We start from the raw sequence: 915,499 nt of genomic DNA, 5'->3' as shown, positions 1-915,499 counted from the left end.
AGAACCCGGCCGAGCCGCGCGCGAGTGGCGGGAACCCCGGCGCGCCCGCGCCCATCGGGACCGATGGCGGACGCATCACGTTGTTGCAGCAGGCGTCCACCGCCGACTTCCCGCGGTTCCCGGAACCGGTGTTGCCACTCGCGAGCGACACGGCCGGCATCTACGGGAACATCACCGGTCGATGGTTGCAGAACGTCACGCTGACGCCCCGGTTCCAGGAATCGGCCCAGCTGGCCTCCGAGATGTGGCTCGAGCGATTCGGAACCCGGGTCGACGGTGTGCTCAGCATCGATCCGGTCGCCCTCGGCTACCTGCTCGACGCGACCGGCCCGATCCCGCTCGCGACCGGCGACGAGCTGACCTCGGCGAACGCGGCCGCCCTATTGCTCAACGAGGTGTACATCCGGTACCCGGCCGGTCCCGATCAGGACGCGTTCTTCGCTGCGGCGTCGGGTGCGGTCTTCGACCGGATCGCCTCCGGGAACTTCGACCCGACCGCGTTCATCGGTGCGCTTGCGAAAGCCGGTTCGGAACGACGGGTGTTGATCTGGAATGCGGCCGAGACGGAACAGGCCCTGCTGGACGGGACGACGCTGACAGACCTGCTGCCGACCGCGGCCCAGGCGCCCAACGCGTTCGGCGTGTACATCAACGACGCCACCGGCAGCAAGATGGGCTACTACCTCGACGTGCAGGCGGCTGTCGGGACGGCGCAGTGCGGCCCCGACGGAAGACTCCTCGGCCTGCGATTGACCCTGACGAACACTGCACCTGCTGACGCGGCGACGACGCTCAACGACTACATCACCGGCCAAGGCCAGTACGGCGTACCCAAGGGCAGCTTCCGGTTCCGGGTGATCGTCTATGCGCCCCCCGGGTCCATGCCGGGCGGCGTCGAGCGCGATGGGGCAGTGCTCCCATCGCAGCCGGCGAGCGACGGTGAGTTCCCGATCACGCAGTTCGCGATCGAACTCGCGCCTGGCGAGAGCACGACCGTCGACCTCGGTGTGACGGCGTATGACGCATCGGGAACCCCGGAAGTCGTGGCCACGCCGAAAGTTCATCTCTCTGAAACACAACAGGCGTCCATTAACTGTGAATTTGCTCTACAGTAAGGACTGTTGTCGCTCTTGACCCGTTTTCGGGGGGTGTCGGGGAGGCACGATCTACTTCCGCCGCACGACGACAGCGTCAAGGCGGTCGGCTACAGCACTGTCATCGCACCAGCACACCTGCAACGCCTTCAAGGGGACACTCATGATCAAGAAAATCACCGCGATCTTCGCGCTGGTCCTCGCGGGCCTGTTCATCGCGCCTGTCGCAGCCAACGCCTTCTACGCTCCCGACGGATCCGTCACGGTCAGTGGCACGATCACGCCGGGCGGCACCAGCACGGTCGCCTTCACCGCCGGATCCTTCCAGCCCGGCGAGACGGTCTCGTTCACGCTGACCGGTGAGAACGCCTCGGGCGCCACCCTCGCGGCGGTCGACTCGAAGTCGCTCCAGAAGACGGCTTCCGGAACGGGCGCCGTCAACCTCAACGTGACGCTCCCCAGCAACGCGTCCGGCACGTACACGGTCACGGCCACCGGCCTGACCTCGCTCGTCACCGTGAACGCGACCCTCACCGTCACCGCTGCCGGCTCCGGCTCGGGCGGCAACGACAACGACCTCGCTGACACCGGCTTCGGCGCTCCGGCGTTCGTCGTCTGGGGTGCAGCCGGCGCAGTCGCGCTCGGCGCAGCGCTCATCGCGGTCCTCGTGATGGTTCGTCGCCAGCGCGCTTCGCTCGCGGCCTAGCCACACCGCGGCTCACGCCGCACACGAAACGGCGGCCGGTGCTTCTGCACCGGCCGCCGTTTCGTCGTTCCCGGACCCTACGCGTCGTCGCTCGGGTGGTCGGGGTCCTCCTCCTGGTTGAAGTTCGAGGCGTCGGGGTCGTGACCGACCGCGAGGCCGTCCTCGCTGTTGGGGATGGTCTGGTTCTCGCCCAGGCCGCCCGGCTTCGGCGTTCCCTCGCTGCTGTTCTGGTCGGTGTCGTTCGTGTCGTTCGTCATGGGGACAGGTTAAGAGGTACGCGAGCGCGCGTGAGCAGGCTTGACAGGGTGCGCGGGCGGCGGTTCTTGGCCCTTCGACAGGCTCAGGGACCAAGGGGACCGACTATCTTGCGGAAAACGGATAGGCCGGGACATACCTCCCTTCCGGGGGACAGGGGTGCGGCAATACCCTTCGAGCAACCAGGGTCCGGTCGTCGGATCCTCCACGACCGAAACGAGCATCATGGCCACGACCGCTGGTACCAAGACCGCCCCCACGCCGATCGTCATCTCCTTCTGGCTGTGGGTCGTCTCCGCCGTCCTCTCCGTCATCTCCGGCGTCACCGCCGCGATGTCGGCCGGAACCGTCGCCGAGGCCGCAGCCGAACAGTCGGCCTCGGGAGGCGTGCTCTCCTCGAGCGTGCTCCTGATCTCGACCGCCGTCGGCGCGTTCATCGTCGGCGCACTCCACGTGCTGTTCGCCTTCTTCATGCTCCGGGGTCGCAACTGGGCTCGAATCGTCCTCACCGTGGTCGGCATCCTCTCCGTCCTCGGCTCGATCACCGGGCTGATCGCCCTCAACCCGCTCTCCTTCATCTTCGTCATCGTGACCGTCGTCGCGATCGTCCAGATGTACGTGCCGGCAGCACGCGAGTACTTCGCCGCGAACAAGCGATGAGCGACCACTCCGCTGCACCGGCGGAGACCGCCCGGCGCCCGGGCTCGCGCCAGGAACGGGCCGAAGCCCGCCGCGCCGAGGCGCGCCTGCCCTACGCCCCCTCGCCTGACACCCGGTGGGGTACCCCGACCGCGCTGGTGACCTTCGTCGCGATCATCGCGCTCCTCGTCGTCGTCGAACTCGCGCGAACCTTCGGCGTCCTGTCCGGCGAGGTCGGCACGATGATCATGTGGATCATCTTCGACGGCGGCATCCTCGTCGCCCTCGCGATCGTCTGCCGCACCTGGGGAAGCGGGTCCTGGGCGAAGGACTTCGGACTCCGCTTCCGCTGGTTCGACGTGTTCATCGGGCTCGGTTCCGCCGTCGGCATCCAGCTGATCGGCGGCATGATCGGCCAGTTCGTCATCGGCCTCACCGGCGAGACACCCAAGTCGAACATCGCCCCGCCGTCGCCAGAGCTCGTCTGGGTACTGGTGAACACCGTGTTCGTCACCGCGATCGTCGCGCCGTTCTGCGAGGAAGCGCTCTTCCGCGGGCTCCTGCTCCGCGGGTTCCGGAACACGATCCTCCGCGGACGGACGACGAACGGCGTGCGCCGAGGTGCGGCGACGCCCTCGACCGCCCGACGTCGCACCGCGGCCATCGTCTCGGTGGGAGCGAGCGCACTGATCTTCGCCATCGTCCACCTCTACGAGGGCTGGGGCAGCCCGGTCACCATGGTGACGCTCGGACTCACCATCCTCGTGCTCGGCACGGTGAACGGTGTCTACGCCGCGACGACCCGACGCCTCGGACCGGGCATCTGGACGCACGTGTGGTTCAACACCTTCACGGTGCTGCTGACGCTGGCACGCAGCGGCAGCTGAACCCGGGCGCCGGTCCCTGGGCGAAGCGGGGAGCCCGTGGGCCCTTCGACAGGCTCAGGGAGCCGCGGAGGCTCAGGGACCGGCGGAGGCTCAGGGACCGGCGGAGGCTCAGGGGCTGGCGGAGGCTCAGAGACCGGCGGGGACCGAGGGGTCAGGAGGCGGCGGGGCGGATGCGGCGCTCGTAGGCGGCGTCGGCCGCGAGGACCGCACGCACCCGGGCGAGGTCGAACTTCGGCTGACGATCGAAGTCGTAGACGCCGTTCTGCTCCTGGAACGTGTCGGTGAGCTGCGTGTAGCAGTAGCCGAACATGTTCTCGTCGTCGGTCAGCACCCGGACGAGCCCCGCGAAGCGCTCGTGGAACTCCTCGACCGACGCCACCCTCGCCCCATAGCCCCAGGAGTCACCGCCGGTGTCTGCGGCGGCGAGCTCCGCGTTCCACCAGATGCCGCCGAACTCCGACACGAAGAACGGCTGCCCCTCGTACGGCAAGGAGATCGTGCGTCCGTCCTCGAGGTTCGTGAACGGCTCTCCGTCCGCGATCCCGCGCTGCTCGACGGCGAACGCCGCCGGGTCCTGCTCGTACGAGTGCGCGTCCCACACGTCCGTCTCCCGCACCCGGTGCGCGTAGCCCGAGGCGTCGATCACCGGGCGACTCGGGTCGATCAGCTTCGTCGCGAGGAACATGCCGCGCGTGACGTCGTCGAGGACGGTCACGCGGTCGTGCAGGGTCTGGTGCGTCTCGTTCAACGGGCACCAGCCGATGATCGACGGATGGTTGACGTCACGCTCCAACGCCTCGACCCACTGCGTGATGAACGACGCCGTCGGACCCTGGTTGTGACCGACCGTGCCCGCGCCGGACACGCCCCAGTCGCCGAACTCGCCCCACACCAGGTATCCGAGACGGTCCGCGTGATAGAGGTACCGCTCCTCGAACACCTTCTGGTGGAGCCGCGCACCGTTGAATCCGGCGTCCAGGCCGAGCGTGATGTCGGCCACGAGCGCGTCGTCATCCGGGGCGGTCATGAGCGAGGACGGCCAGTACCCCTGGTCGAGCACGAGCCGCTGGAAGACATGCTCGCCGTTGATCAGCACCGCGGTGCCGTCGATCGCGACACTGCGCAGCCCGGCGTAGCTCGAGACGCGGTCGGTGACGTCGCCCGCACCATCGCGGATCTCGATGTCGAGGGTATAGAGGAACGGGTCGGCGGGACTCCAGAGCCGCTGGTGGTCCGCCGGGACCTCGAGCCGCACCGACGGCGACATCGTCGAGCCGAGCTGCGCGGTCTCGCTCGCGACGACGACACCGCCGGCGGACAGGGTCACCGTCGCAGCCGCACCGGCGGCGTTGCGACTGGGGACGAGCGTGCAGTCGAAGCGCGCGGCGACCGCATCGGGGACCACGGTGAACCGCCGCAGGTGCAGCTCGTCGACGGCCTCCACCCAGACCGTCTGCCAGATCCCCGTCGTGCGGGTGTAGTAGCAGTCGGTGTTGCCGTACCAGGTGGCCTGCTTCCCACCGGCCTTCGGCTCGTGGCGGGTGTCGCGGGCGCGCACCACGATCTCCAGCTCCTGGCCCGGCTCGACGGCACCGAGCGGCACCCGGATCGGCGTGAAGCCACCCCGGTGCCGCATCGCCTCGACCCCGTCGACCCACACGGTCGTGTCGTGGTCGACGGCACCGAAGTGCAGCACGCCGTGCTTCCCCTGCCAGCCGGCCGGCACCGTGAACCGCGTGCGGTACCAGACGGCCTCCATGAAGTCCGTGTGCTCGACGCCCGACGCGGCCGACTCCGGCGCGAACGGGACGAGGATGCGGTCGGTCAGTTCGCGGCCGAGGAGCCCGCGCTCGAGCCCGCTGTCGCCAGCATCGATCTCGAATTCCCACAGGCCGTTGAGGTTGACCCAGCCATCACGGACGAGCTGCGGCCGGGGGTACTCCGGGCGCGGCTGCGGCGTGGAGTCGGCGCGGCCGCTCGGCAGCGGGGAGGGGAAGAGGAGAGGGTGCGTCATGGGTGTCGTTCCGATGCGTCGTGATGGGTGGAGGTGTCGTCGGCCCTTCGACAGGCTCAGGGACCGGGGGTGGGGATCAGAGGCCGAGGGCGGTTAGGCCCTTCGACAGGCTCAGGGACCGGGGGTGGGGCTCAGGGACCGGGAGCGAGCTCAGGGATCGAGAGGGCGGAGCCTGTCGAAGGGCGGGGGAGTTGCTACCGTGCGTCGTCGACGGCCTTCGTCAGCTCGGCGACGAAGGCTTCAGCGGCCTCCTTGGGGGTGGTTTTGCCGAACTGGACGTCCTGGTTGTAGCGGCCGAGGATCTTCTCGCTGTCGCCGCCACCGACGGGCGTGATCGCCGGCGGGGTGCCGGACTCCTCGCGCGCGGCGTCGACCACGCCGGCCACGATGCGGTCCGTCGGCGTCAGGTCGGGGTCGATCGCCTTCTGGAAGTCCGGGTTCGCGGGCATGCCGCGCTCGGTGCCGAACAGCTTCGCGACCTCGGTGTCCGTCGTGAGGAAGTCCACCAGCAACGCCGCCTCAGCGGGGTGCTCGGACTTCGACGAGACCGACCAGTACATCGACGGCTTCAGGTACTGGAATCCCTCGGACGAGTCCTTCGCCGCCGGGAACGGCAGCAGGTCGAGCTGGTGGTCGGGTGCAGCGGCCTGGAAGGCGGTGAGCACCGACGACGGCTGGAAGGTCATCGCGACCTTGCCCGTGCTCATGTCCATGAGGTCGATCGCCACACCGTTGCCCTCGGCCAGCTGCGAGGCGCTCGGGGCCGCGCCGCTCTCGATCTGGTCGAGCGCGTACTGCCAGTAGCTCTCGACGACCTCGGGCTTCAGGATGACCTTGCCGTCCTTGTCGTAGATGTCGTTGCCGTGCTGCCGGGCCCACAGGGTGAGGGTCGGCATGTCGCCGCCGAAGGGGGACATCCCGTGGACGGCACCGCCCGAGGCCTCGGTCACCTGCAGGGCGACCTCGTTGAGCTCGTCCCAGGTCCACGTCGTCGCGTCGGGCAGCTGGATCCCGTACTGCTCGAAGATGGACCGGTTGACCATGAGACCGACGGTGCCGACACCGATCGGCACGCCGTAGAGCTCGTCCTTGACCTTGCCCTGGTCGAGCACCTCGGCGCTGAGATCGGAGGTGTCGAGGAACTCGTCGAGCGCACCGAGGTCGGCGAGGGCACCGCGCTGGGCGTACGAGGCGAGGTAGAGCTGGTCGAACTGCATGACGTCGGGGGCGTCTCCGCCGGCGACCGTGGTGGCGAGCTTGTCCCAGTAGCCACCCCACTCGGTGGACTGACCTTTCACGGTGATGTTCGGGTACTTCTCCTGGAAGAGGTCGATGGCCGCGCGGGTGCGCTCGTCGCGGGCCGTGGCACCCCACCAGTTGAAGGTGATGGTGACGTCCTCGTCGCTGAGCGCGGCGTCGCCGTTCCCGCCGCCGACGGCGCAGCCGCTGAGGGCGAGCGCCGAGATGGCGGTTGCGGCTGCGAAGCCGAGGAGACGGGACCGGGATCGTGGTTGGCGTTGCATGATGCTCCTTTGCATGGGGTGGATCGGTTGGCCCTTCGACAGGCTCAGGGACCGGGTTGTGGACTCAGGGACCGGGTTCTAGACCGAGGGACGTCGGTCCCTGAGCCTGTCGAAGGGTGGGAGGGGCTCAGCTCGCGGCGGTGATCGCCGTGCGGAGTTCCTCGATGTAGGCCTTCGCAGCCTCGGCCGTGGTCTTCCTGCCGAACTGGACGTCCTGGTTGTACCGGGCGAGCATGGACTCCGCGTCCTCGGCACCGACCGGCGTGATGCCGGGTGCGTCGCCCGACAGTGCGGTCGCGGACTCGATCGCATCGGCGACGATCTGATCGCCGGGCGTGAGGTCCGGCGCGACCGCCTCCTGGAAGGTGGGTGTGGCCGGCATGCCGCGCTCCGTGCCGAACAGCTTGGCGACCGCCGGCTCCGAGGTCAGGAAGTCGATGAGCAGCGCCGCCTCAGCAGGGTGCTCGGACTGCGACGAGACCGTCCAGTACATGGACGGGCGGACGTACATGTAGCCGTCCGTCGCGTCCGCATCCGCCGGGATGGGGACGAGGTCGAAGGCGCTGTCGGGCGCGGCGGCCTGGTAGGCGGTGACGAGGGCCGACGGTGCGAAGGTGAACGCGGTCTTCCCCGTCGCGATGTCGGACAGGTCGAGCGCGGAACCGGCCTGCTCAGCCAGTTGCGATGCCGTCGGTGCGGCACCGCTGTCGATCTGCGCGAGCGCGTAGTCCCAGTAGTCGGTGAGGACCGACTCCTCGAGGATGAGCTCGCCCTCGGTGTCGTAGACGTCGTTGCCGTGCTGCCTGGCCCACAGGGTGAGCGTCGGCATGTCCCCGCCGAAGGGGGTGATGCCGTGCACCGCGCCACCGGATGCCTCCGTCACGGCGAGTGCCGTCGCCGTGAGGTCGTCCCAGGTCCACGTCGTGGGATCGGGGAGATCGACGCCGTACTGCGCGAGGACGCTCGTGTTCACCAGGACGCCCGTCGACCCCACGCCGGCCGGGACGCCGTGCAGCTTGCCGTCGACCCTGCCCTGATCGAGGAGCGGCTCCGGGAACTCCGAGGTGTCGAGGACGTCGGCGTACTCGTCGACGTCGGCGAGCGCTCCGCGCTGCGCGTAGGAGGAGAGGTGCGTCTGGTCGAACTGCATCACGTCGGGTGCGTTGCCGCCGGCAGCGGTCGTGGCGAGCTTGTCCCAGTACCCACCCCACTCGGTGGATTGCGGCTTCACGGTGATGTTCGGGTACTGCTCCTCGAACAGGTCGATCGCCGCTCGGGTGCGCTCATCGCGCGCACTCGCTCCCCACCACGCGAACGAGATGGTGACGTCCTCGTCGCTGAGGGACGCGTCGCCGTTCCCGCCGCCCACGGCACAGCCGGTGAGGGCGAGTGCGGAGACGGCGGTGACGGCCGTGAAGCCGAGGAAGCGGGACCGGGGGCGGGGGTGGCGTCGCATGGTTCTCCTTCGGGAGGGATGGAACGGGATGAGGATGGCCCTTCGACAAGCTCAGGGACCGGGTTGTGGCTCAGGGGCCGGTTGGAGGCTCAGCGACCCAGCGGTCCCTGAGCCTGTCGAAGGGAGGGGACCGGCTTCGGGGGCTACTTGCCTCCGGTGGTCGCGATGCCCCGCAGGAGGAAGCGCTGACCGAACAGGAAGGCGAGGAACACCGGCAGCAGGGTGACGACGCTCATGGCGAAGAGGGCGCCGTAGTCCGATTGCGACTGGGTGTCGACGAACGAGCGGAGGGCGACCGACGACGTGTACTTGTCGGGGTCGGTCACGAAGATCAGCTGGCCGAAGAAGTCGTTCCACGTCCAGATGAAGGTGAAGATCGCCGTCGTCGCGAGAGCCGGGGTCATGAGCGGGAGCATGATCTGCACGAAGATCCGCAGGTGCCCGGCGCCGTCGATGCGCGCCGCTTCGTCGAGCTCCCGCGGGATGCCGCGGATGAACTGCACCATGAGGAAGATGAAGAACGCGTCCGTCGCGAGGAACTTCGGAACGATGAGCGGCAGGTAGGTGTTGATCCAGTCGAGCTGGGCGAAGATGACGTACTGCGGGATGATCAGCACGTGGATCGGCAACATCATCGTGAGCAGCATCGCCGCGAAGGCGAAGCGCTTGAACCGGAACCGCAGCCGGGCGAAGCCGTACGCGGCGAGCGAGCAGGTGAGCAGGTTGCCGATGATCGAGCCGACGACCACGATCGCCGAGTTCGCCAGGTAGCTGCCGAACGGCTGTGCCAGAGCGTTCCAGCCGTTCGTGTAGTTCGACGCCTCGAAGGTGTCGAGCACGAGGCCCGGGTTGTCGAAGATGTACCCGTTCGGGCGGAGTGAGGACACCACCATCCACAGCACGGGGTAGAGCATGAGCAGCCCGAGCAGGATCAGCAGTGCGTGCTTGCCGATACTCGAGATCCGCTGCCGACGCAGGAGCTTGGCGCGCTGAGCGTCGCCCCGCTCGCGACGGGCGGCCGCATCGGGCGAGAGGCCGTCCTCGGACGAGGGGCGGGTCTTGAGGTCAGTCATCGTAGAACACCCAATACTTCGAGGCCCAGAAGTTGATGGCCGTGGCGGCGGCGATGATGATGAGCAGGAGCCACGCGATCGCCGACGCGTACCCCATCTGGAAGCTGCCGAAGCCCTTCTGGTACAGGTAGAGCGTGATGAACAGCGTCGAGTCGGACGGCCCGCCCGATCCGTTCGACACCACGTAGGCCTGCGTGAACGACTGGAACGCGCCGATGATGCCGAGCACGAGGTTGAAGAAGATGATCGGGCTGAGCAGCGGCAGCGTGATCGACCGGAACTGCGTCCACCGGCCGGCACCGTCCGTCGACGCCGCCTCGTAGTACTGCCGCGGGATCTGGCGGAGCCCGGCGAGGAAGATCACCATCGGAGCACCGAACGTCCACACGTGCAGGATGATCAGCGTCGACAGCGCGGTGTCGGGTTCCGAGATCCAACCGGGGCCCTGGATACCGAAGACGGCGAGCAGGGCGTTGACGAGGCCGCTCGAACCGAAGACGAGGCGCCAGAGGACGGCGATCGCGACGCTGCCGCCGAGCAGCGACGGCAGGTACAGCACCGACCGGTAGAACGAGAGTCCGCGCAGGCCGCGATCCAGGAGGACCGCGATCGCCAGGGCGACCATGAGCTGCAACGGCACCGAGACCAGGACGTAGGTGATCGTCACCCCGAGGGACTGGTGCAGGCGGGGGTCCTCGACCATCCGCTGCGCATTCTCCAGCCCGGTGAAGTTCGGGTTCTGGAGGAGGTTGTAGTCGGTGAAAGACAAGTACAGCGAGACGAGGACCGGCCCGAGCGTGATGACGAGGAAGCCGATGATCCAGGGGCCGAGGAAGAGGAGCGCCGCGCGGTTGTCCCGGAACTCGGAGGCGTCGCGATGCTTGATCGCCCCCTTCGGCGTCCGCAGCGCGCGCAGCTCGTTGAGCGCGCTCATGTGGCGGCTCGGGTGATGGGTGGTGGGCTCTCGAACATGCTGCGCATCTCCTTCGACTCGCTGCGACCGTGCTGACAGGGAGACACGCTAACCGCTTGTGCTACGTAGCACAAGACGGATTTGGAAATCGGTTTCCGTTGGTATCCGGCGGTCGTGGAGTCGGTACGCTTGCGTCAGTACCGGCGCACGGTGGAGCGCGCGCGACCGACGGGGAGGCACGGATGGCAGTGACCGCACGGGATGTCGCGCAGGCGGCCGGCGTCTCCCAGCGCACGGTGTCGGACGTCGTGAACCTGCCGGGACGGGTCGGTGCCGAGACCCGCAAGCGCGTGCAGGCGGTCATCGACGAGCTCGGCTATCGGCCCAATCCGCACGCGAGAGGACTCCGGAACAACCGCAGCGGACTCATCGCCCTCGTCGTCCCCGAGCTCGACGTTCCGTACTTCTCCGACCTGGCCCGCTGCCTCATCCCCGAACTCACGAAGCGCTCGCTCACCCTCGTCGTCGACCAGACGAACGGCGACCCGGAACGCGAGCGCGCCGTGCTCACCGGGGGAGCGGTGTCCTCGACCTTCGACGGCGTGCTGCTCAACGCGCTCAACCTCACGGCCGCCGACGTCGAAGCAGCCGCCGCGACCCAGCCGATCGTCCTGCTCGGCGAGCGCGACTACGGCGCGAGCGCGGACCACGTCGCCATCGACGGGACCGAGGCGGCCTACATGGCGACCAGGCACCTGATCGAACGGGGATGCATGCGCATCGGCGCCATCGGTCGGCAGGCCCATTCCACGGGCACCGCGAAGCAGCGCGTGGACGGGTTCACGAGGGCGATGCGCGAGGCCGGACTCGACCCGAACCGGTATATGGCCGAAGGGGAATACGATCGCGCGAGTGGTGCAGCGGTCATGGGTGGAATGCTCGACGCCGGCGATCCTCCTGACGGCGTGTTCTGCTTCAACGACCTCATGGCGCTGGGCGCGATGCGTGCCGCGTGGGACCGCGGTGTCGACATCCCGCGCGACCTGGCCGTGGTCGGCTTCGACGACATCGAGGACGGCCGGTACGCGATGCGGTCACTGACGACGGTCGCGCCCGACAAGGAGGCCATCGCCCGCGAGGCCGTCGCGATGCTGGTCGAACGCGTGGCCGGGCACGTCGGGCCGGGGCGGCGGGTGCGCGCGGGCTTCGAACTCGTCGTGCGGGAGTCGTCGGGCGGCTGATGCGGCGGGCTCGCTACGGCACGACCGCGCAGGCGCCGTTCGTTCCGAGCGCATTCGAGGTGCCGCTCACGACCCGATACGGCGAGGACCAGCTCGTGGACGGCATGGTGAGTCGGGCTCCGATGTAGACGTTGGAGCCGAGGAGACCTCCGAGCAGTCCGAGGCTGAATGTCGAGGTGACCGTCGTGGTGCCACTCGTCGAGGTCGGTGTGATGACTGAGTTGGGGGTGAAGGATGCGTTCGCCGAGTAGGCGTAATTGATCGTGTACCCCGCCGGGATCGTGTAGATGACGGTGTAGGAGGAGAGCAATCCGACGGCGTTCGGATTGAAGGTGCAACTCGAGAACGTCGGCGTCGGCACGGTGGCCGCAGTGAAGCTGCCCGTCCCGAATTCGGGATCGGCCCATGCCGCGTCGACCGGCGCCGGTGCGGGGTGCGCGAGGAGGAGTCCCATCGCGACGGCGATGGCCGTCGCGGCGGTCCGGCGGTGCCACGGGAGGACACGGCCGCCGTCCTCACCCCGCTGTCGCATCATCGGCTCGCAGGATCGTCGTCCTCCTCGCGGAGCGCGAGTGCTGACGCAGCGCGCCGAACCACGCGCCGACGAGACCGATCAGGATCGCGCCCGCAGCCGCCCACACGGCGAACTCGATGCTCGCGCCGGTGCGGGGGAGGGTGGTGATCGGGCCGGGCGAGACCGAGACATCGTCGCCGATGCCCTCGGCGGTGACCGTGAGGGCGACCGAGGCGTTCGCCACCGCTGTACCGGACGGCATCCGGACGTCGAACCTCAGCCACCACGCCTCCGAGCTGCGCATCGAGAGCACTGCGCGCTCGACGCCGTCGACGGGCACCGCCATCTCGTCGAACAGGTGGGTGACGGTGCCGACGCAGCCGGCCGCGGTCCAGCGGACGGAGCAGGCGTCGACCACCATGACGAGCCCGAGCTCCGACGAGCCGGAGCCGACCATGGACACGTCGATGGAGCCCGGTGTGGCTTCGGGCTTGGTGCTGACACCCACCTCCCAGGGCGTCGACCGACCGGGGGTGAGGGACCGCATGGCCGACGGGTCGCCGATCGAGGTGAGGACGACCGCCTCACCGGCGATGACGTCGACCATCGGCTCGGCGTGCGCGGGAGCGGTGCCGCCGATCGCGAGGCCGGCTCCGAGGAGGAGGGCGACCGGTGAGCAGCGGAGCGCGGCGTGGCGGGCCGGTCGTGGTCGGTCGCCTTCGGTGCCGGCCGTGGAGGATCGATGTCGGGAAGCAGTACGACCGTTTCCGTCGGTCCCTCCCGAGCCACCTGGCGGGCGCTTGCGGTCGGAGCGCGGCCAGAACGCCCACATGACGAGGGCCGAACAGCTGAGCGTCAGTCCAGCCAGGACCCACGGGTTGGACAGCCACGCGACGAGGTACGCGAGCCCGGGCACCGAGGCGAGCACGATGCGGACCGTCGAGACGGTGTACGGCTCGGGGTCTTCCGACAGGTTCGCATCGCCCTGCATGGTGATCGTCCGCTGTGGTCCTGCGGTGTCGACACCGGCGGTCACCGAGGTGACGCGGTGGGTGACCGGCAGCTGACCAGCGCGATCCACCGTCACAACATCGCCGACCGTGATGTCGGACGCGGGGATCTCGCGGACGAGCGCGAGTGAGCCGGTGGGGATCGTCGGGCTCATGGAACCGGTCTTGAACATGATGAGGGTGATGTTGAAGCAGGTCGCGAGGATGACGAGCACGATGCAGACCACCCCGCCGACGGCGGCGAGGTTCAGCAGGGTGCTGCCGACGATCGACGCCACCGAGCGGCGGGGGTGCTGCCGCTCGGTGGCGTCGATCGCTTCCGTGGAGGGTCGGGTCACGGTGCTCCGATCAGGAACTGGAGGTGCTGGTGATCTGCCACGTCGCCGACGCCGTCCCGCCCTGGAAGCTGGAGGCGGTGCCGGCCTTCACCCGCACGTCGAAGCAGAAGCGCACGGTGGAGTTGCCCGCCGCGGTGAGCGCGCCGGTCGCGGTCGGTGGAGCCGTGCCCGTCGAGAGCGACGCGGTGTACGCGGGGACGGTCGCCGAGGTGAACGCGGCTGCGTTGCACGCCGTGCCCGCCGCCGTCGTGACGACACGGTACTCGAGCTGCGGCAGGAGGGTGCCCGTCGCCGCCGAGACTGCCGACAGCGCCGCCGTCCCGCCGATGTTCGTCGCAGCGGTCGTGCGGATGTCGATGTAGGCGAACTGGGAGAGCCCTGGCGACATGGCGGTGGCGTTGAACACCAGCGTGGCCGGGTTCGCCGCCTCGTGCGCCGCCCAGGTCGACGACGAGGTCTGCGACTCCACGGCGAACGTGCTCGCCGCGAAGGTAGCCGTCCCGAACTCGTCGTCACTCCAGGCCGCGAGGGTGAGCGAGGTCCCGACGCCCAGCACGAGCGCTGCCGCGAGGGCCGCCCTGGCCTTCGTGTAGCGCGACGTGCTCCGTCGTTCGTCGGTGCGGTGGTGTCTGCCTGCCGCCGGGGTGTGCCGTCCCATGATCGCCGTCCCGCCGCGGGTTACGGCAGCGGGGTGGTGGACTCGGCCGCGAACTCCCAGACGACGGTGCCGCTCGGCGACGACTGCGGGAGGCTCGCCGCCGGGGTGACCTCGAAGCAGAGGAACACCGGCGTGGTGACGGCACCGAGCGCGAAGATGTCCGCGGCCGTGCTCGACGTCGTGGCGGCATCCGTCACGAGCGGGTCGCCGGCGGCGAAGCTCGCGGCGTCGCAGCCGAAGGTGGTGGTCTCCACGACGGAGTAGCTGAGCGAGGAGGCGATGGCGGCTCCGCTCGTGGCGGTGATGTCGACCGTGCCGGCGTACGTCGACGCGGCGGTCAGCTGGACGGCGAAGCCGGCGTAGACGGGCTCCTCGGGTGCCAGGTTGTCGGCCTCCACCGCGAAGGTGAGCGGGGCGGCCGCAGCCTCGGTCGGGTGCTCCGTGAACGCGGTGCCGTCGGTGCTGCCCTCGATGCCGAAGCCACCACCGGCGAAGATCCCGGTCGCGAACTCGGAGTCGTTCCAGGCCGCGAGCGTGATGGCCGCACCGACGCCGAGCACCAGGCCGCCGGCGAGGATCGCCTTCGCCCGCTTGCTGCGCTGGCCGCGGACGGGCGCGTCGGTGCCGGTGGCCGCTGAGGCCTCGGTGCTGGTGTCGATGGTCATGGAAGCCCCCTGGAGTCCGCCGGTGACGGCTCGCGTCACCGCAGGTGTCGGGCGTGCGGAGACGGCCTCCGCGCGTCTCACGACACCCTCAGGACGATAGGCAGCAGGCTGACGGTTGTAACCAGTAGTGGGGTACTGGGATCGCCGGACGCTACCGAGAAAACTGCTGAACCGCGCTGCGTCGCCCGCTCAGGGGGGGTCAGGCCTGACGCTGAGAGGACTGCGCGACGAGGCGGCCGAGGTCGCGCCGTCTCCCCGCGCCCAGCTTCGTCCGCGCTTGGAGCACGTGCGACTCGACGGTGCGGACACTGAGGAAGAGCCGCGTCGCGATCTCCTGGTTGCTCAGTCCTTGCGCGATGAGCAGGGCGACCTCCAGCTCCCGCCGGGTGAGCGCGCTCAAGTCGGCCCCGGCGGTCTCCTGGCCGGTGTCCGTCTGCCCGCGGGAGAGGTAGGCCAGCGGAGCGTGTGTCGAGGGCGGCTCCACGGGGACGGTGCGCTCGACCGGCGCGGTCTCCTCGGTCGTCTCCGGCCGGTAGGTGGCGAACACGGGCGACGGAGACACGACCGAGGTCCATCGGGCCTCCGTATCCGCAGCGGCGCCTGGCGTGGGACCCACGAGTTCTGCGGCCCGCTCCGCGCAACGGCGGGCGTGCTGCAGTCGCCCCTGGGCCTCGTGGAGTCGTTCTGCGAGCAGATGGGCCCCGATCGCCCGATGCCGCGCTCCGACCTCCTCGAGCGAACAGGCGGCCTCCTCGGCGCGGCTCGCGTCGCCGGCGGCGCCGGCCTCGAGGAGCAGCATGAGCGACGCCTGCAGGGGCGTGAGCTCCTGCGATCGAGCGTCCACGACCCAGGACAGGGTCTCGGACAGGTCGGCGCCGGCCGCGGCGGCCAGGCTCGCGGAGTAGATCCGCTGGGTCAGCGGCTTCCGGATGTCCTGCGCGAGCCGACGCAGGTGATCCCGGGCGTCCATGACGCGACCGCCGGCCATCAGCAGACCGAAGTCGGCGATGTCCGCCAGGTAGGAGAGGACCGTGGAGGCGGCGATGAGGCGTTCGTCCTCGGCAGCTCGCCGTTCCGTCGCCTCCTCGAGCTCGCCGGTCTGAGCGAGAGCACCGACGAGGAGGAGCGCGGTCTGCGTGTGCACCTCGGGCGGAACGGTCGAGTCGAGGAGCCGTTCGACGACCCGGAGGTCGGCCACGGTTCGGTCCGGGCGGCCGTCGAAGAACGCCAACTGGGCTCCGAGGATCCCGACGATGCACTGGTCCGTCGTCGCCAGGCGCCCGGTCCCGCGCTCGGCACGAGCGACGAACTCGTCGATGTAGCGCGCGAAGCCGGCCCAGGAGAGTCCGGTGAGCAGGCGGATGGTGCCGGCCGACAGGACGTACATGGCGCTCGCGTCGCGCAGGGCGTGCGACAACGGCCGCGCTGCGCTGTAGGGCACCGACCGGTAGACGGCGTCACCCAGCTGGAGCAGCTCCCGCAGCTCGGACGGTGGCAGCCTGAGGCCGAGCCTGGTCACGAGCGCAGCGGCGGCATAGAGTCGCGAGGACTGCGCGGCGTCGACGTCGCGCAGGACCTTCCAGAAGACGGCATCGCCTTCGGTCGGCTCCTGCCGATCCTGGTCGCGCCAGGTCTCGACCATCAGGATGCGCTGGGACAGCAGGCGGCTGTGCTCCTCCTGCTCCGTCAGCTCCTGCGCGCAGGTGCGTTCGGACCAGCGATCGAGGGTCGCCCGCCAACTCACGACCTCCGCCTGCATGTCCTCGTCGGAATCGGCCGCGGGATCGACCTCGAGGACCCGCTGAGCCCCGTCACCGTCGCCCAGCATGGCGAGCGACCGTGACCACTGGAGCGCCGCTGCCACGGACGGGCGCCAGGTGTACGCGCGTTCGGCGAGCAGACGACCGTCCTCGGCGAGGCCGGAGACGTTCGCGACGTGCGCCGCCTCGAGGAAGGTGCGGGCCATCGTGAGGGACTCGAACCCCTCGTCCAGCTCGGTGTGCGGAGCCGTCAGCCAGTACCGGCCGAGGATGAAGGACTCGTTCGGCGTGAGACGGGCACCGCCACGCAGGTCCGAGATGAGCGTCCGCTGGACGCGGTCGTGGCGGTGCAGTCGTCCGCTGTGGCGCCACTCCGCGAGTGCCGACCACGCGTGCAGTTCGTCGGCGACGATGCGGTCCTGGCCTGAGCCGTCGTGCCGCGCGAGTCCGAGCCGGAGGAGCGCGTGCAACTGGTGCTCGCCGAGCAGGCGGATCGCGCGCGAGTAGGGGACCGGGCCGAGCTTCGCCAACATGACCAAGGCGTACCGGCCCTCGTCCTCGAGCCGGGAGAGCTGGGGTTCCGTGAGGTCGTGCACTCGCGGTGAGACCCCCGCGACCCCGAGCGAGAGGATGCTGCGCGGCAGGTAGAACTCCCCACCCGTCTCGAGCGCGTCCTTCGTGAGCTCATGCACGAGCCGTGGCGAGCCGTTGCTCAACCGCACGATGACGGCCTTGGCCATGTCGTCGAGGACCGCGTCGTCGGCGGCTTCGTCCACCATCGCCGAGGCTTCGAACCCGTCGAGCGCCGGGAGGTCGATCCGTGTGAGCGACCCGGTCCGCCAGACGGCGAGGAGCCGATCGGCGGACTCGTCGCCGCGCCCCTGCAGTCCGGCGAGCTCCTGCTCCAGCGTCACCAGGGCGACCTGCTCACGCGACCGCGAGAGTTCGATGATGTCGGCGAGGCTCGCCGGGTGGAGGTTCGCCCCGTCGTCGACGATGAAGACGGCACCGCTCGGTACCGTGCGCCAGTCGCTCAGCGTGTGCGAGGCGTCCCGTGACGCACCCGACACGTGGATGACCGGGCGTCCGTCCTCGTGCATCCGACGTCCGATCGCGTCCGCGGTGAAGGTCTTGCCGTAGCCGTGTGGTCCGACGAGGAGCGTGCTGGTCCGGTTCGCGATGAGCGCCGTCATCCGGGCGATCGCGGCCGCTCGACCGCTCGGTTGGGCGGGAGCGCGGGTGGCGGATTGGCGGAACTCGCCGGAGCGACGGGTGGGCGACGCGGCGGACCGCGCGCCGCCACTGAACCGATGCGCACCCGGGTTCATGGGATGACCTGCTCGGCCGACCTCGGATGTGGCTTTCGCTCCACTGCCGTCGCAACCGGTTCTTCCATATCGCAGCCCCCTCAAGCTCCGTCAGGACGACGGGATCCGCATCACTAGGGACGCTGCGAATACTCCGTCGGATGCCCCATTATCCGTAATCCCTGAGTGCTCCCGCAGCCCTAAGAGAGCGTTCTCAGTAGAAACTACGCACCCCAGTCGGGGGTAGACCCCCGGCCGGTGAGGGTTATCTCTCAACCGTCATCGATGACATGGCACGGATGGAATCGACTGCACCGGAGCCCCGCCACCGACGACGCGTCGGAGGCCCCCCGGGACCGATCGAAACCCGGCGTCCCGCGGCGCCGCCTCGCACTGCGGAGGCCAGTACCGGTTTTCCATCGGGCACTACGGAGGTTGGGGTCCCTCCTCTGGGGGACAGGGGAGCCCGCCCATAGATTGGCCGGGATCGACGCCAGTCGCGGGTTCGCCCGTGCACCGAAGAAAGGGTTCCACCGTGGGGGAACAGCAGCGAAGCATCCTCGGCCGAGGCCGTGCGTGGAAGGTCGCGGCCATGGCCGTGGTCGGCACGGTCATCGCCATGGGATCGACGACGGCGGCCACAGCGGCCCCGTCCGACGTGTCCGACGGCTTCGGCCGCTTCCTCGGTGGACAGGCGGCCGGGATCAACCTCGACGCCCTCGCCGCAGTCGCCGGCGCCCGTGCCGAGAACCCGAGCGGGGTGCACCCGGTCGCCGCGAACCCGCTGTCGGCCGAGGTGCTCAACACCCTCGGCGTCGACCTCGGTAGCTCGCTCCAACTGTTCGGTGCAAATGGCGTCATCGAGCTCGGTGCCGTCGCTCAGTACGGGTCCGCCGCCGACAACGGCGACGCGATCGCCGGCTCAGGCGCGGTCACCGACCAGGGTGGCGTCTCGATCGGTGGACCCGATGCTCCGCCGGCGGACGCCGAACTCGACCTGACCGGTCTGCTCGGCCGGGTCGGGACGCCCACCGGCGGGATTCTCAGCGACCTCTCGCTCAGCCTCGGCGCCCTCGCCTCCACGATCTCGCAGACGGGCGGCACCACGGCCGTTCCCGACTACCAGATCGCCGGTGCGACGCTCAACTTCCAGAGCCCCCTCGTGCAGAACGTCGGCACGCAGGTGACGGGCCTCCTCCCGCCGCTGCAGACCACGCTCAACGGGCTCACCTCGGCGCTCAACACCGCGCTGAACGCGAACCTCATCGGCGTCCTCCGCGTGAGCGCGACGGGGACGGTCACCCCGCCGAACCTGTCGACCGTGGTCAACACGATCCTCACCACCCAGGCGTCGCAGTCGGCGGCGACCGGCGTCTCCGTCAACCTGCTCACCGGCGCGGTGACCGTCGACCTCGCGACCCTGCTCGCGAACGACCCGACGCTGCCCGACCTCAACGACCTGCCGCCGAACACCTCGCTGCTGTCCGGCCCGATCGGTGCCGCCATCGCGGCCGCGATCACGTCTGCCGTCACCGCGCAGGTCACGGCCGTGTCCGCCGGTCTCCAGGCTGCCGTCGACGGCACGCGCATTCAGGTCACCGGTAACGTCACGACGAACGTCGTCGTCACGCAGGTCCCGGTCATCTCCCTGTCGCTCGACTCGACCCTCGGGGCGGTCCAGAACGGTACCGCCGCCTTCACCTCGGCGGGGCTCCTCCCGAACGTGCTGAACCCGATCCTCGCGACCCTCGGCTTGACGCTGGACGGCGTGGTCAACCTCGTCCTCGGACTCGTCAAGAACGTCGTCGCCACCGCGTTCACCAGCCTGAACACGCTCGGCACCGGCCTCAACAGCATCACCGGAGGCCTCGCCGCGAACGTCGTCGGACCGATCCTCAACATCGTCCGCCTCGTCGCCGATGTGACCGCCAACGTGCAACCGGCCACCGGCGACCTCGGGGCGGGATCATCGACGGTCCGCGCCGTGCAGATCTCCCTCGTCCCGGCGATCTCGCTCGCGACGGTCAACCTCGCGTCGTCGTCTGTGCGCGGCACGCTCGTCGTGTACGACACGGCGATCACCGCCACGCCCGCGACCGTCAACCCCGGCCAGGCCACCGTGATCGACGGCACCGGCTTCGCGGCGAACGAGCAGGTCACCATCACCGCGCCCGGACTCGACCCGGTCACCACGACGTCGGATGCCGCCGGTGTGATCAGCCAGAGCGTCGCGATCCCCGCCGGTTTCACCCCGGCGACCCTGACGTTCACCGCCACCGGTGCGACCTCCGCCACCCCGGCCACCACCGACCTCGTCGTCGCCCCGTTCGCGACCGCCATCATCGCCGACCCGGCGACGATCGCTCCGGGCGGCAGCACCACGATCACCGGCACCGGGTTCCTGCCCGGCGAGTCGGTGTCGATCACCGTCCCCGGCCTCACCGACCCGATCGTCACCACTGCGACGGGTACCGGCACGATCTCCACGAGCCTCACGCTCCCGGCGGACTTCCCGCTCGGCCCCGTGACGGTCACGGCGACCGGTGCCTCATCGGCCAGCCCCGCGACCGCGACGGTCACCGTCGAGGCGACGCAGTACGTCACCGCCATCACCGCCGACCCGGCCAGTGTCGTCGCCGGTGGGACCACGACGATCACCGGCACCGGCTTCGCCTCGGGCGAGACCGTCGCCGTCTCGATCCCCGGCGTCGACCCGGTCACCACGACGGCCACCGGAACCGGCACGATCTCGGTCGAGCTCGACGTCCCGGCGGACTACGCCGCAGGCCCGGTCGTCGTGACCGCGCTCGGCGAGACGTCCGACACCCCGGCCACGACCAACCTCACCGTGGTCTACGAGACGTCGATCGTCGCCGTCCCGGCCACGGTCGCGGGTGGCACGACCACGATCATCAACGGCGCCGGCTTCGCGCCCGGCGAGGACGTCGTCGTGACGTTCCCCGGCCTCGAGCCGATCACCGTCACCGCCACGGCACTCGGCGCGATCGGCGCCCCCGTCGCGGTCCCGCAGAACTTCGCGGTCGGCGACGTCACGGTCACCGCCCTCGGCGCCGTGTCCGCGACCGAAGCGACCACCGTCGTCACCGTCACCGCGACGGTCTACGACACCGCCATCACGCTCGACCCGACGTCGCTCATCCCTGGGAACACCACGACCGTGACCGGCACCGGCTTCCTGCCCGGTGAGACGGTCACCGTCGACTACCCGGGCGGCACCCCGGTGACCGTCGATGCGGACGGCGACGGCGGCTTCACCGTCGACCTGCCCGTCCCCGACGGCACGCCGGCCGGCACGCTCATCGTCACCGCGACCGGCGAAACCTCCGCAACCCCGGCGACCGCCGACCTCGAGGTGTTGCCGTACGACACGGCCATCACCGCCGACCCGGCCTCCCTCCTCCCCGGCAACTCGACCACCATCACCGGCACCGGCTTCGCCGCGAACGAGTCGGTCTCCGTCTCCTACCCGGACGGCACGCCCGTCGTCGTGACGGCTGACGGCGACGGCGGCTTCACGGCCGTCCTGCCGATCCCCTCCGGCACGCCCGCTGGCCAGCTCACGGTCACCGCCACCGGCGCGGTCTCCGTCACCCCGGCCGAGACGGTCATCACCGTCGAGGCGTACGACACCGCGATCGCGCTCGACCCACAGACGGTCGCACCTGGCGGCAGCACGGTCGTCACCGGTTCGGGCTTCGTCCCTCAGGAGACCGTCACGATCACCATCCCCGGCCTCGCCACGCCCGTGACGACCACGGCGAACGGCGATGGTGAGATCACGGTCAGTGTCACGCTCCCTGCGGACTTCCCGCTCGGCGACGTCACGGTCACCGCCACCGGCGCCGTCTCGGCCACCCCAGCCACGGCGACGCTCACCGTCGAGGCAACGACCTTCGTCACGGCCATCACGGTCGACCCGACGACCGTCGTCGCGGGGGAGAGCACGCTCGTCACCGGTACCGGCTTCGAGCCCGACGAGACCGTCACGGTCTCCATCCCCGGTGCGCCCGCGGTCACCACGCAGGCGTCGGCGACCGGAACCATCTCCGTGTCGCTCCCGGTTCCGGCGGACTACGCGGAGGGCACGGTCGTCGTGACCGCCCTCGGTGAGGTCTCCGAGACCCCGGCCACCACGAACCTCGCGGTCGACGTCGTCTACACCCCGACGATCACCGCCGACCCGGCCACGGTCCCTGGCGGCACCAGCACCGAGATCTCAGGCTCCGGCTTCGCGCCGAGCGAGAGCGTCACAGTCACCTTCCCGGGCCTCGAGCCGATCACCGTCACGTCGAACGCAGCGGGCGAGATCACGACCACCATCGACGTCCCGCAGGACTTCGCGGTCGGTCCGGTCACGGTCACGGCCCTCGGCGTCGTCTCCGCGACCGAGGCGACGACCACGGTCACGGTCGAGGTGACGGTCTACGACACGGCGATCACCGCGGATCCCGACACGCTCCTCCCCGGCGGCAGCACCACCGTCACCGGAACGGGCTTCCTGCCCGGCGAGTCCGTCTCCGTCTCCATCCCCGGCGGCACGCCCGTCTTGGTGGAGGCCGGCCCGGACGGTGACATCACCGCCATCCTGCCGATCCTGCCCGGCACCCCCGCCGGCCCCGTCGTCGTGACGGCCGTCGGAGCCGTGTCGAACACACCCGCCACTGCGACGATCACCGTCGAGGCGTTCGAGACGACGCTCACGGCCACGCCGTCCACGCTGAACCCCGGCGACTCGACGATCCTGTCCGGCACCGGCTACGTCGCGAACGAGTCGGTGACCATCTCTGCTCCCGGCTTCGACGACGTCGTGACCACGGCGAACGGTCTCGGCGAGATCAGCCAGGTGGTCGCCTTCCCCGCGGACTTCGTCCCCGCGACCGTGACGTTCACGGCCACGGGCGCCCTGTCGCTCACGCCGGCGCAGACCTCGGTCCTCGTCGAAGCGGTCGTGTACGACACGGCGATCACGGTGGACCCGACGACGGCCAACCCGGGTGGAACCACCACCGTGACGGGCACCGGCTTCGCGCCGAACGAGACCGTCACCATCACGATCCCGGGCGGCGACCCCGTCACGGTGACGACGAACGGCGACGGCGACTTCACGCAGCCCGTGACGATCCCGGTGGGAACACCCGCGGGTCCGCTGACGATCACCGCGACCGGTGACACGTCGAACACGCCCGCCGACGCCGACGTGACCGTGGTGCCCTACGAGACCGCGATCACCGCCGACCCCGACACGCTGCTCCCCGGCACCTCGACGACGATCACCGGTACCGGGTTCGCACCGAACGAGTCGGTCTCGGTCTCCATCCCCGGTGGCACACCGGTCGTCGTGACGGCGAACGGCGACGGCGGCTTCACCGCCGCCCTGCCGATCCCGTCGGGCACCACCGCAGGGGAGCTCATCGTCACGGCGACCGGTGCCCTCTCGGCGACGGACGCGACGACCACCGTCACGGTGCTCGCCTACGAGACGGCGATCGCCCTCGATCCCGCGACCATCGCGCCGGGTGGCAGCACGACCGTCACCGGTGCGGGCTTCGCCCCGAACGAGAGCGTGAGTGTCACGGTCCCGGGCATCGTCGACCCGTTCCCGACCACGGCGAACGCCGACGGCGAGATCTCCGTGAGCGTCACGCTCCCCGCGGACTTCCCGATCGGTGACGTCACGGTCACCGCCACCGGTACCGTCTCGGCGACCCCCGCCGCTGCGACGCTCACCGTCGAGGCCACGACCTACGTCACCGCCATCACCGCCGACCCGACCACCGTCGTCGCGGGTGCCAGCACCCTCGTCACCGGCACCGGCTTCGCACCGACCGAGAGCGTCACGGTCTCGATCCCCGGCGCCGACCCGGTGACCACCACGGCGACGGCGACCGGCACCATCTCCGTGTCGCTGCCCGTGCCGGCCGACTACGCCGAGGGAACGGTCGTCGTGACCGCGCTCGGTGCGACGTCCGACACCCCTGCGACGACGAACCTCACGGTCGACGTGGTCTACACGCCGACGATCACTGCCGACCCGGCGACGGTCCCCGGCGGCACCTCGACGGAGATCTCGGGTAGCGGCTTCGCTCCGACCGAGAGCGTCACGGTCACCTTCCCCGGCCTCGCGCCGGTGACGGTCACCTCGAACGCCGACGGTGAGATCACCACGACGTTCGCCGTCCCGCAGGGCTTCGCGACCGGTCCGGTCACGGTCACCGCACTCGGCGTCGTCTCGGCGACCGAGGCGACCACCACCGTCACGGTCGAGGCCACGGTCTACGACACGGCGATCACCCTCACACCGGACACGGTGAACCCGGGCCAGACCACCACGGTCACCGGTACCGGCTTCCAGCCGAACGAGTCGGTCAGCGTCTCGATCCCCGGCGGCGACCCCGTCGTCGTGACGGCCGACGGCGACGGCGGCTTCACCGCGACCCTGCCGGTGCCGCCCGGAACGCCCGCCGGGCCGGTCACGGTGACCGCGGTCGGCGAGACCTCGGCGACGCCCGCCGAGGCGGAGCTCACGGTCGAGGCCTACGAGACGGCGATCACCGCCGACCCGAGCACGGTCGCGGCCGGCGGAGCGACGCTCGTCACGGGCACCGGTTTCGCGCCGAACGAGTCCGTCACGGTCACGGTGCCCGGTGGCGCCGCCGTCCCTGCGACCACGAACGGTGCCGGCGAGTTCTCGGTCGGGATCACGGTCCCGGCGAACGCGCCCGTCGGCCCGCTGGTCGTCACGGCGGAGGGAGCGGTGTCGCAGACGCCGGCCACCGCGACCGTCACTGTCACCGCCATCGTGTTCTCGCCCGTCATCACCGCCTCCCCGGACGCGCTGATCGCCGGCAACACGACGGTCATCACCGGATCGGGCTTCGCAGCCAACGAGACGGTCACGGTGTCGATCCCCGGCGCCCCAGTCGTCACGCAGGTGACGAACGTCGGCGGCGGCTTCACGGTGACCCTGCCGGTCCCCGACGGCTACGCGCTCGGCGACGTCACGGTGACGGCACTCGGTGCAGCATCGGACGAGCCGGCGACGACGATCATCGAGATCCTCGCGTACGACACGGCCATCACGGTCGACCCGTCCTCGGTGCTGCCGGGTGAGACGGTCACGGTCGACGGGACGGGCTTCGCCGGTGGCGAGACGGTCACGGTGTCCATCCCGGGCGCACCGTCCGTCACCGTGGTGACGAACCCTGACGGTTCCTTCACCGTGGACCTGCCGATCCCGGACGACTACACGCCCGGACCGGTCACGGTGACCGCCGAGGGCGATGTCTCCGAGACGCCGGCCGAGGCTGACGTCACCATCGAGGACGGAGCGGTCGACGTCGACACCGACGCAGCTGCGGTCGATGTGGATGCTGCTGCTGACGTGGACGCCGACGTGGACGTCGATGCCGCGGCTGATGTGGACGCTGATGTGGACGCTGCCGCCGACACCGACGCTGCAGCCGATGTGGATGCTGCGGCTGACACGGACGCTGCGACTGATGTGGACGCTGCCGCAGACGTGGACGCTGCGGCTGATGTGGACGCTGCGGCTGATGTGGATGCCGCAGCTGATGTGGATGCTGCCGCAGACGTGGACGCTGCGGCTGACACGGACGCTGCCGCAGACGTGGACGCTGCCGCCGACACCGACGCTGCGGCCGATGTGGATGCTGCTGCCGACACTGACGCTGCTGCCGACACCGATGCTGCCGCCGATGTGGATGCTGCGGCTGACGTGGACGCTGCTGCTGACACGGATGCTGCCGCCGACGTCGATGCTGCTGCTGATGTGGATGCTGCCGCGGACGCGGACGCGGACACCGATGCTGCGGCTGACGTGGATGCTGCTGCTGACGTCGATGCTGCTGCTGACGTCGATGCTGCTGCTGACACTGACGCTGCTGCCGACACGGATGCTGCTGCTGACGTCGATGCTGCGGCTGACACGGACGCTGCCGCCGACACGGACGCCGCTGCTGACACCGATGCCGCTGCTGATGTGGATGCTGCCGCCGATGTCGATGCTGCCGCTGATGTGGACGCCGCTGCCGACACCGATGCTGCCGCCGACACTGATGCTGCGGCCGATGTCGATGCTGCCGCTGATGTGGACGCCGCTGCCGACACCGATGCTGCCGCCGACACTGATGCTGCGGCCGATGTCGATGCTGCTGCGGACGTCGACGCTGTTGCTGACGTGGACGCTGCTGCCGACGTCGATGCTGCTGCCGACACGGATGCTGCGGCTGACACCGCCGCTGACGCTGACGGCACCGATGTCGACCTCAACGCTGACATCGACGCCGACACTGCGGCTGACGCCGACACTGCGGCTGACGCCGACACTGCGGCTGATGCCGACACCGCCGCTGACGCCGATGGCGACACCGACGCCGGCGACGAGCGTCAGGCGACAGTCAAGTACTCGACGATCGTCCGCGACACGGGTGTGATCCAGGAGGTCTACGCCACCGGCTTCGAGCCCGGCGAGACCATCTCGGCCACGGTCTTCTCGACCCCGTTCGCACTGACGCCCGTCATCGCTGACGCCTCCGGGAACGCCACGTTCACCTTCCCGATCGACTCGTCGCTCGAGCTGGGTGCCCACCGGGTGGAACTCTCCGGATCCGTGACCGGCGACCTGCCGCTCGATCGTGAGGCCACCGCCTTCACGGTCACCGCGGTGGCCGCCACCGCACCGGGGTCACGCCCCGGTCTGCCGAGCACCGGCTTCGACGGCCTGTGGCTCGGGGGGCTCGGCGCCATGATGCTCCTCCTTGGAGGCGCCTTCGTGGCCACGCGACGGGCGCGTATGGAGTGACCTCGCCGAGCAGGCCGTGCCGCATTCGGGTCGGCACGGCCTGCTCCTTCTCCCGCGGAGACACCGCCGAACCGGTGCCCCGCGGTTTCATCACCACCCAGCACCAAGGAGGAACCGTGACTCCGATCACACGCACACCCGTCGGGGGTCGTTCTGACACCCTTCGACAAGCTCAGGGACCGGACGGCGCCGAGGAACCGGACGGCGATCAGGCACCGGCGTCCGGTCGGCAGGACCGGGGAGCGGGATCGTCTCGGGACGAAACCGCCCCGCCGAAGCGGGCCGCGCGCATCGCCGCCGCGGTCTCGATCGCCCTCGTCGGCGTCTACGTCGCGGGCACCCTCGTCATCGTCTCACCGACCACACCCGTCCGTGGTGCTGTCGTCGCCGCAGCCGGCCCGTACTTCACGCAGAAGTGGAACGTCTTCGCGCCGAGCATCATGAAGACGAACATCACCTTCTCCGTCCAGGCCCAGTGGCGCGACGCCGACGGGACGCTCGTGAAGTCCGACTGGGTCAACGTCACGAAGCTCGAGCAGCAGGCCGTCCCCGGCCACGCCGAGCCGTCGCGCATCCAGAAGTCCTCGTGGAACGCGATGCTCGCCTACAACGCCCGCTACCTCGCCCTCGATGCCCAGCAGCGTGAGATCGTCCGCGACACCTTCATCCAGCGAGCCGACGGTGGCGGGTATCGCGCCCAGTCGGCCGAGTCGCTCATCGCCGACCTCGACGCCGTCAGCACGACGCCGGGCTCGGGGCAGGGCGACGTCGTCCGGTTCCTCCGCTACGACTACATGCTCAAGGAGTACGCGACCGCGTTCTCCACGGCGTACTTCGACCAGGACGTCGAGCGCGTCCGGTGGCGGATCGACCGCACCCGCCCGAACGACTTCGAGAACCGCTTCTCCGAGGAGCAGCAGTTCGACGACACCGCCGTCACCTTCGGCTGGCGGCACGTCGACGACGTCATCGACCCGGAGACCCTCGCCGTCTACCGCGACGTCGTCACCCGCTACGGAGGTGCACGATGAACGCCGTCCGCGCATCGTTCGACCGGTTCGCCGGCTGGGTCACGGGTGCCAAGCACGCCGGCTACAGCCTCTCCGCCCTGCGGATCCTCTACGGTGTCGCGATCGTCAGCTTCCTGTTCACGAGCCTCGCCGACCGCCACTACCTCTGGGGCGTCGCGTCGAAGTGGGTCGACCCGGAGGCGAACCGTCGCGCGTGGTTCCCGCTGTTCGAGCTCGTCTTCACGAAGGACAGCGCCTTCGTCTTCGACCTCGCCTACGGGGTGCTCATCGTGCTCGGGCTGCTCTTCCTCGTCGGCTGGCAGACCCGGTTCGTCACGCCAGTCCTGCTCGTGTTCTGGGTGGGGCTCGCGACCAACAGCACGGTGCTGACCAATGGCGGCGACACGATCATCCGCATCACGCTGCTGTTCCTGGTGTTCGCGGACCTGTCGCGTCACTGGTCGGTCGACGCGTGGCTCACCAAGCGGCGGGGGCGAGCGCTGCGGCCGATCCTGCGCGGTCGGTTCGCGATCCCGGCCTGGCTCGCGAACGCCGCCAACAACACCGCGGTCCTCCTCTGCGCGTACCAGATCATGCTCGTCTACGTGAACTCCGGCATCTACAAGCTGATGGGGCCCGAGTGGCGGGAGGGCACGGCGTTCTACTACTCGCTCGTCCTCGACGTGTTCCGGCCGTTCCCGGCGCTGAGCGACCTCGCCTGGCAGGTCGGTCCGTTCGTCTGGGTCGCCACGTTCCTGTCGGTCTGGGTGCAGCTGCTGTTCCCCGTGCTGATCCTGTGGCGGCCGACGCGGATCCTCGCGCTCGGCTTCACGATCCTGATGCACCTCGGCATCGGCCTCTTCCTCGGGCTGTGGCCGTTCTCGCTCGCGATGATCGCCCTCGACCTGCTCTTCGTCCGCGACCGCAGTTGGGTCGCCGTCGGTCGGTGGGCGTCGCACGCCGGGGGAGTGCTCCGCCAGCTGCTGCTGGAGCGCCAGAGGACCGAAAGACCCGTCACGACGTCGGCCGGTTCGCCGTCGTGACCACAGCCGTCTCGCGCGTTCGGGTGCGAGACGAACCGGCGGTCGGCGCCACGGTTGCGCCGACCGCCACCCGTTCCATCCCGGCCGGCGCGGGCGTCGCGGAACCCGTCATCCCATGTCCATCGCCCACGACCTAGGCTGGAGCGATGGTGGATGCGGTCGTCGTCGGCAGCGGGCCGAATGGTCTCGCCGCTGCAGTGACCCTCGCGCGCGCCGGCCTCGAGGTCGAGGTGCATGAGGCAGCCGACACCATCGGCGGCGGTCTGCGGACGCAGGAGCTGACCGAACCGGGCTTCCGTCACGACGTCTGCTCGGCGATCCACCCGATGGTCCTGACCTCACCGTTCTTCCGAGCGTGGAAGGCGACGGAGCGCGTCGACTACCTGATCCCGGAGGCCTCCTACGGGCACCCGCTCGATCGCGGCCGCGCCGGAATCGCCTACCGCGACCTCGACCGGACGGTGGGCACGCTCGGCGTCGACGGCATCGCGTGGCGGGAGCTGCTGCAGCCCGTCGTCGACCGCATGGAGGCCGTGACCGAGTTCACGCTGAACCCGCTGCTGCCCATCCCGAAGCGGCTGTTCGACGTCGTCCCGTTCGGCCTCCGGGTGCTCGAACAAGGATCCCCGGCCTGGCTGCGCCGCTTCGAGGGGACGGTCGCGCCCGGCATGCTCACGGGGGTCATGGCGCACACGATCACGAGGCTCCCCGGGCTCCCGGCGGCGGGCGCCGGACTCGTCCTCGCCGCGAACGCACACGCCGACGGCTGGCCGCTGCCCATCGGCGGAGCGCAGTCGCTCGCCGACGCCATGGTGGCCGACCTCGAGGCGCACGGCGGCCGCGTCGTCACCGGACACCGGGTCACCGCCGTCTCGGATCTGCCCCTGTCCGCAGCGGTCCTGTTCGACACCAGCCCGCGGGACATGGTCGCGGCGGTCGGGTCCCGGCTCCCCACCGACTACGTCCGTGCGCTCGATCGGTTCCGCTACGGCAACGCCGTCTTCAAGCTGGACCTCGCGGTCTCGGAGCCGATCCCCTGGACCAACCGGGCACTGCTCGACGCCCCCACCGTGCACCTCGGTGGGACAGCCGAGGAGATCGCCGCCTCCGAGAACGCGGTGGCCGCGGGTCGCCATCCGGATCGACCGTACGTGCTGCTGTCGCAGCCCTCGCTGTTCGACGCGAGTCGCGCGCCGGTGGGGAAGCACACGGTGTGGGCGTACTGCCACGTGCCGAAGGGCTCGCGGGTCGACATGTCCGAGGCGATCGTCGATCAGATCGAACGGTTCGCGCCGGGCTTCCGCGACACGATCATCGCTCAGGCGGGCCGCGACTCCGTCGTCGTCGAACGCGAGAACCCCAACGACATCGGTGGCGACATCTCCGGGGGCGAGCCGTCGCTGCGTCAGCTGCTGCGGCGCCCGGTGGTGCGTCGCGAACCGTGGCGGACGCCCGCGGCCGGGGTGTACCTCTGCTCGAGCTCGGCCGCGCCGGGGATGGGCGTGCACGGGATGGCGGGGTTCCTGGCGGCGGAGTCCGCCCTGCGGCATACCTTCCGCCTGCCGGTTCCGTCCCTCGCACCCTGACCCGCTGCCGACCCGCCCACCTGACCGGTCGCTGAGCGACCTCCCTGATCGGTCACTGAGCGACCGCCCTGATCGGTCACTGAGCCTGTCGAAGTGCGCCCTTCGACAAGCTCAGGGACCGGGAATGGTTGCGCCCTTCGACAAGCTCAGGGACCGGGGATGGTTGCGCCCTTCGACAAGCTCAGGGACCGGGGATGGTTGCGCCCTTCGACAAGCTCAGGGACCGGAAAAGACGTGGATCTGTGTTTCTCTGTGTTTGTGTGATACTTTCTTCGCACTGCAAGCCTGCAACACCGGAAACGAAGGTCAAGGACGACGCATGTACGCGACGGAGCGGCACGAGCACATCACCAGCCGGGTGAAGACGAGCGGACGGGTCTCCGTCGCCGACGTCTCCCGCGAGCTGGGCGTCACCGCTGAGACGATCCGCCGCGACCTCGACCAGCTCGAAACCTCCGGCGTCCTGCGCCGCGTCCACGGCGGCGCCGTCTCCGCAGCACGTGCCTCCGTCGCCGAGGCCAGCCTCGCCGATCGCCAGGGCCAGCGGAGCGACGCGAAGGCCACGATCGCCCGTGCGGCCCTCCGGCTCATCCCGGCCACGTTCAGCGGCTCGATCGTCATCGACGCCGGGACGACCACGGCCCACCTCGCCGACCTCCTCGTCACCTGGCGCCCGGCCACCGCCGGCCAGACGCTCACGGTCATCACCAACTCCGTGCCGATCGCCGCGACGCTCCACCACTGCGACCACGTCGAACTGCACCTCCTCGGCGGCCGCGTCCGTGGCATCACGAGCGCGGCGGTCGGCAGCACGACCGTCGACGAGCTCGGCCGCTTCCGCCCCGACATCGCCTTCGTCGGCGCCAACGGGGTCAGCGCCGACTTCGGCCTCAGCACGCCCGACGAACTCGAGGGTGCCGTGAAGTCGGCGATCGTCCGCGGTTCGCGACGGGCCGTCGTCCTCGCCGACGCCGCCAAGCTCGGCGAGGAGGCGCTCATCCGCTTCGCCGCCCTCGACGAGATCGACACCGTCATCACCGACGAGGTCGTTCCGACGACGCTCGGGGACGCCCTCGAGGCTGCGGGTGTCGAGGTGGTCGTAGCATGATCATCACCCTGACCGCCAACCCCTCGCTCGACCACACGGTGGAGCTCCCCGGTGTCGTCGAGCGCGGCGAAGTCCTCCGTGCCCTCGCCAGCCGGGAGCAGCCGGGCGGCAAGGGCGTCAACGTCTCGCGGGCGATCGCCGCCGCCGAGTTGGCGACCATCGCCGTCCTCCCCGGCGAATCGACCGACCCGATGATCGAGTCGCTCCGCGCGCAGGGCATCGACGTCCTCGCCGTCCCGACCGGGCAGCCCGTGCGCCGCAACATCACGCTGACCGAGCCAGACGGCACCACCACCAAGATCAACGAGCCGGGTCCGCTCCTCACCGAGGACGACGCTGCACGCCTCGTCGACGCGACCGCCCGTGCCGCCGCGAGTGCCGAATGGCTCGTCATCGCCGGTTCGCTGCCACCCGGGCTGCCGGCCGACTTCTACGCACGGATCGTCCGGGCCGCTCGCGCCCTCACCGACGGCACTCGCCCGCTCGTCGCCGTCGACAGCTCGGGGGAGCCGCTCGCCGCCCTCCTCGCCGCCTTCGCCGTCACCGGGGAACGCGTCGACCTCATCAAGCCGAACGGTGCCGAACTCGCCGAGCTCACCGGCACCGCGTCCGGCGACGAGATCGAGGCCGACCCGGCGCTCGCCGCAGCCGTCGCCGCGACGCTCGTCGGCACGACCGACGCCCCGGGCCCGGTCGCCGCCGTCCTCGTCACGCTCGGCTCCCGAGGAGCCGTCCTCGTGGAGGGTGACACCGCCTGGTCGGCCCCGGCCCCGAAGATCGTCGCGCGCAGCACCGTCGGTGCGGGGGACTCCTCCCTCGCCGGCTACCTGATCGCGCGAACCGCAGGTCACGCACCTGCAGCACGCCTCGCGCAGGCCGTCGCCCACGGAGCCGCAGCCGCGGCACTCCCGGGCAGCGACGTGCCGGCGCTCAGCGGGACGGACGCCGCCGCCATCGACGTCGCCCAGCTCCCGCAGCGGATCCCCTCCGCCCCCTGACCGCCCACCCTGGTCCCTGACCGCCCAACCCGGTCCCTGACCGCCCAACCCGGTCCCTGACCGCCCAACCCGGTCCCTGACCGCCCACCCCGGTCCCTAACCCCCCACCCCGGTCCCTGAGCTTGTCGAAGGGCCGCCCCGACCACCCGAAGCACCAGCATCCGTTTCGAAGGAGAACCCAGATGTCCACCCCACTCATCACCCCAGGGCTCGTCGCCCTCGACGCCGACCTCGGCACCGATCGCGCGGGTGTCATCCGCGCGCTCGCCGAGCTCGTCGTCCGCGCCGGCCGTGCCACCGACACCGAGGCCCTCTTCGCCGATGCCTGGGCGCGGGAGAGCAAGACCGACACCGGCATCCCCGGCGGCATCGCGATCCCGCACTGCCGTTCAGCCGCCGTCACCGAGCCGACGCTCGCGATGGCCCGCGTCTCGCCGCTCGTCGACTTCGGTTCCGACGACGGCCCGGCCGACCTCCTCTTCTTCATCGCGGCTCCGGACGGCGCCGACCAGGCGCACCTCGCCCTCCTGTCGAAGCTCGCCCGCTCGCTCATCAAGCCCGAGTTCGTGACCTCGCTGCGTGAGGCGCCCGACGCCGCCGCGGTGGTCGCCCTCGTCGATGGTGCACTCAGCGATGCACCCAAGCCGGCGTCGGCTCCCGCAGCCGAGCGTGCCGCGACGGCTCCCGTCGAGGCCGGCGACCAGGCCGCACGGCCCGTGCTCATCGCGGTCACCTCGTGTGCAACGGGCATCGCCCACACCTACATGGCAGCCGACTCGCTCGCCGCCACCGCCAAACGCCTCGGTGTCGAGCTGCACGTCGAGACGCAGGGCGCCTCCGGTGCGACCCCGCTGCCCGCCGACGTCGTCGCAAAGGCGCAGGCGGTCATCTTCGCCGTCGACGTGGACGTCCGCGACGTCACCCGCTTCGCCGGCAAGCCCGTCATCAAGGCTCCCGTGAAGCGCGGCATCGACGCGCCGGAACAGCTCATCAACGACGCGGTCGCCGCGATCTCGAACCCGAACGCCCCGCGGGTCGCCGCAGCGGCCGGTGACGCCTCCGCGTCGACGTCGGACAAGAAGGACGCCAACGTCGGTCAGTCGATCAAGCGCTGGCTGCTCACCGGCGTCAGCTACATGATCCCGTTCGTCGCGGGTGGCGGTCTGCTCATCGCCCTCGGCTTCCTCCTCGGTGGATACAACATCACCGAGAACGCCGGCAAGATCATCGTCGAGAACAGCCTCGTGAACCTCCCGGCGGGCGGCCTCGGCACCTACCTGGGTGCGGTCGCGTTCTCGATCGGTGCCGCGTCGATGGGCTTCCTCGTCCCGGCCCTCGCGGGCTTCATCGCCTTCGCGATCGCCGACCGACCGGGCATCGCGCCCGGGTTCGTCGCCGGCGCCGTCGCCCTCCTCATGAGCGCCGGCTTCCTCGGCGGACTCGTGGGTGGTCTGCTCGCCGGTGGCGTCGCCTACGGCCTCGGTCGACTCAACGTGCCGCGGTGGCTGCGTGGGCTGATGCCCGTCGTGATCATCCCGCTGATCGGCTCGATCGTCGCGTCCGGCCTCATGATCCTCGTCCTCGGCGGCCCGATCGCCGCGCTCATGAACGGCCTCAACTCGTGGCTGTCCGGTCTCACCGGCGTCTCCGCCATCCTGCTCGGGGTCATCCTCGGCACGATGATGGCGTTCGACCTCGGCGGTCCGGTCAACAAGGTCGCGTACTCGTTCGCCGTCGCCGGTCTCGGTGCGGGCACGCTCGCCAACCAGGCACCGTGGCAGATCATGGCCGCCGTGATGGCCGCCGGCATGGTGCCGCCGCTCGCGATGGCACTCGCCTCGACCGTCCTCAGCCGTCGTTCGTTCACCGCGGTCGAGCGGGAGAACGGTAAGGCAGCCTGGCTGCTCGGCGCCGCGTTCATCAGCGAGGGTGCGATCCCGTTCGCCGCGGCCGACCTGTTCCGCGTCATCCCGGCGTCGATCCTCGGTGGTGCCGCCACCGGTGCGCTCATCATGGCGACCGGCGTCACCTCGCAGGCACCGCACGGTGGCATCTTCGTGTTCTTCGCCATCGGCAACATCGGGATGTTCATCCTGTCGGTCGCCGTCGGCACGGTCATCACCGCCGTCGCCGTCATCCTGCTCAAGCGGTTCGCCCGTCGTCGTCCGGTGGACGGCGCCGACACGGCGGCCCCCGCGGTCACCACCGAGCCCGCTGCCGTCTGATCCGTACCCGTCCGATCCACAGCCTGACCTGATCCACTGGTCCGGCCGGCACCAACCGAACCGCAGAAGGAGCATCATCATGGCCGAACGCCAAGCCACCATCGCCAGCCGCGTCGGGCTGCACGCCCGACCCGCCAAGCTCTTCATCGAGACGGTCAAGCGCCAGCCGGTGCCCGTCACGATCGAGCTGGGCGACTCGGGCCCGCTCGACGCCTCGAGCATCCTCACGATCATGAGCCTCGGCGCCACCAACGGCGACGTCGTCACCCTCCGCGCTGAGGGCGAGGGCGCCGACGAGGCGCTCGCCGAGCTCGCCGGTCTCCTCGAGACGGACCTCGACGCCGAGTAGCCACCCTGCACCACGAAGCCCCGCCGCCCGAGTCATCTCGGACGGCGGGGCTTCGTCGTGGGCCCTTCGACAGGCTCAGGGAGCGGGTCTCTCCGCGGGAAGGGCTCCGGTCACTGAGCTTGTCGAAGTGTCTTCGGGGAACCGTTTCGTGTCGTGCGTGGTTGCTCGTGGGCCCTTCGACAGGCTCAGGGAGCGTGGAACCGTTCCGGTCACTGAGCTTGTCGAAGTGTCCTCGGGGAACCGTTTCGTGTCGTGCGTGGAACCGTTCCGGTCGCTGAGCTTGTCGAAGTGTCCTCGGGGACCGCTCGCCTGCGGACACGCGACGAACCCCGCCACCCGCGACGACGGGTGACGGGGTTCGTCAGGAGCGACCTACTCGGCGGAGCGGCGGCGACGCGCGAGCAGCACCGACGCGAAGCCGACGAGGCCGAGGAGCAGCGCGACGAGCCCGATGCTCGACACGTCCACACCCGTGCGCGACAGCGAGTCGGTTCCGGCAGCCGAACCGCCCGAGGGCGAGCTCGTGCCGTCACCACCGCCGACCGCGCCACCGCCGGAGCCCGTGCCGGGACCGGTCCCGGGGTTCGTCCCCGGGTCGGTGCCGGGATCGGTCCCCGGGTCCACCGCGGCGGCGAGCACCGTCACCGGCGTGGACGTCGTCTCCACCGGCGCGAAGCCATCGGCGGAGACCGTGACCCGCACCGCGAGCGCTGCACCAGCACTGCCGGTGGGCGGCGTGAACGTCGCCGTGTCGGCACCGTCCACGACCTCGTCGTCGAGCAGCCACGCGTAGACCACTGCCGCGTCCTCCGGGTCCACGACGACCGCCGCGGTCGTCGGCACGCCCTCGCGGGCCACGCTCGACAGCGTCGCGGTCGCGACCGCCGTCCGGGCGAAGGTGATGGTCGTCGACTGCGTGGTGACGCCGTCAGCCGCCGTCACCGTGATGACGACACCGTCGGTCGCGTCAGCCGCAGCACGGGCCGCAGCCGCGGGTGCTGCTTCGAGCGGCTCGATCGTCACCGTCGCGTCGCGGTCGGCCGGGATGGCGTCGACCACCGGGTCGGCGGACCCTGCCAGCGGCACCTCGTACTCGAGGACGCCTGCATCGAAGCCCTCGACCGGCGTGCCGTTCACCCGCAGCGCGGCGAGGCTCGCCTCGGTCGCGACCGACGGTGCGAGCGCGTAGATCTCGACCTCCGAGACGACCAGGTGGGTGTTCGCGTACGCCGTCATCACGATGCGCACCGCACTCGTCGTGACGCCACCGAGGTCGACGTCGACGACCGGAGCCGTCCCATCGGTCGGGACCGGCACGGCGACCGCCCCACCCGGAGCGTCGATCCACGCGCCGTCGGCGTCGCGGAACTGCACGGTCAGTGCACTCGGCCAGCTGTTGGTGCTCCCGTCCTTGTAGGCGTAGAAGGTGACGTGCTCGATCGTGTGCTCACCGCCGAGCTCGTAGCTCAGCGTGTCGCTCGCCGGCTTGTTCGACGAGCGCCAGTTCGACCAGCCCTTGTCGTTCCGCACACCGTTCTTCGTGTTGCTCGCGGGATAGCCGGACTCGGTGGACGTCGCGCTCGCGACGGTCGTGGCGTCCGGTGCGATGTTCCGCTCGCCGGGCGCCGTGACGATGATCGACAGGAGCGCGTCGATCGGTGCCGCGGCCGGATCGTTCGAGGCAGCCGCGCCGCGCACCTGCACCACACCGGTGTCGGCGAGGTCGGCGTCGTCGAGGGTGCTGAAGTCCCACGTGACGGGCGTGTCGAAGCGGTTGACGCTCGCCCCGATCTGCGCCGGGACCGTCGTCGGTGCCGCAGCGATGACGGCGCTCGCCGGGGACCCTGCGGCGACCGTCAGGGAGACCGGTTCGGTGGTCGTGAAGCCGCCGATGTCGACGGTGGCCTGTGCGGTGAACGCCGCACCCCACCCGTCGGTGCCGGAACCGTTCACGACGATCGTGCCCGGCGTGTTCCAGTCCACGGCCGAGGTGTCCCAGGTGACCGGCACCGGCGCGCCCTGGACCGCGCCGTACAGCGGCACCACGGTCGCGGGCAGCGCCGCCGGAACGCCGGCGACGGTCTGCACCGTGACCGGTTGCACACCCGTGAGGGCGGTGTCGACGAAGTTCCAGGTCTGGTTCGCGCCGTTGTTCGACTGGTAGACGCCGACGGCGGCGCCCGTCGTGGTGGACTGCCCGCCGACCTCGAGGGCCTGGCTGGTGCCGACGTTCACGAGGCTCCATTCGGAGCCGTTGGTCGTCGTCGGGATCCACTGCAGCGATGGGTCGGCCGCAGCCTGTTCACGCGTCGCAGCGACGAGCGAGGTGCCGGCGGAGTTCGCGGAGAGGAGTGCCCCGGACGAGCTGCGGACGGCGTAGCGGTCGGTGTTCGTGCCGCCGCCCGAGAGTCGCTCGGCGGTCCACACCTGTGCGGCACCGGTCGTGGCGTCGGAGGCACGCGGAGTGATCGTGCCGGCCGGGACGGTCCCGGTCGTGGCTGCGGCGGTGAACGCCTTCGCGCTCTGCTTGCCGACGAGCTGGTAGGCGTGTCCGTCCTGGAACGGCGCCGCGTCGGCTGCGACACCGGTCGCACCGTCGACGAGGAAGGTGGTGACCGACTTCGCCGGGACCGTGAGCGTCGCCTGCTTGGTCACCGGGTCGATCGACACGGCGTCGCCCTGCACGAGTGCGTTGGCGGTGACGTCGTCCGCGGGGGACTCCGTCGTCACGATCGGCGTGACCGTCGCGCCGGGAGCGATGTCCGCGAACTTCGACAGGTCGATGGTGATCGTCCGAGCCGAGGTCGACGGGTTGGCGTGCACGAGGGTCGCACCGGTGCCGTCGGCACGGAGCGCCGTGGTGGTCTGCGCGTCGGTGGACGGGATGAGGTGGTCACCGGGCTGCACGTAGTGGGTGAAGTTGCGGAGCGTGTTGTACTTCGCGTTCGTCTTCACAGAGCAGCTCGGGTCGGCGTCACCGTCGGCGATGCGTCGCTCGGAGTCGCCCTCGGCGTTGCAGTCGAAGTCGATGAGGACGCTGCCCCAGTTGAGCTTCTCGACCTTCTCCATGTTGTAGAGGTCCTCGACGGGCTGCCAGAGCACCCACGCGGTCGGCTCCAGGTTGCGGAGGTCGTCGATGAGGTGCGTCGCCATACCGATGCCGTTGTCGATGTTCGTGAGGTTGTGCTTGCCGCTGGAGTCCCAGTTGCCCTCGACCTCGCTCATCCACAGCGGCTTCCCGGCGGTCTTCGCGATGTCGCGCGCGACGACGCTGCCGCCCTGGCCGTAGCTGTGGACGTTGAGCTGCGTGACGAGGTCCTTGGCGGTCTGCGACCAGCCGTTCCAGTTCGTCGCGAAGATGCCGGGGTTCGTCTCGTCCATGGCCGCGATGACGGCTTCGGTCGAGGTGCCCTCGGCGGCGAGGCGCTCGGCGAGGGCCTTGATGACGGTGTCCTGCATGGCCGGGCCGATGTGCGCACCCTCCTGGCGTCCGCCCTTCGGCCAACCGGTGGCCTCGTCGATCTGGGTGCCCCAGTAGTTCGTGTTCGGCTCGTTGAAGGGGTCGATGGTGTCGAAGTCGATGCCCGTGTCGGCCTCGAGGTGGTCGACGACAGTGGTGAGGTACGCGACGAAGTCGTCGACGCTCTCCGGCTTCAGCTGCTCGTCGGCGGCGTTGAAGTTGCCTGACGCGTAACCGCTCTCGGTCATGAAGTACGGCGGGGAGTTGCTGAACGCCTCCCACTTGGTGATCTTGTCCTTGAGCGCCGTGAGCCACCAGCGCTGGGTCTCATCGGCGTCGAAGTCGTAGGAGGCCGGGTCGTCGGCGTCCCAGGCGGCGGCGTAGCGGTCGCGGTCGGCGTAGTCGGAGGTGATGGGGCCGTCGGCGTCGCTCGCGGCGAGGTCCGGGTTCCACCAGCCGTCGACCGCGCCGCCGGCCCGCAGGTAGGGCGGGACGTCGCTCGCGTTGCCGCCACCGATGTTGTAGCGCGCGATGTTGAGGTTGAGGCCGTCCTCGCCGAACACCTTGTCGAACAGGTCCTGGCGGACGTCAGCGGGGTAGTCGCCGGTCGCGTTGGCGAACCAGACGAGGCTCGTGCCCCAGCCCTCGAACGCCTCGTTCTGGTAGGCCGGGTTGGGGGTGATGGTGAGGGGCGTGCTCTCCGCGGCGGCCGCAGGTGCGGCGTCCACGGTGGCGAGTGCTGGTGCGATCGCGGCGATGCCGAGGGCGACGGCGACGGTCGCTCCGATCGTTCGTCGGCGGACTGGTGACGGCAGTGTCATCGGTGGTTCCTTCGTTGGAGGCCGTGGTGCAGGGGATGTTCACGTGAACATCCGACGGCGTCGAACCGCCGTGTTCACGTCAACATTTCCGACGAGTATGGGCGACCCCTCGCTCGGGTGTCAAGGCGGGCCCGGTCATTGCAGCCCCATTCCGGTCCGTTCCGGCTGAGGCCCCTGTGCCGGTCACTGGGGCCCCTGCGCAGGTCACTGGGCCCCTACGCCGGTCACTGGGGCCCCTGCGCAGGTCACTGGGGCCCCTACGCCGGTCACTGAGCCTGTCGAAGTGCGGGCGTGGGCATTTCGACAGGCTCAATGACCGGGGATTTGTTCGCCGAGCTGGTCGAGGTGTCGCCGTGGGCATTTCGACAGGCTCAATGATCGGATCAGGAGCCCGGCCAGCTCAGACCGCGGGCGGGGGAGCGGTGCTCGCGCGGACGACGAGGGACGTCGGCGTGAGGGGCTCAGTGGAGAGCTGCGGGCCCTCCTCGATCTCGCGGAGGAGCGTGGTGATCGCCCGGCGTCCGATCTCGTCGAAGTCCTGATGCACCGTCGTGAGCGGCGGCCAGAACGAGTCCGATTCCGGGGTGTCGTCGAAGCCGACGACGCTGATCGACTCCGGCACGGCACGGCCGCGCTCGTGCAGGGCGCGGAGGAGTCCGAGTGCCATCTGGTCGTTCGAGGCGAACACGGCCGTGATCTCCGGCCGCTCGGCGATCTCGAGGCCGATCTCGTACCCCGAGGTCGTCGACCAGTCGCCACGGAACGCGGGCGGCGGCGTGATCCCGGCCTCGCGCAGCGTGTTGGCCCAGCTCTGCTCGCGACGAGCCGCCGAGTACGAGGTGCGGGGGCCGGCGATGTGCCAGACGCCCTGGTGCCCGAGGTCGAGGAGGTGCTGAGTGGCGAGCGCCGCGCCCTGCGCCTGGTCGTTGTCGACGACCGGGTAGTCGGTGCGTGCCGCGGAGTCGATGACGACGACCGGGAGACCTGCGGGGAGTTCGACGTCGGCGCCGTCGACGATGTGCGACTCGATGACGATGATGAGGCCGTCGACGTCCTGCTCGCGGAGGCTGTCGAGTGCGACCGCGACGTCGCGTTGCGTCGGGTACTCGACGGGGACGACCGTCACTGAGTAGCCGGCCCGTGCGGCCTGGACCGTGATCGCGTCGAGGGTGCGCATGTTGCCGTAGGAGGAGAGCGTGAACATCGTGATCCCGATGCTGCGGGTTCGCCCGGATCGCAGGGCGCGAGCGGCCTTGTTCGGGCGGTAGCCGAGCTCGTTCATGGCCTCCAGCACGCGGTCGCGGGTGCCGTCGTCGACGTTGGTCAGCCCGTTCGCGACGCGGGAGACGGTCTGGGAGGAGACGCCGGCGTGCGCCGCGACGTCCGCCATCGACGGTGCTCGCCTGGCGCGGCCAGGCGCTCTCCGGGTGGTGTCCGTCATGGTCTCCCTATCGTCGCATCCATCCTTGCATGTTGACGTGAACATGCTATGGTACCGATCAGATGTTGACGTAAACATCCACCGCGATCCCACCCCCGCACGGCTCCACCGCACGACGGTTCCGCCCGAATCCCAGCAAGGAAGCTGCCCATGACCACCACGACCGCTCGCACCGGCCGGCCACCAGCGGTCCGTGTCCACCGACGCGACCGCCGGGATTGGAAGGGCTGGGCGTTCATCGCCCCCTTCATGATCGTCTTCGCGCTGATGATCATCGCGCCGCTCGTCTATGCGCTCTACCTCAGCTTCTTCCAGGAGAAGCTCATCGGCGGCAACGCCTTCGTCGGTTTCGAGAACTACGCCCAGGTGCTCCAGGACCCCAAGTTCTGGGAGCCGTTCGGTCGCGTCGCACTGTTCTTCGTCGTGCAGGTGCCGATCATGCTCGCCCTGTCGCTCACCGCCGCGCTCGCGCTCGACAGCGCCAGGCTCCACGGCGCCGCCTTCTTCCGCATCGCGCTCTTCCTGCCGTACGCCGTCCCGGGCGTCGTCGCGGCGCTCATCTGGGGTTTCATCTACGGCGACCAGTTCGGTCTCGCCGGCAGCTTCAACGACCTCGTCGGTGCCCAGATCCTCGAGCCGTTCAGCTCCCAGGCCGTCCTCGCCTCCATCGGCAACATCGTGACGTGGGAGTTCATGGGCTACAACATGCTCATCTTCTACGCCGCCCTCCGCGTCGTGCCCGGCGAGATCTACGAGGCTGCCGAGATCGACGGGGCCGGACAGTTCCGCACCGTCTTCAGCATCAAGATCCCCGCCCTCCGCGGAGCGCTCGTCATCGCGACGATCTTCTCCGTCATCGGCTCCTTCCAGCTCTTCAACGAGCCGAACCTGCTGAAAAACCTCGCGCCCAACGTGATCACGAGCAACTTCACCCCGAACATGTACGCCTACAACCTGTCCTTCGCCGGTCAGCAGTTCAACCTCGCGGCGACGGTCGCGATCATCATGGGCGTCATCACCGCCGTCATCGCCTACGTCGTGCAGGTGCGCGGCTCCCGACAGGAGAACAGCTGATGGCCACCGTCTCGAACCCGACCGTCCGCCCGCAGACCGTGTCGACCCGGACCGCCCGCAACCCGCGCGCCTTCGACCGGCCCACCCGGAAGCGCCACGACCCGCGCCGCAAGCGCTCGATCGTCCTCACGATCGTCATGGCCGTCTTCCTCATCTACTCGGTCGTCCCGATCCTGTGGCTCGTCATCAACGCGACGAAGTCCCAGCCCGACCTCTTCACCTCCTTCGGCCTCTGGTTCGGCGACGGCGGGTTCAACCTCTGGCAGAACATCGTCGACACGCTCACCTACCGCGACGGGCAGTTCGTCGGCTGGTTCGGCAACACACTGCTCTACGTGGTGGTCGGTGCCGGTGGGGCGACGCTCCTCGCGACGATCGGCGGCTACGGCCTCGCCAAGTTCCGGTTCCCGGGCAAGCGCGCCGTGTTCGCGATCATCCTCGGCTCCATCGCGGTGCCGGGCACAGCGCTCGCCGTCCCGACGTTCCTGATGTTCAGCCAGCTCGGCCTGACGAACACGCCGTGGGCGGTCATCCTGCCCTCGCTCGTCAGTCCCTTCGGCCTGTACCTCATCTGGACGTACGCGGTGGACGCGGTCCCGACCGAGCTGCTCGAGGCCGCCCGCATGGACGGCGCGGGGGAGTTCCGCACCTTCTTCACGATCTCGCTGCGACTCCTCGGCCCCGGCATCGTCACGGTGCTCCTCTTCGCGATCGTCGCGACCTGGAACAACTACTTCCTGCCGCTCATCATGCTGTCGGAGCCGACCTGGTATCCGCTCACCGTCGGCCTCAGCCAGTGGAGCGCCCAGGCCACCGGTGTCGCCGCGCAGCCGATCTTCAACCTCGTGATCACCGGATCGCTCCTGACCATCGTCCCGATCGTCATCGCGTTCCTCTTCCTGCAGCGCTTCTGGCAGTCCGGCCTGAGTGCCGGCAGCGTCAAGGGCTGATCCCCGCCGTTCCCAACCCGCACCACCCGCATCACCTCCTCCTCCCAACGCAGTGAAAGGAAACACCCATGAAGCGCATCTCACCGTCTCGCACGGTTCTGCGCCGCGCGGCCACGGCGGCCGTCGCGTCCGCGATGATCGGAGCCTCGCTCGTCGCCTGCTCGTCCGGCGGCGGCAGCACCGCCTCTGGCGACGCCAAGGACATCGAATCCGCCCTCGAAGCCGGTGGCGAGATCACCTACTGGTCCTGGACGCCCTCCGCCGAGGCGCAGGTCGCCGCGTTCGAGAAGGCCTACCCCAAGGTCAAGGTCAACCTCGTCAACGCCGGCACCAACACCACCGAGTACACGAAGCTGCAGAACGCGATCAAGGCCGGTAAGGGTGCCCCCGACGTCGCGCAGGTCGAGTACTACGCCATCCCGCAGTTCGCGCTCAGCGACTCCCTCGTCGACCTCAACGCCTACGGCTTCGGCGACCTGAAGGACGACTACAGCCCCGGCCCGTGGAGCTCCGTCAACATCGGCGACGGCCTCTACGCCCTCCCGCAGGACTCCGGCCCCATGGCCATGTTCTACAACAAGACGGTGTTCGACCAGTACGGCATCGCCGTGCCGACCACCTGGGACGAGTACATCGCGGCAGCCGCACAGCTGCACACGGCCGACCCGTCGAAGTACATCACCAACGACTCCGGTGACTCCGGCTTCGCGACCAGCATGATCTGGCAGGCCGGTGGACGTCCGTTCACCGCCGACGGCACCAAGGTGAGCGTCAACCTCGCCGATGAGGGCTCCAAGAAGTGGGCCGACACCTGGAACCAGCTCGTCGAGGGCGACCTGCTCTCCGAGGTCCCGGGGTGGAGCGACGACTGGTACAAGTCGCTCGGCAACGGCAGCATCGCGACGCTCATCACGGGCGCCTGGATGCCCGGCGTGCTCGAGTCGTCCGTCGCCGAGGCCTCCGGTCAGTGGCGCGTCGCACCGATCCCGACCTACGACGGCAAGCCCGCCAACGCCGAGAACGGTGGCGGTGGCCAGGTCGTGCTGAAGCAGAGCAAGAACCCGGCGCTCGCCGCGGGCTTCCTCAAGTGGCTGAACAACGACGAGGACAGCGTCAAGGTCTTCCTCGACAACGGCGGCTTCCCGGCGACGACCGCCGACCTCAACTCCGACGAGTTCCTCTCCGCAGCTCCCGAGTACTTCGGTGGCCAGAAGATCAACGAGGTCCTCGTGCAGGGTGCGAAGGACGTGTCGACCGGTTGGCAGTACCTGCCGTACCAGGTCTACGCGAACAGCATCTTCGCCGACACCGTCGGACAGTCCTACGCGAACAAGGCCGACCTGAACGACGGTCTCGCCGACTGGCAGAAGCAGCTCGTCGAGTACGGCAACACGCAGGGTTTCACGGTCACCGAGAAGTAGCCGAACGGCACCTGTAGCACCAGCACCATCGACCGCGGCCGGTCGGAGGGTCCTCCGGGATCCGCTCCGGCCGGCCGTGGTCGCTCCATCCGCACCCCTTCATCACGGAGCCCCAGCATGCCCACCTTCTCCATCGGCGACGACGACTTCCTGCTCGACGGTCAGCCGTTCCGGATCATCTCCGGAGCCCTCCACTACTTCCGGGTGCACCCCGAGCAGTGGGCGGACCGCATCGCGAAGGCGAAGCTCATGGGCCTCAACACCATCGAGACCTACGTCGCGTGGAACCAGCACAGCCCCGAGCGCGGCGTGTTCGACACCACGGGCGTGAACGACCTCGAACGCTTCCTCGGCCTCGTCGCCGACGCCGGCATGTACGCGATCGTGCGTCCCGGCCCCTACATCTGCGCCGAGTGGGACAACGGCGGCCTCCCCGGCTGGCTGCTGCACGACCCCGAGCTCGGCCTCCGTCGCAGCGAGCCGCGCTACCTGGCCGCCGTCCGCGAGTACTTCGAGGCGCTGTTGCCGATCGTCGCCCCGCTGCAGATCGACCGCGGCGGTCCCGTCATCCTCGTGCAGGTCGAGAACGAGTACGGCGCCTACGGCGACGACCACGACTACCTCCGCACACTGACCGACTGGACCCGCGAGCTCGGCATCACCGTGCCGCTGACGACCGTCGACCAGCCCACGGCCCAGATGCTCGAGGACGGCAGCATCCCCGAACTCCACAAGACCGGCTCCTTCGGCAGCCGCTCGCTCGAACGCCTCGCGACCCTGCGGGAACACCAGCCGACCGGGCCGCTCATGTGCTCCGAGTTCTGGGACGGCTGGTTCGACCACTGGGGCGAGCACCACCACACGACGCCCATCGCGGAGACGGCGGCGGACCTCGACGCCCTCCTCGCTGCCGGCGCGTCCGTGAACATCTACATGTTCCACGGCGGCACGAACTTCGGGTTCACCGGTGGCGCGAACGACAAGGGCCAGTACCGCTCGCACGTCACCTCCTACGACTACGACGCGCCCCTCGACGAGGCCGGCCACCCGACGGAGAAGTTCTTCGCCTTCCGCGACGTGATCGCGAAGTACGCCGAGGTGCCGACGGAGATCCCACCGGCGGCGACGGACGCCCCGGCGTTCACCGCGTCGTTCGAGCAGGAGGTCCCGTTCGCGGACGTGGCCGACGAGATCGCGCCGCTCCAGGCGTTCGACCGGATCCCGACGATGGACGAACTCGGAGCGTTCAGCGGTCTGGCGCGGTACCGGGCGTCGCTCGGTGGACGCGGCGGGGTGCTCCGGTTCACCGAGGTGCGCGACCGCGTGGTCGTCTCCGTCGACGGCGTGCCGGTCGGTGCACTCACCCGCGAGTTCAAGGAGCGCTCCATCGTCATCCCGGCGGGTGAGACGCTCGAACTCCTCCTCGAGAACCAGGGCCGTGTCAACTACGGCAAGCGCCTGGGGGAGCCGAAGGGGATCATCGGGCCCGTGTCGCTCGACGGCGTGGAACTCACGTCGTGGGGCATCGCCCCCGTGGCCCTCGACCGCCTCGACGCCGTCGTCGACGCCGCAGCCACGCGCACGTCCGGCGCCACGATCAGCGGTGCCGGGCCGGTCCTCCTCACCGCCACCGTCACGCTCGACGCGCCCACCGACCTGTTCCTCGACACCGCAGCCTGGGGCAAGGGGCTCGTCTGGGTGAACGGCTTCCTGCTCGGCCGCTACTGGTCGCGGGGGCCGCAGCACACGCTGTACGTCCCCGGCGGCCAGCTCCGTGCCGGGGAGAACCGCTTCACGGTGTTCGAGTTCCATGCGCTCACGACGCCGACGCTCTCCTTCCTCGCCCGCCCCTCGCTCGGCCCGACCGAGTTCTAGCCGCCCACGATCCGGTCGGCGTCGCCCGCACAGACGCGGCGCCGACCGCACCACCCGTTCCCTGACCTTGTCGAAGGGTCACAGGTCCGTTCCCCGCCCTTCGACAGGCTCAGGGACCGATCCAAACGCCAGCACCTCCACCCCTGTCCCTGACCTCGACCCCGGTCCCTGACCTCAACCCCGGTCCCTGAGCTTGTCGAAGGGCCGCAGCACCTGAGCACCACCTCCGCAGCACCCCACGATGACGTGAAAGGACGCCGCAGCATGCGACGAGCGACGAGACGACCCGACCGATCGACACCGGATGGAGGTGCCGCCGTCCTGCGGCGGGGTGGTCTCGCCGCAGGCCTCCTGACGGTCGCCATCGTCGGCACCACCACTCTGACGGCGGGGAGCGCGGCCGCTGCCGAGGCGCCCGCGGCGGCCCTGCTCAGCTGGGGCGACCCGGCGGCTCCCGCGGAGCTCGTCGGCACTCCGGTCACCGGTGTCGCCGCCGGTCTCGGCCACGCCGTGGCGCTCGGCGCGGACGGCACCGTGCTCGCGTGGGGCGCCGACGGCTTCGGCCAGTCGACCGTCCCGAGCTTCACCGGAACGATCACCCAGGTCGCGGCCGGCACGAACCACTCGCTCGCGCTCGCCGCCGACGGCACCGTCACCGCCTGGGGCCGCGATGCCGACGGCCAGGCCACGGTCCCGGCAGGCCTCGACCGGGTCCTGCGCATCGCCGCCGGCGGACCGAACTCGGCCGCCGTCCGCGCCGACGGCACGCTCGCGCTCTGGGGTGACGACGCATTCGGACAGAACGACCTCCCGACCGCGCTCGACGGTGCACGCGTGACCGACGTCGCGATCGGATCCGGCTTCACCGTCGCCCTCACCGACGACGGTGACGTCGTCCCCTGGGGCCGGAGCGACGCCGGGCAGCTCGAGCTCCCGACGGCGCTCGCGGACGAGGACGTCGTGCAGCTCGCCGCCGGCACCGACCACGCGCTCGCCCTCGCCGACGACGGCACCGTCCTCGCCTGGGGCGCGGACGGCTCCGGCCAGACCGAGGTGCCGGTGTCCCTCGACGGGGTCGACGTCGTCCGTGTCTTCGCGGGTCCGTACCTGTCCGGGGCGATCGCCGCCGACGGATCGGTCACGGTCTGGGGTGCCGACGACGCCCGTTCGGCGCTGCCCGACGGTCTGCTCGCGGCCGGTGTCGCGCTCGGCGAGGCGGGTGCCGTCGCCGCGGCCGGTGCAGTCCCCGTCGCCGGTGGCACGAACGGCGGCCCAGGCAACACCGTCGACTCCCTGCCCGGCGGCACCGATCCCGGAACCGGGCCGGGCGGCGAGCCCGGGGCGGACCCGGGGGCCGGTCAGCCGGGCTCGGGCACGAATGCAGGCGGTGCCGGTGGGCTCGCCGTGTCGGGTGTCTCGATCGCCGCCGCGGTGATCGTGGCTGCGGTACTCCTGCTCGCGGGTGCCCTGCTCATCCTCCGCCGTCGTCGGGTCGTGGCCTCGAGCGCCGCCGAAGGCGCCTCCTCCAGCGGCGGTGTCGGACGCAGTGGCGTCGCGGGCGCGGTCGTCCTCGCGCTCGGGCTCTCCGGCGCACTCGTCACGGCGGACGCACCACGCGCCGAGGCCGCACCGAGCTACCCGAGCCCGACGGTCGACGAACTCGTCGCCAACGACTTCGTCCTCTACTTCGCGAACGCCGGCAGCACGGTGACCGACGCGGTCTCCGCCGGCGACCACATCGGGCTGTACCAGTCACGCACCGACCAGTCCTACGGGGTCGACGCCGCCACCGGCGCGTCCTGGGGATTCGTCGCCGACGCGAACAGCAACCCGACGGCGAACAGCTCCTCCGGGACCGAGAAGACCGCCTCCCTCCGGTACGACGCGCCGCCCGCGGGCAGCTCGCTCCCGACGCGGTCGGTCGACTACGCCTTCGACCTCCCGGCCGGCGAGTACGAGGTCACCCTCGGGTTCAACCTGCCGAGCGGGTGGGCGGCACGACCGCTCGACCTCAAGGCCGAGGGCGAGACGCTCGCCCAGGTCACCGCGACGGCCGGTGCGCTCCTCGAGCAGCAGCTCACGGTGAGCGTCGACGACGGGACCCTCGACCTCGAGGTCCACAGCCCGGCGGGTCGGACCAACACCTACACCGACCCCGCGGTGAACTCCATCGTCGTCCGAGCACCGCACACGGCGTCCACCGAGGTGCTCGCAGCGAAGATCCGAGCCGTCACGCTCGACGAGGGGCAGCGCGCCGGCTACGTCGCCGACTCGCTCGCCGTCCTCGACGCGGCGATCGCCGACGCCCAGGCGCTCGTGGACGCCGGGTCGACCGACAGTGCTGCGCTCACCGCCGCCTACGACGCGCTCGGTGCCGCACGCACCGCACTCCGGCCGATCGTCACCTACGACTCGTTCCGCCCGGGCCAGGCCTGGGTGGACGACCAGGGCAACCCGATCCAGGCGCACGGCGGGCAGGTCGTGCCGTCGACGGACGCCGACGGCCAGCCGATCTACTACTGGTACGGCGAAGACCGGTGGAACGGCTACGCGAGCAGCCGCGGGGTGCACGTGTACTCCTCGCGCGACCTCTACAACTGGACCGACGAAGGTCTGGCGTTGCAGGCCCTGTCGACCGCCGACCAGCTCACGACCGATCCTGCCGCAGCCGAGCTGTACGCCGACTACACGGCCCGGCAACGCGCGGCGGTCGTCCGCGACCTCCTGACGGTCCCGAGCGACCCGGCCGTCCCCGCAGCGATCCTCGAGCGGCCGAAGGTCATGTACAACGCCGCAACCGAACAGTGGGTCATGTGGATCCACACCGACGGCCCGAGCGCGACGTCCGACGCGCAGTACGCGAAGGCGACCGCCGGCGTCGCGGTCTCCGACTCACCGACCGGCCCGTTCCGCTACGTGGACAGCTACCGCCTGAACGTCGCGCCGGAGGGCGAGCCCAACTACCAGCCCGACAGCCCCGGCATGGCCCGCGACATGAACCTCTTCACCGACGTCGACGGCACCGGCTACATCATCTACGCGAGCGAGGAGAACCTGACCCTCTTCATCTCCAAGCTGTCGTCGAACTTCATGTTCCTGTCGGCACCCGTCGACCGCGCCGTGAAGGGCGAGGACTTCACCCGCACCTACATCGGTGGGCAGCGCGAGGCCCCGGCGGTGTTCGTCTACGACGGCACGTACTACCTCATCACCTCGGGCGCGACCGGCTGGAACCCCAACCCGGCCAAGTACGCCACCGCCGACTCGATGCTGGGGGAGTGGACCGACCACGGTAACCCGGTGAGCGGCTCCGGTGCGTCGACGACCCACGGCAGCCAGAGCACGTCCGTGATCCCCATCGACGCGGCCGCCGGCAAGTTCATCTACATGGGTGACCGCTGGACGCCGTCCGACCTCCGCAACGCGCCGGCCGTCTGGCTCCCGCTCGAGTTCGGCGACGACGGATCCCTGTCCCTGAAGTGGTACGACGAGTGGACGCTCGCGGACCTCGAGGGGAAGGGCAAGGTCGCGGTCGACATCGACGTGCCGACGACCGTCCGACTCGGTGATGCGAGCACCCTGCCGAGCGAGGCGCAGGTCACGGAGGGCGGCACGACGACCACCCGGACGATCACCTGGGACACCGCTGCGCTCGCCGTCCCCGGTCCGGTCTCGCTCACCGGCGCGGTGGAGGGCGTGTCCCGCCCGGTGACCCGGCAGGTGACGGTCGTCCCGAAGGACCTCGTCTACCTCGTCGACGCCGGGGGATCGGCGTCGCCCGAGTACGACGCGATCCGCTCGGTGGCGGACGCCGACGGCACCCTGCTCAACTCGACGTCCGACCGGACGCTCGGGGCCGACGCGGCCACCGGCGCGAACTGGGGCGTCGTCGGCGCGGAGACGGGCACGACCGACGGGCCGTTCTCGGAGTCGCTCCGCTACGTCGCGAGTTCCGCGACCGACCGCACCTTGGAGTACGCGTTCGACTCCCTCGACGCGGGGAGCTACGACGTGTACGTCGGGCTGTACGACCCGTGGTCGCAGTGGGTGGACAACCGGCGCGCGGACATCGGGGCGAACGGTGCGACGCTGCTCAGCGCGCAACCGATCACCGGCACTCCGACGGTGGCGACGCTGTCGTCCGTGCAGCCGGACGCGGACGGCCGCCTGTCGATCACCCTCGATCCGGTCGGTTCGGGCGGCGGCACCGACGTGCAGCTCTCCTGGATCATGATCGTCCGACGCTGACTCCACGTCCCCTCGCGCGTGCCCGGGCGAGGGGACGAACGTCCGCCATCCGGCCACGGGGCGGTTCAGCGGGGCGGTTCCTCCCACTGGAAGGTGTGGATGATCGCGTCGACGAGCGTCACGAGCACCTCGACCGTCGACGGCGGGAGGCGTTCGTCGCCGACCCGGCCGAGCACCGTCGCGCTGACGATGAGCGCGAGCTCGCGTTCGCGTTCCGGCGAGACCGGGATGAAGTAGTCGACTCGGATGAGGTCGGCGGTCGTGCCGGCTTCGTCGGTCTGTTCCCGGCGCACCCGGAGGTGGCGGGTCACGGGCAGCTCGCCGATGAGGTCGGCGCGGCGTTCGGAGCGATCAGCGCCTCCCTCCGCCGACGCCCATCCGGTGGGGAGCCCGCCGGATGCGTACTCCGACCGTTCCTCGGCACCGGGCCGGGCGATCACGATGTTCGCCGGGATGATGGCGCCGGCACGAGGGGCGACCGGCAGCAGGATGTCGACGCCGCCGCTCGCGACGGTTCGACCGCGGAGCGAACGCAACTGTTGGCGGAGGGCGGGGCGGAGCTTGGCGAGGGCGGCCCGTCCGGCGGTGGGTCCGTCGTCCGGAACCAGTCTGGTGACGGCGGCCTCCACGCTCTCCGAAGCAGCCAGATAGCCCCAACCGGCCGGGAGGACGAACCGGTAGCGACGAGCAACGCTCACGAGACCACCCCGCGGTGACGAGCGGCCGAGCGCTCGGCGAGGTACGCGAACCCCTGGCCGACGATGATGCACCCGATGCCGATCCAGACCGCCGTGCTGAGGTCGTGCGGCCATGCGGCGTCGAGCGGGCGTGCGTCGGCGACCCGCAGGCAGATGAGGATCGCCGCCAGCTGCAGGCCACTGATCACGCTTGCGAACGCTTGCGCGGTGCGTCGGTGTCGAGCCCACCAGGACAACTCGATGGAGGCCACCAGGAACAGGACGGGCACGACCAGGTACCAGACCGGCGACGGCGTCCAGGGGACGGACCCCGCGCTGGAGAACGCGAGCGGCACGACGCAGCCGACGAGCCAGCCGACGATCGTCAGGCCGAGGAGGGCGAGGGCGAGCTGTGTCCGCCGCGGAACCGCTCGGACGCCCGCGCCGCTCGGATGGGAGGGTCGCGTCGAACTCACGAGTCGACGACCTGCTCGTCGACCTGCAACGCCCGTGCCAGCGCATCGAACTCGGGCCGCAGGCGCTCCATCAACCCGAGGTCGAAGTCGGCGTAGTACATCGACACCCAGCAGGTGGGGAGGGTCCAGCCGTACGAGCGCACTGCGGAGAGCGTCCGGTCGGCGTTCCGCTGGTGCATGATCGCCGTGATGCCCTCGCCGAGGTGGAGCGACACGAACGGTTCGACGACCGGTGGGCCCTCGAGACCCGGGGTGTCGAGCTGCATGAACTGCTCGAGACTCCGGTACGTCCCCACGCGGCTGTCGTGCACCTCGATGCGGGCGATGCGCGCCGGGCGGCTGAGGTCCGGGGCGTAGGCAACCGTCCAATGAGCGCCGACGCTGTCCCGGCTCCTCGACATCTCGATGAGGTCGTCGCGGAGCGCGGCTCGTTTCACGAAGGCGAACCCTGACCGGCGTGCGACACGCTTCGCCGCGGCGTCCGCCCAGCCCCGCGGGTCGGTGAACCCCTCGTAGGGCCAGGCGTGCGGAACCCAGATCCAGCGGTCGAGGTCGACGCCGTCGAGGCGAACGGTGATCACGGACGGGGTCGGCGCGGTCATCCCTGACCGTCCGTGCCCGTGCCCGTGCCAGTGCCGGTGTCCGGCACGGTCGGGTTCGCCGGGCCGTAGGTCTGACCGCCGGGGACGACCGGCGAGGAGCCCGGCAGGGTGAGCGGGTACGGGCTGACCGTCGGCGGCGGCTGTACACCGGTCCCATTGCCGCCACCACCGAACACGGTCGACGGCGTGCCGAAGTCGGGCACCAACGGGTCGAGGCGGTACTCGTCCGGCGGCACGTACTGCGAGTCGCCGGGGTGCCATCCCTCCTGGTGGGCGTTCGGCGCCTGGTCGTTCGGGGTGAGGTCGGGCAGCAGGGACGGCGTTCCCGCGGTGATGTTCTGACCTGCCTCCAGCCCGACCGAGGCGAAGATGTCCACCTGGTTGTCGAGGTAGAACTCGACGGCGGCCTTCTGCGTCTCGCCACCACGCCCGGCGGCGTCGATGAAGCGGTTGGTGGTCGGCGTCGTGCCGGAGATGCGGGGCGCGCCGGCGAGCGAGCCTGGCCCGGTCGTCGGCACGTCCATGTTGCGGAGGGCCTTCGCGATCGGGCCCTTGAGGAACTTCGAGAAGGGGAGGAGTCCGATCGCGTCCCACATCAACTGGTTCTCGAGGCCCTTCTCTCCCGCCAGCATCGCGCCGCCGGTCATCAGGCCCATGAGTCCGGCGATGCCGACACCCGCTGCACCGATCACGGCGACTCCCGCGACGACGAAGGCGGGGAGCCCGATACCCGCGGTCCCGATCGTCGCGAGGACGAGGCCGACGATCGCGACGACGGCGACGACTCCGACGATGACCATGCCGACCACCGAGAGGACGTCGTAGAGGCCCTTCCCCCAGTCGTCCCACCAGGTGTCGTTCATGCCGTCGCCGTCGACGGTCGTGGTGATCATCGAGGCGGCGGTGCGTCCGGCGTTCTCGGCGCGGATCTGGGCGTTCTCGAGGTCCACCTGGGCCTGCCCCTGCGCGATGCGGGCCTCTTCCAGTCGATACCAGGCGGTGTCGGAGGCGGCCCTCGTCTCCGCGGCGTCGGTGGCAGCCGGATCGTGGGCCGCCGTGTCCGCGGCCTCCCACTTCGGCAGGTAGTCGCTGTTCGCGCTCGCGTGCTCGGTCTCCGCGGCCTCCGCCGCGGCGATCGCGTCGCGCTCGGTCTGCTGGGCTGCCTCGAGCTCGTCGGCGTAGAACGTGAGCGCCTCGTGGACCGCGCGGTAGCGGGGCTCCGTGAGCGCGATGTTCTCCCCGAGGTACTGCGCGTTGTCGTGGTACTCGATGACCGCGATGCTCGTCTGTTCGCCCAGTTCCAGCGACTGCAGCTGCGAGGAGGCCTCGACGATGGTGTCGGCGATCCCGCCGTAGGTGGTCGCCCAGGTGCGGATGGAACCGGGGTCGCCGGGGATCGGGCTCATCCTTCGTCTCCGTCTCCGCCGGCGGCTGCGGCCTGGTCGGCCTCCCAGCCTTCGAAGTGGTCGGCGATCGCCGTGCCCATCCCGTTCAGGGTGGTGATCGCCTCCGAGAACTCCGAGCGCCTGGTGTCCCAGCCGCTCGAGAACTCCTGGAGGGTCCGGGCGAGGAGCTCGTGGGGGATCACGTCGGCGGCCGACGCGGTGTGCTTCTCCGCGGCGTCGAACTCGCTCTGGATGACGGTGAGGTTGGCTGTCGTGTCCCTGATGAGGGCCGTGTCGACCGTGAACTGTTCCATCTGGTCCTCTCTGGTGGCGCTGACCATTCTAGGAAGCGACGGGGACGGCCTCGATGGGGAGAACTCCCCACCGTGCGGGGCCGACCGGTCCTGCCGGGAAGCCGGCTCCGATGTCGGGGGCGACGGCTACCATTGGTGGGTGGTCACAGCTCTGTATCGCCGGTATCGGCCCGAGACGTTCGCCGACTTGATCGGTCAGGCGCAGGTGACCGATCCCCTCATGACGGCCCTGCGCACCAACCGCGTCAACCACGCGTACCTGTTCAGCGGTCCACGTGGTTGCGGCAAGACGACGTCCGCTCGCATCCTCGCCCGCTGCCTCAACTGCGCCGAGGGCCCGACCGACACCCCGTGCGGCGTCTGCGCGAGCTGCGTCGACCTCTCCCGCGACGGCTCCGGCTCGCTCGACGTCGTCGAGATCGACGCGGCCAGCCACAACGGTGTCGACGACGCCCGCGACCTCCGCGAGCGCGCGATCTTCGCGCCCGCGCGCGACCGCTACAAGATCTTCATCCTCGACGAGGCGCACATGGTCACCCCGCAGGGGTTCAACGCCCTGCTGAAGATCGTCGAGGAGCCGCCGGAGCACGTGAAGTTCATCTTCGCGACGACCGAGCCCGACAAGGTGATCGGCACGATCCGCTCCCGCACCCACCACTACCCCTTCCGGCTCATCCCGCCGGCGCAGATGCTCGACTACGTCCAGCAGCTGTGCGAGAGCGAGCACGTGGGTGTCGAGGCCGGCGTGCTGCCGCTCGTCGTCCGGGCCGGAGGCGGCTCCGCCCGCGACACGCTGTCCCTGCTCGACCAGCTGATGGCCGGCTCCGAGGGCGACTCCGTCGACTACGAGCGCGCGGTCGCCCTGCTCGGCTACACCCACACGGCCCTGCTCGACGAAGTCGTCGACGCCCTGGCCGCCCGCGACTCGGGTGCAGCCTTCAGCACCGTCGACCGCGTCATCCAGACCGGCCAAGACCCACGCCGCTTCGTCGACGACCTGCTCGAGCGACTCCGCGACCTCATCGTCGTGGCCGCCACGGGCGAGAACGCGGCGGCGGTCCTCCGCGGGCTCCCGCAGGACGAACTCGACAAGATGCTCGCCCAGGCGCGGGCGTTCGGCATCGCCGAGCTGTCCCGCACGGCCGACGTCGTGAACGAGGCGCTCACCCAGATGACGGGCGCCACGTCGCCCCGGCTCCACCTCGAGCTCATGATGGCGCGCATCCTCGTGCCCGCAGCCGACGACTCCGCTCGCGGTGCATTGGCCCGGGTGGAGCGGCTCGAGCGTCGCATCGGCGTCGAGGGTGCTGCCGTCGAGGGCGGCCAGGCCGCGGTCTCGGCGCAGCCCGCGGCCTCGACGCAGCCCGTGGTCGCCGACCGCGCTGCAGCCTCTGCCGGCGCTCCGGTCTCTGCCGGTGCTGTCCCCGCGAGCACTGCGGCGAGCTCCACCCCTGCTCCCGCCCCGGCCGCTGCCTCGACAGCATCCGCGGCCCCCGACCGTCGACCGGCGCAGGAACCTGACCACGCGCAGACCGCGGCACCGACCCCCGCCGCCCCTCGGGTCGGCCCGGTCACCCTGCAGCACATCCGCGACGCCTGGCCCGAGATCGTGGCGCGGGTAGAGAAGGCCGATCGCAAGGCCTGGATGATCGTCGTCAACACCCAGGTCGGCGGGTACTCGGACGACGACGTCCTCACGCTCGTCTTCGCGAACAACAGCGACCTCAACGACTTCAAGGCACGTCACGCCCCCGGCACCGGTGTCGCTGAGGTCTTGCGCACGGCGGTCCTCGACGTCCTCGGCGTGCGGGTGAAGTACCTCGCCAAGGTCGCCGGTGCCGACGAGCCGCCGGCACCGCGGGCAACTGCGCCCGCCACCGGCGCTCCCTCGTCGGAGTCGTCCTCCTGGTCGACCCCGAGCCTGCCGCAGACCGTCCCCGCCCCCGCAGCCGCTGCCCCGTCGTCGTCAGACAGCAGCGGCGGGTCGGGAGCCCGCCCGTCGTGGCCCACCGTCGCTCCCGCCGGCGGCGAGCCCGCCTCCGCTGCGCCGGCCGACGCCGAGTCGTCGCCCGCTGCGTCCTCGCCCGCTGCCCCGGCGGCTCCTGCGCCCGCGGCCCCCGAGCCCGTCGAGGAGCAGACCTCCGTCTCCGCCTCCTCGTGGGCGACGGTCGCGCCGCCGGCCGACGAGCCCGAGCCGTCTCCGGTCCCTGAGCGGTCTCCGGTCCCTGAGCCTGTCGAAGGGCCCACGTCGTCACCTGGTGCCGCCTCGGCGACGCCACCATCCTCGGTCCCTGAGCCGGTCGAAGGGCCCTCGTCATCGCCCGAGCCTGCTTCGGCGACTCGGCCGTCTCCGGTCCCTGAGCCTGTCGAAGGGCAGCCCGGGCGACCCACCGCATCCGGAGCCTCCGGGACGCCGGCCGGCTCACCCGCGCAGCGGCAGCCGTCGACCCCGCCGCGCCAGCAGGCACCCGCCAGAGGCCCATCGAACGGCGACGCGCTCGGCTCGCGCACCGTCACGTGGGACGTCGTCTCGATCCCGTCCGACGACGACGCACCGCCGCCGGACGACGAGCCGCCCTACCCCGACCCGTTCGAGTCGTCGGCACCTGCTCCATCCCCAGCGGCCGTCGCGCCATCCGCAGCTCCTGCCGGCTCCCCGCAGGCCGCACCGCCTGCGGCCCCGGTCGCCGAGCAGCGCCCGCAGCCCCCGGTCCGGATGCGCCAGGCGCCCCCGGTGCCGACGTCCCACCCCGCGGGCGACAACCGGTACGGCGAGAGCGTCGTCCGCGAGCTTCTCGGCGCCACATTCATCGAGGAGCAGCCGCACGAGCCGCGCTCCGGAGGGCGGTAGGCCATGTACGAGGGAATCGTCCAAGATCTGATCGACGAGTTCGGGCGGCTGCCCGGTATCGGTCCGAAGTCGGCGCAGCGCATCGCGTTCCACATCCTCCAGACGGAGTCGTTCGACGTGTCGAAGCTCGCCGAACTGCTCACCGTCGTCCGCGAGAAGGTCAAGTTCTGTGAGATCTGCGGCAACATCTCCGAGCAGAACCTCTGCAGCGTGTGCCGCGACCCGCGTCGCAACCCGGCCCTGATCTGCGTCGTCGAAGAACCGAAGGACGTCGTCGCCATCGAGCGCACGCGTGAGTTCCGCGGCTTCTACCACGTACTCGGTGGCGCCATCAGTCCGATCGACGGCGTCGGTCCCGACGACCTGAACATCCGTCGTCTCATGCAGCGCCTCGCCGACGGCACCGTCACCGAGGTCATCATCGCGACCGACCCGAACCTCGAGGGGGAGGCGACCGCCACCTACCTCAGCCGGCTCCTCCTCCCGATGGGCATCCGCATCACGCGCCTCGCCTCCGGCCTCCCCGTCGGCGGCGACCTCGAGTACGCCGACGAGGTCACCCTCGGTCGTGCCTTCGAGGGTCGCACCGTCGTCAGCGGCTGACACCCCGCCCCGTCGTCCGCCCCCCCGCCCCCTGGTTGCCATCGGTCCTTTCTCAGGAGTCGGCCGGTGTGTCGGGGCTGGTGGGTTGCGCCGCGCCGAGGGACTCCTGAGATAGGGCAGCTGTGCCGCCGTCAGGCTCGGGTCTGCTTGTCGGGCGAGGGGTCTGCTTCCGGTCGGTCCTTTCTCAGGAGTCGGCCGGTGTGTCGCGGCTGGTGGGTTGCGCCGTGCCGACGGACTCCTGAGTGAGGGCAGCTGTGCCGCCGTCAGGCTCGGGTCTGCTTGTCGGGCGAGGGGTCTGCTTCCGGTCGGTCCTTTCTCAGGAGTCGGCCGGTGTGTCGCGGCTGGTGGGTTCCGCCGTGCCGACGGACTCCTGAGTGAGGGCAGCTGTGCCGCCGTCAGGCTCGGGTCTGCTTGCCGGGCGAGGGGTCTGCTTCCGGTCGGTCCTTTCTCAGGAGTCGGCCGGTGTGTCGGGGCTGGTGGGTTGCGCCGCGCCGAGGGACTCCTGAGATAGGGCAGCCGGGCGCGCCTCAGGCGTCGGCGGAGGGCGCCGGCCACTCGGCGACCACCGGTCGAGCCGACAGCTGCCGGCCGATCGCGGAGAAGCCGAGCTTGCGGGCGACGGCGCGTGAGCCGGGGTTCGTGTCGGCGGCCCGCCACTGGGGGAGGAGTCCGGCCGCGAGGGCGTGCTCGACCGCGGTCGAGGCGAGCCGCGTCGCGAGACCGGTCCCGCGAGCCTCCGGGGCGGTCAACGCAGTCACATGCGCGACGCCCAACGGCCACGACCGGTAGCCGGCGACGGCGAGGACCCGTCCGTGCTCGCGCACCGAGAACAGCGGCGAGGTGATGCCGAAGATCCCGCTCTCCGAGGCTTCGTCGTCGCCCACCTTCGACAGCAGCGACTCGATGGCTGGGTCACTCGCCTTGCTCGCCACGACGTCGATCTCCTCGGCCGGTCGGAACCGCCCGGGCAGCAGGTAGTCGAGGGTCGCCGGCCCGAGCACCTCGGCGACCTGCACCCGCGAGCGGAGGAACTCGACCGTTCCGACGCTCCTCGGTGACTCGTCCTCGATGGCGAGCCGCCTGGCGGTGTCCTCGTCGGGCACGATCGCCAGGGCGCTGCCGTCGATCTCGACGACGCCGATCCATCCGGGCGGGCACGCCATCGAGCCGGCGTTCACGACGACGGCGACCCGGCCGGCGGAGAACCGCGCGGTCGGCGAGGCGAGCCCCTGCCAGAGGCGTCGCACCGTCGCGAGCACCCGCGCGTTTTCCTGCTGCATAGGCCAACCCTACCGAGGCCCACCCGTCTCCCCACCGCAGGAAATCGGCCCGACAGCAGGAGCGGACGGGCCGAAGCGTCCTGCTGCGGGGCGGATCTCCTGCCCCGGAGCGGGTGAGGGTGCCCTTCGTCACATGAACGGCGCGGAATGCCCGGATGGGTAGGATGATCGCTGGGCCGCTCGTGCCCGCACCGACTTCCCCAGGAGATCCGATGGCATTGATCGTGCAGAAGTTCGGCGGGTCCTCCGTCGCGGACGCCGAGAGCATCAAGCGCGTGGCGAAGCGCATCGTGGAGACCCGCAAGGCGGGCAACGAGGTCGTCGTCGCCGTCTCGGCGATGGGCGACACGACCGACGAACTGCTCGACCTCGCCCACGAGGTGACGCCCATCCCGGCGCCCCGCGAACTCGACATGCTGCTGTCCAGTGGCGAGCGCATCTCGATGGCGCTCCTCGCGATGGCGATCAGCAGCATGGGTTACGTCGCACGCTCCTTCACCGGCAGCCAGGCCGGCATGATCACCGACGCCCAGCACGGCGCCGCACGCATCGTCGACGTCACCCCCGTGCGTCTGCGCGAGGCCCTCGACGACGGCGCCATCGTCATCGTCGCCGGCTTCCAGGGCTTCAACCGCGACACCCGCGACATCACCACGCTCGGTCGCGGCGGCTCCGACACTACGGCCGTCGCGCTCGCCGCGGCCCTCGACGCCGACGTCTGCGAGATCTACACCGACGTCGACGGCATCTTCACCTCCGACCCCCGCGTCGTCCCGAAGGCCCGGAAGATCGACCGCATCTCCAGCGAGGAGATGCTGGAGCTCGCGGCCTCGGGCGCCAAGGTCCTCTACATCCGCGCCGTCGAGTACGCACGCCGCCACGGCGTGACGCTCCACGTCCGGTCGTCCTTCAACAACAACGAAGGCACGCTCGTCCTCAACGACGCGAGCCGCAACAACCCAGGAGCAGGTGAGGCACCCATGGAGCAGCCCATCGTCGCCGGAGTCGCGACCGACCTCAGCGAAGCCAAGATCACCGTCGTCGGTGTCCCCGACCTGCCGGGTAAGGCGGCGGAGATCTTCACGATCGTCGCGAAGTCTGGCGGCAACGTCGACATGATCGTCCAGAACGTGTCGACCGCCGTCTCCGGCGTCACCGACATCTCGTTCACCCTGCCGAAGCCCGAGGCGCAGCAGGTCCTCCGCGCGCTCGCGGCCGAGCAGGAGCGGGTGGGCTTCTCGGCCATCCAGCACGACGACCAGATCGGCAAGCTCGCCCTCGTCGGGGCCGGCATGCGCACGAACACCGGCGTCTCGGCGAAACTCTTCGAGGCGCTGAGCGCAGCGGGCATCAACATCGAGATGATCTCCACCAGCGAGATCCGCATCTCGGTCGTGACGCGGGCCGACACCCTCAACAAGGCCGCCAACGTGGTCCACTCCGCGTTCGGTCTCGACGGCGAGGACGAAGCCGTCGTCCACGGCGGCACCGGCCGCTGAGCAGGCTCGTCCACAGGCTCCGGAACCAAGCCGACCACGGACCGACGGGCGGGATCCCGCCGATCCTGATGCAAGATGGTTCACAACAACCCCCTGAAACCAGAGGAATCCCCATGAGCAACGGTGTACGTGTCGGTGTCGTCGGAGCGACCGGTCAGGTCGGCAAGGTCATGCGCCGCCTGCTGGAGGAACGCGAGTTCCCGATCAGCGAGATCCGCTTCTTCGCGACGGCTCGTTCGGCGGGCACGACGCTCCCGTTCCGTGGCCAGGACATCGTGGTCGAGGACGTCGAGACGGCCGACCCGAGCGGCATCGACATCGCCCTGTTCTCGGCCGGTGCCACCGGCTCCCGTACGCAGGCTCCGCGGTTCGCGGCTGCCGGTGCGCTCGTCATCGACAACTCGAGCGCCTGGCGGATGGACCCCGAGGTCCCGCTCGTCGTCAGCGAGGTGAACCCGCACGCCATCAAGGACGCGGTCAAGGACATCGTCGCGAACCCCAACTGCACGACCATGGCGGCCATGCCGGTCCTCAAGGTCCTCGACGCCGAGGCCGGGCTCACGCGCCTGATCGTCAACACCTACCAGGCCGTCTCCGGTTCCGGGCTCGCCGGTGCGGCTGAACTCGCCGGCCAGATCGAGGCCGCGGTCGCCCAGGGCGACCTCACCCGACTCGTCCACGACGGTTCGGCGATCGACTTCCCGGCCCCCGAGAAGTACGTCGCCCCGATCGCCTTCGACGTCATTCCGCTCGCCGGTTCGATCGTCGATGACGGCCTGGGCGAGACCGACGAGGAGAAGAAGCTCCGCAACGAGAGCCGGAAGATCCTCGAACTCCCCGAGCTGCTCGTGTCGGGCACCTGCGTGCGCGTGCCCGTCTTCACCGGCCACTCGCTGTCGATCAACGCCGAGTTCTCGCGCGACCTGTCGCCGGAACGTGCGATCGAGCTGCTCAGCGACGCCCCGGGTGTCCAGCTGTCGGACGTGCCGACGCCGCTCGAGGCCGCCGGTGCAGACCCGTCGTTCGTGGGGCGCATCCGTCCGGATCAGAGCGCGCCGGCAGGCAAGGGCCTCGCCCTGTTCATCTCGAACGACAACCTCCGCAAGGGTGCCGCCCTCAACGCGGTGCAGATCGCCGAGATCGTCGCCGCCGAGCTGCTCGCACAGCCCGCGACGGTCTGACCGGCCCTCCCTCCACCCGATCGGGGACGACGATATGGCCCGCCAGCGACCACGCCTGCGCCGACGCTGGTTGGCCGCGTTCATCGCGGCGGCCATCGCCGTCACCGCGGTGATCACCGTGAGCGGTCTGCGTGCCGACGTCCAGCAGACGACGGTCGCCCGCGCCGACACCTCCGGCTCCGAGGTCGCCGTCGGACCGCTCGTCGCGTTCTACGGCGACTCGTACACGAAGGGCTCGGCAGCGTCGTCGCCCGCCGCGCGCTGGTCTTCGCTCGTCGCGAAGGCTGAAGGCTGGACAGAGTACAACGCCGGCTACCCGGGTCTCGGCTTCGTCCGCAAGCGCGACAAGGTCGGTGATGTCACGGCCGACGTCATCGCCCAGCACCCCGAGGTCCTCATCGTCGCGCTCGGCATCAACGACAACTTCGAGTGGACCGGCAACGAGCAGGCGATCCAGGAAGCGATCCTGCCGGAGTTCCAGCGGCTGCGCGACGGGCTGCCCGGCACCCGCATCATCGTGGTGGAGCCCTGGTGGTACACCGCCGAGCGACCGGCGTCCGTCGAACAGATCATCGGATGGGTCCACGACGCCGCCGACACCATCGGGGCCGACTACATCTCCGGTGCGTCGCACTGGCTGGACGACGACCCGGCGACGTGGATCTCAGCCGACGGCCTCCACCCGAGCGACGCCGGGTACGCGCACCTCGCTCAGCGCATGCTCGAGGAGCTCGACGCCCTCACCCCCGCGCTCCCCGGACGCTGAGTCCGCGTCCCCGCAGGCGGCCCGAAGTGTCTCGACATCGAGCGATCTCACGGCACGCGATCAGCGACAGCACGCGGGTGGAGAGCTCGGGCCTCGCCGCGACTAGACTGCTCTGGTGACCGAAACCATCGACGTAGCCCTCATTGGTGGTGGCATCATGAGCGCCACGCTCGCCGCCCTCATCCACCAGGTGCAGCCTGACTGGAAGGTCGAGGTGTACGAGCGCCTGAGCGACGTCGCACTCGAGAGCTCCAACCCGTGGAACAACGCCGGGACGGGCCATGCCGCGCTGTGCGAGCTCAACTACATGCCGCAGGACGCCCACGGCCAGGTCGACCCAGCGAAGGCCATCGGCATCAACGAGCAGTTCCAGCTCAGCCGCCAGTTCTGGTCTCACCTCGTCGAGGAGGGCCTGCTCGGCGCACCCGACACCTTCATCAACCCGACCCCGCACATGACCTTCGTGCGCGGTGAGAAGGACGTCGAATACCTGCGGAAGCGCTACGAGGCGCTGAAGGATCAGCCGCTCTTCGCCGGCATCGAGTTCTCGGAGGACCCGGCCGTCATCGCCGAGTGGGCTCCGCTCCTCATCAACCGTCGTGCCGTCGGCGAACGCATCGCCGCCACCCGGATCACCGCGGGCACCGACGTCGACTTCGGTTCGCTCACGCACAAGCTCTTCGGTGCAGCACCGAACACGCACGTCCGCACCAACCACGAGGTCCGGTCGCTCAAGCGGCTGAAGGACGGCACATGGCGCATCCGTGGCCGCCAGACCCTCGGTCGTTCACCGATGGAGATCAACGCCCGCTTCGTCTTCGTCGGCGCCGGCGGATGGGCGCTCAAGCTGTTGCAGAAGTCCGGCATCCCCGAGATCAAGGGCTACGGCGTCTTCCCCATCGGCGGGCAGTTCCTCCGCACCGACAACCCCGCGGTGGTCTCGAAGCACCAGGCCAAGGTCTACAGCCAGGCCTCGGTCGGTGCCCCGCCGATGTCGGTCCCGCACCTCGACACCCGCGTCGTCGACGGTCAGGCGAGCCTCCTCTTCGGCCCGTACGCGACGTTCAGCCCGAAGTTCCTCAAGCGCGGATCGATGCTCGACCTCGTCACCCAGGTGCGCCCGCACAACCTCCTCCCGATGCTGGCGGTCGCGAAGGACAACCCGAGCCTCATCACGTACCTCATCGGGCAGCTCCTGCAGTCCCGGAAGCAGAAGATGGACAGCCTCCGCGAGTTCCTGCCGACGGCGAAGGACGAGGACTGGTACCTCATCGAGGCCGGGCAGCGCGCCCAGGTGATGAAGAAGGACAAGGCCAAGGGCGGCGTCCTGCAGTTCGGCACCGAGGTCATCACGGGTGCGGACGGCACGATCGCGGGACTGCTCGGCGCTTCTCCCGGCGCGTCGACGGCCGTACCGATCATGCTCGACGTCCTGCGCAAGTGCTTCCCCGACCGGATGACCGCGTGGGAGCCGAGGCTCCGCGAGATGATCCCGACCTACGGTTCGACGCTGAACGACGTCCCCGCGACGGCCGCGAAGGTCCTCGAGAGCACCGCCGAGGCCCTCGACATCTCGCTGTAGCCGCCCCACGGGCGCTCGCCCGGTCCGTCCTCGGATGCGACAGGTGAAGCTTGGGACCCTAAGCTTGCCTGGTGGCGAAACTGTACTTCCGATACGGGGCGATGAACTCCGGCAAGAGCACCGCCTTGCTCCAGGCGGCGTTCAACTACGAGGAGCGCGGCCACCGCGTCCTCCTCGCCAAGCCGTCCCTCGACACGAAGGGCGACGCCGCCATCGTCAGTCGCCTCGGTGTGACCCGCGACGCCGACTTCCTGCTCGGTCCTGACGACGACGCCGTCCGAGTGTTCGCGGAGCACCGTCGCCGCGTCGCGCAGGAGACCGGAGAGGACGTCAGCTGTCTGCTCGTCGACGAGGCCCAGTTCCTCCACGGGGAGCAGGTCGACGACCTCCTGCGCATCGCGTTGCTCGAGGGCATCCCGGTGCTCGCCTACGGCATCCGGACCGACTTCCAGACCGTCGCGTTCCCCGGGAGCCGGCGTCTCCTCGAAGTCGCCCACAGCCTCGAAGAACTCAAGACGATCTGCCGGTGCGGTCGGAAGGCGATCTTCAACGGCCGCCGGTTCGGCGACACCTTCGTGTTCGACGGCGACCAGGTCGCCATCGACGGCACCACCGTCACCTACGAATCGCTCTGCGGCGTCTGCTACCTGCAGGAGTCCGGCGGTCGACTGTCCAGCACACCCACCGTTCGTCCCATCAGCGAAGGATCACACGCATGAAGCTCTCCGTCATCGGCTGCGGCTACCTCGGGGCCGTGCACGCGGCCGCCATGGCGTCGATCGGGCACGAGGTCGTCGGTATCGACGTCGACCCGGCCAAGATCGAGGCGCTCGCCGCAGGACGCTCGCCGATCTTCGAGCCCGGTCTGCCGGAGCTGCTGCTGGCCGGCGTCGAGTCGGGCCGCCTGCGCTTCAGCACGGACATGGCCGACGCGGCCGGGGCGACCATGCACTTCGTCGCAGTCGGTACGCCGCAGAAGGCCGGCTCCAACGCGGCCGACCTGCGCTACGTGGACGCTGCGGTGACGGCCCTCCTGCCGTACCTGTCGGCTGGTGACGTCGTCGTCGGGAAGTCGACCGTCCCCGTCGGCACCGCTGCGCGCCTTGCGGAACTCGTCGCCCCCACCGGCGCCGTGCTCGCCTGGAACCCGGAGTTCCTGCGGGAAGGCTTCGCCGTGCAGGACACCATCGCGCCCGACCGACTCGTGTACGGGCTGCCGCCGGCTCCCGAGGACGCCGCCGTCGCGCGAGCCGCCTTCGACGAGGTCTACGCCCAGGCGCTCTCGACCGGCACGCCGCTCGTCGCCACCGGCTACTCGACCGCGGAGCTCGTGAAGGTCGCGGCGAACGCGTTCCTCGCCACGAAGATCTCCTTCATCAACGCGATGGCGGAGATCGCCGAGGTCACGGACGCCGACGTCACGGAGCTCGCCGACGCGATCGGCTACGACGCCCGGATCGGCCGCCGCTTCCTCAACGCCGGTGTCGGGTTCGGCGGCGGATGCCTGCCGAAGGACATCCGGGCCTTCACCGCTCGTGCCGAGGAGCTCGGTCGTGGCGAGTCGGTGGCGTTCCTCAAGGAGGTCGACGCGATCAACCTGCGTCGCCGTCAGCGCGTCATCGACCTCGTCGTCGAGGAGCTCGGCGGGAGCGCCTACCGGAAGCGGGTCGCGGTGCTCGGGCTCGCCTTCAAGCCCGACAGCGACGACGTCCGCGACTCGCCGGCCCTCGACGTCGCCGTCGGGCTCAACGGCCTGGGTGCGGAGGTGCTCGCCTTCGATCCGGAAGCGGTCCCCAACGCGCGTCGACTCCACCCGCAGCTGACGTTCGCAGACTCGGCCGAGCAGGCTGTGACGGACGCGGACATCGTCGTCGTCGTGACCGAGTGGAAGGCGTTCCGTGCCCTGGACCCCTCGGCCGTCGCCGAGTTGACCGCGGGCAAGACGATCGTGGACGGACGCAACTGCCTCGACGTGGACGCCTGGCGGGGCGCCGGGTGGCGTTACGTCGGTCTCGGTCGCCCGTGACCGGCGACGAGTAGCCGGACGACGAGCACGATCGTCGCGCCGAGCAGCCCTCCGGCTGCATTGGCGTAGACGTCGGCGATCGTCGCGACGCGCTCGGGGAGCAGGGTCTGTCCGAGTTCGATCGCGACCGAGAACAGGGTCGTCGTCAGCGGTGCGATCCACCAGAGCCGCAGGGGCAGCTCCAGGGCGAGCAGGGCGCCGAGTGGGATGAACAGCACGACGTTCGCGGCCGATTCGACGAAGCGGTAGTCGAACCAGTCCGGCGCGCCCGCGGCCTGTAATCGGTCGAGGATCGCGAGCAGTGTCGTGCGGCCGTCGGCGTCGACGGGCGTGGGCCAGAACGCGATGCCGAGCATGACGCACAGGCAGAGCAGCAGCAGGATCCCGATCACGATGCGCGGCGTGCGGGTCATCTGCGGTGCGGCTCCAGATCGGTCGACGAGCGTGCTGACGGCATCCCGCAATCGTAGGCCATGAGTGGCCGGGAGCCCGGTCGCCGCATGCGCCGTCCACCCCTGAAAGGGGGCGTGCACCGACCCTCGGAGGCCGTCATCCGGCGGTTAGGCTGTGCCTACCCGAACAAGGAGCACTCTTGGCTGACCCACGCCCGGCGACGGCCGGCATCCGCCTGCCCGGCCATCGGCGTTCTCGTCTGTGGTGGATCGCACTCGCCGTCCTCCTCGTCGTCCTCGCGCTCGGAGCCTGGGTCGGCGTCCGGGCGTCCCTGGCGAAGAACGCGCTCGAAGCCGCCCAGTCGGAGGCGAAGTCGCTCCAGTCGGCCGTACTCAAGGGTGACGCGAGCGGCACCGAGGCAACGCAGCGTGCCCTCACGGAGCACACCGGCGAGGCGGTGTCGCTGACGAGTGATCCCATCTGGCGGGCGGCCGAGGCGGTCCCGTTCCTCGGCGTGAACTTCTCCGCGGTGCGACAGGCTGCCGCTGCGACCGATGACGTCGCGGTCGATGTCGTGCCGAAGGTCGTCGAGATCGCGGATCACGTCAACCTGTCGTCCCTGCTCCCCGGGGACGGCTCGATCGCGACGGAGCCGCTCCGCGCCGTCGCGCCGACCGTGGCCGAGGCGGCTGTAGCGGCTGACGCCATCGCCGGGCGTGTGGACACGATCGGCACGGACGGTGCGCTGCCGGTGGTCGCCGACGCCGTCGAGAAGCTCACCCGGACGATCACCGGTGCGTCCACAATGCTCGACACGGCCGCGCGGGCCACGGCGCTCCTGCCGGACATGGCGGGCGGGGCCGGGCCTCGGAACATCATGGTGATGATCCAGAACAACGCGGAGTTGCGCTCGAGTGGCGGCATCGCCGGGGCGGTGGCCCTCATCCACGCGGAGAACGGCGTCATCTCCTTCGTCGGTACCCGGGGGAGCGACGACTTCTCCGGCTTCCCGGCCCCCGTGCTGCCGCTCACCCCGTTCGAGCAGAACGTCTACACCGACAACCTCGGCCGGTACATCCAGGACACCAACCTCACGGTCGACTTCAGTCGCACCGGGGAACTCGCCGCAGCCATGGGGACCCAGGTGTTCGGCGTGCCCATCGACACCGTGGTCGCCGTCGATCCCTACGTCCTCGCGCACCTGCTGGAGGCGACCGGGCCTGTGGCCCTCCCGGACGGCACCGAGCTCACCGCCGACAACGCGGCGAAGACGCTGTTGAGCGACGTCTACGCCCGGTTCCCGGACCGGCTCGTGCAGGACGCGTTCTTCGCCGCGGTCTCGGGTGCGGTGTTCGAGGGGATGATCTCCCGCTCGCCCGACCCCGCCGCGCTCGTCCAGGCCCTGTCCGAGTCCGGCGCGGAGAACCGTCTTCACGTCTGGAGTGCGGTCCCCGCCGAACAGGCGTTGATCGCCCAGACGAGCCTCGCCGGGATCCCGCCGACGACCGACGACGCGGCGGTCTACTCCGGGGTCTACCTCGAGGACCTGACCCGCGCGAAGATGGACTACTACCTGGAGACGAACGTCGACATCCGCGACGCCCGGTGCACGAAGCACGGCGCCGAATACGTCGTCGCCGTCACCCTGACGTCCACTGCGCCGGCGGATGCCGCGACCTCCCTGCCGGACTACGTGACCGCGGGCGGGCGTTTCGGCACCCCCGCGGGAGACATCGCGACGCGCGTCGTGATCCACGGTCCGCTGGGCGCAACCCTGCTCGGTGCGAGCGACGGCGAGGACCTGCCGGTCAAGGCCGTGACCGACCCGAACGGTCGTCTCTACGCCCAGACCGACGTGACCCTCACTCCGGGGGCGACAACGGAACTCGTCTTCACGGTGCTCGCTCCGAAGGCCTCCGACGTACCCCCAAACCTGGTCACAACCCCCGGAATCACGGGCAAAACGACCATTTCAGCCTTCCCTCGGTGCGGCTCCTGACATAGCATGACAACACCGCAGGAAGCCACGCACCCGAATTCGTGACCCTGGGGGACCTCGCGCGGACGCCCACCCGAAATCGGCGGACGCAGGGGGTATTCGACGTTCCTTGGGGATATCAACATGAAGCGCACCCTTGCCCTAGCATCGCTCTGCCTCCTGGCAGTCTTCGCGGCCCCGACCGCCGCGAGTGCAGCGACCGACTCGTCCACCTACGGCCCTGCCGGTTGTGCGACCCTCACACCGGTGTCGGTGACCCAGGGGGAGTCGACCGTCTTCCGCTGCGACGGCACCTTCGATCCCGGCACGCCGGTGACGGTCACCGTCGCCGGGCCCGGCTGCAGCATTCCCGCTGCGAAGCCCAACACCGCCGGCGCGACCGAGCAGAGCGCCGTGCCGACGTCCGGCACGTTCAACACCGACGCCGCCCGTGCGTTCGCGGTGACGATCGAGACCAGCAGGACCGCCTCCGGCACCTGCATGGTCACGGCGACCCAGGGCGCGACCACCGAGAGCGCCTCGTTCCAGGTCTCGGAGCGCGAGTTCGCCTCGACCGGCTTCGACGGTGGAGCCCTGCCGTGGATCGGCGGAGGCCTCCTCGTCGTGGGTGCCGGCGTCATCGGTGCGATGGCGATCCGTCGCCGCAAGACGGCCTGATCCGTCAGCCGGGATCCGTGGTCCGAGCGGTCGTCCGCTCGGACCACGGCCTGACCGGAGGGCATCTCACCCTCGTGGGCTTCGGCGTGGCACGGTCCTCGCCCGGCTTGGCGTCAGGCGGACAGGTCGTACCCCCAAAGGTGGTCACATCCGCGGAATTCCGCGGTTTTCCAGCCCTGGCGAGATGGCGGCTGCCCTAGCATGATGACGGCCATGGAGGCCACGAGTGATCAGCGCTCGGCTCCAGGCCCTGTCCGCATGTCGCATCACGCAGCGCATGCGCCATCCGCACACCAAGGGGCCCGCATATGAAACGAACTCTCTCCGCCGCCGCACTCGTCCTCCTCGCCGTCGTCGCGCTGCCCACCGCAGCCAACGCGCTCGAGGGCGACAGCTACGGTCCTGGCAGCTGCAACTCGATCACGCCGGCGAGCGTCGCGCGCGGCGCGGCGGTCTCCTACTCGTGCTCGGACTTCTGGGCGGCGAACCAGACGGTGTCGATCACCATCGAGTCCTCCGCAGCCGGTGTCTCCGCTCGCACGCTGTCGACCGTCGCGGGCGAGACCGGCGACATCCAGGTCTCCATCGACACGGCTGCTGACCCCGCAGGCACCTACACGCTGACCGCGACCCAGGGTGCCGTGACCGACTCGTCCGACTTCACCGTCCTGGACCCCGCGGACGCCGCTGTGGCCGCTGCATCGGCCTCCGACCCGTCTGCCGGGGGCAACGCCCTCGCCGACACCGGGTTCGCCGGAACCGCCCTCCCGTGGGTGGCCGGAGGGCTCCTCGCCGTCGGTGCTGCGGCGCTCGGTACCGTGGTCGTGCGTCGCCGCCAGCAGGCGTGAGATCACGGATCGGCCGGGCGGCGATGGCGGCGCCCGGCTGATCCGGTCCGGGATCCACCGATTCCAGGAAGTGGCGAACAGCCGCTGAAAAATCGGCTATCCTAGACAAGGCCTTCGGGCCATCGGGGTGTGGCGCAGTTTGGTAGCGCGCTTCGTTCGGGACGAAGAGGTCGTGGGTTCAAATCCCGCTACCCCGACAGTACAAGCCCGGTCAGATGAGAAATCGTCTGACCGGGCTTCTCTGTTCCCCGGGTTGGCGGTCCGCTGGGCTGGCGGGTTGCACATCCCGCTACCCCGACAGTACAAGCCCGGTCAGACAAGAGATCGTCTGACCGGGCTTCTCTGTTTCCCGGCGGGGAGTCCCGGTCCCTGAGCCTGTCGAGGGGCGGCACTTCGACAAGCTCAGTGACCGGCGGAGGGTGCTCAGTGACCGGCGGAGGGTGCTCAGTCACCGGCGGAGGGTGCGCGGGCCGGGGAGTCCCGGTCCCTGAGCCTGTCGAAGGGCAGTCGGGCCCGGTCAGACCACCGTGCGGCGGGGGAGGAGGGTCACGAGCGACGCTTCCGGCCGGCAGGCGAATCGCACTGGCGCGTAGATGGAGGTCCCGATCCCCGCCGACACGTTCAGATACGCCGAGCGCAGGGCATGCCGCCAGACGCTGAGCCCCTTCGCCTGCTGCCGGGGGATGTCGCAGTTCGTCACGAGTGCGCCGTAGCCCGGCACACAGACCTGGCCACCGTGGGTGTGCCCCGCGAAGATGAACTGCGCACCCTGCGTCACGAGGGCGTCGAGCCCCCGCCGATACGGAGCGTGCATCACGCCGACCGTCACCGTGTGGGCCAGCGACGGGTCGTCGGTCTCCAACGTCTCGGCGTCCAGTCGCTCGTCGATGAGCGCCGTCAGCGTGTCCAGCCGGTCGAAGTGCTTGTGCGGGTCGTCGACGCCGAACAGGTCGAGGCGGGTGCCCCGGATCGAGATCTCACCGACCGCGTTGTTGAGGTCCATCCAGCCGAGCTCGTCCATGAAGAACCGCTCGAGCGCAGCCGTGTCGAGCGTCGTCGGGGAGACGTGCTTCGAGGACGTCTGCACGAAGTACTTGAACGGGTTCTTCGCACTCGGCCCGTAGTAGTCGTTCGAGCCGTGCACGAACGCCCCCGGCACACCGGCGAACACGGAGAGCGCAGCTCGGATCCCGTCGATGCCCTGCTCGTGCCCCAGGTTGTCGCCCGTGTTGATCACGACGTCCGGCTGCAAATCGGCGAGTGACCGAAGCCAAGCCTGCTTGCGGCGCTGCCAGGGGGCCATGTGGAGATCGGACAGGTGCAGGACGGTGATCGGCTCGGCGTCGGGCGGGAGGACGGGAGCGGTCACCCTGCGGAGCGTGAAGGCGTTGCGCTCGACGATCGACGCGTATCCGAAGGTGAGGGCCCCGAGGCCCGCCACGACGGCTGCCGCCGTACCGAGTCTGCCGCCGGTGCTCATAGATGCCGCCATCGATCGTCTCCTCCTCGGTCGTCGAGTGGTGCCGACCGTCCCACGAGCGTACCGGTAGCCCCTCCGAAGACGCCCGGAGGGGAGCCAGGCGCAGACGACGGAGGGCCCGATCGAATACCGATCGGGCCCTCCGTGCTCGGGTCAGGACGCTAACAGCTGGTCTTCGAGACCGTCACCGTCACCTTGCCGTCCTTGCGCGCTGCGGTGCCGGCTGGTGGATCGACGCCGGTCACCTTCGGTGTCGTGGCAGCGGGATCGACCGCGCATTTCTGACCCACGTTCGTGAACCCGGCGCCCTGGATGGCCGCCTTCGCCGCGTCGAAGTTGCCCGCTCCGCTGACGTCGGGGATGACACCCAGGAGCCCGTTGCTCGTGTAGACCGTGACGATGGAGCCCTTCGGCACCGTGCCGGACGGGTTGGTGCTCGCCGCCTGGCCGGCCGGCAGGGCGGAGTCGCCCGCGCCGCCGTTCTCGAAACCGAAGCCGGCGTCCTCGAGCAGCTTCTGCGCCTCTTCGATGGTCTTCCCGGCCACGTCGGGCACCTGGACCGACTGGCCGTTGATGAGCGACGGGTCGGGGTCGCCGAATGCGTCGCCGCCGAACTTCGCGTTGGCGGTCGCCATGACCCGCGGCCAGATCTTGTGACGGATCGTCGCGGCCTGCCCGGCGTCGAAGTAGGTGCGCCGCAGGTTGACGTGGCCGGTCGCGTTGAAGACACCGACGACGGTCGCCGCCTTCGTGCTCGCGCCACTCATCCAGGTCGCCTCGTTGTTGTCGGTGGTACCCGTCTTGCCGATGAGCGGGATGCCGTCGCCGATGCGGGACGAGCTCGTCGTGCCGCCGTTGAACGTCGCCTGGAGTGCGACGTTCGCCGTAGCGGCGACATTGGCTTCGAGGCCCTGCCGGCAGTTCGCCGGCGGAACGGGGATCTCGGTGCCGTCGGGCTTCACGACCCGGTCGATCGCGATCGGGTCGCAGGTGATGCCGCCCGAAGCGAAGGTCGCGAAGGCCGTCGCCATGCTGAGCGGAGCGACCTCGTTGGTGCCGAGGACCGTCGCCGGGGACTGCAGCAGCGGACCGCCGTCGGCGCGATGGACACCCATCGACTCGGCCGTCTTACGGATGCCGCAGAGGTCGAGCTGCTTCGCCATCGCGATGAAGCCGGTGTTGATGGACTGCTTCGTCGACTGGAGCGCGGTGTACTGGCCACCGTTGCCGCCCTCGTCGTTGCCGGGGTTCCAGTCGGAGCCGGCGTAGACCGTGCCGCCGTCGGCGCACGAGTCCTTGAACGTGCCCCACGGGGACCGTTTCCGGCCGTCGACGCCCTCGTTCAGGCCGTGCCCCTCTTTGAGCCATTCGGCGAGCGTGAAGGTCTTGTACGTCGATCCGGGTTGGAGGCCCGTGGACCCGCCGTAATCGACGTCGGTGTTGTAGTTGACCGCGGAGTAGTTCGCACCGGTGGCCAGGACGTCTGGGTCGTTCGAGTAGTCCTTGTTCTGGGCCATCGCGAGGATGCGGCCCGTTCCGGGCTGCACGGTGACGGACACCGCGCCGATGTCGAGCTGGTCGCTCACCCGCGGGATGAGCTCGTCGATCGCCGCCTGTGCGGCACCCTGGACGTCGAGATCGAGCGTCGTGAACACGCTGTAGCCACCGCGGTTGAACGCGGCCCAGCGTTCGTCCTCCGTGGCGCCGAAGATCGGGTTGTTCTGGAACACCCGGGTGACGTAGTCGCAGAAGTAGCCGGCTCCCGGGCTGACGTTGACGGCCGTCTGGCAGCCCGTGCTCGCCGGGTTGATGGTCGGCGTGATCGGCTGGCGGTACGCCCAGAAGTACTGCTCCTCGGTGATCTTGCCCTCCTTGATCATCTGATCGAGGACGTAGTTCCGCCGTTCGAGCGTGAGGGCGTACCCGTTGGCCGCGCCGTTCGTCTCGCTGTCGGGCCGGTCGAGGCGCAGCGTCTCCGGGTTGTTCACGATCGCCATCAGCGCGGCGGCCTGCTCGAGGTTCAGGTTGGCGGCAGTCGTCGCGAAGTAGTAGTTGGCTGCGGCCTCGATGCCGTAGGTGCGACCGCCGAATCCGGCGATGTTGAGGTAGCCGCGCAGGATGTCCTGCTTGCCGTAGCGCTTCTCGAGGCCGATGGCCATGCGCATCTCCTTGAGCTTGCGCTCCGGGGTCGCCTTCGTCGCCTCTTTGTACGCGGCCTTCATCTTGGCCTCGTCGGTGATGGCCTCGGCCTTCTGCACGAGCACGTTCTTCACGTACTGCTGGGTGATCGACGAACCACCCTGCAGGTCGCGTCCCGTCGCGCTGATCGCGACGGCACGGATGGTACCGGTGAGGTCGACACCGCCGTGCTCGTAGAAGCGCGGGTCCTCAGCCGAGATCGCCGCGTCCTTGACGAACTGGTTGATCTGGTCCCAGCCGACCTCGATGCGGTTCTGCTGGTAGAAGGACGCGAGCAGCTGCGGGTTGCCTGCGCTGTCGGTCGCGTAGATGCTCGACTTCTGCGCCAATTCGTCGAGGGCCAGGTAGTCGGGCAGACCGTCGAACACGTTGATCGTGCTGTTGGTCGCGATCCCGGTGACGGCGAGTGCCGGCGTGACCGTGGCGGTGACGAGGACACCCGCTGCGACGCTCAGCCCGAGAAAGCCGAGGAAGCCGCCGAGCACACCGGTGGCCGTGCGATGTTGTTGAGGCATGGATCGATGCTAAGCGACAATCCTGAAAAAGGCCCGCTCAGCGACGCGTTGAAACCCGATCGTTGCCGCCGGGCGACCCGGGGCGGCTGCCGGTCTGCGTTCGACCGACAGCCGCGGACGATCATCCGGGTGCGCCGTTCCCGTTCCCGTTCCCGTTCCCGTTCCCGGCGCCGCCGCCGTTCCCGTTGCCGTTCCCCGGCGCCGCAGGCCCGCCGTCCTCGCCGGTCCCATCGGTGTCCCCGCCGTCACCCGGAGCCGGTGTCGGCGCCTCGCTCGGTGCCTGCGTGGGGTCGGCCGTCGGCGTCGGGGTCGGTGTCGAGTCCTCGCCGCTGCTGCCGGAACCGTCGCCCTGCAGCGTGGCGCGATCCGCCTCGGGGAAGTCACCGCCCGGGTACTTGGCGAGCGCGGCCGACATGACCGCCGGCCAGATGTAGTGCCGCATGGAGGCCACCTGGGTGCCACCGATGTAGGTGTCGCGGAGGTTGACGTGTCCGCTGACGTTGAAGGTGCCGACGACCGTCGCGACCGTCGTGCTCGCGCCGCTCATCCAGGTCGCCTCGGCGTCGTCGGTGGTCCCGGTCTTGCCGATCAGCTCACCGACGCCGTCGGTGCGGGCACCCGAGGCGGACGCGGTGCCGTTGGAGACGACGCCCTGGAGGACGTCGTCGGCCGCGGCCGCCACCTTCGCATCGACGGATTGACGGCAGTTCGCCGAGGGGACCTCGGCGGTGGAACCGTCGGGCTTCGTGATCGAGTCGATCGCGATCGGGTCGCACGTCTTGCCGCCGGCGGCGAGCGTCGCGAAGGCCGTCGCCATGCTCAGCGGAGCGACCTCGTTGGTGCCGAGCACGGTCGCGGGGGAGTTGTTCAGGGGCGCGCCGTCGGCACGGTGCACGCCCATCGACTCAGCGGTCTTGCTGATGTCGCAGAGGTCGAGCTCCTGCGCCATCGCGATGAACGCGGTGTTGATCGACTGCTGCGTGGCGCGTCTCACGGTGTAGGACCCCGATTCGCCCTCGTCGTTCCGCGGACTCCATCCGGCCTCCGCCTGCTCCGTCCCACCCGGGACGCAACTGTTGGTGAAGGTGCCCCAGTCGGATCTGCGGTTCGCGTTGATCGACTCGTTGACGCCCTTGCCCGACTTCAGCCAGTCCGTGAGCGTGAAGATCTTGTACGTCGAACCGGGCTGGAAACCGGCCGAGCCGCCGTACGCCTGATCGGTGTTGTAGTTGATGGCGCTGTAGTTGGAGCCCGTCGCGAGGACGTCGGGATCCTGCGAGTAGTCCTTGTTCTGGGCCATGGCGAGGATCCGCCCGCTCCCTGGCTGCACGCTCACCGAGACGGCACCGAGGTCGAGTTCAGTGGTCGTCTTCGGGACGTATTCGTCGATGGCCGCCTGCGAGGCGCTCTGGAGGTCGAGGTCGAGGGTCGTGAAGACGCTGTACCCGCCGCGCTTGAAGTTCGTCCACCGTTCGTCCTGTGTGGCGCCGAAGATCTCGTTGTTCTGCAGCACGTTCGTCACGTAATCACAGAAGTAGGCGGACGACCCGGCCGCGGAACAGCCGGTGACGGGAGGCACGATCGTCGGCGTGATCGGGATCGCCACGGCGGTGTCGTGCTGCTCCTTGGAGATCTTCTGCTCCTTGAGCATCTGGTCGAGGACGTAGTCCCGTCGCGTCTTCGTCAGGGCGTAGCCGTTGGCCGCGCCGTTGTCGGCGCTGTCGGGCTTGTCGATCCTGAGGTTCTCGGGGTTGTTGACGATCGCCAGCAGCGTCGCCGCCTGCTCCAGCGTGAGGTTCGCCGCCGTGGTGTTGAAGTAGTAGTTGGACGCCGCCTCGATCCCGTAGACGCGTCCGCCGAAGCCGGAGATGTTGAGGTACCCGCGGAGGATGTCCTCCTTGCCGTACGTCTTCTCGAGGCCGATCGCGAGTCGCATCTCCTTGAGCTTGCGCTCCGGGGTCGTCGCGGTCGCCTCCTCGTAGGCCGCGTCGCTCTCCTTCTTGTCTGGGATCGCCTCGGCCTTCTGTACCAGGACGTTCTTCACGTACTGCTGGGTGATCGACGAACCACCCTGCGTCGATCCACCGGCGGCGTTGTTGACGACCGCGCGGACGGTGCCCGCGAGGTCGATGCCACCGTGCTCGAAGAAGCGGGGGTCCTCGGCCGAGACCGCGGCGTCCTTCGCGAACTGGGAGATCTGGTCCCAGCTGTCCTCGATCCGGTTCTGGTCGTAGAAGGAGGCGAGGAGCACCGGGTTGCCGGCGGAGTCCTTGGCGTAGATGCTCGACTTCTGGGCGAGCGAGTCGAGCTGGAGGTAGTCGGGGAGGCCGTCGAAGACGGAGATGCCCGTGGAGGTGGCGAGACCGGTCATCGCGATGGCAGGGGTGACCGCGGCGGTGGCGAGCACACCGGCGGCGACGCTCAAGCCGACGAAGCCGAGGACGCTCTGCGCGACCGTCTTCGCGGGGGTACGTGGTTCAGGCATAGGATCGAAGGTAAGCGGGGAAACTGTGAGCGAGCTTCACTTGGGGCTCGCCATGAACATCCCCTGCGCCTCCGCCTCTCCGTGCGGAGCGCCCGATCGAGGAGAGACATGACCCGCTGGGAGTACCTCACCACGCCGTTGATGATCCACAACACGGCTGCCATCCTGAACAACTGGGGCGGGGAGGGTTGGGAGCTCGTCCAGGTCGTCACCGGTCCGGAGGGTGGGCTCGTCGCCTACCTCAAGCGCCCCATCGCCGACTGACCCGACGTCCCGGAGGAACCCCCATGTCCCAGATCGCCGACCGACTCGCCGAGCTCGGTATCACCCTGCCCACCGTCGTCCCGCCCGTCGCCGCCTACATCCCAGCGGTGGTCTCCGGCGAGCACGTCTTCACCTCGGGCCAGCTGCCCATGACCGACGGCAAGCTCCCCGCCACCGGCAAGGTGGGTGAGGGCGACGGGCTCGTCTCGCCTGCGGACGCCAAGACCTACGCCCGGACGTGCGCCCTCAACGCGCTCGCCGCGGTGGAGAGCCAGATCGGTTCGCTCGACCGCGTCACCCGCATCGTGAAGGTCGTCGGCTTCGTCGCCTCCGACCCGGCGTTCACCGGCCAGCCCGGCGTCATCAACGGTGCGTCAGAGGTCCTCGGCGAGATCTTCGGCGACCTCGGCGTGCACGCCCGCTCCGCCGTCGGCGTCGCCGTCCTGCCGCTCGACTCGCCCGTCGAGGTGGAGCTCATCGTCGAGTTCGCGTAGCGCGCGGCGTCACAACAGGAGATCCGCTCTGCAGCAGGAGAACGTAACCACGTTCATCCTGCTGCGGAGCGGATCTCCTGCGTTCACCACTCATGCCTGCCTTGCGCGATCGCGTCTGAGATCTCGCGCTCGACGAGTGTCCACTCGTGCATGACCTGCCGGTAACTGAACCGCAGGACGGTGTGGCCGGACAGCGCGAGACGGCGATCCTGCGCGAGATCGCGGCTCCGTTGTGACGCATCCTGATGAGGAGCGTGTCCATCGAACTGCAGGATGAGGCGTTCGCCGATGAGTCCGTCGACCCGGTGACCGTCGACCACGACCTGCTGGCTCATGTGGATGCCGATCCGCGCGAGACGGATGCGCGGTATCGACTCGATGCCCGAGTCGGAGAGGTGGCTGACGCGGTCGATCACTCTGCTGAACCGTCGGGAACGGATCGGTATGAGTCTGAGTCGGTCGAGGTCGGCGTCGCCGACGCGGACAGCCGATTCGAAGACCGCGAGCGCGCGTTCGAACGGTTGGCACTCGGCGATGTGGACGAGCGCATTCACCGGTGGCTGCACCAGTGTGCGGGTGGACACCGGCGCCGGTGTCGCGCTCCAATGGAGCCGCAGCCCTGCTTCAGTCGTCGCTGCAGACGTCGAAGGGACGGAGAGGTGGACGAACCCGTCAGCCAGGTTCCACCAGCCGCGACGACCGGCGATCGTCAGACACGTCAATCGTCCTCCGCGCGTCGCCGCGAAGAGGAGTTGAGGATCACACGCCTCGGTCACGAGCCAGTTACGTCTCACGACTCGGACCGAGCCTGATTGCTTTGCTTGTTCGATACCGTGCTTGGTCGCTCCGGCATCGAGCGCGTCGAGACGATGCACGATCCCGTCGCGCCGGTCGATCCACGGGGTGAGGTCCATCACCTCAGCTTCGCGGGCCGGGGGCGGCCACATGCCCCACTCAGGAGTGCTGGGGATGAGGTGCCCGCGAGTCTGCCCTGTGGAGCACAGGAGATCCGCCCCGCAGCAGGACCAACGTGACTACGTTCTCCTGCTGCGGAGCGGATCTCCTGCTGCGACGCTGCGAGGACTTACGTGCTCTTGACCATCTTGTCGGTGATGATCTGCATGACCGTGGTGTCGGCGAGCGTCGTGGTGTCGCCCACCTCGCGGCCCTCGGCCACGTCGCGCAGGAGACGACGCATGATCTTGCCCGAGCGCGTCTTCGGCAGTTCGTTCACGAGGTAGACCTCGCGTGGGCGGGCGATCGGACCGATCTGTTCGCCGACCCAGCTGCGGAGTGCCCCGGTGATGTCCGCGAGTCCGGATGCCTGCTCGAGGTGGGACTCCTTGATGATGACGAAGGCGACGACCGCCTGCCCGGTGGTCTCGTCGGCCGCACCGACCACGGCGGACTCGGCCACCATCTCGTTGGCGACGAGCGCCGACTCGATCTCAGCGGTCGAGAGTCGGTGCCCGGAGACGTTCATGACGTCGTCGACGCGGCCGAGCAGCCAGACGTCGCGGTCCGAGTCGAGTCGGGCGCCGTCGCCGGCGAAGTAGAACGGGCCGCCCTCGACGTCCCAGAACTTCTCCCAGTAGGTCTCCTTGAACCGCTCGGGGTCGCCCCAGATGCCGCGGAGCATCGACGGCCAGGGCTCGGTCACGACGAGGAGTCCGCCGCCGCCGGCACCGACCGCGTCACCGGCGTCGTCGACGACATCGATGGCGATGCCCGGGATCGGGACCTGCGCGCTACCGGGCTTGGTCGACGTCACACCGGGGAGGGCCGACACCATGATCGCCCCGGTCTCCGTCTGCCACCAGGTGTCGACGATCGGCGCCACCTTGTTGCCGATGATCTTGCGGTACCACATCCACGCCTCGGGGTTGATGGGCTCACCCACCGAGCCGAGCAGGCGGAGCGACGACAGGTCGAACTGCTTCGGGATCTTGCGACCGAGCTTCATGAAGGAGCGGATCGCCGTCGGAGCCGTGTAGAAGATGCTCACGCCGTACTTCTCGATGATCTCCCACCAGCGTCCCGGGTGTGGGGCGTCTGGCGTGCCCTCGTAGAGCACCTGCGTCGCGCCGTTCGCGAGGGGTCCGTAGGTGACGTAGCTGTGACCGGTGATCCAGCCGATGTCGGCCGTGCACCAGTACACGTCGGTCTCGGGGTGCAGGTCGAAGACGTTCTTGTGGGTGAACGCCGTCTGCGTCAGGTAGCCACCCGAGGTGTGCAGGATGCCCTTCGGCTTCCCGGTGGTGCCGGAGGTGTACAGGATGAAGAGCGGCTGCTCGGCGGGGAACGGCTGCGCGTCGTGCTCGGGTTCGGCGTCGGCGATGGCCTCGTGCCACCAGAGGTCGCGTCCGGTCGTCCAGTCGACCTCGTTCTCACCGCGACGGACGACGAGCACGTGGTCCACGGTCGCCTGCTCGGGCAGCTCGCCGCGGCTCGCGAGCGCCGCGTCGACGGCGGGCTTCAGCGCGGAGACCTTGCCCTTGCGGTAGCCGCCGTCGGCGGTGATGACGAGCTTGGCCTCCGCGTCGTCGATGCGGGAGCGCAGGCTGTCGGCGCTGAACCCGCCGAAGACGACCGAGTGGACCGCGCCGATGCGCGCGACGGCGAGCATCGAGACGATCGCCTCCGGGATCATCGGCAGGTAGATGGCGACCCGGTCGCCGGCTTCGACGCCGAGGCTGGTGAACAGGTTGGCCGCGCGCTTGACCTCGGCCGTGAGCTCGGCGTAGGTGATCGTGCGGGTGTCGCCGGGCTCGCCCTCCCAGTGGAGGGCGACACGGTCGCCGTTGCCGGCCTCGACGTGCCGGTCGAGGCAGTTGTAAGCGACGTTCAGCTCGCCGTCGTCGAACCAGGTCGCGAAGGGAGGGTTCGACCAGTCGAGGGTCTTCGTGAACGGCTTGCTCCACGTGAGCAGCTCGCGGGACTGCTCGGCCCAGAAGGCGAGCCGGTCACTCGACGCCCGCTCGTAGAGCTCGGCGCTGGCGATCGCCTGCGCGGCGAACTCCTCCGACGGTGGGAATCGTCGGTCTTCGTGCAGCAGGCTGTCGATCTGAGTGCTCATCGTGTGTGTCTCGCTCCCTTGCGAATCCGCGTTCCTGACTCGACCTGCCGAGGCGGGTCGAGTCCGTGCCATGCACGAGCGTAGCGCGTTCTCGGTTGCGGATTTGTCACTCATCCGAACAAATTCACGGGCCCAGTCTGTGAATGATCTGGGCATGGTAGGGAAACCACTCGATCTGGGGTCGTCTGAGTGCTTGTGTTCCCCGTCTACTGGCGTACACTTGGACCCGGCCGAATACACATTCGTGCATGCAGTGCCAGCGATTCCCCCCAATCCGGCACTGTAGAGGCGGCACCCATTCCCCCCAATGGGTGCCGCCTTCTTCTGTCTCCGGCGCCGGCTGCGGGGGGCCGCCGGGGAGTATTCGAATATTGCTTATAGTTCTGCCACTATCAGCTCTATGCTTCTGAGATGACCGATCTCCTCCTGGCCGTCGTCGTCGACATCGTCGGTTCCCGCCGTCTCGTCGATCGCACCAGTGCTCAGCGCGCGATCCAGGACGTCTTCCTCCAGGTGGAGGCCACCTGGCCCGCCGAGCAGCCGCTGCGTCCCACGGTCGGCGACGAGTTCCAGGTCGTGTACGCGGACGTCGCGACCGCACTGCGGGCCACCACCCTCGCGCGACTCCTGTTCCCCGCGGAGGTCGACTGCCGGTTCGGCCTCGGCTGGGGCGAGGTCACGGACATCGACGCCGGGCAGGACGCGCTCATCCAGGACGGTTCCGCCTGGTGGCGGGCCCGAGCCGCCATCGACGAGGCGCATCGGCGGGAGGACAAACGTCAGCCGTACCTGCGATCGTGGTTCGAGGGCGAATCGCCCCAGGACGGAGACGCCATCGTGAACGCACTCCTCACCCTGCGCGACCACACGATCGATCAGATGCGGAACCCTCGACAGCGACAGCTCGCCGCGGGTGCGCTCCTCGGCCGATCGCAGGAGTCGATGGCGGCCGATGTCGGCATCTCACAGTCCGCGGTGTCGCAGAACCTGCAACGATCGGGCGGTGCCGCGCTCGTCTCGGCCCTCGACCTGCTCGCCGGAGCACCGACTCGATGATCACGGCCGTCCTGCTGCTCATGATCGGGGTCGCCGACATCTGTCGTGGTCTGATCCGTGGCCCGCGCTGGTCCCCGGCCATCGGGCTGGTGGTGGTCTGGCTGTTCGCCGTGCTGGGCCTCGGGCTCGACTGGTGGTGGCCGACACTGGCCGGCCTCATCGCCCTCGGGTGGCTCGTGACCATGCCGTCCTCGGACACCTCGCGACCGCGCGGACTCTGGCCCGTGCTGCTGCTCGGTCTCCTCGTCGTCGCCTCCACGCTCGTGTTCGGGGCGGGCGGGACGGCCGACAGCGCCGCAGCGCAGGTCTACGCGGGCTTCGACCTCGGCGTGCTGCAGGAGGTGCCCCTGGCCCTCGCCGTCGCAGCCGGGTCGACCCTCGTCTTCCTCACCCGGAGCAGCAATCTCATCGTGCGGGCGTCGCTGCGCCGCGCGCGTGAGGACGATGAGCCGCAACCGGCCGCGGCACCCGCCTCCGCCTGGACGGTCAGGATCCGCGGTCGAGAGTTGGGGAGCGTCGAGCAGGGCGGCACGCCGCTGCGTCCGACGACGCAGCTGCTCGGTGGCCGACTCATCGGCCCGCTCGAACGGGTCTTCATCGTCGTCCTCGCGCTGAGTGGCACCGGCATGGTGATCGCCGCCCTCGTCGCGGCCAAGGGCATCGTGCGCTTCCCGGAGATCTCCGAGGATCGCGGTGTCGGTGGCAAGGCGGAGGAGTTCCTCGTCGGCAGCTTCACGAGCTGGGCGATCGCCGCTGGTGCGGTGCTCTACCTCTGGGTGATCGCGGCCGGGTGAGGCGCCACGGGGTCCCGCGTCGGTTCACGCGGGACCCCGTGCCTCATCGCTGCTCGAGGAACGCTGCGAGCTGCTCCTGATCGGGGTACGACGCCTGGGCGCCGGCCCCGGTCGCCGCGTAGCTGCCGACGGTCGAGGCGAATCGAGCCGCGTCGACGAGCTCGTCTCCGGCAGCGAGTCGCAGCGCGAGGGCGCCCATGAACGCGTCGCCGCAGCCGGTGGTGTCGACGGCGTCCACCGTCGGCGACGGAACCGACGTCGGGTCGGCCTCGCCGTCGATCACGACACTGCCTGCGGCCCCGGTCGTGACGACGGCTCGTCGGATGCCGTGGCTGCGCAGCGCCGTGGCGGTCGCCTCCCACCCGGCCTCCTCCGGGTCGACCCCTGCGAGGTCGGCCGCCTCGTGCTCGTTCACGAGGAGGACGCCGGTCGCCTGGAGGAGCTCCTCCGGCACCGGACCGTAGGGGGAGAGATTGAGGAGCACGAGCGCGCCGGCCGCAGCGCCCCGCCGGGCCGTCTCGAGCACGGTGTCGATCGGCACCTCGAGGCACAGGCAGACGACGCCGGCACCGTCGAGCGCCGTCCACGCCTCGCCGATCCGATCCGGCGTGAGGGTGCCGTTCGCCCCGGGCGACACGATGATCGTGTTCTCTCCGGCGTCGTCGACGGTGATGACCGCGGTGCCCGTCGCGACGTCGTCACGTCGGGCGATCCGGGTGACGTCGACCCCGGAGCTCGAGAGCGACTCGAGCAGGAGGGACCCGTGCGCGTCGTCGCCGACCGCGCCGACCATGGTGACGTCGCCGCCGAGTCTGCCCGCGGCGACGGCCTGGTTGGCGCCCTTGCCGCCGGGGATGACGGCGAGTTCGGATCCCGTGAGCGTCTCCCCGGGCTGCGGGAAGCGTGCCGTGCGGACGACGAGGTCCGCGTTCAAGGACCCGACGACGACGATGCGTGGACTCTGCATGGTGACCTTCCTAGGCTGCCGAGGCGGTCTCGGCCGGACGGACCTCGGCGCCCGCGGGCTTCGGGATGAGGAACGACACCAGCAGGGCGACAGCGGTGATGCCCGCGCCGACCAGCATGGCACTCGTGTACCCGGCCGTCGACGTCCCTCCGGCGGGTGCGACGGCGATCTGCACGGCGGGGAGGACGACGAAGCTGAGGCCTGCGCCCAGGTTGAAGGCGCCCGCGTTCAGTCCGGGCAGGAAGCCCGGGTTCTCCTTCGGCGACAGGACGATGCCCAGCCCGTTGAGCATGATGTTGCCGATGCCCGCGTAGGTCGCACCGATGAGGACGGTCGTCGCGATGAGGACGGGGAGCGAGTGCACGCCGACGAGCGCCATGATGACGATCGAGACGATGCTGCCGATGAGGCCGATGCGGAGCACATTCAGGTAGCCGAGCGTTGGCGCGAGACGACCGGCGAACGGGCCGACGAGCCAGCCGACGAGGGCGTACGGCGTCAGGAACGCGAGGGAGGCGAGGTCGGCCTCCATGCTGAAGCCCGCGTCGACGTTCTGGGCGATCGAGGTGACGAGGCCGTTGGCGACGGCGAAGACACCGGTCATCGTGAGCAGCGTCGTGAGCAGGAGCGCCCAGGTGCTCCGCTGGCGGAGGTACTTCGTGGCCACCAGTGGTTCGGCGACGCGGTTCTCGACGGTCCAGAAGATCGCGAACGCGACGAGGGCCACCACGATGAACCCGCCGACGAGCAACCAGTTCGCCGCCGCGAGCTTGCCGGCCTCGTTGAACGCGGTGAGCAGTGCCGCGATCGACACGACGAGCGGGAGCACGCCCCACCAGTCCATCCTCGTGCCCTTCGACGGCTGCGAGTTCGCGGCCCACAGGACGACGAACACGATCGCGACGGCTGCGACGACGGCCATGGTCCAGAAGACGGAACGGAAGCCGTGGTTCGTGACGAGCCAGCCGCCGGCGAGGGCGTCGATCCCGGCGATGCCGCCGTTGACCGCGGTGATGAGGCCCATCATCGCGCCGTACCGCTTCGGGTCGGTGACCTCGGCGCGCAGCATGAGCAGGGTGATCGGCACGACCGGCCCGGACACGCCCTGGATGATGCGGCCGACGAACAGCATCTCGACGTTCACGGCGAGTGCCGCGACGACGGTGCCGACGAGCATGATGACGAGCATGCCCGTCAGGACACGCTTCCGGCCGATGATGTCGCTGAGGCGGGGGAGGAAGACGGAGAACAGCGCCGCCGTGGTGAAGAACATGGTCTGCGACAGGCCGATGGTGGCGTCGTCGGTCTGCAGCTCACGCGCCATGCTGACGAGCGCGGGGCTCAGCATGCTGGCGTTCAACTGGAAGGCGACGCAGGCGGCGAGCAACGCCGTCATGAGGGCGCCGATGCGGACGGCGGGCTTCGTGGTGTTCAGGAGGTCGCTCACAGCTCGATCTCCCCGATGTTCTCGAGGGCGTCGGTGACGAGGCCCCAGAAGCGTGCGTGGTCGAGCTCGGTCGCGGCCCAGGTGCTGCAGTCGTCCGGAGCCGGGCTGCGGAAGTCGGCGACCGTCATGCCGAGGGTGAGCGTGCCCGTGAGTTCGATGTCGATCGGCACCTTGACGGTCCGCACGATCGTCGGGTCGATCACGTAGGCGACCGCGCACGGGTCGTGCACGGGCGGGCTGTCGAAGCCCTGCGCGTCCTTGTAGGTGGTGCCGAAGAACTCGAGCAGCTCCTCGACGAAGCGTGCCGGGCCGGTGCCGATCGCGGCGATCCGCTCGACGACCTCCGGGGTGGCGAGGGCCTGGTGTGTGAGGTCGAGGCCGACCATGACGACGGGCCAGCTCTCGTTGAAGACGATGTGCGCGGCCTCGGGGTCGATCTTGATGTTGAACTCGGCCACCGCCGACCAGTTGCCGACGTGGTAGCCGCCGCCCATGAGGACGACCTCCTTGACGCGCTCCACGATGCGCGGCTCCTTGCGGGCCGCGAGGGCGATGTTCGTCAGGCCGCCGGTCGGGACGAGGGTGATCTCGCCCGGCTCGTGCGACATGACGAGGTCGATGATGAGGTCGATGGCGTGGCGGTCGTCGAGGGCGATCGCGGGTTCGGGGAGGACGGGGCCGTCCATGCCCGATTCGCCGTGGATGTCCGGCGCGTTCTCGAGCGGACGTACGAGCGGACGGTCGGCACCGGCGGCGAACGGCACGTCGGTGATCCCTGCGATGCGGGCGACGGCGAGGGCGTTCCGGGTGACCTTCGGGAGCGTCTGGTTGCCGACGACGGTCGTGACGGCGAGCAGCTCGATCTCGGGGTTGCCGTGTGCCAGGAGGATCGCGATCGCGTCGTCGTGGCCGGGGTCGCAGTCGAGGATGATCTTGCGGGGCATGGTTCTCCACATCGTTGGGGTGCTGGGGAAGCGGGTGACACGGCACGTAAAGCGCTTCAGGTCCGCCGGGAGCAGCCTACGTCAAGCGCTTTAGGTTCGCCAAACCGGGTCGTTCGGCTCAGGGTTCCACGGCGCCGATACGATCGACGGGTGCCCCTCGAACCGAACGATCCCCAGCCACGCGCCGCCCGTCGGGTCACCGCGGCGATGGTGGCGGAGCGGGCCGGGACGTCGGTCGCGACCGTGTCGCTCGTCGCCAACGGCAAGGATGCGGGGCATGTGTCGGCGCAGAACGCCGAACGGGTGCGCCAGGCGATCGCCGAGCTCGGCTACGTCGCCGACCACGCCGCGCGGGCACTCGCGAGCGGCTCGAGCAACCTGGTCGTCTTCGTGACGCCGGATGCGTCGAACCCCTACTTCGGTGCGGTGATCCGCGGGCTCAGGGCAGGCCTCGGCGACGCGTACCAGCTGCTCGTTTCGGTGACCGGGGAGGGCGACGTGCCCACGGCGGCCGCGCTCGGCCGATTGGCGGCCCTCCGACCGGCCGGGGTCGTGGTCGACGCGCCGAGTGAGGCATTCCTGGAGGAGCTCCGGCTCGACACCGCGCTCGTGTTGCTCGACGCACCCCGCCTCCCGACGACCACGGCGGAGGCCGCGTCCGGTGCCGTCTCCGCCGACCGACGTGCCGTCTCCGTCGACTTCGACCTCCTCGGCGGTGTTCGCGCGCTCCTCGACCACCTCCACGTCCTGGGTCACCGTCAACTCGGGTACCTCGGTGGGCGGACGGCGACGGACACGTTCCTCCTGCGTCGACTGCTGCTCGAGCGTGAGGCCGCCGTGCGCGGGATGCGGGTGCATGCGGACGATCGCGCGGAGAGCATCATCGACCTCGAAGCGGCGGCCGCGGCGTTCGTCGACAGCTGGCCGCGGTGGCGCGACGCCGGGGTGACCGCGCTGGTCTGCGCAACCGACACGCACGCGTACGGGGTGCTGCAGTCGGCGCGGGCGATGGGCATGCCGGTGCCGGGGGAGCTCGCGGTGGTCGGGTTCGACGACCTGGCGTCGTCGGTGGTGAGCGACCCGCCGTTGACGAGTGTGCGGTTGCCCGGCGAGGCGCTCGGTCGCGCAGGCGCCGAGCAACTCCTCGCCCGGATCGAGGGCCGGACGGTGGCACCCGCCCCGGTGATCGGTGCGGACCTCGTCATCCGCGCTTCGACGATCGGCCGCTGAGACGGGTCGATGTCCGCGTGACGTCGCTCCACAACCGGGGTCCGATGCGTGAGGTTGCGGGATCCGCGCCCCGAGCCTCGCGGCTCGAGCCGGCGCTTCTACGCTCGCCACATGCCCGATCGCTTCGTCGTCTCCGTCCCGCCCGACGCCGCTCCGCCTGACCCACCGGAAGCGGCGGTCGACGCCGAACCCGCGCGTGCGGGCGAGTCGCGCGGGGTCACGGCGCTCGCCGACTTCGGGGCTCTTGCTCCCTACCTCGCCGATCCGGGGGTCACCGACCTCTTCGTCAACGGCTCGTCCGGCCTCTGGCTCGACCACGGTGCCGGGCTCGTCCGCGAGGCGGGGTGGCGCTCAGACGAGGCGACCATCCGTGCGCTCGCGGTCCGCCTGGTGGCGAGAGGCGGGCGGCATGTCGACGAGGCGACGCCGTGCGTCGACGTGCGTCTGCAGGACGGGGTGCGGGTCCACGTGGTGTTACCGCCGGTGTCGACGCGGGGGACGCTCCTGTCCATCCGGGTGCCGCGGGACGAAGCGCTGGGGTTCGAGGCGTTGCAGACCGCCGGGATGTTCCCTGCGGCGGTCGCCGAGCTGCTGCGCGACGCCGTCGCGGCCCGGACGAACATCCTCATCACCGGTGCGGGTGGCTCCGGGAAGACGACGCTGCTCGGCGCACTGCTCGGCCTCGCCTCGCCCGCCGAGCGGCTCGTCGTGATCGAGGACGTCGCGGAGCTGCGGATCCTCCATCCCCATGTCGTCGCGCTGCAGTCGCGCCAGGCCAACCTGGAGGGGGCCGGCGGCATCGACCTCGAGCGCCTGCTGCGCGAGGCCCTCCGCATGCGCCCCGACCGGCTCGTGCTCGGCGAGTGCCGGGGGCCCGAGGTGCGCGAGCTGCTGTCGGCGCTCAACACCGGGCACGACGGCGGTGCCGGCACCCTCCATGCGAACTCCGTGACCGACGTTCCCGCCCGATTGGAGGCGCTCGGTGCGCTCGCCGGCATGAGTCAGGAGGCCGTCGCCCGTCAGGCGACGAGTGCCATCGGACTCATCGTGCACCTGGCGCGACTTCCCGTCGGACGGCAGGTGGTCGCCGTCGGCCGTCTCCTGATCGACGAACACGACCGCCTCTCGGTCAAGGAGTTGCCGTGACCCGGCTACGGGTCCTGCGGCGGGTGCCCGCCGCGCTTCCCGGTGCGGCCCCACCCGACGACGACGGTCCCGCCCGCGTGGCGCGCACCACGCGTCGTCTGGCCGTGCTGCTGGGTGCCGGCGTCGCACCCGGCAGCGCCTGGAGGCATCTCGCCCTGGAAGCGGACGCCGATGCGCGGACCCGATCCGCGACGGTGTCCGACGGCCTCGCGACCGATGAACCGGACGATGAAACCGGCCCGACGAGCGATCATCGAGCCGACGCGGCGGTGCTGTCAGCGGTGGCCGACGCTGCAGTGCACGGGGGCGACCTGCCGGCGGCGATCGCCGCCATCGCTGATCAGGAGCCGGGTGCTGGCGCCCGGACGGCCTGGGCGGGCCTGGCCGCCGCTTGGCAGGTCGCTGCGATCAGCGGCGCACCACTCGGTGTCTGTCTGCGGGACCTCGCCGGGTCGCTGCGCGAGTTGGACCGCATCGGTCGGGATGTCGGCACGGCGCTCGCCGGGCCGTCCGCGACCGCGAGGCTGGTGCTCTGGTTGCCGCTCGTCGCCGTCCTCCTCGGGATGGCCCTCGGCTTCGACACGCTGCGGACGCTCTTCGCAACGCCTCCTGGGCTCTGCTGTCTCGCGGCCGGTGTGGCGTTCCTCATCCTCGGCGCGCGCTGGAGTTCGGCGCTCAGTGCACGGGCGGCCAGGCGCGACCCCGCACCGGGGTTGTCACTCGACCTCGTCGCGGTGGCGATGGCGGGTGGGGGAGCGGCGCCGGCGGCCCGGTCGATCGTCGAGGAAGCGTGCGAGCGGTTCGCCGTCCCCTACGACGGTGCCACGATCACGAGCGTCCTCGCCCTGTCGGCCAGGGCGGGCATCCCCGCCGGTGAGCTGCTGCGTAGCGAGGCGGAGCAGCAGCGTGATCAGGCGCGGTCCGATGGCGAGCGGGCTGCAGCGATCCTCGCGACCCGCCTCATGATCCCGCTCGGGGTCTGCATCCTGCCGGCCTTCCTTCTCGTCGGTGTGGCTCCGCTCCTCCTCAGCGTCATCACCTCGACGACGCTCGGGTTCTGACGATCCGGTCGACGCCGAACTGCCTGCTTCCGTCGCGGGACTGCTTCAGCCGCGGGAGCGTGGGAGTGCGCGCCAGCAGCGTGCTCCGATGAGCACGGCGACGGCGATGATCACGATCGGCACGAGGATCCACGCGACGTCGCCGGACCAGCCAACGCCGATGCCGTCCTCGTTGGCGAAGGCGAGTACGTCGACGAAGAAGAACCGTGCGTGCGCCTCATCGAGCGTCGACTGCTCGACCACCGCGAGCATCCCGAGGGTGAACAGGGCGAACGAGAACCAGTAGGCGAGGATGGCGACGCCGCCCCAGATGATCCCGATCGACCAGGTCGGTCGCAAGCGGGCCGGGTCGTCGGCGTAGCGGGTGGCCAGGGCGCGTGGTGAGCCGAGGTCGGCCAGGGCGATCGTCATCAGTCGCTGATCGACCGAGAGTTCGTCTCGGAGCGACCGGATGATCGAGCGGCGTTCCCGCCCCGTGACCACGGCCTCGAGGTGCCAGTCGAGGCGCTGCAGGTACGAGTCACGTCGCCAGCGGTCCGCGAGGCTCAGTCCGCGTGCAGCGCGCTCGGCGAGCAGGTCGTCCGCTGTGGGGCGCTTCTGATCGATCATGCTGATGCTCCTTCAGGGTCGATTCCTCGTTCGGCGATGTCGGTCATCGCCCTCCAACGGGCGATGGCGTCGAGCCTCGCCGCGTCTCCTCGTTCGGTGATCGCGTAGTACTTCCGTGCTGGGCCGCCCGAGGAGGCGACCCGATGTGCGGTCACCAGTCCGTCTCGTTCGAACCGGCTGAGGACCGGATACACGACGCCGGTCGCCAGGTCGGCCAGGCCGAGGGCTCGGAGTCGTTCGACGAGCTCGTACCCGTAGGTCTCGCCGCGGTGCACGGTGGACAGGATGAGCATCGGCAACACGCCCCGGAGGAGTTGCGAGTCGCGTGCCGCCAACTGTTCATCCATGACTATTACTCAAGCATGAATAGCCGCTGGGTGCAAGGCGAGTTCGCTCCACAACCGACCTGTCGACCCGGCCTGTCGCCGTCGTCGGCTCCGCCCGCGCGTCGCTGGACGTGTTCGCCGAACATGGAGGTGTTCGTGCCACGAGCGCAGCACTCCGGTGCGGGGAAGGAACATCATGATCACGATCGGTCGTCGAGTCGAGCAGCGTGTCACGCGCGAGGTGCGGCGCGTCCTGCAGGACGAACGGGGATCCGCCACGGCGGAGTACGCGGTGGCCACGATGGCGGCCGTCGGGTTCGCAGGACTCCTCGTCGCCATCCTCCGCGGAGACGAGGTGCGGGGCATCCTCACCGACCTCATCCGACGAGCCCTGACGGCGAACGGTTGAGTCGTGCGGCTGAAGGTTCCGACATGCCGTTCGGAGGACGGGGCCGTGACGGCGGAGTTCGCGGTCGTCGTCCCTGCCGTCGTCCTCGTGCTGGCGATGGGGCTCTCCGCGGTGCAGGTCGGCCTGACCCAGCTCCGCGCGACCGACGCGGCGGCGGACGCCGCCCGGAGCCTGGGGCGAGGCGACGACGCCGGGACCGCGGCGGGTCGGGTCGCGCGCGTCCTCCCAGGGGCGACCATGACGAGCGGCGTGGAGGGCGACCTCGTCTGCGTGCGCGTCGACGCGGTGGGCGGATCCGGCCTGGCCGGCGTCGTCCCGGTGTCGGCATCCTCGTGCGCCATGGGCGGCGGCCGATGAGCGTGAGGTGGCGCCTCCTGGTCCTCCACGCGAAGGACGGGATCCAGGAGGAGAGCGGGGCCGGGTCGGTTCTCGCGGCAGGCATCCTCGGCGCCCTGGTCGCCGTCCTCCTGGCGAGTCTGCCCGTCGTGACGCTGTTCGCCGCTCATCAGCGAGCGGCCAACGCGGCCGACGCAGCCGCGTTGGCGGCAGCCGACACCGCGTCCGGCCGTCTCCCAGGCTTCCCCTGCGAAACTGCTCGCATGGTCGCGGCGCGCAATGACGCGTCGCTCGGCACCTGCAGTGTGGAGGGCGTCACCGTCCTCGTCGACGCCACTGTCGACACGGCCTTCGGCGCCATCACGGTCGCTGCGAGAGCCGGACCTCCTCCGGAGGCGTCCGGCGCAGTCGTCGGGGTGCCCGTGACCGCCACCTATTAAGAGGTAGCGGTGCGATCGGTCAGCCCTGACCGGAGTCGGTCGTGAAGACCGCCTCCAGGAAGCGGTAGTCGACGGCGCTCGGGGCACCGGAGTGGTCGTACTCCTCGCCGGTCGTCCGGGCGTACCGGTAGACCTTGCCGGCGGTGCCGCTCGGCACGTCGACGGTGGGCGTCGGTGATCCGTGGTCGCTGAGTCGGGCGCTGATCGTCTTGCCCTCCAGTGGACCGTCGGTCAACTTCACGGTGTAACTCGTCTGGGTACTCATGGCAGACATTCTGCTCCGAACGCCGCAGAACGCAAGGGGATGGACACGCGCGTGGCCGCCCCACGATTGGACAAGCCTGCTGTGCACGTGTGTATGGTGTGCCTGATGGAAGGAGCCTCGTGGCAGGCAAGAAACTCGTGATCGTAGAGTCACCGACCAAGATGAAGTCGATCGCCGGATATCTCGGTGACGACTACGAGGTGCTGTCCTCGGTCGGTCACATCCGCGACCTCATCGAGCCGAAGAACCTTCCCGCCGAGCTCAAGAAGGGCTCGCTCGGCAAGTTCTCGGTCGACGTCGACAACGGCTTCGAGCCGTACTACGTCGTCTCCGACGCGAAGAAGAAGACCGTCGCGGACCTCAAGCGCGCGCTCAAGAACGCCGACGAACTCCTCCTCGCGACTGATGAGGACCGCGAAGGCGAGGCCATCGCGTGGCACCTCCTGCAGGTCCTGCAGCCCAAGGTCCCCGTCAGCCGCATGGTCTTCCACGAGATCACCAAGGACGCCATCCTCGCCGCGAAGGACAAGACGCGGCCCCTCGACACCGACCTCGTCGACGCCCAGGAGACCCGCCGAATCCTCGACCGCCTCTACGGGTACGAGATCTCGCCCGTGCTCTGGCGCAAGGTCGGCCCCGGACTGAGCGCCGGACGCGTGCAGTCCGCCGCCACCCGACTCGTCGTCGACCGGGAGCGCGAGCGCCTCGCCTTCCGCGCCGCCTCCTACTGGGACGTCATCGCCCGCTTCCTCCCCGAAGCCGACGCCACCGGAGCGCCCTTCACCGCGCGTCTCGTCCGGCTCGACGGCGACCGCGTCGCCACCGGCCGCGACTTCGACGACCTCGGACAGCTCAAGGGCAGTGCCGTCCCGCTCGACGAACAGCGGGCCACGGCGCTCGCCGCAGCACTCGAGCAGTCCAAGGCGACCGTCCTCTCCGTCGAGTCCAAGCCGTACTCCCGCCGGCCGGCGGCTCCCTTCACGACCTCCACGCTCCAGCAGGAGGCCGGTCGCAAGCTCCGCTTCTCCGCTCGCCAGACGATGAGTGTCGCGCAGTCGCTGTACGAGAACGGTTACATCACGTACATGCGTACCGACTCGCCGTCGCTGAGCAAGCAGGCGATCGACGCGGCGCGGAAGCAGGCTGCTGCCCTCTACGGTGCCGAGACGGTGCCCGACAAGGCTCGCCTCTACAGCGGCAAGAGCAAGAACGCGCAGGAGGCGCACGAGGCGATCCGTCCCTCGGGCGACACCTTCCGCACGCCGTCCTCGCTCGCCTCGACGCTCCGCGGCAACGACTTCAAGCTGTACGACCTGATCTGGAAGCGCACCGTCGCAAGCCAGATGGCCGACGCGAAGGGCTCCACGGCGACGATCACGCTCGAGTCGAAGACCGACGTGGGCCGCGCCGAGTTCACCGCTTCCGGTACCGTCATCACCTTCCGCGGCTTCCTCGCCGCCTACGAAGAGGGTCAGGACGAGGACCGCAACTCGCAGGACGACGCGTCCGAGGCGAAGTTGCCGCCCCTCACCGAAGGCCAGCAGCTCGGCATCGAGGACCCGGAGGCGAAGGGGCACGAGACCTCGCCGCCGCCGCGCTACACCGAGGCCAGCCTCGTGAAGCGGCTCGAGGAGCTCGGCATCGGGCGACCGTCCACGTTCGCATCGATCATCTCCACGATCATCGATCGCGGCTACGTGACGCAGCGCGGCCAGGCGCTCATCCCCAGCTGGGTGGCGTTCAGCGTCGTCCGTCTCCTGGAGGAGTACTTCGAGGAACTCGTCGAGTACGACTTCACCGCTGAGATGGAGAACGACCTCGACCGGATCGCCGGCGGCTCGGTCGACCGCGTCGACTGGCTCAAGGGCTTCTACTTCGGCGACGACTCGGGTCGCGGCCTGCGTCAGGTCATCGACAACCTCGGCGACATCGACGCCCGCCGCATCAACTCGATCGTCATCGACGACGGGGTCACGCTCCGCATCGGCAAGTACGGCCCGTACCTCGAGGTCACGCCCGACGGTCCGCCGCCGGCCGAGGGAGAGGAAGCACCGACGCCGCGTCGGGTCAACCTGCCCGAGGACCTCGCGCCCGACGAGCTGACGCCCGCGAAGGCGCACGAGCTCATCGACGCACCCGTCGTCGGCGATCGCGTCATCGGCGTGAACCCGACGACCGGCAAGGAGATCGTCGCGAAGGACGGACGCTTCGGCCCGTACATCACCGAGGTCGACCCGGAGCCCGAGGCGGAGCTCTCCGTCGACACGGCGACCGGCGAGGTGACCGAGCCTGCTGCGGGTGCCAAGAAGAAGGCCCCCGCCAAGAAGAAGGCGGCGGCCGAGAAGCCCCGCACCGCGTCGCTCTTCAAGTCGATGGACCTCGCGACCATCGACCTCGAGACCGCGCTCAAGCTCCTCGACCTGCCTCGCGTCGTCGGAGCCGACCCCGAGTCGGGCGAGGAGATCCTCGCGCAGAACGGTCGCTACGGTCCGTACCTGAAGAAGGGCACCGACACCCGGTCGCTCACCTCCGAGGACGACATCTTCGCGGTCGACCTCGCCGGTGCCGTCGAGCTGTTCGCACAGCCCAAGTACGGAGCCCGGAAGGCGTCGAGCGCCCTCAAGGAGTTCGAGGCCGACCCCGAGAGCGGGAAGCCGATCAAGATCAAGGACGGCCGCTTCGGCGCCTACGTGACCGACGGCGTGACCAACGCGACGATCCCGCGTGGCGAGGAGGTCGACGACGTCGACTTCGAGCGAGCGGTCCAGCTCCTCGCGGACAAGCGCGCGAAGGGCCCGGCGAAGCCGAAGGCCGGTCGCAAGGCTCCCGCGAAGAAGGCACCCGCGAAGAAGGCTCCGGCCAAGAAGACCGCCGCGGCGAAGACGGGGACCGCCAAGACGGCGGCCACGAAGTCCGCGACGGCCACGTCGACCGCCCGCTCGGAAGCGGCGAAGAAGGCTGCCGCGACCCGCGCTGCGAACAAGGCGGCTGCGGCGAAGGCCGACGCCGTCACGTGAGCGAGGGAGGACGCCCTCGGGGCCTGTTCATCACCCTCGAGGGCGGCGACGGTGTCGGGAAGTCGACGCAGGCTCGACTCCTGAGCGACTGGTTCGAGCAGCAGGGGCGGACGGTCGTCCGAACCCGTGAGCCGGGCGGCAGTGAGCTCGGTGTCGAGATCCGCGAGATCGTGTTGCATCACCGAGGCGACATCAGCCCGCGTGCCGAGGCCCTGCTCTACGCAGCGGACCGTGCTCACCACATCGCCACCGTGGTGCGCCCGGCCCTCGCGAGGGGCGAGGTCGTCCTGCAGGACCGGTACCTCGACTCGTCGGTCGCCTACCAGGGCAGCGGGCGCGTGCTCGACGCCGAGCAGATCCGCGGTATCTCGCTCTGGGCCGCCGAGGACCTCCTGCCCGACGTGACCGTGCTCCTCGACCTGGACGTCGCCGTCGCCCGTGGTCGTCTCGACAACGCCAACAAGCGGTTCGACCGGCTCGAGGCCGAGGCGCAGGACTTCCACACCCGGGTGCGGGAGTCGTTCCTCGCCCTCGCGGCAGCGGAGCCCGAGCGGTTCCTCGTCGTCGACGCGTCGCTCCCACCCGAGCAACTCGCCGCCGACATCCAGGCCCGCATCGCACCGCTCCTCTGAGCGCATGCCCTCCCGGTCCCTGAGCGCACCCCACTCCGGTTCCTGAGCCTGTCGAAGGGCACATCCTCCTGGTCCCTGAGCGCACACCGTTCCCGTCCCTGAGCGCACATCCTCCCGGTCCCTGAGCCTGTCGAAGGGCCCGCCGGCTCAGGTCGGTGCCGCCCGGTATCCTGGACGCATGGCTTCCTGGACCGACTTGACGGGTCAACGCGACGCGATCGAGCTCCTCCAGTCGGCGTCGGACCCGGTCACGCCCAAGGGCCTCACCCACGCCTGGCTCATCACCGGGCCGCCCGGTTCCGGCCGGTCGACCCTCGCCTACGCGTTCGCCGCCGCGCTGCTCAGTCGTGAGCCCGGGGGCGACGACGTCACCCGTCGTCAGGTGGAGGCGCGCACCCATCCCGACCTCTCCGCACTGAGTACCGATCGCGTCATCATCACGATCGACGAGGTCCGCGACCTCGTCCGCAACGCCTACCGCGCGCCGTCCGTCGGTCGCTTCCGCGTCATGGTCGTCGAGGACGCCGACCGCATGACCGAGCGCACCTCCAACCTGCTCTTGAAGTCGCTCGAGGAACCGCCGAGCAGCACGATCTGGGTCCTGTGCGCGCCGAGCGAGGCCGACCTGTTGCCCACCATCCGGTCGCGCGTCCGCTCGGTCCGCCTCGGCGTCCCCACCATCGACGACGTCGCCGAGCTGCTGGAACGGCGCGACGGTGTGGAGCCCGACCTCGCCGAGCGTGCCGCCCGTGAGGCGCAGAGCCACGTCGGCATGGCCCACCGCCTCGCGACCGACCCCGGCGCACGGCAGCGCCGTGAGTCCACGCTCCGTGCGGTGCTCGACATCCGGAGCGCCGGCCAGGCGGTCGTCACCGCGGGTCGCCTCCTCGAGCTGGCGGGCGATGACGCGAAGGCGTACACCTCGCTCCGCGACGAGGCCGAGCGGGAGAGCACCCTGCGCTCACTCGGCGTCGAGCCCGGTCAATCGGTCCCACCGGCCCTCCGCTCGCAGGTGCGGGCGATGGAGGAGGACCAGAAGCGGCGCGCCACCCGCAGCCTGCGCGACGGGCTCGACCGGATCATGGTCGACCTGCTCTCGCTGTACCGCGACATCGTGCTCCTGCAGCTGGGGCACGACGCCACGATCATCAACCGTGAATTGCGTCCGGAACTCGAGGAAGCCGCTCGCCGGACGACGCCTGCGGTTACGATCGAAACCTTGGAGGCGATCTCCGTCGCCCGCACACGAATCGAAGGGAACGTCGCCCCGGCGCTGGCCTTGGAGGCCATGCTCGTGTCGGCGGTCCGGTAGGGAGCCTCTGTGACTTCGCCCAGGCAGCAGCCGTCGGACTCGACGGGATCGACCGGTGCGCCCCGTCGCAGGGGTCCCGGTGCGCGCCGTACGGCGCGGGTCGCCCTGGTGGCCGGTCTCGCGGTCGCGGCACTCACCCTGAGTGGGTGCGTGACGGCCTTCCTGCCACCGAAGGCCGCCGAGCCGACGACGTCGTCCTCCTCGCCGGCGACGAGCGACGTCGCCGCCGAGCTGAAGCCCTTCTACGAGCAGAAGCTCGACTGGAAGACCAGCGGCTGTGCCGACGGCTTCGAGTGCGCCACGGCGAAGGCGCCCATCGATTGGGACAACCCCTCGGACGGCGAACTCTCCCTGGCGCTCGTGCGTCACCAGGCGACGAACGGCAAGCCGATCGGCTCGCTCTTCATGAACCCCGGCGGACCGGGTGGTTCCGGCTACAGCCTCGTCGCCGACAGCCTCGACTTCGCGGTCGACAAGGACCTCCAGGAGAACTTCGACGTCGTCGGCTTCGATCCCCGCGGTGTCGGCAAGTCGACGCCGGTGACCTGCCTGACCGACTCCGAGATGGACGCGTACCTGTACGACGTGACGCCGGGGAAGCGCGGCTCCGACGAGTGGATCGCCGCGAACGAGAAGGCTGCGAAGGACTTCGGCGACGCGTGTGCGGAGGAGACGGGCAAGATGCTCGAGTTCGTCGACACGCAGAGCGCTGCGAAGGACCTCGACATGCTGCGTGCGGCCGTCGGCGACAAGCAGCTCTACTACCTCGGGTACTCGTACGGCACCTTCCTCGGAGCGACCTACGCGGAGCTCTTCCCGAAGAACGTCGGGCGCCTCGTGCTCGACGGTGCGATCGACCCGTCGACGTCGAACTTCGAGGTCGTCAAGGAGCAGGCCAAGGGCTTCGAGAGTGCTCTGCGCGCCTACCTCGAGGACTGCATGACGGGCAAGGACTGCCCGTTCAAGGGCTCCGTCGACAGTGCGATGACCGAGATCAAGACGCTCCTCGACGAGGTCGACGCGAACCCGATCCCCGGCGACGACGGACGTGAGCTGGGCGGCAACACGCTGCTCACGGCGATCATCTACCCGCTGTACCAGGCCGATGCGTGGCCATACCTCAGCAAGATGTTCGCCGAGGTCATGCAGGGTGGGACCGACATCGCGTTCCAGTTCGCCGACGGCTACAACGGTCGCAACGAGTCCGGCAAGTACGCCGACAACCAGACCGAGGCCTTCAACGCGATCAACTGCCTCGACTACAGCTACGACGACGACAAGACGAAGATGGCCGACGAGGCGAAGCAGCTGGAGGAGGCGGCTCCCGTGATCGGTGAGTACATGGCCTACGGCGACACGTTCTGCGCCAACTGGCCGTACCAGACGCGGACCGAGCGTGGGGAGATCCACGCGAAGGGTGCTGCGCCGATCCTCGTCGTCGGGACGACGAACGACCCGGCCACGCCGTACGTCTGGGCGCAGAACCTCGCGGAGCAGCTCGACAAGGGTCAGCTGATCACCTACAAGGGTGAGGGTCACACCGGCTACAACAAGGGCAGCGACTGCGTGAACCAGGCGGTCGACCAGTACCTCATCGACGGCACGGTGCCGTCGAAGGACCCGATGTGCAGTTGACGGCGGGATCCTGATGACCATGACGGCGCCGGCTGAACTCGGGCTCCGCGAGCGGAAGCGGCTCGCGACGCGTCGGGCGATCCAGCACGCGGTGCTGACGCTCGCGAGTGAGCAGGGGCTCGAGAATGTGACGGTCGAGGAGGTGAGCCGTCGGGCGGAGGTCTCGCCGCGGACCTTCTTCAACTACTTCGGGACGAAGGAGGAGGCGCTGATCGGCGACATCCCGCTGATCCCGGACGGCGACGCCCTCCACGCCTTCCTCACTGCTGGCCCCGCCACCGACGTGCTCACCGATCTGGGGGAGCTCCTGGCCCGGACCGTCGGTGACGCCGACGAGGACGTCGAGATCCACCATCTCCGCAAGGACGTGCTGCGCGACCACCCGCACCTGCTGGGTGCGCGGATCGCGAGCATGCGAGGCTTCGAGGAGGGCCTGTACAAGGTCGTCGAGCGGCGGGTGCTGAACGACGACCCGACGCTCGCGGAGGACGCGGAGGCACTGTTCGACCGCTGCTGGATGGTGACGATGGTGGGCTTCGCCGGCCTGCGTCACGCCTGGCGCTGCTGGGCCGATGCGCCGACGCCAGGGTCCCTCGCCGAGCGGATCCGTCGTTCTTTCGCCGAGCTGTACACGACGGTCCAAAAGCTGCGCTAACATGGATACTCGTGCGCCGGGCGACCAGCGCACGCGCCGCCCTAGCTCAGTCGGCAGAGCATCTCACTCGTAATGAGAAGGTCAAGGGTTCGATTCCCTTGGGCGGCTCCATCAGCACCACCCGGCCGTTGCCCTGGAACACCCAGGTCAGCGGCTTTTTTCTTGCCTCGATCCATCCACGATCGCCTCGCAATTCTGGCGGGCAGGTGCGGTTTTGGGCCCGATTGACAGCAACGCTGACAGCAACGGCTGACAGCAACGCCCACGGACGCCGACGAACCGCGGCGCACGACAGTGGTCAGTCGAGGCTCGGGCCTCGGTCGGTGAGCGCGGAGTTCATCGCCGCAGAAGCGCTCTTCAGCGTCGCCGGCGCAACATGCGAGTAGATGTCGGAGGTGATCGCCATGTTCGAGTGTCCAAGGATCTCCATGACGACTCGCATCTGCACGCCCTGCGAGAGGAGCAGGGATGCGCAGGTGTGGCGCATGTCGTGAAAACGGATGCGGCGGACGCCCGCGGCCGCGATGTCCTTGTCGAAGGTTCGACGCAGGTTGCTGGGCTCGATCGGTGTGCCGATCTTCGTCGTGAAGACCAGCCCCGTGTCGTCCCACGCTGGTCCTGCGGCTCGGCGGTCGCCGTCTTGGATTGCGTGCCGCCGTCTCAGTGCATCGGCGGCACGTTCGGGCAGGGGGAGTGTTCGTCGGGAGCGCTTGGTCTTGGTGGGGCCGATGCTCATGCCCTGGCCGACGCCGGCGCGATGTGCCGTCTGACGAACCCGGAGCTCTGTTCGTTCGGCGTTGATGTCAATCCAGCGCAGGCCCAAGAGCTCGCCTCGCCTCAGACCGAGGGTGAGCGCCAGGGTATAGATCTCGGCGAACTGCGACTCACGACTGGACTCGAGGAAGGTCGAGGCGTCCTCGGCAGTCCAGGGCTCAACCTCTGAGTCATCGAGTTTCGGTGCTCGGACAAGCGAGGCGACGTTCCGAGCAATGTGTTGTTCTCTGGCTGCCTCGGCGAGGATGCTTCTCAGCACTGCGTGGGCGAGTCGCACGGTGTGCGCTGATACGCCGGTGCGGGCGATGGCGGTGTGCATCTCGCGCACGTGCGCTGGCGTGATCTGCTCGAGCTTCTTTGTCCCGAGCGCGGGCAGTATGTGCTTCCCAAGGATCCATTCGTAGTTGGCGCGTGTCGTCGGGCGGAGCGCGGTCGGAGCGACGTGCTGCATCCAATGCGCCGCGTACGTCTGCATCGTCCAGCCCGACACTGCCGTCGGCACACCGCTGTCTGTCTGCGTGATGAGGTCACGGACCTTGGCCGCGACCTCTGCCTTGGTGCGACCGTAGACCTGTCGGCGCTTCTGTGATCCGTCCGGCGCCAACACATAGGTGGCACCTGTCCATCTCCCATCGGTGCGCTTGTAGATCGACCCCTCGCCGTTTGCCCGCTGACTCACGCCTGGTCTTCACCTGCGAGGTGCTGGGCAAAGCGGTGCAGCGCTGCGACGGGGATGCGTCTGGCGCGTCCGATCTTGACGCTGGAAAGGTGACCCAACCTCATGAGGTCGTAGACGGTGGATCGTCCCACTCCGAGCGATTCCGCTGCTTCTTCGGCGGTGAGCAAGAGCTTGTCGATTGGCATCATGATCCGATCAGTCGTTGGGCTGCCGAGTGGATGCCCTTTGGCTGCTCTTGCTGGCTAGCGAACGAAGCGGCGGACTTCAGCGGATTGCGTCAGCTAGTGAGCGTTCAGACGCCACTTCCACTTCGAAGACGATTTCTCCGGGGAAGCTTCCTAAACCGAGTCGACTGCTCGACCGAATGCCGTTCCGGCCGGCCCTTCGCACGGCTGCGCGCCAGCGGTTCCGGCAGGTTGCCGGAACCTCATGCACCGACGGCATCGCCGGCAGCAGTTCCGATTCCTGGCCGGGCGGATCACAAAGCGGACTGGGCCCGCTGCCTCCGTCCGCGCCGATCCGAGCGCTGACTGCAGCGCGAGTGCCGCAAAGTCAGGACACTGACCCGCCGAGGTGCGTTCTCAGTCCGAACGGGTCAGTATGCCCTGGGAGCGCCGCGGCGGTCATCTCAGATGGTCACCGAGGCTCACATCGACCCCCTTTCGGCGATGCCGGTCCATGACCACATGCGATACCGAGGCATCCACCCTTGCTCGTGATCGGGGAGCCGATGGTCAGGACCCGAGAACGACCTTGACGAGCGCCACCGCGGCACCGACCATGGCGAGCAGGATCCCGGCAGCGAAGGTGCGGAACGACGGGCGCTCCTGCCGGATCCGAGCGACGACCGGGCCGATCAGCGCAAGCCGCACGATCAGGTAAGCCAGGGCGGTGACCTCCGCCACGAAGCCGGAGACGTTACTCACCCAGGCCAGGCCCAACACCGCCGCCGGGAAGAAGGCCGACGTCAGCACCGGGAGGGAGTCGCGCAGCTCAGCGCGGATGATCGCAGGCGTCAACCGCTCGTCGCTCCTGGCGCGTCGCCCGATCGATTCGGCGAACGTGTGCGCCAGGAAGGTGGTGAACGCCGTAGCGAGCACGTACCAGAAGCTGCCGCCGTTCTCGGCGTTCACCGCCGTGAGGGGTGCGATCGTGGCGAGGATCACGATGTTGCCGTAGACGTAGGCCGTGATCCGGCTGGAGGCGTCCTCCCGAGACAGCCTCGGCCCCGAGGGCACCTGAGGTTCGGTCATGCCATCCACCGGAACGGGGTGATCCCGGCGGTTCGTGATCGCAGGCTGCAGCGTCGCATGGAACTCCTCAGGATGGTCGGATGTGCTGCGCATGGGTGAGTCGTCTGGAGCGGAAGGGCCCGCGTTGTTCCAGGCCTAGTAGTACTCGCCTTGGCGATAGTCCCAGCTGGTGAAGGTGTCGGCCAGAAGCATCATGATGCGGTCGACGGCGAGTCCTTTGCGAATGAGCGTCGGGCAGGGAGCGATCGATCGCTGGCCGTTCTGTTCGGGTACAAGGGCGCCCGACGGGTCGACCATGGACACCATGACGCCTTGCTCATAGCGAGTGTCCACGCTCGTGTCTGGTTGGATCGAGGCGACGTAGTCGTCGGCTTCGATGATCACGTCGGCAGCTTCCGTGATGCGATCACCGATTCCTTCGACGAGCCCGCGGTTCCCTTGGCCAGACGGGTTCGCGGAGCTGGCGAATGCGATCTTGCCGTGGTCTTCGTAGAGTTGGCGGGCCACGTTCTCGGCGGGAACACCGAACTTGATGACGAAGCAGGACGTGCCGCGGGCGTCCATCATGAGCTGGTGGGACCCATCGGACGGAATGGCCTTCTTCCCGGCGTCGCTCCACGGGAGAATGCAGCCGAGCAGCACGTCCTCGTTCCAGCACCGCTCGTAGAGGGAGTCGATCTCCGGGGTGAGCTGGGCGAGTTCGCGAAGCATGTCGAGTGAGCTCACCAGGACGACGCCCGGCTTGTTCCGGTGGCGCTCCTTGGCGTCGAACTTGCGGTCGAGCCCTCGACGATCGCTCGTCATGATGATGTACCCGACTTTCGTTGGGACGACCGCGATACCGCCTGCTCCCGACAGAAGCTCGACCGCTTCGGTTGGGGTGCCGCCGGCCCAGTGGATTGGCGTGGTGCTCATGAGGCTCCGTTCGATATGCAATGAATCGTCGGATGGCCAGGAGCGGATGCTCCTGATCTCATACGGTTTGCTTAGACGATCGTCTGAGCTAGACGATCGTATGGCTGAGTCGATCCCAACAATCTGAGAGCGAGGGTGATGCCGGGGGATCTCCAGGTCCTTCATGGCACAGCCCCAGGTTCGCCGGGAGTGCTGTGACGGACAGGAGGCCCACGACACCCTGATGGACCCCGAGTGCTTCGAGGGTCCATCCATCTCGGCTGACGCATTCGGATGAACGAGAGACCCGGCCGGTGTCCCGAGCGCCGTTTCGTAGAGGTTCAAGAGACCCTGGCCCGTCGAGCGCGCGCAGGCTCCAGTCGACCCCGCGCACGGTCGTTCCGGGTGACTCGCTCCCAACCGTCGCGCAACGGGTTTCATTCAGCTGTCGACGAAGCCTCACATCACTGGGTCGGAGCGGTGACCAGCGGCGGTTGTCCAGACGTCCGATGGTTCAGGATCATCGAGTGGCAGGCCAACCTCGTTGGTGAGTGCCGTGGTCAGTAGCTGAGGTCGGGGAGGAGGAGTCCTCCGACGATCGCGATGAAGCCGAGGCCGATGAAGGCGAGCGAGACGAGCGTCGCGCCGATCACGCGGAGCAGCGTCGATATCCGACGGTGACGTTGGCCCTCGGTCGATCCGGCGCCGCGCGCCGCCCGGATCGCCCGCCAAGCGCTCGGAACACACCCGAGCACCGCGACGGCGGTCAGGATCTGCGCGATCCGGATGACGATCGCCGACGGCGCCGGTCCGTCAGAGATGAGCGCCTGCGCGACGACGGCCCAGAACGGTGCCGCGGCGATCAGAGCGAGGATCGATCCCCGCGTCCACCACGTGAGCGCCCGCCCGCGTCGATCGGAGGGTATGGGCTGATCGCGGCCCGCGCGATGCAGGGCTCCGAGCGGCCACGCTATCAGGGCGAGGACGAGGATGATCAGCGACAGGGCGGCGACGGTCGGGACCAGCGCGCGCTCGGTCGGCATGGGCTGCATCGTGAACGCCGGATCGAACCCGACTGCCGTGACGACGTCCCCGTCCGTCGCAGCGGCGACCCGGCGCTGACCGCCGATCTCCTGCCAGACCCACGGCTCGACCTCGGTGAAGCGGAGCGGCGTCCCGGCGCTGTCGGTGATCGCGGAGATCGTGACCACCCCGTCCTGCTCGGCGGTGACCTCCACACTTGACAGGATGTAGAACAGGCGCACGAACGTCGATTCGCCTCGTCGCGACAGTTGGTACGTGCCGGCCAGTGCGGCGCCGTGGTCCGCCGCCGTCTCGACGGCCCCGGGGGCCGTGCGATCCTCGGGGAAGTACCGATCGGCGAACCCGGTCGTGATCGCATCGCGGATCGCCGTCGTTGAGTCACCGTTGACACCGGTGCTGTTGAGGGAGATGAAGATCCCGGCGTCGTCGTCGGGGTAGATCTCGAGCTGAGCGTGGAAGGCGGTCAGGTCGCCGGCGTGGCTGAGGACGCGGTGTCCGTTGCGGTCCCGCTCGAAGAAACCGAGGGTCATCTGTGGACCGTTCGCCAGGTTCCCCAACTGTTCCTCGCCGAGCGCCGGGGCATGCATCTCGTCGAGCGTCTCAGGGGCGAGGAGGGTGCGCCCGTCGGCGGCGGGGTGACCGAGCTGTGCGTTCATGAAGTTCGCCAGGTCTCCGGCGGTTCCGGTGACGGCACCCGCTGGCGACGGACTGACCACTTCGAAGGGCACCTCCGGTGATCCGGCGAACCGGTACCCGGCCGACATGTCCTGCTGCCGTTCGGGTGAGAGTGGCTGTTCGTACGTTGCGCCGTCCATGTCGGCTGCCTCGAGGATGTGCTCGGTGGCGTACTCCTCGAACGGTCGTCCGGTGACGCGTTCGACCACGTAGGCGGCGAGCCCGTTGGAGTAGTTGGAGTAGGACGGCGTGGTGCCCGGCTCGAACAGCTGCACGGGTGGATCGACGGACACCGTGTCGCGGAGCGGCTTCGGCTGAGCGGGCGCGGAGGCGATGAGGCCGCCCAGCTGATCCTCGAAGCCGGCGGTGTGCGTCAGGAGGTGACGGAGGGTGACGGGGGTGTCGAACATCACCGGCAGGGTGAAGTCGAGGTACGACTGGACGGGTTCGTCCAGATCGACGGTACCCGCTTCGACCTGCTGCATGACCGCGGTCGCCGTGAGCAGCTTCGACACGGACCCGATCCGGAACAGCGTCCGGTCGACGTCGACCGCCGTGGGCTCGGCCGTCCCGGTGTCGGCCTTCGCCACGCCGTAGCCGCGCTCCGCCAGGATCTCGCCGCCGCTCACCACCGACACGACGGCGCCGGCGATCCCCTCACGTTCGAGAGCGGCGGGCAGCATCCCGTCGAGCCACGCGGCCGTATCCTGCGAGGTCAAAGCGGCCGTCTCGCCCTGAGGCGTCACCTCCGCGGGTTCTACCGCCAGTGCCGATCCGGCGGCCGGTGCGGCACCGCAGGCGATCACCCCCGCGACCGCGAGGGCGAGCATTCGCCATCCCCGGGATCGAGGAGCCGTCAGGGCAGGGCGGCCGGATCCGCGATGGGTGTCGTTCACAAAAGACAGTCGACCATCATTCAGTCCTCCGCGCCAAAACTACTGTTCTGGTCTGGCGCTGAGTTCGTGTGCGTTCAGCAGCGCGTGTGCGCCGAGAGCGACGATCGTACCGGTTCACCCAACGACTCCGATGAGCGGATCAGACATGTCGGCCGCTCAGGTCGAATCGGGTGAACCGTCACGGGACGCGGGGATCTCGAGAGCCGCCAGCTAATCTGCCGCCGCCTGCCGCGCGTCGAATCGGGCACGGTACCCGGACGGTGTGCTGCCGAAGGTCGCTGCGAAGTTCTGCCGGAAGGTGACCGGTGTGAATCCGCATGACGCGGCGATGCGATCGATGGGGAGATCGGTCATCTCGAGGAGCCGGCGGGCCTCGTCCAGGCGTCGCGCGCGGATCCAGGCGGCGGGCGTCGCGCCGGTCGCCATCCGAAAGAGTCGCGCGAATGATCGACGACTCATCCGAGCAGCCGCGGCGAGACGATCGACAGACAGATCGTCGTCGAGGTGGTCGAGAGCCCATGCGGACGCCCGGGCGATGGGGTCCTCGCCGGTGTCACTCGGGATCGGCCGCTCGATGTACTGGGCCTGCCCACCTTCGCGGTGCGGGGCGACGACCAGGCTGCGTGCGACGCGGTTGGCAGCCTCCGCGCCGAGTCTGGTTCGCACGATGTGGAGACAGGCATCGATACCCGAGGCCGTTCCGGCCGAGGTCAGGACATCGCCGTGATCCACGTAGAGCTTGTCGGCGTCGACTGAGATGTCGGGGTGGCGGGCTCGGAGGCTCTCCACGGCGTGCCAATGGGTAGCAGCGCTGCGACCGGTGAGGAGGCCCATATCGGAGACAGCGATGGCTCCGAGGCAGAGGCCCACGACCATCGCACCGCTTCGGTGTGCGCCGACAACGGAGTCGTGCAGGCTCGGCGGAACGGCTCGGGCATCGTCCGTCCAGGACGGAATGACGACGATGTCGGCGGCGTCGACAGCGCCCAGCCCCTGAGTCCCCTCGATCGTGTAGCCCTCAGCCGTGCGAATCGGGCCAAGGGAATCGCCGAACAGGACTGGCCGCCAGTCTCCGAGTCCCAGTCGTCGTACCTCGTCGAAGACCATCTGCGGCACCGAGAGGTGGAACAGCGAGATGCCGTCGAAAGCGTAGACAGCAATGTTCACGAGCGCTCCGATCTTGGCCTGATCTCATCAGTATTGCGTATCTGGGCCACTTGTCGATCATGCGCCGACAGCGAAGGCTAGGAAGGTCGCCAGAACGGCGACATCTGACCGTAAGGAATAAACCATGAGTACCGCACGACGCGCGCTGATCCTCGTTGACGTACAGCAGGAGTACTTCTCCGGTCCACTGGAGATCCAGTTCCCGCCTCACGCCGAGTCTCTCCCTCGGATCACCGCGGCGATCGACGCTGCCGTCGCGGCCGGCGTCCCAGTCGCGGTCGTCCAACACACGGCGGGCGAGGGTGCCCCGGTCTTCAACCCCGCCACCACCGGGTTCGACGTGCACCCCGAGATCGCGCGCCGCCAGCGGCCCGAATGGAAGTCGATCACCAAGCAGTACGGGTCTGTCTTCGCGGGAACGGATCTGCTCGACTGGCTCCAGGAGCACGATGTGAATACCGTCACACTCGTCGGCTACATGACGAACAACTGCATCCTTGCGTCGGCGGCCCAGTCCGAGACACTCGGCCTTGAGGCCGAAGTCCTCTCCGACGCGACCGGGGCCATCAACATCACCAACGACGCCGGATCTGCGGACGCTCGGACCGTGCACGGCACGCTCATGGCGTTGCTCAACTCGAACTTCGCGGCCGTCTCGACCACGGAAGTCTGGACCGAGGCCTTGGCAGCGGGTGAGAGTCTTCCGAAGGACAACCTCCCGAGTTCGGCGACGCGCGGCGCGAATAGCTGAGACTCTCTGGGGCGGCACCAAGCCGCCTCGAGTCAGATCGCCGAAGTCGCCTCCTCGGGCCCTAGCTCGTCGAAGGCGTCCCTGGCTTCCAGGTCCTCGTCGATCTGTCGCTCCGCCCAGAGTCTTGATGCGGTCAGCGGATGGCGCAGCGAGCCTCTTGAGGTCGTCGCCCGTGGAGCGGCCCACCCCGAGGGGTGCTGCAGCCTCTTCGGCAGTGAGCATGAGCTTCTCAACAGGCATGGGCGGTCCGGTCCAGAATCGACGGGGGCGCTGGCGACCAGCGTTGATCCTTGTCGCAAGCTGAGGTGTCCCTCACGCCGGACTCGAGGGCCAACCCGGATTCGCGGGTGTTTGTCGTTCCGACTCGGTCTCAGCCTTCGGCACGACCCGGCCACGATGACGAGCGACTGCGACTGCATTCCCGCAGCGCGCCGAGCAGTAGGCTCTCCGGCCGTTTCTGCTGGTGTCCACAAAAACCAGACCGCAGCCGTCACGGCCGCAGCGACCGAGGCGTTCGCCTCCCGCCTCGACCAGGAACATGGCGAGGCCGCCGGCGGTGACGGCTCTGACACGCGCGACGACATCCAGCTCGTCCGAGACGAAGTGCAGGTGCGGGCGCAACTCGTTGTGGGTGGTGACGTAGACACGGGAAACCGCCGCATCGAGAACATCATTGATTGCCGTGCACCGTGTGTCGGCCTCGCCGCTGTCGAACACTCGTCGCAGGCGACCGGTCCAGTCCCGAAGGGACATCGAACCTGATTCGGTAACCTCGCGACGACGTATCTCGTGCGTGGTGAGCACGTCGAGGAGGGCTGATCGCGACCAGTGTCGATGGGCCAAGTTCACGAGGTCCGCGGCGAGGAAGGCGCCGGTCATATTGTCATGGTTGAACTGCACTGACCCATTGCACCACAGTCGGTTCTCATGACTGGTGTGGCAACGGCGATCGTCCCGATACTCCTGCTCTTGGGAGGTGGGGCGGCCATCCGACGTTGGTTCGTCAGCGACCCGAGCTTCTGGCGCGGCCTCGAGTGGATGAGTTACCGGGTCTTCACCCCTGCCCTCTTCGTCACCTCTGTGGCGTCGACGGACCTCGGATCGGTCCCCCTCGGACCGCTTGCTGTGAGCGTCGCTGCGCCCATCCTCGTCGCAACAGGAGTGATCGTCGTTCTCCGGCGGCCGCTGCGCGCGGGCGGTCCACAGCTGACGTCACTCGTGCAAGGCTCGATCCGGATCAATACCTATATCGGGCTCGTCTTCGCCTCGTCGCTCCACGGGGCAGAGGGGACGGCGACCTTTGCTCTGGCCAGCGCGGTCGTCGTGCCCCTCGTCAACGTGATCTCCGTCAGTGCGCTGTCCAGGTTCGGTGACCGCCTAAGAGACAGCCGCAAACCGCCACTGTGGAAAGAGATGCTCGTGAACCCACTCATCCAGGGCGTCGCCCTCGGCCTCATCGTCAATCTCTCCGGGGTATCACTGCCTGGCCCGGTCTCCTCGACGATCATGCTTCTCGCAGCTCCGGCCCTCGTCTGCGGCACACTCATCTCCGGTGCGGCGCTTCGCTGGTCATTTTCCCGACGAGACATCCTCGATATCGGCATCACGGCCATCGTGAAGCTCATCGCGCTCCCGCTCGGCGCAGTCGCCATCGCCTTCACCTTCGGGATCACCGGACCGACCCTGACGAGCATCCTGCTCATCACGGCCGTCCCTACGGCGCCGTCGGCCTATGTACTCGCGTCCCGCATGGGCGGAGACGCGCGGCTGATGGCGTCCATCACCGGTGTCCAGACGGTCCTCGCTTGTGTGACCATCCCCCTGCTCCTCTCGCTCCTGAACGTCAGTTCGTGAGCGGCCGGGTAGTGGCGTGCCACAGAGTCATGCGCGGCACCGGCAACAGGTCGAGGAGGGCGATCTCCAGCCCTGCGTGAGCGCTGTCATTGATCCGGACAGCGTCGTCCACACCGACGTTCGCGGCCGCGGCTTCGTTCACGCTTCGTGCAGGGCTTGCGGACGCCGCGAAGACGTCATTCGAGTCCATCGCCACACCCGGAACCTACCTCCGGCACCGCGACTATCGCCTGTACGTGGAGCGGGTGAGCGGCACGGTCGGTTCGGCCGATGCGACGTTCGCCATCGACTGATCAGGGGCGTCGGAACGCGACGCGCTCTCGACCCGACACCGCTCGATCACGCAACTCCTTGGAAGGAACCAGCATGCTCCCACTTCACACTCCGGACGTTCTGCGACAGCGTCAGTACACCGGACATCTGCCGACCAGGCTGCGCCGAGGATCCCTCCTCGCGCTCGCCAGCAGCGTCGCGATACTTGCTGGCCTCGTGACAGCCGGAAGCCCGGTATCCCCGGCAGCAGCTGCGGACGCCGACGCGGCCTACGTCATGACCTACTTCCGGGAGAGCCTCGACGGCACCGGGAACTCCAACAACGTCCATCTGGCCGTAAGTCTCGATGGCAGGCAGTGGCAGGCACTCAACGACAACCGGCCGATCCTCGACCCGACGGCGGGTACGGGCGGAATACGCGACCCGTTCATCCATCGACTGCAGGACGGCACCTGGGTGCTCCTCGCGACAGATCTCGAGGTCGGTGTGCCCTTTGGCCAAGCGAATCCCAACCTGCATGTCTGGACATCGCCCGACCTCGTCACCTGGTCGGCCGATCGGCTGCTGAGCGTGAACTCGGCGAACCCCGGGTCATACACCTGGGCGCCGGCTGTCCATTGGGACCCCGTTCGTCAGCAATACGGGATCACCTACTCGGCCTCGCCGACAGGTGGGCCAGAAGGCGTCATCATGGTCTCCTACACCACCGATTTCCGGACGGCGTCACCGGCTGTCCGCTTCTTCGACAACGGAGGACGGGGCGGTGTGATCGACTCCGACGTCGTGACGGGTGTCGGGGGCCAGAACTACCTCTACTATCGAGGGCCGAACCCCGACGCAGGCCTCATGGGAGCGAGGTCGTCAACGCTCGAGCCGGGCAGTTTCCGTCAATATTCGGAGGCCCCGAACCTACCCGGATGTGCTGAGGCTCCGACACTGGTGCGATCGTTGACCGACCCTAGTTCCTGGACGTTGTGGGGTGACAACTATTGCCCCAACAGCACGTTCGTCAGCTGGCAGGGCGACATCACGACTGGAACGTGGAACGCCGTCAGCAGTGCCGACTTCACCGCACCGCTCGGGTCGAAGCACAACAGCATCAAGCCGATCGCCCGTGCCGACTATGATCGCTTGCTCGGACGCTTCGGCGGATCGCAAAGCGAGCGACTGAAGTCGTTCAACTACCCCGGCTCGTACGTCAGGCATGCGGGTCTCAAAGCCCGTATCGATGCGGTTCCGTTCGATCCTCAGGCTGACTCGCAGTGGCGGATCGTCGCTGGATTGTCGGACCCCTCGGCGGTCTCGTTGGAGTCCGTGAACTACCCGGGGCATTTCCTCCGTCACTCGGGATTCAAGCTGGTGCTGGCGTCGAACGACGGGACAGCCGGCTACCGCGCAGACGCAACCTTCACGAGAGTCCCGGGGCTTGCCGACGCCGGATGGGACTCCTTCAGGTCGGTGAACTACCCGGATCGCTACATCCGACACATCAACGGTCAACTGGAGCTCACGCGGATCTCGACGGTACTTGATCGAGCGGATGCCACGTTCGACGTCGTCTACTGATCGCCAGTTTCTCCGTCGGAGTAATCTCCGACCACTCAGCGCGGCCCGCTCGGGAGCTCGACGGGTCGCGCTGAGGAGTCTGGTGAGCTCTGAGGCGACTCTAGTATTGGGTCGCCACCTCAGTGGTCCCGCCTCCTGAGCCGCGCCAGACATCGGCGAAGTGATTCGGCGTATCCCGAGATCTCCTCGACGAACGTGGGGTCCGGCACGTCATCGTTCCTCGGAGGTGATCCCAATCCGATGAGGATGATGAGTCCAGAAAGGGCGATGAGCTGAGTGAGAACCAGGAGTATGGAGATGCGACTTCCCTCCCCGTCCGACTCGCGGTGGACGCCGAACAACTTCTACATATTGTAGAGGATGGCGAGGGCTGCGATCAGGACGCTCAACCGCCCGCAACCAAGAGCCGACGGCCAGCGGCACTCAGTCGCTTCGCCGGCAACTGGAGGAGCCGCTCGGATCTCACGGCCGTTCCGGCACTTCCGCTCAGCTCCGCAACGCGTGCGAGAGCAGCGGCCACCTGATCGCTCCCGCAGACGCGAGCCGCGCTGTCGTCTGCGATGAGTTCAATCAGCAGGTTGGTGGAACGCTTGAACTGTGTCGCGCCGCGGACGGTCGGGAGACAGGCTGAGTTGAGTAGAGCGAGGCGCTTGGCGAATGCATGCCGATGTCTGACATGAGCGCGCTCGTGTTCGATGACGGCCCGCAGCTCCCAAGGGGTGAGTGCATACTCCAGGCGCGACGAGACGATCACCTCCGGTCGACGTCCCGGTGTCGTGCACGCGACCGGCAGGGAGGAGTCGATGTACCTCACGGTGAGGTTGCCGACGTGTTCCACGCGCGCGAAGCCTGATCCAAGCAATTCCGAGAACGATGCCTCGGCCTCACGGTCAAGCTCGAAGAGCGGCTCTGCTCTCGCGAAGACCAGCGCGATCAATCCGCCGACAGTCCCTAGCGCCAGCCATGCAGCCAGGACGATAACCGTCGGCTCCAGGACATTGGTCCGACCGTCGGGTACAGCGGTGTGGACTCCGACAGCAAGAACGACCGCGACGACCATGCTGATGAGAGCTGCCGCTATGCCGCTGAGGAAAGCGCCATGCCAGAGCAAAAGTGCCGTCCGTGGAAATCGAAGTCGCCACATTCCCCGTGTGAGGACGAGCGGAGCCATGACGATCGTGAGAGCGGCATAGCCCAATAAGGCGAGAACGAGGAACATCGCTCAGGTCTGACGGCGTGAGCGGCGTGCTTTGGCGTCGAGCGCTGACCGGAGGAGCTCCACGTCGTCGTCATCGAGGTCTCCAGCGAAGTGCACCAGCGCAGCGGATCGATCGCCGACCCCGGTCAAGGCACTCAGCATGGCGTCTGCGGCGTACCCGGATTCACTGGTGCTGGCGGCGAAGCGGTTCCCTTTCGGCCCGTCCGCCTCTCGTAGGACACTCCCCTTCAACCGCAGCCGTTCGAGCACGGTCAGCAGCGTGGTGATCGCAGGCTGCTTCTCGGGGAAACGTTCCTGGATCTCGCGCACGCGCAGCGCCTCGTCACTCTCCCAGAGGATCCTGAGCACCGTGTTCTCCAGCTCGCCGCGCCCTCGTAGACGTTCTCCCGCCATGAGTCCTCCGTCGCTCGTTCGCTAAGTCATTCTATATTTCTCAAAGCGGCCCGTCCGGTATGGGACGGGCCACATCCGTCAGATCACACCAGCTCCGGCAGCGTTCTGCTGACCACGAGCGGACGGTGCGACCCCCCGCTCAGGCCTGGTCGGGGGAGTCGGCTGGTAGTTCCGCAGCCGCAGACTGTTCGAGATGACCAGGATCGACGAGACGCTCATTGCGGCCGCGGCGATCAGTGGGTTGAGCAGACCAGCTGCCGCGATGGGGATAGCCGCCAGGTTGTAGCCGAACGCCCAGATGAGGTTGCCCTTGATGGTGCTCAGTGTCTTCCGGGACAGCTGGACCGCATCGACGACGACACCGAGATCATCACGCACGAGGATAATGTCCGCCGACTTCATCGCCACGTCGGTGCCTTCAACCATGGCGAGGCCGAGATCTGCGGTCGCGAGCGCCGCTGCGTCGTTGATGCCATCACCCACCATCGCGACGACGTGTCCCTCCTCTTGGAGTCGACTGATCGTGGCCGCCTTCTCAGTCGGGAGGACCCCGGCGATCACCTCGTCGACACCGACGAGCGCGCCGACCCGCTCCGTCGCAGTCGTCGCGTCTCCACTGAGGAGGATGGTTCGGAGTCCGAGGTTCCGGAGTCGATCAATCGTCGGTCGAGCGGAGCGCTTGATCTCATCCGTCAGCACGAATCGTGCAGCAGTCGTGCCGTCGATGACGACGTACACGGCTGTGTGTTCCGGGTCACCGATCGGCAGGTCATCGAGGCTCGCTCCGTGTGCGCGTACGAGCTTCTCGCTCCCGACAAGGACCTCCTTGTCGTTGACCCTCCCTCGGGCACCCAGCCCTGCGAGCGTCTTATAGTCGGTGACGTCGAGATGATGGGCGCCGAGTCCATCGGCGTACTCCACCAGCGCTTTCGCGATCGCATGCTCCGATGCGGATTCGACGGACCGTGCCATGGCGAGAACCTCACGTTCCATGTGAGAGCCTGCGATCACGGCGTCGGCAACACGCATTTGGCCCGTCGTCACCGTTCCGGTCTTGTCGAAGACGACGGTGTCGATTCGCCCACTTGCTTCCAGTGCGTCCTGTCCCTTGATGAGGATTCCGATCTGGGCCCCTCGACCGACGCCGACCATGAGCGCGGTGGGGGTTGCGAGGCCGAGAGCGCACGGACAAGCGATGATGAGGACCGCAATGGCCGTGCCGAAGGCGTCTCGAGGTGCTGCTCCGAACGCAAGCCACGCGAATCCGACGACGAGTGACAGTGAGATGACCGCAGGAACGAAGACGGTGATGATCCGGTCGACGAGTTTCTGTACTCGGGCTTTTCGTTCCTGGGCCTGTTCAGCCAGCGACGCCATCTGTGCCAGCTGCGTGTTGGTTCCCACAGAGGTCGCTTCCACTGTCAGTCGGCCAGAGGTGTTGATCGTGCCGCCGACGACGGGGGATCCCTGGACGACCTCTATCGGAACCGGCTCGCCAGTCATCATGCTGGCATCGACGACACCGGAACCGGCGACGACGGTGCCGTCCGCGGCGATCGTCTCGCCGGCGAGGACGATGATCGTGTCGCCCTTGCGGAGCTCGATGGTCGGGATGACGTGTTCCACGCCAGATCTCAGCACTCTCGCTTCCGTGGCGGCCAAGTTGCCGAGTGCTGAGAGGACGTCGCCCGCCCGTCGGCGCGAACGCGTCTCGAAGTATCGACCCGCGAGTTGGAAAGTCGTCATGCCTGCCGCAACGTCCAAGTAGATCGAGTCCGCCCCGGCCGGGGTCATCCCGAATCCGAGCCAATAGCCTGGCTCGTCCGATCCGCCGATGAGGAGAGTCGTCACCGCCCATCCGAAGGAGGCGACGATGCCGAGCGATACTAAGGTGTCCATGCTCACGGTGCCATGGCGCAGATTTCTGATCGTGGCACGGTGGAACGGCAATGCGCACCAGAAGACGATGGGCAACGCCAGCAAGATGCAGACGAGTTCCCACAGGGGAAATCTCAGATCGGGGACGAGGGCCAGGATGATGGTCAGGTCGCAGAGGGGGATGGTGAGTATCGCGGAGAGTGTGAGGCGCCGTCTCAGGGAGGCGATCCGGTCCGCCGTGGCACGGCGGTTCCAGTCGTCATCGCCCTCAGTGCGGACCACCGCACCGTAGCCGGCCTTGGTGATGGCTTCGAGTGCACGTTCGGACTCCGCCGGCGTGAGCCCGGCGACCACGGCTCGTTCGGTCGCGTAGTTCACCGAGGCGGTCACGCCGTCCAACTTGTTGAGGCTTCGTTCGACTCGGCCGGCGCACGCGGCGCAGGTCATTCCGCTGACGTTCAGTTCGAGGTAGTCGTCGCTGAAGTTCACGATCCAGTGTCCTTTCGTTGAGCGGATGCCGTCGGCTGCTGGGGCTGGAGCCGACCTCGGTCGGCGAGGTGTTTCAGCATGTCGTTGTACGCGTCGAAGTCCTCGTCCACCCCGGAATCGAGGTGTCGATCCTTGCGTTTCGCTTCTCGGTCATCCTGACGCGCCCATTGCAGGCACAGTGCAATCACCACGATGAGCAACGGGATTTCTCCTGCAGCCCAGGCGATGCCCCCGCCGAGGTGCTGGTCGGCGAGCAAGTCGTCGTGCCAGGGCGCCCTCATGTAGGCGTAGAAGTTTCCGGCGATCAGTGTGGTGCTCGTCATCACGATCACTCCGAAGAACGCGTGGAACGGCATCGCTGCGAGGACGAACCCGAGTTTGCCGAGGTGCGGTAACGGCCGCGGCGGGCGATCCACGCCGATGATCAGCGAGTAGAAGAGGTACCCGGAGACCAGGAAGTGAATGTTCATGAGTTGATGCGACCAGTGGAAGCGCATCGCCTCCTCGAACAACGGCGACAGGTACAACGCGTAGTACGACCCGACGAATACGAGGAAAACGAGTATCGGATTGAACACCAATCGGGCGATCGGGCTGCCGATGATGTCGATCAACCATTCATGTGGTCCAGCCACGTCTCGTCGCTTGGCGGGGGGCGTAGCCCGAAGGAGGAGGGTGACCACGCCGCCCATCGCGAGGAGGACTGGGCCGAACATGTTCAGACCCATGTGCACCATCATGTGGATGCTGAACGACGGGCCGGAATAGGATCCGAATCCGGAGGACGTCGCGAAAACGATGACGGCCCAACCGAGGACCCAGGCCACGGTGCGGCCGACCGGCCATGCGTCCCCGCGGCGGCGGAGCCTGATGACGGCACCGAGGTACAGGATGACCGCCACAGCACCGACGACGGCGAACAAGATGTTGCCTCTCCATTCGCCGAAGAGGATGGCAAGCGTTGGGGCCTTTAGCATCTCGAAGCCGAACAGCACTTCCATGGCGCTGACGGGCATGAAGTACTGGGGCGGGGGGATCCTCGTCATCGCGACGGTGACGCCGATGTAGACGGCGGCCGTCAGGGCAAGCGGCCAGAGGTGCCGGAGGGCGACCGCCCTCGACGCGTCCGGAGAGGAAGCATCCAGAAGCCGAGCAATGAGTGCTGACGCGAGCGCTGCGACGAGCAGGAGGACGAGGAGCCGGACGGCGATCAGTCCTGCTGTCGGTGTGAGGGCGAATCTCAGCAACACGGTCTTGAAGAGGAGCAAACCGATCTCCACCGCGAACGCGACGGCCCAGGCGCCTCGGAGTAGGGCTCGGGCGCGCCGCAGCGTCCGTGGCGGGAGCCCAAAGCCTCTCGTCGTGACGAGGATGAGTACGATCGGCACACCGATTACGATCCCGGCTGCCGGCACGCCGAAGGTTGCGAGATCACTGCCGAAGTCATGGCCGGGCCCGACCAGGACCTGATGAACCAGGACTGGACTGATCAAGGCGAGGACCGCCACGGCCGCTAAGACGAGTGTGGTCGTCCAGGATCGCGTCCACCACGCGCCGCAGAAGATGATGAACGCCGCGACGGTGACGAGGATCCAGGCTTTCGGGAGATCCATCGCGCTCACGAGGTAGGGCAGGCCGCCGGGAGACAGCACGCGCTCGAGCGTCACCCCGTTCGCATCCGCTGCGTCGAAGACGACCAGCCCACCTCCGGCGAGCGTCCAGACGAGTGCGCTCACCCGAACGACGGAGAGCTCGGCAATGTTCTCGACAACGGTTCGTTCTCGCCCGCTTCGGACCTGCAGGAACGCCACGTACACGAGCGCACTCACGCAGAGGATGCCCGCCCACTCGGCGATCAGCCGAAGGACGCCGGTCCCAAGAGACACGGTTGGCCCCGGGTCGCCTCTGCTGAGGTCGACGTAACTCGAATCACCGACCGCCAGGATCACCCCGATCACGATGAGCGCCGACAGTGCCACCGCAGCGGTCAAAGGACGCCGAAGCGCCTGCACATGGCTCGGTCGCTCCCGCGCTGCGATGTCGTTCACGGAGGCGCCTCAGCTTGAGGCGAGGCCGTTGAAGGTGTAGCCGACGCCTTCGATGGCGTTCCGGATGGCGGCTTCGCTGAGCGGCGCGGTCGATGACACCTGCACGGATCCGGATTCGAGGTGGACGTCCACCGCGTGGACTGTGGAGATCTCGGAGAGCTCTTCGGTCACGGACGCGACGCAATGCTCGCACGTCATACCTGATACCGAGTAGGTGGTCGTGATGTCGGACATGAGGTACCTCTCTCAGTCGATGGAGGGCAGCTGCCCTCGTCTACTCTACAAGCAGTAGTACGCGCGTATGTCACCCCGCCTGTCCGATGCTCCGTTGCCACGGAGGGTCGCCGCATGTGCTCTACTATTTGTAGAGCACATGCGACAGCACGCTCTCGGTTTCCGCAGATCCTCATGGAACTCGGGGACTCCACGCGCCCGAAGGAGAAGGTATTGACCAGGTTGCACGACCGCCAGGACGCACGCGGCGCTGATGCGGGCCCTCCGGCGGGGCTGCCCCGCCGACGCAGCTGGTTTCCGTCCTTTCTCCTCCGCCTGCATTTCTACGCCGCCATCTTCGTGGGGCCGTTCATCCTCGTCGCTGCGGGCAGTGGGGCTCTGTATGCGTTGACGCCTCAGTTGGAGCAGATGGTCTACGCCCAGCAGCTGCATGCGCCGGTGCGTGGTCACACCGTGCCACTTGCCGAGCAGATTGCTGCCTCGGAGGCCTTTGTCGGTGGGTCAGAGACCATCGTCGCAGTGCGGCCGGCACCTCGCCCGGGTGATACCACCCGCGTGATGTACGCGGACGGCCGTCTCGGGGAGAGTGAGACGAGAGCGATCTTCGTCGATCCTTCGACCGCGGAGATCCGCGGGGACCTCACCGCCTATGGGACGAGTGGCGCTCTCCCGATCCGCACATGGATCGATCAGTTGCATCGCAATCTCCACCTGGGCGATGCGGGACGACTGTACAGCGAGCTCGCCGCATCCTGGCTTGGCATCATCGCCCTGGCAGGCCTCGGGCTGTGGATAGCGCGTATACGGAGGAGTCGCTCCAAAAGAGACTTCCTCCGCCCCAATCGTTCGGCGCGCGGATATCGCCGCATCTTCTCGTGGCATGCATCCACTGGAGTCTGGCTACTCATCGGCGCTCTGTTCCTCTCGGCCACGGGCATTTCGTGGTCGCAATGGGGCGGGGGAAACTTCAGCACGCTTCGTCAAGCGTCCGATTGGTCGACTCCGTCAGTACAGACGGACCTCTCCGGCGGTTCATCTCCAAGCGGAGAGCACGCTGGGCATGGCGGGGGCGGTGCGTCCGACGGCGGTACTCCGGCTCCTGCACCCTCTCCCGAGGATTTCGAGCGAGCACTGGCTGTCGCCCGAGGCGTCAACGTCAACACGGGGTTGGTGGAGATCAGGCCCCCCGCAGAGGCAGGCTCGGCGTGGGTGGTCCAGGAGATTCAACGCAGCTTTCCGACGGAAGTAGACGCGGTCGCCATCGACGGTGCGACGATGCAAGTGACGGACCGCACGGATTTCTCGGAATTCCCACTGGCGGCGAAGCTCACGCGCTGGGGCATCGACACCCACATGGGATCGATGTTCGGGCTCCCCAATCAACTGGCGTTGTTCGTGCTCGCGGCCGGGATCATGGCAATGATCATCTTCGGGTACCTGATGTGGTGGAAGCGCCGTCCAACGGGCGGCGGGCGCCTCGTCGGGAAGCCGCCGGCCTCACAGGTGCTTGCACGCGCACCCTGGTGGGGAGTGCTGGCGATCCTGGCCGGGGGGCTGGTGATCGGGCTGTTCCTTCCGCTGCTCGGTCTGAGTCTCGCCGCCTTCGTCGTCACGGACGTGCTGGTCGGGGAATTCCAACGACGTGCGACGCGAGCGTGATGGTTTCAGGAACACCTCGATCCCAAGCCGCCACCTCCCGCAGCATCTGCTCGACGTTCGCCGTATCCACGTTCTGAAGGGACACCGTGCCGTACCCAACCCCCGTGGCGATCATCATGACCGTCCTGTTCTTCGTCACCGGCGTCGGCTACCTCATCCGGGCCGCGCGAGATCGCGACCCAGTAGGGCGGCTCAGCGACATCTTCCACGTGGTCATGAGCTTCTCCATGCTCGCGATGCCATGGTCCTGGGGTATGGCCGTCTTTCCTCCGGTCATCCAGATCATCGTCTTCTCGTTGGCCACCCTGTTCTATCTGGTGCTGCTCTTCGGCACTCCCGCTCCGGCTCATCACACGGACCCGGATTCGCCCATCTCGAGTCATCATCACGCTGGCTGGCCCAGGGTCGGGTTCCATGCGTTCATGATGGGAGCGATGGTCGTCATGGGCGTCCTGATGAACGGCATGTCCCACGACGAGGGGCACATGGATCCGCCGCAGGGCCTCATGTGGACGGCCGAGAACGTCATCAGTGTGTCGTTCATGGTCGCCTTCGGTGTGTCGACGATCTGGTACCTCGCAAGTTTCATCCGCCTACGACGGGCTCCCTCTGTCGTTCGTCTGAACCTCTCCCTCATGGCGCTCATGGCGATCGGTATGTGCCTCGGCTTCTGGCCGGTGTGGTGAACCTGCCGACGTCGCTTGTCGACCAATGCGCGAGTGTCAGAGGAAGTCGGTGAGGCCGATGAGTGGTCCGTCGCTGAGGTACATCGTGCACGGTGCAACAGGGGCGCAAGGAGCACCCGTCGTGACCGCGCTCACCGCTGCCGGCTTCAACGCGATCGGGGCTGTCCGAGATGTCACTCGCATCGGAGGCCCGGCCATGGTCGTAGATCTGTCGTCCACCGAAGCTCTGATACGGGCCTATCGCGGTTCGGGTGGCGTCTTCATCCACCTCCCTGAGGGACGACCGGAGGACCATCGCGCGCAGATGATGGCGGTCAGCCGAGCCATTCGCGTCGCTCGACCCAGGCGCGTCGTCATGTCCACGAGCGGGCACGCAATTGGCCCCGGCTCCGGTTCGGCCATCGCCATCCTGCATCATGAGCTGCAGGCCATCGGTGTCCCGTTCGCCGTCGTCGAGCCGCAGATCTCGCTTGAGAACCTGCTGGCGCCGCAGATCTTCGACGCAGCGCTTCGCGAGGGGGTGCTCCGGCTCCCGATGCACCGTGACGTAAGGCTCCGCTGGAGCTCGCACCTCGATGTCGCGGACACCGTCACCCAGCTCTTCCACCAGCACGTCGGCGGGGGCGTATTGGTCGGTGCCTCTCCGGGGCTGTCTGGTCCCGACATCGCGGCTGGTTTCAGTCGCTACTTCGAACGTGAGATCGCCTACGAGGCCATCTCGCAGGACGCGTTCCTTGAGCTCAGTGCGTTCGCCGACGGGGGCGCGGTGTCCGGCCAGTCTGTCGTCGACCGCCTGCACCGTGCTCAGGTTCAGAGTCGGGCGACCGACGGTTCAGTGTCCGCTGTGAGCCTGTTGGGCCTGCGGCCTCGAGCGGTGCACGAATGGCTCGGGGACCTCGGCATCTGAGTGCCGGCGTGGACGTGTCTTCGAACCTGGCCGGGGTCATCGTCCCTGATGCGCACCACCTTGAGGGAGGAGGCCGACCCGTGTGTCTCCGTGACGAGCGGAAGGGCCGGCCTCCGATTGGACGTGACGCTCCTGAGGTGACGACATCGCATCCGAGCTAATTCTACAACACGTAGAACAAGCCCCCCGAGCTCCGTGGATCGGTGCTCTACATGATGTAGAGTAGCGTCGTGAATCATGCACTCGTGCTCGACCTTGGCGTTATACGGGTGTTCTCCACGCTCTGGGTCCTTCCGTCGATCAGTGGTTGGGCCATCCACGCACTCGTGTCTTGTGAAAGGCGATCTCGCTCATGAACTCTCCCCGTCAACGACGCACCGCGCTCGCGGTCGGATCGGCATTCCTCCTAGCGGCACTGGCTGGTTGCTCTGCGCAAGCTGCAGCACCCCAGGCTGCTCTTACCGACGGAACGAAATTGACCGGGGGAGCGACCAGCTATCCCTTCACGATCGACAACTGCGGATACGAGCAGACGTTCGAGAAAGCTCCTGAGCGGGTCGTGCTCCTCAACGGCGCTTCGGTCAGCGAAGTCGAGTCGATGGTCATGCTGGGGCTGAGCGATGCTGTGCTCGCCAACGCGCAGAACTACGGCATGTCGGACAGTCCCGAACTCGTCGAGCAGATCGACGCACTGCCGACAGCGAATCTCGACATGGGGAGTTTCGACATCCCGTCTGAACAGCTCCTGGCGCTCAAACCAGACCTGGTGATATCGACCTGGTCTGGAGGTTTCGACGCGGATGCCGGGCAGGCGACGCGGGAGGAACTCGCAGGTCTCGGTATCGAGTCCATTGTGAATCCTGCCAACTGTGCCATGGGGAAGGATGATGCGACTGACGCCGAACGAGAGACGTTCGCCTCTGCCACGATCGAGTCGTCCTTCGACTTCTTGAACCTTGTCGGCAACGTGTTCGACGTGCAGGCCGCGGCACAGGCACTCGTCGATGAACAACGTCAACAGATCGAAGCCGTCTCACTGGCCGTGGACGGAGCGGACCGACCGACCGGGCTCATCGTGTTCCCAGGGATGTCGATGATGAGTGCGAACGGACTTCCGGCGGTCATGGCCGGCGGTATTTTCGACGATGTGCTCGAGCGAGCCGGAGTCACGAGTTCCTTCGCCAACGCGGACACCGACCTGACCGAGAACATCACTGAAGAGCAGTTGGCGGCAGCCGATGTGCAGCTGCTCGTCGTCGGTGGATTCATGCCGGGGGAGGACCTCGACGCCGCGGCCGCAAAGATCTTTGCCGCGTACCCCCAGTGGGAGGCTTCACGGACCAACAACTACGTCAAGGTCTCAGACGGGGTGTACGTCGGCCCTACGAACGCGGCAGCCATCGACAAGATCGCCCGTGCCGCACATCCCGACGCGTTCTAGGACGGTGACGGCGGCCAGTGCCGCGCATCGTTCGGGGGGAAATGCGCCACTCGCATGGTGGTTGGCGGCGACGGTCTGCGTGACCGTGGTGGTGGCGCTGCTCGCGATCGGTTTCGGTAGCGTCAACATCTCCGCAGACCGGGTCATCGCCGTGTTGTGTGCGAACCTCACCGGTCGAGCGGCAGGGCTCGATCCGCTCGACCAGCAGATCGTCTGGGAGCTGCGAGTCCCCCGGGTTCTCATGGCCGCCGTCGTGGGCGCCAGCCTCGCACTGGCCGGTGCCGCACTCCAAGGGTTGCTCCGAAATCCGCTCGCAGATCCATACATCGTCGGTGTGTCGTCCGGGGCCTCGTTGGGGGCAGTGCTGGTCATGTCATTCGGCTCCGGCGCGCTGTTCGGACTCAGCACACCGGCGGCGGCCTTCATCGGTGCGCTGGTTCTCCTTCTCCTCGTCTTCGCGTTCGCTCAGCGGTCCGGTTCGTTCACGGACATCCGTTTGGTGCTGTCAGGAGTGGCGTTGGGATACGTCGCGATGGCCGGAACCAGCTTTGCGCAGTTGCAGGCCGAGCCTGGACAGGTTCGGGGCATCCTCTTCTGGATGATGGGCAGCGTAGCAGGGGCTCGTTGGGAAACGCTCGCCTTGCCCACTGTCGCTCTGCTCGGAGCTGGTGCTTGGCTGCTCATTCAAGCGCGCGGGTTGAATGCGCTTGCTCTCGGAGACGATGACGCCGTCGCCGTGGGAGTCGATCTCCGTCGATTCCGACTCGGACTGCTGCTTGTCGCTGCGCTCTTGACCGCCGTCACGGTGGCTGTCGCAGGCGGCGTCGGGTTCGTCGGGTTGATCGTCCCTCACGCGGTTCGAATGCTGGTCGGAGCGGACCATCGGCGGCTGCTGCCCGTCTCCGCGCTGTCCGGCGCAGTCTTCCTGGTCCTCGTCGATCTCGTCGCGCGGACCATTGGCAGCCCGAACGAGTATCCACTCACGATCTTCACGGCTTTGGTCGGCGGGCCCTTCTTCCTCTGGTTGATGCGTTCGCCGGAGGGGCGGTCATGAAGCTCTCCATCGATGAGCTCCAGGTCAGCGTGGGAGGACGGCCGTTCATCGAGCAGCTCTCGCTGGATATCGAGCCGGGCGCGTTCGTCGCGATCGTCGGACCGAATGGTTCAGGGAAATCGACGCTACTTCGCGCCCTGTATCGTGCGCTGAAGCCAGACACGGGGCAGATCATCATCGGCACAACAGACGTGTGGGAGGCGTCACCCCGGGAAGCTGCGAAGTTGCGGGCCGTGGTCACGCAACACCAGACGAACAACGACGGTCTCCGCGTGAGTGACATCGTCGCCACAGGACGTCATGTGCACCAGCCGTGGTTTCGTGGTGAGTCGGTCCGAGATCGCGATGTGATCGAGTCTGCTTTGCAGCGCTGCAGAGCCGCTCACCTCTCGGATCGCCGCTACAGCACGTTGTCGGGCGGTGAGCGCCAGCGGGTACTCCTGGCTCGTGCCCTTGCACAGGACGCGCCTGTCCTCCTACTGGATGAGCCGACGAACCACCTCGATGTCACTGCGCAGCACGAGCTGCTCGAGCTCCTGGCTGCGGTGGAGCTCACCCGCATCATCGTGTTGCATGACCTGGATCACGCCGTCTCCCACGCCGACCGCATCATCGTCATGAAGGACGGTCGTGTCCACGCCGATGGTCCGCCGGCTCAGACGCTGACCCCGTCGCTGACCAACGACGTTTTCCACGTCGATTCGCGCATCATCGACCACCCCATCACCGGGCGCCCCCATATCGTCACCGCGTCGCCATGACCTGCCCGGCCCGAATTCGTTCTTCCCGTCAGCCGACAGTCCGCTCACCAGTGATCTTCAGGGCAGGTCCCAGGTATCGGCCTGTGACGCTTTCCGGGTTGCGGCAGACCTCCTCAGGAGTGCCGGTCGCCACGACCCTGCCTCCCTCGACACCTCCACCCGGCCCCATGTCGATCACGTAGTCGGCGTTCGAGATCACGTCCAGGTCGTGTTCGATGACGATCACCGTCGCGCCGGTGGCCAGCAATCGATCCAGGACGCCGAGGAGGACCGAGATATCGCGAGGATGCAGGCCGACAGATGGTTCGTCGAAGATGAAGAGCGTGCCTCGATGTTTCCGACCGAGCTCGGTTGCAAGCTTCAGCCGCTGAGCCTCGCCCCCGGACAGTGCCGGTGTGTCCTCGCCCAGCGTGAGATAACCGAGGCCGAGAGAGCTGAGCGTCTGGAGCCGCTGAGCGATGCGAGGACGGTCGGCCAAGATGTCTCCAGCGTCCTCGACCGTGCTGGCGAGGAGCTCCGGCAGACTTCGGTCACCCCGACTGGTGGTGATCCTGACGGTGTCGGCGTCCGGCCCGTACCGGGTTCCGACACACGTCGGACAGGGGATCTCGACATCCGGAAGGAACTGGACGTCGAGTACGACCTGCCCCGTACCCTCGCATCGGGAACACCGGAGGGACCCGGTGTTGTACGAGAAGTCACCCGCGCCCAGTCCTCGAGCCCGTGCGACATCGGTGGCGGCGAAGAGTCGGCGTAACTCGTCGAGGATGCCACTGTAGGTCGCGACCGTCGACCGGACGTTGGTGCCGATCGGAGTCGCGTCGACCACCTCCGCGCTCGAGAGGCCTGCAGCACCCAAGCTCTGGACGTGCGCGGGTATCTTCGTGCCGTCCCGGCTTGCATTGATGGCTGCTGCCAGGCTGTCGAGCACCAACGTGGTCTTGCCCGAGCCGGACATGCCGGTGACCGCGATGAGTCGCCCCTTCGGAATCGCGACCTCGAGCGCATGGACCGTGTGGACGGGCGTCGTTGCGACCTGGATCGTGCCCATCGAGAACATCTCATCGGCTTTGGCGCGCTTCCGGCCGATGACGTCCTCATCCCCGACCAGGTAGCCCCCGATCAGTGAATTCGGATGTGCGCCGATCTGCGCGACGGTTCCCTGAGCGAGCACCGTCCCGCCGTTTCCGCCCGAACCGGGACCGATCTCGATCACCCAATCGGCTTCGCGGAGCACCTGCACGTCATGGTCGACGAGGAGGACCGAGTTCCCATCGTCCAGTAGGTCGCGCATCACCCCGACCAGACCGTCGATGTTCGCCGGGTGGAGCCCGATGGACGGCTCGTCCAGGACGTACAGGACTCCAGTCGTCTGGTTACGGACAGCTCGAGCGAGTTGCACCCGCTGGCGCTCGCCGGTGGAAAGGGTCGAGCTCGCCCGGTCGAGGGTGAGATACCCGAGACCAAGCTCGAGGAGACGCGTGCCCATCTCGGCGAATTGTTCGGCGATCAGCCTCGCCATCGGGCGAAGCTCGGACGAGACGAGGCTCGGGACCGTGGCCATCCAGTCCATGACGGCGCTGAGGTCCTTGCTGGTCGCGGCGGCCAGGTTGATTCCGTCGACCTCGCTACCGAGAGCGTCGTTCGACAGTCGGCTCCCGTGGCATGACCAGCACTCCTGCGCCGTGATGAACCGATTGACTCGTGCCAGCCCCGTTTCGCTCGTTGCCTTGTCCATTGCTTCGCGGACCGCGAGTCGGGCATTGCGGTAGGTGAAGTTCAGGTCGAAGAGCTTCCCGGATTTCGAGGGCACTCGGATCTCGCGCTTGACCGAGGCCCCATCGAGGACAATGCTCCGTTCCGCGTCGGTGAGGTCGCGGTACGGCACATCGATGCGTACTCCGAGTTCAGCAGCGACCTGCGGCATCACGGACAGACCGAACATCCCCCAGGGTGCGACGGCGCCTTCGCTGATCGATTTCGTCGGATCAGGCACAAGCGCCGCGTCGTCGATGTCGCGGACGAATCCCGTCCCGGTGCACACCGAGCACGCACCGTCTGAATTGAAGGCGAGGGACTCGGCACCGGGGGGATAGAACGTCGCTCCACAGATTGGGCATTGGAGATCCAGGTTCGCAGCGACATCGATCGTCGGGGCGAGACGGTGTCCATTGGGACAGAGGTGCGACCCAAGCCGCGAGAACGCGACTCTCAAAACGTTCAGCAGCTCTGTGGACGTGCCGAACGTCGATCGTACGCTGGGCACACCCGGCCGTTGACGCAGTGCAAGCGCAGCCGGCACGTAGGTGACCGAGTCGACCGTGGCACGGGCAGCGTGCGTCATGCGTCGGCGGGTGTAGGTGGAGAGTGCTTCCACGTATCGGCGTGATCCTTCCGCGTAGACCACGCCGAGCGCCAGGGAGGATTTTCCAGAGCCGGAAACCCCCGCGACTGCGACGAGCTGATTCAACGGGATGTCCACATCGACGTTCTTCAGATTGTGCACGCGGGCGCCGCGCACCAAGATCGCCGTTGGCCGAGTCTTTGACATAGTCGCCTCCTGGTTACGTGGATATGAAGTCTCGTTCGTCGTTCTCGGTCTCATGCCAGCTGATCGACCCATGCCCGGCCACCAGTGCACCCGGCTCGGGGCGAACGATCGCTCAGCCCGCTGCGGAGGCCATCTGAGGTCCGTCGCGGAGGTAGGTGCCGATGTGCGTCTCCAACACCGCACGCACATTCAGATCTGGTTCTCGCAGCGCCCGGAGCTGGAGCCCGTGGACCAGTGAGATCAGCGACTCGACCGCTGCGTCCATATCGGCCCCTGATCGAAGTTGGCCCTCGTCGTGGCATTGCTTGAAGCCCAGGCGCGAGCATTCGCGGAGGGCGTCGGTGTAGGCGTTCGACGCCTGCTGAGCGTTGTTCGCCGTCGACCCAGGTTCGCTGGTGCGCGTGAGGTAGAGATGCGCCAGGTGGGGGTCTCGCAGGCTGCAGTCCAAGAGATCCGACAGGCAGAGCAGCTTGGCTCTCCCCGAGACCCGATCGCATGCTGCACACTCGAGAATCTCGGCCATATGGCGGTCGAGGATGGCTTCCAGCAGATCGCCTACTCCGGCGAAATGATGGAGCACGCCGGCCTCGCTCAAACCTGCCTGGGCGGCCGTCTTTCGGAGGAGGCCGGTCGAACCTTCTCCAGCCCGACACACTGTCAGCCCCGCCGCAACGATGTCGCGTCGACGATGTTCCGTTTTCCGGTATGTTCCGCGCATCATGTCACCGGACCGATTCCGTGCGTATCACGAGGTCTCGGTTGTCGTGCTTCCGTGTACTGCAGGACAACGTCCATAGGTCCATTCACTCACTGTAGCCGTGCCCCGAACCTCCAGCGCTGCGGCGGAGACGGTCGTCCGCTCCGCCGCAGTGTCTCTGGGATCAGGCGCCGATGTCGCGCAGCCAGTGCTCGACGGAGCGTGGTGCGAGGCCGAGAAGCGCCTGAGCGCTGCGCGTCTCGTCGATGAGTTCGTCGTCGAGGGTGGCACGCCAGCGGTAGGAGTCGACGACGGGCGCGATGCCGTCCGCGCCGAAGATGGGGATGATCATCTCGCCGAACTCGTCTGGTGTCTGAGCGTGGAAGCGCACCTCGCGACCGAAGTGGTTGGAGAACGCCTTGGCGAGGTCGGGTCCGGAGAGTCCCGGGAGGGCGCCGACGGTGACAACGCCCGTCACGGAGGGGTCTTCGAAGAGGCGGAGGGCGACCTCGGCAATGTCGAGGTGCGAGCTCCACGAGACGAGGAAATCCTCCCGGATCGGGTACGGGAGGATCCCCTCCTCGCGGGTAGCGGTGATGACGGGCGGTAGGAGCAAATTCTCGAGATACAGGCGCGGGGCGATGACGGCAGTCGGAACGCCGCTTGCCTCTAGACGGCGCACGAGCACACCGTGCGCGCTGTCGTCCTCGTCGTTGTCGCCGCCGAGAGTATAGCCGCTGGTGGAGAAGACGACCCGACCGGGGCGTGCCCGATCGACCGCGGTGGCTATGGTGGTCGCCTGCTCGAGTTGCTGGGCGGGGGAACCGAGCGGGAGGTGGACGAACACGCCGTCCGCACCGGTGTAAGCGTCCACAAGGGAGTCGAGGTCGGCGGTGTCGACGGCGACCGCCGGCCCGGCGGTGTAGGCGGCGGTATTGCGGACGGCTGCGGTGACGTGGTGGCCGGAACGGGTGAGTGCGGCGGCGACGGGGGCACCCTGTGCGCCGGTCGCTCCGTGGATGAGGTAGGTCATGTGACTATTAGTGCATATGATGCACTGGTTACCTCAAGTTCACTAACGGAGACGGATCGAAACTCATGTCATTCTCTGCGGAAGCCTGGCCGGAATGCGGGATCGCGCGGTTCCTGACCCTGCTGGATGGCCCGTGGGCGACGCTCATCGTCCGTGAGCTGCTCGGTGGTCCACTTCGCTTCGGTGATCTGAAGGCGGCACTCCCAGGCATCAGCGCCCATACCCTGACGAATCGCCTGCGCCGCTTTGAGACGTACGGAATCGTCACTCGTACGGCGTACGGCGAGCTCCCGCCTCGCGTCGAGTACGAACTGACCGGGGTCGGCCACGGTCTGCAGTCGGTCCTCGACGCGATGAACGCCTGGGCGGACACTGTTCCGGCTGTCGACGCCGACGCTGATGATGTCGGTGCCGTGCCGCTTCCGGCTTCCTGTGTCGGCGATGGCCCCGGTGCCCGGAAGACGGACCGCGGCGTAGGGCAGTGAGCCGGGCCGGCCGGCCCTTGCATACTTGTCGAGTCAGTCCCTCGCCCTGGCAGCGTCGCCCATCCGCCGCAGCGCGAGCTCGAGAATGAGGGGATTGGTCGCGAAGTTCAGCCGGACGTGACCGTGGCCACCCGTGCCGAAGACGTGACCTGAGCTCAGGGCGACCCTTGCATGGTCGAGGAAGAATTGCGCCGGGCCCTCGAGCTCAGCAACGGTTGCGCGCTGGCCCAGGTGAGGCTCTTCCTCGAAGCCGAGCTTCGAGCAGTCGATCCACGCGAGATACGATCCCTCCGGTCGTCGCAACCTCGCTTGAGGCAGGTGGCGTGCAACGAGCTCCTCGAGCAGGTGTCGATTCTCGGAGAGTCCGGACAGCAGGCTGTCCAGCCACGTTCCTCCGTCCTGGAATGCTGCAGCATGGCCGATGACCGCGAGGTGGCTCACGCCGTGGCTGACTTCCTCTGGGAGCCGTGCAAGATCGGGGAGGCTCTCGTGTCCTGCGACGAGGAGAGCGGCTTTGAGTCCCGCGAGGTTCCAAGCTTTGGAGGCGGAGGCCAACGACATGCCGTTTTCGGAACCGGGAACGGACAGATACGGCACGAACTCGACTCCATCAAGCGCGAGCGGCGCATGTATCTCGTCGGAGATCACACGGATGCCATGGCGACGCGCGAGTGTTGCCACCATCCCCAGCTCCTCCCGCGAGTGGACGGTGCCCGTGGGGTTATGTGGATTGCACAGCAGGAAAGTGGGGGACGGGCACCGTCGCGCGGCTTCTGCGAAGGCGACCTCCAAGGCGGAAGGATCCAACCGGCCCTCACCCGACAGCGGAGCTTCGAGGATCAAGCGATTCTCGTGCTCCACGAACGCGTAGAACGGGGCGTACACGGGAGGCGTCACGACGACGACGTCCCCAGGTCCTGTCAGGAGACGCAGCGCCTCCACGATTCCCAGCATCACGTCCGGGACGATGGCCGTTTGCTCCAGCTCGAGTCCCACCCAGGACCAGCGATGCGCGGCGAACTGCTGGAACGCCGAGGCGTATCCGATGCCGGTCGCGTAGCCGGTGTCGCCACGCTCGAGGGCGGACCGAACCGCATCTTTCACCGGCGCCGCGAGAGGGACGTCCATCTCCGCCACCCAGAGTGGGAGAACGTCTGCGGGGTGCGTTCGCCACTTCATACTGGTTCGTGTGCGTAGCTCGTCCAACGCGAGCTGCCCCAACGGATTCGTAGCGAGTGACACGCGATCTCCCATCCAGTTTCGGCCGTTCTGCGATCAGCCGATGCGATGGAACTCACGGTAGTGGTCCTCGGCTTCATGTTGTCCTACGCAGCACGCTGGCCTCCCCTGCGATGCACACCCATCGGAGGGGAGGCCGCCGTCACGGAACTCTGCGAACGCCGGTCACCGTGCTGCGCGGGAGCCGTCCGGCGCGCGAATCGCCAGTCATCCGGTCGCCGTCGATGGTCACGTCGAACGCGAGCTCCAACCGCATGGGTGTGGTGATCGTCTGCGTCCACATCACGTGGTCCTCCTGCGCATCGGTGGCGACTCGCAGATCGCGAAGCGGGACGTCCTCGGTCCTGCTGGTGGCGAAGCCTGACAAGACGCCCTGTTCGTCCTGGAACGTCATCACGGCGTTCAGGGTGCCGATCGGTGTGCGAATGGCGAGGTCCCAGGTGCCGATGATCCGATGCATGACGGTGTCCTTCGATATGAGCCTGTCGGCTGGGTGGGCTGAACCAGCGGCGGGGCTGATTCAGAGCGGAAGGGCGTCGAGTCCTCTGGCTGACCACACGGTTCCGCGCCGCTCGTACTCGAACAGTTGCTCGACGGCGTGCGCGATCCGCGGGCCGAATTCGCGTTCCAGCAGATAGAGCCCTAGATCCAGACCGGATGTGACTCCACCGGCACTGACCAGGTCCCCGTCGTCGACGACCCGCGCTCGCACCACCGTGGTGCCGGTGGCCTCGAGGACGTCGTTCCCCAACGTATGGGTCACCGCGGTCCGCCCCGCCAGGAGGCCTGCCATGCCGAGCGCCAAACCGCCTCCGCAGATTGTGGCGACCAGGGTGTCCGGTGATGCGAACGCGCGGCCCATGAGCGCCCGCAAGCGGCTCGAACCAAGCTCAGCGAGGATGACCGGAATCGTCCTCACGAAATCGGGGTCGCCGACGGTGGGGCCGGCAGCGCCGGGCACGATCACGATGCCAGGAGCCTCCGGCTCCAACACATGGGTTGCGGTGAGCTCCAAATTCCGCGTTCCGCTCACGACCGGACCGATGCGGTCGAGTGCCACCAGCCTGACATCAAGGGTTCCTCCGAGAGCGTCCGAGCCGGCGCAGAGCACTTCGAAGGGGGCGATCACATCGAGTGGGTCGAATCCCTCGAAGAGGATGATCTGAGCGATCATGAGGTGCCTTTCGCGTTGAACTTGTCGCTGTCGCCTCGCGTCGCGGAGGACTTGGGCGTGTGTGGAGGGGACGCCGAAGTGCATCGTCGTCGCTCTTGCCGGACGTTGATCAAGGTGAATACTCCACCGAGCAGCGGGACGAGGGCCAAGAGCCGGGTGCGGAGTAGGAGTCCACGCCCGAGCAACGCCGTGACTGCGACGGTCAGGTACAACGCGCCGTGGACGGGTCCGAGTACCGAAGCGAGGCCAGGCACATGTACGGTGAGGAGGTTCCCGAAGAGGACCGCGATGCTGCCGAGCTCGAGGACGGACAGCGCTTCAAGAGTGCGCAGGATTCGTGGCGACGCGCTCACGACGACGCGCCGGGACGCACGATCATGAGGATGACAACCACTGCCCACAGCAGGTTGAACATCCCGGTCAAGGGTCGTAGCGATCGCAATCGTGATCCGTCGTCCGGTTGGGACAGCGCTTCTTGCTGCATCGGGGTGATCCGGAGTGCGAGCAGGGCCCCCGCGACGGCGGTCAGGACCATCGCGAGGAGGATCCAGATCTCCGTGAGCCTGCCCTGCACCGCGGCGAGGATCAGGCCGAGTACTGGGACGACGAGTGCGATTCGGCCGTAGGCCCGCGTGATTCGTGCCAGGAGTCTGGCGACGTCGATGCTTCGGTCCGAGGCGACCACGGTGGGACCGGTAGCGCGGTCTCGGCCGTGGAGGTGTTCATCGATGTCGCCTGCCGGTGCCGAACCGCTGATCGGAGCGAACCGGGGAAACAGACTGGCGGTCACCGCAACCGGGCCGATGAACAGAATGCCCGCGAGCACGTGCGCGGCGAGAAGGATGGATTCCATACCTTCAGCCTAGCTGAAGGCATCAGTCAGACTGAAGCTTTCCTCACTCACGCAGTCCAGGGGACTGCATCATCTGCAGCATGTGATCAGCGAGCGCCGCGCGCAGAGCAGGGTGACTCGTCTCGAAATCCGCGTCCAGGCGAGCGACTACCCCGGCCGCTTCGGCGAGGAGCCGGTGCCCCGCCGGTGTGATCTCGAGCTGTGCCGCTGAGCCGGCGCGGCCGGTGGAATCGGCGACGATGCCATCGGCTACGAAGCCACCGACGGCGACATGTGTGCTCTGGACGGTGATCCTCGATCGTCGCGCGAGATCGCTGAACGAGATGCCAGGGGTGCTACGGATGTGTCCGAGCAAGGCATACTTGCGCGTCGTGAGGCCCAGCGGCTTCAGTGCTGAGGTCAGAGAGTCCTCCCAGATTCTGGACAGGGCGAGGAGGGTGACCGTCGGGCTGAACGGCGGCATCTCAGGCATGGAGCACAGACTACCCGTGGAGTGGAGGCCGGGCGCTGAGGCCGGAGCCGAGGATCTTGTCCGTGCTGAAGTCGTCAGGGCCTCCGTGAAGTCGGGGGTCGATGTCGACCCCATAACTCCAGAATGTGGTGGCGCATCGCACGCTCTGCCTGATCGGCATCGCCAGCTCATCTTGGGGTGCCTCGAGCACTTCTCGAGTGCCGTTCAACATGAACCGAGCGGTGTCTCGTGCCCGGGTGCACAGGGTGCGGTTGATGCTCTCAGTCAGCGGCACGTTCGACGCCGCCCGCAACGCTCCGCGGCCGACCCCTGTGCCGAGGTGCCTGTACTGACGGTGTCGCAGGTCATCGTCGACCGCGAAGCTGCCCTCGAACATGCAGATATGCCGATGATGTCGCTAGCCGTCGGTGCGACGGGCCGCGGTTCCATGCGCGAGGTTGTCGAAGGTGTCGCGGGAGTCGAGAACCTCGGCGATGTGCTGTTCCGCCCATTGGCCGAGAGCGGTCAGCGGTTCGCGCAGTGTCTGGCCGAGTGGCGTCAGGGTGTACTCGACGCGGGGCGGCATCTCGTCGTATGCGGTGCGAGTCAGGATGCCGTCGCGTTCCAGATCCCGAAGAGTGCCCGAGAGGACCTTGCCGCTGATCCCGCCGACCGTCTCGCGGAGCGTCCCGAACCGGAGAGGACCGTCGCTCAGAGCGATGACGATCATCGCGGTCCACTTATTGGCGATCCGGGCGAGCGAGGTGCGCGACGGGCATGTCGGCAGCATCACGTTCCAGACGGGTGCGTCGACAGGCGCATCAGAGTTCATCGCGAATACTCCTTAGTTACGTTGAGGTAACAGGTTACCGCCTGAAACTATGGTGCTACCACTCACCCTCACGAAGGAGACACGCCATGATCGACCAGACCCCCGCAGCCGTCGCCGTCACCTACTTCGATGCCCTCGGCCGCGGTGACATTGCGGCGGTGATGGCGCAGTTCGACCCCGAGGTGGTGTGGCACCAGCCCGGAGCGAACCAGTTCTCGGGTGATCACCGCGGCGTCGACGGTGTCGGTGCACTCCTCGGCGGCATGATGGCCACGAGCGAAGGCACATTCCAGCTTGCTGTGACCGGACCTGCGATGGTCAACGGCGAGCTCGTCGCGGTCCCCGTCCGGTTCACTGGGACCCGTGGCGACGTCGTCATGGACATGCCCGGCGTGGACCTCCTGACCGTCCGTGGCGGGCGCATCGTCGAGGTGAGCCTGTTCTCCGCAGATGGCCCGGCGGAGGACACGTTCTGGGGGCCTGCTGAGAGCTGACGTTCGGAGGCGGGACGGGCGATTGCCCGCCTAGATCTCGCTCGTCACCACGAGTCGGAAGGTCGTCGAGGCGGTCGCATTCATGAGAATGCCCGAGAACGTGTACTGATGGTGCGCATGAACATTGGCCGCGTGTATGCGTCGACGACGTTCTTCGGCCCCGTGTAGCGGGCCCTGCGGCGCCTTCGGACAGGTCAGTCGAGCGAGATGTCCGGAGGCGCCGCTCTTCGAGTGGGGGCAGCGCCGGTGTATCGACGAACACCGGCCGGATCGCGGCGGGCCTCGTCGGTCAGACCGTCGGTGCTGTGAGCTCGACTACGAGCGGTGCGAGGAACTCGCGGGAGAGATCGGTGAGCTCAGCGCCGGCCCGCTCCGGGGTGCCGGTGTCGAAGGGCGGTTCCGGGGCGTATTCGGCTCCCAGGACGGCGAACTTCGCCAGCTCTTCGCCGGACAGGTAGGAGACGAGGCGGATGCCGAGGTCCATACCCGCGGTGACTCCGGCCGCGGTCAGCCGGTTGCCGTCCTCGACGACGCGTTCGTCGACCTCTATCGCGCCGTAGCCTCCGAGGAGGTGGCGGACGGACCAGTGCGAGGTGGCTCGGCGACCGTCGAGCAGCCCGGCGGCAGCGAGAGCGATGGAGCCGGAGCACACGCTGGTCACGTATTCCGCGTTTCGACCGATGCGCTCGAGGTTCGCCATGGCGCGGGTGTCGCGGAGGAGGATGCCGGTGTCGCCGCCCGGGACGAGGATGACGGCGGGTGCATCGGTCACCTGGTCGAGCGTGAGCGCAGGTGCGAGGGTCGGCCCGCTCCCACTCGGCACGGGTTCAAGGGTGGTTGCGGTGGTCACGAACTGCACCGTCGCACCGGTTCCCGCGAGGAAGTGGAACGGGCCCACGACGTCGAGGAGTTCGAAACCCGGGTGCAGGACGATGAGGATTGTCTTGTCCGTCGCAAAGCTGACTCCGGGTCGTGCGGCGAGCGTGTGATGGGCGGCGATGGAGCGGTCGACCGCCTGCTGCTTGGTGGGATCATCGCCGATCACCGTGAAAAGGGTGCTGGCGGAAGGGTCGTGCCCCACCGTGTGACCCGGGAGGGCGGTGGTCTCGAGGGGCTGGTCGTCGTCATGCATGCAGATACTCCTGTGCCTGGTTGTCGGTTGTCGGTGTCGTGTCTGTCGGACCGGTTCGATCAGCTGTCGGCGAAGACGAGCTGCATGCGCCCGGTGAGTGGGTTGACGAGGGTCTCGGCTCGGACGCCGAACACCCGGTCGAGTAGATGCGGGGTGAACACTGCAGCCGGGGTTCCGGAGGCGGCGACACGGCCGTGCTCGAGCATGACGATCTCATCGCAGTAGGAGGCGGCGAGATTCAGTTCGTGCAGTGTGACGAGCGTGGTGACCTGGAGGTCGCGCACCAGTGCGAGCAACTGCAACTGATGACGGATGTCGAGGTGGTTCGTGGGCTCGTCGAGCACGAGGATCTGCGGTTCCTGCGCCAGTGCACGGGCGAGCTGCACGCGCTGCCGTTCGCCGCCGGACAGCGTGCTGACATCACGGTCCGCGAACTCCGCGACGCCCGCGGTCACCATGGCTCGCTCCACGACCTGCCGGTCCTCAGCACTGTCGGTGGCGAGGAGTCGTCCGTGTGGCAGGCGTCCGGTCGCGACGCAGTCGGCCACGGTGAGTTCGAGGTCTGCTGGGCTGTCCTGGACGACTGCGGCGATCACCCGCGCTGCCTGGCGGGCCGGCATTGTCCAGACGTCGCGGTCGTCGGCCAGAACCTGTCCCTCGGACGGACGCAGCATCCGATAGACCGTCCGGAGGAGTGTCGACTTCCCGCTGCCGTTCGGCCCGACGAGCCCGACGACGTTCGAACGCGCCCGTAAGGCGACATCCTCGATGATCCGTCGGCCGGCGATGTCCACGCTGACGCCCTGGACTTCCAGTGACCTGCCTTCGGCCGCGTTCATCGCTGGTTCCGACCGGATCGCCGCAGCAGCCACAGGAAGAACGGTGCACCGACGACGGCGGTGAGCAGCCCGACAGGGACCTCGGTCGGCGCGAGGAGCAGTCGCGCTCCGATGTCCACGACGACCAGCAACAGTCCGCCGGCCAGTGCGGACGCGGGAAGCACCCAGCGATGGTCGGACCCGATCACCATGCGGACGGCATGCGGCACCACGAGGCCCACGAAACCGATCGACCCGCTCACCGCGACGACGACACCGACGAGCAGTGAGGTGATGATGAACAGCATCAGCCGCATCCGGCCGACGTCCACGCCGAGGCTGGCTGCTGTCTCGTCGCCGGTGAGGAAGGCGTTCAAGATCGGAGCGAGGAGGACGAGCAGGATCGTCGCGACGATCAGGACGAGAGTCGGGACGCCGAGGTCGCTCCAGGTGGCCGCGGCGAGGCTGCCTGCGAGCCAGGACAGGACTTGTCCGACGCCTTGGTTGGCCCCGCTGGATCGGAGGACGAGATAACTCGTGATCGAACTGAGGAGATACGACATCGCTACTCCGGCGAGCACCAGACGGTTCGGCGTCACCCGCCCACCCTGCTGCGCGAGAGCGAAGACGAGAACCGTGGTGATCAAGGCCCCGACGAAGGCCGCGAGGGGAGTCGACACGGCGGCGAACAGTCCGCTCGTGAGCGTCAACGCGGCGACCGCGGCCACGGAGGCGCCTGAGGAGACACCGAAGACGAACGGGTCCGCCAACGGATTGCGCACGACGGCCTGGAGCACGGCACCGGCGACTGCAAGCGCCGCACCGACGACGAACCCGAGCAATGCTCGGGGAAGGCGGAACTCCCACACGATCTGGTCGTCGAGCCCGGCGACCGGGCCACCGCCCCAGGGGAGCAGGCGCGCTCCGATCACTTCGACGACCCGCCCCGTTGCGATGCCCACGCTCCCCACGGCGACAGAGAGCACCACCGCGACGATGCAGGCGACGAGGAGGATGGCGATCACCGGTTGCGGGTGCCGCCGGGCTCGGGTGTGTGTCCGTGCTGGTGCGGGAGCTGCTGTCACGAGGAGGGAACCGGAAGATCCAGATCGGGGTGGAGGGCGTTGGCGATCTTCGTCAGACCCACCATGACCGAGATCGACGAGTCGGTCTCCTGCGTCGGCACCTCACTGATCCGACCGTTCTTCACCGCGGGGAGGTCGGGGAAGTTCTCCTCGAGGAACGCCTTCTGCGTCGCGAAGCCCTGGCCCGGGAACGTGCCGACGAGGATGACGTCGGCGTCCGAGGCGGCGAACTCCTCTTTACTGACGTAGACGGAGTCAGAGGAGAAGACGTTCTTGCCGCCGGCGGTGCTGATCAGGTCATCGTAGATACCGCCCGCCAGGACGATCACGGGGCCGGATCCGCCGTTGAAGTACGCGGTCTTCACCGTCGGCTTGCCCTGGACGGCCTTGACGACCTCCTCCTTCTCGGCATCGAGCCGAGCGATAACTTCATCGGCCTTCGCCGAGACGTTGAAGATCGTGCCGTAGTCGCGGAGCGTCTTGGACACGGAGTCGATGTTCCAGATCTTCGTGCTCTGTGAATCGGTCGCCCCACAGAGGTTGGCGCCGTAGACGGTCGCCCCGGCCTGCTCGAGCTGCTCGACCGACGCGTATCCCTGTGAGGCGTCGAACGCGAACCCTTCCAGCACCTGCCCGGTGACGAAGTCCGGCTTCTCGCTCAACAGAACCTCTTTCGACGGGAACCCCATCATGCTCCCGATGGTCTGCAACCCATCCGCCGCCTTCGCGACCGAGTCCGGGTAGGGGGCGTAGTCCGCCTGGACCGCGACGATCTTGTCCCGGAGTCCGAGTGCAAGGAGTGCTTCGGTATTGGACTGCCACAGGCTCACCACACGGTCCGGCGCAGAGTCGACGGTGATGGTCCGGCCGCAGTTCTCCAACGACACCGGATACCCGGTCGCGGCAGTGGCGCTTGTGGGCGCAGTCGAACCCGGTGCGCCGCTCCCGGCGCAAGCGGTGGCAACCAGGAGAAAGACCGAGGCCGCCCCTGTCGAGGAGATGATTCGTCGGGCAGGGGGTCGCATGGGGCTCCTTCACTAGCGCGGATACACGGTTCTACGTCTTGTAGAAGACTAGCTCGTTTCGCGAGAAGACAAGCCGCACGTTGGTCCGACGGGCTCCTGTGAGTGAGCTATTGCCCTGGACCAGGCGCTCGCCGATGGCAGGATTGATCACCGCGTGGCGGCTCATGCTGGTTCTCTTTCGATCGGAACGGGGGTCGGAGTGGTTAGCCGCGCCGAGCCTGAAACCATGGACCGCGTTTAGGCCTCGAAGTCGGCGATGATGTCCTTCACCGTCTCGATGTACGACGTGATGTCGTCGTCGGTCATCGCCAGCGACAGCGAGAACTCACCGCGAGCGACGGGGAAGAAGCCCCGATTCGCGAGTTCGAGCGAGAAGGTCTGTGTCTTCTCGGCGTCGACGTTGCGCCAGTGATCCCGTTGGGTCTCCACGGTCATTCCCGCCTCGAGGCAGTACGCGTAGGCGAGTGATGAGTAGCCGCTCCCAAAGATCGTGAACGGACTCCGCCGCGCCGCGGTCCACTCACCGACCTCGGACAGGATGCGCCCGGCCATCGTGTTGAGCCGGTCGTACGCCGCTTCGTCGAGTGCGGTCATACACGCGATGCCGGCGATCAGGGCGAGCCGGTGCCCGTGGTGGGTCCCGGAGATCGGCACACGGCCGTCGGCGAGCACGCCCATGACGTCTGCGCGGCCGCCGATCGCGCCAAGCGGTAGCCCGCCCCCGATGATCTTTCCCATCACGGTGATGTCCGCATCGATGCCGTATGTGTTTTGCATGCCGTGGAACGAGGCCCGCAGGGTCATCGTCTCGTCGATGACGAGCAGGATGCCGAGTTCAGCGGTGACCCGACGCAGCATCTGGACGAACCCCTTTCGCAGCACGACGTGGCCGCCCGCGCCGCTTTCGAGTTCGACGATCACACAGGCGAGGTCGTCGGCGTGCTCGCGGAGGATGCGTTCGGTACCTGCTTCGTCGTTCTGCGTGAGCATGACCACGTGCTCGACGACCGCGTCAGGGATGCCCTCACTGTCGGCGACCGGACGGGGGTTGCTGTCTGACCCGTATTCCTCGCCACCGTGCGGGTGGGCGGATACGCTGACCGGGTCGGTGAAGCCGTGGTAGCCGCCCTCGAACTTCGCGATCAGGGTTCTTCCCGTGAACGCGCGTGCAACGCGAATCGCACTCATCACGGACTCTGACGCCGAACACGAGAACTGCACCATGTCGATCGAGGCGACGCGGTCGATGAGAATCCGGGCCAGTGCCGCCTCCTCCGCGACCGGGTTGCCGAACGACGTGCCCGAAGGAATGGCCGCGATGAGCGCCTCGCTGATCGTCTGGTTGCCGTGACCGAGGATGTTGACCGTGAAGTTGTTGTTCAGGTCCAAGAGCCGGTGTCCGTCGACCGTGTCGATGTAAGCACCGTCGCCGCCCTCGACGAAGACGGCGTGGGGGCCGAAGTTGAAGGACGTGCGGCTGTAGCCGCCGGGGATCACCGCCCGCCCCTCCGTGGTGAGCTGGGCAGATGTGGCGAACTTCTCGCTGAAGCGACGAGTGGCGGATTCGAGCGTGAGCATTGTGGTCTCCTTGGTCGGTCTCGGTGACAGGTTCGTGGGTACGAAGGGTCAGGGGGTGGTGCGACGGCGGGCAGGGAAGGTGAGTCCGTGACCGAACGCGAAGAGCGGGTCAGCGGTGTCGAAGGGCACGTCGGAACGGGATGCCACGACCGCCTCCATGCTGGAAGGGATGTCGAAGGGAAGTCGTCCCCTGGGGGCGTCGAGGCCGGTGAGGACGTCGAGGAGCGCGGAGGAATCGGCGCCGAAGTTCGCGATGACGGCAGCTGCCGACTCGACGATCGGACCGAGCATCGCGGGCCGGTCGAGGAAGACGTCGACGATGGTGGGCACTTCGCCGGCAACCCGATCGATGTGATCGATCAGGTCCGCGGGGAATTCGAGGGATCCGGCATGGAAGTAGTTTTCGAACGATGTCGAGCGCTTTTCGAACGGGGCGTGGATGCGCAGGATGGCGACGTCTGCTGCGGAGGGTTCATCGACAACGGTCCCGTATTGGGACGCTACAGCCGCATTGATGCCTTCCACGTACAGCCGGAGTCCGGGTGCCAGGGGAAGGATCCCGTCGCCGGCCGACTCGCGGTTGGTGAGCAGTGTCAACGATGCGCGTTGTGCCCGGAGGCCTGCTTCCCGGAACTCGGGTGCTCCGACGATGTGGGCTGCGCGAGTCTCGTCCACGTAGGGGTTGTCGAATAGTCCGAGGGTGAACTTCTCGCGGAGCAACCGGCGGGCAGATTCGTCGAGTCGGGCCTCGCTGATCTCTCCGACTTCGACCAGCTCGACGAGCATGTCGGGAGTGGCTTCGCCGCCAAGCTGGTCGACGCCGGCATCGATGGCCCTCCGCATCCGTTCTCGTGGTGTCAGGTGTTCGACACCCCACGCCCGAGCAGGGAACGGCTCGCCGTCGACGACGGCATCGGTGAGCAGCCCCCAGTCGGTGCAGACGATGCCATCGAACCCGAGCTTCTCGCGTAGGAGTGTTGTGATGACCGATTTGTTGAAGCCGAAGCCGACTTCCTCGTACTCGGTTCCCACAGGCATGCCGTAGTAAGGCATCATCTGGGTGGTTCCCGCTGCGATTGCAGCGATGAACGGCTTGAGATGGTGGTCGAACATGCCCCCGGGGTAGACCTGCTCACGGCCGTAAGCGAAGTGGGGATCCTCACCGTCCTTCTGTGGCCCGCCGCCGGGGAAGTGCTTGGTCATCGTGGCAACGGAGGCGGGCCCAAGCTCCGCTCCCTGGAAGCCGCGGATGTATGCGGTCACGAGCCTGCTGGTCAGCTCGGCATCTTCACCGAACGTGTCCAGTTGCCGTGCCCACCTCGGTTCCGTCGCAAGGTCGACCTGCGGATGCAAGGCCACGCGGATACCGACGGCCGTGTACTCCTGGCGGGCGGTGTCTGCGAATTGCTCGACGAGGTCCTCGTCCTGCGTCGCGGCCAGACCGAGCGCCTCCGGCCAGACCGAGAACGATCCGGCGAGAAGGCCGGCCAGGGGGTTGTCGCTGTAGGAGTTCCGCGGATCGGTGGAGATGGTCACCGGGATTCCAAGCCGGGTTTCCGCTGCCAATCGTTGGATGTTGTTGTTCCAGGTCGCCATCGCCTCCGGGGTGCCGCCGGTGAGGAGGTTGAAGTGGTTCATGTGGCGGCCGACCACGTACTCGCTGTTGGAAGGGAGATCGAACTCCCTGTCGCCCGTCGAGAGCTCCCCGTCAGGACCCATCGTGATCATCGTGTGGAAGAACAGTCCAGCCTTCTCCTCGAGCGTCATCTGTGTCAGGAGGATCTCGACGCGCTCCGAGACGCTCCGGCCGGTGTCGAAGTAGCTCTTGTCGACTTCGGTCCCCTCTTGGCTGGTGGGTTCCTGCATCACTTGGTTCCTTTCACGCGGTAGACGACGAGTGCGCCAGCGAGTGCCGCTGCGGCACCCACCAGGTAGAACAGCGAGTACCCGCCGATCGCGGTGGAGGCGCCCAGTGCGATGACCGCCGGGGCAATGGCCGGCGCAATGGACTGCGGCAGTGCGTTGGCGATGTTGATCACGCCGAGATCCTTTGCCGTGTCCTCGACATCGGGCAGCACCTGGGTGGCCAACGCGAGGGAGACTGACAGGAACGAGCCGATGCCGAATCCGATCAGGCCCTGCCCGAGGATGACGATGCTCACATCGGGTGCGAAGGCGAGAACCACGAGCCCCCCGACCATGATGAGGCCGGCGGCGAGGACGAACGGTTTCCGGCGGTTCAACCGGTCCGACAGGTAGCCCGCGAGCGGACCAGAGATCGCCTGCGCTCCGACTGCGGCGAGGTTGGCGATGAGGATGACCGTGATCGCTTCGTTCTCGGTCTGGCCGAACTTGTCGGTCAGGTAGAGCGGTAGGAATGTCGCGACGCCGGCGTATCCGAACATCACGAGGAAGGTGGTAAGCCATGTCCAGCCGAAGTCTGGGTTCTTGCGTGGGTTGAACGCGAAGGAGCCGATGAATTCCTTGAAGCCGTACCGCTCGGCGGGACGAACCAGACGCACGCTGTCCTGCAGCAGTAGGGCGAAGAGGATCGTGAAGAGCAGTCCGACCGCGCCGGGCACGGCGAAGCGAGTGAGATCGGAATCGAGGAAGTTGACCGCGAACGTTCCACCGAGAATCCCGAGCGATGTCGTGATGCCGATGATCCCGGATGCAAGCCCGCGCCGCCAGACAGGGACCTTGTCAGCGATGGTGGCATTGAGCGCGGAAAGCGCACCGTTGAGGGACGCCTGAACAAGGCACCAGCCGGCAAGCACCACCCACACGTTGGGCGCGAGGCCGATTACAACGAGAGCACCGAACCCGATTGCGGTTCCACCGATCAACCATGGGCGGCGCATCCCGAACCGGGACATGGTGCGATCTGAGAGCCGCCCAACCAGCGGGTTGAAGATGATCGCGAACAGGCTCCCGACGCCCATCACCAGACTGAGCGCGCCGAGAGACTCCTCGCGACTCGACGTGATGTGCTCCAGCTTGAACGCCAGCGAGACGAACACCGGCGTAAGGACAGCCAGGTAGATGCCGAAGTTCGCCAGACCCAGCGTGGGTAAGTAGGCGGCGGATGTCGGGCCGACGGGTGTGGATCGGGTAGGGGATGGGGTGGACTTCTCTGTCACGACGGGCTCCTCAGGATGGCCAGATGGAAGTTATGGCTCTCAATGTAACTGAATCTCGTTGCTTATGTAACTCAAAGTAGCCCCGAGTGTAACTTTTGGGTTTCGACCTCATGACAAACTGGTGCATGTGAGTAGTACGCAGGTGTCCCGAGCCGATGCTGCTTGGCGAACACGACAGAGCATCGTGCGCGAATCACGCCGCGCCTTCGCGGAGGACGATCTGCTGGCAGTGACGGTTCAGGACATCGCAGACCGGGTCGGAATCTCGCGTCCCGGTCTCCTGAAGCACTTCGCGTCGAAAGAGGCGCTGCTCGACGCCGTCGCGCAGGAATTCGATGACGAGACCGGTCAAGTCATGGGCTCCAGCCCTCTCACGGTTGAGGTGGCGGCCCGGCTATCACGCAGCGTGGACGGATACGCCGCTCTGTCAGCGATCCTCCTCTCGCGTGCCATGACCGGGGGTAGCGATCAGGCCGCCTCGCATTCCCATCACCGACGACTGCTGACGGATGAGTCCAAGCCCATATCTGACGGGGTGCGCACTCGGGTGGCGGTGTGGGAGGGGCTGCTCGTCATCAGCCGGTATCTCCCGGAGCTGAATCCTCCCGGGCTGTTTGCACGTGACACAGCGAGCGGGGATGGGGGCGGTTCTGTACCCGCCCTTCGCCCGCGGCCCCTGGCGATCGACACCGTCTTGACTGAACGCAGCGGATACGAGCCGGGGCATAGGCGCCGGGCGCGGATCGTGGCCGATGCCACGACAGTGTTCGCCGAAAACGGATTCGGGGCCACCACCATGAGAGAGATCTCCGAGCGGGTGAACGTCGCGCCCTCCACCTTGCGACACCACTTCCCCAGCAAGACCGACCTGTTCGCCGAAGTCATGCGACAACGCGACAACGACATGGTCACGAGGCGAGCAGGTGCGGTACTCGATCCGACGGAGGAACTACTCGCCGTCGGGGTGGAGGCCGCACGAGACGCAGGAGCGGAAAGCGGGCTGATCGGTCTCTATGCCGTCTTGTCCACCGAGGCCGTGTCGCTCGAACATCCCGTCCATGGGTACTTCCGGGAACGATTCGTCCGGACGATCGCTTACTTCGAGAACCTCTTTGCTCGCGCGGCCTCGGACCAGAGTCTGAACCTGGATGCACGGTTCGAAGCGACACGGCTGATCGCACTGTGGGACGGTCTGCAGTACCAGTCGATACTTGAAATCGGGTTCGATAGCGCCTCCGACTTGCCCCGGATTCTCAACGCCCACGTCGCGGAGGTACTCCAGCACCAGTGAACCCCGTGCGCCTCCACCAGAACCCAGCCGATTGAACGCGTGGTGGCGGGCCATGACGCTCAAGAGAGATGACGCCGATCGTTCAACTGCCCCCACCTGCGCTTGCCGCCGCGCACGACTCCCGCTGTAAGCCCATTGCTGCACTTGCTCGACAGCCATAGGCCACTCTCGATGTATGCGAGATGCTCGAGGGACCGCACCGGTGCAATGAACTGCAAGTTCAGCGCACCCCCGACACCCACGTTGTTGGGGGGTGAACAAAGCTAGGACCGCGGCTCCGAGTAGAATGCCTGCGCCGACGATTAGGGCGGTCCTGTTCCCGTCTACGAGCACATGTGCGCCTGTGCCACCGCTAACCGACGTGATGCTGTCGGCGACGCCGGCGAGGATTGCGAGGCCGAAGGCCATACCGATCTATTGGGCGGTGTTCAGTAGCGCTGACGCCATGCCAGCTCGATCAGGTGCGACTCCGCAGACGGCAGCCTGCATGAGCGAGGTCGTTCCCAGCCCGACGCCGAGCGCTACGAGAAATATCGCGGAAGCCTTCAGCGTCCAGGAGCCGCCTGCGACGGCAATCGTCGAGAACCAGAAAACGCCGATCGCGCAAGACTGCATCGAGGGCGGCGACGTAGCGGGGCCGCTCCTCAGCAGTAGCTTCGGCGCTATGCCTGCGCCCACGACGATGCCGATAGCGAAAGGCAACCATGACAGCCTGATCCGGAGAGGACTGAATCCTGCAAACCGTTGCATATCCAGGGTGATGATGCAGAGGTGGGGCCGGTCGCTGTAAACGTGAGACCTGTCAGCCCTGCGGCGAGTGCGCGCCGCAAACGAACGTTTCTGCCTCGTCACGCAAGGGGTGCTCGGGAACGCTTCCGAAGGCGGTAGGTCGGAACTCGGTTGTGGCGGACACATTTGGGGCCGACAGTGCACTTGACGTAACGGGCCTGTCGTGTGCGCTAATGGGCTGAGCCAAGTAGGCGAGTTAGAGCGACCTCAGGGATGGGAATGAACATCTTCGATACATTCGTCGTCCCGAGGGGCGCGGATGGAGAGCGGGGCGCTGATCTTATGGAGAAGACCGGATCCGCGCTGCGCGAGCTCGCGACGGCGGCACTGGATGTTCACGATGCGGCGCACGTGCTGGAGATCGGATTCGGGCCAGGAATGGGTTTGGAGGCGCTGCTCGCTCTCGTGCCCAGAGGACAGGTCACCGGTCTCGATCCTTCGCTGCTGATGCACCGTCGCGCGCGATCCAGGAATGATGACGCTGTTCGCAGCGGGCGTCTCGAACTCGTTGTCGGTGAGGCGAACCAGATGCCCTTCGCCACGGGACGTTTCAATGCTGTCCTGGCCATAGACAACGTCCACTTTTGGGCGGATCGACCTGCTGCGCTCCAACAGATCCGACGCGTCATCGACGGCGCTCCTGCCTCGCTAGTGCTGGCCCTCAGCCCGCAATCGGGCGGTTCGGCTCGAGCAGTGACTCGCGACCTCGCCCGAGCCTCGTTCGAGGTCGACTACCAGAACGAGTCCCTCAACGGTTTCCTCATCCGTGCCACAGCGACGTAGTCCTTGGCACTGGGCGCCACCCTCCCAGACGAGGCGTGTCAGGAGAAACACAACATGGCGCCGACCCGGAGGTCGGCGCCACCGCTTGCACTGGGCGCTAGACCTCCAAGTCGCGGAGCCGTTGCTCGACGGAACGGGTTGTATCGCGACGTAGATTCTGCGCGGGCCGTAACTCGTCGGTCCGCTCACCGCGCATCGACCATCATGCGTGGTGTGACCCGACGACGGGTTCGACGCCGACGGCTCCGAAGGAGACCGACAGTGACAACCAGAACCAAACCGGCGATTCCCATACCTGAACGGACGGGAAGTAACTGGCCGCCGGTTCCTTTTCCGTGGGCACTGATTCGGCTGTCGTGTGACTGCTCCCAGCGGCTTGTGCTGCATACGGGTGACCCCAGCGGATTGCGCAAGTATCAGCGCTCTCGGCGCCTGAGTTACTCACAGGTGACGGTCGGATCAGCGGACCGATTTTCGGTCCTGAACCAGCCGTGGAAGGAGCCGCACGAACACGACCATGCCGACCAGCTCGACGAGCGTCTGCGTGACGACTACCACGGGCGCGAGCGCGAGTGACGCGGGTAGCGCGAGCGCGAGTGGGAGGACGACGAGGCTGTTGCGGGTGGCACCACTGAACACCAGGGCACGGGTTGCCGGCACGTCGAGGCGGAACAGGCGCCCGGCACCCGTGCCGACGAACGCCATGACGACGAGGAACGCCGCATACAGCGGCACGAGCACGAGCAACTGCAGGGCCGCGGTGCTCACCGCTCCCGCCTGCGAGGCTACGACGGTGAACAGCGTGGCGACCATCAGCGGCACCATGAGCGCCAGCATGGTGCGTTCGATCCCGCGCCCGATCCGGTGCCGCTTGGCGAGCCGCTGGGTCGCCGCGGCCGCGGTCAGTGGCAGCACGATGAGCAGCAGGAATGCGCGCACGAACGGGCCGAGCTCGACGGCCGCGACACCGCTGGGACCGATGAACAGCAGCAGGTAGACGGGCAGCAAGAGGATCTGCGTGAGCATCAGCAGCGGAGCCGCCGCGAGCAGGCGCTCCGCGGCTCCTCCGGCGAGGCCGGCGAACACGATCACGTAGTCGATGCATGGCGTCAGCAGCACCAGGAGCACCCCGAACAGCAGCGCCGGTTGATCCGCGACGAACCGCGACAGCCCGTAGGCGACGAGCGGCACGATGACGAAGTTCACGACCCCGACCGCGCTGAGGAATCGGACGTCGCGGAGCGCGCGGCCGATCGCGGCGAACGGGACCCCGAGGAACGTCGCGAACAGCAGCAGCGCGAGCACCGGCTCGATCGCCACTTCCAGATGGTGCGCGCCGGGCAACAGCAGGCCGAGGACGCCGCCAGCAGCGATCGCCGCGAGATAGAGGACGATCTGGTGACGTTCCAGCCACGGCACGAGCGCCGTCACGAGCTGAGATCGAGCATTGAGGGGCACGAGGCTCAACCGTAAACGTTCCAGCCGCTGGAAGGTCAATCCGTGGTCCCGGCCGTAGGATCGGCGCATGCGCATCTCAGAGGTCAGCAAGCGCACCGGCGTCGCACCGACCGCCTTGCGCTACTACGAGAGCATCGGCCTCATCATCCCCGGCCGCACCCGCAACGGCTACCGCGACTATGACGCCGCCGTGCTCGGGCGGCTCGACCTCATCGAAGCGAGCAAAGAACTCGGCCTGCCACTCGCTGACATCGGTCGGCATCTCCGGTCGCTGGAGGACGACTCCTGCACCGACGTTCGCGACCAGCTCCGCCCGCTCCTGGCGGAACGGGTGCGCCAGATCGACGAGAAACGCGCCCGCCTCGATGAGCTGCGCGCCCGCCTCGAGCAGGCCGATGTGGGGCTGGCGAACTGTCCAGATCGAGCCGAACACTGCTCGACGGAATGCGTTTTTCAACCGTCTGAACGCATGGCCCGGGGCGAGAATTCCGGCAGGTTCTCGACGCCCGATTGACGTGAGTCGCTAGTAGTTGACCTAGTGTCGACATCCTGGGGAGTGTCGATCTTGCCCGTCGCGCAGAGCGGGCCGCTCTAGAACTCCAGACCCCCGCCAGACCCGGGCTGGCGCAGCGGGTGAGCGTCGCGGTGGGTATCGTCTGAGCGCGGTCGGAGGACTCTGCTTGAGAACTTCCGAGCTAACTCGGTTAGGCGTCCCCTCGAATCCTGCGGCTGCACGTCTTCGGAGCGCTCGGGCAGACCCAACTCCAGTGCCTGTTGGCGATTGGCGCGGAGGTCCCGAAGGTACCCCGCGGCCGGGTCCTCGTCCGGAGTCCAGTCGATAAGACGGGGAGGCTCTCGCCAGCTAGAAGCGGAGGTCGACGGCGCGGTTTGTGGGCTCGCAGGCACGGTCTCTACCGCAGCTTGGTGAACCTCGTCTAACGGGAGGTACAGGTCCGGGCGCCAAAGCGGCCCGCCGGTCTGCGAAAGGACTCGGTCGACGCTCTCGAGCTGTTCGTCGATCCCTGCATCTCGACCGAGCCACTTGCCTGCCAAGGCATAGTACGTCTCTAGCCAGGAGTCAGGGTCTCGGTGGATGTCGTAGTCCGATGCCCCGGTGAAACGGAGGAGCAGGTCCATCTGAGTCTCAACGATCCTCAGTTGGATATCCTCCTCCATCCGAGGGCCGTCGCCGTGAATGTCCTCGTAGTCGTCGCGCACGTCGTCATAGTCCGGCTGTGGCTTGCGGAATCGTAACCCGTGGCGATACATCGCCACCCATTCGTTCTGGTCCTGGCTCAGGTCCGACGAGGGGCCAGTCTGTTCCTCGCTCATCCTGCGATCCCCTCGCTCAAGGCGGTCCGGCTGGCTCGGCGCCGCACGACACGACGAACGACGAAGGGCGAGGCACCGAGGAGCGTTGTGGCGGCAGCGCCGGCGGCGAGCGTGGCGCCGTCGAAGCCGGTGCTCGCGAGCTTCTGTCCGGGGCGGTCGATGAAGAGCGTCTGCTCACCCTCCTGCCCACAGACACCCTCGCTGAGGAGCACCTGCTTCGTGTCATCGGCATACGTGCGCTCGATCCAGTTGACCCCGGGGCCCATGTCGCGGGTGGCGGTGAAGGTCGGCCCGGGGATATCCGTGCGGCCGTCGATCATGATCGGTGCCGATTCCGTCAGGTATTCGGTCGTGGCGTCGCAGACGGGCTGACCGTCGGTGATGCGATAGGCGGTGAAGGTCTGCACGGCGGTATCGGGGTAGAGGGCGACGTCTTCATGGTGGGCGGTGTCGCCGTACTGCTCTCCCTCCATCACCGACGGCACAGCCTTCGTCGTGACGCGGGGGATGACCGTCGTCTCGTCGGGCAACCCGAACGCGTCGTGCCAGGATCCCTGCAGGACGGACTTCGTCCTGTCGGACTGCTTGTCGAGGTCGAGTGACCAGACTGCGGTGATCGGGCCGTCGGCTTCGTCAGGTCGGGGGAAGCTTGCCTTCATGACGTCGCCGACCTCGTCACAGGTGGCGATGGCCGTGCCGAGCGCCGGCCGACCTTCTGGGACGTCGGGGAGGCCGTCCTCGCCGGGGAGCTTGGCGTAGATTGCGACGTCCCAGATGACTTCGACGCCTTCGCCGTCCCGGTTGCGCCGCCAGGCGGTGCTGGTGCTGTCGGGGGAGAGGTCGCAGGTTGCGTGGTCGATGATGGTGCCGCCGACGGGGACGAGGGTCTGCTGCATCTCGCTCGTCACGATCGGCTGAAACGTCGTCGAGGCGGTGGTGCTGGCTTCGGAGGTGAAGGGGGTCGGGGAACGGTTGTCGCTGCCGCGTGCAAGGCGCTGCTGGCCGGGCGTCTCGTACATCCATGCCTCGGAGGCGTAGCCGCCGGGCGTGCTCCAGGAGCCGTCTGCGCGGATGTCGTAATCCGCGATGCCGTCGGCTGGATCGCCGGTGATGTCGATGCGGGAACCGTTGCCGACGGCCACCGAGGTCGCGCCCGTGCCGACTTCGTGAGCGCCGGTGAGGGCGAGCGTGCCGGTCGCGGCTGCGGGGTCGACGGTCACGTCGATGTAGCCGGTGGTGCTGTCGGTCATGGTGATGGTTGTGGTCGCCGTCTTCGACCCGGCTGCGGCAGCCCAGTTCTCACCCACCCATGCCCAGATGCTGTTGAACGCCGCGGTCACGGCGGCGTCGTGACCGTCGGCCTTCTGGCCGATGTAGTGGATGGCGCCGTCGTAGCCGGGGTGGTTCTGCGAGGTGAAGGCGTAGACGAATGCAGCGACGGCTGCGGCGGTGTCGTTGTCGGTGGTTTGCCCGAACTGGGAGAGCCCGGCGTTGAGCATCGCGAGTTCCATGCCGCCGACGTCGCGTGTCGCGGCTGTTGCTCCGATGCCGCCGACCAGGGCACCGCCGCCGGTCGCGCCTGACGGCCAGTCGGCTTGGACATCGATGCAGTACGCGAGCGAGCCGTCTGGAGTGACGTAGTTCACGAGCTGGCCCCAGCCGTAGGCGGTGGTGGCTCGAGGGGATGGGGTGGTGTTGTCCGCAGTGGCCGATGTGTCGTCCGCGGCGGGAACCGAAGCGCTCGCCGAAAGGGCAGGCAAGCTCAGCGTGGTGGCAAGCAGAATCGACGCGCCGGCCGCGCTCAGGATGCGGCGGCTCATACGGCCTCCTCCGCCGGAGCTCGGCCTCGTCGGCTTCGTACGGCGAGGGCCACGCCCGCCGCGATCGCGAGCAGACCTCCCGCAGCGCCGGCGATGAGGAGATCTTCGTTCGCGCCGGTGACGGCGAGCTGTGGACGCTTGGTCCCGACGCTCCCCCCAGAGCGGTCTGCAACGACATCGATGGCGGTCCCGCCGCCCTCGTCCTCGTCGTCGACGGGTGGCTCGGTCTCGTCGCCGTCCTCCGGGTCAACGACGGCCGGTTCGGTGACATCGACGACGGACGAGTCGTGGATGATCAGGTCGAGACCATCCGGATCGTTCGGGTTGTCGAGCGTCCAGGCGTATCCGCCGGCGGCCGGCGGCCACAACACTCTTGGAACTGGGGTTACGAGCGACGGTGCGGCTGCGGGGGAGGTGGGGCGGCCGACCGCTCGGCCGCCCCACCTCCGGCGCTCAGCGTCTAGTACTGGCCGCGGCGGCTGCGGGTGATGAGCCAGGCCTGCGCCGAGGGAGGGTCGCGGCCAGGACCAAGCACACGCCGCCTGCGATCCCAAACGGCATCGCTGCTGCCAGATCTCCATTGAGGAGATTGACGACGACCAGGATGGCATTGACCGCTCCCACGATCCAGAGCAGGATGCGCAGCCACCGTGGAGTGAGGTTATTCATAGCTCGAATTCCTTCCCGATTCCACAATAGTTAGATGCACCAGAGTGAAATCAGCCACTTGTACATTCCTCCGAGAGCAGCTTTCAGTCCGCCCGCGGCCGCGACAGCGCCGCCGACTGGGCCTGAGAAGAGAGCGGCAACACCGCCGGCGGCGGCGACCAGGGTGCCGAGCGCGATCTCCCCTTCGGCGTACTTGTTCAAGTACCAGCAGAAGTCTCGTGTCGTCGTGGGAGCGGCCCGCTCTGCACTGTTGGTGCCGTTCTGGCTTGAGTCCGGCGTGTTGAGTTGTGCAGCAATGTCGACTCGTGCGCCGTTGGACCATGCTTGCATCGATTCCCCGGATCCAACCACATCGACGGTGGAGACGGTGGCTCCCGATGCGTCGAGATACGCGCCGGTGAGCGAGCGAGAACTCGTATCGGCGTCCTGTAACTCGTAGCTCACGAAGGTAACAACGCCCTCGATGCTCCACCCCTCGACTGCACTCTTGTCGATAGCGAGTCCCGTCGGTGAGATCGCTGGGATCGCCGCAGTGGCGGCAACTTCAGCTGCCTCAGCGGCGCTCAGCGTCACCTGCTCCTCAGCCGCGGCCGAAGCCGCAGACGCGGGTTGCGCTGAAAATAGCGAGATGGCGATAACGGCCACCGCTGTGGAGAATCCAAGGCGGGAGGCGCTTCGCTGATGGCGACGCGCCCATGATGCGCCCCGCGGCATCGGCTGCTCATTCGTCGGTGAACCCGGGCGTGTATCTGTCGCTGCATTCATTTTTCCCCCAAACGAGCCTGTCGAAAGTTGTTGAGAGGATGCCAGGCCTCGAAACATGCCCCGTCTCCGGTTTACGCGGGACAACAGAAGACCGCAAACACCGACCTTCACCGGTCGCCACGACGACGTTGGAGATCCGCATCCTGGTGCTGGTCTCCGAATCACCTGGCAGACAGAACGACCACGGTCATGTACACGAAGCTAAAACGAACGACGATGACGATTAACCAGAAGATGCTTGTCCTGCGCGAATGCGAAACCTTGACATAATTGTAACTATCAGCGCTTTTCGCGCCGAAGTTATCCACAGGTGACGGACGGGTCAGCGGGCCGGTTTTCGGGCCCGAACCAGCCGCGGGACGAGCTGTACGAACGCGACCATGCCGACCAGCTCGACGAGGGTCTGCGTCACGACCACCACGGGCGCAAGCACGAGCGAAGCGGGCAGCGCGAGCGCGAGCGGCAGGACGACAAGGCTGTTCCGGGTGGCACCGCTGAACACCAGGGCACGGGTCGCCGGGACGTCGAGGCGGAACAGCCGCCCGGCACCCGTGCCGATGAACGCCATGATGACGAGAAACGCCGCATACAGCGGCACGAGCACGAGCAACTGCAGGGCCGCGGTGTTCACCGCTCCCGCCTGCGAGGCTACGACGGTGAACAGCGTGGCGACCATCAGCGGCACCATGAGCGCCAGCATGGTGCGTTCGATCCCGCGCCCGATCCGGTGCCGCTTGGCGAGCCGCTGGGTCGCCGCGGCCGCGGTCAGTGGCAGCACGATGAGCAGCAGGAATGCGCGCACGAACGGGCCGAGCTCGACGGCCGCGACACCGCTGGGACCGATGAACAGCAGCAGGTAGACGGCCAGCAAGAGGATCTGCGTGAGCATCAGCAGCGGAGCCGCCGCGAGCAGGCGCTCCGCGGCTCCTCCGGCGAGGCCGGCGAACACGATCACGTAGTCGATGCATGGCGTCAGCAGCACCAGGAGCACCCCGAACAGCAGCGCCGGTTGATCCGCGACGAACCGCAACAGCCCGTAGGCGACCACCGGGACGATGACGAAGTTCACCAGCCCGACCGCGCCGAGGAACCGGACGTCGCGAAGGGAACGCCCGATGGCGGCGAATGGCACTCCGAGGAACGTCGCGAACAGCGGCAGCGCGAGCACCGGCTCGATCGCCACTTCCAGATGATGCGCGCCAGGCAGTAGCAGGCCGCTTCCAGGCCTGCGTGGCGACCTGCACGGCGTCCCACGGGGAGCCGAGTGGCGGCGTGTAGGAGAGGTCGAGGTCGCTCATGGCGTCAACGGTCATGCCGTGGTGCAGGGCGGTGGCGTAGGTGTCGACGCGTTTCGCGATCTCCGCGCCGCGGGTGCCGACGAGCTCTTCTTAGGCGAATACCGGTTTTTATCCACCTGGCGAAACTAGGTAGTTTCGCGCTGGAACCGGACCCCGCCAGCAACATATCCTGTGAAAAATCTGTCAGTCGGCCGCCAAGAATCACAGCACCTCGTGATCCGCTCCGGAAGGAACCCATGTCCGCAACACGACCATCGACTCTCCGAGACGATACCGGAACGGTCAGGAAAAGCACCGCGGCTGCCGTGCTGTTCGCCCTCCTGATGGGCATGATCACCGTCCTCAGTGTGTTCATCCCAACCCAGCCCGCCCTTGCAGCGCCGATCTGCGCGCCCGGGAACATCTACGTGAACACGGGAAGCGCTACCCCCGTACTGAACCAGTATTCAGAGACGGGCGCACTCGAAGGCAGCGTCCCGGTTCCGCGCTCATACACAGACATCGCTTTCTCTAGCGACGGCTTGACCCTGTACGGCATCCTCCCCGGCGTGCCATCGCTGTATACGATCAACCCGGATACTGGGGCGGAGACGGCACGTGTCGCTATCACGGGTCTCCCTGCAACCAACTATTTCCCGAACGCTCTGAGCGCGTTGGCAGATGGTTCACTCCTGGTCGGCGGCGTGGGAGGCGGCAGCGCGACCGCGCAGCAGATCTTCCGCATCAACCCCACCACCGGTGTCGCGACCCTGTACGAAGCCGCCTTCCCCGCCGGCTTCGGGTCTGCCGGCGACTTCCTCTCCCTCGCGGACGGCGACGTCCTCGCGGTGGGATCGGGGCCAAATGGAAACGCACTGTTCCGCATCTCACCAAGCTTCGCGGTGACCCAGGTCGGCACCCTTCCCGAGTCGTACGGCGCAGCACAAAGCGGCGGCAAGATCTACCTTGCGGGCGCCACGGGCAATCTGTACGAGATCACATCCGTCCCCACGGCTGCATCGACCGCACCAGTGCCAACGACAATCCTCGCGGCAACCGGGCTTCCCTTCTTCGGTGCTACCTCTCAGCAGGACAGCGGTCTGTGCTCCGAGCTGACCATCGCAAAGTCGTCCGACCCGGCCTCGGGCACCCTGGTGACCCTGGGACAGACGGTGACCTACTCGATCACCCTGGCGAACACGAACGGGACAGCTCCCGCGGAAGTCGACCTCACTGACGATCTGTCCTCGGTGCTCGACGACGCGACAGTCGCCAGCGCACCCGCGGTGTCGTCTGGCACCTCGCTGACGATCGACCCCATTGCAGACGAGAGCTTCCGGATCAGCGGGGTCATTCCGGTCGGCGGCCAGACGACCATCACCTACGCCGTCACGATCAACGATCCAGCAACTGGTGACCGACAGCTGTCGAACTACGTCATCCCTACAGGCACGACCCCACCAACCTCCTGCGACCCCGACAACACCGCGTGCACCACGAACCCCATCTCGGATCCGGCGTTGACGGTTGCGAAGACGGTTGCTCCGGCTGGTCAGGCTTCTTACGAGGTTGGTGAGGAGCTGACGTATTCGTTCCTGGTCACGAACACGGGCAATGTCACGTTGACTGACGTGGTTGTGAACGAGGGCGACTTCAACGGTTCGGGTGCGCTCAGCGCGGTCGCGCCGGCGTCGGTTGCGACGCTTGCTCCCGGGGCGTCGACGACGTTCACGGCGACCTACACGCTGACGCAGGCTGATGTTGATCGCGGGAACACCACGAACACGGCCACGGCCTCGGGCACCCCGCCCACGGGTCCGCCGGTGGAGTCGCCGCCGTCGACGGTCGAGGTTCCCTCGGTCCCAGCACCGGCGTTGACGGTTGCGAAGACGGTTGCTCCGGCTGTCAGGCTTCTTACGAGGTTGGTGAGGAGCTGACGTATTCGTTCCTGGTCACGAACACGGGCAATGTCACGTTGACTGACGTGGTTGTGAACGAGGGCTACTTCAACGGTTCGGGTGCGCTCAGCGCGGTCGCGCCGGCGTCGGTTGCGACGCTTGCTCCCGGGGCGTCGACGACGTTCACGGCGACCTACACGCTGACGCAGGCTGATGTTGATCGCGGGAACACCACGAACACGGCCACGGCCTCGGGCACCCCGCCCACGGGTCCGCCGGTGGAGTCGCCGCCGTCGACGGTCGAGGTCCCCTCAGTCCCAGCACCGGCGATCACCGTCGTCAAGACGGCCGACGCTGCAGCTCAGGAAGACTTCGTCGTCGGGCAGGTCATCACCTACTCCTTCCTGGTCACGAACACGGGCAATGTCACGTTGACTGATGTGGTTGTGAACGAGGGCGACTTCTCTGGCGCTGGCGAGCTCTCCGAGGTCGTCTGCCCGGCTGGCGCTGCATCTCTGGCGCCAGGTGAGCAGATCACTTGCACTGCCACCTACACGGTCCTGCAGGCTGATGTCGATGCTGGCACGATCACGAACAACGCCACGGCGACCGGGACGCCACCGGGCGGGGGCACCCCGCCCACCTCGCCGCCGTCCGAAGTCACGGTCCCATCGCCGCCCGCTCCCGGCATCGCTGTCGTCAAGCTCGCGAACGCGGACAAAGCGACCACGGTCGGTCAGGTCATCACGTACTCATTCCAGGTGACCAACACCGGGAATGTGACGCTGAGCAACGTCGCAGTGACGGAAGGAAAGTTCACCGGGACCGGGCCCCTCTCCGCGATTGTCTGCCCAGCTGGGGCCGCCACTCTCGCCCCTGGCCAGCAGATCACCTGCACCGCCACGTACAAGGTGACCCAGGCTGACCTCAACGCAGGTTCGATCAGCAACACCGCGACTGCCGTGGGTGTCCCACCCGCCGGCCCAGGGGTCGAGTCGCCGCCGTCGACGGTCAAGGTCCCGACACCGGGCCCGGGGCTCGCTTCGACCGGCGCGAACGTGCTGCCTCTGGGCATCGGCGCTCTCCTCCTGCTGCTTCTGGGAGGTGGGTTGGTCGCAGGACGCCGCACCCGTCGCCGTGCGGCATAGAGACACGTAAGTAACTTCGGGCGGGTGGAAATCGGTACTCCACCCGCCCGGAGCCGTTTCGTGAAGTCCGGCCGTAATGGAGCAGTAGAGCCGCCGTCATACAAAAGAACGTACTGACCTGCGGTAGATGAAGATCTTGCGCCGGCAAAGGCGGCTTGCGCTCGTGTGTTAAAGGAACCACCCATAATGAACTCGTCTGAGAACCTTCGGACCCATGAAAACGACCGACGTTTCGTGGAGGCACGTCGGACTCACCCGCGCTACTGGAAAACGGCAGCAAAACTCGCCGCTGCAGTGATCGAGCTCGCTGCGAAGAACCCGTCCGCGCAGCTCACCGTTGGCGAGATCGTTCAACGGGCAAGCATGAACCGATCTACGTTTTACACCCACGGCCGAAACGCGACTGACCTGCTGAACAAAGCTATGCGTATGGCCCTTGAGGGTGCGGAGGCGCCGGGTCCAATGATTATGACCAGCGCCGATGATCGGCGGGCGGCGCTGCTCTTGGCGGTGGGAACCGTAGCCGACCACATTCGGGAATACAGAACTGTATACGAAACAGCGCTTACGGACGATGCATCTGCTGACGCTCTGTTCCGTAACTTGACCGACTACATCGCCCGGCGGCTTCGACTCGAGGACGCATCGCTAGCGACTGTTAGGGGCAGGGCCATCGCTGCTGCTACCTCGGAGATCATCCGCGAGCGGATCTCGGCATTCGAGCTCTTCGACGCAAACGACATTGTGGAAACCCTTGACACGATCCTCATCTCTGAAGTTCCCGGAGTGAAAAGATGAAGCCGCGGTGGGTGTTGGTCCACGGTCAATCGACCTATGACTTACCGTCGGGCGCCGTGGCACGGTTCATTCAGCGACGGATTACACAGGCTCATACCTCAGGTGAAGCGCTACCGCTACGGTTCTCCGAATTCGGATCCACCGATGTGGTAACAGTTGTGGTTGAAGCCAACACGCGCGTTCTAGAGTGGCCAAGTCAATAGGATGTCACGCCACGCATGACCGACTTCAACGTGCGTGGTATCCGCGATCCGATCGAGATCGCAGATCCTCCCGGCCACCAAGGGCTTTCGGTTACCGCGTACGGCCTACCCTGAACGTCAGGGTGTTCGTGCAGTGGTGTTGGTCTGGTGTCTGTAGAGCGAGGCTCTGCTCCAGCCGACGAGTGCGGCGGCTTCTGCGGCGGTGCGGCCGCGGCCGCGGGCTTCGGCGACGATGGCGAGCTTCTCGGTGATGATGTCGGGGTTCACGGGTGGGCGCCCAAACCGTGTGCCTGATTCGCGTGCCGCAGCGATGCCGGCGTTCACGCGTTCGACGATGAGCTCACGTTCGTACTCGGCCAGGGTGGCGAGCATGTGCAGCATGAGTCGGCCCGTTGATGTTGCGGGGTCGATGCCGTCGGAGAGGGATCGCACCTGGATCTCGCGGCTGCGTAGGAGCTCGACGGTGTTGAGGACGTCGATGAGGGAGCGGCCGAGTCGGTCGATGCGCCACACGATCACGGTGTCGCCTGCCTCGGCGTACTCGAGCAACTTCACCATGCCGGGGCGCTCGATCGCGGCCCTGCTGCCGGAGGTCACGTCAGCGAACACGTCGCGCTTCTGCACGCCAGCGTCGACAAGAGCGTCGAGCTGCAGCTGCGCGTCCTGGCCGGCGGTGCTAACTCTGGTGTATCCGATCTGCCTCATCGCACCAGCATGTCTCAGAAACCCGCGCCAGCCTCGGTGAGACACGCAGTGGCGTGAGACGAGTTCTTGAGACAGAACGACGACTGCAAGATCTGCGGATCCCCGTGCCCGAAGCAACCTGGGTCGTCGGTCGGCCTCGTGTCTCGTAAACCTGTAGCTTTTGAGATGGTGGCCGGCCGGGGTCTCCACTGTGCAGGATGGCGCTCTTTCGGGTTCGCTACGGCTTGGGCGTGTGGGTCTTCATCAGGAGGGCGCCGCGTCGCGCAGGCTCCTAGCTCTGGTTGAAGATGTTGAAGAAGCCGTTGATCTTCTGATCAGGTATCGAAGTGCGAAATGGCTGACGGTGCACACGGGCGCGACGGCGGGGTCTACCTCCTGCAGGGACTCGAGCAGCGGTGCATGCTGCCTCAAGTGGTGGGCAGGACGACGACCAGCTTTCCGGGGCGGTGGCGGGATTCGAGGGCGCGGTGGGCGTCTGGGACGCCCTCGAGGCCGTGGTAGACATCGGCGATGGTGACGGTGAATGTGCCCGCTTCGATCGCCCGCAGGTAGCGGTCTAGTGCGTCTGGTGTGAGGTCATCGGCGTCGCCGGCGTAGCTGGTGAGGTGGACTCCGTTGGGGATCATGAACGGGTCGAAGTCGGGGATGGTCCAGGTTCCGTTCAGGGCGCCGACGAAGCAGACGGTTCCACCTGAACGAACGACCGAGAGCATTGTCGGAAGCGATGTTGCGCTGACGAGTTCGAGGGCGGCATCGAGGCCGTCCGTCGCGATGGCGTGGACGGACTCGGCGAGCGTGTCGTCGTCCATGACGGTGTAGTCGGCGCCGGCCCGGGTGAGGATATTTGTGCTCGCCGGGTTTCGGGTGGTCGCGATGACCGTTGCGCCGAGCTGGTGGGCGATCGCGATCGCGGTCAGGCCGACCGTGGAGGTTCCGCCGTGGATGAGGACGCACTGTCCGCGCTGCAGGCTCAGCCCGGTCGTTATCGACCCGTGCGCGGTCTGCAGCATCTCGGGCAGGCCGCCGGTGACGTCCCACCCCAGACCGGTGTCGAACGGGATCACCTGGGCAGCGTCGACGACGGTGTACTCGGCGTAGCTGCCATCGATGGCCCGACCGAGGCCGCCCATCATGGTGGCGACTTTCTGGCCGGGGTGGAGCGCGACGCCGTCCCCGACGGCGTCGACGACGCCGACCGCTTCGATGCCGAGGATCCGTGGGAAGGAGAAGTCAGGGCTCGACTCGCCCTCTCTGCTGGTGGCTTCCGATTCGTTGACGCCGAACGCTCTCACTCGAATGCGCACCTGCCCCTGCTTCACTTCCGGGATCGGTACGTTGCTGATCGTGAGTCCGTCGATGTCTACCGGCCCGTCCAGTCGGATGGCGCGCATGGTCTCAGGCATGATCTTCTTCCGTTTCATGAATGGGCAGGTCGAGAGCGGTTTTCGGGATCAGAGCGTCGAACGCCTGACGGACGGTTGTCTCGTCGAGCTCAGCGTCCGGGTGTGCGAGGCGGTGACTCCACCAGCCCCACAGCATGGCGTTGATCGTCAATGCGCTGCTCTCGGGGAGGATCCCATCGAGCATCACGAGTGAGTCATCCTCGACCGCCTGCAACACTGCGGCGACCTTGGGATTCCGGACGCCGTGGTGGCGGATCTCCTCATACAGGCGGATGTCGGCGAGGCTGGGGCTGGTCGCACCGATCGTCGCGTCGACGAGCGCATCGACGATGTCGGCTCGGGTGCGAGCGTGGCGAAGTGGGGCTGCGTATCGGGGTTCGAGATCGCCTCGGGTCGAGTCGAGTGCATCGAGGATGAGGTTTTCGAGGGTCGGGAAGTAGTACGTCATCGATCCCAGAGGAACCCCGGCGTGAGCTGCGATGCCGCGGTAGGACGCGGCTTCGATGCCGTCGGCTTTGATGACCTCGAGGGTCGCCTGGAGGATCCGGTCCCGCCGTCCGGGGTCGTTCGGTCTACCTCGACGCATCGTCTCCTCCAAATGTCTGGGGTAGTGCGTACACTGGTCCGCATCTAGTGCGTACGGCTGTACGTAGTGGTTTGAATCTACTTCACGCAGAGGAGGCCGTGTGGACGGCGACGAATTGCAGGCGCAGGCTCGGGCGCGCGTGCAGGAGCTACCCGGAGCGCAGTTGGAGCATCCCTTCGGCCCTGGCTGGGAGGTGTACAAGGTGCGCGACAAGGTGTTCATGTTGCTCACCGATGTGACCGGGGAACCGATCGTGATTCTGAAATCAGACCCGGAGGATGCGGAGGCTCTCCAGGCAGGGCACGAGGACATCACGCCGGGGTACCACATGAACAAGAAGCACTGGATCACGCTGCATCCTTCTGGCGACCTGTCCGAGCAGCTGATCAGCGATCTGGTCACGGAGTCGTATCTGCTCGTGGTTGAGCATCTGCCGCACGCCAGGCGGCCGGTGGACCCTACGACATTCGGGCAGGACCTCTGATGACGCTCTCTGGGGCGCAGGTCCAGCAGACCGCTCGCGACACTGCAGCGTCCCTCGATGGCACCACGAGCGGGCGACCGTTCACCCCGCACCTTGAGGTGTGGAAGGTGGGGGAGAAGGTGTTCCTGGTGGTGACCGAGGATGATCCTGATCTGCAGATCATCACGGTGAAAGCGGACCCTCATTTCGGTGATGCTCTCCGCCGCGACCACGGAACGATCACGCCCGGGCGGTACTTCGACAAGCACCATTGGATCTCCATCGGATCCGGTCCCGGGATCACGGCTGCGCTGACTGAGGATCTCGTGCACGGCTCATACGAACTCGCCAGCGACCACCCCGCGAAAGCGCACTCGTGACGGGGGAGCAACCCTCGCTGTTCGAGGCAGACGATTCACCCAGGCCCCTCGCGGATCGGTTGCGCCCCCGAACTCTCGCCGAGGTCGTTGGCCAGGACCACCTGTTGGCAGACGACGCACCGATCGGGCGCATGATCGACGCGCGCCGACTGGTTTCGATGGTGCTCTGGGGTCCGCCCGGGTGTGGGAAGACAACGATCGCGCGTCTGCTCGCCGAGCGAACTGACCTCGCATTCGAGCCGCTGTCGGCGACGTTCTCCGGTGTCGCTGACCTTCGCAAAGTCTTTCAGGCGGCCAAGCAGCGCCGGGAGATGGGCCAGGGAACGTTGCTGTTCGTCGACGAGATCCACCGCTTCAACCGAGCCCAACAGGACTCGTTCCTGCCCTACGTCGAGGACGGCACCATTGTCCTGGTCGGTGCGACGACGGAGAATCCCAGCTTCGAGCTCAACGGTGCGCTGCTGTCACGTAGTCAGGTCTTCGTCCTGAAACGCCTCGATGAACTCGCACTCGACACGCTCATCGACCGAGCCGAAGGTGTCCTCGGCGGACCCCTGTCGCTTGATGCACACGCCCGGCAGTCCCTGGTGGCGATGGCCGACGGGGATGGTCGCTACCTGCTGAACATGATCGAGCAGATTCAGGACCTCCCCGGACCTATCGACACGGCGACGCTGGCGGCCGCAGTGCAGCAACGCGCCCCGCTGTACGACAAATCACAAGAGGGCCATTACAACCTCATCTCCGCGCTTCACAAGTCGATGCGCGGCTCAGATCCTGACGCGGCCCTCTATTGGCTCTCCCGAATGCTCCTCGGCGGGGAAGACCCACTCTTCATCGCCCGGCGCATCACCCGGTTCGCGAACGAAGACATCGGGATGGCCGACCCCAACGCGATCCAGCAGTCTCTCGCCGCCTGGGATGTGTATGAACGGCTCGGCTCCCCGGAGGGGGAGATCGCGATCGCCCAGGCCGTGCTGTACCTCTCGACGGCACCGAAGTCGATCGGTGTGTACCGGAGTTTCAACAAGGCCTGGGCGGCCGCGAAACGGACCGGCTCGCTCATGCCGCCGGCACACGTTCTGAACGCGCCCACCCGGTTGATGAAAGACCTCGGCTACGGGAAGGACTACCAGTACGACCCCGACACCGACGACGGTTTCTCCGGTGCCAACTACTTCCCCGACGGCATGCCCCGCGAAACGTTCTACGAGCCCACCGATGGCGGCTATGAGCACGCCATCACCGACCGCCTCCGCCACTGGGCGCAGCTGCGGACCTCGAACCAGACCGATTCCGCGGAGACTGACTCCGTCCCGCCCGAGACCAAGTGACTGCCAGAGAGGACCCACCCATGACCGACACCCGCGGCACACCCGCCACCCACCAACCGGTTCGTTCCTGGCTGGGCATACTCTACGCAACGGCGGAACGGTTCCGCCGACCCGAGCTTCTGCCCTTCAACCCCGAGCTGCCCTACGACCAGAAAGGCGCCGCGCCACTGCAGGCGGGGGACACGACATGGCTCGAAGCCGACAACGGATTCAGTGAGGACTGCCTGAATCTCAGCGTGTGGGCACCCACGGATGCCGGTGACGAACCCTTGCCGGTGATCGTGTACATCTTCGGCGGCGGGTTCGAGTACGGCTCGAACACCCAAACCACCTCGGACACCTCCGGACTCGCCGCAACGGGACGCGCGATCGGAGTGTCGCTGAACTACCGGCTCGGTCCTTTCGGATGGCTCTCACTCTCGCAGTACGGCGGTGCGCTGGACGAGGCCTCGAACCTTGGGCTGCAGGACATCATCACCGCCCTTCGGTGGGTACAGGAGAACATCTCCCAGTTCGGCGGCGACCCCGGCAACGTCACCGTCACCGGCCACAGCGCCGGATCGATGTCATGCATTGCGCTTCCCGCCGCGCCCACCGCCGACGGCCTGTACCACCACCTAGCGTCGTTCTCCGGCCCCCCGTCCCGCACGGTGCCGGCTTGGTGGGCTGAAGAGCTTGCCCACAGGCTGCTCAGCGAACTGGGCCTCCGCGACAACCCCGAAGGTCTCCTCCAGGTCGACGCCCGGGTGCTTGCAGAAACCCTGGCGAGAGTCACCCCGCGGGAGCTCGGTGCCCGCAACAGCATCGACAACACCACCTTGGGCATCGTCGATGATCACGCCCAGCCCGGCGGAGTGCTCATCGGGCACCCTTTCTCCGCGCTCGAGTCAGGGCGCCGTCGCGACATCGACATCCTGCTCAGCTCCGCTACCGAGGAAGTCGACTACTGGGTCATCAACAACATGCCCGGGTTCGACCCCGGCAGCGCCGACCACATCGTTGATGAACTCGTGGCCACCACCCGCATTCCTCGCAGCCGCGCCCAGCGCATCGTCGACACCTACAACGTCGACGGTGCCAGTCCCGCGCAGGTGCGCGCCAACATCCTCACCGACTACATCTTCACCCTGCCCGTCACCCGGGCAGCCCTGGCCCATGCCGCGGGCGGCGGGACCACGTACCGGCTCGCCATCGGCTCCGCGGCAGGTGCACCAGCCATCCACGGCACCGAGCTGTACGGCATCGTCGGGCAAGAACGCCCCGGCGCCAGCGCTGAGCAGAACAACCGCGACGCGCTCGTCCGCGACGCTCTGCTCGCGATCGCTTGCGGCAACGTCGATGCGCTCTGGCCACCGGTGAGCGACATACCCACCGCGAAGAGCATCGGCACCCTGCCGTATGACCCGACCGGCTACGCCGAAATCGTGCTCGACCTCTTCAACGGCATCGCACGCCCGTAACCTCCACCACTGATCTCGCTGCCGGAAAGGACGCACCCATGATCGACACCAGCAACACACTCAGCACCGAGCACGCAGTTCGTGCCTGGCTGGGCATTCCGTTCGCCACCGCCGAGCGGTTCCGCAAGCCCACCCTGCTGCCCTTCAACCCCGACTTGCCCTACGACCAGAAGGGCCCCGCACCGCTGCAGGCAGGAGACACCGCCTGGCTTGAGGCCGACAACGGGGTCAGCGAGGACTGCCTGAACCTCAACATTTGGGCTCCGGACGACGCCGACGGTGAAACTCTTCCGGTCGTCGTCTACGTCTTCGGCGGCGGCTGGATGCTCGGATCGAACACCCAGACCACGTCCAACGTCGCCGGGCTCGCGGCGACCGGCCGCGTCATCGGGGTGGCCATCAACTACCGACTCGGTGCTTTCGGCGCGCTATCGCTCTCGCAGTACGGCGGCGCACTGAGCGAAGCCTCGAACCTCGCGCTGCAGGACATCATCACCGCCCTGCAGTGGGTGAAACAGAACATCTCCCGATTCGGCGGCAACCCTGACAACGTGACCGTCACCGGCCACAGCGCCGGCGCGTTCTCCACCCTCGCCCTGCTCGCTGCGCCGGCAGCTGACGGACTCTTTCACCACATCGCCGCGTTCTCTGGCATGCCCTCGCGTCAGGTGCCCGCCTGGGGTGCAGAGGAACGCGCCCACGCAGTCCTCACCACCCTCGGCATCCAAGACGACCCCGATCGCCTCGTGGACATCGACGCGCATCTGCTCGCCGACACGATGGCTGGGACCCAGTCCGCGGACCCCGGCTCAGCGCACGGAATCGACAGCGATGTCATCGCCATCGTCGACGACCGCAACCAACCCGGCGGCATACTCACCGACCACCCCATGCGCGTCCTCGAGTCGGGACGACACGCGGACGTCGACATCCTCTTCAGCAGCAGCACCGGCGAGACCGACTGGTGGGTGAACCACCGAAGTGAAGACTTCGACCCCGGCACCATCGACAACCTGGTCGACGAGTTCTCACACCGCAACCGCATCCCTCGCAGCCGCGCACGACAGCTCATCGAAGCCTTCGACACCGCAGAACGCACCCCGATCCAGGTCCGCAGCGCCCTGCTGACCAACTACTCCTTCACCCTCCCTCAAGTGCGCGGCGCGCTCGCGCACGCCGCCGCCGGCGGCCGCGCGTACCTGCTCGCAATCGCCCCCGTCGCCGAAGCCGAAGCCGTCCACGGCACCGAGATGTACGGCATCGTCGGCCAGAAACGACCAGGAGCCAGCGACGAGGTACTCGCCCGCGACCTCGTGGTCCGCGACTCTCTCCTCGCCCTTGCTACCGGAAGGACCGACGAGCTGTGGGCGCCCGTGACCGAGGTGCCCATCACGAACGGCATCGGCGACATGCCCTACGACGCCACGGCTCATGCCGAAGACATGCTGGCGATCTTCGACGGCATCGAGCGTCCATGACGCTTCCGACGCGTACTCTCAGGTGCGCCCCGGCTGCTCAAACGCGAGCGCGAGCAAAGCCTGCGGGGAGCGGGTCTCCTCGGCGTCAGCCCAGGCATAGAGGGCGACCTCGAAGCAGCTCAACGCAGACTGCACCAGCGCCCGGGCACGCAGCGGAGCGTCCTCGAAGGACGTGAGTCGCTCCTCAACCAGCGGCATGAGCAGATCAGCCCAGAGCAAGTGTTTTTCGAGGTGGCGGGCGCGGAGCGAGTCGGTGCTCTGCATCACCCGCAGCCGACGCTTCCACGGCTCGCCGGCATTGTCGGATGAGTCCAACAGTGCGGTGAACGCTCCTTGGAGTGACGCCCACACCGGTTCGTCGGAGGGGCGAGCAGCGAACGCCGCACGCACGGACTCGCCGCCCGCCCTGACCTCGCCGATGACGCTGTCCTCCTTCGACGGGAAGTACCGGTGGAAACTGCGCGCCGAGATGCCGACGCTGGCTGCGATCTCCTCGACAGTCACCGCGTCGAACCCCCGCTCGGCGAACAGATCGATCGCGGCCTGCGCGACGTGCTCGCGAACTGCTGCGCGGGCGACGCCTCGAAGGCCTATGTCGGCAGTCGCATTCTCACTCATGCCCTCAGCATAACGGGTCAAGGTTGTCAGATGCTGACAGAACTGGCGTATAGTGACTGCTCCACACTGTGAAAGGACACGCATGCAGCAGCGAACTCTCGGTCAGCAGGGTCTGACCGTCTCATCCATCTCCTACGGGGCCATGGGAACAGCCATGGGATACGGCCCGAGCGACGATGTCGAATCGATCTCGGCCATCCGCCATGCCCATGAACTCGGCGTCACGCACTTCGACACCGCCGAACTGTACGGCTGGGGCTCGGGGGAGAAGCTCCTCGGCACCGCGCTGGCGCCGATCCGTGACAAGGTGACGATCGCGACGAAGTTCGGTTTCACGCCCAGCTTCACCTCGAACTCCGCACCCGAGCACATTCGTCAGGTCGTCGACGCAAGCTTGGTGAACCTCGGCGTCGATCACATCGACGTGCTTTACCAGCACGTCGGCGATCCGAATGTGCCCATCGAGGACGTTGTCGGCGTCATGAAGGAGTTCGTGGACGCCGGCAAGGTCTCCTATCTCGGTCTCTCGAACACGGACGCGGACAGCATCCGACGCGCGCACGCTGTCCACCCAATCTCCGCTATGCAGAGCGAGTACTCGCTCTTCTCACGCGATTCCGAAGCGCTGATGCCGGTGTTGGAGGAGCTCGGAATCGGTCTTGTCGCTTATTCGCCGCTCGCTCGCGGGTTCCTCAGCGGTGCGGTCAAGCCACGGAGCGAGTACGCAGCCGACGACTTCCGCCAGACCGTGGGCTGGTGGGCTCCCGAGAACTTTGACGCGAACGTCGCCATGGTCTCGGCTCTCACCGAGCTCGCTACTCGCAAGGGCACCGGCCTCGCGGAGCTGGCATTGGCGTGGATCCTGGCGCGGAAGGACTACCTTGTCCCGATCCCAGGATCGCGGAACCCCGCTCGCGTCGCCCAGAACGTCGCTGCTGCAGGGGTCGTTCTGACGGACGCTGATCTCGCCACGATCGATGCGATCATCCCCGCCGGCGCGATCGGCGATCGGGGAATGTAGACGCAGTTCCTCGGGTCGCGAACACGCGGACCTGAGGCAAGGAGATGGTGTCATCTTCAGCACGCCCTGGTCACGCGTTTCGCGAGGCCAGGGCGTGCCGATGTCGGCAGAGTCATGCGGATCACCCGTGGTATCACCGACATGCTGACCAGCGTGTCCAACGGTCGAGGAGCGGGGGTAGCTGATGCCTTAACTGACATAACGAAGATTATCGGCACCGATGCCATCAGTGATGTTCGTCTGCCGATCAACCTCGTTCAGAACAGTCTGCGACCCGAGCTACGGCGCAGGCACCAGGCGTGCGGATGAGTGTGCGGGTTCCGCAGTCAGGTCGCCAAAGCGACGTGCACTTCCACCTGTTGCACCGCGTACTGATGTACAGCTGTGCCCTGTGCTGTGTCAGGATGAAAGAGCGCAATGTTGATGCCACTGCTCACAGAGCTACGATATATGACCCCGTCGTACCCACAATGCTTGATGAACTCGCAAAGGTGCTGGCTTGGGACGTATTCGAATGGAGCGCTCTTGGGTAGGACGGGGCGCGTGAGTTCGTCGCCGAGGCGCTCAAGGAATGGAATGTCCGCCAGCAGCTGGACGACCTGATCGTCCTCGAGCCCGAACGGCGAGATCCGTTCTCGAGGATCGCGAAGGTCCACCGCTTTCAGTTCTGGAACAGCGAATTCGGCCACGGACGCGGTCTCGCCCGTGTGCGGACGGACCTCCGAGACGGCGGTAGTCGGCGACGACCCGAGGTACAGATACGGGATCCCGGCCGGGTTGGCTCGACCGTGCCCGGCATACCTTGGCGGAGGGGCGCCCATATCTCCGAGTGCGTATGGGGTCTCATCGCTCATGATGCGGGCACGATGCCAATGTTCACTCAGCTCTGAGGGGTCTTCGATAAGCAAGCTGAAGAGGTACCGTAGCCTGTCGTAGTCGATATCTTTACTCAGAAACCAGCGGTTGCCGTGCATCATTTCGGCGCGCAGGTCGTCCCACTTCGTCAGGCTTTGTGTGCCGTAGCCGGCTGGCGCGCCGAAAGATCTTCGGAAGAGGTCACCGCTGTCGAGCACATCGGCGAGAAGCTCCTTTGCATGAGCGTCGTCCTGCATCACGGGGTGAGTGAACAGGGCCCAATCCTGGCGCAAGATTTCTGGTAGCGACAGCCCGTCGTCGACGACCTCGTAAACGCCGACCAGTACTTCGAAGGCGTCCCGCAGTGCTAGTGGCCTAACGAGTGAGGCTTCCAGCGTCCCGCAGTATCCGCACGTACCAGTTCCGACGACCAAGTCAGCGAGTACGTTGTCTCGAAGGTTGGCGTCGCTGAAGCAGGAAGCGCAACAGAAGCGGTCAGGCACTTGTTGCGTGTTGGTGGTAGTCGGCCAGAGTCTCAAGATGGTGGCGGATCGAGAGCTTCTTCACATAGCCGAGGCCTGGGAAGTGACCCGTCTCATGGAGCAAACGAAACTCTTCGAGGGCGGAGGTGTCCAGAAGGTTCGAAGTTCCTGACTCGTATTTGTCTATGAGCTTTTGCAGAGCCTGACGGAACTTACCTGCCGGATCGGTGGGGGTGTCGTTGGTGTCTGACTTGAAGTGGTATGCAAACATCGCATCGTCATTGCCAGGATCGATGAAGGTCAAATGGATTGCGACTGCGTATGCGGGTCCGCCTCCCTCTGTGAAACGGTCACCTACGGTGAGGAAATCTCCGTAACCCTGCGCTCCAAATTCTTTGTAGGTGACGTGTAGATCCGAGAATGGGTCTACCGGGTCGTAGTCGGCGTTCTTTTGCTGAACGAACCCGTCCTTAACGAGCACGCGCGTGCTGTTCTCAAAGTGACGTCGATAGAGAGTGCTTGCCTGATCTTCAATGAAGACATTCGTCATCTCTTGCATTCGGTCGCGGAGTAGGGATGCAAGAAGCTTCGGTTCGGTGAATCCCGCGTGAATTATGGCCTGCGGGTGCGCTGCGTGATTGTCGAGCAGAGATGCGGCGGCTTCGGTGGAAGTGTCACTGAGGAGAAGCGCGCCCGCCGAGATCGCATCGTTGCCCCGGTAGTTCTCCTCGAGGAACGAACTGATGCTGGTGCCGTTGGCCTTCATGTCTCCGTGCCGAGGGTTCACGATGACGATGGCTCGGGCCCCAGCGTCTGCAAGCGACCGGAGAGCACGTTCGAGGCTCGTCAGAGTCTCCCTTACCGGTTCGATGATCGGGACGAAGTTTGCATTCGCAATAAGGGAGGCACTCTCACGCAGCGCGATGAGCTCAAACTGCTTACCTCGAAAGTATGGGTAGTACATCGGCTCAACTCCAGGCGAATGCGGCGGAAACGGGCAACCTCGTCGCGTCGAGGACTCTCTTTTCCGACGCTCCGTTCATCTTCACACTAAGCATGGCAGTACGTAGTGACATTGGGACGGTTTTGATGAAATCTGATGCCGCGCCTTGAGAACGCGTGATCTTCAGCGTGGCCACCATTTGTGTGTGAACCGCTGTCGGATCCAATGGTCTATACAAGTCGCACAGAGCTCCACGCATCTGGGTGTTTGGTACGTGCGGGGGTGCGATATCGAGCGACCGAAGCACTTGGTGTGCTTCGTCGACGCGCATCAGATCGAGTACAGCAAGCGGGTTGGTTCGCGCAGCGTTCACAACAGCAGGGCGTTCGACCTGCAGGGTGAACTTCTCCGACAGCACTAGGACACCCACCCACCCGGGGATCTGACGAAAGACCTGTTTCACGTGCGAAGGGCTCGTCACCACGTTCACTGCGGCGAAAACTTCACCGTAGCTGGTTACCTGGTTGGTCAATCGCGCCAGCGAGTCGCGTTCGGACTTGATCTCGTACGCAGTGGACGTGCCGTTGAGGACGACAACGTCTGCTTTGCACATACCGACACGGGCTTCACTGAGCATCGAAGCGGTCCGAAGGTTGTGCTGGCCAAGCAGAATCTTCTGAGTGATAGCCGAACGGTAGACGTACTCGTCCCGATTTCCCAAGGAGCGCAGTAGACGAAATGCGTGATTGAATACGTCGCCAACGGTGGCGTCGAGAGGCAGGTGCGGGCCGAGGCCAGACTGGGCCAGCAGCCGAGCGAAGAGTGCTGAGCGTCCGCTTCGACCAAGTTCTCGGATGACTGCCGCAGAGAACATTCGGGTGAGGGCAGCCAACTCGGATTTTCCAGGGTTCATTGCTGTCCCTTCCAGGTCGACCCGAGCCACGGCTCCGCCGCGGACCAACTCTACCGTGGGTCCTTTAAGCCAGAGACGGAGCGCCACCCGTTCAGCCAAAACTAGAAGATGACCAGTTCTGCCGCAAATCGCCGGGCGAGTCGATCCGTACTTCATCCCCGGATCCTGGCTTGTCTGAGTGGCCTGTGCGCTCCGATAGTCCCGACGTTGAGGCGCAGATGACAGCAACGCGGGACTGACATGACAAACTTGGGCGGACCCTGGCTTAGAAAATCCCTGATCAGCGGGCTACCGCGGACGCCTACGGACCCCATCGCCCTCACTCGTAATGAGAAGGTCAAGGGTTCGATTCCCTTGGGCGGCTCCATCAGCACCACCCGGCCGTTGCTCTGGATTCTCCAGGTCAGCGGCTGTTCTGGTTTTCAGGGCGTCTCGTCCGCCCGCCGCCGAAGCCGGTGCGGAGACGGCCGTAGGATGACCGGATGGGTGCACTCGCCAGAGCCACGGACGCACAGATCGATGCCGTCTGCGAAGCCTTCACGTCGGTGTCGTGGCCGCTGGGTCGCGACGACTTCAAGGCGCTCGCGGAGCGTCTCGGGTGGCAGCTCAAACTGGAGACGTCGAGCGGTGTCCAACACCGTTCCGGGTATCCCGTGAACCTGCCGACTGTTCGTTCGCTCGTCGCAGATGAAGCGATCGCCCAAGTCGTGATCGCGGTCTCCGACAAGAGCGACGACCCCGGCGCGCTGCGGAGTGCCGCTCAGGAGCTGCAGTCGGCGCTGAGCGGGCACCTTGGTCAGCCCGCCGGATCCCAGGGCGGAGACCCGTACTGGGAACTGGCGAACGGCGGCAGGATCTGGCTCAAGACGGTGCCCAAGAAGGTGCTGCTCGTCGTCGAAGGGCAGCGGTTCGCCGACGTGGAGCGGGCCGAGGAGCGGCTGGGCATCGACCCCGGCCGCACGCCGGGCATCGGTGACGACACTGACTGATCCCGTCTGGTCGACTGCGGCGTCATGACGACCCGGGCGCCGGCCTGATGAACACGCTCGCGATCGCGGTGAGGAGGATGAGCGCCGCGGCGATGAGGAGGCTGAGTTGCAGCCCGGCGATGAAGCCTGTCGAGCCGGTGAGGAGCGCCCCGAAGACCGCGATGGCGACGGCACCGCCGAGTTGACGGAAGGTGTTGAAAACCGCACTCGCGGTGCCGGCGCGCGATGCCGGGACACTGGCGAGCACGACGGAGGTCACCGGCGGCATCGCCACGGAGCCTCCCGCGGCGGTGAAGCACGCGAAGACACCCACCCAGATCGGCGACCCCAGGTGCGCAGTGGCGACGGTGCCGACGAGCCCGACCACCATGAGGAGCAACCCCGCCACGATCGGCACGCGCACCCCGAAGCGGTTGGCGACGGTGCCACTGACGATGTTGCCGACGACGGCGAAGAGGGCCGACGGAAGGAACACCAGGCCCGCGAGCAGCGGCGGCAGCCGGAGCTGCTGCTGCAGGAACAGACTCAGGACGAACACGGTCCCGAAGTTGCTCACCATGAACGCGAATCCGACGGTGAGGGCGAGGCGCATACCGCTCGATCGGAACAGATCCAACGGCATCATCGGGTGCGCGCTCCTGGCCTGGATGACGAGGAACCCGACGATGCCGACCAGCGCGACGCCGAGGCTGGCGACCGCGACGGGACTGGCGAACCCGTCCGCCCCGCCCTCGATGAGTCCGAACACCAGCGCCGTCGACGCGATGAGCCAGACGAACTGTCCGGCCCAGTCGAACGGCTCGGGCCGTGACGGGGATGATGCGACCGTCCTGAGCAGCAGGAGCATCATGATGCAGACGGGCAGGTTGATCGCGAACACCAGTCGCCAGTCGAGCGTCGTCAACGCGCCACCGAGGACCGGCCCGAGCGCGGTGGCGACCGCGCCGCCGACCGCCCAGACACCCAGCGCGCGAGCGCGCTCGCGAGCTCCTGGGAACGCCTCACGGATGAGCGCCATGGACGCCGGCAGCATCAACGCCGCTCCGGCACCCTGTAGGGCTCGAGCGGCGATGAGGACACCGATCGACGGGGCCACCGCACACGCGATCGACGTGACGAGGAAGACGGTGATGCCGACGCCGAACGCCCGCTTCGCACCGAACCGCTCCGAGAGGTTGCCGGCGAGGAGCAGGAGGGCCGCGAACAGCACGGTGTAGGCGTCGATCACCCACTGCAGGGATGCCGTCGTTCCGCCGAGGTCTCGCGCGATGCTGGTGAGCGCGATGGTGACGATGAGGATGTCGAGGGTGATCAGGAAGAACCCGAGTGCAGCCAGCAGCAGCGTCAGGCGTTGTCGCGGCTTCCGGCCTGCACGGCCGGCGAGGCCATCGTCCGAGGCCGGTGATGACACGCGGTGTGCTGCCGCGTTCCCGTGGTCGATCTGCATCCCTCGATCACACACCACCGGCGACGAAGCAGGGATACTCCGCCAGGGCACGTCTCGGGGCGGCGCGAGCACGGGAGACGCTGCGTGCCTGCCCGGACGGCCTCCACGAGGTCGAGGATGGGTGTCCTGCGGGAACACCCCAGCGCCGGAGGCCGCGTCATATCGTTGTCGGCATGGACAATCGAGACGAGGTGCGCGAGTTCCTGACGACCCGTCGGGACCGACTCACGCCAGAGCAGGTGGAGCTGCCTGGCGGAACGAACCGACGCGTACCGGGGCTGCGTCGCACCGAGGTCGCGATGCTCGCCGGAGTGAGCGTCGAGTACTACTCGCGTCTCGAGCGCGGGAACCTCTCGGGGGTGTCGGAGGCGGTGCTCGACGCGATCGGCTCCGCGCTGCGGTTGGACGACGCGGAGCGCTCCCACCTCGTGGACCTCGCTCGGGCGGCGAACGAATCGCCGATCCGGGCACGCCGACGGTCTGCGCCGGCCGGCGTGCGGCCCGGTATGCAACTCGCCCTCGACTCCATCACCGCAGGCCCGGCGTTCGTCCGGAACGGCCGGATGGACGTCCTCGCCGAGAACGCACTCTTCCGCGCGCTGTACGCCGACCTCTACGCGCTCCCGGAGCGCCCGGTGAACCTGGCTCGGTTCGTGTTCCTGCACCGTGACCTCGCGGAGGCGTTCTATCCGAGCTGGTCGACCTCGGCCGACATCAACGTCGCGATCCTCCGCACCGAGGCAGGGCGCAACCCGCACGATCGGGCACTGCAGGATCTGGTGGGTGAGTTGTCCACGCGCAGCGAGGAGTTCCGCGTCCGTTGGGGCGCGCACAACGTCCGCCATCACACGTCCGGCGAGAAGGTGTTCCACCACCCGGTCGTCGGCGAGCTCCGCATGATCTACGAGGCGATGGAGCCGATGGATCAGCCCGGCCTGAACTTCCTGATCTACAGCGCCGAACCCGGCTCACCGAGCGAGGAGTCACTCAAACTCCTCGCCAGCTGGGCGGCCACCTCCGAACAGCCCTCGCCCCACCACTGAAGCAAGGAGCACCAAGCATGGAGTACACCCGCCTCGGAGCGACCGGACTCCGCGTCAGCCGCCTCGCACTCGGCTGCATGACCTACGGCGATCCGAACCGCGGACTCCACCGTTGGACCCTGGACGAAGCGGCGTCAGCGCCGTTCTTCCGGCAGGCTGTCGAGCTGGGGATCACGTTCTGGGACACCGCGAACGTCTATCAACAGGGCAGCGGCGAGGAGTACGTCGGACGCGCGATCAAGCGGTTCAGTCGCCGCGAGGACATCGTCCTCGCGACGAAGGTCTCGGGGAGGATGCATGACGGGCCCGGGGGATCGGGACTCTCCCGAACGGCCATCCTCGAACAGGTCGACGCCTCGTTGCGACGACTCGGGACCGACCACATCGACGTGTATTACGTCCACCGCTTCGACGAGGAGACCCCGGTCGAGGAGACGATGCGAGCGCTCGACGACATCGTCCGCGCGGGGAAGGTGCGCTACCTCGGCGCCTCCTCCATGTACGCCTGGCAGTTCGCGAAGCTGCAGACGGCCGCAGCGGTCAACGGGCTGACGCCCTTCGTCGCGATGGAGAACCAGTACAACCTGCTGAAACGCGAAGAGGAACGGGAGATGATCCCCATGTGTGCGGACACCGGAGTCGGCCTCACGCCCTACTCGCCGAACGGCAAAGGACGACTCGCCCGGCCGCGCGGCGCAGCCACGGACCGCTCGAACATCGACGAGGTGGCGAAGGCGTTCGACACGGACGCCGACGGCCCGATCATCGACGCCGTCGAGGAGATCGCCGCCGAGCGGGGCATCCCCATGGCGCAGGTCGCACTGGCCTGGGTCCTGCGGAACCCGACGGTCGCAGCTCCCATCATCGGTGCCACCAAACCGGCACACCTCACGGATGCCGCCGCCGCGCTGGACGTGCAGCTGACGGACGACGAGGTCGCCAGGCTCGAATCCCCCTACGTGACGCAAGCGCCCTTCTGGTGGTGAGCGCCGCTCGGCCCGGGTGCCGGTGAGGGGGGGCATCAGCTGATCCCGTCTGGTCGACTGCGGCGGTGCCGCTCAGAGCGTCGTGATCCGCAGGGTGCTCGCGTACCCGTCGACAAGCGCAACCGACTGCTTCCAGTAGGCGTCCTCGATCGCGGCGTCGACCTTCGCCTCCACGCTGCCGTGTCCGTCAGGCAGCAGGAGCAGGACGGTGCCTCGGCGGGTGCTGGCAACGGCTTGGGCACCCGGACTCGACTGGACGACACTGTCGATCAGCCGACTCACGAGATCGTTCGCGTGCGCCACGCCGTAGGCGTCTTTGACCACGGTCAGATCGACGATCTCGATGGAGTGGACCACGGAACCCGGGTGGTCACGATGGAGTGCCCAGAGCCGACGGACCGTCGTGAAGCAACCGGGTCCTCCGCTCGCCCGCCGGCTGGAGAGCTCTTCGATTCGCAGGAACACCAGGACCAACGTGGTGACGACGACGAACACCAGGTTGATCACCGTCGTGATCTCGGTGTTGAAATACCGCTCGAACACACCGCCACGGGGACCCTGGAGACCGAAGACGACGGCCCGCGCACCGCTGTAGGGCGCGTGAAGTGCGTGCACGATGGTCATCGCCCAGCTCACTCGGAACGACCCGAAGAGACCCCTCCGCGATTCGACAGCGGTCAGCACGGCGAAGAGGCTCAGGCTCAGCAGTTTCGGGACGACCCCCGCCCAGTTCGGACCTCGGGACTCGGGCAGGAACGTCAGGATCATGACGATCAGCACCACCGTGACGACCAGCCAGAACCGGATCCGTCGGCCGTTGAACGCCTGGCAGCCCAGCCAGACGAATCCGACAGCGCCGACCATGGCGCCGTTCCCCAACGCCACGACCAGGGGCGGATGCCCCAGCCCCGTCGCGGCGAGGTAGGAAGCGGTGCACAGAACGGCGAGCATCGAGGCGGTGAGCCAGAGGTTGATGTACCGCCCGGAGAGCGACCGACGGCTGTCGACGACGAACAACAGTGCGCACGACCCGGCGACCAGCACGGATACGGCGAGCAGCACGAAGGTCTCGGAATTCATCGGTCCTCCGCATCGTCGCGCCTACCGTTTCGCCAGCACTCTAGTCCTCCCGCAGCCTTCGCCGTCGAGGCCGGAGGGGCATCGCTCGCACGCTCACGGCAAGACAGCCGCGGGAACGGTCGATGGCCGCCGGCCGTCCGTCGACGACCGATGTCTACACTCGTCGCATGGGCTTCTTCCGACGCAAATCCCAGCAGCCACCGATGTCACCCGCCGCGAGCGAGCCGGAGCCCGCCAAGGCTGACGACCTCGACGACCTGGACGAGCGGGGATGGGACGCCGTCACGCAGGCCGTGTCGCAGCACTATCCGGGTGCCCGCGAATTCCACGTCGCCTACTCGCCGGGACTGCACTTCGGCTCCGCCCTGCAGGGGTGTTCGGCATCGCCGGGCCCCGACCATTGGTTCTACGTCACCTACGGGCTCACCGAACTGTGGGGCAAGGACTCCGACGATCCGACGACCAGCGGCTTCGGGTACGAGCTCACGATGCGCGTGCGCCGGTCGCCATCGGATGAGACACCGCCCCAGTGGCCGTACCGCGCGCTGATCGTCCTCGCGCAGTACGTGCGCAGTGGGCCGCAGGAGCTGTGGTTGGGGGATCGGATCAGGCTCGCCGACGGCGTGACCGATGATCCCGACGGCGCCCTCACGACCCTCGCGATCACCGCCGACCCGGTGGTGGCTCCCGTCGAGACGCCGAACGGCCGGGTCGCGTTCTGGCAGGCCGTCGGGCTGACCGACACCGATGTCGAGCAAGCGAAGCGGTCGACGACGGACGAGGTGCTGGAGCGGCTGGCGGCCGACGACCCGCTGTTGATCATCGACCCGGAGCGTCGCTGAGTCGTCGGGCCATCTGCCTCAGCCGCGGTCGCTCGCCAACAGGCCGAAGACGACCGTGTCGGTCCACTCGCCCTTGCTCCACCAGTTCTGCCGGAGATGGGCCTCGTGCCGCATGCCGACCCGCTCCGCGAGCCGCGCCGACGCCGTGTTCCGTCCGTCAAGCTGTGCAGCGACGCGGTGCATTCCCGGGGTGCTGAACGCGAGGTCGAGGACCGTACCGACGGCCTCGCTCGCGAACCCCTTGCCACCGTACGCCGGGTCGAGGACCCAGCCGATCTCGGCGACGCCCCGCTCATGGTCGGTGTACCAGAGCAGGACCTCGCCCACCGGCGTGCCCTCGTGCTCGAGGATGAGGGCGAGCGCACGCGCCGGGCTGTCCAAGCCGGAGCGCGTGAGTCGCTCGGCACTCTTCGTCTGCGCGACCTCCTCCGTCCACGGCTCGTCGAGGAGGTAGGTGGCGACGTCCGGTCGCGAATAGACCGAGAGCAACCAGGCCACGTCCGACGGTTCGTGCAGGCGGAGGACGAGTCGGTCGGTGGACAGCGGGAACGTCGTGGGAAGGGAGGTGCTCACGTCGATCAACGATACGAGATCACGCTCCGGACCGCGCCGCGGACCTTCCGGACCGCGCGCGGGTGCGGCAACATGGATGGCGCCGACCCGCAGATCGTTGAAGGGGATCTCGTTCATGACCGCACCGCACCGCAGCCGACTCGCCCTCGTCTGGGGCTCCGGCCTCCTCGTCGCCGGCCTCCTCGCCGGATGCTCCGCACCGTCCAGCGGGGATCGCGACTCCGCGGCGCCGTCGTCGACCCCCACCGCTACTGCGACCGCCGACGTCGCGGACGGGCCCGCCGACTACACGGCGTTCTGCGCGGCCAACCGTGCGGCGGCGACCGCGAAGTCGGGCACCGTCGGCGAGGACCTCGAGGCCGTGCAGGCGCAGGTCACGACCATCCGCGACCTCCTGCCCCTGGACGGCGTGAGCGCCGAGGTCGCAGCCGGTGCCGAAGTCTTCGCGACCTCCGCTGAGGAGACCGCCGCGATCCTCGCCGAGTTCCCGGCCGACAGCCTCGTCTCCGACGTCGGGCTCGACCCGAGGTTCACCGAGTCCCAGGCCGTGCAGAGTGCCGCGACCGACCCGAACTATCAGGCATTCATCGCCTGGACCATCCAGACCTGCGGATTCGACACCGAGTAATCGCGCCGCCGGCCTACCGGGTCTGGGCGATGATCGCCTCAGCGACCGTCTGCGCGCCGTCGCCGGAGCTGACGGCGTAGAACGTCTCTCCGACGGTGAGGTAGAGCGGCGACCGCGGGCCGTCCATGCGGCGCGCGACGAACGCCGACTCGCCGTCGACCGCGCCCTCGAGGGTGACCGGCTCGAGCGCCGCCGCCATGTCGGGCTGGGCTGCCAGCTCGTCGATGATCGTCTCGCCGTCGCGCACGACCAGGATGTCGGTGTACCCGAAGCCCTCTGCGAAGAGTTCGCAGCTGAACGCACCGACGCGGGCGCTCGCCGCATCCTCCAGGTCGCCGATCGGCTGGGCCCGTGGGTCGATGACGGTGTAGGTGGTGGTGGCCTCGCCGTACTGCAGTGCGGAGACGATCCCGGCCTCGTCCAGCCCGCCGTCGCAGGTCGCGTCGCCTTCGCGTGGCGCGAGCGCGGGCCAGGCGAGCTGAGCCTCGGAGGCGGGCTCCACCGTCGTGAAGGTGGTCTCCGCCGCCGTGGCGAGGTTGTCGAGGACCTCGCCCGACGGCGTGCCCTCGAACCGGCTGCCGGTGGAGGTCAGTCCGGAGGCGGTGATCGACAGCTCGACCCAGGCCGAGCCGACGGGCGCCGACACGCGCCATCCGGTTTCGCCCGACGAGGTGGTCGCCTCGACACCGGCGATCGTCCTCGTGTCCTCGGACGGTGTGTCGCCGGCGTAGGGCGGTGCCCAGTCGTCGGCAGCGCCCGGCAGGATCTCGATCGAGAGGTAGGCCCAGTCGCCCGCTCCATCGCCGATCATCTGCTGTCCGGCGCCCACCCGCCAGGAGCAGGCGAGGCCACCGGCCGCCGTCAGGACGGCCAGATCCACGGCGTCTGACGGTTGCACGGCCTCGACGACGTCCGCCGGTTCAGCGGCGAGGACGCCGGCGACCGTGTCGAGCGACGCGAGGTCGCTGCACGCGAGAAGATCGGCCGACGCCGGGGCGCTCGGTGCGTTGGAGGTCGGCGACGCGTTAGGTGTCGCGGACGACGCGCACGCCGACACTGACAGCACCACCATCACGGCGAGTCCCGCACTGATCCCGACCGACCGCATCCCCGCACCCCTGATCCCCATGCGCCGAGACTATCGGTGGCGCGCGTCGAAGCGGAGCCGGTACCGCGACGGCGTGCTGTCGAACGCGGCCGCGAAGTTCTGCCGGAAGGTCACCGGGGTGAAGCCGCAGGCGACGGCGACCTGGTCGATCGGCAGATCGGTCGTCTCCAGGAGTCGACGCGCCTCGTCGAGTCGTCGAGCCCGCACCCAGGCTGCCGGCGTCGTCCCCGTCGCCGAGCGGAACGCACGAACGAAGGAGCGACGGCTCAGGTGGGCCGCCGCGGCCAGACCGTCGACGGTCAGTGGTTCGTCGAGGTGTGCCAGCGCCCAGCTCGTCGCCACCGCGATCGGGTCCTGCGTCTCGGCGATCGGGACCGGTCGTTCGATGAATTGCGCCTGGCCGCCCTCCCGATGCGGAGCGACGACGAGGCTGCGGGCAACGCGGTTCGCCGCATCGGCACCGAGGCGAGTGCGGACGAGGTGCAGGCAGGCGTCGAGACCGGAAGCGGTGCCGGCCGACGTGAGGATGTCGCCGTGGTCGACGTAGAGGGCCGTCGGATCCACGGTGACCGCGGGGTAGCGTTCGGCCAGGTGCGCGGCGGAATGCCAGTGCGTCGCCGCCGTCCGCCCATCGAGGAGGCCGGTGTCGGCGACGGCGATCGAGCCGAGGCAGAGGCCGACGATCGTTGTACCACGCGCGTGGGCGTCGAGGACGACCCTTCGGAGCTCCGGCGAGAGCATGCGTCCGTCGTCCGTCCAGGACGGCAGGACGATGATGTCCGCGTCGGCGGCCGCTTCCAGGCCAGGGAGGTCGGCGATCGTGTACCCCTCGGCGGTCCGGATCGATCCGGCGCGGTCCGCGATGAGGTACGGCTCCCAATCGGCGAGCCCCTGGCGGCCGACCTCGTCGAACACCATCTGCGGGACCGACAGGTGGAACATGGTCACATCGTCGAACGCGTGGATGGCGATGCGCACTGCCGACTCCGATCTGGCCTGATTTCACCAGTATTGCGCATTCGTGCCAATGGTGGCGCCTCAGGAGCCGCGGGACGATGAACGGGTCGTCGTGCCGACGGCGTCACCGAACCGAGGAGTTCCCCGATGAGCACCACCACCCGCGCCCTGATCCTGATCGACGTCCAGCAGGAGTATTTCGCCGGTCCGCTCGCGATCCAGTACCCGCCGCGCGAGGAGTCGATCCTGCGGATCGCGACCGCCATCGACGCGGCGACGACGGCCGGGGTGCCCGTCGTGGTCGTCCAGCACTCATCCGGCAGCGGTGCACCGGTCTTCGACCCGGAAACGAGCGCCTTCGAGCTGCACCCCGAGGTCGTCCGCCGCGCGCAGCCGTCCTGGAAGGGCGTCGTGAAGCAGTACGGTTCGGTCTTCGCCGGGACGGACCTCGAAGCGTGGCTGCGCGAGCAGGGCGTGAACACCGTCACGCTCGTCGGGTACATGACGAACAACTGCGTCATCGCGTCCGCGGCGGGCGCCGAGGAACTCGGTATCGAGGTGGAAGTGCTCTCCGACGCGACCGGGGCCATCAACCTCGAGAACGCGGCCGGGTCCGTCGACGCGAAGACGGTGCACACGACGCTCATGGCGCTGCTCGACTCGAACTTCGGCGCGGTCGCGACGACGGGGGCGTGGATGCGGGCCCTCGCCGACCGGACACCGCTGCCGAAGGACGACCTGGTGTCCTCCGCCACGCGCACCGCCGAGCGCGACTAGCCTCCCGCCACCGATCAGTCGGTGACGGCGACGTCCCGGAGGTCGAGGTGCTCGCTGACGAAGTCGGTGGGGAAACCGGTGACGCCGTCGCGCACGACGGTGAGGGTGATCCCGGTGTAGAGCCAGTCTGCGGCGTGGTCCTTCGAGACCAGCGCTGCGGCTTCGCGGAGTCGTTCGTCGGCGGCCTCGGGGTCGGTCGCAGCCCTGGCCTCGGCGACCAACGACTGCACCGTCGGGTTGTCGTAGCCGAAGTAATAGTCCGGGTCCGCCCAGTGCCGGATGTCGCGTGCCTCGACGTGGTTCACGAGACTGAGGTCGTAGTCGTGGTTCGTGTAGACGTCGTTCAACCACGTGGGGAACTCGACGCTGTCGACCGTGAGGGTGACGCCGATGGCCTTGAACTGCGACACCAGGACGTTGGTGGCGGCGGTGCCGTAGTGGTTCGGGACGGTGAGCGTGAGCGCGAGGTCCTCCTGGCCGGCCTGGGCGAGGAGCGCCTTCGCCGCCTCCGGGTCGTAGGTCACGACGTCGCTGAGGTCCTCGTAGCCGGGGTCGAGCTCCGGGATCGGTCCGTACTGCAGGGCCGCGGCGCCGCCGACCGCCTCGACGATCGCAGCGTGGTCGATGGCCGTGCGGAGCGCCTGCCGGACGAGGGGGTCGTCGAGCGGTGCGCGCTGGTTGTTGAAGGCGAGGGTGTACTTGTCGGTCGTCTTCCCCTCGACGATCGTCAGGCCGTCGGTACGAGCGACCTGGTCCCGCAGGTTCGCATCGAGACCGATCTGCACGTCGACCTCGCCGGCGAGCGTCGCGTTGACGGCCGAGGACGAATCGGGGATGTAGCTGAAGACGACCTCCTTCACCTTCGGAGCGTCACCCCAGTAGTCGTCGTTCCGCTCGACGGTGATGCTGTCGCCCTGCTTCCAGGACGCGAGCGTGAACGGGCCGGTGCCGTTCGCCGTCGTCGACAGGTCGTTGTCCGCCCCGGCCTGGAGGACGAGCCCCGCGCGACCCGTCAGCGCCCACAGCAGGTCGGAGTCGGGGGAGCTGAGCTGCAGGCGGACGGTGCGGTCGTCGACCGCCGTGACGCTCTGGAGCTGTTCCAGGTCGAGGTGGTCGACGAACGCCGCGTTCTGTTGCACCTGCGTGAGCGAGTCGACCACGTCGGCGGCGGTCAGTGGAGCGCCGTCGTGGAAGGTCACGCCGTCGCGGAGGACGAAGGTGTAGGTGAGCCCGTCGGTGCTGACCTCGTGGCGTTCGGCGAGGGTGTCGACGATCTCGTTGTCCGGTGTGCGCGAGACCAGCCCCTGGTAGACGTTGTCGATGAGGACCTGCTCGAGTGCGACGCCGGAGGTCGTCCGGATGTTCAGGTCCGACGGCTCGAGGACGAGACCCACGCGGAGCGTCGCGTCGGTGTCCGCGGTGGGTGTCGTGGCTGGGCCCGCGCAGCCGGTGAGGGCGAGCAGGGAACCGGTGGCCGCGATCACGGCGGTGAGCAGGTGACGACGCAGTCGGTGACGGGGCATGGAGAACATTCTCGCGGATCCCGGCACCGGCCCGGTCCGGTGCCGATCGGAACGGCCCGAGCCGGGTCAGTCCGAAGCGTCGTCCGACAGCGAGCCGCTGATGACCGCGAGCGTCGCCGACTGGGCGCGCTGCGCACGATCGCCACGTCGGCCCACGAGCAGCCCGACCACGGATTCCGTCACGAGCATGATGGCCGCCCGGGAGGTGTGCACGAGTTCGTCCCGGAAGGTCGCGTCGATGGGAGCGACCACGAGCGCGACATCGGCGAGTTCGGCGACGGCCGAGCGCGGAAAGGAGGTGATCGCGAGGACGGTCGCGCCACTCGCTCGAGCTGCCGCGGCCACGTCGACGGACGCCCGGTTCGCGCCCGAGCCCGACAGGACCAGACACGCCGCGCCCGGGCCGAGATGGGTGGCGGCGATCTGCTGCCCGAGGGTGTCGGGCAGGTACTCGGCCGGCCGGCCTGCGGAGATGAGCCGCATCGCCAGATCGGAACCGAGCGGTGACGAGAGGCCGTTCGCCGCGATGAGCAGTCTCGGCGCTTCGTCGAGCACGCGGACGAACCGTTCGAGCGTCTCCTCCGTCATCGCCGACGTCGTCTGGCCGAGGCGACCGGCGAAGTGGTCGATGGCCCCGCGGAGGGTGCCGAGCATCGTGTCGTCGCCATCGTCGCGGGCGGTCGGTGTCCCGAGCGCGACCTCGCGGGTGAGGGCGACACGCAGCTGCGGGTAGCCCTCGTACCCGAGCGACTGCGCGGTGCGGATGACGGTGGCGCGGCCGACGCCGGCGAGGTCGGCGACCTCCTGGGCGGTGCGCTCGATGCTCGCCTCGATGTCCTCGGCCACCGTCTCGGCCACTCGGCGCTCGCTCGGCTGGAGCGACGGCGCGAGCATCGCGATCCGGGCCGTCGGCGGGGCGTCAGCGGACCCTGTCCACATTGCGGCTCCTCGTCGTGCGGGCGGGAAGGGCGGTACGGGTGGTACGGGCGATGCCGGGGCCCCGGGTGATCCGGCGTCGGATGGCACCCGAGATCGCGTCCATCGTCATGGTCACGACGACCACCACGATCAGCAGCATCCCGACTGTATCCCACTGGCGATAGTTGGTGTAGTTCGCCAGCATGCTGCCGATCCCGCCCGCGCCGACGAGCCCGAGGACCGCCGAGGTGCGGATGTTGATCTCGAACCGGTAGAGCGCGAGCGACAGCAGCGCCGGGGCGGCGGCGGGCCAGAGCGCCCAGCGCGTCACCTCGGCGGTACCGCCACCGGCAGCGCGGACGGCCTCCGAGGCGCCCTCCTGCACCGACTCGATCGTCTCGTAGACCCACTTCCCCTGGGTGCCGATGCCGGCGATCCCGAGGGCCAACGCGCCCGTGAACGGGGTGAGCCCGGTGATCGTGAGCAGGATGAGGGCGATGATCACCTCCGGGACCGCGCGGATGACGGCGAACACCCCACGCAGCGGCAGCCGCAGCCAGACCGGACCGACCGACCCTGCGGCGAGCATGCCGAGCGGGATCGAGACGAGGACGCAGAGGATCGCGCCGATCCAGGCCATCGAGATCGACCGCCACATCTCGGTGAGGGCCCGCGGCAGCTTCTCCCAGTTCGGGCTCTCGAACATGAGTCCGCCGAAGTGCACGAGCTGCGCCGGGACGGTGCCGAGATCGCGCCAGTCGATCGGCAGGCCGGCGGTCGCGGCGATGACGACGATCCCGACGGCGACGGACGCGAGGGTCGGGACGAGTCGCGAGGGACGGCGGGGGAGCACGGTGTTCGGATCGTTCGCGGTCATACGAGTCGCCTCCGCAGCAGGTTGGACGCGACCTCGATGAGCACGACGACGACGAGGATCTCGAGGACGATCACCGAGACGTCGTCGTAGGCGTAGAACGCCCGCCGTTCGTCGAGCAGCCGACCGATGCCGCCGGCGCCGACGATGCCGAGGATGGCGGAGATGCGGACGTTGAGCTCGAGGGTGTACAGCCACTGGTTCGCGAACAGCGGCCAGACCTGCGGGAGGACGGTGACGCGGTTGATCTGCGTCTGCGTCCCACCGGCGGCCTTGCCGGCCTCGATGTACGGGTGGTCGGCGGAGTCGATCGCCTCGGAGACGAGTTTGACGATGATGCCGAGGTCGAAGAGGAAGAGCGTCAGGAGGCCGGGCAGCGCGCCGACGCCGACCATGGCGACGAGGATGGTCGCGTAGACGAGGTCGGGCACCGCTCGGATGACGTTGACGATCGCGCGCAGGATGCGACGCGACAGGCCGTTCGGGTTCGTCGGCGCCGCCGCCCACAGCGTCAGTGGGACGGACAGCAACGCAGCGGCCACCGCACCCACGAGCGCCATCTGCAGCGTCTCGAGCATCGGTTGCACCGTCCGTGGCAGGAAGGCGAAGTCGGGTTGGAAGAGCTGGAGGAGCAGACCGGATCCGTTGTCCCAGTGGGAGATGAGCGCGCCGAAGTCGAGCTGCACGCCGCCGATCGCCGGGAGGCAGGTGGCGATCGTGAAGGCGGCCACGGCCCCGATGATGAGCGCGGTCCGCAGCCGGGTGCTCGGCCTGGGCGGCAGCCGCCAGTCGGTCACGGGTGGCAGGTTCCGGTCGGTTCCCGTCGTCGTCATCGGTCGAGCCGATCATCGGGCTGGATGGGGCGACCGTAGATCCGCTCGAAGTCCGCCTCGGTCGCGTCGGCTGCGGAGCCGTCGTAGACGAGTTCGCCGTCGCGGAGCCCGATCATGCGGGTCGTGTAGGTGCGAGCGAGGTCCATGAGGTGGATGTTCACGAGCACCGTGAGACCCGTCTCGGTGTTCACCCGGCGCAGGTCGTTCATCACCGTGTGCGCGGTCGGCGGGTCGAGGCTCGCGACGGGCTCGTCGGCGAGCATGACGCTCGGCTGTTGCGTGAGGGCGCGGGCGATCGCGACCCGCTGCTTCTGCCCGCCGGAGAGCTGCGCCGCGCGAGTCCAGACCTTGTCGAGCATGCCGACCGACTGGAGCGAGCGCAGAGCGAGCTCCCGGTCGGCGGCGGTGGTCAGGCCGAGGAGGTTCCGGTACGTCGGGGTGCTGGCGAACCGGCCGACGAGCACGTTGCGGTACACGCTCGTCCGGTCGGCCAGGTTGAAGCCCTGGAAGATCATGCCGACGTGCCCGCGCAGCCGACGGAGCTGCCGGCCGCGCAGACCGGTGACGGTGTGCGGCCCGACGGCGACGGTCCCGCTCGTCGCCGGCACGAGGCCGTTGATCGTGCGGATGAGCGTCGACTTGCCGGAGCCGGAGAGCCCCACGACGGAGACCATCTCACCGGCGGCGATGTCGAGTGAGACGTTGCGGAGCGCCTTCGTGCCGTTCGGGTAGGTGACCGAGACGTCGTCGAGACGGATGGACCACGACGCGGAGGCCGCGAGCTGGGCTCGGGCCTCCGCGCGATGCTGATCAGTGTTCATGCACCGGATTCCTGGAGAGGGTCGATCGGTTGGAGCGGGTCAGTTCGAGAACTGGTCGAGGATCTCGCCGTAGCGGGTGATCTCGTCCGGTGCGGTCTTGTCGGTCCAGCCGGAGAGGCCGACGAGGTCGAACATGACCTTCTTCGCCGCGTCGGAGGAGCCCGCGTAGCCCGCCATGAGCTTGGTGAGCTGCTTGGTGAGGTCGGCCGGGAGCGACTTCGAGACGGCGACGCCGCCGTTGGGGATCATCTCGGTGTAGGCGAACGCGACGACCTTGTCGGCGACGTCGGGCGCCTCCTTGAGGACGGTCGTGCGCGCGTCCCAGTAGCCGAACGAGACCTCGGCGTCGCCGTTGTAGACGGAGAGGACCGCGTTGTTGTTGCCCTCGACCGGCACCTGGGTGATGTCGGCGTCCGTGTCGATGCCGGCGTCACGCATGGCGACCACGGGGTACTGGTATCCGGCGGGCGAGGTCGCGGCCTGCAGGGCGACCTTGGTGCCCTTCGAGATCTTGTCGAGGGCCTTCAGTGCCGCCGGCCCTGCGCCGGTCGCAGCGTCTGCGCCGGGCTCGATGCCGTTGCAGTACGAGAGCGGGGTGCCGCTCGCCGCGTAGGTGACCATGACCGGCGCTTCGGCGCAGTACTTGTCGGGGTTGTTCGTGTAGGCGACCGACGCGTACGAGGTCGCGCCGAAGCGGACGTCGCGCAGGACGAGGTTCGCGTCGTAGCGCTCGGTCGCGTTGTAGAGCGAGCCCGCGTCGGTGATGATGACCTGCGCCTGGTCGCTGCCGAGGGCCTCGACGGTCGCGGCGTAGTCGGTCGCGACGACCCCGTTGACCTTGATGCCGAGGTTCTCCGACAGGTAGCTGGTGAGCGGGTCGAGGGCTTCGGCGAGGTCCTCGCCCTCCACCGACGGCACGAGCGAGATGGTGATGGAGTCGGGCCAGGACGCCGTGCCCGATGCCGACGGCGACGAGGCGGCGGGGCTGCAGCCGGCGAGGGCGAGGGCGGCGACGGCCGCGACGCCGGTGAGGAGCAGGGTCTTGCGCATGTTCGGGATGCCTTTCGAGGGTGGAGGGTGATCAGGAGGCGGACGGAGCGGGAGTGGAGGTCTGGGAGGCGTCGGGGTGGCGCGATGCGGCTGCGGCCCAGGCGATGATCTGGTCGTACAGGTCGGCGAGTGAACGCCCACGCATCGTGGCGGTGGCCGTCGAGCGCTCGAAGGTCGCGCCGACGAGGGCGGTGTCGGCGCCCAGCTCGGCGGCGGGAGCGAGGTCGTTCTCGACGATGTCGCCGACGGCGAGGACGGGGCCGGCGGCGAGCGCGTCACGGATGAGCGGGACGAGGCCTGCCGGCTTCCCGACGGTGAAGTGCACGGCGTCGAACACCTCGGCGACGCCCCAGGAATGGAGGAGCGCCGTGATGCCGTCGCCGGGGGCGTTCGTCGCCAGGACGAGTCGGGCGTGGGTGCCCAGCGTCTCGAGGAACGCGGGCAGGCCGTCGGGGGAGTCGACCGCCGCTTCGCTCGAGCCGAGCATCGCGCGCGAGTCGTCGTAGGACGCGCCGATGACGTCGGCACCGACGCCGGCTTCGCGCGCGATCCGGGTCACGGCGTCGTACCCGTCGCGGGCGTCGGTCTCGCCGGTCGCGAACGCGGCGAGGGCCGCCTCGGCACGCATCGCGAACTCGGAGTCGCCGGTGCGCTCGGCGATGGCGCGGGCGAAGGCCGTGATCGGCCCGTCGCCGAGGGCGAGGGTGCCGTCGAAATCGAAGAGGATGGTGGGGGCCACAGGCGCTCCTTCTGAGCGTGTCGTCACACGGCCGCTCCTGCGGACGCTGCGTCCATCATGGACGGCGAGTGTGGACGCAATCACCATGACGGGTGAACGGCGGGTGAATTCACCGACGCACGAGCCGCCTATGCTGTGGTGCTGTGATGATGACGGAGCTCGCGCGACGAGCAGAGACCGAACCCTCGACCGTGCTCGAGGAGCACTCCTGGTTGGGTGCGGCGATCGACGAGGACACGGTGGCAGGCCGGTTCGCCTCGTGGGGTGCGTCGACCGTCATCGACGAGCACACGGGCGGGCCCGTGATCCCACGTGCGCTGTTCGAGGCGCTGCATGCGCGCGCCGGCCTCGCCGTGGTCTGGCCGGTCGGGAACGCCGGGCTCCTCCACGTCTACGGCTACCTGCTCTCGGCGGTCCCGACACCCTACGGGTTGAAACGCGACCGCTGGCTGGACGGAGCGCTCGCGCGCGCGTTCGGGCTCCCCGACGACGAGTTCGTCCCGTGGGCCCGGGCGTCGTCCCTGCTGTCGCGGGTGACGGCGGCCGCGCAGGACCTGCTCGCACGACCGGTACGGACGGCCGACGGCCCGTCCGGTCGGATGCGTCTGGCGCTCGGCGACCCGACGGACACCGACGCCGTCGCGCTCGTGTACGGCATCGACGAGCGCCTGATCACGACCTTCCCGGTCGCCTCCGGAGCAGCGGTGCTGGAGGAGTGGGACGCCGACCCGGGACGACGCCGGTGGAACGCGGCTGTCGAAGGCTGACGCGGATCAGGCGTCGGAGGATCCTCGGCGGGCGTCCCCGCCACGCATTGATCGCACGCCGGATCGGCGGAGGCGTCCGGCGACGAGACCGGCCAGCTCCATGGCGAGGACGTAGCTCACGACGCGGACCGCGAGCAGCACGATGACGAGCACCGGCGAGATGAGGTCGGGCGAGATCACCGCGAAGGACAGCGCCCAGATCGCGACGCCGCCGGCCGCGGCCGCAAGCCAGGTCGTCACGCGGGCGGGGTGACGGCGGCGGGCGAGCACCAGGTCGAGCGCGGCTGCCGGAACGACGAGCGCGACGATGATCGCCGGGCCGAGGGCCGTGACGGGCAGTGCGAGGAGCCCGGTGACGGCTGCGGTGAGCACCGTCGCACCGGGGACGCCCGTCCAGCGCCTGGCGAGCATCGGCATCACCATCGTGACGGCGGCGATCGCGGCGTAGAGCACGGGGTTGAGCACCGCGGCGGTCGACGTCAGCGGGCTGACGAGGAAGAGGATGACGGCACCGACGGCGCCGAAGGCCGCACAGCGCAGCAGGGTCGTGGTGGTCGCGGATCTCATGGCCTCAACAGGGTAGTGGTGGTGGAAGGACGACGGGCGGGCCGAGCCCGAAGGCTCGACCCGCCCGATCGGTCAGGTCCGGGTCAGCGCCCGGTGACGAGGCGGCGTCGGATGACGAGTCCGGTACCGAGCAGCAGCAGGATCGCCGCTCCGACCACCAGTGGTGCGACGGTCGTACCGGTCGAGGCGAGCACCGGACCCGGCGTGCTCACGGTCGCCGTGGACGGGTCGGAGGTGAACGACTCGCCGCCCGGCGTCACGCCGGTCCCGAACGCGGTGTTGTGGATCGAGCCCGCGTTCAGGTCCGCCTGGGTGACCGTGTAGGTCGCGGTGCAGACGACCTGGAGCCCGGGGGCGAGGAGCGCCGTGCCCGTCGGGCAGGCGATCGCGGCGAGCGTCCCGGTGCCGGTGAAGTCACCTTCCTCGACCGCGACGTCACGCAGCGTGACGTTGCCGGTGTTCGTCACCTGGAACGAGTAGGTGATGACCTGTCCCGCAGTCGTGGCCCGCTCGACGTCGGCCGTCTTGACCACCGAGAGGCCGGGGACGGGCGGCGACGGGATCGTGACCTCGGACGGCGGCGAGACCGGCGGGACACCGTTCACGCTGTTCGGCGGCGTCGCCGTCGCGGTCGCCGAGTTCGTGATCAGCCCCGCGTCGACGTCGGCCTGCACGACCGTGTAGGTGGCCTCGCAGGTGATCGTCGCGCCCGGTGCCAACGAAGCGGCTTCGGCCGGGCAGACGACGTCGGACAGCTCGCCGGCGCCGGAGAACTCCCCTTCCACCACCGTCGGGTTCGTCAGCGTGACGTTCCCGGTGTTGGTGAGGAGGAAGGAGTAGGTGACGACCTGGCCGACCGCGAGGCCGTCCTGGGCCATCGCATCGGCCGACTTCACGACCGTGATGGCGGGTGTCGCCGGGAACGCGACGGTGGTCTCCGACGGCGGCGAGACCGGGGGAGTGCCACCGTTCGGCGGGGTGCCGGTCGCGGTCGCGCTGTTCGTGACCGATCCCGCATCGACGTCGGCCTGGGTCACCGTGTAGGTGGCCTCGCAGGTGACCGTCGCGGCGGGAGCGAGCGAGCCGGCCGCCGGCGGGCAGACGACCTGGGACAGCTCACCGGTGCCGGTGAAGTCGCCCTCGACGACCCCGACGTTCGTCAGCGTGACGTTGCCGGTGTTGGTGACGAGGAACGAGTAGGTGACGTCCTCGCCGGCGTTCGCGACCGTGGTCGGCGTCGCGGACTTCGCCACCGTGATGGCGGGCGCGGCGGGGAACTCGACCGTGGTCTCCGACGGCGGTGAGACCGGGGGAGTGCCGCCTGCCGGCGGGGTGCCGGTCGCGGTCGCCGAGTTGGTCACCGAGCCGGCGTCGACGTCGGCCTGCGTGACCGTGTAGCTCGCTTCGCAGGTGACGGTCGCCGCCGGGGCGAGCGAGTCGGCTGCGGCCGGGCAGACCACGTCGGAGAGCTCGCCGGTGCCGGTGAAGTCGCCCTCGATGATCGAGACGTCGGAGAGGGTGACGTTGCCGGTGTTGGTGACGAGGAACGAGTAGGTGACGTCCTCGCCGGCGTTCGCGACCGTCGTCGGCGTCGCCGACTTCGCGACGGTGAGCGCCGGGGCCTGGGCCACGCCCGGGATGGTGACCTCGGACGGCGGTGAGACCGGTGGCTGGCCCTGCGGCGGGGTCCCGGTCGCGGTGGCCGAATTGGAGACGGTCCCGGCATCGATGTCGGCCTGCGTCATCGTGTAGGTGGCCTCGCAGGTGACGGCCGCCGCGGGGGCGAGCGTCGCCGCTCCCGGCGGGCAGACGACGTCGGAGAGGTCACCGGTCCCGGTGAACGCGCCCTCGTCGACCTGGACGTCGGTGAGCGGCACGTTGCCGGTGTTGGTGACGAGGAAGGAGTAGGTGATCTCGTCGCCGACGGCGTACTCCGCAGCAGCGGGTGACGCGGACTTCACGACGGTGATCGCGGGAGCCTGCGGCACGAACTCGACCGTGGCGTCGGCCGGCGGGTTGAGGCCCACGCTCGTGATGTTGTCGGGACCGTTCGTGAACGTCCCGGCGACGGGCGACGTGACCTCGACGGTGACGGCGCAGGAGGTCATGCCCTGGCTGAGGTTCCCGGTGACGTCGATCGACGAGCCGCCCTCGGGCGCGGTGACCACACCCGACGGGCAGGTGGTCGAGGCGTCGCCGTCGGCGATCGTCAGGCCGGCGGGCAGCGCGTCCGTGAAGGACCAGCCGTTCTTCGCCGCGAGCTCGTCGGTGTTCGTGATCGTGAGGGTCAGCGTGGACGTCTCACCGGCGACGACGCTCGCCGGGCTGAACGACTTGTCCAACTGCGGGGAGACGTCGAGCACCTGGATGTTGTCGAAGGCGTGGTCGTTGCCGGCCGTGCCGCCGCCGGTCAGGTTGCGGGCGACGATGCCGACGGTCGCCCCGGGGAGCAGGACGGCTCCCGGCGAGACGTAGGTGCCGACGCGGACGTTCTCCGCCCCGGCCGCACCGGTCGCCGGCGCGGTGACGGAGCGGGAACCGGCTGCGGTGCACCCGTTGACGGCACCGACGGAGTGCGCGTCGCCCTGGTCGTCGGTGAGGAAGAACTCGAGGACGGGCTGCTGCGACGCGTTGCAGGACACCGCGGCGAGGTCCACCGAGGTCGTGAGGAACCGGCCGGCGCTTGTGAGCGCGATCGGGTCGACGGTCGCGAACTCGACCGCGTTCGGCGGGTTCATGGTGAGGTTCTGCTGCGACGTCCAGGCGCTCACGGAGTGGTTGGTCGTGTCGCCGGCGCCGAGGGCCCAGGCGAGCTGCCGCGTGCGTCCTTCACCGGACGCCGATTCCGCGAAACACTGCGGCTCCGCTGACGAGGCGAAGCTCGTCACGTTGCCGTTGCACTGGGCGTGGTCGCGCCAGGAGGCGTCCGCGGTGTAGCGCGTGCCGTCGGCGCCGACGTAGTCCTCGATGTACGTCGGCGACGTCGCTCCGTTCTCGAAGTCCTCGGCGTAGACGATCGATCCCGACTGCGGCGTCCCCGGGGTCCCGGGCAGCGCCTGCGCGCTCGAGCCGACCCCGACGAGCGAGAGGGCCGACAGGACGGTCACCCCGATGATCCCCATGGTCGCGCGACCGGCGGACGGTGCCCCCCACCGGTTCCGCCACCGTGCGCGGTGACTCCTTCGACCCGTGTGCTGCTGCATGTGTGCTGCCTTCCCCGTGAAGCGGCGGTGCGCCCGCCGAAAACCTGGCCCCAGCTGTGGGGCCGAGGATCAGTAGAGCGGCAACCCCGACGCGTTCCGGGCGGATCGGCCAAAGACCACCCCGCATCCTGCCCCGGGTGTTCCCCGACAGGTGAGGGTCACCTAGGGTTGACCCGTGCACATCGGTCGGAATAGGTACTTTCCCTCCCTCGGGGCGGGGTTCCTCCACCCCACGGACGTCGCCCCGGTCACCCGTCTCCTCACCACGGCCATCCAGGAGGAGGACTGGGACACGGTCGTCTCGGTGATCGAGTACGAGTGGGGGATCCTCATGGCGCTCGACCTCGCGACGCTCGACCGTGCGCTGCAGGCGCTCCCGGCGCGCGTGCTCTCGAACCACCCCATCGTCTTCGCCGTCCGGGAGATCCGGCTCAACATCCGTGGGGAGACCGACGCACTCGACCAGTCGGTGGGGCGGTTCCAGCTCCCGACCGATCCCGACGACCTCCGGGACCGAGCTCGCACCGAGCTCGCGCGCATCAGCCTGAGCGCATCGACGGCGTTCATGATCGCCTACCGCGTGCACGGTCGGCACCAGCGCGCGTTGCACTACGCGCGGATCACCGAGGAGCTCGCGCGACGGGCCCGCGTGCACCGCCCGACCGAGTTCGCGCCCCGCGTCCCCACCGCCCTGTTGCAGGTGGGGATCACGAAACTGCTCGTAGGTGACCTCCACGAGGCGAGCCTCGTGCTCCGCGAGGCGTACGAGCTCCGACACGAGTCGTGGGACGGCCGGAACGGCGGTGACGCCTCCGGCAAGCTCGCCCTGCTCTACGCGGTGCGCGGCGAGATCGTGGAGGCGGACCGCTGGCTCGGACGCCACGACGACGGGGGCGGCGCGCACGGGTGGATGGTCCCGCTGGTCCAACTGTCGGGTGCCATCGCCCGGGCCTTGATCGCCATCGCCCGTGTCGACCGGGCGGCGGCGGAGGCGGCGCTCGCGACGCTGGAGCTCCAGGTCAACCGCGAGCGGTCCTGGGCACCGTTCATCACCTACGCGCAGGCGCAGCACGCACTCCTCTGGGGTGATCGACGGGCGGCGCTGCAGCTCATCGAACGCACCCGGGTGTTCGCCGGTCGCAGCCTGCGTCATGCCGGGTCGGAGCGACTCCTCGACGCCGTGGAAGCGTCACTCCTCCTCGCCCTCGACCGTCCGACGGAGGCCAGCGTCCTCCTCGACGGCCGTGACCGGAACGCCCACACCGCCGCGGTCGCCTCGCGGCTCGCGCTCCTGACCGACCGCAAACCCCTCGCGCGGGAACTCGCCACCGCCGGGCTCGCAGAGGAGCACATCGACGCCGGTGCGCAGACGGAGCTGCTCATCACCTCGGCGCTCGCCGACGACTCGGACGAGGACGGTCGGCGGCATCTCCTGCAGGCGATCGCGACGACGGCGCGGACCGGGATGCTCACACCGTTCGTGGTCGCGCCACGCAGGCCGCTTCGACACCTCCTCGGCACGATGTCGCCCAGCGAGACCCATGCGCGGATCGAGCGGACGCTCGCTTCGAGCCCCGAGCCGACGCCGGAGACCGTGCAGCTCGTGGAGCTCACCGCCACCGAGCGCCGGATCCTCCAGCTCTCCGCGGAGGGTCGGACCCGGCAGGACATCGCTCAGGCGCTGTACGTGTCCGCGAACACGGTGAAGTTCCACTTCCGGAACGTCTACCGGAAGCTCGGCGTCGACTCCCGTGAGGACGCACTGGCCACCGCACGGCGGCTGGGACTGCTCCCGACCGAGCGGTGAACGTGGAGTGGGGCGGATCCGACGCGGGTCGCGCTCAGTGCGCCGGAAGCGCCTGCTTCTGCGCGTAGCCGCTGCGCTGGGTCTCCTCGTCGGCGACCCGCACGCCGTAGCGATAGGTGAGTTCGCCGCCGAGCACGCCCGACAGCCCGACGAGGCCGTACCCGAGCACGCTGCACAGGACGCCTGCGACGCCCGCTCGGTGGTGCGGTGATCGGGCCCGGATGATCAGGCTGCCGGTGAACAGGGTGACCGCGGCGACGTTCGCCACGAGGTGGGTGAGGGCGATCCGTCGGGCGGGGGTGCCACGGTCGATGGTGCGCAGGTCCATGAGTCCGAGCGTCCCTGCTCCGGATGCGCCGACGAGACCGATCCCGACGAGCCAGGTCGCCCCGCGCGCGAACGACTTCGGATCGTCGACGAAGCGTGAGGCGAGGTCGAACACGAGGCTCGCCGTCCATGCACCGATCGGGATCGTGACGGCGACCGCATGGAGTGGGTGACCATACGGACCCGCGAGGATCGACGTCGGCCGCTTTGCCCGGCGCAGGCTCAGCTCGGTGCGTTCGATGGCAGTGGGGTCCAGCGTCTCGACGGTCGTCATAGGGGGACGCTACGCGTTCGAAGAACCTGGGCGTACACCTTGACGCCGCCGGACGATGCGTGGTTGCATCGGCCGGCGGCGTCGCGCGGGAGTCGCTCAGGCCGTCAGACCTCCAGGGACCAGGCCTCGGCTCGCACGGTCGCGTCGTGTCGCACGGCGTACCGCTCGGCGTCGGCCGGATACGCCCGGAACGTCCGAGCGGGGTGCCCGGTGTGGTGGATCTCGACGATCGACGCGTCGATGAGGATCCGGACCTCGTCCCCGTCGGCCAGCTCGCCGTGCCAGATCAGCTGCGTGTCCGAACCCGACAGCTCGAGGGAGGCCGCGCCTGCGCCCGTGAGTCGCACCTCCGCCTGATCAGGGAGTTCCGCCGCGCCGATGACCTCGGCCCGGAGTCCCGTCAGCTCCCGCGCCGGGATCAGCTCGACCTCGTCGCCCCGGACCACGAGCTCGCGCGGGAACGTCAGCATGCCCGACCAACCCTGCTCGTCGGTGTCCGCCTGCGTCCGGCCGCGCACGCCATCGGGAGCGATCTCCTGCGCCCAGCCCCAGAGCAGCACCCGCTCCGACTGTCCGTCCGAGCCGTCGGACTGCACGGCCTGCGGTGCGTAGAAGCTCGACCCCTCGTCGATGATGCCGGTCCGGCGGGCGCTGAACACGGGTCGCCCGGTGGCCTCGTCGAGCTCCATCGACCCGAGGACCCAGGCCACCCCGCGGTGCGGCTGGCCATCGAGCCACAGCGACACCAGCAGCACCCAGTCGTCGCCGACCCGCACGAGCTGCGGGCACTCCCACCCTTCGCACGGAGCGAGCTCCGAGACGACCGGTGCCTCGGCCGTCAGCAGGTATCCCTCCTCGGTCCAGGCGTCGAGGTCGTCGACGCCGTAGAGGAGTAGTGCGCCACCGACGTCGGAGCGGCCGGCGCCCTGGATCGCCCAGCGGCGCCCACCCAGCTCGAAGAGGAACGGGTCGCGCACCATCGTCACACGCTCATCGGCGGGGAGCCCGGCAGCGACGATGCGTTCGCCGGTCCAGTCCTGCGCATCCGCCGAGCCGTGGACGACGACGACCTCCGAGAACCCGTGCCGGTCACGCGCGCCCGAGTAGACGACGGACGGCCGGCCCTGGTCGACGACCCCGACGCCGCTCCAACAGCCGAAGCCGTCGGTGGTGCCCGGGCGGGGTGCCAGGGCCACCGGGTGCTCCTCCCAGGCGAGCAGGTCCGGCGAGCTCACGTGACCCCAGTGGATGTCCTCGTGCCGGGCCGACCCCGGGTTGTATTGGAAGAAGACGTGCCAGCGACCGTCGACGAACATGATGCCGTTCGGATCGTTCAACCACCCGGCCTCGGGTCGCGGGTGCAGCAGCGGGAAGCCGCGGTCGAGGACGTGCGTTGCGTGGAGGCCGGTCATGGCTTCCTTTCGGTTCGAGATCAGTCGGATCGAGGGGAGGGCGGTGGTGCTGGTCACTTGCTGACGCCGGCGGTGAGCCCTTCGCGCAGCGGCTTCTGGCCGAAGACGAAGACCAGCGCAGCCGGGATCATGGACAGGACGACACCGGCGAGGACGGTTGCGACCGACCCGGTACCGAGGTTGCCCTGCAGGGTCACGAGCCCGAGCGGGAGGGTGAAGTTCTGCTCGCTGATCGTCAGGATCAATGGCCGGAAGAACTCGTTCCAGTGGTAGTTGAACGCGAGGATGCCGACGATCGCGAGGCCCGGGGCGGCGAGCGGCAGGTAGATGCGGAAGAAGATCTTCCACGGTCCCGCCCCGTCGATCTGCGCCGCCTCGGCGAGCTCCGGCGGCAACCCCATGAAGTACTGCCGCATGAGGAACGTGCCGAACGCCGTCGGGATCATCGGGATGATGAGCGCGAGGAGCGTGTCCGACAGGCCCATGCCGCGGATGAGCATGAACACGGGGACGATCGTCACCTGCATCGGCACCATCATCGTGGCGAGGATGAGGCCGAACAGGATGCGCTTGCCGCCGAAGTCGAAGCGCGCGAAGACGTAGCCGGCCATCGCCGCGCTGAGCATCTGCCCGGCCGCGATGAGGAGCGTCACCAGCGCGCTGTTCCACGTGTAGAGCAGGATCGGGATCTTCTGGAAGACGTCGATGAACGCGCCCGGGCCGAACTCGGTCTGCCCGGTGTCGACGTTCGCGGGGGTGAGCGCCGTGATGAGCGTCCACACGACGGGCGCGAGTGTGAGGAACGCGGCGATGACGAGGACGAGGAACTTCCCGGCCGTGGCGAGTCGGCGGCGTGACGAGTCGGGGGTGACTGCTGCGATGGACATCTGGGACCTCATCCGTAGAAGACGAAACGCTTGCTCAGCCGGAACTGTGCGGCGGTGACGAGCATGATCAGGAGCGTCAGCACGATGCCGATCGCTGCGGCGAGACCGAAGTCGAGCTGCTGGAATGCGGACTCGTAGATCACCATCACCGCGGTACGGGTGTCGTCTCCCGGCCCACCTCGCGTGAGGACGTACGGCTGGTCGAAGATCTGCAGGGCGCTGATGATGGCCATGACGGACGCGACGAGCATGGTGGGGCTCACGAGGGGCAGGGTGACGTTCCGGAACTGGCTCCAGCCGTACGCGCCGTCGAGCGACGACGCCTCGTAGACCTCGCGCGGGATCGCGGCGAGTCCGCCGATGAACAGCAGGAAGGTGAAGCCGAAGTTCTGCCACACGTAGACGAGGAGGACGACGATCTTCGCCCCGAACCCGGTCGTCAGCCAGCCGATGTTCCCGACGCCGAAGAGCCCGAGGAACTCGTTGACGAGGCCGAACTCCTGGTTGAACAGGTACGACATCACGAGCGACACGGATGCGGCCGACAGCACCAACGGGAAGAACAGCGCGGAGCGGAAGAAGGTACGCAGCCATTCCGGCATCCGCGACTGCACGAGGATCGCGAGCAGGAGCGCGACGGCGAGCTGGAGCGTCACCGCCACGACCACGAAGCCGACCGTGTTCAGGAAGGACACGCGCACCGTGGGGTTGGCGGCGAGGTCGACGAAGTTGCCGACGCCGACGAACTCGGGTGCCGAGATGATGTCCCACCGGAAGAAGGCGAGGACGAACGACCCGATGATCGGGACGAAGCTGAAGAGTCCGAGGCCGATCAGCGTGGGGGCGAGGAACACCCAGACGAGCAGGCGGCTCCCGCGCGGCGCGGGACGTCGGCGGCCGGTCTTCGCCTCGGGCGGGACGACCAGTGCCCGGGTCGCCGTCGGTGACTGCAGTGCCATCATCGTCCCTTCAGCGCGAGCTCGAGGTCCCGCTGCATCGTCTCGAGCCCGCGGCGGACGCCGTTCGGGCCGTTCGTGATCGCGCCGACCACGTTCTTGATGAGGGCCGACTCGACGGCGGCCTGCTGGGGCGGCGCGGGCATCGGTCCGGTCGTCGGGAACCGGTCGAGGGTGTCGTAGAAGACCTCCCAGTGCTTCGGTCCGATGTCACCGCCGTACAGCTGGGCGTTGAGTGAGCGCCGGGGCAGCGACGAGTCGGGCTGGCTGTGCGCGATCGACATGCCCTCGACGGAGATGCAGTACTTCATCCACTCCCACGCCTCGTCCTTGCGTTCGGAGGTCTGCATCATCGCGTAGCCGCCGGCTCCGAACTGGTGGCGTTGTCCGCGCATCTTCGGGAAGTAGGTGACGTCGTACTCGTCGTCGCCGAGGCCGGCGTCGTTGAGTCCCTTGACCCAGAACCCGCCGGCCGGCGTCATGCCGACCGAGCCGCGGGAGAAGAGCGAGACGAGCTCGTTGCCGCCGCCCTGGGCGGGGTTCGCGGCGATCCCTTCGGAGACCATGCGCTGCAGGACTTCGAAGCTCTCGACGGTGCGGTCGCTCAGCGCGTCGGCGTTCTCCCACAGGTACCCACCACCACGAGGGGTCTCGTCCGGGTAGAACTTGGACCACATCCAGTCGCCGCCGGGTGCCTTCTCCTCGGTGAGGAAGCTCGTGTCGTTGATGTACAACCAGGGCACGACACCGCCCCAGAGCCGGTTGTTCCAGAAGTAGGGGAGGAACGATCCGGGGGCGCTGGCCTGCATGGTGCGGCCGACGGCGAAGAAGTCGTCGACCGACCAGTCGTCACGCGGACGCTCGAGGCCGGCCCGCTCGAACGCGGAGGTGTTGTAGTACATGTTCGCCGCGTTGAAGTTGTCCGGCAGTTGGAACAGATTGCCCTTGTACATGAACGACTCGATGAGCGAGGGGTTCACGTCGTCGAAGTACTCCTGCAGTTCGGCGGCGTCGCGCTGCACGTACTCGTCGATCGGGTGGGCGAGGCGCTCGGCGAACAGCTGGGTGCCCTCCGTGGCGACCGACACGATGTCCGGCGGGGTGCCGGCCGCGACCATCGTGAGGATCTTGGCGAAGAAGTTGCCCCAGTCCTGGCCCTGGATCGCGATGATCCGGACGGGGATGTCGGGGTGCAGCTTCTGGAAGCCGTCCACGAGCGACTGCCGGGCGGCGGCGTCCTGGGCGGTGCCGAAGAGGGCGACGGTGAGGGCGTCGTCACCTCGGCCGGGGATGTCTCCGCCGGTGAGGCGCGGCCAGGAGATGGCCGTGCCCGCCAGACCGAGACCGAGCAGGGCGAGTGCCGCCCTGCGACTCAGATCAACCACGTTGTTGCTCCTGCGAAATCGGGGCCGACCGTTCGCAGGGCGCGGACGATGAGCCGTGAATGGAGGTGCTGAACGGATTCAGCAGTCGAAACATAACACAGCTCCGCGCGATATGCTGAACTGATTCAGCAAACCGCACGAGGGAGTGTCATGTCCACGCAACGCCGCCGCACGACCCTGGCGGACGTCGCGGAGCGCGCGGGCATGTCCAAGGCCGCGGTGAGCATGATCATGAACGACCGCCCCGGTTCCCGGCTGTCCGCGGACGCCGTCGAGCGGGTCCGCGCCGCCGCGGCGGAGCTCGACTACCGCCCGAACCCCGCGGCCCAGGTGCTGCGCCGCGGGAAGACCAGGACGATCGGGTTCATCTCCGACGAGGTCACGCTCACCCGGCACGCCTCAGGGCTCATCGGCGGCGCGCTCGAGGTGTCGAAGACCCACGACCACACGATGCTCATCGCGGAGACCGAGGGGATCGAGGGCGGCCTCGCCCGCGCCTTCGAGACGATGATCGACCACCGCGTCGACGGCATCCTCATCGGCCTCCTCGGCGCCCGCCTCATCGACCTCCCCGCCACCTCGACCGGTGTCCCCGTCGTGGTGCTCAACGGAGCGTCCTCCTCGGGACACGCGAACGTCCTGCCCGACGAACGAGCTGCCGGGTACGCGGTCGCGAAGCGGCTCGTCGACGCGGGTCACCGACGGATCGGCGTGGTCGGCGACCTGCCGCAGGACGTCATCAACGATCCGCGACAGACGGCGACGGTGGCACTCCGCTTCGCGGGCATCGCCGCGGCGTTCGCGGAGGCCGGGATCGAACCTGCTCGGGTCGACATCGTCGAGTGGCAGCCGGAACCCGGTTACGAGGCGACGGCGACGCTCCTCGAGCGCCACCCGGACGTCACGGCGATCCTCGCCGCGAACGACGGCGTCGCCTTCGGTGCCTACCAGGTGCTGCTCGAACAGGGGCGTCGGATCCCGCAGGACGTCTCCGTCGTCTCCTTCGACGACGAGATCCTCGCCGGCTACCTGCGCCCGGGCCTCACCACCGCGCGGCTGCCCTACCAGGAGATCGGCGCGCTCGGAGCCTCGATGCTCCTCGGTCAGCACGCCCTCGGGCACGAGCTGGTCACGATGCCGATCATCGAGCGCGACTCGCTCATCGCCGCGGTGTCGACCGACGCCGGTTGACGCCACCCGACCCTCGCACCCAGCAGAGAGAGATGCCATGCACGCAGCCCCCAAGACCGACGTCCTCCTCGCCGGCGAGACCCTCATCGACATCGTCCGGCGGCTCGACGGGACGCAGGCGGAGAGCCCCGGCGGCAGCCCGGCGAACGTCGGGATCACCCTCGGTCGGCTGGGCCGTGCCCCGGCCTTGGTGACCCATGTGGGCGACGACGAGCGCGGCGCGGCGATCCGCTCCTGGCTCGACGCGTCCGCGGTGACCCTCGTGTCGGCTCCGACCGGTCGGACGTCCACAGCTCAGGCGACCCTCGACTCCGAGGGGGCGGCCACCTACGAGTTCGACCTCTCGCTCGATCTGGAGGCCTCGGGTGCGCCGGACGCCGCCGTCGTCCACACCGGCTCGATCGCCTCGGTCCTCGAGCCGAGTGCCGACCGTCTGCGCGAGCTGGTCGAGACGCGTCGTCCCTCGGCGCTCATCACCTACGACCCGAACATCAGGCCATCACTCATCGACGACGCGGCCCGCGTCCGCCAGGCGGCCCTCGACTGCATCGCGCGCGCCCACGTCGTGAAGGCGAGTGACGAGGACGTCGCGTTCCTGCTGCCCGGTGTGGCACCGGTCGACGCCGCTCGGGAATGGGTCGCGGCCGGGCCGGGACTCGTGGTCGTGACGATGGGTGGTGACGGGGCGGTCGCGGTCAGAGACGGTTCCGTGCTCGAGATCGAGACGCCGCGGGTGCAGGTGGCCGACACCGTCGGTGCCGGCGACACGTTCATGGGTGCGCTGATCGACGGACTGCTGACTGCCGGTATCGCTGGGCCCGGGGCCGAGGAGCGACTTCGCGAGGTGTCCGAGGAGGTGCTGCAGCAGCTGCTCGACCGCGCCGCGCGGGCCGCGAGCATCACGGTGTCGCGGCCAGGAGCGAACCCGCCCACCTCGGCGGAACTCGACGCCTGAGGCGCACGACGTCTGCGCGTCAGGACGACTCGGACGGCGGGAGTTCCGTCCCGGCGAAGCGCTCCGACGACACCACCTGCTGGGCCGCCCGACGGAGGGCGAGGATCAGTGGTTCGGTGAGCACGGTGCCGAGCACGATGTACTGCACCGCGAGCTCGGGTGAGTCCGCCGGGATGCCGTCGATCTCGGCTTCGGCGATGCGGCGCGCTGCGTCGACATAGCGGTCGAGGACTGCGGGTGGCATGGTGAAGCCGGCTCGTTCCAGGGCGTCCAGGGCTCCGGCCAGGCCGGCGAGGAGTCCGGGATCGCATTGCGCCTCGATCCCGCCGAGTCGTTCGTAGAGCTCCAGTGCGCGGGTCGTGTCGACCGGACCACTCGAGCGCGGGGTGACAGCGGTGTGGGCGACGCCGAGGAGGTCGTACGGACCCGCCGGCGGCGAGTCCAGCGCGGCGACGACGTTCCGGGTCTCCGCGATGCTCACGCCGGCAGTGAGCAGTGCGCGGATCACGCGGAGCCGGGACACGTGGGCGTCGCCGTAGCTCGCCTGGGTCGCCGAGGTGCGCTCGCCCTCCGGGAGGAGTTGCTCGCGCAGGTAGTACTTGATGGTGGCCACCGGCACCTCGGACACTGCCGCGAGTTCCGAGATCCTCATGCTGTCCTCCTCGTCTGGATAGTGCTACTATCCAACTTGGATAGCGTCACTATCGAACAGGAGCAGTCTATGTCACGCGTCGTCGTCGGCCGAATCACCCATCGTCACGAGGGGGAGCTCGTCGTGTTCCACATCGGGATGACCATCAACCAGTGGTGGCGGGTGGACAAATGGCTCCCGATCTTCGGTGACATGCCGCGCATGCTGCAGGAGCTCATGTCCGACCCGGAGTCCGGGCTCCTCGGTTCGCACATCCTGCTCGGTTCCAGCGGCCCGTACCTCGTGCAGTACTGGTCGTCGATCGACAAGCTCTACGCCTACGCGTCGGCACCGGCCTCCGCCCATCGGCCTGCCTGGTCGCGGTTCAACAAGCGCGCCCGGTCTGCTCCGAAGGCCGTCGGCGTCTGGCACGAGACGTTCCTCGTCGACCGCGCCGAGAGTATCTACGTGTCGACGCCGTCCATGGGGCTCCCCGCGGCGACCGAGGCGGTGCCGGTCGGGTCGCGGCAGCAGCACGCGCGACAGCGGTTCGCCGACGGCCGGACGCCGGTCCGCGGTAGCGGTCAGCGGTAGCGCGGCGGAACCGCGAGGGGAGCGGAGACGAGGGCGGCACCCTGCGGGACCTCGCCGTCGCCGCGCCGGATCGGACCGCGCAGGGCGAGGGTGATCCGCAGGCCGTCGGCGGGATCGTGCGCGGTCTCCGGCTGCTCGAAGTTCAGCGTCGGCGGGTCCTCCGAGGTGCTGTAGCTCAGCAGGATCATCGAGCTCGACCCCGAGGCCCGCAGCCGCGGCCTCGAGAGGCGCACCGAGGCCTCTCGGACGGTCAGGACCTCGTCGCGGTGCAGGATGCGTCCGGGGCCGTTCAGCTCGTTCCCACCCGCGCGGACCGCGACCTGTGGGCCTGCGAAGCCGACGATCGCGTGGTTCATGTCGTCGGGAGCGGCGATGAGCCCGGCGGCGTCACGGAGCTCGACGACCTGCAGTCGCCAGCGGATGCGGCGGTCGACGTCGGTGCTCGTCCAGACGTCTCGCACGCTTCCTCGGCCGCGGTCGAGTGGTTGCCGCACGAGGTCGGCGAACCGGACGAGCCGGGGCCGGCCCGGGTCGGCCGGTGGTCGTGACGCGACGTCGACGAGGACGAGATGAGCGGGGGTGGCAGCCGGTTCGGGTCCAGCTGCTCCGCGCATCTCGTCCTCGTCGGGTCGGGTCGGGCAGGTCGTTCAGGCCGGTGGATCAGGCCTTGGTGTCGACCAGGACGTATCCCTCTTCACCGTGGACCACGGTGTCGATGCCGGCGATCTCGTCCTCGTTCTTCACGCGGAAGCCGATCGTCTTCTCGATCGCGAAGCCGATGATGAAGGCGAGCACGAAGGAGTAGATGAGGACGGCGAACGCGGCGATCGCCTGGACGAGCAGCTGCGAAGCGTCACCACCCATGAAGAGGCCGGTGCCGTTGGCGAAGAAGCCGAGGTACAGGGTGCCGATGAGGCCGCCGACGAGGTGGATGCCCACGACGTCGAGCGAGTCGTCGAAGCCGAGCTTGAACTTCAGCTCGATGGCGAGGGCACACACGACACCGGCGACGAGGCCGAGGACGATGGCCCAGATCGGGTGCAGCGAACCGCACGCCGGAGTGATCGCGACGAGACCGGCGACGGCACCCGACGCGGCACCGACGGAGGTCGGCTTGCCGTCCTTGATCTTCTCGACGACGAGCCAGGCGAGCAGGGCTGCTGCCGGGGCCGCGATGGTGTTGACGAACACGAGTGCCGCGGTGCCGTCGGCCGCCAGTTCCGAACCGGCGTTGAAGCCGAACCAGCCGAACCAGAGCAGACCGGCGCCGAGGAGGACGAACGGCGGGTTGTGGGGGATGTGGACGCCCTTCTTGAATCCGACGCGGCGGCCGAGGACGAGCGCGAGGGCGAGGGCTGCAGCACCGGCGTTGATGTGGACCGCGGTGCCACCGGCGAAGTCGATGACGCCGACGCCGAAGACGTCCTGCAGGCCGTGCGTGATCCAACCGCCGTAGGCGAAGCTGCCGTCGTCGGCGAGGCCGAAGTTGAACACCCAGCTCGCGACGGGGAAGTAGACGACGGTCGCCCAGATGCCGGCGAAGATCATCCAGGAGCCGAACTTCGCGCGGTCGGCGATGGCGCCGGAGACGAGGGCGACGGTGATGATCGCGAAGGTGGCCTGGAAGGCGACGAAGGCGAGTGGCGGGTAGGCCGCTCCCTCAGGCGTCTCGAGGGCGGCGGTCAGGCCGATGTTCCCGGTGTCGATCGCCCAGGGGGCGACGGTGCCTTCGGAGCCGGGGAACGCGATCGCGTACCCGTAGAGCACCCAGAGGACGCCGATGAGGCCGAGTGCGCCGAAGCTCATCATCATCATGCTGATGACGCTCTTCGCCTTGACCAGGCCGCCGTAGAAGAACGCGAGCCCTGGTGTCATGAGCAGCACGAGTGCCGCTGATATCAGGATGAACGCTGTGTTTCCTTGATCCATTCGAGGTGCCTCTCCGCAGGGACGCGGCTGGAGCGCGTCGGGTGCGCCCAGCGTGACACCGGCGTGTTTCCGATGGCCTGTGCGCGTGTTTCCGGCACGTTGCGGAATCGGCCGCTGCGTAAACAGCACATGACGGATCGCTCGACGTACAGTGGGGGACGAACGGAAGGGAGCCCCGATGTCGACATCGAGCACACCCGAGGACGGCCCGCAGGTCGTCCGCAACGACGAGCGTCACGAGTACGAGATCCTCGTGGGGGAGCGCGTCGCAGGGATCGCCGGGTACCGGGAGGAACCGGGTCGCATCCTCTTCACCCACACCGAGATCGATCCGGACTTCGGTGGGCAGGGGCTCGGCAGCGTCCTCGCCGCCGCGGCGCTCGACGATGCGGTCGAGCGAGGACTGACGATCGTGCCGTACTGCCCCTTCATCCAGGCCTACCTCCGCAAGCACCCGGACTTCAGCGGCGAGGTGTCCTGGCCCGAGTGACTGGTCGTCACCCGGTGCGCGGCAGCCGGAGCAGGACGGCCTCGCACCGGTAGTCCTGCGAGCTCGCCATGTCCCCGCGGAACCAGAGGAGCGAGACGGTCGAGGGGTCGCCGGGCGCGACGATCGGCCGCAGGTTGTCGATGTCCGAGCGTTCCGTGACCGGCGTCCAGGCCCAGGTCGCCCCGTCGTCGTCGGTGCGACCGTGGAAGATCTCGTGGTGGGCGAGCGGTTGGTCGTCTCGGGGATCGATCGGCGTCGAGACGTAGAGCGAGTCGAGGTCGTCCGGGTCGATGGTGGCGAGTCCGGTGTAGTCCTGCTCGTGCGGGAGGAGTCCGGGGCCGGCGAGGGCGAGTGGGTGTACCTGCCAGGAGCCGCCGGGCGTCAGGCGGGCGAACAGGAACCGGTGGTCCAGGACGGGCCGGAGTCGTTCGGCCGCCGCGTCCGGATGCGCTGGTCCGTCGTCGGCGCGGGCGGAGACGACGGCGGCCACGGTGCCGTCGGGGGCTCGTCGCACGTCGACGGTCCAGCAGTGGGAGAGCAGGTCGCCGGCCCAGCTACCGCCGTCGGGCATTCGTGATCCGGCGGCGACGAGGGTGGTGAGCTCGACCTGCGATGGTGCGTCGCCACGCAACGGATGCGGGTCGACGACGGCACCGTCGGTTCGGTGGAGCCCGTCGGCGTCGAGGAAGCCGTGGTAGACGCTGTTGTCGTAGTCGCGTGGGTGGTGGTCGGTGGTGATGAGGTCGATGCGCCCGGGGGAGGAGGCGTAGCGCGTGTAGCCGTTGACGTAGCCGACCTTCGGTCGGGTGAACAGCTTGCCGGCGTAGCTCCAGGTGTCGCCGTCGTCGTCCGACACGAGCGCGCACTGGTCGTCGTTGACGGCGCGGGCGAAGCAGTACAGGCGGCCGTCGAGTTCGTGGAGGTTCGAGTACGTCACGCCGAGTCCGCCCGTGTAGGCGCTCCAGTCGAACGTGTGCTCGGGCCCCCAGTGGCGTGGGTCGTGTGGTTCGCTGATGCGCCAGCGGGTGAGGTCGTCGGTCTTGTGACGGGTGTACATCGCGAGCCAGCGCCCGTCGCGCCGCCGCCAGAGGGCCGGGACGTCGTGGTCGTCGGACTCCAGACGTTCGTGCAGGACGACGACGTCGGCGGTGCCGGTGCTGAGGTCGACGACGGTGACCTCGACGTTGCCGCCGCGCTGCTCGCCGTCGACGCCGCCCGTTGACGCGATCGAGCCGACGACGAGGAGGTTCGAGGTCGGATCGACGAGTGCGCGCTCGTCCTGGAACCAGCACCAGGCGGCGTTGTCGTTGACGACGATCGGCGTGGTGGAGGTGTCGTTTCGGCGCAGCATCGCGACCTTCCGGGTGGGGTTCCGGACGAGGTTACCGGTGCGAGCGCCCGCTCGGCAAGCGCTTTCCAGGACGTGGTGCGGCTCGGAGCGCGCTCTGGCCGGCAGAGGTGCCGGGAGCACCCCGGGTGGACCTCTTCCGCTCACTGAGGTGTCACGACCCGGCTGCCCTTCGACAGGCTCAGGGACCGAGGCGTTCCCGGTGAACCTCCTCCGGTCACTGGGCTTGTCGAAGTGTCCACGAGGACGCCTCGTCGTTCCGGGCGCACCTTTCCCGGTCGCTGAGCTTGTCGAAGTGCGCACGAGGAACCCTTCGACAGGCTCAGGGACCGAAACGGTTCGGGCACACCTTTCTCGGTCGCTGAGCTTGTCGAAGTGCCCACGAGGAACCCTTCGACACTTCGACAGGCTCAGTGCGGCGCAGCCCAGGGACCGGAAACGGTCAGAACGGTGCGGGGTCCGGTTCGGTCCGATACTGCTTCCCGTCGGGTGTCGTCCAGTCGAGGACCCCGCCAGGCCGATGCTCGAGGTCCCACCCGGGGAGGTGCTTCAAGCGGTGGTGATGTCGGCAGAGGCAGGCGAGATTGCCGACATCTGTGGTGCCGCCGTCTTCCCACGCGACCGAGTGGTCGAGGTCGCAGGCTCTGGCTCGCCTGCCGCAGCCTGGTGCGCGACAGGTGCCGTCCCGGAGGCGGACCGCGCGTTGCAGGTCGGCCGGGACCCGGTATTGATTCCGCCCGACGGAGAGGACGGCGCCGGTTTCCGGCTGGACGAGGATCCTGGTGAAGCTTGGTGCGTTCACCGCGATGCGAGCCGCGGTCTCGGGGTCGATCGGGCCGTACCCGTCGAGCATCGCCGGGGCATCGCTCACGCCCGCCATGCTGAGCGCCGGGACCGTGATCTGCACCGTGGGCTTGATGTGCTCCTGCACTTCGATGGGATGCGGGAGCACCGGGCTCGACATCACGTCGTCCGGGGTCACGCCGGTGAGGGCGAGTGCTGCCAGGGCGTCGGCTTGCAGTTGTGCGCACGTGCGGGTGTCGCCGGCAGCGCGCGACTCCGCCGCCGCTGCTTCGACGCGCTCGATGATGCCCTGCGCGATCGGTGCCGTGGTGAACAGGTGCACCCACGCCATGCCGTCCGCTGCTGGCTCGAACTCGACGCGGCGGTCAGCCTCGGAGCGGACCGCTCGGGCGGTAATGGACTCGGGGTGGAGTCGTTCGCGGAGCACGCGAGCGCGGTTCTTGAGTCCTGCGGCGGTCATGCGCTCCGCCTCGCGAAGGACTTGCTCGAGGAACACTGCCCGGCCCGTGGTCGGGACGTCGCAGAGCTGGTCGGTGATCGCTTGCGCATGCCGCGCCGAGATACGGCCTGCCTCCAGCGATGCGAGCACGGCTGGTGCCTCGTTGACGAGACGTTCGGCGTCGTTGGTCGCACGCTGGATCGTCCGTTCCGGTATTCGGGTCGCCATGGCGAGGGCTGCACAGGTCGACCGGCGGGAGAGGGCCTGACGCTCGGCCGGCGGGAAGATGGCCGGGACCGTGGCGTCCGCGAAGGCGTCCGCGTAGGCGGCGGAGCGGGCCAGGAGGCGCGCCTTCCGTGCGTCCAGGACGGCTTGTTGCCGGTGGATCTCAGTCCACTCGTCCGAGAACTCCGCGAGCTGCGCGGCGTACTCGTCGCCTGCGCGGGTCGCGGTTGGGGTGGTCTCGGTCATGGAACAAGTCCATCATGGACCACTGACATTCCAGATGCCGAGTCGAGTTGGTTGTGGAAGTTTCCTCGTGTGCCCTTCGACAAGCTCAGGGACCGGAGGAGGTTGCTCAGGGACCGGAGGGGGTTGCTCAGGGACCGGGAGAGGGTCGCCGGAGCGAGAGGTTCCTCGTTTGCCCTTCGACAGGCTCAGGGACCGGGGGGGGGGTGCTCGGGCGCCAGAGGGGAGTGCTCAGTGATCGGAGGGGCCACTCAGGGGTCGGTAGAGGGATCATCGAAATGCCGCGGAGCATGCCCGAAGTCAGTCGGTGGCGCAAGTTGTTCTTGAGTGGTCATGTGTTATGCCAGGATCTCAGTACCGTGTACCTCGATCGAAAGACACCATGAGTTCCAACACCACCCCTGAATACCCCGCGACGCCGGCGTACGGGCAGCCGTACGCGCCCGCTCCGATCCGCGGCGCCGCCTCCCCGGAGGATCTGACGCTCCCGCTGTACGGGGCGACCTTCCCGCAGGCCATCAAGCGCTACCTCCGCAAGTACGCGACCTTCACCGGCCGCGCCTCGCGGAGCGAGTACTGGTGGGCCACGCTGTTCGTCTTCCTCGTCGCGCTCATCCCGAACATCCTCTTCTTCACGGGCTTCCTGATCGGCGCGACGTCGGCTGCCGCGCAGCGCGAGGCCGTCGTGTTCGACAGTAGCCCGGGCGCACGGACGTACTACACCCAGCCCGGCATCCTCGAGATCCCCGAGGCTGCTCCGCTGATCCTGACGGGCTTCGTGCTCCTCTGCCTCATCGGGCTGGCGACCATCGTCCCGAACCTGGCCCTCGCCTGGCGCCGCCTGCACGACGCCAACTTCCCCGGCCCGTTCTACTTCCTCTCGCTCATCCCGTCGGTCGGTGGCCTCATCCTGTTCGTCCTCGTCCTCCTGCCATCGAAGCCAGAGGGTCAGCGGTTCGACACGGTGCGCTGAGTCGCAACCTGACGACCGGAACGGGCCGGCGCGGACGAGATGTCCGCACCGGCCCGTTCTCCATCTCACAGGACGTGCGTGGACGCCTCAGCCGGCCGCCGCGACGTCGAGCACCCATGTGACACCGAACCGGTCGGTCACCATGCCGAAGCCGGGGCTCCAGGCGGATGCGGCGAGCTCCTCGACGACCGAACCTCCGACGACGAGTCGGTTCCAGAACACCTCGACCTCCGCGAGCGTCTCGCCACGCACCGCGACGAAGCAGGACTGCTCGGTGACCGTCGTCCCGTGCTCGCGGCGGGTCGTTCCGGTGCCGGTCAGTGACGCCGCCGGAGCTCCGGGGCTGTCGTACGCCATCACCCGGAAGCCGTCCTCGGATTCGATCTGACCGAAGACGACCAGGTCGGCGCCCGGGGCGTCCTTCGGCATCCCGAAGTCGCTGTAGCTCGCGATCGTCGTCCGCCCGCCGAAGACGGACTGGTAGAACTCCAGCGCAGCGCGGGCGTCGCCCTGGAAGTTGAGGTGGGTCGTGGTCGTGATGCTCATGCGTGCTCCTCGAGTCGTGCCGGGCTCCTCCCGGTCGAGCACCACTGTCCCAGGCGTCTAGGACAGATCATGTCCTGCACTCGGACTACGCTCGCACCATGGCCTCACCCACCTCCAGACTCCTGCAGTTGCTCTCGCTCCTGCAGGCGCGGCGCGACTGGCCGGGTGCCCTGCTCGCCGACCGGCTGGACGTCAGCCACCGAACGATCCGCCGCGACGTCGACCGGCTCCGCGAGATGGGGTATCGCATCGAGGCCACGATGGGGCCGGACGGCGGGTACCACCTCGACGCCGGGAGCGAACTCCCGCCGCTGCTCTTCGATGACGAGCAGATCGTCGCGCTCGCCATCGCCCTCCAGACCACGGCCGTCGCGGGATCCGGATTCGAGGAGCCCGCGCTCCGAGCACTGACGACCGTGAGACAGGTCCTGCCGTCGCGGCTGCGGCATCGACTCGACGCCCTCGACGTCGCCTCAGTGCCCCGAGCCGGCGACGGACCGACGCCCCAGGTGGCCGTGCCGGTCCTCCTCGCGCTGTCCGCGGCCATCCGCGCGCGGGAGGTGCTCCGGTTCGGGCGATCCGACGATGATCCGGAACCCCCTCGGCGCGTCGAGCCACACCACCTGGTCACCTCCCAGGGGCGCTGGTATTTCGTGGCCTGGGACCTCGACCGCGACGACTGGCGGATCTTCCGCGCCGACCGCATCGTGCCGAGGACGCCGCCCGGACCGCGGTTCCGTCCGCGCGAGGTGCCAGGTGGAGACGTGCAGACGTTCGTGGCGGCGAGGTTCAAAGGATCCGAGCAGACCGATGCCTGGCCCTGTGTCGGCACCGTCGTGCTCCACCTGCCGTTCGAGGCGGTCCGACCGTTCGTGGGCGACGGCACCGCCGAGCCCCTCGGCCCGGACCGCACGCGCTACACCGCCGGGGCTTGGTCGTGGGTGGCGCTCGCCGCCTCCCTCAACCGCTTCGACACCGCCATCGACGTCGTCGAGCCGCCCGAGCTCGTCACCGCGTTCGCGCAGCTCGCGGAGCGCAATGCCGCGACCGCGCAGACCGTCAGCCGTGGAGCGCGTCGTCCGGCGGTCCGAGACGGACGGCGGTGAACCGCACGGTGAGGCCGGCCCGCGTCGGGGCCGCGCAGAAGAGTCCCGCCTCGACGTCGACATCCGGGTCGAGGTGGGCGACGCGGACCAGTCGCCAGTCCTCGTCGTCCACCCGGGCGCGCACGGTGACGGCGTCGCCGTCGCGGCTCGCGCGCACGGTGACCGTTCGTCCGAGCCAGTCGGGGACCGGTGCCACCGACCAGTCGGAGGTGCCGTGCGTGACGACCGCGCCGAGCTGGGCGACCCCGTCGGACACCTCGACCCCGGCCTTGATCCACGTCGATTCCGAGGCGCGGAGGAACACACCGGCCTGATCGAACTGCTCGGAGCCGTCGAGGACGAACGACACCTCGATCGCCGCCCGTCGCTGCATCGGCGCGATCAGCGCATGCTCCGTGTCGTGGACGAAACCGTAGGAGGTGTGCCGCCAGGCGTCACTGCCCTCGACGGCGGTGACGAGCAGGGAACCGTCCGGTTCCGTCGTCACCGCCGCAGGGGCTGTCGTCCAACGTCCGTGTTCGGCGAGGCTCTGGAGATCCATCCGTCCATCCTGACGCATGGATGCGGGCGCCGCAGGTTCTGGGGCGCTGGGGCACGGCGCGGGACGGCGTCCTGTCGGTCAGGCCGGCGACGTCTGTGCTGTGCCGCCGGTACGGTGTCGCCTCGTCACGATCAGGTACACCGTCACGATGAGGACGACGTGGACGGCCGAGTTCGAGGCGCCGGAGGTGATCCAGCCCTCGAGCCACTTCGCCGGACCCTGATTCAGGTCCAAGACGGAGAACCGACCGGCGAGGAGGGCGACACAGACGGCGATCTGCACGAGCGTTCCCGTGCCGAAGCCGAGTCGCAGGAAGCGTTGCACGTCCGTCCCCGTGGTCCCGCGCCGCATCAGGAGCCACAGCACCGCTCCGCTCGCCACGGCGATACCGAGCACCTGCAGCAGGCCGGCGTTCGGTTCGGTGACAGCCGTCAGGGTGTTGCTGAGGTCGAACACCGCGCCACCGGCGAGACCGGAGATCTGGATCGACAGCACGCCCACCAGGGAGACGTAGACCAGGCTCAGCGCGAGCCCGATCGCGTACGACGCGGCGTGCTTCACGGTATCCCCATCTCCTGTTGTCCGGCGATCCCGCCGGAAGGAACGTCAAGCCTACCGAGCGCACCCGTCGGACGCGGTCGGGCACCGTCGCCGCGCCCGACCGCGCTCGCCTCAGATCGCCGTGCCGAACTCGCGGATCGTGATCCCCGAGGCGGTCAGTGGGCCGCCATCGGTGTAGAGCGAGATCCCCGTGTCGCCCTCGGCGAAGTGCACCTGCTGCGAGACGACGGTGTGACCGGCGTTGACGAAGACCTCGACGCTCTGGGTGTCGACGAAGACCCGCAGGTGGACCGAGCGTGCAGCCGCGTCGATCGGTGCTGCGGCCCGCGTGTACGGCTGCAGCGAGAAGCCGGCCAGGTCGGACGGTGAGCGGTCGACGTAGAGCTCGGCCCCGGCCTTCCCGATGTTGGTGTGGCGGGAGCCGTCCGCCGAGCGCCCGACGGAGAGACCGACGTTGGACGCGGTGTCCCAGGTGAGGTCGAGCTCGATCTCGTACGCTCGGCCGCTCCAGGGCAGGACGGCGCTCCCGGTGACCGTCTGGTCCGGGAGGGAGACGGTCGAGGTCGCATACCCGGCCAGGGCGTCCACGGGTGAGCTGAGCAGGCTGTACCGACCACCGGACTGCGCCTCGAGTCGTAGCTCCCGGACGACGGAGTTCTGGCCGTTGTAGCCGTCCGAGGCGTCGGTGGGGACGTCGCGGGCCGCGTACTTCCAGTTGTTCATCCAGGCGATCGCGAGCCGGCGGTCGTCGGGCGACTCCGCCTTCTGCCAGGTGACGGCGGCGTACCAGTCCCAGCCCCAGTCCAACCACTGCGGGGTGAGGTCGTCGGCCGTGAACCGCGTCCCGTCCCAGGTGCCCGTCCAGTAGGCGTAGGTCATCGGCAGGCCGATCGAGTAGGCGTCCATGCTGGCGCCCAGCACCCAGTGCCAGCTGCCGTCACCCGCTCGCATCTGGAACAGGTCCGGGCACTCGATGCCGCCGAGGTCGTGGTTCGGGAAGTCGAAGTTGTGCTGCAGCTGCCAGGTCGTGAGATCGGGCGAGGTGTAGAAGGCCGCGTAGCGCGCCCGACCGATGACGCACACCCATTCGTTCCTGGCCGCGTCCCAGTGGACCTTCGGGTCCCGGAACCACTCGGCGTTCTCGATCTCCGCCGTGGTCTGGGCCGCACGTCCGTCGGTGTTCACGATCACCGGGTCGGGGAGCATCGTGAACGTGAAGCCGCCGTCCGTCGACCAGTAGAGGTACTGCTCCTGGTACTTCCGGACGCCGTCCGTAGGCTGCGTCGCGAGGGCGATGACCGCGCCCGCCCCGAAACCGGCGGTGTTCGCGGTGTCGACGACGGCGGATCCCGACCACACCGGGAAGTCCGGCTGCAGCGGCATGACCGTCCCGTGGTGGGTGAAGGCGACGCTGTCGGTCGTCGTCGCGTGATCCCAACCGCCCGGGCCGTTGTTCTGGCCGGAGTGCAGGTAGTACAGCTGGTAGGCGCCGTTCGTGAACACCGGTCGTTGCGGGTCGCAGAGCCACCCCGACGGTGGCGTCATGTGGAACACCGATCTGAGCGAGGCCTGCGCCTGTGCGGTGGTCTGCGCCTGTGCGGCGAGGGGTGTGCCGGCACTCGCGAACAGGGCGAGCGCCCCGAGGCCGGCGCCCTGGAGGACGGTCCGGCGGGAGAGGTCGTGCGTCATTGCGGTTCCTTTCGTCGGTGCCGCGGGCGCGCCGAAGGCACCCGTGGCGGGGATGGTGCTGGATCGTGCGGTGGAGGACTGCTCAGGCGGGCGCGTGCGCCTGGTCGGTGGCTGGCACCCGGTCGAGGACGGCGACGGCCACCGAGACGGGACTGGCGCGTTCGCTCGCGAGGGTCAGCGTCGGTCGTCCGCTCCCCAGGAGGACGAGGTCGGAGACGGTGGCGAGACCGCCGTCGACGAACAGCTCGAGCAGCGGGCCGTCGAGGCTGAGGAGGAGCCGCGCCGGACGGTCGCCGGCGAGCGGGACGATGCTCGTCGAGGCGAAGTCGGGGTGCACCGTGTCCATGGCACCGCCCGACCGGGCGACGGAGAGTGACGCCGCCGCCGGGTCGTGGACGATGAGGACCGCTCCGCCGGTGTCGGCCGTCAGTCGGAGCCGCAGCTCACCCGTGATCGACGGATCCCAGCGCAACTCGACCACGCCGTCGCCATCGAGCGCCAGGTCGACGGCGTCCGAGGACAGGGCGACGGTCGTCGGTTCGATCGCGGCCAGTCGTTCCCGGACGAAGGCCGGCGGCTCCTGCACGAGTCGCGGCCGGCCGTCGACCGTGGTCAAGGAGAGGCGTCTGGGGAGCGACATCGCGCCCCGCCACGGCGAGGCGGGGAGGTCGGCCGCGTAGCGCCAATTGCCCATCCAGCCGAGGATCACCGCTTCGCCGTCCGGAGCGCCGTCGAACCCGACCGCCGCGTAGAAGTCCCGACCGTGGTCGAGCCGCTGCAGCTCGGCCCGCTCAGGCGTGAACACCGTGCCGTCGAAGTCGCCGACGAGATAGCTCATCGACGATCCGTCCGGGTCCTGCGCGTCGCCGATCGGGTTGGTGCTGAGGAGCAGGACCCACCGGAGCTCGTCCGGGCGGCCGTCGACCGCGAGCTGGATGAGGTCGGGGCACTCCCACACGACGCCGGTGGGACCGAACGGACCGACGGTGCTGACGTGCTCCCAGGTTCGGAGGTCGGTGGAGGAGTACACGAGGACCTGACGCTCCACGGCTTCCACCGTCAGCATGATCCAACGGAAGCCCGCGGCGTCCTCGTACCGGATGATCTTCGGGTCGCGGAACGCGTGCGAGCCGCGGTCGAGGATCGGGTTCTCCGGGTCGCGCTGCCAGGTGAGCCCGTCGTCGTCACTGGTCGCCCGGGACTGCGCCTGCCGACCGTCGGTGGACACGCTCGTGTAGTACGCCGTGAGGCGTCCGCCGGGACCCGCGGCGACCACCGATCCCGAGTACACCTGCTCCTCGGTGGTGTACCGCAGGGCGACCGGATGCTCCTCCCAGTGCTGCAGGTCGACGCTCGAGGCGTGACCCCAGCTCATGTTGCCCCAGTCGCCACCCTCCGGGTTGTACTGGAAGAACGCGTGCCACCGCCCGCGGTGGAAGACCAAGCCGTTCGGGTCGTTCATCCAGTTCCGCTCGGGCGTCAGGTGGAAGCGGGGCCGTGGAAGGGCGTGCTGTTCGTCGTGCACGGTCGCGCCCTCAGACGGAGTGCCGCGGGACGGCCGGGCAGGCGATGAGCTGCGGCCCGGCGGGCAGCGCGGCGTCGAGACCGAGCAGCCGACGGACACCGGCAGCCCCGAGCTCGTAGTGGGGGAGGGCGACCGTCGACAGCGGTGGCCGGAGGTGGGCGGCGATGACGTCCTGGTTGTCGAACCCCATGACGGCCATGTCGTCGGGGATCCGCAGTCCGTGCTCCCGCAGTCCGTCGTAGAGTCCCATCGCGACACGGTCGTTGTGGCAGAACACCGCGGTGGCGCCCGAGTCGACGACCTCGGCGGTCGCCGCGTATCCGCCCTCCTGCTCCGGTGAGGCCGGGAACACGAGGGCGTCGTCGAAGGCCACCCCCGCCGCCTGCAACGCCGAGCGGTACCCGGCGAGCCGGCCGGTCTGTGCCGGTGAGGGGGTCGTCGTGTTGACGAAGGCGATCCGTCGGTGACCGGCCGCGAGCAGCGCCTCGGTCGCGGTCCGCCCGCCCTGCTCCTCATCGGGGACGACGGCCGGGAGCCCGCTGCCGGCGGCGTAGCAGTCGACGAGCACGGTGTCGGTCTGGAGGAGCGCATCCGGCACGGTGATCTCGTGGTGGAACCAGGTCGAGTAGAGGATCCCGCGGACCTGGTGCTCGAGCATCATCGCGATGGCCTCCACCTCGGCGGCCGTGTTGCCGTCGGTGTTGGCGACGAGCAGGACGTAGCCGTGGCGCCACGCCTCGTCCTGGGCGCCGTGGATGATCTGGCCGGCGAACGGGGTCGTCGCGATCGCGTCGGCGACGAGGCCGATGAACCGTGAGTGCCCCTGGGACAGCGTCTTTGCGAGGGCGTTCGGCCGGTAGCCGAGCTCCGCCACCGCCTCGTGCACCCGACGTTTCGCGTCCTCGCCGATCCGCGACCCCGGCTTGTCGTTGACGACGTGCGAGACGGTCGCCACGGAGACGCCGGCGGCCTTCGCGACGTCGCGCATCGTGATGCCCGAGGTGTTCTTCGGGTGGTCCGCGCCGGGCTTCGGCTGGTCGGTGCTGCTCATCCCTTGGTCGCTCCGCTCTCGAGGCCGCTGATCATCGCTTTGTTCAACACGAGGAACACCAGCAGCAGCGGTGTGACCGTGACGCAGACGGCGGCGAACGTCGCCGTCCAATCAGTGTTCCCCATCGCCCCGATGTAGTTCTGCAGGCCGAGCGGGATGGTCTTCAATCCGTCCGAGAGCACGAAGGTGTTCGCGAAGATGAAGTCGTTCCAGATGAAGATGCTGTTGACGAGCACGACGGTGATGATCGTGTTGACCGAGAGCGGGAAGGTGATCTGGCCGAAGATCCGGTACGGACCCGCCCCGTCGAGCGACGCGGCCTCGTACATCTCCCTCGGGATGTACTCGTAGAACGAGGAGAACAGGTACACCGCCATCGGCAGGGCGAACGCCGCCAGCGGGATGATCATCGACAGGTGGGTGTCGAGCAAGCCGACCTGCGAGTAGTCGATGAACAGCGGGACGAGGGCGATCTGCACGGGCACGATGATGCCGAGGAGGAACAGGCCGCGGACGAGCCCGCTGAACCGGAACCCGAGGACCTGGAGCGCGTACGCCGCCATCATGCCGGCGATGACGATCAGGACACTCGACCCGAGGGTGACGATCAGGCTGTTGACGATGTTCAGCCCGAGGTTGCCGGTCGAGAACGCCCGCGCGTAGTTCTCGAGCGTCCACTCGGACGGTAACGCGAAGGGGTTGCCACCGGCGAAATCCGCCGCCGTCCGGAAGCTCGTGAGCAGCAACCAGACGAGCGGGTAGACCTGGACGATCACGATCGCGACGACGGTCACGGTGAGGATCGTCCGCTGCACCCGCACGCGCGGGGTGTGCCGGGGTTTCCGCTTCGGTGTCGGCGCTACCGGGGGCGCGACGTGTTCGGTCGGCCGGGCGGGGAGGGTGGCGGTCATGACTTGTCCTTCCGTCGGAGCAGCAGGAAGATGAGGCCGACGGCGACGAGACACTCGACGACGATGAACATGGAGATCGCGCTGGCGTAGCCGTAGTCCGTGTGGACGAACGCCGTCTTGTACATGTACGTGGTCAGCAGCTCGGACGACTGACCGGGCCCGCCGTTCGTCAGCAGGTACGGGATGTCGAAGCCGCGGAGCGCGAAGGTCGTCGCCATGACCGTCGTCGTGATCCACACCGGCCGGATGTACGGGAAGCGGATCCGCCAGAAGATCTGCCACCAGGAGGCGCCGTCCAGCCTGGCGGCCTCCTCGAGGTCGCGGGGTACGGCCATGAGGGCGGCGTAGATGATGAGCATGTACAGGCCGGTGAACCGCCAGCCCTCCGGGATCGACACGGCCGCGAGGACGGTCTGCACGTTCGACAGCCAGGCCGTCTGGAGGTCGCCGAGGCCGACCCACGCGAGCAGCTGGTTGATCAGCCCGACCGGTTCGAGCGCGTACAGCCGCTGGAACAGGATGGCGATCGCGACCGTGGAGATGACGGCCGGCAGGAGGTAGAGCGTCTTGACGAGCTCGCGGGCCCGGGGGAGGGCCGTGAGCAGCCCGGCGACGAGGAGCGCGCCGCCGAGCTGGAGCACCAGACAGATCGCGAGGTAGCCGAGGGCGTTGCCGAAGGAGGTCCAGAACACGTCGTCCCGGGTGAGCATCTTCACGTAGTTGTCGAGTCCGACGAACGCCATGTCCGTGATGCCGTCCCACGAGAAGAGGCTGAGGAACAGCGACTGCACGATCGGCAGGAGCACCGCGACACCGTAGAGGACGAGCGGCGGCACGAGGAACACGAGCACCGACAGGGTCGACCGGCGGGGCAGCATCGAGGTGGACATCGGCTTCCGCCGCCGCGGTGGGCGGGCGGATGCCGCGCCCACCGCGCTCTGGGTGAGCTCAGTCATCGACGTTCTCCGTGAGGGCCGCATCCATCGTCGTGATGAACTCGTCCGGCGTGATGTCGCCCTGCACGAGCAGGGTCAGCTCCTGCTGGAGTCGGGTGTTCGTGGCCGGGTCGAGCTGGGTGTCCCAGGGCATCGCGATCGCCGGTCCGACGCCGTCGGCCTGCGCCACGGAGCTGGCGTACAGCTCGGTCGCGTTCGCGGGGACGGTGGTCTGCGCGGAGGTCGTCGGCGACAGCGCGCCAGTCGCCGCGTAGAGCTCCGGGTAGCGCTCGAGGGCGAATGCGAGGAAGTCGCGGACGAGCGGGTCGTACGTCTTCGCGTTCACGGCCATGCCGATGCCGGAGGGGGTGACGTACTCGTTGTCGGCGGTGACGGCACCGTCGATGGTCGGCAGCGTGAAGGTGCCGACCGCGTCACGGACGCCGGGGTCGAGCGCATCCGTCGCGAGGTTCGAGAGTTCCCAGGTGCCGATGTTGTAGACCGCGGCCTTCCCCGAGGTGAAGAGCGCCTGCGCGTCCGCGTAACCGGTCGAGGAGAAGCCCTCCTGGAAGCAGCCGGCCTGCCCGAGGTCGTACAGCCACTCGGCCGCGGCCTTTCCTGCCGGGTCTGAGAAGGAGGCCTTCCCGGCCTTCAGGTCCTGGATGTACTCGGGACCCGCCATCCGGAACGGGTAGTAGGCCATGTAGCGCTCGAGCGGCCACTGGTCCTGACCGTCGAGTGCGATCGGGGTGACGCCCTTGGCGCGGAGCGCCTTGCACATGGCGGGGAAGTCGTCGAGCGTGGCCGGGACGGTGACACCGGCGTCCTCGAGGAGCGAGCGGTTGTACCAGAAGAACTCCAGCTGGAACTCGAACGGCACCATGTACAGCGAACCGTCGTCGAACCGCTGGTAGTTGAGCGCCGCCTCGCGGTAGGAGTCGGCGAGACCGAGGTCCTCGAGGAGCAGGTCGACGTCGACCATCCGGCCCTGCTTCGCGAGCTTCTGCGCGAACGGGGTCGCGTCGGTGTCGAAGAGCTCGGGGAGCTTGTTCGCGGCCGCGAGGGTCTCGTACTTCTGGATGTAGGACGGGCGGTCGGGCGTCGTGATGAGGTTGAGCGAGAAGCCGGGGTGGTCCTTCGCGTACTCGTCGGCTATCTGCTCCATGGCGGTGATCACCCCGCCGTCGGCCGGGCGGGAGAGCAGCCACGAGATCTCGCGGGGGACGATGTCGCCCTTCGGGTCGACGTCGGTCGGGTCCGTGGCACTCGATCCGCCGGCGCAGCCGGAGAGGGCGAGCGCTGCAGCGGCGACGAGCGCCACGAAGGCGGTGCTGCGGGTGGGGCGCATGGTGCGGGGGCGTGCGGTGGTTGGCATGGTCGGAATCTCCGTTGATCGATCACAGGTGGGTGCGGGTGTGCGGGTGGTGGTGCAGCAGGGCGGAGCGTGGTGTCGGGATCAGGACGTGGTGCTGGTGAGGAGTCGGTGTGAGGTGGGGTCGTCGTCGGAGTCGCCGCCGTCGCGTTCCAGGAGCGTGCACGCCTCGACGGTGACGGTCCCTTCACCGACGAAGATGCCGACGCGACCGCTCGGTCGGTCGTAGAGGCGCGTGCTGAGGACGACCGCGTCGTCGACGGTCGCGACGCAGAGGTCGCCGTCGACGATCACCTCGAGCTCGTGCAAGCCGGGGGCGAGGTGGCAGGGGCGTTCGAGTTCGACGACGAACGGGACGTCGCCCGAGATCTGCCACTGCTCCGTGCCGGTGCTGGAGCGGGGCCAGCGGTCGAACACGAGGCGGTCGCGCTTCGGCTCCAGGCGCAGGACGTAGCCCTCGTCGCCGTCGTCGCTCGCCCGGAGGAGGACGCCGCACTCGGTCGTGCCGGGGGCGATGTCGAACCGGGCGACCAGTCGGAAGGAACTCGGTGCGTCCACGGCCGACAGGGCGTCGGCGTACCCGTCGGGGGCGCTCAGGACCGTGCCCGGGGCGACGACGGTGTCCGTCGGCTCGTCGGCGGGCGCGAAGGTGTCGCTGAGTTCGGTGGGCGGATGGAAGGCGAGGGTGCCGTCGGCACGCTGCTCCGCTTCGAGGACCGACATGGTGCCGGCCCACTGCCAGGCGCCGGCGTCGTGGGCTCCCTCACGCGAGGCGATCCAGCCGAAGAAGAACCGGCGTCCGTCGCGGGCGGCGGACTTCGCCGCGTAGTAGGCGCGTCCGTCGAGCGTGTCGTGCTCGGGGACGATCCAGGGTCCGTGCAGGGTGCGCGACATCCGGTAGCGCGTCGTGAACGACTCACTGAACTCGGAGTACACGAGGTACCACCAGTCGCCCCACTGGAAGACCTCGGGGCACTCGTGGGCGATGTAGCGGCGCGGGTCCCAGAACGGCTCGACGGGTTCCCAGGTCGAGAGATCCGTGGAGGTGCACTGGGCGATGACGCCGCGACGCCGTTCCGGGCCGTGTGCGTGCCGGGCGGTGATGAGCATCCGCCAGACGGCCGCGTCCTCGTCCCAGAAGACGAAGGGGTCCCGCCAGTCGGCGGTCTCATATCCTGCGGTGGCGCCGAAGGTGTCGGCCTCCCGGCGTTCCCAGGTGCGCATGCCGTCGGTGCTGACGGCGTGCATGACGAGTTGCAGCGCCAGACCGTCGGCACCGCGGCGCTCCGGGTGCTGTCCCGTGTAGAAGACGTGGTGGACCCGGTCGGGGCCCAGGACGACGCTGCCCGTGTAGACGTTGAAGTCCGGCGCGGACGGTCCGCCCGACGCCAGTGCCTCGCCGAGGTCGTCGAAGTCGACGAGGTTCCGGGTGGTCACGCGATGCCACGGCATGCCGATCTTGGGCACGCGACGCGACTCGTGCAGGTAGAGGAGGTGGAAGACACCGTCCTCCTGCCAGGGGATGACGTCTCCGACCCATGCGCCGTTCGGCTGGTGGAACCCTCGTTGGTTCATGACGTCCTCTGCAGTGAGTGGTTAATCGGTTACGCAGTTACCGTAGCGGGATGCCGAGAAGGTGGTCAAGCGGTTAAGCAAAGTTAAGCAGCTCGATCGTCGACTTGCCCCACGCGACATTCGAACGTATGTTCGACATATGACCCGCCCGCGTCCGATCCGCCTCGACCACGACACGTGGCTCGTGATGCGGAACGACCCGGTGATCCCGAAGGCGGTCATCGAACGGCGCCGGGATCGGGGCGGCGCCGACGCGTACTTCGTCATCGCCTGGGACATCGATCCGCTCAAGCGGGTGTTGATGAGCGTGCAGCCGAGCCTGGAACGCGCCGATGCGCTCGTCCGGTATGACGTGCCGCGCACCACCTCCGACCGCGACGGACCGCCCAACGGGCTCAAGGCCACCCCGCGCTGATCAGCGGACTCGGCAATCACCCAGCAGAACCATCGACGACGTATGGACGGCTCAGAGGAAGCCCATAGCCGGCACGCCGATGCTCGTCTCACGACCGATCGAGACCACCGATCGCAGACGAAGGCGAGGCGCACCATGAGCAGGATCCCGACACCCGAGACCACCCCGGACGGCCCGGCCTACGAGGGGCGCCTGCTCGACCGGGCAGACGAGGAGGTCGTCGACCAGGGCGTCGCGTTCGACCTCGGGACCCTCGTCAGCCGACGCACGGTGCTGAGCCTCGTGGGCGCCGGGGTCGGGGCCGTCGCGCTCGCCGCCTGCTCCACCGGGGCGTCCGGCAGCAGCAGCATGAGCACGGGCGCCGCGAGTTCCGGCACGAGCACCGCGACGGCGACCGGCGACCTCCCATCGGGCGAGATCCCCGACGAGACCGCGGGGCCCTACCCGGGCGACGGCTCGAACGGAGCCGACGTGCTCGAGGAGTCCGGCATCGTCCGCAGCGACATCCGGTCGAGCATCGGGTCCGGGACCACCGCGAGCGGGGTCCCCATGGCCCTCTCGCTGACCATCCTCGACATGGCGAACGGTGACGCCCCGTTCACCGATGTCGCCGTGTACGTCTGGCACTGCGACGCATCGGGCGGCTACTCGATGTACTCCGACGGGATCGAGGACGAGACCTACCTCCGCGGCGTCCAGGTCGCCGACAGCTCGGGGACCGTCTCGTACACCTCGATCTTCCCGGCCTGCTACTCGGGCCGGTGGCCGCACATCCACTTCGAGGTGTACCCCACGGTCGCGGACATCTCCGACTCCGCGAACGCCATCGCGACCTCGCAGGTCGCCCTGCCGCAGGCGGCGTGCGACACCGTCTACGCGCTGTCCGGCTACGACGGTTCGAGCGGGAACCTCGCCCAGGTGAGTCTCGACGACGACAACGTCTTCGGTGACGACGGCGGTGCCCTGCAGCTCGCGACGGTGACGGGCGACGCGACCTCGGGATACCAGGTGGCGCTCACGGTCCGGGTGGACACCACGACGACGCCGACCGCCGGTGCCGCTCCGTCCGGTGGTGGCGGGGCTGGCGGCGGTGGAACGCCGCCGAGCGGACGCTGACCGCGGCACCTCCACGCATTCCCGTCCCGACCCGCATCGACCCGAAAGGACCCGTCATGGGATTCCTCCAGAACCTCACCGGCTGGCACGCCCTCATCGTCCTCGCCGTCATCCTGTTGTTCTTCGGCGCGGCGAAACTCCCCAGCCTCGCCCGCAGCGTCGGGCAGTCGGCGCGCATCCTGAAGGACGAGGTGTCGGCCGACGCAGACACGCGCGCAGACACCCGCGCCGACACCCCTGCCGCCTGATCATCGGAGCGCATCGTGTTCGGACTCACCATGGACAAGCTGATCGTCATCGGCGTCCTCGCGGCCGTGCTCATCGGCCCGAAACAGTTGCCGGTGTACGCCGAGCGACTCGGGGTGCTCGTCCGCACCGTCCGCGACCTCGTCGCCACGACCAAGGCGCGAGCCGCCGAGGAACTCGGACCGGAATTCGACCCGACCGAGTGGAAACGTCTCGACCCTCGACAGTTCGATCCCCGACGGATCATCCAGGAGGCGCTCGTCGAGGAGCGTGGGCCGGTCGCGCAGCTCGAGCAGTCGACGACGTCGGAGGCGCAGGTGGAGCCGACCGTACCGTCTGCCCCGGAGAAGCCGGTCGCGAGCGGCGGCTGGCAGGCCGCGCTCCTCGAGCGGGTCGGACGCGACGGGGCGGATGCGCACCGCGCACCCGCCCCGATCATGCTCACCGAACGCGTCGTCCTCGACGAACGCGTCGACGAACCCGCTAGCCGACGGGCGTCGTGACGCGTCCGTCCTGGCCGTCCGCCGCGGCACCGCTGGTCGACGCGGGCGGCAGGATGTCGAGTGGCATCGTGTGGGTGTCGATGAGCGGGTTGTCGTCCTGCCCCTTGACGAGTTCCACCGCCTCGGCCTTCGTCTCGACCGTCGGCACCGAGCCGATGAGCGGACGACGAGCCGTCTCCCGCATCGTGAGCACGCCGACGCCCGCCACAGCCGCGAAGAACATGATGTAGAACGCGGGCATGAAGGTGTTGCCGGTGAGCTGGATGAGGAACTCGCTGAACAGCGGCGTCGTGCCGCCGAAGAGCGAGACGGACAGGTTGTAGGCGATCGCCATCGCGCCGAAGCGGGACGCCGTCGGGAAGAACGCCGGCAGCGAGGCCGCGGACGGTCCCGCCCACAGCGCGACCGGGGCGGCCACCATGAAGAGGGCGATGAAGATGGCCCAGATCTCACCGATCTGCATGACCGCGAACGCCGGCACCATGAGGGCGAGGGTCGCACCGACGGCCATGAGGTAGACGGGCTTGCGACCGAGCTTGTCGGACATGCGGCCGACGAGCGGCAGGCAGGCGGACATGATCAGCAGGACCGGGATGGTCGCGACCGCGGCCGTCAGGTTGGAGACGCCGACGTCCTTCTCGAGGTAGGTCGGCATGTAGCTCGTGAGTGCATAGCCGGCGGTGTTCGTCGCGGCGACGATCGCCATCGCGATGAGGATCTGGCGCCAGAAGTGACGGAAGATCCCGAAGACACCCTGGCGGGCCATGGGGTCCTCGTGCTCGGACTCGATCCCGCCGGCGGTCTCGGCGACCTCGTAGGCCGGAGTCTCGGGGATCTTGAGGCGGAACCACACCGCCACCGCACCGAGCGGCAGGGCGATGAGGAACGGGATGCGCCAACCGAACTCGGTCATGGCGTCGGGGCCGGCGAGGCCCTCCGCGATCAGCGTGGTGAGGGCGACGGTCCCGGCACCGGCCGCGAAGCCGACGTAGGACCCCACGTCGAGCCAGGAGGCCCAGAACCCGCGGCGACGGTCCGGTGAGAACTCGGCGACGTAGGTGGAAGCGCCGGCGTACTCACCACCGGTCGAGAAGCCCTGGACCATCTTGAGGAGGTACAGCGGGGCGATGGCCCACAGCCCGATCTGGGCGGCGGTCGGCAGCACGCCGATGAGCGCGGTGGCCGCGGCCATCATCGACATCGTGAGGAAGAGGATCTTCTTCCGGCCGATCTTGTCGCCGAGTGGTCCGAGCACGAGCCCGCCGAGCGGACGCACGAGGAACGACACGGCGAACCCGAACAGGGTGACGAGGATGCCGGCCTCAGGAGGGAGTCCCTCGGTGAAGACGACGGTCATCGTGACCGCGAGGTAGCCGTAGATGCCGAAGTCGAACCACTCCATGAAGTTGCCGACGACGGTGCCCGAGATGGCGGTGCGGATGCGCGACCGCTTCACGACGAGGACGTCGTCGACGCGGAGGCGCCTGGTCTTGCGGGCCGGCTTCCGGCCGGTCTTGGGGGAGGGGGATGCGGGGGACGATGATGCCGCGTTGTCGCTGGAGTTCACAAGTAGTACTCGTTTCCTGACAGTCGTGTTGAATCATTCGGCACTCGCGTAGTCGCTCAGTGCCCGAGAAATGCCGGAGGATCGCCATGCTGCACTGGCACGGAGCTCGGGGGAGCTGCACGTCGGGTGGCGGGTCGTTCTCGGGGAGAACGCGTCCTCTCGGCTCTGGACGGGTATAGACAATACCAGGTGTCCAGTGGCGCCCCTCCCCGCGGTGGAGCGGGCACAATGGACGGCATGGATGTTCGGAGCGGTGTCTGGACCCTCGACGGCGGTCTCGGAACGCTGCTCGAGGCACGAGGGCACGACCTCTCCGACGCGCTGTGGAGCGCTCGTCTGCTGCTTGAGGAGCCACGGGCCATTCTGGACGCTCATCGGGAGTTCTTCGCCGCCGGTGCGCAGATCGCCATCACCTCGTCATACCAGGTCGGCTTCGAGGCGTTCGAGCGGATCGGCATCTCGGTTCAAGAGACCGAACGGCTCCTGCGGTGCAGCGTCGAACTGGCGCGTGCGGCGCGCGACACGCGGTCGGAATCGGACCCCGACGGCCTGCTCCTCGTCGCCGCGTCGGTCGGTCCATATGGCGCGACGCTCGGCGACGGCTCGGAGTACCAGGGGGCCTCCGGCCTCAGTCGGACCGAGCTGCGGCAGTGGCACGAGCGGCGTCTGGCGGTGCTGGCCAACGCCGGCCCCGACCTCCTCGCCCTCGAGACCATCCCGACGCTCGACGAGGCGACGGCGCTCGCCGAACTGGTGCGGGGTTCGGGAGTGCCTGCATGGTTGTCGTTCACGGTGGAGGGCGGTCGTCTGCGCTCGGGTGAACCGATGGCGGAGGGCTTCCGACTGGTCGAGGGGATCGACGAGTTCCAGGCCGTCGGTGTCAACTGCTCGCACCCGGACGAGGTCCTCCCGGCCATCGCCGCTGCGCGGTCCGTGACGGACAAGGCGGTGGTGGTCTATCCGAACTCGGGCGAGCGCTGGGACGCCGACGCCCGCTGTTGGCGCGGAGCCGCCGGGGTCGGCGAGGTGGAGGCCTGGCTGGAGGCCGGGGCGACGATCATCGGCGGCTGCTGCCGGATCATGCCGGCCGACATCGCCGACATCCGTGCGCGGGTCGGCCGGGAGCGACGCCCCTAGCCGACGTTGAACCCGCCGTTGCTCGAGAGGACCTGGCCGTTGATCCAGGAGCCCGCCGGCGAGAACAGGAAGCGGACGAGGTCGGCGGTGTCGGACGGCGTTCCGAGCCGGCCGGCGGGCGTCGCCTCGGCTCCCCAGCGGCGGATGTCGTCGGTCATCCAACCCGTGTCGATCGGACCCGGGTTGATGACGTTCGCCCGCACCCCGCGGTCGCCCAGTTCCACTGCCGCTGCGGTGACGATGCGGTCGAGCGCGCCCTTGCTGGCGCCGTAGGGGAGGTTGTGCACGGTGTGATCGCTCGTGAGGGCGATGATGCGACCGGCCACTCGGGGCGGTGCCTCCTGCACGGGGAGCTGTTCGGCGAAGGCCTTGATGAGGAGCCACGTCGCCCGCGCGTTCACGGCGAAGTGGCGGTCCCAGCTGTCGAGGTCCGTCGTGAGGATCGAGCTGTCCACCGACTCGCAGTGCGACATGACGAGCCCCGACACGGGACCCAACTGCGCAGCCCGCCCGACGAGTTCGGCCGGGAACGCCGGGTCGGCGAGGTCACCGAACACGAGCTCGACGGTGACACCGAGCGCACGGCACTCGTCGGCGATCGACTCGGGGTCGTCGGGGGTCCGCTCGTAGCCGAGGCGCTCGTCGTAGGGCCGCCAGGCGTTGAGGACGAGGTTCCAGCCGTCCGCGGCGAGACCGGTGGCGAGTCCCGCCCCGATCGAGCGGCGGCGCCCTACCCCGGTGATGATGGCGATGCGGTCGGCGGCGGTGGCGTCGTCGGTGAAGTCCATCCCGAGACCCTACGCGATGTCGGGTGGTCGCCGACAGGCCGGGTCCGGCTCCGGTCAGGCGGCCAGGAGCCGACGGGCGATCGCGCGGGCGGTCTCGAACGGTTCGCGGAAGGTGCGCATCCCGACCGTCACGATGGCGCCCTCGTACAGCAGCATGAGTTCGCGGGCGCGCGCTCCGGGGTCCGACAGGCCGGCTTCGGTGATGAGCTCGGCGAAGCGGTCGAGCAGCCACTGCTTCTGTCGGGTGACCTCGGGGAGGACGAGGCCGCTCGTCGCGTGGTCGGGGATCTCCGCGCGTGCGTTGACGGCGCTGCAGCCCTTGGGGCTGTTGTCGTCCGACCAGTCGATCGCCGCGTCGAAGATCGCGAGGACCCGGTCGATCCCGGGTTCCGGGTGCCGGGCGAGGAACTCGTCGACCCAGACGCGCCAGCGCGCGTCGCGATGCTGCAGGTAGGAGAGCACGAGGGCCTCCTTGCTGCCGAAGCGGTCGTAGAGCGTCTTCTTCGTGACCCCGGCCGCCTCCGCGATGGTGTCGACGCCGACCGCGTGGATGCCGTTCTCGTAGAAGAGCACGGAGGCGGCGTCGAGCACGCGTCGGGCGCCCGGCGTGAGGGGTGCGAGCTCTGGAGTGTCGACCGTCATGCGAAGACTATACCAGTCTGTATACTGCGGGGATGAGTAAACAGATCGGTATACCTGTGATCCACGCGATCCGCGCGGTCATCGTCCCCCTCGCGGCGATCGGGTTCGTCCTCGCGTGGAGCTCCGGGTTCATCGTCGCGAAGATCGGAACCGAGGACGTGCCGGTGCTCACCGTGCTCCTCTGGCGGTTCGTACCGCTCGCCGTGGGGCTCGCGATCGTGCTACTGCTCAGCGGGCAGTGGCGGAACGCCACCCGGGCACAGGTGCGGTCGCAGCTCGTCATCGGCCTGTTCGCGCAGTTCGGCTACGTCGTGTTCGTCTACGCCTCGGTCGCCGTGGGCATCTCGACCGGGACGACCGCGCTCATCGACGCCGTCCAGCCGCTCGTCATCGCGGCGCTCGCCGGACCGCTGCTGCACGTGCGGGTCCCGGGCGCTCAATGGTTGGGGCTCGGGATCGGCGCAGTCGGGGTGTTCCTCATCGTGCAGTCCCAGTTCGGCGCCTCGGACGCACCGCCGATCGCCTACGCCCTGCCCGCACTGGCCATGGTCAGCCTCATCACCGCGACGATCCTGGAACGGCGCTCGCCGCACCGAGCCCCGGTCCTCCTCACGCTCACCGTCCACGCGACGGCGACCATGGTGCTCCTCGCCGTGCTCGCCCTCGCGACCGGTGAGGCGGTGCCGCCGGGCGACGCGACCTTCTGGCTCACGACGCTCTTCCTCGCGCTCGTCCCGACGCTGTCGGCCTACGGGCTCTACTGGTGGCTGCTGCGTCGCATCGGGGTCACGGTCCTCAACGCGCTCCTGTTCCTGGTCGCGCCGACGACCGCCGTTGCGGGTGCGCTCCTGTTCCGGGAGCCGTTCACGCTCCTGACGGCCGGCGGGTTCCTGCTCAGTGCGGCGGGCGTCGCCCTCGTGCTCGTGAGCGACGCCCGCGGTCGCGTCGATGCCCGTCGGGTCAGTGCCCGTCGGGTCAGTGCCCCTCCGGCTGCCGATCCTGCTGACGGCGCATCTCCTCGGCCAGTGCCGGATTCCGCTCCGCAAGGTGCGCGGTGATGTCGTCGACCACCTCGGGCGTCTTGTTCTGACTGAGCTTCGCACGGGCGTCGAAGCGGGTCACGCGCATCCGGAGGCCGACCGTCCCCTTCGCTGCGCGCCGGGTGCCGGCCTCGTCCTGGGACAGGTGGCGGCCGTCCGGTTGGTGGTCCTCGAAGTGGTCGGTGAGTCGCGAGAGCATCTCGTAGTTCTCGTCCTCGCTGAGGACCTCCGGCGTGCCGTACAGGTGCGCGGTGACGTGGTTCCACGTCGGGATCAGCTGGCCCTCCGGGTACCAGCTCGGCGAGACGTAGTCGTGCGGTCCCTGGATGATGACGAGGATCTCGTGCTCGCCGAGCTCGTGCGAGTGCTCGTCCGGTCGGCCGAAGTGGCTGACGATCGACAGCTCGTCCCGGTCCTCCTCGAGGATCGCCGGATAGTGGGAGGCGACGAGACCGGTGCTCGCGGGCGAGACGAACGTCGCCCACGGGTGGTTGCGGATGAGGCGCTTGACCTCGTCGACGTCGGTCATCAGGTACGTGGGGGTGTGGCGCATGGTGGGGTCACTTCCGGTCGACACGGGTGCGGACGGCGAGGCCGGCGCACAGGATGACCGCGAGCCCGCCGAGCACGGTGGCCCAGTCGAGTCGCTCGCGGAGGATGAGGGCCGCCCAGACGATGCTCAGCACCGGCTGGAGGAGTTGGATCTGGCTGACCCGGGCGATCGGGCCGATCGCGAGTCCGCGATACCAGGCGAAGAAGCCGAGGAACATGCTCACGACGCCGAGGTAGCCGAACGCCAGCCAGCTGCCGATGGCTGCGGTCGGTGGCTGCTGGACGACCGACAGCGCTGTGAGGGCGACCATGAGCGGTGCTGCCACGACGAGCGCCCAGGAGATCGTCTGCCAGGAGCCCAGCTCCCGGGCGAGCAGTCCGCCCTCCGCGTAGCCGACGGCGGCCGCGACGACGGCGCCGAGGAGGAGGAGGTCCGACCAGGCCAGCGGCGCGAGGCCGCCGTGCTGCACCGAGGCGAACAGCATCGCCGCGACCGCGCCAGACCCCGCGAAGATCCAGAAGCGACGCGTCGGGCGCTCGCCGCCCCGCAGGACGGCGGCGACCGCCGTCGCCGCCGGGAGGAGGCCGATCACCACGGCGCTGTGACCGGCGGGAGCGGTGGTCAGCGCGAAGGAGGTCAGGAGCGGGAATCCGACGACGACGCCGCCGGCGACGATCGCGACGCGAGCCCACTGCACGCCGGTCGGTCGTCGGGCTCGCAGAGTTGCGAGGGTGATCGCGGCGAGCAGGGCTGCGATGACCGCGCGCCCGGAACCGATGAAGAGTGGCGAGAGTCCGACGAGTGCGACCTTCGTGACGGGGACCGTGAAGGAGAACGCCAGGACGCCGAGGAAGCCCCAGCCGAGCCCGCTGCGGGATAACACTCGCGCCGGCGTCACGATAACGCTACTCTGTGGACTCATGGACAACGATAGCACCGGGCGGATCGTCGCCGCCATGACCGCTTGGATCGCAGCGGCACCTCCGGGTGCACGCGTGCCCTCCAATCGGGCGTTGACCGCCGAGTTCGCAGCGAGCCCCGTCACCGTCCAGAACGCGATGCGCCAGCTCGCCGGCCGAGGGCTCATCGAGAGTCGGCCGGGCGTCGGCACCTTCGTGCGTGCGGCTCGTCCGGCGCGGTCGGTGGACTACGGCTGGCAGACCGCTGCGCTCGGCGCGCTGCCGTGGCGCTCTGGCGCGCTCTCCTCGGCGCAACGGTCGGTCGCACCCGCCGCGATCGCGATGCACTCCGGATACCCCGCCCGAGAACTGTTGCCTGAACGGCTGGTCCGCGCCGCGCTCGCGCGTGCCGCCCGCACCGACGTGGCGATGACCCGATCACCGGCGGCCGGGTCGCCGGAACTCCAGGCGTGGTTCGCAGCCGACCTCGCGGAAGCCGCACCGCCCGGGGTCACGCCGCCGACCGCGCGGGACGTCATCGTGATCTCCGGCAGCCAGAGCGGACTCAGCTCGATCTTCCGGGCACTCGTCGGCCCGGGGCAGCCGATGCTCATCGAGTCGCCGAGCTACTGGGGTGCGATCCTCGCGGCCGAGCAGGCGGGTGTGACGCTGGTCCCCGTGCCGACCGGCCCGGACGGACCGGACCCGGACGTCGTGGAGCGCGCGTTCCAGGACACCGGTGCGCGGGCGTTCTACGCACAGCCGACCTTCGCGAATCCGACCGGCGGCCGCTGGTCGCCGGAGACGGGGGTCGCGATCCTCGAGACCGTCCGGCGGCACGGCGCGTTCCTCATCGAGGACGACTGGGCGCACGACCTCGCGATCGACGTCGATGCCCGGCCGCTCGCCGCGCTCGACGACGACGGACACGTCATCTACCTGCGGTCGCTGACCAAGAGCGTCTCGCCGGCGCTGCGGGTCGCCGCCGTCATCGCGCGGGGGCCCGCCCACGACCGGATCCTGGCCGACCTGGCCGCCGAGTCGATGTACATCAGTGGGGTCCTGCAGGCCGCGGCCCTCGACGTGGTCACCCAGCCCGGGTGGCGGTCGCACCTCCGTGGTCTGCGACCGCTCCTCCGGGCCCGGCGGGACCTGCTCGTCGCGAGCCTGCGAGAGCACGCCCCGACGGCGCACCTCGAGCGGCTGCCGCTCGGTGGACTGAACCTGTGGCTGCGGCTCCCGGAAGGCACCGATGTGCCGCGCGTGGTCCGCACCTGCGAGAGCCGTGGGCTCATCGTCTCCGACGGCACCGAGTGGTTCCCGGCGGAGCCCGCGGGGTCCTACCTCCGGGTCAACTACTCCGGCGAGGACGCGGGTCGCTTCGATGAGGCGGCCCGCATCCTCGGCGGTGTCCTGGCGGACGAACGCGCCTGACGGTGTCCAGGCGACCGTTCGTTACAGGTCGAGCTTCGCGTTGTCGCCGCCGTCGTAGGTCTCGCCGGTGACCTTCGACTTCACGAACGCGACGGCGGTCGCGATCTTGCCGCCGGGGCTGTCCCAGTACTCGGCGCTGTCGGCCGAGAACTTCAGCAGACCGACGCGCGGGTCGGAGGGGCCGTCCGGGAACCAGGCCTCGACGACGCTGTTCCAGAGCTCTTCCAGCTTGGCGTGGTCCTCGACGAGCTCGGCGGTGCCGGCGAGCGACACCCATGAGCTGTCCGAGCTCAGCGTGACGCCGGCGTTCGGGTTGACGTCGAGCTGCTGGACGGCGGAGGCGTCCTTGCCGACGATGAACCACAGGTCGCCGTCGAACTCGCGCTCCTGGACGGTGAGCGGGTGGGCGACGAGCTTGCCGTCGAGGTCCACCGTGGTGAGCATCGCGAAGCGGAAGTCCGCGAGCAGCTTGTTGAGGGTCGTGTAGGGGTCGGTGTCTCCGGCCATGGGGGTCTCCTTCGTCTCGTCGACCGGCCCGTCGATGTCGGGGTGCCGGTCTGCGTGGCTCGCAGCCTACGACTCGCGGCTCCGACCGCACTTGGATGGTGCCGACCGTTGACGTGAGACGGATCTTCTGCTCCTGCGGCGACTCCGGTCGTCGTGTCCGATCGCCGACTCCAGTCGGCGTCTCCAGTCGCCCCATCGCACATCTCGTGCGCGAGCGCCATGCTCCCGCCGTTCCCGGGTCCGCTCACTACCCTGGACGCTTCACCACCGTAGGGAGAGACACATGAACACCTCATCGCTCACGAACCAGATCAACGAGGCGCTCGCGGCACTTGGCGGCGGTCCGTTCCTCACGACGAAGACCACCGAGAAGGACGCCACGACCACGGTCACCGGCACCCTCGGCGACAGCGAGATCCACATCGACTTCATCGAGGAGGGCAACGGCACCGAGGCCGAGAAGGACCACACGGTCGTCGTCCGCGACGCCTCGGGCAAGCAGATCGGCGAGGGACGAGGCGACTCGACCTTCGCCGACGCCATCTCCGCCTTCGGCTGGGCGGGCGTGCTCGACGCCGTCAAGAACGGCTGATCGCGTCGTCATGACCTCCAGGGTCCGGTCTCGTCCGCATTCGCGGTGGGCCGGGCCCTGCGTCGTCTCCGGGAGGCACCCGTGACGCCGCGATCGGACGACGGGCCGGCGGAGGACGAGCACTGGTTCGTCGTGAACGGCAGGCGCTGGCGCCGGACGGATCCGAGTCTGCCGTCGGAGCTCGTCGCGTCCCTGCAGTCCCATCTCGGCCGCGGGCGCTCGGGCGTCGGCGTCGCGAAGCGGGCGGGTGACGACGACGCTGTCGCTGCTGCCCGCCGTCGCGTCGGCCTCGCCAAGCACGGGCTCGGTGAACGCGGCCCGAAGTGGTGGGAGGAGCCGGCGGCTGATCGACTCGAGCGCGCCGAGGCGGCGCTGCGTCAGCTCGAGGCGCTCGACGAGTCGCCGCCCGGGTGATCCGGTCGGGTGGACGTGCTCTCCGCCCCCTCTTGCGTTCTGATCGGTCTCGGCATATCGTTTATCGATACCAACGACAATCGATATGGATGTGATGATCATGCCCGAGTCCACCGATCGCCCGACGCCGTCCGCCTTCGACCACGCGGCCTGGCAGGCTGCGAAGACCGAGCGCTCCAACCGCAACGACCTCGTGTCCGTGCTCGGTGCCGCCGTCGTCGCGGCAGGGGCTGTCGTCGTCACGCTCGTCCTCCGGCTGCTCGACGTCTTCGGCACCGACGGGACCCGGGTGCCCGTGTTCTTCGACGCCGTCGATGCAGTCCTGCCGGGTGCGGCAGCGGCCGGCGCCTTCACGATCGACCAGGGTTCGGTCGTCGTGGCCGACCTCCCGGTGGTGACCTTCGTGTGCGTGCTGCTCGCCGCGATCCTGCCGGCGATCGCGAACCTCGTGGTCATCGTCTGCGCGTTCCGCTTCTTCCGCCGCCTGCTGCGTGGCGATGCCTTCGCGCCCGGGAACGCACGGCTGCTCTCGATCGCCTCCATCGCCATCCTCTGCGGGTGGATCGCGGACACCTGGTTCGGCACGATGGCGTCCAACGGCGCGCTCGCGGCCGCGACCGACGGCGCCGTCGAAGGAACCCCCTACCCGCTCACCTGGATCCCGTTCTTCGTCGCCATGGCGGTCGGCGGCCTCGCGATCGCCTTCCGCGCCGGTGAGCGCCTGCGCGCCGACACCGAGGGACTCGTCTGATGGTGCCGGCGCCCGAGGAGGACGTCGCGACCGGCGTGCACTGCAACCTCGACCGGTTGCTCGCCGACCGTGGTCTCACCCTCGCCCGGCTCAGCGAGCTCGTCGGGGTGAGCGTGGTGAACCTGTCCGTGCTGAAGAACGACCGAGCGAAGGCGATCCGGTTCTCGACGCTGACGGCGATCTGCCGGGTGCTCGACTGCACGGTCGGCGAACTGCTGGAGCTCGACGACGCCCGCTGAGTGGTCCGGTACCGACCGTCAGCGCCGGCGTTCCCGGAGCAGCAACTGCGTGAGGTACAGCCCGCCGACGACCACCGTGACGACGCCGACCGGCACCGTCAGCGGGATCAGATGCTGGGCCACGAGGTCGGATGCGAGGAGCAGGACGCCGCCGACGAGCCCCGTCGCGACCAGCGGGATGCCCGGCGAGCGGGTCAGCCGGCGGGCGATCTGCGGAGCGGCCAGGGCGATGAACGCGATCGGGCCGGCGACCGCGGTCACCGCGCTCACCAGCGCGACCGCGAGGCCGATGAGGATGGCGCGTTCACGGGTGAGGCGCACCCCGGTCGCGGCAGCCACGTCGTCACCGAGTTCGAGCTGGCGGAGCGCGCGGGCGGCGAACGGCAGGACCGCGAAGAGCACCACGAGGCACGCGAGTGCCGGCCAGACGACGGTCGCGGTCGCGGTGTTGAGCGTCCCAGCGCCCCAGGCCGCCGCGAAGAGCGCGACGTCGAGGTCGGCCCGGAGCAACAGCCAACTGTTGAACGCGGCGAGCATGGCCGAGACGCCGATGCCCACGACGATGAAGCGGAAGCCCGACAAGCCCTGGCGGAGGGCCAGGATGAAGATCGCGACCGCGGCAGCCAGACCGCCGAGCAGCGACCCGGCCATCAACGCCGGCCAGCTGCCGCCGAGGAGGAGGAGCGCGACGAGCATCCCGGTGAACGAACCGTTCGCGAGGCCGATGATGTCGGGGCTCGCGAGCGGATTCCGGGTGAGCGTCTGGAAGATCGCTCCCGAGACACCGAGCGCTGCGCCGAAGCCGATCGCCGCGAGCACGCGGGGCAGTCGCCAGTCCAGGACGACGGTGCGCGCCAGGCCGTCGACGCGTCCGGTGAGGACGCCGATCACCTCGTCGGTGGTCAGCGGGTAGTCGCCGAGCGCGAGACCGGCGATCCCCGCGACGACGATCGCCAGGAGTGCGGCGGCGCAGACGAGGAGGGTCCGTCGTGCCGGTCGGCGTCCGTTGATCGGACGTGCGGTCTCCCGTTCCCGTGTCGTGCTCACAGTCCCGAGGCCGTTCTGCGTCGGGCGAGCGCGATGAGGACGGGCGCCCCGACGAACGCGGTCACGAGCCCGACGGGCATCTCACCTGGGAGCACCGCGATCCGTCCGACGACGTCGGAGCACAGCACGAGGACGCAGCCGACGAGGACCGAACCCCCGAGGATGCGGCGCTGATCACTGCCGACCGACCAGCGCACGAGGTGGGGCACGACGAGGCCGACGAAGGCGATCGGCCCGGCGATCGCGGTGGCGCCACCGGCGAGCAGGGTCACCGCGGCGAGCACCAGGATGCGGCTGCGCGTGACGCTGACGCCCTGTGCTCTGGCGACGTCCGGGCCGAGGGCGATCGCGTTCAGGCTCCGTGCGCTCGCCGCGGCCAGGAGGAGCCCCACGGCGAGGAAGGGGAGGACCGGCACGACGACACCGAGGTCGCGTTCGAGCAGGCTGCCGGCGTTCCAGCCGCGCATCCGGTCGAACGCGTCGGGGTGGGTGATGGCGATCCCCGTCGTCAGCCCGGCGAGTACGGCGCCGAACGCGACACCCGTGACGGTGAGGCGGGCGGTGGAGGACTGCTCACGCCCGCCGGAACCGATCGCGTACACGACGAGGGTGACGACGAGCGCCCCACCGCAGGCGAGCCAGGCGATGTCGCCCGGCGCTCGGACACCGAGGAACGCCAGGCCGACGGCGACCGCGAAGCCTGCCCCGGCGTTGACGCCGAGGATGCCGGGGTCGGCGAGCGGATTCCGGGTGAACGCCTGCATGAGCGCGCCAGCGACGCCGAGGGCCGCACCGACGGCCAGCGCCGCGACCGTGCGCGGCACCCGCTGATCCCACACGACGAAGTTCGCCTCGTCCGAGCCCGTGCCGAGGAGCGCCGCACGGACGTCATCCGGAGCGATCGGGTTCGCGCCGACGAACAGCGACAGGAGGACGGCGACCGCGAGCGCCGCGACGCCCGCGAGTAGTGGGATGAGCAGGCGGTGTCGCCGCGGCGCCCGCCGTCCCACCGAGGTGTCGCGGGCGTTCAGGATCGCGGTCGGCTTCGTCACGAACCGTCGGAGAGCAGCCGGTCGAGGTCGTCGAGGACGGCCATACCGCCGAGGGGGCCGACGCCGGTGATCCAGAACGACTGGTCGACGAGGTGCAGCTCGGGGAAGGCGTCCGTGTTCGCGGTGAGGGAGGCGGGCAGCGTCGAGGTGTCGTCGGGATCGACGCTCGTCACGAAGACCTGGTCGGCCTTCGCCTCGAGCACGCGCTCGGGGGAGAGGTCGAGGGAGATGTCCTCCCAGGCGTGTTCGGGCGTCGTGAACCCGGCGCACTCGAGGGTGCTGCCGGCGAAGGAGGTCGGGCCGTAGAGCGTCAGGACGCCGTCGCGGGGGCGGATCAGCTGTGCCGTCTTGCCGGCCGTGTCATGCTCGTCTGCGATCTCCGCGCAGCGTGCGTCGTAGGCGTCGAGGAGCTCGTCCGCGCCGTCCGGGTCACCGAGTGCCTCGGCGACGAACTGCACGTTGTCGCGCCAGGGGTCGGTCTGCGTCGCCATGAACACGGTCGGCGCGATCTCGGACAGTTGGTCGTACAGGGCGGAGTGCCGCGACTCGGTGCCGATGATGAGGTCGGGCTTCGCGGCGGCGATCAGCTGCACGTTCGGCTCCGCCACGGTCCCGACGGTGGGGATGTCGGCGGCCTGCTCGCCGAGGTAGGCGGGGACGCCGGCGGTCTCGTTCAGCACCGCCGCGCCCACCGGGGTGATGCCGAGCGCGACGGTCGTGTCGAGCTGCACCGGTTCGAGGACGACGACCCGCTTGGGTGCGTCGGGGATGCTGGTCTCGCCGTGGGCGTGCTCCATGACGTGGGTCGCGCTCGTCGCGGTGTCCGAGGGGGTCGAGGCGCTCGAGCTGCTGCAGGCGGAGAGGCCGAGGGCGGCGATGGAGAGGGCGGCGACGGCGACGAGACGTCGACGATGGGCGAGGGGGAGGGGCACGGATCACCTTTCGAACGGGTCGCGACGCATGCGACCGAGTAAGGCAAGCATAACCTTCATTCGGGTGTGGCTCTGGGGCGGGCGTTCCAGTAGCCCTGCCCGTGGACGCGCTCCGGGTCGATCCCGTGGTCGGTCGTCGCAGCGCGCAGGAGGGGGATCCGGGTGCTCTCGGTCACCAGCCAGGCGGCGAAGCCGGTGCCCAGTGTCGCCGCCGACGACCCGTGTGTCCGGAGCCACTGTTCGACGCCGGCGACGAGCGCGTCACCGCCCGCCTGCCCGGCCCGTTCATGGACCTCGACCGTGTGACGCTCGAGCAGCGGCCCGAGCAGGGCGGTGTCGGCGGGGTCGCCGAGCTCGAGGAGGACGTGGGCGCGGACGTGGTCGTCGAGAGAGCGCAGGATCCCGTGGACGGCGGGGAAGGCCGTCTCGTCGGCGGCGATGAGCACGGTCGTCGCAGTGCCGGGCGCCCACTGGACGCCGTGTGTCGGGTCTCCGCGACGGACGTCCGGACCCGAGACGAGCAGCCGGTCGCCCACCCGCGCGCCGAGCGCCCATCGACTGGCCGGGCCGGCCGGCTCGTGGATGAACACGTCGAGGTCGACCTCCTGCTGCGCCGGCCTGACGCGATGGGCCGTGTAGCTGCGCATCACCGGACGGTCCGCCGATGGGAGTGCGCGCCAGGTGCGCCGCCACGCGTGCTCCGGCAGGCCGTCGTGGAGTCCTTCCGGGTAGGCGCCGTCGTCTCCCGGCAGCAGGATCTTGATCCGCTGGTCCCGCTCGTACGGGGCGAAGTCGGCGAGCGAGGCGCCGGCGAGGGTGAGGCGGAGGAAGCCGGGCGACAGTCGTTCCGTGCGGTCCACGACGGTGTCGAACAGGATGTTCGGCGAATGCAGGAACGGGACGGGCATCGCATCGAGTCTAGGAGGACCAGGCGCTGGCGTGCCGGGTCCTCCGTCGTTCACCCGCGGCGGACGGCGCGTGCGATCACGGTGCAGAGGGGGATGGCGACGACGGTCAGCACGGCGGCTGCCGGGAGGAGCAGGGCCGGGCCCCAGGTGCCGAGGATGATCCCGCCGACCGCCCCGCCGGTGGCGATCGAGCAGTTCCAGACCGTGACGAGCGCCGACTGTGCCGCGTCAGCAGCGTTCCCGGCGACCCGGGCGATCGCCACCTGGAAGAGCACGGAGTAGGCGCCGAAGGCGAGCCCCCAGCCTGCCGCGGCGGTGAGGAGGACGACGACCGGCGGATCCCAGGCCACGACGGCGAGGCCGACGGTCCCGAGGAAGGCGGCCGTGAGGATGGTCATCCCGAGGCGCAGGTTCGCCAGCCGTCCGGCACCGAGCGTGCCGACGACCGACGCCACACCGAAGGTCGCGAGGAGCACCCCGAGCGGCACGGGCGTCCCGCGGGAGGACAGGACCGGTGCGAGGTAGGTGTACGCGATGTTCTGGCCGATGATGCAGACGGCGAGGGCGACGAGGATCGTCACGACCGCGGGGATGCGGAGCGCCGCACCCATGCGCGTCGAACGCCCGGGGGCGCTGCCTGCCACGCGAGGAGCGACGACGACCGCGAGCACGCCGAGGAGCGCGGTGGTGGCAGCGACGATCCCGAACACCGTGCGCCAACCGAACTCCTCACCGAGGACCGCGCCGGCCGGGACGCCGAGCGCGAAGCCGAGTGTGGCACCGGACAGCACGACGCCGAGTGTGGAGCCGAACCGCTCCGGGGTGGAGAACCCGCGCGTGTACCCCGGGAGCATCGCCCAGACGACGCCGGCCACGAGCCCCGCGACGAACCGGGTCGCGAGATGCGTGAGCAGCTCGGGCGCGACGGCCGTGCCGGCGTTCGCGAGCGCCGAGACGATCAGGGCGAGCAGTACGACCGTCCGGCGGTCGAGCTTCGCGAGGGCACGGCTGAGCGGGATCGCGGCGACGATGCAACCGAGTGCGAAGACGGCGACGCTCTGGCCCGCGATCGACTCCGAGACGCCCAGGTCGGCGGCCATCGCCGGGAGGACCCCGGCCGGGAGCACCTCGGTGAGGAGCGTCACGAATCCGACGGCGGCGAGGAGCAGCGCGGTCGGGAGGGGAGAGCGGGTTCCGGTGGCAGGAGGGGTCGTGGATCGTGCCGTGCGCACGCTGTCGGTGGTCATGTCGGTGAGTCTCCCGGCCTGCCACTGGTGGCAGGGTCAAGCCGACGAGGATGCCCCGGGAATATCCGCCCGGCACCGACGGCTGCTCCAAGAGGACACAACTCGGTCGAAGGGGTCTTGCATGCGCATCGGCGAACTGGCGGCGGCCACCGGGAGCACGCCGCGGCTGCTCCGGTACTACGAGGAACAGGGGTTGCTGCGCCCGACCCGCTGCCCGAACGGGTACCGCGAGTACGGGGACCACCTCGTCGCGAAGGTGCAGCGCATCCGCGAGCTGATCGGCGTCGGCATGCCGACCGCGCTCATCCTCCAGGTCCTGCCCTGCTTCGAGGACGACGACACGATCTACCAGGTGACGCCCTCGGCGGAGGTGCTGGAGCGGTTGCTCGAGCATCGCGAGCGACTGGACGCGAAGCTCGGCTGCATCCAGGAGAGCCGGGACGCCATCGACGTCTACCTCCACCGCGTCGGCGGCATCGTGGTCTGAGTCGGCTGAGTCGGCTGAGTCGACCGAGTCTGCTGGGTAGGCTCGGCGCATGTCACTCGATCCGTACTACCGCGACCGCCTGAGCCTCTTCGACGGGTTCTCGAACGCCGATCGCGCTGCCGCCGGTGGGACCCTCGACGAGGAGTTCCAGGAACGACTCGTCGCATACGGTGACGACGGGCCGTGGAGTCCACCGAGCGAAGTGGTGATCACCGACGAGGTCGTCGACGGTCCGCACGGCACGGTCCCGATCCGACGCTACGTCCCGGCCGACCCCAGTGGTGTCGCCCTCCTCTGGGTGCACGGCGGCGGCTTCGCGGCGGGGACGCTCGACTGGCCGGAGGCGCACGTCGTGAGCGCCGAACTGGCGGCGCGAGCGGGTGCCGAGGTCGTCTCCGTCGACTATCGACTGGCGGACGGCACGACGCGATACCCGGTGCCGCTCGACGACGTGCTCGCGGTCTGGGAGCAGCTCGACGACGAGCGGTCGGCCGTTCCCGGTGCGCGGACGGCCATCGGTGGGGCCAGCGCCGGAGCGGCCCTCGCGCTCGCCGCGTCACTCCGCAGCGATCGACGTGCGGACGCCGTGCTGCTGGCCTACCCGTTCCTGCACGCCGTCGTGCCAGCCCTGCCCGCGGACGTCCTGGCCGAGATGGCGGTCCTCCCGGACTTCATGCGGTTCCCGACCGAGTCGATCGACTGGATGGTCGGGAACTACGTCGGTCGGCTGGAGGACGTGCCCGAGCTCGCGCTGCCGGGAATCGTCCCCGTGACCCCGGACCGCCCGCCGCTGTCGGTCCTGCTCTCGGAGTTCGACGACCTCCGGCCGTCGGGGGAGCTGCTCATCGCGGCGTCGGAGGCCGCCGGTGCTCCCGTCCGCAGTCGGCTCGAGCCAGGCGTCCTCCATGGCCACCTCAATCGCCATCCGGTCGCGCCAGGCGTCTCCCCGTCGCTGGACTGGCTGGCCGACGGGCTGCGCGCCATGGGGAATCACGCCGACTGAGTCTTGCGTGATCCTCGTCAGCGGGCATACTGGAGTCACGCTCCGTTCCCGAACGGAGTTCGGTTTTCGCTTCCGGCTCGCCCGAGCCCGGGTGATCCCGACGCCGCCCCACTCACTGACGAGAAACGGACCACCCATGAGCGAGCATGAACCGGCGCTGCCCTACCGCGACGCGAGCCTGCCGGTGGAGGACCGGGTGGAGGACCTCCTCGGACGGATGACCGTCGCCGAGAAGGCCGGCATGCTCTTCCAGACGATGATCGCCCCGGGGCCCATCGACGAGGCGAACCCGCACATGGGACTCGCGAGTGGCGAGCACATGATCGGCGAGCAGCTCATGTCCCACTTCAACGTCCTCGGCACCGCGCCCGACACGACGGCGCTCGCCGAGTGGACCAACGCCCTGCAGGAGCGCGCGTCGCGCACGCGACTCGGCATCCCGGTCACGCTGTCGACCGACCCGCGCAACCACTTCACCGACAACGTGGGGACGGCGGCCCGCGCGGGCGCCTTCTCGCAGTGGCCCGAGACGCTCGGCCTCGCGGCGATCGGATCGGTCGACCTCGTCGAGGCGTTCGCCGACACCGCGCGGCAGGAGTACCTCGCCGTCGGGATCCGGCTGGCGCTCCACCCGCAGGTCGACCTCGCGACTGAACCGCGCTGGTCGCGCATCGGTGGCACGTTCGGTGAGGACGCCGAGCTCAGTGCCGAACTCGTCGCCGGCTACATCCGAGGGTTCCAGGGTGCCGAACTCGGGCCGCAGTCGGTCTCCACGATGACGAAGCACTTCCCGGGTGGTGGGCCCCAGCTCGACGGGGAGGACCCGCACTTCGCCTACGGGCGCGAACAGGTGTACCCCGGCGACAACTTCGACTACCACCTCATCCCGTTCCGCGCCGCGATCGCCGCCGGAGCCGCGCAGATGATGCCGTACTACGGCATGCCCGTCGGGACCGAGCACGAGGAGGTCGCCTTCGCCTTCAACCACGGGATCATCACCGGGCTCCTCCGCGAGGAGCTCGGCTTCGCAGGTATCGTCTGCACCGACTGGGGACTCGTCACCGACACGTCGATCATGGGTCAGGACATGCCCGCACGGGCATGGGGCCTGGAGCACCTCGACGAGCTGTCCCGGGTCGAGCGCATCCTGCAGGCCGGTTGCGACCAGTTCGGTGGCGAGGCCCGACCCGAGCTCGTCGTCGAACTCGTCGAGCAGGGGCGCATCACCGAGGACCGCATCGACGCCTCGGTGCGCCGACTCCTGCGCGAGAAGTTCGTGCTCGGGCTCTTCGAGCAGCCGTACGTGGACGCGGGCGCCGCGAGTGGGATCGTCGGCCGCGCGGACTTCGTCGCCGCCGGCGAGGCCGCACAGCGCCGCGCGTTCACCGTCCTGACGAACGTGGAGGAGACGCTGCCGGTGCGCTCGCCGCGTCCGCGGTTGTACCTCGAGGGCGTCGATCCCGAGATCGCGGGCGTGTACGGCGAGGTCGTCGCGGATCCGGCTTCGGCGGACGTCGCCCTCGTGCGCATGCAGACGCCGTACGAACCGCGGCCCGGCGGCTTCGAGGCCATGTTCCACGCAGGCTCCCTCGACATCCCGGCCGACGAGGTCGAGCGGTTGCGCGTGCTCGCGCTGACGGTGCCGACCGTACTCGACATGCATCTCAACCGACCGGCGATCCTCACCGGGGTGGTGGACGCGGTCGCGGCGCTCGTCGCGAGCTTCGGCGGCAGTGACGCGGCGTTCCTCGACGTCGTGTTCGGTCGGGCGCTGCCGGAGGGCCGGCTGCCGTTCGACCTGCCGCGCTCGATGGCGGCCGTCGAGGCGAGTCGGTCCGACGTCCCCTACGACACCGAGGACCCGCTCTTCCGTTTCGGCCACGGCCTCACGTACCCCGCTGGTCCCTGAGCGCCTCTTCCGGTCCCTGAGCGCCCCCTCCGGTCCCTGAGCACCCCCTCCGGTCCCTGAGCACCCCTTCCGGTCCCTGTGCTTGTCGAAGGGCGTCCGGGAACACTTCTTCCGGTCCCTGAGCACCCGTCCCCGGTCCCTGCACTCGTCGAAGGGCGGCGTCTTCTCGTGTGCCCTTCGACAGGCTCAGGGAGCGGTTCTCCGTGTGCGGTTTCTTCGTACTCGGGGGTCGCTTCCCTCGGTCCGTGAATGCCCCGCCGGTCCCGGAGCACCTCTTCCGGTCCCTGAGCTTGTCGAAGGGCGGTCCGGGTGCACTTCTTCCGGTCCCGGAGCTTGTCGAAGGGCGTCAGCGCTCGGAGCCGCGCAGCTCCAGACGCACGTCCAGCGTGTGGGTCACGGGCGGTCCCGCCTCGCCGGCGATGAGTGCGAGGAGGGTCTCCGCCGCGACCCGGCCCATGAGCGCCACGTCCTGCGCCACCACCGACACCGCCGGCGTCACGAGCGGTGCCGCCTCGAAGTCGTCGAACCCGACGAGCGGCAGCCGTCGGCCCGCCGTCGCGAACGCCTGCATGGCCCCGATCGCGGCCCGGTTGTTCGCGGCGAACATGGCGTCGACCTCGCCCGACGCCAGGAACCCCGCCACGACCGCCGCAGCGTCCTCGACGGAGTGTGCGCCGTCGGAGGCGATCGGCTCGATCGGCCTCGTCCCCGTCGCGCCGCCGAGATCGGCCTCAGCCAGCGCCCGGTGGTAGCCGGCGAGTCGCTCGCGCATCGTGTACAGCTCGAGTGAGTCGCCGAGGAACGCGACCCGTCGTGCGCCCGCGGCGAGCATGGCCGCGGTCGCGCGGGTCGCCCCGCCCGCGTTGTCGGCGAGCACCGTGTGCACCTCGACCGACTCGAGCGGCCCGGTCGGGCGGTCGACGAGCACCATCGGGACGTGCACGACCGTGCTTGTCGCCCAGGCCGTGGTCGCCTGCCGTGGTGGCACGACGACGAGGCCGTCCACGCGCTGCGCGACGAGCCGGTCGACGAGGAGTCGGTGCCGGTCGGCGTCCTCCTCGGAGCTCGCGGACATCAGCAGGTAGCCGTGTTCCGTGCACACGCGCTCCACCGAGCGTGCCAACACGGAGTAATAGGGGTTCGCCAGGTCGCTGATGATCAGCCCGATGACCTTGCTGGACCGCCCGGGCCGGATGCTCGCGGCCGCCAGGTTGTGCCGGTAGCCGAGGGCCTCGATCGCCGCGCCGATCCGTTCCGACAGTTCCTGGTTGATGTTCGTCGCGCCGTTCACGTACCGCGACACCGTCTTCAGCCCCACCCCGGCCGCCGCGGCGACGTCGTTCATGGTCGGGGGTCGGGAGCTGCGCATGCTCACCATCCTGGCGTATGCGAGATCACGCGATCGGCTCGTCCGCCCCCGCGACCGCGAAGAGGCCTCTGAGTCCGGGTCGCAGTCGGGTGATCTCGGACGCCGTCGGCCGGCGCCCGGCGATCGTCGCAGCGGCACTCGCGCCCGCGAGCTCCGCCGCGTCAGCCGGTGCGGCACCGCGTGACATCGCGAACAGCAGGCCGGCGGTCGACGCGTCCCCGGCGCCGTTGGTCGACACGAACGCGGGTGCGGGGACGGGCGGCGCGACGAGGTCGACGTCTGCCCAGGCCTCGGCGAGCGGTGCGAGCATCCGTCCGCCCAGGCGCAGGCGGTCGACACCGGCGGCCCGGAGGAGTAGCCCGTCCTCGCCGGCCGAGATCGCCACGACGCCGGCACCCCAGGCGAGCAGGAGGTCCGCGAACGCCGCGGCTTGGGCCAGCGGTGATGCACTGGTCCCGGCCGGGAGGCGGAGCGTGCCGAGCGCCGAACACAGGTCGTCGACGCTGGGACTCACGACGTCGGTCAGCGGCAGGGTGCGCCGGAGGATCGCCTCCCAGTCCAGATGGCCGACGGCGCTCGTGGGGTCGACGACGGCGAGGTCCATCGAGGTGGTCGCACCGTGTCGGTGGATCCGTTCGAGCAGCCTCGCGAGCGGCGTCGCGTCGTCGGCGACGATCCCGGGGAGCAGCGGGGGATAGCCGAGGTGGACGAGGTCCGCGTCGCCGACGGCCAGGTGCTCGCCGGTGAACACCTCGTTGGCGCCCGTGTGGTGCCAGAAGGTCCGGTCGAGGCCGGCGGGCTCGACGACCACGCTGTAGGAGGTCGCGGCCCGGTCGGTGACCTCGAGCGCCGGGTGCAGTCGGTCGTGCGCGGCGATGCGCGACGCGACGATCGCTCCGAGCTCGTCGTCGCCGACGGTCGCGTGCAGGCGGACCGTGCTCCCGAGATCGGCGAGGGCCAGGCCGGTGTTCGCGACGCAGCCACCGAGGGAGATGCGGAGCGGGCCGGTGTCGATGAGGGCGCCCGGATCGATGCGTGCGTTCGCGCTCAGCCCTGGCGACAGGTCGACGCAGATGTGGCCGGCGACGACGATCTCGCCCATGGACCCTCCGTTCTTCGCCCCGGGGCTGACCCGGCGCAAGCTAGACAACGTTGTCTCAGGCCACTACTGTGACACACCGAGGGACGATTCGGAAACCCTCCCCGTCACGATCAGGAGCCGCCGCAATGTCGCTGTACCGCCTCAATCGTCTCTTCAACGCCCGATCAGGTCGCGCGCTCGACGTCGCCGTCGACCACGGGTTCTTCGGCGAGCGTTCGTTCATCACCGGCATCGAGGACATGGGCGAGGTCGTCCGCACCCTCGTCGCCGCGGGCCCGGACGCCGTCCAGCTGACCCTCGGCCAGGCCCGTCTCCTGCAGCAGGTCCCCGGCAAGGACAAGCCGGCGCTCGTCCTGCGGACGGACGTCGCGAACGTCTACGGCAACCCGCTCGACTCGATCCTCTACAGCCACCACGTGCCGCACGCGATCGAGGAGGCCGTCCGGCTCGACGCCGTCGCCGTGTGCGTCAACCTCATGCAGATCCCCGACCACCCCGAGGTCCGCGAGGCGAACATCCGCTCGATCATGGCCCTGCGCCGCGAAGCGACCCGGTACGGGATGCCGCTCATGATCGAACCGCTCGTCATGCAGGACAACACGACGGCCGGCGGGTACCAGGTCGACGGCGACATCGAGAAGATCGTCACCCTCGTGCGCCAGGCGGTCGAACTCGGCGCCGACCTCATCAAGGCCGATCCGAGTAGCGACATCACCGAGTACGCGCGTGTCGTGCAGGTCGCCGGCGACATCCCCGTCCTCGTCCGTGGTGGCGGTCGCGTCGACGACCGGACCCTGCTGGAGCGCACGGTCGCCGTCCTCGACGCCGGGGTCAGCGGCATCGTCTACGGCCGCAACATCATCCAGCACGAGCACCCGGCCGCCATCACCGCGGCACTCATGGCGGTGCTGCACGACGGCGCCGACGCCGATGCCGGCCTCGCGATCCTCGAGGCGGCTCGCGCATGAGCGCCGACCAGGTGACGGCCGACCGGGCGACGGCGGAGCGCGTCAACGTCGCGATCATCGGCGGCGGACTCATGGGGCGCGAGATCGCCGCGGCCATCCAGCGCTGGCCGGCACTCATCGACCACCCGGTGCGACCGCGACTGACGGCCGTCTGCGACATCAATCCGGCGGCGCTCGACTGGTTCGACGAGATCGACACCGTCGTCACGAAGACCACGGACTACCACGAGCTGCTCGCCGACCCGTCGGTCGACGTCGTCTACGTGGCCGTGCGTCACGACCTCCACGAGCAGATCTACACCGACGTCATCCGCGCTGGGAAGGGTCTCCTGGCGGAGAAGCCGTTCGGGATCGACGCGGCGGCCGCGCAGTCCGTCCTCGCGGCGATGGCCGAGCACCCGGAGAGCTTCGTCCGGTGTTCGAGTGAGATGCCGTTCTTCCCGGGTGCGCAGCTGGCGATCGACTACGTGCGGTCCGGAGCGCTCGGCACGATCGTCGAGGCGCGCAACAGCTTCCTGCACTCGAGCGACATCGATCGGGGCAAGCAGATCAACTGGAAGCGCCAGACGCAGTTCTGCGGTGAGGCCGGCGTGATGAACGACCTCGGGATGCACACCTGGCACGTGCCGCTGCGGCTCGGCTGGGCACCCGAGAGCGTGTACGGGGTACTGCAGAACATCGTCACCGAGCGTCCCGGCCCCGACGGTTCGCTCGTGCCGTGCGACACCTGGGACAATGCCGTGCTGCACAGCTGGGCGACCCACGACGGTGTCCGTTTCCCGCTCACGACCGAGACGAAGCGCATCGATCCCGGGCAGAAGAACACGTGGGAGTTCGAGGCGATCGGTCTCGACGGCGGGGTCCGGTTCAGCACGAAGAACCCGAAGCTCGTCGAGGTGTTCGCGGTGCGGGACATCCCGGGTGGCGGCCGGGAGCAGGTGTGGCAGCAGCTCGACGCGGGCAGCCAGTCGGTCTGGCCGACGGTGACCGGGCCGAACTTCGAGTCCGGGTTCTCCGACACGATCCTCCAGATGTGGGCCGTGTTCCTCGCCGAGCGGCACGGCTCGCTCGGCGACCGGTTCGGGGCGGCGCGCCCCGAGGAGGCGGCGCTCACGCACGACATCTACCGAGCGGCGATCCGCTCCCACGAGGAGGGTCGCGCGATCGCGCTGTGACGTGCGCATCGGCTGGGAGGCCACCCGACCGTCTCCCAGCCGGGAGCGCGCTGGCCGGCCCCTGAGCTTGTCGAAGGGCGCTCCCTGTCCGCTCGCTTGTTGTTCGGTCCCTGACAGCGCAACGAATCGGTCCTTGCCAGCCCAACCGTTCGGTCCCTGAGCTTGTCGAAGGGTGGGGTCTGTCCGTGTGCCCTTCGACAGGCTCAGGGACCGGGGTCGGAGTCGATCGTTGCTGAACGTTCGGTCCCTGTCCGCTCACTCAGCCGGTCCCTGCCAGCCCAACCGTTCGGTCCCTGAGCTTGTCGAAGGGTGGGGTCTGTCCGTGTGCCCTTCGACAGGCTCAGGGACCGGGGTCGGAGTCGATCGTTGCTGAACGTTCGGTCCCTGTCCGCTCACTCAGCCGGTCCTTTGCCAGCCCAACCGTTCGGTCCCTGAGCTTGTCGAAGGGTGGGGTCTGTCCGTGTGCCCTTCGACAGGCTCAGGGACCGGGGTCGGAGTCGATCGTTGCTGAACGTTCGGTCCCTGTCCGCTCACTCAGCCGGTCCTTTGCCAGCCCAACCGTTCGGTCCCTGAGCTTGTCGAAGGGTGGGGTCTGTCCGTGTGCCCTTCGACAGGCTCAGGGACCGGGGTCGGAGTCGGTCGTTTCTGAATGGTTGGTCCCTGTCCGCTCACTCAGCCGGTCCTTTGCCAGCCCAACCGTTCGGTCCCTGAGCTTGTCGAAGGGTGGGGTCTGTCCGTGTGCCCTTCGACAGGCTCAGGGACCGGGGTCGGATTCGGTCGTTTCTGAACGGTCGGTCCCTGTCCGCTCACTCAGCCGGTCCTTTGCCAGCCCAACCGTTCGGTCCCTGAGCTTGTCGAAGGGCGGGCTCTGTCCGTGTGCCCTTCGACAGGCTCAGGGACCGGGGTCGGATTCGGTCGTTTCTGAACGGTCGGTCCCTGTCCGCTCACTCAGCCGGTCCTTTGCCAGCCCAACCGTTCGGTCCCTGAGCTTGTCGAAGGGTGGGCTCTGTTCGTGTGCCCTTCGACAAGCTCAGGGACCGGCCACCGGGTCCGTTCCGGGTTCTGGATCGCGCCATGCGGTGATCCGCGAGCAGCTGAGACGCGGGAGGTCGTCGAACCGCCCGTCGATCACTGCTTGCTTCTTCGCCCGGCTCCACCCCTGAAGACGTTTCTCGATGAAGAACGCGTCGTCCACGCGGTCGTACTCGGCCGACCAGACGAGTGTGACGGGCAGTCGCTCGCGGGTGTAGGTCGCTCCGAGGCCGTCCATGTGCTCGGCGACTCGTCGAGCAAGGTCGATGGTGCTGCCGGTGTAGAAGGATCCGTCGGCGCATTTGAGGATGTAGACGTGGGGCATCCGGGAAGCCTCGCAGGACTTCGATCCTGTCGGTCTGCGCTGACCTCCGACGGTGGACGCTCTCGGATCATGGGGGAGTTGTGGAGGACCTTCGCTCGCCCCTGCCGCTTCGCCCGATCGGTCCCTGAGCTTGTCGAAGGGCGGGGTTTTGCCGTTGGCCCTTCGACAGGCTCAGGGACCGGGGTTGGAGTCGGTCGTTTGTTCGCTCACCCAGCCGGTCCCTGCCGGCGCAATCGTTCGGTCCCTGAGCTTGTCGAAGGGTTGGGGTTTTGCCGTGTGCCCTTCGACAGGCTCAGGGACCGGGGTTGGAGGTCGGTGTCGGCGGGGTGGGGGACACTCGGGAGATGCCCCACAGACGATGCGTACAACCCGGGTGCGACGCCGCGGCACCGGTCGACGCGCCTGTCACGCTCTGCGAGGATCACCTGGCCCTCGCCGCCGACTGGGCGGAGCGCCGTTGGGGTGTGGTCGACGCCCTGCCGTCGCCGTGCATCATGTGCGGCTCGCGGCTCGGCCGTCACTACCCGTCCGCGTGGTTGTGCGCCACGTGCGAGTGGCGGCATGGCGACGTGCCCGACGACGACCTCGCCCGGCCGCGGATCGACGTCGTCTACTACCTCCGCCACGGCGACCGCGTGAAGATCGGCACCACGACGAACCCTCGCCAGCGGTTCGCCGCGATCTGGCATGACGAACTGCTCGCGCTCGAACGCGGTGACCGGCACGTCGAGCGTGCGCGTCACGAACAGTTCGCCCGCGAGCGCCTCGAACGCTCCGAATGGTTCACGGGGTCGCCCCGACTGCTCGCCCACATCGCCTCGGTCGCCGGCGACGTCGACCCCTGGGACCTCTACAGCCGCTGGCTCAGTGAGGCGGCCGCACTGCGTGGGCGATAGCCCCTCCGGTGGGCACCACGCGCGGGGTACGCTCAGCGCGTGTGCACTCGAATCTTCTGGAACGACAACGCGGTCGCCAAGACGGTCAGCCGCTGCATGGACTGGTCGGAGAGCGACGAACCCGAGCTGTGGTTCGTCCCGAGCGGTACCGACCGAGGTGGCACGGATGACGCCACCTCGCACCGGTGGACCTCCCGGTACGGCAGTGTCGTCACGAGCATGTGGGGGATGGGGACCGTCGACGGCCTGAACACGGCGGGCCTCGGAGCACACGCGCTCTACCTCGACCCGGAGGACGTGACGTTCGCCGAGCCCGACGGCCGTCCGACGGTCTCGAACGCGCTGTGGGTGCAGTACCTCCTCGACAGCTACGCCTCGGTCGCCGAAGCGATCGCCGACATCGACACCGTCCGCATCACGTCCCCGATGTTCCGCGGCCTGCAGATGGGGATCCACATCGCGATCGAGGACGCCTCGGGTGACTCGGCGATCATCGAGCCGATCGACGGCCGGCTCGTCGTCCACCACGGCCGCGAGTTCACCGTGATGGCGAACTCGCCGAGCCTCGACGAGCAGCTCGCCAACCGCGACCGCTACCGGCTGTTCGGCGGTGAACTGCCGCCTCCCGGCGACATCACCTCGGTCGACCGGTTCGTGCGCGCCTCCTACTTCCTCCACTACCTGCCGGAGCCGGCGGACACCGTCGAGGCGGTCGCGGGCGTCTTCCAGCTCATCGCGAACGTGTCGGTGCCGTACGGCGCGCCGTACTCGACGGGCGACGTGTACCCGACCTGGTGGCGCGCCGGTGCCGACCTCACGAACCTGGTCTACTACTTCGGCTCGACACGGAGTCCGAACATCTTCTGGATCGAGCTCGACGAACTCGCGGACGTCGGCGAGGTCCGTCGCCTCGACCCGCGCGACCCGAGCCGCGTCGGCGACCAGACCGCGGAGCTCGCGCCGGCGACGTTGAGCTACTAGGCCGGCCGGTTTCGGTTCCCGAGCCGGTCGAGTCTTCGGGGCGTTCGCGTGCGCCCTTCGACAGGCTCAGGGACCGGGCAGGCTCAGGGACCGGGATCGCTCAGGGACCGGGATGGTTCAGGGACCGGGGATGTCAGGGCCCGACCGGGGCGGCTCGGAGCCGACGGCTCAGAGCACCGCAGGCGATACCCGACAGGAGTCGCGCTCGACGAGGTGCACCGGGAGGACCGTGCTCCGGCGGTATCGCGCGTCGGGGCGGTCGAGGCGATCGATGATCCGTTCCGCAGCGAGTCGGCCGAGGGCCTCCGGGTCCTGCGTGATCACGGACACCGACGGTCGCAGGAGCTCGGCCAGGGGGAAGTCGCCGAACGCGACGAGTGGGAGCGGTTGCTCGGCGAGTGCGGGTAGCAACGCCATCGTGCAGACGGCGTTCGACGAGAAGAGAGCAGTCGCCTGCGAGTCGATCGCCGCCAGCGCACGCGCCGCCCCTTCGCGGGTCGCCGCACCGAGGGCGATGAGCTCCTCGTCGGCGGGCAGCCCGGCTTCGGTGAGTGCCGCCCGGTACCCGCGCAGCCGCTGGGCGGTCGTCGGCAGGGCCAGCTCGTCGCCGACGAAACCGATCCGGCTGTGGCCGTGCTCGACGAGGTGGGTCGTCGCCGTGAACGCCCCACCGAAGTCGTCCTGCGTGAACGCGTCGGCAGCGAGCCCGCCTGGCGCGCGGTCGACGAACACGAACGGCGTCCGCGACGCCCATGCACTCAGCGAGCTCTGGTCGTCGCTGATCGGCGCGAGCACCACCCCGGCCAGCTGACGCCGGAGCATCGGCTCGAGGACCGAGCGCTCGCGGTCCGGGTCGTCGCCGAGGCTCGTCACGAGCGTCGACATGTCGTGATCGCGCGCCGTCCGCTCCACCGCACGCGCGATCTCCGCGAAGAACGGGTCGACGATGTCGGGGACGGCGACCCCGATGACCGACGGGCGGCCCGAGCGGAACGCCGTCGCGAGGGAGTTCGGCACGTAGTCGAGCTCCCGCATGATCGACTCGACCCGTTCTCGGGTCGCCGGGAGGACGTGCGGGTCGTCGTTGAAGACCCGCGAGACCGTCTTCGCGCTCACGCCGGCGGCTGCGGCGATCTGGCGCATCGTGGCCATGCTCGGGTCCCTCCCGTTCGGTCCTGCCGGATCGGGTCAGCGCGCGGTGTAGCCGCCGTCGATCGGCAGCGAGACGCCCGAGATCATGCCGGCGGCGTCGCTCAGCAGGAAGGTGATCGGGCCGGCGATGTCGTCCTCGGTGGCCCACTTGCCGAGCGGCATCGCCTCGAGGAAGGGGCCTTCGATGTCGGGGCGGCCCCAGTACCAGGCGGACATCGGCGTCATCACGACCGTCGGGTTGACGGCGTTGACCCGGATGCCGTACTTCCCGAGTTCCAGGGCCGAGACCCGCGTGATGTTGTCGAGCGCGGCCTTCGACGAGCCGTAGGAGATGTGGCCGGAGAGTGCGACGAGGCTCGCCTGGCTCGAGACGTTGACGATCGCCCCGCCGCGCTCTTGGCGGATCATCTCGCGGGACGCGTACTTGGTGACGAGCAGCGACCCGCGTGCGTTGATGCTGATGACCTTGTCGAACACGTCGATGTCGGTCTCCTGTGGGGAGGCGATCTCGCCGCCCCAACCGCCGGAGTTGACGACGCCCCAGATGTCGCGTCCCTCGATCGCGTCGCGGATGCTGTCCTCCGAGGTGAGGTCGAAGGGCAGCGGTTCGGCGCCCGTCTCGGCGGCGATGGCGTCGAGGTGCTCGACGTTGCGACCGGAGGCGATCACCTGCGCGCCCGCTGCGACGAGGTGGCGGACGGTCGCGCCGCCGATGCCGCCGCTCGCTCCCGTGACGAGGATGGTGCGGCCGTTGAAGTCAGTCATGAGGTGGTCCGATCGATGTGATGAGGCCCGTGCGTCGGTGCACCGGGTCGGGAGCATCATAACCACGGAATCGCAGCCATGTCACCCGTGACATGGATTTCACCAGCAGATCATGACACCGGTGACATCTGGTGTTGACACACGCATCGCCTGGACCTACCGTGAGTCGGGCGACGGCGCGTCCGCGACCGGTCGGCTCCCAGGAGAGGTCAGGCATCACGATGAGCGGCATCACGATCGGGACCGACCTCGACGGCCTCATCGATCACGCCCGTTCGCTCGCCGCCACCGGGTCCCGCCGGATCCTCGGGATCGTCGGTGCGCCCGGAGCGGGTAAGTCGACCGTGAGCGACGCGATCGCCGCGGCGCTCGGCGACCAGGCCGTCATCGTCGGGATGGACGGCTTCCACCTCGACAACGCCGAGCTCGTCCGCCTCGGGCGACGCGGCCGCAAGGGCGCGCCCGACACCTTCGACGTCGACGGCTACGTCGCACTGCTGTCCCGCCTCGCGCGTGCTGGACGCACCGCCGATTCTCCGGGCACACCGATTTACGCACCCCGGTTCGACCGCTCGCTCGAGGCGTCGATCGGCAGTGCCGTCCTCGTCCGCCCCGAGGTGCCGCTGGTGATCACGGAGGGCAACTACCTCCTGTTCGACGATCACGGCTGGCAAAGTGTCGCCGCGCATCTCGACGAGTCCTGGTACGTCGACGTGGACGACGAGGTGCGCCGCGACCGACTCATCGCCCGACGCCTCGGTCACGGCCACCCGCTCGACGAGGCCGAAGCCTGGGTGCTCGGCGTCGACGAGCCGAATGCCCGCCTGGTCGACGCCACCAAGCAGCGTGCCACCCGCATCGTCACGCTCGACGCGTCGACGCCGGTGGAGACCGAATCCACCCACGGCGCCTGATCCACCCTGCAGCCGCAGCACGCTCGACCTGCACCACCCTCGACCTGCACCACCCGGAACCCGCTCACCGACGAGAAGGCACCACATGACCCAGCTCTCCGACGCCGCCCTCACCGCTCTCGACGAGCAGGTGGCCGTCCCCGCCTACGACCGCTCGGCCATCCGACCCGGCATCGTCCACTTCGGGGTCGGCGCCTTCCATCGTGCGCACGGGGCGATGTTCGTCGACCGCGTGCTCGGGCTTCCCGGCGACGAACACGCGTCCTGGGGGCTCGTCGGCGTCGGCACACTGCCCGGTGACGCCGCCATGCGGGACGCGCTCGGCGCTCAGGACCGGCTCTACACGCTCGTGACGACGAGTCCGGACGGCGAGATCGAGGCGCGCGTCGTCGGGTCGATCGTCGAGTACCTGTTCGCTCCCGACGACCCGGGAGCGGTCCTCGCGCGGGTGGGCGATCCATCGACGCGGATCGTGTCCCTCACGATCACCGAGGGCGGCTACGGGGTGAACGATGCGACCGGCGCGTTCGAGCCGAGTGACGGTGCGACGCTCGCGGACCTCGACGGGCTGCCGGCGGGGGCGCTGCCGCAGAGCCCGCTCGGGTTCATCACGGCGGCCCTCCGTGCCCGACGCGACGCCGGTGCCGTTCCGTTCACGGTCATGTCGTGCGACAACATCCAGGGCAACGGGCACGTCGCCCGGACTGCGATCCTCGCGTTCGCCGAGCGTATCGACCCGGCGCTCGCCGTCTGGATCGGTGCCGAGGTGCGGTTCCCGAACTCGATGGTGGACCGCATCACGCCGGCGACGACGGACGAGCAGCGCGCGTTCGTCTCCGAGCGGTTCGGGATCGACGACCGCTGGCCGGTGCTCTCGGAGTCGTTCGAGCAGTGGGTGCTCGAGGACGACTTCTCGGACGGCCGTCCGCCGTACGAGCAGGTGGGCGTGCAGCTCGTGGAGGACGTCGAGCCGTATGAGCTGATGAAGCTCCGGTTGTTGAACGCTTCCCACCAGGCGATGAGCTACCTCGGGCTGCTGGCGGGGGAGACGTACGTGCACGACGTCTGCCGTGACGAGCTGTTCTCGCGGTTCCTCCTCGGGTACATGCACGAGGAGGCGAGGCCGACGCTCGCGCCGGTCCCGGGGATCGACATCGACGCGTACTGTGCAGAGCTGATGCGCCGGTTCGGCAGTGAGGCGATCAAGGACACGTTGGCGCGGCAGATCGTCGACGGCTCGGAGCGCATCCCGAAGTTCCTGCTCCCGGTGGTCCGTGAGCAGTTGCGGACCGGCGGCGGGATCGCGCGCTCGGCGCTCGTCCTCGCAGCGTGGAGTCGGTTCATCGAGGGTGTCGGTGACGACGGGCGGGAGCTTGCCCCGGTCGACCGGCGGTTGGCCGAGTTGCAGGCAGCCGTCGCGCAGGAGGCGGAGCGCCCCGGCGCGTTCCTCGACCTGGAGGTCGTGTTCGGCGACCTCGGATCTGACGCGCGACTGCGCGAGGCGTTCATCGCGGCGCGCGCGCGGCTGGCGGCCGTCGGTGCGCGGGTGGCGGTGGAAGAGGTCGTCGCCGCGGGGTGACCCTGCGGCGGTCGGGCGGTGCCTCGTGTGCCCTTCGACAGGCTCAGGGACCGGGGTGGCCGGGTTGTCGAGGTCGGCGTCGGTCGCTGAGCGTGTCCGAGGCATGGTGGTTCCCGTCTCGGTCCCTGAGCTTGTCGAAGGGCAGGTGGTCGCTCGCGTGCCCTTCGACAGGCTCAGGGACCGGGGTGGCTGGGTTGTCGAGTAGGGCGTCGGTCGCTGAGCGTGTCCGAGGCATGGTGGTTTCCGTCTCGGTCCCTGAGCTTGTCGAAGGGCAGGTGGTCGCTCGTGTGCCCTTCGACAGGCTCAGGGACCGGGGTGGCTGGGTTGTCGAGTAGGGCGTCGGTCGCTGAGCGTGTACGAGGCAGGGTGGTTCCGGTTTCGGTCCCTGAGCTTGTCGAAGGGCAGGTTCAACGGCTGTTCGTGTGCCCTTCGACAGGCTCAGGGACCGGGATGGCTGGGTTGTCGAGTAGGGCGTCGGTCGCTGGACGTGTCCGAGGCAGGGTGGTTCCGGTTTCGGTCCCTGAGCTTGTCGAAGGGCAGGTTCAACGGCTGTTCGTGTGCCCTTCGACAAGCTCAGGGACCGGGATGGCCGGGTTGTCGAATACAGCGTCGGTCGCTGAGCGTGTCCGAGGCAGGGTGGTTCCCGTGTCGGTCCTTGAGCTTGTCGAAGGGCAGGCAGGTGTGCAGGCAGAGGGGTGCCCCGGGTTCAGGCGGCGAGGTGGAGGCGTCCGCCTCGGATGGGGGTTTGGTGGCGGTCGATGTGGCTGGGTGGGATGAACCAGGGGATGCCGTTTTGGATGGTGATGGTCCAGTGGTCGTCGTGGATGCGGTGGTGGTGGAAGGGGCAGAGGAGTATGCCGTTGTCGAGGTTGGTGGGGCCGCCTTGGGACCACCATCGGATGTGGTGGGCTTCGGTGAAGGATGGTGGGTGGGTGCAGCCGGTCCAGGCGCAGCCGCCGTCGCGTTCGGCGAGGGCGAGTTTTTGTCCGCGGGTGAACAGGCGGGTGCTGGTGCCGAGGTCGAGGACTTGGGATGGTCCGTTGAGGATCATGGGGATGAGGTTGGCGTCGGCGGAGGGCGCCGGGGCCGATGGGTTCGTCGATGCCGTCGATGGTGGCAGCACCGAGGCCGGTTTCGAGGGTGTCGTGGTCGGTGCGGATGATGACGGTGACGGGGGTGAGTTCGGTGGCGGCGCTGCTGCAGCCGGCCAGGTGTCGGAAGGTCTCGGTGAGGGCGATGGCGCGTCGCCGGTCGGTGGGGATGAGCGTGGGTCCGTCGGGCATGGGGTGACCGGATCCGTCGGGTTGGTGGGCGGGGTCGGCCGTGTCGGGGTGGGTGAAGTGGGGTTTGTGGTGGGTGGCGCCGATGAGGGCGTCGAGGCCGGCGCGGATGAAGGCGGCGCTTTCTGGGGCGAGTTCGGCGCGGAGGAGGGTCATGCCGGTGGGGAGTTCGTGGATGGTGCAGCGTTCTGCTCGGCGGAGGAGTTCGTCGCGGGGTTCGCGGCCGTCTTGGTCGAGGCGGGTGCGGACGAGTTTGGCGATGCGGGTGACGTCGTGCAGGGGCGTGTGGGCGGCGTGCTCGATGGCGATGACCGACGCCGCCTCGAGCTCGCCTCTGCTGCAGATGCGGCCGGCGTTGCGGAGCTCGCGGACGATGACCGCGGCACCGTCGACGCTGAGGGGTGAGCGTGGGCTGCCGAGGGCAGTGGACGCGTCACCATCCGTGGTGGCCGACGAGGATGACCCGCTGGGTCCGTCGGCCTGGGCGGTTGTGGCGTCGGAACCGGGTGCCGGTTCGAGGGCGGCAGCGACCGCCGGGAACGGGCATTCCTCCAACTCGCCGAGCAGCCCGCGCGGCTGGGTGATCGCGGCACCGACCTCGGCGATCGCCGCGCCGCGGGCGCGTGCCACCCGCCACCGTTCGGACACCATGACACCCGGGTTCGCGTAACCAGCGGCGCGCACGAGCGTGCCGTCGCGGCGGGAAGGCGACGGGCGCAACGCGATCGCGCCGACGACGCGGGCGGCGAGGACCTCGACCGCATGCTGCACGGCACCGAGCTCGTCCAGGACCCGGAGGACCGCCTCGTCGTTCATGTTCTCGAGCTGCTCCGCGACACCCGAGCCCGGACGGATCGCATCGAGCGCGCCCTGCCAGACCGCATCGAACCCGGCCGCGGCGGCGGCGAGCGGGTTCGGTGCGGGGCTGGTCATGGATCCATCCAAACACGGACCACTGACATTCGAACGCGCACCGAATCGGACCCTGATCTGCGTATTTATCCGACACCTGGCGCCCACTCGGGGTGCCCTTCGACAAGCTCAGGGACCGGCGATGACGCGGTCGTCAAGTCGGTCGAGGTGCTCGCCGATGGTCGCGTTCGGGCGTGCGGCCTGACCTCACGCGAAGACGAAGTAGAACGACAGGTGCAGCGTCAGGATGAGGTGCATCGTCGTGAACCGGTGACGGAGCCACGCGAGCAGGAGGCCGAGCGCGAGCATGCTCAGTGCGGGGAGCGGGCTCGGCACGAGCCCGAACTTGTCGGGGAGCAGGATGACGTGTCCGAGGGCGAACAGGACGGCGACGGCGGGGATGACCGCGCGCGACGGCAAGCGCGCGGCGAGATGGCGTTGCAGGAGTCCGAAGGTCAGGTAGTCCTGCCAGAACACCGAGACGGTCATCCAGAAGATGTAGAGCAGCACGGGGAACTCGAGCTCGTAGTGCAACGGCAACGCGAGTGCGAGCACGACCGGGATGACGTACAGGAACCGCTGCCGGGACGGTGCGAAGAGTTCACGGGTGTGGGTGCGCTGCAGGATGGCGATGGCGATCACCAGGAGGCCGGCGATCAGGGACTCGAGGAACACCACGACGGTGTCCTCCTGCACCAGGAGACGCACGGGGCCTCGGCCGGTGATGCCCGGGGTCAGGCACCACAGGGCGAACCACGCCGCGGCTATTGCGAGTGCGGAGAACAAGCGGAGGGATTGGCGCGAGGGGGCGTTTTCGACGGTCGACATGGCAGTCGATATGTTAGCAGTGTTATTTCAGATGCAAGGCAAGGGGGATCGCAACCGCCCGAGGCGGCGGCGGAGAACGAGCCGTCGTCGTGGGGTAGTCGTCACGATCGAGGAGGGGTTCGGAGGCCCTTCGACAGGCTCAGGGAGCGAAGGTGCACGGTTGTCGACGTGCGGTGGGGAGGGTACTCGGAGGCCCGTCGACAGGCCCCTGCATCGGGCTGCCGCTCAGCCGAGCGAAGCCGGGACGAGTCGGAACCCGCCCTCGGCGACCGGCTCGAGCCGCAGTTGGAAGAGGCCGTCGATCACGAGGTCCGCATCGAGTTCGTGCGCCTCGTGCGTCCCCGCGATGCCCACCGTCCAGCAGCCGGCGGCGCGCGCTGCGGCGAGCCCGGCCGGTGCGTCCTCGAACACGAGGCACGCCTGCGACTCCATGCCCAGCCGGGTGCGGCCGAGCAGGAACGGTTCGGGGTCCGGCTTGCCCTTCGTGACGTCGTCGAAGGTCACGACGACCTCCGGCCGCACGAGCCCGGCGGCGGCGATCCGATTGCCGGCGATGAGCCTCGTGCCGCTCGTGACGATCGCCTTCGCGTCGTCACCCAGCGCCGCGAGCGCCTCCGCCGCCCCCGGGAGCGCGATGACGTCGGCGACCTCGTCGGCCTCGATCTCGATGATCCGCGCGAGTGCTTCGGCGACCTGCTCGGGCGGGAAGATCGCGGCGAGCACCTGGGCAGCGGGCTGACCGTGTCCCGCGGCGAGCAGGTCGCCCTCGAGTCCGTACTCGCGGGCGAGTTGCGCCCACGACCGGTTCACGGCCGGCGTCGAGTCGATGAGGGTCCCGTCGAGGTCGAAGAGCCCGGCGGCGAAGACCTGGTCGAAGATCGGGGCGGAGGCTTCGATGGTCCGTCCCAGACCGAGCGCGCGTTGGACGGCGGCGAGCTGCTGTGAGGTTGACAACGCGGCTTCGATCGACAGGTGCTCGATGGCGGGTGGGGTGTCGGTGGACGGGTCGACGATGTGTGTGTCCCGCTCGGCACCGCGTTCGGCGCGGCGAGCCGCGAGCGTGGCGGCATCGGCGTGCAGCCAGACGACCTTCGGGACGACCCCGGCCGCCTCGACGAGCGCGTCCCATTCGGCGCCGCCACGGAGCTCCGCGGTGAAGGGTGCGACGAGTACTGCGCCGACGCCACTGTCGCGCTGGTCGGCGAGGACCGCTCGCAGGGCCGCGTACCGTGCCGGGCGCATGGTCGGGCGCAGCTTCGCGTCGTTCCAGTGGAGCGGTTCGGTGCCGTCTGGATCGCTCACCGCACCGAGACCGTCGAGCAACGGATTGGTGATGGTGTCGAGGTCGAGGAGCGGGAGTCGGAGGGCCCGGGCGAGCTCACGTCCAAGGGTGGTCTTGCCGCTTCCGGCTGCTCCTGCGACGACGACGATCACGCTGACTCCTCGATGATTCCGGGGTGGCGACCCGCATCCGAGGGGTCTGAACGCCTCTTCGATGCGAGTTCCAAATGAATTTGATCTCTTTCAGACAACGTTGCTTGACAACGTTGTCGGTCTGCGGTCAGTATAGGCGCACGAAGGAACGACGGGGTTCTGCAGCTGCACCACCCCGACCGATGACAACGCTGTCAGGAGGTGGAGCCCATGGGCACCTGCAACCCCGCGATCACCGCGACCAGTCCGATCCGGACACGTGCGCACGTCCCGTCGCTCCGGACCGGCTGCGATGTCCGACCCGTTCCGCTTCCCGTCAGGGGGACCCGCTGATGCGGCCGCCCGGGATCAAGGATGTGGCTGCGCAGTCCGGCGTCAGCATCAAGACCGTCTCGCGGGTGGTGAACGGCGAACCGTCCGTGCACCCCGAGACCCGAAGCCGCGTGCTCGAGGCGATCGATCGCCTCGGGTACGTGCCCAACACGGCCGCCCGTTCTCTGAAGTCCGGCACCGGTGGCGCGATCGGCGTCCTCATCGATTCGCTCGCCGACCCGTTCTTCGCCTCGCTCGTGAGCGCCATCGAGGCCCGCGCGCTCAAGGAGGGCCTCAGCGTCCTCGTGGCGAGCACCGGGCTCGACGAGGGGCGCGAACGCGACCAGCTGACCGGGTTCATCGCCGGCCACCAGGTCGCCGGCGTCATCATCGCCCCGGTCGCCGCGGAGCTGCCCTACCTCGAGGCGTTCCGGAACGTGACGCCAGTCGTGGCCGTCGACCGTCCGCTCGCCGCCTTCGACAGCGTCGTGGTCGACGACTACGCCGCCACCCAGCTCGCGATCCGCCAGTTCGTCGAGCTCGGCCACACCCGCATCGCCTTCTACGACCGGGACGAACGCTTCCTCACCATCCGTCGGCGCTACCAGGGCTACACCGACGTCCTCGCCGAGGCCGGCATCGACCTCGACCCGTCGCTCGTCTCCTGGACCATCGACGGCTCGCTCGATTACGCCGCCGAGACGGAGCGCCTGCTCGGACTCGAGGATCCGCCCACCGCCTTCTTCGCGTCGAACGCGAAGGCGGCGATCGGTCTGACGACCTCCCTGCACCGCATCGGGCGGGAGGGGACGGCGCACATCGCGTTCGGCGACTTCACCCTCGCCGACGTCCTGCGACCGGCCGTCAGCTGCATCAACCAGGATCCGTTCGTCATCGGTACCGCCGCGATCGAGCGACTCCTCGAACTGCGCGAATCACCGGCCGACGAGCCGCGCGAGTGGGTCGTCCCGACCTCGCTGGTGTCGCGTGGTTCCGGGGAGATCCCCGGCCCGGCACAGCGTCACACCGTGGACGCGCGTACCGCGTCCACCACGAGCATGGTCGGAGGACCAGCAGCATGAGCACGACCCAGCCCACGAGGCTCGCCCAGCCGACGCGACTCGCGCCGAACCTCATCGAGCACTTCTACCGCGGCGGCGACCGCATCGCCGGCCTGCGCGGCATCGAACAGCAGAGCGAGTTCCAGCCGGAGGAGTGGCTCGGGGCGACCGTGAGCCGCGCCGACCAGGAGCCCGGCGGCGCCATCGGCCTCGCCCGCTCCGTCGACGGCGTCCTCCTCCGCGACCTCGTCGCGGCCGAACCCGCGCACTGGACCGGAGCGGGACCGGACCACGGCACCCACGCCGCCGACACCGGCATCCTCGTCAAGCTGCTCGACGCGCGTCAGCGGCTCCCCGTCCACGTGCACCCGGATCGGGCGTTCGCCGCCTCCCACCTCGACTGCGCCTACGGCAAGACGGAGGCCTGGTTCATCCTCGACGCCGAGCCCGGTTCGGCCGTCCACCTCGGATGGAGCGAGGACGTCGACCCCGACGAACTCGACCGTCGTCGTGACGCCCAGGACAGCGAGTGGATGCTGTCGCACATGAACCGGACCGTCGTCGAGCGCGGCATGGGCATCCTCGTCCCGGCCGGCACGGCCCACGCGATCGACGGCGGCATCTTCCTCGCGGAGGTGCAGGAACCGACCGACCTCTCCATCCTCCTCGAGTGGTCGGTCACGACCTCGACGCGCGACGAGTCCCACCTCGGCCTCGGATTCGAGACCGTGATGGGCGCGGTGTCGACGACGGCACTCCCGCAGTCCGAGATCGAACACCTCGTCGTGCTGCACGACCTCGACGCCCGGACGGACGCGCCGGTGTCGCTGTTGCCCGCGGCCGCCGACCCCTACTTCCAGCTCTTCGCCGTGACGCCTGGCACCGATGGCAGCGCACCCGTGGACGCCGGCTTCTCGGTGGCCCTCGCGCTCACCGGCGCAGGCGCACTGGTCTCTGAGACCGGCGCCGAGGCCGTCGAGTTCTCCGCCGGAGAGGTCTTCGCCGTCCCGGCCGGGTTCGGGCCCTGGACCGTCAGTGGTTCCGGCACCGTGCTAGCCGCCGGCCCCGGTGTGGGCTGGCCGGCGACCCTCGCATCGGGAGGCATCCGATGACGCCACCCCTCGACGCAGGACCCACGATCACGCAGCAGCTCACCACACACCACCGCCCCGAACGGCGGTACGACAGCCACCACACGCCGGACCCGTCCACCGGGGCCGGCTGGAAAGGAACGAGAACGACATGACGACTCCCGTCTTGGAGGCCAGAGGCCTCACCCGGCAGTTCGGGCACGTCCGCGCCCTCGACGAAGCGGACTTCGAGGTCTACCCCGGCGAGGTCACCGCCCTCATCGGCGACAACGGAGCGGGCAAGTCCACCTTGGTCAAAGCCCTCTCCGGCAACCTCGCGGTCGACAGCGGCGTGATCAAGTTCGAAGGCGAACCGATCACCCTCACCTCTCCCATGCAGTCGAGCGCGCTCGGCATCGAGACGGTCTACCAGGACCTCGCCCTCGCGCCCCACCTCGACCCCGTGCAGAACGTCTACCTCGGCCGCGAGATCATGCGGCCGGGCCTCGGCGGGCTGCTCGGGCTCATGAACGTCAAGGAGATGAGCAAGCAGTCGCGGCACGCCTTCGACGAACTCGGCGCGACCGTCCGCTCACTCACCGACCCGGTGGGCGCGATGTCCGGTGGGCAGCGCCAGGCGATCGCCATCGCCCGCGCGGTGCACTGGGCCAACAAGGTCGTCTTCCTCGACGAACCGACGGCCGCCCTCGGCGTCCGCCAGACGAAGAACGTGCTCGAGACGATCCGCCGGGTGCGCGACAAGGGCATCGCGGTCGTCTTCATCAGCCACTCGATGCCGCACGTCATGGAGGTGTCCGACCGCGTGCAGGTGCTGCGGCTCGGCCACCGCGCGGCGACGGTCGACACGAAGGACACGAACATGGAAGAACTCGTCGGTCTCATGACCGGTGCCAGCACGAGGAACGTCGCATGAGCGCGGTGAAGCAGGCCGAGATGGGGCCGGAGACGACCGCCATCGAGACGGCCAAGGATCGGGAGACCCCGATCAGGAAGCTCTTCAAGGCGCAGGCCTTCCAGATCTTCATCGTCCTCCTCGTCGTCATCGCGATCTTCTCCGCGATCGCGCCCGACACCTTCGCGCAGCTGTCCAACCTGCGGCTCGTCGTGCAGAACGCCTCGATCCTCGCGGTGCTCGGCGTCGGCATGACCTACGTCATCATCACCTCCGGCATCGACCTCTCGATCGGATCCGTCCTCGTCTTCTCGGGCGTCGTGTCCGCGACGACGATGCGGGCCATGGGCGGCGACGACTGGGGTACCGCGATCGTCGGCATCATCGTCTCGATCGGCGTCGGCATCCTCTGGGGCACGTTCAACGGCATCCTCATCTCCAAGGCGAAGGTGCCGCCGCTGATCGTCACCCTCGGTAGCCTCGGCATGGCGCTCGGCCTCGCCCAGATCCTCACCGGCGGTGTCGACATCCGCGAGGTGCCGTCGGTCCTCACCGACTCGATCGGGTACGGCAACATCTTCGGCGCGGTTCCGATCATCTCGGTCATCGCCCTCGTCGTCGTCATCATCGGTGCGCTCGTCCTCCACAAGACGAAGTTCGGCCTGTACACCTACGCGGTCGGCTCGAGCGAGGAGGCGGCACGACGCGTCGGCGTGAAGGTCGACCGTCACCTCATCCGCATCTACGCGATCTCCGGAGGCCTCGCGGGTCTCGCCGGCATCCTGTCGCTGTCGCAGTTCGGCACCACCGCGATCGCCGGTCAGTCGCAGACGAACCTGAACGTCATCGCCGCGGTCGTCATCGGTGGCACCTCGCTCTTCGGCGGCTACGGGACGATCTTCGGCACCGTCGTCGGTCTGTTCATCCCCGCCGTCCTCCAGAACGGCTTCGTCATCACCGGCGTGCAGCCCTTCTGGCAGCAGGTCGCGGTCGGCGCCGTCCTCATCCTGGCCGTCTACGTCGACCAGGTCCGCCGTTCCTCCGCAGCCCGCGGTGGGTCCACGAGCTTCTGGCGAGCCCTCGTCAGCAGGAAGAAGAAATAACCCCTTACACAGATCAACACCCCCGCACCATCCCAGTAGTCCAGCAGTTCAAGAGAAACGGGTAATCACAATGAAGTGGAAGAAGTCAGTTCTCGGAGTCCTCGCGCTCGGCGCGTCGGCAGGCCTCATGCTCACCGGTTGTTCCGGTGGCGCGAGCTCGGGCGGCAGCAGCGCAGGCGCAGGTTCCGACGGCTACAAGATCGCGTTCATCCAGGGCGTCGCAGGCGACGAGTTCTACATCTCGATGCAGTGCGGTATCGAATCGGCGGCGAAGGATGCCGGCGCGACGGTCACGACCCAGGGTCCGGAGAAGTTCGACCCGACGCTGCAGAAGCCGCTCGTCGACTCGGTCGTCGCCTCGAAGCCGGACGCGATCCTCGTCGCCCCGACCGACGTGAAGGCCATGGAGGCACCGCTGAAGGCTGCGGCCGACGCGGGCATCAAGGTCGTCCTCGTCGACACCACCGTCGACGACCCGTCGTTCGCGGTCTCGCAGATCTCGAGCGACAACAAGGGCGGCGGCGCTGCGGCGTTCGACGCGATCAAGGAAGCGCACCCCGAGGGCGGCAAGGTCCTCGTGGTCTCGGTCGACCCCGGCATCTCGACCACGGACGCCCGTGCTGAGGGCTTCCAGGAAGCGGTGAAGGGCGATGACAAGTTCACCGACCTCGGCGTGCAGTACAGCCACAACGAGCCGTCCACGGCTGCCGAGATCGTGACCGCGGCGCTCCAGAAGGACCCCGACATCGTGGGCATCTTCGCAGCGAACCTGTTCGCGGCCGAAGGTTCCGCGACCGGTGTCAAGCAGGCCGGCAAGGAGGACTCGGTCACCATCGTCGGGTTCGACGCGGGTCCCGCCCAGGTCAAGCAGCTGAAGGAGGGCACCGTCCAGGCGCTCGTCGCTCAGGAGCCGGCCACCATCGGCAAGGACGGCGTCGCCCAGGCGATCGCCGCACTGAACGGTGACAAGGTCGAGGCCAAGATCGAGACCGGCTTCACCATCATCACCAAGGACAACGTCGACGGCGACGCGAAGGATGCCGTCTACCAGTCCAAGTGCGGCTAGGCCCTCAGGCCACCCCGCACCACCAGACCGCGACGGCGTCGGAGCTTCGGGCTCCGGCGCCGTCGCGCTGCGTCCGGCAGCTCCGCCTCGACGCCACCCTCCACGGGGTGCGAGAATCGCGACATGACCCAGGTGATCGTCGCGGCGACCGCGGTGCGCCGGCTGTCCGACGATGCTCCGGGACGGATCGAGGCCGAGGTCGTCGATACAGCGGGGCGAGCCCACCGCCTGGTCATCACGGTCCCCGAACGCGCGAGCCGTGCGGCCACCGCGTCGACCGACGTCCCGTTCCGACTCGGGCTCCGGGCCGAGTACGTGCGTATGGAGGGACGGGCCGTGGTGATCCGGTTCGCGGACGGCGTCACCACCACCGAGGGCCTCGGCGGGGTCTGTCTGGACCCGGACATCGTCCACTGGTTGTGAACGACTCGATCGACTGACGGTCGGGTCGGCGACGAGTCCTATGCGACGAGGGTGAGGAGCCGCGCGACCTCGGCGGCGACGGCGTCGCGCGCCGGGCCGAGGTACTTCCGCGGGTCGACGAGTGACGGGTCCGCGTCGAGGCGCTCACGGACGGCTCGGGTGAAGACGCCGTTGATGTGGGTCGAGATGTTGATCTTGCGCATGCCAGCGTCCACCGCCCGCACGAGGTCCTCGTCGCTCACGCCGCTCGAACCGTGCAGGACGAGCGGGACGGGGACGGCTGCCGCGAGTTCGCGGATGAGGCCGAAGTCGAGGGTCGCGCTCCGCGACGTCATCGCGTGCGAGCTGCCGACCGCGACCGCCAGGCCGTCGACGCGGGTGCCCGCGACGAACGCCGCGGCCTCACCGGGGTCGGTCCGGACGCCGGGCGTGTGTGCGCCGCCCTTGCCGCCGATCGCCCCGAGTTCCGCCTCGACCCACACGCCCTGCGCCTGAGCCGCGCGGGCGACCGCTGCGGTGCGCTCGCGGTTCTCCTCGTCGGGGAGGGTCGCCGCATCGAACATGACCGAGGTGAATCCGAGCCGTACCGCCTCCTCGACGAGCGCCTCGTCCTCGGCGTGGTCGAGGTGTACGGCGGTCGCGGTGCCGGTCTCGCGTGCGAGCTCCAGGCTCGCGAGCCCGATCGGCGCGAGGCCGCCGTGGTACTTCGCCGCGTTCTCGGAGACCTGCAGGATGACGCCGCGGCCCGCGAGCTCCGCGCCGCGGAGGATGGCCTCGCCGTGTTCGAGTTGGACGACGTTGAAGGCGAGCAAGGCGCGCTGTGCGTCGAGGAGCGCGGCGGTGGAGACGAGCGTCATGGTGGTTCCTCTCGGGGTGCACGTGGGACGATCGGCCCGGTGCCGGTGGGGTTGGTCAGGTGGTGGCCAGCAGCAGTTCGGGACCGCTTTCGGCGAGCGCGTCGACGGTGTCCGGGTCGAGCCCGTCGTCGGTCACGATCTGGTCGAACTCGTCGAGTCCCGCGGCTCGGTGGAACGAGGTGGTGCCGAACTTCGCGGCGGTGACGGCGAGGATGCGTCGTCGGGCGATGCCGAGCATCGCCCGCTTCACCTCGGCCTCCTCGGGCAGGGTCGTCGTGGCGCCCGAGGTGAGCCCCACCCCGTTGGCGCCGAGGACGGCGACGTCTGCGTGGAGCCCCGACAGCCGTTCGACGGTCCACGCACCGACGGTCGCCTGGGTGACGGCGCGGACCCGCCCGGGCAGGGCGAGCACGGTGAGTCGCGGCCGGCCACCGAGCAGGGCGACGATCGGCAGGCTGTTCGTCACCACGAGGAGTCGGCTGGTGTGGGGGAGGAGCGCGGCGACCTCGAGGGTCATCGCACCGGAGTCGAGGAGGACGACCCCTTCCTCGGGGAGCTGCTCGACGACGAGCCGGGCGACGGCGGCGCGCTCGATGCGCTCGCCCTCGCGGCGTCGTTGGAGGCTGGGCTCGAACGCGGGTCGCCGGGCGAGGACCGCGCCACCGTGGTGGCGGCGGATGAGCCCCTGTCGCTCGAGGACGGCGAGGTCGCGACGGATGGTCTCCGGTGTGACGCCGAGTCGGCTGCTCAGCTCGGCGACCGACAGGGCGCCGTCGCCGTCGCGGGCACCCGCGAGGATCGCGGCGTGACGCTCTGCTGGGTACATGACTGCTCCGTCCGGTGCGGCCAGCGTATCCGAATCTGTCCGATATCCCTTCCGATTCGGTGGGATCGGTGCGAAGATCAACATGATCGGGCGCACCCGACGACGACGATGACGACGAACGGAAGGCCGCCGATGGCTGAGCACGGGCCGCACAGCGCACCCCACGAGTCGGGGTCGCGGTTCCTGCTCGGGATCGACGTCGGGCAGACCGCCGTCAAGGCCGTCCTGCACGACGAGCGGTTGCTGCCGGTCGCGGTCGCTCGGCGCGCGAGCCCCGTCGACCGCCCGGCCGCCCGGCACGCCGAGCGGTCGCAGGACGCCCTGTGGGCCGCGGTCGCCGATGCGGTGTCGGAGGTGATGGCGACCTCGGGTGTCGATCCGACCCTGGTCGCCGCCGTCGGGATCACCGGCCACGGCGACGGCCTGCACCTCGTGACCGCCGAGGGAGCGCCGGTCGGCCCGGCCATCACGGCGATGGACTCCCGGGCGCACGTCGAGGCCGCCGAGCTCGCGGCTGACCCGGACCGGCTGCGCGTGGTGCTCGAACGCTCCGGACAGCTGCCGACGCCGGGCGCCGCCGGCAACCTCCTCCGCTGGTTGCTCCGCCACGACCCGGAGCGTGTCGAGCGGGCAGCCGCGATGCTCTTCTGCAAGGACGTGGTCCGCCTGCGGCTCACCGGCGAGATCTCCACCGACTACTCCGACGCTTGCGCCTCCTTCCTGGACGTCGGGACCGCCAGCTGGAGCGCCGAGGTCCTCGACGCTTACGGCCTGCCCGCCGAACTGCTCCGTCTGCTGCCGCCGATCAACCCGAGCGGCACGATCGTCGGGTCGGTGCTGCCGGCGGCCGCCGCGGTCACGGGCCTCGTCGCCGGGACACCGGTCGTGTCGGGACTCCACGACGTGCAGGCCTCGTCGATCGGCATGGGAGCGCTCGTCCCCGGGCGGCTCGCCCTCGTGGCCGGCTCGTTCAGCACCAACGGCGTGACGACGACTCAGCCCGACGTGGACCCGCGGTGGCAGTCCCGCCTCTCGATCACCCCGGACCTGCGGATCGCGATGTCGACCTCGGCGACGGCATCGCCCTCCTTCGACTGGACGCTCCGGCTCCTGGGCGTGGCCGACGCCACCGGCCGCGACGCGCTGATCGCCGAGGCCGCAGCACTCCCTCCGGAGGAGCAGGTGCCGCTCGTCCTGCCCTTCCAATCGGACTCCCCGCTCGGCGCCGAAGCGTCGGCCACCCTCGCCGGCGTCCGCGACTGGCACACCCGGGCACACGTCCTGCGCGGAGCCCTCGAGGGCATCGTGCTCATGCACCGCTGGCACACCCGTGCGCTCGGCGAACGGTTCCGGTGGGACGAGCCGATCGTCCTCGGCGGCGGCCTCGCGCGGTCACCGCTGTACGTACAACTCGTGGCCAACGCGCTACGAGCACCCGTGACGGTCGTCGACTCCGAGGAGGCCGGAGCTCTCGGCGCCGCGATCGTCGCCGGGGTCGCCACCGGACTGCTGCCGTCGGTGGAACAAGCCCAGCGCGACGTCGTCCGACACGCACCCGCCGTCCTGCCGACGGACGCCTCGGCCGCGTACTGGGCCGGGGTCGGAACCGCGTTCGACGAGCTCGTCGAGGCCATCGGCCCCTGGTGGCGACGGCGGGCCGAGGAGTCGAGCCCGGACGCTTCGGCGTCCGAACGCGACGACCGTGCCGGGGTGGAACGATGAGCGCGTCCATCGGAGGCCGCGGGACGGCCACGTCCAGCCCGGTGGACGACCGGCGTCGGCAGATCCTCACCCGACTCGACCAGGACGGGCGGGTCGAGGTCGGCGTGCTCGCAGTGGACCTCGGCGTGACCGAGGAGACGATCCGGCGCGACCTCCGCGTCCTCGAACTCGACGGACGCCTCCGACGCGCGCACGGCGGGGCGGTGCGGGTCGACCTCGACCCGGGCCAGGACTCCGGGGTGTCCGGTGCGCTCGCGGCGCAAGCGCTGACCGTGGTCGACCCGGGTTCAGCGGTCTTCCTCGGCGCGGGCTCGGCCTGCGAGGCGCTCGCCGCGGGTCTCGCCACGACCGCCGGGACCGTCATCGTGACCGCTTCGGTGCCGGTGGCGTTGGCCGCGGCCGCTGCCGAGGAATCGGCCGTCGTCCACCTCGTCGGCGGGACGGCGGACGGGCGCGGCGTCCTCACCGGCGCCTGGGCGCGCGAGCAGCTCGCCGGCCTCCGCCTCGACGTCGCGGTCGTCGAGGCGCTCGGTGTCTCCGCGGACGGCCGACTGCTCCACGCCTCGCCGGAGGAGGCTGCGGTCGTCGCTTCGGCGGTCGAGCTGGCCTCCACGACGATCCTCCTGGGCGACCCGGCGACGTTCGGCGCAGACGGCCTCGCGGCCTCCGTCCCGGCCGCTCGTCTCGACGTGGCGGTGGTGTATCAGGGCGTCGACGAACCGACCCTCGACGCCCTCCTCGCGACCGGCGTCCGCGTCGAGACGGTCGGGGCGGACGCATGAGCGGCATCGTCACGGTCACGCCGGCGGCCGCGATCGACCAGACCTACCGCGTCGACGGGCTGCGACTCGGTGACGTCAACCGGGCGGTGGGCGTGTCCACCGAGCTGAGCGGCAAGGGCGTCAACGTCGCGCGGGCCGTCACCCTCTCGCCGCTCCCGGTCCGTGCGGTGGTGCCGATGGGTGCGGACGGACGGATCCTCGCCGACGACCCGGCACTCCGCACGTTGCTCGCCGTGGTCCCGACCGACGGTCGGACGCGCGTGAACACGACCATCCTCGACGCCGCGACCGGGACGACCAAGGTCAATGAACCGGCGATCCCGCTGCGTGCCGAGGACTGGGCCGCCGTCGTCGCGACCGCCGGGGCCGAGATCGACCGGATCGGCGCGGACTGGCTCGTCCTCTCCGGCACGATCCCGACGGTCCAGGGCGGCACCGGCCTCGTCGACATCCTCCAGTTGCTCCGTCAGGCGGGTGACCGGGGAGCGCGCGTGGCCGTCGACACCGCGGGTGCGGCGCTCGAGACCGCCGTCGCGAACCTCGACCTCGTCCACCTGCTCAAGCCGAACGCGCACGAGCTCGCCGAGCTCACCGGCCGTGAGCTGCTGACGATCGGTGATGTCGCCTCCGCCGCCGACGAACTGCATCGTGCCGGCTGCGACCTCGTCTACGTGAGCATGGGGGCCGACGGAGCGCTCCTCCGCACGGCGGCGGGCTTGTGGCACGCGCACGTCGCAGCCACGGTCGTGAACACGGCCGGTGCCGGCGACGCCTCGTTGGCCGGATTCCTCGTCGGACTCCACGGCGAGGACGGACGGGACGATCCGGCGGCGGCGGTCGCTTCGGCCGCCGCCTGGGGTGCACTCGCCGTGTCGAGCGCGACGACCATCCTCACCTCCCTCGAGGCGCTGACCACACCGGTCGCCGTCCAGGATCCAGACCCGACGACGCCGCTCAGCGAACCGGCGACGCCGCCACACGACGAGGCGACGACGCCATGACCGATCAGACCGTTCCACGCTTCCACGCCGCCGTGGACCTCGGTGCGTCGAGCGGTCGCGTCATGCTCGGGCGCTGGGCCGACGGCCGCTTGGAACTCACCGAGGTACACCGGTTCCCGAACGGCCCGATCATGCAGGACGGTCGACTCCGGTGGGATGCGGAGCGCCTGTTCGAGGAGACCATCGTCGGGCTCGCGGAGGCCGTCCGGATCGCAGCGGCCGCCGGCGGCGTGCTCGACGGGATCGGGGTCGACAGCTGGGGCGTCGACATCGCACTCGTGGGGGTCGGCACCGGTACGGCGTTCCCGACCGTGCTGCATCACCGCGGCGCCGACGCTGATGGACCGGCCCGTGCCGCCATGCTCGTCGACGCCGTGACGGCCTACTCGGTGACCGGCGTGCTGGAGCAGACCATCAACACCTCGTATCAGCTGCGGTCCCGCGCCGAGGAGCTCGAAGCGCGCCGCGCCGACGGCGATCGCCCGACCGTGTTGCTCGTCCCGGACCTCTGGGTGTGGCTGCTCACGGGCGTCGTCGGAGCGGAGCGCACGATCGCCTCGACGACGCAGCTGCTCGATCAGGGCACCGGCGACTGGGCGGCGGAGCTCATCCGTCGCTGGGGTCTCGACGGCTTCGACTTCCCGCCGGTGGTCGCACCGGGGACGGTCGCCGGCCCGACGACGCCGGAGGTCACCGCGCGTCTCGGGTCGAGCGTGCCGATCCCCGTCCACCGCGTCGCGGAGCACGACACCGCGTCAGCCCTCGCCTTCGCCCGCCCGGACGGCGCGGAGCTCCTCGTCTCGAGTGGCAGCTGGTCCCTCGTCGGGGTGTGTCTGCCGGCGCCGGTGCTCACCGAGCGCGCGCGGGCCGCCGGCTTCACGAACGAGGCCGGTGTCGCCGGATCCTCACTGCTCCTCCGCAACCTGGCTGGGATGTGGCTGCTCACGGAGTGCGCCCGCGCCTGGTCCGCCGAGGACGGCAGCGCGGTCGACCTCGTCGAACTCGTGGCGGCCGTGTCGGAGCTGGAACGAGACGCAGCCACGGACGTCACGCCCGCCGTGTTCGACGTCGCCGACCCCCGGCTGCTCGTCCCGGGTGACATGCCGGAACGGATCGCGACCCTCTGCCGGGAGACCGGACAGCGTCCACCGGGGGGACGGAGCGACGTCGTGCGCAGCGTGGTCGAGAGTCTCGCGGTCGCCTACGCCGAGACGGTCCGGGCCTGCGAGGCGATCACCGGGGTGACGATCCGTTCGGTCCGCATCGTCGGCGGCGGATCGCGCAACCGGCTCCTGTGCGCCCGCACGGCGGCACGGACCGGTCTTCCCGTCACCGCTGGTCCTGCGGAGGCCTCGGCGCTCGGCAATCTGGCCGTGCAACTCGTCGCGGCCGGCCACGCACCGTCACTCGACACGGTCTACCGGCACGGCCAGGACGGCCAGGACGACCGCGACGACCACGACCATGAGCGGACACCGACATGACCGACCGCATCGACCAACCGGAGACCGAGACGGACCTCCTCGACCGCTTCGTCGCCTTCTCGCGCGACCTCGGGCGTCCCGATCGGGCGTGGGCGCTCCTGGCGGAGGGCAACACCTCCCTGCTCCTGACCGAGGACGGTGCTCGGGCGATGCTCGTGAAGGCGAGCGGCGCGTCCCTGGCCGTGGCGACCACCGAGGACGCGGTCCGTCTCGCGATCGGACCGGTGCTCGACCTCGTCGACTCGCACACGGGCGGGGATGCCGAGGTGGCCGCGCTGTTCGATGCCGCGGCGCTCGCCGGGAACGGTCGGCGCCCCTCGGTGGAGGCGATCCTCCACGCCGTCTGCCTCGACCTGCCCGGCGTCGTCGCGGTCGGCCACACCCATCCCGTGCCGGTCAACGCGCTGTTGTGCTCGCCGTCGGCCGACGCCCTGACCCGCGGGTCGCTCTTCCCCGACCAGATCGTGGTCCTCGGCACCGATCCGCTGCTCGTGCCGTACGTCGACCCCGGTCTCGAGCTCGCCCGCACGGTCCGCCGCCTGCTGCGCGAGCAGCTCGCAACGACCGGCCGGGTACCGAAGGTCGTGTACCTGCAGAACCACGGGATGTTCGCCCTCGGATCGAGTGCGGCCGAGGTCCTCCGGATCACCGAGATGGCTGTGAAGGTCGCCCAGGTGCTGCTCGGAGCGCTCGCCGCCGGCGGGCCGGTCTACCTGAGCGACGAGGCCGTCGCCCGCATCGACACGAGACCCGACGAACTGCTGCGTCGAGCCGCGCTCGCCGCGCAGGAATCCACCACCGACCGCGCCGGGGCGGCGCACGGAAGGACCACGACATGAGCGTGTCGACAAGCGCCATCGACCTCACCGGGCAGGTCGCGATCATCACCGGAGCGTCCTCGGGCATCGGCCGCTCGTACGCCCAGGCGCTCGCCGCTGCCGGGGTGCGCACGGTGCTCGTGGGACGCTCCACCGAGCGACTCTCGGGCGTCGCCGACGCCCTGCCGACACCGAGCGTCTTCCTGGCGGGTGACCTCGCCGACCCCGCCGTGTCCGAGCAGGCCGTCGCCCTGGCGCTCGCCGCCTTCGGACGCCTCGACATCGTCCTCGCCAACGCTGGCCTCTACGTCGGCGGTGACGTCGTCGACACCCCGATGACCGCGATCGAGGAGCTCGTCGGCGTCAACGTCCTCGGAGCGATGGCGACGGTTCGCGCAGCGCTGCCGCACCTCGTCGAGCAGGGCGCGGGCGACGTGCTGGTGACGAGCTCGGTGTCCGGGCACCAGGACATCCACTGGGAGCCCGTCTACTCCGCGACGAAACACGCCATGCAGTCGTTCGTCCACACCACCCGGCGGAACCTCGTCGGATCCGGGGTGCGGATGGGCGCGGTCGCCCCCGGCGTGGTGCTCAACGAACTGTGGGGGATCGCCGAGGGGGCCTCAGGCGTGGAGGACCAGATCGCCGCGCGCACCGGCATCCGTTCCGAGGACGTCGCCGAGGCCGTGCTCTTCATGCTCACCAGACCCCGGCACGTCACCATCCGCGACCTCGTCATCCTGCCCACCGACCAGGAGATCTGAGCGACTCGCGTCGCCCGACGACACCTCCACCAGTCCGCCCCGATCGAAGGACCGCACATGTTCTCTGACCTCCACGGCCGCACGGCCGTCATCACCGGCGGGGCCCGCGGGCTCGGCTACTCGATCGCCAGGGCGCTCGCCGCGCAGGGCGTCCAGGTGGCGCTGCTCGACCTCCTGCCGACCGTCCACGAGTCGGCCGAGCGGTTGGCGTCCGAGTACGGCGTCCGCACCTCGGCGCACACGGTCGACGTCACCGACGCCACTGCCGTCGAGGCCGCCTTCGCCGCTGCCGAGGCCGCGCTCGGCGCGCCGTCGCTGCTGGTGACCGCGGCGGGCATCACCATCTGGGGCGACAGTGTCGACGTGCCGGCGGACACCTGGCGGAAGGTGCTCGCCGTGAACCTCGACGGCACTTTCTTCGCCGCGCAGTCCTTCGCCCGTCGTGCCATCACGGCGGGTCGGCCCGCCTCAGCGGTCTTCATCTCGTCGATGTCGGCGTTCATCGTGAACCAGCCGCAGTTCCAGGCCTCGTACAACGCGTCGAAGGCGGCGGTCAGTCACCTCGCGTCGTCACTCGCGGTCGAGTGGGCACCCTCCGGCGTCCGGGTCAACGCGATCGCCCCCGGGTACTTCCTCTCGGACATGACCCGCGAGTTCACCGAGGCGAACCCCGACCTCGCCGCCGAGTGGACCGCGGGCATCCCGGCGGGCCGGATGGGGCAGCCGGAGGACCTCCACGGGCTCGTCCTGCTGCTCGCGTCCGACGCCTCCTCGTACCTCACGGGCCAGAGCCTCGTCATCGACGGCGGCTACACCGCCCTCTGAGCCAGCCCCACCCACCGAACCGTTCGACCCGACCACACCGACCCGAGGACCAGCCATGACGACGACGCCGCCCGAACAGACGCCCGACGACCAGGCCGACCGCGACGCCGTGTGGGGCGCCCGGCGTCGACGCTTCGTCGAGGCCCGATCCGGTGCCGTCGAGCGTGCGTGGGCTCCGCGTGCGGTCCGCATCGACGACGGGCCGTCGACGGGTCGGCGCCAGGTCGAGCTGCGCCATCTCGGCGGACTCGAGGTCACGGTCGAGGTCGACCAGTTCCTCGACCTCGGCGAGGCCTCCTGGAACGGCGAGGTCGTGTCGTTCGTCGCGCCGACGACCGCTCCGCAGGCCGAGGGCTGGGCCCGCCGCTGGCAGGGCGGTCTGCTGACGACATGCGGGCTCACCGCCGTCGGCGTGGCCGCGGAGGCGGACGGCGGGATGCACGGTCGGGCGCATCGCATCCCGGCGACCGTGACCCGCCGCGAGGGGCGATGGACCGCGGCGGGCCGGTACGAGCTCCTCGTCGACGGCCTGCTCCGCGAGGGCGCCGTCTTCCAGCAGAACCTCACGGTGACCCGCAGCATCCGAACCGAGGTCGGCGTCGCGCGGATCCGTCTGCACGACGTCGTCCGGAACGAGGGGTTCGTCGCCGAGCCGGTGCGCCTGCTCTACCACGTGAACCTCGGCTGGCCGGTACTGCACGGCGGTGCCGTCGTGGCGGCGGAGGCCGACGTCCCCGGCGGGGCGGGGTCCGAACGCCCGGACGCCGGTGGCTGGCGGCGGGTGATCGGCGAGCCCGAGCCGGCGGCCGACGAGCAGGTCGACGCCCTCGACGCGGTCGCCGGGCCCGACGGCTGGTCCATCGCGACCCTGTCGGGCGAGGCCGGCACGGTCACGGTCCGGTTCCGGCCGGAGCAGCTGCCCTTCCTCACGGTGTGGCGGAGCACAGCCGCGGGGTCGTACGCCCTCGGTATCGAACCCGGAACCTGCTGGCCGAGTCACGCGGCCGGTCCGGATCGTGGGAAGGCCGGCCGGATCGTGGAGCCCGGGGAGTCGTTCGAGGTCGATCTCGAGATCGTGTTCGAGTCGACGGCGGAGGACTTCGGCGACTGAGCCCACCGGCCTCCGCCAGCATCAGGTACCCGGTTTCCGAAGAATTCACGCTGGGGTATGTCATCGATGACATGAACGAGGTATGCTCGCCATGACATCGATGACATGAAGCCATCGTCGGAAGCCGACACGGACGTCGGAACCTGAACGGACACCGCCGTGCACCCTGCTGCGAACCTCGACTCGACCGCCGTCGCCTCCGTGGCCTCGGATCGACTCGTCGCCGGCCTCGACCTCGGCAGCACCGGCGTCAAGATCCTCGTGACGGACGCCGACGGCGCCGAAGTCCTCATCCATCAGCTGCCCACCCCGTGGCTCGCCGGTCCAGGCGGCACGACCGTGATGGAGGCGGCGTCCCTCATCGCCACCGTCCGGGAGCTCCTCGACCACGTCGGTGCGGAACTCGTCGACCGGTTCGGGCCGGCCGCGCGGGTCCGGGCCCTCGCCGTCTCCGGCATGGGGGAGTCCGGGATCGTCCTCGACGCCGTCGGCCGGCCCGTCGCGCCTGCGATCGCCTGGTTCGATCCGCGCGGCGCCGAACAGCTCGCGGCCCTCCCGGCCGAGATCGCGGAGCAGTTCGCGGGTCGGACCGGCCTGCCGCTCGGCGTGCAGGTCTCGGTCATCAAGCTCCTCCACCTCCGTGACGCCGGACTCGACCTCGCCGGAACGCGCTGGCTCAACCTGCCGGAGTACCTCGTCTCGGCGCTCGGCGGCGAGGAGGCCGCCGAGTACTCGCTCTCGTCGCGCACCGGCCTGCTCGACCAGGACACGGGTGAGCCGTGGCTCGAACTGCTCGACCACCTCGGCGTCGACGCATCGTTCCTCCCGCCGTTCACCGACGCCGGTGCCCCGCTCGGCGCCGCGAGCAGCCCGTGGGTGCCGCCGGTCTTCTCCGGTGCGGCCCTGACCGTCGCCGGCCACGACCACCTCGTGTCGGCCGTCTCCACCGGCTCGTTCCCCGCCGAGCGGTACCACGTGTCGATGGGCACGGCCGAGGTCCTGCTGCGACGCCTCGACGAACCACTCCCGTTCGCCGCCCGGGAGCGCCTCGCCGAGGTGTTCATCAACTGCGTCCGTCACGTCGTGCCGGGTACCTGGGTGCTCGTCGCCGGTGTCAAGACCGGCCTGCTCATGCGCCGCACCCTCCAGCTTGTCGGGGTGACCGACCGCGCAGGGCGCGACCGCCTGGACGACGAGGTCATGGCGCTCCCGGCGGGCGGGCTGCTCGGTGACGGCGACGTCTCGGTCGCGGGCGCCCGGAACGACGACGGCGTCCTCAAGCTCACGGTCCGTGCCGACGGCGCAGGACCGGCAGAGGTCTTCGAAGCGGTGCTCCGGCACGGCAACGACGAACTCGCCGTGCTCATCGCGGCGATGGACCGCGAGGTCGCGCCGGCCACCTCGGCGCTGCTCACCGGTGGCTGGGCCAGCATGCGGTCCGTGCAACGCGCTCGTGCGGCCGTCCTGCCCGGCGTGCAGGTGTCGCACCGGTCCCAGGACACGGCATACGGCGCAGCCGTCTTCGCCGGGGCCCTCCTCGAACCCGCCATCTCCCGATCACACCCCTGACCGACCGACCACCCGACGACCCAGACCGATCCTCCCCGGCGCGACCGCTGCCGGGATCAGACCCCATCCGAAGCACAAGGAGCACCTCATGAACGCAGTAGCCACCAGGACCAACGAGCTGACGACGCTCGAACGCCGCGCCATGGCCACGATCAGCACCCCGGGCGGCGGCATGCTCATCGTCGCCGGCGACCAGCGCAACGGCATGAAGGCCGTCATGACCGACGCCCCGAACGGCGCGGCCGGCATCAGCCGTGACGAACTCGCCGAGGCCAAGAGCGACCTCGTCCGGTTCCTCGGCAACCACGCACCCGCCATCCTCCTCGACCCGGAGGTAGCCCTCCCGCTCGTCGTCGACGAGCGCACCCTCTCCCGCACGACCGGTCTCGTCGTCGGCATGGACTCCTCGGGCTTCGACACCGAGAACGGTCTGCGCCGGACGAAGTACGTCCCCGGCATGGACGCCCGTCGGGTCCGCGAACTCGGTGGCGACGCCGCCAAGATGCTCTTCTACCTGCGCTCCGACCAGCGCGAGGCCGAGCAGGTCGTCATCGACGAGATCGCCCGCCTCGTGGAGGAGTGCACCGCCGAGGGCGTGCTGCTCATCGTCGAGATCCTCGTCTACCAGCTCGACGGCGAGAGCGACGAGGCCTACGCCGAGATCTTCCCCGAGCTCGTACGCGGTGCCGCGGAGATCTCCGTCGCCGCCGGTTCCAAGGTTCTGAAGCTCCAGTACCCGGGCTCCGCCGAGGCCGCCGCAGCCGTGACCGAGGCCGCCGCCGGTGTGCCGTGGGCCGTGCTGTCCGCCGGCGTCGACCACGAGACCTTCGTCGGCCAGGTCCGCACCGCGGTCGAGAACGGTGCCGGCGGCGCGATGGCCGGTCGTTCGCTGTGGAAGGATAGCCTTTCGATCTCGTCGGCGAAGCGTGAGGAACTGCTCACGAACCGTGCGCTGCCTCGCCTCCGTGAGCTCGAGCAGGTCATCGAGACCGCGCTCGCCGGTCGCTGACGGATCGCGGGCGGCGTCCTCGGTCGCCGCCCGCGAACCAGCCCGATCCGACCACGCCACGCAGGTGGAACCACCCGAGGAGCAGCCATGGCCACGATGCAGGACGTGGCGTCCCTCGCCGGGGTGAGCTCGAAGACGGTCTCCCGCGTGTTCAACGACGACCCGCACGTGCTCCCGGAGACGCGGTCGCGGGTCGAATCGGCCATGCGGGAACTGAACTACGTCCCGAACGTCCTGGCGCGCACCTTCCGCGCCGGGCGGTCCTCCTCCGTCGGCGTCGCGGTCCCGGACGTCGTCGACCCCTTCTTCGCCGCGGTCGTCCGAGCCGTCGAGGAGGTCTGCTCGGTGTCGGGCATCACCACCCTCGTCACGAGCATCGGCGACGACCCGGCGCGCGAGCGTGCCGTGCTCGACTCGCTGCTCCGCTCGCAGCTCATGGGGCTCGTCCTCGCGCCCGTCGCGGAGGACCAGTCGTGGCTCGCGCCGTGGGCCGAGCACACGCCCATCGTGTTCGTCGACCGCGCCCCAGGCGGGCTCGACGCCGACAGCTTCGTCGAGGACGACCACCGCGGCGCCTACCTCGCGACGAGGCACCTGCTCGAGCATGGGCACGCCCGCGTCGCCTTCATCGCCGACTCGGCACACCCGCCGAGCACCCGTCGCCGACTCGAGGGCTACCGTTCGGCGCTCGCCGAGAGCGGGATCGACCTCGACGACGCCCTCGTCAGCCTCGACGCGACGGACCGCGAACCGGCTGCCACCGTGGTGGACGGTCTCCTCGCCCTCGCCTCCCCGCCGACGGCCCTGTTCTCGGCGAACGCGCGCGTGACGATGGCGCTCGTCCCAGCGCTGCGCTCGCGGGGGATCGCCTCGCTCGGCTTCGGCGACTTCCCGATGGCCGACCAGCTCGATCCGGCGGTCAGTGTCATCGAACAGGACCCGGCACGACTGGGCCGCCTGGCCGCCACCCGGGCGCTCGCCCGCTTCGGTGACGCGGACGGTGAGCACGAGCGCAGCACCGTCGTCCCCGTCGGGCTCCTCCTGCGGGAGTCCTGCGGCTGTCACCTCACCGGGTGATCCCCCGGTCGGCGGATGCGCCCCGCGCCGTCGCTCCGTAGCGTGGGAAGCTGTTCGCGACCACGGGGGATCACATGCAGCGACCGGACGACACACCGATCGAGGGCGGCTGGGCGCCGATCGGACTGCCCGCGCCTGGACCGAACCGGACGCCGATCGTCGGCGGGGCGCCCACACCGGCCGCGGGCCCGGTGATCGGTGCCGCCGGGCGGGCCGTGCTCGCGCAGCAGCCGGAGTCGGCGGCGGACCGCCAGCGCCGGCGCAACCGCGAGCTGGCCCCGATCCTGCCCACCAGGGTCCCGTGGGTCGCCGTCACGGTCTTCACCGTGCTCGCCGTGGGCCTCGCCTGGCTCATCGCCGCACCGCTGTGGCTGTCAGGTGAGGGACTCGCGAACCCCTGGTTCCAGCTCATCGCCCTCGGCATGATGTACACCCCGACCATCGCCGCGCTCGTCGTGGTGCTGTTCGTCGCCCGCCCGAGGAGCATCCCGCGGCTGCTCGGACTCGCGCCGCTGCGTCCCCTCGGCCGGACCCTCGGGCTCTGCGCGGCGGCGCTCGTCGGGTTCCCCGTCCTCGCGTTCTGCTCCATGCTGCTCGGGCAGGCCATGGGGCTCATCGAGCTCGACCTCGTCGGCCTGTCCGGTCTCGCCGCCATCATGACCGCCTCGGGCGCCGGCGAGCTCGGGCGGGACGAGCTCACCACGGTCGCCCTGGTCCAGCTCCTCACCCTGCCCCTCGGCGTCCTGGTGGCATCGCTGTCCGCGTTCGGGGAGGAACTCGGCTGGCGCGGCTGGTTGCTGCCGAACCTCCTGCCGCTCGGCACCTGGCCCGCCCTCCTGCTGTCCGGGGCGATCTGGGGCGTGTGGCACGCACCGCTCATCCTCCTCGGCTACAACTACCAGCGGACCGACGTCCTCGGCCTGCTCCTCATGGTGGGCTGGTGCATGCTGCTCGGCGTCCTCATCGGCTGGTTGCGGCTCCGCTCGGCCTCGGTCTGGCCGGCGGTGATCGCCCACGGCGCGGTGAACGCCGCCGTCGGGGCACTGCTGCTGTTCGCCAGCCCGACGTCGATGCAGGACACCGGCAGTGTGTTCGGCACCCTGCTCGGCTGGCCGGGCTGGATCCTCCTCGCAGCGACGACGCTCATCCTGGTCGTCACCGGCCAGTTCGGCAAACGTGCGGTTCCCGGACTGCGTGGCTCGGAAGCAGCCTCGCCCGTGAGCTGACCCTCCGACGCATGCGCGCCGCGTATGAGTCGCACCGGGCAGGCTGCTTGTCCGCCGCTTCGACGCTTGGTGCACTGGGACGATGCGCAGACCCGATCTCCCCGATCTCCCCGAGGCATCCGTCCGCCCACGTGCCGCCCACGCTCGCCGTCACGGCGGTGGGGTGAGCGCACGGGTCCGCCGTCGGCGCCTCATCGTCGGCATCGCAGGCGGCCTCGTGCTCGCGCTCCTCGGGGGTGTCGGTGCGCTGGCACTGCGACTGCAGGGCAACCTCAGCTCCGAGGCCATCGCCGCCCCGACCGGACGTTCGACCGAGCCCGCGCAGCCGGGTGCGCCGGACCCGGCGATCAACGTCCTCCTCCTCGGCTCCGACAGTCGTGACCTCGCGGTCGGCGACTACGGCGAGGACACCGGCACCAAGCGCAGCGACGCGATGGTGCTCGTGCACGTGTCCGAGGGCAACTCCCGGATCGACGCGATGCAGATCCCGCGTGACACGCTGACCGACCTGTCTATGTGCACGGACACCGGGCGGGGGACGCCCGACGACTACGGGATGGTGAACGCGGCGTTGAACTCCGGGGCCGCCTGCTCGGTCGCCGCGGTGCAGGCGATGACCGGTGTACCGATCGACCATTTCATCGAGCTCGACTTCAGCGGCTTCCAGGCGATCGTCAACGGCATGGACGGGCTGGCGGTGTGTCTGCCGTCGGACATGGAGGACCCCTATTCGAACCTCGCGCTGCCCGCCGGGGCCCAGGTCATCGACGGGACGCAGGCGCTCGCGCTCGCCCGCACCCGGCACGCGGTGGGTGACGGCAGCGACATCTCGCGCCTCGGCAACCAGCAGATGGTGATGTCCGCGATCGTGCAGCGGGCGCTGAGTGCCGAGGTGCTCACCCGGCCGGACCGCCTCATCCGCTTCCTGGACGCGGTCACCTCCTCGCTCACCGTCGACACCGCGCTCGGCGACCTCGCGAGCCTGACCTCGCTCGCGCACCGGGTCTCGCAGGTGCCGGCGTCGGCCATCACCTTCCTGACCATGCCGTGGACCGAGGCGCCGTCGGACGCCAACCGGGTCGTCCCGAGCGATGACGCCGCGATCGTCTTCTCGAGCCTCGCCACCGATGTCCCGGTGCCGATCGCGGGAACCGGTGATGCGTCCCCCGCCGAGCCGGTCGCCCCGGTCGAACCGGTGCGGGTCGAGGCGGTCAGCGTCCTCAACGGCTCGCAGACGAACGGGGTCGCGACGGCGACCGCCGACCGACTGACCGCTCTCGGCTACACCGTCGCGTCGATCGGCGACGCGGAGACGGACACGCCGGTCACACTCCTGCTCGCGCGCGACTCGGACGCGGCTCGGGCGACGGCCGCCTCGCTCGCCCAGGAGTTGGGGATCACGGTCGTCGTGAGCGGTGAACCGGGACCGGACGAGCAGGACGTCGTGCTCGTCATCGGCGACGACTTCGCCTCACTGACCCCGCCTGCCGCGCCCGCGCCCGTCGAGGTCGAGTCCCGCAACGCCGCCGCGGACCTCTGCGGGTGACGCGGGGCGTCGTCAGTCCCCGGGTGGGACCCGCTCCGCCAATCGGAGGAAGGCACTCACGGCGGGTGTCCGGACGCTGTCGTGGCGCACGAGCAGGCCGATGCTCCTCGTGACCGGTGCCGGGAACCGGCGGACCCGGGCGCCGTTCGCCGCAGCCCAGTCGGCGAGACGCTCGGGCACCACGGTCAGCCCGACGCCGGCGGTCGCGAACCGCGTGAGCGCGTCGCGCTGGGTGGTCACGATGACCCGCGGTGGCTGCACGCCGAAGCGGGCGTAGGCCTCGTCGGTCACGGCGCGCATCGACGTCCCGCGCGGAAGGGTCACCAGGGTGTGCGTGGCCAGCTCGTCGCCGGTGATGGTCGGCGGCGTGTGCTCGGCCTCGCGCTCGGCGACGTTCCTGAGGCCGGGGAGGACGATCGCGAACCGCTGTTCCTCCAGGAGCCGCACCTCGACACCGGGGCCGGCGGTGGCCACATCGGCCACGCCGAGGTCGATGCGCCCGAGGTCGACGGCCTCGAGCAGTTCGGCGGAGTCGACGGCGCCCGTGACCTCGATGCGGACGTCGGGGTGCGCGGCGTGGAACCGGGCGACGAGCTCCGGGACGTGGGTCGCGACGAGCGAGGGGAGCGCGCCGATGCGGAGCGTGCCGGCGGTGAGCGCCTGCTGGGCGTCGGCGAGCGCGCGGAGCCCGTTCGCCTCCTGCAGCATCCGCCTCGCCGGGCCGAGCACGGACCGGCCGGCGTCGGTGACCTGCATGCGCCGACCGACCCGGGTGAAGAGCGCGAGCCCGAGGTCCGTCTCGCAGCGTTGGATGCGTCTCGTGAGCGAGGGCTGCGAGATCCGGAGGACGTCGGCCGCTGCGGCGTACGAGCCGTAGTCGACGACCGCGACGACCGCTTCCAATTGCTCCAGGTTCATGCGTCGTGGGTCCGGATCATGCCTCCACGCTATCGACACCTGCTGGAGATGCCTGGGCGCCGGGGGTTCACCCCGCAGCAGGATGCTTCGCCGCGGAAGCTCCTGCCCCGGGCGGATCTCCTGCCGGAGCCTACCGAGCGCAGGCGTCGAAGACGTGGGCGGGGTCGTCGGCCGTCCGGAGGTCGCGGTCGCGCAGGATCGTGGAGAACGGGACCTGCGGATCGGCGCACACCTCGTCGAAGGTGCCGCGCAGGTCGTCCGTGTACTCGATGTCCAGCACGGCGTCTCCGTACACCTCGGTGTAGGTGGCGCACTCGTCGAAGCGGTGGCACTCCTCCGCGACGGCGAAGTCGAACCCGACGTCGTCCCGTCCTCGTGTGCCGAGCTCGGCGGCGTTCTTCTGCCCGATGAGGAGGCCCGCGTCGTGGGCGAGGTCGGCGTACCGGGTGGCGAGGGCGATCGCGTCCTCCACGGTGAGCCGACCGTCGGACCGGGTGTACGAGTCGAGGTTGTCGATCTCGACGGCGTCGAAGCCGGCCTCCGCGCAGCGGGTGATGCTCGCACCGACCCGCTCGGCGATGCGCGCGCGACGGTCGTCGGTGGAGAGGTCGAAGATGAGTTCGTCGGGCCAGTTCTCGTCGATGACCGGTTCGCCGGCGTCGTCGGTGAGAACCAGGTCCGGCTCGGCGAGCCAGGCCTCGCGATCGGCCGGCTGGCTCTGGAACCCGTTGACGTAGCAGATGGAGTACCGGTCGGGGTCGGGGGAGTCGGTGCTGTCGCGCGCGACGCCGCCCACGCCGGCCGCCGGCTCGTAGCCGCCACCGAGCTGGTAGTCGAAGACGACGTCCGTGGGGAAGCCACCCGCTGAGTGGGTCGGTCCGGTGTCGGAGCTCGCACCGCTCGGGAACGTGGAGCAGCCGGCGGCGGTGACCGCGAGCAGGAGGGCGGCGCCCGCGGCGGTGAGTAGGTGCGCGCGGCGGGGGAGACGGGTCATGTCTCCACCCTAGGTCGCGGTCCCGTCCCGGGGTCGCCGCTCAGCCGGTACCGTTGGGGGCATGAAGTATCTGGTGTTGTTCTCCGCGGGTGCCGCGCTCATCGTGCTCGGGGTCGTCTTCGCGTTGCTCCTGGAGCTGCCGGTCGGGTTCCGGATCGCCGGGCTCGTCGCCATGCTCCTCGGCACCGTCGTCATGGGTGTGAACATCGGTCTCCAGTTCTTCGACCGCCGCAAGGAGCGCGCACGTCGGCTCTGAACCACGACGGCGCAACCACCTGACCCGGTCGGTTCCCCGGCGTTACCCTCGATGGAACCGACCTCCACCGAGGCGGGACGACGACAACCCGGAGGCATCGTGGCGCGCGCGCTCTTCATCATCGACGTACAGAACGACTTCACCGAGGGCGGTGCGCTCGGCGTGGACGGCGGCGAGGTCGTCGCCGCCGGGGTCACGCAGTTGTTGGCCGAGCACGGGGCCGATTACGCGCACGTGTTCGCCTCACGCGACTGGCACGACGCCGAGGGCGACAACGACGGTCACTTCGCGACGGGAGAGCCCGACTACGTGACGAACTGGCCGGTGCACTGCGTCGCGGGGAGTTCAGGCGCCGAGTACCACCACGCGCTCGACACCAAGAGCGTCGACACCCACATCCGCAAGGGCCAGGGTGCCCACGGATACTCGATCTTCGAGGGCGTGACGCCCGAGGGTCTGAGCCTCGACGAGGTTCTCACGGATGCCGGAATCACGGAGGTCGACGTCGTGGGTCTCGCGACCGACTACTGCGTCCGCCGGAGTGCGCTCGACGCCATCGAGCACGGCCTGCAGGTCCGCGTCCTCGCAGGTCTCGTCGCGCCCGTCGACCGGGCCGCCGGGGATGCGGCGCTCGCCGAGATCGCTGAAGCCGGGGGAGTCGTCGTCCTCGCCTGAACTCCGTCGCCGGGCACCCGACGCAGATAGTAAGCTAGCTGCATATTATTCGGAGCAGGGCGAGAACGGGGCGCGCGCATGACGCACGGACGACACGGCGGAACGCAGACGGACGCGGACACCCGGACGCAGCAGCGGGACCGTGCGGGTGCGCCGCGGTGGCTGCGGGTCCTGCTCCCCGCGGTCCTCATCCTCCTCTGGCTCACGGCCGCCGGCGTCGGCGGTCCGTACTTCGGGAAGGTGAGCGAGGTCGCGACCAACGACCAGACGAGCTTCCTCCCCGCGAGCGCGGATGCGACCGAGGTGCAGACGGCACTCGACGGATTCCGGGAGGGTGACGACATCCCGGCCCTCGTGCTGTTCGTCCGCGACGGCGGGATCACCGACGAGGACCGGGCGGTGATCGACGACGAGCTCTCAGCCCTGTCCTCCACCGAGGGCGTCGCCGACGGCGTCTCTCCGGCCATCCCCTCCGAGGACGGCGACGCGGTCGAGGTCTTCGTCCCGATCAGCGGCGACGCGGAGGTCGGCGACGTCGTCGAGGCCCTTCGTGCACAGCTCGCCGAAGCCGCCCCGGCGGGCCTCGACGTCTTCGTCACCGGCCCGGCAGGGTTCACCGCCGACCTCACCGACGCCTTCGCCGGCATCGACGGCATCCTCCTCCTGACCGCGCTCGGCGCCGTCTTCCTCATCCTCATCGTCGTGTACCGCTCGCCGGTCCTCCCGTTCCTCGTGCTCGGCACCTCGCTGTTCGCCCTCTGCACCGCACTCCTCACCGTGTGGTGGCTCGCAAAGGCCGGCGTCGTCCTGTTGAACGGGCAGGTGCAGGGCATCCTCTTCATCCTCGTGATCGGTGCGGCGACCGACTACTCGCTGCTCTACGTCTCGCGCTACCGGGAGGCGCTCCGCGACCACGAGCGGCGGTGGGATGCGACGTGGGCTGCGCTCCGCGGATCGTTCGAGCCGATCGTCGCGTCGGGCGGCACCGTCATCGCCGGTCTGCTCTGCCTGCTGCTCAGCGACCTGAACTCGAACAAGGCGCTCGGGCCGGTCGCCTCGATCGGGATCGTCTTCTCGGTCCTCGCAGCGCTCACCTTCCTGCCCGCGCTCCTGCTGGCCTGCGGTCGCACCTCGTTCTGGCCGCTGCGCCCGAAGGTCGGGAGCGAGCACCGTGTGCGCGCCTCGTCGACCGACGACACCGCCGTGCCGACCACCGGTCTGTGGGGTGGGATCGCCCGCCTCATCTCCCGTCACGCCCGCGTCGTCTGGATCGGGAGCACCCTGCTCCTCCTGGTCGCGAGCCTCGGGGTCTTCCAGCTCAAGGCGGACGGCGTCGCCCAGAGCGACCTCATCCTCGGCACCTCCGAGGCCCGTGACGGTCAGGCCGCCCTCGGTGAGCATTTCCCGGCCGGTTCGGCGAGCCCCGTGTACGTCCTCACGCAGGAGGGCGATGCCGCGCAGGTCATCGGCATCCTCGAGGAGGCGGACGGTCTCGACAGCGTCCAGGTGCTGTCGAGCGACTCCGCGACCGGCACCGCGGACGCGACGGTGAGCGACGGGGAGGCGGTGTTCACGGCTCCCGCCGCGGGGCCGCCGGGTACCCCGGTGGCGTCCGCCGAACCGACGGTCGACGACGGCCGCATCCTGCTCCAGGCGACGCTCGACGCGGCACCGGACTCCGCGTCGGCGGAGGAGAGCGTGCGACAGTTGCGCTCGACGCTCGACGCCGAGGTCGGCTCCCACACCCCGGTCGGCGGCGTCACGGCGACCGCCATCGACTCGAACGACGCGTCCATCCACGACCGGAACCTCATCATCCCCGTGGTGCTCGCCGTCATCCTCCTCATCCTCATGCTGCTGCTCCGCTCGGTGCTCGCCCCGGTGCTGCTGATCCTCAGCGTGGTGGTGTCCTTCGGGGCAGCCCTCGGGGTCTCCGCGCTCGTGTTCAACCACGTGCTCGGGTTCCCGGGCGCGGATCCGAGTGTGCCGCTCTACGGCTTCGTCTTCCTCGTGGCGCTCGGGATCGACTACAACATCTTCCTCATGACGAGGGTCCGCGAGGAGTCGCTGCGGGTCGGAACGAGGGCCGGCGTGCTGCGGGGGCTGGCGATCACGGGTGGCGTGATCACCTCGGCCGGACTCGTGCTCGCGGCCACGTTCGCGGCGCTGGGCGTCATCCCGATCCTGTTCCTCGCGCAGATCGCATTCATCGTGGCGTTCGGGGTCCTCCTCGACACGATCATCGTCCGGACGCTGCTCGTCCCAGCCCTCAGCCACGACATCGGGAGCGCCATCTGGTGGCCGTCGAAGCTCGCGAAGGGTCGTGTCGAGCACCGGCACGCGGCCTGACCGAGGCGGTCGCGACCGGTTACCCCTGCTCAGCGAGGAACGCCAGCACGGCGTCCTTGAACGCCCGCGACGAGACCGCGTTGAAGTGTTCGCGGCCGGGCAGCCCCACGTAACGGGCACTGGCGGCTTCGGCGAGCCGCCGACTCCCGGCGGCGACCGCGTCGCCGTCTCCGGTCACGAGCAACATGGGCAGTGGCGGCACCTCGGCCGTGCTCGGCTGCGGTCCTCCACGGAGGCCGTCCACCAGGGCGATGAGCGCCTCAACGTCGTTGCCCGGGACGCCCTCGGCCATCGTCACGTACGTGTCGGTGAGGGCGTGGGCGATCGTCGTCCCGGTCCTCACGTGGTGACGGGCCGCCTCCAGGTCGAAGTCGCGGAGCGAGTCGCCCTCGGGGAGGCCGCCGAGGCTGAGGGAGCGCACGCGGTCGGGGTGCCGGACGCCCAGCCGCCAACCCACCCGGGAGCCCAGCGAGTACCCGAGGTAGTGCGGCTCGTCGACGCCGTAGCCGTCGAGGACGGACAGGACGTCGTCGACGAGGATGTCGAGGCGGTATGCGGCCGGATCCGTCGGTTTGTCCGAGGCTCCGTGACCGCGTTGGTCGAGGGTCAGCAGGCGGTACCCGGCGCGCGTGAGCGTGCGTGTCCACCCGGCGAGGTCCCAGTTGAGTCCGGCGCTCGAGGCGAAGCCGTGCACTGCGATGATCGTGCCGAGGTCGCCTGTGCCCGGAGCCGGTTCGTGGAGGTACGTCGCTACCCGGATACCGTCCGTCGACATGACGTAGGTGGGTGCGGTCGGGGCAGGCTGAGGAAGCACCCGTCAACGATACCCGCGGTGGCGCCGCACAGGCTCAGTCGACGGCGACCGGTCGTGGTCCCTGCTGCATCATCTCGGAGAGGTACGGGGCGACGACGCTCGTGGAGATGCGGCAGTCGAGCAGGAGGACGCCCTGCGCCCCGGCGTGGACCCAGTCGGTGAGTCCGTCGAGGGCCGCGAGCGTGTCGACCGTCACGCCCTGGCCCCCCAAGGCGCGCGCGAGGGCGGCGAAGTCGACCTCGTCGATGAGCATCGGGGTCTGGTCGAGTCCACGCGAGCCGTACTGGTGGACCTCCGCTCCGTAGGCCGCGTCGTTGAAGACCACGATCACGCCGCTCGGCACCGTGCGGATGACGGTGTCGAGGTCGGGGAGCGCCATGAGGCCGCCGCCGTCGCCGGTGCACAGGACGGTGGTGCCCGTGTGCCCGGCCGCCGCGGCACCGACGGCGCTCGGGAACCCGAGTCCGATCGACTGGTACGCCGTCCCGACCATGACGAGGCGATCGGGGGAGGGGATGTCGAAGTACATCGGCGCCCAGCCGATGAAGTGGCCGCCGTCCTGCACGACCGTGCGGTCGGCCGGGAGCAGCTCGTCCAGTCGGTGCGCGAGGCTTCGTGGGTCGAGGCGCCCGTCCGCGCACAGCCCGTCGCCGGTCGAACCGTCACCCAGGTCGCGGTCGAGGTGCGGTGCTGGGCGGGCGCGGCCGGCCGACGCGACCCATCCGGACCCCGCGCCGTCGGAGAGCCGTTCCAGGAGACCTGCGGCTGCGAGGGCCGCGTCACCGTGGATGAGCTCGTCGACCCTGGCGTTCGTCGGGGCGTCGGCGAGGTCGACCTGGATGACGTGCGCGTCGGCGGAGAAGGCCTCGCCGAACCGCATCGTGAACTGGTTGAGGCCGGCGCCGACGACGAGCACGACGTCCGCTTCGGCGATGCGTGTCGCGGCGTGCTCCGTCGCGAAGCCGCCGGCCACCCCGAGATCACGGGGGCTGGAACCGAAGAGCCCGCGTCCGAGCGCTGTGGTGGCGGTGTGGGCGTCGAGCCGCTCGGCGAGCTCGCCGAGGACGGGTCCGGCGTCGGCCAGCCAGGCTCCACGCCCGGCCAGGATGAGCGGACGGTGTGCGCTGCGCAGGGCGGCGGCGGCGGTGTCCAGGCGCCGTGCGACGGGCTCCACGCGGGACGGCCGGACGAGCGCCGGGTGGTGTGGTGTCCCGTCCGCCCGCAGCGGCTCGTCGGACGCCACGGCGGCGAGGTCGTAGGGGATCGCGAGCACGACCGCGGTCCGGCGGTGGACGGCGTGCTCGATGGCCCGCAGCGTGGTCGCGGTGGCGTCGTCACGACCGACGGTGAAGGTGGGGGCACCGAGCCCGGCGGCGATCTGGAACTGGTCGACGTCCCAGGGGCGGGTACCGGTGGTCGGGGCGTCACCGACGACGAGGACCAGCGGGATCTGGGCCATCACCGCCTCCGCGAGGGGTGTCAGGGTGTTGGTGAATCCGGCTCCGTAGGTCGCGGTCGCGGCAGCGAGACCGCCGCCCGCGCGGGCGTAGGCGTCGGCTGCGGCGACACCGCCGGCCTCGTGCCGCATGGCGGTGAAGCGGGTCGTGGTCGAGGCGAGGGCGTCGAGGAGGTGCGCGTTGCCGTTGCCCATGACGCCGAACACCTCGGAGACATGGCGGCTGAGTGCCTGTGCCACCCGGGCGGAGACGGTGGAGGAGCGGATCGACGTGAGAACGGTCGACGAAGCGTGTTCGGACATGGGAGACCTTCGAGAACGTGGACGGATGGGATTCCGTGTGTGTCTCGCCGGTGCTGGCCGCGCTATCGCCCTTTTTTCGAGCAACGACCCCCGTGTTGCGGAGTCTGACGAGCACACTCTACTCCGCGGTGACCGCGCTGCACAGTGCGGCCGCGACAGCATCCGCTCCACATGCGTGATGCCTGCCGGACAGTCGGACCCGGGTTCGATCAAGGCTTGCTCCATGACCCACATCGTGCAGGCCAATGCGGCCGAAGACCTCCTCGCCCTCATCCCCGGACTCGTCGGAAGCACTCCGAGATCGAGTCTCGTCGTCGTCCTGTTCGCGGGCCGTCACAGCCGCGGCGCACTCCAGGTGCACCTGCCGGCCGGAACGGACGTCGACCGGCAGGTGGCGGACGCCGCCGCGGAGCGCGCCCTCGGATTCGCCTGCCGGGCCCCGGGTGTCGACGCCATCGTGCCCGTGGTCTACACGGACGACGCGTTCGGAGCAGGGGCGGAGCCGCCGGGCAGGACCATCGCCGACGCTGTCCTCGAGCTGGCGAGCGCACAGGGGTTCATGGTCAAAGACGCGCTCTGCTCGGCCGCTGACGGCTGGGGCTCCTACCTCGACCCTGCACTCCCCGCCGGAGGGCGCTCGCCGGGGATCGTGGCCTCGGCGGCGGTCCCGCCGGTCCCACCGCTCCCCTGGGAGCTCGTCACGACCGAGGTCCCGCGGGTGGACGTGGCGACGTTCGCAGCCGTCGACCTCGAGTACCGGGTGCTCTGCGCTCGACTGGCCTCCATGCTCGACGCGGCCGCCGATCACGCGCGCACGACCTGGCGGATCGACGTCGGAGACGCCGTGGAACGACTCGACGGCCTTCCTGCGGTCTTCGAGGACGCGCTCGCCCGCGGCGTCGATGCGATGACCGCTCGGGAAGTGGCCTTCCTGTTGCTGAGCCTGTCACGCCCGTGGGCGAGCGATCTCGCACTCATGCAGTGGGCGTTCGGGCGCGAGCTGGGCGAGGAACTCGACGACGCCGAACGCGCGTACGGGCATCTGCCGGTCGGGACGGACGACCCGGAGGTGTTCCACCGGGTCGCCCACCTGCTGGTCGGCGACGGACCGCATCCCGACGTCCAGCGCATCCGTGCGGCGAGCAGCCTGCTCCTCGGCGTCGCGGCGCGAGCGTCGGAGCCAGCACGCGTCGCGCCGCTCGCCATGCTCGCCTGGCTGTCGTGGGCGCTCGGTCAGAGCACGCGCGCGGCCGCCTTCCTCACCGAGCTGATCGACGAGGAGCTGGACCACCCGCTGGCGGCGACCGTCGGTTCGCTGATCCGCCAGGGGCACCTCCCGGCCTGGGCGTTCTGCAGCACCCCGGGAACACACGACGGCGTCGCCGCCCCCAGCGATCAGCCCGCCGCGTGACGCTCGAGGAAGTCGTAGACCTCGGAGTCGTCGACGCCGGGGAAGGTGCCGCTCGGCAGCGGGGAGAGGATGTGGGTGTGCAACCGGGCGCTCGGCCAGGCCTGCTCCCGCCACTTGTCGGCGAGGTCCGACGGTGGACGACGGCAGCAGGTCGGGTCCGGGCAGGTGGAGACCGCACGCGTCGTGGTCTCCCGTCCGCGGAACCATTTCGCCTCGCCCCAGGGCACGCCGACCGAGATCGAGAACTCCCCGGCCTCGGTCGTGCCGGTCTGCGTCGCGCACCAGAAGGTACCGGCCGGGGTGTCGGTGTACTGGTAGAGCTCCGTGGTGCGGTTCGTCCGCGCGAAGGCGTTCCGCGCGCTCCACTTCCGGCACACGATCTGGCCCTCCACCGCGCCCGTCACGTCGACGGGCAGCGGCAGCGCATCGTTCTCATAGGCCTTCGAGATCGCCCCGTCCTCGGAGACCCGCAGGAAGTGCAGGCGCATGTCGAGCCGGGCGGTCGCCAGGTTGGTCAGGCGCAGCGCCGCGGCCTCATGGGTGACCCCGAAGGCGTCGCGGAAGTCCTCGACGGCCAGGTTGCGGTCGCGCTTGGCCTGCTGCAGGAACGACACGGCGGCCGTCTGCGGCATGAGCGCCGCCGCCGCGAAGTAGTTGATCTCGAGCCGTTGCCGGAGGAACTCCGCGTAGCTCGTCGGACGCTGGTGCCCGAGCAGGCGGTGCGCCATCGCCTGCAGGGCCATGGATCGCAGGCCGTGTCCGCCGGGGATCGAGGCCGGTGGCAGGTAGATGCGCCCGTTCTCGAGATCGGTGACGCTGCGGGCGGAGTGCGGCAGGTCGTTGACGTAGATGAGGTCGAAGCCGAGCTGTTCCGCCATGATGCTCACCGTGCGGTGGGTGAGTGCGCCGGTACTGTGACCGGCGCGCAGCACGCGCGACTCCGCGAGTTCCTCGATCTCGGGCAGGTGGTTGTCGCGCTCCCGCATCCACTCCCGCAACTCGGTGTTGGCACGCCGCGCCTCCTCCGGGGTCGCGATCGCCTCGCTCGCGTGCCGCTGCAGTTCGCGGTGCAGGCCCACGAGTGCGCGGAGGGCCTCGTCCGGGATGCCCTTCGACGGTTTGACGATCGGCAGGGTCAACTCGCCGTAGAGGGCACTGCGCTGGAGGCGGTCCAGCTCGATCTCCAGCGCCGCGCGGGGGTTCGGTGCCTCCTTCGACAGGAGGTCGGTCAGGTCGACCCCGAGCGCGGTCGTCAGCTCCTGCAGGACCGACAGCTTCGGCTCGCGCTTCCCGTTCTCGATGAGGGAGAGCTGGCTCGCCGCCAGCCCGACCCGTTCGCCGAGGTCGTCGAGGGTGAGGCCTCGCCGGGTCCGGAAGTGCCGGATCCGATGGCCGAGCGTGAGGAGCTCGGCGGCGGCGTTCGATGCGGGAGTCGGCGTCATTCCTTCACCATATCGAAAGAACCACGATTCTTGAAGAGAGAACGTGTGTGAAGATCGGCGAATTCAGGCGCATGGTGGCTCTACGACCACTTCTTGACCGTCCCACCAACGCCGGAGGAACGCATGTCCATCGCAGCACTCATTCCCGACACCGCACCCGCTCCCGCCGCCCGCGCGGGGCTCCGAGCGGTGCCGCGCCCGAAGCGGACGGGCCTTGCCGAGCTGCACGCCTGGGTCGACGAACTGGCCGCCCTCCTGGAGCCGTCCGCGATCCACTGGGTCGACGGCTCCGCGAGCGAGTCGCACCGGCTCACCCACCAGCTCGTCGAGGAGGGGAAGCTGATCAAGCTCAACCCGGAGTGGCGGCCGAACAGCTTCCTCGCCCGCAGCGATCCGCGCGACGTCGCGCGCGTCGAGGACCGCACCTTCATCTGCTCCGAGCAGGAGGAGGACGCCGGCCCGACGAACAACTGGCGGGATCCCGCGGTGATGCGTGACGAACTGCACGGGGTCTTCGCCGGCAGCATGCGCGGTCGCACGATGTACGTCGTACCGTTCTCGATGGGCGCGGTCGGCGGGCCGCTCTCGCAGCTCGGCGTCCAGATCACCGACTCGGCGTACGCGGTCCTCAGCATGGGCATCATGACGCGGATGGGCGACCGCGTCCTCGAGCTCATCGCCGACGGACAGCCGTGGGTCCGGACCGTCCACTCGGTCGGCGCTCCGCTCGAAGCAGGGCAGGCCGACGTGGTCTGGCCGTGCAACGACACCAAGTACATCGTCCAGTTCCCGGAGACGCGCGAAGTGTGGTCGTTCGGTTCCGGCTACGGCGGTAACGCACTCCTCGCGAAGAAGTGCTTCGCGCTGCGGATCGCCTCGGTCATCGGACGCGACGAGGGTTGGTTGGCCGAGCACATGCTGCTGGTCCGGGTCGTCTCGCCGGAGGGCCGGGCGTTCCACATCGCCGCCGCGTTCCCCTCGGCCTGTGGCAAGACCAACCTCGCGATGCTGCGGCCGACGATCCCCGGGTGGACGGTCGAGACCCTCGGCGACGACATCGCGTGGATCCGGCCCGGCGACGACGGCCGTCTGTACGCCATCAACCCGGAAGCAGGCTTCTTCGGGGTCGCACCCGGCACGGGCGCCGGCACGAATGCGACAGCCGTCGACACCCTGTGGGGCAACACGATCTTCACCAACGTCGCGCTCCGCGACGACGGGGACGTCTGGTGGGAGGGACTGACCCCCGAGCCGCCCGCCCACCTCGTCGACTGGCAGGGGCAGGACTGGACGCCCGAGTCGGGGCGCCCGGCGGCCCACCCGAACTCGCGGTTCACCGTCGCGGCGGCGCAATGCCCGTCGATCGCCGACGACTGGGACGCGGCCGACGGCGTCCCGCTCGACGCGATCCTCTTCGGCGGGCGTCGTGCCACGAACGTCCCGCTCGTAGTCGAGGCCAGCAGCTGGGAGCACGGCGTGTTCATGGGTGCGACGATCTCCTCCGAGCAGACCGCCGCCGCTGAGGGCACGGTCGGGGAGCTCCGTCGCGACCCCTTCGCGATGCTCCCGTTCTGCGGCTACAACATGGCGGACTACTGGAGTCACTGGTTGCGGGTCGGCGGTGCACTCGAGCACGGCAAGGCGCCGCGGATCTTCCAGGTCAACTGGTTCCGGAAGGACGCCGACGGCTCCTTCCTGTGGCCTGGCTTCGGCGAGAACTCGCGGGTCATCGAGTGGATCGTGCGGCGGCTCGAGCACGAGGTCGACGCACGGGAGTCGGCGATCGGCCGGTTGCCCGTCCTCGACGAGCTGAACCTCGACGGCATCGACGTGCCCGAGGCCGACCTCGACGCCCTGTTCGCCGTCGATCGCGAGTCCTGGCTCGTCGAGTGCGACCTCACCGAGTCCTTCTTCGACACCTTCGGCAACCGGGTCCCGGCCGCCCTCCGTGCGGAACTCGCCGCCCTGCGCTACCGCCTCCGGTCCTGATGTGTCCGCTCGCCCGACGACGGTCGGGCGAGCGGAGCGTCACACGAGGAGCTGGTGCTTGGCGAGCTCGCGGTAGAGCGGGACCTCGGTCACGAGGTCGCTGTGGGTGCCGACGCCGACCACCCGACCCTCCTCGAGGACGACGATCTGATCGCTGTCGACGACGGTCGAGAGCCGGTGCGCGATGACGATGAGCGTGCGTCCCGTCGCGACCGCGTCGATGGCCTCGCGCATCATCTGCTCGTTGACGCCGTCGAGGCTCGAGGTCGACTCGTCCAACAACAGGATCGGGGGAGCAGCGAGGATGGCGCGCGCGATCGCGAGGCGTTGCCGCTCGCCACCCGACAACATGATGCCGTCCTCGCCGACCGGGGCGGCGAGACCGAGCGGGTTGCGGTCGAGGACCCCGCCGAGGTTGACCGCGTGCAGCACGCGCTCGCAGTCGGCGTCGCTCGCATCCGGTGACGACAGCAGCAGGTTGTCGCGCAGCGTGCCGGCGAGGACCGGGGCGTCCTGCTCCACGTACCCGATCTGGTCCCGGAGGTCGGCGCGGGGGATCGTGCGGATGTCGACGCCGCCCAGGCGGATGGCTCCGGCCGTCGGGTCGTAGAACCGTTCGATGAGCCCGAGGATGGTGCTCTTGCCGGCGCCGGACGGTCCGACGAGCGCCGTACGTCTGCCCTGCATCGCCGCGAAGGACACTCCACGGAGCACCTGCCGACCGAGCGCGGACTGCGCCTCGGTGAGTCGGGTGGCATCGGCGGTGACGACCTCCGGCGCGCTGGTGCCCTCACTCAGCGCCTCGGTCGCGAGCGCCTCCGCTGCGGCCCGTTCGCGCTCGATGACCGCCGCGTCCGGGTAGGCGAACTCGACCCCGTCGAACTCGATCGCCGGCGCGGACGCTGAGGCGGTCCCGGGACGCCCGACCCGCGCGGCGATGGCCGCGTCGTCATCGCCCTCGTCGGGCAGGTCGAGGATCTCCTGGATCCGGCCGAGCGCTCCGAGCGCCTGGTTGACGCTCGTGATCGCGCCGAAGGCCTGGCCGAGCGGCATGATCATCATGAACAGGAAGAGGATGAACGCGACGAGACTCGCGATGGTGATGGCCCCGGACGCGACCCGGAACCCACCGACGCCCAGGACGACCAGGAACGAGGTCTGCATGGCGATGCCTGCGACCGGGACGACCAACGAGGAGATCTTCGCGATCCGCACGCCCACGCCGTAGACCTCCTTGGCCACGCCGTCCACCGCGTCGATCTCGCGGTCGGTCGCGTTGGACGCCCGGATGGTGCGGATGGAGCTGATGGCGCGCTCGACCGCGGCGGCGAGCTCGCCCACCTTGGTCTGCTGCTCGCGGCTGGCGACGCGGATGCGTCCGCTCAGGGCGACGACCACGACGACCGAGACGATGACGACGAGGAGGGTGAGACCGAGCAGGACGGGGTCGATGATCGCCATGGCGATGAGCGCGCCGAGGAAGGTGATGGCACCGCCGACGGCGTCCACGAAGCCCTGCGTCAGGACGGCGTAGAGCATGGTCGTGTCGCTGCCGACCCGCGAGACGAGGTCGCCCGTCCGGCGCGTGTCGAACTGGCTGATCGGCAGCCGGAAGATGCGCGCGATCAGCTGGCGCCGGGAGGAGTAGACGACCCCGGTGCCGGCGCGCTGCAGGAGGTAGTGCTGGTACCCGCTGATGACGCCGGAGACCACGACGAGCCCGACGAGGAGCCACGCCAGGTTGCCGAGCGACCGACCCGCCTCGACGACCCCGATCACCTGGCTGACGATGAGCGGCTGGGCGAGTGACGCGGCCGCTCCGATGACGCTCAGGATGATGACGACGATGAGGATCGAACGGTGCTCGAAGATGTACGGCATGAGCTGCTTGAGGCTCGCGCGGGGACCGTCGTCCTTCGGTCGGCTGAACGGGTTGCGGCTGCGTGCCGGGCGCGCTGGGGTGCTCATGGTGCTCTTCCTCCGAGGTGCGGTGCGCGGCTCCGAGACGTCCATGGCGACGGCGCACCGTGGTTCAACTCTAGGCGACGGTCGCACGCGCCGAGCCCGAAGCCGACGCACCGAGCGCGGACGCACCGAGGGCCGGTGCGCGGAGACGTCCTCCACGCACCGGCCCTCGGTGGTCGCCTCGATCAGGCGTCGATGTCGACGTCCTTGGTCTCCTTGGAGACGATGAGGGCGACGAGCGTGATCAGGGCCATCGCCGAGAGGTAGACGCCGACCCAGAACGGGCTGCCGCCGCCGGCGCTCCACAGCGCGACGGCGATGAACGGTGCGACCGCGGCACCGAGGATCGACGACACGTTGTAGGAAATCCCGGACCCGGTGTACCGCACGTTCGTCGGGAACAGCTCGGGCAGCAGGGCGCCCATCGGTCCGAAGGTGAACCCCATGAGGCTGAATCCGATGATGAGCCAGATCATGACCCCGGTGAACCCGGCGCCGAGCAACGGGACCCAGACGAGACCGAACACGAGGATCGCGCTCGTCACGACGATGAGCGTCTTGCGGCGTCCGTACTTGTCGGCGAAGGGACCGGACACGAGCGTGAAGATCCCGAAGAAGACCACGCCGGCGATGAGCATGAGCACGAAGGTCGTGTAGCTGTAGCCGAGCCCGGCGACCGGGGCGTCGAGTGGCGCACGGCCGTAGCTCAGGGAGAACGTCGTCATCAGGTAGAAGAGCACGTAGGTGGCGAGCATGAAGAAGGTGCCGAGGAGCAGCTTGCGCCAGTGCAGCTTGACGACGCTCGCGAGCGGCGACCGCTGCACCTTGCCCTGCTCCTTCGCGTTCGTGAACGCGTTGCTCTCGACGAGACGGAGACGGACCCAGAGGCCGACGATGACCATGACGACTGAGAAGAGGAACGGGATGCGCCAGCCCCACTCGAGGAACGCCTCGGACGGCATTGACGGGTCGTCGCTCGGCAGGATCGCCGCGATGATCAGGAACAGTCCGTTGGCGATGATGAAGCCGATCGGCGCACCGAGCTGCGGGAACGTGCCGAACAGGGCACGCTTGCCGGTCGGCGCGTTCTCCGTCGCGACGAGGGCGGCGCCCGACCATTCGCCGCCGAGCGCGAAGCCCTGACCGATGCGGAGGATCACGAGGAGCAGCGGGGCGACCCAGCCGACGAGCTGGTAGGTCGGCAGCAGGCCGATGAGGAAGGTCGCGATCCCCATGGTGAGGAGGGCGCCGACGAGGGTCGCCTTCCGACCGCGTTTGTCGCCGAGGTGCCCGAAGATGACGGCACCGACGGGGCGGGCCACCATCGCGGCGCCGAACACGGCGAAGGAGGCGAGGAGACCCGCGGTCGGGTCCTCACTCGGGAAGAAGAGGTGCGGGAAGACGAGGACGGCGGCCGTCGCGTAGACGTAGAAGTCGTAGAACTCGATCGTCGTGCCGATGAGGCTGGCGAGGACGACTCGGGAGCGCGGATTGACCGGGGCCTTGGTGACTGGGGTTGCTTCGAGAGACATGCGTGCGCGTTTCGGTTCGGGAATGGACGCCGTCGAAGCATCAGCACCGGTCGCGCACGCCCGCCGACGACGGCAGGATCAGAGGTTCGCCCGCTTGTGGCAGGACCATGACACTGTACGCCGAAGTACGGCATTCCGGTATTCGGTTGCCCGGACGGGCGTATACCGATACCGGAATGCCGCGTGATGCGCCTCTGCTCGGGTCAGCCGCGCAGCTCGCGGAGGACGACCGCGGTCGCGACGGCGGCATCAGCGGCCTCCGCCCCCTTGTCCTCCTTCGACCCGGGCAGCCCTGCGCGGTCGAGCCCCTGCTTCTCGTCGTCGAGGGTGAGGACGCCGAAGCCGACGGGCTTGCCCGTCTGGATGCTCACCTGCGTGAGGCCACTCGTCGCGGCGTCGGAGACGTACTCGAAGTGCGGTGTGCCGCCACGGATGATGACCCCGAGTGCGACGACCGCGTCGGCCCCGGCCTCGAGGGCGGCCTTGGCGACGACCGGGAGTTCGAAGCTCCCGGGGACCCGCACGAGGCGGTGGTTGGCGCCGCTCGCATCGAGGGCCTTGACGGCTCCGGCGATGAGACCGTCGGTGATGGTCTCGTGCCAGGTGCCGGCGATGACGACGATGTCGAGGCCGGTGCCGTCGACGCTGATGGTGGGGGATCCTTCGCCGCTCATGCGGTCTCCTGTCTTCTTCCCTCGAGCGCGTCGAGGGGTTGGTGGTGTTCGCGCTCCTCGAAGGAATCGAGGGCGGCGGTGGACTACTGGTGGGGGTGCGGTTCGGGTGCGAGCTCGAACCCGATGCTGTGGCCCATGCGGTCGCGCTTCGTCTCGAGGTAGCTCTCGTTGAACAGGCCGACGCCGACCACCAGCGGGACGCGCTCGCTCACGGCGATGCCGTGGTTCGTGAGCTGTCGCTCCTTCTCCGGGTTGTTCGAGAGCAGGCGCACGGAGGTGATGCCGAGGTCCGTCAGGATCGCGCTCGCCGCCGTGTAGTCGCGGGCGTCGGCCGGCAACCCGAGCGCGAGGTTGGCGTCGAGGGTGTCGAGACCGTCCTCCTGCAACCGGTAGGCGCGCAGCTTGTTGACGAGGCCGATGCCGCGCCCTTCGTGCCCGCGCAGGTAGACGACGACTCCGCCGTGGCGCTGGATGGTGTCCAGAGCACTGTCGAGCTGCGGACCGCACTCGCACTTGAGCGAGCCGAACGCCTCGCCGGTCAGGCACTCGGAGTGGACGCGCACGAGCGCACCGATGGCCTGCGGGTCGCCGGCGATGATGGCGACGTGGTCGGCACCGGTCCTGCGGTCGCGGTAGGCGCGCAACCGGAACGAGCCGTGCGTCGTCGGGACGGTCGTCTCCACCTCGAACGACACGTTCGACGATTCGGGGATGGCCGCCTGGGCGGCGCGTTCCTCGGCGCAGACCGCAGCCGCATCGGGGTTCTCCTCGAGGAAGGCGATGAGTGCGGCGATCGTCGTGACGAGCACGCCCTCCCGCTCCCCGAGCGCGATGAGGCCGGGCAGGCGCATCATCTCGCCATCGTCGGCGACGATCTCGGAGATCGCCCCGACGGGGACCAGCCCCGCGAGCTTCATGAGGTCGACGGCCGCCTCCGTGTGGCCGTCGCGCTCACGCACCCCGCCGTCGACGGCGCGCAACGGGACGATGTGTCCGGGGCGCGAGAGACTGGCGGGCACGGACGCCGGGTCGGCGAGCACGCGCAGGGTGTGGGCGCGGTCGGCGGCGCTGATGCCGGTGCTGAGCCGGTCGGCCGCGTCGACCGTGACGGTGTACGCGGTGCCTCTGGGGTCCTCGTTGAGCGCGACCATCGGCGGGAGGGCCAGGCGGTCGGCGATCTCGTTCGTCATCGGTGCGCAGATGAATCCGGAGGAGTGTCGGACCGTCCACGCGATCCACTCCTGGGTGGCGGACTCCGCGGCGAGGATCACGTCGCCCTCGTTCTCTCGGCCCTCGTCGTCGGCCACGATGACCGGTCGGCCCTGGCGGAGTGCCTCGAGGGCCTCCGGGATGCTGGCGATGCTCATGCGTTGCCCCTTCCGGTGGCGGTGGTGCCGACCGGGTCCGCGGACTGCGGATCCTGGCCGATGCTGCTGGGGAGTGCCGACTCGAGACGGCTGAATGCGAGCATTCGCTCGACGTGGCGGGCGAGGATGTCGGTCTCGAGGTTCACACGATCGCCGGGGACGCGCTCACCGAGCGTCGTCGCGGCCAGCGTCTCGGGGATGAGGGACACCTCGAACCAGGCTTCCGGTGCGTCCGGTGCGCTGATGGCGCTGACGGTGAGCGAGACGCCGTCGACGGTGATCGATCCCTTGTCGACGACGAGCGGCGCGAGTGCCGCGGGGAGCGAGACGCGCACGACGCGCCAGGCCTCGCCGGGCACCGTGGCCAGGACGGTGCCGGTGCCGTCGACGTGGCCTTGGACGATGTGGCCGCCGAGGCGGTCGCCGACGCGGGCCGCGCGTTCGAGGTTGACCGGAGATCCGACCGTGACGCCGTCGAGGGAGCTCATTGCGAGGGTCTGGGCCATGACGTCGGCCGTGAACGTCTCGCCGGTCTGCTCGACGACGGTGAGGCAGACACCGCTCACGGCGATGGAGTCCCCGTGCCTGGTGCCCTCGAGGGCGAGCGGGCCGCGGACGGTGAACCGTGCCGAGTCCTCGCCGTGGTCGATGGCGACGATCGTGCCGAGTTCTTCGATGATGCCCGTGAACATGGGTGGTCCGTTCTCTGGGGGTCAGGCGGTGAGGTGGTGGGCGGCCGAGGCGGAGACGCTGCGGTCGGGTGTCGTGATGACGAGGAGGTCGTCGCCGAGTCGTTCGACGCCGACGGTGGTGAGGCGGATCACATCGCCGATGGTGTCGACACCGAGGTCGCCGATCGCGAGGCGAGGGCCGCCGAGGAGCACGGGGGCGAGGTAGGTGAGGACCGTGTCGGCGAGTCCTGCGCGGAGGAACGCTGTGGCGATGGTCGGGCCGCCCTCGATGAAGACGCTCCGGACGCCCGCGGCGCGGAGCTCGGCTAACAGCGCAGCCGGATCATGCCCGTGGTGGACGACGACCGGCCGGGGGTGGCGGTGGACGGCGGCGTCCAGGGGGATCTGGCGATCGCCCATGACGACGGGCAATGGCTGCTCGGGCAGGAGGTCGCCGCGGTCGTCGCGAGCGGTGAGGCTCGGATCGTCGGCGAGGACCGTCCCCGTGCCGACGAGGATCGCATCGTGGGCGGCCCGTCGACGGTGGACGTCGTCGCGCGCGGCATCGCCGGTGATCCAGCGGCTCGTGCCGTCGCTCGCGGCGATCCGCCCGTCGAGACTCGAGGCCCACTTCACCGTCACGAGCGGACGCCCGAGGCGGGCGGTGGTGAGCCAGTCACCGAGGAGGTCCTCCGCCGGTCCGGCGAGCACACCGCCGACGACGGTGACGCCGCCGTCGCGGAGTCGTTCCGCTCCACCTCCGGAGTGGTGGCCGGGGTCGTCCACGGCGAACACGACGCGCTCGACACCGGCCTCGAGGAGGGCGACGGCACACGGTCCGGTCCGGCCCGTGTGGTTGCAGGGTTCCAGGGTGACGACGGCCGTCGCGCCGCGGACCGCTCCGGGAGCGAGGCGGGACAGGGCGTCGACCTCCGCATGCGGGGTGCCGGCTCCACGGTGCCAGCCCTCGGCGATCACGGTGCCGTCAGCGTCGAGGATGACGCAGCCGACGCGGGGGTTGACCCCGCGGGCCGGGCCGTTGGCGGCGAGTTCGAGCGCGCGCAGCATGGCCTGCTCCTCGCGGACACTCGCCTGCGGTGCCTCGGTTCCTGCGCTCATCTGTCCGTCATCTCGGTCGGTACTGACACGAGTTCCGGGGTCGCGGGCAGGTGCTCGCCGGCGTCGGCCATCGGCCGACGCCCGTGCTTCCTTCCATCCGGACTCGAACGCCGCCTGCGAGCAGACGCGTTCATAACCGTCGGTCCTGGAGTTCCACCAGGTCAACCGGGCCTCGCTTGCGCGAGACACGGGTCGCGGACTATCACCGCCGGTTCGGACTCTCACCGACCCCGGAGCACGTTACGTGTTGTCGATTCTAGGTCAACGGGCTGAGTGGGTGCCCTATTCCCGGTTCGGATGACGCCCGGTTGCAGCGCCTGATGCGGCCGGGGTCAGCGCTGGGCGTCGTGCTGGTCGATCGCCGCGCGGGCGGTCCCCTCGTCGACCACGAGGTCGGAGATGAGCCCGCCCGCCAACGCCCCGAGGAGCGGGAGCACCTTGGCGGCTCCCGCGACCACGCAGATCCGACGGGAGACGCCGCGCAGCACGTCGAGATCGGGCCCGGACGCACGATTGTTGAAGGGGATGTCGCGCCAGGAACCGTCGGCGCGGAAGAACACGGTCGCGACGTCCCCGACCGCCCCGGCGCTCGCGAGCGCCTCGAAGTCGCTGTCGTCGAGGTAGCCGCCGACGTAGACGTGGCTGGGCACCCCCGAGAGCTGCGAACCGAGACCGAACAGCGCGACGTCCATGCGGCGTTGGATCTCGAGCACGCGTCGGATGCTGCGTTCCCGCCAGAGGGCCAGCTTGGTCGACGGGTCGTCGAAGAAGGCGGGCACCGCGAACTGCTGCGCGTAGGCCCCGTAGGCGTCCGCGTACCGATGCAGGATCTCACTCGCGTAGAGGATGCCCGAGGTGCGCGTGTTGGCCGCACCATTCAGCTGGACGATCTGCGAGTTGTGGGTCCGCTTGGGGGTGAGGTGCCTCGCCACCGCACTCACGGTCGAGCCCCATGCCAGGCCGAGCGTCATGTTCGAGTCGAACACCGAGCCGAGAAAACGTGCAGCCGAGAGGGCGACCCGCTCCAGGCGGTCGATGTCGCTCGTGTGGTCGGGGACCGGGACGATGTGGGCGGTCACGCCGAACCGGTCGCGGAACTCCGCCTCGAGCCGCGACGGCATGTCGTGCGGGGAGCGCACCTGGATGTCGACGAGCCCGCTCTCCCGCGCATATCCGAGCAGGCGGGAGACCGACGACCGGGAGGTGTGGAGCTCCTGGGCGATGGCCTCCATGGTGAGGTCCTGCACGTAATACAGCTGTGCGGCGCGGAGCGCCTCGGCCGTCCGGTCCGGCTGGCTGAGCGCGTCTGCGAGCGACATCGGGTCTCCTTGCACGTTTGTTCACTAGGGCTGTTCAGAGTTGCAGCGGGTGTCACGATGTATTCAGTCACATCATTCAGCGGCGCGCAATCCCGGCAGCGTCGCGTACCAACCGCGAAGAAGCGAGGCATCTCATGTCCCTCAAGTCGTCAGCTCCCCGTTCCACCGTCCAGTCCGTCATCGACCGCCCGCAGGCGTCGGTGCTCATCATCGGCGGCGGCATCAACGGCATCGCGACCTTCCGCGACCTCGCGCTCCAGGGCGTCGACGTCACGCTCGTGGAACGCAACGACTGGGCCTCCGGCGCCTCTGCCGCGTCGAGCCACATGATCCACGGCGGCATCCGGTACCTCGAGAACGGCGAGTTCCGCCTCGTCCAGGAGTCGGTGCAGGAGCGCAACGGGCTCATCAAGATCGCCCCGCACTACGTGAAGCCGCTCGAGACCACGGTCCCGATCTTCTCGACCTTCTCCGGCATCCTCTCCGCACCGCTGCGCTTCCTCACCCACAAGCAGGGCAAGCCGCAGGAGCGTGGTGCGCTGCTCATCAAGGTCGGCCTCACCGCGTACGACTCCTTCTCCCGCGACGGTGGCAGCGTGCCGCGTCACCGCTTCCACGGCCGGAAGAAGTCCCTCGCCGACCTGCCGAAGATGAACCCGGGCCTCAAGTACACGGCGACCTACTACGACGCCTCCATGCACGACCCGGAGCGTCTCGCACTCGACGTCCTCATGGACGGCCTCGCCGCCGGCCCGCACGCCCGCGCCGTCAACTACGTCGAGGCGGTCGGCATGGGAGCCGACGGCGTCGAGCTCCGCGACACCGTCACCGGCCAGACCTTCACCGTGACGAGCGACGTCGTGGTCAACACCTCCGGCCCCTGGACCGACCTCACGAACGCCGGCCTCGGCGAGCCGACGACTTACATGGGCGGCACGAAGGGCTCGCACATCGTCCTCGACAACCCGGAGCTCTACGCGGCCACCAAGGGGCGCGAGATCTTCTTCGAGCACGAGGACGGCCGCATCGTCCTCATCTACCCGCTCAAGGGCAAGGTCATGGTCGGCACGACCGACATCGACGCCGACCCGAGTACGCCGAGCGTCTGCACCGAGGAGGAGGTCGACTACTTCTTCGACCTCGTGAAGCACGTCTTCCCGACCATCGCGACCTCGCGCGAACAGATCGTCTACCGGTTCTCCGGCATCCGCCCGCTGCCGAAGCACGACGACGAGGCCCCCGGCTTCGTGTCGCGCGACTACCGGATCGAGCGCCGGGCCGCCGCTGCACGTCCGTCCACCACCGTGTTCAGCCTCGTCGGCGGCAAGTGGACCACCTTCCGGGCCCTCGCCGAGCACCTCAGCACGGACGTGCTCAACACCATCGGGGCCCCGCGCCCGGTGGAGACCCTCGGCCTCGCGATCGGCGGCGGCGCCGGCTTCCCGCGCACCGACTCGGCGACGCGCACCTGGGTCGCCGGGCACGAGGACGGCACCGGTGCCAAGCGTGCCGAGCAGCTGCTGGGCCGGTACGGCACGAAGGCCGCCGCACTCCTCGAGCACCTGTCGGAGCACGGCGACGACCGCTTGCAGGGCGCTGCCGACTACAGCGTGCAGGAGCTGGAGTACCTGGTCGAGCAGGAGCAGGTCGTGCACCTCTCCGACGTGCTGCACCGTCGCACGAGCCTCGCCTTCACCGGATCGCTGACCGCCGGCCTCGTCGACGAGATCGCCCGCGTCGTCGGCGGTGTCCTCGGGTGGGACGACGCCGAGCGGACGGCGCAGATCACCGCAGCGCTCGACCGCCTGCGCGACGCCCACCAGGTCGACCTCCGGGTCGACGCCGCCAAGGAGGCCCCGGCGTTCTCATAATGCACGAATGTGCAGGCAAGGCCCTTGTCCTGTGCAACAGGAGCTGGCTACCTTACAAGCAACTGGTCAGTGCAACCTCGCCCAGCGGGGGCTCGCGCCTCGGCGTCGGCCCCCACACGGCCACACCTATGAAAGGTCAATGAAGACATGAACCTCGGAACCATCTTCCTCTCCGAGACCGTGGGGACGGCGATGCTCGTCCTCCTCGGTACCGGTGTGGTCGCCACGGCGATCCTCACGAAATCCAAGGGCCTCGGTGGCGGCTGGCTGCTCATCAACTTCGGTTGGGGCCTCGCGGTCTTCGCCGGTGTCACGGTGTCCTACGCCTCCGGCGGACACCTGAACCCCGCCGTCACGATCGGCTTCCTCACCACGGGGTCGATCGACTTCGGTACGGCGCTCGTCTACTGGGCGGCGCAGATGGTCGGTGCCTTCATCGGTGCCGTGCTGACGTACTTCGCCTTCAAGCAGCACTTCGACCAGGAGGAGGACCCGGGCAAGAAGCTCGGTGTCTTCTCGACCGGTCCGGAGATCCGCAGCTACGGCTGGAACCTCGTGACCGAGGTCATCGCGACCTTCGTCCTCGTCTTCGTCGTGATGTCCTTCGGCAAGACCGGCCCCGACGCGGTGGTCATCGAGGGCGTCCCCGGGGGACTCGCAGCCCTGGGCGCCCTTCCCGTCGCCCTGCTCGTCGTCGGAATCGGTGCCTCCCTCGGTGGCCCGACCGGCTACGCGATCAACCCGGCACGCGACCTCGGTCCGCGTATCGCCCACGCCCTCCTCCCCATCAAGGGCAAGGGCAAGAGCGACTGGTCCTACGCCTGGGTGCCGGTCGTCGGCCCCCTGCTCGGTGGTGTCCTCGCGGCCCTCGCCTCGATGGTGCTGCTCCCGGCCGTCTGACCTGACGCTGCGGCGGTGACCGGACACGATCACCGCCGCGGCACCCCGGGGTACCGGTTCCGGTGCCTCACCTCGCAACGCACGCAACGAAGGAGTATCCAATGGCGGACTACGTCATCGCAATCGACCAGGGGACGACGAGTTCCCGGGCCATCGTCTTCGACAAGAGCGGATCGATCGTCTCGACGGGCCAGCTCGAGCACGAGCAGATCTTCCCGAAGGCCGGCTGGGTCGAGCACAACCCGAACCAGATCTGGAACAACACCCGCGAGGTCATCGGCCAGGCGCTCAGCAAGGCCAACATCACCCGGCACGCCATCGCGGCCATCGGCATCACGAACCAGCGCGAGACCGCCGTCGTCTGGGACAAGACCACCGGTCAGCCCGTCTACAACGCGATCGTCTGGCAGGACACGCGCACCCAGGACATCGTGAACCGCCTCGCTGCGGACGGCGGCGTCGAGCGCTTCAAGAAGACCGTCGGCCTGCCGCTGGCGACCTACTTCTCCGGCACGAAGATCGTCTGGATCCTCGAGAACGTCAAGGGTGCTCGCGAGAAGGCCGAGGCGGGCGACCTCCTCTTCGGCACGACCGACAGCTGGGTCATCTGGAACCTCACCGGTGGTGTCAACGGCGGCGTGCACGTCACCGACGTCACCAACGCCTCGCGCACGCTCTTCATGGACCTCGAGACCCTGCAGTGGGACGACGAGATCCTCAAGGCGTTCGGCGTCCCGAAGTCGATGCTCCCGGAGATCAAGAGCTCCTCCGAGATCTACGGCCACGCGTCCGACGACAGCCTCCTCCGCGAGACGCCGATCGCCGGCATCCTCGGCGACCAGCAGGCGGCGACCTTCGGGCAGGCCGCCTTCCAGCAGGGCGAGGCCAAGAACACCTACGGCACCGGTAACTTCATCATCTTCAACACCGGTGAGGAGATCGTCCACTCCGAGAACGGTCTGCTGACGACGCTCGGCTACAAGCTCGGCGACGCGAAGCCGCACTACGCGCTCGAGGGTTCGATCGCCGTGACCGGTTCGCTCGTCCAGTGGCTGCGCGACAACCTCGGCATGTTCTCCTCCGCTCCCGAGGTCGAGGCGCTCGCCAAGACCGTCGAGGACAACGGTGGCGCGTACTTCGTGCCGGCGTTCTCCGGGCTGTTCGCGCCGTACTGGCGTCCGGACGCCCGCGGTGCGCTCGTCGGGCTCACCCGGTACGTCAACAAGGGCCACATCGCCCGGGCCGCCCTCGAGTCGACCGCGTTCCAGACGGCCGAGGTCATCGACGCCGTTAACGCCGACTCGGGTGTCCCGCTGACGGAGCTCAAGGTCGACGGCGGCATGACCGCCAACGACACGCTCATGCAGTTCCAGGCCGACATCCTCGGTGTGCCGGTCATCCGACCGGTCGTCGCGGAGACCACGGCGCTCGGCGCTGCCTACGCGGCCGGTCTCGCCGTCGGCTTCTGGTCCGACCTCGACGACCTCGCGAAGAACTGGCAGGAGGACAAGCGCTGGGAGCCCAACATGGACTCCGCGGAGCGCGACCGCCTCTACCGCAACTGGAAGAAGGCCGTCACGAAGACCTTCGACTGGGTCGACGACGACGTGCAGTAGTCCCGACCGACCGGAACGGCCCGTCCTCCTCGCGGAGGGCGGGCCGTTCTGTCGTCCGCCCTCGTGCCGCTCCCCGCAGGGCGCACCTGCGCACAACTCCTGCAGCTTGAGGACCGACTCGGGAGCAACCGCGCCATCCCGCCTGCCCACGCCGACCGGGCCGGTCAGGCGCAGGAGTTCTGCGCGAACTCGCTGCCTCCCGCGAGACTCGCTCCGACCCCCATCTCGTCGAGACGGGTGTCCCACATGCGCACAACTCCTGCTCCTCGCTGCTGCGGCGCCTCCCTGGGGTCGATCCTGAGCGTTGACCAGTGGCCAGCAGGAGTTGTGAACCGCGCGCGACGGTGACGCCCTGACCGTGACCCTCCTCCACAGCGCTCCCGTAGTCCTCGACCGACGACGAAGCAGCCGCGTCGGACCGACCGCTCGATCGGTGCCCCGAACCTCGATGGATGGACAGTGCAGCTTCTGGTCACACGATCCTCACCCGCTCGACGCTTCTCGAGGAAGGTATGCGACCGCGTGAGATCACCCAGGCGGTGCGTGACGGAAGGATCGTTCGCGTGCGGCGCGATCGATACGCGCTCCCCGGAGTGCATGATGACATCCGTGCCGCAGTGCGCATCGGGGGGAGGCGAGCATGCCTGTCCACCCTGGCCGCCCGTGGTGTGTTCGTGTTCGACGCCACTCGGGTCCATGTGCATGTGGACCGCAGCGCCTCACGACTTCGCGGACCGCGGGCGGAGGACCGACGGCTGGCTACCAGCGATCGACGGGAGTTCACTCTCCACTGGCGACCGCTTGATCAGCCGTGCGGCACGTTCGACTGCGACGTGTCGATCATCGACGCACTGGCCCAGTCCATCCGGTGCCAGTCGCCGCGGATGGCACTCGCGACGCTCGACAGCGCGGTCCATCTCGGGTTGGTGGATGAGCCCGACCTCCGACGAGTCTTCGCCCTGGTGCCCGAACGCTTTCGTGCGCTCATGGCGTTGATCGATGGACGCGCCGAGTCAGGTCCGGAGACACTCCTGCGCTTGATCGTCCGCAGCCTCGGTCTGTCGTACGAAGTGCAGCCCCGTCTGGCGGAGGGTGGACGCGGTGATCTCCTGGTGGCTGAGTCATTGTTGATCGAGGTCGACAGTCGAGCCCATCATGAGGGGTGGTCGCACGCCGTCTCAGACCGCACCCGCGACCTCAGAGCCGCCTCGCGCGGGCTGATGACGTTGCGACCGCTCTACCAGCACGTGGTGCATGAGCCCGGGCTCGTCGCGGCAGCGATCACCGGTCTGATCGGGGACGTACGCACAACTCCTGCTCACCGCGTGGGTACTCCACGGGCCGCGCGGTGAGTGCGGTGTGTGCGGGCTTGCGGACAGTGACGAGCAGGAGTTGCGAACGGACGGCGGGATCAGGCGGGGCGGAGGAGTCCGACGCGGTCGTAGACCTCGGCGAGGGTCTGCTCGGCGACCTCGGTCGCGCGCGCGGCGTTGACCGCGAGCAGGCGGTCGAGCTCGGCGGGGTCGTCGAGGAGCTCGAGCGCGCGCGCACGGACCGGCTCGAGTTCGCCCACGACGACCTCGGCGAGACCCTTCTTGAGGTCGCCGTAGCCACGACCCTCGAACTCGCCGACGACGGCCTCGATGGGGGAGCCGGTGATCGCGGAGTAGATGCTCAGCAGGTTCGAGACACCGGGCTTCTCCTGTGCGTCGAAGGCGATGACGCCGTCGTTGTCGGTGACCGCACGCATGATCTTCTTCTGCGTGACCTTCGGCTCGTCGAGCAACCAGATGATCCCCGCCGGGGTCTCGGCGGACTTCGACATCTTCGACGTCGGGTTCTGGAGGTCGTAGATGCGCGCGGAGTCCTTCTGGATCTGCGCCTTCGGGACGACGAAGGTGTCGCCGAAGCGGGCGTTGAACCGCTCGGCGAGGTCGCGCGTGAGCTCGATGTGCTGCCGCTGGTCGTCGCCGACCGGCACGATGTCGGTCTGGTAGAGCAGGATGTCCGCCGCCATGAGGATCGGGTAGGCGAAGAGCCCGACCGACGAGGCGTCGCGCCCGTGCTTGGCCGACTTGTCCTTGAACTGCGTCATGCGCGCGGCCTCGCCCATGCCGGTGATCGTGTTGAGCACCCAGGCGAGCTGTGCGTGCGCCGGGACGTGCGACTGGACGTACAGGGTCGACGCCGAGGGGTCGATGCCTGCGGCGATGTACTGGGCGGCCGTGCGACGGGTCTTCTCGCGGAGCTCGGCGGGGTCCTGCGGCACCGTGATCGCGTGCAGGTCGACGATGCTGAAGAAGGCGTCGTGCTCCTGCTGCATCTGCTTCCACTGCAGGAGGGCACCGATGTAGTTGCCGAGGTGGAGCGAGTCGGCGGAGGGCTGCATGCCGGAGTACAGGCGTGGCTTGGTCATGTGGGTTCTCGCAGAGGGATGAGCGGCCGGAGCCGGGGCACGGAGTGGTGGGGTGGCGTGATGCCGAAGGGTCAGACGGCGTAGTCGACGACGACGGGGGCGTGATCGGACCATCGCTGGTCGTACGCCGCTGCGCGGTCGATCGTGTAGCCGGACGCGAGGGCCGCGAGCTCGGGGGTGGCGAGCTGGTAGTCGATGCGCCAGCCGGTGTCGGTGTCGAAGGCCTGGCCGCGCTGCGACCACCAGGTGTAGGGACCGGGGACCTGGCCGGCGGACTGGCGCCCGATGTCGACCCAGCCGAGGCCGGTGCCGGTCACGCCGTCGACGCCCGTCACCGTCTCACCAGCCGGGCCGAGGTAGCGGTCGAAGTAGGACCGCTCCGCGGGCAGGAAGCCGGCACGCTTGACGTTGCCCTTCCAGTTCTTGATGTCGAGCTCGGTGTGGCCGACGTTGAGGTCGCCGACGACGAGGGACAGCGGGTTGTGCTCGCGCAGTGCCGGCAGCCGCTCGAGCATCGCCTCGAGGAAACGGAACTTCTCGACCTGCTTGGGGGTGTCGACCTCGCCGGAGTGCACGTAGGTGCTCACGACCGTGACGAGGGTGCCGTCGACGTCGAAGTCGGCCTCGATCCACCGACCCGCACTGTCGAAGTCGTCGGCTCCGAGGGCGACCCGGTGGATGCCCGCCGAGCGACGGCTGACGATCGCGACGCCGGCACGCCCCTTGGCGGTCGCGGCATCGTGCAGGATGTTCCACTCCGGTCCGAAGAGCGTCTCGAGGTCGCTCGTCGCGGCGCGGACCTCCTGCAGGGCGAGGATGTCGACCCCGCGGTCTTCGAGCCAGTCGCCCATCCCCTTGCGGAAGGCCGCGCGGACTCCGTTGACGTTGACACTGGCGATGCGGAGGGGTGCAGACATGCCTCCAGCTTAGTCGCGGGGGCCGACAACGCCCTGGCCCCGGCGCCCGCCTTGGCGTCGGCGATGGGGCGGGTCCGACGCGTCCGCCGCGGGCGACTCGGGGGCTTCGCCGTGCTCTCGGATGAGCTCGGCCGAGGCCTCCTCGGCGTGCCGGACGCGCCGGCGGGCGAACCAGACCGCCGGGCCCTTGGCGCGCCGGAGGGATTCGTGAGCCTCCCGCAGTTCCGCCTCGGCGATCAGCCTCCTGGCCGCCAGCTCTTCGGCCGCCTGCTCCTCCGGCGTCGTCGTGCGCACACTGATGCCCTGGTCGTCGAGCCCCACGGCGATCCAGGCGGCGGAGGCGAGGATGACGCGGCTCACGAGGTTGAACCACAGCATGAGGCCGATGAACACCGCGAAGGTCGCGAGCAACGGGTTCCGGGAGGCCCCGGCGATCACCGCACTGCTCGCGACGCTCAGGAGTGAGAGCACCAGGCTGCCGAGGAGCGCGCCTCCGAAGAGGTTGCGCCACGGGATCCGGATCCGGCTGAGCACGCGGTACATGGCGCCGAGGGTGACGAGGTTCACGACCACCGCGACGACCAGCCCGACGACCCGGCTGCCGACGGTCACCCAGAAGGTGCCCTCCAAGCCGACCAGTGACAGCAGCCAGCTGAGTGCCTGGGTGCTGGCGACCGACAGCGTCGCGGAGACGAGGAGGAGGACGCCGAAGGCGAGTGCCAGCACGAGGTCGACGACCTTGAGCAGGAAGAAGCTGGCCGCGACCTTCGGGAGCGCGAAGATCGACCTGACCGCCTGCCGGGTGTAGTACAGCCAGCCGATCGCCGTCCAGATGAGCCCGACGGCGGCGATGACCCCGGTCCACCCGAGCAGGGAGGCGCTCGACAACTGCTCCTCGGCGATGATGCCTTCGCCGTCGGTGCCGATGAGACCGGGGACGGCGCGGTTGATGATCTCCACGAGTGCCTGGAAGACCTCGGCGTTGTTGCCGAGCCAGATGCCGGTGATGGCGAATCCGACGTAGACCGCGGCGAACACGGCGAAGACGGCCTGGAAGCTGATCCCGGCGGCCAGGAGGTTGCCGTCCATGGCGAGATACCGATGGATGACGCGATAGGGCTTCAGCCGCATGACCCACGTCGTGGCGCGCTCCGCTCTCGCCGCGCGGGGCGCGAGCCGTCGGATGAACGGGTTCTCGCTGTTCTGGATCCATTGGAACACGAGTGGCGGTGGCGTCTGTTGGAGCCGCACCCTGGGGGTCGTACCGGCGTCCGGCGCGTCGGCGGAGTCCTTCCTCGGCGCACGCGGATTGGTCACCGGACCAGCCTACAAGCGGGCCGGACCGGGGGAGAGGCGGTGCACTAGGGTCGAACCATGCGCGAGGCGGAGGGGCAACGCACGTTCACCGGCACCGGCGTCGGACGCGGCGTCGTCGCCGGTCCCGTGCTCCGCATGCCGGAACCGCTGCCCGAACCGAGTGCCGACCCGTTCGGCGGGGACGTCACGCTCGAACAGGCCCGGGCCGTCGCGGCGCTCAGCGCGACGCGGGCCGACCTCGAGGACCGGGCTCGACGAGCCGGCGGACATGCGCAGGACGTGCTCGAAGCGCAGGCGGTCATGGCGGACGACCCGGCGCTCGCGGAGGACGTCGCAACGCGCATCGCGGCGGGGCGTTCCGCGGAGCGCGCCGTGTTCGAGGCCCTGGCGACGGTCCAGCAGGTCCTCTTCAACCTGGGGGAGCCGATGGCGGCGCGCGCGACCGACGTCGGTGACGTCTCGCAACGGGTCATCGCGCGGTTACTGGGCCGACCTGTCCCCGGACCTCCCGAGTCGGACGAGCCGTTCGTCCTCGTCGCCACGGACCTCGCTCCGGCAGACGCCGCGCTCCTCGATCTCGAGCGGGTGCTGGCACTCGTCACGAGTGGCGGCTCGGCGACCTCGCACACGGCCATCCTCGCGCGCGAGCAGTCACTCATCGCCGTCGTGGGCGTCGCCGGAGCCGAGCAGTTCGAGGACGGTGAGATCGTCCTCGTCGACGCCGGAGCCGGGGTCGTCACCGGGTCGCCGACGAAACGCGAGGTGCGGTCCGCGAGGTCCACCGCGGCCGAGCGCGTGCGGGTCTCACCGCGCTCACCGGGCGAACTCGCCGACGGCACCCCGGTGCCCCTGCTCGCGAACCTCGGGTCCGTCACCGGTGCGGCCGGTGCCCTGGCCCTCGGCGCCGAGGGGGTCGGGCTGTTCCGCACCGAGCTGCTCTTCCTGGACCGCGCGGAGGCGCCGGGCGTCGCCGAACAGGCTGACCGCTACGGCGAGTTGCTCGCGGCGTTCCCGGGCAAGCGGGTCGTCGTCCGGGTGTTCGACGCCGGAGCCGACAAGCCGCTCGCCTTCCTCCGAGCGGACGAGGCCGAGGCCAACCCGGCGCTCGGGGTGCGGGGCATCCGGGCGCTCCGCGCACGTGACGAGGTGCTCCGAGACCAGCTCACGGCGCTCGCGCTCGCACAGGACGCCCACGAGGCGGACCTCTGGGTGATGGCCCCGATGATCGCCGACCTCCCCGAGGCCGCGGCGTTCGTGACCCTCGCGAAACGGCTCGGGCTCCGCACGGTCGGGACGATGATCGAGGTGCCGTCGAGTGCGCTGCTCGCCGCGCAGATCCTCGGGGTCGCGGACTTCGTGAGCATCGGCACCAACGATCTGACGCAGTACACGCTCGCGGCGGACCGTCTCCTCGGGCCGCTCGGCTCGTATCAGGACCCGTGGCACCCCGCCGTGCTGCGGCTCGTCAAGCTCGTCGGCGACGCCGGTCTCGCCTCCGGGCGCTCGATCGGCGTCTGCGGGGAGGCGGCAGCGGACCCGGCCCTCGCGGTCGTGCTCGTCGGCCTCGGGGCGACGAGTCTCTCGGTCACCCCGGCCGCGCTCGGCGACGTCCGGAGCGAGTTGCGACGCTACACGCTCGAGGCGGCTCGTGCCATGGCCATGGACGCCCTGAGCGCCGCGTCACCGGCTGAAGCCAGAGCTGCCGCGCTGGCCTGACGTCGCTCGACGAACAGGTCGCCCTGCACGAACACGTCCGGCCCAGCGCGGTGCGCTGGGCCGGACGGATGAACCGGGTGTGGGCTAGGAGACCTTGCCGGAGATCATGGCCTGCTTGACTTCGGCGATCGCCTGCGTGACCTGGATGCCGCGGGGGCACGCCTCGGTGCAGTTGAAGGTGGTGCGGCAGCGCCACACGCCCTCCTGGTCGTTGAGGATGTCCAGGCGGACCTGCGAGGCGTCGTCGCGGGAGTCGAAGATGAAGCGGTGCGCGTTCACGATCGCCGCCGGGCCGAAGTACTGGCCGTCGGTCCAGAACACGGGGCACGACGAGGTGCACGCGGCGCACAGGATGCACTTCGTGGTGTCGTCGAAGCGGGCGCGCTCGGCGACCGACTGCACGCGCTCCTTGTTCTTCTCCGCAGGCTTGCCGGGCATGAGGAACGGCTGCACCTCGCGGAACGACGCGAAGAAGGGGTCCATGTCGACGACGAGGTCCTTCTCGAGCGGCAGGCCCTTGATCGCCTCGACGTAGATTGGCTTCGAGATGTCGAGGTCCTTGATCAGCGTCTTGCAGGCGAGGCGGTTCCGTCCGTTGATCCGCATGGCGTCGGAGCCGCAGATGCCGTGCGCGCAGGAGCGACGGAACGTGAGGGTCCCGTCCTGCTCCCACTTGATCTTGTGGAGCGCGTCCAGGATGCGGTCCGTCGGGAACATCTCGACGTCGAAGTCCTCCCAGCGCGGCTCGGCGTCCACGTCCGGGTCGAATCGACGGATGATCAGGGTGACCGTGAAGGACTGGATCTCCTCCGGTGCTGCTGCCGGCGGGTTCTCGAGCGTTGCAGTGCTCATCGCTAGTACTTCCTCTCCATCGGCTGGTACCGCGTGATGACCACGGGCTTCCAGTCGAGCCGGATGTGGTCGGCCGCGTCGGACGAGTGCGGGTCGCCGGACAGGTACGCCATCGTGTGCTTCATGTAGTTCTCGTCGTCGCGCTTCGGGTAGTCGTCGCGCATGTGACCGCCACGGCTCTCCTGACGGTTGCGAGCGGAGTAGACGACGACCTCGGCGAGGTCGAGCAGGAAGCCCAGCTCGATCGCCTCGAGGAGGTCCGTGTTGAAGCGCTTGCCCTTGTCCTGGACGGCGATGTTCTGGTACCGCTCGCGCAGGTTGTGGATGGTGGCGGTGACGCCGGCGAGGGACTCGTCGGTCCGGAACACCTGGGCGTTACGGTCCATCTCCTCCTGCAGCTCCTTGCGGATCGTGGAGATCCGCTCGGTGCCGTTGGAGTTCCGCATCTGCTCGATGAGGCCGGAGACGAAGCCGGCGGGGTTCTCGGGCAGTGGCGTGAAGTCGACGCCCTGGACGTACTCGACGGCGTTGTTGCCGGCGCGCTTGCCGAACACGTTGATGTCGAGGAGCGAGTTCGTGCCGAGCCGGTTCGAGCCGTGGACGGACACGCACGCGCATTCGCCGGCCGCGTACAGGCCGGGGACGACGGTGTTGTTGTCGCTCAGGACCTCGGCCTTGACGTTCGTCGGGATGCCGCCCATGGCGTAGTGCGCGGTCGGCATGACAGGGACGGGCTCCGTCACCGGGTCGACACCGAGGTAGGTGCGCGCGAACTCGGTGATGTCGGGCAGCTTGGTCTCGAGGACCTCGGCACCGAGGTGGGTGCAGTCGAGGTAGACGTAGTCCTTGTTCGGCCCGGCACCGCGGCCTTCCGCGACCTCCTGGACCATGCAGCGCGCGACGATGTCTCGCGGGGCGAGGTCCTTGATGGTCGGGGCGTACCGCTCCATGAAGCGTTCACCGCTCGCGTTCCGGAGGATCGCACCCTCACCTCGCGCTCCCTCGGTGAGGAGGATGCCGAGACCGGCGAGGCCGGTGGGGTGGAACTGGAAGAACTCCATGTCCTCGAGCGGGAGACCCTTGCGCCAGATGATCCCGACGCCGTCGCCCGTGAGGGTGTGGGCGTTCGAGGTCGTCTTGTAGATCTTGCCGAAGCCACCGGTGGCGAAGATGACCGCCTTCGCCTGGAAGACGTGGATCTCGCCGGTGGAGAGCTCGTACGCGACCACACCGGACGGCTTGTCGACACCGTCGACGTTCGTCATGATCAGGTCGAGCGCGTAGTACTCGTTGAAGAAGTTGATGCCGAGGCGGACGCAGTTCTGGAACAGCGTCTGCAGGATCATGTGGCCCGTGCGGTCGGCCGCGTAGCAGGCACGGCGGACCGGCGCCTTACCGTGGTCGCGGGTGTGGCCGCCGAAGCGACGCTGGTCGATCTTGCCCTCGGGGGTGCGGTTGAACGGCAGACCCATGTTCTCGAGGTCGATGACCGCGTCGATGGCCTCCTTCGCGAGGATCTCCGCCGCATCCTGGTCGACGAGGTAGTCGCCGCCCTTGATGGTGTCGAAGGTGTGCCATTCCCAGCTGTCCTCCTCGACGTTCGCGAGCGCAGCGGCCATACCGCCCTGCGCCGCTCCCGTGTGGGACCGCGTCGGGTAGAGCTTGGAGATGACGGCCGTCTTCGCTCCGGGGCCGGCCTCGATCGCGGCGCGCATGCCGGCACCGCCGGCACCGACGATCACGATGTCGAACTGGTGGTAGTGGATGCCGTCGATGACGGTGGACTCGGTGGTTTCTGTAGTCACGGTTTCCGTTGCTCGGTCTCGGTTGCTCAGTTGGCGGGGCAGAACGACGCGAGCAGGTCTGCAGGTGCGCCGGCGGGGCACGGGTCGAAGGTGAAGACGACCAGGGTCCCGAGGATGATGAGGATGGTGACGGCGGCGAGGATCGCGACCTTGAGGACACCGCGGATCGTGCGACCCGTGGCGTAGTCGTTGACGATGGTGCGCATGCCGTTTCCGCCGTGGATCAGTGCGAGCCACAGCATGGCGACGTCCCACCACTGCCAGAAGGGGTTCGACAGCTTGCCGCCGACGAAGGCGAAGTCGATGGCCTTGATGCCGTCGCCGACCATGAGGTTGACGAACAGGTGGCCGAAGATGAGGACCAGCAGGATCACGCCGGAGACGCGCATGTAGATCCAGCCCCACTTCTCCCAGTTGACGCCCTTGCGGCGCGCGGGACGAGCGGGGGTGCGGGGAGCGGCGATCGTCGTCATCAGTGGCCCATCTCGCTGAACACGTTGATCAGGTGGCGCGGCGTGAAGCCGAGCATCGTCACGACCCAGAGACCGATGACGATCCAGAACATGGGCCGCTGGTACTTGGTGCCCTTCGACCAGAAGTCGATGAGGATGATGCGGATGCCGTTGTACGCGTGGTAGGCGATGGCGGCGACGAGCGCGACCTCGCCGAGCCCCATGATGGGGTTCTTGTACGTGCCGATGACGGCGTTGTACGCCTCGGGGGAGACCCGCACCAGCGCGGTGTCGAGGACGTGCACGAGGAGGAAGAAGAAGATGGCGACGCCGGTGATCCGGTGGAGCACCCACGACCACATGCCCTCACGGCCCCGGTACAGGGTGCCGGCCGGGCGTTTGGATGTCGTGGATTCCAACGGTGACGTTCGCGTGAGACTCGCGGTCACGAGGTCCTCCCTGATAGTCGCTATCTGCGGCAGATCGTTCTGCCGTGCGGGGGTTGTTGCCTGCCGTGCGTCGAATCGGCGCGCTGGACCAAGTGTAGGCGTGGGATGCGCGGTCCCGCCGCTAAGGCTGGCCTAACTGTCTCGACGTCGAGAGAGGCCGGACATCTGCGCGACGACCGGGCGACACCGGGTGTTCACAACCAGTTCCGTCGCTTGAACACCTTGTAGAGGATGACGCTCGTGGTGGCCATGAGCGCGAGCGCCATCGGGTAGCCGAACCACCACGACAACTCCGGCATGTGGGTGAAGTTCATGCCGTAGATCCCCGCGATGAGACTGGGGCCGAACAGGATGGCGGCCCAGGAGGAGATCTTCTTCACCTCGTCGCCCTGCTTGAGGCTCGCCTCGGTCATCTTCGCCATCTCCTCGTTCTGGCGTTGCCCGACGAGGGTGCTGTTCACGGTCAGGATGTCGCGCAACAGCTCCCGGTAGGCGTCGATCCGCTGGTTGACGCTCGTGAGGTGGTCGGCGACGTCGCGGAGGCCACGTTGCAGTTCGTCGGCGACCCCGTACTTCGCGCTGCCCTGCTCGAGCGACAGCATCACGTCGCTGAGCGGGTGCGTCGCCCGCTCGAAGGCGATGACCTCGCGGGAGAGTTGGTAGATACGGCGGGACACCTGGGACTCGCCGACGAATACCTGCTCCTCGATCTCGTCGATGTCGTTCGAGAGCCCGGCGACCACCGGACCGTAGCCGTCGACGACGGCGTCGATGATGGCGTACAGGATCGCCTGCGGACCGTAGGCGAGGAGTTCGTGCTCCTGCTCCATCCGCGCCCGGACGTGCGACAGGTCGGGGGACTCGGCGTGCCGGAGGGTGATGACGAAGTTCGGACCGACGAAGACGTGCAGCTCGCCGAACTCGACGGTCTCGGTCTCGTCGACGTAGTTGGCGGCCCGGAGGACGACGAACAGGACGTCGTCGTACCGCTCGATCTTCGGCCGCTGGTGCGCGGTGATGGCGTCCTCGACGGCGAGCGGGTGGAGACCGAACTCCGCAGCCAGGACGCCGAGCTCGCCGGCGTCGGGCCGGTAGAGCCCGATCCACGCGACGCCGTCCGGGGTCTCATGGAGCGCGCGGAAGGTGTCCTCGAGTGAGGTGAGCGTCGAGCTGCGGGAACCGTGGCGGTAGATGCAGGCGTTGACGATGCTGTTCCGGCCGTCCAGGTCCGCTGCGTCCGGCGGACCGACGGGGACCGGGGGAGCCTGCTTGCTGCCGAAGGACGGGATCGGGATCCCGAGGACGTTGCGTCCAGCCATGCTCGTACCGTTCTTTCTCGTGCTCGATCTGGCGCTCATCGTAAACCCGTCAGATGACGCTTCCGTGCCGTCGTCCTCAGGCTGGAGCCTGGCGGTACGCTCGGGGGATGACCACGCCCCTCGAACGCTTCTACGCAGTGATCCCGGCCGGCGGCATCGGCAGTCGTCTCTGGCCGCTCTCGCGAGCCGACGCACCCAAGTTCCTGCACGACCTCACCGGCTCCGGCAGCACGCTGTTGCGCGCCACCTGGGACCGCCTCGCGCCGATCGCCGGCGACCAGCGCATCATGGTCGTCACCGGGCGTGCGCACCGCGCGGCCGTCGAACAGCAGCTGCCCGACCTCGCCGACGCCAACGTGGTCCTCGAGAGCGAGCCGCGCGACTCGACCGCCGCGATCGGGCTCGCCGCAGCGATCCTCGTCCGTCGCGAACCCGACGTCATCGTCGGCTCGTTCGCCGCCGACCACGTGATCCGCGGCGACCGCCTGTTCCGCGCCGCGGTCGCCCAGGCCGTCACGGCCGCCGAGGAGCGCTACATCGTCACGATCGGCATCCAGCCCACGGAGCCCGCCATCGGCTTCGGCTACATCAAGAGCGCCCGCGACCTCGGCATCCGCGGGGCCGAAGGGGTCATGCTGGTCGACTCCTTCGTCGAGAAGCCCGACCTCGCCACGGCCAAGCGGTACGTCTCGAGCGGCGAGCACCTCTGGAACGCCGGGATGTTCATCTCGCGGGCCGACGTCCTCCTCGAGGAGATCGGTCGGCAGAAGCCCGAACTCCTGGCGGGCCTCCTCGAACTCGCCGAGGTCTGGGACGACGCGGCGGCCCGTGGCCCGGTCGTCGACCGCGTCTGGCCGGCGCTCGAGAAGATCGCGATCGACTACTCCGTGGCTGAGCCCGCCGCGGCCGCCGGTCGCATGGCCGTCGTGCCGGCGCACTTCGACTGGGACGACGTGGGCGACTTCGCCTCGCTCGCCAAGCTCAACTCCGGGGGGCGCAAGTCCGACCTCGCCATCCTCGGCGAGAACGCGCGGGTGCTGTCGGACGCCTCCAGCGGCATCGTCGTCAGCCAGACCGGTCGGGTCATCAGCCTCATCGGCGTGCAGGACATCGTCGTCGTCGACACCCCGGACGCCCTGCTCGTCACCACGAGCGCCAACGCGCAGCGGGTGAAGAGCGTCGTGGACGCCCTCAAGTTGTCCGGTCGCGACGACGTCCTCTGATCGGCGACCGACGGTGACCGCGCTGCGCGAGCTGCTCCTGCAGGCGGGCGCGCGTCTCCAAGCCGCAGGCGTGCGTGACGAGGCCCTGGCGGAGGTCTACACACCCCGCGGACTCCCGCTCGTGAAGCGGGCGCCCGCGCTGCGGCCGATCGGCCGGGCGTGGCGCCTCGGGGTCGTCCTGCTCTCGGCCGACGGTCGCCTCTTCACCGCCGCCGAATCCACTCGGGCCGTGGAGCCGAAGTGGTTCAACCACCGCTCCTCGGAGGTCGAGCACCGTCGGATCGCGCAGCAGGCGGCCCACCGCGGCCCGTTCGCCGAGGGCGACGTCGTGAACTTCGAGGTCGTCGAGCTCGCGCTGGACGAGGCGTCACTCCGGGAAGGGTCAGGCCCGCTGCGACTCGTCGACGACACGGTCATGCTCCGCTGGGCCGGGCACGACCTCGGGCTCACCCCGCTCGACGCCTACCTCGACGACCGCGTCGCGCTGCTCATCGGCGAATGACCCGTTCGTTCGCCCATCCTTGGGAGAGCGAACCGGGCGATCAGACCGCGGGGCCGAACCACTCCGTGTAGAGCCGCCAGAAGTTGCGGTTGCCGTAGGCACTGCAGGCGTCGCCAGTGCCCGAGACGTTCGCGAGGGCCGCGGCGTTCGGTTGGTACGGCGTGTAGAGGTAGAGGTTCGCCGTCGCCTGGTTGCGGATGTCGACCTGGGTACCGCCGCAGGCCGCGTCGGGGCTGTACTGGATGTAGACCGATCCCAGGTGATACGCCCGCTGATAGGACTCACCGGGCACGTTGAGCGGGTACAGCGTGTACTGCCGGAACTGCCATGCGGAACGGTAGACCTGGTTCTGGAACCCGAAGTAATCCGCGTCGCAGCTCGCGCTGAAGTTCGGGCCGGTGTCGGGGCAGCCCCAACCCATGGCGCGCGCGTAGCCGTACTCGCTCGGCCCGGTGATGAGCGACTGCTCCTTCTGCATGAGGACGAGCAGCACCTTGGGGTTGATCCCGCACGCGTGGGCGACCTTCGCGACGATCCTCGCCGCCGACTCGTTCACGGCGCCGCGGTAGGCCTCGCAGTGCCCGGGCTCGGCCGCCGGGACGGACTCGGTGCTGGCACGGAAGTCCGCCAGGCACGGCACGCCGTCTTTCGGGGTACAGGGCTGGGAGGCGAAGAACGCCTGGACGTCCGCCTCGCTCATGGCGTTCGCGTCGTAGAAGTTCGCGTCGCTGATGATCTCGCCCGGGTCGAAGTCCGTGCCGCGGACCGTGGGCGGCGCCGGCTGGGCAGGCTTGCTGGGAGCCGGCTTCGTCGGCTTCGGGCTCGCCGTCGAGGGCGTGGTCGGCGAGGGACTCGGGGTGGGCGTCGGTGTCGTCTGCGTCCGGCTCAGCTGCGAGCTCGCAGCTGCCGCGGTCGCCGGTGTGGTCGGCAGTGCGCCGAGTGCGACGAGCGCACCGACACCGAGCGCGGCGAGCAGCGAGGCCGCGGTCGATCGGTGCGCACGGCGACGCCGCGCGGGCGAGGGGACCGACGGAGCACGCATGACGACCAGCCTAATCGGGACCGGTGACGTGCAGGGCTTGCGGCGGCCGACGACCGACGGATAGCCTGAGGTCACTGTGAAGAACTGAGCGAATCGACGTCCCGCGCCTGCGGCAGACCATCACGAACGTGATGTGCCCGGCGGGAATCCATCGAGGTACGCCAGACGCTTCCAGGTCCGCCCAGGAGTTCGAGCCCAGCGCTCACTCCTGACGTGTCGGACGACGACCGTACGCGGCGTGCCCCATCTCGAAAGGGGCCTCCATGCGAGCACCCATGACCCAAGCAACACCAGTCCACCGCCGCACCGCTTCGAGGTTCGGGCGATCCATCGACATCCAGCAGCTCCGCGCCGACGGCGTCACCCGCTCCTACGGCGTCCGCGTCGTGTTGCGCGACGTCGGCCTCGTCGTGTCGGCCGGGGATCGTCTCGGCCTGATCGGCGAGAACGGCGCGGGGAAGTCCACGCTGCTGCGCATCCTCGCCGGGATCGACGAGCCGGACGACGGCGAGGCCGTCCGCCCGGTGCGCACCGGCATCCTCATGCAGGAACTCGAGCTCCCGGAGGACACGACGGTCGGCGAGTTGCTGGAGCAGGCGCTCGGCGAGGTCCGCGCCGTCGAGCAGGAGCTCGAGACGTCGGCGGCGGCACTCGGTGAGACGGGTTCCGCCGGTGACGGTTCCGCCGAGCAGCGGTATGCCGCCGCGCTCGATGCGGCGGAACGCGCCGACGTCTGGACGGCGGACGCCCGGTTGGACGCGGTCGTCGACGGCCTCGGCATCGCCGCGATCGAACGGTCGCGACGACTCGGTGAGGTGAGCGGGGGACAGCGATCCCGCTTCGCCCTCGCCGCGCTCCTCGTCGCGAGACCGACCGCACTGCTGCTCGACGAGCCGACCAACCATCTGGACGACGAGGCGGTCGCGTTCCTCCGCGGCCACCTGTCGGAATGGCCGGGTCCGGTGCTCTTCGCGAGCCATGACCGCGCCTTCCTCGACGAGGTGGCGACGGGGCTCGTCGACATCGATCCGTCCCGCCCCGTCCCCGTCGGCGAGGCGTCACCCGTCGTGGAGTTCGGCGGGCCGTTCAGCGAGTACCTCGACTGGAAGGCAGCGGAACTCGATCGCTGGTCGGCGCGTCATGAAGAGGAGCAGGCCGAACTGCGCCGCCTCGCGTCCGCGGTGCACGACGTCGCCCCGCGGATCAACCACGATCGGGGCATCCGCGACAACAACCGCATGGCCTTCGGCATGCGCGGCGACCGCGTCGAGCAGCAGATCAGTCGGCGGGTGCGGAACGCGCAGCTCCGACTCGAGGTCCTCGAGCGCGAGCAGGTGCGGCGCCCGCCTCGCCAGCTCTCGTTCGCAGGGATCCCGAGCGGATCGACGGTCCTCGACGAGGGGGAGCAACTGCTCGACCTCGCCGACGCCCGCGTGGACGGCCGGCTGCACCTCGAACGCCTGCAGCTGGCGCCCCGGTCGCGGGTGCTGGTCACCGGGGCGAACGGCTCGGGGAAGTCGACGCTCCTGGCGGTGCTCGCCGGGTCGCTGCGCCTCGATGCGGGGACCCTTCTCCGACGGAAGGGGCTCCGCGTGGGGCTCCTCGAGCAGGACGTCGCGTTCCCGGATGCGGAGCGATCACCTCGGGAGGTCTACGACCGGGCGCTCGGCGAGGCCCGTGCAGCGCGCACCCCGCTCGCGGGTCTCGGGCTCCTGGGGCTTCGCGACCTCGACCGCCCGATCGGCCAGCTCTCCGTCGGGCAGCAGCGCCGTCTGGCCCTGGCGCTGATCATCGCGCGGCCTCCGCACCTGTTCCTCCTGGACGAGCCGACGAACCACCTGTCGCTCACGCTTGCGACGGAGCTCGAGGACGCCCTCGGCGACTATCCGGGCGCGGTCGTCATCGCGAGCCACGACCGATGGCTCCGTCGGCGCTGGAGCGGCGACACCCTGATGCTCGACCGCCGCTGACCGGGATCCCGGTCGGTTCTGCCTGGGCACCGAGCCGCGCTCGGTGCCCAGGTGGGAACCGCAACTACCCGGAGCGCAAGGCGACCGCCGGCGGGGTCGCTCCGCGCTCACGTGCGCAGCATCACGGCCCGGCGATGCGCGTCTGCGCATCCGCGTGTTTCCGGCGCATGACGCCGGTGCCACCGTTCTGTAACGCTTCGGTCGCGAAGCCGGGATCGTCCGTCCGGCAGTCGTCGTATTGGGTAACGTAACCCCATACGCCCCGTGACCCGCGGGGCTGCATCTTGGAGGCTACCTTGGCAATCTCAACTCGGAAGGCCGCTGCGGGCGCAATCGCCGGCGTCGGTCTCATGGCACTGCTCGCCGGCTGCGCATCGGCTCCCAGCACCGGCGACGGCGACTCGACCGGTGCCGCATCCGACTTCCTCCCGTGCATGGTCTCCGACGCCGGTGGCTTCACCGACAAGTCGTTCAACCAGCTCGGCTACGAGGGTCTGACCGAGGCGGCGAAGGAGCTCGGCGTCGAGCCGATCACCGTCCAGTCCGACAAGGCCGACGACTACAAGCCGAACCTGCAGAGCCTGGCCGACCAGGGCTGCTCGCTCATCGTCAGCGTCGGCTTCGCCCTCTCCGCCGACACGGTCGACGCGGCACTCGCGAACCCGGACGTCGACTACGCGATCATCGACGACGCGGCCGACAACGACTTCGACGGCAAGGTCGACGCCCCGAACATCAAGCCGATCCTGTTCGACACCGTCCAGGCCGCATTCCTCGCGGGCTACGCAGCGGCCGACTACTCGAAGACCGGCGTCGTCGGCACCTTCGGCGGCCAGCCCTTCCCGTCCGTCCAGATCTTCATGGACGGCTTCGCCGAGGGCGTCGCGTACTACAACGAGCAGAAGGGCAAGAGCGTCCAGGTCGTCGGTTGGGACGTCGCCGCTCAGACCGGTTCCTTCACCGGTGGCTTCGAGGCGAACGACACCGCCAAGCAGCTCGCCCGCACACTCATCGACCAGAACGCCGACGTGCTCCTTCCGGTCGGTGGCCCGATCTTCCTGAGCGCGATCGCCGAGATCCAGGAGACCGGTAAGGACATCGCCATGATCGGTGTCGACGCCGACCTGTACGAGACCAACTCCGAGAACAAGGGCCTGTTCCTGACCTCCATCCTCAAGGGCATGAAGGCCGGCGTCGCCGACACCGTGACCGAGGCCGGTGGCGGCAAGTTCGACGCAGCTGCGTACATCGGCACCCTCGAGAACGAGGGCGTCGGCCTCGCGCCGTTCCACGACTTCGAGTCCAAGGTCTCCCCGACCCTGGCCGACGAGCTCGACACGATCAAGGCTGGCATCATCGACGGTTCCATCAAGGCGACCTCGGTCTCCTCGCCCGTCAAGTAGTCCCTCTTCACCCGGGCCCTCGCCCGGGACTCCGGGGGGAGGTCGCGATCCGCGACCTCCCCCCGCTTTGTTCGCGGCACGGCCGGACGGCGATCCCGACCGCCTGTGCCGACATCCGACACGTGACTAGATTGGGACCCATGAAGCTCGAGCTCCGCGGCATCACCAAACGGTTCGGCGCACTCACCGCCAACGACCACATCGACCTCACCGTCGAACCGGGGGAGATCCACTGTCTCCTCGGCGAGAACGGTGCCGGCAAGTCCACCCTCATGAACGTCCTGTACGGCCTGTATCAGGCCGACGAGGGCGAGATCCTCCTGGACGACGTCGTCCAACACTTCCAGGGCCCCGGCGACGCCATGGGCGCCGGCATCGGCATGGTGCACCAGCACTTCATGCTCATCCCCGTCTTCACCGTCGCCGAGAACGTCATGCTCGGCCACGAGCAGACCAAGGGCGGTGGCCGCCTCGACGTCGCAGCGGCCCGCAAGCTCGTCATCGACATCTCCGAGCGGTTCGGCTTCAGCCTCGACCCGGACGCCATCGTCGGCGACCTCCCGGTCGGAGTGCAGCAGCGCGTCGAGATCGTCAAGGCGCTCTCCCGCAACGCCAACGTCCTCGTCTTCGACGAGCCCACCGCCGTGCTCACCCCGCAGGAGACGGACGAGCTCATGGCGATCATGAAGCAGCTGAAGGACGAGGGCACGTCCATCGTCTTCATCACCCACAAGCTGCGCGAGGTCCGCGAAGTCGCCGACCGCATCACCGTCATCCGACTCGGCAAGGTCGTCGGCGAGGCCTCGCCCACCGCGACGAACGCCGAGCTGGCGTCCCTCATGGTCGGGCGTCCCGTCGAACTCACGGTCCACAAGGAGGCGCCGAACCTCGGCGACACCACCTTCACCGTGCACGACCTGTCCGTCGTCGACCACCTCGGCCAGCTCGTCGTCAACGGCGTCAGCTTCGAGGTGCGCGAGGGCGAGGTGCTCGCCATCGCCGGCGTCCAGGGGAACGGGCAGACCGAGCTCACCGAGGCGATCCTCGGGCTGCAGCCGCACACCAAGGGCAGCATCAAGCTCGACGGTGTCGAACTCGTCGGGTCCACCCCGCGCAAGGTGCTCGACGCCGGCGTCGGCTTCGTGCCGGAGGACCGATCCGAGGACGGGCTCGTCAAACAGTTCACCATCGCCGAGAACCTCATGCTGGACCGATCGACGGGTGCACCCTTCGTGAAGGGCGGCAACGTCCAGCGCGGATTCCGCGACGAGTTCGCCCGCGAGAAGTCGCAGGAGTTCGACGTCCGGTCGCAGGGCATCGAGTCGCCGGCCGGCTCCCTGTCGGGCGGCAACCAGCAGAAGGTCGTCCTCGCCCGTGAGCTCAGCCGTGAGCTGCGGCTGTTCGTCGCCGCACAGCCGACCCGCGGGATCGACGTCGGCTCGATCGAGTTCGTGCACAAGCGCATCGTCGCCACGCGCGACGCCGGCATCCCCGTCATCGTCGTGTCGACCGAGCTCGACGAGGTCGTCGCGCTCGCCGACCGCATCGCCGTCATGTACCGCGGCGGCATCGTCGGGATCGTCCCGGCATCGACCCCCAGAGAGGTCCTCGGCCTCATGATGGCCGGAGAACTCCCGGCAGGAGCAGCAGCATGAGCGAGACGTCCCACACCCCGCCCGGAACGGTCCAGCCGGTGGCACCGGGTGAGGCGAAGCCCGACACGACCCAGCCGCGCTCGAACAAGGTGCTCGCCGAGATCCTCAACTCGAGCATCGTCATCTCGATCCTCGCCGTCGTCCTGGCGATGGTCGTCGGTGCGATCCTCATCGCGCTGACCGATCCGAAGGTCCACACCGCCGCCGGGTACTTCTTCGCACGCCCGGGCGACACGATCGCGGCGGTCTGGCAGTCGGCGACCGGTGCGTACGGCGCGCTCTTCCAGGGGTCGATCTACAACTTCAAGCGCCCCGACTTCCTGAACGGCATCCGCCCGCTGACGGAGACGCTGACCTTCGCGACCCCGCTGATCCTCGCCGGACTCGGTGTCGGCCTGGCGTTCCGGGTCGGCATGTTCAACATCGGTGGACGCGGTCAGATGCTCATCGCCGCCGCCTGCGCCGGATGGGTCGGCTTCACGCTCGACCTCCCGCCCGTGGTGCACCTGCTCGTCGCGATCGCCGCCGGCATCATCGGTGGCGCGTTCTGGGGCGGCATCGTCGGCGTCCTGAAGGCCCGCACCGGCGCGCACGAGGTGATCATCACGATCATGCTCAACTACGTCGCGTTCTACCTCATCACCTTCATGCTCTCCACGCAGGGGCTGCTGCAGGCTCCCGGGTCGAACGTGCCGAAGAGCGCGGGGATGGCGGAGAACGCCGTCCTGCCCAAGCTCCTCGGTGACCGCTACAACCTGCACGCCGGTTTCCTCATCGCGATCCTCGCGGTCGTGTTCGTGTGGTGGTTGTTCAGTCGTTCCTCGATCGGCTTCCGCTTCCGCGCGGTCGGTGAGAACCCGAACGCCGCGCGCGTCGCGGGTATCGACGTGAAGAACACCTACGTGTACGCCATGCTCCTGTCCGGCGGACTGATCGGTCTCGCCGGCGTCTCGCAGGTGCTCGGAACGGTGACCTCTGGGTTCGACAACGGCATCGACGCCGGCATCGGCTTCGACGCCATCACCGTCGCGCTCCTCGGACGCAGCCGGCCGGGCGGCATCCTCATCGCCGGCATCCTGTTCGGTGCACTGAAGGCCGGCGGGTACTCCATGCAGGCCACCCAGGGCGTCAACGTGCCGATCGACATCGTGCTCGTCCTCCAGGCACTCATCGTGCTGTTCATCGCGGCTCCGCCGCTCGTGCGGGCGATCTTCTTCCTGCCGAAGCCCGACGGTTCGACGCGCCGAACGCGTCGCTCCGCCAAGAAGGAGGTGTCCGCATGAGTGGATTCACGCTCGACAAGCAGACGCCGCAGCCGGCTCCCGACGCCCCGATCGTCCTCGAGACGGTCGTCGTCCGGAGCTGGAAGGCCCCGATCGCGTTCGGGATCTTCACCGTCATCGCGTTCCTGTTGTTCGTCATCTGGCACCGCGACGGCAACAGCACGTTCCGGCTCTCCAGCGACGGCGACGTCATCCAGCTGCCGACGGTCGTGCTCCCGTCCACGGTCACCGGCATCGTCGTCACGATCCTCCTGGCCGCCATCACGGCACTGAGCGCGTACCTCGTCACGACGGGCAAGAAGGTCCCGCTCTGGCTCATCACCGTGTTCGGTGTGCTGTTCATGGTCGGGTTCCTGTCGTGGGCCGCCGCGGGCAAGGCGATCCCGATCACCGGGCTCCTGCTCGGCACGGTCGCCCTGAGCGTCCCGCTCATCTTCGGTGCGCTCGGCGGCGTCATCTCCGAGCGGGTCGGCGTCGTGAACATCGCGATCGAGGGCCAGCTGCTCGCCGGCGCGTTCTCGTCCGCCTTCGTCGCCTCGGTGACGGGGAACGCCTTCCTCGGGCTCGTCGCGGCGATGATCGCCGGCACGCTCGTGAGCTTCCTGCTCGCGGCGTTCTCGATCAAGTACCTCGTCGACCAGGTCATCGTCGGTGTGGTGCTCAACGTCCTCGTCGTCGGACTCACGAGCTTCCTGTACTCGCAGGTACTCACGAAGAACGAGGCGCTCTTCAACAGCCCGCCGAAGTTCCCCCGGATCAACATCCCGATCCTCAGCGAGATCCCGCTCATCGGGCCCGTGCTGTTCCGCCAGACGATCATCATCTACCTGATGTACATCGCCGTGGCCGTGGTCTTCTTCTGCCTGTTCTACACGCGCTGGGGCCTCCGCCTCCGCGCCGTGGGTGAGCACCCGCAGGCGGCCGACACCGTCGGCATCAACGTGAACCGGACGCGATTCTGGAACGTCGCGCTCGCGGGCGCGATCGTCGGCCTCGGTGGGGCGTACTTCACCCTCGGCTCGGTCGGTGCGTTCAACAAGGAGATGACGGCGGGTGCCGGCTACATCGCGCTCGCAGCGGTCATCTTCGGACGCTGGGACCCGCTCAAGGCGACGCTCGCCGCGCTGCTGTTCGGCTTCACGCAGAACCTGCAGTTCGCGTTGAGTGCCATCGGCTCCCCGGTGCCGAGCGCGTTCATGCTCATGCTCCCGTACGTGGTGACGATCTTCGCGGTCGCCGGACTCGTCGGCATCTCCCGCGGACCGGCAGCCGCAGGCAAGCCCTACGTGAAGGGCTGATCGTGAGCGACACGACGACCACGCCGCCCATCGACTGGGAAGCGCTGCACACCGCGGCCCGGGAGGCGATGGGTCACGCCTACGTGCCCTACAGCCGGTTCCCGGTCGGCGCGGCTGCCCTCGTCGACGACGGCCGGATCATCTCCGGCTGCAACGTCGAGAACGCCAGCTACGGCCTGACGCTGTGCGCGGAGTGCGCGCTCGTCTCCGCCCTCCACATGTCGGGCGGAGGACGCCTCGTGGCGTTCGCCTGCGTCGACGGCAAGGGCGAACGCCTCATGCCGTGCGGCCGGTGCCGACAGCTGCTGTACGAGCACTCGACGGCGGGCATGCTGCTCGACACCGTCTCCGGCATCCGCACCATCGACGAGGTCCTGCCGGACGCCTTCGGACCCCGTCAACTCGAGGAGTACCACGCATGAGTTCCGTAGAAGCATTCGACGTCGTCGACCTCATCCGCACGAAGCGCGACCGCGGCGAGCTGTCGACGCCGCAGATCGACTGGCTGATCGACGCCTTCACCCGCGGCTATGTCGCCGACGAGCAGATGTCGGCGCTCGCGATGGCGATCCTGCTGAACGGCATGGAGCGGCGCGAGATCCGCGACCTCACGATGGCGATGATCGCGAGTGGCGAGCGGATGAGCTTCGCATCGCTCGACAAGCCGACCTCGGACAAGCACTCGACGGGCGGCGTGGGCGACAAGATCACCCTGCCGCTCGCCCCGCTCGTCGCCGTCTTCGGCGTCGCGGTGCCGCAGCTGTCGGGCCGCGGGCTCGGGCACACGGGTGGGACGCTCGACAAGCTCGAGAGCATCCCCGGCTGGCGTGCGGCGTTGACGAACGACGAGATGATGGCGCAGCTGGCGGACGTCGGCGCGGTCATCTGCGCCGCCGGCTCCGGTCTCGCCCCGGCCGACAAACGTCTGTACGCCCTGCGCGACACGACGGGCACGGTCGAGGCGATCCCGCTCATCGCGTCGAGCATCATGTCGAAGAAGATCGCCGAAGGCACCGGGGCGCTCGTCCTCGACGTCAAGTTCGGCTCCGGCGCGTTCATGCAGGACTACGAGCGCGCCGAGGAACTGGCGCGCACGATGGTCGCGCTCGGGACGGACGCCGGTGTGGCGACGACAGCACTGTTGACGGACATGAACGTCCCGCTCGGCCTCGCGATCGGCAACGCGAACGAGGTCCGCGAGTCCGTCGAGGTCCTCGCGGGTGGCGGTCCGGCGGACGTCGTCGAGCTGACCCTCGCCCTGGCGCGGGAGATGCTGACGCTCGCCGGGCAGCCGGACGCTGACGTCGAGGGCGCCCTCGCGGACGGTCGGGCCATGGACGTCTGGAAGCGCATGATCCGCGCACAGGACGGCGACCCGGACGCACCGCTGCCGGTCGCCAAGGAGACCCACGTCGTCACGGCGTCGCGCAACGGCGTGCTGGCGACGCAGGAGGCACTGCCGTTCGGCATCGCGGCCTGGCGCCTCGGTGCCGGTCGGGCCAGGCAGCAGGACCCGGTCATCCACGCGGCGGGCATCGACCTGCACGCGAAGCCGGGCGACGAGGTCCGGGCCGGACAGCCGCTCTTCACGCTGAGCGCCGACGATGCAGCACGCTTCCCGCGGGCGCTCAAGGCCCTCGACGGTGCGTACACGATCGAGGACACCGCGCCCCCGCGCGGCCCCATCGTCCGGGCTCGCATCGAGGCCTGAGTCCGTTGAGATGAGGCAACTCGTCGTCCATCGCCGTTCCGGACGACGAGTTGCCTCACCTGAGTACGCGACCTGTGGAGAACGACGGGGGAAGCTCCTGCCGGCGGCACGATCGAAGGATGACCTTCCGATCCTCGATCCCGATCATGGCCGGGCCGAAGCCCGCTCAGTCGGCAGTGCGCGCCGGGTTCACTCCCCGCCAGCTCCGGAACCCAGCGCTTGGTGCTCCCTTCCACGGGATCCGAACGCCACCGGGCTACCCGACTGACCTGTACCACCAAGCGGTCGCCTACCTGAGTGCTCTCCCGATCGGGGGAGCCTTCAGCCATCAGACGGCCGCTGCTCTGCACGGCATCCCGACGCCCAGGCCGACGAGTCCGGACGTCCCGCTGCATGTCATGTCACCTGCTGGCGTCCGGGCGCGAGAGGGGCGCGGCGTGGTGGGACATCGCGGCACCCTCGGCCCGGGGGACATCGTCGATCTCGACGGACTCCCGGTCACCAGTGTCGAGCGGACCTGGTGCGACCTCGCGACGGTGGTACCGCTCCCGGCATTGATCGCCGCCGGCGACGCCCTTCTCTGGTTCCTGGATCCTCGGACGTCCCTCGATCGGCTTCGTCAGGCCGTCGAGGAGTATCCGTCGCGTCGTGGCGTCGTCGCCCTTCGGTCGGCGATCCCGCGGTTGCATGACCGCTGCCAGTCGCCGAAGGAGACCGAGCTCCGGTTGATCCTCGAGGCGTCGGCGCTCCCGAAGGCGGAGCACAACGCCGAGATCGTCCTCCACGGCTCCGGGCGAGTGGTCCGGGGCGATGTGGTGTTCCGTGTCCAGCGTCTGGTCCTCGAGTACGAGGGAGACCATCACCGGACCGACCGGTCGCAATGGCGGAAGGACATCGCGCGCACGGAGGACTTGGCACATGAGGGATGGACGGTGATGCGCTTGACTGCCGACGACCTCCGCCGACCGTCGGTGCTCGCGGAGCGCATCCGGGTGCGCCTCGGCGGCCCCGGCCGAGTTGAGGCGGTTGGTCGTTGAGGGCGATGGGGAGTGACGAAGTGCCTCACCTCGACGGAGGGCTGAGCGGTACAGTGAACCCCGTGACCTCTGCAGACGAATCCCCCCTCTCCGGCGTCGACCTCCGCGCGCTCCCGAAGATCTCGCTCCACGACCACCTCGACGGCGGTGTGCGGCCCGCAACGATCATCGAGCTGGGCGAAGCGAACGGTGTCGACGTCCCCGTGTCGGACCCCGACGGCCTGGCCGACTGGTTCTACACGCAGTGCAACGCCGGCTCGCTCGTCGAGTACCTGAAGACCTTCGACCTCAGCACCGCGGTCATGCAGACCGAGGAGGGGCTCGTCCGCATCGCGCGCGAGTTCGTCCAGGACCTCGCTGCGGACGGCGTCATCTACGGCGAGGTGCGCTGGGCTCCCGAACAGCACCTCACCCGGGGTCTCAGCCTCGACGCGGTCGTCGAGGCCGTCCAGGAGGGCATCGAGCTCGGCATCAAGGACGCGGCCCACTCCGGCTCCGACATCCAGATCGGCCAGCTCGTCACGGCCATGCGGCACGCCGACCGCGCGCTCGAGATCGCTGAGCTCGCCGTGCGCCATCGTGAGCGCGGCGTGGTCGGGTTCGACATCGCCGGCGCCGAGGCGGGCTTCCCCGCCAGCAAGCACCGGCTGGCGTTCGACTACCTCGCGGCCGAGCTGTTCCCGGTCACCGTCCACGCGGGGGAGGCCGACGGCATCGAGTCGATCCGGAGCGCCATGCTCGACGGCCGTGCGCTGCGACTCGGCCACGGTGTCCGCATCGCCGAGGACATCTTCATCGAGCGCGACGACGCCGAGTCCCTCTACGCCACGCTCGGTCCCGTCGCGGAGTGGGTCCGCGACCGCAAGATCCCGTTGGAGCTCAGCCCGCAGTCGAACCTGCAGACCGGAGCCATCGCGGCCTGGGGCGAGGAGCTCGAGGACCACCCGTTCGACCTCCTCTACCAGCTCGACTTCGCCGTCACGGTGAACGTCGACAACCGCACGATGAGCGACACGAGCCTGACGAAGGAGCTCGCGCTCCTCTCCGAGGCGTTCGACTACGACCTCACCGACCTGGAGACCTTCCAGCTGAACGCTGCCGCCGCGACGTTCCAGCCGCTGGAGATCCGTGAGGCTCTGGCGGACCGCATCAGCGAGGCGTTCGACGAGTTCCTCGACGACGACGAGGACTGACGATGCCGGCAGGTGCTGTTCCGGCGACCGCCTGGGCGGCACCTGCGCGGCAGGCTTCCAGCCTCGGAGCGTTACGATGGTTCCGATCCATTCGGGTCGACCGATCCTCTGATTGAAGCGATGCCACTCCCAGAACTGTCCGAAGCCAGCGTCGCGCTCCACGTCGAAGCCGACGACTGGCGCGAGGCGATCCGCGTAGCCGGAGCGCTGCTGTCCGACACCCACGCGACGGACGCCGCATACACCCAGCGGATGATCGACGTCGTCGAGGAGTTCGGCGCATACGTCGTGATCGCGCCGGGCCTGGCGCTCGCGCACGCCCGACCGGGTGCCGACGTCCACGACGACGCCCTCGTCGTCGCGACCCTGGCTGCTCCGGTGCGGTTCGGACACCCCCACAACGACCCCGTCTCGGTGGTCCTCGGCCTCGCCGTCACCACCGCCGAGTCGCACGTGGGCTGGGTGGCGGAGATCGCCAATGTCTTCAACGACGAGACCGCCATCCCGCGGCTCGCAGCGGCCACGACGCTCGACGAGGTGCGCGCCGTGTTCGGTGCGTCCCCCCTGAGCATCGGAGACCAGGCATGAAGATCGTCGCCGTCTGCGGTTCGGGGGTCGGCTCCTCCGCGATCCTCAAGCTCAACGCCGAACGCGCGCTCGAACGCCTCGACCTCGAGGCCGATGTCGTCGCCGGTGACATCGAGAGCCTCGGCACGACCGCGGCCGACGCCCAGGTGATCCTGACCTCGCCGGAGCTCGTCGAGCGCATCGGCAAGACCTTCGCCGACATCGTCGTCATCGACAACTACTTCGACCTCGCCGAACTCACCGAGAAGCTCGAACGCGCCATCGGCTGACCGGTGCGGCCCGGTCTCCGGGCCGCACACCGCCAGGCCGCTCAGCCCGTCGAGGGGCTAGGAGACGAGCGCCGTGAGATCCGTCCGCAGCGCGGCGAGCCGCGCGGTGACCGTCGCCGCCCGCTCGGCGGCGTCGCCGTCGGCGGACTGGACGTCGACGTACACCTTGAGCTTCGGTTCCGTGCCGCTCGGCCGGATCATGACCCGGGTGCCGTCGTCGAGCCAGACGCGCAGGACGTCGCTCGGCGGGAGCGCCTCGAAGCCGTCGGCGAGGTCGTCGATCCGGGTCACCCGGGCTCCCGCGAGCTCCGTCGGCGGGAGTGCCCGGAGCCCGGACATGACCTCGCCGATGCGGCTGAGCTCCGCGTAGCGGATGGAGATCTGGTCGCTGCCGAAGGAACCGAAGGTGTCCGCGAACCGGTCGAGGAGCCCCGCGACGCTCTCGCCCGCCTGCGCCGACGCCGTCGCGAGACCGAGGAACGCCACGGCGGCCGAGATGCCGTCCTTGTCGCGCACGGTCCCGGGGTTCACGAGGTAGCCGAGGGCCTCCTCGAAGCCGAAGACCATGCCCGGCGTCCGGGAGATCCACTTGAACCCGGTGAGCGTCTCCCGGAACTCGAGGCCGTGCGCCTCGGCGACGATGCGCAGGGCGGGGGAGGAGACGATCGAGCACGCGAGCGTGCCCTCGGGTGCCGCGTCGCCGTCGAGTGCGGCTCTGGCGGCCTGGGCGGCCCGCCAGCCGAGGAGGAGACCGACCTCGTTGCCGGTGAGTCGACGGAACCCCGACGGCGCCGCGTCGTCGGGGATCGCGATCGCCAGGCGGTCGGCATCGGGGTCGTTGGCGATGATGAGGTCGGCGCCGACTGCTCGCGCCGTCGCGAAGGACAGGTCGAGTGCGCCCGGCTCCTCCGGGTTCGGGAAGCTGACGGTCCGGAAGGTGGGATCGGGATCGATCTGCTCGGTGACGAGTTCCGGTGCCGGGTAACCGGCGGTCTCGAGGACGCGTCGGGTCGTCTCCCAACCCACGCCGTGCATGGCCGTGTAGACCACGCGCAGCTGGCCGCCCGCCGGGGCGGGTGCGACGGCCGCGGTCTCGGCGACATAGGCGTCGACGACGTCCTCGCCCGCGATCTCGAACCCGTCGTTGCGCGGGAGGTCCTGGACGAGCGCCGTCTCGGCGATGCGCCCGATGTGGGCGGCGATGGCCGCGTCGGCGGGGGAGACGATCTGGGACCCGTCGTGCTCACCGCCCAGGTACACCTTGTAGCCGTTGTCGGCGGGCGGATTGTGACTCGCGGTCACCATGACTCCGGCGGAGGCGTCGAAGAACCGCACGGCGAACGCGAGGACGGGCGTCGGGAGGAGCCGTGGGAGCAGGATTGCGCGGACACCGGCACCGGCCATCAGCTCGGCGGTGTCGCTGGCGAACACGGCGGAGTTCTTCCGGCCGTCGTATCCGATGACGACGCTCGGCGTCACCCCTTCCGGCGCCTGCTCGATCAGGTAGGCGGCGAGCCCGGCCGCGGCCTGCGACACGAGGACCCGGTTCATCCGGTTGGAGCCGGCCTCGATGCGACCGCGGAGCCCGGCAGTGCCGAATTGCAGTCGGGTGTCGAAGCGGTCGTGCAGCTCGGCGACGGCCACGTCGTCGGACACCCGGGCGCGCTCGACGAGGCCTGCCAGTTCGGCCCGGGTCTCGTCGTCGGGATCCTGGGCGAGCCAGGCCTCGGCGGTCGCGAGCAGGCTCGTCGCCTCGCTCACAGGGCCGCGACGATCTGCGCGAGGAGCTTGCTGATCACCGGCTCGGCCGCCTGGCCGGCTTCGATGACCTCGGCGTGGCTGAGCGGCGTCTGCTGGATGCCGGCGGCGAGGTTGGTGATGAGCGACATCCCGAGGACCTCCATGCCGGCCTGACGTGCGGCGATCGCCTCGAGCGCGGTCGACATGCCGACGATGTGGCCGCCGATCGCCTTCGCCATCTGGACCTCGGCCGGGGTCTCGTAGTGCGGTCCGCGGAACTGCGTGTAGACGCCTTCGTCGAGCTCCGGAGCGACGCTGTGCGCGATGTCCCGCAGCCGCTTGGCGTAGAGGTCGGTGAGGTCGATGAACGTCGCGCCCTCGAGCGGCGAGTCGGCCGTGAGGTTGATGTGGTCGCTGATCAGCACGGGCGTGCCGGGCGTCCAGTGGTCCTTGATGCCGCCTGCGCCGTTCGTCAGCACCATGATGCCCGCGCCGGCCGCAGCGGCCGTCCGCACGCTGTGCACGACACGACGGACACCATGGTTCTCGTAGTAGTGCGTCCTGGCGCCGATGACGAGCGCACGCTTCCCGCTCGGGAGCAGGACCGAGCGCAGGGTGCCCACGTGGCCCTCGAGCGCCGGCTTCGAGAAGCCGACGATCTCGGAGGCCGGGATCGTCGCCGTCGTCTCGCCGATCAGGTCGGCCGCCTTGCCCCAGCCACTGCCGAGGGTGAGTGCGATGTCGTGGCGTTCCACGCCGGTCTTCTCAGCGATCTGGCCGGCGGCTTCGCGGGCGATCTCGAAGGGATCGACATCGGACAGATCGAGTGGGTTCGCAGAGGTTTCGGACATCCTCTCACTCTAGACAGGGGCGGGGCCGCCGCCCAACCGTGCCGACCCCGCTCATCCGCGCACGATGCCCACCGCCGCAGGCCCGAACGGGTTTGGTCCCGCCCCTGGTGGCGCGCGAGAATGGACGCATGGCCTACGAGTTCGAACGCAAGCAGCGAGTGGCGATCATCGGAGGCGGACCCGGCGGGTACGAGGCTGCCCTCGCCGGGGCACAGCTCGGGGCCGACGTCACGCTCGTGGAGCGCACGGGCGTCGGCGGCGCGGCGGTCATCACCGACGTCGTCCCGTCCAAGAGCCTCATCGCCACGGCCGACGCGGTCGGGGCCATCGGCGAGGCGGCCGACCTCGGTGTGCAGTTCTTCGTCCGCTCGGAGACCACCGGGAAGCCCAGCCGTCCCGAGGTCGCCGTGAACCTCGCCGCCGTCAACAAACGGCTGCTCGGATTGGCCCGCCAGCAGTCCGAGGACATGCGGGCGAGTCTCATCCGTGCCGGTGTCCGCATCGTCAACGGTCAGGGGCGGCTCGACGGACCGAACGAGGTCATCGTCTCGACCGACCTGTCCGGCGGCACCGACTTCGACCGCATCGAGGCTGACACCGTCGTCGTCTCCGTCGGCGCGAGCCCGCGCCAGTTGCCCTCCGCCCTGCCGGACGGCGAGCGCATCCTCACCTGGACGCAGCTCTACAACCTCACCTCCGTCCCCGAGCACCTCATCGTCGTCGGCTCGGGCGTTACGGGCGCCGAGTTCGCCTCCGCCTACACGGCGCTCGGCTCGAAGGTCACGCTCATCTCGAGCCGCGACCAGGTGCTGCCCGGTGAGGACGCCGATGCGGCAGCGGTCATCGAGAACGTCTTCAAGCGCAACGGCATGACGGTCCTGTCGAAGTCGCGGGCCGACTCCGTCACACGGACCGAGACCGGCGTCGTCGCCACGCTCTCCGACGGGCGCACGGTCGAGGGTTCGCACTGCCTCATGGCGGTCGGTTCGGTGCCCAACACCGCCGGGATCGGTCTCGAGGAGGCTGGCGTGCAGCTGACCGATTCCGGGCACATCCGTGTGAACCGGGTGGCGCGCACGAGCGTCCCCAACATCTACGCCGCCGGTGACTGCACGACCTTCCTGCCGCTCGCGTCCGTCGCGTCGATGCAGGGTCGCACCTCGATGCTGCACGCGATGGGCGACGCGGTGAACCCGACCGAGATCCGCAACGTCGCCGCGAACATCTTCACGCAGCCCGAGATCGCGACCGTCGGCTGGACCCAGAAGCAGATCGAGGACGGCATCGCCCAGGGTGAGATCTACAAGCTGCCCCTCGCCCAGAACCCGCGCGCCAAGATGATGGGCATCAAGGACGGTTTCGTCAAGCTGTTCGCGCGGACCGGCAGCGGGACGGTCATCGGCGGGGTCATCGTCGCCCCGAAGGCCAGCGAGCTCATCTTCCCGCTCGCCCTCGCGGTCGAGCAACGGCTGAACGTCGACCAGGTGGCACGTGCCTTCACGGTCTACCCGTCACTCACCGGGTCGATCACCGACGCTGCGCGCGCCATGCACATCGTCGAATAGCCGTCGTCCTCGTCGAACCGCCGCTGAGACGCCGGAGTTCACCGATCGCGGTTCGCGAGCACGATGCGTGCGACGGCGACCCGCGAGCGCACGCCCCAGGCCTGGAAGACGGCGCTCAGATGCTTCTCCACGGTCTTGCGGGAGATGCCGAGGGCCGTCGCGATCTCGTCGTTCGACAGGCCGTCCGCGACGAGTTCGGTGAGGTCCCGCTGTCGGGGCGTCAGCGGCGCGGTCGGGACGGGGACGGCGGTCAACGGCAGCGTGGCCGGGAGCCGTGAGGGGAGCTGGCGGCGGGACACGATCCCGAACGCGGCGAGCACCCGGGTGACGTGCGCGTCGACCGTGCGCGAGGAGAGCTGGAGGACGGACGCGATCTCCGCCGTCGAGTTGCCCTCCGCGGAGAGCAGGGCGACCTCGCGTTCACGGGGCGACAGTCCGTCCCAACCCGATCCCGCGACCGGCGCGAGACGTCGGCCGATCGCCTTCAGCTCCCGGGCGGCGGAGCGGGTCGCGGCGGTGTGCCCGCCGAGGACCGCCTGCTCGGCGAGCGCGGCCAGCTCACGGACGGCCTGCGTCCGGTCGGACATGGCGATGAGGGCACGCGTCGCGAGGATCTCGCCGATCCCGGCTTCCAGCATGCGGCCGTCGACCAACGCGCGGGTGGTCGCCGTGCGCGCGAGCGCCAGCGCCTCGGCGGGTCGCCCACGGAGGAGTTCGAGCTTGCACTGCATCCGGAGGATGGCCGGCCCGGGGACCCTGCGGTCGACGTCGGCGGCGATGAAGCCGATGAGGCGTTCCGATTCGACGAGGTCGCGGTCGAGGAAGGCGCTCGAGACGAGCAGCTCGATCGCGAGGGCGCGGTCCTGGACGGACAGGCCGCTGAAGTCGTTCCCCGAGGCGCTCCTCGCGAGGGCTGCGGCTCCGTGGTCGTCCGCGAGGGCGGCGAGACCGTAGCCGACGAGGAGGTAGCACGTCGTCTGGAAGGCGCCCGTGGGCTCGGGGATGGCCTGGCGGACGCGGCGTGCGAGCGTCCTGGTCGCCCCCTGCTCGGCACGGTTCCCTGCGACGAGGCACTGCACGGCCTCCGCGTACAGCGCGGTCGGTCCGCTCCCGGCCCGCTCGAACATCGCGAGCGCGGCGGCCTCGGCCTCGGCGACGCGCCCCTCGTTGAGCAGGAGGCGGGCGAGGACCCCGTCGACGAGTGTCCGGTACAAGCGGCCCGGGGTGGCGGCGATGTCGTCGGCGAACGCGTCGGCGAAGCGCCGGGCGGCGTGGATCAGGACGTTGACGACGGCACCCTCGACGAGCAGGTACCCGACGAGCCAGGCCAGGGTCGGTTCGAGGTCGCCGCCGTCGTCGACGAGGGCGTCCGCCTCCGCGAAGCACCCCTCCAGTTCCGAGCCGGACGAGCGGTCCGATCCGAGGGCCAGCCCGGCGGCTCCGAGCACGAGCAGGCGCGTCGTCCGGTCGGAGTCCGTCGAGGCGGCGAGCGCGTCCACCGCGTCCCGGCGACAACCCGCGAAGTCGGCGGTGGTGAACCGGGCGTAGGACAGGAGGGCGAGGACGCGGGGATCGGACGCCGCGTGCGGCTCTGCCTCGAGCAGCGCGATCGCACCGGCGGCGTCGAAGTCCGCCACACGATCCAACGCATCTTCGAGGAGGTCGGCTGCTGACACCTGTTCAGCGTATCGTCGCCGGGTCCGATGCGACGCCCGAAGGCGCCGGTCGGGTCAGCTGATGGTGAGGAGCTGGTGACCCGAGGAGACCGTGGCACCGACCGTCGCGTCGATCGCGCCGACCGTGCCGTCCTTGTGCGCCGTGATGGGCTGTTCCATCTTCATCGCCTCGAGGACGACGACGAGGTCGCCCTTCACGACGACATCGCCCTCGGCGACCGCGAGCTTCACGATGGTCGCCTGCATGGGCGCCGAGACCGAATCACCCGTCGCACCCGAGACCACCGCTGCACCACCGCGGCGGTGCGGAGCGGGAGCGGCGACCGGTGCACCGACGTTCAGCCCCAGCTGTCCGCCCGGAAGACTGACTTCGAGCCGCTTGCCGCCGACCTCGACGACCACCGTCGAGCGGGCAGCGGGTGCCTGCTGTGCATCGATGGATCCGTCCCAGGGCTCGATGTCGTTGACGAACTCCGTCTCGATCCATCGGGTGTAGACACCGAAGGTGCCGTCCTCCGCGGTGAACGCGGGGTCGCGGACGATCTTGCGGTGGAAGGGGATGACGGTGGGGAGGCCGGCGACCTCGAACTCGTCGAGCGCGCGACGACTGCGCTCGAGCGCCTCCTCGCGGGTGCGTCCCGTGACGATGATCTTGCCGAGGAGCGAGTCGAACGCCCCCGAGATCGTGTCGCCGGCCGTGACGCCGGAGTCGAGGCGGACACCGGGGCCCCCGAAGGTCTTGAAGACGTGGATCGGGCCCGGCTGCGGGAGGAAGCCGCGTCCCGGGTCCTCGCCGTTGATGCGGAACTCGAAGGAGTGGCCGCTCGGCTGCGGGTCGTCGTAGTCGAGGACGCCGCCCTCGGCGAGGCGGAACTGCTCGCGGACGAGGTCGATGCCGGTGATCTCCTCGGAGACCGGGTGCTCGACCTGCAGGCGGGTGTTGACCTCGAGGAAGGAGACGGTGCCGTCCTTGCCGATGAGGAACTCGCAGGTGCCGGCGCCGAGGTAGCCGACCTCCTTGAGGATCGCCTTCGACGCGCGGTAGAGCTCCGTCACCTGGTCGTCGGTGAGGAAGGGTGCCGGTGCCTCTTCGACGAGCTTCTGGTGGCGACGCTGCAGCGAGCAGTCGCGGGTGGAGACGACGACCACGTTGCCGTGTGCATCGGCGAGGCACTGCGTCTCGACATGGCGCGGCTGGTCGAGGTACTTCTCGACGAAGCACTCGCCCCGTCCGAACGCTGCGATGGCCTCGCGGGTGGCTGACTCGAAGAGCTCGGCGACCTCCTCGCGCTCACGGGCGACCTTGAGGCCGCGACCGCCGCCGCCGAAGGCAGCCTTGATGGCGACGGGCAGGCCGTGGATGTCGACGAAGTCGAGCACCTCCTCGGCACCCGAGACGGGGTTGAGCGTGCCGGGGGCGAGCGGAGCGCCCACCTTCTCGGCCACGTGGCGGGCCGAGACCTTGTCGCCGAGCCGCTCGATGGCCTCGGGCGACGGGCCGATCCAGATCAGCCCGGCGGCCATGACGGCACGCGCGAAGTCAGCGTTCTCGGCGAGGAAGCCGTAGCCCGGGTGGACGGCGTCGGCGCCGGACCGTCGGGCGATGGATAGGAGCTTGTCGATGACGAGGTACGTCTCCGCGCTCGTCGTCCCGTCGAGGGCGTAGGCCTCGTCGGCGAGACGGGCGTGCATGGCGTCGCGATCCTGGTCGGCGTAGACGGCGACGGAGGCGATCCCGCTGTCCTTCGCGGCTCGGATGACGCGGACGGCGATCTCGCCACGGTTGGCGATGAGGACCTTGGTTATACGTGGCACAGTCCACGAGCCTACCGGGAGGCCCGGGTGAGCCTTTGGCTCACACGCACAAAAAAGCCGCAGGAACGACGTGTCGCCTCTACAAGTGCTGGGGTGTCAGAGGGCGCCGCGCCGGTTGCGGAGCTCGTGCCAGTCGTGTCCCAGCGTGCGGACGAGACGCCGCAGGGTCGGGAGCGAGAGGCCGACGACGGTCGACGGATCGCCCTCGATGCGGGTGATGAAGGCGGCACCCAGACTGTCGATCGTGAACGCTCCCGCCACCGCCAGGGGCTCGCCCGATGCAATGTAGGCGTCGATCTCGGCGTCGTCGAGGTCGTCGGCGAAGGACACCTCGGCGCTCGCGACCGCACCGATCCCGACCGGCGAGGCGCCGGTGCAGTCGATGAGCCAGTGACCGGAGTACAGGGTCCCCGTCCGGCCGCGCTGGGCGTGCCAGCGTTCGCGGGCGCGCTCGGGGGTGTGGGGCTTGCCGTGGACGACGCCGTCGAGGACGAACACCGAGTCGCCGCCGAGGATGAGGTCGGCCGCGTCGCCACGTTCGCGCACGACGGCCAGAGCGGCCTCCGCCTTCGCGCGGGCGAGGAGGGCCACGACCTCGTCGGGGGCGAGGGGGGCACCCGCGGCGCGGGTCGCATCGTCGACGGCCTGTTCCTCATCGACGGACGACGGGACGACGATCGGCTCGATGCCACTCGACCGCAGCAGGGCGAGTCTGGCCGGTGACGTGGAGGCGAGCGTGAGGCGCATGACGGTTCCTTCTGCAGTGGACGGTGGACTCCCCGCAGCCGCCCGTGTGACATGCTCGACGCATGAGCACGACGACTGCACGCACCGTGGAACTGGACATCACCAACGTAGCCCACGGGGGTGTCTTCGTCGCCCGGCACGAAGGCCGGGTGGTCTTCGTCCCCGACACGCTCCCCGGTGAGCGCGTGCGGGCGCGCATCGTCGACGAGAACGAGAAGCGCTTCTGGCGGGGGGAGACCCTGGAGGTCCTCACGCCGTCCGAGCACCGCCGTCCGCACGTCTGGGCCGAGGCCTCCGTCGACCGCGAGCCGAGCGAGCGGGCCGGGGGAGCGGAGTTCGGACACATCGAGCTCGCCCACCAGCGCGCGTTGAAGCACCAGGTTCTCTCGGAAGGGCTCGAGCGGTTCGCCGGCGTCGCTCCCGAGTTCACGGTCGCCGCGGTCGACGGCGAGACGGCCGACGGCACCCGGTGGCGGACGCGGGTCTCCCTGCACGTCGACCAGCACGGCAACATCGGCCCCTACGCCTCGAGGTCCCACCACGTCGTCCCCGTCGACGACCTGCCGCTCGCGATCGAAGCGGTGGCCGAAGCGGCCAAGCTCGAGGAGCTGCCGCACGGCACCACCTCCATCGACATCGTCGCCTCCTCGACCGGGGCGGTCCGCGTCCTGACGCGTGCGGACGAGGCGGGAGGCGGCGACCGCCGACGCGGTGGCGGGCGCGGTCGACGCGGGGGACCGAAGCCGGTCCGTCCCGCGGCAGACCCGATCCGCGAGCTCGTCGGCGAGCGCGAGTTCATCGTCGACGCGAACGGATTCTGGCAGGTCCACCGTCAGGCTGCGACGACCCTCCAGCAGGCCGTGTCGGCGGCCATCGACGACGCGCGCTTCGACCCGCGCGCCGCGAACCTCGACCTCTACGGCGGCGTCGGCCTCCTGGCCGCGGGCGTGGGGGACCGCTTCGGCTCCACCACCCGCATCACGACCGTGGAGAGTGACGAACGCGCCACCGAGTACGCGGGCGAGAACCTGTCCGAGTGGGTGGGCGCACAGGCCGTCACCGCGAAGGTCGACGCCTTCCTGCGGTCGGAGATCGCGACGGGCAGCCGGATCGAACGGTCCCGGTACGCCACCGCGACCGTCGTGCTCGACCCGCCCCGCTCGGGTGCCGGCGCGGAGATCGTCGCCATGCTCGGCGAGCTGCGGCCCGCGTCGATCGTCTACGTCGCGTGCGACCCCATCGCGCTGTCCCGCGACGTCGCCCTCCTTGCCGAGCAGGGGTACGAGCTCGACCACCTCGCGGCCTACGACCTCTTCCCCAACACGCATCACCTCGAGGCCGTCGCGGGCTTCTCGCGAACGGCTTGAGCGGGCCCGTGCCGACGGAGGCGACTCGCGATCCGGCCGTCGCGCCCGGCGGGTCCGTCACTCGCTACGATGGTGCCGTGGTGACCGTCGCAATCATTGATGATCACGAGTCCGTCAGGCTCGGGATCGAAGCGGTGTGTGCGCACGCCGGGTATCAGGTCGTGGCGAGTGCCTCGACCGCCGTCGAGTGCATCGCCGCGTTGAACGGCGTGGTGCCCGACGTGGTCGTGCTCGACCTCTCGCTCTCCGACGGCAGCACGCCGACCTCGAACATCCAGGCGGTGCAGGCCGTGGGGGCGCACGTCCTCATCCACTCCATCGCGGATCGGGTCGCACTGGTGCGCGAGGCGCTGGCCGCCGGAGCGTCCGGGGTCATCCCCAAGTCGTCACCGACGGACACGGTCATCGCCGCCATCGGCACGGTGGCCCGTGGCGAGGCCCTGAACAACATCGAGTGGGCGAGCGCGATCGACGCCGACAGCGACTTCGCCCGGGCGCAGCTGGGCCGCCGTGAGCGCGACGTCCTGCACCTCTACGCGTCCGGCCTGCCGCTGAAGACCGTCGCCATGCAGCTCGGCATCGCCTACTCCACGGCCCGCGAACACATCGACCGCATCCGGGTGAAGTACGTCGAGGTGGGTCGCCCGGCACCGACGAAGGTCGACCTGCTCCGCCGAGCGGTCGAGGACGGGATCCTCCCCGGCCTCGATCAAGGCGGGACGGATGTCTCCTAGCTTCCGGGCACCGACCAGGCACCCCGCGATCACCGCGATCCCGAAGGATGCCCAGGCTCAGCGCCGGATGCTGAACACCGCGAACTTCGAACGCCTCCTCGGCCGATCGGTCGCGATCATCGGACTCGTCTTCGGTCTGCAGACGGCGTTCACGACGCTCGGGCAGGGCGTGCAGATCACGGGTTGGTTCGGTGTGGTCTACGTCGCGCTCGTGTTCGGGACGATGTTCGCCGCGATCGTCTGCTGCCTCTTCCTGTGGCACCACCGGATCGCCTCGGGCGTCTTCGCCGCCGTGTTCTTCGTGGCGCTGCTCATCTGGCCGGCGGTCAACGCCGAGGCGTCGACCGACATCAACCAGGAACCGTGGATCTGGTACCTCTGCACGATCGCCGTCGCGTTCGCCTGCATCCCGCTGCAGTTGCGGGGTGCCATCGTGTACCTCGTGGTGACCTCGGTCATGTACGGGGTCAACCGCGTGATCGACGCGGACTTCGCGCCCGCGTCCTTCGAGATCGGGGCGCTCGACGCGTCCTACGCGACGATCATCGGTGGGCTCATCGTCGTGCTCGTCGGGCTGTTCCGCGTGCTGGCCGGTCGGGTCGACACCGCGAGGGCGGCCGCCCTCGCCACCTACGACGCGGCCGTCAAGCAGCACGCCACGGAGGTGGAGCGCGTGGAGGTCGACTCGATCGTCCACGACAGCGTCCTCGCCTCCCTGCTCGCCGCGGATCGGGCGCTGACCCCGAAGTCGGAGGCGCTCGCCGTCATGATGGCGCGGGTCGCGATCGAGCAACTCGAGGGCGTCGGCGCTCCGATGACGAACGAGGACGAGGTCACCGGTCTCGCCGAGCTCATCGAACGGCTGCGTGCGGCCGCGTCGATGCTCGGTGAACCGTTCTCCGTCACGGTCGAGGGGGCCTCCGGCCGGGTCCTGCCCGTCACGGTCGCCAACGCGGTCTACTGGGCGACGGTGCAGGCGATGGTCAACAGCGTCGAGCACGCGGGTTCGGGAGCGGCACGGAGCCTGTCGATCGAGGGCACGGTCTCCGGTGGCGTCTGCGTCATCGTCGGTGACGACGGCGTCGGGTTCTGCCCCGAGCAGGTCGCCGAGGAGCGCCTCGGGCTGAAGGTCTCGATCGTCGAGCGCGTCGCCGCGGTCGGCGGCCGCTCGACGGTGATCTCCCGTCCGGGTGAGGGTGCCGTCATCCGCATCGAGTGGTCTCCGGAGCACGGCTCGTGACCCCGGCACCGCGGTACGCCCTCGTCATCCTCGCCGCCCTGTTCTCGGCGTACCACCTGCTCCGTGCGGCGCTGACGCTCGAGACACCCCGCGACGTCGTCCCGGTCCTCATCGCGATGCTCGTCTACGCCGTCGCGAGCGTCCTGAGTCTCTGGCCGATGGGCACGACGCGCATGCCGTCGTGGCTCGCGAGCATCAACCTCGCGACCGCGATCATCGTCCCGTTACTGGTGACCAGCCAGCTCGACCCCACGCGGAACAACGGGTACGCCACCTGGCACGTCGCGTCGATCGGGACGCTGATGACGATCACCGTGGTCCGGCAGCGGGAGGCGGTCGCGTACATCGGGATCGTCTTCCTCACGGTCCAGTCGCTCCTCTGGGCGGGTCCTGGACTGGCGCTCGGGATGGGTGTCACGGGCAGCCTCATCTGGGTCGTCCTCGCGAGTGTGCTCACCCGATCGATCGCCGGGGCGCAGCACGACGCCGAGCGCCTCACGCAGGCGGAGCATGCGACCTCGGACTGGCAGGCGGCGCAGTACGCGCACGTGCACGAGCGGCGGCGACGCCTCAGTCAGACGGGCCGCCTGGCGACCCCGATGCTCCGCACGATCATCGCCAACGGCGGCAGGCTCTCCGTGGCCGATCGTACGGAGTGCCGCACGCTGGAGGCCAGTCTCCGCGACGAGATCCGCGGGCGTCACCTCCTGAGCGACCCGGTCCGGTCCGAGGTGCTCGCGGCCCGACGGCGCGGAGCGATCGTGAACATGCTGGACGAAGGCGGCCTCGAGGAGCTGGACGCCGGCGTCCTCGATGCGATCCACGAGCAGATCGCCGAAGCGCTCGCCGCCTCGCACGCCACCCGCCTCATCGTGCGGAGCGTCCCGGACGACGAGCGCGTCGCGGTGACCGTGGTCGGCCTGCGCGCGGTGCACCGCGATCCGGGCGTCGCTGCGGGTCCGGACGACGACGACGAGGAACTCGACGTCTGGCTCGAGATCCCGCGCGACGGCTCCCGTGCCGGCGTGGGCGCGGTCGGCGTGTCCGACGAGGACTGAACCGCTTCGACGGTGCAACACCCTTCGACAGGCCCTGTGCGGCATTGCTCAGGGACCGGAGCTACTCCGGGTGGACCGCCGCCGTCCACAGAACCGGCGCGACCTGAGTGCCCTTCGACAGGCTCAGGGACCGAATCGTTCCCGGTGAACCTCTCTCGGTCACTGAGCCTGTCGAAGTGCCCACGAGGACCCCTTCGACACGTCGACAAGCTCAGTGCGACGCAGCTCAGGGACAGGCAGCGGTCAGAACGGCGCGGGGTCCGGTTCCGTCCGATGGCGCTTCCCGTCAGGTGTAGTCCACTCGAGCGCCCCGCCGGGCCCGTGGTCGAGGGTCCATCCGGGCAGGTGCTTCATCCGGTGATGATGTCGGCAGAGACAGGCGAGATTGCCGACATCCGTTGCCCCGCCGCCCTCCCACGCGACCGAGTGGTCGAGGTCGCAGGCCCTGGCGCGTCTCCCGCAGCCCGGTGCCCGACAGGTGCCGTCCCGGAGGCGTACCGCGCGTTGCAGGTCGGCCGGGACCCGGTACTGGCTGCGCCCGACGGAGAGCACCGCACCCGTCTCTGGCTGGACGAGGATCCGGGTGAAGCTGGGTGCGTTCACCGCGATGCGTGCGGCGGTCTCCGGGTCGATGGGGCCGTACCCGTCCAGCATGGCCGGTGCGTCGCTGACGCCGGCCATACTGAGCGCCGGGACGGTGATCTGCACGGTCGGCTTGATGTGTTCCTGGACCTCGATGGGGTGCGGGAGCACTGGGCTCAACGTCACGTCGTCAGGCGTGACGCCGCTGAGCGCGAGCGCCGCGAGGGCGTCGGCCTGCAGTTGGGCGCACGTGCGGGTGTCACCGGCCTTGCGTGACTCCGCGGCAGCCGCTTCGACCCGCTCCGCGAGGCCTTGCGCGATGGGCGCGGTGGTGAACAGGTGTACCCACGCCATGCCGTCCGCTGCCGGCTCGAACTCCACCCGGCGGTCCGCCTCGGACCGCCGGGCGCGTGCCGTAATGGACTCGGGGTGAAGGCGCTCGCGCAGGACGCGGGCGCGCCTGCGGAGGTTCGCGTTGGTGGACTCTTCCGCAACCGCCAGGACCTCAGCGAGGAACACCGCCCGCCCTGCGGTCGGCACGTCGCTGAGTTGTTCGATGATCGTCTGCGCGTGCCGCGCTGAGATGCGGCCGGCCTCGAAGGACGCGAGCACGGCGGGTGCGTCGTTGACGACCCGCTCGGCGTCGTTCGTCGCCCGCTGGACCGTCTGCTCGGGCGTGCGCGTCGCCATCGCGAGGGCTGCGCAGGTCGACCGGCGGGAGAGCGCCTGCCGCCCGGCAGGCGGGAAGATCGCCGGAACCGTGACGCCTGCGAAGGCGTCCGCGTAGGCGGCAGAGCGGGCGAGGAGCCGGGCCTCCTCGGCGTCCAGAGCAGCACACCGCCGCTGGATGTCCGCGTAGTGGTCCGAGAACTCCGCGAGGCGCGCGGCGTGCTCGTCGCTCGCGCGGATCGCGGTGAGGGTGGTCTCGGTCATGGAACAAGTCCACCACGAACCACTGACATTCCAGATGCCGAGTCGAGTTGGTTGTGGAAGTTGCTCGTGGGCCCTTCGACAAGCTCAGTGACCGGAGAAGGTTGCTCAGGGACCGGAAGAGGATCACCGGAGCGGGAGGTTCCTCGTGTGCCCTTCGACAGGCTCAGGCACCGGAGGGGGTTGCTCAGGGACCGGCGGGGGTTGCTCAGGGACCGGTGGGGCGTCGCCGGTTGTGGATGCTTCTTCGTGTGCCCTTCGACAAGCTCAGGGACCAGAGGGGGTTGCTCAGGGACCGGAGGGGGTTGCTCAGGGACCAGAGGGGGTTGCTCAGGGACCGGGAGGGGATCACCGGAGCGGGAGGTTCCTCGTGTGCACTTCGACGAGCGCATGAGCCGGACACATCCGAGCACAGCTCGCACGATCACTGAGCCCGTCGACGTGCCTGGTCCTGGACGAACGAAAGGAGGGCCAGCACCCGATGCTGGCCCTCCGTGACGTTCGTGGGTCAGAGCGGTAACCCGAATACCGCTCTGACCCGCCCCCGAACTCCTGCCCGCTTACCCTAGATGGAGCAGGAGCTGGTGAAGTGGTCTCGATGAGACGCAACTTTCGAGAATGATGATCCTCCATCAGGGGTACCCCCGACAGTCGGCACTATGGAGGACACGAATGGGGGACAGCACCGCGCGCCGCGAGGGGCAACCGGCGTGAGTCCTCCGTCGAGACGGCTCAGCCCGTGAACGCGCGCCAGTGTCCTGGGCCCACGGTGATCCCCGTGCGGAGGTTCCGCCTCGTCCGCTCCCACGTCGACGGGACGCGAGGTGCCGGGGCGGTGTCGGCGTCGCGCAGTGCCTGTTCGGCGATCGCGACGCTCAGCACCGCGGTGAGTGCCGCGAGCTCCTCGTCGGTCGGGGTACCGCGCTCGATCCGGAGATCGATCGACGACGGCTCGGTCGTGTTCGGCTCGGCGCCGGTGCTCACAGCGGGATGTTCCCGTGCTTCTTGGCGGGCAGGCTCGCACGCTTCGTCCGGAGTGCACGGAGCGCCTTGATGACCGAGACCCGCGTGGCAGCCGGCTCGATGACGCCGTCCAGCTCGCCGCGCTCGGCGGCCAGGAACGGGCTCGCCACGTTGTAGGTGTACTCGTTCGCGAGGCGCGTGCGCACGGCGGCGACGTCCTCGCCGGCCTCCTCGGCCCGCTTGATCTCGCCGCGGTACAGGATGTTGACGGCACCCTGCCCACCCATGACCGCGATCTCGGCCGTGGGCCAGGCGAGGTTGATGTCGGCCCCGAGCTGCTTCGAGCCCATGACGATGTAGGCGCCGCCGTAGGCCTTCCGCAGGATGACGGTCACCAGGGGCACCGTGGCCTCGGCGTAGGCGTAGAGGAGCTTCGCGCCGCGGCGGATGACGCCGGTCCACTCCTGGTCGGTGCCGGGCAGGTAGCCGGGGACGTCGACCAGGGTGAGGATCGGGATGCTGAACGCGTCGCAGAACCGGACGAACCGACTCGCCTTCTCGCCCGCTTCGATGTTGAGCGTCCCGGCCATCTGGGAGGGCTGGTTGGCGATGACGCCGACCGACCGTCCCTCGACGCGCGCGAAACCGATGACGATGTTCGGGGCGAAGAGCGGCTGGACCTCGAGGAAGTCGGCGTCGTCGACGACGTGCTCGATGACGGTCTTCACGTCGTAGGGCTGGTTCGGCGAGTCGGGGATGAGGGTGTTGAGTCGGCGGTCCTCGTCCGTCGTCTCGAGCTCCACCTCGACGTCGAAGACCGTGGCCTCGGACAGGTTGTTGTCGGGCAGGAAGCCGACGAGGGTGCGGGCGTAGTCGAGGGCGTCCGGTTCGTCGCTCGCGAGGTAGTGGGCGACGCCCGAGCGGGTGTTGTGCGTGTACCCGCCGCCCAGCTCCTCCATGCCGACGTCCTCGCCCGTGACGGTCTTGATCACGTCGGGGCCCGTGACGAACATCTGGCTCGTCTTGTCGACCATGATGACGAAGTCGGTGAGCGCGGGGGAGTAGACGGCGCCGCCGGCCGCCGGACCCATGATGATGGAGATCTGCGGGATGACCCCGGAGGCCTGCGTGTTGCGTCGGAAGATCTCGCCGTACTTGCCGAGCGCGACGACGCCCTCCTGGATGCGCGCGCCGCCGGAGTCGAGCATGCCGATGATCGGGACGCCCGTCTTCAATGCGAGGTCCATGATCTTGATGATCTTGTCGCCGGCGACCTCGCCGAGCGAACCGCCGAAGATGGTGAAGTCCTGCGAGTACACGGCGACCTGGCGGCCGTGGATGGTGCCGGTGCCGGTGACGACGGCATCGCCGTACGGCCGTGAGCGGTCCATGCCGAAGGCGGTCGTGCGGTGCCGCACGAACTCGTCGAGTTCGACGAAGCTGCCGTGGTCGAGCAGCTGCTCGATGCGCTCCCGCGCGGTGAGCTTGCCCTTCTTGTGCTGCTTCTCGATGGCGGCTTCGCCGCTCGCCGTCACGGCCTCGTGATAGCGGTTCTTGAGGTCGGCGAGCTTCCCGGCCGTCGTGTACAGGTCAGGGCCGGAGGTGGTTTCGTCGGTCACGCTTTCACCTTACCCGGTGGTACCACGGCCGACCCGTTGACGATCGGGTACAAGCGGCGCGCCGATCCGTTGTCGGCATCGTCCAAGCGTGCCGACGGGCGCCGCAGGCGCCGACGACCGGCCTCAGTAGGGTTGTGCCATGGATCTGCCCCTCACCGCCGCCCTCGTGCCACGCCTCGAGATCCTCGCCCACGCCGGCTCCACCAACGACGAACTCGCCCGACGCGTGCGCGAGGACGGCGGCGACGCGTGGCCCGACCGCTCGGTGGTCCTCACCGACGACCAGCGCGGGGGACGAGGCCGCCTCGGTCGCGTGTGGACGGTGCCACCCGGCACGTCACTCGCCGTCTCGGTCCTGCTCCGGCCGGTCACTCCGTCGGGTGATCCGCTCCCGCTGCAGGCCTACGGCTGGCTCCCGCTCCTCGCGGGTGCGGCGCTCGCGGAATCGCTCCGGGAGCTCGGGGTGCCCGCCGACGTGAAGTGGCCGAACGACGTGCTCATCGGCGGTCGGAAGGTGTCCGGCATCCTCGCCGAGCTGCTGCCGAGCGGGGACGCGGTGATCCTCGGGACCGGTGTCAACCTCCGTCAGCGTGCCGAGGAACTGCCGACCGACCGGTCCACCTCGCTCGCGCTCGCCGGGCTCGCCGATCCTGACCCGGACATCGTCCTCGTCGGCTACCTGCGTGCGTTCGGCGCCCTGTACGACGCCTACCTGGCCGCGTCCGGTGACGCCGAGGCCAGTGGGCTCGGAGCGGCGGTCACCGAGCGATGCGTGACGTTGGACAGCTCGGTGCGGGTGGAGCTCCCCGGCGGCGACGTCCTGACCGGCACGGCCGAGCGGATCGACGCGGACGGGCGGCTCGTCGTCCGACCGACCGACGGTGGTGCGCCGGTCGCGGTGGCGGCCGGCGACGTCACGCACGTGCGCTGAGCGTTCCCGCCTGTTCGCTGAGGGACCGGCGTGCGAGCACCGTCGCGCCGGAGACGGCTGCCGGCATGACCAGCACGGACAGGACCGGCACGAGGAAGAGGACCGCGACCGTCATCCCGAAGCCCAGGGTGCGGGCGCGTCTCCTGGCGAGGACCTGGCGGCGGTCGCGCAACGACAACCCCCTCGCGTCGAACGCGTAGCCCGTCAGTTCGAGGGCGAGGAACCAACCGCTCACGGCGAGCCCGAGCACCGGGACCACCGTCTGGCCGATCACCGGGACGAAGCCGAGGAGGAAGAGGACGACCGCCGTCGGGATGGTGAGCAGGAGCAGGCCGAGTGCCCGGGTGACACCGGTGAGGAGTCCGCGCCAGGCGGACTCACCCGACTCCGGAGGAGCGTCGCCGAGGGTACGTTCGACGTCGGCCCAGATCCGCTCGTAGAAGGGGTCGCCGACGAGGAGCGTCGCTGCGGCGTAGGCGTACAGCATCACCACGACGGCGACGGCCACCAACGCCACCGCGGCGGCCACCCGGATGGACGAGCGGTACGGCTCGTCCCAGGTGTCGGCGAACGGTGTCGCCCAGTCGACGATCGTGGCGGCGTTGACGCCGAGGACGACGAGCAACGCGATGAACACGACGCCCACGATCGCGGCGGGGATCATGCCGAGCAGCATGCGCTTCGGCGAGGTACCCCAGAGGCGGAACCCGCCGAAGAGGATGCCGATCCCCTCGAGGAACGACCCGACCACGCCGGGTTGCTGCGCCGTCGGTGCGGTGCTCTCGGCCGGTTTCACGCCTTCATGCTAGCCGGGCGGCCGATGCACGGATGTTCGGGATCGCCGACGGGCGGGGTGGGAGCAGGCGGCGGGTTCCCGCGACTGCTAAGAATGGGAGTATGGCTGATCCCGGTATGACGGGGCCGGGCAGGCCGGCTCCTCCCGCGGCGGCGACCGAACGTGTGGTCGCACGCCTGCGTCCGCATGCCCGGCGGCTCCTGCTCCCCGCCCTCCTGCTCATCGCGGTGAGCGGCGCCGGTGCGTACTTCTTCGGCTCGTTCGACCTCGAGTGGCAGAACTGGGCCGTCCTGATCGGCGGCGGGGTGATCGTGCTGGTCGCCTGCGTCCTGCCGTTCATCGCCTGGCTGTCGGTCCGCTACGTGATCACGACCCGCCGACTGATCGTCCGTCGCGGGTTCTTCGTGCGGACGCGCCAGGAGCTCTACCACGCCCGCGGCTACGGCATCACGGTGCACAAGAGTTGGGTGCAGAGCGCCTTCGGGAGCGGCAACGTCCGGGTGACGAGCGGTGGCGAGGTGCCGGTCGTCCTGAGGGACGTGCCCGGTGCGGTCCTCGTCCAGAACGCCCTGCACGAGCTCGTCGCGGAGAACCAGAGCATCGCCGCGCCGTACCCGGCAGCACCGCCTCCGATGCAGCAGCCACCGGTCCGACGCTGACCGGTGCGGGGCGCGCCCGGCCGGTACGATGTTCCAGTCGGGGCACCCGCCGATCCGCCTCCGGATCCGCCCGTCCCGCCTGCCGAAACGAGACCCGCCGGCCGGTCGCCGGAGAGCTGGAGTGAACCCATGAGCATTCGCGTCGGAGTGATCGGCGGCGGTCAGCTGGCCAGGATGATGGTGCCTGCGGCCGTGAACCTCGGGCTCGACATCCGCGTGCTCGCCGAGCAGGAGGGCATGTCCGCCCGGCTCGCGACCGTCGAGGTGGGCGACTACCGCGACGCCGACACGGTGCTCGCCTTCGCCGAGACGGTCGACGTCATCACCTTCGACCACGAGCATGTGCCGCAGCACGTCCTGCGGGCACTCGTCGACGCCGGTGTGCAGGTGCACCCGGGACCGGACGCGCTCGCCGTCGCCCAGGACAAGCTGCTCATGCGCGAACGCCTGACGGAGCTCGGACTGCCGGTGCCCGACTGGGCGCGCGTGCACGATCAGGAGGAGCTTGCCGCCTTCCTCGCCGAGCACGGTGGGAAGGGCGTCGTGAAGACGCCACGTGGTGGCTACGACGGCAAGGGCGTCCGTGTCGTCCATGGACCGAACGAGGTCGACGACTGGTTCACGGCGCTCTCCGAGGACGCCAACGGCGGAGCACTGCTCGTCGAGGAGCTGGTGTCGTTCCGGCGCGAGCTCGCCCAGCTCGTCGCCCGGCGCCCGTCCGGCGAGGTGGTGCCATGGCGCGTCGTCGAGACCGTGCAGCTCGGTGGGGTGTGCAGCGAGGTCATCGCTCCGGCGCCCGGCTCGGCTGGTCGGCTCGCCGACACCGCGGAGGAGATCGCCGTGACCGTCGCGACCGCGCTCGGGGTGACGGGCGTCCTGGCCGTCGAACTGTTCGAGACCGACGACGACCGCCTGCTCATCAACGAACTCGCCATGCGTCCGCACAACAGTGGGCACTGGACGCAGGACGGCAGCGTCACGAGCCAGTTCGAGCAGCACCTGCGCGCCGTCCTCGACCTGCCCCTCGGCTCGACGGGCTGCCACCGCGATTGGACCGTCATGGTGAACGTGCTCGGCGGGCCTGCCGAGGGGACGCTCGACGACCGCTACCCGCAGGTCCTCGGTGCGCACCCGCTGGCGAAGGTGCACAACTACGGGAAGGACCCGCGCCCCGGGCGCAAGGTCGGCCACGTCAACGTCGCGGGCGACGACCTCGACGACGTCGTGTACGAGGCACGTGCCGCCGCAGCGCTGCTCGGCGCCGAGAACGCCTGACCGCCCTTCGACAAGCTCAGGGACCGCGTGGGGTGCTCAGGGGCCGCGTGGTGTACTCAGGGACCGCGGTCGATGATCGGTCCCTGAGCCTGTCGAGGTGCGCCCTTCGACAGGCTCAGGGACCGGTCGAGGTGTGGCTCAGTACACGTCGCGGATGTAGCGCTTCTCGCGCTTCAGCGTGTGCACGTACTCGGCCGCGGCCTCCGTCGAACGCCCGCCGTGTTCGGCGATGAGCTCATGCAACGCCTGGTCGACGTCCTTCGCCATCCGGGAGGCGTCACCGCAGACGGCGAAGTGGCCGCCCTCCTCGAGCCAGGCGTAGAGCTCCTTGCCGTTCTCGCGCATCCGCGTCTGGACGTACACCTTCTCGCGCTGGTCCCGGGAGAACGCGAGGTCGAGGCGGTCGAGCACCCCTCCGGTGAGCAGCTCACCCAGTTCGTCCTCGTAGATGAAGTCGTGCGCCCGGTGCTGGTCGCCGAAGAACAGCCAGTTCCGACCGGTGGCCCCGCGCTCGCGGCGCTCTTGCAGGAACGAGCGGAACGGCGCGATCCCGGTTCCCGGGCCGACCATGATGAGCGGCGCATCGTCGTCCGACGGCACCCGGAAGCCGGCGTTGGCCGAGACGAAGATCCCGCTCGTCCCGCCCTCGGCGACCCGGTCGGCGAGGTGCGTCGACGCGACGCCCCCGTGGGCCCGGTCACCGACGGCGTAGCGGACGCTCGCCACGGTGAGGTGCACCCGCCCGTCGGCAGCCAGCGGGCTGGACGAGATCGAGTAGGCGCGGTGCTGGAGGGGACGCAGGACGTCGAGCAGCGACTCGGCGTCGAACCGCACGGACGTGGAGCGCAGGAGGTCCAGGATGTCCCGTTCGCGCAGCCAGGAGTCGAGCGTCTCGGCCTGGGCGAGCGCCAGGATGCCCGCGAGTTCCGAGTCGGGCGCGCGGTCGGCGAGCTCGGCCACGAGGTCCTTCGAAGGGGTCCGGATCTCGAACCCGTGGGTGAGCCGGTCCGCCAGGGTCGAGCCGTCGACCGACTCGTCCGCGGTCGCATCCAGTTCGGCGATGATGGCATCGACGAGCGCCGGGTCGTTGCTCGGCATGACGCCGAGGGCGTCGCCCGCCGCGTACTCGATGCCGCTGTCGCCAAGGTCGAACTCGTAGTGCCGGATCTCCTTCGACGAGGCCGGCCCGGAGAGGACGCGGTTGACGGCGAGGGTCGCGCCGTACGGCGTCTTGCGGGTCCACGGTGAACGCGTGCGGCCGGGCTTCTTCGCCGGTTTGGCGGCCGGCGCGGGAGCGGATGCGGCATCGGCGTCCGTCGGGGCGAGGGCGCCGAAGAGCGACAGGGCCTGCGTGGTCCACGCCGCGGCGGGCTCCTCGTAGTCGACGTCGCAGTCCACGCGCGCGAGGATGCGTTCCGCGCCGAGCTGCTCCAGACGCGTGTCGATGAGCTTGCCCGCCTGGCAGAACCCGTCGTATCCGGAGTCGCCGAGCGCGAGCACGGAGAACTTCAGGCCGTCGAGGCGTGGTGCGGTGCTCGCTTGGAGCGTCTCCCAGAACAGTTCGGCGTTGTCGGGCATCTCACCTTCGCCGTAGGTGGAGGTGATGACGACGACGTGTCCCATCGCCGGGAGGCGGTCCACCTCGACGTCGTCGAGTCCGATCGTCGTCACCGCCACACCGTAGCCGGAGGCGGCTCGGCCGAGATCCTCCGCGATGGCCTCCGCGGTGCCCGTCTGCGTGCCGACGAGCACGTGCAGGGCGAGCTGCGGTGTCCGGCCACCGGCGTCGGTGACATCGATCGCGCTGGAGCGGACCCCCGCCAGGAATCCGGCGAGCCAGACCCGCTGCTCGGGGCTGAAGGGCGCGTCAGCCGGGATGAACGGGTCGTCTGCGCTGCTGCCGAGCGCGGCGAGCGCCTCGAAGAGCACCGGGCTCGGTGTGCTGGTGGCCGCCGGGGCCTGGGTCGAGGTCATCGTCCCCTCCAGTTCGGGCGCGTTCATCGGGAACCCGCCAAGGTCAGTTCGGCCAGAGCGGCCGATGCAAGGAGTGCTTCGGTGCCACCGGTCGCTGCGGATCGGGCCCGGTTCTTGGCGTGCTGGTGCATGATCCACCCCGTGGTGCCCGGGTGGTCGATCGACAGCACGTTCCGCAGGCGCAGGGCCTCCGTGTAGTCGTGGAGGCGCTTCGCGGCGATCATGGCGGCCAGCGCCTCGTCGTCGTACCGTTCGAGCAGCTCTCGAGCCGCCCGCTGCACCCGCTGCATGACGAAGAAGTCCTCGGTGAGGATGAGCGTGCGGACACTCGCCTGCACGAGCGGGTGCGACGGGTCGTCGACGCCGGGCGTGCGGGACATCGCGACCTCCTGGGCGAGCTTCAGCACCGTGTAGCTCGTGAGGAGCGCGTAGACGTCCTGCGGGTCGGCCGCGGGCTCGCCGAGTCCGGGGGCGCGACCGCCGCGGACCGGCCGGCGGTCGCGGTAGTCGAGCTTGAAGGTGCGCAGCTGCTGTGCCGCGAGGGCCGCGCCGAGCTCGTCGAGGAGTTCCTTCCGGCTCTTGGCCGCGAGGATCGCGTCGCTGTCCTGATAGAGGAGCAGCGCGCGCGGCATGCCGAACACGAACTGGTGCCTGGCCGTGTCCCAGTCGGCGAGCAACCGGGAAGCGAGCGGCGAGCCGGTCGCCTCGACGTGCCACTGCAGCAGCAGGAGCACGGCGGCCTCGTGGAACGCCGCCTGCTCGCCCTCGGTGATCGATCCGAGGAGGAGGGAGTCCGCGCTGACCTTGCTCGGCAGTTCGCCCCGCGGGTCGTACTGGTAGACGAAGCCACCGCTCATCCCGTTGCCGAAGCCGATCCCGAAGCCGCCGAGGTTCAGCACGGCGCCGTTGGTCATGTACTCGCAGGCGTAGTCGCCGACGCCCTCGACGACCGCGGTGGCGCCCGAGTTGCGGACGGCGAAGCGGTCGCCGGCCTCGCCCTGGACGAAGGTGCGTCCACCGGTCGCCCCGAAGAGCGCGAAGTTGCCGATGAGGACGTTGCCACCGTCCTCCGAGCTGCCGCCGCCGGGGGAGAGGATCGCGATGGTGCCGCCGGATGCGCTCTTCCCGACGCCGTCGTTGCAGGTGCCGGTGTGTCGCCAGTGCAGGCCGTCGACGCAGAACGCCGCGTACGACTGCCCCGCGGAGTGCTCGGTGCGGATGGTCACGGTGTCGGCGGCGAGCGAACGGTGGCCGCGGTCGTCGGTGACGACGGAGGGGATCGCCGCCGCCTGGTCGTCGTCGAGCTCGTGGTTGAGGATGCGCTCGAGGTCGATCGCGAGCTGCCCGCCCACGGAACGCCAGCGGTTGCCGAGTCGGATCCCGCCGTCGGCGTCCTCGGCGCCCAGGTCGAGCGTCGTCCGGCCGTCGTCGAAGAGTCCTGCCCGTACCCGCTCGATGAGGGCGTCGTCGAGCGTGAAGTCCTTCTCCAGGTACACCGGGTCGGTGACGACGACCCCGGGGACGACCGCGAGCATGGCACGCAGGTCGAGGTCCGCGACGGCCGCCGGGTGGTCGACGAGGTGGAGGAGGTCGGTGCGACCGCGGGCTTCGCGAAGCGAGCGGAGGCCGAGGATGGCGAGCCGCTCGCGGACGTCGTGCGCGATGTTCAGGAGGTACTGCGCCAGCGCACGCGGGTCGCCGTCGAAGGTCTCCGGGTTGGTCGTGAGACCAGCCGGGCACTTCACGTTGCAGTTCTTCGCCATGACGCACTTGAGCATCATGAGCGCAGTGGTCCCGAACTCGAAGCTGTCGCCGCCGAGCAGGGCGGAGATGACGACGTCGCGACCGGTCTGGTGCGCGCCGGAGCAGCGCAGCGTGACCTTCGACCGCAGACCGTTCGCGCTGAGGGCCTGGTGGACCTCGGCGATGCCGATCTCGGCGCTGCGTCCGGCGTACTTGAGGCTCGTCACGGCGGCTGCGCCGGTACCGCCGGTGTTGCCGGCCACGTTGATGACGTCGGCACCGGCCTTGGCGACGCCGACGGCGATCGTGCCGATGCCCTCGGAGGAGACGAGCTTGACGACGACGCGGACCCGTGCGGCCTTGCAGTCGTGGATGAGCTGCGCGAGGTCCTCGATCGAGTAGGTGTCGTGGTGCGGCGGCGGCGAGACGAGCTCGATGCCGGGCGTGCCACCCCGGGCAGCCGCGATGTCCACCGTCACCTTGGGAGCCGGGAGCTGACCGCCCTCGCCGGGCTTGGCACCCTGGCCGATCTTGATCTCGAGCTCCTGCAGCATCGGGTCGGCGAGGTAACCGGCCCAGACACCGAAGCGCCCGGAGGCGAACTGCTTGATGCGCGAGCCGCGGATGGTGCCGTAGCGGGACAGGTGTTCGCCGCCCTCGCCACTGTTCGACATCCCGCCGACCATGTTGGTGCCGTGCGCGACCGCCTCGTGCGCGGTCGCCACGAGGGCGCCGTGGCTCATCGCCCCGGACGCGAGGGATCGGGTGATCTCGCTCGCCGGCTGGACGAGGTCGGTCGAGATGCTCTCGGCACCCTCGACGAGCATCGAGAAGTAGTCGTCGGCGGACCCCGTCGCCTCCACGATGAGGTCGCCACCGGAGATCCAGTGCCCCGTCACCTCGCCGCCGAAACGGTGGACGTAGTACTCGCCGAGCGCCGAGACCCGCGTGAGGTCGCCCGCGAGCGGTCCCGTGAGCTGCAGCCGGTGCCGCCCCTGCTCGGTCCGCGTCGCACGCAGGCCGCGGACGACGATCGAGGAGTTGCCGACGGGGCCGAGCCGGTCGAGCTCGCGCGCGAACTCCTCCGGGGTGGTCAGTCGGGTGATGTCCTCGGGCAGCACGAGCACGTCGCGGAGGGCCGCCGGGCGGCGGCGGCGCTCGGTCGTCATCGACTGGACGAAGGAGCGGTAGCCGGGCGTGATGGTGAAGGCGTCGATCTCGTCGTCGTCGAGGGCGTCGAAGGAGGTGTGCTGGTAGGCGTCGTCGTCGATCCCGAACGCGTCCTCCAGGTTCCCGATGGTGTGGAGGCGCAGCGGGTCGTCGCCGAGCGTGCCGCCGTCGCGGTCGACGGCCGTGGTGTCCGCTCGCGGCAGCTGCACGGGCTCCTCGGTGAGGTCGACGAAGCCGCGGACCGCGGTCGTCCCGTAGGAGTGGCCGGCGCCCTCGGCGCGTTCCTTGAACAGGCCGAGGAGCGGGACGTCCGCGTCGCTCGACGTCGTCAGGGCGCGCTGGTGCCAGGCGCTCGCCGTCCGGGCGATCCCGGCGAAGCCGACGCCGCCGACGGGGGCGCGGAGGTGCGGGAAGGCGCGCGCGAGCACGGGGTCGCTCGTGTCGAGGTAGTTCGGCTCGAAGAACTCACCGCCGATGTAGCTCTCGACGGTGCAGAGGCCGACCCGGCCCATGGTCTTCAGGAGCGACTTCTCGGCGGCGTAGGCGAACCGTCGGAACGCTGCTTCCACCTCGTCGGGGTGCTGCTGCTCGGCACGCAGACGGACCGCGAGCGGGTGGACCGCCGACGCGCCGAAGCCGAGGGCGGAGGCGACGTGGTGCGAGGACGGCAGCTGGCCGCTGTCGACCACGAGCGACACGCGGAGCCGGAGGCCGTCGTCGATGAGTCGCTGATTGACGGCCGCCACGACGAGGATGAGCGGCAGGGCGGCACCCTCCGCGTGGACGCCGCGGTCGCTGAGGATGGCGATGCCGCCGTTCTCTGCGGCGAACCCGGCGACCGCTGCGGCCACGCGCTCGACGGCGGCCTCGAGCGCGTCGGCGTTCGCCTGCGCGTCCACCTCGGGCCGGTAGAGGATGTCGAACCACGCGGCCGGCGACTCGTGCTGAGCGCTGAGGCGCCGCAGTTCGTCCTCGCTGATGATGGGGGATCGGAGGACGAGCTGCTTCGTGCCGACCGTGCCGCTGCCGGGCTTCGGGCCGAGTGCGACCCGGAGGGTCATGCCGTCCGCCTCACGGATGCTGTCGAGCGGCGGGTTGGTCACCTGGGCGAAGCGCTGGGAGAAGTACTTCGCCAGGCCGCCCTCCTGGTCGGACAGGGCGTTGATGGCGTTGCCGTAGCCCATCGCCGAGATCCGCTCCTTGCCCGAGGCGAGCATCGGGTCCGTCATGAACCGGAAGCTCTCCTGGTTGAGGGAGTACGCGACGTAGCGCTGCACCTGGCTCAGCCCACCGCGGTAGGCGAACGCGTCGTCCGCCGAGGCCGTCGGTACCGACACCGGCACACCCCGGTCCTCGAGCGCGTCGAGGTCGGTGGCCGATGCGGCGAGCATCGCCGGGTAGTCCTTGCGCGCCGCGAGGAGTTCGAGCGCCTCGCCCGTGCGGAGGCGCGTGCCCGTGCGGTGGTCGTAGGCGAGCATGCCGCCGGCTTCGATGCGACCGCGATGGACCACCTCGTCGTCCGGGAACGGCAGCTGCCCGGCTTCGGAGGTGACGCAGAGGTAGTCGGCCGTCTCGACGCTGCGCAGCGGGCGCAGGCCGAGCCGGTCGAGCCGGGCGCCGACGGTCGTGCCGTCGTTGAAGATGAGCGCGGCCGGGCCGTCGTTCTTCTCCTCGACGAGCGAGAAGTACTCGAGCATCGCCCGAACCTCGCGGCTCAGGGTGCGATCGTTCTCCCAGGCCGGGGGCATGACGGACACGACCGCCTCGAGCAGTTCGAGTCCGTCCTCGACCACGCGGCTGTGCAGCGTCTGGTCGAGGCGCGAGCTGTCCGATTGGCCCCTGGCCCGGATGATCTTCCGGCCTCGCGATGCAGCCAGCGCCGTCTCGGACAGACGGTTCTTGCGGTCGGTGTTGAGCTCGCCGTTGTGCGCCATGAGGCGGAAGGGCTGCGCCATCGACGGGTGGGGAGCGGTGTTCGTCGAGAACCGGGTGTGGAAGGCGAGGGTCCTGACCCGGTGCAGGGGGTCGGCCAGGTCGGCGAAGTAGGGGATGACCTCGCCGGAGTTGAGGCGTCCCTTGAGGACCTGGGTGCGCGTGCTGAGCGACAGCGGGTAGAGGCCGTCGAGGGTGAGGTCCGTGTAGGCCGTCGCCTCGATCGCGAGCAGGGCCGCGTGTGCGCGCTGGTCGAGGTCCTCCGTGGAGGCGTTGTCCGAGGGCTCGAAGATCCACTGCCGGATCGGCAGTTGGTACTGCACGGCCTTCGGGCGCAGGACGGCGTCGACCGTCGGCACGGCACGGGCGAGCAGCACGGTGAAGCCGGCCTCGCCGAGCGAGCGTTCGATGAGCGCCTCGGCGTCACTGATCCGACCGTGGTCGACCGGGAGGAAGACGTTCGCGACGCCGAACCGCCCGGCGACGAGCGGCTTGCCGACGAGGGAGCTGAAGAAGTCGACCGAGAGGTCGATCTGCACGCCCGCTCCGTCGCCGACACCCTCGGAGGACATGCCGCCGCGGTGGGGGATGGCGCACAGGGCGGTGTCGCCGAGTGCGATGACGTCGTGGCTCTGCACGCCGTCCTTGCGGGTGATGAAACCGACGCCGCAGTCGCTCTTGTCGGTCTGGCGATCGACGAGGTCTGGCAGGGGCGACGGTGCGGCGGTGCGCGGGCGCGGTGGAACGGAAGACGAGATCACGACGGGGTACCCCTCGGAATGCGGGCGCTGGACGGCCCGGAGACGGTGAGATGACGGGACCGGATCTACGTCGCTGGAGGGAGGGTCCGTGTCGACGCGGGCGCTGGGTGCGGCGGCCGTCGTCTGCATGAATGGAGGTGTTCCGATACTAACCGGGCCGTCCCGCCCACTCAACCGTAACGAGCCGAACCGGGCCGTTCGGCGTAGGCTGGGTGTTTCCGGTACGCATGGGACACGCCGTGAGCGCTCCGGCAGCTCCCGTCGACGGCCCATCGTGCAGCGCCCGGATGCGCTGCGGGACGGCTCACGAGCCGGCCCCGTGGCGGATCGGATCGCGACCGGACGACCGATGTGCAGCCAGCTGCATGTTTTTCGGACCAGAATGGTGAGATGACGACAGAGCACACGGCTGCGACCGGTCGCGGCTTCGCGCACGCCAAGGCGATCCTGCTGGGCGAGCATGCCGTCGTGTACGGGTCTCCAGCCGTCGCCCTGCCCATCCCGTCGCTCCGGGTCGAGGCGACCGCCCGACGCATCGACGGAGCCTCGGTGCTCGACACCGAGATCTCGCTCGGCCCGCTCGACGCCTCCGATCCGCTCGGGACCACCGTCCTAGAGACCCTCGCGCACGTCGGTGCGGCACCGGCCGGTGTCGAGGTCGTCGTCCGCGGGACCCTGCCGATCGGCCGAGGCCTCGGTTCGAGTGCCGCGGCCGCCAACGCGATCGTCGACGCCGTCGCCGACCTGCACGGCGTGGCGCTCGACGACGCCGACCGGTTCGAGCTCGTGCAGCGCGGCGAACGCGTCGCCCACGGGACGCCCAGCGGTCTCGACGCCCGGGCCACGAGCGCCTCGACACCCATCCTCTTCACCGCCGGCCGCGTCGAGCATCCGCCGATCCGCTTCGGCGGCAGCTTCGTCGTGGCCGACACCGGTGCGCGCGGGTCGACCCGGAAGGCGGTCGCCGACGTCCGCGCCTTCGTCGAGCTGCACCCCGAGCGTGGTCGCGCGCTCCTGGCCGAGCTCGAACGCGGGACCGTGGCGGGCGTCGCCGACCTCGCCGCGGACCGCCGCGACGACCTCGGGACCCGCATGGACGCGGCGCAGGTCGTCCTCGACGAACTCGGCGCCGGCCACCCGGCCATCACCGCGCTCATCGCGGTCGCCGCGGGGAACGGCGCCCTCGGTGCGAAGCTGACGGGCGGCGGGCAGGGCGGATGCATCATCACCCTCGCCGCAGACCCCGCGTCAGCCCGACGCATCTCGCAAGCCCTCCTCGAGGCCGGAGCACTCGGCACCTGGACGATCGACGCGGAGGACTACGCGTGACCCTGACCCCGCAACAGCTCGCGACGACCGCCTCGGAGGAGGGCAGTGCGACCGCGCTCGCCAACCCCAACATCGCCCTCGTCAAGTACTGGGGCAAGCGGGACGAGGCGCTCATCCTCCCGTGGACCGGAAGCCTCTCACTGACCCTCGACGCAGCGCCCACGACGACGACGGTGCGACTGACGGACGCACACGACGACGTCGTGCTCCTCGGTGGACGACCCCTCGAGGGCACCGCCCGCTCCCGCGTCACGCGCTTCATCGACCTCGTGCGCGCGCTCGCCGGCCGGGACGAGCGCGTCGCCGTCGACTCCCACAACGAGATCCCCACGGGCGCCGGCCTCGCCTCCTCGGCCTCGGGCTTCGCTGCGCTGGCGCTCGCCGCATCGACCGCGTTCGGACTCGACCTCGACCGCCGTGCCCTCTCCCGGCTGGCCCGCCGTGGCTCGGGGTCGGCCTCGCGCTCGATCTTCGACGGGATCGCCGTCTGGCACGCCGGGCACGACGACGAGAGCTCCTTCGCCGAGGCGGTGCCCGCGCCCGGACTCGAGCTCGGCATGGTCCTCACCGTCCTCGACGCCCGGGCCAAGTCGGTCTCCAGTCGCGACGGCATGCGGCGCACGGTCGACACCTCCCCGTATTACCCCGCCTGGGTCGAACGCACCCCCGTCGAACTCGAGGAGATGCTCGCGGCGATCTCCCGCGCCGACTTCACCGCGGTGGGCACGATCGCCGAGCGGAACGCGATGCGGATGCACGCCACGATGCTCGGCGCCGAGCCGCCGGTCCGGTACTGGGGACCGGCGAGCGTGGAACTGCTCGATCTCGTCGCAAACCTCAGAGGCGACGGCCTCGAATGCTATGCGACGATGGACGCCGGCCCGAACGTGAAGATCCTGTGTCGAGCCGACGCGGTCGACGAGCTCGCGACTCGGATCCTCGAGGCGCAGCCCGACATCGGCGTCATCCCCGCCAGAGCCGGACGGGGCGCGAGGCTCATCACCTCGGAGCCCGGCGGATCGGCGGGCGAGCAGACAACGGAAGGAGCGCGATGATCGAGATCAAGGCGCCCGGCAAGCTCTTCGTGGCCGGCGAGTACGCCGTCGTCGAACCAGGGCACCCCTCCATCCTCGTCGCGGTCGACCGGTGCGTCACCGTCCGACTCGAGGCGAGCGAGCACGAGGGCCGCATCTTCTCCGACCAGTACGGCCGAGCGCCCATCATCTGGCGTCGCAACCGCAACGGGGTCGTCGTCGAGCACGAGGAACGCCCGCTCGACCACGTCCTCTCCGCCGTGAGCACGATGGAGACCCTCGTCGCCGAGCTCGGCGTCGCGCAGCGGTTCTCCGCGCTGTCCATCACGAGCGAGCTCGACGACGCGAGCGGCCGGAAGTTCGGCCTCGGCTCGAGCGCGGCCGTGACGACCGCCACCATCCGCGCCCTCGACGAGTTCTACCAGCTCGACCTCACCCGCACGCAGATGCTCAAGCTCGCGATCCTCGCCACCATCGACGTCGCGCCGGCAGCCTCCGGTGGCGACCTCGCGGCGAGCATGTTCGGCGGTTGGCTCCGCTACACCTCGCCCGATCGGGCCCGGCTGCGGGAGGTGCGCCACCGAGAAGGGGTGCTCGCCGCCCTCCGCGACCCCTGGGCCGAGCTGGGGCTCGAGCGACTGTCGCCGCCGACCTCGCTCCGGCTCCTCGTCGGATGGACCGGCGAGCCTGCCTCGACCACGCGTCTCGTCGACGAACTGCAGTCCCGCAAATGGGCGGAGACCGCCCACTACACCTCGTTCCTCGCGGCCAGTCGCGCCGCCGTCGACGCCCTCACGATCGGCTTGAACGACGAGGACCCTGCCCTCGTGCTCGGTGCCGTGCGCTCCGCGCGCGCGACGCTCGCCGGTCTCGGCCGCGACGCCGGTGTCGACATCGAGACCGCCGCGCTCGCGCAACTCTGCGACGCCGCCGAGCGCCTCGGCGGGGCGGCCAAGTCCTCCGGTGCCGGTGGTGGCGACTGCGGGATCGCGTTCATCGGCCAGTCCGTCTCCACCGCCGCCCTCGAGGACGACTGGTCGGCCCACGGCATCGAGCGGCTCCCGCTCACGGTGCACCCGCCGACCGGACTCATCGACGCCGCCCACAGCCCGTGGGGGCCGTCGGAGATCAGCCGCACCGACGACGACGCGGTCGAATCCATCAGATCCACCTACGCTCGTGCCTTCGCCGAGCAGCACGACGTCCTCCGGGGCGGAACGGAACCCCACGCATGAGCAACGAACCCGACGGCGTCGCACCGGTCCCACTCAAGTGGATCGGCCCGCTCCATCTGAGCGGCAACGTCATGGAGGGCGAGCAGGAGGTCCCGCTCGCCACCTACGAGAGCCCGCTCTGGCCGTCGGTCCGTCGGGGCGCCCGCATCTCCTCCATGGTCCCCGGCGGCATCCGCGCGACGCTCGTCGACGAGCGGATGAGCCGCTCCGTCCTGTTCGAGGTCGACTCGGCCGGCGACGCCCTGCAGGCGCTCCGCGAGATCGAGCGCAGCCTGCCCGAGCTGCAGGCCGTCGTCGCCCAGTCGAGTCACTTCGCCGAACTCATCGAGATCAACTCGCAGATCGCCGGCAACCTGCTCTTCCTGCGCCTCGAGTTCCGCACCGGTGACGCGTCCGGCCACAACATGGTCACGCTCGCGGCGGACCGTCTCATGCCGTACATCATGGAGCGTTGGCCGATGCTCCGCTACGGCTCGATCTCCGGCAACTTCTGCTCCGACAAGAAAGCGACCGCGGTCAACGGCATCCTGGGTCGCGGCAAGAACGTCGTCACCGAGATGACGATCCCGCGGGCGATCGTCGAGCGGTTCCTGCACACGACGCCCGAGCAGATCGTGCAGCTGAACGTGCGCAAGAACCTCGTCGGGACGATCCTCGCCGGCGGCCTGCGCAGCGCGAACGCCCACTACGCCAACATGCTGCTCGCGTTCTACCTGGCGACCGGCCAGGACGCGGCGAACATCGTCGAGGGCTCGCAGGGCGTCACACACGCCGAGGTGCACGACGGCGACCTCTACTTCTCCTGCACCCTGCCGAACCTCATCGTCGGCACGGTCGGCAACGGCAAGGGGCTCGGCTTCGTCGAGGAGAACCTCACCCGCCTCGGGTGCCGCGAGGACCGTGAACCCGGCGCCAACGCCCGGCGACTCGCCGTCCTGTGCGCTGCCGCCGTCTGGTGTGGCGAACTGTCACTCCTCGCCGCGCAGACCAACCCCGGTGAGCTCATGGCCGCCCACCTGAAGCTCGAACGCAGCGCGCAGACCGCAGCCGGCGCGCCCGCCTGACCCTCCCACCGCACCGGGGGACCGGTGCATCGTCGACGCTCGAACGGAGCACCCCGCACGTGAACACCAACCAGACCAGCAGCCCCGCCGTCGGCATCGACGACATCGCCTTCGCGACCGGGGCGAACCGCATCGACCTCGCCGAGCTCGCCGGGCGCTTCGGTGTCGAACCCGCCAAGTACTACGTCGGTCTCGGCCAGAGCGAGATGAGCGTCCCGGCCGCCGACGAGGACATCGTGACGATGGCTGCCGCCGCTGCCGCACCCATCATCGAACGGCACGGCAGCGACCGCCTGCGGACCGTCCTGTTCGCCACCGAGTCCGGCATCGACCAGTCGAAGTCCGCGGGCGTCTACGTGCACCGGCTGCTCGGCCTGCCGCAGGCGGTCCGCGTGGTCGAGCTCAAGCAGGCCTGCTACTCGGCCACCGCGGCGCTGCAGTTCGCGGCTGCGCTCGTCGCGCGGAACCCCGAGGAGACCGTGCTCGTGATCGCGAGCGACATCGCGCGGTACGAACTGCACTCCAACGCCGAGCCGACGCAGGGCGCCGGGGCCGTCGCCATGCTCGTGGCCGCCGATCCGGCCATCCTCGAGCTCGAGACCGCGACCGGCGTCTACACGCAGGACGTCATGGACTTCTGGCGCCCGAACCACAGCGCGACGGCGATCGTCGACGGCAAGCTGTCCATCTCCGCCTACCAGGACGCCATCGAGGGGGCCTGGGCGGACTACCGGTCACGCGGCGGAGCGGACTTCTCCGAGGTCGACCACTTCTGCTACCACCAGCCGTTCACGAAGATGGCGATCAAGGCGCACCGGCACCTGGCCAAGTCGCTCGGCTCCGAGCGCACCCAGGAGGAGTTGGACGCACAGATCGAGCCGACGACCGGGTACAACCGCCGGATCGGGAACAGCTACACGGCCTCCGTGTACCTCGCGCTGCTCGCGCTGCTCGACGGCGACGACGACCTCACCGGTCGGCGCATCGCGTTCCTCAGCTACGGCTCGGGTGCGGTCGCGGAGTGCTTCAGCGGCATCGTGCGTCCGGGCTACCGCTCGGCTCTGCGGAGCGACGCGAACCGCGCGCAGCTCGATGCCAGGACGGTCGTCGACGACGCCCGCTACCTGCAGCTCCTCGAGGATGCGGCGTCGGCCGACGTCCACGACTCCGACCGCCCTCGCGAGACCGGTGCGCCGTTCCGTTTCGCGGGCGTCATCGGCGACCGTCGGCAGTACGAGCCCACCTCCGCTTGACCGCTCCCGCGCCCGAGCTCTCCTGGGTGGTCGCCGGCGCGGTGCGCTGAGCGCGGGTCTCCGGAGGGGCGCGCTCACGCGTGTGCCCTGCGGTCGTGCCGGTTCCGCCGCGCTCGTGTCAGCGCACCGCGCCGACGCCGGGTTCGACACCCTCGCGTCAGCGCACCGCGCTGGCACTCCACCCGATCGGGGACTGGTCACCCTCGGGAGGTGGCGGCTCGGATCCGGTCGACGAGGAACGGGCCCAGGGTCCGCGACCAGGTGGCCGTGATGTGGTGCAGATCGCGATAGACGAGCACGTTCCCGACGGCGAGCGGACAGGTCCCGGCGGCGCAGTACAGCTCGCCGAGATCCACGACCGGCACCGCGCCATCGGTCATCGCCGCCGTGGCGGTGTTCAGGTCGAACGTCGGGTACGCCTCGGCCACGGGGAAGGCGCACGCCCCCGCGATGAGCTCGGCGGCGCTCGTGCGGTCGACGCAGGCCGCGGCCTCGGTCGGCACGCGGGGATTGTCCCGCAGCACCACGATCGACGTCCCCTGCTCGAGCACCGGTCTCCACGCCGCGAGCGTCGCGCTACGGATCGCGGCCTGTTCGGCCACCGAGGTCTCGTCCGGACTCTTGGAGGTCACCAGGATGATGTCGTACGGCCGCTCACCCGTGAACGCCTCCTGCATGAGCGTCCGCCGGGCGTCGCAGGCCGCCGAGTCGTCGGGTCCCGGTGCCCGCCACTCGCAGCCCTTGCCGACGTACACGTCGAGTCGCCAGTTGCGTGCCTCGAGCTGGTCGACGAGTCCGGGGATGAGCATCGTGGCGTGCGAGTTCCCGGTGAGCGCGACCCGCGTGGCGTCCGGGCGCTCGGAACCGAAGGTGCAGCCGGGGAAGTCCGGTGCGTCGGCCGCCGCGGAGCACCGGAAGGTGTCGCCGGTGTCCTCGGTCCGCACCGACAGCGGCGGCAGGAGTTCGTCCGCCAACGCCGGATTGGTGCAGCCCGACACGGCCGCATCGGCACCGAAACACGGTTCGCCGTCCGCGACGTAGGCGTCCACGGTGCTCGCGAGGGTGCGTTGCTCGGTAGCGACGGTGAGCAACCCCGCGGTCGGGATGCAGAGCACGAGTGCGGTCGCCGCGCCCGCCAGCAGGACGGTCCGTGCGGAGCGTGCGTGCGCGAAGACGGGGGTTCGTCGCACAGGGTCCTCGACGAACCGTTTCGTCAGCGCGGCGAGGATCACGGCGACGACCAGGAGTGCGGCAGCGACCGCCCACCCGAGCGGGTCGCCGAGCGCGACGGGCACGCCGAGCACCCACGGCGCGACCACGATGAGCGGCCAGTGCCACAGATACAGCGAATAGGAGAGATCGCCGAGGAGGAGCGACGCACGTGTGCGCGCAAGGGTCGTCACGGACCACCGGTGGGTCGACGACCCACCGACGATCACGAGGAGCGTCCCGAGGACCGGGAGGGCGGCGGCGATCCCGGGGAACGCCGTCCGCTCGGTGAAGGCGACCAGGGCGACCGCCAGGAGGACGACACCGAGGACGCCGGAGACCGTTCGCCACCGGGTGCGGTGCACGACCACGACCGGCCCGAGGAGCGCGAGCAGACCGCCGGCCGCGAACTCCCAGGCACGGGTCGGCGTGGCGAAGTACGCCGGAGCCGGGTCCGCCGCCGTGTACAGGATCGAGCACAGGAGTGAGGTGGCACCGATGATCCCGAGCGCAACACCGAGGGTGCGGCGGAGGTCCGACGGTCGACGCCGGGTGAGCCACACGCACAGCACGACGACGAGCGGCCAGCCGAGGTAGAACTGCTCTTCGACGGAGAGTGACCAGAAGTGCTGGACCGGTGACGCGGCGCTGCCCTGTGCGAGATAGTCCACGGAGCTCCCTGCCAGGAACCAGTTCTCCCAGGAGGTCGCGCTCGCCACGGTCTCGGTGAAGAACTGCGTCCAGGCGCTCGGCGGGGCCAGCCGCCAGATCAGGACGGCGGTGACGGCGAGGACGAGCAGAGCGGCCGGCAGGAGTCGCCGGATCCTGCGGGCCCAGAACGCCGGGAGGTCGACGCGGCCCGTCTCGTCGGCCTGGCGTGCGAGGTGGCTCGTGATCAGATAGCCACTGACGACGAAGAACACGTCGACGCCGACGTACCCGCCGGGCAGGAGGCTCGACGACAGGTGGAAGACCACGACGGACAGGACGGCGATCGCGCGGAGCAACTGGATGTCAGGCTGCGTGCGCGGAACCGCTCCGAGGAGGGGAGACACGTCGGTCCGGTCCTGCACCTGCCTCACGCGCCCTCCTCCGCCCTCCGGGTCGACGGACGGCGGGCTCAGCGTAGGGAACGCCGGTGACGCACTCGTGGACGGCAGATGACGGGTTCGCATCGGCTCCCGGTGTCGCGCGGCGGACGACCGAAGGCCGGGTCAGCCGACGTTCGCGCCGAAGAGCAGGCCGAGCACGTAGGTCGCCGCAGCAGCGCCGTACCCGATCGCGAGTTGTCGCAGTGCCCGGCGAAGCGGTGGCCCCCCGGAGAGCAGCCCGACGACGGCGCCGGTGCCGAGCAGGGCCACCCCGACGAGGAGCGCGGCGACCACCAATGCAGCGACACCCTGCAGCCCGAACAGGTAGGGCAGGACCGGGATGACGGCGCCCGACGCGAAGAAGCAGAAGCTCGAGAGCGCGGCACCGAGCCCGGTCCCGATGGCTTCGTGCTCCATCGCCGTCCGGGCCTCGCGCTGGTAGGTGCCGGCGCCGACGCGGGCCAGGACGTCCGCTGCTTGGGCCTCGGCTTCGCCGACCTCCATGCCGCGTGCCCGGTAGACGAGCGCGAGTTCGTTCGCGTCGACGTCGAGGTGGGGGAGGGCGTCGTCGGCCGCCGGGTTGGGGCTGGACGCCTCGAGCAGTTCCCGCTGCGACCGCACCGAGACGTACTCGCCGGCCCCCATCGACAGCGCGCCCGCCAGGAGGCCCGCGAGCCCGGCGGCGAGGACGACGCCGTTGCCGACGCCGGTGGCGCTCATGCCGATGACGAGCGCGAGGTTCGAGACGAGTCCGTCGTTCGCTCCGAACACGGCCGCCCGGAAGGTTCCGGACAGGCGGTTGCGTCCTCGGGCGGCCAGGCCCCGGACGACCTCCTCGTGGATCTGCTCGTCGGCGGCCATGCGCTCGGTGGCCGCCCGTTCGGTCGCGTAGGGCGAGCGTGACTCGGCGCGCTGGACGAGCGCCAGGACGAAGACTGATCCGAACCGCCTCGCGAGCCAGCCGAGCAGCCTGGTCCGCAGGTCACCGCGTTGCGGCTTGCCGACGTCGTCCCCGAGCAGGGCGATCCAGTGCGACTCGTGGCGTTTCTCGGCCTCCGCGAGCGCGAGCAGGATGTCGCGCTCCTCACCGCTCCGCCGCCCGGCGAGATCCCGGTAGACGGCGGCCTCGGCGCGTTCGTCGGCGAGGTACCCGCGCCACCGCCGCAGCTCGCGCTGGCTGGGCGGCTCGTGGCGTGCTGCGGATCCGTCCGCGGTCGACGTGCTCATCCGCCGATTGTCCCAGACACCTGTCGACCGGTGCGCTGCGCGGTACCGAGGTGTCCCCGGACTGGGGGCTCCTGGGCGAGGGCTTGTCCGCCAGCTGCGGTGCGTCCTGAGCCGATCTTCAGGCACCGCGATCTACGATGGTGCTCATGCCCGAGAACTCCGCCCCGTCCCGTGACGCCCCGCCGCTCGTCGGCGTCGTGATGGGCTCGGACTCCGACTGGAACGTCATGAGCGACGCGGCGCAGGTGCTCCGCGACTTCGGCGTGCCATTCGAGGTCGAGGTGCTGTCGGCCCACCGCACGCCCGAGAAGATGATCGCCTACGGCAAGGCCGCCTACGGCCGTGGCGTCAAGGTCGTCATCGCCGGTGCCGGTGGAGCGGCGCACCTTCCCGGGATGCTCGCCTCCGTCACCACGCTCCCGGTCGTCGGCGTCCCGGTGCCGCTCTCCCGCCTCGACGGCCTCGACTCGCTCCTGTCGATCGTGCAGATGCCCGCGGGCGTGCCGGTCGCGACCGTGTCGATCGGCGGCGCGAAGAACGCCGCGCTGATCGCCGTCAAGATCCTCGCCACGGCCGACGACGCCCTGCACCAGGCGCTCGTCGCCTACGCCGCGGGCCTCGCCGACTCCGTCGAGGAGAAGAACCGGAACCTCAAAGCGCAGCTATGACGAGTGCAGCCACCGCCGCGAAGCCGATGCGGTATCCCGACACCCGTTCGCGCGAGGTGATGACGAAGCGCGCCTGGTGGCTGGTCCTGCTCAACCTGCTGATCCCCGGCTCCGCGCAGGTGCTCGCCGGGAACCGGAAGCTCGGTCGGTTCGGCCTCGGGTTCACCCTCTTCCTCTGGCTGCTCGTCGTCGTCGGCGTTGCCCTCATGTTCCTCGCCCGCGAGGTGCTCTTCACCCTCGCGACGAATCCGATCGCCCTCACCGTCGCGCAGATCCTCCTCGCCGCCTACGCGATCCTGTGGATCGTGTTGACGCTCGACACCCTGCGGCTCGTGCGCCTCGTGAAGGCCTCGCCGAACGCCAGGCTCGGTGTGGCGCTGTTCACGACCCTCGCCATGGTGCTGGTGGCCGGTGGGGCCGGCTACGGAGCGGTGGTCGCAGGCGCCACCCGCGGGTCGATCTCCTCCATCTTCGGCAACACCGGCCCGTCGGAGCCGCCGGTCGACGGCTACTACAACATCCTGCTGCTCGGTGGCGATGCAGGTCCCGACCGCGACGGCATGCGGCCGGACAGCATGTCGGTCGTCAGCATCAACGCCGAGACCGGGCAGGCGACGACCATGTCGATGCCGCGTGACCTCGTCGACATCCCGTTCCCCGAGGGCAGCGAGATGGCGTCCCTCTATCCGGACGGCTACGACGACTCCTGCGACGTCGACGTCTGTCAGCTCAACTCGATCTACACCGAGATCGAGCTGAAGAACCCCGAACTGTTCCCGAAGGCGACGGCTGAGGCGAGCGAGCCCGGCATCGAGGCGATGAAGCAGGCAGCCGAAGGCATCACCGGGCTGCACATCCAGTGGTACGTCCTCATCGACATGTACGGCTTCGCCACGCTGATCGACACGCTCGGTGGCGTCGACATCGACGTCAAGGAGCGACTGCCGATGGACGGCGACGCCGACCTCGAGAACGTCACGAAGTGGATCGAACCCGGCGAGCAGCACATGGACGGCTGGACCGCGCTCATGTACGCCCGGTCGCGGCACTCGACGAGCGACTACGACCGCATGGAGCGCCAGCACATCCTCCAGACGGCGATGCTCAAGCAGTTCAACCCGGCGAACGTCCTCGCGCGCTTCCAGGACGTCGCAGCCGCGGGAGGCGACGTCGTCAAGACCGATGTGCCCCAGGGCATGCTCGGCTACTTCGTGAACCTCGCGCTCAAGACGCGCGAGCTGCCGATCAACTCCCTGCAGTTCGTTCCGCCGACGATCGACCCGGAAGAGCCCGACTACACGCTCATCCACCAGATGGTGCAGGATCAGCTGTTCCCGCCGTCGCCGAGTCCGGAGCCGGACGCCGGCTGAGGCCGCTCTGAGAGGTCGTCCGTCCGGCTCGGCGTCGGTGTCAGATCTCCGCGTGCAGCTGCCAGACGCGTTCGGCGGAGTCGCGCCAACTGAAGGCCTGCTCGCGGTCCATGCCGAGGATGCGCAGGCGGGCGAGGCGTTCGCTGTCGCCGATGACGTCGTTGATGGTGGCGATGAGTCGATCGGCGTACCCCTTGGCACCGGACTCGACCACGACGCCGGCGCCGCCGCCGACCTCGACGAGCGCCGGGACGTCGGAGTGGATGACGGGCGTGCCGAAGCGGAACGCCTCGACGAGTGGGAGCCCGAACCCCTCGGCGAGACTCGGGTAGATGAAGGCGGTCGCGCGGTCGAGGACGACGGCGAGGTCGGCGTCGTCGAGGAACCCGAGCGCACGCACGCGACCCTCCGGCAGCCCGGCCTCGTCGGCGACCTGCGCGAGGGTGACGTCGCCCCAGCTGTCCGTGCCGACGATGAGCAGGGGGAGGTCGGGTGCACCGGGTCGTCCGAGGCCGGTGATGAGTTCCGTGATGCCGCGACGGGGGTCGAGTGAGCCGACCGACACGAGGTACTCGGCGGGGAGGTCGAGCGTCCGTGCTCGACCGTCGGCGTCGGTCGGGATGGTGAGCGTGGTCGCGGCGGCCCCGCCGATGACGCGGACGCGGTCGCCGAGATCGACGATGTCGCGCAGTTCGTCGGCGACGGCGTGCGTCGGGACCACGATGGCGTCCGCGTGCTTCCGCGCCCGCTTGACCATCGCCTTCTGCCACGCCACCGACATCGGTGTCAGTGACGACGGGTGCGACCAGGCGAGCGTGTCGTGGATGGTGACGACGATCTGGTTGCCGTCGTTGATGCGGTCGTGGCGGTTGAGCGGGGCGAGCAGGCCCGGGGCGTGCACCATGCCGTTCGCGGTGCCGGGCGCGACGATGCCGAGCTGCCAGGCGGCACTGAGCTCGCGGCGCGGGAGCGTGGTGCGATGCAGCGTCGCCAGTCCGGGGAGCTTGGACTCGAGGAGGTCGATCTTCTCCTTCGATACCGCCGAGACGATGCCCTCGACGTCGCATCCCACCGGGGCGCTCGCGATGAGCTCACGGGTGAGTTCCTCGGAGTAACGACCGACCCCGCCGGCGACCGGCGCGACGATCTGGTCGACGACGACGCGCAGGGTGGTCACGGCGCCGTGACGACGCCGTGCTGCGTCGCTGCCTCGAAGGCCTCCCGCCAGTCACGCATCGGGGCGAGACCGGCGGTGGCCCAGGCGTCGTGGCCGAGCACCGAGTAGGCGGGGCGCGGCGCGGGGCGGACGAACGCCGAGCTGTCGGTGGGGGAGACACGGGCCGGGTCCGCGCCGACCGCCGCGAAGACCGCCTGGGCGAACTCGTACCAGGAGGCCTGTCCGGCGTTGGTGCCGTGGTAGACCCCGGCAGGAGCGTCGGCGTCGAGCAGCGCGACGATCTGCGCGGCGAGGTCGGCGGTCCACGTGGGCTGACCCAGCTGGTCGGTCACGACGGCCGGGTCGACGCCGTTCGCCGCGAGCTTCGCCATGGTGGCGGCGAAGTTCGGTCCGTTCTTGCCGTACAGCCATGCCGTCCGCACGATGTAGCCGCCGTTCGGGTGCTCGGCGAGGACGGCGCGCTCCCCGTCGGCCTTCGTCCGGCCGTACGCGCTGATCGGGGCGAGCTCGTGGTCCTCCTGGTACGGCGAGGTCGCGGAGCCGTCGAAGACGTAGTCGGTCGACACCTGGACGAGCTTCGCGCCGGCCTCCCGAGCGGCGATCGCGAGGTTGCGGGCCCCGATGGCGTTCACGGCCGCGGCGTCTGCTTCGTGCGACTCGGCGTCGTCCACCTTCGTGTAGGCGGCGGCGTTGATGACGGCCGAGTGCCCTGCGACGGCGGAACGGACGGCCTCGAGGTCGGTCACGTCGAGCTCGGCGCGACCGAGGGCGGTGACCTCGCGACCCGTCAGGGCCTCCTGCAGGTCGTGGCCGAGCATGCCGGAAGCGCCGGTGATCAGGTACGTCAAGATAGGGGTCCTCTCGGGAGTGGCCCGTTCATCGTACCCGGCTCGGGCAGGGCGGAACCTGTCGGTGCCTGAGTCGCCGGTGGCTCCTCGAACAGCGTTCGCTGGGCCTCCTCAACGCGAGCGAGGTTGGCCAGGCCGTCCGCCCGATGGTGTCCGTAGACCCAGAAGCGGTAGAGGAAGAAACGGAAGAGGGTTCCGAGGCCGAGCCCGATGACGTTCGAGGCCAGGTTGTCGGCGAGCAGCGAGGTGAAGCCGAGGACGTAGTGGCTGACGTAGAGACACCCGACGGCGATGGCCATGCCACCCAGGGAGACGATCACGTACTCGCCGAGTTCCAGGACGAAGTTCTTCCGGCGATGCTCGCGGAAGGTCCAGTACCGGTTGCCGATCCAGTTGAAGACGATGGCGACCGAGACACTGATGACCTTGGCGCCGAGGGGGGACTGCGCGAGGTGGTCGTGTCCGAAGACGCCGACGCGCAGCAGGTTGAACACGAGCACATCGAGGCCGAAGCCGATCAGCCCGACGACGCCGAACTTCACCGCGTACGCGGAGACACCGTTCCAGAGGCGGCGGAGCAGAGGGATCATGGCGGGCCGTTCTGTGCGCGGACACTCGATTATGCCTGAGACAACCGGTGACGGAACCGCGGAATACTGTCGCCGAGCGCCGACTTGGTAGACTCCCCGGGTGCAGATCCGCGAACTGAACGTCCCCGACAGCTATGAGATCACGCCGAAGCAGTTCGGCGACGACCGAGGCGTGTTCCTCGAGTGGTACCGCTTCGACAAGCTCGAAGAGGCCTCCGGTCGGTCGATCAAGCTGGCCCAGTCCAACACCTCGGTGTCGAAGCGCGGCTCGGTGCGCGGCATCCACTTCGCCGACATCCCGATCGGGCAGGCGAAGTACGTCACGGCCACCCGCGGTGCCGTCCTCGACTACGTCATCGACATCCGCGTGGGCTCACCGACCTTCGGCCAGTGGGACTCAGTGCTGCTCGACGACACCGACCGCAAGGCGATCTTCATCTCCGAGGGCCTCGGCCACTGCTTCGTCGCCCTGACCGACGACGCCACCGTCAGCTACCTCGTGACCGACGTGTACCGTCCCGACCGCGAGCACGGCATCAACCCGCTCGACGAGCGGATCGGTCTCGTCATCCCACCGGAGGCCGGCACGCCTCTGCTCTCACCGAAGGACACCGAGGCCCCCGGTCTCGACGAGGCGGCCGCCGCCGGCCTCCTGCCGACCTGGGACGACGCCCGGGCGTTCTACGCGACCTTGAAGGGGAACTGACGATGCGCGGCATCATTCTCGCCGGTGGATCCGGCACGCGTCTCTGGCCGATCACCAAGGGCATCTCCAAGCAGCTCATGCCCATCTACGACAAGCCGATGATCTACTACCCCCTGTCGACGCTCATGATGGCGGGGATCAAGGAGATCCTCATCATCACCACCCCGGAGTACAACGAGCAGTTCCGGGCGCTCCTCGGCAACGGCGACGACCTCGGCATCCGCCTCGAGTACGCCGTCCAGCCGTCTCCGGACGGCCTTGCGCAGGCGTTCATCATCGGTGAGGAGTTCATCGGAGACGAGAGCGTCGCCCTGGTCCTCGGCGACAACATCTTCCACGGCACCGGCCTCGGTTCAGCTCTCCGCAGTCACAACGACATCGACGGCGCGCTCATCTTCGCCTACCAGGTCGCCGATCCGAAGGCCTACGGCGTCGTCGAGTTCGACGACGACTTCAAAGCGCTTTCCATCGAGGAGAAGCCCGCGCAGCCGAAGAGCAACTATGCGGTGCCCGGACTGTACTTCTACGACAACTCGATCGTCGAGATCGCCAAGACGATCGAGCCCTCCGCCCGAGGCGAGCTCGAGATCTCGACGGTCAACGAGCGCTATCTGGAGCGCGGCACCCTGCAGGTCCAGGTGCTCGACCGTGGCACCGCCTGGCTCGACACCGGCACCTTCGAGTCGATGATGCAGGCGTCCGAGTACGTGCGTGTGATCGAAGACCGCCAGGGCTTCAAGGTCGGCTGCATCGAGGAGATCGCGTGGCGTGCCGGTTGGATCGACGATGAGCAGCTCGCAGCCCTCGCCGCTCCGCTGGTGAAGAGCGGTTACGGTCGCTACCTGCAGACGCTGCTGGCCCAGCAGGCCTGACCGTGTCGCCTCTCAGCTCGCGGCTGACGGCGGTACGCACCCGCGCCGCCCGTGTCAGGACCCGTGCCGCCCGCCTCCTCCGGTTCTTCAAGGACCTCGGTCCGAAGGCCTTCCTCGGTCGGGTGTTCAGCAAGCTCTCGACCCAACTGAGCCTGCAGAACGCCGGCGGGGAGATGCTCGTCAACCTCGAGCACGCCGCAGCCGTCGACTGGACGGTGCCCGGCGAACGCTTCGCGAACCCGGTGACCGCCGCCGACGGCCCGGTCCGCATGGCCTGGATCATGTCGCCTCCGGGAGCCGAGAGCGGCGGCCACCAGAACCTGTTCCGGTTCATCGACTTCGCTGAACGGGCAGGTCACCACTGCACGATCTACCTCTACGACAATCTGCACCTGACGCCGAGTCTCGACGCGACGAAGCAGATGCTCGCCGCTTCGAAGTCGTACCCGGATCTCAAGGCCGACATCCGGATGTACGACGCCTCCGTCGGCGTGGATGCGGACACCCAGGCGTTGTTCGCCACCGGCTGGGAGACCGCCTACGCCTCCTACCTCGATCGCTCGACGGCGAAGCGCTTCTACTTCGTGCAGGACTTCGAGCCGTACTTCTATGCGATCGGCTCGGAGTACATCCTCGCGGAGAACACCTACCGCTTCGGATTCCACGGCATCACGGCCGGCGGGTGGCTGGCCCACAAGCTCAGCACCGAGTACGGCATGGCATGTGACTCCTTCGACTTCTCGGTCGACACCTCGCTCTACCGGATCACGAACGAGCGTCCACGGAACGAGATCTTCTTCTACGCACGCCCGGTCACCTCGCGGCGCGCGTTCGAGCTCGGCGTCCTCGCGCTGAAGGACTTCTCGGAGCTGAAGCCGGATGTCACCATCAACCTGGCCGGTTGGGACGTCTCCGGATGGGACTTGCCGTTCGCGTACAAGAACCACTCCAGCATGCAGCTGGCCGAGCTCAACGAGCTCTACAACCGCTGTGCTGCGGGGCTCGTGTTGTCGCTGACCAACATGTCGCTGCTCCCGCTCGAGTTGATCTCGAGCGGCGTCGCCCCGGTCGTGAACGACGGTCCGAACAACCGCATGGTGTCGGACAACCCGTTCATCGAATACGTGCCTCCGGTGCCCATGGCGCTCGCTCGTACGCTCGCCGGCGTCTTCGACCGGCCGGATGCGACCGCTCGTGGTCTGGCCATGTCCGCCTCGGTCGCCGGTGCAAGCTGGAGCGACTCGGGTGACGCGTTCGTGTCGGCAGTCGAACGGGTCATGCGTGGCTAAGGCACTGGTCATCGGTGCGAACGGGTTCATCGGTTCGCACCTCGTCGACGCGCTCGACGGTGCCGGCCACGAGGTGACCGCGTTCGACCGGTTCAGCTCGGGCACGACGACCTTCAGCTCCGAGCGGGCCCGAGTGCTGACCGGGGAGTTCCTCAGTCGGAGCGACCTCGAGGAAGCCGTCCGAGGTCAGGAACTCGTGTTCCATTTCCTGTCGACGACCACGCCGGCGACGGCGGAGAGCGATCCGACGCTGGACGTCCGCACCAACATCGCCCAGACGATCGAGCTCCTCGAGTCGAGTGTCGCCGCGGGTGTCGGCCGATTCGTGTTCGCATCGACCGGCGGGGCGATCTACGGGCAGCAGGGTCAGGACGTCTACTCGGAGACGGACCAGGCGCTCCCGATCTCGCCCTACGGCATCGGCAAGCTCGCGATCGAGCACTACCTCGACTACTTCCGGGCGAAGCACGGTCTGGCCTCGACGGCCCTGCGGGTGTCGAACCCCTACGGCACACGCCAGCGTCCGAACCGCAAGCAGGGGCTCATCCCGATCGCGCTGAGACAGATCGCTCTCGGCCGGCCGATCCAACAGTTCGGCGACGGGTCGATGGTCCGCGATTACGTCTACGTCGAGGATCTCGTACGGATGATCCTGCCGGTGGTTGCGACCACGCCGGAGCACTCCACCTACAACCTCGGCAGCGGCATCGGGTTCTCCGTGTCCGAGGTGTTCGCCTCCTTGCGCCGCGTCACCGGCGTCGACTTCGCGATCGAACGCCTGCCGCAACCGAAGACGTTCGTCGATCGGGTCGTCCTGGACGTCTCCCGGTACGAGGGCGAGTTCGGTCGGCCGCAGTCGCCGACCTCACTCGACGACGGCGTCCGCGCGCTCTGGGCCGAACTGGGACGGGACGCCGGCTGACAGGGTCCGGCTCGAAGGGTCTCGTCGGGGACCGCAGCGTGGCGTCTCTCCGGTGCTGGTCCGCTCGATACCCTCAGAGGACGACATCCCCGAGCGGAAGGCCCCGAGATGCCAGAGACGACCGGGGCCCGACACGTCGGTCCGAGACCACGACGCAGAACCTCGGTCGCGATCGGCGCGGTCGTCGCCATCGCGGTGGGCTCGACTGCCCTCGGTGCCGTCCCCGCGGCCGTGGCCGAGGCTCCGCAACCGGCTCCGACGGGCGCCTACGTCTCTGCACCGTCCGTCGCACCGGATGGCGCGTTCACCGTGGACTTCATCGGCGAGACCGCCGAGTGCGGTGACGGCGGTGACGCGTTCTCCCAGAGCTGGGCGTTCGTCGACGCCGCAGCATCGACACCGCTGCCGTCGCCCTCGGAGGCGAATTCAGCGCTCGGCGTGACCTCGCGGGACGGTCAGATGTCGGCGTCGATCCCCGATGGTACGGCCGGATCCCTGCAGCTCACGTGCACACCCTCGGGAGGTGGCGCAGCACAGACCATCTCCCTACCGCTGACGGTCCGTTCGGGCCCGACGGCGACCAGGTGGAGTTGGAGCATCACGGGCCCCGTCGGGGCGGGAGCCGTGGTGACCGCCAGCGCGTTCGGCTTCACGCCTGGTGAGCAGGTGACGGCCTCGATCACGAACGTCACGCGGGGACTCGCGTCGGGCGGCGACCTGTCCGGTGCGGTCGCTGCACCTGTCGGGGCGACGGTCGACGGATCGGGTGCGGTGACGGTCGACATCGTCGTTCCGAGCGGCTGGGTTCCCGGGGACGACCTGGACCTCTCGATCGCGGGCGCCACCAGCCGGTTCCGCCTCGCGTCCGGTCCGGGCACCCCGATGCCACTCAGCTCGACGGAGGCGCTCTCGACGAGCGGGGCGGTCTTCTCGGGAGGCGACCTCGTCGTCCGGGCAGGAGGGTTCGCACCGGCGGAGACGGTCACCTTCTCCGTGCACCCGTCGACGGGTTCCGCTGAGCAGGTCGGAGCGCTGGTCGCCGATGCGGGCGGCGGGGTCGCGGGGACGCTTCGACTGCCGGCCGACGCTCCCGCCGGCGTGCAACGACTCTGGGGGGTGAGCGGGTCCGACGACGGACGACTGGTCTCCGCCGCGCTGACCGTGGCCGCTTCGCCGGAGGTCGTCCGGATCTCGGGGGAGGACCGCTACCAGACCGCGGTCGCGACGGCGCAGGCGTTCGCTCCGTTCGACACGGGTACCGGAACCGTCTACCTGACGTCGGGGAACACCTTCCCGGACGCGCTGGGAGCCGGAGCCCTCGCCGCCTCGATCGGTGCGCCGGTCCTCCTGACGGCACCGGAGGCCCTGCCGGACGCGGTGCGGGCGGAGCTGCTCAGATTGCGTCCTGCGACGGTGAAGGTGGTCGGTGGGACGTCGGCCGTGTCCGACGCGGTCCTCAGCCAGGTCACGGGGCTCGCATTCGCACACGGTACGACCCGCATCGGTGGGTCGGACCGGTTCGAGACGAACCGGCTGCTCATCGCGGACGCGCTGCGTAGCGCCTCGACGGTCTACCTCGCGATCGGGTCCAACTTCCCGGACGCACTCGCCGCCGGCCCGGCCGCAGCCAGTCTGGGAGGTGCCGTGGTCCTCGTCGACGGTGGTGCGTCGACCGTGGACGCTGCGACGCTCCGGATGATCGCCGGGCTCGGGGTCCGCGACGTCAGACTCGTGGGCGGGCGTGCGGCGATGAGCGCCGGTATCCAGTCGCAGTTGGAACACCTCTACCCGGGCAAGGTGACGCGGTATGCGGGAGCCGACCGCTACGACACGGCCGCGCAGATCGTGGCCGCCGCGTGGCCGGGCGCCGTCGATCAGGTGCTGTTGGCCTCGGGGGCGAACTTCCCCGACGCACTCGCAGCCGGCGCGTTGGGTGTACCGATGCTCACGAGCGGGTCCACCTGTGTGTCGTCTTCCGTACTCGACCGCCTTGCGGCGTTGCAGCCCAAGACGGTGTCGGTGGTCGGCGGGACCACGGCACTCACGCCGGCGGTGGCGGCACTGAAGCGCTGCTGACCCCGATCATCGGAGCCGTGCCTCGAGGGTGCAGTACTGAGGTGATCACCTCTGCTAGAGTTCAGCTCGCCTGCCGAACCCGAGCGGTCGGCGGCAAGGACAGCGCTGTGCACAGAACGTTCGCTCCACGCGGTCGATTGGCGATGCTCGCCGTGGCGGCGACCATCGCTCTCGCAAGCGCCGGCCTGATGGCTGGCACAGCCGCTCCAGCTCAGGCGGCGACGGTCCGACTGGCGGGCGACGATCGATTCTCGACGGCGGTCGCCATCTCGCAGGCAGCGTTCCCCGACGGCGGGGCCACCGTTGCGTACTTGGCGACCGGCTTCAACTTTCCGGACGCCCTCAGCGCGGCGCCCGCAGCGATGGTAGAAGGTGGTCCACTCCTCCTCACGATGCGCGATCGGCTTCCCGAGACCGTTCGAGCGGAACTCTCGCGCCTCGGCGTCACGAAGGTCGTCGTCGTCGGCGGTGTGAACGCCGTCGACGCTTCGGTGGTCGACGAACTCGGTGTTCTCGGTATCACCGTCGAGAGAGTCTCGGGTACAGATCGGTTCGCGACGTCGCGAGCGCTGATTCAGCGAGCGTTCTCGGTGACCGGAGCAACGCAGGTCTTCCTCGCGACAGGATCCAACTTTCCCGACGCCCTCTCCGCGGGGGCCGCAAGCGGACCCCGCGGGATCCCGGTGTTGCTGGTCGACGGAAGCTCATCGGGCCCTAGCTTGGATGATCTGGGACTGTTCCAGGCGTTGGGAACGACGAGTGCGACGCTCATCGGCGGTTCGGCCGCTATCGGGGAAGGCTACGCGGGCGGACTGCGGAAGTCCGTCTCATCCGTTGGCCGCATCGCCGGCCAGGATCGCTACGAGACGTCGGTCCTCATCAACAGTCAGTTTCCATCGGGAAGTTCGTCTGCCCTGATTGCAACGGGAACCGCGTATGCGGACGCACTGGCGGGTGCCGTCCTCGCGGGCCGCACCGGCTCGTCGCTGTACGTCGTGACGCCGACTTGCCTTCCGCCTGTCGTCGCCAACGGTTTGGCTTCGGCAGGAGTTACGGAACTGACCTTGCTCGGTGGTGCCGCGGCGCTTTCTCCCGCTGTGGCAGATCGCTTCGTCTGCCTTCCGCCACCCGCGCCGGCTCCTGCTCCGAACCCGCCTCCGGCGCCGGCGCCACCGCTCGGTTCAGCAGGGAACCCGCATCGGGACGGTGTCACTCCGGGGGCGTTCTGTAAAGCTTCGCTCGACGGGCAGTACGGCCGAACGGCGACCGGGCTCCTGATGGTCTGCTCGCGATCCGCGACAGATTCCAGACTTCGGTGGCGTCAGGCCTGACTCAGCATCGGCGGGACCACGGCACTCACGCCGGTGGTGGCGGCACTGAAGCGCTGCTGAGACCGGTCAGCGACGGCGGACGAGTCGTGCGAGTCGATCCGTGGCGCGCACGACCCGCCTCGAGCGCAGGGCCGCCGCCTCACCTTCCACAACGGCGAGGCGGGCTGCGAGGTCGGCCTCGCGCTCCGCTGCGGCTTCGAGTCGATCCTCGAAGCCGGAGGCGATGCGCTTCGCCCGCTGCACACGGTCGTACCGGAGCGCCTCGCTGAAGGCGAGCTGTGCTTTCCGGGTCGCCTTGTCGAAGTCCGCATCCGGCACGGGCGCCGTGAGCGCATCGGCGAGCACGTCATCGCGCACCAGGGTGCCGTCGACCGCTCCCTGCTCGAGCTCCTCGGGCGTGGGGTGGCGCATGAAGTAGTACGGCAGCAGCGCACCCGCCTTCAATCTCGCATAGTCGCGCATCCCGTGGTGGTTCGGGCTGGGTGTCAACTCGGGGTTGCTCTCGTAGGCGCGCCCGGAGATCTCGACCTTGTTCTTGTACTGCTTCCACGAACGCCACGGCAGGTGGAGGACCTCGATGGCGAGTTCCGGCGGCGGGGAACCCTGCGACGCCAGGCTCACGAAGTGGTTGCCCTGGATCACGTCGATGTCGGGGGACCCGATGTGCACGGCGTCCGGGGTCGGGTGGGCACGCACCCCGGCGAGCTCGAGCTGGTCCTGGGTTCGGGCGTCGCGGTAGACGAGCCGATCGAAGCCGGTGCCGTCCTTGGCCGGTGCGCCGGTCAAGTTGACGACCGGGACGAGGAAACTGAGGTAGGTCTTGGGGATCTGCTCGAACACCTCGTGGAGGGTCTTGGTGCGATCGACGGGCAGGAAGAACTCGTCGGCATCGGCGTTGATGACCCAGTCCGCTCCATAACGGGTGTAGGCGTCGCGCGCCATCTGCGTGACCACGGGCGCCTGCTGCTTGCGGTGCACCGGGTCATGACGGAGGTCGATCCGCCCCTCGGCCGCGTAGCGCTCGAGGATCTCGGTGGTGCCGTCGACCGACCCGTTGTCGGTGACGATGAAGGTGTCGACCCCTTGGGCCTCGTGGTGGTCGAGCATGGCCGCGATGATGTCCGCTTCGTCGCGGACCATGATCGTCATGGCGAGTTTCATCGAGTGTGTTCCTGTCGGGTCGGCATCGGGACAACCGCTCCAGCTTACGCGTCGGTCGGTCCGGTGTGGTCGTGGTGCAGGTAGGCGTAGAACTCGTCCTTGATGTACGCGAGCGTATGGTTCTGATTGGTCTCGTCGAGGACGAACGTGACGGGGAGGTCCGCCTTCTCCAGACGCCACCCGAGGCGGGCGGCCAGGAACGACATCCAGATGTCCTCGAGGAACCGGTACCGCTCGGGCAGGTCGGTGAAGAACGCGTCATCCATGACGATCTCGGAATCGCAGACGCAGCCGCCGGTGCCGACGTAGTCGGCCCGCTCGCGGTCCGCGAGATCCGTCCGGTTCCAGTAGGAGCCGTGGTTCGCATAGGCCCAGACCCCCGCGATCACCCGCTCGCCCGCTCGTTCGAGGAGCGATCGGATGAAGTCCGGTTCGACGTCCTGATCGTCGTCCAACATCACGAACGGACCGCGATAGCCGGCGAGCCTGAGCTTGCGCGCCGCCCAGAAGCGTCCGATGCCGCCGATGTTCTCCGGGCTGGCGCGGAACTCGATGCTGCGGAGTGCACCGCCGACGCCGACCTCCGCGATGACCCGGCGATAGTGTGCCTCGTCGTCCGGCTGGTTGTTCCAGAGCACCAACCGGAGGTGGCGGTCGACCCGCTGGTCGCGCAGCAGACGGATCACGTCGGCGAGCCGCTCCCGCCGGTTCCACAGGCACACGACGACCGCGAGGTCCTCCTCGTGCACCTCACCCGCCAGGAGCTCGATGGTGAACCGTCCGTCGAGCATCCGCCGCATCCGCTGGTCGGCCCGGCGCTGCTGGTAGGCGAGCACGGCTCCACGGTAGTCACGCGCCGCGCGGCCGAGGGCGCGCCGCGGGAGGCTCCGGTATCCGTCGGGCACACCGACCTCGCTTTCCTGGAGATTGCCTGGCGGGAGTCCGCTTCGAACCCCAGCACGCAGTCTCTCATGTTCACTCCTGTATCCTCGGAGGCGTCTCTGCTCGAAATCAGCGGAGAGCTGTTTCGAACTGCTAGGAGATCCACTGCATGGCTATTGCTGCGCCGAGCCCGGACGATCGGGCGGAACGACTGGCGGGACTGCCCTGGGAGGACGCCGGTTCACCCGGGTCGTCGCTGGGGGGTTCCACCTCGCAGCTGAAGGACATCTGGCGGCACCGCGAGCTCCTCGGTCTGCTGACGAACCGCGAGGTGAAGGCGCGGTACAAGGACAGCGCACTCGGCTTCTTCTGGAGCCTCATCAAGCCGCTCATGCAGCTGCTCATCTACGCGGTCGTCGTCGGGCAGTTCCTCGGAGCAGCCCGCAACATCGAGAACTTCGCGATCTACCTGTTCGCGGGTCTGACCGCCTACGGGCTCTTCAGCGAGATCGTCGGCGGCTCGACCTCCTCGATCATCGCCAACTCGGGCCTCGTCAAGAAGGTCTACCTACCGCGTGAGATCTTCCCCCTCTCCGCTGTGGGCTCGGCGATCTTCAACTTCTGCATCCAGTTCGTGATCCTCTTGGTAGCCGCCGCGTTGTTCGGGACGCTGCAGTTCTCAGGCAACCTGCTGTTCGGCCTCGGCGGCTTCTTCGTGCTGCTGGTCTATGCGACGGCGATCGGACTCCTGCTGTCCGCCCTGAACGTCTACCTCCGCGACGTGCAGTACCTGGTCGAGGTGCTCCTCATGCTCTTCATGTGGGGTTCGCCGATCCTGTACCACTGGACGTTCGCGGTGCAGCACATGCCGGGTTGGCTGGCCGACATCTACCTCAACAACCCGATCACGCTCGGGGTCATCGGATTCCAGGAAGCGTTCTGGGCGAGCACAAGCAACGGCGAGACCCTGCCCGACCTCGGGCTCCGCCTGGCCATCGCCGCCGTGATCGGCATCGTCCTCCTCTTCGGAGCCCAGCGCGTGTTCGCGAAGCTCCAGGGCAACTTCGCGCAGGAGCTGTGAACATGAGCACCTCAGTCCCCATCGTCCGTCTCGACGACGTCTCGAAGCGGTTCGTCATCCGCAAGGAGAAGAGTCTCAAGGAGCGGCTGGTCAACGCCGGCCGGTCGGCGAAGCACAAAGAGGACTTCTGGGCTCTCCGGAACATCTCGCTGGAGGTCGACTCAGGCTCGACCATCGGGCTCATCGGGCCGAACGGCTCCGGCAAGAGCACTCTGCTCAAGGCGATCGGCGGCATCATCGAGCCGACCAGCGGTTCGGTGAAGCGTCGCGGTCGGCTCGCCGCGCTCCTCGAGCTCGGCGCCGGGTTCCACCAGGACCTCACCGGTCGCGAGAACGTGTACCTCAACGCCTCGATCCTCGGGCTGTCCCGCAAACAGACCGACTACTACTTCGAGGACATCGTCGAGTTCTCGGGGATCCGTGACTTCATCGACACGCAGGTGAAGTTCTACTCGAGCGGCATGTACATGCGGCTCGCCTTCGCCGTGGCGATCCACGTCGACCCCGACCTGCTCCTCGTCGACGAAGTGCTCGCCGTCGGAGACGAGGCGTTCCAGCGGAAGTGCCTCGACAAGATCCGGTCCTTCCAGGCCGAGGGCCGCACGATCGTCATCGTCACCCACTCCCTGGGCCAGGTCACCGAACTGTGCGATCGCGCCGTACTGCTGAACCGCGGCGAGGTGCTGTTCGACGGCGAACCGCACGTCGCGACGACGGAGTTCCGTGACGTGCTCGAGGAGCGACGTCAGGAGGAGATCGCCGAGCACCCCGATGAGCAGGAGGGCGCCGGACGCATCATCTCGGTGAACGCCCACGCCGTCGGCAAGGCGGTCGGTGAGCCCGTCGCGCCCGGAGACGACCTCATCGTGTCCGCGACCTTCTCCCACAGTGAAGGGCTCGACGACTGGATCGCCGCGGTGCAGATCGACAGTGCGCTCGGCCAGGTCGTCTACGGCACCACGAGCAAGCGCATCGGACTGTCGCTCCCGCGGCTCCGGAGCTCCTGCACGGTCGACTTCGTGCTCGAGAAGGTGACCTTCGGCGAAGGCAAGTACTTCGTCAACGTGTCGCTGATGACCCACGACGGGGTCCACCTCGCAGACCGGCCCCAGATCGCGTCGTTCGATGCCCCGCACTTCCAGCTTGCCGTCGGGACCGTGCACGCCGTGCCGACCGCCAGCGTGGTGGATTCCGTCGCGTGACCTCCGGGTCTCGCCTACACGCAAGCCCAGCGAACTCCAAGTCGGCGCCTCGGTAGGATGGAGCGTTGACTCGTGGGGAACGGACGAAGGTGGGACGACGTGACTGAAGAGGCCGGAACCGGAGAGCTCCGACAGGCGAGGCTCGAGATCGCCCGCCTGCGAGCGGAAGCGGCCCGCCTGGCACGTCAAGCCGACGACGCAAAGCGGCTGCTCCGGGCTGAGCGTGCGAAGTCTGCGAAGTACGCGGAGCAGGTGCGCGAACTGCGCCGATCCTCCTCCTGGCGCCTGACGAAGCCAGTGCGAGCCGTGAAGCGGCGCGTGGCGTCGCTCCGCAGGGGCCGCTGAGGTGGGCGGTACCGTTCTGCGTGAGGTCCTCCCTCGGGTAGTGGTCGAGCGCCCTCGAGCGCTCCCGACGCACCCTGAGCGGGTGGCGTTCGTCGCCAGTTGGGGCGCGGATCCGCACGTCTCACGGTCGCTCTCCACTCTCGTCTCGGAACTCGCCCGTTGCGGCTACTTCGTCGTCGTCGTCCGTGCGTCGGACTCGGTCGAACCACTGGTCTGGCCGACGCCTCCCGAGGCGCTGGTGGTGCGCAAGCCCAACATCGGGTACGACTTCGGTTCATGGGCGACCGGGATGGCGTTGTACCCGCAGCTGCTCCGGGCCCCGTTCGTGCTGCTTGCGAACGATTCACTCGTCGGCCCGTTCGGGTCGCTGCAGCCGATGCTCGAGGACTTCGAGACTCGCGACACGGACGTCTGGGGCGCGACGAACACGCTCCAGTTCTCGCCGCATCTCCAGAGCTACCTCCTGGGCTTCCGGAACGGGATGCTCCGGGACCGCCCGGTCCGCACCTTCTGGCGCACGCTCGTCGACCACGACGACAAGCAGCAGATCATCGACCAGTACGAGATCGGGCTGAGCGAGCTGCTCCACGTCGAGGCCTACGTCACGAGCGCCTGGATCGATCACGCCCAGGTCGTCGAACCGGGGGAGAACCCGGTCATCCGTGGCTGGCGCCGACTCGTCCAGCTCGGGTTCCCGTTCGTGAAGCGGGAGATCATCACCAACCCGAGCGTGGTCGCCGACGGCGTCCGCGCTCGCGAGACCGTACGAGCCGCCTTCGGGGAAGACCCGATGGACTGGTTGCCGACCACACCGGACACGAAGCCGAGGTAACACATGAGAAGAATCACCCCCGGCGGCGCGAAGCGGTTCGCCGGCCGCAAGATGATCTCCGCGGGCGTCAAACTCGCCGAGCTCGACCCGGCCATCGTCCAGCACCACGTGCCGACGGCCTATCCGGCCGGGTTCGAGAACTGGCTGCGACGACGCAACGACCGCCTGACCTCGCTCTTCCCGAGCGAGTGGCGCATGCGCGAGGCGTCGACAGTGCCCGCCGCGCGCGTCGCTGTGGTCGTGCACGTCTTCTACGCCGAGCTCGTGCCGGAGATCCTCCACGAGCTGCAGCACCTGCCCGTCGAGTTCGACCTCATCGTCACCAACGCCACCGGCGTCCCGCTCGACCTCGACACCTCGTCCCTCGACCGCGTCGGGCGGGTCGAGGTGTACGAGGTGAACAACCAGGGACGCGACATCCTGCCGCTCGTGTCGCTGGTCAACGCCGACATCCTGGAGCCGTACGAGCTGGTCCTCAAGATCCACACGAAGCGCAGTGCCTGGCGTGCCGAGCACACGGAGCTCAGCGGCACGGGCGATGAGTGGCGCCGTTCGTTGTACGCCGGCCTGCTCGGCTCGCCGGAGCACGTCGAGTCCATCCTTTCGGCATTCGCCGGGGACCCGGCCCTCGGTCTCCTGACCGCCGACGGCAACCTCGTCGGTCCCGAGTTCTGGGGCGGCGACCAGCAGATCGTCGAGGCGCTGCTCAAGCGTCTCCAGCTCGAACTCGAACCGGAGACCCTCCACTTCGCGTCCGGTTCGGTCTACTGGGTCCGCGGCTTCATCCTGCAGGGTCTCCGCGCGCTGCAGTTGAGCGAGTGGGACTTCGAGGCGGAGGCCGGGCAGGTCGACGCGACCACGGCGCACGGCGTCGAGCGCCTCATCGGCATCGTCACGGAGGAGGCCGGATACGACCTGCGCGAGGTCGGTTCGCTCACCGCCTCCTCGAGCGATGTCGAGTCCGACGGTTGGAAGCGGTTCCGACGGGATGCCGAAGTGGCACCGCGGGCCAGGGCGGTCCCCTTCTACCTCCCGCAGTTCCACGCCTTCCCCGAGAACGACCAGTGGTGGGGCACCGGCTTCACCGAATGGTCGAACGTCGCCGGAGCACAGGCCATCTACGAGGGGCAGAACCAACCGCTGCTCCCCAGCGACTTCGGCTTCTACGACCTCCGGGCGCCCGGTACCCGGCGGAAGCAGTACGACCTCGCCCAGTCCATGGGGATCGAGGGCTTCATGTACTACTACTACTGGTTCGCGGGCAAGAAGCTCATGAACCTGCCGGTGGAACAGCTGGTCGCGGACTCCGATGACGAACCGTTCTGCATCATGTGGGCGAACGAGAACTTCACGCGGCGATGGGACGGACGTTCGACGAACGTCCTGATCGGTCAGGACTACGAGCGGGTCCCCGCGACGCAGTTCATCCACGACGTCATCGACCTGCTCACCGACGACCGCTACATCCGAGTCGACGGTCGCCCGGTGCTCGGTGTCTACCGGATCACCCAGATCCCCGAGTACCGTTCGGTCGTCGCCTACTGGCGTCAGGTCGCTCGTGAGGCAGGGTTGGATGACCTCCTGCTCCTCAGCGTGGACGTGAGCGGCGCGTTCGACGGGGTCGAAGGCGACCTCTCCGAGCACGGCATGGACGCGTACATGGAGTTCGCTCCCCACAACAAACTGTGGAGCCCATGGGACCGCGCGGACACGGAGTTCGACGACCGGTTCCAGGGGAACACGTTCCGCTACGACGCCATGGTGGAGAACGCCGAGCTCACCTTGTTGGAGGGTGTGTCCGATGACCGCTACCCGGGCGTGATGGTCAACTACGACAACACGGCCCGACGCCAGTGGCAGCCGGATCTCTGGTGGGGCTCGAACCCGTACACGTTCCGACGCTGGTTCGATGCGGCCGTGTCGGCCGTCGCGGACCGCGACCACGAGCACCGTCTGGTCTTCGTCAACGCCTGGAACGAATGGGCGGAGAGCGCCGTCCTCGAACCGACGCTCCGCTTCGGCAAGTCCTACCTGATGGCGATCCGCGACGTTCTGTACCGCTGAGCGCGATTCGCGCGAACGTCGAAGGGGCTGCACCGAACGGTGCAGCCCCTTCGACGTTCATGGCTCCGGTCAGGGAACCGTGGTCGCCTTGCACCCCAACTTCACGCTGGTCGATGCTTCGTAGATGCACACGTTCCGCGCCCCGGACGCCGCCGGAACCGTCAGGTCGAACCCATGGTCGGTGCCGGCACCCGGGTAGAGGCCGTCGAACCAGGACAGGGTGCTGTTGGCGCGGTAGGCGGCACCGACCCCGTCGATGTCCACCCAGACGAATGACGCCGTCGTCGCCGGGTCCACGCCGGGCTGGTACGCCCAACCGGTCACCCGGACCGCGCCCGCCGCGGGGGTGATCGTGTCGAACGATCCGGTCGCGGTGGTCGGGGTCGGCGTCGGTGCGACCGGCGTCGGCGTCGGCGTGGGGGTGGGCGTCGGGGTCGGCGTCGGCGCGGGTGCCGGAGCCTTCCCGGCGCCGACGGTCACCGTCTTGCAGCTGAACAGCACCGAGGTCGCGGATCCGTAGGCACAGATCCGGTAGGTCCCCGGCCCCTTCGGCAGGGTGACGTCGAACCCGTGGTTCTTGCTGGCTCCGGGGAACAATCCCTCGAACCAACTGAGGCTCGTGTTCGCCTTGACCGCGGTTCCAACGCCGTTGATGTCGAACCAGACGTAGGACGGGTCCTTCGTCGCGGAGTTGTAGGCCCAGCCGGTCAGCTTGATGCCGCCGTCGACGGCGGTCGCGGTGTCGAAGGAACCGTATTCTGCCGGAGCGGGGACGTTGACGGTCTTGCAGCCGAGCAACTTCGAGGTCGCCGAACCATAGACGCACACACGATTGTTGCCCGCCGTCGTCGGGATCGTGAGGTCGAACCCGTGGTTCTTCCCCGCCCCCGGGAACATGCCCTCGAACCAGCTCAGTGCGGTGTTCGCGCGGTAGGCGGAACCCTTGCCGTTGACGTCGACCCAGACGAACGTCGAAGCCGTGGTACTCCGGTCGAACGCCCAACCGGTGAGCCGGAGCTGATTCGCCGAGGCCGTCGCGGTGTCGAACGACCCCACCTCCTCGGACTTCAGCGTCACGGTCTTGCAACCCAACCGACCCGAGATCGCGTCGACGCACACGTTGTACGTCCCGAGTGGTCTGTCGAGCTTGATGGAATACCCGTGATTGGCACCGATGCCGGGGAAGTACCCGTTGATCCAGGGCAGGGAGACGTTGGCGGCGACCGCCGGTTCAGCCTTGCCGTTCACGGAGACGGTCACGTTGGTCGGGTTCTTCGTCGTGTAGTCGACTGCCCAACCGCTGAGGATCATGCCGCCCGGGACCTGCGTCGCGGTGTCGAACGATCCGGCACCCTTCGGGACGGTGACCTGCTTGCAGCCGAGGAGCGTGTTCATGGTCGAGTTGTAGACGCACACCTCGTACGTCCCCGGCGGCTTCGCGATGGTCCCGTCGAAGCCGTGATTCGGGCCGTAGCCCGGGTAGAGGGAGTTGAACCACGCACGGGACGTGTTCGCCAGGAACGGTCCTCCCTGGCCGTTCACGTTGACCCACACGTATGCGGGCGCCGTGCTGTTCGGGTTCATCGCCCAGCCGGACACGGAGATGCCCTGGTATCCACCGGACACGCCGTCGTACGAGCCGTACGAGGAGCCCGTCGTCGGACCGAACCAGTCCGTGTAGATCCGCCAGAAGTTCCGGTTGCCGTAGGCACCGCAGCCGTCGCCGGTGCCGTAGAGGTTGGCGAGCGCGGAAGCGTTCGGCTGATACGGCGTGTAGTTGTAGAGTCCGGCCGTCGCAGCGTTCTGGATGTAGACGGTGCTCGAGCCGCAGGCGGCGTTCGGGTTGAACCGTACGGCGTTGTTGCGACCGGGGACGTGGTTCCAGCGGGTCGGGTTCGCCTGGTAGTTCTTGAACTGCAGGGCGGCTGCGTACACCTGGTTGAAGAAGCCGTAGTAGTTGGTGTCGCAGTCGGCCGTGTCCGGGCAGCCGTAGCCCATGGCGCTCCGGTACTGCCGCGCGGAGGGCCAATCGTCCGTGATGAGGCTCTGCTCCTTCTCGAGCATGACGATCAGGACCTTCTGGCTGATGCCGCAGGCGACGCCGACGCGGGTGATGATCTCCGCCGCGCTCTGATTGCCTCCCGAGTACGCCGCACATCTGCCGGAGACCGCCGCGCGGTTCGGGGTGTTCTCGCGGAAGTCCTTGAGGCAGGTGTAGCCGGACCGACAGGCGGACACCCGAGAGTTCAGCACCGACTGCACCGCTGCCGCCGACATGGAGATGTCGTTGTAGAAGAGCTGGTCGCTGATGATGTTGCCGGGGTCGAAGTTCCGTGCCTCGGCGGCTTCGGACGTCTCCGGCGTCGAACCGACGACGAGGCCGGCCACGAGGAGCGAGAAGATGGCGAAGAATGCCGCCAAACGATGTTTCACGGGATCTCCAGAGTGGTCGGGGCGGAGGTCGTCGTGACCGCCGCTGAAGCGTAGTCGAGCGTGACGGACCAGGTGCCCGTGAGCAGGGCGCCGGTGTCCAGCTGGACGACCCCGCACGAGGTCTGCCCGGCGTCAGCCGCCCCGACGGACTCGATGCGCTGTTCGTCGCCGGGCCCCGTCAGGACGTAGGTGCACGAACCGTCGTTCTCGATGACGCCGGCGACGTAGCCGGAGATCGAGATGGTCGCACCGTCGGGATCGATGGTGGCGAACACGATCACGGCCTCCGGCTCGATCGGCGCCGGCTCCGGGCTCTTGCCCGGTACCTCGCTGGTCGAGCCGGTCGGTGAGGGGCTGGAGTCGGGAGCCGCGCCACCGCCGAAGCAGCCGGTCAGCCCGAACATGGCCACGAGACCGACCACTGCGAGCAGTCCTCCACGACGTGCGACCAGCATCGGCTTCCTCTCATCCACCCCCGGATGGGTGACCGGCGGTTCTCGGCTCAGTATACGGCCGGACTGGAGAGTCGCTGAGAACGGCCCCGAACCGCTGCGTTCCGTGCAACTCAGCGCGCGATGCGGCGCTGCAGCCCGTTCACGGCGCGGCGGGCGAAACGCTCGGCCCGCGCGATCGGGCCGGCCTCCTCGCGCCTGAGGACGACCATCGCCTGTTCGAACAGCTCTCCGGTCGGGATCCAGGACTCGACGACGAACCCGTTGGCGCCCCACGTGCGCTCGACGAACTCCCGGGGTGCGGCCGCCCAACCGTAGAACGACTGTTCGCGCGGTCCGTCATCGCCGCCGCCACCGAAGATGAATTCGCCGTTGCGGAACTGCTCGAGCGCGAGCTGCGCGTCGGGGACCACAGCCGCGAGGTTCGTCGCGAACGTGTCGGCCTCTCCTGCGGCCACCGCAGCCTGTGCACCGGCGACCTGGGCGAGGAAGTTCTCCTCGAGCACCGTGATGAAGACCTTGCTCCCCGGCCGGGTCACCCGCGCGAATTCGGCGGACCACCGGCGGTGGGCCTCCTCAGAGAGGTGGGAGAACACGCTGAACGCCGTCACGGCGTCGAAACTGCCGCTGTGGAAGACGGTGGGCGGCATCGGGCGGTTCGTGACCGCGTTGACGCCGGGCAGGGTGTGGTGCAGGAGCGCCGTCATCTGTGTGTCGACGTCGCTCGACCAGATCTGGTCCGCCCGGAGGCGACTCATCAGGAGGCGGGTGATCCGGCCCCAGCCGGAACCGAAGTCGAGGACGAGGTGTTCGCCCTGGTCGCCTGTCGGCCACCGGTCGAAGGCTGCTCCGATGAAGCGCTCCGCCTCTCGGTAGGCGTCGAGGTAGCTCGCGCCGACGAACTTCTGCTGGATACGCCGCGGTGGATTGGACGGTGCCTGGACCCTGGGGTCGACGATCCCGGGGACGTCATCGAGGGTCTCGGCGTCTGCGAGTCGTTCCACGTAGGAACGCTCGGTCTCGGCTTCAGTCAATCGGGGCCTCCTGGTGGGAACGGGTGGGTTCAGTCTTCCACGACCTCGGAAGCGACGGGTGACCTGTGACGAGCGGTCCATGCTCGGGCGGTGACGATCGTCATCAGAGCTGCAGCTGTCGACTAGGCTCGCGGATGGCGACCGGGCCGACGGCCGCCGCGGATGAGGGGGCGGTCGTGGTCGAGGTTCGTCGTCAGCAGACGGATCCGGGGGAGACCGGGACCGTCGCGCACCGCAGCAATGCATCGCCTCCCCTGGCGCTCTCGTCCGGGACGGTCCTCGCGGCCGCCTACCTGGTCGGCGTCGTCCTGCTCGCCGTCTGGGCGCTGTGGTTCGGGGGAGCGGGATGGCCGCTCTGGCTCGCCGTCTGGCTCGGTGTCGGTGCGCTCGTCGCCCATCGGACGGACTGGTTCCTCGGCATCGCCGCCGGCCCTGCCGTCGGTCTCTTCGTCGTCACGATGCTGCTCCGTCTGACGCCCCTCCTCGGTGTCGGCATCGCCACACCGGTCCTGATCGTCCATCTGGCGATCGGCATCGCCGTGGCGGTGCTGCTCTGGCGACACGGTGTACTGACGCTGGATGCTCGCTTCGTCCGACCGCTCCGCCAGATCCTGGTCGCCTCGGCGAGCGCGCTCGCCGGACTCGTGGCCGTGTTCGCGATCGTCGTCGTCCCCGGCCGGTGGAACATCGCGTGGGTGACGAGCGGCGACTCCATCACCAGCCTGATGTTCTCCCGATACATGTTCGGCGACGGCGGGATCAGCCCGGAGCGGACCAACCCGGTGCCGGTCCCGTATTCGCTCGTGGCCGCAGCGCTGGCACCCGGGCGGGATTCCATCCCACCCGAGGAGTATCTGCGACACGACCTCGGTCAGCTCGCCCAACTCTGGATCCTGGTGCTCCTCGGCGCTGCCGTCCTGGCCGGTGCGGTCGTCGTCGCGTCGCGGGGTACGGCCTCCTGGTGGGTCACGACGCCCCTTGCACTGGTCGCCGGTGCGCTTCCGCTCAGTTGGTTCGTCGCGGGGAACGCCCTGCAATTCGGCTTCTTCAACGCTGCGCTCGCCTGCTTCCTGCTCCTGGCCGGGTGGCTCGTCTATCTGCGCGCCGAGCGGTACCCGGTGCCGGCCTACGTCGTCCTCACCCTGATCATCACGGTGCTCCTCGGCACGTGGGGTCCGGTCGCCATCGTCCTGGGGTCGGTGCTGCTCGTCCTCGCCGGACGGAACCTCCGAGTGCTCACCAGCAGGGTCGACGTCCCCCGGTTCATCCTGGTGATCGCGGCGACCGCGCAGATGGTGGGGTACGCGTTGTTCGTCACCGTGCCCGACTTCCTCCGTGAGCAGGGTGCGCTCTCCGCCGACGGCGGCATCTTCACCTCCACGTCCAACACCGCCATCGCGGTCGGGGCCGCTCTGCTCGTCGTCGCCGCGTGCGCCCGCCTGCAGCAGGGCCGATCGCACGTCTTCGCCGGCGTCCTCGCCCTCACCGGCGCCGGGGCGCTGCTGGTCGTCGTCTTCGTCCTCCTGCGCCATGCCGTGCCCAACCCCTGGGGGTACTACCCGGCGAAGTTCGCCTGGTTGCTGGAGGCGCTGGCGCTCGTGATCATCCTCGCCCTGATCGCTCAGGCGCTGTCCGTCCGGCTGGACCAGGTGCGGAGCGCCCGTGCGGTCCTCGTCGCCGGTGGCATCGTGCTGGTCGGATCGCTCGCGTGGCAGATCACGCCGCTCGGCCCCGAGACCTCGGCGGTGTCGCCGATCGTCGAGGTCTGGCGGAAGACGGGTATCGCCGCGTCGGGCGACGCCGCGGAGCTCGCCATGCGGTTCGCGACGCCTGGGGAGAAGAACATCCTGGTGGGGTACGCCGATCCCTCGACGGACGCCTATGTGAACTCCTGGAGCCTGCAGATCAATACGACGGACGCGACCGACCCCATCCGGATCTCCGCCTACGCCTTGGACGTGACGAAGATCGACGACGTCTGCACGGCGATCGGTCGGTTCGAGAGCGGAGCGACGATCCTGACGCGGAACCCCGACCTCGAGGCAGCCCTGCGTGCCGAGTGCTCGGATCAGGACTTCTCGGTCGTCCTCGACGGCTGATCGTCCATGCGGTCGGCGCTCGGTTCGACGGCCCGATGGTCGGGTGCTCCCAGGAAGAGCTTCCTGCTCAACCAGACGGCGACGACGAGCACGAGGAGGAGCGCGACCGACAGCGGGCGCCAGCCGATGGGCGGCTCCCAGCTCGGGTCGAAGACGAATCGTCCGAAATCGCCGTCGATCCCGACGGCGTAGCGCCTGAGGGTCATGACGAAGGCGAACAGGTGGCCGATCGCCAGGAGGACGAACCCGCCGACGACGAACCGCGCGATGCGACGGTCGGCACCGATCCCGACACCGGCGTCGTCGAGCGCCAGACCGGCGACGATGACGAGGCACAGCAACATCGCGAGCATGTAGCGGCCCTGCCAGATGTACCCGTACTGCGCGTAGACGGAGAGGGTCGTGAGGACGGGCACGACGAGGCACACGACGAGGAGGCCCCAGACCGCGACGGTGGTGCGTCGTCGACCCCACACGACGGACGCCGACAACAGGAGCAGCAGTGCGGCACTCCACGCGATGATCGTGGCCGACGGGGCGGGGGTGTCGACCCAGCCGAAGAACCCGATCATGCCGAAAACCCAGTCGATGGACTGGATGAAGGTGTAGCCGGCCGCGAAGAGATAACTCACGATCCCGAGACTCGCGGGGGCCGAGCCGGCGAGGGCTGGCGGTTGCAGGTACCAGGCGACGGTCACGAGACCGACGACGGCCGCCCCGACGAGCAGTGCCAGGCCTGGTGGCGACTTCAGGAGGGCCGCCACCCGCGGCCGGTTGCCCAGGAAGATGGCGGCGACGACGATGAGGAGCACCCAGAGCAACGAGATGCTCCGCGTCGTCATGAGCAGGCTCGCGGTGACGAGCGCGAGGCCGGCCTGCTCCCAGAGCCGTCGTCCCGTGGCCGTTCCTCGGGTCATCGCGAGCAACGTGGCGAAGAGCCCTCCGGCGGCCGCGACCTCGAGGCCGTTCGGGTTCAGGGAACCACTGAGGTAGAGCACCATCGGGGTGACCCCGACGATCGCGCCGACCATGGCCCACCGCCAGCGGGGGAGGAGGGTGAGCTGCATGACCATGACGGCGAGCGCGAGGGCGCAGACCACGGCCCCGGCGATGCGCATGGCGTAGAAGGCCGCGTCACCGGTGACGACGAGTGACGGCCAGCCGACGATCGCGTAGAACGCCGGACTGTTGAGCCCGGCCGAGGACCCCGTGGTCACGAGATCCTCGTCGCGATCCCGGAGTCCCGCCTGGCAGTCGGCGGTCAGTTCGCCGTCGAAAGCGAAACACACGAGCTGATGCGCGTTCGCGATGTTCTCGGGTACCGTCGCCTCGGTCAGGCTCGGATTCTCGGGCCAGGGCACGGACACGAGCTCTCCGCGCGCCACCGCAGCGGCGCGGATGGCGTGGGAGGGTTCGTCCGGAATGGACCCGATCGGAGAGGCCAGCGCCCAGAGGACCATCGGCGCCAGGATCGTGACGAATGCGAGGAGGAAGGTCAGCCAGCGTCGTCGCTCCCAGCGGGTGGGGGCGGAGCTGCGGGCGGGAGAATCCATGTGGTGGAGGTTCCGATCAGGTCGATGCGCGACGGTTCGCGGTTCCGTCGCCGATCAGCTTAGCGGCGGGTCCGAGCGGATCCTCAGAGCGCCGCCCCGGTGTCTGGGCGACGGAGCCGACCGGCGCGTCGTGGTCGTTGAGGAGGCGTCGGCGCAGGAGGACGGCCCCGGTCGTCAGCACGACGAGATATGCCACGGAGAGTGGCAGCCAGCCGGCGGGAGGCTGCCAGGTGACGTGCTGGAGCATGTCGGCGAAGGAATACTGCGAACCGACGGTGTACCGCCGCAGGGTGTTCACGAAGGCGATGAGGTGCGCGATCACCAGGGCGCCGAGTGCGATCGTCACGAGTCGACGGGTCGTCCTCACCCCGAGGACGACGTCGCTCCCATCGATGACGACGCCGCACAGGACGAGGAGGACCGCGAACATCGCGAGCGTGTACCGTCCCTGCCAGATGTAGCCCATCTCGGTGACCAGGGCCGCCTGGACGAATGCCGGGACGAAGACCAGGACGAGCACCAGCAGGAGCGGGGCGAGCAGAGCGCGACCTCGGCCCACGATGAAGGCGGCCGCCACGAGCGATCCCGCCGCGACCGTCCAGATGGCCATCGCGGAGAGCGGGAGTGCCGTGTCGATCCAGCCGAAGAGCCCGATCCACCCCTGGGCGTAGTCGAAGGTGCTCACGAGCATCTGGAGGAATCCGGTCCAGTACCCGGTGCCCACCTCCGGATACGTCTGCCCTCCGTCACCGTAGGTGGTGAGCGGGGTCAGGAACCAGGCCATCGCTCCGACCGCGACGAGCCCCGAGACCACGACGGTGACGATCGCGGCCGGTCGTCTGAACAGGTCCTTCGCGGATCGCCAGTCGGCGGCGAGGAGCGCGGCGACGACGATGACGAGCACCCAGAGCAGTGAGATGCTGCGGGTGCTGGACAGGAGCAGTGTCGCGAGGACGACCATCGCTCCGCGCTCCCAGAGCAGTCGCGTCGACGAGGCGCGCCTGAGGGTGAGGAGCAGGACCGAGATCAGCGCCACCGCGGCGGTGACCTCGACACCGTTGGGGTTGAGCGTTCCCGACAGGAACGCGACCATCGGTGTGAAGCCCGCCACCAGCCCCATCAGGGCGAACCTCGCCCGTGGGAACTGCCAGAGCGACATCGTCGCGATGGCGAGCATCGCCGCGTTGAGCAGGGCGCTCATCCCGCGCATCCCGTACAGGGCGGCGTTGCCGTCGAGGACCAGCGTGGGCAGCCCGGTGATGGCGTAGAAGAGCGGGTGGTTGGAGTTCGCCGTGGTGACGGCCGGGGTCGGTGTGTCGTCGGGGTCGACGGGTCCGTCGCAGCTCGCGCTGACGTCCGGCTGGTAGGCGTAGCAGGTGCGCCCCTGGGTGTCGGCGATGTACTTCGGCACGAGCGACTCCGAGAGCCAGGTCTCGCCCGCCTTCGGCTGCCCGGTGAGGTCGCCACGGACGACCGCGGCGGCGCGGATGAAGTGGGCCGGCTCGTCAGGCGAGGAGCGCAGCGGGGAGGCGAGCGACCAGAGGAGGTTGGCTGCGAAGAAGCAGACGAACGCGATCACGAACACGCGCCAACGGTTCCTGACCGGGCGTGCGCCACCGGACGGTTCGAGCGGGCCTGCGAGCGAGATGATGTTCCATTCGACGTGATGACGGGCGATCGTGCGCCGACCGCGGAGACTGCAGACAGTTTATGCGGAAGCCGTCACGGGCGACGGCTGACGACGGGGTATCCTGACTCCACCTCGGACCGCCCATCAGCGTCCGTCCAGGGGCCGGCCCCGCACTCAGGAATGGAACGCATGACGTCGACGACGAACGTCCCGTACGACCAGCCGCGTCGTCCGGGCAAGCGTCTCCGCCTCCCGGGCGGTGGCATGTCGCTCAGCGAAGGACTGGGCGGCCACCGCAACTCGCTCGGCGTCCTGCGGCTCATCCTCGCGTCCATGGTCATCTTCTCGCACGCGTTCCCCACCGGGGGCTGGGGGGAGGATCCGTCGAAGGGGTGGACGAACGGCCAGGAGACGATCGGTGGGTTCGCCGTGGTCGGCTTCTTCACGATCAGCGGCTACCTCATCGCGAAGAGCGGTGCGTCCGCGGACATCCTCCAGTTCGTCTGGCGGCGCGCCCTGCGGATCTTCCCGGCCTTCTGGACCGTGCTCCTCGTCGGTGCCGTCATCGTCGGACCGATCGCCTGGCACCTCTCCGGCCGCGGTCTGCGCGACTACATCGGGGTCAGCCCGGTCGCCTACGTCTTCTCCAACGCGGACCTCACGATGCGGCAGTGGGGAGTCTGGGACATCTTCCAGAACACGACGCCGTACGGCGAGGTCGTCCAGTACAGCGTCTTCAACGGCTCGCTCTGGACGCTCACGCTCGAGTGGGGGTGTTACATGCTGATCGCCGCCCTCCTCGTGGTCGGCGTGCTCCGCCATGCCCGCTGGGTCGTGCCGGCGCTCGCCGCAGGGTTCTGGCTGGCCGACATCGCCTACAGCGTCGCACCGCAGATCGTGACGGTGTTCATCCCGCAACTGGTCGACGCGAACCCCATCAAGCTGGGTCTCGCCTTCCTCATCGGTTCGTCGCTCGCGATGTACTCGAAGCGGATCCCGCTGAACGACTGGATCGGCGTCGCGTGCGGTGTCGTGGCGGCGGTCACGCTCGTGACCGGAGGATGGGTGCTCCTCGGATACCCGGCTTTCGCCTACTTCATCCTCTGGCTGGCGGCCCGCCTCCCGAAGCGCGTCCAGTGGATCGGCGCCAAGAACGACTACTCCTACGGCATGTACGTCTACGGGTTCCTCGTCCAGCAGTTCACCGCCTTCCTCGGGTGGAACGCCCTGGGTTACTGGCCGTGGGTCGGGCTGACCATCCTCGTCACCGCGGCGTGCGCGTGGTTGAGCTGGCACGGGGTCGAGAAGCGGGCGATGGCGTTGAAGGATCGCGGTCCCGGGCGGGGACTCGAGTGGCTCGCGACGCGTCGGACCGCGGATCCCGTGTGACGGTGACCGCGTCGAGTACCATCGAATGTCGGCCCGCCTACAGCTAAGGACACCCATTCGTGACTGCAACAACGCTCGGAACCGTTCTGGTGACGGGAGGCGCCGGCTTCATCGGCTGCGCGCTGTCCCACAAGCTGGCTGCCACAGCCGAGCGGTGGGTCGTCATCGACAAACTGCACCCGCAGGTCCATCCGAGCGCAGAACGGCCCGCCGACCTCCACGAGGCAGCCGAGCTGGTCGTCGGTGACGTGACCGACGCCGCCGCCTGGGACGCCCTGCTGGCTGACGTCGAGCCGGACGTCATCGTCCACCTGGCCGCCGAGACCGGCACGGCGCAGTCCCTCCACGCCGCCACGAGCCACGCTCAGGCGAACGTCGTCGGAACGACGGAGATGCTCGACGCGCTCGGTCGGGCGGGGCAGGTCCCGGGACACTTCGTCCTGTCGTCGAGCCGCGCGGTCTACGGCGAGGGCCAGTGGCGGCGCACCGACGGGTCCGTGTTCGAGCCCGGGCAACGTTCGCACGCCCAGTTCGAACGTGGCGAGTGGGACTTCCCGGAGGCCTCACCCCTGCCCAGCCGGGCCGCGGTCACCATGCCGGCCCCGACGAGCGTCTACGGAGCGACGAAGCTCGCCCAGGAGCACATCCTGTCCGCTTGGACCGCCGCCCACGACGCGAAGCTCACCGTCCTCCGGCTGCAGAACGTGTACGGTCCCGGCCAGTCGCTCATCAACTCCTACACCGGCATCGTCTCCCTCTTCTCCCAGCTCGCGATGGACGGCGGCACGATCCAGGTGTACGAGGACGGTCGGATCGTCCGTGACTTCGTCTTCATCGACGACATCGCGGAGTCCTTCCGCGCGGTCATCACCGCCGGACCGTCCGCCGACGTGTCCCGCTTCGACATCGGTTCGGGCGTCGGGACGACCATCCTCGAGCTGGCACAGGCCATCGCGGCCTATCACGGCGCGCCCGCGCCGGTGATCAACGGGATGTACCGCGACGGCGACGTCCGGCACGCGGAGTGCAGCATCGACGACACGCTCGCCGGACTCGACTGGGCCCCGGCCTGGGACGTCACGCGGGGGGTCGCGGCGCTGCAGGAGTGGATTGCCGCCCAGCGATAGCGCCGTTCCGCCCGAGGCCGTGCGCCGCGGGCCGAACGGTGCCGTCCTGATCCTCGCGGCGACCGCCATCGGGGGAGGCGCGGGCTACCTCCTCCAGATCATCACGGGCGCAGCCCTCGGGACGGCGGCCTACGCGCCGTTCGCGGTCTTCTGGTCGGCGCTCTACCTGCTCATCAGCGCGCTGTCCGGCGTCCAGCAGGAGGTCGCGCGTGCCACCCACGTCCTCGGTGAGGGAGCACGGGGCGCATCCCGTGCGCCGGTCGTCCGCAACTTCGCGGTGGTCGCGGCGCTCATCATCGCCGTGCTCATCGCCGGCACCGCCTGGATCTGGGTCGGCGCGGTCTTCCCCGCGAACGGCTGGTCGCTGGTGCTTCCGCTCGTCATCGGCCTCGCCGCCTACGTCGTGGTCGCTGCGACCGCGGGCGTGCTCTACGGCCTCTCGCTCTGGGCGTCCGCTGCGGCCCTCACGATCGTCGACGGGCTCGTCCGGTTCGCCATCGTGGCCGTCATGCTCTCGCTCACCACCGATATCGCGGTCCTCGCCTGGGGCGTGACGCTTCCCTTCGCCATCACCCCGCTCATCCTCTGGCCGTTCATCCGGCGCGGTGTCGTCGGGCGGTTCGGGATCGACGTCGGACCGCGGGAACTCAGCTGGAACGTCCTGCGGACCGTCACCGCCGCCGCCGCGACCGGGGTCATGGTCAGTGGCCTGCCGCTGATGATCCAGGCGACCGGCGACATCGTCTCCTCGGACGCGTTCGGTTCCCTCAGTTACGCCATCACCCTCACCAGGGCACCGATCGTCATCGTCGTGCTCGCACTGCAGAGCTATCTCGTCGTGGTCTTCCGTACCGACGCCGACGCCATGCTCGGCCGGGTCGTCCGGTTCGCGATCATCGTGCTCGCCGGTGCGGGCCTCCTGTCCTTGCTCGCCTGGTGGCTCGGTCCGTGGGCCCTCTCGATCCTGTTCGGGCGTGCGGACGTGCTGTCCGGGGGCACCATCGCCCTCCTCGTGGCGACCGCGGGCCTCGTCGGTGTTCTGTGCGTCACGGGCGCGGCCACCCTGTCGCGCGCGCAGCACGGGCCGTTCGCCGGTGGCTGGATCGTCGCCGCCGTCTCCACGATCATCGCGTTGCTCCTGCCGCTGGGCTTGCACGAGCGCACGATCCTCGCGATGATCGTCGGCCCGGTGGCCGGTCTGATCGTGCACATCGTCGCTCTGCGGCGGCCGGCGTCGGTGCATCTCGGCCCGCCGGCGCCGGACGACCCGATTTCCTGATCCCGCGCGGCGCGGATAGCGTGGGCGGGCGCATCGACAGGCCGCAGCACGGCCCGTCACCGTCAGGAGGCAGAGCGTGAGTCCCAATTCGTTCACCGCACTCCGCCTCATCGCGGCGGTCGCGGTCCTCGTGCGGCACTCGCTCATCATCCTGGACGACGAGATCTCGCCGTTCGGTGCGCCGGACATCCCCGCACTCGGGCTCTGGGTCTTCTTCGTGGTCTCCGGGTTCCTGCTCCCCGGCGCGTGGGAACGCCGGCCGCAGCTCGTGCGATACGTGTCGGCCCGGGTCCTGCGCGTCTTCCCCGGGCTCTTCGTCAGCCTCCTCGTGACGGTGGTCATCATCGGCGCGATCGCCACGCCACTCGGCGTGCGCGCTTACCTGTCGGATCCGCAGACGCTCAACCACCTCACGAAGAACCTCGTGCTTCTGCCGGACTACACGCTGCCGGGTGTGTTCTCGGACAACCCCTACGCGAACGCCGTGAACGGTGCCCTCTGGTCGCTCGGACCGCTGTTCGCGATGTACCTGCTGGTGCCGGTCATCGGATGGATCCCGTGGCGGCGGGTGCGGGCCTCGGTCTGGACGGGGCTGCTCGTCTGGAGCGTCGTCGCTCCGCTCGTCGACGCGATCCCGACGCGTGACATCGTCTGGGGCAACTTCGTCGACGACATCCTCCGGGTCGCCGCATTCTTCTGCGCCGGCGCGGCGCTGCGCGAGTGGCGTGTCCCGCTCCGACTCGACGCGGCGATCATCGCCGCGTCCGTGTTGGCCATCGTGATGGTGCTCGAGCCGGAGCTGACCTGGTTCGTCGCGCACCTCGTGGTCCCGTACGTCCTCGTGACCGTCGGATCGCAGCCGATCCCGGTCCTGCGATCGGCCGGTCGCTTCGGAGACCCGAGTTTCGGGATGTTCCTGATCGGTTTCCCGGTCCAGCAACTCGTCATCCATCTGAACCCGCAACTCGACTGGGTCCCGAGCATCCTGACGACGCTCGTCCTGTCGGTCGCCTACGGCTATCTGCTGTGGTGGTTCGTCGACCAGCCGCTCGCGAGGATGCGGGTCAGCTCGCGTCGTCCGGGGACGAACCGTCTCGAGGCACCTCGGCCAGCCGCTGTTCGAGCGCCCTGATCCGAAGATCCTGCAGAGCGCTCTCCTCTGCCAGCGTCCGGCTCCGGTTCTCGAGGGTGGTGAGCTCCGAGCTGTGCTGGATGCTCACGAGGAACAGGATGAAGATGCTCACGAAGAACACGAGGTTCGTCGGGATCTCGACGCCGATGACGCCGGCGGCCCAGACGAGGACCTGCGGGAACACGCCGATCACGAGTGCGAGCAGGCCGGCGATGAGCCACCAGACGGCGTGCCGTTCGCGCAGTCGCCGTTTCCGCAGCATCTCCACGACGATCCCGAGGGTCAGGACAGCGCCGACGATGCCGAGGATGTAGGTGCCGATGGGGATCATGCGGTCACCACCTCGTCTCCGTTGTGCAGGGCAACGGGCGGTCGGATGAGCGCGAACACGAGCGCGAGACCGGCTCGTGCGAGGTACTTGGCGGCCTTGAGGGGATTGTGGGAGGGCGTGCCGCCCGCGCGAGGGCGCATGGCGACGGGGACCTGACGGATGACACAACCCGAGCGGGCGGCGATGACCAACGACTCGATGGTGTCGCCGAGGTACTCCGCGGGGTAGTGCTCGGCGAACAGTCGCACGGCGCGGGGGCCCGTGGCGCGGAAGCCGCTCGTCGTGTCGGTGAGTCTCGTCCGCGCGACCCTGCTGAGGACGCCAGAGAGCACGACCATCGCCCACTTCCGCGGACCACGCACCTCGTAGTCGCCCTCTCCGGCGAAACGGGCGCCCAGCACCAGGTCGGAGGTCTGCAGCTCCTCGACGAGTCGCACGACGCCCGAGGGGTCGTGCTGGCCGTCGGAGTCGACCTGCACCACGTTCCGGTACCCGTGGGCGAGGGCGTACTTGAACCCGGCACGCATCGCGCCACCGACGCCGAGGTTGTAGGGCAGTTCCGCGACGATCGCGCCGGCCGATCGGGCTTCGACGGTCGTGTTGTCGGTCGAGCCGTCGTTGACGACGAGGACGGCGACGCCCGGGAGTTTGGCGTGCACCTCGCGGACGACGGCGGCCACGGACGCCTCTTCGTTGAGCGCCGGCATGACGATGAGCGTGCCGGCGAGAGAGGTCGTCATACGGGGAATCCTAGCAATCGGGGGCGGAGCCGACCCGTCGACAGGCTCGGGGAGCGGGATCCGGGGCGAGGAGCGAAGCGATCGTCCTGGGCGGGGGCGCGGTGCGTGGGCGGGACGGGGCCCGGCTCAGACTCGCGCGAACACGTGCTCCAGCAGGGCACGGCGTCCTGCGGTGTTCCGAGCGCGCAGGGCTGCGGGCAGCTCGCTCAGGGCGTTGGCGCGGGAGGTCCAGTGGTTCGCGGCGGCGCGCGCGGCCCGGTTCCATCCCATCGCCCGGAGATCGCGCCGGGCCTCTCCGAACAGCGTGCGCTCCTGACGGAACTTCGAGCCGTCCGGACCGGTGACCGCGGAGACGCTCTGCGAGTGCCGGCGGTACGCGAAGCAGATCTCGTCGTCGAGGACCAGACTCCCGCCGTCCTTCGTGATCTCGAGCAGCATCGCAAGGTCCTGCACGACATCGAGGTCCAGTCGGAACTCGTGCTTCCTGAGCGCCTCGACCCGCCAGACGAGCGAGGGGAAGTACGTCCAGTTGCCGCGGAGCAGGCTCGTCGCGAGCTGCTCCCCCCGGTACTCGCGGGCACCGGTTCCGGAGAACCGGTAGAGCGCTTTGATCCGGTCCGCGAGCGGACGGGAGGGTGTGCCGTTCTCGTCGATGACCGAGACACCGGGCTGGATGATCGAGGCGTGCGGTAATGCGGCGATGAGCTCGCGCACGCGGCGGACGTAGTCCGGCAGCATGACGTCGTCGCAGCCCATGATGACGGAGAACTCCCCGGACATGAGGGACACGCACTTGCGATAGTTCTTCGAGGGGCGGAGGTTCACCTCGTTGCGGATGTAGGTGATGCGCGGATCGCCGAGCCCGACAGCCCACCGACCCGGGGCGAGGTCCGGGTAGACGTCGTCGACGATGGTCAGGTGCCAGTCGGGATCGGACTGCGCGAGGACGCTCTCCACCGCCGCCTGGAAGTGGTCGAAGCGGCCGTAGAAGGGCATCATGATGTCGAGCGTCACTCAGGTAAGCTAGCAACGATTCTCGGGCAGTGCGGAATTCTTCGACGATCTCCCGGCCCGATCACACGCACCGATCCAGAGCGGAACCTCATGACTGACACCCCCGTGAAGAAAGCTGTCATCACCGGCATCACCGGTCAGGACGGCAGCTACCTCGCCGAGCTCCTGCTGTCGAAGGGCTACGAGGTGCACGGGTTCGTGCGTCGCGCGTCGACCTTCAACACCGGCCGGATCGACCACATCTACGACCCCGAGGCGACCCACGACGGTTCGCCCAGGCTCCAGTTGCACTTCGCCGACCTGGCCGACGGGTCGCGCCTAGCGACGCTGCTCGCCGAGATCCAGCCAGACGAGGTCTACAACCTCGCCGCCCAGTCCCACGTGCGCGTCAGCTTCGACGAGCCGGAGTACACGGGCGACACGACCGGCATCGGGACGGTCCGGCTCCTCGAGGCCATCCGTCAGGTCGGTCTCCACTGCCGCTTCTACCAGGCGTCGAGCTCCGAGATGTTCGGGGCGACGCCGCCGCCGCAGAACGAGGAGACCCCCTTCTACCCGCGCTCGCCCTACGGCGTCGCGAAGGTCTACTCCTACTGGATCACCCGGAACTACCGTGAGGCCTACGGCATGTTCGCGGTCAACGGCATCCTGTTCAACCACGAGTCGCCGCGACGCGGTGGCACCTTCGTGACCCGCAAGATCACCCGCGCCGCGGCGCGCATCGCCGCCGGCCAGCAGGACTTCCTGTACATGGGCAACCTCGACGCCGTCCGCGACTGGGGCTACGCGCCCGACTACGTCGAGGGCATGTGGCGGATGCTGCAGGCCGACGAACCGACCGACTTCGTCCTGGCCACCAACACCGCGTACACCGTGAAGGACTTCCTGCAGTTCTCCTTCGAGCGGCTTGACCTCGACTGGGAGAAGTACGTCAAGTTCGATGAGCGCTACCTCCGTCCCACCGAGGTCGACGCGCTGATCGGCGACTACGCGAAGGCCGAGTCGGTCCTCGGCTGGACCCCGAAGGTGCTGCCACCGCGCCTCGCGCAGATCATGGTCGACTCCGACGTCGCCGAGCTCGAGGCGTCGGGCAAGCCCTACATCGACACCGCGGAGGTCTAGGCGCGGTGCGCGTCCTCCTCACCGGTGGTGCCGGCATGCTCGGTTCGAGCATCGCCGAGGTCTGGCCCACGCTCCGCGCTGCCGACGAACTGATCGTGGCGACGCGCGCAGACGCCGACCTCACCGATCGTGCCGCCGTCGCCGCCCTCATCGGACGCACGTCGCCGGACGCGATCGTGCACGCCGCCGCGAAGGTCGCCGGCATCCAGGCGAAGCTGCAGCGTCCCACCGACTTCCTGCTCGACAACCTCCTGATCGACACCTCGGTCATCCGAGGCGCGATCGACGCCGGCGTCCCCGAGCTGCTCTACGTGTCGAGCGCGGCGATCTACCCCGAGGGGCTCCCACAGCCGATTGGCGAGGGCGCGCTCCTCAGCGGCACGCTGGAGGGCGCGAACGAGGGATATGCGCTCGCGAAGATCGCCGGGACGAAGCTCTGCGAGTACGCGAGTCGGCAATACGGGTTCGCCTATCGCGCAGCCGTGCCGTCGAACCTCTACGGCCCGGGCGACGACTACACCCACGGTCAGGCGCACCTCATCGCCGCCGCCCTCGGCAAGGTGCACGCCGCCGTGACGAGCGGCTCCGACGAGGTCGAGGTCTGGGGCGACGGCACCGCCCGACGCGAATTCACCTACACGCCCGACCTCGCGGCGTGGCTCGTCACGCAGCTCGGCTCGCTCGACGCCTGGCCCGTCACGCTCAACCTCGGGCCGGGTGTCGACCACAGCATCACCGAGTACTACGAAGCAGCCGGTCGCGCCGCCGGCTTCACCGGTCACTTCCGGTACGACGCCACCAAGCCGTCCGGCGTGCACCAGCGCCTGCTCGATTCGGCCGCCGCCCGTGCGCTCGGCTGGAACCCCACCACCCCGCTCGCGGCCGGCGTCGCCGCGAGCTACCACGCCTACCTCGCAGCTCAGGAGCCACAGACAGCATGACCGACGACACTTTCGACTCCGGTTTCCCCCTCGCCACCTCCTCCTGGGATGCTGCGGAGTACGCCGCCATCCAGCGCGTCGTCGACAGCGGCCGCTTCACCATGGGTCCGCTCGTCGCGCAGTTCGAGCGCGATTTCGCCAGTGCGTTCGGCGCCGGATTCGGCGTCATGGTCAACTCCGGGTCGAGCGCGAACCTCCTCGCGATCGCCGCTGCGGTCCTCGACGAGCGGGTCGACCTGCAGGCGGGCGACGAGGTCTTGGTGCCCGCCGTGTCGTGGGCCACCACCTACTACCCGCTCCAGCAGTACGGCCTCATCCCGAGCTTCGTCGACATCGACGTCGACACCCTCAACCTGGATCTATCGCTCGCCGAGGCCGCCATCACCCCGCGCACCAAGGCGATCTTCGCGGTCAACCTCCTCGGCAACCCGAACGACTTCGCGGCGCTCACGGCACTCGCCGAACGTCACGGTCTCCTCCTGCTGGAGGACAACTGCGAGTCGCTCGGCGCGAAGGACGACGGTCGGTTCGCCGGAACGGTCGGAGCGATGGGCACGTTCAGCGCCTTCTTCTCCCACCACATCTCGACGATGGAGGGCGGGATGATCCTGACGGACGACGAGGCCACGGCGCAGATGCTCATCTCGCTGCGGGCCCACGGCTGGACCCGTGGGCTCCCCGAGAAGAACGCCGTCCACGACAAGTCGGGCGACGAGTGGGACGACCTCTTCCGCTTCGTCCTTCCCGGTTACAACGTCCGTCCGCTCGAGATGTCCGGCGCGATCGGCATCGAGCAGATCCAGAAGGTCCCGTCGCTCATCGCGGGTCGTCGGGAGAACGCCGTGTACTGGACGGAGCGCTTCGCCGACCTCGATTCCGTGCGCATCCAGCGCGAGCAGGGCGAGAGCAGCTGGTTCGGCTTCTCCCTCGTGCTCGAGGGCGCGCTCGCCGGCCGACGCAAGGAGGTCGTGCAGGCGTTCGCTGCCGAGGGGATCGAGTCACGGCCCATCGTGGCGGGCAACTTCACGAAGAACCCGGTCATGAAGTACCTCGACGCGAAGGTCCCGGCCGAACTCCCCGCCGCCGACAAGATCCACGAGGACGGGCTGTTCGTCGGCAACCACCACTTCCCGGTCCACGCCGGTATCGACCGCGTGTACGACGTGGTGGCCAAACTCTCCTAGGCTGGGTCTGCGCGGCCGCCCCACCGGTCCGCAGCAGCTTCCGTTCCACTGTCCACCTCTTCCCCCAAACCGACGAGGACCGTGCACCGTGACCCAGCCGATCAACGCGCCATCGAACGACGTCCTGACCCTCGGCGAGGCGGCCTCGCGGCTCCTCGGCTGCCGGGCGGTGCTGTTCGACCTCGACGGCGTCATCACCCCGACCGCCGAGATCCACATGCACGCCTGGGCGAAGCTCTTCACCGACGAGCTCCTCGCCCATGGGATCACCGAGCCGTACACCGACGCCGACTACTTCCAGTACATCGACGGCAAACCGCGGTACGACGGGGTGCGCGCGATGCTCGCGTCACGCGGCATCACGCTCCCCGAGGGTTCGCCGACCGACGCGCCTGAGCTGGAGACCGTGTGCGGTCTCGGCAACCGGAAGAACTCGGTGTTCACGGCCGTCCTGGAAGCGGACGGCATCGCCGCCTACCCGGGATCGTTGACCTTCCTCGACACGGTCGAGCAGGCAGGGCTCGAGGTCGCCGTGGTGTCGAGTTCCAAGAACGCCGAGGTCGTCCTCCGAGCGGCAGGACTCCGTGAGCGGTTCCCGGTCGTGATGGACGGCGTCGTCGCCGCGCGCGAGGGGATCGCCGGCAAGCCCGCGCCGGACACCTACGTCGAGGCCGGTCGTCTGCTCGGTTACGCGCCGTCTGAATGCGTCGTCGTCGAGGACGCGCACTCCGGGGTCGAGGCCGGTCGACGTGGCGACTTCGGACTCGTGCTCGGCGTCGATCGCGGCATCGGGCACCAGGCGCTCATCGATGCGGGAGCCGACGTCGTGGTCGACGACCTCGACGAGCTCGTCGACCCACTGCGGTCGGCTTCGCGAACAGCGGGGCCGGACGATCCGGCCGACTCCCAGACCTTCACGGCACCCCACGACTCCTCCGAGGACCAGGCATGAACCACATCACCAGCGACCCGCTCGACCGTCACCGGTTCCCGCTCGACGACTGGGCACTCGTCGAGACCCATGTCGACGCGGACGACGAGGGCACGACCGAGACCCTGTTCGCGCTCGGCAACGGCTACCTCGGCTTCCGCGGCAACGTCGAGGAGGGCCGCGACGGCCACGTCCACGGCACGTTCATCAACGGGTTCCACGAGACCTGGCCGATCCGTCACGCCGAGGAGGCGTTCGGCTTCGCCCGCGTCGGTCAGACGATCGTCAACGCGCCCGACACGAAGGTCGTGCGCCTCTACGTCGACGACGAGCCGTTGATCCTCAACGACGCCGACCTCCTGAGCTTCGAGCGTCGCCTCGACTTCAAAACCGGTGTCCTCAGCCGTGAACTCGAATGGCGGACGCCCTCGGGCAAGCGGGTCCACATCCGCTCCCGTCGCATGGTGTCCTTCACCGACCGCCATCTCGCGGTCCTCGACTACGAGGTCACGTTGCTCGATGCGGACGCGTCGCTCGTGCTCTCCAGTCAGATCATCAACCGGCAGGACCGTCAGGACGACTACCTCACGAACGCACCCGAGCCGGGGATGGGCGACCCGCGCAAGGCGGAGTCCCTCACCGAGCGGGTGCTGCAGCCGCGGTTCAAGCTCATCGACGGTCCGCGCGCCATGCTCGGGTACCAGACGACGAACTCCGGGATGACGATCGTGGCCGGCGCCGACCACATGATCGAGACCGAGAACGAGTACGAGGTCTCGACGCACATCGAGGCCGACCTGGCGAAGCACGTGTACACGATCCGCGGCCGCGCGGGCGTGCCCACGAAGCTCACCAAGATCATCAGCTACCACACCTCCAACGCCGTCCCTCCGAAAGAACTCGCCGACCGTTGTGCCCGCACACTCGACCGTTCCGCGGAGAACGGCATCGAATCGGCGATCCGCAACCAGGAGCTGTGGCTCGAGGACTTCTGGGCGCGCTCCGACGTCGAGGTCCACGGACAGCCGGCAATCCAGCAGGCGACGCGCTGGAACCTCTTCCAGCTGGCGCAGGCGTCCGCACGCACGGACGGTGGCGGTGTCGCGGCGAAGGGCGTGTCCGGCTCCGGGTACGGCGGCCACTACTTCTGGGACACCGAGGTCTACGTCCTCCCGTTCCTCAGCTACACGGCGCCGCTCGTCGCGCGGAACGCCCTCCGGTTCCGTCAGAACATGCTCGACGCCGCCCGCTCACGCGCGACCGAGCTCAACCAGCACGGCGCCCTGTTCCCGTGGCGCACGATCAACGGGCTCGAGTCGTCCGCGTACTACGCGGCCGGCACGGCGCAGTACCACATCGACGCCGACATCTCCTATGCGCTGCGGCAGTACGTCGCGGCGACGGGGGATGAGGACTTCCTCGCCCGCGGAGCCGTCGACATCTTCGTCGAGACGGCGCGCATGTGGGCCGACCTGGGTTTCTGGCGCGCGAACGGCAAGGACTCGTTCCACATCTACGGGGTCACGGGGCCCGACGAGTACACGACCGTCGTGAACGACAACCTCTACACGAACGTCATGGCGCGGGCCAACCTGCTGTCGGCCGTCGAGGCCGTGGAGCGCCTCCGCGAGGACGATCCGGCCTCCTTCGAACGCCTGGTCACGCGGCTGTCGCTCGACGACGCCGAGGTCCGCGAGTGGCAGCGCGCCGCCGAGCACATGCACATCCCCTTCGACAAGCGGCTCGGCATCCACCCGCAGGACGCCCAGTTCCTCGAGAAGGAGCTGTGGGACCTCGACCACACCCCTCCCGAGCACCTCCCGCTGCTCCTGCACTTCCACCCGCTCGTCATCTACCGGTTCCAGGTGCTCAAGCAGGCGGACGTCGTGCTCGCGCTGCTCCTGCAGGGCGACCACTTCACCGACGAGGAGAAGCTCGCCGACTTCGACTACTACGACCCGCTGACGACGGGCGACTCGACCCTGTCGGCGGTCGTGCAGTCGATCATCGCCGCCGAGGTCGGGTACCAGCGGCTCGCGCTCAAGTACTTCTGGTCGGCGCTGTTCGTCGACCTCGCCAACCTGCACCGCAACACCCCGGACGGTGTGCACGTCGCCTCCACCGGTGGGGTGTGGAGCGCGCTCGTGCTCGGCTTCGCCGGGATGCGCGACCACGGCGGCGTGATCTCCTTCTCGCCGCGACTGCCGGTCGACTGGCAGGGCATCACCTTCCGGCTCACCGTCAAGGGCACGCGGGTGCGCATCTCCGTCCGGCGCACCGAGATGCGGTTCACCGTCGAGGAGGGCGATTCCGCCTCGTTCGTCGTCGGCGGCGGCAACGTCCTCGTCGAAGCCGGCACGACGGTCACCGTTCCGCTCGACAACCAGGGTCCGCACCTCGTCGGCGAGCCGAGCGCGAGCGACATCGAGGGCAGCCGCCGTGCCGACGGCTCGCTCATCACCGTGTCGATGCCGACCATCGCGCTCGGGCCGGCGGACACCGAGTCGATCCCGATCATCCAGCCGCAGTCGGAGTAGGCGACTCCCGTCGTCCACTGACCCGCTCGACCGACCGTCGAGCGGGTCAGTCGACGACGGTCGGCTCCGGGCTCGGTTCCTGGCCGCTGGGACCGGGGACGGCGCCGCGCTAGACGGTCAGTGCCCGCCGGAACGTCTCGAGCGTCTGGGTCGCCGTGCGCTCCCAGGAGAACCGCTCCGCCTGTTCGAGACCGGCCGCGGCCAGTCGTCTCATCTCATCGGGCCGGGTCACGGCGGTGCGCATGACCGACGCGATGCTGTCGAGTGACGTGGGGTCCAGGTACAGGGCCGCGTCGCCGCACACCTCGTGGTAGACGGGGATGTCGCTCATCATGACGGGGAGGCCGACCATCATGGATTCGAGCGCCGGGAGGCTGAACCCGTCGACGAACGAGGGCATCGCCATGATGGTCGCTCGTCGGTAGAGCTCACCCAGTTCCTCGCTCGTGAGCCAACCTTTGAGTTCGACCCAGTCCTGCATGCCGGTCTCCTCGACGACCGCCCGCAGGGGATCGTCGCCGTGACTGCCCGTGATCACGAGCCGCGGCCGTTCGTGCTCGAGGAGCAACGGCAGGGCGCGGATGAGGCTCGCCCAGTTCTTGTGTGGGCGGCGGTTCCCGGTCGCGAGGACGAACGGATGCTCCTGATCCGGGTCGCGGTCGCCGTCGATCGTCGGCATGGTGCCGGCCAGGGGCACGAGGTCGATCCGGGCCCGCGGGACGTGCAGGTACTTCTCGATCTCGGCACGTGAGACCTCGCTGATGGTGAGGACCCTGGTGGCGTTCCTGGAGGTGAGGCGCTCCATGAGCTTCACGGGAGCGGTGTACAGCGGCGTCGTCATGAGCTCCGGATTGCTCCAGTACAGCATGTCGTGCATGGTCACGACGGACGGCATCGACGATCGCGCCGGCCCGAGCGTGGCGGGGGAGTGGATGAGGTCCGCCCCGTGTCGCTTCGCCTGGCGGGCCACCTGGAACAGCTCGCCGTAGGCCCAGATGAACCGGTTCTCCCCGCTGATCCCCGTGTCCACCATCTCGCCGGGGAACCAGGAGCGGTCGAGCTGGTAGCCCTCTCGGCTGGCGAGCCCCACGAACTCGAACTCGCTGCCCTGCCGGCCGATCTCGCGGTACAGCTCGCGGGCGTAGGTCTCCATACCGCCCTTCGTGCCGGTGTACGAGAGGAGGTCGACGGCTACGCGGGGCATAAGGCACGAGGATACCAGTGGGGCGGCCGGGATAGGCTGTCGGGTGGTCCGGTGAGCGGTGAGGAGCGGATCCATGCCAGCAGCATCAGTCGACGAACGCGTGTCCGTCGCCCTCTGCACCTACAACGGTGGGGAGTACCTCGCCGAGCAGCTGGAGAGTGTCGCGCGGCAGACGGTGCTGCCCGGCGAGATCGTGATCAGCGACGACGGGTCGACCGACGGTACGTCCGCCATCGTCGAGCGGTTCGCCGAGGCGTCGCCGGTCCCGGTCCGCTTCCTGCGGAACCCGACCGCGCTCGGCGTGACGCGCAACTTCGAGAGCGCCATCCGTGCGACCGTCGGGGAACTGGTCGTCCTGTCCGATCAGGACGACGTATGGCGGCCCGACCGCGTCGAGCGTGCCCTTGCCGCCTTCGACGCGCGTCCGGAGCTCCAACTGGTGTGCTCGGACGCCAGGCTCGTCGGAGCCGACGGTACCCCGCTCGGCACCACCCTGTTCGCCTCGCTGTCGATCGGGCCGGTCGAGCGCGACCGTATCCGCGCGGGCGACGCGTTCGGCGTGCTCTTGCGACGCAACCTCGTCACTGGCGCGACCGCGATGTTCCGACGTGCGGTCTTCGACGCGGCAGCGCCGTTCCCCGCTCCGTGGGTGCACGACGAGTGGTTGGCGATCGTGGCCGCAGCACGAGGACCGATCGAGTTCCTGGACGAACCGCTCGTCGACTACCGGCAGCACGGCGCGAACCAGATCGGGATCGTCGAGCCGACGCTGGCGTACAAGATCTCGAGACTGATGCAGCCGGGGCGCCAGCGCAACCGCGACATCGCAGATCGCGTCGCCGGTCTCGCTTCCTGGCTCGACGATGCCCGTGAGCCCGCGCCGCGCGCCGATCCCTCGTCCGTCGTCGCCAAAGCGGCCTTCGAGCGGTTCCGGGCCGATCTCGCTCCGGCCCGGTGGCGACGGATCCTACCCGTCATGCTGCGTGCTCCCCGCGGCGAGTACCAGCGGTATGCGAGCCAGGGGGCGCTGGACATCGTCAGGGATCTGCTGCAGCCGGCCTAGCCTCGCGTCACCTGCCAGACGGCCGCGCCGACCACGACGACGCCGAGGGCGAGGAGGCCGCCCCGCCACGGGGCTCGGTGGCGCGCGGCGAGGAGGAGCAGCGCCATCACGACGAGTTCCCGGGCGTTCACGAGCCAGGCCGCGAGCTGCAGGTCGTGGAGGGCGACGATGCCGACCGGGAGGGACAGCAGCACGCCGACCGCTTTGATCGGACTCGCCCAACGCATCCGGCTCTCGGCCTGGAGGACCGCCGTGACCGACCAGGCGACGACCGAGGGAGCGACCGACAGGGCGAGGACGGGGACGAGTGCGAGGGCGGGGTCCCAGTCGTCTGCGAGGACGGGGTCTACGACCAGCTCAGCCCCGATGCTCGTCGCCACGGCGGCCACGACCGCCAGGGCCAGCGATCGTCGGAGCGAATCCTCCGTGACCGCGACGATCTCGGACCCCCGGCCGTCGCGTGCCGCTTCGGCGAGGACCGGCCGGAGGACGTTGATCGTGGCCAGCGCCGCCGCATCGCCGATGCTCCGTGACAGCGACATGGCGAACGCGTACTGGCCGAGGCGTGCCCCGCCGGCGAGAGCCCCGATCGAGAGGCGATCGGTCTGCCCCTGTCCCCAACCGAGGAGCGAGAACAGCGCCGTGTGCACGTAGTCGCCGAGGACGTTCACGGTCGGTTCGCGGGAACGCGCATCGGTGGTGGACGCGCGGGGGAGCCGCGCAGCACGTCGCCGGTTGAGCAGGGCGAACCCCGCCTCCGCGAGCATCGCCTGCAGGGCGCTGGCGAGCAGCGATTCCGTCGCCAGGAGGGTCGGCACGCTGCAGAGCAGGGAGGCTGTCGACGACCACGCCTGATGCGATGCGATCTCCTTCCACCTCCGGGCTCGCTGCAGGCGGACCAGGGCGTCGATGCCCACGGCCGAAGCCGCCGGGACGAGGACGAACGGCGCGAGGGCGATCGCCTGCCATCGGTCCTCCGCGTGATGGGTCAGGAGCAGGGCTCCGACGGTCACGGCGAGCGTGGCGCCTCCGATCAGCGCGGACCAGACCCGGAACCGGAGGACGAACCGGTCCCCGGCCTCGGTGCCTCCGTGGACGACGGCGGTCTGCCGGGCGGCCGTGTCGCCGACGGTCTGGACGAGCGTGAGTGCGAGGACCATCCACGCGTACATGCCGACGAGGGACGGCGTGAGCCGGGCGGCCAGGACGAGCATGACGAGAGCCGACGCCACCCGGGGAAGGATCCGCTCGACGATCGCCCAAGCGAGGTGGATCATCGTCCGCTCACCCGCACGGTGGTCGATCCGCGTCTCGGTCGGTGAGCGTTGTCGTGGCGTCGGCGGGACCCTCGTCGTCGTCGGATGCCACGATCGTCGTGATCACAGGTACCACGTCCTCGATTGCAGGCTCTCGAATGCGCGCCCTGCCCTCGACGAGAGCCGCTCGACACCACGTCGACGGCGCGTGCCGTCGCGGCTCGGGCTGATGACCTGGAGCGCTCCGACGACGAGGACGATGGGGAGCTCCCAGCCGAAGGACCTCGGCATGCCCAGCCCGCGGTGTCGTCGGAACAACCGCACCGTTCCCCGGCCGTAGCCGAAGTACTGCCGAGCCACGGCTCGAAGGTCACCGCGAAGGCGGTACTCGACCACGGCCTCAGGGACCGCGGTGGTCGGGTGACCAGCCGCCGCCGCCCGCCAGAAGAAGTCCGTCTCGTCGCCGCCGCCGAGCAGGGTCTCGTCGAATCCACCGAGCCGGTCGAACACCCGTCGTTGAAACCCACAGTTCGCTCCCGGCGGCCATGGATGGAAGCCGTGCACGGTGCTGACGGCCTCCTGTCTTCCCGCAGGTGTGCCGTCCGGGAAGGTCCGCTCGAGCGCGCCGCCGACGCAATCCGCACCGGCTTCGAGCGCGCGCCGGTGAGCTTCGATCCAGCCGGCCCGGACGACGTCGTCGGCATCGCAGAGGAGCACCGCTGAACCCCGTGATGCCCGGATGCCGGTGTTGCGAGCGTGGTTGATACCCGGCCTGCCGCTCGCGTCGACGAGGCGAACGCGCCCGTCCCTCTCACTGAACCGGCGGACGAGTGCTGCGGTGCCGTCGACAGAGCCGTTGTCGGCGACGATGATCTCGATGTCGACGGACGAGCCTTGGGCGAGCAGGGCTTCGAGTTGCGTGGCGAGGGTCTTCGAGCCGTTTCGGCAGGGAATGACGATCGAGTACACGGGCCTCCGGATCTGTCATGGGCGAGGTGACCAACTTTACCGTCGTCTAACATACAACATATGAGATATGAGCCTGATCATCGTCGTCCACCCGCTCCTCCCGTTCGACGGGCGGCAGACATGACGACCGTGCTCCATGTCACCGACTGCTACGCGGGTGGGATCCCCGTGGCGATCGAGGCCTACGTGCGGAATTCGCCGCCGGGTGTAGAACATCACCTGCTCGCGCAGATCCCGGACGGCGCCCCGCTCGACGAGACACTGTCCGACTGCTTCGCCTCCGTGACCGCGCTCGCGCGGCGGCCGCTCGCTGCCGTGCGAGCGATCCGGCGGGTGCGCCGTCGTACCGGGGCCGACATCGTGCACGCCCACTCGAGCTTCGCCGGTGCGTACGCGCGGGTCGCCCTACGCAGCTCGCCGCGGACCCGCATCGTCTACACCCCGCACTGTTACGCGTTCGAGCGCACCGACCTCTCCGTCTGGAGCCGCCGCTTGTTCCGGGCCGTCGAGTGGCTGCTCTCGTTCAACGTCGAGACCATCGCTGCTTGTTCCGAGGGCGAGGCCGAAGCCGCGGAACGTCGCGGGCCCCTCCGGCCGCGCGTCGTCCACGTGCCGAACGTGGTCGCGGTTCCGCTGCCCGATGACCGCCGAGACGACCCGGGTCAGCACCGGCCGCTGCGGGTCGCGAGTCTCGGACGCATTGCTCCCCAGAAGGATCCGATGCGGTTCGCCGAAGCCATCGCGTCGATCCGGGCGAGCGGGGTCGAGGTGGCTCCCGTGTGGATGGGCGGCGGCCGCGTCGAGGACGTCACCCGGCTGGAGAGGGCTGGCGTCGACGTCACCGGATGGATCCCGCACGCCGAGGTGGGCTCGCGCCTCGTCCAGAGCGACGTCTACCTCCACACCGCTGCGTGGGAGGGCTTTCCCCTCGCCGTTCTGGAAGCCGTGCAGGCCGGCGTGCCGACGCTCGTCCGGCCGATCGCCGCGTTCGGAGTGGTCCCGGACGCCCTCACCCTCGAGGGCGGGCTCGAGGCGATGGTCGCCAGTCGGCTGGCCGGACCACAGGCGTTCGCCGCCTGGGCTGAGCGGAACGTCTCCCGCTGGTCGGAACGCCTCAAGGATCACACCCCGGCCCGCCAACGCGCGGCCCTCGCCGAGGCGTACCGGATACCGCAGGTGGCCTGATGCGGGTCGCTGTCGTGCAGTGGGGCCGCACCGGTGCGGGCCCGCTCTTCGCCCAGGAACTGGCTCAGGCGCTGCAGGAGGACGGCTGCGATGTCGTCGTGTCTTATTCCCTCGACGCCGAGGTGGCCGACCGGTTCGTGGCACTCGGTGTGCCGTCCTTCACGATCCGCACGTATCGCGACAAGCGCGGCGCGGTGCTCGGTCTCCCGCGTCTGCTCGGGGCGGCGTTCCGGCTCGACCGGTTCCTCCGGCGGCATCGCATCGACGTCGTCGTCATCGCCATGGAGCAGCTCTGGCAGGGGGCGGTCGCGCCCGTGTTCCGCTTCGGCGGTCGTCGGAGTCTGCTCTGCGTCCATGACGCGACGATGCACCCCGGGGACTTCTCGCGGCTCGAGCACCTCCTGCGTCGTGCCGAGCGTCGGGCGGCGGACGGAGCGATCGTGTTCTCCGCCCCGGTCGCCGCCGCACTCACGTCCCGTGGTGAGTTCCGCGCGGACCGCGTCCACGAGACCGTCCACGCCGCGTACCGGGTCGACGCGGGCCGTGCCGTGGTCCGGTCGACGTACCGGGAGGGTGTTCCGGTCGTCGGATGCTTCGGTCGGCTTTCGGCGTACAAGGGGCTCGGTCTGGGGGTGGAAGCGATCACCGAATTGCGCCGCCGCGGGATCCGGGTCCGGTTGCGGGTCGTCGGGTCCGGGACCGACGACGCCCTCGGCCTCCTCCGACACGAGGACGACGAGCTCGAGAACCGCTGGGTCGGCCAGGAGGAGATCGCGCAGGTGGTCGGCGGGTTCGACATCGCCCTCCTGCCGTACACCGAGGCCAGCCAGTCCGGGGTGCTCGCCTACGCGATGGCGCTCGGGGTGCCCTCCGTCGTGACGCCGGTCGGCGGCCTCGCCGAGCAGGCGATCGCGTCAGGATCGGGCATCGTGGCCACGGCGGTGACGTCGACCGCGCTCGCCGACGCGTTGGAGGAGATCCTCGCCGACGCCGATCGTTACCAGGCGCTCTCCGCGGCCGGTGTGCTCGCTGCAGCGGGTCCGTTCTCCTGGGCGCGCGTCGCGGCCGACGTGCGCGTCGCGGCAGCATCCGTCGTGTCCACGGGTCGCTGACCCCCTCGGGATGCGGCGGATGGCGGCCCCCACCGGGCTGAGGCTCCCGCCGCTCCGGGCCGCAGGCTCAGGAGGAGGCACACGGCGACGATCAGCATCGGTGTGAGATGCCGGAGGAACGAGCCGTAGTCCGGCTCGAAGATCGACTGCACGATCAGGAACGCGAGGATCGCCGCGAACAACCGGTTCTGGAACGCCGTGAGGACCGACGAGCCGCAGGGTGCTCGGAACCTCGCCGACCCGATCGCGGCGATGAGTGATCCCCAGATGGCGAGCAGGACGAGCGCCACGACGAGGTAGATCGCCCCGCCGCGGAGCATCAGGGGGATCGGGATGATGAACGAGGCGAAGGTGAGGACACTGTTGACGAACCCGGACACGGGGCCGGCACCGGGGAAGAACTGCACGATCAGGGTGTTGACCGATTCCGCGGAGCGGTGCTCGTTCACCGTCAGGCGGTAATGGTCGAGGTCGACACCGACGATCAGCGGGAAGACGACGGAGAGCCCGGCGTAGAGCACGAGGACGACCGCCACGGTGGCCGTCCAGCCGCGCCGCGCCCGCAGCGCGAGACGGAGCGCGAGGTAGAGGCCGGCCACGAGGAACCAGTACGTGCGGAAGCCCTGGGCGTACAGCAGCATCGCGACCACCGGCACCAGCTCGGCCGACAGACCTCGTCCGCGGTGGGCGATGAGGGCGAGTACCGCGCCCACGGTCAGCAGGTCCTTCGTGTACGCGCCGTGGTAGACGGCGGCGAGCGCGACGCAGCTGATGATGATGGCCCAGTCCACCCACTCGGCCGTCGTCGTCCGAGTGCGTGAGATCGCCACCGTCAGGACGAGCAGGTAGCTCGCGACACCGACGAGGGCGGCGAGCGTCGGCAGCTCGGCCAGGCCCATCCAGCGGTAGACCGCGGCGATGAGCTGGAACGACGAGTCGGCCTCGGTGAACGTCCCCCGGTTCACGCTGATGATCGTGCCCTCGTCGTTCGCGAAGTGCCCGGGCAGTCCTGGTTGGTCGGCTGCCACCCATGCGAGCGCGAGGAGCGAGGCGATCATGAGGAGCGAACCGCCGACGAGCGGGCGGTCACGTTCCCGCCCGCCGATAACGGGCGTCCGTCGCGTCAGCTGCCGGCGCCGCACGGCACGGTGGGCGCCGGCCTCCGCGCGGGCTCTGGCCGCGTCCCGCCGCGTCAGGTGCGCGGAAGGCTGCCCGGAGGTCACGGACGGATCGTGTGCTCGAAGCGCAACCTCGGCTGGAGGTCACCGAACCAGGTCTCCGCGTAGTTCGACAGCTTGCGGTTGTTGTTGTCGAGCGCGACGACCCGGCGGCCCATCTGCAGCCCGATGAGCATGGCGTGGAGGCGATCGGTGACGACCACCTCGCCGCGGCCGATCAGCCGGACGGCGGCGTCGAATCGACGTTCGGCTCGCCGCATCCACGCGGCATGGTCGCGCTCCATGAGGGGTTTCAACACCGGGTGCTTCGCCGCCCGCCAGCCGAGCCACTCGTGCGCCCGGAGGTCCAACGGGTCGGCCGGCCAGTCGGCGCTCTCGGAGCCCACGAGCCCACCCGCGCTCTCGCCGTCGGTCCGGGCGATGACGATGCGCCGCTGGGTCGGTTCGGGGGCGCTGATCGGGCCGAGGAGGTGCACCGCGTCCGGCGAGAGGCTGAGGTCGTCGACCTCGTCGCGGAGGAGGTCGTAGGAGGTCTGGTCGCGGACGGCGACCCGCAGCTTGGGCCGGGCGGCGAACCGTCGGGAGAACGCCCGGCGGTCTGCATCCGCGGGGAACACGACCGACTGCGGTGCCTGGATGAGCAACGTGTCGACCGGGAGACGCTCTGCGAGTTCGTAGCGAGCCTCGCTCAGCACCGGGTAGAGGCCTCCGAGATTGCCGCCGCCCTGGATGAGGACCGGGATCGACGAGTCCCGGACCCGCTCCGGCATGCTGCCGGCGCTCGAGGTGGTGCGGACCGCGATGTCGTGTGCGCGCCAGAACCTGGCCTGTCCGAGCGCGATGGCCGAGTCGCCCGAGTTCCGGTGATCGGGGAACTGTGTGTAGTGGAGTTCGGTGACACCGCGATGCAGCTCGACGAAGGAGGCTTCGGTGCGCTGTCGCATGGTCTCGAGGTAGGGCATGGGTACTCCGTCCGGATCGACACCGAGCGCTGTGCTGGAATCGGATACTTCAGTTGGTCGAATACATTATGCTCGATTGTCGCCGGGTCGTCTCGCGCTCCGGCGATCGACCTCGCCCGCCGCGACCCGTGCGCGCCGCTGCTCGATCCGATGCACACCAGAACATCCCCAGGGAGGCCACCGTCATGCCCTTCGTCGAAGCCCGCCGCTGCTGGGAGCGACGGTGCTCGCGCATGGTCCTCGTCCTCGACCTCCTGGCCGTCACCCTGGCGCTCACCGTGACCCAGCTCCTGTGGTGGGACGCGTACTGGCGCGGGACCGTGGAGGTCGCGGGGCCGTTCGGACGCCTACACCTCGGATACCCGGCGGTCACCCTCGCGCTCGCCGTCGCGTGGTGGTCGCCCCTGGCCGCGGCCCGATCGCGCCACCCGCGGGTCCTGGCGGACGGTTGGACGCCGTATCGACGGGTCGTGGTCGTGACGACGACGGTCTTCGGCACGGTGGCGATGGCGTCCTACCTCCTCAAGCTCGAGATCGGACGCGGGTTCCTGCTCACCGCCATGCCGCTCGGAGTCGCCCTCCTGCTGGCGGTCCGCTGGGGCGCCCGTCGACACCTCCGTGCGCGGCGACGCGGAAGCGCACTCGTCTACCGCACGCTGCTCGTGGGGGACCGCGACCAGGCGGTGCATGTCGCCGAGCGCATGCGCCGGGGCGACTGGGCAGGGCATCGGGTGGTAGGCGTCGCGACCCCGGGCATCGTCGACGATGACCGCATCGTGGGTGCCCCCGTCCTCACCGGGCGACCCTCGATCGTCGACGCCGCCGAGGAGGTCGAAGCGGACACGGTGATGCTCGTCGGCCCCGTCGAACTCACCCCCGCCGAGCTCCGCCGCCTCGGTTGGGACCTCAGCGAGCGCGGGGTGAAGTTCATCATCGCGCCGACGCTCACGGGTGTGGCCTCGACCCGCCTGTACCTGCAGGCGGTGGCCGGTATCCCACTCATCCACGTCGACCACCTGGAGCTGTCCCGGCTCGAGGCGGCGGCGAAGCGGGCGTTCGACGTCATCGGTTCCGCGACGCTGCTCCTGCTCCTGGCCCCGGTCATGCTCGTGGTCGCGCTCGCGGTGAAGACGACGAGTCGGGGGACCGTGCTGTACCGGCAGGAGCGCGTCGGCCTGCGCGGCCGCCCCTTCCAGATCCTGAAGTTCCGCTCGATGGCCGCAGACGCCGACACCGGAGCAGCCCTCGCCAGGCAGCAGCATGCGGACGAACTGCTCTCGAAGGTTCCGGACAACCCGCTCGTGACGCCGATCGGACGGATCCTCCGGAAGTACTCGCTCGACGAGCTCCCGCAGCTGTTGAACGTCCTGGGCGGTTCGATGAGCCTCGTCGGCCCGCGGCCTCACCGTGGGTGGGAGGTCGAACGCTACGACCTGCTTGCCCAGCGACGCCTCCTGGTCAAGCCGGGTATGAGCGGACTGTGGCAGGTGAGCGGGCGGTCCAACCTCTCCTGGGACGACTCCGTCGATCTCGACCTGTACTACGTGGAGAACCGGTCGGCCGCGATCGACCTGAAGATCCTCGCGCAGACGGTGCGGGCGGTCGTCGTCCCGGGAACCGATGCACGGTGATCCGGCGCCGCTCGGGCCGGGTTCAGCGTTCCGGGAGCTTGTGCCGCCAGCTCAGCCCGCCGGCACCGATGACCGCGCAGACGACGAGGAGCAGCCAGCCGCCGCTCAGCAGCAGGCTGCTCTCGGCAGCGCCCGATGCGAGCAGGGTCACGACGATGAGCGCGGCCCAGACGTGCACGACGCTGCGCCGATTGGTCGCGATGAGCCAGGTCCGCACGAGCGCCAGACCGCCGAGGAGGAGGAACAGGGCGAGCCCGATCAGTCCGAGCTGCAGGTACACGTCCAGGTAGGCGTTCAACGCCGAGTCGTTCGTGCGGCCGAGGCTCGCGTCGATGAACCGGTACGGGACCGCATCGGAGACCCAGCCGCCCGTCCACCCCCAGCCGTTGAGTTCGCTCGGGGCCAGTCGTCTCAGGGTCTCCTGCCAGAGCGCGTAGCGTTGCTCGATCTCGAGCCCGAGACCGAGGACGCGGAACACCTCGGATCGGAGGAGGTACCCGACCAGGCCGACGAGCGCGAGGACGGTGAGGAGGACGAACTGCCAGGTGCGGCGGAGTTCCGGTCGGAGTTGCCTGAAGACGTAGAGCACGGCGGTCGCGATGCCGAGGGCCGCGGCGAGGAGTGCGACGCTCGGCGAGCGCGTGCCGAGGATGAGCCCGATGGCGAGGGCGATGGACCCGATCGTCACCCCGTGCCGCACGGAACGGGTCCGCCACTCGACGACGAAGGTGACGAGACCGAGCAGGGCTGCGATGCCGAGGGCGCTCCGGGTTCCGAAGACCCCTTCCAAGGGGCCGCCGAAGGCGAGGTTCCCGCTGATCCCGAGGAACGGCAGCGGGGTGTCGATGAGGACGCCGCTCACGACCTCGAGCGCCAGGGACGTGCCGAGGAGTGCGCGGAAGGCGGTGCCCGTCGCCCGGACGATCTGGATGGTGTCGCGGGTCAGCGCGATCACGATGGCGATGAAGGCCCACGCGAGCTGCCCGCCGATGGCGGGTAGGGTCGCGAGGGGCGTGGCGCTCCACACCACCGACACCGCGCTCCAGGCGAGCAACAGCAGGACCGAGATCGGCAGGAGGCCACGCCACTCGATGATGGGGAGGCGTGCGAGGAGGATGCCCGTGCCGATCGTCGTGAGGCCGACGAGCATCGCGCTGAAACCGGCGACACCGATCAGGCTCGTGACGAGGTGCTCGCCGAAGGCGGTCGCGACGGCGATGGTGGCGAACGCGGCGGCCAGCGGCGCTGACGAGAGGACGCGTGCGGCGACGGAGAACGCGTCGAAGTCCGCCGGTCTCACGCCGGGCTCATCCGCCGACGACGTCGCGCCGGTGCGTGGGTGCGAGGTCGGCCGAGGTCGCGACGGCGGGGATCGGCCAGGCGGGTTCCTGCTTCGTCTTCACGACGAGGAGCACCAGGAGGACCCAGCCGGATTCGATGAGCAACCGACTCTCCGCGACCGACTGCACGACGAGGGAGACCGCGATGAGGACGGGGGCGAGCGAGAGGGCCGTGTACGGCCGCCGTGCGTCGAGGTCGACGCGTGGACGGTCGACGGCCAGGAACCAGGTGCGCGTCAACATGGACAGGACGACCGCGGCGAAGAGCACGAGGCCGACGACGCCGAGTTGGAACCAGACGTCGAGCCAGGCGTTGTGCGCCTGGAGCTGTCGGACGCCGCGTCGGATGACGAGGTCGGTGAAGAGCGGCTCCCACGGTGCCCACGGGCTCGAGAAGCCCCAACCGAAGACCGGTCGCTGTTCGATGAGGCGCCACACGGTCGCCCAGATGTCGAGTCGACCGGTGAGGTCCGGGCTCTTCCCGAGGAGGCCGAGGAGCTGCGTCCGGAAGACGACCGCTCCCACCGCGCCGACGACCCCGATGCCGAGGAAGCCGAGGTACACCGGTGTCCTCGCCTCCGGGCGAGGTGCCCGACGGATCGCCAGTGCGGCGGCGAGCACCACCGCCGTCACCACGGCGGCGAGCAGGATGGTGGTCGAGAAGCTCAGGAGGAACATCACGACGGAGAGACCGAGGCGGATGAGCAGGGTCCAGCGACGTTCGGGGCCGGCCAGCCTGGCTGCGCCGGGCTCGTCGCGCCGCGCCGCCAGCCGAAGCCCGAAGACGATGATCCCGAGCAGCGCCACCACGGCGAGGAGGTTGGCGTTCCCCGAGATGCCCTGGATGCGTCCTCCGGAGAACAGGAGGTCCCGCGACCAGTAGTCGAGCAACGGCGGGTCCGCCGCGTCACCGGCGTAGAAGTTGGGGAGCACCGGGTGCCGGATGATCGCCGCGACGACGAACTCGAAGAGGAGGGAGAGTGACAGCACCCACGTCACGGCACGTCCGAGGACCCGGATGACCTCGGGCCAGGTGAAGCAGCCGGCGAGGGTCACTCCGAGGATGGTGCAGAGCGCCGCACCGAGCAGGGTCGCGGCTGTGCCGCTCGGGTAGGCGGACCAGGCGAGCGAGACGATCGACAGCACCCCGTAGCCGACGAGCGACCACGGCACCCGGGTGCGCCGCCACTTCGGGCGGACGACCATCAGGCACGCGAGCGCGGCACCACCTGAGACGAGTGCCACCGCCGTGTAGCCCCAGATGGTGAAGAGGTTCGTCCAGAACGTCCCGGCGAGAACTGCGAACGTCGCGAACACGGCGACGTGTCTGACGACGAGCGCGCGTGTCGTCAGCGCTGCCGGCGGGCGGGGCGGGGCGGGTTCGGTGGACAGCATCGTGCCCCCAGGGTAGCGGCTGCGGCCGGCACCGAGGCCCTGGTCCGGCCCGGTGGTCAGACGAACGCCGCGGTGCCGGTGATGGCCCGCCCGACGATGAGCGCGTTCATCTCCCGCGTGCCCTCATAGCTGTAGAGGGCTTCGGCATCCGCGAAGAACCGGGCGGCGTGGTAGTCCAGCACGATGCCGTTCCCACCCATGATCTCCCGTGCCCAGGCGACCGTCTCGCGCATCCGCGCGGTGCAGAACGCCTTGGCGAGCGCGGAGTGCTCGTCGCGCTGGGTGCCCTCGTCGAGCATCTGCGAGACCCGGACGCACATCGCCATCGATGCCGTGATGTTCCCGAGGCACTTCGAGAGGAGGTCCTGGATCAGCTGGTGGCCCGCGATCGGCTTGCCGAACTGCACGCGCTCCTTGGCGTAGGCGACCGCCGCCTCGTACGCGCCGACAGCGACGCCGACACTCGACCAGGCGACGCCGGCGCGGGTGAGCCGCAGGACCTTCGCCGTGTCGCGGAAGGAGTTCGCGTGCTGCAGCCGGAGGCGCTCGGGGACCCGGACATTTTCGAGGGTGATGTCGGCGTTCTGCACCATGCGCAGGCTGATCTTGCCCTCGATCTTGGTCGCGGAGTAGCCGGGGGAGTCGGTCGGCACGATGAAGCCCTTCACCTGACCGTCGGCCGTGTCCTTCGCCCAGATGATCGTGATGTCGCTGAAGGTCGCGTTGCCGATCCACCGTTTCGAGCCGGACAGGATCCAGTCGTCGCCGTCCCTCGTGGCCGTGGTGCGGAGCCCCTGTGCGCTGTCCGACCCCGACTGCGGCTCGGTGAGGCCGAACGCACCGAGGACCTCGCCCGAGGCGAGCTTCGGGAGCCACTCGTCCTGCTGCTCCTGCGAGCCGCACTCACTGATCGACCCCATGGTGAGACCGTCCTGCACGCCGACGAAGGTGGAGATCGACGCGTCGATCCGGGAGAGCTCCATCGAGGCGAGGCCGCGGAACACGGCGCTGTTCTCGAACGGCGTCGTCTCCGGCCAGGCCCACCGGGCGACGTCGAGCTCGAGGAGCGGGGTGATGAGGTGCTTCGGGAACTCGGCTCGCTCCCAGTACTCGTTCACGATCGGCTTCGCCTCGGTCTCGGCCCAGGCTCGGAGGCGGGCGATGGCCTCCTGCTCGGGAGCCGTCAGGAGGCTCTCGAAGCCGTAGAAGTCGCTGGCGAGGGGTTCGAAGATCATGGTCCGTTGCTCCATTGCGTCCGCTGGCGCCGGATCGGCGTCCCGGCCAGCCTAGGCAGGTGTGCTCGGCGCGGACAACGGCTTGGTAGTTTGGTGCACGGTGCCGGGCGACCGCGTCGCACGGCTTGTAGGACGACGCCAAGCGGCCCCAGGGTCCGGCTGGCGCGTCACCCTCGTCCGTCGAAAGGGCCCCACCATGTTCGTGCCGCTCCGTGCCACTCCTCGTGACTACGCGTGGGGGTCGTCGACGGCGATCGCGGAGGTGCTCGGGTCCGAGCCCTCGGGACGTCCGGAGGCGGAACTCTGGCTCGGCGCACACCCCGGGGCCCCGACGCCGATCGCGGATCCATCGACGGTGGGGGGACACGCCGACCTCGAACGTTGGCTCGCCGCCGATCCCGCCGCGCTCGGCGGGCGCGGCTCGCTGCCGTTCCTCCTCAAGGTCCTCGCAGCGGCCCATCCGCTCTCGCTGCAGGCCCACCCCGACCTGGACCGGGCCGCCGCGGGCTTCGCCGCCGAGAACGAACGCGGGGTGCCGCTCGACGCTCCGCACCGCAACTACAAGGACGCGCTCCACAAGCCGGAACTCATCGTCGCGCTCCGGGACGGCTTCGAGGCGCTCTGCGGGTTCCGCGAGCTCGCCGCGACCGATGCGCTGCTCGTCGACCTGGTGGCCTCGGCACCCGATCCGGCTGCGGCAGCGCGCATCACCATGCTCCGCGGGATGCTGGCCGCCCCCGACGGGCTCCGCGACACCGTGCGGATCCTGCTCGAACAGCTCCCCGGCGGGCTGCTCGACGCCCTCGTCGCGTCCGCCGCGGCTCCCGGGTCGGGTGCATTCGACGCCGAGCGGGCCCTGGTCGGGCGGCTCGCGGAGGAGTATCCGGGCGATCCCGGCATCGCGGTCGCCCTGCTCCTCAACCTCGTCACGTTGCGAGCCGGCGAAGCGCTCTACCTCCCCGCCGGCAACATCCACGCCTACCTCAGGGGGATCGGCGTCGAGCTCATGGCCGCGAGCGACAACGTCCTGCGCGGCGGGCTCACGCCGAAGCACGTCGACGTGCCCGAGCTGCTCGAGGTCCTGGAGTTCGAGCCGCGGCCGGTGCCGTGGCTGACCCCGACGGACCTGGGTGGGGGACGCAGCCTCTTCGTCCCGGACGTGCCGGACTTCGAGCTGCTGCGGGTGGATCTGCCCGCAGAGCCGTCCGAGCAGGATCCCTCGTTCCACCTCCCCGGACCCGGCATCGCGATCGTGACCGACGGTTCGGTGCGGATCACCGGAGCCACCTCGTCGGTGGAGCTCGCTCGAGGTGGCTACGCCTTCATCACGCCCGACGAGGCGGAACTGCGCTTCTCCGGGACCGGGACCCTCTTCCTCGCGACGACCCAGGGCTGACCGCCCGGCCGACTGGTCCGGTCCAGGTGGCTCAGGCGCTCTCCCGCATCCCGAAACTCCGCCGGTAGGCGGCGGGCGTGGTGCCGAGGACGCGGTCGAAGTGATGACGGAGGACCGCCGCGGTGCCGAACCCGGTGTCCGCAGCGATCCGCTCGACACCGTGGTCGGTGCGTTCGAGCATCTCCTGCGCTCGGAACAGGCGTTGCCGGTTCAACCAAGCGGCCGGCGTGCTGCCGAGCTCCGAGCGGAAGCGGCGCGCGAAGGTCCGCTCGGACATGTGCGCCTGCCGCGCGAGACGCCCGATGGGCAGGTCCTCGGCGAGGTGGTCGAGCATCCAGTCGACGACCGGGGCGAGCGACTCGCACTGCTGCGCCGCGACGGGGGAGAGGACGTACTGGGCCTGACCGCCGTCGCGCTGTGGCGGGACGACCATCCGGCGGGCGATGACGTTGGCGCTCGCCGCGCCGTACTCCTGTCGTACCAGGTGCAGACACGCGTCGATGCCGGCAGCGGTCCCCGCGCCCGTGATGACCTTGCGGTCCTCGACGAACAGCACGTCGGGGTCGACGGTGGTGCCCGGGAACATGGTCTGCTGCTCGCTGGTGTACATCCAGTGGGTCGTGCTGCGGCGACCGTCGAGCAGCCCCGCCTGACCGAGGACGAACGACCCGCTGCACACGCTGAGGACCCAGGCACCCCGCGCCTCCGCCGCTCGGAGGACGTCGAGGTAGGCCTCGTCGACCGCTCCGCCACGCGATCCGCCACGACCGGTGATCACCACGAGGTCCGCCTCGGCCGCGAAGGACAGGTCGTCGTCGACGATCATGTCGAAGCCCCGCGCACCGTCGTCGCTCAGGTTCATCCGGACCGGACCTGGGTCCTTCGTGACGATGCGGAGGTCGAAGGCGGGACCGCCCTGGTCCGACCGGTCGATGCCGAAGACCTCGCAGACGACGCTGAACTCGAACGGTTGCAGCCCCGGAATGGCGAGCAGGGCGACCTTCGACAGCATGGGACCTCCGGATGATCGTTTTGGCAGGAATGTGCTGCTTTGCGTCCATCCTGCCACTGGTGGCAGTTTTTCGCTATTCCTAGAGTTTCAGACATGTCCATCATCGCACTCGTCGTCGGCTTCCTCATCGTCCTCGTCGCGGTCGTCGCCTCCGCCGCGACCATCCGTGCCGTCCTGACGGACGGCTATCGCCGCGTCCCCGTCCGCCCCGCCGCACGGGGCACGCGCCTCCAGTAGTCTGGTCACTCCGTCTGCAGCACGGCAGGTGGAGGACTCCCTGGAGGAAGCATCGTGGCGTGGCTGGTGACGGGCGGAGCCGGATACATCGGAGCCCATGTGGTTCGGGCCTTCCAGGCGGAGGGGATCGACGTCGTCGTCCTCGACGACCTGTCGAGCGGGCACGAGCGCTTCGTCCCTGAGGGTGTGCCGTTCGTCCGCGGAACCCTGCTCGACGGCTCGGTCCTCGAGCGCACCTTCTCCGAGTTCGAGCTGAGCGGTGTCGTCCATGTCGCCGGGTACAAGTACGCGGGTGTCTCCGTGCAGCGCCCGCTCCACACCTACGCCCAGAACGTCACGGCCACCGCGATGCTGCTCGCCGCGATGGAGGAGCACCGGGTGGAGCGCATCGTCTTCTCGTCGAGCGCCGCGGTGTACGGGACGACGGACGTCGACCTGGTCACCGAGGACACCCCGAAAGCGCCCGAGTCGCCCTACGGCGAGTCCAAGCTCATCGGCGAGTGGCTGCTCCGCGACCAGGGTGTCGCCACCGGGCTGCGTCACACCTCGCTGCGGTACTTCAACGTCGTCGGTTCCGGGACGGACGAGGTCTACGACACGAGCCCACACAACCTCTTCCCACTCGTCTTCGACGCGCTTCTCGCCGGACGCACCCCACGCATCAACGGTGACGACTACCCGACGCCGGACGGCACCTGCGTCCGCGACTACCTGCACGTCGCGGATCTCGCGGCCGCGCACGTCGCCGCAGCCAAGCGGCTCGATGCGGGTGAGTCCCTCGAGGCCGCCTACAACCTCGGGAGCGGCGACGGGTCGAGCGTCGGCGAGATCATGACCGCGATGGCGGAGGTGACCGGGATCGACTTCACCCCCGAGATCATGCCGCGGAGGGCGGGCGACCCCGCGCGGATCGTCGCGTCCGGTGCGCTCGCAGCTCGCGATCTCGACTGGCGGATGCGACACGATCTGCGCCAGATGGTGGAGAGCGCATGGCGGGCCAGGCGCGCCGCCGACTGACGTCGCGCGACCGCATGATCCGCCCAGGCAGGCCCCGACACCCAGTTCGGGTCACACCCGGCGCGTCGCGAACCCTCACCTCGTGATTGAGGCTTTACGATGTGCGACTTGACTCGACCATAACTACAAGGGTGTAATTATGTATCGCGCCGCGTGGCGCAGGGTACGACTAGGTGGGGAGACGGTATGGCGATTCCTGAGTATCGTGCCGGAGTACCCGACGACTGGTTCGTCGATCCGGTCAATCTCGGAGTCCCCGGCGTCCGTCAGCCCGCTGCCGAGGGCGAGGACGACACCCAGCTCTCCTGGCAGACCGACGCGCTGTGCGCGCAGACCGACCCTGAGGCGTTCTTCCCCGAGAAGGGTGGCTCCACGCGCGACGCGAAGCGGATCTGCACCAGCTGCGACGTCAAGTCGCAGTGCCTCGAGTACGCACTCGCGAACGACGAGCGCTTCGGCATCTGGGGCGGCCTGTCCGAACGCGAGCGTCGCAAACTCCGCAAACGCGCCGTCTGACCCGTCGCCGGACGCTGACCGAACCGCTCCCGACTCACCGGAACACCCCCGATTCGGGGCGCGCCCGCTCGGTTCCCGCTCTTCCGGCCGGACCCGCTTAGTCTGAGTCCGATGTCTCCCCGAGTAACGGCGATTCTCGTGGTGCGCGACGGCTCAGAGCCGCTCGCACGCACGCTCGACGCCCTCCGTGCCCAGACCCGTCCGGCGGACGGGATCATCGCCGTCGCCACCCGCGCGAGTGAGGCGACGATCGAGGAACTCGGTCGCGTCCCCGGCATGAAGCTCGTGACCTCGACCGAGGACCTCAGCTTCGCGCAAGCTGTGGCCGCCGGCGTCCGCGTCACCGATCAGCCGGAGGACGCCGAGCAGATGCTCTGGTTGCTCTCCGAGGACACGGCTCCCGAGCCGACGGCGCTCGCCGCCCTGTTGGGCGCCCTCGAGGTCTCGCCGTCCGTCGGTGTGGCCGGCCCGAAGATCCTCGACTGGGACGACGCGTCGTTCCTTCGTCGCTACGGCGAGACGATCACCACCCTCGGGGCGGCGGTCCCGGTGGTCGAGGACGAGCTCGACCAGGCCCAGCACGACACGATGAACGACGTGATGGCGGTCGGTCCGGCCGGCATGCTCGTGCGCCATCAGCTGTGGGACCAGTTGGGCGGCTTCGACCAGGCCCTCGTGGCGGACGACGCCCTCGACTTCTGCATCAGGACCCGCCTCGCGGGCTACCTGGTCGCGGTCGTGCCGACGGCGCGGGTCGCCTCAGCCGGCGAAGGCATCGCCGGGCCCTCCTGGTCGAACCGGCTCGGCGCGCGTCGTCGTCGCCATCGCCAGGCCCGCGCCGCACAGCTCCACCGGCGTCTCGTCTATGCGCCCGGGATCATGGTCCCCGTGCACTGGCTCAGCCTCGTGCCCCTCGCCATCCTGCGGGTCATCGGCCACTTCGTGAAGAAGCAACCCGAGCTCGTGCTGGGCGAGCTCTCGGCGGCGTTCGCCGTCGCGTTCTCCGGAACGAAGGTCGGGAGTGCCCGGCGCCAGCTCGCGAAGAACCGGACCTTGGGCTGGTCGAGCATCGCCGGCCTGCGGATGCGACTCGACGAGGTCCGCCGCAAACGCGCGCTCGCGCGGGAGGCGACGCAGATCGGCTTCATCGGCGAGGAACGCGACCTCCGCTTCTTCTCCGGCGGAGGCGCCTGGGTCGTCCTCGCGACGGCGGTCATCGGAGCGGCGATCCTCGCTCCGCTCCTCGGAGCCACGTACCTCACCGGTGGGGGACTCCTCCCGCTCTCGGCGACCGTCGGCGAACTCTGGCAGCACATCGGCTTCGGGTGGCGCGACGTCGGTCTCGGCTTCGTCGGTGCCGCCGACCCGTTCAGTGCGGTCCTCGCGGTGCTCGGGACCATCACCTTCTGGCAGCCTTCGTTCTCCCTGGTCCTGCTCTTCCTGCTCGCGCTACCGCTCTCGGCGCTCGGCGCCTGGTTCGCCGCCACCCGGCTCACGGAGCGCAGCGGTCCTCGTGCGGTGGCGGCGCTGCTCTGGGCGCTCGCCCCGACGCTCCTGACCGCGCTCGCCGATGGCCGTCCCGCGGCCGTCATCGTCCATGTCCTGCTGCCCTGGCTCTTCTACGCGGGTGTGGTCGCGTCCCGGTCGTGGGCCGCAGCCGGCACGAGCGCCTTCCTGTTCGCAGCGATCACAGCGAGCTCGCCGTCCCTCGCCCCGGCGTTGCTCGTCATCTGGGTCGTCGCGATGGTCTTCGCCGGTCGAGGTGTCGCCAGGGTCGGACTCGTCCCGATCCCCGCCATCGCGCTGTTCGCCCCGCTCATCTGGCAGCAGGGGCTCCATCGCGACAACTGGCTCGGACTCCTCGCCGACCCGGGCGTCGCGACGCCCGGGACCGCGGCGTCCGGCTGGCAACTGTCCCTCGGCTTCCCCGGCGGCAGCCTGGGTGGATGGAGCCAGCTCGGCGCAGCGCTCGGGCTGCCGGGTGCGACTCCCGCCATCGTGGTACCCGCGCTGCTCGCGCCACTCGCGATCGTCGCTCTGCTGGCCCTGTTCCTTCCGGGCTCCAGACGGGCCGTCCCGTTGCTGATCGCGGCGTTCCTCGGACTCGTGTCGGCGGTGTTCGCCACGCATCTCCTCCTCGCCTCCGCCGCCGGAACGGCCGTCCCCGTCTGGGCCGGCGCGGCGATCAGCCTGTACTGGCTCGGGATCGTGGGTGCTGCGACCCTCGGCCTCGATCGCATCCCGCGGTTCCGGGCAGCCCCGGCGCTCGTCATGGTCCTCGCCGCCGCGGTGATCGCCCTCCCGCTCGCGCTCGCGCAGCCCCTCGGCACCTCGGTGGTCCGTGAGAGTTCCGGGCGGCAGCTGCCCGCCTACGTGACGGCCGCTACACAGACCGATCCGCGGCTCGGCACCCTCGTCATCACGCCCGGCGACGACGGGACCATCACCGCAGTCGTCATCCGTGGACAGGGGGAGACGCTCGACGGCCAGTCCACCATCGCCCAGACGGCCCCCGGCGTGTCCTCAGACGACCGCGTCGTCGCCGAGCTCGCCGGCAACCTCGCGTCGCAGAGCGGACTGGACCCGACGGAGACCCTCGTCGAGCACGGCATCGCCTTCGTGCTGCTGTCGCCGGTCGCCGACGGCGAAGAGCAGACGGCGGCGGGTCAGACCGCCGGCCGTGCGGCGAGCGCGCTCGACGCGAACGCGGCGCTGGTCGCCGTCGGTGACACGACGAGCGGGACGCTCTGGCGCACCGTCGCGGACGTCGGCACCGGTCCCGAGCTCCCCACGTCCAACGTGCTCGGCACCCTCATCGGTGTCGGCCTGGGCGTCGTGTTCCTCATCACCCTGCTCCTGAGCATCCCCAACGGTGCGTCCCGCGACGGGTACCGCGCGGGATCCAGGAAGCCGGCGAAGCTGAAGGGCCGTGCCGCTCGTAAGGCGGCCGCCTCCGGGGCGACGGTCGCGGTGATCGACGACGACGCGACCGGCACCTATGACGACGAGGAACCGACCGCCGATCTCGACGACGAGGCGGAGGGATCCGAGTCGGCCGACACCGCCGACGCGTCGACCCGCCCGCCCAAGCCGCGCTGGTGGCGTCGGGGTCAGGCCTCCGCCGAGGCGCCCGCGCCCGCGGCGGTGACTGCCGAACCAGCCGATGACGCCGAGTCCGTCGACGACCGTGCATCGACCGTCGACACCGGGTCGGTCACGGACGTCGCCGTCGACACGGACCGCGACGTGACCGGGTCGACTCCAGACGCCGACGCCGACGCCGACACGAACACGAACACCACAGCCGACGAGGTTCCCGACGAACCGGCGGTCGCCACGGGCGATGTCGCCGTGCCCGATCCGGATCCGAGCGACTCCACCGAGACGACGCCGGATCCCGACACCACCCGCCGGGACACCCCGGGAACGGAGCAGCCGCATGCCCAGTAAGCGCGGAGTCGCCATTACCTCCGGTCGGATCGTCACCGGCCTCGTCGGGATCGGGATCGCCGCGGTCACGATCGCAGCGGCTGGGCAGCTGCCCCTCCCGACGGTCGAGATCGCCCCTCAGGACATCCGAGTCACCCCGGTGGCCGGCGATCAGTCGGTCGTGTGCCCGGGGCCGCTGCTCGCCCTGGCCCAGGACGCGACGGCCGCCACGGCAGCCGGCTCCTTCGGCCCGGCGAGTGTCGACTTCGGAGCGAACGGGGTGACGCCCACGACGAGTGAGTTGGCAGCACCCGACAACACGAGCGGTGCGGCGGACGGCGGACCCACGGTGATCACCGTCCCCGGCGCGACCGACGGCACGGTGACGCCCCTGAGTGGCGCGCAGTCGCAGATCGCCGCCGAAGCCGAGGTCGCCGGTCTGGCGGCCGCCGCCTGCACGCCGGCATCGGCCGAGAGCTGGCTCGTCGGTGGTTCGAGCGACATCGGTCGTACCACCCTGATCCTCTTGAGCAACCCGTCGGCCGTCGACGCGAACGTGACCCTCGAGGTCTTCGGTGCCGCCGGGCGGATCGACGCTCCGGGTGCCGCCGGGATCGTCGTCGCCACCGGCACGCAGCGCGTGATCGCCCTCACCGGCCTCGCACCCAACGAGCCGACCCCGGTCGTGCACGTGACGAGCGAGGGCGGCCAGGTGGTGGCCGCGCTCCAGCAGAGCACGGTCCGCGTCCTGACCCCCGGTGGCGTCGAGGTCCAGGGGCCGACCGCGTCGCCTTCGACCGACCTCGTGATCCCCGGCGTCGTCGTCACGGCCCCCGCGGCCGCAGGGGCGAGCTCCGACACCGCGTCCGTCGACGACCGGGCCACGGCCCTCAGACTGTTCGCGCCGGGATCCGAGCCAGCCGACGTCGTCATCACCGCCACCCGGGAGAACGCGAAGGACGAGCCGATCGTCATCGACGCGACCATCCAGCCGGGCGTTCCCGGTGAGATCGCCCTGGCCGAACTCCCGGCCGGTGAGTTCTCGCTGGAGGTCACCTCGACCCGACCGGTGGTCGCGGCGGCCCGGACGAACTCGCGCGGCGGAACGCTCGAGGACTTCGCCTGGTTCGGAGCGACGCCCGCACTCGACGACACCGCGGCCCTCACGGTCCCCACCGGGCCGGGGCAGAAGCTCCACGTCTTCAACCCGTCTGGCTCCGACGCCGAACTCACGTTGACGGGGGCTGACGGCAAGGAGACCACGGCGAAGGTCGGCGCCGGAGCGGCGGTGACCATCGGCGTCGGCGCCGGTCAGAGCTACGTCCTCGCCGGGGCCGACGGCCTCCACGCCTCGATCAGTCTCGCCGCGGCGGGGCGGCTCACGTCGCTGCCGGTCACGCCGCCGAACCCGCTGGCGGCGCCGATCAGCGTCTACCCGCGCTGACCGCGGCGGCCTCGGGTCAGAGGAACCGGTACCGTTCCGGCCCGAGGTCCCAGGGGTCCTTGCCGAGGAGCTCGGCGACGGCGCGGAACACGCAGCTCTCCACCATCATGCGCTGATGCAGCTCGTCGTTCCGGTGGAGCTTGCTCATCCGCTGGATGGGCAACCGGTACAGGATGATGCGTCGGCGTGCTCGGTCGACGAACCAGCGGTCGACGCCGTCCGTCCCGGAGTTCTGCGCCGGCATCGCGCCGACCTCGAACCGGACGTCGGCGAGTTCGGCGGGCCAGGCTCCGCGGAGGTAGTCGGCGGTGGTGGCGACCGTCAGGTCGAACTGGTCGATCCGGGTGTCGATCGGTGGCACGTCCGGTCCGACGACGCTCGACCGACCGTTGCGACCGTGCCGTGATCGGCGGCGCGAGAGGGCGCCTCGCGTCTCCTCGTCAGCCTGCGCCATGCGTCCAGTCTAGGTGTGGTCGGCGGCCCGGTTCAGACCCGCTCGACCGGCGAGCCGGACGGTGCCGCCGGCGCCCGCGGGCTACGCTGGGGCAAATGGTGGACAGGATGTGTTCGAAGGTCGGCTGCTCGCGCGAGCCCGTGGCGACGCTGACCTACGACTACCGTGACTCGATGGCCGTCCTCGGGCCGCTGAGCATCGAGAAGAGCCCGCACAGCTACGACCTCTGCTCCATCCACGCCGTACGGCTGAGCGTGCCGCAGGGCTGGAGCGTCGTGAAGCACAGCGTCCTCGGCGACGTCGGCTACGGCTCCTGACCGTCGGCCCGCCACCGCGTGGTGCCGATCTCGGGCCCGACATGAAGGTCCACGACGCCTGACGGTCTGCGAGAATGGCGTCATGAGTTCTTCCGCACCGACTGCCCCCACGACCACCCTGCCCTACAAGGTGGCCGACCTGTCGCTCGCCGAGGCCGGCCGACACCAGCTCCGCCTCGCCGAGAACGAGATGCCCGGCCTGATGGCCCTCCGTGAGGAGTTCGGCGCGAGCCAGCCGCTCGCCGGTGCCCGCATCGCCGGTTCGCTGCACATGACGGTGCAGACCGCGGTGCTCATCGAGACGCTCGTCGCGCTCGGTGCCCAGGTGCGCTGGGCGAGCTGCAACATCTTCTCGACCCAGGACGAGGCGGCAGCGGCCGTCGCCGTCGGTCCGCACGGGACCGTCGAGGCACCGGCCGGCGTGCCGGTCTTCGCTTGGAAGGGCGAGACGCTCGAAGAGTACTGGTGGTGCACCGAGCAGATCTTCGACTGGTCGACCGAGGCCGCCGCGGCCGGAGCCGAGTGGACCGGACCCAACCTCATCCTCGACGACGGTGGCGACGCGAGCATGCTCGTCCACCAGGGCCGTCGGTTCGAGCTGGCCGGAGCGGTCCCCGACACGACCGACGCCGACAGCCACGAGTACAGCATCGTCCTCGACGTGCTCCGCCGTTCGCTCGCCGGCAGCAGCGACCGTTGGACGAAGGTCGCCGCCGACATCCTCGGCGTGACCGAGGAGACCACCACCGGTGTCCACCGCCTCTACGAGCTGGCGAAGCAGGGTGAGCTGCTGTTCCCCGCGATCAACGTGAACGACTCGGTCACGAAGAGCAAGTTCGACAACAAGTACGGCATCCGGCACTCGCTGCCGGACGGCCTCAACCGCGCGACCGACGTGCTCATCGGTGGCAAGGTCGTCTTCGTCGCGGGCTACGGCGACGTCGGCAAGGGTGCAGCTGAGGCCCTCCGCGGCCAGGGCGCTCGGGTCATCGTGTCCGAGGTCGACCCGATCTGCGCCCTCCAGGCGTCGATGGACGGCTTCCAGGTCGCGACCCTCGAGAGCGTCGCCGACCAGGTCGACATCATCGTGACGTGCACCGGCAACTTCAACGTCGTCACCCTCGATCACATCCTCGCGCTCAAGCACCTCGCGATCGTCTCGAACGTCGGGCACTTCGACAACGAGATCGACATGGCCTCGCTCGAGGCGCTCGAGGGCGCCGAGAAGATCGAGATCAAGCCCCAGGTCCACGAGTGGCGCCTCCCCACGGGGCGCAGCGTCCTCGTGCTCAGCGAGGGACGACTCATGAACCTCGGGAACGCGACGGGGCACCCCTCGTTCGTGATGAGCAACTCCTTCACGAACCAGGTGCTCGCACAGCTCGAGCTCTGGACGCGGATCGAGGAGTACCCGATCGGCGTGTACGTGCTGCCGAAGCACCTCGACGAGAAGGTCGCACGCCTGCACCTCGACGCGCTCGGCGTGCAGCTGACGACGCTCACGCGCGAGCAGGCCGACTACATCGGCGTGCCGGTCGAGGGCCCGTACAAGGTCGACCACTACCGCTACTAGGCGGTGCCGCCGGTTCCCCGCCTCAGCGGTCGGGGAACCGGTGCGGCTGACCGCTCAGCACCGGCTGGAGGAGTGACAGGCGCTGACGGGCCGCGAGTTGGGCCTGGTACTCGCGCTCCCGGCGGATGACGGAGACACCGACGAGGAACGCCTCCGGGGGAGCGATCGGCAGCGGCGACACGAATCGGGACACCTCTGCCGCGAGTTCGGCCGCCAATCGGGTCCTCGTGGCCGGGGTCAGTGAGCCGGCCTGCTTGAGGAACTGGGTGACGCGCCGCGCCAGCGGATCGGGCAGTCGGGCCACGTCGGCGCCGCCGGCCCAGGCGGCGAGCTGCGGTGGGATCATCGCGACGGGCTCCACCACCCGCGGCAGACGCTCACGTTGGCTGTAGGTCCCGGCGAGCACGTCGCCCAGACGCTTCGAGCGAGCACTGAGCAGGCCGGTGAGTGCGGCGATGCCGCCAGCTGTGGCGTAGATCTCGAAGTACCCGGTGAGGGCACGGATGAACGCGTGCCGGAAGCCGGGTGCACCGCCGTCGTCCCGGACGATGCGGGCACCGACCACGAGTCTGCCGAGCGACCGTCCGCGGGTGGCGATCTCGACCGCTGCCGGCAGGACGACGAGACAGAGCACCGTCAGGCCGAGCACGATGGCGGTGAACATCGCGGTGTCCATGGCGACCCCGGACAGGATCCAGGAGAACATCGCGAGCATGAGGCCGACGAACACGAGGATGGACACCACGTAGTCGATGATGGCGCCCGCCGCGCGCAGGATGAATCCGGTGGGCCGCACGTCGAGGGCGACCGCCTCGCCGGTGATCAGCTCGGTGCCGTCGTCCAGCGTCGTCTCGTGCAGCGGGACCCGGGCCGGTTCGGACATGTGCTCCATTCAAGCAGATGCGCGGGGGACCGGCCATGGAGCGCCACCACCGCGTAGCATGGCTGCGATGGACCTCGACGCCTACTCCGCAGCCCACCGCCAGGAATGGGACCGCCTCGACGCGCTCGGCAAGCAACGGTTCTTCAGCGGGCCGGAGGCCGATGAGCTGATCGACCGCTACCAGGCCGGAGCGACCCAGCTCTCCGCGATCAAGACGACGGCCGGATCGACCCTCGTCGGCGACCGCCTCTCGGTCTCGCTGTCGCGGGCGCGCCTCCGGTTCACCGGCGCCAGCGCGAACGTGTTGTCGAGTGTCCCGCGGTTCTTCGTCCTGGCGCTGCCGGCCGCGCTCTACCGGGTCCGGTGGGTGACCCTCGCCGTCGCGGTCGCGACGGTCGTCATCGCGACCCTGTACGCCGTCTGGATCGCCGGCAACCCGCAGGTCCTCGCGAACCTCGGTACCGACGCCCAGCTCAAGCAGTACGTCGAGGATGACTTCGTCGCCTACTACTCCAACAACCCGGCTGCGAGCTTCGCCGGCCAGGTGTGGACGAACAACGCGTGGATCGCAGCGCAATGCGTCGCGTTCGGCATCAGCGGTGTCTGGGTCCCGTACATCATCGTCACCAACGCCCAGGGTGTCGGGCAGGCCGCGGGGGTCATGTTCGCCTACGGCAAGGGCGACGTGTTCTTCGAGTACATCCTTCCGCACGGCATGCTCGAGCTCACCGCGGTGTTCGTCGCGGCAGCGGCGGGTCTCCGCATCTTCTGGGCCTGGGTGGCACCGGGGCCTCGGACGAGGGGCCAGGCGCTTGCCGAAGAGGGCCGAGCGCTGTTCACGATCGCCATCGGGCTGGTGATCGTGCTCTTCGTCTCGGGGCTCGTCGAGGGTTTCGTGACGCCCGCACCGTGGCCGTGGGCGGTCAAGATGCTCATCGGCGGGGGAGCGCTCGCCGCATTCCTGACCTACATGTGCTGGTGGGGCGGCCGCGCGTACCGCTCGGGCGAGCGCGGTGACCTGGCTGAGTTCGAGGCCGGCGCGAAGCGGATCGTCGCCGGCTGACGGCTACTCGCCGGCTTCGGATCGAGCGCGGCGCTCGGCGTTCCTCGCGTTGACCCGGGCGTTCTCGGCGTTCACCTCGGCGTGGACGGCGCGCTCCTGTACGAGCCAGGCGGGCAGCGTGCGGAGGAGCTCCTGGATCTGTTCGGTGGTCAACGCCTCGGTGATCTCGGCGCGAGCCAGACCGGAGGTCGACACGCCGAGCTTGCGGGCGACGACGTCGCGCGGGTGCGGTCCGTTCTTGCGGAGCTCGACGAGCCAGTCCGCCGGGTTCGCCTGCAGTTCGAGGAACGCCGACCGCGTGATCGGCTCCTCCTGGAACGACGCCGGGGTCGCCGGCAGGTAGACCCCGAGCTTCTTCGCCGCGGTCGCCGGTTTCATGATCTGTTCGCTCGCACCCATCCGCTCAGCGTACCCCGCTGCGGTGTCCTCGCCCAACCAGCCGGATCACCCGTCGACTGAGCTGCAGTAGTGTGGCAAGCCGAGCAGTGGAGGCTTCGATGGACAGGCGGGACGACCAGATCGACGGGATCGATGTCGGCGACGACGGGCTCGGTGCCGACACGGTGCCGGAGATCGTCCCGCCGGCGCTGACCGTCGCCTACGCGCGCGGCGTGAACCCAGGGAAGTGGGCGCGCATCTGGAGCGAGCGCCGTCCGGAGGACGAACTCCGCCTGATCCGAGTGGACCTCGACGAGCAGCGAGCGGTCCTGGTCAGCGGAGCGGCGGACGTCGTGCTCGCCCGGGTCCCGATCGACCAGGACGGGCTGAACACGATCGCCCTGTTCGAGGAGCTCCCCGTCGTCGTCTTCGCCAAGGGCGCTGCCCTCGGAGCCGAGGACACGGTCGGGATGGCCGCGCTCGCCGACGAGCAGCTGATCATGACGCCGCTCGTCTTGGAGTGGGCCGAACGTGCCGCCGTGCTCGGGTTCGACGCCCCGGCGGCCCCGTTGACCGACGACCCGGAGGCAGCGGTCGAACTGGCCGCGTCCGAGGTCGGGATCGTCGTGGTCCCGCAGTCGGTCGCGCGACTGCACCAGCGGAAGGACGTGGAGTACCGTCCGATCGTCGGTCTTCCTTCGATCCCGGTCGTGCTGGTCTGGCCGCAGGACCGCGAGGACGAAGCCGTGGAGGAGTTCATCGGCATCGTGCGCGGACGCACGGCCAACAGCTCGCGACGGTCCGCCCCAACCGAGCAGGCCGCCGCTCCTGCACCGCAGCAGGACGCGAGACGACGGAAGGCGCCGAAGGCCGGTTCGACCCAGGGCACCGCCGCCGGGACGAGCCGAGGCGCCCAGCTCGCCGCGCGGAAGGCCAAGCAGGAGGAGCTCGCCCGGGAACGCCGCAAGAAGCGCAAGGGCCGCTGACCCGTCGATCCGGTTCCGGCCGGCGCTCGGAGGAAGCCGATCGATCGGCAACGGATCGGGCTAGAGCCGACCGGAGGCCTTGAGCGCGATGTAGGCGTCGGCGAGCGCCGGGGGCAGGGTCTCCGGCGAACCGGTGACGACGTCGGCCCCGAGCTGTCTGATCGCCGCGGACACGCGTTCGATGTCCAGCAGGGCGCGTTCGGCCGCAGCGGCGCGGTAGACGGTCTCTCGGTCGCCGCGGTCGCGCGTGGCCTCGAGGGTCGCCGGGTCGACGACGCTCGTCACGACGACCGTGTGGCGCTGCGTGAGCTGGGGGAGGACGGCGAGGAGCCCGCGCGCGGCCCCGGGGGCGTCGATCGAGGTCTGCAGGACGACGAGGGCGCGCTGGTTCGTGATCTGCCTGACCTGGCCTGGGACGGCGTCCCAGTCGGTCTCGATGAGTTCCGGGTCGACGAGCGCCATCGCATCGACCATCCTGGAGAGGAGTTCGGCGCCGGTCGCCCCCTGGACGCGACCACGCACGCGACGGTCGTAGGCGAGATAGTCGATGCGGTCGCCTGCTCTCGTGGCGAGAGCGGCCAGGAGGAGCGCGGCTTCGAACGCGGTGTCGATGCGCGGCTCGTCGGCGATACGCGCGGCGGAGGTGCGGCCGGTGTCGGTGACGATGACGACCCGGCGGTCGCGCTCGGGCCGCCAGGTGCGGATCATGACGTCGCCGCGTCGTGCCGTGGCACGCCAGTCGATCGAACGGACATCGTCACCTCGCACGTATTCGCGGAGGGAGTCGAACTCGGTGCCCTGACCGCGGACCATGACGCTCGTCGCGCCGTCGAGCTCGCGGAGGCGTGCGATCCGGCTCGGGAGGTGCTTCCGGGAGTTGAACGCCGGCAGGACCCGGAGGTGCCCGGCGCTGTTCAGCGTCCCCTGTCGAGCCAGGAGACCGAGCGGACCGAACGACCGCACCGTGACCTGGGACACCCGTCGCTCGCCCCGACGGAACGGGGTGAGCACCAGGCTGACGCTCCGTCGCTCCCCGGGCGGGAGGTCGACGCGGAGCCGCCCGGTGGGTGCGCCGGCCGACGGCTGCCAGGCGTCGCGCACCAGCGCCCGGACGCGGCGACCTCCGCGGTTGGTGAGGAAGAGGGTGCTCGTCGCCGAGTCACCGAGCCTGACCCGGGACGGCAGCTGCCGCTGCAGGACGATGTCCCGAGGCGAACCGGCGACCACGAGGTCGAGCGCTCCGAGCGCGGCGGCGAGCACGAGCCACGCGATGAACGCCGGAGCTGCGTCGCCCGTGAGCACGCCGAGCACCACGATCGGCACGATGCCGAACGCGACGAGCGCGACGAACCTCCCGGTGACGGCCATCTAGATGGGCACCTGCACCTGCTGCATGATCGAACGCAGGATCGCGTCGACCGAGACACCCTCGAGCTCGGCCTCGGGCCGCAGCTGCATGCGGTGGCGCCACACCGGGAGGACCATCGTCTGCACGTGGTCGGGGGTGATCGACTGGTAGCCGCTCAGCCAGGCCCAGGCCTTCGCCGACGCGAGGAGGGCGGTCGTCCCTCGAGGGCTGACCCCGAGCCGGACGGACGGGCTGCGCCGAGTGGCGCGCGCGAGGTCGACGATGTAGGCGAGGACGTCGGCGCTGGCACCCACGCGTCCGACCTCGAGCTGCGCCGCCCGCAGATCGGCCGCGCCCATGACCGGCCTGACACCCGCGGCCGTGAGGTCGCGCGGGCTGAACCCGGCGGAATGCCGTCGGAGCACCTCCACCTCGACGTCGCGTTCGGGCACGTCGAGGACGAGCTTCAGCAGGAAGCGGTCGAGCTGCGCCTCCGGGAGCGTGTAGGTGCCCTCGTACTCGATCGGGTTCTGCGTGGCGGCCACGATGAACGGGTCCGGGAGTGGGAGCGAACGGCCGTCGACGCTGACCTGGCGCTCCTCCATCGCCTCCAGCAGGGCGGACTGGGTCTTCGGGGGTGTGCGGTTGATCTCGTCGGCGAGCAGGATGTTCGTGAACACCGGGCCCTCGCGGAACTCGAACTCGCCGGTCTTGGCGTCGTAGACGAGCGAGCCGGTGACGTCGCCGGGCATGAGGTCGGGCGTGAACTGCACGCGCTTCGTGTCCAGACTCAGCGCGTGGCTGAGCGATCGGACGAGGAGCGTCTTCGCGACGCCGGGCACACCCTCGAGGAGCGCGTGGCCCTTGGCGAGGAGCGCGATGACGAGCCCGGTGACGGCGGCGTCCTGACCCACGACGGCCTTGCCGACCTCGACGCGGACCTGGGCGAGGGCTCGCCGGAGGTCGTCGGGGTGCGGTGCGGTGGATCCTGGCACGGGGGCGTCGGTCATGGATGGTTCCTTCCGGTGAGGTCCGTGGCGCGCGCGACGGCGGCTTCGAGATCGAGCAGGTGATCGGACAGGGAGACGAGGTCGGCGTCGCTCGTCGGTACGGCGTCGAGCAGGACGGACCGCACGTGCCGAGGATCGAGTCCGGCGAGTCCGGCGACCGTGTCGGCGACCTCGACGACCGAGGCGTGGCGGGAGAGGCCTGCGGCGACCGCGAGGCGGGACACGGTGCCGATCCGCAGCGCGTCGAGCGCCCGCTGACGGTTGCCGGACCGCTGGTAGAGGCGTGCGCGCCCCTCCATCGTCTCGCTCGCGCGGACCGCGACGGGCAGGTCCTCGATGACGAGCGGGCCGAAGCGTCGCCCGCGCCAGAACATGGCCAGGATCGCCGTGACGACGACGGTGCCGGTGACTCCGGCGACCCAGCTCGGCGTCAGCTCGTCGAGGCTCGGGGGACCGGTGACCGGCACGTCGGCGAGGCTCGGCAGGTACCAGACCAACTGCTCGGTGGAGCCGAGCAGGCCGAGCGCCAGGGCGGCGTTCCCCGCCCGGTCGATGACATCGTTCGTCAGGGCGTCGGCCGAGCCGAGCAGCACCCGTGCGCCGTCCGCCTGCGTCACGACCGCGCTCCCGCCGCTGTCGGCCGTGAAGCAGCCGTCGGCGTCAGCGTCGGTGGTCGTGTACAGCGTCCAGCCACCGGTGACCGTCCCGGCCCGCTCGGCGGTGGGGTCGCCGCAGTCGGACGACAGGACGTCGGTGGCATCCGAGCTGCCCGCGAACGAGACGCCGGGGAACAGGGTGCGGAGCGCCGCGGCTCGCGGGGTGACGACGACGAGTCCGGCGTCGGCGTCGCCCAACCGCTCGAGCTGCGAGGCGTCGAGCAGTCCGCTGGGATCGAACAGGAGGACGGTGCTGTCGGTGTCCTCGACCGCCTCGAGTGTCGCGTCGAGCGTGGTGGTCTCCGTCACGGTGACGCCCTCCTGGCGGAGCACCTGCGCGAGCGCGCGGCCGCCGTTCGGGGTCTGGTTTCCGGGGCTGAGCAGCGCCGCGTCGATCGATGCGCCTCGCGTGGCGAACATGAGCACGAGGGCGATCCCGACCGCGAAGACCGCCGCGACGATCCAGAACCGGTTCCGCCGCAGCCGGGTTCGCAGCCGAGGCGTGGCGACGTCGGGCTCGGGCTCCCGCTGCACCATGGGCTTCGTCGTGAGCGTCACCGGACCAGCTCCTCGGGGTCGGCGAGCAGCTGCGGCGCGGCGGCGGAGAGCCGGGCGTCGAGCGCTTCGAGCTCACGGTACTGTGCCTCGGTGCCCGTCGCCTCGAGGTAGCGGACGGCGTCGAAGACGTCCGCGGCCTCCGCGAGCGCCCGCCCGTCCTGCGGGAACGCGGCCGCCGCCCGGGCGGCGAAACCGTGCGCCGTCGTGCCGGGGGTGACCACGACGATCGTCCGCTCGGACAGTCCGCGAGCGATCGCCCGGTACAGCTCCTGGAGCGCGAGAGTCCAGTCGCCGGCCGCGGCGGCGGTCCTCGCGTCCTGGCGCAACCGATCGGCGGTCCGATCGTCGCGTTCGCCGAAGAGGTCGAGCTGACGGGCGCTCCGTCGGTTGAGGCGGGGGACGCCCCACACGATGAACGCGATGACGATTCCGACGACGACCACGGTCATCGCGATGATCGGGAACAGGCCAGTGAAAGGGCCCTCACCCGGCACCCGGAGGGAGTTCACCCAGTCCCAGAACGCCTTCGAGACGATGTCCCACAACGTCGGTTGCGCTGTCTGGTACTCGGGCTTCGACAGCTCACGCTGCAGGAGGTCCCGGGCGCCCGGTGCGTCAGGGACGAGCGGGACGTCGAGGCGCGACGCGAGGAACAGTGGGCTCATCGGGTCGCTTTGCCTCCGGCGGCGGCGACGTCGAAGGGGTTGTCGACCGTCTCGCGACCGCCGGCGCGCGCCTCGACGAACCGCGCGAGGTCGAGGTCGAGCCCCTCCTTGCGCATCCGCAGGTCCACATAGATGACCGCCGACGTGGCACTGATGACGACGACCGTGATCGCACCGATGATGACGGAGACGAGCAGGGAGAGGCCCTGCGCGGCGATGGTGGCGACGATCATGGTCGCCTCCGAGTCCACCCCGACGAACAGCACGGGGACGAGACTGGCGAGCAGGCTGATCGGGGTCGCGACGACCTGCGACGCGACACTGACGACCGAGGAGACGAGGAACTGGACGCCGAAGGTCCGCCAGAAATAGCCGTCGGTCAGGCGCCAGGAGCGAGCGAGCGAGGCGAAGACCTTGCCGTTCTCGAGGACGATGATGCTCGGTGTGAGGGAGAACTTCGTCCCGAGCCACACGGAAGCGGCGATCAGGACGAGCAGTGCGCCGATGCCCATGACCACCGTCAGGGCCACGCCCGCGGTCCCGCCGAGACCGGTCAGCACGAATCCGAGGCCAACCGCGACGGCGATGAACACCGTCACGACACCGATCAGGAGGAAGGTGTAGCCGATGAGCGGCAGGAACCGCGCCTTCGTGCGCCGCCAGAGCACGCCGAGCGGCAATTTCTCGCCGAGGGTGCCGCGAGCGACCTCTTGCGCGATGATCCCCTGCAGGATCGCGCTGCCGGCGATCGAGACCGCCACCGGGATGAGGAAGGACAGGATGATGGCCGTGATCGCCCCGGCGCTGATGGCGTCCTCCTCGCCAGGGGCCGCCTGCGACAGCCGGCTCAACGAGAGCCAGGTGACGACGCCGACGATGACGAGGGAGAGGACGGCGGTGAGACCCTGCAGCAGGAGGGCGCTGCCGAACGTGGCCTTCGGGTTGCGTCGCAGGACAAGGAAGGGGGCGCCGAACAGGTCGCTGAAGGACAGTGGCCGGAGCGGGATGAGCCCCGGCTTCGGCGGTGGTGCCCATCCCTGCTGGGGACCCGGGGCCCAGGACGCGCCGGTCGCGTACGGGTTCGCGTCGTAGGCGGCGGTCGGAGCCGAGGGAGGGGTCCCGTACCCGGGCTGCTGAGCCTGGGGGTAGGGCTGGGTGTACCGGGGCTGGACCTGCTGCGGGTACGGCTGCTGGCCGTATCCCGGCTGTGGGTACGCCGCCTGCGCCGGATACGCGGGCTGTTGCGGGTGTCCCTGCTGCGGCGGGTACCCGGGCTGCTGCTGGTATCCCTGCTGCGGCGGGTACCCGGGCTGCTGTGGGGCTCCCTGCGGCGGCGGCGGATAGCCGGGCTGCTGTGGATGCCCCTGATGCAGTGGCAGCGGCTGCGGTGTCGCCTGCTCCGGCGCCACCGGCTGTCGTGGCCCCTGCGGGGTCGCCCACGGGTTCGGATCCTGATCGCCCATCTCGCCCCCGGCTCGCTGTTCCGTGTCCATCAGCAACACCCCCTCGCCGTCTCGAACCCCTCCATGTTGTCACACCGAGCCTGCCCGCGACCGGCGGTTCGGCGGTTCCCCTGGACACTTCGACTACGCTGAGGCGAGACGTAAGGACACCGGTCAGGCAGCGCGGCCGGCCGGTCACACCCGAGACGGAGCTATGAACGCACGCATTCTCGTCGTCGACGACGACACCGCACTCGCCGAGATGATCGGCATCGTGCTGCGCACCGAGGGCTTCGAGCCGTCGTTCTGCGCGGACGGGGGCGGCGCGCTCCAGGCGTTCCGCGACACCAAGCCCGACCTCGTCCTCCTCGACCTCATGCTCCCGGGGATCGACGGGATCGAGGTGTGCCGCCTGATCCGTCAGGAGTCCGGTGTCCCGGTCATCATGCTGACCGCGAAGTCCGACACCGCGGACGTGGTGAAGGGGCTCGAGCCCGGCGCCGACGACTACATGGTGAAGCCGTTCAACCCGAAGGAGCTCGTCGCCCGGATCCGCACGCGGCTGCGCGCGCCGGCCGCCGACCTCGCGGAGACCCTCCGCATCGGCGACCTCACCGTGGACGTCGCGGGCCACGAGGTCCGTCGCGCCGACGGGGTCATCGGGCTCACGCCGCTGGAGTTCGACCTCCTCCTCGCACTGGCGAGCAAACCCCAGCAGGTGTTCACCCGCGAGATGCTGCTCGAACAGGTCTGGGGATACCACTACAAGGCCGACACCCGACTCGTGAACGTCCACGTGCAGCGGCTCCGCGCGAAGGTCGAGGAAGACCCCGACAACCCGAAGATCGTCATGACGGTGCGTGGCGTCGGATACCGCGCCGGCGCGGTCACCGGCTGATCCGACATGGCCTCCCGACTCGCCGGCTGGGCGGCCGACTGGCGGCTGTGGCGGAGGTGGCCGCAGCAGGTGCGCTCGCAGTGGCGGCGCTCGCTGCAGTTCCGGACGGTCGCCATCACGGTCGGCCTCTCGGGACTCGCCATCCTCCTGACCGGTGCCTACCTCTCGTTCAGCATCGGCAACGATCTCTTCCAATCCCGACTGCAGCAGGCGCTCGGCGGCTCCGGTCGTGCCATCGCGTCCGCGCAGAGCATCCTCGACGCGTCGGACGCCAGCGAGCGCGTCGCCCTCCAGCAGCTCATGGGGACCGTGCGGACCGATCTCCAGACGACCTCCGGCAGCAGCCTCATCGCCGCCTACCGGGCTCCCGGGCAGGACCCCAGCCAGGTCACGCCTCCGGGCTTCGAGTCGCCGGGGCTGGGAGGGGGTGTCATCTCGGACGCGCTCAGTGAGGCGGTCCGGGCCGACCCGGACACCCTCCAGTGGCAGTCGGTGACCCTCACATCCGCCGACGGCTCGACCACCGCCGGCATCGTCGTCGGTTCCATGGTGTCGATGCCGACCGCGGGGTCATACGAGATCTATCTGGGCTTCGACCTGAGCGACTCGGAGCAGACGCTCGGCTTCGTCCAACGGACGCTCTTCCTCGCGGGCGTCGGCCTCATGATCCTCGTCGGTGGTGCCGCGTGGTTCATCGTCCGCTTCGTGGCGACACCGATCCGGTTCGCAGCCGAGACGAGTCAACGTCTGGCCGGCGGCGACCTGGACGTGCGGATGCCCGAGAAGGGCGAGGACGAGCTCGCCATCCTCGCCCGCTCCTTCAACGGGATGGCCGCCAGCATGCAGAAGCAGATCAAGGAACTCGCGGAGCTCTCGCTCGTGCAGCAGCGGTTCGTGTCGGACGTCTCGCACGAGCTGCGCACGCCCCTGACGACCATCCGCCTGGCCGGCGACGTGCTCTACGACCAGCGCGACTCCTTCCCACCGGCCACCGAGCGGACGGCCGAGCTCCTCCACGACCAGGTCGGGCGGTTCGAGATCCTGCTGGCCGACCTGCTGGAGATCAGCCGCTACGACGCCGGCAGCATCGAACTCGAACTGGAACCGACGAGTCTCGTCCATCTCGCGGAGGAGGTCGTGGAGGAGCTCCGCCCGCTCGCGGAGCCGACCGGTTCGGATCTCCGGATCGTCGCACCGGGTGGCTACTCGGCGGTCCCGATGGACCCGCGGCGCATCCGGCGGATCGTGCGCAACCTCGTCGGCAACGCCATCGAGCACGGCGAGGGCAAACCGATCGTGGTGTCGGTGGACAGCAACGAGTCCTCGGTCGCGATCGCGGTACGCGACTACGGCCAGGGCATGACGCGTGAGGCCACCGAGCGCGTGTTCGACCGCTTCTGGCGCGCGGACCCGTCCCGCAAGCGCACCATCGGCGGCACCGGGCTCGGACTCGCGATATCCCTCGAGGACGCGGTCCTGCACGAGGGGTGGCTGGAGGTCTGGTCGGAGCCCGCCGCCGGCTCGTCCTTCCGCCTCACCATCCCACGCGAACCCGGGACGGAGATCGTCCGCTCGCCCATCAGCCTGCCGCCCGACGATGCGATCGAGTCCATCGTCGACGAGCTCACCGCGCCGACGACCCGCTCACTCCCGACCGTGCGATCGGCGGACGACGACAAGGAGGATGCTCGTGGTTGACGTCCCCGCACGATCGCCGAGACGACGATCCGCAGTACGTCGGATCGCTGCGGCGGCGCTGCCGATGCTCCTCGTGGTGGTGCTCAGCGCCTGCGTGGGCATCCCGCGGGGCGGTTCCGTGCAGGACGGCGGAACGGTCGAGGGGGACGGCGGCGACGTCGACGTCAACTTCATCGCGCCGGGTCCCGCCGAGGGGGCGACGCCGGAGCAGATCCTCCGGGGCTTCATCGACGCCGCCGCGAGCCCGCAGAACAACTACGAGATCGCGCGCGAGTTCCTCGCACCCGCGCTCCGGTCCGACTGGGATCCCGACGCCGGAGTGACCATCGACCAGGGCGGCCGCACGTTCGCCCCGGTCGCCGACACGGTGCAACTCACCGTCAGCCCCGTCGCGGCGGTCGACGACCGGGGTGAGTACCGCGAATCGGGGAACTCGTCGCCACTGAGCTGGACCTACTCCTTCGAGCAGGTGCGGGGGGAGTGGCGGATCGCGGCCGCTCCGCCGGGCATCGTCCTCGAGTCATCGACCTTCGCCGACGTCTTCGCGGCCTACTCACTGAGCTACTTCGACCCGAGTTTCACCCGACTCGTCCCCGACCAACGTTGGTTCCCCTCGCGGGCGTCGACCGCGACGAGGATCGTGGGGGCGCTGCTCGACGGACCGGCGGAGTGGCTGAAGGGCGCGGTGGCGACGGCGTTCCCCGAGGGGACCTCGCTCACGAGCGACGCCGTTCCGGTCGAGGCCGGGACCGCGCGCGTGGACCTGACCAAACCGGCCCTGCAAGCGGACGCGGTCACCCTCCAGCGGATGCAGCTCCAGCTGAGCAGCAGCCTCGTGCAGCTGTCCGGCAGCGTCGGCGGGGTGGCCGCCGTCTCGAACGTCGCGATCACCGTCGTCGGCAATTCCACGCAGACGGTCTCGCCGCTGTCGCTCGCCGCACCGCGGGTCGACCCCCGGGCACTCGTCCAGCGCGCGGACGAGTTCGGCTTCGCCTCGGGGAACCGGCTCGAGGCCGTGCCGGGGATCTCGACGGCGGTCGTGGCGGCCGGGGCCGACGCGGCCGTGTTGTCCGCCGACCATGACCAGGCCGCGGTCCGTTCCGCCGCCGGTGTCACGGTGATCCAGGCCGACGGCGACATCCGGCTCGTCGACAACCGCCCGGGACTCCTTCCGCCGACGATGGACCCGTTCGGCTTCACCTGGACCGTGCCGGCGGCGGCGCCGTCCGCGCTGCTCGCGCACGACGCCGCGGGTGGCACGGTGCAGGTCGCGACGAGTTGGACCGGCGCGTCCACGATCGATTCGATCCAGGTGTCCCGGGAGGGTACTCGCCTCGTCGCGCTGCTCCGGGACGGGACGCAGTCGCGGCTCGTGGCCGCCGCGATCATCCGCGGTGACCGGAACGCGCCGTTGCGACTCGGCGATCCCGTCGAGCTCCGCGTCATGTCCACGGAGGCGACGACCGTCACCTGGGTAGACGACATCACCGTCGCCGTCCTGCTGGGCGGCGGTGACGGGACGACGATCGTCACGCAACAGATCGGCGGCCGCTCCGCGCCCGTACCGAAGCTCGCGGACGTCACGAACCTGGTCGGGGGCAACGGACCGACGCAACTGCGGGCCCTCACGAGTGACGGTCGGCTGCTGTTGCCCCGTGGGTCGAGCTGGCAGGAGGCGGGCAGCGACGTCCGGTTCATCGCGACCCAGCTGGGGTCGCCCGACTGAGTGAATGCGCTCCACAGCGCGTTCGGAGTGCCGAAGCCGTCTGCGTCTCGGACGATGCGCCACCGGACGCGCCGCGTGGGCGCGACCATCGGATGATGCGATCCTCGTCGAGTCGAAGCACGCCCCTCGCTCATGCCCGCGAGGCCTGCCTGGACGCATGGGCCCTCGTGGTCCCGGTCACGTGCGCCGGATGCGGTGCGCCGGACCGCGGGCTGTGCGACGACTGCCGCGGGCGTCTGGTCCGACCGGCGGCCCCCGACGACGACGCCCTCCTCGTGCGGTGGAACGGTGCGGACGGTACCCCCGGTCTCGCCGCCCGTCGCTACGACGAGTTCGTCGGCGCCATCCTCCTCGCCTACAAGGAGGATGCCCGGACCGGCCTCGTCCGACCGCTGGCCGCCGCACTCGAACCGGCGTTCCGGTCCGCCGTGCTCGAGGCGAGCCGGGCGATGGGCGGCGTCTCTCCGGAGATCGCGACGATCCCGGCCAGACGACGCGCCGCCCGCGATCGGGGCTTCCACCCGGTGGAGCAGCTCGTGCGCCGGCTCGGCGCCAGACCGTCGCGCCCGCTGCGATGGGCGCGGGAGCCCGCCGACCAGCGGGACTTCGGCCGGGCGGAGCGTCTCGAGAACCTCGCCGATGCCCTGGTCGCGCCACGGCGGCTCGACGGGCGCCGCTTCCTGCTCGTGGAGGACGTCGTCACGACGGGCGCCACCGTCGGGGAAGCGGTCCGGGCGATGCACGACGGCGGTGGCCTCGTCGTCGGCGTCGTGGCCCTCGCCAGGGTCGGACCGTGAACGGACGGCGGGTCACGAGGCCGGAAGATGAACGTTCCCTGAACACCGCTGATGACTTCCGCAGGCTCGGGCACTACGGTTGCAGAACGGCGTGAAAGGACCGCCCGGGACCGGGTGGTCAGCCGGATGAGGAGGTCGAACGTGGATATCAACATCGTCGGACTTGGACTCGGCATCACCGATCGGTTCCGCGAGTACGCGACCGAGAAGGCGGAGAAGGTCGCCCATCTGGTCGAGCAGGCGCAGTCGCTCGACATCAAGGTGTCCCGCCATCACGACGCCAACGGACGCAAGGGCGAGGACCGCGTCGAGCTGACGCTCGTCGGCCCCGGACCATTGGTCCGTGCGGAGTCGACCGGCTCCGACAAGTACGTGGCCTTCGATCTCGCGATCGCGCGGATGCTCGAGCGCGTCCGCCGCTCGAAGGACCGCAAGAAGGAGCACCGCGGCAAGCACCGCACCTCCCTGCACGCCGCCAGCAGCGAGGGGTTCAGCGGCGTCGACATCACGCCTGCCGCGCCGGAGCTGCTCGAGCAGGTTGCGACCGGCAGCGTCGCGACGCTGACCCACGAGGACGAGGAGCAGGAGGCGTACTCGCCCGTCGTCATCCGCACGAAGGAGTTCCCCGCGGAGTGGATGAGCGTCGAGGACGCCGTCGACCGCATGGAACTCGTCGGCCACGACTTCTTCCTGTTCATCGACGCCTCGTCGGAGCGGGCGAGCGTCGTGTACCGCCGCAAGGGCTGGGACTACGGCGTGATCAGCCTCGAGGACGGCTCGAACTAGCGTCCTGCACCCCGACCGACGCGGTCGCCCGGTTCGCCGGGCGGCCGCGTCGTGGCATGTCGGTGGCGACGTCGAAGACGGCGTCGTGTACCCGCAGGCGTGCCGAGGTCACCTCGAGCCAGTCGAGCTCGGCCAGGGAGCGTCGCCGTCTGGCTTCGAGCCCGATCCACGCGATGTCACCCTGCGGCGTCGGGGGGAGCGTCGACAGATCCTCGTCGAGCTGCTGCACGAGATCGAGCGCCCACGCGCGTTGGACGGCGATGACCCCGAACACGTCGACGCCGTCGAGTGACGCCGCGAGGGCGACCTTGTTCGGGAGTTCGTCTCGCGAAGCGCTGGCCGCGACGGGTGTCGCCCACCAGCGTTCGAGGACGTCGCGCCCGTCGGCGGTGATGCGGTAGAAGACATGCCCCTGCGCATCCACGGCGGCCCGCTCGACGAGCCTGTCCCGCTCGAGACGATCGAGGGTCGCATAGGCCTGGCCGACGTTGAGCGGTGTGTCGGGTGTCGTCCGCCGGTCGAACTCACCGCGCAGACGGTACCCGTAGTCGTCGCCGAGCGCGAGGATCGCGAGCAGACCGTGCTTGACCGACATCGAACCTCCATGAAATACCTACGCCGTAGGTGTCGCCAGCCTAGTGACCCGTCCGGCCCGCGCTGCGGCGGCGCTCCGTCGACATCCGTCCGCCCCTCGATACACAGCGTCCACTCAAGGGACTCCCCGCTAACATGTTCAGAGGACTGCCCCGTTCTGGTGCACCCCGTCCGTCCCGGTCAGTCGACCAGGACGGAGATCAGGAACACGTAATGGAGAGCAATTCGTGGCCTCACCACTTGAGAAGATCCTTCGCGTCGGCGAAGGTCGCATCCTCCGGAAGCTGACCAGCCTCACGAAGGCGGTCAATGCCCTCGAGGACGACTTCACGGAGTTGAGCGACGAGGAGCTGAAGAGCGAGACCGTCGAGCTGCGCGAGCGCTTCGAGAACGGCGAGACCCTCGACGACCTCCTCCCCGAAGCCTTCGCCGCGGTGCGCGAAGCTGCACGCCGCACGATCGGCATGCGCCACTTCGACGTCCAGATCATGGGTGGCGCCGCGCTGCACCTCGGCAACATCGCCGAGATGAAGACCGGTGAGGGCAAGACGCTCGTCGCGACCCTCCCGGCCTACCTCAACGCCATCGCCGGCAAGGGCGTGCACATCGTCACGGTGAACGACTACCTCGCGTCGTACCAGTCGGAGATCATGGGGCGCGTCTTCCGCGCGCTCGGCATGACGACCGGCGTGATCGTCGAGGGTCAGACGCCGGAGCAGCGCCGCGAGCAGTATGCGGCCGACATCACCTACGGCACGAACAACCAGTTCGGGTTCGACTACCTCCGCGACAACATGGCGTGGCAGGCCAAGGACATGGTCCAGCGCGGTCACTTCTTCGCCGTGGTCGACGAGGTCGACTCCATCCTCATCGACGAGGCACGGACCCCGCTCATCATCTCCGGGAAGGCCTCCGGCGAGGCGAACCGCTGGTTCCAGGAGTTCGCCCGGCTCGCGGTGCGACTCGAGCCCGGTGAGGACTTCGAGGTCGACGAGAAGAAGCGCACCGTCGGCGTGCTCGAGCCCGGCATCGAGAAGGTCGAGGACTACCTCGGCATCGACAACCTCTACGAGTCCGCCAACACCCCGCTCATCTCCTTCCTGAACAACGCGATCAAGGCCCGCGCGCTCTTCAAGAAGGACAAGGACTACGTCGTGATGAACGGCGAGGTGCTCATCGTCGACGAGCACACCGGTCGCATCCTGGTCGGACGTCGCTACAACGAGGGCATCCACCAGGCGATCGAGGCCAAGGAGGGCGTGGCCGTCCAGGCCGAGAACCAGACCCTCGCGACCGTGACGCTCCAGAACTACTTCCGTCTCTACGAGAAGCTGTCCGGCATGACCGGTACGGCTGAGACCGAGGCGGCGGAGTTCATGTCGACGTACAAGCTCGGCGTCGTCCCGATCCCGACCAACCGCCCGATGCAGCGCATCGACCAGTCGGACCTCGTGTACAAGAACGAGGAGGCGAAGTTCGCGCAGGTCGTCGAGGACATCGTCGAGCGCCACGAGCAGGGCCAGCCGGTCCTCGTCGGCACGACGAGCGTCGAGAAGAGCGAGTACCTGTCGAGGCTCCTCGCCAAGAAGGGCGTCAAGCACGAGGTCCTCAACGCGAAGAACCACGCGCGTGAGGCCGCGATCATCGCCCAGGCCGGTCGACTCGGCTCGGTCACCGTCGCCACCAACATGGCCGGTCGTGGAACCGACATCATGCTCGGCGGCAACGCCGAGTTCCTCGCCGTCGCGGAGATGAACGCCAAGGGTCTCAGCCCGATCGACACCCCCGAGGAGTACGAGGCCGCGTGGGACGAGGTCTTCACCGAGGTGAAGGCCGCGGTCAAGGAGGAGGCCGACAAGGTCATCGACGCCGGCGGACTCTACGTCCTCGGTACCGAGCGCCACGAGTCGCGCCGCATCGACAACCAGCTGCGCGGTCGCTCCGGCCGTCAGGGCGACCCCGGCGAGAGCCGGTTCTACCTGTCCCTCACCGACGACCTCATGCGCCTCTTCAACGCCGGAGCCGCGGAGAGCCTCATGGGGCGCCAGAACGTGCCGGACGACCTCGCGATCGAGTCGAAGATCGTCAGCCGCGCGATCCGCAGCGCCCAGTCGCAGGTCGAGGCGCGGAACGCGGAGATCCGCAAGAACGTGCTCAAGTACGACGACGTCCTCAACCGGCAGCGCGAGGCGATCTACTCCGACCGCCGCCACATCCTCGAGGGCGACGACCTCCACGATCGCGCACAGCAGTTCCTGGAGAGCGTCGTCGACGACGTCCTCGACGAGCACACCGGCGAGGGCAACGGCGACGACTGGGACTTCGACGCACTCTGGGCCGAACTGAAGACGCTCTACCCCGTCGGCCTGACGATCGACGAGGTCGTCCAGGAGGCGGGGACGAAGGGGCGGATCAACCGCGACTTCATGCGGCGCGAGATCCTCTCCGATGCCAAGCTCGCGTACACCAACCGCGAGGAGTCGCTCGGTGCCCCGGCGATGCGCGAACTCGAGCGCCGCGTCGTCCTCCAGGTGATCGACCGCCGCTGGCGCGACCACCTGTACGAGATGGACTACCTGAAGGACGGCATCGGTCTGCGGGCCATGGCGCAGCGCGACCCGCTGGTCGAGTACCAGCGCGAGGGCTACGCGATGTTCCAGCAGATGATGGGGCAGATCCGCGAGGAGAGCGTCGGCTTCCTCTTCAACCTCGAGGTCGAGGTCGCCGGCGAGGTCGATGCGGGCACCGCTGCACCGGCGATCACGGCCAAGGGCCTGACGCAGGAGACCCCCGACACCGAGAAGCTCAGTTACTCCGCTCCGAGTGAGCAGGGTGGGGTCGAGGTCCGCAACCAGCGCGGGCAGATCGAGAAGGCGGCCACCGAACGCGCACAGCGGCTCCAGCAGACGAACCGTCCCGCCGGCGATGCGGCTCCGGCGACGAAGGCCGCCCCGGCCGCGAAGGCGTCGCGTGGGGCCTTCGGTCAGCAGTCCGAGGCGCCTGCGGCTGCTCCGAGCAACCGTTCGGACCGTCGCAAGCAGGGCAAGAAGAAGTAGGCCCACGCCGGCACGAACGGGAGCCCTCCGGACCATGGTGACATCGGTCCGGAGGGCTCCCGTCTGTCGGTTGCGGGCGGATGTGCAGCGGCGGTCAGAGCACGCTCACCGAGGTCGCCCGCCAGCGGCCGTCCAAGCCCTCCAGCCGGATGGCCACGGCTCGGGACCGTGCTCGTCCGTGGACGATGACCACGGACTCGACGACGCCGTCGCGTGGCTCGGAGACGGTCACGGTGCCGATGGAGACGGCCGGCACGGTGCCCGGGACGCCGCGGACGCGTCGTGCCCGTTCGGCGAGGATCACGCGCTTCAGCAGGACGGTGTGCACGTCGGCGGTGATCCACCGCGCGAGCTGCGTGAGGTCCCGGGCTCCCGCGATCACCTCGATCACGCTCCGTGTGAGGTTCTCGAGCAGCGGTCGCGGATCAGGGAGTTCGGCTCGGGGCGCCGGTTGGGGCGCGAAGTAGTCGTCCGCACCGGTGCGCGCTGCCGCCCGCACCTCCGGCGTGCGTCGCTCGGGGAGCGGAGGCGCCGGCCGGAGGCGAGCCGTGCGTGCTTCGGGCTCGTCGTCGTCGTGCCGGGCAACGGTGCTCATGGGGCCTCCGAGGGGTGAGCGGCCGCCACGAGTCGGGCGACCAGAATCTGACATGTCACACTCATCATGTCAGTTCCCTGGTGTCCAGGACCAGGGGTCTGTGGAGAACGCAGGACGTCGCCGCCCTCTGCGCACTACCGTCGGCGTATGCGTTGGGACAGCCTGTTCGACGATCTCGCCGGTCAGCTCGACGACGAGCTCGCCGTCGACGACGACGCCGTCCGCATCGAGGCCGAGCGGCTTCGGCGCGGGCGTCTCACGCTCCGCGAGCGGCTGGTCGCCCTCTGCGGCGACGCCGACGCACCAGGACCGCTCGTCGTCGAACTCGTCGACGGGACGACCTGGCGGCTGCGGGTCCGGAGCATCGGGAAGGACTGGATCCAGGCCGAATCCGGTACCCCGGGCGGCCGGGAGGTCGTCGTCCCGCTCGATGCCATCGCGGCGGTCGCCATGACGCAGACCCAGATCGATTGGAGTCTCGACGACGTCGCGGTCCGCGAACCGCGACTGCTCGACCGCCTCACCGTCTCGTTCCTGCTCCGTGATCTGTGCCGACGCCGTGCAGCAGTGATCGTGCGGACCCGGACGGGGAGCTGGACGGGCACGGTCGACCGGGTGGGCCGCGACCATCTGGATCTGGCCGTCCACGAGCCAGGGTCGCCGCGCCGCAGCCGGAGCATCGAGCAGATCCGCGTCATCGTGCTCGCTGAGGTCGTCGTCGTCGAGCGTGCCGCCTGAGGCGGCGCGTCGGACGCTTGCCGGAACCGGGGCTCAGCCGAGGGGCGGCACGGGCCGGAGCATCGGGGCGCCGGTGAACTCGGCGAGTTCGGTGAGCTGGGCCTGGTGCCAGAGGCCTGCACGACGTGCCTCCTCGTACTGACCGCTGATGAAGGCTTCGAGTGCCGGGAACTCGATGCGCCACGGTCCGCTGCGCCCGATCCGGATGGCGGGCAGCTCACCGCTCGAGATGAGCTCGGCCACGTGCTGGGCCGAGACGTTCAAGACCTCGGCCGTATCGGCGACGGTGAGGAAGCGACCGAGCGGGGCCGCATCGCGCTGCGATTCCATTCCTCGATTATCCTCTCGCGCGGGCGGCGTCCGCCGGGCTGTGGATAACTTCGGCGCGATGTCCGGAGCCCGGGCAGCATGGGACCGGAGGCGGCGCACGGGGTGCCCATGAAGGAGGAGACGGTGCGGGGAATCGAGCGGGGACACGGATCGGAGTCGGGAGGAGCGCGAATCGACGGCGGGGAACGGATGACCGACCGTCTCGCCGGACTGCGTCATGGTGTCGGCGGACGGCAGGTGTCCCGGTCGCGCATCTGGGTGGACCCACGCTTCCTGGTGGGCCTCATGCTGGTGGTCGCGTCGATCCTGGGAGTGTGGTGGCTCGTCACGACCTCGAGCCGGACGACCCCGGTGTATGCGGCGTCCGAGACGCTGACGCCCGGAACGCGGCTCGACCGCTCCTCACTCCAGGTGATCGACGCACGTCTGGGATCGGTCGAGGGCGGGTACCTCGGAGCTGGAGCGGCACCGCCGCCGGGGATCGTCGTCACGCGGACGATCGCAGCGGGGGAGCTCGTGCCGCTCGACGCGCTCGGCGAGGCGAGCGCCGTCGGCGTGACCACGCTCGTCGTCGAACCGGCCGGACGGTTCGGCGCCGACATCGTGCCGGGGACCGTCGTCGACCTCTGGGCGGCCGCGCCGGACGGCGACGGGTACGGTGTCCCGGAGGTGCTGGTCTCGGCCGCGACCGTCGTCCGGGTCGGCGAGGACGAAGGGCTCCTGTCGGGCCGTGGTTCGGTCGCCCTCGAGCTCGCGGTCCCGCGCTCCGCCGTCGCGACGGTGCTCTCGGCGACGGCGGCGGCGCACCTGCTGTCCGTGGTCCCCACCGAGCCCGGCGAACGCTGATGCTGCGCGTCGGACTCGCCCTCGATCCACGGGTCGAGGGTGAGATCCTCGCGACGATGCTCGACCTCGGACACCGCGTCGCCTGGCGCTGTCACGACGGCGCCGAACTCGAGGAGCGCGTCGGCGCCGGCACGCCCGTCGACGTGCTGCTCGTGTCACCCGGGGCCGACCGCCTGCGCGCCGAACTCATCGACCTCGCGGACCGCGTGGGCACGAGGGTCGTGGCGCTCGCGTCCGGCGAGTCCGAACGGCGCCATGCGGCTGGGCTCGGTCTCGTCGACATCGTCCTCCTGCCGGTCGATCCCGAGGAGCTCGATCGGAGCATCGCGCCGCTCGACCTCGGCGGCGACAGCCCTCGTCCGGTCGCCCAGGCCGCAGGGCGGGTCATCGCCGTGTGGGGTGCGGCCGGGTCGCCCGGCACGACCACCGTCGCCGCAGGCATCGCCAGTGAGCTCGCTGCGCGCGGCCGCCGGGTCGTCCTCATCGATGCGGACACCTACGGGTCATCCGTCGCGGCCATGCTCGGCCTCCTCGACGAGGCACCCGGGTTCGCCGCGGCCTGCCGACTGGCCGGAAGTGGGGCGCTCGACATCGAGCAGCTCGAGCGGATCGCGGTCGTCCATCCGTCGCCGTCCGGCGCGTTCCGGGTCCTGACCGGCATCTCGCGCGCGGCACGCTGGACGGAACTGTCGACGGAACGCGTCGCGACGACCATCGAACGGTGCCGGGCGTGGATGGACGACATCGTGATCGACACGGCGTTCTGCCTGGAGGCGGACGAGGAGATCTCGAGCGACCTGTTCGCGCCCAGACGGAACGGCGCGGCGTTCGCCGTCCTCGGGTCCGCAGACCGGGTGGTCGAGGTCGGTGCGGCAGACCCGGTCGGGGTCACGAGGCTGCTCCGCGGCCACGCGGAACTCGTCGAACTCGTCGACCCGTCGCGCATCTCGGTGGTGGTGAACCGGCTGCGTGGCGTCGCGCTCGGTACCGGCCCGGCCGGTCAATTGGCGTCCACGCTCTCCCGCTTCGGCGGGATCGAGGCGGCCGCGCTCCTGCCGGAGGACCAGCGGGTGGTGGACGCCGCGGTGATCGCGGGGAGGAGCTTCCGCGACCAGGCCCCGCGCGGGGCGCTGCCCGTCGCGTTGCGGCGGTTCGTGTCCACCCTCCTCGACCAGGAGCCGGCGCCGGTGCGCGACCGCTCGCGGCGCTCGGCGGGTGGAGCACGCGGGCGTCGTGCGCGGAGTCGGTCACGCCGAGCGGAATAGTCTCGACAGATTCACTCAATACAATTGGGTGATCAACCGAATATGCATTGGCTCGCCGATATATGCATCTGCATTCTTCTCCGAAGCATCGCTATCCGTTGGGTGATGAATTACTTCGGTATCGTGTCGGTATTCAAATTCGCTTGATGGTGTTCGATATGATCGGATAACCGTCGGACCCACCACGGATATCTTCAGGAGGACCCCCCATGGCTCAGAAAGTCATCACCACATACATCGACGATCTCGACGGCAGCGAACTCGCTTCCGGTGCAGGAGAGACCGTCCGGTTCGCGATCGACGGAACCGAATACGAGATCGATCTCGGGGCAGACAATGCGAAGAACCTCCGCGAGTCGCTGAAGCCTTATATCGGAGCCGGACGCCCGGTCAAGCGTGGGCGCCGCACCTCGAGCACCAGCACCCGTAACAGCGCCGAGAACCTCGCCGCGATCCGCGAGTGGGCCGCGAAGAACGGGCACGCCGTGTCGTCGCGCGGACGCATCCCTCAGGCGGTCCAGGACGCCTACCGCGCAGCCAACTGACATCACGTCCGGCGACGGCGCTCAGCGGCCCCCCACGCGCCGCTGAGCGCCGTCGCCGTTCCACGCCTGCCTGACCAGTGGTCGTCAGGGCAGGCTCGGCGCACTCGGTGTCGGCCGGCCGAGCCTAGACTGGAATCGTGTCGACGCTCAGTGATCTCGTTCTCGCCCAGGGCCGCTCCAGTGCGGCCGACGTGGAGTGGCTGCACATGCTGCTCGCGGACAGCCAACTCCTCGCGGATCTGGCGTTCGCCGATATCGTCATCTGGGTACCGACCGATTCCGGCAGTTTCATAGCGGTCGCGCATTCGCGTCCGTCGAGTGCCGCGACACTCTTCTATCGCGACTTCGTCGGGCAATCCATCAAGCAGGAATGGCGCAAGCAGGTCACCGACTGTTTCGAGAGTGGACGGATCATCGAGTCGTCCGCACCGGACTGGTACGAGGAGACCCCGACCAGGGTTCGTGCCGTACCCGTCGCCCGGCGGATATCTCCGACCGAGACGACCAATGCCGACGGACCGATCGCGGTCATCACCCGCCACACCAATCTCGGTGAGGCTCGGACGCCCAGCCGCCAGGAACTCACGTTCAACGACTGCGCGAGCGACCTGTTCGAGATGATCGCGGTCGGCGACTTCCCGGATCTCGGAGCGCCGACCGGACCGCGCCGGGGCGCGCCGCGCGCGAGCGACGGCCTGATCCGTCTCGATGTCGACGGCACCGTCACCTTCGCGAGCCCCAACGCGCTCTCGGCCTTCAACCGGATCGGATTCGCCGAGGAACTCGAGGGCGAGTCGCTCGCGGACGTCACGACCCATCTGCTCTCCGGGACGGGGACCGTCACCGTCGACGAGTCCCTGCCACTCGTCGTCACCGGTCGGGCGCCGTGGCGGACCGACATCGAGGACAAGGGCGTGACGGTCTCCCTCCGGGCGATCCCGTTGCGGAGCCGCGGCGAGCGGGTCGGCGCGATCGTGCTCTGCCGCGACGTCAGCGAACTGCGTCACCAGGAGCAGGAACTCATCACCAAGGACGCGACGATCCGCGAGATCCACCACCGGGTGAAGAACAACCTCCAGACCGTCGCATCGCTCCTGCGGATCCAGGCCAGGCGGACGCACTCGGAGGACGCCCACGACGCCCTCACGCAGGCCATGCGGCGCGTGGCCGCCATCGCGGTCGTGCACGACACGCTGTCCGAGGGGCTCAATCAGAACGTCGACTTCGACGAGGTCTTCGAGCGCGTGCTCCTGCTCATCGCCGAAGTGGCGAGCTCGCACAACACGACGGTCCGCCCGAAGTCCTCCGGCTCGTTCGGCGTGCTCCCGAGCGAGTACGCGACGCCACTCGCCCTCGCGCTCACCGAACTCGTGACCAATGCGGTGGAGCACGGACTCAACGGGCGCGACGGCGACGTGGAGATCACGGCCGATCGCACGGACGAGCTGCTGAGCGTGCAGGTCCGCGACAACGGCGTGGGGCTCCCGGAGGGGAAGGTCGGGTCCGGTCTCGGCACCCAGATCGTGCGGACGCTCATCCAGGGTGAACTGGGCGGGACCATCGACTGGCACACGCTCATGGGGAGCGGAACCGAGGTCACGATCGCGATCCCGATGCGCTGGGTCGCCAAGAGCTGAGGTCCTGGTCCGTCACGAACGGCCGCAGACATGCGAGAACCCCGGGGCCGTTCGGCACCCGGGGTTCTCGTCTGCGATTAGGAGGCGCGGCGAGCGCGAGCAGCGCGACGCTTGAGGGCGCGACGCTCGTCTTCGCTGAGGCCGCCCCACACGCCGGAGTCCTGGCCGGTCTCGAGCGCGTACTGGAGGCAGAGCTCCGTGACACTGCAGGTGGCGCACACGGCCTTCGCCTTGTCGATCTGATCGACCGCCGGACCGGTGTTCCCGACCGGGAAGAACAATTCCGGGTCGACGGTCAGGCAGGCAGCTTTATCGCGCCAATCCATAGGGGAGCTCCTTTTATTGCATGGTGAGATTTCTTCAACCGAGTGAGGGGTCTCGGGAAGCGAAAGCCGAAATGCGAGGGGGATGATCGTCCGGGAATCGGGATCTGTCCACACCCTCGTGGACCTCATGTCGGCCTCAAACATGGTTTCATATCGGTAAGAGCAAATCAATAGTCAAGTTTGGGTGAACCCTGTGAGTACCGATCGAAACGCCGCCTCCGCTCCGAACCCGGGGAGGCGTCGTGAGCCCGCGGTGCTGGCCTTCATCGTCCTGCTCGTCGCCGAGGCGTTGCTCATGATCGGGCTCTCGGCCTGGTTCCTCTTCGAGCTGGTCGCGGCGACGCCGGCCTCGTTCACGAGCGCACTGGCGATCTTCGTGATCCTGCTCATCGCCACGGCGTTCGTCACGGCGCTCGCCCTCGGCGCGATCCGCGGACGGAGCTGGATCCGCGGGGGAGCGGTCACCTGGCAGCTCGTGCAGATCGCCGTCGCCGTCGGCGCGTTCCAGGGGGTCTTCGCGCAACCCGCGATCGGGTGGTTCCTGCTGCTGCCGTCGCTGGCCGTCCTCGGGCTCCTGTTCACGCCCGCGGTCGCCGCCGTGACCCGACGCGAGATCTGAGCGCGACGGGTCGGTCGTGATGGTCCAGCAGCGACGCGTCAGGCGTCGAGGCCGAGGGCCTTGCGGAGGCTCTTCACATGGCCGGTGGCCTTGACGTTGTACCGGGCGAGGGTGAGGGTGCCCGTCTCGTCGATGACGAACGTCGAGCGGAGGACCCCCGTGACGATACGTCCGTACGAGTTCTTCTCACCGTAGGCTCCGTACGCATGGTGGACCGTCAGCTCCGGGTCGCTGAGGAGCGGGAACGTGAGCCCGTCCTCCTCCTGGAAGGCCTTGAGCTTCTCGACGGAGTCCTTCGAGACGCCGAGCACCACGTACCCGGCACCGCCGAGCGATGCGAGGTTGTCGCGGAAGTCGCACGCCTGGGTGGTGCAGCCGGGCGTCATCGCGGCGGGGTAGAAGTAGAGGATCACCCGTCGTCCGGCGAAGTCGGACAGGGACACGCTGGTGCCGTCCTGGTCGGTGAGGGTGAACGCGGGGGCCGGGTCGCCGGCGGAGAGACGGAGTGCTTCAGGCATACCCCAAGCCTAGTCAGGAGTACTGGTCGGCTTTGATCGTCGCGAAGGTCCCCAGCAGCCGCTGGAGCGAGTCGAGGCGTGCCGGGCCGTTCTCCCCGAGTCGTCCCTCGGCGACGGCCTCGATGATCGCGCAGTCGGGCGCGTCGGGCAGATGGGTGCAGCCACGCGGGCACTCGAGGGCGATCTCCGCGAGGTCGGTGAACGACTTCAGGATGTTGGCGGTGTCGACGTGTCCGAGACCGAACGAGCGGACGCCCGGGGTGTCGATGACCCACCCGGACCCTGCGGGCGCCTCGATGCGCAGCGAGACGGTCGAGGAGGAGGTGTGGCGCCCACGCCCGGTGACGACGTTCACATGCCCTGTGGCGCGCTCAGCGGTCGGGACGAGGGCGTTGACCAGGGTGGACTTGCCGACGCCCGAGTGGCCGACGAAGACCGTGTCGTGGCCGATGAGGGCCTCGGTGATCTCGGCCAGCGGGACGTCGTCCTCCCGGCTGCGGAACACGCGCAGGCCGAGCCCGGCGAAGTTCGCGAGGAACTCGTCGGGGTCCTGGAGGTCCGTCTTCGTGATGCAGAGGATCGGGGTGATCCCCGCGTCGTAGGCGGCGACGAGGTAGCGGTCGACGAGTCGGGCCCGAGGCTCGGGGTTCGCGGCGGCGACGACGATGAGCATCTGGTCGGCGTTGGCGACCACGACGCGCTCCATGGCGTCGGTGTCGTCGCCACTGCGGCGGAGCAGCGTCGTGCGCGGCACGATCCGCACGATGCGCGACAGCGTGCCCTCGGCACCCGAGGTGTCGCCGACGACGTCGACCCGGTCGCCGGTCACGATGGCCTGCTTGCGGAGTTCACGAGCGCGTGTCGACGTCAGGACACGCTCCTCGGGCGTGCCCTCGTCGAGGAGCACGGTGTAGCGGCCGCGGTCGACCGCGAGGACGCGTGCGGTCAGTGCATCGAGGTGCTCGGGCCGCGTCTTTGTCCGTGGGCGGTTCGCCTTCGGGTTCGGCCGCATCCTGATGCTCGACTCGTCGAGTTCCGGCTCGTCGTCGTCGACGCCGTCGTCCCACCAGCTCATCGGCTCAGCCCCCGAGCATCGCGTGCCACAGTTCGGTGAACTGTGGGAGCGTCTTCGCGGTCGTGGCGACGTTCTCGATGGTGACCCCGGGCACGACGAGACCGAGGATCGCTCCCGTGGTCGCCATGCGGTGGTCGTGGTAGCTCGACCACTCGCCGCCGTGGAGGGGGCGCGGCTCGATGCGGAGACCGTCCGGCAGCTCCGTGACGGCGCCCCCGAGCTTGTTGATCTCCGTCGCGAGGGCCGCGAGGCGGTCGGTCTCGTGGTGACGGATGTGCCCGATGCCCGTGATGGTCGACGGTCCGTCGGCGAGTGCCGCGAGCGCGGTGAGGGCGGGCGCGAGCTCGCCGCCGGTGGTCAGGTCGAGGTCGACAGCGGTGATCCGCTCGCCGCCGGTGACGGTGAGGCGGTCGCCGTCCAGGGCGACCGTCGCGCCGAAGCGGGGCAGGAGGTCCGCCAGGTCGGCACCGACCTGGGTGGTGGAGGTGGGCCAGCCGCGGAGCGTGACGCTTCCGCCGGTGACGAGCGCCGCGGCGAGGAACGGTGCGGCGTTGGAGAGGTCGGGCTCGAGGTCGACGTCGAGCGCGGCGATCGTGCCGGGGGCGACGACCCACTCACCGACGGCCGGTTGTTCCACGGTGACCCCGCGGGCCGCGAGGGCCGCGATGGTCATCTCGATGTGCGGCAGGCTCGGCAGGCGCTCGCCCTCGTGGACGAGGTGGAGACCCTGCTCGAAGCGGGCCGCGGCCAGCAGGAGGCCGGACACGAACTGGCTCGACGATGACGCGTCGATCGTGAGCTTGCCACCCGCGACCGCGCCTGTGCCGTGCACCGTGAAGGGGAGCGCCTTCCGGCCGTCGTCGCTGATGTCGACACCCAGCGCCTGCAGCGAGGCGATCATGGTCGCCATGGGGCGGTTCCTGGCGGAGGGGTCGGCGTCGAACACGGTCGGTCCGAGGGCGAGCGCTGCCAGCGGCGGGACGAACCGCATGACGGTGCCGGCGAGCCCGCACTCGACGGTCGTGCTGCCGAACAGCTCACCCGGCGTGACGAGCCAGTCCTTGCCGAACGCGCCCGAGGCCGGGCGCTCGACGATGGTCGTCCCGAGTGCGCGGAGCGCCTCCACCATGTTGGTGCTGTCCATCGAGTGGAGCGGAGCACGGAGCAGCGACGGTCCGTCGGCCAGGGCGGCCAGGACGAGCTCGCGGTTCGTGAGGGATTTCGAGCCCGGGAGGGACACGGTCGCATCGACCGGCCCGTCCGCGACGGGCGCCGGCCAGGCGGCGTCGTCGTGCTCGGGTTCGGCATCGCCGTACACGTCGAAATCGGGTGCGGAATACGGATTGGTCAACATTGGTTCCAACAGTAGTCGGGGTCACGAGCAGAAGGAGGAACGGATGTCCACAGCGGTACTGGAACGACCGGTGACGGAGGCCGATCACGGTCGTCTGGCGCTGGCCGTAGACTGGCCGGTGATGACCTCCGTCGACCCAGAAGCCCTTCCGGCCGAGCCGGACCCCCGATCACTGTTCGAAGCACAGGCACTGCCGTTCATCGATCAGCTGTACGGCGCTGCCATGCGCATGACGAAGAACCCGTCGGATGCTCAGGACCTCGTCCAGGAGACGTTCGTCAAGGCCTTCGCCGCGTTCGCGCAGTTTGAACAGGGCACCAACCTGAAGGCATGGCTCTACCGCATCCTCACGAACACGTACATCAACACGTATCGGAAGAAGCAGCGCGAGCCCTACCAGGGCACCATCGACGACCTCGAGGACTGGCAGTTGGGCGGCGCCGAGTCGATCAGCGCGACCTCCAGCCGATCCGCCGAGGCCGAAGCGATCGATCACCTGCCGGACAGCGACGTGAAGAACGCGTTGCAGGCCATCCCGGAGGACTTCCGCCTCGCGGTGTACCTCGCCGACGTGGAGGGCTTCGCCTACCAGGAGATCGCCGACATCATGAAAACGCCCATCGGGACCGTGATGAGTCGTCTGCACCGTGGCCGACGACTCCTCCGCGACCTGTTGGCCGACTACGCCGAGTCGCGGGGGTTCACCGTGACGAAGCAGGGGAGCAAGAAATGAGCGACTGCGGCTGCGACAAGGCCAAGAAGGACCTCGAGGAGTACCTCCGTCACGAGGTGTGCACGACCGAAGCGGCCGACATCCGCGAGCACCTCGCGAACTGCCCGGAGTGTCAGAACGAGGCGCTCGTCGCCCAGACCCTCACGGAGGCCGTCCAGCGGGCGTGCAAGGAGACGGCACCCGAAGACCTGAAGAACCAGGTCCTGGCGTCGCTGCGGGCCACCCAGGCCACCCACGAGAGCGCCTGACGACGGACCGACCGCATCAGCCTGCGCCGTCGAGTCGTGACTCCTCGACGTCCAGCATCCGCTGCGCCTTCGCCAGCACCTCGGAGGAGTAGCTGCCGGTCGCCCGCGCATCGAGGAGCGCATCGCGTTCGGCGTCGAGCACTCGGCGTCGCAATTGTCGGAACTGCTCGTGCGGGCCCACGCCGGCATCGGTGCGTTCCGCCGCCGACTCGACGCGGATGAGGCTGCTCGTGCGCACCCGGTCGACGACCGCGGAGTCGAACGGCTCCCCGCCGTCCGTGCGCAGCTGCGGGTCGTCGAGGGCGGCCACACCGACGGTCGAGATCTCCTCGACGAGACCGGCCAGCTCCGCCATCGCCGCCTGCTCGTCCGTCCCGCCGACCCGGGTCAGCCGGATGACGAGCGGGAGGGATCCGCCCTGGAGCAGGAGGGTGACGATCGCGACCGTGAAGGCGATGAGCACCAGCTCCGCCCGATACGGGGTGTCGAGTGGCAGCGACTGCGCGGCGGCGATCGTGACGACACCGCGCATCCCCGCCCAGGCGAGCACCGCGCCGCCCCGCCAGCCGAGTCCTTCACGTTGCAGGAAGTCCAGGTCGGCGCTCCGCCGGGCGATCGACCTCGAGAAGGCGGCTTTGCGCTTGGCCGATCGCGCGTTCTCGGTCGGGCGCTCCTCGAGGCGTGCAGAGACCTCCGCCAGCCTCGGCCGCCGGGCGAGGGCCTCCCGTTCATCGCGTCGCAACGACCAGACGAGGACGCCGACGAACACGATGCGGACGACGATGAGGGTGATGGCGGTCAGCAACCCGAGGCCGATCGACGACCAGATGCCGAGGTCGTCCTGCTCCACCTGCGAGACGATGGCCTCGAGCTCGAGCCCCATGAGCAGGAACACGCCGTTCTCGAGGAGGAACTGCGTCGTCCGCCAGTTGATCCGCTCACTGATGCGGTCCTGGGCGGTGAAGTACTTCGCGCTCTGATGCCCGGTGTAGAGTCCGGCGACCACGACCGACAGGACCCCTGAGGCGTGGAAGTGCTCGGCGGGCAGATACGCGATGAACGGCACCGCGAAGGAGATGACCGTCGTCAGGACCGGGTCGCCGAGGCGGGATCGGATCCGGACCGTGATGAACCCGACGACGATCCCGATCGCGATCGCGAGCGCCACGGCATAGGCGAAGTCGCCCAGGACACCCCACAACGAGACCGTCCCAGCAGTCGCGGCGATGGCGGAGCGCAGGAGGACGAGGGCAGAAGCGTCGTTCACGAGGCTCTCGCCCTCGAGGACGCTGACGAGGCGCGACGGCATGCCCAATCGCTTACCGATGGAGGTCGCGGCGACCGCGTCGGTCGGGCTGACGACGGCACCGAGGGCGATGCCGGCGGCCAGGCTCAGGTCGGGGAGGATCGTCGACAGGATCCAGCCGATGAGGACCGACGACACCACGACGAGGACGACCGAGAGCCCGGAGATCGCCTTGAGGTTGCGGCGGAAGTCGACCAGGGGCACGTTGACGGCGGCCGAATAGAGGAGCGGTGGCAGCACGCCGGCGAGGATCCACTCCGGCTTGACCTCGACGTCCGGCACGAACGGCAGATAGCTGAGAGCGAGCCCGACCAGGACGAGGATGAGCGGGGCTGCCACGCGCAGCTTGTTCGCGAAGCGGGCCACCGCGACGATGGTCACCACCGCGACGACGGCGAGGAATGCGAAGTCCATGGCGTCAGCCTATTGGCGGTGGCTCACCGCCCACTCACGGATCGCTGTCGCCGTGCTGACCACCCGCGTCCGGACGACGACGCAGACGACGACGACCGCCTGTCGGAACAGGCGGTCGTCGGTCGTGCGGCTGAGGTCAGAGCGCCAGCGCGGTGCGGAGGAGCTCCGCCTGCTCGGCGGCGTGACGCTTCGCCGAACCCGTGGCGGGGGAGGCGGACGCGGTGCGCGACACGTTGCGGATCGTCCGACCCTCGAGGTGCTTGGCGGCCTCCAGGCAGATGAACGGCCACGCGCCCTGGTTCTCCGGCTCGTCCTGTACCCACACCAGTTCGGCGTTCGGGTACTGCGCGACCACGGTGTTCAGCTCGGCCACCGGGACCGGGTAGAACTGCTCGACGCGGACGAGGGCGATCTCGTCGTTCGGCTGCTTCTGCAGCTCGCTGAGGAGGTCGTAGTGGATCTTCCCGGAGTGCAGGAGCACCCGCTTGACCGCGGCCTTGTCGGTGATCCGTGCGTCGTCGATCACCGGCTCGAAGCGGCCGGAGGTGAAGTCCGCCACCGGGCTGGTCGCGCCACGCAGACGCAGCATCGCCTTCGGAGTGAAGACGACGAGCGGCCGACGCGGGCGGGCGTACGCCTGGCGACGCAGGAGGTGGAAGTACGACGCGGGGGTCGACGGCCGTGCGACGGTCATGTTGTCCTCGGCGCAGAGCTGCAGGAACCGCTCGATCCGCGCGGATGAGTGGTCGGGGCCCTGGCCTTCGTAGCCGTGGGGGAGGAGGAGCGTGACACTCGACCGCTGCGACCACTTCTGCTCGGCGGAGGAGATGAACTCGTCGATGATCGTCTGCGCGCCGTTGGTGAAGTCGCCGAACTGCGCCTCCCACAGCACGAGCGCGTCGGCACGTTCGACCGAGTAGCCGTACTCGAAGCCCATGACCGCGTACTCGCTGAGGAGCGAGTCGTAGATCCAGAAGCGGGCCTGGTTGTCGCTGAGGTTCGCGAGCGGCAGCCACTCCTGGCCGTTGACCCGGTCGTGGAGGACGGCGTGACGCTGCACGAAGGTGCCGCGGCGGGAGTCCTGTCCGGACATCCGCACCGGGGTGCCCTCGATGAGTACCGATCCGAGCGCGAGCAGTTCTCCGAAGCCCCAGTCGATGTTGCCGTTGCGGCTCATGTCGAGACGCTTCTCGAGGAGCTGCTGCACCTTCGGGTGCACGGTGAACCCGGCGGGCTTGTTGTTGAACGCGTCGCCGATGAGCTGCACGACGCCCTCGGAGACACCGGTCGTCTCGAGTTCGCCGGAGTAGCCGTCCTCGTCGAGGACCTCGGTCGGGATCGGCGTCGGCGAGGTCTGCTCGGCGTGCGTCTCCATGAAGGCGCGCTCGAGGCGGTCCTGGAAGTCGCGGTGCGCGGCCTCGTACTCCTCCTCGGTGATGTCGCCACGGCCGACGAGCGCCTCGGTGTACAGCTTGCGGACGGAGCGCTTCGCCTCGATGAGGCTGTACATGAGCGGCTGCGTCATCGACGGGTCGTCGCCCTCGTTGTGGCCGCGTCGGCGGTAGCACACGAGGTCGATGACGACGTCGCGCTTGAACTCCTGGCGGTACTCGAAGGCGAGCTCCGCGACCCGCACGACGGCCTCGGGGTCGTCGCCGTTCACGTGGAAGATCGGCGCCTGGATGGTCTTCGCGACGTCGGTGTTGTAGATGGAGGAGCGGCCCTCGCCAGGAGGCGTGGTGAAGCCGACCTGGTTGTTGATGACGACGTGGACCGTGCCGCCCGTACGGTAGCCGCGCAGCTGGGACAGCTGCATCGTCTCGAGGACGACGCCCTGACCGGCCATCGCCGCATCGCCGTGGATGAGGATCGGGAGGGTACCGAACGCGCCGATCGGCCCGCGGTCCTGCTTCGCGCGGACGATGCCCTCGAGCACGCCGTTGACGGCCTCGAGGTGCGAGGGGTTCGCTGCCAGGTAGACCGGGATCTCGCGGCCGTCCTCGGCCTTGAAGGTGCCCTCGGTGCCGAGGTGGTACTTCACGTCGCCGGAACCGTGGCTCGCAGGGTCCTGCGTTCCCTCGAACTCGCGGAAGATCTGACCGTACGTCTTGCCGGCGATGTTCGTGAGGACGTTGAGGCGGCCGCGGTGGGCCATACCGATCGCGACCTCGTCGAGCTGGGCCTGCGACGCACCCTGGAGGATGGTGTCGAGCAGGGCGATGGTGGACTCGCCGCCCTCGAGGCTGAAGCGCTTCTGGCCGACGTACTTCGTCTGCAGGAAGGTCTCGAAGGCCTCGGCCTCGTTGAGCTTGCCGAGGATGCGCATCTGCTCGTCGTGCGTCGGCTTCTCGTACTTGCGCTCGACCTTGCTCTGGATCCACTTGCGCTGCGCGGGGTCCTGGATGTGCATGTACTCGATGCCCGTGGTGCGGCAGTACGAGTCGCGGAGGACGCCGAGGATGTCGCGCAGCTTGGCCGTGCGGGCCGAGCCGAAGGCGCCCGTGACGAACTCGCGGTCGAGGTCCCAGAAGGTCAGGCCGTGGGTCTCGATCTCGAGGTCGGGGTGCGAGCGCTGCACGTACTCCAGCGGGTCGATGTCGGCCATGAGGTGGCCGCGGACGCGGAACGCGTTGATGAGCTCCTGGACGCGGGCGGTCTTGTCGACGGCGTCGGCGAGGTCGACGCTGATGTCGGGCGACCAGTGGATCGGGTCGTACGGGATGCGGAGCGCGGCGAAGATGTCCTGGTAAAAGCTGCGGCTGCCGATGAGCAGCTCGTGGACGACCTTGAGGAACTCGCCCGAGCCGGCACCCTGGATGACGCGGTGGTCGTAGGTGCTCGTGAGCGTGATCGTCTTGCCGATCGCCAGCTCGTTGAGCGTGCGCTCGGAGGCGCCCTGGAACTCGGCCGGGTACTCGAGGGCGCCGGCGCCGATGATGCAGCCCTGGCCCTTCATGAGACGGGGGACCGAGTGCACGGTCCCGATGCCACCGGGGTTCGTGAGCGAGATCGTGACGCCCTGGAAGTCGGCTCCGGTGAGCTTGCCCTTGCGAGCGCGGGTCACGAGGTCCTCGTACGCCGAGAGGTACTCGTTGAAGGTGAGGGTGTCGGCGCGCTTGATGCCCGGCACCATGAGGGCGCGGGAGCCGTCGGGCTTCGGGAGGTCGATGGCGATGCCGAGGTTGATGTGCGCCGGGGCGACGACCGTGGGCTTGCCGTCGGCCTCCTCGTAGTAGACGTTCTGGCTCGGGAAGTCCTTCAACGCCTGGATGAGGGCCCAGCCGATGAGGTGGGTGAAGCTGACCTTGCCGCCTCTGGCGCGCTTCAGGTGGTTGTTGATGACGATGCGGTTGTCGATCATCAGCTTCGCCGGGATGGTGCGCACGCTCGTCGCGGTCGGGACCGTCAGGCTCGCGTCCATGTTGGTGGCGAGCGACTTGGCCATGCCCTTCAGCACGGTGACCTTGTCGACGTCCTCCGGAGCGGGTTCGGTCTGGTCGCTCTTCGGCTGCTGGACCTGGTTCGGGCTCGTCATCGGGGCGTCGGCCGGGATCGGGGCCGGCTTCGCCTGGACCGAGGTGGTGCGCGCGACCGGCTGCGCGCCGATGACCTGGATCGGGGCCGTCGGCGGGTTGACCCGGGCCGCCGCCTCGTCCGCCGCCGCAGGGGTGGGGGCCGACGCCGTGGCGCCGGCGGCTGCCGCATCGTCGTCCGACTGGCCGCCCGTCGTTCCCTGGGCTGCGCCGTTCACCGGCCGGTAGTGCTCGAGGATCGGCCACCAGGAGCGGTCCACGGAATCCTTGTCGACGAGGTACTGCTCGTACATCTCGTCGACGAGCCATTCATTGGCTCCGAATTCGTTCGTTGCGCCGTCATCGGCGCCCACTCCGGTCATCTGGCTCGACACCGTCGATCGCCCACTCTCTCCGTTGAATTCTCACTGTTTGCAGGCAGGGAACATGCCCGCACGATCCAGTCATCAAGCCTAAACCCATTCCGTCGTCGGTGCGGCTCGGACGCCGGTCGGGATACGGTGTTCTCATGCGGTTCATCGGTGAGATTCCCAGCCACGACCTGACGTACTCGGACGTGTTCCTCGTCCCCAGCCGCTCCGGGATCACGAGTCGACTCGACGTCGACCTGGCTCCGGACGACGGCACCGGCGCCACGATCCCGATCGTCTCCGCCAACATGAACTCCGTCACCGGGCCACGCCTCGCGGCGGCACTGGCGCGGCGCGGCGGACTCGGCGTCCTGCCGCAGGACATGCCGCTCCAAGAGCTCGACGCGGCGATCCGCTGGGTCAAGGAGCAGCCGGTCGCCTTCGACACGCCGCTGATCATGCGCGCCGATCAGACCGCGGCCGACGCCCTGCGCCTGATCCCCGCGGTCGCCGGTCACGGCATCGTGCTCCACGACGAGCGCGACGCCTTCGCCGGCTGCATCCCGGCCGCACGTCTCGCCACGGCGCTGCCCGACGCACGGCTCGGCGACCTCGCTCGCGGGTCGCTCGCCTCGATCGACGCCGACGACGTGACCGGTGGCCGGGCCGCGTTCGACCTCATGGTCGCCGCCGACCTCGAGTTCGCGCCCGTGCTGCACCACGGCGCCGTCGTCGGCACCCTCAGCCGGACGAGCGCGCTCCGGTCGACCATCTACACGCCGGCGCTCGACGCGTCGGGCCGGCTCCGGGTCGCCGCGGCGATCGGCATCAACGGCGACGTCGCCGTCAAGGCGCAGGCGCTCGCCGCCGCCGGGGTGGACGTCCTCGTGATCGACACCGCCCACGGGCACCAGGAGGGCATGCTCCGCGCGATCGCGGCCGTCCGTGCGCTCGGTCTCGGCCTCCCGATCGTCGCCGGCAACGTCGTGTCCGCCGTCGCGGTGCAGGACCTCGTCGACGCCGGTGCGGACATCCTCAAGGTCGGTGTCGGACCCGGTGCGATGTGCACCACGCGGATGATGACGGCGGTCGGACGTCCGCAGTTCTCGGCCGTGCTCGAGACGGCCGCGACCGCCCGCGCACTCGGCGCGAAGGTCTGGGCGGACGGTGGCGTCCGCTACCCCCGCGACGTCGCCCTCGCCCTCGCGGCCGGTGCGTCCTCGGTCATGATCGGGTCCTGGTTCGCCGGCACGATCGAAGCCCCCGGTGAGCTGCAGCGCGCCGCTGACGGGTCGCTCTACAAGGAGAGCTGGGGCATGGCGTCGACCAAGGCCGTGCACGAGCGCTTCGGGCGACTCGACCCGTTCGAACTCGCGCGGAAGACGCTCTTCGCCGAGGGCATCTCGTCCTCCCGCATCACGATCGACCCGCTCCGGCCCTCGGTCGAGGACCTCCTCGACATGATCACCGCCGGGGTGCGCTCGTCGTTCACCTACGCGGGTGCCGACTCGGTCCCCGGCTTCCACGAGCGCGCCATCGTCGGCGTCCAGTCGGCCGCCGGGTACGAGGAGGGCAAGGCGCTGCCCGTCTCCTGGTGAGCCGGGGCGCTGGTGCAACACGCACGACCGCGGTGGGATGATGGGCCCATGGTGGTGAACGGTGGGACGCACGGGTTCGGTGTCGGCATGCAGGTCCTCGTGCTCGTGGACCCGGGATCCGATCCCTCGACGGGGGAGCGTGCCTCCGGGGTCATCGTCGCACCCGGCCGCCAGCGTGCTGCGGCGTTCATCTCGGTGTGGACCGAACAGCTGACGACGTGGATCGTCGAGTTCGACGAACCCTTCACGCCGCCCGACGGCAGCGGCCCGCACGAATCGGCCGAGGTCCGCGAGACCTACCTCATCCCCGCACCCTTCGCCGAGGCGTCGGAGTCCGTCGACGCCTGACCGCCGCGTGCTCGTTCAGGCGAGCGACCGGTCCATGATGGCCGAGGAGAGCGCCTCCACCGGGCCGGCCGCCGCCAACGGGTTCGCGAGCAGGGTGAAGTCGACGCCGCCCAGGGTCGGGAGTTCCAGCCGGTTGCTGAGCATGACGAGGTCGCTCGGGATCAGGCTGCGCGGGAAGACCGCGACACCGAGCCCGGCCCGCACCGCCGCGAGCACGCCGTTCACCTCACGGGTGCTGCAGGTGATCCGCCAGGTGCGCCCGGCGTCCTCCAGGGCGTCGATCGCCAGCTGCCGGGAGAGACTCGGGTCCTGATAGGCGATGAGGGGGACGGGCTGGCCCGGCTCGATCGTGGTCTTCTCGAGACCGACCCAGACCATCGAGTCGGTCCGCACGAGCTTGCCCTCGTTCTGGCCGGGGTGCATCTTGATGAAGATGAGGTCGAGGGCGCCCGCCTTCAGCCGACGGTAGAGCGGCCCGCTCTGGTTCACGGTGAGTTCGAGGTTCAGCTGCGGGTGACCCTGACGGAAGTGGCGCAGGATCCGGGGGAGCTGGGTCATCGCGAGGTCGTCGGCGGCCCCGAAGCGGAGGCGACCGCTCATCGCCGAGCCGGTGAAGTAGCTCTCCGCCGAGGCGTGTGCAGCGAGGATGGTGCGCGCGAACCCGGCCATCGCGTCACCGTTGTCGGTCAGGCGGACCGCTCTCGTGTCCCGGACGACGAGCCACCGGCCGGCAGCCTCCTCGAGCCGTCGGATCTGCTGACTGACCGTCGGCTGGCTCAACCCGAGCTGCGCGGCGGCGCGCGTGAAGTTCTTCGTCTCGGCGACGGCCAGGAAGGTGCGCAGCAGGGCGGGGTCGAACATGCGTGAGCCGATCATTCGGGAATCGAATAGGACTGATAGGGATCATCCTGCTCGGAAATGGTCGCGTCGGCAATAGCGTGGAAGGGAGCCGACGGCCTCCGCGGCTCCACCCATACGACACGCACTCGACATACGAAACGCTGGCCCTCTCCGTGACCCCTCCATCCGACACCGCCGTCGCTCCACCACCGCCCACCGCCCCCATGCCGATCGTGGGGGAGCGTCCCGCCTGGCGGGACACCTTCTCCTCGCTCCGCGTCCCGAACTTCCGACTCTTCACGATCGGGCACGTCGTCGCGACGACCGCGATCGGGATGCAGCGCATCGCGCAGGACTGGCTCGTCCTCGAGCTCTCCGGCAGCGTCGCCGCCGTCGGGATCACAGTCGCCATGCAGTTCGCGCCCATGCTGCTGTTCGGGCTGCTCGGCGGCGTGATCGCGGACCGCTACTCCAAGCGCGTGCTGCTCATGATCACGCAGTCGCTCGCCGCCGTCCTCGCGGTCGCGCTGTCGATCCTGACGCTCAGCGGCGCGGTCGAGGTGTGGCACATCTACGTCATCGCCTTCATGCTCGGTCTCGTCACCGTCGTCGACAACCCGGCGAGGCAGGTGTTCGTGAACGAGCTCGTGGGCCCGGCGAGACTGCGGAACGCCATCAGCCTCAACTCCGCCGTCTTCCAGCTCGGCCAGCTCGTCGGTCCGGCCGTCGGTGGTGTCCTCATCACCGCCGTCGGTTCCGGGTGGTCCTTCGCGATCAACGCCCTCGCCTGCTCCGGCGTCGTGCTCACCCTGGCGCTCATGCGTGTCTCGGAACTCGTCCCGACGCCGGTCGTCGCGAAGGCGAAGGGCCAGCTCAAGGAGGGACTCGGGTACGCCATGCGGAAGCCGGCCATCCGGTGGACGGTCATCATGGTCGCGTTCATGTCGGTGTTCGCGTTCAACCTGCCGGTCCTGCTCGCCGCCTACGCCTCGGACGTCTTCGACATCGGCGCGAGCGGCTACGGGTTCCTCAACGCCCTCGTCGCCGTCGGCGCGCTGACCGGTGCACTCGCGTCGACGCGGCGCGGGGGTGTGGACCTGCGCATCGTGATCGTCGCGGCGGCGGCGGTCGGCGTCCTGCAGGCGGCCGCCGGGGCGATGCCCGTGCTCCTCCCCTTCGCCCTCCTGCTCGTCGCGGGCGGGGTCGCGAACCTCCTCTTCATCACGGCGGCGAACTCACTCGTCCAGCTGTCGTCCAACATGGCGATCCGTGGCCGGGTGATGTCGCTGTACATCCTGGTGCTGCTCGGCGGACAGTCGATCGGCGGTCCGCTCATGGGGTGGCTCGTCGAGGTCGCCGGGGCACACGTGGGCATGATCGTTTCGGGTGGGGTCCCGGCGCTCGCCGCGGCGTGCATCGGCGTGCGGTTCCTCCTCCTGCGGCGTCGGAAGCGTCGCGCGGCCGAGGAGCGCCGGCGTCTCGCGGAGGCTGAGAAGAACCCCGGAAATCCGGGGTCCACAGCCGCGGATGTCCGATAGACTCGTCCGCACAATGGACGACCCTCCTTCAGACAGATCCCCCGGCCACCATCCCAGCCCCGTGCTGACCCGATCACGGGCGACGACCGCCCACCCGGGCGACGGAACCCCCACTCCGGCATCGACCGCTCAGCACGGACGGGATCGTCATGTCTGAGTGGATCATGCTCGGCGTCGGCCTCGTACTGACCATCGGGACGGGCTTCTTCGTCGCCTCCGAGTTCGCGCTCGTGAACCTCGACCGCGCCGACCTCGAGGCCCGCCGCGACCGTGGCGAGACCCGCCTGACGATGACGATCGCAGCGCTCAAGATCACCTCGACGCACCTGTCGAGCGCGCAGCTCGGGATCACCCTGACCACGCTCCTCACCGGGTACACCATGGAGCCGGCGCTGTCGTCGATGCTCGCCGGTCCACTCGGCTCCATCGGGATCCCCGAGGGCGTCGTCGCCGTCGTGGCGACGATCGTCGCGATCACCCTCGCCACGCTGCTCAGCATGATCATCGGCGAGCTCGTCCCGAAGAACTTCGCGCTCGCGCTGCCCCGACAGACGGCCAAGTTCGTCGTCCCGTTCCAGACGGCCTTCACCTGGGTGTTCAAGCCCGCCATCGTCGTCCTCAACGGCAGCGCCAACGGCTTGCTGCGGTCGATGGGCATCGAGCCCAAGGAGGAGCTGTCGGGAGCCCGGACGGCCGAGGAGCTGTCGTCCCTCGTGCGTCGATCGGCGCTCGAGGGCACACTCGAGGCCGACACCGCGACCCTGCTCAACCGCACCCTCCGCTTCTCGAGCCACGATGCGTCGGACGTCATGACGCCCAGGCCGCGCATCGCGTCGATCCAGCGCGGCGAACCCGCCCAGGCGGTGCTCGCCCTCGCGAGGTCGACCGGCCACTCGCGCTTCCCGGTCACCGATGCCGACGTCGACGACATCACCGGTGTCGTGCATGTGAAGCAGGCCATCGCGGTCCCGCGCGACCGACGCGGCGAGGTGCCCGTCTCGGCCCTGCAGTCGCCGGCCCTGCGCGTCCCCGAGACGATGAAGCTGGACGTACTGCTCTCGCAGCTGCGCGGACGCGGCTACCAGATGGCCGTCGTGGTCGACGAGTACGGCGGCACCGCCGGCGTGACCACCCTCGAGGACCTCGTCGAGGAACTCGTGGGCGAGGTCGCCGACGAGCACGACCGTTCGCGTGCCGGGGTGGTCCGCGGACGCGACTCCACGACCTTCCCGGGCAGCCTCCGTCCCGACGAGCTCCTCGAGCGCGCCGGCGTGCGTGTCCCCGAAGACGGTCCGTACGAGACGGTCGCGGGCTACGTCATGAGCGAACTCGGACGACTCGCGGTCTCAGGCGACGAGCTCGAGCTCGAGGACGGCACGCTCCGCGTGGAGCGACTCGACGGCCGACGGATCGATCGGATCCGATTCACCCCGAGACCCGTCGTGTCGGAGGACGGTGGTGACGCATGAGCGACTGGGCAGGAATCGCCTGGCTCGTGGTGCTGCTGCTCGCGAACGCCTTCTTCGTCGGCGCCGAGTTCGCGGTCATCTCCGCGCGTCGGTCGCAGATCGAACCCCTCGCCGAGCAGGGGAGCCGGAGCGCCAAGACCGCGCTGTGGGCCATGGAACACGCCACGCTCATGTTGGCGACGAGTCAGTTGGGCATCACCGTCTGCTCGCTGCTCATCCTGAACGTCTCCGAGCCGGCGATCCACCACCTGCTGGAGGTGCCGTTGGCGCTCACCGGCTGGCCCGAGGAGACAATCGGCACGGTGGCGTTCATCATCGCGCTGCTGCTCGTCTCCTACCTCCACGTGGTCTTCGGCGAGATGGTCCCGAAGAACCTCTCCTTCTCGATCCCGGATCGTGCGGTCCTGCTGCTCGCTCCGCCGCTCGTCTTCGTGGCGCGCGTCTTCCGTCCGATCATCGTGTCCCTCAACGCGACCGCGAACGCCGTCCTCCGTCTGTTCCGGGTGGAGCCGAAGAACGAGGCTGCCAGTGCCTTCACGCTCGACGAGGTGGCGACCATCGTCGACCAGTCCACCCGCGAGGGTGTGCTCACCGACTCGACGGGTGCGCTCGTGGCGGCGTTCGAGTTCACCGAGAAGAAGGTCCACGACGTGGCCCTGCCGCTCGGGAGCCTCATCACGCTGACGGAGGAGGCCACCCCCTCGGACGTGGAGCGCGCCGTCGCCAAGTACGGCTACTCCCGCTACGTGATCGTCGACGACGAGTCGGTGCCGATCGGCTACCTGCACCTGAAGGACGTCCTGCGGTACGACGACCTCGACGGCAGTGGCGACGAGGAGCGCCCGGTGCCCGCGAAGCACATCAGGCAGCTGGTGTCGGTGTTCGAGGACTCGGACGTCGAGGACGCGCTGACCACGATGCGCCGCTCGGGGGCACATGTCGCCCGGGTGTTCGACGAAGCGGGCGCCACCACCGGGGTCCTCTTCCTCGAGGACATCATCGAGGAGCTCGTCGGCGAGGTCCAGGACGCCACCCGGCGTCGCTGATCGGACGCCGGAGCACGGACACGACGACGGCCCGCACGCGATCGCGTGCGGGCCGTCGTCGTGTCGGGGTCGCGCTCAGGCGCGCGGCTTGGCCCGCTCGTACTGGCCCGGCCAGGCCACCTCCACACCGAGCTCGGTGGCGGCGCGCAACGCGAAGTGCGGATCACGGAGCGCCTCGCGGGCGACCATGACCGCCTCCGCCTGCCCGTCGGCGACGATGGCCGCGGCCTGCTGGGCGTCGGTGATGAGTCCGACGGCGCTCGTGTCGACACCCGTCGACCCGATGTGCGCCGCGAACGGGACCTGGTAGCCGGGGGACAGCGGGATGCGGACGCCGCCGACGGCTCCGCCGGTGGAGATGTCGAAGAAGTCGGCCCCGCGCTCGGCGCACCAGGCGGCGACGGTCGCGGTCTGGTGTTCGTCCCATCCGTCGTCCACCCAGTCCGTGGCCGAGAACCGGACGAACAACGGCAGACCGGACGGGAGGACCTCACGCACCGCATCGACGATCCGCAGGAGGAGCTTGGCCCGGTTCTCGAGCGAGCCGCCGTAGCCGTCCTCGCGGTGGTTGACGAGCGGGGAGAGGAACTGGTGCAGCAGGTAGCCGTGCGCGGCGTGGAGTTCGATCACCTGGAAGCCGGCGTCGACCGACCGGACGGCCGCCGCCCGGAAGTCGTCGACGACGCGGTCGATGCCCTCATCGTCGAGGGCTTCCGGCACCGCGTAGCCCGGGAAGGCCTCGGGCGACGGGGCGACGGTCGACCAGCCGCCGTCCTCGATCGGGACGCTGCCCTGACCGTCGGTGCCCCAGGGGGCGAACGTTGAGGCCTTCCGGCCGGCGTGCGCGAGCTGGATGCCGGGGACGGAACCCTGCTCGGTGATGAACGCGGTGATCCGTCGCCAGGCGTCGCGCTGTCCGTCGTTCCAGATGCCTGCGTCCTGGGGCGAGATCCGGCCCTCGGGGCTGATCGCCGCCGCCTCCGAGATGACGAGGCCGAAGCCGCCCGCCGCGAACTGGCCGAGGTGCACGAGGTGCCAGTCGGTCGGGACGCCGTCCTGGGCGGCGACGCTGTACTGGCACATCGGGGCGATCCACAGGCGGTTGGGGATGGTGAGGTCGCGGATGGTGATCGGATCGAACAGCTGGGGCACGGAACTCCTCGGGTCTCGGGGCGACGGGAGTCGCCACCCGGCCCAACGTTCCGGAATGCGTTCGGATTCCCGCCTGCAGGATGACCGACGATCGACGGCTCAGCGTCAGTCCGCCGCGACGACTGGCCTAGGGTGATGGCATGGCCGAACCGCGACTCTGGACCCCTGCCGACGCACGCGACTGGATCGCCGTGCCCGACGCCGAATCGGACAAGTACTCCCGGGGCGTCCTCGGCGTCGTGACCGGGTCGGAACGCTACCCGGGTGCCGCCGTGATCGGCGTCGAGGCGGCGATCCGCACCGGCGTCGGCATGGTCCGGTACCTCGGTGCGGACCGACCGGCGAACCTCGTGCTGCAGCGCCGCCCCGAGATCGTGACGGCGGAGGGGCGCGTGCAGGCGTGGCTCATCGGCTCCGGCATGGACCCCGGCAAGCTGACCCGAGAGGAGAGCTCCCTGCTCGACGCCGCCCTGCACGGGGGCGAGCCGGTCGTCGCCGATGCCGGTTCACTCCGTCGCGTCGCCGCAGGTGCCCACCAGCGGGCGTTCGGTGTCGACGAGTCGTGGCGCATCGTGGCCACGCCCCACGTCGGTGAACTGGCGACCATGTTGAGCGGCCTGGGGAGCCCGGCCGAGGTCGAGGCCATCCGTGCCGACCCGGTGTCGTACGCGGCCGACGTCGCCGCCCGCCTCGGCATCGTCGTGGTGCTGAAGGGCGGCACGACCCACGTGGTCGCGCCGGACGGCGACGCCATCACGGTCTCCGGCGGATCGCCGTGGCTCGCGACCGCCGGCACCGGCGACGCCCTCGCCGGGATCATCGGTGCGCTCGTCGCCACGAACGCCGAGCGCGTGCTCGCCGACCCCGGCTGCCTGGCGAGCGTCGCCGCCAGCGGGGTGCTGCTGCACGCGGCTGCCGGGGACGCCGCGGCGGCCGAGGGCCCGCTGGCCGCGCTCGACGTGGCCGAAGCGGTGCGCGGCGTCGTCGGTGGTCTCCTCCGCTGAACGATCGTTCATCGGTGGACGAAGGACAACTCCCAGAACGCTCATAGCTCGCCCATAGGGAAGCTCAGGACACTGGTGCCACCGCGGCGGAGACCTCGCCGCGGCGGCCGCCGCACCGCGGCCCACACATCGCCCGAGGAGATTGAACGATGCGCAACCCCACCACCACCCAGCCTCCCGTCCGCGCGCCACGCCTGTCCGTGGCGGCGAAGAAGACGACCTTCGCAGCCCTGACCGGCCTCACCCTCGTCGGCAGCCTGGCCGGTTGCTCGGCGGCCGACGCCGGCAGCTCGACCACGACCACGTCTCCCGAGACGAAGAGCACGGCGGCGCCGGAAGCGACCACCTCCACCGACGCTGCAGCGGGCTCCGGCGCCACCGACTACCAGGACGGCTCGTACACCGCGGACGGCAGCTACCAGTCGCCGAACGGCACCGAGTCGATCACGGTGACCGTCACGCTCGCCGAGGACAAGGTCACGGCGGTCGACGTCGTCTCGCACGCCGAGAGCGCGAACAGCAAGCGCTACCAGGCGGAGTTCATCTCCGGGATCGCAGCCGAGGTGGTCGGCAAGGACATCGACAGCCTCAAGGTCTCCAAGGTCGCCGGTTCCTCGCTCACGAGCGGCGGCTTCAACGCGGCCATCGACACGATCAAGACCGAAGCGAAGGGCTGAGCCGCGGGGCCGGACCGACGATGAGCGAGACGACACTGCGCTTCGAGGCGATCGGCACCGGATGGGAGCTCGACACGGCTCTCCCGCTCGCGCCTGAGACCGCTGAGGCCGTCGCCGCGTGCATCGACCGGTTCGACCGGACGTGGTCGAGGTTCCGGGACGACGCGTTCATCGCGCGGTTCGCCGCCGGCCCGGTCTCGACCGCCTTCCCCGACGACGCGCGCGAGGATGCGGTCGCACTGCTCGACACGTACCGTCGTCTGCACGATGCCACCGCCGGGGCCGTGACGCCGTTCATCGGCACCTCGCTCGAACGGCTCGGCTACGACGCCTCCTACTCGCTCGTCCCCCAGGGCCCGGCGGTCGCCGCCCCGCACTGGGACGACGTGGCCCGGTGGGACGGCGAGGTGCTCGAGACGAGCCTCCCGCTCGTGATCGACATCGGTGCGGCCGGCAAGGGGCGGCTCGTCGACCTCGTCGCGGACCTCCTCCGCAGCCACGGTCACGAGTCCTTCACGGTCGACGCCTCGGGCGACCTGCGTCACGAGCACGGGTCCCGCCCGGCGGACCCGCTCCGTATCGCGCTCGAGCATCCGTACGATCCCAGCAAGGCCATCGGGGTCGCGACGATCGACGACGGAGCCCTGTGCGCCTCCGCGACCAACCGTCGTGCCTGGGGCGACGGGCTCCACCACGTCATCGACGGCCGGACCGGCGAACCGACGAGGACCGTCGCGGCGACCTGGGTCACCGCCCCGGACGCGATGGTCGCCGACGGACTGGCCACCGCGCTGTTCTTCACCGATCACGAGACCCTGGCGGAGGCGTTCACCTTCGAGAGCGTCCGTATGTTCACGACCGGTCTCACCGACCGGTCCGTCGGGTTCCCCGGCGAACTCTTCACCTGAGTCACGCGCCACAGGGCCTGAGCCCGGACGGCACCATCTCCCAGAAAGCAGACCGCACATGAACGGCCGCACCGGCTCCTTCTTCGGCACCGTCCTCGGGCGGGTCACCATGTACCGCCTCGTGACGCTGTCACTCGGCACCCTCGCGATCTACGCCTTCGTGCTGTCGCTGTTCGGGCAGGTGTTCTACAAGCCGCTCGAGCTCCTCGCCACCCTGGCAACGCTGCTCGTCGTCGGCTACCTGACGAACCGCCTGTTCGGCGCGCTGTTCCAGGTGCAGCCGCACAGCGAGTCGTCCGTCATCACCTCCCTCCTGCTGTTCTTCATCCTGTGGCCGACGAGCGAGCCCACCGCGCTGGCCTGGATCGCCCTCGCCGCCACGGTCGCCTCGGCGTCGAAGTACCTGCTCGCGATCCGAGGCCGACACGTCCTCAACCCGGCGGCCATCGCCGCACTCGTGATGAGCGTGCTGGCGAGCTACGTCACCCTCCCCGGCGTGTCACCGTCGGTCTGGTGGGTCGCCAACCCGTGGCTGCTGCCCGGTGTCGTCATCCTCGGCGGACTCGTCCTCATCCGGACGAAGCGACTGACGATGGCACTCGTCTTCATCGTGCTCTCCTGGGCGCTCGTCACCGTCCGGCTCGTCACCGGCGGTCAAGAGCTGGGACCGGCACTGCTGGCCCCACTCACGTCGTACCCGATCCTCTTCCTCGCAGCGTTCATGCTCACCGAGCCGCTCACGCTTCCACCGCGGCGCTGGCAGCAGCTCGCCGAGGCGGCGATCGTCGCGGTGCTGTTCTCCATCCCGTTCATGCTCGGCCAGGTGGCGTCGACCCCCGAGCTCGCGCTCATCGTGGGCAACGTGCTGGCCTTCGCCGTCGCCCGTCGTCGGGGGATGCGACTGACGCTCGAAGGCACCCGCGCGCTCACCCCGACGGCGGTCGAGTACCGGTTCAGCTCGAAGCGCTCGATCCCGTTCGCGGCCGGCCAGTACCTCGAGCTGTCGTTGCCACACCGTGGGGCCGACGTCCGCGGTTCGAGGCGCGTCTTCAGTATCTCCTCGCCGCCCGACGACGACCGTACGATCCGCGTGGCCATGCGTGTGCCCGAGCGGGCCAGTAGCTTCAAGCGGGCGCTGAGCGCGCTGCCGGTCGGCGCGAGCCTCTCGGCGACCGGCGTGTGGGGCGACTTCGTCCTGCCGAAGGATGCGAGCAAGCCGATCCTGCTCATCGCCGCCGGGATCGGGATCACCCCGTTCGTCAGCCAGCTCTCCCGGCTGCACCTCCGTGCCGACCAGCGTGACGTCGTCCTCGTCTACGTCGTGTCCGACCCGCAGGAGCTCGCCTACGCGGCCGAGCTCGAGACCTGGGGGACACCGGTGCTCGTCGTGGGACCGACCGACGACGTCCGGCTGCCGGACGGCTGGCGTGGCCTCGGACCCGGGCGCCTCGACCACGAGCGCCTCGCCGAGGCCGTCCCCGACCTTGCCGAGCGGGAGGTCTTCATCTCCGGTCCGCCCGCGATGATCGAGGCCCTGAAGCCCGCCCTGCGCGGGATCGGCGTCGGACACGTCCGCACCGACGCCTTCAGCGGGTACTGATCAGCAGGCTCGCGGAGCCGACCCACTCGGGCGTCGAGCGAGTGGCGGACCGGTCCCATCGGCGGCACGAGCCTAGGATGGTCCACGTGATGCGGCGTTGGCTCCTCTGGTGCGGGTTCGGCCTCGTGCACCTCCTCGTCGGGTGGCTGTGCCTCGTGGCGGAGGGCCTCCCGCTCGGCGACGTCGTCCTCGTGTACCGGCCGTGGGTCGAACAGGCGACGTCCGGTGGCCCGATCCCCGCCATCGACCAGCCCTGGGTCTATCCGATCCTCGCGATCGTGCCGATGCTGATCCCGCTGCTGCTCGGCAGTGCCGGGTACGGCGTCGGCTGGCTCCTGCTGGTGACCGCGATGAACGCCGGGGCGTTCGCGGTCCTCCTCGGCAACGGCCACTCGCGCCCACGGCTGATCGCGGCATGGTGGTGGCTCGCGTTCCTCCTCCTGCTCGGACCGATCGCGCTCGCCCGGATCGACTCCGTGACCGTCCCCATCGCGATCGTCGGGCTCCTCTGGGTCGCCGGCCGCCCGCGGGTCGCCGCCGTCCTCCTGACGCTCGCCGCCTGGATGAAGATCTGGCCGGCGGCGCTGATCGGCGCGATCGTCCTGGCGCACCGCCATCGCGGTCAGGTCCTGGTCGCGGCGGCGGCGACGTCGGTCGTGGTCCTCGGGGTCGGCCTCGTGCTCGGCGGTGCGAACGCCGTCAGCTTCGTGACGGAGCAGACCGGACGTGGTCTCCAGATCGAGTCGCCCATCGGCAACGCCTACCTGTGGCTCGCCGTCCTGGGTGTCCCGCAGAGCTTCGTCTACTACGACCGCGACATCCTGACCTTCCAGGTGACGGGCCCGGGCGTCGACACGGCGATCGCCGTCATGACGCCGCTCCTCGGCCTCGCCGTCGCCGGTGCGGTGCTCCTCGGGGTGCTCGCGGTGCGGTCCGGACGCCCCCTCGTGCAGGTGCTCGCGCCGTTGTCGCTCCTCTTCGTCCTCACGCTCATCATCTTCAACAAGGTCGGGTCACCGCAGTTCGCGATGTGGTTGGCGGCACCGGTGATCCTCGGGATCGTCCTGCAGCGTCGGCGCTTCCTCGCGCCGGCCGTGCTCGCGCTGATGATCGCCGCGCTCACGCAGCTCGTCTACCCCTACCTGTACCTCTGGCTGCTCAACGTCGACCCGGTCCTCGTGACGGTGCTGACGGTCCGCAACCTCGCCTACCTGGTCCTCGCAGGCTGGGCCGTCCACGCGTTGTTCTCGCCGCACCACCACGACGAAGACGTCTCCTCGGCGTCCATCCTCGTCCCCGCTCGAACCCACAAGGAGTGACCATGCTCGTCGCCTTCTCCGTCGCCCCCAGCGGCACCGGCAACTCGGACGGTTCCGTCCACGACGCGGTCGCCGCGGCCGTGCGGATCGTCCGCGAGTCCGGCCTGCCCAACCGGACCGACTCCATGTTCACGACCATCGAGGGGGAGTGGGACGAGGTGTTCGCGGTCATCAAGGACGCCACCGAGGCGGTCGGCGCCTACGGCAGCCGGGTCTCGCTCGTCCTCAAGGCCGACATCCGTCCTGGCTACACGGGTGAGCTGACCGCCAAGCTCGACCGGCTCGACGCAGCGCTCGAGAACGACGGCTGAGCCCATCGGGCAGCGGTGGTCCGGTTTTGCCGCTCGGGGGACTCGAATCGATTCGAGGATTCCCGTACACTCGATCCATGCCCACCATCCTGGACGGGTCGACGCAGCTGTCGCCGACCCGCATTCGTCTTGCCATCCTCGCGCTCGCCGTCGGGGCCTTCGGCATCGGCACGACCGAGTTCGTGGCGATGGGTCTGCTGCCGAACATCGCGACCGACCTCCTGCCCGAGCTGGCCGCTCGCAGCCAGGAGCAGGCGAACGCGCAGGCCGCCTGGTTGATCACGGCCTACGCGCTCGGCGTCGTCGTCGGTGCGCCGACGATCGCCGCACTCGTCGCGCGATACCGGCGCAAGACCGTCCTGCTTTGGCTGGGCGTCGCGTTCACCGTCGGCACGCTCGCGTCCGCGGTCCTGCCGAGCTTCGGCCTCGTCCTCCTCGCACGGTTCGTCGCGGCGCTGCCGCACGGCGCCTACTTCGGCATGGCCGCCCTCGTCGCCGCGAGTCTCATGGGGCCCGGGAAGCGCGGCAAGGGCGTCGCGCTCGTCATGACCGGGCTGACGATCGCGAACGTCGTGGGCGTGCCGTTCGCGACCTGGGTGGGCCAGGAGTTCGGGTGGCGCTCCGCCTACCTCATCGTCACCGGCATCTTCGCGCTCGCGACCGTGACCATCTGGTTCGCCGTGCCGGTGCAGGCGGGCAACCCGCAGCAGACGATGCGTCGGGAGCTCCGTGTCTTCCGTCGCGGCCAGGTGTGGTTCGTGCTCGGGTTCGGGTCCATCGGGTTCGGCGGGCTCTTCGCCGTCTACAGCTATCTCGCGCCCCTCGTGACCGAGGTCGCGGGGGAGTCGGCGACACTCGTCCCGTGGGCGCTCGCGACCATGGGGGTCGGCATGACGATCGGCAACCTGGTCGGCGGGCATCTCGCGGACCGCGGGGTGAAGCGGGCCCTGATCGTCTTCTTCGCGCTCATGATCGTGGTCCTGACCGCCTTGGCACTCACCGCGACGTGGACCCCGACCATGTTCCTCTTCGTCTTCGCGGTCGGCTTCGCGTCGCAGGGCCTCGGTCCGGCGATCCAGACGAGGCTCATGGACGTCGCGGGTGACAGTCAGTCGCTCGCCGCCGCGCTCAACCACTCGGCGCTCAACATCGGCAACGCGCTCGGCGCCTTCCTCGGCGGTGTGGTCATCGCTGGTGGCCTCGGCTACCTCGCCCCGGTCTGGACCGGTGTGGGGCTGACCGTGATCGGCCTCGGAATCGTCATCACGAGCTTCACGGTCGAACGTCGGCAGCTCCGGCGCGAACTCCTGCGGGCGAACGACGCCGAGGAGCGTAGGATCGCGGACCGCAATCCGCCGACGGCACCGATCCCCGTCTGACCGATACCCGGCGCCCGTCCCGGCCCGTGGGGTGGGGTGCCAGCGCGGTGCGCTCGCACGAGCGCACCCCGCACGCGTGAGCGCGGGTCTCCGGAGATGCGCGCCGACGTCTCCGGGTAGCGCTCACGCCGAACAATGCGGTCTCGCGTCAGCGCACCGCGCTGGAACCGATACCCGCGCGCTCGCGTCGGCGCACCGCGCTGCTAGTCGACGATGATGCCGTCGAGGATCGCCCGCTTGCGCAGGGCGACCTTCGTGCCGACGTCGATGCCGGCGTTCCGGTACTTCTCGCGGATGCGCTTGAGGTAGCTCTTCGCGGTCTCGTCGGAGATGCCGAGGCTCTCGGCGACCATCTTCACGGGCTCACCCGCGGCGTACAGCGCCATGACGCGACGCTCCTGCGCGCTGAGGCGGGGGCCGGTCCCGGAGGCGCCGCTCGCCAGGGCGAGGTCGAGCTCGGGGGAGATGTAGGACTCACCGCGTGACGCCGCACGGAGGGCGTGCACGATGGTCTCGGCGTCCTCGCTCTTCGCGAGGTAGCCCAGGGCACCGGCGGCCAATGCCTCGCGGACGACCGCCGGGTCGCTGTAGGTGCTCATGAGGACGGTCGTGACGCCCGTGGTCTTCAGCGTCGCGAGCTTGACGGCGACCGGGACGTTGTCCTTGAGGTCGACGTCGAGCAGCAGGACGTCGACGGGGAAGGCGGGGTGCGTCAGCAGCTCCGGCCAGGACGGGGTCACGACGACGAGTTCGATGTCGTCGGCGACGCTCCTGATCCATTCGGTGAGCGCACCGAGCAGCATCCGGTGGTCATCGACGATGCCGACCCTGATGCGAGACTCCTGTGACGTCATTGACGTTCCCCTTTCCGCTGGCCCGCAGCAGGATTGTCGACGGTGCTGTCGATCTCGATCCTGATCCGGGATTTCTGGTACGTGTCCGTAGAGCTGCCCACGCGTCCGAGCGCTTCCCACACCGCGGGATCCACCTTGGCGCGTTGCACTCCGACCGCTTCGAGGACGATCGGGATGACGAGCGCACCAGATCGGCCCGGTCGTTCGGAGCGGTCGACCGGTCCGAGCGTCAGCACAGCTCTGGCACTCTGCGCATCTGCTTCCCCGAGGAGCAACCATACTGCAGAGAGCAGGCCATCCCGCTGATCCGTTGCGAGATACGTCGCAAGTCGCTCGGGGTCGCGCAGGGTCGCGCGGTCAGACAGCACGGACGACTCCTGGAACGCGTGCTCGAGCCAGGACTCCTTGCCCTCGGACATGAGATGACGTCGGAGCTCGGTCGCGAGACGGGAGGCGCGCGCGGCGAGCTCGGGGCTGAGCGGGAGGTCGACCGAGCCGTCGGCGACACCGACGAACAGCTCCTCCGCTTCGAGGTCGAGGGTGACGAGCTCCTCCGAGTCGAAGAACCCCAGTGCGTCTCGGACGCTCGCGACGGTGGAGGCGACCATGACCCGGTCGAGTTCGAGACGGACGATCCGCCGGTACTGGGAGACGATCGCGCAGGCGATGAGCGGCGGGACGACGGCGACCGCGGCGAAGAGCAACTCGGCCCCGAGTGTCGCGGTCTGGGTCCGCGTGACGGTGAGGATCGACCCCACGAGCATCAGCCCGAGCACCACGGTCGCGGCGGCGATGTCGCGGACCGGGCGGAGGGTGACGACCGCGGGCAGGACGCCGCCGACCGCCGCTGCCGCCGTCGGATAGACCCCTACGGCGTCGCGACTCCAGACGCTCGCGAGGTCGAGTGCGGCGACCACCACCAGCTGGATCAGGAGCGCGACGAACAGCCGGTCCGAGAGGTGGAACGCGGAACGGCGGAGCAGGAGGAAGGTCGACGCGATCGCCGCGGTGAGCAGCAGCCAGGCGACGACGCTGAGCAGTGGTCGCGGATAGTGGTGGACCGATCCGACGAATCGGATCGCGGCGTAGACGACGAGGATGAGGCCGGACACCGACAGTCCGATGCCGAGCTGTGTCGTTCCGAGTGACGAGCGCTGCCGGTCGATGGCGCGCCGATGGCGGTAGCGCCGGGTCGGCCCGGTGGCCTCAACGAGGGCGTCGACACTCATGCTTGCGGGACCTCCAGGATGACGGTCGTCCCGGCCCCCGGGGCGGAGAAGACGCGCGCCTGTCCACCGACCTCCTGGATGCGCGCGACGACCGATTCCGCGACGCCGAGGTGGCCGTCCGGCACGGCCGACGGATCGAACCCGGTGCCGGTGTCGGTGATGAGGAGTCGGGCGGTCAGCTCGTCGATCGAGACCGTGACGTCGGCCGAGTCGACGCCGGAGTGACGCCGGACGTTCTCCAGGCACTCCCCGAGCGCGAGGAGGAACGCCTCCCGCACACGTGGGTCGAGGTTCGCCTGTCCACCGCCGTAGACGTTGACCGTGAGGCCGAGCCCGGCGAACCGGTCCGTCACGGCCTCGATGCCCTCGTCGAGGGTGAAGTCGGCACCGCGCTGCAGGATGTACGAGCCGGAGGAGACGGGGCTGAGCTCCTCGCCGAGGCGGAGGCTGCGGAGCAGATGCGCGTCGTTCCCGGCCTGCGAGCGGAGGGCGGCGGCATCGACGCCTCGTCCGGAGTGGGCGAGCATGGTGAGGGTCGCGAGCGCGGTGTCGTGCAGGAGTCGTGCGTCCTGTCGTCGTTGCGACTCGGCCTGACTCGCGAGCCGCTCCGCGTTGTAGGCGCTGCCGATGGTGTCGACCCGACGGATGAGTCGGGGGATGCTCGTGTCGAGCCACCCGCCGAAGGCGCCGATCGCGATCCACACGACCGCGGTCAGGCCGATGGTCGGGATCGTGAGCGCGGTGGGCCCGGTGACGACGATGATCGTGACCGCCGTCACGACGAACGCGGTCAGGAGCAGCGGCCAGGTGCGCCGGAGCGGCACGAGTCGGGCCGCGACGGCGCCCATGCCGAGGGAGGTGATCGCGGCGATCGCGCTGGCGGAGCCGACCTGGCCGGTGTTCCCGTCGGACAGACCGATCACGATGACGACCCCGACACCGACCAGGAACACCAGCACCACCCACCGACGGCCGTCGTACTGCTCGGCGGCCACGTGGGTGAGCGCGAGGGCGGCGACGAGGACGAGGAGGACGGTGTACCGACCTCCCGAGACGACGCCCGGGACGCTGAGGATCATCGCGGCCGTGACGCACCCCGCGAGTCCGAAGAGACGCGTCGTGCGCAGCAGCAGCCGTCGCTGGGTCCTCGCCACCCGATCCATGCTCACGCTCCTCTGAGGAGTCACCTTATCGGGTGACACGACCGCCGCGGAACGGGTGTCGGACAGACGGGGCGCGGCTGTCAGACGGCGAGGAGCCGGCTGAGATGCGGGGCGACCAGCGCGTTCTCGATGAGGAAGCCGTCGTGTCCGAAGTCGGACCGGAGGACCGATGGTCGGGTGCCGTCGAGGTTGCCGGGGAGATGGAGCGCGATCTCCTCCTGCCCGCTGACCGGGAAGAGCCGGTCGCTGTCGATCCCGAGCACGAGCGATGGACCGGTGTAGGCCCGCAGCGCCGCCCCGACGCCGCCACGATCGCGTCCGACGTCGTGCGAGTTCATCGCCTCGACGAGGGTCACGTAGCTCCCGGCGTCGAAGCGTCGGGTGAACTTGTTGCCGTGGAAGTCGAGGTAGGACTCGACGGCGAAGCGTCCGCCGCGCCCGAGCGGGCTCACGCTCGACTGCCAGCTGCGCTCGAAACGGGCGTTCAACTCACCCGGGCTGCGGTAGTTGAGCAGGGCCATCCGGCGGGCGAGCGCGAGGCCGCGATGCGGGCCCTCACCGTCCGGGGCGTCGTAGTAGTCGCCGCCCTGGAAGTGGGGATCCGTGCGGACCGCTTCGAGCTGCACGAAGTTCAGGGAGATCTGGTCGGCCGTCGTGACCGGGGGTGCGGCGATCACGGCCAGTCGGTCGACGAGTTCGGGGTGGGTGGCGGCCCACTCGAGGGCGTGCATGCCGCCCATCGAGCCACCGATCACCGCGGCCCAGCGGTCGAGTCCGAGGTGGCCGAGCAGTCGGTGCTGGGCCTCGACCTGGTCGCGGATCGAGGTGTACGGGAACCGCGAACCCCACTCGACGCCGTCGGGCGCGAAGGAGGAGGGGCCGGTGCTGCCCTGGCAGCCGCCGATCATGTTCGGCGCGACGACGAACCAGCGGTCCGTGTCGACGGCGAGTCCCGGACCGACGATGCCGGCCCACCACCCGGCGGTCGCATGTCCGTTGCCGGCACCACCGAGGACGTGGCTGTCTCCGGTGAGCGCGTGGAGGATGAGGACCGCGTTGCCGCCGTCGTCGTCGAGCGTGCCCCAGGTCTCGTAGGCGAGTCTGGCGTGCGGGATGCTTCCGCCGTGTTCGAAGTCGAGGCGGCCGAGCGGGGCGAAGAGCCGGTCGCCTGGCCGGTCGCCGTCGCGCCAGGCGCCGCTCGAGGGCGGGTTCGCGAGCAGGGCGCCGACCTCGGCTTCGGTCACGAAGCGGGAGGGCACGCTGTCTTCCGGGGTCTGCCAGTCCATAGGTCTCCATTGTGGCGTGCCCTGGGGCGTCGACCGGCCGTGTTACGTCACCCGATCGGTCGAGGTCGGCGCGGTGCGCTGGCGCGAGTGCGCTCCCGTCGGCTCCGGCACGCCGCAACGGGCTCGCGTGACGGGGAACCGGCCCGAGTGCGCAACGAACGACGCGAGCGCGGGTCTCTGGAGACCCGCGCTCGCGGTTGTGGGGTGCGCTCGCGTCAGCGCACCGCGCTGGCGCAACCCGGGAAGGACACGTTGCGGGACGGACTCAGACCCGGGCGGCCTCGACGACCTGCTTCGCGGCGGTCAGACCGGCCTGGAGGTCGGCCGTGATGTCGTCGATGTTCTCGAGCCCCACCGAGAGCCGCACGAGCCCGGGCGTGACGCCGGCCGTGAGCTGCTGCTCCGGGGTGAGCTGCGAGTGCGTCGTCGACGCCGGGTGGATGACGAGCGAACGGACGTCGCCGATGTTCGCGAGGTGCGAGAACAACTGCAGGGAGTTCACGAAGGCGCGGCCGGCGTCGACCCCACCCTTCAGCTCGAAGGACAGGACCGCTCCGACACCCTTCGGGGCGTACTGGTTGGCCGCCGCGTACCAGGGGCTCGACGGCAGACCCGAGTAGTTGACGCTCGCGATGTCGGGGTGGGCGTCGAGCCATTCGGCGACCTGCTGGGCGTTCTGCACGTGGCGCTCGATGCGGAGGCTGAGTGTCTCGATGCCCTGGATGAGCTGCCAGGCGCTCGCCGGGGCGATGGCCGCACCCAGGTCGCGCAGGAGCTGCACGCGCGCCTTGATGATGTAGGCGAGCGAGTCGCCCACAGCGTCGGTGTAGACCGCGCCGTGGTACGAGGGGTCCGGCGTCGTGAGGCCCGGGAACTTGTCCGCGTGCCCGGTCCAGGAGAAGGTGCCGCCGTCGACGATGACTCCGCCGATGACCGTGCCGTGACCGCCGAGGAACTTCGTCGCCGAGTGGACGATGATGTCCGCTCCGTGCTCGAAGGGACGGATGAGGTACGGCGTGGCGATCGTGTTGTCGACGATCAGCGGGACGCCGGCCTCGTGCGCGACGTCGGCGACGAGGCGGATGTCGAGGATGTTGATCTTCGGGTTGCCGATGGTCTCCGCGAAGAACAGCTTCGTGTTCGGGCGCACCGCACGCCGCCACTCCTCGGCGTCGTCCTGGTTCTCCACGAAGGTGGTCTCGATGCCGAGCTTCGCGAGCGTGTACTTGAAGAGGTTGTACGTGCCGCCGTAGATCGACGAGGACGACACGATGTGGTCGCCCGCCTGCGCGATGTTGAGGACCGCCGAGGCCTCTGCTGCCTGCCCGGAGGCGAGGAGGAGGGCGCCGCTGCCACCCTCGAGCGCGGTCAGGCGCTCCTCGACGACGGCCTGCGTCGGGTTCTGGATGCGCGTGTAGATGTTGCCGAACTCCGCGAGGGCGAAGAGGTTCTTGGCGTGGTCGGCGTTGTCGAACACGTAGCTCGTCGTCTGGTAGATCGGCGTGGCCCGAGCCTTCGTGACCGGGTCGGGCGCAGCTCCGGAGTGGATCTGCTTCGTCTCGAACTTCCAGTCGTTCGTGGCATCGCTCATGGTGGATGGTCCCCTCTGCTCGGGTGGTCGGTGCTGCTCGGGTGATGGGTGCCGCCGGTGTGGCCGCTCGGTCCGACAGCGATGTCGCCGGGCGTGGCTCCGGGTGGTGCTCCGTCGTGACCCCGAGGCTACCGGCCCCACCTGCACGCGCCAACCACGCGGAAACACGGCGTAACGCCTCGGCCCGGTGGCTACCCTGGAGGCATGACGACGAGACGTGTGGTGGTGACCGGTGCGAGTTCAGGGATCGGGGAGGCGACCGCGAGGCGATTCGCCGCCGACGGCTGGGACGTCGTGGCGGTGGCCCGCCGAGCAGAGCGGCTCGAGGCGCTCGTCGCGGACATCGGCGGTACGGCGGTCGTCGCGGACCTGACCGTGCAGGCGGACGTCGACGCGGTCGCCGCCCGGGTGGAGGAGCTCGGCGGCGCCCAGGCGCTCGTCAACAACGCGGGCGGTGCCTTCGGCCTCGCGTCTGTCGAAGACGGCGACGCCGAGGACTGGCGGCGCATGTTCGACATCAACGTCCTCGGCACGAAGCGCGTGGTCCAGGCGCTCCTGCCGATCCTCCGCCGGAGCATCCCGGAGGGTGGTGCCGCCACCATCGTCGGTGTCACCTCGATCGCGGGCCACGTCGCCTACGTGGGTGGCGGCGGGTACAACGCGGCGAAGTTCGCCGAGCGCGCGCTCTTCGAGGTGCTCCGGCTCGAGCTCAACGGCGAACCGATCCGGGTGATCGAGGTGGCGCCGGGCATGGTCCACACGGAGGAGTTCTCGCTCGTGCGCTTCGGTGGCGACCAGGACCGCGCCGACGCCGTCTACGAGGACGTGCCGGATCCGCTCTCGGCCGACGACGTCGCCGAGGCCATCGTCCACGCGACCTCCCTGCCGCCGCACGTCAACCTCGACCTCATCACGATCAAGCCGGTCGCCCAGGCCGCCCCGTACCGCCTGGCGAAGGGGCCGTTGCGCGTCGCGGAGTAGCCCTTCGACAGGCTCAGGGACCGGTTGGGGCTCAGGGACCGGTTGCGGTCAGGGACGGGTCGGGAGGTCAGTGACCGGTCGGGTGCTCGTCAGCGGGATCGATGCGTGGCCCGGGTTCCGCGTCGACCGGGGCCGCGTCCGCGAAGGCGAGTTTCGGGACGAAGCAGAGCAGGACGGCGGCGACGAGCGCACCCGCCCCGCAGATCGCCCAGACCGTGAGGTAGCCGGACAGGCTCGACGCCCCGGCCGTGACGGCCTGCGCGGCGCCGGCGAACAGCACCACGCCGAAGACGGCCGAGGCGAAGGAGCCACCGATCGTCTTCGTCGTGTTGGTCAGTGCCGACGCGACGCCCGTCTGCCCGCGAGGTGCCGCGGCCGCGGCCGCGGCCGGCATGGCTCCGACGAGGGCACCGGAGCCGAGCCCCGCGATCGCCATGTTCAGGAAGACCTGCCACGTCTCGAGGTGGAACGGGAGGAACAGCAGGTACCCGACCGCGACGAGTGAGGCGGCGATGATGAGCGCGATCCGAGGCGTCGCCCAGCGCGACACGAGTGGGAACAGGAGCGCACCGACGATCATCGAGATCAGGTAGGCGCCGATGAGCGTGGAGATGTCGCCGGCGTCGAGCCCGAGTCCGTATCCGTTCTCCCGAGGTGTCCCCGCATAGGTGCTGAGCGGGGCCTGGGCGCCGAGCAGGCTGATCCCGATGAGCCCGGCGGTCAGTTGCACCGGCCACATGTTGGGTTGCCGGAGCACCCGGAGGTCGATCGCCGGGTCGGGCTGCCGCAGTTCATGTCGCCCGAACGGCAGGAACGCGAGCACGCCGATCGCGATGAGCCCCCACACCCACCACGTCTGCGGACCGTTGAGTCGCAGGAAGGTGAGCCCAGAGGTGATGAGCAGGAGCGCGAGGCTGAGGAGTACGAAGCCCGCGAGGTCCAAAGTCCTGCCCGGCAGGGGTTCGGACTCGGGGACGCCGAACAGGATGGCGAAGAAGACGAGGGTCACCGCGACGGCCGGCAGCATCATCGTGAGTGGGATGTCGCCGCCGAGGGCGGTGAGGATGCGTCCGCTCGACAGCGCACCGATGATGGCGCCGGCCTCGAGCGCCACGACGAGCAGGCCGGCGGCCCGGCGGGTCTGCGAGGCCCCGGTTCCGGAGCGACGGCCCCGCTCGAAGATGAGTGCGATCTCGAGTGGCAGCCACACGACGTAGAAGCCCTGCAGTGCCCAGGCCGCGAGGAACGACCAGAAGTCCCCGGCGAGGACGAGCCACCAGCTGGCGCCGGCCGTCAACACGGTGGAGACGAGGAGGACCCGCTTGTGCCCGAACATGTCGCCGAGCTTCGCGAGGATGGGGACGACGAGCGCCGACAACAGCAGTTGCGCGGCCTCGAACCAGTTGAAGTCCGCGTCGTGGATGCCCAGGTGCTCGACAAGGTCCGGGATGAGCGGGACGTAGTAGCCCTGCAGGACGCCGCTCGTGATCTCGACGAGGAACAACCAGCCGATGAGTCCTGCGGTGATGCCGGCTGCCGACCCACGGATCGACGTCCGCCATCCGGTCGCCGAGGCTCCGCCGGTCGTCGTGCTGTCTCGCGCCATGTGGGGATGGTACAGGCGGCCCGGCCGGCAGGATAGCGTTGGAGGATGTCGACCGAGAACCCCAGCGCAGCGTCCCCGGAGCGAGAGGTCCTCGACTGGCCCACGTTCGGTGACGCGGCCCGCGAACTGTCCAGTGCGATCGTCGCGAGCGGGTTCCGGCCCGACTCCGTCGTCGCGATCGCGCGCGGTGGGCTCCTGCTCGCCGGTGCCATCGCCTACGCCCTCGACGTGAAGGCGTGCGGCGCGCTGAACGTCGAGTTCTACACCGGGGTCGACGCGCGTCTCCCCGAGCCCGTCGTGCTCCCGCCGCTGCTCGACGTGGCCGGGTTGCCGGGGAGCCGGGTGCTGCTCGTCGACGACGTGTCCGACTCGGGTCGCACGCTCGCGATGGTGCTGGAACTCATGCAGGCGAGCGGTGCGGAGGTCCGCACGGTGACGCTGTACGAGAAGCCGCAGACGGTGCTCCGCCCCGACTACGTGTGGAAGCGTGTCGACCGCTGGATCTCCTTCCCCTGGTCGACGCTGCCGACGATCACGGCCTGATCGTCCCCGCCTGATCCGGGGTGCCGGGTAGGGTCTCAGGGTGAGTGTTTTCCTCCTCGGCGGTCCGGCCGCCCCAGAGACCGAGTCGACCGTCTACGCAGCGTTCATCGCCGAGGCGGCCGCGCTCGCGGTCGTCGCCGGTCGGTTGGCCCCGCGCATCGCGATCGTCGTCGTGCACGACGGTGACGGGCTCGAGCAGTCCGCCGCCCTGGAACGTGCCGTCGCACGCTCCGGTGAGATCGAGGCGATCCGCGTGGTCGTCCGCGAGGGCGGCGTGGTCGCGCAGGCTCAGCTGGCCGAGGTCGACGGGATCGTCGTCGGCGGCGGACTGCCCTCGGCCTACGCGGAGGCGGTCGCGCCGGTCGCCACCGACATCCGACGCCTCGTCGCGTCCGGTCTGCCCTACCTCGGCATCTCGGCCGGCGCGATGATCGCCGCCGAGCACGCGATCATCGGCGGATGGCGTGTCGGCGAGGTCCCCGTGAGCCCCGAGGCGGCGTCCGAGGAACTCGACGAGGTCACGATCGGCGACGGTCTCGGGCTCGTCGACATCGCGGTCGAGGCGCATGCCGCACAGTGGGGCACCCTCGGGCGGCTCGTCGCCGCGACGGAGGCCGGGGTCGTCGACGGCGGGGTCGCGATCGACGAGAACACGGCGCTCGTCGTCGGGCAGGGGGCGCTCTCCGTCCTCGGTGGCGGCAGTGTCTGGCAGGTCTTCACCGCCGAGCACGGGGTCGTCGTCCGCACGATCGGTGCCGAGCAGCCGCAGCAGCAGTAGTCCATGACGAACGGGATCCTCGGCGGCACCCCGGCACAGCTCGCCGCGGCGGGGTCGATGGACGAGGGGTGGGCCGGCGCGCTCGCACCCGTCGCGGACGACCTCGCGACGATCGACCACTGGCTCGCGGCGCAGACAGCGGCCGGTGCCCGATGGTTGCCGGCACCCGAGCTCGTCCTGCGGGCCTTCCGTACGCCGTTCAGCGCGGTCCGGGTCCTCATCGTCGGGCAGGACCCGTACCCGACGCCGGGTCATCCGATCGGCCTGTCGTTCGCCGCGGACCGGGAGGTCCGCCCGGTGCCGCGCAGCCTCGCGAACATCCATCGGGAACTCCGCGAGGACCTCGGTGTCCCGACGCCGGAACACGGCGATCTCAGTTCGTGGACCGGACAGGGCGTGCTGCTCCTCAACCGCGTCCTCACGGTCGAGGCGGGTTCCGCCGGGTCGCACCGCCGACACGGCTGGGAGGCGGTCACGGAACAGGCGATCCGCGCGCTCGCCGCACGCCCCGCACCGCTCGTGTCGATCCTCTGGGGCAAGGACGCCGAACGACTGGCACCGCTGCTCGAATCATCGGGCGACCCCGACCGCCACGTCATCGTCTCGGCGCACCCGAGTCCGCTCTCCGCCTCGCGGGGCTTCTTCGGCTCGAAGCCGTTCAGCCGCACGAACGACTTCCTCGTCTCCCGCGGCGTGGACCCGATCGACTGGTCGCTCGACTGACGACCGGGTCGTGGCGTCGGCCGCAAGGGCTGTCCGGCGACCCACCCCCTCGTTAGGCTTGGGGGATGCTGGAAGAGGAGTACGAGCCGAGGCGCCGGCTGCCGCCGCACCTGCGCAAGCCGCCGACCCCCGAGACGCCGTTCGCCTTCACGATGCGCGACGCCACTGCGGCCGACCTGCCCGACATCCGGGCGATCTACAACCACTACGTCGCCAACAGCATGGTCACCTTCGACGAGGACGCGATGACCCTCGCCGAGTGGCGCTCCAAATTCGCCTACCTGCAGCGGCTCCAGCTCCCGTTCATCGTCGCCGTCAACCCGACCGGACAGATCCTCGGGTACGCGCTGTGCGCGCCGTGGAAGCAGAAGCGCGCCTACCGCTTCACCGTGGAGAGCTCGATCTACCTCGGAGCGGCGGCGACCGGCAAGGGCCTCGGCACCGATCTGCTCGGTGAGCTCATCGAGCGCTCGAAGGCCGCCGGGCTCAAGGAGATGCTGGCCGTCATCGCCGACAAGGGCGCCGAGTCGTCGATCGCCCTGCACGAGAAGTTCGGGTTCACCGAGGTGGGCCGCATGGGCCGTGTCGGGTTCAAGTTCGGCCGCTGGATCGGCACGGTCCTCCTCCAGAAGTCCTTGAAGCGCTGAACCGGTCGACACCCTTCGACAGGCTCAGGGACCGGAACGGCCGGGGAACGGGGACCACAGGAGAGCGCCGCCTCTAGGCTGGTCGCATGGCGGAACTCCACGAGCTGACGGCGCTCGAGCAGTGGCAGGCGTTGCAGCGGGACGAGGTCTCACCGACGGAGCTCGCCCGGCACTACCTCGACCGCATCGAGCGCCTCGACGACGCGATCGGCGCCTTCACCTCGGTCGCCGCCGGATCGCTCGCCGAACGCGTGGAGGCGGTCGAGGCACTTCCTCGGACCGCACCGCTCTGGGGACTCCCGATCGGCGACAAGGACCTCGTGTCCCGTGCCGGTCAGCCCGTCCGCTTCGGGTCACGGCTCACCGCGGAGGTCGTGGCGACGACCGACGACGAGCTGGTCGGCGTCCTCGACCGGGCCGGAGCGGTGAGCCTCGGGAAGACCGCGACCCCGGAGTTCGGGCTCTACGGCTACACGGAGCCGCTCGACGGGGTGCCGACGCGGAACCCGTGGGCCCTCGACCGCGGAGCGGCGGGGTCGAGTGGCGGGGCCGCCGCCGCCGTCGCCGCGCGGCTCCTCCCGTTCGCCCCCGGCTCCGACGGTGGCGGCTCCGTCCGCATCCCGGCGGCCGCCTGCGGGCTCGTCGGCCTGAAGCCCACGCGGGGGCTCGTCCCCGCGGGCTCCGGTGTCGACCGACTCGCCGGCCTCGTCGTCCCCGGGCCGATCGCCCGGACCGTCGCCGACGCGGCGCTCCTGCTCGACGCGATGATCGAGCGCGTGCACGGACGCATCGACCATCACTTCACGCTGCGAGCACCCGACGCCGATGACGGACCCCTGCTCGGGCACGCCGTGCGCGGCGAGGGCCGGTTCCAGTTGGCGGTCCTCGACGGCTCACCCTGGGACAGCGCCTTCGAGCTGGCGGTGGACCCGGAGGCCCGCGCCGCCGTCGACGTCGCCACCCGGGCGTTCACCGCGATGGGGCACGGCTTGGAGGAGCTCACTCTTCGCGACGCCGAACGGTACCCGACCGACTTCACGACGATCTGGCAGGCCTCAGCGGCCGGTGTCCCGGCGTCCTCGGAGGCGGAGCTGGCGCTCCTCGAACCCATCACGAGGTCCCTCGTCGAGCGCGGTCGGGCGCTGCCGGCGACCCGGCTCATGGAGACGCTCGCCAGTCTCCACCGGTTCGAACGCAGCGTCCTCGCGCAGTTCGCGCCGTTCGACGCGATCATCACGCCGGCGCTCGCCCAGACACCACGGCCGGTCGGGTGGTACGACCAGGACTCGCCCGAGCTGAACTTCGAGCAGCAGGTGCGCTACGCGCCGCACACCTCCTTCGTGAACGCGACCGGCCTGCCGGCCATCACGCTCCCGGTGCACGAGACGTCCGAGGGGCTGCCGATGGGCGTCCAGCTGATCGGGCGTCCCGGAGGCGAGGCCACCCTGCTCGCCCTCGGTGCGCAACTGGAGCGGCGACTGCGTTGGCAGGACCGCGTCCCGTCCGTCGCCCGCTGACCGATCGTCGCCCTCGCGTCGCCCGGTGGCGTATGACGGGATGTGACACCGCGGCCGGACCTCGTCCCTCCCGCTGCGCCTAGGGTGCTGAGGCGGCCCGGTCCGGACGGACCGATCGCCGCTCCACCGGAGGAGTCGATCATCAGCGAACAGTCCAGCCCGACGCGGTCCAGCCCCAAGCAGCTCATCCTCAACCTGTTCGAGATGAACTGCGTGAGCCACATCACCCACGGCCTCTGGCGCCTGCCGGACAACCGACGCGACCAGTACACCTACATCCGGTACTGGACGACACTTGCCCGGACAGCGGAGGCGGGCGGGTTCGACGCGATCTTCATCGCGGACGTGGTCGGCGCCTACGACGTCTTCCGCGGCGGCCCGGCCGACGCCCTGCGTGAGGGCCTGCAGATCCCCAACAACGACCCGCTGCTCGTCGTCCCCGCGATGGCCGCCGTGACCGAGCACCTCGGCTTCGGCATCACCTTCTCGACGAGCTACGAGCCGCCGTTCGCCTTCGCGCGTCGCATGAGCACCCTCGACCACCTGACGAACGGCCGCGTCGCGTGGAACATCGTCACCTCCTACCTGCCGAACGCCGCACGGAACTTCGGCCTCGTCGAGGAGATCCCGCACGACGAACGGTTCGCGATCGCCGAGGAATACCTGGACGTCCTCTACAAGCTCTGGGAGGGGTCCTGGGACGACGACGCCGTCATCCGTGACCGGGAGGCCGGCGTCTACTCCGACCCCGACAAGGTGCGGTACATCGATCACGTCGGGCGCTATTTCCAGGTCGCCGGACCGCACCTGTCCGAGCCGAGCGCCCAACGGACACCGCTGCTCTACACCGCGACCGCCTCCCCGGCCGGCATCGCGTTCGCCGGACGGCACGCCGAGGCCGTGTTCACGGGCGTGCGGGGTCCAGGTGGTGCAGGCCCCCTCCTGGAGCGGTTCCGTGCGGCAGCGGCCGACAACGGACGCGACGGGGCCGCGCTGAAGATCGTCGTCCAGGCGGCCGTCATCGTCGCGCGGACGCAGGAGGAGGCCGAGGCCAAGGCCGCGCAGTACCGCGAGCATGCGAGTATCGTCGGTCGGTTCGTGCACGCCGGGCTGCCGTTCGACCCGCTGGCGCACCCGGAGGACCGGACCGTCGCCGAGGCGCTCGCCGCAGAGGGGGTCCCGGCGGACGCCCTGCCGCCGCAGGTGACGGCCGGCACCGTCGGCGAGTTCATCGTGCGGGTCGGCAGCGACCTCGAACGGGACTTCTTCGCTGTCGGCACCCCCGAGGTCGTCGCCGACGAGATCGAGCGATGGTTGGACGAGGTCGGTATCGACGGGATCAACCTGCGGCAGTACCACAGCCTCGACACGCTCACCGATTTCGTCGAACTCGTCGTGCCGGAGCTGCGTCGCCGAGGGCGGCTGCGCGACGCGTATCGACCGGGGGAGACGCTCCGCGAGCGCCTGACGGGCGGGGCGGCCCGGCTCCCCGACGACCACCCGGCCGCACGATATCGCGGAGGACGGAACCTCGGCGACCAGCACGAGAGGGCGCTCGACGGTCACACGGCGTCATCGAGGGAACCCGCGGGAAACCTGTCGTAACAGAGCGGCGGGGTGGCCCGGTGCGCCGACCAGGATGGGCAACCACACCGGCACAGCACCGGACCACCCCGACCCACAGGAGTACCCGTCATGACCCGAACCACCAGACGGCGAGCACGACTCGCCGCCGCAGCCCTCGTCGCCGTGAGCATCGCGCTGACCGGCTGCTCGGCGGCGTCGGCCTCGTCAGACGCGGACGGTGGCAGCCTCACCTACCTCGACGCGGAGATCCCCACCTCGGCGCAGGTGCAGGAGGCTGGCACGTGGCAGACCCGTGCGCTCCAGCAGAACATCACCGACCGCCTGCTCTACCGGAACGCGGAGACGGGCGAACTCGAACCGTGGATCGCCGACTCCTGGACCGTCAGCCCCGACGGTCTCACGTACACCTTCGTGATCCGGGACGGCGTCACCTACAGCGACGGCACCGCCGTCGACGCCACGAGCGTCGCGAAGAACCTGAACTGGCAGTCGACCGGCGACGAGGCGAAGGGCACGACCCCGAACGCGCAGTTCCCGCCCGGTCTCGTCGCGACGCCGGACGACGCGACCAGCACCGTCACCGTCGTCCTCGCCGCACCCTACGCGCCCTTCCTCAACGTGCTCACCGGGTGGGGATCCGGGCTCGTCGCCGACGCCACGATCGACGCGAGCAAGGAGGAGCAGTCGAAGTTCGTGAACCTCATCGGCTCGGGCCCCTTCGTCGTCGCCTCCGAGACCTACGGCAAGGAGATCGTGCTCGACCGTCGTGAGGGGTACGCCTGGGCCCCGCCGTCCTCCCCGAACCAGGGCGAGGCGCACCTCGCCTCGGTCACGGTCATCCCCGTGCAGGAGGACAGCGTCCGGCTCGGCACCCTGAAGTCGGGCGAGGCCGACGTCATCCGCTACGTCCAGCCGAGCGAGGAGCAGGGGCTCGTCGACGCCGGCTACGACATCGTGTCCAAGACGGGTGTCGGTCTCAGCAACCAGTGGTTCCTCCGCAGCCAGGCTCCGTTCCTCGACGACGTCGACGTCCGCAAGGCGCTGCTGCACGCGATCGACCGTGAGCAGATCATCGAGACGCAGTACACCGACAGCTGGACGCCCGCGACGTCGGTCCTGTCGCCGGGCACCTTCGGCTACGTCGACGAATCGGCGAAGTTCGCCTACGACCCGGATGCGGCGAACCGCCTCCTCGACGGAGCCGGCTGGACCGAGCGCGACGCGGACGGCTACCGCACCAAGGGCGGCGAGCGGCTCACGGTGAAGACCTACATCGACGTCTACGACAACACGGCGAAGAGCCTCTTCCAGCAGATCCAGAACCAGTTCAAGGACGTCGGGATCGAGCTGTCGCTCAACGAGCTCGACTACTCCACCTACTGGGCGACCGCGTTCGCGGACCCGGAGGTCGGGGCGCTCCGGGTCGGTTGGCCGCACCCTGACCCCTCGAAGGGCCTCAGCGAGTACTACAGCAAGGACGGCTCAGACCTCCTCGGTCTCGCCGGCTCCGACACGACCCTGCAGTCGCTGCTCGACGCGCAGAACGCCGCGACCGACGACGACACCCGCGCGGCGATCCTCGGTCAGATCCAGGACCACCTGATCGACCAGGCCTACGTCGTCCCGATCCTCAACGACAGCCAGGTGTTCGTCACCCAGCATCGGGTGAAGGGCTTCTCCCTCACCGACGGCGCCCTGCCGGAGTTCTACAACACCTCGATCGAGGACTGAGCGAGCGGGAGGGCCGTCGATCGGACGGCCCTCCCGTGTCCGGTCCCGTCCCTTCCGAGAGGAGGCCCCACATGTCCAACCAGCATCCGAACGCCAGCGCGGCGGACACGCGACGCCGGCAGTACCGCGAGTACGTGATCAGGCGCGTCGCCCAGGCGCTCCTCGTGATCGCCCTCGTCTACACGCTCGTCTTCTTCACCCTCTTCGTCCTGCCCGGCGACCCCATCGAGAACAAGCTGACGAGCCCGCTCAACCCACTACCCCCGTCCGCCGGCGAGGCGCTGCGGGCGTACTACCACTTCGACCTGTCGCCGATCGAACAGTTCACGCTGACGGTCGGTCGGCTGCTCCACGGGGACCTCGGCTACTCGCTCGTGAGCGGTCGTGCCGTGTCGGACCTCGTCGCGCAGGGCTTCTCGGACACGATCGTGCTCGCGGGCGTGGCGTTCGTCATGACGATCGTGCTGTCGCTCGCGATCGCGCTCACCGCCGTGTACGCCCCCGTCAGGGCGATCAGGAGCATCGCGGCATCGGCGCCCATCGCCTCCATCTCCGCGCCGAGCTTCCTCATCGGCTTCGTGCTCCTCGCGATCTTCTCCTTCCAGCTCGGCTGGGTGTCGTCGGTCCGCGATCAGGGCTTCGTGTCCTACGTGCTCCCGGCGCTGACCCTGGCGCTCGCCGTCAACGGTCCGTTGACGCAGGTGTTGATCCAGGGACTCCGGAAGGCTGCGGACGAACCCTTCGTCACCGTGCTCCGCGCGAAGGGGACGAGCGAGGTCCGGATCGCCCTCGGCCACGTCTTGAAGAACGGTGCGATCCCGTCGATCACGATGCTCGCCCTCGTCGTCGGAGAGTTGCTGGCCGGTGCCGTCGTCGTGGAGGCCGTGTTCACCCGCACCGGCCTCGGATTCATCACCTTCGAGAGCGTGCGCGATCAGGACACCCCGGTGATCCTGGCCGTCGTCATCCTCATCTCCTCCATCTACGTCGGCATCAACCTCGTGACCGACCTCGTCTACCCCGTCCTCGACCCGCGCATCGTCCGGCCCGGGCATGGGAGGTCACGACGCTCCCGCCTCGCCAGGCCTGCTGTCGCGACAGCGGCGGCGACGGGGACGGCGGTACCCGGCGGTATCCCGACGAACGCGAGCGTGGACGCATGAGCCTCCGACTCCAAGCGGACCGCGACGTCACCGCGGCCGACGACGGACCGGACGCGTTCCGTCGACTCCTCGGCCGCCTCGGGGTCGCGGACGTCCTGGCGATCATCGTCGTCGGTCTCGTCCTCGTGTCCGTGATCGCACCCGGCCTCCTCACGCCGTACGACCCGCTCGAGCCCGACGACGCCAACGCGCTCGCCGCACCATCGGTCGCGCACTGGTTCGGAACCGACTCCCTCGGTCGCGACCTGCTGTCGCGGGTGATCCACGGCACCGGTCGGACCCTGCTCGGCTCGGCGGTCGCCGTCCTCATCGGTCTCGGCGCCGGCACGGTCCTCGGGCTCGTCGCCGCGTCGTTCGGCGGTCTCGTCGACGCCGTCATCAGCCGGATCGTCGACGTGCTGCTCTCGATCCCCGGGCTGCTCCTCGCGATGGTCGTCGTCGTGGCGCTCGGCTTCGGCACCCTGAACGCGGCCGTCGCCGTGGGGATCTCCTCGATCGCGGCGTTCACCAGGATCATGCGCTCCGAGGTGCTGACGGTGAAGGACCTGCCGTTCGTCGAGGCGAGTCACCATCTCGGCGGTTCGCGGGCGTACGTCCTCGCGAAGCACGTCTTCCCGAACTCGTACTCCGCGGTGCTGTCGCTCACGGCCCTCCAGTTCGGCCTCGCCATCATCTGGATCTCCTCGCTCAGCTTCCTCGGGTACGGAGCCCCACCGCCCGACCCGGAGTGGGGCCTGCTCGTCTCCGAGGGTCGTCAGTACGTCGTGTCCTCGCCGTGGCTCGTCGTCGTCCCGGGCCTCGTGATCGCCGTCACCGTGCTCGCCATCAGCCGTCTCAGCCAGCTCACCCGCGAGAGGACCACCGCATGAACCAGGCAGCCCTGCAGCACAGCTCACTCCACGTCGTCGACGCGGCTCCGGTGCCGTTGCTCGTCGACGGGCTCGCCGTCGGGTACCGGACGCGTGGCTCGAGGGGGCCGACTGACACGGTGCGCGACGTGTCCTTCCAGGTCGGCCGCGGCGAGACGGTGTCGCTCGTGGGTCAGTCCGGTTCGGGGAAGAGCACGATCGCCCGGGCGGTCGCGGGACTCCTCCCGGGCAACGGCTCGGTCACCGCCGGTCGGGTCGCGGTCGCCGGACACGAGGTCGCCGACTTCTCCCGGAAGCAGTGGCGCCCCCTGCGCGGCTCGACGCTCGGTTTCATCCCGCAGGATCCGCTGAGTTCACTCGACCCGCTGCAGCGGATCGGCGTGCAGATCGCCCAGGCGGTCCAGGTGGCGGGCGACACCCCGCGCTCGGAGGTCCCCGCGCGCGTGATCGAGTTGCTCGAGCACGTGGGCATCCGTCAGGCCTCGGCCCGCGTGCGGTCCTACCCGCACGAGCTCTCCGGCGGGCAGTTGCAGCGGGTGCTCATCGCGATCGCCATCGCGGCGAGGCCCAAGCTGCTCATCGCCGACGAACCGACGTCCGCGCTCGACGGGACCGTCCAGCGGCGCATCCTCGACCTCCTCGACGGCCTCCGGCAGGAGCTCGGGCTCGGGATCCTTTTCATCACCCACGACCTGGCGCTGGCGCAGGAGCGCAGCGACGCGATCGTGGTCCTGCAGGACGGGAACGTCCGTGAATCGGGCCCGGCCGAGGAGGTGCTGCTTGCACCGCAGCACCCCTACACGGTCGCGCTGCTCTCCGACTCGCCCGCGTCGTCGCCGCTGCGCTACCGGGAACGCGTCCGCGCTGCGGCCGAGCAGGTGCAGGTGGAGCAGCGCGGCGGGACGATCGTGCCACCCGCCGTGGTCGAGGTGTCGCACGTGTCGAAACGGTACGGGCGCGATCCCCAGACGCCGCCCGCACTCGACGAGGCTTCGCTCATGCTCCGCCCGCGCTCGATCCACGCGCTCGTGGGCGAGTCCGGGTCGGGCAAATCGACACTCGCCCGCATCGTCGCCGGGCTCACGTCCTTCGACGACGGGTCGGTGCGGGTGGCCGGCCGGGAGCTGTCACGGGACAACGCCGTCGCCAACCCATTCGCGCGCGACCTCCAGTTGGTCTACCAGAACCCGCTCTCGGCGGTCGATCCGCGGTACACCGTCGGACAGATCATCGAGGAGCCCCTGCGGATCCACGGGGTGCGGAGCGCCGACGAACGCCGGCGCCGCGTCGCGACCATCCTCGATCAGGTCGCCCTCCCCGCGAGTGCGCTGGGGCGTCGTGCACGGGAGGTGTCGGGCGGCCAGCGCCAACGGGTCGCGCTCGCGAGGACGCTCGTCCTCGCGCCGTCGGTCCTCGTCCTCGACGAGCCCACCTCGGCGCTCGACGTCTCGGTGCAGGCGCAGATCGTCGAACTGCTCCTCGACCTCCGGGACGAGCACGCGCTCAGCTACCTGTTCATCTCGCACGACCTCGGTCTCGTCCGGCAGATCGCCGACGAGGTGACGGTGCTGTCGACCGGGCGCGTCGTCGAGTCGGGTCCGGCCTCGGCCGTCCTCGGGCATCCGCAGCACGCGTACACTCGGGAGCTGCTCGACGCGGTGCCGCGGTTCGACGTCGAGCGGCTCGATCCGAGCCGGTTCGAGGCCGTCGGATGAGCGCACCGACCACGGAGCCACGCACGGAGGAGACCATGTCACGATCGTTCGACGACCTCGTCGCCGAGGCCGACGCCGCCTCGGTCGACGGATGGGACTTCTCGTGGCTCGACGGCCGAGCCAGTGAGGCGCGCCCCTCCTGGCGGTTCTCGGAGCTGCTCGGGAGACGTCTGGCCGACGTCCCGTCCTCGCTCGACCTCGAGACCGGCGGGGGAGAGGTGCTCGACACGGCGCCGGTGCTTCCACCGCTCGCGGCCGCCACCGAGTCCTGGCCACCGAACCTCGCCCGAGCCGCCGCCCGCCTGCACCCGCGCGGGGTCGTCGTCGTTCGCACGGAGGAGGGTGCTCCACTGCCGTTCGCGGACGACTCGTTCGCGCTCGTGTCGAGCCGGCATCCCGTAGCTGTGGACTGGGCCGACGTGGCGCGGGTGATCGCGCCGGGAGGAGGCTACCTCGCCCAGCACGTCGGACCGGCGAGCGTGTTCGAACTCGTCGAGGCCTTCCTCGGCCCGCAGCCCGAAGCCGTCCGTCGAGCACGTCACCCTGATGACGAGGCCGACGGCGCCCGCGCCGCCGGACTCGAGATCGTGGAGCTGCGGACCGAACGGCTGCGGATCGAGTTCCACGACGTCGGTGCGATCGTCTGGTTCCTGCGCAAGGTGATCTGGATGGTGCCCGGATTCACCTCCGCGCGGTACCTCGACCGCCTGCAGGAGCTGCACCGTTCCCTGCAGGAGGACGGCCCGTTCGTCGCGCACTCCTCCCGAATCCTCATCGAGGCCCGCAAGCCCGGCCGGTGACCGGGGCCCTGCCGAGGGGCCCTTCGACAGGCTCAGGGACCGGAAGACGGGAGACGATCCCCCTACGGGCGGGTGACGCGCGATCCCGACGTAGGCTCGTCGTGACGGCGGGCGGAGGACGATCGAGTGACGGACAGCGGTACCGGGCGACGTCCTGTCTCCCGTCTGCGCACACGGTTGCTCGCCGGCCTCCGGGCGCGCATCCTCTCCGTCTTCGCCGTCGAGCAGGACCGCCCGCCGCAGTGGACGCTCGATCTCGAGGACGGCACCGACACCGGCCACTTCGCGCCCGAGTCTGCGGCCTGGGTCGTCCACGGCGGGGTCGAGACGATGGTCGCCGGTATCCGGGCGCTCCTGCTGCAGGCCGCCCACCCGGGCGCCCTGGCCGGTGTCCACGACTGGTCCCGATACCGGGAGGACCCCCTCGGTCGACTCGACGGCACCATTCGTTGGATCTTCACCGTGACGTACGGCGATCGCGAGACGGCGCGGCGGACGAGCGACTACGTCCTGAAACTTCACGAGCGAGTGGTGGGCGAGTATCTTGACGCGCACGGAGTCGCCCGGCCCTACGCCGCCAACGACCCCGACCTCTTGCGCTGGGTCCACCTGGCCTTCACCGACGCCTTCCTGAGCGTCCGGCGGACCTGGGGTGGTCCGATCCCCGGCGGACCGGACGCCTACGTCTCCGACTGGGCGCTCGCCGGGGACCTCATGGGGGTCGTCGACCCACCGCGGTCCGCCGACGAACTGGCCGAACAGCTCCGGGGCTACCTCGATCGGGGCGAGCTCACCGGTGGTCCCCGGGTGACCGAGACCCTCGCCTTCCTCCGCCGACCGCCGCTCGAGCGGTCGCTCCTCCCGGCCTACTCGGTCCTGTTCGCCGGGGCGGTCGCGACGATCCCGCCCGAATACCGACGCATCCTCGGGCTCCGCACCGCCCACCTCGGGCCGATCCCGCTGCCGGTCGTGCCGGCGACGCGCGTCGTCCTCTGGGTCATCGGGCTCGTCCTGCACGGTGAGTCACCGAGCCAGCGCGCGGCCCTGCGCCGGCACCGGCGCCTGGCGGACCCGCCGGCCTGAGGCCGCTCGACGGGCTCAGGGACCGGGACGGCGTCAGAGGCGGGGGACCGAGGCGAGCAACTGGGTCGTGTACGGATGCGAGGGCCGACTGAGGACCTTGTCGACCGGACCCTCTTCGACGATCGCCCCGTCGCGCATGACGACGACCCGGTCGCAGAGATGCTGCACCACGCCGATGTCGTGTGAGACGAGCACGATCGCCAGCCCGAGCTCCTGCCGCAGCCCGCCGAGCAACTCGAGGATCTGCGCCCGGACGGTCACGTCGAGCGCACTGAGCGGTTCGTCGCCGACGAGGAGGCGCGGGCGGTGCACGATCGCGCGCGAAAGCGCGATGCGCTGGCGCTGACCACCCGAGAACTCATGAGGGAACCGATCAGCCGCATCGGCGTCGAGCCCGACGAGCCGGAGCACCCCTCGGACCCGGGAACGATGGTCGCCCTCGATGCCGAGCGCCGCGAGCGGCTCGGCGACGATCCGACCGACGCTCATGCGCGGGTCGAGCGACGCGTACGGGTCCTGGAACACCACGCCCGTCTGTCGACGGAACCAGTGCAGGCTCCTGGCGCTCGCCGCCGCGCTCACCGGGCGGCCGTCGAACTCCACCGTCCCGGAGCTCGGAGTATCGAGGGCGAGCAGGAGCCGGACGAGTGTCGACTTGCCCGACCCCGATTCACCGATGATGCCGACGGCCTCACCGGGGGCGACGACGAGGTCGCTCGGGTGGAGCGCGACGGTGCGGCTCGGGCGCTGGAAGAGCGACTCCCTCGGGTTGGTGTAGACCCGTCCGAGCCCCTGGGCGTGGAGCAGCGGCTCAGTCATCGTCCTCGCCCTTCCAGCTCATGGTCTTCGCGGCGGCCAACAGCCGCTGCGTCACGGGCGACACCGGCATCGACAGCAGTTGGGCCACCGGCCCGGCCTCGACGACCTTCCCCTGCGCGAGCACCACGGCGTCACTGGCGATCCGGGAGAGGACCGCGAGGTCGTGGGTGATGAAGACGAGGGACGCCCCGGTCTCGCTCACGAGACGCTCGAAGAGGCCGAGGATCTCCGACTGGATGGTGACGTCGAGCGCCGTGGTCGGCTCGTCCGCGATGAGCAAGGAGGGTCCGCAGGCGAGGGCGATGGCGGCCGCGACCCGCTGGCGTTGTCCGCCCGACAGCTGGTGCGGGTACCGCCGGACGATGCGCTCGGGGTCGGGCAGACGGACCCGCGCGGCGAGTTCGACGGCACGGTCGAGCGCTTCCCGTTTCGACAGCCCCTCGTGGATGCGCAGCGGCTCGCCGATCTGTCGTCCGATGGTGCGGATCGGGTTGAGTGCCGTCCGAGGCTCCTGGAACACGATCCCGATCTCACGCCCGCGGATCCGCGCGAGTTCGCGGTCGTCGCGGCCGAGGAGTTCCTCGCCCTGCCAGCGGATGCTGCCGCTCACCGAGGCGCCGTCGGGGAGCAGTCCGAGGATCGCCAGCGCCGTCAGCGACTTCCCGGATCCGGACTCGCCGATGAGGCCGAACCGTGCGCCCGCCGGCACGCTGAAGCTCACGCCGTCGACGACCCGGCGGCCACCGAGCGTGACGACGAGGTCCTGGACGTCGAGACTCATGCGGTCACCCCCTGGGGCGAGGTGGGGGTCGAGGCGGGTCCCCGGCGACCGAGGGTCGGATCGGTCGCGTCCCGGAGGGCGTCGCCCAGCAGGTTCAGGGCGAGGACGGTGATGGTGATGGCGAGCCCCGGCCACAGCACAGACAGCGGGTGCACGGCGAGGTAGGTCTGCAGTTCACTGAGCATCCGACCCCAGGACGGGACACTGGAGGGGGCGCCGTAGCCGAGGTACGACAGGCCCGCCTCGGCGAGCACCGCGACCGCCATCGACCACGACAGCTGGACGATGAACACCGGTGCGACGTTCGGCAGCAGATGCCGCGTCAGGTTCCTCACCGGTCCGAGACCGGCGGCCTTGCCGGCGAGCACGTACTCGCTGTGCGAGACCCGGCGGATCTCGGGGCGGGTCACCCGGGCGATGTTCACGCCGAAGCTGATGCCCACCGCCCAGATGACGACCCACAGCGAGCCGCCGAAGGCCGAGGCGATCATCATGGCGATGAGCAGTGTGGGGAACGCGATGAGGATGTCGATCAGCACCGCGACCGTCTCCCGGACCCAGCGCCGCGTGAGTGAACCGAGGGCGGCGAGGGCGACCCCGATGACCGTCGAGACGACTGCGGAACCGATCGCGACGGCCACGGTCACCCGCGCACCGACGAGCAGCAGGCTGAAGATGTCGCGTCCGACCTCGTCCGTGCCGAGCAGATGGGCCGGCGACGGAGCCAGCCACTTCGCGAACGGATCGGTGAGCTGGGGGTCGTACGGCGTCCAGAGGAAGGAGACGCTGGCGCTCAGGAGGAGCAGGGTGACCACGACGAGGCCGAACACGCCTGCCGGGCCGGACACGAGGGTGCGGAGTCCGCCTGATGCCGCGCGCCGACGCGGGTGATCCTGACCGGCGGTCATGTGGTCCGCTCCCGTTCTCGGAGTCGGGGGTCTGCGAGACGGTGGACGACGTCCACGACGGCACCGATCACGAGGACCACCCCGGTGAGGACGAGGAGCTCGCCCTGCACCTTCACGAGGTCGCGGTTGCCGACGTCGGCGACGAGCATGCGCCCGATGCCGGGCAGCGTGAAGAGCTGTTCGATGATGACGCTGCCGACGATGAGCCCGGCGATCTGGAGCCCGAGCACGGTGACGACCGAGAGCGCCACGTTCGGCAGCCCGTGGCGGATGAGTGCCTGCGAACGGGTCAGCCCCTTCGCCGCCGCCGTCCGGACGTAGTCCTGGCCGATCGCGTCGAGGGCGGCGGAACGGACGAAGCGCAGCAGGACCGCGCCCTCGACGACGCCGATCGTGAGCGCCGGGAGGAGGAGGGCGCGGATCGCCGCCAGCGGATCGTTCCAGCCCGCGCGCGGGAAGCCCTGCGCCGGGAGCCAACCGAGTACGACGGCGAAGAGGAGCACGAGCATCATGCCGGCCCAGACGACCGGGACGGCGGCGAGCCCCTGCGACGCGAAGGAGATGACGACGCCCGTCGCGCGGGTGCGCCGGACGGCCGCCAACACCCCGAGCGGCACACTGAACGCAAGGGCGATGACGAGGGCCATGATGCCGAGCGGGACGGTCACCTGCGCCTTCTGGGCGAGTTCGCTGGCGACGGGGGTGCCCGTGAGGAGCGAGTTCCCGAGATCGCCGCGGAGCAACCCGCCGATCCAGTCGAGGTACTGCAGGAGGACGGGCTGGCCGAGTCCCAACTGTTCACGGATCGCGGCGACCGCTTCGGGCGTCGCGTCCGTCCCTGCGATGACCTGGGCGACGTCGCCCGGGAGCACCCTGATGGTGAAGAAGATCAGGGCGCTGGCGGCGAGGAGCCCGACGAGGAGGAGTACCAGCCTCGTCAGGATGAAGCGGGTCACCCGGTCACGGCGACCTTCGCCAGGTTGATGCGCGAGTTGACCGAGTCCACGGGGAAGCCGGTCACGCCGTCGCGCACCACCGTGAGGGTGATCGCGGTGTAGAGCCAGTCGGCGGCGTTGTCCTTCGACACGAGGTACGCCGCCTCCTTGAGCTTCTGGGCTGCGACGGCCGGATCGGTCGCCGCTACGGATTCAGCATAGAGCGACTGGACCTGCGCGTTGTCGTAGCCGAAGTAGTAGTTCGGGTTCGCCCAGTTCTGGAAGTCGCGTGCCTCGACGTGGTTCACGTAGCTGAGGTCGTAGTCCTTGTTCGTGTAGACGTCGTTCAGCCAGGTCGGGAACTCGACGCTCTTGACGGTGAGGGTGACGCCGATGGCTTTGAACTCGGACACCAGGACGTTGGCCACCGAGGTTCCGTAGAAGCTCGGGATCGTGAGCGTCAGGGACAGGTTCTCCTGGCCGGCCTGGGCGAGGAGCGCCTTCGCCTGTTCCGGGTCGTACTTCACGAGCTCGCTGAGGTTCTCGTAGCCCGGATCGAGCTCGGGGATCGGTCCGTACTGTTCGACCGCGGCGCCGCCGACGGCCTCGACGATCGCGGCGTGGTCGATGGCGGAGCGGAGCGCCTGCCGGACGAGGGGGTCGTTCAGGGGAGCGCGCTGGTTGTTGAAGGCGAGGGTGTACTTGTCGGTCGTCTTGCCTTCGGTGATGCTGAACCCGTCGGCGCGGGTGATCTGGTCCTTGAGGTTCGCGTCGAGCGCCGTCTGCACGTCGAGTTCGCCGGCGAGGGTGGCGTTGACGGCGGAGGAGGCGTCGGGGATGTAGCTGAAGACGACCTCCTTGACCTTCGGAGCGTCGCCCCAGTACTTCGCGTTCCGGTCGAAGGTGATGCTGTCGCCCTGCTTCCAAGTCTTCAAGGTGAACGGCCCGGTGCCGTTGGCGGTCGTCGACAGGTCGTTGGTGGCGCCCGACTCCAGCACGAGTCCTGCGCGTCCGGTCAGGGTCCACAACAGGTTGGAGTCGGGCGAGGTGAGCTGCAACTGCACGGTCGAGTCGTCGACGGCCGTGATCGAGGCGACCTTCTGGAGCGCCACGTTGTCGACGAAGGTCGGGTCCTGCTGCACCTGGGTGATGGAGTCGACGACGTCGGCCGCGGTCAGGGCGGCACCGTCGTGGAAGGTCACGCCGTCGCGGAGGACGAAGGTGTAGGTGAGACCGTCGGCGCTGATGTCGTGGCTCTTCGCGAGCGTGTCGACGATCTGGTTGTCCTCGGTGCGGGACACGAGGCCCTGGTAGACGTTGTCGATGAGGATCTGGTCGAGCGCGGCGCCGGAGGTGGTGCGGATGTTGAGGTCGGAGGGCTCCAGGACGAGACCGACCCGCAGGGTCGCGTCGGCGTCGGGCGTCGGCGTCGCGGCCGGGCCTGCGCAGCCGGTGAGGACGAGGGCGGCGCCGGTGACCGCGATCGCGGCGGTGAGGAGCTGACGACGCAGCTGACGATGACGCATGGAGGTCCTTTCGGGGATGCTGGAGTGGCCGGCATCTGGAGACGCACAACCGGTTCCGGGCAGCGGGCATTCCCGCCTGGGCCGCGTGAATACTGGACCGCGTCCGGAAAGCCGCATCGCTGGGGCTCCAGCGAGCGTACCCAGTCGACGTGTGTGGTGCCAGCCACGGTGTCAGGGGGCGTCACAGAGTGATCGGATCGTGATGTGCTCCGCCGCCTTGGAAGACCCTGCGCGGGGGACCGAAGTGAGCTTAGGCTCGCCTATACTGATCGCGTGAGCTATTTCGAGGATCCGGCGGAGTTCGCCGTCGCGGACGCACGCCACGTGCTGCTCGCGGGCGACGAGTCGTCGGTCGGCGAGCTGGCCGAGGTCCTCGCGCTGCTCCCCATCTGCGCCCGCGGTCAGGTGTTCGTCGAGGTCGACGACGCCGCGTCGATTACCACCCTCGACTCGCCGGGACGCGTCGTCGTGACGTGGCTCGTCCGCGCAGCGCGTTCGGGGGAACCCGGAACGGGCAGCCGGTGCGCACGCGGTCAGGCCGTCGCGCGAGCGACCCGGGCCTGGGCGAGCGAGATGCTCGACGTCGACGGACACGACGCGGCCGACTACCACGTGTGGATCGGCGGCGAGACGGAGCACCTCACGAGTCTCCGGAACGACCTCAGGATGACCCTGGCGAGCATCGGCGCACGTCAGCGCTCGAGCTCGGTCGAGCGCGCATCGCACTGACACGACCTCGCACCGGGCCGCACCGCACCGCGACGCTCGTCAGCGGCGTTTCGGCAGGTAGCCTCCCGCTTCGAGGCCGGCTTCGATCTCGAACCGGTTCCGGAGCGGATCACGACCGGCGATCGCGTACATCAGCGGGAAGAGCATGCCGTACCGCTGCCACTGCCGCTTGTGCACCGCCTCGTGTTCGAGCACCCGGGTCGACACGTTCCGGTCGGTGAGGTACACCCCGCCGACGCATGAGCCACCTCGGCCGAACGTCCACGACGGCATCCCGCGGAAGACGATCATCCCGCCCCGCCGTTCGACCGGACCGGTGCTCCAGAGTGCGCCCCAGACGAGCCCGGTGAGCGTGGCGTACCAGTACCCGATCCGGCTGAGCGGTGAGTCGAGCCACGGGCCGCCGGAACGACGGCTCCGCGGCTCGTCGACGTCGCCGGGACGGGTCACGCACCGCTCCGGTAGGTCTCGAGGAGTCGCAGCCAGATCTCGCTCATCGTCGGGTAGGACGGCACCGCGTGCCAGAGGCGGTGCAGCGGCACCTCACCCACGACGGCGATCGTCGCCGCGTGGACGAGTTCGGCGACGTCCTGACCCACGAAGGTCATCCCGATGATCACGCCGCGCTCCTCGTCGACGACCATCCTCGCCTGCCCGGTGTAGCCGTCGGCGTTGAGGCTCGAGCCCGCGATGCCACCGAGGTCGTAGTCGACCACCCGGTGGTCGATCCCCGCCGCCTCGGCCTGCGCGGCCGTGAGTCCGACGGCGGCGACCTCCGGTTCGGAGAAGACGACCTGCGGCACGGCACGGTGGTCGGCGGTCGCCGCGTGGTCGCTCCACGGGCTGGTGTCGACATCCTCGCCGTTCGCCCGTGCCGCGATGACCGCGCCCGCGGCGCGTGCCTGGTACTTGCCCTGGTGCGTCAGGAGTGCCCGGTGGTTGACGTCGCCGACGGCGTACAGCCAGTCGCTGCCGTGGGCGAGGAGCTGATCGTCGACCTCGATCCAGGCACCCGGTTCCAGGCCGACGGTCTCGAGCCCGAGGTCGTCCGTCCGTGGCGTCCGGCCGGTGGCCACGACGAGTTCCGCCGTCGTCACCGCTTCCCGATCGTCGAACTCGAGCGTGACGGCACCGTCGGCGGTCCGGGAGACGGCGGTGGGCGAGGCGTGCACGATCGTCACGCCGAGTTCACGCAGGGAGGACTCGACGAGTTCGCCGGCGAACGGTTCGGTGTTGCCGAGCAGGCCACTGCGGGCGACGAGCGTGACGTCGACCCCGAGTGAGCGGTAGGCCGTCGCGAGCTCGACGGCGACGACGCCGCCACCGAGGAAGGCGACGGACGCTGGCAGGGTCTGGACGCTCGTGGCCTCGCGGCTCGTCCATGGCTCCACTGCCGCCAGCCCCGCGATGTCGGGCAGGAGCGCGGCGGATCCGGTGCAGACCGCGACGGCGTGCGTCGCCGTGAGCACGGTGGTCGAACCGTCGGCGGCCGTCACGGTGACCTCGCGCTCGCCGGTCAGTCGACCGTGCCCACGCACCAGCTCGATGCCGGCGCCCTGGAGCCATTCGACCTGGCCGTCGTCCGACCAGTCGCTCGTGAACGAGTCCCGTCGCGCGAGGACCTTGAGCGGGTCGAGCGCGGTGTCCTCGGGGATGGCTCCACCCGTGCGCTTGGCGGCACGCAGGGCGGCGCCCGATCGGATGAGGGCCTTGGACGGCATGCAGGCCCAGTAGGAGCACTCACCGCCGACCAGTTCGCTCTCGACGATGACGACGCTCAGACCGCTCTTGTGGGCGTAGTCGGCGACGTTCTCGCCGACGGGTCCGGCTCCGATGACGACGAGATCGACGGTACGGCTCATGGGGTGACTCCTGTCGGGTTGGTGCTGTCGGGCTTCGGTTCGCGACTGATCGCGCCGATGATGCGGAGGATGGTGCCGAGGTCGTCGGCTGCGGCGTCGGGGGAACCGGGGGAGAAGCCCGTGACGCCGGCCCCGGCGAAGCCGAACCGCGCGCGGAGCGCGGTGATGCAGTCCAGCAGGGTGCCGAGTTCGAGACCGAAGGGGACGGCCGAGCTGACGCCGGCGATGACGGCGGGGTCGAGGACGTCGACGTCCACGTGCAGGTAGACGCGGTCGGCCCCCGTCGCCTCGACGGCGGCGACCACCTCGGCGGCGCTCGTCATCACCGAGGAGACCATGGGGATGCCACGCTCCTCGATGTGGGCGAGTTCACCGTCGTCGAGGTCGCGCACCCCCACGAGGACGAGCCGGGCGGGATCGAGTGGGGCCTCGGGCAGGAGCATCGCGGCGCCTTCGCCGGTCAGTGCTCGGGCGACCATTCCGCTGAACGACCCGGACGGCGAGCTGAGCGGGGTGTTGAGGTCGCCGTGGGCGTCGAACCAGACGACGGCGATGCCGGGGTCGCGTCGGAGGGCCTCACCGACCGACGCGAGTTCGACGCCGCAGTCCCCACCGATGGTGATGACGGGCTCGTCGATCCCGACGAGCGCCTGACGTTGGAGTTCCGCGGTCGTCACGAGGGAACTGGCGCGCCGGATGTCGGTGTCGAGGGCCTCGCCGGCCTCCGTCGGCACGTGGACGAGTGTCGTGGCCGCCGTGGGCAGGTCGCCACGGATCGCCTCGGCTCCATCGATCAACTGCATGGCCCTGGACGAACCGGAGCCCTGCCACTGGGGGACGACGACGAACTTCGTCATGCGGTGCCTTCCTGGAGGTGGTGCGAGGGGGCGAGGGCGACGGGCCCTCGGGAGGTCCCGAGGGCCCGTCGGATCGGCACTACTGGCCGGCGTTCGGCGTGTACTCGGGGCCGGAGGACTCGATCGCGGGAGACGCGGAACCGCCGCCCTTCAGCGCGGCGAGGCGGGCCTCGACCTCGGTCAGCTCGCCGAGGTCCTCGAGGTCGTTGAACTGCGCGTCGAGACTCGACGCGGCGAGCTCCTGCTGGCCGAGCACCTTCGCCTCCTCACGACGGATCTTGTCCTCGTAGCGGCTCAGGTCGCTCGTCGGGTCCATGATGTCGATGCTGCCGACCGCATCCGCGACCTTGCGCTGGGCCTCGGCGGTCTTGGCCCGGGCGACGAGCTCGCTGCGCTTCGTCTTCAGCTGCTCGAGCTTCGTCTTCATGCCGTTGAGGCCGTTCTTCAGCTGCTCGACGACCTTCGTCTGCGAGGCCAGCTGCGGCTCGGCCTGCTTGGCCTCGTTCTCGGCGCCGATCTGGCGCTGGAGCGCGATCTTCGCGAGGTTGTCGAACTTGTCGGCGTCCGCGGCGTTGCCCGCCTGACGGTATTCGTCGGCCTTGCGACTCGCGGCCAGCGCCTTGGTGCCCCACTCGGAGGCCGCCTCGACGTCCTGCTGGTGGTCCTGCTCGAGGAGCCGGAGGTTGCCGATCGTCTCGGCGATCGCGCTCTCGGCGTCGGCGATCGAGTTCGTGTAGTCCCGGACCATCTGGTCGAGCATCTTCTGCGGGTCCTCGGCGGAGTCGAGCAGCGCGTTGATGTTGGCCTTGGTCAGCTGGGCGATGCGTCCGAAGATGGACTGCTTCTCTGCCATGGTGTGGTTCCTCTCTCGTGTCCTGCTGGGTCGTGTCGGTCGGTGTCTGGTGATGAGGTGGGTGGTGCCGCGGATCAGAAGCGACCGCCGCCGCGTCGGGAACGGGTGCCGCCGCCACCGAAGCTGCCGGCGCTGCGTGAGCGACCGGAGCCACCGCCGAACATGCCGCCGCTCGATCCTCCGCCGCCGAACATGCCGCCGCCGGAACGGGACCCGCCGCCGCCGAGGACGGAGTTGATCAGGATGCCGCCGAGGACGGCACCGAGCATCCCGTTGCCGCCCTGCTGCCCCTGGCCGCCGCCGAACATGCCGTCGAGTCCGCCCGCCGACTGGCTCTGGAACTGCCCGAGGTCGGCCTGGGCGAGCTGCACCGCTTGACTCGCGAGCGAGTTGGAGCGCTGGGCGAGGGAGAGCGCCTGCGTCGGGTCGTTGGCGGCGAGGCCCTGGGCCTGCACGAGGGTGCGGCCGGCTTCGGCGAGGCGCGTCCGGGCCTCCGGGCCGACGGCTCCGCGCCGCGAGACGATGAAGTCCTCTGCAGCCGACACCTGCGCGCCCGCCGTCTGCAGGGTCTGTCCGAGGGCGGCTGCGGCGCGCTGTCGCTGCTCCGCCGCGGTGCGCACCCCTTGGAGAGCACCGTCGATCTGCGTGTTCGCCGCATCCAGGCGGGCGAGGAGGGCGATCGGGTTGTTCGGTGCGCCGAGCGCGCCGCGAACCTGGGAGACCGTCGCGGTGGTGCTCGCGACCGCCGCGGCGAGGGTGCCGGTCGGGTCCGGTTGGCCGCCAGCCGCGGCGACGTCTCCGTCCAATTCGGCCAGTCGGGCGGCGAGGTGCTGCTCGGCGGTCGTCAGGTCGGCCTGCAGCCGCTTCACGGCCCCGGTGAGCTGGGTGGCCTGGTCGAGCGCTTCCTCGGCGGCTCGGATGCCGACGGCGGCCTCGCCCGAGTCTCCGGCGGCGAGCCGTGCAGCTGCGTCCGAGATCGCCGCGGTGGCGAAGGCGAGACGCTCCGTCGCCTGCGCCGGGTTGTCGATCACGGTGATGAGGGCGTCGGGGCTGTAGCGCGTCTGCAGGGCGTGCACCGCGTCTTGCGCGGCCGTCACCGTCGGTCCGGCCGCGGCCGCCCTGGCTCGCAGCTCCTCGACCGCGGCGGGTGCGTTCTTCTCGAGCGCGCGGAGCTCGTCGAAGGAGGCTGCTTGTTCATCGAGCACGTGGTTCGCGTGCTCGCAGAGCCGGATGATCTGGAGGTTCCAGTCGCGCTGTTGCTGCTCGGTGTCCGGCTCGGCGTCGTCGAGCCGCTGCTTGAGCGCGAAGGCATGTGCGAGGTCGTCCTTCGCTCCGGCGAGGGCGGCGGTGAACGCGGCCGTGGCCGGTTCGCCGTAGGAGGCGGTGGCGAAGCCGAGCTCCTCCTCGCTCGTCCGGACGGCGTCGTCGGTCTGGACGAGCGCACTGCCGGCGAGTCGTTCGAGCTCGGGGATCGGGGCGGTGGTCAGCGGGTCGACCGGTGCCCCCTGCTGGCCCGCGGTCACGGCGCCGTCGCCGTTCGCAGCGCGGCGCCGGCGGAGGAAGACGACCAGGAGGATGACGGCCACGACGGCGACGACCACGATCAGCAGGATGGTCAACCAACCGGCCGAGCCCCCTGAGCCGCCACCGGTGCCTCCGATCGACCCGCCGCCGACGGCGGCGCCCAGGCCTTCGGCGGCAGCGACGCCGGCGCCGGCCCAGTCGTCGTCACGCAGCTGCGGCAGGATGCGCTGCTGCTCGATCTCGGTCAGCTGATCGCCGCTCACCGGTCCGCTGGAGTCGCCGGAGAGGTAGTAGGCGCGGTCCTCGGTCGCCACGGCCAGCAGGTACTGGTTCGGTCCGAGGTTGTTGTCCTTCGCGGTCTGGTTCGCCCAGGACTCGGCGTCACTCGGGTCGGTGAAGGTCGGTACGTAGACCACCCAGAGGTCGACGCCGTGATCCGCGGCCAGGTCGTCGACGGCCGTCGTGACCTCGGTGACCTCACCGCTGCTGAGGACACCCGCGCTGTCGCTCACGCGCCCGGCCCCGAGCTGCACCGGGCTCTCCGCCCAGGCGGCGGTGGCTCCCGCTCCGAGGAGCACGGCCACACAGAACGCCCAGATCGATACCGCCCAGCGAACCCGCATCGGCCACCTCGTCACTCGTTCGGACCCTGGAGCCCCACCCCGCGGCTCGGTTCCGAGTCTAGGTCCGGGCCCTCGACATCTCTACAGCGGGCTCCCAGCGAGCGCACCGAACCAGAGCTGTGCTATACGGCGGTGACGGGGCTTCGCCGACACCGACCGTGACGCTGTCACCGACCGTGACGGACTCTGTTACCGACCATGACGCGGCCACTCGCGCGAGGGCATCTGCCCGGCGAGACTGGTCGAGTCACCTCACGGAACCCCTGGAAGGAGCATCATGCAAGGACACGTCTCACCCATGCTGGCGCTCGTCGAGGTCACCAGGTTCCGTGAGGACGACCAGGCGTACCACGAGTACGTGCAGATCCTCGTCGGACGGACCATCGCCGCAGCCGAACGGGCCGGCTGGCGCGTGACCCGGTTGGCCGCGCACGACCTCGGCACCGAAGCACTCCTCGCCTCGACCGACGGGGCCTCCGCCGTCGTCATCATGGGTGGAGCCGACATCGATCCCGCCCAGTACGGCGGCACCACCGGCTACCGCGCCGAAGGCCAGCACTTCCCCGAGGCCGACCGCGCCCAGCTCGCGGTCGCCCGTCGCGCCGCCGAGCGGGGCACACCGCTGCTCGGGATCTGCCGCGGTCACCAGATCATCAACGTCGCCCTCGGTGGGACGCTCGTGCAGGACCTCGGTGAGCACAGCGCCCACCGCAACGAGGGTGTCCCGGTCGATGAGAGCATGACCCCGCACGAGGTCGAGCTCGACCCCTCGAGTGCCCTCGCATTCCGACTCGGTGCCCGTCACCTCCAGGTGCAGAGCGCCCACCACCAGTCGGTCGGCGAGCTCGGCGAGGGCCTGCGTGCCGTCGCCTGGGCCTCCGACGGCACCGTCGAGGCGATCGAGCACCGCACCCTGCCGATCACCGGCGTGCAATGGCACCCGGAGGACCCCGGCACCGTGGACGACCAGCTCGGGCTCCTGCTCGGCGGTCTCGCCCGCGAGGCTGAGCGCGCCGCAGCCTAGTCGGGGCGTGTCTCCGCACCGGGCGGCTTCGCATGCCAGGAGGCCCTCCCGCTGCAGGCGACCCACCGCTCGACATGTCCCCGACTCAGGACGGCGTCGGCGTGTCGAGCCTGGATTGCGGCGTGTCGGCCGCGCCACGCCGAGGCCGTCCTGAGAAAGGTCGGAGGGTTGGTTAGCGTTGACGGGTGTTCGAAGACAGGTACGGTCAGGACGTCCTCGCGGGGGACTGGCGGAAGAAGAACCGCGTGGTGGCCCGTGAGGTCGAGGCGGTGACCGACCTCGTTGTCGAGGAACTCGGCGGCTTCTGCGGCGCGATCACGCGCGTCGAGGCGAAGACGGTCGAGCTCGAGGACTACCGCGGCAAGCGACGCGTGTTCCCCATGGGGGCGGGGTTCCTCCTCGAGGGTGAACCCGTCGTCCTCGTCGTGCCGAAGCGCGCACCGACGGGGCGGGCGCGCACCGCCTCCGGCTCCTTCGCGGTGGAGACGACCGCTCGGGTGGCTCGCGCGAGCCGGATCTTCGTCGAGGGTCGCCACGACGCGGAACTCGTCGAGCGGGTCTGGGGCGACGACCTCCGCGTGGAGGGCGTCGTCGTCGAGTACCTCGCGGGCGTCGACCACCTCGACGCCGCGCTCGCCGAGTTCCGGCCGGGCCCGGACCGCCGTGTCGGCGTCCTCGTCGACCATCTGGTTCCCGGCTCGAAGGAGCAGCGGATTGCCGACGCCGTCATGGCCGGACCGAACGGCCGGAACGTCCTCATCGTCGGGCACCCGTACGTCGACGTCTGGCAGGCCGTGAAGCCCGCCAGGGTCGGCCTGCGCGAGTGGCCGACCGTCCCTCGCTCCATCGAGTGGAAGAAGGGCATCTGCCAGGCGTTCGGCTGGCCGCACGACTCGCAGGCCGACATCGCCCGTGCCTGGAAGCGCATCCTCGGTCAGGTCCGGACCTTCAACGACCTCGAGCCGGAGCTCCTCGGTCGCGTCGAGCAGCTCATCGACTTCGTCACCGTCGACTGAGCCGCCGCCGGTTGCGCCAGCGCGGTGCGCTGACGTCACCGCGGGGCACCGCCGCGAGCGCGACCCTCCGGAGACCCGCGCTCACGCGCCCGGGCCGCGCTCGCGCCGATTCGGGTGGGTTCGCGTCAGCGCACCGCGCTCGCGGAAGGGTACGGCGGCCGCAGACCCGCGCTCGCGTCAGCGCACCGCGCTGAGATCTCACCAGCGGAGGCGACCGCTGCCGCTAGGAGGAGACCTGACTCAGGGCGTCCTCGAGGACGGACACCGCGTCGCGGAGGAGCTCGTCGGACATGACCGCGCTCGGGAGGAGTCGCAGCACCGAGTCCCATGAGCCGGCGTCGAGCACGAGCACGCCCTGGGCGATCGCCGCGTCGATGACGGTCTGCAGTGCCGTGGGGTGCGGCTGCTTCGTGCCGGGGACGACCAACTCGACGCCGGCCATCGCACCGATGATCCGGACTTCGCCGACGATGTCGAACCGCTCGGCCCAGTCGCCCATGAGCGATCGCAGGGTCGCCTCCACCCGACGGGCCTCGCCCAGCAGGTCCTCGCGCTCGATGACCTCGAACGTCGCGAGCGCGGCCGCCGTGGACACCGGGTTGCCCCCGAAGGTGCCGCCGATGCCACCGGGCTGGACGGCGTCCATGATCTCGGCGCGCCCGGTCACGGCCGACAGCGGGAAGCCGCCGGCGATGCCCTTGGCGCTCGTGATGAGATCGGGCACGACGCCGTGGTGCTCGATCGAGTACCAGGCGCCGGTGCGGCCGATGCCGGCCTGGATCTCGTCGGCGACGAACACGATCCCGTTCTCGGTGCACCACTCGCTGATGCGCGCGAAGTAGCCGGGCGCGGGGATGACGATGCCGCCGTCGCCGAGGACCGGTTCGGCGAAGAACGCGGCGACCTCACTCGCACCGATGTGCCGCTCGATGTAGTCGATCGTCACCTCGGCAGCCGCCGGTCCGTCGAGTCCGTCGCGGAAGGGGTAGGAGAGCGGGACGCTGTAGATCTCACCCGGGAACGGGCCGAACCCGAGGCGCTCGGGCGCCGGCCGGTAGGTCATCGCCATCGTCAGGTTCGTGCGTCCGTGGAAGGCGTGGTCGAGGGCGACGATCGCGCGACGTCCGGTGTACTTCTTCGCGATCTTCACCGCGTTCTCGACGGCCTCGGCACCGGAGTTCAGGAGGATCGAGCGCTTCTCGAAGTCGCCCGGCGTGATCTCGGACAGCTTCTCCGCGACGCGCAGGTAGTTCTCGTAGGGCGTCACGGTGAAGAGCGTGTGCGTGAGCTTCGTCGCCTGCTCGGCTGCGGCTGCGGCGACGTCGGGGTGGGCGTGCCCGATGGTCGTCACGCCGATGCCCGTTCCGAGGTCGATGATGTGGTTGCCGTCGACGTCCACGAGGATGCCGCCGGAGCCGTGGTCCATCCACACCGGCGCGAGGTTGCCGGCACCGCGTGATACCGCCCGGCGGCGCCGTTCCGTGAGGGCGAGCGATCGGGGGCCGGGGATGGCGGTCACGAGCTGGCGTTCCTGGGGCACGGAGTAGTCGATGGTCATGCAGGCCATGGTAGGCGCGCGTCCTCCGAGGATGCCTGGGGCCGACGGAGCGTCGCCGACGATTCCACGACATCTGGCGGTTGACTGGTGTTCACCAACCGTCCATGCGCGCTCCCTACCGTTGGCGGCGCTGAACAGCCGGACGACAGGGGATCGCGTATGGACGCCGACACCAGCACCGCCCTCCTCATCGAGCGGCAGCCCGCGCTGCTCGGTGGCGTGCGCGCACCGGCCGAGCGCACCCTCCTCGACGTCCTCCGTGACGTCGCCGCGTCGCACCCCGAGGCCTCGGCGATCGAGGACGCGGAGGGAGCGCTCAGCTACCGCGAGCTCGTCCTCAGCGCGGAGCGGGTCGCGGCCGGGCTGTTCGCCGCCGGGGTCCGGCGCGGTGACCGGGTCGGTGTCCGGATCGCCTCGGGCACCCGCGACCTCTACCTCGGGATCCTCGGGATCCTGTTCACCGGAGCGGCCTACGTGCCCGTCGACGCCGACGACCCGGAGGAGCGGGCACGACTCGTGTTCGGTGAGGCGGCCGTCGTCGGCGTCCTGGTCGACGGCGGTGTCTTCGAGCGTTCGCGCCGCGGAACGGAGGACCCGGCCGATGACAGCGTCGATCCCGAACGGGTGCAACTCGCGACGGGCGCGGCACCCCACCCGGGCACCCGGGCGATCCCGGTCCTCGAACCACCGCGACTCGACGACGACTCCTGGATCATCTTCACCTCCGGCTCGACGGGCACGCCGAAGGGCGTCGCCGTCTCGCACCGCTCTGCCGCCGCGTTCGTCGACGCCGAGGCGCGGATCTTCCTCCAGGCGGAACCCCTCGGCCCCGGTGATCGTGTGCTGGCCGGCCTGTCCGTCGCCTTCGACGCGTCCTGCGAGGAGATGTGGCTCGCCTGGGGACACGGCGCATGCCTGGTCCCGGCGCCGCGCTCGCTCGTCCGCAGCGGTATGGACCTCGGACCCTGGCTCACCGCGAAGGGCATCACCGTGGTGTCGACGGTTCCGACGCTGGCGGCGATGTGGCCCGCCGAATCCCTCGAGAACATCCGCATGCTCATCTTCGGCGGTGAGGCCTGCCCGCCGGAGCTCGCCGCCCGGCTGGCGGTGGACGGCCGCGAGGTCTGGAACACCTACGGACCGACCGAGGCCACCGTCGTCGCCTGCGCCGCGCTGCTGACCGGCGAGCAGCCCGTGCGGATCGGACTGCCGCTCGACGGCTGGGACCTCGCCGTGGTCGACGCCGAGGGCGTCCCGGTCGAGGAGGGCGGCGTCGGTGAGCTCATCATCGGCGGCGTCGGACTCGCCCGGTACCTCGACCCCGCCAAGGACGCCGAACGGTATGCGCCCATGCCGAGCATCGGGTGGTCGCGGGCGTACCGGAGCGGCGACCTCGTCCGCTACGAGGCCGCAGGACTCGTGTTCCAGGGGCGCGCGGACGATCAGGTGAAGATCGGCGGTCGGCGCGTGGAACTCGGGGAGATCGAGGCCGCCCTGCAGGCGCTGCCGGGCGTCTCGGGTGCGGCAGCAGCCGTCCAGCGCACCGCCGCCGGGAACGCCGTCCTCGTGGGGTACCTGGCGGTGCCCGACCGCGACGGGTTCTCCGTCGAGCGGGCGCTCGCCATCCTCCGCGAGCAGCTCCCGGCACCGCTCGTCCCGCTCCTCGCGGTCGTCGGCGAGCTGCCCACCCGCACCTCCGGCAAGGTCGACCGGGCCGCGCTGCCGTGGCCGCTCGACGCCGCCGAGGGGGAGGACGCCTCGACCCTGTCGGGCACCGCCGCGTGGCTCGCCGAGCAGTGGACGGCCGTCCTCGGTGTCCGGGTCACGGCCGAGAGCGACAACTTCTTCAGCCTGGGCGGCGGGAGCCTGGCCGCCGCGCAGCTCGTCTCGCTCATCCGCACCCGAGACGCCGAGTTCACGGTCGCCGACATCTACGGCCACCCCCGACTCGGTGCGATGGCTGCCGAACTCGACGGCCGACGCCCCGAGCGTCGCAGTCGGGCGGCCGTCGCGGACCCCGTGCTCCCGACGCCGCTCGCGACCCAGTGGGCGCAGACCCTCCTGGGTGTCCCGCTCCTCATCCTCGTCGGACTCCGGTGGCTCGTGTACCTGCTCGCCGGCAGTCGGGTCCTCGGCCTCGTCGCGGATGTCCCGTACCTCCCCATGGTCTCGTGGTGGTGGATCGCCCTCGGCTTCCTCGTGGTCATCACCCCGATCGGACGCATGGCGATCTCCGTGATCGCGGCGAAGCTCCTCCTCGTCGGCGTCCGCCCGGGCGACTACCCGCGCGGCGGCTCGGTCCATGTGCGACTCTGGCTCGCCGAACGCGTCGCCGACACGGTCGGCGCGGTGAGTCTCGCCGGAGCCCCCTGGATCTCGAGCTACGCCAGGGCGCTCGGCGCGAAGATCGGTGCCGACGCGGACCTCCACAGCGTGCCGCCGGTCACCGGGTTCCTCACCGTCGGGGCGCGCGCGTCGATCGAGCCCGAGGTCGACCTCCGCGGCTACTGGGTCGACGGCGACACGCTCCGACTGGGCCACGTCCACATCGGCGCCGAGAGCACGGTCGGCGCTCGCAGTACCCTGCTCGCCGGCACCCGGATCGGCAAGCGTGCGGAGATCGCTCCAGGATCGTCCGTTTTCGGCCGCGTCCCCTCCGGACACCTGTGGTCAGGGTCGCCCGCCGTCCGCGTCGGCAAGGCGAAGCCGGTGTGGCCGACCGAACGACCCCCGCGTCGCCGACGCTGGCTGTTCGCGTACGGCGCGGGATCGGCGCTGCTGTCGGTGCTGCCGTTCCTCGCCTTCGTGCTGGCGGCGGCGGTCGTGGCGGCCGGGGCGTCGGGCGCGACCAGTCTGCTCGAGTTCTCCTGGCGTGCGCTCCTCTGGGTGCCCGTCGCCACCCTCGTGTGGTTCGTCGTCCTGGCGATCAGCACGATCGGCCTGGTCCGGCTGCTCGGCCTCGGTCTCAGCGAGGGCTACTTCCCGGTGCGCAGTCGGGTCGGTTGGCAGGTGTGGGCCACGGAGCGGCTCCTGGACGCCGCGCGCACCCTCCTCTTCCCCCTGTACGCGAGCCTCTTCACGCCCGTCTGGCTCCGCCTGCTCGGGGCGAAGGTCGGGCGCAACGTGGAGGCGTCGACGGTGCTCCTCCTCCCGCGGATGACGACCGTCGGCGACGGTGCGTTCCTCGCGGACGACACGATGGTGGCCTCCTACGAGCTCGGTGGCGGGTGGATGCGGATCGCCGGTGCGTCCGTCGGCAAGCGCGCCTTCCTCGGCAACTCCGGCATGGCGGGCCCCGGCATGCACGTCCCCAAGAACGGCCTCGTCGCCGTGCTGTCGGCCGCACCGCGGAAGGCCAAGTCCGGCTCGTCCTGGCTCGGGAGCCCACCGATGCGGCTCCGGCGGCAGGTCTCCGACGCCGATCTCGACCGGACCTACGACCCGCCGCTCCGGCTCCGGATCGCCCGCGCACTGTGGGAACTCTGCCGCATCGTCCCCGTCATGGTGACGACCGGCATCGCGCTCCTGGTGCTCCTCGCCCTCGCCTGGTTCGCCGACACCTGGGGTCTCGGTGTCGCGATCGCCGTCAGCGGTGCCGTGCTTCTGGCCGCCGGCGCGGTCGCGGCGGGGATCACGACCGTCGCCAAATGGGTGATCGTCGGCCCGATCCGCACGGGGGAGCACCCGCTCTGGTCCTCGTTCATCTGGCGCAACGAGGTGTCCGACACCTTTGTCGAGATGGTCGCGGCACCCTGGTTCGCGGCACCCGCCACCGGCACCCCAGCCCTCACCTGGTGGTTGCGCTCGCTCGGAGCCCGCATCGGTCGTGGGGTCTGGTGCGAGAGTTACTGGCTGCCGGAGGCCGACCTCGTCCGACTCGGCGAAGGCGCGACGGTCAACCGGGGCTGCGTTGTGCAAACGCACCTGTTCCATGATCGAATCATGAGTATGGATCAGGTCGAACTCGCATCGGGCGCCACGCTCGGGCCGCACAGCGTCATCCTCCCCGGAGCGCGGATCGACGACGACGCGACGGTCGGACCGGCCTCGCTCGTCATGCGCGGAGAACGCGTCCCGGCGGGCACCCGGTGGAGCGGCAACCCGATCGGCCCGTGGCGCGAGGTGACGACGGCGGAGTACCGGGAGCCCCAGGTCGCGTCCTGATGGGGGAGGCTCTCGCCCGTCTGCGGAGCGCAGGCGACCCCTACACGCCCTCCAGCGGGAATCGTGGCTACCGCGTCGTCCGGTACGAGCTGGAGCTCGACTACGACGTCGACCGCAACGCCCTGTCCGGGACGGCTCGGCTCACCGCCGTCGCGACGGAGGAGCTCACGCGGTTCTCGCTCGACCTCGCCGCGCTGCGCGTCACCCGTGTCCAGGTCGACGGGGTCGAGGCGAAGCGGACGCACAGCTCGGGCAAGCTCACGCTGACGCCCCGGAACACCATCGCGGACGGCGCCGAGTTCTCCGTGCTCGTCCGGTACTCGGGTGCGCCCCGTCCCGTGCGCAGCCCCTGGGGCGAGATCGGCTGGGAGGAACTCGAGGACGGCGTCATCGTGGCGTCCCAGCCGTGCGGCGCATCGAGTTGGTTCCCCTGCAACGACCACCCCTCGGACAAGTCGTCCTATCGGATCAGTGTCACGGCGTCGTCGGCGTACACGGTCGTCGCCCCCGGAGAGCTGGTGTCGCGCGTTGCCCGCGCGAGCCGGACCACATGGGTCTACGAGCAGCCCGAACCGATGGCCGCCTACCTCGCGACGGTGCAGATCGGCCGGTACCAGCGGCTCGCCGTCAGCGCTCGGGTCGCGACGAGCACGGTGCCGGTCGTCGCACACCTGCCGCGCGACCTCACGGCGCGGTTCCGACACGACTTCGCCGAGCAGGTCGACATGCTGGCGTGCTTCGAGCGCGCCTTCGGACCCTACCCCTTCGGCAGCTACGGCGTCGTGGTCACGGACGACGTGCTGGAGATCCCACTCGAGGCGCAGGGGATGAGCGTGTTCGGCCGCAACCACGTCGACGGCGTCAGCGGTTCGGAGCGGTTGATCGCGCACGAGCTCGCCCACCAGTGGTTCGGGAACAGTCTGACGATCGCCGCCTGGCGGGACATCTGGTTGCACGAGGGCTTCGCCTGCTACGCCGAGTGGCTGTGGTCGGAGGAGTCGGGGGCCGAGAGCGCCGACGCCTGTGCCCGGGCGCACTACGCGGCGCTCCGACGCGCACCGCAGGACCTCGTCGTCGGCGACCCGGGACCCGCGGACATGTTCGACGACCGGGTCTACAAGCGGGGCGCGATCGCCCTGCACGCCGTGCGCCGACTGCTCGGCGACGAGGCGTTCTTCGACCTCCTGCGTGACTGGGTGGCGTCCTTCCGGCACTCGAGCGTGTCGACGGACGACTTCATCCGGACGGCCGATCGACATGCACCGGCACCGGTCGAGCCGCTCCTCGACGCGTGGCTCTTCCAAGAGGCGCTCCCGCCGTTCCCCGTCGGCTGAACCGGGTCAGGGGAGCAGGAGGGCCGTCGCGACGACGAATCCCGGCACGGGCTCCGGGTGGTCGATGACGAAGCGGTGGCCCGCGGTCTCGGTGACGTGTGGTGCGGCATCCGGCCCGAGGTCGATCGTCGCGGGATCGGTCGTGAGGCCCGTACCGAGGGCCTTCGTCACGGCCTCCTTCGCCGTCCAACGCTCGGCGAGCGCCCGGAGGCGTCGTCGGTCCGGGAGCCGCTGCCACTGCTCCCGCTCCGCGGGGGTGAGGGCGACGTCCTCGACGCCGGCGAACCGGGCCGCGTCGAGCCGTTCGACGTCGACACCGACGGGGCGCTCGATCGACACCGCTACCGCGGAGGCGTCGGCGGTGTGGGAGACGCTCACGTGGACGGTCCGGTCTCCGAAGCGCACCCGTGGTCGTCCGTGCGCGAGACCGCAGTCCGGGCAGACCGCCGTGACCCCGATCTGCTCGGGGTCGGTGCCGATCGTCTCCGCGACGGTGCGCACGAGCAGTGCGCGACCGAACAGGAACCGCCGGGCCGCGGTCGCGGACGAGGTGTCGAGGCGGTCACGGGCGGACGCGTCCAGCCGGGCCGCCGTGCCGGCGAGGTCGAGCTCAGCGGCGCTGGCCCAGCGCAGGAAGCGGACCGTCGGCTGCGGGAGGGGATCGGCTCGGTGCATGGCCCCCGCGTCCCGGAGTCGGAGCGATGCGAAGCAGGACCTCGCGAGATGGTGATGGTGCCCTCGACTGGATTCGAACCAGCGACTTCTTCCTCCGGAGGGAAGCGCTCTTCCGCTGAGCTACGAAGGCGGAACGTGTCCAAGCTACCAGAGTCGGGACCCACGCCGGTACCGGAGGCGTGCGGGATCCGCGTCGCCCGTCGCGTGGAACAATGAGGTCATGCAGCGCACCCTGACCGCGTCGCTCGATCTGCGGGTGCACGATCGAGCCGACCTCATCTTCTCCATCGCTGCAGCCGGCGGCACCCCGCTGGCGAGCGAGCGACTGCAGGTGCACTCCTCGGACGGCCCGTGCGCGGTCACCGAGATCGTGGGTCCGGACGACACACGACTCCACCGGGTCATCGCCGAGCCCGGCCGGTTGCAGGTCGACTACGAGGCGGTGGTCGTCGGGCAGGCCGTGCCGCGTCCCGTGGACGCCTTGGAGACTTTGACCTACCTCCGTCCCAGCCGGTACTGCGAGTCGGACGCGCTGTTCTCGCTCGCGCGTTCCGAGCTCGGCTACCTCCTCGAGCACCGTCGCCTGCACGAGGACGGTACGGTGTCCGGCGGTCTGCAGGTGCTGCCATGGGTGGCTGCCTGGGTCGGACGCCACCTCTCCTACGTCTCCGGCTCCACGACCGTGTCGGACAGTGCGGTGTCGACCCTCGCCGCGGGGCGTGGCGTGTGCCGGGACTTCGCGCACCTGACCATCGCGATGCTGCGGGCGCTCGACATCCCGGCCCGGTACGCCGCGGTCTACGCCCCGGGTCTCGTCCCCATGGACTTCCACGCGGTGGCCGAGGGCTTCGTCGACGGCGCCTGGCACGTGGTCGACGCGACGGGCCTGGCTCCCCGGCAGTCGCTCGTCCGCATCGCCACCGGACGCGACGCCGCGGACGTGGCCTGGTTGAGCAACCACCACGGCAACGTGACCGTCGAGGACATGCGGATCGACGCCCTGATCGACGTCCTGCCCGCCGACGACCCGGCGCAGGCGGTCGTGCTCGCCTGACGGTCGCCCCGAGGCCGCCGTGTCACCGGTGCGACGCGCCCGGGTAGAATCGCTCCTCGTGACTCCTGAAGACCTCGCCTCCGCCCTGCACGCCATCGTCGTTCCGATCGTCGAACGACGACGCGAGGCGGCGGGCATCACCGACGAGGTCGCGGTGTCGGTCGACGACGTGGTGCTGGAGCGTCCGAAGAACCGCGATCACGGCGACTGGGCCTGCAACATCGCGATGAAGCTCGCGAAGCGCGTGGGGGCGAACCCGCGCGAGCTCGCGCAGGAGTTCGCCGACGCGCTCGTGCAGGTCGACGGCGTCGCCTCGGTCGAGGTCGCCGGTCCCGGGTTCATCAACGTGCGCCTCGACGCCGCTGCCGCGGGTGCGCTCGCGAAGGTGATCGTCGACGCCGGTGACGCGTTCGGTCGCAACGACAGCCTCGCCGGTCAGACCATCAACATCGAGTTCGTCTCGGCCAACCCGACCGGCCCGCTCCACATCGGCCACACGCGCTGGGCCGCGCTCGGCGACTCCCTGGCCCGCGTCCTGAGCGCGTCCGGTGCGACGCTCGTCAGCGAGTACTACATCAACGACGCCGGCAACCAGATGGACACCTTCGCGGACTCGATCCTCGCCGCGGCCAAGGGCGAGCCGACCCCCGAGGGCGGCTATCCCGGGGCGTACATCGGCGACCTCGCGAAGACCGTGCTGGCCGAGATCCCCGACCTCCTCGAGCGTCCGGACGCCCGTGAGGTCGCGCGGGAACGCGCCTACGCCCTGCAGCTCGGTGAGATCCGCGCGTCCCTCGAGCGCTTCAACGTCCACTTCGACGTCTGGTTCAGCGAGCGCACGCTGCACGCGACGGGCGAGGACGGCACGAGCCTCATCGACCAGGCCGTGGACCGCTTGCGCGAGCAGGGGCACGTGTTCGACGAGGAGGGCGCCGTCTGGGTGCGCACGACGGACTTCGGCGACGACAAGAACCGCGTCATCCGTCGCTCCAACGGCGTCTACACCTACTTCGCCGCCGACGCCGCGTACTACCTGAACAAGGGCGACCGCGGCTTCCAGCACAAGATCTACCTGCTCGGTGCCGACCACCACGGGTACGTCCACCGGTTGAAGGCGCTCGCTGGCGCGGCCGGAGACGACCCGGACCGCGACATCGAGGTGCTCATCGGGCAGCTCGTGAGCGTGAACGGCGCCCGACTCTCCAAGCGGGCCGGCAACATCATCGAGCTGGACGACCTGCAGGCCTGGATCGGGACGGACGCCCTGCGGTACTCGCTCGGTCGCTACCCGGCCGATTCGCCGTTGGCCCTCGACCCGGAGCAGCTCCGCAGCCGGACGAACGACAACCCCGTGTTCTACGTCCAGTACGCCCACGCCCGCACGAACTCGGTGGCGCGCAACGCCGCCTCGGCCGGGGTCGACCGCAGCGCCTTCGCTCCGGAGCTGCTCGTCCACGAGACGGAGTCGGCGCTCCTCGGCGTCCTCCAGGAATTCCCGCGGATCGTCGCGCAGGCCGCACAGCTGCGCGAGCCGCACCGCGTCGCCCGGCACCTGGAGGAGACCGCGAGCCTGTACCACAAGTGGTACGACAGCTGCCGGGTCGTCCCGATGGGGGAGGAGCCGGTCACCGACCTGCACCGCACGCGCCTCTGGCTGAACGACGCGACCGGCACCGTCATCCGCAACGGGCTGGCGCTCCTCGGCGTCTCCGCGCCGGAGCGCATGTAGCTTCCCTACAGCAGGAGATCCGCGCGAGCGCAGGACGGTTCCTCGGGAACGGTCCTGCGCTCGCGGCGTCCTCCTGCCGACGACGGTTCGCTACCCTCGGAACATGAGTGAGCAGCAACCGTCGGGTAAGCGCAGGCGTCCCTGGGCTCCGATCGTCATCGTCGTCGGGGTGCTCGTCGTCCTCGTCGGCGCGTTCCTGATCGCCGACGCGATCGTGCGCGGTGTCGCCGAAGAGCGCGTCGCGACGCGGATCGAGCAGAGTCTGCCCGACAACGTCGACGCGGACGTCGCCGTGTCGATCGGCGGTGCCTCGGTCATCGCCCAGTACCTCACCGGAACGTTCGAGCACGTCGACCTGCGTGCACCGGACGCGAGCGTCGACGGCGTCCCGCTGGACCTCCGGGTCAGCGCGGACCGGGTCCCCCTCGACCCGCAGCAGACCATCGGTCGGGTGGTGGCGACCATCAGGATCGACGCTGCCGGAGCGGCGGACCTCGCCAAGACGGCCGGGCTCCCGGGCACGCTCACCCTCGGCGACGACGAGATCGGGTACGCAGGCGAGGCGACCGTCCTCGGGTTCACGATCCCGTACGACTTCTCCGTGGCACCGACCACCACGGCCGACCGCGTGAACCTGATGCCGACGTCCGTGAACGTCGACACCGGCCTCCTCGGCGTCATCGACCTACGGGCGCTCGTGACCGGCTTCCTGCAGGGCGACCCGCCCAGCATCTGCGTCGCCCAATACCTGCCGGAGGGGGTCGACCTCGATGGACTCGCGGTGACGCCGGAGGCGGCGACCGCCACCCTGACCTCGACGACGCTCCGCCTCGACGAGGCGTCGCTGCAGACGCTCGGCAGCTGCGACTGAACCTCGCCCCGCCACCCGGCGGCGGAGGGGAGCGGGCCACCCGACGTCACGATGCTGCACGGGCACGCGCGTCTCGCTAGACTTTCCACACACCCACTGCTCCGACCGGGCGGTGAGGTGTGCCGCCGGGCCTCCAGGCCCGTGTTCCACCTCAGTCGTTCCAACCGAGCGACGATGGGTGCGGACGACCGGGATCACCAACCACCGGGTCGTGCGCATCCACCTTCTTCGGTGCTCTACAAATCGGTGCTTCAGGGGCCAAACCGGGTCCGCTCGCCCAACGAGAACCTCCTTTTCCGCTCAACAGGACTCAGGACACCCCCGTGGCCAGAAACCCCCTCGCCCCCGACTGGCTCGCCGAGCCCGTCGATCCGAACGCGCTCGATCCGGCCGTGTGGCCGGCGTCGGCCGCCCGTGACGCTGACGGCCTCCTGCAGCTCGGCGGCGTCGACGTCCGCGCGCTCCAGGAGCGCTTCGGCACGCCGCTCTACGTCGTCGACGAGGACGACGCGCGGGCCCGCGCCCGCACGCTGCGAGAGGCGTTCGAGCGTGAGGCGGCCGCCCGCGGCACGAGTGTCGCCGTCTACTACGCGGGGAAGGCGTTCCTCTCGACCGAGGTCGCGCGGTGGATGACGGCGGAGGGCCTCCGCATCGACATCTGCAGCGGCGGAGAACTCGCCGTCGCACTCGCCGCCGGAACCGATCCGGCCCAGCTGGGCTTCCACGGCAACAACAAGTCGGTCGCGGAGATCGAGCGAGCCGTGGGCGTCGGGATCGGCGCCATCGTGCTCGACAGCCTCACCGAGATCGACCGCGTCGCCGCGGCGGCAGAGCGCGCCGGCCGGGTCCAGTCGGTGCGCCTGCGCGTGAACAGCGGCGTCCACGCCCACACGCACGAGTACCTCGCGACCGCCCACGAGGACCAGAAGTTCGGCCTGCCGCTCGAGGACGCCGCCGACGCCGTCGCGCGCATCCGGTCCCACGCCTCGCTCGACTTCCTCGGACTCCACTGCCACATCGGCTCGCAGATCTTCGGGTCCGACGGGTTCGCCGAATCCGCCGCACGCCTGCTCGCCGTGCACGCGCGCCTGCTCGAGGGCGGCCCCGTGCCCGAGCTCAACCTCGGTGGTGGCTTCGGCATCGCCTACACCAGCGCCGACGACCCGACGCCGATCGAGCAGCTCGCGGCGGACATCCTCGCCGGTGTCCAGGCTGCGGCCGACCTCCACGGCGTCCGGATCCCGAAGCTCGCCTTCGAACCGGGACGCGCGATCATCGGCGGCGCCGGCATCACGCTCTACGAGGTCGGCACGATCAAGGACGTCGTGGTCGCCTGGAACGACGAGGGCGAGACGGCCGTCCGCCGCTACGTCAGCGTCGACGGTGGGATGAGCGACAACGCCCGGCCGTCGTTGTACGGCGCGGACTACACGGTCCGGATCGCCGATCGCGTGAGCGACGCGTCCCCCGCGCTCGTCCGGATCGCCGGCAAGCACTGTGAGTCGGGCGACATCGTCGTGAACGCCGACTACCTGCCGGCGGACGTCCGCGACGGCGACCTCCTGGCCGTCCCCGCGACCGGGGCCTACTGCTGGTCCCTCGCGAGCAACTACAACTACCTCGGTCGCCCGGCCGTCGTCGCCGTGTCGGGTGGCGCGGCCCGCGTCATCGTGCGGGGCGAGACCGAGCACGACCTCCTCAGCCGCGATGCGGGATTGGACACGGAATGATCGAATACCGCGGACTGAAGGTCGCCCTGCTGGGCGCCGGATCGGTGGGCTCGCAGGTGGCGCGTCTGCTGCTCGAGCACGCCGACGAACTGGCGTCCCGAGCCGGAGCGAGCCTCGAGCTCATCGGCATCGCCGTGCGCGACGTCGACGCACCTCGCGACGTCGACCTGCCGAAGGAGCTGTACACGACCGATGCCGAGCAGCTCATCCTGAGCGCCGACATCGTGATCGAGCTCATCGGCGGCATCGAGCCGGCGCGCAGCCACATCCTGCAGGCCATCAACGCCGGCGCCGACATCGTCACCGCCAACAAGGCGCTGCTCGCGACGCACGGCCCTGAACTGTTCGACGCCGCTGAGCAGGTCGGCGCCCAGCTGTACTACGAGGCGGCCGTCGCCGCGGCGATCCCGATCATCCGACCCCTGCGGGAGAGCCTTGCGGGCGACCGCATCAACCGGGTGCTCGGCATCGTCAACGGCAGCACGAACTACATGCTCGACCGGATGGACCGCTTCGGCGACACGATGGAGGATGCGGCAGCCGTCGCGAGCGAGCTCGGGTACCTCGAAGCCGACCCGACCCTCGACGTCGAGGGCTACGACGCGGCGCAGAAGGCGACCATCCTGGCGAGTCTCGCCTTCCACACCACCGTCCCCGTCGAGGCCGTCCACCGTGAAGGCATCACCGGGATCACGAAGGCGCAGGTCGACCTCGCCCGCAGCGAGGGCTACGTCATCAAGCTGCTCGCGATCGCGGAGCGGATCGTCGACGAGACGACCGGCGAGGAGGGCCTGTCCGCCCGCGTCTACCCGGCGCTCATCGGTCGGGAGCACCCGCTCGCCGCCGTGCACGGCGGCAACAACGCCGTGTTCGTGGAGGCCGAGAACGCCGGGAGCCTGATGTTCTACGGCGCCGGCGCCGGTGGCAAGGAGACCGCCTCCGCGGTGCTCGGCGATCTCGTCTCGGCGGCCCGTCGTCACGTCGCCGGCGGCCCCGGTGTCGGCGAGTCCACGCACGCCGACCTGCCGGTCCTCGAGATCGGCCGTGTCACGACGCGATACCAGGTCACCCTCGAGGTGGCCGACGAACCCGGCGTGCTCGCCGCGGTCGCGGGGATCCTCAGCGACGGCGGCGTCTCGGTCGAGACCTTCCAGCAGTCCGTGGCCTCCTCGGACGGGACGCTGTCGACCGCTACCCTGGTCATCGGCACCCACCGGGCGCTCGAATCGGCCCTCGCGGCCACCGTCGAGCAGCTCGCCTCGAACGCCCACGTCGAGCGGGTCGTGTCCGTGCTCCGGGTCGAAGGAGCCGAGTAGGTGCCGAACCGCACGACCACCGACCGCGTCGCTCGACGACCTCTCACCAGATTGCAGGCATCCCTATGAGTCACACCGAACCGCTTGCGATCGGACGCACCGTCACCGTGAAGGTGCCGGCGACCACCGCCAACCTCGGCCCCGGCTTCGACACGCTCGGTCTGGCGCTCGCCCTGTACGACGAGCTGACCGTCACGGTCCGCGAGGAGCCTGGCGTGTTCGTGGAGGTCATCGGTGTCGGCGCCGGCGAGGTGCCGACCGACGCGTCCAACCTCGTGATCACCGCGATCGCACACGCTCTTCGTGCCTACGGCCACGACCTCCCCGGTCTCGACGTCGTCGCGCGGAACGTCATCCCGCATGGCCGCGGCCTCGGTTCCTCGGGCGCCGCGATCGTCTCCGGCATCATGGCGGCGAAGGGGCTCCTCGAGGGTCGGGTCGAGCTCGGACCGGACGACCTCCTCCGGCTCGCGACGGAGATGGAGGGTCACCCCGACAACGTCGCTCCGGCGCTGTTCGGCGGCCTGACGATCGCGTGGACGACGGACGACGGCCCGCAGCACAAGAAGCTCATCGTGCATCGCGGGGTCTCGCCGCTCGTGCTCGTCCCCGAGCACACGATGTCCACGGAACTCGCCCGCAGCCTGCAGCCCGCCAACGTGCCACACGCCGACGCGGCGTTCAACGTCTCGCGTTCGGCGCTCCTCGTCGCCGCGCTCACGCAGAGCCCGGAGCTCCTGCTCGCGGCCACCGAGGACCGGCTCCACCAGAGCTACCGCGCCGCCGCGATGCCCGAGACGAACACCCTCATCACGGTGCTGCGCGAGCACGGGTTCGCCGCCGTCGTGTCCGGCGCCGGTCCGTCGATCCTCGTGCTCGCGGACGATCCCGGACGACGCCTCGAAGCCACTGCGCTGGTCGCCGAGCACGCCACCACGCCGTGGCAGTCGCTCATGCTCGCGGTCGACTTCAAGGGTGCTACAGTGGGAGGGCACCCGGCCCACCCCGCCTCTTCGGCGTAACCGGCTTCCGGGGCAATTCCGCACAATCATCGCTTTCGCACCAATTGATCGCGTCTGTTCGGGTCCCACCGTGTTTCCATCCTGCTGAGCAGCGCTCCGCCGGGTCGTCGCACCGGGCTATCCGCACAGGCTCTGCGTCGTGTGAACATCACCCACCCGCCGCACAGGATTCCGGTGCGATCGCCGCCTGCGCGAGACAGCTCTGTCTCGACGCAAGGGAAGGAAGACACACGTGACAGACGTCAACGAAGGCGCCTCAGGCGTCTCGCTGGATGCCGACCCGAAGACGCTCAAGGTCGCCGACCTGCAGCGTCTCGCCGCCGCTCTCGGAGTGGCCGGAGCTTCGAAGCTCCGCAAGGGCGAGCTGGTCGAAGCCATCCAGAACATCCAGAACAGCACCGACACCGACACCGACGCCGCGGCTACCGAGACCGCCGACGTGATCGAGTCGGTCTCCGCGCTCGAAGTCGCGCCGGAGGCACCGGTGCAGTCCAAGCTGCCCGAGCTCGACCTCGCGCTCGACCAGGCCTTCGGTGCCGAGAAGGCGGCCCCGCCGGCGCGACGCAAGTCCCGCCGGGCCACGACGGCCACCGTCGCCCCGAACGCGACCCCGATCGTCGGCGCCCCCGTCGTCGAGGCACCGGCTGCGCCGGCTGCAGCGCCCGCCCCGGTCGAGGCCGAGGCACCGTCCGCTCCGGCCGACGCGGCTCCCGCCGAGCAGTCCGATGACGCTGCCGCGACCGCCGAGTCGCCGAGCGCCGACGAAACGACCCCCGAGCAGACGCCGAGGCGTTCGCGCGGCAACCGCCGTGGTCGCGGACGCGATCGCGACCGCAACGCCGACGACGCCGAGCAGAACACGGCTGAGCAGGGCACCGGCGAGCAGGCCGGCGGCGAGCAGAACCGCGCCGCACAGAACGCCTCCGAGCAGGACTCGAACGACGACGCCGCGAACACGGACGCCGACGACACCCAGGACGGCGAGCAGCAGGACGGCCAGTCGTCCGGCGGGCGCCGCGGTCGTGGCCGAGGCCGCAACCAGAACAACGGTGGCCAGAACAACGGCAACCAGAACAACGGTGGCCAGAACGCCGACGGCGGCCAGAAGGCCGACGCCAAGCAGGAGCAGCAGGGGCAGAACCGCGGCAACCAGGGCGGTCAGGGCAACCAGGGCGCACCGGGCGACGACTCCGAGGGTCGTGGCGGCCGGAGCCGCTATCGCGACCGCAAGCGTCGCGGATCCGTGCAGAACGACGACGTCGAGCCTGAGATCGCCGAGGACGACGTCCTCATCCCGGTCGCCGGCATCCTCGACGTCCTCGACAACTACGCCTTCGTGCGCACCTCCGGCTACCTCCCGGGCACCAACGACGTCTACGTCTCCCTCGGCCAGGTGAAGAAGTACCACCTGCGCAAGGGCGACGCCGTCGTCGGCGCCATCCGTCAGCCGCGCGACAACGACAGCAGCAGCCGCCAGAAGTACAACGCGATCGTCAAGGTCGACTCCGTCAACGGCCTGTCCGTCGACGAGGCCGGCGCCCGCGTCGAGTTCGGCAAGCTGACCCCGCTGTACCCGCAGGAGCGCCTCCGTCTCGAGACGGAGCAGACGAAGCTCACGCAGCGCATCATCGACCTCGTCGCACCGATCGGCAAGGGCCAGCGCGGCCTGATCGTCGCCCCGCCGAAGGCCGGGAAGACCATCGTCCTGCAGCAGATCGCCAACGCGATCTCGATCAACAACCCTGAGGTCCACCTCATGGTCGTGCTGGTCGACGAGCGTCCTGAAGAGGTCACCGACATGCAGCGCACGGTGAAGGGTGAGGTCATCGCCTCCACCTTCGACCGTCCGGCCGAGGACCACACGACGGTCGCCGAACTCGCGATCGAGCGCGCCAAGCGTCTCGTCGAGCTCGGCCACGACGTCGTCGTGCTGCTCGACTCGATCACGCGTCTCGGTCGTGCCTACAACCTGGCCGCACCCGCCTCGGGTCGGATCCTCTCCGGCGGTGTCGACGCCGCGGCGCTGTACCCGCCGAAGCGTTTCTTCGGTGCCGCTCGCAACATCGAGAACGGCGGATCCCTCACGATCCTCGCGACCGCGCTCGTCGAGACCGGTTCCAAGATGGACGAGGTCATCTTCGAGGAGTTCAAGGGCACCGGCAACTCGGAGCTCCGGCTCTCGCGCCAGCTCGCCGACAAGCGGATCTTCCCGGCCGTGGACGTCAACGCGTCCTCGACCCGCCGCGAGGAGATGCTGCTCGCCCCCGACGAGGTCAAGGTCACCTGGAAGCTGCGTCGTGCCCTCGCCGGCCTCGACCAGCAGCAGGCCCTCGAGGTCGTCCTCGGCAAGCTGAAGGAGACCACGTCCAACGTGGAGTTCCTCGTCCAGATGCAGAAGTCGATGCCCGCACCGACCTCGCACAGCCACGGACACGAGAACAACCACCGCTAGCGGTCCCGACCGACCCCATCCGTACCCGCGCCGCACCGGCATCGGGAACGGGTGGGGTCGGTCCCGTTTCGCCCCCGGTGCCGCATGATGGTGAAGGAAGAGAACGATGTTCGAATCAGTTGAGACGCTCGTCGCCGAGCACAAGGATCTCCAGGATCAGCTCGCCGACCCGGCGGTCCACGCCGACCCCGCGCGGTCGAAGAAGATCAACCGCCGCTACGCCGAGCTGTCGAAGATCATCGCGGCCTACCACACCTGGCAGGCGACGCAGGAGGACCTCGACGCCGCTCGGGAACTCGCCAAGGAGGACGAGGCGTTCGCCGAGGAGGTGCCGGTGCTCGAAGAGCTGCTGGTGACCAACCAGGAGAAGCTCCGCCGTCTGCTCATCCCGCGCGACCCCGACGACGGCCGCGACGTCATCATGGAGATCAAGGGTGGCGAGGGCGGCGCCGAGAGCGCGCTCTTCGCCGCCGACCTGCTCCGGATGTACCTGCACTACGCGGAGTCCAAGGGGTGGAAGACCGAGCTCCTCGAACGCACCGAGAGCGACCTCGGCGGGTACAAGGACGTCCAGGTGGCGATCAAGTCGAACGCGACCGACCCGTCGCAGGGGGTCTGGGCGCACCTCAAGTACGAGGGCGGCGTGCACCGCGTGCAGCGCGTCCCGGCCACCGAGTCCCAGGGCCGCATCCACACCTCCACGACGGGTGTCCTCGTCTTCCCCGAGGTCGATGAGCCGGAGGAGGTCGAGATCAGTCAGAACGACCTCAAGATCGACGTCTACCGGTCGAGCGGCCCCGGCGGTCAGTCGGTCAACACCACGGACTCCGCGGTGCGCATCACCCACCTGCCGACCGGCATCGTGGTGTCGATGCAGAACGAGAAGAGCCAGCTGCAGAACCGTGAGGCCGGTATGCGCGTGCTCCGCGCCCGCATCCTCGCGCGTCAGCAGGAGGAGCAGGCGGCACTCGACAGCGCGGCCCGCAAGACGCAGATCCGCACCATGGACCGCTCCGAGCGCATCCGCACCTACAACTTCCCCGAGAACCGCATCGCCGACCACCGGACCGGGTACAAGGCGTACAACCTCGACGGCGTCATGAACGGCGCGCTCGGGCCGATCATCGAATCGGCGATCACCGCCGATGAGGAAGCGCGCCTGGCGGACATCGGCGACCAGGACTAGCACTCGAGAGCGCAGTCGTGGCCGTCATCCCGCTCGGATGACGACCACGACTGCGCTTTCGTCGTTCAGCCGATGCGCAGTCGCTTCGTCGCGACCTTGTCGGCGAAGAACCGGTCGTGGCTGACCACGACGATGGCGCCGGGGAAGTGCACGAGTGCGCGCTCCATCACCTGTGTGCTCGCGAGGTCCAGGTGGTTCGTCGGCTCGTCGAGGAGGAGCACCGAAGCCCCGGAGAGCAGGCACTGCGCCATGGCGACGCGGGCGCGCTGCCCACCCGAGAGCATGCCGATCTTCTGCTTGAGGTCGGCGTCGGAGAACTGGAACATGCCGAGGAAGCGGTTCACCGACTTCTTCGTCGCCGCGAAGGCGAGGCTGTCGGGCATGGCGCCGACGGAGTGCGCCACCGTGTCGGTGAGGTCCAGCTCGTCGACCATCTGGTTGTAGGACGCGTATCGGACCCCGCCGGTCCAGGTGACGTGACCGGCGTCGGGGCGTTCGTCGCCCTCGAGGATCCGGAGGAACGTGGACTTGCCCGCGCCGTTCGGCCCGTGGACGACGATGCGCTCCCGGCGGCCGATCTCGAGGTCGAGTCCGTCGAACAGCGTGTGCTCGCCGTAGGCCTTCGTGAGCCCCTGGATCCGGCAGAGCGTGTCCTTGATGTGCAGGCCACCGTAGATGTCGGTGATGATGTCGTCGACCGGACGCGGCGGCCTGGCCTTCTTGATCTTCGCCAGCTGCGAGGAGAGGTCCTTCTTCCCGGCGGCCTTGGCCGCCTCGCGACGGTCCGAGATGCCCTCCGCCTCGAAGGCGAGCAGCTCGGACTCGTGGACGAACTGCGCCTCGAGGCTCTTGAGCCGGAACTGCTTCTGGACGACGTACTCGTCGAAGCTGCCGGGGTACTCGTGGAGGTGGAAGTTCTCGACCTCGACGATGCGCGTGACCACGGCGTCGAGGAAGGTCCGGTCGTGTGAGACGACGATCGCCGCGCCGCGGAACGAGCCGAACCAGGATTCGAGCCACTCGACCCCCGCGACGTCGAGGAAGTTCGTCGGCTCGTCGAGGAGCAGGACGTCCGGGCGCTCGAGGAGGATCTTCGCGAGCGCCGCGCGGTTGCGCCAGCCGCCGGAGAGGGAGTCGATGGGAAGCACGCGGCGCGCGGCGTCGAAGCCGAGCGTGGTGAGGGCGGTGTCGATGTGGCGCTGGTAGTCCCAGCCGTCCTGGCGCTCCATCTCCTCGAAGAGTTCGGCCTGCCGTTCGATGAGCTTCGTCATCCCGTCGAGGTCGTCCGGGTCGGCGGCGATCGCGGCGTCGATGGATGCGAGTTCCGCCTCGATGGCGTGGATGTGACCGAAGAGCCCTTCGAGGACCTCGGTGATGGTTGCGCTGCCGTCGAGCTCCGAGAACTGCGAGAAGTACCCGATCCGCGTCCCGTCCTCGATGGTCACGGTGCCCGAGTCCGGCTGGAGCTGGTCGAGCGCGAGCTTCAGGAGGGTGGACTTGCCGGAGCCGTTCCGGCCGATGAGCCCGACCCGGTCGCCTGGCTCGAGCCGGAAGAAGACGTCGCGGAGCACCGGGCGCTCCTCGAACCGGACGGTGACGTCGTGCAGGCGGATGAGACTCATGGGGACCTCTCGAGGAGCGGGGATGCGGGTGGGATGCGGGAGATCGTCGTCCGGGGGAGGCGTGGGCGACGGATCACCTCACCTCGCGCGGATCAGATGTGGTACTCGGGATCGAGCAACGCGAGGCCGTGGGCGCCGCTCCCGCGCGGGCGCTCGACCGCCGGGACGCCGAGCAGCAGACTGCGGGGTGGGCAGGCCTTGGTGACGACGGCGTTCGCGCCGACGATGGTCCCCGCACCGATCAGGATGGGCCCGAGGATCTTCGCCCCGGCACCGACGGCGACGCCGTCACCGATGGTCGGGTGGCGCTTGCCGACGCCGCGGCTCTTCCCGCCGAGGGTCACGCCGTGGAAGATCATGACGTCGTCGCCCACTTCGGCCGTCTCGCCGATGACGACGCCCATACCGTGGTCGATGAAGAACCGCCTGCCGATGCGGGCGCCCGGGTGGATCTCGATCCCGGTGAGGAACCGGGTGAACTGGGAGCCGAACCGGGCGAGGGTGCGGAAGCCGCGCCGCCACAGTCGATGGTGCAGCCGGTACGCCCAGACGGCGTGCAGGCCGGAGTAGCTGAGCGCGATCTCGATGGTGCCGCGGGCCGCTGGATCGTGTGCGCGTGCGGCACCGATGTCCTCGCGGACCCGCGACAGCATTCCCATGCGTCGAGCCTAGTCGCGCAGGTCGTCGTACATCGTCGTCGACAGGTAGCGCTCGCCCGCGTCGGGGATGATGACGACGATGGTCTTGCCGGCCATCTCCGGACGGCGTCCGACCTCGAGGGCTGCCCACACCGCGGCGCCGGAGGACATGCCTCCGATGATGCCGTCGTCGGTCGCGAGGCGTCGTGCCGTCGCGTAGGCCGTGTCGGTCTCGACCGGGATGATCTCGCTGAACAAGGAGGTGTCGAGGATGTCGGGCACGAAGTTCGGGCCGATGCCCTGGATCTTGTGTCCACCGGCGCGACCCTCGCTGAGCAGCGGGGAGTCCGCGGGTTCCACGGCGATGATCTGCACATCGGGGTTGTGTTCGCGGAGCCAGCCGCCGACGCCGGTGATCGTCCCGCCCGTCCCGATGCCCGCGACGAACGCGTCGACCGTGCCGGCGGTGTCCTCCCAGATCTCGGGTGCGGTCGTCCGCCGGTGGATGGCGGGGTTCGCCTCGTTCTCGAACTGCCTGACCCAGACGGCGCCGGGGTGCTCGGCCACGATGCGCTGCGCCTCCTGCACGGCGTTCGCCATCCCCTTCGTCGGATCGGTGAGGACGAGCTCGGCGCCGTAGGCGCGGAGGAGGGTCCGGCGTTCTTTGCTCATCGAGGCCGGCATCGTGAGGATGACCCGGTAGCCCCGCGCGGCTCCCACGAGGGCGAGCGCGATGCCGGTGTTCCCGCTCGTCGACTCGACGATGGTCCCTCCTGGCTGGAGCTGGCCCGAGGCCTCCGCCGCATCGACGAGCGCGATACCCAGACGGTCCTTGACACTCGATCCGGGGTTGTAGAACTCCAGCTTCGCCAGGACGGTCGCGCCGACACCCTCGGCGATGCGGTTCAGACGGACGAGCGGGGTACGGCCGTAGGCCTGGGTGATGTCGGTGTAGACGGTGCCGGTCACGGTGTTCCTCTTCCTCGAACGGGGCTCGGTCCAGCCTACGACCTGGCCGATCGGGGGTGTCCCGTGTGACGACGAGGGTCGCCGGCCCGCGGCCGCACCGAGGCGGTGGGGTAGGCTCGGTGCGGCCCACCCGACCAGGCCGCCCCAGATGATGACCTCGCTCATGCCCAGCACCCCTTCCGCCGCCGCCGCAGACACCCCGTCCGCCGGCCACCCTGCGACCGTCGAACTCGCGCGCCGACACGCCGTCGAGATCCTCACCCGTGCAGCCGTGCCGTCACCCGACGTCGACGCGGAGCTCCTCCTCGGACACGTGCTCGGACTCGGTCGCGGGGCTGTACAAGCCGCGGCGATCACCGGTCGCGTGTTGGACGCCGAAGAACGCACCGTGTTCGCCGAGCTGGTCGAGCGTCGGGCCGCGCGTGAACCGCTGCAGCACATCACGGGTCGTGCCGCGTTCCGTTCGATGGAACTCGCGGTCGGACCAGGCGTCTTCGTCCCGCGCCCCGAGACCGAGTCGGTCGTGCAGTTCGCGATCGACGCGCTCCGAGCCGTGCCGATCCCTCGGCCCATCGGCGTCGACCTCGGCACCGGCAGTGGAGCGATCGCGCTGGCGATGGCGACCGAGGTCCCGAACGCGGCGATCTACGCGACCGAGAACTCGGTCGAGGCGTTCATCTGGGCGAGACGGAACTTCGCCGAATCCGGTGCAGACAACGCCACCGTGGTCTTCGAGCACCTCGCCGACGCCTTTCACGAGCTCGACGGCTCGGTGGACGTCGTGATCTCGAACCCGCCATACGTCCCGGACGACGCGATCCCGCGCGATCCCGAAGTGCGTCTCCACGACCCCTCGGCCGCGCTCTACGGCGGACCGGACGGACTCGACGTGGTGCGCCAGGTGTCCGCCACCGCGCAGCGACTGCTCCACCGGGGCGGCACGCTCATCATCGAGCACGGTGAACTCCAGGGGCAGGCCATCCGCGAGCTGCTCACGGCCGACGGTTGGCACGCTGCGGCGACGCACCGCGACCTCACCACCCGAGACCGCACCACCATCGCGATCCGCTGACGCGTCGCGAGCCCGCGCTTCTCCGCTCCGTAGGCACCTCGTCCGGTCCCTGAGCCTGTCGAAGGGCGAGTCCGCGCCGTGGATCCGCCGCCCTTCGACAAGCTCAGGGACCGATGGTTCGGTCCAGGGAGTCGTGGTTCGGTTCGGTGGCCGGTGGGACGCATCGCCCGGTGGGCCGAGTCAGGGTGTGGCCGCCACGAAGGCGTCGACCGCGGCGTCGAGTCCCGCGACGTCGAATGCGCCTGAGGCGTCCTTCGTCAGCTGGAACGCGTGCATCCCCACGGCCTCGGCGCCCGCGCAGTTCGCCGCGGAGTCGTCGATGAGCATGGTGCGGTCGGGCGCGACGCCGTACCGGCTGAGCGCGCGGGTGTAGACACGGGGCTCGGGTTTCTCCGCTCCGAGGACGGCGGACACGAGGTCGTTCTCGCCGAGGAGGGCTGCGGCCTCGGGAGCCAGCTGCGCGAAGGAGTCCCGGAACGGGATCGGGTTGTTCGACAGCAGGGAGACCGTGCCGAGGGTTGATGCACGGGCGAGGGTGGCCAGGACGCCGGGAACCGGGGTCATCGCCGCCGCACGGGCTTCGCGCCACTCCTCGAGGGACAGTGGGTATCCGGTGACCTCGGCGAACACCGCCAGATAGTCGTCGCTCGTCGGGTACTCGCCGATGTTGGCCGCGGCCTCGTGGCCGCCGACCCACCACTGCTTCGCGAGCCGGTACTGGCTCACGCCCGTCAACCGGGAGAGCGCCGGGAGGCGTTTCCGGAAGTCGTAGTCGTACAGGGTCTTGTCGCAGTCGAAGAAGAACACACGCTCTGGCACCACTCCAGTATGCGGCCACGGGCTCCCAGGACCGGACGCGGGCAGCACGTAGACTGACCAGGCGCGTCGGGCCCACGTCCGTCGTGCCTCGGCGGTGCCGTCCCCGCCGCCGGAGAGGGTGAACCGTGGACCGTCCTGTGACCGCCTGCATCGTCATGTACCGGAACGATCGCGACAAGCTGCGTGCGGCCATCGACTCGACCCTCGGGAGCCCGCTCGTCGAGACGCTCTACCTCGTCGACAACTCGCCGACGGACGAGCTCCGCGACCTCGTGGTCGACCCGCGGGTCGAGTACCTGCACAACCCCTCGAACCCCGGCTTCGGCGCCGCCCACAACCTCGCGATCGCGAAGGTCCTCGGGCGCTCGAAGTTCCACATGGTGGTCAACCCGGACGTGTACTTCGAGCCGGAGGCGATCGAGCAGCTCCACGAGTTCATGCTCGAGCACCCCGAGGTCGGGCACGTCATGCCGAAGGTGCTGTACCCCGACGGATCCCTCCAATACCTGGTGAAGCGGAACCCCTCCGTCTTCGACCTGTCCGCCCGCCGATTCCTGCCCGGTCCGCTGAAGCCGCTCGTCGCGAAGCGCATGGCCCGCTACGAGTACCGCGACATCGACGAGAACCCGGCGCACGACTACAGCAAGACGATGTTCGACGTGCCCTACCTCTCGGGGTGCTTCATGTTCCTGCGGACCTCGACCCTGCACCGCGTCGGCTTCTTCGACGAGCGGATCTTCATGTACATCGAGGACGCCGACCTCACCCGACGCTTCCTCCAGGTGTCCCGGACCGCGTACTACCCCGGGGCGACGATCCACCACCACTTCGCGAAGGGCTCGCATCACAACCGGAAGCTGATGTGGTACTCGATCCAGGGGGCCTTCGTGTACTTCCGCACGTGGGGATGGTTCGGACGATGAGCCGGGTGCTCGTGACCGGTGCGACCGGCTTCATCGGGACGAACCTCGTCCCCGTCCTCGAGGCGGCCGGCCACGAGGTCGTGCCGTTCTCGTTGCGCGGGTGGACGGGGGAGCCCTTCCCCGCGGACGTCGACGTCGTGGTGAACCTCGCCGGGAAGGCGCACGACCTCGACGGCACCGCCGCTCCCGAGGTGTACCGCCGGATCAACACCGACCTCGCCGAACGCGCGTACGTCGCCTTCCTGGCGTCGGACGCCACCACCTTCATCCAACTGAGCAGCGTCGCCGCGGTGAACGAGGCGACGGTCGTCGGTGTGCTCGACGAGTCCGCCGAGCCCCACCCGGTGACCCCGTACGGGAAGTCGAAGCTCGCGGCCGAGCGGCTCCTGCTCGCCGTCGAGCCCCCTGCCGGTCGCCGGACGATCGTCCTCCGTCCGACGATGGTGCACGGGCCGGGGGACAAGGGCAACCTGCGCCTCCTGTTCGGTCTGCTGTCCCGCGGCATCCCGTACCCGCTCGACGCCTTCCGCAACGAGCGCAGCTTCGTGTCGATCCAGAACCTCACGTGGGCGATCACGAGCATCATCGACACGCCAGCCGTCACGACGGGTGTCTACCTCGTCGCCGACGACGAGCCCGTGTCGACGGGGCACCTCGTCACGCTCATCGCCGAGGTCACCGGTCGCCGGGTCCGTCGCCTGGCGCTCCCACCGGCCCTCGTGCGGTTGGCGGCCGTCGTCGGCGATCGCGTCCCTGCCGTGCCGCTCAACTCCGGGCGTCTCGCGAAGCTCACCGAGGACTACCGCGTCTCCGGTGCCCGACTGCTCGGCGCACTCGGGCACGAGCGCATGCCGACGGCGACGGACGACGGTCTCCGGTCCTCGATCGCAGCCCTCGCCGCGGAGCGCGGTGCGCCCGGCCCCGACGCGCAGTCCGTGCGCAGCCAACGCGAAGCCGGCGATCGGTAGGATCGACACGTTATGACCTCCACGCTCCCCGACGCCCCCCGTAGATGGACGCAGGCGCCCGGTCCTCGTTTCGCCGCGAAGACCGCCCTCGACGCACTGTGCTGGGTGCTCGCCATCGTGGTCGCCCAGCTCGTCCGGTTCGAGCTCGAGTACGAGCGCGTGGCCCTCGTGGGGACGGTCCTCCTGTGCGTCATCGCCGTGGTCGCCCAGCTCATCGTGGCCTACCTGTGGAGCTACTACCACGGCCTGCACAGCTTCGGCAGCTTCTACGAGGCGAAACAGCTCATCGTCGTCGCGCTGATCGTCACCGCGATCCTCATCGCGGTCAACGCGGTGTTCGGCGTCGCGTGGGGGGTTCCACGGTCCACGACGGTGATCGCGTTCCCGTTCGCGATCGTCTTCATGGGCATCACGCGGTACATCAAGCGCCTCTTCGTCGACAGTCGCAGTCGGCCGATCGAGGCGCAGCGCGTCCTCGTCTACGGAGCCGGTGCGCTGGGGATGTCGATCATCCCTCGGCTCATGCGCGACCCGCAGTCGCCCTACCTCCCGGTGGGCGTCATCGACGACGACCCGTCGAAGCGCAACTTCCGCATCGCCTCGGTCGCCGTGGTCGGCACGGGAGCCGACCTGGTGGCGGCCGTCAAGCGCACCGGGGCGCAGGCGCTCATCATCAGCATCGCGGACGTCGACAACGACTTCATCCGCCAGGTCAGTGAGCGAGCCGACGAGGCGAAGCTCCGGGTGCTCGTCGTGCCGCCCATCGACACGATGCTGGCTCCCGGGACGGGCGAGAGCGCGCCGAGCCTGCGCGACCTCAACGTCGAGGACTTCATCGGCCGCAACACCGTCGACCTGCAGGTCGAGAGCATCGCGGGGTACCTCACCGGTAAGCGCGTGCTCGTCACCGGTGCCGGCGGATCCATCGGCTCCGAGATCGCCCGGCAGGTCAACCAGTTCGGTCCGGCGGAGCTCGTCCTGCTCGACCGCGACGAGACGGGGCTCCACACCACGCAGCTCTCGATCTCCGGACACGGTCTGCTCGACACCAAGGAGGTCGTGCTCGCCGACATCCGCGACCTCCCGTCGCTCATGGAGATCTTCGAAGACCGCCGTCCCGACGTCGTCTTCCACGCGGCAGCGCTGAAGCACGCTCCGATGCTCGAGCAGTACCCCGACGAGGCCTGGAAGAACAACGTCCTCGGCACCCTGAACGTCCTCAACGCGGCGCGGGCGGTCGGCGTCGGCACCTTCGTCAACATCTCGACCGACAAGGCCGCGAACCCGACGACCGTCCTCGGGTACAGCAAGCGCATCGCCGAGAAGCTCACCGCATGGATGAGCGCCCAGGAGACCGACGCGCGGTACCTCTCGGTCCGGTTCGGCAACGTCATCGGCAGCCGCGGTTCCGCCATCCCGGCGTTCACCGCCCAGATCGAGGCAGGCGGTCCGGTCACGGTCACGCACCCCGACGTCACCCGCTTCTTCATGACGATCCCCGAAGCGTCGAAGCTCGTCATCCAGGCCGGCGCGATCGGCGACCCGGGCGAGGTCCTCATCCTCGACATGGGCCGTCCGGTCCGCATCCTCGACGTCGCCAAGCGCATGATCGCCGCGTCCGGCAAGGACGTCGAGATCGTGTACACCGGTCTCCGGCACGGCGAGAAGCTGCACGAGGTCCTCATCGACACCGACGAGATCGCCGACCGCTCGAAGCACCCGAAGGTCTCGCACACGCGGATCCAGCCGCTCGACCCGGCACTCCTCGACATCGCCGTCTGGCGGGAGACCATCGCCGACGAGGGCGCCGGCACCCACCACCTGGTGCAATGACGGTTGCCATCCTGGCGGGGGTGCTCGCGCTCGTCGTGAGCCTGCTGTCCCAGCTCGCCATCCGCCCGATCCTCATCCGTCGGGCGGTCGTCGACACCCCGAACCACCGATCCATGCACGTCACGCCGACGATCCGCGGGGGGGGGATCGGCGTCGCGATCGCGGTCGCCGTCGGTCTCGGCACGGCCGCGGTCCTGCTCCACAGTCTGCCGCTCTGGATCGTCGCCGCCGTGTCGATCGTGAACGCGGCCATCGGAGCCGTGGAGGACGTCCGCGGACTCCCCGTCAGGGTGCGCTTCGGCTTGCAGGTCGTACTCGGACTCGTGGCGACCTGGGTGCTCGTCGTCTCGATGGCCGCGAGTTCCTGGTGGATCCCGCTCGGGATCGTGGCGCTCGTCGCCTACACGAACATCGCGAACTTCATGGACGGCGTCAACGGCATCTCCTCGATGCACGGCACGGTCGTCGGCGGGTTCTACGCCGGTCTCGGCGCCGTGGCCGGTCTCCCGGGCGTCACGGCAGCCGGCCTCGTCGTGGCGGCCGCGTTCCTCGGGTTCCTGCCGTGGAACCTCGCTCGGCGCCGGATGTTCCTGGGCGACGTCGGCAGCTACCTGCTCGGCGGCTCCCTCGTCGCGGTCGCCATCTACGCTGCCTTCAGCGGCATCTCCTTCGTTGCGCTGATCGGCCCGGTCCTCGTGTACGTCGCCGACACCGGCACGACGATCATCGCGCGCTGGCGGCGGGGGGAGCCGCTGCACGAGGCGCATCGCAGCCACGTGTACCAGCGTCTCGCCGCCGGCGGACTCGGTCACCTCGGGTCCACCGCCGTCGTCAGCGTCGCGACCCTCTCCACCGGGCTCCTCGGGGTGGTCGTCGCGACGGGCGCCTGGCCCTTCCAGGTCCTCGCCGTCCTCGGCATCCTGCTCGTCCTCGTCGTCTACCTGTGCCTGCCCAGACTGCTCGGAAGACGCCCGAGGCTATGATTGAGCGTCGTCACCCCGATCATCCGGCCGACTGATCACCGATCGGCGGCCCCGTTCAGCCAGGACCCATCACATGCCGCAGACCTTCGATTGCCAGGATCACGCGCAGCTGCTCGCCGGGATGCGCTTGGCACGGACGGCCCTGGCGAGGGGTGAGCTGGTCGTGCTCCCGACCGACACGGTCTACGGGGTGGCCGCCGACGCGTTCTCGCCGGCCGCGGTGCAGCGCCTGCTCGACGCGAAGGGTCGGACCCGGCAGTCACCGCCGCCCGTCCTCGTGTCAGGTGTGAACACGCTCGAGGCCTTGGCGGCGTCCGTCCCGGATGCCGTGCACCGGCTCGTCGAGGCGTTCTGGCCCGGCGGCCTGACCATCGTGCTCGAGGCCCAGCCGTCGCTCGCCTGGGACCTCGGCGAGACCGCGGGCACGGTCGCGCTCCGGATGCCGTCGAACCCGGTGACCCTCGAACTCCTGCAGGACACCGGCCCGCTGGCGGTCTCTTCGGCGAACCTCACCGGCCGACCGGCCGCCACCTCAGCCGCTGCCGCGCTCGAGATGCTGGGCGACTCGGTCTCGGTCTACCTCGACGGCGGCGAAAGCGGCGAGCAGTCGTCGACGATCATCGACGCGACCCGACTCGGCACAGCCGACGAACGGATCGTCGTCCTGCGCGACGGAGCCGTCTCCCGCGAGGCGATCCGCGGCGTGGTGGGCGATCTGCTCCCCGAGCCGCGCGAACCATGAGCCAGTTCTCCGGGTACCTCATCGTGCTCGTCGTGAGCGCGGGCATCACCTTCGGCTTCGCCCACCTCGCGCGGCGGGTCGGCGTGAAGTACGGTCTCCACCCGCCGATCCGCGAACGCGACGTCCACCAGACGCCGACGCCGCGGCTCGGCGGGGTCGCGATGTTCATCGGCATCCTGGTCGCGTTCGGCGTGGCCTGGCAGCTGCCGTTCTTCGACCTCGTGTTCGCCGATCCGGAGCCGGTGCTGGCGATCCTCGGTGCCGCCCTGTTCATCGTCGGGATCGGCGTCGCCGACGACCTGTGGGACCTCGACTGGATGATCAAGCTCGCCGCGCAGTTCATGGCGGCAGGGCTCGTCGCCTGGCTCGGTGTGCAGATCTACTCCTTGCCCATCGGTGGCCTGACGGTCGGCTCGTCATGGGTGTCCTTCTCGATGACGGTCTTCGCCATCGTGCTCGTGATGAACGCGATCAACTTCGTCGACGGACTCGACGGACTCGTCGCCGGTGTCGCCGTCATCGCGAACACCGTGTTCTTCGTCTACACCCAGCTGCTCGTGACCTCCACCGGGGCGAGCGACTACTTCAACCTGGCCTCGCTGATCGCCGCGATCCTCGTCGGAGCCTGCCTCGGCTTCCTCCCGCTCAACTGGCACCCCGCCCGATTGTTCATGGGCGACGCCGGCGCCCTGCTCGTCGGGCTGCTCATGGCGACCTCCGCAGCCGCCGTGACCGGCCAGGTCGACCCGGCCGCTCTCGGCCGCACGCAACTGTTGCCCGCGTTCATCCCGATCCTGCTGCCGTTCGCCATCCTCGTCGTGCCGCTCGCCGACTTCGTCTTGGCCGTCCTCCGTCGTCTCCGCGCCGGAAAGTCACCGTTCAGCGCCGACCGGATGCACCTCCACCACCGGCTGCTCGACCTCGGTCACAGCCAGGTGCACGCCGTCCTCATCTTCTACGGCTGGACGGTCGTCATCTCCGTCGGATGCCTGGCGTTCTTCGCTGCCCCGACGTGGCTGGCCGTCCTCTTCGTCTCCGTGGGGGTCGTCACCTGCACGGCGTTCACCCTCCTGCCGATCGGTCGCCGCAGGCGGGCCGACCGGCTCGCGCAGCGCGTTGCCACCGGCACGGAGGGCGCTCCCGGGTCCGCGCTGTACGATCGGCTCGACGAGGCCTCCGGGCAGCGCGACCCCGAGGCGCCCGTGAGCGGCGACACCCTCGACACCCTCGACTCTCTCGCCAAAAAGGACCAGCACCCATGACTCCTCCCGCCCAGGCCGGCTCGCACGCGAGCGCCAACCGGGTCTTCCGCACGGCACTCCGGTACAGCGCGCTCCTCGCGCTCGTGATCGCCGTCGTCGGGGGAGTGGTCGGCTGGAGCGTCGACGGTTCCCGCGGGCTGACGAGTGCGCTCATCGGCACCGCAATGGCGCTCGTGTTCCTCGGCATCACCTCGGTGAGCATCCTCTTCGCCAACCGCTGGTCCGGCCAGGAGTTCTTCGTCGGCATCCTGTTCGGGGTGGTGATGGGCAGCTGGCTCGTGAAGTTCGTCATCTTCCTCGTGCTCGGCTTCATCCTGAAGGACCAGCCGTGGGTCAACGCACCGATCCTGTTCGGGAGCGTCATCGTGGGTGTCGTCGGATCGCTCGTGATCGACGCCGTCGTGGCTGCGAAGGTGCGGGTGCCCTACGTCTCGGACGACATCCTCCCGAAGGCGTCGCCGCAGGACTCCGACCAGGGCTGACGCCGCAGTCGCAACGTGGTCGCGCGGGAGCATGCCGGAACCGGTATTCGAGGCGCAGCCGAGGTCGCGGCTCGGAATATAGCCGTGGAATACCACCCCTGGGTTCGTCGGGGCCCGGTTTCCTTGCTAGACTCGTCAACGAATCCTCCCACTAGCACCGCTTCGGCGTGCGGCGAGGAGACATCCCCCCTGTTCGTCGCCGCGAGAGCTCTGCTCCACGCCCCCGAAACTGGAGATACGTGCTGTTCGCTAACGCCGTGCACCTGATCGCACCGATGGCCGCCGAAGATGGCGAGTTCCACGGTCCGTCGATCGACGAGTTCTTCCCCGACATCATCCTCTTCGAGGGCACGCCCTTCGCGATCAACCGGGTCATCCTGATCCGGTTCATCGCGGTGATCGCGCTCCTCCTGTTCTTCTGGCTGTCGACGCGCAAGATGCGCCTCGTCCCCGGCCGCGCACAGAGCCTCGCCGAGATGGGGCTCGGCTTCGTCCGCGTCAACATCGCGGAAGACCTGCTCGGCAAGAAGGACGGCCTCCGGTTCCTGCCGATCCTGACGACCATCTTCTTCATGGTCCTCGCGATGAACCTGACGGGCATCATCCCCGGGCTGAACCTGGCCGGTACCTCCGTCATCGGTGTCCCGCTGGTGCTCGCGCTGGTGTCCTACGTCACCTTCATCTACGCCGGTATCAAGAAGAGTCCGGGTAAGTTCTTCAAGAACTCCCTCTTCCCCTCCGGGGTGCCGTGGCCGGTGTACATCATCGTCACGCCGATCGAGCTCATCTCGACCTTCGTCATCCGCCCGCTCACGCTGACGCTCCGACTCCTCATGAACATGATCGTCGGGCACCTGCTCTTGGTCCTGTTCTTCGCGGCAACCCAGTTCTTCATCGTGAACCTCGGCGGATGGTTCGCCCTCATGGGCGTCGGGACGCTGGCCTTCGGCCTCGTCTTCACCCTCTTCGAGCTCCTGGTCGCAGTTCTCCAGGCGTACGTCTTCACCCTCCTCACCGCGGTCTACATCCAGCTCGCGGTCGCAGAAGAGCACTAATCGAGCCCGGCACCCGCCAGGTCTCACCCAACGGAAGGAAACAAACGTGGACGCAACTACCGTTCTCGCCGCCCTTGAAGGAAACATCGCGACGGTCGGTTACGGTCTCGCAGCCATCGGCCCCGCCATCGGTGTGGGTATCGTCGTCGGCAAGACGATCGAAGGCACCGCGCGTCAGCCCGAGCTGGGTGGTCGTCTCCAGGTCCTCATGTGGATCGGTATCGCCTTCACCGAGGCGCTCGCCTTCATCGGCATCGCGACCTACTTCATCTTCGTCTAAGCCCCCTTTCACATCTCCGAAGGAGGCAAGATGTTTGATGCAGTGATCATCGCTGCTGAAGAGGGCGCTCCAACGAACCCTCTCATCCCAGCGGTCTACGACATCGTCTGGTCTGCCGTCGTCTTCATCATCATCCTCGGCTTCTTCTGGAAGCTGGTCCTGCCCAAGGTGCAGAAGCTCCTCGACGACCGCGCAGCGGCCATCGAGGGCAACATCGCCAAGGCCGATGAAGCGCAGAAGCAGGCCGAAGCGGCGCTCGAGCAGTACAACGCTCAGCTCGCCGAGGCCCGTCAGGAAGCCGGCCGCATCCGCGAGCAGGCTCGTGTCGAGGGTCAGACGATCCTCGCCGAGCTCAAGGAGCAGGCAACGGTCGAGGCCGCTCGCGTCACCGCGAGCGCTCAGGCACAGATCGAAGCCGAGCGTCAGGCGGCCGTCGTGTCGCTGCGTGCCGAGGTCGGCACGCTCGCACTCGACCTCGCCAGTGGCGTCATCGGCGAGACGCTGAACGACGACGCGAAGGCGACGGCGGTCGTCGACCGGTTCCTCGCGGACCTCGAAGCGTCGGAGAAGGCAGCCAAGTAATGGGAAGCGCGACCAGAGAAGCACTCGCCTCGTCGAAGGAGGCCCTCGCCGCCCTCGGCGCCGGGGCCGATCTGGCCACCGCGGACGGACTGTTCGCAGCGGGCCGGGCCATCGGCGGCTCGAGCCACCTGAGCGCAGCGCTCAGCGACCCCGCAGCCGACGCCGGTGCCAAGCGCACCGTCGTCGAGCGGATCTTCGGCACCCAGCTGAGCGCTCAGGCGCTCGGCCTGCTGCAGACCGTCGTCTCCGGCCGCTGGTCCAGCGAGGCCGACCTGCTCGCGGGCATCGAGGAGCTCGGCCTCCGGGCCGCCTCGATCTCCGCCGGCGCTCAGGGCGACATCGAGGCCGAGCTGTTCGAGTTCGGGAAGCTCGTGTCGAGCAACCATGAGCTCGAACTCGCCCTCAGCAGCAAGCTCGGCTCGTCCGCTGCGAAGGGTGCCCTCGCGGCGTCCCTCCTCGCGGGCAAGGCGAGCCCGCAGACCGTCAGCATCGTCGGTCAGCTCGTGCAGCAGCCCCGTGACCGTCGGATCGGAGAACTGCTCCGGTACGCATCAGGCATCGTCGCCGACCAGCAGGGCCTCGCGGTCGCCACGGTCACGGCAGCCGCACCGATCGAGGCGTCGCAGCTCCAGCGCCTCGAGCGCCACCTCGCCACGGCCTACGGCCGTCAGGTGAAGATCAACCAGGTGATCGACCCCGCCGTCGTCGGTGGACTGCGCGTGCAGCTCGGGGACGACGTCATCGACGGCAGCCTCGCTGCCCGACTGAACGACCTCCGTCTGCAACTGGCCGGATAACGGCCCGTGCAGCGCGGGGACCGGCCCGACGGTCTCCACAACTCAAGACGTTGATCCTGACGGATCGCACCTCTCGGAACCCCCGGGTTCCACAACCAAAAGGAACATGATGGCAGAACTCACGATCAGCCCAGACGAGATCCGGGATGCTCTCAAGGACTTCGTCAAGGCCTACGAGCCCGGCACCGCCGCGGCCACCGAGGTCGGACGCGTGATCGATGCCGCTGACGGCATCGCCCACGTCGAGGGCCTCCCGGGCGCCATGGCGAACGAGCTCCTCCGCTTCGCGAACGGCACCCTCGGTCTTGCGCTCAACCTCGACGAGCACGAGATCGGCGTCGTCGTCCTCGGTGAGTTCGACGAGATCGTCGAAGGCATGGACGTCACCCGCACGGGCGAGGTCCTCTCGGTCCCCGTCGGCGACGGCTACCTCGGCCGTGTCGTCGACACGCTCGGCAACCCGATCGACGGCCTCGGCGAGATCGCCAGCACCGGCCGCCGCGCACTGGAGCTCCAGGCTCCGGGCGTCATGCAGCGCAAGTCGGTGCACGAGCCGCTCCAGACCGGCATCAAGGCGATCGACGCCATGATCCCCGTCGGCCGCGGCCAGCGCCAGCTCATCATCGGCGACCGCCAGACCGGCAAGACCGCCATCGCGATCGACACCATCATCAACCAGAAGGCCAACTGGGACTCGGGCGACGTCAACAAGCAGGTCCGCTGCATCTACGTCGCCATCGGCCAGAAGGGCTCGACCATCGCCTCCGTCAAGGGTGCGCTGGAAGAGGCCGGCGCGCTCGAGTACACGACGATCGTCGCCTCGCCTGCGTCCGACCCGGCCGGCTTCAAGTACCTCGCCCCCTACACCGGTTCGGCCATCGGCCAGCACTGGATGTACGAGGGCAAGCACGTCCTGATCATCTTCGACGACCTGTCGAAGCAGGCCGAGGCCTACCGTGCCGTCTCGCTCCTCCTCCGTCGTCCGCCGGGACGCGAGGCCTACCCGGGTGACGTCTTCTACCTCCACTCCCGTCTGCTGGAGCGTTGCGCGAAGCTGTCCGACGAGCTCGGCGCCGGGTCGATGACGGGTCTGCCCATCATCGAGACCAAGGCGAACGACGTCTCCGCGTACATCCCGACCAACGTGATCTCCATCACCGACGGCCAGATCTTCCTGCAGTCCGATCTCTTCAACTCCAACCAGCGCCCCGCGGTCGACGTCGGTATCTCCGTCTCGCGCGTCGGTGGTGACGCTCAGGTGAAGAGCATCAAGAAGGTCTCCGGAACGCTGAAGCTCGAGCTCGCGCAGTACCGCTCGCTCGAGGCGTTCGCGATGTTCGCATCCGACCTCGACGCGGCCAGCCGCCGTCAGCTCGCCCGTGGTGCCCGCCTCACCGAGCTGCTCAAGCAGCCGCAGTACTCGCCGTACCCCGTCGAGGAGCAGGTCGTCTCGATCTGGGCCGGAACCAAGGGCAAGCTGGACGACGTCCCGGTCGAGGACGTCCTCCGCTTCGAGCGCGAACTGCTCGACTACCTGGGTCGGAACACCGAGGTCCTCACCACGCTGCGCGACACGAACGTGCTCGACGACGACACCGTCTCGAAGCTCGATGCCGCTGTCGACCAGTTCAAGCTCGAGTTCCAGACGGGCGAGGGCGCTGCCCTCGGTTCGGAGCAGGTCGAGGAGCTCCCGGTTGAAGACGTCAACCAGGAGAAGATCGTGAAGGGTCGCCGCTAGTCCATGGGCGCTCAACTCCGGGTCTACACGCAGAAGATCAAGTCTGCGCAGACGACCAAGAAGATCACGAAGGCGATGGAGCTCATCGCCGCGTCGCGCATCCAGAAGGCGCAGGCGCGGGTGGCGGCATCCGGACCCTATTCTCGTGCGATCACTCGTGCCGTGTCCGCCGTCGCGACGTACTCCAACGTCGACCACGTGCTCACGACCGAGCCGGAGAAGGTTGAGCGGGCTGCGGTCGTCGTGTTCGCATCCGACCGAGGCCTCGCCGGCGCCTTCAACTCGCAGGTCCTCCGTGAGGCCGCCGAGCTGACCGAGCTCCTGCGCAGCCAGGGCAAGGACGTCACGCACTACCTCGTGGGCCGCAAGGCCGTCGCCTACTTCACGTTCCGACGGATGCAGGCTGCAGGGGAGTGGGTCGGCAACACGGAGAACCCCGACTTCGCCACGGCGCAGGAGATCAGCGAGTCCATCCTCAAGGCGTTCCTCACGGACGCCTCCGAGGGTGGCGTCGACGAGATCCACATCGTCTACAACCGCCTCGTGAGCATGATGACGCAGACCCCCGAGGTCGTCCGTCTCCTGCCGCTCGAGGTCGTCGAAGGCGTCGAGGAGCCCACCGACACCGCTGTGCTGCCGCTGTACGAGTTCGAGCCGGATGCGGAGAGCGTGCTCGATGCACTGCTCCCGAACTACATCGAGAGCCGGATCTTCAACGCGCTGTTGCAGTCCTCCGCCGCGAAGCACGCCGCGACGCAGAAGGCGATGAAGTCGGCCAGCGACAACGCCGACAAGCTCATCACCGACTACACCCGCCTCCGCAACAACGCGAGGCAGGCCGAGATCACCCAGCAGATTTCCGAAATCGTTGGCGGCGCAGACGCGCTCTCGTCCTAGTCATCGCAACACGCACACGTATCTGTAGAGACAGAGAAGAGAAGAACATGACTCCCACCGCAACTGCCGAGCAGGGCGCTGCAGAGGTGAAGGCCGGCGCCGTCGGCCGCATCTCGCGCGTCACCGGCCCGGTCGTCGACATCGAGTTCCCGCACGACGCGATTCCGGGCATCTACAACGCCCTGAAGACCAGCGTCGTGATCGGCGAGCAGACGATGGTCCTCACGCTCGAGGTCGCACAGCACCTCGGTGACGACCTCGTCCGCGCCATCGCCCTGAACCCCACGGACGGCCTCGTCCGCGGCCAGGAGGTCACCGACACGGGTTCGCCCATCTCGGTGCCCGTCGGCGACGTCACCAAGGGCAAGGTCTTCAACGTCATCGGCGAGGTGCTCAACGCCGAGCCCGGCGAGCAGATCGAGATCACCGAGCGCTGGCCGATCCACCGTCAGCCGCCGCCCTTCGACCAGCTCGAGTCGAAGACGCAGCTGTTCGAGACCGGCATCAAGGTCATCGACCTCCTGACGCCGTACGTCCTCGGCGGCAAGATCGGTCTCTTCGGTGGTGCCGGTGTCGGCAAGACCGTCCTCATCCAGGAGATGATCCAGCGCGTCGCGCAGGACCACGGTGGTGTGTCGGTGTTCGCCGGTGTCGGTGAGCGCACCCGTGAGGGCAACGACCTCATCCACGAGATGGAAGAGGCGGGTGTCTTCGAGAAGACGGCCCTCGTGTTCGGCCAGATGGACGAGCCGCCGGGAACGCGTCTGCGCGTCGCCCTCTCCGCGCTGACGATGGCGGAGTACTTCCGCGACGTCCAGAAGCAGGACGTGCTGCTCTTCATCGACAACATCTTCCGCTTCACCCAGGCCGGTTCCGAGGTGTCGACCCTGCTCGGTCGCATGCCGTCCGCCGTGGGCTACCAGCCGAACCTCGCCGACGAGATGGGTCTCCTCCAGGAGCGCATCACCTCGACGCGTGGTCACTCGATCACCTCGCTGCAGGCGATCTACGTCCCCGCCGACGACTACACCGACCCGGCACCGGCGACCACCTTCGCGCACCTCGACGCGACGACCGAGCTCTCCCGTGAGATCGCGTCGAAGGGTCTGTACCCGGCCGTCGACCCGCTGACCTCGACGAGCCGTATCCTCGACCCCCGCTACCTGGGTGCCGACCACTACCGCGTCGCCACCACGGTCAAGCAGATCCTCCAGAAGAACAAGGAACTGCAGGAGATCATCGCCATCCTCGGTGTCGACGAGCTCTCCGAGGAAGACAAGATCACGGTGTCGCGTGCGCGCCGGATCCAGCAGTTCCTCTCGCAGAACACCTACATGGCGAAGAAGTTCACCGGTGTCGAGGGCTCGACCGTCCCGCTGAAGGACACCATCGAGTCGTTCGACGCCATCGCCAAGGGTGAGTTCGACCACGTCGCCGAGCAGGCCTTCTTCAACGTCGGTTCCATCACCGACGTCGAAGAGAAGTGGGCTCAGATCCAGAAGGACAACGGCTAAGCATGGCTTCCGCTCCTCTGACCGTGAGCGTCGTCGCGGCCGACCACGAAGTGTGGTCCGGCCCGGCACGCCAGCTGATCGCGAAGACCGTCGACGGCGAGATCGGTATCCTGCCCGGCCACGAGCCGATGCTGGCCATCCTCGCCGCCGGTGAGGTCCGTGTCACGCTCGAAGACGGCTCGAAGATCGTCGCGAACGCTGAAGACGGCTTCCTGTCGGTCGAGAACAACACCGTCACCGTCGTGGCCGGCAACGCCACGCTCGTGACCAGCTCCTGATTCAGTGCTGATCCTCCTTCCCCCTTCGGAGACGAAGCGGGACGGCGGCGACGGACGAGCCCTGGACACCGCCCTGCTGCGGTTTCCAGGGCTCTCCTCGTCCCGGAATGATTGCCTCGGCGCCCTGGTGTCGCTCGCTGCCGATGAGGCCGCGACGGTGAAGGCGCTGAAGCTCGGCCCCAAGCAGCTCGGTGAGGTCCAGCGCAACCGCGTGGCGGCGACGTCTTCGACAATGCCGGCGATCGACCGGTACGCGGGGGTGCTGTACGACGCGCTCGATGGTGCCACGCTCTCAGCGGACGCGCGACGCTTCGCCGCTGAGCACCTGGTCGTGCACTCGGCGTTGCTCGGCCCGGTCGGCGCGCTCGATCCCATTCCGGCGTATCGGCTCTCCCACGACTCCAGGCTCCCCGGGTTCGTCCTGAAGCGTCACTGGGCGGTGCCGGTCGCGCGAGAGCTGGACGCCGTCCGGGGTGTCTTGCTGGACCTGCGCTCGGAAGGCTACGCGTCGCTCGGGCCGTTGCCGGACCGCGTCGGTGCCGTCTACCTGCGTGTGCTCACGGTCGGTGACGATGGCCGCCGTCGTGCGCTCAACCACTTCAACAAGCAGGGCAAGGGCCGGTTCACCCGCGCGCTGCTGGAGGCCGGTGTCGACCACCCTGATGTCGACTCGTTGCTCGAGTGGGCGCGGTCGACCGGCTGGGTGCTCGATATCCACTCCCGTGCCGACGACGGTCGGGTGACGGAGCTCGCCCTCGTCGTCTGATCCCTCCGGATCAGGGAGTGCTCTCGGAGCGCCAGCAGCCGACGAGGTGGTCGTCGACGAGGCCTCCGGACTGCATGAGGGCGTACATCGTCGTCGGGCCGACGAACCGGTAGCCGCGCTTCCGCAGGTGGGCGCTGAGCGCGGTGGACTCGGGGGTCACCGCGGGAACCTCCGTCCACTGGGCGAACCGTGCGTGCCGTGGCGCGGGAGCGAAGCTCCAGAGGAGCTCGTCCAGGTCGTCGCCCAGCTCGAGGGCGGTGCGGGCATTGCCGATGACCGCGTTGATCTTCCCGCGGTGCCGGATGATCCGGGCGTCCTCGAGCAGGCTCTCGACATCCGCCTCCGTCATCGCTGCGACGGCGTCGAGGTCGAAGCCGTGGAACCGTTCCCGGAAAGCCGGTCGCTTCCGGAGGATCGTGATCCAGGAGAGCCCGGCCTGGAACCCTTCGAGACTGATCTTCTCGAAAACCTGCCGCTGTCCGTGGAGCGGTACGCCCCACTCCTCGTCGTGATAGCGCTGGTACTCCGCGTCCGTCCCGGCCCAGGCGCAGCGGGTCAGGCCGTCGGTGCCGACGATGGTCGGGGAGGCTGGACTCATCGGCGGTACGGGATCCCTTCGTGGTCGAGGAGCCAGCGTTTGGTGGCCGGTCCGTCTCCGCCAGAATAGCCCGTCACGATCCGCCCGGTCCCGAGGACGCGATGACAGGGGATGAGGAGGGCGATGGTGTTCGCCCGGACCGCCTGGCCGGCCGCCCTGCCGCCCTGCGGGGCACCGGCCGCGGCCGCAAGGGCGCCGTACCCGATGGAGTCGCCGAACGGCACCTCGCCGAGCGCCGACCAGACCGCCTGCTGGAACGGCGTGCCGGTCGTGACGAGCGCGAGGTCGAACACGGTGCGTCGTCCGCGGAAGTACTCGTCGATCTGCTCCGCGGCGTCGAGGAGGACCGCGGTGGGGCGTTCGTCCACGCCGTCGAGGGGGAGTCGCCCGTGGTGCTCGAAGCGCACGGCTGAGACCGCGTCGTCGACGGAGCGGAGCTCGATCCGCCCCACCGGCGTCGGCATCCTGAGGAAGCCCTCGGTGGTCGGGTCGGCGATGACGGAGCAGGGGCGTACGGGAGCGGTGACGGTGAGGTGTGTGGTCATGCACCGAGCGTAGGAAGCCCGTGATCGGCGCGATGCGTCACGTGGGCCTGGCCGCGGCGTCGGGGGCCGACGGGTGCCTGTGGAGGACGGTCGGGCTAGCCTGGATGCATGTCTGATCTCAGCTATCGCCCACTCGGTCGCAGCGGCCTCCTCGTCTCAGCTGTCGGCATCGGCTGCAACAACTTCGGACGCGAGGGCACGGTCACCGAGAGCCTGGACGGCACGCGAGCCGTCGTCGACGCGGCCATTGACGCCGGAGTCACCCTCTTCGACACCGCCGACATCTACGGCCGGGAGTACGGGCTGAGCGAACAACTCCTCGGGCAGGCGATCGCCGGACGGCGGGATGAGATCGTGCTCGCGACCAAGTTCGGCCATGTGGACTACGAGAGCCCGATCCCGAACTGGGGTGCCAAGGGCTCCCGTCGCTACATCCGGCTCGCGGTCGAAGGTTCGCTCCGCCGCCTGGGCACCGACTGGATCGACCTGTACCAGCTGCACACCCCAGACCCGTTCACGCCCATCGAGGAGACGATCGCGGCCCTGGACGAGCTCGTCCGCGAGGGGAAGATCCGCTACGCCGGCCACTCGAACTTCGCCGGTTGGCAGCTGACCGAGGCGGACTGGGCGGCTCGCACCGCCGGCCACCCCGCCTTCATCTCGGCCCAGAACGAGTACAGCCTGCTCGTCCGGGGATCGGAGCGCGAGCTGTTCCCGGCCATGCGCGCCGCCGGCGTCGGCTTCCTCCCGTACTTCCCGCTCTACAACGGCCTGTTCACGGGGAAGTTCTCCCGCGACGGCGGGCCGGCCGACAGCCGCATCATGCGCCAGCGCAAGCACCTCCTCGACACGGCGCCCTGGGACGCGATCGAGGCCTACCAGGCCTTCTGCGACGAGCGCGGCATCTCCATGCTCGAGGCGACCTTCGGCTGGTTGCTCGCTCAGGACGGGCTCACGAGTGTCATCGGCGGTGCGACCACTCCGCAACAGATCCGCGCGAACGCCGCGGCCGGTTCGGCGTGGTCGCCGACCGCCGAGGAAGCGGCCTGGATCTCGGACCGCTTCCCCGTCGGTTGAGCCGTCCGGTCAGTCCTTCGAGCGGCGCTGCTCCGGGTCCTGCGTCTGCGGTTCCGTGGATGCGGCCGATGACCCCGGTGCGTCCGGGGACGCGAGCTGCCGGAGGTCGAGCTGGGCGGTCATCGTGCCGAAGTGCTCCGTGACCTGCTCCGAGACCTGATCCGACAGCTGTTCGCTCACGTCGGCTGAGACGCTCTCGGTGAGCTCTGCGGCGAACAGGCGGCGCTTCGCCCGCTGCTCCCGTCGCACCTCGATCCCGAATGCCTTGAACGACGAGATGCACATGAGGATGATCACGACGCTGAAGGGCAGCGCGGTGATGATGGCCGCCGTCTGCATCGATGCGAGACCGCCGGCAATCAGCAGCGAGATGGCCAGGAGGCTCGTCACGAGCGCCCACGCGATCCGCACCCGGTTCCGCGGTTCCGTGCCGCCGGTGGTGAGCATGCCCATCACGAGCGATCCCGAGTCGGCCGAGGTCACGAAGAACAGGAGGATGAGCAGCAGGGCACCGACGGTCGCGATCGATCCGCCGGGGAGCCCGGCGAGCATGTTGAACAGGGCGGTGTTGAGATCCACCGGGCCGTCGGCGCCGCTGAAGTCACGGCCCTCCAGCGACTGCATGATGGCGGTGCCGCCGAGCACGGCGAACCAGAGGAAGGTGACGAGGGTCGGGACGAGCAGGACGCCGAGCACGAACTGCCGCACGGTGCGTCCCTTCGAGATGCGGGCGATGAAGACGCCGACGAAGGGCGCCCACGACATCCACCAGCCCCAGTAGAAGGTCGTCCACGAGGACTGCCAGGCCTCGCCCGCAGCACCCTGGTACGCGGAGACGTTGAAGGTGAGCCCGACCACGTTCTGGAGGTAGGCGCCCATGGCCTGCACCCATTCGCGGAGGAGGAACAGCGTCGGGCCGGCGAACAGGACGAAGAACAGCAGCAGCGCCGCGAGGACGAGGTTGGTGTTCGAGATCCACTTCATGCCCTTGTGCACGCCGGAGACGAGGGAGAAGATCGTGACGCCGGTGATCACGAGGATGAGGATGACCTGCGTGACGATGTTCGGTTCGGCGATGCCCGTGTACCCGAGCCCCGCGGAGATCTGCAGCACACCGAGGCCGAGCGAGGTCGCGACGCCGAACACGGTACCGATGACGGCGATCGCGTCGATCGCATTGCCCCAGCCGCCCTGCACGCGCTTGCCGAGCAACGGCTCGATCGACCACCGGATCGACATCGGGCGCCCCTTGCGATGCACGGCGTACGCCAGCGCCACACCCACGACCGCGTAGATCGACCAGGCGTGGAGTCCCCAGTGGAGATAGGTCTGACTCATGGCCTGCTGGGCCAGGGACTGCTGGGAGCCCGTGACCCCGGGGCGCGGCTCGAGGAAGTGTGTGAGCGGCTCACCGACGCCGTAGAAGACGAGCCCGATGCCCATCCCGGCGGCGAACAGCATGGAGAACCAGGACAGGAGCGAGAACTCCGGTTCGTCGTCGTCCTTGCCGAGCTTGATGTCGCCGAACTTCGAGACGGCGAAGACGATCGCCACGATGACGAACCCGGCGACGAGCAGGACGTAGTACCACCCGAGGCCTCCGATGATCCCGGACTGGATGGCGTTGAAGACGGACTCGGCCTGTTTCGGGAGCAGGATCGAGAACAGCGCGACACCGAGGATGACCACGAGGGCCGGCCCGAGCACCCAGGGGATGACCTTCGCGGGGGCGTCACCAGCCGCCGCGTCGGAGGTGGGGATGGTCTTCGTGCTCACGTGTGCGCTCCTCGGGCCGTGCGGGCGACCCTGCGTCGCCACGATCATCAAGGGTAGGGAGCCGCGGCGATCCGGACAACGTTGCGCAGCGGGCCCTGGTGTGCAGTCCGGCGTGCGCGCTCGTCGAGCGGCTGGGCGGTCCCGGACGCGTCGGTGCCTCTCGGACATCGCGCCCACCCCCACTCGGGGCACGGATTCGAGCGAATCGGCACCGTGGCGAGGCTTTGTCGGGCACAATTGCGGATGACCATGCAGGAGGATCCGTGCCGAGAACGCCCCGCGACCGACGACGTACCCGGACGGCCGTCGCCCTCGGCGTCGTCGCCGTCCTCCTCGCCGGCGGTGCGCTCGCGGTGTCGCTCGTGAGCCGCGTCCCGAACGCCGCCGCCGGCCCGTTCGACGGAGCGCAGTTGTACGTCGATCCGTCCTCGCTTGCCGCCCGAGCCGCCGCAGCCGATCCGGCGGCCGCGACCGAGGAACCGACGAGTTCCGCCACGGCCGGGACGAGCGGCGGTTCGAACGGCGACCCGAGCGACGTCGCCCAACAGCTCGCAGCGGCGGAGCGGCTCGCGGCGGAGCCGACCGCGATCTGGCTCGTGCCGGAGCGCTACCCGATCGGAACCGTCCGGGACACCGTCTCCGAGGTCGTCCGGTCCGCCGAGCGCTCCGGGTCCATGCCGGTCTTCACGGTCTACGGCGTGCCGGAGCGGGACTGCGGCAACCAGTCCGCCGGTGGGTTGTCGAGCGACGAGTACCAGGACTGGGTCGCCGAGATCGTCGCCGCCGTCGCGGACCACCGCGTCGCCGTCATCCTCGAACCGGATGCCGTCGCGCTCGCGCCGGACTGCGGTGACCGCACCGCGCGGATGCGGCAACTTGCAGCCGCGACCGAGCAGTTCGCGGACGCATCGGTCCCCGTGTACCTCGACGGCGGCCACTCCGACTGGCGACCGCCCGCCGAGATGGCCGAGCTCCTCCGGGAGGCCGGTGTCGCCGACGCAACGGGCTTCGCCACCAACGTCTCCAACTACAACACGACCGAGGACGAGATCGCCTATGCGGAGGAACTGAGCGGCCTCCTCGACGGCGCCCATTACGTGATCGACACCTCTCGGAACGGCAGCGGCTCGAACGGCGAATGGTGCAACCCGTCCGGCCGGACGGTGGGGCAGCAGCCCCTCACCGCGCAGGCCGAACACCTCGACGCGAACCTCTGGGTGAAAGCCCCCGGCGAGAGCGACGGAGCGTGCAACGGTGGCCCCCTTGCTGGGGTATGGTGGCCGGAGCAGGCCGTGCAACTGGCCAAGGGATTCAGCGCGTGGTGAGTCGGCAACGGCCACATCCGGCACGTCGCTGACGGGTGGAACGGGTAGGGGCATCGTGACCGAAGAGCTGAGCGAACGTCGGACCGCGGTCGTCATCGAAGACGACGCGGACATCCGCCAACTGCTCGAGACCGTCCTCGAGCAGGCCGGCTTCGAGACCGTGTCCGCCGCGAATGGTCTCGACGGCGTCGAGGCGGTGCGGAGGCACAACCCCCTCGTCACGACCCTCGACGTCAGCATGCCGGGTATCGACGGCTTCGAGGCTGCCAAACGCATCCGCGCCATCAGCTCCACCTACATCGTCATGCTGACCGCCCGAGGTGACGAGATCGACACCCTGCAGGGCCTCGACTCCGGCGCCGACGACTACATGACCAAGCCCTTCCGTCCGCGCGAGCTCCGTGCCCGCATCGAGGCGATGCTTCGTCGGCCTCGCGCGAACGGTGATGCTCCGGCCGTCGCCGCGGCGGCACCAGTGCAACCGACCGCGGTCGCGCCGGCTCCCGTCGCTCAGGTCGCGACTCCGCCGCTGCAGCAGCAGGTGTCGTCGCCCGACCCCACGATCGTCCACGAGACCGTCGCGCGTCATGCCGCTCCCGTCGGTCAGTCGGTCGTCCCGATCATCATGCAACCGGCTGCCGCAGCGCCCGACGACGGCGAGGGGTGGCTCGTCCACCGCGGTCTGAAGCTCAGCTCGGCCACCCGCATCGTCGAGGTCGACGGCACCGAGGTCGACCTCACGCGGAGCGAGTTCGACCTGTTGCAGGCACTGATGGAGTCCCGCCGTCGAGTGCGCAGCAAGGCGGACCTCGCGCTCATGCTCCGTGGCGAGAGCTACATCACGGCCTACTACGTCAGCGAAGCCGACAAGCGTGCGATCGAGGTGCATCTCGCCAACCTGCGACGGAAGCTCGCGGACAGCACCGTGGCCCCGCGGTTCATCGAGACGGTGCGCGGCGTCGGCTACCGCATGACCTCCGACGACTGAGACCACCGCGGTCCCGACCGCGACGAAGCCTCGCCGGCGACCAACGACGCCTGGTGGACGGAGCTCAGGATTCCGCTGCGTCTGCCGCGTCGAGTTCGAGCAGCCGTTCGCAGCTGCGACGGCCGACCTCCTGGAGGGAGGCGTGGATCTCGCGCGCGCGTTCGAGTCGCCCCAGCTCGATCGCCTGGAGACCGGCACTCGCGAGTCCGGCCACCCCGATCACGCCCAGCATGACGCTGGAGGAGCGGATGCTGAGGAGGACGACCTTGGACTCGTCGGTGTCGTCGGCGTCGAGTGCCGCTCCCAGGCGTGCCAGACGGGTGGGCCACATCTCGACGTAGGTCTGGACGAACCGACGACGACTGCGCAGGTCGCCCGAGAGTTCTCGGAGCAACCTGCGCAGTTCGTCGGCGTCGACCGTGCCCGGGTCGGGGGACGTCACACGCGGTAGCCGCGCTGACGACGGATGAGCTTGCCGAACATGCTGAGCGTCTGCAGCACGGTGATGACGCCGAGGACCGGCCAGCCCGCCCAGAGGATTGTGGACTGGACGACGGGGGAGAGCTGGGTCCAGGCGGCGACGATCGCGATGATGGCGGCGAGGACGAACAGGAGCGGCGCGAGGTGCGCGTTGCCCGAGCCGCGTTCTGCCTTCGCCTGCTCGGCCCAGTTGTCGACCTTCTTGTTCGACGCGAACTTCGACCAGGCACGGATGAAGTGGCCCATTCGGATCCACATGTAGAACTCGGCCGGGAAGATGAGGACCGCGAAGAGGATGTCGCGGGCGTTCCGCTTCTTCATCGACAGCGCGATGCGCAGGTTGAGGAAGATGGCGACCAGCGGCGGGATGAGCCACACAGGGCTGAACACGAACGCGTGGATCGACAGCGAACCGGCGAGCAGCACGACGAAGAGGATGCGCGTGACGATGTTGAGGAGCATCTCCGCGTTCTCGAGCCACCGCAGTCGCAAGTTCGGGTGGAACGGCTGCCCCTTCGTGTCGCCGCGCTGGCCGGGCCACATGAGCTCGATCGCGCCGTAGTTCCACTTCACCTGCTGGGCGTCGAGGGAGCGGACCGTGGTCATCCCACCGACGTCGGCACGGGCGCGGGCGCTGATCTTCGTGAGGTAGCCGGCGCTCTTGATCTGCAGCGACAGGAGCGAGTCCTCCACCTCGGAGTCCTTGACCCACGGGGTGGACTGGTGGTTCTGCTCCATGGCGTCGCGCAGGGCCTGGACGGAGAAGATCGAGTACTGCCCGCCGAGCACGGCCATGTTGCGGCCTCGGAGCATGTTCTGCATGTTGAACGCGGCGAACTGCGTGCGCTGGCCGGCGATGAGGAACGCCGGGACGAGCTGCTTCTTGAACGGCTCGTCGTCGATCGAGAAGATCGCGGAGATGCCGCCGATGCGACTGTCCGAGACGATCTCGGCTTCGAGCGACTCGATCGCGGTCGGGTCGGCGACCGTGTCACCGTCGACACCGAGCAGGTAGTCGTAGCCTTCGACGAGCGTGAAGCCGTAGTTGAGCGCGCCCACCTTCTTGTCGGGGTTCTTCCCGATGTCGTGGATGAACACCTCGGTGAACTGCTCGTAGCCGTCCTCGTCGACCCGGGAGTGCGGGCCGGCGTAGGGCGCGGCGACGTCGACCGACCGGTCCGTGGTGTTGTTGATGACCACGTGGATCACATCGGGCATCCGCGTCTGCTCGAGGAGGGACGCGAGCACTGCCGGCAGCGACTCCTCCTCGTTGTAGGCGGGGATGATGCACCCGATGGTCGCGCGGTACTCGGGGAGCGAGTTGACCGAGTCGATGAATTCGTTGGCATACGCTTCAAGTTCGGGCGCGAGAAGCGGCTGCGTCTGAATGTACCGAGGGTCAGGCTGCTGGGCGTTGGGCCGAGAGCTGTCCGGTCGCGCTTCGAGTTCTGACATCAGGGGTCCTGTTCCGAGTGGGTCGAGTGCAACGGTTCGCGCTGCAGTTGCAACTCTGCCGCGTTGGGCGCGGCTTTCGCGCGTGAATGCGATAGCGTCGGCTCAGGATTTCCTCAAGATTCGCGCTGGCCCCAGTTCGTGGGTCATACGGACCCTCGAGGGTCACTCGATCATCCCTCCGACACCCGCCAGGAGCCTCATGTCGAACCACCCAAGCCCGGTCCGGAACCGGCACGTCAGGCACGCCCTCCAGGCCGCGACCGCCGCCGCGCTCGTCCTCGGGCTGAGCGCCTGCGGGACGCCTCCGTGGGAGGAGCCGGGCGCGCAGCCGACCAGCTCGCCGCGCGTGTCGAAGACGCCGAGGCCGACGGTGAGTGCGATCACCAACGAACTCGCGAGCGGGAGTGCCAAGCACACGCTCACGGCGGGCTCCGCCACCCTCACGGTCGACTACTGGTCCACACTGTCGATGGACGCGTGGACCGCGGACGTCAACAAACCGGTGAGCTTCTCGCTCAGCGGCGTGCTCAACCCCGACGACCTCCAGGCGCTCTATCTCTCGCGGGTGACGCTCACCACGACCGTCCACGGACCGAAGGGGCAGCTGGAGTCGCCTGCCCCGTTCACCGACCAGTCGACGGTGGCACCGGGGTACCTCATCAAGGCACCGTACAGCTACAGCCAGACGTTCGTCCTCCCCGAGGTGGACAGTGCCGCGACCGGCGTCACCTTGACGATCACCTACGAGCTGCTGGTGCAGGCGACGCCGACGTCCGCCGAATATGCGAAGCAGACTGCGGTGGACACCCTCACCATCGCGATCGCCCCGCCCGCCTGACCGAGCTCGAACCGATCCGTCAGCGGCCCGTCGGCGACGACGAGGCGAGGACCGTGCGGTTCCCGCCGGACGCTGCAGCACGCAGGCTGGCGTCGCTGGCGGCACGCGTGAGGACGGCGACGTCGTACCCGAGGTAGTCGGTCAGAGCGATCCCGATGCTGGCCGTCGGGCGCAGGCGCGGCGTGGTCTCGACGGGGTGGTCGAGCAGGCCGTCCTGGATGCCCTTGGCCGCCTGGAGCGCGACGTCGGCGTCCGTTGCGGGGGTCGCGATCAGGAGACACCCCGCGCCGTCCTCGCCGATGTCGGAGAGCGTCGGGCCGTACCGACGGACCGAGGAGATGAACCCCTCGGCGACCTCACTGCTGAACGCTGCTCCGAACGCCGTCTTCATCTCATCGAGGTCGTCGAGCCGGACGTGGAGGATCGCGAGCTGCTCGTCATGGAAGTTCGCCCGTTCCAGCCAGTCGTCGACGATCCGGACGAAGGACTCCTGGAGGAGGACGTCGTCGCCCGTGTACGCGACGATGCTCCCGTGCCGTCGGCTGGCGGGTGCGGCGCGCTCGGCCCGCAGGACCGAGAGCACCACGGTCGCGACGATGAGGAGCGCGATGAGCAGCAGCGAGGCGGCCACGGTCCCGAAGAGCGTCGTGAACAACGAACCGTCCGGCCCCTCCACGAGGAGTGCGACCAGCCGAGCCGCGAAGAACGCCGACGCGATGCCGAGCACGATGGTGAAACCACGGGTGGTCGGGTTGTCCCGCATCGCGCCGACGAGCGTCTCAGCCGCGCCGAGGCCCGCGAAGAGGGCGATGCAGAGGAACGTCGCAGGCGCGCCCGCCCAGGGGCCTCCCGAGGGGCCGGCGGCGAGCGCGGCGACGATCGTGACCGCCGTCCCGATGAGTGAGACCCAGAGCAGACTCGATTTGCCGTTGAAGAGCCGCGCGCCGGACCACAGGGCGGCGATGCTCAGCACGTATCCACCGTTCCCGGCGGCGATCGCCCACCAGGCCTCCTGGCTCAGGGCGCTGACGACGTAGGAGAAGCTGGTGAACATCCCGGCCATGTAGGACACGGACCACACCCTCCCGCTCGCGTCGTCCTTCCGCATGAAGGTGTTGACGATGAACGTCGCGCCGCAGACGAAGATGACGAGCGCGTTGATCACCGCGACGGTCTGGCTGTCGAAGGTCATTCGGTGCCGCCTCTCGGAATACGGACGACCGCGGTCGTGCCCTCACCGAGCACGCTGTGGACGGTGAGGTCGCCGCCGTGCAGACGGACGATGTCCCGACTGATCGCGAGGCCGAGACCGCTGCCGTGCACCGTGGAGTTGCGGACGAGGTCGGAGCGGAAGAACCGCTCGAAGAGCTTCGGTTGGTCCTCCTCGGAGATGCCGATGCCGGTGTCCCGCACGATGACCCAGGCCGTGTCGCCCTCCGCGGTGACACCGACGCTCAGCTCGCCGCCGTCCCGGTTGTACTTGATGCCGTTCGAGAGCAGGTTGTCGACGACCTGCCGGAGGCGGAACGGGTCGGCGAACAACGGCACGGCCTCCTCGTCGTGGCGCACGATGGCGATGCTCCGTTCGGCGGCCACGTGCGCCAACGACTCGACCGAGCGGTCGACGATCTCCCGGAGCTCGCACTCGGAGCGTTCGAGCACCATGGTCCGGTTCACGTCGCGGGAGGCTGCGAGGATGTCCGCGATGAGTTCGAGGAGTCGATCGCCGTTCGTCTGGGCGATCGTGAGCTGCTTCGCGACCCGCGGTGGGGGCCCCGGGTCGTCGAGCGCGAGGTCGAGGTACCCGAGGATCGACGTCAGCGGCGTCCGGAGCTCGTGCGACACGGAGGCCACGAGGTCGTCCCTGGCGCGGATCGCGTTGATCTCGCTCGTGACGTTGCGTGAGACGAGCACCGTGCCGTCGTAGCCGCCCTCGTGGTCGTAGAGGCGGCGGGAGGTGAGGGCGAGGGCGATCCGCTCGGTACCGGGGGCGCCGAGCCACACCGTGAGGTTCTCGAACTCCTCACCACGGCGTGCACGGATGTACGGCTTGTCCTGCGGCTGGAGGAGGGTCAGTCCGTCCTCGGCCCACACCGGGAGTGCGGGATTGACGTCGGACAGCTCGCCGACCTCGTCCTGCAGCCGCGTCTGGAACCGGTTGACCATCGCCCGGGCTCCGATGCGGTCGAAGCGGACGACGCCGAAGTTCACGGCGTTCAGGATCTCCGCGAGGCGGCTCTCCTGGTCCTGTGCACGCCCCAGGGCGGTCTCGAGCTGTCCGGCCTGCTTGTTCAGCAGCACGCGCTGCGCCTCCGTCCGCTTCGCGGTCATCGCGGTGGAGACGGCGACGAACGCGAGGACCGTGGGCAGGATGACGAGCGCCGGCAGGTTGGCGATGGTGATGTCCCCCGGGGTCATCGCGAGGGATGACCAGCTCGACGTGCAGACGAGCGCGATGGCGGTCACGGCACCTGCGAGGCCGAAGGCCGTCGCCATCCAGATGGTCGGGAAGACCCAGAGGAGTCCCGCGCCGATCAGGGGTTCGCCTTGCCGGATGAGCGCGATGGCGATGATGTCGAGGATCGGGAGCGCGATGAGGAGCCGCGGCACCTGGTTCCACGGCACGATCGGCGCGAGCGCCGTCGCGATGAACGCCAGGATCACCCCGATGTAGAAGAGGACCGAGTTGTCGTCGACGCCCTGGAACAGGAGCGTGGCGAAGAGGATGGCGACGACCGCGAGGCCGAAGAGCAGCTGTGGGAAGGCGCTGTAGCCGGTCATCCGACCGACGCGTCGTGGGACCTCGACCGCGTGCGGGCCCGTTCTCGTGGGCCCGGTGTCCGCGAGACCGGGTGCCGAGGCGGCGTCACCCGACGCCGACGGGCCGGACGGGGGAGTCCGTTCTCCGATCGGCTTCGCGGGCATGGGTTGAGCGTACCTCTGTCGGGGGTGGCGGAACGTGATACTGGGGACGGCTTGCGCCGGTGCGGGGATCCCCTCTAGCGGGTGCCCCAGTCGTAGAGCTGCTTGTGCAGGCGCAGGTAGACGAAGGTCTCCGTTCCGGAGACGCCGTCGACGGTGCGGATCTCGTCGTTCAGCAGCGCGATCAGTTCCTCGTCGTCCTCGCAGACCACCTCGACCAGCAGGTCGAAGGAGCCTGCGGTCAGGACGACGTAGTCGACGGCCGACAACGCGGACAGGCGGTCCGCGACCACGCGGGTGTCACCGGTCACCCGGACGCCGATCATCGCCTGTCGGGTGAAACCGAGCTGCATCGGGTCGGTCACCGCGACGATCTGGATGACGCCGGACTCCGTGAGTTTCTGCACCCGTTGCCGCACCGCGGCCTCGCTGAGTCCGACGGCCTTCCCGATCTCGGCGTAGGAGCGGCGTCCGTCGGTCTGGAGCTGCTCGATGATCGCCTTCGAGGTGTCGTCGGGCGGCGCCGCCTTCGCCGGTGCATCGGAGCTCGCTCGTGTCATGCGTCGATCATGACAGCGTGGACGGGTCGCGGCAAGCGGATCCGCAGGACCGACCGACCCCGGCGTCCGGATCCGTCGTCGCCGATCCCCGGACGGAATCCGCCGAGCCGGGTGGGGCGGTCCTGCGGTCGGCCGGTACCGTACTATCGTCGAGGGTGCATCAGCCACCGCCAGCCGTATTAGAGGAGCAGACGTGACCGAGCACGGGCAACGGATCGTCACGCTGCCCGGCGGGCGTCGAGTCTCACTCGCGTGGGCCGGCATGACCGATGTCGGCAAGCGACGCGAGTTGAACGAGGACGCCTTCGTGGCGCTCCCTCCCGTGTTCGCCGTGGCCGACGGCATGGGTGGGCACTCCGCCGGCGAGGTCGCGAGTGCCGCGGTCGCGCACCGCCTGACCAAGGCCACCGAGGGAGCCGAGATCCTCACCGTCGACGGCCTCGTCGACGCGCTGCGCATGGCCGTCGCGGACATGATCGACACCGCGGAGGAGGGCGAACTCGGCATGGGCACCACCGTCACCGGTGTCGTGCTGACGGCCGACGAGGGCGAGGGTCGCGTCGCGGTCTTCAACATCGGCGACTCCAGGGTGTACCGGCTGCAGGACGGCGAGCTGGTCCAGGTCACCGAAGACCACTCGATCGTCCAGGAGCTGATCCGCGCGGGAGCGATCAGCCCGGAGGAGGCGGAGTTCCACCCGAACAGCAACATGATCACCCGGGCCGTCGGACCGTCGGACGACCCCGTGCCTGACGTCGAGCTCTTCCCGATCGAGACCGGTGCCCGATGGCTCGTCTGCTCGGACGGGCTCACGAAGGAACTCACCGACCACGGGATCTGGTACTTCCTGACCGAGGGGGCCACGCCGGTCGACGCGGCCGAACTCCTCCTGCGTGCCGCCCTCGACAACGGCGGACGCGACAACGTCTCGGTCATCGTGCTCGACATCGCGGCGGTCGACGAGAGCGTCGAGCAGCCCGCCTCCTGAGCCCGCTCCACAGCCGCTGCTCGCGCGGGCTTCGCGCCCGGTCGGACCGTCCCGTCAGCCGGTCAGGGCCGCAGGGTGCTCCAGTGGAGCCATGAGCCCTTCGGACGTGACGCCCTCCGCGACCACCTCGCACCGGCCCGCGACGACGCCGGCCCGCCTCCGTGCCCCCAGCCCGCCGGCAGAGCCGCCCACCGGGTCGCTCCCGATCCTCGCAAGTCTCGCCCCGGTCGTCGGGTCGGTCGCCCTGTTCGCGATCACCGGCTCACCCGTGACCCTCGTCTTCGCCGCGCTCGGGCCCCTCATCGCCGTCGCCGGCTACATCGACGCACGCTGGACCAGACGTCGGCGCGGACGGCGGGCGCGCGCGGCGTATGACGCTGCGGCGCAGGAGCTGGAGCAGGACATCGCGCGAGCACACGTCGAGGAACGCGAGGAACTGCGAGCACTCCACCCTGCCGGTCGGCTCCTCGGGGTCATCGACGGACCCGATCGTGCCAGGTGGCGGGTACCGGAGGCCCGCCGCACGCTCGTCTGCGTCGGGCGAGGGGAGACGAGGAGTGCCGTCCGAGTGGACGCGGGGGCGGACGACGACCGATGGGAGTGGGCGGCACGGCTGTCCGAGGCGCCGGTCGTGGTCGAGGCGGTCGAGGGGATCGGCATCGTCGGTGGGAAGGTGTTCGCGCGCGCGGTGGCCCGCAGCATCCTCCTGCAGCTCGCCCGACAGCTCCCGCCGCAGGCAGCGCAGTTCTCCGGTGAGCCCGCGGCTCCCGACGACCGCACCTGGGCGTTCCTCGAGGACCTCCCACACCGTGCGGTCTCGGACCCCGCCGACCCGATGCCCGGTGGGCGACCGGCGGAGCCGACCCTCGTCTCGGTCGTCGAACGCTGGGAAGCGGTCGGGTCCGCCGCGGGGCGATCGGGAGGACGCCCGCCGACCGGCGGTGTACTCGTCGCCCTGTCCGACACCGTCGAGCTCATCCCTACCCGCTGCCGACACCTGCTCGTCCTCGATACCGACGGCCAGACCGTCCTCGCCGACGGTACCGGCGCCTCCACGTCCGTGCCGGTGTCGCCAACCCTGCTCGCGGAGGCCGAAGCGGAACACGTCGTCGAGGCGCTCACCGCCGCCGCACTCACGACGGGGGAGTCCCCGACCCTCTCGAGTCTGCCGACCGACGTCGCCTTCGCGCAGGTGCATCCGGTGCGGGGCCGTCGCCCGTCGGTGGGATCCGACTGGCGGCCCGATGCGCTCCGGGTCGCCGTCGGCACCGGCGTCGAGGGCGTGCAGCTGCTGGACCTCGGAGCGGACGGACCCCATGCACTGGTCGGCGGCACGACCGGGAGCGGCAAGAGCGAGCTGCTCATCACCTGGATCACGGCTCTCGCCGCGCAGTGCTCGCCGCAGGAGCTCTCCCTGCTCCTCGTCGACTGCAAGGGCGGCGCCTCATTCCAAGCGGTGGAGACTCTGCCGCACGTGGTCGGGATGGTGACCGACCTCGAACCGGGAGCGGCGGACCGCGTCGTGTCGAGTCTGCGTGCCGAGCTGCGCCACCGCGAGCGTGTGCTCGCCGGACACGGGGCGCGGCACCTGCTCGACCCCGTGCTCCTGCCGGAGCATCGCCCGGCACGGCTCGTCGTCGTCGTCGACGAGTTCCAGGCACTGCTCGACGCGAGCCCGCACCTCCATCAGGTGTTCGCCGACCTCGCGGCCCGCGGGCGATCACTCGGCCTGCATCTGATCCTCTGCAGTCAGCGTCCTGCGGCGGTCGCCGCCGACGCCATCCTCGCGAACTGCACGCTCCGCCTCTCGCTCCGGGTCACCTCGCGCCCCGACAGCGCCGCGATCCTCGGTGTGCCCGATGCGGCCGCGATCCCGGCCGGAACACCGGGCCGCTGCATCGTCTGGAACGGCGACCGACGACTCGTGTTCCAGTCCGCGGTCACCACGTCCGACGACATCCTCGCGGTCCGTGAGCGCTGGCGCGACGCGCCTGCACCTCGGCGACCATGGCTGGACCCCCTGCCGGCACGCCTGGCCTTGAGCGCTGTCTCGGCGATCGAGGCGGGACGTGCCGGAGGCTCGGAGAGCACCGGTGTCGACTGTCCTCCCGGGGAGGGTATCGTGTTCGGCCTCGCGGACCTCCCCGAGGAGCAGGCACAACGCCCCGCGGTGTGGTGTCCGGAGCACGACGGCTCGCTGCTGGTGCTCGGCACCGGACGTTCCGGTCGAACGACCCTGCTGGACACGCTCGAGGTCGGCGCGCGCGATCGCTTCCGCGTGGAGCGCGTCGGCCAGGATGCCGAGCAGGCCTGGGACACCGTCATGGCGCTGTCGGATCCGCTCCGCCCGACCGAGCGCACCCTCCTGCTGGTCGACGACGTGGAGTCGCTCCTCGCGACCGCCGGGGACGAGCACGGCGCCGCCCTCCGCGATGCACTGCTCGGCCTGCTTCGAGACGGGGGACGCCGCGGGATCAGCGTCGTCCTCGTCGCCTCCCGGCTCGGTGGTGTGGTCCACCGGTTCTCGGCTCAGCTGAGCAGCACGCTCGTCCTCCGCCTCGCCGATCGGCAGGATCATCTCGTCGCCGGCGCACCCGCCTCCTGCTTCGATCCACGCCGACCCGCCGGCCGCGCGCACTGGCAGGACTCGGAAGTGCAGATCGCGCTCGCTCCACCGTCGCCGGCGTCACCGTCCTCTGCGCCCGGGGTCCACCGCTGGCGGCCGAGCCCGGAACGCGCGACCGTCATCGTCACGCGCGCGACCGGAGCGGTCCGGGCGATGCTGCAGCGCTCGACCGGGACGGAGCGACGCGTGCGGCTCATCGAACCGGCAGCGCAGCTGTTCCCGTCCGCACCGCTCGCGGGCGTCGCGGGCGTCGAGAGCGACGTCCTGGAGGACGACGCCGCGATCGTCGTCCTCGTCGACCCCGAGACGTGGCTGTCGGGCCGGTTGGTCGTCGGGCGAGACCTTCCGCCGAGCACAGCCGGTGCCGACCTGGTGGTCCACGGCTGCTCCGCCGCCGACTTCCGGCAGGTGACCAGGAGCCGTGAACTCCCCCCGCTCCTCGGCTATGCGAGCGGCCGTGCCTGGTGGTGGCGGGCCGGACAGGAGGCGATGCGTGTGGACCTGCTCGGCTCCTGACCCGAAGCGGCCGAGGCTGTCGGCCGGGCGGTCAGACCGCGGTGACGGCGATCCGGCCGACGACGGCGGCTCCGCCGTGGATGGCCAGGTCGAGTTCCGGTTCGAGGGCGTCGACGGCGGCCGCATCGAGCGCTCCGACCGAGACGAGTAGTCGGAGGGCGACGATCGTCGACGCCCGGAGCGAGCCGTCGAGGACCTTGAGCGCGACGGTCGCGCCGCCGGGTGCCGACATGACCATCACGCCTTCCGCACCGAGCTTCGCGAACAGGCCGAGGCGTTCGATGACGAGCGTGTTCGCCCGGCCGGGTCCGTCGAGTGCCCAGCCGTTGGCGAGCACCGCCGCCGTGAGCAGCCCGGCGTTCCGGTACAGGGCGAACGGCGAGGTGGGGGAGGAGTTGACGACGCGTCCGATGCCACGTGCGAGTCCGGTCAGGGAGATCGCGTACACCGGAGCCCCGCAGCCGTCGACCCCGCTCGCGGCGGGCTTCTCGCCGGTGAAGCGCTCGACGGTGTCGCGGACGGCGAGCTGCAACGGATGGTCGGGCTCGAGGTACGTCGCCTGGTCCCACCCGTTCTGAGCGCAGGCGAGCAGCATGGCCGCGTGCTTCCCGGAGCAGTTCATGTACAGGGGGCTCGTGCCGAGGCCGTCCCGGACCAGCTCGTCGCGGGACGCGCGATCACCGGGCCAATCGGCCGGGCACTGCAACGCCGAGTCTTCGATCCGAGCCCGGCCGAGCATACTGCGCACGACCTGGACATGCTTCCGGGTGCCCGCATGGCTCGCGGTCGCGAGCACGGCCTGAGCGCCCTGGAGGGACACCCCGGCGTTCATGATCGTGATCGCCTGGAAGGGCTTGAGGCACGAGCGGGGGAAGACCGGTGCGTCCGGTGCTCCGAGGCTCGCGAGGACCTCGCCCTCCGGCCCGAGGACGATCGCCGATCCGGCGTGACGTGACTCGATGAAGCCGCTGCGCTCGACGACGGCCAGCTCCACCGCGTCCGCGACGCCGAAGGTCTGGGGGACCGCCGTGCTCACAGTGCTGCGAGCGCCTGATCGATGACCGTCATCGCGTCCGCGATGAGCTCGTCGGAGACGGCGAGGCTCGGGAGGAAACGGAGGACGTTGCCGTAGGTGCCGGCGGTGAGGACGAGCACGCCCTGCTGCGCGGCGGCTGCGGCGATGGCGCTGACGGCGGCCGGGTTGGGCTCCTTCGTCGTCGAGGCGGTACCCGGCTGGACGAGTTCCATCGCGATCATCGCGCCGATGCCGCGGACGTCGCCGATGATGTCGTACTTGCCCTGGAGCTCGAGCAGCGCCGCCGTCAGGGTGGCACCGATGCGATCCGCTTCGGCCAGCAGACCGCGCGACTCGATCGACTCGAAGACCGCGACCGACGCGGCACACGCGACGGGGTTACCGCCGAAGGTGCCACCGAGCCCGCCGGGCTGGCTGGCATCCATGATCTCGGCGCGCCCCGTCACCGCCGCGAGCGGCAGACCGCCGGCGATACCCTTCGCGCTCAGCACGAGGTCGGGGACGAGGCCGAAGTGCGAGCTCGCGAAGTACTCGCCGGTGCGCGCCATGCCGCTCTGGATCTCGTCTGCGATGAACACGACGCCGTTGGCCGTGCACCATTCCTGGAGCGCGGGGAGGTAGCCCTCCGCGGGGACGACGAAGCCGCCCTCGCCCTGGATCGGCTCGACGACGAGGCATGCGAGGTCGGTGGCACCGATGCGCTTCTCGAGGTAGGCGATGGTGCGGGCCGCAGCCGCAGCTCCGGACAGGCCGTCGTGGTAGGGGTAGGAGTTGGGGGCGTGGTAGACGTCGCCGGCGAACGGACCGTAGCCGGTCGCGTAGGGGGCGGCCTTGTAGTTCATCGCCATGGTCAGGTTGGTGCGACCGTGGTAGCCGTGGTCGAGCACCGCGACAGCCCGCCGACCGGTGTACTTGCGAGCGATCTTCACGCCGTTCTCGACCGCCTCCGCGCCCGAGTTCACGAGCACCGACTTCTTCGCGAAGTCGCCCGGGGTGTGCTCGGCGAGCAGCTCCGCGACGCGCACGTACTCCTCGTAGGGGGTGATCGTGAACAGGGTGTGCAGGACGTCGGCCGCCTGGTCCTGGACGGCGCCGACCACGGAGGACTCCGTGTGGCCGATGGTGGTGACACCGATACCGGCACCGAGGTCGATGAACTGGTTGCCGTCGACGTCGACGACGATCGCGCCGTGCGCGCGCTCGATGTACACCGGGAGGACACTCGACACGCCATCGGACACGACGGCGGTCCGGCGGGCGTGCAGCGCCTGCGAGCGCGGGCCCGGGACGGCCGTCACGATGCGACGCTCCTGCGTCACGCTGGGGGCGGAGGCGGTCGTCTGGTCCGTGGTGTCGAGCGTGTCAGTCATAGTCCTCCAGCGTAGCGCGACCTCCCGACAGCGGGGCCGCGAACGCGGGCCGCGGGGGAGAGGCCAGTGGGATACTGGTGGCATGATCACGGGCCACCACGACTACACCATCGGCGTCCGCTGGGACGGAGACCTCGGGACGGGTACGAGCGGGTACCGGGACTACTCCCGGGAGCTCACGGTGACGGCCGCCGGGAAGCACGACCTCGAGGGCTCGGCCGACAAACCGTTCCGCGGCGACCCGGGTCGATGGAACCCCGAGGAGCTGCTCCTCGCGGCCCTCGCCCAGTGCCATCTCCTGTCCTACCTGCACGTCGCCGTGACCCTCGGTGTCGTGGTGACGGCCTACACGGACGACGCCGTCGGGACCATGGTCGAGGACGGCGCGGGCAGCGGTGCGTTCACGGAGGTGGTCCTGCGTCCGCAGGTCACGGTCGCCGATGCGTCGATGGTCGAGGCGGCGCGAGCAGGGCACGCGCGCGCGAACGAGCTGTGCTTCATCGCCAACTCGGTGAACTTCCCGGTCCGTCATGAGCCGACGATCGTCGTCGCGACGACCACCTGAGGAGTGGACCGACGCCGCGGCTCAGAGCCGTTCCGGGCGGAAGGCGCGCTTGATGCGCTCGACGGTGTCCGCGGGCGGCGACTCGTTGTAGGCGTTCGCGAGCTCCTGGCCAGTGAGGGCGTGGATCGCCGCCATGATCTCGTCCGTCGCCTTGCGTCTGGCGCGTCCTGAGGTCGCCGGGCCATGGTGGCTCACGTCGATGGGTTCACCGAAGATCACCGTGACCGGTTTGAACTTCGGGATCGTGGTGCCCACCGGCATGAGGTCGTCGGTGCCGATGAGGCCCACCGGGACGACCGTCGCGCCCGTGGTGAGTGCCAGCCAGGCGACACCGGTCCTGCCGCGGTACAACCGTCCGTCGAGCGACCGGGTGCCCTCGGGGTAGATGGCGAAGGCCTCGCCGCTCTCGAGGATCCGGCGTCCCTGGTCGAGCGCCTCCTGCGCCGCCTGTCCGACGCCACGTTCGACCCCGACCGCGCCGATCGAGGTGAAGAAGGTGCGCGAGGCCCAGCCCTTCAGACCGCGTCCGGTGAAGTAGTCGGACTTCGCCAGGAACTGCACCCGTCGTGGCGCGCTGATCGGGATCGCGATGCTGTCGATGAACGAGAGGTGGTTGCTCGCCAGGATGACCGGCCCACGCTTCGGGACGTTCTTCCGGCCGATGATCTTGGGGCGGTAGGCCAGCTTCGCCGTCGTGTTCAGGACGGCTCGTCCGAAGTAGTAGACGACACCGGGTTTCGAGGGCGTGGCCACCGTGTCGTCCGTCGACGGTTCGACCGTGGTCTGGTCGGAGGGTTCCTGGGCGCGTCGCTGCGTCTGCTCCTCATCGGCCATGCGCACGACTGTACCCGCCGACGCATGCGCGACCCGGCATACTCACGTGTGACCGCCCACCGCGGATGTTCGGCGCGCTGTCAGCCAGCATGGAGCCTGGTGGGTGAAACTGGACCGACCCCTCAGCAACGACCGAAAGTTCCCCTGTGCGCAAGAGCCTCTGCCTTCTGGCCGTCATCGCGTCCCTCGTGTCGCTGACCGCGTGCAGTTCGGCGACGTCGCAGTCGCAAGCGCTTCCCAGTCCGGGGGAGTGCGCCGACACGAGCGCAGGCAAGGCGTCCAAGGCGATCAGCGTCAGTGGCGACTTCGGCTCGATCCCCGAGGTCACCTTCGCGAAGGGCACCCTCGCCGCAGACACGACCGAACGCACGATCGTGGCCAAGGGCGACGGAGAGCGGGTCGATCCCGGCGACACGACGTTCGTCGAGATGTCGATCTACAACGCCGTGACCGGGTCGATCGTCGCGCAGACCGCCTACGGTGCGAGCCCGGCGACGGCGATCGTGGTCAACGACCAGAAGTACCTGAAGGGCCTCGTCCGCGCCGTCGAGTGCACGAACGTCGGATCCCGCGTCGCGGCGTTCGTCACGGCGGGCGACGGGTTCGGTTCCGCAGGGTCGAGCGACGGCACGGTCCAGGCCGACCAGCCGCTGGTCGTCGTGGCCGACGTCCTCAGCACGGTGCACAGCGACGCCAAGGCGGACGGCGTCCCGCAGGAGCCCGTCGCCGGGATGCCCGCGGTCGAGCTCGACACCGCCGGACGACCCACGGTCACCATCCCCGAGGAGCCCGCTCCGGCCGATCTCCAGGTCGCGGTCCTCAAGCAGGGCGACGGAGCGGTGGTGCAGCCCGACGCCGAGGTCATCATCAACTATCAGGGTGTGAACTGGCGGACCGGCGAGGTCTTCGACGAGAGCTGGGGCAACGGACCGACCAACTTCCAGCTGTCCGCCGTGGTGAAGGGCTTCTCGAGCGCCATCGCCGGCCAGCACATCGGATCGCAGGTCATCGCCGTCATCCCACCCGACCTCGGGTACGGACCGAGCGGCGGCAACAGCCAGGCGGGCATCGAGGCCGACGACACCATCGTGTTCGTCATCGACATCCTCGACGCGAGCAGCACCACGGCTCCCGCCGCGGGCTGAGCGGCCCGCACCGCCGCCGACGTAGACTGACCGCCGTGAGACGCGTCATCATCCTCGGATCAACCGGCTCGATCGGCACGCAGGCACTCGACGTCATCCGGGGTGACCGCGACCGCTTCGAGGTCGTCGGCCTGACGGCCGCCTCGAACGCCGAGCTCCTCGCCGAGCAGGCCGCCGCCTTCCACGTCGACGACACGGCCCTGGGCGCGGCCGACGCCGAGCGGCTCATCCGCAGCGTCGACGCCGACGTGGTGCTGAACGGCATCACGGGCTCCATCGGGCTCGGCCCGACCCTCGCGGCCCTCGAGACGGGCAGGACGCTCGCGCTCGCGAACAAGGAGTCGCTCATCGTCGGTGGCGACCTCGTCCGGCGGATCGCGACACCCGGCCAGATCGTGCCCGTGGACTCCGAGCATTCCGCGATCGCCCAGGCCCTCCGATCCGGCACCGCCACGGAGGTGCGACGGCTCGTCCTGACCGCCTCGGGAGGACCGTTCCGCGGACGGGACCGCGCGTCGCTCGCCGGCGTCACGCCGGCCGAGGCACTCGCCCACCCCACCTGGGACATGGGTCTCGTCGTCACGACGAACTCGGCGACCCTCGTCAACAAGGGTCTCGAGGTGATCGAGGCGCACCTGCTGTTCGACGTCCCATACGACCGCATCGAGGTGACGGTCCACCCGCAGTCGATCGTCCACTCGATGGTCGAGTTCATCGACGGTTCCACCATCGCCCAGGCCTCCCCGCCCGACATGCGGCTCCCCATCTCCCTCGGGCTCGACTGGCCCAACCGGGTCCCAGGCGTCGGCGTCCCGCTCGATTGGACCTCGCGCCAGCAGTGGACGTTCGAGCCCCTCGACCACGAGGCCTTCCCGGCGGTGCGGCTGGCCAAGCTCGTGGGCGGGCAGGGTCGCACCTATCCGGCCGTGTTCAACGCGGCGAACGAGGAGGCCGTTGCGGCCTTCCACGCGGGTCGGCTGGGCTACCTCGGCATCCTCGACACCGTCCGCGCGGTCGTCGACGACCACGAGGCGCCCGAGGGCGAGCTCACCCGGGAGGCGCTCGCGGAGGCGGAGCGCTGGGCGAGGGCTCGCGCGCAGCAGCGCATCGGCTGACCTGCCCGTCCATCGTCGGAAGCTTCCGAGCGGCCGTACAGCCGGCGTGCAGCCGGTGACCCGACCGCGCGAGTAGGGTTACGCCGTGGAATCCGTCCTCCTCTACCTCCTCGGCATCGTGATCGTGCTCGTGGGCCTCATCGTGTCCATCGGGCTGCACGAGGTCGGTCACCTCGTGCCCGCGAAGCTGTTCGGCGTGCGGGTCACCCAGTACATGATCGGCTTCGGTCGCACCATCTGGTCGCGCCGCAAGGGCGAGACCGAGTACGGCGTCAAGATGATCCCGCTCGGCGGCTACATCTCGATGATCGGCATGTTCCCGCCCAAGCAGCCCGGCGGTGCCGCCCGGAACGCCAGCACCGGCTTCTTCGACACGCTGGTCCAGGACGCGCGGGAGGCGAGTGCCGACACGATCGGCGCCGGCGACGAGGAGCGCACCTTCTACCGGTTGCCCGTCTGGAAGCGGATCGTCGTCATGCTCGGCGGGCCGTCCATGAACCTCGTCCTCGCCGTCCTGTTCATCGGTATCGCCGTGTCGGGGTTCGGCGTCCCGCAGCAGAGCAGCACGCTGACCTCGGTGTACGAGTGCGTGTTGCCGTCCACCAGCGACCGCCAGAGCTGTGCAGCGGGGGATCCGCAGGGTCCGGCGGCCGCCGCGGGCTTGAAGCCGGGCGACACGATCCTCTCGATCGACGGCACCCCGATCTCCACGTTCGCCGAGATCTCCGCGGCCGTGCAGGATTCGCCGGGCAAGCCGTTGGCCCTCGAGGTCGCGCGCGGTGAGCAGCGACTCGACCTCACCCTGACGCCGTTGCTGCTCGAGCGGGACGTCGTCGACGCCGAGACCGGCAAGATCGTCACGAACGCCGACGGCTCGGCGAAGACCCATGAGGTCGGCTTCGTCGGCATCACCCCGCAGCAGCAGATGGTGGCGCAGCCCGTCACCACGATCCTGCCGACCGTCGGCGACACGATCGCCCGGACCGCCAACATCATCCTGAACCTGCCCCAGCGACTCATCGACGTCGGGCAGGCCGCGTTCGGATCCGGCGAGCGCGACCCCAACGGGCCGATGAGCGTCGTGGGCGTCGGACGGGTCGTGGGCGAGGTGGTCAGCCTCGACGAGATCCCCGTCGCGTCGAAGGCGGCGACCGTGTTCGGCATCCTCGGGTCGCTCAACGTCGCGCTCTTCGTCTTCAACCTCATCCCCTTGCTGCCCCTCGACGGCGGGCACGTCGCAGCAGCGCTCTGGGAGGCGATCCGTCGCCGCTTCGCGAAGGTCTTCCGACGTCGCGACCCGGGACCGGTGGACGCGGCGAAGCTCATCCCGCTCACCTTCGGCGTGGTGATCGTCCTCGGCGGCATGAGCGCGCTCCTCGTGTACGCCGACATCGTCAAGCCGGTCAACCTCTTCGGCTAGGCCGACGCGACCGGAGCCCGCGGGACCGTCCCATCCCGGTACGGCCGTACTCCCCGGGGAGTACGGTGCAGGCTCCGTGCGGGCGACGCGGCGGCTCCGACCCGCGAGTAGCATGCAGGGATGGCATCGGTCGAGACGGGTTCGGCACCCTGGACGACGCCGAGCGATCGCCGACCCGGACGCCCCGTCTGGCGCCTCTGGGCGCCGGTGGTGGTGTCCTTCCTCGTCCAGGTGCCCGCGACAGCGGTGCTCGCCCTCCACGGTTCCTTCGGCCCGGGTGCCGGTGCCTCGGGGTGGTCCCGTTCCTCGGCAGTCCTCCTGGCACTCGCCGGCGTGCTCTGCCTGCTCGCTGCCAGGCGGTCGCCCGGGCCGACGGTCGCGGCGGTCGCCGTGCTGTCGACCGCCTCGATGCTGACGGGTCCCACCTGGGGCCCTCCCGCCGTGGCGCTGGCGTTCGCCGCGGGTTCCGGCATCGTCCGTGGGGCGCGCGGCTGGGCCTATCCGTCGCTGGGACTCGGGTGGGCGCTCGCCCTGACCGTCGCGCTCGCCGTCGGTTGGAAGGTGTCGGGCTTCCGTGTCGGGGCCACGACCGCCCTCGTCATCGTCGCCGTCCTCCTCGCCGAGGGACTCCGCACCCGGCGCGAACAGCTCGACGCGGATCGCCGGCGTCAAGGTGAACGCCGGGCATCCGCCGCGCAGGAGGAGCGCGTGCGCATCGCCCGTGAGCTGCACGACGTGGTCGCCCACTCGCTCGCGCAGATCACCGTCCAGGCCGGCATGGGCCTGCATCTCATGGACACCCAGCCCGAACGTGCCAGGGAGGCTCTGACGAACATCAAGGGGTCGAGCAAGGCGTCGCTCGACGAGGTCCGTGGCCTCCTCGACGTCCTCCGTGGTGCCGATGCGGCCCAGGATCCCACGACCGGCGCGCCGAGGCGACCGGGGCCGGATCTCGAGGCACTACCAGTCCTCGTCCAGTCCCTCCGAGACCAGGGCGTCGACGCGGTACTCGAGCTGCGCCTCGTCTCCACGCCCGGCGCGGCCGTGCAGCAGGCGCTGTACCGGATCGCGCAGGAGAGCGTCACGAACGTCCTCCGGCACGCGCAGGCCGGACGGGTCTCCGTCGAGCTCGTCGAGGTCGACGGCACCTATCGCCTGCTCGTGGAGGACGACGGGGTCGGTGCCCCACCCGGACCCGCGGAGCACGGCAACGGCCTCCTCGGCATGACCGAGCGCGCCGAGCTCCTCGGCGGCACCCTCGAGACCGGGCGGAGTCCGCTCGGCGGCTTCCGTGTCACGGCCCGGGTGCCGGTCCGAGGCGTCGCATGATCCGCGTGGTCGTCGCCGACGACCAGGCACTCATCCGCGGCGGGTTCCGCGCCCTCCTCGACGCGGAGCCCGACATCGCGGTCGTCGGTGAGGCGGCCGGTGGGGACGAGGCGCTCGTCGTCGTCCGTCGGGAACGCCCGGACGTGGTCCTCATGGACATCAGGATGCCCGGAGGGGACGGCCTGGCCGCAACCGAGGCCATCGTCGCGGATCCGGCGCTCGAGGCCACCCGCATCATCGTCGTCACCACCTTCGAACTCGACGAGTACGTCGCGCAGGCGATCCGGGCAGGTGCGAGCGGCTTCCTCGTGAAGGACACCGAGCCGGCCGAGCTCATCCGGGCCGTCCGTGTGGTCGCGTCGGGTGACGCCCTGCTGTCGCCCGGGGTCACGAGGCGGCTGCTCACCCAGGTCGCCGGAGCGATCGCCGCGCCGCTCGACGACGCCGTGATCGCCGGGCTCACCGAGCGCGAACGCGAGGTGCTGGGGCTCGTCGGACGCGGACTCACCAACGAGGAGATCGGAGGGGCGCTGTTCCTCAGCCCGCTCACGGCGAAGACCCACGTGTCGCGCATCATGGCGAAGCTCGCCGCGCGCGACCGGGTCCGGCTCGTCGTCATCGCCTACGAGACCGGGCTCGTCAGTCCCGGCGTCTGAGCGCCGGGTGGTCGTACTCCCGGGGGAGTGCGGTGATCCGTCCCGTCGTCGGATGCCCTCGGCCGTCATCCGGAGGAGGCTCGGGGTCGTGATGCGGACGACGGTCGTCGTCCGCCCGACGAACGGAGTCCTCCATGTCCACCTCCCTGATCGTGCTCGCCGCGACCGCGATGCATCCCGGCGGTCCCGGGCCGGGCTTCCACCTCCTCTGGCTGCTGCTCATCCCCGCGTTCTGGATCGCCGTGATCGTCCTCATCGTCGCGCTCGCCGGTCGGCGGTGGCGTCGCCGAGCCTGGTCCGGGGCGTCCCCGGACGGCCACCAGGGCCCGCCGTGGGCCTGGCGCCAGGACGGGTCGCGGAGCGCCGAGCAGACGCTCGCCGAGCGTTTCGCCCAGGGCGACATCGACGAGGTCGAGTACCGGGAACGGCTCGGCGTCCTGCGAGCGAATCGCGAGGCACCGCCCGCCCGTTGACCGTGGATCGCGACGTCCCAGCAGGCATTCAGCTCACGGGGAGCCTGCGGGGCGTCGCGCGCGTAAGCTGAGGCTCGTGGTAGCTATCAATCTGGGTCTTCCGTCGGTTCCCGAGACGCTCAGCCCGCGGCGCAAGTCGCGACAGATCAAGGTCGGCAAGGTGCTCGTCGGCGGCGATGCCCCGGTGAGCGTCCAGTCGATGACGACGACCCAGACGACCAACATCAACGCGACCCTCCAGCAGATCGCCGAGCTCACGGCCTCGGGCTGCGACATCGTCCGCGTGGCCGTCCCGACCCGCGACGACGCCGAGGTGCTGCCGATCATCGCGAAGAAGAGTCAGATCCCGGTGATCGCCGACATCCACTTCCAGCCCGCCTACGTCTACGCCGCGATCGACGCGGGGTGCGCGGCCGTCCGGGTCAATCCCGGCAACATCCGGAAGTTCGACGACCAGGTCGGCGAGATCGCCCGGCGCGCGAAGGCCGCCGGCGTCTCCCTCCGCATCGGTGTCAACGCCGGTTCCCTCGACCCGCGGCTGCTGCAGAAGTACGGCAAGGCGACCCCAGAAGCGCTCGTCGAGAGTGCCGTCTGGGAGGCGAGCCTCTTCGAGGAGCACGACTTCCACGACTTCAAGATCTCCGTCAAGCACAACGACCCGGTCGTCATGGTGAAGGCCTACCGGCTGCTCGCCGAGCGCGGTGACTGGCCGCTGCACCTCGGCGTGACGGAGGCCGGTCCCTCCTTCCAGGGCACCATCAAGAGCGCGACCGCGTTCGGCATCCTGCTCTCCGAGGGCATCGGCGACACCATCCGTGTCTCGCTCTCCGCGCCGCCGGCGGAGGAGATCAAGGTCGGGCTGCAGATCCTGCAGTCGCTGAACCTCCGCGAGCGCAAGCTCGAGATCGTCTCCTGCCCGAGCTGCGGGCGCGCCCAGGTCGACGTCTACAAGCTCGCGAACGACGTGACCGACGGCCTCGAGGGGATGAGCGTCCCCCTGCGCGTCGCTGTCATGGGTTGCGTCGTGAACGGCCCCGGAGAGGCTCGCGAGGCCGACCTCGGCGTCGCGAGCGGCAACGGCAAGGGCCAGATCTTCGTCAAGGGCGAGGTCATCAAGACGGTGCCGGAATCGGAGATCGTCGCGACGCTCATCCAGGAGGCCAACCGTCTGGCCGCCGAGATGCCCGCCGACGACACCTCCACGGGCGCTCCGGTGGTGACGGTCGGCTCCAACTGAGCCTGGAGCGCCGCCCGACCGGTCTCCGGTCGAGGGGCGCTCCCGTCAGCGGGCCGTGCGGTGACGAGCCCCGTGCGGAGCGCGCACCGGTGTCTCCGTCTCGATCGGCGCGAGCCGACGGGAGGGGATCGGTTGGCGCTCGGCCGGCTGGACGCCACGAGCGCGACGGACCAGACGGCGAGCGATCTGCAGTGGCCGCCCGATGACGAAGGCGACCGTGCCCAGCGCGCTCGTGTCGGCCCGCCCGAACGCCCGACGCCGCTCCCAACCGGTGCGGAGCATGCCGCCGCGACTCTGTCGTGCCCGAGGACGGATCGGCAGGGTCCCGAGGTCGCGCGCGGCGAACGCCTCCTCCGACCGCTGGATCCAGTCGTCCTCCAGGGCGGGGTGGAAGTAGTTCTGCTGCAGCCAGTCCGGGTTCGGGTGCCGGAACCGGGCGGCCATGAGGTCGTCCTTGGAGGCCAACAGCCCGCTGCCCTCGAAGACGGTGTTGATGAGTGCCGGGTCCACACCGAAGTCGTCGAGCAGGATGACCGGGACCCCGGCCGCGATGGCCTCGATCGCGGCGGTGGAACTCACGGTGACGAGCCCGGCCGCGTGGCCGAGGTGGACCGCCATCGACCCGGTGGCGACCCGCAGGTTGTCGGGTGTCGGACCGGTCAGGAGGGTGTCGAAGGGGTAGTGCTCGTGATGGGTCTGCGGGTCGCCGGCGAGGCCGCGCACCTTGATCACGACGTCGAGGTCGCGGTGCCGGTTCGCGAGGGTCCGCAGCCAGGACAGGATCCGGAGCCGGTCGCCGCGATCGGCCGGGACGGTGGCCTGGGCGGCGAAGACGACCCGGGTACGCGGGGCGGGCTCGGCCGGTGACTCGGTCGCCGTGTCCGTCAGGAACGGCAGGGTCGCGAGCGCGAACGCCGGTTCGACCCCGTGCGTCAGCGCGAGTTCACGGTAGGCGGCGACCTCGCGGTGGCTGTGCAGGACGAAGACGTCCGCCTGCGCGCGGAGGAAGATCCCCTTCCACTTCGCCGGGATGGAGATGCCGGGGAGGCCGGTGAGCACCACCGGGCGGGTGGAGCGCCCGAGCGCGAGGAGTTCCGAGATGACGACCTCGGCGACCGGCCCACGCGTGGAGACGAACACGCCGTCCGGCTGCTCGGACCGGATGAGGTCGACGAGTCCTCGGAGCGACAGGCGACGGACGGTCCGCCCCTCGAACGCCGTGTGGAGCAGGGCGATGTCCACCTGCCGGTCGGTGGCGGACACGTCGCTCTCGATGAGGACGAGGTCGACGTCCCAGCCGGTCGCGCGGGAGAGGGTGGCGGCGCCCCACTTCACGAAGGAGTCGGAGTCCACCACCCCGATCACTCGACGGCGGGGCCCATGATCAGGCATCGACCCTGCGCAGCTTCGCGAGTGGGGCGAGTTCACCGGGGAAGATGCGCTTGACGCCGTCACCCATGGCGGTCTCGATGACCCGGATGTCGCGGACGAGGTTCGAGAAGCCGTGCGGTTCGAGCGACGCGGCGTGGTCCGAGCCCCACATGGCACGGTCGAGCGTGATGTGGCGTTCCACCATCGTGGCCCCGAGGGCGACCGCGGCGAGGGAGATCTGCAGACCGGTCTCGTGGCCGGAGTACCCGATCGGCACACCGGGGTACCGGGCGGCGAGGCTGTCGATCATCCGGAGGTTCGCCTCTTCGGCGGGCAAGGGGTACGTGGAGGTCGCGTGCAGGATGACCAGCGGCGAGCCCCGGAGGATCTCGACTGCGCGGTCGATCTGCTCGAGCGTCGACATGCCGGTCGAGAGGATGATCGGCTTCCCGGTCGCGGCGAGACGGGTCAGGAGGCCCGAGTCGGTCACGGAGGCGGACGCGACCTTGTGCGCGCTGACGCCCAGGTCCTCAAGGAAGTCGACGGACGGTTCGTCCCACGGGGAGGCGAACCAGCTGAGGCCTCGCAGGGTGGCGTGGTCGCCGATCTCGATGTACTGCTCACGGTCGAACTCGACCCGGTAGCGGTAGTCGAGGTAGCTCATCTCACCCCACGGCGTCTGCCGCGGGACGTCGCGCATGTGCGCCGGCGTCGAGATCTCCGGCGTGCGCTTCTGGAACTTGACGGCCTGTGCGCCGGCGTCGGCGGCCACGTCGATGAGTCGCTTCGCGAGCTCCACGTCGCCGTTGTGGTTGAGACCGATCTCCCCGATGACGTACGCGGGGGCGCCGCCGCCGACGGGGATGCCGTCGATGCGCACGGGAGACGGCTGCGTCCGGCCGTCGAGGTCGGTGGTGTCGTTCGCGTCCTGGTGGATGCTCATGGTCGTGCTCCGTTCGATTGCAGCGTGGACAGCTTCAGGGGGTCGAGGGTCGCGCGTGCGGCGAGGACGAGGTCGGCGAGTTCGCGGACGGCCCCGTCGCCGCCTCGGCGTTCCAGGACGAGCCGGGAGACGGCACGGGCCTCCGGGTGCGCATCGGCGACGACCACCGGCCAGCCGACGATCTCGAGGGCCGGGATGTCGTTGACGTCGTTGCCGAGGTACGCGATGCGGTCGAGTGGGACGCCCTTCGCCGTCGCCCAGTCGCGGAGCGCGGTCGCCTTGTCGGCTGAGCCGTACACGACGTCGACGCCGAGTTTGGCCGCGCGTGCGGCGACGATCGGGACCCGCTCGGTCGACAGGATCAGGAACGGCAGCCCGGCCTCGCGCAGCTGACGGACGCCGAGGCCGTCACCGCGATGGACGCTCACCCGTTCGACTCCGTCGGCGTCGATGCTGGCGCGGTCGTCGGTGTGGACCCCGTCGAAGTCGGTGACGACAGCGTCGACGTCGAGGTGGCGCTCCGAGCGTTCCGAGCCCGACGGGATCCCCAGCTGGCGTTCGGCGAGTCCGGCGATCGCCTCCGCGACGAGCAGATCCTCCGGCTCGTCGATGTCGAGTGCGGCGAAGGACCTGGTGACGGCCGGCGCGATCCGGCCGAAGAAGCGGTGCCGGGCCTCGAGGAAGCCGCCCGTGTCGAAGACGTAGAACGAGCCGGTCTCGCGGTACTGCGGCGCGCGGTCCTGTCGCCGGGGCCGCTCGCGGTGGTCGTGACCGATCCCTCGGGCACCCTTCGTCTTCTCCGTCCAGAGGAATCCGTGGTCGAGCACCGCGGCGAAGACGGAGTCCGCCCGCCCGGAGGAGACCAGGGCGACGGCGTCGTCGAGTGCTTCAACGTCGAGGAAGGGCGACGTCGCCTGCGCGAACACCGTCACGGGGGTCAGCTCTCCGCGCTCCGCGAGGACGCCGAGCGCGTGGAGGAGCGCGGCCTCGGAGGAGGTGCTGTCCTCGGCGAGTTCGGCCGGCCGGTCGATGACCTCGGCACCGGCGGCGACGGCGGCGGCGGCGAGGTCCGGGTGATCGGTCGTGACGACCACGCGCGAGACGCCACCCGACCGCAGCAGCCCTTCGACCGATCGCGCGATGAGGGTGCTCCCGCGGACCGTCCTGAGATTCTTGCGGTGGATCCCCTTCGAACCGCCCCTGACCGGGACGATCGCCGTCGCGCCGTCGGTCTCCGGGTGCCTCCCGTGCGCTGCAGATGTCATCGATCCACGGTAGGAAGCGGCGGTGGACGCGAGGGGGACGGTGGGCGAACGGCGGCCGACGCCCTGGTGGCCATCCGGTGGCCGAGGCGTCCGAGCTCCGGATCTTCACACGTAGACTGTTCGGACCGCCGGGTTCCACCAGGCGGATCCGCGTTCGACGGTCATCCGTCCGGACCGCCAGCCTCGCCAGGGAGACCAGTGACCGTGACGCCGAGCACCCCCATCGCGCCAGCCGAGCTGCAGCGGGCCCGCAGCATCCTCTCCGAGATCGTCGGTGCCTACGATGCGAAGGTGGTCGGCCAGCAGGGCCTGCGCACCACCCTGCTCGCGGCGCTCGTCTCGGGCGGACACGTCCTGCTCGAGAGTGTCCCAGGACTCGCGAAGACGACCGCGGCGGAATCGATCGCTCAAGCGGTGAACGCCTCGTTCAAACGCATCCAGTGCACCCCCGACCTGTTGCCGAGCGACATCATCGGCACCCAGATCTACGACGCCCGCACGGGCGCGTTCCAGACCCAGCTCGGGCCCGTACACGCGAACTTCGTGCTCCTCGACGAGGTCAACCGGTCGAGCGCGAAGACCCAGAGCGCGATGCTCGAGGCGATGCAGGAACGCCAGACCTCCATCGGCGGCACGCACTATCCGCTGCCGAAGCCGTTCTTCGTCCTCGCCACGCAGAACCCCATCGAGCAGGAGGGCACGTACCACCTGCCCGAGGCGCAGCTCGACCGCTTCCTCCTCAAGGAGGTGCTCGACTACCCGACGATCGGCGAGGAGGCCGAGATCGTCCGTCGGGTGAACTCCGGGCTCTACGAGACCGACCAGGACCGCCCGGGGGTGAGCCTCGAGGACGTCCTGTTCCTGCAGTCCCTCGCCAAGCGGGTCTACCTCGACGCATCGATCCTCAACTACATCGTCCAGACGGTCTACGTGACCCGCCATGCGAGCGACTACCTGCCGCCGAAGCTCGCGAGCTACATCGAGTACGGGGCGAGCCCGCGCGCCAGCATCGCGTTCAGCACCGTCGCGCGGGCGCTCGCGATCCTCGCCGGCCGCGACCACGTCATCCCGGAGGACGTCAAGGGCTACCGCCACCAGGTGCTGCGGCACCGCATCATCCTGAACTTCGAAGCCGCGGCCGACGACGTCTCGCCCGAGACGATCATCGACGCCGTCTTCGGAGCGGTCCAGGCACCGTAGGCCCGTGTCAGCCCCGCTGCTCCACCGGGTGAAGTCCAAACTCTTCATCCACGCCCACCGCCGCGTGCGGGGGATGCTCGACGGCGAGTACCGTTCGGTGTTCCAGGGCAGGAGCCTCGACTTCGACGACCTCCGCGAGTACACCCCGGGCGACGAGATCAAGGACATCGACTGGAAGGCGACGGCCAGACACGGCGCTCCACTCGTGAAGCGCTACATCGCCACGCGGAAACACCAGGTGCTGTTCGTCGTCGACACGGGTCGTGATCTCGCGGCGCTCGCCGAGGGTGGGAGCACCAAACGCGAGGTCGCCATCCTCGCGGTCGGCATCCTGGGATACCTCGCGATCCGGCACGGCGACCTCGTCGGTCTCGTCGCCGGCGACGCCGCCGCACCGGAACTCGTCCGACCCGCCGGCACCGAATCGGCACTCGAGCGCCTGCTGCAGCACATCGACCGGCGTGCGTCGCTCGCGGCACCCCAGAGCGATCTCGACGAGTTGCTCGGCTACGCGGCACGGTCGGTCAAGCAGCGCTGTCTGCTCGTGATCGTCTCGGACGATGAGGAGATCACGCCGAAGCGGTCGGAGATCCTCCGCCGCCTGCACGTCCAGCACGAGGTGCTCTGGATCTCGGTCGGCGACGCCGACCTCATGCGGGCGGAGTACACCGGTCGGGCGATGGTCGACGTCGCCGACGAGCGGTCCCTGCCGGCCTTCATCCGGTCGGACGACGCGCTCCGTCGTGAGTTCACCGAGGCCGTCACCAGCGCGACCGCCAGACACCTCGACCAGCTCGAGGAACTCGGCATCAGCGGTCAGCGCGTGACCGGAGCCGACGACGTCGTCCCCGTCCTCTTCCACCTCCTCGAGGCCCACCGACATGCCCGGCGATAACGGCTACTACGCACCGGTCCAGTACACGCTGCTCTGGCCGGTGCTCGGACTCGTGCTCATCGCGCTCGTGATCGGGTGGTACGTCTGGATACTCGCCCACGTGCGCCGTCGCGCGCGCGGGAGCGCGCCGCGCCCGGCGCCGCAGCCGTCGCCGACCGTCCTGCGCGACCGCTACCTCGCACTCATCGGCGAGATCGAGCGCGACCACGGGGACGGCGCCCTGAGTACGCGGCGCGCCCACCAACGGCTCGGCGCGATCCTCCGGATGTACGCGCACGAGTCCAGCGGCGTCCGCGCCCAGGTCATGACCCTCGCAGACCTCGATCGCGCCGGACTCGCGCCACTCAGTCGTGCCGTGTCGGCCTACTACCCGGTCGAGTTCCGCGAGGCCGAGACGGGCAGCGTCGCCGAGGCCGCCACGCTCGCCCGCCAGGTGGTGACGACGTGGAGCTGATCTACTGGTGGATGCCGCTCGTCTGGCTCCTCGCCGTGGCCGTGGTGGTCGCCGTCGTCGTCCTCGTGGCCCGCACCGGGCGGCGCCGGAAGGCGAACGCCGAGCCCCTGTGGGTCGCGCACTCCGAACGGCTCACCGCGCTCCCCGGTTACCGTCGCGCGCTGTCGCGGTACCGGCGCCTCATCATCGCGACGATCGCCGCGCTCGGGGTGCTGCTGCTCGCCGGCACGGCCCTCGGGTCACGCGTGGTGAGCACGACGGTGTTCCAGCCCGAACTGCGCAACCGCGACATCGTGCTCTGCCTCGACGTGTCCGGGTCGATGACGGAGTACGACGCCGCGCTGGTCGGGGTGTTCGAGAAGCTCGTGCAGCGGTTCGACGGTGAGCGGATCGCGCTCGTCCTGTTCAACGCGTCCGCGACCACGTACTTCCCGCTGACGAGCGACTACGACTACGTGGCAGCGCAGCTCGACCACCTCGTCGAGGACCTCACCTCGCCGGAGAGCGACTACGAGTACTGGAACGGCACCGATCTCGGGAACGGCTCGTCCCTCATCGGCGACGGTCTCGGGTCCTGCGTCATGCGGTTCGACCAGGTCGGCGAGGAACGGTCGCGCTCGATCGTGCTCGCGACCGACAACTACGTCGCGGGCGAGCCGATCCTCACGCTCAAGGAGGCCGGCGCCTACGCGAAGGCGCAGGACGTGACGGTGTACGGGATCAACCCCGGCGACGTCTCCAGCAAGGACTACCTCGACGACCTCGCCGCGGAGATGGACGAGGTCGTGACGTCCACCGGCGGGGACTACTACGCGCTCGCCGACCCCGGCGCGGTCGGCGGCATCGTCCAGCAGATCACGGCGGAGCAGACGAAGACGCTGAAGGGCGCCAAACAGCTCGTGCAGGTCGACGAGCCGTTCGTGTTCGTGCTGGCGGCGTTCGGCGGCCTCGCGGCGCTCATGCTGCTCGCCTGGAGGTTGCGCCGATGACCATCAACCCCGTTCTGCCGATCTGGGCCGTCGCCGTGCTCGGCACCGTCCTCGCGTCCTTCGCCGTCTGGCAGTTCCTCGCCGGGGTGCGGCGGCCAGGAGCCTGGCACTGGATCGCCCGACTGGCCATGGTCGTCGTGCTCGTGATCATCGCCCTCCGACCGACCATCCCCGGCAACCATCGCCCACCGTCCGCGATGGGCGACCTCGACGTCTACTTCGTCGTGGACACGACGAGCTCGATGGCTGCCGAGGACTGGCCGGACGAGACCGCGTCGGGGACGGACGAGAACGGCGCCCCGAAGCCGCCGACCCGACTCGACGGTGCGAAGGCCGACATCACCGGTATCGCCGACCGGCTGGCCGGTGCCCGATACGCCCTCGTGACGTTCGACGCCGTGGCCGTCCAGCGCATGCCCCTCACGACGGACGCGACGGCGCTCCGGTCGGCTGCGGAGGCGATGACGCAGGAGATCACCACCTACTCCCGCGGCAGCAGCATCGACGCATCGGTGGAGTTCATGACCACGCTGCTGACCCAGGCCGAGGAGCAGGAGCCGGGTCGGAACCGGATCATGTTCTACCTCGGTGACGGCGAGCAGACGAGTGGCGCGGCCCCCGGGTCGTTCGAGAGCATCGCACCGCTCATCGGCGGCGGTGGCGTGCTCGGCTATGGGACCGAGGCCGGTGGGACCATGCGCGAGTTCTCCGGGTACCAGGACGGCAGCGTCCGCTACATCCAGGACTACTCGACCGGTGAGCCCGCCGTGTCCCGGCTGGATCCGGGCGCACTCGAGACGATCGCGTCGCAGCTCGGCGTCGAGTCGGAGATCAGGACACCGGGTGCGTCGCTCGACGACGCACTCGACGGCCTCGCCGTCGGCGGCGTCACCGTCGAGGACGAGGTGGACATCCGGCGCACCGATGAGCTGTACTGGGTGTTCGCGCTCGGGTTCGGTGTGCTGCTCCTCACCGAGCTCCCCGGCCTGGTCGGCGCGCTGGGCGAGCTCCGACGGACGAAGGGTGGGCAGGCATGACCCTCTTCGATGATCGGACCCGCACCGACCGGCCCGACGATGCGCCGCGCAGCCCTGAGCCACGGCCACGACTCGAGGAACCGCGGCGTCCGCCGCTGGCCCCGGCCGAGGTCGCCCGGTTGCGCCGTCGGCTGTTCTGGTGGTCCCTTCCGCTGGTCCTCGTCGCCCTCGTCGTCGGGGTCAAGTTCGTGAGTCTGCCGGTCGTCGCGCAGTCGGCGATCGCCGAGTACCGCGCCGAGGACTACTCCGGGGCGCAGTTGAGCGCGGGCCACCTCTTCACGGCGAACGTCGTCGAGCCGTGGATCGCCTGGTTCGACCGGGGCACCGCGGCCGCGGCCGGACAGGACTGGGTGCAGGGGACCGACGACCTCGGCAAGGCGCTCGAGCTCGCGCCGACCGAGGAGACCGCCTGCATCGTCCGGGTCAACCTGGCGCGCGCGTACGAGACCCAGGCCGACGAGTACGTGAAGGGCCAGTTCTTCCAGGGCGCCATCAACCTCTACGACACCGCGAAGCGCATCGTCGACGAGGGCGAGGGCTGCTTCGAGGGGGAGTCCCAGGATCAGAACGAGGACCCCCAGGACCCGCAGGACCCTCAGGACCCGCAGGACCCGCAGGACCCGCAGGACCCGCAGGACCCGCAGGACCCTCAGGACCCGCAGGACCAGGGTGATCAAGGTGATCAAGGTGGTCAAGGAGGTCAGGACGACCAGGGCGGTCAGGGTGACCAGGGCGACCAGGGTGACCAGGGGGACCAGGGCGGAACCGGGCAGCAGCCCGACGTGATCGATCCGAAGGGTACGCCCGGTGAGAACCTGCAGGACACCGGCGATCGCATCGACCGCAAACGTCAGGATGCGACCGACCAGCGCGACCGGTCCGGCGGGCAGGGCCAGCAGGATCCGTCGAACGGGGGACAGGGCGACGGCGACTCGAGCGGCTCGAGCGGTACCGGTGACAGCGAGGTCGACGGGAAGGTCGACAAGTTGAAGGACGCCGGCCAGGACGCCCAGCAGGACAAGTCGACCGAGGACGCCAAGAACCGCGGTCGGAACAACGACAACGGGAACTTCGCCGATCGCCCCTGGTAGCGGTTCCGGGCTGCCTGCGTGTGACGGACTAGCATGGACAGGTGGTTACGCGCCTTTCGAATTACTTCCTCCGTACGCTCCGTGAAGACCCTTCCGACGCGGAGGTGACGAGTCACCGCCTGCTGGTGCGGGCGGGGTACATCCGACGCCAGGCGCCGGGTGTCTTCGCCTGGTTGCCGCTCGGGTTGCGGGTGAAGAACAAGATCGAGGCCATCGTCCGCGAGGAGATGGCGAACGCCGGCGCGTTCGAGGTGCACTTCCCCGCGCTCCTGCCGCGCGAGCCCTACGAGGTCACCGGCCGGTGGGAGGAGTACGGCGACGCCCTCTTCCGCCTGCACGACCGCAAGGGTGCCGACTACCTGCTGGCGCCGACGCACGAGGAGGTCTTCACCCTGCTCGTGAAAGACCTGTACTCCTCCTACAAGGACCTGCCCCTGTCGATCTACCAGATCCAGGACAAGTACCGCGACGAGGCCCGTCCCCGGGCAGGCCTCCTGCGCGGTCGTGAGTTCACGATGAAGGACGCCTACTCGTTCGACGTGTCCGACGCCGGGCTCGACGCGAGTTACCAGGCGCAGCGCGACGCCTACGAGCGCATCTTCACGCGGCTCGGCTTGGAGTACGAGATCGTGCAGGCCGACGCCGGAGCCATGGGCGGTTCGCGGAGCGAGGAGTTCCTGCACCCCACCGCGGTCGGTGAGGACACCTTCGTGCGTTCGGCCGGCGGATACGCCGCCAACGTCGAGGCCTACACGACCGAGGTCCCGGAGGCCCGCCCCATCGAGGGTCTGGCACCCGCGACGGTCTTCGATTCGCCGAACACCCCGACGATCTCGACGCTCGTCGACCTCGCCAACGAGCGACACCCGCGCGACGACGGACGGGCCTGGACGGCCGCCGACACGCTCAAGAACGTCGTGCTGGCACTGCGGCACCTCGACGGCACGCGCGAGCTGGTCGTCATCGGCCTGCCGGGCGACCGCGACGTCGACCTCAAGCGTGTCGAGGTGGCCTTCAGCCCCGCGGAGGTGGAGGCCGCGACCGAAGCGGACTTCGCCGCGAACGCCGGGCTCGTCAAGGGCTACATCGGACCGTGGTCCCCGCAGGGGCCCGTCCTCGGTGAGGAGTCGGCAACGGAGATCCGGTACTTCCTCGACCCCCGGGTCGTCGACGGCACCGAGTGGATCACCGGCGCGAACGTCGATCAGCAGCACGTCTTCGGCCTCGTCGCCGGGCGCGACTTCACCGCCGACGGCTTCGTCGAGGCGGCGGAGGTCCGCGCCGGCGACCCCGCGCCCGACGGCTCCGGACCGGTCGAGCTCGCTCGAGGCATGGAGATCGGACACGTCTTCCAGCTCGGGCGCAAGTACGCCGAGGCGCTCGGACTGAAGGTGCTCGACGAGAACGGCAAGCTCGTCACGGTGACCATGGGCTCCTACGGCATCGGGATCACGCGCATCCTCGCGATCATCGCCGAGGGTAACAACGACGAGCGCGGTCTCATCTGGCCGAAGGCCGTCGCCCCGTTCGACGTGCACGTCGTCGCAGCAGGACGCGACGCGGCGATCTTCGAGGTGGCCGAGGAACTCGTGGCCTCGCTCGAGGCGAGCGGGAAGGACGTCCTTTACGACGACCGCACAGGCAAGGTGTCCCCGGGTGTCAAGTTCGGCGACGCCGAGCTGATCGGCGTGCCCGTCGTGGTGGTCGTCGGTCGCGAGGCCACCGAGGGCTTCGTCGAGCTCTGGGACCGGGCCGCCGGCACGAAGGACCGGGTCGCGATCGCCGACCTCGCCCTCTGAGCCGCGAGAGCGCGGTAACGGTCGTCTTCCTGTCGGGATGACGGCCGCTACTGCGCTCTCGTGCTGAGGCGGTAGCCGGCTCCGCGGACCGTCGCGATGGCGTCCTTGCCGATCTTGTTCCGGAGATACCGCACGTAGACGTCGACGACGTTCGAACCGGGATCGAAGTCGTAGCCCCAGACCCGGCTGAGGAGCTCCTCACGGCTGAGGATCTGGTCCGGGTGGCGGAAGAACTCCTCGGCCAGGGCGAACTCGCGGGTGGACAGCTCGACCGGCACACCGTCGACGAGGACGCGCCGTTCGCGCAGCTCGAGTTCCAGATGACCGACCGACAGCCGTTCCTGGACGGCGGTGGTCGACGCCGGTGCCCGCTCTGCCAGGCGTCGGCGGATCCTGGCCAGGAGCTCCTCGAACCGGAAGGGCTTCGACATGTAGTCGTTCGCCCCGCCGTCGAGGCCCGCCACGAGGTCTCGCGCGGAATCCCGGGCGGTCAGGATGATGACGGGGAGTTCGCTGCCGTCGTCGCGCAGCCGCCTGAGCACCTCGAAGCCGTCGACGCCGGGGAGTCCGATGTCGAGGACGAGCAGGTCGAAGTCGCCGCTCTCCGCCAGCTCGACGACCTGTGATCCGTCGACCGTCACGTCCGCCGTGTGTCCGGCGGCACGCAGGCCCTTGCTCACGAACGCGGAGATCCGCGTCTCGTCCTCGGCGACCAGGATCCGGCTCATGCGTGGTCCTCCGGCACACTCCGCCGAGCCGAGGTGTCGACGAGGTCCGGGAAGTCGTCCTCAGGGGACGGGGCTCGTGAGAGCGGTGGTGCATCGATCGCGGGGCCTGCGTCGCCGGGTGTCGGCCCGGCCTGCATCGCCGCGGCCGTCTGAGCCTCAGCGGCGGCCTGAGCCGCTTGCGCCTCTCGCAGCGCGATCGCCTGGGCCATCGCGCTGCGGGGGATCGCCGCGGTCTCGTCCGGGTCGAGGTCGAGGTCAGCGTCGGACCCCTCGTCGTCGTCCGCCACCGCGAGCGGCAGTCGGATGCTGAAGAGGGAGCCGGCCTGCTGCGTGTCCTCGACCTCGGCCCACCCGCCGTGTGCCGCGGCGATCGCCTGCACGATCGACAGGCCGAGGCCGGAGCCTGCGACACCCCGTCCACCGCTCACCCGGGTGAACCGGTCGAAGATGCGTTCGCGGAGCGCCTCCGGCACCCCGGGCCCGTCGTCGGCGACGGAGAGCACGAGCGCCGGGTCGTCCGACTCGTCGAACCGGCTCGAGATCACGATCGTCGACCCGGCCGGGGAGTACTTCGCGGCGTTGTCCGCGAGCTGCAGCCAGGCCTGGGCCAAGCGCCCGGCGTCGACGTCCGCGGTGAGTGCGGCCTGCTCGCCCAGGGTCCACTCGTGTTCGGTCGAGATCGCCGTGGCCTTCTCGTGGACCGAGGCGGTGAACGCCTCGATGTCGACCGGTTCCCGGTCGAGGGTCGACGCGAGTCCGGCCGTCGAGAGCTCCGTGATGTCGGCGACGAGGGAGCTCATCCGGTCGAGTTCGTCGAGGGCGAGGTCCCGGGTGGCGGCCACCTCCGCGGGGTCGGACGGATCGAGGAGCTCGAGGTGTCCGCGCACGATGGTCAGCGGCGTCTTCAGCTCGTGGCCGACGTCGTCGAGCAGCTGGCGTTGACTGGTGAAGGCCTCGTCGAGCCGGTCCAGCATGCTGTTCACGGTCGTGGTGAGCTCCGAGACGTCGTCGCGACCGACGACCGGGATCCGCTCGTCGAGGTCCGACTCGGTGATGCGGGCGGCGGCGTCCCGCAGCAGTCGGATGGGGTGGAGCAGTCCACCCGCGAGCTGCCAGCCGACGAGGCCGAGCAGGAGCAGGCACACCACGGCGACGACGATCTCGACGGCGAGGATGCCCCGGGACTCCGCGAGTGCCGCGTGCACGTCGGTGGCGATGACGACATGGGCCACACTCGGGTCGCCGACGACCTGCACCGGGATGATCGCGTACCGCACGGTGCGGTCACCGGTGGCCTCGCCCGTGACGGCGCCGCGGGACGACCGGGCCGTGATGGTGTCGAGCAGCTGCGGGTCGTCGTCCAGGCGGAACGCGGACGGGGCGCTGGGCGCGACCGTCGAGCCGTCGGCGCGCACACCGATGGCGGTCTCGTCCTCGGCGAAGATCCAGCGTCGCATCACCGCGTCGACGGCCGCGTCGCTCGTCGCCGGGGCGTCGGCGGAGTCGCCTGAACCGACCACCATGAAGGCGATGAGCTCGGCGCTGTGCGCCAGGCGGGCGTCGATGGTCGCAAGGGTCTGCTGCCGGCCGAGCGTGTAGGTGGAGACGCCCACGAGCGTCATCGCGAGCGTCGTCGCGAGCAGGATCGCGACGAGGATCCTCACCCTCGTGCTCCGCATGACGTTCCGCAGCTCGCCCAAGACCATTGGCCAATCATGTCACCCGCCCCGAGACGCGGTCGAGCCGGGGCGGGACCCTCGAGGACGCGCGGGGGCTTCCCAGCTGGGTGGATGACGTACCCCTCGGCATCCGGTACCGTAGACAGACGGGTTCGGCAGCACGGCAGCAGCATGCCCGTCGCGCCGCTGCACGTCTTGCCGCGGCACCACCAGTTGAATAGAGGAGGCCATCGATGGACATCGATCTCGGTTTGTTGAAGTCGATCGAACGCGAGAAGGAGATCCCGTTTGAGGAGCTCGTCGTGATCATCGAGCAGGCCATCCTGAGTGCGTACCTGAAGAGCACCGAGGGTACCGACACCACGGCGCGCGGCGACGTCCCGGCGGCCCGGGTGCAGCTCGACCGCAAGACCGGCCACGTCGGGGTGTTCGTGCCCGAGTTCGACGACGAGGGTGTCCTGATCGGGGAGGCCGAGAGCACGCCGGACGACTTCGGTCGTATCGCCGCCTTCGCCGCGAAGCAGGTCATCTTCCAGCGGCTCCGCGACATCCAGGACGACGCCGTCCTCGGTGAGTTCAAGGGCCGCGAGGGCGACATCATCGCGGGCGTCATCCAGCAGGGCCCGAACCCGCGCATGATCCACGTCGACCTCGGCACCATCGAGGCGATCCTCCCGCCCGAGGAGCAGGTGGCCGGTGAGGAGTACCCGCACGGTGCACGCATCCGCGTGTACGTGACGAGCGTGACGAAGGGTCTCAAGGGTCCGCAGATCACCGTCTCGCGCACCCACCCCGGACTCGTACGGAAGCTGTTCGCCTTGGAGGTCCCGGAGATCGCCTCCGGCATCGTCGAGATCGTCTCGCTCGCTCGCGAGGCCGGACACCGGACCAAGATCGCGGTGAAGGCGAACGACCCGAGCATCAACGCCAAGGGCGCCTGCATCGGTGAGCTCGGGCGTCGGGTCCGCGCGGTCACCGACGAGCTGGGCGCCGAGAAGATCGACATCGTCGACTACTCGCCCGACCTGCCGACGTTCGTCGCGAACGCGCTCTCGCCGGCCAAGGTGACGAGCTCGTACGTCATCGACCAGTCGCTCAAGGCCGTCCGGGCGCTCGTGCCGGACTACCAGCTGTCGCTCGCGATCGGCAAGGAGGGGCAGAACGCCCGTCTCGCCGCCAAGCTCACCGGCGCCAAGATCGACATCCAGCCGGACTCGATCCTCGAATCGGACTGAGCCGGATGGAACCGGTGCGGACCTGCGTCGGCTGTCGCCGTCGCGAGCCGCGCTCGGCACTGCTGCGCGTCGTCGCGGTCGAGGGGGCGCTCGTCCCCGACGCCGCGGCGCGCCTGCCGGGCCGCGGATCCTGGGTGCACCCGACGTCGGCGTGCGTCGACCAGGCGGTGCAGCGTCGGGCGTTCACGAGGGCGCTCAGACTGACCGCGGGACCCGACGCGTCGGCGGTCCGGGCCTTCGTGTCGACGGAACCGGCCGTGCCGACGGCTGAATGACGTGGTCGGGCTCGAACGACCCGCTTACGATCCGGTGGTGAGCCCGCACCCAGGGTCGGGGTGTACGATGGTGAGTGCACGCGAGAGCGCTCCGGCGCACACCGTGCTTCCCACCGCAGGTATCAGGCCCGGATCCCGGGCCTCCATCCTGCTGCCGCCCCACCCGGGTGCGGCATTCCGAGAGAACAGGCTGAACGGCTAATGGACAACTCATGAGCGGCTCGAAATGAGCACCGTCCACCACTAACGCTTGCCCCTGCCTGGGTGCAAGCTCAGACAGGAGAATTGTGGCTGCAAAACCACGTGTACACGAGATCGCATCCGAACTCGGAGTAGACAGCAAGATCGCCATGGCGAAGCTCAAGGAATTGGGCGAGTTCGTCAAGGGACCGTCTTCCAGTATCGAACCACCGGTGGCCCGCAAGCTGCGCGCCGCCCTCGAGGCCGAGGGCGCGAAGGCGTCAGCCGCCCCCGCCGCCCCGGCGAAGCGTCCGGCCACGCCCGGCGCTCCGACCCCGGGTCCCGCCGCACCCAAGGCTCCGGCCCCCGCGGCACCTGCCCCCAAGGCCGAGGCGCCCGCTGCGCCTGCGCCGAAGCAGGCCGCCCCAGGCCCGAAGGCTCCGGCCGCCCCCGCCCCTGCGGCGGAGGCACCCGCAGCTGCTGCTCCGGCGGCACCGTCCGCACCCGCTGCTCCGGCCGCCGGCGACTCGCCCTCCGGCGACGCCGCGAAGCCGGGCGGCCCCCGTCCCGGTGCTCCGCGTCCGGGTAACAACCCGTTCGCGTCCTCGCAGGGCATGGGCCAGCGCCCGACCGGCACGCCGCGTCCGGGGAACAACCCGTTCGCAGCGGCTCAGGGCATGGGTCAGCGTCCGAACCCCAGCAACATCCCGCGTCCGCAGGCTCCGCGCCCCGGCTCGCCCCGTCCGGGCGTCGGCCAGGGTCAGCGTCCCGGTGGTCCCGGTCGTCCGGGTGGCGCAGGTCGTCCCGCCGGTGGCGGCGGCTTCCGTCCCGGTGGCGCCGGTGGCGGTTTCCGTCCCGGTGGTGCCCCCGGTGGTGCACCCGCGGGTGGATTCGCGGGTCGCCCTGGTGGCGGCGGCGGTCGTGGTCGCGGACCCGGCGGTGGTACCGCAGGTGCCTTCGGTCGCGGTGGCGGCAAGAGCAAGGCACGGAAGTCGAAGCGGACGAAGAGGGCCGAGTTCGAGCTGCGTGAAGCCCCGTCGCTCGGCGGCGTGAGCGTCCCCCGCGGCGACGGCAACACCATCATCCGTCTGCGTCGTGGCGCGTCCATCTCGGACTTCGCCGACAAGATCGACGCCAGCCCCGGCAACCTCGTCACCGTGCTGTTCCACCTCGGTGAGATGGCGACGGCGACGGAGTCCCTCGACGAGGCGACCTTCGACGTGCTCGGTTCCGAGCTCGGCTACAAGATCCAGATGGTCTCGCCCGAGGACGAGGACCGGGAGCTCCTCGAGGGCTTCGACATCGACCTCGACCAGAAGCTGGAGGACGAGTCCGACGAGGACCTCGCCATCCGTCCTCCCGTGGTCACCGTCATGGGTCACGTCGACCACGGTAAGACGCGCCTCCTCGACGCCATCCGCAACGCGAACGTCGTCGCCGGCGAGGCCGGTGGCATCACGCAGCACATCGGTGCGTACCAGGTCGTCGCGGAGCACGAGGGCATCGAGCGTCCGATCACCTTCATCGACACCCCGGGTCACGAGGCGTTCACCGCAATGCGTGCTCGTGGTGCGCAGGTCACCGACATCGCGATCCTCGTGGTCGCGGCCGACGACGGCATCATGCCGCAGACGGTGGAGGCCTTGAACCACGCGCAGGCGGCCAACGTGCCGATCGTCGTCGCGGTCAACAAGGTGGACAAGCCCGACGCCAACCCGGCCAAGGTGCGCCAGCAGCTGACCGAATACGGCCTCGTCGCCGAGGAGTACGGCGGAGACGTCATGTTCGTCGACGTCTCGGCTCGTGCCGGCACCGGCATCAAGGACCTCCTCGACGCCGTGCTGCTCACCGCGGACGCCGGTCTCGACCTGCGCGCCAACCCGAACAAGGATGCACGCGGTGTGGCCATCGAGGCCAAGCTCGACAAGGGCCGCGGTTCCGTCGCGACCGTCCTCATCCAGTCGGGTACGCTCCGCGTCGGTGACGCGATCGTCGCCGGTACGGCGTACGGCCGCGTCCGTGCGATGGTCGACGAGAACGGCGACACCGTCGCCGAGGCGGGTCCCTCGCGTCCCGTCCAGGTGCAGGGCCTCTCGAGTGTTCCTCGGGCCGGCGACACCTTCCTCGTCACCGAGGAGGACCGCACCGCGCGTCAGATCGCCGAGAAGCGTGAAGCCGCGGAGCGCAACGCCGCTCTGGCCAAGGCTCGCAAGCGCATCTCGCTCGAGGACTTCACCCGTGCACTCGAAGAGGGCAAGGTCGAGTCGCTCAACCTCATCATCAAGGGTGACGTCTCCGGTGCCGTCGAGGCACTCGAGGAGTCGCTGCTCAAGATCGACGTCGACGACAGCGTCCAGCTGCGGATCATCCACCGCGGTGTCGGTGCGGTCACCGAGTCCGACGTCAACCTCGCCACGATCGACAACGCGATCATCATCGGGTTCAACGTGCGCCCCGACCCGAAGGCCCGCGAGCGTGCGGCCCGTGAGGGTGTGGACGTCCGGTTCTACTCGGTCATCTACAACGCACTCGAGGACGTCGAGCAGAGCCTCACCGGCATGCTCAAGCCCGAGTACGAAGAGGTCCAGTCCGGTGTCGCAGAGATCCGCGAGGTGTTCCGTTCCTCCAAGTTCGGCAACATCGCGGGTGTCATCGTCCGCTCGGGCACGATCACGAGGAACGCCAAGGCGCGGGTCATCCGCGACGGCGTCGTGGTCGGCGACAGCCTGGCGATCGAATCGCTGCGTCGGTTCAAGGACGACGTCACCGAGGTGCGTACGGACTTCGAGGCCGGTATCGGTCTCGGCAAGTTCAACGACATCCAGATCGGTGACGAGATCGAGACGATCGAAATGAAGGAGAAGCCGCGCGGCTAGTCCGCTCGGCCGGTCCCCGTCGTCCTCCTCCGGGAGGGCGGCGGGGATTCCTGCTTGTATTGTGTGTGCAGCATCCGTCGGGCGGCCCTCCGCCCGACGGTCATCAGAGGAGGACGAGATGGCAGAGAACCCCAGGGCCCGCAAGTTGGCGGACCGCATCAAGGAAGTCATCGCCAAACGGCTCGACAAGGGCATCCGCGACCCGCGGCTCGGCTTCGTGACGATCACCGACGTACAGGTGACCGGCGACCTCCAGCACGCGAACGTGTTCTACACGGTGTACGGCTCCGACGAGGAACGCGCCGACACTTCGGCCGCGCTCGAGTCCGCCAAGGGCCTGCTGCGTGCCGAGATCGGCCGCAACATCAACACCCGGCTGACCCCGAGCCTCGACTTCTTCCTGGACGCGATCCCGGAGAACGCGCAGCACATCGAAGACCTGCTGCGCGAGGCGAAGAACCGCGACACCGAGGTGGCCGGGCTTGCCGCCGGTGCCGCCTACGCCGGCGACGAGGACCCCTACGTCAAGCCGCGCGACGTGGACGTCGAGGACTAGCCACCGCGCACCAGCCCTTCGACAGGCTCAGGGACCGGGATTCCTTCATCCGGTCTCTGGGCCTGTCGACGTGCGCCCTTCGACAAGCTCAGGGACCAGGTGGGGCTCAGGGACCGGGTGGGGCCGAGGGACCGGGTGGGGCCGAGGGACCGGGTGGGGCTGAGGGACCGTCAGTCGTGGGGGAGCGCGTACCCGCCGTCGACGCACACCGCGAGGCGGTCGGCGACCAGTCCGGCGAGTGCGCGGTCGAACTGCTCGCGGTCGGGCCAGAGCGCCCGGAGCTCCTCGTCCGTCAGTGAGCGGTGGGTCGAGCGGAGCTCGGCCATGATGATGCCCCGGACCTGTCGGTCGCTGCCCGCGAACTGCTTCTGCTTCGTCTTGACCGGTCCGTCGTAGGCCGGGTATCCCGCCGCGCGCCAAGCGCACACCTCGCGGAGCGGACACTCCTCGCACCGTGGTGCTCGAGCCGTGCAGACCACCGCGCCGATCTCCATCAGCCCGGCGTTGAAGACGGCTGCCTCCGAGCGGGACTCCGGCAGGAGCGCCTCCATGGCGGGGAGGTCCGCCTTGGCGTTCGGTGGGCCGGGCTCGCCTTGGCCGCGGACGGCGCGGGCGATGACCCGTCGGGTGTTCGTGTCCACCACCGGGTGCCGGTCCCCGTAGGCGAAGACGGCGACGGCGCGGGCGGTGTAGTCGCCGATGCCGGTGAGCGCCAGGAGCTGGTCCACGTCCGACGGGACGATGCCGTCGTGCCGTTCGGCGATCTGGGTGGCCGCCGCATGGAGCCAGAGCGCTCGGCGCGGATAGCCGGGCCTGCCCCAGGCACGGACGGCCTCTGCCGGTGGTTCGGCCGCCAGGTCGGCGGGCGTCGGCCAGCGCCCGAGCCACTCCTCGAGCCGCGGGATCACCCGGCTGACCTGCGTCTGCTGGAGCATGAACTCCGACACGAGCGTGCCCCAGGCGGGGAACCCCGGGCGTCGCCACGGGAGGTCGCGCGCGTTGGTGCGGAACCATCCCGTCACGAGCGGGGCGAGGTCGGAGGGTTCGGGCGGCACCGCACCAGCCTACGATCCGCGCGGGTAGGCTCGGCGCCATGAAGCTCGTCACGACACCACGGATCGAGTTGCTCCGGCAGCTGCGAGACCAGTTCCAGCGGGACTACCCACGAGGCCGCACCCTCATCGCGGTGGACGGCGTCAGCGGCTCCGGCACGGCGGCGTTCGCCGACGGACTGGCCGAGGTGTTCGACGAGGCCGGACGCGCGGTGTTCCGTGCCTCGATCGACGACTTCCACCGTCCTCGCGAGGAACGGTACGCGCGGGGGCGGGACTCGGCCGAGGGCTACTGGCTGAACTGGTTCGACTATTCGCTGTTCCGCCGGGTGCTCGTCGAGCCCTTCCGCCTGGCGGGTAGCGCCGGCTTCCAACTCGTCGGGTTCGACGAGCAGCGCGACGTCGGCGCTCCCTTGCGTTGGACGACCGGCCCGCAGGACGCCGTCCTCATCGTCGACGGCGTCTTCCTGAACCGTCCCGAGCTCCGCGGCCTCTGGCATGCGTCGGTCTGGCTCGACGTCCCGATGGCGACGGCCTACGAGCGGCTGCACGAGCGCCTCGGCGTCGACGCCGACCCGACGGCGCCGTCCAACGCGCGCTACGTGGGCGGGCAGGCGCTCTACCGGAAGGACGACGACCCGACCGCGCGGGCGACCGCCCTCGTGGACAACACGGACGAGCGGCACCCACGGCGGATCTTCGCCGACTTCTGCTGAGCGCCGCCGCCCAGGTGTGCTCCGGCCGCCCGGCGGTGCCGACCACCGCTGGTACCGTTGCAGAGTGGTCGAGAACAGCACAGCAGCACCCGGGTCGGCGTCCACCCGTCCCGGTATCCTCCTCATCGACAAGCCGCAGGGGCACACCTCCCACGACGCGGTCGCCCGGGTGCGACGGCTCGCCGGCACACGCAAGGTGGGGCACGCGGGAACGCTCGATCCCATGGCCACCGGGCTGCTCGTGTTGGGCACGCGCTCGTCGACCCGACTGCTGACGTTCATCGTCGGTCTCGACAAGGAATACACGGCGACCATCCGCCTCGGCGCGGCGACCTCCACCGACGACGCCGAAGGTGAGGTCACCGAGCGCGCCGACCAGGCCGCGGTGGCTGCCGTGGACGACGACGCGATCATCGCCGCGATCCGTCCACTGACGGGCGACATCGAGCAGGTGCCGAGCACGGTGAGCGCCATCAAGGTGGGCGGGAAGCGCGCCTACGCCCTGGCCCGCGAGGGGATCGAGGTGGAGCTGAAGTCCCGTGCGGTCACCGTCAGTGCGTTCGACGTGTTGGCCATCCGTCGGGATGGAGCGGCAGTCGACGTCGACGTCCGGGTCGTCTGCTCCTCCGGCACCTACATCCGCGCCCTCGCCCGCGACCTGGGGGCTTCCCTCGGCGTCGGCGGCCATCTCACCGCGCTTCGCCGGACCCGGATCGGACCCTTCGACGTCACGGACGCATCGACGATCGACGACCTCGACGTTGAGACGGCGCTGTTGCACCCGGCCGACGTCGCGAAGCGCCTGTTCGGTGCCCTCGAGCTCACGGAGCAGGAGGCGGTCGACCTCGGCCACGGGAAGCGGCTCGAACGCGAGCTGCCGGCCGGCCACACCGGTCCGATCGCCGCCGTCGCACCGGACGGCCGACTGGTGGGGCTCGTCGAGCGCCGTGGCGGTTCGCTCAAGTCGGTCGTGAACTTCCCGGCGGAGGAACCGGCATGATCGAGTGGTTCACCTTCGCCCAGATCGCGGTCGCGGTCGTGGCCGGGCTCCTCTGCATCGTGCTCGGGTTCGCCGGGCGCGCGCCGAACGACCTGACGATGGGGGCGACGGCACTCGTCGAGGTCCTCCTCATCGCGCAGCTGGTGGTGGCGATCGCCGCGCCCGCGTTCGGGAACACCGCCACGGGGAGTGTGCCCGAGTTCTACACCTACCTCGTCTCCGCGATGATCCTGCCGATCGCCGGCGGGTTCTGGGCGCTCGTCGAGCGCACCCGATGGTCGACGGTCGTCCTCGGCGTCGTCTGTCTCGCGATCGCGGTGATGCTCTACCGCATGGAGCAGATCTGGACCGTCCAGCTCGGCTGACCGTCGGCGCACCGACGGCGGTGGAGGACGACGGCACCGCAGCCCGCGTGACCGTCGCGAAGTGCCGGGGCGAGGGCCTGCGTCGCATAGAATCGTCGGGTCATGCCTCTCCCCACCACCGCTCCAGCCCGTCCACGCGTCCGTGGTGTCGGGGTCGTGCTCGTCGCCGTCTACGGCATCCTGGCGCTCGCCGCCACCGGCCGGTCCGTGGTGCAGATCACGACCAAGTTCGACGAGGCGCCACTGGCCTATCTGCTCTCGGCCGTCGCCGCGGTGGTGTACATTCTGGCGACCGTCTCGCTCGTCGCTCCAGGCGCCGTCTGGCGGCGGATCGCTTGGGCCACGATCTCCTTCGAGCTCGCCGGGGTCCTGATCGTCGGCTTGCTGAGCCTGCTCGATCCCGAGCTGTTCCCCCACGACACGGTCTGGTCCGGCTTCGGCCGCGGTTATGTCTACATCCCGCTCGTCCTCCCGGTCCTCGGACTGTGGTGGTTGGCCGGACATCGGCGTACCGACAAATGATCACGTTCACCGAGCTCGACCAGGTCCCCGACGCGTTCGGACCGTCGGCCGTCACCATCGGCAAGTTCGACGGCGTCCACACGGGTCACCGCGCGGTCGTCGCCGCGCTCCTCGAGGAGGCCGCGGCAGCCGGTCTCAGCTCCGTCGCCGTCACCTTCGACCGCAACCCGCTGAGTCTCATCAACCCCGACCGCTGCCCGGCGTCGCTCGTGAGCAACGAGCAGAAGCTCGGTCTCCTGGCGGACGCCGGGGTCGACGCGGCCCTGCTGCTGCGCTTCGACCAGACACTGGCCCAGCTCACGCCGGAGGAGTTCGTCACCTCGATCCTCGTCGGAGCATTGCACGCCAGGACGGTGCTCGTCGGCGAAGACTTCCGTTTCGGCCATCGCGGCCTCGGAACAGTCGCCACGCTCGAGTCGTTCGGTGAGGTCTACGGCTTCTCCGTGCGCGTCGTCGACGACGTCCGTCCCGGCGGCGGGCGCCGGGTGTCGTCCACCTGGATCCGCGAACTCCTCGAGGAGGGTGACGTCCGCGAGGCGTCGCGACTCCTCGGTCGTCCGCCCGGTGTGCGGGGCGTCGTCGTCCACGGTGCCAAGCGTGGCCGGGAACTCGGCTTCCCGACCGCCAACCTGTCTCCCGATTCGCAGGGTCTCATCCCCGCGGACGGCGTGTACGCGGGTTGGTTGTTCTGGCGAGGACGTCGGTATCCGGCGGCGATCTCGGTCGGGAACAACCCGACCTTCGACGGCGTCCCGCAGAAGCAGGTCGAGGCCTACGTCCTTGACGAGACCGATCTCGACCTCTACGACGACGAGGTCGAGGTGCAGTTCGTCGAGCGCATCCGCGGCATGGTCGCGTTCACCGGGATCGAGCCGCTCATCGTGCAGATGACCGACGACGTCGAGCGCGCGCGCCGGATGCTGTCCTAGTGGGTCCGCGTCCCCTGTGGCGGGGGAGGGCCCTCGCGCTCGTCGGTATCGTGCTGGTCGCGGCGAACCTCCGCACGGCCGTCACCTCGCTGTCGCCGATCTTCGCCGAGATCGACGGCGACATCGGCGTGGGGTCGGTCGGGCTGGGGCTCCTCGGGATGCTGCCGCCACTGTGCTTCGCCCTGTTCGGCGTCTTCACCCCGCGACTCGTGCGTCGACTGCACCTCGAGCCGGTACTGCTCATCGCGCTCGGGTCGATCGTCGCCGGACACCTCATGCGCTCGCTCGCCCCCGACTTCGCCGTCCTCGCGATCGGGAGTGCGCTCTGCTTCGCCGGGATCGGCATCGGCAACGTCGTGCTCCCGCCGCTGGTCAAGAAGTACTTCCCCGACCGCGTCGGCCTCGTCACCTCCCTCTACGCGACGGTCCTGTCGGTCAGCACGTTCATCCCGCCGCTGATCGCCGTACCGGTCGCCGATGCCGCGGGGTGGCAGGTGTCGCTCGGGGTGTGGTCCATCGTCGCCATGCTCGCCGTGCTGCCCTGGATCACGCTCATCGTCCGGGAGCGTCGGGATGCCCGGGCCGCCGCCGCGACGGACCCCGAGATCGAGGAGGTGCCCCGCGCCGGGCGCGTCCACGTCCACCGCTCGCCGATCGCGTGGGCCATCGCGGCGGTGTTCGCCACCTCCTCGCTGAACGCCTACGCGATGTTCACCTGGCTCCCCACCATCGTCGGTGACGTCGCCGGCGTCACCCCGGCCCAGGGCGGCCTGCTGCTCTCGCTCTTCTCCGCGATGGGGGTCCCGGCGAGCCTGATCGTCCCGATGCTCGTCGCGAGGCTGCGGAACGTCGCCGTCCTCGTCTACGTCGCGAGCGCGTGCTTCGTGCTCGGCTATCTCGGGCTGCTCCTGTGGCCGGCGACGCTCACGTGGCTGTGGGTGCTGCTGGCCGGGCTCGGCCCGCTGCTGTTCCCGCTCGCCCTCGTGCTCATCAACCTGCGGACGGCGACCCACGAGGGCGCGGTCGCCCTGAGCGGCTTCGTGCAGAGCGTCGGCTACACCCTCGGTGCACTCGGCCCCCTGGTCGTGAGCCTGTTGCACGCCGTGACCGGATCGTGGACCGTCCCGTTGCTGCTCCTGCTGGCCACGGGCGCGCTGTGCGCCATCGCCGGCCGTATCACCGGCCGACCGACGACGATCGAGGCAGACCTCGCAGCACGCGGTCGCTGACCGGTCTGTTTCGACCTCCGGACGGATCCCCGGCGACGATGCGCATCCGCGCACCGGCCTCTGCTCATCTGAGCATGGGTACCAACAGGCGTTGTCCGGGTGGTGACGGCGTCCTAGGCTGGAGACGATCCGGAGGAGGCCCGAGGTGATCGAAAGCGACGAGCTGCTCGCGGTGCGCGCCGCGGAGCTGTACTACGACGAGACGAAGACCCAGGACGAGATCGGCGCGCTGCTCGGCATCACGCGGTGGAAGGTCGGTCGGCTCCTCGCCCAAGCCCGCGAACTCGGCTACATCCGCATCGAGATCGTGCACCCGCGCGCACGCCGCCTCCCACTCGAACGGGCGCTCCGCGAGCGCTTCGGACTCGTGGACGCGGTCGTCGTGCCGAGCCCGAGCGACAGTGCCGACCTCCACGAACGCGTCGCTCGCGCGGCGGCCGACTACCTCGGTGCCATGCGACCGGTGCCGCGGACGCTCGGCGTGAGCTGGGGGAGGACGCTGCGCGACATCGCCGACCACCTGTCCGACGGCTGGGCGACGGGACTCTCCGTCGTGCAGATCAACGGCGGCGTGAGCCTCAACCAGCGCGTCGGCACCGCGGCCGCCACGGCTGCACGGATCGCCGAGAAGGGCCGTGGCGACGTCACCCTGCTCCCGAGCCCGGCGATCTTCGAGCGCCTGGAGACGAAGCTGAGCATCGAGTCTGACCGCACCGTCGCGGAGGTGCTCCGCACGGCCGCAGCGGCCGACACCTACCTCTACGGTGCCGGCGTGGCCGGGCCCGACTCCGCCCTCGTCCACAGCGGGTACCTCACGGCCGCGGACGTCGACGTCCTGGTCGCACGCGGTGCCGTCGGGGACGTCGTGGGGCGCTACATCGACGCCGAGGGCATGATCGTCGACCCCACACTCGATGAGCGCACGGTCGGGCTCGGACTCGAAGCGCTCCGACGCGCCGGTCGCAGCATCGCGGTCATCGCCGGAGCGCAGAAGCACGCCGTCGCGAGAGCCGTCGTCAGCAGCGGCCTCTGCACCGTGCTCGTCACCGACGAGGCGACCGCGACCGCACTGCTCGCCGACCACGAACCATCATCCGCCAAGCAGCACACCCCGGAGCAGGATCTGCTCGGAAGGAACGCACCATGACCACTCCACCAGGCGACCTCGTGGCGAAGCCGACGGCGCTCGAACTCGTCGACGGCCCCGTCACCGACGCCAGCCTCAGACGCTACCTCGACGGCCTCGCGGGCGTCGACGCCGTCGGGCTCGAACAGCGCGCAGCGGACCTCGGCACTCGCTCGATCAAGACGACGTCGAAGGCCTGGGCCCTCGACCGCATCATCGAACTCATCGACCTCACCACCCTCGAGGGTGCCGACACCCCCGGGAAGGTGCGCTCCCTCGTGGCCAAGGCCATCACCCCGGACGCCGGCGATCCGTCCACACCGCGCGTCGCCGCGGTCTGCGTCTACGGCGACATGGTGCCGTACGCCGTCGAGGCGCTCGGCGCGGCGCACACGCAGCCTGGTGCGGCACACGACGCCGGCGGGATCAACGTCGCGGCGGTCGCGACGGCCTTCCCGAGCGGACGCGCCTCCCTCGCGGTCAAGCTGGCGGACACGGCCGACGCCGTCGACGCCGGAGCGGACGAGATCGACATGGTGATCGATCGGGGTGCGTTCCTCTCCGGCCGGTACGGCCAGGTCTTCGACGAGATCGTCGCGGTCAAGGAGGCCTGCCGTCGGAGCGACGGCACCTCGGCGCACCTCAAGGTCATCCTCGAGACCGGCGAGCTGAACACCTACGACAACGTGAAGCGCGCCTCCTGGCTCGCCATCCTCGCGGGCGGCGACTTCATCAAGACGTCCACCGGCAAGGTCGCGCCCGCCGCGACCCTCCCGGTGACCCTCCTCATGCTCGAGGTCGTCCGCGACTGGCACCGCCTCACCGGTGAGCAGATCGGTGTGAAGCCCGCCGGCGGCATCCGCTCCTCGAAGGACGCGATCAAGTACCTCGTGACCGTCGCCGAGACGGTCGGCGAGGAGTGGCTCCAGCCGCACCTGTTCCGCTTCGGTGCCTCGAGCCTCCTCAACGACGTGCTCCTGCAGCGTCAGAAACTCACCACCGGCCACTACTCCGGCCCCGACTACGTCACCATCGACTAGGACATCATGAGCTTCCTCGAATACGCACCAGCCCCGGAGTCCACCTCCGTCCTCCACCTCCGTTCCGAGTACGGCCTCTTCATCGACGGCGAGTTCACCGAGGGCACGGGCGGGACCTTCCAGACGATCTCCCCGAGCACCGAGCAGTCGATCGCGACGATCTCCGCGGCGAGTGACGCCGACGTCGATCGCGCCGTCACCGCCGCGCGGCGTGCCTACGACCGCGTGTGGTCGAAGCTGTCGGGCGCCGACCGCGGCAAGTACCTCTTCCGGATCGCGCGCCTCGTCCAGGAGCGCGCCCGCGAGCTCGCCGTGGCGGAGAGCCTCGACAACGGCAAGCCGATCAAGGAGTCCCGCGACGTCGACGTCCCGCTCGTCGCCGCCTGGTTCTTCTACTACGCCGGTTGGGCCGACAAGCTCGACTACGCGGGCCTCGGCGCGAACCCCCGTGCCCTCGGCGTGGCCGGGCAGGTCATCCCGTGGAACTTCCCGCTCCTCATGCTCGCGTGGAAGGTCGCACCGGCGCTCGCCGCCGGCAACACGGTCGTCATCAAGCCGGCCGAGACCACGCCGCTCACGGCACTCATCTTCGCTGAGATCCTCCAGCAGGCCGAGCTGCCGGCCGGTGTCGTGAACATCGTCACGGGTGCCGGAGCGACCGGCGCGGCGATCGTGCGCCACCCCGACGTCAACAAGGTCGCCTTCACCGGGTCGACCGCCGTCGGGCGCGAGATCGCGAAGACCATCGCCGGCAGCGACAAGCGCCTGACGCTCGAGCTCGGTGGCAAGGCCGCGAACATCGTGTTCGACGACGCACCGATCGACCAGGCCATCGAAGGCATCGTCAACGGCATCTTCTTCAACCAGGGTCACGTCTGCTGCGCCGGATCACGGCTCCTCGTCCAGGAGAGCATCCACGACGAGGTCGTCGACCGCTTGAAGAGCCGTCTGCAGACGCTGCGCGTCGGCGACCCGCTCGACAAGAACACGGATGTCGGCGCGATCAACTCGGCCGAGCAGTTGGCCCGCATCCGCGAGCTCTCGGACATCGGCGAGCTCGAAGGCGCCGAACGGTGGAGCCCGGACTGCGAGCTGCCCGAGAACGGGTTCTGGTTCGCGCCGACGATCTTCACGAACGTGTCCACCAGTCACCGGATCGCCCGCGAGGAGATCTTCGGGCCGGTCCTCTCGGTCATGTCCTTCCGGACGCCCGCGGAGGCCATCGCGAAGGCGAACAACACCCCGTACGGACTGTCGGCCGGGATCTGGAGCGACAAGGGCAGCCGGATCCTCGCGGTCGCGGACAAGCTCCGCGCCGGCGTCATCTGGGCGAACACCTTCAACCGGTTCGATCCAGCCAGCCCGTTCGGCGGGTACCAGGAGTCGGGGTACGGCCGCGAGGGTGGTCGCCACGGGCTCGGTGCCTACCTCGCGCCGGCCGGTTCCGCAGTGTCCGCCCCCACCGCAGCTCCCAAGGCTGCCAAGAAGGGAGCCCAGCGATGAGCCGGCTCACCATCCCGAAGACCTACAAGCTCGCCATCGGCGGCAAGTTCCCACGCAGCGAATCCGGAAGGACGTACGAGGTGACGAACGCCAAGGGGGAGTTCCTCGCGAACGCATCGCTCGCCTCGCGGAAGGACGTCCGCGACGCGGTGGTCGCCGCACGATCGGCGCTGGCCGGCTGGTCTGGTGCCACCGCCTACAACCGCGGGCAGGTGCTGTACCGTATCGCCGAGCTGCTCGAGGGTCGGCGGGCGCAGTTCATCGAGGAGATCGTCCAGGCTGAAGGCGTCTCGCAGGCGAAGGCCGCAGCACAGGTCGACGAGGCCATCGACCTCTGGGTCTGGTACGCGGGCTGGGCGGACAAGTACGTCCAGGTGGTCGGGGGAGCGAACCCCGTCTCGGGTCCGTACTTCAACCTCTCGGTTCCGGAGCCGACTGGCGTCGTCGCGCTCATCGCGCCGCAGGACTCGTCGCTCCTCGGATTCGTGAGCGTCGTCGCTCCAGCGCTGGTCGCGGGGAACACGACCGTCGTGATCGCGAGCGAGCGCCTGCCGCTCTCGTCGATCAGCCTCGCCGAGGTGCTCGCCACGAGTGACGTCCCCGGCGGTGTCGTGAACGTGCTGACCGGATCGCCGGCTGAGATGGCTCCGTGGCTCGCATCGCACGCCGACGTCAACGCGATCGACCTCGCCGGCGCCGGCGAGCTCGACTGGATCGAGCTCGAGCTCCTCGCGGCCGAGACGCTCAAGCGGGTGGTCCGCCCGAACGGTTCCCGGGGCTCGGTCCCCGCGAGTCTCGACCGGATCACCGCGTTCACCGAGGTGAAGACCGTCTGGCACACGAAGGCGCTCCTGTAGCGACTCGTGGCACCCGCGTGGTGCTTGCACAGCGGCGCCCGGCTGTACAGCCGGGCGCCGCTGTCGTCGACGGGTCGTAACGTTGCACCCATGACCGAATCATCGACTCCGAAGCGCGTGCTCGTCACGGGTGCCACCGGCTACATCGGCGGGCGGCTCGTGCCGCGGCTGCTGGAGGCCGGATACACGGTCCGGGTGCTCGTGCGCTCGCCGCAGAAGCTCACCGACGTGCCCTGGCGCGATCAGGTGGAGGTCGTCGAGGGTGATCTCGGTGACGCGGCTCAGGTCGCATCGGCCTGCGTGGACGTCGACGTCGTCTACTACCTCGTGCACTCCATGGGTGGCAAGGGCGACTTCGAGCAGACGGAGCTCGACGCCGCGGAGCACGTGGCCGCCGGCGCTGCCGCGGCAGGGGTGTCGCGCATCGTCTACCTCGGTGGCCTGCACCCCGAGGGCGTCGAGCTGTCGAAGCACCTGCGGTCCCGCACCGAGGTCGGGCGGATCCTGCTCGCCTCGGGCGTTCCGACGATCGTCCTGCAGGCCGGCGTGGTCATCGGTTCGGGATCGACCTCCTTCGAGATGATCCGCCATCTGACGGACATCCTGCCGTACATGCCGGCGCCGCGCTGGGTCCGGAACTTCATCCAGCCGATCGCGGTCCGTGACGTCCTGCACTACCTGCTGGCGAGCGCCGAGGTCGACCGCGACGTGAACCGGGCCTTCGACATCGGCGGCCCCGACGTCCTCCGGTACGGACAGATGATGAACGGCTACGCGGTCGAGGCCGGCCTCCCGCAGCGCCCGATCGCGCCGCTCCCGGTCCTCACCCCGTGGTTGGCCTCGCAGTGGGTGAACCTCGTCACCCCGATCCCGCGCCGGCTCGCGTCGCCGATCATCGAGTCGCTGCTCGTCGACTGCGTCATGGGCGACCACGACATCGACGCGGTCATCCCGCCGCCGGAGGGCGGTCTGACGGGGTACCGACGCGCGGTGCGCCTCGCGCTGCAGCGCATGCGCGACGGTGAGGTCGAGACCTCCTGGCGGAACGCGACCGTGGACGGCGCGCCGAGCGACCCGCTGCCGAGCGACCCCGACTGGGCCGGACACACCGTCTACATCGATCTCAAGGAACGGAAGACCTCCGCGGGCGCCGACCGGCTCTTCTCGGTGATCGAGTCCATCGGCGGCGAGAACGGGTGGTACTCCTTCCCGTTGGCGTGGGCGATCCGTGGCTGGATGGACAAGCTCGTCGGTGGTGTCGGGTTGCGACGTGGTCGCGACGATCCGCAGCACCTGAGCGTCGGGGACGCCCTCGACTTCTGGCGCGTGGAGTACCTCGAACGTGGTCGGATGCTTCGCCTGCGCGCCGAGATGCGCGTGCCCGGTCTCGCGTGGCTGGAGATGAGCGCGACCCCGGTCGGCGACGGCTCGGTCTACCGGCAGCGCGCCGTCTTCTTCCCGAAGGGGCTCGGCGGACGCCTCTACTGGTTCGCGATCCTGCCGTTCCACGGGATCATCTTCAACGGGATGGCGAACCGCATCACGGAGGCGGCCGTCGCGCTGCCGTCCGAGTCCTCGGCCCAACGGAAGAGCCGGGTGGGGCCGGTGTCCCCGGAGGAGCACGAGGCGGTCGACTCCGCCGAGGCGGACCTGCAGGCCTCACGACCCACCCCGGAGGCCGCGGAGTAGCGTGGGCGTATGAGCGAACCCACCGTCGTCACCGTCACCGGAGCCGGAGGCCAGATCGGCTACTCCCTGCTCTTCCGCATCGCGTCAGGTCAGCTGCTGGGGCCGGACCGGCCCGTCGTCCTGCGCCTGCTCGAGATCCCGCAGGGTCTCGGAGCGGCCGAGGGGACGGCCTTGGAACTGCAGGACTGCGCGTTCCCGCTCCTGGCCGGGGTGGAGGCGACGACCGAGATGTCGCGCGCCTTCGACGGGGTGGACGTCGCCCTGCTCGTCGGTGCCCGTCCACGTGGTCCGGGCATGGAACGAGCCGACCTCCTCGCGGCCAACGGCGGGATCTTCGCACCGCAGGGCGCGGCGATCGGAGCCGGTGCGGCCGACGACGTGCGCGTCCTGGTGGTCGGCAACCCGGCCAACACGAACGCACTCATCGCGCAGGCGGCCGCCGCCGGGGTGCCGGCCGAACGGTTCACCGCCCTGACCCGACTCGACCACAACCGCGCCGTCGCGCAGTTGGCCGCCAAGACCGGCGCAGCCGTGTCCGAGATCGACGGCGTCGTGATCTGGGGCAATCACTCGGCGACCCAGGTGCCGGACCTCTCCCACGCGACGGTCGATGGTCGTCCGGCCCTCGAACTCGTCGACGAGGAGTGGCTCGCCGACGAGTTCATCCCACGGGTTGCGAAGCGCGGTGCGGAGATCATCGCGGTCCGGGGCTCGTCGTCCGCCGCCTCGGCCGCTGCCGCCGCCATCGATCACGTGCATGACTGGGTGAACGGCACGGCGACCCCGGGCCGGCCGGAGCGCTGGACGTCCGTGGCGCTCCCCTCGGAGGGCTGGTACGGCGTGCCGGAGGGGCTCGTGAGTTCGTTCCCGGCCCGCTCGGTCGACGGACGCTGGGAGGTCGTCGAGGGGCTCGACATCGCGCCCGTCTGGCAGCGGCGTATCGACGCCTCCGTGGCGGAACTCGAGGAGGAGCGTGCTGCGGTGGGTGAGCTCGGTCTCCTCGGCTGAACGCCGCGGAGGGTCTCCGGACGTCGACAGGGGACGTCGGTCCCTGGCGTCGGACTCGCCCGGTCGCTAGCGTGAGCGCATGCGCCGATCCCTCCTCACCATCACACCGCTCGCCGTCGTCCTGCTCCTGGCAGGTTGCGCGGGGTCTCCCGCTCCGTCCCCCTCGGCGATCGCGACGTCGGCGGCTCCGTCACCGACGAGCAGCCCGACGTCAACGGCTGCGGTCGATCCGAACGCGCCGGCGGGCCAGTGCGCGGACAGCGTCCTCCAGGTCACCGTCTCGGGGGCCGATGCAGGTGCGGGCAGCATCTTCTCCAACGTCGTGTTCACGAACACCGGTCGGGAATCGTGTGTCCTCCGCGGGGCTCCGGGGGTCTCGGTCGTCGGAGACGGCGACGGCACCCAGTTGGGCGCCGCAGCGGTCCAGCAGGAGGACGCGGCGCCGGCCGACGTGACGCTTCCAGCGGGAGGTTCGGCGTCGGCGACCCTCACCTCGGTCAACATCGGATCCGACGGCGGGCCGCTCGACGACTGCGAGGCGGTGACCGGCGACGGCTATCGGGTCTACCCGCCGCACTCGTTCACGGCGGTCTTCGTGGCCTCGTCAGCCGTCCCGGCCTGCTCGAACACGGCGGTCGCCTGGATGACGATCGGCCCGGTGCGGGCCGACTGAGCTCGTCCGCGCTCGGCGCCGGGATGCACGCGGTCGAGCGACGGCCGTCCCGGTGTCGATGCCTCATCAGTTCGCCGTCATGTCGCGCCGGGTCGGTTGCAACAGGTACCCCGGGGGGGTATAGTGAAGGCTCCGATCCACTGAGGAGGACGCATGTCCGAAACCACCGCAACCATCACCTACCGGGTCGACGGTATGACCTGCGCGCACTGCGTGTCCGCCGTCACGACCGAGCTCTCCGCGCTCTCCGGCGTCGACGGGGTCGCCGTGGATCTCGAAGCGGGGACGGTCACCGTCTCGGGCGCCTCGTCGGCCGACGAGGCGGCCATCGGTGCCGGCGTCCAGGAGGCCGGCTACACCCTCGTGGGTCGTCGCTCATGAGCGCGCCACTCATCCAGCTCGACCTCGACATCGAGGGCATGACCTGCGCGAGCTGCGTGGCACGCGTCGAGAAGCGGCTGACCGCGCTCGACGGTGTCGAGGCGCAGGTCAACCTCGCGACCGAACGGGCGACGGTGACCGCGCCCTCCACCGTCACCGCTGACGAGCTGGTCGCAGCCGTCGCGAAGGCCGGCTACACGGCGACGGTGCGTCCGCCCGCTGACGAACGCGCCGCGGCGGACCGGGAGCAGACTCCGACGTCGGGACCGACATCCGACCCCTCGGCGACCGTGACGACGCTCCGCACCCGCCTCGTCGTCAGTGCGGTGCTGGCATTGCCTGTCGTGCTGCTCGCGATGATCCCCGCCTGGCAGTTCGACCACTGGCAGTGGCTCTCGCTGACCCTCGCGACGCCGGTCGTCTTCTGGGGTGGGTACCCGTTCCACCGGGCGACGTTCGCGACGCTGCGGCACGGCTCGGTGACGATGGACACCCTCATCACGCTCGGGACGGGGGCTGCCTACCTGTGGTCCGTCTGGGCGCTCTTCTTCGGCATGGCCGGGATGACGGGCATGCGGCACGAGTTCACCTTCTTCGCACCCGACGCCGACCCGTCGAGCGCGCTGTACCTCGAGGTGGCTGCCGGCGTGACCGTCTTCCTGCTCGCCGGCCGTCTCATCGAGCAGCGCTCGAAGCGTGCGGCAGGCGAGGCACTCCGCGACCTCATGACGCTGGGTGCTTCCGAGGTCTCCGTGCTCCGGGACCGTGCGCCGGACCCCACCGACCTCATGGCGCCCACCCGCACCGAGGAACGGATCCCGATCGAGCAGCTGCTCGTCGGAGACCACTTCCTCGTGCGTCCCGGCGAGTCCGTCGCCACCGACGGAATCGTCGTCGAGGGGGCGGCGAGTGTCGACGAGAGTCTCGTGACGGGGGAGTCCGTCCCGGTCGAGCTCACGGCAGGCTCGCGGGTCATCGGTGGCACGATCGCACGCGGCGGCAGTCTCGTCGTGCGGGCGACGGCCGTCGGCGCCGAGACGCAGCTGGCGCGCATGGCTCAGGCGGTCGAGGCGGCGCAGCTCGGGAAGAGCCGGGTCCAACGGCTCGCCGACCGCGTCTCGAGCGTGTTCGTCCCGGTCGTCCTGGTGATCGCCCTCGGCACCGCCATCGTGTGGGCGCTCACCGGCTCGACCATGGAGGCGGCGTTCACCGCCGCGGTCGCCGTCCTCATCATCGCCTGTCCGTGTGCGCTGGGGCTCGCGACACCGGTGGCCCTCCTCGTCGGGACGGGGCGTGGCGCGCAGCTCGGCATCCTCATAGCCGGTCCGGAGGCGCTCGAGCGGGCGAGCGGCATCGACCGCATCGTGCTCGACAAGACGGGGACCGTCACGTCCGGGCGGATGAGTGTCACGGAGGTCTGGGCGTCCGGTGCGACGGATGAGGTGCTCGCCCTCGGCGCGGCGCTCGAAGCGGCCTCCGAGCACCCCATCGCCGAGGCGATCGTCGCCGAAGCGACCCGCCGCGATGCAGCTCGTCCGGTGGTCTCGGACTTCGCGAGCCTCGAGGGGCTCGGCGTCACCGGCACGATCACCGGAGGAACCGTGTTGGCCGGACGTCCCGCCTTCGCGGAGGACCAGGGCTTCCGCATCGGACCGGACGCGGCGAGCGCCCTGACTGCAGCCGCGGAGCGTGCGAGCACCGTGGTGGTCGTCGCCTGGGACGGCGAGGTCCGCGGCGTCGTCGAGGTCGCCGACACCGTGAAGCCGGAGGCCCGCGCCGCCATCGGACGCGCCGTGTCCCTGGGGATGACACCGGTGCTCCTCACCGGCGACAACGCGGCCGTCGCAGCGCGGGTCGCGGGGGAGATCGGGATCACCGAGGTGATCGCGGACGCGAGCCCCTCCGACAAGGTCGCCGCCGTCGAACGGCTCCAGGCGGCCGGTCACCGCGTCGCGATGATCGGCGACGGGGTGAACGACGCCGCGGCGATCGCCACGGCCGATCTCGGCATCGCCATGGGGACGGGTACGGATGCGGCCAAGGGCGCAGCCGACCTCAGCATCGTCTCCGGTTCCCTCGCCACGGCGATCGACGCCGTCCGGCTCTCCCGGCGGACGCTCGGGATCATCCGCGGCAATCTCTTCTGGGCGTTCGCGTACAATGTGGCGGCGATCCCGCTCGCTGCGCTCGGCCTCCTCAACCCGATGATCGCGGGTGCGGCGATGGCGTTCTCCAGCGTGTTCGTCGTGCTCAACAGCCTGCGCCTCCGCCGGTTCCGTCCGGCCGCCTGAGGTTACCCGTCGACCGGTGGGCTGCGGCGGATACACTGTCCGCAGAACCGGTCGACGTGGATGGGTGGTGGTGAGGTGTCCAGTCCGTGGCTGGCGGCCCCGGCGCGTGCCGAAGCGCAGCGCGGACTCGTCCGACGGCTCGTCCGCGAGTCGTGGGAACGGTCGATGGGCCGTCACCTCGACCCGGACAACCTCATGCCGGAGCTCGCCTTCGACGAGGACGAGTTGCGCGACCACCGGCTCGGGCACCCGCTCGCCGGCGTCCTCCCGGTGATCACCAAGCTGCTGGTCAACGACGCGGACGACGACTCCGGCATGCTCGTCGCGGTGGGCGACGCCATGGGCAGACTGCTCTGGGTGGACGGCGACCGTCATCTGCGGCGACGGGCGGAGGGCATGCTCTTCGTCGAGGGTGCCGGGTGGTCGGAGCGGGAGGTGGGAACGAGCGCCCCGGGCACCGCGCTCGAACTCGACCACGGCATCCAGATCCACGCGGCCGAGCACTTCAACCGCCTCGTGCACCCGTGGAGCTGCACGGCGGTCCCGGTGCACGATCCCGAGACCCGGCAGATCATCGGCGTGATCGACATCACCGGTGGCCCGCAGGCGGTCGCCTCGCATGCGCTGCCGCTCATGGAGGCGACCGCCGCCGCCGTCGAGTCCGAGATCATGGTGCAGCGGCTGCGCGCGGTCACCGACCGCCGGTTCGCCGGTCGCCCACGAACGGACACAGCCCGCCGGACGACCACGGTGCGGCCCGGCCTGCAGGTGCTCGGCCGTGACACCGGCCTGCTGGTCGGACACGGGGCGAGTCGCCCGACCGAGCTCAGCCGACGGCACGCCGAGATCCTGACCCTGCTGGCCTGGCACCACCAGGGCCTGAGCGCCGACGCGCTCGCCGGGCTGCTCTACGACGCGGACGAGGCGTCGGTCACCCTCCGGGCGGAGCTCGTCCGGCTGCGGAAGGTGCTCGGCGGGACCGCGCCGACACTCGTGCCGGCCTCGCGGCCGTACCGGCTCACCACCCCGCTCCAGCTCGACGCCCACCAGGTGCTGTCCCTCCTCGACCGCGGCGCCCACCGCGCTGCGCTGGCCGCGTACCCGGGTCCGCTCCTGCCCGACTCCACCGCCCCCGGTGTCGTCGACCTCCGCGACCGGGTCGCGACGCGCCTCCGCGAGGCGATGCTGACCGACGCCTCGGCGGACCTGCTGCACGACTACATCCGGACCGCGGCCGCGCCCGACGACGTCGAGATCCTGCACGCCTGCCTCCGACTGCTGCCGCCGCGGTCACCGAAGCGCGCCGGCCTCGTCGCCCGCATCGAGGCGATCGACGCCGAGCTCTCGGCGTCCTGACGGCCGATCCGGGCCGCGGTCCTCGGCGCAACCTCCTGCAACCTCGGGCCGACTAGCGTCGTCGGCACGCACCTGAGCGGTGCGCCACCGACAACGTCGTCGACAAGGAGTGACATGACCGTCTACGCCAACCCGGGTACCGAAGGTGCCGTGTTCAGCTACGCCCCCCGCTACGACCACTTCATCGGGGGCGAGTACGTCCCGCCCGCGAACGGGCAGTACTTCGAGAACCAGACCCCGGTCACCGGAGCCGTGTTCACCGAGATCGCCCGAGGCACCGCGGCCGACGTGGACCGAGCGGTCGAGGCGGGATGGAAGGCGTTCCCCGCCTGGTCGAAGACGAGCGTCGCCGAGCGCGCGGTGATCCTCAACCGCATCGCCGACCGCATGGAGGAGCACCTCGAGGAGATCGCCGTCGCCGAGAGCTGGGAGAACGGCAAGCCGGTCCGCGAGACCCTGGCCGCCGACATCCCCTTGGCGATCGACCACTTCCGCTATTTCGCGGGGGCGATCCGCGCTCAGGAGGGCGGCATCTCGGAACTCGACCACGACACGGTCGCCTACCACTTCCACGAACCGCTCGGCGTCGTCGGGCAGATCATCCCCTGGAACTTCCCGATCCTCATGGCGGTGTGGAAACTCGCACCGGCGCTCGCCGCAGGCAACTGCGTCGTGCTGAAGCCGGCCGAGCAGACACCGGCGTCGATCCACGTCATCGTCGACCTCGTGAAGGACCTGCTGCCGGCCGGCGTGCTCAACGTCGTCAACGGCTTCGGCATCGAGGCCGGCGCCCCGCTGGCCTCCCACCCGCGGATCCGGAAGATCGCGTTCACCGGTGAGACCACGACCGGTCGCCTGATCATGCAGTACGCGAGCGAGAACCTCATCCCGGTGACGCTGGAGCTCGGCGGCAAGAGCCCGAACGTGTTCTTCGAGGACGTGGCGCGCGAGCACGACCAGTACTACGAGAAGGCGCAGGAGGGCTTCAGCATGTTCGCCCTGAACCAGGGCGAGGTCTGCACCTGCCCGAGTCGGGCGCTCGTCCAGCGCTCCATCTACGACGGCTTCGTGGGCGACGCGCTGACCCGCATCGGCACGATCAAGCAGGGCAACCCGCTCGACACGGACACGATGATCGGTGCCCAGGCGTCGAACGACCAGCTCGAGAAGATCCTCTCCTACATGGACATCGGCAAGCAGGGCGGCGCGAAGCTGCTCATCGGCGGCGAGCGAGCCGACCTCGGCGGTGAGTTGAGCGGCGGGTTCTACGTCCAGCCGACCGTCTTCGAGGGGACGAACGACATGCGGATCTTCCAGGAGGAGATCTTCGGGCCCGTGCTCGCACTCACGAGCTTCGCTGACTACGACGAGGCGATCTCCATCGCGAACGACACCCTCTACGGCCTCGGCGCCGGTGTGTGGAGCCGTGAGGCGACGACGCTGTACCGGGCCGGGCGGGCGATCGAGGCGGGACGCGTCTGGTCGAACACCTACCACCAGTACCCGGCGCACGCGGCGTTCGGCGGGTACAAGCAGTCGGGGATCGGCCGGGAGAACCACAAGATGATGCTCGACCACTACCAGCAGACGAAGAACCTGCTCGTGAGCTACGCGGAGGGGCCGATGGGCTTCTTCTGATCCACATCCCGGTCCCTGAGCCCCCACCCGGTCCCTGAGCTTGTCGAAGGGCGCCCTTCGAGAGGCTCAGGGACCGGCGGAGGGGCAGGGCCGGATACACGACACGATGAAGGAGGACACCATGACCGGACGGGTCGACGTCACCGACGCTGCGGCCGCACTGGTGCGGGAGATGACCGCGCTGCACGGACCGCTCATGTTCCATCAGTCCGGCGGATGCTGCGACGGGAGTTCGCCCATGTGCTACCCCGTCGGGATGTTCCGCACGGGCGCGGTCGACGTCCTGCTCGACACGCTCGACGTGCCCGGGCTCGACGCGCCCGTCGAGGTCTACATGTCGCGTTCCCAGTTCGAGTACTGGAAGTACACGCACCTGACGATCGACGTGGTGCAGGGGCGCGGCAGCGGGTTCAGCGTCGAGGCCCCGACGGGGCAGCGGTTCCTCATCCGTTCTCGCATGCTCGACGACGCCGAACTGGAGCGGTTCGGACTCGTCGACAGCGCGCCGGACTGAGCGCTCGCGACCGATGCGGCCGATGGCGTAGACTGGGCACACGCCCGTCGGGCGCCCGTGTCGGTCTCGTGCAACGCTCTGTTGCTCCACGACGACCAGTCGGGCCCGACGCCCGTCTCTTCCGGCCCCTCGGCCGATGAGGCTCTTCGACTGCTCAGGAGGAGCATGCCGCACACCGGCCAGCAACGCCGTTCCCAGGGGCGTTCCAGCACCCGTTCATCTGGCCGCTCGAACCCCAGAGGGTCCTCGTCGCGTCACGACGACGACGCGCCGATCATCCCCATCCTCGCCCGCAAGGTGCGCGAGGTCGAGGCGAAGGCGCAGAAGGGCAAGGTCGGGCCAACCAACCGGACCAAGTACCAGGTCATCGCCTTCCTCGTCCGCGAGGAACGCGCCAGGGTCAAGGCCGACACGAGCTACAGCGACGCCACGCGGGCCGAGCTCCTGAAGCGCCTCGACGGTGTGGCGACCATCCTCGCCAAGACGGCGGCGCGCGACACCTCGCTCATCCAGCTCCTCGAGGCCGACGCCGCGACGAGCCCCGTCGCGCAGCGGCTCCGGCGCGACTGGCTCCTCGAGTCGGGCGCCGAACTCAGCGCCGACGAACTCATCATCACCGTCGAGAAGCCCGTCGTGGAGTCCGTCGTCCCGGCCGAGCTCGCCGAGAAGCAGGTCATCCCGCAGTCGGTCAAGGCACGTCAGTTGGCCAATCCGTTCCTCGCCCCGGATTTCAGCCAGGCGGCACCGCAGCCGACCGTGCGTCGACGACTCGACAGCTGGGAGCTCATGGGCCCCCTGTACAAGGCGTTCGAGCTCGGTTCCGGCGGGGGAGCGGCCTCGATGGACCTGCCCGACGCCCCGAAGCTCGACCGGCTCTCGCCGCGCGGCCTCGAAGTCATGAAGCACCAGGCGCGCTTCGTCGAGAGCGTCCGTGAAGGACACCGTTCCTTCCTGCTCGCCGACGAGCCGGGCCTCGGCAAGACCGCGCAGTCGGTCCTCGCCGCCTCGGTCGCCGAGGCGTACCCGCTCCTCGTCATCGTGCCGAACGTCGTCAAGATGAACTGGGCGCGCGAGGTCGAGCGCTGGACGCCGCACCGACGCGCCACGGTCATCCACGGCGACGGCCAGGCGCTCGACGCCTTCGCCGACGTCATCATCGTGAACTACGAGGTCCTCGACCGCCACCTCGCCTGGCTCGGGACGCTCGGCTTCCGCGGCATGGTGGTCGACGAGGCGCACTTCATCAAGAACCTCCACTCCCAGCGCTCGCAGCACGTGCTGTCACTCGCGAACCGGATCCGGAAGGCGACGCCCGGCCAGGACCCGCTGCTGCTCGCGCTGACGGGTACGCCGCTGATCAACGACGTCGAGGACTTCAATGCCATCTGGCAGTTCCTCGGCTGGATCAAGGACGGCAAGCCGACCGCCGAACTCATGGAGCGGCTCGAGGACACCGGCCTGACCCCGGCCGAGCACGCCTTCTACGCCGCCGCGCGGTCCGCCGTCATCGACATGGGCATCGTGCGCCGCAAGAAGCTCGACGTCGCCAAGGACCTGCCCGCCAAGCGCGTCGCCGACCTCCCGGTCGAGCTCGACGACGAGGCGATCCGGTCCATCCGCGACGCGGAGGCCGAGCTCGGGCAACGGCTCAAGTCCCGCTACGTGCGGGTCCTGGAGTCGCGTGGTGAGCGCGTCGACGCGCTGCACGAGCCGAACACCGACCTCATGCGCATGGTCGCCCAGGCCGAGCTCGACGAGTCCAAGGCCGCCGGTGGCACGGAGAACGTGTTCACCATGATCCGCAAGATCGGTCAGGCCAAGGCCGTCCTCGCCGCCGATTACACGGCGCAGCTCGCGAGGTCCGTGGGCAAGGTCGTGTTCTTCGCGAAGCACATCGACGTCATGAACGCGGCCGAGCAGTTGTTCGCGGGTCGCGGCTTGAAGACGGTGTCGCTCCGCGGCGACCAGACCGCGCAGGCGCGTCAGGCCGCGATCGACGCGTTCAACACCGATCCGGAGGTCGCGGTCGCGGTCTGTTCGCTCACCGCCGCCGGCGTCGGCGTCAACCTGCAGGCCGCGTCCAACGTCGTGCTCGCCGAGTTGTCCTGGACAGCCGCCGAGCAGACCCAGGCGATCGACCGCGTGCACCGCATCGGTCAGGAGGAGCCGGTCACCGCCTGGCGCATCATCGCCGCGCACACGATCGACGCGAAGGTCGCGGAACTCATCGACAGCAAGCAGGGCCTGGCCGCTCGCGCGCTCGACGGAAGCGACCAGGACGTCGCGTCGGTCGACTCGGTGCAGCTGAACGCCCTCGTCCACCTGCTCCGCGAGGCACTGGGCGCCTGACGTCCGGTTCGTCCGACCGGGTGACCACAGGTCGCCCGGCCGGACGTCGTCGGCTGGTCAGACGCCGAGTGCCGCCTTCACCTGAGCGAGCGACGGGTTCGTCGCGGTCGAGCGGTCGGGGAAGATCACCGTCGGGACCGTCTGGTTGCCGCCGTTCAGCGAGGCGACGAGGTCGGCGGTCCCCGGGACCTGCTCGATGTCGACCTCGGTGAACGGGATGCCGGCTGCGGACAGCTGGTGCTTCAGTCGGGCGCAGTACCCGCACCAGGTCGTGGAGAACATCGTGATGCCGCCATCGGCGGGCAGGTAGTCTTCGGCACTCATCCCAGCAGCCTAACCCCGGTGGACGAGGCACCGACCCTCTGGGCCGGAGGACCGTCCGCGCCGGATGAAGCACCGTCGGCGAGACGGTATTGTCGGGGATGACTCCCGGCACCTGAGGTGCCCCGATCCCCATGAGGACTGTTGATATGAGAATTGGTGTGCTCACGAGCGGCGGCGACTGCCCCGGCCTGAACGCGGTCATCCGAGGAGCGGTCCTCAAAGGGACGAAGATCCACAACCAGGAGTTCATCGGCATCCGCGACGGCTGGCGAGGAGTCGTCGAGGGCCTGACGATGCCGCTCGACCGCCACAGCGTGCGTGGTCTCGCCAAGCAGGGTGGCACCATCCTCGGCACGAGCCGCACCAACCCGTTCGAAGGACCGCACGGCGGCCCGGAGAACGTCCAGCACACCATGGACCGGCTCGGCATCGACGCGCTCATCGCCATCGGCGGAGAGGGCACGCTCGCCGCGGCGAAGCGGCTGACCGACGCCGGCCTCAAGATCGTCGGCGTCCCGAAGACGATCGACAACGATCTCGACGCCACCGACTACTCCTTCGGCTTCGACACCGCCGTCGAGATCGCGACCGAGGCCATCGACCGTCTCCGGACGACGGGCGAGTCCCACAAGCGGTGCATGGTCATCGAGGTCATGGGCCGGCACGTCGGCTGGATCGCCCTGCACGCCGGTATGGCGGCGGGTGCCCACGCCATCCTCATCCCGGAACAGCCGCAGTCGATCGAGCAGATCTGCGAGTGGGCGGACAGCGTCTACCAGCGCGGTCGCGCCCCGATCATCGTCGTGTCCGAGGGCTTCACGCTCGACACCATGGAGACCGCGCACTCCGAGAAGGGACTCGACGCGTTCAACCGTCCCCGTCTCGGCGGCATCGCCGACGTGCTCGCACCCGAGATCGAGCGCCGCACGGGCATCGAGTCCCGCGCGACCGTGCTCGGCCACCTGCAGCGCGGTGGCGTCCCGAGCGCCTACGACCGCGTGCTCGCCACCCGCCTCGGTATGGCCGCCATCGACTCCGTCATGGCCGGCGACTGGGGCACGATGATCGCACTCCGCGGCACCGAACTCGTCAACTGCCGCTTCGAAGAGGCGCTCGGCAAGCTGAAGACCGTGCCGCAGGAGCGCTACGACGAAGCGGCGATCCTCTTCGGCTAGACACCCGCCGCACCGACGACGCCCCTGCTCCGGACGGAGCAGGGGCGTCGTCGCTTCGGATCAGGCCGGATCGGTGTCCGTGAGTTCGAGCACATCGAGCAGCCAGGCGAGTTCCTCGGCGCGCTCACGCCACGCGTTGTAGCGGCCGCTCACCCCGCCGTGCCCGGCGCTCATCTCGATCTTCATCAGCGCCGGTGCACCGGCGTCCCGCAGGCGGGCCACCCACTTCGCGGGTTCCACGTACAGCACGCGGGTGTCGTTGAGGCTCGTCGTCGCGAGGATGCGCGGGTAGCGCTTCGCCGGGTCGACGTTCTCGTAGGGGCTGTACGCCTTCATGTACGCGTAGACCTCGGGGTCGTGGAGCGGATCGCCCCATTCGTCCCATTCGATGACCGTCAGGGGGAGCGACGGGTCGAGGATGCTCGTCAGCGCGTCGACGAACGGGACGCCGGCGAGGATGCCGGCGAAGCGGTCGGGAGCACGGTTCGCCACGGCGCCCATGAGGAGGCCGCCGGCGCTGCCGCCCTCGGCGACGAGCCGGGCAGGCGTCGTCCAGCCCTCGCGGATGAGGTGGTCGGCCACGTCGACGAAGTCGCTGAAGCTGTTCTGCTTGTGGAGCTTCTTGCCGTCCTCGTACCAGTGACGCCCGAGTTCGCCGCCGCCGCGCACATGGGCGATCGCGAAGGTCACGCCGCGGTCGAGCATCGACAGCCTCGCGATCGAGAAGGACGGGTCCATGCTGGCCTCGTACGAGCCGTAGCCGTAGAGGTGGAGCGGCCCGGGCCCCTGGGCACCGACCCGGCGCACGATGGAGATCGGCACGCGGGTCCCGTCCACGGCCGTCGCCCACTCCCGGAACTGCTCGTAGTCCGCAGGGCGGTAGTCGCCGAGGACCGGCTGCTGCTTGCGCACGAAGCGTTCGCCGGACCGGACGTCGAGTTCGAGCACCGTTGACGGCGTCACGAGCGACCCGTATCCGAACCGGAGCATCGGTTGCGCCCATTCACCGTTGCCGTGCCAGCCGACGGTGGACAGTGGTTCGTCGAAGGCGATCTCGTCGATGTCGCCACTCGTCGGGTCGAGCAGGCCGATGCGGGTCAGGCCGTCGCGCCGGTAGGAGACGGTGGTCACGGCCTCGAACGCCTCGACGTCCTCGAGCCGGCGCTCGCTGCTGTGCGCGACGACGACCCGCGCCGTGCCGAGCGGATCCGAGAGCGGCACCTCGACGAGCTCGAAGTCCGGCGCGTCCCGGTTGTGCAGGATGAGCAACCGGTCTGCACCGTCGGCCACCCGGTGTTCGACGCTGTACTCGACGCCGTCGGTCCGCGGCCAGACGACCCGCGCCTCCTCGGACAGCGCGTCGGCGGGGACGAGTCGGGTCTCGCTCGTGACCGAGGAGCCGGCCTCGATCAGGAGCAGCGCGCGGCTGCGGGTGAATCCGGCACCGACCCAGAACCGCTCGTCGGGCTCGTGGAAGAGGACCGTGTCGTCGTCCTGGGACGTCCCCACCCGGTGCAGGTGGACGGTGTCTGGGCGCCAGCTCTCGTCGACCGTCGTGTAGACGATGGCGGTGCCGTCGGGGGAGAACTCCGCACCGCCCGCGGTCCCGAGGAGCTCGTCGTCGAGGTCGACGCCACTCGCGAGGTCCCGGACACGGACGGTGTACCGCTCGTCGCCTTCGACGTCGACGCCGTAGAGCAGTCGCGTGCCGTCGTCCGACACGTCGAAGCTGCCGAGGGAGAAGAAGTCGTGGCCCTCCGCCTCGACGTTGGCGTCGAGGATGATCTGCTCGCCGGGGGCAGCGCCGCCCTCGGGCAGGGTCGGCGGCGTCCAGTCCTCCGGGTCGGCGACCGGGATGCGGCACTGGATGCCGTACTGGCGGCCTTCGACACTGCGGCCGTAATACCACCACGCACCGGAACGGGTCGGTACCGAGAGGTCGGTCTCGAGCGTGCGGCTCTTGATCTCCTGGAAGATGCGCTCGCGCAGTCCGGCCAGATGGGCCGTCTCCTGCTCGGTGTAGGCGTTCTCCGCCTCCAGGTGCGCGATCACCTCCGGTGACTCCTTCTCACGGAGCCACTCGTACGGGTCCACCACGGTGTCGCCGTGATGGGTGCGTTCGGTCGGTCGGGTCTGGGCACGGGGGGCAGAGAGCTTCGCCATGGTCCAACGCTAGTCGAGGCGCCGCCCTCCCAGCCCGCTCGGAGCCATCCGAGGGCCGCCGGGTCTAGCGTGGGGTGATGACGACCATCCCAACATTCGCGCTCAACGACGGTTCGAGCGTCCCCGCGATCGGTTTCGGCACATACCCCCTGCGAGGCCGCGAGGGCACCGACGCCACGCTGTCCGCCATCGACGCAGGCTACCGACTGATCGACACCGCCGTGAACTACCGCAACGAGGACGCCGTCGGCGCCGCGGTCCGCGAGACCGACGTCCCCCGTGACGAACTCGTCGTCGCGACGAAACTGCCCGGCCGCGACCACGGCTTCGAGGAGACCATCACCTCGTGCCGCGGATCCCTGGCCTCGCTCGGCCTCGACCACATCGACCTGTACCTCATCCACTGGCCGAACCCCTCCGTCGGCCGCTTCGTCGAGTCGTGGAAGGCCATGATCCAGCTGCAGCGCGAGGGCCTCGTCCGCAGCATCGGCGTCTCGAACTTCACCGAGGAGTTCCTGACCCGCCTCGCCGACGAGACGGGTGTGCTGCCGGCCGTCAACCAGGTCGAGCTGCACCCGTACTTCCCGCAGGAGGAGCTCCTCGCCTTCCACCGCGAGCACGGCATCGTCACCGAGGCGTGGAGCCCGCTCGGCAAGGCACAGGCGCCGTTCGCCGAGGAACCCGTCGCAGCGGCCGCCGCGGCGCACGACGTCTCACCGGCGCAGGTCGTCCTCCGCTGGCACCACCAGCGCGGCGTGCTCCCGATCCCGAAGTCCGCGTCCCCGGAACGCCAGCGCACGAACATCGACGTGTTCGGCTTCGAGCTCAGCGACACCGAGGTGCAGGCGATCACCGCACTCGGGCGGACCGACGGCAGGCTCTTCGACGGCGACCCCAACACCCACGAGGAGATGTGAGTCCCGGCGGGCGCGTCCGCGCGCCCGCCGGCACCCCTCCTAGACTTGGCCGGGTGAAGCCCAGACGTCGTCGCCTGTCCCCGGTCCGTGCCCGCTCCTCGCGGGTGCTCCTCGTCGCCCTGGCCCTGGCGGTGGGTGCACCACTCGTCGCGACCCTGGCGAGCGCGCCGCCCGCCGCGGCCGACGCTCGGACCGACGTGTCCGACTTCACCTTCGCGTCCTTCGACGGCGACTACACCCTGAGCCGTGGCGGCGACGGTCAAGCCGAGCTGCGCGCGGTCGAGACCTTCGTCGCGGAGTTCCCCGACTCCGACCAGAACAAGGGCATCATCCGAGCGATCCCGGACGAGTTCGACCGGGCACCACTGCACACGGAGATCGTCTCGGTGACCGACGCCGACGGTGCGCCCGTGGAGTGGGAGACCGACCGCGACGGTGACTTCCTCGAGCTTTCGCTCGGTACGGACGACTACGTGCGCGGCACGCAGAGCTACGTCATCACCTACACGCAGCGCGGCGTCGTCGGCGCCTATCGCGACACACGCTCCGACGAGTTCTACTGGGACGCACCCGGGACCGGCTGGGACCAGCCGTTCGCCGACGCCAGCATGACGGTGCGGGTCGCGCCAGACATCGCCGACGCGCTCACCGGTGACGGCGCCTGCTACCGCGGGGATCCGGACGACAGCTCACCGTGCGACCTCTCCCAAGCGGAGGACGCCGACGGAGACGTCTTCACGACCTCCTCCGTCCCGCTGCAGGCCCGGCAGACGCTGACGGTCGCGATCGGGTTCGAACCGGGCACGTTCGTCCAACCGGCCCGCCCCGGCGAGGCGCCGGTCTTCTCCATCGTCCCGATCGTCCTCGGCGCGCTGTCGGCCGCGGGGCTCGGAGCACTCCTGTGGATCCGACTGCGCTTCTGGCGGGATCACCCCGGTCGTGGCGTCATCGTGCCGCAGTACTCCGCCCCGAAGCAGATGAACCTCCTGCTGGCGGGCGACCTCGCCGGTCGCGCCGCCTCGTCGATGGCCGCCGAGATCGTCAGCCTCGCCGTCCGCGGCAAGCTCCGGATCGTGGACGGACCGGGCAAGAAGGACTACTCCCTGCAGTACCTCGACGACGGCGCGACGGATGAGCAGGAACGGCGCGTGCTCGCCGCGCTCTTCCCCGACCGGAACCGACCGCGGGAGATGAAGGAGGTCGACCCGGCGCTCGGCAAGGCGGTCACCGCGGAACTCGCGGCCGCCAAGCGGAACGCCCTCGACCTCGGCCTCCGAAGCTCGGTCTCCTCCGGGCGGGCGTGGATCATCGTGGGGGCGCTCGCCGTCCTGGGCGTCGCCGGGATCGTCTTCTTCGGGGTCGCCTACTCCCAGCGAGCGGACAACGGCTGGTCGGTCGCCGCGCTCTTCGTGACCGGGATCGCGCTGCTCGCCGGGATCGTGTTGGCCATCGCACCGAAACCGCTCACCGCCACCGGTGCCGATGCGCGGGACGAGTTGCTCGGCCTCCGCGACTACCTGGCGCTGGCGGAGCAGGACCGCTTCCGCATGTTGCAGAGCCCCGACGGTGCCGAACGGGTGGACCTCGGCGACCCCGGCCAGCTCGTCCGGGTCACCGAACGGCTCCTGCCCTTCGCCGTACTCTGGGGCGTGGAGCGCGAGTGGGCCAAGGAACTCGGTATCCGCTACGAGCAGGCCGGGAGTGCGCCGTCGTGGTACGCCTCGAACACCCCGTTCCAGGCGGCGATGTTCGCGAACGCGTTCTCCGGCTTCTCCGGATCGGCGTCGAGTACGTCGGCGTCCTGGTCGACCAGTGGGGGAGCGAGCTCGTCCGGCGGCTCGACGGGCGGCGGCTTCGCGGGCGGCGGCGGAGGCGGCGGAGGCGGCGGCGGGCGCTGATCGGCGTCGAGTTGACCTCGACCGGGCAGGGTGTAAGGATCGTGTACGGCGGGTGAACCGCCCGTATCCAGCACGTGAATTCCCCCCCAACATCTCGTCGGGGAGCACTGTGTCCGTATTCGCTCCGCCTCGAGAAAGACACCAGTGGAACTCGTTACCCTGACTGTCGTGCTGGTCATCGCACTGGCACTGTTCTTCGACTTCACGAACGGGTTCCACGACACGGCGAACGCCATGGCGACCCCGATCGCCACGGGCGCCCTCAAACCGAAGACCGCCGTGCTGCTCGCCGCGATCCTCAACCTCGTCGGTGCGTTCCTGTCCACGGAGGTCGCGAAGACCATCTCGGGCGGGCTCATCCGGGAGGGCGAGGGCGGCATCCGGATCGGACCGGAGCTGATCTTCGCCGGACTCATCGGCGCGATCGTCTGGAACATGCTGACCTGGCTCCTCGGCCTGCCGTCGTCCTCCAGCCACGCGTTGTTCGGCGGGCTCATCGGCGCGGCGATCGTCGGCGCCGGCTTCGGCTCGATCGACTTCGGTGTCGTCCTCTCCAAGGTCATCCTCCCGGCGTTGATCGCCCCCGTCACGGCGGGTCTGGTCGCCTACTCGGCGACGAAGCTCGCCTATCGGATCACGCGCCGCTATGACGGCAAGCCCGACGGCCGCGACGGGTTCCGGTACGCGCAGATCTTCTCCTCGTCCCTCGTCGCCCTCGCGCACGGTACGAACGACGCACAGAAGACCATGGGTGTCATCACGCTCACTTTCATCGCGGTCGGGGTGCAGGCGGTCGGCACCGGCCCCGAGCTCTGGGTCATCGTCGTCTGCGCCCTCGCCATCGCGCTCGGCACCTACATGGGCGGCTGGCGGATCATCAAGACGATCGGCACGGGGCTCACCGACGTCAAGCCGGCGCAGGGCTTCGCGGCCGAGACGAGCACCGCCGCCACGATCCTCGCGTCGAGCCACCTCGGCTTCGCCCTCTCCACCACGCAGGTCGCCTCCGGCTCCGTCATCGGCTCCGGCCTCGGGCGACGCGGATCGAAGGTGCGCTGGGGGACCGCCGGGCGCATCGCCCTCGGCTGGTTGATGACCCTGCCCGCGGCCGGCATCGTCGGGGCACTCGCCGCCGCCGTCGCCCACCTCGGCCTCGTCGGCATCATCATCGACGCCGTGGTGGGGGTCGGTGTCATCCTCACCATCTTCCTCATCTCGCGCCGGAACCAGGTCGACCACAGCAACGTCGTCAGTGAGGTCGCCGACTCCGGTCGTGCGGTCAAGATCAAGCGCAACCCCAAGCCCAAGAAGGTGAAGAAGTGATCGACTGGGCAGCATTCCTGATCGTCTTCGCGACGTCGCTCATCGGTGCGACCGCGATCGTCAGTCTGTACTCCCTCGGGCTCCGGCTCCTGACCACCGCCGGGCGCGTGCCCGTGGTGGCGCCGGCCGAGTTCACCGATGCGATCACGGTCATCACGCCGGAGGAGGCCGCAAAGGCGGCGAAGCGGGCCGCGAAGGCCGCTCGGAAGAACCCGTTGACTCCGGCGCAGCAGAACCTGGCCCGCGCCGGTGCCTACGCCTGCTTCGCCCTGTGTGCGGCGGCGGTCCTCTTCGGCATCTACCTGATCGTGCCGTTCTTCCACCAGGGCTGACCCCTGGGGTTCGCCAGCGCGGTGCGCTGAAGCGAGCGCGGGCCTCCGGTACGGGACCGATCCGTGTGGGGGCGCCAGCGCGGTGCGCTGACGCGAACCGCACCTACCCGGCATGGCCGCGGGTTACACACGTGAGCGCGGGGCTCCAGAGACCCGCGCTCACCCGTACGACCCGCGCTGACGCCAGCGCACCGCGCTGACGCACCCGCACCGGACGGGTCAGGCGGTCTTCCGCCAGCGACCGATGGTCGTCATCACGTGGTAGATGACGATCGCGGCGATCGTGCCGAGCGCGATCCCGTTGAAGCTGACGTCGCCACCCGCCACCCAGGTGAAGTCCGCGATGCCGATGATGAGCGCCGTCGCCGCTGTGAACTGGTTGACGGGCTTCGAGAAGTCGACCTTGTTGTCGAGCCAGATCTTCACGCCGATGATCCCGATGAGTCCGTACAGGGCAGTCGTGACGCCGCCGAGGACGCCCGCCGGGATGGTGTTGATGACCGCACCGACCTTGGGGGAGAGGCCGAGGAGGACCGCGAACAGACCGGCGACCCAGTAGGCCGCCGTGGAGTAGACCCGAGTCGCCGCCATGACGCCGATGTTCTCGCCGTAGGTCGTCGTGCCCGAACCGCCGCCGAAGCCGGCCAGCATCGTCGCCAGGCCGTCGGACAGGAGCGCGCGACCAGTCTGCTTGTTCACCGAGGCGTCGGTCATCTGCGCGACGCCACGGATGTGGCCGACGTTCTCGGCGATGAGGACGAGCACGACGGGCAGGAACGCCGGAAGGACCGCCCAGACCGCCGGGTTCGAGATCGGGTTGTCCGCGAGGTGGAACTCGGGGAGGCCGACCCACGCGGCGTCCGCGATCTTCGAGAAGTCGATCTCCTGACGGATCGCCGCGACGATGTACCCGACCACGACACCGATGACGATCGACAGTCGGCCGAGGATCCCGCGGAAGACGACGGTCGACAGGATGACGGCCGCGAGCGTCACGAGGGCGGTGATCGGAGCGGCCACGAAGTTGTTCTTCGCGGCGGGGGCGAGGTTGAACCCGATGAGCGCGACGATGGCACCGGCGACGACCGGCGGCATGAGCGCATCGATCCACCCGGTGCCCGTGACCTGCACGATGACGCCGACGAGCGCCAGGAGGAGCCCCACCGCGAGGATGCCGAAGAGGGCGCTGCCCATGCCCTGGCTCGCGACCGCGGCGGAGATGGGGGCGATGAAGGCGAATGACGAGCCGAGGTAGCTCGGCACGCGGTTCTTGGTGATGACGAGGAACAGGATGGTGCCCACACCCGAGAAGAACAGCGTCGTGGTGGGCGGGAACCCGGTCAGCACGGGGACGAGGAACGTGGCGCCGAACATCGCGACGACGTGCTGCATGCCGAGGCCGATGGTCCGCGGCCAGGTGAGCCGTTCTCCGGGGCCGACGATCGCGTGGGTCGGGACGTGCTTGCCGTCGCCGTGCAGAGTCCAGGGCAGCGCCATGTGAGCTCGATTCCGTGAGGAGGGTGCTGGGTAAGGGGTCCAGCCGATCGTAGCGGCACCCTCGCATCCCGGTCGTCGCGGGGCGGTCCGCCGTGCCGGTACGCTGGTTGCTTCGATGCAGACCCAGGAGGTCCAGTGACCACGACGCCCACCGCTCCGCGCTCGTTCCGAGAGCGTCTCGACGGTTTCTTCGAGATCAGCAAGCGCGGTTCGACCGTCGGAGGCGAGGTGCGCGGCGGCCTCGTGACCTTCGTCGCGATGGCCTACATCGTCATCCTCAACCCGATCATCCTGAGCGGCTCGGCCGACGTCACCGGTGGCGAGCTCGGCTTCGCGCAGGTTGCCGCCGTGACCGCCCTGACCGCCGGCGTCATGACGATCCTCTTCGGTCTCGTGGCGCGGCTGCCGTTCGCCTTCGCGGCCGGCCTCGGCATCAACTCGTTCCTCGCGGTCAGCGTCGTCGGTCAGGTCACCTGGGCCGAGGCGATGGGCCTCGTCGTCATCAACGGGCTCATCATCGTCCTGCTCGCGGCGACCGGACTCCGCGCCATGATCTTCAATGCGGTGCCCATCCAGCTGAAGATCGCGATCACGGTCGGCATCGGCCTCTTCATCGCCTTCATCGGCTTCGTCGACGCCGGCTTCGTCCGCTCGACGGGCGCCGGTTCGCCGCCCGTCGGCCTCGGGATCGAGGGCTCGGTCGCCACCGTGCCGACCGCCGTGTTCGTCATCTCCCTGCTGCTCACGGGCGTGCTCGTCGCGCGCAAGATCAAGGGTGCCCTGCTCATCGGCATCGTCGCCTCCACGATCATCGCCATCATCGCCGAGGCCGTCTTCAAGGTCGGCGCCTCCAACGGCGGCGAGAACCCCGGTGGCTGGAACCTCAGCGTCCCGACCCTGCCCACCCAGGTCGTCGGGATCCCCGACCTCAGCCTGCTCGGCCAGGTGAGCTTCGGCGGCTTCGAGCGCATCGGCGTCCTCGCCGCGCTCATGCTCGTCTTCACCCTCGTGTTCACGAACTTCTTCGACGCCATGGGCACGATGACCGGGCTCTCGAAGGAGGCCGGTGTGGCGGACGCCAAGGGCGACTTCCCTCGGCTCCGCTCAGCGCTCATCGTCGAGGGTGTCGGCGCGGTCGCCGGTGGCGCGACCTCGTCCTCCTCCTCGACCGTCTTCATCGAATCCGGTGCGGGCATCGGCGAAGGGGCACGGACCGGCCTCGCGAACCTCGTGACCGGCGCGCTGTTCCTGCTCGCCATGTTCTTCACGCCGCTCACGCAGATCGTGCCCTCCGAGGTCGCCGCCGCCGCGCTCGTCATCGTCGGGACGCTCATGATGTCGCAGATCAAGGACATCGTCTGGACCGAGTTCTCGGTCGCGCTCCCGGTGTTCCTGACGGTCGTCGTCATGCCGCTGACGTACTCGATCGCCAACGGCATCGGCGCCGGCTTCATCGCCTGGGTCGTGCTCCGCTCCCTGTCCGGGAAGGCGCGCGAGATCAGCCCGCTGCTGTGGGTCGTCGCAGCCGGGTTCCTCGTCTTCTTCGCCCGCGGACCCATCGAGCAGCTCCTCGGCGTCGCGTCCTGACCGTCCGCGGTCGGCCGCCCTCGGGTGGTCGACCGCGGCGGAGCACGTCGGCGGTGGCTCCTAGACTCGGACCATGACTTCCGACGTCCGTTTCGGTCAGTACCCGGCTCCCGACAGGGTCATCGTCCATCTGAGCGACCCGCACCTCCTGGCCGACGGCCGACGCCTCTACGACGCGGTCGACGTGCAGGCCAACCTGGAACAGGCCCTCCGTCAGATCGAGCGGATGCAGCTCCGGCCCGACGCGATGGTGTTCACGGGTGACCTCGCGGATCTCGGAGAGGCCGACGCCTACCGTCGACTCCGGGAGCGGGTCGAGCCCGTCGCCGAGCGACTCGGCACCACCATCGTCTGGCTCATGGGCAACCACGACGAACGGTCGGTCATGCGGACGGAGCTCCTCGACCTCCCGGCAGGGGAGCAGCCGCTCGACGCCGTCTGGGACTTCGGCGGCTTGCGCGTCATCGGCCTCGACTCGACTGTCCCGGGGTGGCACCACGGTGAGCTCGAGGACAGCCAGCTGGAGTGGCTGGAGTCGGTGCTGGCCACGCCGGCGCCGCTCGGCAGCATCCTCGCCATGCACCACCCGCCGGTGCCGTCGAGCATCCCGTTCTTCGACATCCTCGAGCTCCGCGACCAGCACCGGCTCGAGGCCGTGCTGCGCGGGAGCGACGTCCGGGCCATCCTGGGCGGCCATCTGCACTACTCCACCTCGAGCACCTTCGCCGGCATCCCCGTCCAGGTCGCCAGCGCGAGTTGTTACTCGATGAACCTCTCGCTCCCGTCCGTGGAGGTGAACGGGATGTTCGGCGGTCAGTCCTTCAACCTCGTGCACGTCTACGACGACCGCATCACCCACTCCACGGTCCCGCTCGGTGACTACACCACCGCCGACACCTTCAGTGCGGCGTTCATCGACCGCATGGCCGCCCTGAGCCCTGCCGAGCGGCTGGAGGCGTTCTCGCGCAAGCGGTGACCCACGGGCGCTGAACCGCAGGCACGGAACCGCAGGCACGGAACCGCAGGCACGGAACCGTCTCGGGTCCAAGACACCGCAGAGGCATCGCGGATCGCACCCGGCTACGCTGGAAGGGACATCCACCCACCAGGCAACGGAGCCACGAGTGACGATCAGCACCACCAGCAGCAGCATCCCCACCACCCTTGGAGCAGACGACGACATGGCGGACAGGACGAACAGCGACGAGACTCGGACGGAGTCGGATTCACTCGGTTCGATGGAGATCCCGGCCGACGCGTACTGGGGCATCCACACGGCACGCGCGCTCGAGAACTTCCCCATCACGAAGCGTCCGATCTCCGTCTACCCCGACCTCGTCGTCGCCATCGCGAGCGTCAAGCAGGCCGCCGCCCGCGCGAACGCCGAGATCGGGGTCCTCGACCCGGCGAAGGCGAACCTCATCGACCGCGCGTGCCAGATCATCATCGACGGTGACTTCCACGAGGAGTTCATCGTGGGCGTGATCCAGGGCGGCGCGGGTACGTCGACGAACATGAACGCGAACGAGGTGATCACGAACATCGCGCTCGAGCTCGCCGGTCATGCCAAGGGCGAGTACCAGTTCCTGCATCCGCTCGACGACACCAACCGGTCGCAGTCCACCAACGACGTCTACCCGACCTCGATCAAGATCGCGCTCGCGTTCTCACTGCAGTTCCTCCTGACGGAGCTCGGCCTGCTGCGCGACTCGTGCAGCGCGAAGTCCGTCGAGTTCTCCCACGTCCTCAAGGTCGGGCGAACGCAGCTCCAGGACGCCGTCCCGATGACCCTCGGGCAGGAGTTCCACGGCTTCGCCACGACGCTGAACGAGGACTACGACCGCCTCCACGAGACCCTCTGGCTGCTCGCCGAGGTCAACCTCGGCGCCACCGCGATCGGGACGGGGATCACCGCCGACCCGCGCTACGCGGAGGCCGTCGTCCGTCACCTCAACCAGATCACGGGCCTCGCGCTCACTACGGCACCCGACCTCATCGAGTCGACGAGCGACGCCGGCGGGTTCATGTCGTTCAGCGGCACCCTGAAGCGGAGTGCCATCAAGCTCTCCAAGATCTGCAACGACCTGCGTCTGCTGTCGAGCGGTCCGCAAGCCGGTCTCGGCGAGATCAACCTGCCGCCCCGACAGGCCGGATCGAGCATCATGCCGGGCAAGGTCAACCCGGTCATCCCGGAGGTCGTGAACCAGGTGGCGTTCAGCGTCGTCGGCGCCGACATGACGGTCACGATGGCGGCCGAGGCCGGGCAGTTGCAGCTCAACGCCTTCGAACCGGTCATCGCCCACTCGCTGCTGCAGAGCATCGTCTGGATGGCACAGGCGTGCAAAACGCTGCGGGTGAACTGCATCGACGGCATCACGGCGAACGAGGAACGGCTCGAGGTGATGGTCGGTGCCTCCGTCGGCGTCATCACCGCCCTGACCCCGTTCATCGGGTACCAGTCGGCTGCGGCGCTCGCGAAGACCGCGCTGCTCACGGGCCGCAACGTCGCGGACCTCGTGGTCGAGGCCAACCTCATGACGCGCGACGAGGTGACGAAGCAGCTCTCGCCCGCGCGGCTCTCGGGGATCGAGGCCATCACCTCGGCCATCCCGATCATCGACCTGCCGATCCCGGGAGCGGACTCCGACCCGAGCCGCTGACCGACGCGGCTGTACACGACGAAGCCGTCCGGACCAGGGTCCGGACGGCTTCGTCGTGTGCTGTGGGGGAGTCGCTACCCGGCGGTGACCGTGCAGTGCGTCGTGAGCGATCCGACGCCTTCGACGGACACGGTGACGGTCGCGCCGTCGGTCAGGAAGACCTGCGGATCGCGCGAGTATCCCGCGCCGCCCGGGCTGCCCGTCGAGATGAGCGTTCCGGGCAGGAGGGTCGCGGAGCCCGACAAGTGTTCGATGAGCGTCGCGACGCTGCGGACCATGTGACTGGTCGAGGAGTCCTGGAGCGTCACGCCGTCGAGGACGGTCGAGATGTGGAGGTCCTGCGGGTCGGGGATCTCGTCCGCGGTCACGACGACCGGGCCGGTCGGGGTGAACCCGTCGAAGGACTTGCAGCGTGACCACTGTGCCTCGGAGTACTGGATGTTGCGGGCGGTGATGTCGTTGACGACGGTGTACCCGAACACGTACCCGAGCGCATCGGCCGCATCGACGTCGCGAGCGGCCCGGCCGATGACGACACCGAGCTCCGCCTCGTAGTCCACCTGCTCGCTGATCGCCGCCGGCCAGCTCGTGGTGCCTTCGTGACCGGTGAGCGAGTTCGCCCACAGGCCGAAGATGGTGGGGGCGTTGTCGGTCTTGAGATTGAGCTCCTGCGAGTGCGCCGAGTAGTTGAGCCCGACCGCGAGGATCGTCGGCGGACGGAGGACCGCGGACGCGTGGACGAGCCCGTCGAGGGGTTCTCCGCTGACACCGTGGGCGAGCGACGTCTCGACGAAACTCCGCACGCGGTCCAGCTCGGCGGGGCCGCGCTCGATGAGCTCCTGGAGGTCGCGCGGGGCGTCCTCGAGGATCTCGTCGAGGAACACCGCCCCGGTGTCGCTGATGACGGCGAGTCGGACCCGCGGCTCTGCGGGAGCACTCGGCTGATGGTCTGTGGCGACGAAATGGGCGAACTTCACCCGTCTACGGTATCGCAGGCGCGTCGGGCGCGGGCGTTGTGGACATACCGGTCCGAGCTGCGGATGCCCGGACACGACGGAACGGGATGCGAGGCGGATCCCCGGGCGACGGCCCCGGACAGACTCATCGCCCGGTGCTGCGGCAATGCCTGCGAGTCGCCCGGGCGATGAGTTGGTCTGTGCCTCCAGCATGCACCCGGGTGCCACGGCCCGCAACCCCCAAGTACCGGGCGCAGCGCCACGACCACCCCACCCGGCGTCGGCCCGGGGCGTCACGCGCTCAGCGAAATCCGCGTGAACCGATCAGGCGGAACTGCTTGGATGGAGTCATGACCGATTCAGCACGCACCAAGCCCGAGGTCGACGCCCCCACGGGCCCGGCCCCCACCGAACTCGTCATCGAGGACATCTTCCTCGGCGAGGGCGACGAGGCCCAGGCCTCCTCGACCGTCGACGTCCACTACCTCGGCGTCGGCTACGACTCCGGCGAGGAGTTCGACTCCTCCTGGAGCCGCGGGCAGTCCATCAACTTCCCGCTGCGCAACCTCATCCAGGGCTGGCAGCACGGCATCCCCGGCATGAAGGTCGGCGGCCGTCGCAAGCTCACGGTCCCGCCGGAGCTCGCCTACGGCCCGGCCGGCAGCGGCCACCAGCTCTCCGGCCAGACGCTCGTCTTCGTGATCGACCTCCTGGGCGTCAAGTAACCATCCGCAGGTCACCCCTCGTCTCTCTCGACCGACGCGTCCCTGAGGCGAGGGGTGTCGCATGTCTCCCAGACCGAACGAGGACCACATGACCACCGCAACCCAGTACGTCGACCGCCTGACGGCGACCATTCCGGACTTCCCGACGCCCGGCATCCTGTTCCGCGACCTGACCCCGGTCTTCGCCGACGCCGACGCCTTCCGCGCGATCATCGACGAGCTGGCGGCGCGCTTCGAGGGTCGCTTCGACGCGGTCGCCGGTGTCGAGGCCCGCGGGTTCCTGCTCGCCGCGGCGGTCGCGTACGCGACGCACACGCGGCTGGTCCCCATCCGCAAGGCGGGCAAGCTGCCGGGTGAGGTGCTCCGCGAGGACTACGGACTCGAGTACGGTGCCGCCGCCCTGGAGTTGCGCACCGAGCAGTTGCCGGCCGGGACGCGTGTGCTCATCCTCGACGACGTGCTCGCGACGGGCGGCAGCTGCGGCGCGGCGGTCAACCTCATCGAGCGCGCCGGATACGAGGTGGCAGGGCTCGGGCTGGTGCTCGAGCTCGAGGGGCTGCCCGGCCGGGCCTCGCTCAGCGGTCGCGACGTCTTCTCGATCGCCACGGCCCCCGCCTAGGCGCTACGGGGTCGGCGTCCTGGCGTCGTAGCGTCGGAAGGCCCCCTGGACGCGGACGAGCGTCCAGACGAGCACGACGACCAGGAGTCCGCCGGCGAGCGCCGGTACCCAGAGCGCGAAGGCAGACGCGGCGAGGCCGATGTAGAGGTCGCCGACGCGGGGTCCGCCGGTCACGACGACGGTGAAGACGCCCTGCAGCCGGCCTCGGACGGCATCGGGCACGGCCGCCTGGAGGATCGTCATCCGGAAGATCGAACTGATGTTGTCGGCCGCTCCGGCGACGGCGAGTGCGATCGCCGCGATCACGATGGCGGGCAGGTTCGCGTCTGCCGCATCGGGGGTCGCCGTTCCGGAGAACGTGACCCACGCGAGGACCGCGCCGACGCAGGCGATGGCGAGCCCGTAGACGATGATGGCCCGCTCGATGGCGCGGCCCTGGCGGTCGATCCGGCCGAGTCGTCCGGAGACGAGGCTCGACAGCAGGGTGCCGACCGCGCCGGCTGCGGTCAAGACCCCGACGGTGATCGCGCCGCCACCGAGCAACAGGGTGCCGACGGCGGGGTAGAGCACCCGTGGGTTGCCGAACGTCATCGCGACGATGTCGACGATGAACGTCATCCGGACGTTGGGGGCCGTCCGGAGGAAGGTCCAGCCGTCGACCAGGCTCGCGAGGCCCGGAAGTCGACTGACGCCGCCTTCGGGCAGGATCTTCGGCAGCGACGCGATCCCGAGGAAGGCGGCGACGAACAGCACGACGTCGATCGTGTAGGTCCAGCGGAATCCGACACTGGCCACGAGGACGCCGGCGAGTGCGGGACCGACCGTCACCATGACCCCCGCGGCGATGCCGGACAACGCCGCGGCGGACGGCAGGAGGCGGGCCGGCAGCAGCCGGGGGAGGATCGCCTGCCGCGTCGTCCCGACGATGGTCGTCGACACGGCGTTGATCGTCGTGAGGAGGTACAGGGGCCAGACCACCTCTGAGCCACTCCAGGCGAGCACCGCGATGATCGCCGTCGACACCCACGTGACCACGGCGGCCGTCAGGGCGACCGTGCGTCGGTCGAACGCGTCCGCGAGCATGCCCCCGTAGAGCCCGAAGCAGATCATCGGGATGAGGGCGATGACGCCCACGAGTGAGACGGCGAACGTCGACGCGGTGAGGTCGTAGACCTGGAGCCCGACGGCGACGATGGTCATCTGACCGCCGATCCCGGTGATCGCGCCGCCGATCCACAGCCGGGCGAAGGCGGGACTCTCCCGGAGCGGACTCAGATCGACGAGGAGCCCGCGCCGCCCGGATGCGGGTGCAGCGCTCACCGGGGCATCGGGTGACGGAATGGTGCGCGCTCAGACATGCACCTCAGCCTACGCGCGTCGCGGCAGGGCTCCGCGGCGAGGGGCAGGGGCTGCCCGGAGTCGGTTGTCAGCGCCCTCGGGCAGGATGGAGTCATGCGTCTCTGGTCGATCCATCCCCGGTACTTCGACGCCCAGGCGCTGACCTCGTCCTGGCGTGAGGGGCTGATCGCCCAACGGGTCCTGCAGGAGCCCGGATCGAGCCTTCGTGCACACCCGCAGCTCCAGCGCTTCCTCGAGGCCGACGAACCGCTGGAGGCGATCGCGGCCTACCTCAACGGTGTCGCCGACGAGGCGCAGGAGCGCGACATCGTCTTCGACCGTGCGCGTGTCGTCGCCTCCGGCGTCCTCCCGGAACCCCTCGTCGTGACCGACGGCCAGCTCGACTACGAATGGGGCAACCTGCGGCGACACCTGCTCGGACGTAGCCCGGACGTCGCGTCCCGGTGGGCGAAGGTCTGGCGACCGCAGCCGCACCCGGTGTTCGTCGTCGTCGGCGGTGGCGTCGCGTCATGGGAACTCGCCTGAGGTCCTGACGGCCCGAGGACCCTGCCGAGGTCGGTCAGGACCGAGCTGCTCGACGGCTGCCGCCCGACCCACTACCGTTGCCGCATGGGCAGACACGCTGATGTGGGAGCCGCGCCGCTCTCGGCGACCGGCACGGTGGTGCGGCTGCGGCCGGACCTCGAGGAGGCGATCGACGACGCCGGTCGATTGTCGTTCTTCCGCGGCCTGCCGAACAGCGCACAGCGGGAACTCGCGATGTGGGTGGAGCGGTCCGACGACGCGCACCGGGATGCACGGATCGAAGCGGTCATCGAGTTGCTCGCCCAGCGGGCCGTGGAACTCCGGACGGCCGCTCCTGCGCGTACCGCGGGTGGTCAGCGGCGCTGACGGACACGCGTCGGCGCTCCAAGGGTGCCGGTAGGGCTCAGAACCCGAAGTCGCCGCCGCCACCGAAGTCGCCGCCGCCACCGAAGTCGCCGAATCCACCGTCACCCCAGCCACCGCCGTCGGCGGAGCTGTCGGCTGCGGAGGTGTCGGTCGCCGCGCCGTCTCCCGCCCCGGCCTCGGCACCGCTCTGATCGGCGCCACCGGCATCGGCTGCGGCATCGGTCCCGACGGTGTCCGGGATGAACGCCTGCGCGATGGCCGAACCGACCACGACACCGGCGATGGTGCCGAGCATGGAGCTGGCCAGCATGCCACCGAAGCCCATCCCGCCGCCCTGCGGACCGAGGTTGCGCTCGAGGGTCCCAGGCTGCCGCACCTCGGCCCGGGTGGCCGAACGCGCGAGGGCCTTGGGGGAGTCGTCGGCCGGTGCCTCACCGGTCGGGGCGTCCTCCGACAACTGTCGGTACAGGATGCCCCGCTGCTCGGGGGTGAGCTTCGTGAAGGCCTCTTCGTGGACCTGTTCGATGGTCTCCGGCGGCGCGGTCCGCAGGAGGTAGCGGTAGCGTTCCACGGCGATCTCGTCCTCCGTCCGCGCGCGGGCCGGAGCCGGGTTCCCGCCGGCCGTCGCCTGGACAGGTCCATCGGACTCGGGGCGTCCGAGCAGTCGATCGAGGAATCCCATGCTGTGCTCCTTCACGGTCGCGGGCGTCCAGCGTACGCGTCAGGTGTGGCATCCGGCTTGGATCGCCCTGGGAATCCACTGCGGTCGCCGAGGCGGAATATGTCAGGCCGTCCGAGCGCTGCACCCTGATGCGTCTGTCGCCGTTCGGCAGCGCGACGAAAGGTGACCATGCGACTCTCGATACTGGATCTCATCCCCGTCCGCACCGACCAGGACACCGCGGCTGCCCTCGCAGCGACGATCGCCCTGGCGAAGCGCGCCGACGAGCTGGGGTACCACCGGTATTGGGTGGCCGAGCACCACAACATGCCGTCCGTCGCATCGACGAACCCCGCGGTCGTCATCGGCATCCTGGCCGCCGCCACGCAGCGCATCCGGGTCGGCTCCGGCGGCGTGATGCTCCCGAACCACGCGCCGCTCGTCGTCGCCGAGCAGTTCGCGCTCCTCGAGGCCTCCGCGCCCGGTCGCATCGACCTCGGCCTCGGCCGGGCACCGGGCAGCGACCCCGTCATCTCCGCCGTGCTCCGCCAGTCCGGCAACACGAGCGACGTCGACCGGTTCCCGAACAACGTGCAGGACATCGTCGCCCTCCTCGGCGTCGACGGTGCGAGCGTGCGGATGACCTCCGGCGAGGAGTACGCCCTGCGGGGGACGCCGAAGGCCGGCAGTGTGCCGGACGTGTGGTTGCTCGGTTCGAGCGACTACTCGGCGGCGCTCGCCGCAGCACTCGGACTGCCCTACGTCTTCGCGCACCACTTCTCCGGCCAGGGGACGGCTCGGGCCCTCGAGCTCTACCGGTCCAGTTTCCAGCCGTCCGCACATCTCGACGCGCCTCGCACCTTCCTGACCGCGAACGCCGTGGTCGCCGACACGGCCGCCGAGGCGGAGGCGTTGGCGCTCCCCAACCTGCAGCAGATGGCGAGACTGCGTTCCGGCAAGCCGCTCGGACCCATCGCGACCGTCGAAGAGGCCGCCGCGACCGAGCAGAGCGATCTCGAGCTCGGCTTCGTCGAGCAGATGCGCGCTGCCTGGATCATCGGCGACGCCGACCAGGCTGCGGCGGAGCTGCAGGGTCTCGCCGACCGCTTCGGTGTGGACGAGGTCATGGTGTCGCCCGTCGGGTCGGCACGGGAGGGCACACCGTCGAACTCGGTGCCCGCACGTGAGCGGACGATCGAACTGCTGGCGGAGCGCTTCCCGCAGCACTGACGCCGTCGGCGTCACGCGACTGGCGAGGAATCGTCAGTCGCGTGGCGGCTGGACGGCGCGCACCCGTTCGACGAGTTCCTGCCAGGGACCGGTGAGCTGCTGCTCGCCGAGGGTGGCTTCCTTGGGCGCGCATCTGATGCGGTAGACGTACCGATCCGGGACCGGTGGTCCTTGTGGGGTGTCGTCCCACGGGAGGCGGTCGAGCAGGACGATCCACCGGTCGACGTCGGGCTGCTCGTCGACGACGACCTCCCAGCGTCGGGTGAGACCGGCCACACCGCCGCTCCTCGTCACCGTGACCTTCATGCCGCGATGCTACTCCGCGAGCCCGGGCGCTGCCACGACGCTCAGGCGGACGGCTCGATACCGACGAGCGCCCACGCCTGCCCGACCGCGGCGTGCTCCTCCGAGTCCACACCGAACCTGGCGGCGGCCGCAGCGATCGTCGCCGCGGCGAAGGTTGCGAAGTCGGCGCGCTCCGACAGGCCGCCGACGAGGGTGTCGTACCAGATGAGCCCCGCACGCTCCCAGGCGTTGCCGCCGAGGGCGACGGCGAGCGTCGCGAACGCCCGGTTGGGGATGCCGGAGTTGAGGTGGACGCCTCCGTTGTCGTCGGTCGTCTCGATGTAGTCGTCGAAGTGCGCCGGCTGCGGGTCCTTGCCGAGGACGTCGTCGTCGTAGGCCGTACCCGGGGCGAGCATGGAACGCAGTGCGTTGCCCTCGACCTCGTCCGTGAAGAGCCCTTCGCCGATGAGCCAGGACGCCGATGCCGCGTCCTCGCCGCGCGCGTGCTGTTCGACGAGGGCGCCGAAGACGTCGGACACGTGTTCGTTGAGCGCTCCGGGCTGCCCCTCGTAGACGAGGTTCGCCGTGTACTGCGTCACGCCGTGGGCCAGCTCGTGGCCGATGACGCTCAAGGAGCTGGTGAAGCTGCGGAAGACCTCGCCGTCGCCGTCGCCGAAGACCATCTGCTCGCCGTTCCAGAACGCGTTGTCGTAGTCGTCGCCGTAGTGCACCGTGGCGAGCAAGGGCAGCCCGCGGCCGTCGATGGAGTCGCGTGCGAACGCCTCGGCGAAGAGGGCGTGGGTGTCTCCGAGGCCGTCGTAGGCGGCGGAGACCGCGGCGTCGGTGGTGGCGGGCTCACCCTCCGAGCGGACGAGCGTGCCCGAGAGGGTCTCGGTCCGCCGGGCGTCGTGGATGCTGCGCTCCGGGGTGCCGACCGGACGCTTGCCGGCCGTGGCGCTACGCACGGGATCAGTGGCCCGCTCCGACCCGGGCTCGGGGAAGCGGTATGGTCGCGTGGCGAGCAGCGAGTACCGCGCGGCACTGGCGGCACGCGCCAGCTGCGGAGCGTCGAGTTCGGCGATGCGCTCGAGCAACCAGGGTGGGACGATGCCGCACACGTGCCGAGGGGCCGGTGTCGGCATGCTGGACGAAGGGTTCGGTGAGCCGTTCATGCGGTGATCCTGCCATAGCCCGCCGACACGGCGTACGGCTCGCGCGGCGCGCTGTGGACAGGATGCCGAACGGGCCGGGAATAGCGCGGGCGTGAACGCCGTTGTCCTGAATATCCATGCAAACGCATGAAAGAGCGAGTGGGAGCGCATGATGCAATTCGGAATCTTCACGGTGGGGGATGTCACCACCGACCCGACCACCGGGATCACGCCCACCGAGCACGAGCGCATCGAGGCGATGGTCGCGATCGCTGTGAAGGCTGAGGAGGTCGGTCTCGACGTCTTCGCGACCGGCGAGCACCACAACCCGCCCTTCGTCCCGTCGAGTCCCACGACCATGCTCGGCTACATCGCGGCGAAGACCACGGACCTCATCCTCTCGACGAGCACGACGCTCATCACCACGAACGACCCGGTGAAGATCGCCGAGGACTACGCCATGCTGCAGCACCTGGCCGGCGGCCGGGTCGACCTCATCATGGGCCGCGGCAACACGGGGCCCGTCTACCCCTGGTTCGGCAAGGACATCCGCGAGGGCATCAACCTCGCGATCGAGAACTACGCGTTGCTCCACCGCCTCTGGCGAGAGGACTACGTCGACTGGCAGGGCCAGTTCCGCACCCCGCTGCAGGGCTTCCAGTCCACACCGCGACCGCTCGACGGCGTGCCGCCCTTCGTGTGGCACGGCTCCATCCGGAGCCCCGAGATCGCCGAGCAGGCGGCCTACTACGGCGACGGCTTCTTCGCGAACAACATCTTCTGGCCGAAGGAGCACTACATGCGCCTCATCCAGCTGTACCGTCAGCGGTTCGAGCACTACGGACACGGCACGGCCGCGCAGGCGATCGTCGGACTCGGCGGCCAGGCGTTCATGGCGAAGAACTCGCAGGACGCCGTCGCCCAGTTCCGGCCGTACTTCGACAACGCCCCCGTGTACGGTCACGGGCCGACGCTCGAGGACTTCACCGAGCAGACGCCGCTCACCGTCGGCAGCCCGCAGCAGGTCATCGACCGGTACGCCGGGATGCGCGAGACCTTCGGCGACTACCAGCGTCAGCTGTTCCTCATGGATCACGCCGGGCTCCCGCTCGCGACGGTGCTCGACCAGCTCGAGATCCTCGGCGGCGAGGTCGTGCCGGTGCTCCGCAAGGAGTTCGCGAAGGATCGTCCGGCCGACGTGCCGGAGGCGCCGACGCACGCGTCGATGGTCGCGGCCGCTGAGGCGGAACTCGCTTCGCGCTCCGGTGCGGTCGAGACGAGCCGGGTCGCATCCGGTTCGGCGTTCGGCGCGGCGGCGGTCGGGGCGACCCGATGAACGCGAAGCGCACGCTCGCCGTCGTGTCGGCCGGCCTCAGTCAACCGTCGTCCACACGCCTCCTCGCCGACCGCCTCCGCGACGCCACCGTGGCGCGCCTCGAGCAGGACGGGTACACGGTCGAGACGACGTCGATCGAGCTGCGCGACCTCGCGCAGGACATCACGAACAACCTGCTGACCGGGTTCCCCAGTCCACGGTTGTCCGAGGCGATCGAAGCCATGACCGCCGCCGACGGCGTGATCGCGGTGACGCCGATCTTCTCCTCCAGCTACTCCGGTTTGTTCAAGTCGTTCTTCGACGTGGTGGAGCCGACCGCCTTGACCGGGGTGCCCGTCGCCCTCGGTGCGACGGGTGGGTCGGCCAGGCATTCGCTCGCCCTCGAATACGCCGTGCGTCCCTTGTTCGCCTACCTGCGGGCGGTGACCGTGCCGACCGCCGTGTTCGCGGCCTCCGAGGACTGGGGGTCGGGCGACGCGCAGGTCGGCGCCCTGCCGGCGCGGATCGACCGCGCGGCCGGCGAGTTGAGCGCACTCGTGGCGGCCTCGGACCGTTCCGGGCGCCTGGACGACCCGTTCGCGCTCGATCGCCCGTTCTCCGAGCTGCTCGGCGGTCTCGGGGCCTGATCGGACGACTCCGTCCGATCGCCCCGATGCGGGCGGGGATCGGCGGGGGCGGTCCCGGCCTCCGTCGTTCCCAGGCTCGGCGCCCCGGTCTTTGGGATACTGGTGGCGTGCGTCGCCGTCCGGCGTCGCCGGAGGGAGTGGTGGCCAGGTGATCCCCGGAGCGCGTCGACTCGGTTCGCTGCTGCAGCGTGCCGCTCGTACCGCGGCGCTCGCCGTGGTGGCGGTGTCGATCGGCGCCGGATCCGTCGTCCTGCCGCTCGCCGCATCCGCTCCCGCGTCGGCCGCCGGCACTGGGACGATCGAGAGCCCGACCGACGGCGACACCGTCTACCGCGTCGACTACACCCTGGACGGCGAGCAGGTCAGCGGATTCGACGTCACCGGCACCGCCGACCCGGGTGCCGACGTCGTGCTGTCCTACTGGCGCTCGATCGACCTCTACGACTCGGCGAAGGCCTGCTTCAGCAGCTCCACGGCCGATGATGCGTCGTGCGACCTGCAGTCCACCGGCGGGACGGGGGCGACCGAGTTCCGCTTCGACGGGCAGCCGATCGAGATCGGGAGCGACGGCGGATGGTCCACCAGGATCAACATGACCCAGTGGCTTCGCGGCGCGGATGCGGGGGAGTACGACATCACCCTCGCCCTCGTGTCGACGAACGCCGACGGCGGGGCCACGCTCGGCGACCCCGTCCGGCTCGTCTACGACTCCACGACGACCGCCGAGGCGGCCGAGGCGGCGGCTGAACCCGCGCCGAACGCCGGTGCCGGACCGCCGCTCTGGGTCTGGTTGCTCCTCGCCTTCCTGGTCCTGGACCTCATCGCGCTCGCCCTCATCCTCGTGCTGCGTCGCCGACGCCGGGTCGCAGCCAGCGAAGCGGAGGAACGGGCGAACGCGAAGCGGCGCTCGACGCATCGCGAACCTCCCACGCTCTGAACCTGCTAGAATCACAAGGTTGCCGTCGAACGGCCGCGGATCAAGAGAGCCCACGCATCAGGCGACGGGCACCGCGCAACGAACAGAGAGGGGATCACCACTATGGCGCTTGAAGGAGACCGTAAGAAGGCGATCATCGAAGAGTACGCAACCCACCCAGGTGACACCGGATCCCCCGAGGTCCAGGTGGCGGTCATGACCCGCCGCATCAAGGACCTCACCGAGCACCTCAAGGAGCACAAGCACGACCACCACTCGCGTCGTGGCCTGCTGCTCCTGGTCGGACAGCGTCGCCGCCTCCTCGGCTACCTCCAGGCCGTCGACATCGAGCGCTACCGCTCGCTGATCGAGCGCCTCGGACTCCGCCGCTAGGCAGCACTCTGAACCCTCCGCCAGCTCACGAGACCCACGGTCCCTGAGCCTGTCGAAGGGCGCTGACACCGCGAGCTTCTTCGTGACGGGCCGTCATCCTCCGGGATGGCGGCCCGTTCGTGTTGTACCAGGAACCCGGCAGCTGGAGAACATCCCGTCTGCGACTCGACCTCGGCCTGCTCATCTGGCAAGGTCGAGAGTCGGCTTCGAGCGAGGCCACGAGGTACCGCACCACGGCAAGGAGCACCATGAGCATCTGGCGGACGAAGAGCATCGAGGACTCCCTCGCGGATTCCAGCGTCGAAGGGCGCAGTCTGAAGCGCACCCTCGGCACCTGGGATCTCATGATCATGGGTGTCGCGGTCGCGGTCGGTGCCGGCATCTTCTCCGTCGGAGCCAAGGCTGCGGGCAACTACGCGGGCCCGTCCGTGTCGCTCGCGTTCATCCTCGCGGCCGTCACCTGTGCCCTCGCCATCATGTGCTACGCGGAGTTCGCCTCCACGGTGCCCGTCGCCGGCTCCGCCTACACCTTCACCTACGCCACCCTCGGTGAGCTCCTCGCGTGGATCATCGGATGGGACCTCATCCTGGAGATGCTCACGGCGGCCGCCGTCATCGCCAAGTACTGGGGCATCTACCTCAGCAACGTCTTCCTGCTCTGGGGCTGGGACGTGCCGAGCGAGCTCGACGTCTTCGGGCTCAAGGTCAGCTGGGGCGCGTTCGTCATCGTCGCGATCTTCACCACCCTGCTCGTCCTCGGGACGAAGCTGTCCTCGCGTGTCGCGAGCGTCTTCACGATCATCAAGGTCGCGATCGTCATCTTCGTCATCGTCGTCGGCGCCTTCTTCGTCAAGGCGGCGAACTACACGCCGTTCATCCCCGACGAGGTCCCGACGAAGGGCGGGGCGTCCGACGCCTGGTCGCAGTCGCTGTTCTCCTTCATGACGGGGGCAGCGCCCGCGCAGTACGGCGTCTTCGGTCTGCTCGCCGGTGCCTCACTCGTCTTCTTCGCCTTCATCGGGTTCGACGTCGTCGCCACGAGCGCGGAAGAGGTCAAGAACCCGCAGCGCAACCTGCCACGCGGCATCTTCGGTGGCCTCGCCATCGTGACCGTCCTCTACGTCGGCGTGAGCCTCGTCCTCACCGGCATGGTGCCGTACACGACGCTCGCCGAGGCTGAGGACCCCTCACTCGCGACGGCGTTCATCGCGGTGGGCGCGGACTGGGCGGCGCAGGTGATCTCGATCGGCATCCTCGCCGGCCTGACGACCGTCATCATGGTGCTCCTGCTCGGCCTCGCCCGCGTGGTCTTCGCCATGAGCCGCGACGGCCTGCTCCCGCGCTCGCTCAGCGTCACCTCCGAGAAGCGCAAGACACCCGTGCGGGTGCAGCTCATCGTCGGCGCGCTCGTCGCGCTGATCGCCGGCCTGACCGACGTGGGCATCCTCGAAGAGATGATCAACATCGGGACGCTCTCCGCGTTCGTGCTCGTCAGCATCGCGGTGATCGTGCTGCGGAAGAAGTACCCGAAGCTGCCACGCGCGTTCCGCGTCCCGTGGTCGCCGTTCCTCCCGATCCTCTCAGCGGTGCTCTGCGTCTGGCTCATGCTCAACCTGACGACGCTCACCTGGGTGCGGTTCCTCGTCTGGCTGGCGCTCGGCTTCATCATCTACTTCGCCTACAGCCGCCGGCATTCCATCGTCGGCAAGAAGGCGCGGGGCGAGCTCGTCGAGTGACGCCCGTGTCCGTCGCCGTCGTGCGGCCAGGGCTGCGCTGATGCGGTCGACGGTCACGCCCAGGCCGACGGCGACGACGATCGAGACGGCGGTCGCGAGTACCGGCTGATCCGGGAGGAACCGGCCGACGACGGCTCCGACGCCCACGTTCCACAGTGCCCAGGCGAGCCCTGCGAGGACGGTGATCGGAAGATACCGACGGGGGCGGAGCCCACTCGCCCCGGCGACGAGGTTGACCGCGATGCGCGCGAACGGGATGTAGCGCGCGGTGAGGATGGCTGCAGCGGCGCGGCGCTCGAGCGCGACGCCCGCACGTCCGATCGCGCCCGCGACCCGCGGGCGCCGCATCCAGGCGAACCGTGTGGTCCCGATCCGTCGTCCGAGGAGGTAGCAGGACACGTCGCCGGTCACGGCACCCGCCCACGCCACACCGATGAGGAGAGCGAGGTCCGGCGAGCCGCTCGACGCCGAGATCGCGCCGAGCGCCGTCACCGCGGTCTCGCTCGGCAGGACGACCAGGAAGGCGTCGGCGACCGTCAGCAGGTACAGGGCCGCGAACACCCAGCCGGACGTCGCGATGGCGAGCAACCACGCCGTGATCGCCGTCTGCAGCTCATCGACCCATGCCATGCCCGTGATTCTCGCTCGGCCGGGTGAACGGCGCGTGACGTCCCCTGCGGCCAGGGTGGTCCTCGCCCGGGAAGCGTGTGAGCATGGAGGTCGGCGGGAGCCGGCAGAGGAGGCATCATGGCGAGGTTCGTGCGGTTCGACCGGTTCGGTGGTCCCGAGGTGTTCCACCTCGTCGAGGGCGACATCCCGGTGCCCGGCCACGACGAGGTCCGAGTCCGTGTCCTCGTCGCAGGGCTCAACCCCGTCGACCACAAGCTCGCGGCATCACCCGAAGCGCTCGCCTCCTTCGGCCGGGACGTCCCGAGCGGGAACGGCAACGACTTCGCCGGGGTGGTGGACGGCGTGGGGAGCGGCGTCCAGGGATTCGCGACGGGCGACCACGTCTACGGCGGACACCGCTTCCACGCCCAGGCGGACTTCCTCATCGCTCCGGCCGGCATCCTCCATCATGTGCCGGACGGTCTCACCATCGAGCAGGCCGGCGCCCTCGACATCGCGGGACGCGCGGCCATCGCGTCGGTCGCCGCCGTCGGCGTCCAGCAGCCGGACACGGTGCTCGTGAGTGCTGCGGCCGGCGGGGTCGGCGTGCTCGCGGCACAGCTCGCCAGGCGGACGGGCGCGGTCGTGCTCGGCACCGCCGGCGCGGCCAATCAGGAGTTCCTCCGCGGTCTCGGCATCATCCCCGTCCAGTACGGCGACGGGCTACGCGAGCGTGTCCTCGAGGCGGCCCCTGGCGGGATCACCGCCGTCATCGACACGCACGGCCGGTCGACCCTCGAGCTGGCGCGCGACCTCGGCGTCGCGCCGGAGCGGGTCAACACGATCGCGGACCGGCCCTTCGCCGCCGAGCACGGGTTCCGCGGCGTCGGTGGACAGGACGCGACGCTCGACGAGCTGGCAGCGCTCGGCGAGTCGATCGCGCGGGGTGAGATCGTCCTCCCCATCGACAGCGTGTGGCCCATCGAGCGGGTCGTCGACGCCTACCGCCACCTCATCGACGGTCACGTCCGTGGGAAGGTCGTCCTCGTCACCTCGTGACGTCGCGGCGCGACCCGGTCGGGTCGCTCCGAGGGGGCTCCGGGTCGAAGGCCCGCTTGCGGCTGAAGATGAACGCCGCCCGGGGTTCGATGAGCGGTCTCGTGATGCGCCGCACGGGTCCGCTGGAGAGCACGATGACGATCAGGACCGACAGCACCAGCAGGCCGAGGAGCACGAGCTCCGGGTTGCCCGTGTCGGAGAGGACGCCCGACTCACGCAGGGGGTAGAGCACGAAGGAGTGCAGCAGGTAGACGTACATCGTCGACTGGCCATACCGGGTGATCCACGACTGGCCGCGGGGGACGAGCACGAAGAACGCCGCGGTGAGGACGACGGCCAGCAGGATCGCCGCGAGTCGCACCAGGCCGCCCGTCCCGTCCTCGTTGCCGAGCGCGGTGTACCCCCGGTCGTAGAAGAACCAGTAGCGCAGGTCGATGCGCCGCCACAGGTCGATCCCGACGACGAGGACGACCGCCCACACGATGAGGACGGCGGCGGCGGCGATCCGGATCCACCAGGCCCTCGTGCGGACGAGACGCCAGCGGTCCACGAGCCGCCAGCGGTTGATCTGCCACCCGAGCACGAAGAACGGGAGGATCCCGAGTGCGCGCGAGAGTGAGAACGTGCTGTCGACGTTGTCGAGGTAACCGACGCCGATCGAGATCACGACGCTCCAGAGCAATGGCCAGCGCAGGAGCGCGAGATAGGGCAGGACGAGGCGGAAGATGCCGAGCGCGAGGAGGAACCAGAGGGTCCACGACGGTTGGGTCGGGTTGAACGCGCGCTTGCCCTCGACGAGGAACTGCACGAGGGACCAGATCCCCTCCATGATCAGGTAGGGCAGGAGGATGTCCGTGATCACCCGACGCATCTGTCGTCGTCCGGGAGGGGCCGACTTCGAGAAGTACCCGCTGATGATCGCGAACGCCGGCATGTGGAAGGCGTAGAGGAACAGGTACACGACGAGCGCGGGGTCGGACTCGGAGGTCAGGCGCTGGATCGCATGGCCCATGACCACGAGCGTGATGCACGCGAAACGGGCGTTGTCCCAGAACGGGACCCGCTGCTTCGGGCGAGCGGCTGCCGGCGCGGGATGCGTCAACGTCACCTCCTGGGGTTCGCACCAGCGTAGCCCGGGGCGGCCCGCGCGACGACGGGGGCCCGAGCGCCGGGCTCAGGATGGCGTAGCGTTGGATGGTTGCACGAGAGCGGAGGACCGGATGGCTGAACGCGGTCTGAAGACCTCGCTGATCAGCTTCGCGCCATCGCCCAAGCGCTGGCCGGCAGCCCTCACGGCTGCGATCGCGATGGCCGTGCCGGTCGCGGTCGCGACGTTCTTCGGACTCACGCCGCTCGGCCTGCTCACCGGCCTCGGGGCGTTCACCGCGCTCTACTGCGCGCCGCTCAGCCGCCGGGACCGTCTGCGGGTGCTGCCGCTCATCGGAGCAGGACTCGTCACGGCCGCGGCGCTGGGTGTCGCGATGTCGGGTTCTCGGCCGCTGACCGCGATCGGCCTCATCGTCGTCGGGTCGGTGGTGATCTGGCTGGTGCAGGGCATCGTCCTCGGCCCTCCGGGCGCGCTGTTCTTCATCCTCGTGTTCGGCATCGCCGGCCACCTGACCGCGCCCGTCCCGATCGGCGGCGCCGGGCTCGACGGCGGACTGGTCATCCTGCTCGTGGCGGCCGGTTCCGCCTTCGCCTCGCTGGTGGTCGTCGCGCCGTTGCTCGTGCCGGCCATCCGCCGCGGCGCGGGGAAGCCGACGCCGATGCGCGTGCTGTTCCCCGAGTACCGGCTGAGCGCGACCGACCGCCGGATCGCGACCCGCCTCACGGTCGCGCTCGCGATCAGTGCGACCCTCGGAGCGGTCCTCGGCCTCGGTCACGGGTACTGGATCGCGGGGTCCGCCGTCGCGATCCTCAGCGTCGGGCACTCGCGCACCCTGAGCGCGACACGCGGCGTGCACCGCGTGCTCGGGACGGTCGTCGGCGCCGGGATCTTCCTCGCCGTGGCCTCGCTCCAGCCGCACGGCTACATCCTCGCGCTCGTGCTCGCCGCCCTGCAGTTCACGATCGAGCTCGTCGTCATCCGGCACTACGCGTTGGCGCTCGTCTTCATCACGCCGCTCGTGCTCATCATCAGCACGTCCTCGTCGACGCAACCGGTGCTCGCGATCGTGGGAGAGCGCGTGCTCGACACCCTCCTCGGAGCGGCCGTCGCGATGGTCCTCCTGCTCGTGTCGTGGGGACGTGACCGTCGGCGCGCGGCGTCTCCCGACGCTCCTGGCACCCCGCCCATCACCTGAGGATCCGTGTCGTTCCGGGGATCGCCGAACCCCCCTCTGCTAGGCTGACCGACGGCGGACCGTGATGGTCCGCTCCGCGCACAGCCAGCTGACAGGAAGCTGGTCCTCGGTGGTGTATCCCTCGCGATCCGCGGGTGGTGTTCTACTGGTGGCCAGCCAAGTCCCGGAAGACCGGGCGGCTTGAGCAAGTACTGCGGCTGTGTTGCGCGCTGCATCATGCACGACCGCGCTCGACGGCGCGTCCATTCGGGACGCGCGGCCCGTCACTCGACGGGAGCGCACACGTACGAAGGAGAGACCTGTGGAAGGTCCAGAAATCAAGTTCGCCGAGGCCGTTCTCGACAACGGCAAGTTCGGCAAGCGCACGGTCCGGTTCGAAGCCGGCCGCCTCGCGCAGCAGGCACAGGGCGCGATCGCCGCGTACCTCGACGAGGAGACCATGCTCCTCTCGGCCACCTCGGCCGGAAAGCACCCCAAGGACAACTTCGACTTCTTCCCCCTCACGGTGGACGTCGAGGAGCGCTCCTACGCCGCCGGCAAGATCCCCGGTTCGTTCTTCCGTCGTGAGGGCCGCCCCTCGACCGAGGCGATCCTCGTCTGCCGCCTCATCGACCGGCCGCTGCGCCCGTCGTTCGTCACCGGCCTCCGCAACGAGGTCCAGATCGTCATCACCGTCCTCTCGATCGCTCCGGGTGAGTTCTACGACGCCCTCGCGATCAACGCGGCGTCGATGTCCACCCAGATCTCGGGTCTGCCGTTCTCCGGTCCGATCGGCGCCGTCCGTCTCGCGCTGATCCCCGGCCAGGCCGGCGAGGCCGACCAGTGGGTCGCCTTCCCGAAGGTCGACCAGCTCGAGGAGGCCGTCTTCGACATCATCGTCGCCGGTCGCATCGTGACCGACGCCAACGGCAACGAAGACGTCGCGATCATGATGGTCGAGGCGGAAGCCACCGAGAACAGCTGGAACCTCATCAAGGGCGGCGCCACGAAGCCCGACGAGGCGGTCGTCGCGGCCGGCCTCGAGGCCTCCAAGCCGTTCCTCAAGCAGCTCGTCAAGGCGCAGAGCGAACTCGCCGCTCAGGCGGCCAAGGAGATCGCGGCCTACCCCGTGTTCCTCCCGTACACGCAGGAGAGCTACGACGCCGTCGCCGGTCTCGCACACGACGAACTGGTGAACGTCTACCAGATCGCCGACAAGATCGAGCGCCAGAACGCCGACGACGCCCTCAAGGACCGCGTCAAGGCGGAGATCACCGAGCGCGTCGAGGCCGGTTCGCTCGACGCCGAGGTACTCACCCAGTTCTCGGCGGCCTACAAGTCCGTCTCGAAGGTCGTCATGCGCGGTCGTGTCCTCCGCGAGGGCATCCGCATCGACGGCCGCGGCCTGACCGACATCCGTCCGCTCGACGCCGAGGTGCAGGTCATCCCGCGCGTCCACGGTTCCGCGATCTTCCAGCGCGGCGAGACCCAGATCCTGGGTGTCACCACGCTGAACATGCTCAAGATGGAGCAGCAGATCGACTCGCTGTCGCCCGTCACGAAGAAGCGCTACCTGCACCACTACAACTTCCCGCCCTACTCGACCGGTGAGACCGGCCGGGTCGGTTCGCCGAAGCGTCGCGAGATCGGGCACGGCTTCCTCGCCGAGCGTGCACTCGTGCCGGTGCTGCCGAGCCGCGAGGAGTTCCCCTACGCGATCCGTCAGGTCTCCGAGGCCCTGGGGTCCAACGGTTCGACCTCGATGGGTTCCGTCTGCGCCTCGACCCTGTCGCTGCTGAACGCCGGTGTGCCGCTCCGCGCACCCGTCGCCGGTATCGCCATGGGCCTCATCTCGGACGTCGTCGACGGTGAGACCCGCTACGCGGCGCTCACCGACATCCTCGGCGCCGAAGACGCCCTGGGCGACATGGACTTCAAGGTCGCCGGTACCTCCGAGTTCGTCACGGCCATCCAGCTCGACACGAAGCTCGACGGCATCCCGACCTCGGTCCTGACCGGTGCGCTCCAGCAGGCAAAGGACGCCCGCACGACGATCCTCTCCGTGCTGAACGCGGCGATCGACGCTCCCGACGAGATGGCGCCGACCGCGCCTCGCGTCATCAGCGTCCAGATCCCCGTCGACAAGATCGGCGAGCTGATCGGCCCGAAGGGCAAGACGATCAACTCGATCCAGGACGAGACCGGCGCCGACATCTCCATCGAGGAGGACGGCACCGTCTACATCGGCGCCGTCGACGGTCCGTCGGCCGAGGCCGCTCGTGCCCAGGTCAACGCGATCGCGAACCCCACCAACCCGGAGGTCGGCGAGCAGTTCCTCGGAACCGTCGTCAAGATCGCCGCGTTCGGCGCGTTCGTCTCGCTGCTCCCGGGCAAGGACGGCCTGCTGCACATCTCCGAGGTCCGCAAGCTCGCCGGTGGCAAGCGTGTGGAGAACGTCGAAGACGTGCTCGGCGTCGGCCAGAAGATCCTCGTCGAGATCACGAAGATCGACGACCGCGGCAAGCTCTCGCTCGCTCCGGTCGTCGCCGATGAGGCCGACACGCACGGCAGCGACGCTGCCAGCGAGGGCCCTGAGGCCCCGGCCGAAGGCTAGGTCTCACCAGCTGTATCCGAACGCCCGTCCCGCTTCCGCGGGGCGGGCGTTCGCCGTTGCGCGGAGTGTCGACGGTTGAGCGCCAGGGTGATCCGGCGTAGCCTCGGACCACCTCGCGATGACGCGAGGGCACGGCATCGCTCACGAGGCACCGCCGTGAGGTCACCGAACTCAAGGCGGCGTGCATCGTGTCGATGGAGACTCACACCCAATTCCCGCAGGATTCCGACGAGCGGGGCGGTGATGCACGCGAACCGGTCCCGGTCGACCAGGGGTGCGTCCAGCTCCTCGATCCGGACGGCGTCCGTCAGGAGGACGCCCTCTACGACCTCTTCGTCGCCGACCTCGGTCACGCCGAGCTGCTCGCGCTCTACGAGGACATGGTCGTCACGCGTCGCATCGACACGGAGGCGACGGCTCTGCAACGGCAGGGCGAGATCGGTCTGTGGCCACCGTCGCTCGGGCAGGAGGCCGCCCAGGTGGGGTCTGCGCGGGTCCTGCGGCGCGGGGACTTCGTCTTCACGAGCTACCGCGAACAGGCCGTCGCCTACTGCCGGGGCGTCGAACTCGACCAACTGATGGCGATGTGGCGGGGGACCGCGCTGTCGGGCTGGGATCCGTTCGCGGTCGGCATGGCGACGCCGGCGGTCATCATCGGTGCCCAGACGCTCCATGCGACGGGCTATGCGATGGGCTGTCAGCGCGACGGGTCCGACGCGGTGGCCGTGGCCTACTTCGGCGACGGAGCGACGAGTCAGGGCGACGTGAACGAGGCGCTGGTGCTGGCCGCGAGCTTCCAGGCACCCGTGGTCTTCTTCTGCCAGAACAACCAGTACGCGATCTCCGAGCCCGTCGGGCTGCAGGCCCAGCGCCCCATCGCGGACCGGGCACCGGGCTTCGGGGTGCCGAGCATGCGGGTCGACGGCAACGACGTGCTCGCCGTGACGGCGGCGATGCGGATCGCCGTCGACCGCGCACGTTCCGGTGGTGGGCCGACCTTCATCGAGGCCGTCACCTACCGCATGGGGCCGCACACCACCTCGGACGATCCGACGCGGTACCGGGACGAGAGCGAGGTCGCGTCATGGCGTGCGAAGGATCCGATCACCCGTCTCGAGCGTCTGCTGGAGTCCGAAGGGGTCCTCGACGAGACGGCCCGAGCCCACGTCGCGTCCGTCGCCGACGCCGCGGCCGCCCGGGTCCGTGCGGGCTGCCTCGCCTTGCCTGCCCCTCACCCGCTCTCGCTCTTCGACGAGATCTACGCCACCGCCCACCCCGGGCTCGAACGGCAACGCGAGGAGTACCGCTCCTACCTCGCGATGTTCGACGGTGGTGCCCGATGACCACGCTCACCCTCAGCAAGGCGATCAACACCGGACTGCACCACGCCCTCGCCGATGACGACCGGGTCCTGTTGCTCGGCGAGGACATCGGCCGACTCGGCGGGGTGTTCCGGGTGACCGACGGCCTCCAGGCTGAGTTCGGCGCCGATCGCGTCGTCGACATGCCGCTGGCGGAGTCCGCGATCATCGGAGCGGCGATCGGTCTGGCGTTCCGAGGCTTCCGCCCGGTGTGCGAGATCCAGTTCGACGGGTTCATCTATCCGGGCTTCGACCAGATCGTCGCGCAGTTGGCGAAGCTGCACTACCGGACGAAGGGCGCCGTGCGCATGCCGGTCACCATCCGCGTGCCGTACGGCGGAGGCATAGGCGCCGTCGAGCACCATTCCGAGTCCCCGGAGGCGTACTTCGCGCACACGGCGGGACTGCGCGTGGTGACGTGCTCGGACCCCCAGGACGCGCACACCATGATCCGTCAGGCGATCGCGTGCGACGACCCGGTGCTGTTCTTCGAACCGAAGCGGCGGTACTGGACGAAGGGTGAGGTCCTCGACGACCTCCCCGCCGATCCGCTCGCGTTCACCCGTGCGCGGACCGTTCGCGCCGGCACGGACGCGACGTTGGTCGCCTACGGTCCGCTCGTCCAAACGGCGCTCGAGGCTGCGGAGGCCGCGGCCGACGAGGGTGTCGACCTGGAGGTGATCGACCTCCGATCCCTCGCGCCCTTGGACGTCGACGCGGTCGCCGCCTCGGTCGAGAAGACCGGGCGACTCGTCATCACGCACGAGGCGCAACGCTCCGGAGGGGTCGGAGCCGAGCTGGCGGCCTCGATCACCGAACGCTGCTTCGACCTCCTCGAAGAGGCCCCGGTGCGGGTGACGGGGTTCGACACCCCCTACCCCGCGTCGGCGCTCGAGGACCACTTCCTCCCGGACCTCGACCGGATCCTGGACGGGGTGGATCGGGCGCTGGGGCGTCGGTCCTCGGCCTCCGCTGTGGGCAGGGCCGATGCCCGGCCTGTGACCGGTGGGGAGGGACGGCGATGAAGCGGTTCTCCCTACCCGATCTCGGTGAAGGTCTGACCGAGAGCGAACTCGTGTCCTGGCGCGTCGCCGTCGGCGACCACGTCGAGCTCAACCAGGTGATCGCCGAGGTCGAGACCGCGAAGGCGCTCGTCGAACTGCCCGCGCCGACCGCCGGCGTGGTCACGAGGCTCCACGTCGAACCGGGGACGACGGTCCTCGTCGGCGAAGCGCTCGTCGACTTCGCGCCCGATGGTGAGACCGCTCCGCCCCCGTCGGTCCCCGAGGCCGACCGAGCGGAGGTCGACCGTCCGAGTGGGGCTGCGGACCGCGAGCCGGTCCTCGTCGGCTACGGCCCTCGCACGGCGAGCGGTGAACGGCCACGGCGTCGTGCCCGGTCCGCCGGCGATGACACACCTGCCCCGGCGCACACCGCCCCGGTGCCGGAGCGTTCCCGGCCCCGCGCGACACCGCCGGTCCGGCGACTCGCGCGCGATCTGGGCGTCGACCTCGGAACGCTCGTCGGCACCGGTGTCGGTGGTCGGATCGCGCGTGAGGAGGTCGAGCGCGCTGCGACCGGCCTGAGCGGGCAGCTGCCGGAGCGTGCTCGCGGAGCGGGAGCGGCACCGGCCGGGACCCCAGAGGCGCCGGCCACGGCGGCCGATGGGTCGGTGCGTCGGCCGATCACGGGGGTCAGGCGCCGGACCGCCGAGGCGATGGTGAACAGTGCGTTCACGGCGCCCCACGTCACGGAGTTCCTGACGGTCGACGTGACGCCGACGATGTCCCTGCTGGACGCGCTCGCCCGCTCGCCTCGGACCGGGGACCACCGGGTCAACATCCTGACCGTCCTCGCCAAAGCGGTGTGCATCGCCGTGAGACGCACTCCCGCGGTCAACGCGAGCTGGGACGAGGCTGCCGGGGAGATCGTCGAGTACGGGCACGTCGGACTCGGGATCGCCGCAGCGACGCCGCGGGGGCTCCTCGTCCCGAACATCGCACGGGCCGAGGAGCTCAGCCTGTTCGAACTCGCGGACGCCGTGGCGGACCTCGTGCGCACGGCCCGCGAGGGACGCACCGCCCCGGCGGAACTCCGTGGTGGCACGATCACGATCTCCAACGTCGGCGTCTTCGGCGTCGACGCGGGGACGCCCATCCTCAACCCCGGCGAGGCCGCGATCATCGCGCTCGGAGCCGTGCGCCGCCGCCCGTGGGAGTTCGAGGGGCAAGTGGTGCTCCGGCAGGTCGTGACCCTGTCGCTGTCGTTCGACCATCGGCTCATCGACGGAGAGCAGGGGTCCCGGTTCCTCGTCGACCTCGGGACGATGCTCTCCGATCCGGCGATGGTCCTGACGATGGTGTGATCGTCGAGTCCAGGCCCTCGCGCTCGCCGGCCCCGGCGGCCGTTCGGGCCTGGACGCGACGGCCGCGACGTGGCATCGTGCATCGTGTACGCATCGGGAATCAGCAAAGGAGCGGCTCATGGTCACCTACACGGATGTCTTCAGCGGGTTCTCGGTCGACGACATCGACGCGGCGAGGGCGTTCTACCGGGACGTCCTCGGTCTCACGGTCACCGACAACGCCATGGGATTCCTGGACGTGGCGCTGCCCGCCGGCGGGTCGGTGCTCGTCTACGGGAAGCCTGACCACACACCAGCCTCGTTCACCGTGCTGAACCTCGTGGTCGACGACATCGACACGGCGGTCGACGAGCTGCAGGCCCGCGGTGTGGTGACGAAGCTCTACCCCGACGACGTCCTGCCGACGGATGCGAAGGGGATCATGCGCGGGAACGGCCCGGACATCGCCTGGTTCACCGATCCAGCGGGGAACGTCCTGTCCGTGCTCGTCGACTGAACCTGTCCCGCGTCCTCACGCGGCGAGCAGGGCGGCCAGTGCCATCCGCTCGAGCGTCGAGCGCACCGCCTCGCGGTCGGGTGTCCCGGCCTCGTTCCTGCCGAGGGAGGTGCTGTGGGACGTGGAGTTGATCAGTCCGAATCCCGCGAGCGCGCGGACCCGCAGTTCCGCCGCGGGGATCGTGGGATGCAGCGTCGTGAGGACGTCCACCCACCGCTCGACGTACCGCCGCTGGAGGGTGCGGACCGCGCGGCGGTCGTCCGGTGCCAGGCTGTCGAGGTCGTGGTCCTGGATGCGGATCACGTCGGGGTCGTCGAGGGCGAAGGCCACGTGGAAGGTGACCAGCGAACGCAGTGCCCGATCGCTGTCGGGAGCCTGCTCGACCTCGCGGGTCCCGCCGTCCAGCAGATCCTGACTGACGCCGACGAGGAGTGCTGCGAGGACGGCCTGCTTGCTCGGGAAGTGGCGGTAGACGGCGGGTCCGCTCATGCCGACGGCCGTTCCGAGGTCCTCCATCGACACCCCGGCGAAGCCGCGCTCGGCGAACAGTCCGGCTGCTGACCGCAGGAGGGCCGAGCGACGTGCCGCTTTCGCCTCCGAGCGCCCGAGATGCGGCGGGTTCGGGGACGGTGTGTCACGACCGGTCATCGGCTCTCCTCGGGGTGGACTTTTTCAGTTAATGAACTGTAACCTCTCTTTCAGTGAGTGGTGAGTAACTGAATGCACTCACGGTCGATGACGACAGGAGCCCGAGTGCCCACCCTCACGAGCGGTGCCGATCCCACCTCAGCCAGATTCCGCGAGCAGGAGGCGGCCCAGCGGACGCTCGTGACGGTGCTCGAGCAGACGATGGCGACCGCGGCCCTGGGCGGCCCGGAGGCGTCGCGGGCCCGGCATGTCGCCCGGGGGAAGCTGCTGCCGCGCGATCGGGTCGACCGTCTGCTCGACGAGGGCAGCCCCTTCCTGGAGATCGCGCCCTTGGCCGCGCACGGCATGTACGACGACGCGACTCCCGGCGCCGGGGTCATCGCCGGGATCGGCCTCGTCCACGGACGACACGTGCTCGTCGTGTCGAACGACGCGACCGCGAAGGGCGGCTCGTACTTCCCGATGACGGTGAAGAAGCACCTCCGGGCCCAGGAGATCGCGGCCGCGAACCGACTGCCGTGCCTGTACCTCGTCGACTCCGGGGGAGCGAACCTCCCGACGCAGGACGAGGTCTTCCCCGATCGCGACCACTTCGGCCGGATCTTCTTCAATCAGGCCAGGATGTCGGCGGCCGGCATCCCGCAACTCGCCGCCGTACTCGGGTCCTGCACCGCCGGAGGCGCGTACGTCCCCGCCATGAGCGACGAGAACGTGATCGTGCGTGGCCAGGGCACGATCTTCCTAGGCGGTCCACCGCTCGTGAAGGCCGCGATCGGCGAGGTCGTGACGCCGGAGCAACTCGGCGGCGGCGACCTCCACGCCCGGGTGTCGGGGGTCACGGACCACCTCGCCGACGACGACGCGGACGCGCTCGACATCCTCCGGGATGCGGTCGCGACGCTGCCGGCGCCCCACCCGCGCGCGTGGGAGGTGCGTCCCAGTGTGCCGCCGGTCGTCCCGGAGGCAGAGCTGTACGGCGTCGTGCCGGCGGAGCTGCAGACGGCCTACGACGTCCGTGAGGTGATCGCGCGGCTCGTCGACGGCAGTGACTTCTCGGAGTTCAAACGCGAGTACGGCGACACCCTCGTGACCGGGTTCGCGAGGCTGCACGGGCACCCCGTCGGCATCATCGCGAACAACGGCGTGCTCTTCAGCGAGTCGGCCCTGAAGGGCGCTCACTTCATCGAGCTCGCCGACCAGCGCGGCATCCCGTTGCTGTTCCTCCAGAACATCTCGGGCTTCATGGTCGGCAGTGACGCCGAGGCCGGAGGCATCGCCAAGCACGGCGCGAAGATGGTCACCGCGGTCGCGACCACCCGGGTGCCGAAGCTGACGGTCGTGATCGGTGGTTCGTTCGGCGCCGGCAACTACTCCATGTGCGGCCGCGCCTACGATCCCCGGTTCCTCTGGATGTGGCCGGGCGCGCGCATCTCCGTCATGGGGGGACAACAGGCGGCGAGTGTCCTCGCGACCGTCAAGCGCGACCAACTCGAGGCCCGCGGTGAGGCGTGGACCGCCCAGGCGGAGGAGGACTTCCGGGCGCCGATCCTCGCCGACTTCGAGGAGCAGGGCAACCCGTACTACTCGACCGCGCGGCTCTGGGACGACGGCATCATCGACCCCGCCCGGACCCGCACGGTCCTCGGACTCGCGCTCGAGGTGTGCTCCCGCGCGCCCCTGCCAGAACCTGGCCTCGGCCTCTTCAGGATGTGACGGCATGACGATCCAGACACCGAACCGGCCGGGCCACGCATCCGCGCGCCCCTTCCGCTCCGTCCTCGTCGCGAACCGCGGCGAGATCGCCTGTCGGGTGATCCGCACGCTCACAGCGATGGACATCGAGAGCATCGCGGTCTTCAGCGACCCTGACCGCGACGCCCCGCATGTCCGGCTCGCGGACCGCGCCGTCCGCCTGGGACCCGCGCCCGCCGCGGACAGCTACCTCGACGTCGACGCCGTCGTCCGAGCCGCCGTCACGACCGGGGCCGAGGCGGTGCACCCGGGCTACGGCTTCCTGTCCGAACAACCCGCGCTCGCGAGGGCGCTCGCCGCTGCCGGGATCGTCTTCATCGGACCGGACGAGCGCGCCCTGGTCCTCATGGGCGACAAGATCCGGGCGAAGGACCACGTCGCGGCTCGAGGCGTCCCGATCATCGAGGGCGTCGCCGACGCCTCGCTCGACGACGACGCGCTCGTCCGTGCCGGTGTCGCCATCGGCTTCCCGCTCATCGTCAAGCCGGCGGGCGGTGGCGGCGGCAAGGGGATGCAGGTGGTGGAGCGCGCCGAGGAGCTCCCATCGGTCATCGCCTCCGCGCACCGGGTGGCCGAGGCGGCCTTCGGCGACGCCACGCTCCTCCTCGAGCGGTTCGTCACGAGACCCCGGCACATCGAGGTGCAGGTGCTCGCGGACGCCCACGGTGCGGTCGTGCACCTCGGGGAGCGCGAGTGCTCGCTCCAGCGTCGGCACCAGAAGGTGGTGGAGGAGTCCCCGTCGCCGCTCGTCGACGACCGGCAGCGGGCGCGACTCGGCGAGGCGGCCTGCACGGTCGCACGGAGCGTCGGCTACCGAGGGGTGGGGACCGTCGAGTTCCTCGTCGCCGACGACCGACCCGACGAGTTCGCCTTCCTCGAGATGAACACGCGGTTGCAGGTGGAGCATCCGGTCACCGAGCTCGTCACGGGGCTCGACCTCGTGGAGTGGCAGGTGCGCGTCGCCGCCGGTGAACCGCTGGCGATGACGCAGGACGACGTCGTCCTGCGTGGTCACGCGGTGGAGGCGCGGCTGTACGCGGAGGACCCGTCGAGCGGCTTCCTGCCCCAGACCGGGGTGCTCGAGCGGGTGCGTCTGCCGCACGGGCCGGGCGTCCGCGTCGACGGCGGCATCGCCGCCGGGCAGTTCGTCGGCCCCTGGTACGACCCCATGCTCGCGAAGATCGTGTGCTGGGCGGAGGATCGCGGGACCGCGCTCCGGCGACTCGACGCCGCGCTCGCGGCGACGGTGGTCTTCGGTGTCCGCACGAACCTCGGCTTCCTCCGGCGGCTCCTCGCCGACGAGGACGTCGTCGCGGGACGACTGCACACCGGACTCATCGCCGACCTGCTCGACGACAGCCCGTCCGCCGCGACGTCCGAGCGGGTCCTGACCGCAGGGGCGCTCGCCGAAACGGACGACCGACGATTCGAGGCCGCAGCGCGGACCGCCGGACTCGGGACGCCGTGGTCGGATCCCGGTGGGTGGCGCCTCGGCGCGGCAGCACCGACGCGACAGCACCTGCGTCTTGAGGACGGACGCATCGTCCGCATCGAGGTGCGTGGGTCGAGCGACGACGCGAGCGTCTCCGTCGATGACGCGGCACCGACCCGGGCCGCGGTCCTCAGCCGGTCGGACGGCACCCTGCGGTTCGAGCACGACGGTGTCAGCACCCCGTTGGAGACCGTCCGCGTGGGGGACGAACGATGGATCGCGCTCGACGATGCCATCAGTGTGGTCGAGGTGGTCCCGCGTGGGGCGCTCCCAGTCGGCGGGGATCCGACTGCGGCCGGTGCGGTCGATCCGGAGGTGCGCACGCCGATGCCCGGCACCGTCACGGCCGTGCACGTCACGAGCGGCGACGCCGTCACCGCCGGTCAGCCGCTCGTCACCGTCGAAGCGATGAAGATGGAGCACCTCCTCACCGCCACGACCGACGGCACGGTCACCCTCCACGTCGCCACGGGTGGCACGGTCACCACCCGTCAGTCGGTCGCGACGATCGTCGCAGACCCCGTCGCAGCACACCTGAACGCAGCCCCAACCGATGCAGCACCCACGAACGGAGCATCAGCATGAACACCGAGCTCAGCCCCGAGCACCAGCGGATCGTCGACACGGTCAAGGCGTTCGCCGACGAGGTCGTCGCGCCCGCCGCCTATCAGTACGACACGGAACGGCGTCTGCCGTACGACATCATCGCGCAGATGGGGGAGCTCGGACTCTTCGGGCTGCCGTTCCCGAAGGAACTCGGCGGCGGGGGGATGGACTACTTCGCGCTCTGCCTCGCCGTCGAGCAGCTCGGACGCGTCGACCAGAGCATCGGCGTCACCCTCGAGGCCGGCGTCGGCCTCGGAGCCATGCCGATCTACCTGTACGGCACCGACGCCCAGCGCGAGGAATGGATCCCGCAGCTCGCGAGCGGGCAGGCGCTCGCCGCGTTCGGCCTCACCGAGGCGCGTGCCGGCAGTGATGCAGGCGCGACGGAGACCACCGCCGAGCTCGTCGACGGTGAGTGGGTGATCAACGGCACGAAGCAGTTCATCACCAACTCCGGGAGCGAGATCACCCGTCTCGTGACGGTCACGGCCGTCACGGGGGAGCGGGTCCGATCCGACGGCCGGGTGACGAAGGAGTTGTCGTCGATCCTCGTGCCGGTCCCGACGCCGGGCTTCACCGCGCTACCGCCCTACGACAAGGTCGGGTGGCACACCTCCGACACCCACCCCCTGCGGTTCGAGGACGTCCGCGTGCCGGAGGGCAACCTGCTCGGCGAACGCGGGCGCGGATACGCCAACTTCCTCACGGCGCTCGACGGTGGACGGATCGCCGTGGCCGCGCTCGCCGTCGGAGCTGCCCAGGGCTGCCTCGAGGAGGCGATCCGCTACGCCAAGGAGCGGGTCGTGTTCGGTCGGGCGATCGGTGACAACCAGTGGATCGCCTTCCGGATCGCGAAGATGCAGGCGAGGGTCCACACCGCCAGGCAGGCCTACTACGACGCCGCGTCGCGCATGCTCCGGGGAGCGCCCTACAAGATGGAGGCCTCGATCGCGAAGATGGTCGCCGGGGAGGCCGCGATGGACAACGCCCGCGACGCGACCCAGATCTTCGGCGGCTACGGGTTCCTCAACGAGAACCCGGTGGCGCGGCACTACCGGGACTCGAAGATCCTCGAGATCGGTGAGGGCACCACCGAGGTGCAGCTCATGATCATCGCCCGCGAACTCGGCTTCGCGTCGTGAGGTCATGATGACCGACTCGTCCGAGACGTCGTCCGGCCCCGTGATCGAACAGCGAGGTCTGTACTTCGAGGAGTTCGTGGTGGGTGCGACCTACCGCCATCGCCCCGGACGCACCCTCACGGAAGCTGACAACGTCCTGTTCTCGACGCTCACGATGAACGGGCAGTCGCTGCACGTGGATGCCGCGTGGTCTGCGACCGGGCCCTTCGGGGAACGGCTCGTGAACTCGATGCTGACGCTCTCGACGCTCGTGGGGCTGTCGGTCGCACAGCTCACCGAGCAGACGATCGTCGCGAACCTGGGCTTCACCGACATCGCCTTCCCGAACCCGATGCACCACGGCGACACGCTGTACGCCGAGACGCTCGTGACGGCCAAACGGTTGTCGTCGTCAAGGCCGGGCGAGGGTGTCGTCACCCTGCTCCACACGGGTCGGAACCAGGACGGCGTCGTCGTCGCGACCGCGACCAGGAGCACGCTCGTCCAGTGCTCGGGTGCATCGTGACCGGCGCCGCGGCGTTCGACCTGGGGCCGGCGATCCTCTTCGTCCCAGCAGACCGTCCGGATCGCTTCGCGAAAGCGGCCGAGCGTGCGGATGCCGTCATCCTCGATCTCGAGGACGCCGTCGATGCGGCGCGCAAGGCGATCGGTCGCGGAGCGATGGTGGAGCATCCGTTGGACCCGCTCCTGACGATCGTGCGGGTGAATCCAGCGGATGGCCCGGACTTCGCGGCCGACGTCGCCGCCGTGGCGACAACGGCTTATCGAACGGTGATGCTCGCGAAGACCGAGAGCGTCGCGCAGCTCGACGACCTGGCCCGCGCCCTGCCGGGGGTTGCGATCGTCGCGCTATGCGAGACGGCCGCCGGAGTCGTGCGCGCCGAATCGATCGTCGCGCACGACTCGGTCGTCGCCGTGATGTGGGGCGCTGAGGACCTGGTGGCGTCACTCGGCGGCACGAGCAGCAGGCGCTCTGACGGACGCTACCGCGACGTCGTGGGCGCCGCTCGATCGCACGTCCTGCTCGCAGCGGGGGCCGCCGGTGTCGCCGCGATCGATGCCGTCCATCTCGACCTCAACGACCAAGCGTCGCTTGCGGTAGAGGCGGAGGATGCGAGTGCGGTCGGCTTCGTTGCGACGGCGTGCATCCATCCCGCGCAGGTCCCGATCATCCAGGCCGCTTACCGTCCGGACCCCGAGGCAGTGCGCGCGGCGAGGGAGCTACTGGCGGCTGCCGCCGACCGCATCGGCGCCTTCCGGCATGCCGGGCGCATGGTCGACGAGCCGCTCCTCAGGCACGCACGCGCACTTCTCGCGCGTGCCGGGGAGGTTTCTGGGAGCTGAGCCTTGCCCCGTCCCCCAAGATGCCGACTGCTCATATCTTAGATTTTGGATATGTTGGACCTGGCTCGAAATCGGGCCGACGGCGGCCTATCTCAATGGGCTGCCGTTTCAGGAACAACGGGGGTTGAGATGAAAAAGAAGCTGTTCGGTCTTGTCGCGATGGCGGCTCTGGTCACGGGCGTATCGCTGACTGCCGCGGCTCCAGCGCAGGCTGCCTGCAGGGTCGACAATCTGAGCATGTGGCAGGGGAAGAACGCCACGTGCCTGAATATCGTGCACGTTTCGTTCGGGTCGAGTACACATCTCGGGAATCCCGCTCGCGCCGGGCAGTGGTCCAAACAGCAGCTGTGTTGGGATGGTGCGACGGGTTACTCCTACCGCAATGCGTAGGCTCTGGACCGTCCCCGTATTCGCAGCGCTCATGTTGTTTGCGTCGAACGGGTGCGCCGCAGACTTCGGACCGTCAGACATCGTTGCCGGGAGTGCCGGAGACGTGCCGGAGTTCACGGGACCGTGGGCGTCGGAGTTCGCGGACACATATCGAGCTGGCAGTGACGTTGTCCGAGCGATCCTCGAGGATGGTGCGATCTCCGACGCCGAATGGGCGGAGACCAGCGACGCGTTTATCGGCTGCATGCAGGACAGGGGAGTGAGGGTGACGCTCGACGATGCGTACGGCGCGATCGCGCTCCCAGACATGCCGAAGCCGGACGCCGCTTCGGACGCAGCGCTGGACGCGTGCACGCCGGACTTCTACGCGGTCAGCAGTCTGCGCCGCGATCTTGCCCGCAATCCGGATGCGCGCGATGAAGACGCCATTATCGCGGCATGTCTGGTCAATGCGGGGCTCGTCGAACCCGGGTACTCCGGCGAGGACCTCGCCTCAGATGCGAAGCAGGAATCACTCCCATTCGACAACGATGACCCAGTGTTCGGGTCCTGCATCCGCGACCCATTGGGTCTCCTTGAATGACGACCGCGCTCGTCGTCGGCTTCCGCCGTCCGTGTGGCTCATGATCCCCTCGCTGCTCGTGCTGGGAGCTCTCCTCGGGGTGACGGTCGTCGGGGTCGCTCGTCCCGAGGCTGCGCCGCCGGCGATCGGCGGGGCGGTCCCGGTAGGCGAGGTGCCCGTGACCAGTACGAAGTACCTCGACGTACGCAGCGTCACGCTCGCTTTTGAGACCCAGTCGCAGGGTGAGATCGTCACGCCGGTAGGCGGATTCATCACGCGGACGAGCTGCGTAGTCGGCGGCGAGGCGCAGTCCGGTGAATCGGGCATAGCGATCAACGGGCGGTCCCTGGTCTACCTCGCGTCGGGCGCGCCGCTGTGGCGGGACCTCGGACCGGACTCCGTCGGAAGCGATGTCAGAGGCCTCCAAACCGAGCTGAATCGACTGGGCTACTCGCTGGATGCCGACGGCGAGTTCGGCCCTCTGACCCTGCGCGCGGCTCGCGACCTCGCGGAGCGCAACGGCGTGGACAGCAGCGACTGGAGCGTCATACCTCGGGAGGCTTTCGTCTGGATCCCCGCACCTGTGACGGGGATCACGAGCTGTCCGACAGTTCTCGGTGCATCCGTCGCGCCGGATGACGCGCTGTTCGTTGCGCCGCCGGTCATCGCCAGTGCACGTGTCGCCGCGCTACCTGACACGCTCGCTCCTGGCCCACGGGTCATCGTCGCGGGCGAAGTCCGGGTTGCGGTGGACGATCAGGGGGCCATCGCGGATCCCGCAGCCCTTCACGAGCTCGGCCGGTCGTCTGAATTCGCAGCGTGGCTTGCAGCGGACGATGGCACGGACTTCATCGTCGACCTTGAGCTCGCATCGCCGGTGACGGTGACCACCGTGCCACCCGCTGCGGTCTTCGGACTAGACGGTTCGACGGGGTGTATCTCCAGTGCCGGTCACACCGTCGTCGTCGAGGTCGTCGGATCAGGTCTCGGTCAGAGCTACGTCGTTGTGCCAGCAGACGCCGAGGTCGTGGTAGTCGATGTTCGGCTCCCTCCCGGTCGACCATGCGGTTGACGGCCGAGGGCCTGTCCCTGCGCTTCCCACAGGGCGACTGGCTGTTTGAAGACCTCTCGTTCCGCTTGGTACCGGGGCGCGTGTACGCGGTGACCGGGCCATCCGGTTCGGGCAAGAGCACGTTGCTCAGTCTGCTCGCCGGCTGGCTGCACCCGACGAAGGGTGTGATCGTGCGCGAGGACGTCGCGGTGACCAGTTGGGTGTTCCAGAATCCGCACGGAGTTGCGAGACGGACTGCTCTCGACCACGTCGCGCTCCCTTACCTCGCGCGCGGCGCGGATCACGACCATGCTTGGCAGAGCGCGTTCGCCGACCTCGAGACGGTGGGTCTCGCCGGAGTCAGCCTGCGTCAGTTTCGACACCTCTCGGGCGGGGAAGCGCAGCGCCTGATGCTCGCCCGCGCACTTGCGACGCATCCCCACCTGTTGCTAGTGGACGAGCCGACCGCTCAGCTGGACCAGCGCACGGCCGTCTCAGTGAACGAGGCGATCGGGTCGATCGCATCCGACGGGACCATCGTCGTCATCGCGACGCACGATGAGCGCACGCGCGATGCATGCACTGACGAGATCGCACTCGGTGCAGCGCGATGAGGTGGGCATCGACCCTCCGAGAAGCAGCGCTCGACGTGCAGTCCGGCACGACGAAGGCGACGATGCTCGGTTGTGTGTTGTTCGCCGTCGTCCTTGTGCTGGGCTTGGCTGAGATCGGCACGATGTCCCAACTCCTGACTGCTGCCGACGTCTACCGACGTGCGGGTGGGGCGACCCTGGTCTACATCGCCCCCCAACAGATCGACGGGCCAGCCTGCGACCGGCTCACGACGATCCCAGGCATCGACGCTGCGGGAGCCATGAGGCCGTCGACTGAGAACGAACGCCTGCTGGCGCTTCCGAGTTCGTCCGTACCGACGTTCGAGGTCAGTCCGGGTTTCTCCGGTTTCGTTGCGCTCGATGCGCCGCGCCCCCACCGTGGCGTGCTCGTCTCGGCCGCGCTCGCAGATGCCCTCGAACTCGATGCCAGTGACAAGCTCCCGTTGATGAGCGGCACGGTCGAGGTCGGAGCCGTTTTTACCTCCGTGGAGGACGGCCGCCGGCTTGGCCTCGGATACGCGCTCATTGCTCCGACAGCGGCGATCGGCCCGTTCGACGAATGTTGGATCGACACCTGGCCGCAGTCGCAATCGTCGACCGATGCGCTGCGCACCGTCCTCCTCCCAGGGGCTGGGGCAACGGATGCATCGCCGCCACGGCTCGCGCAGCTCAACAGCACGCTCGGCGCTCACTTCGACGGCGCCGCGCGGTACGCCGAGCGTCTCTCTCGATTCGCGCCGCTCGTCGGAATCGTCATCGCCGCCGCAATCGGGTTCGTCGCGACCCGAACCCGCCGCATCGAATTGGCATCCGCGCGTCATGCAGGGGTGCCGGTCGGGTCGCAGGTGCTGCAACTCGTCTGCGAAACACTCTGCTGGGCCGTCGGCGCTGCAGTGATGGCGGTGTCCGCCATCCTGCTGCTCCTGGAGATCGCGCCCCAGGAAGGCCTTGGAGTGGTCGCTGGGATCGCGATCCGACCAGCCGTGGTCGCCGTGCCCGCCGTCCTTTGTGGAGTGATCGGCGGGGTAGCGCTCACGAAGGAGGAGCAGCTCTTCCGGTACTTCAAGGAACGGTGATGTCGCCCCGTCGAAAGGCCGCCCCGGGTGGAACGCGGAATCGTTACGAATCAGTTGCCACCCGGTCGTTATGTCGTCCAGCCGAAGTCGCCGGTCTCCTCTAGCCTGGTGAGCAAGCACCGGCCCGTCGCTCCACGCACGGATCCCGACGGTGCAGCGCGTCACCGGTCGGCGGACCGAGAGAGGGGCAGGGGATGCCACACCTCTGGCGCTCGTCGAGCACCCGTGGCAGTTCTCTCGTCGGCGGAGCAGCGGACGGCGTCGACGACGACGCGAGTCGGCGTCCCGAGCAGCTCGTCCCGCACCCGTCCTTCCCGACGCCCGTCCAGGACCCCGAGCCTTCTGAGGCACCGAGGCGCACGATCGGCGACTCCGAGTTGTCGGTCTTCCCGGTCGTGCTCGGCGGCAGCGTGTTCGGGTGGACCGTCGACCCCGACACGACGTCGGACATCCTCGACCGGTTCCACGACTCCGGCGGCAACATGGTGGACACCGCCGACAGCTACGCGGGCGGACGCAGCGAGATCCTCATCGGCAATTGGATGCGGAAGCGCCGCAACCGGGACGACATGGTCGTCGCGACGAAGATCGGCCGGCACCCCGACTACCCGGGTCTCGGCTCGGTGAGCATCATCCGTGCGGTCGAGGCGGCGCTCGAACGGTTGCAGACCGACCACATCGACCTGCTGTCCTTCCACGACGACGACCCGAGCATCCCGTTGGCCGACAGCCTCGGGACGGTCGACTGGTTGATCGAGACCGGCAAGGTCCGCTACCTCGGCACCTCGAACACGACCCCCGAACGGCTGATGGAGGCACGGATCCTCTCGGCGAGCGGCTTCACCCAGTTCGTCGCGCTCGAGACGCACTACAGCCTCATGCACCGGGAGCCGTACGAGAGTACCCTCGCGCTCGTCGCGACGGCCCAGCACCTCGGTGTCCTGCCCTACTTCGCCCTCGCGAACGGCTTCCTGACGGGCCGCTACCGCACCCGCTCCGACCTCGACCCGAGCACCCGCGGCAGTCGCGCCGCGACCCATCTCCACCGCCGTGGACTGCGGGTCCTGCACGTCCTCGACGAGATCGCGGAGGAGAACCGCTGCACGGTCGCCTCGGCGGCGCTCGCCTGGGCCATGTCACGTCCCGGCGTCGTCGCGCCCATCGCGAGCGCGTCCCAGCCGGCTCACGTCGACTCGCTCATCGCGGCGGCCGACGTGCGGCTGAGCCGCGGGCAGATCCTCGAGCTCGACCGCGTCTCCGGTCGCTTGCGCTGAGTCGACCGGCGGTCGCCTGCGCACGGTCGCTCGCGCGCGACGCCCGGGAACCTGACGTATGGTTGGGGTGATGAACGCCGCCGTCGACTTTCCGCTCACTCGTCCCGAGCTCGCGTTCACCGCATCCGGGGACGCGCTCGTCCGCCGGACGGTCCTGCCCAACGGGCTGCGCATCCTGAGCGAACACATGCCGGGCAGCCGCAGCGCGACGATCGGCTACTGGGTGGCCGTCGGCTCCCGCGACGAACAACCGGCGACCGCCGATCGACCGGCGACCTTCGGCTCGACGCACTTCCTGGAGCACCTCCTGTTCAAGGGCACGCCGTCGCGTTCCGCCCTCGACATCGCGGTCGCCTTCGACGCCGTCGGCGGCGAGCACAACGCGCTCACGGCCAAGGAGCACACCTGCTACTACGCCAAGGTGCGCGATCGCGACCTGCCGATGGCGGTGGACGTCATCACCGACATGCTCACCTCCTCGCTACTCGACCCGGAGGAGTTCGAGAACGAACGCGGCGTCATCCTCGAAGAGCTCGCGATGATGGACGACGATCCAGGGGACGTCGCCAACGAACGGTTCTTCGAGCGCGTGCTCGGCGAGCACCCGCTCGGGCGTCCCATCGGCGGTCACCCGCAGTCGATCATCGAGGTCGGCCGGGACGCCGTCGTGGCGCACTACCGAGCCAATTACCGCGCGAACGACGTCATCGTGACGGCGGCCGGCGCCGTCGACCACGACGCGCTCGTCGCCCAGGTGTCGGGGGCGCTCGTGCAAGCGGGCTGGCCGGCGGACGCGGTGGCCGCACCGGTCGCGCGTCGGACCCTCGCTCCTGCTGCCGTCGTCGGCGGATCGCCGCTCTCGGTCGTGCACCGACCCACCGAGCAGGTCCACCTGCAGATCGGCGGAGCGGGCCTCATCGCGGGCGACGAGCGACGATTCGCCATGAGCATGCTCAACTCCATCCTCGGCGGCGGCATGTCCAGCCGCCTGTTCCAGGAGATCCGAGAACGGCGCGGGCTCGCCTACTCCGTGTACTCGTTCGCCGGCAGCTACTCGGACGCCGGCGTCTTCGGCCTCGCTGCCGCCTGCTCCACGGCGAAGGCGGCGACCGTGGCCGAGCTCATGCTCGCCGAGCTCCACCGGCTCGCCGAGCACGGCGTGACGGACGAGGAGTTGTCGCGCGCGCTCGGCCAGCTGAGCGGCGCCTCGGCGCTGGCGCTGGAGGATTCGGACTCGCGTATGAGCCGCCTCGGTCGAGCGGAGCTGACCCTCGGCGAGTTCATCGACCTCGACGAGAGCATCCGTCGCCTGCAGTCCGTCGGTCAGGACGACGTCCAGCAGCTCGCGCAGCACCTCGCCGCGCAGCCCATCACGGTGTCGGCGGTCGGAGCCGTCGACGAGGACACCTTCGCTCCGATCATCGCGGGGGTGCGTTGAATGTCCCATTACCTGTATCTCGTCAGACACGGCGAGCAGCAACACGCTGAGCACGGCTTGCCCGACGGACCACTGTCGGCACGCGGTCGGCGTCAGGCACAGCTGCTCGCGGAGCGCCTCGGTGGTGTCCCGATGACCGCGGCGTGGCACTCGCCGTTGCAGCGTGCCGCGGAGACCGCCCAGATCATCGCCGAGCGGATGCCGGCGGTCACACCGGAGCCGTCGTCACTGCTCTTCGACTGCGTCCCGAGCGGTCGCACACCGGAGACGCCGTCGGCGTTCGACCCCTTCTTCGGCTCGATCACCGAAGCGGAGATCGAGGCGGGCGAGGCGCAGATGGCCGACGCGGCCGCCGAGTTCCTCTCGCCGAAGCGCGGTGACCATCACGAGCTGCTCATCACGCACAACTTCGTCATCGGGTGGCTCGTCCGCGAGGCGCTCCAGGCGCCCGCATGGCGCTGGGTGAGCATCAACCAGGCCAACGGCGGACTGACGGTGCTGCACCAGCGCGCCGGGCGTCCGTGGAGCCTCATCACCCACAACGACCTCGCGCACCTCCCCATGGAGCTCCGCACGGGTCTTCCCGAGCCGCACATCGTCTAGTCGGCGGCGGGGGAGCAGATCGGCAGGCCTCCGCCCGAGGACGGCGCGCGCGGGCAACACGTAAGCTGAGGGCATGACGACACGAGTGGCGCTGGCCGGCGCGAGAGGCAAGATGGGCCGACTGTTCACCAGCATCATCGGTTCACTCGACGACTTCGAGCTGGTCGCGTCGCTCGGTTCGTCGAGCGAGCTGAGCGAGATGGACGGGGCGGACCTCGTCGTCGACGTCACGGTCCCGGGTGTCAGCCAGCGGATCGTCGACCACGCCGTCGCTCAGGGCATCAACGTGCTCGTCGGGACGAGCGGTTGGTCGGCCGAGCGTATCCAGCGACTCGACCGCCGGCTCGCCGAGCTGCCCGAGCAGGGCGTCGTCATCATCCCCAACTTCTCGCTGGGGTCCGTCCTGTCGACGAGTCTGGCGACCGTCGCGGCCCGCTTCTTCGACTCGATCGAGATCATCGAGTCCCACCGCGACACGAAGGTGGACTCGCCCTCCGGGACCGCCGTGCGCACCGCCGAGCTGATGATGGCCGCTCGTGGCGACCGTGGGCCCGTCGCCGCTCCGCACACCGACCAGCGGGCGAGGGGACAGCAGGTCTCGAGCATCCCGATCCACAGCCTGCGGCTCCAGGGTGTCGTCGCCCGCCAGGAGGTCGTGTTCGGTGGCGTCGACGAACTCGTCACGATCACGCACGACACGATCTCGCCCGCGTCCTACGAGCGGGGCATCCGGCTCGCCCTCGTGGCCGCCCGCGACGCCCAGGGGGTCACCGTCGGTCTCGACAGTCTGCTCGACCTCGGACTCGATCGCCCAGGGCCGGCGGGTCGGCGGCCCGCCCAGGGGGCGCCCGAGCACGTCTCCGGCCAAGCCGCGGCGGCCAGCGCCCTGTGAAGACCCGCGTCATGGTCGCGATCATCGCGGCCCTGCTCGTCCTCTACATCGTCCTCGTCGGGTACCGTGCCGTCGTCCTCCTCGGCACGGGCGAACCTGTCGGCATCGCCATGGGTGCGGCGCTCGTCGTCCTGCCGATCCTCGGCGTCTGGGCGCTCTGGCGCGAGATCGCCTTCGGGTTGGGCGCCGAGCGCCTCGGCGTCCGCCTCGAGGCCGAGGGCGGCCTTCCGCCCGAGCAGGTCGAGACCCGCGAGAGCGGCCGGCCGATGCGTGATGCCGCAGACGAGCTGTTCCCGAAGTACCGTGACGCGGCCGAGGCCGCTCCCGACGACTGGCGATCCTGGTACCGCCTCGGACTCGTCTACGACGGTGCCGGAGACCGCCGCCGAGCACGGCAGGCCATCCGGCAGGCGATCCGGCTCTCGCGGAGCTGACCGGAGCGGCGGCGTCCCGTCGTTCAGTCCCGGGCGAGTGCTTCGGCCAACGCCTGCTCGACGGTCGGCGTGCTGAACGTGAAGCCGTCGTCCAGGAGCCGACGAGGTTCGACGCGCTGATCGCTCAGCAGCAGTCCGTCGGCGGCGTCGCCGAGGAGCGCCTTGAGGGCGAACTTCGGGACGCGGAGCAGATAGGGCCGGTTCATCCGTCTGGCGAGCTCGAACATGAGGTCGTCGGCACGGGCGGCCTGCGGACCGCACAGGTTCACCGGTCCGGAGAGCGTCGAGGTCAGGAGGTGGGTGATCGCCCGGACCTCGTCCTGCAGCCCGATCCACGGCCAGAACTGGCGGCCCGAACCGAGCGGACCGGCGACCCCGAACCGGGTGAGCGGTGCCAGCGGCTTGAGCACGCCTGCCAGGTCGACGACGATACCGTTGCGGAGCAGCACGGTGCGGACGGCGTCGGGCGCCGCGAGCGCCGAGTCCTCCCAGGCGACGACGACGTCGGCGAGGTATCCGGCCCCTCTGGAGGAGTCCTCCGTGAGGGTCTCTCCGGGACGGTCGCCGTAGTACCCGACCGCCGAACCACTGAGGAAGGCGGCCGGTGGCTGCTCCGCCCGGTTCATGGCGTCGACGAGTGTCCGGGTGGCGCTGAGTCGTGACCAGAGGATCGTGGACCGGTAGGCCGCCGTCCACGGCAGCTTGCCGAGGGAGGCACCGGAGAGGTTGACGACCGCGTCGGCGCCGCTCAGGACCGCTGGATCCAGCACGCCTGCCAGCGGATCCCACTCCGCTTCTCCGGCACCACGCGCCGGACGTCGTACGAGCCGGACGACGTCATGGCCGTCGGTCTCGAGGGAGCGCCCGAGCGCCGTTCCGATGAGCCCGGAGGCTCCGCCGATCACGATGCGCATGCGCGTCGCCTTCCTGCTCGTGCTGCTGGACGGTGGTGGTTACGCGAGGCTGGCTTCGAGGGTGATCGGGATGCCGGCGAGCGCCTGCGAGACCGGGCAACCCTCCTTCGCCGCCGTGGCGATGCGCTCGAAGTCGGCCTCGGAGATGCCGGGTACGACCGCGCTGACGAGCAGGTGGCTGCCGGTGATGCCGGTGCCGGGGGTGAAGGAGACCCCCGCGGTTGCCTGGATGCGCTCCGGCGGGAATCCGGCGCTCGTGAGTTCGTTGGCGAACGCCATCGAGTAGCAGGAGGCGTGAGCAGCCCCGAGCAGTTCCTCGGGGGTCGTCGTCGTGTTGGATCCCTCCGAGCGTGCCTTCCAGTCGACGGCGAACTCGGCCGCCTCGGAGGTGTCGAGGCTCGTGTGCCCGGATCCCTCGAAGAGCGTGCCGTTCCAGACCGTCGTGGCTTCGCTTGTTACCGCCATGGTGCAACCTCCATCGTCGGGCCGTGCAGGAGCGCATCGGCGCTGGTGTTCGTGGGGTCAGCCTAACCGGATCGACCTGGACGGTCACCCCGTCGACAAACGCTGTCGACAGGTGCTTCAGGCCACCGTCACGCTGGTCGTCCGATGAGGCGGGCGCGGAGGAGGAGCACATACAGGCGGCAGCCGAGGCAGAACCCGAACGCCGCGTTGAGGAAGGCGGCGACGAACGCGGCACCGGCGGAGACGGCGAGGGATCCCGGCAACCCGACGAGGTGCAGCACGAGTCCGATCGCGACCACCACGAGCCCGACGCCCTGCGCGAAGGTCGGTGGTTCGGGTGCCTCGAGTTCGACGGGCGGGCCGAACCTCGGGCGGATGAGGCGTCGGAACACGATGCCGTACGGGTGGCGTCGGATCCCGGCGAACGCGCCCCACGCGAACAGGGCTGCGACGACGACGAGGAGGACGAAGGCCGGTTGGCCGGCCCGCGCGGGCAGCGTGTCGGCGAGCGGCGCCGTCAGCGCGAGGAAGACGGCGACGAGGAGGAGCACGGCGGTCACGGTCGCGCCGAACCGCGGGCTGCGCGGGTCGATGCCGGTCGGCTGTGCTGCTGGAGGATTCGAGGTCATGCTGGTCTCCCGAGGACGGATCGGAGCTCGCCGGCGAGCACCGCACGGCGTGCGACCCCGGAGAACCGACCGCGCACGATCCCGGCGCGGTCGAGGAGGAGGACGGTGGGCGTCTGCAGGACGGAGAAGCGGTCCGCGAGGTCGGGACGGTGGGTCAGATCGACGTCGAGGACGCCCACGCCCGCCTCCCCGTCGGCCAGCTCGTGCAGCAGTCGTCTGGTCCCGGGGCACTGGGCACAGAACTCGGTGCTGAACTGCACCAGGGTGGCCGATCGGCCGAGCGGAGTGGTCGTCCCGAGTGCCGCCGACGAGAGTCGGTCCCCGTCGGTGCGGTGCGACGCACGCCCGCTCCGTGCACGCACGACCAGACCCACCGCCGTCGCGGACAGAACGAGGACGAGGATCAGCGAGAGGGCGGGCAGCGGGGACATGGTGTCCGTCAGCATAGGTTCCGGGTGCCGGTCCCTGAGCCCGTGTGACGCGAGGTGACGGCCGTGCGGGTGGTGACCCGCAAGAGGGAAACCCGATAGCCTGAGAGGGTGTCGCGTGCAGAGAACCCCTTCGGTCAAGTCCTCGTCGCCCTGGTGACGCCGTTCACCGCCGACGGCGAGGTCGACTGGAAGGCCGTCGAGCGACACATCGACGACGTCGTGACCGCGGGGGCCGACGGCATCGTCGTCACCGGCACCACGGGTGAGACGTCCACGCTGACGGACCCGGAGAAGGTCAAGCTCGTCGAGGTCGGCAAAGCCGTCGCTGGCGGGCGCGCGAAGATCATCACCGGTGGTGGATCCAACGAGACGGCCCACGCGATCGAGCTCGCGAAGAAGAGCGAGCAGGCGGGTGCCGACGGCAACATGATCGTCACCCCGTACTACAACAAGCCCACCCAGGCCGGCGTGCTCACCCACTTCCGCATGATCGCCGACTCCACGGATCTGCCGGTCATCCTCTACGACATCCCGGGGCGAACCGGCATCCCCATCACCTACGAGACGATCCTGCGTGCGGCCAAGCACCCGAACATCCTCGCGGTGAAGGACGCCAAGGGCGACCTCAGCGAGGTGAGCCGGGTCATGAACCAGACGGACCTCATGTACTTCGCGGGCGACGACGCCAACGCACTGCCCACGCTCGCCATCGGTGGCACCGGCCTCATCGGCGTCACGGCCAACATCGCGCCGACGCCCTACCGACACATGGTCGACGCGGTGAACTCCGGCGACCTCGCCGCGGCCACCGCGGCGCACCGGCAGCTCGAGCCCCTCGTGCGCGCGGTCATGACCCACGTCCCCGGCACCGTCGCCGCCAAATACATCTTGCACGGCCTCGGCCGGATCCAGAGCCCGCGGGTACGTCTTCCGCTGGTCGGTCCGGAGGAGTGGGAGGCTGCGCAGATCGAGGATGAGATCGACCTGGTGAAGGACATCCCAGGCGTCGACTTCCGCAACTTCCGGCCAGACCGCAACGCCGCCGCCGGTGGCGCGCTGCCCAAGGTCGCCGGTACGACTCGCTAGACAAACCAGAGGGGGGCTACATGCCCAATACCATCATCGATCCGCCAGTCCTCGAGCCGGGGACGCTCCGCGTCATCCCCATCGGAGGACTCGGCGAGATCGGCAGGAACATGACCTGCTTCGAGATCGACGGCAAGATCCTGATCGTCGACTGCGGCGTGCTCTTCCCCGAAGAGCACCAGCCGGGCGTCGACCTGATCCTGCCCGACTTCACCTCCATCAAGGACCGGCTCGACGACATCGTCGGCGTCGTGCTCACGCACGGTCACGAGGACCACATCGGCGCCGTGCCGTACCTCCTGAAGCTCCGCAAGGACATCCCGCTGATCGGTTCCGGCCTGACGCTCGCGCTCATCGAGGCGAAGCTCAAGGAGCACCGCATCGTCCCCTACACCCTGCCGGTGAAGGAGGGCCAGATCGAGGCGCTGGGGCCGTTCGACCTCGAGTTCGTCGCGGTCAACCACTCGATCCCGGACGCGCTCGCGGTGTTCATCGACACCGACGCCGGCACCGTCCTCGTGACCGGTGACTTCAAGATGGACCAGCTGCCGCTCGACGGCCGCCTGACGGACCTCCGCGCCTTCGCCCGCCTCGGTGAAGAAGGCGTCGACCTCTTCCTCGTCGACTCGACGAACGCCGACGTGCCGGGCTTCACACCGCTCGAGCGGTCCATCGGGCCGGTCCTCGACCAGGTCATCGCGAAGTCCGAGCGCCGTGTCATCGTCGCGAGCTTCTCGAGTCACGTGCACCGCGTCCAGCAGGTCCTCGACGCGGCTCACGCCCACGGCCGCCGGGTCGCGTTCCTCGGTCGTTCCATGGTGCGCAACATGGGGATCGCAGCCGACCTCGGGTACCTGAACGTCCCCGAGGGCCTGCTCATCGACTACAAGAAGGCGAAGGACCTCCCCGAGGACAAGATCGTCTACATGTCGACCGGGTCACAGGGCGAGCCGATGGCCGTCCTCAGTCGGATGGCGAACCTCGACCACGCGATCGAGCCGGGCCCGGGCGACACCGTCATCCTCGCCTCGAGCCTCATCCCGGGCAACGAGAACGCGGTCTACCGGGTCATCGACGGCTTGACGAAGCTCGGCGCCACCGTCGTCCACAAGGGCAACGCGAAGGTCCACGTCTCCGGTCACGCAGCCGCCGGTGAGCTGCTCTACTGCTACAACATCCTCCAGCCGAAGAACGTGCTCCCGGTCCACGGCGAGTACCGTCACCTCGTCGCGAACCAGAAGCTCGCGATCGACAGCGGTGTCCCGGCGCAGAACACCTTCATCGGCGAGGACGGCATCGTCATCGACCTGAAGGACGGCGTCGCGAAGGTCGTCGGCCAGCTCGACGTCGGGCTCGTCTACGTCGACGGCTCGACCGTCGGCGAGATCACCGACGCCGACCTCAAGGACCGTCGCATCCTGGCGGAGGAGGGCTTCATCTCGGTCATCGTCGTCGTCGACTCGAAGACCGGGCACATCATCTCCGGCCCCGAGGTGCACGCGAAGGGCTTCGCCGAGGATGACAAGGTCTTCGCCGACATCAAGCCGAAGGTCGCCAAGGCACTCGCCGAGGCGGCGGAGAACGGCGTCCGCGACACGCACGCGCTGTCGCAGGTGATCCGTCGGACCGTCGGCCGCTGGGTCAACACGTCCTTCCGTCGCCGCCCGATGATCGTCCCGCTCGTCATCGAGGCCTGATCACGGGTCGGGTCCGCTCGGTCCCACCCGCCAGGAGGCGGTCGAACATCATTCGCGAGGGTGATGTCCGGCCGCCTTCCGCGTTGCTACCTTGGAATCCCCTATGGCCGCTCGTCACTCCGACTGCGGTGGATTCCGGAGGTCGGCGTGGGCATTGTCCGCACCTGGGTGTTCCCCATTCTGAAACTGCTCGTCTTCGCCGCGATCGCGGTGGCGCTCGTGAAGGTCGCGTTCTTCCCGGACGCACCGCAGGAGGAGGGGCCGACGCAGCCGACCGGGAGCCTCGTGGAACCACAGGTCCAGGCGGCCCTCGGCACCGTGGTCAACACCGTCTCCGTGGAGGGCCAGGTCGTCGCCGACCCGGCCAGCACGGCGAAGTCGACCGTCGCCGGGACCGTCGACGAGGTGTTCGCGGCCAAGGGGGCCGTCCTCGCGGAGGGCGATCCCATCCTCGACGTCAAGACGATCGACGAGGAAGGCAAGGAGCGGTACGTGCAGGTGACCGCGCCGGTCGCGGGCACCCTCGGCAACGTCAAGCTCATCCACGGGCAGTCGGTGCAAATCGGCGACGCGGTGGCGCAGGTGTCACCGGCCACGTTCTCGATCACCGGGGCGTTGAGCGCCGACAAACAGTACCGTCTGCTCACCATCCCCGGCGAGGCGACGGTCACCATCAACGGCGGCCCGGCCCCGTTCGTCTGTCCGGCGGTGCGCGTCACGACGCCGTCGAGCGGTGGCGACGAGGAGGAGCCGACGACGGGTGGTGGATCCGGGCAGACACCCGGTGCCGGCGGAACCGCCGTCACCTGCGCGGTGCCCGGTGACGTCCGGGTCTTCGCCGGACTCGCCGCGACGATCGAACTCGCGGGCGGCGTCGCCGAGAACGTCCTCGTGCTCCCGACGACCGCGGTCAAGGGTTCGGCCGGGACCGGGACCGTCTGGGTCGTCGGCGCCGACGGTGCGCAGGAGGAACGGCCGGTCACGCTGGGACTGAACGACGGACAGCAGGTGCAGATCGTCGACGGTGTCGCCGAAGGCGACTCGGTGCTCCAGTTCGTCCCTGGAGCCGTCGCACCCGCGCCCGAAGGGTGCACCACGCTTCCGGACGGCAGCATGGCCTGCGACGGGTCGGTCGGGTGACGCTCCTCGAACTCCGCGGGGTCACCAGGGTCGTCCAGATCCCCGATGCGCCGCCGCTGACGATCCTCGACGGCGTCGACCTCGAGGTGCACGAGGGCGATCGCGTCTCCATCGTCGGTCGGTCGGGTTCGGGCAAGTCGACGCTCCTGAACCTGCTCGGCCTGCTCGACAAGCCGACCTCCGGATCGCTCGTCTTCGACGGCCGGCCGGCGGAGCGTCTCGGGTCCGGTGCGCGCGACCGCCTGCGCGGAGCCCAGATCGGTTTCGTCTTCCAACAGTTCAACCTCCTGCCGGGCCGGACCGCGCTCGAGAACGTCACGACGCCGCTCCTCTACGCGAGTGGACGCTCGTTCTGGCGTCGCCGCGAGATCGCCGCCGCGATGCTCGAACGCGTCGGACTCGGTGACCGCCTCGATGCGATGCCGACGAAACTGTCCGGCGGCGAGCAGCAGCGCGTCGCGATCGCGCGCTCACTCGTCCGCGGGCCACGGCTCATCCTCGCGGACGAGCCGACCGGCGCTCTCGACGTCGAGACCGGCACCTCCGTCATGTCCCTGCTCGACGAGGTGGCGACCTCCACGGGCGCCGCCCTCGTGACGATCACCCACGACCGGGCGATCGCCCGACTCGCGACGACCCACCACCGTCTCGACCACGGCGTGCTCACCCCCGATCACGAACTGGAGGCAGCGGATGTCTAGGATCCTGACCTCGATCGTCGGAGCGGTCGTCGAGGCCGCCCAGGAGCTGCGGATCCATCGTGGCCGGGTCATCCTCTCGCTCATCGGCGTCGGCGTCGCGGTGTGCGCCCTCACGAGCATGGTCGGCATGTCGTCGCTCGCGGCGCAGGCCCAGACCGAGTCGCAGGAACGCTACGGCGGCCGGCCCGCCACGCTCATGGCTTCGGCCTACGGCACCGGAACGGAGCAACCCGACCCGGAGACCTACATCACGGCGGTGCACGACCTCGCCGAGCGGTACGGCATCGGGTACGTCTCGCAATCCGGCAGCACCCAGTTGAACGTGCAGTTCGCCGACGGGACCGTGCCGGTGCAGTCCACCGTCGTCGACGTCCCATACGGCGAGATGCACCGCATCAGACTCGACGAGGGCGCCTGGTTCCAGGAGGACGACGGCGACCGCCTCGCACCCGCGATCGTCGTGAACCCGGCGTTCTGGCAGCGCCTGGGCTCACCACCCATCGAGACGCACCCCACGGTCACGGTCCACGGTGAGCACCCGGTCACGGCCGTGATCGTCGGGGTGTACGCGAGCAACGAGTGGGACACCGAACCGCAGCTGTCGATCCTGCCCGCGGGGACGGCGCTCATCGGTCCGGTGTCCGGCGCCGAGGAGGGCATGGGGCAGCCCGGTCAGCTGCCGCAGTTCGAGTTCTGGGTCCCGAACGCGGACGCCGAGGCCTTCACCCAGCGGATCCAGTCCGACCTGCGTGCCGAACTCGGTGACGCGTACGGCGTCGACGTGTTCCGCAACGACTTCGGCCAGACGGGGGAGGACCCGCTCCTGTCGTTGAAGCTCGTGGTCGGCGCGGTCGCCGGGCTCATCCTCCTGCTCGGAGCCCTCGGGCTGATCAACCTCTCGCTCGTCACCGTCCGCCAGCGGATCCGCGAGATCGGGATCCGACGCAGTTTCGGGGCGACCGCGCCGCGGGTGTTCTTCGCCGTGATGATGGAGAGTGTCGTCGCCACCTTCGTCGCCGGGGTCATCGGCGTCATGCTCGCCGTCGCCGTCGTGAAGAGTCCGATCGTCGAGCAGTTCATCGGTCAAGGGCTCGTGACGGACTTCCCGCCGTTCCCCATCGAGGCGGCGGTCCTCGGGCTGGTGAGTGCCACGGCCGTCGGGGCGATCGCCGGGCTCCTCCCGGCGCTCGTCGCCGTCCGCGTGAAGGTGATCGACGCCATCCGGTACTGACCGACGGCGACCCCTCGCGCGTCATCTGCTCGAAACACCGGTGGCGTACCATCCGTCCATGGCGGTCTACTCGATCCGCGACGCCGCGGTGGCTGATGTGCGCGTCCTCACCGACATGATGGTCGAGGCGGCGAACTGGAACGCCGTCGCGCCCCGTCCCCGGTCCGCCGTCCTCGCCGATGCGCAGCACACCCGGTATGTGCACGGCTGGCGTCGCCCCGGCGACGCCGGGGTCGTCGCCGTCGGGCAGGACGGTGCGCCCGTCGGGGCGTGCTGGTATCGACTCTTCCCGTCCGATGCACCCGGGTTCGGGTACGTGGCGGGCGGCGTCCCCGAACTCATCCTGGGGGTCAGTCCGATCCACCGCGCCCAGGGTGTCGGCCGGCAGTTGCTCCGCGCGACCGTGCAGCTCGCCAGAGCGGCCGGGTACCAGCGCATCAGCCTGAGCGTGGAGCGGGCGAACCACGCCGTCTCGCTGTACCGCACCGAGGGGTTCGCGACCGTGGACCGGCGGGGGACCCGTGACACGATGGTCCTGAATCTGCGCTGACCGCCCGGCGGATCGCGGATCGTGGACACCCCGCCAGCTTGCCGGGCTGCGTCGGTGGCGACGAGTACCGTGAACGCATGGCCGCACGTTCCAACTCGACCAGCCGTTCGCGCAGCGCTTCCTCGCCGAGCGGCGCTTCGTCGCGCACCACGAGCACGAAGACGAACACCAAGCCCGGCACCAAGGCGGGCGCGTCGACGACGAAGCAGCAGAAGACCGTCGCCTATCCGTCCGCCGAGGAGCAGCGCAGTGTGCTGACCTCGATGTGGCTCGGTCTCGCGCACGGCGTCGGTGGAGCGGTCAGAGCCCTCGGCCCCGAGCGAATCGCCAAGGAGGACCGTCGCGACGGCTTCCCCTTCCTGCTCTTCCTGCTGGCCGTCGTCGGTGCCGTCGTCGAGTGGTTCGGCGCGGCCGACCCGGTCGCCCAGACCTTCGACGCCTGGTCGTTCGGCGGCCTCTTCGGCCGACTCGCCTTCGTGCTCCCGGTCATCATGATCGTGTTCGCGGTCTGGCTGTTCCGGCACCCGGCCTCGGTCGACGACAACGGCCGCATCAGCATCGGCCTCGGTCTGCTTCTCATCAGCATCTCGGCGCTCTGCCACATCCACGGCGGCCAGCCGAATCCGAGTCAGGGCCTGCCTGCGCTGGCGCAGGCCGGCGGTCTCCTCGGTTGGATCCTCGGCGCTCCGCTCGCAGCGATCATCACCCCGATCGGCGCGACCGTCCTCATCTCGCTCCTGATCCTCCTCAGCCTCTTCATCGTGACCAAGACGCCCCCGAACCGCGTCGGTGCCCGCGTGCGGCAGTTCTCCACCTGGATGTTCGGCGAGCAGCCGGAGGCACCAGAAGGAGAGCCCGCGGAGCCGAAGAGCGCGCGGACGAAGCGACTCGACGACCTCGACGAGGAACCCGACGAGCCGGCGGCACTGCCGTGGTGGCGTCGCAACACGAGCCGTCGCGAGGACGACCCGACGTTCGAGGACCCGCTCATGGGCGACAACATGACCGAGCTCCTCGGTCTCGAGAAGCCGTCCGGCGGGTTCGACTCGCCGCTCGAACCGGTGGCCGTGCCTGCCGCGTCGCCAAAGGCCGCTCCGGTGCACGACGCCTTCGGCTCCGAGCTCCTCGGCGACCTCGAAGCGGCGGAGAGCGCCGTCAAGCGGTTCAACACGGGCGAGATCAAACCGCAGACGGGTCTGCACGACGACAGCATCCCCGGCGCGACCGAGGTCATCGAAGACCTCGACCCGGCGCTCCTCGGTGCACCCGACCAGATCGACTTCTCCGCGCGCCCGATGGCGCAGCAGGGCCAGGACGACACGCCGTATCGTCTCCCGTCCGCAGGGACCCTGGCGGCGGGTGAGCCAGCGAAGACGCACAGCGCGGCCAACGACGAAGCGGTCGCTGCGATCACGAGCGTCCTCGACCAGTTCGGCGTCGACGCGAAGGTCACGGGCTTCTCGCGCGGCCCGACCGTGACGCAGTACGAGATCGAGCTCGGCCCGGGCGTCAAGGTCGAGCGGGTGACGGCACTCAGCAAGAACCTCTCCTACGCCGTGGCGTCCAACGAGGTCCGCATCCTCTCGCCCATCCCGGGGAAGAGCGCCATCGGCATCGAGATCCCGAACACCGACCGCGAGATCGTCACCCTCGGCGACATCCTGCGCTCGACGGCGGCCACGAACAGCAACCACCCGATGACGATCGGCGTCGGCAAGGACGTCGGCGGCGGCTACGTCGTCGCGAACCTCGCGAAGATGCCGCACCTCCTGGTCGCCGGGTCGACCGGCTCCGGCAAGTCGGTCTTCGTGAACTCGATGATCACCTCGCTGCTCATGCGCGCCAAGCCGAGCGAGGTGCGCATGGTCCTCATCGACCCCAAGCGCGTCGAGCTCGCGCCGTACGCGGGCGTCCCGCACCTCATCACGCCCATCATCACGAACCCGAAGAAGGCGGCGGAAGCGCTGCAGTGGGTCGTGAAGGAGATGGACATGCGGTACGACGACCTCGCGAGCTTCGGCTACCGGCACATCGACGACTTCAACAAGGCCGTCGTGGCCAACGAGATCGTCCTCCCCTCGGGCAGCGAACGCGTCCTGAAGCCCTACCCCTACCTGTTGGTCGTCGTCGACGAGCTCGCCGACCTGATGATGGTCGCCCCCCGCGACGTCGAGGACTCCATCGTCCGCATCACGCAGTTGGCCCGCGCGTCCGGTATCCACCTCGTCCTCGCGACGCAGCGTCCATCGGTCGACGTCGTCACCGGCCTCATCAAGGCGAACGTCCCCTCGCGCCTCGCCTTCGCCGTCACGAGCGTCACCGATTCCCGGGTCATCCTCGACCAGCCGGGCGCCGACAAGCTCATCGGTCAGGGCGACGCCCTGTTCCTGCCGATGGGTGCGAACAAGTCCATCCGTGTGCAGGGCGCATGGGTCGGCGAGAACGAGATCCAGCGGGTCGTCGAACACGTCACGAACCAGGCGCGGCCGGAGTACCGGAAGGACGTCCAGGCCGTCGCGGAGCGCAAGGAGATCGACGCGGACATCGGCGACGATCTCGAACTCCTGCTCGCCGCAGCGGAGCTCGTGGTGTCGACGCAGTTCGGATCGACTTCGATGCTCCAGCGGAAGCTCCGGGTCGGTTTCGCGAAGGCCGGCCGACTCATGGACCTCATGGAGTCGCGTGAGATCGTCGGCCCGTCCGAGGGCTCGAAGGCCCGCGACGTCCTCGTCACCGCGGAGCAGTTGCCGGGTGTCCTGGCCCGTCTGCGCGGCGAGGACGACGGTTCCGCCGCTCCGGCCCCCGCAGCGGCTGCCTCGACAGCCGCCGCGGCAGCCCCGGTCGTCGGCGCTGCCGGCGGCGTCGAGCCCGACCGCTACGGTGCGGACCCGGTCGAGGCCCAGTTCCAGGACTATCCTGAGGTCGAGGGCGGTTCTGACGAAGACGCCTGGAGTCTCACCGGTCGGGAGTAGACATGACGGCATCGAACGCGTCGGCTGCTGAGCCGCGCATCTCGAACTGGAACCTCCCGAACGCGATCACCGTCGCGAGGATCGTGCTCGCGCCGGTGTTCATGTGGATGCTGCTGGCGGACGACGGTTCCGACGGCGCACTGCGGTGGTGGGCCGCCCTGCTCTTCGTCGTCGCGATCGCGAGCGACGGCATCGACGGACACATCGCCCGCAGTCGCAACCTCGTGACGGACCTCGGCAAGATCCTCGACCCGATCGCCGACAAGGTGCTGACGGGCGGAGCGCTCGTCGCGTTGTCGATCCTCGGCGAACTGCCGTGGTGGGTCACGATCGTCGTGCTCGTGCGCGAGATCGGCATCACCGTCCACCGCTTCATCGTGATCTCCGACCATGTCGTCGCCGCCGCGTGGATGGGGAAACTCAAGACCCTCGCACAGGCCGTCGCGATCTCACTCGCCCTCGCGCCGTTCTGGGTGCTCCTCGGTGACTGGGTGCTCTGGGTGAACGGGGTCTTCATGACCATCGCCGTGCTCCTGACCATCGCGAGCGGCATCGACTACGTCGTCACCGCCGTCCGGGGGTCGCGCGCCGACCGGCAGGTCAAGCGATGACGTCCGATGCCGTCGAGTCGGCCGACGCCGGTGCCGCCTCGGCGGTCCACGCCCTCATCGACGCCCGGTTGACGATCGGTGTCGCGGAGTCCCTGACCGGCGGGCTGCTGGCCGCGGCGCTCATCAGCGTCCCCGGCGCGTCCGCGACGGTCCGAGGCGGTGTGGTCGCGTACGACACCCGCCTGAAGCACTCGTTGCTCGGAGTCGACGCCGGCCTCCTCGCGCTCCATGGCGCCGTGCACCCGGAGGTGGCCCTCCAGATGGCGGACGGCGTGCGCCGTGCCCTGGCGATCGACGGGCTTCCGGCAGACGTCGGTATCGCCACGACCGGCGTCGCAGGACCGGACCCGCAGGACGGCCAGGCCGTCGGGACGGTCTTCGTGGGCATCGTGACGCGAGCGGGTGGACGGGTGGTGCCGCTCACCCTGGACGGAGGCCGCCAGGAGATCCGACACCGGACCGTGGAGCTGGCGTTGGAAGCCCTCGTGCGCGAACTCGGCGCACTCCAGTGAACGCCGGCTCCGTTCGGCGGAATACCGTCCGTTTCCATCGCGTTACAGATGACGTATTCACAAGAAAAGCCCAGTGATCCTGGTTACTGTTCGGCATACGGTGGTTGTAATGTTGGCCATCCACGAACGAGACGGCGATCAGCTGGGACGACGTGAATCCGCGTTGGAGAAGCAGAGCGCTGTACGACACGAGGTCGTAGAGCACAGAGGGAGGGTCACGTGGTTCTAGTCCGTCAAGAGATCGGCGACGTGCTGAGGGACTTCCGGTTGCAGAAGGGTCGCACGTTGCGCCAGGTGGCGAGCAAGGCGAGCGTCGCACTCGGATACCTGAGCGAGGTCGAACGAGGCCAGAAGGAGGCGTCGAGCGAGATCCTCGCTTCGGTGGCCGACGCCCTCGACACCCCCATCTCCGTCATCATGCGAGAGGTCGGAGACCGCCTCGCGGTCATCGAGGGTCTCTCCCCGAACATCCCGGACACCGTTCCGGACGAACTGGTCAACGAGCTGGACGAACTCGTCTCCCGCTGATCGAGCGAGCACGGCAGCAGAACGCCCCGGGATCCCTCTCCCGGGGCGTTTCCGCGTCCGGACGGACGACGGAGGAAGGGACAGGAGCAGGAATGAAGCTGAGTGAGTTCAGGACGGCCGTCGCCGACGAGTTCGGCGCGGCGTACGGAGCGGTACTCACCGGTGACCTCGGACTCACCGAGTTCGGCTCGAAGACCGCCGAGGAGGCGTTGCGGGCCGGTGTCCCGCCCCGCGACGTCTGGATCGCGCTCTGTACCGCGACCGACGTGCCGGACGAGCGACGCCACGGCGTCGGACGGCTGCAGCCGGACGCGTAGCGCGTCCAGCGCCACGGGCGAAGCGGTCTTCGACACGCCGCCCGATCGGTATCGAACATCCGTTCTATTGGTGCTAGTGTCCTCCACAGGATCATTCGTGAGTGCGTTCTGCACGGATCGAGCCGTCCACCGGTGCATGTCGGTGGTGGCGCGTACCGTCGGAGACATCAGGAACGACCGACGCCTTGTCGCCCTCGGGCCCCGACCTTCAGCAGAAGCGGGTCCCGGAACACGCGGCGACAGCCTATAGGCACCCGACACCGAGCAGAGAGAAGCACACCATGCCAAGTCCAGCTGAACGCGAGAAGTCCCTCGAAACCGCACTCGCCCAGATCGACCGTCAGTTCGGCAAGGGCTCGGTGATGCGCCTCGGCAGCGACGAGCGCGCACCGGTCGAGGTCGTCTCCACCGGCTCGATCGCCCTCGACGTCGCGCTCGGCATCGGAGGGCTCCCGCGAGGCCGCATCGTCGAGATCTACGGGCCTGAGTCGTCAGGTAAGACGACGCTCACGCTGCACGCCATCGCGAACGCCCAGCGTGCCGGCGGCATCGCCGCCTTCATCGACGCGGAGCACGCACTCGACCCCGAGTACGCAAAGAAGCTCGGCGTCGACATCGACTCGCTGCTCGTCTCCCAGCCCGACACGGGTGAGCAGGCGCTCGAGATCGCCGACATGCTCGTGCGCTCGGGTTCCATCGACCTCATCGTGATCGACTCCGTCGCCGCGCTCGTGCCCCGTGCCGAGATCGAGGGCGACATGGGTGACTCGCACGTCGGTCTGCAGGCCCGCCTCATGTCGCAGGCCCTGCGCAAGCTGACCGGTGGCCTGAACCAGACGAACACGACGATGATCTTCATCAACCAGCTGCGCGAGAAGATCGGTGTGATGTTCGGCAGCCCCGAGACGACCGCCGGTGGTAAGGCCCTGAAGTTCTACGCCTCGGTCCGCCTCGACATCCGTCGCATCGAGACGCTGAAGGACGGCACGGAGGCCGTGGGCAACCGTACGCGCGTGAAGGTCGTCAAGAACAAGATGGCTCCGCCCTTCCGGCAGGCCGAGTTCGACATCCTGTACGGCGTGGGCATCTCCCGCGAAGGGTCGTTGATCGACTTCGGTGTCGAGCACGCCATCGTCAAGAAGGCCGGCGCCTGGTACACCTACGAGGGCGATCAGCTCGGTCAGGGCAAGGAGAACGCCCGGAACTTCCTGCTGAAGAACCCGGACATCGCCGCTGAGATCGAGCGCCGGATCCTCGGCAAGCTCGGTGTCGGTGCCGAGGGTGCCGCAACCAAGAAGGCCGCGGATGCCGCCGCAGCCGAGGTCGCTGCTGCCGAGGCCGCCGCGCTCGAGGCGGCGACCGGTGGAGCCCCGCAGCTCGCAGCCGCCGGCGCACCGAAGTCCGCCGCGAAGCGCAGCGCGTAACGCACGCCCCGAACAGCGAGGTCACCATGGTCGTCTCCTTCCCTCCCGCCGGTCCGGCCGACGAGTCGTCGGAGCACGTGGCCCCCGTGACCTCGCTGTTCGGGCGCCGTCCGGCGCCCGATCCAGCTGCCGAGCCCGACGGCTGGTTCGTCGGGCAGACCGACGACGCTCCTGTCGTTGCCGCGCCCGTCGTGCGTCCCGTCGCTCCGTTGCGACGGACGTCCACCGAGCGCGACGAGACGGAGGCCACCCCGCCGGGCGACGCATCGAGCGATGCCCGCGCAGCGACGAGCCCGACGACACCACCCGAGCCCGCCCCGCGGACGCTCGCCTGGACCTCGGTCGTCGAGGCGCCGGAGGACGACGACGCAGACGACCGCGCCGAAGTCGATGAGGTCGAGGCTCCCGTCGATCCAGAGGTCCGGCTGGCCGAACTCGACCTGCTCGCGGTGCGGCGACTCGCCCGCCGCGGGTGTTCCGAGTGGGAGATCGCGGAACTCCTCCGCGGCCACGACGCCGCACCCGACGAGGTCGAGCACGTCCTCGCCGAGCTCCGCCGACGCGGCTATCTCGACGACGCCGAACTCGCCCGGCAGCTCGTCGAGAGCCTGCACACCCGCAAGGGGCAGTCCCGTGCGGTGATCGGCCGCGAGCTCTCCTCGCGACGCATCGACGCCTCGATCGTCTCCGAGGCGCTGGAAGCCATCGACGACGACGACGAGCTCCGACGAGCGCTGGTCGTCGCCGAGAAGCGTGCTGGTCAACTGCGCTCCCTCGATCAGGCGACGGCCGAGCGACGTTTGTCGGCCTATCTCGCGAGACGCGGATATGGCTCGGCGATCATCCGTGAGGCGTGCTCGCGTGCCCTGTCGGGGTCGAAGCGTTCCGGCGTGAGTTTCCGCTGACCGGAGGCATCTCAGGCCGCGCGTAGACTGCCGGTATGAGCAGCATCGTCGAGACGCCCACGGTCATCAGCGCCTCACCCGCCGCGATCGACGAGTCAGGTCGGCAGCGGAGCTATGAGGTCCGCACCTACGGGTGCCAGATGAACGTGCACGACTCCGAGCGGCTCAGCGGGTCGCTCGAGGCAGCCGGTTACGTCAAGGCGGACGGCGAGCAGGCCGACATCGTGGTCATCAACACCTGCGCGGTCCGCGAGAACGCCGACAACAAGCTGTACGGCAACCTCGGCCACCTGGCATCGATCAAGAAGCAGCGCAGCGGCATGCAGATCGCCGTCGGCGGTTGTCTGGCGCAGAAGGACAAAGAGGTCATCCTCCGGAAGGCCCCGTGGGTGGACGTCGTCTTCGGGACGCACAACATGGGCTCGCTGCCGTCGCTGCTGGAGCGGGCTCGGCACAACGACGAGGCCCAGCTGGAGATCCTGGAGTCGCTCGACACCTTCCCCTCCACCCTCCCGACCAAACGCGATTCCAGCTACAGCGGTTGGGTCTCGATCTCCGTCGGGTGCAACAACACGTGCACCTTCTGCATCGTGCCGTCGCTCCGTGGCAAGGAGAAGGACCGTCGCCCGGGCGAGATCCTCGGTGAGCTGCGCGCCCTCGTCGAGGACGGCGCCATCGAGGTGACGCTGCTCGGGCAGAACGTGAACTCCTACGGTGTCGAGTTCGGGGATCGTCAGGCGTTCGGCAAGCTCCTGCGGGCGGCCGGCACGATCGAGGGCTTGGAGCGCGTCCGGTTCACGAGCCCGCACCCGGCCGCCTTCACCGACGACGTGATCGATGCGATGGCCGAGACGCCGAATGTGATGCCACAACTGCACATGCCGCTGCAATCGGGTTCCGACCGCATCCTCAAGGCGATGCGTCGCTCCTACCGGTCCGAGCGCTTCCTCGGGATCCTCGATCGGGTCCGTGCCAGGATCCCGCATGCGGCCATCTCCACCGACATCATCGTCGGGTTCCCCGGCGAGACGGAGGAGGACTTCCAGGAGACCCTCCGCGTGGTCGAGGCCGCACGGTTCGCCAGCGCCTTCACCTTCCAGTACTCGATCCGTGCCGGCACACCGGCGGCCACCATGCCCGATCAGGTCCCGAAGGCCGTCGTGCAGGAGCGGTACGAGCGCCTCATCGCGTTGCAGGACCGCATCAGTCTCGAGGAGAACCAGCGCCAGGTGGGCCGGCGGGTCGAGTTGCTCGTCGCGGTCGGCGAGGGCCGCAAGAACGACGCCACGCATCGACTGAGCGGGCGGGCCGAGGACTCCCGGCTCGTCCACTTCGAAGTGCCGGCGGGCTCCGAGGTGCCGCGACCGGGCGACGTCGTGACGGTGACCATCACCGAGGCAGCGTCGTTCCACCTCATCGCCGATGCACCCGGCGATGGACCCCTGCGGGTTCGTCGGACGCGAGCCGGAGACGCCTGGGATCGAGCTCAGGCTGACTCCTGCGGCGTGCCGACGCCGGCCGGTGCGGCGGAGCCCGGCCGGGTCTCGCTCGGCCTGCCGGGCCTGCGCATCGGGGCGCCGACCGTCGGCGTGACCACGTCGCCCATCTACGACCCGAGCGACGGCGAACGTCGGTGACCGGCTTCCTCGCGGTCGTCGGAGCGACCGGGACGGGGAAGTCCGCACTGTCGCTCGAGCTGGCGAACGCTCTCCGCGAGGCGGGGCGTCCAGCCGAGATCGTCAACGCCGATGCCATGCAGTTCTATCGCGGCATGGACATCGGGACCGCGAAGCTGCCCATGGAGGAGCGGCGCGGGATCCCGCACCACCTCTTCGACGTCCTGGACGTCACGGAGGAGGCGTCCGTCGCCTGGTACCAGCCGACGGCTCGCGCGGTGATCGACGAGCTCACCGCGCGTGGGGTGACGCCGATCCTCGTCGGCGGTTCCGGGCTGTACGTCTCGAGCGTCATCCACGACTTCCGATTCCCCCCGAGAGACCGCGCCCTGCGCGAGCGCTTGGAACGGGAACTCGAGGAGGAGGGGCTCCCGGCGCTCATCGAGCGGCTCCGCGTGGCCGATCCCGCGACCGCCGACCGCATCGATGCGGCGAACGCCCGCCGGGTCGTGCGCGCACTCGAAGTCCACGAGTTGGCCGAGCGCGGCCACGGTGCAGCGCTTCCGGAACGCCCCGTCCCATGGCGGCCGGTCGAGGTCATCGGGGTCTCGACGCCGCGAGAGGTCCTCGTCGAGCGCCTCGACCGGCGCGTCGAGATGATGTGGGACGCGGGACTCGTCGCGGAGACGGCCGAGCTGCTCGACCACGGCCTCGAGCAGGGTGTGACCGCCGTCCGTGCGATCGGGTACGCGCAGGCGGTGGCGCAACTGCGGTCGGAGCTCACCGAAGCGGAGGCGATCGCCGAGACCCAGCGTCTGACGAGGCGGTACGCGCGCCGTCAGGTCAGCTGGTTCAAGCGCTATCCGGCGATCACCTGGGTGGAGGGCGGCAGCGCCGAGGCGAGTGAGCTGGCCCGCCGAGTGCGCCCGTAGACTGGTCGGATGGCGTCGACACTCTCCTTCACGAAGGGCCACGGCACGGGCAACGACTTCGTGCTCTTCTCCGATCCCGACGGCCAGGAGGCGCTCGATCCTGGCCAGATCGCAGCGCTCTGCGACCGGCACTTCGGGATCGGGGCTGACGGCGTCATCCGCGCCGTCCGGTCCGCGCACCTCGATGCCGGCGCGGCCGTGCTCGCTGAAGACCCTGCCGCGGAGTGGTTCATGGACTACCACAACGCCGACGGTTCGGTCGCGGAGATGTGCGGCAACGGCATCCGGGTGTTCCTGCACTACCTGCTCGAGAGCGGGCTCGTGGAGCTGGCCCCCGGCGAACAGCTCGCCATCGGCACCCGCGCCGGCGTCCGGATGGTCGGCTACGACCCGCTCGGCTACGCCGTCGACCTCGGCCGCTGGAGCCTCGACGAGCGGGAGACGCTCGTCCGGGTGAAGGGGCTGCCCGTGGCCCGCCCGGGGATCGGGATCGACGTCGGCAACCCGCACATCGTCGTCGCGGTCGCCGACGCCGCCGAACTCGACGGAGCGGAACTGGAGTACGTCCCACAGCTCGACCCCGTACCGCCGCACGGTGCAAACGTCGAGCTGGTCGTCCCGGGTGAGCCGCTCATCGCCGACGGCGTGGCACGGATCCGCATGCGCGTCCACGAGCGCGGGAGCGGCGAGACCCTGAGCTGTGGCACCGGGACGGCTGCCGCGGCGCTCGCGTTCCGCCACTGGGCGGGCGCGGCGGCTCCGAACGACTGGCGCGTCGAGGTGCCGGGCGGAGCGCTCGGGGTGCGCATGGTTCCCGGCGCAGACGGCGAGCACGTGGTGCTGGCCGGACCTGCGACGCTCGTCTACTCCGGGACGATCACCCTGGCCTGAGCTGGTCAGACCGAACGGAGCTCCCGGCGCCGGGTGTGCAGGACGCGGAAGCCCTTGGCCATGGCCGCACGTCCGACGTGGAACGACGTCGGCAGCTGCTCCTGCAACCACTTCTGCAGTGAGTCCGAGCCGAGGTTCTTCTGTACGACGAGCCAGGCGTCACCCTCGTCCTCGAGCCGCGGCAACCAGTGCATGAGCATGCGGTGCAGTTCGTCCTTGCCGACGCGGATCGGCGGGTTCGACCAGATGGTCGCGAAGCGGACCGTGTCGGGGACGTCGTCGGGGGGGACGGCACGGATGTTGGCGAGCCCGAGGCGTTCCGCGTTGATCCGGGTCAGGTCGAGCGCGCGTTCGTTCACGTCGACCGCCCAGACGGTCGCGTCCGGCGACGCGAGCCCGAGCGACAGGGCGATCGGGCCCCAGCCGCAGCCGATGTCGAGGAGGTCGCCCGTCGGCGGGGGAGGGGGGGTGTTCGCGAGCAGCACCTGGGTGCCCTGATCGAGGTGACCCGGACTGAAGACGCCGCCCGCCGAGACGAGCGAACGGTCGACGCCGCCGAGGCGTGCGGTGATCGGTTTGAGCTGCAACTCGCTCGCGGGTTCGGCGGTGAAGTAGTGCTCGTTCGACATACAGGAACGGTACCGGACCAGGAGGAAGTAGGGTTAACGCGATGCCTAGACCACCGATGGACGCACCCCAGGACCACGCAGACGACACCGATGTCGATGTCGAGGCGGTGGTGGACGACGCCTCGGTCACCGATCCCGACGACGTCGTCGCACGCGTGCTCACGAGCGCCGCGTCCCGATCGAGCGGGTACACCCTGTTCGGCAGCGGTGCCGCGGCGTTGCAGACCGGCGACACCTCGGGCGGCAGCTCCGACGACGGCGAGCAGTACGACCGCGAGGACCGACAGGCCCTCCGTCGCGTCGCCGGGCTCTCGACCGAGCTCGAGGACGTCACCGAGGTCGAGTACCGGCAGCTCCGGCTGGAGAACGTCGTCATCATCGGCGTCTACCCGCAGGGAGCGCTCCACGACGCGGAGAACTCGCTGCGCGAACTCGCAGCGCTCGCGGAGACCGCCGGCGCGGTCGTCCTCGACGGGCTCCTGCAGCGCAAACCGCACCCCGACCCGAGCACCTATCTCGGTCGAGGCAAGGCCCAGGAACTGAAGTCCATCGTCCAGGCGCTCGGCGCCGACACGGTGATCGCCGACACGGAACTCGCACCCAGCCAGCGTCGCGCACTCGAGGACGCGGTCGGCGTGAAGGTGATCGACCGCACGGCGGTCATCCTCGACATCTTCAGCCAGCACGCGAAGAGCCGAGAGGGCAAGGCACAGGTCGAGCTCGCCCAACTCGAGTACCTCCTGCCCCGCCTCCGCGGCTGGGGTGAGTCCATGAGCCGTCAGGCCGGTGGTCAGGTCGGTGGTGCCGGGGCCGGCATGGGGTCGAGGGGCCCCGGTGAGACGAAGATCGAACTCGACCGACGCCGCATCCACACCCGGATGGCGAAACTGCGTAAGTCGATCACGGCGATGAAGCCGGCGCGCGAGGCCAAGCGGGCGAACCGTCGCCGCAACACGGTGCCGTCGGTCGCGATCGCGGGGTACACGAACGCCGGCAAGTCGAGCCTGCTGAACCGCATCACGAAGGCCGGCGTCCTGGTCGAGAACTCGCTCTTCGCGACGCTCGACGCGACGGTCCGCCGCAACGTGACCTCCGACGGACGCGAGTACACCCTGGCCGACACGGTCGGTTTCGTGCGCAACCTGCCGCACCAGCTGGTCGAGGCCTTCCGCTCGACGCTCGAGGAGGTCGCCGACAGCGACGTCATCGTGCACGTCGTCGACGCCGCGCACCCCGACCCGGCCGGCCAGATCGCCACCGTGCGCGATGTCATCGGTGAGGTCGGAGCTCGGCACATCCCCGAGCTGGTCGTGTTCAACAAGGCCGACCTCGTGGACGACGGCCAGCTGCTCGTGCTCCGCGGTCTCGTCCCGGACGCCGTCTTCGTATCGGCCCGCACCGGTCTCGGGATCGACGAGCTCATGGAGCGCATCGAGACGCTGATCCCGTCGCCGAGCAACGAGGTCCACGTCATCGTGCCCTTCGACCGCGGAGACCTGGTCACGCTGCTGCACGAACGCGGCAAGGTGCTGTCGACGGACTACGACGAGCGTGGCACGATCGTGCACGCCCTGGTCGGTGCCGAGCTCGCCGCCGCCCTCGCGCCGTTCGCCGAGGTCGTCCCGGCACCCGCCGTGGCCGGCTGACCCGACTCCTCACGCGCAGCGCGCGCGGACGGCATCCTTGAGCGCCTCCGCCGTGTCGGCGTCGAGCGGCAGGGTCATGACGGCCTCCGGGCCGTCGTCGATCCGCACGACGAGTGGGAACAGGGTCCCCACCTTGTCCTCCGCCAGGGCATGCGGGTCGCACCGCGTCGGCACGATCCGCAGTTCGAAGGACTGCGGGCCGTCGGCGGCGTCGACGGTCAGGCTGAGCGGCCAGTCCTGGGGTGGGTCACCGCCGCCGTCCGTCGGCGCCGGTCGCAGCAGGACGGTCGAGCGCAGCGCGACGAGCTCCAGCCGACCCGGGGCGCCGGTCGGCACGGCAGTGATCGTCAGGACGGCGACCGTCGTGGCTCCGGCGCCCTCGAGGCGGATCCCGGGAGCTGCTGCCACCTCGGCGATGCGCTGCACGGCCGCCACCGTGCACGTCGAGGCACGGATCCGCTGCAGCGCGTTCGTCGGATCGGGGAGGTCGGCGGCGGACAGGATCGAGTCGTCGTCGAGTCGGAGCAGGAGATCGACCTGCACGTCCCCGTCGCGTGCGTCGCAGTCGATCGGTGGCAGCTCGACGGCGAGGTCCGTGGTCTGTCCAGCGCGGACCGTCGAGGATCGGTCCCGGACGGTCGGCGCGGTGAACGCCGACCCCGCCAGCTCGAGTCCGACGATCGTGATGTCGTGGTCGCCGCCGTTACCGACCCGGACGATCGCGCCGTCGCTCGCGTACTGGTCCCGGTTCTGACGGAACTCGACCACGATGTCCTCGGCTGAGGCTGCGCGTGTCGCCCGCGGCACGGGCGAACCGGCGGTCGTGCACCCGGACAGGGCGATCACCACCGCCACGCAGGACGCGATGACGCGCGAACCGGGTACTCGGCGCTCGGCGCCCCGGTGCCTGGTGCCCATGGTCATGGCATCAGCGTAGGACCGGAGCGCCGCCGGGGGAATGTGTCGCAGGATGACGCTGTCGGGCGGATGTCCGTCGCGCGGATCGTCGGGCGTTGCTATCGTCGTGCGCATCGTACCCGCCCTCACCGGCGGATTCGGAGCGACAGCCGAGCCCGGCACCCGCCCACGACACACCAGCGGAACCGCTGCGTGCTGCGTGGTCGCCGGCTCTCGATCCGCTGCCACCGAGACGAGACCTCATGACCACGACGGAGCCGGCCTGTCCCAGGCGCACCCCCTTCTCGTTCGGGCTGTACCCGCCGAAGACGCTCGACGGCGGCGTCGCGCTCGCACGGACGGTCGAGCACCTGGCCGCCGCCGGTCCGGAGTTCATCTCGGTCACCTTCGGCGCCGGTGGTTCCTCGCGAACGGCGAGCCTGGACGTGCTGCGGAGCATCCGGACGTCGACCTCGGTGGACCCGATGGCCCATCTCACCTGCGTCGGTTCGACGCACGCGCAGGCCAGCCGACTCATCAAGGACTTCCTCGATGCCGGGGTGCACAGTTTCCTCGCGCTCCGCGGCGACCCGCCCGCCGGAGCCGTCGAGGGGGACGCCTTCCTCGGTGATCTGGGGAGTGCCGCAGAACTCGTGCAGCTCATCGGCCGGGTCAGTGCCGAGCACGAGCCGTACGCCGAGGGGTCGCTGACCGGACTCCCGGGCGCGGTGCAGCTCGGTCGACGCCGTCGGCCTCGGATCGCGGTCGCCGCGTTCCCCAACGGTCACCCGCGCTCCCGGTCGACGACGCAGGACCTCGACACCCTGTTGGCCAAGCAGGCGGCGGGGGCGACGCTCGCCATCACCCAGCTCTTCTTCCATGCCGACGACTACCTCGCCTTCGCCGAACGTGCGAGACGTCACGGCGTCACCATGCCCATCCTGCCGGGCGTGATGCCCATCACGAGTCCGGCGCGGCTGCGTCGGGTGCTCGAGCTCAGCGGCGAGGCGCTCCCGAGCGACCTGGCCATCGCACTCGAGGTCGAGCCGGACGAAGCGGGACGGATCGACATCGGCACGGAGTATTCCGCCCGACTCATCCGCGACGTCGTCGCGGGCGGTGCGCCGGGCGTCCACCTCTACGCCTTCAACCAGCATCGGACGGTGCTCGACGTGTTGCACCGTGCCGGCATCCCCATGCAAGGCGACCGACCGGTCCGCCATCCCATCCCCGATCCACTCACCAGCAAGGACGCACGATGATCCCCACCTCCGCATTCCCCGTCGGCACCATCCTCGGCTACCCGCGCATCGGGCCGAACCGGGAGTTGAAGCGCGCCGTCGAGTCCTTCTGGGCCGGCCGGATCGACGCCGACGCGCTCGAGCGGACGGCCTCCGAGCTGCGCGCCGCCACGCGTGCCCGCCTCGCGGGGCTCGGCCTCGATCCCACGAACGCCGCGATCCCCGAGAGCTTCTCGTTCTATGACCAGGTCCTGGACGCCGCGCTCACCGTCGGCGCCGTCCCGGACCGCTTCTCGACGCTCGTCGGGGCCGACGGTCGGGTCGACCTCGCCGGGGCGTTCACGATCGCTCGTGGCGCCGGCGACCTCGCCCCGCTCGAGATGACGAAGTGGTTCGACTCGAACTACCACTACCTCGTCCCGGAGATCGGTGAGTCGACGCCGTTCGCGCTCTCCGACGACCAGGTGGTCGAGCAGTTCCGCGAGGGCCTCGCCGAGGGGTACGTGACGCGGCCGGTGATCGTGGGCCCGGTGACGTTCCTGCTGCTGTCCAAGGCGGCCGAGGGGGCCTCAGCGGGATTCGCCCCGATCGATCGACTGGAGGCGTTGCTGCCCGTCTACGCGGAACTCCTCCAGCGCCTCGCCGCTGCCGGCGCGCCCTGGGTGCAGCTCGACGAACCCGCACTGGTGTCGGAGACGTTCGACGTGCCGAGGTCGACGGTCCTTGCGGCGCTCGAACGATCGACGGCCGTCCTGTCCGCCGTGTCCGACCGCCCGGCGATCTTCGTCGCGGCTCCATACGGCGCCTTGGGGGACGCCCTCCCGGTGCTCGCCGCCTCGGGGGTCGAGGCTGTCGGTGTCGACCTCGTCCGAGGAGGCCTGCCGGACTCGTCTCCCGGACTCGCCACGAAGACCGTCGTCGCGGGAGTGATCGACGGCCACAACGTGTGGCGTGGCGACCTCGTGGCCGCGGCCGACCTGCTCGCGAGCGCGGCGGAGCGCTTCCCGCAGCTCGCGGTGTCCACCTCGACGTCCCTCCTGCACGTCCCGCACGACGTGTCGGTGGAGACGAGGCTCGACCCCCGTCTCCGGAGCTGGCTCGCCTTCGCCGACCAGAAGGTGGATCAGATCGCGGTCCTCGCACGCGGTCTCACCCAAGGGCGCGCGGCCATCGCGGCCGAGCTCACCGCAGCGTCGGCCGCGCTCGACGATCGGCTCGCCGCGCCCGGGGTCGTCGATGCCGCCATCCGCGCACGGACGGCAGCGCTCGCACCAGCGGACTTCACCCGAGACGACTACCAGGAGCGCGCCACGGCGCAGGAGCAGGCGCTCGGCCTGCCGTTCCTCCCGACGACGACGATCGGTTCCTTCCCGCAGACCGGGGACATCCGTCGCGCCCGCGCGCAGCGGGTCGCCGGGACGCTCGACGAGGAGGCGTACGTCGCGACGATGCGCGCGGAGATCGAGCGCGTCGTGGCCCTGCAGGAGGACCTCGGGATCGACGTCGTCGTCCACGGTGAGCCCGAGCGCAACGACATGGTCCAGTACTTCGCCGAGCACCTCGACGGGTTCGCCGTGACGGAGCACGGGTGGGTGCAGTCCTACGGTTCACGATGCACCCGTCCGTCGATCCTGTGGGGTGACGTCTCGCGGCCGGCGCCGATCACGGTCGAGTGGTCGTCCTACACGCAGTCGTTGACCACCAAGCCGGTGAAGGGCATGCTCACGGGCCCGGTGACGATCCTCGCGTGGTCGTTCGTGCGCGACGACCAACCGCTCGCCGAGACGGCGAACCAGGTCGCCCTCGCCCTGCGTGACGAGATCGCCGACCTGGAGCGGGCCGGCATCCGCATCATCCAGGTCGACGAACCCGCACTCCGCGAACTGCTCCCGCTCCGGCGGGCCGACCAGGGGCGGTACCTCGACTGGTCGGTGGGCTCCTTCCGGCTGGCGACCGCGGGCGTGCGGGCCGAGACGCAGATCCACACCCACCTCTGCTACTCCGAGTTCGGCGTGGTGATCGACGCGATCCGACGCCTGGACGCCGACGTGACGAGCATCGAGGCGGCACGGTCTCGGATGGAGGTCGTGTCCGACATCCGGGCGAGTGGTTTCGACCACGGCATCGGCCCGGGCGTCTACGACATCCACTCGCCTCGGGTGCCGAGCGTCGCGGAGGTGACCGCGTTGCTCGAGATCGCGCTGGAGGGGATCCCGCAGCGCCAGGTCTGGGTGAACCCGGACTGCGGACTCAAGACGCGAGGCTACGAGGAGACGGTCGCCTCCCTCGCCAACATCGTCGAGGCGACGCGTGCGGTCCGCGCACGGGTCGGTGCGACCGGCTGACGTTGAGGGGCCTGCACGGACGAGGGCCGGGACGATCCACGGATCGTCCCGGCCCTCGTCGGTGTCGCGGAATGGTCCGGTCGGTCAGACCGTCCGGAGCACGGCGACGACCTTGCCGAGGACTTCGGCGTGGTCGCCGAGGATCGGTTCGAAGGCCGAGTTCCGGGGGAGCAGCCAGGTGTGACCGTCGCGCTGGCGGAACACCTTCACGGTCGCCTCCTCGTCGAGCATCGCCGCGACGATCTCGCCGTTCTCAGCGGTCTTCTGCTCGCGGATGACGACCCAGTCGCCGTCGCAGATCGCGGCGTCGACCATCGAGTCGCCGACGACCTTCAGCATGAACAGACTGCCCTTGCCGACCAGCTGGCGGGGCAGGGGGAAGATCTCCTCGACCTGCTGCTCGGCCGTGATCGGGATGCCGGCGGCGATGCGACCGACGAGCGGGACCATGGCGGCGTCGCCGACCGGGGGAGCGGAGTCGGGATCGCTGCCCTCGACGGCGCTCGGCAGGTCGATGAGCACCTCGATGGCGCGGGGACGGTTGGGATCGCGTCGGAGGTATCCGCTGAGTTCGAGCTGTCCGAGTTGGTGCGTGACACTCGACAGGGAGGCGAGCCCGACGGCGTCGCCGATCTCGCGCATGCTCGGCGGATATCCGCGCTGTGAGACCGAACGCTGGATGACGTCGAGGATCGCCAGCTGCTTGTCGCTCAGGCTCTTCCGTCGCCGGGTGCCGCCGATCTGGCGTTCCCGGGCTCCGTCGCCCGCCGTGTTCGCTGCCATCTTCGCTCCTGCCCTGATCGGCTGTCGGTGACCGATGTCGGTGGGTGGTGGTGTACTGCTTCCAACACTCGAAACTGTATCCGCACCAGCTCGTCCAGACAAACATCTGTTCGAGCGTGTCGCCGATCCCGCGCGTCTCAGGTACGAAGACAGGGTTGAGTATTCGAACAATCGAAGATATATTCGGAACACAGGTTCGTATCCGGCACTCCTGGTCGAGTGTCGGGTACGAGTCCTCATCACACGATGAGCACACTCTTGGAGGGTTGACATGAGCGCAGCACTGATCGGGTCCCACCGGGCGCTTCCCGCACGGACGGCGCAGGTACCGACGTCAGACGCACCGTCCACACGCCGACTCCGCCTGACGAAGCGAGGTCGCGTCGTCTTCACCACGCTCGCCGCCATCCCGCTGGTCATCGGTGTCGCGGTCGTCGGACTCTCCGCAGGCGGTGCCGCGGCCAACACGGCGGCGGCGGGAGCCACGTTCACGTACATCACGGTCGACCCGGGCGAGTCGCTCTGGCAGCTGGCCGAGTCCATCGCACCCGACGCCGACCCGCGCGACGTCATCGCCGAGATCATGAACCTCAACCAGCTCAGCACCGCCGGTGTCGAGCCCGGGCAGCGCCTGGCGATCCCGCAGCGGTACGCGGCCGAGTAGGCCGACAATCGGCGGGTCACTCCGCACTGGTTCTCAGCTATCGTCGATGGCGCGGTGCAACGACGCCCGCAGCATCGTCGGAGGCAAGCATGAGTACAGACGATCGGAGCCGCTCGCTGCTCCGGAAGAAGCCGATCGCGGAGATCGAGGATGAGACCTCCGGTTCGAAGCTGTTCAAGAGCCTCGGGCTCTGGCAACTCACGGCCATCGGGGTCGGCGGCATCATCGGGGTGGGGATCTTCTCACTTGCCGGACTCGTCGCTCATGGGAGCGAGACCTCGCCCGCTGTGGGGCCGGCCGTCCTCTTCTCGTTCCTGATCGCGGGTCTCGCCTCCGCGGCCGCAGCCTTGTCGTACGCGGAGTTCGCCGGCATGATCCCGAGAGCCGGGTCCGCCTACACCTACGGGTATGTGGCGCTCGGCGAGATCATCGGCTGGTTCATCGGCTGGGACCTGTTGCTCGAGTACATCGCGATCGTCGCGGTGGTCGCGATCGGGATCTCCGGCTACTTCGACGCCTTCCTGTCCGGCATCGGGATCCACATGCCGGCCTGGATGACCTCGACCGCCGACGAGGGGAAGGGCGGCCTCGTCAATCTCCCCGCCATCTTCGTCTGTCTCCTCGTGACCTTCATCCTGAGCCGCGGGACGAAGGCCTTCGGTCGATTCGAGCTCGTCGCGGTCGGGATCAAGGTCCTGCTCATCCTGTTCATCATCGGCCTCGGTGTCTTCTATATCGACGGTGAGAACTACGACCCGTTCCTCCCCAGCGGGTTCGGGCCGGTGTTCGCCGGTGCCGCGACGGTCTTCTTCGCAGTCTTCGGATACGACGCGATGAGTACGGCGGCCGAGGAGGCGAAGGACGGCAAGAAGCACATGCCGAAGGCGATCATCCTCTCCCTCATCATCGCCATGCTCCTGTACGTCGCGGCCACCCTCGTGCTGACCGGCATGCAGAACTACACCGACATCGACCCCACTGCCGGGTTCGCATCGGCGTTCCAGAGCGTCGGCCTGCCCGTGGTGGCGACGATCATCTCCGTGTTCGCCGTCCTGTCGATCCTCACCGTGATGCTGACGTTCCTGTTGGGCGTCACCCGCGTCTGGTTCTCGATGAGTCGCGACGGTCTCCTTCCGCGGTGGTTCTCGCGCACGGATCGGCGAGGTGTGCCGCAGCGGGTGACCTGGATCGCCGGCGGCGCGGCAGCCGTCTTCGCCGGGGTGTTCCCGATCAAGCAGGTCGCCGACCTCACGAACATCGGCATCCTGGCCGCCTTCATCGTGGTCTGCGTGTCGGTGATCGTGTTCCGGTACACGAAGCCGGACGAGCCCCGCTCCTTCCGGTTGCCGTTGATGCCGTTCGTCCCGGCGTTCGGCGTCCTGGCGTCCGGCTTCCTGATCCTGCAGTTGCACTGGGAGACCTGGCTGCGGTTCGGGGTCTGGCTCGTGGTCGGTCTCATCGTGTACTTCGCCTACGGGCGACGCCACTCGCTGTTGAACCCGGCGAGCCCCCGGCACGAGGTCCTTCGTCGGGAGCATCAGGCGGAGTGAGTGCGCCGGTCGGAGTGGCTAGCATTGTGGAGTGACCGCTCTCGACGACCTCCCCATCCGCGACGACCTCCGAGGACAGCGCCCGTACGGCGCTCCCCAGGCCCTGGTGCCGGTGGCGCTCAACGTGAACGAGAACACGCACCCGATCCCCGAGGCGGTCGCGCACGACATCGTCGCCTCGCTCGCCTCCGCGGTCCTCACGGTGAACCGGTACCCCGATCGCGAGTTCACGGAACTCCGGGAGGCGCTGGCGGGATACCTGGGTCACGGGGTGGTCCCGGAGCAGATCTGGGCGGGGAACGGGTCGAACGAGGTGCTCCAGCACATCCTGCAGGCCTTCGGTGGTCCCGGGCGATCGCTCCTCGGGTTCACGCCGACGTACTCGATGTATCCGCTCCTGGCCGCCGGCGTCGGCACCAGGTGGATCCCCGCGACGCGCGACGCCGAGTTCGAGCTCTCGCCCGAGACCGCCGCCCGTCAGGTGGCCGAGGCGGATCCCGACCTCGTGTTCCTCTGCTCGCCCAACAACCCCACCGGAACACCGTTGTCGCTCGAGACCGTCACCGCGGTGTACGAGGCCTCGCGGGGCATGGTGATCGTCGACGAAGCGTATGCGGAGTTCGCTCCTGACGACGAGGCGAGCGCGCTCACGCTGTTGGAGGGGCGTCCTCGCCTGATCGTCTCCAGGACGATGAGCAAGGCCTTCGCCTTCGCCGGGGTCCGTCTCGGGTACCTCGCCGCCGACCCCGCGGTCGTCGACGCACTGAGACTCGTCCGGCTCCCGTACCACCTGAGCGCCCTGACGCAGGCGGCCGCGACCGCCGCGCTGCGGCACGCCGACGAGATGCTGGCGATGGTCGACGACATCCGGACGCAGCGCGATCGCCTCGTCGTCGAGCTCGGGCGTCTCGGCTACGACTCGAAGCGGAGCGGATCCAACTTCGTCCTGTTCGGCGGCGTCGCCGATCCGCACGCGGCGTTCGAGGCGCTCTTGGCGCGGGGGATCCTCATCCGTGACGTGGGCATCCCGAACCACCTGCGCGTGACCGCGGGCACCGAAGCGGAGACGACCGCGTTCCTCGAGGCCCTGGCGGCGATCAGCCCCGCCTGACCAGCCCTCGGCCGGGCGGAGGTGGGGCGCCTGCTCACGGCAGGCGGGAGATGGCCTCTTCGGCTGCGACCCAGGGGAGCATGGCGCATTTCACGCGGGCGATGTAGCGCGAGACGCCACTGAACGCCGCGGCGTCTCCGAACCGTTCCTCGTCGAACTCGAGCGTGCCCCGCGAGCGGATGACCGTGCGGAACTCGTCGACCAGGGCCTGGAGCTCGGACGGCGTGAGGCCTGCTGCGAGGTCGCTCAGGCAGGAGCTCGACGCCTGCGAGATCGAGCAGCCGTGCCCCTCCCAGGCGATCGGTGCGAGACGACCGTCGGGCCCGGGATGGAGCTGCAGGGTGACCTCGTCGCCGCAGGTGGGGTTGAGCTGGTGCGACTCGGCGGCGGGCGCGTCCCGCAACCCGAAGCCGTGGCGCTGGCGGGCGTGGTCGAGGATGAGCTCCTGGTAGAGGCTCTCCAGGCCGCTCATCGGGACACCCCGAAGAACGGACCGACCAGGGTGGCCGCGTGGAGGAAGGCGTCGATCTCGGCCTCCGTCGTGTAGAGGTAGCTGCTGGCGCGGGTGGACGCGGTGAGTCCCAACCGGCGGTGGAGTGGTTGCGCGCAATGGTGACCGACGCGGACCGCGATGCCCCGGTCGTCGAAGAACTGACCCACGTCGTGGGCGTGCACACCGGCGAGGTCGAAGCTCGCCAGCCCGGCGCGAGGCGTCCCGGGTGGCGGCCCGATGAGCGTGACGCCGGGGATGGCAGCGAGTCCGGCTGCGAGACGCTGTCCGTAGGCCGCCTCGGTGGCGTGGACACGGTCCATGCCGACCGCTTGCAGGAACCGGACGGCGCTCGCGAGGGCGATCGCCTGCGACACCGGCTGGGTCCCGGCCTCGAACCGTTGCGGAGCGGGCAGGAAGTCGGCGCCGTCGAGTGTGACGGTCGTGATCATCGACCCGCCGGTGAGGAAGGGGGGAAGGGCGTCGAGCAGCCGGCGGCGACCCCACAGGGCCCCGATGCCGTTCGGACCGAGCATCTTGTGGCCGGAGAACACGAGGAAGTCGACGCCGAGGGACGCGACGTCGACGGGCAGGTGCGGCACGGACTGGCAGGCGTCGAGCACGGTCAGCGCGCCGACGCGTTCGGCGAGGGCGACGAGCTCGGAGACCGGCGCGATCGCCCCGGTGACGTTGGACACGTGCGCGAAGGCGATGATGCGCGTGCGTTCGCCGATGATGTCGTCCACGGCGTCCAAGCGCAGCACGCCGTGGTCGTCGACCGGGAGGTGACGGAGGGTCGCACCGGTACGTGCGGCGAGTTGCTGCCAGGGGATGAGGTTCGCGTGGTGTTCGAGTTCCGTCACGACGATCTCGTCGCCTGGACCGAGTCGGAACCGCTCGGCGGCAGCACCACCGAGGCCGGCGCTCGCATTCCCGATGGCCCCGGCGATGAGGTTGAGGGCTGCGGTCGCGCCGGAGGTCCAGACGAGTTCCCGCTCGTCGGCACCGATGAACGCGGCGACCGTGGCGCGAGCGTCCTCGAAGAGCTCCGTCGCCTCGGCGGCCAGGAGGTGGGCGCCACGGTGGACGGCGGCGTTCTGGTGCGTCGCGTAGTCACGCTCCGCGTCGATGACCTCGATCGGGCGTTGCGAAGTGGCTCCGGAGTCCAGATAGACGAGCGGGTGTCCGTTCATCTCCCGGGCGAGGATCGGGAACCGTTCACGGAGAGCGGCGATCTCCGTCGCGTCGAGTGGGACGGCCGGGGCGATGCTGGGTGTGGAAGTCATGACCTCTCAACGATAGGCGTCGGCACGGCCTGGTGCAGCCGCATGACGCGACGATGCCCACCCGTCGACACGCGGCGTGCAGCGGCGGTGCGCTCGATACACTGGATCCCATGACCACCCAGCAGCGCACGGCCCGGATCCAGCGCGCGACGAGCGAGTCCAGCATCGAGCTGGAGTTGAACCTCGACGGCACCGGCACGAGCAGCATCGAGACCTCCGTCCCGTTCTACAACCACCTGCTCACGGCCTTCGCGAAGCACTCGCTGACTGACCTGACCGTCCGTGCGACGGGCGATGTCGACATCGACGTCCACCACACGGTCGAGGACGTCGGTATCGTCCTGGGCCAGGCGATCCGTCAGGCGCTCGGCGACAAGGCCGGCATCTCGCGATACGGGGACGCGCTGGTCCCGCTCGACGAGGCCCTCGTGCAGGCCGTGGTCGACATCTCCGGCCGTCCGTACCTCGTGCACGGCGGGGAACCGGCCGGATTCGAGTTCCACCTCATCGGCGGGCACTTCACGGGTTCGATGGTGCGTCACGTCTTCGAGGCGATCACCTTCAACGCGGGCCTCACCGTGCACGTGAACGTCCTCGGCGGTCGCGATCCGCACCACATCGCCGAAGCGGAGTTCAAGGCGTTCGCGCGGGCCTTCCGGCAGGCGAAGGCGTTCGACCCCCTGGTCCAGGGCATCCCGTCGACGAAGGGCGCGCTGTGAGCGCACGCCCGTCGGTGGTCGTCCTCGACTACGGCTCCGGCAACGTGCACTCCGCGGTCAAGGCCCTCGAGCTCGCCGGCGCCGACGTCGTGCTGACGGGTGATCGCCAGGCCGCCCAGGCCGCCGACGGTCTCGTGGTGCCAGGGGTCGGCGCCTTCGACGCGGTGATCGGCGCCCTCCGTTCCTCGCACGGCGACGAGGTCATCGACCGCCGTCTCGCAGGAGGCCGTCCGGTCCTCGGCATCTGCGTCGGGATGCAGGTGATGTTCGAGCGCGGCTTGGAGCGCGGTTCCGAGGCCGACGGCCTGGGGGAGTGGCCGGGAGCGGTCACAGAACTCGAGGCGCCCGTCCTGCCGCACATGGGCTGGAACACGGTGTCGCCGGACGCGGGGTCCGTGCTCTTCGACGGCCTCGCCGACGAACGCTTCTACTTCGTCCACTCCTATGCCGCACAGCAGTGGACCCTCGAGGTCATGCCGCCGTTCCCAGAGCCACGCCTCACCTGGGCGACCCACGGCGTGCCGTTCCTCGCGGCCGTCGAGAACGGTCCGTTGTCGGCGACGCAGTTCCACCCGGAGAAGTCGGGCGACGCCGGTATCCGCCTGCTGACCAACTGGCTCGGCACCCTGTAGCCGACTAGGATCAGGTGCTTGTGCCACGAGGCATGCTGTGCGCCGGGAACCGAGGGGCTCGCAGCTCCCGAAGAGACGGTGGATCATGAACGAGTTCAACACGACGGCCGGACTGACGCTGCTCCCCGCGATCGACATCGTGGACGGCAAGGCCGTCCGGTTGACGCGCGGCGAGGCCGGTTCGGAGACGAACTACGGTGAGCCCGTCGACGCGGCCCTGGACTGGGCCCGTCAGGGGGCGGAGTGGATCCACCTCGTCGATCTCGACGCCGCGTTCGGCCGTGGCGACAACCGGTCGATCATCCGCAAGGTCATCTCGAAGGCGCGCGGCGTCAACATCGAGCTGTCGGGCGGCATCCGCGACGACGCCTCCCTCGAGCAGGCGCTCGAGACGGGCGTCGCACGCGTCAACCTCGGGACCGCGGCGCTCGAGAACCCCGAGTGGGCCGCGAGTGTCATCGCCCAGTACGGCGAGGCGATCGCGGTCGGCCTCGATGTCCGTGGCACGACGCTCGCCGCTCGCGGCTGGACGCAGGACGCCGGCGACCTGTGGACGGTCCTCGACCGTCTCGAGGAGGCGGGCTGCGCACGCTACGTCGTGACGGACGTCACGAAGGACGGCACGATGCAGGGGCCGAACATCGAACTGCTCCGACAGGTGCTCGAGCGCACGGAGCGGCCGGTGGTGGCCTCCGGCGGCATCTCGAGCCTCGACGACCTGGTCGCGCTGCGCGAGCTGGTCCCCCTGGGGCTCGAGGGCGCCATCATCGGGAAGGCGCTCTACAACGGCGCGTTCACCCTGGCCGAGGCGCTGGATGTCTCCGGCCGCTGACGAATCCTCCGAGCCCGACCGGCACGGTCCGTCGGGCGGGCATGCCCACCATGCGGTGGGTGGTGCCGATTCGGCCGGCCAGCCCTGGGCCGGTCGGAGCTTCCAGCCGAACGCGAGTTCCGGTGACGACGGCAGCGCGCCCGAGCGGCTGATCGAGTCCCTCCGACGCTTCCGGACAGGCGAGGTCGGGGAGGCCGAGGTCGTCGACGCGTTCCGGGACTCCCGTCTGCTCATCCCGCTCGTGGCCCACCTCGGTGAGGCCGGCGAGAACGAGCACGGCCAGTTGGTCGACAAGTCGCAGGAGCTGTCCATCGTGACCGTGACCGGTCCGGACGGCCGCACCGTGCTCCCGGTGTTCAGCTCGGTGCAGGCGATGTCCGCCTGGAACCGGACGGCGAGGCCGATCCCGGCCGACGGCGTCCGGGTCGCCCTGGCGGCCGCGAGCGAGCAGACGGACGTCGTGGTCCTCGATCCGACGTCGAGCACCGAGTTCGCCGTACGCCGCCCCGCGCTGTGGGCGATCGCGCAGTCGCAGCCGTGGACGCCCAGCTTCGCGGACCCGCTGGTGCGCGACGCGTTCGAGCGGTCGATCGAGCAGGAGCTCGCGGTCGTGAGTGTGCGCCTGCGAGCCGGAGATCCTGAGGCGAAGCTCGCCGGATCCGAGCTCGTGGTCGAGCTCGGCCTGCTGCAGGGACTGACCCAGCAGGAGCTCGACGCAGTGCTCGCGCGGCTGGCTCAGCGCTGGGCCGCGGACGAGGTCATCGCGACGCGCGTCGACTCGCTCGCGGTGTCGCTCCGCCCCGCCGACTGATCGGCGAGGCGGAGCGCCGCGCTGCGATCAGGTGACCGGGCCGGTCCACTTCTCGCCGGGACCCTTGCCGATGGGATCCTGGATGGTGGACGCCTCCCGGAAGGCGAGCTGCAGGGATCGCAGGCCGTCGCGCAGCGACCGGGCGTGCATGTCGCTGATCTCCGGGGCGCCCGCGGTGATGAGCCCGGCGAGGGCGTTGATGAGCTTGCGGGCTTCGTCGAGGTCCGTCTGGGCGTCGGGGGCGTCCGCGAGGCCGCACTTGACCGCTGCGGCGCTCATGAGGTGCACGGCGGCGGTGGTGATGACCTCGACGGCGGGAACGTCGGCGATGTCCCGGGTGGCCTGATCGGCCCCTCCCGACTCGTCGTCGTGGTCGTACGGGCTGGTGGTGTTGTTCACGTGGATCCTCTGTTAGACTCGTGCGGTGCTCCGAGACATGTCTCGGTACGAAAGAGGAGATTCTCCCACCCGCGCTTGACCGCTTCACAAGGTTACCGGGTTGTCACGCTCCGCCTGTCGCTTCACCGCTTCGGGTCGTCGGGCGTGGTGCCTTCCGACAGGTGTTCTGAACACCGGCGGAGGGTACGGGTGTGTGGTGAACCGATTTCGTCGCGTCGCAGGTATCGGACCTGGTCGCGTGGCATCCCACCCAGTCAGAGGAGCTCCGCATCAGCGATCCCCGTACCAATGACCGTATCCGCGTCCCGGAGGTCCGACTCGTCGGTCCCGGCGGAGAACAGGTCGGCGTCGTCAAAATCGAGGTCGCCCTTCGCCTCGCGCAGGAAGCGGATCTCGACCTCGTCGAGGTCGCACCCAACTCCAAGCCGCCCGTCGCGAAGATCATGGACTACGGCAAGTTCAAGTACGAGGCTGCGCAGAAGGCCAAAGAGGCCCGGCGCAACCAGGCGAACACGATCCTCAAAGAGGTCCGGTTCCGCCTCAAGATCGATCAGCACGACTACGAGACCAAGCGCAAGCGCGCCGAGGGCTTCCTCAAGGCCGGTGACAAGGTGAAAGCCATGATCCAGTTCCGCGGCCGCGAGCAGTCCCGCCCAGAGCAGGGCGTCCGCCTGCTCCAGAAGTTCGCCGAGGACGTGTCCGAGTGGGGCACCGTCGAGTCCACCCCCATGGTCGACGGTCGCAACATGGTGATGGTCGTCGGTCCACTCAAGAACAAGTCCGAGGCGAAAGCCGAAGCCAACGCACAACGTGCGGCATCCAAGGCACGTCCGGCTGAAGCCGACGAAGCCGACGAGGCTGCTCCGGTGGAGTCATCCACCGACGAGAACCGATAAGAAACGAGGAATCCCATGCCGAAGCAGAAGACCCACTCCGGGGCCAAGAAGCGATTCAAGGTCACCGGCAGCGGCAAGCTGATGAAGCAGCAGGCCGGTATGCGACACAACCTGGAGAGCAAGTCCAGCCGTCGCACCCGTCGCCTGAACCAGGACCAGGTGCTGGCGCCCGCCGACGCCAAGGTCATGAAGAAGCTGCTCGGTCGCTAGACCGTTTACCCGTAAGGAACTAGGAACATGGCAAGAGTCAAAAGGGCGGTCAACGCTCACAAGAAGCGTCGCGTCATCCTCGAGCGCGCCGCCGGTTACCGCGGTCAGCGTTCGCGTCTGTACCGCAAGGCCAAGGAGCAGGTCACTCACTCCCTCGTCTACTCGTACCGCGACCGTCGTGCGCGCAAGGGTGACTTCCGTCGCCTCTGGATCCAGCGCATCAACGCGGCTTCGCGTGCCAACGGCATGACGTACAACCGCTTCATCCAGGGTCTCGGCCTCGCCGGGATCGAGGTCGACCGCCGTATCCTCGCGGACCTCGCGGTGCACGAGCCCGCCACCTTCGCGGCCCTCGTCGCGTCGGCCAAGGCCGCGCTGCCCGCCGACACCTCGGCGCCCAAGGTCTCCGCGTAGTCGGAAGCCCTGCGTCCGACCGGACGACGTGTTCGAACGGCCCGATCCCACCAGGGATCGGGCCGTTTCGTCTGTCCGGAGTGCGACCAATAGGATGGGTGCGTGCTTGACAATCCGCGGTCACCGCGCGTCCGTTCCGTCGCCAAACTCGCCAAGCGTCCGGCGAGACAGGAGACCGGCCTGTTCCTCCTCGAAGGACCACAGGCGGTCTCGGAGGCCCTGCAGTTCCGGCCCGACCTGATCCTCGAGCTGTACGCGACGCCGACGGCCCTCGAGCGCTACACCGAGATCGGGGCCGCGGCCACCGATGCGGGACTCGAGGTCGAGTTCGTCACCGAGCAGGTCCTCGAGTCGATGGCCGACACCGTCACCCCGCAGGGGTTCATCGCGGTCGCGCAGCAGTTCCCGACCTCGATCAAGGACATCTTCGCCGGAGAGCCGCAGCTTGTCGTCATCCTGGAGGAGGTCCGCGATCCGGGCAACCTCGGGACGATCATCCGAGCCGCCGACGCCGCCGGCGCGGACGCCGTCGTCCTGAGCGGACGGACCGTCGACCTCTACAACCCGAAGGTCGTGCGCTCCACGACCGGCTCGCTCTTCCACCTGCCCGTCGCGGTCGGTGTCGAGCTGCCCGCCGTGCTGGAACGGGCCCGTGCAGCGGGACTGCAGACGCTCGCGGCCGACATCAAGGGCGAGGACCTCCTCGTGGCCCGGTCGGAAGGTGTGCTCGCGCGGCCGACGGCATGGGTGTTCGGCAACGAGGCCAGGGGACTCACCGACGAGCACCTCGAGCTCGTCGACCGTGCGGTTACGGTACCGATCTACGGCCGTGCCGAGAGCATGAACCTGGCCACGGCGGCATCGGTGTGCGTCTTCGAGAGCGCGTTCGCGCAGCACGCGTGAGCGCCTGAGGCGTCTACCGTCGAGGTTACGAAACGGTAACCGTAGCGCTTCCGTCATGCGCACGAAACACACGGTCACCTAGTTTGGGTTACATGGAGCCAACAGTGTCCCCGAACTCCGGCCCGACGGAACCCGATGCAGCAGCCTCGCATGGTGCCGCCGGCGCATACGAGACCACGAGCAACCCGATCCAGGCAGGGCGCGGCGAGCCCCTCGTCGTCATGGAGAACGTCGAGAAGCACTACGGCGAGTTCCACGCCCTGAAGGACATCAACCTCACCGTCAACAAGGGTGAGGTCGTCGTCGTGATCGGACCGTCCGGGTCCGGCAAGTCGACCCTCTGCCGGACGATCAACCGGCTCGAGACGATCAGCTCGGGGGAGATCCGGATCGACGGCAAGAAACTGCCGGAGGAGGGCAAGCAGCTCGCCGAGCTGCGCGCCGACGTCGGCATGGTGTTCCAGTCGTTCAACCTGTTCGCGCACAAGACGATCCGCGAGAACGTCACCCTCGGCCCGATCAAGGTGCGCAAGCAGAAGAAGCGCGACGCCGACGATGCGGCGAAGGTGCTGCTCGAGCGCGTCGGCATCGGTGTGCAGGCGGACAAGCTGCCGGCACAGTTGTCCGGCGGGCAGCAGCAGCGCGTGGCGATCGCCCGCGCCCTCGCGATGAAGCCGAAGGTCATGCTGTTCGACGAGCCGACCTCGGCCCTCGACCCCGAGATGATCAACGAGGTCCTCGACGTCATGGTGCAGCTCGCCAGTGAGGGCATGACGATGATCGTCGTCACCCACGAGATGGGCTTCGCCAGGAAGGCCGCCGACCGCGTCGTGTTCATGGCCGACGGCGAGATCCTCGAGGACACCGACCCCGAGTCGTTCTTCACGAACCCGCAGTCCGAGCGGGCGAAGGACTTCCTGTCGAAGCTCCTCACCCACTGACCCATCCGACTCCGGATCGCGCGACCCGCGCGGCGACCCGGAACTGACCAACCGATCGGCCCGTCCCGGGCACCAAGGAAGGAAGGAAAACATGCGCAAGAGGCTCATGTTCATCACCGCGGGAGTCGCTGCAGCAGCGCTCGCGCTCAGCGGGTGCAGCGGCGGCGACGCCGGCACCGGATCGACCGACGGCGCGTCCGACGGCGGCGCACTCTTCGAGGTCGCCTCCGACGTCCAGCTCGAGGGCAGCCCCACGTACGACGCGATGGTGAAGGCCGACAAGGTCCGCATCGGTGTCAAGGAGGACCAGCCCGGTCTCGGATACCTCGACGCCGCCACCGGCGAGCGTTCCGGCTTCGACGTCGAGATGGCCACCTGGATCGCCGCGTCGCTCGGCTTCGACGCCGACAAGATCGAGTTCAAGGCGATCCCGAGCGCCAATCGCGAATCGGCCATCGTGAACGGTGACATCGACTACTACGTCGGCACCTACTCGATCACCGACAAGCGCAAGGAGCAGATCGACTTCGCCGGACCGTACTTCGAGACCGGCCAGGGCCTGCTCGTCGCCGCGGACAACGACGACATCAAGGGCGAGGACGACCTCGCCGGCAAGACCGTGTGTTCGGCGACGGGCTCCACGCCCATCCAGAACATCAAGGACAACTTCCCCGACACCAAGACGGAGGAGTTCGACACCTACTCGCAGTGTGTCGAGGCCCTGAACGACGGCAAGGTCGACGCGGTCACGACCGACCAGGCGATCCTGATCGGGTACGCGGCGCAGTTCCCCGACGACCTCAAGGTCGTGGGCGAGCCGTTCAGCACCGAGCTGTACGGCATCGGTCTGCCGAAGGGTGACGACGCCCTCCGCCACTTCATCAACACGATGTTCACCGATGGCGGCGACACCTGGACCAAGATCTACGACGCCACCCTCGGCGCCTCCGGCACCAAGGTGACCCAGCCGGCGGTCGACGACTACTAAGCAGCGCCCCGGGCGGCCGCCGACCAGCGGCCGTCCGGGGGAGCTGTCCCGTCGACTCCGCCCAGGCGCCCGCCAGGGGCGTCCCCCTCCCGAAAGGCGTGCGCGACATGAACGTCCTGCTCGACAACCTCGACCTCTTCGTCACGGGCTTCCGCAACACCCTGCTGCTCTTCGTGGTGTCGGGGTTCTTCGCGCTCATCCTCGGCACCATCGTCGGTGCCATGCGGGTCTCGCCGGTCCCGGCGATGCGCCTCTTCGGCACCGTGTACGTCAACACGGTGCGCAACACCCCGCTGACCCTCATCCTCTTCTTCTTCGCCTTCGGCTACCCGAAGCTCGGGCTCCCCGAAGTGAGCTACACGACGCTCGCGATCATCGGGCTGAGCCTCTACACCGCGACCTACGTCGCAGAGGTCCTGCGGTCCGGCGTCAACACGGTGCCGATCGGTCAGGCCGAGGCCGCACGCGCGATCGGGCTGCCGTTCGGACAGACCATGACGCTCGTCATCCTGCCGCAGGCGTTCCGTGCCGTGCTGCCTCCGCTGTTCAGCGTGCTCATCGCCCTACTCAAGAACACGACGGTCGCCGCCGGCTTCTCCGTCGCCGAAGCGGGCGCGATCCGCGCGAACCTGTCAGAGCGCGGTGAGCCGCTGCTCGTCGGTCTCCTGTGGGTCGCCCTCATCTTCGTGGCGCTCGTGTCGCTCCTGTCCCTCGCCCAACGGGCCTTCGAGAAGAAGTGGAGGATCGCGCGATGAGCTCCGTCCTGTTCGACACCCCCGGCCCGAAGGCCATCGTGCGCTATCGCTGGATCGGTGCGGCGACGGTGCTCGTCGTCGCCGGCATCCTCGCCTTCGTCGTCTTCCGCTTCGTCGAGACCGGACAGTTCACCGCCTCGAAGTGGAAGCTCTTCACCTTCCCGCGTGTCTGGGAGCAGATCCTCCAGGCGACGGGTGCGACCCTGTCCGCGTTCGCGGTCGCCGCCGTCTGCAGCGTTGTCCTCGGACTGGTGCTGGCGATCGGCCGACTGTCCGACCACAAGATCATCAGCGTCCCCTTCACGATCTTCATCGAGTTCTTCCGGGCGGTCCCGGTCCTCATCCTGATGATGCTCATGTACTACGGGCTGCCGCCCCTCGGCTTCACCTTCGTGACGCCGTTCGTCGCCGTCGCCATCGCGCTGACGCTGTACAACGGCGCGGTGTTCTCCGAGATCTTCCGAGCGGGTATCGAGTCGCTGCCGAAGGGGCAGGGCGAGGCCGCCTACGCCATCGGCCTGCGGAAGTCCGCCGTCCTGCGCCTCATCCTGTTCCCGCAGGCGATCCGCGCGATGCTGCCGGTGATCATCGCCCAGCTCGTCGTCGCCCTCAAGGACACGGCACTCGGCTTCCTGATCACCTATCAGGAGCTCCTCTACCTCGCGAAGCAGTTCGGGTCGCAGGCGCTCTACGGCAGCCCGATCATCCCCTCGATCATCGTGATGGGCTCGATCTACATCGTGCTCTGCCTCATCCTCTCGGGCGTCGCGAAGATCGTCGAGGTGCGTACCCGACGGTCGCCGCGGACGCCGAAGGAACAGGCCGTGACCGAGGACACGACGACCAAGATCCTCGGCATCCAGGCGGGGAACCAGTCGTCCGGCGCGAGCATCTGACGTCGTCCCGACGGAGCCCAGGCGATCGGGCCGCCGTCGGGGCGAAGACGGTCGCCCATGTGGGCCGACCGCCTGGGTAGACTTGGCTCTCGTGTCCGACGCATCCCCAATCTCCGAACCAGCGGTGAACGCCGCGGTCGACGCCGCTCTCGAAGCGATCGCCGCAGCCACCGACTCGGCCGCCCTGAAAGCGGTCCGATCAGCCCACGCCGGCGAAGCGTCACCGCTCGCCGCCCTCAACGGATCGCTCCGCAGCGTGCCGAACGACCAGAAGGCCGCGCTCGGCAAGCTGGTCGGTCAGGCCCGCGGGCGCGTCTCGAAGGCGTTGAGCGAGCGCGAGGGCGAGATCGTCGCCGCCGAGACGGAGGCACGCCTCGCCGCCGAGGCGATCGACGTCACCGCCGTGCCGCTGCGACGCATGCCCGGTGCCCGGCACCCCCTCACGCTGCTCCAGGACCGCGTGTCCGACATCTTCGTCGGCATGGGATGGGAGATCGCCGAGGGGCCCGAGGTCGAGAGCGAGTGGTTCAACTTCGACGCCCTGAACTTCGACGCCGACCACCCGGCCCGCGCGATGCAGGACACCTTCTTCGTGGAGCCGCTGGAGTCGCACCTCGTCCTGCGGACGCACACCTCGCCGGTCCAGGTGCGCTCGCTGCTCGAGCGCGAGCTCCCCGTGTACGTGCTCGCCCCCGGGCGCGTCTACCGCACGGACGAGCTCGACGCGACGCACACGCCCGTCTTCATGCAGTTCGAGGGTCTCGCCGTCGACAAGGGCCTGACGATGGCGCACCTGCGCGGAACGCTCGACCACTTCGTGAAGAGCGTCTTCGGTGACGACGCGAAGGTCCGCCTGCGTCCCAGCTACTTCCCCTTCACCGAGCCGAGCGCCGAGCTCGACTTCTGGCACCCGACCTTCAAGGACGGACCGCGCTGGATCGAGTGGGGTGGGTGCGGCATGATCAACCCGAACGTGCTCCGGTCCGCCGGTATCGACCCCGAGGTCTACTCGGGCTTCGCCTTCGGGATGGGCGTCGAGCGCGGTCTGATGCTGCGCGACGGCGTGCAGGACATGCGAGAGATGGTGGAGGGCGACGTCCGCTTCTCCCAGCAGTTCGGGATGGTGGTGTAGTCGTGCGTGTTCCATTGAGCTGGCTCGGGGAGTTCGTCGAACTCGCCCCGGGGACCACCCCCGAAGACGTCCACGCCGCGCTCGTGCGCGTCGGGCTCGAGGAGGAGGACGTCCACCGCTTCGAGCTGACCGGTCCCATCGTGGTCGGCGAGGTCCTCGAGTACGTCGAGGAGCCGCAGTCCAACGGCAAGACCATCCGCTGGTGCCAGGTCCGCGTCGCCGAGGGTGACGCCGAGGGCGCCGTGCGGGGCATCGTCTGCGGTGCCGGCAACTTCTTCGTCGGCGACCAGGTGGTCGTCACCCTGCCCGGCGCCGTCCTGCCCGGTCCGTTCCCGATCGCCGCTCGCAAGACCTACGGCCACGTGTCGGACGGCATGATCGCCTCGGCTCGTGAGCTCGGTCTCGGCGAGGACCACGACGGGATCCTGCGTCTCTCGACGATCGGGGTCGAGGCACCCGTCGGCACCGACGCGATCAGCCTGCTCGGTCTCGACGACGCTGCGGTCGAGCTCAACGTGACGCCCGATCGCGGCTACGCGTTCTCGATCCGAGGGGTCGCACGCGAGTACTCGCACGCGACCGGTGCGACCTTCCGCGACCCGGCGGCGAGCGTCCCCGAGGCGTTCACCGGGCCACTCGACGGCTTCCCCGTCACGATCGAGGATGCGGCGCCGATCCGCGATCGCGTCGGGTCGAGCGTCTTCGTCACCCGCGTCGTGCGCGACGTCGACCCGACGAAGCCGACCCCGCCGTGGATGGTGGCGCGGTTGAAGCTCGCCGGCATCCGCTCGCTGTCGCTCGTCGTCGACATCACGAACTACGTCATGCTCGAGCTCGGACAGCCGATCCACGGGTACGACCTCGACAAGCTCACGGGCGGCATCGTCGTCCGGCGCGCGCGGGCGGGCGAGACCTTCGTCACGCTCGACGGCCAGGAGCGGAAGCTCCACGACGAGGACCTGCTGATCACCGACGACTCGGGCCCGATCGGGCTCGCGGGCGTGATGGGTGGCCTCGACACCGAGATCACTGATGCCACGCGCAACGTCCTCATCGAGGCCGCGAACTTCGACCAGGTGTCCATCGCGCGGAGCGCGCGCCGCCACAAGCTGCCGAGCGAGGCCTCGAAGCGGTTCGAGCGCGGTGTCGATCCGCAGATCGCCGTCGCGGCCGCCGGTCGCGTCGCGCAGTTGCTCGTCGACCTGGCCGGTGGCCGGACGGACGACCTCGGCTCCACCGTCACCACGGCGCCGGATCGCGAGCCGATCCTGCTCCCCGACGACTACATCAACGGCCTCATCGGCGTCACGTTCGGAGCGGACGAGACACGATCCGCGCTCGCCGAGATCGGCGCGGCCGTCGAGGCGACCGATGACGGCCTGCTCGTGACGCCGCCGAGCTGGCGCCACGACATCACCGGCAAGGAGGACCTCGCCGAGGAGGTGGCGCGGATCCTCGGATACGACCGCATCCCGTCGGTGCTCCCCGTCGCGCCTCCGGGACGTGGGCTCTCGCGTTCGCAGCGGTTGCGCCGTGGGGTCGCCGATGCGCTCGCCTACGGCGGCGCGACCGAGGTGTTGGCCTATCCGTTCGTCTCCGCCGAGGAGAACGCGCGGTTCGGCGCTCCGCAGCCGGGTGCGTTCCCAGCCGTGAAGCTCGCGAACCCGCTCGACGCGAAGGCCCCCTTCCTCCGTGCGTCGATCCTGCCCGGTCTCCTCGCGGTGGCCCACCGGAACGTCTCGCGCGGTCTGACCGACCTCTCGATCTTCGAGGTGGGCGCGGTGTTCCGTCCGTCCCGTCACGGCGCGTTCGGCCAGGCCGAACTCCCGCAGGCGGCGGTCCGTCCGAGCGAGGCCCAGCTCGAGGAGCTCGAGGCGGGCGTCCCGGCCCAACCGCGTCATCTCGGATTCCTCGCGGTCGGCAACGCCGTCGCGAAGCAGCCGGGCCAGCCCGCCGTCGCGGCCGGTATCGCGGACGCGCTCGAGGCGGTCCAGGCCGTCGCGGTGGCGACCGGTGTCGACATCACCGTCTCGCAGGGCAGCCACCAGGCACTGCACCCCGGACGGACTGCGGCGCTGCATGTCGGCGACGTCCTGGTGGGGTACGCGGGGGAGGTGCACCCGGCGGTCGCCGAGGAGGCGAACCTGCCGCGTGTCGTGGCGGTCGCGGAACTCGACCTGGATCGCATCATCGCGCTCGGCGACGCACTGCCCGAGGCCGTCGGCATCGGAACCCTTCCTGCTGCGACGCAGGACCTCTCGCTGCTCGTCCCCGCGACGGTCTCAGCCGGTGAGGTCCTCGACGCCGTCCGGGTCGGAGCCGGTTCGCTGCTCGAGCACATCCGCCTCGTCGACGACTATCGCGGTTCGGGCGTGCCCGAGGGCGGCAAGAGTCTGACCTTCGCGCTGCGGTTCCGCGCGCCGGACCGCACGCTCACCGCGGCGGAGGCGAGCGACGCGAAGCTCGCCGGCGCGGCAGTGGCGGCCGAGCGCTTCGGCGCGAGCATCCGGGACTGAGCCGGTCGTACCGGACGACAGCGGCCCCGCGGATCGACGATCTGCGGGGCCGCGTCCGTCGGACGGGACGACTCAGTCGCGGAAGGTCTCGATCGACGCACCCAGGGTGATGAGTCGCTCCTGCAGCTGCTCGTACCCGCGAGCGATGATGTCGACGTTCCGGAGCACGCTCGTGCCCTTCGCGGCGAGCATGGCGAGCAGGATGACGACGGCCGGTCGCAGCGCGGGAGGGCAGCTCACCTCGGCGCCGGACCAGTGCGTCGGCCCGGAGACGTCGATGCGGTGCGGGTCGCGCAGGCGGACGTTCGCGCCGAGTCGCGTCAGGTCGGTGAGGTGGATCGCCCTGCCCTCGTACACCCAGTCGTGGATGAGCGTGTCGCCCTCGGCGCAGGCCGCGATGACCGCGAAGAACGGGAGGTTGTCGATGTTGAGCCCCGGGAACGGCATGGGGTGGATCTTGTCGATCGGGGCGTGCAGCTTCGAGGGGTGCACGGTGACGTCGACGAGACGGGTCCGGCCGTTCGCGGCTGCGTACTCGGGGGAGCGGGTGTAGCGCAGTCCCATCTCGCCGAGCGTCGCGAGCTCGATCTCCATGAACTCGATCGGCACGCGCGTGACGGTGATCTCCGAGTCGGTGACGATCCCGGCGGTGAGCAGACTCATCGCCTCCACCGGGTCCTCACTCGGCCAGTAGTCCACGTCCTCGTTGATGACGCTGCGGCCGGTGATCCGGAGCGTCGTGCTCCCGATGCCCTCGATGGTGATGCCGAGGAGCTCCAGGTAGAAGCACAGGTCCTGCACCATGTAGTTCGGGCTGGCGTTGCGGATGGTCGTGACGCCGTCGCGTACCGCGGCGGCCATGATGGCGTTCTCGGTCACGGTGTCGCCGCGCTCGGTGAGCACGACGCTCAGCTCCTCGGGCACGTCGGGGGCGACGGTGGCCTGGTACCAGCCGGCGGTCGCTTCGATGGACAAGCCGAACGGCCGGAGCGCGATGAGGTGCGGTTCGACGGTCCGGGTCCCGAGGTCGCAACCACCGGCGTAGGGGAGGGCGAAGGTGTCGTAGCGGCCGAGCAGCGGGCCGAGGAACATGAGCACACTGCGGGTCCGGCGACCGGCGTCCTCGTCGATGCTCTCGAGTGAGAGGTCGTCCGGGACGTGTATCTCGACGTCCTGGCCGTCGGGCGACCAGACCACGGAGACGCCCAGGCTGCGCAGGACGTCGATGATGCGGTCGACCTCGACGATCCGGGCGATGCCGTGCAGCGTGGTGCGGCCGCGGTTCATGAGCGCCGCGCACAGGAGCGCGACCGAGGCGTTCTTGCTCGAACGCACCGCGATGGTCCCGTGCAGCTGTCGGCCGCCCTGGACGCGGAGGTGCGAGTTCTTCTTCTGTTCGCCGAAACTGACGATCTCACTCTCGAGCGCGGTGCTGATCCGGCTCAGGAGGTCGATGCTGATGTTCTGACTGCCCTGCTCGATCCGGTTGATCGCGCTCTGGCTCGTGCCGACGCGTTCCGCCAGCTGGGCCTGGGTGAGTTTGCGTCCCTGACGGGCGCCGCGGATGAGTGCTCCGACCTGCCGGAGCGGTGCCGCAGGGTCCGTTCGTTCAAACGTTGCCGTGTCTTCCATGTCGTCACTCTATCTCAGATATGAGATAGAGCGCCGTTAGGGATGCCCCTGAGATGTCGGAACGGAATCTGAAACCCGCTCCGTGGTGTCAGGCGCGGGCGCGGAGCTCCGGAAGAGGACGGCGTACACCGGGCCTGCGGCGAACCAGATGCCGGTGATCGCGACGAGCTTGATGATCATGCCCCAGATGACATCCTCGTTCGCGAGGGCGAAGGACGCGGGGAGGGTCCAGCCGACCATGGCCTGCATCGCGAGGAGCCCGGCGACCGCGATCGCGACGGCGAGGACCACCCGACGCCACTCCGACCAGGCGGCCCGGACGTACGCGGGCCCGGACTTCGGCTTCGGCCGCGGTGCTGGACCGCCCGCGAACCGGTGTGCGAACCAGACGTCCGCCTTCGTGATGAGCGCGTGGCCGAACGCCACCGTGAAGCCCAGGTAGATGGTCGCGAGGAGGTGCGTGACGTTGGGCTCCTCGCCGGACGCGAGGTCGGTCGCGGTCAGGACCAGGAGGACGAGGTCCACGACCGGTACACCGACCAACATGATCGCGCTGAGCCGGCGTCGCCGGAGGAGGTAGCGGACCGCGAGCCCGCCGAAGAGGAGGATCCAGAACGCGGCCTCCGCACCGAGGATGGCCCAGATGAGTGGGCTCGTGCCGAAGAGTTCAGTGAAGCTGTCCATGTTCCGATGGTGTCGCGGGATGATGCCGTGCCACATCGACCGTGCTGCTGATCCTCCGGCGACGGGGTCAGCGGAACTGCGTACGCGGGCTCGTCCCTCCGGCGCTCGCGCCGTGTGGCGCGAGCTGGTGTGATGGAGGCATGGCTGCTCTCGAAGGACCGCGCGCATGGGTGGATCGACACCGCGAGCCGGTCATCACCACGGTGTGCGCGGCCATGGGACTCCTGTTCGCCCTCCTCGGGATCCATGTCCCCTGGGGGACGACCGTGTCGGAACCGCCGCTCCTCCTCACCCTCGTCTTCCTCGCCGCCATCCTGGCGGTGCACCTGCTCCGCCGTCGACGCCCGTTGACCACGCTGGCCGTCGGCGTCCTGATCGCCCTCGCCGAGGCGCTCACCACCGGAGGCAGCGGCCTCGGGATGCTCATCGTCGTGTCCGACCTCGCCTATGCGGCGGCGCTCTACTCGCGGTCCCGGGTCATGGACGTCGCCGCGTTCGCCTGCACCGCGCTCGCCGTCGTGTCGGTCGGTGTCTTCGCGGTGATCTGGTTCACCGACGACGTCGAGGCCGTCACCCGGCTCGGTCGCGGCGTGGTCCTCGGCTCGCTCATCATCGTCCCGGTCATCCTGGCGAGCTCGATCTGGTACGGCAGGATGGTCCGGTACCCCCGTCTCGAGGCCGAACGCCAGCGCGAGCGCGCGGACACGATCGCCCAGGCGGCGGCTGCGCTCCGGCAGGACGCCGTGACCCGTGAACGGCTCGAGCTCAGCCGGGAGCTGCACGACGTCATCGCCGGTCACCTCTCGGCGATCGCGATGCAGTCGGCGGCGGCCCTGGAACGACGCGACGGCACCGACCCGGTGGCGCTGCGGCGCAGCCTCGCACTCGTCCGGACGAGCAGTCTCGACGCGCTCGCCGACATGCGCACCATGATCGACGTGCTCCGCGGTGACCAGTCGACCGACGACCCGACCCAGGCACCAGACCGACTCACGGCCGAGTCGGTCCGCCGCGCGGTCGAGGTCGCCCGCGCCAACGGACTGGAGGTCGAGGTACGGGCACCGGACGACGCGGCGCTCGCCGAGGTCCCCGCGCAGACCTCGATCGTCGGGCTCCGCACGCTCGTCGAAGGCCTGACGAACACCGCGAAGCACGCACCGGGTGCCTCCGTGCGGGTCGAGGTCTCGCTCCCGCCCGGTGCCCTGTCCGTCAGGCTCAGCAACCCGCTGCCGACGGCGACCTCGTCTTCGGTGCTCGCCGGGTCCGGTGGGGTCGGCCTCGTCGGCCTGGCCGAGCGGGCACGTCTGGTCGGAGGCGATCTCGTCGCGGGGCCGGACGGTCCCGACTGGCGGACGGCGCTCACCGTGCCGACCCCGGTGTCACCGGCCACCCCCGCAATCGTCACCGCAGGAGGGGCGTCATGACCATCACGGTCCTCATCGCGGACGACCATGCCGCCGTCAGAGCGGGTCTGGGAGCGCTGCTCGACGAGCCGGACGACATCCTGGTCATCGCCGAGGCGGCGGACGGGGAGGCCGTCGTCGCGCAAGCCGTGCGACACCGACCGGACGTCGTGTTGCTCGACGTCCAGATGCCGCGTGCCTCCGGGATCGACGCGATCCCGGCCATCCTCGCCGCGGTCACCCCACCGCCGAGCATCATCATGCTCACGACCTTCGCGCTCGACCGGTACGTCGACGAGGCGCTGGCGGCCGGGGCGAACGCCTTCCTGGTGAAGACGGTCTCCGCTGCCGGCCTCGTCGATGCGATCCGACGAGTGCACGCGGGCGAGGCGGTGCTCGCCCCTGAGGTGACCCGCCGAGTCCTCGAACGTCTCGCCGCGGCCAGACCTCCGGTCGTGCCGGAGCCGGCGCTGCCGCACCCCGGTCTGGCCACACTGACACCGCGGGAGCGTGAAGTCCTCGAGCAGCTGCGCGCTGGACTGAGCAACGCGGGGATCGCGACCGCGCTCGGGCTGTCGGAGGCGACGGCCCGCACGCACGTGTCCCGCATCCTCGTGAAGCTCGACGCCCGGTCGCGGGTGCAGGCCGCGCTCATCGCCGAGCGGGCTGCGCCGGGCGCGGATTCGTCGGCATCCTCGTCGTCGTAGTACGCTCTCGACATGGCACGTTTCCAGGCACAGGGTTCTTCGCGGGCGATCACGCTCCGCGCCCTCCGCCGTCCCGTGTCCGCACGCGCTACCGCAGAGCGACGATAGGCGACCCCGGTGCTCGCACGGTCCAGGTGACCGTGCAGTCGTCCAGGAGTCGCCGCCTCCGCCCCTCGAGCGTCCACTCAATAAGGTAGAGCCATGTCCTTCTCTGTAGCGGTGGCCGGAGCATCCGGCTACGCAGGAGGCGAGCTGCTTCGGCTGCTCGCCGACCACCCCGACTTCGACGTCCGGACGGTGACCGCGCACGCGAACGCCGGTCAACCGCTCGTCGACCACCAGCCACACCTCCGATCACTCCGGCATCTCGTCCTCGAAGCGACGACGCCGGAGGTGCTCGCGGGACACGACGTCGTCTTCCTCGCCCTGCCGCACGGCAAGTCGGGTGAGGTGACGGCATCGCTTCCACCGGAGACCCTCGTCGTCGACTGCGGAGCCGACCACCGGCTCGTCGACGAAGCCGACTGGGACGCCTTCTACGGCGGCGACTACTTCGGTGCCTGGGCCTACGGCGTGCCGGAGCTCCAGACGTCCACCGGTCGGGGGCGCGACGCACTCGTGGGCGCCAAGCGGATCGCCGCTCCCGGATGCAACGCGAGCACCGTCGCCCTGTCCCTCGCGCCCGGCATCGCCGCGGGGGTGATCGAGCCGCTCGACCTCGTCTCCGTGCTCGCCGTCGGGCCGTCCGGTGCAGGGAAGAGCCTGAAGGTCAACCTGCTCGCGAGCGAGGTGCTCGGCACGGCCAACCCGTACGCCGTCGGCGGTACCCACCGGCACATCCCCGAGATCACGCAGAGCCTCCGGGCGGCCGGTGCCGATCGCGCGTCCATCTCGTTCACCCCGGTCATCGTCCCGATGTCGCGCGGCATCCTGGCCACCTCGACGGCACGCATCGTCCCGGGCACCACGGCGGCAGCGGTCCGCGAGGCCTGGGAGACGGCCTACGCCGACGAGCCGTTCGTCCAGGTGCTGCCCGAGGGCTCGTTCCCCCGGACGGCCGACGTCCTCGGCGCCAACACCGCGCTGATCGGACTCGCCGTCGACGAGACGGTGGGACGGGTCGTCGTCGTGACCGCCGTCGACAACCTCGTGAAGGGGACCGCCGGCGCGGCGATCCAATCGGCGAACATCGCGCTCGGGCTCCCCGAGACGACCGGCTTGAGTGTGAATGGAGTGGCACCGTGAGTGTGACAGCAGCAGCAGGGTTCCTCGCGGCGGGCGTCGCCTGCGGTCTCAAGACCTCCGGGGGCCTCGACCTCGCGGTCGTCCAGAACGTCGGTCCGTTGCAGCATGCGGCGACGGTGTTCACCAGCAACCGGTGCAAGGCCAACCCGATCCTCTGGAGCGAGCAGGTCATGCAGGACGGCATCGTCTCGGCGATCGTCCTGAACTCTGGCGGCGCGAACTGCTACACGGGGACGCGCGGTTTCCAGACGACGCACGCGACCGCGGAGGCCGTCGCAGAGCGACTCGCGATCTCGGCCGGCGACGTCCTCGTCTGCTCCACGGGGCTCATCGGCGAACAGCTCGACCTCGACAAGCTGACCGCGGGCGTCTGGGACGCCACCCGCGCGGTCGCCGACGAGGACGGTGCGAGCGAAGCGGCCGGCCTCGCCGCGGCCACGGCGATCATGACGACCGACACGAAGCCGAAACAGGCCGTTCGGAGCGCGGACGGATGGACCGTCGGCGGCATGGCGAAGGGTGCGGGTATGCTCGCCCCCGGGCTCGCGACGATGCTCGTCGTCATCACGACCGACGCCGTGCTCGAGCCGGCGCAGCTCGACCAGGCGCTCCGCAGCGCGACCCGTGTCACCTTCGACCGCCTCGACTCCGACGGCTGCATGTCCACCAACGACACGGTGTCGCTCCTCGCGTCCGGGTCGAGCGGCGTCACCCCGGAGCTGTCCGCCTTCACCGAGGCGCTGACGGAGGTGTGCCGCGACCTCACCCTGCAATTGCAAGCCGATGCCGAGGGCGCGGCCCACGACGTCGCGATCGAGGTCGTCGGCGCGGTGTCCGAGGACGACGCGGTCGAGGTCGCCCGCGCGGTCTCCCGCAGCAACCTCTTCAAGGCGGCCATCTTCGGCAACGACCCGAACTGGGGCCGGGTGCTCGCGGCCGTCGGGACCACGGGCGCCGAGTTCGACCCGTACGGGATCGACGTGGCCATGAACGGCGTCCAGGTGTGCACCGCCGGCGAGCCGGATCAGTCGCGCGACCTCGTCGACCTCTCACCGCGCGCCGTGCACGTGCTCATCGACCTCCACGCCGGTGACACGGGAGCCACCATCTGGACGAACGACCTCACGCACGACTATGTGCACGAGAACAGCGCGTACGCGAGCTGATGATGACCCAGTATCGAGACAACTCTCCCGAGGAGGCGGCGATCAAGGCCGCCACCCTCATCGAGTCGCTTCCCTGGCTGAAGACCTTCCGCGACCAGACGATCGTCGTCAAGTTCGGCGGCAACGCGATGGTGAGCGACGAGCTCGCGCAGGCGTTCGCGGAGGACATGGTCTACCTGCGCTACGCGGGGCTCAAGCCCGTCGTCGTGCACGGTGGCGGCCCGCAGATCTCCGCGATGCTCGAGCGGCTCGACATCCACAGCGAGTTCCGCGGCGGGTACCGGGTCACGACGCCCGAGGCCATGGAGGTCGTCCGCATGGTCCTCACCGGTCAGGTCAACCCCGAGCTCGTGGGGCGGATCAACGGACACGGCCCGCTCGCCGCAGGACTGTCCGGCGAGGACGCGGGCCTGTTCGGCGGGCGTCGTCGCTCGATCGTCGTCGACGGCGAGACCGTGGACATCGGGCTCGTCGGCGACGTCGTCAGCGTCGACCCGACCTCGGTGCAGGCCTACCTCGACGCCGGCAACATCCCGGTGGTCTCCTCGATCGCCCCCGACCTCGACCAGCCCGGCCTGACGCTCAACGTGAACGCCGATGCGGCCGCCGCGGCGCTCGCCGTGGCACTCGGTGCCGCGAAGCTCGTCATCCTGACCGATGTCGCCGGGCTGTACAGCGACTGGCCCAACCGCGACTCGCTCGTCTCGCAGATCACGACGAGTGAGCTCCGAGCCATGCTGCCCACGCTCGAATCGGGCATGATCCCGAAGATGACCGCCTGCCTCGACGCCGTCGACGGCGGGGTCGCCAAGGCTGCCATCATCGACGGCCGCGTACCCCACTCCATCCTGCTCGAGGTGTTCACCCAGAACGGCTCAGGCACCGAGGTCGTCCCGGAGGACTCATGAGCGACTGGAAGAGCCGCGTCGACCGCGACATGATGCGCACGTTCAACACACCGATCGCGATGCTGACGCGCGGTGAGGGATGCCATGTCTGGGACGCCGAGGGCAACCGCTACCTCGACTTCCTCGCGGGCATCGCGGTGAACGCACTGGGACATGCGCATCCGGCGTTCGTCGGTGCGATCACGCGACAGGCGAGCACGCTCGCGCACGTCTCCAACTACTTCTCGAGTCCGCCGCAGCTCGAGCTCGCGGCCCGGCTGAAGCGTCTCGCCGGAGCGGACGAGGGCGGTCGGGTGTACTTCGCGAACTCCGGTGCCGAGGCGAACGAGGCGGCGTTCAAGCTCGCCCGACTCAACCACGGCGACGGATCGCGGACCCGGGTCCTCACCCTGGAGAACTCCTTCCACGGGCGGACCTTCGGCGCGCTCGCCCTGACCGGCAAGCCTGCCCTGCAGGAGGGGTTCCACCCGCTCCCGGGCGGCGTCGAGCACATCCCGACCACGATCGAGGCACTCGAGGCGGCGATCGACGACCGGGTCGCCGCGCTGATCCTCGAACCGATCAAGGGCGAAGCCGGCGTCATCGACCTGCCGGAGGGCTACCTCGCCCGTGCCAGGGCACTCACCGAGGCACACGGCGTGCTGCTCATCATCGACGAGATCCAGACCGGGGCCGGCCGGACGGGGGAGTGGTTCGCGTTCCAGCGGGACGGCATCGTCCCGGACGCGATCACCGTCGCCAAGGGGATCGGCGGTGGCATGCCGATCGGCGCCCTCATCACCTTCGGCGCCGCCTCCGAGCTGTTCGGACCCGGCCAGCACGGCAGCACCTTCGGAGGCAACCCGCTCGCGACCGCGACGGCGAACGCGGTGCTCGAGGAGATCGAGCGCGCCGGTCTCGTGCAGAACGCCGCCGCGCGCGGTGAGCAGTTGCGGGCCGTCATCACCGCCATCGGTTCCCCGCTCGTCGAGGAGGTCCGCGGACACGGGCTGCTCATCGGCATCGGCTTGAGCGCCCCGGTGGCGGCCGAGCTGTCGGCCGCGGCGTTCGACCGAGGGCTCATCATCAACGCCCCGAACGCGACGAGCATCCGGATCGCGCCGCCGCTCATCATCGGCGACGCCGAGATCGACGAGTTCACCTCCCTCTTCCGCGCGGCGCTCGACGCCGTCCAGGCCTGACCGGCCATCGACCCACACGAACAGGACCACCAGCCATGACCCGTCACTTCCTCCGCGACGACGACCTCAGCCCGGCTGAGCAGGCCGAGATCCTCGACCTCGCCACCGAGCTGAAGCGCGACCGCTGGTCGCGGAAGCCGCTCGAAGGCCCGCAGACCGTCGCGGTCATCTTCGACAAGTCCTCGACGCGGACACGCGTCTCCTTCGCCGTGGGGATCGCCGACCTCGGCGGATCCCCGCTCATCATCTCGACGGCCAACAGCCAGCTCGGCGGCAAGGAGACGGCCGCCGACACCGCTCGCGTCCTCGAACGTCAGGTCGCGGCGATCGTCTGGCGGACCTACGCCCAGTCCGGTCTCGAGGAGATCTCGGCCGGGACGACGGTGCCCGTCGTCAATGCGCTGTCCGACGACTTCCACCCGTGCCAGCTCCTCGCCGACCTCCTCACGATCCGCGAGCACAAGGGCGAGCTCGCCGGTCTGACGATGTCGTTCTTCGGCGACGGAGCGAGCAACATGGCCCACTCCTACCTGTTGGCCGGCGCGACGGCGGGGATGCATGTCCGCGTCGCCGCCCCGGCCGAGTTCGCCCCGGCTGCGGACGTCGTCGCCGACGCGGAGCGCATCGCCGCGACGACGGGCGGCTCCGTGCTCGTGACCACCGACCCCGACGCGGCGGCGGCGGATGCCGACGTGATGATCACCGACACCTGGGTGTCGATGGGCAAGGAGGACGAGAAGGCGCAACGCGTCGCCATCTTCGGCGGCTACCGGGTCGACCGCAGGCTCATGGGGCTCGCCGCGTCCGACGCCGTCTTCATGCACTGCCTGCCCGCCGATCGCGGCTTCGAGGTCGAGGCCGAGGTCATCGACGGGGCGCAGAGCATCATCTGGGACGAGGCGGAGAACCGCCTCCACGCGCAGAAGGCCCTGCTCGTGTGGCTGCTCGAGCAGCAGCACGCCGGCTCCGCGGCCTGACCCTTCCCCGGCTGCGGCCGACCGACCAGTCCGGAGCACTCCGGACGCCAGCAGTACAGGAGGCCCATCGTGGCAGATCAGCAGAACCGAGCAGGCGAATCCGGGGCCCTCTGGGGTGGACGCTTCGCGAGCGGACCGTCGCCGGAACTCGCCCGTCTGAGCAAGTCCACTCAGTTCGACTGGGTCCTCGCCGCATATGACATCGCGGGTTCCCGTGCCCATGCCAAGGCGCTCGCGTCGGCGGGGTACCTCGACGAGGACGAGCTTCGCGGGATGCTCGCCGCCCTCGACGTCCTGGACGCCGACGTGGCCGACGGGACGTTCGTCGCGGCGGAGAGCGATGAGGACGTCCACTCGGCGCTGGAACGCGGGCTCGTCGAACGGGCCGGCAAGGAACTCGGTGGGAAGCTGCGTGCCGGCCGGAGCCGGAACGATCAGATCGCGACGCTCGTGCGCCTCTACCTCATCGATCACGGACGGGTGATCGCCCGCGACGTCATCCACCTGATCGACGCGATCGTCTCCCAGGCCGAAGCACACCCGGACGCGGTGATGCCCGGCCGCACGCACCTGCAGCACGCCCAGCCGGTGCTGCTCGCCCACCAGCTGCTCGCGCACGCCTGGCCGCTCACCCGCGACCTGGAACGGCTCCGCGACTGGCTCGCCCGGGCGAGCGCCTCGCCCTACGGTTCCGGAGCACTCGCCGGCAGTTCCCTCGGGCTCGACCCGGTGCTCGTCGCGCACGAGCTCGGGCTCGACCGGCCGACGGAGAACTCGATCGACGCCACCGCCAGCCGCGACGTCGTGGCCGAGTTCGCGTTCATCACCTCGCTCATCGGGATCAACCTGTCCCGGTTCGCTGAGGAGATCATCGTCTGGAACACCCGCGAGTTCGGGTTCGTGACCCTCGACGACGCCTACTCGACCGGCTCGAGCATCATGCCGCAGAAGAAGAACCCCGACATCGCCGAACTCGCCCGCGGGAAGTCCGGGCGACTCATCGGGAACCTGACCGGGTTGCTGGCGACGTTGAAGGCGCTGCCGCTCGCGTACAACCGCGACCTGCAGGAGGACAAGGAGCCGGTGTTCGACTCCGTGAACCAGCTCGAGGTGTTGCTCCCGGCGTTCACCGGGATGGTGGCGACGCTCCGCTTCGACACGGCACGGCTGCGCGAGCTCGCACCGGAGGGGTTCTCCCTCGCGACGGACGTCGCCGAGTGGCTCGTCAAGCAGGGTGTGGCCTTCCGCGACGCGCACGAGATCAGCGGCGAGCTCGTGCGGTACTGCGAGGAGCGCGGGCTGGCACTCGACGAACCCGACGACGCGGCACTGGCGGGTGTCTCGGAGCATCTCACGCCGGCCGTGCGGAGCGTCCTGACCGTCGACGGCTCGATCGGCAGCCGACTCGGCGTCGGCGGGACGGCTCCGGAGCGGGTCCAGGACCAGCTCGTGACGCTCGTCGGGCGGGTGGGCGCGCTGTCGCAGGCCCTCTCGCTCTAGACGGCGGGGTCCGATGACGACGGCCGGTCCGCTGCGGGCGCTGACCTCGGGATCGGCCCTCGAGGTCGCGCCCGCGCTGCTCGGAGCGGTGCTGTCCCACACGACGCCCGAGGGCACCGTGTCGGTCCGTCTCACCGAGGTCGAGGCCTATCTCGGGGTCGGCGAGGATCCCGGATCCCATGCGCACCGTGGTCCGACGCCGCGCACGAGTCCGATGTTCGGTCCGCCCGGGCATCTGTACGCGTACTTCAGCTACGGCATGCATGTCTGCATCAACGTCGTGTGTTCACCGGTCGGCACGGCGTCGGCCGTCCTCCTGCGTGCCGGCGAGGTCGTCGCGGGGCTGGAGCTCGCGCGGCTGCGACGCGGTGAACGGGTGTCGGATCGCGACCTGGCCAGAGGACCGGCACGGCTCACCGTGGCGCTCGGGATCGCGCTCGACCAGTCGGGTGACGACCTCGCCGAGCCGCCCTTCGATCTGCTCCTGCCCGAGCGCCCGCTCGCCTCGGCGACCGGTCCGCGGACGGGCGTCAGCGGGCTCGGTGGGGGAGCCGCCTACCCGTGGCGGTTCGTGCTCCCGGGGGAGACGACCGTCTCGCCGTACCGCCGCTCGCCCAGGGCGGTGGACTGATCCGCCGACTCAGCCTCGCGCGAGCAGCAGGATCGACGCCACCCCGGCAGCCCAGAGGAGGCTGGCGAGCGAGCCGATGATGAACCGCTCGCGCGCCTCGGCCGAGTCGAGTTCGGTGAAGCGTCCGACACCCTTCACGGCGACGATGACCGCGATCGCCTCCGGATAGCCGGAGAACAACGCGGCGACGAGGGCGAGCCGTTCGAGGATCCCGATCGCGGTCCCGCCGCGCAGCACTTCGATCGGACGTCCGACGACCTGCGAGGCGCTCGGGTTCCGGTGCTCCACGAGGATGCCGCCGTGGGTCCCGGGGGCGACGCTGCCCTTCGTCGCGAGGGCGAGGACGAAGGAGGCGACCGGACCACCGCCGGCGACCGCGACGGCGAGGACGAAGACGCCGAGGAGCACGAGTGCCGGACCGGTCGGCGGAACCGAGGGGACGAGCGCGACCAGGAGGGCCCCGATCACCATGAGGGCAGCCGCCACGACCATGAGACGATCCGCGAGACGCGCGGTCAGCACCCGGGCCAGCAGGAGGAAGACGAGCGCGCTTCCGAGGAGGCCGATGACGGTCGGCCAGGTGATGGGCGTGAGCGTGATGAGGTTCATCGCTCGTCCTTTCGGTCGTCGGGGTGGTGCACGGAGGCGTCCTGGTCGAGCTTCGCCAGGAGGCGAATGAGCGCGGTGGTCGCCGCGGCTTCGGCTCGGACTCCGGCGGCCGCGACCCGGCGACTGATCGAACTCTCGGTGATGCCGAGTCGTGCCGCGGCCTCGGACTGGGTCACGCCGGCCGCGAGCAGGTCGGCGACCTCCCAGCCGCCGGCGGTCCTCCGGTCGCGGAGGTGGAGGAGGAGCACGATGAGCGCTTCGACGTCGGCGCCGCCCTGCTGGTCGGCCGCCTCGAGCGCGAACCGGAAGGGCGCCCGCTTGGCCCGCGTGACGGCCTCCCTCGCGGCGTAGAAGGCCTGACCGGTCGCGGCTCGGGTCGAATCGGGGAGCGGACGCCGGACGTCGCCTTGTCCGACACCCACGCTCCAGCCGCGATCCCGGAGGAGGTCGAAGGCGATGGCGAGCGCGACCTCGGCGTCCTCGGTGGCGAGCTGGAACTCGTCGCCCGCCGTGCGTTCGGCCTGGAGGAGCAGGCTCTCCGGGAACCGGTCGTTGATCGACTCGATGACACCGGCGGCTCGATCAGGGCCGGTCCGGCTCGCGATCTGATCGACGGTCAGCACGTACACGGTTCTCCTCTCGGCGGTGGGTGGGCTCGATCACCCTAGTCGCAACATGCAGGTATTTCCACAACTCTGACGAATGAGAGGAATTCCTGCACGTCACGGTCGCCACGATCGCGCCGGTGCCGATGCGCCCGATCCGGCAGCCGATGCCGCGCTGATAGCCTTGCAAGCGTGTCGAACCTCGCTCTTCCTGACCAGCGCAACGATCCGACCTTCGAGGACGTCTGGGACGAACTCGTCTGGCGCGGGCTCGTCCATGTGTCGACGGATCAGCAGGAGCTGAAGCGCCTGCTCGGCGGAACGCCGATCACCTACTACTGCGGGTTCGACCCGACGGCGGCGAGCCTCCACCTGGGCAACCTGGTCCAGCTGCTCGTCATGCGTCGGCTTCAGCTTGCCGGACACCGCCCGCTCGGGCTCGTCGGCGGTTCGACCGGCCTCATCGGCGACCCACGACCGACCGCCGAGCGCACGCTGAACACGCCGGACACCGTCGCCGAGTGGGTGCAGTCGCTCCGCGCGCAGATCGAACGCTTCCTCAGTTTCGAGGGCGACAACGCCGCGCGCATGGTCAACAACCTCGATTGGACCGCACCGCTCTCCGCGATCGACTTCCTGCGGGAGATCGGCAAGCACTACCGCGTCGGCACGATGCTGAAGAAGGACGCGGTCAGTGCCCGTCTCAACTCGGAGGCGGGGATCAGCTACACCGAGTTCAGTTACCAGATCCTGCAGGGGATGGACTACCTCGAGCTGTACCGCGAATACGGCTGCGTCCTGCAGACCGGCGGGAGCGACCAGTGGGGCAACCTCACGAGCGGCACCGACCTCATCCACCGGGTCGAGCGGGCCACCGTCCACGCGATCGGGACCCCGCTGATCACGAACTCGGACGGCACGAAGTTCGGGAAGAGCGAAGGTAACGCGGTCTGGCTCGACCCGAGCATGACGAGCCCGTACGCGTTCTACCAGTTCTGGGTCAACACCGACGATGCGGACGTCATCGCCCGGCTGAAGGTGTTCACGTTCCTCGATCGGGTGGAGATCGAGCGACTGGCGGCCGCGACCGAGTCGGAACCGTTCAAGCGTGAGGCGCAGAAGACCCTCGCCTACGCCGTCACCGCGCTCGTCCACGGGGTCGCCGCGACGGATGCGGCCATCGCCGCGTCGGCCGCGCTCTTCGGTCAGGGCGATCTCGACGCTCTCGACGCGGACACGCTGCGGTCGGCCGTCACGGAGTTGCCGAACGCGCGGGTGGCCGCGGAGACGCTCGTCATCCAGGCGCTCGTCGACACGGAGCTGTGCTCGAGCCTCGGTGAGGCTCGACGCGCGGTCGCCCAGGGAGGCGTCTCGGTGAACAACCGCAAGATCGACGACGTCGACGCGACCCTCGACGACCGCTTCCTCACGGGCGGGGTGGCCGTGCTGCGCCGCGGCAAGCGCACCCTCGCCGGGCTGTTCCTCGACGGAGCGCCCGCCTGATCCGCCGACGACGGCATCGTCGTCGTCATCGAACCTGAAGGGGATGCTCCGAGTGCAGCTCTGCGAGGCGTGCGGGACCGAGATCGTCGACCGTCGCGACGGTGTGTGCCCGAGTTGTGGGGCCATGCTGCCGCTGCGCACGGGCGAGCTGTCGACGGTGGAGACACCGGCCGAGGCCGAGGCGGCGGCCGAGTCGGAGCCGGCGGACGAGCCCGAGTCGGAGTCGGCGGACGACCGGCCCACGCCGGCCGACGACGGCGACCTCGTCGAGACCGATGCACCCGACGTCGAGACCGATGCCCCGGCGGGTGAAGCCGATCGGCTGCCGTCGCCGGACGTCGACACCACTGAGCCCACGCCCCCCGGTATCGCGACGTCGATCCCGGCGATCGCGGTGACGACACCGGTCCCGGACCCCGAGTCCACCAACCCGACGCCGTCGCAGGCGTCGACTCCGCACCCGGCGACAGCCGCTGCGGCCGAACCTGTCTCGGCGACCGCCGCGGGGGAGGCACCTGGGGAACCGACTGCGCCCCGCGCCCTCTGGCACCCTGATTCGTTGCCCACCACGGTCAAGCGGGCCCCCTCGCGCCGACGATGGTTCCTCCTCGGCGGACTCGCGCTGGCCGTGGTCACTGCGATCGTCGCGGTCGTGCTCATCGTGGTCGCGGCCGTTCCCCACCGCGTCGAGGGGCTCGCGCTCCTCCGCGACCTCCCGACGAGGCCGACCGTCGGAACGTGGGAACTCGCGCATCCGCTGGACGACGAGGTGCCCGCGGGCGACGAGCTCTACCTCAACGGGTACACCGCGAGCCCCAACACCGCGCTGCTCGTGTGGTCGACCGACCGGCCACTGGATCAGACGACCCTCGACGACGCTCCGGGCGAGACGGTGGTCTCCCTGGTGAACACGGCGAACGGCCACACCCTCTGGGACCGTCGCGTCACCGAGCTCTCTCCGGAGTTCGACCGCTTCGACGCACCGGTGGTCGTCTCCCCACCGGATGCGGCCGCGATCGTGCTGAGTCAGGGCGACCTCATGGTGGCCGTGAGCCGTCGCGACGGGCACGTGGTGTCCACCTCGCAAGAGCACTCGAGTGTCGAGGGGATCGGCTTCGCCGACTTCGCTGCGCCGGCGGCGTTCGTCCCGGGTCTCGAGGGTGACCTGCTCATCTCGTCGACCACGGCCGACGGCACCGGGACGGTCGGCCGCTACCGGTCGACGGACCTGACCGACCCGGTCTGGGAGGTCAGCGGTGATGCCGGCGAGCGGGCGACCACCGCGGGCGACAAGCTCTTCTACGACGGTGCGGTCTACTCGCTCGACGACGGATCGACCATCGACTGGCAGGGCGACCTCTCCTGGTACTACCAGCAGGTGGGCGGCGATCTCGTCGCGATCGACTACTCCGGCAACGACACCACGATCCGCGGGGTGGACGACCGCACCGGCGCCGAGCGCTGGAAGGCGACCGGGGCGCTGCCGGTGGTGCTCGACGCGAGCGGGCTGTTGGTCGTCGCCGACCAGTCGGGGGAGCGGGTCCGCCGCCTCGACCCGCGATCCGGCGAGGTCGAGTGGCGCAGCGGACTGACGAGCACCTGGGACGGCGCCTACACCGTGGGCGACACGATCATGCTCGGTGACGGCGAAGGCGGATACACCGGGGTCGGCGCTCGCGACGGTGAGATCCGATACGAGGAGCAGGACGCCGAGGGCAGCCTCGTCGGATACAGCGATCGGACCCTCCTGCTCACGCTCGACGGCACGCTCGTCGGCATCGACGCGACCACGGGCGAGCGCGGTTGGTCGGTCGACTCCGCCGGAGACGAGTACTCGTTCACCGCTTGGGGCGGAAGCCCACTGGCCGTCGCGACGGTCGTCGCGGCCGGTTCCGACTCGGCGGCCGTCCTCGGCATCGGTGACGCTGATCGGGACTGAAGCGCGTGGATCCGGGCGACACGCCCGGGATGCAGTGATGATTTGCCAGCCCCTGGCGGTCTGCGTAAAGTAATCACTCGTCACCCCAAAGGTGCGGGAAGCGGAAGAGCTTCCCGGCCTCAAGTGGGACTGATACCCAGCCAAAAGCCGAGGATCTCCGCGTGAGTCAAACTCACACTTGAGATCGTCTCACTTCAAGACTAGGTTGGAACTTCCCAGCTCTCGGGTCATCGAAGCGGTGAGGATCAGACGGACTCCGGTCCACTCAGATCAGCTCCTGGTTCGACTTGACAAGAACCGAAGAAGTGGTAAGTTAGAGAAGTTGCCCTGCAGGGCGGTCGTGATGGCCAAAGGCAGGAGCATCCGATCCTTGAGAACTCAACAGCGTGCACAATGTCAAATGCCAAAAACCTCGTGCAATTGATGCCTTCCTTTTCGGTTGGTTGATGTTGTAAGAGATTCCTTTGGAAAACATTTAAACAAAACAAAGCAAGTCAGTAATGATTTGTTCTGTCAGTTTCAAACTTGCATCGTGTTCACCTATTCCGGTGGCATGGTGCGCGAAATGTGCCGGTCACTTCGGTGGTCGTGCAATTCAACATTTACGGAGAGTTTGATCCTGGCTCAGGACGAACGCTGGCGGCGTGCTTAACACATGCAAGTCGAACGATGAAGCCCAGCTTGCTGGGTGGATTAGTGGCGAACGGGTGAGTAACACGTGAGTAACCTGCCCTTGACTCTGGGATAAGCGTTGGAAACGACGTCTAATACCGGATACGAGCTTCCACCGCATGGTGAGTTGCTGGAAAGAATTTTGGTCAAGGATGGACTCGCGGCCTATCAGCTTGTTGGTGAGGTAACGGCTCACCAAGGCGACGACGGGTAGCCGGCCTGAGAGGGTGACCGGCCACACTGGGACTGAGACACGGCCCAGACTCCTACGGGAGGCAGCAGTGGGGAATATTGCACAATGGGCGAAAGCCTGATGCAGCAACGCCGCGTGAGGGACGACGGCCTTCGGGTTGTAAACCTCTTTTAGCAGGGAAGAAGCGAAAGTGACGGTACCTGCAGAAAAAGCACCGGCTAACTACGTGCCAGCAGCCGCGGTAATACGTAGGGTGCAAGCGTTGTCCGGAATTATTGGGCGTAAAGAGCTCGTAGGCGGTTTGTCGCGTCTGCTGTGAAATCCCGAGGCTCAACCTCGGGTCTGCAGTGGGTACGGGCAGACTAGAGTGCGGTAGGGGAGATTGGAATTCCTGGTGTAGCGGTGGAATGCGCAGATATCAGGAGGAACACCGATGGCGAAGGCAGATCTCTGGGCCGCTACTGACGCTGAGGAGCGAAAGGGTGGGGAGCAAACAGGCTTAGATACCCTGGTAGTCCACCCCGTAAACGTTGGGCGCTAGATGTGGGGACCATTCCACGGTTTCCGTGTCGTAGCTAACGCATTAAGCGCCCCGCCTGGGGAGTACGGCCGCAAGGCTAAAACTCAAAGGAATTGACGGGGGCCCGCACAAGCGGCGGAGCATGCGGATTAATTCGATGCAACGCGAAGAACCTTACCAAGGCTTGACATATACGAGAACGGGCCAGAAATGGTCAACTCTTTGGACACTCGTAAACAGGTGGTGCATGGTTGTCGTCAGCTCGTGTCGTGAGATGTTGGGTTAAGTCCCGCAACGAGCGCAACCCTCGTTCTATGTTGCCAGCACGTAATGGTGGGAACTCATGGGATACTGCCGGGGTCAACTCGGAGGAAGGTGGGGACGACGTCAAATCATCATGCCCCTTATGTCTTGGGCTTCACGCATGCTACAATGGCCAGTACAAAGGGCTGCAATACCGTAAGGTGGAGCGAATCCCAAAAAGCTGGTCCCAGTTCGGATTGAGGTCTGCAACTCGACCTCATGAAGTCGGAGTCGCTAGTAATCGCAGATCAGCAACGCTGCGGTGAATACGTTCCCGGGCCTTGTACACACCGCCCGTCAAGTCATGAAAGTCGGTAACACCCGAAGCCAGTGGCCTAACCGCAAGGATGGAGCTGTCTAAGGTGGGATCGGTAATTAGGACTAAGTCGTAACAAGGTAGCCGTACCGGAAGGTGCGGCTGGATCACCTCCTTTCTAAGGAGCATGTGCAACGCTCGTCTGTATACAGCGAGGTTTACGTTGCCAAGTCACACTGAGACGAATGTTCTCGGGTGGCGCTCATGGGTGGAACATTGACATTGGCATCAGATCGAATGATCGGAACTTAGTACGCTGCTTGCAGTTGGAACGGTGCCGGCCAGGAGGTGTGGTGCATGCACGCTGTTGGGTCCTGAGGGACCGGATCCGCATCTTCGGATGCGAGGACGAACCTCAGGGCCTCTTTTGCTTGACATCAATGGTCAAGGAGAGAGGTACCGCCCGTACTTTGAGAACTACACAGTGGACGCGAGCATCTTAGATTCATGACCCTTCGGGGTTGTGGATCACAAAGATCAAAACATGCTTCTTCGGAAGTGATGTTGATCATTGGTCAATCTGCATCAGGTAACTGGTGCCGATCGATTCAAACTCATGTGATTTCAAATTTCTAAGAGCAAACGGTGGATGCCTTGGCATCTGGAGCCGAAGAAGGACGTAGTAATCTGCGATAAGCCTCGGGGAGCTGATAAACGAGCTGTGATCCGAGGATTTCCGAATGGGGAAACCCCGCCAGGCCCCTTGTGGTGATCTGGTGACTCCCGCCTGAATATATAGGGCGGGTAGAGGGAACGGGGGAAGTGAAACATCTCAGTACCCCCAGGAAGAGAAAACAACAGTGATTCCGTCAGTAGTGGCGAGCGAAATCGGAAGAGGCTAAACCGGGCATGTGTGATAGCTATCAGGCGTTGCATGTCCGGGGTTGTGGGACTTCTCACTCCGAACTGATATTCGGGGAGCATTAGAACGTGGTATAGACGAATGGGATTGAAAGCCCAGCCAGAGACGGTGCCAGCCCGGTAGTCGAAATGCTGCAATCGTGCGAGGAGTATCCCAAGTAGCACGGGGCCCGAGAAATCCCGTGTGAATCTGTCAGGACCACCTGATAAGCCTAAATACTCCCAGATGACCGATAGCGGACAAGTACCGTGAGGGAAAGGTGAAAAGTACCCCGGGAGGGGAGTGAAATAGTACCTGAAACCGTTTGCTTACAAACCGTTGGAGCACCCTTGTTGGTGTGACAGCGTGCCTTTTGAAGAATGAGCCTGCGAGTTAGCGATATGTGGCGAGGTTAACCCGTGTGGGGTAGCCGTAGCGAAAGCGAGTCTGAATAGGGCGATTCAGTCGCATGTCCTAGACCCGAAGCGAAGTGATCTATCCATGGCCAGGTTGAAGCGACGGTAAGACGTCGTGGAGGACCGAACCCACTTAGGTTGAAAACTGAGGGGATGAGCTGTGGATAGGGGTGAAAGGCCAATCAAACTTCGTGATAGCTGGTTCTCTCCGAAATGCATTTAGGTGCAGCGTTGCGTGTTTCTTGCCGGAGGTAGAGCTACTGGATGGCCGATGGGGCCCAAAAGCTTACTGACGTCAGCCAAACTCCGAATGCCGGTAAGTGAGAGCGCAGCAGTGAGACGGTGGGGGATAAGCTTCATCGTCGAGAGGGAAACAACCCAGACCACCAACTAAGGTCCCAAAGCGCGTGCTAAGTGGGAAAGGATGTGGAGTTGCACAGACAACCAGGAGGTTGGCTTAGAAGCAGCCACCCTTGAAAGAGTGCGTAATAGCTCACTGGTCAAGTGATTCCGCGCCGACAATGTAACGGGGCTCAAGCACGCCACCGAAGTTGTGGCATTGATATTTTTGGTAGGCCTTCGTGGTCCAGCCGTATTGATGGGTAGGAGAGCGTCGTGTGGCGAGTGAAGCGGCGGTGTAAACCAGCCGTGGACGCTACACGAGTGAGAATGCAGGCATGAGTAGCGAAAGACATGTGAGAAACATGTCCTCCGAAAGACCAAGGGTTCCAGGGTCAAGCTAATCTTCCCTGGGTAAGTCGGGACCTAAGGCGAGGCCGACAGGCGTAGTCGATGGACAACGGGTTGATATTCCCGTACCCGCGAAGAACCGCCCAAGACAATCCAGTGGTGCTAAGAGTCCTAACCCGGACGACTGATTCCCTTCGGGGATGATGGGTCCGGTCTAACGCTCGACCCCATGCTGGTGCGTTTAGCGTATTAACAGGTGTGACGCAGGAAGGTAGCCTATGCCGGGCGATGGTTGTCCCGGTGTAAGTGCGTAGGCTGAGAGATAGGCAAATCCGTCTCTCGTGAAGGCTGAGACACGATACGGACCCGTAAGGGATAGTAGGTGATCCTATGCTGCCAAGAAAAGCATCGACGCGAGGTTCTAGTGGCCCGTACCCCAAACCGACTCAGGTGGTCAGGTAGAGAATACTAAGGAGATCGAGAGAATCGTGGTTAAGGAACTCGGCAAAATGCCCCCGTAACTTCGGGAGAAGGGGGGCCTGAGGCGTATTAGGACTTGCTCCGAAAGCGTTTGAAGGCCGCAGAGACCAGTGGGAAGCGACTGTTTACTAAAAACACAGGTCCGTGCCAAGTCGCAAGACGATGTATACGGACTGACGCCTGCCCGGTGCTGGAAGGTTAAGAGGAACGGTTAGCCGCAAGGCGAAGCTGAGAATTTAAGCCCCAGTAAACGGCGGTGGTAACTATAACCATCCTAAGGTAGCGAAATTCCTTGTCGGGTAAGTTCCGACCTGCACGAATGGCGTAACGACTTCCCAGCTGTCTCAACCGCGAACTCGGCGAAATTGCATTACGAGTAAAGATGCTCGTTACGCGCAGCAGGACGGAAAGACCCCGTGACCTTTACTACAGCTTGGTATTGGTGTTCGGTGTGGCTTGTGTAGGATAGGTGGGAGACTTTGAAGCTTGGACGCTAGTTCAGGTGGAGTCATTGTTGAAATACCACTCTGGTCACTCTGGATATCTAACTTCGAACCGTAATCCGGTTCAGGGACAGTGCCTGGTGGGTAGTTTAACTGGGGCGGTTGCCTCCCAAAAAGTAACGGAGGCGCCCAAAGGTTCCCTCAACCTGGTTGGCAATCAGGTGTCGAGTGTAAGTGCACAAGGGAGCTTGACTGTGAGACTGACAAGTCGAGCAGGGACGAAAGTCGGGACTAGTGATCCGGCAGTGGCTTGTGGAAGCGCTGTCGCTCAACGGATAAAAGGTACCTCGGGGATAACAGGCTGATCTTGCCCAAGAGTCCATATCGACGGCATGGTTTGGCACCTCGATGTCGGCTCGTCGCATCCTGGGGCTGGAGTAGGTCCCAAGGGTTGGGCTGTTCGCCCATTAAAGCGGTACGCGAGCTGGGTTTAGAACGTCGTGAGACAGTTCGGTCCCTATCCGCTGCGCGCGCAGGAAATTTGAAAGGATCTGACCCTAGTACGAGAGGACCGGGTTGGACGAACCTCTGGTGTGTCAGTTGTTCCGCCAGGAGCACCGCTGATTAGCTACGTTCGGGATGGATAACCGCTGAAAGCATCTAAGCGGGAAGCCGGCCTTAAGATGAGATTTCCATGCCTTCGGGCGAGAGGCTCCCAGCCAGACTACTGGGTTGATAGGCCGGATGTGGAAGAGAGGACGAAAGACTCTCGGAGCTGACCGGTACTAATAAGCCGATAATTTGATAACACTTTCTTTGTTTGAATACGAAGATGCTACGCGTCCACTGAGTGGTTCTCGATGTACGGTCGAGAACCCGCAAACAACACCACTGTGTTCGCACAGCGTGTTGGTTTGCTTGTTCACTTTGATACATCAATAGTGTTTCGGCGGCCATAGCGAGAGGGAAACGCCCGGTCACATTCCGAACCCGGAAGCTAAGACTCTTTGCGCCGATGGTACTGCAGGGGGGACCCTGTGGGAGAGTAGGACACCGCCGGACTTCTTCGTTGAAATGGCCACCCAAGGTTCTTGGGTGGCCATTTTGCGTTAACACGCTTTGTGCGTGAAGTCGTCGTTTCACGGGTACCGTGGGACAAGAATTCAACAGTAGGTTGACGCCGGGTGACGGCGTCCGAGCACCGTGGAGATCATCGTGAGTGACCAGTCAGCAGACCAGCCCGACAAGGGTGAGCGACGTCCTCCGAGATCTTCCGGTGACAACCGTGGGAACGGTGGTGCTCCACGGCGCGATGATCGTGCTCGCGGCACCGACCGCCCGCAGCGATCCGATGCGCCCAGGAGCGATCGTCCACGCACGGATCGTCCGCAGCGATCCGACCGTCCATCACGCAGTGGTGACCGTCCGTCATCGGGGGATCGTCCGTCATCGGGGGATCGTCCGCAGCGTTCGGATCGTCCTGCCTGGCAGAAAGATCGCCCGGCGTCGGGGGACCGCCCGCAGCGGTCTGATCGTCCCGCGTGGCAGAAGGATCGTCCGGCGTCCGGCGACCGTCCGCAGCGTTCGGACCGTCCCGCCTGGCAGCGGGACCGCCCGGCGTCGGGGGACCGTCCCCAGCGGTCCGACCGTCCTGCGCGGAGCGGCGACCGTCCGTCGTCCGGCGATCGTCCGGACCGCGGAAACCGGACCGACCGTGGACACTCCTCTGAGCGTGGTGGCCGTCCCGACCGCGGGCGCGAGAGCGGTGGACGTGAGCTGTGGACGCGCGATGGCGCTCCGGCCCGCGGCGACCGCGACGCGTTCCGACGCGAGCGCGAGCTGACCGAGGAAGAGCGCATCGCGTTCGAGCTCAAGTCGATCCGGCCGCGTCACGACGACCCGGAGATCCCCGACGACGTTACGCCGCAGGACCTCGACAAAGGTGCGCGGAACGAGCTGAAGACCCTGAGCAAGGAGAACGCCGACGGCGTCGCCCAACACCTGGCGATGGCGGCGCGACTGATCGACAGCGATCCTGCGTTGGCCCACCTCCACGCGATGTCCGCCGCCCGTCGGGCCGGCCGGATCGCGATGGTCCGCGAGACCCTCGCCATCACCGCGTACGAGACCGGCGACTACGCGCTCGCTCTTCGTGAGCTGCGGACCTACCGCCGAATCTCCGGCAAGGACGACCAGCTGCCGCTCATGGTCGACAGTGAACGCGGCGTCGGCCGACCGGAGCGTGCCTTGGAACTCGGACGGTCCGTCGATCGCTCGACCCTCGACGTACCGGTCCGCGTCGCCCTCGCGATCGCGATGTCGGGTGCCCGGCTCGATCTCGGGCAGACCGAGGACGCACTGCTCGAGCTCCAGATCCCACAGCTCGACCCGAAGCGTGCGTTCTCCTACAGCCCGGCGCTGTTCAACGCGTACGCCGAGACCCTCGAGGTCCTCGGCCGTGAGGAGGAGGCGGCCGTCTGGCACGACCGGGCGATGATCGCTTCCGAAGCGCTCGAGCAGTCCGCTGCGGACGACGAGGGCGAGACGATGGTGGTCGTGGAGGAGTTCCTCGAGTTCGACGACGAACCCGAGTCGCCCACGGCTGGCGCCCCCGAATCCGACGATCAGCCTGGGGAGGAGCCCTCCGGTGAGTCCGCTGCTGACGAGAAGGCCTAAGCCCGTGACCCCGCTCGACGGCGTCGACGTGGTCCTCGCGGATCTGGACGGCGTGGTCTACGCCGGCCCGAACCCGATCCCGCACGCGGTGGAGTCGTTGAACCTGGCGGCGGAGCACGTTCGCGTCGGATACATCACGAACAACGCCTCCCGGACGGACGCCTCCGTCGCGCAGCACCTGACCGAGCTCGGCCTCAGTGTCGCGCCGGCGGAGGTCGTCACGAGTCCTCAGGCCGCGGTCCGGCTGCTGGCGGGCCTGGTGCCCGTCGGGTCGACGATCCTGGTGGTCGGTGGCGCCGGGCTTGTCGACGAGGTCGAGAAGGGTGGCTTCGTCGTCACCCGCTCCGCTGAGGACTCGCCGGCTGCGGTGATCCAGGGCTTCGCTCCCGAGGTCGGCTGGTCACAGCTGGCGGAAGCGGCGTTCGCGCTGCAGACGCCGACCGCCGACGGTTCCGAGCTGCCGTGGGTCGCGACGAACACGGACTGGACCATCCCGCAGGCTCGTGGGATCGCTCCGGGAAACGGCACGCTGGTGTCGGCCGTCCACACGGCGGTCGGCCGTCTGGCGACCGTCGCCGGGAAGCCGGAGGTACCGATCTTCGAGGAGGCGAAGGTGCGTTTCGGCGCATCGAAGCCGCTCTTCATCGGCGACCGACTCGACACCGACATCCTCGGCGCGAACCGCGCCGGGATCGCGTCAGCCCTGGTCCTGACCGGCATCGATCGGGCCAAGCACGTCCTCGCGGCCGATCAGCACTCCCGGCCGACCTTCATCCTCGAGGACCTGCGGCAGCTGCACGAGCCGTATCCGGCCACCACCATGTCGCGCGACGGCAAGGCGGCGACGGTCGGTGCGGCCACGGTGCGGATCCGAGGGAACGACGTCGTGGTGGAGTCCGACGGCCCGTCCCGGATCGACCTGTTGCGTGCCGCGTGCGCCGCGATCTGGGCGTCAGGCCGTGCCATCTACGGGCTCAACGTCCCGGAGCACCTGTACGCGGAGTGATGCCCAGCCCTCGGGAGGCGCGGTTCGCCACGCGTGTTCGCCCACAGCGGTTCCCGGGGGCGGGGACGGTGGCGGCCGGTAGGGTTGCCCTGTGACGAACGAACCGGAGCACCCGACCGACGGCCTCGTGTCCCGCGTCCACCTCATCGACGAGCAGCCGCTCGAGGAGCGGGCCGCCGCATACAGCCAGCTCGTCGACGAACTACGGGCGACGCTCGAGGGGAGCGACTCGCCGAAGACCTCGGCGTAGCGCATGGAGAACACACCCGAACCGCCGGCTGCAGCCGATTCGCCGGACGCCGCCGCGCAGCCCGCCCGCCTCGACGCCGCCCTCGCCGCGCGCGGACTCGCCCGCTCCAGGACCCATGCGGCCCAGCTCATCGCCGACGGGCTCGTGAGCGTCGACGACCGCACGATCGTGAAGGCCTCCCACCGGGTCCACCCGGATGCTCGGGTCGTCGTCGCCGGCGCCGACCACTACGTGAGTCGCGCCGCGCACAAGTTGCTCGCCGCCCTGGACGCCTTCCCGGTCGTGGTCGACGACGCACTCGTCCTCGACGCCGGCGCCTCCACCGGCGGATTCACCCAGGTCCTGCTCGAGCGTGGAGCTCGTCGGGTGATCGCCCTCGACGTCGGGCACGACCAGCTCGTTCCGCAGCTCCGAGACGACGAGCGGGTGCGGGTCGTCGAGGGGTGCAACGTCCGCTTCCTGACGCCGGAGCAGCTCAGTGAGCTCACCGGCCTGGACGAGCGTCCCTCGCTCGTGGTCGGCGACCTCTCGTTCATCTCCCTCACGCAGGTGCTCCCGGCACTCGTCTCGGTCGTCGCGTCACCGGCGGAACTCGTGCTGCTCGTCAAACCGCAGTTCGAGGTCGGTCGTGGTGGCGTCCGTGAGGGCGTCGTCACCGATCCCGCGCTCCGTGCCGACGCCGTCGCAGGCGTCCTGTGGGCGGCCTGGGACCTCGGTCTCGGGACGGCCGGGCTCATCCCGTCGCCGATCGTCGGCACCCACGGCAACCGCGAGTACGTGGTGTGGATATCGGCGGAGCACGGAACCAATCCGACAGAATGGATGCAGCAGATCACCTCGATGGCTGGAGCGTAACCCGATGGCACATTCCACCGATCCTGCGGTCGCGGCGAGGAACATCCTGATCGTCGCGCACACCGGCCGCGACGACTCGCGCGACGCCGCCGTGCTCGTCTCCAGGCTGCTCCTGGAAGCGGGCGTCCGTCCGGTCCTCAGCGCGCTGGAGCGGGCCGATCTCATCGCCGTCGACCCGGAGCTCGACGTCGTCTCCATCCTCGACGAGGAGGTCTCCCTCGGCGATATCGAACTGGCGATCGTCCTCGGCGGCGACGGCACGATCCTGCGCGCGGCCGAGGTCACGCGAGGATCGGCGGCGCCGCTGCTCGGGGTGAACCTCGGCCACATCGGCTTCCTCGCCGAGAGCGAGCGCGACGACCTCGCCGAGACGGTCGAACGCGTCGTACGTCGCGACTACTTCGTCGAGGAGCGCATGACGCTCTCCGTCCGGGTCAAGGTCGGCGCGGAGGTCGTCTACGAGACGTGGGCGCTCAACGAGGCCACGGTCGAGAAGGCGAGCCGGGAACGGATGCTCGAGGTCGTGATCGAGGTCGATCAGCGTCCGCTCTCCTCCTTCGGGTGCGACGGGGTGGTCATCTCGACGCCGACCGGCTCCACCGCCTACAACTTCTCCGCGGGCGGGCCGGTCGTGTGGCCGTCGGTGGAGGCCATCACCCTCGTCCCGCTCAGCGCGCACGCCCTGTTCGCGAAGCCGCTCGTGGTCGGTCCGGAGTCGTCCCTCGCCGTCGAGGTGCTGGAACGCACCGACGGCCTCGGCGTGCTCTGGTGCGACGGACGCCGGGCCAAGGACCTCCAGCCGGGCGCCCGGGTGGTCGTCAGACGCTCCTCGGTGCCGGTCCGCCTCGCACGCCTCCACGAGAGCACCTTCACCGATCGACTCGTCAACAAGTTCCGGCTACCGGTCACCGGTTGGCGTGGCCCCGTCGGACGCGAGGAGCCGATGACCGGCACGATCCACCTCCCGGCCTCCACGGCCACCCGACACCACAGCGATCAGGAGGGCACCGCATGATCGAGGAGATCGAGATCCGCGACCTCGGCGTGATCGCGTCCGGGACACTCCCGCTCGGTCCCGGCTTCACCGCCGTGACGGGCGAGACCGGCGCAGGCAAGACGATGGTCGTCACCGCCCTCGGGCTGCTCCTCGGACAGCGGTCGGACAGCGGCGTCGTGCGAGCGGGCCAGAAGCAGACGAGTGTCCAAGGACGCTGGTTGGTGCCGGGCGACGGCGCGGTCGCCGAGCGCGTCCGCGAAGCCGGGGGAGACCTCGATCCCGCGGGTGATGCCGCAGAGCTGCTGCTCGGTCGGATCGTGACCGCCGAGGGCCGCGGCCGCGCGATCGTCGGTGGCCGCACGGCCCCCATCGGGATCCTCTCCGAACTCGGCGAGCAGCTCGTCGTCGTGCATGGGCAGTCCGATCAGATCCGACTGCGGGCCGCGCCGGCCCAGCGGGACGCCCTGGACCGCTTCGCCGGCGAACCGCTCCAGCGTGCTCTCGGCGACTACCAGCGGTGCTACACGGAGCTCCTGGAGCTGCGGACGGAACTCGAGACCCTGACGAACGAGCGCGACACGCGACTCCTCGAGGCCGAGCAGCTGCGCGTCGCGCTGGCCGAGATCGAGCAGGCCGACCCACAGCCCGGCGAGGACGCCGAGCTCGCCGAGCGCGCAGATCGACTGACGAACCTCGAAGAGCTCCGCCTCTCGGCGGCCGGCGCCCGAGAGCTCGTCTCGGCCGAGGCCGGCGAGGAGAGCGACGTCGTCGGACTGCTCGAAGGCGCGCGGCGGCAGCTCGACCGGGCCTCGGTGCACGATCCCGCCCTCGGCGCGATCGCCGCGAGTGTCGCCAACGCGAGCTACCTGGCTGCTGAGATCGCCGCCGAGCTCTCGAGCTACCTCGCCGGACTCGACGAGGACGGCGCTCGCGAACTCGAGGTCGTCCAGGAGCGCCGCGCGACCCTCGCGACGCTCGCCAGGAAGTACGGTCCGTCGCCCGAGGACGTCCTGCACCTGCTCGAGACGGGCAGCACCCGCCTGATGGAACTCGACGGCGACTCCGACCGCATCACCCAGCTCGAGGGCGACGTCGAACGACTGTCCGGGGAGGTCGACGCCGCCGCCGCGACGTTGAGCGCCGTCCGGGTCGAAGCCGCCGCTCGACTCGGCGCAGCCGCGAGCGCGGAACTGCGCTCGCTCGCCATGGCCGAGGCGGAGCTCGTCGTCGAGGTGTCCGATCGCGACGACCTCACGCTGCACGGCAAGGACGTGATCGCCTTCCTCCTCCGGCCGCACGCCGGTGCCGAGCCCCGACCGCTCGGCAAGGGCGCCTCGGGTGGAGAGCTGTCCCGCGTGATGCTCGCCCTCGAGGTCGTCATCGCCGGTGCGGACCCCGTGCCCACCTTCGTGTTCGACGAGGTCGACGCCGGTGTCGGCGGAGCCGCGGCGATCGAGATCGGGCGTCGCCTCGCGGCCCTCGCCGAGCGCTCGCAGGTGATCGTCGTCACCCACCTCGCGCAGGTCGCGGCCTTCGCCAACAACCACCTGAGCGTGGTCAAGGGCGGCGACGGTTCGGTGACGGCCTCGAGTGTGCGCCAGCTCGTCGGCGCCGAGCGGGAGGCGGAGATGGCGCGGCTGCTCTCCGGGCTCGCGGAGTCCGACAGCGGCCTCGCCCACGCCCGCGAACTGCTCGCCCTCGCAGCCTCCTGACGATGCGACCGCGAAGGAAGCGACACATGAACCCGAACTGGATGGTAGGATAAAAGCCCGTGGTGAATACTTCTGAAGCGGGCAACCTGAACTCTCCGATCGACGGCATCGTCTCGGGCTCCAACGGCACGACCAAGCACATCTTCGTGACTGGTGGTGTCGTTTCTTCGTTGGGCAAGGGGCTCACCGCAGCCAGCCTCGGCAACCTGCTGACGGCGCGCGGGCTCCGAGTGGTCATGCAGAAGCTCGACCCCTACCTTAACGTCGACCCGGGCACGATGAACCCGTTCCAGCACGGCGAGGTCTTCGTGACCGACGACGGCGCCGAGACCGACCTCGACATCGGCCACTACGAGCGGTTCCTCGACATCGAGCTGAGCCAGGCCGCGAACGTGACGACCGGTCAGATCTACTCGACCGTCATCGCCAAGGAGCGTCGCGGCGAGTACCTCGGCGACACCGTGCAGGTGATCCCGCACATCACGGATGAGATCAAGCGCCGCATGCGCCTCCAGGCGTCCGAGACGCCGCAGCCCGACGTGATCATCACCGAGATCGGTGGCACGGTCGGCGACATCGAGTCGCAGCCGTTCATCGAGTCGGCTCGCCAGATCCGACACGAGCTCGGCCGGAACAACGTGTTCTTCGTCCACGTGTCCCTCGTGCCGTACATGGGCGCCTCCGGTGAGCAGAAGACGAAGCCGACGCAGCACTCGGTCGCGGCCCTCCGGTCCATCGGCATCCAGCCCGACGCACTCGTGCTCCGCAGCGACCGCCCGGTGACCGAGAGCAACAAGCGCAAGATCGCGCTCATGTGCGACGTCGACGAGGACGCGGTCGTCAACGCGGTCGACGTCCCGAGCATCTACGACATCCCCACCATGCTGAACGACCAGGGCCTCGACGCGTACATCGCCGACCGCCTGGGTCTCGTCACCAACGAGGTCGACTGGAGCGGCTGGGCCGACCTCCTCGAGGCCGTCCACCACCCGAAGCACGCCGTCACCATCGGTCTCGTCGGCAAGTACATCGACCTGCCCGACGCCTACCTGTCGGTGACCGAGGCGCTCAAGGCCGGCGGCTTCGCCCACGACACCAAGGTCAGCATCCGTTGGATCCCGTCCGACGACTGCGAGACCGTCGAGGGAGCGATCAAGGCGCTCGCCGACGTCGACGGCATCTGCGTCCCCGGTGGCTTCGGCATCCGCGGCATCGAGGGCAAGCTCGGCGCCCTGAAGTTCGCCCGCGAGAACGGCATCCCGGTGCTCGGCCTCTGCCTCGGCCTGCAGTGCATGGTCATCGAGTACGCGAGGAACGTCGTCGGGCTCGAGGGTGCCAGCTCCTCAGAGTTCGACCCCGACACGCAGTTCCCCGTCATCGCGACGATGGCCGAGCAGGTCGAGATCATCGCCGGCGGCGACCTCGGTGGCACGATGCGCCTCGGTCTGTACGCGGCGAAGCTCGATGAGGGCTCGATCGTCGCCGAGCTGTACGGTGCGGACGAGGTGTCCGAGCGTCACCGTCACCGCTACGAGGTGAACAACGGCTACCGCCAGCAGATCGCGGACGCCGGCCTCCAGTTCTCCGGCCTGTCGCCCGACGGCACGCTCGTCGAGTACGTCGAGCTGCCGCGCGAGGTGCACCCGTTCTACGTCGCGACGCAGGCGCACCCCGAGCTGCGGTCGCGCCCGAACCACGCGCACCCGCTGTTCGCCGGCCTCGTCGGTGCTTCGCTCGAGCGTCAGCAGGCGAGCCGTCTGTTCGACGTCGCCAATGGTTGAGTCGGTCGGCGACGCCGCGTCGTTGCGCGACGAGTCGCACCCCGTCGAGGTGGTGTCCTCCGAGCGCGCGTTCGCGGGCAAGGTCTGGGACATCCGTCGGGAGACGTTCCGCTACGGCGACGGCGAGGTCGTGCGAGAGTTCGTCGACCACACCGGTGCGGTCGCGGTGTTGGCGCTCGACGCCGACGAGCGCGTCCTGCTCATCCAGCAGTACCGTCACCCGATCGGCGAGCGCGACTGGGAGCTGCCGGCCGGCCTGCTCGACATCGCGGGGGAGGATCCGGCCGTGGCCGCGGGTCGCGAGCTGGAGGAGGAGGCCGACCTCGTCGCCGGTTCGCTCCAGCTGCTGACGGAGTTCTACACGACGCCCGGAGGTAGCAACGAGTCGATCCGCATCTATCTCGCGCGTGACCTCACCGCGACCGCCGAGGTCTTCGCGCGTGCCGAGGAGGAGGCGGACATCCTCGTGGAGTGGGTGCCCCTCGACGACGCCGTGGCCGCGGTGCTCGACGGCCGGCTCCACAACTCGATCCTGATGCTCGGCGTCCTCACGGCCGCCGCGGCTCGCGATCGCGGGTGGTCGACGCTGCGCGACAGCGGCGACTCCACGATCGGCCCGGGCGGAGCCTGAGGCGTGGCGCCCGATCGCGCGGTCGCCGACTACCTGCGGCACATCGCGATCGAGCGCGGCCTGTCAGCCAACACGCAGGCCGCCTACCGGCGGGATCTCGAGGGCTATCTCGCCTGGCTCGGCGCGCACGGTGTCGTCGAGGCACCGGCCGTCACCGCCGCGCACGTGTCGGAGTACACGGCGTCGCTCCGGACACCGGAGGGGCAGCCGGTGCGCGCGTCCTCGCTCGCCAGGGTGCTGTCGTCGATCCGTGGTCTCCACCGGTTCCTGCTCGACGAACAGCTCGTCGAGGTCGACGTCGCGCGCGAGGTACGCCCGCCGAAGCTCCCGGGACGGCTCCCGAAGGCGATCACGATCGACCAGGTGCGGGCACTGCTCGAGACGACCGACGGCGACGACCTGCTGGCCGTCCGCGACAAGGCGCTCCTCGAACTGCTCTACGCGACAGGAGCCCGCGTCTCCGAGGCCGTCGGTCTCAACGTGGACGACGTCATCGACACCGACATCGTCCGGCTCCTCGGCAAGGGCGGCAAGCAGCGGATCGTGCCGCTCGGCAGCTTCGCCCGAGACGCCGTCGACCGCTACCTCGTGCGCGTCCGGCCGGTCTTCTCCGGCCTCGGCCGGTCCACGCCGGCGCTCTTCCTCGGGCAGCGCGGTGCGCGGCTGTCCCGGCAGAGCGCGTGGCTCGTCCTCCAACGCGCCGCCGAGCGCGCAGGACTCGAATCGCACGTCTCGCCGCACACCCTCCGACACTCCTTCGCGACGCACCTGCTGCAGGGCGGAGCCGACGTCCGCGTCGTGCAGGAACTCCTCGGTCACTCCTCGGTGGCGACGACCCAGCTGTACACGCTGGTGACGGTCGACAACCTCCGCGACGTGTACACGCAGTCCCATCCCCGGGCCAGATGGACCACGGGCGGAGCGGCACCGCAGGCCTGACCCGTGGCCCGGTAGACTCGTCACTCGAACGACAGCAAGCGGGAGCGAGGCAACACCGGTGGCCGGTACGAAGCACACGAGCGCAGTGCAGGATTCTGCGCGCAAGACCGCCGCCGAACTGAACCCGAACGGCCCGACCGGCCGCCCGCGTCGTGAGTTCGCGGTGCCGCCCACACTGGCGCAGCACGGTCCGGCACGCATCATCTCGCTCTGCAACCAGAAGGGTGGCGTCGGCAAGACGACGACCACCATCAGTCTGTCCGCCGCGCTGGCCGAATACGGCCGCCGGGTGCTCGTCGTCGACTTCGACCCGCAGGGCGCGCTGTCCGCCGGTCTCGGCATCTCCACCCACGACTCCAACACCGTGTACGACCTGCTGCTCGGCACCGTGAAGGACCCGGCCGAGGTCATCCAGCACACCGCCATCGAGGGTCTCGACGTGCTCCCGGCCAACATCGACCTCTCGGCCGCCGAGGTCCACCTCGTCAACGAGGTCGCGCGCGAGACGATCCTGGCCCGGGTGCTCCGTAAGGTGTCCGACGACTACGACGTCATCCTGATCGACTGCCAGCCCTCGCTCGGCCTGCTCACGGTCAACGCCCTCACCGCCAGCCACGGGGTCCTCATCCCGCTCGAGTGCGAGTTCTTCGCGCTCCGCGGTGTCGCGCTGCTCATCGAGACCATCGACAAGGTGCGCGACCGCCTCAACCCGGCGATCGAGCTCGACGGCATCCTCGCCACCATGTACGACTCCCGGACCCTGCACTCGCGTGAGGTCCTCGAGCGCGTCGTCGACGCGTTCGGCGAGAAGGTCCTGGAGACGGTCATCGGCCGGACCGTGAAGTTCCCCGACGCGAGCGTCGCCGGAACCCCGATCACCGAGTTCGCACCGGAGCACGCCGCCGCGAAGGCCTACCGTCAGCTCGCGAGAGAGCTCATCTCCCGTGGCGCGATCGCCTGATCCCGCGCGGACGCCCGTGGCCGTCCTCCCTCCGGCCGGCGACACCGGCTCGCGCTCCGCTGAGGCGACGACCGTCGACCCAACACCGGCACCGTCGTTCCGGGTGTCGTTCGAGGGCTTCGAAGGGCCCTTCGACCTCCTGCTGACCCTCATCGGCAAGCACGAACTCGACATCACCGAGGTCTCGCTCAGCCGCGTGACCGACGAGTTCATCGCCTACCTGCGCACGCTCGAGGCCGACGACGAACTCGACCAGGCGAGCGAGTTCCTCGTCGTCGCGGCCACCCTGCTCGACCTCAAGATCGCGGGGCTGCTGCCGCAGGGTGAGCTCGTGGACGCGGAGGACGTCGCCCTGCTGGAAGCGAGGGACCTGCTGTTCGCCCGCCTGCTGCAGTACCGCGCGTTCAAGCAGGCGTCAGCGTGGTTCGCGGAGCGCCTCGACCTGGAGGCGGCGCGCCACTTCCGGGCGGTCCGTCTGGAGGAGCAGTACCGTCAGCAGACCCCGGAACTCGTCTGGACGCTGACCGCGCAGGACTTCGGCGCACTCGCGACGCTCGCGTTCACGCCGCGCGAGGTGCCGACCGTGGGCCTCGACCACCTGCACGCACCGCTCGTGAGCATCCGGGAACAGGCGGCGCACGTCGTCGCCATCCTGCGCCGCGGCGGGTCACACACCTTCCGCGAGCTCGTGGCCGGTGCGGAGCTGAAGGGCGTGGTCATCGCGCGCTTCATCGCCGTGCTCGAACTGTACCGACACGCCGCGCTGTCCTTCGAGCAGATCGAACCGCTCGGTGAGCTCACGCTCCGCTGGACCGCCGAGACCTGGAACGACGACAGCCTCGCCAACCTGGGAGCCGATTACGATGCCTGACGCGACACCCGAGTCGATCGAGCGGCCGACGGACGCCGCCCAGGGCCTGCCGGCCGAGCCCGCGCCGGTGCCCGCACCTGACGTCCCGCGTGCGCTCGAGGCGATCCTCATGGTCGCCGACGAACCGCAGAGCCTCGTGAACCTGGCCGCCGCCGTGCACGTCCCGGTCGGCGCCGTCCGACGGGCCATCGCCGAACTCGTCGCCGACTACGACGGCGAACGCGGTGGCGTCCGACGCGGGTTCGAACTCCGCGAGGTCGGCGGCGGCTGGCGGATCTACGTCCGAGCCAACTACGACGCGCTCGTCACCGACTACGTCGTGACCCAGAACCCGACGAAGCTGTCGCAGGCGGCGCTCGAGACCCTGGCCGTGATCGCCTACAAGCAGCCGATCAGCCGCGGCGCGATCGCCTCGATCCGCGCCGTCAACGTCGACTCCGTCGTCCGCACCCTCCTCGGACGCGGACTCATCACGGAGATGTTCACCGACAGTGAGACGGGTGCCATCAACTACGGCACCACCGATCTCCTGCTCACCCAACTTGGTATCAACGCCATCGAGGAGCTGCCGCGGATCTCGCCGTTGCTCGACGATGGCCGGGAAGGATTCGACATTGACCAGCACTGAATCAGAGGGCATCCGCTTGCAGAAGGTGCTGGCGAACGCCGGCGTCGCCTCGAGGCGCGTGTCTGAGCAACTCATCGAGGACGGCCGTGTGGAGGTGAACGGCGTCGTCGTCACCGAGCTCGGCTCGCGGATCGATCCGGAGCACGACCTCGTGTCGGTCGACGGCAGCGCCATCCAGCTCGACGCCTCGAAGCGCTACCTCATGCTCAACAAGCCGGTGGGCATCTACAGCTCGTTGAAGGACGACCGCGGTCGCCCCGACCTGCGCCGCTTCACCGAGCAGTACGAGGAACGGCTCTTCAACGTGGGCCGCCTCGACGCCGAGACGAGCGGTCTGCTCATCCTCACCAACGACGGCGACCTCGCGCACGTGCTCGCGCACCCGTCGTTCGGTGTGCAGAAGACGTACATCGCGAAGGTCACCGGCAAGGTGACCGCGCAGGTCCTCGCGAAGCTGACCGCGGGCATCGAACTCGAGGACGGACCGATCTCCGCCGACAAGGCCCGCCTGCTCGGCACCGAGGACGGGTTCAGCCTCGTGGAGCTCACGCTGCACTCCGGGCGGAACCGCATCGTCCGTCGCATGCTCGACGCCGTCGGCCACCCGGTCGTCGACCTCGTGCGCCGTCAGTTCGGCCCCCTGCACCTCGGGACCCTCGGATCCGGACAGCTGCGCGAGCTGAGCAAGGACGAACTCGGCGCCATCCTGACCATCGCCCGCGCTCACGGTCCTGAAGCCCGCGCGGCCGACGGCACGGCAGCGGAGGCGTCGGAGCCGACGGCATGAGCGACCTGAGTTCCGCGCCCGCGCGCGTGCAGGGGTCGGTCCGCATCGTCGGAGCCGGCCTCCTCGGCGCGAGCATCGGACTCGCGCTGCGCGCCAAGGGCGTCGACATCATCCTCGACGACGCGTCGCCCAGCCAGTTACGCCTCGCCATCGACTACGGCGCGGGTCGTGCAGCGGAACCCACCGACGACCCGTCCGTCGTCGTCATCTGCGTCCCACCGGACGTCACCGCCCGCGTCATCGAGTCCGAACTCGCCGCGTTCCCGAATGCCGTCGTGACCGACGTCGCGAGCGTGAAGCTCGAACCGTACCGCGCACTGCTCGAGCGCGGCGTCGACCTCGCCCGGTACATCGGTTCCCACCCGCTCGCCGGCCGTGAGCGCGGGGGAGCGATCTCCGCGAGAGCCGACCTCTTCCTCGGCCGCCCCTGGGTGATCTGCCGCGACGCCGAGACACCCGCCTGGGCGCTGTCGCAGGTGGAGGGCCTCGCGCTCGACCTCGGCACCATCCCGATGGAGATGACGCCGGACGAACACGACCGCTTCGTCGCGCTCGTCTCGCACACGCCGCAACTCGTCGCGAGCCTCCTGGCCGCCCAGCTGCAGGACGCCGAGGAGGGCGCCATCCAGCTCGCCGGACAGGGCCTGCGCGACACCGTCCGCATCGCCTCGAGCGCACCGGAGCTCTGGGTCCAGATCCTCAGCGCCAACCACGCCGAGGTCCTCCCCGTGCTGGAGCAGCTCTCCACCGACCTCGCGTCGGTCATCTCGGCACTCCGGGATCCGGAGGTGCCGGGCGCTCGCCGCACGATCGCGGACACGATCGCCGCCGGCAACACCGGCGTCGCACGACTCCCCGGCAAGCACGGCCAGAACCGCCGGTTCGCGAGCATCGTCGTCCTCCTCGACGACCGCCCCGGCCAGCTGGGCGCCCTGTTCACGGAGCTCGGCGAGATCGGCGTCAACATCGAAGACCTGCGACTGGAGCACTCGCCCGGCGCGAACATCGGTCTCGCGGAGGTCCAGGTCCTCCCCGAGGTCAAGCAGCGCACCGTCGACGACCTCGAGTCGCGCGGCTGGCGCATCGCGGAAGTATAGGAAGAGACATGACCGAACAGCACCCCACCAGCACCGACGCGTCGACGACGCCGGACGCACCCGTCGTGGTCGCGATCGACGGACCGGCCGGCAGCGGCAAGTCCAGCGTGAGCAAGGCCGTCGCCCGTCGGCTGGGCTACCGCTACCTCGACACGGGCGCTTGGTACCGCGCGCTCGCGCTCCACACGCTCGATGCGGACGTCGACCCCGAGGACTCGGCGGCGGTGATCGGCTCGCTCGACGCGTTCGGTGGCGCCTTCACCGTCTCCCTCGATCCGGACGTGACCGCGTTCACGCTCGGGGATCGCGACGTCACCGACGAGATCAGGGGCCCCCGCGTGACGGCCGTCGTGTCCGCCGTCGCCCGTGTCCCGGAGGTGCGTGCGTGGATCAACGAGACCTTCCGATCCCTCATCGCCGACGTCGACCGCCCGGGCATCGTCGTCGAGGGACGCGACATCACCACGGTGGTCGCACCGGATGCTCAGGCTCGGATCCTGCTCACGGCATCCGAAGCGGCTAGAATGGCCAGGCGTTCAGCGGAATTCGAGAGCCACCCTGCCGGCGACGTCGCGGAACAACTGCAGCGGCGTGATCGGGCGGACTCCAGGGTCGTCGACTTCATGAACGCGGCGGACGGAGTGACCACGGTCGACTCCACGCACATCGACTTCGACGAGACGGTCGACGCGGTCGTCCGCGTCACCGAATCCCTCACAGCAAGGAACTCCCATGGCTCACGATGACGAGCAGTTCGACGGAGGCCCCGACGACCTCGCGGACCGCCTCCAGGACATGGACGAGGAGCTCGCGACCCAGCGGGCCGCGTCCCTCCGCTCCGGCCTGGCCGACTACGACCTCGAGGGCGACGACCTCGACATCCTCGACGGCGCGACGGAGGACCCGGACGAGATCCGCTTCCTGCCGGCGCTGCCCGTCGTGGCGATCGTCGGTCGCCCGAACGTGGGCAAGTCCGCGCTGGTGAACCGCATCCTCGGCCGTCGTGAAGCCGTCGTGGAGGACACCCCCGGTGTCACCCGCGACCGCGTCAACTACAAGGCCGAGTGGAACGACCGTCGCTTCACGGTCGTCGACACCGGTGGCTGGGAGCCCGACGCCAAGGGGATCGACGCGTCTGTCGCGGCCCAGGCCGAGATCGCCATCGACCTCTCCGACGTCGTGATCTTCGTGGTCGACGCCATGGTCGGCGCCACGGCGACCGACGAGCAGGTCGTCAAGCTGCTCCGCAAGACCGGACGCCCCGTCTTCCTCGTCGCCAACAAGGTCGACGACGCCCGTCAGGAGCCGGAGGCCGCAGCGCTCTGGAACCTCGGCCTCGGCGAGCCCCACCCGGTCTCCGCGATCCACGGTCGTGGTGTCGCCGACCTCCTCGACAAGATCCTCAAGGTCCTCCCGCAGGTCTCGGCCGTCGCGAAGGACGAGTTCGGCGGACCCCGCCGCGTCGCGATCCTCGGGCGCCCGAACGTCGGCAAGTCGAGCCTGCTCAACAAGACCGCAGGCGAGGAGCGCGTCGTCGTCAACGACCTCGCCGGGACCACCCGCGACCCGGTCGACGAGCAGATCGAGCTCGGCGGCAAGATCTGGCGCTTCGTCGACACCGCCGGTATCCGTCGTCGCGTGCACCTGTCGCAGGGTGCCGACTTCTACGCGTCGCTCCGCACGAGCACGGCGCTCGAGAAGGCCGAGGTGGCCGTCGTCCTCATCGATGTCACCGAGGTGATCAGCGAGCAGGACGTGCGCATCATCGACCTCGTCCTCGAGAGCGGTCGTGCCCTCGTGCTCGCCTTCAACAAGTGGGACCAGCTCGACGACGAACGCCGGAAGTACCTGGAGCGCGAGATCGAGCAGGACCTCTCGCACGTGTCGTGGGCGCCGCGCGTCAACATCTCCGCGCGGACGGGCCGCCACCTGGAGCGTCTCGTCCCGGCCCTCGAGGTCGCACTGGAGTCGTGGGACATGCGTATCCCCACGGGCAAGTTCAACGCCTTCCTCGCCGAGCTCACGGCGGCGCACCCGCACCCGCTGCGCGGTGGCAAGCAGCCCCGCATCCTGTTCGGCACGCAGGCCGCGAGCCGTCCGCCGACCTTCGTGCTCTTCACGACCGGGTTCCTCGACCCCGGTTACCGTCGTTACGTGATCCGTCGCCTGCGCGAGATCTGGGGCTTCGAGGGCACGCCGATCAACGTCAACATGCGCGTCCGCGAGAAGCGCCAGCGCTGATCCGCCGCGTCCGTCCCTCGGACGGCGACGACGAAGGCCCGGGACCACTCTCCATGGAGTGGCCCCGGGCCTTCGTCGTACTGGTCGAGGTGTGATCAGGAGCGAGCGAGGGTGGATTCGTCGGCGGGCGCCAGGGCGGGCCCGTGTTCGGTCTCGAACGGCCACCAGCTCGGGAGCAGTTCGCGGATGACCTCGAGGAACGACTCGACGTCGCGTGGTGCTGGGGTGTCGAGCCAGACACGGAAGCTCGCGACGGAGCCCGCGGCGACGAAGTGCGCCGCTGATCGCATGAACAGCTCGTGCTGCTCCTCGCTCAGGCATTCGGCGTGGGGGAGGGTGATCGCCCCGCGCTCGAAGATGTCGAGCACGGTGGATGTGAATACCCGGTTGAGCATCGGCTGCAGACTCGCGCCGATGAGGTCGTCGCCGAGACCGACGCGGTAGATGTCGGCGCGCTCGTCGATGTGGCGGAGCGCGGCGACCGTGGCCCGGGTGATCGCCGCCGGGGCGTCGTCCGCGGAGACGGTCGCCAGGTGGGTCATGCTCAGCTCCGTGAGCTCCTCGGCGAGGACCGATTCGAGCAGCTCGCACGGCGCCGCCGCGTGCTGGTAGAAGGTCGATCGGTTGATGCCGGCGCGTGCGGCTATCTCCGAGACGGAGATCTCGGAGGTGGGGCGTTCTGCGGCGAGTTGCAGGATCGTGCGCGCGAGCCGTGCCCGCGTCCGGCGTTGACGTGCATCCATGAGGGTCCTTCGCGTGGGTTCGGTGCGGTGGGCGCGAGCGCGGCCGATGCAATACTGGAGTTCAATATATAACATATTCCGCACGTGCGGTGGAGATGACCCTGGGCAAGGGGGTGGCGCACAGCGTTTCGTGCCAGGCTGGTCCAATGACTGATGCGCATCCTCCCGGCGGCCCCGTCCGGGACGCCGGGGATGCCTGGGTCGAATCCGGGGACGGCCGGAAGTACTGGGGTCGTTTCGGTGCAGCCGGACTCCTCGTGCACGATCGAGCGCGTGGCGTGCTGTTGCAGCACCGGGCCGGTTGGAGCCACTTCGGCGGCACCTGGGGCATCCCGGGAGGCGCGCGTCACCAGTTCGAAAGCGCTGTCGACGGTGCGGTCCGCGAGTCGCACGAGGAGGCGGGTGTCCCCGCCGAGTCGATCGAGCTACGGTTCGACTCCGTGCTCGATCTCGGATTCTGGTCGTACACGACGGTGATCGTCGAGGCGGTCGAGCCGTTCGAACCAGTGGTCTCCGACCCGGAGAGCATCGCCCTCGCCTGGGTGCCGCTCGCCGAGGTCGAGACGTTGCCCCTGCACCCGGGCTTCGCCGATTCGTGGCCGGGCCTGCGGTCGCAGCTCGAGCGCCGCGTCACGGTCGTCGTCGACGTCGCGAACGTCGTCGGCTCACGTCCGGACGGATGGTGGAAGGACCGTGCGGGTGCCGCGCAGCGTTTCGTCGCGCGACTCGTCCGCCTCGCGCACGAGGGACTCGACGCCCAGGCGCTCGACCTCGACTTCAACCGCTGGTGGCCGGCCTACGTCGCCGTCGTCGAAGGACAGGCCCGCGGCGTCCACGCCGATGACGACGTGCGAGAGCCCGGTCACGAGCTGCGGGCGGGCGTCTCGGTCGTCGACGCGGCGGGGAGTGGCGACGACGCGATCGTGGACGTCGTCCGTGGGCTCGACGGCGCGGTCGTCGTGGTCACCTCCGACCGTGAGCTGCGGGAACGCGTCGAGGGTCTGGGCGCGACGACGCGCGGTGCCGGCTGGCTGACGGAGCTGCTCGACGAAGTCAGCTGAGGGCAGCGGCAGTCGCTCCACAGGAGCCTGCAGACCGTCGGCGCCGTCACGGGAGACCGCTTTCCCGCACTCCGTCTGGGTGTTCAGTAGGGTTGGTGCCATGACCCTGTTCATCATCGTCGGCGCCGTCGGTCTCGTGATCGTCCTCATCTCCTTGGTCTTCGGTGAGATCTTCGACTTCCTGGACGGGGCGGTCTCGGCCACCGCGCTCGGGAGCGCGTTCACCGTCTTCGGTGCGGTCGGTGCGATCGTGCTCGCGAACGGGCTGCCCGTCTGGTCCGCGTACGTCATCTCGGCCGTCATCGGTGTCCTCGTGCTTGTCGGCGTCCAGCTGATGATCCGGAGTTTCAAGCGCTCGGAGGACGGCACGCCGAGTTCACCGCTCGGTCTCTACGGCGTCGCCCGGTCGACCATCTCGGCCTCCTTCGGCGAGGTGAGCCTCGACGGTCCGCACGAGATCGAGACGCGCCTCGCCTTCTCCGACACCCGGATCGAGACCGGCAGTCGAATCCGCGTGGTCGAGCTCCAGGGCTCCCGCGTCAAGGTCGAACCCGCATCGGGCGGTGCCGCTGCCGACACGCAGCCCTGATTCCATCCATCCACCAGCACGCCCTCGAGGGGAAGGCACCTGCCCTATGGACTTCATCACCACCAACATCACGGTGATCGCCGTGATCGCACTCGTCGTGGTGGCGCTCGCGATCGTCGCGTTCGTCGCCGGACGGATCAAGCGCGTACCGCCGAACCAGGCGCTCGTCATCGTCGGTCGGGGGGCCGGCGCCAAGACGGGTGAGCCCGATGGCGGGCAGCGCGTCGTCATCGGTGGGCGCGTGTTCATCTGGCCGATCCTGCAGCAGGGCTTCCCGATCTCGCTCGAGCAGCGCCAGATCGGCATCGTCGTGGAGGGCGTCGACACGAACTTCATCAAGGTCGCCATCCAGGCGAGCGTGAACTTCAAGGTGTCCGGCACGCCGGAGGGTGTGCGCCGTGCCGCGCAGCGCTTCCTCTCGCAGCAGGGGTCGCTGACGCAGATCATCCAGCAGTCCCTCGAAGGGTCGCTGCGGTCCATCATCGGCAACATGCCGATCAAGGAGATCATCTCCAACCGCAACGCCCTGTCCGAAGCGGTGGTCGAGGCGACCAAGACGGATCTCGCCGAGCAAGGCCTCCAGGTCGACCTGCTGAACATCTCCGACATCTCGACGCCGGGCACCAACTACCTCGCCGACCTCGGTCGAGCGGAGAACGCACTCGCCCGGCAGAACGCGGAGATCAAGGAGGCCGAGACCGCTCGTGCGTCCGAGTTCGCGCGGATCGAAGCGGCGGAGCAGGTCGCGGAGCGCCAGAAGGCCCTGAGCCTCAAGCAGGCGACCATCAAGGCGGAGACCGACCGCGCGAACGCCGAGGCCGAGGCCTCGGGTCAGCTCGCCACGGCTCAGCAGGACCGCCTGGTCGCGGAGCAGGAACGTGAGGCGCTCGCCGAGAAGGCGAAGGTGGAGCAGGAGCGCCTCGACATCGAGGTGCGCAAGCCGGCCGAGGCCGACGCGTACGCGACGGTCCAGCGCGCGCAGGCGGCCCGAGATGCGGCCAATGCCGCAACGGAAGCCGACGCGTTCAAGCGCAAGACCATCGCCGAGGCGAACAAGGTCGCGGCGGTGCAGGACGCCCAGGCGGCTGCGGAGTCCGTGCGTCTCGCCGGTACCGCTGAGCGCGACAAGCAGATCGCGCTGGCCGAGGGTATCCGTGCCCAGGGTGACGCGAAGGCCTCGGCCGTGGCCGCGGAGGGTCTGGCGGAGGCTGAAGCGATCGACGCGAAGGCGGAGGCGCTGAAGAAGTACGGTGAGGCCGGGCTCGCGTCCGAGATCATCGCCCGTCTGCCTGAGATCACCCGTGCCGTGTCCGAGCCGCTCGGGAACATCTCGAACCTCACGGTCATCTCGACCGAGGGCGCGTCCGCCGTCACGAAGACGGTCGGCCAGGTGGTCAGCGAGGTTCCGAAGGTCGTCAAGGACATCACCGGGCTCGACCTGTCCGCCCTCCTGGGCGGGGTCGCCGGTGGCGCGCTGGGGGAGAACCTCCAGCAGGCGATGTCCGACAACGCGGCTGCGGCCGCGAAGCGTCAGCCGAAGACGCCCGCGTCACCCGACGCCGTCTGAGTCGGCTGGACCATCGGGAGCCGGTCGCCTTCGGGTGGCCGGCTTCTGGCGTTGTTCCACGACTCCTCGGGCGATTCACCGGTGTCGCTTTGGAGCTTGTCAAGCGGTCCGGTCGCATCCCCGGTCGGGCATACGCGCCCGCTTAGGGTGGAGGCATGCGTGCGGTGCGCACGGGTGTCATCTGGAGGATCGTCGTGGACCATCGAGGAAACACAGCCGAGCAGCGCGAGGGCGAGCAGTCGTCGGAGCCGACCGAGGCCGGCGAGGCACAGCGTCAGCGTCTGGCCGAGCGGCCGTGGCTGTCGTCCTACGCCAGTGGCGTGCCCGCCGACATCGACGAGGTCACCGAGACGCTCGTCGACCTGCTCGACACCTCGGTGAAGCGCTTCGGTGATCGCATCGCTCTGGAATTCTTCGGTGCCGAGACGAGCTACAGCGAGCTCGGCGAACAGGTCGCGCGAGCGGCCGAGGGGCTCCGCAAGCTCGGCGTGAAGCCGGGTGACCGCGTGGCGCTCGTGCTGCCGAACTGCCCGCAGCACGTCGTCGCGTTCTACGCGGCGCTCCGGCTCGGCGCGACGGTCATCGAGCACAACCCGCTCTACACGGCTCGCGAGCTGCGGCATCAGTTCGAGGACCACGGCGCGCACGTCGCGATCGTGTGGGACAAGGTCTACGACCTCGTGGCCGACCTCCCGGCCGACGTGATGCGCGGCCGGATCGTGTCCGTCGACATCACTCAGGCTCTGCCGTTGTCGAAGCGTCTGGCGCTCCGGTTGCCGGTGAAGCGTGCGCGCGAGTCGCGTGCGGCGATGACCGCGACCCCGTCGGCGAAGCACGTGCTTCCGTGGGAACGTCTGATCGGCGGACGGAAGCTGTCGAAGCGGGTCGTGCGTCCGACGCTCGACGACACCGCGCTCCTGCAGTACACGAGTGGGACGACCGGGGCACCGAAGGGTGCCATCCTGACGCACCGCAACCTGCGGGCGAACGCCGAGCAGGGACGCGCCTGGGTGCCTGGCCTGAGCGAAGGTGGCGAGGTCTTCTACGGAGTCCTGCCGCTGTTCCACGCGTACGGCATGACGCTGTGCCTCACGTTCGCCATGAGCATCGGGGCGCGGCTCGTGCTGTTCCCGAAGTTCGACCTGGAGCTGGTGCTCACAGCCGCGAAGAAGTCCCCGCCGACGTTCCTGCCGGCGGTGCCGCCCATCTACGACGCGCTGTCGCGTGCTTCGAGCCGCAAGGGCGTCGACCTGACGAGTGTCCGCTTCGCGATCTCCGGTGCGATGAGCCTCCCGGTGTCGACGGTCACGCGGTGGGAGGAGGCGACCGGCGGTCTGCTCGTCGAGGGCTACGGGATGACGGAGTCGTCGCCGGTGGCGCTCGGCAACCCGATCGGTCCGTCGCGTCGGCCGGGCACCGTGGGTGTGCCGTTCCCGAGCACCGAGATCCGCGTCGTCGATCCCGAGAACCCGACGGTGGATCGTGCGGCGGGGGAGTCGGGCGAGTTGCTGCTCCGTGGCCCGCAGGTCTTCCAGGGCTACTGGGGTCGTCCGGACGAGTCGCGCGAGGCGTTGCTCGAGGGTGGCTGGTTGCGGACCGGCGACATCGTGACGGTGTCGGCGGACGGCTTCGTGACGGTCATCGACCGGGTGAAGGAACTCATCATCACCGGCGGGTTCAACGTGAGCCCGTCCGAGGTGGAGGAGACGCTCCTGTCGCACCCGGACGTCGAGTCGGCCGCCGTGGTCGGACTGCCGCGCGACTCCGGTGGCGAGGACGTGACGGCCGCGGTGGTCATGCGTGCGGGGACCGTCTTCGACGCCGGCTCGCTGCGCGACTACTGCCGGACCCGCCTCACGGCGTACAAGGTGCCGAAGCGGGTCGTGCAGCTCGACGAGCTGCCGACGTCGCTCATCGGTAAGGTGCTGCGGCGCAAGGTGCGCGACCAGCTCGTCGCGGATCGCAAGGCCGAGTAGCGGCTGTCCGGGCTCAGGCCCGTCTCTCTCGGCACGTCGTGGGATGCGTCCTGGAGATGCCTCGTCGTGTCGCGGTGGTCAGCCGCGGGACTCGGGGTGCAGCCAGTGGCGCACCACGGGGATGAGCAGTGACAACGCGACGAAGGTGATGGCGCCGCCGATGATGGCGTCGTCGATCGGCGTGTTCCGGCTGACCTGCACGATGCCCGAGACGATCGCCACGGGCAGGGCGGTGAGGGCCGCGACGCGGACCTCTTTCCAGTAGTGGCTGTAGCGCATGGTGGTCCTTCGTCGGGTGACCGGATCGGTCGGTTTGTCTTGTCACGCGGGCGCGGACGAGTCACGGTAGCGTGCCCCGTGCGGGGGCGGGCAGGGGAGACCTCCTACCCGACGAATGCGGCCTGTCTGGGCCGGGCCGTGGTCGCCGGAGCCGTGTCACGGAGCGCTCTCGGAATCCGCTAGACTGTTCGAGTTGTCTTCTCCGCCCGCGGAGATGGCATCGGGCTGTGGCGCAGCTTGGTAGCGCACTTGACTGGGGGTCAAGGGGTCGCAGGTTCAAATCCTGTCAGCCCGACCATGAAGTCCCGGAAACCATCTGGTTTCCGGGACTTTTTCCGTTGGCTCGCAGCGCGGGCAGGTGGTCAGAACCGCTCCTCGTGCGCCGTTCGACCCGCTTCAATCACGGGGACGCGCTCGCCGGCCCACTCGGCAAGCGCCACCGCATGGGGAATGAGCGACTGCACCGAATACCTCGTCTAGGACGTGCCCGACAGCTACTTCACCGCGCGGGTCGTGATAGCCGTTGCCGAAAGCGGCGACATGTTTGTTTCCGGCGCCACCAGCGACGGCTAATACTCATCTTTGGTGATCGGGCCGCACATCCCAGGAGGCGAACGGCTTCAAGGCCATTGTTCAGCCACACTTTCCAAGTCGACGGCGTGCTGTGTGCATGGCGTCGCGAGCGCATTACGGACCGACAGCCCGACGGCGTGGACTACTTCTTCTGGGAGTGCTGTGCCGCCGCCCCGTCGATTCGCCGCGCTATCCTGCGCCGACGCACTCGGCTCGCTACCGAGCGGAAATGGATCGTCGACGCCGAGTCAGCAGCAACGCGGCGAAGCATGAGCGGAAGGCGCGGGAGGAGGCGGCCATCGAGCGATTCGACCAGTGGGAGGTGTACGAGCGAGACCATTGGCTTTGCGGTATCTGCGGACAGCAGGTCGACCCCGAAGTGCTCGATCCCGACGCTACGAGCGCGAGCTTGGACCACGTCGTGCCGCTGTCGAGAGGCGGAGATCATACGCGTGACAACTCAGTGCTCGCTCACCTGATCTGCAACATTCGCAAGTCGGTGAACAGAGATCACGCATACGTGCGTCCGCTGGCGGGGAAGCGAAGTGGACAATCAGGTAGGAGAAGACCTGCAACCCCTGCTAGAGCTAGAGAGCCGAGACACATCAGGATACGAGAAACTCGCGGTCAACAGGGGTGGGGTCCTGATGCTGGCATCACAGGCCAAGGAGCCCGGAGGTGCCCCACGTGGGGAGTGGGGGACTGAAGTGAAGTTGGTGATGTGCGAGATGGACGATTCCCACGACATGATGCTTGGCATCGCCAGTGCGTCTTCCGCCCAAATGATGCAGCACTCGGATCGCGACGCCTGTTGCGAGCGTCACTCAACACCTAGCCCTTGTCACTTGCATGGCCCGGACTGTGGCCGGTGCCGCGACTAGGCTTGGTCCATTCAGAACGGAGGACATCGTGTCGCATGGACTGCCGCATCTCGCCGACGCGACGGATCTCGACCGATGGGCCGATACCAGGTCTGCCCAGGCCGACCTGCCCCGCCTGGTAAGACGCCTGATCCGCGCCGAGAATGATCAGGTGCAGCGGGTGGAGATGCGCGGGGGCGAGGGGGTCGGCCTCCCCGGCTACGACGGTTTCGTTGAAGCCGGCCGTGCGACGTCCTTCGTGCCCGAGGGCGAGAGCGTGTGGGAGATGGGCGTTGGTGGCGACCCCGCGGCGAAGGCTCAGAGCGACTACCGGTCAAGGAGTGATGACCCCCAGGGGATCGACCCCGCGGAGCACACTTTCGTCTTCGTCACCCCGCGGCGGTGGGACGCTAAGAAGGACTGGGAGCAGCGGAAGCGGGAGGAGGGAGTCTGGCGGGACATCCGGGTTCTCGATGCCGACGACATCGAGCAGGCGCTTGAGGTCTCGCCTGCAGTTCAAGTCTGGTTGTCGGAGTTGCTCGGCCTGGGACCGCTGGGAGCAATGTCGATCGAAGATTGGTGGGGGAGGTATTCCCGAGGGTTTGACCCGACGCTGACCCCAGCTGTCGTCCTCGCCGGTCGTGCGGATCCGGCCGCTGCCCTCGTTCGTCGCTTAGCCGAGGATGTTGGCCGGACCTACATCCGCGCAGCCAGCGTCGATGACGGCCTGGCCTTTGCCGCGTGCTCGATGATGGCGGTCGGGCCGGAGTACGCGGAGCCGATCCTCGCACGGTCTCTGCTCGTGCACGATGGCCCAACTCTCATCAGATTGGACCGGACGTCCAGCCTCCTGATTCTTTTGCCATACGAGGAGGGACTGCAGCGAGAAGCCCACCTGGTCGAAAACCATCACGTGGTTTTCGTGGTCACCGACCCAGGCGGCGACGTCGACATCGAGTTGCCGCCGCACGACCACCTGGCGCTTAAACAGGCACTCGCAGAAGTCGGAGTCCCGGCCGAGAGTCTCGCCCGATACGTCCGAGCGGGCACGAAGAGCCTGGAGGCGTTGCGCCGCGTGGCGACGCGCTTTGGTCAGCGCGACCCAGGGGAATGGGCGACGGATTTGGCGAACCGCGGCGTTCGACGGGCGTGGCTCGCAGGAGGCTGGAGCCAGTCCCGGAGCGGCGACAACGAAGTACTCACAGGCCTGTGCGAGGACGAGCCGGAAGACCTGGACGAGCGCCTTCGGCAAGCCCTCCGTCGGCCCGACCCACTGTTCACAAAGGTTGGTTCGACGTGGGCCGTTGCGTCCCCTCAGGATTCGTGGCGAACGGCCCGCGGACTAGTCAGCGATGGCGACCTGGATTCCTTGGAACGGGCTGTTCAGACCGTTCTCGGGGCTGTAGATCCGCGACTCGAACTCGCGGCAGAGGACAGGTGGGCCGCCGCCGTGCATGGCAAGACGCCGGTGCACTCTTTAAACCTGCGAAAGGGATTGGCTCGGACTCTCGCCTTACTGGGCGCGCGTGGCGACGATGTCCGCCTGGCCGGAGGGCGGTCGGCTCGGGAATGGGCCGAGCGCGTTGCCTTGAGCCTATTTACTCGTGCGAACGAGGACGTGGAGGCGCAGTTGTGGACGTCGATTTCCGACGTCTTGCCTCTGTTGGCAGAGGCAGCTCCGGACGCGTTCCTCCGAGCCATCTCGGAGGCCACACAGGGGGACGACCCGCTCGCCAAGCGATTCTTCCAGGACACCGATGACCGCTGGAATGTGAGCAGTCCACACTCCGGATTGCTGTGGGCGATTGAGGAGATTGCTTGGTCGGAGCAGCACATGGCGTATGCCGCTGAGACTCTCGCAGCATTAGCTGAGATCGACCCTGGCGGTCGCCTGAGCAACCGACCGAGTGGGAGCCTGCAAGCGATCTTCAGGTCCTGGTCACCCCAGACGTCTGCCTCGCTCGATGCTCGTATCCAGACGTTGGAAAGCCTGACTCGACGCCACCCAGGCGTCTCGTGGGATCTCCTGCTCTCGCTGTTTCCGAGCACCTCTGAGTTCGGCATGCAGAGCCATACTCCCGAATTTCGCGAGTGGGCGTCCGAGACCACACCTGCGACGCGCGCTGATCTTCTCGCGACGCTGGAAGCGGCAGGGGCGCTCCTCCTTAGCTTCGCCAAGGCTGACCCCGCGCGCTGGGAGCAGATCGTCCCGAAGTTCGATCGACTTCCGCCGGATGTTCGAAACGAAGCGATCGCAGCCATGTCTTCGCTCCCTGTAAACGAACTAACTGCCGAGCAGAGCACTGCGTTGTGGGAGGCGCTGAGCAGCTACGTGAGACACCAACGCGAGTACGCCGATGCTGAGTGGTCATTGTCTGAGGAGTGGCTCGGACCGCTCGCGGAGGTTGCGCAGAACCTGACTCCGGCCAGGCCGTCAGACATGACCCGATGGCTGTTCGACGATTGGCACCCCGACATCGGCATACCTGCCGACGAACTCCGTGCGTACGACGCTGCCTTGAGCGAGCGACGCGCAGCAGGAATCGCACAGGTTTTCGCCGAGGAAGGCTTGGAGGGCGTTCGCCGACTCGCCGCCTCGGTTGAGCTTCCATGGGCAGTTGGGTCAGCCTTGGCCAAAGCCACCGATTCTGTCGATGCCGATGTGATCGGGGAACTCGACAGCGAAGACCGGGCCGCGGTTCAGTTTGCCGAGGGGTTCGTCCGTCGTCGCCTACGCGGCTCGATCGACGACATTCGCCCTTGGGTCGACCAGTTCGAATCAAGACCGCTACTCCAATCTCGCCTTCTTCAGTCCGCAGATGATGTGTCGGCTGCCTGGGACACGCTGCGGCACTACGACGAGGCGGTGAGCAACGCGTACTGGTCAGAGTTTTCGCCCTACGGCCGTGGCGAGGAGTTCCCCTACATCAACGAAGCAATCCAGAACCTCCTTGAGCACGGACGTGCAGCCATCGCCGTAGACGCGCTCAGCATGTATGCCGCACGGCACGAGGGCGCGGTTGACGAGGTTCTGGTGATCAAGGCGCTTCAGGAGTTCGGCACTCGCGACGACCCTGAGGCGCGACGCGTCTCCGCCTACGACATCTCCCGACTGCTCGCGTTCCTGAAGCACCGCGGTGTGGATGAGGGTCAAATCGCGCTCTTGGAGTGGCGCTACTTGCCACTGCTTCAGCGTGACGCCGAAATGCCTGCACTTCAGCGTTTGCTCGCCAAAGATCCTCGGACGTTCGTCCAGATGATCGAGATGGTCTTCAGGCCCGCCAGCGCGAGGAACGAGGAGCAGGTCGAGAAGCCGTCTGAAGATTCCAACCTGGCGTCGAATGCGTTTCGCCTTCTTCGTGAGTGGAAGGTTGTTCCTGGAACGAATGACGAAGGCGTCGTTGAGGCAAACGCCCTCCGTAAGTGGCTAGAAGGCGCGCGTGAGTTGCTTGCAGAAGCCGACCGCACCGAGATCGGAGAACTGCAGATCGGGGAGGTCTTCGCACATTCACCTGAAGACCCGGACGGAACGTATCCTGCGCTGCCAGTTCGCGACATTCTGGAAGACGCACCTGACGAGCGTCTGGCTCGGGGCTTCTCGATTGGGGTCTACAACAAGCGAGGGGTCACATCTCGCGGGATGACTGAAGGCGGGCAGCAGGAATACGACCTGGCTAACAAGTACTCGGCGTGGGCGGAGGCAGTGCAAGCCTCACACCCGCGCACCGCAGCCACTCTCCGTGACATTGCCGAGACGTACCGCGACGAAGGAAGAAGGAACGACGAGGAGGCACGTCGATTCCTGGAAGGGATGGACTTCTAGGCGTTGTTCTTTCGGAGTTTCCGAAATCTGAGCCGAACGGACCTTCCGAGATCCGGAAGGTCGCACGGTAGGGGTACTTCGCTCCGACTAACATAAGAGCGAATTGCCCAATTCTTGTAGGTTGGGGGGTGTACCCCCCCCCCCCCCCGAAGATGTGGACCAAAGCGCTAGACGGCGACACATTGATCTCGGCTCATCGAGAGCCCGTTCTTGTCCTCTGAGGCTGACTAGACCAGCACAGCTTTCTTGGCCCTTCCAACGTCTGTCTGCGCATGGCAAGGTAGTCATGAGGCGCATCAGCATGCTGGACAATCCGCTTGGCACGGAAGTGCTTCGAGTGAAGGGGGACGGATGACAGTGGGGCCGGCGCGCACGGTTGTAGCCCTTCTCGAGAAGCTTCACACCGCGTTCTCAGGCTTCAACACCGCCTTCAATGAGGGTCAGTACGTCCTCTGGTTGGGTTCGGGCATCTCGCGCGACAGGGTAAAGAACGTCGCTGAATTGCTCACCAGCGTCGTCGAACACCTTCGGGTGAACATTGACATCGGCGACGACGACTGTGAATACCGGACCGCGCTCAACGAAGTGTTGCGACTCGCCGCCTTGCGACGTGAGGAGCTGGACACCCTCGACTTCTCAACCACATTCACGAGTTGGCCCTTGCGCGAGCGAATCGTCTCGACACTCATAACGAACTACTCGCAGGTGCTTGACGTTTCGGTGGGTGACTCGAATCCTGACGACTACCTGGTGTGGACCGCGCTCGATGTTCCCAACACCTACGGGGCACCGGACCTCGTTCCGGACGTCGAGCATTACTGCATCGCCATTCTCATGTTGGAGGGGCTCGTTTCGTCTGCCGTTACTGCCAACTGGGATGGACTTCTGGAGAAAGCCTTGGCTGAACTGACGCCGGCGTTCGAGTCCCGAGTTCGCGTTGCTGTAAAACCCGATGACTTCCGTAACGCGGGGCCCTCGATCGAGATCATCAAGTTCCACGGCTGCGCGGTTCGCGCCCGAGATAATCAGGGCGAGTACCGGCAACTCCTAGTTGCGCGCGAGTCGTAGATTTCGCGTTGGACTGAGCAGCCGGAGAATCGGTCGATGCGCAAGCACCTTGAGGTGCTCTACACGGACCGGTTGACGTTGATGCTGGGTCTGTCAGCACAGGACGCGAATCTCCACACCGTGTTTGCTGGTGCTATCCAGGACCTCGCTCGGCCTTGGCCGGCGTCCCCGCCGCCCGTGGTTCTCAGCGAGGAGCAGCTTGAGGCGTATCACCGCAACCTGCTCAAGATCACATATGGTTTGAGCTACCAGGGCAACGCAGCCGCGATCGCCCAGTCTGCCCTTCTAGGCGCCTACGGTAAGCCCACCTTGCTCGCCTTGGTGCTCGCCTCGCTTACTGAGAAGCTCAGCTTCTGGGTTCAGCCGGAGGTGCAGGAAACCTGGGGGGATGCCGCTGTTCAGCAGCTGCAGGATGATCTCCGCAGTCTCAGGGACTTGGTAGCGATACATGCCGACCCTGCTCATCCTGAGGCAGTTGAGTCTGAGGAGCGTCTGGGGCATCAACGTGCCTTTGCCGCTCGGATTGTCGATGTCGTCAACTTGGCGCTAGCAGTGTTTCGGACTGGGCAGATTCCAGCTCCGCGAAGTGGTCGTTATGAGCCGTTGTCTGCTCGTCCAGCTGCTCAGGCGGTCTTGGATCCCGATTTTCCGGCTCGGCAGTTTGGTCGACTCGGCGTTGCGTTGTCATTGGTCGGTCGAGGACTTGCCTCAGGGCAGTGGTCGGCTTCCACGGGAGATAGCAGCTTGCCGCAGGACGGAGTTTTGCGCTTGGCCACATCCGAGAGGAACACGCGGGTGTTCTTTGTAAAGGACAGCGCCGCATTGACGCAGCTTGAGGTGGATGGCTCGTTTGATGCCGGCGACCCTGACGTTCTGATTGTCATGGCAGACGAGGAGCCACCCGTTCAAACTCGGTCGCCGAGGGGGCGCTTCGGCCGGGGCGGTAAGCCTGGAGCAGGGCGGTTTAGCGTTGCATCGGGTGTGGCCGGCACGGCATCGCCCGATGAGCTGTACGAGGCGTTCAAGCTCGCAGGGGGCTTATGATGGCAGGTATTTCGGATGTTCTCACAGTCTTGGAAAAAGCAGGTTTCGAGAAGCTTGCTAAGCCCCTAACCGTCGTCGGTACGGAGTTCGACTTCGAAGCAGCAGCTCGTGGGACTGGCAGTTCGCACGACCTTGTGCTGATCATGACCGATCAAGTTCCTTCACGGCGACTTCAACGTCTGGTGGCTGGTTTGGCGCGGTCTCTTGACCTCGCCTCGTCGCGGCGGCCCGTGAGTCTCGTTTTCCTGGGGGCGATGGCTGCGGGCGACCGGGTCGAGCTAGAACGCTACGCGCGGGTGCTCTCCGTTGGCTCCTCGTTACCCAGCGTCTCGGAGGTCGAGGAAGCAATTGCGGTTCTGCTCCCGTTGAAACTGCCGAACACTGATCTCGTTCACGGAAACGACCCGGTGAACGAGGTGATGGCAACCCTTGGCATGTCGAAGGACACCCCAGATCACATCGCACTGGTCAGGGCTGCCGTCGATGGTGCGGAGGCGGTACGAGAGAGACTGCGCCGTTACGTGAACGCCGGAGTTGAGTGGCACGATGACTTGGAGGAGGACGATGAGTGATGTTCCAATCCGTAGCCTGACGGTTTCCGACTTCCGACGAATCGAAGGAACTCGAGAGTTCCCTCTAGACGCGCCTGTAATTCTCATCCACGGCCCAAATGGCACAGGAAAAACCAGCCTCCTCTCCGCGCTGGAGCTCGCACTGACCGGCGAGATTCGGAGCATGGAACGTCATTCAGATCGTTACCGCGCGCATCTGCCGTTCCTCGGACAGTCGTACGCAACGGTGCGGGTGGATATTGCCCAGCACCTACAAGGCGGCACGCCAGGAGTTCCCCTGACCGTCAGCGGTTCACGGCTGGAAGGTGCTCCGGCACTAAATCACGCAGCTTCAAAGTTCTACGCCGAGCGGTGCTACCTGGATCAGTCATCGCTGGGTCGTCTTCTGGATCTATATCAAGCTCGAGAAGGCAGTGAGCAGACTGCACTTGAGAAGTTCGTGAACGAGCTTCTTGGACTAGAGAAGCTCGACGCACTCCTTAGTGGGCTCAGTGATGCGAGTGACTTCAGATTACTCAAGAAGCTAGCGGCAGGTGTCGACGAGGCTGATCGTGAGGCGAAAGCGGCAGCCGCGGATCTGAAAGAAAAGACTGGATTGCGAACCGATGTCCGCGCGGAGGCTGCCAGCGCTCGGCAAGCCACACGAGACGTCCTCATCGAGCTCGACCTCGGACCCGCCGTCGGCGATACTGATATCGAGCTTATGGAGCGCGTGCGACGAGCGACCAAAGAAGACACCACCGCCGACGAGTTTGCCGTCGCAGAGAGGGTTCATCAGGAGCTCGTCGCTTTGGGCGGTCGCATTGCTGCGTCGGTCGAACGTCCGACCACACAACGGATCGAAGAGACACGCGCGGCCTTGGCTTCCGCAATTGCTGCCAAGGACGATTGGGAGCGTACCGACAGGTCAGGTATCGACGCTTGGGAGCGGGAAGCCCAAGCCGTCGGCGTAGATCTCCGAGTCGGACCCAGTACCGCGGTGCAGCACGCCACCCACTTAGTCGTCAAACAACTCGAAGCCGGAGCAGAGGTTGAGGTGAGAGCTGAGGCGGTCGGTGCCGAACTGGGTGCCGGTCGCGCCGAGCTAGAGGCGCTTCAGAAGCGCCTCTCGGACGCGCACGAGAACTCAAGCGCGCTCGTAGAGGGGTTGACCGCGCTCCGAAGCGTTGTCGAGGCAAGCAACATTTGCCCGATCTGTGATCGAGACATCACAGAGATTCGTAGGCATAGCCTCCGAGCTCATGTAGACGCCAAGCTAGACGAACTCACAAGCCACGGGCAGCAACTCGTCAAATTGCGCGCCGACCGTGACGAACTTGCGGCAAAGGTGTCTCGGCTGGAGGTTGAACACACTCAGCTCACTGGGCAGAGCATGTCTGCCGAGCAGCGCCAGGTACTCCAGCAGCGGCACTCGACGCTTTTGCAGCTGGCATCCGCGGCCGCAGGTATTGAAACAGCGAAGTCCAACGGGGCAGAGCTCACGCAGAGCGTTCGTGGTCTTCAGCAGACACTTCGCGAGCTTGAGGCCGCGGGTTCTGAAGACACTTACATCAGGAGGGAACTCGACAAATATGCCGTCCTCCTCAACGTCACCGTGGAATCAACCTCCGTTTCTTTCCAGTCAGTGTGCAATGACTTGCTCAAAACTGCGAAGGCGAGGGTCTCCCAGCTCGCCGATAAGGCCAACCACTACCAGGATGCGATAGACGCGGCGGCGAGCCTTGCAGCTGTGATCGAACGCGAGCAGGCCGTCGTACAAAGTGTCGCTGAGGCCGCAGAGCGCAAAAAGCAATGGGACGATCGAATCACGGAGGCGAAACGGCGTCAGGGAATCGCGAGAGAGGTTCGTGAGGCCGTTACAAAGACTCGAACTGAAATCGTCCATCGAGTCTTCACTGAATCCCTCAATGAGGTCTGGAAGACCGTGTTCACCAGACTTGCCCCGAACGAGGGATTTATACCAAGATTTGGAGTCCCCAGCGCAACCAAGAAGACCTTTGACATCAATCTAGAGACGACTCACCGAAACGGTGAGGCGGGTGGCCCACCCCAAATGATGCTCTCTGCTGGAAATCTGAACACCGCCGCGCTGTCATTGTTCCTCGCGCTCCACCTTGCCGTGCAACCCGTCGTGCCGTGCCTTGTCTTCGATGATCCAGTTCAGGCGATGGACGAGGTTCACGTAGCGCAGTTTGCTGGACTCATCCGTCTGCTCTCGAAGCAGAACGGCAGGCAAGTCATCATCGCTGTTCACGAGCGCGAGCTGTTTGATTATCTTGCCCTGGAGCTCAGCCCGGCATACGCGGGCGACGAATTGATTACAATTGAGCTCGGAGAGCGTGCGGACGATGAAGATCAAGGGATCAACCGCCACTCCTGGGTTCCGGACGTAGCGATCGCGGGATAGATCAAACAATTTGATCGGTTCCTTCCCTTCAGATGGGAACCAGGCTCACCATGTTGCTCAGAGCCTTCAAAGTGCGATTGGTCGACGGAGTCACGGTTGTTTGTGCGGGGCAGTGCAGAGGCGCTAGCTAACGATTCTGCACGCACTGATCTAGAAGTGTTTTACACGGCAGATCAAGATCTGAGTTCACGAGGGGGTCGCTGGATCGCTTGCGCGTAATGCACAGAGCATTCTTCTGAAATGCCTACCCAGGTCGAGCCGGCTGGGAGCGATGCTTTGGCGCTTAGGGTCAAGGGGTCGCAGATTCAAATCCTGTCAGCCCGACCATGAAGTCCCGGAAACCAACTGGTTTCCGGGACTTTTTCGTTGGCCCGCAGCGCGGGTAGGCGGTCAGAACCGCTCGTCGTATGCCGTTCGGCTCGCTTCGATCACGGGGACGTGCTCGCCGGCCCACTCGGCGAGTGCCAGCGCATGGGGGATGAGCGACTGCGCGAGGTCCGTCAACTCGTACTCGACCCGTGGTGGCACCTCCGCGAAGGTGGTGCGGGTGACGAGCCCGTCGCGCTCGAGGTTCCTGAGGGTGAGGGTGAGCATGCGTCGGGAGATGCCCGGGATGCGCTGCTCGAGCTCGGTGAACCGGAACGGGCCGTCATGGAGCGTCGCGATGAGGAGGAGCGCCCACTTGTCGGCGATGCGGTCCAGGAGTGAGCGGATGGCCTTGCCCTGGTCGCCCCGGACGGAACACAGCCTCTGGTAGCGGAGCACGGCACCCCTCGCGGCTCGGTCACACGCGTGTGCCTTTTGTACGCCGGTCCGATCCGGTCCACACTTGCGTCGGTTACCCATCGTAACCATCAACGCACACACGCACTCGGAGGTTGCACATGGTCATCGCCTACTGGATCGTCGCAGGACTGCTCGCGGTCCTGTACCTGTACTCGGGCGGCATGAAGCTCGTCCGCTCTGCCGAGCAGCTCCGCCCGATGATGGCGTGGGTCGACGGCATGCCGCTCTCAGTGGTTCGAGTGATCGGGCTGCTTGAGGTGCTGGGCGTGACCGGCCTCATCCTGCCCCCGCTCGTGGGCGTCCTCACTGGTTGACCGTCGCTGCGGCGGTCGGGCTGGTCCTGGTGCAGATCGGAGGCATCACCGTGCACGTGCGTCGCGGCGAGTTCCGGGTCCTCGGGCTGAACGTCGCCCTGCTGGTGCTCGCCGTCGTCGAGGTCTGGCTGGCGACGATCTGGCTGTAGCGGTGGCGGATCGGTGCTTGCCTCGTCAGCCGATTCACGGGACGAGCACGATGCGCCCGAACACGTCCCCGGCGTCCATGAGACGGTGCGCCTCGGCTGCGTCGCTCAGCGGCAGGGCGTCGTGGACCACCGGTGAGAGCGTGCCTCGGACGGCGTCGTCGAACACCTCGGCTCGCACCCGGGCGAGTTCCGCGCGCGGCACGGTGTCGAGGCTCAGGGTTCCGAAGGTGATCGATCGGCGGAAGCCGGCCAGGAGAGCCGTGCCGAAGTCCGCGGGCGGGAACCCGCCCACCACGCCCACGGCGATCAGGCGGCCGTTCGGCGAGAGCCGCTCGATGAACCGGGGGAGATCGGGACCGCTGACGATGTCGAGGATGACGTCGAACTCCGCCGGGGCGTCCGCATCGCCCGCGCCGGAGCGGTCGAGCACGTGGGTTGCACCGAACGCCCGCAGACGTTCCCCGCGTTCGGAGGACGAGGTGGTGACGGCGATGACGCCGGCGCCGGCACGAGCGGCCAGCTCGACGCCGGCCAGGCCGATACTCCCGGCGGCCCCGCGCACGAGGACGGATTCGCCCTCGGCCAGGCGAGCGCGTTCGAGCGCGAAGTGCGCGACCGGGAACGCGCTGCCCAGCGTCACCGCCTGGACGGACGTCAGGTCGGACGGCAGTTCGACGATCTCGTCGGCTCGCGCGATCACGTACTCGGCGTACGCGCCCGAGGTTCCCGTGAACGCCCACACCCGTCGACCGACCCACGCGGGGTCGACGTCGGGCCCGGTCGCGGTGATGACGCCGGCGGCCTCACTCCCCGGGATCATCCCCGAGTCCCGGGTGGCTTCGGCGATCCCGCCCCGGCGGATCACGACGTCGACCCCGCCGACGCCTGCGGCCTCCGTTCGAACGAGGACCTCACCGGCCCCGGGCGTGGGGACGGGCAGGTCCGTCACCTCCATCCCACTCGGTTCACCGAAGGTCCGGATGATCACTGCGCGCATGGGTGCACTCCGTTTCGCGGCGGGGGATCTGACCCGCCTCCCGCAACGTAACGGACGCACCCGTCCACTTGAGTAATGTGAGACACATGCCCGCGACACTGCCTCAGAACCTGCGTTCCGACGCCCAGGAGAACCGTGACCGCGTCCTCGCCGCAGCCCGCGAACTGTTCGGGACCGACGGTCTTCACGTGACGATGCGGGAGATCGCCCGCCGAGCCGGTGTCGGGCCGGCCACCCTCTACCGACGGTTCCCGACCAAGGCTGATCTCGTCAGAGCCGCATTCGTGAATGAGCTCGACGCCTGCCGCTCGATCGTGGTCGACGCCCTCGCGGACGTCGACCCCTGGCGTGGCTTCCGCGGCATCATCGAGGAGGTCCTGGTCCTCAACGCTCGGAACCAGGGGTTCACGGACGCGTTCCTCGCCGCCTACCCCGATGCCGTCGACTTCCGGACCCAGCGTGAACAGGCCGTGCGTGCGATCACCGCCGTCGCTCGTCGCGCCATCGACGCCGGCGCGCTGCGCGCGGACTTCGTCCTCGACGACTTCCTCGTGGTCCTGCTCGCGGCTCGCGGACTCTCACGTACGACGGAGACGGAGCGCGTCCGAGCTGCACGACGCTACGCCGCGCTCGTGATCGACGGACTGCGTGCGTCAGACCGGCACGGACCGCTCCCTCCAGCGCCACGACTCATCCCGAGCGTCATCCCGGCGTAGGCCGCACGACCAGGTTCACGATGCGACCCGCTTGCTTGCGTCAGCCGTGGTCGGGGTGAAGGCGTTGACGAGGTTGCCGTCGGGGTCGCGGAACAGCAGCGATCGGTTACCCCACGGCATGGTCGTCGGCTCGTTCACGAACGTCTCCACGACGCCCTGGAGCGTCGTGTAGACCGCGTCGACGTCATCGACGAGCAGATCGAGGATGACGGATCGGTTGGCTCGCGGTGCGGCGGCGTCCTCGCCCAACAGTGGGATGGTCGCTGAACTGGCGATCGCGAGCGTGCCGGTGTCGGTGCGCACCTCGGCGAACAGTGGGTGCAGTCGTGTCGCGGTCGCACCGGTGACCCGCTCGTAGAAGACGACCAGGGCGTCGACGTCGTCGGTGATGATCCGGGTGGCTGCGAGTTGCATGCGTGTCTCCTTGGCTGGTGGTCTTCCCCCACAGGTGCGGGGCGGTGACGACGATAGAGCCAATACCGGACCGATTTCGCCCGGTATTCTCATGAGATGGGACATGCCGGCTCGCCGACTGCTCGAGCGCTGCAGCTGCTCGAGTTGCTGCAGTCGGCGGAGATCCGCAGCGTGCCAGAGCTCGCCGAACAGTTGGGTGTGGATGAACGCACCGTGCGCCGCTCCGTGCAGCGTCTCGTGGACATGGATGTCCCGATCGAGTCGGTGCGCGGCCGCTACGGTGGGTACCGCCTCGCCGTCGGCCGACGGGTGTCGCCGATCATGCTCACTGACGAGGAAGCGGTCGCCGTCTTCCTCGGCTTGAGTGAAGCCCAATCGACCTCGGACTCCCCGGATGTCGCAGCGCAGATCGCCCTCGCGAAGATCCGGCGTTCCCTCCCGGCCGCATCCGTGGACCGCCTCGAGGCGGTCCTGCAGGCCGCAGCCCGGAGACCGTCGCGCCACGACGTGCCCGACGCGGGAGTCCTGCTCACCGTGTCGGATGCGCTCCGAGCGAGACGTCCCCTCGAACTTCGCTACCGCGACGCGGAGGACACGCCCTCGCGTCGCACGGTGCATCCGTTCGACCTGCTCGTCCATGCCGGTCGTTGGTACCTGGACGCATTCGACGTCGAACAAGCGGAGGAGCGCACCTTCCGGGTCGACCGCATCCGATCGGCGCGGACGCTGCCCGGGGTCTTCCCAGGCCCGGTCACTCGAGCGGAGCGCCCTCCACTCGTCGATCGCTTCGTGGGGGCGGACTACCGGTGGCACGTCCGGTTGCGCATCCAGGCGAGCGTCCCGCAGATACGTGCCCGCTTCCCGGAGAGCGTGGCCGTCGTGGAGTCGATCGAGGACGTATCTGGCTGGCATCGGGTGTCGATCCGAGCCAAACGCCTCGACTGGCTTCCAGCGGTGATCGCCGGGATGGGAGATCACGCGGTCATCATCGACGAGCCTGAGGATCTCCGTGAACTCGTGCGCGCGACGGCGACGCGGATGCTCCGCATCGCTGGCGGTGCTGAACAGTGGCCCGTCGCCGAGTAGCGGGCGACAATGCGGATCGTCTCGACGCGGGCGACCGATGGCCTGGTCGACGCGATCGCCGCGGGCGCGGCGGGTATCGGGGCACTCGAACAACTGGCCGGCGGGGCAGACGCGGGCGCACCGACCGATGAGCCGCTCGGACTCGTTCCAGGGCCTCTGTGGGCCTCATCCAGGTTCCGCATCGGCGGACGCAGGGCCGGGAGGAGCGCGGGGCGGCCACCGATGGTCCAGACCTGGCCGTAGAACTCGTCGCTTCGTGCGGTCGAAGCCGTTGCGGCCATGAGCGCAGGCTGCGCGTCACTCGACACCGTGCCTGCGGCGCTGAGGCGTGAGAGCAGGGTGACCACGCGACGGGCTCCGGTGTCTCGCTGGCGACCCATGCCCGGTTGGGCGGCTAACAGATTGGTGGGGGAGAAGCAGGGGTGGGACAGGTTGCTGGAGACACCCCACCGGCTCGACGACGTGTTCGCCCCTCGTGGTCGAGCGCACAGGCTGGAGGACCACAGCGCCAGCCCGGGCGAGGTCGGTGGCGATGCTTCGACCGATGCCGAGGATCCTGGTCGGCGTGAGGACCGCTCAGCTCGCCAGCCCCCCGCCTTGGGGGTTGTCGATGCCATGGCGTGATAGGAGCATCAGCTGCATCGGAACCAATGGAGGTTCGAATGCGGAATCCAGAGGTATGGCTTACCCTCGTCGCCTTGCTCGGGGGTGTCGTCATTACCGGGGCCCTCTTCGCGCCGATCGCAGCGATCATCGCCGGGGTCGGATTCCAACTCAAGCGGAAGGAACAGGGCATCGCTCCGGGGTTGTTGCTTTTCAGCCCTGCTGCGATCGTCTTGGCGATCTTCATCTACCCGGCCCACTTCCGTGCCGTCGCCACGTGTGATGCGATCGCCGCAGGGGCTTCGAACTCGCCGCTGGAGCGACTACTCGATACACCCATGGAGCGGCGGATGGACGCACTGGAGGCAGGCTGCAACGATCTGCCGTTCTACGAGATGCGCGAGTACTGACCCCCGGTCTCGACAGCGTGCCGTTCAGCTCGTTGCAGGGAACGGGCGCAGCTCCAGGCGACCGTTGCGGGCCATCGGGTGGCGGGCCGCGATGTCGATCGCCTCGTCGAGGTCGATGCACTCGAGGATGTCGAAGCCCCAGAGGGTGTCGGTCGCACCCGGGATCGGGCCGTTGGTGACGAATCGCTCGCCGGCGCGGACACGGACGCCGCGCGCCTCGCTCGGATCGAGCACGTCGCCGAGGAGCCGCCGCCTGGTCGTGTCCAGCTCCTGGACCCAGTGGTCGACGTCGGAGTCGTCGGTCGGTTCGTCGGGCACCGGGTCCGTGAGGACGAACATCATGAATCGCATACGGTTCCTCTCATTCGACGCTCGCGAGAGCGTACTCGTTGTCGCTATCGGACCGGGTTGACGACCGGGACTGCGCTCTCGTCGCGCCAGAGGGTCTCGATCGGGATCGACTGGCCGAGGACGCGCTCCGCCGCCCGATGGCCGGAGTGGAATGCCGCCGTCACCGTCGCGGGGTCGTCGGTCCAGGTGGCCTCGCCCGCGAGGTGCACGACGCCGCCGACCGGGGTCGCGAGGGCGTCGTGGTCGTCGGTCGTCGAGCCGACGGTCATGTAGGCATAGGACCCGCGCGAGAACGGGTCGTCATGCCAGCGCGTGACGTGCACCTCCGTCGGCTCCCCGACGCGGTCGCCGTACAGGCGCCGCAGCTGCTCGAGGATCGACTCCACGACGCGCGACTCGTCCCAGTCCCGGATCTCGACGGCCGTCGGGCCGGCGGCGAACGTGAGCAGCGTCGGCGATCCGTGCGCGGTCGTGAGGTCGTACCAGGAGTGCCAGCGTCGACTCTCCGGTCCTTGCTGTCTGACGGCGTAGACGTCGTCGTCCCAGAATCGCCGCTCGAACCGGAGGAAGACCTTTTCGAACGCGTTCATCCGCAACCGGGCGAGCGCACCGGCGACCGGCTCCGGCAGCGGGGGATCGATCACGAACTCCTCCGACTGCAGTACCCCGACCGGCACCGTCACCACCACCGAGCCCGCGTGCAGCACCACCTCGCTCGTCGGTCCCTGGGCGGTCACCTCGACGCCGTCCGCGGACCACCGCACGTTCGTCACCACGTGCTCGAGGCGCACATCGAGCCCCTCGGCAAGGCGCCGGGGGAGCACGTCGTACCCGTCGGGGAACACGACCTCGTCACCGTCGATCGCGTCGTCGTCGAGCCCGTGGGCCGCGAGGTCTTCGATCCACGCGCCGTACTGCTCCTCCGAACGATGCTCCAGGTACTCGCGGACCCGCTGCACCCGCTCGGCGTCCCAGTCCTGCAACGCGAGCGCCGCCTCGGTCACGTCACGGTACGACGCGTCCGGGGCTGACTCGGCGACGACACCGAGCAGCATCGCGTCGAGGGCGTGGACGTCCTCGGCGAAGCCGCGAGCCTCGGCGTCCGACAGGCGCTCGCCGCCGGGCCCGTAGTACGCGATCGGCCGGCTGTCCGGCTGGTAGCCGCCGACGGTGAACTCGACCGTCCGCATCCCGAACGCGTCGGCCGCCGCGGCGACCGCACTGTCGTTCACCCCGTGCACCCACGATGCGCCGAGATCGGTCACCTGACCGTCGCGACGCTCGGTCGACACCCGCCCGCCGACCCGGTCACGGGCCTCGACGACGACCACTGTTCGTCCGGCGGCCGCGAGGAGTCGTGCGGCGACGAGCCCGGCGACGCCGGCACCGACGACGACCGTGTCGAAGCGGGTGTCGGCGTCGGGCGTCTGCGTCGACGCCTCGTCCGACGCGCTCATCGCGGGTCGCCCATGTCGCCGGTGGCCGGTGTTCCGTCGATCCGTTCGTACTTGAGGTGGACGGTCCCTGCAGGGGAGGTGGTCGCCGGGCCGAGCAGGCGCAGCGAGGACGGCACGGTGCCGGTGGCGAAGACCCGCTTCCCGGTGCCGAGCGTGATCGGGTACACCCAGAGGTTCAGCTGATCGAAGAGTGCGTCGGCGAGCAGGGTCTGCACGAGGTCGAGGCTGCCGATGACGTGGATCTGCGCATGGCGCTCGCGCAGTGATCGAACGGCCTCCGGGAGGTTCGATCCGAGCTGCGTCGAGTTCGCCCACCCCAGCTCCCGCGGCTCGCGTGACGCGACGTACTTCGGCAGTCGGTTGAAGAGCCTGGCGATGCCGTCGTCCTGGCCGCCTTCCTGGTGCGGCCAGTATCCGGCGAAGATGTCGTAGGTCCGGCGACCGAGCAGGAGGGCGTCCATGCCCACCATGCCGGCGTCGATCTGCTCACCGTCGACCTCGTCGATGAGCGGTGCCTGCCAGCCGCCGAACCCGAACCCGTCACTGGGGTCCTCCTCCGGCCCACCCGGCGCCTGAGCGACGCCGTCGAGGGTCATGAAGAGGTCGATGTGGATGCGTCCCATGTCCTGCTCCGATCTGCTGCACTCACGATCCACCGGCCGGCAGGCGGTGTCAACGGCTGTCGGCTGAGAACGCACTGACGAAAGGGCATCGGCCGTGTCCTGGGCGAGTAGCGTTCGGAGTGGATCCGCTTGCGCACACCAGTGCACGGGCAGGACGTCGTTCGACAGATGAGAGGCATCACACCATGACCGATCTGGACACCATCCCCGTCACCACCCTCGACGGCCGGGACACGACCCTCGCGGAGTGGGACGGGAAGGCCAAACTCGTGGTCAACGTCGCGAGCCGCTGCGGCCTCGCGCCGCAGTACGAGAAGCTCGAGGCACTCCAGAAGGAGTACGCCGACCGCGGCTTCACGGTGATCGGGTTCCCGAGCAACCAGTTCCTGCAGGAGCTCGGCGACAACGAGAAGATCGCCGAATACTGCTCGGCCACCTGGGGCGTCACCTTCCCGATGATGGACAAAGTGAAGGTCAACGGCCGGAACCGGCACCCGCTCTACCAGGAGCTCGTGAAGACCGCCGACGCGAACGGCAAGGCGGGCAACGTGAAGTGGAACTTCGAGAAGTTCCTCATCGCGCCCGACGGCACCGTGCACCGCTTCCGTCCGACGACCGAGCCGGACGCCCCCGAGGTCATCGCCGCGATCGAGGAGAGCCTTCCCGCGTGACGCCGGGACGGCCGGGCGCGCTCACCGGTAGGTGACTCCGGTGAGCGCCTCGGCCGTCGTCCAGAGTTCGGCGGCGACGTGCTCGTCGCGGGCCGCCGAGGTCCGGTCGACGGGCTTCGGATCACCGCGCATCTCACCGAAGCCGCTCGGACCGTAGTAGCCGCCGGGCTCGACGTCGGGCGACGTCGCCGCGTAGAGCGTCGGAAGCGCACCCATCTCAGCGCTCTGACCGAGGAGCCGGGTTCCCCACGCGAGGAGCGGACCCTGCGCTGACTCGGTGTGGGACTGGAGCTCGGTCGACGCGAAGCCGGGGTGTGCGGCCACGGACAGCACCGAGGAACCCTCCGCCGTGAGGCGTCGCTGCAGCTCGGCCGAGAACATGAGGTCGGCGAGCTTCGACTGGCCATAGGCGGACCAGCGCCGATACGTCCGGTTGCGCCAATTGAGATCGGCCAGGTCGATCTTGCCGGCGCGGTGTGCAGCACTCGACAGCGTCACGACCCGCGTGGTGATGCGGTCGATCAGGAGGCCGGTGAGTGCGAAGGGCCCGAGGAAGTTCGTGCCGATCTGCATCTCGAAGCCGTCGGCCGTGCGTCGTTCCGGAACCGCCATGACGCCGGCGTTGTTCACCAGCACGTCGACCCGCTCGACGCCGTCCGCGAATCGACGGACGGACGCCAGGTCGGCGAGATCCAGCTGCCGCACCTCGACGTCGCCGGTCATCGTCGCCGCGGCCCGCGCGCCCTTGTCCGTATCGCGGCAGGCGAGGATCACGGCGGCACCGTGGGCGGCGAGCTCGCGGGCCGTGACCGCGCCGATCCCGCTGTTCGCGCCGGTCACGATCGCGACGCGGCCGTGCTGATCGGGGATGTCTGCTGCGGTCCAGGGGCTCATGAGGGCGACGTTACGCCATCACGATCTTCCGATTACACATATCGTTCACAGCTTCACCGATATATCGTTGAGCATCGTTCACGTACGACGAAGGAGAGCAATCATGGGTGGATTCCCAAGCGGTGGCGCAGGATTCGGTGGCGCCGGGTTCGGTAACGGCGGAGGCTTCGGCAACGGAGCCGGCTTCGGCAACGGAGCCGGCTTCGGTACCGACGGCATGTGGCAGATGATGGAGCAGCTGCGTTCGAAGTTCGAGAAGAGCGCCGGCTCGCGCGTCGGCCGCGGCGACGTCCGCTCCGCCGTGCTGGCCCTCCTGGCCGAGCAGCCGATGCACGGCTACCAGATCATCCGCGAGATCGAGGAGCGCAGCGGCGGCTCCTGGAAGCCCAGCGCAGGCTCGGTCTACCCGACGCTGCAGCTGCTGTCCGACGAGGGCATCATCACGGCCGAGGAGTCGGGCGGCCGCAAGACCTACGCACTGACCGAGGCCGGTCGCGACGAGGTCGCCGAGTCTGGCGCATCCGCTCCGTGGCAGAACGCCGAGTCGTCCGAGCACCCCGGCTTCACCGCTCTGCCGAAGGCCGGCGTCGAGCTGGCCCAGGCCGCAGCCCAGGTCGGCCGCACCGGAACGCCCGAGCAGGTCCAGCAGGCCGTCACCATCCTCGACGAAGCTCGCAAGCGCCTCTACGCGATCCTCGCCCAGGACTGACCGAGTGTCGTCGACCGGCGGGACGCCCAGCGACTCGGCGTCCCGTTTCGGCGAGCTCCCCATGAGCGGGCGGGCCGGCGTTCCAGCCGGTCCGCCCGCTCACGGGCGCGCCCGGTACCGTCGGATCCTCCGCTTCGCGAGCTGGCACCTGGCCGCCGCCTGGTGGTTCGAGATCGTCCTGCCGCGGTTCGGGCTCATCAAGCTGACGGAGCGGACCCGCACGCGCCGCATGCAGAAGTTCGCACGACGGTTCCACGTGCTCGCCGTCGACCTCGGCGGGCTCATGATCAAGGTCGGCCAGTTCATGTCGTCGCGCCTCGATGTGCTCCCGCCGGAGATCACGAAGGAGCTCGAAGGCCTGCAGGACGAAGTCCCGCCCGTCGCCTTCCCACGCATCCGCGCGCTCGCCGAGTCGGAACTCCGTGTGTCGCTCTCGCAGGTCTTCGCCGGCATCGACGAACGCCCCGTCGCAGCCGCCTCGCTCGGCCAGGCGCACCGCGCCCTGCTCGCTCCGGCGCTCGCCGCCGACTCCGGGCTCGACGCCGTCGTGCTCAAGGTCCAGCGGCCGGGCATCGACGAGATCGTCACCGTCGACCTCGCCGCCCTGCGCAAGGTGGGCGGCTGGTTGCGCCGCGTCCGGCTCGTCTCCGACCGCGTCGACATGCCCGCGCTCGTCGAGGAGTTCGCCGCGACGAGCCTCGAGGAGATCGACTACCTCCATGAGGCCGCGAGTTCTGAGCGGTTCGCCGCCGATTTCGCCGGCGACGACCGCGTCTCCGTCCCTGCGGTGGTGTGGGAGCGCACGACGCAGCGCGTCCTGACGCTCGAAGACGTCACCGCCATCAAGATCACCGACGCCGACGCCCTGCGCGCCGCCGGCATCGACCCGGTCGACGTGGCACCCGTGTTCGCGGCCGTCATGTTCGACCAGCTCTTCACCAACGGGTTCTTCCACGCCGACCCGCATCCCGGAAACATCTTCGTGACGCCCGTCGACGCCGCCCCGGGCGAGCGCCCGTGGAAGCTGACCTTCATCGACTTCGGGATGATGGGCGAGGTCCCGCCGACCACGAGGCGCGGCCTCCGGAAGCTGCTCATCGCCGCCGCATCGCGCGACGGCAAGGGCCTGGTCGACGCGATCCGCGACCTCGGCGTTCTCCTGCCCTCGGCCGACACGACCGAGCTCGAACGGGCCATGACCGCGCTGTTCGGACGCTTCGGCGGCATGGGGTTCGCGGAACTGCGCGACGTCGACCCGAAGGAGTTCCGCGACTTCGGCAACCAGTTCAGCGAGGTCATCCGGACGCTGCCGTTCCAGCTCCCCGAGAACTTCCTGCTCATCATCCGCGCGATCTCGCTCACCTCCGGTGTCTGCAGCGCACTCGACCCCGAGTTCAACCTCTGGGACTCCGTCGAGCCCTACGCCGCGCAGCTGCTCCGTGACGAACGCGGCAACGTCGTCCAGGACCTCGGTCGCGAGGCACTCGACATCGCCACGGTCGCCGTCCGCCTGCCGAAGCGTCTCGACGCGGTCATCACGCGGGTCGAAGCCGGCACCGTCGCGACCACCAACCCGAGACTGGAACAGCGGATCGCGCGGCTCGACCGCACGACGGGCCGGGTCGTCTCGGCCGTGCTGTTCGCCGCGCTGCTCGTCGCGGGAGCCGTCCTCCGGTCCGACGATGCCGTGCTCGGCACCGTCTTCATGGTGGTCTCCGTCGTGCCACTCCTCCATGCACTGTTCTCGGGGCGCCGCGGGCGCTGACCCCGGCGAGGGGTCGTCGCCACGGCACACTCCTGACGCGAAAACCTGGATCAACGGTCCATAGGCCGGTCCCCGGCGCTCCAGCACACTTGCCTGAATCGATCGGGCAAGCACGAGGGAGCACCACCGGATGGAATCGTTCGACGTCGCGGTTGTCGGTATGGGAGCTCTCGGCAGCGCCGCCGCCTACCACCTCGCCCCGTCGGGGCGCGAAGGTCGTCGCCTTCGAGCAGTTCGAACTCGGGCACGTCCGCGGTGCCTCGCACGACACCTCGCGGATCGTCCGGACGTCGTACGGCGCTCCGCAGTACGTGCGACTCGCGCAGTCGGCGTACCGCGACTGGGCCGACCTCGAGCAGGAATCGGGCGAGCGGTTGCTCACCATCACCGGCGGGGTCATCTTCCTGCCCGTCGACGGGCCCTACTCGGCCACCGACTTCACCGCGGCCCTGGAGGAGTGCGGTGTCCCGCACGAACTGCTGACGCCGGCCGAGGTGCAGGCGCGGTGGCCGCAGTTCCGGATCCCCGAGAACGTCGAGACCGTCTACACCGCCGACACCGGCATCGCCCACGCGGCGCGCACCGTCGCGACGCTGCAGCTCCGTGCTCGAGCACTCGGGGCGGACATCCGCGACCGCACCCGGGTCGACGCGCTGACCCCCGACGGCGACGGGGTCGTGGTGCAGACCTCCAGCGGCCCGGTGCGTGCCGGCAAGGTCGTCCTGGCCGCCGATGCCTGGGCGAACGAGCTGCTCGAACCCCTTGGCGCGGCGATCCCACTCGACGTCATGCAGGAGCAGGTCACCTACTTCCGCCCGGCCGACGCCGAGCAGCTCGATCGCGAGCGGTTCCCGGTGTGGATCTGGGAGGACGAGGAGTGCTACTACGGCTTCCCGACCTTCGGGGAACCGACGGTGAAGGCCGCACGCGACGTCTCGGAGAACCGCATGTCGCCGGCGGAGCGCACCTTCGTCCCGTCGCCGGACCTCACCGGGCAGCTGGCCGGCTTCATGGCGGACCTCGTGCCGGCGTCGGGCCCCGAGCTCCGCACGGTGACCTGTCAGTACGCGCTCACCCCGGACCGGAACTTCGTCCTCGGCCCGCTCGAGGAGCACCCGGACGTCATCGTCGCCCTCGCCGCCGGTCACGGCTTCAAGTTCACGCCCGCGTTCGGACGCATCCTCGCGGAGCTCGCGCTCGACGGGGAGACGAGCGACGACATCTCGAGCTTCGCCCCGTCCCACGCCCGCAGCGCCGACCGCGTCTCACCGATGCCGACCTCCGCGAGCTGATCCGGAGCTCGGCGTGGAGCGGGCCGGTCCGAGTGCTGCAGGTTACCGTCCGGCCTGCAACTGCTCGCGGAGCTCGTCGAGGCGGACGGCGATGCCGAGCCGGAACATGCGCTCGTCCTCGCGCCAGGAGGCTCCGAGGACCTGGTCGAGCCGGTCGAGCCGCTGGAGGATCGTGTTCGTGTGGAAGTTCAGGGCGCGCGCCGTGCGGGTGGGGCTCGCGTTGTTCCGCACGAACGCACGCAGCGTCCCGAGCAGGTCGGCGTTCCGCTCGGCGTCGTAGCGCCGGACGAGTCCGATGGTGTCGCGCAGGAAGTCGGCGAGCGCCCGCGCATCGGTGTCGAAGATCGCCGAGTAGGGCAGGAAGTCGTCGGTCGATGCGGTGAGGTCCGAGAGTTCCAGTGCGGCGATGAGTCTGGCGGTGCGCATCGCGCTGGTGAACGCGGAGGTGAGGGCGTCGGGAGCGGTGCGGGGCACGACGGCGACGACGGGTTGCTGGATGCTGCCGGCGACGTGTCGGCGGACGGCGTCGGCGTCGAGCGGCTGACGGTCGGAGGCGTGTGCGGCGACGACGTACCCGCGGTACTCGCCGACGAGCGCATGGTCGTCGAGTCGGCGGCCGAGCGCTCGGGCGGCGGTGGTCTGCTGGTCTCCCGGGACGGCAAGGAGCAGCAGGGAGTCGAGTTCGTGCAGGTCGATGCCGAGGCGCCTGGCTCGTCGTTCGACGTCGGATCGGCGTTCGGGCACGTCGTCGAGGAGGTCGGCGATGAGTTCGCTGCGGACCCGGTGGTCCGCGCCTGAAGCCGCCTCCTGCTGCAGTTCGAGGAGTGCCGCGACCTGCGCCGCGCGTTCGACGGTGCGGAGGTCCACGGCGCCGAGCTCGAAGTCGCCGTCACCGAGGATGAGGGCGCCGAAGTGCCGGCTGCCGGCGGACAGGGCGGCGACCGCTCCGACACCGCCGCTCGCGACGAGGACGCAGTGGCCGGAGCGACGGCTGTCGGTGATGGCCGCGCGGGTGACGTCGTCGAGGTCGAGCATGCCGGGGGAGAGCGGGAGACCGGCTGCCGCGATCACCCGGTCCTGCGCGTCGGTCACGGCGACCGCACGGCCGAGTGCGGTTGCGAGCGTCTCCGCGACGGGTGCGAATCCGCCCCCGGCGAGGACCGCCTGGACGAGCTCCTGGTGGACGGTGTTCGCCCGGTCGCGTTCGACGAGGTGGGCGGTGAGGTCCGCCAGGTTCCGTCGGCTGGCGTCCTCGGAGTCCTGCAGGTCGCGGAGGGTCTGCGTCGTCTGGAGGATGACCGAGGCGTGGTCCGCGAGCGCCGCCAGGAGCGCGACCTCGTCGGGGGAGAAGTCCTTCCGGTCGCGGTTGCCGACGAAGAGGACGCCGAGGACGTCATCGCTCGTGAGCATCGGCACGCCGAGCAGGGAGACGAGCCCCTCCGCTGCGACCGCGTCGTCGATGCCGCGCTCGTGTCGATCGGTCGAGTAGTCGGAGTAGTCCGCGACCCACTGGGCCGTGCGCGATTCGACGACGACGCTCGCGAGTCCGCGCCCGGGAGGCACCCGGAGTGTCTGGAAGGACGGACTGACGGAGCCACTCGTCTCGCGGACCCGCAACTCGTGGGTGACCGGGTCGAACTCGGACAGGTAGGCCAGATCGACGCCCATCATCTGGTGGGCGCGCTGGACGAGTCTGGCGAGCACGGCGTCGCTGTCGCGGAGCTCGGCCAGTTCGCGGGCGCTCGAGAACAGGGCTGAGAGCTCGTGCTCGCGGCGTCGCAGCCGGATCAGCTCCCGCTCGGTGTCGTGGGGTTCGGCGTCGACGAGGTCGGTGGTCGTTCGCACGTCGGCAGGCTCTCGCATCGGGTCTCCTGACTGGTCCCTCAGGAGTCTAAGGCGACGGCCGGTCCAGCGGGGTGTGGGATCCGCCCACACGATCGCCGATCCGCTAAGTCATCCGCCCATCGTCGTCGACGATCACCGCTCCTAGGGTCGTCTTGACCGCAGCACCGAGGATCCGGTGTCTGCCTGTACCGAAGGGCGACCCATGCCGAGAAACAGCCGAATCCAGGGGCTGCGCGACCACACGCCGGACGAGCGGCTCGACCTCGTCGCCGAGGGGGCCGGGATCGCGGCGGAAGCGCTCGCCGCACTGCGACCCGATGCCGGTCTGTCGATCGCCCAGGCGGACCACCTCGTGGAGAACGTGGTCGGCGTCATCGCCGTCCCGGTGGGCGTCGCGACGAACTTCACCATCGACGGCGAGGACCGACTCGTCCCCATGGCGACCGAGGAGCCGAGCGTCGTCGCCGCGGCATCCAACGCCGCCCGCATCGCGCGCGTGCACGGCGGGTTCCGGACGTCGTCGTCGGGCGACGTCATGATCGCGCAGATCCAGATCCTCGACGCCGTCGACCCGCACGCCGCGCGGCTCCGCGTCCTCGAGGCCCGCGACGAACTGCTCGCCCTCGCGAACGAGCTCGACCCGATCCTCGTCTCCTTCGGCGGCGGCGCCCGCGACATCGACGTGCGGATCCTGCCGACGCGGGTGGGGACACAGGTCATCGTCCACCTCCACGTCGACGTCCGCGACGCCATGGGCGCGAACGCCGTGAACACGATGGCCGAGGCGATCGCACCCCGCATCGCCGAGATCGCCGGATCGCGGACCCTCCTGCGGATCCTCACGAACAAAGCCGACCAGCGCATCACCCGAGCCAGGGCGGTGTTCGACGCCGACCTCCTCGGCGGTGCGCAGGTCGTCGCCGACATCGTCGCCGCGAGCGCGTTCGCCGAGGCCGACCCGTACCGGGCGGCCACGCACAACAAAGGCATCATGAACGGCATCACGGCCGTCGTCCTCGCCACGGGCAACGACACCCGGGCGGTCGAGGCCGGCTGTCACTCCCACGCGGCGCGGTCCGGTCGCTATGCGGCGCTGTCGCAGTTCGAGCAGGACGCCGACGGGAACCTCGTCGGCACGATCGAGGTCCCACTGGCCGTCGGACTCGTCGGCGGAGCGACGAAGGCACACCCGACGGCGCAAGCGGGCGTGACCCTCCTCGGCGTGGAGACGGCCCGGGAACTCGCGGCCGTCATCGCCTCGGTGGGCCTCGCCCAGAACCTGGCCGCGTGTCGGGCGCTCGCCGCCGAGGGCATCCAGCGCGGCCACATGACCCTGCATGCCCGGACGATCGCGGCGAGCGCCGGTGCGACCGTGGACGAGATCGGGGCGGTCGCGGCGAGGATCGTCGCTGACCGTCGGATCCGGGTCGAGTACGCACGCGAGGTGCTCGACGAGCTCCGGGCGACCTCGGCATGAGCGGCCTGCCGCAGCCCCGGATGGAACCGGTCGACGGTCTCCCGACGCGGGTGCGCGTCTACGAGGTGGCGCCGCGCGACGGGCTGCAGGCCGAGACGGACATCCTGCCGACGGCGGTGAAGGCGGAGCTCTGTCGGCGTCTGTACGAGGCGGGGTCGCGGGACCTCGAGGTGACGAGTTTCGTGCCGGCCACCTGGATCCCGCAGTTCGCGGATGCGGAACGGCTCGTCGCGGGCCTCGACGTGCCGACGGGTGCGCGGGCGGTCGGCCTCGTGCCGAACCTGCGCGGCCTGCATCGGGCGATCGCCGCGGGTGTCCGGGAGGTCTCCGTCGTCGTGAGCGCGTCGGAGTCGTTCGCCAGGGCCAATCTCAACACCTCGCGCGAGGGTGCCGTCGAACGGGCCGAGGAGGTCGTCGCCGCCGCGACCGCGGAGGGCGTGCCGGTGCGCGGCTACGTGTCGATGGCGTTCGGGGACCCCTGGGAGGGTGCGGTCGATCCGGCGACGGTCGTCGAGGCCGCCGTGCGGCTGTACCGCGCCGGGTGTTCGACGGTCGCCGTCAGCGACACGATCGGGGTCGGGACGCCCGGGCTCACGACCCGGGTCGTCCGGGACGTGCTCGCCGCCGGGATCCCGGTCGAGGCGGTCGCGCTGCATCTGCACGACACCTACGGGCAGGGACTCGCCAACGTGTACGCGGCGCTCTCGCTGGGCGTCGCCGAGTTCGACTCCTCCGTGGGTGGCCTGGGTCGCTGCCCGTACGCGAAGGGCGCCACCGGTAACCTCGCAACCGAGGACCTCGTGTGGATGCTCCACGGGCTCGGGATCGAGACCGGGCTCGACCTCGGGGCCCTCGCCGCGACGACCGCCTGGTTGGCGCGCGTCCGGGGCGTCGCAGCCCCCTCGAACGTGGCGACGGCCCTGGCGGCCGCAGCGTCCGCGGTCGACACCCCGAGCACCGCAGGAGGCGGCAGATGAGGCACACCACCGAGTACGTCCAGGGCGACGTCGAAGCGGTCCGCGCGCTGGTGCGCGAGCACCCCTGGGCGACGGTCGTCAGTCACGTCCCAGGTCGTGGGCTCGTCTCGTCGCACTATCCGGTCCTGCTCGAGGAGGACGAGGACGGGATCGTGCTCCTCAGCCACGTCGGGCGGCCCGATGAGCGACTGCACGAGCTCGGTCAGCACGAGGCCATGGTGATCGTCTACGGCCCCCAGGGGTACGTGTCGCCGAGCTGGTACGACACGTCGCCGGCCGTCCCCACCTGGAACTTCGCGGTCGCGCACCTGTACGGGGTGCCCGAACTGCTCTCGGACGAGGAGAACCTGCAGGTGCTCGACCGCCTCGTCGCCCACTTCGAGCGCGTGTTGCCCGAGCCGTACCTCATGAACGGGACGATCGCGAACAGCGAGTACGCGGCACGCATCGTCCATGGGACGGTCGGATTCCGCCTGCGCGTGACCCGGTTCGAGGCCAAGGAGAAGATGAGCCAGGACAAGCCGGCCGAGGTCGTCGAACGGGTGATCACGGCGCTCGGGGAGCCGGGTCCGTACCGGAACCCGAGCCTCGCCGCCCGCATGGCGGCCCTCCACGGGCTCGACTCTGGGACAGCGGCACCGTCCACCGACGACGGGACACCGGCACGGTGACCGCGACCGACCTCACGCTCCGGAACGCACGACCCTCCGGCAGCGAGCCCGTCGACATCCTCGTCCGCGACGGTCGGATCGCCGAGATCCGACCGGCAGGGACGGCCCCGGCGTCCGGCGAGGTCGTGGACGTCGCCGGACGCACGATCGGACCGGGGCTCTGGGACGCCCACGTCCACATGACCCAGTGGGTGATCCAGCGGCGACGGATCGACCTGACGGAGACCGCCAGCGCGGCCGACGTCCTCGCGGCCGTCCGTCGCGCCGTCGACACCGATGCACCCCTCACCGACGGGTTCCTCATGGGGTACGGGTTCCGCGACGGCCTGTGGGCGCAGCCGGCGACGCTCGCCGCGCTGGAGGCCACCGAATCGGACGTACCCGTCGTCCTCGTCAGCGGCGATCTGCACTGCGCCTGGATGAACACGCGCGCCGCGCGACGACTCGGTCTGGACCTCGACGCGAGCGGAGTCGTCGCCGAGGCGCCGTGGATCGAGGCGCTGCAGCGGATCGACCAGCGCTCGGGGCTCGCCGCGCACGCCTACCGGGACGCCGCCGACGCGGCAGCCCGGCGTGGTGTGGTCGGGGTCGTCGAGTTCGAGAACACCGACAATCTCGGCGAATGGTCCGAGCGCATCGCGGACGGCGCGACGAGCCTGCGGATCGAGGCCGCCGCGTGGCCCGACCGGCTGGAGTCCGTCATCGCGGCGGGACTCCGCACCGGCGACGCGATCGACCCGGCCGGACTCCTCACCATGGGGCGACTCAAGGTCGTCGTCGACGGTTCCCTCAACACGAGGACCGCCTGGTGCTGGGACCCGTATCCGGGCGTCGACCCGTCGAGTGCGCACGCCTGCGGTGTCGAGAGCGTCTCGGTCGACGAACTCCGCCGACTGTTGGAACGAGCGAGGGGCGCCGGGATCGCGGCTGCCGTCCACGCGATCGGCGACCGAGCCAACACCGAGGTCCTCGACACCTTCGAAGCGCTCGGGATGCGCGGCGTCATCGAGCACGCCCAGCTCGTGCGCGAGCAGGACTTCGCCCGGTTCGCGAGCCTCGGTCTCATCGCGAGCGTGCAGCCCGAGCACGCGATGGACGACCGGGACGTCGCCGACCGCCACTGGAGCGGCCGCACGGGTCGCGCCTTCGCGTTCGGATCCCTGCACCGCGCAGGCGTCGGCCTCCGACTCGGCTCGGACGCTCCGGTCTCGCCCCTCGACCCGTGGCAGGCGATCGCCTCCGCGACGAGCCGGAGTCGCGACGGACGCGACGCCTGGCACCCCGAGCAACGGCTCCCGCTGGACGTGGCCCTGGCCGCGAGCGTCCGGACGTCGATCGCGGTCGGGCAGCCCGCCGACCTCGTCATCACGGACCTCGACCCGTTCGACGCCGACGCCGAGCGGCTGCGGTCGATGCCGGTCGCCGCGACGCTGCTCGGCGGTCGCTTCACCTGGTGCGCGATCTGATGGCAGCTGAGACGGAGACCCCCACCGTGACACCGCAACCCACCGCGACGCCGACCCGCTCGCAGCTCTTCACGAACGCCCGGGTGTTCACCGGCACCGACGAGACGGGCTTCGCCTCCGCGTTCCGCATCGTCGACGGCCGCTTCGACTGGGTGGGCGAGGCGTCCGCGGTCGCAGGTGAACCCTCGGTCGACCTCGGCGGACGCACCGTGCTCCCCGGCCTCATCGACAGCCACACCCACCCGGCGCTCATGGCCGCCACCGCCATTGCCGCCGAGTGCTTCCCGCCGTCGGTGGTCTCCATCGACGGACTCGTGGAGCGGCTGCGAGAGCACCAGGCGACGCTGACCGCGCCGAGCGCCTGGGTGCTCGGCCGCGGATTCGACGACACGAAGTTCCCCGAGGGACGGATGCCGACCACGGCCGACCTCGACGCGGTGTCAACAGAACGCCCCGTCCTCGTCTGGCGCTGCGACGCCCACTCGGCCGTCTGCAACACCGCGGCGCTCCGGCTCGCAGGCATCACGGCCACCACGCCCGACCCCTCGGGTGCGCGTTTCGAACGCGGACCGGACGGCGAACCGAACGGCGTCCTCACCGAGATCGCCGCGGTCGACGCGGTCGCCAGGTTCATCTCGGTGCCCGAACGCGACGAGCAGGTCGCCTCACTCGTCGCGATCGGCGAAGAACTGGCCTCGCGAGGGATCGTCGCCGTGTGCGACCTGCTGTCCAACCGACTGCACGACCCCCTCGACGCCTTCCGCGCCGCTGCCGCCAAGGGGCTCCGCACCCGCGTCGCCCTCTACCCGGGCTGGGACCCCTCCGCGCCACTCGCCGAGCTGACCCCGGACGATCGCGAAGGGCGGATCCGCATCGGCGGAGTGAAGGTCGTCCTCGACGGGGCCTACTCGAACCGCACCGCCTGGGTCGCGGAACCGTATCCCGAATCCTGCGACCACGGACTCCGACTCGTCGAGGACGACGACGTCCTCACAGCCGGCGCCTGGGCTCGCCGCAACGGCGTCCAGCTCGCGGTGCACGCCATGGGCGACCGCGCCCTCGACCGCGTCGCGAGCCTCTTCGAAGACCAGGAGCCCTGGCTCGACGGCACCCCCTCCGTCCGCATCGAGCACGCGACCATCATCAGCGAGGAGTACGCCGAACGGCTCCGCTCCGCGCGCATGACGTTCGGGATCGCCACCCACACCGTGTTCTTCTTCGCCGAATACGACGGCTACGAGCTCGCCCTGCGCGCCGAACAGGTCCCCGACGCCTACCCGATCGCCCGGTTGTTCCGCACCATCGGGCCGCTCGCGCTCTCCTCCGACCGCCCGGCCACCGCCTGGAGCGGCGCCGACGACGTCATGCTCTCCGTCGAGGCCGCCGTCCGACGCCAGGCCTACAACGGCGCCGACTTCGTCCCCGAGGAAGCCATCAGCGTCGCCCAGGCGCTCCTGCTGTACACGGGACGAGCCGGCCTGCTCTCGCCGCTCGACAGCGTCGGCCGGATCGCCACGGGATACGACGGCAGCTTCGCCGTCCTCGACCGCGACGTCTTCTCCGTCCCCGCGGACGAGATCGCCACCGTCCGGGTCGCCGAGACCTGGATCCGCGGCGAGCAGGTGTACCGGCGCTCGCCCCAGGACGAGGGGGTCCGCTCATGACCGGCTTCCAGGGGGACGCGACCGCGATGCGCGACGAGCTGATCGCCGTCCGACGTGAGCTGCACCAGGGGGTCGAGATCGGCCTCGACCTGCCCGTGACCCAGGGGATCATCCTGCGCGAACTCGCGGGGCTCGGCCTGGAGATCACGACGGGCACCGGGCTCTCCTCGGTCGTCGCCGTCCTCCGGGGCGGCGCCCCCGGCCCCACCGTGCTGCTCCGTGCCGACATGGACGGTCTGCCGGTCACCGAGGCGACCGGGCTGCCGTTCGCGTCGACCTCCGGGGCCATGCACGCCTGCGGCCACGACCTCCACATGGCGGGTCTCCTCGGCGCCGTCCGCCTGCTGGTCGCCCGTCGCGCCGACCTCGCCGGCACGGTCGTGTTCATGTTCCAGCCCGGGGAGGAGGGCCAGGCCGGCGCGCGGATCATGCTCGAGGAAGGTCTGCTCGACATCGCCGGAGAGCGGCCCGTCGCGGCGTACGCGCTGCACGTCGACTGCAGCATCCCACGCGGGCAGCTCGTCACGCGGGAGGGCGCCATGATGGCGAGTGCCAACGCGTTGCAGCTCACGGTCCGTGGGACGGGCGGTCACGCGGCGTTCCCGCACCTCGCCGTCGATCCGGTGCCGGTCGCCGCACACCTCATCCTCGCCGTGCAGACCTTCGCGGCCCGTCAACTTCCGGCCACCGACCAGGCCGTCATCTCCATCACCCGGCTGAGCAGCGACTCCGAGGCCAGCAACGTGCTCGCCTCGGCCGTCAGCCTGGAGGCGAACATCCGCACGCTGTCGAAGGCGACGCTCGAGACGGTGCGTGAGCAGCTGCCTGAGCTGCTGACCGCGATCGCCGAGGCGCACGGCTGCACCCTCGAGTCGACGTTCATCGCGTCCTACCCCGTCACCGTCAACGACCCGGAGGAGACGCGGTTCGTCCTCAGCACGCTCGACGCACTCGTGGGGCCGGGCCGGGTCATCCGCCAGGAGGTGCCGTCGACGGCGTCGGAGGACTTCGCCTACATCCTCGACGAAGTCCCCGGCACGCTCGTCTTCGTCGGTGCCGCCCCCGACGAGGGCTCCGTCGCCCTGCACTCCGAACGCGCGGTGTTCGACGACGACGTCCTGGACCTGCAGGCCGCGGTGCTCGCCGAACTCGCCTGGAGGCGCCTGCAGCTCGCCTGAGCGACGGTCGACCGTCCGGGTGGCGAGTGGGACATCCCGGACGTATCCGACAGTCGGGGCAGCGCATGTGCCCTGGATGGGTAGCATGGACACGTTCCGGATTCCGACGACGAAAGGGCGCGCGTGATCACCGCAGAGGACATCACGAGGCGCTCCGCGATCGCCGAATACCAGGTCGTCGGTCGTCCGCCCGAGACGGACCTCGAGAGCCTCGTCCACCTCGCCGCGGCCATGTGCGGCGTGCCGACCGCCGTCATCAACATCATCGACGACCGGTTCCAGCACCAGATCGCTGCGGTCGGGTTGGAACCGGCGAGCTGCTCGCGCGAGGACTCGATGTGCGCGGTCGTGTTCCAACAGCAGGTGCGGACGATCGTTTCAGACGCTCGTGAAGACCCGCGCTTCGCGGCGAACCCCTTCGTCACCGGTGAGCTCGCCAACGTCCGCTTCTACGCATCGAGCCCGCTCGTCACCCCCGACGGTGTCCCGATCGGCACCCTGTGCATCTTCGACGACCGTGTCCGTGAGCTGACTCCGGAACAGGGCAAGGCGCTCGACCTCCTCGCGAGGCAGGTCGTCGACGTCCTCGAGCTGCTCCGCCTCACCTACGAGCTCGGCCAGTCCAACGAGCAGCTCGCCCAGTTCGCCGGCCAGGTGAGCCACGACCTGCGCAACCCGCTCATGGCGGTCTCCGGGTTCCTCGAGCTCGCGACCGACAGCCCGGAGATGGCGAACGCGCCGCACGCGGCGAAGGCGCTCGCGCGAGCCGAGTCCGCCGCCGATCGGATGGCGGCGATGATCACCGACCTGCTCGACTTCGCCCGGATCGGTGGCGCCCGTCCGCGACGCGCCCCGATCGACCTCGGGCCGCTCGTGTCCTCGGTGGTCGAGGACCTCGATGCGACCATCACCTCGACCGGCGCGACCGTCGACGTCGACACGCCTTTCCAGGTGCACGGCGACGAGACGTTGCTGGGCGCGCTGCTGCAGAACCTGATCGCGAACGCGGTGAAGTTCAGTGCGGCCGCCGGAGTCGTCCCGCACGTGCTGGTGCAGGCCGAGCGGGTCTCCGCCGGGGTGCTGGTCGCGGTCGAGGACAACGGTCCTGGTGTCGCTCCGGAGCAGCGTGAGCGCGTCTTCGACCTCATGGAACGCGCGGCGGGGAGCGAGGTCGCCGGCCTCGGCATCGGCCTCTCGACCTGTCGACGCATCGTCGAGGCGCACGGTGGCCGGATCGAGATCGACGAGTCGGGGCTCGGGGGAGCGAGCGTCTGGTTCCTGTTGCCCGACGCCCGATCAGCGGCCTGAGCCGCCCGCGCGTGCGCGGTGCCTGCGGACGCCCGACCGGTTGGCGCACCGCACCGAGCAGTAGCGCTGACGACCGTTGCGGGTGACGTCGACGACGACCCGCCGGCAGGTGTCGCCGGGTTCGGTCCCCGCGGCACACCGACCGAGACGCTGCATCCCCCTCGTCGTCAGGTGGAGGGCGGTCCCGACGCTGATCACCGCGCCGAGGACCTCGGGGAGCGCCTGGTGCTCGTCGCGGTAGTGCAGGTGCCACCCCTCGCCGTCATGGTCCGTCAGCCGCGGGAACGCGGCCGCAGCGGCCATCTGACGGTTGAGCGCGGCCGCCCTGGCCTGATCGTCTGCCGCGTCGACGACGGTCAGCCACTCGTCGACGACCCGGCGGACGCGGGCGTGGTCATGGGGGACCTCGGTGAAGGGCATCGTCATCCCGTGCTCCCGGGTGCGGGCGACGATGGCGTCCCGGTCGTCGGGCCAGTCGTTCGCGAGCGAAGCGGCCAGGAGGACGGCGTACGAGCCGTAAGGGTTGAGATGCATAACGCCATTACATCATGGTGGAGTCATGACCCTCCTCGACGCACCCCCGCAGTCCTCCGAACCGTCGCCGAACGCCGTCGACGCCTGCCGCCACATCTGGGCGACGGAGTCGGCGCACACCACCTCGGAGGGGTCGCTGCGCTACCTCCGGTGCGCCGCCTGCGGCATTCGTCGGGTGGAACTGCGACCCCACGGCGACGCACCGGCGGAGCCGGTCACGCGCCAGGACATCCCGCCGCGGTGACGCATCACCGAGACCGTCCACGCTGACGTCCTCCCGCCACGCGCGTTAGCGTTGGAGGAGTGGTCTGCGGGACCGCACCCGCCCAGTGACGAGAGGAACCCCATGAGCGCCGACGTCTGGCTCGACAAGGAATCACCCGAGGTCTATCAGGCGCTCGTCGAGACCGGCCGCGCCGCGGGTCGCGCGGCTCTCGACGCCGGCATCGACAAGCGGCTCATCGAGCTGATCCGGATCCGGGCCTCGCAGATCAACGGTTGCGCGTACTGCCTGCGTCTCCACGTCGCTGACGCGATCGCGCTCGGCGAGACCACGGAACGCCTCGCCATCCTGTCCGCCTGGCGCGACAGCGAGTACTTCAGCCCGGTGGAGCAGGCCGCACTCGCGATCACCGAGGACGTCACCCTCATCGCAGACGTGCAGCATCGCCGGCGACTGCCGGACGACGACCTGTCGACGCTCACGAACGGTCAGATCGCCGCGGTCCGGTGGCTGGCGATCGTCATCAACGCCTTCAACCGCGTCTCCATCACGAGCCACTACCCGGTGCACCCGGAGCAGGCGGACTGAGGGCGCTCAGTCCTTCCGGCGCCTCGCGCCTCGGAACCACGCTGCGACGCGGGTGCGCAGTCCGTCGGAGTACTCGTTCGAGAGGTCGAGGGTCTCCTTGCCGAGATCGCCGCCGTTCCTGATGGACTCGAGCGCCCGCAGCGCCCGGGCCTCCTGCTCGGCGGCTCGCTTCCTGCGGTCCTCATCACCCATGCGCCCAGCCTAGACGCGGTCGACGGTGACGCCCCCGTTCAGACCGTCACGTGGTGACGGCCGATCGGCAGCATGAGCGGCTTGCCCGAGGTCGGGTCGGTGATGACCTGGTTCTGCAGTCCGAACACCGCGCGCACCGTCGACTCCGTCAGCACCTCGTGGGGTGTCCCCGCCGCATGGAGGCGCCCACCGGCAAGGGCGACGAGGTGGTCGGCGTAACGTGCGGCGAGGTTCAGGTCGTGCAGCACCATGACGATGGTCGTCCCGCGGGAACGGTTGAGGTCGGTGAGGAGGTCGAGCACCTCCACCTGATGGCTCACGTCGAGGAAGGTGGTCGGTTCGTCGAGGAGGAGCAGGTCGGTCTGCTGCGCGAGCGCCATCGCGATCCACACGCGCTGACGTTGTCCGCCGGACAGCTCGTCGACGTGCCGGTCCGCGAGCTCGCTCGTCTCGGTGGCGTCGAGCGCCGCAGCGACCGCGACGTCGTCCTCGGTGCTCCAACGAGAGAGGAAGCCCTGGTGCGGGTGTCTGCCTCGCCCGACGAGGTCGGCGACCGTGATCCCCTCCGGTGCGATGGGCGACTGGGGGAGCAGGCCGAGCGTGCGTGCCAGCTGCTTCGCCGGCAATCGGTGCACGTCCTTACCGTCGAGGACGACGCGGCCGCTCCGAGGCGTCAGTAGGCGGGACATCGAACGCAGCAGCGTCGACTTGCCACAGGCGTTCGCGCCGACGATCGCCGTAACCCGGCCGGGCGGAACGAGGAGGTCGAGTCCGTCGATGACGGTCCGGTCGCCGTAGCCGAGTGCGAGTCGCTCGACGAGGAGCTGGTGTTCCGTGGTCACAGGGTGCCTCCGGGATGGTCGGGTGGCGTGCCGGTCACAGCGAGCCACCGGCGCGGTTGGTGCGGATGATGAGCCAGATCAGGAACGGTGCCCCGAGCACTCCGGTCACGACGCCGACGGGGTAGCGCGCGCCGAGGAGGTACTGCCCGGTGAGATCGGCGACGAGGACGAGGAGGGCGCCCACGAGCGCGGCGGGCACGAGCATCGACCCGCCGCGTCCGACGATCCGCGAGGCGATGGGGCCGGAGAGGAACGCGACGAACGCGATGGGGCCCGACGCCGCTGTCGCGAACGCGATGAGGCCGACTGCCGCGACGATCACGATCAGGCGGGTCCGGTCGACGCGGACGCCGAGTGCGGCGGCGGTGTCGTCGCCGAGTCGGGTCGCGGCGAGGTTCCTGGACTGGGCGAGGAGGACGGGGCCGAGCACGAGCAGCGCGACGACGACCGGACCGACCTGCGACCAGCTCGTCCCGTTGAGACTGCCGGTCAGCCACCGGGTCGCCTCCTGCAGGTCCCACTGGGCTGCCCGCGACAGGATGTACGTCGTCACACTGTCGAGCATGGCGGCGACACCGATGCCGATCAGGATGAGTCGGGTTCCGGCGACGCCGCCGCGGTAGGCGAGGACGTACACGAGGACCGCGACGGCGAGGCCGACGACGATGGCGAAGACCGACACCTCGGTCGCGCCGAGGGAGAGGGTGACGATCGCGAATGCGGCGGCCGCGCTCGACCCGGCGCTGATGCCGATGATGTCCGGACTCGCGAGGGGGTTCCGCAGCATCGTCTGGAAGGTGACGCCGGCCAGACCGAACGAAGCCCCGGCGATGACCGCGAGGACCGCCCGGGGGAGCCGCAACCGTCCGACGGTGAAGGAGGCGCCCGGCACGTCCTGACCGAGGACGACACGCACGACGTCGCTCGGCGGATAGAAGGTGTTGCCCACCATCAGGGAGATCAGGAAGACCGCGACGATGAGTGCGGCGAGGGTGGTCATGACGGCGACCCGGCGACGGCGGCGCCCCCGGCGTCCACCGACAACGCGGTCGAGGGTCGAGGGCGTCCGTCCACCGAACCCGGGCGCCGCGACGGGTTGGCGCTCGGTCACAGGGCGCTCACCTTCTGCCGACGGACGATCGCGATGAAGATCGGAGCGCCGATCAACGCGGTGATGATGCCCACGTCGATCTCCGCGGGGCGGGCGACGATGCGGCCGAGGACGTCGGCGACGGTGAGGAGGATCGCCCCGACGACGGCTGAGAAGGGGAGGAGCCACCGGTGGTCGACGCCGACGATGAGCCGACAGGCATGCGGCACGACGAGCCCGACGAAGCCGATGGGACCGGTGACCGCGGTCGCCGCCCCGCAGAGCACCACCGAACCGAGGGCCGCCGCACCGCGTGCGATGGCGACGCGTTCACCGAGGCCGGCGGCGAGCTCGTCGCCGAGCGCGAGGGAGTTGAGACCGCGTGCGGACAGCAGGCAGACGAGGAACCCGACGACCAGGAACGGCAGCACCTGCTCGAGTTGCACGACGGTGGCACCACCGACGCCACCGATCTGCCAGGACCGCACACTGCTCGCGATGTCGCCGCGGGGCAGCACGACGGCAGTGATGACGGAGGCGAGCGCGGCGGACGTCGCGGCGCCCGCGAGGGCGAGCTTGAGCGGTGTCGCGCCACCTCGGCCGAGCGAGCCGACCGTGTAGACGAAGACCGCCGTGGCTCCGGCGCCGATGATCGCGACCCAGATGGTGGTACTCGCCGCTGCGAGCCCGAAGTACGCGAGGCCGGTCACGACGGCGAGGGAGGCGCCGAGGTTGATCCCGAGGATGCCGGGGTCGGCCAACGGGTTCCGGGTGACGCCCTGCATGACGGCTCCCGAGACGCCGAGGGCGGCACCGGCGAGGACGGCGAGGAGCGTCCTCGGGATGCGCTTGGCCACCGCGGCCTGATCGAACCCGTCCACGCCGCCCGAGAAGGCGCCGAGCACGGCGGACCACTCCACGTCACGCGATCCGACGGTGACGGAGAGGAGCATCGCGGCGAGGAGGACGAGGGCCGCGACGAGGAGCCAGAGCCCACGAACCCGCCTCGGGCGTCGCACGACGGCGACACCCGAGGCGGGTGGGGTGGCGGTACCGGTGATCACGCCGCCTGGTCAGCCGCCTGCGCGAGCAGCTTCAGGTAGTCGTCGAGGATCCAGGAGATCGAGAGCGGCGTCGGGTTGGCGGCGGTTCCGAGGGGGCTGGTGCCGGGGAGGGCGACGATGGCGCCGTTCGCGACGGCGGGCATCTGCGACAGCAGCGGGTCGGCCTCGAGTGCCGCGATGAGCTCGTCGCCGCCGTACGTCACGATGATGTCGACGTCGCTGAACGCGTCGGCCTGTTCGGCGCTCTGCGTCAGGGAGAACAACTCGGTCTCGGCGGAGGCCGTCGCGACGCTCTCGGGGAACGCGAGGCCGAGGTCCTCGAAGAACGCGGTGCGGGTGTCGTGGGTCGTGTAGTAGCTGACCTCGCTGAGATCACTGGTGTCCACGTGGGTGAGGAACATCGCGGTCTTGCCCTCGAGCTGCGGGTACGCCGCCGCCGCGTCGCTGATCTCGTTCTCGAGCTGCGTCACGAGTGCTTCGCCCTCGTCGGCCATGCCCATCGCCTCGCTGTTGAAGAGGATGGTGTCGCGCCAGGACGTGCCCCAGGCGGTCTCCGGGTAGGCCACGACGGGGGCGATCTCGGTGAGGGTGTCGTAGTCCTCCTGCGTGAGCCCCGAGTAGGCGGCGAGGATGACGTCGGGGTTCGTGTCGGCGACGGCCTCGAAGTCGATCCCGTCGGTCTCGTCGAAGAGCACCGGGGTCTCGGCGTCGAGCGCTTCGAGTTTCTCCTCGACCCAGGGGAGCATGCCATCGCCGTCGTCGTCACCGAAGTTCGCAGCGGCCATCCCGACGGGCACGATGCCGAGGGCCAGTGGAACCTCGTGGTTCGCCCAGTTCACGGTGGCGACGCGCTCCGGCTTGGCGTCGATCGTCGTGGTGCCGAGGGCGTGCTCGATCGTGATCGGCGTGAAGCCGTCGCCACTGCCGGTGCCTTCTTCGGCCGACGACGACGAGCAGGCCGCGAGGCCGATGGTGAGGAACGCCGCCGCGGAGAGGGCGACGAGACGTGATGCGCGCTGCATGGGGTCCTTTCGGGTGCTGCTGGCTGACACCTGCGTGCGGGCACGACGAACGACGGCGTCGGAGGACGTCGTCGAGGGGTCGGGCATGGCGGCCGTGAACGGCCGGCGTCACACGCGAGGAGGGGATGATGAAGGATTGCCTAACCAAAGTTAGCTGGCATCCCACCCTGACGCAATCGAGCGGATCCGACGTGTTCCTTCGCGAATCGGACAACCGATCGCGGGTGCATCGATCCGTCCTCAGCGGTTCCGGAATCGCCCGGGGCTCATGCCGGTGACGCGGCGGAACGCGGTCCCGAACGCCGTCGACGAGCGGTACCCGACGGCGGTCGAGACCTCGTCGATGCTGTCACCCGCCGTCAGTCGGGTGATCGCGTGCTGAGCTCGCGCGGCGGCGACCCACCGGGTGAACCCCAACCCGGTCTCGGATTCGAAGGCGCGCGTCACCGTCCGCGTGCTCACGCCCAGCCGGGTGGCCCATTCGGCGAGCGAGGTCGTGTCGGACGGGTTCGTGCGCATCCGCTCGGCGATGGGTGTGAGGAGCGCCGACCGGGGGAGTCGGAGGAGCAGTTCGTGCTCGGCCGGCTCCAGCACGTCCACGATGGCCGCCTCGGTGGTGGCACGCGCGCGGTCCTCGAGCTCGGCGTCGCCGAGCCGGTCGAGCAGGAGGCGCAGCAAGGGCGTCACTTCCACCGCGGTCGGCTGCTCGGAGATCGTGGGGACGCGGTCGACGCTGAACATCGCGGCCCGCTGCCAGGTGCCGGCCGGGGTCCATCCGGTGTGGCGGACACCGGCCGGGATCCAGAGACCGTGGTGCAGGGTCACGGTCCAGACGCGCTCTCCGACGGTCGCGGTGGATGCGCCGCGATCGTTCCACAGGAGCTCGTGCGTGGGGTGGGAGTGCTCGTCCCAGTGCGTGTCCCGCGCGATCCGCTCGGTGTTGCCGCGGATGACGAACGGCACAGGGATCGCGCCCGCCTCATAGAGGGGGAGTCGACGACGCGCCGGTGCCGTGTCCGTCGCGTCGAGGGACTGCTCCCACGGGTCGGCGGCGGCGGGGACTGGCACCGCTCCAGCGTACGGGGGTCCACGCCGGACCGTCCCGCTTCAGCGCTGCTTCAGCTTGTCCGCGCCAGACTGGGACGCGCCGCTCGACCGTCGACCGGCACGGAGCCTGGAGGTCGCACCGGATGCGGATACTCGTCGTGGACGATGAGGTGCGACTCGCCGACGGCGTTCGGAGGGGACTCGAGGCGGAGGGCTTCGCCGTGGACGTCGCGGCGAATGGCGTCGACGGACTCTGGATGGCCGGAGAACACCGCTACGACACGATCATCCTCGACATCATGATGCCGGGCCTCAGCGGCTACCGCGTCTGTCAGCAGCTCCGCGACGCGGGCGACTGGACCCCGATCCTCATGCTCACGGCGAAGGACGGCGACTGGGACCAGGTCGAAGCCCTCGACACCGGTGCCGACGACTTCCTGAGCAAACCGTTCTCCTTCGCGGTGCTCGTCGCGCGGATCCGCTCACTCGTCCGACGTGGATCGCGGGAGCGGCCGGCGGTGCTCGAGGTCGGCGAACTGCGGCTCGACCCTGCGTCGAAGCAGGTCCACCGGGGCGACGTCCCGATCGACCTCACCTCGCGCGAGTTCGCGGTCCTCGAGTTCCTCATGCGACGCGGCGGCGAGGTGGTGTCGAAGCGCGAAGTCCTGCAGAACGTCTGGGACGACGACTTCGAGGGCGATCCCAACATCGTCGAGGTCTACGTCGGGCATCTCCGCAACAAGGTGGACCGCCCCTTCGAGCGGGCTTCGATCGAGACGGTGCGTGGGTTCGGATACCGGTTGGCGGGCGGGCGTGGCTGACGGCGGGCCGCACGGAACGGTCGCGCCCCGACAGCGGCTGTGGCGTTCGGTCCGAGCCCGCGCGGCACTGGGATCGGTGCTCGCGGTCGGACTGTTCCTCGGGGTCGGCTCCGTCGCGTTCGTCGGCCTGTTCTCCGCGGCGCTCCGTTCCGGCGTCGAACAGAGCGCCTCGGCCGAGGCCGAGAGCGTCTCGGCGCAGCTGGTCGCGGCGGACGTGACGACGCTGCCCGAGGACGACGGTCGACTCCTGGTCCTCGTCGAGGACGGCCGTGTCGTGGACCGGACGGACGACGAGATCGAGCTCCCGACGCCGATCCCGGACGGTGACGTGTTCGTTTCGGTCGTCGACGACGAGCCGGTGCTGTTCGCCAGTGAGGACGTCGACATCGACGGCCGTGACCTCGTCGTCTTCGCGGGCCGCTCTCTCGAGGAGACCGACGACGCCGTCGGACTCGTGTCGATGCTCCTCCTCATCGCGGTCCCCGTGCTCGTCGCCCTCGTCGGCGGCCTGACCTGGCTGCTCGTCGGGCGTGCGCTGGCGCCGGTGGAGCGGATCCGCCGCGAGGTCTCGGAACTGGGGGCCGGCGAACTGGATCGACGGATCGCGGTCCCCGCCACGGGCGACGAGATCGGTCGCCTGGCCGGGACGATGAACGGCATGCTCGAGCGGCTCGAGGACGCCCAGACGGCGCAGCGGCGGTTCGTGTCGGACGCCTCGCACGAGCTCCGCTCACCGCTCGCGGTGATCAGGCAGTACGCCGAGGTGGCGGCGCTCCACCCGGACCGGGTCGACCCGGCCGAGCTGTCCTCGACGGTCCTCGAGGAGGGCGCCAGGATGCAGGGGCTCGTCGAGTCGCTCCTGCTGCTCGCGAAGCTCGACGAAGGGGCGACGGGCGCCGCACGGCGCACGGTCGACGTCGACGACCTCCTGCTGGCGGAGGCTGCTCGTCTCCGATCCGCCGGTGGACTGCGCGTCGAGTCCGCGGCCGTCGCGGCGGCGAGGGTCGACGGCGACGAGGTGCTCCTCGCCCGCGTGGCGCGGAACCTCGTCGACAACGCCGTCCGGCACGCACGATCCGTGGTCCGACTGGGAACCGCCACCGACGGTCGGATCGTCAGGATCTCCGTGGAGGACGACGGCCCCGGTGTGCCGGTCGAGTCCCGCGCACACGTGTTCGAACGGTTCGTCCGCCTCGACGAGAGTCGTTCGCGCGACGCCGGCGGTTCGGGCCTCGGCCTGGCGATCGTGGCCGACGTCGTGCGGCTGCACGGTGGGTCGATCGAACTCGTCGACAGCGCGCTCGGCGGGGCGGCGTTCATCGTCACGCTCCCGGCGTCGTCCGCTTCCTGAACGCGGCTTCAGCTCGCTTCAGGTCCGCTTCAGCGCTCCTCGGACAGTCTGGGGCACATGAACGAGCACACCGCCTCCCAGCCCACCGATCCCACACAGCCCACCGCAGCCACCGAGCGCATCGAACCCGTCGAGCGCGTCGAGGCGACCGACCACACCGCCATCCCCGCGACCCCGGCGACCACCGGCAAGCCGGCCTTCTGGCGCCGGAAGCCCGTGTGGATCACCGCGATCGTCGTCGGGGCCCTCGCCCTCGGCGGAGCCGGCGCCGCCTACGCGGTGGACGAGTTCGGGGACGACGACGACGACCGCAACACGGCGGCGTCGAACACCGACCGCGACGGCGGCGCCGCCATCGACGACGGTGACACCACGGCGGCCACCGATGATCGCGACGCCCGTGACGCCGACGACGTGCCGCTCACCGACACCGAGTTCGACGCGGCCTCGAAGGCAGCGCTCGCCGAGGCGAAGGGCGGTACCGTGACCGACGTCGACCGCAGCGACGACCCGGGCGAGGCGTTCGAGGTCGACGTCCTCCTCGAGAACGGCGACGAGCTCGAGGTCGCGCTCGACGCGGACTACGCCGTGGTCACGAGCGTGCTCGACCCGCGCGACTGACGGACGCACCCCGCCGGGTGCGGAACGACGAGGGCCGGACGGAATCCTGGGATTCCGTCCGGCCCTCGTCGTGTGCGTGCGAGCTAGGAACGCGGCTTGCGGTCGTACGAGCCGCCGCTCGTGCCACCCTCGTCGTCGCGTCGGCGGGCGGGACCGCCACGGTCGGGACGGAGCTCGATGAGCTTGCCGCTGATGCGGGTGTTCTCGAGACGGTCGAAGACGTCGTTGCCGAGGCTCGCCGGCAGTTCGACGATCGAGAAGTCCGGCTTGATCTGGATCGCGCCGAAGTCCTCGCGTTTCAGACCGCCCTCGTTCGCGAGCGCGCCCACGATCTGACGCGGGTCGACCTTCTGGCGACGACCCACCGCGATGCGGTACGGAGCCATCGGTCCGCTGGACGGACGGCTGCGACGCTCGGGACGGTCGCCCTGATCGCCGCGGTCGCCGCGGTCGCCGCGGTCGAAGCGTGAGCCGCGGTCGCCGGAGTCACGACGGTCGCGACCGGCGCGGTCGTTGCCACGGTTGGTGTTGTCGAACTCCTCGCGGCGGCGGCGCTCGTCCTCGGCCGAGAGGAGCAGCGGCGTCTCGCCCTGGGAGACGACGGCCAGGGCCGCGGCGACGTCGGCCTCCGGGACGTCGTGGTGGGAGACGTAGTGGCCGATGATCTCGCGGAAGCGCTCGATGCGGTCGGTCTGGCCGAGTGCCTCGGTGATCGCGTCGTCGAAGCGGGTGAGGCGCGTGGCGTTGACATCGTCGACGCTCGGCAGCTGCATCTGCGTGAGCGGCTGGCGGGTGGCCCGCTCGATGGCCTTCAGGAGGTGGCGCTCGCGCGGCGTGACGAAGCTGATCGCGTCACCAGTGCGTCCGGCGCGGCCCGTGCGGCCGATGCGGTGCACGTAGGACTCGGTGTCGACGGGGATGTCGTAGTTGACGACGTGGCTGATGCGCTCGACGTCGAGACCGCGCGCGGCGACATCGGTCGCGACGAGGATGTCGAGCTTGCCGGCCTTCAGCTGGTTGACGGTCCGCTCGCGCTGCACCTGGGCGACGTCGCCGTTGATGGCGGCCGCCGAGTAGCCGCGCGCCCGGAGCTTCTCCGCGAGCGTCTCGGTCTCGTTCTTCGTGCGCGTGAAGATGATCATCGCGCTGAAGTTCTCGGTCTCGAGGATGCGGGTCAGGGCGTCGACCTTCTGCGGGTACGAGACCGTCAGGTAGCGCTGCGTGATGCTGGCCGAGGTCGTGGTCTTCGTCTTGACCGTGATCTCTTCCGGGTTGTTCAGGTACTTCGCGGAGATGCGACGGATGGACGACGGCATCGTCGCGGAGAACAGCGCGACCTGCTTGTCCTTCGGGGTGTCGGCCAGGATCGTCTCGACGTCCTCGGCGAAGCCCATCTTCAGCATCTCGTCGGCCTCGTCGAGCACGAGGTATTTGAGCTCCGTGAGGTCGAGGGTGCCCTTCTCCAAGTGGTCCATGATGCGACCCGGCGTGCCGACGACGATGTGGACACCGCGACGGAGGGCCGACAGCTGGACGCCGTAGCCCTGGCCGCCGTAGACGGGCAGGACATGGACGCCGCGCAGGTGCGTGGCGTACTTCTCGAACGCCTCGCAGACCTGGAGGGCGAGCTCACGGGTCGGTGCGAGGACGAGCGCCTGCGGCGTCTTCTGCGTGATGTCGAGGCGGGACAGGATCGGCAGGGCGAACGCCGCGGTCTTGCCGGTGCCCGTCTGTGCGAGGCCGACGACGTCGCGTCCCTCGAGCAGCAGCGGGATGGTGGCCGCCTGGATGGCGGACGGGGTCTCGTAGCCGACGTCCTTGAGTACCTTGAGCACCGCGTCGTCGAGGCCGAGGTCGGAGAAGGTCTGCGTAGCGCCGGCGGGTTCCGCCTCGGGCTGCGTCGTGGAATCAGAAGACGTCATACTCCTAACGGTAGTCGCAACGCAAGCGTTTGCAGGACATGGTCTGGAGCCGACCCGTCCGCGTCGTCGCCCGAGGCGTCCGCCTCACCGTCCTAGAGGCTGCCCCAGCGCGCCCGGGCACCGCAGAAGAGTCCGTAGGCGATGAGCCCGACGCCGACCACGAGCAGGATGACGACGCCGAACGGGAGCGCGGCCAATGCCGAGATGGCGCCGTCCATGCCGGAGGCCTTCTCGGGGTCCTGGGTCGCAGCGGCGACGATGAAGAGGATCCCGACCGTGACGAGCGCGACGCCCTTCGCGACCCATCCGACGACCCCGAGGACGACGACGGCGCGCTTCGTCGTGCCGGTGGGCGGGTGGACGTCCTCGAGGAACTTCCGCGTGACGCCCTTGAAGACGAAGAAGCCGCCGATGCCGATGACCACGAGGCCGACGACGATGACGACGAACACCCCACCGGGGGAGGACAGGAGGGTCGCCGTGAGGCCCTGGCTGGACTGCGAGGAGTCCTGGCTGCCGCCGAGGGCGAAGGTCAGCGCGGTCGATCCGACGGCGAGGTAGGCGATCGCGCGTCCGGCGGTCGAGATCCGCTTGCTCCACCGCTTGCGGGTGTCGGATTCGCGCACGAGGAAGGCGGACATCGCCGTCCAGAGACCGAGGGCGAACAATCCGACGGCGACGACCCAGATGATCACGATCCCGCCGGGCGTGCCTGCAAGCGTCTTGAGCGCACCCGATTGGTCCGCGTCACCGCCGCCGCCGGATCCACCGCCCGCGCCGGACAGGGCGATGGAGATCGCGATCCCGCCGATGAGGACGTGGAGCAATCCGTTGACGGCGTGGCCGGTGCGGGCGAGGGTGCGGAGGGTCGTGCTGTTCTGTGCGGTTCCAGCGGCTTGGTCTGCGGCGGCGCGTGCGTTCTCAGGCATCAGACCACGGTAGCGGCCGGGTTCCCGACCGGAAGGGGGGTTGCGCGCCGCACCGGGGGACCGGCGTCGTCGATCGAGCACCGATCCGAGCGGTACCTCGTTTCCGAATGACACGCATGCCCGTGAACTCCTCGCGTCCTGCCCCGCCGGACGACCCCTCCGTGATCACCGCCGACGCGACCGCGCTCGGCCTGCGACGCGTCACGGTGGACACCGACATCGGACCGGTCACCGTCCGGGCGGGTCGCGAAGCGGGCGGACCGGCCATGATCCTGCTGCACGGCGCCGCCGGCTCCTGGACCACGTGGTCACCCCTCCTCCGTGCCGACGACGAGCGGGGCGCGGTCGTCGACGACGTCATCGCCGTGGACCTCCCGGGGTGGGGCGAGTCGGCTCTGCCCACCGCCGACCCGGTGACGGTCGGAGACCTCTCCGCAGCCGTCGCGACCGTCGCTCGCTCGCTCGGCTACCGGTCCTGGCGCGTCGTCGGGCACTCGCTCGGCGGGTTCGTCGCGCTCGACCTCGCCGTCCGCGAGCCCGAGGCGACGATCCGGGTCGACCTCGTCTCGCCGACGGGGATCGGAGTCGTCGAGGCGATCCGCCAGCCGGTCGGTGGCGGCGCCCGGCTCCCGTGGTTCGCGGGCATGCTCCTCGGCATGCGCGTGCTGCAGGCACTCGGCGAACGCGGGCCGGGACTCGTCCGCGCGCTGAACCGGATCGGCCTGCTCGCACCGCTCATGTCGCCGCTGTTCGGACGACGCCGGGACCTCGACCGGTCGGTCGTCGACGCGCTCGCAGCCGACGTCCGGCCGGCGTCGTTCCTCCTGGCTGCCCGCGCGGCCGCCGCCTACGACCTGCACGTCTGGCGCGGCGTGCGGTGTCCCGTCCGCGGCATGATGGGCGACCGTGACGTCTTCATCGGGCCCGACGACACAGCCGTCCTCACCGCCCTCGTCCCGGACCTCCGACTGCGCACACTGCCGGCGACCGGGCACTTCGCGGCGGTGGAACACCCGGAGGCCGTCCTGGAGCTCGTCACCTCCGAGTGATCCGCGTGGCCTCACGGGTGCAGCGACGTCGGCATCCGCTATCCTGGTCCTCTGCCCGACTTCGTGGTTGGGGTGGTTGATCGTCCGCACCGTGCTGCACTCGCGCCGTGTGCCGAGCATCGATCTGGGGCTGGAAACCCCCAGCACCCCCACCCCTCGCACGGAGGTCCTCCTTGTCTGCATCCGCAGCCACCGCATCGCATCCCACCAAAGCACCGTCCGGTTCCCCGGCCCGCCGCTGGTGGGTCCTCGTCGTCCTCGCGATGACGCAGCTCATCGTCGTCCTCGACGGCACGATCGTGAACATCGCCCTTCCGGCAGCCCAGCAGGAGCTCGAGCTGTCCGACACGCAGCGTCAGTGGGTCGTCACGGCCTACGCCCTCGCGTTCGGCGCCCTGCTGCTGCTCGGTGGCCGCATCGCCGACTACTGGGGCCGGAAGCGCACCTACCTGGTCGGCATGGTCGGCTTCGGCGCCGCATCGGCCTTCGGCGGGTTCGCCCAGAGCGGGACCGAGCTCATCATCGCCCGCGGCCTGCAGGGTGTGTTCGCAGCGCTCATGGCACCCGCCGCACTCGCGCTCCTCACCGTCACCTTCTCCCACGGACGCGACCGCAACACGGCCTTCGCCGTCTTCGGCACCGTCGCCGGTGCGGGAGCGGCCGTCGGCCTCATCCTCGGCGGCGTGCTCACCGAGTTCGTCGATTGGCGCTGGTGCCTCCTCGTCAACGTGCCGTTCGTGATCGTCGGACTCATCGCCGGCCTCATCCTCGTGACCGAGAGCAAGGCCGAGGGCGACAACCGCTACGACTGGCTCGGCGCGATCACGGTCATCCTGGGCCTCGGCGCCCTCGTCTACGGCTTCACGCTCGCCGAGGGCGGCTGGGGCAGCGCCGACACCATCGGCTTCCTCGCGCTCGGTGCGGGACTCCTCTCCCTCTTCGTCTTCATCGAGATGCGTGTCGCGCAGCCCCTGCTCCCGCTGCGCATCGTGGCGGACCGGGTCCGCGGCGGTGCCTTCCTCATGCAGATGATCGTCGGCAGCGTCATGATCGGGGCCCTGCTCTACCTGACGTTCCACCTGCAGATCGTGCTCGGCTTCCCGCCGCTCGAGGCCGGCATCGCGACCCTCCCGATGACCGTCGCGATCATGATCGTCGCCCCGATCGCCACGAAGCTCCTGCCGGCCATCGGCCCGCGCCCGCTGCTCATCATCGGTCCGCTCATCGCGGCGGCCGCCCTCGTGTACCTCAGCCGCATCACGGCCGACGGCGACTACTTCGTCCAGGTGCTGCCGGCGCTCCTCGTGCTCGGGATCGGCATGGCGATGATCTTCGTCCCGATGCAGAACCTCGCGCTGACGGGTGTCGCCCCGCACGACGCCGGTGCGGCCTCCGCCACGGCGAACGCCTCCATGCAGATCGGTGGGTCGATCGGCCTGTCGGTCTTCACCACGGTCTACGCGAGTGTCACCGACCAGGCGACGGTCACCGATCAGGCGTCGCAGCTCGTGGCGTTCACCCAGGGCTACTCGGCGGCGTTCATCGCGGCCGCGGTCGGCCTCGTGATCGCGAGCGTCATCGCCATCGTCTGCATCCGCGGTCGCAAGGAGGACCTCCTGCCCTCGGGCGACCAGCAGGCCGTCCACCTGGGCTGAGTCGGCCGTGCGGCGACCCGCCTAGGCGCGGGGAGCGTACGTCGAGAGCACGTTGCCGGAGCTCGTCCGCACCGAGTGGACGAGCTCCAGGCGTGTCACCGGGTCGCTCGGTTCGAACAGATGACGCCCGGCACCGGCGACGACGGGGTGGATCATGAGGGTGAGCCGGTCGAGCAGACCGGCGAAGAGGAGCTGCCGCACCACGGAGATGCTCGCCTGCACCGCGATGCGCCCGCCCTCCTGCTGCTTGAGCTCGTCGACGAAGGACTCGAGCGTGCCGGGGATGAGCGTCGCGTTCTCCCAGGACAACGGGCCCGCCAGAGTGCGTGATGCGACGTGCTTCCGGACGGGGTTGATGAAGGAGCCGAACGGATCGTCGTCGCCGACCGTCGGCCAGAACCCGCTCCACTGCTCGTAGCTCACGCGGCCGAGCAGGACGTCGTCGATCGGAGCGATCGCCTCGGTCATCATGGCGCCCATGTCGGCGTCGAAGTGGTCGAACTGCCACTGATCGGGCGACTCGACGACGCCGTCGACGGATTGGAAGAGTGAGGCGTGGACCTCGCGCATGGTGGCTCCTCGGCAGGGTGGTGACGGCGGGTTCGATGGACAGGTCTCGTTCTACTCCGCTGCGGCGACGAGCACCACCCTCGTGACCACGCCGGGTAGGGCGCGTACGGTGTCCGACATGGCCAGCACCGCGATCGTCCTCACCGTCCCCGGACCGCACGGCGACCGCGAGGTGCGTCTCTCCAGTCCCGACCGCGTGCTCTGGGAGGAGTCCGGTGTCACGAAGCGGGAGCTCGCGGAATACCTCATCGAGGTCGCGCCGGCCTTCCTCGCCGCCAACGGCGACCGCCCGGTGTCCCTCCAGCGGTTCCCGGGCGGTGTGGACGGTGAATGGTTCTTCTCGAAGAACCCGCCGAAAGGAGCACCCGAGTACGTCCGGGCGGTCGACGTCGTGTATCCGAGTGGCCGGCGGCATCCGCAACTCGTCCTCGACGAGGCCGCTGCGGTCGTCTGGGCCGCGCAGATGAACACGGTCGTGTTCCATCCGTGGCCGTCACGGGCATCGGACACCGACCATCCCGACGAACTGCGGATCGACCTCGACCCGCAGCCGGGGACCGACTTCGCCGACGCCGTGCGCGTTGCGGGCTCGCTGCGGGAGCTGCTGACGGAGGTCGGACTGACCGGGTTCGTGAAGACCTCCGGCAACCGAGGTGTCCACGTGTTCGCGCCCATCGTGCCGGAGCACGAGTTCCTCGACGTCAGGCACGCCGTGATCGCGGCGGCTCGGGAACTGGAGCGACGGGATCCCGACCGCGTCACGACCTCGTGGTGGAAGGAGGAGCGCGGTGAACGCATCTTCGTCGACTACAACCAGGCGAACCGCGACCGGACGATGGCCGGCGCCTACAGCCCTCGTGCGCTGGCCTCGGCGACCGTCTCGTGCCCCGTGACCTGGGACGAACTCCCCGAGATCGATCCGGGCGCCTTCACGGTGCGGACCGTCCCGGAGCGACTCCGGACCACCGGAGACCCGTGGGCCGGCATGCACGACACCGCTGGGCGCATCGACGTCCTCCTGCAGTGGTGGGAGCGGGACCTCGAGCAGGGACTGGGCGAGCTCCCGTTCCCTCCCGACTTCCCGAAGATGCCGGGCGAGCCGCCGCGGGTGCAGCCGAGTCGCGCCAGACACTCCGAGGACTGAGCCCGCGCGGACACACGAACGCCCGGTGATCGTGGATCACCGGGCGTTCTGCTGAATCAGGGCGCTATTCGGCCTTGCCGAGGGCGAAGCGGACGCCGCCCTGCTCGTCGATCTGCGCATCGAGGACCGCGTCGCTCAGGGCGACGGCTGCGGTCTCCTCGAGGAAGACGGTGGCTCCGGCGCTCTCGATGACCTGGTCGGCCTCGTGCGGTGTCGCCGTCATGGTGACTTCGAAGTTGTTGTCGTCGGAGCTGCTGCTGATGCGCAGTCCGGCGCCGTGCGTGAGCGACGACGCGTCGTCCGGGACGACCAGTCCCGGGGTGAGTGGTGCGTTCTCGGCGAGGGTCTTGACGACTCGGCCGGCGTTCTCGGTCAGGGTGAGCATGTGTGTTCTCCGTTCCGTTCGCGAATACGAGTTCCCCACCTTGCTCGGGTTCGGGGCAGGATGCCACCCTGAGGCCGATCCTCTGCGGGAACTGCCAAGCAACTCTGCAGGGATTCACACCTCCGCGCCGCTCGTAGCACAGCTCGGGTGATCGTCCCTTGGGGGTTCGTCCGGTGGAGTGGGCTGCTAGCGTCGAACGTGCTGTCCGGCGCGTGCATCCCGCCCCACGGCACCCCCAACACCCCCAGCCCGAGGAGTCCTATGACCACCGTCGCCGCCATCATCAAGCCCACCGCCGACGCGCCTTTCGAGGTCGGCACCATCGAGCGCCGTGCGCCGCGCGCCAACGACGTCGTCATCGACGTCCACTACGCCGGCATCTGTCACAGCGACATCCACCAGGCCCGCGAGGAATGGGGCAAGGCCATCTTCCCGATGGTCCCCGGCCACGAGATCGCCGGCATCGTCACCGAGGTGGGCGACGCGGTCACCAAGCACCAGGTCGGCGACCGCGTCGGCATCGGCTGCTTCGTCGACTCCTGCCGCGAGTGCGAGAACTGCCTCGCCGGCGAGGAGCAGTTCTGCCTGAAGGGCAACGTCGCCACCTACAACGGCCGTGAGTACGACGGCGAGCCCACGTACGGCGGCTACAGCAAGCAGATCGTCGCCGACGAGAACTATGTGCTGAGCATCCCCGAGGGCATCGAGCTCGACGTCGCGGCACCCCTGCTGTGCGCCGGCATCACCACCTACTCGCCGTTGAAGCACTGGGGCGCCGGTCCCGGCAAGCAGGTCGCCATCGTCGGGATGGGTGGCCTCGGTCACATGGGCGTCAAGATCGCCCACGCCCTCGGCGCAGAGGTGACCGTGCTCAGCCAGACGACCTCGAAGGAGGAGGACGGCAAGCGCTTCGGGGCCGACCACTACTACGCGACCGGTGAAGAGGGCACCCTGAAGTCGCTCCGCGGACGCTTCGACCTCATCATCAACACGGTCTCCGCCGACCTCGACATCGACGCCTACCTGTCGACGCTCAAGCTCAACGGCTCGATGGTCTTCGTCGGACTGCCCGAGAACACGCAGCAGTTCCGGGTGTTCTCGCTCGTCGGTGGCCGCCGCTCGCTCGCCGGCTCGAACATCGGCGGCATCCGCGAGACGCAGGAGATGCTCGACTTCTGCGCCGAGCACGGCATCGGCTCGCAGATCGAGCTCATCGGTGCCGACGAGGTCGAGGGCGCCTACGACCGCGTGGTCCGCAGCGACGTCCGCTACCGCTTCGTCATCGACACGGCGACGATCGGCTGATCGCACCGATACCCTGAGAGCATGATCCGGCTCCCGTTCCGTCGTCCAGGCGGAGCGGGAGCCGTTCCTCGTGAGCCCCTCGGCCGCGAGGTCCTCGTCCTCGGCGGTGTCGCGTTCTTCGTGATGCTCGGGTTCGGTGTCGTGATCCCGGTCCTGCCCGTGTACGTGCGGAGTTTCGGCGTCGGCTACCTCGAGGTCGGGGCGGTCGTTTCGGTCTTCGCGCTCATGCGGCTCATCGCGAACCCGTTCGTGGGTGCGCTCGTCGATCGGATCGGCGAGCGGGTGGTGCTGGCCACCGGCATCGGGATCGTCGCGGTGTCGAGCGCGCTCGTCGGGCTCGCGGCGGACTATCCGCAGCTGCTCCTGCTCCGCGGGGTCGGCGGGATCGGGTCGGCGATGTTCTCCGTCGCCGCGATGACGCTGCTGCTGCGCACCACCCCACCGCACCGTCGTGGGCGGGCGGTCGGGTTCTACCAGGGCGGGTTCCTCGTCGGCGGCATGGCCGGACCGGCCGTCGGTGGCCTGCTCGCGACCATCTCGCTCACAGCACCTTTCTTCTTCTACGCCGGGACCCTCGCGGTCGCCGGCGTCCTCGGACTCGTGATGCTGCGCGGCAGCCGGATCGCCGCGCCGGTCGAGACCGCCACGCAGGCCGAGCCGTTCCGCACCGTCCTCGCCGATCGCCGGTACCAGGCGGCGCTCCTCGCGAACTTCGCGAACGGATGGGCGTCGATGGGCGTCCGTGGCGCACTCGTGCCGGTCCTCGTGGTGGAGGCGCTCCACGAGGAGGCCGCCTGGACCGGGATCGCCTTCGCGATCGCCGCTGTCGCGCAGACGCTCGCGCTCGGTCCCGCCGGTCGCTTCGTCGACACCGTCGGACGGCGACCCGCGATGCTCGTCGCCTTCCCGGTCGCGGCGGGGGCGCTCCTCGCCATGCCGTTCGTCGGCGAGCTCTGGCTGCTGGTCGTCGCCCTGTGCGTCTACGGTGTCGCGGCGGCCTTTCTCGGGACCGCTCCGGCGGCGGCCGTCGGAGACGCCGCTGGTGGTCGGGGAGGCCGGGCCGTCGCGGTCTTCCAGGCGACGTCCGATCTCGGCGCCATCGTCGGCCCGCTGGTCGCCGGCGCACTGCTCGACGCCTTCTCGTTCCCCGCGGCCTTCGGTTCCGCGGTCGTGCTCATGCTGCTCGTCCCCGTGCTCGCGGCCCGCATGCCGCGGGAGCACCGGAACCAGCCGGCGACCACCTAGCGGGACCGGAGTCGCAGACCCACCGAGGTGGTGATGCCCTCGCGCTGACCGCCGGAGTGCACGAGCTGCTCGCCGTCGACCGTCAGCTGGCTGGCGTGTTCCGCGAGTGCCGCGGCGACGATCGGGAGGCGGTGATCGAGTGGGAACCACACGGCGTCGTCGCCCAACGGTTCCAGGTCGGTGCGGTGGTGCACGAGTTCCGCGAACGGCACCCCGCTCCTCCGCGCCGCGACGATCGCGGCCTCGTGCATGCGGAGGTGGTCAGGGTGCCCGTACCCGCCACCGTGGTCGTAGCTGATCACCAGGTCCGGCGAGACGTGTCCGATGAGCGCGACGAGGTCGTCGGCGACGAAGTCGAGCGGAGCGAGTGAGAACGCGCCGGGGGAGACGTCGTCAGCGGGGCCGGCGAGTCCCTCGCGCACCCACCGCATGCCAGAGTCCACGTACCGCGTCGACGTCCCCGGCCGGGCCGCCGGACCCGTCCCCAACCAGAACTGCTCGGCCACGCCGAGCGTCCGGCAGGCGGCGGCGAGCTCCGATTCGCGGTGGGACGCGAGTGCAGCGGAGCCGGCGAGGGACCGGAGCGGGCCGTCGACGACCTCGCCGCGCTCGCCTCGCGTGGCCGTCACGAGGACGACGCGAGCCCCCTTGTCGACGAGCTCGGCGATGAGCGCACCCGAGGCGAGCGTCTCGTCGTCGGGGTGCGCGTGTGCGAACAGGACGGTGCGCCCGCTGTCGACGAGCGGGAGGAGTCCGCGGTTCACGAGACGGAGGTCGCCGGAGCGGTGGCGGCGGCCGGAGTGGTGTCGAGCAGGGTCCGGTAGACGTCGACGAGGGCGTCTCCCGAGCGCTGCCAGTCGAACCGCTCTGCCCGACGTCGCGCTGCCGAACCGAGCTGCGCGAGCCGCTCCGGGTCGCCGAGGATGGACGAGACCGCGGCGCCCCAGACCTGCGGGTCACGGGAGTCGATGACGATGCCCGTCTCACCGTCGACGACGGCCTCCCGCAAGCCGCCCGAGGCCGCCACGACGGTGGGCACTCCGCTCGCCGCGGCTTCCAGTGCGACGAGACCGTACGTCTCCGAATGGGAGGGGACGAGCACGAGCGTGCTCTCGCGGAACAGCGTGGCGAGCCCGACGCGCGACTGCGGCCCGACGAATCGGACGTCGTCGGCGACGCCGAGGTCGCGGGCGAGGGCGGCGAGTTCCTCGGCGTAGCGGTCGTAGTCGACCGAGACGTCCCCGGCGATGACGAGTTCGGGGCGGAGCTCGGGCGCGACCGCGGCGATGGTCTCGATGGCGAGGTCGAAGCCCTTCAGCGGGTGCAGGCGACCGGCGACCACCGCGGTCGGACGACCTGCACGAGGACCGTCGAGCGGGTGGAACAGCGTCCCGTCGACACCGGGTGGCACGATCGACACCCGATCGGGGCGGGCTCCGAGCCGGGTGATCGCGGTGTCGGCCTCGGCCGCGCTGATCGCGACGACTGCGTCCGACTCCGCGGCGAGCCGTGCCTCGCCGGCCAGGCGCCCGGGGGACTCGGCGCGCTCGCCGTGCGAGAGCGGCGTGGTGGACTCGGCGGCGATGCTGTGGAAGCTCTGCACGTGCGGGATCCCCAGCTCCCGCGCGAGGGGGAGTGCGGCCATGCCGGAGAACCAGTGGTGGGCGTGCAGGACGTCGTATCGCGGCAGTCGGGCGAGTTCCGAGCGGAAGTCCTCGACGAATTCCTCATGCCGACCCTTCGCGACCGGCTCGACGGGACCGGCGTCGAGGAAGCGCAGGGTCACGCCGGGGGCGAGGGAGGCGACGGACGGCTGGTCGGCCGAAGACCGCCGGGTGATGACGTCGACCTCGTGGCCCGCTGCGCCCATCGCGACGGCCTGATGACGGACCACGACGTTCATCCCGCCGGCATCACCGGAACCCGGCTCGTCACCGGGACTGGTGTGGAGCGAGATCATCGCGATGCGGAGGGGCTGGGGTTGCGAGGGCACCAGACGAGCCTAGTAGCCGTGGGCGTCCCGGCCCCTCGTGACGGAGACACCGGAACGTGCTCGCGCATCCGACGCCGGAGCGTGAGAATGATCGCGAGACGAGCGCGACGATGCGCCCGCCCAGGCGAAAGGGACGATCATGACGACGCTCAACCCGTACCTCGGCTTCCGCGGGACAGCCCGCGAGGCGATGGAGTTCTATCAGGGGGTCTTCGGCGGCGAGCTGCTGCTCTCGACCTTCCGTGACTTCGGTGCCGAGGTCGAACCGGACGAGCTGGATCTGGTCATGCACGCCCAGCTCACGGGTGATGCTGGTGTGGTCTTCATGGCGTCGGACACCCCGAAGCACATGGACTACAGCAGGGGCAGCGACTTCTCGATGTCGCTGAGCGGGCCGAACGAGGACGAAGCGCAACTGACCGGCTACTTCGACAGCCTTGCAGCCGGAGGGACGGTTCAGCAGCCACTCACGGTGGCGCCCTGGGGTGACAGCTTCGGCATGCTGCAGGACCGCTTCGGGGTCGCTTGGATGGTGAACATCGCCGCCCCGGCAGCCGCGTAGCCGGGAAACACTTCCACCTGGACACGCCCGGCGAGGGACCTCCCGTTCCGGTGATCTTCTCCCGGTCCCTGAGCTTGTCGAAGGGCTCGCGTAGCCACTTCGACAGGCTCAGTGACCGGGAGAGGTGCACTCGCATTCACTCCGTTCGCCGAGCAACCCTCTCCGGTCCCTGAGCCTGTCGAAGGGCGCGCCAGAGACCCCGCGAAGCCGGTATCTCTCTTTCGGTCCCTGACACTGTCGAAGGGCTCACGAGCAACCTCCTGCTCCGGTGATCCTCTCCCGGTCCCTGAGTAACCTCTTCCGGTCCCTGAGCCTGTCGAAGGGCACACGAGCGACCTCCTGCTCCGGTGATCCTTTCCCGGTCCCTGAGTAACCTCTTCCGGTCCCTGAGCCTGTCGAAGGGCACACGAGGGACTTCCACAACCGGAACCGCTTACCATCTGGAATGTCAGTGGTCCATGGTGAACTTGTTCCATGACCGAGACCACCCCCGCCGCCGCGATCCGCGCTGGCGACGAGTACGCCGCGCAGCTGGCTGAATTCTCGGACGAGTGGGCGGAGCTCCACCGGCAGCAGGCCGTCCTGGACGCGCGGAAGGCGTGCCTCCTGGCCCGTTCCGCCGCCTACGCCGACGCGTTCGCGGACGCCACGGTCCCGGCGATCTTCCCGCCGGCCGAGCGTCAGGCGCTCTCACGCTGCTCCACCTGCGCGGCCCTCGCGATGGCGACCCGGACGCCGGAGCGGACGATCCAGCGTGCGACCAACGATGCCGAACGTCTCATCAACGACGCGCCAGCCGTGCTGGCGTCGCTGGAGGCTGGCCGGATCTCGGCGCGGCATGCGCAGGTGATCACCGACCAGCTCTGCGACGTCCCGACCGCGGGACGGGCAGCGTTTCTCGACCAGGTCCTGCCAGAGGCGGAGCGCATGACCGCCGCAGGCCTCAAGAACCGAGCCCGCGTCCTGCGGGAGCGTCTCCACCCCGAATCCATCACCGCCCGCGCCGTCCGCTCCGAGGCTGACCGCCGGGTCGAGTTCGAACCCGCAGCCGACGGCATGGCATGGGTGCACCTCTTCACCACCGCACCCATCGCGCAAGGCATCATCGAGCGGATCGAGGCGGCTGCCGCGGAATCGCGCAAGGCCGGTGACACCCGCACGTGCGCTCAGCTGCAGGCCGATGCCCTCGCGGCGCTCGCGCTCACCGGAGTGACCCCGGACGACGTCATGTCGAGCCCAGTGCTCCCACACCCGATCGAAGTGCAGGAGCACATCAAGCCCACCGTGCAGATCACCGTCCCGGCGCTGAGCATGGCCGGTGTCAGCGACGCCCCGGCCACCCTCGACGGCTACGGCCCCATCGACCCGGAGACCGCCGCACGTATCGCGGTCAATGCGCCCAGCTTCACCCGGATCCTCGTCCAACCGGAAACGGGTACGATGCTCTCCGTCGGACGGAACCAGTACCGGGTTCCCGCTGACCTCCAACGAGCGGTGCGACTTCGAGACGGCACCTGTCGGGCACCCGGCTGCGGGAGACGCGCCAGAGCCTGCGATCTCGACCATTCGGTCGCCTGGCAGGACGGCGGCGCAACAGATGTCGGCAATCTCGCCTGCCTGTGTCGACATCACCACCGGATGAAGCATCTGCCCGGATGGAACCTCGACCACGGACCCGGCGGGGTGCTCGACTGGACAACGCCCGACGGCAAACACCACCGGACCGAAGCGGATCCCGCACCGTTCTGACGCCCGCCGGTCCCTGAGCTGCGCCACACTGAGCCTGTCGACGTGTCGAAGGGTTCCTCGTGGGCACTTCGACAAGCTCAGTGAGCGGGAGCGGTGTGCCCGGGACGATGAGGCGTCCTCGTGGGCACTTCGACAAGCTCAGTGACCGGAAGAAGTTCACCGTGAACGTTTCGTCCCTGAGCCTGTCGAAGGGTTCTTCGTGGGCACTTCGACGAGCTCAGTGACCGGGAAACGTCTGTCCGCACCGCTTCGGTCCCCGAGCCGACACCTGTCTCGGACAGCTGTCCGAGAAGTCGTGGTATACTGGTGGGAATGCCTCGCACATCAGGAGTTCCCGCCCTCGGTGTCGAGCAGTCCACCACTGAACGTCCCGCTCCGCCGTCGCGTGTCGAGCGCTTCGCTCCCGTCCTCCGAGTGACGGGCGACCCACGTGCCGAGCGCACCAGGCAGACGATCTTCGACGCCGTCGCCACCATCCTCGCCGGTCGGCCGGAACGCGTGTCCGTCGGCGACATCGTCCGGGTCGCCGGCATCAGCCGCAGCTCGTTCTACGCCCACTTCTCCAGCCTCGACGACCTCACCGCGGCCTACCTGCGGGTGCAGTTCGCCGGCCTTGCCGCGTCCGGTGTCTCGGTGCGTCCCGCCGGGGAGTCGCTGGGCAGCGCCGAGCGCGCCCGCGAAGCCTACCGACGCCTCGTCGCCCAGCTCCTCGAAGACGCACCGCTCTACTCGAGCGTGCTCGAGCTCCCCGTCGCCCGCAGCGCATTCGACGACCTCGTCGGCGAGCACGCCGACCACCTCATCGGCTCGCTGCTCGAGCGCACCGAGGTCCCGGTCGGCATCCCGGCGGGCCTGGTCTCCGCCTATGTCGCCGGTGGCACGCTCTCCCTCGTCGACGGCTGGCGCCGCGGACGCATCGACGTCTCGGACGACGAACTGGTCGAAGCCCTGGTCGCCCTGCTGCCCGCCTGGTTGCTCGACGAACGACCCGTCGGCGCGTCACCGCCACCACCGACCCCTGAGCCATCCGGCCGCTGAACCGCCGGAGCACGACGACGCCGGTGCGCGAGTACCGGTGACGACCTGAGAAGAGAAGAGGAACCATGCAGTTCATCGTTGGAGAGACCCTGGTCTACCCGCACCACGGAGCGGTCACCATCACCGAGTTGTCGAAGGTGACGATCAAGGGTGTCGAGCAGGACGTCATGACGCTTCGCGTGCACACGTCCGAGCTCACCATCAAGCTGCCGATCGCGAACGCCGACCTCGTCGGTGTGCGCGACGTCATCGACCACGACGGCGTCCAGGCCGTCTACGGCGTGCTCCGCGAGCCGTTCGTCGAGGAGCCCGGCAACTGGTCGCGTCGGTACAAGGCCAACCAGGAGAAGATGGCCAGTGGCAACGTCCACCGCGTCGGCGAGGTCGTCCGCGACCTGTGGCGTCGCGACCAGGACAGCGGCGTGTCGGCCGGCGAGAAGCGCATGCTCCAGAAGGCGCGCCAGGTGCTCGTCTCCGAACTCGCGCTCGCGCAGTCGATGACCGACGAAGAGGCGTCCGCGGGCCTCGACGAGGTGCTCGCCTCGTCGATCGCGACCCCCGAGGCCGTCGCAGCCAAGTAGGACCCGTGAATACGAAGAGCGCCCCGCCGGTTCGGCGGGGCGCTCTTCGTCGTTGTGGAGGGTGCCCTCAGCCCCCGGTGTTGCCACTCACGATCGCCAGCACGCCGACGATCGCGATGGCGATGATGGGACCGAACGACAGGGCGGCCTTGGTGATCGTCCAGGCACGGCTCTCGCGTTCCGGTGCCGGCAGTTCGGCGGGCGACACGTAGACCGGGGCCTGCCCACCGTCACCGGAAGCGCCGCCGCTGAGCTGCAGCACTCGCGTGTCCGTCCACGCTCGTCCGTCGAAGCGGACCTGGCGTTCCTCGTCGGTCGGGTGCGGGTACCAGCCGGCGGCTTCGGCCTGCGAGGGCTTGTCCCGCTGGAACCGCAGCACCCTCGAGTCGCCCCAGGTCTCGCCGTCGAAGTGGAGTTCCTTCGTCGGGTCGTCGGGGTGCGGATACCAGCCTGCGGTCGTAGCCATCCCTCAAGTATGACAGCGGGATCGGGGATGCCGAGACCGTCCGATGGGCGGCAGAATGGAGACAATCATGACGACGACACCGCGACCTCGAGCCCCACGTCCACAGATCATCCTCGAGGTGGTCCGCAGTTCCTGGGTCACACCGCACCTCGTGCGCCTCACCCTCGGCGGTCCCGGCTTCGCCGACTTCCAGCCCAAGGACGCCACCGACAGCTACGTGAAGATCTCCTTCGCCAAGCCCGAACTCGGCCTCGAGCCGCCGTACGACCTCGCGGCGCTCCGTGAGACGCTGGCACCCGCCGACCTCCCGGTCACCCGCACCTACACGGTGCGACGCGTGGACCAGGCGGCGGGCACCATGGACATCGACTTCGTGGTGCACGGCGATGAGGGGATCGCCGGCCCATGGGCCGCTGCCGCACAGCCGGGAGACCGCGTCGTGCTCGCCGGACCCGGCGGTGCCTACCGACCCGACCCGACCGCCGACTGGCACCTCTTCGCGGGCGACGAGTCGGCGATCCCCGCGATCGCCGCCGCCCTCGAGGCGCTCCCGGCGGACGCGAAAGGGCTCGCGTTCCTCGAGATCGGTGGCCGGGACGACCTCGTCGACCTCGACCACCCGGCCGGGGTGCAGCTGATCTGGGTCGGCCGTGCGGCCCGCGATGAATCGACGGCCGCGCTCCTCGCGACCGCCATCAGCGGACACCCGTGGCCCGACGGACGCGTGCAGGTCTTCGCCCATGGCGAGCGGGAGTCGATGAAGGCGTTGCGCGAGGTGTTCCTCACTCAACGAGGGCTCGACCGCTCCCAGCTCTCTCTGTCCGGGTACTGGGCTTACGGACGCACGGAGGACCGCTTCCAGGCGGAGAAGCGCGAACCGATCGGGGTCGTCCTGCCGACGTCGTGACGCTCCGCCCCGCCCCGCCCCGGCGCCGCGCTGCGGGCGGGCGCGGGACTCAGTGCGAGGGGTCGGCCGGCTTGCTCCGCGTCCGGCGGACCCGCGACGGACGCTCGACGCGCGCGCGGATGTCCGGTGGAACGAGGTCGAGCAGCTGATCGCGCCGCAACGGGAGGTCGAGCAGGCTGAGTTTCATCCGGCCCTTGCGCGAGTGCCGGCTCGGGTCGAGACGGACGACGTTGGCTGCGTCGCGCACGAGCCGGACGGTCACGACCGCGCCACTTGCAACATCGGCGAGGACCTGGCCGTCGATCTCGACGGCGGCCTGCTTGGTCGCCGTCCCGATCGAGAACTGCAGGCGCTCCGCCGGCCCGAGGATGAAGGAGCGGTCGATGCCCGACATCGGGGCGACCGGCGTCACGACGGTGGCGGCGACGGCGGGGGAGAGCACCGGTCCGCCGGCCGCGTAGTTGTAGGCGGTCGATCCGGTCGGGGTGGCGATCACGATCGCATCGGCTTTGAAGTACCCGTAGGCGGTGCCGTCCACGGCGAGGTCGGCCATGACCACGCCGGTTCCCGGGCGCCGGGCGATGGAGACGTCGTTGAAGGCGAGGAGATGGGCGACCTGCTCGCCGGTGGTGATCGTCACCTCGAGGCCGTGGTGCGGTTCGAGGGAGAACTCGTTGTCGCTGACCCGTTGGAGCGCCTCCGCGAGTGCGGCCGGTTCGACCTCCACGAGGAAGCCGACGTTGCCGTAGTTGACGCCGAGCACCGGTGCGGACCGGCCGGCGAGCAGCCGCATCGCCCCGAGCATCGTGCCGTCGCCGCCCATCGCCACGGCGACGTCGACCGACGACGCGAAGGCGTCCTCGTCGAGCAGTTCGACGTCGTCGCCGAGCCGGTTGGCCTCGGCGCGGAGTCCGACGAGGCGCGCGCCGTGTTCGAGCTGCCATGAGCGGAGGATGCGGACGGAGTCGTCGATGTTCTTCGTCGGGTGCGTGATGAGGCCGATCGTCATCGACGGCCCGGTGGGGTGCTTCGTGCGAGTGGTGGTCACCCGTCGAGCATAGGCCGATCGCCTGACAGCGCGACCGGGACTCGAGCGCCCAGCGGGCAGCAGCGTGGCTCGCGACCGACGCGCGCCGGAGCGGGTTTGGGATACTGGAGGGAGCCGGTCCGCCGTGATCCTCGCGGGGCGCCGAGCGTGGAGGAACGACATGAGCGATGTGACCGAGCACCCTGGCCGACCACGGCGGGCGGGGCGGCTGAAGCCGATCCTCATCGGAATCCTTTGTGCGGTGCTCGTCGTCGTCCTCGGGTTCGTCGTCTGGACCCAGATCGTCATGCAGGGCACCCGTCCCGCCGCACTCGCGGTGTGGGAGGACCCCGCGGTCTCCGTCACCGACGTCGGCGACGCCGTGGTCCTCGCCCCGACCGCGGACGCCGAGCGTCCTGCCTCCGGTACCGGTCTCGTCTTCATCCCCGGGGCGAAGGTCGACCCGTACGCCTACCTGCACAAGCTGTCCGGCGTCGTCGAGGAGGCCGGCGTGACCGTGGTCATCACGAAGCCGACGCTCAACCTGGCGTTCTTCGACCAACGGCCGCTGGAGACGTTCACCGCCGCCGCCCCGGACGTCGACACCTGGTTCGTCGGTGGCCACTCACTCGGTGGGGTGCGAGCCTGCCAGCTCGCGGAGGATCCCGCAGTGACGGGTCTCGTCCTGTTCGGGAGTTACTGCGCGAACGACCTCTCCGGCTCCTCCCTCGAGGTGCTGAGCCTCGCGGGGAGCGACGACGGACTGAGTACCCCGGAGAAGGTCGCCGACGCGCGCGTCCGGTTGCCCGCTGACGCGACGATGATCGAGATCGAGGGGGCGAACCACGCGAGCTTCGGTGACTACGGGGTGCAGCCCGGCGACGGTACGGCGACGATCTCCGCCGATGAGGCCCGCTCCGAGATCACGCGGGATCTGGTCGAGCTGCTCGGCTGAGCGTAGGGGTTGGCCCCGGCGGTCCGCAGGGACCCTGACGATCAGCCCTTCGGGACCGGCGGCCCGACGACGAGCAGGGCCGTGAAGACGGCGACGACCACGAGGCCGCCGACGACCACGAGCAGGATCGGGTGTCGGACGAGCCAGCGCGTCAGGCGGTCGAGCACGCGCTGGTCGCGCGGGTCGGCGCCCGCCTCGCGGCGCCACGCCCCGTCGAGTCGGCCGGTGCGGTCCGCCCAGAGGTCGAAGGGGATGGTCGCGTACGGGACGACGGCGCTCACGAGGCCCACGAGGATCGTGCCGATGGGCCAGCGCTGGTTGATCCCGATGAGCAGGACCGTCGCGCCGTACACGAGGAACACGAAGCCGTGCAGCGCGCCACCGATGCTCACGCCGAGGTCGGTCGTCTTCGTGACGTACTTGAGGATCATCCCGATGATGAGCAGGGTCCAGGTGATCGCCTCGGCGATCGCGATCAGGCGGAAGAGGCGGCGCGGCGACACAGGGGCTCCAAGGCTCGGGGTGCAGGTCTTCCAGCTTGCCAGGGACGGCTGAGAGGGTGCTCCCAGCGGGCGTCCGGTTCTGTCACCCTGGGTGGATCGGGAATACCCGTCGCAGTGACGGGGTTCACCGATATGTATGCAAACACATACAATCGCCGTGACGGCTCGCGGCGAGCCACACGACGTTGGAGAACCCCATGACCACACCTCTCGAGTTCGGCATCGACACCTTCGGTGACGTCACGGTCGACGCCGACGGCGCGCCACTGTCCCAGGCGCAGGTCCTGCGCAACGTCGTGGAGCAGGGCGTCCACGCTGAGGCGGTCGGCCTCGACTTCATCGGGGTGGGGGAGCACCACCGTGAGGACTTCGCGGTCTCGTCTCCCGAGGTCGTGCTGGCGGCGATCGCGGCCCGCACCGAGCGCATCCATCTCGGTTCCGCGGTCACGGTGCTGAGCTCCGACGACCCGGTGCGCGTCTACCAGCGGTTCGCGACGCTCGACGGCATCTCCGGAGGGCGGGCCGAGGCCATCCTGGGCCGCGGATCCTTCACCGAGTCGTTCCCGCTCTTCGGGTACGAGCTGTCGCAGTACGAGGAGCTCTTCGAGGAGAAGCTCGAGCTGTTCGTCGCCCTCCTCGAGCAGGAACCGGTCACCTGGTCGGGCAAGACGCGCGCGCCGCTCCGGGAGCAGTCGGTCTACCCCAGGGTGGAGCACGGGAAGCTGAAGGCGTGGGTCGGTGTCGGCGGAAGCCCCGAGTCGGTCGTGCGGACCGCTCGGTACGGCCTGCCGATGATGCTGGCCGTGATCGGTGGTGGGCCGCTGCGGTTCGCCCCCTTCGTCGACCTCTACCACCGCGCACTCGCGCAGTTCCAGCTGCCGACCCAGCCCGTCGGCATGCACTCGCCCGCGCACATCGCCGAGACCGATGAGCTCGCGCAGGAGCAGCTCTGGCCGCACTACCGGGCGATGATGGACCGGATCGGCCGCGAGCGGGGCTGGAGCCCGATGACGCGCGGGCACTTCGAGCAGGAGGCCGGCCCGGAGGGTGCGCTGTTCGTCGGTTCGCCCGAGACGGTCGCACGGAAGGTCGCGACCGCGGTCGACGGCTTGGGGCTGTCCCGCGTGGATCTGAAGATCAGCAACGGTTCGCTGTCGCACGAGCACCTCATGGACAGCATCGGTCTGTACGGCTCCGCGGTCGTCCCTCGCGTCCGTGAACTGCTGACCGAGACCTCGACCGCCTGATCCGGCTCAGCGGATGGCCGGCGCACGGTAGGGCATCGTCAGGGTCAGGACGGTGCCGCCGGTCTCGTCGTCGGCTGCAGGGCCGACCCTGAGGGACCCGCCGAACGCGTCGGCCCGTCGATCCAGTTGCAGCAGGCCGCCGGACGGTTCGGCGTCCTCGCGGAGACCGGAGCCGTTGTCGACGACGCGCAGCTCGACGGTGCCCGCCATCGTCCCTCGCCGCTCGGTGGCGGGCGACGAGACCCGGAGGTCCACGACGAGTCGGTCGGCCGCCCCGTGGGTCAGTGCGTTCGTCACGGCCTCCTCGAGCGTGCGGACGACGACCGCGCGCTCCGCGGTCGTGAAGACGTTGTCGATCGGGTCGTCGAGCAGCCGGAATTCCGGAGAGACGTCGAGACTGGTGGTGATCGACGGGGGGAGCCGCTGCAGGATCGCGCGGATGCTCGGGGCGATCCCGACCTCGAGCAGCGGCGGTGACAGGAGCCGGCTGAGTTCGCGCACGTCGCGCTCGCGCACGGTGCGGAGTTCCTCGCCGAGCGACCGCAGGGTCCTGGCCGCGTCCGACCCGACGTCCGGGCCGCCCTGCTCGAGGGCCGTGGTGACGGATGCGAGCTGGGCGCTGATGAGGACGAGGTGCTGCTGCAGGGTGCCGTGCAGGCCTTCCGCGACCTCCCGCTTCACCCGCAGCTCCTCACCCTGCAGGGACTGGAGGGCGAGGTCGGCCCGGTGTCGCTGATCGGCGTGCGCGCGCTCCTCCTCGCGGGCGCGTCGCCGGGCGGCACTGAGGCTGAACCCGAACGTCGCGCAGACCGCCAGGGCGAGCGTCGTCGTTCCGGCTTCGACGAGGACCGTCTGCAGGCTCGGGTCGCGGTACACGCCCAGCAGGAGCTGGAGTCCGCTGCGCAGCAGCCCCGTCAGCATCGCCACGAGGAGGACGCCCGCGAGCACCTTGGGGCGCCACCATTCGTGGAGCGACGGCCCCCACCTCGACCACAGCAGGAGTGCGAGCACGAGGATCGCCGCGCTCAACGAGACGAGGTTCGCGGTGACCCGTTCGGCGAGCATGCCACGCGTCCCGCCCGGGGCGACCCAGGTGTAGATGTAGACGCTCTGGAACGACACGGCGAGTCCGAAGACCGCGGCCATGGCGCCGCTGGCCGTGATGAACGCCCGGCTGTCGCTCCAGCGCTCAGCGCGAGGGGTCCGGGCCTCCTGGGTCATGGCTCCATTCTGACCTGCCGTGCGCGCCACCGCCGACATCGACGTGCGGTCGGTCGGGAGCTTCCCCCTCGGTCGTTCCCCGGTCGATCCGGGATACTCGGAACATGCACCACCAGTCGCACTCCGACCCTTCGCCCGCCGAGCTGTCCACGGTCGGTGACGCGACGACGGACGCCGCGACCACCAGGCCGCTGCGTGTCGGGGTGATCGAGGATCAGCCGCTGCTCGGCGGCATGCTCGCCGAGCTGCTCGACGGGGCGCCAGGCGTGGAGTTCGTCGGGCGTGCCGGTACGGTCGCCGAGGCCCGCAGGCTGTTCCTCCCGGGAACGGTGGACGTGCTGACCATGGACATCGAGCTGCCCGACGGCAACGGGGTGAGCCTCGGCGTCTCCCTCCGCCGGGCGCAACCCGGCCTCGGTGTCGTCCTGCTGTCCGCCTACGACCTCATGGACATGCTGCTCGAGATGCCGGCGGACGTCCGCGACGGGTGGAGCTACCTGTCGAAGACCTCGTCGCTCACGCGCGAGATCCTCCTCGAGGCCATCCGGGTCTCCGCACGTGGCGAGACGATGCTCGATCCCAAACTCATCGACCGGACCCGGCCCAGGGCGGGATCGAGTCTCGAGTCGCTCACCGACCGGCAGTACGCCGTGCTGCAGCTGCTCGCGACCGGTCGTTCGAACACGGGGATCGCGACCAGGCTCGGGATCGCGGAGAAGTCCGTCCAGAACCACCTCACGGCGATCTACGCCGCACTCGGGATCGAGCACGACACCTCGAGCAACCCACGGGTCTCGGCCGTCCTCGCCCTCCTCGCCGAATCCGGCCGCTTGTCCTGACGGGACGTCCACGGTGGATGCGCGGGCTCAGCGTCCGCGGTCCGGCGCTTCGAGGTCGTCCACCGTCCGATCGGGGCGCCACCCACGCCAGACCGGATGCCTGAACCGTCCGTCCGGTGTCCACTCGCTGAAGCGGACCTCCCCGATGAGGACGGGTTCCACCCAGTTGGCGTCGGCCGCATCGGCCGGCGGGACACCCACGAGGGCCGTCGATGCCCGGCCCAGCCGTTCGAAGCGGAGCGCGGTCGCCGCCAACTCCCGATCGCTGAAGCCGCTTCCGACCCGTCCCGCGTAGTGCAGCAACCCGTCCGAGCCCGGCACCCCGAGCAGGAGCGACCCGATCCCACCCGAGCGCCCGCCCCGACCGGGACGCCAGCCGGCCACGACGACCTCCTCCATGCGTTCGTGCTTGAACTTGACCCAGGTGCTGCTGCGCCGACCCGGGCGGTAGCGTCCGTCGAGCTCCTTCGCCATCACCCCCTCCAACCGCAACCCCCGACTCACCTCGAGCGCATCGTCGAGCGAGCCGTCGATCGTCGGTGGCACCTGGACGACGGTCCCGGATCCGATCGTCCGCTCGAGCAGTTCGCGACGCTCCCGGTAGGGCAGCTCCGTCCGATCCGTGTCATCCAGCGCGAGCAGGTCGAACAGCAGCAGCCGGACCGGCGTCCGACGGCGCTCCCGTTCGACGTCCCGCTCCGCGGTGAGCTGCATCCGACGCTGCAGCAGCGAGAAGTCGGGACGGCCGTCAGGACCCGACGCCACGATCTCGCCGTCGAGGACGACCGCACGGCCGGCGAGCGACGCCGCGAGTTCCTCGACCACCTCCGGGTACGCCGTCGTGAGGTCCTTGCCGTTCCGGCTCGACAACCGCACCCGCCCCGTCGAGCCGTCGACGCTCGCGATCGCACGGATGCCGTCCCACTTCATCTCGAACGCCCAGGATCCGTCGTCGACCAGCTCGCCGGGTGCCGCGACACTCGCGAGCATGGGGGTGGGGATCCCCCGAGGCCGTGCGACCGGGGGAGCCGGCGGGTCGCCCGGGGCGCGCATCCGGTGGATGAGCCACGACGGCGCCTCCCGTCCCGTCCCGCCCGCGGTCCGGATGAGCGCGAACCGCATCGGCCCGCCGAGCGCACCTCCCGCCCGGCCGTGCAGGGTCCCGATGACCTCGTCGTCGCGCCACTTCTCCAGCTCGTAGGTGCCCGCGTCCCAGATGGTCACCTCACCGGCCCCGTACTCACCAGCAGGGATCGTGCCCTCGAAACTGCCGTACTCGATGGGGTGGTCCTCCGTGCGCACCGCCAGATGGTTGCTGCTCGGATCCGTCGGCACCCCCTTCGGCAGGGCCCAGGACACCAGCACGCCGTCGTGCTCGAGTCGGAAGTCATGGTGGAGTTTCCTGGCCTCGTGCCGCTGGATCACGAACGAGGGCGGCGTCCCGGCAGCGGGAGGCGCCGGCGGTCCTTCCGGGACGGGCTCGGGCGTCCGCTCCGCGTCCCGCTTCCGCCGGTACTCCACGAGCCGGTCCTCGTGTTCCGACGGGCGGATCGTGATCGACGGACGCGGGTCGCCGAGCACCCGCAACGGGTCCTCACCGTCCGCCAGCCGCTCGAGCACCGCAGGGAACTCCAGCTGCGCCAGCCCAGGATCGTCGAGCTCCTCCCACCGGCGGGGAGCCGCCACCGTCGGCCGTGACCGACCCCGCAACGAGAACGGCGCGATCGTCGTCTTCGACCCGTTGTTCTGACTCCAGTCGACGAAGACCCTCCCCGTGCGTCGCTGTTTCGACATCTCGCTCACCACGAGGCCCGGCTCGTCCGCGGCCAGCGCCCGCGCGAGCTCATGCGCCACGAGCGACACCTCCGCGGAACTCTGCCGACCGTCCAACGCCGCGTACAGGTGGATCCCCTTGCTCCCACTCGTGAGCGGAACCGGATCCAACCCCATGTCCACCAACACCGCCCGCGCCAGGCCCGCGACCCCCGCGCACTCGGCGAGGGACACCCCCTCACCCGGATCGAGGTCGAGGACGAGACGGTCGGGCGGTCGGCGCTCGCCGGATCGGTCGAACCGCCACTGCGGCACGTGCAGCTCGAGCGCACCCAGCTGCGCCAGCCACGTGAGTGTCGCGAGATCGTCGACGATCGGGTACTCGTTCGTGTGATCGCTGTGCTCGATGGGGAGCCGTTGGACCCAGTCGGGAGCCGAGGCGCCCAGGTCCTTCTGGAAGAACCCCGACTCCGGCGACGCAGCCGTGCCGACGCCGTGCACCCAGCGTTTCCGAGTCACCGGCCGATCGGCGAGGTGCGGGAGCAGGTGTTCGGCGACCGCGGCGTAGTAGGCGAGGACCTCGGCCTTCGTCGTGCCGGTCTCGGGGTACAGCACCTTGTCGAGATGGGTGAGTTGGATCCGGCGTCCGTCGACGTCGACCCACTGCGTCTGCCCGCCGCCACCGCTCGTCCTCGCCATGCCGATCAGCCTGCCGCCCAGGGGCGTCAAGGGCTAGCCCTTGACGATGTTCCGGGTGTCTACTGGTCACCACGACAGCGCGGGCGGATCCGCCCGCGGACGGGAGCGGTCATGCGCGCGATCTGGAAGGGTGCGGTCACCTTCGGCCTGGTGAACGTCCCGGTGAAGGTGTACAGCGCCACGGAGGACCACGACCTCTCGTTGCACCAGGTCCACGACGCCGACGGCGGACGCATCCGGTACCAGCGCAAGTGCGAGGTCTGCGGGAAGGTCGTCAGCTACGACCACATCGACAAGGCCTACCAGGACGGCGAGCAGACGGTGGTCCTCACCGCCGACGACCTGGCATCACTCCCCGAGGAACGCAGCCGGGAGATCGAGGTCGTCGAGTTCGTGCCGAGCGACGACCTCGACCCGATCATGTTCGACCGCAGCTACTTCCTCGAACCGGACTCCTCCTCGTCGAAGGCCTACGTCCTCCTCCGGCGGACGCTCGAGGAGACCGACCGCACGGCCATCGTGCGGTTCGCCCTCCGCCAGAAGACGCGTCTCGGTGCCCTCCGGGTGCGCGAGGACGTCATCCTCCTGCAGACACTGCTCTGGGAGGACGAGGTCCGGGAGGTGCGGTTCCCGGCCCTCGAGGAACGCGTCCGCATCTCCGCCAAGGAACTCGAGATGTCGGAGGCGCTCGTCGAGTCCTTCTCGTCCCGCTTCCGCCCGGACGCGTTCGTCGACGAATACCAGGCACAGCTCCGGAAGCTCATCGACGCGAAACTCGAGCAGGGCGACGCACTCGACACCGCCGCCACCTTCGGCGAGCAGCCCGAACCCGACGACGACACGGGCGCCGAGCCGATCGACCTCATGGAGGTGCTGCAACGCAGCATCGAACGGCAACGTGGCACGACCGGCGCGAAGACGGCGAGTGGAGCGAAGCGATCCGGCGCCGCCAAGCCCGCCGCGACGAGCAGCTCGGCGAAGACCGGTACCGCGAAGACGGGTACCGCCAAGACGAGTGGCGCGAAGACCGCTACCGCCAAGACCGCGGCGTCGAAACCGTCGACCGCGACGAAACGCAAGAAGAGCGCCTGAGCGACGACGCCCGGGCTGAGAGGGAGCACGACATGATGGAGCACCGCGTCACCCCGTTCCTCTGGTACGACTCGCAAGCCGAGGAGGCGGCGACCTTCTACGTGTCACTGTTCCCCGACTCCGGAATCACCTCGGTGAGCCGCTACCCGGAGGGCGGACCCATGCCGGCCGGCCAGGCGATGGTCGTCGAGTTCGAGCTCGAGGGACTCCCCGTCAGCGCGATGAACGCCGGGCCCATCTTCTCGTTCACCGAGGCGTTCTCCTTCTCCGTCAGAGCCGACACCCAGGACGAGATCGACCGGCTCTGGGACGCCCTCATCGCCGACGGCGGCGCCCCGAGCCAATGCGGCTGGCTCAAGGACCGCTGGGGACTGTCCTGGCAGATCGTGCCAGGCATCCTCGCCGAACTGCAGAACGACCCCGACCGGGAACGCGCGGCACGGGCCATGCAATGCATGATGGGGCAGACCAAGTTCGTCATCGCCGAACTCGTCGCCGCAGCGGACGGTCGATAGCGGCTCCTCCACAACCGACCAACCGACGGGACACCGCCCCTCCGAGACGCCGACGCAGTCCACCGTCAGCAGCTCCTGACAGACTTGCCGCATGTCCCACCCCAGCGCGCCCACCCCCGCCCACCCCGAACCGACCCCCACCGGATCGGTCGCCGAGGCGACGGCGGCGCTCGCCGCACTCACGGGCGTTCCGGGGGCCACGTTCCACGACGGTCAACTCGAAGCGATCCTCGCGCTCGTCGACGAACATCGTCGTGCGCTCGTCGTCCAGCGCACCGGTTGGGGCAAGTCCGCCGTCTACTTCATCGCGACCGCCCTCCTGCGCCGACGGGGCGCCGGGCCGACGCTGCTGGTCTCGCCGTTGCTGGCGCTCATGCGCGACCAGGTGGCGGCCGCCGAGCGCGCCGGCGTGCGCGCTGTGGCGATCAACTCGGCGAACGCACACGAATGGGACGACGTCCGGGCGCGCCTGGAGGCCGACGAGGTCGACGTCCTGCTCGTATCACCCGAGCGGCTCAACAATCCACGCTTCCGCGATGAACAGCTCCCGACTCTCGTGGACCGCACGGGCATGCTGGTGGTGGACGAGGCGCACTGCATCTCCGACTGGGGACACGACTTCCGACCCGATTACCGGCGGCTCGCCGAACTGATCGGACGCCTCCCGGCCGAGGTCCCGGTCCTGGCGACCACCGCGACGGCCAACGCACGCGTCGTCCGCGACATCGCCGAGCAGCTCACCGCACCCGGCGCCGCAGGCTCCCACGGAGCCGAGGTGCTCACCATCCGCGGCTCGCTCGCGAGGGCGTCCCTCCGGCTCGGCGTGCTCCGGCTGCCGGAGTCCCGGGACCGCCTCACCTGGCTGCTCAGCCACCTCGGCGGGCTCACCGGGTCCGGCATCATCTACACGCTCACGGTGTCCGCCGCGGAGGACACCGCGCGGCTGCTGCGCGAGGCCGGTCACGAGGTCCGGGCCTACACGGGCCGGACCGATCCCGATGAACGCGAGGAGTCGGAGCGGCTCCTCAAGGAGAACCGCTTGAAGGCGCTGGTCGCGACGAGCGCGCTCGGCATGGGGTTCGATAAACCGGACCTCGGGTTCGTCGTGCATCTCGGCGCTCCGTCCTCGCCGGTCGCGTACTACCAGCAGGTTGGTCGCGCCGGCCGCGCCACCGAGCATGCCGACGTCCTGCTCCTGCCCGGGGCGGAGGACGAGGAGATCTGGCAGTACTTCGCGACCGCGTCGATGCCGGACGAAGCGCGGGCCACCGCGGTGCTCGACGCACTCGACAGTCAGCCGCGGTCCACGCCCGCGCTCGAGGCGCTCGTCAACCTGCGTCGCACACCCCTCGAACTCCTCCTCAAGGTGCTCGACGTCGACGGCGCGGTGCAGCGGGTGGCCGGGGGATGGGTGTCGACCGGGCAGCCGTGGGTCTACGACCGGGAGCGGTACCGGCGGATCGCCGAGGCCAGGGTGGCGGAGCAACAGGCGATGCTGGCTTACGAGCGGGGCGACGAGTGCAGGATGCTCGTGCTGCAACGTGAGCTCGACGACGCGAGCGCGGTGCCCTGTGGCCGGTGCGACCGCTGCGCCGGGCCGTGGTTCCCCACCGAACTCGACAGTGCGGCGGCCGCCTCCGCGTCGGAAGCGCTCGGTCGGGTCGGCGTGGAGCTCGAACCGCGGGCGCAGTGGCCCACGGGAGCCGACCGCCTCGGCGTCACCGCCGACGGCGCAGCGGTGAAGGGACGCATTGCGCTCGACGACCGCCTCGAGGCCGGGCGTGCGCTCGCTCGGCTCACCGACCTCGGCTGGGGTGGTGTGCTGCGTGAGCTCTTCGCCGCGGGTGCACCCGACGCTCCCGCCTCCCGCGCGGTCATCGACGCGAGTGTCCGTGTCCTGGCGGATTGGCCGTGGACGCAACGGCCGGCCGCCGTGGTCAGTGTGCCGTCACGGTCGCGTCCGCAGCTCGTCGACTCGGTGGCGAGGGGCATCGCGTCGCTCGGGCGACTGCCGTACCTCGGGGAGCTCGACCTCGTCGGCGACGGCCCGCGCGGTGGTCCCGGCGGCAACAGCGCCTACCGTCTGGCGGGCGTCTGGGACGCCTTCACCGTCGGATCCGAACTCCGGGCGCAGCTCGCAGCGCTCGAGGGCGCGCCGGTCCTGCTCGTCGACGACCGGGCCGACAGTCGGTGGACGCTCACCGTCGCCGGTCGCGCGCTCCGCCGCGCCGGATCCGGCCCGGTCCTCCCGTTCGCGCTCGGGATCGTGGGCTGATCGCCCATCAGCCCTCGTGGAGGCTGGAGCGGGTGTCCTTGGCCAGGTGCCGCGGCAGCAGGATCGTGCAGACGAGTCCGACGACGGCTGCTGCAGCGCAGATCGCGAAGCTCAGACGGAAGGCGTCCGCACTGGGTGTCGTGACAGCTCCGTCGGTGACGACCTGGGAGGCCAGGATGGCGCCGATCACCGCACTCGCGATCGTGGAACCGAGCGTCCGCATCACGGAGTTGAGTCCGTTGGACGCCGCCGTCTCGCTGGGCGGGACGGCACCCATGATGAGCGTCGGCATGGCGGCGTAGGCGAACCCCACCCCGAAGCCGACCGCGGTGGCTGTGAGCACGGTGTGCCAGACCTCGGTCATGAGTCCGATCGCGATCGCGTAGCCGACCGCGATGATCGTGATGCCGATCAGCAGGCTCAACCGGGCGCCCTTGGCCGCGGTCAGTCGAGCGGCGACCGGCGACATCGCCCACATGATGAGACCGCTGGGCATGAGGCAGAGGCTCGCGATGAGCATGTTCTGCCCGAGACCGACCCCGGTGCCGACCGGCGCCTCGAGGATGCCCGGGAGGACGACCGTGCTGCCGAAGAAGGCGAAGCCGACCGTGATGGATGCGAGGTTCGTGAAGAGCACCGTCCGCCTGGCGGCGATGCGCAGGTCGACGAGCGGGCTGGAGGACCGTACCTCGAACCACCCCCAGAGCAGGAGCACGACGACGCCGCCGATCAAGCAGCTGAGGGTCCCGACGCTCGTCCAACCCCACTCGTTGCCTTTCGAGACGGCGAGGAGGATCGGGACGAGGCCGGCGGCGAGACCGATCGCGCCGATCCAGTCGAAACCGCCTTCGCTCCGGAGGGTGCTCACCGGGACGAAGCGCGCGACGAGGACGAAGCCGATGAGCCCGAGTGCACCCGCGACCCAGAACAGCACATGCCAGTCCAGGTACTGCGAGATCACGGCGGAGATCGGGAGACCGACGGCACCACCGATGCCGAGGGTGGCACTCACGAGCGCGACCGCGGGGCCGAGCCGCTTCGCGTGGAGCACGTCGCGCAGGATGCTGATGCCGAGCGGGATCACGCCCATCGCCATCCCCTGGAGGGCACGGGCGACGATGAGCGGGACGATCGTGGACGAGAAGGCGGCGAGCACCGATCCGGCCATCATGATCCCGAGCAGGATGAGCACCATCCGTCGTTTGCCGTAGAGGTCGCCGAGCCGACCGGCGATCGGGGTCGCGACCGCGGCCGACAGGAGCGTGGCCGTCACGACCCACATGCTGTCGGAGGCGTGCACGCCGAGGATCGTGGGAAGCGTCGGCACGAGTGGGGTGACGAGCGTCATCATGAACGCCGCGACGAGACCGGTGAACGCGAGGCTCGTGACGACCGCCCGCTCCGGAAGTGGTTTGCGGAGTGCCGCCCGCTCCTCGTCGCTGAGCCAGGGGCGCTCGGCCCCAGGCTGGTCCTCGTCGTGGTCGTCGGGCTGCGCTGAATCCTGCGTCACGGGTCCTGTTCCTGTGGAGAGTCGATGCGGCCGAGGCCACTCGGAGTCGAACACCGTCCGCCGGCGCCGTATTCCCGGCTCGGCCGGGCCGACGGCGTCGGCCTCGTCGTCGACTCAGCGCGGGAGGCGGGGGATCGCCGCGATGAGCTGCTTCGTGTAGGCCTCGGCGGGATCGTGGAGGACCTGCGCGGTGGCGCCGGCCTCGACGACCTGCCCGTGTCGGAGGACCATCGTGCGTTCACACAGCGCGGCCACCGTGCCGAGGTCGTGCGAGACCATCACGAGCGCCAGGCCGTTCGAGGCCCGCAGCTCGGCGAGGAGCTCGATGATCTGGATCCGGGTGCTCATGTCGAGGGCACTGACGGGCTCGTCGGCGAGGAGGAGCCGGGGGTTCGGGACGATCGCGCGGGCGATGGCGATCCGCTGCCGCTGGCCGCCCGAGAACTCGTGCGGGAACCGCGACGCCGCGTCGGCGGGCAGTCCCACCGCCTCGAGTGCCTCGGTCGCGCGGACGGTCGCCTGCTCGGTGGTCGCCAGACGGAGGGATCGCAGCGGTTCGGCCACGATGCGCCCGATGCGCTGCCGAGGATCGAGCGAGGAGTACGGATCCTGGAAGACGGCCTGCACCGATTCGCGGAACCGACGGACCCGTGTCCGATCGCGGGGGTCCAGTGCGCCACCGTCGAACCGGACCGAGCCCGTGGTCGGCCGGTCGAGGCCGAGCAGCAGCCGGAGGAGGGTGCTCTTACCGGCGCCGGACTGACCGACGATCCCGACGGCCTCTCCTGCGCCGACGGCCAGCGACACGTCGGCCAGGGCCTCCTGACCGCCGCGGTACCGGAAACCGACCGCATCCAGCTCGAGGATCGGCGTCGTCGTGATCGGTGCATCGGTCATCGTGGGTCCTCCAGCGCGTCGTCGAGCGCGCGTGCGCTGGTGACCAGACGACGGGTGTCCTCGTGCTGCGGTGCCGTCAGCACCTGCGCCACCGCGCCGCGTTCCACGGCCCGACCCTCGCTCAGCACGACGACCTCGTCGACCATGGTCGACACGACGGCGAGGTCGTGACTGATGAACAGGAGCGCCATGCCGCGTTCCCGGACGAGCCGGTCGATGAGCGCGAGCACCTCCGCCTGGACGGTCACGTCGAGCGCCGTCGTCGGCTCGTCCGCGATGAGGAGCTGCGGGCGACCGGCGAGCGCGATGGCGATCGCGATGCGCTGCCGCTGCCCGCCGGACAGCTCGTGGGGGTAGGAGGCGGCGATGCGCGCAGTGTCGGTGAGGGACACCTCGACGAGGGCTGCTTCGACGGCCTCCTTGAGCCGTTCGCCCCGGAGTCCCAGATGGCGACGCAGGGGCTCGGCGAGCTGGGCGCCGACCCGCATGAGCGGGTCGAGTGCGGTCAGCGGCTCCTGGAAGACGAGTCCGGCAACCCGACCGCGGAGTGGCCGCAGCGCGCGGTCCGGGGCACCGATCACCTGGGTGCCGGCCAGTTCGACGCTGCCGCTCGCGCTCAGCTGTTCGCCGAGCAGCCCGATCACCGCGAGGGAGGTCAAGGACTTCCCGGACCCGGAACCGCCGATGAGTCCGAGGCGACCCCCGGCGGCGATGGTCAGGTCCAGCCCGTCGAGGAGCGGCCGGTCAGCGCCGTCGGGAGCACCGCGCCGGACGCCTCGGGTGATGGTCAGTCCGGAGATGTCGAGGAGATCGCTCATGCGCCGCGCCTCCTCGTCGGATCGCCGAGGTCCCGCAGGCCGTCCGCGATGAAGTTCACGCCCACCACGAGCATCACCACGGCGACACCCGGAGCGATCGCGCCGACCGGTGCCGTCGTGACGGTGGCCTGGGCCTCCTGCAGCAGACGTCCCCAGGAGGCGTTCGGCGGTGGCGCGCCGAGGCCGAGGTACGACAGGCTCGCTTCGGCGAGGACGGCGATGCCGAACTGCAGCGCGAGGTTGACGCTCAGGGTGGGCCAGATGTTCGGGAGCACATGCTGGCCGATGACACCGGCCCAGCTCGTCCCGGCAGTCCTGGCCGCGACCACGTACTGCTCGCTGAGGACCCGCTTCGTGAGGATCCGGGTCAGGCGGGCCACGATGGCCGACATGGCGAGTCCGATCGCGATGATGGCGGTGCCGAGTGACGCGCCCTGGGCTGCCACGATGAGCATGGCGAGCAGGAGCACCGGGAAGGCGATCACGACGTCGAGCGCGGCGGAGATCGTGTCGTCCAGCCAGGCCGACGCGAAGGCCGCAGCGAGTCCCACGGCGATACCGATGACCGCGCCGACCGCGACGGCCCCCGCCCCGGTCGCGAGCGCGATGCGCGCACCGACCATGAGCTGGGTCATCAAATCGCGACCGAGCTTGTCCGTACCGAGCCAGTGGGTGCCGGTCGGGCCTTCGAGACGACCGCCGGAGGTGTCCGTGGGTGCGAAGGGCAACCACACGAGCGAGACGGCCGCCAGGACGGCGATGACGCCGACGAGGACGAGTCCGACGGTCAGCGTCGCGGAAGGGGCGCGGCGCCGCACCGGGCGTCGGTCGGCGAGCGCGGTCTGGGCGTCGACGGCGCTCATCGGAGCCCGTTCCCCGAGATCGAAGTGCGCAGACGCGGATCGATGAGCCGCTGCGCGATGTCGGCGACGAAACCCGTCAGGAGGACGACGAGGGTCGAGACGAGGAGGATGCCCTGGATGTTCGGGTAGTCGTGCTGCTGGATCGCCGTCAGGAGCATCGACCCGAGGCCGGGCAGGCTGAAGACGCTCTCGACCACGACGGCGCCGAGGAAGGTGGTGGCGAGCTCGATGCCGAGGATCGCCACGACGGGCACCGCGGCGTTCCGGGCGCCGTGTCGGAGCAGGGCCTCACCGAAGCCGGCTCCCTGCGCCCGTGCCGAGCGCAGATAGTCGCTCCCGACCACGTCGAGCGTGGCGGAGCGGACGTATCGGGTGATCGACGCACTCATGACGATGGCGATGGTGATGACCGGGAGGGCGAGGCTCGTGAGTGCCGCGGCAGGATCTGCCCAGTCGTCGCGAGGGAAGCCGCCGGACGGGAACAGTCGGAGCGTCACCGCGAACACGCTGACGAGCAGGATGCCGACCCAGAACACCGGAACGGCGATCCCGAGCTGCGAGAGGCCGGACAACGCGATGCCGTACCAGCGGTCGGCCCGGAGTGCGGACACGACACCGGCCACGAGGGCGAGCACCACGGCGAGGAGGAACGCGAGGAGCGTCAGCGGCACGGTGACCTGGAGGCGCGACGCGATCTCGGGTCCGACCGGGAGCGAGCTCACGAACGAGGAACCGAGGTCGAGGGTGAGGACGCCGCCGAACCAGGCGGCGAACTGCTCGCCGAGCGGCCGGTCGGCTCCCACCTGCTCGCGCGCCGCGTCGATCTGCTCCTGCGTGGCGTTCACCGAGAGCAGGGCGTTCGACGGGTCGCCCGGCAGCAGCCGGAGCAGCACGAACAGCACCGTCATGGCGACGAGGAACGACACCACGAGGAACGCGGATCGGCGCAGCAGGTAAGCGAGCATGGTGGACCTCAGCGTAGCGAGGCCTGGGCCGACCGGGCGGTGCCGGTCGGCCCGGGCGACGACTACTTGCGGACGATGTCCGCCACGAAGAACTGCGAGTTCAGGCCGTTGACGCCGTACCCCGAGACGTCGCTCGCGGCGACGACGATCTGCGGGTAGAGGTAGAGCCACACGCTCGCCGCGTCCTCGGCGATCTGCTCGTTGACGAGCTTCAGCTTCGCCGTCTGCTCCTCGGTGGTCGTCGCCTGCTCGGCCTCCGACACCCACTGGGTCACCTCGGGGTTGTCGTAGCCCCAGTAGAAGTCCGGGTTGCCGTACCAGACGACGTCGCGGTCGTTCACGTGCTCCTGGAGGGTCGCCTGGAAGTCGCGTTCCTTGAACACCTTCGAGTACCACTCGTCCGCGCTGATCGTGTTGATCTCGACCGTGATGCCGACCTTCGCGAGTTCACTCTGGAGGAACTCGGCGACGGCCGGGTGCGGGTCGTAGCTCGGGGTGTCGAGGGTGAAGGTGAAGCCGTCGGCGAAGCCCGCTTCGGCGAGCTGCTGCTTCGCGAGCTCGGGGTCGTACGGGTTCACCTGCGTGAGGTCCTCGTACCAGGGGTCCGTCGGCGGGACCATCGACCCGATGAGCGTGCCGTACTCGCCCCAGATGGACGAGAGCAGCTTCTTGGTGTCGATCGCGGAGTACACGGCCTTGCGGACGAGCGCCTGGTCGAACGGGGCGACCCGGTCGTTGAAGGCGAGCAGCTCCTTCGTCGTGGAGTCGCCGTCGGAGACGACGTAGTCCGCGTTGTCGGTGAACTGGCTCAGCTGGTCGGGGCTCTGCACGCTCGTGATGATGTCGATCTGCTTCGTGACGAGCGCATTGCTGAGCGCGGTCGCGTCGGTGAAGTAGGTGAAGACCACCTCCGCGTTCTTGGCGGGCTCACCCCAGTAGTCGTCCCAGCGCTCGAGGCTCAGGGTGCTGCCGCGCTTCCAGTCGCCGAGCGTGTACGGACCCGTGCCGTCCTCGGTGGTCTTGAGGTCCTTCGCCGCGTCGTTGACGATCCAGACGTAGCTCAGGTTGTAGATGAAGGAGATGGAGCGCTCGGAGAGGGTGATGACGACGGTCTTGTCGTCGGGGGTCGCGATGCCGGAGATCACCGCGAAGCTGCTCTTCCGTGCCGACTGCGAGTCCTCGGCGGTCACGGCTTCGATGCTCGACTTCACGTCCGCCGAGGTGAGCGGGTCGCCGGAGTGGAAGGTGACGCCGTCCTTGAGGGTGAAGGTGTACGTCAGGCCGTCGTCGCTCACCGTGCTGTCGGCGGCGAGCACCGGTTCGACCTCGCCGTCGTCCGTGAGGCGGTACAGGCCCTCGTACACGTTGCCGGTGAAGGCCTCCGTGACGCCTTGGCCGCCGCCGCCGGTGTTGCTGAGGTTCTGCGGCTCGTAGAGCGAGCCGACGGCGATGGTCGCGTCGTCGCCCGTCGCCGAACTGCCACCACCACCGGCGCAGCCGGCGAGGGCGACGGCGGCGGCGACGGACAGGGCGACGAGCCCGATGGTTCTCTTCACGGATACTCCTGTGGTGTGGGGGTGATGATGCTGGTGCAGGCTGTGGGGTGCTGGGGGTCAGACGGCGTAGAGGTCGAAGCCCTCGCGGAACCGGACGATCCGTTCTCCGGCGAGGACGTCTCCGGCGAACCGGTTCTGCGGCGGCGGCATCGGACAGTTGTACTGCACGGAGAAGCCGCAGGGCGGCACGAACGCGCGGTTGAAGTCGAGGACGACCTCGCCCGCCGTGCCGAAGCCTCCGTCGTCGGTCCGCTGCACGAACAGGAACCGGCCGGCGCCGTAGGTGCCCGACTCGTCATCTCGGCCGTTCGTCGCGTCGCCGAACACGAGGAGGAGCGTGCCGCCGTCGTCGAAGGCGCTCATCGTGTACTCGACGCCGTCCCGAGTGAACGCGATGTCGCCGGGGACGACGAGCTCCCGTGATCCTCCGTTGTCTCGGATGTGCTCGAACGGCACGGTCCGCGAGCCGTCGACCGGCGTGAACCGCGCCGTCTGGACCCACGCGGCGTCGTACGGGAAGACCTCGATGCCGTCGAACGCGCGGATGGCGGGTGCGTTCGCGTCCCATCGGCGGATGCCGACCTCGTCCTGGCCCGTGTCGAGGTGGGTGCGGCGGAGCGTCGTCACCGTCACGCCGCTCGGCTGCTCGGCGGCGATGGCGGCTGCGGCTGCATCGACGGTGGCCGGCGTCTCCTCCGCGAGCCACCGCGTCTCGACGAGGGCGAGGTTGCCGAGTGGCGCGGTCACGGCGGCTCGACGGTCGTCGCGCCAGGCGTCGTGCTCGGCGATCGCGTTCGGCTGCGGGGCGGTGTGGATCGGCATGTCTCGATTCTCCGGATGACGACGGGCGGATCCCAATCGTGTGTCCTTCGGAGTCCAGCTCGTTTCGGGCGGGAACTATTCCCGAGCCCGGCGACGACCCGGCGCAGGACGGCGAGCGACGGGGTCGCGACGTTCTGGGAGGATGTCCTCATGAACGCCACGCTCGTCCGCATGCCCGCCGATCGACTGCGGGGGTGGATGCTCGCCGCGAACGCGCAGTACCGCCTCGAACGCATCGAGGCGGGGGAGACCGAGGCAGAGGCGACGGCGAAGGCGGCACAGTCCCTCGCCGAGACGTTCCCGGCCGGCCGACTCCAGGTCGGACACCTCGTCTTCGAGGTGGTCCTCGACGAAGCCGCGGTCGGCGTGCTCTGGATCGGACCGCGGAGCACGAGCCACCCGGACGAGTGGTGGGTCTGGGACGTGGAGATCGACGAGTCGTTCCGCGGGCGTGGGCTCGGCCGGCAGGCCATGCAGCTCGCCGAGACTGCGGCAAAGGAGCAGGGCGCGAAGACGCTCGGGCTGAACGTCTTCGGGTTCAACCGGATCGCGCGCGGCCTGTACGAGTCGCTCGGCTACGAGACGATGGCCGTGCAGATGCGCAAGGCGCTCTAACGCGGGTCCAGCCCGTCGATCAGCTCGGTCATGACCCGGTCGGCGAGTGACGGAGGCTTCGGGTGCCCGTCGTCGGTGGTCCGCGAGGTCGTCGCCCGGTCGAGCGCGAGGACCTCGCCGTGGAGGTGCTCCATCTTCGCGTCGAGCCTGGACGCCGCCTCGGCTGCGTGCTTGAGCTCGGCGAGCAGGCTGTCCGGCACGGCCTTGTCGTACTTGTAGTAGATCTTGTGTTCGAGGCTCGCCCAGAAGTCCATGGCGATCGTCCGGAACTGGATCTCGACGGGCACCTGCACGACGCCGTCGGACATGAACACCGGAACCTCGACGATCACGTGGAGGCTCTGGTACCCGTTCGGCTTCGGGTTCGCGATGTAGTCCTTGACCTTCACCACGGTGATGTCCTGCTGGCTCGTCAGGAGTTCGAACACCTTGTAGGTGTCGGAGATGAAGCTGCAGGTGACGCGGATGCCCGCGATGTCCGTGATGTGTTCGCGGATGTCGTCGATGTCCTGCCCGTACTGCTTGCGTTCGATCTTGCCGATGATGCTCTCCGGCGACTTCAACCGCGAGCTGATGTGCTCGATCGGGTTGTAGTCGTGGATCTGCGTGAACTCCTCCTTGAGGATGTTGAGCTTCGTGGTGATCTCGTCGATGCCGAACTTGTACAGCATCATGAACCGCGTGAACTCGTCCTTGAGGCGCTTCAGCTCCTCGAGGTTGTCCGACGACGTTGGTCCGGTCATGGGCGTGCGCTCCAGCTCTGTCTCCGACGGGCCGACGGCCCGCTCGCACTCTACTGAAGCGGCCTTGGAACGCCTCTCAGCCTCCTGTGAATCAGGACTGTCGCGAGCAGTTCAGTGCTGCAGGGCCGCGCGGCGACGTGACGAGGCCTGGAGCCGGCGGGCGCGCCCGGCGGTCAGCATCAGGCCGAGGACGACCCCGGCGACGGCCCCGGACGTGTTCGCGAGAAGGTCGCGGGGATCGCTCACGCGTCCGGGGATCGCGAGTTGCGCGGCCTCGATGCCGACCGTCAGCGTGGCTGCGACGAGGATGGCGAGCCACCAGCGCCGCCGTCCGAGCAGGAGCAGGAAGAAGACGCCGATCGGGACGAACATGGCGATGTTCGCTCCGAATTCGAGGCGCTCGTAAGTGACCCACGCCGTCGACTCCCACCGGGCGAGGAGGTCGACGAGTCGGTACACGAGGGACTCGGTCCGGCCGTCGAAGGGCCGTGGGCCGAGGGTGATGGCCGCCACGAGCGCGAGGTACACCACGGTGAGGGTGCTGAGCACGGGATGGCGGCGGAACATCGGCCCAGCATGCCCGAGCCACCTTGGCGGCGCTTGAGTGTTCCCTGGACGGGGACGATGCGTCGCCGATGAGGCCGGTCGGGTCGTCAGCAGCGCGTCAGCGCCCTCGCAACCGCTCGATGTCGCGTCGTTCACGCTTCGTCGGTCGACCGGCGCCCCGGTCTCGGACGGCCACGACCTGCCGTTCCGCCGGCGTCGGCAGCGGGGGAGAGCGGTCGATGAGACATTCCGCCGCGACGTCCGCCCCGACCCGTTTCGCGATGAGGCGTCGGACCTCCACGACCCGGTCGAAGCCCGCCACGCGGAGTCGGACCTCGTCACCGATCCTGACGGCCTGTGCCGGCTTCGCCCGCTCGCCGTTGACCCGGACGTGGCCGGCTCGGCAGGCGGTCGCGCCGGCCGAGCGGGTCTTCGTCAGCCGCACCGCCCAGATCCATGCGTCGACGCGCACGCTCGACGGGCTGTCCATCCTCCGATGGTAGAGCAGCCCATCGGTAGACTCGACCCGTGACTGACGGGGCGGGGCGCGGGGTTCGACGGACCGGTGAAGACCGCGTCGTCACCCTCCCCAATGCGCTCAGCGTTTTCCGGATCCTCCTCGTCCCGGTCTTCCTGATCCTCCTCGTGCAGGGGCAGGACCTGTTGGCTCTCGCGACGCTCGCGTTCTCGGGCGTCACCGACCTCCTCGACGGGTGGATCGCGCGACGGTTCGACCAGATGACGAAGCTCGGTCGACAACTCGATCCGGCCGCCGATCGCCTCTACATCCTCGCAGCGTTGATCGGTCTCGCGGCCCGCGGACTCATCCCGTGGTGGTTGCTCATCGTCGTCTTCGCCCGCGACCTGCTGCTCGTCGGGCTCGCCGTCGTCCTGCACCGGTCCGGTACGGGCGTGCTCCCGATCATCCGCGTGGGGAAGTGGGGCACGGCACTCCTGTTCATCGGGCTCCCGGTCCTCATGCTCGGTCAGGCGTTCCCAGCCGTCGCGATGATCGCGACGCCGCTCGGTTGGGTGTCGGTGATCGCCGGAGCGACGCTCTACTGGTGGGCCGGCATCCTCTACCTGCTGCAGACCGTGCGCATCTCGGGGGATGCCCGTTCGAAGCAGCGGGAACGGGCCCGATCCGACGGATCACCCTCGACCGGGCGGCTCGACAGTGACGCCACATCGGATACGCTTGACGGAGAGGAGGTCGACGGTGGCTGAGCACGATGAGAAGTATCCCGCGACCGGGGCGTACACGCCGGGAGCTGTCGATGACGGTGCCCCGACGAGCGGCTCGGGCGATCGGGAAGTCGACACGACACTCACCTTCGGTGAAGACCTCGGAGCGGCCCTCGCGGCGATCGACTCCGACGTCACCGCTGAGGAGCACGAGGCGATCGCGGCCCTGCCGTCCGGTTCAGCGCTGCTGATCGTCCGTCGTGGTCCGAACGCCGGTGCGCGGTTCCTCCTCGACGCCGACGTCACCACCGTCGGACGTCACCCCGAGGCCGACATCTTCCTCGACGACGTCACGGTGTCGCGTCGGCACACCGAGTTCCACCGTCACGGGACCGCGTTCGAGATCCGCGATCTCAACTCCCTGAACGGCACGTACTTCGACGGTGTCCGCATCGACAAGGCGATCCTGCGCGACGCCGCCGAGGTGCAGATCGGCAAGTTCCGCCTCACCTTCTACGCGTCGCGGATCGACCTCGCCTCCCAGCTGGGAAGCTAGTGGCGGCAGCCAGCGCGAACGCGCGAAGCGACGGTGCTCCGCTGCTGAGCATCGGGCAGGTCCTCGCACGCCTCACTCCGGAGTTCCCCGAGCTGAGCAATTCGAAGCTCCGGTTCCTCGAGGAGCAGGGGCTGGTGTCCCCGGCGCGGACGAAGTCGGGGTACCGGAAGTTCTCGAGCGATGACCTCGAACGCCTGCGGCTGATCCTGTCGATGCAGCGAGATCACTACTTCCCCCTCAAGGTCATCCGCACCTACCTCGTCGAGGTCGACGCGGGACGGTCGCCGCTGTTCCCTGGCAGTGGGCAAGCCGTCGGCGCGCCGTCGATCCACCCCGGGGTCCGCAGATTCTCGCGGAACGAGCTGATCCGCGAAGCCGGCGCCACCCCGATGCTCTTCAACGACGCCGTGAGCGCGTCGCTGATCCTGCCCGCCGAGAACTACGGCGAGGACGTCGCGTCCCTCCTGCGGATCCTCGTGGAGCTGCAGCGCTCCGGCATCGAACCACGGCACCTCCGCGGGTTCCGCGCCTCGATCGAGCGCGAGGTCGGGCTCATCGAGAGCGCGTTGAGCGCCGTCGCCAAGCGGAACGACGCCGCCGGCCGGGCACGTACCGCCGACCGGGCGCTGGAGATCGCCGCACAGCTCGAGGGTGTGCGGTCGAACCTCGTCCGCTCGGCACTCGAGCGACACCAATCCTCCTGATCGACCTCCCAGGGCGTAGACTGCCCTCATCCATCACGGCCAGGTCACAGTTCGATCACTCGTCACGACACGCCGTCCGTTTCGAACGGATGTCGCAGCGTTGACCGGGGCGGATCGGTAGCGTGGTGGGAGTGGTCAAGCCGGCTCGACGCCCCCGTCGAGACCGTACCGACCGTGCAGCGAACATCGAGGAGAAGCAGACATGAGTGAACTCAGTCGCGACGGGGCGTCACGGTACGGTGACCTCGGGCTGCTGTTCACCGACGGGCTTCCAGAACTCGAAGAGGGCCAGGGCTACCGCGGAGCGGTCGCCGCCCGTGCAGCCGGCATCAGCTACCGCCAGCTCGACTACTGGGCCCGGACGGGTCTGGTCGAGCCCACCGTCCGCGGTGCATCCGGATCCGGAACGCAGCGTCTCTACGGCTTCCGCGACATCCTCGTCCTCAAGCTCGTCAAGCGCCTGCTCGACACGGGCATCTCCCTGCAGCAGATCCGCACGGCAGTCGACCAGCTCCGCGAAGCGGGCATCGTCGACCTCGCCCAGACCACGCTCATGAGCGACGGCGCCAGTGTCTACCTCTGCACCTCGAACGACGAGGTCATCGACCTCGTCAGCCGCGGACAGGGCGTCTTCGGCATCGCCGTCGGCAAGGTGCTGCGCGAGGTGGAGTCCACGCTCATCGAGTTCGACGCACAGTCGGCCGACCCCATGGACGAGCTCGCAGCACGTCGCTCCGCTCGCAGCGCCTGACCCGAGCCGAAGGCGCCGGTCCCTGAGTCTGTCGAAGGGCTCACCGACGCGCGCCACACGTTCCCTGAGCGCGCATCCCGGGGTACTGGGTGCTCCTGCCGGTCCTGGAGCTCCGGCCGGTCCATGAGCGCGCCTGCCGGTCCCTGAGCCTGTCGAAGGGCGACCCGAGCGAGCGCCTGGTCCGTGAGCCGACCGAACGGTCTCGCCGCGACCTCAGCTGTCGGTGGAGGGTGCCTCGACGGCAGCGGGACTCGTGACGGCAGCCGGCTCCGGGGGAGCGCCGTCGGCGTACTCGCCGACGCGGCCCGTGCGCAGCACGCGGTCGAGGAGCGAGTCGAAGTTCTTCGCCATCTCCTGCGCCGTGTCACCCGGCCACACGTGGACGGGCTTGGCGGCACCCTGAGCCTGCTGGAGTGACGTGCGCTCCAGCAGCTGCGGGTTGAGGATGAGGGGACCGAACATGTCGCGCAGTTCCTTGATGCGGAACTGGTGCTCCATCGACTGCGGACGCACCCGGTTGACGATGATGCCGAGCGGCTGCAGCCGGGGGCTCAGCCCACGACGGATCTCCTCGACGGCGCGGAGGGCGCGGTCGGCTGCGGAGACCGAGAACAGGCCCGGCTCCGTGACGACGGCGACGCGATCGCTCGCCGCCCAGGCGGTGCGGGTGAGCGCGTTGAGCGAGGGGGCGCTGTCGATGAGGACGAGGTCGTACTCCTCCTCGACGTGCGCGAGTGCCTCTTCCAGGCGCCAGATGTCGCGGATGCTGGGGTGCGGGCCGTCGAAGTTGATCGCAGACGGGCTGCCGATCATGACGTCCATCTTGCCCGGGTGGATCTTCGTCCAGCCGCTCGCCACGATCGCCTGCTCGACGATCTTCTTCTTCGGCGAGGTCAGCACGTCCGTCACCGTGAGGTGCCCTGCGACGTCGACGGCCATGCCGGTCGAGACGTCGGATTGGGGGTCGAGATCCACGACCAGCGTGCGGATGTCCTTCGAGAACGCGGCGGAAGCCAGGCCAAGGGTGACGGTGGTCTTGCCGACGCCCCCCTTCAGGGAGCTAACGCTGAGTACATGCACAAGGCTCAACGTTACCGTGACTAGGCTAGGGAATCTCAACGTTTGCTGAGTTGGCTGTTGTGGGAAGGGTTCCATGTTCAGGAAGATTCTTGTCGCCAATCGCGGAGAGATCGCCATCCGGGCGTTCCGTGCCGCGTACGAGCTGGGGGCGAAGACGGTTGCGGTGTTCCCCTATGAGGACCGCAACTCGATGCATCGGCTGAAGGCCGATGAGGCTTACCAGATCGGCACGGAGGGTCATCCGGTGCGCGCCTACCTCGACGTCTCGGAGATCATCCGCGTCGCGAAGGAGTCGGGCGCCGACGCGATCTACCCCGGGTACGGCTTCCTCTCCGAGAATCCGGAACTGGCCGAGGCCGCTCGAGCCGCCGGCATCACCTTCATCGGTCCGCCGTCCTCCGTCCTGGAGATGGCCGGCAACAAGGTGACCGCGAAGGAGCACGCCATAGCGGCCGGGGTCCCGGTCCTGAAGTCCACGCCGGCCAGCCGCGACATCGAAGAGTTGCTCGCCGGTGCCGCCGACATCGGGTTCCCGATCTTCGCGAAGGCGGTCGCCGGTGGTGGTGGACGAGGCATGCGCCGCGTCGACAACGCCGAGGACCTCCGCGGCGCCCTCGAGGCCGCCATGCGTGAGGCGGACAGCGCCTTCGGCGACCCGACGATGTTCCTCGAGCAGGCCGTCGTCCGCCCCCGGCACATCGAGGTCCAGATCCTGGCGAGCGCCGACGGCGAGACCATCCACCTCTTCGAGCGCGACTGCTCGGTGCAGCGCCGGCACCAGAAGGTCGTCGAGATCGCGCCGGCCCCGAACCTCGACGAGGACACTCGTCAGGCCATGTACCGCGATGCCATCGCGTTCGCCAAGTCGATCGGCTACGTCAACGCCGGGACGGTCGAGTTCCTCCTCGACACCGCGGGGGAGCGGGCCGGACAGCACGTGTTCATCGAGATGAACCCGCGTATCCAGGTCGAGCACACCGTGACCGAGGAGGTCACCGACGTCGACCTCGTCCAGTCGCAGATGCGCATCGCCGCCGGCGAGTCGCTCGGCGACCTCGGCCTCACGCAGGAGTCCCTGCACCTCCGCGGCTTCGCGCTCCAGTGCCGCATCACCACCGAGGACCCCACGGCTGGCTTCCGTCCAGACACCGGGAAGATCACGACCTACCGCTCTCCGGGCGGCGGCGGCATCCGACTCGACGGCGGCACGGTCGCCTCCGGTGCACAGATCAGTCCCCACTTCGACTCGATGCTCGCGAAGCTCACCTGCCGTGGGCGCACCTTCGAGGCGGCCGTCACGCGAGCCAAGCGCGCCCTCGCCGAGTTCCGCATCCGCGGCGTCTCCACGAACATCCCCTTCCTGCAGGCGGTCCTCGAGGACGCCTCGTTCGTGGCCGGCGACCTCAGCACCTCCTTCATCGACGAGCGTCCGCAGCTCCTGCGCGGGCACGTCTCGAAGGACCGCGGGACGAAGATCGTCAACTGGCTCGCCGACGTCACGGTCAACCAGCCCAACGGGTCGCGTCCGTCCGGCGCGGACCCGGTCGACAAGCTGCCCGCGATCGACATCACCACCGACGCCCCGGCCGGCTCGCGTCAGCGACTGCTCGAGCTCGGCCCGAAGGGCTTCGCTGACGCCCTCCGCGCTCAGACCGCCCTCGCCGTGACCGAGACCACCTTCCGCGACGCCCACCAGTCGCTCTTGGCCACGCGCGTCCGGACGAAGGACCTCCTGGCGGTCGCACCGTTCGTCTCCCGGCTCACCCCCGAACTGCTGTCCGTCGAGGCCTGGGGTGGCGCGACGTACGACGTGGCCCTCCGCTTCCTCGGTGAGGAGCCGTGGGAGCGACTGGCCTCGCTGCGGCAGGCGATGCCGAACATCGCGATCCAGATGCTGCTGCGCGGCCGGAACACCGTCGGCTACACGCCGTATCCCACGGAGGTGACGAACGCCTTCGTGCGGGAGGCCGCCGACACCGGGATCGACATCTTCCGGATCTTCGACGCCCTCAACGACGTGTCGCAGATGCGCCCCGCCATCGATGCGGTCCTGGAGACGGGGACGACCGTCGCGGAGGTCGCCGTCTGCTACACCGGTGACCTGCTGAACCCGGCCGAGGACCTCTACACCCTCGACTACTACCTCCGTCTCGCCGAGAAGATCGTCGAGTCCGGTGCCCACGTGCTCGCCATCAAGGACATGGCGGGGCTCCTCCGTCCGTCCGCGGCGGCCAAGCTCGTCGCGGCGTTCCGCGAGCGGTTCGACCTGCCGGTCCACGTGCACACGCACGACACCCCCGGTGGACAGTTGGCGACCCTCCTCGCGGCGAGCAACGCGGGCGCCGACGCCGTCGATGTCGCGAGCGCGCCGATGGCCGGCACGACGAGTCAGCCGTCCGCGTCCTCGCTGGTCGCCGCGCTGGCCCACACGGAGCGCGACACCGGCATCTCCCTGCAGGGGATCGCCGACCTCGAGCCCTACTGGGAGGCCGTCCGCGCGATGTACCGGCCGTTCGAGTCAGGACTCGCGGGCCCGACCGGTCGCGTGTACACGCACGAGATCCCGGGCGGTCAGCTGTCGAACCTCCGCCAGCAGGCGATCGCCCTGGGACTCGCAGACCACTTCGAGCTCATCGAGGACATGTACGCGGCCTCCAACAAGATCCTCGGTCGGGTGCCCAAGGTGACCCCGTCGAGCAAGGTCGTCGGCGACCTCGCGCTCCACCTCGCCGCCGTCAAGGCGGACCCGGCCGACTTCGAGGCCAACCCCGACAAGTACGACGTCCCGGACTCCGTCGTGGGGTTCATGGCGGGCGAACTCGGGGGACTCCCGGGCGGATGGCCAGAGCCGTTCCGCTCGAAGGTCCTCGCCGGTCGTTCGGTCGACATCGGGATCACGCCGATCTCCGCTGAAGATCAGGCCGCACTCGACGGCGAGTCCGCCGAGCGCCGCTCGACCCTCAACCGGTTGTTGTTCCCGGCGCCGACCAAGCAGTTCGAGCAGCAGCGCGACCTGTACGGCGACCTCTCCGTCGTCGACACCGCCGACTACCTGTACGGCCTCGAGCCGGGCATGGAGCACGTCGTCGAGATCGACAAGGGCGTCCGGCTGTTCGTCGGGCTCGAAGCGATCGGTGCGGCCGACGAGAAGGGCATGCGCACCGTCATGGCGACCCTCAACGGTCAGTTGCGACCGGTGTTCGTCCGCGACCGCAGCATCGAGGTCGACTCCCGCGCTGCCGAGAAGGCCGACACCTCCGTCCCCGGCCAGGTGGCCGCGCCGTTCTCCGGCGTCGTGACCGTCAAGGTCGCCGTCGGCGACCGCGTCGAGGCGGGCCAGCCGGTCGCCTCGATCGAGGCCATGAAGATGGAGGCGGCGATCACGACCGCCGTCGCCGGCATCGTCGAGCGCCTCGCCATCCCGGCGACCCAGCAGGTCGAGGCGGGCGACCTGCTCGTCGTCGTGAAGCCGAGCGCCTGACTCTCCCGAGACCGGCCGCGTCCCTCCTCGAGGCGACGCGGCCGGTCTCCGCGTCCACCACACCTGTCCCGCCCGGAAGGATCCAACCCGTGACGACACGACCCATCAGACACTTCGGTGACCCGGTCCTGAAGGCTCCGACGGCCGAGGTCGTCACGATCGACGACGACATCCGCAGCCTCGTCCGCGATCTCGTGGACAGCGTGGAGCTCCCCGGTCGTGCCGGCGTCGCCGCCACGCAGATCGGCGTCGGACTCCGCGTGTTCAGCTACAACGTCGACGGCGTCATCGGGTACCTCATCAACCCGAAGCTCGTCGAGTTGCGCGGTGAACTCGAGGAGATCGGCGAGGGCTGCCTGTCGGTGCCCGGGCTCTGGTTCCCGACGCCGCGCCATCCCTACGCGCGTGCCGTCGGCATCGACCTCGACGGGCAGGAGCTCGTCGTCGAGGGTGAAGGACTCCTCGCCCAGGCGCTGCAGCACGAGACCGACCACCTCGACGGCATGCTCTACCTCGACCGATTGTCGAAGGAGCACCGTCGCGAGGCGATGAAGCAGGTCCGCGAGAGCGACTGGTTCTAGACGCCGGTCGACGGGCCCGGCGGTCGTCGACCGACCGCCGAGCCCGTCGAGGCGCTACTTCAGGGACATCCCCTGGGTCTCGGGCGAACCCGCTCCGAGGTACATGCCCTCGATCGTCTCCGCGAAGTCCTTGAGGATCACGTTCCGCTTGATGCTGAGCTTCGGCGTGAGGTGACCGCTCGCCTCCGTGAGCTCGTCGTCGAGGATGACGAACTTGCGGATCGACTCCGCGCGGGACACCTTGGTGTTGGCCTCGTCGATGGCGCGCTGGACGGCGGCGAGCACTGCGGGGTTCCGAGCAGCCTCGGCGGCGCTCATCGACGCGTCCTGGCCGTTGTTGGCGAGCCATGACGGCAGCATCTCGGTGTCGAGCGTGATGAGGGCGCTGATGAACGGCTTCTGATCGCCGACGACGACGACCTGTCCGACGACCGGGGTCGCGCGGATCGGGTCCTCGAGCGCCGCCGGGGCGACGTTCTTCCCGCCGGCGGTGACGATGATCTCCTTCTTCCGCCCGGTGATCGTGAGGAAGCCGTCGGCGTCGAAGGACCCGATGTCGCCGGTGCGGAACCAGCCGTCGTCGAAGGCCTCCGCCGTCGCCTCGGGGTTCTGCCAGTACTCCTTGAAGACGTTGATCCCACGCACCTCGACCTCGCCGTCGTCGGCGATGCGGAGCGAGACACCGGGGAGTGCCGGTCCGACCGTGCCGATCTTCGACTTCTGGGCGAGGTTGACCGTTGCAGGCGCGGTGGTCTCGGTGAGGCCGTAGCCCTCGAGGATCACGATGCCGAGCGCGTGGAAGAAGTGGCCGAGTCGCGGACCGAGTGGAGCGCTGCCGGAGACCGCGTAGCGCACCCGGCCGCCCATGGCCGTGCGGATCTTCGACAGCACGAGGCGGTCGAGGACCCGGAACTTCATCTTCAGGCCGAACGGCACGGAACCGCTCTCCAGGGCCTTCGAGTAGGCGATCCCGGTCTCGGCGGCTGCGCGGAAGATCTTGCCCTTGCCGCCGGCCTCGGCCTTCTGCTCGGAGGAGTTGTAGACCTTCTCGAAGACCCGGGGGACCGCGAGGAGGAACGTCGGCTTGAAGGTGCCGAGCGAGGGGAGCAGCTGCTTCGTGTCCGGCTGGTGGCCTGTCTTCACGCCGGAGTGCACGCACAGCACGGCGATGAAGCGCGCGAAGATGTGCGCCGTCGTGATGAAGAGGAGGGTGGAGGCGCCGGGAGCGGACACGACGTCCTTGAGTGCGACGGCCGAGTTCCGCGACAATTCGACGAAGTTGGAGTGGGTGAGGACGCAGCCCTTCGGCCGGCCGGTCGAGCCGGAGGTGTAGATGAGGGTCGCCATGTCGGAACCCACCGCGAGGTTGCGGCGGCGTTCGATCTCCTCGTCGGGGACGTCGACGCCGGCGGCCGCGATCTTGTCGAGGTCTCCGAGGTCGATCTGCCAGACCCGTGCCACATCGGGGAGGTCGCCGTGCACCTCGTCGAAGCGGGCGAACTGGTCGGGCGTCTCGACCAGCACGCTCGTCGCTCCCGAGTCGCTGAGGATCCACTGCACCTGGCTCGGCGAGCTGGTCTCGTAGATCGGGACGAGGAGTGCTCCGGCGAACCACACGGCGAAGTCGATGAGGGTCCACTCGTACCGGGTCTTGCACATGAGCCCGATCTTGTCGCCGGGTTCGATCCCCGCGGCGACGAGCCCCTTCGCCAGGGCGACGACCTGGGCGTGGAACTCGGCGGTGGTCACGTCCACCCACTCCGACCCGCGGGGAACGGCGAACAGTGCGGCGTCGGGCGCAGCAGCCAGGCGCTTCACGAGCAGATCGGTCGCATTGGCGGATGGGTCTGCTGCGACGACTGCAGGGACGTCGAACTGTTCCACGGCAACTCCTTCGGTACCAGGTCGGCAAGATGTGGCTCCATCCTAGAGCACGGGTGTTTGCGCGGTTTCTGTGGCGCGCAGACGCTCAGTAGACTCGACTGCGGCGCGCGGGCGACCGACTCTACTGACGGTCGGTCACACGCCGCTGCCGGTATCGGCGACATCAGGACAGGGAGACGGCACCGTTATGGCAAACGCGATCGGCATCGACATCGGCGGGACGAAGATCGCGGGCGGGGTCGTCGACGACGACGGCCGGATCCTCGCGGCCGGGCGCACGCCGACGCAGGCCTCCGATCCCGACGCCATCATCGACGACGTCGTCGCCATGGTCCGGTCCTTGGACGACGGCAGCATCTCGAGCGTCGGCGTCGCCGCCCCCGGGTTCTTCGACGCCACTCGCTCGACCGTCTACTACTCGCCGAACATCGCCTGGCGGAACGAACCCCTGCAGGCCCGGCTGGCCGCGCGGTTGCCCGACAAGGTCGTGACCATCGAGAACGACGCGAACGCCGCGGGTTGGGCCGAGTTCCGGTTCGGTGCGGGGCGCGAGGAACGCAGCATGGTCATGGTGACGATCGGCACGGGTGTCGGCGGAGCGATCGTCCTCGACGACCGGCTCCTCACCGGTGGCTTCGGCAGCGGTGCGGAACTGGGACACATGCGCCTCATCCCGGACGGTCTGCCCTGCGGCTGCGGCGCGCGTGGCTGCGTCGAGCAGTACTGCTCGGGGAACGCGTTGCTCCGACTCGCGAACGAGGCAGCGGACGCCGGTGGCGACGGTGCCGCCCTCGCCCGAGCCCGGGTGGCGGCCGGCGGGCTGCTGAACGGACACCACGTCTCCGCCCTGCTCGAGTCCGGTGATCCCGGCGCCCTCCGGTGCCTCAACGAGCTCGCCGATCTGCTGGGGCAGGCCCTCGCGAGCATGTCGGCCATCCTCGACCCCAACATCTTCGTGATCGGCGGCGGCGTCGCCCAGGCCGGCGACCTCCTCCTGGACCCCGTTCGTGAGGCGTTCCTGACGCACCTCCCGGCGCGCGGGTTCCACCCGGAGCCGTCCTTCAGCATCGCGCAGCTCGTGAACGACGCCGGTGTCATCGGCGCCGGCGATCTCGCCAGGAGCGCCCTCGTCCTCGGCTGACGACGACGGCAAGACGGAGGAGCACGATGTTCTACTGGTTCATGAAGTACCTGGTCGCCGGCCCGATCCTGAAGTCGATCTTCCGGCCGTGGGTGATCGGCGCCGAGAACATCCCGGAGCACGGCGGCGCGATCATCGCCAGCAACCACCTGTCCTTCATCGACTCGGTGATCCTCCCGCTGTGCGTCGATCGGCGGATCTCCTTCCTGGCCAAGAGCGAGTACTTCCGCGGCAAGGGCTTCGGCGGCTGGGCCACGAAGACCTTCATGCTCGGCACGGGGCAACTCCCGATCGACCGGTCGGGAGGCAAGGCCTCCGAAGCCTCGCTCAACACCGGACTCGCGGTCCTCGGCGGCGGTCACCTGCTCGGGATCTACCCGGAAGGCACGCGCAGTCCCGACGGGACGATGTACCGAGGCCGCACCGGGGTCGCGCGGATGGTGCTCGAGGCCGGGGTCCCCATCGTCCCCGTCGCGATGATCGACACCGAGAAGGTCATGCCCATCGGCACGAAGCTGCCCCGGATCCGTCGGATCGGGATCGTCATCGGCAAGCCGCTCGACTTCTCGCGGTTCGAGGGTATGGAGGGGGACCGCTTCATCCTCCGCAGCGTCACGGACGAGTTGATGGTCGAGCTCCGCAAGCTCTCGGGCCAGGACTATCGCGACGTCTACGCCACGAGCGTCAAGGAGCGCGCCGCGTCGGCGTGACGCTAAGCTGAAAAACCGGGCCGCGATCGCGGTCCGTTCCCCCTTCCGGGCGGGCTCCGGAGCGCGTCCGGTCGAAGAGAAACAGGAAATCCGTGTCCCACGCTACAGAACCAGTCGTCATGGCCGAACCCTCGGTGATCGCCGGACTGGACTATTGGCGTGAGCTGCCGATCAAGCAGCAGCCGTCATGGCCGGACCAGGCCGCGGTGGCGCGTGCCTCCGCCGAACTCGCGACGCTCCCTCCGCTCGTCTTCGCCGGCGAGGTCGACATCCTGCGCGACCGGTTGGCCCGGGCGGCGAGCGGCAATGCATTCCTGCTCCAGGGCGGCGACTGCGCGGAGACCTTCGCCGGTGCGACGGCCGAGCAGATCCGCAACCGTGTGAAGACGGTCCTGCAGATGGCCGTCGTGCTCACGTACGGTGCGTCGATGCCGGTCGTCAAGATGGGCCGGATGGCCGGGCAGTTCGCCAAGCCGCGCTCCAACGACTCCGAGACGCGGGGCGACGTCACCCTGCCCGCCTACCGCGGCGACATCGTCAACGGCTACGACTTCACCCCGGAGTCGCGCACGGCCGACCCCGCTCGGCTCGTCAAGGGTTACCACACCTCCGCATCGACGCTGAACCTCATCCGGGCGTTCACCCAGGGCGGGTTCGCCGACCTCCGCGAGGTCCACAGCTGGAACAAGGGGTTCGCCGCCAACCCGGTGAACCACCGGTACGAGGGACTGGCGCGCGACATCGATCGTGCGATCAAGTTCATGGAGGCGGCCGGAGCCGACTTCGACCAGCTGCGCGGTGTGGAGTTCTACTCGAGCCACGAGGCGCTGCTCATGGACTACGAGCGACCGATGACGCGGATCGACTCGCGGACCGGGACGCCGTACAACACCTCGGCCCACTTCGTGTGGATCGGTGAGCGGACCCGTGAGCTCGACGGCGCGCACGTGGACTTCCTGTCGCGCGTGCGCAACCCGATCGGCGTGAAGCTCGGCCCCACCACCTCGGCCGACGACATGCTGCGTCTCATCGACAAGCTCGACCCCGAGCGCGAGCCCGGGCGCCTGACGTTCATCACGCGGATGGGTGCGGGCAAGATCAGGGACGCCCTGCCTCCGCTGCTCGAGGCGATCAAGGGTGCCGACGCGACGCCGCTGTGGGTCACCGATCCGATGCACGGCAACGGACTCACGACGCCCACCGGCTACAAGACGCGCCGCTTCGACGACGTCGTGGACGAGGTCAAGGGGTTCTTCGAAGCCCACCGCGCCGCAGGGACGCACCCGGGAGGCATCCACGTCGAGCTCACCGGCGACGACGTCACCGAATGCCTCGGTGGCTCCGAGCAGATCGACGAGGCGACCCTGGCGACGCGGTACGAGTCGCTGTGCGATCCGCGCCTCAACCACATGCAGTCGCTCGAGCTCGCCTTCCTCGTGGCGGAGGAGCTCGCCGCCGCGAAGTAGGTCTCACACGACGAAGCGCCCATGCCGGGTTCGGCATGGGCGCTTCGTCGTCTGGCAGCTGCGTGGGTGGATCGCGCTTCGCCGTGGCTACAGACCGAAGTCGGTGATGTTGACGGTCGAGCCCTTCTTGACGGACTTGCCCGCCGGGGGATCGGTCTTCTTCACCTTGAAGATGTCGCGGAAGGCCTCGGCTACGGCGATGTCACCCACGGTGAACCCTGCGTCCTGCAGCGTCGTGATGGCCTGGTTGATCGTCTGGCCGGTGGTGTCCGGGACGGCGACCAACTCGACGCCCTTCGACACGATCAGCGTGACGTCGTCGCCCGGGATGAACGCCGTCTCGTTCCCGTCGGCATCGGTCTTGGCCTGGATGCCGATGACCTGCCCCGCGGGGATCGTGTCGTCGAACGCCTCGTCCGAGGCACCCACGCCGAGCCCGACGGATTCGAGGGCGTCGCGCGCCTGGTCCGGCGTCATCCCCGAGACCGAGGGCACCTGTCCGGCCGAGACGAGCAACGTCACCGTGGAGCCCTGGAAGGACGGTCCGCCCTGGCTGTAGTCGGCGCCCGAGGTCGCGTCGGTCGCCGCGAGCACGATGTCCTTCGCAATGCTCGGGTCGAATTGCTGGTTCACGGTGCCGACGGCGACGCCGAGCGCGTCCAACTGCTGTTCGGCGTCGGATTGTGCGAGCCCGGCGAGGACCGGGATGTCCACCGGCTGCGGTCCCTGCGAGACGAGGACCGTGACGGAGCTTCCCTTGTCGATCTTCGAGCCGGACGGCGGATCGCTGCCGGCGACCGTGCCGGCCGGGACGGTGAGGCTGAACGTCGCGCCTTCGACGGGCACGAAGCCCAGCTCCACGAGTTTGGCGGACGCCTGGTCGAAACTCCCGTCGGCGACGTTCGGGACCTCGACGAGCGAGCCGGGGCCCTGGCCGAAGTACCATCCGGTTCCACCGGCGAGCGCGGCGAGCATGAGGACGATCGTGAACAGCGCGACGCCCACGCGGCTGCGCTTGCGGGCCTTCGTGGCGAGCTTGCCCGGACCGTCCGTCGCGTCGGCGCGCACCGGGACCTGCTGCGGTTTGGTGTTGCGGCCGATGACCTGGGTGACGTCGTCGGCGTGCTCGCTCGAGTAGGAGGCCGGCATGACGATCGTGGGCTGCGCCCCGGTGGCGACCGAGGTGAACCCGAGACTGGATTCGATGGAGCGCAGGCGCTCGAGCATCTCGCCGGCGTTCGACGGACGATCGTCCGGTTCGCGCTCAGTCGCCCAGAAGACGAGGTCGTCGAGTTCCTTCGGGACGGCGGGGTTCTTGGCGCTCGGTGCCGGGACCGACTCGTTGGCGTGCTGGTAGGCGATCTGCATCGGCTGCTCGCCCTTGTAGGGCTGTTCGCCGGTGAGCATCTCGTAGAGCATGATCCCGAGCGCGTAGATGTCGCTCCGCGCGTCGGCCTGTCCACGGGTGACGAGTTCGGGGGAGAGGTAGGCGATCGTCCCGAGGAGTGCCTGGCCGGTGGCCGTGTTCGCGCTCGCGGCTCTCGCGAGGCCGAAGTCGCCGATCTTGATGCGTCCGTCGTCGGCGAGGAGGACGTTCTCCGGCTTGACGTCGCGGTGGACGATGCCGGCGCGGTGCGCGGCGGCGAGGCCGGACAGCACGGCGTCGAGGATGTCGGCGGCCTGCCGCGGGGTCAGTGTGCCGTTGTCGCGGATGAGGTCGCGGAGGGTGATGCCCGGCAGGTGCTCCATGACGAGGTATGCCATGTCGGAGTCCTGGCCCTGGTCGAACACGCTGACGACATGCGGGTTCGCGAGCCGCGCGGCGGATCGCGCCTCCTGGATGAATCGGTTCTTGAACGTCGTGTCGTCCGAGAGGTGGCCGTGCATGACCTTGATCGCGACGCGCCGTTCCAGCCGGAGGTCCGTGGCGAGGTAGACCGTCGCCATGCCGCCACGGGCGATGCGTGAGCGCACCTGATATCTCCCGTCGAGGAGACGGCCGATCATCGGATCGGTCTGCTGGTTGCTACTCACCAGTCGAGTGTATGGAACGTCGAGCGCGAAGAGCTGTCAACACCCCGGGAGGGCGGCGAGGTGCCTGGATCGTTACCCGAACGCGATCCGACGGCGCCGAGCGGAGCGCGGTCGTGGCAGACTGCTGTGCGTGACTGAGCAGAATTCCGAACTCGTGTGGTTCACCCTTCCCGATCTGGCGACCGAACTCGGGCTGCCGATCCGCCGCATCCGCCAGTACCTCGAGGAGCGCGACCTCCTCGCCGTCCGACGTGACGGCGTGCTGCAGGTGCCGTCGTCGTTCATCGCGGACGGCGGGCCGGTGCACAACCTGCGCGGCACGCTCACGCTGCTGTCCGACAACGGCTTCGACGATGAGGCCGCAATGGTCTGGATGCTCGAGGACGACGACGCGATCGGGACCTCGCCGATCCAAGCCCTCCGCGAGGGACGTCGTTCCGAGGTGCGCCGGGTGGCTCAGGCGCTCGCCTGATCCCGCGCCGTCCGAGCCGGACGGCTCAGGTCTCGCGGCGTGCGACCGCGACCGCGAGGCCGCGCAGGTGGGCCCGGGCGTCGTCGTTGATCGGAGCCTCGCCCAATGCGGAGAGCGCCCGCGCGACGTGGTCCTGGATGAGCTTCTCCACCTGGTCGACGGCCCCGCTGTCGCGGATGGTCGCTTGGAGCAGGCCGATCTGGTCGTCGTCGAGTTCGGGATCCCCGAGCAGCTCGTCGAGGATGGCGCGCGCGCCCGGCTGGAGGGCCTCCCTCGTGAGCGCGATGAGGATGGTTCGCTTCCCTTCGCGGAGGTCGTCGCCACTCGGCTTGCCGGTCACGGCGGGATCGCCGTAGACGCCGAGGAGGTCGTCGCGCAGCTGGAAGGCGATGCCGAGGGGGAGGCCGTACCCGCGGAGCGACGCGAGCTGCTGCTCGTTCCCGCCACCGAGGAGCGCCCCGAGCGCGAGCGGGGACTCGATGCTGTACTTGGCCGATTTGAAGATCAGGACGCGCTCGGCCCGGCGGCGCTGTTCGTCGTCGGCGGCGTCGCGCCAGGCGCGCTCCTCGAGGATGTCGAGGTACTGGCCGGCCGTGACCTCGGTCCGCATCCGGTTGAACTCGGCCCGCGCTGCGCGAGCGGCGGTGCGGTCGTCCAGCTGGTCGAGTCCGTCGTCGAGGAGTTCGTCGCTCCAGCCGAGGAGCAGGTCGCCGAGGAGTGTGGCGGCTCCGGTGCCGAAGGTGGTCGGGTCGCCGTCCCATCGGCTGCGACGGTGCAACTCCGCGAAGGAGACGTGAGCCGACGGTGCACCCCGGCGGGTGTCGGAGTTGTCGATGATGTCGTCGTGGACGAGCGCCGCGGCGTGGAACAGCTCGAGTGCTCCACACGTCGCGATGACGGTCTCGAGGCCGCCCTGGCCGCTGGCGTGCCTCCCGGTCGAGACGGCCTGCCAGCCCCGGAAGCAGAACTGTGCTCGGAACCGCTTCCCACCGCTGAGAAATTCCCGGGAGAAGTCGAGGAACGGGGAGAGCTCCGGGCCGATCTGCGCGACAATGGAGCTTCGCGAGGAGAGAAAGTCGGAGAGCCCGCGGCCCACCAGGGTGGCGAGTTCATTGCTTTCGATCACGCACCTAGCCTAGTCATGCTTCGGTGGCTAGACTCGATCAACAACGTCGCGTCGTGTGACCTTGAGGGGAATCAGATGCCACTTTCAGAGCAGGAGCAACGGCTCCTCGATGAGATGGAACGCCACCTCTACCGCAGCGATGCCGATTTCGTCTCCAAGGTCAGCGCTGGCGCGGGCAAACCGAGTTACCGCGGAATCGCGCTCGGCTCCCTCATCGCGGTGGTCGGGGCGATCGGCCTCGTGCTCGGAGTCGTGATCCAGCAGCCCATCGTCGGTCTGCTCGGGTTCGCGATCATGCTCACGGGCGTGCTCGTGGCGACGAAGCCGACCCGGGCTCCACTCGAACAGCCGCGACCTCGTCAGGCTGCGCCGGCAGGACAGAAGTCCTCGCGTCTGATGGACCGCTTCAACGACCGCTGGGACAAGCGCCAGTCGGGCGACGAGCGGTAGCGAGGCCCGGTCTCCTGGTCGCTCCTCGGTCGGCCACCTGACTCCACTTCCCTCCCTCGCGGCGCCGCCGCACCACGACTCCAAACGGGGCCGATCTTCGGATCGGCCCCGTTTCGTCGTTTCGGGCCCTCCCTGATCGTCCCGAGTATGGCAAAACCCCTCCATTTCCCTCCACCCCGCAGAGTCCTGACTTTGCGGGGTTTTTTCATGAGCAAATGGTCCAATGTGGGGGAATGTGCTGCATCGGTGGTGCAAAGTGGAGTAAAGTGGAGCCCAACCAAGATGTTGGCCAGAACGATTGGGGGCGGGGGCGTATGTTCCTCGGTAGTCACGCCCCCAAACTCGACGAAAAAGGCCGCATCATCCTGCCGGCGAAGTTCCGCGATGAGCTCTCCGGCGGGGTCGTCATGACTCGAGGCCAGGAGCACTGCATCTACGTCTTCAGCACGCGGGAGTTCGAGGCGCTCCACGAGAAGATCCGCCAGGCTCCGGTCACCAGCAAGCAGGCTCGCGACTACCTGCGCGTGTTCCTCTCCGGAGCGAGCGCCGAGACCCCCGACAAGCAGCACCGCGTGACCATTCCGTCCAACCTCCGCCAGTACGCCGGGCTCAGCCGCGACCTCGTGGTCATCGGCGCCGGCAGCCGCGCGGAGATCTGGGACGCCGAGGCATGGGAGTCCTACCTCGCCGAACAGGAGAGCGTCTTCTCCGAGACCGCCGAGGAGGTGATCCCCGGACTCTTCTAGTGCCCTGCCCCCTGACTCCCAGCCGTCCCGCCCTGACACACTTCCCCGGTGCCAGGTCGGAGCCCGCCCTGACACACTTCCCCGGTGCCAGGTCGGAACGGATGGGGATCAGGGGTCAGGGACCGTCCGGATTACGCATATGGCCATCAACGACATCCACACCCCGGTCCTCCTCGAGCGATGCATCGAGTTGCTCGCCCCCGCCGTGTCCCACGAGGGCGCGGTCCTCATCGACGCCACGCTCGGCATGGCGGGCCACGCCGAAGCGATGCTCGAGCGGTTCCCGCAGTTGACCCTCATCGGGCTCGACCGAGACCTCGATGCACTCGACATCGCTCAGGAGCGGCTCGAGCGCTTCGGGTCGCGAGCCCGGTTCGTCAAAGCCGTCTACGACGACATCGACGAGGCGGCCGAGGAGCTCGGGTTCCCACAGGTGGACGGGATCCTGTTCGACCTCGGTGTCTCCTCACTGCAACTCGATCGGACCGAACGCGGCTTCTCGTACTCGCAGGACGCGCCACTCGACATGCGGATGGACGCCTCGAGCGAGCTGACGGCGGAGACGATCCTCGCCACCTACGACGAGGTCGCACTTCGGAAGATCTTCTGGGAGTACGGCGACGAGAAGTTGGCGCAGCGCTACGCGCGTCGCATCGTCGAGGAACGCCAGCAGCGACCCCTGACGAGTTCCGGTCAGCTCGTCGAGCTCATCGATCGGGCCACGCCGGCAGCCGCACGTCGCACCGGCCACCCGGCCAAGCGGGTCTTCCAGGCGCTGCGCATCGAGGTCAACGCGGAGCTGTCGGTCCTCGAGGCCGCCGTGCCCCGCGCCCTCGACCTGCTGCGGGTCGGAGGCCGGATCGTGTTCCTGTCCTACCAGTCGCTGGAGGACCGGATCGTCAAGCGCGAGCTCCAGACCCGGGCGAAGTCGACCACACCGGCGGGCCTGCCCGTCGAACTCCCGGAGCACAGTGCGGAGCTGAAGCTCCTCGTCAAGGGCGCCGAACTCGCCACCGAGGCGGAGATCGACGAGAACCCCAGAGCGAAACCCGTGCGACTCCGCGCGGCTGAACGGCTGAGGAGGCCAGCATGAGCGGAGCGACCGCAGCACTCGATCTCGCACCCGAACGGCTCGGACGCGCTCGGCCGCAGCCGACGCGGACCGCCCCCCAACGGCAGCACATCCGTGCGGTCACGACCGGGGCGCGCTCGAAGCTCCGACCACGGCCCATGTACGCGGTCATCGTCGTCGGTGCGGTCGTCGCCATCGTCGTGGGCCAGTTGCTCCTCAGCGTCGGGCTGAGCCAGGGCGCCTACCAGATCCAGCAGCTCGAGGGGAAGCAGGTCGAACTCGGCCGCACCTCGGCCGCGCTGGCCGAGGACCTCGACCGCCTCGCCTCGCCGCAGTACCTCGCCGTCAACGCGCAGGCACTCGGCATGGTGGGCAACTCGCTCCCGACCTACCTCCGGCTCTCCGACGGCGCTGTGCTGGGGACGCCCACGCCGGCGTCGGCGAGCACGAGTCCGATCTTCAACGCCGCCCTCGTGCCGAACGCACAGGCAGCGACGCTCCCGCTCGTCGGCGGACAGAACGCCGCCGCCGCAGACGGCGCGTCGAGCCAGGAAGCTGTCACACCGCCCGTACCGTTGCAGGACGGGCTGCCGTCGCCGACCACACGATGACCGGACGGATGACGGTGGAGGACGACGCCCTGCTCGGAGGTGCGACGTCAGGAGAGGACGCGGTGCGGGCATCATGGTGAGACACACGAAGACCACGCGCCGACGCCTCGCGTTCACCATCGTCGCGGTCTCCATCGTGATGACGCTGTTCGTCCTGCGTCTGGTCGACATCCAGGTGGTCCGCGCGAGTGCCTTGAGCGCCGAATCCCTCGAGAAGACCGAGACGGGCGACACGATCCTCGCCACCCGCGGCAGCATCCTCGCCTCCGACGGTTCGGTGCTCGCCGAAGCGGTCATGCGCTACAGCATGGCGGCATCTCCGAAGGACGCCGGCCCGTTCGAACGCGACGTCGACGGCACCGAGCAGACGATCACCCTCGAGCAGGCGACGAACGAGATCGGCGCGATCATCGGGAAGCCCGGCCCGGAGGTCCTCGCGCTCATCACGGACGCCCTCGCCGCGGACAAGGACTCGCTCTACGCCCTCCTTGCGAAGAAGCTCACCCTCGACCAGCTCCGCGCGCTCAAGGCGTTGGAGATCCCGTGGACGACCTTCAAGGAAGAGCCGTACCGGGTGTACCCGAACGGTGCCGTCGCCGGCAACATCGTCGGCTTCGTCGGCGAGGAGGGCGAGGCGCAAGCGGGCGTCGAACTCATGGAGAACTCCTGCCTCGCGGGGGAGGACGGTCGCACGACCTATGAGAAGGGCAGCGGCGGTCTCCCGCTCCCCGGCACCACGGTGACGAAGCCGGCGAAGGACGGCGGCGACGTCGTGCTCACGCTCGACAAGGACATCCAGTGGTTCTCGCAGCAGTCGCTCGCCGCGCAGGCCGAAGCGGTCGGTGCGAGCTGGGGCGTCGTCACGGTGATGGAGGTCAAGACCGGCAAGCTCCTCGCCGTCGCCGAGTACCCGGCCGTCGACCCCGGCAACGTCAGCGCGACGCCTGCCGAGGACCGAGGCTCACGTGCCTTCGCGGCACCGTTCGAACCGGGATCGACGTACAAGTCCCTCACCGCCGCCGCACTCATCGACCAGGGTGTCGCGAACCCGAACTCCCAGGTGGTCGCTCCGTTCCGGTACAAGCCGTCGAACGGTGCCGACATCAACGACAGCGAGTTCCACGAGGACATGAACCTCACGCTGGCGGGTGTCATGGTCGAGTCGTCCAACACGGGGATCTCACAGTTCGGCGAGAAGATGAGTGCCGACACCCGTTACGCGTATTTCCAGAAGTTCGGTCAGCTCCAGAAGACCGAGGTCGGCTTCCCGAGCGAGTCCGGAGGCCTGATGTCCGACCCGGCGGACTGGGACAACCAGACGGACTACGCGACCATGTTCGGCCAGGGCTTCTCGACGACCGCCATCCAGGGTGCCAGCCTCTACCAGACGATCGCGAACGGTGGCGTCAGGATGCCGGTGCAGCTCGTCGAGGGGTGTCGCAACGCGGACGGCACGGTGACGGACGTCCCCGACGCGACCGGAACGCAGGTCGTCTCGCCCGATGCCGCGAAGCAGGTCAGCGACATGCTCGAGATGGTCGACCAGGAGAGCTGGGTCGCTGCGAACGTCGACGTTCCCGGCTACCGCGTCGCGATGAAGACCGGAACGGCCCAGCAGCCGGACGGCGATGGCGGATACAGCTCGAGTTACCTCGTCTCGATGGCCGGCTTCGCACCCGCCGAGGCCCCGCAGTTCGTCGTTTCGGTGAACCTGGCGGACCCGGTTAAGATGAACACATCGGCTGCGGTCGCTCCCATCTTCCGGGATGTGACCACCCAGGTGCTGAAGAGCAGGGGAGTGCAGCCGTCCACGGAGCCGGCACCGAACCTGCCGCTCAGATTTTGAACGACCTCATGAAGGATGGGCTCAGCGTGAACAATCAGGGCCCGATCAGCCTCAGACCGGAACATCCGCAACGGCGGGCGCTCTCGCAGCTGGTGACCGAATTCGACCTCGACCTGCACGGATCAGCCGACGGCGTGGAGATCAGCGGTGTCAGTCTGAGCTCCGGTGCCGTCGAGCCCGGTGACCTCTACATCGGCATGCCGGGTGTCCGTGCCCACGGCGCCGCGTACGCGGAGCAGGCGAAGGAACGTGGCGCTGTCGCGGTGCTCACGGACGACGCCGGACGAGACCTGGCCGCAGCGGCCGGTCTGCCGATCATCGTCGTGCCGGAGCCGCGTGCCGCCCTCGGCCACCTCGCCGCCTGGGTGTACCGCACCGCCGAGGAGCCACCGACGTTGTTCGGCGTGACCGGTACCAACGGCAAGACGAGCGTGGTCTACCTCCTGAGCGGCATGCTCGCGCAACTCGGGATCGTCTCCGGTCTGAGCTCGACCGCGGAGCGGCGCATCGGCGACCTCGCGGTGACGAGCTCCCTCACCACGCCGGAGGCCAGCGAGCTGCACGCGTTGCTCGCGCGCATGCGCGAGTCCGAGGTGCGCGCGGTCGCCATCGAGGTCTCCGCCCAGGCGCTGACCAGGCACCGCGTCGACGGCATCGTCTTCGACGTCGTCGGCTTCACCAACCTCAGTCACGACCACTTCGACGACTACGGCGACTTCGACGAGTACTTCGCGGCCAAGCGGGAGCTGTTCGAACCCGACCGGGCCCGACGAGGCGTGGTCACGATCGATTCCGACTGGGGCGGCCGGCTCGTCGAGCAGAGCCGGATCCCGGTGACGACCCTGACGACCCGCCCGGAGGTCGACGCCGACTGGCGCATGACGATCCTCGAGGAGACCGCCGGTTCCACGACGTTCCGCCTCGACGGCCCCGGCGACCAGGTGCTCGTGACGAGCGTGCCGCTGCTCGGCTGGTTCATGGCGGCGAACGCCGCGCTCGCGATCGTGATGCTCGTCGAGTCCGGTGTTGAGTTCGACATGATCGCTCAGTCCCTCGAGCGGGACGGTGGCATCGACGCCTACATCCCCGGGCGTGCCGAGCGGATCAGCGGCGACCGCGGCCCGGTCGTGTACATCGACTACGGGCACAGCCCAGACGCGTTCCTCAACACCCTCGCGGCCATCCGGGCCGTCACGCCGGGCCGGGTCATCATGGTGTTCGGCGCCGACGGAGACCGCGACACGACGAAGCGTCGCGACATGGGCGCGATCGCGGCCCGGGGTGCCGACGTCGTGGTGGTCACCGACTTCCATCCACGGAGCGAGGACCCGGCGTCGATCCGACGCGTGCTCCTCGAAGCCGCCCGCGAAGCCGCACCGGACGGCGAGTTGCACGAGGTCGCCGACCCGGCGACCGCGTTCCGCACCGCCCTCGCGCTGGCCGGTCAGGGCGACACCATCCTCTACGCCGGACCTGGGCACGAGGACTACCACGAGGTGGCCGGTGTGAAGCTCCCGTACTCGGCGCGCGACGACTCGCGCGACGCGCTGCGTGAGGCAGGGTGGCTCTGATGATCGACCTGACCCTCACCGAGATCGCCGCGGCGACCGACGGCCGACTGATCCCCGGTACGGCTGACCCCGGCCTCGTCGTGTCCGGCGTCGCCGACACCGACTCCCGACTCATCACGCCCGGCGACATCTTCGTCGCGAAGCCCGGCGAGGAGACCGACGGACATCTGTTCGCCGATGCGGCGGTCGCGAACGGCGCCGCCCTGCTCCTCGTCGAACGAGAATTGGCCGTCGCCGTGCCGCAGATCGTCGTCGAGAACTCCGTGACCGCGCTCGGTGCCCTCGCCACCGAGGTCATCACGAGGGTGCGCGCGCTCGGACGACTCCGGATCGTCGGTATCACCGGCTCCAACGGCAAGACCACGACCAAGAACCTCCTCGCCGCGGTCCTCGAGCGCGTCGGGGAGACGGTCAGCCCCAAGGCCTCCTTCAACAACGAGGTCGGAGCGCCGATCACCATGCTGCGCGTGACGAACGAGACGCGGTTCCTCGTCGCGGAGATGGGTGCCAGCGGCATCGGCGAGATCGCCCGACTCATCCGCATGGCGAAGCCCGACATCGGCGTGGTCCTGAAGGTCGGACTCGCCCACGCGGGGGAGTTCGGCGGGATCGAAGCGACCGTCACGGCGAAGACCGAGATGGTGTCCGAGCTGCTCCCGGAGGATGTCGCCGTCCTCAACCTCGACGATCCACGGGTGGCCGGTATGGCCGATGCCACCCGGGCACGCGTGCTCTGGTTCGGCCTCGATGACCGCGCCGCCGTTCGAGCGACCGACATCGTCGCGACGGCGTCCGGGACCGCGTTCACGCTGCACCTGCCCGACGGTTCCTCTGCGCCCGTCCGGTTCAAGGTGCTCGGTGAGCACCACGTCATGAACGCCCTCGCCGCGGCCGCAGCCGCCCACGAACTCGGCGTGGAGATCGACCTCATCGTCGACGCCCTCGAGAGCGTGAGCAGGGCGGAGCGGTGGCGGATGGAGCCCCTCGGCGGACGCGACGACGTGTCCATCATCAACGACGCTTACAACGCGAGCCCCGACTCGATGTCGGCCGCCATCCGGACCCTCGCCCAGATCGGGGCTGAACGCGGCCGGACCATCGCGGTGCTCGGTGCCATGAGCGAACTCGGCGACTGGGCGGGGGAGGAACACGACCGCATCGGACTCCAGGTCGTCCGGCTCGGCATCGGCCGCCTCGTCGTGGTCGGCCCCGAGGCCCGCCGCATGCACATCACCGCGATCAACGAAGGGTCGTGGGACGGCGAGTCGGTGTACTTCGCGACCGCGGACGAGGCGTTCGCCTACTTGAGCGCGGAGATCGCCCCGGGCGACACCGTGCTCGTGAAATCGTCGAACGCGGCCGGGCTCCGGTTGCTGGGCGATCGACTGGGGGAGTTGTACGCATGAGAGTCCTGTTGGCCGCGGGAGCGATCTCGCTGGCGTTCTCCCTCTTCCTGACCCCGCTCTTCATCAGAGCGTTCCGCAAACTCGCCTGGGGTCAGTTCATCCGCGACGACGGACCGCAGAGCCACCACACCAAGCGCGGAACCGCGACGATGGGCGGCGTCATCATCATCGTCGGTACCCTCGTCGGCTTCTTCGCGAGCTATCTGATCTTCCAAGAGCAGGTCGGCGTCTCGGCGCTCCTGGTCCTGTTGATGATGGTCGGACTCGGCATCGTCGGGTTCATCGACGACTTCCTGAAGGTCCGCAAGAAGCAGAGCCTCGGACTCGGTGGATGGGCGAAGGTCTCCGGGCAGCTCATCGTCGCGACGGTGTTCGCCGTCCTGGCGATCAACTTCCCGAACACCGAGGGGTTCACCCCGGCATCGACGAACATCTCGATCATCCGCGACATCCCGATCAACTTCATGGCGATCGGCATCCCGGTGATCGGCATCCTGCTGTACATCCTCTGGACCTCGGTGATCGTGGCGGCGACGTCGAACGGCGTGAACGTCACCGACGGGCTCGACGGGCTCGCCACCGGTGCCTCGATCCTCGCGATCGGCTCGTACATCATCATCGGGTTCTGGCAGTTCAACCAGTCCTGCTTCAGCTCCTCGCTCGCCTCCGACGTGGCCTACAAGTGCTACGACGTCCGGGATCCGCTCGACCTCGCCGTGGTCGCCGCGGCGATCGTGGGCGCGCTCATCGGGTTCCTCTGGTGGAACACCTCGCCGGCACAGATCTTCATGGGCGACAGCGGTTCGTTGGCGCTCGGTGGAGCACTCGCGGCGCTGGCGATCCTCAGCAAGACCGAGCTCCTCCTGGTGCTCGTCGGTGGGCTGTTCGTGATCGAGGCCGGCTCCGTGATCGTGCAACGCGCCTACTTCAAGGTGACCCACGGCAAGCGCATCTTCCTCATGAGCCCCATCCATCACCACTTCGAACTCAAGGGTTGGGCTGAGGTCACCGTCGTCGTCCGCTTCTGGATCATCGGTGGTCTGCTCGTCGCCGCGGGTGTGGGTTCCTTCTACCTCGAGTGGCTGAGCCGTTGAGCGCCGAGCGCCTCGACGGACTCCGGAGCTGGCACGCCGACTGGCGCGGACTCCGGGTCGCCGTCCTGGGGCTCGGCATGACCGGGTTCTCCGTCGCTGACACGCTCACCGAGCTCGGCTCGGAGGTACTGGTCCTGGCCGGCGAGGCCGCGGACGAACGTGCCGAACTCGTCGGCGTCATCGGTGCGCGGCTCATCCAGCGGGACCTGTCGACCGTGCCGTCCGAGCTCGTGGAGTTCGCTCCGGAACTCGTCGTCGTGTCACCCGGCTTCCACCCCGACCACCCCGTCGTCGCGTGGGCGCAGGCGGCCGGGGTCGCCGTCTGGGGCGACATCGAGCTCGCCTGGCGGGTCCGCGACAAGGTCGGCACCCCGGCCGAGTGGATATGCGTCACCGGCACGAACGGCAAGACCACGACCGTTCAGCTGACGGCGTCGATGCTCGTCGAGGCGGGCTTCCGGGCGGCGCCCTGCGGCAACATCGGCGTCCCGGTCCTGGACGCCGTCCGTGATCCGCAGGGCTTCGACTTCTTCGTCGTCGAGCTCTCGAGTTACCAGTTGCACACCCTCGGCCTGCAGGGCGGTCGGAGCATCGTCTCGCCGCTCGCCAGCGTCTGCCTGAACCTCGCCGACGACCACCTCGACTGGCACGGCTCCGCCGCGGCGTACCGGGCGGCGAAGGCCGTGGTGTACGAGAACACGAAAATCGCGTGCGTCTACAACCGCGCTGACGCGGCGACGATGTCGATGGTCGAGGAGGCCGAGGTCGTCGACGGCGCCCGAGCCGTCGGGTTCGGCCTCGACGTCCCCGGACCGAGCGACTTCGGCGTCGTGGACGGCATCCTGGTCGACCGCGCGTTCCTCGACGACCGTCGGACGAGCGCCCTCGAGATCACGACGGTCGAAGCGCTCGCCCAGCGCGGGCTCGCCGCCCCGCACATCGTCGCCAACATCCTGGCGGCAGCGGCACTCGCCCGGGCCGCCGGCATCACGGTCGAGGCCGTGCGCGACACCCTGCTGTCGTTCGGCCTGGACGCGCACCGGATCCAGCTCATCGCGCGGAGGCTCGAGGTGGACTGGATCGACGACTCGAAGGCCACCAATCCGCACGCCGCCGACGCCTCGCTCGCCGCCTACCGCTCGGTGGTGTGGATCGTCGGAGGCCTGTTGAAGGGCGTCTCGATCGATCATCTGGTGGAGCGGCACGCCGACCACCTGCGCGCGGCCGTCGTGATCGGCGCCGACCGCTCGGAGGTCCTCGCGGCATTCGCGCGACACGCGCCGACCCTGACCGTCATCGAGGTCGACGCAGCGGAGACTGAACACGTCATGCCGGAGGCCGTTCGCCGGGCCGCCGAGGTCGCGCAGGCAGGGGACACCGTGCTCCTCGCTCCTGCAGCCGCCTCGATGGACCAGTTCACGGACTACGGACACCGTGGTCGCCTGTTCCAGGCCGCCGTCGAAGCAGAGCTGGGAGGTGAGGCGGATGATCGATCCGCCTCGCGCTGACCCGCGCCGCGTGCGGTCGTCGTCGTCCCGGATGACGACGGTCGCCTCAGGCAGTGGGACACCCGACGCACCGACGTCGCCGAGAGGCATGTCGAGTGCGCGGATCTCGCTGGGCAAGGTGCTGCGTCCGGAGTCGAAGAACTACTTCCTCCTGCTGGGTGTCACCCTGTTCCTCGTCGGGCTCGGGCTCGTCATGGTGCTGTCCTCATCCTCCGTCGAGTCTTACGAGGCCGGCGACGGGTACTTCGGGCTGTTCTGGCGCCAGGCGACGTTCGCGATGATCGGTGTTCCGCTCATGCTCATCGTGAGCCGCTTTCCGGCACGGTTCTGGAAGAAGTGGGCGTGGGTGTTCCTCCTGGTCGCCATGGGCCTGCAACTGCTCGTCTTCACACCGCTCGGCTACGAGATCGGTGGCAACCGCAACTGGATCGAGATCGGCGGCTTCACCGCGCAGCCCTCGGAAGCGGTCAAGCTCGCACTGGTCGTGTGGCTCGGGCTCGTGCTGACGATCAAGCAACCGCGTCTCCTCGAGTGGAAGCACGCCCTGATCCCGGTCATCCCCTTCGCCGGTCTCTCCATCGGCCTCGTCCTGCTCGGTGGCGACCTCGGTACCGTCGTGATCATGGCCCTGATCGTGTTCTCGGCGCTGTACTTCGCCGGGGTGCGGCTGCGCTACATCGCGATCCCGGTGGTCGCGGGGGCCGTGCTGTTCCTCATCATGGCCGTCACGAGCGCCAACCGCATGCAGCGCATCATGGCGTTCTTCGGCGACGGCAAGGGGGACTACGAGAACGCCGACTGGCAGTCGACCCACGGCACATGGGCGCTGGCGAACGGCGGCCTCTGGGGCGTCGGCCTCGGCAACTCGCGCGCGAAGTACGGGTGGCTACCGGCGATCTCGAACGACTTCATCTTCGCGGCGATCGGCGAGGAGCTGGGCCTCATCGGCGCCGTCCTCGTCCTCGGGCTGTTCGTCTTCCTCGCGGTCATGTTCATCCGGGTGATCCGCACCAGCGACGACTCCTTCGTGAGGATCACCACCGGCGCCGTCATGGCCTGGATCATCGGCCAGGCGCTCGTGAACATCGGCGTCGTCCTCGGAGTCCTGCCGGTGCTCGGCGTGCCGTTACCGCTGCTGTCCTCGGGCGGCACGGCGCTGCTCACCACCCTCGTCGCGATCGGGATCGTCCTGTCCTTCGCCCGGGAGCGGGGGCGCCCCGCGTCCCAGCAGTCCCGTCGGACACCCGCTCGACGTCCCCAATCCTCCGGAGCCACCCGATGACCACCTACCTCCTCGCCGGCGGCGGCACCGCCGGCCATGTCAATCCGCTGTTGGCGGTGGCCGACGGACTCCGCGCCAGAGACCCCGAAGCGACGATCCTCGTCGTCGGTACGGCGGAGGGCCTCGAGGCGCGACTCGTCCCGGAACGCGGCTACGAATTGCTCACGATCCCCAAACTGCCCTTCCCCCGCCGGCCGAACGTCGACGCGCTCCGCTTCCCCGGTCGCCTCCGTCGGACGGTCGCAGCCGTTGTCGCGATGATCCGGGAGCACCGGGTGGACGTCGTGATCGGTTTCGGCGGCTACGCGGCCGCACCGGCGTACACGGCTGCCAGGCGCGCCGGTGTCCCGCTGGTCATCCACGAGGCGAACGCTCGTCCGGGCCTCGCGAACCGGCTCGGCGCGAGGTACACGCCCTACGTCGGTGTCGCCTTCCACCACACGCCCATCCGCAACGCACGCTTCGTCGGCATGCCGCTGCGTCGCGAGATCGAGGAGCTGGACCGCGAGACGCTCCGGCCGGCGGCCCTCGCCGAGTTCGGCCTCGTGTCGGACCGACCGCTACTGCTCGTCACCGGCGGTTCGCTCGGTGCGAGACGGATCAACGCGACGATGAGCCAGAGTGCCGAAGACGTCGTCGCGGCCGGCTGGCAGGTGCTCCACATCACGGGTGCGAAGAGCGAGATCTCGGATCCCGGTGTCGACCATTACCACCTCCTCGAGTACTGCTCCAGAATGGAGCTCGCCATCGCCGCAGCCGACTTCGCGGTGTCGCGTGCCGGCAGCGCCACGGTCAGCGAGCTGTGCGCGGTCGGGCTCCCCGCCGTCTACGTGCCCTACCCGGTCGGCAACGGTGAGCAGCGATTCAACGCCGCCGACGTCGTGCGTGCCGGGGGAGCGGTTATGGTAGATGACGCGCAGTTCGTGCCGGCCTGGGTGCGTGAGCACCTCGTCCCGTTGCTGAGCGATCGGCACCGGGTCGACGACCTGGCCGCCCAATCCAAGAGCGTCGGTGTCTCCGACGGCACGGCTCGCGTCATCGCCCTCATCGATGAGGCGCTCCAACCATCGGTGCAGCGCGTGCGCGGCCGGTGATCCAGTCTTCCCAGAAAGCGTGACACCGTGATCAAGCCAGACCCCACCGTCGAGATCCCCGCCGACCTCGGCGTCGTGCACTTCGTCGGCATCGGCGGCAGCGGGATGAGCGGCATCGCACGGTTGTTCGTGAGCGCCGGATCGCGCGTGACCGGCTCGGACGTGCGCGAGTCGAAGAACATCGACGCCCTGCGCGAGCTCGGCGTCCCCGTCGCCATCGGCCACGATGCACAGAACGTCGGCGACGCGGACACCCTTGTCGTGACCGGGGCGCTGTGGGCGGACAATCCCGAGTACCTGCTCGCGAAGGAACGGGGCCTGACGATCCTGCACCGGTCGCAGGCGCTCGCGTGGCTGACCTCCGGGACGCGACTCATCTCCGTCGCGGGGGCCCACGGGAAGACGACGTCGACCGGCATGATCATCACGGCGCTGCTGGAACTCGGTGCCGATCCCAGCTTCGTCAACGGTGGCGTGATCGAGTCCCTCGGGCTGAGCTCGGCCCGCGGCGCCGGAGAACTGTTCGTCGTCGAGGCGGACGAGTCCGACGGTTCGTTCCTGCTCTACGACACGGCCGTCGCGCTCATCACGAACATCGACCCCGACCACTTGGACCACTACGGCTCGCTCGAAGCGTTCGAGCAGGCGTTCGTGACCTTCGCCCAGCAGGCTCGCGAGCTCGTCGTCATCTCCTCGGACGACGCCGGCGCGGTCCGGATCACCCCGGCGCTCCGCGCGGCCGCCGACGGCAAGCGCGTGCTGACCTTCGGAGAGGCCGCCGACGCGGACGTCCGACTGCACGACGTCGGCTCCACCGGGCCGGTCTCGTTCCATCTCAGCTACGAGGGCACCAGCTACGCGGCTACCCTCCGCGTGCCCGGGCGCCACAACGCCATCAACGCCGCCGGTGCCTTCGCCGTCCTCGTCGGTGTCGGGTTCGACCCGGCGGACGCGCTCCGAGGCATCAGCGCCTTCGGCGGAACGCAGCGTCGATTCGAGCTGCACGGGGTCGTCGACGGTGTCAGTGTCTACGACGACTACGCGCACCACCCCACCGAGGTCGCCGCCGCTCTCGCCGCCGCGCGCACGGTGGTCGGCGACGGACGCATCATCGCGGTCCACCAGCCGCACCTGTACAGCCGGACCCGCCTGTTCGCCCAGGAGTTCGCCGACGCCCTCGAACGGTACGCCGACCACACGGTCGTGCTCGAGGTCTACGGCGCGCGCGAGGACCCCGAGCCCGGTGTGACCGGTGCCACGGTGTCGACCCGGTTCTCCGACGCGGACCGCGTCGCGTACATCGACGACTGGCAGCGCGCCGCGGACTACACGGCGACGGTCGTGCGACCCGGTGACTTCGTCATCACGCTCGGATGCGGCGACGTCTATCGCATCGTGCCGCAGCTCCTCGAGGCCATCGCCGGTCGCGAGTCCGTCTGATGGGCGTCCGGTGAAGCGCCCGGACGGCTTCGACCCCGCGGCCGGTCCGCGCCCCGAGCGCCAGGCGCGACCGTCGGCGTCCGCGCCGGTCGACCGCGCCGCCGCGCCTGCTGAGCCCGTCACAGAGCAGGAGACGGACGTCATCGAGCTGGACGCCGCGCGGCTCCGGCCGAAGCGGTCGGGTGCCGGCGCACCGTCCCAGCCGTCGGGCTCGAGGTCCAAGTCGAAGTCGAAGTTGGCGTCAGCCTCATCGACGCCGGCACCATCGTCGAAGGTCGGTGCGAAACCGGCGGCGACGTCCTCCGCCTCGGCGACGGCGACCCTGGAGCGCCCGGACGAACCGGAGGATGAGGCGTTCCTCACCCCGCGTGAGGCCGCCAAGCTGCGACGTCGTCACGAACGCCAGGAGATCCGTCGGTTCACGGCCCGCAAGCGGGGTCGCCACCGTCCTTGGGTGATCGCGGCCGCGATCCTCGCCGTCCTGATCGTCGTCTCGCTCGCCGGAGCCTATTCGCCGCTGCTGGCCGTCCGGTCCATCGAGGTCGTCGGTGCGAGCCGGGTCAACCAGGCCGAGATCACCGAGGCGCTCGGCGACCAGCTGGGTCGCCCACTCGCGCTGGTCGATGCGGGCGCCGTCAAGGCGGTGCTCGTCGGATACCCGCTCATCGCGAGCTACTCCCTCGAATCCCAGCCCCCGAGCACGCTCGTCGTGCGGATCGTCGAACGCGAGCCGGTGGGCGTGCTGCAATCAGGATCGGTGTACACCCTCGTCGACGCCGCCGGGGTCACCATCGAGCGCAGCGACCAACCGATCGCCGGGTATCCCACGCTCATGGTCACCGGCGGCCCGACCTCGAAGGGCTTCGTCGCCGCGGCGGCGGTGATCCGCGCGCTCCCGGCCGATCTCCGCGCCCGCGTGGCGTCCGTCTCGGCGTCGACCGCGGACGACGTCACCCTCACGCTCGTGGACTCGCCCGCCGAAGTCGTGTGGGGGAGTGCGGAGGACTCGGTCCTGAAAGCGCGGATCCTCGCGACCACGATGGCGGCCACCGACCCGTCCCAGGTGAACCAGTACGACGTGTCGTCGCCCTCCGCCGCGATCGTTCGCTGAGGAAGCGCGCCGGGATATTCCCGTCGATGTGCCGACACGCCCGGAAGCGTCCCGACACGGTCGGGGCTGGGCCCTAACGTCGTGCTCAGGACAGAAAATGCATACGCAGCATAACTTTAAACCTTAACTAGAGGTTGAGAGTTCTCACGGAGGCCTGAAGTGACTACAAACCAGAACTACCTCGCCGTCATCAAGGTCGTCGGTATCGGCGGCGGCGGCGTGAACGCGGTCAACCGCATGATCGAGCTCGGCCTCCGAGGCGTGGAATTCATCGCCATCAACACGGACGCGCAGGCGCTGCTGATGAGCGATGCCGACGTCAAGCTCGACGTCGGCCGCGAGATCACCCGCGGCCTCGGCGCCGGCGCCGACCCCGAGGTCGGACGCCGTGCGGCGGAGGATCACGCCGAGGAGATCGAAGAGGCCATCGCCGGCGCCGACATGGTGTTCGTCACCGCCGGTGAGGGTGGCGGTACCGGAACCGGTGGCGCACCCGTCGTGGCACGGATCGCGAAGTCGATCGGTGCGCTGACCATCGGTGTCGTCACGAAGCCCTTCGGCTTCGAGGGTCGTCGCCGTCAGGCCCAGGCCGAGCTCGGCGTCGCCCGCCTGAAGGAGGAGGTCGACACGCTCATCGTCGTGCCGAACGACCGCCTGCTGGAGATCAGCGACCGCGGCATCAGCATGCTCGAGGCCTTCGCGACCGCCGACCAGGTGCTCCTCGCCGGCGTCCAGGGCATCACCGACCTCATCACCACCCCCGGTCTCATCAACCTCGACTTCGCCGACGTCAAGTCGGTCATGCAGGGAGCCGGCTCCGCCCTGATGGGTATCGGCTCCTCGCGTGGCGCGGATCGTGCCATCAAGGCGGCCGAACTCGCCGTCGCCTCACCGCTCCTCGAAGCGAGCATCGAGGGCGCCCACGGTGTCCTGCTGTCCATCCAGGGTGGCTCGAACCTCGGCATCTTCGAGATCAACGACGCCGCCAAGCTCGTCCAGGAGGCCGTGCACCCCGAGGCGAATATCATCTTCGGTGCGGTCGTCGACGACACCCTCGGCGACGAGGTGCGCGTGACGGTCATCGCCGCCGGATTCGACGGCGGTGAGCCCCTCACCAGGACGGCGGCCTCGCCGGCCGACGCGGTCATCTCGGGCGGCGTGATGAGCACCTCGGACGAGGCACCCAGTGCTCCCATCAGCACCTCGGCCAACACGGCCTCCGAGTCGTCCGAGCACCGCTCGGCGCCCGCTGCGGCGCCGGTCGCCTCCGGCGGCGACTGGGGCTCCAGGCAGAACGCGTCCTCGCCCTTCTCCGGCGCGACGCACCGCCAGCCTGAAGCGGTCGTCGAGACCGCCGTCGTCGACCCCTCGTTCGACGACGAGGGCGAGCTGGACATCCCCGACTTCCTGAAGTAGTGGGCGGCGACACGATCACCCCGGCCGGGTCGGGCTCTTCGGAGCCCGATCCGGCGTTGGTCGATCGCCTCGCCGCGATCCGCGGTCGCGTCGCAGACGCCGCCCGTGCGGCCGGTCGCACCCACGAGCCGACGCTCATCGTCGTGACGAAGTTCCACCCGGTCGCACTCGTGCAGCAGCTCGCGGCCGCGGGGGTCACCGACGTGGGGGAGAACCGACACCCGGAGGCCCGCGACAAGGCCGAGGCGGCCGCCGGACTCGGGTTGCGGTGGCACTTCATCGGCCAGTTGCAGACGAACAAGGCCAAGCAGGTGCGCCGATACGTCGACGCCGTGCACTCGGTGGACCGGCCCGAACTCCTGCGCGCGCTGTCATCACCAGACCGCCTCATCGAGGTGTTCCTCCAGGTGAACCTGACCGACGACCCGGGTCGAGGCGGTGTGGTCGGCGACGAGGCGCTGGAAGCGCTCGCCACGGAGACGCTCGAAGCCGAAGGCGTCCTCCTGCGAGGCGTGATGGCCGTCGCGCCGCTCGACGAGCCACCGGCCGCCGCGTTCGCGCGGGTCGTCGCGGCGTCCGCGCGGGTGCGATCCCTCGCTCCGCAGGCCGACGGCCTGTCGATCGGGATGAGCCACGACTACGTCGAGGCGATCGAAGCGGGCGCGACACACCTACGCATCGGCACGGCAATCACCGGGAATCGTCCGGTGTGACGTTAATCTCGAAGGTGCAAGGACCGCAGATCACGGAGGAAACGATGTCGAACCCACTGAAGAAGACCATGGTGTACCTCGGGCTCGCCGACGATGATCTCGAGTACGAGCAGCAGCACGCTGCCCAGGCCGAGCCCACGCAGCAGTCCGAGCCTCGCCGGGCAGAACGTCCCGAGCGCGCAGAGCGTGTCGAGCGCGTCGAGAAGGCCGCTCCCGTGACCCCGCTGCGCAAGCCGGTCCCGGTCCGCCAGCCGGTCGCCCCGAGCTCCGACCTCAACGAGATCCTCACGGTGCACCCCAAGCAGTACCGCGACGCTCAGATCATCGCCGAGAGCTTCCGCGACGGTGTCCCGGTCATCATCAACCTCTCCCAGATGAGCGACGGCGACGCCCGACGCCTCATCGACTTCGCCAGTGGCCTCTCGCAGGGCCTCTACGGGAAGATCGAGCGAGTGACGAGCAAGGTCTTCCTGCTCTCGCCCGAGCACGTCGCCGTTTCCGGCGACAACGGGCAGGGCGCACCGGAAGCGACCGAGGCGACCTTCTTCGCTCAGTCATAATCGAGGGGTGGCTTCTCTCATCTCCGTGATCGGCACGATCCTCTATCTCGCGCTGCTCCTGTACTTCTTCGTCCTCTGGGCGCGGTTCATCCTCGACCTGGCTCGGGTACTCCGACCGCAGTGGCGACCGTCGGGCGTCGGCCTGGTCCTCGCCGAGCTCAGTTTCACGGTCACCGACCCGCCGATCCGGTTCTTCCGCCGTGTCCTGCCGCGCGTCGCGGTCGGTCCCGTCGCGCTCGACTTCGGTTGGACGCTCACGATGCTGTGTTGCATCATCGCGATGACGCTCGTCCAGCTCCTGTAGCCGCCGACGCCGGTGCCCGCGCAGAGTTCACCCCGATTGTGCGGCTACGATAGAACGCCCGTCACCTGACGGGAAGCTCCGACGCTGACAACATGTCTCACCCACTGGGTCAGACTTTGCTAGCGTGGGGGCGTTGTACACAGATTTTCGATTCGACAGTGAAGGTGGTTCGCTATGGCGCTCACTCCCGAAGACGTGGTCCAGAAGCGGTTTCAGCAGACCAAGTTCCGCGAAGGCTACGACCAGGACGAGGTGGACGACTTCCTCGACGAGGTCGTCGTCGAACTGCGTCGCCTCATCCAGGAGAAGGACGAGGTCCAGCAGAAGCTGACCGCGGCCGAGGCCAAGGTCGCCGAGCTGCAGAAGGGCGGCTCCTCCGCTCCCGCCGCGCTCGCCAAGGCTGAGCCCGCTCCCGCACCGGCTCCGGTCGTCGCACCCGCAGCGGCTCCTGCCGCCGAGTCGACCGACAACACGGCCGAGAGCTCCAACAACCTCCTGCAGCTGGCCCGCCGCCTGCACGACGAGCACGTCGCAGAGGGCGCTCAGCGTCGCGACGCACTCATCGCCGAAGGTCACGCGACCGCGGCACGTGTCGTCGCCGAGGCCGAGGCCAAGCAGCGCGCACAGATGCAGATCCTCGAGCAGGAGCGCTCCGTGCTGGAGCACAAGATCGACGAGCTGCGCAACTTCGAGCGCGAGTACCGCTCGCAGCTCCGCGGCTACATCGAGGGTCAGCTGAAGGACCTCGACGCCTCGTCGTCGAGCTCCGCACCCGATGCGAAGTCCGGCGTCACCGCCGACAGCGCAGCGGTCTAGCGCAGACACCCGGTTGTCTCCCGCATCACCGTCGAAGGCCAGCGCCAGGACTCTTGCAGTCCTGGCGCTGGTTGCCGTCGTGGCCTATTCGGCCGATCAGTTCACGAAGTTCCTCGTCACCACCAACCTGACGGTCGGTGAGTCCGTCCCCGTCTTCGGACAGGCGCTGGTCCTGTACTTCGTCAAGAATTCGGGCGCCGCCTTCTCGCTGGGTGCCGGCTACACCTGGATCTTCTCGATCCTCGCCGCGGTGGTCGTCGTCGTCATCGTCTGGTTCGCGCGCCGCATCCGTTCGCGCGCCTGGGCGATCGTCTTCGGCCTGCTCCTCGGAGGCGTGCTCGGCAACCTGACCGACCGCCTCTTCCGAGAGCCGTCCTTCGGCCTCGGCCACGTCGTCGACTTCATTTCGACGCCCTGGATGCTCCCCGCGATCTACAACGTGGCCGACATCTGCATCGTGGTCAGCATGGCGCTGTTCATCCTCCTGACGCTCTTCGGTGTCAACCTCGACGGCACGCGCACGACGCGAGCCAGTGAACGGGCCGCCCAGGACGCGGAGGACCGCGAGGCTGAAGCCGACGCGGCCGTCCTCGATCCTGCGGAGCCTGGCGACGCGAGCCCGGACGCAGGTCGTCCGTGAACGAGTCCCGCAGCCTGTACGTCCCCGACGGACTCGACGGCGAGCGCGTCGACGCCGGACTCGCCAAGCTCCTGGGCTTCTCGCGCAGCTACGCAGCCGAGGTGGCCTTGGCCGGCGGCGTTACCATGAACGGGAAGTCGGTCGACAAGTCCGATCGCCTGCTCGGCGGCGCTTGGCTCGAGATCGAATGGACGCCTCGACGGGAGGCCGTGATCGTCCCGATCGCCGTCCCCGACCTCGGCATCGTCCACGACGACGACGAGATCGTCGTCGTCGACAAGCCTGCGGGCGTCGCGGCGCATCCCTCGGTCGGTTGGGAGGGACCGACGGTGCTCGGCGCCCTCGCGGCGGCGGGCTTCCGCATCTCGACCTCGGGAGCCGCCGAGCGCGCGGGCATCGTCCATCGGCTGGACGCCGGGACGAGCGGCCTCATGGTCGTCGCGAAGACCGAGCGGGCCTACACCTGGCTCAAGCGGGCCTTCCACGACCGCGAGGTCGAGAAGATCTACCGCGCTGTGGTGCAGGGGCATCCCGATCCACTCGCCGGCACCATCGACGGACCGATCGGCCGCCATCCGCGTCACGACTGGCGGTTCGCCGTGACCGCCGACGGCAAGCCCTCGATCACGCACTACGAGACGCTCGAGGCGTTCCCGTACGCCTCGCTGCTCGAGGTGCACCTGGAGACCGGCCGCACCCACCAGATCCGCGTGCACATGGCGGCCCAGCGGCACCCCTGCGTCGGCGACGCGATGTACGGGGCCGACGCGGCGCTGTCGGCGCGGTTGGGACTCACCCGCCAGTGGCTCCACGCCACGAAGCTGGGGTTCGCCCACCCGGCCACGGGCGAGTTCGTTCGGTTCGAGGCTGCCTACCCGGCCGACCTCCAGCACGCGCTGTCCGTGCTCGAGCTCGACTGGGCCGACGCCCGCCGATCCCGTCGGTGTCCCTGACGGCATCGCCGGAGCCGACCGTCGGCGGTGACGGTTAGGCTGGATCACAGACCACCTCGGCGTCCGCGCCGAACCCCACAGCACGATCCCCGGAGGCGCCGTCCGTGCCCACGTCCACCGATTCGTTCGTCCATCTGCACGTCCACAGCGAGTACTCGATGCTCGACGGAGCAGCCCGCGTGAAGCCGCTCATCCAGGCCGCGGTCGAGCAGGGGATGCCCGCCGTCGCCGTGACCGACCACGGCAACATGTTCGGCGCCTTCGACTTCTGGCGCACGGCGACCGATGCCGGTATCAAGCCGATCATCGGCACCGAGGCGTACATCACCCCGGGGACCGCGCGCGGCGACCGGACGAGGATCAAGTGGGGCGACGGCGGGGGAGACGACGTCTCCGGCGCCGGCGCCTACACCCACATGACCTTGCTCTCGGAGACCACCGAGGGGATGCATAACCTCTTCCGGCTCTCGTCGAAGGCGTCGATCGAGGGGTACTACTTCAAGCCACGCATGGACCGCGAGATCCTGAGCCAGTACAGCGCCGGCCTCATCGCGACGACCGGCTGCCCGAGCGGCGAGGTGCAGACGAGACTCCGTCTCGGTCAATACGACGAGGCGGTCAAGGCCGCGGCGGACTTCCGCGACATCTTCGGCGCGGAGAACTACTTCTGCGAGATCATGGACCACGGGCTCGGGATCGAGCGCAGGATCATGGCCGACCTCATCAGGCTGTCCAAAGACCTCGGTCTCCCGCTCCTCGCGACGAACGACCTCCACTACACGCACGCCGCGGACGCCAAAGCCCACGCCGCCCTCCTCTGCGTGCAGTCCGGCTCCACCCTCAACGACCCGAACCGGTTCAAGTTCGACGCGGACGAGTTCTACCTGAAGTCCGCGGACGAGATGCGCCGACTGTTCCGCGAGTACCCCGAGGCGTGCGACAACACCCTCGCGATCGCGGAGCGGTGCGACGTCGCCTTCGACACCTCGGCCAACTACATGCCGCGGTTCCCCGTGCCGGAGGGCGAGAACGAGGAGAGCTGGTTCATCAAGGAGGTCGAGACCGGGCTGAACCTGCGGTACCCGAACGGGATCCCAGCCGACGTCCGGGAACGGGCGAACTACGAGACGCGCGTCATCGTGCAGATGGGTTTCCCCGGGTACTTCCTCGTCGTCGCCGACTTCATCCAGTGGTCGAAGCGCAACGGCATCCGCGTCGGTCCCGGTCGTGGTTCCGGTGCGGGCTCCATGGCCGCGTACGCTATGCAGATCACCGACCTCGACCCGCTCCGCCACGGGCTCATCTTCGAGCGGTTCCTCAACCCCGACCGCGTGTCGATGCCCGACTTCGACGTCGACTTCGACGACCGCCGCCGCGGCGAGGTCATCAAGTACGTCACCGAGAAGTACGGCGACGAGCGCGTCGCGCAGATCGTCACCTACGGCACCATCAAGGCCAAGCAGGCGCTCAAGGACTCGTCGCGCGTCCTCGGCTTCCCGTTCGGCATGGGCGACAAACTGACGAAGGCCATGCCGCCGGCGGTCATGGGCAAGGACATCCCGCTCGAGGGCATCCTCGACACCAAGCACCCGCGGTACAAGGAGGCGGTCGACCTCCGTGGCATCCTCGACACCGACCCGGAAGCGCGGACCGTCTTCGAGACCGCGCTCGGCATCGAGAACCTGAAGCGCCAGTGGGGTGTCCACGCGGCCGGCGTGATCATGTCGAGCGACCCGCTCATCGACATCATCCCGATCATGAAGCGCGAGCAGGACGGCCAGATCGTCACGCAGTTCGACTACCCGGCGTGCGAGTCCCTCGGATTGATCAAGATGGACTTCCTCGGGTTGCGCAACCTGACGATCATCAACGACGCCCTCGACAACATCAAGAGCAACCGCGACATCGAACTCGTCCTCGAAGACCTCGAACTCGACGACCGCGGTGCGTACGAACTCCTGTCCCGAGGCGACACCCTCGGGGTGTTCCAGCTCGACGGCGGACCGATGCGCGCGCTGCTGCGCCTCATGAAACCCGACAACTTCGAGGACATCTCGGCGCTGATCGCGCTGTACCGGCCAGGGCCGATGGGCGCGAACTCGCACACGAACTACGCGCTGCGGAAGAACGGCCTCCAGGAGATCACCCCGATCCACCCGCAGCTCGAGGAGCCGCTCTCCGAGATCCTGTCGACGAGCTACGGCCTCATCATCTACCAGGAGCAGGTGATGGCGATCGCGCAGAAGGTCGCCGGCTTCTCCCTCGGGCAGGCCGACATCCTCCGTCGTGCGATGGGCAAGAAGAAGAAGTCCGAACTGGACAAGCAGTTCGAGGGCTTCTCCGGCGGCATGGTCGCGAACGGCTTCTCGATGGAGGCCGTCAACAAGCTGTGGGAGATCCTCCTCCCGTTCTCGGACTACGCGTTCAACAAAGCGCACTCCGCCGCCTACGGGGTCATCTCCTACTGGACGGCGTACCTCAAGGCGCACTACCCGGCCGAGTACATGGCCGGTCTGCTGACGAGTGTCGGCGACTCCAAGGACAAGATGGCGCTCTACCTCAACGAGTGCCGCCGAATGGGGATCCAGGTCCTGCCGCCCGACGTCAACGAGTCCATCGGGTTCTTCGCCGCAGTCGGGGAGGACATCCGGTTCGGTCTGGGTGCCGTCCGCAACGTCGGATCGAACGTCGTGGAACTCATCCGGCAGGCACGCGAGCGCGAGGGCAGGTTCACCTCCTTCCACGACTTCCTCCGCAAGGTGCCGCTGCCGGTGGCGAACAAGCGGACCATCGAGTCGCTCATCAAGGCCGGCGCGTTCGACTCCATGGGCGACAGCAGACGTGCGCTCTACGAGATCCACGAGGACGCCGTCGACTCGGTCGTGAAGGACAAGCGTGCCGAGGCGTCCGGGAGCATCGGCTTCGACTTCGACAGCCTGTTCGCCGAGGTCGGCGAAGTGCCGCTCGCGAGCGTCCCCGCGCGTCCTGACTGGAGCAAGCGCGACAAACTCAACTTCGAACGGGAGATGCTGGGGCTGTACGTCTCGGACCACCCGCTGGCCGGACTCGAGATCGAGTTGGCGAAGCACGCCACGACGACCATCACCGACCTCATGACCTCCGAGGGCATGGACGGCGAGACCGTCGTGATCTCGGGGCTCGTCACGAGTGTCCAGCACCGGATCGCCAAGGCCTCCGGCAACCAGTACGGCATGATCCAGGTCGAGGACTTCGGCGGCGAGATGACCGCCATGTTCATGGGCAAGGCGTACCAGGAGTTCGCATCCGAACTCGTCGGCGACTCGATCGTGGTGGTTCGCGGACGGGTCAGTGTCCGAGACGACGGGATGAACCTCCACGCGTACAGCATCTTCTCGCCCGAACTGCCCGAGGCCGGTGCCGATCGCATGCTCCAGCTGTCGATGGCGGACGCCCGGGCGACGACCGAGACGGTGACCACGCTCAGCGATGTGTTGACGCGGCACGCTGGGTCGACCGAGGTCCGATTGAAGCTCATCCGAGGCGAGATCGCGCGGGTGTTCGAGCTGCCCCATCGCGTCAGTCTCTCGTCCGGACTCTTCGGCGAGCTGAAGTCCCTGCTCGGCCCGAACTGTCTCGGCTGACCCCGCTCGGGCGCGGGCGGCAGCCGGGACGGACCGCTGCGGACGATAGGCTGTGACGGCCATGATCACCACCATTGACCTCAGGGGAGTGCGGCCGAGCCGCACCGAGCTCCTGGACATGCTGCCCCGTCCCGTCGTCGACATCACCGCGGCAGCGCACGCCGCTCAGGCGTTGATCGACGACGTCCGAGCGGACGGTTCCGAGGCGCTCTCAGCGCAGGCAGACCGGTTCGACGGGGGACGCCCTGAGCGGATCCGCGTCCCACAGGCCGAGATCGACGCCGCCGTCACGGCACTCGAGCCGGCCGTGCGCGCCGCGCTCGTGGAGGCCATCGACCGGGTCCGGACCGCCACGAGAGCGCAGGTCCCGCCGGAGCGTACGACCGAACTCGGCGACGGCGCGACCGTCGTGCAGCGCTGGGCCCCGGTCGGTCGCGTCGGCCTCTACGTCCCGGGCGGGAAGGCCGTCTACCCCTCGAGTGTCGTCATGAACGTCGTGCCGGCCCAGGAGGCCGGCGTCGGTTCCGTGGCGCTCGCTTCGCCCCCGCAGCGCGAGTTCGGCGGCCGCGTCCACCCGACGATCCTCGGCGCCGCCGGGCTGCTCGGGGTGACCGAGGTCTACGCCATGGGCGGCGCCGGAGCGATCGGTGCGTTCGCCTACGGAGTACCAGACCTCGCCCTCGACCCGGTCGACGTCGTGACCGGCCCGGGCAACATCTTCGTGGCGGCCGCCAAGCGCCTCGTGAAGGGGCAGGTGGGGATCGACGCCGAAGCCGGGACCACCGAGATCCTGGTCATCGCGGACGCCGGGGCCGATGCCCGGCTCGTCGCAGCCGACCTCGTCAGCCAGGCGGAACACGACGAGGCGGCGGCATCGCTGCTCGTCACCGACAGTGCGGCGCTCGCCACCGCGGTGGAGGAGTGGCTGCAGCGGTACGCCGCAGGCACACGTCATGGAGCGCGCGTCGTCGAGGCCCTGGGCGGGCCGCAGTCGGCGATCGTGCTCGTCGACGACCTCGAGGCGGCCGTGGCGTTCAGCAACGCGTACGGGCCCGAGCACCTCGAGGTGCAGACCCGCGACCCGGAGTCGCTCCTCGGCGCCATCACCAACGCCGGCGCGATCTTCCTCGGCGACCACACCCCGGTGAGCCTCGGAGACTACCTGGCCGGGTCGAACCACGTCCTCCCGACGGGCGGTCAGGCACGATTCTCCTCGGGCCTCGGAGCGTTCACCTTCCTCCGGCCGCAGCAGGTCGTCCGGTACGACGAACCGGCGCTCCGTCAGGTCTCGGCCCACATCGTCGCTCTCTCAGGCTCGGAGGACCTGCCGGCGCACGGCGAGGCGGTGTCGGCCCGCTTCGGGCCCGTCGATGCCGAGATCCGTGCGGCGGACGACACCACCGCCCCCACCGCCCCCGAGGGAGCCCGCTGATGTACTGCCCGTTCTGCCGCCACCCGGATTCCCGTGTGATCGACTCGCGCACCAGCGACGACGGACTCGCCATCCGCCGACGCCGGCAGTGCCCCGAGTGCGGGAGGCGCTTCAGCACCATGGAGACCTCGAGTCTCGGCGTGATCAAACGTTCCGGCGTGGTGGAGCCCTTCAGCCGGGAGAAGGTCGTGAGCGGTGTCCGCAAGGCCTGCCAGGGCCGCCCGGTGACGGACTCCGACCTCGCCGTCCTGGCTCAGCGGGTGGAGGAGTCCATCCGCGCCACCGGCGCGTCGCAGATCGACGCGAACGACATCGGTCTGGCGATCCTCGCGCCGTTGCGTGAGTTGGACGAGGTCGCGTACCTCCGCTTCGCCAGTGTCTACCAGGCCTTCGAATCGCTCGACGACTTCGAGTCCGCGATCGCGCTGCTCCGCGTCGAGCACGCTTCCGGTGCCGCCCCCGTGCCGTCCGAGGAGCTCTGAGCCGTGTACCGCTTCCTCTTCGCCCAGGTGCTGTCCAAGCTCGATCCCGAACGCGCACACCACCTGGCCTTCGACGTCATCCGTTCGCTTCCCGCCACCGGCCTCGGCCCCGTCATCAGACGCTGGACGGCACCGCGACTCGACCAGTCGGTGGAGACGCTGGGGCTGCGGTTCGAGACCCCGTTCGGTGTCGCCGCCGGCTTCGACAAGGACGGCAAGGGCGTCCTCGGCCTCGGACTCCTCGGGTTCGGCCATGTCGAGGTGGGCACGATCACGGCGATTCCGCAGCCGGGCAATCCCAAGCCCCGATTGTTCCGACTCATCGCCGATCGGGCGGTCGTCAACCGCATGGGCTTCAACAACGGGGGAGCCGACCAGGCCAGGCGTCGGCTCGAACGGACCGCGCGGGTGAGCCACCGACCCGTCCTCGGCGTGAACATCGGCAAGAGCCGTGTCGTGGACGTCGCCGACGCCACGGCCGACTACGTCCGGAGCGCGACGCTCCTCTCGCCCGTGGCCGACTACCTCGTCGTCAACGTCAGCTCGCCGAACACCCCGGGGCTCCGCGGCCTCCAGGAGCTCGACCAGCTCGCGCCGCTGCTCGAAGCCGTCCGTGCGGCCGCCGGATCCACGCCGTTGCTCGTCAAGATCGCGCCCGACCTCAGCGATGCGGAGGTCGACCGCATCGCAGAGCTGGTCGTGGAACTCGGCCTGGACGGTGTCATCGCGACGAACACGACCATCTCTCGCGACGGCCTGGCCACCGATCCCGCCGTCGTCGAGGCGGCCGGAGCCGGTGGGCTGTCCGGTGCGCCGCTTGCGGCTCGCTCGCTCGACGTCCTGCGGCGCATCCGGGCGATCGTGCCCCCGGAGCTGTGCGTCATCTCGGTCGGAGGCGTCGACACTGCCGAAGACGTGCAGGAACGCTTGGACGCAGGAGCCACGCTGGTGCAGGGCTACACGGCGTTCCTCTACCGTGGGCCGCTCTGGGCGCGGCACATCAACCGCGGGCTCGACCGACTGGCCCGAACCGGCCGCTGAGCATCGTCACACGCCGTCGACGACGAACGCCCGCCGGTCTGGGACCGGCGGGCGTTCGGTTTCGTGGGACTACTTGTTGGGGAACTGGCCGCGCTTGACCTGCGGCTTCGGCAGACGGAGCGGGCGCAGCTGCAGCGCGCGCATGGCGGCGTACCAGCGCACGCCACGCTCGTCCTGCCCGAACTTCGCCCGCAGCGCTTTCCGGACGCGGAAGCCGAGGAAGAAGCAGTCGGCGATCGCGATGATGAAGAACACCCAGAGGGTGAGCATGCCGTAGACCTGGATCTCGGGCACCGGCATGAAGGTGAGGATGATCACGAGGAACATCACCGGGATCATGAACTCGCCGATGTTGAACCGGGCGTCGACGTAGTCGCGGACGAACTTCTTCTGCGGGCCGCGCTCGCGTGCCGGGAGGAACTTGTCGTCGCCGGCGGCCATGCCGGCCTGCGCCCGCCGCCGTGCCTCGGCCTGCTGCGCCTTCGCCGCCTTCGAGGCCTCCTTGCGGTCGGAGGGGACGAGTGGACGCTTGTTCTGCGCCTCGCGTTCCGCCCGGGACGGGGTCGGTCGACCCTTCGCCTCCTTGGCGCCGCGGGCGAGGCGCTCAGCCGTCTGCGCTGCGGTCTCGACGATCGGCTCTGATGCCGGGGTGCTCTGCTGTTTGGCCACGATGGAACGTCCTTGATTCGGGGATTCCCTTAAGATTACTCGCATGACGACAGGTACCACGACGGAATCGACCCAAGACCCACGCAACGACCAGGAAGTCCTCGATCGACTGCGCGAATCCGTCGCCGGTGCGTTGCCGTCGTCGATCGCCGATCTGTCGGCGCTCGTCCGCATCCCCTCGGTGTCGTGGTCGGCGTTCGACGCGGCCGAGGTGGCGCGGAGTGCCGAGGCGGTCGCGGAGCTCGCCCGCGGTCTCGGCGTCTTCGACGAGGTCTCGGTGCGCCGGTCCGCCATCGACGGCGGAGCGGAGCTCGGACAGCCCGCCGTGCTGGCCCGCCGCGAACCACGGAACGGCCGACCGACCGTGCTGCTCTACGCGCACCACGACGTCCAGCCCCCCGGAAGCGACGACAAGTGGGACTCGCCGCCGTTCGAGCCGACCGTCCGCGACGGCCGTATCTACGGACGGGGCGCGGCTGACGACAAGGCCGGCGTCATGTCCCACATCGCCGCGATCCGAGCCGTCACCGAGGTCCTCGGCTCCGACCTCGACCTCGGTATCGTGCTGTTCATCGAGGGGGAGGAGGAGTTCGGCTCGCGGTCCTTCGGCTCCTTCCTGGAGGAGCACCGCGACACCCTCGCGGCGGACGTGATCGTCGTCGCCGACAGCGACAACTGGGACGAGCGGACGCCGGCGCTGACGATCGGTCTGCGCGGCAACGTCACCTTCCGGCTGCGTGTGAAGACCCTCGACCACGCCTCCCACTCCGGGATGCTCGGTGGAGCGGTGCCGGACGCGATGCTGGCCACGGTCACCCTGCTCGCGACCCTGTGGGACGCCGACGGTTCGGTGGCGGTCGACGGACTCACCTCGCACGACGCCGTGACCCCGGAGTTCGACGAGGCGCAGCTCCGCGCCGAGTCAGGTCTGTCCGAGGGGGTCTCGCCCATCGGACGCGGCTCCATCCTCAGCCGGATCTGGTCGCAGCCCGCGATCACCGTCACGGGCATCGACGCACCGTCGGTGGCCAACGCCTCGAACACGCTCATCCCGGAGGTGTCGGTGCGCATCAGTGCGCGGATCGCCCCCGGGCAGGATCCGGCCGAGGCCTACCGTGCACTCGAGGCCCACCTCCTCGCCAACAGCCCGTTCGGCGCGCAGCTGACGATCGACGAGGTCGACCAGGGGAGCCCGTTCCTCGTGGACACGAGTGGTTGGGCCGTCGCGGAGGCGAAGCGCGCCATGGCCGACGCCTGGGAGGTCGAGCCGGTCGAGACGGGTGTCGGCGGATCGATCCCGTTCATCGCCGACCTCGTCCGGGTCTTCCCGGACGCCCAGATCCTCGTCACCGGTGTCGAAGACCCGCACTCGCGCGCCCACAGCCCGAACGAGTCGCTGCACCTCGGCGTCTTCCAGAAGGCGATCCTCACGGAGGCGGTGCTCCTCGCCCGCCTGGCGGCCACACCCCGCCCGTCCTCCGACGCGTAGTCGGCGCCGGACGCGCCGCCGGAACCACGGGGTGCGTCCGGCGCGTCAGGCGGTAGAATCTCACACAGGCGTCGACCCGGCGCCGCCAGACCTCGCGAGGAGCATCATGAGCGACACCATCCTGACCGAGACCAAGATCGACGCGGCTCACGGCGTCGGCCTGTCCGACACGGCGGCGCAGAAGGTTAAGAGCCTCCTCGAGCAGGAGGGTCGCGACGACCTCCGTCTCCGCGTGGCCGTCCAGCCGGGTGGATGCTCGGGCCTCATCTACCAGCTGTACTTCGACGAGCGCATGCTCGACGGCGACGCCACGGTCGACTTCGACGGCGTCGAGGTCATCGTCGACAAGATGAGCGTCCCCTACCTCGACGGCGCCAAGATCGACTTCGAGGACACCATCCAGAAGCAGGGGTTCACCATCGACAACCCCAACGCCGAGGGCAGCTGTGCCTGCGGCGACAGCTTCCACTGAGCCAGATTCTTCCTGAAGGGGAAATTACCCGGTCCCGGGTGGTTTCCCCTTCGTCATTCCGGTCACGATCCCGCACCGCGGACGCGAATGGTCCGGCGTTCACCGCCCATCCCCACTAGACTGGGGGGCGATCCACAGGTGTGTATTCGAAAGGTTTCAGAGGTGCGCTCGACTCGTCGTCTCAGATGGGCTGCCATTCCGGTCGCAGCCACACTCGCCATAGTCCTGGCGGGTTGTACGCAGGCGGAACTGCATGGTTACCTGCCGGGATTCGTCGAGGGCGAATCTCCCGTCACGAACCACACGGACCGCATCGCGGGCCTGTGGGTGACGGCATGGCTGGTGCTGCTCGCAGTCGGTGTCATCACGTGGGGGCTCATCATCTGGGCCGTCATCGTGTACCGACGCCGCAAGGGGCAGACCGGTCTCCCGGTCCAGCTGCGGTACAACATGCCGATCGAGATCTTCTACACGATCGTCCCGCTCATCCTGGTCCTCGGCTTCTTCGCCTTCACGGCGCGCGACCAGAACGCGATCGAGACCCAGTACGAGGATCCCGACGTGGCCATCGAGGTCTTCGCGAAGCAGTGGGCGTGGGACTTCGTGTACGACGAGGCCGTCAACGGCCAGGACGTCTGGACCGCGGGCGTGCAGGCCGATGAGAAGCCCGGTGGCGTCATCGACCAGGACGCACTTCCCACGCTCTACCTGCCCGTCGGCAAGACGGTGAAGATCGCGCTGCAGTCGCGCGACGTCATCCACTCCTTCTGGGTCATCGACTTCCTCTACAAGAAGGACATGATCCCGGGCAAGACGAACTACATGTCCTTCACCCCTGAGCGCGAGGGCACGTACGCCGGCAAGTGCGCCGAGCTCTGTGGCGAGTACCACTCGCTCATGCTCTTCAACGTGAAGGTCGTCTCGCAGGCCGAGTACGACAAGCACCTCGAAGACCTGGCCGAGTCGGGCAACATCGGCGACTACGGCACGGAATACGATCGCAACAGCAACCTCCCCGGCACCAAGGCGCCGGCAGGTCTCGAAGAGCACGGAGACGGGGAATGACCTCCACCACGCTTCCCGCAGGCCAGGCGAGCGTCGTCGGACGCACCTCGGTCGAGCGCAAGGGCAACATCCTGGTCAAGTGGATCACCTCCACCGACCACAAGACCATCGGGTACATGTACCTGATCGCTTCGTTCATCTTCTTCTGCCTCGGCGGCGTGATGGCGCTCATCATCCGAGCCCAGCTCTTCGAGCCCGGCGGCACGATCGTGGAGACGAAGGAGCAGTACAACCAGCTCTTCACGATGCACGGCACGATCATGCTCCTCATGTTCGCGACGCCGCTCTTCGCCGGGTTCGCGAACGCGCTCATGCCGCTGCAGATCGGCGCACCGGACGTCGCGTTCCCGCGTCTGAACGCCTTCGCGTTCTGGCTCTACGCCTTCGGTAGCCTCATCGCCGTCGGTGGCTTCCTCACCCCGCAGGGTGCCGCCGCCTTCGGCTGGTTCGCCTATGCGCCACTGTCGAGTACGACGTTCTCGCCAGGGCTCGGAGGTAATCTCTGGGTACTCGGCCTGGCGCTCAGCGGCTTCGGGACCATCCTCGGTGGTGTCAACTTCATCACCACGATCATCACGATGCGCGCCCCCGGCATGACGATGTTCCGCATGCCGATCTTCACGTGGAACGTCCTCGTGACGTCCATCCTCGTCCTGATGGCGTTCCCGGTGCTCGCAGCGGCCCTCTTCGGCCTCGCAGCGGACCGCGTGTTCGACGCCCACATCTACGACGCGGCCAACGGCGGTGTCATCCTGTGGCAGCACCTGTTCTGGTTCTTCGGGCACCCCGAGGTCTACATCATCGCGCTGCCGTTCTTCGGCATCGTGTCCGAGATCTTCCCGGTGTTCAGTCGCAAGCCGATCTTCGGGTACAAGACCCTGATCTACGCGACGATCGCGATCGCGGCCCTCTCCGTGACCGTGTGGGCGCACCACATGTACGTCACCGGATCGGTGCTCCTGCCGTTCTTCGCCCTCATGACGATGCTCATCGCGGTTCCGACCGGCGTGAAGATCTTCAACTGGCTGGGCACGATGTGGCGCGGCTCGGTCACCTTCGAGACCCCGATGCTCTGGTCGATCGGCTTCCTGATCACCTTCGTCTTCGGTGGACTCACCGGTGTCATCCTCGCTTCGCCGCCGCTCGACTTCCACGTCTCCGACTCCTACTTCGTCGTGGCGCACTTCCACTACGTGGTGTTCGGCACGGTCGTGTTCGCCATGTTCGCCGGCTTCTACTTCTGGTGGCCGAAGTGGACTGGCAAGATGCTCAACGAGAAGCTCGGCTACTGGCACTTCTGGCTGCTCTTCATCGGCTTCCACACGACGTTCCTCATCCAGCACTGGCTGGGCGTCATCGGGTTCCCGCGCCGCTACGCGACGTACTCACCTGAGGACGGCTTTACCTGGATGAACCAGCTGTCGACCGTGGGTTCCTTCATCCTCGCCATCTCGCTGCTGCCCTTCTTCCTGAACGTGTACATCACGATCCGGAAGGCTCCGCGAGTCACCGAGGACGACCCGTGGGGATACGGTGGATCGCTCGAGTGGGCGACCAGCTCGCCCCCGCCGCGTCACAACTTCGTCTCCATCCCGCGCATCCGCTCGGAGCGCCCGGCCTTCGACCTCCACCACCCCGAGGTCGGTATCCCGGTCGGCGTCGGTCCCGCGAAGGACGCGCCTGACGCACCCACGCTCGACATCGACGCCGGAAAGGTGAAGTAGCCGCCATGCGCGCCAATATCATCCTCTTCACGATCCTGACGGTGTTCTGCGCCCTCCTCTGCGCGGTCTACACCGTGTGGTCGCTTGTCGACCCGCTGCACGGCCGGGTCGAATGGGTCGGCACGGTCACGCTGGCTCTTGCCGCGATCCTGAGCGCGTTCCTCGGCTTCTACCTCAGCCGGGTGCACAAGAGCCAGGGCGCCGAGCTCCCCGAGGACACGCTGACGGCCAACATCGACGACGGCGACCCGGAGATCGGGCACTTCAGCCCGTGGAGCTGGTGGCCCATCATCCTCGCCGGTGCGTGCGGTCTGCTCGTGCTCGGTCTGGCGGTCGGGTTCTGGATCGCGATCATCGGCATCCCGCTGGTCGTCATCGCGGTCGTCGGTTGGAACTACGAGTACTACCGCGGATACTTCGCACGCTGATGGTCGCCTCGTTCAGCATCCGTCGTGGTCAGTCCGACGACCGTTCAGCCGTCTTCGCGCTGGCCGGCCAGTTGATCACGGGGTCCATCCCGCCTGCTGCGGACGACTTCATGGCTGCGTACAACAACGTCATGCGCCCTCGTGAAGACGAGACCAACGTGCTGTACGTCGCGGTCGACGAATCGGATCGTGTCGTCGGATACACTCTGATGACGGTGTCGCGGCTGCTGCACGCGGCCGGCCTGACCGCCCACCTGCAGGAGCTCGTCGTCGACGAGACGGCCCGCGGCGCCGGCATCGGATCGGCCCTGGTCGAGGCGAACGAGCACTATGCCGTCGAACGCGGTGCGCGCCAGCTGACGATGTCCACCTCTCGAGCCGGAGACTTCTACCGTCGTCTCGGTTACAACGTGACGGCGGAGTTCTACAAGAAGATCCTCCCGCTGGGCTGATCCCCGAAGAGTCATCGAAGAGCCCCCGAGCCAAGCTCGGGGGCTCTTTCGTGTTCTGGTGCTCGCCTGGACGTGGAGAACGAGCAGCCGGCATTGGTGCGCGCACCCGCCCCGAAGGCCGTGATCGTCACCCTTCCGTCCGGCGAGGCTGCTCCCGGTGGGCAGCCGTACTGGTGACGCCTCCTCATGCCTGATAGACCGGGGGGGCGCCCGCCGGTCCCTGAGGCTGTCGAGGGGCAGACGGCGCCCGCAGAGGATGCAGGGTGCGTATCAAAGAGACCTGGCGCAGAGGGGGAACCTGGCCCTGAGCCTGTCGGGGGGGGGGGGGGGCACACGCCCCTGCAAAGGACTCAGGGTGCGTACGAAGAGACCTGGCGCATGCAGGCCGGTCCCTGAGCCCCGTCGAAGGGCAGCAGTAGTCCGGTGTCTCCTCAGTACGGCCCGATCACCCTGGGTCGTGAACGTCGCCCCCCGGGGCAGGTCGATCGGCTCACATCGTCTGCTGTCGCGCAGGAATGCCGGTAACCACGGTGAGCGGACGCGGGTCCCTGAGCCTGTCGAAGGGCTCACCTCATCCGCACCGGCCTTCGGCGCCCGGAGAACGGGGGAGAGGGGCTGCACGGACGTCCGCTATCGCACGCGTCTTGTCGCGGCGCAATTCGGCGATCCCCGCCCGCAACGACGAAAGCCCCGCAGTCCGTGAGGACTGCGGGGCTTTCCAAGAGGATCCGCCTAGTGGTGGTCGCCGTGGGAACGTTCGATCTCGGTGTTCGTGACCGGAGCGATCCGATCCTCGAAGAACCAGCGGGACATCGCGGCGCGAGCCTTCTGGACACCGGTGATCTTGCCCTTGGCGTTCGGACGGATCATCAACGGCTTGTGGTCGTCGTAGCTCGCGAGGCGCCAGCGCTCGTACTCGTCGACGGGCTCGTGGACCTCGATGAACTCGCCACCGGGGAGGCGGACGATGCGCCCGGTCTCGTAGCCGTGGAGGAGGATCTCGCGGTCCTTCTTCTGCAGCGCCAGGCAGGTGCGCTTCGCGATGAAGTAGGCGATGAACGGTCCGAGGATGAGGATCGCCTGCAGCGTGTGGATCACGCCCTCCATCGTCACCTTGAAGTGGGTGGCGATGATGTCCGAGCTCGCAGCAGCCCAGAGGGCGGCGTAGAAGGTGACACCGGCAGCACCGATGGCGGTGCGGGTCGGCGCGTTGCGCGGACGGTCGAGGATGTGGTGCTCACGCTTGTCACCCGTGATCCACGCCTCGACGAACGGGTAGATGAACACCGTGACGATGAACAGACCCAGGACGAGGACGGGAAGGATGATGTTGAACGAGAACGTGTGATCCCAGAGGACGAACTCGAGGTGCGGCGGAACCAGTCGGAGCGCGCCGTCGGCGAACCCGATGTACCAGTCAGGCTGCGTACCCGCCGAGACCGGGGAGGGGTCGTACGGTCCGTAGTTCCAGATCGGGTTGATCGTGAACAGCGAGGCGATGAGCATCACGACACCGAAGACGATGAAGAAGAAGCCACCGGCCTTCGCCGCGTAGACGGGGAGGACGGGGAATCCGACCACGTTCTGCTCGGTGCGACCGGCGCCCGGGAACTGCGTGTGCTTGTGCACGACGACGAACACCAGGTGCAGGGCGATGAAGAGCAGCACCAGCGCCGGCAGGAGCAGGATGTGGAGCGTGTAGAGGCGGCCGACGATGTCGGTGCCCGGGAACTCTCCACCGAACAGCAGGAAGGTCGTCCACGTACCGATGATGGGCAGACCCTTGACCATGCCGTCGATGATCCGCAGACCGTTACCGGAGAGCAGGTCGTCGGGCAGCGAGTACCCGGTGAAGCCCTCGGCCATGGCCAGGATGAACAGGACGAAACCGATCACCCAGTTCAGCTCACGCGGCTTGCGGAACGCACCGGTGAAGAAGATGCGCAGCATGTGCAGGCCGATGGACGCCACGAACAGCAGGGCCGCCCAGTGGTGCACCTGACGCATCAGGAGGCCGCCGCGGATGTCGAAGGAGATGTCGAGCGTCGACGCCATGGCGACGGACATCTCGATGTTCTTCAGCGGGACGAAGGACCCGTCGTAGTGGACCTCCGCCATCGATGCCTGGAAGAAGAAGGTGAGGAAGGAGCCCGACAGCAGGATGATGACGAAGCTGTAGAGCGCCACCTCGCCGAGGAGGAACGACCAGTGGTCGGGGAAGATCTTGCGGCCGAACTCCTTGACGGCGACCGAGATGGACGTCCGCTCTTCGAGGTAGTTCGCTGCGGCGCCGGTGAATCCACCGGAGCTCTTCGCCGGAGCGGCCTTGGCCTGCTCAGGGGCGCGTGTTGCGGTCGAGGTGCTCAATGACGCTCCCAGAAGCTCGGGCCGACAGGTTCGTGGAAGTCGCTCCGCGCGACGAGGTAGCCCTCGTCGTCGACGGTGATCGGCAGCTGCGGAAGCGGCCGGGCGGCCGGTCCGAAGATGACCGCGCAGTGGTTCGTGACATCGAACTGCGACTGGTGGCAGGGGCAGAGGAGGTGGTGCGTCTGCTGCTCGTAGAGCGCGACCGGGCAACCGACGTGCGTGCACACCTTGGAGTAGGCGACGATGCCGTCGTAGGACCAGTCCTTCTTGGACTCCTCCTCGACGAGGTCTTCGGGCTTCAGTCGCATGAGCAGCACGATCGCCTTCGCCTTCTCGTTGAGGACGTGATCGGCCTCGTGGAGGTTCTCGGGGATCACGTGGAACGCACTGCCGAGGGTCACGTCGGACGCCTTGATTGGCGTACCGGAAGGGTCACGGGCGAGGCGCGTGCCTTCCTTCCACATCGTGTGCTGCATGAGCTCGACGGGGTCTTCGTCGTACGGCGCGAGACCGCGGAACAGCGCGATGCCCGGGAGCGGGAAGACGATGAGGGAGCCGATGAGGCTGTTGCGGATGAGCGCGCGTCGTCCGATGCCGGACTCGACGTTCGCCTGGTGCATGATCTCCACCGCGCGATCGCGGCTGGCCTGGTTGCCGCCGACCTTGTGGCGGTAGTCGATGCCCTCTTCGTCGTGCATGAGGGCCTTGCCCCAGTGCACGGCGCCGATACCGATCGCGAGCAGGGCCAACGCCATGCCGAGACCGATGAACAGGTTGTTCAGGCGGACCGAGGCGATGTCCTCGGGCTCGATCGGGAACGCCATGTAGGCGGCGACCGCCCAGACGCTGCCGGCGATCGACAGGTAGAAGAGGGTGTAGACGGCGCGCTCGGCCCGCTTGTCCTTCTTGGGGTCGAGGTCCGTGACGCGCTTCCGGTGCGGAGGCAGGCCGGGGTCGACGACGGCGTCGCGGGAGATGACCCCGGTACCGGTCGCGACCTGCAGCTCCTGCCCGTGGGCGGACGGATCGGCAGACGAGTCGGCGGCTGGGTGACCCGAGCCGCTCGAGTTGTCGTGAGCCATGGTGCTCCTTCTTACGTGTTGTCGATCCGCGTCGGTCAGTTCGACTTCGCGGTGATCCAGACGGTGAGGGCCACGATCGAGCCGAGGCCGAAGATCCAGAGGAACAGGCCCTCGGAGACGGGGCCGAGCGAGCCGAGGTCGTTGCCGCCCGGTGACGGGTTCTTCTCCATGAACTTGAGCGCGGTGATGATGTCGCGCTTGTCCTCGGGGGAGAGGTTCATGTCGTTGAAGACGGGCATGTTCTGCGGGCCGGTGATCATGGCCTCGTAGATGTGGGCGGCGCTGACGCCGACGAGCGAGGGAGCGTACTTTCCCTCGGTCAGGGCGCCACCGGCGGCTGCGACGTTGTGGCACATCGCGCAGTTGATGCGGAAGAGCTGTGCGCCGTTCGAGGCGTCGCCCTCACCGTCGAGGTACTGCTCCTCGGGGATCTCCGGACCGGGTGCGACCGAGGCGACGTAGGCCGCGAGGGAGGAGATCTGCTCCTCGGTGAACTGCACGGGCTTCTCCGGGGCCTGCGGGCCCTGGTTCTGCAGCGGCATCCGGCCGGTGCCGACCTGGAAGTCGACGGCGGCGGCACCGACGCCGAGGAGGCTCGGTCCGGCGGTCGTGCCCTGCATGTCGAGGCCGTGGCAGGTGGCGCAGTTCGCGGAGAAGAGCTTCTCGCCCTCGTCGACGGAGGCCTGTGACTTGGCAGCGGCGACGGGCTCGGCGCTGGCCGTGCTGACGCTGACGGCTGCGTAGGCGCCACCGGTCACGAGGAGGCCGATCGCGAGCAGCGCCGCCGAGGCGAACGGGCTGCGGCGGCCGCTCTTGCGCGTGGCGCGGGCGGCCTTCTTGGACGCCTTGGTGGTCGTCGTCTGGGTGGGGTCAGTCTTCATGGAGTCAGTCATTCCGGGTCAGCGCAGGATGTAGATGACGAAGTAGAGGCCGATCCACACGACGTCGACGAAGTGCCAGTAGTACGAGACGACGATGGCGCTCGTCGCCTCCTTGTGGCCGAATCGTTTGACGGCGTAGGCACGGCCGATCACGAGGAGGAAGGCGATGAGGCCGCCGGTCACGTGCAGGCCGTGGAAGCCGGTCGTGAGGTAGAACGCCGAGCCGTACGCGTTCGAGCTGAGGGAGATGCCCTCGCTGACGAGCGTCGCGTACTCGAGGATCTGGCCGGAGACGAACACGGCGCCCAGGGCGTAGGTGAGGAAGAACCACTCGACCATGCCCCACTTGCGCGGGCTCCAGCCCGTCATGCGGGGCTGCATGCGCTCCGCTGCGAAGACGCCGAACTGGCACGTGAACGACGAGGACACGAGGATGATCGTGTTGATCGTCGAGTACGGGACGTTCAGGCGACCGGCTTCGGCCGCCCACAGCTCGGGGGCCATCGATCGCAGCGTGAAGTAGATCGCGAAGAGGCCGGCGAAGAACATGACCTCGCTGCCCAGCCAGACGATCGTTCCAACCGCGACCGTGTTCGGTCGGTTGATCCGGGGCGCGCTCGGCGCAAGGTTGATTGAGGTGCTCGTCACCCCTCCATTATGGCCGAAAGCCGGAGCGGTTTTTCGCATTTCGGGGGCGGCGAGGACGCTCGCTTCAGTAAGGCTAGCCTTATTTCCTGACCGGAATCTTCGGTTCTGCTGCGGGATTCATGTGATCTTCGGCTCCACAGGCCGCTCGAGGCGTCGGCGAGTCGCGCTTGTAAGATCGTCGACATGCCTCTCACGACCTGGCCGACGCTCATCGGCGACCTGCTCGCCGGAACCGATCTCAGTGTGTCGGAGTCGACGTGGGCCATGGAGCGGATCATGACCGGCCAGGTGACGGACGCCCAGCTCGCCGGCTTCCTGATCGCGTTGCGCCGTAAGGGGGAGACGGTCGACGAGATCGTCGGGTTCCGCGACGCGATCCTCGACCACGCGAAGCCGCTCGTCGCCCCGTCCCGGGCCCTCGACATCGTCGGCACCGGCGGCGACCGCTTCGGCACGGTCAACATCTCGACGACCGCCTCCATCGTCGCCGCGGCGACGGGCATCCCCGTCATCAAGCACGGCAACCGTGCGGCGAGTTCCGCCTCGGGATCGAGCGACGTGCTCTCGGCGCTGGGCGTCGACCTCGCCCTGCCGACGGACCTGGTGGGGGAGGTGCTGGCGTCGACGGGCATCACCTTCGCGTACGCGGCGGCGTTCCACCCCGGTTTCGGCCACGCTGGACCGGTCCGTGCGGAGCTCGGCGTGCCGACGGTCTTCAACTTCCTGGGCCCGCTCGTCAACCCGGCCCGGCCGGAGGCGTCGGCGGTCGGCGTCGCGCACGCCGACCGCATCCCGCTGTTCGTGGGCGTCTTCCAGACGCGCGGAGCGACCGCCCTCGTCTTCCGGGGCGACGACGGACTCGACGAACTGACGACGACAGGGCACAGCCACCTCTGGGAGGTCACCCGCGGAGCCGTCACCGAGCACGACCTGGATCCCCGGGAGCTCGGCATCCGCCGTGCGTCGATCGACGATCTCATCGGCGGTGACGCCCAGCACAATGCCGGTGTCGTGCGCGCCACGCTCGCCGGCGAGGAGGGTCCGGTCCGCGACATCGTCCTGCTGAACGCCGCGGCCGGGATCGTGGCGTTCGAACTGTCGGAGGATCCGACGCAGGCCCAGCGGCCGATCCTCGAGCGGTTCGCCGCCGCACTCGTGTCCGCCGCGGCCGTCATCGACTCGGGTGCGGCGACCGCGACCCTCGACGCCTGGGTGGACGCCACCCGCACGCTCGGCTCGCGCTGATCCGCGCCGTGGCCGGGTCTTCCGGCCCTACCGGCGGTGGGCCGCAGCGCGTAGGTTGAGACCCGATGCCGGCATACCCGGTCGGCGGACCCGAACCGATCTTGCAGGAGGATTCAATGAAGAAGCTCATCAATGATCCCAAGGACGTCGTCGTCGAGGCGGTGGCCGGATTCGGCGCCGCGCACCCCGACCTCGTCACCGTGTCGCTCGACCCCGTGTTCATCGCCCGAGCCGATGCCCCGGTCGCCGGGAAGGTGGGGATCGTGAGCGGCGGCGGCAGCGGGCACGAGCCCCTCCACGGCGGGTTCGTCGGATTCGGGATGCTCGACGCCGCCGTACCCGGCCCGGTGTTCACCTCGCCCACTCCGGACCCCATCCTCGCCGCCACGAAGGCGGTGGACGGTGGTGCCGGCGTCCTGCACATCGTCAAGAACTACACGGGCGACGTCCTCAACTTCGAGACCGCGGCCGACCTCGCGCTGGCCGAGGGCATCGAGGTGCGCTCGGTCATCGTCGACGACGACGTCGCGGTGAAGGACTCGCTCTACACGGCGGGGCGACGGGGTGTCGCCGGCACCGTCCTCGTGGAGAAGCTCGCCGGCGCACGTGCCGAGGCCGGGGGAGGACTCGACGAGGTCGCCGACCTCGCGACGAAGGTCAACGAGCGCACCCGCACGATGGGTGTGGCACTCACCCCGTGCGTCGTCCCGCACGCGGGCGAGCCGAGTTTCACCCTGGCCGACGACGAGATCGAGATCGGCATCGGGATCCACGGTGAGCCCGGCCGCGAACGCATCCCACTGGAGCCCGCCGACCGGATCGTCGACCGGTTGCTCGCCGCCATCCTCGAAGACCTTCCGTACGCCCCGGGCGAGCGGGCCCTCGTCCTGGTGAACGGGATGGGCGGGACGCCGCAGGTCGAGCTCTTCATCGTCTTCCGCCGCGTGGCCGAGGCGCTCGCGGAGCGCGGGATCGAGGTGGCACGGTCGCTCGTGGGGAACTACACGACCAGCCTCGAGATGCAGGGTGTGTCGATCACCCTCCTGAAACTCGACGACGAACTGATCGAATTGTGGGACGCCCCGGTGCAGACCGCGGCGCTCCGGTGGGGACGGTAGACGGATGGGATTGGACGGAGCCTGGGCGATCGCCTGGATGCGGGGGAGTGCGGCGGTCGTCGCAGAGCATCGGGTGGAGCTGATCACGCTCGACCGCGACATCGGGGACGGCGACCATGGCGAGAACCTCGACCGCGGGTTCTCCGCGATCCTGCCGAAGCTCGACGAGCAGCCTGCTGATGCGACGCCCGCCGACATCCTCAAGCTCGCCGCGACGACGCTCATCTCGACCGTCGGAGGCGCGAGCGGCCCCCTGTACGGCACTGCGCTGCTCAAGGCGTCGATCGCCGTGGCCGGCCAGGAGGACCTCGACGCCGATGCCGTCGTCGCCCTGCTGACGGCGGCACGCGACGGGATCGTGCTCCGTGGCAAGGCCGAGGTCGGCGACAAGACCATGGTCGACGCGTGGACACCCGCCGTGGACGCTGCATCCGCGGCGGCGGCGGGGGAGTCGCCGGCACGGGTGCTGGCCGCAGCCGCGGACGCCGCGTGGGGTGGCGCCGCCGCGACCGAACCGCTCGTCGCCCGCAAGGGGCGCGCCAGCTACCTCGGAGAACGGGCCATCGGGCACCGCGACCCTGGGGCGCAGTCCACCTCCTATCTCCTGCAAGCGGCGGCTGCCGCCGCTGGGGAG

The 915,499-nt window shown here is 69.2% G+C and carries 815 protein-coding genes, 4 tRNA genes, 3 rRNA genes and 3 pseudogenes (2 of these 825 cut by a window edge); 508 read left to right on the top strand and 317 right to left on the bottom strand.

The features are described from left to right. Nucleotides 1–1,115 carry the 3' portion of a DUF4012 domain-containing protein gene (locus EAO79_RS18515; RefSeq protein WP_124769928.1) on the top strand. 646 nt of this gene lie to the left of the window's left edge, so 1,115 of the gene's 1,761 nt are visible here — the last part of the coding sequence; its start codon lies beyond the left edge, outside the window; it ends in the stop codon at nt 1,113–1,115. A gap of 142 nt (nt 1,116–1,257) precedes the next feature. Then, nucleotides 1,258–1,800: a hypothetical protein gene (locus tag EAO79_RS18510; protein ID WP_124769927.1), complete on the top strand. Its 543-nt coding sequence runs from the start codon at nt 1,258–1,260 to the stop codon at nt 1,798–1,800. A gap of 77 nt (nt 1,801–1,877) precedes the next feature. Here EAO79_RS18510 and EAO79_RS18505 read toward each other — a convergent pair whose 3' ends face one another. Next, the gene (locus tag EAO79_RS18505) at nt 1,878–2,057 is read right to left on the bottom strand and encodes a hypothetical protein (protein WP_064296076.1); all 180 of its coding nucleotides are present in this window, start codon (nt 2,055–2,057) and stop codon (nt 1,878–1,880) included. 223 nt (nt 2,058–2,280) lie between these two features. On the opposite strand from EAO79_RS18505, the gene EAO79_RS18500 reads away from it, so the two are divergent. Beyond that, entirely contained in the window at nt 2,281–2,715 is a 435-nt protein-coding gene (locus EAO79_RS18500; RefSeq protein WP_079706833.1) for a hypothetical protein, read from the top strand. Then, a complete protein-coding gene (locus tag EAO79_RS18495) occupies nt 2,712–3,581 on the top strand; it encodes a type II CAAX endopeptidase family protein (protein WP_124769926.1) in 870 nt (289 codons plus the stop codon). Before EAO79_RS18500 ends, EAO79_RS18495 begins: the two co-directional genes overlap by 4 nt. 151 nt (nt 3,582–3,732) lie before the next feature. Here EAO79_RS18495 and EAO79_RS18490 read toward each other — a convergent pair whose 3' ends face one another. The 5 genes from EAO79_RS18490 to EAO79_RS18470 all read right to left on the bottom strand — a co-directional run bounded on the left by EAO79_RS18490 (nt 3,733) and on the right by EAO79_RS18470 (nt 10,581). Then, entirely contained in the window at nt 3,733–5,595 is a 1,863-nt protein-coding gene (locus tag EAO79_RS18490) for a glycoside hydrolase family 2 protein (protein WP_124769925.1), read from the bottom strand. Between the two features lie 194 nt (nt 5,596–5,789). Further along, entirely contained in the window at nt 5,790–7,118 is a 1,329-nt protein-coding gene (locus EAO79_RS18485; RefSeq protein WP_164486980.1) for an ABC transporter substrate-binding protein, read from the bottom strand. 127 nt (nt 7,119–7,245) lie between these two features. Continuing rightward, on the bottom strand, nt 7,246–8,574 hold the full coding sequence (locus EAO79_RS18480; RefSeq protein ID WP_124769923.1) for an ABC transporter substrate-binding protein: 1,329 nt from the start codon (nt 8,572–8,574) through the stop codon (nt 7,246–7,248). A gap of 143 nt (nt 8,575–8,717) precedes the next feature. After that, complete coding sequence (locus tag EAO79_RS18475) at nt 8,718–9,647, bottom strand: carbohydrate ABC transporter permease (protein WP_085512504.1); 930 nt, start codon at nt 9,645–9,647, stop codon at nt 8,718–8,720. After that, entirely contained in the window at nt 9,640–10,581 is a 942-nt protein-coding gene (locus EAO79_RS18470) for a carbohydrate ABC transporter permease (protein ID WP_079706839.1), read from the bottom strand. The genes EAO79_RS18475 and EAO79_RS18470 overlap by 8 nt, the downstream gene beginning before the upstream one ends. A gap of 221 nt (nt 10,582–10,802) precedes the next feature. Here EAO79_RS18470 and EAO79_RS18465 point away from each other — a divergent pair, with 221 nt between their 5' ends. After that, nucleotides 10,803–11,801 carry a LacI family DNA-binding transcriptional regulator gene (locus tag EAO79_RS18465; RefSeq protein ID WP_124769922.1) on the top strand — a complete coding sequence of 333 codons (999 nt, stop codon included), beginning with the start codon at nt 10,803–10,805 and terminating at the stop codon, nt 11,799–11,801. A gap of 13 nt (nt 11,802–11,814) precedes the next feature. Here EAO79_RS18465 and EAO79_RS18460 read toward each other — a convergent pair whose 3' ends face one another. From EAO79_RS18460 to EAO79_RS19530, 5 genes are all read right to left on the bottom strand, one after another. Continuing rightward, nucleotides 11,815–12,336, bottom strand: coding sequence for a hypothetical protein (locus tag EAO79_RS18460; RefSeq protein WP_124769921.1), 522 nt, complete (start codon nt 12,334–12,336; stop codon nt 11,815–11,817). After that, nucleotides 12,317–13,663, bottom strand: coding sequence for a signal peptidase I (locus EAO79_RS19255; RefSeq protein ID WP_241160933.1), 1,347 nt, complete (start codon nt 13,661–13,663; stop codon nt 12,317–12,319). Before EAO79_RS19255 ends, EAO79_RS18460 begins: the two co-directional genes overlap by 20 nt. Nucleotides 13,664–13,673: 10 nt before the next feature. Beyond that, a complete protein-coding gene (locus tag EAO79_RS18450; RefSeq protein WP_124769920.1) occupies nt 13,674–14,321 on the bottom strand; it encodes a SipW-dependent-type signal peptide-containing protein in 648 nt (215 codons plus the stop codon). A gap of 20 nt (nt 14,322–14,341) precedes the next feature. Beyond that, nucleotides 14,342–14,986: a SipW-dependent-type signal peptide-containing protein gene (locus EAO79_RS18445; protein ID WP_124769919.1), complete on the bottom strand. Its 645-nt coding sequence runs from the start codon at nt 14,984–14,986 to the stop codon at nt 14,342–14,344. Between the two features lie 199 nt (nt 14,987–15,185). Next, entirely contained in the window at nt 15,186–18,074 is a 2,889-nt protein-coding gene (locus EAO79_RS19530) for a LuxR C-terminal-related transcriptional regulator (RefSeq protein WP_124769918.1), read from the bottom strand. A gap of 514 nt (nt 18,075–18,588) precedes the next feature. On the opposite strand from EAO79_RS19530, the gene EAO79_RS18435 reads away from it, so the two are divergent. The 8 genes from EAO79_RS18435 (at nt 18,589) to EAO79_RS18400 (ending at nt 35,214) form a co-directional block, all read left to right on the top strand. Then, nucleotides 18,589–26,895, top strand: a complete 8,307-nt coding sequence (locus tag EAO79_RS18435; protein ID WP_124769917.1) for a choice-of-anchor G family protein — start codon at nt 18,589–18,591, stop codon at nt 26,893–26,895. Between the two features lie 116 nt (nt 26,896–27,011). Next, the gene (locus EAO79_RS18430; protein ID WP_124769916.1) at nt 27,012–27,926 is read left to right on the top strand and encodes a DUF5819 family protein; all 915 of its coding nucleotides are present in this window, start codon (nt 27,012–27,014) and stop codon (nt 27,924–27,926) included. Next, a complete protein-coding gene (locus tag EAO79_RS18425; RefSeq protein WP_124769915.1) occupies nt 27,923–28,948 on the top strand; it encodes an HTTM domain-containing protein in 1,026 nt (341 codons plus the stop codon). Before EAO79_RS18430 ends, EAO79_RS18425 begins: the two co-directional genes overlap by 4 nt. A 146-nt stretch (nt 28,949–29,094) precedes the next feature. Next, on the top strand, nt 29,095–30,534 hold the full coding sequence (locus EAO79_RS18420) for an NAD(P)/FAD-dependent oxidoreductase (RefSeq protein WP_124769914.1): 1,440 nt from the start codon (nt 29,095–29,097) through the stop codon (nt 30,532–30,534). Between the two features lie 319 nt (nt 30,535–30,853). Further along, a complete protein-coding gene (locus EAO79_RS18415) occupies nt 30,854–31,642 on the top strand; it encodes a DeoR/GlpR family DNA-binding transcription regulator (RefSeq protein WP_085512485.1) in 789 nt (262 codons plus the stop codon). Continuing rightward, nucleotides 31,639–32,640, top strand: coding sequence for a 1-phosphofructokinase family hexose kinase (locus tag EAO79_RS18410; protein ID WP_124769913.1), 1,002 nt, complete (start codon nt 31,639–31,641; stop codon nt 32,638–32,640). The genes EAO79_RS18415 and EAO79_RS18410 overlap by 4 nt, the downstream gene beginning before the upstream one ends. Before the next feature lie 182 nt (nt 32,641–32,822). Then, nucleotides 32,823–34,865, top strand: coding sequence for a fructose-specific PTS transporter subunit EIIC (locus EAO79_RS18405; RefSeq protein WP_124769912.1), 2,043 nt, complete (start codon nt 32,823–32,825; stop codon nt 34,863–34,865). A gap of 79 nt (nt 34,866–34,944) precedes the next feature. Then, entirely contained in the window at nt 34,945–35,214 is a 270-nt protein-coding gene (locus tag EAO79_RS18400) for an HPr family phosphocarrier protein (RefSeq protein ID WP_056014456.1), read from the top strand. Nucleotides 35,215–35,586: 372 nt separating this feature from the next. Here EAO79_RS18400 and EAO79_RS18395 read toward each other — a convergent pair whose 3' ends face one another. Then, complete coding sequence (locus tag EAO79_RS18395; RefSeq protein WP_124769911.1) at nt 35,587–39,495, bottom strand: glycoside hydrolase; 3,909 nt, start codon at nt 39,493–39,495, stop codon at nt 35,587–35,589. 400 nt (nt 39,496–39,895) lie between these two features. Further along, nucleotides 39,896–40,936, bottom strand: coding sequence for a LacI family DNA-binding transcriptional regulator (locus EAO79_RS18390; RefSeq protein ID WP_241160932.1), 1,041 nt, complete (start codon nt 40,934–40,936; stop codon nt 39,896–39,898). A gap of 150 nt (nt 40,937–41,086) precedes the next feature. On the opposite strand from EAO79_RS18390, the gene EAO79_RS18385 reads away from it, so the two are divergent. The 5 genes from EAO79_RS18385 to EAO79_RS18365 all read left to right on the top strand — a co-directional run bounded on the left by EAO79_RS18385 (nt 41,087) and on the right by EAO79_RS18365 (nt 50,504). Continuing rightward, a complete protein-coding gene (locus EAO79_RS18385; protein ID WP_064296050.1) occupies nt 41,087–42,010 on the top strand; it encodes a carbohydrate ABC transporter permease in 924 nt (307 codons plus the stop codon). Further along, the gene (locus EAO79_RS18380) at nt 42,010–42,960 is read left to right on the top strand and encodes a carbohydrate ABC transporter permease (RefSeq protein ID WP_064296051.1); all 951 of its coding nucleotides are present in this window, start codon (nt 42,010–42,012) and stop codon (nt 42,958–42,960) included. The genes EAO79_RS18385 and EAO79_RS18380 overlap by 1 nt, the downstream gene beginning before the upstream one ends. Nucleotides 42,961–43,028: 68 nt before the next feature. After that, entirely contained in the window at nt 43,029–44,381 is a 1,353-nt protein-coding gene (locus tag EAO79_RS18375) for a sugar ABC transporter substrate-binding protein (RefSeq protein ID WP_124769910.1), read from the top strand. A 117-nt stretch (nt 44,382–44,498) separates the two neighbouring features. Then, nucleotides 44,499–46,256: a glycoside hydrolase family 35 protein gene (locus EAO79_RS18370; protein WP_124769909.1), complete on the top strand. Its 1,758-nt coding sequence runs from the start codon at nt 44,499–44,501 to the stop codon at nt 46,254–46,256. A gap of 264 nt (nt 46,257–46,520) precedes the next feature. Further along, nucleotides 46,521–50,504, top strand: a complete 3,984-nt coding sequence (locus EAO79_RS18365; RefSeq protein ID WP_124769908.1) for a family 43 glycosylhydrolase — start codon at nt 46,521–46,523, stop codon at nt 50,502–50,504. A gap of 65 nt (nt 50,505–50,569) precedes the next feature. On the opposite strand, the gene EAO79_RS18360 is transcribed toward EAO79_RS18365, so the two are convergent. From EAO79_RS18360 to EAO79_RS18340, 5 genes are read right to left on the bottom strand one after another with little or no spacing between them, the layout of a single operon-like run. Further along, nucleotides 50,570–51,202, bottom strand: coding sequence for a hypothetical protein (locus EAO79_RS18360; RefSeq protein WP_124769907.1), 633 nt, complete (start codon nt 51,200–51,202; stop codon nt 50,570–50,572). Next, complete coding sequence (locus EAO79_RS18355; protein ID WP_124769906.1) at nt 51,199–51,657, bottom strand: hypothetical protein; 459 nt, start codon at nt 51,655–51,657, stop codon at nt 51,199–51,201. The genes EAO79_RS18360 and EAO79_RS18355 overlap by 4 nt, the downstream gene beginning before the upstream one ends. Continuing rightward, nucleotides 51,654–52,259 carry a hypothetical protein gene (locus EAO79_RS18350; RefSeq protein ID WP_124769905.1) on the bottom strand — a complete coding sequence of 202 codons (606 nt, stop codon included), beginning with the start codon at nt 52,257–52,259 and terminating at the stop codon, nt 51,654–51,656. Before EAO79_RS18350 ends, EAO79_RS18355 begins: the two co-directional genes overlap by 4 nt. After that, the gene (locus tag EAO79_RS18345) at nt 52,256–53,665 is read right to left on the bottom strand and encodes a hypothetical protein (RefSeq protein ID WP_124769904.1); all 1,410 of its coding nucleotides are present in this window, start codon (nt 53,663–53,665) and stop codon (nt 52,256–52,258) included. Before EAO79_RS18345 ends, EAO79_RS18350 begins: the two co-directional genes overlap by 4 nt. Next, complete coding sequence (locus EAO79_RS18340) at nt 53,662–53,958, bottom strand: hypothetical protein (RefSeq protein ID WP_124769903.1); 297 nt, start codon at nt 53,956–53,958, stop codon at nt 53,662–53,664. Before EAO79_RS18340 ends, EAO79_RS18345 begins: the two co-directional genes overlap by 4 nt. A gap of 139 nt (nt 53,959–54,097) precedes the next feature. Between EAO79_RS18340 and EAO79_RS18335 the strand changes: the two genes are divergently transcribed. Together EAO79_RS18335 and recR are read left to right on the top strand one after the other, a co-directional pair. Then, nucleotides 54,098–56,809 carry a DNA polymerase III subunit gamma and tau gene (locus tag EAO79_RS18335; RefSeq protein WP_241160931.1) on the top strand — a complete coding sequence of 904 codons (2,712 nt, stop codon included), beginning with the start codon at nt 54,098–54,100 and terminating at the stop codon, nt 56,807–56,809. Nucleotides 56,810–56,812: 3 nt separating this feature from the next. After that, nucleotides 56,813–57,412: a recombination mediator RecR gene (gene recR, locus EAO79_RS18330; protein WP_056014479.1), complete on the top strand. Its 600-nt coding sequence runs from the start codon at nt 56,813–56,815 to the stop codon at nt 57,410–57,412. Nucleotides 57,413–57,939: 527 nt separating this feature from the next. Here the strand turns inward: recR and EAO79_RS18325 are convergent. Then, the gene (locus tag EAO79_RS18325; RefSeq protein WP_124769901.1) at nt 57,940–58,692 is read right to left on the bottom strand and encodes a GNAT family N-acetyltransferase; all 753 of its coding nucleotides are present in this window, start codon (nt 58,690–58,692) and stop codon (nt 57,940–57,942) included. A gap of 212 nt (nt 58,693–58,904) precedes the next feature. Here EAO79_RS18325 and EAO79_RS18320 point away from each other — a divergent pair, with 212 nt between their 5' ends. The 6 genes from EAO79_RS18320 (at nt 58,905) to EAO79_RS18295 (ending at nt 65,746) form a co-directional block, all read left to right on the top strand. Next, complete coding sequence (locus EAO79_RS18320; RefSeq protein WP_079706865.1) at nt 58,905–60,191, top strand: aspartate kinase; 1,287 nt, start codon at nt 58,905–58,907, stop codon at nt 60,189–60,191. Nucleotides 60,192–60,304: 113 nt separating this feature from the next. Beyond that, complete coding sequence (locus EAO79_RS18315) at nt 60,305–61,372, top strand: aspartate-semialdehyde dehydrogenase (RefSeq protein ID WP_124769900.1); 1,068 nt, start codon at nt 60,305–60,307, stop codon at nt 61,370–61,372. 34 nt (nt 61,373–61,406) lie between these two features. Further along, nucleotides 61,407–62,138 (top strand): SGNH/GDSL hydrolase family protein, encoded by a 732-nt coding sequence (locus EAO79_RS18310; RefSeq protein ID WP_079706867.1) that lies wholly within the window; start codon nt 61,407–61,409, stop codon nt 62,136–62,138. Nucleotides 62,139–62,253: 115 nt separating this feature from the next. After that, nucleotides 62,254–63,720 carry a malate:quinone oxidoreductase gene (locus EAO79_RS18305; RefSeq protein ID WP_086475067.1) on the top strand — a complete coding sequence of 489 codons (1,467 nt, stop codon included), beginning with the start codon at nt 62,254–62,256 and terminating at the stop codon, nt 63,718–63,720. Between the two features lie 71 nt (nt 63,721–63,791). After that, on the top strand, nt 63,792–64,439 hold the full coding sequence (locus EAO79_RS18300; protein WP_124769899.1) for a thymidine kinase: 648 nt from the start codon (nt 63,792–63,794) through the stop codon (nt 64,437–64,439). Continuing rightward, nucleotides 64,436–65,746, top strand: a complete 1,311-nt coding sequence (locus EAO79_RS18295; RefSeq protein WP_124769898.1) for a UDP-glucose/GDP-mannose dehydrogenase family protein — start codon at nt 64,436–64,438, stop codon at nt 65,744–65,746. The genes EAO79_RS18300 and EAO79_RS18295 overlap by 4 nt, the downstream gene beginning before the upstream one ends. Here EAO79_RS18295 and EAO79_RS18290 read toward each other — a convergent pair. Beyond that, nucleotides 65,722–66,159, bottom strand: coding sequence for a VanZ family protein (locus EAO79_RS18290; RefSeq protein ID WP_124769897.1), 438 nt, complete (start codon nt 66,157–66,159; stop codon nt 65,722–65,724). The genes EAO79_RS18295 and EAO79_RS18290 overlap by 25 nt on opposite strands. Nucleotides 66,160–66,338: 179 nt before the next feature. On the opposite strand from EAO79_RS18290, the gene EAO79_RS18285 reads away from it, so the two are divergent. The 4 genes from EAO79_RS18285 to EAO79_RS18270 all read left to right on the top strand — a co-directional run bounded on the left by EAO79_RS18285 (nt 66,339) and on the right by EAO79_RS18270 (nt 69,840). After that, complete coding sequence (locus tag EAO79_RS18285; RefSeq protein WP_124769896.1) at nt 66,339–68,138, top strand: DUF4012 domain-containing protein; 1,800 nt, start codon at nt 66,339–66,341, stop codon at nt 68,136–68,138. 123 nt (nt 68,139–68,261) lie between these two features. Next, nucleotides 68,262–68,795: a hypothetical protein gene (locus EAO79_RS18280; RefSeq protein ID WP_124769895.1), complete on the top strand. Its 534-nt coding sequence runs from the start codon at nt 68,262–68,264 to the stop codon at nt 68,793–68,795. Nucleotides 68,796–69,103: 308 nt separating this feature from the next. After that, nucleotides 69,104–69,643, top strand: coding sequence for a hypothetical protein (locus EAO79_RS18275; RefSeq protein WP_124769894.1), 540 nt, complete (start codon nt 69,104–69,106; stop codon nt 69,641–69,643). Nucleotides 69,644–69,766: 123 nt separating this feature from the next. Then, a tRNA-Pro gene (locus EAO79_RS18270) sits at nt 69,767–69,840 on the top strand. A gap of 320 nt (nt 69,841–70,160) precedes the next feature. Here the strand turns inward: EAO79_RS18270 and EAO79_RS18265 are convergent. The 3 genes from EAO79_RS18265 to EAO79_RS18255 form a co-directional block, all read right to left on the bottom strand. After that, complete coding sequence (locus EAO79_RS18265) at nt 70,161–71,135, bottom strand: metallophosphoesterase (RefSeq protein WP_241160930.1); 975 nt, start codon at nt 71,133–71,135, stop codon at nt 70,161–70,163. 149 nt (nt 71,136–71,284) lie between these two features. After that, complete coding sequence (locus EAO79_RS18260) at nt 71,285–73,837, bottom strand: transglycosylase domain-containing protein (protein WP_124769893.1); 2,553 nt, start codon at nt 73,835–73,837, stop codon at nt 71,285–71,287. 121 nt (nt 73,838–73,958) lie between these two features. Beyond that, a complete protein-coding gene (locus EAO79_RS18255) occupies nt 73,959–76,322 on the bottom strand; it encodes a transglycosylase domain-containing protein (protein ID WP_124769892.1) in 2,364 nt (787 codons plus the stop codon). A gap of 108 nt (nt 76,323–76,430) precedes the next feature. On the opposite strand from EAO79_RS18255, the gene EAO79_RS19135 reads away from it, so the two are divergent. Further along, complete coding sequence (locus EAO79_RS19135; protein WP_162852301.1) at nt 76,431–76,586, top strand: hypothetical protein; 156 nt, start codon at nt 76,431–76,433, stop codon at nt 76,584–76,586. 23 nt (nt 76,587–76,609) lie between these two features. Further along, nucleotides 76,610–77,080, top strand: coding sequence for a RidA family protein (locus tag EAO79_RS18250; protein ID WP_079706877.1), 471 nt, complete (start codon nt 76,610–76,612; stop codon nt 77,078–77,080). 83 nt (nt 77,081–77,163) lie between these two features. Here EAO79_RS18250 and EAO79_RS18245 read toward each other — a convergent pair whose 3' ends face one another. Continuing rightward, entirely contained in the window at nt 77,164–77,994 is an 831-nt protein-coding gene (locus tag EAO79_RS18245; RefSeq protein ID WP_164486979.1) for an endonuclease domain-containing protein, read from the bottom strand. Between the two features lie 170 nt (nt 77,995–78,164). After that, nucleotides 78,165–80,156, bottom strand: a complete 1,992-nt coding sequence (acs, locus tag EAO79_RS18240) for an acetate--CoA ligase (RefSeq protein ID WP_124769890.1) — start codon at nt 80,154–80,156, stop codon at nt 78,165–78,167. 411 nt (nt 80,157–80,567) lie between these two features. Here acs and EAO79_RS18235 point away from each other — a divergent pair, with 411 nt between their 5' ends. Together EAO79_RS18235 and EAO79_RS18230 are read left to right on the top strand one after the other, a co-directional pair. Then, nucleotides 80,568–81,212, top strand: a complete 645-nt coding sequence (locus tag EAO79_RS18235; RefSeq protein WP_124769889.1) for a SatD family protein — start codon at nt 80,568–80,570, stop codon at nt 81,210–81,212. Beyond that, on the top strand, nt 81,209–82,006 hold the full coding sequence (locus tag EAO79_RS18230; protein WP_124769888.1) for a hypothetical protein: 798 nt from the start codon (nt 81,209–81,211) through the stop codon (nt 82,004–82,006). Before EAO79_RS18235 ends, EAO79_RS18230 begins: the two co-directional genes overlap by 4 nt. Nucleotides 82,007–82,049: 43 nt before the next feature. Here the strand turns inward: EAO79_RS18230 and EAO79_RS18225 are convergent, their stop codons facing one another. Genes EAO79_RS18225 through EAO79_RS18215 form a run of 3 tightly spaced genes read right to left on the bottom strand, consistent with a single transcriptional unit; the run spans nt 82,050 to nt 85,364 of the window. Beyond that, nucleotides 82,050–82,973: a ribokinase gene (locus EAO79_RS18225; RefSeq protein ID WP_124769887.1), complete on the bottom strand. Its 924-nt coding sequence runs from the start codon at nt 82,971–82,973 to the stop codon at nt 82,050–82,052. A gap of 10 nt (nt 82,974–82,983) precedes the next feature. Beyond that, nucleotides 82,984–84,420 (bottom strand): MFS transporter, encoded by a 1,437-nt coding sequence (locus tag EAO79_RS18220; RefSeq protein ID WP_371413655.1) that lies wholly within the window; start codon nt 84,418–84,420, stop codon nt 82,984–82,986. Further along, nucleotides 84,417–85,364: a nucleoside hydrolase gene (locus tag EAO79_RS18215; RefSeq protein WP_079003118.1), complete on the bottom strand. Its 948-nt coding sequence runs from the start codon at nt 85,362–85,364 to the stop codon at nt 84,417–84,419. Before EAO79_RS18215 ends, EAO79_RS18220 begins: the two co-directional genes overlap by 4 nt. 150 nt (nt 85,365–85,514) lie before the next feature. On the opposite strand from EAO79_RS18215, the gene EAO79_RS18210 reads away from it, so the two are divergent. From EAO79_RS18210 to EAO79_RS18200, 3 genes are all read left to right on the top strand, one after another. Next, nucleotides 85,515–86,594, top strand: a complete 1,080-nt coding sequence (locus EAO79_RS18210; protein ID WP_307783527.1) for a LacI family DNA-binding transcriptional regulator — start codon at nt 85,515–85,517, stop codon at nt 86,592–86,594. 111 nt (nt 86,595–86,705) lie between these two features. Then, complete coding sequence (locus EAO79_RS18205) at nt 86,706–87,740, top strand: TadA family conjugal transfer-associated ATPase (protein WP_124769886.1); 1,035 nt, start codon at nt 86,706–86,708, stop codon at nt 87,738–87,740. Beyond that, entirely contained in the window at nt 87,737–88,801 is a 1,065-nt protein-coding gene (locus EAO79_RS18200; RefSeq protein ID WP_124769885.1) for a type II secretion system F family protein, read from the top strand. The genes EAO79_RS18205 and EAO79_RS18200 overlap by 4 nt, the downstream gene beginning before the upstream one ends. A 45-nt stretch (nt 88,802–88,846) precedes the next feature. Here EAO79_RS18200 and EAO79_RS18195 read toward each other — a convergent pair whose 3' ends face one another. Then, the gene (locus EAO79_RS18195) at nt 88,847–89,410 is read right to left on the bottom strand and encodes a hypothetical protein (RefSeq protein ID WP_241160929.1); all 564 of its coding nucleotides are present in this window, start codon (nt 89,408–89,410) and stop codon (nt 88,847–88,849) included. Continuing rightward, on the bottom strand, nt 89,407–89,757 hold the full coding sequence (locus EAO79_RS18190) for a PadR family transcriptional regulator (protein ID WP_124769884.1): 351 nt from the start codon (nt 89,755–89,757) through the stop codon (nt 89,407–89,409). Before EAO79_RS18190 ends, EAO79_RS18195 begins: the two co-directional genes overlap by 4 nt. A gap of 175 nt (nt 89,758–89,932) precedes the next feature. Between EAO79_RS18190 and EAO79_RS18185 the strand changes: the two genes are divergently transcribed. The 3 genes from EAO79_RS18185 to EAO79_RS18175 are packed head-to-tail and all read left to right on the top strand — an operon-like array spanning nt 89,933 to nt 90,921. Then, the gene (locus tag EAO79_RS18185; RefSeq protein WP_121293956.1) at nt 89,933–90,145 is read left to right on the top strand and encodes a DUF4244 domain-containing protein; all 213 of its coding nucleotides are present in this window, start codon (nt 89,933–89,935) and stop codon (nt 90,143–90,145) included. Nucleotides 90,146–90,190: 45 nt separating this feature from the next. Beyond that, nucleotides 90,191–90,502: a TadE family type IV pilus minor pilin gene (locus tag EAO79_RS18180; protein WP_159879647.1), complete on the top strand. Its 312-nt coding sequence runs from the start codon at nt 90,191–90,193 to the stop codon at nt 90,500–90,502. Next, nucleotides 90,499–90,921, top strand: a complete 423-nt coding sequence (locus EAO79_RS18175; RefSeq protein ID WP_124769883.1) for an Rv3654c family TadE-like protein — start codon at nt 90,499–90,501, stop codon at nt 90,919–90,921. The genes EAO79_RS18180 and EAO79_RS18175 overlap by 4 nt, the downstream gene beginning before the upstream one ends. A gap of 19 nt (nt 90,922–90,940) precedes the next feature. On the opposite strand, the gene EAO79_RS18170 is transcribed toward EAO79_RS18175, so the two are convergent. Continuing rightward, nucleotides 90,941–91,186 (bottom strand): hypothetical protein, encoded by a 246-nt coding sequence (locus tag EAO79_RS18170; protein ID WP_124769882.1) that lies wholly within the window; start codon nt 91,184–91,186, stop codon nt 90,941–90,943. A gap of 161 nt (nt 91,187–91,347) precedes the next feature. Between EAO79_RS18170 and topA the strand changes: the two genes are divergently transcribed. The 6 genes from topA (at nt 91,348) to EAO79_RS18140 (ending at nt 98,548) form a co-directional block, all read left to right on the top strand. Next, nucleotides 91,348–94,203, top strand: a complete 2,856-nt coding sequence (gene topA / locus EAO79_RS18165; RefSeq protein ID WP_124770228.1) for a type I DNA topoisomerase — start codon at nt 91,348–91,350, stop codon at nt 94,201–94,203. After that, nucleotides 94,200–94,835 (top strand): dTMP kinase, encoded by a 636-nt coding sequence (tmk, locus tag EAO79_RS18160; protein WP_124769881.1) that lies wholly within the window; start codon nt 94,200–94,202, stop codon nt 94,833–94,835. Before topA ends, tmk begins: the two co-directional genes overlap by 4 nt. Before the next feature lie 178 nt (nt 94,836–95,013). Next, nucleotides 95,014–96,147, top strand: coding sequence for a DNA polymerase III subunit delta' (locus tag EAO79_RS18155; protein WP_124769880.1), 1,134 nt, complete (start codon nt 95,014–95,016; stop codon nt 96,145–96,147). Between the two features lie 108 nt (nt 96,148–96,255). Beyond that, on the top strand, nt 96,256–97,782 hold the full coding sequence (locus EAO79_RS18150; RefSeq protein WP_241160928.1) for an alpha/beta hydrolase: 1,527 nt from the start codon (nt 96,256–96,258) through the stop codon (nt 97,780–97,782). A 19-nt stretch (nt 97,783–97,801) separates the two neighbouring features. After that, nucleotides 97,802–98,437: a TetR/AcrR family transcriptional regulator gene (locus EAO79_RS18145; RefSeq protein WP_175117477.1), complete on the top strand. Its 636-nt coding sequence runs from the start codon at nt 97,802–97,804 to the stop codon at nt 98,435–98,437. 35 nt (nt 98,438–98,472) lie between these two features. Beyond that, a tRNA-Thr gene (locus EAO79_RS18140) sits at nt 98,473–98,548 on the top strand. A 187-nt stretch (nt 98,549–98,735) separates the two neighbouring features. Here the strand turns inward: EAO79_RS18140 and xerC are convergent. From xerC to EAO79_RS18110, 6 genes are all read right to left on the bottom strand, one after another. After that, nucleotides 98,736–99,890: a tyrosine recombinase XerC gene (gene xerC, locus EAO79_RS18135; protein ID WP_137243698.1), complete on the bottom strand. Its 1,155-nt coding sequence runs from the start codon at nt 99,888–99,890 to the stop codon at nt 98,736–98,738. Then, the gene (locus EAO79_RS18130) at nt 99,887–100,075 is read right to left on the bottom strand and encodes a helix-turn-helix domain-containing protein (protein WP_124769877.1); all 189 of its coding nucleotides are present in this window, start codon (nt 100,073–100,075) and stop codon (nt 99,887–99,889) included. Before EAO79_RS18130 ends, xerC begins: the two co-directional genes overlap by 4 nt. Before the next feature lie 549 nt (nt 100,076–100,624). After that, complete coding sequence (locus EAO79_RS18125) at nt 100,625–101,143, bottom strand: hypothetical protein (protein ID WP_124769876.1); 519 nt, start codon at nt 101,141–101,143, stop codon at nt 100,625–100,627. A 135-nt stretch (nt 101,144–101,278) separates the two neighbouring features. Continuing rightward, complete coding sequence (locus EAO79_RS18120; protein ID WP_241160927.1) at nt 101,279–102,223, bottom strand: Sua5/YciO/YrdC/YwlC family protein; 945 nt, start codon at nt 102,221–102,223, stop codon at nt 101,279–101,281. Between the two features lie 374 nt (nt 102,224–102,597). Then, on the bottom strand, nt 102,598–104,586 hold the full coding sequence (locus EAO79_RS18115) for a serine hydrolase (RefSeq protein WP_124769875.1): 1,989 nt from the start codon (nt 104,584–104,586) through the stop codon (nt 102,598–102,600). Nucleotides 104,587–104,862: 276 nt separating this feature from the next. Further along, nucleotides 104,863–105,819, bottom strand: a complete 957-nt coding sequence (locus EAO79_RS18110) for a GlxA family transcriptional regulator (protein ID WP_124769874.1) — start codon at nt 105,817–105,819, stop codon at nt 104,863–104,865. Nucleotides 105,820–105,943: 124 nt separating this feature from the next. On the opposite strand from EAO79_RS18110, the gene EAO79_RS18105 reads away from it, so the two are divergent. Continuing rightward, nucleotides 105,944–106,570: an isochorismatase family protein gene (locus tag EAO79_RS18105; RefSeq protein ID WP_124769873.1), complete on the top strand. Its 627-nt coding sequence runs from the start codon at nt 105,944–105,946 to the stop codon at nt 106,568–106,570. A 312-nt stretch (nt 106,571–106,882) separates the two neighbouring features. Here EAO79_RS18105 and EAO79_RS18100 read toward each other — a convergent pair whose 3' ends face one another. Further along, a complete protein-coding gene (locus tag EAO79_RS18100; RefSeq protein WP_124769872.1) occupies nt 106,883–107,470 on the bottom strand; it encodes a CGNR zinc finger domain-containing protein in 588 nt (195 codons plus the stop codon). Nucleotides 107,471–107,497: 27 nt separating this feature from the next. On the opposite strand from EAO79_RS18100, the gene EAO79_RS18095 reads away from it, so the two are divergent. Beyond that, nucleotides 107,498–108,424, top strand: a complete 927-nt coding sequence (locus tag EAO79_RS18095; RefSeq protein ID WP_124769871.1) for an AEC family transporter — start codon at nt 107,498–107,500, stop codon at nt 108,422–108,424. Here EAO79_RS18095 and EAO79_RS19440 read toward each other — a convergent pair. After that, complete coding sequence (locus EAO79_RS19440) at nt 108,414–108,614, bottom strand: hypothetical protein (RefSeq protein WP_241160926.1); 201 nt, start codon at nt 108,612–108,614, stop codon at nt 108,414–108,416. The two genes, EAO79_RS18095 and EAO79_RS19440, sit on opposite strands and share 11 nt — an antisense overlap. On the opposite strand from EAO79_RS19440, the gene EAO79_RS19570 reads away from it, so the two are divergent. After that, nucleotides 108,517–108,717, top strand: a complete 201-nt coding sequence (locus EAO79_RS19570) for an AbfB domain-containing protein (protein ID WP_371413696.1) — start codon at nt 108,517–108,519, stop codon at nt 108,715–108,717. The genes EAO79_RS19440 and EAO79_RS19570 overlap by 98 nt on opposite strands. Nucleotides 108,718–108,790: 73 nt before the next feature. Then, nucleotides 108,791–110,263: a glycoside hydrolase family 43 protein gene (locus EAO79_RS18085; protein ID WP_124769870.1), complete on the top strand. Its 1,473-nt coding sequence runs from the start codon at nt 108,791–108,793 to the stop codon at nt 110,261–110,263. Nucleotides 110,264–110,648: 385 nt separating this feature from the next. On the opposite strand, the gene EAO79_RS18080 is transcribed toward EAO79_RS18085, so the two are convergent. The 5 genes from EAO79_RS18080 to EAO79_RS18060 all read right to left on the bottom strand — a co-directional run bounded on the left by EAO79_RS18080 (nt 110,649) and on the right by EAO79_RS18060 (nt 116,524). Continuing rightward, the gene (locus EAO79_RS18080; RefSeq protein ID WP_124769869.1) at nt 110,649–111,482 is read right to left on the bottom strand and encodes a M56 family metallopeptidase; all 834 of its coding nucleotides are present in this window, start codon (nt 111,480–111,482) and stop codon (nt 110,649–110,651) included. 3 nt (nt 111,483–111,485) lie between these two features. Beyond that, on the bottom strand, nt 111,486–111,875 hold the full coding sequence (locus tag EAO79_RS18075) for a BlaI/MecI/CopY family transcriptional regulator (protein WP_124769868.1): 390 nt from the start codon (nt 111,873–111,875) through the stop codon (nt 111,486–111,488). 78 nt (nt 111,876–111,953) lie between these two features. After that, nucleotides 111,954–114,242 carry a cation-translocating P-type ATPase gene (locus EAO79_RS18070; RefSeq protein ID WP_256386813.1) on the bottom strand — a complete coding sequence of 763 codons (2,289 nt, stop codon included), beginning with the start codon at nt 114,240–114,242 and terminating at the stop codon, nt 111,954–111,956. After that, nucleotides 114,239–116,290 carry a cytochrome c oxidase assembly protein gene (locus EAO79_RS18065; protein WP_124769867.1) on the bottom strand — a complete coding sequence of 684 codons (2,052 nt, stop codon included), beginning with the start codon at nt 116,288–116,290 and terminating at the stop codon, nt 114,239–114,241. The genes EAO79_RS18070 and EAO79_RS18065 overlap by 4 nt, the downstream gene beginning before the upstream one ends. 9 nt (nt 116,291–116,299) lie before the next feature. After that, nucleotides 116,300–116,524 (bottom strand): heavy-metal-associated domain-containing protein, encoded by a 225-nt coding sequence (locus tag EAO79_RS18060; protein WP_124769866.1) that lies wholly within the window; start codon nt 116,522–116,524, stop codon nt 116,300–116,302. Nucleotides 116,525–116,698: 174 nt separating this feature from the next. On the opposite strand from EAO79_RS18060, the gene EAO79_RS18055 reads away from it, so the two are divergent. The 6 genes from EAO79_RS18055 (at nt 116,699) to EAO79_RS18030 (ending at nt 123,032) form a co-directional block, all read left to right on the top strand. After that, entirely contained in the window at nt 116,699–118,183 is a 1,485-nt protein-coding gene (locus EAO79_RS18055) for a PepSY domain-containing protein (RefSeq protein WP_124769865.1), read from the top strand. Between the two features lie 104 nt (nt 118,184–118,287). Then, nucleotides 118,288–118,869: a DUF5134 domain-containing protein gene (locus EAO79_RS18050; protein WP_124769864.1), complete on the top strand. Its 582-nt coding sequence runs from the start codon at nt 118,288–118,290 to the stop codon at nt 118,867–118,869. Nucleotides 118,870–118,894: 25 nt separating this feature from the next. Next, nucleotides 118,895–119,776 carry an SDR family oxidoreductase gene (locus EAO79_RS18045; protein WP_124769863.1) on the top strand — a complete coding sequence of 294 codons (882 nt, stop codon included), beginning with the start codon at nt 118,895–118,897 and terminating at the stop codon, nt 119,774–119,776. Between the two features lie 352 nt (nt 119,777–120,128). Next, nucleotides 120,129–121,217, top strand: coding sequence for an ABC transporter substrate-binding protein (locus EAO79_RS19435; protein ID WP_124769862.1), 1,089 nt, complete (start codon nt 120,129–120,131; stop codon nt 121,215–121,217). A 79-nt stretch (nt 121,218–121,296) separates the two neighbouring features. Further along, complete coding sequence (locus EAO79_RS18035; protein WP_241160924.1) at nt 121,297–122,271, top strand: iron ABC transporter permease; 975 nt, start codon at nt 121,297–121,299, stop codon at nt 122,269–122,271. Next, nucleotides 122,268–123,032 carry an ABC transporter ATP-binding protein gene (locus EAO79_RS18030; RefSeq protein WP_124769860.1) on the top strand — a complete coding sequence of 255 codons (765 nt, stop codon included), beginning with the start codon at nt 122,268–122,270 and terminating at the stop codon, nt 123,030–123,032. The genes EAO79_RS18035 and EAO79_RS18030 overlap by 4 nt, the downstream gene beginning before the upstream one ends. A 28-nt stretch (nt 123,033–123,060) precedes the next feature. Here EAO79_RS18030 and EAO79_RS18025 read toward each other — a convergent pair whose 3' ends face one another. The 3 genes from EAO79_RS18025 to EAO79_RS18015 all read right to left on the bottom strand — a co-directional run bounded on the left by EAO79_RS18025 (nt 123,061) and on the right by EAO79_RS18015 (nt 127,313). After that, the gene (locus tag EAO79_RS18025; RefSeq protein ID WP_124769859.1) at nt 123,061–125,583 is read right to left on the bottom strand and encodes an ATP-binding cassette domain-containing protein; all 2,523 of its coding nucleotides are present in this window, start codon (nt 125,581–125,583) and stop codon (nt 123,061–123,063) included. Between the two features lie 112 nt (nt 125,584–125,695). After that, the gene (locus tag EAO79_RS18020) at nt 125,696–126,301 is read right to left on the bottom strand and encodes a TetR/AcrR family transcriptional regulator (protein ID WP_124769858.1); all 606 of its coding nucleotides are present in this window, start codon (nt 126,299–126,301) and stop codon (nt 125,696–125,698) included. A gap of 163 nt (nt 126,302–126,464) precedes the next feature. Then, nucleotides 126,465–127,313 carry an SDR family oxidoreductase gene (locus tag EAO79_RS18015; RefSeq protein ID WP_124769857.1) on the bottom strand — a complete coding sequence of 283 codons (849 nt, stop codon included), beginning with the start codon at nt 127,311–127,313 and terminating at the stop codon, nt 126,465–126,467. A gap of 65 nt (nt 127,314–127,378) precedes the next feature. On the opposite strand from EAO79_RS18015, the gene EAO79_RS18010 reads away from it, so the two are divergent. Then, nucleotides 127,379–127,798, top strand: a complete 420-nt coding sequence (locus EAO79_RS18010; protein WP_124769856.1) for a helix-turn-helix domain-containing protein — start codon at nt 127,379–127,381, stop codon at nt 127,796–127,798. Between the two features lie 33 nt (nt 127,799–127,831). On the opposite strand, the gene EAO79_RS18005 is transcribed toward EAO79_RS18010, so the two are convergent. The 6 genes from EAO79_RS18005 to EAO79_RS17975 form a co-directional block, all read right to left on the bottom strand. Beyond that, entirely contained in the window at nt 127,832–128,926 is a 1,095-nt protein-coding gene (locus EAO79_RS18005) for a MalY/PatB family protein (RefSeq protein WP_241160923.1), read from the bottom strand. Between the two features lie 253 nt (nt 128,927–129,179). Continuing rightward, nucleotides 129,180–129,497: a hypothetical protein gene (locus EAO79_RS18000; protein WP_124769854.1), complete on the bottom strand. Its 318-nt coding sequence runs from the start codon at nt 129,495–129,497 to the stop codon at nt 129,180–129,182. Between the two features lie 60 nt (nt 129,498–129,557). After that, nucleotides 129,558–130,211 (bottom strand): DJ-1/PfpI family protein, encoded by a 654-nt coding sequence (locus tag EAO79_RS17995; RefSeq protein ID WP_124769853.1) that lies wholly within the window; start codon nt 130,209–130,211, stop codon nt 129,558–129,560. Nucleotides 130,212–130,560: 349 nt separating this feature from the next. Beyond that, nucleotides 130,561–131,064 carry a hypothetical protein gene (locus EAO79_RS17985; protein ID WP_124769852.1) on the bottom strand — a complete coding sequence of 168 codons (504 nt, stop codon included), beginning with the start codon at nt 131,062–131,064 and terminating at the stop codon, nt 130,561–130,563. A gap of 43 nt (nt 131,065–131,107) precedes the next feature. Next, nucleotides 131,108–131,536, bottom strand: coding sequence for a MarR family winged helix-turn-helix transcriptional regulator (locus EAO79_RS17980; protein ID WP_124769851.1), 429 nt, complete (start codon nt 131,534–131,536; stop codon nt 131,108–131,110). 397 nt (nt 131,537–131,933) lie between these two features. Further along, nucleotides 131,934–132,347 carry a helix-turn-helix domain-containing protein gene (locus EAO79_RS17975; RefSeq protein ID WP_124769850.1) on the bottom strand — a complete coding sequence of 138 codons (414 nt, stop codon included), beginning with the start codon at nt 132,345–132,347 and terminating at the stop codon, nt 131,934–131,936. An 86-nt stretch (nt 132,348–132,433) separates the two neighbouring features. On the opposite strand from EAO79_RS17975, the gene EAO79_RS17970 reads away from it, so the two are divergent. Continuing rightward, entirely contained in the window at nt 132,434–132,841 is a 408-nt protein-coding gene (locus EAO79_RS17970) for a nuclear transport factor 2 family protein (RefSeq protein WP_124769849.1), read from the top strand. A gap of 289 nt (nt 132,842–133,130) precedes the next feature. On the opposite strand, the gene EAO79_RS17965 is transcribed toward EAO79_RS17970, so the two are convergent. The 7 genes from EAO79_RS17965 to EAO79_RS17935 form a co-directional block, all read right to left on the bottom strand. Further along, the gene (locus tag EAO79_RS17965) at nt 133,131–133,973 is read right to left on the bottom strand and encodes a DJ-1/PfpI family protein (RefSeq protein ID WP_124769848.1); all 843 of its coding nucleotides are present in this window, start codon (nt 133,971–133,973) and stop codon (nt 133,131–133,133) included. 59 nt (nt 133,974–134,032) lie between these two features. After that, nucleotides 134,033–134,812, bottom strand: a complete 780-nt coding sequence (locus EAO79_RS17960) for an ABC transporter ATP-binding protein (RefSeq protein ID WP_124769847.1) — start codon at nt 134,810–134,812, stop codon at nt 134,033–134,035. Further along, entirely contained in the window at nt 134,809–135,816 is a 1,008-nt protein-coding gene (locus EAO79_RS17955) for an iron ABC transporter permease (RefSeq protein WP_206428255.1), read from the bottom strand. Before EAO79_RS17955 ends, EAO79_RS17960 begins: the two co-directional genes overlap by 4 nt. Before the next feature lie 56 nt (nt 135,817–135,872). Then, nucleotides 135,873–136,706 (bottom strand): ABC transporter substrate-binding protein, encoded by an 834-nt coding sequence (locus tag EAO79_RS17950; RefSeq protein WP_164486977.1) that lies wholly within the window; start codon nt 136,704–136,706, stop codon nt 135,873–135,875. Between the two features lie 432 nt (nt 136,707–137,138). After that, nucleotides 137,139–138,479, bottom strand: coding sequence for an aspartate aminotransferase family protein (locus tag EAO79_RS17945; protein ID WP_124769845.1), 1,341 nt, complete (start codon nt 138,477–138,479; stop codon nt 137,139–137,141). Nucleotides 138,480–138,527: 48 nt separating this feature from the next. After that, on the bottom strand, nt 138,528–140,345 hold the full coding sequence (locus EAO79_RS17940; RefSeq protein ID WP_124769844.1) for a glycoside hydrolase family 3 protein: 1,818 nt from the start codon (nt 140,343–140,345) through the stop codon (nt 138,528–138,530). Continuing rightward, the gene (locus EAO79_RS17935; RefSeq protein WP_124769843.1) at nt 140,345–141,619 is read right to left on the bottom strand and encodes an MFS transporter; all 1,275 of its coding nucleotides are present in this window, start codon (nt 141,617–141,619) and stop codon (nt 140,345–140,347) included. Before EAO79_RS17935 ends, EAO79_RS17940 begins: the two co-directional genes overlap by 1 nt. Before the next feature lie 184 nt (nt 141,620–141,803). On the opposite strand from EAO79_RS17935, the gene EAO79_RS17930 reads away from it, so the two are divergent. Continuing rightward, the gene (locus EAO79_RS17930; protein WP_240044057.1) at nt 141,804–142,910 is read left to right on the top strand and encodes a TetR/AcrR family transcriptional regulator; all 1,107 of its coding nucleotides are present in this window, start codon (nt 141,804–141,806) and stop codon (nt 142,908–142,910) included. Nucleotides 142,911–143,918: 1,008 nt separating this feature from the next. Next, complete coding sequence (locus tag EAO79_RS17925; protein WP_161578638.1) at nt 143,919–144,482, top strand: class I SAM-dependent methyltransferase; 564 nt, start codon at nt 143,919–143,921, stop codon at nt 144,480–144,482. A 459-nt stretch (nt 144,483–144,941) separates the two neighbouring features. Here EAO79_RS17925 and EAO79_RS17920 read toward each other — a convergent pair whose 3' ends face one another. Next, a complete protein-coding gene (locus tag EAO79_RS17920) occupies nt 144,942–145,913 on the bottom strand; it encodes an arsenic resistance protein (protein WP_371413695.1) in 972 nt (323 codons plus the stop codon). Nucleotides 145,914–146,007: 94 nt separating this feature from the next. Between EAO79_RS17920 and EAO79_RS17915 the strand changes: the two genes are divergently transcribed. Beyond that, complete coding sequence (locus tag EAO79_RS17915) at nt 146,008–146,454, top strand: MerR family transcriptional regulator (RefSeq protein WP_124769839.1); 447 nt, start codon at nt 146,008–146,010, stop codon at nt 146,452–146,454. A gap of 77 nt (nt 146,455–146,531) precedes the next feature. On the opposite strand, the gene EAO79_RS17910 is transcribed toward EAO79_RS17915, so the two are convergent. From EAO79_RS17910 to EAO79_RS19525, 6 genes and pseudogenes are all read right to left on the bottom strand, one after another. Continuing rightward, complete coding sequence (locus tag EAO79_RS17910) at nt 146,532–147,272, bottom strand: hypothetical protein (protein ID WP_124769838.1); 741 nt, start codon at nt 147,270–147,272, stop codon at nt 146,532–146,534. Continuing rightward, nucleotides 147,269–149,092: a hypothetical protein gene (locus EAO79_RS17905; protein WP_124769837.1), complete on the bottom strand. Its 1,824-nt coding sequence runs from the start codon at nt 149,090–149,092 to the stop codon at nt 147,269–147,271. The genes EAO79_RS17910 and EAO79_RS17905 overlap by 4 nt, the downstream gene beginning before the upstream one ends. Further along, nucleotides 149,089–149,463, bottom strand: coding sequence for a hypothetical protein (locus EAO79_RS17900; protein WP_124769836.1), 375 nt, complete (start codon nt 149,461–149,463; stop codon nt 149,089–149,091). The genes EAO79_RS17905 and EAO79_RS17900 overlap by 4 nt, the downstream gene beginning before the upstream one ends. Nucleotides 149,464–149,791: 328 nt before the next feature. Next, on the bottom strand, nt 149,792–150,406 hold the full coding sequence (locus EAO79_RS17895) for a hypothetical protein (RefSeq protein WP_124769835.1): 615 nt from the start codon (nt 150,404–150,406) through the stop codon (nt 149,792–149,794). A 442-nt stretch (nt 150,407–150,848) separates the two neighbouring features. Then, a complete protein-coding gene (locus tag EAO79_RS17890) occupies nt 150,849–151,709 on the bottom strand; it encodes an arsenic resistance protein (protein WP_371413653.1) in 861 nt (286 codons plus the stop codon). Between the two features lie 34 nt (nt 151,710–151,743). Next, nucleotides 151,744–151,911, bottom strand: a pseudogene (locus EAO79_RS19525) (CoA-disulfide reductase); the annotation flags it as partial. Between the two features lie 149 nt (nt 151,912–152,060). On the opposite strand from EAO79_RS19525, the gene EAO79_RS17880 reads away from it, so the two are divergent. The 3 genes from EAO79_RS17880 (at nt 152,061) to EAO79_RS17870 (ending at nt 155,647) form a co-directional block, all read left to right on the top strand. Beyond that, nucleotides 152,061–153,740, top strand: a complete 1,680-nt coding sequence (locus tag EAO79_RS17880) for an isopeptide-forming domain-containing fimbrial protein (RefSeq protein WP_124769833.1) — start codon at nt 152,061–152,063, stop codon at nt 153,738–153,740. Further along, on the top strand, nt 153,737–154,849 hold the full coding sequence (locus tag EAO79_RS17875) for a hypothetical protein (protein ID WP_371413694.1): 1,113 nt from the start codon (nt 153,737–153,739) through the stop codon (nt 154,847–154,849). Before EAO79_RS17880 ends, EAO79_RS17875 begins: the two co-directional genes overlap by 4 nt. 186 nt (nt 154,850–155,035) lie before the next feature. Then, a complete protein-coding gene (locus tag EAO79_RS17870; protein WP_124769831.1) occupies nt 155,036–155,647 on the top strand; it encodes a TetR/AcrR family transcriptional regulator in 612 nt (203 codons plus the stop codon). A gap of 320 nt (nt 155,648–155,967) precedes the next feature. On the opposite strand, the gene EAO79_RS17865 is transcribed toward EAO79_RS17870, so the two are convergent. The 3 genes from EAO79_RS17865 to EAO79_RS17855 form a co-directional block, all read right to left on the bottom strand. After that, nucleotides 155,968–156,555, bottom strand: a complete 588-nt coding sequence (locus EAO79_RS17865; protein ID WP_124769830.1) for a recombinase family protein — start codon at nt 156,553–156,555, stop codon at nt 155,968–155,970. Nucleotides 156,556–156,962: 407 nt separating this feature from the next. Continuing rightward, a complete protein-coding gene (locus EAO79_RS17860; protein WP_206428254.1) occupies nt 156,963–157,958 on the bottom strand; it encodes a zinc-binding dehydrogenase in 996 nt (331 codons plus the stop codon). Beyond that, nucleotides 157,951–158,544 carry a TetR/AcrR family transcriptional regulator gene (locus tag EAO79_RS17855; protein WP_124769829.1) on the bottom strand — a complete coding sequence of 198 codons (594 nt, stop codon included), beginning with the start codon at nt 158,542–158,544 and terminating at the stop codon, nt 157,951–157,953. Before EAO79_RS17855 ends, EAO79_RS17860 begins: the two co-directional genes overlap by 8 nt. 100 nt (nt 158,545–158,644) lie before the next feature. On the opposite strand from EAO79_RS17855, the gene EAO79_RS17850 reads away from it, so the two are divergent. From EAO79_RS17850 to EAO79_RS17830, 5 genes are read left to right on the top strand one after another with little or no spacing between them, the layout of a single operon-like run. Then, complete coding sequence (locus EAO79_RS17850) at nt 158,645–159,028, top strand: MmcQ/YjbR family DNA-binding protein (RefSeq protein ID WP_124769828.1); 384 nt, start codon at nt 158,645–158,647, stop codon at nt 159,026–159,028. Next, on the top strand, nt 159,028–159,387 hold the full coding sequence (locus EAO79_RS17845) for an MmcQ/YjbR family DNA-binding protein (protein WP_124769827.1): 360 nt from the start codon (nt 159,028–159,030) through the stop codon (nt 159,385–159,387). The genes EAO79_RS17850 and EAO79_RS17845 overlap by 1 nt, the downstream gene beginning before the upstream one ends. Then, the gene (locus EAO79_RS17840) at nt 159,384–160,721 is read left to right on the top strand and encodes a replication-associated recombination protein A (protein WP_124769826.1); all 1,338 of its coding nucleotides are present in this window, start codon (nt 159,384–159,386) and stop codon (nt 160,719–160,721) included. The genes EAO79_RS17845 and EAO79_RS17840 overlap by 4 nt, the downstream gene beginning before the upstream one ends. A 20-nt stretch (nt 160,722–160,741) precedes the next feature. Further along, nucleotides 160,742–162,181 (top strand): carboxylesterase family protein, encoded by a 1,440-nt coding sequence (locus tag EAO79_RS17835; RefSeq protein WP_124769825.1) that lies wholly within the window; start codon nt 160,742–160,744, stop codon nt 162,179–162,181. A gap of 38 nt (nt 162,182–162,219) precedes the next feature. After that, a complete protein-coding gene (locus tag EAO79_RS17830) occupies nt 162,220–163,659 on the top strand; it encodes a carboxylesterase family protein (RefSeq protein ID WP_124769824.1) in 1,440 nt (479 codons plus the stop codon). Nucleotides 163,660–163,677: 18 nt separating this feature from the next. On the opposite strand, the gene EAO79_RS17825 is transcribed toward EAO79_RS17830, so the two are convergent. After that, entirely contained in the window at nt 163,678–164,277 is a 600-nt protein-coding gene (locus tag EAO79_RS17825; RefSeq protein WP_124769823.1) for a TetR family transcriptional regulator, read from the bottom strand. A gap of 82 nt (nt 164,278–164,359) precedes the next feature. On the opposite strand from EAO79_RS17825, the gene EAO79_RS17820 reads away from it, so the two are divergent. Continuing rightward, the gene (locus EAO79_RS17820; RefSeq protein ID WP_124769822.1) at nt 164,360–165,298 is read left to right on the top strand and encodes an aldo/keto reductase; all 939 of its coding nucleotides are present in this window, start codon (nt 164,360–164,362) and stop codon (nt 165,296–165,298) included. A gap of 326 nt (nt 165,299–165,624) precedes the next feature. Here EAO79_RS17820 and EAO79_RS17815 read toward each other — a convergent pair whose 3' ends face one another. The 3 genes from EAO79_RS17815 to EAO79_RS17805 all read right to left on the bottom strand — a co-directional run bounded on the left by EAO79_RS17815 (nt 165,625) and on the right by EAO79_RS17805 (nt 168,647). Beyond that, a complete protein-coding gene (locus EAO79_RS17815) occupies nt 165,625–166,410 on the bottom strand; it encodes an RES family NAD+ phosphorylase (RefSeq protein WP_241161057.1) in 786 nt (261 codons plus the stop codon). Nucleotides 166,411–166,648: 238 nt separating this feature from the next. Next, nucleotides 166,649–167,599 (bottom strand): sce7725 family protein, encoded by a 951-nt coding sequence (locus EAO79_RS17810; RefSeq protein WP_124769820.1) that lies wholly within the window; start codon nt 167,597–167,599, stop codon nt 166,649–166,651. Between the two features lie 4 nt (nt 167,600–167,603). Next, complete coding sequence (locus tag EAO79_RS17805; protein WP_206428252.1) at nt 167,604–168,647, bottom strand: sce7726 family protein; 1,044 nt, start codon at nt 168,645–168,647, stop codon at nt 167,604–167,606. A gap of 326 nt (nt 168,648–168,973) precedes the next feature. Here EAO79_RS17805 and EAO79_RS17800 point away from each other — a divergent pair, with 326 nt between their 5' ends. Beyond that, complete coding sequence (locus tag EAO79_RS17800) at nt 168,974–169,480, top strand: DUF6301 family protein (RefSeq protein ID WP_124769819.1); 507 nt, start codon at nt 168,974–168,976, stop codon at nt 169,478–169,480. Between the two features lie 22 nt (nt 169,481–169,502). Here the strand turns inward: EAO79_RS17800 and EAO79_RS17795 are convergent, their stop codons facing one another. After that, nucleotides 169,503–170,927, bottom strand: a complete 1,425-nt coding sequence (locus tag EAO79_RS17795) for an MFS transporter (RefSeq protein ID WP_124769818.1) — start codon at nt 170,925–170,927, stop codon at nt 169,503–169,505. Between the two features lie 173 nt (nt 170,928–171,100). On the opposite strand from EAO79_RS17795, the gene EAO79_RS17790 reads away from it, so the two are divergent. Together EAO79_RS17790 and EAO79_RS17785 are read left to right on the top strand one after the other, a co-directional pair. Then, nucleotides 171,101–171,970 (top strand): helix-turn-helix transcriptional regulator, encoded by an 870-nt coding sequence (locus EAO79_RS17790; RefSeq protein ID WP_124769817.1) that lies wholly within the window; start codon nt 171,101–171,103, stop codon nt 171,968–171,970. 17 nt (nt 171,971–171,987) lie between these two features. Next, entirely contained in the window at nt 171,988–172,956 is a 969-nt protein-coding gene (locus tag EAO79_RS17785; RefSeq protein ID WP_124769816.1) for an aldo/keto reductase, read from the top strand. 72 nt (nt 172,957–173,028) lie between these two features. Here the strand turns inward: EAO79_RS17785 and EAO79_RS17780 are convergent, their stop codons facing one another. Continuing rightward, nucleotides 173,029–174,036: a hypothetical protein gene (locus EAO79_RS17780; protein WP_124769815.1), complete on the bottom strand. Its 1,008-nt coding sequence runs from the start codon at nt 174,034–174,036 to the stop codon at nt 173,029–173,031. A 167-nt stretch (nt 174,037–174,203) separates the two neighbouring features. Here EAO79_RS17780 and EAO79_RS17775 point away from each other — a divergent pair, with 167 nt between their 5' ends. Next, nucleotides 174,204–174,878: a suppressor of fused domain protein gene (locus EAO79_RS17775; protein ID WP_164486976.1), complete on the top strand. Its 675-nt coding sequence runs from the start codon at nt 174,204–174,206 to the stop codon at nt 174,876–174,878. An 18-nt stretch (nt 174,879–174,896) separates the two neighbouring features. On the opposite strand, the gene EAO79_RS17770 is transcribed toward EAO79_RS17775, so the two are convergent. Further along, the gene (locus EAO79_RS17770) at nt 174,897–175,451 is read right to left on the bottom strand and encodes a GNAT family N-acetyltransferase (RefSeq protein ID WP_241160921.1); all 555 of its coding nucleotides are present in this window, start codon (nt 175,449–175,451) and stop codon (nt 174,897–174,899) included. Between the two features lie 115 nt (nt 175,452–175,566). Between EAO79_RS17770 and EAO79_RS17765 the strand changes: the two genes are divergently transcribed. Continuing rightward, nucleotides 175,567–176,079 (top strand): hypothetical protein, encoded by a 513-nt coding sequence (locus EAO79_RS17765; protein WP_124769812.1) that lies wholly within the window; start codon nt 175,567–175,569, stop codon nt 176,077–176,079. A gap of 13 nt (nt 176,080–176,092) precedes the next feature. Here EAO79_RS17765 and EAO79_RS17760 read toward each other — a convergent pair whose 3' ends face one another. Then, nucleotides 176,093–177,208, bottom strand: a complete 1,116-nt coding sequence (locus EAO79_RS17760; RefSeq protein WP_124769811.1) for a hypothetical protein — start codon at nt 177,206–177,208, stop codon at nt 176,093–176,095. 9 nt (nt 177,209–177,217) lie between these two features. After that, nucleotides 177,218–178,165 (bottom strand): GlxA family transcriptional regulator, encoded by a 948-nt coding sequence (locus tag EAO79_RS17755; RefSeq protein ID WP_124769810.1) that lies wholly within the window; start codon nt 178,163–178,165, stop codon nt 177,218–177,220. A gap of 126 nt (nt 178,166–178,291) precedes the next feature. On the opposite strand from EAO79_RS17755, the gene EAO79_RS17750 reads away from it, so the two are divergent. Then, nucleotides 178,292–178,921, top strand: coding sequence for an isochorismatase family protein (locus EAO79_RS17750; protein WP_124769809.1), 630 nt, complete (start codon nt 178,292–178,294; stop codon nt 178,919–178,921). A 14-nt stretch (nt 178,922–178,935) separates the two neighbouring features. Here EAO79_RS17750 and EAO79_RS17745 read toward each other — a convergent pair whose 3' ends face one another. The 7 genes from EAO79_RS17745 to EAO79_RS17715 all read right to left on the bottom strand — a co-directional run bounded on the left by EAO79_RS17745 (nt 178,936) and on the right by EAO79_RS17715 (nt 185,679). Then, the gene (locus EAO79_RS17745; RefSeq protein ID WP_124769808.1) at nt 178,936–180,444 is read right to left on the bottom strand and encodes an ABC transporter substrate-binding protein; all 1,509 of its coding nucleotides are present in this window, start codon (nt 180,442–180,444) and stop codon (nt 178,936–178,938) included. A 66-nt stretch (nt 180,445–180,510) separates the two neighbouring features. Continuing rightward, complete coding sequence (locus EAO79_RS17740; RefSeq protein ID WP_121293987.1) at nt 180,511–181,383, bottom strand: MurR/RpiR family transcriptional regulator; 873 nt, start codon at nt 181,381–181,383, stop codon at nt 180,511–180,513. Then, nucleotides 181,364–182,239, bottom strand: a complete 876-nt coding sequence (gene phnE, locus EAO79_RS17735; protein ID WP_124769807.1) for a phosphonate ABC transporter, permease protein PhnE — start codon at nt 182,237–182,239, stop codon at nt 181,364–181,366. The genes EAO79_RS17740 and phnE (EAO79_RS17735) overlap by 20 nt, the downstream gene beginning before the upstream one ends. Continuing rightward, complete coding sequence (gene phnE, locus EAO79_RS17730; protein ID WP_124769806.1) at nt 182,236–183,069, bottom strand: phosphonate ABC transporter, permease protein PhnE; 834 nt, start codon at nt 183,067–183,069, stop codon at nt 182,236–182,238. The genes phnE (EAO79_RS17735) and phnE (EAO79_RS17730) overlap by 4 nt, the downstream gene beginning before the upstream one ends. Beyond that, nucleotides 183,066–183,890 (bottom strand): phosphonate ABC transporter ATP-binding protein, encoded by an 825-nt coding sequence (gene phnC, locus EAO79_RS17725; RefSeq protein ID WP_124769805.1) that lies wholly within the window; start codon nt 183,888–183,890, stop codon nt 183,066–183,068. The genes phnE (EAO79_RS17730) and phnC overlap by 4 nt, the downstream gene beginning before the upstream one ends. A 39-nt stretch (nt 183,891–183,929) precedes the next feature. Next, the gene (gene phnD / locus EAO79_RS17720) at nt 183,930–184,940 is read right to left on the bottom strand and encodes a phosphate/phosphite/phosphonate ABC transporter substrate-binding protein (RefSeq protein WP_124769804.1); all 1,011 of its coding nucleotides are present in this window, start codon (nt 184,938–184,940) and stop codon (nt 183,930–183,932) included. Nucleotides 184,941–184,971: 31 nt separating this feature from the next. Continuing rightward, nucleotides 184,972–185,679: an HAD family hydrolase gene (locus EAO79_RS17715; protein WP_124769803.1), complete on the bottom strand. Its 708-nt coding sequence runs from the start codon at nt 185,677–185,679 to the stop codon at nt 184,972–184,974. 146 nt (nt 185,680–185,825) lie between these two features. Between EAO79_RS17715 and EAO79_RS17710 the strand changes: the two genes are divergently transcribed. Next, entirely contained in the window at nt 185,826–186,446 is a 621-nt protein-coding gene (locus EAO79_RS17710; RefSeq protein WP_206428251.1) for an amino acid deaminase, read from the top strand. Nucleotides 186,447–186,452: 6 nt separating this feature from the next. Here the strand turns inward: EAO79_RS17710 and EAO79_RS17705 are convergent, their stop codons facing one another. Both EAO79_RS17705 and EAO79_RS17700 read right to left on the bottom strand, forming a co-directional pair. Beyond that, nucleotides 186,453–187,013: a hypothetical protein gene (locus EAO79_RS17705; RefSeq protein ID WP_124769802.1), complete on the bottom strand. Its 561-nt coding sequence runs from the start codon at nt 187,011–187,013 to the stop codon at nt 186,453–186,455. Nucleotides 187,014–187,096: 83 nt separating this feature from the next. Continuing rightward, complete coding sequence (locus EAO79_RS17700; protein WP_124769801.1) at nt 187,097–190,216, bottom strand: DUF11 domain-containing protein; 3,120 nt, start codon at nt 190,214–190,216, stop codon at nt 187,097–187,099. A gap of 175 nt (nt 190,217–190,391) precedes the next feature. Here EAO79_RS17700 and EAO79_RS17695 point away from each other — a divergent pair, with 175 nt between their 5' ends. Further along, nucleotides 190,392–192,023 carry a LuxR C-terminal-related transcriptional regulator gene (locus EAO79_RS17695; RefSeq protein ID WP_124769800.1) on the top strand — a complete coding sequence of 544 codons (1,632 nt, stop codon included), beginning with the start codon at nt 190,392–190,394 and terminating at the stop codon, nt 192,021–192,023. 34 nt (nt 192,024–192,057) lie between these two features. Here the strand turns inward: EAO79_RS17695 and EAO79_RS17690 are convergent, their stop codons facing one another. The 5 genes from EAO79_RS17690 to EAO79_RS17670 form a co-directional block, all read right to left on the bottom strand. Then, nucleotides 192,058–192,624 carry a DUF2231 domain-containing protein gene (locus EAO79_RS17690; RefSeq protein ID WP_124769799.1) on the bottom strand — a complete coding sequence of 189 codons (567 nt, stop codon included), beginning with the start codon at nt 192,622–192,624 and terminating at the stop codon, nt 192,058–192,060. A gap of 104 nt (nt 192,625–192,728) precedes the next feature. Further along, entirely contained in the window at nt 192,729–194,036 is a 1,308-nt protein-coding gene (locus EAO79_RS19520) for a glycoside hydrolase family 32 protein (protein ID WP_124769798.1), read from the bottom strand. A 53-nt stretch (nt 194,037–194,089) separates the two neighbouring features. Continuing rightward, a complete protein-coding gene (locus EAO79_RS17680) occupies nt 194,090–194,923 on the bottom strand; it encodes a carbohydrate ABC transporter permease (RefSeq protein WP_175117588.1) in 834 nt (277 codons plus the stop codon). An 8-nt stretch (nt 194,924–194,931) separates the two neighbouring features. Further along, nucleotides 194,932–195,882, bottom strand: a complete 951-nt coding sequence (locus tag EAO79_RS17675; RefSeq protein WP_079706932.1) for a carbohydrate ABC transporter permease — start codon at nt 195,880–195,882, stop codon at nt 194,932–194,934. After that, the gene (locus EAO79_RS17670; RefSeq protein WP_124769797.1) at nt 195,882–197,264 is read right to left on the bottom strand and encodes a sugar ABC transporter substrate-binding protein; all 1,383 of its coding nucleotides are present in this window, start codon (nt 197,262–197,264) and stop codon (nt 195,882–195,884) included. Before EAO79_RS17670 ends, EAO79_RS17675 begins: the two co-directional genes overlap by 1 nt. A gap of 150 nt (nt 197,265–197,414) precedes the next feature. On the opposite strand from EAO79_RS17670, the gene EAO79_RS17665 reads away from it, so the two are divergent. Both EAO79_RS17665 and EAO79_RS17660 read left to right on the top strand, forming a co-directional pair. Then, entirely contained in the window at nt 197,415–198,455 is a 1,041-nt protein-coding gene (locus tag EAO79_RS17665) for a LacI family DNA-binding transcriptional regulator (RefSeq protein WP_124769796.1), read from the top strand. Between the two features lie 37 nt (nt 198,456–198,492). Beyond that, nucleotides 198,493–199,410 carry a carbohydrate kinase gene (locus EAO79_RS17660; protein WP_124769795.1) on the top strand — a complete coding sequence of 306 codons (918 nt, stop codon included), beginning with the start codon at nt 198,493–198,495 and terminating at the stop codon, nt 199,408–199,410. Between the two features lie 19 nt (nt 199,411–199,429). On the opposite strand, the gene EAO79_RS17655 is transcribed toward EAO79_RS17660, so the two are convergent. Beyond that, nucleotides 199,430–200,062: a MerR family transcriptional regulator gene (locus EAO79_RS17655; RefSeq protein WP_124769794.1), complete on the bottom strand. Its 633-nt coding sequence runs from the start codon at nt 200,060–200,062 to the stop codon at nt 199,430–199,432. A 69-nt stretch (nt 200,063–200,131) separates the two neighbouring features. Here EAO79_RS17655 and EAO79_RS17650 point away from each other — a divergent pair, with 69 nt between their 5' ends. Then, a complete protein-coding gene (locus EAO79_RS17650) occupies nt 200,132–200,635 on the top strand; it encodes a DUF4188 domain-containing protein (protein WP_124769793.1) in 504 nt (167 codons plus the stop codon). Here the strand turns inward: EAO79_RS17650 and EAO79_RS17645 are convergent. Then, nucleotides 200,626–201,249: a hypothetical protein gene (locus EAO79_RS17645; RefSeq protein WP_124769792.1), complete on the bottom strand. Its 624-nt coding sequence runs from the start codon at nt 201,247–201,249 to the stop codon at nt 200,626–200,628. The genes EAO79_RS17650 and EAO79_RS17645 overlap by 10 nt on opposite strands. A gap of 46 nt (nt 201,250–201,295) precedes the next feature. After that, on the bottom strand, nt 201,296–202,564 hold the full coding sequence (locus EAO79_RS17640) for an ammonium transporter (protein ID WP_124769791.1): 1,269 nt from the start codon (nt 202,562–202,564) through the stop codon (nt 201,296–201,298). 178 nt (nt 202,565–202,742) lie between these two features. Between EAO79_RS17640 and EAO79_RS17635 the strand changes: the two genes are divergently transcribed. Then, nucleotides 202,743–203,054 (top strand): GNAT family N-acetyltransferase, encoded by a 312-nt coding sequence (locus tag EAO79_RS17635; RefSeq protein WP_079706940.1) that lies wholly within the window; start codon nt 202,743–202,745, stop codon nt 203,052–203,054. Between the two features lie 7 nt (nt 203,055–203,061). Here the strand turns inward: EAO79_RS17635 and EAO79_RS17630 are convergent, their stop codons facing one another. Further along, the gene (locus EAO79_RS17630; RefSeq protein ID WP_124769790.1) at nt 203,062–204,405 is read right to left on the bottom strand and encodes a BNR-4 repeat-containing protein; all 1,344 of its coding nucleotides are present in this window, start codon (nt 204,403–204,405) and stop codon (nt 203,062–203,064) included. Between the two features lie 439 nt (nt 204,406–204,844). Then, nucleotides 204,845–206,116 carry an HNH endonuclease signature motif containing protein gene (locus EAO79_RS17625; protein ID WP_124769789.1) on the bottom strand — a complete coding sequence of 424 codons (1,272 nt, stop codon included), beginning with the start codon at nt 206,114–206,116 and terminating at the stop codon, nt 204,845–204,847. Nucleotides 206,117–206,495: 379 nt separating this feature from the next. On the opposite strand from EAO79_RS17625, the gene EAO79_RS17620 reads away from it, so the two are divergent. After that, entirely contained in the window at nt 206,496–207,086 is a 591-nt protein-coding gene (locus tag EAO79_RS17620) for a DUF805 domain-containing protein (RefSeq protein ID WP_124769788.1), read from the top strand. Nucleotides 207,087–207,173: 87 nt separating this feature from the next. Here the strand turns inward: EAO79_RS17620 and EAO79_RS17615 are convergent, their stop codons facing one another. Continuing rightward, nucleotides 207,174–207,632: a VOC family protein gene (locus tag EAO79_RS17615; RefSeq protein ID WP_124769787.1), complete on the bottom strand. Its 459-nt coding sequence runs from the start codon at nt 207,630–207,632 to the stop codon at nt 207,174–207,176. Between the two features lie 98 nt (nt 207,633–207,730). Here EAO79_RS17615 and EAO79_RS17610 point away from each other — a divergent pair, with 98 nt between their 5' ends. Further along, nucleotides 207,731–208,738 carry a YafY family protein gene (locus EAO79_RS17610; protein ID WP_124769786.1) on the top strand — a complete coding sequence of 336 codons (1,008 nt, stop codon included), beginning with the start codon at nt 207,731–207,733 and terminating at the stop codon, nt 208,736–208,738. Here the strand turns inward: EAO79_RS17610 and EAO79_RS17605 are convergent. The 9 genes from EAO79_RS17605 to EAO79_RS17565 form a co-directional block, all read right to left on the bottom strand. Beyond that, a complete protein-coding gene (locus tag EAO79_RS17605; protein ID WP_079706946.1) occupies nt 208,692–209,279 on the bottom strand; it encodes a DUF1349 domain-containing protein in 588 nt (195 codons plus the stop codon). The genes EAO79_RS17610 and EAO79_RS17605 overlap by 47 nt on opposite strands. A 78-nt stretch (nt 209,280–209,357) precedes the next feature. After that, nucleotides 209,358–209,840: a hypothetical protein gene (locus EAO79_RS17600; RefSeq protein WP_124769785.1), complete on the bottom strand. Its 483-nt coding sequence runs from the start codon at nt 209,838–209,840 to the stop codon at nt 209,358–209,360. A gap of 111 nt (nt 209,841–209,951) precedes the next feature. Then, nucleotides 209,952–211,529 (bottom strand): glycoside hydrolase family 32 protein, encoded by a 1,578-nt coding sequence (locus EAO79_RS17595; protein WP_124769784.1) that lies wholly within the window; start codon nt 211,527–211,529, stop codon nt 209,952–209,954. Nucleotides 211,530–211,611: 82 nt separating this feature from the next. After that, the gene (locus EAO79_RS17590) at nt 211,612–213,054 is read right to left on the bottom strand and encodes a glycoside hydrolase family 32 protein (protein WP_124769783.1); all 1,443 of its coding nucleotides are present in this window, start codon (nt 213,052–213,054) and stop codon (nt 211,612–211,614) included. A gap of 10 nt (nt 213,055–213,064) precedes the next feature. After that, complete coding sequence (locus EAO79_RS17585) at nt 213,065–214,105, bottom strand: LacI family DNA-binding transcriptional regulator (RefSeq protein WP_124769782.1); 1,041 nt, start codon at nt 214,103–214,105, stop codon at nt 213,065–213,067. Then, nucleotides 214,102–215,016, bottom strand: coding sequence for a carbohydrate ABC transporter permease (locus EAO79_RS17580; protein WP_124769781.1), 915 nt, complete (start codon nt 215,014–215,016; stop codon nt 214,102–214,104). Before EAO79_RS17580 ends, EAO79_RS17585 begins: the two co-directional genes overlap by 4 nt. Beyond that, nucleotides 215,013–215,894, bottom strand: coding sequence for a carbohydrate ABC transporter permease (locus EAO79_RS17575; RefSeq protein WP_056013507.1), 882 nt, complete (start codon nt 215,892–215,894; stop codon nt 215,013–215,015). The genes EAO79_RS17580 and EAO79_RS17575 overlap by 4 nt, the downstream gene beginning before the upstream one ends. Nucleotides 215,895–215,964: 70 nt before the next feature. Next, nucleotides 215,965–217,326, bottom strand: coding sequence for an ABC transporter substrate-binding protein (locus EAO79_RS17570; RefSeq protein WP_241160920.1), 1,362 nt, complete (start codon nt 217,324–217,326; stop codon nt 215,965–215,967). 81 nt (nt 217,327–217,407) lie between these two features. Further along, nucleotides 217,408–218,898: a glycoside hydrolase family 32 protein gene (locus EAO79_RS17565; protein WP_124769780.1), complete on the bottom strand. Its 1,491-nt coding sequence runs from the start codon at nt 218,896–218,898 to the stop codon at nt 217,408–217,410. A gap of 139 nt (nt 218,899–219,037) precedes the next feature. Here EAO79_RS17565 and EAO79_RS17560 point away from each other — a divergent pair, with 139 nt between their 5' ends. The 4 genes from EAO79_RS17560 to EAO79_RS17545 all read left to right on the top strand — a co-directional run bounded on the left by EAO79_RS17560 (nt 219,038) and on the right by EAO79_RS17545 (nt 221,178). Continuing rightward, on the top strand, nt 219,038–219,313 hold the full coding sequence (locus EAO79_RS17560; protein WP_079706952.1) for a hypothetical protein: 276 nt from the start codon (nt 219,038–219,040) through the stop codon (nt 219,311–219,313). 135 nt (nt 219,314–219,448) lie between these two features. Beyond that, complete coding sequence (locus tag EAO79_RS17555) at nt 219,449–220,429, top strand: intradiol ring-cleavage dioxygenase (protein WP_124769779.1); 981 nt, start codon at nt 219,449–219,451, stop codon at nt 220,427–220,429. Between the two features lie 56 nt (nt 220,430–220,485). After that, a complete protein-coding gene (locus tag EAO79_RS17550; RefSeq protein ID WP_124769778.1) occupies nt 220,486–220,677 on the top strand; it encodes a twin-arginine translocase TatA/TatE family subunit in 192 nt (63 codons plus the stop codon). A 15-nt stretch (nt 220,678–220,692) separates the two neighbouring features. Continuing rightward, nucleotides 220,693–221,178 (top strand): Sec-independent protein translocase TatB, encoded by a 486-nt coding sequence (locus tag EAO79_RS17545; protein ID WP_124769777.1) that lies wholly within the window; start codon nt 220,693–220,695, stop codon nt 221,176–221,178. On the opposite strand, the gene EAO79_RS17540 is transcribed toward EAO79_RS17545, so the two are convergent. Then, nucleotides 221,159–222,745 (bottom strand): MFS transporter, encoded by a 1,587-nt coding sequence (locus EAO79_RS17540; RefSeq protein ID WP_124769776.1) that lies wholly within the window; start codon nt 222,743–222,745, stop codon nt 221,159–221,161. The genes EAO79_RS17545 and EAO79_RS17540 overlap by 20 nt on opposite strands. Nucleotides 222,746–222,982: 237 nt before the next feature. Here EAO79_RS17540 and mmuM point away from each other — a divergent pair, with 237 nt between their 5' ends. Further along, nucleotides 222,983–223,882, top strand: a complete 900-nt coding sequence (gene mmuM, locus EAO79_RS17535; RefSeq protein ID WP_206428250.1) for a homocysteine S-methyltransferase — start codon at nt 222,983–222,985, stop codon at nt 223,880–223,882. Here the strand turns inward: mmuM and EAO79_RS17530 are convergent. Together EAO79_RS17530 and EAO79_RS17525 are read right to left on the bottom strand one after the other, a co-directional pair. Beyond that, a complete protein-coding gene (locus EAO79_RS17530; RefSeq protein ID WP_124769774.1) occupies nt 223,879–224,670 on the bottom strand; it encodes an SDR family oxidoreductase in 792 nt (263 codons plus the stop codon). The genes mmuM and EAO79_RS17530 overlap by 4 nt on opposite strands. A gap of 54 nt (nt 224,671–224,724) precedes the next feature. Next, the gene (locus EAO79_RS17525) at nt 224,725–225,312 is read right to left on the bottom strand and encodes a TetR/AcrR family transcriptional regulator (protein WP_124769773.1); all 588 of its coding nucleotides are present in this window, start codon (nt 225,310–225,312) and stop codon (nt 224,725–224,727) included. A 32-nt stretch (nt 225,313–225,344) separates the two neighbouring features. Here EAO79_RS17525 and EAO79_RS17520 point away from each other — a divergent pair, with 32 nt between their 5' ends. Next, nucleotides 225,345–226,370 carry a DMT family transporter gene (locus EAO79_RS17520; RefSeq protein ID WP_124769772.1) on the top strand — a complete coding sequence of 342 codons (1,026 nt, stop codon included), beginning with the start codon at nt 225,345–225,347 and terminating at the stop codon, nt 226,368–226,370. Here EAO79_RS17520 and EAO79_RS17515 read toward each other — a convergent pair. Both EAO79_RS17515 and EAO79_RS17510 read right to left on the bottom strand, forming a co-directional pair. Next, the gene (locus EAO79_RS17515; RefSeq protein WP_124769771.1) at nt 226,288–226,905 is read right to left on the bottom strand and encodes an FMN-binding negative transcriptional regulator; all 618 of its coding nucleotides are present in this window, start codon (nt 226,903–226,905) and stop codon (nt 226,288–226,290) included. The genes EAO79_RS17520 and EAO79_RS17515 overlap by 83 nt on opposite strands. A 7-nt stretch (nt 226,906–226,912) precedes the next feature. Next, nucleotides 226,913–227,827, bottom strand: coding sequence for a DMT family transporter (locus tag EAO79_RS17510; protein WP_124770220.1), 915 nt, complete (start codon nt 227,825–227,827; stop codon nt 226,913–226,915). Here EAO79_RS17510 and EAO79_RS17505 point away from each other — a divergent pair. Then, a complete protein-coding gene (locus tag EAO79_RS17505) occupies nt 227,826–229,238 on the top strand; it encodes a PLP-dependent aminotransferase family protein (protein WP_124769770.1) in 1,413 nt (470 codons plus the stop codon). The genes EAO79_RS17510 and EAO79_RS17505 overlap by 2 nt on opposite strands. Nucleotides 229,239–229,259: 21 nt before the next feature. On the opposite strand, the gene EAO79_RS17500 is transcribed toward EAO79_RS17505, so the two are convergent. Continuing rightward, nucleotides 229,260–229,745 (bottom strand): pyridoxamine 5'-phosphate oxidase family protein, encoded by a 486-nt coding sequence (locus EAO79_RS17500; RefSeq protein WP_064294726.1) that lies wholly within the window; start codon nt 229,743–229,745, stop codon nt 229,260–229,262. 283 nt (nt 229,746–230,028) lie between these two features. Here EAO79_RS17500 and EAO79_RS17495 point away from each other — a divergent pair, with 283 nt between their 5' ends. The 4 genes from EAO79_RS17495 to EAO79_RS17480 all read left to right on the top strand — a co-directional run bounded on the left by EAO79_RS17495 (nt 230,029) and on the right by EAO79_RS17480 (nt 231,741). Next, complete coding sequence (locus tag EAO79_RS17495; RefSeq protein WP_079706962.1) at nt 230,029–230,337, top strand: hypothetical protein; 309 nt, start codon at nt 230,029–230,031, stop codon at nt 230,335–230,337. A gap of 81 nt (nt 230,338–230,418) precedes the next feature. After that, nucleotides 230,419–230,751, top strand: a complete 333-nt coding sequence (locus EAO79_RS17490) for a biopolymer transporter Tol (protein ID WP_124769769.1) — start codon at nt 230,419–230,421, stop codon at nt 230,749–230,751. 100 nt (nt 230,752–230,851) lie between these two features. Then, entirely contained in the window at nt 230,852–231,502 is a 651-nt protein-coding gene (locus tag EAO79_RS17485) for a DUF2975 domain-containing protein (RefSeq protein ID WP_124769768.1), read from the top strand. Beyond that, a complete protein-coding gene (locus EAO79_RS17480) occupies nt 231,502–231,741 on the top strand; it encodes a helix-turn-helix transcriptional regulator (protein ID WP_079706965.1) in 240 nt (79 codons plus the stop codon). Before EAO79_RS17485 ends, EAO79_RS17480 begins: the two co-directional genes overlap by 1 nt. A gap of 18 nt (nt 231,742–231,759) precedes the next feature. On the opposite strand, the gene EAO79_RS17475 is transcribed toward EAO79_RS17480, so the two are convergent. From EAO79_RS17475 to EAO79_RS17455, 5 genes are read right to left on the bottom strand one after another with little or no spacing between them, the layout of a single operon-like run. After that, on the bottom strand, nt 231,760–232,788 hold the full coding sequence (locus EAO79_RS17475; protein ID WP_124769767.1) for an iron chelate uptake ABC transporter family permease subunit: 1,029 nt from the start codon (nt 232,786–232,788) through the stop codon (nt 231,760–231,762). After that, nucleotides 232,785–233,840, bottom strand: coding sequence for an iron ABC transporter permease (locus tag EAO79_RS17470; protein ID WP_241160919.1), 1,056 nt, complete (start codon nt 233,838–233,840; stop codon nt 232,785–232,787). Before EAO79_RS17470 ends, EAO79_RS17475 begins: the two co-directional genes overlap by 4 nt. Beyond that, entirely contained in the window at nt 233,837–234,772 is a 936-nt protein-coding gene (locus tag EAO79_RS17465) for an iron-siderophore ABC transporter substrate-binding protein (RefSeq protein WP_124769766.1), read from the bottom strand. Before EAO79_RS17465 ends, EAO79_RS17470 begins: the two co-directional genes overlap by 4 nt. Before the next feature lie 56 nt (nt 234,773–234,828). Next, nucleotides 234,829–235,680: a siderophore-interacting protein gene (locus tag EAO79_RS17460; protein ID WP_124769765.1), complete on the bottom strand. Its 852-nt coding sequence runs from the start codon at nt 235,678–235,680 to the stop codon at nt 234,829–234,831. Nucleotides 235,681–235,730: 50 nt separating this feature from the next. Further along, nucleotides 235,731–236,927, bottom strand: coding sequence for an MFS transporter (locus EAO79_RS17455; RefSeq protein WP_124769764.1), 1,197 nt, complete (start codon nt 236,925–236,927; stop codon nt 235,731–235,733). A 121-nt stretch (nt 236,928–237,048) separates the two neighbouring features. On the opposite strand from EAO79_RS17455, the gene EAO79_RS17450 reads away from it, so the two are divergent. The 3 genes from EAO79_RS17450 to EAO79_RS17440 all read left to right on the top strand — a co-directional run bounded on the left by EAO79_RS17450 (nt 237,049) and on the right by EAO79_RS17440 (nt 240,326). Beyond that, on the top strand, nt 237,049–237,414 hold the full coding sequence (locus EAO79_RS17450; RefSeq protein ID WP_124769763.1) for a MerR family transcriptional regulator: 366 nt from the start codon (nt 237,049–237,051) through the stop codon (nt 237,412–237,414). A gap of 49 nt (nt 237,415–237,463) precedes the next feature. Further along, on the top strand, nt 237,464–238,417 hold the full coding sequence (locus tag EAO79_RS17445; RefSeq protein WP_124769762.1) for an alpha/beta hydrolase fold domain-containing protein: 954 nt from the start codon (nt 237,464–237,466) through the stop codon (nt 238,415–238,417). 136 nt (nt 238,418–238,553) lie between these two features. Next, a complete protein-coding gene (locus EAO79_RS17440) occupies nt 238,554–240,326 on the top strand; it encodes a glycoside hydrolase family 3 protein (RefSeq protein WP_124769761.1) in 1,773 nt (590 codons plus the stop codon). 346 nt (nt 240,327–240,672) lie between these two features. Here the strand turns inward: EAO79_RS17440 and EAO79_RS17435 are convergent, their stop codons facing one another. Both EAO79_RS17435 and EAO79_RS17430 read right to left on the bottom strand, forming a co-directional pair. Further along, nucleotides 240,673–241,695: a LacI family DNA-binding transcriptional regulator gene (locus tag EAO79_RS17435; RefSeq protein ID WP_124769760.1), complete on the bottom strand. Its 1,023-nt coding sequence runs from the start codon at nt 241,693–241,695 to the stop codon at nt 240,673–240,675. 25 nt (nt 241,696–241,720) lie between these two features. Next, a complete protein-coding gene (locus tag EAO79_RS17430) occupies nt 241,721–242,797 on the bottom strand; it encodes a carbohydrate kinase family protein (RefSeq protein WP_124769759.1) in 1,077 nt (358 codons plus the stop codon). Nucleotides 242,798–242,922: 125 nt separating this feature from the next. Between EAO79_RS17430 and EAO79_RS17425 the strand changes: the two genes are divergently transcribed. Both EAO79_RS17425 and EAO79_RS17420 read left to right on the top strand, forming a co-directional pair. Further along, nucleotides 242,923–243,765, top strand: a complete 843-nt coding sequence (locus tag EAO79_RS17425) for a class I fructose-bisphosphate aldolase (RefSeq protein WP_085512298.1) — start codon at nt 242,923–242,925, stop codon at nt 243,763–243,765. Continuing rightward, nucleotides 243,762–244,940: a Gfo/Idh/MocA family protein gene (locus EAO79_RS17420; protein ID WP_124769758.1), complete on the top strand. Its 1,179-nt coding sequence runs from the start codon at nt 243,762–243,764 to the stop codon at nt 244,938–244,940. Before EAO79_RS17425 ends, EAO79_RS17420 begins: the two co-directional genes overlap by 4 nt. Before the next feature lie 1,030 nt (nt 244,941–245,970). Here EAO79_RS17420 and EAO79_RS17415 read toward each other — a convergent pair. Next, nucleotides 245,971–246,297, bottom strand: coding sequence for a GIY-YIG nuclease family protein (locus EAO79_RS17415; protein ID WP_124769757.1), 327 nt, complete (start codon nt 246,295–246,297; stop codon nt 245,971–245,973). Between the two features lie 344 nt (nt 246,298–246,641). Between EAO79_RS17415 and EAO79_RS17410 the strand changes: the two genes are divergently transcribed. Together EAO79_RS17410 and EAO79_RS17405 are read left to right on the top strand one after the other, a co-directional pair. Continuing rightward, nucleotides 246,642–247,193 (top strand): GIY-YIG nuclease family protein, encoded by a 552-nt coding sequence (locus EAO79_RS17410; RefSeq protein ID WP_124769756.1) that lies wholly within the window; start codon nt 246,642–246,644, stop codon nt 247,191–247,193. Between the two features lie 39 nt (nt 247,194–247,232). Further along, complete coding sequence (locus EAO79_RS17405) at nt 247,233–248,174, top strand: linear amide C-N hydrolase (RefSeq protein ID WP_124769755.1); 942 nt, start codon at nt 247,233–247,235, stop codon at nt 248,172–248,174. A gap of 168 nt (nt 248,175–248,342) precedes the next feature. Here the strand turns inward: EAO79_RS17405 and EAO79_RS17400 are convergent, their stop codons facing one another. Further along, a complete protein-coding gene (locus EAO79_RS17400; protein WP_124769754.1) occupies nt 248,343–249,326 on the bottom strand; it encodes a LacI family DNA-binding transcriptional regulator in 984 nt (327 codons plus the stop codon). 36 nt (nt 249,327–249,362) lie between these two features. Continuing rightward, nucleotides 249,363–250,091 (bottom strand): SDR family oxidoreductase, encoded by a 729-nt coding sequence (locus EAO79_RS17395; RefSeq protein ID WP_064296395.1) that lies wholly within the window; start codon nt 250,089–250,091, stop codon nt 249,363–249,365. Between the two features lie 221 nt (nt 250,092–250,312). Between EAO79_RS17395 and EAO79_RS17390 the strand changes: the two genes are divergently transcribed. Beyond that, nucleotides 250,313–251,005: a nucleoside/nucleotide kinase family protein gene (locus tag EAO79_RS17390; RefSeq protein ID WP_124769753.1), complete on the top strand. Its 693-nt coding sequence runs from the start codon at nt 250,313–250,315 to the stop codon at nt 251,003–251,005. Nucleotides 251,006–251,090: 85 nt separating this feature from the next. Further along, nucleotides 251,091–252,584: a mannitol dehydrogenase family protein gene (locus tag EAO79_RS17385; protein WP_124769752.1), complete on the top strand. Its 1,494-nt coding sequence runs from the start codon at nt 251,091–251,093 to the stop codon at nt 252,582–252,584. Between the two features lie 706 nt (nt 252,585–253,290). Here the strand turns inward: EAO79_RS17385 and EAO79_RS19515 are convergent. From EAO79_RS19515 to EAO79_RS17365, 4 genes and pseudogenes are all read right to left on the bottom strand, one after another. Beyond that, entirely contained in the window at nt 253,291–253,635 is a 345-nt protein-coding gene (locus EAO79_RS19515) for an HNH endonuclease signature motif containing protein (RefSeq protein ID WP_124769751.1), read from the bottom strand. A 97-nt stretch (nt 253,636–253,732) separates the two neighbouring features. Next, nucleotides 253,733–254,515: pseudogene (locus EAO79_RS19565) on the bottom strand (DUF222 domain-containing protein); the annotation flags it as partial. 468 nt (nt 254,516–254,983) lie between these two features. Then, nucleotides 254,984–255,604 (bottom strand): type II CAAX prenyl endopeptidase Rce1 family protein, encoded by a 621-nt coding sequence (locus EAO79_RS17370; protein WP_124769750.1) that lies wholly within the window; start codon nt 255,602–255,604, stop codon nt 254,984–254,986. 225 nt (nt 255,605–255,829) lie between these two features. Next, nucleotides 255,830–257,038 (bottom strand): HAD-IA family hydrolase, encoded by a 1,209-nt coding sequence (locus EAO79_RS17365; RefSeq protein ID WP_124769749.1) that lies wholly within the window; start codon nt 257,036–257,038, stop codon nt 255,830–255,832. A gap of 356 nt (nt 257,039–257,394) precedes the next feature. Here EAO79_RS17365 and EAO79_RS17360 point away from each other — a divergent pair, with 356 nt between their 5' ends. The 6 genes from EAO79_RS17360 to EAO79_RS17335 all read left to right on the top strand — a co-directional run bounded on the left by EAO79_RS17360 (nt 257,395) and on the right by EAO79_RS17335 (nt 262,986). Next, on the top strand, nt 257,395–258,432 hold the full coding sequence (locus EAO79_RS17360) for a LacI family DNA-binding transcriptional regulator (RefSeq protein ID WP_159879498.1): 1,038 nt from the start codon (nt 257,395–257,397) through the stop codon (nt 258,430–258,432). Beyond that, nucleotides 258,429–259,523, top strand: a complete 1,095-nt coding sequence (locus EAO79_RS17355) for a class I mannose-6-phosphate isomerase (RefSeq protein WP_124769747.1) — start codon at nt 258,429–258,431, stop codon at nt 259,521–259,523. The genes EAO79_RS17360 and EAO79_RS17355 overlap by 4 nt, the downstream gene beginning before the upstream one ends. A 130-nt stretch (nt 259,524–259,653) precedes the next feature. Beyond that, the gene (locus EAO79_RS17350; RefSeq protein ID WP_079707372.1) at nt 259,654–260,415 is read left to right on the top strand and encodes an ATP-binding cassette domain-containing protein; all 762 of its coding nucleotides are present in this window, start codon (nt 259,654–259,656) and stop codon (nt 260,413–260,415) included. Next, complete coding sequence (locus tag EAO79_RS17345) at nt 260,412–261,497, top strand: ABC transporter permease (protein WP_079707371.1); 1,086 nt, start codon at nt 260,412–260,414, stop codon at nt 261,495–261,497. Before EAO79_RS17350 ends, EAO79_RS17345 begins: the two co-directional genes overlap by 4 nt. Nucleotides 261,498–261,567: 70 nt before the next feature. Continuing rightward, entirely contained in the window at nt 261,568–262,563 is a 996-nt protein-coding gene (locus EAO79_RS17340; RefSeq protein ID WP_056013014.1) for an ABC transporter substrate-binding protein, read from the top strand. Nucleotides 262,564–262,686: 123 nt separating this feature from the next. After that, nucleotides 262,687–262,986, top strand: a complete 300-nt coding sequence (locus tag EAO79_RS17335) for a hypothetical protein (RefSeq protein WP_124769746.1) — start codon at nt 262,687–262,689, stop codon at nt 262,984–262,986. Between the two features lie 38 nt (nt 262,987–263,024). On the opposite strand, the gene EAO79_RS17330 is transcribed toward EAO79_RS17335, so the two are convergent. After that, nucleotides 263,025–263,843: a class II fructose-bisphosphate aldolase gene (locus tag EAO79_RS17330; RefSeq protein ID WP_124769745.1), complete on the bottom strand. Its 819-nt coding sequence runs from the start codon at nt 263,841–263,843 to the stop codon at nt 263,025–263,027. Nucleotides 263,844–263,898: 55 nt separating this feature from the next. Beyond that, nucleotides 263,899–264,669 (bottom strand): DeoR/GlpR family DNA-binding transcription regulator, encoded by a 771-nt coding sequence (locus EAO79_RS17325; protein WP_124769744.1) that lies wholly within the window; start codon nt 264,667–264,669, stop codon nt 263,899–263,901. Nucleotides 264,670–264,801: 132 nt separating this feature from the next. Between EAO79_RS17325 and EAO79_RS17320 the strand changes: the two genes are divergently transcribed. From EAO79_RS17320 to EAO79_RS17260, 13 genes are all read left to right on the top strand, one after another. Further along, nucleotides 264,802–266,391: an FGGY-family carbohydrate kinase gene (locus EAO79_RS17320; protein WP_164486975.1), complete on the top strand. Its 1,590-nt coding sequence runs from the start codon at nt 264,802–264,804 to the stop codon at nt 266,389–266,391. Then, nucleotides 266,388–267,173 (top strand): DeoR/GlpR family DNA-binding transcription regulator, encoded by a 786-nt coding sequence (locus EAO79_RS17315; RefSeq protein ID WP_124769742.1) that lies wholly within the window; start codon nt 266,388–266,390, stop codon nt 267,171–267,173. Before EAO79_RS17320 ends, EAO79_RS17315 begins: the two co-directional genes overlap by 4 nt. After that, on the top strand, nt 267,170–268,174 hold the full coding sequence (locus EAO79_RS17310) for a 1-phosphofructokinase family hexose kinase (protein WP_124769741.1): 1,005 nt from the start codon (nt 267,170–267,172) through the stop codon (nt 268,172–268,174). The genes EAO79_RS17315 and EAO79_RS17310 overlap by 4 nt, the downstream gene beginning before the upstream one ends. Next, nucleotides 268,171–269,658 carry a rhamnulokinase family protein gene (locus tag EAO79_RS17305; protein WP_124769740.1) on the top strand — a complete coding sequence of 496 codons (1,488 nt, stop codon included), beginning with the start codon at nt 268,171–268,173 and terminating at the stop codon, nt 269,656–269,658. The genes EAO79_RS17310 and EAO79_RS17305 overlap by 4 nt, the downstream gene beginning before the upstream one ends. Continuing rightward, nucleotides 269,655–270,497: a class II aldolase/adducin family protein gene (locus tag EAO79_RS17300; protein ID WP_124769739.1), complete on the top strand. Its 843-nt coding sequence runs from the start codon at nt 269,655–269,657 to the stop codon at nt 270,495–270,497. Before EAO79_RS17305 ends, EAO79_RS17300 begins: the two co-directional genes overlap by 4 nt. Further along, nucleotides 270,494–271,240: an SDR family oxidoreductase gene (locus tag EAO79_RS17295; RefSeq protein WP_124769738.1), complete on the top strand. Its 747-nt coding sequence runs from the start codon at nt 270,494–270,496 to the stop codon at nt 271,238–271,240. The genes EAO79_RS17300 and EAO79_RS17295 overlap by 4 nt, the downstream gene beginning before the upstream one ends. Nucleotides 271,241–271,297: 57 nt before the next feature. Further along, nucleotides 271,298–272,065, top strand: coding sequence for an SDR family oxidoreductase (locus EAO79_RS17290; RefSeq protein WP_124769737.1), 768 nt, complete (start codon nt 271,298–271,300; stop codon nt 272,063–272,065). A gap of 55 nt (nt 272,066–272,120) precedes the next feature. Further along, a complete protein-coding gene (locus EAO79_RS17285; protein WP_124769736.1) occupies nt 272,121–273,176 on the top strand; it encodes a DUF4432 family protein in 1,056 nt (351 codons plus the stop codon). 159 nt (nt 273,177–273,335) lie between these two features. Continuing rightward, nucleotides 273,336–274,745: an L-fuculokinase gene (locus EAO79_RS17280; RefSeq protein WP_202939830.1), complete on the top strand. Its 1,410-nt coding sequence runs from the start codon at nt 273,336–273,338 to the stop codon at nt 274,743–274,745. Between the two features lie 88 nt (nt 274,746–274,833). Further along, a complete protein-coding gene (locus EAO79_RS17275; RefSeq protein ID WP_197479028.1) occupies nt 274,834–275,754 on the top strand; it encodes a hypothetical protein in 921 nt (306 codons plus the stop codon). Nucleotides 275,755–275,841: 87 nt separating this feature from the next. Then, nucleotides 275,842–276,831, top strand: coding sequence for a LacI family DNA-binding transcriptional regulator (locus EAO79_RS17270; RefSeq protein WP_124769735.1), 990 nt, complete (start codon nt 275,842–275,844; stop codon nt 276,829–276,831). A 74-nt stretch (nt 276,832–276,905) separates the two neighbouring features. Next, nucleotides 276,906–278,057: a CPBP family intramembrane glutamic endopeptidase gene (locus EAO79_RS17265; protein ID WP_124769734.1), complete on the top strand. Its 1,152-nt coding sequence runs from the start codon at nt 276,906–276,908 to the stop codon at nt 278,055–278,057. A gap of 82 nt (nt 278,058–278,139) precedes the next feature. After that, complete coding sequence (locus tag EAO79_RS17260; RefSeq protein WP_124769733.1) at nt 278,140–279,603, top strand: LCP family protein; 1,464 nt, start codon at nt 278,140–278,142, stop codon at nt 279,601–279,603. Between the two features lie 12 nt (nt 279,604–279,615). Here EAO79_RS17260 and EAO79_RS17255 read toward each other — a convergent pair whose 3' ends face one another. After that, nucleotides 279,616–280,521, bottom strand: coding sequence for a LysR family transcriptional regulator (locus EAO79_RS17255; RefSeq protein ID WP_124769732.1), 906 nt, complete (start codon nt 280,519–280,521; stop codon nt 279,616–279,618). Between the two features lie 130 nt (nt 280,522–280,651). Continuing rightward, nucleotides 280,652–281,515, bottom strand: a complete 864-nt coding sequence (locus EAO79_RS17250; RefSeq protein WP_124769731.1) for an endo alpha-1,4 polygalactosaminidase — start codon at nt 281,513–281,515, stop codon at nt 280,652–280,654. A gap of 61 nt (nt 281,516–281,576) precedes the next feature. Here EAO79_RS17250 and EAO79_RS17245 point away from each other — a divergent pair, with 61 nt between their 5' ends. The 3 genes from EAO79_RS17245 (at nt 281,577) to EAO79_RS17235 (ending at nt 284,795) form a co-directional block, all read left to right on the top strand. After that, the gene (locus EAO79_RS17245) at nt 281,577–281,771 is read left to right on the top strand and encodes a hypothetical protein (protein ID WP_079707354.1); all 195 of its coding nucleotides are present in this window, start codon (nt 281,577–281,579) and stop codon (nt 281,769–281,771) included. 99 nt (nt 281,772–281,870) lie between these two features. Then, nucleotides 281,871–282,446, top strand: a complete 576-nt coding sequence (locus tag EAO79_RS17240) for an isochorismatase family protein (protein ID WP_124769730.1) — start codon at nt 281,871–281,873, stop codon at nt 282,444–282,446. Nucleotides 282,447–282,524: 78 nt separating this feature from the next. Then, nucleotides 282,525–284,795, top strand: a complete 2,271-nt coding sequence (locus EAO79_RS17235) for an efflux RND transporter permease subunit (RefSeq protein ID WP_124769729.1) — start codon at nt 282,525–282,527, stop codon at nt 284,793–284,795. A gap of 19 nt (nt 284,796–284,814) precedes the next feature. Here the strand turns inward: EAO79_RS17235 and EAO79_RS17230 are convergent, their stop codons facing one another. Then, nucleotides 284,815–285,609, bottom strand: coding sequence for an alpha/beta fold hydrolase (locus EAO79_RS17230; protein WP_241160918.1), 795 nt, complete (start codon nt 285,607–285,609; stop codon nt 284,815–284,817). Nucleotides 285,610–285,643: 34 nt separating this feature from the next. Then, nucleotides 285,644–287,368, bottom strand: coding sequence for a thiamine pyrophosphate-binding protein (locus EAO79_RS17225; RefSeq protein WP_124769728.1), 1,725 nt, complete (start codon nt 287,366–287,368; stop codon nt 285,644–285,646). A 223-nt stretch (nt 287,369–287,591) separates the two neighbouring features. Between EAO79_RS17225 and EAO79_RS17220 the strand changes: the two genes are divergently transcribed. After that, nucleotides 287,592–288,779, top strand: a complete 1,188-nt coding sequence (locus tag EAO79_RS17220) for a DUF4192 family protein (RefSeq protein WP_164486974.1) — start codon at nt 287,592–287,594, stop codon at nt 288,777–288,779. Here the strand turns inward: EAO79_RS17220 and EAO79_RS17215 are convergent. Then, entirely contained in the window at nt 288,764–290,221 is a 1,458-nt protein-coding gene (locus EAO79_RS17215; protein ID WP_124769726.1) for a helix-turn-helix transcriptional regulator, read from the bottom strand. The genes EAO79_RS17220 and EAO79_RS17215 overlap by 16 nt on opposite strands. Before the next feature lie 123 nt (nt 290,222–290,344). On the opposite strand from EAO79_RS17215, the gene EAO79_RS17210 reads away from it, so the two are divergent. Continuing rightward, nucleotides 290,345–292,210 (top strand): phosphoenolpyruvate carboxykinase (GTP), encoded by a 1,866-nt coding sequence (locus EAO79_RS17210; RefSeq protein ID WP_124769725.1) that lies wholly within the window; start codon nt 290,345–290,347, stop codon nt 292,208–292,210. Between the two features lie 39 nt (nt 292,211–292,249). On the opposite strand, the gene EAO79_RS17205 is transcribed toward EAO79_RS17210, so the two are convergent. From EAO79_RS17205 to EAO79_RS17175, 7 genes are all read right to left on the bottom strand, one after another. Beyond that, nucleotides 292,250–294,178: an ABC transporter ATP-binding protein gene (locus EAO79_RS17205; protein WP_124769724.1), complete on the bottom strand. Its 1,929-nt coding sequence runs from the start codon at nt 294,176–294,178 to the stop codon at nt 292,250–292,252. A 182-nt stretch (nt 294,179–294,360) separates the two neighbouring features. Next, nucleotides 294,361–295,707: an MFS transporter gene (locus EAO79_RS17200; RefSeq protein WP_079707347.1), complete on the bottom strand. Its 1,347-nt coding sequence runs from the start codon at nt 295,705–295,707 to the stop codon at nt 294,361–294,363. 203 nt (nt 295,708–295,910) lie between these two features. Further along, nucleotides 295,911–296,381: a 6,7-dimethyl-8-ribityllumazine synthase gene (ribH, locus tag EAO79_RS17195; RefSeq protein WP_064294813.1), complete on the bottom strand. Its 471-nt coding sequence runs from the start codon at nt 296,379–296,381 to the stop codon at nt 295,911–295,913. Between the two features lie 83 nt (nt 296,382–296,464). Beyond that, complete coding sequence (gene ribA, locus EAO79_RS17190) at nt 296,465–297,748, bottom strand: GTP cyclohydrolase II (protein WP_124769723.1); 1,284 nt, start codon at nt 297,746–297,748, stop codon at nt 296,465–296,467. After that, a complete protein-coding gene (locus tag EAO79_RS17185) occupies nt 297,745–298,440 on the bottom strand; it encodes a riboflavin synthase (protein ID WP_079707344.1) in 696 nt (231 codons plus the stop codon). Before EAO79_RS17185 ends, ribA begins: the two co-directional genes overlap by 4 nt. A gap of 21 nt (nt 298,441–298,461) precedes the next feature. Then, complete coding sequence (gene ribD / locus EAO79_RS17180) at nt 298,462–299,538, bottom strand: bifunctional diaminohydroxyphosphoribosylaminopyrimidine deaminase/5-amino-6-(5-phosphoribosylamino)uracil reductase RibD (RefSeq protein ID WP_241160917.1); 1,077 nt, start codon at nt 299,536–299,538, stop codon at nt 298,462–298,464. Between the two features lie 332 nt (nt 299,539–299,870). Then, a complete protein-coding gene (locus EAO79_RS17175) occupies nt 299,871–300,857 on the bottom strand; it encodes a sugar-binding transcriptional regulator (RefSeq protein ID WP_124769722.1) in 987 nt (328 codons plus the stop codon). Between the two features lie 134 nt (nt 300,858–300,991). Here EAO79_RS17175 and EAO79_RS17170 point away from each other — a divergent pair, with 134 nt between their 5' ends. The 4 genes from EAO79_RS17170 to EAO79_RS17155 all read left to right on the top strand — a co-directional run bounded on the left by EAO79_RS17170 (nt 300,992) and on the right by EAO79_RS17155 (nt 306,596). Next, the gene (locus tag EAO79_RS17170; protein ID WP_124769721.1) at nt 300,992–302,728 is read left to right on the top strand and encodes a glycerol-3-phosphate dehydrogenase/oxidase; all 1,737 of its coding nucleotides are present in this window, start codon (nt 300,992–300,994) and stop codon (nt 302,726–302,728) included. 147 nt (nt 302,729–302,875) lie between these two features. Continuing rightward, on the top strand, nt 302,876–303,628 hold the full coding sequence (locus EAO79_RS17165) for an MIP/aquaporin family protein (RefSeq protein ID WP_079002885.1): 753 nt from the start codon (nt 302,876–302,878) through the stop codon (nt 303,626–303,628). Between the two features lie 101 nt (nt 303,629–303,729). Further along, entirely contained in the window at nt 303,730–305,244 is a 1,515-nt protein-coding gene (gene glpK / locus EAO79_RS17160; protein ID WP_124769720.1) for a glycerol kinase GlpK, read from the top strand. Between the two features lie 452 nt (nt 305,245–305,696). Next, a complete protein-coding gene (locus EAO79_RS17155) occupies nt 305,697–306,596 on the top strand; it encodes a hypothetical protein (protein WP_124769719.1) in 900 nt (299 codons plus the stop codon). 59 nt (nt 306,597–306,655) lie between these two features. Here the strand turns inward: EAO79_RS17155 and trpS are convergent, their stop codons facing one another. From trpS to EAO79_RS17140, 3 genes are all read right to left on the bottom strand, one after another. Beyond that, nucleotides 306,656–307,660 carry a tryptophan--tRNA ligase gene (trpS, locus tag EAO79_RS17150; protein ID WP_079002883.1) on the bottom strand — a complete coding sequence of 335 codons (1,005 nt, stop codon included), beginning with the start codon at nt 307,658–307,660 and terminating at the stop codon, nt 306,656–306,658. A 71-nt stretch (nt 307,661–307,731) separates the two neighbouring features. Next, complete coding sequence (locus tag EAO79_RS17145; RefSeq protein ID WP_124769718.1) at nt 307,732–308,577, bottom strand: exodeoxyribonuclease III; 846 nt, start codon at nt 308,575–308,577, stop codon at nt 307,732–307,734. Between the two features lie 9 nt (nt 308,578–308,586). After that, entirely contained in the window at nt 308,587–309,894 is a 1,308-nt protein-coding gene (locus EAO79_RS17140; protein ID WP_124769717.1) for a YihY/virulence factor BrkB family protein, read from the bottom strand. A gap of 57 nt (nt 309,895–309,951) precedes the next feature. Here EAO79_RS17140 and ptsP point away from each other — a divergent pair, with 57 nt between their 5' ends. Continuing rightward, nucleotides 309,952–311,610: a phosphoenolpyruvate--protein phosphotransferase gene (ptsP, locus tag EAO79_RS17135; RefSeq protein WP_124769716.1), complete on the top strand. Its 1,659-nt coding sequence runs from the start codon at nt 309,952–309,954 to the stop codon at nt 311,608–311,610. 84 nt (nt 311,611–311,694) lie between these two features. Here the strand turns inward: ptsP and EAO79_RS17130 are convergent, their stop codons facing one another. The 5 genes from EAO79_RS17130 to corA all read right to left on the bottom strand — a co-directional run bounded on the left by EAO79_RS17130 (nt 311,695) and on the right by corA (nt 316,487). Further along, entirely contained in the window at nt 311,695–312,462 is a 768-nt protein-coding gene (locus EAO79_RS17130) for a succinate dehydrogenase iron-sulfur subunit (protein WP_064294822.1), read from the bottom strand. 2 nt (nt 312,463–312,464) lie between these two features. Beyond that, on the bottom strand, nt 312,465–314,267 hold the full coding sequence (gene sdhA / locus EAO79_RS17125) for a succinate dehydrogenase flavoprotein subunit (protein ID WP_086474106.1): 1,803 nt from the start codon (nt 314,265–314,267) through the stop codon (nt 312,465–312,467). Nucleotides 314,268–314,293: 26 nt separating this feature from the next. Then, a complete protein-coding gene (locus tag EAO79_RS17120; RefSeq protein ID WP_064294824.1) occupies nt 314,294–314,740 on the bottom strand; it encodes a succinate dehydrogenase hydrophobic membrane anchor subunit in 447 nt (148 codons plus the stop codon). After that, entirely contained in the window at nt 314,740–315,168 is a 429-nt protein-coding gene (gene sdhC, locus EAO79_RS17115; protein WP_255376691.1) for a succinate dehydrogenase, cytochrome b556 subunit, read from the bottom strand. The genes EAO79_RS17120 and sdhC overlap by 1 nt, the downstream gene beginning before the upstream one ends. 194 nt (nt 315,169–315,362) lie before the next feature. Then, nucleotides 315,363–316,487, bottom strand: a complete 1,125-nt coding sequence (gene corA, locus EAO79_RS17110) for a magnesium/cobalt transporter CorA (RefSeq protein ID WP_071262530.1) — start codon at nt 316,485–316,487, stop codon at nt 315,363–315,365. A 107-nt stretch (nt 316,488–316,594) separates the two neighbouring features. Between corA and EAO79_RS17105 the strand changes: the two genes are divergently transcribed. Both EAO79_RS17105 and EAO79_RS17100 read left to right on the top strand, forming a co-directional pair. After that, on the top strand, nt 316,595–317,710 hold the full coding sequence (locus EAO79_RS17105; RefSeq protein WP_064294827.1) for a mannose-1-phosphate guanylyltransferase: 1,116 nt from the start codon (nt 316,595–316,597) through the stop codon (nt 317,708–317,710). 13 nt (nt 317,711–317,723) lie between these two features. Continuing rightward, nucleotides 317,724–318,212, top strand: coding sequence for a hypothetical protein (locus EAO79_RS17100; RefSeq protein WP_079707335.1), 489 nt, complete (start codon nt 317,724–317,726; stop codon nt 318,210–318,212). A gap of 40 nt (nt 318,213–318,252) precedes the next feature. On the opposite strand, the gene EAO79_RS17095 is transcribed toward EAO79_RS17100, so the two are convergent. Further along, nucleotides 318,253–319,254, bottom strand: coding sequence for a hypothetical protein (locus EAO79_RS17095; protein WP_124769715.1), 1,002 nt, complete (start codon nt 319,252–319,254; stop codon nt 318,253–318,255). Nucleotides 319,255–319,529: 275 nt separating this feature from the next. Between EAO79_RS17095 and EAO79_RS17090 the strand changes: the two genes are divergently transcribed. The 11 genes from EAO79_RS17090 (at nt 319,530) to EAO79_RS17040 (ending at nt 331,661) form a co-directional block, all read left to right on the top strand. Beyond that, nucleotides 319,530–321,224, top strand: coding sequence for an ABC-F family ATP-binding cassette domain-containing protein (locus tag EAO79_RS17090; protein WP_124769714.1), 1,695 nt, complete (start codon nt 319,530–319,532; stop codon nt 321,222–321,224). Between the two features lie 296 nt (nt 321,225–321,520). Next, nucleotides 321,521–322,627, top strand: a complete 1,107-nt coding sequence (locus EAO79_RS17085) for a BMP family protein (protein ID WP_124769713.1) — start codon at nt 321,521–321,523, stop codon at nt 322,625–322,627. Between the two features lie 140 nt (nt 322,628–322,767). Beyond that, nucleotides 322,768–324,282 carry an ABC transporter ATP-binding protein gene (locus EAO79_RS17080; RefSeq protein ID WP_124769712.1) on the top strand — a complete coding sequence of 505 codons (1,515 nt, stop codon included), beginning with the start codon at nt 322,768–322,770 and terminating at the stop codon, nt 324,280–324,282. Next, nucleotides 324,279–325,565: an ABC transporter permease gene (locus EAO79_RS17075; RefSeq protein WP_124769711.1), complete on the top strand. Its 1,287-nt coding sequence runs from the start codon at nt 324,279–324,281 to the stop codon at nt 325,563–325,565. Before EAO79_RS17080 ends, EAO79_RS17075 begins: the two co-directional genes overlap by 4 nt. Beyond that, nucleotides 325,562–326,863: an ABC transporter permease gene (locus EAO79_RS17070; protein WP_079707330.1), complete on the top strand. Its 1,302-nt coding sequence runs from the start codon at nt 325,562–325,564 to the stop codon at nt 326,861–326,863. Before EAO79_RS17075 ends, EAO79_RS17070 begins: the two co-directional genes overlap by 4 nt. 2 nt (nt 326,864–326,865) lie before the next feature. Then, nucleotides 326,866–327,285: a cytidine deaminase gene (locus EAO79_RS17065; RefSeq protein WP_079707329.1), complete on the top strand. Its 420-nt coding sequence runs from the start codon at nt 326,866–326,868 to the stop codon at nt 327,283–327,285. Next, complete coding sequence (locus EAO79_RS17060) at nt 327,282–328,574, top strand: thymidine phosphorylase (RefSeq protein WP_124769710.1); 1,293 nt, start codon at nt 327,282–327,284, stop codon at nt 328,572–328,574. Before EAO79_RS17065 ends, EAO79_RS17060 begins: the two co-directional genes overlap by 4 nt. Before the next feature lie 437 nt (nt 328,575–329,011). After that, on the top strand, nt 329,012–329,611 hold the full coding sequence (locus tag EAO79_RS17055; protein ID WP_164486973.1) for a DUF559 domain-containing protein: 600 nt from the start codon (nt 329,012–329,014) through the stop codon (nt 329,609–329,611). A gap of 5 nt (nt 329,612–329,616) precedes the next feature. Beyond that, the gene (locus EAO79_RS17050; protein WP_124769708.1) at nt 329,617–330,804 is read left to right on the top strand and encodes an adenosine deaminase; all 1,188 of its coding nucleotides are present in this window, start codon (nt 329,617–329,619) and stop codon (nt 330,802–330,804) included. 120 nt (nt 330,805–330,924) lie between these two features. Beyond that, a complete protein-coding gene (locus EAO79_RS17045; RefSeq protein WP_124769707.1) occupies nt 330,925–331,392 on the top strand; it encodes a PTS sugar transporter subunit IIA in 468 nt (155 codons plus the stop codon). Next, the gene (locus tag EAO79_RS17040) at nt 331,389–331,661 is read left to right on the top strand and encodes a PTS sugar transporter subunit IIB (protein WP_064294838.1); all 273 of its coding nucleotides are present in this window, start codon (nt 331,389–331,391) and stop codon (nt 331,659–331,661) included. Before EAO79_RS17045 ends, EAO79_RS17040 begins: the two co-directional genes overlap by 4 nt. Nucleotides 331,662–331,718: 57 nt before the next feature. Here the strand turns inward: EAO79_RS17040 and EAO79_RS17035 are convergent, their stop codons facing one another. Together EAO79_RS17035 and EAO79_RS17030 are read right to left on the bottom strand one after the other, a co-directional pair. Continuing rightward, nucleotides 331,719–333,422, bottom strand: coding sequence for a phospho-sugar mutase (locus EAO79_RS17035; RefSeq protein ID WP_124769706.1), 1,704 nt, complete (start codon nt 333,420–333,422; stop codon nt 331,719–331,721). After that, a complete protein-coding gene (locus tag EAO79_RS17030) occupies nt 333,419–334,252 on the bottom strand; it encodes a purine-nucleoside phosphorylase (RefSeq protein WP_079707324.1) in 834 nt (277 codons plus the stop codon). Before EAO79_RS17030 ends, EAO79_RS17035 begins: the two co-directional genes overlap by 4 nt. 128 nt (nt 334,253–334,380) lie before the next feature. Here EAO79_RS17030 and EAO79_RS17025 point away from each other — a divergent pair, with 128 nt between their 5' ends. Continuing rightward, nucleotides 334,381–335,817, top strand: coding sequence for an NAD(P)H-quinone dehydrogenase (locus tag EAO79_RS17025; RefSeq protein ID WP_079707323.1), 1,437 nt, complete (start codon nt 334,381–334,383; stop codon nt 335,815–335,817). A 38-nt stretch (nt 335,818–335,855) separates the two neighbouring features. On the opposite strand, the gene EAO79_RS17020 is transcribed toward EAO79_RS17025, so the two are convergent. The 3 genes from EAO79_RS17020 to EAO79_RS17010 all read right to left on the bottom strand — a co-directional run bounded on the left by EAO79_RS17020 (nt 335,856) and on the right by EAO79_RS17010 (nt 340,055). Then, on the bottom strand, nt 335,856–337,493 hold the full coding sequence (locus EAO79_RS17020; RefSeq protein WP_079707322.1) for a LuxR C-terminal-related transcriptional regulator: 1,638 nt from the start codon (nt 337,491–337,493) through the stop codon (nt 335,856–335,858). Between the two features lie 54 nt (nt 337,494–337,547). Then, entirely contained in the window at nt 337,548–339,308 is a 1,761-nt protein-coding gene (locus EAO79_RS17015) for a biotin carboxylase N-terminal domain-containing protein (RefSeq protein WP_079707321.1), read from the bottom strand. A 96-nt stretch (nt 339,309–339,404) separates the two neighbouring features. Continuing rightward, the gene (locus tag EAO79_RS17010) at nt 339,405–340,055 is read right to left on the bottom strand and encodes a nucleoside triphosphate pyrophosphatase (protein ID WP_079002868.1); all 651 of its coding nucleotides are present in this window, start codon (nt 340,053–340,055) and stop codon (nt 339,405–339,407) included. Between the two features lie 62 nt (nt 340,056–340,117). Between EAO79_RS17010 and EAO79_RS17005 the strand changes: the two genes are divergently transcribed. The 4 genes from EAO79_RS17005 (at nt 340,118) to EAO79_RS16990 (ending at nt 344,454) form a co-directional block, all read left to right on the top strand. Then, entirely contained in the window at nt 340,118–341,422 is a 1,305-nt protein-coding gene (locus tag EAO79_RS17005; RefSeq protein ID WP_124769705.1) for a class I SAM-dependent RNA methyltransferase, read from the top strand. Nucleotides 341,423–341,499: 77 nt separating this feature from the next. Next, nucleotides 341,500–342,156 (top strand): response regulator transcription factor, encoded by a 657-nt coding sequence (locus EAO79_RS17000; RefSeq protein ID WP_124769704.1) that lies wholly within the window; start codon nt 341,500–341,502, stop codon nt 342,154–342,156. Continuing rightward, complete coding sequence (locus EAO79_RS16995; RefSeq protein ID WP_124769703.1) at nt 342,146–343,396, top strand: sensor histidine kinase; 1,251 nt, start codon at nt 342,146–342,148, stop codon at nt 343,394–343,396. Before EAO79_RS17000 ends, EAO79_RS16995 begins: the two co-directional genes overlap by 11 nt. Continuing rightward, on the top strand, nt 343,393–344,454 hold the full coding sequence (locus tag EAO79_RS16990) for a hypothetical protein (RefSeq protein ID WP_124769702.1): 1,062 nt from the start codon (nt 343,393–343,395) through the stop codon (nt 344,452–344,454). Before EAO79_RS16995 ends, EAO79_RS16990 begins: the two co-directional genes overlap by 4 nt. A 243-nt stretch (nt 344,455–344,697) precedes the next feature. Here the strand turns inward: EAO79_RS16990 and EAO79_RS16985 are convergent, their stop codons facing one another. The 3 genes from EAO79_RS16985 to EAO79_RS16975 all read right to left on the bottom strand — a co-directional run bounded on the left by EAO79_RS16985 (nt 344,698) and on the right by EAO79_RS16975 (nt 348,548). Next, complete coding sequence (locus EAO79_RS16985; RefSeq protein ID WP_124769701.1) at nt 344,698–345,969, bottom strand: HNH endonuclease signature motif containing protein; 1,272 nt, start codon at nt 345,967–345,969, stop codon at nt 344,698–344,700. Nucleotides 345,970–346,698: 729 nt separating this feature from the next. Then, a complete protein-coding gene (locus tag EAO79_RS16980; protein WP_124769700.1) occupies nt 346,699–346,950 on the bottom strand; it encodes an acyl-CoA carboxylase subunit epsilon in 252 nt (83 codons plus the stop codon). Next, entirely contained in the window at nt 346,947–348,548 is a 1,602-nt protein-coding gene (locus EAO79_RS16975; protein ID WP_071262519.1) for an acyl-CoA carboxylase subunit beta, read from the bottom strand. Before EAO79_RS16975 ends, EAO79_RS16980 begins: the two co-directional genes overlap by 4 nt. 139 nt (nt 348,549–348,687) lie before the next feature. Here EAO79_RS16975 and EAO79_RS16970 point away from each other — a divergent pair, with 139 nt between their 5' ends. Next, nucleotides 348,688–349,479, top strand: a complete 792-nt coding sequence (locus tag EAO79_RS16970; protein WP_124769699.1) for a biotin--[acetyl-CoA-carboxylase] ligase — start codon at nt 348,688–348,690, stop codon at nt 349,477–349,479. On the opposite strand, the gene EAO79_RS16965 is transcribed toward EAO79_RS16970, so the two are convergent. After that, nucleotides 349,463–350,275 (bottom strand): EI24 domain-containing protein, encoded by an 813-nt coding sequence (locus EAO79_RS16965; RefSeq protein WP_124769698.1) that lies wholly within the window; start codon nt 350,273–350,275, stop codon nt 349,463–349,465. The two genes, EAO79_RS16970 and EAO79_RS16965, sit on opposite strands and share 17 nt — an antisense overlap. Before the next feature lie 101 nt (nt 350,276–350,376). Between EAO79_RS16965 and EAO79_RS16960 the strand changes: the two genes are divergently transcribed. Together EAO79_RS16960 and EAO79_RS16955 are read left to right on the top strand one after the other, a co-directional pair. Further along, nucleotides 350,377–350,934, top strand: coding sequence for a PH domain-containing protein (locus EAO79_RS16960; RefSeq protein WP_231884331.1), 558 nt, complete (start codon nt 350,377–350,379; stop codon nt 350,932–350,934). A 129-nt stretch (nt 350,935–351,063) separates the two neighbouring features. Next, complete coding sequence (locus EAO79_RS16955; protein WP_124769697.1) at nt 351,064–352,209, top strand: 5-(carboxyamino)imidazole ribonucleotide synthase; 1,146 nt, start codon at nt 351,064–351,066, stop codon at nt 352,207–352,209. A gap of 138 nt (nt 352,210–352,347) precedes the next feature. Here the strand turns inward: EAO79_RS16955 and EAO79_RS16950 are convergent, their stop codons facing one another. Both EAO79_RS16950 and EAO79_RS16945 read right to left on the bottom strand, forming a co-directional pair. After that, nucleotides 352,348–354,183, bottom strand: a complete 1,836-nt coding sequence (locus tag EAO79_RS16950) for a sulfite reductase subunit alpha (protein ID WP_079707414.1) — start codon at nt 354,181–354,183, stop codon at nt 352,348–352,350. A gap of 23 nt (nt 354,184–354,206) precedes the next feature. Next, nucleotides 354,207–359,789, bottom strand: coding sequence for a glutamate synthase-related protein (locus EAO79_RS16945; RefSeq protein ID WP_241160916.1), 5,583 nt, complete (start codon nt 359,787–359,789; stop codon nt 354,207–354,209). A 390-nt stretch (nt 359,790–360,179) separates the two neighbouring features. On the opposite strand from EAO79_RS16945, the gene mvk reads away from it, so the two are divergent. From mvk to EAO79_RS16920, 5 genes are read left to right on the top strand one after another with little or no spacing between them, the layout of a single operon-like run. Further along, nucleotides 360,180–361,118, top strand: coding sequence for a mevalonate kinase (gene mvk / locus EAO79_RS16940; RefSeq protein WP_079707312.1), 939 nt, complete (start codon nt 360,180–360,182; stop codon nt 361,116–361,118). Continuing rightward, a complete protein-coding gene (mvaD, locus tag EAO79_RS16935; protein ID WP_241160915.1) occupies nt 361,115–362,173 on the top strand; it encodes a diphosphomevalonate decarboxylase in 1,059 nt (352 codons plus the stop codon). Before mvk ends, mvaD begins: the two co-directional genes overlap by 4 nt. Further along, the gene (locus tag EAO79_RS16930) at nt 362,170–363,387 is read left to right on the top strand and encodes a phosphomevalonate kinase (RefSeq protein ID WP_071262515.1); all 1,218 of its coding nucleotides are present in this window, start codon (nt 362,170–362,172) and stop codon (nt 363,385–363,387) included. Before mvaD ends, EAO79_RS16930 begins: the two co-directional genes overlap by 4 nt. After that, nucleotides 363,384–364,451: a hydroxymethylglutaryl-CoA reductase gene (locus EAO79_RS16925; RefSeq protein ID WP_079002857.1), complete on the top strand. Its 1,068-nt coding sequence runs from the start codon at nt 363,384–363,386 to the stop codon at nt 364,449–364,451. The genes EAO79_RS16930 and EAO79_RS16925 overlap by 4 nt, the downstream gene beginning before the upstream one ends. A gap of 59 nt (nt 364,452–364,510) precedes the next feature. After that, a complete protein-coding gene (locus EAO79_RS16920; RefSeq protein WP_124769694.1) occupies nt 364,511–365,704 on the top strand; it encodes a hydroxymethylglutaryl-CoA synthase in 1,194 nt (397 codons plus the stop codon). A 197-nt stretch (nt 365,705–365,901) separates the two neighbouring features. Here EAO79_RS16920 and EAO79_RS16915 read toward each other — a convergent pair whose 3' ends face one another. After that, complete coding sequence (locus tag EAO79_RS16915) at nt 365,902–367,995, bottom strand: acyltransferase family protein (RefSeq protein WP_164486972.1); 2,094 nt, start codon at nt 367,993–367,995, stop codon at nt 365,902–365,904. Between the two features lie 132 nt (nt 367,996–368,127). Continuing rightward, nucleotides 368,128–369,231, bottom strand: coding sequence for a VIT1/CCC1 family protein (locus tag EAO79_RS16910; protein WP_124769692.1), 1,104 nt, complete (start codon nt 369,229–369,231; stop codon nt 368,128–368,130). Between the two features lie 146 nt (nt 369,232–369,377). Here EAO79_RS16910 and purE point away from each other — a divergent pair, with 146 nt between their 5' ends. Together purE and EAO79_RS16900 are read left to right on the top strand one after the other, a co-directional pair. Next, entirely contained in the window at nt 369,378–369,899 is a 522-nt protein-coding gene (gene purE, locus EAO79_RS16905) for a 5-(carboxyamino)imidazole ribonucleotide mutase (RefSeq protein WP_371413652.1), read from the top strand. Beyond that, nucleotides 369,896–371,269, top strand: a complete 1,374-nt coding sequence (locus EAO79_RS16900) for an LCP family protein (protein ID WP_236555507.1) — start codon at nt 369,896–369,898, stop codon at nt 371,267–371,269. The genes purE and EAO79_RS16900 overlap by 4 nt, the downstream gene beginning before the upstream one ends. Before the next feature lie 40 nt (nt 371,270–371,309). On the opposite strand, the gene EAO79_RS16895 is transcribed toward EAO79_RS16900, so the two are convergent. The 3 genes from EAO79_RS16895 to EAO79_RS16885 are packed head-to-tail and all read right to left on the bottom strand — an operon-like array spanning nt 371,310 to nt 373,884. Beyond that, nucleotides 371,310–372,446, bottom strand: a complete 1,137-nt coding sequence (locus EAO79_RS16895; protein ID WP_124769690.1) for a glycosyltransferase family 1 protein — start codon at nt 372,444–372,446, stop codon at nt 371,310–371,312. After that, nucleotides 372,443–373,294 carry a dTDP-4-dehydrorhamnose reductase gene (gene rfbD / locus EAO79_RS16890; protein ID WP_124769689.1) on the bottom strand — a complete coding sequence of 284 codons (852 nt, stop codon included), beginning with the start codon at nt 373,292–373,294 and terminating at the stop codon, nt 372,443–372,445. Before rfbD ends, EAO79_RS16895 begins: the two co-directional genes overlap by 4 nt. Next, nucleotides 373,291–373,884 carry a GtrA family protein gene (locus tag EAO79_RS16885; RefSeq protein WP_124769688.1) on the bottom strand — a complete coding sequence of 198 codons (594 nt, stop codon included), beginning with the start codon at nt 373,882–373,884 and terminating at the stop codon, nt 373,291–373,293. The genes rfbD and EAO79_RS16885 overlap by 4 nt, the downstream gene beginning before the upstream one ends. 100 nt (nt 373,885–373,984) lie before the next feature. Between EAO79_RS16885 and EAO79_RS16880 the strand changes: the two genes are divergently transcribed. The 6 genes from EAO79_RS16880 (at nt 373,985) to EAO79_RS16855 (ending at nt 381,080) form a co-directional block, all read left to right on the top strand. Beyond that, nucleotides 373,985–374,590, top strand: coding sequence for a dTDP-4-dehydrorhamnose 3,5-epimerase family protein (locus EAO79_RS16880; RefSeq protein WP_124769687.1), 606 nt, complete (start codon nt 373,985–373,987; stop codon nt 374,588–374,590). A 2-nt stretch (nt 374,591–374,592) separates the two neighbouring features. Next, on the top strand, nt 374,593–375,462 hold the full coding sequence (gene rfbA, locus EAO79_RS16875) for a glucose-1-phosphate thymidylyltransferase RfbA (protein WP_079707304.1): 870 nt from the start codon (nt 374,593–374,595) through the stop codon (nt 375,460–375,462). A gap of 2 nt (nt 375,463–375,464) precedes the next feature. Continuing rightward, the gene (locus EAO79_RS16870; protein ID WP_206428249.1) at nt 375,465–376,751 is read left to right on the top strand and encodes a glycosyltransferase family 1 protein; all 1,287 of its coding nucleotides are present in this window, start codon (nt 375,465–375,467) and stop codon (nt 376,749–376,751) included. Continuing rightward, nucleotides 376,744–377,673, top strand: a complete 930-nt coding sequence (locus EAO79_RS16865; RefSeq protein ID WP_079707303.1) for an NAD-dependent epimerase/dehydratase family protein — start codon at nt 376,744–376,746, stop codon at nt 377,671–377,673. Before EAO79_RS16870 ends, EAO79_RS16865 begins: the two co-directional genes overlap by 8 nt. 108 nt (nt 377,674–377,781) lie before the next feature. Continuing rightward, on the top strand, nt 377,782–379,749 hold the full coding sequence (locus EAO79_RS16860; RefSeq protein ID WP_124769686.1) for a cell wall-binding repeat-containing protein: 1,968 nt from the start codon (nt 377,782–377,784) through the stop codon (nt 379,747–379,749). Between the two features lie 41 nt (nt 379,750–379,790). After that, nucleotides 379,791–381,080, top strand: a complete 1,290-nt coding sequence (locus EAO79_RS16855; RefSeq protein WP_124769685.1) for a cell wall-binding repeat-containing protein — start codon at nt 379,791–379,793, stop codon at nt 381,078–381,080. A gap of 66 nt (nt 381,081–381,146) precedes the next feature. On the opposite strand, the gene EAO79_RS16850 is transcribed toward EAO79_RS16855, so the two are convergent. After that, nucleotides 381,147–382,241 (bottom strand): glycosyltransferase family 2 protein, encoded by a 1,095-nt coding sequence (locus tag EAO79_RS16850; protein ID WP_236555506.1) that lies wholly within the window; start codon nt 382,239–382,241, stop codon nt 381,147–381,149. 44 nt (nt 382,242–382,285) lie between these two features. Beyond that, nucleotides 382,286–383,146: a glycosyltransferase family 2 protein gene (locus tag EAO79_RS16845; protein ID WP_124769684.1), complete on the bottom strand. Its 861-nt coding sequence runs from the start codon at nt 383,144–383,146 to the stop codon at nt 382,286–382,288. Between the two features lie 146 nt (nt 383,147–383,292). Here EAO79_RS16845 and EAO79_RS16840 point away from each other — a divergent pair, with 146 nt between their 5' ends. The 5 genes from EAO79_RS16840 to EAO79_RS16820 all read left to right on the top strand — a co-directional run bounded on the left by EAO79_RS16840 (nt 383,293) and on the right by EAO79_RS16820 (nt 388,647). After that, nucleotides 383,293–384,204: an ABC transporter permease gene (locus EAO79_RS16840; protein WP_124769683.1), complete on the top strand. Its 912-nt coding sequence runs from the start codon at nt 383,293–383,295 to the stop codon at nt 384,202–384,204. 2 nt (nt 384,205–384,206) lie between these two features. Further along, nucleotides 384,207–385,406 (top strand): ABC transporter ATP-binding protein, encoded by a 1,200-nt coding sequence (locus EAO79_RS16835; protein ID WP_124769682.1) that lies wholly within the window; start codon nt 384,207–384,209, stop codon nt 385,404–385,406. A 99-nt stretch (nt 385,407–385,505) separates the two neighbouring features. Beyond that, the gene (locus EAO79_RS16830; protein ID WP_124769681.1) at nt 385,506–385,751 is read left to right on the top strand and encodes a hypothetical protein; all 246 of its coding nucleotides are present in this window, start codon (nt 385,506–385,508) and stop codon (nt 385,749–385,751) included. Nucleotides 385,752–385,833: 82 nt separating this feature from the next. After that, entirely contained in the window at nt 385,834–386,583 is a 750-nt protein-coding gene (locus EAO79_RS16825) for a rhamnan synthesis F family protein (protein ID WP_124769680.1), read from the top strand. 3 nt (nt 386,584–386,586) lie between these two features. Next, nucleotides 386,587–388,647 carry a glycoside hydrolase family 99-like domain-containing protein gene (locus tag EAO79_RS16820; RefSeq protein ID WP_124769679.1) on the top strand — a complete coding sequence of 687 codons (2,061 nt, stop codon included), beginning with the start codon at nt 386,587–386,589 and terminating at the stop codon, nt 388,645–388,647. A gap of 69 nt (nt 388,648–388,716) precedes the next feature. On the opposite strand, the gene EAO79_RS16815 is transcribed toward EAO79_RS16820, so the two are convergent. The 3 genes from EAO79_RS16815 to EAO79_RS16805 all read right to left on the bottom strand — a co-directional run bounded on the left by EAO79_RS16815 (nt 388,717) and on the right by EAO79_RS16805 (nt 392,566). Next, nucleotides 388,717–391,080: a hypothetical protein gene (locus tag EAO79_RS16815; protein WP_124769678.1), complete on the bottom strand. Its 2,364-nt coding sequence runs from the start codon at nt 391,078–391,080 to the stop codon at nt 388,717–388,719. Continuing rightward, a complete protein-coding gene (locus EAO79_RS16810) occupies nt 391,077–391,535 on the bottom strand; it encodes a hypothetical protein (RefSeq protein ID WP_124769677.1) in 459 nt (152 codons plus the stop codon). The genes EAO79_RS16815 and EAO79_RS16810 overlap by 4 nt, the downstream gene beginning before the upstream one ends. 110 nt (nt 391,536–391,645) lie before the next feature. Next, nucleotides 391,646–392,566: a class I SAM-dependent methyltransferase gene (locus tag EAO79_RS16805; RefSeq protein WP_164486971.1), complete on the bottom strand. Its 921-nt coding sequence runs from the start codon at nt 392,564–392,566 to the stop codon at nt 391,646–391,648. A gap of 134 nt (nt 392,567–392,700) precedes the next feature. On the opposite strand from EAO79_RS16805, the gene EAO79_RS16800 reads away from it, so the two are divergent. Continuing rightward, a complete protein-coding gene (locus EAO79_RS16800; RefSeq protein WP_164486970.1) occupies nt 392,701–394,665 on the top strand; it encodes a hypothetical protein in 1,965 nt (654 codons plus the stop codon). Here the strand turns inward: EAO79_RS16800 and EAO79_RS16795 are convergent. Both EAO79_RS16795 and EAO79_RS16790 read right to left on the bottom strand, forming a co-directional pair. After that, a complete protein-coding gene (locus EAO79_RS16795) occupies nt 394,635–396,218 on the bottom strand; it encodes a DUF2142 domain-containing protein (RefSeq protein WP_124769674.1) in 1,584 nt (527 codons plus the stop codon). The two genes, EAO79_RS16800 and EAO79_RS16795, sit on opposite strands and share 31 nt — an antisense overlap. A 16-nt stretch (nt 396,219–396,234) precedes the next feature. Next, nucleotides 396,235–397,803: a DUF2142 domain-containing protein gene (locus EAO79_RS16790; RefSeq protein WP_164486969.1), complete on the bottom strand. Its 1,569-nt coding sequence runs from the start codon at nt 397,801–397,803 to the stop codon at nt 396,235–396,237. 234 nt (nt 397,804–398,037) lie between these two features. On the opposite strand from EAO79_RS16790, the gene EAO79_RS16785 reads away from it, so the two are divergent. From EAO79_RS16785 to EAO79_RS16770, 4 genes are all read left to right on the top strand, one after another. Further along, nucleotides 398,038–399,237: an acyltransferase gene (locus EAO79_RS16785; protein WP_164486968.1), complete on the top strand. Its 1,200-nt coding sequence runs from the start codon at nt 398,038–398,040 to the stop codon at nt 399,235–399,237. 59 nt (nt 399,238–399,296) lie between these two features. Further along, nucleotides 399,297–400,364, top strand: a complete 1,068-nt coding sequence (locus EAO79_RS16780; protein ID WP_079707288.1) for an NAD(P)-dependent oxidoreductase — start codon at nt 399,297–399,299, stop codon at nt 400,362–400,364. Continuing rightward, on the top strand, nt 400,348–401,643 hold the full coding sequence (locus EAO79_RS16775; protein WP_124769671.1) for a hypothetical protein: 1,296 nt from the start codon (nt 400,348–400,350) through the stop codon (nt 401,641–401,643). Before EAO79_RS16780 ends, EAO79_RS16775 begins: the two co-directional genes overlap by 17 nt. A gap of 76 nt (nt 401,644–401,719) precedes the next feature. Further along, nucleotides 401,720–402,775, top strand: a complete 1,056-nt coding sequence (locus EAO79_RS16770) for an acyltransferase (RefSeq protein WP_124769670.1) — start codon at nt 401,720–401,722, stop codon at nt 402,773–402,775. Here the strand turns inward: EAO79_RS16770 and EAO79_RS16765 are convergent. The 3 genes from EAO79_RS16765 to EAO79_RS16755 all read right to left on the bottom strand — a co-directional run bounded on the left by EAO79_RS16765 (nt 402,708) and on the right by EAO79_RS16755 (nt 404,860). Beyond that, nucleotides 402,708–403,106, bottom strand: a complete 399-nt coding sequence (locus tag EAO79_RS16765) for a DUF2304 domain-containing protein (RefSeq protein WP_236555503.1) — start codon at nt 403,104–403,106, stop codon at nt 402,708–402,710. The two genes, EAO79_RS16770 and EAO79_RS16765, sit on opposite strands and share 68 nt — an antisense overlap. Next, nucleotides 403,103–403,846, bottom strand: a complete 744-nt coding sequence (locus EAO79_RS16760; protein WP_124769669.1) for a glycosyltransferase family 2 protein — start codon at nt 403,844–403,846, stop codon at nt 403,103–403,105. The genes EAO79_RS16765 and EAO79_RS16760 overlap by 4 nt, the downstream gene beginning before the upstream one ends. A gap of 126 nt (nt 403,847–403,972) precedes the next feature. Next, nucleotides 403,973–404,860 (bottom strand): glycosyltransferase family 2 protein, encoded by an 888-nt coding sequence (locus EAO79_RS16755; RefSeq protein WP_124769668.1) that lies wholly within the window; start codon nt 404,858–404,860, stop codon nt 403,973–403,975. Nucleotides 404,861–404,950: 90 nt separating this feature from the next. On the opposite strand from EAO79_RS16755, the gene gmd reads away from it, so the two are divergent. From gmd to EAO79_RS16730, 5 genes are all read left to right on the top strand, one after another. Next, complete coding sequence (gene gmd, locus EAO79_RS16750; RefSeq protein ID WP_206428248.1) at nt 404,951–405,982, top strand: GDP-mannose 4,6-dehydratase; 1,032 nt, start codon at nt 404,951–404,953, stop codon at nt 405,980–405,982. Nucleotides 405,983–405,987: 5 nt separating this feature from the next. Then, complete coding sequence (locus tag EAO79_RS16745; protein WP_079707283.1) at nt 405,988–406,923, top strand: NAD-dependent epimerase/dehydratase family protein; 936 nt, start codon at nt 405,988–405,990, stop codon at nt 406,921–406,923. Then, a complete protein-coding gene (locus tag EAO79_RS16740) occupies nt 406,920–408,107 on the top strand; it encodes a DegT/DnrJ/EryC1/StrS aminotransferase family protein (RefSeq protein WP_124769667.1) in 1,188 nt (395 codons plus the stop codon). Before EAO79_RS16745 ends, EAO79_RS16740 begins: the two co-directional genes overlap by 4 nt. Before the next feature lie 124 nt (nt 408,108–408,231). Further along, nucleotides 408,232–409,059: an HAD family phosphatase gene (locus tag EAO79_RS16735; RefSeq protein WP_079707406.1), complete on the top strand. Its 828-nt coding sequence runs from the start codon at nt 408,232–408,234 to the stop codon at nt 409,057–409,059. Beyond that, nucleotides 409,056–411,575, top strand: coding sequence for a glycoside hydrolase family 65 protein (locus tag EAO79_RS16730; RefSeq protein WP_124769666.1), 2,520 nt, complete (start codon nt 409,056–409,058; stop codon nt 411,573–411,575). The genes EAO79_RS16735 and EAO79_RS16730 overlap by 4 nt, the downstream gene beginning before the upstream one ends. A gap of 109 nt (nt 411,576–411,684) precedes the next feature. Here EAO79_RS16730 and EAO79_RS16725 read toward each other — a convergent pair whose 3' ends face one another. Next, nucleotides 411,685–412,779 (bottom strand): glycosyltransferase family 1 protein, encoded by a 1,095-nt coding sequence (locus tag EAO79_RS16725; protein ID WP_164486967.1) that lies wholly within the window; start codon nt 412,777–412,779, stop codon nt 411,685–411,687. Nucleotides 412,780–412,852: 73 nt separating this feature from the next. Between EAO79_RS16725 and EAO79_RS16720 the strand changes: the two genes are divergently transcribed. After that, nucleotides 412,853–413,842, top strand: a complete 990-nt coding sequence (locus tag EAO79_RS16720) for a glycosyltransferase family 2 protein (RefSeq protein WP_124769664.1) — start codon at nt 412,853–412,855, stop codon at nt 413,840–413,842. Here the strand turns inward: EAO79_RS16720 and EAO79_RS16715 are convergent. Both EAO79_RS16715 and EAO79_RS16710 read right to left on the bottom strand, forming a co-directional pair. After that, entirely contained in the window at nt 413,839–415,119 is a 1,281-nt protein-coding gene (locus tag EAO79_RS16715; protein WP_124769663.1) for a lipopolysaccharide biosynthesis protein, read from the bottom strand. The genes EAO79_RS16720 and EAO79_RS16715 overlap by 4 nt on opposite strands. Nucleotides 415,120–415,221: 102 nt before the next feature. Next, nucleotides 415,222–416,067 carry a glycosyltransferase gene (locus tag EAO79_RS16710; RefSeq protein ID WP_164486966.1) on the bottom strand — a complete coding sequence of 282 codons (846 nt, stop codon included), beginning with the start codon at nt 416,065–416,067 and terminating at the stop codon, nt 415,222–415,224. 120 nt (nt 416,068–416,187) lie between these two features. Here EAO79_RS16710 and EAO79_RS16705 point away from each other — a divergent pair, with 120 nt between their 5' ends. Next, entirely contained in the window at nt 416,188–417,252 is a 1,065-nt protein-coding gene (locus tag EAO79_RS16705) for a glycosyltransferase (RefSeq protein WP_164486965.1), read from the top strand. Next, nucleotides 417,252–418,364, top strand: a complete 1,113-nt coding sequence (locus EAO79_RS16700; RefSeq protein WP_124769660.1) for a glycosyltransferase family 4 protein — start codon at nt 417,252–417,254, stop codon at nt 418,362–418,364. Before EAO79_RS16705 ends, EAO79_RS16700 begins: the two co-directional genes overlap by 1 nt. On the opposite strand, the gene EAO79_RS16695 is transcribed toward EAO79_RS16700, so the two are convergent. Next, nucleotides 418,250–419,587 (bottom strand): hypothetical protein, encoded by a 1,338-nt coding sequence (locus EAO79_RS16695; RefSeq protein ID WP_124769659.1) that lies wholly within the window; start codon nt 419,585–419,587, stop codon nt 418,250–418,252. The two genes, EAO79_RS16700 and EAO79_RS16695, sit on opposite strands and share 115 nt — an antisense overlap. Continuing rightward, nucleotides 419,584–420,504 (bottom strand): polysaccharide pyruvyl transferase family protein, encoded by a 921-nt coding sequence (locus tag EAO79_RS16690; RefSeq protein ID WP_124769658.1) that lies wholly within the window; start codon nt 420,502–420,504, stop codon nt 419,584–419,586. Before EAO79_RS16690 ends, EAO79_RS16695 begins: the two co-directional genes overlap by 4 nt. 185 nt (nt 420,505–420,689) lie before the next feature. On the opposite strand from EAO79_RS16690, the gene EAO79_RS16685 reads away from it, so the two are divergent. After that, entirely contained in the window at nt 420,690–422,135 is a 1,446-nt protein-coding gene (locus EAO79_RS16685; RefSeq protein ID WP_164486964.1) for a sugar transferase, read from the top strand. A gap of 22 nt (nt 422,136–422,157) precedes the next feature. Here the strand turns inward: EAO79_RS16685 and EAO79_RS16680 are convergent, their stop codons facing one another. From EAO79_RS16680 to EAO79_RS16670, 3 genes are read right to left on the bottom strand one after another with little or no spacing between them, the layout of a single operon-like run. Continuing rightward, the gene (locus EAO79_RS16680) at nt 422,158–423,435 is read right to left on the bottom strand and encodes an O-antigen ligase family protein (RefSeq protein ID WP_124769656.1); all 1,278 of its coding nucleotides are present in this window, start codon (nt 423,433–423,435) and stop codon (nt 422,158–422,160) included. A gap of 7 nt (nt 423,436–423,442) precedes the next feature. Next, entirely contained in the window at nt 423,443–424,870 is a 1,428-nt protein-coding gene (locus EAO79_RS16675) for an O-antigen ligase (RefSeq protein WP_124769655.1), read from the bottom strand. Between the two features lie 56 nt (nt 424,871–424,926). Then, on the bottom strand, nt 424,927–426,105 hold the full coding sequence (locus EAO79_RS16670) for an acyl-CoA dehydrogenase family protein (RefSeq protein WP_124769654.1): 1,179 nt from the start codon (nt 426,103–426,105) through the stop codon (nt 424,927–424,929). A gap of 196 nt (nt 426,106–426,301) precedes the next feature. Between EAO79_RS16670 and manA the strand changes: the two genes are divergently transcribed. Further along, complete coding sequence (gene manA / locus EAO79_RS16665; protein ID WP_124769653.1) at nt 426,302–427,501, top strand: mannose-6-phosphate isomerase, class I; 1,200 nt, start codon at nt 426,302–426,304, stop codon at nt 427,499–427,501. A gap of 31 nt (nt 427,502–427,532) precedes the next feature. Here the strand turns inward: manA and EAO79_RS16660 are convergent, their stop codons facing one another. After that, on the bottom strand, nt 427,533–428,513 hold the full coding sequence (locus EAO79_RS16660; protein WP_124769652.1) for a GlxA family transcriptional regulator: 981 nt from the start codon (nt 428,511–428,513) through the stop codon (nt 427,533–427,535). Nucleotides 428,514–428,606: 93 nt separating this feature from the next. On the opposite strand from EAO79_RS16660, the gene EAO79_RS19130 reads away from it, so the two are divergent. The 5 genes from EAO79_RS19130 to EAO79_RS16640 all read left to right on the top strand — a co-directional run bounded on the left by EAO79_RS19130 (nt 428,607) and on the right by EAO79_RS16640 (nt 435,156). Continuing rightward, entirely contained in the window at nt 428,607–428,750 is a 144-nt protein-coding gene (locus tag EAO79_RS19130; protein WP_159879355.1) for a hypothetical protein, read from the top strand. A gap of 54 nt (nt 428,751–428,804) precedes the next feature. After that, a complete protein-coding gene (gene galE / locus EAO79_RS16655) occupies nt 428,805–429,767 on the top strand; it encodes a UDP-glucose 4-epimerase GalE (protein ID WP_124769651.1) in 963 nt (320 codons plus the stop codon). Nucleotides 429,768–429,953: 186 nt separating this feature from the next. Then, nucleotides 429,954–430,283, top strand: coding sequence for a WhiB family transcriptional regulator (locus EAO79_RS16650; RefSeq protein WP_079002812.1), 330 nt, complete (start codon nt 429,954–429,956; stop codon nt 430,281–430,283). A gap of 111 nt (nt 430,284–430,394) precedes the next feature. Then, nucleotides 430,395–433,733 carry a glycosyltransferase gene (locus EAO79_RS16645; RefSeq protein ID WP_124769650.1) on the top strand — a complete coding sequence of 1,113 codons (3,339 nt, stop codon included), beginning with the start codon at nt 430,395–430,397 and terminating at the stop codon, nt 433,731–433,733. Further along, nucleotides 433,723–435,156: a DUF5719 family protein gene (locus EAO79_RS16640; protein ID WP_124769649.1), complete on the top strand. Its 1,434-nt coding sequence runs from the start codon at nt 433,723–433,725 to the stop codon at nt 435,154–435,156. Before EAO79_RS16645 ends, EAO79_RS16640 begins: the two co-directional genes overlap by 11 nt. 16 nt (nt 435,157–435,172) lie before the next feature. Here the strand turns inward: EAO79_RS16640 and EAO79_RS16635 are convergent, their stop codons facing one another. Continuing rightward, nucleotides 435,173–435,610, bottom strand: coding sequence for a metallopeptidase family protein (locus tag EAO79_RS16635; protein ID WP_064295223.1), 438 nt, complete (start codon nt 435,608–435,610; stop codon nt 435,173–435,175). A gap of 107 nt (nt 435,611–435,717) precedes the next feature. On the opposite strand from EAO79_RS16635, the gene EAO79_RS16630 reads away from it, so the two are divergent. Continuing rightward, nucleotides 435,718–435,927, top strand: a complete 210-nt coding sequence (locus tag EAO79_RS16630; protein ID WP_369808449.1) for a DUF3499 family protein — start codon at nt 435,718–435,720, stop codon at nt 435,925–435,927. Nucleotides 435,928–436,009: 82 nt separating this feature from the next. Beyond that, nucleotides 436,010–437,500 carry an adenosylhomocysteinase gene (gene ahcY, locus EAO79_RS16625; protein ID WP_124769648.1) on the top strand — a complete coding sequence of 497 codons (1,491 nt, stop codon included), beginning with the start codon at nt 436,010–436,012 and terminating at the stop codon, nt 437,498–437,500. Between the two features lie 22 nt (nt 437,501–437,522). Here the strand turns inward: ahcY and EAO79_RS16620 are convergent, their stop codons facing one another. After that, nucleotides 437,523–438,383, bottom strand: a complete 861-nt coding sequence (locus tag EAO79_RS16620; protein WP_085513390.1) for an RDD family protein — start codon at nt 438,381–438,383, stop codon at nt 437,523–437,525. 67 nt (nt 438,384–438,450) lie between these two features. On the opposite strand from EAO79_RS16620, the gene EAO79_RS16615 reads away from it, so the two are divergent. Next, a complete protein-coding gene (locus EAO79_RS16615; protein ID WP_079707261.1) occupies nt 438,451–439,446 on the top strand; it encodes a stage II sporulation protein M in 996 nt (331 codons plus the stop codon). A 3-nt stretch (nt 439,447–439,449) separates the two neighbouring features. Here the strand turns inward: EAO79_RS16615 and EAO79_RS16610 are convergent, their stop codons facing one another. Then, the gene (locus EAO79_RS16610; protein ID WP_056012681.1) at nt 439,450–439,845 is read right to left on the bottom strand and encodes a DUF5997 family protein; all 396 of its coding nucleotides are present in this window, start codon (nt 439,843–439,845) and stop codon (nt 439,450–439,452) included. Between the two features lie 98 nt (nt 439,846–439,943). Between EAO79_RS16610 and EAO79_RS16605 the strand changes: the two genes are divergently transcribed. After that, a complete protein-coding gene (locus EAO79_RS16605; RefSeq protein ID WP_124769647.1) occupies nt 439,944–440,810 on the top strand; it encodes a LysR family substrate-binding domain-containing protein in 867 nt (288 codons plus the stop codon). Nucleotides 440,811–440,870: 60 nt separating this feature from the next. Here the strand turns inward: EAO79_RS16605 and EAO79_RS16600 are convergent, their stop codons facing one another. Genes EAO79_RS16600 through EAO79_RS16580 form a run of 5 tightly spaced genes read right to left on the bottom strand, consistent with a single transcriptional unit; the run spans nt 440,871 to nt 446,540 of the window. Then, on the bottom strand, nt 440,871–442,178 hold the full coding sequence (locus EAO79_RS16600) for a DUF58 domain-containing protein (RefSeq protein ID WP_124769646.1): 1,308 nt from the start codon (nt 442,176–442,178) through the stop codon (nt 440,871–440,873). Next, the gene (locus EAO79_RS16595; RefSeq protein ID WP_124769645.1) at nt 442,179–443,168 is read right to left on the bottom strand and encodes a MoxR family ATPase; all 990 of its coding nucleotides are present in this window, start codon (nt 443,166–443,168) and stop codon (nt 442,179–442,181) included. Continuing rightward, the gene (locus EAO79_RS16590) at nt 443,165–444,382 is read right to left on the bottom strand and encodes a DUF4350 domain-containing protein (RefSeq protein WP_124769644.1); all 1,218 of its coding nucleotides are present in this window, start codon (nt 444,380–444,382) and stop codon (nt 443,165–443,167) included. The genes EAO79_RS16595 and EAO79_RS16590 overlap by 4 nt, the downstream gene beginning before the upstream one ends. Continuing rightward, on the bottom strand, nt 444,379–445,047 hold the full coding sequence (locus EAO79_RS16585) for a DUF4129 domain-containing protein (RefSeq protein WP_124769643.1): 669 nt from the start codon (nt 445,045–445,047) through the stop codon (nt 444,379–444,381). Before EAO79_RS16585 ends, EAO79_RS16590 begins: the two co-directional genes overlap by 4 nt. Beyond that, on the bottom strand, nt 445,044–446,540 hold the full coding sequence (locus EAO79_RS16580; RefSeq protein WP_124769642.1) for a hypothetical protein: 1,497 nt from the start codon (nt 446,538–446,540) through the stop codon (nt 445,044–445,046). The genes EAO79_RS16585 and EAO79_RS16580 overlap by 4 nt, the downstream gene beginning before the upstream one ends. A 163-nt stretch (nt 446,541–446,703) precedes the next feature. On the opposite strand from EAO79_RS16580, the gene mtrA reads away from it, so the two are divergent. The 5 genes from mtrA (at nt 446,704) to hpf (ending at nt 452,394) form a co-directional block, all read left to right on the top strand. Further along, complete coding sequence (mtrA, locus tag EAO79_RS16575; protein WP_124769641.1) at nt 446,704–447,387, top strand: MtrAB system response regulator MtrA; 684 nt, start codon at nt 446,704–446,706, stop codon at nt 447,385–447,387. Nucleotides 447,388–447,393: 6 nt separating this feature from the next. Then, complete coding sequence (mtrB, locus tag EAO79_RS16570; protein ID WP_124769640.1) at nt 447,394–449,085, top strand: MtrAB system histidine kinase MtrB; 1,692 nt, start codon at nt 447,394–447,396, stop codon at nt 449,083–449,085. Further along, on the top strand, nt 449,078–450,811 hold the full coding sequence (locus tag EAO79_RS16565; RefSeq protein WP_164486963.1) for an LpqB family beta-propeller domain-containing protein: 1,734 nt from the start codon (nt 449,078–449,080) through the stop codon (nt 450,809–450,811). Before mtrB ends, EAO79_RS16565 begins: the two co-directional genes overlap by 8 nt. Nucleotides 450,812–450,906: 95 nt before the next feature. Further along, nucleotides 450,907–451,608: a ComF family protein gene (locus EAO79_RS16560; RefSeq protein WP_164486962.1), complete on the top strand. Its 702-nt coding sequence runs from the start codon at nt 450,907–450,909 to the stop codon at nt 451,606–451,608. 141 nt (nt 451,609–451,749) lie between these two features. Then, a complete protein-coding gene (hpf, locus tag EAO79_RS16555; protein ID WP_064295235.1) occupies nt 451,750–452,394 on the top strand; it encodes a ribosome hibernation-promoting factor, HPF/YfiA family in 645 nt (214 codons plus the stop codon). Here hpf and EAO79_RS16550 read toward each other — a convergent pair. Continuing rightward, on the bottom strand, nt 452,369–452,989 hold the full coding sequence (locus EAO79_RS16550) for a PadR family transcriptional regulator (protein WP_124769637.1): 621 nt from the start codon (nt 452,987–452,989) through the stop codon (nt 452,369–452,371). The genes hpf and EAO79_RS16550 overlap by 26 nt on opposite strands. A gap of 226 nt (nt 452,990–453,215) precedes the next feature. Between EAO79_RS16550 and secA the strand changes: the two genes are divergently transcribed. Beyond that, complete coding sequence (gene secA / locus EAO79_RS16545; protein WP_079707252.1) at nt 453,216–456,044, top strand: preprotein translocase subunit SecA; 2,829 nt, start codon at nt 453,216–453,218, stop codon at nt 456,042–456,044. A gap of 94 nt (nt 456,045–456,138) precedes the next feature. Here the strand turns inward: secA and EAO79_RS16540 are convergent, their stop codons facing one another. Continuing rightward, entirely contained in the window at nt 456,139–456,639 is a 501-nt protein-coding gene (locus EAO79_RS16540; RefSeq protein ID WP_194718995.1) for an Rv3235 family protein, read from the bottom strand. Nucleotides 456,640–456,786: 147 nt separating this feature from the next. Here EAO79_RS16540 and EAO79_RS16535 point away from each other — a divergent pair, with 147 nt between their 5' ends. After that, nucleotides 456,787–457,377, top strand: a complete 591-nt coding sequence (locus EAO79_RS16535) for a hypothetical protein (RefSeq protein WP_124769636.1) — start codon at nt 456,787–456,789, stop codon at nt 457,375–457,377. A 33-nt stretch (nt 457,378–457,410) separates the two neighbouring features. On the opposite strand, the gene EAO79_RS16530 is transcribed toward EAO79_RS16535, so the two are convergent. Further along, complete coding sequence (locus EAO79_RS16530) at nt 457,411–457,707, bottom strand: helix-turn-helix domain-containing protein (protein ID WP_079707250.1); 297 nt, start codon at nt 457,705–457,707, stop codon at nt 457,411–457,413. 189 nt (nt 457,708–457,896) lie between these two features. Between EAO79_RS16530 and EAO79_RS16525 the strand changes: the two genes are divergently transcribed. From EAO79_RS16525 to EAO79_RS16510, 4 genes are all read left to right on the top strand, one after another. Beyond that, the gene (locus EAO79_RS16525; protein ID WP_124769635.1) at nt 457,897–458,553 is read left to right on the top strand and encodes a hypothetical protein; all 657 of its coding nucleotides are present in this window, start codon (nt 457,897–457,899) and stop codon (nt 458,551–458,553) included. Beyond that, complete coding sequence (locus EAO79_RS16520) at nt 458,553–459,818, top strand: P-loop NTPase (RefSeq protein ID WP_124769634.1); 1,266 nt, start codon at nt 458,553–458,555, stop codon at nt 459,816–459,818. Before EAO79_RS16525 ends, EAO79_RS16520 begins: the two co-directional genes overlap by 1 nt. 209 nt (nt 459,819–460,027) lie before the next feature. Then, the gene (locus tag EAO79_RS16515) at nt 460,028–460,363 is read left to right on the top strand and encodes an Lsr2 family protein (RefSeq protein ID WP_085513359.1); all 336 of its coding nucleotides are present in this window, start codon (nt 460,028–460,030) and stop codon (nt 460,361–460,363) included. A 137-nt stretch (nt 460,364–460,500) separates the two neighbouring features. Next, nucleotides 460,501–462,000 (top strand): sensor histidine kinase, encoded by a 1,500-nt coding sequence (locus EAO79_RS16510; protein WP_079002802.1) that lies wholly within the window; start codon nt 460,501–460,503, stop codon nt 461,998–462,000. Nucleotides 462,001–462,077: 77 nt separating this feature from the next. On the opposite strand, the gene EAO79_RS16505 is transcribed toward EAO79_RS16510, so the two are convergent. After that, nucleotides 462,078–462,326, bottom strand: coding sequence for a WhiB family transcriptional regulator (locus EAO79_RS16505; protein ID WP_056012627.1), 249 nt, complete (start codon nt 462,324–462,326; stop codon nt 462,078–462,080). Nucleotides 462,327–462,519: 193 nt separating this feature from the next. On the opposite strand from EAO79_RS16505, the gene EAO79_RS16500 reads away from it, so the two are divergent. After that, nucleotides 462,520–462,945, top strand: coding sequence for a hypothetical protein (locus EAO79_RS16500; protein WP_124769633.1), 426 nt, complete (start codon nt 462,520–462,522; stop codon nt 462,943–462,945). A gap of 38 nt (nt 462,946–462,983) precedes the next feature. On the opposite strand, the gene bcp is transcribed toward EAO79_RS16500, so the two are convergent. The 3 genes from bcp to aroA are packed head-to-tail and all read right to left on the bottom strand — an operon-like array spanning nt 462,984 to nt 465,892. After that, complete coding sequence (gene bcp / locus EAO79_RS16495; protein ID WP_124769632.1) at nt 462,984–463,463, bottom strand: thioredoxin-dependent thiol peroxidase; 480 nt, start codon at nt 463,461–463,463, stop codon at nt 462,984–462,986. A 13-nt stretch (nt 463,464–463,476) separates the two neighbouring features. After that, nucleotides 463,477–464,538, bottom strand: coding sequence for a ribosome small subunit-dependent GTPase A (gene rsgA, locus EAO79_RS16490; RefSeq protein WP_124769631.1), 1,062 nt, complete (start codon nt 464,536–464,538; stop codon nt 463,477–463,479). Between the two features lie 4 nt (nt 464,539–464,542). Next, nucleotides 464,543–465,892 carry a 3-phosphoshikimate 1-carboxyvinyltransferase gene (gene aroA / locus EAO79_RS16485; protein WP_124769630.1) on the bottom strand — a complete coding sequence of 450 codons (1,350 nt, stop codon included), beginning with the start codon at nt 465,890–465,892 and terminating at the stop codon, nt 464,543–464,545. 43 nt (nt 465,893–465,935) lie between these two features. On the opposite strand from aroA, the gene EAO79_RS16480 reads away from it, so the two are divergent. Continuing rightward, complete coding sequence (locus EAO79_RS16480; protein WP_079707243.1) at nt 465,936–466,625, top strand: sigma-70 family RNA polymerase sigma factor; 690 nt, start codon at nt 465,936–465,938, stop codon at nt 466,623–466,625. Continuing rightward, nucleotides 466,622–466,873 (top strand): zf-HC2 domain-containing protein, encoded by a 252-nt coding sequence (locus EAO79_RS16475; RefSeq protein WP_079707242.1) that lies wholly within the window; start codon nt 466,622–466,624, stop codon nt 466,871–466,873. Before EAO79_RS16480 ends, EAO79_RS16475 begins: the two co-directional genes overlap by 4 nt. A gap of 16 nt (nt 466,874–466,889) precedes the next feature. Here the strand turns inward: EAO79_RS16475 and EAO79_RS16470 are convergent, their stop codons facing one another. Then, nucleotides 466,890–468,593, bottom strand: a complete 1,704-nt coding sequence (locus tag EAO79_RS16470) for a sodium:proton antiporter (RefSeq protein ID WP_124769629.1) — start codon at nt 468,591–468,593, stop codon at nt 466,890–466,892. A 136-nt stretch (nt 468,594–468,729) separates the two neighbouring features. Then, entirely contained in the window at nt 468,730–472,500 is a 3,771-nt protein-coding gene (locus EAO79_RS16465; RefSeq protein WP_206428247.1) for a multifunctional oxoglutarate decarboxylase/oxoglutarate dehydrogenase thiamine pyrophosphate-binding subunit/dihydrolipoyllysine-residue succinyltransferase subunit, read from the bottom strand. A 134-nt stretch (nt 472,501–472,634) separates the two neighbouring features. Between EAO79_RS16465 and EAO79_RS16460 the strand changes: the two genes are divergently transcribed. Next, nucleotides 472,635–474,074 carry a GuaB1 family IMP dehydrogenase-related protein gene (locus EAO79_RS16460; RefSeq protein WP_071262471.1) on the top strand — a complete coding sequence of 480 codons (1,440 nt, stop codon included), beginning with the start codon at nt 472,635–472,637 and terminating at the stop codon, nt 474,072–474,074. 48 nt (nt 474,075–474,122) lie between these two features. Continuing rightward, entirely contained in the window at nt 474,123–474,422 is a 300-nt protein-coding gene (locus EAO79_RS16455) for a hypothetical protein (RefSeq protein ID WP_079707238.1), read from the top strand. A 15-nt stretch (nt 474,423–474,437) separates the two neighbouring features. On the opposite strand, the gene EAO79_RS16450 is transcribed toward EAO79_RS16455, so the two are convergent. After that, entirely contained in the window at nt 474,438–475,283 is an 846-nt protein-coding gene (locus tag EAO79_RS16450) for a LysR substrate-binding domain-containing protein (RefSeq protein ID WP_124770211.1), read from the bottom strand. Nucleotides 475,284–475,486: 203 nt separating this feature from the next. Between EAO79_RS16450 and EAO79_RS16445 the strand changes: the two genes are divergently transcribed. The 3 genes from EAO79_RS16445 (at nt 475,487) to EAO79_RS16435 (ending at nt 479,315) form a co-directional block, all read left to right on the top strand. Continuing rightward, nucleotides 475,487–476,800 carry an MFS transporter gene (locus tag EAO79_RS16445; protein ID WP_124770210.1) on the top strand — a complete coding sequence of 438 codons (1,314 nt, stop codon included), beginning with the start codon at nt 475,487–475,489 and terminating at the stop codon, nt 476,798–476,800. A gap of 149 nt (nt 476,801–476,949) precedes the next feature. Beyond that, nucleotides 476,950–478,269, top strand: coding sequence for a hemolysin family protein (locus EAO79_RS16440; protein WP_124769627.1), 1,320 nt, complete (start codon nt 476,950–476,952; stop codon nt 478,267–478,269). Next, entirely contained in the window at nt 478,266–479,315 is a 1,050-nt protein-coding gene (locus tag EAO79_RS16435; protein WP_064295254.1) for a hemolysin family protein, read from the top strand. The genes EAO79_RS16440 and EAO79_RS16435 overlap by 4 nt, the downstream gene beginning before the upstream one ends. Nucleotides 479,316–479,390: 75 nt before the next feature. Here EAO79_RS16435 and EAO79_RS16430 read toward each other — a convergent pair whose 3' ends face one another. After that, nucleotides 479,391–480,467: an NADH:flavin oxidoreductase/NADH oxidase gene (locus EAO79_RS16430; RefSeq protein ID WP_124769626.1), complete on the bottom strand. Its 1,077-nt coding sequence runs from the start codon at nt 480,465–480,467 to the stop codon at nt 479,391–479,393. A 140-nt stretch (nt 480,468–480,607) separates the two neighbouring features. Between EAO79_RS16430 and EAO79_RS16425 the strand changes: the two genes are divergently transcribed. From EAO79_RS16425 to EAO79_RS16395, 7 genes are all read left to right on the top strand, one after another. After that, the gene (locus EAO79_RS16425) at nt 480,608–481,471 is read left to right on the top strand and encodes an ADP/ATP-dependent (S)-NAD(P)H-hydrate dehydratase (protein ID WP_124769625.1); all 864 of its coding nucleotides are present in this window, start codon (nt 480,608–480,610) and stop codon (nt 481,469–481,471) included. A 149-nt stretch (nt 481,472–481,620) separates the two neighbouring features. Then, a complete protein-coding gene (locus EAO79_RS16420) occupies nt 481,621–482,148 on the top strand; it encodes an FMN-binding protein (protein ID WP_124769624.1) in 528 nt (175 codons plus the stop codon). Between the two features lie 20 nt (nt 482,149–482,168). After that, nucleotides 482,169–483,056: an FAD:protein FMN transferase gene (locus EAO79_RS16415; protein ID WP_124769623.1), complete on the top strand. Its 888-nt coding sequence runs from the start codon at nt 482,169–482,171 to the stop codon at nt 483,054–483,056. Nucleotides 483,057–483,114: 58 nt separating this feature from the next. Then, entirely contained in the window at nt 483,115–484,656 is a 1,542-nt protein-coding gene (locus EAO79_RS16410) for an FAD-dependent oxidoreductase (RefSeq protein ID WP_124769622.1), read from the top strand. Nucleotides 484,657–484,745: 89 nt separating this feature from the next. Then, nucleotides 484,746–485,975, top strand: coding sequence for a glycosyltransferase 87 family protein (locus EAO79_RS16405; RefSeq protein WP_241160914.1), 1,230 nt, complete (start codon nt 484,746–484,748; stop codon nt 485,973–485,975). Nucleotides 485,976–485,977: 2 nt separating this feature from the next. Then, complete coding sequence (locus tag EAO79_RS16400) at nt 485,978–486,286, top strand: thiamine-binding protein (RefSeq protein ID WP_064295260.1); 309 nt, start codon at nt 485,978–485,980, stop codon at nt 486,284–486,286. A 77-nt stretch (nt 486,287–486,363) separates the two neighbouring features. After that, nucleotides 486,364–487,665, top strand: a complete 1,302-nt coding sequence (locus EAO79_RS16395; protein ID WP_124769621.1) for an MFS transporter — start codon at nt 486,364–486,366, stop codon at nt 487,663–487,665. A 203-nt stretch (nt 487,666–487,868) separates the two neighbouring features. Here EAO79_RS16395 and EAO79_RS16390 read toward each other — a convergent pair whose 3' ends face one another. From EAO79_RS16390 to EAO79_RS16370, 5 genes are all read right to left on the bottom strand, one after another. Further along, complete coding sequence (locus EAO79_RS16390; protein WP_056012577.1) at nt 487,869–488,519, bottom strand: response regulator transcription factor; 651 nt, start codon at nt 488,517–488,519, stop codon at nt 487,869–487,871. Then, entirely contained in the window at nt 488,516–489,748 is a 1,233-nt protein-coding gene (locus EAO79_RS16385) for a hypothetical protein (RefSeq protein ID WP_124769620.1), read from the bottom strand. The genes EAO79_RS16390 and EAO79_RS16385 overlap by 4 nt, the downstream gene beginning before the upstream one ends. Continuing rightward, nucleotides 489,745–490,911, bottom strand: coding sequence for a sensor histidine kinase (locus tag EAO79_RS16380; protein WP_124769619.1), 1,167 nt, complete (start codon nt 490,909–490,911; stop codon nt 489,745–489,747). Before EAO79_RS16380 ends, EAO79_RS16385 begins: the two co-directional genes overlap by 4 nt. An 80-nt stretch (nt 490,912–490,991) precedes the next feature. Beyond that, complete coding sequence (locus EAO79_RS16375; protein ID WP_124769618.1) at nt 490,992–492,197, bottom strand: homoserine O-acetyltransferase; 1,206 nt, start codon at nt 492,195–492,197, stop codon at nt 490,992–490,994. Nucleotides 492,198–492,462: 265 nt separating this feature from the next. After that, entirely contained in the window at nt 492,463–493,788 is a 1,326-nt protein-coding gene (locus tag EAO79_RS16370) for a bifunctional o-acetylhomoserine/o-acetylserine sulfhydrylase (RefSeq protein WP_079707226.1), read from the bottom strand. A 204-nt stretch (nt 493,789–493,992) separates the two neighbouring features. Here EAO79_RS16370 and EAO79_RS16365 point away from each other — a divergent pair, with 204 nt between their 5' ends. Continuing rightward, on the top strand, nt 493,993–494,769 hold the full coding sequence (locus EAO79_RS16365; protein ID WP_206428246.1) for an SDR family oxidoreductase: 777 nt from the start codon (nt 493,993–493,995) through the stop codon (nt 494,767–494,769). A gap of 67 nt (nt 494,770–494,836) precedes the next feature. Here the strand turns inward: EAO79_RS16365 and EAO79_RS16360 are convergent, their stop codons facing one another. After that, a complete protein-coding gene (locus EAO79_RS16360) occupies nt 494,837–496,375 on the bottom strand; it encodes an MFS transporter (RefSeq protein ID WP_124769617.1) in 1,539 nt (512 codons plus the stop codon). A gap of 45 nt (nt 496,376–496,420) precedes the next feature. Between EAO79_RS16360 and EAO79_RS16355 the strand changes: the two genes are divergently transcribed. The 12 genes from EAO79_RS16355 to EAO79_RS16300 all read left to right on the top strand — a co-directional run bounded on the left by EAO79_RS16355 (nt 496,421) and on the right by EAO79_RS16300 (nt 509,531). Further along, nucleotides 496,421–496,918, top strand: coding sequence for a phosphoribosyltransferase (locus EAO79_RS16355; protein WP_071262460.1), 498 nt, complete (start codon nt 496,421–496,423; stop codon nt 496,916–496,918). Nucleotides 496,919–496,958: 40 nt separating this feature from the next. Next, nucleotides 496,959–497,696: a Type 1 glutamine amidotransferase-like domain-containing protein gene (locus EAO79_RS16350; protein WP_064295268.1), complete on the top strand. Its 738-nt coding sequence runs from the start codon at nt 496,959–496,961 to the stop codon at nt 497,694–497,696. 3 nt (nt 497,697–497,699) lie between these two features. Continuing rightward, nucleotides 497,700–498,419 (top strand): uracil-DNA glycosylase, encoded by a 720-nt coding sequence (locus EAO79_RS16345; protein WP_124769616.1) that lies wholly within the window; start codon nt 497,700–497,702, stop codon nt 498,417–498,419. Nucleotides 498,420–498,484: 65 nt separating this feature from the next. After that, on the top strand, nt 498,485–499,066 hold the full coding sequence (locus tag EAO79_RS16340; protein ID WP_079707223.1) for a GNAT family N-acetyltransferase: 582 nt from the start codon (nt 498,485–498,487) through the stop codon (nt 499,064–499,066). 86 nt (nt 499,067–499,152) lie between these two features. Further along, complete coding sequence (locus tag EAO79_RS16335) at nt 499,153–500,583, top strand: amidase (protein ID WP_124769615.1); 1,431 nt, start codon at nt 499,153–499,155, stop codon at nt 500,581–500,583. A gap of 84 nt (nt 500,584–500,667) precedes the next feature. Continuing rightward, entirely contained in the window at nt 500,668–502,188 is a 1,521-nt protein-coding gene (locus EAO79_RS16330) for an NtaA/DmoA family FMN-dependent monooxygenase (RefSeq protein ID WP_241160913.1), read from the top strand. Nucleotides 502,189–502,278: 90 nt separating this feature from the next. Continuing rightward, nucleotides 502,279–503,901: an ABC transporter substrate-binding protein gene (locus EAO79_RS16325; RefSeq protein WP_124769614.1), complete on the top strand. Its 1,623-nt coding sequence runs from the start codon at nt 502,279–502,281 to the stop codon at nt 503,899–503,901. Nucleotides 503,902–503,972: 71 nt separating this feature from the next. Next, a complete protein-coding gene (locus EAO79_RS16320; protein ID WP_206428245.1) occupies nt 503,973–505,064 on the top strand; it encodes an ABC transporter permease in 1,092 nt (363 codons plus the stop codon). Next, the gene (locus tag EAO79_RS16315) at nt 505,061–505,933 is read left to right on the top strand and encodes an ABC transporter permease (protein WP_124769613.1); all 873 of its coding nucleotides are present in this window, start codon (nt 505,061–505,063) and stop codon (nt 505,931–505,933) included. The genes EAO79_RS16320 and EAO79_RS16315 overlap by 4 nt, the downstream gene beginning before the upstream one ends. Further along, entirely contained in the window at nt 505,930–507,648 is a 1,719-nt protein-coding gene (locus tag EAO79_RS16310) for an ABC transporter ATP-binding protein (RefSeq protein ID WP_124769612.1), read from the top strand. The genes EAO79_RS16315 and EAO79_RS16310 overlap by 4 nt, the downstream gene beginning before the upstream one ends. Nucleotides 507,649–507,683: 35 nt before the next feature. Further along, nucleotides 507,684–508,448 (top strand): SAM-dependent methyltransferase, encoded by a 765-nt coding sequence (locus EAO79_RS16305; protein WP_124769611.1) that lies wholly within the window; start codon nt 507,684–507,686, stop codon nt 508,446–508,448. 126 nt (nt 508,449–508,574) lie between these two features. Then, nucleotides 508,575–509,531: an oxygenase MpaB family protein gene (locus EAO79_RS16300; RefSeq protein ID WP_241160912.1), complete on the top strand. Its 957-nt coding sequence runs from the start codon at nt 508,575–508,577 to the stop codon at nt 509,529–509,531. 33 nt (nt 509,532–509,564) lie between these two features. On the opposite strand, the gene EAO79_RS16295 is transcribed toward EAO79_RS16300, so the two are convergent. Genes EAO79_RS16295 through EAO79_RS16275 form a run of 5 tightly spaced genes read right to left on the bottom strand, consistent with a single transcriptional unit; the run spans nt 509,565 to nt 514,500 of the window. Then, the gene (locus tag EAO79_RS16295) at nt 509,565–510,350 is read right to left on the bottom strand and encodes an ABC transporter ATP-binding protein (protein WP_124769610.1); all 786 of its coding nucleotides are present in this window, start codon (nt 510,348–510,350) and stop codon (nt 509,565–509,567) included. Next, on the bottom strand, nt 510,343–511,131 hold the full coding sequence (locus tag EAO79_RS16290; RefSeq protein ID WP_124769609.1) for an ABC transporter ATP-binding protein: 789 nt from the start codon (nt 511,129–511,131) through the stop codon (nt 510,343–510,345). The genes EAO79_RS16295 and EAO79_RS16290 overlap by 8 nt, the downstream gene beginning before the upstream one ends. Next, a complete protein-coding gene (locus EAO79_RS16285) occupies nt 511,128–512,039 on the bottom strand; it encodes an ABC transporter permease (RefSeq protein WP_124769608.1) in 912 nt (303 codons plus the stop codon). Before EAO79_RS16285 ends, EAO79_RS16290 begins: the two co-directional genes overlap by 4 nt. Beyond that, nucleotides 512,036–512,995 carry an ABC transporter permease gene (locus tag EAO79_RS16280; protein WP_124769607.1) on the bottom strand — a complete coding sequence of 320 codons (960 nt, stop codon included), beginning with the start codon at nt 512,993–512,995 and terminating at the stop codon, nt 512,036–512,038. The genes EAO79_RS16285 and EAO79_RS16280 overlap by 4 nt, the downstream gene beginning before the upstream one ends. Next, on the bottom strand, nt 512,992–514,500 hold the full coding sequence (locus tag EAO79_RS16275) for an ABC transporter substrate-binding protein (RefSeq protein ID WP_086473978.1): 1,509 nt from the start codon (nt 514,498–514,500) through the stop codon (nt 512,992–512,994). Before EAO79_RS16275 ends, EAO79_RS16280 begins: the two co-directional genes overlap by 4 nt. A 273-nt stretch (nt 514,501–514,773) precedes the next feature. Here EAO79_RS16275 and EAO79_RS16270 point away from each other — a divergent pair, with 273 nt between their 5' ends. Further along, nucleotides 514,774–515,229 (top strand): SIP domain-containing protein, encoded by a 456-nt coding sequence (locus tag EAO79_RS16270; protein WP_164486961.1) that lies wholly within the window; start codon nt 514,774–514,776, stop codon nt 515,227–515,229. A gap of 39 nt (nt 515,230–515,268) precedes the next feature. Here EAO79_RS16270 and EAO79_RS16265 read toward each other — a convergent pair whose 3' ends face one another. From EAO79_RS16265 to EAO79_RS16245, 5 genes are all read right to left on the bottom strand, one after another. Beyond that, on the bottom strand, nt 515,269–515,679 hold the full coding sequence (locus tag EAO79_RS16265; protein ID WP_064295281.1) for a hypothetical protein: 411 nt from the start codon (nt 515,677–515,679) through the stop codon (nt 515,269–515,271). Then, entirely contained in the window at nt 515,676–517,091 is a 1,416-nt protein-coding gene (locus EAO79_RS16260) for an NAD(P)/FAD-dependent oxidoreductase (protein WP_124769605.1), read from the bottom strand. Before EAO79_RS16260 ends, EAO79_RS16265 begins: the two co-directional genes overlap by 4 nt. Continuing rightward, on the bottom strand, nt 517,088–517,948 hold the full coding sequence (locus tag EAO79_RS16255) for an arginase family protein (RefSeq protein ID WP_064295283.1): 861 nt from the start codon (nt 517,946–517,948) through the stop codon (nt 517,088–517,090). The genes EAO79_RS16260 and EAO79_RS16255 overlap by 4 nt, the downstream gene beginning before the upstream one ends. A gap of 79 nt (nt 517,949–518,027) precedes the next feature. Then, entirely contained in the window at nt 518,028–518,801 is a 774-nt protein-coding gene (locus EAO79_RS16250; protein ID WP_064295284.1) for a PspA/IM30 family protein, read from the bottom strand. A 74-nt stretch (nt 518,802–518,875) separates the two neighbouring features. Continuing rightward, nucleotides 518,876–520,948, bottom strand: coding sequence for a YgcG family protein (locus EAO79_RS16245; protein WP_124769604.1), 2,073 nt, complete (start codon nt 520,946–520,948; stop codon nt 518,876–518,878). Nucleotides 520,949–521,225: 277 nt separating this feature from the next. Here EAO79_RS16245 and EAO79_RS16240 point away from each other — a divergent pair, with 277 nt between their 5' ends. Continuing rightward, on the top strand, nt 521,226–521,972 hold the full coding sequence (locus tag EAO79_RS16240; RefSeq protein WP_124769603.1) for a gamma-glutamyl-gamma-aminobutyrate hydrolase family protein: 747 nt from the start codon (nt 521,226–521,228) through the stop codon (nt 521,970–521,972). A gap of 185 nt (nt 521,973–522,157) precedes the next feature. Beyond that, entirely contained in the window at nt 522,158–522,988 is an 831-nt protein-coding gene (locus EAO79_RS16235) for a DUF3097 domain-containing protein (RefSeq protein WP_124769602.1), read from the top strand. A 223-nt stretch (nt 522,989–523,211) separates the two neighbouring features. Here the strand turns inward: EAO79_RS16235 and EAO79_RS16230 are convergent, their stop codons facing one another. Beyond that, the gene (locus EAO79_RS16230; RefSeq protein WP_371413650.1) at nt 523,212–524,546 is read right to left on the bottom strand and encodes an aminotransferase class III-fold pyridoxal phosphate-dependent enzyme; all 1,335 of its coding nucleotides are present in this window, start codon (nt 524,544–524,546) and stop codon (nt 523,212–523,214) included. 159 nt (nt 524,547–524,705) lie between these two features. Between EAO79_RS16230 and EAO79_RS16225 the strand changes: the two genes are divergently transcribed. Further along, the gene (locus tag EAO79_RS16225) at nt 524,706–528,710 is read left to right on the top strand and encodes a Pls/PosA family non-ribosomal peptide synthetase (protein ID WP_124769600.1); all 4,005 of its coding nucleotides are present in this window, start codon (nt 524,706–524,708) and stop codon (nt 528,708–528,710) included. Beyond that, nucleotides 528,710–530,044 (top strand): M1 family metallopeptidase, encoded by a 1,335-nt coding sequence (locus EAO79_RS16220; protein WP_124769599.1) that lies wholly within the window; start codon nt 528,710–528,712, stop codon nt 530,042–530,044. The genes EAO79_RS16225 and EAO79_RS16220 overlap by 1 nt, the downstream gene beginning before the upstream one ends. A 6-nt stretch (nt 530,045–530,050) precedes the next feature. On the opposite strand, the gene EAO79_RS16215 is transcribed toward EAO79_RS16220, so the two are convergent. Continuing rightward, a complete protein-coding gene (locus EAO79_RS16215; RefSeq protein WP_124769598.1) occupies nt 530,051–530,719 on the bottom strand; it encodes a 4'-phosphopantetheinyl transferase superfamily protein in 669 nt (222 codons plus the stop codon). 55 nt (nt 530,720–530,774) lie between these two features. Further along, nucleotides 530,775–530,849, bottom strand: a tRNA-Arg gene (locus tag EAO79_RS16210). 90 nt (nt 530,850–530,939) lie between these two features. Between EAO79_RS16210 and EAO79_RS16205 the strand changes: the two genes are divergently transcribed. The 8 genes from EAO79_RS16205 (at nt 530,940) to prfA (ending at nt 542,079) form a co-directional block, all read left to right on the top strand. After that, the gene (locus tag EAO79_RS16205; protein ID WP_124769597.1) at nt 530,940–531,773 is read left to right on the top strand and encodes a transglutaminase family protein; all 834 of its coding nucleotides are present in this window, start codon (nt 530,940–530,942) and stop codon (nt 531,771–531,773) included. A gap of 58 nt (nt 531,774–531,831) precedes the next feature. After that, on the top strand, nt 531,832–533,502 hold the full coding sequence (locus tag EAO79_RS16200; RefSeq protein ID WP_064295369.1) for an arginine--tRNA ligase: 1,671 nt from the start codon (nt 531,832–531,834) through the stop codon (nt 533,500–533,502). A 103-nt stretch (nt 533,503–533,605) separates the two neighbouring features. Beyond that, the gene (locus EAO79_RS16195; protein ID WP_124769596.1) at nt 533,606–534,373 is read left to right on the top strand and encodes a DUF2993 domain-containing protein; all 768 of its coding nucleotides are present in this window, start codon (nt 533,606–533,608) and stop codon (nt 534,371–534,373) included. Between the two features lie 323 nt (nt 534,374–534,696). After that, nucleotides 534,697–536,103 (top strand): diaminopimelate decarboxylase, encoded by a 1,407-nt coding sequence (lysA, locus tag EAO79_RS16190; RefSeq protein WP_124769595.1) that lies wholly within the window; start codon nt 534,697–534,699, stop codon nt 536,101–536,103. Beyond that, on the top strand, nt 536,100–537,419 hold the full coding sequence (locus EAO79_RS16185) for a homoserine dehydrogenase (protein WP_079002763.1): 1,320 nt from the start codon (nt 536,100–536,102) through the stop codon (nt 537,417–537,419). The genes lysA and EAO79_RS16185 overlap by 4 nt, the downstream gene beginning before the upstream one ends. Before the next feature lie 65 nt (nt 537,420–537,484). Then, complete coding sequence (thrB, locus tag EAO79_RS16180) at nt 537,485–538,441, top strand: homoserine kinase (protein ID WP_124769594.1); 957 nt, start codon at nt 537,485–537,487, stop codon at nt 538,439–538,441. A 232-nt stretch (nt 538,442–538,673) separates the two neighbouring features. After that, complete coding sequence (rho, locus tag EAO79_RS16175; RefSeq protein WP_124769593.1) at nt 538,674–540,893, top strand: transcription termination factor Rho; 2,220 nt, start codon at nt 538,674–538,676, stop codon at nt 540,891–540,893. A gap of 106 nt (nt 540,894–540,999) precedes the next feature. Further along, a complete protein-coding gene (gene prfA / locus EAO79_RS16170; protein WP_071262434.1) occupies nt 541,000–542,079 on the top strand; it encodes a peptide chain release factor 1 in 1,080 nt (359 codons plus the stop codon). 65 nt (nt 542,080–542,144) lie between these two features. Here the strand turns inward: prfA and EAO79_RS16165 are convergent, their stop codons facing one another. The 3 genes from EAO79_RS16165 to cysK form a co-directional block, all read right to left on the bottom strand. Beyond that, on the bottom strand, nt 542,145–543,701 hold the full coding sequence (locus EAO79_RS16165; RefSeq protein ID WP_124769592.1) for an ABC-F family ATP-binding cassette domain-containing protein: 1,557 nt from the start codon (nt 543,699–543,701) through the stop codon (nt 542,145–542,147). 92 nt (nt 543,702–543,793) lie between these two features. After that, complete coding sequence (gene epsC / locus EAO79_RS16160; protein ID WP_079707200.1) at nt 543,794–544,360, bottom strand: serine O-acetyltransferase EpsC; 567 nt, start codon at nt 544,358–544,360, stop codon at nt 543,794–543,796. 9 nt (nt 544,361–544,369) lie between these two features. Then, the gene (gene cysK, locus EAO79_RS16155) at nt 544,370–545,308 is read right to left on the bottom strand and encodes a cysteine synthase A (RefSeq protein ID WP_079707199.1); all 939 of its coding nucleotides are present in this window, start codon (nt 545,306–545,308) and stop codon (nt 544,370–544,372) included. Between the two features lie 163 nt (nt 545,309–545,471). Between cysK and prmC the strand changes: the two genes are divergently transcribed. Further along, nucleotides 545,472–546,380 carry a peptide chain release factor N(5)-glutamine methyltransferase gene (prmC, locus tag EAO79_RS16150; RefSeq protein ID WP_241160911.1) on the top strand — a complete coding sequence of 303 codons (909 nt, stop codon included), beginning with the start codon at nt 545,472–545,474 and terminating at the stop codon, nt 546,378–546,380. Nucleotides 546,381–546,560: 180 nt separating this feature from the next. Here prmC and EAO79_RS16145 read toward each other — a convergent pair whose 3' ends face one another. Then, the gene (locus EAO79_RS16145; protein WP_241160910.1) at nt 546,561–547,199 is read right to left on the bottom strand and encodes an HAD-IA family hydrolase; all 639 of its coding nucleotides are present in this window, start codon (nt 547,197–547,199) and stop codon (nt 546,561–546,563) included. Nucleotides 547,200–547,324: 125 nt separating this feature from the next. Here EAO79_RS16145 and EAO79_RS16140 point away from each other — a divergent pair, with 125 nt between their 5' ends. From EAO79_RS16140 to EAO79_RS16065, 16 genes are all read left to right on the top strand, one after another. After that, nucleotides 547,325–548,122 (top strand): glycosyltransferase family 2 protein, encoded by a 798-nt coding sequence (locus EAO79_RS16140; RefSeq protein WP_124769591.1) that lies wholly within the window; start codon nt 547,325–547,327, stop codon nt 548,120–548,122. After that, the gene (locus tag EAO79_RS16135) at nt 548,119–549,090 is read left to right on the top strand and encodes an NAD-dependent epimerase/dehydratase family protein (RefSeq protein ID WP_164486960.1); all 972 of its coding nucleotides are present in this window, start codon (nt 548,119–548,121) and stop codon (nt 549,088–549,090) included. The genes EAO79_RS16140 and EAO79_RS16135 overlap by 4 nt, the downstream gene beginning before the upstream one ends. Before the next feature lie 12 nt (nt 549,091–549,102). Then, a complete protein-coding gene (locus EAO79_RS16130) occupies nt 549,103–550,923 on the top strand; it encodes a nucleoside-diphosphate sugar epimerase/dehydratase (protein ID WP_124769589.1) in 1,821 nt (606 codons plus the stop codon). After that, nucleotides 550,920–551,906, top strand: coding sequence for a glycosyltransferase family 4 protein (locus tag EAO79_RS16125; RefSeq protein WP_124769588.1), 987 nt, complete (start codon nt 550,920–550,922; stop codon nt 551,904–551,906). The genes EAO79_RS16130 and EAO79_RS16125 overlap by 4 nt, the downstream gene beginning before the upstream one ends. Nucleotides 551,907–551,979: 73 nt before the next feature. Beyond that, on the top strand, nt 551,980–552,648 hold the full coding sequence (locus EAO79_RS16120) for an L-threonylcarbamoyladenylate synthase (RefSeq protein ID WP_079707193.1): 669 nt from the start codon (nt 551,980–551,982) through the stop codon (nt 552,646–552,648). Then, complete coding sequence (locus tag EAO79_RS16115) at nt 552,645–553,910, top strand: MraY family glycosyltransferase (RefSeq protein WP_079707192.1); 1,266 nt, start codon at nt 552,645–552,647, stop codon at nt 553,908–553,910. The genes EAO79_RS16120 and EAO79_RS16115 overlap by 4 nt, the downstream gene beginning before the upstream one ends. Continuing rightward, entirely contained in the window at nt 553,907–554,392 is a 486-nt protein-coding gene (locus EAO79_RS16110; protein WP_085513235.1) for a hypothetical protein, read from the top strand. Before EAO79_RS16115 ends, EAO79_RS16110 begins: the two co-directional genes overlap by 4 nt. A gap of 275 nt (nt 554,393–554,667) precedes the next feature. Beyond that, nucleotides 554,668–555,447 carry a F0F1 ATP synthase subunit A gene (atpB, locus tag EAO79_RS16105; protein ID WP_175117868.1) on the top strand — a complete coding sequence of 260 codons (780 nt, stop codon included), beginning with the start codon at nt 554,668–554,670 and terminating at the stop codon, nt 555,445–555,447. Between the two features lie 46 nt (nt 555,448–555,493). Continuing rightward, complete coding sequence (gene atpE / locus EAO79_RS16100; protein WP_064295310.1) at nt 555,494–555,727, top strand: ATP synthase F0 subunit C; 234 nt, start codon at nt 555,494–555,496, stop codon at nt 555,725–555,727. Between the two features lie 30 nt (nt 555,728–555,757). After that, nucleotides 555,758–556,309, top strand: a complete 552-nt coding sequence (locus tag EAO79_RS16095) for a F0F1 ATP synthase subunit B (RefSeq protein ID WP_064295311.1) — start codon at nt 555,758–555,760, stop codon at nt 556,307–556,309. Next, the gene (locus tag EAO79_RS16090) at nt 556,309–557,106 is read left to right on the top strand and encodes a F0F1 ATP synthase subunit delta (protein WP_071262369.1); all 798 of its coding nucleotides are present in this window, start codon (nt 556,309–556,311) and stop codon (nt 557,104–557,106) included. Before EAO79_RS16095 ends, EAO79_RS16090 begins: the two co-directional genes overlap by 1 nt. A 109-nt stretch (nt 557,107–557,215) precedes the next feature. Then, nucleotides 557,216–558,844 (top strand): F0F1 ATP synthase subunit alpha, encoded by a 1,629-nt coding sequence (atpA, locus tag EAO79_RS16085; RefSeq protein WP_079707189.1) that lies wholly within the window; start codon nt 557,216–557,218, stop codon nt 558,842–558,844. Nucleotides 558,845–558,847: 3 nt separating this feature from the next. Further along, nucleotides 558,848–559,741, top strand: coding sequence for a F0F1 ATP synthase subunit gamma (locus tag EAO79_RS16080; RefSeq protein ID WP_064295314.1), 894 nt, complete (start codon nt 558,848–558,850; stop codon nt 559,739–559,741). 47 nt (nt 559,742–559,788) lie between these two features. Further along, nucleotides 559,789–561,255: a F0F1 ATP synthase subunit beta gene (atpD, locus tag EAO79_RS16075; protein WP_079707188.1), complete on the top strand. Its 1,467-nt coding sequence runs from the start codon at nt 559,789–559,791 to the stop codon at nt 561,253–561,255. Nucleotides 561,256–561,257: 2 nt separating this feature from the next. Further along, nucleotides 561,258–561,533 (top strand): F0F1 ATP synthase subunit epsilon, encoded by a 276-nt coding sequence (locus tag EAO79_RS16070; protein WP_064295316.1) that lies wholly within the window; start codon nt 561,258–561,260, stop codon nt 561,531–561,533. A 4-nt stretch (nt 561,534–561,537) separates the two neighbouring features. Next, nucleotides 561,538–562,299, top strand: a complete 762-nt coding sequence (locus EAO79_RS16065) for a YaaA family protein (RefSeq protein WP_124769587.1) — start codon at nt 561,538–561,540, stop codon at nt 562,297–562,299. 10 nt (nt 562,300–562,309) lie between these two features. Here the strand turns inward: EAO79_RS16065 and EAO79_RS16060 are convergent, their stop codons facing one another. After that, the gene (locus tag EAO79_RS16060) at nt 562,310–562,897 is read right to left on the bottom strand and encodes a DNA-3-methyladenine glycosylase I (protein ID WP_124769586.1); all 588 of its coding nucleotides are present in this window, start codon (nt 562,895–562,897) and stop codon (nt 562,310–562,312) included. After that, nucleotides 562,894–563,442 carry a methylated-DNA--[protein]-cysteine S-methyltransferase gene (locus EAO79_RS16055; RefSeq protein WP_241160909.1) on the bottom strand — a complete coding sequence of 183 codons (549 nt, stop codon included), beginning with the start codon at nt 563,440–563,442 and terminating at the stop codon, nt 562,894–562,896. The genes EAO79_RS16060 and EAO79_RS16055 overlap by 4 nt, the downstream gene beginning before the upstream one ends. Nucleotides 563,443–563,550: 108 nt before the next feature. Between EAO79_RS16055 and EAO79_RS16050 the strand changes: the two genes are divergently transcribed. Then, nucleotides 563,551–564,519: an aldo/keto reductase gene (locus EAO79_RS16050; protein ID WP_124769585.1), complete on the top strand. Its 969-nt coding sequence runs from the start codon at nt 563,551–563,553 to the stop codon at nt 564,517–564,519. A 9-nt stretch (nt 564,520–564,528) separates the two neighbouring features. Here the strand turns inward: EAO79_RS16050 and EAO79_RS16045 are convergent, their stop codons facing one another. Then, on the bottom strand, nt 564,529–566,343 hold the full coding sequence (locus tag EAO79_RS16045; protein ID WP_079707184.1) for a BCCT family transporter: 1,815 nt from the start codon (nt 566,341–566,343) through the stop codon (nt 564,529–564,531). 215 nt (nt 566,344–566,558) lie between these two features. Between EAO79_RS16045 and EAO79_RS16040 the strand changes: the two genes are divergently transcribed. Beyond that, entirely contained in the window at nt 566,559–567,620 is a 1,062-nt protein-coding gene (locus EAO79_RS16040) for a glycoside hydrolase family 6 protein (protein ID WP_161578601.1), read from the top strand. Between the two features lie 55 nt (nt 567,621–567,675). Continuing rightward, complete coding sequence (locus tag EAO79_RS16035) at nt 567,676–568,608, top strand: response regulator transcription factor (protein ID WP_371413649.1); 933 nt, start codon at nt 567,676–567,678, stop codon at nt 568,606–568,608. A 64-nt stretch (nt 568,609–568,672) separates the two neighbouring features. Here EAO79_RS16035 and EAO79_RS16030 read toward each other — a convergent pair whose 3' ends face one another. Both EAO79_RS16030 and EAO79_RS16025 read right to left on the bottom strand, forming a co-directional pair. Beyond that, nucleotides 568,673–569,050 carry an Hpt domain-containing protein gene (locus EAO79_RS16030; protein WP_124769583.1) on the bottom strand — a complete coding sequence of 126 codons (378 nt, stop codon included), beginning with the start codon at nt 569,048–569,050 and terminating at the stop codon, nt 568,673–568,675. After that, nucleotides 569,047–570,543 carry a glycosyltransferase family 2 protein gene (locus EAO79_RS16025; protein ID WP_079707182.1) on the bottom strand — a complete coding sequence of 499 codons (1,497 nt, stop codon included), beginning with the start codon at nt 570,541–570,543 and terminating at the stop codon, nt 569,047–569,049. The genes EAO79_RS16030 and EAO79_RS16025 overlap by 4 nt, the downstream gene beginning before the upstream one ends. Before the next feature lie 199 nt (nt 570,544–570,742). Between EAO79_RS16025 and EAO79_RS16020 the strand changes: the two genes are divergently transcribed. Further along, the gene (locus tag EAO79_RS16020; protein ID WP_236555493.1) at nt 570,743–571,381 is read left to right on the top strand and encodes a hypothetical protein; all 639 of its coding nucleotides are present in this window, start codon (nt 570,743–570,745) and stop codon (nt 571,379–571,381) included. A 19-nt stretch (nt 571,382–571,400) separates the two neighbouring features. On the opposite strand, the gene EAO79_RS16015 is transcribed toward EAO79_RS16020, so the two are convergent. The 3 genes from EAO79_RS16015 to EAO79_RS16005 form a co-directional block, all read right to left on the bottom strand. Then, nucleotides 571,401–572,573, bottom strand: coding sequence for a diguanylate cyclase domain-containing protein (locus EAO79_RS16015; RefSeq protein ID WP_079707181.1), 1,173 nt, complete (start codon nt 572,571–572,573; stop codon nt 571,401–571,403). Continuing rightward, nucleotides 572,570–574,306, bottom strand: a complete 1,737-nt coding sequence (locus EAO79_RS16010) for a HAMP domain-containing sensor histidine kinase (protein ID WP_124769582.1) — start codon at nt 574,304–574,306, stop codon at nt 572,570–572,572. Before EAO79_RS16010 ends, EAO79_RS16015 begins: the two co-directional genes overlap by 4 nt. Before the next feature lie 74 nt (nt 574,307–574,380). Beyond that, nucleotides 574,381–574,863: an Lrp/AsnC family transcriptional regulator gene (locus EAO79_RS16005; protein WP_064295326.1), complete on the bottom strand. Its 483-nt coding sequence runs from the start codon at nt 574,861–574,863 to the stop codon at nt 574,381–574,383. Between the two features lie 193 nt (nt 574,864–575,056). Between EAO79_RS16005 and EAO79_RS16000 the strand changes: the two genes are divergently transcribed. Beyond that, a complete protein-coding gene (locus EAO79_RS16000; RefSeq protein ID WP_229939081.1) occupies nt 575,057–575,851 on the top strand; it encodes a PP2C family serine/threonine-protein phosphatase in 795 nt (264 codons plus the stop codon). 91 nt (nt 575,852–575,942) lie between these two features. Continuing rightward, a complete protein-coding gene (locus EAO79_RS15995; RefSeq protein WP_124769581.1) occupies nt 575,943–578,993 on the top strand; it encodes an FtsK/SpoIIIE domain-containing protein in 3,051 nt (1,016 codons plus the stop codon). Between the two features lie 31 nt (nt 578,994–579,024). On the opposite strand, the gene EAO79_RS15990 is transcribed toward EAO79_RS15995, so the two are convergent. Continuing rightward, a complete protein-coding gene (locus EAO79_RS15990) occupies nt 579,025–580,029 on the bottom strand; it encodes an asparaginase (RefSeq protein ID WP_124769580.1) in 1,005 nt (334 codons plus the stop codon). Continuing rightward, a complete protein-coding gene (gabT, locus tag EAO79_RS15985) occupies nt 580,026–581,399 on the bottom strand; it encodes a 4-aminobutyrate--2-oxoglutarate transaminase (protein ID WP_121291798.1) in 1,374 nt (457 codons plus the stop codon). The genes EAO79_RS15990 and gabT overlap by 4 nt, the downstream gene beginning before the upstream one ends. A gap of 82 nt (nt 581,400–581,481) precedes the next feature. Here gabT and EAO79_RS15980 point away from each other — a divergent pair, with 82 nt between their 5' ends. After that, on the top strand, nt 581,482–581,964 hold the full coding sequence (locus EAO79_RS15980) for an OsmC family protein (protein ID WP_086473942.1): 483 nt from the start codon (nt 581,482–581,484) through the stop codon (nt 581,962–581,964). A 21-nt stretch (nt 581,965–581,985) separates the two neighbouring features. On the opposite strand, the gene EAO79_RS15975 is transcribed toward EAO79_RS15980, so the two are convergent. After that, on the bottom strand, nt 581,986–582,798 hold the full coding sequence (locus EAO79_RS15975; RefSeq protein WP_124769579.1) for a 1-acyl-sn-glycerol-3-phosphate acyltransferase: 813 nt from the start codon (nt 582,796–582,798) through the stop codon (nt 581,986–581,988). Nucleotides 582,799–582,944: 146 nt separating this feature from the next. Here EAO79_RS15975 and EAO79_RS15970 point away from each other — a divergent pair, with 146 nt between their 5' ends. From EAO79_RS15970 to ispG, 7 genes are all read left to right on the top strand, one after another. Then, the gene (locus tag EAO79_RS15970) at nt 582,945–583,943 is read left to right on the top strand and encodes an FKBP-type peptidyl-prolyl cis-trans isomerase (protein ID WP_079707174.1); all 999 of its coding nucleotides are present in this window, start codon (nt 582,945–582,947) and stop codon (nt 583,941–583,943) included. 35 nt (nt 583,944–583,978) lie between these two features. Then, on the top strand, nt 583,979–585,058 hold the full coding sequence (locus EAO79_RS15965; protein ID WP_124769578.1) for a 1-deoxy-D-xylulose-5-phosphate reductoisomerase: 1,080 nt from the start codon (nt 583,979–583,981) through the stop codon (nt 585,056–585,058). 85 nt (nt 585,059–585,143) lie between these two features. After that, nucleotides 585,144–586,478, top strand: coding sequence for an RIP metalloprotease (locus tag EAO79_RS15960; RefSeq protein WP_124769577.1), 1,335 nt, complete (start codon nt 585,144–585,146; stop codon nt 586,476–586,478). A gap of 120 nt (nt 586,479–586,598) precedes the next feature. Next, nucleotides 586,599–587,807 (top strand): sensor histidine kinase, encoded by a 1,209-nt coding sequence (locus EAO79_RS15955; RefSeq protein ID WP_124769576.1) that lies wholly within the window; start codon nt 586,599–586,601, stop codon nt 587,805–587,807. Then, nucleotides 587,804–588,463 carry a response regulator transcription factor gene (locus EAO79_RS15950; protein ID WP_124769575.1) on the top strand — a complete coding sequence of 220 codons (660 nt, stop codon included), beginning with the start codon at nt 587,804–587,806 and terminating at the stop codon, nt 588,461–588,463. Before EAO79_RS15955 ends, EAO79_RS15950 begins: the two co-directional genes overlap by 4 nt. A gap of 134 nt (nt 588,464–588,597) precedes the next feature. Beyond that, nucleotides 588,598–588,936 carry an SHOCT domain-containing protein gene (locus EAO79_RS15945; protein WP_124769574.1) on the top strand — a complete coding sequence of 113 codons (339 nt, stop codon included), beginning with the start codon at nt 588,598–588,600 and terminating at the stop codon, nt 588,934–588,936. 76 nt (nt 588,937–589,012) lie between these two features. Further along, on the top strand, nt 589,013–590,173 hold the full coding sequence (gene ispG, locus EAO79_RS15940; RefSeq protein ID WP_064295337.1) for a flavodoxin-dependent (E)-4-hydroxy-3-methylbut-2-enyl-diphosphate synthase: 1,161 nt from the start codon (nt 589,013–589,015) through the stop codon (nt 590,171–590,173). Nucleotides 590,174–590,218: 45 nt separating this feature from the next. On the opposite strand, the gene EAO79_RS15935 is transcribed toward ispG, so the two are convergent. The 3 genes from EAO79_RS15935 to EAO79_RS15925 are packed head-to-tail and all read right to left on the bottom strand — an operon-like array spanning nt 590,219 to nt 593,752. Continuing rightward, nucleotides 590,219–591,529 (bottom strand): DUF6716 putative glycosyltransferase, encoded by a 1,311-nt coding sequence (locus EAO79_RS15935; RefSeq protein WP_164486959.1) that lies wholly within the window; start codon nt 591,527–591,529, stop codon nt 590,219–590,221. 28 nt (nt 591,530–591,557) lie between these two features. Further along, nucleotides 591,558–592,487 (bottom strand): N-acetylneuraminate synthase family protein, encoded by a 930-nt coding sequence (locus tag EAO79_RS15930; protein ID WP_124769572.1) that lies wholly within the window; start codon nt 592,485–592,487, stop codon nt 591,558–591,560. After that, a complete protein-coding gene (locus EAO79_RS15925; protein WP_124769571.1) occupies nt 592,484–593,752 on the bottom strand; it encodes an acylneuraminate cytidylyltransferase in 1,269 nt (422 codons plus the stop codon). The genes EAO79_RS15930 and EAO79_RS15925 overlap by 4 nt, the downstream gene beginning before the upstream one ends. Nucleotides 593,753–593,950: 198 nt before the next feature. Here EAO79_RS15925 and EAO79_RS15920 point away from each other — a divergent pair, with 198 nt between their 5' ends. The 7 genes from EAO79_RS15920 to EAO79_RS15890 are packed head-to-tail and all read left to right on the top strand — an operon-like array spanning nt 593,951 to nt 601,217. Further along, nucleotides 593,951–594,952: a MoxR family ATPase gene (locus EAO79_RS15920; protein WP_064295340.1), complete on the top strand. Its 1,002-nt coding sequence runs from the start codon at nt 593,951–593,953 to the stop codon at nt 594,950–594,952. A 4-nt stretch (nt 594,953–594,956) separates the two neighbouring features. Beyond that, entirely contained in the window at nt 594,957–595,847 is an 891-nt protein-coding gene (locus EAO79_RS15915) for a DUF58 domain-containing protein (protein WP_236555491.1), read from the top strand. Next, nucleotides 595,834–596,301, top strand: coding sequence for a hypothetical protein (locus tag EAO79_RS15910; protein WP_124769570.1), 468 nt, complete (start codon nt 595,834–595,836; stop codon nt 596,299–596,301). The genes EAO79_RS15915 and EAO79_RS15910 overlap by 14 nt, the downstream gene beginning before the upstream one ends. Next, a complete protein-coding gene (locus EAO79_RS15905) occupies nt 596,292–597,290 on the top strand; it encodes a VWA domain-containing protein (RefSeq protein WP_124769569.1) in 999 nt (332 codons plus the stop codon). The genes EAO79_RS15910 and EAO79_RS15905 overlap by 10 nt, the downstream gene beginning before the upstream one ends. After that, on the top strand, nt 597,287–598,327 hold the full coding sequence (locus tag EAO79_RS15900; protein ID WP_124769568.1) for a VWA domain-containing protein: 1,041 nt from the start codon (nt 597,287–597,289) through the stop codon (nt 598,325–598,327). Before EAO79_RS15905 ends, EAO79_RS15900 begins: the two co-directional genes overlap by 4 nt. Next, on the top strand, nt 598,324–599,418 hold the full coding sequence (locus tag EAO79_RS19125; protein ID WP_164486958.1) for a hypothetical protein: 1,095 nt from the start codon (nt 598,324–598,326) through the stop codon (nt 599,416–599,418). The genes EAO79_RS15900 and EAO79_RS19125 overlap by 4 nt, the downstream gene beginning before the upstream one ends. A gap of 41 nt (nt 599,419–599,459) precedes the next feature. Then, the gene (locus EAO79_RS15890) at nt 599,460–601,217 is read left to right on the top strand and encodes a proline--tRNA ligase (RefSeq protein ID WP_079707162.1); all 1,758 of its coding nucleotides are present in this window, start codon (nt 599,460–599,462) and stop codon (nt 601,215–601,217) included. Nucleotides 601,218–601,264: 47 nt separating this feature from the next. On the opposite strand, the gene EAO79_RS15885 is transcribed toward EAO79_RS15890, so the two are convergent. Beyond that, complete coding sequence (locus tag EAO79_RS15885) at nt 601,265–601,945, bottom strand: response regulator transcription factor (RefSeq protein ID WP_064295346.1); 681 nt, start codon at nt 601,943–601,945, stop codon at nt 601,265–601,267. Next, nucleotides 601,942–603,651: a HAMP domain-containing sensor histidine kinase gene (locus tag EAO79_RS15880; protein ID WP_124769567.1), complete on the bottom strand. Its 1,710-nt coding sequence runs from the start codon at nt 603,649–603,651 to the stop codon at nt 601,942–601,944. Before EAO79_RS15880 ends, EAO79_RS15885 begins: the two co-directional genes overlap by 4 nt. Nucleotides 603,652–603,857: 206 nt before the next feature. On the opposite strand from EAO79_RS15880, the gene nusA reads away from it, so the two are divergent. The 4 genes from nusA to rbfA all read left to right on the top strand — a co-directional run bounded on the left by nusA (nt 603,858) and on the right by rbfA (nt 608,746). Further along, on the top strand, nt 603,858–604,859 hold the full coding sequence (nusA, locus tag EAO79_RS15875) for a transcription termination factor NusA (protein WP_079707160.1): 1,002 nt from the start codon (nt 603,858–603,860) through the stop codon (nt 604,857–604,859). A gap of 5 nt (nt 604,860–604,864) precedes the next feature. Further along, nucleotides 604,865–605,134, top strand: a complete 270-nt coding sequence (locus EAO79_RS15870; RefSeq protein ID WP_124769566.1) for a YlxR family protein — start codon at nt 604,865–604,867, stop codon at nt 605,132–605,134. A gap of 287 nt (nt 605,135–605,421) precedes the next feature. After that, entirely contained in the window at nt 605,422–608,190 is a 2,769-nt protein-coding gene (gene infB, locus EAO79_RS15865) for a translation initiation factor IF-2 (protein ID WP_124769565.1), read from the top strand. Between the two features lie 118 nt (nt 608,191–608,308). Next, nucleotides 608,309–608,746: a 30S ribosome-binding factor RbfA gene (gene rbfA / locus EAO79_RS15860; protein WP_124769564.1), complete on the top strand. Its 438-nt coding sequence runs from the start codon at nt 608,309–608,311 to the stop codon at nt 608,744–608,746. 170 nt (nt 608,747–608,916) lie between these two features. Here rbfA and EAO79_RS15855 read toward each other — a convergent pair whose 3' ends face one another. Then, nucleotides 608,917–609,801 (bottom strand): A/G-specific adenine glycosylase, encoded by an 885-nt coding sequence (locus EAO79_RS15855; protein ID WP_241160907.1) that lies wholly within the window; start codon nt 609,799–609,801, stop codon nt 608,917–608,919. Between the two features lie 38 nt (nt 609,802–609,839). Between EAO79_RS15855 and EAO79_RS15850 the strand changes: the two genes are divergently transcribed. From EAO79_RS15850 to EAO79_RS15760, 19 genes are all read left to right on the top strand, one after another. After that, complete coding sequence (locus EAO79_RS15850; RefSeq protein WP_124769563.1) at nt 609,840–610,514, top strand: uridine kinase; 675 nt, start codon at nt 609,840–609,842, stop codon at nt 610,512–610,514. 64 nt (nt 610,515–610,578) lie between these two features. After that, on the top strand, nt 610,579–611,514 hold the full coding sequence (gene truB / locus EAO79_RS15845; RefSeq protein WP_124769562.1) for a tRNA pseudouridine(55) synthase TruB: 936 nt from the start codon (nt 610,579–610,581) through the stop codon (nt 611,512–611,514). Next, nucleotides 611,511–611,879, top strand: coding sequence for a hypothetical protein (locus EAO79_RS15840; RefSeq protein WP_124769561.1), 369 nt, complete (start codon nt 611,511–611,513; stop codon nt 611,877–611,879). The genes truB and EAO79_RS15840 overlap by 4 nt, the downstream gene beginning before the upstream one ends. 102 nt (nt 611,880–611,981) lie before the next feature. Beyond that, entirely contained in the window at nt 611,982–612,401 is a 420-nt protein-coding gene (locus tag EAO79_RS15835) for a hypothetical protein (RefSeq protein WP_124769560.1), read from the top strand. Beyond that, nucleotides 612,398–613,330, top strand: coding sequence for a bifunctional riboflavin kinase/FAD synthetase (locus tag EAO79_RS15830; RefSeq protein ID WP_079707151.1), 933 nt, complete (start codon nt 612,398–612,400; stop codon nt 613,328–613,330). Before EAO79_RS15835 ends, EAO79_RS15830 begins: the two co-directional genes overlap by 4 nt. Then, nucleotides 613,330–614,559, top strand: coding sequence for an MFS transporter (locus tag EAO79_RS15825; RefSeq protein ID WP_124769559.1), 1,230 nt, complete (start codon nt 613,330–613,332; stop codon nt 614,557–614,559). Before EAO79_RS15830 ends, EAO79_RS15825 begins: the two co-directional genes overlap by 1 nt. A 145-nt stretch (nt 614,560–614,704) precedes the next feature. Beyond that, on the top strand, nt 614,705–615,706 hold the full coding sequence (locus tag EAO79_RS15820) for a sugar-binding transcriptional regulator (RefSeq protein ID WP_124769558.1): 1,002 nt from the start codon (nt 614,705–614,707) through the stop codon (nt 615,704–615,706). Continuing rightward, nucleotides 615,703–616,725 (top strand): deoxyribose-phosphate aldolase, encoded by a 1,023-nt coding sequence (deoC, locus tag EAO79_RS15815; protein WP_071262338.1) that lies wholly within the window; start codon nt 615,703–615,705, stop codon nt 616,723–616,725. The genes EAO79_RS15820 and deoC overlap by 4 nt, the downstream gene beginning before the upstream one ends. A gap of 6 nt (nt 616,726–616,731) precedes the next feature. Then, a complete protein-coding gene (locus EAO79_RS15810; RefSeq protein WP_124769557.1) occupies nt 616,732–618,228 on the top strand; it encodes an aldehyde dehydrogenase family protein in 1,497 nt (498 codons plus the stop codon). Next, entirely contained in the window at nt 618,225–619,085 is an 861-nt protein-coding gene (locus tag EAO79_RS15805) for an aldehyde dehydrogenase (protein WP_124769556.1), read from the top strand. The genes EAO79_RS15810 and EAO79_RS15805 overlap by 4 nt, the downstream gene beginning before the upstream one ends. A 90-nt stretch (nt 619,086–619,175) precedes the next feature. Further along, nucleotides 619,176–620,774, top strand: coding sequence for an SDR family oxidoreductase (locus EAO79_RS15800; RefSeq protein ID WP_124769555.1), 1,599 nt, complete (start codon nt 619,176–619,178; stop codon nt 620,772–620,774). Nucleotides 620,775–620,783: 9 nt separating this feature from the next. Continuing rightward, nucleotides 620,784–621,782, top strand: coding sequence for a malate dehydrogenase (locus EAO79_RS15795; protein WP_124769554.1), 999 nt, complete (start codon nt 620,784–620,786; stop codon nt 621,780–621,782). A gap of 79 nt (nt 621,783–621,861) precedes the next feature. Continuing rightward, nucleotides 621,862–622,455 carry a DUF4232 domain-containing protein gene (locus EAO79_RS15790; protein ID WP_124769553.1) on the top strand — a complete coding sequence of 198 codons (594 nt, stop codon included), beginning with the start codon at nt 621,862–621,864 and terminating at the stop codon, nt 622,453–622,455. Between the two features lie 153 nt (nt 622,456–622,608). After that, nucleotides 622,609–622,836: a heavy-metal-associated domain-containing protein gene (locus EAO79_RS15785; protein WP_124769552.1), complete on the top strand. Its 228-nt coding sequence runs from the start codon at nt 622,609–622,611 to the stop codon at nt 622,834–622,836. Next, the gene (locus EAO79_RS15780; RefSeq protein WP_124769551.1) at nt 622,833–625,127 is read left to right on the top strand and encodes a cation-translocating P-type ATPase; all 2,295 of its coding nucleotides are present in this window, start codon (nt 622,833–622,835) and stop codon (nt 625,125–625,127) included. Before EAO79_RS15785 ends, EAO79_RS15780 begins: the two co-directional genes overlap by 4 nt. A 75-nt stretch (nt 625,128–625,202) precedes the next feature. Continuing rightward, entirely contained in the window at nt 625,203–626,483 is a 1,281-nt protein-coding gene (locus EAO79_RS15775; protein WP_164486957.1) for a GAF domain-containing protein, read from the top strand. A 114-nt stretch (nt 626,484–626,597) separates the two neighbouring features. Then, complete coding sequence (locus EAO79_RS15770) at nt 626,598–628,121, top strand: aldehyde dehydrogenase family protein (RefSeq protein ID WP_124769549.1); 1,524 nt, start codon at nt 626,598–626,600, stop codon at nt 628,119–628,121. 121 nt (nt 628,122–628,242) lie between these two features. Further along, the gene (locus EAO79_RS15765; protein ID WP_079707135.1) at nt 628,243–628,635 is read left to right on the top strand and encodes a DUF779 domain-containing protein; all 393 of its coding nucleotides are present in this window, start codon (nt 628,243–628,245) and stop codon (nt 628,633–628,635) included. Between the two features lie 165 nt (nt 628,636–628,800). Then, the gene (locus EAO79_RS15760) at nt 628,801–630,984 is read left to right on the top strand and encodes a DEAD/DEAH box helicase (RefSeq protein ID WP_079707134.1); all 2,184 of its coding nucleotides are present in this window, start codon (nt 628,801–628,803) and stop codon (nt 630,982–630,984) included. Nucleotides 630,985–631,041: 57 nt separating this feature from the next. Here EAO79_RS15760 and EAO79_RS15755 read toward each other — a convergent pair whose 3' ends face one another. Continuing rightward, entirely contained in the window at nt 631,042–631,308 is a 267-nt protein-coding gene (locus EAO79_RS15755) for a mycoredoxin (RefSeq protein ID WP_124769548.1), read from the bottom strand. A 146-nt stretch (nt 631,309–631,454) separates the two neighbouring features. Here EAO79_RS15755 and EAO79_RS15750 point away from each other — a divergent pair, with 146 nt between their 5' ends. Beyond that, nucleotides 631,455–632,483 (top strand): 6-phosphofructokinase, encoded by a 1,029-nt coding sequence (locus tag EAO79_RS15750; RefSeq protein WP_064294489.1) that lies wholly within the window; start codon nt 631,455–631,457, stop codon nt 632,481–632,483. A gap of 60 nt (nt 632,484–632,543) precedes the next feature. Here EAO79_RS15750 and EAO79_RS15745 read toward each other — a convergent pair whose 3' ends face one another. Next, nucleotides 632,544–634,646, bottom strand: a complete 2,103-nt coding sequence (locus EAO79_RS15745) for a S9 family peptidase (protein WP_124769547.1) — start codon at nt 634,644–634,646, stop codon at nt 632,544–632,546. A gap of 77 nt (nt 634,647–634,723) precedes the next feature. Between EAO79_RS15745 and EAO79_RS15740 the strand changes: the two genes are divergently transcribed. The 4 genes from EAO79_RS15740 (at nt 634,724) to EAO79_RS15725 (ending at nt 639,116) form a co-directional block, all read left to right on the top strand. Next, nucleotides 634,724–635,563, top strand: coding sequence for an aldo/keto reductase (locus EAO79_RS15740; protein ID WP_079707132.1), 840 nt, complete (start codon nt 634,724–634,726; stop codon nt 635,561–635,563). A gap of 53 nt (nt 635,564–635,616) precedes the next feature. After that, entirely contained in the window at nt 635,617–637,461 is a 1,845-nt protein-coding gene (locus EAO79_RS15735) for a DUF2207 domain-containing protein (RefSeq protein WP_164486956.1), read from the top strand. Nucleotides 637,462–637,605: 144 nt separating this feature from the next. Then, nucleotides 637,606–638,784 (top strand): inorganic phosphate transporter, encoded by a 1,179-nt coding sequence (locus tag EAO79_RS15730; RefSeq protein WP_079707130.1) that lies wholly within the window; start codon nt 637,606–637,608, stop codon nt 638,782–638,784. Further along, entirely contained in the window at nt 638,781–639,116 is a 336-nt protein-coding gene (locus EAO79_RS15725) for a peptidase (RefSeq protein ID WP_079707129.1), read from the top strand. Before EAO79_RS15730 ends, EAO79_RS15725 begins: the two co-directional genes overlap by 4 nt. A 219-nt stretch (nt 639,117–639,335) precedes the next feature. Here the strand turns inward: EAO79_RS15725 and EAO79_RS15720 are convergent, their stop codons facing one another. Beyond that, nucleotides 639,336–640,613, bottom strand: coding sequence for a uracil-xanthine permease family protein (locus tag EAO79_RS15720; RefSeq protein WP_079707128.1), 1,278 nt, complete (start codon nt 640,611–640,613; stop codon nt 639,336–639,338). A 135-nt stretch (nt 640,614–640,748) separates the two neighbouring features. Here EAO79_RS15720 and EAO79_RS15715 point away from each other — a divergent pair, with 135 nt between their 5' ends. The 3 genes from EAO79_RS15715 (at nt 640,749) to EAO79_RS15705 (ending at nt 644,860) form a co-directional block, all read left to right on the top strand. Further along, nucleotides 640,749–642,200: an NCS2 family permease gene (locus EAO79_RS15715; protein WP_124769545.1), complete on the top strand. Its 1,452-nt coding sequence runs from the start codon at nt 640,749–640,751 to the stop codon at nt 642,198–642,200. Nucleotides 642,201–642,273: 73 nt separating this feature from the next. Next, nucleotides 642,274–643,176 carry a phosphodiesterase gene (locus EAO79_RS15710; protein ID WP_124769544.1) on the top strand — a complete coding sequence of 301 codons (903 nt, stop codon included), beginning with the start codon at nt 642,274–642,276 and terminating at the stop codon, nt 643,174–643,176. Nucleotides 643,177–643,381: 205 nt separating this feature from the next. After that, a complete protein-coding gene (locus tag EAO79_RS15705; RefSeq protein ID WP_086474295.1) occupies nt 643,382–644,860 on the top strand; it encodes an aspartate ammonia-lyase in 1,479 nt (492 codons plus the stop codon). Between the two features lie 74 nt (nt 644,861–644,934). Here the strand turns inward: EAO79_RS15705 and EAO79_RS15700 are convergent, their stop codons facing one another. Continuing rightward, nucleotides 644,935–645,837, bottom strand: a complete 903-nt coding sequence (locus EAO79_RS15700) for a fumarylacetoacetate hydrolase family protein (protein ID WP_371413648.1) — start codon at nt 645,835–645,837, stop codon at nt 644,935–644,937. 329 nt (nt 645,838–646,166) lie between these two features. On the opposite strand from EAO79_RS15700, the gene EAO79_RS15695 reads away from it, so the two are divergent. Together EAO79_RS15695 and EAO79_RS15690 are read left to right on the top strand one after the other, a co-directional pair. Continuing rightward, a complete protein-coding gene (locus tag EAO79_RS15695) occupies nt 646,167–646,541 on the top strand; it encodes an FKBP-type peptidyl-prolyl cis-trans isomerase (RefSeq protein ID WP_064294480.1) in 375 nt (124 codons plus the stop codon). 88 nt (nt 646,542–646,629) lie between these two features. Further along, nucleotides 646,630–647,160: an adenine phosphoribosyltransferase gene (locus EAO79_RS15690; RefSeq protein WP_124769542.1), complete on the top strand. Its 531-nt coding sequence runs from the start codon at nt 646,630–646,632 to the stop codon at nt 647,158–647,160. Between the two features lie 3 nt (nt 647,161–647,163). On the opposite strand, the gene EAO79_RS15685 is transcribed toward EAO79_RS15690, so the two are convergent. Then, nucleotides 647,164–648,480 (bottom strand): MFS transporter, encoded by a 1,317-nt coding sequence (locus tag EAO79_RS15685; RefSeq protein WP_206428244.1) that lies wholly within the window; start codon nt 648,478–648,480, stop codon nt 647,164–647,166. Between the two features lie 132 nt (nt 648,481–648,612). Between EAO79_RS15685 and EAO79_RS15680 the strand changes: the two genes are divergently transcribed. After that, the gene (locus EAO79_RS15680; RefSeq protein WP_079707123.1) at nt 648,613–649,044 is read left to right on the top strand and encodes a pyrimidine dimer DNA glycosylase/endonuclease V; all 432 of its coding nucleotides are present in this window, start codon (nt 648,613–648,615) and stop codon (nt 649,042–649,044) included. Between the two features lie 84 nt (nt 649,045–649,128). Continuing rightward, entirely contained in the window at nt 649,129–649,410 is a 282-nt protein-coding gene (locus EAO79_RS15675) for a YdeI/OmpD-associated family protein (RefSeq protein ID WP_079707121.1), read from the top strand. A gap of 37 nt (nt 649,411–649,447) precedes the next feature. Here EAO79_RS15675 and EAO79_RS15670 read toward each other — a convergent pair whose 3' ends face one another. After that, the gene (locus tag EAO79_RS15670; protein ID WP_124769541.1) at nt 649,448–650,092 is read right to left on the bottom strand and encodes a hypothetical protein; all 645 of its coding nucleotides are present in this window, start codon (nt 650,090–650,092) and stop codon (nt 649,448–649,450) included. Between the two features lie 168 nt (nt 650,093–650,260). Between EAO79_RS15670 and EAO79_RS15665 the strand changes: the two genes are divergently transcribed. Continuing rightward, nucleotides 650,261–651,301 (top strand): LLM class flavin-dependent oxidoreductase, encoded by a 1,041-nt coding sequence (locus tag EAO79_RS15665; protein WP_124769540.1) that lies wholly within the window; start codon nt 650,261–650,263, stop codon nt 651,299–651,301. Nucleotides 651,302–651,334: 33 nt separating this feature from the next. Here the strand turns inward: EAO79_RS15665 and EAO79_RS15660 are convergent, their stop codons facing one another. Beyond that, complete coding sequence (locus EAO79_RS15660) at nt 651,335–651,607, bottom strand: protealysin inhibitor emfourin (RefSeq protein ID WP_064294474.1); 273 nt, start codon at nt 651,605–651,607, stop codon at nt 651,335–651,337. A 41-nt stretch (nt 651,608–651,648) separates the two neighbouring features. Next, a complete protein-coding gene (locus EAO79_RS15655; RefSeq protein WP_241160906.1) occupies nt 651,649–652,758 on the bottom strand; it encodes a M4 family metallopeptidase in 1,110 nt (369 codons plus the stop codon). Nucleotides 652,759–652,909: 151 nt separating this feature from the next. Here EAO79_RS15655 and EAO79_RS15650 point away from each other — a divergent pair, with 151 nt between their 5' ends. The 5 genes from EAO79_RS15650 to EAO79_RS15630 all read left to right on the top strand — a co-directional run bounded on the left by EAO79_RS15650 (nt 652,910) and on the right by EAO79_RS15630 (nt 657,744). Beyond that, complete coding sequence (locus tag EAO79_RS15650; RefSeq protein WP_079707385.1) at nt 652,910–654,073, top strand: LLM class flavin-dependent oxidoreductase; 1,164 nt, start codon at nt 652,910–652,912, stop codon at nt 654,071–654,073. Continuing rightward, the gene (locus EAO79_RS15645) at nt 654,070–654,699 is read left to right on the top strand and encodes an FMN reductase (RefSeq protein WP_124769539.1); all 630 of its coding nucleotides are present in this window, start codon (nt 654,070–654,072) and stop codon (nt 654,697–654,699) included. Before EAO79_RS15650 ends, EAO79_RS15645 begins: the two co-directional genes overlap by 4 nt. Before the next feature lie 148 nt (nt 654,700–654,847). Then, complete coding sequence (locus EAO79_RS15640; RefSeq protein WP_124769538.1) at nt 654,848–655,636, top strand: hypothetical protein; 789 nt, start codon at nt 654,848–654,850, stop codon at nt 655,634–655,636. A gap of 102 nt (nt 655,637–655,738) precedes the next feature. Then, complete coding sequence (rpsO, locus tag EAO79_RS15635; RefSeq protein WP_056012204.1) at nt 655,739–656,008, top strand: 30S ribosomal protein S15; 270 nt, start codon at nt 655,739–655,741, stop codon at nt 656,006–656,008. A gap of 248 nt (nt 656,009–656,256) precedes the next feature. Beyond that, nucleotides 656,257–657,744 carry an amino acid permease gene (locus EAO79_RS15630; protein WP_071262327.1) on the top strand — a complete coding sequence of 496 codons (1,488 nt, stop codon included), beginning with the start codon at nt 656,257–656,259 and terminating at the stop codon, nt 657,742–657,744. A gap of 144 nt (nt 657,745–657,888) precedes the next feature. Here the strand turns inward: EAO79_RS15630 and EAO79_RS15625 are convergent. Beyond that, nucleotides 657,889–658,374, bottom strand: a pseudogene (locus EAO79_RS15625) (DedA family protein); the annotation flags it as partial. Between the two features lie 117 nt (nt 658,375–658,491). Here EAO79_RS15625 and EAO79_RS15620 point away from each other — a divergent pair. Beyond that, nucleotides 658,492–659,412, top strand: coding sequence for an NADP-dependent oxidoreductase (locus EAO79_RS15620; protein WP_124769537.1), 921 nt, complete (start codon nt 658,492–658,494; stop codon nt 659,410–659,412). Here EAO79_RS15620 and EAO79_RS15615 read toward each other — a convergent pair. Next, nucleotides 659,402–660,514, bottom strand: coding sequence for an acyltransferase family protein (locus tag EAO79_RS15615; RefSeq protein ID WP_241160905.1), 1,113 nt, complete (start codon nt 660,512–660,514; stop codon nt 659,402–659,404). The genes EAO79_RS15620 and EAO79_RS15615 overlap by 11 nt on opposite strands. A gap of 118 nt (nt 660,515–660,632) precedes the next feature. On the opposite strand from EAO79_RS15615, the gene EAO79_RS15610 reads away from it, so the two are divergent. The 6 genes from EAO79_RS15610 to EAO79_RS15585 all read left to right on the top strand — a co-directional run bounded on the left by EAO79_RS15610 (nt 660,633) and on the right by EAO79_RS15585 (nt 668,530). Next, entirely contained in the window at nt 660,633–661,715 is a 1,083-nt protein-coding gene (locus EAO79_RS15610; RefSeq protein ID WP_164486955.1) for an FUSC family protein, read from the top strand. 301 nt (nt 661,716–662,016) lie between these two features. After that, entirely contained in the window at nt 662,017–664,308 is a 2,292-nt protein-coding gene (locus tag EAO79_RS15605) for a polyribonucleotide nucleotidyltransferase (RefSeq protein WP_079707114.1), read from the top strand. Nucleotides 664,309–664,502: 194 nt separating this feature from the next. Next, entirely contained in the window at nt 664,503–665,651 is a 1,149-nt protein-coding gene (pdhA, locus tag EAO79_RS15600) for a pyruvate dehydrogenase (acetyl-transferring) E1 component subunit alpha (protein WP_124769534.1), read from the top strand. Continuing rightward, nucleotides 665,648–666,694, top strand: a complete 1,047-nt coding sequence (locus tag EAO79_RS15595) for an alpha-ketoacid dehydrogenase subunit beta (protein WP_124769533.1) — start codon at nt 665,648–665,650, stop codon at nt 666,692–666,694. Before pdhA ends, EAO79_RS15595 begins: the two co-directional genes overlap by 4 nt. Continuing rightward, nucleotides 666,691–668,034, top strand: coding sequence for a dihydrolipoamide acetyltransferase family protein (locus tag EAO79_RS15590; protein WP_124769532.1), 1,344 nt, complete (start codon nt 666,691–666,693; stop codon nt 668,032–668,034). The genes EAO79_RS15595 and EAO79_RS15590 overlap by 4 nt, the downstream gene beginning before the upstream one ends. Nucleotides 668,035–668,152: 118 nt before the next feature. Then, the gene (locus tag EAO79_RS15585) at nt 668,153–668,530 is read left to right on the top strand and encodes a VOC family protein (RefSeq protein ID WP_086473891.1); all 378 of its coding nucleotides are present in this window, start codon (nt 668,153–668,155) and stop codon (nt 668,528–668,530) included. A gap of 15 nt (nt 668,531–668,545) precedes the next feature. Here EAO79_RS15585 and EAO79_RS15580 read toward each other — a convergent pair whose 3' ends face one another. After that, nucleotides 668,546–669,178, bottom strand: coding sequence for a TetR/AcrR family transcriptional regulator (locus tag EAO79_RS15580; protein WP_124769531.1), 633 nt, complete (start codon nt 669,176–669,178; stop codon nt 668,546–668,548). 105 nt (nt 669,179–669,283) lie between these two features. On the opposite strand from EAO79_RS15580, the gene EAO79_RS15575 reads away from it, so the two are divergent. The 15 genes from EAO79_RS15575 to EAO79_RS15505 all read left to right on the top strand — a co-directional run bounded on the left by EAO79_RS15575 (nt 669,284) and on the right by EAO79_RS15505 (nt 683,848). After that, nucleotides 669,284–670,891 carry a carboxyl transferase domain-containing protein gene (locus EAO79_RS15575; protein ID WP_241160904.1) on the top strand — a complete coding sequence of 536 codons (1,608 nt, stop codon included), beginning with the start codon at nt 669,284–669,286 and terminating at the stop codon, nt 670,889–670,891. Between the two features lie 4 nt (nt 670,892–670,895). Further along, nucleotides 670,896–673,007, top strand: coding sequence for a biotin carboxylase N-terminal domain-containing protein (locus tag EAO79_RS15570; protein WP_124769529.1), 2,112 nt, complete (start codon nt 670,896–670,898; stop codon nt 673,005–673,007). Further along, nucleotides 673,004–674,170 (top strand): acyl-CoA dehydrogenase family protein, encoded by a 1,167-nt coding sequence (locus tag EAO79_RS15565; protein ID WP_064294458.1) that lies wholly within the window; start codon nt 673,004–673,006, stop codon nt 674,168–674,170. The genes EAO79_RS15570 and EAO79_RS15565 overlap by 4 nt, the downstream gene beginning before the upstream one ends. Before the next feature lie 7 nt (nt 674,171–674,177). After that, nucleotides 674,178–674,675 (top strand): MaoC family dehydratase, encoded by a 498-nt coding sequence (locus tag EAO79_RS15560; RefSeq protein WP_079707383.1) that lies wholly within the window; start codon nt 674,178–674,180, stop codon nt 674,673–674,675. Next, nucleotides 674,672–675,514 carry a CoA ester lyase gene (locus tag EAO79_RS15555; RefSeq protein WP_124769528.1) on the top strand — a complete coding sequence of 281 codons (843 nt, stop codon included), beginning with the start codon at nt 674,672–674,674 and terminating at the stop codon, nt 675,512–675,514. The genes EAO79_RS15560 and EAO79_RS15555 overlap by 4 nt, the downstream gene beginning before the upstream one ends. A 129-nt stretch (nt 675,515–675,643) precedes the next feature. Beyond that, nucleotides 675,644–675,904, top strand: coding sequence for a hypothetical protein (locus EAO79_RS15550; RefSeq protein ID WP_124769527.1), 261 nt, complete (start codon nt 675,644–675,646; stop codon nt 675,902–675,904). Beyond that, the gene (locus EAO79_RS15545; RefSeq protein ID WP_124769526.1) at nt 675,897–676,487 is read left to right on the top strand and encodes a hypothetical protein; all 591 of its coding nucleotides are present in this window, start codon (nt 675,897–675,899) and stop codon (nt 676,485–676,487) included. Before EAO79_RS15550 ends, EAO79_RS15545 begins: the two co-directional genes overlap by 8 nt. Nucleotides 676,488–676,518: 31 nt before the next feature. Further along, a complete protein-coding gene (locus tag EAO79_RS15540; RefSeq protein WP_206428243.1) occupies nt 676,519–677,538 on the top strand; it encodes a peptidoglycan-binding protein in 1,020 nt (339 codons plus the stop codon). Continuing rightward, nucleotides 677,529–678,131 (top strand): ATP-binding cassette domain-containing protein, encoded by a 603-nt coding sequence (locus tag EAO79_RS15535; RefSeq protein WP_079707104.1) that lies wholly within the window; start codon nt 677,529–677,531, stop codon nt 678,129–678,131. The genes EAO79_RS15540 and EAO79_RS15535 overlap by 10 nt, the downstream gene beginning before the upstream one ends. A gap of 35 nt (nt 678,132–678,166) precedes the next feature. Continuing rightward, nucleotides 678,167–679,207 (top strand): hypothetical protein, encoded by a 1,041-nt coding sequence (locus tag EAO79_RS15530; protein ID WP_124769524.1) that lies wholly within the window; start codon nt 678,167–678,169, stop codon nt 679,205–679,207. A gap of 194 nt (nt 679,208–679,401) precedes the next feature. Next, entirely contained in the window at nt 679,402–680,481 is a 1,080-nt protein-coding gene (locus EAO79_RS15525) for an aldo/keto reductase (RefSeq protein WP_079002693.1), read from the top strand. A gap of 70 nt (nt 680,482–680,551) precedes the next feature. Further along, nucleotides 680,552–681,919 carry a pitrilysin family protein gene (locus EAO79_RS15520; RefSeq protein ID WP_124769523.1) on the top strand — a complete coding sequence of 456 codons (1,368 nt, stop codon included), beginning with the start codon at nt 680,552–680,554 and terminating at the stop codon, nt 681,917–681,919. Further along, a complete protein-coding gene (locus EAO79_RS15515) occupies nt 681,920–682,522 on the top strand; it encodes a histidine phosphatase family protein (RefSeq protein ID WP_071262315.1) in 603 nt (200 codons plus the stop codon). Between the two features lie 73 nt (nt 682,523–682,595). Continuing rightward, complete coding sequence (gene dapB / locus EAO79_RS15510) at nt 682,596–683,414, top strand: 4-hydroxy-tetrahydrodipicolinate reductase (protein WP_124769522.1); 819 nt, start codon at nt 682,596–682,598, stop codon at nt 683,412–683,414. A gap of 11 nt (nt 683,415–683,425) precedes the next feature. After that, entirely contained in the window at nt 683,426–683,848 is a 423-nt protein-coding gene (locus tag EAO79_RS15505; protein ID WP_197977658.1) for a hypothetical protein, read from the top strand. Between the two features lie 23 nt (nt 683,849–683,871). Here the strand turns inward: EAO79_RS15505 and EAO79_RS15500 are convergent, their stop codons facing one another. The 4 genes from EAO79_RS15500 to EAO79_RS15485 all read right to left on the bottom strand — a co-directional run bounded on the left by EAO79_RS15500 (nt 683,872) and on the right by EAO79_RS15485 (nt 686,287). After that, nucleotides 683,872–684,762, bottom strand: coding sequence for a TIGR01777 family oxidoreductase (locus EAO79_RS15500; protein WP_124769520.1), 891 nt, complete (start codon nt 684,760–684,762; stop codon nt 683,872–683,874). Between the two features lie 39 nt (nt 684,763–684,801). Next, a complete protein-coding gene (locus EAO79_RS15495; protein ID WP_124769519.1) occupies nt 684,802–685,227 on the bottom strand; it encodes an OsmC family peroxiredoxin in 426 nt (141 codons plus the stop codon). Between the two features lie 128 nt (nt 685,228–685,355). Next, on the bottom strand, nt 685,356–685,856 hold the full coding sequence (locus EAO79_RS15490) for a DUF4395 domain-containing protein (protein WP_124769518.1): 501 nt from the start codon (nt 685,854–685,856) through the stop codon (nt 685,356–685,358). Then, nucleotides 685,853–686,287, bottom strand: a complete 435-nt coding sequence (locus tag EAO79_RS15485) for a thioredoxin family protein (RefSeq protein ID WP_124769517.1) — start codon at nt 686,285–686,287, stop codon at nt 685,853–685,855. The genes EAO79_RS15490 and EAO79_RS15485 overlap by 4 nt, the downstream gene beginning before the upstream one ends. A 108-nt stretch (nt 686,288–686,395) precedes the next feature. On the opposite strand from EAO79_RS15485, the gene dapA reads away from it, so the two are divergent. The 16 genes from dapA to dapF all read left to right on the top strand — a co-directional run bounded on the left by dapA (nt 686,396) and on the right by dapF (nt 703,400). After that, complete coding sequence (gene dapA / locus EAO79_RS15480) at nt 686,396–687,373, top strand: 4-hydroxy-tetrahydrodipicolinate synthase (RefSeq protein ID WP_124769516.1); 978 nt, start codon at nt 686,396–686,398, stop codon at nt 687,371–687,373. 20 nt (nt 687,374–687,393) lie between these two features. Further along, nucleotides 687,394–689,070, top strand: coding sequence for a ribonuclease J (locus tag EAO79_RS15475; RefSeq protein ID WP_064294449.1), 1,677 nt, complete (start codon nt 687,394–687,396; stop codon nt 689,068–689,070). Nucleotides 689,071–689,217: 147 nt separating this feature from the next. Then, entirely contained in the window at nt 689,218–690,210 is a 993-nt protein-coding gene (locus EAO79_RS15470; protein WP_124769515.1) for an efflux RND transporter periplasmic adaptor subunit, read from the top strand. Continuing rightward, a complete protein-coding gene (locus tag EAO79_RS15465) occupies nt 690,207–690,911 on the top strand; it encodes an ABC transporter ATP-binding protein (RefSeq protein WP_079707092.1) in 705 nt (234 codons plus the stop codon). The genes EAO79_RS15470 and EAO79_RS15465 overlap by 4 nt, the downstream gene beginning before the upstream one ends. Then, the gene (locus EAO79_RS15460) at nt 690,904–692,142 is read left to right on the top strand and encodes an ABC transporter permease (protein ID WP_124769514.1); all 1,239 of its coding nucleotides are present in this window, start codon (nt 690,904–690,906) and stop codon (nt 692,140–692,142) included. The genes EAO79_RS15465 and EAO79_RS15460 overlap by 8 nt, the downstream gene beginning before the upstream one ends. A 58-nt stretch (nt 692,143–692,200) precedes the next feature. Next, nucleotides 692,201–692,692: a GNAT family N-acetyltransferase gene (locus EAO79_RS15455; protein ID WP_079707090.1), complete on the top strand. Its 492-nt coding sequence runs from the start codon at nt 692,201–692,203 to the stop codon at nt 692,690–692,692. A 77-nt stretch (nt 692,693–692,769) separates the two neighbouring features. After that, on the top strand, nt 692,770–695,664 hold the full coding sequence (locus EAO79_RS15450; protein WP_124769513.1) for a DNA translocase FtsK: 2,895 nt from the start codon (nt 692,770–692,772) through the stop codon (nt 695,662–695,664). Nucleotides 695,665–695,666: 2 nt separating this feature from the next. Beyond that, nucleotides 695,667–696,275 (top strand): CDP-diacylglycerol--glycerol-3-phosphate 3-phosphatidyltransferase, encoded by a 609-nt coding sequence (gene pgsA, locus EAO79_RS15445; RefSeq protein ID WP_079707088.1) that lies wholly within the window; start codon nt 695,667–695,669, stop codon nt 696,273–696,275. Continuing rightward, on the top strand, nt 696,272–696,787 hold the full coding sequence (locus EAO79_RS15440) for a CinA family protein (RefSeq protein WP_079707087.1): 516 nt from the start codon (nt 696,272–696,274) through the stop codon (nt 696,785–696,787). The genes pgsA and EAO79_RS15440 overlap by 4 nt, the downstream gene beginning before the upstream one ends. Nucleotides 696,788–697,006: 219 nt before the next feature. Next, the gene (locus EAO79_RS15435) at nt 697,007–697,315 is read left to right on the top strand and encodes a helix-turn-helix domain-containing protein (RefSeq protein ID WP_056012120.1); all 309 of its coding nucleotides are present in this window, start codon (nt 697,007–697,009) and stop codon (nt 697,313–697,315) included. Between the two features lie 92 nt (nt 697,316–697,407). Beyond that, nucleotides 697,408–697,632, top strand: a complete 225-nt coding sequence (locus EAO79_RS15430; protein ID WP_124769512.1) for a DUF3046 domain-containing protein — start codon at nt 697,408–697,410, stop codon at nt 697,630–697,632. A 281-nt stretch (nt 697,633–697,913) separates the two neighbouring features. Next, nucleotides 697,914–699,056 carry a recombinase RecA gene (gene recA / locus EAO79_RS15425; RefSeq protein ID WP_079707085.1) on the top strand — a complete coding sequence of 381 codons (1,143 nt, stop codon included), beginning with the start codon at nt 697,914–697,916 and terminating at the stop codon, nt 699,054–699,056. Nucleotides 699,057–699,082: 26 nt separating this feature from the next. Then, nucleotides 699,083–699,961: a regulatory protein RecX gene (locus tag EAO79_RS15420; RefSeq protein ID WP_124769511.1), complete on the top strand. Its 879-nt coding sequence runs from the start codon at nt 699,083–699,085 to the stop codon at nt 699,959–699,961. Nucleotides 699,962–699,996: 35 nt separating this feature from the next. After that, nucleotides 699,997–701,598, top strand: a complete 1,602-nt coding sequence (gene miaB / locus EAO79_RS15415; RefSeq protein WP_124769510.1) for a tRNA (N6-isopentenyl adenosine(37)-C2)-methylthiotransferase MiaB — start codon at nt 699,997–699,999, stop codon at nt 701,596–701,598. Beyond that, nucleotides 701,595–702,509 (top strand): tRNA (adenosine(37)-N6)-dimethylallyltransferase MiaA, encoded by a 915-nt coding sequence (gene miaA, locus EAO79_RS15410; protein WP_124769509.1) that lies wholly within the window; start codon nt 701,595–701,597, stop codon nt 702,507–702,509. The genes miaB and miaA overlap by 4 nt, the downstream gene beginning before the upstream one ends. Before the next feature lie 9 nt (nt 702,510–702,518). Beyond that, a complete protein-coding gene (dapF, locus tag EAO79_RS15405) occupies nt 702,519–703,400 on the top strand; it encodes a diaminopimelate epimerase (RefSeq protein WP_124769508.1) in 882 nt (293 codons plus the stop codon). Between the two features lie 5 nt (nt 703,401–703,405). Here dapF and EAO79_RS15400 read toward each other — a convergent pair whose 3' ends face one another. Continuing rightward, complete coding sequence (locus EAO79_RS15400) at nt 703,406–704,029, bottom strand: class I SAM-dependent methyltransferase (protein WP_124769507.1); 624 nt, start codon at nt 704,027–704,029, stop codon at nt 703,406–703,408. 41 nt (nt 704,030–704,070) lie between these two features. Here EAO79_RS15400 and hflX point away from each other — a divergent pair, with 41 nt between their 5' ends. After that, nucleotides 704,071–705,675, top strand: a complete 1,605-nt coding sequence (gene hflX, locus EAO79_RS15395) for a GTPase HflX (protein ID WP_241160903.1) — start codon at nt 704,071–704,073, stop codon at nt 705,673–705,675. Between the two features lie 9 nt (nt 705,676–705,684). Here hflX and EAO79_RS15390 read toward each other — a convergent pair whose 3' ends face one another. Then, a complete protein-coding gene (locus EAO79_RS15390; RefSeq protein ID WP_124769506.1) occupies nt 705,685–706,599 on the bottom strand; it encodes a hypothetical protein in 915 nt (304 codons plus the stop codon). A 236-nt stretch (nt 706,600–706,835) separates the two neighbouring features. On the opposite strand from EAO79_RS15390, the gene EAO79_RS15385 reads away from it, so the two are divergent. Together EAO79_RS15385 and metE are read left to right on the top strand one after the other, a co-directional pair. Further along, on the top strand, nt 706,836–707,834 hold the full coding sequence (locus EAO79_RS15385; protein ID WP_124769505.1) for a methylenetetrahydrofolate reductase: 999 nt from the start codon (nt 706,836–706,838) through the stop codon (nt 707,832–707,834). After that, entirely contained in the window at nt 707,831–710,158 is a 2,328-nt protein-coding gene (metE, locus tag EAO79_RS15380) for a 5-methyltetrahydropteroyltriglutamate--homocysteine S-methyltransferase (protein ID WP_124769504.1), read from the top strand. The genes EAO79_RS15385 and metE overlap by 4 nt, the downstream gene beginning before the upstream one ends. A gap of 84 nt (nt 710,159–710,242) precedes the next feature. Here the strand turns inward: metE and lexA are convergent, their stop codons facing one another. After that, complete coding sequence (lexA, locus tag EAO79_RS15375; RefSeq protein WP_071262299.1) at nt 710,243–710,941, bottom strand: transcriptional repressor LexA; 699 nt, start codon at nt 710,939–710,941, stop codon at nt 710,243–710,245. A 271-nt stretch (nt 710,942–711,212) separates the two neighbouring features. Between lexA and EAO79_RS15370 the strand changes: the two genes are divergently transcribed. The 3 genes from EAO79_RS15370 (at nt 711,213) to EAO79_RS15360 (ending at nt 714,266) form a co-directional block, all read left to right on the top strand. Continuing rightward, a complete protein-coding gene (locus EAO79_RS15370; RefSeq protein ID WP_079002676.1) occupies nt 711,213–711,605 on the top strand; it encodes a LysM peptidoglycan-binding domain-containing protein in 393 nt (130 codons plus the stop codon). Between the two features lie 89 nt (nt 711,606–711,694). Further along, complete coding sequence (locus EAO79_RS15365; protein WP_124769503.1) at nt 711,695–713,155, top strand: amino acid permease; 1,461 nt, start codon at nt 711,695–711,697, stop codon at nt 713,153–713,155. Nucleotides 713,156–713,186: 31 nt separating this feature from the next. Further along, on the top strand, nt 713,187–714,266 hold the full coding sequence (locus EAO79_RS15360) for a histidinol-phosphate transaminase (protein WP_124769502.1): 1,080 nt from the start codon (nt 713,187–713,189) through the stop codon (nt 714,264–714,266). Nucleotides 714,267–714,300: 34 nt separating this feature from the next. Here the strand turns inward: EAO79_RS15360 and sufU are convergent, their stop codons facing one another. Both sufU and EAO79_RS15350 read right to left on the bottom strand, forming a co-directional pair. After that, a complete protein-coding gene (gene sufU, locus EAO79_RS15355; RefSeq protein WP_079707072.1) occupies nt 714,301–714,738 on the bottom strand; it encodes a Fe-S cluster assembly sulfur transfer protein SufU in 438 nt (145 codons plus the stop codon). Further along, nucleotides 714,735–716,042 carry a SufS family cysteine desulfurase gene (locus EAO79_RS15350; protein ID WP_124769501.1) on the bottom strand — a complete coding sequence of 436 codons (1,308 nt, stop codon included), beginning with the start codon at nt 716,040–716,042 and terminating at the stop codon, nt 714,735–714,737. Before EAO79_RS15350 ends, sufU begins: the two co-directional genes overlap by 4 nt. A 110-nt stretch (nt 716,043–716,152) precedes the next feature. Between EAO79_RS15350 and hisB the strand changes: the two genes are divergently transcribed. The 4 genes from hisB to EAO79_RS15330 all read left to right on the top strand — a co-directional run bounded on the left by hisB (nt 716,153) and on the right by EAO79_RS15330 (nt 719,036). Further along, a complete protein-coding gene (hisB, locus tag EAO79_RS15345) occupies nt 716,153–716,761 on the top strand; it encodes an imidazoleglycerol-phosphate dehydratase HisB (RefSeq protein WP_079707070.1) in 609 nt (202 codons plus the stop codon). After that, entirely contained in the window at nt 716,758–717,393 is a 636-nt protein-coding gene (gene hisH / locus EAO79_RS15340) for an imidazole glycerol phosphate synthase subunit HisH (protein ID WP_124769500.1), read from the top strand. Before hisB ends, hisH begins: the two co-directional genes overlap by 4 nt. An 85-nt stretch (nt 717,394–717,478) precedes the next feature. Then, nucleotides 717,479–718,225, top strand: a complete 747-nt coding sequence (priA, locus tag EAO79_RS15335; RefSeq protein ID WP_079707068.1) for a bifunctional 1-(5-phosphoribosyl)-5-((5-phosphoribosylamino)methylideneamino)imidazole-4-carboxamide isomerase/phosphoribosylanthranilate isomerase PriA — start codon at nt 717,479–717,481, stop codon at nt 718,223–718,225. After that, nucleotides 718,209–719,036, top strand: coding sequence for an SseB family protein (locus EAO79_RS15330; RefSeq protein WP_124769499.1), 828 nt, complete (start codon nt 718,209–718,211; stop codon nt 719,034–719,036). Before priA ends, EAO79_RS15330 begins: the two co-directional genes overlap by 17 nt. A gap of 27 nt (nt 719,037–719,063) precedes the next feature. Here EAO79_RS15330 and EAO79_RS15325 read toward each other — a convergent pair whose 3' ends face one another. After that, nucleotides 719,064–719,435: a DUF1844 domain-containing protein gene (locus EAO79_RS15325; protein ID WP_056012072.1), complete on the bottom strand. Its 372-nt coding sequence runs from the start codon at nt 719,433–719,435 to the stop codon at nt 719,064–719,066. Nucleotides 719,436–719,665: 230 nt separating this feature from the next. Here EAO79_RS15325 and infC point away from each other — a divergent pair, with 230 nt between their 5' ends. The 10 genes from infC (at nt 719,666) to pheT (ending at nt 729,086) form a co-directional block, all read left to right on the top strand. Beyond that, nucleotides 719,666–720,331 carry a translation initiation factor IF-3 gene (gene infC / locus EAO79_RS15320; RefSeq protein ID WP_194719021.1) on the top strand — a complete coding sequence of 222 codons (666 nt, stop codon included), beginning with the start codon at nt 719,666–719,668 and terminating at the stop codon, nt 720,329–720,331. A gap of 15 nt (nt 720,332–720,346) precedes the next feature. Further along, nucleotides 720,347–720,541 (top strand): 50S ribosomal protein L35, encoded by a 195-nt coding sequence (rpmI, locus tag EAO79_RS15315; protein WP_056012069.1) that lies wholly within the window; start codon nt 720,347–720,349, stop codon nt 720,539–720,541. 27 nt (nt 720,542–720,568) lie between these two features. Beyond that, nucleotides 720,569–720,955 (top strand): 50S ribosomal protein L20, encoded by a 387-nt coding sequence (gene rplT / locus EAO79_RS15310; RefSeq protein WP_064294422.1) that lies wholly within the window; start codon nt 720,569–720,571, stop codon nt 720,953–720,955. Nucleotides 720,956–721,057: 102 nt separating this feature from the next. After that, nucleotides 721,058–721,858 carry an RNA methyltransferase gene (locus EAO79_RS15305; protein ID WP_079707067.1) on the top strand — a complete coding sequence of 267 codons (801 nt, stop codon included), beginning with the start codon at nt 721,058–721,060 and terminating at the stop codon, nt 721,856–721,858. A 221-nt stretch (nt 721,859–722,079) separates the two neighbouring features. Then, nucleotides 722,080–722,799: an amino acid ABC transporter ATP-binding protein gene (locus EAO79_RS15300; RefSeq protein WP_079707380.1), complete on the top strand. Its 720-nt coding sequence runs from the start codon at nt 722,080–722,082 to the stop codon at nt 722,797–722,799. A gap of 91 nt (nt 722,800–722,890) precedes the next feature. Then, on the top strand, nt 722,891–723,787 hold the full coding sequence (locus tag EAO79_RS15295) for a glutamate ABC transporter substrate-binding protein (protein ID WP_079707066.1): 897 nt from the start codon (nt 722,891–722,893) through the stop codon (nt 723,785–723,787). A gap of 107 nt (nt 723,788–723,894) precedes the next feature. Then, entirely contained in the window at nt 723,895–724,542 is a 648-nt protein-coding gene (locus EAO79_RS15290; protein WP_124769498.1) for an amino acid ABC transporter permease, read from the top strand. Further along, nucleotides 724,539–725,438 carry an amino acid ABC transporter permease gene (locus tag EAO79_RS15285; RefSeq protein WP_124769497.1) on the top strand — a complete coding sequence of 300 codons (900 nt, stop codon included), beginning with the start codon at nt 724,539–724,541 and terminating at the stop codon, nt 725,436–725,438. The genes EAO79_RS15290 and EAO79_RS15285 overlap by 4 nt, the downstream gene beginning before the upstream one ends. A 91-nt stretch (nt 725,439–725,529) precedes the next feature. Next, nucleotides 725,530–726,570, top strand: coding sequence for a phenylalanine--tRNA ligase subunit alpha (pheS, locus tag EAO79_RS15280; RefSeq protein ID WP_124769496.1), 1,041 nt, complete (start codon nt 725,530–725,532; stop codon nt 726,568–726,570). Nucleotides 726,571–726,572: 2 nt separating this feature from the next. Continuing rightward, on the top strand, nt 726,573–729,086 hold the full coding sequence (gene pheT, locus EAO79_RS15275; RefSeq protein ID WP_124769495.1) for a phenylalanine--tRNA ligase subunit beta: 2,514 nt from the start codon (nt 726,573–726,575) through the stop codon (nt 729,084–729,086). Between the two features lie 72 nt (nt 729,087–729,158). Here the strand turns inward: pheT and EAO79_RS15270 are convergent, their stop codons facing one another. Together EAO79_RS15270 and EAO79_RS15265 are read right to left on the bottom strand one after the other, a co-directional pair. Then, the gene (locus EAO79_RS15270; protein ID WP_124769494.1) at nt 729,159–730,718 is read right to left on the bottom strand and encodes a UDP-N-acetylglucosamine 1-carboxyvinyltransferase; all 1,560 of its coding nucleotides are present in this window, start codon (nt 730,716–730,718) and stop codon (nt 729,159–729,161) included. Nucleotides 730,719–730,754: 36 nt separating this feature from the next. Further along, the gene (locus EAO79_RS15265) at nt 730,755–731,402 is read right to left on the bottom strand and encodes a hypothetical protein (protein ID WP_124769493.1); all 648 of its coding nucleotides are present in this window, start codon (nt 731,400–731,402) and stop codon (nt 730,755–730,757) included. Nucleotides 731,403–731,542: 140 nt separating this feature from the next. Here EAO79_RS15265 and EAO79_RS15260 point away from each other — a divergent pair, with 140 nt between their 5' ends. The 9 genes from EAO79_RS15260 (at nt 731,543) to EAO79_RS15220 (ending at nt 741,120) form a co-directional block, all read left to right on the top strand. Next, nucleotides 731,543–732,826 (top strand): sensor histidine kinase, encoded by a 1,284-nt coding sequence (locus EAO79_RS15260; RefSeq protein ID WP_124769492.1) that lies wholly within the window; start codon nt 731,543–731,545, stop codon nt 732,824–732,826. Then, nucleotides 732,823–733,512 (top strand): response regulator transcription factor, encoded by a 690-nt coding sequence (locus EAO79_RS15255; protein WP_124769491.1) that lies wholly within the window; start codon nt 732,823–732,825, stop codon nt 733,510–733,512. Before EAO79_RS15260 ends, EAO79_RS15255 begins: the two co-directional genes overlap by 4 nt. A gap of 201 nt (nt 733,513–733,713) precedes the next feature. Further along, nucleotides 733,714–734,757, top strand: coding sequence for an N-acetyl-gamma-glutamyl-phosphate reductase (gene argC / locus EAO79_RS15250; protein ID WP_064294415.1), 1,044 nt, complete (start codon nt 733,714–733,716; stop codon nt 734,755–734,757). Next, nucleotides 734,754–735,923, top strand: coding sequence for a bifunctional glutamate N-acetyltransferase/amino-acid acetyltransferase ArgJ (gene argJ / locus EAO79_RS15245; protein ID WP_079707059.1), 1,170 nt, complete (start codon nt 734,754–734,756; stop codon nt 735,921–735,923). The genes argC and argJ overlap by 4 nt, the downstream gene beginning before the upstream one ends. Nucleotides 735,924–735,925: 2 nt before the next feature. Continuing rightward, nucleotides 735,926–736,831, top strand: coding sequence for an acetylglutamate kinase (gene argB / locus EAO79_RS15240; protein WP_124769490.1), 906 nt, complete (start codon nt 735,926–735,928; stop codon nt 736,829–736,831). Then, a complete protein-coding gene (locus tag EAO79_RS15235; protein ID WP_124769489.1) occupies nt 736,828–738,012 on the top strand; it encodes an acetylornithine transaminase in 1,185 nt (394 codons plus the stop codon). Before argB ends, EAO79_RS15235 begins: the two co-directional genes overlap by 4 nt. 35 nt (nt 738,013–738,047) lie before the next feature. Then, on the top strand, nt 738,048–738,989 hold the full coding sequence (gene argF, locus EAO79_RS15230; RefSeq protein WP_124769488.1) for an ornithine carbamoyltransferase: 942 nt from the start codon (nt 738,048–738,050) through the stop codon (nt 738,987–738,989). 69 nt (nt 738,990–739,058) lie between these two features. Further along, nucleotides 739,059–740,489 (top strand): argininosuccinate lyase, encoded by a 1,431-nt coding sequence (gene argH, locus EAO79_RS15225; RefSeq protein WP_124769487.1) that lies wholly within the window; start codon nt 739,059–739,061, stop codon nt 740,487–740,489. Nucleotides 740,490–740,502: 13 nt separating this feature from the next. Continuing rightward, on the top strand, nt 740,503–741,120 hold the full coding sequence (locus EAO79_RS15220; RefSeq protein WP_124769486.1) for a DNA-3-methyladenine glycosylase: 618 nt from the start codon (nt 740,503–740,505) through the stop codon (nt 741,118–741,120). 9 nt (nt 741,121–741,129) lie between these two features. Here EAO79_RS15220 and EAO79_RS15215 read toward each other — a convergent pair whose 3' ends face one another. Both EAO79_RS15215 and EAO79_RS15210 read right to left on the bottom strand, forming a co-directional pair. Next, nucleotides 741,130–741,729: a hypothetical protein gene (locus EAO79_RS15215; RefSeq protein WP_124769485.1), complete on the bottom strand. Its 600-nt coding sequence runs from the start codon at nt 741,727–741,729 to the stop codon at nt 741,130–741,132. Further along, entirely contained in the window at nt 741,726–742,358 is a 633-nt protein-coding gene (locus EAO79_RS15210; RefSeq protein WP_124769484.1) for a DNA-binding protein, read from the bottom strand. Before EAO79_RS15210 ends, EAO79_RS15215 begins: the two co-directional genes overlap by 4 nt. A 168-nt stretch (nt 742,359–742,526) precedes the next feature. On the opposite strand from EAO79_RS15210, the gene tyrS reads away from it, so the two are divergent. The 22 genes from tyrS to der all read left to right on the top strand — a co-directional run bounded on the left by tyrS (nt 742,527) and on the right by der (nt 768,082). Then, entirely contained in the window at nt 742,527–743,837 is a 1,311-nt protein-coding gene (tyrS, locus tag EAO79_RS15205; protein ID WP_124769483.1) for a tyrosine--tRNA ligase, read from the top strand. Nucleotides 743,838–743,880: 43 nt separating this feature from the next. Continuing rightward, a complete protein-coding gene (locus EAO79_RS15200; RefSeq protein WP_124769482.1) occupies nt 743,881–745,776 on the top strand; it encodes a PQQ-binding-like beta-propeller repeat protein in 1,896 nt (631 codons plus the stop codon). Nucleotides 745,777–746,377: 601 nt separating this feature from the next. Beyond that, a 16S ribosomal RNA gene (locus EAO79_RS15195) occupies nt 746,378–747,898 on the top strand. A 444-nt stretch (nt 747,899–748,342) separates the two neighbouring features. Continuing rightward, nucleotides 748,343–751,459, top strand: a 23S ribosomal RNA gene (locus tag EAO79_RS15190). Between the two features lie 136 nt (nt 751,460–751,595). After that, a 5S ribosomal RNA gene (gene rrf, locus EAO79_RS15185) occupies nt 751,596–751,712 on the top strand. The 16S, 23S and 5S rRNA genes sit together here, the layout of an rRNA operon. A gap of 187 nt (nt 751,713–751,899) precedes the next feature. Continuing rightward, nucleotides 751,900–752,493, top strand: a complete 594-nt coding sequence (locus EAO79_RS19240) for a hypothetical protein (protein ID WP_206428344.1) — start codon at nt 751,900–751,902, stop codon at nt 752,491–752,493. A gap of 197 nt (nt 752,494–752,690) precedes the next feature. Continuing rightward, complete coding sequence (locus EAO79_RS15180; RefSeq protein ID WP_241160902.1) at nt 752,691–753,326, top strand: hypothetical protein; 636 nt, start codon at nt 752,691–752,693, stop codon at nt 753,324–753,326. A 4-nt stretch (nt 753,327–753,330) separates the two neighbouring features. After that, nucleotides 753,331–754,332: an HAD-IIA family hydrolase gene (locus EAO79_RS15175; protein ID WP_241160901.1), complete on the top strand. Its 1,002-nt coding sequence runs from the start codon at nt 753,331–753,333 to the stop codon at nt 754,330–754,332. A 91-nt stretch (nt 754,333–754,423) separates the two neighbouring features. Beyond that, nucleotides 754,424–754,582, top strand: coding sequence for a hypothetical protein (locus EAO79_RS19120; RefSeq protein WP_162852287.1), 159 nt, complete (start codon nt 754,424–754,426; stop codon nt 754,580–754,582). Nucleotides 754,583–754,585: 3 nt separating this feature from the next. After that, nucleotides 754,586–755,437, top strand: coding sequence for a TlyA family RNA methyltransferase (locus EAO79_RS15170; RefSeq protein WP_124769481.1), 852 nt, complete (start codon nt 754,586–754,588; stop codon nt 755,435–755,437). A 4-nt stretch (nt 755,438–755,441) separates the two neighbouring features. Further along, nucleotides 755,442–756,452 (top strand): NAD kinase, encoded by a 1,011-nt coding sequence (locus EAO79_RS15165; protein WP_124769480.1) that lies wholly within the window; start codon nt 755,442–755,444, stop codon nt 756,450–756,452. Beyond that, nucleotides 756,449–758,146: a DNA repair protein RecN gene (gene recN, locus EAO79_RS15160; RefSeq protein WP_124769479.1), complete on the top strand. Its 1,698-nt coding sequence runs from the start codon at nt 756,449–756,451 to the stop codon at nt 758,144–758,146. The genes EAO79_RS15165 and recN overlap by 4 nt, the downstream gene beginning before the upstream one ends. An 86-nt stretch (nt 758,147–758,232) precedes the next feature. Then, nucleotides 758,233–759,927 (top strand): CTP synthase, encoded by a 1,695-nt coding sequence (locus tag EAO79_RS15155; RefSeq protein WP_194718987.1) that lies wholly within the window; start codon nt 758,233–758,235, stop codon nt 759,925–759,927. Continuing rightward, nucleotides 759,920–760,558 (top strand): NUDIX hydrolase, encoded by a 639-nt coding sequence (locus EAO79_RS19235; protein WP_123539725.1) that lies wholly within the window; start codon nt 759,920–759,922, stop codon nt 760,556–760,558. Before EAO79_RS15155 ends, EAO79_RS19235 begins: the two co-directional genes overlap by 8 nt. Nucleotides 760,559–760,561: 3 nt before the next feature. After that, nucleotides 760,562–761,497 (top strand): site-specific tyrosine recombinase XerD, encoded by a 936-nt coding sequence (gene xerD / locus EAO79_RS19230; protein ID WP_206428242.1) that lies wholly within the window; start codon nt 760,562–760,564, stop codon nt 761,495–761,497. 85 nt (nt 761,498–761,582) lie between these two features. Continuing rightward, nucleotides 761,583–762,458 (top strand): ParA family protein, encoded by an 876-nt coding sequence (locus EAO79_RS15145; protein ID WP_071260744.1) that lies wholly within the window; start codon nt 761,583–761,585, stop codon nt 762,456–762,458. Between the two features lie 16 nt (nt 762,459–762,474). Further along, entirely contained in the window at nt 762,475–763,329 is an 855-nt protein-coding gene (locus tag EAO79_RS15140) for a ScpA family protein (protein WP_124769478.1), read from the top strand. Further along, nucleotides 763,322–763,957 carry an SMC-Scp complex subunit ScpB gene (gene scpB / locus EAO79_RS15135; protein ID WP_124769477.1) on the top strand — a complete coding sequence of 212 codons (636 nt, stop codon included), beginning with the start codon at nt 763,322–763,324 and terminating at the stop codon, nt 763,955–763,957. Before EAO79_RS15140 ends, scpB begins: the two co-directional genes overlap by 8 nt. Next, a complete protein-coding gene (locus EAO79_RS15130; protein ID WP_124769476.1) occupies nt 763,923–764,744 on the top strand; it encodes a pseudouridine synthase in 822 nt (273 codons plus the stop codon). The genes scpB and EAO79_RS15130 overlap by 35 nt, the downstream gene beginning before the upstream one ends. After that, nucleotides 764,741–765,841 (top strand): prephenate dehydrogenase, encoded by a 1,101-nt coding sequence (locus tag EAO79_RS15125; RefSeq protein ID WP_124769475.1) that lies wholly within the window; start codon nt 764,741–764,743, stop codon nt 765,839–765,841. The genes EAO79_RS15130 and EAO79_RS15125 overlap by 4 nt, the downstream gene beginning before the upstream one ends. Before the next feature lie 8 nt (nt 765,842–765,849). Further along, complete coding sequence (gene cmk / locus EAO79_RS15120; RefSeq protein WP_064295487.1) at nt 765,850–766,587, top strand: (d)CMP kinase; 738 nt, start codon at nt 765,850–765,852, stop codon at nt 766,585–766,587. Beyond that, the gene (gene der, locus EAO79_RS15115) at nt 766,574–768,082 is read left to right on the top strand and encodes a ribosome biogenesis GTPase Der (RefSeq protein WP_085514417.1); all 1,509 of its coding nucleotides are present in this window, start codon (nt 766,574–766,576) and stop codon (nt 768,080–768,082) included. Before cmk ends, der begins: the two co-directional genes overlap by 14 nt. A gap of 95 nt (nt 768,083–768,177) precedes the next feature. Here der and EAO79_RS15110 read toward each other — a convergent pair whose 3' ends face one another. Next, complete coding sequence (locus EAO79_RS15110; RefSeq protein WP_164486954.1) at nt 768,178–768,825, bottom strand: TetR/AcrR family transcriptional regulator; 648 nt, start codon at nt 768,823–768,825, stop codon at nt 768,178–768,180. Nucleotides 768,826–768,971: 146 nt separating this feature from the next. Here EAO79_RS15110 and EAO79_RS15105 point away from each other — a divergent pair, with 146 nt between their 5' ends. The 4 genes from EAO79_RS15105 to EAO79_RS15090 all read left to right on the top strand — a co-directional run bounded on the left by EAO79_RS15105 (nt 768,972) and on the right by EAO79_RS15090 (nt 774,018). Beyond that, complete coding sequence (locus EAO79_RS15105; RefSeq protein WP_124769473.1) at nt 768,972–769,886, top strand: NUDIX domain-containing protein; 915 nt, start codon at nt 768,972–768,974, stop codon at nt 769,884–769,886. A gap of 100 nt (nt 769,887–769,986) precedes the next feature. Beyond that, nucleotides 769,987–770,475 carry an NfeD family protein gene (locus EAO79_RS15100; RefSeq protein WP_124769472.1) on the top strand — a complete coding sequence of 163 codons (489 nt, stop codon included), beginning with the start codon at nt 769,987–769,989 and terminating at the stop codon, nt 770,473–770,475. Between the two features lie 46 nt (nt 770,476–770,521). Continuing rightward, nucleotides 770,522–772,042, top strand: a complete 1,521-nt coding sequence (locus EAO79_RS15095; RefSeq protein ID WP_064295482.1) for a flotillin family protein — start codon at nt 770,522–770,524, stop codon at nt 772,040–772,042. Between the two features lie 155 nt (nt 772,043–772,197). Beyond that, nucleotides 772,198–774,018, top strand: a complete 1,821-nt coding sequence (locus EAO79_RS15090; protein ID WP_124769471.1) for a long-chain-fatty-acid--CoA ligase — start codon at nt 772,198–772,200, stop codon at nt 774,016–774,018. Nucleotides 774,019–774,096: 78 nt separating this feature from the next. On the opposite strand, the gene EAO79_RS15085 is transcribed toward EAO79_RS15090, so the two are convergent. Further along, the gene (locus EAO79_RS15085; RefSeq protein ID WP_056005177.1) at nt 774,097–774,297 is read right to left on the bottom strand and encodes a hypothetical protein; all 201 of its coding nucleotides are present in this window, start codon (nt 774,295–774,297) and stop codon (nt 774,097–774,099) included. A 221-nt stretch (nt 774,298–774,518) separates the two neighbouring features. Here EAO79_RS15085 and EAO79_RS15080 point away from each other — a divergent pair. The 7 genes from EAO79_RS15080 (at nt 774,519) to EAO79_RS15050 (ending at nt 784,644) form a co-directional block, all read left to right on the top strand. Then, nucleotides 774,519–774,595 (top strand) — tRNA-Pro (locus tag EAO79_RS15080). Nucleotides 774,596–774,967: 372 nt separating this feature from the next. Next, nucleotides 774,968–775,576, top strand: a complete 609-nt coding sequence (locus EAO79_RS19560) for an HNH endonuclease (RefSeq protein WP_124769470.1) — start codon at nt 774,968–774,970, stop codon at nt 775,574–775,576. 326 nt (nt 775,577–775,902) lie between these two features. Continuing rightward, on the top strand, nt 775,903–779,553 hold the full coding sequence (locus EAO79_RS15070; RefSeq protein ID WP_124769469.1) for a hypothetical protein: 3,651 nt from the start codon (nt 775,903–775,905) through the stop codon (nt 779,551–779,553). A gap of 351 nt (nt 779,554–779,904) precedes the next feature. Next, nucleotides 779,905–780,621, top strand: coding sequence for a hypothetical protein (locus EAO79_RS15065; RefSeq protein ID WP_124769468.1), 717 nt, complete (start codon nt 779,905–779,907; stop codon nt 780,619–780,621). A gap of 36 nt (nt 780,622–780,657) precedes the next feature. Further along, a complete protein-coding gene (locus tag EAO79_RS15060) occupies nt 780,658–781,665 on the top strand; it encodes a hypothetical protein (protein WP_124769467.1) in 1,008 nt (335 codons plus the stop codon). Beyond that, nucleotides 781,665–782,237, top strand: a complete 573-nt coding sequence (locus EAO79_RS15055) for a hypothetical protein (RefSeq protein ID WP_124769466.1) — start codon at nt 781,665–781,667, stop codon at nt 782,235–782,237. Before EAO79_RS15060 ends, EAO79_RS15055 begins: the two co-directional genes overlap by 1 nt. Then, nucleotides 782,230–784,644, top strand: coding sequence for an AAA family ATPase (locus EAO79_RS15050; protein ID WP_164486952.1), 2,415 nt, complete (start codon nt 782,230–782,232; stop codon nt 784,642–784,644). The genes EAO79_RS15055 and EAO79_RS15050 overlap by 8 nt, the downstream gene beginning before the upstream one ends. 390 nt (nt 784,645–785,034) lie before the next feature. Here EAO79_RS15050 and EAO79_RS15045 read toward each other — a convergent pair whose 3' ends face one another. Beyond that, nucleotides 785,035–785,409: a helix-turn-helix domain-containing protein gene (locus EAO79_RS15045; RefSeq protein WP_124769464.1), complete on the bottom strand. Its 375-nt coding sequence runs from the start codon at nt 785,407–785,409 to the stop codon at nt 785,035–785,037. 119 nt (nt 785,410–785,528) lie between these two features. Here EAO79_RS15045 and EAO79_RS19485 point away from each other — a divergent pair, with 119 nt between their 5' ends. After that, nucleotides 785,529–785,744: a DoxX family protein gene (locus EAO79_RS19485; RefSeq protein WP_256386805.1), complete on the top strand. Its 216-nt coding sequence runs from the start codon at nt 785,529–785,531 to the stop codon at nt 785,742–785,744. After that, complete coding sequence (locus tag EAO79_RS19480; RefSeq protein WP_256386804.1) at nt 785,741–785,893, top strand: DoxX family protein; 153 nt, start codon at nt 785,741–785,743, stop codon at nt 785,891–785,893. Before EAO79_RS19485 ends, EAO79_RS19480 begins: the two co-directional genes overlap by 4 nt. Before the next feature lie 34 nt (nt 785,894–785,927). Here the strand turns inward: EAO79_RS19480 and EAO79_RS15035 are convergent, their stop codons facing one another. Next, nucleotides 785,928–786,890: a zinc-dependent alcohol dehydrogenase family protein gene (locus tag EAO79_RS15035; protein ID WP_124769463.1), complete on the bottom strand. Its 963-nt coding sequence runs from the start codon at nt 786,888–786,890 to the stop codon at nt 785,928–785,930. 86 nt (nt 786,891–786,976) lie between these two features. On the opposite strand from EAO79_RS15035, the gene EAO79_RS15030 reads away from it, so the two are divergent. After that, on the top strand, nt 786,977–787,606 hold the full coding sequence (locus EAO79_RS15030) for a TetR/AcrR family transcriptional regulator (protein ID WP_124769462.1): 630 nt from the start codon (nt 786,977–786,979) through the stop codon (nt 787,604–787,606). A gap of 15 nt (nt 787,607–787,621) precedes the next feature. Here EAO79_RS15030 and EAO79_RS15025 read toward each other — a convergent pair whose 3' ends face one another. Next, a complete protein-coding gene (locus EAO79_RS15025) occupies nt 787,622–788,020 on the bottom strand; it encodes a glyoxalase/bleomycin resistance/extradiol dioxygenase family protein (protein WP_124769461.1) in 399 nt (132 codons plus the stop codon). A gap of 96 nt (nt 788,021–788,116) precedes the next feature. On the opposite strand from EAO79_RS15025, the gene EAO79_RS15020 reads away from it, so the two are divergent. Together EAO79_RS15020 and EAO79_RS15015 are read left to right on the top strand one after the other, a co-directional pair. After that, entirely contained in the window at nt 788,117–789,106 is a 990-nt protein-coding gene (locus tag EAO79_RS15020; RefSeq protein ID WP_124769460.1) for a YafY family protein, read from the top strand. A gap of 662 nt (nt 789,107–789,768) precedes the next feature. Continuing rightward, nucleotides 789,769–790,119: a hypothetical protein gene (locus tag EAO79_RS15015; protein WP_124769459.1), complete on the top strand. Its 351-nt coding sequence runs from the start codon at nt 789,769–789,771 to the stop codon at nt 790,117–790,119. 24 nt (nt 790,120–790,143) lie between these two features. Here the strand turns inward: EAO79_RS15015 and EAO79_RS15010 are convergent, their stop codons facing one another. The 3 genes from EAO79_RS15010 to EAO79_RS15000 are packed head-to-tail and all read right to left on the bottom strand — an operon-like array spanning nt 790,144 to nt 792,550. Further along, a complete protein-coding gene (locus tag EAO79_RS15010; RefSeq protein WP_124769458.1) occupies nt 790,144–790,470 on the bottom strand; it encodes a YciI family protein in 327 nt (108 codons plus the stop codon). 44 nt (nt 790,471–790,514) lie between these two features. Next, nucleotides 790,515–791,927, bottom strand: a complete 1,413-nt coding sequence (locus tag EAO79_RS15005) for an NAD(P)/FAD-dependent oxidoreductase (RefSeq protein ID WP_124769457.1) — start codon at nt 791,925–791,927, stop codon at nt 790,515–790,517. Beyond that, nucleotides 791,924–792,550 (bottom strand): dihydrofolate reductase family protein, encoded by a 627-nt coding sequence (locus tag EAO79_RS15000; protein ID WP_124769456.1) that lies wholly within the window; start codon nt 792,548–792,550, stop codon nt 791,924–791,926. The genes EAO79_RS15005 and EAO79_RS15000 overlap by 4 nt, the downstream gene beginning before the upstream one ends. Nucleotides 792,551–792,735: 185 nt before the next feature. On the opposite strand from EAO79_RS15000, the gene EAO79_RS14995 reads away from it, so the two are divergent. Next, a complete protein-coding gene (locus tag EAO79_RS14995; RefSeq protein ID WP_056005205.1) occupies nt 792,736–793,221 on the top strand; it encodes a glutathione peroxidase in 486 nt (161 codons plus the stop codon). Nucleotides 793,222–793,242: 21 nt separating this feature from the next. Here the strand turns inward: EAO79_RS14995 and EAO79_RS14990 are convergent, their stop codons facing one another. Continuing rightward, nucleotides 793,243–794,115: an oxidoreductase gene (locus EAO79_RS14990; protein ID WP_124769455.1), complete on the bottom strand. Its 873-nt coding sequence runs from the start codon at nt 794,113–794,115 to the stop codon at nt 793,243–793,245. A gap of 217 nt (nt 794,116–794,332) precedes the next feature. On the opposite strand from EAO79_RS14990, the gene EAO79_RS14980 reads away from it, so the two are divergent. From EAO79_RS14980 to solA, 3 genes are all read left to right on the top strand, one after another. After that, nucleotides 794,333–794,824 carry a PadR family transcriptional regulator gene (locus EAO79_RS14980; RefSeq protein WP_124769454.1) on the top strand — a complete coding sequence of 164 codons (492 nt, stop codon included), beginning with the start codon at nt 794,333–794,335 and terminating at the stop codon, nt 794,822–794,824. A 61-nt stretch (nt 794,825–794,885) separates the two neighbouring features. Next, nucleotides 794,886–796,589, top strand: coding sequence for an AarF/ABC1/UbiB kinase family protein (locus EAO79_RS14975; RefSeq protein WP_124769453.1), 1,704 nt, complete (start codon nt 794,886–794,888; stop codon nt 796,587–796,589). A 152-nt stretch (nt 796,590–796,741) separates the two neighbouring features. Continuing rightward, a complete protein-coding gene (gene solA / locus EAO79_RS14970) occupies nt 796,742–797,881 on the top strand; it encodes an N-methyl-L-tryptophan oxidase (RefSeq protein WP_164486951.1) in 1,140 nt (379 codons plus the stop codon). 42 nt (nt 797,882–797,923) lie between these two features. Here solA and EAO79_RS14965 read toward each other — a convergent pair whose 3' ends face one another. Further along, nucleotides 797,924–799,726: a GAF domain-containing protein gene (locus EAO79_RS14965; RefSeq protein WP_206428240.1), complete on the bottom strand. Its 1,803-nt coding sequence runs from the start codon at nt 799,724–799,726 to the stop codon at nt 797,924–797,926. A 202-nt stretch (nt 799,727–799,928) separates the two neighbouring features. Here EAO79_RS14965 and EAO79_RS14960 point away from each other — a divergent pair, with 202 nt between their 5' ends. The 7 genes from EAO79_RS14960 (at nt 799,929) to EAO79_RS14930 (ending at nt 808,467) form a co-directional block, all read left to right on the top strand. After that, entirely contained in the window at nt 799,929–801,203 is a 1,275-nt protein-coding gene (locus tag EAO79_RS14960; protein ID WP_124769450.1) for a hydroxymethylglutaryl-CoA reductase, degradative, read from the top strand. Beyond that, nucleotides 801,200–802,180 carry a hydroxymethylglutaryl-CoA lyase gene (locus EAO79_RS14955; protein ID WP_124769449.1) on the top strand — a complete coding sequence of 327 codons (981 nt, stop codon included), beginning with the start codon at nt 801,200–801,202 and terminating at the stop codon, nt 802,178–802,180. The genes EAO79_RS14960 and EAO79_RS14955 overlap by 4 nt, the downstream gene beginning before the upstream one ends. Then, a complete protein-coding gene (locus EAO79_RS14950; protein ID WP_124769448.1) occupies nt 802,177–802,851 on the top strand; it encodes an FMN-binding negative transcriptional regulator in 675 nt (224 codons plus the stop codon). The genes EAO79_RS14955 and EAO79_RS14950 overlap by 4 nt, the downstream gene beginning before the upstream one ends. After that, nucleotides 802,848–804,317, top strand: coding sequence for an amidohydrolase (locus tag EAO79_RS14945; RefSeq protein WP_124769447.1), 1,470 nt, complete (start codon nt 802,848–802,850; stop codon nt 804,315–804,317). The genes EAO79_RS14950 and EAO79_RS14945 overlap by 4 nt, the downstream gene beginning before the upstream one ends. Next, nucleotides 804,317–805,981 carry an amidohydrolase gene (locus EAO79_RS14940; RefSeq protein ID WP_124769446.1) on the top strand — a complete coding sequence of 555 codons (1,665 nt, stop codon included), beginning with the start codon at nt 804,317–804,319 and terminating at the stop codon, nt 805,979–805,981. Before EAO79_RS14945 ends, EAO79_RS14940 begins: the two co-directional genes overlap by 1 nt. Then, nucleotides 805,978–807,159, top strand: coding sequence for a M20 family metallopeptidase (locus EAO79_RS14935; RefSeq protein WP_124769445.1), 1,182 nt, complete (start codon nt 805,978–805,980; stop codon nt 807,157–807,159). Before EAO79_RS14940 ends, EAO79_RS14935 begins: the two co-directional genes overlap by 4 nt. 123 nt (nt 807,160–807,282) lie before the next feature. Beyond that, nucleotides 807,283–808,467 carry an ATP-binding protein gene (locus EAO79_RS14930; RefSeq protein WP_124769444.1) on the top strand — a complete coding sequence of 395 codons (1,185 nt, stop codon included), beginning with the start codon at nt 807,283–807,285 and terminating at the stop codon, nt 808,465–808,467. Here EAO79_RS14930 and EAO79_RS14925 read toward each other — a convergent pair. Then, the gene (locus EAO79_RS14925; RefSeq protein ID WP_124769443.1) at nt 808,456–809,001 is read right to left on the bottom strand and encodes a CGNR zinc finger domain-containing protein; all 546 of its coding nucleotides are present in this window, start codon (nt 808,999–809,001) and stop codon (nt 808,456–808,458) included. The genes EAO79_RS14930 and EAO79_RS14925 overlap by 12 nt on opposite strands. Nucleotides 809,002–809,026: 25 nt before the next feature. On the opposite strand from EAO79_RS14925, the gene EAO79_RS14920 reads away from it, so the two are divergent. Both EAO79_RS14920 and EAO79_RS14915 read left to right on the top strand, forming a co-directional pair. Next, a complete protein-coding gene (locus EAO79_RS14920) occupies nt 809,027–809,245 on the top strand; it encodes a hypothetical protein (protein WP_124769442.1) in 219 nt (72 codons plus the stop codon). 102 nt (nt 809,246–809,347) lie between these two features. After that, a complete protein-coding gene (locus tag EAO79_RS14915; RefSeq protein ID WP_079706065.1) occupies nt 809,348–809,812 on the top strand; it encodes a carboxymuconolactone decarboxylase family protein in 465 nt (154 codons plus the stop codon). A gap of 6 nt (nt 809,813–809,818) precedes the next feature. Here EAO79_RS14915 and EAO79_RS14910 read toward each other — a convergent pair whose 3' ends face one another. The 6 genes from EAO79_RS14910 to EAO79_RS14885 all read right to left on the bottom strand — a co-directional run bounded on the left by EAO79_RS14910 (nt 809,819) and on the right by EAO79_RS14885 (nt 815,090). Then, nucleotides 809,819–810,004 carry a hypothetical protein gene (locus EAO79_RS14910; RefSeq protein WP_085514378.1) on the bottom strand — a complete coding sequence of 62 codons (186 nt, stop codon included), beginning with the start codon at nt 810,002–810,004 and terminating at the stop codon, nt 809,819–809,821. A 38-nt stretch (nt 810,005–810,042) separates the two neighbouring features. Next, on the bottom strand, nt 810,043–810,846 hold the full coding sequence (locus EAO79_RS14905; RefSeq protein ID WP_124769441.1) for an ABC transporter ATP-binding protein: 804 nt from the start codon (nt 810,844–810,846) through the stop codon (nt 810,043–810,045). A gap of 34 nt (nt 810,847–810,880) precedes the next feature. After that, nucleotides 810,881–811,957 carry an iron chelate uptake ABC transporter family permease subunit gene (locus tag EAO79_RS14900; protein WP_241160900.1) on the bottom strand — a complete coding sequence of 359 codons (1,077 nt, stop codon included), beginning with the start codon at nt 811,955–811,957 and terminating at the stop codon, nt 810,881–810,883. Next, complete coding sequence (locus EAO79_RS14895; protein WP_236555586.1) at nt 811,954–812,997, bottom strand: iron ABC transporter permease; 1,044 nt, start codon at nt 812,995–812,997, stop codon at nt 811,954–811,956. Before EAO79_RS14895 ends, EAO79_RS14900 begins: the two co-directional genes overlap by 4 nt. Further along, nucleotides 812,997–814,022, bottom strand: a complete 1,026-nt coding sequence (locus EAO79_RS14890; RefSeq protein ID WP_124769440.1) for an iron-siderophore ABC transporter substrate-binding protein — start codon at nt 814,020–814,022, stop codon at nt 812,997–812,999. The genes EAO79_RS14895 and EAO79_RS14890 overlap by 1 nt, the downstream gene beginning before the upstream one ends. A gap of 240 nt (nt 814,023–814,262) precedes the next feature. Further along, nucleotides 814,263–815,090 (bottom strand): AraC family transcriptional regulator, encoded by an 828-nt coding sequence (locus tag EAO79_RS14885; RefSeq protein WP_124769439.1) that lies wholly within the window; start codon nt 815,088–815,090, stop codon nt 814,263–814,265. Between the two features lie 122 nt (nt 815,091–815,212). Here EAO79_RS14885 and EAO79_RS14880 point away from each other — a divergent pair, with 122 nt between their 5' ends. The 3 genes from EAO79_RS14880 to EAO79_RS14870 are packed head-to-tail and all read left to right on the top strand — an operon-like array spanning nt 815,213 to nt 817,862. Next, the gene (locus EAO79_RS14880; protein WP_124769438.1) at nt 815,213–815,890 is read left to right on the top strand and encodes a response regulator transcription factor; all 678 of its coding nucleotides are present in this window, start codon (nt 815,213–815,215) and stop codon (nt 815,888–815,890) included. Beyond that, a complete protein-coding gene (locus EAO79_RS14875) occupies nt 815,853–817,241 on the top strand; it encodes a cell wall metabolism sensor histidine kinase WalK (RefSeq protein ID WP_241160899.1) in 1,389 nt (462 codons plus the stop codon). Before EAO79_RS14880 ends, EAO79_RS14875 begins: the two co-directional genes overlap by 38 nt. Before the next feature lie 57 nt (nt 817,242–817,298). Beyond that, complete coding sequence (locus tag EAO79_RS14870) at nt 817,299–817,862, top strand: hypothetical protein (RefSeq protein ID WP_124769436.1); 564 nt, start codon at nt 817,299–817,301, stop codon at nt 817,860–817,862. A gap of 83 nt (nt 817,863–817,945) precedes the next feature. Here the strand turns inward: EAO79_RS14870 and EAO79_RS14865 are convergent, their stop codons facing one another. Both EAO79_RS14865 and EAO79_RS14860 read right to left on the bottom strand, forming a co-directional pair. Next, nucleotides 817,946–819,784, bottom strand: a complete 1,839-nt coding sequence (locus EAO79_RS14865; RefSeq protein ID WP_124769435.1) for a DEAD/DEAH box helicase — start codon at nt 819,782–819,784, stop codon at nt 817,946–817,948. A gap of 92 nt (nt 819,785–819,876) precedes the next feature. Continuing rightward, nucleotides 819,877–820,713, bottom strand: coding sequence for a DUF1206 domain-containing protein (locus tag EAO79_RS14860; protein ID WP_124769434.1), 837 nt, complete (start codon nt 820,711–820,713; stop codon nt 819,877–819,879). Between the two features lie 116 nt (nt 820,714–820,829). Between EAO79_RS14860 and EAO79_RS14855 the strand changes: the two genes are divergently transcribed. Beyond that, nucleotides 820,830–821,762 (top strand): alpha/beta fold hydrolase, encoded by a 933-nt coding sequence (locus tag EAO79_RS14855; protein WP_124769433.1) that lies wholly within the window; start codon nt 820,830–820,832, stop codon nt 821,760–821,762. 173 nt (nt 821,763–821,935) lie between these two features. Further along, nucleotides 821,936–823,417, top strand: coding sequence for an MFS transporter (locus EAO79_RS14850; protein WP_241160898.1), 1,482 nt, complete (start codon nt 821,936–821,938; stop codon nt 823,415–823,417). Between the two features lie 21 nt (nt 823,418–823,438). On the opposite strand, the gene EAO79_RS14845 is transcribed toward EAO79_RS14850, so the two are convergent. Then, nucleotides 823,439–823,987, bottom strand: a complete 549-nt coding sequence (locus tag EAO79_RS14845; protein ID WP_124769432.1) for a dihydrofolate reductase family protein — start codon at nt 823,985–823,987, stop codon at nt 823,439–823,441. Between the two features lie 118 nt (nt 823,988–824,105). Here EAO79_RS14845 and ligD point away from each other — a divergent pair, with 118 nt between their 5' ends. Next, nucleotides 824,106–825,131: a non-homologous end-joining DNA ligase gene (gene ligD, locus EAO79_RS14840; protein WP_124769431.1), complete on the top strand. Its 1,026-nt coding sequence runs from the start codon at nt 824,106–824,108 to the stop codon at nt 825,129–825,131. Nucleotides 825,132–825,195: 64 nt separating this feature from the next. Here the strand turns inward: ligD and EAO79_RS14835 are convergent, their stop codons facing one another. Next, nucleotides 825,196–825,516 carry a Fe-S cluster assembly protein HesB gene (locus tag EAO79_RS14835; protein WP_124769430.1) on the bottom strand — a complete coding sequence of 107 codons (321 nt, stop codon included), beginning with the start codon at nt 825,514–825,516 and terminating at the stop codon, nt 825,196–825,198. A gap of 261 nt (nt 825,517–825,777) precedes the next feature. Between EAO79_RS14835 and EAO79_RS14830 the strand changes: the two genes are divergently transcribed. Both EAO79_RS14830 and EAO79_RS14825 read left to right on the top strand, forming a co-directional pair. After that, a complete protein-coding gene (locus EAO79_RS14830; protein ID WP_064296121.1) occupies nt 825,778–826,821 on the top strand; it encodes an NAD(P)-dependent alcohol dehydrogenase in 1,044 nt (347 codons plus the stop codon). Between the two features lie 21 nt (nt 826,822–826,842). Then, complete coding sequence (locus tag EAO79_RS14825; protein WP_079706054.1) at nt 826,843–828,066, top strand: MFS transporter; 1,224 nt, start codon at nt 826,843–826,845, stop codon at nt 828,064–828,066. Here EAO79_RS14825 and EAO79_RS14820 read toward each other — a convergent pair. Both EAO79_RS14820 and EAO79_RS14815 read right to left on the bottom strand, forming a co-directional pair. After that, nucleotides 828,063–828,830 (bottom strand): PIG-L deacetylase family protein, encoded by a 768-nt coding sequence (locus EAO79_RS14820; protein WP_124769429.1) that lies wholly within the window; start codon nt 828,828–828,830, stop codon nt 828,063–828,065. The genes EAO79_RS14825 and EAO79_RS14820 overlap by 4 nt on opposite strands. Continuing rightward, on the bottom strand, nt 828,827–830,059 hold the full coding sequence (locus tag EAO79_RS14815) for a glycosyltransferase (protein WP_124769428.1): 1,233 nt from the start codon (nt 830,057–830,059) through the stop codon (nt 828,827–828,829). The genes EAO79_RS14820 and EAO79_RS14815 overlap by 4 nt, the downstream gene beginning before the upstream one ends. A 139-nt stretch (nt 830,060–830,198) precedes the next feature. On the opposite strand from EAO79_RS14815, the gene EAO79_RS14810 reads away from it, so the two are divergent. From EAO79_RS14810 to EAO79_RS14795, 4 genes are all read left to right on the top strand, one after another. Further along, nucleotides 830,199–830,621 (top strand): VOC family protein, encoded by a 423-nt coding sequence (locus EAO79_RS14810; protein WP_370281952.1) that lies wholly within the window; start codon nt 830,199–830,201, stop codon nt 830,619–830,621. Between the two features lie 474 nt (nt 830,622–831,095). Continuing rightward, nucleotides 831,096–832,370: an HNH endonuclease signature motif containing protein gene (locus EAO79_RS14805; protein ID WP_124769426.1), complete on the top strand. Its 1,275-nt coding sequence runs from the start codon at nt 831,096–831,098 to the stop codon at nt 832,368–832,370. A gap of 312 nt (nt 832,371–832,682) precedes the next feature. Then, a complete protein-coding gene (locus EAO79_RS14800) occupies nt 832,683–833,408 on the top strand; it encodes a TetR/AcrR family transcriptional regulator (RefSeq protein WP_124769425.1) in 726 nt (241 codons plus the stop codon). A 65-nt stretch (nt 833,409–833,473) separates the two neighbouring features. Beyond that, complete coding sequence (locus tag EAO79_RS14795; RefSeq protein WP_064296128.1) at nt 833,474–833,989, top strand: CarD family transcriptional regulator; 516 nt, start codon at nt 833,474–833,476, stop codon at nt 833,987–833,989. Nucleotides 833,990–834,056: 67 nt separating this feature from the next. On the opposite strand, the gene EAO79_RS14790 is transcribed toward EAO79_RS14795, so the two are convergent. Further along, complete coding sequence (locus tag EAO79_RS14790; RefSeq protein WP_124769424.1) at nt 834,057–834,455, bottom strand: hypothetical protein; 399 nt, start codon at nt 834,453–834,455, stop codon at nt 834,057–834,059. 67 nt (nt 834,456–834,522) lie between these two features. On the opposite strand from EAO79_RS14790, the gene EAO79_RS14785 reads away from it, so the two are divergent. Beyond that, a complete protein-coding gene (locus tag EAO79_RS14785) occupies nt 834,523–835,362 on the top strand; it encodes a siderophore-interacting protein (RefSeq protein WP_124769423.1) in 840 nt (279 codons plus the stop codon). Between the two features lie 49 nt (nt 835,363–835,411). Here EAO79_RS14785 and EAO79_RS14780 read toward each other — a convergent pair whose 3' ends face one another. Then, on the bottom strand, nt 835,412–836,410 hold the full coding sequence (locus EAO79_RS14780) for an NAD(+)/NADH kinase (RefSeq protein ID WP_236555474.1): 999 nt from the start codon (nt 836,408–836,410) through the stop codon (nt 835,412–835,414). Nucleotides 836,411–836,570: 160 nt separating this feature from the next. On the opposite strand from EAO79_RS14780, the gene EAO79_RS14775 reads away from it, so the two are divergent. Continuing rightward, nucleotides 836,571–837,344, top strand: a complete 774-nt coding sequence (locus EAO79_RS14775) for an alpha/beta hydrolase (protein WP_124769422.1) — start codon at nt 836,571–836,573, stop codon at nt 837,342–837,344. A 41-nt stretch (nt 837,345–837,385) separates the two neighbouring features. On the opposite strand, the gene EAO79_RS14770 is transcribed toward EAO79_RS14775, so the two are convergent. Next, a complete protein-coding gene (locus EAO79_RS14770) occupies nt 837,386–837,847 on the bottom strand; it encodes a DUF3817 domain-containing protein (RefSeq protein ID WP_079706044.1) in 462 nt (153 codons plus the stop codon). Between the two features lie 197 nt (nt 837,848–838,044). On the opposite strand from EAO79_RS14770, the gene EAO79_RS14765 reads away from it, so the two are divergent. Continuing rightward, nucleotides 838,045–839,094: an LLM class flavin-dependent oxidoreductase gene (locus EAO79_RS14765; protein WP_124769421.1), complete on the top strand. Its 1,050-nt coding sequence runs from the start codon at nt 838,045–838,047 to the stop codon at nt 839,092–839,094. Nucleotides 839,095–839,100: 6 nt separating this feature from the next. Here EAO79_RS14765 and EAO79_RS14760 read toward each other — a convergent pair whose 3' ends face one another. Further along, nucleotides 839,101–840,315, bottom strand: coding sequence for a sensor histidine kinase (locus EAO79_RS14760; protein WP_124769420.1), 1,215 nt, complete (start codon nt 840,313–840,315; stop codon nt 839,101–839,103). Between the two features lie 104 nt (nt 840,316–840,419). On the opposite strand from EAO79_RS14760, the gene EAO79_RS14755 reads away from it, so the two are divergent. Further along, complete coding sequence (locus EAO79_RS14755; protein WP_124769419.1) at nt 840,420–841,154, top strand: response regulator transcription factor; 735 nt, start codon at nt 840,420–840,422, stop codon at nt 841,152–841,154. A gap of 27 nt (nt 841,155–841,181) precedes the next feature. Here the strand turns inward: EAO79_RS14755 and EAO79_RS14750 are convergent, their stop codons facing one another. After that, nucleotides 841,182–843,626, bottom strand: coding sequence for an ATP-dependent DNA ligase (locus tag EAO79_RS14750; protein WP_124769418.1), 2,445 nt, complete (start codon nt 843,624–843,626; stop codon nt 841,182–841,184). 111 nt (nt 843,627–843,737) lie between these two features. Here EAO79_RS14750 and EAO79_RS14745 point away from each other — a divergent pair, with 111 nt between their 5' ends. From EAO79_RS14745 to EAO79_RS14735, 3 genes are all read left to right on the top strand, one after another. After that, a complete protein-coding gene (locus EAO79_RS14745; RefSeq protein ID WP_079706039.1) occupies nt 843,738–844,718 on the top strand; it encodes a Ku protein in 981 nt (326 codons plus the stop codon). Between the two features lie 32 nt (nt 844,719–844,750). Continuing rightward, nucleotides 844,751–845,233, top strand: coding sequence for a VOC family protein (locus EAO79_RS14740; protein ID WP_371413647.1), 483 nt, complete (start codon nt 844,751–844,753; stop codon nt 845,231–845,233). 91 nt (nt 845,234–845,324) lie between these two features. Then, nucleotides 845,325–847,508, top strand: a complete 2,184-nt coding sequence (locus EAO79_RS14735) for an ATP-dependent DNA helicase RecQ (protein ID WP_124769417.1) — start codon at nt 845,325–845,327, stop codon at nt 847,506–847,508. A gap of 7 nt (nt 847,509–847,515) precedes the next feature. Here EAO79_RS14735 and EAO79_RS14730 read toward each other — a convergent pair whose 3' ends face one another. From EAO79_RS14730 to EAO79_RS14700, 7 genes are all read right to left on the bottom strand, one after another. After that, nucleotides 847,516–849,018: an MFS transporter gene (locus EAO79_RS14730; protein WP_079706036.1), complete on the bottom strand. Its 1,503-nt coding sequence runs from the start codon at nt 849,016–849,018 to the stop codon at nt 847,516–847,518. 114 nt (nt 849,019–849,132) lie between these two features. Further along, nucleotides 849,133–849,915, bottom strand: coding sequence for an ABC transporter ATP-binding protein (locus EAO79_RS14725; RefSeq protein ID WP_124769416.1), 783 nt, complete (start codon nt 849,913–849,915; stop codon nt 849,133–849,135). Further along, nucleotides 849,912–850,733, bottom strand: coding sequence for an ABC transporter ATP-binding protein (locus EAO79_RS14720; RefSeq protein WP_124769415.1), 822 nt, complete (start codon nt 850,731–850,733; stop codon nt 849,912–849,914). The genes EAO79_RS14725 and EAO79_RS14720 overlap by 4 nt, the downstream gene beginning before the upstream one ends. Continuing rightward, nucleotides 850,730–851,596, bottom strand: a complete 867-nt coding sequence (locus tag EAO79_RS14715; RefSeq protein WP_124769414.1) for an ABC transporter permease — start codon at nt 851,594–851,596, stop codon at nt 850,730–850,732. The genes EAO79_RS14720 and EAO79_RS14715 overlap by 4 nt, the downstream gene beginning before the upstream one ends. Then, complete coding sequence (locus EAO79_RS14710) at nt 851,593–852,561, bottom strand: ABC transporter permease (RefSeq protein WP_079706032.1); 969 nt, start codon at nt 852,559–852,561, stop codon at nt 851,593–851,595. Before EAO79_RS14710 ends, EAO79_RS14715 begins: the two co-directional genes overlap by 4 nt. Nucleotides 852,562–852,623: 62 nt before the next feature. After that, entirely contained in the window at nt 852,624–854,117 is a 1,494-nt protein-coding gene (locus EAO79_RS14705; RefSeq protein WP_241160897.1) for an ABC transporter substrate-binding protein, read from the bottom strand. 57 nt (nt 854,118–854,174) lie between these two features. Then, nucleotides 854,175–854,939, bottom strand: a complete 765-nt coding sequence (locus EAO79_RS14700) for a DUF1684 domain-containing protein (RefSeq protein WP_124769413.1) — start codon at nt 854,937–854,939, stop codon at nt 854,175–854,177. A gap of 150 nt (nt 854,940–855,089) precedes the next feature. On the opposite strand from EAO79_RS14700, the gene EAO79_RS14695 reads away from it, so the two are divergent. Further along, nucleotides 855,090–855,554, top strand: coding sequence for an N-acetyltransferase (locus tag EAO79_RS14695; protein WP_086473201.1), 465 nt, complete (start codon nt 855,090–855,092; stop codon nt 855,552–855,554). Here the strand turns inward: EAO79_RS14695 and EAO79_RS14690 are convergent. The 3 genes from EAO79_RS14690 to EAO79_RS14680 form a co-directional block, all read right to left on the bottom strand. After that, nucleotides 855,551–856,297 (bottom strand): GTP pyrophosphokinase family protein, encoded by a 747-nt coding sequence (locus EAO79_RS14690; protein ID WP_124769412.1) that lies wholly within the window; start codon nt 856,295–856,297, stop codon nt 855,551–855,553. The two genes, EAO79_RS14695 and EAO79_RS14690, sit on opposite strands and share 4 nt — an antisense overlap. 111 nt (nt 856,298–856,408) lie before the next feature. Next, entirely contained in the window at nt 856,409–856,864 is a 456-nt protein-coding gene (locus EAO79_RS14685) for a VanZ family protein (RefSeq protein ID WP_124769411.1), read from the bottom strand. 97 nt (nt 856,865–856,961) lie between these two features. Then, on the bottom strand, nt 856,962–857,333 hold the full coding sequence (locus EAO79_RS14680; protein WP_079706027.1) for an RNA-binding S4 domain-containing protein: 372 nt from the start codon (nt 857,331–857,333) through the stop codon (nt 856,962–856,964). Between the two features lie 38 nt (nt 857,334–857,371). Here EAO79_RS14680 and EAO79_RS14675 point away from each other — a divergent pair, with 38 nt between their 5' ends. The 4 genes from EAO79_RS14675 (at nt 857,372) to EAO79_RS14660 (ending at nt 860,039) form a co-directional block, all read left to right on the top strand. Next, nucleotides 857,372–858,070, top strand: a complete 699-nt coding sequence (locus EAO79_RS14675) for a CDP-alcohol phosphatidyltransferase family protein (RefSeq protein WP_124769410.1) — start codon at nt 857,372–857,374, stop codon at nt 858,068–858,070. Further along, nucleotides 858,063–858,584, top strand: a complete 522-nt coding sequence (locus EAO79_RS14670) for an FHA domain-containing protein (RefSeq protein WP_086473205.1) — start codon at nt 858,063–858,065, stop codon at nt 858,582–858,584. The genes EAO79_RS14675 and EAO79_RS14670 overlap by 8 nt, the downstream gene beginning before the upstream one ends. After that, nucleotides 858,584–859,288, top strand: coding sequence for a MerR family transcriptional regulator (locus EAO79_RS14665; protein WP_079706024.1), 705 nt, complete (start codon nt 858,584–858,586; stop codon nt 859,286–859,288). The genes EAO79_RS14670 and EAO79_RS14665 overlap by 1 nt, the downstream gene beginning before the upstream one ends. A 202-nt stretch (nt 859,289–859,490) precedes the next feature. Further along, a complete protein-coding gene (locus EAO79_RS14660) occupies nt 859,491–860,039 on the top strand; it encodes a MerR family transcriptional regulator (protein WP_064297014.1) in 549 nt (182 codons plus the stop codon). A gap of 213 nt (nt 860,040–860,252) precedes the next feature. Here EAO79_RS14660 and EAO79_RS14655 read toward each other — a convergent pair whose 3' ends face one another. Then, nucleotides 860,253–861,119: a ParA family protein gene (locus EAO79_RS14655; RefSeq protein ID WP_079002579.1), complete on the bottom strand. Its 867-nt coding sequence runs from the start codon at nt 861,117–861,119 to the stop codon at nt 860,253–860,255. Between the two features lie 73 nt (nt 861,120–861,192). On the opposite strand from EAO79_RS14655, the gene EAO79_RS14650 reads away from it, so the two are divergent. Continuing rightward, nucleotides 861,193–864,600, top strand: a complete 3,408-nt coding sequence (locus EAO79_RS14650) for a pyruvate carboxylase (RefSeq protein ID WP_124769409.1) — start codon at nt 861,193–861,195, stop codon at nt 864,598–864,600. Nucleotides 864,601–864,689: 89 nt separating this feature from the next. Then, nucleotides 864,690–865,181, top strand: a complete 492-nt coding sequence (locus EAO79_RS14645) for a peptide deformylase (RefSeq protein ID WP_124769408.1) — start codon at nt 864,690–864,692, stop codon at nt 865,179–865,181. A 54-nt stretch (nt 865,182–865,235) separates the two neighbouring features. On the opposite strand, the gene EAO79_RS14640 is transcribed toward EAO79_RS14645, so the two are convergent. Beyond that, nucleotides 865,236–867,065, bottom strand: coding sequence for a long-chain fatty acid--CoA ligase (locus tag EAO79_RS14640; protein ID WP_124769407.1), 1,830 nt, complete (start codon nt 867,063–867,065; stop codon nt 865,236–865,238). A gap of 187 nt (nt 867,066–867,252) precedes the next feature. Between EAO79_RS14640 and EAO79_RS14635 the strand changes: the two genes are divergently transcribed. From EAO79_RS14635 to EAO79_RS14625, 3 genes are all read left to right on the top strand, one after another. Then, on the top strand, nt 867,253–868,206 hold the full coding sequence (locus tag EAO79_RS14635; protein WP_079706022.1) for an ROK family glucokinase: 954 nt from the start codon (nt 867,253–867,255) through the stop codon (nt 868,204–868,206). A 26-nt stretch (nt 868,207–868,232) separates the two neighbouring features. Next, the gene (locus tag EAO79_RS14630; protein ID WP_064297009.1) at nt 868,233–868,916 is read left to right on the top strand and encodes a 1-acyl-sn-glycerol-3-phosphate acyltransferase; all 684 of its coding nucleotides are present in this window, start codon (nt 868,233–868,235) and stop codon (nt 868,914–868,916) included. Between the two features lie 119 nt (nt 868,917–869,035). Next, complete coding sequence (locus EAO79_RS14625) at nt 869,036–870,382, top strand: class II 3-deoxy-7-phosphoheptulonate synthase (RefSeq protein ID WP_056005400.1); 1,347 nt, start codon at nt 869,036–869,038, stop codon at nt 870,380–870,382. Nucleotides 870,383–870,469: 87 nt separating this feature from the next. On the opposite strand, the gene pknB is transcribed toward EAO79_RS14625, so the two are convergent. Further along, nucleotides 870,470–872,416, bottom strand: a complete 1,947-nt coding sequence (gene pknB / locus EAO79_RS14620) for a Stk1 family PASTA domain-containing Ser/Thr kinase (protein WP_236555473.1) — start codon at nt 872,414–872,416, stop codon at nt 870,470–870,472. Nucleotides 872,417–872,546: 130 nt separating this feature from the next. Between pknB and EAO79_RS14615 the strand changes: the two genes are divergently transcribed. Further along, a complete protein-coding gene (locus EAO79_RS14615; RefSeq protein WP_064297006.1) occupies nt 872,547–872,888 on the top strand; it encodes an Rv2175c family DNA-binding protein in 342 nt (113 codons plus the stop codon). Between the two features lie 25 nt (nt 872,889–872,913). Here EAO79_RS14615 and EAO79_RS14610 read toward each other — a convergent pair whose 3' ends face one another. After that, nucleotides 872,914–874,014 (bottom strand): polyprenyl synthetase family protein, encoded by a 1,101-nt coding sequence (locus tag EAO79_RS14610; RefSeq protein WP_064297005.1) that lies wholly within the window; start codon nt 874,012–874,014, stop codon nt 872,914–872,916. 75 nt (nt 874,015–874,089) lie between these two features. On the opposite strand from EAO79_RS14610, the gene EAO79_RS14605 reads away from it, so the two are divergent. The 24 genes from EAO79_RS14605 to EAO79_RS14490 all read left to right on the top strand — a co-directional run bounded on the left by EAO79_RS14605 (nt 874,090) and on the right by EAO79_RS14490 (nt 901,225). Next, on the top strand, nt 874,090–874,464 hold the full coding sequence (locus tag EAO79_RS14605; RefSeq protein ID WP_064297004.1) for a DUF3040 domain-containing protein: 375 nt from the start codon (nt 874,090–874,092) through the stop codon (nt 874,462–874,464). A 314-nt stretch (nt 874,465–874,778) separates the two neighbouring features. Next, entirely contained in the window at nt 874,779–875,210 is a 432-nt protein-coding gene (gene mraZ / locus EAO79_RS14600) for a division/cell wall cluster transcriptional repressor MraZ (RefSeq protein WP_064297003.1), read from the top strand. Between the two features lie 139 nt (nt 875,211–875,349). Then, the gene (gene rsmH / locus EAO79_RS14595) at nt 875,350–876,303 is read left to right on the top strand and encodes a 16S rRNA (cytosine(1402)-N(4))-methyltransferase RsmH (RefSeq protein WP_124769406.1); all 954 of its coding nucleotides are present in this window, start codon (nt 875,350–875,352) and stop codon (nt 876,301–876,303) included. Continuing rightward, nucleotides 876,300–876,893, top strand: coding sequence for a hypothetical protein (locus tag EAO79_RS14590; protein WP_124769405.1), 594 nt, complete (start codon nt 876,300–876,302; stop codon nt 876,891–876,893). The genes rsmH and EAO79_RS14590 overlap by 4 nt, the downstream gene beginning before the upstream one ends. A 73-nt stretch (nt 876,894–876,966) precedes the next feature. Further along, complete coding sequence (locus EAO79_RS14585) at nt 876,967–878,739, top strand: penicillin-binding protein 2 (protein ID WP_079706019.1); 1,773 nt, start codon at nt 876,967–876,969, stop codon at nt 878,737–878,739. A 26-nt stretch (nt 878,740–878,765) separates the two neighbouring features. Then, entirely contained in the window at nt 878,766–880,310 is a 1,545-nt protein-coding gene (locus EAO79_RS14580) for a Mur ligase family protein (RefSeq protein WP_241160896.1), read from the top strand. Further along, a complete protein-coding gene (gene murF / locus EAO79_RS14575; RefSeq protein ID WP_124769403.1) occupies nt 880,310–881,716 on the top strand; it encodes a UDP-N-acetylmuramoyl-tripeptide--D-alanyl-D-alanine ligase in 1,407 nt (468 codons plus the stop codon). Before EAO79_RS14580 ends, murF begins: the two co-directional genes overlap by 1 nt. Next, nucleotides 881,713–882,810 carry a phospho-N-acetylmuramoyl-pentapeptide-transferase gene (gene mraY / locus EAO79_RS14570; protein ID WP_079706018.1) on the top strand — a complete coding sequence of 366 codons (1,098 nt, stop codon included), beginning with the start codon at nt 881,713–881,715 and terminating at the stop codon, nt 882,808–882,810. Before murF ends, mraY begins: the two co-directional genes overlap by 4 nt. Further along, on the top strand, nt 882,807–884,318 hold the full coding sequence (murD, locus tag EAO79_RS14565; protein ID WP_124769402.1) for a UDP-N-acetylmuramoyl-L-alanine--D-glutamate ligase: 1,512 nt from the start codon (nt 882,807–882,809) through the stop codon (nt 884,316–884,318). Before mraY ends, murD begins: the two co-directional genes overlap by 4 nt. Before the next feature lie 88 nt (nt 884,319–884,406). Further along, nucleotides 884,407–885,600, top strand: a complete 1,194-nt coding sequence (gene ftsW / locus EAO79_RS14560) for a putative lipid II flippase FtsW (protein WP_241160895.1) — start codon at nt 884,407–884,409, stop codon at nt 885,598–885,600. Further along, nucleotides 885,597–886,694 (top strand): glycosyltransferase, encoded by a 1,098-nt coding sequence (locus EAO79_RS14555; RefSeq protein WP_124769400.1) that lies wholly within the window; start codon nt 885,597–885,599, stop codon nt 886,692–886,694. Before ftsW ends, EAO79_RS14555 begins: the two co-directional genes overlap by 4 nt. A gap of 27 nt (nt 886,695–886,721) precedes the next feature. Further along, the gene (gene murC / locus EAO79_RS14550) at nt 886,722–888,134 is read left to right on the top strand and encodes a UDP-N-acetylmuramate--L-alanine ligase (protein WP_124769399.1); all 1,413 of its coding nucleotides are present in this window, start codon (nt 886,722–886,724) and stop codon (nt 888,132–888,134) included. Nucleotides 888,135–888,144: 10 nt separating this feature from the next. Beyond that, nucleotides 888,145–889,245 (top strand): FtsQ-type POTRA domain-containing protein, encoded by a 1,101-nt coding sequence (locus tag EAO79_RS14545; protein ID WP_164486950.1) that lies wholly within the window; start codon nt 888,145–888,147, stop codon nt 889,243–889,245. 159 nt (nt 889,246–889,404) lie between these two features. Further along, complete coding sequence (gene ftsZ, locus EAO79_RS14540) at nt 889,405–890,661, top strand: cell division protein FtsZ (protein WP_079706013.1); 1,257 nt, start codon at nt 889,405–889,407, stop codon at nt 890,659–890,661. 56 nt (nt 890,662–890,717) lie between these two features. Beyond that, nucleotides 890,718–891,374 (top strand): YggS family pyridoxal phosphate-dependent enzyme, encoded by a 657-nt coding sequence (locus EAO79_RS14535; protein WP_241160894.1) that lies wholly within the window; start codon nt 890,718–890,720, stop codon nt 891,372–891,374. A gap of 44 nt (nt 891,375–891,418) precedes the next feature. Then, complete coding sequence (locus tag EAO79_RS14530) at nt 891,419–891,934, top strand: cell division protein SepF (protein WP_079706012.1); 516 nt, start codon at nt 891,419–891,421, stop codon at nt 891,932–891,934. Nucleotides 891,935–891,941: 7 nt separating this feature from the next. Beyond that, nucleotides 891,942–892,238, top strand: coding sequence for a YggT family protein (locus EAO79_RS14525; protein ID WP_064296991.1), 297 nt, complete (start codon nt 891,942–891,944; stop codon nt 892,236–892,238). A gap of 174 nt (nt 892,239–892,412) precedes the next feature. Further along, the gene (locus EAO79_RS14520; protein ID WP_079706011.1) at nt 892,413–893,054 is read left to right on the top strand and encodes a DivIVA domain-containing protein; all 642 of its coding nucleotides are present in this window, start codon (nt 892,413–892,415) and stop codon (nt 893,052–893,054) included. Beyond that, nucleotides 893,014–893,694, top strand: coding sequence for a signal peptidase II (lspA, locus tag EAO79_RS14515; RefSeq protein ID WP_124769397.1), 681 nt, complete (start codon nt 893,014–893,016; stop codon nt 893,692–893,694). The genes EAO79_RS14520 and lspA overlap by 41 nt, the downstream gene beginning before the upstream one ends. Then, nucleotides 893,691–894,647: an RluA family pseudouridine synthase gene (locus tag EAO79_RS14510; RefSeq protein ID WP_124769396.1), complete on the top strand. Its 957-nt coding sequence runs from the start codon at nt 893,691–893,693 to the stop codon at nt 894,645–894,647. The genes lspA and EAO79_RS14510 overlap by 4 nt, the downstream gene beginning before the upstream one ends. A 158-nt stretch (nt 894,648–894,805) precedes the next feature. Next, nucleotides 894,806–898,270, top strand: coding sequence for a DNA polymerase III subunit alpha (dnaE, locus tag EAO79_RS14505; RefSeq protein WP_194718966.1), 3,465 nt, complete (start codon nt 894,806–894,808; stop codon nt 898,268–898,270). Between the two features lie 61 nt (nt 898,271–898,331). Further along, nucleotides 898,332–899,702 carry a histidinol dehydrogenase gene (gene hisD, locus EAO79_RS14500; protein WP_124769395.1) on the top strand — a complete coding sequence of 457 codons (1,371 nt, stop codon included), beginning with the start codon at nt 898,332–898,334 and terminating at the stop codon, nt 899,700–899,702. After that, entirely contained in the window at nt 899,702–900,184 is a 483-nt protein-coding gene (gene nrdR / locus EAO79_RS14495; protein ID WP_064296987.1) for a transcriptional regulator NrdR, read from the top strand. The genes hisD and nrdR overlap by 1 nt, the downstream gene beginning before the upstream one ends. A gap of 3 nt (nt 900,185–900,187) precedes the next feature. Further along, nucleotides 900,188–901,225 carry a quinone-dependent dihydroorotate dehydrogenase gene (locus tag EAO79_RS14490; protein WP_124769394.1) on the top strand — a complete coding sequence of 346 codons (1,038 nt, stop codon included), beginning with the start codon at nt 900,188–900,190 and terminating at the stop codon, nt 901,223–901,225. A gap of 69 nt (nt 901,226–901,294) precedes the next feature. Here the strand turns inward: EAO79_RS14490 and EAO79_RS14485 are convergent, their stop codons facing one another. Then, nucleotides 901,295–901,894, bottom strand: coding sequence for a DUF3043 domain-containing protein (locus EAO79_RS14485; protein ID WP_064296985.1), 600 nt, complete (start codon nt 901,892–901,894; stop codon nt 901,295–901,297). Between the two features lie 43 nt (nt 901,895–901,937). Here EAO79_RS14485 and EAO79_RS14480 point away from each other — a divergent pair, with 43 nt between their 5' ends. The 6 genes from EAO79_RS14480 to EAO79_RS14455 all read left to right on the top strand — a co-directional run bounded on the left by EAO79_RS14480 (nt 901,938) and on the right by EAO79_RS14455 (nt 907,524). Continuing rightward, nucleotides 901,938–903,383 carry a dipeptidase gene (locus EAO79_RS14480; protein WP_124769393.1) on the top strand — a complete coding sequence of 482 codons (1,446 nt, stop codon included), beginning with the start codon at nt 901,938–901,940 and terminating at the stop codon, nt 903,381–903,383. Between the two features lie 106 nt (nt 903,384–903,489). Further along, complete coding sequence (gene erpA, locus EAO79_RS14475) at nt 903,490–903,855, top strand: iron-sulfur cluster insertion protein ErpA (protein WP_064296983.1); 366 nt, start codon at nt 903,490–903,492, stop codon at nt 903,853–903,855. Between the two features lie 162 nt (nt 903,856–904,017). Beyond that, nucleotides 904,018–904,920, top strand: a complete 903-nt coding sequence (coxB, locus tag EAO79_RS14470; protein WP_079706003.1) for a cytochrome c oxidase subunit II — start codon at nt 904,018–904,020, stop codon at nt 904,918–904,920. Further along, nucleotides 904,917–906,644, top strand: a complete 1,728-nt coding sequence (ctaD, locus tag EAO79_RS14465; RefSeq protein WP_064296981.1) for a cytochrome c oxidase subunit I — start codon at nt 904,917–904,919, stop codon at nt 906,642–906,644. The genes coxB and ctaD overlap by 4 nt, the downstream gene beginning before the upstream one ends. A gap of 5 nt (nt 906,645–906,649) precedes the next feature. Beyond that, on the top strand, nt 906,650–907,072 hold the full coding sequence (locus EAO79_RS14460; protein ID WP_064296980.1) for a cytochrome c oxidase subunit 4: 423 nt from the start codon (nt 906,650–906,652) through the stop codon (nt 907,070–907,072). Beyond that, nucleotides 907,072–907,524 carry a GNAT family N-acetyltransferase gene (locus EAO79_RS14455; RefSeq protein ID WP_085510951.1) on the top strand — a complete coding sequence of 151 codons (453 nt, stop codon included), beginning with the start codon at nt 907,072–907,074 and terminating at the stop codon, nt 907,522–907,524. Before EAO79_RS14460 ends, EAO79_RS14455 begins: the two co-directional genes overlap by 1 nt. Before the next feature lie 732 nt (nt 907,525–908,256). Here EAO79_RS14455 and EAO79_RS14450 read toward each other — a convergent pair. From EAO79_RS14450 to EAO79_RS14435, 4 genes are read right to left on the bottom strand one after another with little or no spacing between them, the layout of a single operon-like run. Further along, the gene (locus EAO79_RS14450; RefSeq protein ID WP_064296978.1) at nt 908,257–909,891 is read right to left on the bottom strand and encodes a ubiquinol-cytochrome c reductase cytochrome b subunit; all 1,635 of its coding nucleotides are present in this window, start codon (nt 909,889–909,891) and stop codon (nt 908,257–908,259) included. Next, entirely contained in the window at nt 909,888–910,973 is a 1,086-nt protein-coding gene (locus EAO79_RS14445) for a ubiquinol-cytochrome c reductase iron-sulfur subunit (protein ID WP_085510950.1), read from the bottom strand. Before EAO79_RS14445 ends, EAO79_RS14450 begins: the two co-directional genes overlap by 4 nt. 35 nt (nt 910,974–911,008) lie before the next feature. Then, nucleotides 911,009–911,854 carry a cytochrome c gene (locus EAO79_RS14440; RefSeq protein ID WP_064296976.1) on the bottom strand — a complete coding sequence of 282 codons (846 nt, stop codon included), beginning with the start codon at nt 911,852–911,854 and terminating at the stop codon, nt 911,009–911,011. Between the two features lie 18 nt (nt 911,855–911,872). Further along, on the bottom strand, nt 911,873–912,541 hold the full coding sequence (locus tag EAO79_RS14435; RefSeq protein ID WP_085510949.1) for a heme-copper oxidase subunit III: 669 nt from the start codon (nt 912,539–912,541) through the stop codon (nt 911,873–911,875). 144 nt (nt 912,542–912,685) lie between these two features. On the opposite strand from EAO79_RS14435, the gene trpD reads away from it, so the two are divergent. The 3 genes from trpD to dhaL all read left to right on the top strand — a co-directional run. Beyond that, nucleotides 912,686–913,747 carry an anthranilate phosphoribosyltransferase gene (gene trpD / locus EAO79_RS14430; protein ID WP_124769392.1) on the top strand — a complete coding sequence of 354 codons (1,062 nt, stop codon included), beginning with the start codon at nt 912,686–912,688 and terminating at the stop codon, nt 913,745–913,747. Between the two features lie 116 nt (nt 913,748–913,863). Then, nucleotides 913,864–914,865, top strand: a complete 1,002-nt coding sequence (gene dhaK, locus EAO79_RS14425; protein WP_086473766.1) for a dihydroxyacetone kinase subunit DhaK — start codon at nt 913,864–913,866, stop codon at nt 914,863–914,865. A gap of 4 nt (nt 914,866–914,869) precedes the next feature. Further along, nucleotides 914,870–915,499, top strand: partial view of a dihydroxyacetone kinase subunit DhaL gene (dhaL, locus tag EAO79_RS14420; RefSeq protein WP_124769391.1) — the 5' portion only. 12 nt of this gene lie beyond the right edge of the window; 630 of the gene's 642 nt are visible here — the first part of the coding sequence; it begins with the start codon at nt 914,870–914,872; the stop codon falls past the right edge of the window.

It is taken from the genome of Plantibacter sp. PA-3-X8, from assembly GCF_003856975.1.
GTDB lineage: Bacteria > Actinomycetota > Actinomycetes > Actinomycetales > Microbacteriaceae > Plantibacter > Plantibacter auratus.
This window is presented reverse-complemented; position numbering and strand designations above follow the sequence as displayed.

What these genes read in the sequence shown, in the direction of transcription:
- EAO79_RS16125 (WP_124769588.1), top strand. Translation starts at nt 550,920, where the DNA reads ATGACGGTTGCCATCCTGGCGGGGGTGCTCGCGCTCGTCGTGAGCCTG.
- EAO79_RS17860 (WP_206428254.1), bottom strand. Translation starts at nt 157,958, where the DNA reads ATGCCTGAGACCATGCGCGCCATCCGACTGGACGGGCCGGTAGACATC.
- EAO79_RS16640 (WP_124769649.1), top strand. Translation starts at nt 433,723, where the DNA reads ATGCCCAGTAAGCGCGGAGTCGCCATTACCTCCGGTCGGATCGTCACC.
- phnC (WP_124769805.1), bottom strand. Translation starts at nt 183,890, where the DNA reads ATGAACACTGATCAGCATCGCGCGGAGGCCCGAGCCCAGCTCGCGGCC.
- EAO79_RS17095 (WP_124769715.1), bottom strand. Translation starts at nt 319,254, where the DNA reads ATGCGTGCTCCGTCGGTCCCCTCGCCCGCGCGGCGTCGCCGTGCGCAC.
- EAO79_RS17205 (WP_124769724.1), bottom strand. Translation starts at nt 294,178, where the DNA reads ATGAGCACCCCAGCGCGCCCGGCACGCAGCCGCAACCCGTTCAGCCGA.
- EAO79_RS14995 (WP_056005205.1), top strand. Translation starts at nt 792,736, where the DNA reads ATGACCGATCTGGACACCATCCCCGTCACCACCCTCGACGGCCGGGAC.
- EAO79_RS17965 (WP_124769848.1), bottom strand. Translation starts at nt 133,973, where the DNA reads ATGCATGACGACGACCAGCCCCTCGAGACCACCGCCCTCCCGGGTCAC.
- EAO79_RS17220 (WP_164486974.1), top strand. Translation starts at nt 287,592, where the DNA reads ATGACCCACATCGTGCAGGCCAATGCGGCCGAAGACCTCCTCGCCCTC.
- EAO79_RS15035 (WP_124769463.1), bottom strand. Translation starts at nt 786,890, where the DNA reads ATGCGCGCAGTGATCATCCGGACCTTCGGTGAACCGAGTGGGATGGAG.
- phnE (WP_124769807.1), bottom strand. Translation starts at nt 182,239, where the DNA reads ATGACCGCGAACGATCCGAACACCGTGCTCCCCCGCCGTCCCTCGCGA.
- EAO79_RS15885 (WP_064295346.1), bottom strand. Translation starts at nt 601,945, where the DNA reads ATGAGCCGGATCCTGGTCGCCGAGGACGAGACGCGGATCTCCGCGTTC.
- EAO79_RS18085 (WP_124769870.1), top strand. Translation starts at nt 108,791, where the DNA reads ATGCTCCCACTTCACACTCCGGACGTTCTGCGACAGCGTCAGTACACC.
- EAO79_RS16345 (WP_124769616.1), top strand. Translation starts at nt 497,700, where the DNA reads ATGACGAACGGGATCCTCGGCGGCACCCCGGCACAGCTCGCCGCGGCG.
- EAO79_RS17430 (WP_124769759.1), bottom strand. Translation starts at nt 242,797, where the DNA reads ATGGGCGAGATCGTCGTCGCCGGCCACATCTGCGTCGACCTGTCGCCA.
- rbfA (WP_124769564.1), top strand. Translation starts at nt 608,309, where the DNA reads ATGGCAGAGAACCCCAGGGCCCGCAAGTTGGCGGACCGCATCAAGGAA.
- EAO79_RS18365 (WP_124769908.1), top strand. Translation starts at nt 46,521, where the DNA reads ATGCGACGAGCGACGAGACGACCCGACCGATCGACACCGGATGGAGGT.
- EAO79_RS16055 (WP_241160909.1), bottom strand. Translation starts at nt 563,442, where the DNA reads ATGACCACACACCTCACCGTCACCGCTCCCGTACGCCCCTGCTCCGTC.
- EAO79_RS17120 (WP_064294824.1), bottom strand. Translation starts at nt 314,740, where the DNA reads ATGACGACGATCGCCGCTCCCCGCACCCCCGCTCGTCCCGCGCGCCGC.
- EAO79_RS16505 (WP_056012627.1), bottom strand. Translation starts at nt 462,326, where the DNA reads ATGGATTGGCGCGATAAAGCTGCCTGCCTGACCGTCGACCCGGAATTG.
- EAO79_RS14825 (WP_079706054.1), top strand. Translation starts at nt 826,843, where the DNA reads ATGATCCGGCTCCCGTTCCGTCGTCCAGGCGGAGCGGGAGCCGTTCCT.
- EAO79_RS17340 (WP_056013014.1), top strand. Translation starts at nt 261,568, where the DNA reads ATGAAGTGGAAGAAGTCAGTTCTCGGAGTCCTCGCGCTCGGCGCGTCG.
- EAO79_RS16285 (WP_124769608.1), bottom strand. Translation starts at nt 512,039, where the DNA reads ATGACCGCCGGTCAGGATCACCCGCGTCGGCGCGCGGCATCAGGCGGA.
- EAO79_RS18340 (WP_124769903.1), bottom strand. Translation starts at nt 53,958, where the DNA reads ATGGAACAGTTCACGGTCGACACGGCCCTCATCAGGGACACGACAGCC.
- EAO79_RS17300 (WP_124769739.1), top strand. Translation starts at nt 269,655, where the DNA reads ATGACCGACCGCATCGACCAACCGGAGACCGAGACGGACCTCCTCGAC.
- EAO79_RS17985 (WP_124769852.1), bottom strand. Translation starts at nt 131,064, where the DNA reads ATGGAATCCATCCTTCTCGCCGCGCACGTGCTCGCGGGCATTCTGTTC.
- EAO79_RS17815 (WP_241161057.1), bottom strand. Translation starts at nt 166,410, where the DNA reads ATGCAGGACGACGCTCATGCAAAGGAGCTTCTCGCCGATGTGCTCGAC.
- sufU (WP_079707072.1), bottom strand. Translation starts at nt 714,738, where the DNA reads ATGAGCGGCCTGGAGAGCCTCTACCAGGAGCTCATCCTCGACCACGCC.
- dhaK (WP_086473766.1), top strand. Translation starts at nt 913,864, where the DNA reads ATGAAGAAGCTCATCAATGATCCCAAGGACGTCGTCGTCGAGGCGGTG.
- EAO79_RS17700 (WP_124769801.1), bottom strand. Translation starts at nt 190,216, where the DNA reads ATGCAGCAGCACACGGGTCGAAGGAGTCACCGCGCACGGTGGCGGAAC.
- EAO79_RS17760 (WP_124769811.1), bottom strand. Translation starts at nt 177,208, where the DNA reads ATGGGGATCAGGGGTGCGGGGATGCGGTCGGTCGGGATCAGTGCGGGA.
- EAO79_RS18475 (WP_085512504.1), bottom strand. Translation starts at nt 9,647, where the DNA reads ATGACTGACCTCAAGACCCGCCCCTCGTCCGAGGACGGCCTCTCGCCC.
- EAO79_RS18105 (WP_124769873.1), top strand. Translation starts at nt 105,944, where the DNA reads ATGAGTACCGCACGACGCGCGCTGATCCTCGTTGACGTACAGCAGGAG.
- EAO79_RS15475 (WP_064294449.1), top strand. Translation starts at nt 687,394, where the DNA reads ATGCCCAATACCATCATCGATCCGCCAGTCCTCGAGCCGGGGACGCTC.
- EAO79_RS17445 (WP_124769762.1), top strand. Translation starts at nt 237,464, where the DNA reads ATGTCACTCGATCCGTACTACCGCGACCGCCTGAGCCTCTTCGACGGG.
- EAO79_RS16455 (WP_079707238.1), top strand. Translation starts at nt 474,123, where the DNA reads ATGGTGGTGAACGGTGGGACGCACGGGTTCGGTGTCGGCATGCAGGTC.
- EAO79_RS18350 (WP_124769905.1), bottom strand. Translation starts at nt 52,259, where the DNA reads ATGACCGCGCCGACCCCGTCCGTGATCACCGTTCGCCTCGACGGCGTC.
- EAO79_RS14440 (WP_064296976.1), bottom strand. Translation starts at nt 911,854, where the DNA reads ATGAAGACTGACCCCACCCAGACGACGACCACCAAGGCGTCCAAGAAG.
- EAO79_RS16090 (WP_071262369.1), top strand. Translation starts at nt 556,309, where the DNA reads ATGGGAAGCGCGACCAGAGAAGCACTCGCCTCGTCGAAGGAGGCCCTC.
- EAO79_RS19135 (WP_162852301.1), top strand. Translation starts at nt 76,431, where the DNA reads ATGACCCGCTGGGAGTACCTCACCACGCCGTTGATGATCCACAACACG.
- erpA (WP_064296983.1), top strand. Translation starts at nt 903,490, where the DNA reads ATGAGCGACACCATCCTGACCGAGACCAAGATCGACGCGGCTCACGGC.
- EAO79_RS16740 (WP_124769667.1), top strand. Translation starts at nt 406,920, where the DNA reads ATGACCGACGACACTTTCGACTCCGGTTTCCCCCTCGCCACCTCCTCC.
- EAO79_RS16985 (WP_124769701.1), bottom strand. Translation starts at nt 345,969, where the DNA reads ATGACCGAGACCACCCTCACCGCGATCCGCGCGAGCGACGAGCACGCC.
- EAO79_RS17750 (WP_124769809.1), top strand. Translation starts at nt 178,292, where the DNA reads ATGAGCACCACCACCCGCGCCCTGATCCTGATCGACGTCCAGCAGGAG.
- EAO79_RS16425 (WP_124769625.1), top strand. Translation starts at nt 480,608, where the DNA reads ATGGCCGAACCGCGACTCTGGACCCCTGCCGACGCACGCGACTGGATC.
- EAO79_RS18125 (WP_124769876.1), bottom strand. Translation starts at nt 101,143, where the DNA reads ATGACCGAACCTCAGGTGCCCTCGGGGCCGAGGCTGTCTCGGGAGGAC.
- EAO79_RS15680 (WP_079707123.1), top strand. Translation starts at nt 648,613, where the DNA reads ATGCGTCTCTGGTCGATCCATCCCCGGTACTTCGACGCCCAGGCGCTG.
- EAO79_RS17855 (WP_124769829.1), bottom strand. Translation starts at nt 158,544, where the DNA reads ATGCGTCGAGGTAGACCGAACGACCCCGGACGGCGGGACCGGATCCTC.
- EAO79_RS14800 (WP_124769425.1), top strand. Translation starts at nt 832,683, where the DNA reads ATGCCTCGCACATCAGGAGTTCCCGCCCTCGGTGTCGAGCAGTCCACC.
- EAO79_RS17460 (WP_124769765.1), bottom strand. Translation starts at nt 235,680, where the DNA reads ATGCCCGTCCCGTTCCTGCATTCGCCGAACATCCTGTTCGACACCGTC.
- EAO79_RS17170 (WP_124769721.1), top strand. Translation starts at nt 300,992, where the DNA reads ATGTCCCTCAAGTCGTCAGCTCCCCGTTCCACCGTCCAGTCCGTCATC.
- EAO79_RS15440 (WP_079707087.1), top strand. Translation starts at nt 696,272, where the DNA reads ATGACGTCCGATGCCGTCGAGTCGGCCGACGCCGGTGCCGCCTCGGCG.
- EAO79_RS18395 (WP_124769911.1), bottom strand. Translation starts at nt 39,495, where the DNA reads ATGACACTGCCGTCACCAGTCCGCCGACGAACGATCGGAGCGACCGTC.
- priA (WP_079707068.1), top strand. Translation starts at nt 717,479, where the DNA reads ATGAACGAGTTCAACACGACGGCCGGACTGACGCTGCTCCCCGCGATC.
- EAO79_RS15795 (WP_124769554.1), top strand. Translation starts at nt 620,784, where the DNA reads ATGAGCGAACCCACCGTCGTCACCGTCACCGGAGCCGGAGGCCAGATC.
- recN (WP_124769479.1), top strand. Translation starts at nt 756,449, where the DNA reads ATGATCGAGGAGATCGAGATCCGCGACCTCGGCGTGATCGCGTCCGGG.
- EAO79_RS15495 (WP_124769519.1), bottom strand. Translation starts at nt 685,227, where the DNA reads ATGGCGGTAACAAGCGAAGCCACGACGGTCTGGAACGGCACGCTCTTC.
- EAO79_RS16395 (WP_124769621.1), top strand. Translation starts at nt 486,364, where the DNA reads ATGCCCACCATCCTGGACGGGTCGACGCAGCTGTCGCCGACCCGCATT.
- EAO79_RS14955 (WP_124769449.1), top strand. Translation starts at nt 801,200, where the DNA reads ATGAGCGGCCTGCCGCAGCCCCGGATGGAACCGGTCGACGGTCTCCCG.
- EAO79_RS17625 (WP_124769789.1), bottom strand. Translation starts at nt 206,116, where the DNA reads ATGACCGAGACCACCCCAACCGCGACCCGCGCAGGCGACGAGTACGCC.
- EAO79_RS18425 (WP_124769915.1), top strand. Translation starts at nt 27,923, where the DNA reads ATGAACGCCGTCCGCGCATCGTTCGACCGGTTCGCCGGCTGGGTCACG.
- EAO79_RS16310 (WP_124769612.1), top strand. Translation starts at nt 505,930, where the DNA reads ATGAACCAGGCAGCCCTGCAGCACAGCTCACTCCACGTCGTCGACGCG.
- EAO79_RS15870 (WP_124769566.1), top strand. Translation starts at nt 604,865, where the DNA reads ATGGAACCGGTGCGGACCTGCGTCGGCTGTCGCCGTCGCGAGCCGCGC.
- EAO79_RS17830 (WP_124769824.1), top strand. Translation starts at nt 162,220, where the DNA reads ATGATCGACACCAGCAACACACTCAGCACCGAGCACGCAGTTCGTGCC.
- EAO79_RS15925 (WP_124769571.1), bottom strand. Translation starts at nt 593,752, where the DNA reads ATGACATCTGCAGCGCACGGGAGGCACCCGGAGACCGACGGCGCGACG.
- EAO79_RS18170 (WP_124769882.1), bottom strand. Translation starts at nt 91,186, where the DNA reads ATGAGTACCCAGACGAGTTACACCGTGAAGTTGACCGACGGTCCACTG.
- EAO79_RS15010 (WP_124769458.1), bottom strand. Translation starts at nt 790,470, where the DNA reads ATGCGATTCATGATGTTCGTCCTCACGGACCCGGTGCCCGACGAACCG.
- EAO79_RS15835 (WP_124769560.1), top strand. Translation starts at nt 611,982, where the DNA reads ATGCCTCTCCCCACCACCGCTCCAGCCCGTCCACGCGTCCGTGGTGTC.
- EAO79_RS16410 (WP_124769622.1), top strand. Translation starts at nt 483,115, where the DNA reads ATGAACGGCCGCACCGGCTCCTTCTTCGGCACCGTCCTCGGGCGGGTC.
- EAO79_RS15765 (WP_079707135.1), top strand. Translation starts at nt 628,243, where the DNA reads ATGACCGGACGGGTCGACGTCACCGACGCTGCGGCCGCACTGGTGCGG.
- EAO79_RS16530 (WP_079707250.1), bottom strand. Translation starts at nt 457,707, where the DNA reads ATGGAATCGCAGCGCGATGCGGCCCCGCTCGGTCGCTTCCTCACCGTC.
- EAO79_RS17970 (WP_124769849.1), top strand. Translation starts at nt 132,434, where the DNA reads ATGATCGACCAGACCCCCGCAGCCGTCGCCGTCACCTACTTCGATGCC.
- EAO79_RS14590 (WP_124769405.1), top strand. Translation starts at nt 876,300, where the DNA reads ATGAGCGGAGCGACCGCAGCACTCGATCTCGCACCCGAACGGCTCGGA.
- EAO79_RS15295 (WP_079707066.1), top strand. Translation starts at nt 722,891, where the DNA reads ATGCGCAAGAGGCTCATGTTCATCACCGCGGGAGTCGCTGCAGCAGCG.
- EAO79_RS16630 (WP_369808449.1), top strand. Translation starts at nt 435,718, where the DNA reads ATGTGTTCGAAGGTCGGCTGCTCGCGCGAGCCCGTGGCGACGCTGACC.
- EAO79_RS17635 (WP_079706940.1), top strand. Translation starts at nt 202,743, where the DNA reads ATGTCGACATCGAGCACACCCGAGGACGGCCCGCAGGTCGTCCGCAAC.
- EAO79_RS17030 (WP_079707324.1), bottom strand. Translation starts at nt 334,252, where the DNA reads ATGTCCGAAACCTCTGCGAACCCACTCGATCTGTCCGATGTCGATCCC.
- phnD (WP_124769804.1), bottom strand. Translation starts at nt 184,940, where the DNA reads ATGCGCAAGACCCTGCTCCTCACCGGCGTCGCGGCCGTCGCCGCCCTC.
- EAO79_RS15980 (WP_086473942.1), top strand. Translation starts at nt 581,482, where the DNA reads ATGATCACGGGCCACCACGACTACACCATCGGCGTCCGCTGGGACGGA.
- EAO79_RS16930 (WP_071262515.1), top strand. Translation starts at nt 362,170, where the DNA reads ATGATCGAGATCAAGGCGCCCGGCAAGCTCTTCGTGGCCGGCGAGTAC.
- EAO79_RS18385 (WP_064296050.1), top strand. Translation starts at nt 41,087, where the DNA reads ATGACCACCACGACCGCTCGCACCGGCCGGCCACCAGCGGTCCGTGTC.
- EAO79_RS15015 (WP_124769459.1), top strand. Translation starts at nt 789,769, where the DNA reads ATGCGGAATCCAGAGGTATGGCTTACCCTCGTCGCCTTGCTCGGGGGT.
- EAO79_RS14845 (WP_124769432.1), bottom strand. Translation starts at nt 823,987, where the DNA reads ATGCGCGAGGTCCACGCCTCACTCTTCCAATCCGTCGACGGCGTCGTC.
- ribH (WP_064294813.1), bottom strand. Translation starts at nt 296,381, where the DNA reads ATGAGCGGCGAAGGATCCCCCACCATCAGCGTCGACGGCACCGGCCTC.
- EAO79_RS17080 (WP_124769712.1), top strand. Translation starts at nt 322,768, where the DNA reads ATGAAGCTCGAGCTCCGCGGCATCACCAAACGGTTCGGCGCACTCACC.
- EAO79_RS15165 (WP_124769480.1), top strand. Translation starts at nt 755,442, where the DNA reads ATGGCACATTCCACCGATCCTGCGGTCGCGGCGAGGAACATCCTGATC.
- EAO79_RS16605 (WP_124769647.1), top strand. Translation starts at nt 439,944, where the DNA reads ATGGACAGGCGGGACGACCAGATCGACGGGATCGATGTCGGCGACGAC.
- EAO79_RS16355 (WP_071262460.1), top strand. Translation starts at nt 496,421, where the DNA reads ATGTCGACCGAGAACCCCAGCGCAGCGTCCCCGGAGCGAGAGGTCCTC.
- EAO79_RS18405 (WP_124769912.1), top strand. Translation starts at nt 32,823, where the DNA reads ATGTCCACCCCACTCATCACCCCAGGGCTCGTCGCCCTCGACGCCGAC.
- EAO79_RS17995 (WP_124769853.1), bottom strand. Translation starts at nt 130,211, where the DNA reads ATGATCGCTCAGATCATCCTCTTCGAGGGATTCGACCCACTCGATGTG.
- EAO79_RS16970 (WP_124769699.1), top strand. Translation starts at nt 348,688, where the DNA reads ATGGATCTGCCCCTCACCGCCGCCCTCGTGCCACGCCTCGAGATCCTC.
- EAO79_RS18010 (WP_124769856.1), top strand. Translation starts at nt 127,379, where the DNA reads ATGTCATTCTCTGCGGAAGCCTGGCCGGAATGCGGGATCGCGCGGTTC.
- EAO79_RS18230 (WP_124769888.1), top strand. Translation starts at nt 81,209, where the DNA reads ATGATCACGGCCGTCCTGCTGCTCATGATCGGGGTCGCCGACATCTGT.
- EAO79_RS16060 (WP_124769586.1), bottom strand. Translation starts at nt 562,897, where the DNA reads ATGAGTCCAGCCTCCCCGACCATCGTCGGCACCGACGGCCTGACCCGC.
- EAO79_RS18275 (WP_124769894.1), top strand. Translation starts at nt 69,104, where the DNA reads ATGAAACGAACTCTCTCCGCCGCCGCACTCGTCCTCCTCGCCGTCGTC.
- topA (WP_124770228.1), top strand. Translation starts at nt 91,348, where the DNA reads ATGAAGTCGATCGCCGGATATCTCGGTGACGACTACGAGGTGCTGTCC.
- recA (WP_079707085.1), top strand. Translation starts at nt 697,914, where the DNA reads ATGCCAAGTCCAGCTGAACGCGAGAAGTCCCTCGAAACCGCACTCGCC.
- EAO79_RS17235 (WP_124769729.1), top strand. Translation starts at nt 282,525, where the DNA reads ATGACGCACGGACGACACGGCGGAACGCAGACGGACGCGGACACCCGG.
- EAO79_RS15745 (WP_124769547.1), bottom strand. Translation starts at nt 634,646, where the DNA reads ATGGCGAAGCTCTCTGCCCCCCGTGCCCAGACCCGACCGACCGAACGC.
- EAO79_RS17640 (WP_124769791.1), bottom strand. Translation starts at nt 202,564, where the DNA reads ATGGATCAAGGAAACACAGCGTTCATCCTGATATCAGCGGCACTCGTG.
- EAO79_RS16550 (WP_124769637.1), bottom strand. Translation starts at nt 452,989, where the DNA reads ATGTCGGTCAAGCACGGTCTGCTCGCGATCCTCGCGCTCGGCGACGAC.
- EAO79_RS15705 (WP_086474295.1), top strand. Translation starts at nt 643,382, where the DNA reads ATGGCGGACAGGACGAACAGCGACGAGACTCGGACGGAGTCGGATTCA.
- EAO79_RS15945 (WP_124769574.1), top strand. Translation starts at nt 588,598, where the DNA reads ATGTCCACCTCCCTGATCGTGCTCGCCGCGACCGCGATGCATCCCGGC.
- EAO79_RS18280 (WP_124769895.1), top strand. Translation starts at nt 68,262, where the DNA reads ATGAAGCGCACCCTTGCCCTAGCATCGCTCTGCCTCCTGGCAGTCTTC.
- EAO79_RS16025 (WP_079707182.1), bottom strand. Translation starts at nt 570,543, where the DNA reads ATGTCAGAACTCGAAGCGCGACCGGACAGCTCTCGGCCCAACGCCCAG.
- EAO79_RS15065 (WP_124769468.1), top strand. Translation starts at nt 779,905, where the DNA reads ATGACAGTGGGGCCGGCGCGCACGGTTGTAGCCCTTCTCGAGAAGCTT.
- EAO79_RS18465 (WP_124769922.1), top strand. Translation starts at nt 10,803, where the DNA reads ATGGCAGTGACCGCACGGGATGTCGCGCAGGCGGCCGGCGTCTCCCAG.
- miaB (WP_124769510.1), top strand. Translation starts at nt 699,997, where the DNA reads ATGAGCAGCATCGTCGAGACGCCCACGGTCATCAGCGCCTCACCCGCC.
- EAO79_RS14835 (WP_124769430.1), bottom strand. Translation starts at nt 825,516, where the DNA reads ATGCTCACCCTGACCGAGAACGCCGGCCGAGTCGTCAAGACCCTCGCC.
- EAO79_RS14660 (WP_064297014.1), top strand. Translation starts at nt 859,491, where the DNA reads ATGAGTGAACTCAGTCGCGACGGGGCGTCACGGTACGGTGACCTCGGG.
- EAO79_RS16610 (WP_056012681.1), bottom strand. Translation starts at nt 439,845, where the DNA reads ATGGGTGCGAGCGAACAGATCATGAAACCGGCGACCGCGGCGAAGAAG.
- EAO79_RS18245 (WP_164486979.1), bottom strand. Translation starts at nt 77,994, where the DNA reads ATGGACCTCACCCCGTGGATCGACCGGCGCGACGGGATCGTGCATCGT.
- EAO79_RS18225 (WP_124769887.1), bottom strand. Translation starts at nt 82,973, where the DNA reads ATGCAGAGTCCACGCATCGTCGTCGTCGGGTCCTTGAACGCGGACCTC.
- EAO79_RS14915 (WP_079706065.1), top strand. Translation starts at nt 809,348, where the DNA reads ATGAGCGCCGACGTCTGGCTCGACAAGGAATCACCCGAGGTCTATCAG.
- EAO79_RS14950 (WP_124769448.1), top strand. Translation starts at nt 802,177, where the DNA reads ATGAGGCACACCACCGAGTACGTCCAGGGCGACGTCGAAGCGGTCCGC.
- EAO79_RS17520 (WP_124769772.1), top strand. Translation starts at nt 225,345, where the DNA reads ATGAGTAAACAGATCGGTATACCTGTGATCCACGCGATCCGCGCGGTC.
- EAO79_RS14855 (WP_124769433.1), top strand. Translation starts at nt 820,830, where the DNA reads ATGCCCGTGAACTCCTCGCGTCCTGCCCCGCCGGACGACCCCTCCGTG.
- metE (WP_124769504.1), top strand. Translation starts at nt 707,831, where the DNA reads ATGATCCCCACCTCCGCATTCCCCGTCGGCACCATCCTCGGCTACCCG.
- EAO79_RS17350 (WP_079707372.1), top strand. Translation starts at nt 259,654, where the DNA reads ATGACGACTCCCGTCTTGGAGGCCAGAGGCCTCACCCGGCAGTTCGGG.
- EAO79_RS16250 (WP_064295284.1), bottom strand. Translation starts at nt 518,801, where the DNA reads ATGGCAGAGAAGCAGTCCATCTTCGGACGCATCGCCCAGCTGACCAAG.
- EAO79_RS15265 (WP_124769493.1), bottom strand. Translation starts at nt 731,402, where the DNA reads ATGGACAGCTTCACTGAACTCTTCGGCACGAGCCCACTCATCTGGGCC.
- EAO79_RS16860 (WP_124769686.1), top strand. Translation starts at nt 377,782, where the DNA reads ATGCCAGAGACGACCGGGGCCCGACACGTCGGTCCGAGACCACGACGC.
- EAO79_RS14790 (WP_124769424.1), bottom strand. Translation starts at nt 834,455, where the DNA reads ATGGCTACGACCGCAGGCTGGTATCCGCACCCCGACGACCCGACGAAG.
- EAO79_RS16420 (WP_124769624.1), top strand. Translation starts at nt 481,621, where the DNA reads ATGCGCAACCCCACCACCACCCAGCCTCCCGTCCGCGCGCCACGCCTG.
- EAO79_RS15170 (WP_124769481.1), top strand. Translation starts at nt 754,586, where the DNA reads ATGGAGAACACACCCGAACCGCCGGCTGCAGCCGATTCGCCGGACGCC.
- EAO79_RS17775 (WP_164486976.1), top strand. Translation starts at nt 174,204, where the DNA reads ATGGGCTTCTTCCGACGCAAATCCCAGCAGCCACCGATGTCACCCGCC.
- EAO79_RS14990 (WP_124769455.1), bottom strand. Translation starts at nt 794,115, where the DNA reads ATGAGCCCCTGGACCGCAGCAGACATCCCCGATCAGCACGGCCGCGTC.
- EAO79_RS16650 (WP_079002812.1), top strand. Translation starts at nt 429,954, where the DNA reads ATGGCGATTCCTGAGTATCGTGCCGGAGTACCCGACGACTGGTTCGTC.
- EAO79_RS16635 (WP_064295223.1), bottom strand. Translation starts at nt 435,610, where the DNA reads ATGGCGCAGGCTGACGAGGAGACGCGAGGCGCCCTCTCGCGCCGCCGA.
- EAO79_RS14745 (WP_079706039.1), top strand. Translation starts at nt 843,738, where the DNA reads ATGCGCGCGATCTGGAAGGGTGCGGTCACCTTCGGCCTGGTGAACGTC.
- EAO79_RS16850 (WP_236555506.1), bottom strand. Translation starts at nt 382,241, where the DNA reads ATGAAACTCGCCATGACGATCATGGTCCGCGACGAAGCGGACATCATC.
- EAO79_RS17455 (WP_124769764.1), bottom strand. Translation starts at nt 236,927, where the DNA reads ATGACCACCGACAGCGTGCGCACGGCACGATCCACGACCCCTCCTGCC.
- atpB (WP_175117868.1), top strand. Translation starts at nt 554,668, where the DNA reads ATGGCCGCCGAAGATGGCGAGTTCCACGGTCCGTCGATCGACGAGTTC.
- EAO79_RS15505 (WP_197977658.1), top strand. Translation starts at nt 683,426, where the DNA reads ATGGTCGCGATCATCGCGGCCCTGCTCGTCCTCTACATCGTCCTCGTC.
- EAO79_RS17315 (WP_124769742.1), top strand. Translation starts at nt 266,388, where the DNA reads ATGAGCGCGTCCATCGGAGGCCGCGGGACGGCCACGTCCAGCCCGGTG.
- EAO79_RS17450 (WP_124769763.1), top strand. Translation starts at nt 237,049, where the DNA reads ATGCGCATCGGCGAACTGGCGGCGGCCACCGGGAGCACGCCGCGGCTG.
- EAO79_RS17290 (WP_124769737.1), top strand. Translation starts at nt 271,298, where the DNA reads ATGTTCTCTGACCTCCACGGCCGCACGGCCGTCATCACCGGCGGGGCC.
- EAO79_RS17765 (WP_124769812.1), top strand. Translation starts at nt 175,567, where the DNA reads ATGACCGCACCGCACCGCAGCCGACTCGCCCTCGTCTGGGGCTCCGGC.
- EAO79_RS17410 (WP_124769756.1), top strand. Translation starts at nt 246,642, where the DNA reads ATGCCCCACAGACGATGCGTACAACCCGGGTGCGACGCCGCGGCACCG.
- rsgA (WP_124769631.1), bottom strand. Translation starts at nt 464,538, where the DNA reads ATGAGCTGGTGGGACGACGGCGTCGACGACGACGAGCCGGAACTCGAC.
- EAO79_RS18185 (WP_121293956.1), top strand. Translation starts at nt 89,933, where the DNA reads ATGATCACGATCGGTCGTCGAGTCGAGCAGCGTGTCACGCGCGAGGTG.
- EAO79_RS16705 (WP_164486965.1), top strand. Translation starts at nt 416,188, where the DNA reads ATGACGACCGTGCTCCATGTCACCGACTGCTACGCGGGTGGGATCCCC.
- EAO79_RS16475 (WP_079707242.1), top strand. Translation starts at nt 466,622, where the DNA reads ATGAGCGACTGCGGCTGCGACAAGGCCAAGAAGGACCTCGAGGAGTAC.
- EAO79_RS16725 (WP_164486967.1), bottom strand. Translation starts at nt 412,779, where the DNA reads ATGCCCCGCGTAGCCGTCGACCTCCTCTCGTACACCGGCACGAAGGGC.
- EAO79_RS19130 (WP_159879355.1), top strand. Translation starts at nt 428,607, where the DNA reads ATGTCCATCATCGCACTCGTCGTCGGCTTCCTCATCGTCCTCGTCGCG.
- EAO79_RS14830 (WP_064296121.1), top strand. Translation starts at nt 825,778, where the DNA reads ATGACCACCGTCGCCGCCATCATCAAGCCCACCGCCGACGCGCCTTTC.
- EAO79_RS17910 (WP_124769838.1), bottom strand. Translation starts at nt 147,272, where the DNA reads ATGAGCGAGGAACAGACTGGCCCCTCGTCGGACCTGAGCCAGGACCAG.
- EAO79_RS14890 (WP_124769440.1), bottom strand. Translation starts at nt 814,022, where the DNA reads ATGCAGCGCGCATCACGTCTCGTCGCCCTCTCCGCGGCGGCGTTCCTC.
- EAO79_RS15840 (WP_124769561.1), top strand. Translation starts at nt 611,511, where the DNA reads ATGATCGAGTGGTTCACCTTCGCCCAGATCGCGGTCGCGGTCGTGGCC.
- EAO79_RS15215 (WP_124769485.1), bottom strand. Translation starts at nt 741,729, where the DNA reads ATGAACCTCATCACGCTCACGCCCATCACCTGGCCGACCGTCATCGGC.
- EAO79_RS14715 (WP_124769414.1), bottom strand. Translation starts at nt 851,596, where the DNA reads ATGAGCGCCGTCGACGCCCAGACCGCGCTCGCCGACCGACGCCCGGTG.
- EAO79_RS16520 (WP_124769634.1), top strand. Translation starts at nt 458,553, where the DNA reads ATGCTGCGCGTCGGACTCGCCCTCGATCCACGGGTCGAGGGTGAGATC.
- EAO79_RS15830 (WP_079707151.1), top strand. Translation starts at nt 612,398, where the DNA reads ATGATCACGTTCACCGAGCTCGACCAGGTCCCCGACGCGTTCGGACCG.
- EAO79_RS18410 (WP_124769913.1), top strand. Translation starts at nt 31,639, where the DNA reads ATGATCATCACCCTGACCGCCAACCCCTCGCTCGACCACACGGTGGAG.
- EAO79_RS16440 (WP_124769627.1), top strand. Translation starts at nt 476,950, where the DNA reads ATGTCTGAGTGGATCATGCTCGGCGTCGGCCTCGTACTGACCATCGGG.
- EAO79_RS16950 (WP_079707414.1), bottom strand. Translation starts at nt 354,183, where the DNA reads ATGACCTCGACCCAGGCCCCGGCGGCCACCAGCACACCGAGCCCGGTG.
- EAO79_RS15290 (WP_124769498.1), top strand. Translation starts at nt 723,895, where the DNA reads ATGAACGTCCTGCTCGACAACCTCGACCTCTTCGTCACGGGCTTCCGC.
- EAO79_RS14480 (WP_124769393.1), top strand. Translation starts at nt 901,938, where the DNA reads ATGACGACAGGTACCACGACGGAATCGACCCAAGACCCACGCAACGAC.
- EAO79_RS15560 (WP_079707383.1), top strand. Translation starts at nt 674,178, where the DNA reads ATGACCGACTCGTCCGAGACGTCGTCCGGCCCCGTGATCGAACAGCGA.
- EAO79_RS17690 (WP_124769799.1), bottom strand. Translation starts at nt 192,624, where the DNA reads ATGACGACCGTCGAGACGCTGGACCCCACTGCCATCGAACGCACCGAG.
- EAO79_RS16800 (WP_164486970.1), top strand. Translation starts at nt 392,701, where the DNA reads ATGGCGACCGGGCCGACGGCCGCCGCGGATGAGGGGGCGGTCGTGGTC.
- EAO79_RS17325 (WP_124769744.1), bottom strand. Translation starts at nt 264,669, where the DNA reads ATGTACCCAGCAGAGCGTCACGCCGCGATCCTCGCGGGTGCCCGCGAC.
- hisD (WP_124769395.1), top strand. Translation starts at nt 898,332, where the DNA reads ATGATCACCACCATTGACCTCAGGGGAGTGCGGCCGAGCCGCACCGAG.
- EAO79_RS17265 (WP_124769734.1), top strand. Translation starts at nt 276,906, where the DNA reads ATGCAGCGACCGGACGACACACCGATCGAGGGCGGCTGGGCGCCGATC.
- EAO79_RS17940 (WP_124769844.1), bottom strand. Translation starts at nt 140,345, where the DNA reads ATGCAGGAACCCACCAGCCAAGAGGGGACCGAAGTCGACAAGAGCTAC.
- EAO79_RS15595 (WP_124769533.1), top strand. Translation starts at nt 665,648, where the DNA reads ATGACCACGCTCACCCTCAGCAAGGCGATCAACACCGGACTGCACCAC.
- ahcY (WP_124769648.1), top strand. Translation starts at nt 436,010, where the DNA reads ATGAGTTCTTCCGCACCGACTGCCCCCACGACCACCCTGCCCTACAAG.
- EAO79_RS19560 (WP_124769470.1), top strand. Translation starts at nt 774,968, where the DNA reads ATGGCGTCGCGAGCGCATTACGGACCGACAGCCCGACGGCGTGGACTA.
- EAO79_RS15055 (WP_124769466.1), top strand. Translation starts at nt 781,665, where the DNA reads ATGGCAGGTATTTCGGATGTTCTCACAGTCTTGGAAAAAGCAGGTTTC.
- EAO79_RS17420 (WP_124769758.1), top strand. Translation starts at nt 243,762, where the DNA reads ATGAGCGCCGACCAGGTGACGGCCGACCGGGCGACGGCGGAGCGCGTC.
- EAO79_RS17570 (WP_241160920.1), bottom strand. Translation starts at nt 217,326, where the DNA reads ATGCCAACCACCGCACGCCCCCGCACCATGCGCCCCACCCGCAGCACC.
- EAO79_RS15810 (WP_124769557.1), top strand. Translation starts at nt 616,732, where the DNA reads ATGAGCTTCCTCGAATACGCACCAGCCCCGGAGTCCACCTCCGTCCTC.
- hisB (WP_079707070.1), top strand. Translation starts at nt 716,153, where the DNA reads ATGACCACCCAGCAGCGCACGGCCCGGATCCAGCGCGCGACGAGCGAG.
- rfbA (WP_079707304.1), top strand. Translation starts at nt 374,593, where the DNA reads ATGCGCGGCATCATTCTCGCCGGTGGATCCGGCACGCGTCTCTGGCCG.
- argC (WP_064294415.1), top strand. Translation starts at nt 733,714, where the DNA reads ATGTCCTTCTCTGTAGCGGTGGCCGGAGCATCCGGCTACGCAGGAGGC.
- mtrA (WP_124769641.1), top strand. Translation starts at nt 446,704, where the DNA reads ATGAACGCACGCATTCTCGTCGTCGACGACGACACCGCACTCGCCGAG.
- pgsA (WP_079707088.1), top strand. Translation starts at nt 695,667, where the DNA reads ATGACGGCATCGAACGCGTCGGCTGCTGAGCCGCGCATCTCGAACTGG.
- EAO79_RS18490 (WP_124769925.1), bottom strand. Translation starts at nt 5,595, where the DNA reads ATGACGCACCCTCTCCTCTTCCCCTCCCCGCTGCCGAGCGGCCGCGCC.
- EAO79_RS16585 (WP_124769643.1), bottom strand. Translation starts at nt 445,047, where the DNA reads ATGAGCCCACTGTTCCTCGCGTCGCGCCTCGACGTCCCGCTCGTCCCT.
- deoC (WP_071262338.1), top strand. Translation starts at nt 615,703, where the DNA reads ATGACCACTCCACCAGGCGACCTCGTGGCGAAGCCGACGGCGCTCGAA.
- EAO79_RS17440 (WP_124769761.1), top strand. Translation starts at nt 238,554, where the DNA reads ATGAGCGAGCATGAACCGGCGCTGCCCTACCGCGACGCGAGCCTGCCG.
- EAO79_RS16385 (WP_124769620.1), bottom strand. Translation starts at nt 489,748, where the DNA reads ATGAGTGTCGACGCCCTCGTTGAGGCCACCGGGCCGACCCGGCGCTAC.
- EAO79_RS15005 (WP_124769457.1), bottom strand. Translation starts at nt 791,927, where the DNA reads ATGAGCGCGTCGGACGAGGCGTCGACGCAGACGCCCGACGCCGACACC.
- mvk (WP_079707312.1), top strand. Translation starts at nt 360,180, where the DNA reads ATGACGACAGAGCACACGGCTGCGACCGGTCGCGGCTTCGCGCACGCC.
- EAO79_RS16995 (WP_124769703.1), top strand. Translation starts at nt 342,146, where the DNA reads ATGTCTCCTAGCTTCCGGGCACCGACCAGGCACCCCGCGATCACCGCG.
- recR (WP_056014479.1), top strand. Translation starts at nt 56,813, where the DNA reads ATGTACGAGGGAATCGTCCAAGATCTGATCGACGAGTTCGGGCGGCTG.
- EAO79_RS15900 (WP_124769568.1), top strand. Translation starts at nt 597,287, where the DNA reads ATGACCATCAACCCCGTTCTGCCGATCTGGGCCGTCGCCGTGCTCGGC.
- EAO79_RS14530 (WP_079706012.1), top strand. Translation starts at nt 891,419, where the DNA reads ATGTCGAACCCACTGAAGAAGACCATGGTGTACCTCGGGCTCGCCGAC.
- EAO79_RS15545 (WP_124769526.1), top strand. Translation starts at nt 675,897, where the DNA reads ATGCGTAGGCTCTGGACCGTCCCCGTATTCGCAGCGCTCATGTTGTTT.
- prfA (WP_071262434.1), top strand. Translation starts at nt 541,000, where the DNA reads ATGTTCGAATCAGTTGAGACGCTCGTCGCCGAGCACAAGGATCTCCAG.
- ftsW (WP_241160895.1), top strand. Translation starts at nt 884,407, where the DNA reads ATGTCGAGTGCGCGGATCTCGCTGGGCAAGGTGCTGCGTCCGGAGTCG.
- EAO79_RS18265 (WP_241160930.1), bottom strand. Translation starts at nt 71,135, where the DNA reads ATGGCGGCATCTATGAGCACCGGCGGCAGACTCGGTACGGCGGCAGCC.
- EAO79_RS17255 (WP_124769732.1), bottom strand. Translation starts at nt 280,521, where the DNA reads ATGAACCTGGAGCAATTGGAAGCGGTCGTCGCGGTCGTCGACTACGGC.
- EAO79_RS19530 (WP_124769918.1), bottom strand. Translation starts at nt 18,074, where the DNA reads ATGAACCCGGGTGCGCATCGGTTCAGTGGCGGCGCGCGGTCCGCCGCG.
- EAO79_RS16080 (WP_064295314.1), top strand. Translation starts at nt 558,848, where the DNA reads ATGGGCGCTCAACTCCGGGTCTACACGCAGAAGATCAAGTCTGCGCAG.
- EAO79_RS16835 (WP_124769682.1), top strand. Translation starts at nt 384,207, where the DNA reads ATGAGCACCTCAGTCCCCATCGTCCGTCTCGACGACGTCTCGAAGCGG.
- EAO79_RS17025 (WP_079707323.1), top strand. Translation starts at nt 334,381, where the DNA reads ATGGCCTACGAGTTCGAACGCAAGCAGCGAGTGGCGATCATCGGAGGC.
- EAO79_RS16515 (WP_085513359.1), top strand. Translation starts at nt 460,028, where the DNA reads ATGGCTCAGAAAGTCATCACCACATACATCGACGATCTCGACGGCAGC.
- hflX (WP_241160903.1), top strand. Translation starts at nt 704,071, where the DNA reads ATGCCTAGACCACCGATGGACGCACCCCAGGACCACGCAGACGACACC.
- EAO79_RS14680 (WP_079706027.1), bottom strand. Translation starts at nt 857,333, where the DNA reads ATGGACAGCCCGTCGAGCGTGCGCGTCGACGCATGGATCTGGGCGGTG.
- EAO79_RS15800 (WP_124769555.1), top strand. Translation starts at nt 619,176, where the DNA reads ATGACCGAATCATCGACTCCGAAGCGCGTGCTCGTCACGGGTGCCACC.
- EAO79_RS17050 (WP_124769708.1), top strand. Translation starts at nt 329,617, where the DNA reads ATGGGGAGTGACGAAGTGCCTCACCTCGACGGAGGGCTGAGCGGTACA.
- EAO79_RS14870 (WP_124769436.1), top strand. Translation starts at nt 817,299, where the DNA reads ATGAACGAGCACACCGCCTCCCAGCCCACCGATCCCACACAGCCCACC.
- EAO79_RS14775 (WP_124769422.1), top strand. Translation starts at nt 836,571, where the DNA reads ATGAGCGATGTGACCGAGCACCCTGGCCGACCACGGCGGGCGGGGCGG.
- lexA (WP_071262299.1), bottom strand. Translation starts at nt 710,941, where the DNA reads ATGGCAGCGAACACGGCGGGCGACGGAGCCCGGGAACGCCAGATCGGC.
- EAO79_RS19235 (WP_123539725.1), top strand. Translation starts at nt 759,920, where the DNA reads ATGGTTGAGTCGGTCGGCGACGCCGCGTCGTTGCGCGACGAGTCGCAC.
- EAO79_RS16525 (WP_124769635.1), top strand. Translation starts at nt 457,897, where the DNA reads ATGACCGACCGTCTCGCCGGACTGCGTCATGGTGTCGGCGGACGGCAG.
- EAO79_RS14445 (WP_085510950.1), bottom strand. Translation starts at nt 910,973, where the DNA reads ATGGCTCACGACAACTCGAGCGGCTCGGGTCACCCAGCCGCCGACTCG.
- EAO79_RS18130 (WP_124769877.1), bottom strand. Translation starts at nt 100,075, where the DNA reads ATGCCAATCGACAAGCTCTTGCTCACCGCCGAAGAAGCAGCGGAATCG.
- EAO79_RS18115 (WP_124769875.1), bottom strand. Translation starts at nt 104,586, where the DNA reads ATGCTCGCCCTCGCGGTCGCGGGGGTGATCGCCTGCGGTGCCGCACCG.
- EAO79_RS16215 (WP_124769598.1), bottom strand. Translation starts at nt 530,719, where the DNA reads ATGCACCGAGCCGATCCCCTCCCGCAGCCGACGGTCCGCTTCCTGCGC.
- EAO79_RS16460 (WP_071262471.1), top strand. Translation starts at nt 472,635, where the DNA reads ATGCGGTTCATCGGTGAGATTCCCAGCCACGACCTGACGTACTCGGAC.
- EAO79_RS17070 (WP_079707330.1), top strand. Translation starts at nt 325,562, where the DNA reads ATGAGTGGATTCACGCTCGACAAGCAGACGCCGCAGCCGGCTCCCGAC.
- EAO79_RS15695 (WP_064294480.1), top strand. Translation starts at nt 646,167, where the DNA reads ATGACCGATTCAGCACGCACCAAGCCCGAGGTCGACGCCCCCACGGGC.
- atpD (WP_079707188.1), top strand. Translation starts at nt 559,789, where the DNA reads ATGACTCCCACCGCAACTGCCGAGCAGGGCGCTGCAGAGGTGAAGGCC.
- EAO79_RS16275 (WP_086473978.1), bottom strand. Translation starts at nt 514,500, where the DNA reads ATGCGTCATCGTCAGCTGCGTCGTCAGCTCCTCACCGCCGCGATCGCG.
- EAO79_RS18030 (WP_124769860.1), top strand. Translation starts at nt 122,268, where the DNA reads ATGAAGCTCTCCATCGATGAGCTCCAGGTCAGCGTGGGAGGACGGCCG.
- EAO79_RS18460 (WP_124769921.1), bottom strand. Translation starts at nt 12,336, where the DNA reads ATGATGCGACAGCGGGGTGAGGACGGCGGCCGTGTCCTCCCGTGGCAC.
- EAO79_RS16600 (WP_124769646.1), bottom strand. Translation starts at nt 442,178, where the DNA reads ATGGCCGTCACCGGGAGGTTCGTCGCGCTCGTCGCGTTCGGCATCGTG.
- EAO79_RS17395 (WP_064296395.1), bottom strand. Translation starts at nt 250,091, where the DNA reads ATGACTGACTTCAACGGCCGCACCATCCTCGTCACGGGAGCGAGCGGC.
- EAO79_RS16260 (WP_124769605.1), bottom strand. Translation starts at nt 517,091, where the DNA reads ATGAGCCGTACCGTCGATCTCGTCGTCATCGGAGCCGGACCCGTCGGC.
- EAO79_RS16010 (WP_124769582.1), bottom strand. Translation starts at nt 574,306, where the DNA reads ATGCCCGCGAAGCCGATCGGAGAACGGACTCCCCCGTCCGGCCCGTCG.
- mmuM (WP_206428250.1), top strand. Translation starts at nt 222,983, where the DNA reads ATGGATGTTCGGAGCGGTGTCTGGACCCTCGACGGCGGTCTCGGAACG.
- EAO79_RS16645 (WP_124769650.1), top strand. Translation starts at nt 430,395, where the DNA reads ATGTCTCCCCGAGTAACGGCGATTCTCGTGGTGCGCGACGGCTCAGAG.
- EAO79_RS18380 (WP_064296051.1), top strand. Translation starts at nt 42,010, where the DNA reads ATGGCCACCGTCTCGAACCCGACCGTCCGCCCGCAGACCGTGTCGACC.
- EAO79_RS16050 (WP_124769585.1), top strand. Translation starts at nt 563,551, where the DNA reads ATGTCTGATCTCAGCTATCGCCCACTCGGTCGCAGCGGCCTCCTCGTC.
- EAO79_RS16185 (WP_079002763.1), top strand. Translation starts at nt 536,100, where the DNA reads ATGATCGAATACCGCGGACTGAAGGTCGCCCTGCTGGGCGCCGGATCG.
- EAO79_RS16360 (WP_124769617.1), bottom strand. Translation starts at nt 496,375, where the DNA reads ATGGCGCGAGACAGCACGACGACCGGCGGAGCCTCGGCGACCGGATGG.
- EAO79_RS14940 (WP_124769446.1), top strand. Translation starts at nt 804,317, where the DNA reads ATGGCAGCTGAGACGGAGACCCCCACCGTGACACCGCAACCCACCGCG.
- EAO79_RS16335 (WP_124769615.1), top strand. Translation starts at nt 499,153, where the DNA reads ATGGCGGAACTCCACGAGCTGACGGCGCTCGAGCAGTGGCAGGCGTTG.
- EAO79_RS16760 (WP_124769669.1), bottom strand. Translation starts at nt 403,846, where the DNA reads ATGACGACCTCTCTCGCCGGCACGCTCATCGTCATGCCGGCGCTCAAC.
- EAO79_RS15805 (WP_124769556.1), top strand. Translation starts at nt 618,225, where the DNA reads ATGAGCCGGCTCACCATCCCGAAGACCTACAAGCTCGCCATCGGCGGC.
- EAO79_RS15585 (WP_086473891.1), top strand. Translation starts at nt 668,153, where the DNA reads ATGGTCACCTACACGGATGTCTTCAGCGGGTTCTCGGTCGACGACATC.
- EAO79_RS17270 (WP_124769735.1), top strand. Translation starts at nt 275,842, where the DNA reads ATGGCCACGATGCAGGACGTGGCGTCCCTCGCCGGGGTGAGCTCGAAG.
- EAO79_RS18375 (WP_124769910.1), top strand. Translation starts at nt 43,029, where the DNA reads ATGAAGCGCATCTCACCGTCTCGCACGGTTCTGCGCCGCGCGGCCACG.
- EAO79_RS15110 (WP_164486954.1), bottom strand. Translation starts at nt 768,825, where the DNA reads ATGGATGCACGTCAACGCCGGACGCGGGCACGGCTCGCGCGCACGATC.
- EAO79_RS17200 (WP_079707347.1), bottom strand. Translation starts at nt 295,707, where the DNA reads ATGTCTCTCGAAGCAACCCCAGTCACCAAGGCCCCGGTCAATCCGCGC.
- EAO79_RS17630 (WP_124769790.1), bottom strand. Translation starts at nt 204,405, where the DNA reads ATGCTGCGCCGAAACGACACCTCCACCACGCCGATCGTCGTCAACGAC.
- EAO79_RS17745 (WP_124769808.1), bottom strand. Translation starts at nt 180,444, where the DNA reads ATGCCCCGTCACCGACTGCGTCGTCACCTGCTCACCGCCGTGATCGCG.
- EAO79_RS18190 (WP_124769884.1), bottom strand. Translation starts at nt 89,757, where the DNA reads ATGGATGAACAGTTGGCGGCACGCGACTCGCAACTCCTCCGGGGCGTG.
- EAO79_RS17710 (WP_206428251.1), top strand. Translation starts at nt 185,826, where the DNA reads ATGATGACGGAGCTCGCGCGACGAGCAGAGACCGAACCCTCGACCGTG.
- EAO79_RS17660 (WP_124769795.1), top strand. Translation starts at nt 198,493, where the DNA reads ATGCACGCAGCCCCCAAGACCGACGTCCTCCTCGCCGGCGAGACCCTC.
- EAO79_RS16005 (WP_064295326.1), bottom strand. Translation starts at nt 574,863, where the DNA reads ATGACACGAGCGAGCTCCGATGCACCGGCGAAGGCGGCGCCGCCCGAC.
- EAO79_RS15690 (WP_124769542.1), top strand. Translation starts at nt 646,630, where the DNA reads ATGACCACCGCAACCCAGTACGTCGACCGCCTGACGGCGACCATTCCG.
- EAO79_RS17390 (WP_124769753.1), top strand. Translation starts at nt 250,313, where the DNA reads ATGAGCGGCATCACGATCGGGACCGACCTCGACGGCCTCATCGATCAC.
- EAO79_RS18260 (WP_124769893.1), bottom strand. Translation starts at nt 73,837, where the DNA reads ATGCCTCAACAACATCGCACGGCCACCGGTGTGCTCGGCGGCTTCCTC.
- EAO79_RS14760 (WP_124769420.1), bottom strand. Translation starts at nt 840,315, where the DNA reads ATGACCCAGGAGGCCCGGACCCCTCGCGCTGAGCGCTGGAGCGACAGC.
- EAO79_RS17090 (WP_124769714.1), top strand. Translation starts at nt 319,530, where the DNA reads ATGACCCAAGCAACACCAGTCCACCGCCGCACCGCTTCGAGGTTCGGG.
- EAO79_RS17980 (WP_124769851.1), bottom strand. Translation starts at nt 131,536, where the DNA reads ATGCCTGAGATGCCGCCGTTCAGCCCGACGGTCACCCTCCTCGCCCTG.
- EAO79_RS17335 (WP_124769746.1), top strand. Translation starts at nt 262,687, where the DNA reads ATGACCCAGGTGATCGTCGCGGCGACCGCGGTGCGCCGGCTGTCCGAC.
- EAO79_RS17560 (WP_079706952.1), top strand. Translation starts at nt 219,038, where the DNA reads ATGACCCGCCCGCGTCCGATCCGCCTCGACCACGACACGTGGCTCGTG.
- EAO79_RS15090 (WP_124769471.1), top strand. Translation starts at nt 772,198, where the DNA reads ATGCGTGCGGTGCGCACGGGTGTCATCTGGAGGATCGTCGTGGACCAT.
- EAO79_RS18290 (WP_124769897.1), bottom strand. Translation starts at nt 66,159, where the DNA reads ATGACCCGCACGCCGCGCATCGTGATCGGGATCCTGCTGCTGCTCTGC.
- EAO79_RS15950 (WP_124769575.1), top strand. Translation starts at nt 587,804, where the DNA reads ATGATCCGCGTGGTCGTCGCCGACGACCAGGCACTCATCCGCGGCGGG.
- EAO79_RS17040 (WP_064294838.1), top strand. Translation starts at nt 331,389, where the DNA reads ATGAAGATCGTCGCCGTCTGCGGTTCGGGGGTCGGCTCCTCCGCGATC.
- EAO79_RS17105 (WP_064294827.1), top strand. Translation starts at nt 316,595, where the DNA reads ATGACCACGCCCCTCGAACGCTTCTACGCAGTGATCCCGGCCGGCGGC.
- EAO79_RS17835 (WP_124769825.1), top strand. Translation starts at nt 160,742, where the DNA reads ATGACCGACACCCGCGGCACACCCGCCACCCACCAACCGGTTCGTTCC.
- acs (WP_124769890.1), bottom strand. Translation starts at nt 80,156, where the DNA reads ATGAGCACTCAGATCGACAGCCTGCTGCACGAAGACCGACGATTCCCA.
- EAO79_RS16840 (WP_124769683.1), top strand. Translation starts at nt 383,293, where the DNA reads ATGGCTATTGCTGCGCCGAGCCCGGACGATCGGGCGGAACGACTGGCG.
- EAO79_RS17250 (WP_124769731.1), bottom strand. Translation starts at nt 281,515, where the DNA reads ATGACCCGTCTCCCCCGCCGCGCGCACCTACTCACCGCCGCGGGCGCC.
- EAO79_RS18095 (WP_124769871.1), top strand. Translation starts at nt 107,498, where the DNA reads ATGACTGGTGTGGCAACGGCGATCGTCCCGATACTCCTGCTCTTGGGA.
- EAO79_RS17620 (WP_124769788.1), top strand. Translation starts at nt 206,496, where the DNA reads ATGAGTTCCAACACCACCCCTGAATACCCCGCGACGCCGGCGTACGGG.
- EAO79_RS15565 (WP_064294458.1), top strand. Translation starts at nt 673,004, where the DNA reads ATGAACACCGAGCTCAGCCCCGAGCACCAGCGGATCGTCGACACGGTC.
- EAO79_RS17480 (WP_079706965.1), top strand. Translation starts at nt 231,502, where the DNA reads ATGGTGCCGGCGCCCGAGGAGGACGTCGCGACCGGCGTGCACTGCAAC.
- EAO79_RS18195 (WP_241160929.1), bottom strand. Translation starts at nt 89,410, where the DNA reads ATGATCGATCAGAAGCGCCCCACAGCGGACGACCTGCTCGCCGAGCGC.
- EAO79_RS19440 (WP_241160926.1), bottom strand. Translation starts at nt 108,614, where the DNA reads ATGGACTCGAATGACGTCTTCGCGGCGTCCGCAAGCCCTGCACGAAGC.
- lspA (WP_124769397.1), top strand. Translation starts at nt 893,014, where the DNA reads ATGCGAAGTCCGGCGTCACCGCCGACAGCGCAGCGGTCTAGCGCAGAC.
- EAO79_RS18320 (WP_079706865.1), top strand. Translation starts at nt 58,905, where the DNA reads ATGGCATTGATCGTGCAGAAGTTCGGCGGGTCCTCCGTCGCGGACGCC.
- EAO79_RS15740 (WP_079707132.1), top strand. Translation starts at nt 634,724, where the DNA reads ATGACGACCATCCCAACATTCGCGCTCAACGACGGTTCGAGCGTCCCC.
- EAO79_RS15255 (WP_124769491.1), top strand. Translation starts at nt 732,823, where the DNA reads ATGACCATCACGGTCCTCATCGCGGACGACCATGCCGCCGTCAGAGCG.
- EAO79_RS18060 (WP_124769866.1), bottom strand. Translation starts at nt 116,524, where the DNA reads ATGTCCGACATCACGACCACCTACTCGGTATCAGGTATGACGTGCGAG.
- EAO79_RS17780 (WP_124769815.1), bottom strand. Translation starts at nt 174,036, where the DNA reads ATGAATTCCGAGACCTTCGTGCTGCTCGCCGTATCCGTGCTGGTCGCC.
- EAO79_RS16700 (WP_124769660.1), top strand. Translation starts at nt 417,252, where the DNA reads ATGCGGGTCGCTGTCGTGCAGTGGGGCCGCACCGGTGCGGGCCCGCTC.
- EAO79_RS18005 (WP_241160923.1), bottom strand. Translation starts at nt 128,926, where the DNA reads ATGGACGTCCCTCTCGCGGCGCCGGTGAAAGATGCGGTTCGGTCCGCC.
- EAO79_RS18445 (WP_124769919.1), bottom strand. Translation starts at nt 14,986, where the DNA reads ATGACCATCGACACCAGCACCGAGGCCTCAGCGGCCACCGGCACCGAC.
- EAO79_RS15975 (WP_124769579.1), bottom strand. Translation starts at nt 582,798, where the DNA reads ATGGCCGATGAGGAGCAGACGCAGCGACGCGCCCAGGAACCCTCCGAC.
- argB (WP_124769490.1), top strand. Translation starts at nt 735,926, where the DNA reads ATGACCCAGTATCGAGACAACTCTCCCGAGGAGGCGGCGATCAAGGCC.
- EAO79_RS17275 (WP_197479028.1), top strand. Translation starts at nt 274,834, where the DNA reads ATGAACGCAGTAGCCACCAGGACCAACGAGCTGACGACGCTCGAACGC.
- EAO79_RS18480 (WP_124769923.1), bottom strand. Translation starts at nt 8,574, where the DNA reads ATGCGACGCCACCCCCGCCCCCGGTCCCGCTTCCTCGGCTTCACGGCC.
- EAO79_RS14750 (WP_124769418.1), bottom strand. Translation starts at nt 843,626, where the DNA reads ATGGCGAGGACGAGCGGTGGCGGCGGGCAGACGCAGTGGGTCGACGTC.
- EAO79_RS14910 (WP_085514378.1), bottom strand. Translation starts at nt 810,004, where the DNA reads ATGGGTGATGAGGACCGCAGGAAGCGAGCCGCCGAGCAGGAGGCCCGG.
- EAO79_RS15720 (WP_079707128.1), bottom strand. Translation starts at nt 640,613, where the DNA reads ATGGCGCTGCCCTGGACTCTGCACGGCGACGGCAAGCACGTCCCGACC.
- EAO79_RS16340 (WP_079707223.1), top strand. Translation starts at nt 498,485, where the DNA reads ATGCTGGAAGAGGAGTACGAGCCGAGGCGCCGGCTGCCGCCGCACCTG.
- EAO79_RS14785 (WP_124769423.1), top strand. Translation starts at nt 834,523, where the DNA reads ATGACGACGACACCGCGACCTCGAGCCCCACGTCCACAGATCATCCTC.
- EAO79_RS14805 (WP_124769426.1), top strand. Translation starts at nt 831,096, where the DNA reads ATGACCGAGACCACCCCCGCCGCCGCGATCCGCGCTGGCGACGAGTAC.
- EAO79_RS18500 (WP_079706833.1), top strand. Translation starts at nt 2,281, where the DNA reads ATGGCCACGACCGCTGGTACCAAGACCGCCCCCACGCCGATCGTCATC.
- EAO79_RS14455 (WP_085510951.1), top strand. Translation starts at nt 907,072, where the DNA reads ATGGTCGCCTCGTTCAGCATCCGTCGTGGTCAGTCCGACGACCGTTCA.
- EAO79_RS15750 (WP_064294489.1), top strand. Translation starts at nt 631,455, where the DNA reads ATGAGAATTGGTGTGCTCACGAGCGGCGGCGACTGCCCCGGCCTGAAC.
- EAO79_RS16020 (WP_236555493.1), top strand. Translation starts at nt 570,743, where the DNA reads ATGTCGAACCACCCAAGCCCGGTCCGGAACCGGCACGTCAGGCACGCC.
- purE (WP_371413652.1), top strand. Translation starts at nt 369,378, where the DNA reads ATGCCCGAGAACTCCGCCCCGTCCCGTGACGCCCCGCCGCTCGTCGGC.
- EAO79_RS17825 (WP_124769823.1), bottom strand. Translation starts at nt 164,277, where the DNA reads ATGAGTGAGAATGCGACTGCCGACATAGGCCTTCGAGGCGTCGCCCGC.
- thrB (WP_124769594.1), top strand. Translation starts at nt 537,485, where the DNA reads ATGAGTCACACCGAACCGCTTGCGATCGGACGCACCGTCACCGTGAAG.
- EAO79_RS19515 (WP_124769751.1), bottom strand. Translation starts at nt 253,635, where the DNA reads ATGATCCTCAACGGACCATCCCAAGTCCTCGACCTCGGCACCAGCACC.
- EAO79_RS16580 (WP_124769642.1), bottom strand. Translation starts at nt 446,540, where the DNA reads ATGGACACGGAACAGCGAGCCGGGGGCGAGATGGGCGATCAGGATCCG.
- EAO79_RS16720 (WP_124769664.1), top strand. Translation starts at nt 412,853, where the DNA reads ATGCCAGCAGCATCAGTCGACGAACGCGTGTCCGTCGCCCTCTGCACC.
- EAO79_RS15285 (WP_124769497.1), top strand. Translation starts at nt 724,539, where the DNA reads ATGAGCTCCGTCCTGTTCGACACCCCCGGCCCGAAGGCCATCGTGCGC.
- EAO79_RS15000 (WP_124769456.1), bottom strand. Translation starts at nt 792,550, where the DNA reads ATGGGACGCATCCACATCGACCTCTTCATGACCCTCGACGGCGTCGCT.
- EAO79_RS14960 (WP_124769450.1), top strand. Translation starts at nt 799,929, where the DNA reads ATGCCGAGAAACAGCCGAATCCAGGGGCTGCGCGACCACACGCCGGAC.
- EAO79_RS14520 (WP_079706011.1), top strand. Translation starts at nt 892,413, where the DNA reads ATGGCGCTCACTCCCGAAGACGTGGTCCAGAAGCGGTTTCAGCAGACC.
- EAO79_RS14605 (WP_064297004.1), top strand. Translation starts at nt 874,090, where the DNA reads ATGCCACTTTCAGAGCAGGAGCAACGGCTCCTCGATGAGATGGAACGC.
- EAO79_RS14925 (WP_124769443.1), bottom strand. Translation starts at nt 809,001, where the DNA reads ATGCATCTCAACCCTTACGGCTCGTACGCCGTCCTCCTGGCCGCTTCG.
- scpB (WP_124769477.1), top strand. Translation starts at nt 763,322, where the DNA reads ATGCCTGACGCGACACCCGAGTCGATCGAGCGGCCGACGGACGCCGCC.
- EAO79_RS17175 (WP_124769722.1), bottom strand. Translation starts at nt 300,857, where the DNA reads ATGTCGCTCGCAGACGCGCTCAGCCAGCCGGACCGGACGGCCGAGGCG.
- bcp (WP_124769632.1), bottom strand. Translation starts at nt 463,463, where the DNA reads ATGCCTGAAGCACTCCGTCTCTCCGCCGGCGACCCGGCCCCCGCGTTC.
- EAO79_RS15955 (WP_124769576.1), top strand. Translation starts at nt 586,599, where the DNA reads ATGGCATCGGTCGAGACGGGTTCGGCACCCTGGACGACGCCGAGCGAT.
- EAO79_RS18045 (WP_124769863.1), top strand. Translation starts at nt 118,895, where the DNA reads ATGCGCGAGTGTCAGAGGAAGTCGGTGAGGCCGATGAGTGGTCCGTCG.
- EAO79_RS15385 (WP_124769505.1), top strand. Translation starts at nt 706,836, where the DNA reads ATGACCACGACGGAGCCGGCCTGTCCCAGGCGCACCCCCTTCTCGTTC.
- EAO79_RS15880 (WP_124769567.1), bottom strand. Translation starts at nt 603,651, where the DNA reads ATGGTCTTGGGCGAGCTGCGGAACGTCATGCGGAGCACGAGGGTGAGG.
- EAO79_RS17130 (WP_064294822.1), bottom strand. Translation starts at nt 312,462, where the DNA reads ATGAGCACTGCAACGCTCGAGAACCCGCCGGCAGCAGCACCGGAGGAG.
- EAO79_RS17320 (WP_164486975.1), top strand. Translation starts at nt 264,802, where the DNA reads ATGGCTGAGCACGGGCCGCACAGCGCACCCCACGAGTCGGGGTCGCGG.
- EAO79_RS14740 (WP_371413647.1), top strand. Translation starts at nt 844,751, where the DNA reads ATGATGGAGCACCGCGTCACCCCGTTCCTCTGGTACGACTCGCAAGCC.
- mraY (WP_079706018.1), top strand. Translation starts at nt 881,713, where the DNA reads ATGAGAGTCCTGTTGGCCGCGGGAGCGATCTCGCTGGCGTTCTCCCTC.
- EAO79_RS14860 (WP_124769434.1), bottom strand. Translation starts at nt 820,713, where the DNA reads ATGCCTGAGAACGCACGCGCCGCCGCAGACCAAGCCGCTGGAACCGCA.
- EAO79_RS18470 (WP_079706839.1), bottom strand. Translation starts at nt 10,581, where the DNA reads ATGAGCGCGCTCAACGAGCTGCGCGCGCTGCGGACGCCGAAGGGGGCG.
- EAO79_RS16045 (WP_079707184.1), bottom strand. Translation starts at nt 566,343, where the DNA reads ATGATCGTGGCGACGCAGGGTCGCCCGCACGGCCCGAGGAGCGCACAC.
- EAO79_RS15130 (WP_124769476.1), top strand. Translation starts at nt 763,923, where the DNA reads ATGGCCGGGAAGGATTCGACATTGACCAGCACTGAATCAGAGGGCATC.
- EAO79_RS18325 (WP_124769901.1), bottom strand. Translation starts at nt 58,692, where the DNA reads ATGCAGCAGGAAAACGCGCGGGTGCTCGCGACGGTGCGACGCCTCTGG.
- EAO79_RS17655 (WP_124769794.1), bottom strand. Translation starts at nt 200,062, where the DNA reads ATGAGGATCTCGGAACTCGCGGCAGTGTCCGAGGTGCCGGTGGCCACC.
- EAO79_RS17355 (WP_124769747.1), top strand. Translation starts at nt 258,429, where the DNA reads ATGAGCACGACCCAGCCCACGAGGCTCGCCCAGCCGACGCGACTCGCG.
- EAO79_RS16670 (WP_124769654.1), bottom strand. Translation starts at nt 426,105, where the DNA reads ATGATCTTCGAACCCCTCGCCAGCGACTTCTACGGCTTCGAGAGCCTC.
- EAO79_RS16955 (WP_124769697.1), top strand. Translation starts at nt 351,064, where the DNA reads ATGAGCATTCGCGTCGGAGTGATCGGCGGCGGTCAGCTGGCCAGGATG.
- EAO79_RS16370 (WP_079707226.1), bottom strand. Translation starts at nt 493,788, where the DNA reads ATGAGCGATGCCACGAACGACTGGAAGTTCGAGACGAAGCAGATCCAC.
- EAO79_RS18205 (WP_124769886.1), top strand. Translation starts at nt 86,706, where the DNA reads ATGCCCGATCGCTTCGTCGTCTCCGTCCCGCCCGACGCCGCTCCGCCT.
- EAO79_RS15655 (WP_241160906.1), bottom strand. Translation starts at nt 652,758, where the DNA reads ATGAACGGCTCACCGAACCCTTCGTCCAGCATGCCGACACCGGCCCCT.
- EAO79_RS15645 (WP_124769539.1), top strand. Translation starts at nt 654,070, where the DNA reads ATGAACGCGAAGCGCACGCTCGCCGTCGTGTCGGCCGGCCTCAGTCAA.
- EAO79_RS16320 (WP_206428245.1), top strand. Translation starts at nt 503,973, where the DNA reads ATGTCCAACCAGCATCCGAACGCCAGCGCGGCGGACACGCGACGCCGG.
- argF (WP_124769488.1), top strand. Translation starts at nt 738,048, where the DNA reads ATGACCCGTCACTTCCTCCGCGACGACGACCTCAGCCCGGCTGAGCAG.
- EAO79_RS16925 (WP_079002857.1), top strand. Translation starts at nt 363,384, where the DNA reads ATGAGCAACGAACCCGACGGCGTCGCACCGGTCCCACTCAAGTGGATC.
- EAO79_RS15520 (WP_124769523.1), top strand. Translation starts at nt 680,552, where the DNA reads ATGAACGCCGCCGTCGACTTTCCGCTCACTCGTCCCGAGCTCGCGTTC.
- EAO79_RS15420 (WP_124769511.1), top strand. Translation starts at nt 699,083, where the DNA reads ATGGTCGTCTCCTTCCCTCCCGCCGGTCCGGCCGACGAGTCGTCGGAG.
- EAO79_RS16245 (WP_124769604.1), bottom strand. Translation starts at nt 520,948, where the DNA reads ATGCGGGTTCGCTGGGCGGTATCGATCTGGGCGTTCTGTGTGGCCGTG.
- EAO79_RS16785 (WP_164486968.1), top strand. Translation starts at nt 398,038, where the DNA reads ATGACGTCGACGACGAACGTCCCGTACGACCAGCCGCGTCGTCCGGGC.
- EAO79_RS18175 (WP_124769883.1), top strand. Translation starts at nt 90,499, where the DNA reads ATGAGCGTGAGGTGGCGCCTCCTGGTCCTCCACGCGAAGGACGGGATC.
- EAO79_RS18495 (WP_124769926.1), top strand. Translation starts at nt 2,712, where the DNA reads ATGAGCGACCACTCCGCTGCACCGGCGGAGACCGCCCGGCGCCCGGGC.
- EAO79_RS18145 (WP_175117477.1), top strand. Translation starts at nt 97,802, where the DNA reads ATGACGGCGCCGGCTGAACTCGGGCTCCGCGAGCGGAAGCGGCTCGCG.
- EAO79_RS15610 (WP_164486955.1), top strand. Translation starts at nt 660,633, where the DNA reads ATGGCTGAACGCGGTCTGAAGACCTCGCTGATCAGCTTCGCGCCATCG.
- mraZ (WP_064297003.1), top strand. Translation starts at nt 874,779, where the DNA reads ATGTTCCTCGGTAGTCACGCCCCCAAACTCGACGAAAAAGGCCGCATC.
- EAO79_RS17515 (WP_124769771.1), bottom strand. Translation starts at nt 226,905, where the DNA reads ATGCGCCACACCCCCACGTACCTGATGACCGACGTCGACGAGGTCAAG.
- EAO79_RS14435 (WP_085510949.1), bottom strand. Translation starts at nt 912,541, where the DNA reads ATGCGAAAAACCGCTCCGGCTTTCGGCCATAATGGAGGGGTGACGAGC.
- EAO79_RS18485 (WP_164486980.1), bottom strand. Translation starts at nt 7,118, where the DNA reads ATGCAACGCCAACCACGATCCCGGTCCCGTCTCCTCGGCTTCGCAGCC.
- EAO79_RS15400 (WP_124769507.1), bottom strand. Translation starts at nt 704,029, where the DNA reads ATGTCGAACGAGCACTACTTCACCGCCGAACCCGCGAGCGAGTTGCAG.
- dapF (WP_124769508.1), top strand. Translation starts at nt 702,519, where the DNA reads ATGGCGTCGACACTCTCCTTCACGAAGGGCCACGGCACGGGCAACGAC.
- EAO79_RS15330 (WP_124769499.1), top strand. Translation starts at nt 718,209, where the DNA reads ATGTCTCCGGCCGCTGACGAATCCTCCGAGCCCGACCGGCACGGTCCG.
- EAO79_RS15200 (WP_124769482.1), top strand. Translation starts at nt 743,881, where the DNA reads ATGCTCCGAGTGCAGCTCTGCGAGGCGTGCGGGACCGAGATCGTCGAC.
- EAO79_RS15050 (WP_164486952.1), top strand. Translation starts at nt 782,230, where the DNA reads ATGAGTGATGTTCCAATCCGTAGCCTGACGGTTTCCGACTTCCGACGA.
- EAO79_RS18080 (WP_124769869.1), bottom strand. Translation starts at nt 111,482, where the DNA reads ATGTTCCTCGTTCTCGCCTTATTGGGCTATGCCGCTCTCACGATCGTC.
- EAO79_RS14865 (WP_124769435.1), bottom strand. Translation starts at nt 819,784, where the DNA reads ATGACGTCTTCTGATTCCACGACGCAGCCCGAGGCGGAACCCGCCGGC.
- dnaE (WP_194718966.1), top strand. Translation starts at nt 894,806, where the DNA reads ATGCTCGACGGAGCAGCCCGCGTGAAGCCGCTCATCCAGGCCGCGGTC.
- EAO79_RS15020 (WP_124769460.1), top strand. Translation starts at nt 788,117, where the DNA reads ATGGGACATGCCGGCTCGCCGACTGCTCGAGCGCTGCAGCTGCTCGAG.
- EAO79_RS17845 (WP_124769827.1), top strand. Translation starts at nt 159,028, where the DNA reads ATGACGCTCTCTGGGGCGCAGGTCCAGCAGACCGCTCGCGACACTGCA.
- EAO79_RS15455 (WP_079707090.1), top strand. Translation starts at nt 692,201, where the DNA reads ATGGCGGTCTACTCGATCCGCGACGCCGCGGTGGCTGATGTGCGCGTC.
- EAO79_RS14755 (WP_124769419.1), top strand. Translation starts at nt 840,420, where the DNA reads ATGCACCACCAGTCGCACTCCGACCCTTCGCCCGCCGAGCTGTCCACG.
- EAO79_RS16400 (WP_064295260.1), top strand. Translation starts at nt 485,978, where the DNA reads ATGCTCGTCGCCTTCTCCGTCGCCCCCAGCGGCACCGGCAACTCGGAC.
- aroA (WP_124769630.1), bottom strand. Translation starts at nt 465,892, where the DNA reads ATGTTGACCAATCCGTATTCCGCACCCGATTTCGACGTGTACGGCGAT.
- EAO79_RS16305 (WP_124769611.1), top strand. Translation starts at nt 507,684, where the DNA reads ATGTCACGATCGTTCGACGACCTCGTCGCCGAGGCCGACGCCGCCTCG.
- EAO79_RS16230 (WP_371413650.1), bottom strand. Translation starts at nt 524,546, where the DNA reads ATGACCATCGACTACTCCGTGCCCCAGGAACGCCAGCTCGTGACCGCC.
- EAO79_RS16820 (WP_124769679.1), top strand. Translation starts at nt 386,587, where the DNA reads ATGAGAAGAATCACCCCCGGCGGCGCGAAGCGGTTCGCCGGCCGCAAG.
- EAO79_RS14690 (WP_124769412.1), bottom strand. Translation starts at nt 856,297, where the DNA reads ATGACCGGACCAACGTCGTCGGACAACCTCGAGGAGCTGAAGCGCCTC.
- EAO79_RS17305 (WP_124769740.1), top strand. Translation starts at nt 268,171, where the DNA reads ATGACCGATCAGACCGTTCCACGCTTCCACGCCGCCGTGGACCTCGGT.
- der (WP_085514417.1), top strand. Translation starts at nt 766,574, where the DNA reads ATGGCTCACGATGACGAGCAGTTCGACGGAGGCCCCGACGACCTCGCG.
- EAO79_RS15220 (WP_124769486.1), top strand. Translation starts at nt 740,503, where the DNA reads ATGACGACGGCCGGTCCGCTGCGGGCGCTGACCTCGGGATCGGCCCTC.
- cmk (WP_064295487.1), top strand. Translation starts at nt 765,850, where the DNA reads ATGACCGAACAGCACCCCACCAGCACCGACGCGTCGACGACGCCGGAC.
- gabT (WP_121291798.1), bottom strand. Translation starts at nt 581,399, where the DNA reads ATGACTGACACGCTCGACACCACGGACCAGACGACCGCCTCCGCCCCC.
- EAO79_RS16130 (WP_124769589.1), top strand. Translation starts at nt 549,103, where the DNA reads ATGACCTCCACGCTCCCCGACGCCCCCCGTAGATGGACGCAGGCGCCC.
- EAO79_RS17615 (WP_124769787.1), bottom strand. Translation starts at nt 207,632, where the DNA reads ATGAGCATCACGACCACGACCCACCTCAACTTCCAGGGCGACGCCCGC.
- EAO79_RS14980 (WP_124769454.1), top strand. Translation starts at nt 794,333, where the DNA reads ATGTGGCAGATGATGGAGCAGCTGCGTTCGAAGTTCGAGAAGAGCGCC.
- EAO79_RS17435 (WP_124769760.1), bottom strand. Translation starts at nt 241,695, where the DNA reads ATGCGCAGCTCCCGACCCCCGACCATGAACGACGTCGCCGCGGCGGCC.
- EAO79_RS15710 (WP_124769544.1), top strand. Translation starts at nt 642,274, where the DNA reads ATGACTTCCGACGTCCGTTTCGGTCAGTACCCGGCTCCCGACAGGGTC.
- EAO79_RS17330 (WP_124769745.1), bottom strand. Translation starts at nt 263,843, where the DNA reads ATGACGCTCGTCTCCACCGCCGCGCTCCTCGACGCACAGCGCGCCTTG.
- EAO79_RS14710 (WP_079706032.1), bottom strand. Translation starts at nt 852,561, where the DNA reads ATGCTCGCTTACCTGCTGCGCCGATCCGCGTTCCTCGTGGTGTCGTTC.
- EAO79_RS14635 (WP_079706022.1), top strand. Translation starts at nt 867,253, where the DNA reads ATGGCAAACGCGATCGGCATCGACATCGGCGGGACGAAGATCGCGGGC.
- EAO79_RS17215 (WP_124769726.1), bottom strand. Translation starts at nt 290,221, where the DNA reads ATGACGCCGACTCCCGCATCGAACGCCGCCGCCGAGCTCCTCACGCTC.
- EAO79_RS17915 (WP_124769839.1), top strand. Translation starts at nt 146,008, where the DNA reads ATGCGCATCTCAGAGGTCAGCAAGCGCACCGGCGTCGCACCGACCGCC.
- EAO79_RS16365 (WP_206428246.1), top strand. Translation starts at nt 493,993, where the DNA reads ATGACGACGAGACGTGTGGTGGTGACCGGTGCGAGTTCAGGGATCGGG.
- EAO79_RS15100 (WP_124769472.1), top strand. Translation starts at nt 769,987, where the DNA reads ATGACCCTGTTCATCATCGTCGGCGCCGTCGGTCTCGTGATCGTCCTC.
- EAO79_RS14460 (WP_064296980.1), top strand. Translation starts at nt 906,650, where the DNA reads ATGCGCGCCAATATCATCCTCTTCACGATCCTGACGGTGTTCTGCGCC.
- rsmH (WP_124769406.1), top strand. Translation starts at nt 875,350, where the DNA reads ATGGCCATCAACGACATCCACACCCCGGTCCTCCTCGAGCGATGCATC.
- EAO79_RS15930 (WP_124769572.1), bottom strand. Translation starts at nt 592,487, where the DNA reads ATGAGCATCCACCAGGACGCGAACGACACCACCGACCTCGACGGCCGG.
- EAO79_RS16690 (WP_124769658.1), bottom strand. Translation starts at nt 420,504, where the DNA reads ATGCCCTACCTCGAGACCATGCGACAGCGCACCGAAGCCTCCTTCGTC.
- EAO79_RS17485 (WP_124769768.1), top strand. Translation starts at nt 230,852, where the DNA reads ATGCCCGAGTCCACCGATCGCCCGACGCCGTCCGCCTTCGACCACGCG.
- rpmI (WP_056012069.1), top strand. Translation starts at nt 720,347, where the DNA reads ATGCCGAAGCAGAAGACCCACTCCGGGGCCAAGAAGCGATTCAAGGTC.
- EAO79_RS14695 (WP_086473201.1), top strand. Translation starts at nt 855,090, where the DNA reads ATGAACGCCACGCTCGTCCGCATGCCCGCCGATCGACTGCGGGGGTGG.
- EAO79_RS15060 (WP_124769467.1), top strand. Translation starts at nt 780,658, where the DNA reads ATGCGCAAGCACCTTGAGGTGCTCTACACGGACCGGTTGACGTTGATG.
- EAO79_RS14725 (WP_124769416.1), bottom strand. Translation starts at nt 849,915, where the DNA reads ATGACCGATGCACCGATCACGACGACGCCGATCCTCGAGCTGGATGCG.
- EAO79_RS17500 (WP_064294726.1), bottom strand. Translation starts at nt 229,745, where the DNA reads ATGGCCGGAGACACCGACCCCTACACGACCCTCAACAAGCTGCTCGCG.
- EAO79_RS16390 (WP_056012577.1), bottom strand. Translation starts at nt 488,519, where the DNA reads ATGACGTCACAGGAGTCTCGCATCAGGGTCGGCATCGTCGATGACCAC.
- phnE (WP_124769806.1), bottom strand. Translation starts at nt 183,069, where the DNA reads ATGACGACGACGGGAACCGACCGGAACCTGCCACCCGTGACCGACTGG.
- EAO79_RS16015 (WP_079707181.1), bottom strand. Translation starts at nt 572,573, where the DNA reads ATGACCTTCGACAGCCAGACCGTCGCGGTGATCAACGCGCTCGTCATC.
- pdhA (WP_124769534.1), top strand. Translation starts at nt 664,503, where the DNA reads ATGGAGACTCACACCCAATTCCCGCAGGATTCCGACGAGCGGGGCGGT.
- EAO79_RS16435 (WP_064295254.1), top strand. Translation starts at nt 478,266, where the DNA reads ATGAGCGACTGGGCAGGAATCGCCTGGCTCGTGGTGCTGCTGCTCGCG.
- nrdR (WP_064296987.1), top strand. Translation starts at nt 899,702, where the DNA reads ATGTACTGCCCGTTCTGCCGCCACCCGGATTCCCGTGTGATCGACTCG.
- EAO79_RS14920 (WP_124769442.1), top strand. Translation starts at nt 809,027, where the DNA reads ATGACCCTCCTCGACGCACCCCCGCAGTCCTCCGAACCGTCGCCGAAC.
- EAO79_RS16415 (WP_124769623.1), top strand. Translation starts at nt 482,169, where the DNA reads ATGAGCGAGACGACACTGCGCTTCGAGGCGATCGGCACCGGATGGGAG.
- EAO79_RS17415 (WP_124769757.1), bottom strand. Translation starts at nt 246,297, where the DNA reads ATGCCCCACGTCTACATCCTCAAATGCGCCGACGGATCCTTCTACACC.
- EAO79_RS15580 (WP_124769531.1), bottom strand. Translation starts at nt 669,178, where the DNA reads ATGACCGGTCGTGACACACCGTCCCCGAACCCGCCGCATCTCGGGCGC.
- EAO79_RS16960 (WP_231884331.1), top strand. Translation starts at nt 350,377, where the DNA reads ATGGCTGATCCCGGTATGACGGGGCCGGGCAGGCCGGCTCCTCCCGCG.
- EAO79_RS17810 (WP_124769820.1), bottom strand. Translation starts at nt 167,599, where the DNA reads ATGTACTACCCATACTTTCGAGGTAAGCAGTTTGAGCTCATCGCGCTG.
- EAO79_RS16560 (WP_164486962.1), top strand. Translation starts at nt 450,907, where the DNA reads ATGCGATCCTCGTCGAGTCGAAGCACGCCCCTCGCTCATGCCCGCGAG.
- EAO79_RS16225 (WP_124769600.1), top strand. Translation starts at nt 524,706, where the DNA reads ATGGACGCCGACACCAGCACCGCCCTCCTCATCGAGCGGCAGCCCGCG.
- EAO79_RS18025 (WP_124769859.1), bottom strand. Translation starts at nt 125,583, where the DNA reads ATGTCAAAGACTCGGCCAACGGCGATCTTGGTGCGCGGCGCCCGCGTG.
- EAO79_RS14650 (WP_124769409.1), top strand. Translation starts at nt 861,193, where the DNA reads ATGTTCAGGAAGATTCTTGTCGCCAATCGCGGAGAGATCGCCATCCGG.
- atpA (WP_079707189.1), top strand. Translation starts at nt 557,216, where the DNA reads ATGGCAGAACTCACGATCAGCCCAGACGAGATCCGGGATGCTCTCAAG.
- EAO79_RS16675 (WP_124769655.1), bottom strand. Translation starts at nt 424,870, where the DNA reads ATGCTGTCCACCGAACCCGCCCCGCCCCGCCCGCCGGCAGCGCTGACG.
- EAO79_RS14555 (WP_124769400.1), top strand. Translation starts at nt 885,597, where the DNA reads ATGACCACCTACCTCCTCGCCGGCGGCGGCACCGCCGGCCATGTCAAT.
- EAO79_RS16480 (WP_079707243.1), top strand. Translation starts at nt 465,936, where the DNA reads ATGTCCACAGCGGTACTGGAACGACCGGTGACGGAGGCCGATCACGGT.
- ctaD (WP_064296981.1), top strand. Translation starts at nt 904,917, where the DNA reads ATGACCTCCACCACGCTTCCCGCAGGCCAGGCGAGCGTCGTCGGACGC.
- EAO79_RS17665 (WP_124769796.1), top strand. Translation starts at nt 197,415, where the DNA reads ATGTCCACGCAACGCCGCCGCACGACCCTGGCGGACGTCGCGGAGCGC.
- EAO79_RS15085 (WP_056005177.1), bottom strand. Translation starts at nt 774,297, where the DNA reads ATGCGCTACAGCCACTACTGGAAAGAGGTCCGCGTCGCGGCCCTCACC.
- EAO79_RS16205 (WP_124769597.1), top strand. Translation starts at nt 530,940, where the DNA reads ATGCAGCGCACCCTGACCGCGTCGCTCGATCTGCGGGTGCACGATCGA.
- rpsO (WP_056012204.1), top strand. Translation starts at nt 655,739, where the DNA reads ATGGCGCTTGAAGGAGACCGTAAGAAGGCGATCATCGAAGAGTACGCA.
- EAO79_RS16450 (WP_124770211.1), bottom strand. Translation starts at nt 475,283, where the DNA reads ATGTTCGACCCCGCCCTGCTGCGCACCTTCCTGGCCGTCGCCGAGACG.
- EAO79_RS16120 (WP_079707193.1), top strand. Translation starts at nt 551,980, where the DNA reads ATGCCGCAGACCTTCGATTGCCAGGATCACGCGCAGCTGCTCGCCGGG.
- EAO79_RS17905 (WP_124769837.1), bottom strand. Translation starts at nt 149,092, where the DNA reads ATGAGCCGCCGCATCCTGAGCGCGGCCGGCGCGTCGATTCTGCTTGCC.
- EAO79_RS17155 (WP_124769719.1), top strand. Translation starts at nt 305,697, where the DNA reads ATGGACAGTGCAGCTTCTGGTCACACGATCCTCACCCGCTCGACGCTT.
- rplT (WP_064294422.1), top strand. Translation starts at nt 720,569, where the DNA reads ATGGCAAGAGTCAAAAGGGCGGTCAACGCTCACAAGAAGCGTCGCGTC.
- EAO79_RS18505 (WP_064296076.1), bottom strand. Translation starts at nt 2,057, where the DNA reads ATGACGAACGACACGAACGACACCGACCAGAACAGCAGCGAGGGAACG.
- EAO79_RS18235 (WP_124769889.1), top strand. Translation starts at nt 80,568, where the DNA reads ATGACCGATCTCCTCCTGGCCGTCGTCGTCGACATCGTCGGTTCCCGC.
- EAO79_RS18370 (WP_124769909.1), top strand. Translation starts at nt 44,499, where the DNA reads ATGCCCACCTTCTCCATCGGCGACGACGACTTCCTGCTCGACGGTCAG.
- EAO79_RS17295 (WP_124769738.1), top strand. Translation starts at nt 270,494, where the DNA reads ATGAGCGTGTCGACAAGCGCCATCGACCTCACCGGGCAGGTCGCGATC.
- EAO79_RS17005 (WP_124769705.1), top strand. Translation starts at nt 340,118, where the DNA reads ATGAGCACGACGACTGCACGCACCGTGGAACTGGACATCACCAACGTA.
- trpD (WP_124769392.1), top strand. Translation starts at nt 912,686, where the DNA reads ATGCCTCTCACGACCTGGCCGACGCTCATCGGCGACCTGCTCGCCGGA.
- corA (WP_071262530.1), bottom strand. Translation starts at nt 316,487, where the DNA reads ATGGCTGGACGCAACGTCCTCGGGATCCCGATCCCGTCCTTCGGCAGC.
- EAO79_RS15025 (WP_124769461.1), bottom strand. Translation starts at nt 788,020, where the DNA reads ATGCAACTCGCAGCCACCCGGATCATCACCGACGACGTCGACGCCCTG.
- gmd (WP_206428248.1), top strand. Translation starts at nt 404,951, where the DNA reads ATGACTGACACCCCCGTGAAGAAAGCTGTCATCACCGGCATCACCGGT.
- EAO79_RS15670 (WP_124769541.1), bottom strand. Translation starts at nt 650,092, where the DNA reads ATGGGATTCCTCGATCGACTGCTCGGACGCCCCGAGTCCGATGGACCT.
- EAO79_RS17260 (WP_124769733.1), top strand. Translation starts at nt 278,140, where the DNA reads ATGCGCAGACCCGATCTCCCCGATCTCCCCGAGGCATCCGTCCGCCCA.
- EAO79_RS17310 (WP_124769741.1), top strand. Translation starts at nt 267,170, where the DNA reads ATGAGCGGCATCGTCACGGTCACGCCGGCGGCCGCGATCGACCAGACC.
- EAO79_RS16220 (WP_124769599.1), top strand. Translation starts at nt 528,710, where the DNA reads ATGGGGGAGGCTCTCGCCCGTCTGCGGAGCGCAGGCGACCCCTACACG.
- EAO79_RS18000 (WP_124769854.1), bottom strand. Translation starts at nt 129,497, where the DNA reads ATGCATCGGATCATCGGCACCTGGGACCTCGCCATTCGCACACCGATC.
- EAO79_RS16765 (WP_236555503.1), bottom strand. Translation starts at nt 403,106, where the DNA reads ATGATCCCCATCGGCACCTACATCCTCGGCATCGTCGGCGCTGTCCTG.
- EAO79_RS17385 (WP_124769752.1), top strand. Translation starts at nt 251,091, where the DNA reads ATGACCCAGCTCTCCGACGCCGCCCTCACCGCTCTCGACGAGCAGGTG.
- EAO79_RS16795 (WP_124769674.1), bottom strand. Translation starts at nt 396,218, where the DNA reads ATGGATTCTCCCGCCCGCAGCTCCGCCCCCACCCGCTGGGAGCGACGA.
- EAO79_RS14975 (WP_124769453.1), top strand. Translation starts at nt 794,886, where the DNA reads ATGAGCGGGCGGGCCGGCGTTCCAGCCGGTCCGCCCGCTCACGGGCGC.
- EAO79_RS17865 (WP_124769830.1), bottom strand. Translation starts at nt 156,555, where the DNA reads ATGAGGCAGATCGGATACACCAGAGTTAGCACCGCCGGCCAGGACGCG.
- epsC (WP_079707200.1), bottom strand. Translation starts at nt 544,360, where the DNA reads ATGGGAATGCTGTCGCGGGTCCGCGAGGACATCGGTGCCGCACGCGCA.
- EAO79_RS18020 (WP_124769858.1), bottom strand. Translation starts at nt 126,301, where the DNA reads ATGCGCGGAACATACCGGAAAACGGAACATCGTCGACGCGACATCGTT.
- EAO79_RS14765 (WP_124769421.1), top strand. Translation starts at nt 838,045, where the DNA reads ATGACCACACCTCTCGAGTTCGGCATCGACACCTTCGGTGACGTCACG.
- EAO79_RS17185 (WP_079707344.1), bottom strand. Translation starts at nt 298,440, where the DNA reads ATGTTCACGGGCATCATCGAAGAACTCGGCACGATCGTCGCCATCGAC.
- EAO79_RS17585 (WP_124769782.1), bottom strand. Translation starts at nt 214,105, where the DNA reads ATGAGCAGCACCGACCAGCCGAAGCCCGGCGCGGACCACCCGAAGAAC.
- EAO79_RS17575 (WP_056013507.1), bottom strand. Translation starts at nt 215,894, where the DNA reads ATGCTGCCCCGCCGGTCGACCCTGTCGGTGCTCGTGTTCCTCGTGCCG.
- EAO79_RS18215 (WP_079003118.1), bottom strand. Translation starts at nt 85,364, where the DNA reads ATGCCCCGCAAGATCATCCTCGACTGCGACCCCGGCCACGACGACGCG.
- EAO79_RS17550 (WP_124769778.1), top strand. Translation starts at nt 220,486, where the DNA reads ATGGGATTCCTCCAGAACCTCACCGGCTGGCACGCCCTCATCGTCCTC.
- EAO79_RS17705 (WP_124769802.1), bottom strand. Translation starts at nt 187,013, where the DNA reads ATGAGATCCGCGACCACCACGACCCTGCTGCGCTGTGCGGCCTTCGGC.
- EAO79_RS16540 (WP_194718995.1), bottom strand. Translation starts at nt 456,639, where the DNA reads ATGAGCACCGTTGCCCGGCACGACGACGACGAGCCCGAAGCACGCACG.
- EAO79_RS17425 (WP_085512298.1), top strand. Translation starts at nt 242,923, where the DNA reads ATGTCGCTGTACCGCCTCAATCGTCTCTTCAACGCCCGATCAGGTCGC.
- EAO79_RS16070 (WP_064295316.1), top strand. Translation starts at nt 561,258, where the DNA reads ATGGCTTCCGCTCCTCTGACCGTGAGCGTCGTCGCGGCCGACCACGAA.
- EAO79_RS16295 (WP_124769610.1), bottom strand. Translation starts at nt 510,350, where the DNA reads ATGACTGAGCCGCTGCTCCACGCCCAGGGGCTCGGACGGGTCTACACC.
- ribD (WP_241160917.1), bottom strand. Translation starts at nt 299,538, where the DNA reads ATGAGCGCAGGAACCGAGGCACCGCAGGCGAGTGTCCGCGAGGAGCAG.
- EAO79_RS17790 (WP_124769817.1), top strand. Translation starts at nt 171,101, where the DNA reads ATGGACAATCGAGACGAGGTGCGCGAGTTCCTGACGACCCGTCGGGAC.
- ptsP (WP_124769716.1), top strand. Translation starts at nt 309,952, where the DNA reads ATGCGCGAGGCGGAGGGGCAACGCACGTTCACCGGCACCGGCGTCGGA.
- EAO79_RS16615 (WP_079707261.1), top strand. Translation starts at nt 438,451, where the DNA reads ATGGACCTCGACGCCTACTCCGCAGCCCACCGCCAGGAATGGGACCGC.
- EAO79_RS15770 (WP_124769549.1), top strand. Translation starts at nt 626,598, where the DNA reads ATGACCGTCTACGCCAACCCGGGTACCGAAGGTGCCGTGTTCAGCTAC.
- EAO79_RS16315 (WP_124769613.1), top strand. Translation starts at nt 505,061, where the DNA reads ATGAGCCTCCGACTCCAAGCGGACCGCGACGTCACCGCGGCCGACGAC.
- EAO79_RS15675 (WP_079707121.1), top strand. Translation starts at nt 649,129, where the DNA reads ATGGGCAGACACGCTGATGTGGGAGCCGCGCCGCTCTCGGCGACCGGC.
- EAO79_RS15235 (WP_124769489.1), top strand. Translation starts at nt 736,828, where the DNA reads ATGAGCGACTGGAAGAGCCGCGTCGACCGCGACATGATGCGCACGTTC.
- EAO79_RS15390 (WP_124769506.1), bottom strand. Translation starts at nt 706,599, where the DNA reads ATGACCATGGGCACCAGGCACCGGGGCGCCGAGCGCCGAGTACCCGGT.
- EAO79_RS15430 (WP_124769512.1), top strand. Translation starts at nt 697,408, where the DNA reads ATGAAGCTGAGTGAGTTCAGGACGGCCGTCGCCGACGAGTTCGGCGCG.
- EAO79_RS15485 (WP_124769517.1), bottom strand. Translation starts at nt 686,287, where the DNA reads ATGTCCCCGCTGCCCGCCCTCTCGCTGATCCTCGTCCTCGTTCTGTCC.
- EAO79_RS17925 (WP_161578638.1), top strand. Translation starts at nt 143,919, where the DNA reads ATGAACATCTTCGATACATTCGTCGTCCCGAGGGGCGCGGATGGAGAG.
- EAO79_RS17675 (WP_079706932.1), bottom strand. Translation starts at nt 195,882, where the DNA reads ATGGCACTGCAGTCACCGACGGCGACCCGGGCACTGGTCGTCCCGCCC.
- EAO79_RS16290 (WP_124769609.1), bottom strand. Translation starts at nt 511,131, where the DNA reads ATGAGTCTCGACGTCCAGGACCTCGTCGTCACGCTCGGTGGCCGCCGG.
- EAO79_RS17010 (WP_079002868.1), bottom strand. Translation starts at nt 340,055, where the DNA reads ATGCGCCTCACGCTCGCCTCCACGTCACCGGCCAGACTCGCCCTGCTG.
- glpK (WP_124769720.1), top strand. Translation starts at nt 303,730, where the DNA reads ATGGCGGACTACGTCATCGCAATCGACCAGGGGACGACGAGTTCCCGG.
- EAO79_RS16730 (WP_124769666.1), top strand. Translation starts at nt 409,056, where the DNA reads ATGAACCACATCACCAGCGACCCGCTCGACCGTCACCGGTTCCCGCTC.
- EAO79_RS15125 (WP_124769475.1), top strand. Translation starts at nt 764,741, where the DNA reads ATGAGCGACCTGAGTTCCGCGCCCGCGCGCGTGCAGGGGTCGGTCCGC.
- EAO79_RS16810 (WP_124769677.1), bottom strand. Translation starts at nt 391,535, where the DNA reads ATGCTGGTCGCACGTCGTGGAGGACTGCTCGCAGTGGTCGGTCTCGTG.
- EAO79_RS18315 (WP_124769900.1), top strand. Translation starts at nt 60,305, where the DNA reads ATGAGCAACGGTGTACGTGTCGGTGTCGTCGGAGCGACCGGTCAGGTC.
- EAO79_RS18450 (WP_124769920.1), bottom strand. Translation starts at nt 14,321, where the DNA reads ATGGGACGGCACACCCCGGCGGCAGGCAGACACCACCGCACCGACGAA.
- EAO79_RS18415 (WP_085512485.1), top strand. Translation starts at nt 30,854, where the DNA reads ATGTACGCGACGGAGCGGCACGAGCACATCACCAGCCGGGTGAAGACG.
- EAO79_RS15300 (WP_079707380.1), top strand. Translation starts at nt 722,080, where the DNA reads ATGGAGAACGTCGAGAAGCACTACGGCGAGTTCCACGCCCTGAAGGAC.
- EAO79_RS18055 (WP_124769865.1), top strand. Translation starts at nt 116,699, where the DNA reads ATGGAACTCGGGGACTCCACGCGCCCGAAGGAGAAGGTATTGACCAGG.
- EAO79_RS15995 (WP_124769581.1), top strand. Translation starts at nt 575,943, where the DNA reads ATGAGCCCTTCGGACGTGACGCCCTCCGCGACCACCTCGCACCGGCCC.
- trpS (WP_079002883.1), bottom strand. Translation starts at nt 307,660, where the DNA reads ATGACCAAGCCACGCCTGTACTCCGGCATGCAGCCCTCCGCCGACTCG.
- EAO79_RS17075 (WP_124769711.1), top strand. Translation starts at nt 324,279, where the DNA reads ATGAGCGAGACGTCCCACACCCCGCCCGGAACGGTCCAGCCGGTGGCA.
- EAO79_RS15500 (WP_124769520.1), bottom strand. Translation starts at nt 684,762, where the DNA reads ATGCGCATCGTGATCGGCGGAGCCTCCGGGCTCATCGGAACGGCGCTC.
- EAO79_RS15665 (WP_124769540.1), top strand. Translation starts at nt 650,261, where the DNA reads ATGCGACTCTCGATACTGGATCTCATCCCCGTCCGCACCGACCAGGAC.
- EAO79_RS14685 (WP_124769411.1), bottom strand. Translation starts at nt 856,864, where the DNA reads ATGTTCCGCCGCCATCCCGTGCTCAGCACCCTCACCGTGGTGTACCTC.
- EAO79_RS18345 (WP_124769904.1), bottom strand. Translation starts at nt 53,665, where the DNA reads ATGAGCCCGATCCCCGGCGACCCCGGTTCCATCCGCACCTGGGCGACC.
- EAO79_RS17530 (WP_124769774.1), bottom strand. Translation starts at nt 224,670, where the DNA reads ATGGACTTCACCGACGACGCCACCGCCGCCGACCGCATCGCCATCATC.
- EAO79_RS15515 (WP_071262315.1), top strand. Translation starts at nt 681,920, where the DNA reads ATGTCCCATTACCTGTATCTCGTCAGACACGGCGAGCAGCAACACGCT.
- EAO79_RS14810 (WP_370281952.1), top strand. Translation starts at nt 830,199, where the DNA reads ATGACGACGCTCAACCCGTACCTCGGCTTCCGCGGGACAGCCCGCGAG.
- EAO79_RS14880 (WP_124769438.1), top strand. Translation starts at nt 815,213, where the DNA reads ATGCGGATACTCGTCGTGGACGATGAGGTGCGACTCGCCGACGGCGTT.
- EAO79_RS18250 (WP_079706877.1), top strand. Translation starts at nt 76,610, where the DNA reads ATGTCCCAGATCGCCGACCGACTCGCCGAGCTCGGTATCACCCTGCCC.
- EAO79_RS15490 (WP_124769518.1), bottom strand. Translation starts at nt 685,856, where the DNA reads ATGACCTCGAATCCTCCAGCAGCACAGCCGACCGGCATCGACCCGCGC.
- EAO79_RS18420 (WP_124769914.1), top strand. Translation starts at nt 29,095, where the DNA reads ATGGTGGATGCGGTCGTCGTCGGCAGCGGGCCGAATGGTCTCGCCGCT.
- EAO79_RS19435 (WP_124769862.1), top strand. Translation starts at nt 120,129, where the DNA reads ATGAACTCTCCCCGTCAACGACGCACCGCGCTCGCGGTCGGATCGGCA.
- EAO79_RS15550 (WP_124769527.1), top strand. Translation starts at nt 675,644, where the DNA reads ATGAAAAAGAAGCTGTTCGGTCTTGTCGCGATGGCGGCTCTGGTCACG.
- EAO79_RS16380 (WP_124769619.1), bottom strand. Translation starts at nt 490,911, where the DNA reads ATGGATCGGGTGGCGAGGACCCAGCGACGGCTGCTGCTGCGCACGACG.
- EAO79_RS14700 (WP_124769413.1), bottom strand. Translation starts at nt 854,939, where the DNA reads ATGCCGATCCACACCGCCCCGCAGCCGAACGCGATCGCCGAGCACGAC.
- nusA (WP_079707160.1), top strand. Translation starts at nt 603,858, where the DNA reads ATGGACATCGATCTCGGTTTGTTGAAGTCGATCGAACGCGAGAAGGAG.
- EAO79_RS18120 (WP_241160927.1), bottom strand. Translation starts at nt 102,223, where the DNA reads ATGAAGGACCTGGAGATCCCCCGGCATCACCCTCGCTCTCAGATTGTT.
- EAO79_RS15780 (WP_124769551.1), top strand. Translation starts at nt 622,833, where the DNA reads ATGAGCGCGCCACTCATCCAGCTCGACCTCGACATCGAGGGCATGACC.
- EAO79_RS17525 (WP_124769773.1), bottom strand. Translation starts at nt 225,312, where the DNA reads ATGACGGTCGACACTCCAGAGCTCGCACCCCTCACGCCGGGCGCCCGA.
- EAO79_RS15450 (WP_124769513.1), top strand. Translation starts at nt 692,770, where the DNA reads ATGGCCGCACGTTCCAACTCGACCAGCCGTTCGCGCAGCGCTTCCTCG.
- EAO79_RS17045 (WP_124769707.1), top strand. Translation starts at nt 330,925, where the DNA reads ATGCCACTCCCAGAACTGTCCGAAGCCAGCGTCGCGCTCCACGTCGAA.
- EAO79_RS15350 (WP_124769501.1), bottom strand. Translation starts at nt 716,042, where the DNA reads ATGACTTCCACACCCAGCATCGCCCCGGCCGTCCCACTCGACGCGACG.
- EAO79_RS17210 (WP_124769725.1), top strand. Translation starts at nt 290,345, where the DNA reads ATGTCCATCGCAGCACTCATTCCCGACACCGCACCCGCTCCCGCCGCC.
- EAO79_RS16885 (WP_124769688.1), bottom strand. Translation starts at nt 373,884, where the DNA reads ATGATCCCTCTGCTCCGCCGCCTCTGGAACGGTGTCTCCGCGTACGCG.
- EAO79_RS16375 (WP_124769618.1), bottom strand. Translation starts at nt 492,197, where the DNA reads ATGGACTGGCAGACCCCGGAAGACAGCGTGCCCTCCCGCTTCGTGACC.
- EAO79_RS16115 (WP_079707192.1), top strand. Translation starts at nt 552,645, where the DNA reads ATGAGCCAGTTCTCCGGGTACCTCATCGTGCTCGTCGTGAGCGCGGGC.
- EAO79_RS16620 (WP_085513390.1), bottom strand. Translation starts at nt 438,383, where the DNA reads ATGTCCGAACCGGCCCGGGTCCCGCTGCACGAGACGACGCTGGACGAC.
- EAO79_RS17060 (WP_124769710.1), top strand. Translation starts at nt 327,282, where the DNA reads ATGAGTTCCGTAGAAGCATTCGACGTCGTCGACCTCATCCGCACGAAG.
- EAO79_RS16165 (WP_124769592.1), bottom strand. Translation starts at nt 543,701, where the DNA reads ATGAGTCTCATCCGCCTGCACGACGTCACCGTCCGGTTCGAGGAGCGC.
- EAO79_RS17795 (WP_124769818.1), bottom strand. Translation starts at nt 170,927, where the DNA reads ATGCAGATCGACCACGGGAACGCGGCAGCACACCGCGTGTCATCACCG.
- EAO79_RS15535 (WP_079707104.1), top strand. Translation starts at nt 677,529, where the DNA reads ATGCGGTTGACGGCCGAGGGCCTGTCCCTGCGCTTCCCACAGGGCGAC.
- mtrB (WP_124769640.1), top strand. Translation starts at nt 447,394, where the DNA reads ATGGCCTCCCGACTCGCCGGCTGGGCGGCCGACTGGCGGCTGTGGCGG.
- EAO79_RS16685 (WP_164486964.1), top strand. Translation starts at nt 420,690, where the DNA reads ATGCCCTTCGTCGAAGCCCGCCGCTGCTGGGAGCGACGGTGCTCGCGC.
- murF (WP_124769403.1), top strand. Translation starts at nt 880,310, where the DNA reads ATGATCGACCTGACCCTCACCGAGATCGCCGCGGCGACCGACGGCCGA.
- EAO79_RS17165 (WP_079002885.1), top strand. Translation starts at nt 302,876, where the DNA reads ATGAACCTCGGAACCATCTTCCTCTCCGAGACCGTGGGGACGGCGATG.
- EAO79_RS17345 (WP_079707371.1), top strand. Translation starts at nt 260,412, where the DNA reads ATGAGCGCGGTGAAGCAGGCCGAGATGGGGCCGGAGACGACCGCCATC.
- EAO79_RS17580 (WP_124769781.1), bottom strand. Translation starts at nt 215,016, where the DNA reads ATGACCGCCACCCTCCCCGCCCGGCCGACCGAACACGTCGCGCCCCCG.
- EAO79_RS17605 (WP_079706946.1), bottom strand. Translation starts at nt 209,279, where the DNA reads ATGGATCTCCAGAGCCTCGCCGAACACGGACGTTGGACGACAGCCCCT.
- EAO79_RS16195 (WP_124769596.1), top strand. Translation starts at nt 533,606, where the DNA reads ATGAGTGAGCAGCAACCGTCGGGTAAGCGCAGGCGTCCCTGGGCTCCG.
- EAO79_RS15365 (WP_124769503.1), top strand. Translation starts at nt 711,695, where the DNA reads ATGAGTACAGACGATCGGAGCCGCTCGCTGCTCCGGAAGAAGCCGATC.
- EAO79_RS17645 (WP_124769792.1), bottom strand. Translation starts at nt 201,249, where the DNA reads ATGCGCGGAGCAGCTGGACCCGAACCGGCTGCCACCCCCGCTCATCTC.
- EAO79_RS17870 (WP_124769831.1), top strand. Translation starts at nt 155,036, where the DNA reads ATGAACTCGTCTGAGAACCTTCGGACCCATGAAAACGACCGACGTTTC.
- EAO79_RS17880 (WP_124769833.1), top strand. Translation starts at nt 152,061, where the DNA reads ATGTCCGCAACACGACCATCGACTCTCCGAGACGATACCGGAACGGTC.
- EAO79_RS18155 (WP_124769880.1), top strand. Translation starts at nt 95,014, where the DNA reads ATGGCTTCCTGGACCGACTTGACGGGTCAACGCGACGCGATCGAGCTC.
- EAO79_RS17595 (WP_124769784.1), bottom strand. Translation starts at nt 211,529, where the DNA reads ATGACGCACGACCTCTCCCGCCGGACCGTCCTCCAGGGCGCCGGCCTC.
- EAO79_RS16595 (WP_124769645.1), bottom strand. Translation starts at nt 443,168, where the DNA reads ATGACCGACGCCCCCGTGCCAGGATCCACCGCACCGCACCCCGACGAC.
- EAO79_RS15370 (WP_079002676.1), top strand. Translation starts at nt 711,213, where the DNA reads ATGAGCGCAGCACTGATCGGGTCCCACCGGGCGCTTCCCGCACGGACG.
- ribA (WP_124769723.1), bottom strand. Translation starts at nt 297,748, where the DNA reads ATGAGCATCGCCAGCATCCCGGAGGCCCTCGAGGCACTCCGCCAGGGC.
- EAO79_RS15850 (WP_124769563.1), top strand. Translation starts at nt 609,840, where the DNA reads ATGAAGCTCGTCACGACACCACGGATCGAGTTGCTCCGGCAGCTGCGA.
- EAO79_RS16715 (WP_124769663.1), bottom strand. Translation starts at nt 415,119, where the DNA reads ATGATCCACCTCGCTTGGGCGATCGTCGAGCGGATCCTTCCCCGGGTG.
- EAO79_RS17820 (WP_124769822.1), top strand. Translation starts at nt 164,360, where the DNA reads ATGCAGCAGCGAACTCTCGGTCAGCAGGGTCTGACCGTCTCATCCATC.
- EAO79_RS18255 (WP_124769892.1), bottom strand. Translation starts at nt 76,322, where the DNA reads ATGCCTGAACCACGTACCCCCGCGAAGACGGTCGCGCAGAGCGTCCTC.
- EAO79_RS19520 (WP_124769798.1), bottom strand. Translation starts at nt 194,036, where the DNA reads ATGACCGGCCTCCACGCAACGCACGTCCTCGACCGCGGCTTCCCGCTG.
- EAO79_RS17650 (WP_124769793.1), top strand. Translation starts at nt 200,132, where the DNA reads ATGTCACGCGTCGTCGTCGGCCGAATCACCCATCGTCACGAGGGGGAG.
- EAO79_RS18310 (WP_079706867.1), top strand. Translation starts at nt 61,407, where the DNA reads ATGGCCCGCCAGCGACCACGCCTGCGCCGACGCTGGTTGGCCGCGTTC.
- EAO79_RS17555 (WP_124769779.1), top strand. Translation starts at nt 219,449, where the DNA reads ATGAGCAGGATCCCGACACCCGAGACCACCCCGGACGGCCCGGCCTAC.
- EAO79_RS15755 (WP_124769548.1), bottom strand. Translation starts at nt 631,308, where the DNA reads ATGAGTGCCGAAGACTACCTGCCCGCCGATGGCGGCATCACGATGTTC.
- EAO79_RS14625 (WP_056005400.1), top strand. Translation starts at nt 869,036, where the DNA reads ATGGCCGAACCCTCGGTGATCGCCGGACTGGACTATTGGCGTGAGCTG.
- EAO79_RS16660 (WP_124769652.1), bottom strand. Translation starts at nt 428,513, where the DNA reads ATGCTGTCGAAGGTCGCCCTGCTCGCCATTCCGGGGCTGCAACCGTTC.
- EAO79_RS15910 (WP_124769570.1), top strand. Translation starts at nt 595,834, where the DNA reads ATGCCCGGCGATAACGGCTACTACGCACCGGTCCAGTACACGCTGCTC.
- EAO79_RS15260 (WP_124769492.1), top strand. Translation starts at nt 731,543, where the DNA reads ATGGCTGCTCTCGAAGGACCGCGCGCATGGGTGGATCGACACCGCGAG.
- EAO79_RS14585 (WP_079706019.1), top strand. Translation starts at nt 876,967, where the DNA reads ATGGTGAGACACACGAAGACCACGCGCCGACGCCTCGCGTTCACCATC.
- EAO79_RS16095 (WP_064295311.1), top strand. Translation starts at nt 555,758, where the DNA reads ATGTTTGATGCAGTGATCATCGCTGCTGAAGAGGGCGCTCCAACGAAC.
- EAO79_RS15105 (WP_124769473.1), top strand. Translation starts at nt 768,972, where the DNA reads ATGACTGATGCGCATCCTCCCGGCGGCCCCGTCCGGGACGCCGGGGAT.
- EAO79_RS15460 (WP_124769514.1), top strand. Translation starts at nt 690,904, where the DNA reads ATGTCTAGGATCCTGACCTCGATCGTCGGAGCGGTCGTCGAGGCCGCC.
- EAO79_RS16325 (WP_124769614.1), top strand. Translation starts at nt 502,279, where the DNA reads ATGACCCGAACCACCAGACGGCGAGCACGACTCGCCGCCGCAGCCCTC.
- EAO79_RS16900 (WP_236555507.1), top strand. Translation starts at nt 369,896, where the DNA reads ATGACGAGTGCAGCCACCGCCGCGAAGCCGATGCGGTATCCCGACACC.
- EAO79_RS16135 (WP_164486960.1), top strand. Translation starts at nt 548,119, where the DNA reads ATGAGCCGGGTGCTCGTGACCGGTGCGACCGGCTTCATCGGGACGAAC.
- EAO79_RS17945 (WP_124769845.1), bottom strand. Translation starts at nt 138,479, where the DNA reads ATGCTCACGCTCGAATCCGCCACTCGTCGCTTCAGCGAGAAGTTCGCC.
- EAO79_RS16910 (WP_124769692.1), bottom strand. Translation starts at nt 369,231, where the DNA reads ATGAGCACGTCGACCGCGGACGGATCCGCAGCACGCCACGAGCCGCCC.
- EAO79_RS17225 (WP_124769728.1), bottom strand. Translation starts at nt 287,368, where the DNA reads ATGTCCGAACACGCTTCGTCGACCGTTCTCACGTCGATCCGCTCCTCC.
- EAO79_RS14735 (WP_124769417.1), top strand. Translation starts at nt 845,325, where the DNA reads ATGTCCCACCCCAGCGCGCCCACCCCCGCCCACCCCGAACCGACCCCC.
- EAO79_RS17740 (WP_121293987.1), bottom strand. Translation starts at nt 181,383, where the DNA reads ATGTGGACAGGGTCCGCTGACGCCCCGCCGACGGCCCGGATCGCGATG.
- EAO79_RS15570 (WP_124769529.1), top strand. Translation starts at nt 670,896, where the DNA reads ATGACGATCCAGACACCGAACCGGCCGGGCCACGCATCCGCGCGCCCC.
- EAO79_RS17960 (WP_124769847.1), bottom strand. Translation starts at nt 134,812, where the DNA reads ATGAACGCGGCCGAAGGCAGGTCACTGGAAGTCCAGGGCGTCAGCGTG.
- EAO79_RS15760 (WP_079707134.1), top strand. Translation starts at nt 628,801, where the DNA reads ATGCCGCACACCGGCCAGCAACGCCGTTCCCAGGGGCGTTCCAGCACC.
- EAO79_RS18295 (WP_124769898.1), top strand. Translation starts at nt 64,436, where the DNA reads ATGAAGCTCTCCGTCATCGGCTGCGGCTACCTCGGGGCCGTGCACGCG.
- EAO79_RS17400 (WP_124769754.1), bottom strand. Translation starts at nt 249,326, where the DNA reads ATGGCCACGATGCGCCAGATCGCCGCAGCCGCCGGCGTGAGCGCGAAG.
- EAO79_RS14795 (WP_064296128.1), top strand. Translation starts at nt 833,474, where the DNA reads ATGCAGTTCATCGTTGGAGAGACCCTGGTCTACCCGCACCACGGAGCG.
- EAO79_RS16110 (WP_085513235.1), top strand. Translation starts at nt 553,907, where the DNA reads ATGACTCCTCCCGCCCAGGCCGGCTCGCACGCGAGCGCCAACCGGGTC.
- EAO79_RS17285 (WP_124769736.1), top strand. Translation starts at nt 272,121, where the DNA reads ATGACGACGACGCCGCCCGAACAGACGCCCGACGACCAGGCCGACCGC.
- EAO79_RS19485 (WP_256386805.1), top strand. Translation starts at nt 785,529, where the DNA reads ATGGTCATCGCCTACTGGATCGTCGCAGGACTGCTCGCGGTCCTGTAC.
- EAO79_RS15590 (WP_124769532.1), top strand. Translation starts at nt 666,691, where the DNA reads ATGAAGCGGTTCTCCCTACCCGATCTCGGTGAAGGTCTGACCGAGAGC.
- EAO79_RS17800 (WP_124769819.1), top strand. Translation starts at nt 168,974, where the DNA reads ATGGGTGCACTCGCCAGAGCCACGGACGCACAGATCGATGCCGTCTGC.
- EAO79_RS15785 (WP_124769552.1), top strand. Translation starts at nt 622,609, where the DNA reads ATGTCCGAAACCACCGCAACCATCACCTACCGGGTCGACGGTATGACC.
- EAO79_RS18075 (WP_124769868.1), bottom strand. Translation starts at nt 111,875, where the DNA reads ATGGCGGGAGAACGTCTACGAGGGCGCGGCGAGCTGGAGAACACGGTG.
- manA (WP_124769653.1), top strand. Translation starts at nt 426,302, where the DNA reads ATGTTCGTGCCGCTCCGTGCCACTCCTCGTGACTACGCGTGGGGGTCG.
- EAO79_RS16255 (WP_064295283.1), bottom strand. Translation starts at nt 517,948, where the DNA reads ATGACGAAGTTCGTCGTCGTCCCCCAGTGGCAGGGCTCCGGTTCGTCC.
- dapB (WP_124769522.1), top strand. Translation starts at nt 682,596, where the DNA reads ATGACGACACGAGTGGCGCTGGCCGGCGCGAGAGGCAAGATGGGCCGA.
- EAO79_RS18510 (WP_124769927.1), top strand. Translation starts at nt 1,258, where the DNA reads ATGATCAAGAAAATCACCGCGATCTTCGCGCTGGTCCTCGCGGGCCTG.
- EAO79_RS17370 (WP_124769750.1), bottom strand. Translation starts at nt 255,604, where the DNA reads ATGTCGACCGTCGAAAACGCCCCCTCGCGCCAATCCCTCCGCTTGTTC.
- EAO79_RS16535 (WP_124769636.1), top strand. Translation starts at nt 456,787, where the DNA reads ATGCGTTGGGACAGCCTGTTCGACGATCTCGCCGGTCAGCTCGACGAC.
- EAO79_RS14935 (WP_124769445.1), top strand. Translation starts at nt 805,978, where the DNA reads ATGACCGGCTTCCAGGGGGACGCGACCGCGATGCGCGACGAGCTGATC.
- EAO79_RS15525 (WP_079002693.1), top strand. Translation starts at nt 679,402, where the DNA reads ATGCCACACCTCTGGCGCTCGTCGAGCACCCGTGGCAGTTCTCTCGTC.
- EAO79_RS16445 (WP_124770210.1), top strand. Translation starts at nt 475,487, where the DNA reads ATGCCGATCGTGGGGGAGCGTCCCGCCTGGCGGGACACCTTCTCCTCG.
- EAO79_RS16405 (WP_241160914.1), top strand. Translation starts at nt 484,746, where the DNA reads ATGCGGCGTTGGCTCCTCTGGTGCGGGTTCGGCCTCGTGCACCTCCTC.
- prmC (WP_241160911.1), top strand. Translation starts at nt 545,472, where the DNA reads ATGCCCAGCACCCCTTCCGCCGCCGCCGCAGACACCCCGTCCGCCGGC.
- EAO79_RS18390 (WP_241160932.1), bottom strand. Translation starts at nt 40,936, where the DNA reads ATGACGGACACCACCCGGAGAGCGCCTGGCCGCGCCAGGCGAGCACCG.
- EAO79_RS18400 (WP_056014456.1), top strand. Translation starts at nt 34,945, where the DNA reads ATGGCCGAACGCCAAGCCACCATCGCCAGCCGCGTCGGGCTGCACGCC.
- EAO79_RS15270 (WP_124769494.1), bottom strand. Translation starts at nt 730,718, where the DNA reads ATGGAAGACACGGCAACGTTTGAACGAACGGACCCTGCGGCACCGCTC.
- EAO79_RS17785 (WP_124769816.1), top strand. Translation starts at nt 171,988, where the DNA reads ATGGAGTACACCCGCCTCGGAGCGACCGGACTCCGCGTCAGCCGCCTC.
- EAO79_RS18015 (WP_124769857.1), bottom strand. Translation starts at nt 127,313, where the DNA reads ATGACCTACCTCATCCACGGAGCGACCGGCGCACAGGGTGCCCCCGTC.
- EAO79_RS15630 (WP_071262327.1), top strand. Translation starts at nt 656,257, where the DNA reads ATGAGCATCTGGCGGACGAAGAGCATCGAGGACTCCCTCGCGGATTCC.
- EAO79_RS14720 (WP_124769415.1), bottom strand. Translation starts at nt 850,733, where the DNA reads ATGAGCGATCTCCTCGACATCTCCGGACTGACCATCACCCGAGGCGTC.
- EAO79_RS17505 (WP_124769770.1), top strand. Translation starts at nt 227,826, where the DNA reads ATGGACAACGATAGCACCGGGCGGATCGTCGCCGCCATGACCGCTTGG.
- EAO79_RS14630 (WP_064297009.1), top strand. Translation starts at nt 868,233, where the DNA reads ATGTTCTACTGGTTCATGAAGTACCTGGTCGCCGGCCCGATCCTGAAG.
- EAO79_RS17510 (WP_124770220.1), bottom strand. Translation starts at nt 227,827, where the DNA reads ATGAGTCCACAGAGTAGCGTTATCGTGACGCCGGCGCGAGTGTTATCC.
- EAO79_RS17975 (WP_124769850.1), bottom strand. Translation starts at nt 132,347, where the DNA reads ATGAACTCTGATGCGCCTGTCGACGCACCCGTCTGGAACGTGATGCTG.
- EAO79_RS17565 (WP_124769780.1), bottom strand. Translation starts at nt 218,898, where the DNA reads ATGAACCAACGAGGGTTCCACCAGCCGAACGGCGCATGGGTCGGAGAC.
- EAO79_RS19125 (WP_164486958.1), top strand. Translation starts at nt 598,324, where the DNA reads ATGACCCTCTTCGATGATCGGACCCGCACCGACCGGCCCGACGATGCG.
- EAO79_RS16470 (WP_124769629.1), bottom strand. Translation starts at nt 468,593, where the DNA reads ATGGACTTCGCATTCCTCGCCGTCGTCGCGGTGGTGACCATCGTCGCG.
- EAO79_RS17495 (WP_079706962.1), top strand. Translation starts at nt 230,029, where the DNA reads ATGAACACCTCATCGCTCACGAACCAGATCAACGAGGCGCTCGCGGCA.
- EAO79_RS17805 (WP_206428252.1), bottom strand. Translation starts at nt 168,647, where the DNA reads ATGAAGTACGGATCGACTCGCCCGGCGATTTGCGGCAGAACTGGTCAT.
- EAO79_RS16240 (WP_124769603.1), top strand. Translation starts at nt 521,226, where the DNA reads ATGCAAGGACACGTCTCACCCATGCTGGCGCTCGTCGAGGTCACCAGG.
- EAO79_RS15095 (WP_064295482.1), top strand. Translation starts at nt 770,522, where the DNA reads ATGGACTTCATCACCACCAACATCACGGTGATCGCCGTGATCGCACTC.
- EAO79_RS17145 (WP_124769718.1), bottom strand. Translation starts at nt 308,577, where the DNA reads ATGTCTGCACCCCTCCGCATCGCCAGTGTCAACGTCAACGGAGTCCGC.
- EAO79_RS15660 (WP_064294474.1), bottom strand. Translation starts at nt 651,607, where the DNA reads ATGAAGGTCACGGTGACGAGGAGCGGCGGTGTGGCCGGTCTCACCCGA.
- EAO79_RS15790 (WP_124769553.1), top strand. Translation starts at nt 621,862, where the DNA reads ATGCGCCGATCCCTCCTCACCATCACACCGCTCGCCGTCGTCCTGCTC.
- EAO79_RS15650 (WP_079707385.1), top strand. Translation starts at nt 652,910, where the DNA reads ATGCAATTCGGAATCTTCACGGTGGGGGATGTCACCACCGACCCGACC.
- EAO79_RS17610 (WP_124769786.1), top strand. Translation starts at nt 207,731, where the DNA reads ATGGCCTCACCCACCTCCAGACTCCTGCAGTTGCTCTCGCTCCTGCAG.
- EAO79_RS17680 (WP_175117588.1), bottom strand. Translation starts at nt 194,923, where the DNA reads ATGTCCATCGCAGCAGTCACCCCCGACTCGTCACGCCGCCGACTCGCC.
- EAO79_RS15620 (WP_124769537.1), top strand. Translation starts at nt 658,492, where the DNA reads ATGGCGAGGTTCGTGCGGTTCGACCGGTTCGGTGGTCCCGAGGTGTTC.
- EAO79_RS15030 (WP_124769462.1), top strand. Translation starts at nt 786,977, where the DNA reads ATGCCCGCGACACTGCCTCAGAACCTGCGTTCCGACGCCCAGGAGAAC.
- ligD (WP_124769431.1), top strand. Translation starts at nt 824,106, where the DNA reads ATGGCCAGCACCGCGATCGTCCTCACCGTCCCCGGACCGCACGGCGAC.
- EAO79_RS17245 (WP_079707354.1), top strand. Translation starts at nt 281,577, where the DNA reads ATGAAGTATCTGGTGTTGTTCTCCGCGGGTGCCGCGCTCATCGTGCTC.